Origin of the sequence: Leptothoe sp. EHU-05/26/07-4 (assembly GCF_043421015.1) — a bacterium.
GTDB classification, from domain to species: Bacteria; Cyanobacteriota; Cyanobacteriia; order Phormidesmidales; family Phormidesmidaceae; genus Leptothoe; species Leptothoe turfae.
The window spans coordinates 1-922746 of record NZ_JAXSQV010000007.1; the positions used below are offsets into that span (position 1 = coordinate 1).

Sequence of the window (922746 nt, forward strand, 5' to 3'; positions counted from 1 at the left end):
TCATGGGCCATGCAAAAAGCGCGCCTTGTCTAGAACAAGACGCGCTTTGTAGATTAGGACCCTGGCACCGAGCTATTTTCACAAGGGGCAACCCCCTCACTATCTTCACCGCAGGTGCGTTTCACAACCGAGTTCGGGATGGGTCGGAGTGGGACCACACCGCCATTGGCACCAGGAAAGCTATTGAGCTTACTGTTAATCTCTCAGTAGAGCCCTGAAAGACTGCATAGATTAGTATTAGTTCGAATAAGAGTTCATCCATGAGACCCCTTGACTGATAGGACAAGCCCTCGGTCTGTTAGTATTCCTCAGCTTCATACATTGCTGCACTTCCACTTAGAACCTATCAACGGGTCGTCTTCCCGTGACCTTACTGGATTAACTCCATGAGAGCACTCATCTTGAGGTGGGCTTCCCACTTAGATGCTTTCAGCGGTTATCCGCTCCGCACTTGGCTACCCTGCGTTTACCGTTGGCACGATAACAGGTACACCAGAGGTGCGTTCTTCCCGGTCCTCTCGTACTAAGGAAGACTCCTCTCAATGCTCTTACGCCTGCACCGGATATGGACCGAACTGTCTCACGACGTTCTGAACCCAGCTCGCGTGCCGCTTTAATGGGCGAACAGCCCAACCCTTGGGACGTACTACCGCCCCAGGTTGCGACGAGCCGACATCGAGGTGCCAAACCTCCCCGTCGATGTGAACTCTTGGGGGAGATCAGCCTGTTATCCCTAGAGTAACTTTTATCCGTTGAGCGACGGCCCTTCCACTCGGTACCGTCGGATCACTAAGGCCGTGTTTCCACCCTGCTCGAGTTGTCACTCTCGCAGTCAAGCTCCCTTATGCCTTTACACTCAAAGGCTGATTTCCAACCAGCCGGAGGGAACCTTTGCGCGCCTCCGTTACCTTTTAGGAGGCGACCGCCCCAGTCAAACTGCCCACCTGATACTGTCCACTAACCGGGTCACGGTCAATGTTAGAATCCTAGCCTTGATAGAGTGGTATCTCACCAGCGACTCACTAACACCCACAAGCATTAGTTCTATGTCTCCCACCTATCCTGCGCAATCAAAGCCCGAACCCAATACCAAGCTACAGTAAAGCTTCATAGGGTCTTTCTGTCCAGGTGCAGGTAGTCCGTATCTTCACAGACAATCCTATTTCGCCGAGCCTCTCTCCGAGACAGCATCCAGATCGTTACGCCTTTCGTGCGGGTCGGAACTTACCCGACAAGGAATTTCGCTACCTTAGGACCGTTATAGTTACGGCCGCCGTTCACCGGGGCTTCGGTCGCTAGCTTCATCCGAAGACTGACCAGCTTCCTTAACCTTCCGGCACTGGGCAGGCGTCAGCTCCTATACTTCCTCTTTCGAGTTTGCAGAAACCTGTGTTTTTGGTAAACAGTCGCCTGGATCTCTTCACTGCGACCCCCGTTAAGGGGTACCCCTTCTCCCGAAGTTACGGGGCCATTTTGCCGAGTTCCTTAGAGAGAGTTATCTCGCGCCCCTTAGTATACTCAACCCACCCACCTGTGTCGGTTTACAGTACGGGTCTGTTCGCTTCATTACATCCACAGCTTTTCTAGGCACTATCGTTCACTACGCAGCTTCCGTAGAAACTTCCCAATCCATTTAGGGTGTAGCTAGTTGTCATGCGTCCCTGCAATGCTCCACAAACAAAGTTCAGGAATATTAACCTGATATCCATCGACTACGCCTTTCGGCCTCGCCTTAGGTCCCGACTAACCCTCCGCGGACGAGCCTTCCGGAGGAAGCCTTAGGTTTTCGGGGTAGATGATTCTCACATCTATTTTCGCTACTCAAGCCGACATTCTCACTTCTGCTTCGTCCACACCTGCTCTCGCTAATGCTTCTCACTACTACAGAACGCTCCTCTACCACTTGATAAATCAAGTCCACAGCTTCGGTACATCTCTTAGCCCCGTTCATTTTCGGCGCAAGAACGCTTGACCAGTGAGCTATTACGCACTCTTTCAAGGATGGCTGCTTCTAGGCAAACCTCCTGGTTGTCTCAGCATTCTCACCTCCTTTATCACTTAGAGATGATTTGGGGACCTTAGCTGATGGTCTGGGCTGTTTCCCTCTCGACGATGAAGCTTATCCCCCACCGTCTCACTGGCAATGTATTCACTGGGTATTCTGAGTTTGTCTCGATTTGGTACCGCTCTCGCAGCCCGCACCGAAACAGTGCTTTACCCCCCAGCTATAATCACTACCGCTGCGCCTAAACACATTTCGAGGAGATCCAGCTAGCTCCGGGTTCGATTGGCATTTCACCCCTAACCACACCTCATCCGCTCCTTTTTCAACAGAAGTCGGTTCGGTCCTCCACTTAGTGTTACCTAAGCTTCAACCTGGACATGGTTAGATCACCCGGGTTCGGGTCTATAAACACTGACTATCGCCCTTATCAGACTCGGTTTCCCTTTGGCTCCGTCATTCTCGACTTAACCTGCCAGTGCTTATAAGTCGCCGGCTCATTCTTCAACAGGCACGCTATCACACGTTTAATCGTGCTCTAACTGCTTGTAAGCTCATGGTTTCATGTTCTATTTCACTCCCCTCCCGGGGTTCTTTTCACCGTTCCCTCGCGGTACTATTCGCTATCGGTCACACAGGAGTATTTAGCCTTACGAGGTGGTCCTCGCTGATTCAATCGGGATTCCACGTGCCCCAACCTACTCGGGATTCAGCTAGTATCCTTCAAATTTCGACTACAGGACTCTCACCTTCTTTGGTTCACCTCTCAAGTGATTCGTCTATCCTCCAGATTCCATATCGCTGTCCCACGACCCCAACTCTGATAAGAATTGGTTTAGGCTCTTCCCGCTTCGCTCGCCGCTACTAAGGGAATCGAGTTTTCTTTCTCTTCCTACAGCTACTAAGATGTTTCAATTCGCTGCGTTCGCTCGTACCCACCTATAGATTCAGTGGGCCGTACGTAGGGTTGCCCCATTCGGAAACCCACGGATCAATGCATGCTTCCTGCTCCCCGTGGCATATCGCCGGTAACCGCGTCCTTCTTCGCCTCTGTGTGCCTAGGTATCCACCATGAGCCCTTTGTAGCTTGACCTCTCAGTCTTTTTACTAAAGGTTCTCTGTGTCGAACTACCTATTCGACTAATCTATGCAGTTGTCAAGGTTCTCGCTAGACCTAAATCCAGCAGCCTATTCCCCTAGCCCATCTCTTAACAGACCTAAACAGGGTGCTGAAGTTATTCCTATCTCTGCCAATCTGACAATATTTGGTGGAGGTAAGCGGACTCGAACCGCTGACATCCTGCTTGCAAAGCAGGCGCTCTACCAACTGAGCTATACCCCCATCAGTGGGCCATCCTGGACTCGAACCAGGGACCTCACCCTTATCAGGGGTGCGCTCTAACCACCTGAGCTAATAGCCCCAGCCTATACAACCTAAACAATAGTTTGAAATTCCCTCAATCCTGTCACGACCTAGAGTGACCAATATCGCTCCTAATAAAAATTCGTTCGGAGTCGATTCGGTAGGTCTCCCTTAAAGGAGGTGATCCAGCCACACCTTCCGGTACGGCTACCTTGTTACGACTTCACCCCAGTCATCAGCCCTGCCTTCGGCACCCCCCTCCGAAAACGGTTAGGGTAACGACTTCGGGCATGGCCAACTTCCATGGTGTGACGGGCGGTGTGTACAAGGCCCGGGAACGTATTCACCGCAGTATGCTGACCTGCGATTACTAGCGATTCCTCCTTCATGCAGGCGAGTTGCAGCCTGCAATCTGAACTGAGCAACGGTTTATGGGATTAGCTCACTATCGCTAGTTGGCTGCCCTTTGTCCGTTGCATTGTAGTACGTGTGTAGCCCAGAACGTAAGGGGCATGATGACTTGACGTCGTCCACACCTTCCTCCGAGTTGTCCCCGGCAGTCTCTCCAGAGTGCCCAACTGAATGATGGCAACTAAAGACGTGGGTTGCGCTCGTTGCGGGACTTAACCCAACATCTCACGACACGAGCTGACGACAGCCATGCACCACCTGTCTCCTCGCTCCCGAAGGCACTACCCAATTTCTTAGGTATTCGAGGGATGTCAAGTCCTGGTAAGGTTCTTCGCGTTGCATCGAATTAAACCACATACTCCACCGCTTGTGCGGGCCCCCGTCAATTCCTTTGAGTTTCACACTTGCGTGCGTACTCCCCAGGCGGGATACTTAACGCGTTTGCTTCGGTACTGCACGGGTCGATACGCACAACACCTAGTATCCATCGTTTACAGCTAGGACTACAGGGGTATCTAATCCCTTTCGCTCCCCTAGCTTTCGTCCATCAGCGTCAGTCTTGGCCCAGTAGAGCGCCTTCGCCACTGGTGTTCTTCCTAATATCTACGCATTTCACCGCTACACTAGGAATTCCCTCTACCCCTACCATACTCTAGTTAATCAGTTTCAGTTGCTCTCCCACAGTTGAGCTGCAGTCTTTAACAACTGACTTAATTGACCGCCTACGGACGCTTTACGCCCAATAATTCCGGATAACGCTTGCATCCTCCGTCTTACCGCGGCTGCTGGCACGGAGTTAGCCGATGCTGATTCCTCTGGTACCGTCAGATCTTCTTCCCAGAGAAAAGAGGTTTACAATCCACAGACATTCCTCCCTCACGCGGCGTTGCTCCGTCAGGCTTGCGCCCATTGCGGAAAATTCCCCACTGCTGCCTCCCGTAGGAGTCTGGGCCGTGTCTCAGTCCCAGTGTGGCTGATCTTCCTCTCAGAACAGCTACTGATCGTCGCCTTGGTAAGCTCTTACCCCACCAACTAGCTAATCAGACGCGAGTTCATCCTCAGGCACATTAAGCTTTCAGCTCTCGCCATATGGGGTATTAGCTTCCGTTTCCAAAAGTTGTCCCCCGCCTAAGGGCAGATCCTCACGCGTTACTCACCCGTCCGCCACTCACCCCGAAAGGTTCGTTCGACTTGCATGTGTTAAGCACGCCGCCAGCGTTCATCCTGAGCCAGGATCAAACTCTCCATGGTAATCTCATTGCTCCCTAAAGAAAAACAAGACTCATTCATCAAGTGTTGACCTGACACTCAGTGTTATCTAAGTATCCGGTCGTTTGACATCGGCCTCAACCTCGTGATAAGGTCTAACCAATTTCAAACTAAAGAAATTAAACAGGATTTTGTTAGAATCTCAAACTATTGATTTGTCTAGGTTCTGACTCGATTCGGTTACGGTGTTCGCCGCTCCCGTCTCAAGCGCTTTACTAATATAGCGAGCTATTCGTCACTGGTCAACTCCTTTCTTGAAGTTTTTTCGGAAAGCCGCAAAACGCCTTAGAACAAGGCGTCGAAGCGAGTTTTGGCCATGCCCATCGTGACTATGACACAACTTTCTTTAGAATTTAGATGAAGCTTTTAGGTGTTTTGGTCACAGCTTTATTGCTGAAGCTGGCTTACTTACCAATCGATGGCAACTATTACTAGCGTGAGTTGTGTTGTTGACTTGAAGCTAGCTAGTAGACAGTGCAATCGTTTGTCTCTATTTAAATAGGGTGAGCTTGAGCAGAAAAAATACTGTGAATATCAACTGGATCGGCTTAGATGATCAGCTAAAGCAATGGCTGCAAGAAGATATTGGTCGTGGAGATCAGACCACTTTAGGTTTAGACACCACAGGTGTAAGACAGGGAAGTGGGTATTGGATAGCAAAAGCATCGGGCGTCATCTGTGGACTTCTGATCGCTCGTAGAGTGTTTGCAATCCTGTCTGATTTAGACGGCACATCGGTTAATCAAATAAAGTTTGAGCCCTGTGTTGTTGAGGGCACATGGGTAGAAGCAGGCACGACCATTGCTCAAATGAGCGGTTCCTTCGCTCATTTGCTCACGGGTGAACGAGTCGCCCTGAATTTAGCAATGCATCTTAGTGGTATTGCGACTGCTACCCGGCAATATGTCGATGCAATTGCAGATCTGCCAGCTCAGCTCGTGGATACTCGCAAAACGACCCCAGGGCTTCGAGCCTTAGAAAAGTATGCAACTCGCATGGGCGGTGCGAAAAACCACCGTATGGGCCTTGATGACGCCTTGATGGTTAAAGACAACCATATTGCTGCTGCGGGTGGAATTGCGCAGGCAATTAAAGCTGTAAGGTTAGCTATGCCTTATCCGCTCAATATAGAGGTAGAGACAGAGAATTTAGAACAGGTTGAGGAGGCATTGAACCATGGTGCCGACATTATTATGTTGGACAACATGACTCCAAGTGTGATGGAGCAAGCAGTCTACTTAATTCGACAGCATAGTTCTCGGATCAAGATTGAGGGATCCGGCAACGTTACTCTCGAAACCATTCGTGAGATTGCATTAACGGGTGTTGACTATATATCAAGTAGCGCGCCAATAACTCGCTCATCCTGGCTGGATTTGAGCATGCGCTTAAAATGCGAGTGAAATTTAGCGAATTGTCCGTTTGCAAACGTTTGCAAACGGACAATTGCAAAATAACAAAGCTTCAAGCATTTTCTATTTGAGGAAGGCACAATTGAAAAGACTCAAAGAGTATGTGGGGTGTTGACCACCGTGAGCCATAGATCCAGCCAAGAAGTCAAAATCGTCAAGTTGGATATATTAGACACCGACTATGCTGCCATGGTTGCTGGTGAACCAATTTCTGATGAACGCAAGCAGCGGTTAGAATCTACCGACCCCCAGGCATTCAAATATATTAGTCGGCAAATCTCAAGATATCGCTACGGTTGTCACACTCAAGAGGAACGAGATGATGCTCTTTATAATATAGGAGCCATAGTTGGGTTGATGACACCTTCAGATATAGAAGACGTCAACGATCGCCTACGTCATACGGGCCATCTGTATCTCACTCAGGGAGAACGATTGCAAATCCTAAATTGGTTAGAAGATGAGTTGGCGGTTTCATTCGAACGTGGAGTTCATGAATAGGTAACCAAAGAGTTTAGTGGGAGAGTTAATCTAGGGTTATCTTTTCTATAAGGGTGGTTTATTTTAAAGCCCGTACCTGGGACACTAGGGATAGAAAATAATCCACCTTTTAATACTCTCCAAGTATATGTCTGCTGCTGTATCTCCCCCAGCTACCTATGATCAAACACTCCCTATGCTTTGTGGCTGGGAGTCATCTATTGAGGAGTTGAGTAGTTTCGACGAGCCAGTTTTTCTGGAACGCAGTAATCTCGATCTCAACAGCCTATCGGCAGGGTTTGCGATCGCACTTCACATGCACCAGCCGACGATCCCAGCGGGGCCAGCGGGCAAGCTTATCGGCCATTTGCAATATATGTTTGAACACCACTATGAAGGTGACAATCATAATGCTGGACCATTTGCCTATTGCTATGCCCGCATGGGTGATTTTATCCCTGAGCTTGTGAGTCAGGGTTGCAACCCACGGGTCATGCTGGACTATTCAGGGAATTTGCTGTGGGGCCTCCAGCAAATGGGGCGTGACGACATTCTCGATAAGCTCAGAGGGATCACCTGCGATCCTCGGTACCAAACCCATGTGGAATGGTTAGGTACATTTTGGGGACATGCCGTTGCCGCTGCCACGCCACTACCCGATATCAAGTTACATATTCGAGCTTGGCAGCACCAGTTTGCCAGCATTTTTGGATTAGAAGCACTCAAGCGAGTTCGAGGATTCTCATTACCTGAAATGCAACTGCCGAATCATCCCGATGCTCTGTACACGTTGGTTAAAACTCTCAAAGAGACAGGTTATCGCTGGGTCATGGTCCAAGAGCATACCGTGGAAATACTGACAGGTGAGGGAATTCAGCAACCACATCTGCCTCATCGTTTGGTGGCTCGCAACAGTCATGGCGACACAGTGTCGATCACAGCCTTAATCAAAACCCAAGGTTCTGATACTAAGTTGATTGGTCAAATGCAGCCGTACTACGAAGCCAAGACTTTAGGTAAGATGCCCCTTGGAAATAAGTCAATCCCGCCTCTAGTGAGCCAAATCTCTGACGGTGAAAATGGTGGCGTCATGATGAATGAATTTCCAGGAGCCTTTAAACGAGCCTGGCATGAATCTCGCCATGAGCACACAGTTACCGGAATTAACGGTACCGAGTATCTGGAACTGTTAGCGGCAGCCGGAATCACAGAAAGTGATTTTCCTAACTGTCAGGCGAAAGATCAACATAAACTGTGGCAGGCTCTGGATGGCAACATTACACCAGAACAGGTGGGTGATGCGATCTCAAATCTAGCGGAGCAAAACACTAGATTTACAGGAGGCTCATGGACTAACGACCGCAGTTGGGTCGATGGATATGCCAATGTCATTGACCCCATAGAACGCCTAAGTGCTAGCTTTCACCAGGCCATTGCTGCAGTGCCAGCAAGCAAGCAAGCCTACTTAGCATTAAATGCCAACTATCGCCAGGCACTCCTGCACAACCTAATTCTACAAACCAGCTGCTTCCGGTACTGGGGTCAAGGGCAGTGGACAGATTATGCCCAGACAATTTATCAGCGGGGCTGTGAATTTGTTGATCGAGGTTTTGTCTAAAAGGCTTTGACCTAGTTTTGACCTAAACTGTTATCCCATTCATACGACTGAGAAATGTCTGTAAACGCTCACTCTGAGGGTTCTGCAACACGTCTCGAGGAGCACCAGTTTCTTCGACTACACCTTGATTGAGAAATAGGACACGACTCGCGACTTCCCGAGCGAACTGCATTTCATGGGTCACTACGGCCATGGTCATACCATCTTCAGCCAGGGTGCGCATCACCTGAAGCACTTCGCCCACCAGTTCAGGATCTAGAGCGCTTGTCGGTTCATCAAATAGCAAAATGTCAGGTTGCATACAGAGGGAACGCGCGATCGCAACGCGTTGTTTTTGTCCACCTGAAAGCTGATCAGGATAAGCTGAGGCCTTTTCAGCTAAACCAACTTTATTTAAATAGACGTGTGCTCGCTCTTCCGCTTCCTTAGTAGAAAGCCGAAGCACCTTACGGGGGGACAGCGTCAGATTGTCCAAAACACTCATGTGAGGATAAAGGTTGAACTGCTGAAAAACCATCCCTACTTTTGCTCGCAACTGCTGTAACGCCTTAGCACTCAGATTAGGGGCTGATAAATTAATATTATCTACAACCAACTGACCACCACTGATGGTTTCTAAGCGATTAAAACAGCGTAGTAGCGTGCTTTTACCACATCCCGAAGAACCAATGATGGCAACAACTTCACCACGTTCAATTTGGCCATTAATACCTCGCAGCACCGATAGGTCGCCATAGCTCTTCTGCAGGTTTGCAAAATAAATTGCGGCTTCTGTCACAACACACCTATCAGTAACATCTTGAAAGGCATCATACCGCTGACATTGTGCTGACGCTACGAATCACAATGTTTTTTAAGTCATGAATGTTTAACAGTAATCACTTACCCGCAGAAATTACGTATCATCGTCGGACAGGTAAGAGGTTTTATTGCTCGGGAATACTCCATGCCATCTCCAGAAACCATGGCTTTCAAAGATAGAATTGTTCACCAATTGAATCAGGTGGCACCTGTTACTGCCCGCTCTATGTTTGGTGGCTATGGTCTCTACGCAGACGGGATCATGTTTGCTCTGATTGCTTATGAAACGCTCTATTTCAAAGTTGATGATGACAATTTAGTCGACTATCTAGAAGCCGACATGGGGCCGTTTCACTATGAACGCCACGGTAAAACCATTCAAATGTCCTACTATCAGCTACCCAAAACAGTCTTAGAAGAACCAGTAGAACTTTTGAACTGGATAGAGAAAGCTCAGGCAGCAGCTCGGCGCAGCAAAAAACCTAAGAAGGTAAAGAAACGTAAGCAACCATGACGCTACAAACAACACCGTTTTTTAATTCCTGGTAGTTTAAACTACACGTTCGAGTCAGATATCAGGGTGATTCAGCCCTAGCGTCTTATCTTCTGCGGTAGATCAGTGACGTCATAACAATAAGGAGCCGATTAAGCATTATGAAACGGTCTCAATTCATAAGAAACGCGTGTTTAAGTCTGGGAGCAGCTGTCGTACTGGCGGCCTGCGGCGGTGGTGGTGATGTCTCCACAACCCCCAGCGCTGATGGTGGCGATGCTGCTGCTGGTCTATGGCTAGTGGGTACTGAGCCCGCCTTCCCTCCGTTTGAGTCTCAGGATGACAGCGGTGAACTTGTAGGGTTTGATATTGACTTGATGAAGGCCATTGGTGAGCAGGCTGGTGTCGAAGTTCAGTTTGAAAGCTTACCCTTTGATGGTCTAATTCCCGCTCTACAGGCTGGCACCATCGAAGCAGCCATTAGCGGCATGACCATTACTGAAGAACGGGCTCAGACAGTGGACTTCTCTCGCCCCTACTTCCGAGCTGGTCTAGCGATCGCAGTAGCTGAAGATGATACTGAAACCACATCATTCGAGAGTCTAGAAGGAAAAACCATCGCTGTACAGCTGGGTACTACAGGTGCAGAGATGGCCGGTACGATTAAGGATGCTAAAATCAGCACCTTTGATTCAGCGCCATTAGCACTACAAGAACTCTCTAATGGCAATGCTGATGCTGTGATTAACGATGCGCCGGTAACGTTGGATGCGATCGCGACTGGCAATATTGGCGGCGTCAAGGTTGTAGGTGAATTGATAACCGAAGAATTCTATGGCATCGCGATGCCCAAAGATTCGCCAAACCTTGAGGCTTTAAATACAGCCTTAGCCGAACTGATTGAAAACGGCACCTATGATGCCCTCTATGAAAAGTGGTTTGGCACCACTCCTGTCGGCACCTTACCGGAAGCTGGCTTTTAGAGGAGACCTTGAACCTTAAAATTCCATGGAAGACACGGATCTTCCATGGAATTTGAGCAAGAATCTTAGCCTTACCCCAATATTCAGGTCCTAGCACTACTCCTTAACAGGTCCTCACAAGGGAACCTATCGACGTGGAATATATTATTAATGCTCTGCCCGCCCTACTGCGGGGTGCCTTAACGACCATACAGTTGACAGCCCTAGCCATCTTCTTTGGCTTTATTGGTGGCACATTGCTCGGCACCGCCAGACTCTCCAAGTTCTGGCCCATACGTTTGGCCACCCGTGCTTACATTGAATTTTTTCGAGGCACACCGCTGCTGGTCCAAATCTTCTGGATTTACTTTGGCTTTCCAGCACTCTTCAAAAGCCTGGGATTAAGCTTTACCTTTGACCGGTGGTCCGCTGGCGTTCTTGCCCTGAGCCTGAATTCAGCGGCCTATGTAGCTGAAATTGTCCGAGGTGGCATTCAATCAATTGATCGCGGGCAGTGGGAAGCAGCTTCATCCATGGGTCTAGATGCGATTCAAACCCTACGCTACATTGTTTTACCCCAAGCCCTGCGACGCATGATCCCACCTTTAGGGAATGAGTTCACCACATTACTCAAGGACACGAGCTTGGTCGCTGTTATTGGCTTGGAAGAACTCTTTCGTCGCGGTCAGCTGACTGTAGCCACCAACTTTCGCGCATTTGAAATTTATACAGCTGTTGGTCTGACCTATTTGGCATTAAACCTGATGTTCTCCCAAGGATTTACATGGTTAGAGCATTGGACAGATCCGACCGAGAAAGCAAAACGCAACGCTTAACTCTCCCATCCACTATTTTCGCCGCCTTGATGACCGATGCTTACTCCCCGGCGGCGTCCGATGAGCACCAAAATATTTTTCGCTGCGATATCGCAACCAGACTCGTAGTTGCTGTGGCACTTTTTCCTTCTGCACCTTAGTAAGTTGGCTATACAACTTTAAGGCGCGCTCCCGCTCACGACGACAGGCGGCATTATTGTGAGCATCCCAAAGTTTTTTAGCAAGACGAATGCGGCGATTAGTTTCCTTGATCAGAGCATCGCCTTGGAGGGGTTGGTCGGGCATATTGTCACAAGGTTAATTGTTGGTTTTGGTTAGGTGTGGCACCCTCATATAGTAAACACCCTGATGCATCAGGATGTTTGCGTGTCACATTGGCGGGACAACAAAACGCTTTCATCAGACACGCTTTGGCATAAGCAATGTGACCAATATCAAGTATGCATAATCATGGTTTTGGGGCTTGCGACTGCCCCGCAGAGACGTCGCCAGAGAAACTTAGAGTATTGGCCATTGCCCTCGTGATGGTGGCAATTTTTTCAGCGGTGGAACTGCGGGTGAGTCACCACAGCCACAGTTTATCGCTGGTGGCAGATGCAGGCCATATGATTGCTGACGTGTTTGCGATCGCAATGACCCTACTCGCTGCCTGGATCGCCCGCTGGCCCACGTCATCCCATGCGCCTTTTGGTTACCGTCGCGTGGAAATCTTAGCCGCCCTGGTGAATGGCATTGGTCTTTTATTAATTGCAGGTTGGATTGGCCAAGAATCCATTGCGCAACTACAGACACCGCCCAGTGAGATTTTAACAAAACCCATGGCGCTGACGGCGTTAGGAGGTTTAGGTGTTCATGGCATCAACGCCGTTTTACTCCATCGCCACACTGATGATGATTTGAATTTGCGGGGGGCATTTCTACATACCCTGGCCGATGCACTCAGCTGTTTGGGGGTGTTATGTGTAGCGGCAGTTGTGCAGTGGTTTGGGTGGCAATGGACAGATGGGTTGGTAAGCATTGCGATCGCGCTGCTCATCTTTGCCGGAGCGATCCCACTGATCCGCCAGAGCCTCAGCATTTTGCTAGAGCAAACACCCAACAACATTAGTCTGCAAGAGATTGAGCAAAATTTGCTTATCTTTAAAGACATCACCAAAGTAGAGCAGCTTAAGGTTTGGACCATCGCACCGGGTCAAATTCATTTGACGGCAAACCTCACTGTAAATACGGCTAGTGCTGGTCGACGCGATGTCTTGTTGAATCGCCTCCAAACTTCACTGTTCAAGGACTTTGAGATTACTGAAGCAACGCTACAAATGACGTCTACAGCATCGGTTGCTCTATCAACGCTGCCCAATACTAAAATACGAGAGCTAATTCAGACGACATCTGATGTATCGGCCACCCCCAAGGGGAGCCCCTACCCAATGACGGAGCTGGATAGCGTTGTCTCTGCTGAAACCGAATCGAATGCAAGTCGCTTCTTGGAACGTTAACTCTGTTCGCACTCGTCTTGGCCATGTCACTGATTGGCTCAAGGCAAATTCAGACGTAGATGTGCTGTGTCTCCAAGAGACAAAAGTCGTTGATGCTGACTTTCCCAAAACCCCCTTTGAGGAACTTAACTATCACACTTACATATACGGACAAAAAGCCTATAACGGTGTAGCCCTCATCAGTAAAACGCCCTTAGACGATGTGCGCATGGGATTTGGAGCAATCCTTGATGAGGATACCGTTGGCCATCTGGACGATCAAAAACGAGTTATTAGTGCTGTGTTAGATGGCGTGCGCATTCTTAACTTATATGTGCCCAATGGATCTTCCATCGGTAGTGCAAAGTATGACTATAAGATGCGTTGGCTCGCTTTACTCAAACTGTATCTGACCAAAACTCTTGAGGAAACTGCCAAGCTCAATGTCTGTGGTGACTTCAATATCGCCCTAGAAAACAAGGATATTTATACCGATGAGAAGCGGGATAAGCACATCATGTCTTCTCCATTAGAGCGTAAAACTCTACAAGACCTGCTCACCGTAGGATTAGCGGACGCTTTTCGTAAATTTACCGATGAAGGTGGTCACTTCAGCTGGTGGGATTATCGAGCTGCTTCGTTCAGGCGCAATCTGGGATGGCGCATTGACCACCATTACTTATCGCCTGAACTGTATAAGCAAGCCAAACGCTGCTGGATTGATGTCGAACCACGCAAGCTGGAAAAACCTAGCGATCATACCCCTGTAATTGTTGAGTATTAACCGATCAAACACGGGTACTTGATATAACGACCTACCCGGAAGCCAAGTAATACAATAGGTGCTAGGCTTTAAATGAGGGTAAAGCTTCTCCCTCATCCTGGGTATCTTGTTTTAAAAACAATCTGCGTAGCCCCTTAGCAGAAAGGCCCAAATCGTCTATGCAGTTTTCAGGTACCTTGTGAATACTTTTTTAGCTGGCCCAGATTGCCCAATTCTCGATCCACCCGAGTTAGAGACTGCCCTACACTTCTTAGAAATTTTTACAAATCTAGAAGACGAATTTAATCGGATAGATCTGGTCAATACTGGTTTATTTGATTTAGAGCATCCGGAAACTGCGCAACAACTGGACCTGACTGGTGCTATCAGAGCAATTAAAAGCAAAAGCCGACTTGCCAAAAACGTTCTCCGTTGGGTTGAGGACAATCATTATAATCTTGATAGTGAAGAGCTTACAGGAACAGAAGTTCTTACCAGTTAGACATCTTAGTCAAGGTAGTAAGCTTTAGTTTATCCATAAATAGTGTTTCTCTCTCTAAATCTCACAGATGCCGTCTTTAGCGAGCAATGAGATTTTTTAAAATATCTTTCCTTTACGGCCTACACCAGTTGTTTGAAGCAATGCAACGGCTGCTGCACTTGTTGAGGCTAGGAGCTTTATCTAAAATACAACAATCTCTTGAGTAAATGTAACAACAACAGAAAACAAAACAGAGATTATTGTTAGTGATACCAAGTCCGAGTGGGTATTGATGTTCATGTATATCCCTTAGCGCTGGCATTCCCTCCTAAGTCCCTTTAGGGTCGATGAATAATTCGCTCTAACACTCGTCGCTTACTGTTGGGATCAATACCAATCAAACGCACATAATCCTGGCCATGATCAACTAAGCACTGTGCAATTGCCTGAAGTGCCTGTCCTTCACTACCACCATTAATCACCGGGCAACTCTGCCAAGCATTGGTCCGAAAGCGACGCTTATCCACATATTCCATGCCGACCTGATAGCCCTGAGTCATTAGATTACGCACATTCTGCTGCACCTCATCAGGCAGAGAACTAGCAGCAACCACTGACTGCGACTGGGGTGTAGCAGGAGTGTTGTGTGAAGCACCGTTAGGTTCTTCTACCGGCTGTAACGGCACCGAGGGCGCAGGCTGATAAGCACGATAGTAGTTACCGTTGCCGTTGCTGCGATTCTCCCCGACCTTGTTCAGAGCCTGGTTATATTCCTGCACTAATCCCATTTCCTGAAGGCGACGCTGTTCGCGGACCAAACGCTGACCCACTTCAATCAGATGGCCAATACGGAAATCAGGCTTTTTGAAGCTGGGGGGAGTTTTCGTATTCACCACATTACGAGAAACATTTTCCACCCCTACACGATGAATAAAATCAATGATTTGCTCATCGTAGATTTGCGATCGCAGTGCCCCATAGAAATCAATTGCCTGGTTCGGAAACGTATCCACCAGGGTCTCAATATCATTACGACTTAGACCATCGGGTGCAAAGATTCCTCCCACAATTCCCAAACGATCGTCTCGGTTCGGCTCCCAGTAAAATTTCTGCATGCGCCCATCGCGAACTAAGGGAGCATAGAGCGTGGCAAAGTCATTACCCGTCACCACAATCGGAATACGCGGTAGCGGCGTTTCGTCATAGCTACCCGGCAGCTGCACATTGGTCGGATTATCCGCAATATTCATCAGGGTGTTATTCACCAGTTGCGTATTCACGGTGTACTGAGTCATGCCATCAAAGCGACCAGCTCCAGCATCCAGGTCATTGATCATCAGCACGGCCATTTCGCCGCGAATTTTGACCAGCTCAGCGGCTTCGCGGTAGCGCAAACGAATTAAACGAGCTGGGTCTCCCGCATCTGGGCTCTCTAGTTCGCCACCAGAAACATGAACTACATTCACTCCCATACGCTTGTACACCAGCTCACACTGAAAGGTTTTACCCTCCCCTTTGCGGCCATGGATACCGAAAATCAGCGGCAGCTTCACCTGGGGTAACTCCAAAAAGTTCTTAGTAATGTGAACTGCCAAAGCGTTAAGAAAACGGGGTGAGATGTAGTAAGCCACGGGGATAGAGAGTTCTTAGTTCTTGGTTCTAGGTTTTGAGTGGGTTGGAGGTCTTGACAATCAGCTCTGAATCCTGGCACTTAATCGAGGCCTCTCTCACGCAAAACTTAGAACTAATCCAGTATCTCGCCTGTAGGGGATTCATGTATAGGGATCAAGGCATTAAAACGATAGACGCTAAAAGAGGTATAGCCCTTCGTTTTCTCTGGAGCTATACCTCTTTGCTATTTGATGCTCTAGTTTTGAACTTACCTAACGATGTGTCGCTGGAATACGCTTCACTTTCTTAGCCCAGCCCAGACGCTCAAACAGCAGAATGGTGTACCAGGTAACATCGATCTCCCACCATTTCCAGCCGGTCTGAGCAGCACGAGGATAGGTGTGGTGATTATTGTGCCAGCCTTCACCGTAGGTGACTAGAGACACCCACCATAGATTACGAGCATTATCATCTGTATGAAATGTACGATAGCCCCAAGTATGGGTAGCAGAATTAACTAGCCAAGTTGCATGCCACAAACAGACTGCTCGGACAAAAACACCGTAGATAACAAAGGACCAGCCGCCAATAGCGTAGAGCAATAGTGCAAGCAGCACTTGAAATAATAGAAAATAGTTATTCAAAAAGCGGTAGAATGGCTGACGCATGAGGTCAGGCGCATACTTACCGTAGTAATTTTTATCAAAGTTTTCACGGTGGGGATACAGAATCCAAAGCATATGACTCCACCAAAAGCCGCGCTTGGCTGAATAAGGGTCTTTATGCACATCTTCTGTAAACGCATGGTGTTTACGGTGACCGCTGACCCAAAAGATAGGGCCCCCTTCCATTGCCAGTGTTCCTAGCACAGCGATGGGGTATTCCAACCAGCGAGGCACCTGAAAGCTACGATGGCTCAGCAATCGATGGAAACCCAGGCAAATGCCTACACCGCCACATAACCAGTGCAATAAAATGGCGACACCCAGTGCAGACCAGGAGAAAAACCAGGGTGCCAGCAGGGCAACACCGTGAAATACGGCAAAGAAACCAAACGTGACCCAATCCATAGGTGGGCGTTTAACCTCAGGTTGAGGATCCAGCCGCGGTTGGGTTAATTGTGCAGTCATACAGTCCTCACTGTCGTTGATATTGGCAAATTCTTAGAGGGTTTCAGCTGACAGCCGCTACTCTCTGAACACTTTGCAAGTATCGCTTGCATTAAACTTAGAGTAGCAATGATTCCTTTAAGTTGCAAGTAGCACTTGCAAGTCGTCCATGTCTCCGACTTCAACTCGCCATCGACTCACTCAGGCAGCGTTTGAACTTTTCTTGTCTCAAGGCATTAGCCACACGACAACTCGACAGATAGCCAATATGGCTGAGGTGAATGAGGCTACCTTATTTCGCAATTTTGGCAATAAGTACGGTCTGCTCCTGGCCATCTTGCAAGAGTCACCTGCATTAAATGCCCAGCCCCCGCTCCACGGCGAATATTCACCGGATGTCCTGCAGCTTTATTTGGATGAACACCTACAGCTACTGGAGCGATATCCCAACTTTGTACGCTCTCTTATTGGTGAGTCTGACCAGTATCCACCTGAACATCGCGCCGCTTTACAGCTAAGGCTGGGGGAAATTCAACAAGCCATTGCTAACCATCTAGGGCAAATGTTGGATACATCATCTCTCCCAGCAGCAGAACTCACCCGGTTGATCGGTGCTGCTTTAGTGGGCTACACGGTGATTGAAACCACTAGCGGAGATTCTCTCTGGGAGGATCGAAGTCATTTTTTGGAGTGTTTGACTAAATTAATTAGCACTCCACACAACGAGTCAATGGCAACTGTCTCTGAGTCAGCACCAGCCCTAGTGGTTGATTTGCCCACCAGCTGGGTACATCAGTTGATGAAGCAGACTCGAAGTATTGGGTTCCAGGATCATGCGATCGCACTTCTTCTCTTCGGTGCCGGGCTCCTACCGATAGAAATTACTCGATTGCAGCGCTCGCACCAAATTTGCGATAAATCCCAACACATTTTGCAGGTGACGGGGACCAACGGCCCTCGCCAGGTCACGGTTAACCAATGGATTTTAGGTAAACGCTACGGTTCTTACACCAGCAATCCCCTGACCAAATGGCTCAAAAACCGCAAAGACGATGCCAGCGCCATGTTTATTGATGAAGCGGGCAACCCTATGACCGTGACAGAGCTGCAAGAACGCTGGGAATTTTGGTGGCAAGGCCTGAATATGGTTGTGGAAATGCCTAAACTGATTCAAGCGCGACAAACTTGGTGTGTGGAAATGCTTATGCGGGGTATTAGCCTTGAAAATCTCAGCATTTTGACGGGATGTGAGGCCGCTACACTACAACCCTATGCTCAGCGGGCTAAGGAAAAGGGTGCGATCGCTGCCGCCGCCCAACTCGATCGAAAAGCACCGCCATCGTAATCAACCATTGCGCAACGCTCTAGTCTGGGTAAACTACACCACATACTAACCCATCAAATTTAATTGAATTTATGGCATCTTTCTACGATTGCGTCGTTGTAGGCGGTGGCCCAGCTGGTGCCACAGCAGCCTACCATCTAGCAAAAAATGGCCATTCTGTACTGATATTAGAAAAAAGCAAACTGCCTCGTTACAAACCCTGCGGCGGTGGCGTTTGCCCCAAGGTAGCTGAATGGTTTGATTATGACTTTGAACCAGTGATTTCGCAAAAAGTCACCCAGGTTCGCTACACCTACAACATGGAAGATGAAGTCATTTCTGAACTATCGGAACCCATTTGGATGGTGCGCCGCGACGAGTTTGACCATTACATGGTGCAGCAGGCCCAAAAGCAGGGAGCTGTTCTACAGGAAGCCACCAAAGCCACAGGCATCGAGTTTAAGGATGGTTGCTGGCATATCAGTACATCTGCTGAGCCAGTGGTAGGGCGATATCTCATCGCCGCAGACGGTGCTAAAGGTCCAATGGCAAAATGGCTGGGCTTTAAGCAACGCAAAACGGTTATGGCCGGGGCGATTGAAACGGAGCCTCGACTGCCAGTTCACGATGGCCACATCGTCCATTTTGAATTTGGCCTACTTAAAAATGGCTATGTCTGGAATTTTCCGAAGGCAGATGGCTATTCCTTAGGTAGTGGAGCATTTGTCTCAGCTAAACGCAAATCTCGTGATCTAGTGCAGCCTCTCGCCGACTACTCCAAACAATTTGGAGTGGAGATCGATGAGGAAACCAAACATGGACATCCTATTTTTCTTTGGGATGGTGATCAGACACTGCATACCACCCAAGCTGTATTAGCTGGGGAAGCCGCTTGCGTGGTAGATCCATTTACTGCCGAGGGTATTCGGCCCTCTATCTTTAGTGGCCTCAAGGCCTCTGAAGCAGTTCACAGCGCCCTCAGCGGCAACGAACAGGCTCTGGCTAACTATACCCAAACCATGATTGATGAATGGGGCAATGAAATGCGTTGGGCCGCTCGTCTGGCTAAGGCATTTTATTTGGCACCTAACGTTGGCTATCGCGTTGGCGTCAAACAACCCAAAGGCACGCAGATCATGGGCGATGTCTTCCTAGGGAAACTACGCTATTCCGATGTGGTGACACGGGGATTAAAGCGCATTAGCACAGGATTATTTTCAGCGTAAGCCGACAGTGCTGCTGGAGTGACATTACATGCAACGTCTGCACACCCAAAAGTTGGAGTCTAATTACACTTTGGGGTTCTTAGTTTTGAGTTCATGCCGGTGCCAATATCGAGCACGGAATTCAAAACTCAAAATTTATAACTAAGAACTCGTCACTGCCTACAAAATTCTTTCCCCGTACCATTATTGCGATTTCCGCTCCAGCGTGTTACTACAATAAGCAAATGCTGCGTTACATTAGTCGCAAACGCTCTGCCTCTGCCAAAGAGTACGCTCTATTGCTTTGATGATTTCAATACTTTTGGTTGCGTCTTGCCGACAGGCTTGGGAGGATTTTGGTTGCTAGGTTACCTATGCCGCCAAGTCAGGATGCTGGTTCCGCTACACCAGCATCTACTCTTCAGTGGACATCAACTGCATCCTCCTGGTCACTTGAGCAAACGAAACCAGATCAAATTATTCAGGACAGTACACTTTTTACCTTTCTGCGCTGTCAACGGCGGGCATATTTGGATGCCTATGGCGATGCAGACCTACAATCAGAGCCCAGCGATTATCTAGTCAAGCTGAAAAGCGATAGTGCCGTCCATCGACAAACTGTCTTAGCAGACTTTCACCCCGTTAATCGCCCCCCTCGCCATGCAGGTAATGTTGCTGCTACAGCCCAGGAAACATTTACCCTAATGCAGCAAGGGGTGGAACATATTTTTCGAGGAACTGTAGCCGCCATCAATGCAGATGGCTCCATTGGCTATGTTAGCCAGCCAGATCTTTGGATTAAACAACCAGGTGTTTCATGGCTGGGCAATTGGTACTACGTTCCCTTAGACATCAAGTTAGGTAAAAAGCCTAAGCAAGAATATCAGCTGACAGCCGCCTTCCATGCCTATGTATTGGCAGCCTGGCAAGGAGTCGTTCCAGCAGAGGCCCATCTACGCCTTAAAGAACGTCATTACGTTATCGATCTTGAGAAACAATGGCCAACGCTTCTGGAGCTTCTAGACACCTGTGAAACTGTATTGACATCAGGGGAGACACCGGATGTTTTTATCAGCCGGAGTCGATGTGACATGTGCGTGTGGCTCAATCATTGTTATGAAGTCGCCCAGCAACAAAATCATTTGTCTCTCCTGCCTGGGGTCACCCTCAACCGCTATCGCCATTTAGAAAAGCTTGGACTCACAACGGTTGAAACCCTGGCACGAAACCAGCCCGCCACGTTGGCTCAGGCCTCAGGTTTTGAGTTGAAAGTGGCAGAAAAACTAGTGCATCAGGCCCAGGCAAAACTTTCGGGAGCTGCGATCTCACGTACCGACGCCAACAATAACTTCACTCTGTCTCCCCAGGAATTGCCCAGTGCCCCCATCGAACTATATTTCGACATTGAAGCCGCCCCCGACAAAGACCTGGTTTATCTCCACGGGATTTTGGTTGTCGACACCCAAACCCATAACGAAACCTTTATCCCACTCGTAGCCCGAGAGCCTGAGGGCGAAGCTAGTGCCTGGCATCAATTTCAACATGTGATTGCCCACTATCCAGACTCGCCGATCTACCATTTTTGTCCCTATGAAGCCCAGACCGTAAGACGCCTAGCCGAACGATATGGCAGCATTATCGATATCGATGAACTGCTTAGCCGATTTGTCGATATCCATAAACGCATCGTCGATTCCGTCACCTTACCGATCGAAAGCTATGCCCTTAAGCACATTGCCCGCTGGATTGGCTTTGAATGGCGAGACAGCAGTGCAAATGGAGCCCAATCTATCTGCTGGTATGACAATTGGCTATCGAGCCAGAATGAACAATATCTCAATGATATTTTGAAGTATAACGAAGACGACTGCCGGGCCACATTTTGGGTCAAACAGTGGCTCGCTAACTTTGCAGCCCCTATTTGGAAAGACAACGCAGAAGCCGGATAATCTCTGTAGGGACCCTATTTAGCTATAGGGTCCCTATTTGGAAAGACAACGCAGAAGCCGGATAATCCCCACTGCCTAAAAAAGTTGCACTAACTGTTTGACAAAGTACCCATAACTAAGCAAAATAGAGATCGCTCGTAAGGGCCTGTAGTTCAATTGGTTAGAGCACCGCCCTGTCACGGCGGAAGTTGCGGGTTCGAATCCCGTCAGGCCCGTTAAAATTAAGTTTAATTTTGTAGAGACGCTCCATAGAACGTCTCTAATTTTTTAAATAACTACCAACACAACACTGATTAGAATCAGCGCTGCCAGCATTAGCCACCCGGAATATTTACGCCACCACGGAATTGTATAGATCTTCGAAGCTTCGGGCACTGGCTTTTGAGCAGTGTCTACATACAGGGTGCATGTAGTGGCTTGAGGCCGCTGTGGAAACGTGCAGCTATCATCTTGATGATACACACAGGTATCACACAGATAAGTGCCACCCTCAGAACGATGCAGGTCAATGCCAGGATGTCCATGGGCTTTCAGCTCTAACCCACAGTTAGAGCAAGTGACTGCATTAATGAATACGGACTGATGACATCGAGGACAGCTGGGCATATGCGTTTGCTCTAAACTACGGAGCCTTTGGACCTGGAACGATAAATTCTTTAGATTCCATTAGATCATAGTCAATGCCCAGGGCCGCATCAAAGCGCTGATTGATTTGTTCTAGCTCCTCTTCAGGAATTGATTTCCATTGCTCACGAGTAGCCCAAGCAATGACAAAAATTACTTCATCATCGTGGTTCGGGTCTAGCCAAGTGGTCTTATCTAAAAAACCGGGATAGGACTCGAGAGCTGTGGTCCAAATTTCCTCGTCAATTTCTAGATAACGACCACGCTGAGCAGGCTCTACTCTGAATTTTAGCCATTCAATCACCATAGACGGCTGAGGATTAAGGGTCGCTTCAGCATGGACGGGAGTACTGGCCCAGACAATCACCGTCCAGACAGCCATTAAACACCATAGAACTCTCTGAACCATACGGTTAACCGCCCGTCGAATACGTCAATAGTTTGCCAGAATAAGTTTATCTAAGCCGACAGCGCATCCAAAACTGTAGAAGGTGTGGGTTACATTTCGGGGTTTCCTACAAGTTTCCTACGACTGCCGGTTCGATAAGTCTCATCATCCATCACCTAGAGTTAAGCTATGGACTCATCCAATCTATTTCGGCAACTTCTAATGTTGGGCATTGGCACTACATCACTCGTTGCTGAACAGCTACGGCAGGTGACTGAAGATTGGGTCAAAGATGGCAAGCTTAATCCAGAACAAGCCCGCGGATTCGTCGATGACTTCATGTCTCAATTCAACATCGACCAGGCCGCTATCGATGAACAACTCCAGCGTCAGATTCGTAATATCATGCAAGACTTGGGTGTGCCACGCCAGACGGAAATGGATGAACTGCGGGGCCGCTTAGATCGCCTGGAGCGCCAACTTAGAGATTTAGAAAATAAACAATGGCGTTAGAGCCTAGTAATCTATTACCTGTACCGGCACTAAATGTGACATGAGTCCTACCTAATTTTTAGGAATCGTAACGTACAATTTGGATGCAGGTTACGAGCTGATGCATCAGCTCTTGCGCTATCGCACTGGGAGAACGAACTGTGAAAGAAGTTTTTATTAGCCTGGGGGTTTTCACCATTTGCTGTGTAGTTGCACTAGCTACTCAGCTACGAGGAAGTGAAGCTGTTGCCGGTAACTTGACCGTAGACATAGGCACGACCGATTCTGTCACGTCTACGCTTGTCGCCCAAGCAGAACCTGACCCACCCACCGAAGAAACAACCGAGGAACCTACGACCGATATGGCCGAAAATATGACAACTACGGACTCCGGCCTAATGTACGAAGACCTTGAGGTCGGTACTGGAGCTCTACCTACACAAGGTCAAGCCGTGACAGTGCATTACACTGGTACTTTAGAAAACGGTGAAAAGTTTGACAGTAGTCGCAATCGCAACCGTCCTTTCTCCTTTACCATCGGTGTTGGCCAGGTAATCAAAGGTTGGGATGAAGGTGTTGCTACTATGCGTGTGGGCGGTCGTCGTAAGCTAGTCATTCCCCCCGAACTAGGTTACGGTGCCCGTGGCGCAGGGGGTGTTATTCCCCCCAATGCCACACTCATCTTTGATGTAGAACTGATTCGCGTTGGTGGCTAAGAAATTAGCAAAAATCAAGTGAACGGCAAAAAGGGCTGCTCATATGAGCAGCCCTTTTTGCAGACACCGTATCTAAAAAATATTTGCCCCCTTGCCCAACCAATGGTCAGCAATCACCCATGAGGAAGCATCAACCATGGGTTCTGCAAAATAGTTGTTAACGTCTCTCCTAAAACTACGAGACTGTAAAGTTCGACGACTACTTTACCGTACAAGACCTGTATGCTTCACCTGAGCAGTGATTGAATTATTTCACGATGACTTCAAAACCCTGATTTTGAAGAGATTCCAACATATTATCCGACTGCAAGACTTCAGTGGACTCTTGATCAATGGCTGCGATCAGTTCTTGCTTATTGTCTGCAATACTTGCTCCTTGAATATTCACACGGTAGCGCATAGGAGAGAGAAAACTCTGAATTCCCAAGGCACGACATTGCAAATGCAATTTACTCAACGCCACATGAGGATCAAAGGCCATATTTGGATCGTTATCCAATGTTTTTAGATATCCTTGAAAGCCTAGGAATGCAATACGATAGATCATTGATTGGGTAAACTGTCCCTGGAAATAGCCTCCATGGACATCTCGTATTCCGAACACTCCATCCACCATCAACATTAGATAATCCCACCAATTCAGAGCTTTTCTACGGTTAGCACGGGTCAGAAGCCCCTTTGTCTCTTCACTAGTGGCATCTTCTTTTACTGAGAAGGTAAAGTCTTTATAATCAGTGCAGTCAAAGTAAGTAAAGAAATCAGCAATCGTAATTTGAGCAGTCGTTTGAGATGGAGAATTATTTATCGTCTCAGATTGACTAGCTTTGATACAATCCTGCGATATTTTAGCTAACGTATTGTAGCCATCTTTTTTACACCAGTTATAGGTAAGGAATAAATGCTCCATAATCTTGTAAGGATTACGAGCAATAGAATCCGCTAAAGACGAACCTGGGAAAAAACATTCATCTAAAGCTGACAAGTTAACAATGCCGTAATCCTTAGAGTTGTTATGATCAGCTTTCAACGAAACATTCCCTAAACGATAACCCATTGCTTCTGTCGTACTAGGAAACGTAAAGTAATTAGCTGTCGCCGAAGCAATCCGCAACGCCAAATCGCCTTCACTACTGAATAAATAGGACTCTGAAAATCGTCTTAAAGAAGATGAGAGAAAATTTACTCGGCTCGACACAATAGTCAAAATCGGAATATCCGGAGACGTTAAAATCAGCCGCTCTAACCGGAAAACAGATCCAATATCGGCTGGAGGTTTGTTACTAATGGAGCGCGTATCAAACACATCGGATAAAATCCGTACCACATTGGTAACCACAAAACCACCCATGCTGTGTCCTAAAAACGAGAGTTTTATTTTACGATGGGTTTGTTTCCAGAATTGGGCTGCTTTGTCACAAGGATATTGCTCGTTGGGATTTTGTCGCTTGATATCAGCAGCTTTTAAGTTCACTAATTCCCGGTCAATTTGGCGCAGCAATTCAACGAGATCCAGAACTCCAAAGTTGTGAGCTCGGTAGCGATCGCGAAAATAAACCACCATGCGCAAAATAACCAGTGTAATAATTATGGTGGATAGGCCTAAGAACAAAAGCAATAGAGGTACTAGTATCAGACCCGCCAGCGTTTTATCCCAGGCCATAAGTTCTACAATTAGCAGAATTAGCGCCCCACCAAACCCTAGAAACATCAAGGCTCGCGGTAAAGGAGGCAGCGCTTTGCAAGCTTCCCCTAAACGCCGAAACTCAATATTCTCTGACGGCCAGCGATAGCCGATGAAGACCTGGTTGCCTTGCCCTGGAATCACTGTGTCGTATCGGTTAATATATTGAAAAATATTCTTATACCAATCTCGAACAGAGCTGCGACCACTGTTATATCCGTGAACAGAAATCATGAGTTCAGGGTCAGGTCCCTCCTGTTTAGAACAGATATCGTAGAGATGCCGGGCAATTTCCTTCACACCCCGTGCCGCTGCCTGCATCTCTGACTCTTGCATGGCTTTGGCATTTTCAATATTTGGTGGTGCGCTACTCATCACAAAATAGCCAGGAATGGAAGCCCGCTTACGTTCAGGGGTCCCAATGTGCACAAGCCTGACCTGGGAAGCATCTTGACCTGCGTCAATATCTTGATCCACATGGGATTCATGGTCTTGTGATAGCTCGTCTCGAAAGACAAACTTTCGTAAGATCACTGGCAACGGTTTAGATTCCATGGTGTTCCCCCTGACAGGAGTCTAGATATCTAGATAATTTTCAGCTCTAATGCACAGTTGTCTGCCGCAAGGTCATGGTGATGGGTAGAGCCGTACGTCCTTCAACACTCAGGCAATTACTTGAATCTACAAGTTCCATTTGATATTTTCCGTAGTGCGATGGGCTGGAATAATGTGCACTCTCAAAATTGCACTCAACGAGCGGTTAACTTACAGAGTATAAACTGCTCTAAAAAACGTACATCAAAGGCCACGTTGTTTAGATTAAATCATTCCAATGATCAGAAACCTCCGATTATTGCAGCCAAATTTCGTACACCGACAGCAGAATCTCCACCAAAATCAGGATAACAATGTACCATTCCACTCGATGACTGCTGCCCTGCTGCAATATGCTCAACGCAGTTTCTACACTACGGGAAATCAAAGCGAGCTTTTGCTCCAGAATCAAAAGTCGCTCCCGCAGTTCATATTCGTCCTCTAGACGCAGATAGAGCCGGTTTAAATCCGGGAAGTCCCAAATCGGATCCGGTTTATCACCCACCTCCACAATGCCCAACATTTTTTGCTGAATTAGTAACGTTCCACCGATGTAGCGTAGCAACTCTTTCTCTTTTGGTGCCCGTTCTTTAGGGTTTTGAATCGCTGTTGTAAACGGCTTAATTTGATTAAACAGATCAAAAACCCTTTGCTCGTAGTAGTCCAGGACAACGCTTTTTGCGAGGGCCTCTGCCACAATTTGCAAACGCTCTGCACTAGAGTCCCGCAGCCATAATGTATCTTGCTCTAACCGTTCTTTCGCTGTGGGATGAAATGCTAACAGCAGATCCTCAAATACATCTTCCGACGATGGTTCTTTGATTAACGGCTTGAGCGACTCTAAATATGCAGCTTCTTCGATAGCATTCAGATTAAATACGACAACCACACCGTAACGTAGCAGTACGGCACAGCCGGACTTCCCAGCCCTAACAATCAACGGGTTGGTAGACAACGCATCCTTGGTTTCCAATGTTTTCACAATCAGGCGCTCACCGACTAAGTGGGCACGGGCCACGATGCGATCTTCTGTTGACCACCCTAAAGGGACGGGTGATAGCTGAGGTAGTGATGCATTCGATGATTGTGGAGTATTGAAATCAGCAGGTGGTGTGCTTAGAGAAACCATACAAAGGCTGAGCGTTTAAGAAATACACAGCTATATAATATGCCTGGCCACCTGTTTCAGTAGACTCGTGCCTGCTTTTTCAGATGATTCAATAGGGACCAAATATAAAGTTGGCCGGAGCAGAGGGCTCATTTATATAGAAAAAATCATGAATCAACGTCAGCACTTCATCCTGATTGAGAACTCCATCCTGATTCACATCTAGATTAAGAAATATGGACGATGCATAGATTGGCAGCACATTGAACACTGACAGCAGACTGATCCATTCCTGTTCGCTAATCTGACCATCGTTATCCTGATCAAAAGCGGCAAAGAGCAACGTTACTAGGGCAATCACTCGACTGGCATATTGCTTAATATCATTCAGAATCTGCTCGTAATAGGTTAACCATTCCCTCAAGGTAATCCGAGCATCACAATTTTGATCTGCTGCTGCGCACAGGCAGGCCCAGTCCTGCTGGAAATGGGTCAAAATTTGCTCTTGATGGGATGCAGCTTGCACCTCCTGGCGCAGGTTTGCCAGGCGCTGAGCCAAGGCAATAAAATCCTGCTGCACCAGTACGCCATCGTCATTGGCATCGTACAGATGAAAGAGCTTAGTTAACTTACGCGTCTGAATATCGGTCAGCATGGGCTAGTAAGCATTGGTCAGACGATTCTAAACGCTAACAATGGATTTGTGGATTTCCTAGATATCTTAGAGATTGCATCTAAGCATGCATCATAAGATTAATCAGAGTTCTAACGGTTCAAAGGCCCCATGACCGCATCCGCATCTAAAACCAACAGCCAACGTTCTGGTAATACCCCCCAAGACATTGGCATTCCAGAACGGTTGCTTAAACATACGGTGCGGTACACCGACTATCAAGAGATCAAACGCGACGACCTGACGCCAATGATGCGTCACTACGCTGAGGTAAAGGATGCCTATCCTTATGCCCTTTTGCTCTATCGCGTTGGGGACTTTTTTGAGACGTTTTTTCAGGATGCGATCGCAATTGCCCGTGAACTAGAGCTCGTCCTGACCAGCAAAGATGCTGGCAAGGCTATCGGTAAAGTCCCTTTAGCAGGCATTCCTCATCATGCGCTAGATCGCTATTGCGCACTATTAGTGGAAAAAGGATTTGCGATCGCAATTTGCGACCAGGTAGAAGATCCGGCCCAGGCCCAGGGACTGGTCAAACGAGAGGTCACCCGCGTTATTACGCCTGGTACCATTCTTGAAGAGGGTATGCTCACCGCTAAACGCAACAACTTTTTAGCCGCCCTAGTCATTGCCGACAAACATTGGGGACTAGCCCATGCCGATGTCTCAACAGGAGAGTTTTTTACCACCCAGGGTACAGCCATTGATCAATTGTCTCAGGAATTGATGCGACTGCAGCCCGCAGAGGTACTTGTGCCCACCAACGCCCCTGATTTAGGTGCACTATTGCGGCCAGGAGAAACCTCGGACAACTTACCCGAAGGCTTACCAGCACAATTTTGCTATACCTTTCGTTCCCAAACACCGTTTACCCATGCTGAAGCAAAACAGCGTCTACTACAAAGCTACCGCGTACGCTCTTTAGAAGGTTTTGGTTGCGAACATTTACCGCTCGCAGCGAGAGCAGCTGGCGGTTTATTGCATTATGTCGAAGATACTCAAAAAGAGAGTTTGGCACCACTACAGCCTCTATCGACCTACACCACCACAGAATTTCTGGTGATTGATCATCAGACTCGACGTAATTTAGAGATGACTCAAACTGTACGGGATGGTATCTTTCACGGCTCATTGCTGTGGGCTTTAGACAAAACCACGACCGCCATGGGCAGTCGAGCGCTGCGACGCTGGTTATTGCAACCGCTTTTAAGCATCGAGAACATTCAGGAGCGCCAAGAAACGATCAGTGAACTGGTAGACAACGGCACGCTACGTCAGCAGCTACAGCTGATCCTCAAGCAAATTTATGATTTAGAGAGACTGGCCGGGCGCGCTGGCTCTGGTACTGCCAACGGTCGTGATTTAGTAGCCATGGCTGAGTCATTTGAAAAGTTACCAGATCTGGCGGCACTGATGGCCCACGCCCAGTCACCGCATTTAGTGAGACTACAGATTGTACCGTCAGAACTGGAGCAGATGGGACGCAAGCTCAGAGCTCATTTAGTGGAGAGCCCACCGCTCTACCTCACAGATGGTGGCCTGATCCGCGAAGGCGTTAATGCTCACCTTGATGGCCTACGAGATCAAGTCAGTAGCGACCAGCGCTGGATTGCCAATCTGGAAGTTACCGAACGGGAACGTACCGGTATTTCTAACTTAAAAGTCGGTTTCAATAAAGCCTTTGGATATTACATCAGTATCTCTCGGGCCAAGAGCAAACAGGCTCCTGACAACTACATTCGTAAACAAACGCTGACTAACGAAGAACGCTACATTACACCAGAACTAAAGGAGAGAGAAGCTCGCATCCTTAACGCAAAGGATGAGATTAATCAAATTGAATACGAGATTTTTCTAGAGCTACGGGAAGACGTTGGCCAACATGCTGAACTCATCCGCAAGGTGGCCGTAAATGTAGCGGCAGCAGACGTGCTTTGTGGCCTGGCGGAGCTGGCTATCTACCAGGGATATTGTCGTCCTGATATTGTGCAAGATCGGACTCTAGCGATTGAAGCTGGACGCCATCCAGTGGTAGAACAGTCGCTGCCTGCGGGCTTTTTTGTGCCGAATTCGACGGGTCTTGGTTATGGGGAAACACCCGATGGGAGGGGGGGCAAGGCCCATCCTCCGGACTTGATCATTTTGACGGGGCCAAATGCCAGCGGGAAAAGCTGCTATCTGCGACAGGTGGGGCTCATTCAGCTGATGGCCCAGGTAGGAAGCTTTGTACCAGCGAAGAATGCAGTGCTGGGAGTGTGCGATCGCATCTTCACCCGCGTTGGTGCCGTAGACGACTTAGCCACCGGGCAATCCACATTTATGGTGGAAATGAATGAAACCGCCAATATTCTTAACCATGCCACCCCTCACTCCCTCGTCTTACTCGACGAAATTGGTCGAGGCACAGCCACATTTGACGGACTCTCCATTGCTTGGGCGGTGGCAGAACACCTGGCTAGTGATATTCAGGCCCGCACTATTTTTGCCACCCACTACCACGAGCTCAATGAGCTCGCTTCACTATTAGAAAATGTGGCCAACTTCCAGGTAACGGTGAAAGAAATGCCAGACCAGATTATCTTTCTGCACCAGGTACAACCTGGCGGAGCCGATCGCTCTTATGGAATAGAAGCCGGTCGCCTAGCGGGATTGCCCCCCAGCGTCATCAAACGAGCCCAACAGGTCATGGGTCAAATTGAAAAACACAGTAAAATCGCCGTAGGCCTCCGCAAAGGGAGTGTAACCAAATCGTCTAAAAAATCAAAAGTTCAAGAAAGCAGCCCTGATTCTCAACTCAATATTTTTGGATAACAGTCTTTTCTGTAGCGCCCTGATATACCGTCATCCCAACTAAAATACAATGTACAGACATTTTATGGAACGCCTCCACCAAGCGTCTAGTATTAGTCAACCAGTTGAATTTTACCCAGACTCAGCTCATCAAAAATATGATGTACCTGCTCACGCTGTTTAGGGGTTAAATCCACAATGGACAGTAAAAAGGAAGACAATCTGACATGATCTTTACGAGTAAGTTTGTGGGTATTCCAAACCTGCTGCAATATAATCTCGGGTGTTCTTTCTGTCTTTCTAACGGCAACCATAGGACTGCTCTCGCGTTAACTGTTAGGGAACAACGTTTCTGTACTGCCATGATGGCTAGTCCGTGGTGATATTGGTCGCGCAAATGCGCGTAAATTACTCAGCAAAACCGTGAATTGTTCGTGAGTAGGCAACGTATAATCACTGACACTAGCCACACTGACCTCTACACTGTTATCTAGTTATCCCAGGAAAAGTTCCCGACATTGGAGCAAAATTAGACAAAAGTTTGACAAAGGTAGGGGAGCAGTCGGTCATGTGGAATGCACAGTGCGAAAAATCACATAATCTTCACAGCCTTCGGGTTGTCATCACAAAAAATTCATCTCCTGTTTCCTATGCAACAGTTATAGATGCCTGGCAAAAAGATAGTGGTTTTCGTAACTTTTTCATTGACCTATTGGCAAAATCTCCTTTTGCCAGCTTTCGTTGGGAAACACCACCAATAACGACAAAAACGGTTAATACTCCTTTTGAGTGTGTGTTAATAGACAGCCCGAGCCTGTCACGCCCCCCTGATCGGCAGACGTTTTCACCCTATTTCCCACCTGATCAACCGGTTGTTAATTTTTTGAATCTGGGCAAAGATGCTGTGCTAATTGTCCCCTGCCCTACAGATGCTGATGGCGATTACAGTCATCTCGGGGCGTTTGTACAAAATGCGCCGAGGCCTCAGCAACATGCCCTATGGACTTTAGTCGGTGATACTATGGCCCAACGCATTAGCGATCAGCCAGTATGGCTTAGTACAGCAGGTGGTGGAGTCGCCTGGCTACATGTGCGCCTTGATAACTATCCTAAGTACTATCACCATCATCCGTATCGTCAGATTCCTGAAAGCCTGTAATTTTACTCATCCTAGGGCTTATATCCGTTGCCCATAGAGGTACATCATGCATTACAGACTCCAACTCGCATCTACGGACAACCTGCAACAGCTATTGCCGCTGGTGGAGGCCTACCATGAGTTTGAACGCATCCATATGACGGGCAAGAACCGAAAACAGGCTATTCATGGCCTGCTATCCGACTCTTCACTCGGGGGAATTTGGTTAATTGTTGTAGATATTGCGATCGCAGGGTACATTGCCCTCACCTTCGGCTACAGTATCGAATTTGGCGGCAAAGATGCCTTTATCGATGAGTTTTATATCCGGCCCGAGTTTCGTGGCAAAGGTTTGGGAAAACAAACCCTGAGGCAGATTCAGCAAGAAGCAAAAGCCCTGGATATTCATGCGCTGCACTTAGAGGTGGCGGCATCCAATACTAGGGCACAGCACCTCTACGCCCAGACTCATTTCCAAGCCCGCAGCAAATACATGCTGATGTCTGCCTATTTAACAGAGACTAGCGTTTAAGCCACTTCAGCGGAAGACTTAAACAATGGTGTAATCCACACAGTCACTACATGGGATAAAAGTCCCATAGGTCCAGCAAACAAACATAGCGCCAGGGAATGACGAGTAAATAATTGTTTCTCTTGTCCGTGCAAGTAAATCCAGCGGCCCACAAAGAGATCCATCACTAAGAAGTGCACCCATCCCGTCGTCATCACCTTTTCATCTGAAAATAAGTTGGCCAACACCGCCAGGGTAGGGTTAGCAAACTCCTCGAGTTTGTCAGGATCAAGACTGGCAACAAAACAATAGACATAAAGCGCCGCCAACACCACAAATGGAATGTAGGATGCCATGATTTTGCGGGTGACGTCCCAATTGGGCAATAACACCATCAAGGCCCAAAATGGGAGCACAAACAAATTACCGAAGTTAAAAATATATTCAAATACCATCGCCTAACCTGCTCACCAATTAAAAGATACTGGAGCCATTGTAAAACGATGATATTTGAAAAGGAGGATCGAGGTGCTTGCTGATTAAGGGAAAGATTCGAACCGGCAAAATTGCCCTACATCGACATTTTTCAGATTTACTCTCCTCTGAATCAGCAAGGCCAAAGCATCTAAGCTACATCCAACAAATCCGAAGCTAGTGCTTTCACCAGACTCTAAATGAGAGTTCTAACCTTGCGCCCTAAGCGTGTAAAGATTGCCATCACGTTCAAGGATTTCTCCATCCCAAAGGCTCTATATATCTCAAGATGGTTTCAGACGATGCACCCAATTATGTGTCTTGTTCCAAGTATAGAGCAGATAAAGTAGAATTGTAGAGACGTCCAAAAACGAAATTATTTATAGTCTGTAAAAAATGTAGAAATTATCCAACCATTGCTCGGGAGGAACGTCTTAGGGACTGACCTCAATTAGCAACCCTCATAATAGTGATTATTCAGCACTTATTTTGCTGTCAGAGTTTGTTTTTGACTCAACATCTGTCAGGCTGTAACAGCGCCTATATTAAGATTTAGATAAATGCCAATGGATGTGGAATCGGCTCCAAGCTTTAGTGAGTTGTCTTTAAGTGAGCCGGTACTAAAGGCTTTGGAAGGTTTGGGCTATGAAAGTCCAACACCCATTCAAGCCCAGACTATTCCCCATGTATTGGCTGGTGTGGACCTGATTGGGCAAGCCCAAACAGGTACTGGCAAAACAGCGGCTTTTGCGCTGCCATTGTTATCCCGCGTCAATATTGAGCAGCGTTTGCCCCATACCCTAGTATTGACTCCCACCAGAGAATTAGCAATTCAGGTGGCAGAAGCCTTTCAAAGCTATGCATCTCATATGAAAGGCTTTCATGTGCTGCCCCTATATGGGGGGCAAAGCTATAGTATTCAACTTCGTAAACTAGAACGTTCGGTACATATTGTCGTGGGCACCCCTGGCAGGGTCATGGACCACATGAAACGCGGCACCTTGGACCTGAGCGCATTGCAGTGTCTCGTATTGGACGAAGCCGATGAAATGCTGCGCATGGGCTTTATCGACGATGTGGAATGGGTATTGGAGAAAACCCCAGCGTCTCGACAGGTCGCTCTCTTTTCTGCCACCTTACCCAAAGAAATTCGCCATATTGCCCAGCGACATCTCAATAATCCCACCGAGGTCCTGATTAAATCCAAAACATCCACCGCTGACACTATCCGACAGCGCTATTGGATGGTTAGTGGGTACCACAAGTTAGATGCCCTGACCCGCATTTTAGAAACAGAGACATTTGACGGCATGATCGTCTTTGTTAGAACCCGTCTGGCCACCGTGGAACTGGCGGAGAAGCTGGAAGCCCGAGGCTATGAAACTGCCCCGCTTAGTGGAGATGTTTCACAAATGCAGCGGGAGCGTACCGTCGAACAGCTTAAATCAGGCAAGCTGGATATCGTCGTCGCCACCGACGTAGCTGCCCGCGGCTTAGACGTGGATAGAATTAGCCATGTCATTAACTATGACATGCCCTATGATACCGAGACCTATGTCCATCGAGTAGGCCGTACAGGGCGAGCCGGGCGTAATGGTGAAGCAATTTTATTTGTAGCCCCTCGTGAGCGACGATTGCTGTATGCCATTGAGCGGGCAACCAAACAAAAAATCTCCAAAATGGAGATGCCAACGACCGAGATGGTCAATAACAAGCGCATTGCTCGGTTTAAACAGCAAATTACTGACACCATTGCTGAGGAGAATCTAGAGTTCTTCAACAATCTCATGGAGCAATATGAACAGGAGCATAATGTGCCTGCTATTGAGATTGCAGCGGCCTTAGCCAAGTTGGTGCAAGGCAACGAGCCCTTATTGTTGGAAGAACGCAAGCGCAGTCGCCCAGAGCGCGGCGACCGGCGCGAGCGACCCCAGCGACGTGAACGCAGGGCATCCCCACCTGAGCAAGGCATGGGACGCTATCGCATTGAGGTCGGTCATCGGCATCGGGTGAAACCTGGCCATATTGTGGGCGCGATCGCAAATGAAAGCGGTCTCGAAAGTCGCTACATTGGTCGCATTAATATCTACGACAGCCACAGCACCGTAGATTTGCCAGAGGGGATACCCAAAGAAATGATGCGACACCTTAAAAAGGTATCCGTTGCGGGCCACCCTTTGCGCATTAGCCGAGTAGAAGGGGAAATGACGGGCAAAGGCGGTGGCAAACGACGACGCCCCAAAACCAAATCTAAGGACAATTAAATCGATTTTGGTATTCGGCCTCAGTCAAAATGTCATCGGGATGCTCTACCCGGTCAAGAAAAACCTTGCCCTGTAGATGGTCGTATTCGTGTTGAAAAATTCGCGCCACAAAGTCTTGCAGATGCTGACGATGGTCATGGCCATCGCGATCCAGGTAAGTTACTTCGATCTCGCGGTACCGAGGAACAAATCCCCGCTTCCCTGGCACGCTGAGGCACCCTTCCCAGCCTTTGACTTGATCGTCACTGTGGTTAAGGATATGCGGATTAATCATGGCGACAGGCTCCATAGTCGGGGCCTCGGGGTAGCGTGGGTTCGGGCGTGAAGCCACAATAAACAGCTGTAGGCCTTCAGCAACCTGGGGTGCGGCAATACCCACACCATTTTTGGCCGCTGCGGTAGCTAACAGATCATCAATTAGCTGTTGCAGCTGGGGATCGTCTAAATGCTGAATGGGTTGGGCTTGCGATCGCAATCTCACATCACCCAATTGAATAACCGACCGTATGCCCATCTATCGTCGCTGCTGCGGTAACGCCTTTGTCATTACATCCAGAGCTATCTGACGACCACTCCGGTCAACCTCTATCCCAATCGACTCGCCTACGCCTAAATCTTGAACAATTTGCTGTACTTGCTCAGCCGCTGTGATCGATTTACCATTCATGGCCACAATCACATCACCCACTTCCAAACCAGCTTCTAAGGCTGGAGAATTACGCATCAGGCCCAAAATAATTACACCTTCGTCAGCAGATAACCTCAGATCATTACGAGGATCGCGATTGATTTGTTGGCGTAAATCAGTTGTCAGTGTACGCATTTGAATACCCAAATAGGCATGCTCCACCCGACCTTTCTCGATCAGTTCTTGAGCTAAACGCTGAGCTGAATTAATAGGAATCGCAAAGCCTAATCCCTGGGCACCTCCGATGATGGCCGTATTAATACCAATTACTTCACCGCGCTCATTTAGTAACGGCCCACCAGAATTTCCAGGATTAATTGCTGCATCAGTCTGAATAAACTGCACCCGTTTATCTGGCACTCGAATCTGAGCACTTGTGCGTCCCGTTGCACTGACAATGCCAGCCGTAACAGTATTGTCTAACCCCAGTGGATTGCCAATGGCAATAGCCCACTCCCCTGGACGCAACTGCTCTGAATTGCCAAGGGTTACTGTCGGCAAATCCTGAGCCTGAACTTTAATAACTGCCACATCCGTTAGCGGATCTTCACCCACCACCTCACCACTAAATTCACGGCCATCCCTAAGCGTGACCGTCACCGCATCGGCCCCTTCAACCACATGGGCATTAGTCCAAATCACACCATCTGACTCGACGACAAAGCCAGAACCCTGGCCACGCTCAACCCGAGACGATGGCTCCTCCCACATATCGCCAAAAAACTCTCGAAAGAACGGATCATCAAACGGTCCAGACCGACGAGTCACAGTTCGCGAGGAATCAATCCGAACCACAGCAGGTCCCACATCATCAGCCACGGATGCAATAAAGCTACTGTCCGTCAGCAAACGCCCAGACCCAGAGGTAGGCGATTGGGCCGTTGTTGGAACAAGTTGTGCTGTCGTGAACACAGCTGCCGTTGCACTACAGGCCGCAATAAACCCGTAAAGAGCTAACGACCTGGCAAAACGAACGGTTGAGGAGCGTAGTTTAGACATGGCATCAGGCATGGGAACTTTGCAATGACTCTGGTTGGACAGAACGCCTCACAAGCATCTACACATTGCCAGCGTTCTATTGACTAACCCTTATCTGTATAGCGTCTACAGCTAAATTCAACCATGTAACCTGTGCCAGTTCACCCTCGTCTCCATCAAGTTAGATCATTGCATCCTTTAAAGAAGGTTATATCTATGGTGCAGATTACTCTGGTGTGCTTGCTGGATATGTGAACAACAACAGGTTAGTGTATTAGAGCTCATTAGTTTTCAATGTACTAAAAGTTATACCTACGCATTTAAATATTCCTAGTCCTTTATGGGGAATAGCCCTCGTTAATGGGTGCTTGTAAGGGAAAACGTCGATAAAAGCCATACACTATCCATTCAATTCAGGTGTGTATCCCTAATCCAGGGTCGTTCAACCAAGAGCTCGCCTAAGAGTAGGTTGACATCCTGCTGAGATCGTCGATTAAGAGATGTTAGAGCACTGTGCCGTCATCAGCTTCAGTTTTTCAGCCTTAGCCATGGGGAATCGATTAATGTCTAATTTTGCGTGATTACTGATAAAACGGTTCTTAATACAGAACCTGTTGAAAACCATAGTTGATTGAATAATCAACTATGGTTTTTAGGACCTTATTAAATAGTGTTCCAAGTTCAGCACTGTCCAATTGTTTGGGGGTGTTTAATTTTGAGGTCCTTATTCTTGTAATGTTCCATTACGGAGCATTCAGAGAAAATACTGAGCTTGAGATTGCAGAGTTACTCACCGTTTGGAGGGTTAGTTGTGAACAAAGTGGATGGTCTCTGGAATGAAGTTCTCAATAAACTTCAGGACCAACTCAGTGGTCCCACGTTTGAAACGTGGATCAAACCCACACGACTTCAAACCCTAGCGGATAGTACTCTAACTATTTCCACACCGAATCCTTTTGCCCGTAATTGGGTGCAAAAGCACTACATTCAAGTCATTTCTGACGTAGCGCAAGAACTGTTGGGCCAAGACATTAACGTGGTCGTCACAGTGAGTGAACCAGTTGATGGTGATACGAATCGGACGGATAATGCTGCCGCCTGGCCTTCACCTCAAACCACAGAACGCATCACTACCAGTAAATCAAGTCCACCTGACCTCAACCCAAAAGCTGTTTTTTCCCGATTCGTTGTCGGGTCCAATAACCGCATGGCCCATGCTGCCGCCCTGGCCGTCGCCGAATCGCCTGGCCGTGAGTTTAATCCCCTATTTCTTTGTGGCGGGGTTGGTCTTGGCAAAACCCATTTAATGCAATCTATTGGTCATTACCGTCTAGATATCGATACCGCTGCTCGCATTGCCTATGTATCCACCGAGCAGTTTACGAATGACCTCATCACAGCTATTCGGCGGGACAGCATGCAACGCTTCCGTGAACAGTATCGAGAAGTCGACATCATCATGGTTGATGATATTCAGTTTATTGAAGGCAAAGAATATACCCAGGAAGAATTCTTCCATACCTTCAACACGCTTCATGAAGCAGGCAAGCAGATTGTCCTAGCATCCGATCGTCCGCCCAATAAAATCCCCAGGCTCCAGGAACGGCTATGCTCCAGATTTTCCATGGGATTGATTGCTGACATTCAACCGCCTGATTTTGAAACCAGGATGGCCATTCTACAGAAAAAGGCTGAATACGAGAGCGTGAATTTAAGCCGTGAGGTAACTGAGTATATTGCTTCTAGCTACACATCCAATATTCGTGAGCTAGAAGGTGCTCTCATTAGAGCTATTGCCTATACCTCTATCTCAGGACTGCCCATGACCATCGAGAATCTGAAGCCGGTTCTTGATGCCCCCACAGGCAAAATCGATGCGTCTCCCACATCGGTGATAGATATTATTTCCGAAGTCTTCAGCGTTTCCGTAGAAGACCTCAAAGGCAATTCTCGCCGCCGTGAAATCAGCCAAGCTCGACAGATCGCCATGTACTTAATGCGACGACATACGGATCTTAGTTTGCCCAAGATCGGCGAAGTTTTTGGTGGAAAAGACCACACTACAGTTCTTTACAGCTGCGATAAAATCGCTCAACTCATTAAAAAAGACTTGAACATGGCTCAAACGGTACGTGAGCTTAGCGATCGCATCAGCTTAAGCAATCGAGCATAGCTAGATCAAACAAATCATACAAAGTCGTCAATCTAGGGCTCAGACAAAAAAGAGGACATACGTGCTCTGCCCCAGGCATCCTGCGTAAAAGGATCAGGCAATAATAGTACAGAAACCGCACCAGGGATATGACCCTGGTGCGGTTTCTGTTGACTAGTACATTGAAAACTTTTGGCTGTGGAAAACAGTACTGACGATCTACTTAACAATCAAACCATTACGTCCGAAGGCTTTGAGAATATTAAGTTTGATACCAAAATCCAGAAATATCGCTTGTGGAAAACTCTACTTTAGCTGTGGAAAAGGTGGGGATTAACTGGGGATAATAGGACAGGCGATGGGGAAAAAGATTTAGCCTACTCAGATCTTGTGGAAAACGGCTCTGAATATCCACATTTTTTCCACAGGCCAAAAAAGATTCAATAGCTTGATAGAGAAGGGGTGTAAAGATGTTTTCCACAGTTTCCACAGGCCCTACTACTACTATTGTTTAAATTTAAAGAAAGAACTTATCTATAGAACAGAGCAAGAAAATTTGCTTAAAATAAACGCTTTCCATCGTTCTGTTGGGGTGTTACGATTGGCCAGCATTCTTGATAGACATATGTCAGCCATGAAGTTCGTGTGCTCCCAGGGGGATCTCAACACACATCTCTCAATTGTCAGCCGGGCAGTTCCTTCCAGGCCCAATAAGCCCGTATTGGCAAATATTTTGGTCAAGGTAGATGAAGATGCACAACGCATTACCCTAACGAGTTTTGATGAAACACTAGGGATCCAAACCAGCTTTTCTGCCCATGTTGAAGAGGGGGGGATGCTGACAGTTCCTGCCAAACTATTGGGAGATATTGTGGCTAAACTGCCTCCTGAAGATTTGGATTTTAGCCAATCAAATACCGAACCAGTGATTACCCTGACTTGCTCAGCTGGTGAATATCAAGTACGTGGCATGGAAGCCACTGACTATCCAAACCTTCCCTTAGTGGAAGATGGACAGGTAGCGAGTGTTTCGGCAGAATCCATTTTGGAAGGTCTACGGGGAGCTCTATTTGCTACCAGTTCTGATGAAACCAAACAAGTGCTCACAGGTGTTCATGTCGTGGCAGAACCCGAAAATTTAGAATTTGCTGCTACAGATGGCCATCGCTTAGCTGTAGTTCAGAGTGTGGATGATTCGGGCATGAACTTGGCCATTGATGTGACAGTTCCGGGCAAAGCCCTACGTGAGTTAGAACGGTTACTACAGTCTTATCAGGGAACAGAGCCAATTTCCCTAAGATTTGATCCGACTCAAGTCGTTTTTGAGTTAGGGCATCAGCGCATTACGACTCGTCTTTTAGAAGGGCAATACCCCAATTACCGCCAACTAATTCCTAAGCAGTTCGAGCGGCAGTTGACAATAGATCGAAAGCAGCTGATGTCTGCTTTAGAGCGCATCGGTGTACTAGCCGACCAACGCAATAATATTGTCAAACTTTCCATTGCTGGCTCAGCCCAAACCTTGGCTTTGTCAGTTGAGGCCCAGGAGGTGGGTAGTGGCCGAGAAGAGATGTCTGCCCAGGTGACAGGAGAGGATCTCGATATTGCCTTTAACGTGAGGTACTTACTAGAAGGCCTCCGTGCTTTACCGAGTCCTGAAGTGCAATTGCAGTGCAATTCAGCCACGAGTCCAGCAATTCTGACTCCCGTTAGTGGTTTACAAATGACATACCTTGTGATGCCTGTGCAAATTCGTAGTTAAGCACGTCAATAAAGTTCAAGGAAAATTTATCTAAATCCTCGCATTAGGCTTCAAGAAAGGGCAATCTGGTAATGGCCTAAAAAATTAAGCGAGGATTTAGATATGGATATCACATTAGCTGCTCTTGTTTTTGGAACAGTATTTGTCCTATTTAGCCGTGAAGTCCTGGGTGACTAGTACCCTGGGGCGTAAGTTTTGCTCACTATCCAATGTGGATGAGTCGATGGGTGCATGGGTGCATGGAATTTCTGCCAAATTTTTGCCATTGGGTATACTAGCCAGAGGTAGAAATTATTTAAATCCTACAGTGAATGCTTGTGTTGCTTTGCTGATGTGATAGCAACACATAGTCCATCAAGCTTAAAGCCTAGTTTAAGTAGATATTTAGTACTCTGTCCTGGAAGTTGCTGTTCTAGCTAGAACAGAGGTTTTATCATTGCCAAACCAGTCTCTATACTTTGGTGCAATGGGTGCTCTTACAGGGGAGACTGCCTTGAAGGGCATCAGTTTGTAGTTCCAAAAAAATCAATACGATAATCGGTAATCTTCAGACCGGTACGTTGCTCAACTTCTTGAATAACGGCACGCGGTAGTTCGATATCAATATCAATTATTTTCTGAGTGTCTAGACAATTGACATGGCTATGAGAACTATTGAGATGGCCATATAGTCTGCCATCTGAGCGTTCAACACATTCAATTATGCCTTGATCAAAGAGTGCTTCTAAATTCTGGTAGACCGATGTGTGGCCAATTTTTTTGCCTCGACGGTTAAGTTCGTCATAAATTTCCCGTGCAGATAGATGCTCCTGCACATCCCAAAGCAACTCCAAAATATAGCGACGCTGACGACTGAGGCGCATACCTAATGCTTGACACCTTTCAATGGCGTCTGAGAGCGATGAAATTGGATAGGATGAGGGTTGCATGATCTTGACGCGGTCAGCCGACACCAGTCTCACTCTAGCTTGCTTTTTTTAATGTTGTCTATTTACTGATTCAAACTAACGTTTGTATGTAGAGCGATTAGCCAGCAATTTCCTCTGGATCTGATGTTGGAGCTATGGACAACCTTTGATCTTGAGAGTCATCTCCACGTTTTAAGGTGTCTTTTGCCTGAATGGCGTCAGTCTCATATGTCTTAGCTATGGGCACATCTCTGCTCTGAATTTCTCGACTCGAAGACTCCCAATCATCATGAATGCTGAATGCTAATGATGTTGAATCTGTGGGTTGAGTCACCAATAATTTCTTTTCTTGCGAGGTCTTATCTGTAGAAAAGAGGTTAGTTGAAGGTTCTGGAGCTAATGCTAATATGGGGGTCTTCAAGGTTTCTTCTGATGGGGTATTTAGATCGTCTCGCTGGGCTTGATAACTGTTGAAGGCTGTGGCAATAGCATCATGGCGACGGCGTTGATCTCTACGAATGCTGGTTAAGGTGTTGCCTAGTCCAGGAGCATTCCACCGCTGTGTATCTGGGTCTAAGTAAGAGTATGTTCTTGCCCAGACAATGGCATCGTTGTTTTTCATTCCTTTATGTCTAGCTTGGACAAGACGATCGACATAACCACCACGCTCTAAGGCCGCCCTAGGCGATTGATTTGCTAAGTCTAAACCATTAAGAACTTCCCCCAGGGTCATGGATAATTCTGCTTGATCAGCCTGGTTTGCAATGGTTTTCCCCTGTCTTTTGAGTCTTTTGAGTTGCTTCTTATCAGCTTCTTGAGGAGAACTTGCGCCGTGCTGATAGGAAAACGTTCCCATGTTCCACACACCGTTACCTGGGTCGGTGTGGCCGTAATAAGCTTGAGTGGGATTTCCGTTGGCAGTGCGTGTTCCTTCGGCGCTGCCAATAACCCGAGCGACTAATGAGTTGGAACCACCTTCATACATCCAATTGGGTAAAGCAGGCTGCTCCTGAGCTTTTGTTAAGGGCTGAGGTGGTGATGGCTCTGATGGCTCGAAGATAGATGCGTCCGGAGTAAAGTTTAAGGCAATAGCCTCCTTCTCTGATGAATCATGGGGTATGGGTGTAGATGGAATAGGGTTGGGTGAGAGTACCCGTGAGGTTGGCAAAGCGCTTGGCGGTGGTGGGGTTAATACCCGCGCAGATGCGATCACATGGCTCGGTAGCGCAGACTTAGATCTTGTAATTCGAAGCGGAGGCTGACTCGCTGTAGGCGGTATAGGCAGTGGCTTAAAAACTTTCACTGCACTGGGAGAGTCTATCTCAGGTAAACCGGGTTGGCTATCGATAAGTTCAGAACTGGAGGAAGTCTGAGATCTTTTGGGTTGTGTCTCTAGGTCAAAGTTCACACCCATAGCTTGGGCAGGACGATGACCTATGGCAGTCACCAAAAGAGAAAGGGCAAAAAGGTGATGAAGCTTGAAGCGCAGCATAGTGGTCAGGACTCCGAAGGCGGAAACACAAGGTGAGAGAGGTTGCCAGGAAACATTTGTTAGTTAACAGATTTTTTTCCTTTTTGTGTCTGAGGTGATTGGACTTGATCCTGATTTGTCTCATCTTTAGTGGGAGATCTGCCAGGATTATGTTGGGAAATGGCTCGTTCTAAAACTCCGGTCGAGGGTTCAACAATAATCCAAGTGCCATCGGGCTGACGGCGTAATGTGGCAAATTGTATGTGACGTCCTCCACCCATGGTTTGCCCGGCTTTAATGTTGCCAAGTCTGGGCCTTTGCAAACCACAAAATCGAAACAGGTAAGCTGGAACTTCAGGGGTGGAATAAATTACGCACTGTTCGAATGTGCTGGGCTCCACTTTGCCTGGAAACGGTGCTCTTAAGGGTTGATGCTTAAGCTGAATGGAAATATCGCCTAAACTGCCAACGACAAGATGGTCTGCAATTTTATCGCCGGGTTCCAGCTCCCATTGTTGTTGGATATTAATGACTCGTTTGGGGGGTATTGCTTGGGATTGACAACTACTTAGCAATAAGCCAAAGAATACAATCCAAAGCCTGTGCTGAGACCTACTCAAAGCTGAAACGATAACCTGCATACTCATTATTTTCGTAGAGAATCACAAGGGTTGTACCAGGATCAAATGCAAGGGGATAGGCTTCTCGTTCCGCATCCACCCCAGATCGGACTTTGAGTGTGGGTAATGCACAATAGGGTTCGCTGACGACTTGTCGAACTCTCTCTTTGGCATCTCGTTCTGGGATGGTGAGGAGTTGGGCTAACTGTTCTCGAGATAGTTTGGCGTCATCACTTACTACATCATTACAATGGGCTTGTTGGCTAGCTGTACTAGCGGATGTAAAAAAGTTTTTGATGCCATTAAAATCGATCAGTAAAGCTGTGAGAATCATGGCTAGACTAGCTGCCACTAGAGGTTTGGGACCTAGACTTTGTGACCGAGGGCGATGGGGAACATTGTTGGGGTAAACCATGGGAGACCTCTTGGGAAAGAATGAAATGAGTAGGAAAGAAACTGCATGACAAAACTAACTACACTGCTTTTAGTGAAAATGTATAAAAGCTCTGATATCTGTTGTAGTGATTGTGGTTGTTGGGGTTAGGCAAAACGACCGCCGACCAGCAAACCGAGGATGATCATAAGTGTGCGATACCCTAATACTGGATCGGGGTGGGGGCTAAGAATAGCTCTGTAAAGACTGAGGGTAATGCCAGCAATGAGAATAAATGCTACTGGCGGCCATAGTGCTGGGTTAATTTGAAACAGTTGATTTAGAATCAGCCGGAAAATGGCTGCACCAATGCACCAAATTGCACTGTCTAGGAGGGTAAATTGTGAAACCCGTGTTTGTTGTCTAGAGTGTAGATAGCGGCGTGTCCATCGTTGGATAGATCCAGACAGTTGCTGATAAACACGCCTGAGGTCGCTCGCAAAGCCTGTGCCATTGGTTTTGCGATAATCCTGATCGTCAAAACCATTAGAACGCCCTTGTTCTTGATGGAGCGGGTGTTTGAATAGTGACTGAGATCGCAACCTTAAGGTTTGTGCATTTGACGTAGCGTCGTGCTCAGCCTGGTGAAAATCGACCGTATGATAGATCAATTCTAAATATCCATCGGCATCACGTTGAACAGTGGGGATCTGAATGGCCTGGCATTCTGCTAAAAAGCGAGTGATGTCATCAATATCTGGCGATGTACCCGGTTGGATGTGTTGAATCAGGCTATCACCTACGGACTGTAATCGTCGCAAGGCTTGTCGTTGCTGCTGTGCCAGCTGCTCAACGGCACCAAGCGCAGCATCAAACTGCTGCAAACTAGAACCAGGAACTGGAGACGATGACAGTGTTTGACCTGAGCGTTGCCGTAGGGTCTCAATTGCCGTGGTCACCTGGGCTAAATTAGGGGAAGGCGCAGTCAATCGTGACGGGCTCCAAGGAGCTGCCATTGTTTCGGGAGGAGAGGCTTTCAGGGTTTGTAGCTTCTGCCGAATCGTCTGAAGTTCCATATCTAAATCGTTCATATTGCAGAAGAGGACGAGGAACTAATAGAACATATGCCTCATCAACTAATACAAATGTATCATAAATCTCGTTTAAATGATCATATTTCAGGTTGATTTTAGGTGTGAATTTCCTGGCTATGTCTGCGATTGAGCTGGCTAACGGCTGCTTGATCCAATGTTCTATATTTCTGGGGTTTAGGGACGATTGTGGTGACCTGTATGGGGAATTCGGTGCCTCAAGTCTGCTGACCTATGGTTGCTTTTAATCACAGCAGGGGCGGCGTGAGCGCAATTCTTTAATGAAGTAGGTTGTTTGAATGCCCAATTCTCTTTCAATGAGCAAATAGATCAGCACCAACTACCGTGGCTGATCTACCATGCTTGAATTTATTACCTTGCCTGATGCACTACCTCCAGTTGCTCCTTACTCCCATGCTGTAAAGGCTGGAGATTTTCTCTTTGTGACAGGGCAGTTATCTGAAGATCCTGAGTCTGGTGAAGTCTTAAAGCTGGATGTTGAAGCGCAAACGCGGCAGGTGATGGAAAACCTGAAACGGGTGTTAACCCATGCGGGTACAAGCTTTCAAAATGTTGTGATGGTTCGAATTTTTGTCACGGACTTTCGCTACTACGAGATTGTTAATCAAGTCTATGCGTCTTACTTTGACCAGGCGCGGTTACCCAGTCGAACCACTGTGGGAATAACCGCTCTGGCCGGGTATGGCGATGTTGAAATTGATTTAATTGTTTACTGTGGTAGCTGATGTGTATCCTACTGCTTCTGTCTGTATCGGCCATGAATTCTCAATTTATTGGGTTTAGTGCTCGGATATAGTGTTGGGCGCAGTAATGTCAGTGACTAAGGAAGGACCTATATGCGAATTTCTGCTAGCTTGCTTTTAAGCTCTTTTGGTCAGCGCCTCTTCTCGGCCATTGGTCTCTTACTCCTCCTGGCTAGCCCGTTGGCAGCCCAGCCCAATCGTATTGAGCAAACTGAAAGCTGTGATGTCTTGGTGGTGGGTGGTGGCCTTGCGGGGGTGTCTACCGCCTACGAGAGTTTGCACGCTGGACGAACAGTTTGCCTGACAGAGATGACTGACTGGTTAGGGGGGCAGCTGACGTCTCAGGGGACAACTGCCTTAGATGAAGCTAGAATGCAGCGTCAACTTTTGTTTTATGCGTCAGGTTATAAAGACCTGCGGCAACGGGTACTGGATCTCTATGGTCGCCAGAATCCAGGGGACTGCTGGGTTAGTGCAGTTTGTTTTTTGCCTGCTGATGCCCACGATATTTTGGTGGATATGCTGAATGAGGCAGCCCGTGAGGGGGATGGAACCCTGAAGTGGTTTCCTTCAACAGTGGTGAAGGAGTTGGATATTGATGGCTCCATGATTGAAAGTGCGATCGCAATCCAACACAGCCCAGCACCGGGTACACCTCCCCTCAATACCGAGCCGTTATCTGCCTTCTACGAAGATGTCTATCGCTATGAAGATTCAGAGCGTTTAAGCAAAAACATTATTCGCTTTCAGCCTACTGGCAATGAAGGACCTGCTGATTGGTACGTGGTTGAGGCCACCGAAACGGGCGAATTGATTGCACTGTCGGGGGTGCCCTATCGTTTAGGTCTAGATCCAAAGTCCTATCTCAACCCGTCTTCGCCCACCTTGACGGGCGATGCCTACTGCACCCAGGGGTTTACCTATACGTTCGCAATGGAGCGGACTGAAGAGGCCCAAGTGCAGGAACGACCAGAGTATTACGACATTTACGCTCCATATTTCAGCTTTGAACGCGAGCGCGACAACACCAACTACATTGATTTTGTCTTTACTTATCGGCGGCTATGGGCACCGGGTAACCGACCCGAGCGCCGTATTTTTGGAGTTAGTGATATTAAGCCCGGCGATATCTCCATGCAAAATTGGACCTGGGGCAATGACTACCGACCAGGTACATTCGTAGACAACCTGATCTATTCCCATGAGCAGCTGGAAGCTACAGGCCAGCTAGAACCTGGCGGTTGGCTAGGTGGGTTGCGTGTAGATACTCTGCGCCGGGGTGAAGAAAATGCCTTCAGCTATTACCACTGGTTGATTGGTGGATTGTCAGATTCTCAGCTGGGCTATGGCATTAAAAGTGTGGATCTTCGTCATCGATTTCTCACCGGTTTTGATGCCCCTATGAATACAGCCCACGGCTTATCCAAGCATCCCTATATCCGCGAGGGACGTCGAATTATAGGACGACCTGCTTATGGTCATCTGGAGGGATTCATGATCAATGAGATTGACATTTCCCGTGTGGACTATAGCGATGAGTATTACCAGACTCAGTTACCCGATGGTATGTATCTACAATTGCGCCGGGCATTGGCCGGTTTAGAAACCGCTGCCGCTATCGGAGAAAATAAGGCTGCAACAGATATCCCTCGCCGCACCCGTTCCACTATCTTTCCAGATTCATTGGGCATTGCTCAGTATGCCATCGACTTTCATCCTTGTATGGAGTTAGCACCGCCTGAGCTGCCAGGCAATACTGAACGGGCTGGTGTACGGCGAGCCCATGGGCAGAGTTATCCTGGTCAGATTCCCCTGCGGGCGCTGATTCCCCAGGAGATCGACAACATGCTGGTTGCGGGGAAGAGTATTGCCACCAGTACGATTGCTGCTGCCGCCTATCGTGTTCATTCGTTTGAGTGGTCGGTGGGCATCGCTGCTGGTGCAACCATTGACTATGCGCTGGAGAATCAACTGTTGCCCTATAGCTTGGTGGATGATTTACCTCGATTTGAGCCTGAGCTTTTGGAGCTACAGCAACGGTTGCAAGAACGTGGCAATCCTACCGCTTTTCCTGATACGTCTATCTTCAACCTTGATTGGGAAGACTGGCGAGTTTGGTAATACCAAATCCTATTTATTAGGACAAAGGGGCAGGCATAAGGTGCTGCCCCTACGCAGGGATGGGATTTTGAGTCCGTGTTAAGCGGCGTGGCTGTAGATGATTTGCGCCAGGTCAGGAACGGCAGCTTCTACGTCATTCTTAACGGATTTACGTAGTTTTTTATACGTTCCGCTAACGACGCCATTGCTGGTGTTTTGAATACGGGCATCGGTCACACTTAAGATGCTGTCAGCGGTGCGATCGCTATTTTCACTGAGGTATTTGACTGGGTCACCCGCTGCTGCACCTTCTTGCCAAATAGGTTCAAGGGCTTTGCACGCATCGGGGAGTAGTCGATTAATGGCACCAGGGATGTAACCTGCGCCAACTCCTTTGATCACACCGTAGGCAGTTTTCATGGCCATGCCAGTGAGGCCACCTTTAGCAGCTACTTGCTTATCAATTAATTTAGCGCAGTCATCGGCGATGCTTGCTCGTATAGCTGCATCTTGAATCTTTTCACTCAGCATAAAGCTTGGCCCTAAATATCAATATAAATCGGTCTAATTCTTAGAGAATTATTGACACTATCATTGTTCCAACTTGGTGTTCTTTCTCAGACAACTTTGCGGGATCTTTAAGCAGTCTGAGTGAGTAGTAGTGCAAATAAACCATATAGTGCAATGACATCAAAGACGCCCGCTCCGCCAATGCTGAGATCACCAAGGGATAGGCATTCCATATCCCTTAGGTGTAATAGCTCTGCACGCACCAGTGTGCCCAAAATACCACCTCTAAAAGTAATGCTAGGAGGAGCTACAGCACCCAATAACCAGGCACAGATCACTGCTGTAAACGGTGCAACCTCTACAGGCTGCCATATAGTACGCTGATAGACCTAGCTGTTTCGTTTTTGGCACTATCAACCATGTCTGTTCGCGTTCGGATTGCTCCGAGTCCCACTGGCAATCTCCACATTGGGACAGCCAGAACCGCAGTTTTTAACTGGCTTTTTGCTCGTGCCCAGGGCGGTACGTTTATTCTGCGAGTAGAAGACACCGATCTAGAGCGTTCTAAGCCTGAGTACACCCAGAACATTATGGATGGCTTGCAATGGCTAGGTCTGACCTGGGATGAGGAGCCCGTGTATCAAACCCAGCGCATGGGTCTCTATCAGCCAAAAATTCAGGAGTTGCTAGATCAAGGACTGGCCTATCGTGCTTACGAAACTCCCGAAGAACTGAATGAGATGCGCGAGCGGCAAAAAGCCCGTAGTGAAGCACCCCGTTATAACAATCAGCATCGCGATCTCACCCCTGAGCAAATTGCTGCTTTTGAAGCAGAGGGACGTCAGGCGGTGATTCGTTTCAAAATTGATGACGACCGTGACATTACCTGGAACGACATGGTGCGTGGTCCCGTCAATTGGAAAGGTCGTGATTTGGGGGGCGACATGGTGATTGCTCGCGCCTCCTCAAGTACAGAAATTGGTCAGCCCCTCTATAACTTTGTAGTGGTGGTCGATGATGCCGATATGGGCATTACCCACGTCATTCGTGGTGAAGATCATGTGGGCAATACTCCGAAGCAAATCTTGCTATACGAGGCCATGGGGATGCCTGTGCCCCAGTTTGCCCACACACCGCTGATTTTGAATGAAAAGGGTGCCAAGCTGTCCAAGCGTGATGGAGTCACCTCTATTTCTGACTTTCAGACGATGGGCTTTACTGCTGCAGCGCTGGCCAACTATATGACGTTGCTGGGTTGGTCTGCCCCTGATGCCCAAGAGCTATTCACCTTAGATGAGGCTGCAAAGCTGTTTAGCTTTGACCGGGTCAATAAGGCTGGCGCTAAATTTGACTGGGATAAGCTGGACTGGATCAATAGCCAGTACCTGCATCAGAAATCCCCAGAGAGTTTGTTAGCACTGATGACTCCTTATCTAAAAGATGCGGGGTATGAATTTGATACAGAGGCTGATCAAGACTGGTTGCTCAAGTTAGCTGCCTTAGCAGGGCCTAGTCTGACTCGCTTAAAAGATTGTGTTGACCTGAGCCGCTTTTTCTTTATGCCGACCATGGAGTTCTCTGAGGCAGCGGTAGCGCAGCTTAAAAAAGATGGTGTGGCGGATGCAATGCAGGCTGTTTTAGATACCCTTAAAGCCCATGCAGGCCTAAATGAGGTGGGTGATGCCAAAGGTCTGATTAATCAGGTGACTAAGGCATTGGGGGTGAAAAAAGGTCTGATTATGAGATCCCTGAGAGCAGCCCTAATGGGGGATATGCAAGGACCAGACCTAGTGGAGTCCTGGGTGATTTTGCACCAGCGTGGTTTTGATCAGGGGCGTCTGGAACGTGCGATCGCAATAGCTACTAGTTAATGGTTTTAGACCGACTAAACAGCTAGCTTGTGATCACCCGGTAACATAGTGACTACGTAACGGATTGCCTGTATCTGAGAAATTACGTTACATTTAGTAAACAATGTAGTTAATTAAACCTAATCGACTTAAGAAAATGCCATTGGCAGGCTTTTAGTCAACTCACAGGTTTTTATAGCTTGCTTTAGAACTTGCTTTTCAATCTGCTTAGGCAGTTAGGACTGTTAATCAAAACGAGGCCACCGAGATATGAAGCTTTCTTGGAGAGTCATTTTGCTCTGGACATTGCCAGCCCTGTTAATTGGGTTTTTCTTCTGGCAAGGTTCCATGGGCGGAGACCCCGCAAACATGAGTCGTAATACGGCAAGTACCCGTATGACCTACGGCCGGTTTTTAGACTATATAGATGCTGGTCGAGTGACAGCGGTTGACCTCTATGATGGTGGCCGGACAGCCATTATTGAAGCGGTTGATCCACAACTAGATAACCGCGTTATGCGCTGGCGTGTGGACCTACCCGGTAGTGCGCCTGAGCTCGTTGAGCGTCTCCGCGACTCTGACATCAGTTTGGATTCCCACCCACCTCGTAACGACGGTGCTTTGGTTGGTATTCTGGGCAATCTGCTATTCCCGTTCTTGCTAATTGCAGGTTTATTTTTCCTATTCCGTCGCTCCAACGGTGGCGTTGGCGGTGGTCCCGGTCAGGCCATGAACTTTGGTAAATCAAAGGCTCGTTTCATGATGGAAGCTAAGACCGGCATCATGTTCGATGATGTGGCAGGTATTGATGAAGCCAAGGAAGAGCTGCAAGAGGTGGTGACTTTCTTGAAGAAACCTGAGCGCTTTACAGCTGTGGGTGCTCGCATCCCCAAAGGTGTTTTGCTTGTTGGCCCTCCAGGAACTGGTAAAACTCTGCTGGCCAAAGCCATTGCAGGTGAAGCGGGTGTGCCTTTTTTCAGCATCTCTGGTTCTGAATTTGTAGAGATGTTTGTGGGTGTTGGTGCGTCTCGTGTTCGCGACCTGTTTAAGAAAGCGAAGGAAAATGCTCCTTGCATCATCTTTATTGATGAGATTGACGCCGTTGGCCGCTCCCGTGGTTCTGGTATCGGGGGTGGTAACGATGAGCGCGAGCAAACCCTCAACCAAATGCTGACCGAGATGGACGGTTTTGAGGGCAACAGCGGCATTATCGTGATTGCAGCGACTAACCGTGTTGATGTACTTGACTCGGCGCTGTTACGTCCCGGTCGCTTTGACCGTCAGGTATCGGTTGATCCACCTGATGTTAAGGGTCGTATTGCGGTTCTGGAAGTCCATGCCCGCAATAAGAAGCTGGCGGATGAGATTTCCTTGGATGCGATCGCACGTCGCACACCTGGTTTCACAGGTGCTGACTTAGCCAACTTGCTGAACGAGGCGGCTATTCTTACCGCTCGTCGTCGTAAGGAAGCCATTACGATGCTGGAAATTGATGATGCCGTTGATCGCGTCATCGCCGGTATGGAAGGCACACCTTTAGTCGACGGTAAGAGCAAGCGTTTGATTGCATACCACGAAGTTGGTCACGCACTGATTGGCACCCTGGTTAAGGCCCATGATCCTGTGCAGAAGGTGACTTTGATTCCCCGGGGCCAGGCTCAAGGTTTAACTTGGTTTACCCCCAGCGAAGACCAGATGTTGATTTCCCGTGCCCAGCTTTTGGCTCGGATTACCGGTGCCCTAGGGGGGCGTGCCGCTGAGGACATCATCTTTGGTGAGGCTGAGGTTACCACGGGAGCGGGGAACGACTTGCAACAGGTGACGTCCATGGCCCGTCAAATGGTTACCCGCTTTGGTATGTCTGCTGAGTTGGGGGCGTTGGCTCTAGAGAATCCTCAGGGTGAGGTTTTCCTTGGCGGCAGCTGGGGTAATCGTTCTGAATATTCTGAAACCGTCTCTCAGCGCATCGATGAACAAGTTCGCAACATTGTTGAGCAGTGCTACGACGATGCTAAGCGCATGGTTCAAGATAATCGTGCAGCTGTGGACCGCGTGGTCGATATTCTCATTGAGAAAGAGACTCTTGACGGAGATGAGTTCCGTCAGATTGTGGCTGAGTATACTACAGTCCCTGAGAAAGAGCAGTTTGTACCTGTTTTGTAATAAGCTACTGCTGGCCAATTCATTGTAAGAACTGGCCATAGAGGCTCTCGTTACATAAATCTGTGAGTGGTGAGGTCGTTTAACGACCTCACCATTTCTGTTTTTATGGATTGTCCATTGTCCTAGAACAGAAAAGCGGTTTGGTTCTGGAAGAACTTGGTTCAGGTTTAATGAACTCGAAGTTGGTATTACTCAAGTGTTGGTTATTGTGCTCCTGAAACCGGTGGTTCAGTTGCCATAGACGTGGCCATTGCGATCGCATCCTCAAACGACAGTATATCTGTACTGTAGTTCAATATATAGAGCGTGCCATCCTGCATCCATTCCACAGATGCAAAGCCCATGGCCTCAGCGGTATAGCCTTGAATACCGTTGCCTAAGACAACGGGTGTCAGAGGCGTTAAACGATTTTCCTCTGGAGTTGGCCAGGTGTTGGGCTCTGGGATGGTCACAATGTTAAAGGCCAGACAACGCTCACCTGAACATTCAGGTGAGGTACCAACAGTGAGGATATGGAACCCAGGATGTTTGTTTCGAGTAAAGGGATGTAGTTCCACGTCGGTGGGTACAGACGTGGGAAGGCGTACAGCAAAGTTTGAAGTGGTAAGTTCATCAAGAACCGGCTCAAATATAGGTGCAGGAGATGCTAAAGCAGGCATCACCGCGACAATATTACATATGCCTACTCCTAGGCCTAGTAATCCAAGCTTAAAGAGTTGCTTGCCATCTATTTTCTTTAAAGACATCATTCGCGCTTTCTTGAGAAGACACCTCTAGCATGGCTTTTGAAATAACAGCTCGCATCACCCAGTTGGGCATATTCTCAGATCAGAAGTTTGAGGAACTTGGTCAGTGTATAATTGATACAATCCGAAATACATACACCAGTCAGGAATTTATAGCCTTAAGTAGCAATCCCAATCCAGGTGTGATGGATGCTGCAATGCTGAGGATCGCTGAGCCATGTGTGTATAAAGCCTATGCTTATCATTAAGGGATCTCCTGTCAGCGCATACGGTTTGACAAAATTCCAAGAGAAATTATCATCGAGAATCAGACTCTTCCAAGAAGATGATTCTCGATGACGATGATTAGCACTAATTTGTAGTATGAGAAGTATCAACTTAAGCCAGGATCTCCTGGCTAGGTAAAGTATCAGATGTCAGCATCCAAAACCTCACTAACGCAATCCTGGAGCCTTTATTTATTTGTTTGCAACTTCCCAAATGGCTGTGTTACACAACCACTTCGTCGATTTCAGTAACAAAGATGTCGTTAATGTTGTTTTCAAAGACACTGGCAGATTGCCAGCTAACGGTCGCTAGTAGGTTATTGCCTTGATAGATTTTAGCGCCGTCACTGCTCCCTTGAACGTTTAAGTTCTCAAGGTCATTAACAACAAAAGTAGTCCGACCTAGTTGAAAGTTCTTGATGATGTCGTACTTACTATTGTTTGCATCGAGAACAACAGTCTCGTCACCACTGAGCCAGATTGTATCAATACCATCACCACCGTCAATCAGATCGTCACCACCGTTGGCGTAAATCGTATCTTTGCCGCTGCCACCCAGGATGATGTCAGCTTGATTGCTGCCGTAAATTTTGTCAGCACCACGACCAGCCGCGATAAAGTCTCCACCGCCGTTGGCATAAATGATATCTCTACCGCTGCCACCCAGGATGAAGTCTGATTGGTTACTGCCATGTATGCGATCAGCACCAGGACCACCGATGAGGATATTCCAACCACCGTTGGCATAAATAGTGTCTCTACCAGGACCGCCAAAGATAAAATTGCTTTCAGATCCACCTGCAATGGTGTCGTTGCCGCGATTGCCAAACAGTAGGTCAAAACCACCGTTGCTGTTAATTGTATCAGCGCCACGAAGGCCGATAATCACTTCGTTATTTTCAGTACCATTGAGCTGTTCACTGGCTGGTGTTCCTATAATCAATTCAAATTCATCAAATTCAAAAAACTCATTAAGTTCAAACAAGGGGTAACTCTTTAAGGCGGGAAATAAATACAGCTTTCAGGTGTGTATAAATAAACACCTCAGTCAAAGACCAGAAAAAGAGCTCTGCAGCAATGCTCAGAGCCATGTATCGTACCCATGCAAAGTAAAGTTGGGAACGATGTCTCTTACTATACGAGAGCGCAGTCAAAAAGTCGCCGATTGTATCAAAACGAATGCAAAGCAAGGGATAGAGTCGATAGCAACCACCCTTGGCATCAGCAAAAGTAGTGTGCATCGTCATCATCAGGCCATTGCACGTCGCAACCAGCATCCGGAATCAGGTTTGTGGGAAACTGCGGCTGGGACTGCCTGGCTATTACGTCTGGTGGTGGGGGTGATCTATCACTTTGGCATTAAGCACGGGGTAGGAGCCGAGAGCCTATCGGAGTTCTTCAAAGCCGTTCACCTCGATACCCATGTGGGGAGTTCTGCGAGTGCGCTACGTCAACTCAAACACCGTCTCTATGAGGCCATAATGGCCTACGAAACGGCGCAAGCCGAGCAGTGCCAACCGGTCAACAAACCTGGCATCTGTCTCGGAGGGGATGAAACCTTTTTTGGCCTGCCGATTCTGGTGCTGGTGGAGTTAGCCAGTGGGTTCATTTTTACAGAAGTGGAATGTGAGAACCGCCGTTATGACACTTGGCTCAAACAGACTGAGACCTGGTGGCATCAGACCCAATGGCAGTGTCACTTTATGGTCAGTGATGGAGCTCGTGCCTTGGTCAAACTAGCGCTCTGCGGTCTGGGAACAGCCAGTGTGGCGGATCTATTCCATGCGATGCGGGCGCTCGGACGTCCTATCGGCAGTGCTCTGGGACGTCAACTCGCTCAGCTTGAAAAACAAGTAGACACCCTTCACCACCAATTAGGCCAAACAACAGACAAGGCCAAGCAACAGGTCTTGTCTTCGCAGCTAGAGTCCCTCTCTCACCAACACCAACAGCTTGAACAAGATCAACACATTTACCATCAGGCCTTGGCAGACATTAGCCAAGCGGTCCATCCCTTCACGCTCGACACGGCCCAATGGCAATTCTTCGACGGCTTAACCACACAACTGACCGTTCCCTTGAGCACCTTGAGCAAGTTGACTTGTCTCTATGGGGGCGATACGGCTCAAAAAGCGATTGCCACCTTTCAAGCTCAGATCCCCCATTTTGCCACGGGGATTCATGCCTGGTGGCAGTGGGTGATCCAGGCCTTAGCCACTGAAACTCAGGAGGTTGACCTCCAAAATTGGGTACTGACAGCCTTGTTGCCCTGGGTCTACTGGTTACAACAAGCTGATAAAACTCGACAGCCTCACCTCAAATCTCGCTATCAACAGGCCGCTAGCGATGCCTATGATCAGCTCATGGCCCAGACGATGCCCCTACAGATGGATGCCCCTCAACACCAACACTGGGTGCAGTGGTGTCAGTGGATGTGTGCAAAGTATCAACGCACCTCCTCTGCTGTCGAAGGGCGCAATGGCTATTTGTCGCAGCGCCATCATGTCAACCGAGGCTTTTCTCATCAGTCGTTGAAGGTGCTTACCATTATTCACAATTTCGACCTGAAACGACCCGATGGCACCACCGCCGCACAACGACTCTTTAGACAGCCTTTTCCGGACCTATTTGAATGGATTCTCAGTACGATTGATGAGCTGCCAATGCCTAGACGGTCATATAAAGCACATCAGATACAACCGTTACACGCAGAACTTTTCCCGGCTTAAGTTGTTACCCCAAACAAGTTACCCAATTCAACAAAAGCGCTGCTCATGAGATTCTAAATATTACGGTTTGATGGACAGTGAATGCGATCAGCAGTCAACAGATTTGTCTCTACTGTTGTTACTAAATTTTGTCCCCGATGATTATTATCTTGATTGATTTCTAACGTTAAGGAGATGGCAATCCATACATTTCACTAATACTTAAAGGTTTTAGAGGTTTTTATGAGTTGTTCTCTAGGGATTAAACAATTGTCACAATGCTCTTTCTGTAGTTTTTGCAGGGTAAGGAGGATAGGTCACCCTAGTTACAAGCTTGAGTTAGCCTAAAATGATGATGGCGGTCTTCTAAACTTACGAAGATGCTATGTAGCATAAGGCTGGATTGTTAAATGTTAATAGAAAGAACAAAAGTTTATGCCTAAGCTTTATCTTGCAGTTACTAACCATGGGTTTGGCCATGCTACCCGTGCTGCCTCCATGGCAGCAACATTGCAACAGAGTCGACCCGATGTAGAGATTATTCTGGCAACGACAGCTCCCCAATGGTTATTGCAATCTTATCTACAGCCTGAGCGAGTGACCTATCGAGCGGTGAGTTTTGATATTGGTGTATTACAAAGTGACAGCTTGACAATGGATAAGGTTGCCACCTTGGAGAAACTTAAATGGATTTATGAGCATCAGGATGAGATTCTGGCACCAGAAGTTGAGTTTATTAGAAACACAGGTATTGACCTGATTATGGGGGATATTCCTCCTTTATTAACTCAGCTGGCTAAGGCGGTGAATTTACCCTGCTGGATGATGGGGAATTTTGGTTGGGACTTCATTTATCGGCCCTGGGGAGGAGAATTTGAGGCAATTGCAGACTGGATTGCAGACTGCTTTGGGGATTGCGATCGCCTTTTTCGTCTCCCTTTCCATGAAGATATGGTCGCTTTCCCTAACATCACTGATGTCGGTCTCACGGGGGGAAATCCTAAGCTGTCAGCCAATGTAATCAGAGAGAAATTTGGCATTACGGTTCCTATCGATCGCACCATTCTGCTGACGTTTGGTGGGCTAGGGTTATCTCAAATTCCCTATGAGACAGCATTACGGGCATATCCCCATTGGCAGTTTCTCACCTTTGATCACAATGCACCAGAGTTACCGAACCTGATTAAGATTGCGGAGATTGGGCTGCGACCTGCGGACATCATGGTGGTGTGCGATCGCATCGTTTCTAAACCCGGATATAGCACCTTTGCCGAAGCCTGTCGTCTAGATCGCGGTGTCGTGACGCTGCCCCGTGAGGGCTTTGCCGAAGCCCCCTTGCTGATGAATGGTATCCAACGCCATGCCTATCACCAAATTTTAGATAGCCATACTTTCTTTAAGGGGGACTGGTCGTTTTTAGAGCAACCCCTGGTACCCCCTACAGGCGAGAAACTGGCCACGGATGGTAATGGTGCGATCGCAAATGCAATTAGTGATTATTTGAGTTAACCCTAAGCCACTTGCCTATTACAGGACTCTGTTTCGCTCACGGGATACTGGGTTGGCTCATACCCTTTGGGTAATTGCGTGCCAGCTAAAATAGCATGACTTAAATCGGCACCCGTTAAATCAGTATGACGTAGATCAACGTGGCTCAGGTTGGTATGTTTCAATTTGGCATCTTTTAAGCAACCGCCTTGTAATGCAGCCTTGCTCAAATTGGCTCCACTCAGGTCAGCCCCTTGCAAATTTACGTTTTCCAGATTGGCTTCACTAAAGAGGGTATTGCGGCAGTCTGTTTGAGCCATGTTGCTATTTTGCAACTGCGCCTGGCAGAGTGTTGCACCCACAAGACTGGCCTCCGTCAAAACGGCATTTTGTACCTGGGCATTGCTGAGATTAGCCTTATTGAGGATGGTGAGCTTTAAATTAGCCATCGTCAGGTTAGCGTTTGCTAGCAAAGCTCCCGTTAGAATTGCCCGGTCTAAAATTGCCCTGGCAAAGCTGGTGTGACAGGCATTGATATCTTCTAAAATTGCCTGGGTTAAATTGGCTTCACGGAAGTCAGCTGAGATGAGCTTGGCTTGTCGCAAGTTAGCCTGTTGCAGATCAGCAGTATAAAAAAGGCTGTTCTGCAAGTCTGTATGGCTCAGATTACATTGACTCATTTGCGCCATGCAGCCATCAACGCCTGCTAAGGATGCTTTGCAAAAGTTACTGTCGGTTAAGATGGCTTCCCTGAGGTTGCTACCGTGTAGATCCGCCATGGCAAAATTGGTGTGCTGTCCGTCCACTCTAATCAAGCTGGCATCCCTGAGGTTAGCTTCCCGCATGTCCACGCCTGTCAATCTGGCCCAATCCAACTTGGCCTGGGATAAATTTGCGGTGTAGAAAATTGCCTGCGAAAGGTTGGCTTGAAATAAATTAGCACCAGAGAAATTACTGATACAGCCGTCCACTTGACTGAGGTTAACCCTAGGTAACTCGGCTCGGATCAACAGTGCCTCTCTCAGTTGAGGTGCCTCTGTGTCAGGTGCTTGCATGCGACGCCAATGATTCCATGCAGCAACTCCCTGCATAATGACAATGATCGGGCTTGGAGGCAGCATTTAGGCTCAAGGTAGATGCGATGTCAAGGTCTTAAAAACACCCGGTATCTGTAAGCTCAAGATTCCCTACTCGGTAATTGATACAACGTTTATAGGTGGAAACTTTAGGTGTTAGGTAGCAAACCCATGTACCCTGGACTAGGCTTTGTTCTTGTCCAAAATGCTTGGCGTACCTTAAAAGAAATTACAGATTGCAACTTGGACGTGACTGTAAGTCCTGCTCTATGCTGAAAAGCATGATGAGTCTTTACTTCAGAGGGCATCACCATGATTCCTACCACGTCAACGTCCGTGCATTATCAGACTGTGCTAACCTTACAAACCCGTCCTAAATCATTGCAGCGATTTACGATGCAGGTGCAAGATGCTGTCCGTGAATCTCGGGTGAGAACCGGGCTTTGCTGTTTGTTTTTACGCCACACTTCAGCCAGTTTGGTGATCCAAGAAAATGCAGATCCGGATGTGCTGGTTGATATGGAAAACTTTTTGGCCAAGTTAGTACCTGAGGGTAATTACTATAACCACAGTGCTGAGGGACCAGATGATATGCCTGCCCATTTGCGGACGGCCTTGACCCATACATCGGAGCAGATTCCTATCATAAATGGTCGGTTGGCGTTGGGTACCTGGCAGGGAATTTACCTGTGGGAACATCGTAGCCATGGTTATCACCGAGATGTTGTAGTTCACATTACGGGTGAAACGTAAGGTGGTCTGCTGCCCACTGGGTAATGGAAAAGAGTTAATAGTTAGAGTTATAGAATAAGTATGGCCATTGATCTGGGGGGAGCCCCAACACCTCCACCGGGGTTTCGTTCCGGATTTGTTGGGATTGTGGGACGTCCCAATGTGGGAAAGTCAACGCTAATGAATACGATGGTGGGGCAAAAGATTGCCATTACTTCGCCCATTGCCCAGACGACGCGCAATCGCCTGCGTGGGGTGATGACGTTGCCGGAGGCGCAGGTCATTTTTGTGGATACCCCTGGTATTCACAAACCCCACCATGAGTTGGGCAAAGTGCTGGTCAAAAATGCCCGCATTGCCATCAACTCTGTGGATGTGACGTTGTTCGTGGTGGATGGTACCAGCGAGTTAGGTCGTGGTGATTTGTTTATTGCAGATTTGCTGAAGCGTAGTGAGGTGCCGGTTGTTCTAGGTATCAATAAAGCTGATTTACAGTCTGAGACTAAGGCCCAGATGATTGATATTAGTTATCAAGCACTGGCTGATGAGAATGGCTGGCCTGTGTGTAAATTTTCAGCGGTGACAGAGACAGGTCTGAAGGCTTTGAAATCAAGCTTGATCGAACGACTAGATGCTGGCCCTTATTACTATCCACCTGATTTAGTCACCGATCAGCCTGAGCGTTTTATCATGGGCGAGTTAATTCGTGAGCAGGTGTTGTTGCATACCCGTGAAGAAATTCCCCATTCTGTTGCTGTAACGATTGAAACAGTTGAGGAAACGCCTAAGATTACCAATGTGCTGGCGACAGTTTATGTAGAGCGCAAGTCTCAAAAAGGAATTCTCATTGGCAAAAAAGGGTCGATGATGAAGACAATTAATACAGCTGCCCGTGAGCAAATGCAAAAGCTCATTGCTGGCAAGGTGTACTTAGAGGTGTTTGTGAAAGTGCAAGACCGATGGCGGCAGTCGCGATCGCACCTGGCGGAACTTGGCTATCGAGTTGAAGAGTAAGTGAGGAAGTTCTCCTATGAATTTGGTTTAGCAAGGTTTCTAAAGAGAGTATATTGGGGTTCAAATAACAATTTTATGGTTCCTGTAGGACCATTACGGTGCTTAGCGATGATGACTTCTGCGAGACCTCGATCAGGGGTGTCAGGGTCGTAGTATTCTTCGCGATACAGCATCATAATTAAATCTGCGTCCTGCTCGATAGATCCACTTTCACGAAGATCAGACATCATGGGGCGTTTGTTGGTACGCGACTCGACACCGCGACTGAGCTGGGAGAGAGAGATAATTGGCACATTGAGTTCTCTGGCAAGCCCTTTTAGCGATCGCGTGATTTTAGAGAGTTCTTGGACTCGGTTATCGCTACTGCCTTCCATAAGCTGGAGGTAGTCGATCAGGATAAGTCCTAAGGCACCACCATTTTCAGCTTTAAGACGACGACATTTAGAGCGCATCTCAGTTACTGAAATATTGGGCGTATCATCGATAAAAATAGGGATTTGAGACAGAGAACTAATGGCATGTCCCAAAGGTTCCCACTCATGCTGCCCAATGCGCCCAGTGCGTAGGCGACCACTTTCAATTCTGGCCTCTGCCGATAGCAGACGATACACGAGCTGCTGTTTGGACATCTCCAAACTGAAGATAGCGATGGGTTGCTTGTGTCCGCCTGCAATGTTGCGAGCCACGTTCAGGACAAAGCTTGTTTTGCCCATGGCCGGACGTCCAGCAGCGATGATCAGATCAGATCGCTGAAACCCCTGAGTCATGGCGTCGAGATCATAGAAGCCGCAAGATAAACCAGGCAGCACCATGCCCATGGAGCGCTGTTCGATATCGTCGAAGGTTTCAGTCAGGATGTCAGATGTCGCAGTGAGCCCTTGCTGGGGACGCTCTTGGGTAATGCCGAAGATCTTTTGCTCAGACTGGTCGAGGACCATTTCGATGGCAGTTTCAGTTTCATAGCCGAGCTGGGCAATTTCACCCCCGATTTGGATTAGTTTACGGCGGGTGTATTTATCCATGACCAGTTTGGCGTACTGGTCAATGTTAGCGGCGCTGATGGTGCGGTCAAACAGCTGGGCCAAGCGGGCTTGCCCGCCAGCTTTTTCAAGCAAGTTGTGATCTTTGAGCCAGGAGGCAACGGTCATCAGGTCAGTGGGTTTGCCCTTAGCCTGTAGTTCAAGGGTAGCTCGATAGATTTCGCGGTGACTGGCAATATAAAAGGCATCGGGGACCAAAATTTCAGTAACACGACCCATGGCCTCTGGGTCCAATAAAATACCGCCTAAGATAGCCTCTTCAGCGTCGATGTTCTGAGGTGGTAGGCGATCAAAATCTGCTTGAAACTTATGTTCTTTAGCCATGATGACCTTCAGGCAATATGGTGAGGGGAGCTAAAAGAGGGGAGCGGCAAGCGGCATGAAAATATTTGAAGCGCATGCCGGATAGTTACGTAGCAGTCTATGCCACTCCCTGTTTATCAGTATCTTAGCCATCCACATCTAGCGTCAAGGGTGATTACAAAACGCTATAGATAGAGAAGATAACAGGGAAAACGAGTATTTATAACCTGGCTACAGGTTTTTTAGTTCATTTGTATTATATGCGCTTTGCCCTGACATGATCTAGTGTGTCAGAGTTCTCAGGGGGCTTTTGCAAAGCATTCATCCCCTTTCATAGTTAGTTCGCGTACGTTGGTTGCCCATAAGGAAGCCCTAGATTTGATGAGCAACCTAGGGCTTGATCGAATGATGAGTGCATTGTATTGCAGGCATTTAAGCGCAATGCTTGCAGTGGGTTAGATAACCTAAGCAACCCGTAGCCGTAGTTCTGCAGTGACTTCAGCGTGGAGCTTAACCAGCACAGTGTACTCACCCAGCTTATTGATGGGGGGAACATCAATATCGCGCTTGTCGATGTCTTTACCAGTGTTGGTCTTGATCAGCTCGGCAACTTCATCAGCAGTGACTGTACCGAAGATTGCCTCATTTTCGCCCACCTCTTTCTTGATGGTGAAGAGACCGATGGTTGCGATCGCAGTCTTCATGGCTTCAGCATCTTGCTTAATCTGCTCAAGGCGCTGACGCTCCTCTTCACGGCGGCGCTCTACCTGTTTGAGCACACCGGGAGTTGCCCGATACCCCAAACCACGAGGCAATAAATAGTTGCGAGCATAGCCAGGAGCTACTTCGACGAGGTCGCCTGTCTTACCTAGCTTGCTAATATCTTGACTTAGAACTAACTGAACCCGTTTTGCCATAATGATTCTGCTCGAGCCCAGATAAAGCGCGCTTTGAGTACGTTTTGGATGCAATCCTTCAACGTAAAAACGGTTTATGTGGCCCAGTCTCCTTCTTTGACCCGTAATAAAACTAGTGCAGTCTAACATTCTATAGACTCAGGTCCGCCTGAGGCAACTTTAAAATACGAAGTGACGAGCCTGGCACTTTTTGAGGTGTGGAGTTATTAGTCAATTGGTTATTAATACCTGACTTGGATCAGCTCTAGGGTGGTACAGGTGTTTGTTCATGACCACCTTTGGTAGAAGACTGTATTCCAAATCAACAAGCACTGGCTCAATCACCCGATTGGGTGAACCGGTTGGGCGTAGTGATTATTAGAGTCTCAAAACTAATCTATAGAAACCTTAGGTAGCCCGATGTTCCGACCGACTAGTTTTGGAGACTAACTTTATGAGTATGCATAGATCTCGATTGATCCGTCGTCTAATGATGGAAAGTGTGATTGCCTTGAGTGCTATAGGAGCTGTGGGCATGCTGCCTGGCATGCCGGTTGCTGCCTTTGAACCTGTGGCTCCATGGCAACTTGCCCAAAGTTCTTTATATTCATCATCACCAGGACGTTTTGAGATCGCATTTCCCACACCTCCAGACGTCACCACTGAAGATGATGACATTGAAGGGGATCCGGTTGCAATCCATATCTTTGAAACGTCTAGTTCTAACAGTCAATATATGGTTGCGTATTCTGATTTGCCCACCACTTTTCTGAGCCAAGGGTCAGAGGTTGTTCTCAATAATCTAAGAGACTCATTTGAAGACATTGACCCTGCAGTTTTAAAAGCTGTAGAAGTGAACGTTCAGCTGGGGGGGCACCCAGGTCGGCGCTATCGCTATAGCCATGATGAAGGAACCATTGACATGCGTTTCTATCTTGTCAATGAGCGTGCCTATTTGCTATTTGCTATTGACGATAATGAGACAGATGTCGATCGGTTTATCAGCTCATTCGCGCTGCTATAAGTTGTTGGCTCAAGGGGGATGAAATGCATGACATTTGAAGTATGCTGTGGGCGTTGCTGAGCCTTGAGAGGAGTTAATCTGACAATGCTGATTCAGGGTGATTTTGTCCTCGCTTCATCCCTTCAATTAGCAACGGTATGCTGTGAATTTCATGCCTGGATACGTTAGGTTGAGTTTGATTTGAGAAAATAGGCGTTAGTCGTTTTTGGATGCCATGTTACATTATGCGCGCGCTTGGTGGCGTCACTACTTTCCTCCACACGTTGAGTCACCTAGTGTATTGAGCGTTTATAAACAGTGGCGACAACAATTTTTCCATCAACGTCTGAGACTGTTGATTTGGCTATTGGTATTTGTGCTGGTCAGTTTTGTCTTATTTGAGACTTGGGTCTGGTTAACGGTGCCGGACTATATGGAACGGAATGACTTTGTGATTAATGGTGTGATTGGATTCGTGTTTGCCGTAGCACTGGGTCTACAGATGCTCCCATGGGGGAAACAACATCCAGGGTTAATCTTCTGGGGAATGTCAGCTGGAGTAACGCTTTCATTGCTGACTGCGTCCTTAATTGGCGGTAATATAGATGATTCTGACATCATCCTGTGGACCATGGTGTTTTTAGCTCAGTCGACCGTGGTGCCCGTTCGATGGCAACTGCATTTGCGATCGCAACTAACGCTTTTAATTCCCCTAACGTTGCTGATCACAGTTGCCTTTTTCAATGTAGAAAACGCAGCGGAGCGCTCTAACTTAATTCTGGGCTCGGTGGCCGCTTACATTTATTTGTTATGGGTGTGTTTTGTGGCAGACTTGTCTGTCTACCTCTACGAGCGATTACGCTACAAAGAGTTTGAAGCGCGGCAAGAAATACAAACCTTTTTGCATGCCGTTTCCCATGACTTACGTAATCCTGTAACGGGTACTCAGCTATTGCTCAAAAGCTTGTTAGCCCAGCCCGGAGACACAATTGCGATGCCTCGCACTTTGCTAGAGCAGATGCTGCAGGGGGGAGATCGTCAGCTGGTCCTAATCAATAGCCTGTTGGAGGCTCACAATAACAATTTAAAAGGTCTGGTGCTACAGCGACAGAATGTCTCGCTATGTTCTCTCGTTGATGCAGTTTGTCAGGAGGTGGCTCCACAACTACAAGAATCGAATATTATGGTGGCTAATCAGCTGTCTCCTGAGTTGCCAACCATTGCTGGTGATATGACTCAGCTGTGGAGGGTGTTTCATAATCTGATTATCAATGCCTTAAACCATAATCCACCAGGTATTTCCATATGGATTAAGGCTTCGGTGGAGTCTCAGCCTCAGCCCCATATACGTTGTTCTGTGCGGGATAATGGTGTGGGCATGACAACTGACCAATGCACCCATCTTTTTAGCTTATATTCCCAGGGACATCGTCGGCGTCATTTGAGCATTGGCTTAGGATTACACATTGCACAGCAGATTGTTGCTGCCCATGGTGGCACCATCGGTGTGGAATCTGACTTGGGGGCAGGCAGTACTTTTTGGCTAACGTTGCCCTTAACTAACCCAACCCCTTCTTAGGGCTAATACGGCTGCTTGCACTCGATCATTGACTACCAGTTTGTTCATAATGCCCTTCACATAGGTTTTAACCGTGTTGGTACTCAGAAACAACTTCTCGCCGATTTCTGGATTGCTATACCCTTCAACAATTAACTTGAGCACTTCCAGTTCGCGGGCCGATAGGGGATGATCTGGAATCGGAGCTGGTGGCTGGTGGGTTAAACAGGTCACCACCTGCTGGGCAATTTGAGGATCTAGATAAATCCCTCCGCTGGCGGCAACGTTGATGGCCTGCATCAGGGTATCGATATTGGTTCCCTTAATGCAGTAGGCGTCGGCTCCGCTAGAGAGAGCGGCGATCACTTCAGTTTGATCGGTATGGGAGGTGAAAACCACAACCCGAATGTTGGGGAATCGCTGTTTAATTTCTTGTGTAGCTGCGATGCCATCCATGCGGGGCATGCCTACATCCATGAGGACAACATGGGGCTGTTCTGATGCGGCCATGGCTACACCTTGATAACCATCACTGGCTTCACCAATGATGGTTATCGTCTCCTTGTGCGCAAGGGAATGGGTGAGACCCAGACGCATCATGGGATCATCTTCGACAATCAAAATATTGAGCGGCATAGGACCATGTCACCTTGGTCGTGTGGGTTGAGAGTGGTCTGCCTCTGAAAGGCTGAAGCTTAGCTACCAAGTATAGATGAGGGATGTTCCCGTGCTGAAATAGCGGCTGTGTAGGGAGACGCTAAATATTTTGGGCGAGAAGGGTGATGTGGATTGCGATCGCACCCCATTCACTACAGAGCTTGAAGTGTCAGGCTCTGTCGCGTCCATACCTGTCATACCGACAGCTGTAGTGGCAGTGGGTTGCCAAGCAGTCAGTTGCCACAGGGAAGATTCAGCACGGGAGATGTGCAGGGGAACAAGCCAAAACGCAGTGAGGGCTATGCCACCCAGCATTTTGATAGCAAGGGAGGGGGCCAATGTCATAGGGAAGTGTGTCTACGCATTATGTCCCTAATGTATAAATTGGCGTCCGACCTGACATCCCCCAACTAGATCACCCGATTGGGTGATGTGCTAGAACATATCTTTCATGCCACGAATACGCCCAAAAACGCGGGCAGGCTCTTTCATCTTAGCGGTTGCCTGGAGTGCGGGTTGGTCCCAGCGCAAAAAGGGATTAGTTTTTTTCTCAATACCTAGCCATGAGGGGACTGTGGCCTCCTGACGTTTGCGGGCTACTTGTACCTGTTGATAACGGTCTTGCAAATCTGCGTTTTGCCCATCTACGGTCACTGCAAATTTGAGATTGCTGAGGGTATATTCATGGGCGCACCAAACGCGCGTATTGTCTGGCAGCTGCCGTAATTTGCTCAGAGAATTGACCATTTGGGCTGGGGTGCCTTCAAATAGTCGTCCACAGCCACCGGCAAATAGGGTATCACCGCAGAATAATTCTCCCGGCTGATGCGCTTCAACCGGGGCAAAATAATAGGCAATGTGGCCTTTGGTGTGACCAGGCACAAAGAAGACTTGGCCGGTGCGTCCACCAAATGTGACGGTATCACCTTCGTGGAGGAATACTGTTTGGCCAGGAATGCGATCGCGATCAGCTTCACTAGCGTAAACCGTTGTGTTAGGAAATTTAGCCAGTAGTTCACGATTACCCCCCACATGGTCACCATGGTGATGGGTGTTGAAAATAGCGATGAGTTCAGCACCCAATTCCTCAAGCTTACTTAAGACAGACTGCGCTTCAGTTGGATCAACAACGGCTGCCCTAGGTCCATCCTGAAGCAAAAAAATATAATTATCTGACCAGGCGTTGAGGCGATGGATTTGCATACTAGAAGTGGAAGCGCTACCACCTCTAGTATGACGGAAAGCTTCTCTATTGACCCAGGCTACCTAGCTGCCGCTCTCGCATATATAGAAAGAGGGGTAGAGAGCAGGACAAACCCACACCCAAGGTGCAACCTAAATAGAGCCATAGCCAACGTCGGGATAGGCCAATTCGCGATAGTTCGAACCAGGCGAAACAGAAAAAGACCAGACAAGAAATAGATAAGTCAACGGTGAGGGCGATACCCACTGGTGTAGAAAATGCTTGGGCAAAAAACTTTGAGGCTGAGGCAGTCCCTGAGAAGAGAAACTGATCTAGAAATATCCAAGGCAGGATGCTACCGATAACAGTTAGCGTCAGATACAGTTTGCACCTTAGAGGTCTGGATTGCTGGATAGAGATAGTGCTCATCATGAGTTTCCGTAGCGGTGATTGCACCGATTATGGCCTGCCCACATAATAGAAACAATTACCTTTGAGGTAATCGAATTAGTGAAACTTTGAAACTGATGTCAGCAGCGCCGTTCACAACATTGCTGAAATCCTGGCGGAAGCAGCGTGGCTTTAGTCAGCTAGCGCTAGCGCTAGCCAGTGATGTATCCCAGCGGCATCTAAGCTTTTTAGAATCGGGGCGTTCCCAGCCCAGTCGAGAGATGATTTTGCGACTGGGAACGGTTTTAGAAATACCGTTTCGTGATCAAAATACGTTGCTAACGGCAGCCGGGTTTGCCCCTGTTTTTGTAGAGAGCGACTTATCTGCACCGGAGTTAGCACCGATTCGTCAAGCACTGGATTTTATGCTGCGCCAGCAGGAGCCTTATCCGGCGATCGTGATGGATCGCTATTGGAATCAATTGGAGAGTAACCAATCGGCGCAGCGTTTGTTGACATATCTGATTAAACCGGAGCAGCTAATGAACTGTTGCTTGGCCAGTGGGCAGATAAATTTAATGAAGGCGATGCTCCGCCCGGATGTGTTGCGGCCAATAGTGATTAATTGGGAAGCTGTGGCTGCTGTGTCAATCCGTCGGATCCATCGTGAGGCAGTGGCCGCTGGTGAAAAGAGTCTGTCTGAGCGTCTGTTCCAGGAAATGTTGAAATTCCCTGACATCAAAACTCTTTGGCAATCAAACGATTATGAATCTTGGCAGGTGCCGTTGTTAACGGTCAAGTTTGAGAAAGAAGGCACTACCCTGGCATTCTTTTCCACTCTGGCTACGTTAGGCACACCCTACGATATCACCCTACAAGAGTTACGAATTGAGTGCCTGTTTCCAGCTGATGAAATCACAGCAGAGAAGATGCATGGGCTGGCAAAGGAGCAGGCAAATGCATAACCTAAGCGTTACTGATCCTCCTCTAAAGCAACAACGGAATCACTTAAATGGTGGCCAATTATCACTTTGGCTCATCATAGGTGTCATTTCTTTTTAGAGTGGATATAATTGTTGCTGAGCTGCTCATGGAGGTAGAGCTGCTAAGTACTTGGTCGTAAGTGTCAGAACACAGGCTGTTTAGCACTTTTGACAATATTAAGGAACGTCACTGCTAGAAAGTGTGGCGACCTATGCTCTGAGGTTGCCAATCGGCCAAAAGCTATAACGCTTGAGAGTTGGCTGAGAGTTTGTGTTTAAAATTTTGTTCATTTTGTTGAGCACTGCTTACTACAGCGATGGCTTATGTTGCCATATTGTCGGAAATTGTTTGGAGGATAGTGGCTGCTGTCTATCCAATGTCAACTGTTGTCAATAATTTGGATGTTTAGTTTATGTTTGAGCGGTTTACAGAAAAGTCCCGTGCCATTATTGTTCAGGCTCAGGATGAGGCTAGGAGAATGGGACACAACTTTGTTGGTACAGAGCAGATACTGTTAGGGATGTTGGCAGACGGTGACAATGCAGCTGCTAATGTTCTCTCAGAACGAGCGATAACCCTGGAAGATGCACGCCAAGAGGTGGAACAGATTATTGGTCTTGGGACAGGATTTATAGATACGCAAATTCCATTCACCCCTAGGGCAAAGCGTGTGCTAGAGATTGGTCTTGAAGAAGCTAAAAAGCTAGGTGATGAGCACATTGAACCCAATCACCTATTGCTGGGCATCATCCTTGAGGATGGGGGTGTTGCAGCTGTAGTTGTTAAAAAGCTAGCCAACTCCTCGGATAATCTGATTGAAAGTATCTATAGACAGCTTTCTGGTCCAGGTTGATACTCTTAGATAACTCATTTTTTAAAACACAACAGCACCCAAAACAATCAACTGAAGGATTCTTCTAAGCTCAACAAGACTGTTTAGAGTTGTTTTACATAAGGTGAACTTATTATAAACAGAGCTCTCTAGTGCCAGTAAGAAGAGGTGCCAGTGATTTGTTTGGGTGCTGTCTTTGATCCGTCAAACGATTCTATCGAGATATCTATCGTTAGACCTCCTTTCGTTTGGACCATGGGCCTTTCAGCTCATGTTCTTAGAGTATGTCGGCAGTGCTTCAATATCTCTGCTTTGATACAAACGTTAATGTTGTTTTTGTCACTGTTATCCTGGTTAAGCAGTGACATAACTCTATGGGAACTGGGGTTGATGCCATGGTGAGCGGTAGAGCCATCATCTTTGCTGGAAGATTCTCAGCTATCGAGAGAAAGGATATTGCTGTAGCTACGCTTTATTCTGCCAATTCACGAGCATGATACCGGATAAGACAATCACACCACCTACCAATGAAACCAGGCTCGGTATCTCTCGTAACCATAGCCAAGCAATAAACAGAGCCGCTACAGGAATGAGCGATAGGTAACTGCCAGCTTGGGATGCCGGAATCTTAGAAAGCACATAGGACCAAGCAATGTAAGCAACTACCCCTGGAAACAACCCCATGTAAACAACCGATAGCGTTGGCCCAAAGGGCGCATGCAGTGTAGAAAACACAGCACGGGGTGCAAATAACACTAAGACTAGAGTACCTGCCCAGATAGCATAGGTCGTAAATTGAATCGCAGTGTAACGCTGTAATAACGGTTTTTGGATGACTGAGTAAACGCTGATGCAAAGCGTGGCCATAAACACCAACAATGCTCCAAGGGAGAACTGTAAACTGCCGCTACTGGCAAGAGAAATAGTGGCTACACCAGCTACACAAAGGCCAATCCCGCACCAGCCTGCTTGAGTGAGCTTTTCACGATAAAACAGTGATGCCAGTAAAGCGATAATGCCAATTTCTGACGAGATAATAAAACTGGCCATGCCAGCAGACACTGTTAGTTGGCCCGCATTTAAAAACACATTGTAAAGAGTAAATCCTGTGATCCCACAGAGACTGAGCAGCGGCCAGTCTTGTCGACGTGGTAATGGCATTCGTTTGAGAAGGGCATAAACTAACAGGATTGCAGATGCGACCAGGTAGCGTAAAACAGCTACCTCTAATGGGCTGTAGGCTGTTAACGCAACACTAATGGCGGGAAAAGCTGAGGCCCAAAGCAATATCGCGCTGAAAAGGGCCGCCATGACTAATGCACTGGGACGTTTAACAGGTTCACTCGCCTGAGGGCGAGGAGTCGCATGATAGAGCGGCTGTGATAGCACCATGAAGGAATTAACTCTTACGGTCAGAACAGCAATAGCTTAAATGCAATGTCCCTTACAAAACAATCTATAACTTTCATCGCATTGCTTTTAAGTTTTTATTAGCTAAAGACATCGGGAGCAGACGTTCTTGTGTTAACTCAGACGGCGTAGTTCGATGACCTATCCTAGCTAAGGCTCTATGGAGGTTGTTAGTGACTGACTCTGCCAAAAACTAGCTTGATGCAATTGTAGGATAATTGTGCAATTCAAAGTAGGGCGTTAGTCGTTGGATGATGCGCTGTTGGTGTTGTGCCACTGTTGGTATTAACTGGGTAGGTCGCTTTTTGATCAGTGAATCATAGTCGATAGCCACGTCTGGTTTGACGTCTAGAAAGTCAAAAATCTTTTTCAGTGTGGCTTGGGGCTGTTCACAAAGATCTTCAAATCGGATAGACACATAGACCGAGTCTGGCAGACTCTGAATGTTACTCATAAAATAAGACGTAGACGTCAAAGATTGTTGCAAGACTTTATTGAGTCCGATACCCAAGTATGGAAAATACATGATGCGGTAAATCAGCCGAAAAAGTGGATTTTTGAAGATCTTGTTGTATCGGTTGGAAACAAGTCCTGTGTAGGCATTCCACTCAGAGAGGACTTTATCCACTGTTTTGAGCTTTGAGTTGATTACATGGATGGGATTGCGGTGGATAAAGATAAATCTTGCATTGGGTATGGCCTGGCGAATATAGAGAAAGTGAGGATAGCACCAGGGATTTTTGAGCAGAATGGGTTTACCAGAATCGGAGATGCTCTGGATCTTGCGACAGGCTTCTAAAAACTTGGGTAAGCTTGCATCGTTGATATAAAGCTCGTGTCCGGCATTGCGAATAATGAAGCCATATTCTTCGGGTAGTTCTGGAGAAACGGGGACTGCATCGAATTCGCGATCGCTAATCCCTAATTGCCTAAACTCTGTCTGTAGTTCTTGATATTTTTGTTTTTCAAGATGATTGAAATGGTTATGTAAGATCTCGTTGTACTTGATAATGTGATAGGCCGTCACCACATTAAAGTATTGTGTCGATGCTAGAGTCTGGTAAAGCAGAGTTGTTCCTGAGCGATGATCGCCAAGAATAAAAATTGGCTGAAAATTAATCTCCTGTATCTGATTGAGATAAGGCTGATCTAAAGGATTCATGAGTGATGCCCCCAGATAAATGTGTCCCCAGATTATATTGAAGAGGGTTAAGATTTTTGCTTCGTTAAAAGGGCTTTGCTCAGAGCCTATGGTGTAGTTTCACAAGATTATTAAAAATGACAATGACCTGAAGACTGGCTCAACACTAGCCTACAGGTGTTTCTAAATCTGTGATTTGAAATACGTGTGACAGAAGAAAATCAATAAATAATGTCGCTCTAAAAGCTTGATTTTATGCGGATATGCCGCATGGAGGTAATTGATAGCTGCAAACCTCCAATGCCTGAAGGATGTATAGAATGTTGTTTTTGATGTTTAAGCTCTTACCACGAGATCCTGTTGAAATATATATTTCAACACATTATGATTAACCTGTAATAGAGGAAATACCACTGGTATTTCAGCAATCTTCGTTTTTAATAATATATATCCTTTTGCTAAATTGATTTGCCTTAGATTTTCTTAATTAAACTAACGGAAGTAGATTGACCTCTTTTTATGGGTTGATGCGGGTGCTGCATGTTACAAAAACATGAAGAATTATGGCTGCTACTTTGAATGCATCAACTACAGTGGATATGCTTGCAAACAATAAGTGGTTTTACTAGAGCAGCATCTTTATTAAGTTTTATTGGCTCACGGCGATGCTGGTGAGCTGGCTTTTCGGTAACTTTCTCTGTTGTTGTTGAGTTGAGTTTATGTCAGATGTGATTGGCCAAGGTCGCTTGGTGGTGACAAATCCTGCTGCGCCAGAGAGTGCCAGGCATTTTGGGGTTCAAATCAGTCAGCTGCAAATTCAGTTTTATGATCTATCTGACAACACTCAATTGACCGCATTAGAGTGGTGGGCGCTGGTTCAGGAAAGTTTGGGCGGAGCTGCCAATGTGCAAGTGCCAGGGCATATTGTCTTGACGGGATTGCCAGCCACTCCCAGCCCAGCTTTCGTAGATATTTCTGTAGGGGTTAGTGATGTTGCAGGGCAGTCAGTATTTACATTAACGGTGCGTCAGGCAGCGCCGTTTGGTGTGAGCCCAAGTGGTCATGTAACGTTTCAAGATTTAGATCTCACCTTCACTCAAATGGCTGCTGATGTTGCAGTATCTGGAGGTCTTAAGGTTATATTGTTGTTCGATCTTTTGGAACAACCAGTGGCTCTGATTCCTGCATGGGACGATGGCCAATTAGTTTTCAATGCGACGGGTCCCAAGGTTTCAGTGGGCCAGGTTGGGGTGATTGAAGAGACTGAAATTGCGGTGAAAACCCTTGCCCATCCGTGGCCATCTTTGCAGACGTTATATTCATTTGAAGCTGTTTCTGGGAATATCATTCGTGATGCGTCGGGCCAGGTGGCGATTGATTTGACGGTGTATACCCCTGATTTGGTCACCCTTGAACGGGGTGCTTTGCTTACCCAGGCAGATACTGAGATCGCAACCGCTCCCCGTGATGCGAGACAACCATTGCCTGCTCCTCGACCTGTGAGGCGACTGATTCAGGCCTGTCAAGATACCCAAGAAATTTCTGTGGTGCTGTGGTTTAAGCCGGCGCTGCAAAATCAAAGCGGTCCAGATCGTCTGATTACATTATCGTCAGATTTTTCCGAGCATAATTTTCTAGTTGGCCAACAAAAAGATCATTATGTGGTGCGTCTGCGGACAACTGTGACTGATAAAAATGGTCGAATAAATAAAGAAGATGTGCTGCACTCCCCAAATAAATCTGTTCAACTGCGGCCTACATGTCTAGTGTTTACTCGTTCTATGCCGATAGCAGGAGAGCCTAACGCGTATCTATATCTTGATGGCAAGCCGGTTGACTCGGCTACTGTCGGTGGTGATTTTAGTACTTGGGGAGATTTTGAACTTGCGATCGCAAACGAATTCAAAGATCCCAATCGTTCCTGGCAAGGAGAATTTTATCGCATTGCTGTTTACAACAAAGCGCTGACTCCAGAGCAGGTACGCCAACTTTACTATCCCCAGGTACTGACAACAGGGGCCCTCAGGTTAACCGATATGCCAGCACCATTAGATCAGCCCCTGGCAACGGAAATCGTATATGAAGATGAGTTCAGTTTGATTCAATCAAAGGCAACGACACCTCGGTTGGCAACCCCCCAATTTCAGTTTGATCGCATTACCCTCTCCTGGAAAAAGGTCGGTCCCAATCCTTGGGCATTAGAGCAAAATAGCAGTGCCGTAGAAGCCACACTTTGGCAACAGAATAAGTTCACCCTAGGTACCAAGGATAATTCGGGCCAACCAGAACAGTTTTTACCCTTAATTCCGCAGCCTAATCAGCCACTCACATTTATTTTGCAGGATTTAGGAGAAATCACCGTTGAGAACTTTGAGCTACAGCCCAGTAGTTTTGACAATCGACCTCAGTGGGAGCTGATTGCTGATGTGCGGGAGTCTGAGATCAACTTGCCAAGCATTAACCGGCCCTTTGATTTCAAAACAGACTTTAAGCTTACCGATTTAGATCTTGTCATTGAATACGTGGAGGACCCGCTGCGAGCTGTTGCGGAAGATCGGGTGTTGCTAACGGGCAATTCTCTTAACCGCGCCTTTAATTTCTATGGACACTCTATCGAAGATCAGTTTGTCCTACGTAGTGCCATCCTCTACCAGTTACCCTTTAGTCTGACGCTGGGTCCCATCCATGAGCCATGCACAACCGTAGTCGTGGCTGATCAGGTGAAGGTCTGCCCGACACCAGGTTGCCGTCAAATTATGAGTTTGGATACTCTGATCGAGCTCAGTGGTGCCGGATTTGTGGCTACTGTCAACGGTACCTTTCCCTGGGAAGATGAGTTTGGGCGACGTCAGGTACTCTCGGTACCGGAGTTTACAACATTTACCATTCCCCCTACGCCCAATGCTTTACTTGCTGAGGCCACAGCACAGCTCAGTCGCTATGCCAACGAGGTTTTTGCTCCAGTTGTTCAATCTAAAGAAGATTTTTATATCATTGATGTTTCAGGTCAGTCGGTACTAATTTATGGGTCACAGGCAAGGTTCCCGGAAACTCAGACAACCATTTTGCCCACTGTCTTGCGTGGCGTCGAAACTATTAAGTCTGCCCGTGGACTATTTGAACTGATTCAGTCTGAGCAGAATGCACAATTGATATTGTCCTTATCCGGACGGTCTGACAGTGAGATTGCTAGCGATTACGATAACTTTCTAGGGCAGCTATCGAATCGTTCTGTGCGGCCCTCTAGTTTTGAACAGGTTAGACGACGACTGGCCAAACTGTTACCTGTGCCCATCACTCAGGCCCTGCAATATGTTTATAGTTACGATGCGCAGACAGTAGATCTAGTAGGCGGTATGCGTCTACGGGTTGAATACCAGAATTATCAGTTTGTGCATCCTGTGGATAGAACAGCTGACACGGGTTTTGTTAGTAGTGGGACAGCTTATTACACCCTGCATTTTGAAACGGACGGTGCACAGGATTTTTTAGGGTTTGATCCGTTTTTGTCAGCTGTGCCAACGGCGGTGGAGTCTACCAGTCAAGCGACCAGTGGTTTAGTAGATCTGTTGCGACCAGGGAATCGTAAGGCCTTCTATCGGTTGATGTATCCGGATGAGTTTCTACCGTCCCAGGGACGCATTGGGGCAGAGCGAGTGGCGTTGTTGATTGGGGCGAATGATTTCAACACGTTAGAAGAGGCAACAACCTATTATCGCAATCCCAGTGCTGCCAGGAGTCAACCGCCAACGAATATTGCATTGGTCTACTTCCGGGGGCGAGCCACCGTGGTGCCTGAGATTGCTATTTTTGTGCAAGAACAGCCAGCCTATGTGCCGGTGGGCACCACCTTGCGGCAAGTGGCGGAGCGCTATGGCCAGGCGGCTTTACGAGCCAGACCTCAACGGTTGGTTTATGAAGGGGTCGAGAATACACCAGACTATCGGTTTATAAATCTGGGAAATAATACGAATGCGTTGGATCTACCGCTGTTGCAGGGCGATCGCATCTACTTTTAGGGGGAAACATCATGGCAATTCCCCGTTTTGATGGGTTAGGGACTGGCTTTTATCGTCTGGTTAATGTGGCGGCTGACACTGGAGTGGTGATTACTCCTGCGGGTGTTGATGTGCTGTTCACGGATTTAGCACTCAATTTTGCCAATGGTGATGCGCAGGCTGACAATCTGGATTTATTAACTACCTGGTCGAGAACTGCTGGGATATATCTGTTTCTGCCGACCCAGGTGATAGATGTCGAGACCTTTGATTTTGTGACGTTGCGATCGCAACTCCTAGAACTGCGTCAATCTCCTGCCTATCGCCAAGTACGCTTTTTGTGGGTCAACAATCCCAGTGAGTCCCTTGCTCAATGGCAGTTACAAAGTCTCTCCATAGATGATGGGCGTGTTAGTCGTCAATCAACCTTTGACTTAGGCGGGTATGCACTGACGTTACCCAGGGGCACCACACTTGTCCCAAGCTCAGCCGGGTTTACAGGCACCACAGCCCTGGCCTATTTGACCACCGATTATGGTGCCCATCAGTTAAGGGGCGTCGGAGAACAAATCCAACTGCCGTTAGTCGGCCCGCGCATTGGTGCTTGGCAGTTTGACTTGACCTTAGCCCGATCTGCTAACTCTACCTATGCCGAACTGGCCTCTTTGGATATTGGTTTTCGGGTCTTTTTTGCGGACCCGTTACTTTCTAGCGATCCAGCTTTGTTTGGCTCAGCAGCATTTTACCAATCGCTGCGCTATCCTCTCTTTGATGAAACCGCAGCGGCGCAAGAGCGCTACCCAGCCGATTTGAAATTGCAAGGCTCATGGGATCCTTTGGATTGCGATCGCAGTTCCTTCACATTTGTACCACTATCAGGCAACACACTGCCCAGCCTACCTTCTGGCTATCGCAGTAACCTTGGCTATACCGTCTATCTGACGCCTCAAGCTAGCAGCCAGCTCGTTTTTGCAGCTAAGCCAGCCTCTAGTCTAGGGCCAGCAGAGGGGCTATATTTGACGCCCCAAGGTGAGTTTGGGCTCACCATCCCGCGCCATGAAGATAACCCGGCTCGGCAACTGCCCGACTATGGCAACAATCTGATGTGTGGTCTCTCAGGGGTGGAGTATATCAAACTTCTAGAAGCGGGCACCTATACCATTGGCTTTGTCCCTGGTCACCCTGCCTTTGCACCACGCTACACCCCCAGTCAGGGCCTAACTCAGCGACTACGAGATTTGGTCAATATCCTAACCCAACGACCCGTCGATGACTTGGACAAACGAGAGACGCTGAGTAGTCTGTTTGACCCCAACCGAGCTGAGGAGATTTTACTCATTCGCGATACTCTGTTAGGGGAGTTTTTCCCGTTGGGCTATCAGTTACCGCTAGAGGCAACGGAGGCGTTGCAACAACTCTCTAGCTCTGACCTGTCTACCTTAGGAGATTTTGAGCAGTGGTTTCAAAATGCTTTACGGGCCAGCCGTGCAAAAGATGATGAGACAGGGACAATTGCAGCTGCTTTAACCACAGAGGCTAGTGCGACTACGGCTTGGGCCTATGTGCGGCGCACTGACGGTTCTCCTACCTATTATGCTCAACCGGATCAGTCCATTCTCTATCAACCGTCTCGTCAGACGTCTCTAATGAACTTTTTGGAGGTGCCAGCTACGGATTTAGAGAACGTATCTGCTATAAATCTTGCCGTAGCCAATGATGTCACTGTAGAGACCATACCCGACACATTTCCGATTTTTCCCTACGGGAGTTTAGCCTCAGCGATTATAGATTGTCGTGAATTGGAGCTCCAGGTGGTGAACCCACTGCGACGGTCTAAGATCCAGCAGCATTATGAACAACAAAGTGTGTCAGAGACCCCGGTCGCTAACGTCAGAACGGCTGCTGTGAGTTCTGTGGGGAGTTCCTTTAGAACAGCGGCCAGCACTGCCGCTATCACGAGTTCAAACCTTGTCAGTGCTGCCGACACTACGACCGAAACTATTAGTGGTACAACGCCCCAAGGGCTATTGGCTCGTTTCACCACTGATTACAGCCTTATGAGAGAGCTAGTGCTGGCTCGGTCGACCAAGAATGAGCAGACTCAGTTTTTGAAATTCACCAACATTGAGAGAAGCTCGGCCCTTTGGAGTGCGTTCCAGGCTAATCAGTTATTGCTCGTCATTGACAAGGCTGAGGCACTGAAGTCTTCTTTTAATGACCCTGATGATCCCAATCAAACCATTACTCAACTCACCATTGATGGTTGGACATTTTATCTGGATACGGTGGATGATGCCGGAAACATACTCTGGCGTCCAGAAAGTATTCTGATCTTTAAGTACTACAACAAATCGCTGCTAGAGCTAATTGAGCAGCCGAGTCTCTGGTCTCAGGCGGCCACATTTGTGGGGGATGAGGCGAAGATTGCTGAGGTGCGGCAGCGGGTGCGGGCGAGTTTGGAGAGTGCGATCGCAAGTGATACCGAAGACATCCCTTTGAAAACCCGTAAACGCTACGCTCCCTTAGCTAATATTGCCCGAAACCCCAACTGGTCCGGCATCATCGGCCTCAACATTCCCGTGCCCCCCGCCGAGGGGTTACCCCCAGAACTGGTGGCCCTAGCTGGCGGCATCAAAGAAGAAAACTTCTTTGCCCAGTATGTTGGCATTGATAGTACTCCTATTCATCCTGATGACAATGGCGAACTGGTGGTGGAACCATCGTCTCTGTTTGGCTTAATTGACTATGAAGACAATCAGCCACCTGAGCCCCACCCCTCTGGCTATAACTTTCAGGTACTGAATCTGCGGGTATTGTTTCAAAATTCTCGGGTAACAGACTTTGCCAGTCAAATTGCCGTTACCCTAGATAAATTATTTGAAGAACGGACTCAGCTCCAAGAAGACTTTAGCGTTAGTAGTCTTACCAATGTCTCTGGACGTAATTTGGTCAATCTCCAGGGGAGTGCTGAAAATCATAATGGTCGTACGACTTATGCGTTTAGCTTTAGCGGCAATAACCGCTTTTTAATGCCCAATAGTGCGATTTTTAACTATATCGATATTGTCAAAGCCCAGTTTTCCTCCGATCCAATTCCTGCTGGGGATAATCCTACTATTACAGGGCGATTCTCCTTCTGGACAAAATTCAACTTTCGTAAGTTGGAAAAATTCGATATTTTCTCCTTTGGCCTTGATGGTGACTTTCCTACCCAAACTGATGCACAGCAGTTTCTCAGTGCGGCAAATCTGGTGGTCACCTTATCGTTTCCCAGAGATGATGCTAATCAACGGTCCTTTGCGTTTGTTCCTGATGACCTCAGCTTTAATCTAAAGAGCAGTGACTTCCGCAACAACAGCCTCTATGCCAAATTTCCCATCACCTTGACTGGGTTTATCCAAGGTCAAGACAAACCCAAAGGCTTTTTACCGATAAAAACTGCCCTGGGCAATGCGTCGTTATCGACAGATGTTACCTGGTATGGTCTATCCTTTGATTTAGACCTAGGGAATCTTGGTGCCCTGGCTAGTGTATCCAAGTTTGTGTCTGGCTTAGTGGTGCTCTGGTTGCCCAACCCCAATCCTGAGTCGGATACGCGCCCAGAGCCCCAAGTCTACGTGGGAATGAAACTACCGGGACTTTCTGGGGATGTCCTGGGTTTCTCCTTACAAAGTGTGATCAAACTCTCATTTAAGACGGCTGAACTCTTATTTGATCCAGCCGATGGGCCTGATAACTCCACTTACTTGTTAAAGCTTAAAGCTATTGTCTTAAAGCTATTGGTATTGTCGTTGCCACCCAATGGACAAACCGAACTGCTGATCTTTGGTAATAGTCAAGGTCGCGATCATCCCATCGGCTGGTATGCTGCCTACGCTAAAGAACCAGCCCAGAGACCACCTTAGGTTCTGCTCTATGGGTGATATGCACCCATCTTCCCCAAGATATCTCAACGTTTTTACTTCTATGAAAAATGGCTGAAGAAAATATCCTCAATGCTAATACTATTTCCGCCTTGATCACGGCTGTTAACGACCATTATCAAACTAACTTTCCGGATCTATTTCCTTCAAACAGCCCCATAACACCAATTTGGAATACAAATATCAATGTCAAGGCAGGTAATGGGGAGGGTGCCGATTTTTCTGCTGAAGGTGAACTTGTTACGTTTCCTTTTGATTTTGCAGATCAAGTAGAAGATCAAACCTTTGCTATCAAGGCCAAGGTCAAAATTATTAACCAAGGTAATGAGGTCTAGACCGCGTGATAGCCATGTCTCATTGATACTGATAAGTATCTTGTTATAGCCCACTCAATCATCATCTCTTAAGGAGTCTTAATTGTATGTCTGGTATCACCCCCGCTCCATCAGGTGCCAATGCAGCAGAGTCTAAAGTATTTTTTGGTGTTGTTTTAGAACTCGATGGTGAAGAAATTTCTCTACAGCCCCAAAATGCCATTACAGAAATTAAAGAAAAAGGCATTGAAGTGGGCCTTCCGGCAGGAGAGCGAGTTGTTTTAGGCACTGTCGGTGAACGTCTGAAAGGGATTCTGCAAGCGCTTGGCGTTGATGACATCTCTTTCTTAAAAGATGATGGCACGTTGGATGAGACACAGCTACCGAGCATTCCTGCCATTCAAACTGCTGTCAATCTGCTGACCCAAGCCAACTTAGCCATTGAAGATTTCCATTTACGAATTCCTCCAACCGGAACTAGCACCAGCGCCCCTGCCAAATCAGAAACGGCTTACACAGTGGGACTGTCCGCTACATGGACTGGAGATGCAGGCACGCTGATCGATAGTTTAGATCTAAAGCTGAAAGGCCTTTATTTCAAGGTGAGTAACGAGGAGGGTTAAGAGAGTTGCCTAAAAGCAATTTCAGAATGCTTGTTTAATTTAGGCATTCTGAAATTGCCGTTGCTGAGCTACAGGATGAACCAATCTGTGAGAAACGCCGTATATCAGTATCCTACAGATACAATCATACCGAGGATCAGTAACGCCCTTCCTGTTAGAGTTTCAAATTAACCTCCAAGGTTTATGTCATATCAGTTGAGGCACTGCAAGTACGTCTTATGAGTTCATCCTTAACTAAACAGACAACAGTCAGCTTTGGCTTTGTGGCAGAACTGACGGCAGGGGGCGAAACTGTCAACCTTCAGCTGGAAAACACACAAGAAGGGGGAACGTCTGTCTTTCGTGGCGGCATGCTGCCAGGACAGCGATTATTGCTAGTGGCGCTGTTACAGAAAATTATTCCTGAGCTGCCACCGCTAGATTCTATGGGCGGGTTAGCCATTACTGAGCTAACGTTGGAGGCTCGCCCTACGCTTGAAACCTATGCGTTTAGCCTGGGCTTGGCAGATGTCTGGGCTGTAGAAATTCCCACGAACGATCCTAGTGCTCCTTTAAACTTCAGCATTGATCGGATACTCATTGCTCTCAAACAATCACCCCAAGAGAAATCCTTTTTCCTGCAAGGAGATTTTAGCCTCTTTGGTGGCCAGTTTTCTATCTTGGTGAGCCGCATTGTGACAACGGCTACCAGTTCAGGAGAGTGGATCTTCTTAGCACGAGCCGAGCGTATCCAGTTATCATCGCTGGTTAATAAACTATTAGGAGAAGGGAACTTAACATCAGATTTTGAACTTGAGAATTTAAGTATCGATTTACTTGAGTTAGAACTTGCTCAAAAGAAAGTTGGCACCATCACCCAATCTCGATACCGCTTTCTAGGGGCAATCGATTGGGCTTTTACTATTGCTAGTGAGCCTTTTGTTGTCAGAGCCAGTGCTGAGATTAAAAACTATAGAGAAGATGTCAGGGCTGGCAAAATTGTCAAAACAATTACTGATAAAGCCAGCGGTAAAGTAGCTGGGCTGATTGAGCTGTTTGATCAAACAGTTACAGCGGCTATTTTCTATGAATTTTCGCTAACTGAGAAGCGGGTTGGATTTGAGATTACATTTAAATCATTTACGCTTACAGGCCGCTACAGCAATACTAACAATATAGAAAAAATTGACTTCAGTTTTTCCGGGATAGTCAATATTGGTGACATTATTAGCTATGTTGTTAATCTCTTTGACCCCAGTTTAGAAGATTTTGAGCTAGACGCTCCTTGGGATGTCTTAGGTAAAGAGAGTATTGATTTCAGTAAGCTGAGGGTTAGCCTTAATCTCACCAATAAGCAGTTTACCTTTAGCTATGCTAAAAGTCTGAATCTGGGTCTTTTCAAAATTTCAAATCTGGGTCTCTCCTATGGTGAGACTTCCCGAGGGTCTAAACAATACCGTTCTCGCATTAGTCTAGATCTGACAATTCCTGGTCAGCCACGCCAACAGGTTGGTTGGGACCCAGTCAATGAGAACCCGCCTAATATTCCGGGTAAGGGCATTCAGGTCTTTGACTTACAGTTTTTAGCCGTTGGCCAGCGGGTGACGTTTCATCCCGATATTGTGGCGCAAGCCCGCAACATCACTCAAGTCATGACGGTGCTGCGACAAACTATGGGGGTGTTGCCTCCAGCAAAACGTCGTGGCAATCCATTGCTAGCATTGCAGGCACAGTTACCCTCACCTGCCCCGGTCAGCATTGATCCGACGGCAACGATCACGATTCCTGAGGGTAGCAGTCCGATTCAATTTGACCCTAACAGTGGCATTTTGTTGGGGGCGCAATTCTCCATCATGGACACCATAGATATGAGTGTGATCTTTAACGATCCACTGATCTATGGACTGCGTATTAGTCTCTATGGTGCTAAGGCAAAGCTATTTGCGGGATTGCAGTTTGAGATTCTCTATCGGCGCGTTAGCGATACGGTAGGTGTGTATCACCTGGAGCTGGCTTTGCCAGATGCCATGCGCCAGTTTGATGTGGGAGCGGTGTCAGTAACGCTGCCCATTGTGGTGGTAGATATCTACACCAATGGAGACTTTGCCCTGGATTTTGGTTTCCCTTGGAAAGGAGACTTTTCTCGGTCGTTTGCAATTCAAGGGTTTGCAGGTCCTTTCCCCGTGCTAGGAGCCGGTGGTTTTTACTTTGCTAAGCTGAGTGCGGAGACAGCGACCAGTACCCCTGCGATTGTCAATGGTACCTTTAGTCCGGTGTATGAGTTTGGTCTGGGGCTGAAGATTGGCCTGGGCCGCACCTTCAACAAAGGGGTTCTTAAGGCTGAAATTAGCATCACGGTTCAAGGGGTAATTCAAGGTGTAGTGGCCCGGTTTAATCCCAGTGAGGCCAATGTTGCCAGTGATGATTACTTTAAGATTCAGGGCGGCGTCTCCCTGGTGGGTCGTCTCTATGGCGTTGTTGATTTTGGAGTGATTAGTGTTGACGTAGAAGTGGTGCTGCGGGCAACAGTCTTATTTGTGGTAGAAGCTTATCAGCCAACCCAGCTAGCTCTGGAGGCTGAGGTTTCAGTACGGGCCTCTATCAAGATTGCGTTTGTGCGTATCCGGTTCTCGTTTAGGGTGACCGTGCGTCAGTCCTTTACCCTGGGTTCTGCTAAACCAACTCCCTGGAAGCTGGGTTCGCCAACCACCAGCTCGACCAATGCCATTGGCACTACCAGCCGTCGAGCGGCTCGTTTTGCACCAGCTGCCTTCAGCATGCCAGTTGCGTTTGAAACGGCAGCTTTTGAAACAGCGGCCTTTGAGACGGTAGAACCAACGCCGGCTGAACCCACAGACTTAACAACGTTAGATGTGTCAGCGTTGCCTGTGGATTCGGCACCAGAACCAATAGTGCCAGAATTCCTGGTCTCAGAGCCAGTTGTATCGGCTGCAGTAGAGGCTGAATTATCGTTTATCACATTAGATGCAGATACCTCAGGCGCTTCTACCGCTGAGACCTGGCTGCCGGTGAAGCTATCGTTGCCTGATGGTTTGCCTGCTGATCAAACGGATAGCGATCGCATCCGCATCGACCTATATTTTCAACCCGGTTTCACCCAGGTTGAGGGGCAGGTGAAAGGGGTGGCCCTATTATTTATTGAAAACTCGGTACGCCATGATGACCCAGATCAGATAGGGAATGCTGCTGCAACTGTTAACACCGACTTTGACGAGTTAGTGAAGGCCCTCCTGAGATGGACGATCCACAGCTATCGTCGGATTAGTACAACGGATCAGACACTTACCCTGGTGGACTGGCAAGCTCTCTATGATCGCTTTACAACAGAATTTGAAACAGCGAATAATCTTCCTACATTCTTGAATCAGCTATATCAATTCTTAGAGACCAATTTTGTCTTTGATATTTCTGATCGCACGCTCAACGACCCGCAACAGAATCAAGAGCTAAGCGGTACCTTTTTCCCCATGGTGCCATTCATTAGCATGGCCTTAGATCAGCAAACACCCATTGATTTTCAAGCAGCTAATTTTAAGCGCAGCCTGGATGATCTGCAAAAGATTAAGGACTACTTTAAGCAACTACAGGTACGTCCCGGTAGCGCTGCTGAAAATTCGGCAATTGGTGGCAGCGCATCGAACCCCATCACTTCCGGAACAGATCTTCTTTCGTTAACAGATTATCTGTTTGCAGATTATTTCTTGCTCTTGATTCGTTCTGGTCTACAGAGTGCCATTGACTATTTAGAAGACCTAGAAGACCAAACAGAGTTTGCCGCACCTTCCATAGAAACAGTCTTATCGACTTTGAATAGTAATGGCGCATTTAACCATCTATCAGGGACAGCGTCTCGCTATTTTCTCCATGGGTTACGATTACCCACGCCCACAGCCGCACCCATGACAGCCTGGGCAACAAATCCTTTATATGAGGCAACAGGGCAACAGTTTACTGTGTCGATTACTACTCAGACCGTTGGTGTGGGCGATGCGGCCAGAGAAGTGACTACGGTCAACTTGGATCAAATTGTACTGAGTAAACCCGTCACCCTGACATGGATACGGTTTATTGACTATGACCGTGCCAATCTGAATAATCCACCTACTCGCAATGCAGCATCACTGGTCTATGGATTAACGACTGAGCAGAAAAATGACTTACTGGCACTACAGACGGCAACTCCTAATCTAGATCATCAGTCAACAACACCGCCTCTGCTGCCTTTCTATCGATCTGTAGAACGTCAATATACCCTGCGTCAGCGGAGCCCAATGGCAGTAGGCGAGTTGCGAGAATTACCGTCAGATCTGCGGGCCTATCTAGCCGATCCGCTGAGCTATAGGCAAGGTTTATTACCTGACTCGGCTCCTTTATCAACTCTCCCCTTCATTCTGACCGATGCGACAGACAAAACGGCCACTCCTCTACCGCGCAATATGGTCAAGTGGTCAACCAAAGTGAAGGTAACCGTACGTCGACTGGCAGGAGATAACATTTACCAGCTAGAAGGCACTGATGAAGTTGGAAAAGATTTGCTGGAAGCAATTCGGGTCACAGGGGCATCCCCCAACCTCGATTTATTTTATCTAGATGCTGATACGGCGCAACTTGTGCAACCAACCCGTGATGTGTTGGTATTAAAAGCTAATCTCTCCACCCGCAGCCAAGCGGCGGGAACAAGTTCAACAGCTAGAAGCTTCAGTACAGCTGCAACGAGAACCACCTATCAAGCCACCTTACCTGCGGACAGTAATAGTGATGGCGCTGACTTTTTACAACTTCTGTGGGAATGCAGCACGGTTAATTCAGGGGGCTACTACCTGGTTTATGGACCTTTCGGTGCCGCTGGGCTACCAGACAATTTGTTTACGGATGGGGTAACAGCGGATTTGGTGTTGGTGATCCGTGTGATGGGTTTCACCCAAGAGGCTACTCCTTTCCACAACTGTGTAGACATTACCACCGCCCAATCAGCAGATTTATTGGCCATCCGTAATGACGAGCGCGATCCCATACAGGTATTGCAAATGCCTGCAGGTCATTTGGGGATACAGCTGACACGTCCGAATGTTTCAGTGCAGCCCAATAATGATACTGCCAATGATGAATTGGAAAATCTCTACCAGCTCTTGGGCTATCGATTGTTAGAGCAGCCGGGTAAATTTGTGGCCACACCGGAGGCCTTACCCATTGGCCCCAGTGATGATCCTGAAGATGCCAACCACCCATGGCAATATGAACGGGTGCTGCCAGTCTATACCCTGTCTACTGATCAGGGCGGGACTGCCAATCCGTCACTGCCATCTCCTGAGATGAATCCCTATCGAGGTGTCTCAGCCCAGGCAGTGGTACAACCACAGTTAGAGTGGCGTGATCTCTATGGCAACATTTTCAAACAGTTTAAATTCACTGAGTTGCCTGTCCGTTATTTTGATCCACTGTTGGGGCTGAATCAGTGGCCATCGCTAGTGGAACGTTATCGATTTAAGGCGGTTTCTCAGCAAAAAGCTCGCCTGGATTTATTGCTACAGCTAGACTCTAGTCCTTATATTTCCACCCCCGGTAATTTGTTTGAAGAGGTCAAGCGCAAGACGATCGCAGCGCGTGAGACCTACCAACAGATTTACTATCAGATTCATCAAGCTGATGTGACAGCAACAGCGGCAACGTCTGTGCTACTACAAGGTACAAATGTTGTTCAAAAATCTGTGGATACAGCAGTGCTGACCAGCTTTGTGGAGATGGCTTATCGCTATCTCATTACTTTGGAAAGCTTGACGCTGCAGTCCCACAATGTCAGTGCCAATGAAACCTTTGCAACTGTGGCTAACACGTTCCGATTGTCAGTAGATGATTTGGCTGAAGAAAATCAGCAGATGAGCGGCTCATGGGCAGCAGGTACTCGATTAGAGATTCCCGTCGAGCGCGATATTGTTGTTAACGATAGTCTGCGGACAATTGCACAGGAGGCTCTAAAAGCTGAGGCACTGCTGCGAGATTTTGATAATGTGAGCGCGATCGCAACCGCTCCCCTGCCCAACATTACTGAAGCGGCCACTGGTGCCAAAGTGGTTCAAATTGCCCAACGTCATCGCGATACACCGGGTTTAGTCCGAGACGGTCTGTTGATCAGTAGCCAGGCCAACACCTATGAAACCCTACCAGGAGATACGCTAGCAGAAATTGCGGGTGCTCTTGGTATCACCGTTGAGGCCTTGATCCCGATTTTAGAGGCCAAGGGTGATTATCTCGATGATCAAGTTATCCTTGCCGTGCCCCTGACGTATACCTGGCGAAGCACCGACTCGTTAGCCCACACCCGAGACAAAGTCCAAGCTGTCTTTAAGAATACAACACTCAATATTGGCTTAGATGCGGTTCTGCTAACAGTGACGGACATTGCTCTGGCCACAAATGCTTTCTTAGAGGCAACAACAACGCTGACGATTCCTGCACAACTCATCCTTGCTCCCAATGCGTCTGTATCAACTAGTGGCTCAATCACTGAGCCCACCCTGGACGCAGTTGTGCGTAACCTGCAGCCATCCCCCAGCACCCATCGGCAGATTACTCTAGCGGCATTCGTCACGACCAACCAGACATTATCCGGATTAATTCAGCCTGGGCAGTCGCTATTACCAGCTTTCCAATCATGGTCTGTCTTGGTTGAGAATACGACTCCTGAACTTCAGACCTATGTGCAGCCGTTTCTGAATGCGGCCTTGCAGCCATTTCACAGCCAGTCTAATGTGCCAGTAACCCGTGACCATGAGACGTTCCACAGTCTCACACAGCTGTTTGATCAGGTGCGAGTATCCTTGGTGGCAGCCTTGGCGAGTGCCCCTGACCCCGCAAATGCCCAGCTTAAAACTCAGGTGCAGCAGCTGAGAGAACGGTTAGATCGCACTGTGTCTCTGGCGGAGGTTGCGATCGCAATTCAAACCCTTCCCATTCTCCAAATAGGTGCCCCATTCATTAAGCCGCCTTACATCCAACAAATTCCCATAACGCTAGATTTACCCACGGATAACAATACTGTTATCTATCCCGAGAAGCTAATCTTTCCAGTCACTGTCAACGTGACTCTGCAACGGGATGATAATTTAGTTGCCAATGACCTACCTGACCGTACCCTGGTGCAGCGGTCCACCGCCTATCTATCTCCCTATACCATCAATGGTGATGCCCGGTCAGCCTCTCTTCAAGGATTTGCCCAAGATTTCCAAGCCGCATTTTCTGGATTGCGTCTTGCCACCAGCGATAACCGCAATCCCGGCTTCCCTGGCGATCCCAATCATGCCAGCAGTCAATCCATTTGGGCCGTGCGTCTAGGCCAGGGTGGACTCACTTATACAATTCAGCCTCTGAATCTAGACCAACAGACTTTACCTGCTGGCGAAGACCGCAATCCTCTATTCTTTGCTCCTGCCCCGTTGGCCAATACCCTGATGGCGGGCACCGTTGATCTCAAAATCAGTACAGAGGCAGACCGGAACCGTGCCGATTATCAGCCTGATAACAAACGCTTTGATGCCATTGACTTGAACCTGTTGGGGCAAACCTGTTTGCAAGCAATTGAAGACTTTTTAGCACCTGAAGTGTCTGTCCCAGCGGTTCGTTTAGGCAATACGGTTGCGGACAACATTGATGAGATTTTAGCTGCCAAAGAGACATTGGCGGATGCTATCAGTGCTCAAGTTGTTTCTCTATTACAGCCATCACGCCCTGATAATGATGCACGTCAACGCCGTGCTGCTGAGGCTCTCAACCAAGAGCTACGTATTAATTTAGCAGAGGCCTATGCCATTGAAACCATTGTCCAGTACGGTGTATCTGTGAAAAATAGTTTGCCCGATGATGGGGATTTCCCAGTGCGTTTAGCCGGGCAGCCCACGTTGATAAGTGCCCGTGATGCGACTACCCAAGCCGAGATTACCGATCTCTCTACCCTTGATTTTACCCTGTCTCCAGCTAAAGTCTCTTTAGAAGCAACAACCTATCTAACGTTTTTCTTTAATACTCAAAATCCTGAAAAGTATGAAGATATTGAACTCAATCTGACGTTCAATCGTAATGAATTGGAATACAACATAAAAACTGTTCCCGGTATAGCAGGGTATCAGTCGTCTGATTGGCTCAGCTTTATTGAACCCGATGAGCCGGATACCCTTGGTCATGTCCAGATTCCAATTCCTCTACGTACCTATCCCATCCCACCATCTCTGGTGTTGCAACAGGCTGAGTTAGATCCGGATGCCATCGGCAATGAGTTAGCGAAAGTGCGTGAATGGCAGTATGTCTATACCTATGAGCACTTGGATGTGGCTCAGGATAGTCTAGAAAGTGATGTGCGCTATAACCTGCAAGGGTTACCTAGTCCGGCACAGTTAGGTTTACCAGAGGACAGTAGTGAAGAGACTTTATTTGATGCATTGGTGCGGTTTAATCAGAAATATCCAGCCCTTAAAGCCACGTTTGATCAGCTAGCTGAAGCTGATACCCCTGCAAAATTGGCAGCATTAGCCGAAGAAACAACTAAAGCCGTCGATGACTTTGCAAAATTAGTGGGCCAGGTGGCAGTCACCTGGAGAGACTGGCAGCCCGTACAGCGCAGCATTGTGGCAACAGGTGTGGACTACACCATTAATGAAGAAGAGCCTCCGGTACCTGTTGGTCAACCTGCCATCAAGGAGATGACCATTGTGGCACCTGATACAGCGCTATTGCCCCAGGTCCTGCTGCCAGGCTATCGACAGCTTGATGACTCACCTCAACGGCAAGACTCTGCGCCTGGTTTCCAGAACCAGCTCTATCGGTTTGAAGAAAAATCACCGGAGGAAGCCGCCCTCGATCCGGTCTATGGAGAATCCTCGATTCCTGATCGCACCCTGATCATTCAGGATCGCGATATTTTAGCTCAGCAAAATGCCTGGAGCGGTATCTGGCTAACCCGTAACCGACAGCTGGTGCCCTATGCTCAAACCAATCCTGTCTTTGTGTTCCAGACGCCCCAGGTGCGCTTTAGTAACTGGGTGACACCGCTGTTGGTGAATAATCGTCCTTGGAACATTGCGGACCTCTCGGATACGCCCGAACAGACGGTGTTGACTCATCTGCAGCGGTTATTTGAGACGGTGCTACCGGATTCAGCCCCCCAGCCCTATGGTTTGCGGCTAGATTGTCGCTACAGTTTTGCCATGGTGACGGTGGGTGATGAGCAGCTGTTGTCGGCAGTGCCGGTGTTGCTGACGCCGAGGGTTGCGATCGCAAAAAATACAACCATCACCTCACAACTAGTCACAGACCTCGCCACCGAAATCGAACGCTGGCGACAGGATAATCGCCCGGTTGAAGATCAAGGACGCTATCAGTTCACATTGAATCTGTTCTCAGGCATTGATCATGATGCCACCTTGCCGCTGTTGAAGATTGAGGACCTGTATGTGCAACAGATAGATATTCAATGGCCTTCACCATAGTGCATGGATATCGTGCATGGTTTAGGTAGGGGCTGGCCTTGTGCTTGCCTGGGGGCGAACGTGCTTAAACGCCTTTGAATCCACCAGATTCGCTCATTTCCTTAGTGCTGGGTCGCTGAGAAGGACGCATTATATTTAATCGCTGTACGCCAATTTGGTTTAATCCAATGCCGCACAGAATGACACCACCTCCCAAGTACTGTCCAAGGGTGGGCACCTCACCTAGCAGGATAAATGCAGACAGAATGCCCACAATTGGATTAAATGCAGTGGCAAATGAGACCTCACTGGCCGTACTACGTTTCAGACCGTTAAACCAAAATGACTGACCCGCCACAACAATGATGGCGGCATAGAACAGCATCCACTGCCACAAAAAAGGTGAACCTACATCCATAAAATGCTCAGGACCGTAGAGAACCACGGTGGCTCCAAAGAAGAAAACAGTTCCAACAAACATTCTAAAAACGCTGAAAATTCCCAATGGAATCTCACGCAGACTAATTTTGCTGATCAGGTTTGCCATGGCTTTGATCACAGCGGCGATCAATGTAAACAGAGCGCCACGGCCTAAAACCATGCCCATGCCCATGGAAACCATTTCAGTGCCAGCAGGCTGAATCAATACGGTTAGAGCAACCCCAATAAAAGAAACAACGGCTCCAGCAACCACCCATTTATTCACCCGATCGCCCAACACCCAAACCGATAATGCCAGCACCAGCGGCGTATCAATCTGACTGATAAGAATCACATTATTAACCGGAGTAATCTCGAGTGCCGTAAAGATAAGCGTTGGTACAATGGCTGCTCCTAAGATTGCGACGACAGCCATGGAGAGCCAGTCTTGCCATTTAATTTGTTGCAAGGCTGGTTTCCGCCACTCCCGACCATAGGTAATGGCTAACAGGATAAGGGCGCATAAATTGCCAACGAACAATACATTGCAAAATGAGATCGGGTTACGTTCATCAATTAGGTTCATCGCCCCCAGTTCAGTCAGCTTGCGAGTGACTGCATTGGCCGCACCAAAGATGGCAATGGCCATGAGAAGATAAACCCTTCCTGAGGGTTGAAAGCCTAATTTACTTGTGGTCTGCATGGAAGAGGCTCCTAGCCATAGTGGGTCAGTAATGCTGCTAGGTCGAATCTTGACTAGTTGGCCTATAGGCTCAAATCAAAGCAGTTCCCTTGAAAAGGAATTATCAGCGCTGATTAAAGGTTGAGTAAGTAAGACGTTCAGGTTGAAGCTGCGAGCGGTCTAGCTTGATGTTCATTTTATAAGACCAGCGTTATTTCGCAAGCGTCTAATCCCTGCAACATCAGTAATAATCGCGTCTTGAGTCACCTACTTAATTGCTTGCGACCTCTGAGAATGGTACAACTAGCACCCATGGGCCACGTGTTTGTGTCTGCTATTAAGGCCAGGGATAGACATTTGTGGTCGGCTAGCGTATCGGAGATCCTCTATGTCGGTTCAGTTTTTGAGTGAGCGTGGTTGGCCAAGACCACTGCGCTCACTGGGTTACTACATTGGCCTTTTTAGCCTATGTCTGATTATGGCCGTTGCCTGTGGGGGTAATGGTGGTGAGCAAGCAGCTGGTCCCACCACTTCAAATGGCCGTGTTGCCATGGGGACTACCCTGAAGGCCCGTACCCTGGATCCTGCCGATGCCTATGAAATTTTCCCTGGCATTCTGCTTTATAACCTGGGGGATCGTCTCTACACCTACGCCCCAGGCACCACCACCCTAGAACCTCAGCTGGCGACAGATATGCCCACCGTCAGCGACGATGCCCTGACCTATACGGTTCCTCTGCGAGAAGGGGTGACGCTGCACGATGGCTCTGCCTTTAATGCAGAAGTGATGGCGTTTTCCATTCAGCGTTTTATGGATAATGGCGGTCGTCCCGCGTTCTTGCTGTCAGAAAAAATTGATACGGTCGAAGCGACTGGTGAATACGAACTGACGATGACCCTTAAGCAGCCCTTTGCGGCGTTTACATCGCTGCTGACATTTTGGGGGGTCACGCCTGTACCGCTAGAAACCTACACCATTGGGGATGGTCAGTTTAAGCCGGAAGAATTTATTGGCTCTGGTCCCTATAAGCTGGCTTCCTTTAGTAGTGATGTGATTAAGCTAGATGCCAATCCAGATTATTGGGGAACAGCACCGGGTAACGAGGGCATTGATATTCAGATTTTCACAAGCCCAGCCAATCTCTACAATACTTTTCGCTCCGGCGGTTTGGATGTGGCTTATCAAACACTGGATCCCGACCAAATTGCAGCCTTAGAACGAGAAGCAGGACAGGGTGGCTGGAATGTGATTGAGGCGGGGTCAACCGTCGTTAACTATATGTCGCTGAACCAAAAGATTGCGCCTTTTGATGATTTGAATGTGCGCAAAGCGGTGGCCGCTATGATTGACCGTAATCTCATTAACGACCGCGCTTTTCAAGGCCAGGCAGAGCCTCTTTATAGCTTGATCCCCAAGAGTTTTGACGTACATGAGCCGGTGTTTGAAACCGCCTATGGCGATGGTAACTATGAGCAGGCGAAGGTATTTCTTGAAGAGGCGGGGATTACGGCGGCGAATCCGCTTGAATTTGAGATTTGGTATCCAACTGCTTCTACCACCCGTAGTGTGGTGGCTAACACCTTAAAAGAAGCGATTGAGTCTAATTTGCCAGGGCTGGTGACTGTGCAAGTGAGTACGGCTGAGTCAGCGACGCTGTGGGAAAACGTGGAGAAAGGGGTTTATCCCAGTGTCTTATCTAACTGGTATCCAGACTATTTTGACCCGGATAATTTTGTGCAGCCTTTTCTCAGCTGTAATGAGGGGTCTGAAGAAACGCTCTGTGAAAAAGGTGCAACCCAGGGGAACGGCTCGTTTTATTACAGTACTAGGACCAACGATCTGCTGGCTAAGCAACGTGCAGAGCAGGATGAATCGGTTCGTAGTGACGTATTTAAAGACTTACAGCAGGTGATGGTAGAGGATGTGCCTTATATTCCACTCTGGCAAAACAAGGACTATGTCTTTGCAGCCTCAGGGGTGGATGGTGTAGCCATTGAGCCAAACCAGCAATTTTTGCTGTGGCAAATCAACAAATAAATGGTCTTGGCGATCCCTGTAGGGGTGTTCCATGGAATCCCCCTACAGGGGAATTGGTTGGGTTAGATAGGGGGGAAATACATGGCATCTCGGGCTAATGCGCTGCGTTATTATGTGCTGTCGCGGTTGATGCTGGCACCGTTGATGATCTGGACGATCACAACGGTGGTGTTTTTGCTGATGCGGGCAACGCCGGGCGATCCGGTGGACGCGCTGTTGGGACCCAGGGCACCGATTGAGGCGAAAGAGGCATTGCGATCGCAACTTGGCCTCGACAAGCCCCTATTCTTTCAATACCTAGATTACCTGGGTCACCTGCTGCGCTTTGACTTAGGTAGCTCTATTGCAAGCCAGGGCCAAACCGTTTGGCAAATCATCGGCGATCATTTCCCTGCCACCGTGGAACTCACATTTTGTGGCTTGACCATAGCCGCCATCGTGGGGATCACCGTAGGTTCGATCGCGGCATCAAGTCCTAATACGCCCATTGATGCAGGTGGCAGGCTATTTGGCATTCTCACCTATGCCACACCCATGTATTGGTTCGGCATGATTCTACAGCTGGTATTTGCCGTGCAGTTGCGCTGGTTTCCCATTGGCACTCGGTTTCCCCTTCTACAAACCCCTCCCGATGGGCCTACGGGCCTCTATCTGTTGGATAGCTTACTCCATGGCAATCTGTCTCAGTTTGGGACAGCTCTATATCACTTAGCCTTACCCAGCCTGACCCTCGGTATTTTGATTAGCGGTGTTTTTGAGCGCATGGTGCGAGTCAACCTCAAGCAGACTCTACGGGCCGATTATGTGGAAGCGGCTCGTGCCCGTGGCATTCCCGAATTTCGCATTATCACTGTCCATGCCCTCAGGAATGCCTTGATTCCTGTGATTACCATTCTGGGGCTGACCTTTGCGTCCCTATTGGGGGGTACCGTCCTGACCGAAGTCACCTTCTCCTGGCCTGGCCTGGCCAATCGATTTTTTGAAGCTATTTCTCAACGAGATTATGAAGTCGTGCAAGGGTTGATGACATTCTTTGGCACCATCGTAGCCCTTGTCAGTATTGCCATTGACATCCTCAATGCCTATGTCGATCCCAGGATTCGATATTGACGCAGTTCCATAACTTTATGCAAGTTTATAATTCAAAACATTGAATTTTGTAATAGTCTTGATAGAGCCCTACAGTTCCAGTCACTATTTGCTCGCTCATCAGCATCTTTGTTTTGAATAGCTTGATAAAGTCATGTCCCCATTAATAGACCAGAAGGCGTCGTGGCTGGCCTTTTTTCGACATTCGTGGCTGGACAAAGTACTCCAGTCCTTCACTATGGGGATAGTGGTTTTGGTATTTGCCGCAGGGGTGAGTAACGGAATGGCTAAGGTGCCACCAACGGTCAAACCCCAACCCTCGGAACCTCAAGCAGTGATATCCTCCCTACTGCTCCCTACACAAGTGAGAACTCGTTTGCGGCATCGGCGGCTGACCGCAGCATTGATGACAAGTCATCACCTGACCGCAGCCCATGTCTTTAGCCCCAAACCATCCGGCAAATTATCGGCAGAAACCCGTGAAATGTCTAAACAGGGATAGTTTGCCCCCTCCGAATATGAAGCATGGTTGCTTCTGCAGGATTTTTATAGAAGTGAGGACACCTGATGTGGTTATTATTTAGGTGTTTCTTAGCTTTGGTGATACAGGCTTGAACAGTTTTCAAAAGTTCATGTGTTGTTTGGCGACAGCAAGCACATTTATGATGCTGTCGGTTGGTGGTGTATCGGCTCAATCTGAGGATTGTGACTTTTTAGTCTCTCCCCAAGAGTTCAATACCTTTGAGAATGACGACAGAATTGTGATTGGCCATGTTACAAGTCGGCCCTATATTGTGCTGCTAACCCATGATCTTGAAGAAAGCTTGCCTACGATTCGTGCCTGTATTCCTGACGCGTTTTTGACATCCTCAAGGTTAGGTAGCTATGTTCATGTTGCATCTTTTGACAACTACAGAGATGCAAAAGAACTGGTTAACTCCATTGATGAGTCTTTATCGCTCGATGTACGCGTCATTCATCGTGCCCGATTAGGTCGATAAACGTTATTCCTGGTGGTGTTTCTAGTGGCAGGCGGCTTATGCCTTTTAATAGCAACTGTTTCGGCCAAATGGCCTGAATCCACAGGCCATTGGCATGACCTTTAAGATTACGGCGAAACAGTCGTGCCATGATTTGTTTGTTGGTAATCTGTGCACACATCATGTATAGAAGGACCTAACAGGATGAAGGGGCTCAATCGCAACATGTTATCTCGTTATTTACGCCCACGTCGCCTGGTAATACTTACCGGTCTCGCCGTGGTCGCCGCGAGTATTTCCCTAAAAACAGATGCTCGCCCTCTCTCGGTGCGCGTAAACCGCTGGCTAGAATTACGTAGCTTTAGCGGTACCGTCGATGTTCGACAGAGTAGTCAATGGGGACGTGCTCAATCCGGTCAGCGTTTGGGGGCAGTGGGTGATGGTATACGTACAGGAGCCGGTTCCCTCGCCCGACTCGCCGTCGATACTCAAGTGGGTTTTGTTAGTGTCTCTGAAAATACATTGCTGAGTATTACAGAGTTCTACACTACTCCACGGGGCGGTAAAGTTACAGAACTGGATGTCAGTCGCGGCCAAGCCAGAGTCTTTGTCAGACCGTTTACTAATCCTGATTCTCGTTTAGAGATTCGCACCCCAGCCGGTATCAATGGAGTGCGGGGTACAAATTTTGGTATTGCAATTCAACCCAGTGGCCGGTCGTCACTTGTTGTTGAAGAGGGTAGTGTGGCTTCTGAAGCTCAAGGGGTATCGGTACCCGTAAATGCTGGATTTCAAAATTTTACGATTCCGGGAGAACCCCCTTCTGAACCAGTACCTATTACTGAGGAGCCTAATTTTAACCTTTTAAGGTTAGAACGTCAGCGGCGTGAGGATGAATCAATTGTTGTCGTAGAAGGAAATACCTTTCCTGTCAATTTATTGGTGATTGAGGAAGAAACTCAAGAGATCGATACTGAGGGGAACTTCGCATTAGAATTGCCTCTGTCTGCTAATCGACGTATTGAGGCGACTGTTGTTACTCCCCTTGGCAAAACGCAAATCTATGAGTTGGTGGTCCCCTAACTGGCTGAGACTCTTGCGGCGATGTGAGCCATTGTTGCCAGGGTTATTTGTCAGTAGTTTTGTTGTCTCATTGTCCTACCTAGGGCTGATCAAGCCGCTTGATAATATTTCAAGTGATGTGCTAATTCGATTACGTGGATCAAGGGCGTGGAGTGATGAACTCATCGTCATTGGCATTGACGATCGAACGTTAAAGAAACTAGGAAGCCACCCACTACCACGCTCTAACTATGTTGAACTGTTAGAATTTTTGTTGGAAAGTAATAATCGGGTGGCTGCTTTTGATGTGTTGATGCCAGACAAGACTAAGGATGATGCTGCCTTGGCTGAGGTAATGGCAGCGCATCAGGGCGTTGTTTTGGCTGAGACAGTTGATGAGGAAGGGGAAATACTACAAGCGCATGATTTGCTTTATAAAAATGCGATCGCAAGTGGCCATATTGATGACTACAGTGATGACTTTGATGGTGTAACACGACGCCACAAAATTCACATTAATAACAGTCGTTCCTTTGCAAAAGCAACAGCTGAAGCCTACAGCCTGACAACGGATATTCTAGATATTCCCTCGTTTGACAATGGGGTGATGCTGCTTAATTGGCCAGCCCCTGTTGCAGATCTTCCCTTTAGAAGTTTTATCGATGTTTTAGAGAGAAAGATTCCTGTAGAGGACTTCAATAATAAGATTGTCATCATCGGTGATATGGCCACTGGTCGAGACCGATGGATTCGCACACCGTTTGATAAAGATACTCCTGTCGAAGGTGCCTTTGTTTATGCCGCTGCTTTACATAATCTCTTACAGGAAAATTGGCTAAGAACAATCAATCCACATTTCGTCGCCGCTATGCTGCTGCTGGTCGGCCCCATCATCAGTTGGCGATTGCAGGGACGATCTTTTGTGCCTCAGTTAGGTATCTGGATTATTGGTACAGGTAGCTGGTTTATTATTTGTTGGCTAGCCATATACCAAAACTATGCCCTGCCAGTGGTAGCGCCTATGCTGGTGCTTGGTTTAACCGAAAGTTTTATTGTATTTACCGATCGCTTGCGTAGTAGTGCCATTTTGCAAGCTCGTAATGAGTTCCTCGGCACCATGAGCCATGAGTTGCGTACACCACTTAATGCCATTATCGGTGTCTCTGAAATGATGCAAGAGACCAACCTGGATCCTAGACAGCGAGAGTTTAGTGAGACTATTCAGAATAGCAGTCAAGCCCTGTTGGCGTTGATCAACGATGTGCTCGATTTTTCTAAAATTGAAGCTGGGCGACTTGTACTTGAAGAACATCCAGTCAATCTTCGCAATTCCGTGGAAGAGAGTTTGGACATAGTAGCTACCCGTGCTGCTAACAAACCCTTAGATCTTGTCTATATGGTGGATCCTGAAACACCACCTGTGATTATTAGCGACCCCATTCGACTCCGACAAATTTTACTTAATTTACTAAGTAACGCAGTTAAATTTACCGACAAGGGTGAGGTGGCTGTGATGGTGCAGTTAGCCCCTAGCGATGATCTGGGTGTCCCGGTTATCCGTCGTGCCCATCCTGCTACTCAATCCGTACTGTTGCTATTTACTGTGCGAGATACTGGTATTGGTATTCCGGCGGATCGACTGGCCCAGATTTTTGAGCCATTTCGTCAGGCAAGCACATCGACTACCCGTAAATATGGCGGTACTGGTCTAGGGTTGACCATTAGCCAGCGTCTGGCGGAAACCATGGGTGGTCGTCTGTGGGTTGAGAGTGAGATTAACAAAGGGAGTTCGTTTTTCTTCACGATTCGAGCCCATGTTGATCCTGTTACGGTTCAATCAGAGCGACCTGAAGCCCTAGCTAATTGGGCTGATCAACGTATTTTAGTGATTGACAAAAACATCACTCGCCGTACCAGTTTGAGGTGGCAATTAGAGGTTTTAGATATGGAAGTTGTCTTTTGCCGCAGCGTTGCTGAAGCCTTACTACTAGTTCAGCAAGGACAACAATTTGACAGCCTGATTTTAGATGCTGCAATTACTAAAATTGATAGGTTTAGTGCCATCGAATCGTTGCGGCAGGCCATGGATAAACCTAACATGCCTCTGATTTTGCTGGCAGATCTCAAGGAGAATCTCAGTCAAGAAGAACAACCTGACATAGCAATTGTTTGGAAACCTATCAAACAGGCAGCCTTATATCGTGCACTGATGCACATTCATCCTAAATCGGTTCCTGCACCTGTGATTAATTCTGCCTCAGAGTGTATTGAGGATGGTGATCAATCGTTAATGAGACTGAAGGTTCTGATTGCAGACGATAATCCAGTAAACCAGCGTGTTGCTCAACACATGTTGCAATTATTAGGACACCAGGCTGATACTGTCGCCACTGGTGGAGCAGCCATTGAAGCGGTGGAACAAGGAGACTATGATGTCATCCTGATGGATATGCGCATGCCACAAATGAGTGGTGTAGAAGCCACTCGTCGCATTCGCCAGCTGGGCCAGAAAATTCTTCAGCCTTGGATTATTGCAATGACGGCTAATGCCAGTTCTGAAGACCGTGATTACTGTCTCAAGGTAGGTATGAATGACTATTTAAGTAAGCCAATTCGTCGTGACAGCCTTGCTCGTACGTTTATGAATATTAATTCTAGGAATTTACCAACTGACTAGAACGCTGTTTAATTTTATGTTGTTCTACCGTTGCTGCAGCGTCGTGAATCGGGCGTATGCGCAGCATGTTATTGAATACATTGAACTGGTAAACCATCGAGCCATCCATATCTAGTGCTGTGAGCCAGCCACTTTTAGGATGATAAGCCCCTGTGTCAATGTCCAACCAACCAGGACCTCTAGCAATTTCTCCCGGTTCGACACCCGGTAAAGTAAAGGTGATCGTGTGGCCCGTAATAATTAGCTTATCTGGGAAATAAGGTTGTTTATGGCTATGGAAACCATCGCGAATCCAGCAATATTCATGGCTTGTTTGTTCTTCTAGGGTGCGTTGGGGATTTAATCCTGCATGTACAAGCCAGATATCTCCCAGGTCCATATAGAGCGGTAGGTCTTGAATCCAGTGGACGTGGTCAAATAAGTCGTCAACGCTGGTGTAGCTAGAAAGCGTAGATTGTCCGCCGCTGTAAAGCCATCCCTGGAATGCGGGCATATGGGCTTCTCCGTTGGGAAAGGCTTCTAGCAGTAATTGCTCATGGTTACCCATCACACACCGATAACCATTGTCACGCACGTAATTAACGACTTGACGGCTCTGAGGCCCCCGATCAATTAGGTCTCCGACAAAGTAAACCTCATCTTGGAGATTTAGATCCACGGCTTCCAGCAGTCGCATTAGACCGTCATAGTGGCCATGAATATCACCAATAAAAATACGACGAGGCATAGCAGTTGTGCTTATGTTTGATGTGAGTAGTTTGTTTGCCTACCGAACTATTGCCGGAGTGTGACATTTAAGCGCTGAAAACAACGCTGTAGATCAACTACCAGCAGATGCATTGCTCTAGTATGCCTCTTCCATACCTGTAGACAACACATGAATTGGCAGTATTTTCCAATGCTTTAAGTAAGGTTTATGGCAGCAACAGAAGTTGTTTGAAATAGGTTGCAGTGACTGTATTTAGGAATCTCTATGTTATCCATAGATTCATTGACGGGCTAATGAATTCCTGGATAAGGCTCAGTGTATTTTCTGGTACATCATTTTTTCATGTTTACCGACTTTCTTCAACTAACGTTCATGCAATATTTTCTGGCAGTGGACTGCCGTCCGGCGATTCTAGGACAAAGCCTGCATCCCTGACCATGGCATAGTCTTGTGTGGCACTTTGGCCTGCTGTGGTTAGATAATCACCGACAAAAATAGAATTGGCTGGATATAAGGCAAGGGGTTGCTGCGATCGCAAATGCACTTCCCGCCCTCCGGCAATCCGAATTTCCTGGGCTGGCAGTAAAAACCTGAACAAACACAGGATTCGCAAACAACGTTGAGGCGTAAGCTCGCTGCGACTAGCAAACGGAGTACCTTCGATGGGAATCAAAAAATTCACTGGCACGCTGGTCACATCCAGCTCTCGGAGGGATTTTGCCAGATTGATAATATCTTCATCCGATTCACCCATACCTAAAATGCCGCCTGAGCAGGTGGTTAGCCCAGCAGCTTGTACCGCTTTTACAGTGTCTAGACGATCTTGATAGCCATGGGTTGTGCAGATATCGTCATGGTGGGCTTCAGCCGTATTCAGGTTATGGTTAATGCGATCAACTCCGGCGGCCTTGAGTTGATGGGCTTGTTCCTCATTCAATAGCCCCAACGTGGTGCATACCCGCATTGGGTAGTCAGCTTTAACCGCTTGTACTGCATCTAAAATTTTCTCAAACGTCTGAGGTGAGGGCGTGCGGCCTGAAATAGCCATACAAAAAGTACCAGCCTTGAGCTGGTGGGCGCGATCGGCAGCAGCCAAGATCCGCTCTTTTGCCATCAGTGGATATTTTTCAATGTCTGCGGATGAGATTTTTGATTGTGAACAGTAGTGACAGTCTTCAGGGCAGAGACCACTTTGGGCATTGAGCAAAAAGTGGAGTCGTACTTGATTGCCCCAGTAGTGGTGACGTACCCGGTATGCCGCTGCCAACTGTGCCAAAATTTCTGTGTCATCAGCCCGTAGCACCCTCAATGCATCTTGGTGGTCAATTATCTGACCAGCCAGGGCCTGCTCGGCTATCTGGTTCCAATCAACTGAGGTGCGTACAGATTGAATCATCCTATGGACTCCTTGTGACAACGGCATACGTGGGCCACCCTCTACGTTAATACGAGATGGGATTTTGAGGGGAGAACAATGCGAGAAGGACTTAGGACAAAGTTGAGAGAGTTATGAATTTTGAATTTTAAGTTCAGCCCTGCATCAGTTTCGTGATTATCCAAGGTGGTTCAACCATAATTCAGCATAACCTTCGGGAAGCCGCTAAAGCGTCTACAAAACTCATAACTCTCATCCCTAGGCTGCAATCTTTTGTGCCACAGTGACCACACGTTGTCCGTATAGGCGAGCTGATTCTAGATCACCGGGTTCTACGTTTGCAGGTGAACCACTCATATCCAAATAGCTTTGCCCCATAGACCCCATAAAAGAGCCTAAGCGATTCACACCAGTCTCAGGATTGGGTAGTTCTGCGTTGCCGACCCAAATCATGCCGTGCTGTGCCGCATTGATCGCGAGGTAGAGCAATGTGCCTTGCTTGTCACCACTGGGGGAAGCCGAATGGGTAAATCCCCCTGCAACTTTATCTTTCCAGCCCTGTTGAAACCAGGTAGCACTAGCGGCATCAATAAAACACTTAAACTGCCCAGCTACACCTCCCATGTACGTAGGAGTGCCAAAGACAATGCCGTCGGCTGCAGTGAGGGTGGTTAAGATGGCGTCATCCTGCCATCGACCATTCACAATTTGCTCACCTGTAATGCGCAGCAGGTGAGCTGTTTCACCAGTGGCTTCTACGCCTTTGGCAAGTGATTCAGCCATCAGATGGGTGTGACCTTGGCCAGAGAAATAGACTATTGCAATGGCAACCATAATCAAATAGAAAAACAACTAACCCAAATTTTAAGTTCAAAAAACTCGAACTAGTGATTGGGAATGGTTAACTTTCTTTGACAAAAGTTGCATCTCAAGAATCGCTATAGAATCCGAATGTGGTCTGCGTAGGCCTTGCCTTCAGTAATATGGGCGGTAACCTCAACATCCATGCCCCGCTCTAGTTGGCAAAATACTTCGTTGCCAATATATTTTTGATGGAAAATAATGTCGCTGGAACCGTCATGGGGTGCGATATAACCATGGTGGTTGTTCTTTTTAAGTTTGAATAATAGTTTTACAATCCCCGTTTTTGTAATGGCTCTTGGGTCAGCAGTAGGTGTTGACGTAGATTTTGGCGTGGCTTTCTCGGGCTGTGGCAGCTGTTTAGTATTTAGCTGTTTAGCAGCATCTATGGCGAGTAATGATGGGGATGGTTGCGTTTTGTTGGTGTCGATGTCTGTGTCGCGGCGGAATGTAATCTCTGAAGAAGAGTGCTCTAAATTTCTGATGTGTTCGTGAGGTAAACTCTCTTCTTTTGGTGTCTCTGTTGAAACGACTCGGGGTTCTGGCTGATCTCTTCTAATCTTATTTTGAGTGAAAAATGTTTTTGCTGAATCTAACGTTTGCTTTGGTTGTTCCTGCACCCGATTTAGTTGAGTCGTTGGGTTAGATAGTTGGTTGCTTAAACTTTGTACTGCTGAACAAGGAGAGTACTGATAGTCACTGAGTAATATTCTGAAATTAGAAGAGTTGGCTGCCCTGTTGGCGGCTGGGTTGGGTGATGGAGCGTGTTGTTGTTGTTTGATGGGCGGTGTTGTATCTGTTAGCCCCTGTTCTGGCTGATTTTCCTGCACAGGCATCTGGGGCGGGAGTTGCTTTGATGACGTTAGTCGCTGTGGGGGTGAGGGATAGTGACGGCGATTTTGTTCTCCTTTAAACTGAGTTAATATTCTTCTCAGCCAGTTTAAAAAAATCCGTATAAGTCGCCGTCCCATGGGCACCTAAGCAGTAAAGTGACACCCTATCTTACCTCTGCTTCGAGCTTTTCTAAGGTAGAGCGCTACTGGTTGGCTGCAAAGTCAGCTACGCTCAGCGTAGCCCCTAAACTTCGCCCCAACCTGGCTGCAAACGTTTCATGATGGGGTTATACACCTTAAAGTAAGCAACTGAACCTACTTGCCGCACGAATGCTTTTTGGGATGTGTCCGCTCCCATGCAACGTTGACACACGGGATTGGTGACTTGGAAACGGTTAAATCCCTGGCGGAGGCCGCAGGCTGGCTGCTGTGTATCCAAAATATCGCTTAGGGAGTGATCTTGCAGATTGCCTAGCGGAATCTGACCATCGTAGTCTTTACAGCAGGGCACAACGGTGCCGTTGTACAGAATGCCTGCTTGGTCTGACGTACCGTTGCAATAACCAAACTTGGCGGGGATGACCTCTGTGCTCTCCACATTTCCCCAGCTATCCAGGGGGAATGTTTCTAGGGCAAGTTTGGGAGTAAGTTCGATAACCTGCCACCGACCTGGCTTATGGCGGGCAATACGTTGACGCAGGTCATTATCGCTAGGCCGTTGATCGCAACCGTCCAGTAATCGATCGGCCCAAGCGGTTAGTTCTTGTTGCATCTGGGCCTTGCCTTCGACCACATGCATCTGTTTGTGCGGTACCAAAAATGGGTGTGGTGTAGTGTCTAAGAATTTTAGGTGTACCCGGGTTTTAGATGTGGAATCGGCGAGGTTAGCCCTGACATATTGGGTAATGCCATCAAAGTATTGCTCAGGTTTGAGCTTGGGGGGCGCACCCCGAATAATGAACGTGACTGGATCGGGAGTTTGTAGCGAGATGGTAACTTTCGGAATACCGGAGGCAATTAGCTGCTGACGATGTTTAGGAAAGATGTGAAACGTGCTGCCATTGGTGGTGAGATGTAGGTTTAATCCTCGTGCCAATGCCATATCGATGGCTTTAAAAATGTGGGGATAGATTAAGGGTTCGCCCATCAGGTGAAAAGCAACGATTTTGGCCAGGTTCCGTTCGGCGATCTCATCTAGTGCTTTTTCCAGCAGGCTCAGGTCCATATGGCCACGCTTACGTTCCATGATGGCGTCTGGGCAAAAGTCACATTTAAAGTTGCAAACGTTAGTAACTTCAAGGTGGATGCGCTCAAGACGGTAGCTGACCATTGCAAAGATGATTAATTTATAAGGTCGCCCCAGCTTAACAAGGTCGTGTGAAAGCAGGCTGAGAATTTTGTAGGGATGTAAACCGAATAGGTCTGATATGACGGGGATCGGCCATTTATCTTGCTGAGAGATTAAGCTTTTTGGGAGAGTCACTTGCCTACTGGAAAGTTGGCTCTAGCCTGATAAGGAATCTTTTTATGCTCAGGGAAATTATGACCGTATCGACATCAACTGATGATTTGATTAGGCTTTCGGAAGTAGAGCGCATTGATCTACTCAAGGGCTATGCAGAGCAAGATGCTATTTTTGGTAGCCCCAATCCACGCTATAAGCAATGTAAGGTGTATTGCGATCGCTACCTCGATATCCGCATCCAATTAGTAGGTACCGATGGCTTAACCGATGCTGACTGGGATTTGACCATTTTCTAGAAAACGGGCTTGTCAAAACGTTCAATTTCTAAGTCAGGGGTAAAATTGGCAACGCAGCTCCTAGCTAAACAAAATGAACGAGAGTGCAGCCGTTTTAGATCAAGCCGCAGGAGCGCAGAGAACATCATCTGCTGCGCTCCCCCCAGCTACAGACTTAGTAACAGCGTTACAAACCACAGAAAAGCGCATTAAGCATAGCTATTCCTTAACTGACTTAGTTGGCACTTGGCGACTATGCTTTATCACAGGCACCAAAAAAACACGTCAGAAAGCAGGGGTCGCTCTAGGGGCAGGCCGATATCTGCCTAAAATCATCAAGATTCAGCTCAACTATCAAGCCACGGCAGATGATCAAGGTCTGGTGAAAAATTCGGTCAGCCTAGGCCAGTTGAAGCTGGAACTGACCGGCCCTGTCAAATTTTGGCATAAAGCTCGGTGCTTAGCATTTGACTTTACCCAGATCCAGATTGTGTTAGGTGGCCTCACTTTATATAAAGGTCGAATGAGACCCGAGGCAGCTGATCAGGAGTTTTTCCAGCAATCTCTCAAAGAGCAGGCATTTTTTAAATACTTTTGGGTAACTGAGACGGGCATTGCGGCCCGTGGCCGAGGCGGTGGCTTAGCCCTTTGGTATCGGGAGGATGGATAGCCAAAAAACAAACAGCCGGGCCTTTTTCCAAAAAGGCCCGGCTGTTAACGTTGAAGCAACTGTTATCTAGCGAACAACGCCACGGGTAGTTGCCATATCGATGGGCTTCATGAAGTAAAGCTGAACCATTTTCACACCGATTTTTGCGATGTGAGGCAGCTGACGTAGAAGCTTCACAGGCTTAGGCTGATTGCTCTTGCCAATCTTAGCGACCTTCAAGCTGGCATCAGACGCTGTATCCATATGCTTGAAGAAGTCGGGGTGCTCTACATTCAGCATCACAGGGAAGACCTTAGCAGCTGACTCATTGGTCTTTTTGATGACGTGAATATCGTACTCACGTGCATCTAGACCTAGAGATGCGTAGAAGCCACTGCGCTGAATATCATTCAAGAACATCGTGGCAAATACCGACAGCAGGAAGAAACGGCACCATAGCTTAGCCTGCCAGTCATTGAGAATCTGGGGCTGCGCCTTCATGATGGCGGAGAAGAAGTCACCATGGCGGTTCTCATCCTGACACCAGTTCTCAAAGAACTGGAAGATAGGATAAATCCGATTCTCAGGATGAGAATCTAAGTGACGGAAAATAGTGATGTAGCGCCAGTAGCCAATCTTCTCAGACAGATATGTGGCATAGAAGATGAACTTAGGCTTGAAGAAAGTGTAGCTCTTGCTCTTGGTCAAGAAACCAAGGTCTAACTGGAGGTTGAAGTCCGACATCGCCTTGTTGAGGAAGCCTGCATGGCGAGCTTCATCGCGAGACATCAGAGTAAAGCCTTCAGCTAGAAGGGGGTTTTTGTCCTTAAGACGACGGCCTAACTCCTTATAAAGCAAGAATCCAGAGAATTCAGCTGTACAGGAGCGCTCTAGAAATTCAATAAATAGAGCTCGAGTGTCACCATCAATGTGCTCCCACGACTGGTCAAACACATCGGTCCGCACGAAGTGATGGCGGTTATAGTCAGCACGAAACTCTTCTATGATGGCGCGTACCTCATCTTCATTGACGGATAGGTCCATCTCGGCCATTTCGTCAAAGTCAGTGGTATAAAAGCGAGGGGTGAGGATCGTGTCTTTAGAAGGTGCCTTAACCCCAGGCCGTAGCTCATCAAATCGAGTATTTTCCTGAGGTTTCCTTAGGGAATCTACCATGAGTCCTCTATCAAGATATTTATGGTTAAAGCGCTATGAAACCGCATTAAGGTGTCGGGCCAGTAAATTGATAAAAAACTGGCATCGTACGTGGATTCTAGTCTACCAAGGTCATTGACTTGGAGCAGCCCGCAGGTAACAAATAGGTTACATTTCGCAATAAACCCATACTTATCAGTGCGTCTAGTGAATGGGGATAATAATAAAAACCTATAGTCGTTCAGGGGTGGGTAAGGGTTGATCACCCCGCAGACGTCGCCAAAGAGGGCTGCAAATCCATATCAATACAAACGGCAATAGGGCAAACCAAAGGGTTTGGTAGCTGAGTAAACCAAATAGGCCAAAAACCTGACGAGGCATGGGCGTGGTATTCCAAAGTAGGCCAACTAGTAACGCTGAGCCCATTGACCCTGCTGCCAACAGTGATGATGGCAGTTTGTTTAAGCATTGGAGTCTTAAAACTTTGGGATAAAACCGTTCATACAGCTTTTGCCAATCTGGAAAAGCGGCATACATGCTGAGCACCGATGTGAATGGAATGCCCAATAACAGTGTGTTGAAACTATGGAAAATAGGGGCTAGTCGAAAGAGCAGAGCTTGGGCAAACCGATTAAAGAGAACTAGAACAAAGCAGGTTTCAAATAGCAGCACCACATACTGTGAGGGAATTGACAACGCAGCAGTACGGCCTATGTGTGGTCCCAATGGATGAATGGGAAACCCATTGGTGAGATGGCTTTTAACTCCCTTTGCGAGGATAAAATCGCCCACTAGCCGGGGTTCAACCAGCCAAGCCACCTCCATCAATTTCACCGCCGCCGCCGACAGAAATAAGATGGATAAAATTACCATGAGCCCGCGTGCTGGCCATATGTAACGCCAGGAAGATGAATGAGGTGAGGTGGCGGGGTGCCCATGCTTTTGTTTTAGTAACGCATCAATGGAGTAGGTCTCGCCCCATCTAGAAAACAGCATGAACAAGGGGACATAAAACACCGTGAGTACAATGGTACGTTCTTGAATGAGAAAGCCAGTGCGAAACCCTGCTAACCCAAATCCCATGAGTAAAACACCTAGGGTGGCTAGACGGGTTCTATACCCTAGCAATAGCAACACTAATGCCATCACCAAAAGTGTTTCCATGGCAGCGTAGCCGCCGTCTGGTAGTGGCGATAGTCCACTCAATAAAATAGTTGGGTCCCAGCGACTTGCGGGCACCAGGTTCAGCTCAGAGAAGTTTAAGGGGCTGAGAAACCAGAGATAGAACAAGCTATAAACAATGCGATAGAGGCCCATGCGTCCAGCCGCATTTTGGGCAGGGCGTGTGAGCCACTGAACATAGCGACGTTCAATCCGCTGAAAAAATCTCATAGGGGCTTAGACAGGCTTAGACAATTTCAGTCTGTGGGATGGGCAGCAAAACGATCAATCAGAACAGTCTGGGCAGGTTGATGAATGTCCATGGGAGGCTGTTGGTCAAAGTCGACTTGCCAAAAGTAACGCCAAGCCTCAACCTGCTCAATTTTGGTGTCAAGGGCAAATTCTATTTGTTGAATCAGGTAAGGGCGATAGATCGCCTGCTGTTCAGCGTTGCCTTCTATGGCATTTTGCACCAGCTGGTGCCCAGGGGTTTGGTTAGAGGTGTCGTTATCCAATGTGTAGAGATCCATGGGGCGTAAGACATGCTGTTGCCCAGAACTGTCTACAACGTGGAGTTCAAGACGATTCACTTCAGTGGGGGGGCTATAGCCATCACCAGTGGAATACATGTCCCACCAGGTGAATGGCCAAAGACTTCCTCCCAGGGCTAGTAGCAAAAAGGATATGCCTGCCGTGAAATATTTGGCTAATCGTAATTCCTGAGCTTCCATGAGCGTCAGTTTATCCCATGGCTGATGTGAGGTGAAGTAGGCCAGCTTAGAAACTAATAAACCCTATTCTGCTGCCTCATCTGCCGTGACAGGCTCTGCTTCAGCATCTATGGCTTCTTCCTGTTCCTGTTGAACGTCTTCAACGGCTTCTTCAATTTCTGCATCGTCGGCAACCGTTTCATCTTCAACGGTTTCGCCGTTTTCAGCTTCATAGGCAGCGAGTTCTACCTCGGCCCTGGCTTGCTGCGCTTCGTGACCCAGTACACCCTCGTAGGCATAGCGGTTGTAGCCGCCATTTTCGACAATGGCTTGTAGATAATCCACGCGGTCCTGGGGGGCTGGGTGGGATGCAAGCCAGGGGACAACTTGACGGTCTCCGTAGCGCTCTTCTAAGGCAAGCATGAGACCATGCATGCCATCGGCGGCATAACCGCTGGAGGCCAGGATTTGAGTGCCGACGATATCTGCTTGTCGCTCCATGCTGCGAGAATAGCCCGAGACAATCGCGTTGGTGACTAGGCCTGGCAATGGTAAGTACTGGGTGAGGCTGGCGGTGAGGTTGCCCTTGGTCACCATTTGAAACCCGTGGGAGAGGACGGCGTGGGAGATTTCATGGCCCAGCAGTCCAGCAAGCTCAGCTTCGCTATCGGTGTCGAGAATGGCCCCAGCATTGACGAAGATTTTGCCGCCAGGTAGGGCAAATGCATTCAATTCTCGGTCAAGAATGACATCGAAGGTGTAGTCAAAATCATCGCGACCGGCTACGGAAGCTAACTGATTTCCAATGCCACGGACATAGGCTAAAAGCTCTTCATCTTCGGAGAGGGGAAGCTGCTCGCGGGCTGAGTTAGCGACTGATTCTCCTAACGATTTTTCGCCCTGCAGCAGGATCAGGCTGGAGTTGAGGGCGGTAAAGGGACCATATAGACCGCCAGTGAGGATATAACCAGCGGCTCCAGTGAAAATGTTTGCGATCGCATTATTCCGAATTTTGGCATTCGTGGCTGACTTAAACCGATCCAAGTTTTCATCAGCTAGATTGGCGTAGTGTTCTGCGTCAGGATGCTCTTCATTCAATAATGCAAATTGACGTGACGCAATCGATGCTTCAATCCATTCTTCTTGCTTCATCATCAACTCAATCTGAGCACTGAGTAAATCAGGATCGTATGGATATAGTGTCAGTGCCTTTTCCAGAACTATTTCAGCATCCTCTGGACGCTCGTAGGTTTGGAGTAGCTCGGCATAACGCAGATGACCTGGGATAAAGGCTGGAACTTCTTCTGTGAGTAAGCCTAAGGGAACCAGGGTTTGGGACTCTCTGCCCGCCTCTATGCCACGGGAAGACTCGCGCCAATAGACGGCTCCACCAGGGGAAAGCTGCTCAGGATTGCGAAAAGGTTCGGCTGGAATATTTTCTAAATCATCATCATCGCGCCAACCAAACGTTTTGGCTTCACGATAGTACTCTTCGGCAGTGGCAATATCACCGGCCAGATACAGTCGGTCTGCCTCTATAATCAGCTCTCGCTGAAACCAAGTTTCTTGTTCCAGGGCGGCAGCTTCAGCATCGTATTCAACCTCATCTTCCGCTACCGTTTCAGCGTCTGAGGCCTCGTCACTAGTTTCATCAGCGGCATCCTTTTCAACCTCATCCTCCGCTGTGGTCTCAGCATCTGAGGCGGCGTCGCTAGTTTCCTCGCCTGTCGGGTCTACACTCTGCTCAGGAGTGTCACTATTGCCACTGTTGTGGAGAATGATATGAGCAGGGCGTTCGGATGCTCGACCTGGCAACACTGGGCTGAGCAGTATCGTAAGACTGAACCCCACTGCTAAGAGCAGCGCAAAACGTTTATTGACCTTCATCATGGCTCGGAATAACGAAGCGATTGGATCTCAGAATGATGCTCGGACATCCCTAATGGGACTATTTTGCCAAATCTGCCCTGGAATAACCTGAGCGATCGTGCTTGTTTAAGGGGCTTGGCTGAAAATGTATGGGTGACATGCAGGTTTTTTCTCGGTGAAAGTCGCTTCAATACAACGGCAGAATGTAGTTGAGCGCAATATACTAAGTTTTATGACGCGTTAAGATATTACCCACCATGAGTCCTGAGACCCTTGAAACTATTAAGCCTTATCTGAATTTTTTCCATCCAATGTTGATGTGGGTCCTGTTTGGCCTCACTGTATATGCCATGTATTTGGGCTTCCAGAGCCGAAAGGTCCGTTACGCCAGTGGTGAAGCAAAGAAAGAACTTATCAAAGGTAAATTTGCCCTTAAGCACCACCAGATCGGGTCAATCATCTTGGCGCTGATGGTACTCGGTACCATCGGCGGTATGGCGGTTACCTATCTCAACAACGGCAAGCTATTTGTCGGTCCCCATCTATTGGCTGGTCTAAGTATGACGGGTTTAATTGCGATCGCAGCATCCCTTGTGCCCTACATGCAGCGTGGTAGCGAAACTGCTCGCTTGACCCACATTAGCCTCAACGTAATTCTTGTGGGTTTGTTTGGCTGGCAGGCGGTGACCGGTGTGCAAATCATGCAGCGCATTTTGGATAACGTTTTTGGAATCACGTTTTAGTCAGTGATTTTGTGTTTTTCACCTAAATAATTTTGAAAAGGGAGCGGCTAATGAGGCGGCTCCTTTTTTGATCAGAGGTGCCATTGCGTTTTAACCTGATCGCTAGACCCCACGAACTCTACTGGATGATGGCCAACGCAAAAACAATGACTAAGCCTCCTGTGCTGATGCAGCTGGCGATGGCACTGAGTGGTTTAGTGGCCTATGGTTACAACTTCTCAAAAGAGAATGTTTTTAATCAGATGCCTGCGGTGATGGCTCTGGTAGACCCCACACTCTACAGTCAGGACTTCTATGTGCAGGAGATGCTCCAGTTCACACCGAGGTCCTACTATTACTATGCTTTAGCGCTACCGGTGAAGCTGGGCTTGAGTGTGCCGATGGTCTGCTTTATTTACTTTGCGATCGCATTTGCAGGCTTGAGTTTGGGGCTATATGCCATTGGTCGAGAGTTGGGGCAGTCTAAACTGGCTGCCGCGGCTTTACCCTTTCTAGGCTTAGCTGTTGTGGATGGCACTGTGGGGGTTACGGATTTGTTTCGGCGCTCTCCAAACCCCAGTGTTTATGCCATTGCGATCGCGGTTTGGGGGATTTACTTCTGTTTGAGGCAGCAATGGATACGGGGCTATGTCTTATTTGGCATCAGCTGTCTACTACAGTTTCTGGTTGGTTTGTTGCCAGGGGTTTTATTCACTCCGGCGTTGATTTTTTATTGCCTCAGGCACAAACGACCCAAACAGCTTTTAGGGGCATGGGGAGCCCTGCTGGTTTTGGCAGGCATGGTTTACAGTCCCATGGTGCTGAGTGGCAATACGAGTAGTGATTTGCTCAGCAATTCAGACTTTATTTGGCTCTATGGCTATGTGCGACACCCCCACCACATCATCATGTCCCACTTTTCCGTCAAGAGCTGGTGGCGGTTTGTTCACTTTTTGGTGGCAGGTTTGGCGTGTTTATATGGCTCTCGACAGTTAAAGCCCAATCACAAAATGACCATTGGCTCTGCCATGGTGATGGGCTGTGGGCTCTTAGCTCTTGGCTATTGGTTTGTGGAGGTTTATCCCATCGCGACTGTGGCTAAACTACAGTTTGCGCGAACAACACCGTTTATTTTGCTAATGGCGCTGACGGCTATTGCTGTGTATGCCAGCGAACACTATCGCCGAGGGAACCAGGCGCTGGCATTACTCTTAATTGCTGCGCCTGTTGTCGACAACTATGGTGGACTGACTACTCTGGTGGTGGTGGTTTTAAGCCTGATTAAGCCGGGCGGAGACACCTTTTGGAAGTATGTGAACCAACGGGTTAACCGCTTTCCGGTCCTGAATTATGCACTCTTTTTGATTGTGCTAACGGTGACCTATTCCTTCCATTTGGCACTGTTTTTAAGCTTTGCGTATCCGTTCTTGTTAGAGGAGTTTCCTGCCCAGGTGAAACGGTTGCGTCCAGCGGCTTATGTGATCACGGCTGTATGTGTTGTGTTTGTTGGTTTAAATTTGGGTGGTGTGATTGTCCATCGCAGTTTGGGACCTGTTCATCGGGCGATCAAATTTGCTCCGTTGTATGACCATCCGGTGAAAAAGCTGGGTGTCGCCTTTCGCGATCGCACCCCCACTGACGCTCTGGTGCTGGTACCTCCCGCAGATCGGATCTTTCGTTTCTATAGCCAGCGCTCTGTAGTGGCTACTTTTAAGGCGTTTCCCTTTACAGATGCTGGTATTGTTACCTGGCAACAGCGGCTAGAGGCGATGGTGGGCACATTGCCAGCCCCTGCGGAAGATAAGTTAGATGCAATATTTATGCAGCGCACGGCGGCGGAATTAGTCGATGTGGCAAAGCAGTTTGGTGCAGGCTATATCCTGACTCGACAAGAATGGCACCCAGATATGCCTGGCACCTTAATAGGCGAACAAGAAGGCTGGACAATTTGGGATGTGAATAGCGCCCCTAATTAAGCCGGAAAAGCTTTGCTGGGTGGGGAAATCAGGAGTTAGGGATCAAGAGTCAAGAGTTATCCCAAATCCAAATTCATTAAATCCGATGAACAATGGACCATCCTGTAGGGGCACTCCCTCGTGGATGCCCCTCGATATCCGGTGCTATCTGCCTCCTGACCCCTGACTTCTCATCCTAAACGTCCCGCTTCATACTATTTGAGAGCTAATAATCCCTGTTCTTTGAGCTTGGGATTGAACTTAATGGGGATCTGAGCACCTCGGTCGGCAACTTTGGCTTTGACGTCGGCTTCAACGCGGCGGGCGAGCTGTTTGAGCAATTTGTTGGTTTGGGAGGGTTCGGCGTTTGCGATCTCATCCCGTTCTACTTCTGTCATAAAGGCTTTAGCATCAATGGGTTTTTCCCACATAGTTTGCTGGTCAGCGTTACCAGGTGGGATGGTGCCATATTCTGAGATCCAGGACTTCCGAATTTCTTCTAGCAGTGTGCGGCTAGGGCGCGTTACTGTGTGAACCTTAAACCAGTGGCACTGCTGTGGACAGCGCACTAAATGCTGCGTGAGTCCCACACTGACATCTCTTGAGTAGCCAACATATTGTAGTGTTTTAGCCTCATCAAAAATGGCATAGATACCCACTTTGCTAGCTAATCCTGGTGGTAACTCACCCTCCACTAAATAGGGATGCATATCTAAATCAGCCAAAGTCGGTGTGGTGTCGGCCATGAATTACGTTAGAGCTCACTACGTCCCTCATCCTAGTGTTGACGGTCAAAAGATCGGTATTCTTTCCAATAAACTCAACGATTGCCGTCCCACGTGTTTCAAAAAGAAACACTATAGTGAAGAAAAATTCCGCCATTCCGCCATGAGTACCCCTACCCCAAAAGACTGGACCAATCGGATCATCTTCGTTTTACTCATAGCCTTTATTGGCTGGCAACTATTCCGAGTGGGCTTAATTGTGGGCGTCGCCAATGGTTGGCTTTAGCCAAAAGGTGTTTGAAATAATGGGCTGCGGGAAGCTGTGCTTCCCTTAATCAGTGTGCTCCTGAATCGGGTCTGGTTGCTTGGCTACAAAGGCCAAAATATCGCGAACAACACCAGTGACACCGCGACTATTGGGAATCAGGATGCTGCCTTTGAGGGCTCCTTTGTCCCGTAGGTGGTTTAGGGATTTAGTCAGTGAATGATTGGAATATCCAACAATCGAAACCACCAGATCGCAATCAGCTAGCTTATCTTTGAGTTGCTTCTGAGACGTACTCACCTCTCGATGGGATGGAATTTCTACCGGTGTATGGATCAGCCCATGGCTAGTGTGTAATGTGTCGATTACGAAACGTCTAGTGGCTTGGTGTCCCCCGACAAAAGCAATTTTCCAATTGGCTAAATTAGTTTCTGATGTCGTATCTGGTTGGGAATTTGATAAAGGCGCTGTTGCTGGAACCTCGGTTGCCTGGAACCGTTGGACAGCCACTAAATTGGAATGACAATTGCTCAGGGCTGATGTTTGGTTAGCGAGTTCTCGTTTTAACGTTTGAAGTTCAGTATCATTTTCAGCGATTAATACATCTAGCTCTTCCCATAGCTCATGGACCTGCTGGTTTTTATTTTCTAAGGCCTGTTGCAGGTCCAAACATTGAGCTTGGGCTTGGGTCAGTTGCTGGGTTAGATCTGCTTCATTCTGTTGCGAGACTGCTAAGGCTGTCCGTAATTGCCTGACGCGGCGATATTCATTGCCACTAATGCCATCCCAAAGCCTTATGCACCAATGGCTCAAACGCCTGATCGGTTTTTTGATGGGATAGATAACGTTTGGGGACTTCATAGGGGCGGTCTCCTTGCGCCGAAATTGCCTTAGCCCTTTGCTTTAGAAATAACGCTATCGTAACCACGCTCGATTGTGTCCATGTTATAGCGATTCTTTGTAGTATCTATTCCCTATTCCCCACTCCCCCTATAAAATGCTGATTGCTGTTTTTGACGGTAATTTATGCCTGGCCCTGAAATTCCCTCTGTTGCTTGGACTTGGCCCATCGGTGCGCAATGGGAAACGCCCTATATCGTTCGCTACGCTAGCAACTTAGATGATGGCCCTGAGCACGGCATGCCACTGGGGGGGCTGGGGGCTGGCTGCATTGGCCGGGCACCCAACGGCACCTTCAACCTGTGGCATTTAGACGGTGGCGAGCATACCTTTGATCATTTTCCGGCCTGTCAGTTTGCCGTCTATGAGGAAGCAGCTGGTGCCTCGCAGACCTATGCCATGGCAACGACTGGTGATGGGTTAGAGCGTTGGCAATGGTACCCGGCGGGGCAGACAGGAAATGACGATGCCAAGGGAGGCACCTATAAAGCTCTATATCCCCGTAGCTGGTATTCCTATCAAGATGTTTTTAACGCAAACCTGACTTGCGAACAGTTTTCGCCCATATGGCCCGATAACTATCAAGAGAGTAGCTACCCGGTGGCGGTGTTTGTGTGGACAGCCCATAATCCCACTGATCAACCGATTACCTTGAGCATTTTGCTGAGCTGGCAGAACATGGTGAGCTGGTTTACGAACTCTGAGTCTTCGCCAGAAATTCAGCAGCGGGAGGATGGCAGCCCGTTTTATGACTATGTGCCACCGCTGCGACAGAGTGCTGGCAATTTTAATCTGCTAGTCAGCGGTGAGCGGGCCACGGGCATTGTCATGGATGGGGCTTGGACGGAGAGTCCTGGTGAAGGAGATGGCCAATTTTGTATTGCGGTGCCAACCACGGAGGGTATGACTTATCACACCCGTTGGAACCCGGCTGGGGATGGCGGTGATCTGTGGGACAGCTTCGCTGGCCATGGGACGTTAAGTAATGTTGCTGATACAACGTCTGCTGTTAAAGACGAACAGGTGGGTGGTGCGATCGCAATCAAATTCACCCTGGCTCCTGGCGAAACTCAAGAACTGCCCTTTGTCCTGACCTGGGATTTACCCGTAACCGAGTTTGCAAAAGGCAAACTGGCCTATCGACGATATACAGACTTTTTGGGTAGCGACAGCACTGACTTATCAGGTCGCTCTGGCCGCAATGCCTGGCAGTTAGCCCAGGAGGCGTTAGCCAATTACCCAACCTGGCGACAAAACATTATCGACTGGCAGCAGCCAATTCTCGATCGGCCCGATCTGCCCGATTGGTTCAAGATGGCTCTGTTTAATGAGCTTTACGACATGGCCAGCGGCGGTACGCTCTGGTCGGCAGCTAGTGAAGCTGATCCTGTGGGCCAATTTGGGGTGCTGGAGTGCATAGATTACCGCTGGTATGAAAGTCTGGATGTACGGCTGTACGGAGGTTTCTCAACGCTAATGCTATGGCCCGAACTCGAAAAGGCCATTATCCGAGCTTTTGCCCGGGCTATCCCCACAGAAGATCCCAAAAAGCGCATCATTGGCTATTACTACACGGTGGGTGAATCCGAGCATTTGGCTCCACGCAAACTGAAAGGTGCCACCCCTCACGACTTGGGTGCTCCCAATGAGAATCCTTGGATAGCCACAAACTACACCAGCTACCAAGACTGCAATCAGTGGAAGGACTTACCCAGTGACTTTGTACTACAGGTATACCGCGCCTTTGTGCTCACCGGAGGCGATGACCTTGAGTTTCTGGCGGAATGCTGGCCCGCCGTGACTCAGACATTGCAATATCTCAAGCTGTTTGACCTGGATGGTGACGGTGTCCCTGAAAATGGAGGGGCTCCGGATCAAACCTTTGATGACTGGCAGCTTAAGGGCTTGAGTGCCTACTGTGGCGGACTGTGGCTGGCGGCCCTGGAAGCCGCGATCAAAATGGGTGACCTTTTGCAGCAGCATGGAAAAATTTCTGGCAGCTTTGCCATTGTGAAATCCCAGTATCAGCGCTGGATTAAGCAGGGCAAAATTGTTTATCAAAACAAGCTGTGGACAGGCAGTTTCTATCGTTTAGACTCCGAAAGCAACTCTGACGTGGTGATGGCCGATCAGCTGTGCGGCCAATTTTGTGCACGCCTGATGGATTTGCCGGACATTGTGGACCAAGAGTTTATCAATATTGCCCTCGACACGATTTACGATGCCTGTTTTGTGAAGTTCAATGAGTATGCAGCTAAGCATTCGACACCACAAAATCAAAAATTTGCAGGTTCCCAAACGGGTTTCTTTAGTGCGGCCCAGTTAGGGATGGCCATCGGTGCAGCCAATGGTGTGAAGCCCGATGGTTCGCCAGAAAACCCGGATGACACTCACCAGTTAGAGGTTTGGACCGGCATTAACTTTGGGTTAGCGGCATTTTTGGCTCAGATGGGCAAACGCGATCAAGCCATGGCGATAACAGAAGCGGTGGTGCAGCAAATTTATAACTATGGCTTGCAGTTTCGCACCCCAGAGGCAATTACGGCTATGGGAACGTTTCGGGCCTGTCACTATCTTCGCCCCATGGCTATTTGGGGATTATATGCTCAGCTCTAATTGCGATGGAGCTGGAACCTTAGTAATCTGACTGTGCATCAAGCTTAGGTCTGCTGGAAATTTGTGGATACCTATTGGATTTTTACGGCGGACCCTATTTAAACCAATAAAAGGCCAATAAAAGGAGGATTGTATGGGCGCTTTTTCAGGAGCTAATAACCACAGCACAAGCGGCAATGTAGGTGTGGCCATTATCGCTGGCGTTGGTGGCGATCTGGCATTTCAAGACTTTGCAACAGATGCCGATGGTGAGCTACAGGGATACTTAACCATCGGTGGTGATTTAGCCAAGCAGACGGTTGACTTGGGCACATTGCCTGCAACTGAGGGGGCATTTAATGTGTCATTTCCTGGAGACACCGATATTAGTTTATTTGACACGGTTGTTGTCACGGTGGGCGACGTCAGCGTCGGTACGGCTAGAGTCCCTTAAGTTGACGCATACGTTTCTGACCATAAAGCGGGGCGAAACTTGAGCCATGAGTTGATGGGTGGTGATGCTATTCAAACCCATGGGATACTGGCTGCTGGTGTTTTCCCCGTACTGTTGAAACAGATGAAACAGATAAATTGAAACAGAGAAATCTGTCGATTGTTATTAATTGTTGAACAGAGAAAGTTGTTTTTCTTGGCTTTTCTGTTTGAGTTGAGTGATGTCGAGACCTTCATGCTCTAGGAGCCAGCGTTTACGATCTAATCCGCCTGCGTAGCCTGTTAAATTGCCGTTTGAACCGATAACACGGTGACATGGCAACACAATGGAAATAGGGTTCAAACCGTTGGTGGTGCCCACTGCCCTGACTGCCGCTGGATTGCCTAACTGTCGTGCCAGCTCTCCGTAGGACATTACAGTGCCAGCGGGGATAGAGCGTAAAGCTTGCCAAACCTTTGTCTGAAATTTAGTGCCACCAGGGTTAACTGGAATAGGGTCAATGGCAGTGAGATCCCCTTCTAGATAATGACGAATGGGGGTTAATAAATCACGTTCAAGTAGGTTGTAGCATGCACTGCCGAGTTGTAGTTCAACTAAATCAAAGGTGCCATAGCGCTTAGCCAATAGCCGCATCATTCGTTGCTCATATCCCTCGTAGTCAAGGGATACAACTACATTGGCATCGGTGACTAATAAAATAGTGCCAATGGGAGATGCGACTTTGGTGAGGTCTAAGGATTTAGGTGACATGGGAGAGCTACGATGAAAAATCGTATAGACCCACCATAGCACCTGGATATTGTTTCCGTTCTAACGGTGATCCTAATCGGTTCAGCTGCTCTACAATCGCTTCTTCTGATTCGGCTCGTTTGCGCGCCAACAGAATCCATACCCTCTTTTTGTTTTGTAACTCTGTTGTTTTGAGGGTCCTTAATTCCCTATAGTGCTGTTCTAAATCCTCATCAGATACTTTCCAAATGCCAATGTTTTGTAACTGGCTGAGGACAATGTCAGATGTCGGCAGTTCAAAGCGGCGATTATAAAATTTAAACTGTAGCTGTGCTCCTGGCAAAACATAGAGCTTATCCCCTGATTGCCAGTGCGTATCAATATATTCAATCGTTGGTCTCACGTGATCAAAATGCAAACCTGTAGGCACTATCGTAACGCGTAGACCTCGCTGTAACGGCATGAATATCATGGTTATTGCCATGATCAGGCTGATAACGCCCAGGATTCTAGGCTTTTGTTTCCATCTCTCCAACCAAAAAACAATTCCTTCTGACAGAAGGATAAGCGCAAATGGGGTTAAAAATAAGATCAGTCGTTCTCTAAACGGATATTTATGGAGAAAAGCAGCGATTAGAGAAATGATGAATGGGCTGCCAAGGTATAGTAGTCGCCGTTTAGATCTCTGATACAACAAAATACAGCCAGTCACAAAGGCCACCATGGCAACACCATCTGTGGGACTGGGAAACCCCAGGGGGCGATAAAAGAACCGGCCAAAGGAATCTAACAGCCATACAATATCCCAGAAATTATCGGGGTAGCGGCCTGCCCAGCTATCGGCTAACTCTGTCTCTGACAATGCTTTGCTGATCACCCCAAAGTATAGGCCGATGAAGCTAGCTATCCAGGCACCATAGAGAGGAATCCGTCGTAGTAAAAATTCTTTTAGAGATTGCCAGGATATTTTCCAGGGTTGAAGGATGAGGATGTTAGCGCCTTCAACACCTGCCAGGATAAAAATACTGGGAAATGAAAGCCAGATGCTGACTATACCCAGCATGCCAGCCATAGATAATTTTCTGAGGCTGGGTTTAAGGGTATCCATGGATATCAGCACCATGAATAACAATAATGCGATCGCAACATCCCAGCTATAGGGTTTGGTTTCAGTCGAAAAGTAGGCTATGTAGCCCAGCACTGAAAATAGCAAAATTGCAATGGGTCGCCCCCATCCTTGCGTAAACTGTTGGGTAAACCGATAAAACAATCCCAGGGACAACAACCCACCCAACAACGGGAATAGCCGTAAAGCAAACTCATGGCTGCCCAATGTATCAATGGCAAATTTCTCAACCCACAGAAACAGGGGTGGGGCGGCCTGGTTGTAATCCAGGGCCTCTAGCAATTCCAGATAGTTGCGGTCCAATAGGTTAAGCCCGAGGGCAACTTCGTCGAACCATAGGGACCGATTGCTAAAGTACTGGCTAAGTCGCATTAAAATCCCTATCCCAAGGCTGAGCAAGGAGGTTACCTCTAGCCAACGTTCCTGGGATAAGGATTTTAGGGTTTTGGTGAGCACGGTGCGTGGTGGATAGATATTGATCTTTGTACTGGTTTACCACGGATATCCTACGCACTGAACTCAACCCACTGAGACTGGACTACAGACTTTGCAGATGGCTTCAATGTGACGGTGGTCGGTACCACAACAGCCCCCCAATACCGTTAGATGCGGTAGCTGTTGCTTCAGCATGTAGAACCGTTCGCCCAGATCTTGGGGATTTCCTTCATCCAGGGTTTCGGTCTCGTTTAGCTCAGCGTGGCTCATCATGGAGGCATTGGCACGGATGCCGCGAATGCGCTCTACCCAGGCACCTTGATTCAGAATGGCACGGTCAAAGTGAATGGGGTGAGCACAGTTGATCATGTAATAGGCGGGAGCGCTATCAGTGGCTGCATCAACCGTATGAATCGCATCCCGTAGCCCCATGCCATTGGGTAGTGTGCCGTCGGTTTCCACCGTAAAGGAAATGACCACGGGCATCTGAGCGTTTTGGGCCGCGCGGGCGATGCCGATGGCTTCCTCAGGGTAGGTCATGGTGATGGCTGAAACCAGATCCGCTGTAGTGTCGCGGAAACTATCCACCTGGTCCTGATGATAGGACGCAGCCTCAGCCGCACTCATCATGACGTCAAGGCTGTAGCCGTCGGCCCGGGGACCAATGCAGCCGCTAATGATGATGGGGCTTTGGGCAGTGGCGTAGTCATGGCGAGTGGTTTCGATCAGTGCGATCGCACGTCGATTCACATCTGCTAGCTCAGCAGCACCATAGCCCTGGCGATGACCCCAGTCAGCGTTTGCCCGCCAGGTGGGGCTCTCTAAAACTAAACCCAGGCCATAGGTTTGAGCCAGTTTTCCGTAGATGCTGAAATAGGTCTGCAACGCCTCAGTTCCAAGGGGACGATCCAACAACGTAAATGCTGCAAAGTCTGGCAAATCCCAGCCCTGCTGAAAAATCAGCACGGTTTCGATGCCCCCATCCGTAATAAAGACATCGTCAGACAGCTGGGGCAATGGGTGTCTGTAATAAGCCATAGGGGTTGGCTCCTTAAGTGTGTGCAAGGTTCGGTTAAATTTGATACAAACCTCAGATCGTTATTCCCCAGCGCATTTTGTGATTCTGGTCACGTTCTAGTGGCTGAGCAAAGCGCCATCGCCAGACAACCGTGGCAAAATAGGCAGTGACCCACAGTGACCCACGCCCAATTTCTGTCCATGCTGCGTCTTTCTGAGATCAAGCTGCCCCTCGACCATACGGACGAGGAGCTACAGGCCACTATTCTGAAAAAACTGCGTCTTAAAGCAGCTGACATGGCTAGCTACAAAGTTTTCAAACGTAGCTATGACGCCCGCAGGCGTAGTGAAATTCGGCTGGTGTACATCGTTGACATTGAGACACCAAAACAAAAGCAACTGCTGAACCGATTCAAGAAAGATCCCCATGTGAATCCCACACCGGACACTAGCTATCACTATGTCGCTTCAGCCCCTCAGGGGTTAGAGCATCGACCTGTGGTGATTGGCAATGGACCCTGTGGTATGTTTGCCGGGCTATTGCTGGCCCAGATGGGGTTTAAGCCCATCATTCTGGAGCGGGGCAAGGCGGTGCACGAACGCTCTGTGGATACCTTTGGCTTTTGGAGTAAGGGCAAGTTCAAACCCGAGTCCAATGTTCAGTTTGGCGAAGGTGGGGCAGGTACGTTTTCTGATGGCAAGCTCTACAGCCGGATTAAAGACACAAATCACCATGGTCGTAAAGTCTTGCAAGAGTTGGTGAATGCTGGCGCTGTGCCAGAAATTCTGTACATCAATAAGCCCCACATCGGCACCTATCGGCTAGTCAAGATTGTGGAGAATCTGCGCAATACTATTCTCTCTCTTGGTGGAGACGTGCGATTTGAGACCCGCGTAGACGATTTTGATATCGAAGACCGTCAGATGCGGGGGGTGATCCTGGCCAATGGTGACTATATTCGTACTGACCATGTTGTCCTGGCGGTGGGACACAGTGCGCGTGACACCTTTGAAATGCTGCATCGACGCGGTGTCTATATTGAACCTAAGCCGTTCTCCATTGGTTTTCGTGTAGAGCATCCTCAGCTGCTGATTGATGAATGTCGTTTTGGTGAACAGGCTGGCCATCCAATCCTGGGGGCTGCCGACTATAAGCTGGTGCATCACTGCAGCAATGGTCGTTCAGTTTACAGTTTTTGTATGTGCCCAGGGGGCCAGGTTGTTGCGGCCACATCAGAAACTGGTCGTGTTGTTACCAACGGCATGAGCCAATACGAACGCAGCGGTAAAAATGCCAACAGCGGTATTGTTGTTGGCATCACTCCAGAAGAGGATTATCCAGATGGTCCCCTGGCAGGTATCGCCTTACAACGGGAATTAGAGTCCCGTGCGTTTGAGTTGGGTGGCAGTACCTATAAGGCCCCAAGTCAGTTGGTGGGAGACTTTCTTGCAGGTGAGCCTTCCACACAGCTAGGGAATGTTAAACCCACCTATCGACCTGGCGTGCATCTATGTGATCTCAGTACAAGCCTGCCAGACTACGCCATTGAGGCGATTCGTGAAGCTTTGCCTGTCTTTGATAAAAAGATAAAAGGCTTTGCTATGCATGACGCGGTGCTAACAGGTGTGGAAACGCGCACATCATCACCGATTCGCATTAAGCGTGGAGATGATTTTCAAAGTCTTAATACCAAGGGGCTATATCCGGCTGGAGAGGGTGCAGGATATGCGGGAGGAATTCTCTCGGCTGGTGTTGATGGTATTAAGGTTGCTGAAGCTGTTGCTCTGAGTATTGTGGAGAAAGCTGCTTGTTTTGCGGGGGGAGGCTAATACTTTAGACGTGAGCTATGCGGCATGGAGCAGTCGGTAAAGTTTGTCATTGTGTTGAATTCTCTTTTATGAGATTTATTGATCTTTTCTCGCTAGAGCTGGTTGTAGTGGAAGTGTTATATAGATCGTAGTACTAACTGTGGGTTGACTATTAATCATTAATGTTCCGCCTTGAAGTTCAGCAATATACTTAGCAATTACTAATCCTAAGCCAAGGCCTTGCTGCTCATATATTGAGCGCTCTAATTGGTTATAAGCCGCTATTTCGTTGATTTGGTCTGAGGTCATACCACGACCATAATCTTGAATGATCAAAATCATTTGGCCACTTTCCCAGCGATTACTAATGATGACCTCATCACCATTCTCAGAAAACTTAAAAGCGTTATCAATCAGTTCCTCCAGTAACTTCTCATAAAAGAAGGAGGAAATTGTTATGTTGCCAGATTGAAGTTTAAGGCGAAGATCAGCTTGGCGATTTAATTTGGTTGCGGTTCGTTTGGCAATTTCCTCAATCACAGGAGAGGCTGCTAGGTTAGTGGCTTGTTTGCAAAAGTTACTCGGTTTCGCTGAGTGTATAGTTAATTCCACTAGCTCGATATAGACCAAAAATTTAGTAATGGTGACCAAGAGACGTTCGCCAGCAGCTAAAATTTCATTGCTGAGTTCTTGCACCTCGGGGTCGGGCATTGTACTTAAGATTTCAGCAAAACCAATGATTCCATTGAGGGGGGTATTGAGTTCATGGGGAATGGAGCGAGCGATATTAGCGCTTAATGTGTTCAGTTGTGCCTGTGATTGTTGAAATTGTAATTCTCTTTTGCCCAGTCTTGTATGAATACAACCTAATAAGTCTTCAATTTTAACAGGTTTGGTTAAATAATCATCGGCTCCCAAATTCATTCCTTCACGGATATTGAGCCGATGGGATTTCGCGGTTAGAAAAATAAATGGTATGGTTGCGGTTGAACGATTGTTCTTTAATATTCGCAAGACCTGATTGCCATCGAGCACTGGCATCATAACGTCACAAAGGATAATATCTGGCAGTGTTTTCTTTGCGATTTCAATGCCCTCTAAGCCATTGGCAGCTACTAGAGCATCAAAGTTACTCAGCTTTAAAATATGTTGTAAGCTGGATCGAATTTTTTCTTCATCTTCAATAATTAGAATTTTTGTCATGATGAATTCTCTGGTAGTAAGTTCGTTGTGTTGCTGAACCAGCTCAAGATGAAGCTACTTTAGGAGGATACATAGAAGGTGAGAGTAAATAACATGTTTGACAAGAATCTCAACTCATCTAATCTATTCAAATTTCTCATGTTGATTGTGATAGATAACTCCTATAAATTGGTGATTCCTCTGATGTTTTTTAAACCTTCTAAAGCTGTGGGGTCATCTATGGCATGAATCGAGCTCCTGCCATTGGCTAGGAATTGTGATTGTAAAACAACTGCCTTTTCCAAGGGTACTTTGAACGTTGATTTTACCTTGGTGAATATTGACGAGATGTTTCACAATGGACAGTCCCAGACCTGTCCCTGGACGTGTTCCAACGTTGGTGGCACGGTGAAAGGGCTCAAATAAATATTTCTGATCTTCTTTAGGAATTCCTATCCCTTTATCAATGACTCTAAACTGAATAGTGTCAGGTAAAAGCTCTAATTGAAAAATTATTTTGCTACCTTCGGGAGAATACTTAATGGCATTGGTTAGTAAGTTGGTCAGACTTTGTTGCAGAATCTTACTGTCTACTGGAGCATAATAGCTATGTTTTTGTAAGTGGGAGCGGGCATCTTGTACCACAAATTCGACGTGATGCTTTGGTGAACTCAGGCTAATTGTTTGCCCTAGTTGTTGGCTAAACTCAACAACATCTAGAGGGGTAGTTTTAAGCTGAATCTGATACGATTCAGCTTTGCTGACCACCAAAACCTCATCAATTAGCTCAGTCATATGATCGACATAGTTCAAGATGGTGTCTAAACATTGTTGTTGTTCGGTTTCATTGAGTTTGTTGCTAAACAGTTTTAACAGTTCTGCATTATTTGAAATTACGGTTAGAGGAGTTCGAAACTCATGGGAAGTGTTGGATACGAAGCGGGATTTCATTTCATTAAGTTCTCGTTCCCGCTCTAGCGATTTGATGATTTCAATTTCTACTTTTTTGCGATCGCTAATGTCCATGTTAATGCCAATTACGCGTTGATGTTCTCCTTTGTTATTAGGCTGGACTAACCCATTGGCTTTAATGTGTCGCACCTGACCATTAGGATGAATCACCCGAAATTCGATATCCATTTCTTTTTGCTCTTGAATGGCTTTTTCAAATTTAGCCTGTGCTTCTGCAAGATCGTTTGGATGAACCCGATTTGACCAATCAGTAAAATGTCCTGTGAATTCCTCTGGTGGAATGCCATAGAGTTCGCACATTCGACTATCCCAGGCCAACTGCTCGTTGATAAGATCCCATTCCCAAATGCCAAGACCACCAGATTTAACAGCTAAACTCAAACGTGTTGAAAGATTATAGAGTTGTGCTTCATTTCTTTTACGTTCACTAATATTGCGAAAAATCCCACGGGTATAAACTGTCTGATGATCAACGATGCGGCAGTTGACGTTGCCTTCAACTTCAATGACATGACCATTTTTAGTAACAAAACTAATTTCGACTTGCTCAAGCTTTTGTAATTGCCCTGTTTTTAGCTGTTGTATCAACGTTAAATAGTGTTCCTGATAATCTGGATGCAAAACATCCAGGATTGTGATGTGTTCTAAATCTTGGGCCGTATATCCCAATGTTTCCAACCAAGATCTGTTGACAAATTCGAACGAACCATCGGCGAGTGAGACACTCTGAATCATGTCATTAGCACTGTCAAAAATATCTTGCAATTGGTCCTGACTCTTGAGTAATAGGTCTGCAAGGGCTTGTCGTCGTTTGATTTCGGTTTGTAAATGTTCAACAGTTTTAGCTAAGGTTGTTGTGCGATCAGCAACCCGTTGTTCTAGTTCGCTAGTCAGTATCTGGAGTTGTCGGGCTGTTTGATAGCGTTCCAGCTCTGCACCAGCTCGGGCTCCAAAAATCTTGAGTAAATTGATCATCCATTGGTGATTCCTTAAAGGACGATCATGCATGATACATAGATTGCCAATGGAGGTGCCTGCACTATTACGCAGGGCAATGCCAAGGTAACTTTCTGCGTTTAAGCTGCTATACAGTTCACTTTCTGGATAAACACTGAGCAGTGAATCAGGTTGATGATATTGTCCTTGTTGAAGTGCTTGAATACAGCAAGGAAACTGTTCGTCCGGGTAAGCATCAATCGTTTGTAAGTGACCATCCGCACAAAATGCCAGGATTTCAAAACCATCTGATGTCGCCTCGGATATGCCTGCATACCGTACATCTAGAGCTGCGGTAATGTGTTGAACTAACTCCTGGAAAAAGTCGTGTTCTGTAACAGCTGCAGTACCTTCAACAATCTGACGCAATGATGCTTCTGTTTGATATTGTTTCTGTTCTGCAAGTTTACGTTTACTAATATCGCGAACAATGACTAGAACCTCTGTTGGGTTAATGGCGATAATCCGGGCTTCTTGCCAGCGTAGTTCTCCTCCAATATCAATTTCAAATTCATAGATTTGTACCTCGCCAGTTTCTAATGCCTGATATACATAAACCATGCGTTGTTGGGCGAGTTCTAACGGTAGCAGGTCATAAATGTTGACCCCACTATAGGCGAGGTCAGGCTGAATAAATCGAACTTCGTCAGACATTACCAGGTCGAGATAGTTACCTTCTGCATCCTGACGTATCATTAAATCTGGAATGACCTCAACTAATGCCCGATAGCGATTTTCACTAGCTTGCAAGGCAGCTTGTGCTTGCTGTTTTTCTGTGATGTCAGCTGCCATTGCGATGGCAATTCGCCGACCATCAGGGAGGTTGCCGAGTGAGGCTGAACTGAAATTCCAGATGCGCTGTTGCCCATCATGGGTCGTAATGGTAAAGTCTCCTTCTTCCAAACGAGATTTCAAACTGTACTGTTGAGAAACTATATTGCCCATCACACTGGCAGCCTGCTCACTATAGGCCCGCTCTATCCAGGCTTGGGTGGTGGGAATATCTGTGTGGGTATAGCCTGTAAGTTCTGTCCAGGTTGAGTTAATTTGTAAGACTTCGCCATCCTCGGCATGGATCATGATCGGTACCGGAGCGTCTGCGATTGCCCGTCGGAACCGTTGTTCGCTCTCACGTAGGTCCAATTCTGCCTGTTTGCGATCGCTAACATCTATCAGACTACCGACATAACTGCTAACCTTGCCTGCCATGCAACATTTTGGCTGGGCTTGTCCATAGACCCACTTCACTAAGCCATCGGACAATTGTAATCGAAACTCTTGCTGCCAGGATTGACCCATTTGCACGGCTTGTTGCCAGGTGGTTAGCACATTTAGGCGATCCTCTGGGTAAATCCCTTGTACCCAACCCTGACCTAAGGTTTCCTGACGGGAGATGCCAGTGAGTTCTGTCCAATATTCATTAATGTAAATGCACGCTCCAAAAATATCAGTTTGAAAGATGATTACAGGAATGATGGCAGCTAATGAGACATAGTGCTGATCACTCTCATAGAAGCAAAGTTCTGTTTGTTGATAAGTCGCTAATTCACAGTGCGCTGCTTGTGGCCGTTCAGTATTGTGTGATTCTAGTAATTGCAACTTTTCAGTTTCCAGGCACTCGACCTGTTGCTGTAGCATACTGATCACGTCGACCATTTTTTCTGGATTCAAGACCTTGAACATTGTTGTTTGGGTCAAAATTCCAGCCAGACGACCATCTCCATGGATAATGACCAGATATGTAATCCGACGTTCAGCCATAAGCTGATGCGCCTGCCATAGGTTAAGGTTAGGTGACGTACAAAAGGCGGGATGGCTCATCACGCTTTGGGCAGGGAGATGAGAAAAATCCAATAACAATGCCTGGGATTGAACAATATCGCCTTCGGTAATAATGCCAATGGGAAACGTCTGCTCCTCAATAGTGTTGGTAATGACGATACAACTGACCTGATGTTGACTCATCAACTGGGCAATTGATTCTAAGGTCGTGGTTGGTGGAGCCTGAATGACATCACCAGTCATGGTGTCTACTGCTTGGTGTAGGCGTAATAAATTACTAATTTGCGGAGACTGGCGCAGCCCTTCACGGGTCACAATACCAACTAATCTGTCATCGTGATCAACGATAGGTAAGTGGCGAATACGGTGCTGTTTTAAGAGATTAACTGCGGCAAATAAGTCGTTGGCCTGTGTTTGATTGACGGCGATGAGCGGAGACGTCATCACTGTTTCAACGGTTTGCTCTGCAATCACTGTTCCCCGTGCCGCTAAACGCACAAGATCACGCTCAGTCACGATACCAATGGGTTTACCGTTGTCTAGGATCACGGCACAGCTTAGTACCAATGGGGGGAACTCAGGGGAGTCTTGATAGGACGAATTTTCAGGTGGTCTATGGGTGGGATTATTGGCAGGGAGGGCACAGTTTAGATCACAGGTTTGACGATCATGACTCATTAAGGCAACAACTTTGCTTAATGCTGTTTGTTTGCTGACCGTTAAGGGGTATCTTGTTGCCGCATCTGTGCAGTGCACTATTTCATTTGAAGCACTCCGGTTCGTAATGTCTCTAGAATCACTGGGAGTACCAACAGTCATTCTCAACACCTCAAAGAATTCACTCACTGAACTCTCCTTCTTATGGAAGAAGATTATCTGACCATGATCCTATTCACTATCTTTAAGTATTATTCCCTGATACTGGTGGCGTATCTCTAGGACGTAGCAGCAATGCATGGATAGCGTTTTATAGGCAAGTCTAATGTTGCCTCGTTTCAGCGAATGTAATCAGGGAGCGGCGCTAACCAGTGCTAAGGGTGGGTGCATATGCTCGTCTGTTTGTGAGTTTTGCACACAGGGCTGATGATAGTGACGTCACGGTTGCTAGAGTAGTCCTGAGTATCCACTTACGTATACAGCATTAGATTTCTATGTTTGCCCATGAAATATACTGACCTGTTAGACCATCCTGAAGGTGGTCGTTATCTTGAGGTCTACCGTTCTGCAACGATAGTTACCGCCACTGACAAAACGAGAACTGCCCTTACCCATATTTATTTTTCTCTGGAGCCCTATGAGGTCAGTCGCTTTCATCGTGTAAGCAATGACGAGGTGTGGAACCTTTATCAGGGGGAAGGAGTGTTTTTGTACCAATGGGACGGTCGTGCATCCACCATTGATGCCATTGAACTCTCAGCGAAGTCCATGAATTTCTGCCATGTGATTCCAGCGGGCTACTGGCAGGCTGCTGTTCCTATCAAAGATCGCGTGCTTGTAGGGTGCTCGGTTGCGCCTGGATTTGAGTTTGAAGACTTTGAGTTAATCGTGCCGGATTCAGGGACTGCTCAAGCATTGCTAAGGCTTGAGCCAGGTTTGTCTAAGTTGGTGTAGATCAGTCAATGCCAGGTAATTATGAAGAGGCTAAAGGACCCTCTCTGATGGTTACTATGGCAGATCTTGCCGCAGCAGAAATGGCTTTTAATGCCCTGGCAGAAAGATGCTTGATTGTTTGGGTATGTGAGGGATAGCGGCAGTGAAGTTCTTGTTGAAGTAGATAAACGATCACTGCCGTTGTGCTAAAAACTACTGCTGGCCATACTCTTCAACGGGGCCATTGTAGTCTAAGGTGATTGTGCGATCGCTACCAGTACCTTGCACCGTCACAATGCTGACAGTTGTATATTCTTCTGAAAGAACAACGTCAGTTGGGTCGCCCCCTCTGATGGTGAATCGCCATGTTTCTGGGGCAATTACTTCGCAGGGAGATTCGATTGCAGCGCCATGCATAGCGCGTTCAGCACGATAATAATTTAAGCCACCGTTCGTGAACTCTGCCATTTGCCGAGCTTCATTCTTGGCGGCGTTCAGTGCTATCTGCTCTGCTTGTGTTGTAGAAGAGCAGGCTGTTTCAGTGGAAGCTTGCACGTCTACAGCTGGAACCTGGGCATTAGCCGCTCCTGTGATACCGAGAACTGTGCTTAAGATTAAGCTAGAAGATAGGATAATTCGCTTCATAGCAGGATTTTTCGAAGATAGGGACCTGCTACAGGATACATCCTATACAAATTAAATCCGCACTGTTATTAATAGCTTTCATTTTTAAGTTATGGAGCAAGTGTTCAGCCCAATTAAAACCTGTGAGCAGGAGAAAGCGAGGGTATCGTGAACCCTACTTTAATGATAGTGATCGCTTATACGCAGATTTGCATATGAATATTTGACATTCCTTGTTCATCACTTGCATCTTATTAAGGTAGGCGCAACTCACAACAAAAGCGTCTCATTTGTCCAATCTTTATACTTCACCTTCAGAATTGTTGTTTTCAAGTGTAATCCCTGCCTATGGTTGACTTAGTAAGCTCTTGTCATCTTGTTGAACTTCTCAATGGTTGAGATTTACGTTACTACATTATTATTTGGGAGAACTGGTAATGAGAAAACTGGGAGAATCTATTGCAGAACCCTGGATTGTTCACGTATATGGGCAAAATCGTAAGCTTCTGTGGGTCTTTGATGCGTCCCACGGCTGGCTGTTTTTCTTAGGCTGTTGTACAGGTTTGTTATTATCTATTGCTCATTTTAATCTCGCGCGCCCACCTGCAACGCCTACACCCATGTCTGATAATTACAGTAATCAAAAGCATACGCCCGCTTGGCAGGTGGACTAGTCGCATTGCTTCTACGTTTGGGAAAGGATAGATATTTCTCTTTTGTTTGCGATCGCGCACTGGAAAATATTTCAATTTTAAGGACAGGGAGTTGCCGCTCATTCCTGTCCTTTTTTTGACTGCGCAAGAGCTTACCTACTGATAATTCGTAGTTTTAGAGGGTGAAATCTTTTGTTATCATAGATTAGAGTCTATTTTATTCGCGGTGGTACCTTTATTTTTCTATAATCAAACAAAAAGTGTTTGTATTGATCTATAAGCAAACCTTGTAATTGAGTTTTAACAATTTATTTGTGATTAATACGAACAGAGGTTGTTTTTTGATGGTTTAAGTATAGAATTATGTATATCAAAGATTTAAGTCTCATAGATTTAGATCTATTCAATAGCTGTTGTTAGTAGTACATACTTCATTGAGCTGTTGGTGGCTAGTTGCAATCTGATTGTCGGGTGCCCTTACTGATCTGTTAAAGGCTCTTGCAGCCTTTGCATGTGTGTTTATTTAAGGATTTTTGGATCTGTTCAAATGTCGAACATATTGTCCAAGATTGTTGGATAAAAGGAGGTATTGATGACGGATTTTACTAAAAGGGTCTCTCGTCGGAAATTTTTGTACACTACAGGTGCATCAACAGCAGGTGCCGTGCTGCTAAAAAGCTGTGTCGGTAATCCCTCCTCAGAAACAGCTAACGTGCCTGTTCCTGTAGCAACAAGAGATGCCCCAGAAACGACTGCTGTCAAACTCGGGTATATTCCTATTGTGGAATCAGCAGCGATGATTATCGCTCAAGAGAAGGGATTTTTTGCTAAATATGGGATGACTGATGTAGAACTCTCTAAGCAAGCGACCTGGTCTGCAGCAAGGAATAACGTCACAATTGGTTCAGAAGGGGGTGGTATTGACGGTGGTCAGTGGCAGATGCCCATGCCTCATTTAATTAGTGAAGGGATTATCACCAATGGGCAAAAAGTGCCCATGTATGTTTTGGCCCAGCTTAATACTCAGGGCAATGGTATTGCTATTTCCGGTATCCATGAAGGGCAAGGCTTAGGTGTGGATATCTCGGGAGCAGCTGACTATATTAAGAGTTTTCCCAGCAATGAAGGTCGTAAATTTAAGGCCGCCCATACGTTCCCCAATGTAAATCAAGACTTCTGGATTCGTTACTGGTTTGCAGCTGGAGGAGTAGACCCTGATAACGATATTGATTTATTGACTGTACCCCCTGTTGAGACAGTAAAAGGGCTGCGTAATGGAACGATGGATGCTTTTAGTACCGGTGATCCATGGCCTTATCGTATTGTTACTGACAAGATTGGCTTTATGTCTTGTCTCACCCATGAATTATGGGGATTTCATCCGGAAGAGTATCTGGCACTGCGGGCGGACTGGGTTGATGCTAATCCCAACGCCACAAAGGCATTGCTAAAAGGTCTGATGGAAGCACAGCAATGGTCTGATGATCCAGCGAATCGTCCTGAGCTAGTGCGGATTTGTTCTGGTCGTAATTATTTCAACGTCTCGGTGGATATTCTAACGCCCCCTTATGAAGGTGGCTATGCGATGGGTGATGCTAAGGCAGATTTTAAGGATGTCAATGTGGGTCCCCTTTACTGGACTGACCCCAGAGGTAATGTCTCATATCCATACAAGAGTCATGATCTGTGGTTTTTGACTGAGATGTTACGCTGGGGATTCCATCAGAATTTCATTAGTGATTTTGATACGATTCAGCGGATCATTGATCAGGTGAATCGGGAAGATATTTGGCGAGAAGCAGCCCAGGAAGCTGGATTTGACGGTATTCCCAGTGACACGTCCCGTGGTGTTGAAACCTTTTTTGATGGCATTAAGTTTGATCCTACTAATCCTCAAGCTTATTTGGATAGTTTGACAATCAAGCGGATCTAATGGGTGTCTGAAGTCTCTTAAACCCAGCATTTAGACTGGGAGATTTTTGTTTTACGTGTTCTATAGTCAACCAGGGAGATAATTTAATCATGATGGTTAATCAGATGCGACTGCATATCTCAATAGTTTGTTATTGTGGCGCGACTTTATTGTTGCATAGGTAATTACAGAGGAACAGTAATTGAGTGAAACATCTGTTTAGGTAAGTGGCCTAGCATCCAGCTGAATATAAAGAATTTACCCTCCCTCTGGGTTTACAAAGTTTGGGGAGAAGCGTCTCCTAGAAGCACCGGACTCCATAACTTCTCCCCTTTTCTCATGTCCTGCTGTTTCAGGTTCTTCATAGAAGAATCTGAAAGCAGAACAGCTTCGATAGGTGAAACTACAGACACCACGGAAGATTGCGACTGTATTACTCACGGAACTTACCTATTTAGCCCCCTGCTTGACGTCTGTACATACAGACTACATGCGTTCCAATACTGGCATGCCCAGGAGTGAAAGTCCTAGTTTAAGGGTACGAGCCGTCAGATCACACAGCATTAAGCGCGAAGTCCGCTGCGGTTCTTCTGCCTGTAGCACTGAGCATCGATCATAGAATTGGTTAAACTTTTGGCTGAGTTCAAATAGATACTGACACAATCGATTTGGGTATAGATCGCGCGCTACTTCCATCACGGTTGTGTCAAGTTCTAATAGATGTTTGGCTAGGGCCAGTTCTGAGTCATCCTCCAGGAAAATAGGGGCATCGCCTAACTGAGTAAAGTCGATGTTGCCCTTGCGGCTAATGCCCTGGACTCTTACATAGGCATAGAGCATGTAAGGTGCTGTATTTCCCTGGAGGGCCAGCATTTTATCAAAGCTGAAAATGTAATCACTGGTGCGGTTTTGGCTGAGGTCGGCATACTTAACGGCACCGATACCCACAGCCGTAGACACCGTTTGGATAAACTCTGCCGATTCGTCCCGGTTTTCCTCGGTAATCCGTGTTTGTAAATCTGTTTCTGCTCGGGTGACAGCTTCATCTAGCAGGGACTTGAGCTTAACGGTTTCACCGGAACGGGTTTTCAGTTTTTTACCATCTTCTCCTTTAACCAGGCCAAAGGGGACATGCACTAGGTCCACACCTGCGGGGATCCAATGGGCACGATTGGCTACTTGGAAGACTTGGGCAAAATGGTTTGCCTGTCCTGCATCGGTAATGTAGATGACTCGCTGAGCTTTTTCGTCGATGGTGCGCTGGCGGATAGCGGCAAGGTCAGTGGTGGCGTAGTTAAAACCGCCATCAGACTTTTGCACAATCAATGGTTGAGGATTACCATCTTTATTGGTAAATCCTTCTAGGAAAACAACCTGGGCACCCTGGTCTTCTTCTAACAAGTTAAGAGACTTAAGATCTTTGGCAACATTTTCAAGTAAGGGATTATAAAAAGATTCTCCTCGCTCTTGAATGGTAATATCTAAGCGATCATAAATCTTTTGAAACTCTTTTCGGGATTGTTCACAGAGGAGCTGCCATGCTTTTCGGGCATTTTCTTCTCCGGACTGGAGATCAACAACGGCTTCGCGAGACGTGGTTTTAAAGTCTTCATCGTCGTCAAAGCGCTTTTTGGCTTGTTTGTAAAACTCTACTAAATCACCGATATCCACTGAGGATGATTCGGTGATCGCTTCAGGGCATACATCCCTCAGATGGGTGATCAGCATGCCAAACTGGGTGCCCCAGTCGCCCACGTGGTTTAAGCGCAATACATCATGGCCAAGAAATTCTAGGGTGCGGGCGATACATTCGCCAATGATGGTGGAGCGCAGGTGGCCCACGTGCATTTCTTTGGCGATGTTGGGGCTAGAGAAATCAACAATGGTCCGCTGACCTGGGTCGGCAGTGGGGACGCCCAGGCGATCGTCTGTATAAACCGTCTTGAGCTGTGCTTGCAGGTACTCGGTTTTGAACTTGAGGTTGATAAAACCAGGCCCAGCAATTTGGGGCTCTTCGCAAAGGTCGTCGAGGGTAAGGTTTTCGACAATTTTGGTTGCGATCGCACGCGGCTTGTCTTTCAATCGCTTAGCCAGTGACATGGCCACATTAGCTTGATAGTCACCAAATTTAGGATTATTCGTCGGCACCAGGACCGGATCGGTACCTTCCAAATCGGGGCCAAAAGCACTCACAAGGGCTGTTTGCAGGCGATGTTTTAGATCGTCGAGGGTGGATAACATGGACACCAATTTGTAACGTGTTTCAGATTGGTCAGGAGCATGAAGACCCCTGAACCCTTAGGCTGCAACCTCTGGCTGGCAAAGCCAATGTGATGTGCAAGCAACCTATAGCCTATCAACTCCTCTTACACATTGCGCTACATCATTCATTCGTAGTCGGAAAAAACTTTGGCCTATAGGGGGTTGTCAAGCGTATTTATGTTGGTTTATCTGGGAGTAACAGCCATTTGCCCAGGAATACGTCGCATTGACATTGTGGTCTGTGATCATACCTGGCTACGTGGCTGTCAGCCCCCTGTGACAGGATCTTTGTTGAGTATTGCCCCATGACTATGTTTTCTGGTTTTCCTTATTTATGGCGATTGAGTTTGACGGCATTAACAGCGAGCACCCTGACGTTGACCAGTTGGGTGTCTTTGGCTGCTATGGATGTCTGTGGCACAGCTGCATTGGCCAGGAGTACCAGGGAATTTGGCCGTGATGGTCGGCATGGCCGGGATGGTAGAGCCGGTCGTAATGGTCGGGATGGCGCTGACCAAACCGTTCGAGCAACGGGGCAACCCCTGAATTTGAATCTATCCGGGACCGATGGAGAAGACGGTGGCTTTGGTGAAAACGCTGAGTGGTTGCGGTGTCGACGTCAGCCCCGCGATGAGCGCCATGATTTGAATGCTGCCGATGGTGGCAATGGCGGTCATGGTGGCAATGGCGGTCGTGGTGGCAATGGCGGTACCTTGACGGTTCAATACACTGACCCCAGTCACCTACGACAGGTTTTAGCAATGGCAGGCGGGGGACGCGGTGGACGTGGTGGTCGTGGTGGTGATGGTACCTATGGTTGTGAATGTGACGACGAACGCTGGACCGTTAAAGTTTGTGAAAACGGCACCTGCCGAGAAGAAGAGTACGAATGTAATGATGGCCGCGATGGTGCAGATGGCCGCAACGGTGCCGACGGCACAGCGGGCAACATCGGCAAGCTGGTCCTCATCAATCAATTAGAGCCCTTACCCCAAGCAAATCCTGAACAGTCCCATGCAGTTTCCAGTCTGGCGAATAAAACCGTTACTTTGTCCCGTAACCTGTGGGAGACCCGCAGAGGATCGACAAACCTGCTGGCTCCTGGGTCTGTCATTGCCGATGAATATCAGGCCTATAAAGGATTTATTGATCGACAATTTACCCTTGATTGGCAGGCTTCCCAAGACTTGCAAGCCTTTACTGAAACGATAGATTTAACATTACGACCCAATGGTCAAGTCGATATTGATTTTCCTGAAGAGTATTGGCTATTGGGAGAGACCGTAGAACAAGAGACCCTAACTACTTACCGAGTAGATGGCATTGTGCCTGTGGCGGACGTAACCCAGCTTGCCATGGGCCGCGTTGATGGCCGCAGTCGTACCTTTGAAGTGAACGTGGTTGATCTGGCCCAGCGTTCTGATGTGTTAGACACACGCTTTGAAGTTCGCTATAGCACCTCAGGCGATGACGGTCGCCGTCGCCGCTATGACGTAGAGTTTGACGGTCCTGTACCAGATGACCTGGTGCAACAGGACCATAATCGGTTTACCTTAGCCCTGGGACGATTGCCCATTGCCTCCCAGCTTCTCAGCGGCGGCACCCGGGCTCAAGTGGAGCTCAAGATTATTCGTTCCTATGGGAGTAATGTTGCAGAGCAGACATTGACCTGGAAGGGACAAATTTAGTCACTCTGGATACTACCTTGCAAAAGAGACGGATAGTTTAGGGTTGTTGTTCTTGTCGGGTTAGCATCGCTTGGCACCCATAGTTCAGCCATAGATAATTGCTGAAGCATTAGGTGGTAACAGCTATGGGCACAGCAAACCGCTGTTGCTGCAGCCTCTCCTTTGGAGATATGCAGTCAGCGGTTTGCTATAAAGGTCACAGCCGATTGATGGGCTTGCCTGTGCCTGACTAATTATCCAAGACTAGTCATGGTCTCAGCATGATTACTGGCTGTTGCAGGAACCTGGAAGTAGGCATCTACCATGTCAATCTGACTGCCGTCCACTTTGTTAGCAGAACCGTGTTCAATCAGAACGTTACCGTGCTGATATACAGGGGTTTCTTCAAAGCTGGTGTTGAGGCTGGTAATACCTTGAGAGCCTAGGGTAATCAGTTCTCCCTTATCAGTTGTGTGGTTCTCATTGGCATCTTGCCAAAGAATTATGCCACCCGTAAGAATCTCTTGATTACCAATGAGACCGTCACCATTGGTGTCAAATGTCTGTAGTTTGGCAAAACCTTCACCCACTTCACCACCAAACAACTCAGAAATATCATCAATGATGCCATTCCCGTTGTTATCTACGGCGAGGAATGCATCAGCACCGGAGAGCCAGCCAGATTCAATGGCAGTGCCTGTGCCTAAAAGGTCAAAGGTCCCAATTGTTGCACCCATAGCAGTGGTTTGAACGCCATCACCATTCAGATCAAGGGCAATGGGGCTAAAGAAGTCGTAGTGGGTGCGATCGCGAATCGAAACATCGATATGATCGCCACATAGCTTGTCAGCATCACCGGATACCAGACTAACCGAAAAACGTTCAGTACCCTCATAGTAACCATTGCGCGTGGGGGCATCCCAATCAACGGTGACTTTTTCCTTCCAGGTTTGCACATGGAAGGTTTCAGACTTGGTTTGACCGGCAGCGACTTTAACCTGAATCACGCCATCGTAGTCTTTATGACCATTCTGGTCATAGACTGTATAGTCCCAGCTAGCATCGCCAGGGCCAATGGCTTTACGATCGTCCCCGGTGTAACCAGCGCGACCTTGGGCGATATAACCATAGGTCTTTTTAATCACCCGACCCCAGCGGTTACGAGTATCGTAATAGCCACCCCACATGATGTCTTGATAACCTGCACGGTAATCAGTCGTCATTTTGGCAGAGCCACTGTTTACTTGAACTGTGAAATAGCGATCAACATCACTAACACCATCGAGTTCAACAAAGTAACGTCCTTTTTTGCCTTCATTGATACCCTCTGTACCTACTAACTTGGCACAGACTGCTGTTTTCACTAACCCTGCATCTAAGGTGGAGTTATGTTCACCAGCGGCTAAGGTGACTATTTGAGTCATGCCATTGTCAGGATTAGCGTCGGAATCAATAGCATCGTTGTTGCTGCCGCTGCTAGCAACCAACTTAATGTCATCCAAACGGGCTCCACGACCATAGTTTTGAGCGATACCAGTGGATAAAAATTCCAGCTGTTTTGTGGTACCGTCACCCTCAAATGTAACGGTATAGGTTTTCCAGTTGAGCCCTGAACTCTGAGTGCCATCTTCTTTGACCTCTAGAAGTGTTGCACCATCTAAACGAACCTCTAGGGCATTGACATCGGCATTGTACCCTGGTCGGGCTGCTGACTGGAATGTGAGGGTATATTGCTTGCCTGTTTCAGTCGCAATATTCCGATAAATTTGACTGGTATCATTGTAATAATTCAGTCTGTCATCATTCAGCTCGATGTGGTTGTTCCCATCTGCTGAGTGGTTATAGTGCAGCTCAAGATAACCGTCTTTTGACCGCCATCCTTCTAGGGGTGCTTTAATAAAACTGCCATTGCTGACGCTTTCAAAGCTGGACTCAAAGACGACTTCTTCTGTTGTCATGTCATCAGCATTAGCTTGGGTAAATGTATAACCCTGGGGTAAGTGAGAGAATGTGACTTTATATTCTTCACCCGCATTGAGGTTTGTGAAAGCGTAATTGCCGTTAGCATCAGTGACAGTTTCAGCCGTGGTGTCGTCAGCATTCCCAATGATGCCATCTGCACCACCGCCCGTCAGGGTGACTTTGACATCTGCAACGCCTTGTTCACCCGCATCTTGTATGCCATTTTTATTGGTGTCGTACCAAACGCGATCGCCCAGGCTTGCAGTTGCTTCAGATACAATTCCTGCATCAATGGTGCTGTCGTACTCACCAGGGTCTAGGGTGATTTTGTGAGTAAGACCTGTGGTTGTATCTGCATCTGAATCCAGGGCATCATTACCGGTGTTGGCATCGGTAAATTCAAATCCATCAGGTGTTTCAAACTGAACTTTATAATCACCAGCAACAACGGTGAAATGATACTCACCATTGCTATCAGTCGTGGTAGAGTCGATCACCTCATCAGCTTCTATAGTGCCATCACCATCAACATCGGTTAGTAGATTGACGGTTGTTCCTGCAACCCCCACTTCTGTCGCATCTTGAATGCCATTACGGTTGCTGTCAACAAATACTTTATCGCCTAGCTTGGCTAGCTCAATAGCCGCAAACTGGACCTGTGCATCAGGTGCACCATCACCATCTGTATCGGGAACAATAATAATCCCCATTTTTTGACCATAGCTCGGAACAAACCCCTCACCATTGGCACGAGCTGCTGCAACAATCTCATCTACTCGTTCCTGTTGCCAGTAGTCCCCTTCTTCACCAATGCCACCAGCGGTAGAGTTTTCATCATCAATTAATGTCCAAACAGCCCTCTGTAGGTCTGCCCAAGTGTAATTCCCAGAACCACTAGGAGAGGTTTGCTGAGTAAAATCCTGATTGATAATCCAGTTTAGTAAGTCTAGATTTTCAGGTTTTTCGATGAGACCCTGACCCACTAATTCATCGGGTAAGGGTTCGTAGCTGGAATAAACTTTGGCAGAATAGCTACTCCCCACTTCATTGGTGTTGGCATCGATGATACCGTTGAAGTTTTCATCTACACCAAACCCAATATCTCGGTCGCTATCGATACAAAAGCCACCGTATGTGCCATTTAAGACACCCCCATCTTCAATCACAAGATCCACATATGTTGAATCGTTAGGATCGTTAGGATCACTATAGTGACGGTGAATACGATTGATAGCCTTCAATGTTAGCTGCTCAGGCAAAGCAGCACCTAGAGATTTGATATCCATTTAAATCGTGTTCCTTGGTGTGTTGAATTTGCTAGCAAGATGGTGAAGCGAAAACAGTTATTGACGGCTTACACCTACTACTGGGTCAGGCAAAAGAAGGTCCGCCAATTCAGCTCAACAACGAGATGCAACCTTGTATTTTTGGCAGGCAGATCAGTTAACTTCTTCAACATTGGCAGATGCCCATTGAGAAGCTATTGCAGATTTAAATAATCTGGAAAATGGGCTTTAACGATAACTAAAGCTAACCATGCCAGGACGTAGAAACTCTGTCAGTTTCTGAATCTTATGGAGGTCCCCCTAAGACTCAAAGATATAGTTGTTGCATATGCTGTGGCAATAAACAAGATATGCACGAATTTGAAGCTGTATGCTGGTAATGAGGTGTTCGAACGCAAAGAAAGTTGTTGACATCCTTTGTTTTATCTTGTTTATGTGCACTTGGAGCATAGTAACTGTTTCGCTGTCACATCACTAATATAATGGTTATTTGTATGTAACTCTTTAAATATAATACGAAGCATAAGTGGTTCCTCTATGAACTCAACAACAAAATTTGGTTTGCTTCGGTTCGTCTATTTATGAAGGATACAGTCTTCAAAGAAGATAATATTGATCTTTGAAAAGGCTTTGGGGGTAAATGTTTCCTGTATTCAGATCTTTTAATACACTACAAAGTATTTTGATTCTTTTGTGAACTCAGCAATTAAAGTTGTTTCTACTGATTTGAATGGCAAGATGTTAACCATTTCTCGTGCTAAGTTGCTGTGTTTCTTCAACCGGAAAAATCTCTGTTTTTGTAATGTTGAATTAATGGTGCCTTTTGAATCGTGCTTATAGGTTGATTATCTATGATATTTGCGTTGCATGCATATTTGAATGCGTATGGGCCATCAAAGGTGTGACGAATTGATCCCATGGCCTGCTAGCCAACCTGTTGTCCAGGCACTTTGGAAGTTGAAACCACCGGTAATGCCATCAATATCTAGAATCTCTCCTGCAAAGAAGAGTCCAGGGCAGAGGCGGCTTTCCATGGTTTTAAAGTTAATCTCTTTGAGGCGAACGCCGCCGCAGGTGACAAACTCTTCTTTGAATACGCCCTTGCCTTGGAGGAAGTATTCTCCTTGGCAGAGCTCTTGGGTGAGTTTGTTGATGGCTTTGTTAGACAATGTTGTCCATTGGGCTTGGGGATCAATTTGAGCGCGTTGGACAAAATAGGTCCAAAGACGTTTGGGGGCCGGTGTGGGATTGTGATTTGCGATCGCACGTTTCCCCCCTTCCTCCCTAGCAGTGTGCAGCAGTGCTCGCACATTATCCTGTGTCAGCTGGGGCAACCAATTAATCAGCACAGTGCCTTTATATCTCTGCCCGTGGAGGGCACGCGCACCCCAGGCCGATAGTTTCAAAACGGCTGGGCCGCTGAGACCCCAATGGGTGATCAGCACTGGACCTGTTTGGGAAAGGGGTTTCTTTTGGCCCGGCAGTTTGAGTTTTACCTCTACGGGGTCCATGGAGAGGCCGCTGCGCTGCCTTAAGGCGGCATCTTTAATGGTGAATGTAAACAGAGAGGGAACCGGTGGCTCAATGGTGTGGCCCAGACTTTTGGCAATGCGGTGTCCCTGGGGACTACTGCCGGTGGCCAGGAGGATGCGATCGCACTTCACATTGCCCTCCTTTAGCCCCACTAAAAAACCTGGTTCTGTTGCGCTTACCTGTTTCACAGGCGAGCGAGTTTTGATGATGATGCCTGCTTTCAGGGCAGTTTTTATCAAGCAATCGACGATGGTGGCAGAGTCATCGGTCACGGGAAACATGCGTCCGTCCGCTTCTGTTTTGAGTTTGACGCCATGGTTGCGATACCAGTCAACAGTGTCTTGGGGCTGAAACCGAGAAAATGCGCCGCGCAATGCTTTGCCGCCACGGGGATAGTTCTGCACCAGTTGGCTAGGTTCAAAGCAGTGGTGAGTGACGTTGCAGCGGCCACCGCCGGAGATGCGCACCTTGGCTAGACACTCGGGACCGGCTTCATAAAGGGTGACGATGGCGTTGGGGGTGGCATGGGCGGCTGCGATCGCGCCAAAAAAACCTGCTGCACCGCCGCCAATGACTATTACTCGTTGCTTTTCCACGCTCTGGCTATACCTAACAATGGTGGGCAAGGCTTACTCTGACGGACAATGTTTCTGTAGATGTCAGGCATTGACCACCCTACATGGTTTTTCATCGTTTTTGTTGCCTGGTGGGTCGAGGGTATCCATGGGACATGGGATGCATTGATGAAATTTACCCTCATTCATAAGAAAATTTACATTTTGTACTTTTATTAGCTTATATTAATGAATGTGAAGGCATTTCAGATTTCTTTAGTAGAAGTCAGGATGCTAAATAGTGATGATTGCCTTGGCTGTCTAAGACCTTAAGGGTTTTGGGCAGCCAATTTCTTTATTGGGGTTATCGTTACAAAAAATATAAATTATTTCAAAACGTAACAGATGAACCATGGCTACTCAAGATCAGATCCGTTTTGCTCAGTCAATGCAGACAGGCCGCTAACTTGTCTCAGTCAAAACGCAGACGTGGCTGCGGGCTGAGCGAAGTCGAAGCCAGCGGGGCTATAGTGAGCTAAATTTGACGCCAAAGCCTGCTCTTCGCTTGCCGCCCATGGCTAATTCCCTGTCACCCGATAACTACCGCCGATTTTTACAATCCCTCAAGGATCGTATTCGTTCGGCCCAGGTTAAGGCAGCCTTAGCCGTCAATCAAGAATTGATTCTGCTCTATTGGCAGATTGGACGCGAAATTTTAGACCGCCAACAGCAAGAAGGTTGGGGCACTAAAGTCATTGATCGCCTTGCTAAAGACCTCAAACGCGACTTTCCTGAAATGACTGGCTTTTCGTCCCGTAACCTCAAGTACATGCGTTCCTTTGCCGATGCCTACCCTGATGCTCAGCTGGTGCACCAGGTGTTCTCACAAATTCCTTGGGGCCATAATGTGCGACTGTTGGATGCCCTCAAAGATCCTGAAGAGCGTCTTTGGTATGCGCGCCAGACCATTGAGCATGGCTGGAGTCGCAATGTGCTGCTTATGCAGATTGATCAGGGGCTACACCATCAGAAAAGCGCAGCCATCAACAATTTTGAGCGTACGCTGCCGCCGGACCAGTCCGATCTGGCTAAAAATCTCATTAAAGATCCCTACAATTTTGACTTTCTAACCCTGGCAGCCGATGCTCAAGAGCGGGACCTGGAGCAATCTTTGTTAGGCCACATTCGAGATTTTTTGCTAGAGCTAGGTGTGGGCTTTGCCTTTGTGGGTAGCCAATATCCCATCCAGGTGGGTAGCAAGGAGTATGCCATTGATTTGCTGTTTTACCACCTGAAGCTACGCTGCTTTGTGGTGATTGACCTGAAGCTAGGTGAGTTTGAACCGGAGTTTTCCGGCAAGATGAACTTCTTTGTCTCGGCAGTCGATGATCTGCTGCGTCATGCAGATGACCAGCCTACGATTGGCATGATTTTGTGCAAGTCTAATGATGCGACGGTGGCGGAGTATTCTTTGCGGGATGTCAACAAGCCGATGGGTGTGGCCACCCATCGGCTGGGGCGTGAGCTACCGGCGGATTTGCAAGGGACGCTACCCACCGTAGAAGAACTGGAGCAACAATTGGACAATGCGCAACTCCCTGGGACGAGTTGAGTGAGTCGTGGACTCTGACCCTATCAGTCAGGATGTCGTATCAGACTATGGTTCAGGGCCGTATGGTTAACCCCTAGAAAACCCAACACTCAAAATTCAAAAGACTAATGTTTGAGGGCTCTATCTAAACTCACAGCCCCTGCACCAGCATCAATCACCATGAGCAGTCCACCGATCAGGCCTAAGTTCTTGAGAAATGAATTGATCTGAGTAGGGTCTGCTACGAAATTGTGAAACATGAGCGACGCTGGAATTAGAAACAGAACCAGCAGCAGTGCGCCAATTTTGGTCTTGTAACCCAGGAGTAATGACAGGCTCCCCAGGAGCTGAAAAGTGATGGTTGCAGCCGCTAATAGACTGCCAAGGGGCAAACGCTGACCCAGCATGTCAGCAAAATCAGAAAAGCCCATCAGATGATTAATGCCTGCTTTTAGAAAGATCAGCGCTAAGCAAACACGGGCGGCAAGGGGTAGATACTTCATAGGTCAGATTGGGTGGTTTTGTATTGCTTTGGGACTAAATATAAAAACAAATACCACCAGACGAAAATCACGAATGCAACAGGTGTTGTAATCCACCAGCGATGCAGCCATGTCCAGCTAATTGTAGGGATAGCCAGGCCAGTTAAAACGATGGACCATGGTTGGCACCACCAAGGTTTTAGCTGCCATAGGGATTGGGGATTTTTGGATGTTTCCATGGATAACTCAAGACACCACACATGCTTAGGGTAGCTTGGGCTGCTGACCGCTATGGCAAAAAAAAAGCGGTTGAAACAGCGTAAAGCTGTCTCGCCCGCTCCTTGTTAACCCACCCCAGGAGCTGCCCATCATAAAACAGACAACCCCGGTTCTGAAATTGCCAGCATCGACAGACACTAGCAAAACCTAGGAAGCTCAGCAGCAGGCATTGCCCTGGTAACGAAGGGTTAATGCACTGACTTTCACATTTCTTGCCTAAACATCTGTACCTTTCAATGTTTCACAACTGGAAGAAACGTGTTGAACTATCAACTTGAGTTAAGAATCCCATGGAAAGATAACAAATAGGTGTAATTACTTATTTTCTTTATAATTGCTCCCTATTGGTAGCCCTTGATACTTTTTTCATTTCTTCCTAGGTAGGATTAAGGTAAGCCTGAACTCAGGGTGATGTTTTTTGGGGATGTTACTGATGACTGATTTAGATCGTGCCTACGATGTCAGTAACCTGGACTTTTATCGTCATTACCATGGTAAGCAGCTTTATTATCGATGGGAGGGAACGGTGTGGTGGCGACTGTCACCTGAAGCGCCGTTAGAGAAGATAGTTGCGATCGCAGGCATGAATGCCACCAAAGTATTCCTTTGCTCTGGTGAAAATGGCGAGTATGGCCACCGTATTAATCGAGAGCTAGGCCTCTATTGCGATCTAGACACTGGCGATGTACTTACCCAGTGGCAACCCTTTCCCAATCGGCCACCCGTATCCGTAGTACCCATTGCCAACCGAGTTGTGCAGGGAGATGTCAGCCCCAAAACGACGACGATTCCTGCGGGGCAACCTTACCTAAAAAAAGTCCAGGAGATACCCCTCACCTATCCCCATCCCCTGGCTGACGATCCTCAGTATCGCGAACACTGCCCTGGGCCTACATTTCAAGGCACCGAATATTTCACAACCTACGCTGTCCGCCCTGGGGTGACAGCGCCCACCCCCCTTTGGGCTCGCGATTGTCCCTGGCTCCCATGGATGAAGATGGGTTATGAGCATCCTGCTCGTCTGAGATTTGAAACCACCATTCAGCGAGTGGAAACTTTTGAAGAGCTTAATCCAAAATTAATTGAAGTAATTCGTCAGCGTGTACCTATTTATGAGCACACCCCAGATACCATCGACGAACCCAACGTTACCAGTACGACTTATTTCAAAAAATATTTTGATGCCTATCAAGCAGGTGAAGAATTTCCCATTAGGGAGGCTGAATAATAAGTCGACAAGACCTGGCTAGGGAGATTAGGCGAGTTTAGAATAGAATTTCTAATAATAGGCGTTTGTCCCCCTAGGGGGCATTGAGAGATCAGGGTAACAACGTTTCAATTAGATGGCTGTTTGAGGAAGAACTATGTCTAGAAACTGGTTGTTGCATGTGGCTGTTTTCCCACTCTTGTTAGGTGGAGTTGCTTGTACCCAGTCACCTGAGGCTAAAGTCGGTACCCTAGAATTAAGGGCTAATGGTGAAGACTTTATTCGACAGGGGTTTACTAGTAAAGATGGCTGGCAAATTGAGTTTGACCATGCCTATACCAATATCCAGGATGTTGTTGCTTACCAGACATCGCCTCCTTTTAATCCAGATGCTGATGTAGAAATTACAGCTCAAACCAATACTGTGCTAGCAGACGCCGCCAATGTGGATCTAGCTGAGGGGGATGCAACTGCTGCACCCATTTTGGTAAAACAGGTAGAGACGCCAGCAGGTCGCTATAACGCTCTATCTTGGAAGCTAGTTTCAGAGGGGGAACCATCCTTGGTCTTAATCGGAACAGCAACCCGTGATGGTGAAACCATTCCTTTTGAAATTGCCATGAATCCGTCGTTAGAATTCTTCTGCGGCGATTTTATTGGTGATGAGCGTAAAGGGATTTTAGATCCTGAAGGAACGGCAGATGTGGAAGCCACGTTTCACTTTGACCATCTGTTTGGTGATATTGATATACCTGCAGATGAGGTCCTCAATCGCGGGGCGCTGGGATTTGACCCGTTTGCGGCTTTAGCACAAGATGGTGTTGTTAATGTAACTCCTGAAGACTTGGAAGCAAGGCTGACCAAGGTGGAGAAACTTCAGCTCGCCGACATCTATAAAGGCTTAGGACACGTAGGAGAGGGACACTGCCGCGCAGAGGAAATCTAAGGAGACTGTCGGGTCAGATTTGTAGCGTGGTGAGTGATCCTCCATTTTTGCTTAGTAATTAAAAAAAGCTAGCCCATCAACCTGCTGAACGCCTCCAACAGGTTGATGGGCTATTTACTTTGAAATAAAAATAACTCAACTTATGGAGAAGTAATCAACACGCTCAAAATATGAACGCTCAAATTTAACAGCATTCAAAGAATTAGGAAGAAATCCAAAAAACTCCAGTTTTATATCTTGAAAATTTTTCCCAGACATGGGTGATAAGTCGGGAATCCAAATGGCAGGAATATAAATATCCTGTTCAACTAAAAAATCTTCAGTGAACAAATAGGGACTACCCATATCTTCTTTTTCTGTTGACGTTAAGCTTGATCGAAAAGTCAAACCCTCATCATGGCTACAAATCATCTCTTCTTGACAAAGACCATTATCATAAAACTTGTAGACCAGTTCACCTGAAGTATCACAATTAAAGTAATACAAGGCTTGGCTTGCTAGTTTCTTGGAGAGAAGTTTGGCATCTTCTTCATAGCCTGAATATGTTTGCCCCTTTAGATATCGAATAATTGTCCAGGGATGTCCCTTAAATTGAATGAGAATGAGACCCTGTGAAGGTATATCTACAGAGGTTGCGTAAACATCTGTATACCAATGCTTGACTTGTTTGATCTGGTTTAAGGTTTCAGCAACTAATTGAAGCGGTGCACGCACAAGAGTCATCAAAATATGTATGTCACTAGTCTCACTTCCTCTTAATTTCTGGATATCCATTGATGTTGCCCTAGTCTATGCGTAATGAAGCCCCCACGAACACGACGGCACATGGAGGCTTCGGTTTAGATATAAAGGGTCAAGTAGTACAGGTTTCTGTCTACTTAGATATACGGTTCGCTATAGGAGGTTATTCCATACTATGCTTTGTCCGCGAACCCACTGTATGTTGCGATGGTTTGTATACACCCTTTTTCAGCACAAGCCTATCGTCTCCTCACACAGTCATCAATTTTTAGTCGTATGTGTCAGCGATCACTGTGAAATGCTCCGATAGAGTATTAACTAAAGGATTCTGAGGAGATAGTGCACCGTTGTCCAGTGAGTTCTGACGCTGGATAATTGGTCTAGTGAATCTTGAAAGTGTAACAGCACCCAAAACAATCAACTGAAGAGTTCTTCTAAATTCAACACAACTTCTAATTAGAGTTGTTTTATGTAAGGTGAACCTACTATAAACAGGGCTCTCTATTGCAAGTGAGAAGAGGTGTCAGTGATTCGTTTGGGTACTGTCTTTGACCCGTCAAACGATTCTATCGAGATATCTATTGTTAGACCTCCTTTCGTTATGACCATGAGCCTTTCAGCCCATGTCCTTAGGATATTCCGACAATGTTTGAAAAACTCTTCTCTGATACAAACGTTAATGTTGTTATTTGTCATTGTTTTCCCTGTGAAGCAGTGAGATAACTCTATGGAGTGTGATAGTTGATGGTGTTGCTTGTTGTGATATCACTATTTTTGGGGTTTTTGTTGCACCCACTGCGATACGCCTTTGGCTGCGTCCTGATAGTCCTTGAGCGCTATTAACACTCCATTCAGCTTTTCTTGTGAATTTACTTTGTTCAGATTAGAGAAGGCTGACATCGCTTGCTTTAGCTGACGATCTGCGATCGCAAGTATGGTTTTTCGTTTTGCTAATTCTGGTTCATATGGATCAATGGGCATTGTCTTTTCCTTAAAACTGAGTGGATCATCAGAATTATTCAGTCATATTTTCCCAGCATCAGGTTCCATTAATTTAAAAAAAGCCCCTACCAGTAGGGTAGAGGCTCTAGAGTGTGTGTTGTAGGGAGAGTCTGAATAGAAAAGGGTGCCCTGAAATAATGAAGCATTTCACAGATTACGGAGTCTGCACCGGGCATCTAGAATTTTTAGTCGGAGCACCGCAACAGTTCGGCCCCAGGCACCCAAGCTTGTCAACCTGAGCACCGCAACAGCTCAGCAATCTGTTAGCGGACGGACTTAGTACGAGCATCTAGAGCATCGAGGCGTGCTTCCTGGATGTTATCAACAGCTTTGGTACGAGCATCCAATGCTTCCAAACGAGTAGCTTGGATATCCTCAACCGCTTTAGATTGGTTGTTAAGGTGCTCAAGACGTAGCTTGTGAACACTGTTCTTAGTGCGAGCATCCAGGGCGTTGAGCCGAGTCTCTTGGATGTTATCAACGGCTTTGGTGCGAGCGTCCAGCGCATTTAAGCGAGCAGCTTGAATGTTATCGATAGCCTTAGTGCGGGCATCCAGGGCGTCAAGGCGAGCGGCTTGGATATCTTCGATAGCCTTGGTTTGGTTGTTAAGGTGCTCAAGGCGTAGTTTATGGACGGAATTCTTAGTGCGGGCGTCTAGCGCTTCGAGGCGAGCGGACTGAATATTGAAGCTAGCGGGCTCAGCGGCGGCAGCGATGGGTGCGATCGCAGCGGAGGCAACGAGAACAGTTAAAGCGGAAAGAAGTGTGCGTTTCATGGTTAAAGCTCCTTATGAATTCGTGAAGTGTGTTTACTTGCTTCATTGATTACAAGGATGCCGGGGCTACCTGAACGCTATCTGACCGTAAACTGAAGGTTGCTTAAGGGGTTTCTGAATTTGGCTGAGGAAATGTAGTGATATGGGTCACAAGGGTGATTGTGGGTTGTGTTGGCGGAGCCGCTCCAGCGGAGCATCGCAACTGCCCAATATCTATTCAATATAAGAAGCCCCCACAGCTACTAAGACCCATGGAGGCTTCGAGTTAAATATAGAGGGTGCCTAAATAAATTTAGGTAAGTAATACAGAGTTCTGTCTACTGAGGTATTTTGTGTCTGCGATTACAGCTTTAAATCACAACAGCACCCAGAACAATCGACTGAGGGACTCTTCTAAATCAAACAAGACTTTTTAGAGTTGTTGTATATCAGGCGAACCTATTATCAACAGGGCTCTCTAGTGCAAGTAAGAAGAAATATCAGTGATGTGTTTGGGTGCTGTTTTTGAGTCGTCGAACGATTCTATCGAGCTATCTATCGTTAAACCTCCTTGTGTAGCAGCTATGAGCTTTTCAACTCATGTGTACAGCATATTCCTGTAGTGCCTCAAAATCTCTTCTCTGATACAAATGGTAACGTTGTTATTTGTCTCTGTTGTTTCTGCTGACCAGTGAGTTAAGTCTATGGGATGCTAAGGATCATGATGATGATGCTTACAGATAGGCTGTGATTACGGAAACGCGAGAGCTGTTTGATTGCAGTGTACGTGAGTGAGCTTTACCAGATGACTGGGGTTAAGGCGAATAAACGGCATACGCTGCCTCAGCCTGTTCAAGAGGCTTAGATAAGGTTTGGCAGGTTGCAAAAGTGTTGGTGTACACTATGCTGTCCTACATGATTAAACCAGTTGATCTAAGTCCTATTACTCAGGCAATGGTGGCCCTGGCTCGGTAGGATTGGCAGATCGGTCACTATGGAATTACTTACTATGGTTCGGTTGAAGGCGCAGATCACTTTACTCGGATTACTCACCGCTAGTTTGCTTGGCAGTTGTAACCCTGTCGTAACGAGTCGCCAAGCTGAAGAACCAGCCCCATCTGCTGTAACACAACCATCGGATATCGAAACGTCTGATGCTGAGTATCAATTGGCCAATACACCGCCAGATTCGCCTGCTACGGCTTTTAGTAGACCTAAACGTCAATGTTATCGACTAGACAATGATCGCCTGACAACTAACCTGCGTTTGACCATTGACTATCAGCGCCAAAGCATTCAAGGGGATGCCCGCTCTGCAGCACAAAATGATGAGGCAGGGAATTATGCCACCTATGCCCAGTCATTTTCAGGCAAGCTAGCCGATAATCAAGGAAAAATGCGGGTATTTACCTGGAGTGAACATGATTTTCAAGCGGATGATGAGACCTGGAGCTTTACAGATGATACGCTCACGATTGGTAAGGATGTGCTCAACCTGACGGACTGTCAGTTAGTTAGCCAAGCTTTTCAGGATTTCAATGGTTTAGAAGCCAGTGATCTGCTTGATGACATAAACACTGGCCTGACAGAATCAGTCCGATTTGCACCAGGAACCAGCTCCATTACGCTAAGCAATAGCGCTCTCCAGGGTAAGCAGAATGTTTACTATTTGAGGGTAGATGGGGGGGAGCAAATGAATTTGTCCATCAAGTCACTGGAGAACAATGCGCTCTTTGATGTGATTTCTCCGAGCCGTTATATTCTGGCCAATAAAGCGAAGGAAGAAACCATTCTGTTGCCCCATCCGGGAGACCATATGGTGATTGTTGGTGGGTCGCGAGAAAATGCTACTACCTATGAACTCACCATTGATATTGAATCGGCAGCTGCACAGTAACTCAATGCAGTCCTATATGGTGTTAATCACAATCATAGGCTTTGCATAAAAATCCCCTGACATCGCTGCCAGGGGGGCTGTACTTTAAGAGAATTTGAGAGATAGGAGAGCTAATTCTTTCTCTGGTGTATAGGGATTCAATCCATACCAGGTGCATTCCCAACCAGTTTTTGTGATCCCCATGGGTTTTTAGTGTGTGTTTGCTCACTTAGTGCGGGTCAATGGCCTGTTGCATAGCTTGTTTCTGTTCTATCTAAACAGGCTAAAAGCGCTGTATTAATGCCCTCAACTTGTGCTGGCGACTATCCGATGAGGCCATCGCATCTACAAAGTTTAGCAACGTGTGTGGTATTCCCAATAAGCTACCAATATGGGCACGTAGCTTGCTCCAGTTCGAAAATGTTCTTGAGAGTGGTACATTCCACCAGCGGTTGATCGAACAAACCATGCCATGGCCCACAGAAGTAATCTCATGCCACCAACCAGCTGGAATAAAGAGCATTTCCCCTGGTTGGAGGGTGATATCAATCCGATGAGGCATAGCCATTTTAAACTTTGGAAAGACTTTCAAATCTGGATTATCTGGATAGACCTTACTGTAAACAGCACGACGTTTTGCCCCATGCATTAAGTGATTCCACACGGAAAATGGATATAAATTGTAGAGCTGAGAAGGTGGAAATAATGTGACTTGCTTTGTGCCTGCCAATTGAGCAAGTGTGCCATCCATTGGGTCATAGTGTAAGCAAGAGGTATGTCCTGCAGGACCACACCATAGATTTTCAGGGGTAACGGGATTTGACAACTTCAGTAGCTGTTCAACTGGAGAAAGTACAGAAACCTTTTCTAGAGATGTTCCCTTAAGGCTGCATCTAGCGAGATAGAGATCGTACTTGCGTGCGTCACCATTGAGAATCAGATCAGCGTAGGTTTCAAAGGTGAGACTACTAACAGATACGCCACTGCCCATATCTTTCCATTGGCGCTTTTCCTGTTGATATCGTTCTCTTCCATATTGGCGAACAGGAAACAGTTGTGTGCCCAAATGTTTGCGAAGAAACTCAAGGTTCCAACCATCTGAATTCTCTAACAGCCCCTTCATAAGAAGAGGTCTTCCCTGTTGTAGGTACTGCTTGTGAATTAATTCATAAGAAAATCCCTCAAGTAATAACTCTGGATGAACTGGATCGAGAAAACGTAAACCAGAACAATTAGATGAAGTCACTGACTGCTTAATACTCTTCAAGGGTGATTTTTTGGCTGAGAACAGTAATTAAATGCTTAGTGGAAAAGGGTTTGATAAAGATATCTTCAGCCGCGGTGGCCTGTCGCAGGTCATGCCCCCCTACTTGATAATCTTTAGCTATCACAATCAAGGGAAGCCTCTGCTGCTGGAGCACTGCTAGCAATGGCAGGGTCTCGGCTTGAAAGAAATCGGCATCGACTAACACCAAGTCGATAGAGGTGTGCTTCACTTTTTCAATAACAGCGTTGTAGGTGGTCGCAACGCAAGTGTTCCAGCCTTGAAGCTGAAGCCCTTTTTCTAATAATTTGGCAAGGCGTAGCCGGCTAGCCGTGACAAGCACACGAATCATAGCTCTAACGCAACCGTATAGAGTAGCTATAAATTAAGAGCTGTATTAAGCGACTTTATTAGTCATCCAATACAGGGATGGTTTCACCACCATTGGGGGTTAAGGTGAGAGCTTCAAATTCGTCATCGTCATAATAGCCAGTAACAGTAACTGTGGTGTTTACTGAGATGGCTGCCTCGCGCATAGCGCTAGTTTCAGCGTCGATTTCAATTTGTCCAGTACCATCATCAAGCAGAAAGTCATCACCCATCAGACGTACCACTTCTCCAGACAGTGTGACGATATTGTTACTACGCAGTGTTTCAACGGTGGTTTGGGTTTGAGTCATCCCCGGCATGGCTAGGCCGGTTAGCACAGTTATGGTGGTAGCACTTGCACCCAATAACAGTGTCTTCATGGTTGAACTCCTCCAGATTACTTCGCAACGGTGTCTAATAAAGATCTGGATTCTATGATGTGGCCTAAAAGTAACACGAAGGTTTCAAGGGATATAATCAGCGGCTAGGGGTAGCCGAATTTCAAACTGTGAGCCTTGTTGCAGTTGGCTGTTAGCCTTAATTTGTCCGCCATGCAACTCAACAATTTGGTGCACAATAGCTAGTCCTAAGCCAAACCCGCCTGCCTGCCGCGATCGATGCTGATCAACTCGATAAAATCGCTCAAAAATATGAGGTAGATCTGCTGCGGGAATACCAATCCCAGAATCTTCAACCTGAATAACAATCCAGCAAGCTTGAACTTGACATTTCAGGCGAATCATTCCTCCTGTCGGAGTATAGTGACAGGCATTGTCCAACAAATTAGCAATGGCTTGCTGCAATAAGCCATGCTCTCCCTGTACTGTTGCAGAACCATCGGGGAGCATACTGTCAAAGTGCAGGTTCTGAGCCATTAGCCGAGGAGCATAGTTAGTTTTAATAGTCTTTAGTAGGGCAACTACATCGATGGGCTGAAAGACTTCAGCAGGCAAATTACCCTGGTGCCGGGCTAGAAATAAGAGATGCCCCACTAATGTACTCATTGACTCTCCGGTTATAGAAATAGTCTTCAAGCAATTAGTTTGCTCTGTTGGGGAGGTGGGTTCCATCAGGCCAAGTTGGGCATTGCTGATAATTGCAGCCAAAGGTGCCCGCAGTTCGTGGGAGGCATCGGCGGTAAACTGCTGTAGCCGATGATAAGCATTGCGAATGGGTCTCATCGCTTTGCCACCTAAAAACCAGCCAGTGCCGGCAATGGCCGCTAAGGTAATCGGTAATCCGATGCCTAGAAACACGCGCAGTTGTTGTAGGGGTCTCATCACCGGGGTGAGGGATGCGGCCACCTGTAGATAACCCAGCAGTCGATCATCCCTATAAACGGGCAGAGTCAACTGCCGTAGTGGTTCCAATGGAGCAGACTCAATGCCCTGTAGTGTCTGAAATCCTAATGTTGTCTCCAGAACAGGGGTAGGTATTTCTCCCATAAACTGCAACAGTTTTTTGTCAGGGGTGTACCACCGGGCAAAGACGATATTAGTATCCAGCTTGATGCTATCACGGCCCAAGATGGGGGCGTCTTCTAAGTCGATATGATGTTGTGCTTCAAAGGTGATTTCTTCCACTCCAGAGGCAATTACCTGGCTTGTGTTGTACAATTCTTGGTCAAAAGAATAGAGACGACTGCGAGCGCTCCAGGTATAGAGTATTCCGGCAAAAACTACTAAAATACTGCCCATGGAGAGACTAAACCACCGAGCTAGGTTAAGGCGACTGTGCTCGAACATCAGCTCTAAGACTCCGTTTCAGGGATAGCTAAGCGATATCCTATGCCATAAACAGTTTGCAGCCAGCCATGAGCCTGGATAGACTGTAGACGTTGGCGTAGGCGATGCACCAGAATCGCGACAGCTTTACTGTCGGGTTGCATGTCCCATTCCCATAAGGCTCGCTCAATCTGGTTGCGGCTGAGTACCTGACGAGGATGCCGTAGCAGATATTCCATGAGCTGAAACTCTCGCCCTGACAGCTGAACGCTGGCATTTTGGTGTTGTAATTTTAGGGTGTCGAGATTTAGTTCTAGCTCTCCTAATGATAGATAATCTCCTACCCACAGCGGAGAGCGCCGCCCTAACGCTCGTACCCGTGCCAGAAACTCCATTAGGTTTACAGGCTTGACAAGGTAGTCATCGGCACCAGCATTGAGTCCAGTTACCTTATCGAGAATTGTATCTTTGGCGGTCAGAAACAAGACTGGAGTAGTTTTGCCCAGACGACGATACTGCTCACACAATGCTAGTCCACTGATCTGGGGCAGCATCCAGTCGAGCACGAGTAGATCGTAGGTGCGATCGCACATCAGTTTTTGGGCTGTCTCTCCGTCCACTACGGCATCGACACCATGCCCGGCTTTGCTTAGCGCTTGGTGAAGCGGTTGGAGCTGGGCTGCATCATCCTCGACCAGTAAAATTTTCATTGGGGGTACGATCCTTTGGAGACGAGTCGTATACTCACAATAGATACCGAGGCGGCAGCCATGCAAATGGGAAACACCCTCAAAATCAGCCTGGGATTTGGACTACCGATGCTGCTAACTGGGGCTGCATTTTGGCTAAGCAGCGGCTGGTTAACGAGGCAGGTTTTTGGTCAAAGTGGTTCAGACGTGGTTCCGATCGACACTACAGGCGCGCAGACAGTGAATGTTGCCTTTATGGTGAGAGTTCTGGCCATTGATGCAGAAATTGATCAGAACCTTCAGATAACTGAGGTATCAGTACAGATTGGCGGGTCTTCTTTGCAAGAAATGGAATTTAAGTACCCCTTAGCAGACTATGACGAAATAGAGCAGGCGATTGCTCAGGATTTGGACATTCTCCCTGAAACAGTACGTAGCCTGATTCGGTATCGTATTGATTAAGATTTTTTCAAACAAGCAGAAGGCTGCCATACCCAGGGCTAACAGCATCAAAATTCCCATCATGGAGCCTTGAAGTTGCGGGTTAGCTCCACAACACAAAAGCCCGGCATGCTGCCAGGCTTTTGCCATGGGGCTTAATTGTCAGTTGTTACCCAGTCTGCGTTCTCACCCCTTAGCCTCGGTCGCCACAGAGGCTTTTACCTTGAGGTGATTGATGGCACTGCTAATTTTCTCGTAGCTGTGCAACGTAGTCGATCACTCCCTATATAGTGCAGCCAAATAGGCTGTCTAGGTAAAGTCTATTCACATGGGGCTGATTCGCACCATTTTGCATCAGAAAGAGAGAAAGTGCTGCCTGCATAACGCGTTCCTGACTCCATAGCTCGTGGGTGCTTAGATAATCTTGTATTGAATGGTGTAGCGTTTCAGGAATCTCGATCATCAGGCTGACAGTGACTGGAGCTGTTGTACTTGCTGAAGCTTTAGGAGCTGAAGTCATAAATCTAATATCTCTTAAATTAACGGGCACAACAAATCAGGGCCTAGTAGATCACCCTTACCTAAGTGCTGCAAATGGGGGCTAGCAGCAGCGGGGACACAGGGCAAGGAGGCCTTCACTAGGTCGCCTAATTCAGTGGAGCTTTATTGTGCAGGAGGAGGAGGTAATTCGCAAGCGCACCGATTCTTTATATTTTTCTAATGAGATTTTTGGGGTAACGACACCAAGAGGGTTAAGACATTTTTTTCGTTACATTCGTTTATAAAGTGAGATTGATCCCCATACTTAACCGTTTTCCACAGAATCGCTAGATCTGCTCATCAGTCGTAACACCCTGGGGAGAACTCTACTTAACCTGTGGAAAAACTAAGGAAAACCCTGGGGAAAACTTCTGTGAGTATGAATAAATGTATTTTGATAAAATTACCTAGATTGGCTGATTTTCATCAAAATGCTCCGGATGCTGGGTACTGGCCCATAAGGCTCTTTCAGAAGATAATTCGCCCTTAAATACGCCTTAATGATTGTATGAATCTCTGGGTGTAGAAATTACCAACTGACAGGTTAGTTCCTGTGGAGAACTGCAATTTGCCCCCGTAGCATTTTGAGTCGATTATCGAACTCCAGGGCAGCTGCAAACGGGTATTGGGTGTTAACACTGAGATCGCAGATGAGTCCATGTATCTTGTATCCACTGTTAGAAAGCAGGTGAAGTAGACGCGCATGTGATTGCCTGGGTCATCGGCTTTGCTGAATCTGCGATCGTAATGTTCAAGGCTAAATGAGTCAGTACTAACTAGACTCGGTTGAGACTGGAGCTTTCTGTTGGGCGTTGTTGTCGTATCTATTCAGCCATGGGAGCCCCATCTCAAATGTCAGGAAATCACGACGGATCAGCCAATTTTTTTGATTATGTAGCTTGCAATACGATTTGATAGGTTGTACAACTTAAGTAGCTTAAAAAGCGTATCGCTAAACACTTAATTGCCTCAAGTTTTATGGTGAGGTATCACGTTTTATCTGTTCGATCTTTCTGACTGCTTAGACAAACGCTTCGGTTCTTGAGTTGGTAGCCCATCTTTGCGATACAAACAGCGTTTGTGTCGCGTATGGTCTGACTTGTTTTTTTACTGCTTACTATCTGGCAAAACTCAAACTAGCGCCTAGCTAGCCTTCTGTCCATGTCTATTTTGATTGGTTCAGGCTTTGTTGCACTGCATAGTCAACACACTCTCCAACACGCTGACTGGTTGGCAGTTTATGCCCTCGCATATGATGAAGGTGTCGGTGAACGCCTTGCTGCCTATGATTTTGAAGATTTTCTAGGGCTATCAGTTTATTTGTTTATTACTACTCAATCTCCAGGGACTCGCCAACAACTCTCTCAGCTATTCCCTAAATTTGGTAGTGCAATTGTTTTGCCGTTACTTAAAATTCTGTGTAGGAAAGAGCTTTTTGTTGAGCAAAACATCCCGATGTTGGCTCAACAAAGCTTAAATGAAATGACGCCCTATTCCTTAATAATTGGGCTCAATCGGGCATTAGACCTTACTGGTCAGAATAATTTGAAGGCGCTCACACTGCAAACAGTAAACCAGCTATTGCAGTCGTGTGAACCATCTGTTCATTTAGTGTTGTCTCAGTTACTGTCAGAGACTAATCGACGCTTGGTATCTGAATTTTCAGGATCTCAGCTGCCTGAACGTGCGATAAGTGTGGCCGGGTACAGGCCTGATCAGCACCGTTTAAATGTCACTGTGCAGAAGCGTAAAGTCACTCAGTGTGTATAGTGTCATCGTTTGTTAACACTGGTACTTTAACGATTCAAAAACTCAGTTGTGTGTTCTTCTACAGGGTATTGCCGGTTTCTTATACTTGGTCGGCAAATCTCTTCGGTACAACGCAGATCACCTCAAAAGATTTTTGTTGTAAAAAGTTTTAGGAGCAACTATGAGAATTTTTAACCATGATATTACCCTCAGTACCCATGACCAGGAAGCTGGCACAGCTCTCTTTTCGGGGCGAGTCCTTGCCTTGACTCATCCAGAAGACAAAATTCAGATGACGCCTGATCTCCAGTCAGAGTGGGCATTTATTGTGGATCACTATGCTCAAGTGGGGGTGTTTCACAGCCATGACGTTATTTGGTCACGTTCTCTAGACGAAATCAATCGGCATGGTGAGTATGAGCCCTCATTTTATTTCTTTGGAGATGCGGTCAATTCACACCATCAATATCGTCAATTCTTTACTCAGCTAAATCCTCAGTGGTCTGAAGTTGTTGAATTTATTAATTCTAAAAATAACTTTATTCAATTAGCAGAAGCTTTAGGTGTACCTGTTCCTAAGACGTTGCGATTTGCCAATCTATCAGCGGCGAGAGCAGCAACAGATATTCCATTTCCTTGCTATGTTAAGCCTGCTGTCTCAGATCATGGTGCAGGTATTACACGCTGCTCCGATCAAGCTGCTTTAGAAAGGGCATTTACACAACTGGCTCCAGATGCAGCACTGCAAATTCAAGCCGAAGTTCAAGCCTCTGCTTTTTTGAACTTGCAATATCGAGTGACCGCTGATGGTGTGCAACCTTTACTGGTGTCAGAGCAGATTTTAGAAGGCTGTGTCCATCGCGGTAACCGTTACCCGTCTCAACATGAGCCTTGGGAGAGTATGGAGCCCCTAGCAATGTGGTTAGGTGAACATGGCATGCAGGGGATCTTTGCTGTTGATGTTGCCGTTGTGCCAACACTTGATGGGGTGCAGTATTTAGCGATTGAATGCAATCCACGCTTTAATGGTTCATCTTATCCAACCCTCGTTGCCCATAGAATGGAGATTCCTTGCTGGAGCAGCATTACCTATAAAACGCCGTTGCGCTCACTTCAAAATGTTGATCTAACTGATATTACGTTTGATCCAGACAAAGGCCGAGGTGTCATTCTGATTAACTGGGGCACGATTAAAGTTGGTGAAATCAGTGTACTCTTGGCGGGATCCCTGGTGGAACAGTTTGCGCTAGACCAGGAGTTAAAGGCCCGATTAAATGGAGACTTTGTAGCACAGCCATCACCCAAGGCAACCCAACAGTTAGTATTGCAGAGATAAGCTGGCTATTTTTGTTGAATTCAGTAGGTAAACTAAAGCTCTGGTGACTGCCGGGGCTTTTTTCTGTTCTTTACCTTTTGCAAATACTGTGTTCCTTTTTTAGGCAAAAAAAGTCCCTACCGATCGATAGGGACTGAGAGGTTTTGCGCTAGCAAAGCGAGATACGAATTGAGCGTGAACGTCGAATCACCTAAATGTCATAAATTCGAGATTCAAGGGCATGGGGATTTTCGTCGCAGTAACGTGCAAAGGCCTCGTTGGCACTCACCCGTGGCTGGCGCGCCTTTGCCGTTTGTAGTTCTTCTACGGCTTCCCAAGCAATGGCCGCGTCAATGCTTCTTGGACCATGCATCTCTGTTAGGCGACGGGCATGTTCCAATGCGGCTTTGAGGCGGGTTGCAAACGCTGAACTATCAGAAGATGGTTGCTGTAGAGAGATAGGGATTAAAGGCGCTGTTGTCGTCGCGATAGTCGTGTAAGACATGGTAAAAACCGGGTGTATCGTGAACTGTTTATAGCTTATCTATAAACTCTGTAAATGAGTAGACGAAAATCATATAAGTTTCATCTATGTCTCATTAGCTTTCTTTACCTATCAGCATTGGCGGGAAACAAAGAATAGTCGGCTCAGCTTGCTTAATGGGACTGGCTACAATGCAAGGGATAATTGTGTTTGTCGCAAAACTGGGATGTCCCCCTCTCTTCTAGTCAGCCATCGACTTGGAAGCACCCTCTTCCAAGCTGAGAGTAGACTGGGTCAGTAGATGGTCTCAATTAGCTATAAGATATCCAGGCTCCTTCTGTCACCCAATTTTGGGGAAACTAGATTCAAAGGCCCCCAAATTAGGGAGTTGGGCTTCGGTTAGCTCAGCTGCATGGGCAAACTCTAGGCAGTTGAACAACCTGTTTACCTCTTATCAAGGTTTGAGTTCACCTACTGATATCGTTTGGTCAGATAATTCTATGCGATCGCCCTTTTCCAAAGCTGCGTCTATTTTCTTTAATCCTGAAACTTTGTTGCCCTTTCTAATTGGGTCTATTTTTCTAGCGGTGTTGGGAAGTGCTGTTTGGGAGGTTTTGTTTTCCCTGGTTACTGACCTTAATGATAATAATGCGCTAGCTGCCGCTGTCCAGTTGGCGATCGGCTCCCTGTTAATATTTCTCTTGTCGGTGCTGTTATTTGCTAGAGGTCTAAAACAACTAGAGCCTGAGACGCTGGCTGATGCTCGCACTCCTATCAAGCATCGTGGTTTGATTTTGCTGGTCAGTCGAGAGGAACCTTGTCGCGTTGCAATCCAGCATCATGCTGATCGCTTAGAGCGTTGTTGGCTGCTGCATTCAGACCAGACTAAAGCCATGGCAGTTGCAATTGCTGATACGTATTCTGGTAGTCGCATTAGTTTCAAACTGATTCATGTGAATGATATCTATGACCCGATGGAGTTTTTTCAGCATATTCGTCGCATTTATGATCAGCTGCCCATTGGTTGGTTGCCACAGCAGGTGATGGCTGATTACACTGGCATGACGGCCCATGGTTCGGTCGGTATGGTGCTGGCTAGCCTGTCACCGAAGGCTCCTTTGCAATACACGCCGGTCAATCCAAATCGCTCGAATGAGTCTATGATGCCAATTGAGATTGCTCTGCGCTCAAGGGTAAAATCAGTGAGGCGCTAACAGGTTTCTCAATCACGACTGTAGCAACAGAGGTTGGTGTTCGAGCCAGGGTACTTGTTTGGCCAGCATTTCGATTGCGATCTCAGACTCCTGAACCTCATTCCATCGTTCCCTATAGGGTTTGATGATTGACCATTGCGGACCAATTGAGTAACCACCTTCACTGCCCACGATCAACATCCGTTTCCATAGGGGTTTGAGAACTTCTTCCCGAAAAATATCTGAAGTATACCCCTGCATTAGTTTCCAGTAATCACCTTGAAGTTGCTCATAGAGAGATAACTGGCTGAGTTCTTTCTTCTCCAATAGGCTTAAAACAGCTTGACTTAAATCACCAAGCGCTAATGGTAAAATTGGCAATTCTAGCCAATAGTTCTCCTCAGCTGTGAAATGCACACACTTTTCTGCATCGGCGTTTTGAGCCTGCACATAATACATGCGGGCATTGCTACCAGACAACGTTGTCGCAAGTTGCAACGCAAAGTTAACCGGATTACTGCCGCCAGTCAGATTTACCCACATTTCTTTTCCTTGACCACCAACTGATGCTAGCGAAGCAACAGTCTGAATAATACGGTCATAGGTCAGCTTGACATCTCGACGATCAATATGGCACCAGAAAATAGATACTGCAGAGCGATTACCAAAAATATTTTTGCAATGTAAATTGGGGAGCAAATCAGAAACGATACTCTTAATAGGCCTTCCCTGACAAAACTTTCCCTGAGTTTCTCCTGGTCGATTGTCTAGATAATCAAAACTATTAAAGGGAGATCCATCAAGCTTCTTGCCAGAGATCACCTCAACTGTTGAGAAAATAACAATACCTTGAACATCGCCCACTTTTCTATTTTCTTCGCGATGTTCCACTTCACCAGAATATGCAAAAAACTGTCGATCACTTTCATCCCATCGTTTGTAGCGATGGGACAAATACGATATGGGAGCTGAAATTACACCCGGTGATTTACCCAGACCCATGAGATGAAAAACGCCCATGATATTCGTTGTTAGCTCCTTGCAATACTGTTTGCTGAAGTTAATATCTGACTGTGTCCCATTCCCAGTCTTGTTTTCATTCCACTGCCTGCAAACTGGCCATAGTGAACTAATAAGTTCGCCACCTGAGCTAGCAGCGGATCGCTTCGATACAAAATACTCAAAGTAGCTGTCCCAACAAAGCCACTCACATTACCTTTGTAAATAGGAAAAGACTGGGTTTGAATGCGATGACGAGATAGAGCTACGGCTTCCCCTAGATAGCTAATCAGTTCATCACCACCTAAATAAACCGGTGAAAAGTGATTCCAGCGCTCTAACCAGCTACGAAACAACAACGTTGGCACTGGCAACGGCAAGTAGGTGCGATTTTGAGAAAACGCAGTGGGGGAGAGAAACGAAAGCGCTAGCTGACGCTCGGGTTCTGGTTCGTCCACCACATATTGGTGGTAAAGCACTTCGTAACTGGTAATATCATCTTCGCGGTCTAGAATGCTAAACTCTGCGCCTAGAAACTCCAACGTTTCGCCCAGGTCGAGATTAGCAACTGCTTTTGACGCAGATTCTTGTAAACCGCTCAGTGACAGCCGATAAAACTCATCTGGGCTGAAGGCGATGAACTCCCCAGTTGTCTGGGCTTTTCCCAACAATCCCGAAAATGTGGTCGAAGGAATGGTCTCGCTACCCAACTCTATGCCTGCTTGGGTATGAAGCCGTTTGCTCAGCTCCAGTCGATAAGAGCGAGGCAGGGTGGCTGTTGCCTTAGGTTTTAGTATCCAGGTAGATCGCATTAGCATTGGCTACATCATCTCCAATTTGACCCAGCCGGGTACATATCTGATTTCTCCTCTATAGTTTTTCACTGTACGACGTGACTTGGGCGCTTCAAAGTTAGGCGCTGAAATCCCACAGGTATCTCGCACCTTAGCAACCGTGTCATCGGGTATCAGCAAGTTAATTGTTGTTCCCATCAGACCGCTAGCCCAACCAATTCTCAGCGTATGGGGGCATTGCTCAGGTTCGTAAATGTCTCGAATATCGTTAAAATCTAGCGCCTGTCCTCGATCATCTGGATTGTTTTTCACATTGGCCCAATAGTCATGTTCAAAATCCCATTGGTCTTGGGCAAATTCTCGGCAGATGTTTAAAACATCCTCAATGGATTTAAACGGCAGAGACATCTGCTGGTTGTGGCGAAACCATTTCAGCATCTCGTAGTCAAGACTGAGGGTAAAGTGAAATCGCACATTGAGCACCATCTCAGCATAGATAGAGGCTCGATATTTGGCTCGATTATTACCGTAATGGCTAGAGATCACCACCTCAGATACAATCGGTAAGTTTCTAAAGAACGGACGTTTGCCTTCCGGCTGAATTCTTTCTTCAATTAAGGGAGAGGCATCACTCACTTGAATAGCTCTCATAAAGTCTGTATTTGGTCCGGTTCTCGCTTTTATTGCCTGTCCCTGATAACGCAAACTAAAGTCTGAAAAGAGCGTTTCCATAAACAATGGATCATCGGCAAACTTAGCCCGGCGTTTTAGCTCTCCCATGGACTGACGCAGCCGCTGTTCGATCTGGCTGGGACGCTGCGGACCTGGCACATTGTATTTGTTGGCATATTTGAGCAGGTGATATGCGATCGCAGTTCTAATTGCTCCCTTAATCGATGAGCCGGGAATATAAAACTGACCGAAGCCATTGCGAATCATCGGACGTAGCTCAGTTACCCGATCAGCCCATTTCAAACTACGCAAATGTTTTGGAAACAATGGCTCTCCATCTGTATCTGATGCCGTCCACCACTTTTTCCCAAAAGCATTTTCTAACAGAGATGTAATTTCATCCTGGTCCTGAATGCGTTGAATATAGTCATTGAGAAATCCTCGCGCCTGTAGTGCTCGCGCCAGGGCATCGGGTTTAGATAAATAAACAAACTTACCCGTCTGCACATACTCAAATGGGCCTAGCTGCGGAACCGCCGAACCAATGTGTAATAAGCGGCTCGTCAGCCGAATTTGTCTAGTCTCACATAAATTGGGTTTCGAGAGAACACTGGTGGAGACCATGGGCTTTATACAATAACAGAGTATGATAACAAGGAACTTATGGCTGAACTGCAAGACTTAAGGCGATGCCGCTGCGATAGATGTGATGTTTCTTAAACTGTGCAGGGGTAACATCGGCTAGTTTGCCATCAGGTTTACCAGTAAATACAGACCCCTCAGCAAACATATGCACCTTCTTGCGACGCAGCTGTCGCCCAGAAAAAGGAGACGCAATCCAGCCCCCCCGTTCGATTAGGATGTAACAGGTGGCATCCCCTAACATGACATCGGGTACCGGATTCTCCCAGTAAAGACTGATCAGGCTGTGGTGTACTGTGTCAGAGGTCAGTTTAGGATTTAACACCGTTGTCCATAGAGATGATAGCGGTTCCTCTGGCAACAGTTCAAAGCGTCCAGCACCGCTAGAGCGTTCACCCCCGATGCCGTCTTCTCCTAGCAAGTGTAATGCGGCCATTAGTTTGTTTTTAAGTGCTTCGTCGGCAGTTCTGAAATCAACTAAAAAGTACAAACCTGCCAGGTTAGTGACACCATCTTTGCGCTCAGGTTGATTATCAGGACTCCAGTCAAACTGATTGAGTCCCGTGTGGTAGAAATTAGTGGCGCGGGTGGTGCGGTCAATGGCGACCTTGGGCAGCTTATAGCGCTTAAAGGCGCTGCTATAGTCAAAGGCTCCCGCTTTACCTAACTCGTTTATTTTGTTGTCTGGATCGTCACCATAGGCCACCAGAGCATCATAGTCCTCATTACTAAAGCCGGTGCCCTGGTACCAGCGCTGCCAGATTTTTAGGGGCAGATAGTGAATCTTTTTATAGGTTTTGGTGATTTTTAGCTCTCGTTCTGAGGTAGAGGGATAACCTGCCGGGTGCTGAATTGGCTTAGGCAGGTAGTCGATAAACTGATCTGGCTTATCGAGGCTCCGACGATAGACAAAAGTGGAACTTAGTCGAAACGGAGGGTTGGCTGTTTGACACTGATCGAGCAGTGTTTCGATATCACCAGGAAATAAGCGAGCATAAGCGCTGATCCAAGCACTAAAAAGAGCATCAGAACGAATCCGTTCGCTGGTTTGTTCTAGGCCAATGCCGGTTTCACCAAAATGGGTAGGGCTGCGACCAAAGTTGAGTCGGATAAGCTTATACACCATGGTTTACTGAGCCTCGCTTGCTGGTAACAGACGCTGCTCAACTGCTCCGGTAAGCTGACCAAAGTTTTCGAGCAGAGCAGCGGTATTGTCTAGTTCAAGGATTGGCTGTAGAAAGTCAACATTACCGCTGGCAAGCTGTTGATATTGGTCAACGCCCCGATAGTAGAACTTAAAGTTGCTAAAGCTTACTTTGCCATAGCCGCGTGAACCGTGACCTCCCAGGGCATCGTCTTCGAGAATCGCAAGTGCGATCGCAAGATTCTTAATATCGTCACTCGCTTGCTCTGGATTCTCGACGGTATACACCAGTTCAAACGTAAACTTTGCTCCTGCTGGCACTCGCTCTAGTTGCCTGGGGTTAGCAGCTGCCGTAATCCGATCAATGCCATTCTCAAACTTCCATTCGGTCATGTAAAGACCCGTATCAATTTTAGCCAGCTGTTTAACAGATTCTTCGATCAAGTGACAATCGCGAACAATCAGACGAGCAGGGGCATTACGGCCTTTCACACGAGTATAAGACTCGTTTTCGATAATTGTTGTGCGGCTGTTATTATCTTTGAGTTCAGCCGCTTCAGCATCTGATGTTTTAATCCAACAGTTATTCCCTGTTGAACCAAACAGACGGCTCACTGGGCAAGTAGCAGACCCTTCAAAGGCAACATAGCGTTCGTTGCTAATTTCTGAATAACCATCGACAACATCGTCACTTTCATAGCGATAAGTGCCACTCCCTCCCGGTCGGTTAAGCGGCTTGTTGAGCAATCGTTCTAGGGTAGATCGCAGCTTCCCTTTGAGGGATGACCCTGGCAGATAGGGCTGTTGAGTCATCGGATCTCGAATGACTGGCTTGTCAATGCCACCAATATCGAGAGACTCACCACTTCCACCAATGTGTAGGCCGGTTTCAGCGGTTAAAGTACTGACAATACGTAACTTACCCAATAGGGGTTTTTGCGGTTTAGTAACAACACTCATATTTATCTTCCTCCAGCAGCTTTGTGGTAAGCAATAATTGATTCAATGAATTGCACCAGGCGTTCGAAGTCTTCTAGACTGTGAACCTTGTCAATGGCGGCAGACATGACGCTACTCAACGGTTTTGCTGCTCGTTGACGAGCAGCGGCATAGGCGAGCTTAGGTTTGAGAAGAACAATATCAGCTTCAATTTCGACAAAACTTTTGGATGGTTCTTGCCCTGAACCAGGTTCATCACCGATCAGATCAGCTTTGACACGATTAATCGCATCTAAAAACTTACGAATTTGGTTTGTCTCCAGGCGCTGATTGCGTAAGAAGGGACCAAAATCGCTGGCATCTTCGACCAGGGTACGAATATTATAACTTTGCAAGCCTGAGTCTAAGCTGTTAATTGTGTTGATGATGCGCTCAACCACATCAGTTGAATCTTTACTTCTAGGTTTTTGCTTAGGCCCATTTGGGTGCTTGACCTTGGGTTTATCTGACATTGTCACCTTTGGATTGATTTGAAGAACGATTGAGAAGATCTAGCCAGGTTGCGATCGCACGAAAGTAAGGTGCATTATATGGACTTTTAAGTGAGCTAGTCACTCTTTTCATATCCTGAGCTTTTTGAGTTGAGTTCGGTAACCGAGCCAGCGTATACGCCACCCTAGGCAGATGCAAAAAATATTGAATGTCTCGAATATCTTCTCGCATTTTCTCCTTAAGTTGAGTTTTGTCAGTGTTATTAGCTGGCTGCTTCAATGCTTTTCTGGTCTTTTCCTTTCTAGCTTTTACATGCTGTTCTTGTAACTGAGCAGTCACTAGTAAGTTTTGTACAAAGCTATGGGGTAGATTGTTAACCTGATTAAGAATATTTACAAACGGCAAGATGCCATATAACTCAAGTAAACTGTCGTCCTTGAGATAACTTCTAATCTTGTCAGGAATAACAGATATATCCGATACTTTGGTGTCCTCATAACCAAGCCATTGTTGCCATTTGAAAGTTTGACCAAACAGCGTTAGGCTGTCGCGTCCGTTCCCCTTAGCGGTACTTTCAGCATCACCAGAGTCATCCGCTGATTGATATAACGGATATTTTGGGACACTTAAACTAATGCCGCCTGAGAGGGTAATACCTGAATGTTGACCAGTGTAAGCTCTAAAGCTCTGATAAACATCAAAGCCAAACTCTACAACTTCATTCCAGGCACCACTAACAAAGAGATCATCACCTCCTGCATAAATAAACAGTAAATTATCGTTAGCAACTGGTGGTGCGTTTATAGTTGGATTAGTCAACTGTCTATAATCCTTCGGTAGGTTAGCAGAACGTTTTTTGGCAAGGCTATTGAGATATACCTTAAAGAAGTAGCTCATTTGCCGAGAAAGGCCAGACAGTTTTGGCAATGTATATGACTTGTTCAAGCCATTGGCAAAAATCTGTCCTAACCGATCTACATCCATACGCAGATATCCTACTCGTTTAATTCCTTTAGATTGATCTGCCATCTCAGCTGCTGTAATAGAGCTGGCCTTCGGTATGTCTGCTGTGTCATCAAATTCACTTTTACTGGGTTTGGCATAGTTTCCTAACAATAGTGGGTAAACATTACTAGTCTTGTAGTATTCAATATCCCAGTTATTCACTAGCAATATTGGTTTACCATCTGCAGCTCTTAAAGCTTCTTCAGGTGAGTCAAATAAGTTGTAAAAGACCCTACCCGAGCCTAGTTTGAAACGTAGTCGGGTAGGTGTAATGGGTGATTTTTGAGATCGCACAATTGCCTTAACTTGCAAAAGCTGTCTGCCGAGGCGGAATATTCGCCTGCAGGTTTCGCAGGCATTCACAGATGTTGGGTCATCTTTGTTTAAATTAGCCAAACGTTTAACGTCATCTCGGTGGCATACCTTACAAGGCTCATGAGCATTTTTCGCTTTGAGAAGGTTTGAAATTTGAGTGTCAAACTTTCGATTCTTTTGATGATGCAGAAGTTTAATGGCAGTCTGCCAATGGTTAGCAAACACTGGTAATCCCACATCTGAGGCAGGAAAGCAGTGACTATCTAAACCCAAAAATATTCTGCCCTGATACTCCTTTAAAAACCAATTGTTAAAGGCATCCTTAATCGCAGTAACAGTTTTATTTACCGAGTCATGAGCAGGTGCGAGGATATAGCATTTACTTGCACCTGCATAAATAACATTAGTACGTGGCAACTTAAGTTGAGATAGAAGCTGTTGCACAACTTCTTCTGTAATCAACTCTAGTAAGAAGCTTCTGGCCCTAAGAGATTTGAGGGCTCCATCGGAAGCAATTGTGTAAATGAAAGGTTGAATACCGGAAATCTCACCAGCTATTAAACAGAGGTCTTTAGCATTTAGTGTATCTCCTGAGGCAGACGCCACAGCTGCTGTCATCTTAACCAGATCAAAAAAAGAAGCGTCTGATTCTCCAAAACTTACATAAGAGCCATATTTCTCTAAAATTAGGCTAAGTAGTGAAAGATTTTTCCAATCATCTTCATTCGTATTTAAGGCATCTAAGACATTCTTGATTTCGAGCTTTAATGCTTCAAGGTCTGACGTTGCTTTTATTTTGCTAACGGGATAAGGAACCAGTGGGTCTGTATCTACAATCTTCCAAGCAGGCCAAAAGTTCTCACCTCCCCCTCCGTTCTTTAATTTGATTGAATCAAAAATAAGACGTAGAGGAGACAGCTTTGACTGCTCATTAGGCCAGCGAAAATGGTCTTGTGACTTTTGAATAGAAGATTCAAAAGCTGACGATACTGGATAGGATAGGTCAGAGTTGACCTCTTTTGCCAACCGTAGGAAAGCCTGCTGAAATACTTGTAAAGCAATTTGACTAGAGATTGCACTCATTATGATTATTTCTCATTACTGTCTTTATCCACAGAAAATCTTGTCTGCCTTGTGCCAGTTCACGGTAAGCGGATTTCTGTTGTGCTACCAATCGACTTTGTCAATAGTCGCACTCATAGAGACTCCTGTAGAAGTGCTCGCACCTGTTCCACCAGCACTTCGGGCACTCCATCGGTCTCCCCCTGTACCCATGGTCCACAACGCACTTCCAAAAACGGCTCACGCTGCAACACTTCGATCATGGTCTCTAACGTGCTGTGAATCACTGCAATCGGCTGTAAATTCCCCTGATTTCCACAAAACTCATGCCAGGGCTCAATCTCTTCAGGCTTTGAGCTAATAATCAAATAATGGGTACAAGCATCCAAAATCGATTGCTTTTCCGGTTGCACCATTCCCCCAGCATCCACAATCACCAACGACTTTTGTTGCCGCAGATTACGAATCGCCTGCCCCTGATAAGGAAAAAAACGTTCCGTCAGAGTTCCTTTGTTAGCCAACTTAAATGCCTCTCGCTCGGATGCGTTTTCCGGCAGCTCTAATGTCCAATTACCCTCACCATCCCATTGAGCGCGTTGCAAATACACATCCGGATAATCTTTAACCAAAGTTACAAACAACTGGTGAGACAAAACACTCTTGCCACTGTCCGGCGGCCCCACCACCAATAGAGCAGGCCCCAGCTTATCAGGTTGAATAGACGGTACTCCCAAATTTAAATCCTCAAGCGGGAGCACCTGCCCAACACTGACAAGTTTAGAATGAGTTGTCGTCACAACCGCCCCCAAGCGTGGGTCAAAACAAGCAACCCACACCGTCGGATGACATTCATGCACCAGATACGCATAGAGCCAGACCGGAGCCCGCCCAGAGAGCACCACACCCTTGCGTGGATCTAGACCCGCCGGTAAACGCAATGTTGCTAACTCTTGCGGTTCAATAATGCGATCGCGACTTACCAACTCAATAGTTACCAACTGATACGCCAATCCCTGAGTCGTTTGATGATGGCTCAGCGTCAGTTGAATCGAAGCATCGGCCACAGATCATTCTCCAAAGCCAAACATTAGATATAGAAACACAACACTTTAATGTCATTGAGATGTAGCAGATGCATTGTGGATTCTTTTCACCACTAATCCCGTTATATGGTTTCCTTTTGCCAATTATGCATACACTTTAGAAGAGGGGGCTTCAAAACCAGCTTTCGCTAAAGTTGTGATGGTATTTAACTACTTACCTACACCTGAACTGTTACATGAATTAGCCAAGGGACGATTAGCAGATCGACTGTTACGGGCAGTACGCCTGTGGGTATTGCTGCATCAGCTATATGGACCTGATGCTTGGGCACAGCAGCTACCACAGCCATTTCGCTATGGTGATTTGCGCACTCTTCTCTTTGCACCAAGCCATGGCCGTAGTGAAACAGCGAAGGTACCAGAGCTAACTGCCCATTGCGACCTTGATTGTTGTTGCCAGCGTTCCCTAGCAACCTGGTTAATGGACAGTGATCCTGCCTTTTCGTTAATAGATTGGCAGCAACAAATTATGTGTTTGAGCCATCTACCAAAAGCGGCCATAGACACCGCTTTGGCCGCCTGTCCATTCGCGACCGTGCATCGTTCGATTCGAAATGACTTATCCCATTTGGCCGATCTGGGCTGGCTGGCTGGGGAGAGTAAGGGACGGTTTCGTACCCTTGAGCCCCATCATTGGCCGCAGCTACAGATGCAGGCACCCATGCCGTTGGGTAATTTGTCAGTAGCACAGACCTGGGAGGTATTGCGATCGCTAGAGTCGATTTCGTTTGTGCAGCCCAATTTAAATGTAATTGTGCAATCTCTGTGGGAACAGCTGACCAGTCAACAGTCAGTGACCACTGTAGAGCCAGAGCGGCGTATCTTTATCCATCTAGATTACATCCTGTCGGAGGCGATGCAGGAGCAGGTGGATACACTGCAAGAACAAATCGAACAGCTATGGCGCAGTGGCGGCGGTGTTATTCAGTTTAACTATTGGCGTAGCCCGGAGGACACTGTACCGATTACGGTTTATCCGGTGTGTTTACATTATTCTCGACGGGCTAAATATCTCAGTGCCTATGGTGACGATCCAACCGGTGTATTCGGTTGGCATAATTACCGGTTAGATCGAATTACATCATCTCGATTGACGGTGTTTGTCTGGGGTGACCCCCAGGTCCCAGAATCGCTACGGGCGATGCGGCGCATGGGCCAATTACCAACGTCAGAAAATGTGAATGCGGCTTTGGACCAGGCCTGGGGGTTTAATTTTTATTTACCTCGTCGGTTATTAATTATGCGTTTTCCGTCTGAGTTTGCTCGGTGGTATGTTGAGCAGACTGAGCGACACTCTACTTTTCAGGCGGTTGACTATCAAGCATTGCCAGGGTTAATAAAACAGGCGATCGGGGATAGTGACGACCAGGCAACAGTGCTGGATATTTTAGCTCGGCGCAATCCGCAGGATGCTTATTATCGGGCTTGGATACGCCTGGGGGATATTAATATTGTGATGCGGCTTCGGGATTGGCGGCCTAAAGGTGAGGTGATTGCCCCCCTGGCATTACGTCAACGGATGCAGGCAGAGGCGGATGCTGAGTTGAGGCATTATCAGGGTTGATGGGGCTAAACTAATTCAATGTCTGGTGCTGCCATCGGCTGCGCGACTGTGGGGCTGTGTTCTGTGGCAGGCTGGATAAAGGGGGATGAAAAGCTTTGTCAGAGCGGATTAGCGGCTTTTTGCTTGTCTTTGGGATCCGCGCAAGTGCTGGAAGGCTTATCAGTTCAACGTTTTGTAGGATTATAGGATTAAGGTAACTTGAAGAAGTGCACATTTACTGGGCTGAGAACTATAATGAGGTAGATTCGCGTAAATGTACCTTGAAAACTAAATGCAGCCAGCGTTTCAATGGGCTGCCGTCACAATCAACCACTTCCCCTCACGGGGATTAAAACTAGCACTACTTCAGCGCTAGACTCCTTCTCTCCGGTCACAATCAACCACTTCCCCTCACGGGGATTGAAACGTTTGCACTCTAACTCAAAGCCTAGCTGCGTCATCAGGTCACAATCAACCACTTCCCCTCACGGGGATTGAAACTTTTTTGCCATATCCAAACAACCTCAAATGGGCTTGTCACAATCAATCACTTCCCCTCACGGGGATTGAAACTAGAAAATCAGGCCGATCTAGCGTGATCGGGCTCACGTCACAATCAACCACTTCCCCTCACGGGGATTGAAACCAGTCTCTTAAGCCGTCAGTGCCCCTGAATATGAGTCACAATCAACCACTTCCCCTCACGGGGATTGAAACGATACTATCAGGCGATTCAAGTGGATCGTAGTATTTAGGCGTCACAATCAACCACTTCCCCTCACGGGGATTGAAACTTTGGAGGATTTGAGCATCAGCGCATCTTTGTTTGCGTCACAATCAACCACTTCCCCTCACGGGGATTGAAACCAGATCAACCATTGGATATTTCGCTCTCCATCATAATCACAATCAACCACTTCCCCTCACGGGGATTGAAACAACCATGGACAGAGGTAATAAAAGGTTTTTGGTGGGCTCACGTCACAATCAACCACTTCCCCTCACGGGGATTAAAACAACTCAATCCAGGTGTTACCGTCCCAGTATTCCCAGTCACAATTAACCACTTCCCCTCACGGGGATTGCAACCAACCCTTGGCTAGGTGTGAAATCTAATTTCACAAGTCACAATCAACTACTTCCCCTTCTGGTTGCCCTGCGATATCGGAATCAGGCAACCAGGTATTTCATATAAGAAACCCCCACGAACACTAAGGCTCATGGAGGCTTCGGGTTAGATATAAAGGGTTAAGTAGTACAGATTTCCGTCTACTTAGATATAGAGTTCGTGCTAGGAAGTTATTCCATACAGTGCTTTGCCTGTGAATTCACTGTATGCCGAAATGGTTTACATACATCCCTTTGCCGCACAAGCCTATCGTCTGCTTACACAACCATCAATTTTTCCTAGCATGTGTCAGAGATCACTGTGGGATGAGCAGATAGGATATTAACTAAAGGGTTCTGACGTGGTTGTGCACTGTTTTGCCCAGAGAATTGTAGCGTCGGGCGATTAGTCTAGTGAAGCTTTAAAAACAACAGCACCCAAAACAATCAACTGAAAAGTTCTCCTAAGTTCAACAAGACTTTTTAGAGTTGTTTTAATAAGGCGACCTTACTATAAACAGGGCTCTCTAGTGCCATTAAGAAGAGATATCAGTGAGTTGTTTGGGTGCTGTCTTTGATCCGTCAATTGATTCTACTGAGATATCTATTGTCAGACCTCCTTTCGTTATGGCCATAAGCCTTTCAGCTCATGTCCTTAGGATATTCCGATAATGCTTGAATGTCTCTTCTCTGATACAAACGTTAATGTTGTTATTTGTCATTGTTTTTCTTGTAAAACAGTGAGATAACTCTATGGTGTGATAGCTGATTGGGACATTTTGATTCGATCAGCTTAGCGGGTACTTTCTTTTTGGATACCGAGATACGCAAACGCCGAATCACTCTCGACGTTTGCGTACGTTCGATGAAAGTAAGACACCTTGTCAAGGTTATGCGCTAAACATTGACGGGCTGATTACGTAGATGAGTTGCTTGCTCAATTTGGGTTAACCATTGCCGCCAACAGAGACTGGCTAAGTGCTGCAACGTTTTCCCATATTTCTGTGTATCTTGGCGCAAGGCTGCAACTGTCACATCTGTTGTCGAGCCAATCTCACAGGCATGGCCAATAAACCATTTTCCCACTGTTTGGGTGATTACTTCTGGATGAAACTGTAGGGCTAAGATCGTTTGCTTGTAGGAAAATGCTTGATTTTCATACTTAGCACTTGAGGCTAAGAGATCGCAACCATCGGGTAATGTAAAGGTATCGCCATGCCAATGTAAAACAGCATCGGCAGTCGCGAGGGGCTGTAAGACAGACTGATGGCCTGCTTCACTTAAGTTGATGGGGGACCAACCAATCTCTTTCCCTGCGCTTCCAGGGTAAACCTTGGCCCCCAGAACACGCGCTATTAGCTGGGCACCTAAACAAATTCCTAGGGTGGGCAAATCGGCCTCAAGTCGGTGCTTTAATATCCGCAGCTCATCCTTTAGAAACGGATAATCTTGCTCATCATAGGCTCCAATCGGTCCACCTAAAATAATCAGCAAATCGGGGCTAGCTGGGTCAAGGTTAGCTAAATCATCGGCCCCTGCATCTAAATACTGAAGGGAATATCGCTGATCTTCTAAGACAGGGGCAAGGCTACCTACGTCTTCAAAGGCAATATGTCGAATTGCAATGGCTGTCTTCATGGTTCCTTTTTTGAAAACTTTTACGCGTTTTGGGTGTGTGTCTATCAAGAAGCAAGGTGTTGTCTTAGTCACATAAACCTGCTTGTGCAAAGCTGTCTGCCCCTGCTACAGAATCTAGCACTCCTAATTCCTTAGCCAGTTGAATGACATCGGAATAGTCAATTCTCAGCAGATCAACGTCTGCATTTGTCGCTGTGTCTTGGATGATTGTTCTGGCATTAGGAAAATTGATTTGCTGTAGCATAGCCCCCCATACATCTAGTTCTGCATCGGCAAACCAGCGGACAGGCTTGGGCAATATCTGGCTAAAGAACATCTGTTGCTCTAGTGACAAATTAGCGTACATACACTTGGCCAACTCTAGGAAAATACTATGGTGAGCCTTCTCGTCACGTAGGTGGGTATAAACAGTCAGCTGGTTCAAAGGCTGGATCTCCTTATCATACGCAAGCAGCGACAAATAATCGCTAACAAAAACCTCTGAAACAATAGCTGTAGCCATCTGAACAAGAAGCTTTTTCCATGGTTCTGAATAGCGTTCTTTTTCTTGCGTCATCTTTCTTACCAAGGTAAAACTTGGTAATTTTAAGTGTTGTAATTGACGATGTTCACGGGTGATATTGCAAGCATGCACAACCAGTTGAATGTGATAAGCTTCATCGACTAAGGTATCGCTAGCGATCAATTGGCTTGTCTCATCATCTACCCCTGGAACTTCCCGATAGAGAATATGATTACATGCTGGGGCAATTACCTTGGATTCAATATCAATTGTTTTTTCGTTATAGGCAATCCAGCCACAGGAAAGGACTTTTTGTCTAATTTCTGAAGGTGCAGCTAAAAAATCCGGGTGATCTTTAAATGGTAGCAAATCTAAACGAAAATCTTCTCGATTTGGGTTGAAGGCCATCTCGGATGATGACTCATATGCTACTTTCTTTTTAACTTGGCTAACCTGGGACCTAAGGTGCCAATTATGGGCCATTTTCTCCAATAGCATCCGAGAGTGAGAGATATCAGCTGAAGAGTCGGGCTTGACAGTTTGTGTTTTTGAGGGTTCAATTACTGAATTCATAGCGATTCCACTGATAAGCTTACGTTTCTAGCCGAGGGATTATCTAGCCAAGGGATTAATCGGCAGGTATAATCAACTTCAAGTGTTGTTTCCACTGCACGCTGAGGTGAGTAGATATTTATTACTTGTTGTTGATAGTTATAAAAGCCAATGGGAACTGGAAAACTCAAGTGTTTTAAACTACTTTCTTGGAGAGAATATTGTGCTTGAAGCAGATACCCGTTTTAGCTATTTCAAATCAGACAAACTAGCGCCAAAATTGATATGGAATGCTTCACCGTCTATCACCAATGCGGGTACAGATTTGACGCCCGCTGATTCGGCTTCAGCAATACGGGATTGATCATTGCCGAGATGTACGCTCTCCACATTGTAGCGAGACGTATCTATTGCTGTTGCTAGATTATTTTCAGCAGCAATGCAAACTGAACAACCAGCATGATAAAAAGTAGCTGTCTTACTCATGATTCTTTCCTAGGTTAAGTATTGGGCGATGTGCGCCTATTGCTTAGGCTAAACGTAGGCAAACCATCTAGGAAAGGGGGCACTTTTTGGTGGGGTAGGCACTTTTTGGTTTAATTCATTGAACTATCTAGAGAAAAATTAGATAACAGATGCAAAGTAGCGCTCGAAAACTTGAAAATGTTCTTGGCTGCAAATGGTCCGTACCTGTCCTGCTTGCAGTGAGCAGTGGTGTTATCCGGCCAGGGGCTCTGGAAAAGCATATCAACGGTATTTCGAAAAAAGTCCTAGCAGAGCGTCTGCGAAAGTTAAGGGCATATGGCCTTTTAAAAAAACACTCGTTTCCTGAAGTACCACCTCGTACGGAATATTCCATAACGCCATTAGGCCAAAAGCTCATTGATGTTATCCAACAAATTCAGTCTCTCAATACAGAACTTGAGGAGGAAATTATTAAGGGTATAAGAGAGAATGATTGATGCTAGAGCTAGACAGTATGTTAACCACCTGCTCTACCAGGCTCGTGGCTAGGACTGCTTACCTAAGTAATAGACCTGGTTACCCAGAATGGATGCGGTAACCAAGCCCACACTAATGGCGACTAGTCAAATACCAACTTTGAAGCCTTTTTCTTTTGTGTCTGCCCTTGTGTAGTGCAAATTGCTACATATTGTAGTAATTTGTAAGTTGCCTCATCAAAAATAACTCACTTGTTCTGCGATAAAAGCTATGAATTACCATGGGACATCATGGCAGTCTCGGCTCACAGCCTCAGTGGGGCCGCTGACACACACATTGAATTATCAGGGTTGCTGATGCAACTTATGGAGTGCTAAACAGTCCTCACCGCACTTGTGTTCAGTGACTAGTCAGTCCGCGGGCATGCGTTAGAGGCTTATCAGTAGAAAGTGGGCGTGATCCATGAATCAGGCCCACTTCAATTAAAAAATAAAATATGATAATGACTCAATTTGATCAGGAGCTTGCTGCTGAATTATACGCATTAACATATAGCACTGACGATTGCGCGGCTACTATAGAAGCCTCCACGAACACTAAGGCCCATGGAGGCTTCGAGTTAGATATAAAGGGTTAAGTAGTACAGTATTCTGTCTACTTAGATATGGGGTTCGCTATAGGAGTTTATGCCATACAGTGCTTTGCCTGTGACTTCACTGTATGTCGAGATGGCACCTACCCATCCCTTGGCAGAATAACCCCATCGTCTGTTTACACAACCATCAAGTTTCCTTGGTTTGTGTCTGTGATCACTGTGGATGAAACTGATTGGGTATTAACTATAGGATTCAGCGCCTGTTTTGTGCCATTGCCCAGTGAGGTGTAGCGTTGGGCGATTGGTCTAGCAACGCTTTAAAACACAACAGCACCCAGAACGATCTACCTGAGGAATTCTTCTACATTTAACAAGACTTTCTAGAGTATTATTTGAAGAGCTTCTTCACTATCAATAAGACTCTCTAGCGCAAGCAAGAAGAAATATCAGTGACCTGTTTGGATGCTGGTATTGATCCTTCAAACGATTCTATTGAGATATCGATTGTTGACCTCCTTTGTTGTGGATATAAGCTTTTCAGCTCATGTATACAGCATATTCCCAGGAGAGGTTTATGTCTCTTCTGGGATATAAACGTTAATGTTGTTGTTTTTTGTTTCTGGTTAGTGAACTCGGTCTATGGTGTGATGTAGCATCAACTAGTGCTCATTTTGAGTTTATCTGTCTAGAAATAGATAACTCCGTCGCAGATTAAGAATCCACGCTCCAATCAAAATACAAATGACGAGTCAAGGGCAGCTCCGTTGCCTAAATGGTGAAATGCCACTGGCAAACCAAAGGATTTTCGGCCCTGGTCGTGTCATGTAGCGCTCAGTCAGATAGCCCAGTTTAAGGCGTGAATGCAGGTGGGGAGCGTAATGTAGGCCAAGGATAGTAGTGATTTTGACCCGCCGCAGTCCCTTACCCATCCAAGGTGCTGTCCCATGGCCTATAATTGACTCAGAGATTAAAGATCGGTTGGTAGCTTTTGTTTTTAGTATTAACGAGTTTTATCGTTTTTCCATTGACATTTCCCTTCTCGAAACTTCCCTCTACATATCCCCTAAGTTTTGGAGAAAATCCATGTCAATCTATGTAGGCAATCTGTCCTATGACGTTACAGATGCTGATCTAACGACTGCATTTGCAGCCTATGGAACAGTCAAGAGTGTTCATCTGCCCACTGATCGTGAAACCGGTCGCATGCGCGGCTTCGGTTTTGTCGAGATGAGTACAGATTCTGAAGAAGAAGCTGCCATCGAAGCACTAGATGGTGCAGAGTGGATGGGGCGTGATCTAAAGGTTAATAAAGCTAAGCCCCGTGAAAATCGCGGTGGCGGTCGCAAAAGTTGGTAAAAACTTTTCCCATGGCCATTGCCTATGGCTATTGAATATATGACGTCCAGTCATTCGTAGCTGTTTGGTTGTAAAGGTTAGCTCTAACTAAAAGGGTTCAGGTAGAAGTACCTGAACCCTTTTATGTATCAGTTGTACGGGATGCACTCAGCACCCAATCTTGGTTAACCCTGACTAGCCCCCTGCTCCATCAGCGGACAATGGACTTATTACGCGCATCAAGGCAAAAACTTTCTGGAGGTTATCGATAGCCTTAGTATGAGCCTCCCATCCCCCCATCCCCCTTTGATCCTGGGCAAACCTAAGCCACAACGTACTAATCGAGCAGCTTGCCTATACTTCCATATAAGAAGCCCCCACGAACACTAAGGTTCATGGAGGCTTCGGGTTAGATATAAAGGGTTAAGTAGTACAGTGTTCTGTCTACTTAGATATAGGGTTCGCTATAGGACGTTACTCCATAGTTTGCTTTGCCTGTGAGTTCACTATATGCCGAGATGTAGCATATGCCCTCCTTTGCAGGATACCCCCACCGTCTCCTTATATAACTATCAATTTTTTCTGATTGGTGTCTTAGATCACTGTGGCACGATCAGATGAGGTGTTCACTAAAGGACTCCAGGGATATTTGTTGCTACTGTCCGACGACTGAGGCTATCGGATGATTCTCTAGTAAAGATTTAAAGTGCTACAGCACCCATAACAATCAACTGAAGAGTTCTTCTAAATCTAACAAGACTTTTTAGAGTTGTTTTATAACAGGTGAGCCTACTATAAACAGAGCTCTCTAGTACCAGTAAGAAGAGAATCAGTGAGTTGTTTGGGTGCTGTCTTTGATCCGTCAAACGATTCTGTTGAGATATCTATTATTAGACCTCCTTTCGTTATGACTAGGGCTTCTCAACCCATGTCCTTAGAATATTCCGGCGATGTTTGAAAATCTCTTCTCTGATACAAACGTTAACGTTGTTTTTGTCACTGTTATTCTTGTCAATCAGTGAGATAACTCTATGGAGGCGTTATGTTCAAGTTGGGGATAATAAAAAGCCCCTACCGATAGGGCAGGGACTTAAAGTGTACGTATTTAGAAGAGAGGCAATGCCTGAGTGCGGGTGTCTAATGCCTTAGACGTCATACACGCGAGCTTCAGCAGCGCCAGGATTCTCGGCACAGTAGCGAACAAAGGCTATGGTGGGATTGACCTTTTGGTGACCCGCTTTCGCCGTTTGCAGTTCTTCGACGGTTTCCCAGGCAAGAGCTACCTCAATGCTCTCGGGGCCTTGCATCTCAGTGAGGCGACGGGCATGTTCGAGTGCGGCTTGGAGTTGTGTTTCAAATGCTGATTTTGATGATGGTGCCTTTAGTGGTGTAGAAGCTGTTGTGGGTGTAATAGTGGTGTTAGCCATGGTAAGAACTACGTTTTAAGAACTACGTTGGTGATGGACTGTTGGTAGCTCGCACACTGCCTGTCATTTTAGCGACTGTAAATCCACCCACATATAAGTTTCATCTCTAATTGGCTAACTTTCTTTACCTACTAACTTTCGTTACCGATCTCAGGGGATCACAATCCCTTTAATCCACTATCCGTCAACAAGTTTAGGATTTTCTCATCACCTTAGATCGGCCAGGGTCGTAAAATACTAAAACTTGAGCGTTAAATCTGGAGGAGAGGGTGTGTCTGACTCGCGGGCAATTGAACGTTCCGCCGACTGGTCGTGGCCATGGTGGCCGCTGGTGCCGTTATATCCCTATGGTCAGCGACGCACACTGCGCCGTGAGGTAATCGCTAACCAGGTTTGGACCTTTGACCAAATGCAGGGCATCTTGTATGTGGTGGTGCCCATTCGCATGACGGTGATCCGGCTGGCTGCTGGAGGTTTGCTAGTCTATGCGCCCGTTGCTCCTACCCCCGAATGTATTCGTCTGGTCCATGAGCTTGTGGCTGAGCATGGCGATGTAAAGTACATTATTTTGCCCACCGTCACTGGGTTAGAGCACAAGGTATTTGTAGGACCCTTTGCCCGCAAGTTTCCTTCAGCTCAGGTATATGTTGCGAAACATCAATGGAGCTTTCCGCTGAATTTACCCCTCAGCTGGCTAGGCTTTCCCATGGGCCGTACCCATTGGTTACCTGAGAGTCCTGCTGATGCTCCCTTTGGTGATGAGTTCGATTACCGTGTGCTCGGTCCCGTCAATTTAGGGGTTGGTCCCTTTTCAGAAGTAGCCCTGCTGCATCGGGCGTCTAAAACATTGCTAGTGACTGATTCGGTGGTTTCAATTCCAGCGGAACCGCCAGCAATTGTGCAGCTAGATAGCTATCCGCTGCTGTTTCATGCCAAGGATAGTGCTGCTGATCACCTGGCAGATACGGCTGAAAATCGCCGTAAGGGTTGGCAACGTATTGTTTTGTTTGCCTTCTACTTTCGCCCCGATGCGCTTAAAGATCCTCAATGGTGGCGGGTTTTACGGGCGGCTAAAACGGCATCTGATCGGTCTAAGCGGGCTTATTTTGGTTTATATCCCTTTGATTGGCACCCCCACTGGCAGCGATCATTTGAACGCCTGCGGGGGAATGGCAGATTGATGGTTGCGCCGGTTTTGCAGTCTTTGATTTTTAACCGGTGTGCAAAAGTGGTTTTAACTTGGGCTGATGAAGTCTCCCAGCTGTCGTTTGAGCAGATAATTCCTTGCCATTTGAATGCACTGATTAAGGCGGATGGGCACACATTCCGCCAGGCATTCTCATTTTTGGAGGCAGAGAACCGGGCTGGACGAGGGGGTGATTTGCCAGAAGCAGATTTTGATTTGTTGAATCGTATCAGCCAGCAGCTAGAACGTATCCGCGTTATGCCTCCGCCTGGGCCGTAGCCCCCGGTTTCTGGCGGAAAATCAGGGCGGTATAGATTTGAAACGCGGTATCCCAGTCGCTAGGCTTACGCCGCTGTAGATCCAGATAAACTGGCATATGGGGCAGTAAGGGCACCACTTCTAAAGCGCCCTGGCCAAAGTTGCTAAAGTCTTCCCACACCGGGCATTCAGTTGTACTGGTGATTTGCTGCATGAGGCCATTCCAACGAATGCGGGTGGATGTGAGATTCGTTTGGTCAGGCACTAGGGCAACGCTATTGCGGAATTCGTAGGTGCGATCGCAAATCCGCAAAATACTCTTCCGCCCATGTACATGCAAATCCATCACCTGGACATAGTCCTGAACCTGCACTTTGTCCTTGGTTTTACCCCAAGGTCCCTTTTCCGTAATGCGCTCAAAGACTGGCAGCTGAGCCCGAATAATTTGAGTGACCTCAGACCAGTCAAACTGCATTGAGCCCATCTGACCAGTTGGACTCTGGCATACAATCACTGGTTCCGGTGCGATCTCGCGAAAATGCTTAATCTGAAACACCTGCACAGTTTTTAGATCGTCAATGGTTGACCATAACGTTGGCACACCTACCGCCTGCAACGCCTCACCGTAATATTGCATTTCTCCAATGGGGCCGCTGCGCTGCAATCGCATGCCCCGCTTAGGTAGCTGCAGTCTTGCCATATACGGGTCAATGCGTAAAACGTCGGCGAGTCCCATGGCCGCTTGCTTAGCATCCTGCGGTGGTGTAATCACCAGTACCCCTGGCTCATCACTGCCCAGCACCGCCTTTGCTTCATTGAGAGCTGCTTGACGGCTAGCCTCCCGTGCTTGCTGCACACGCTTTAATCCGGCACGAGCCTGTCCCATGAGCTTAGGATTATTCACCCGTTTGAGAAAGGTGAGATAGGTTTTCTCCGCCGCATCCCACTGTAGTGTGCCTTCGTGCAATCGCCCGATCGATAGCAACATAAACGGATCTTTAGGAGCCGCCTTACGCCACTGCTTAAGCAATTGACTGGCACGACGATAATCCTGGGCTTCAAGGGCTGTAGTGACAAGTTGATGCATAGGTTGGCGGTTGCGACGGCAAATGAGCCAAAAATCTTTCCCATTGTAATCATGGAAATCGGTAGGAGCATCCCCCTGAGGAGTGCCTGGTCAGGATAATGGCTTGTGAATGCCACCAATGAAGCAGAAACCTTGTCTAAAATAAGGCAAGGTACATCGGCATTCCCCATGCGCAAATTCCCGTTTCTGACTCAGCTGTTAACGACCAGCCTCATGGGTATTGCCATTGGTTTGGTGGTGGGCTGGAGAAAACAGGCATATACAGAGAATGCCCCATCGGTGGCGCAGGCAGTCGTTGTGCCCATGGAATTTTTGGTGTTAGCTGGGGGTGGGGCTGCTTACTACAACGAAATTGCCCTGGAGAAAAACGTACGTTACTTTCAACGCACTCTCAATACCCTCAAAATTGACATCAGCAGTGTTCGCCAATATTTTGCTAACGGCAATGATGGTCAGCCCACCGTTCGCTACATCAACCTTGTCGGGCAAGAGCAGTTTAAGCCTCCAGAAATTGACAGTCTGGATGGTGCTGCCACCGTTGATAATGCTCAAAAATGGTTTGACGATTTAGCCAATAAGTCTTCACCATGCCCAGCATTTTTCTATTTCACTGGCCATGGTGCTTATAACAGCGAGAATCCCGATAACAATGCGATGATTCTCTGGGAAGAGAAATTGGTTTCAGTGCAACAACTGGGCGGTTGGCTCGATCAGCTATCATCCGATCAACCCTTTGTGGCAATGATGGCCCAGTGTTTTTCAGGATCCTTTGCTAATCTCATTTATGAACAGGGTAATCCTGAAAATCCTGTTGCTTTACAAACTCGCTGTGGTTTCTTTGCCACCGTCGCTGAGCGGCCATCGGTGGGCTGCACGCCCGCAGTGAATGAGGCCGATTATCGTGATTACAGCTCTAGCTTTTTTGCTGGATTAAGCGGTGTTGACCGTGTAGGCCAGCCAGTGGCATCGGCTGACTATAATATCGACGGAACAGTCTCCTATGCTGAAGCCCACGCCTTTGCAAAAGTTGATGAAGAGACCACTGACTGGCCCGTGTCTACCTTAGAAGTGTGGTTGCAAAAACAAGCCAGCAAAGACAAGATTGCTGAGGTTTTGGCCCGGCCTATGGATGACATTCTGAACCAGGCTGAACCCCATCGCCAGCATGTAATTCGTGCGCTGAGTGAGAAGCTTTCTCTGGATCTAAAACAGTCCTATTCTAGTCAAATGCCCCCGATTGATTTTGAATCTGTTACCGGTGCCTACTGGGTGCGTTTAGGCATGGAACTGGTCAACATCTCAATGATGCAACAGATTCAGCAGGGCGATCAAGATGACTTAAAACTAGTGTTAGAACAAATTACGAACTGTGAAAACAGCAGTATTGCCACACCACAGTCGTAGGGGCGCTGGGGCTTATCCGTTTGAAGTATTTGTCTGACAAATAGTCTAGACATCTTTTTATAAGAAAATATTATCAATTGATTTTAAGATTGACATTTTACAAATCATGATAAACCGCTAATCATAGGAATTAACCTATCAACCATTCCAGCAGATAGCTCCTGTGGTTAAGCTGACTGGTTGGTACTCATCCTTTCAAGAATCTGGGCGTTTACGCGACAGTTCGCAGTACTGATCCAACGGTTCCCGGCAATCTGTCGTTATATCTGGGATTAAGACTGCTTCGCTCGCCTGACCATTTACCTTCTAACTATTATGGAATCCTTATCGGCATCAAAGTCCCCTCGCTGGAGTAGCTGGTTCAGTGGCACCCACGTTGTACGCTTCTTAGAGCTGATACAAGACTTGATTGTGATTTCTCTCTGCATTGGTTTGTTTAGCTTTATGGTGATGCAGCTACGAGAGATGTTTTTGTCACTGTTACCCCCTTTGAATTTCCCTCAGGTCACCGCCGATATATTGTTCCTGCTGATCCTGGTAGAACTGTTTCGGTTGTTGATTATCTACTTGAAAGAGCACCGTGTTTCTATTGGTGTGGCGGTGGAAGTCTCGATTGTGTCAGTGTTGCGGGAAATCATTGTGCGGGGCATTTTGGAAACCCCGTGGGTGCAGGTCATGGCTGCCTGTTCTTTTCTGCTCGTGTTGGGGACTTTATTGGTGGTCCGTGCCTGGATTCCGCCCACATTTGATGGCATTGACCCTGAGCAGCAGGTGTCTCGTCGTCATCGGATACGCTTTGCCAAAAAATTAGCTGAAATGGAAAACAAACTGGATGCTGAATTACGACAGTCTTAACTGGGCAGATGCGAGAGATTGGCAGCTCAATCTTGTCGAGAGCTGCCTGGATTCGACAACAAGCACTGATATAGTTCGCGACGATGTTTAGTGTTTTTAGACATTTATCAACAACACTGCTCCAGCTTGATGGATATGGGTACTAATGCTCGGAGCAGCCATAACCAAATCGGCGGCTTAGTTGTGCTTGATTGCCAACTGGCCGCCATACTCAGTGGGGATTTGACTTTCAGCAGCTATTCCCTTGATCTCGCTATAGAGTTTGATGTATTCCAGGGCAGAGTTTTCCCAACTAAAGTTTTCTGCCATGGCCCGCTGCTGTAGTTTTTTCCAGAACGGCTTGTACTGGAAGCCTTCCCAGGCACGTACCATACAGGTAAACAAATCTAACGGCTCATAGCGGTCAAAACAGTAGCCGGTACCAGTGCCAGTGACGGGGTCGTGATGGCTAACGGTATCCACAAGGCCACCTGTACGCCGCACAATCGGTACACAGCCATAGCGCATCGCAATCATTTGACTGATGCCGCAGGGCTCAAATTTTGATGGCATTAGGAAGGCATCAGCGCCAGAATAGATTTTTTGGGCTAGCTGGCTACTGTACATCAAATAAACTGAGACGCGACCGGGGAAACGGTTAGATAATTCCCAAAGCTGTGTTTCGTAATGGCGGTTTCCAGAGCCCAAAAGTACGAGCTGTGCATCGGTATAGGCCAAAAATCGATCCATCGTCTGCAAAATTAGGTCGATACCCTTTTGCTCGACTAACCGGCTAACCAGACCAATGAGAAAACGCCCGTCGTTAACTTCTAAGCCCATTTCTTTCTGGAGGGCTTCTTTGTTGAGCGCGCGTTTTTCTAAGGTTTCTGCTGTATAGGTCTGGGTAATTTGCGCATCGGTTTCAGGGTTGAACTCATCGAGGTCAATACCGTTGACGATGCCGCTCAGTTTCTCACTGACATAGGACAGCAGTCCTTCTAGTTTCTCGCCGTATTCTTTGGTTTGGATTTGTTGAGCATAGGTGGGAGAAACGGCATTCACCCGGTCGGCATATAGTAGGGCGGCTGCCATGGTGCTGTCACCCTTCATGTACCAGGGACACCAGGTGATTTTGTCGAGTTTCCAGCGCCAGGGGCCTTGATAAGCCAGATTGTGAATGGTAAATACAGTGGAAATTTCAGGGGATTGATGCATCCAGACTGGAATCATGCCCGTGTGCCAGTCATGGCAGTGAATGATATCGGGTTTCCAATGGTTCCAGCAAAATTCGGCAGCACCGTTAGCAAAGAAGGTAAAGCGCCAATCTTCGTCTGGAGTGCCGTAAATTTCATTGCCATCAAAGGCAGGATGACCAAATAGGTATAGCGGGACCTCTGATTTTGGCAGTGTGGTTTCGTACACTGCAAAGGCATTGAACATGGCATACCCCCACCAGGTGGGCTCGTCGGGGATCCCTACCTTGTCTCCCATAAAGCCGTAATAGGGCATAAATATGCGCACGTCGTGCCCCATGGCGCGCAGTGTTTTGGGTAATGTGCCGACCACATCTCCCATGCCACCGACCTTTGCTAAAGGTGCGGCCTCTGCTGCCACAAATAAAATTCGCATCGCGTTCCTATTGCCCCGATGAAAAACCCATCTTCCACGGGATCAAGTCTAGAGGGGGATTGGATTTGTGCATAGTGTTTAAGCCTACGGAAGGGCAAGTAAACCAATCAATTCTTAGGGACGTTGCAGGCAACGCCCCTAAGAATGTAGACCGCTCGACTATGGACGAATGCGCAATTAACGGTTTTCAGCGTTGATCGTATCCAAAATTGCTTGGGCACCGGCATCTCTAGCTCGCTTAGCCAAAGTAGTTCCCATTTCATCCGCTGTCGTCACAGGACCTGAGATTTCATCCTTCACCACTGTCTGACCATCCAGGCTAGCGACGATACCGGTCAGTGTGAGAGTATCTCCCTCAATCACGGTGTTCACACCAATGGGGACCTGACAGCCACCTTCTAGCTCCCGCAGGAATGCGCGCTCTGCGTAGCAACGCTGGGCAGTGGGTAAATGCTCCAGTGTTTTAATAACCGCCAGAATATCGTCGTCACCGCTGCGGCACTCGATACCCAGGGCACCCTGACCCACAGCATGCAGAGAAACATCGGCAGGAACCACTTGCTGAATGCGATCAGCCATGTCCAGACGCTTTAAGCCCGCGACAGCCAAGATAATGGCATCGTACTGGCCTTCATCGAGTTTACGTAGACGGGTATTTAAGTTGCCGCGAATATCTTTAAATTGGAAAGACGGGTAGTGATGACGCAACTGGGCGAGACGACGTAAGGAAGACGTCCCAATGACAGCGCCTTCAGGTAGCTGATCCAGATTTTTACCCGCATGCTTCTCGTGGGCAACCATGGCATCGGCGGGGTTTTCTCGCTCGGTCACGCAGCCTAGCATTAGTCCTTCGGGTAGGCGAGTGGGTAAGTCTTTCAGAGAATGAACGGCACAATCAACGGTGCCGTTGAGCATGTCGTCCTCAAGTTCTTGGGTAAAGAGGCCCTTGTCGCCAATTTTAGAAAGGGAGACATCGAGAATTTTGTCCCCTTGGGTTTCCATAGTTTTAACTTCGAAGTTAATCTCAGGAAAGCGTTTTTGTAGCTCACCCTGCACCCAGTGGGTTTGCACTAGGGCAAGCTGACTTTTACGAGAACCAATCCGAATAGTGCGGGTTGCTACATTTGGGGACATAGTTAACAGATTTGTTTTATGGTTAGACAGCCAGCAAAGGCCTGCTGACAAAAGATTTACACAAGATCTTAAGGTTACAGCACGGACGACCGCTCACGGTTGCAAAGCAGCGTAAGTACAAAGTTCTGTAAATGAGTGTTTATTTTAGTTTACGAAAGCGGCATTGGTTTCGATGCTTGGGCCAGCGACTAGCGGGTAGTTTAGCTGTCCTTACATTAATGTCGTTGCCAGCCTATGGTCAGCGTTTAGACCCGGTGCTGCTGGATGCATTTCTGAGTGATCCGTTGGAGGAGGAACCACGGGATCCGTTGCTACCGACGGCGGTGGTGGACCGTCCCCTGAGTCCTCTAGAACTTTACGCTCTGGAACTGGCGCTATTTCAACTGGATGCTGAAGCGCGGGCACTGCTGCTGGCGGAACAGCCTGATGAAGCGTTTGAGTTATGGATGCGCGAGGTGCAACTACGTCGTGTATTTGGCCTTGAAGCAGAATTGGAAGCGTTGAGCCGTATTGGTCAGCAGGCTTGGAATTCGCAGCGATCGCAAGAGGTCCGTTTAATGTCGGTGCGGCTGGAGCGGATTTGGGAAGCAGAAAAGGAATCGGCCACCTTAGAACGGGTGGAAACCATTGCGACGATTGCTCAGACGTTGCGGATACGGGACACGTCCACGGAGATTTATCAGCAACTGATCGACATGACCGCAGCGGATACGCTGACTCAGCAGGGGTGGGTGGTGGTGCTGGCGGCCCACTATTTACAGTGGTTTGATTTTGATAATGCGGCTCAGCTATATACCCAGTTAATTGACAGGGCTGACATCCAAGGCAACACCCTGGAGCATACGCAATATTTGAAGGAGCTGATTTATAGCTATCAGCAAGCCAAAGACTATGCCCAAGCACTGCCGGTGCAAACCGAGTTGCTAAGACTGTATAGAACGACGGCTCAAAATGATCGCGAACCCCCCCTAGAAATTGATATGGCTCGTAATTTTCGAGCCATTGGGGTTTATCCCCAGGCGCTGCAGTATTACAACCTGGCCTACGTGACGGCCCAGAGCCTACAGCTGTATGGTCATGTGAGTACTGTGCTGAAAGACTTGGGCGATTTGTATGCCGAGCAAGGCCTGACCAATGAAGCGCTCACCATGTATAACCTGCTGGTCAGGGCTGAGCAGCAAGCGTATAACCAGCACGGCATTTTAGAGGCCTATGACCGCCTGGGGCAGCTATACCTGAGCATTGATGATCGCGACAATGCTTTGGTTGCTTTTCGTGCAGGGCTGGCGTTTTCGGAGTCCCTTCAATACCGTGAAGCCTACTTTAGAGGTGAGGTGGCCAAGCTCAGTTTAGACCGTACCCCAGAGGACACTGCTGAGGCTGAAGAGACTGAGCCCACCCTGGGGGACTCTTTAAGGGAGGAACTCAAGGATAATCCTCCCTTTGATGTTGCTCCGGTGGAAATTGAGCCCCCCGACGATGGCGAGCTCAGTGAAGAAGATCTCACGGAGGATGCAATCCCTGAGGAACTACCTGAGGTGGAAGTGATCACCGACGAAACCATTGATATTACACCCGAGGAGCCTACACCTGAGGCTCCACCAGCACCAGGGTCAGATAATTAAATCAGCAGTTTTAAGCCAATTGCCCCCAGTAGCACGAGGACAATCTGCCGAAAGTTAGCGGCATCAATATATTTAGATAGCCAAATCCCGAGGCCTAAACCTGCGACAAAGAACGGTGCTGCATATTCTACCTGGGTGAGTAGGGCGGCGCTGAAATCGCCTTGCCAGATGTGGGTTGCGATCGCAACCAACGACAGCACACAAAACACCCCCGGTAAGTTGCCCTTAAACTGCTCAGGGCTCCACTGATTGCAGTTGCCATAGATCACAATCGGCGGCCCACCAATATTAAAGGCCCCTGTCAAGACGCCCGAGGCTGCACCAAAGGCATAGGCCCAGGGGCGTCCGGTCAGTTCTGGTAGCGATAGCTGTAGCCATGAGTAACCAACATAGGCCAAAACCAGAACACCGAGCGCCTGTAGCGCCAAATGCTCTGGGACATAATGCAGGCCCATAACGCCCACTGGAATTGTCACCAGGGCAGCCACCGATAAATGTATGATCCGGGACCATTCAAAATTCTCCCGGTAGTACCACCAGAGGACGACGTTGCCAATCAGCCCCACGGCGATCACTAAAGTCACCGCCAGCTGTAGGTCCATAAAAAATGGCAGCAATGAGACTGCTACCAGGGCAAACCCAAACCCTGTCAGGCTCTGCACTAGAGACGCCAGCCCCACAATTAAACCAATCCAGAGACTGTCAGCCATACTCGCATTGAGGATGTCCATAGGGTCCCGCCATGATTACGTACTTCTAAATCTTACTGATTATTAAGAAAAATGTTGTGATGTAAATCGTAGCTTTTCAGCCTAATGTGCTGGCTACTGATGTAATTTACGAGTTTAAGTGCTAAATAGTTGAATATACAACTAGTGAAGTGTGACTTAACCATGGCGGCAACCTACGGTACCCCTAAAGAAATTGCTCGTCAGATGACCAATCACTGTATTGCCATGCGATTACGACAAATCAATCGTATGGTTACGCGTCTCTATGACGAGGCTTTGCGCCCCTTAGGCTTAACCGTTAATCAGCTCAACATCTTAGCCACAATTATTAGTCGGGGGCCAATTGCCCCTGGCCAGCTAGGGCAAATGCTCGGCATGGAAAAGTCCACCATTAGCCGCACCATTGACCGCATGCAGAAACATGGTTGGATTGAGATTGGGCCTGGCAAAGACAAACGGAGTCAGTTCCTCAAGGCCACGCCCCAAGGTCGGCGACTGTTACTCACAGCAGCCCCGATATGGCATGAGCTTCAGGCCAATGTGCTAGACTCCGCCGCTGAAAATGCAGGAGTACTGGCTGCATTTGGCCTTACAGCACCTAAAACTGAGGAAAACCAACAAGAAGATCCAGATGACTTCTACAGCGATGAATTTGCTACGGATTTCTATTCTTAATACTGTAGGGGCGTTCCATGGAACGCCCCTACAGTAGGTTATTCATTCGCTAGCGCCATCGCCTTCTGCTGCATTGTTTTAAAGATGTTGTAGAACCCATTGGCTCGCGATGGCGTGAGGCTCACATCCAGTTGGGTCTCTTTTATAAAGTCGGGTTCCAACTGCACGATGTCGTGAGGTGGTATTCCCTTGAGACCCTCAATCAATAAGGCGACCAGACCCTTCGTAATTTGTGCATCTGAATCACCTTGAAAACAAACATTGCCCTCTTCATCAGCATTGGCAAGGATGTAAACCTGTGAGACGCAGCCTTTTACCTTATTTTCAGGTGTCTTAGCATCTTCAGGAAAACCCTCTAGACGTTTGGCGTACCACAACAACTGCTCGTAGCGACGTCGCGGGTCTTGAATCCGTTGAAAACGTTTGACAATTTTGTCTAAGGCGGGAGGACGAGCGGAATTAACGGACATCTGCAAAATGCGATTTTTTTGCCATTACGAATGTCTCTAGTGTAAACCGCTCAAGTCTCTATCAAGGCTTTATTGCTCAATAAGGTAGGATTATTAGCCGCCATTTGCCTGTCAATCACCGTTTTCCTTGTTAATCATGAAACGATTGGCAACAGTCTCAGGCTGTAGCGCTGACAAAATCACATGGTCTGAGTCGGTGACGATCACGGCCCGTGTACGCCTGCCGTAGGTGGCGTCAACCAGTTGTCCTGTGTCGCGGGCATCGCCAATCAATCGTTTGATCGGTGCAGATTCGGGGCTAACGATGGCAACTACCCGATTGGCAGATACGATATTGCCAAAGCCAATGTTGATAAGCTTAATATCCATAAGTTCAAAAGCAAGCATCTAGAGCACAAAATTGCAAAAGCAGCAACAGCTACCATGCTTAATAATGCGCTCGTTTAAGTGCGTAAATGACTAAATCCTAGTACCGAAATGTTAACTAAAAAAATAGGAATTAAACATGAGAAAAATGAGGCCTAATGATTGAGAATGACGAATTCTTCATGGATTTACTGACCTCCAGTGTGCTCGCTTCTTAAGGAGCTTGAATAAAAAACGGGTAAATCTTTCAAAAATATCCAAATTTGCTGATAACAGAGGATAAAGAGTGCAACCGGTTGATATAACAACCCTTAGAGCCATTTGTAGTGAATTTTCTTCCGAATGGTTGCCTGCTCGCTGTGAACAAGTTGTGCAACGAGATCGTAATACTGTTTGTCTTGGACTGCGGACATTTAATCGACGTGGATGGCTGACAATTTCTTGGCATCCTCAGGCGGCGCGTATCCACATTGGGATGGCTCCTCCAAAACGGCCTGACACCTTTACCTTTAGTCAGCAACTGAAACATCAGTTCAGTGGACTTGCCTTAACGAAGATTAATTTTCTTGCCCCTTGGGAGCGTGCTGTTGATCTGCAATTCGCTCGGCGTCCTGATGAGCCTGCAGAATGGCATCTCTATGTGGAAATTATGGGTAAGTACAGCAATGTTTTGTTGACCAATGCCCATCAGGAAATTGTGACCGCTGCACACCAGGTGAATGAGCAGCAATCAAGTGTTCGCACTATCCGCACAGGGGGGCGATACAAGCCACCGCCGGCCATTGTGGGGACGTTGCCCCGTTTAGACGAGCCATGCACTGACTGGCAAGAACGGATTGGCCTGGTGCCTGGCAAGCTCAGCAAAATGATGGTGAAAAGCTATAGCGGTCTAAGTACAGCGTTAGCAAAACAACTAAGCCGAGCAGCTGGTCTAGACCCAAATCAAACCACCGATAGTTTGACAACTGATGATTGGCAGCAACTCTATTTGCAATGGCAACGCTGGCTTCAATGTCTAGGGAAAAATGACTTTCAACCAGCCCATGTCGATCAGGGGTACACGGTGTTGGGCTGGACGCAATCATCACCAGGGTTTTCTGGTTCTATCCAACAGCTGTTAGATGATTACTACACGACGCAGCTCAACCAGCAGACATTTACGCAGATCCATCACCAACTCACTCAAAAGATAAAAGGTCTAACGAAAAAACTGCGGCAGAAAGCGGCTAATTTCCATCAGCGGCTAGATGATTCTGACCAGGCCGAGGGCCATCGTGTGCAGGCAGATTTGCTGATGGCTTATCTGCATGAGTGGCGACCGGGTATGACATCAATCCAACTTCAGGATTTTGACTCGGGCAAACCCGTTATTCTGGCACTAAACCCCGAAAAAAATGCGGTGCAAAATGCCCAAGCATTATATAAGCGACATCAAAAATTAAAGCGCACCCGTCAGGCCGTCATGCCTTTGCTCGCAGAGGTAGAAACGGAGCTGCATTATCTTGAACAGGTAGAAGCCGCCCTCAGTCAAACCCCTCGATACACCATGACTGACGATCTCGCCGCCCTTGAAGAAATTCGAGATGAGTTGGTGCAACAGGACTATATAGCCGATCCGCACCAACGCCAATGGAAACAACAGGGACGGGGACGGGAAGAGAAACTGCCCAATTTCTATAGATGCCAAACTCCTAGCGGGACTGAAATATGGGTGGGACGCAACAATAACCAAAATGAGGCTTTGTCATTTAAAGCGGCCAATGACTATGATCTATGGCTACATACTCAAGAGATTCCGGGTAGCCATGTGTTGCTGCGTTTAGAGCCTGGTGCTGAAGCCAGTGATGAAGACCTGGGCATGGCAGCCAATATTGCGGCCTGGTTTAGTCGAGCCCGTCAGTCGGAGCAGGTGCCGGTGGTTTACACCAAACCCAAACATGTTTATAAACCTAAAGGCGCTCGCCCAGGCATGGTGATTTATAAGCATGAACACGTGCTTTGGGGCCAGCCGCAAAAGGCAAAAGCGTATTTGGAAAAGCAGGGAGATGAGTGATGAGTTTTGACCCACCGTCCCAACGTCTGCACCCTCTCAGTGTGGCTCCCATGATGGACCGCACGGATCGTCATTTTCGCTATTTCATGCGGCAGATTACGCAAAAAACGCTGCTATATACCGAGATGATTACGGCTCAGGCGATTCTCCATGGCGATCGCACCAAGCTTCTGGGGTTCGATCCCCTCGAAAAACCCCTTGCTTTGCAGATTGGGGGCGATGACCCTCAGCTTTTGGCCAAGTGTGCGCAGATTGCTGAAGATCTGGGGTATGACGAGGTCAACCTGAATGTGGGCTGCCCTAGCAATCGGGTGCAAAGTGGTAACTTTGGGGCCTGTTTAATGTCGCAGCCAGAGTTGGTGGCGGATTGTGTCGCGGCGATGCAGGCTGTGGTCGATATTCCGGTGACGGTGAAGCACCGCATTGGCATTGATGATTGCGATCGCTACGAAGACATGGTCAGATTTGTGACCACCGTAATGGCAGCAGGCTGTCATCGCTTTACCGTCCATGCCCGTAAAGCATGGCTCCAGGGACTGAGCCCCAAAGACAACCGCACGATTCCCCCCCTACGCTATGACGATGTTTACCGTCTTAAGCAAGAGCATCCCGAATTGTGGATTGAAATCAATGGCGGTATCAAAACCCTAGAAGAGGCTGACACCCATCTACAGCAAGTGGATGCTGTGATGATTGGTCGCGCTGCCTACGATACCCCTTACCTATTTGCCGTTGCCGATCGAGATATTTATGCAGCCAATGCTCCCTTGACTCGCCATCAAATAGTGACTGCCATGCTGCCCTATATTGCTCGCTGGACTGAACAGGGCACAAAGCTACATTCCATTACCCGCCATATGCTACAGCTCTTCCATGGTCAGCCAGGCAGTCGGGCTTGGAAACGACACTTAACTGACCATAGCTGTCGTGCTGGTGCAGGTGTGGATGTGGTCAAAGAAGCCGCTGCGCAAGTTGTAGAGGCAATGAGTAAAAATACCTATAACACCATGCTTTTGTCAACGTAAATGTCCTAGATATAGACAAAAACAAATACCTTGGTGACAAAAATTTTAGCTCTTAATAAACCTTAAAAAAGTATTACGATTTGATACAAAATGGGGGCATAAATTAGTTCACCCCTTAGATGTCACGAGTAAAGATTACGGTTTATGGACGGGTGCAAGGTGTGGGCTTTCGTTATCACACACGCCAAAAAGCACAAGAATTAAAGTTGACAGGCTATGTCACCAATAAGCCTGACCATACGGTAGAAATTGTGGCGGATGGTTCTGATGAGCAATTAAAGGCCTTGATTGAATGGGCAAAAAAAGGGCCTGAACGAGCTAGCGTCAGGCAGCTTGAAGTGGAAGAATGTTTGCCCATCAATCGTTTTGATGAATTTGTTATCGAGTCTTGATAGGAAGTGCTCGGTAACGTCTTGACTGCTTCTTAGCGGTTACAGCAGCGTGAATACCATGACTAGGCCGATGGTTGCCATGAAGGTCAGGATAAAAATGTCACGTCTCAAGGTACCACTGCTAGTTCTGTGAAAGTGACTGCGATCGCTGAGAGTGGCTGCAGCAGCAATGCCACCATCAGGATATCCAAGGGCATAGCCATTCGGATTCTGGGTTGGAAACACCGGTATGGTGGTCGGGTAGCTAACATAGGCAGGCTGTTGAGGGGCCAGTTTGGACTCCTCTAACGGCACAAACATGGATTCTCGGATAACCAGGTCAATTTCGTAACTGTTCCAGCCTTTCTCCCGCAGGACTGAGGCCGCCGCATCGGGACCACGATTTAAAAAATCCAGATCCGATTGACTCGGTTCAGCATGCTCAGAACGCAAAGAGTTAATCGGTGGCCCAAACACCTGTTGTAGCTCGTCCAGTTCCCTGGATTGGGCTTGGATCGTTTCAAATTGCTGGTGGCTGATGTCAATGTTCTTTAAGACTGCATTGATCTGCTCACAGGACCAGCCGTCTCTACACAATGTACGAGCGGCTCTAATATCGATTGCTTGCTCTAAGGCATCATGCTGAACGTGTTTCATATACCCCTAGATTCTTCAGCTACATAGCTAGGTAGATACGCTGGTCTGAGTCGAGAGCCCTTCTTCGACGGTGTATGCCTGCTATGGGTTAATTAGCAGGGTAGCTATATCCAAACCTCAAACTAATCAGGTTTTAAATATGCCTCCCTATGACTACATATAAATGACTGGTTCAGAGAACAGTAGTTCCACCTAAAATGACCTTTGAGAAACTTCATAGCACGTGAAGGATTAATGAAACTCCTATAAAAATTAGTCCTCCCAGCCAAACCAAGAGGGTGAAGGCTTTGAGTGTGGTCGCCGCAGCGTTTCTACGGGGGGACGGGTGGGGCGGGGTGAGCCGTGGGCGATGACTACGGTGATTTTCGACCTGGAGGTCGTGGAGGAGGGCAAAACCGATGTCGTCTAAGGGGGGGATTGCGGGTTTTAGCACACTGCGAATCTGCTCAAGATGCCAACCATGGTGACTCAAAATAGAAGCGGCTTCTTCCACACCTCGGTTCATTACCAGCAGAGTTGGCCTCTGGTGAATATTGATTTTTGTAACGTTAATTTCGGTTGACCGGCTCAATTTAGGTGGGGGACCAAATTTACGCTGTAGCTTTTCTAACGTGGTTGCTTGCTCCTGAATTCTCTGAAAATTTTCCACACTGATACAACCATTTTTGAGAACGCCGTTGATTTCAACTAGCATCCATCCTGCTCTACATAATGAGTGGGCCGCCCGTACATTTAAGTCTTGTCTAGACAAGTCATAGCGGTAAAAATCTTCCATGGGAGCAAGTTCGACTGAAGATAGAAGATATCCACACCGTGGATCACGCTACAGTCCGACGAGGTTACTGGATAAAGGTATCAATGATTTTCACGTCATCTAACGACCTTAAGAATTAATCAAGGGTGTTGGCTGTTAAGGGCAGGACGTATGGAACCCAGGGAAAGGTTGCACTATACCCAATAGCGACAGAGCCGACTTTTAATTGGGGCGTTCCATAGAAGCTGTCTATGGAATTGAAGGATAAAAACATCTTGCAGGTAGAAATAAGCCTTTGTAAGATTTGGTCATCACGTTATTCGTGGGCTAGCGATTTTAGAATCATGAATCAGCCAGTTTCAGAGATGAGAGATTGCACTATACCAATGGAGATGTTCACCATGGGGCTGAAATTTTTATAGATAGAGGCTTAGAGGTGCCTGCTGTTACAACAGAAAAAATGATTGCAGTTGCTCCCATGGCTGTTGAAGCAACGGATTCTCATCTGTTGTCAATGATGAAAAATGCAGGTTGAAACCTTTCTCCATAGGCGATTTCATGTCTGAAAGAACAATGGCGACAGACCCAGATTGTTGTTTTAGTGGGTAGGGGTGGAAGTGGCGATGATGGCATTTGTGCCGCCAAGCATTTAGCTAGTCGGGGAAGCCATGGGACATAATGTCTCTCCATTTGAGGAGCCTTGTTGTATTTGCCTGATGGCTAGCAATTCATGTGTCTAAAAGTAAATTTAGGTAAGTAATGTCATGCCAGTGCTGCCCTTTGTATCACTATTGTCAAAAGAACGCTCATTTTTTAGAGTTAGAGACCTATTATGACTGGACCAGGGTTTGCGTTAGCGGTTGGCCTAGCATTTATTCATGCGTTTGTTTCTAAATTAAATATTTTTTCCTTCATTCCTGAATTTCGCTGGATGTCCTTTGCGGGCGGAGTATCTATTGGCTATGTCTTTTTGGAGGTTTTTCCCGAGTTAAGTCATGCTCAAGAGACGATAACGCACTCTAATATTCCATGGGTTGCGTATGTGGAAAATCATGTTTACATACTGGCGCTGTTGGGCTTGTTGGTGTTTTATGGGTTAGATATTTTGGCACTTAAATCTCGCCTGCATAACAAAACTAAGAACAACCAGGACAGCACCCAGAATCCTGTTTTCTGGATTCACATTGCGGCGTTTGCGATTCTCAATATGGTTGTTGGTTACTTACTGCAAGAGCTGGCTAACCACACACTGCTGCAATGTCTATTATTTTTTGCCGCCATCGCCCTGCACTTTTATATTATTGACCATGGCTTACGGGAGCATCATCAGGCTCCTTATGACAAATATGGTCGTTGGCTGCTGACAGCTGCAATTATGGTGGGTGCGATCGCAGGCCGCTCCCTCCACCTCAGTGAAGCCGGAATTCTAGCTGTTTGGTCCTTCCTGGCTGGCAGCATCATTCTCAACATTTTGAAACGAGAGCTGCCCGACGAAAAACAAAGCTGTTTCTTTTCCTTTGCCACGGGGACAGCGCTTTACACAACTTTATTGTTGCTTGTTTAGGGAGTTCTCATAAACACTTGCAATAATCTCCCTGCTCGAAGATTTTAGGAGAACGACCATGCCTGATGTCACAACACAGTGGTATCGCGTTCTAGATCTAGATGAGTTACCTGAAGGCCGAGTTAAAACCGTTGTAGCTGGTCATAAAAGCCTGGCCCTCACCCACTACCAGGGCCAATATGGTGCTTTAGACAACCGCTGTCCTCACCAGGGTGGTCCACTGGGTGAAGGCTCCATTGAGAATGGTCTGTTGCGTTGTCCCTGGCATGGCTGGGACTATTGCCCGTTAACGGGGGCACCACCTGGCGCTTTGGAAGTGGATGATGCCTTAGCAACCTTTCCCGTAGATGTGCGTTCAGATGGTGTGTATGTGGGGTTAGACATTGAACAGCCCCACATTCGTACCGTTAGCGATGTAATGGTAGAAACCATGGTGAACTGGGGCGTGACCCATGTGTTTGGCATGGTGGGCCATTCTAATTTGGGTCTGGCAGATGCCATGCGTCGCCAAGAAACTCAGGGAAATCTCAGTTATATCGGTATTCGCCATGAAGGGGCAGCGGCGTTTGCAGCTTCGGCCTATGCCAAACTAACGGGCAAACCTGCCGCCTGTTTAACCATTGCGGGTCCTGGTGCAACAAATTTACTGACGGGTATGTGGGATGCCAAGGTTGATCGTGCGCCCGTATTGGCCCTAACCGGGCAGGTCAATACCCAAGTGTTGGGCACTGGCAATTTTCAGGAGTGTGATCTATCAGCGGCTTTTAGTGGCGTTGCGGCCTGGAGTCATACAGTTCTAAGCAATAGCAGACACGCTGAGCTGATGACCCTGGCCATTAAGCATGCTCTGCTCAAGCGGGATGTCTCCCATCTGATTTTCCCTGATGAGATTCAGGTGCAGACAGCGGTCGATGTGCCTGCCTCAGATCCCATTGGTCGGATGACTCCGTTACACATTGCGCCACCACCGGAGTCGTTGCAAAAGGCCATGGATACATTGCAAAAATCTCGTCGACCGGTGATTATTGTTGGCCACGGTGCCCGTTTTAATATGGCTGCGGTCATTGAGTTAGCAGAAACGTTAGGGGCTCCAATTCTGACCACGTTCAAAGGCAAAGGATTAATTTCCGATCACCATCCTTTAGGTTGTGGTGTTTTGGGACGTAGTGGAACCCCCATTGCCAGCTGGTTTATGAATGAAGCGGATGTTCTGCTTGTCTTGGGAGCCTCGTTCTCAAATCATACGGGTATCTATCCTGGTAAGCCGATTATTCAGGTGGATTTTGACCCGCTGGCCCTGGGTAAGTTCCATGCGGTGGAGGTGCCTGTGTGGGGTGAAATTAGTGTTGTTGTGGCGCAGTTGCAGGCGGCGTTGGTCGGAAACGTGGAGACGGAGGATCAGCGATCGCAAATTGCAGACCGCTGGGCCATCTGGCGAGCCGAAAAAGCCCGCCGCGAAGCCGACGACCGTGGACAAGGAGTTAATTCTGCCAGTGTTTTTGCTGCCATGACCCGCCATGTGCCCGCCAATGCCGTCATTGCCGTGGATGTGGGCAACAACACCTATTCCTTTGGCCGTTATTTTGAATGTCAGGCCCAGTCTGTCTTGATGTCTGGCTATCTCGGCTCGATTGGGTTTGCCTTCCCGGCAGCCATGGGGGCTTGGGCAGCCGCAGGTCAGGAGCGACCGATTGTGTCAGTCTCTGGCGATGGTGGTTTAGGTCAATATCTCGCTGAGTTCACCACCGCTGTGAAATATGGCATGAACATTACTCACATTTTGCTCAACAATTCTCAGCTTGGCAAAATCTCTAAAGAACAGCGTGCTGGAGAGTGGGATGTGTGGCAAACGTCACTCCATAATCCTGATTTTTCAAAATATGCCGAAAACTGTGGTGGTTTGGGTATTCGGGTCACTCAAAAGGAGGAACTGGATGAGGCAATTACTCGCGCCCTTGCCTATCAGGGACCCGCCCTGGTGGAGATTATTGCAGATCCAGAGTTGATTTAGGCGCTTGCGCTTAAAGATATCACCCCATTCCCCCATCACTCATCCATCCACCCATCCACAACACCAAGCCCACTCTAGTTGACTCAAAACTTTAAACCATGACAGAACAACTTTCTAAAATTACCCAGCATCAATGTGAAAATGCGCCTGCAAAGTATGATGACCTGAAGGCCTTATTCCTCAATTGCACCCTCAATCGTACGCCAGTGCTTTCCCACACTCGCGGAGTGATCAACATTGCCAAAGAGATTTTTGAAGCCAATGGTGTGCAAACCAAAGTGATTCGTCCCGTTGATTACGAGATTCCGGCGGGTTTAGGCTTAGATATGTCTGAAACCCCCGAATGGGATAAAGATGACTGGCCTCAGTTGCAAAAACAGATCGATGAGACTGATATTTTGGTGTTGTGTACTTCAGTGTGGCTAGGAGAAAAAAGCTCTGTGTGTAACCGTGTTTTGGAACGGATGTATGGCTACACTCACCTGCTGAATGAGAAAGGCCAGTACCGTGACTATGGCAAAGTGGGGGCCACATTGATCACAGGCAATGAGGATGGTGTAAAACACTGTGCGATGAATATTCTGTTCTCACTGTCTCACATTGGCTATACAATTCCTCCCCAGGCTGATGCTGGTTGGCTCGGTGAAGTGGGGCCTGGACCGTCGTATTTAGATCCAGGTTCCGGCGGCCCCAATAACGATTTTACGAATCGGAACACCACGTTTTTGGCCTGGAACTGTATGCACCTGGCACGCATGCTTAAGGATCATGGCGGGATTCCAGGCCATGGTAATCAGCCTGATGCTTGGGATGCTGGATGTAAGACGGACTTTAAGAACCCCGAGCACAAGGTGTAGGTTGGGTTGTCATACGCCGAAACCCTTGCCTCTGAACCAATTTTTTATGAACCCAACAATGCCAGCACCCATTGTTCTCGTTTTTTGTGGGCGTTGGGTGATCGGTAATGTTGGGTTCATAAGGGTTTTGAATAGTCTGAGAGCTTTTGGTGTGGGGTAACCCAACCTACGTTAATACCCTGTATGTTTCTGAAACTCTGCTCATCAATGGACACTTCACGGTCAATCTTTGTAAGATTTGATGCAAGGGACATCATGGGCATTTGCCGTTTGGGTATCAGGAACTATGACAGATGCTAGATCTCCAGAGCAGCCTGGAGAAACCTTGCTCACGGCGGTGGAGCCGTTGAGCGCTAATCCTCGCTCATTAAGGTATCGTGCGATCTCAATCTGGTTGTTGGGCTTTGCTGCCTTAGCGGGGGCAACTACCTGGGGCTATATGCGTTATCGGGCTCCTAGCTCAGAGCCGATTGCCGTTCCCCTGCATACGGTGGAACGCTCGACGGTGGAGCTAACGGTCACCTCTGGTGGCACCCTGGCTTTGGGAGGTCAGCAGACGCTGAAATCGCCGCAAAATGAAGCGACCGTTGAGCAGGTGCTGGTGGAGGTGCGCACCCTGGTGGAAACTGGTCAGCCGTTGCTGATTTTGCGCGATCGCAGCAACGAGCGAGAGGTGCGATCGCAACAGGTCGAAATCCAAAAAATCCAGCTGGACCTGAATCGTAATCAAGAAAAAGTAGCCGAAGTCGAGCAGCGAGTCACTGCTGCGATAGAGCAATACCAAGAGTCTCAGGAGTTAGCAGCTCAAGGATTTATTTCAGAAGATGAGGTGCGCGAAGATGAAAACGCCTTAGAGCGAGTCCGTTCCGAACTCAAAGATGCCCAACTGACTGTCATCAAGTCTGAGTTAGACCTCAAGACAGCTGCTGAAACCCTGGATTTGCTAGAACAGCAGTTTAATGATCGAGTGATTACGTCACCGATTGATGGGGTTGTGCTTGAAGTGCAAGTGAGTGCTGGTGAAGCCATTGCCACTGATAAGAGCCTGCTGACGCTGGGGGACCCCAATCAAGAGATTGTTAACCTACAGCTATCTACCTTGGATGCCGCCAAAGTTAGCCTTAATCAACCTGCTAGAATTCGTGCCATTGGCCCGGATGCGCAAGACTTTGACGGACGGGTGGTGGCTTTAGCACCCCAGGCCCTATCGGCGAGTAACGGTGGTAGTTCTCAAGAAGGGCAAGCCAGGGTGACCGCCAAAGTAAAACTAGACAGTGCCAGTCAGGCATTGATTCCTGGCAGTTTTGTCAGTGTTGACATCATTACAGAGCAACAAAAAAATGTGCTGGTGGTTCCCCCTGAAGCGATCCAGCGCGATCAGGGCGAGCCATTTGTTTGGATTAGAAATCAGCGGGGTAATGCGATCCAACAGCCCATTGAACTGGGGCTACAAGGGTTAGATTTAGTGGCGGTAACAGAGGGGTTGAGCGTAGGCGATCAAATTGCCCTGGTCCCCCCTACCATGACCGTTACGCCTGGCATGCCCCTTAGTGAGTCTCCTGCACTCCCTATCCCTGAAGAATTTAACCAATAATTGTCATGGGACTTCCCTTACCAGATCTATTGTTTATGACCTGGCGCTCCCTGACCAATCAGTGGCTGCGCTCTGGTCTGACGACATTTGGCGTGTTTATGGGGGTGGGTGCGGTCAGTGCCACCCTCAATATTCAAACCATTACCCGTGAACAAATTGATCTCAAACTAGCCCAGCGTGATCGACCATTTGTTAGTCCCTGGGTCTATGCCAGGAATGGCCCCCAACCTGAGTTGGATGAAGCCTTTCAAAAGGCGCTTACCAACTCAATTACTGAAATTCGCTCCGTTAGCTCTATTAGCAACGTTTACAACATTAACAATGTTCAATACGAAGCCAATGAAGCCGAAGTGGATGCCCGCAGTGTTTCCCTTAACTATTTAGATACCACAGGGCGACAGATGTTGCAGGGACGGTTTTTTGATCCAGGAGATGTGGAACAGTATCGCCCTGTGGCCATCATCGACGAACAGTTGGCAGTGGGCCTATTTCAGGAGAAATCACCTTTAAATAAGGCTGTTTATGCCAATGGTAATCGCTTTATCGTGATTGGTGTGATGGAGTCCAAATCTAACTCTGAATGGGGCACAGGGGGGGAGTTGTGGATGACTGAGACCTTTGCAACTGTTTTGTCTGGGGGATATCGTTGGGATTCATTGCAAATTAGCTCCCACTCCTTGACTCAAATTGGCGATCTTAGCGAAGCGGTCGAAGCTTTTTTGCAACAGAGTTTTCCCCAGGCCGAGGTTCATGTTTGGAGTAATGCGGATGATTTGTTAGAAGACTTAGAAGTGCAAAAAATTGCCTCAGCTGCCCTCACTGCGGTGGGTCTAATTGCCCTGGTCATTGGCGGCGTGGGCATTGCCAATATTACAGTTGCTGCCGTGCTAGAGCGGACCAAAGAAATTGGTATTCGTCGAGCCATTGGCGCATCTAAGTTAGAGGTGATGAGTCAGTTCATTTTAGAGGCGGTGATATTAAGCCTGCTAGGGGGGGCGGTAGCTGTTGCCACGGTCCACGGTCTGACCCAAGCGGCCACAACGATTGTCATAGAGGCTCCCTATCGATTCTCATCTCGTAATGCTGCCTTATCCATGGGGGCAGCGGTGGTCGTTGGTGTGGGTGCTAGCTTTATCCCGGCTTTGCGCGCTACCCAAGTTGATATTGTTAAAGCCCTGCGGAGTGACTGATGCGATTTCAAAATCAGCTACACATCTTTTTTATGGCCAGTGCTTTAGCAACATCAATGCTTCAGCCAGCAATTGCGCAACCGGTTGCGCAACTGCCTGAGCTACCGCCCACACCAAATTCCCAGTCTGAACGGGAATCTGACTCATCTCCGAGTATTGATCCGAGTACTGAGTCTCCCTCGGCCCCATTATTGGCCCCCTCTGAGACGCAGAATAACTCTGCCCAGACTTTGGCATTAACCCAGTCAGACGTTGTTACGCTGTTACTGCAAAACAATCGTGACCTGAGAAATGCTGCCTTAGAGCGGATTGCCCAACAACAAGATCTACGAGAAGCGGAGAGTATCTTTACCCCAGATTTAACCCCAACCTTAAGCCTGGGCCTGAGCGATCGTACGGCTGATACAACCGAAATTACCCGTGAAGCTCGTCTGGGGGGAGAGCTGCTGACCCCCTTGGGAACGACGCTGGAGGTAACGGTTGATTTGATTGAGGATCAAGAGGTGGATTTAACGGTGACTCAGCCGCTGTTGCGGGGGGCTGGGCGAGCGGTTAACACATCCTCTGTAAAAATTGCCCGTTTACAAGAAACTAGTAATCAGCTTGATCTGCAACAGCGACTAATTACAGACATTACTGGCGGCATCAACACTTACCATGCGTTAATTCGCGCTCAAGCCAGTCTACAGATTCAACAGCTATCTTTTGAGACTCAGCAACAACAGCGCCGTTCAATCGAGGCATTGGTAGAAGCAGGACGGAGAGCCCGATTTGAGTTAGTGGAAATTGATGCCAACTTGGCAGCTACTGAAACTAATGTTTTAGAAGCTGAAAATGCGCTACAACAGGCGAAATCGGATCTCTTAAATCTGCTAGATTTGGACGACTCGCTGGAAATTACAATTCCAGAAGAAGCTTTGACCATATTGAGTACGGTTGCTGAAGATTCTGAGGTTCCGCCCTTAGAGGAGCTGGTGGAGATTGCTTACGGGAATCGACCAGACTATCGCCAGGCTCAGCTAGATTTAGAAATTGCTGAGATCAATGGTGTGGTAGCTACTGACAATCGCCGCTGGAATTTAGATTTACGCGCCAATGCCAGCACAAGAGAATTTTCGGAAGCATCAACAGAGTTAGTATTGACGCGACTGTTGGAAGATGAATCAACGGAAACTGCTCTGCTGCGTAACCGGGTATCGCAACAACAGTTACAAAATGATCTGGATCGACTTGAGTCTGATATTCAACTTGATGTTGCAGACCAGCTACGAGATGTAGAATCTGCCCGCAATCGCATTGAGGTAACACGTCTAGCTCGGGAACTGGCTGAGCAGCGTTTAGAAAATGCCCGAGCCCGAGCACGCCGGGGTCGCACTCGGGACATTTTTGAAGTATTGGAGCTGCAAAATGATCTGGTCGAGGCGCAAAACAGTGAGGTCACTGCTGCCATTGACTTTGCAGATGCGATCGCATCCCTCAATCAATCCCTTGGCACCACCCTTGATGTCTGGTCTGTGCAAGTTGAGGAGAGTCAGTTGCTAATGGTGCCAGAGAGCTTAGAGTCTGATGAAGATGAATAGAGAGATGTTCTAGGTTGCGATCGCGTCTAAACTGAGCTGCTTAGAACAGCATACGCAAACCCATAACAGTCACAGCACTCAGAATCATCAGGATTGCCAACACCATATCCTGACTGCGTTGCTGCTCAGAAGCATCCATCTTGGCAGAATACACAGCGACTTTAACGTGGTCTTGATGATAATTACGCATCTTGATTTTCCTTGAGTCGTTAGGAACTGGTTGCCCTAATTGCATGGCGGGCAATACCGATTATTAGAAACCCTGAAATGAGCCAATGATATGGAAAGCCCTAAAGCTGCATCAGACTAATATTTCAGGAAATGTTTCTAAATATTAGTATTGCATAAACAAATGTAAACAAATGTAATAAAGACCGTCCTTTGACCCATCCTCGGCCTTGAAACAAAAGCAATGGACTGGATGCTTAAAACTATTAAGAGAATGTTACGTTTTGATTTTCAATAATTTGCAGTAGTAGATTCTCTGGTTGGCCCATAGGCCATGCGACCCATAGCCAGTAATCACACTCTACGATTTTGCCCCGTGGTTTGGCTTAGTGCCACCACCCTTATTAGAGGAGGAGTGAGCGTCCGCTGGTCGGATGTCGGTTGCTTTAAGCCCAAGAGCCTTCGTCAAAGTCCGGATGGTGCAGTAAAGGTAACTCCTGCCAAGATGCAGCTTATGGTGCTAGTCATGCTTCGTTAATGGCACATCAATGGAGTTTCCCTATGGAATTTCTCAGTACATCTTAGGCAAGCCTTTTGAGCGGCTGGCTATGTGCTGACGTTAAGACTTATAGCTCTGGAATAACCCAGATAAGAAAAATAAATGCAATAGTTTGTAACGTTATTGTTGCATTGCGTTACTATTGTTTACAAGGGTTGCAAAGCGTTACTGCTAACCAACGTTGTCCAATCTCTTCGGGTAATGCTTTTTAGACCCTTCTCACACACTTAGTTTCGAGGAGCCCATCATGTTTGCACCTATCGTAATTCTGCTTCGTAATCAGTTTGGCAAGCGTGAATTTAATCAAATGCGCGGAAAGGTCATTGCCCTACATTCGAAAGTGATTACAACGGTTTGTAATTGGTTCGGTATTGATCGCACAGAGCGTCAGAATCTGATTCGTGTAGCACGTGACAATGGTAAGAGACTTGGATTTTTGGCGTAAGAACTTGAATTTCATAGCATTCAGCCTGTTTCCTGACTAGTGGCTGACTGCATATATTATCTTTCCTCTCTCCAGAGATACAATACAGTCTGGCCTCTATCGTTTATGGTAGAGGCTTTTCATCGTTAGAGAGTTTAACTGTTTGGTACACCATAGCTAACAGCCCCTGACAGTGATGCCAGGGGCTGTTTTTGTCCTAAGAAGGTGACTTCTGAACAGTCGTTTTGAGTGAATTTCACCAATCTAGAAACAGGAGTCTAAGACTTTTTATTAGATTGTTTGCGAATGATGATGATGTCACCATCCTGATATTCAAAATCTTTTGAACCCTTTTTCTTAGAGGATTTGCCAGCGCCAGCACCTTGAGCCATGAGGAACAGTAATACGAATGGCAATGAAATGAAGAGAATCGGGGACATTACGTTATCTCCTAAAAAACATTGGCAGACATGAGACAGTAATCTGAAGCATCAGGGTAATGGCACCCTGAGCAGGCGCATATCATGGGTTCAATTACTCTAGAGAAAAAATGAAGGTGTTGATTTTCACTCCCTGTGATACCTGATGTAGTACGCAGTCAAAAGTGATGATTACTTAGCAGACAGTTGTTTGATTGGCCTAGATATTTAATCAAAAATACGGAAAATTTATGACTGAGTCCGTATTGCTTACAAAAGCATTGTATGTTTTCGCACCTATCCTTGCGTTACCCTTATGGGTACTTTTCCGTTAAAGATACGTAACATTTACCTTTTGGTTTGTGTGTTCTCTATCCATAACCGTGACTTGTTTGATGCAGGCTGACCATATTCGACGGAATCAAACCATCTTTCATTCTCTTCATATGATGCCAACAACAGTACCCCCACTCCGCTGTTTCCTTCTCAAGGGACAACAGAGTGGGGGTAAGAGAGAGCTATAAGCGCTAGGTTACGTTTCCTCAGGATTCCACTGAAGACATTTGTGCTCCTGTGGGGTCAAAGTTGCTAGGAAATTGTGTGGTTCCTGCTATATAATCTGCATCTTTGAGATTAGCCTTGTCTAATCTGGCTTCCCTAAGATCGGTGCCTATCAGCATAGCACCGCGTAAGTCGGCATTATGCAAATCGACCTTGCTGAGGGTGGCATAGCTAAGGTCAACACCGCGCAGATTGGCTTGACTGAGGTCAACGTTGCTCAAGTCGCTGTAGCTAAGATCCGAACCCTTGAGGTCCACTTGGCTAAGATTCACATTAGCCAGAGATAGACCTGAGAACGCTCTTTGACCGCGACTGTAGTTTTGAAGTAAGGCAGTAGCTTGAGACATAATGCACACCTATTTAGCTGCAAAGGCTGGAGTATGAGGGCTCTGGAGTGTTAGCTGAGCATCGGGCTGCTGGCAAGCGGCCATTGTTTTGACATGCTCCATTTCATCGTCACGGATGGCGACGAACACATCGTAAAGATTTTTAATTTGGGGACGGCGCTCTGTAGGGGGATGAGAAGTTTGGAACTCATCGAACATGTAGAGATCCCCATCACGATAGTAGCTAATGGCTACTTGAGGAGCAGGTTCTTGCTTGAGAGTAGCTTCATTCGACTGTAGGAACTTGTCATAGCTAGCATAGGCATGCTCTTCGACTAATTCCATGAAGTGATAAGCCGCACGCGGATTAATGGCGTAGATGGCAACAATAATCCAGTAATAGAGCAGGGCTACATGGCGAGCCAGAAAACGATCAACCCATTGTTGGCTGCCACCCAGCTCTTCCATGATGAGCAAATGATGCAGCTCATTCCAAGATTCAGCAAAGTGGACTTTTAGCCAGTCGACTTTCCGCCACCAGCCTAAGGTTTCATAAAGATGCAGGACAGATAGGTAGGAAAAATAGGGAACACGGGCAACGGTTTCTAAAACGTAAAAGCGTGGGTAGGGTCGATTTTTGTAGACTGTGTTGATAACAAAAACAAGAATGCCTACTAGAGCTTTAATCATGAGGTGTTCTCCAAGAGGTTAGAGAAAGAACTTTGTTGTTGGTACCTGATTGGTTGAGGTGAGGTGCATCAGTTGCCGTGAATTAGGCAGGCTGCAAACTTACTTCTGTCTCAAATAATCTAGCGATTTCTAGGATTAATGGTGGTGTTTCTTGATATCTAGTAATAGACAACATATGTGTTGTTAAACATGTTGTTAAACGTGTTATGAGGTTGTTAAACATGTTGTTAAGTTGTTAAACATGTTGTTAAAATACTGAAGTAGTTTGCAATCTAATTGCCTTGTTTTTGAAGGGGGAGAGAATTTGTCTGTTGAATGTTGCTGGTGTGATGCCTGATGACAGGTATTTTATGCAGTCCGAATTGTTGGGATGGATGCTGCTTCCCTAAAAACCCTCCTGGGGTTGCTTGGTATGAGTCCTCTCCATCAGATGGGTGTACAGCCAGGGAGCCGTTTGAGTCAATCAGTGCTACTTGACTACTGAAGCTACATACGCTCTATCCCTTTCGCCAACATCTTGAATGCGATGCTTGCCGTAGACTTCGTTACGGATAATTTACATTTTCCAACCAAAATGAATTCTGCGTGCCATTACATCGAAAAATATTGAGAAACATAGACGGTTTTGGCCTGGCTGCGTCTGCAACCTATAGCCTTCAAAGAACCGCATATAGAAACGCTAGTTAAGACGACCTATGGCACAATCCCCTAACTCACAGCCTGCTATCGAATCAATTTTGCACGAGCAGCGACTGTTTGAGCCGCCCGCTGAGTTTGCGGCAGCGGCAACTGTTTCTGGCGCTGATCAGTATCAAGCTCTCTACGATAAGGCGGCGGCTGATCCTGCTGCATTCTGGGCTGAACTCGCTGAGCAGGAACTGAATTGGTTCCAGAAATGGGATACCGTTCTTGACTGGCAGCCCCCCTTTGCCAAGTGGTTTGTCGGTGGCAAAATCAATATTTCCTATAACTGTCTAGATCGACATCTCGATACCCATCGCCGGGATAAGCCAGCCATTGTATGGGAAGGGGAACCTGGCGATTCTCGTACCCTCACCTATGCTGAGCTCCACGTTGAAGTGTGCCAAATGGCTAATGTGCTCAAAGGCATGGGTGTAGCCAAGGGGGACCGGGTGGGCATTTATATGCCAATGATTCCTGAGGCAGCTGTGGCAATGCTAGCCTGTGCCCGTATTGGTGCTGCTCACACCGTTGTCTTTGGTGGCTTTAGTTCTGAAGCCCTACGGGATCGTCTCAATGATGCTGAGGCCAAGGTCGTCATTACTGCTGACGGTGGTTTCCGCAAAGATAAGGCAATGCCGCTGAAGCCTGCTGTAGACGCAGCCTTAGCAGAGAACGCTGTGCCCACCGTAACCAACGTGCTGGTGGTGCAGCGCACAAAGCAGGCTGTGGATTGGACTGACGGCCGCGATGTGTGGTGGCACGATGTGAAGCCCGGTGCTGCCACTGAGTGTGTTGCTGAGCCGATGGACAGTGAAGATCTGTTGTTTATTCTCTACACCAGCGGTACCACGGGTAAGCCGAAGGGGGTGGTGCACACGACGGGTGGCTACAACCTTTATACCCACATGACCTTTAAGTGGGCCTTTGACATCAAGGAGGATGATGTCTACTGGTGTACGGCTGATGTGGGCTGGATTACAGGCCACAGCTACATTGTGTACGGTCCTCTGTCCAACGGTGCCACCAGTGTGATGTATGAAGGTGCACCCCGTGCGTCTAATCCAGGTTGTTTCTGGGATGTGGTGCAGAAGTATAAAGTGACTATTTTCTACACAGCTCCCACGGCCATTCGTGCCTTTCTGAAGATGGGGGACCAACACCCCAATGCTCGTGACCTATCTTCTCTACGGATTCTTGGGACTGTGGGTGAGCCCATCAACCCAGAAGCGTGGATGTGGTACCACAGGGTCATTGGCGGCGAGAAGTGCCCAATTATTGATACCTGGTGGCAGACTGAGACCGGTGGCTTTATGATTACGCCGTTGCCTGGCGCGATCGCAACCAAGCCCGGTTCAGCCACCAAGCCGTTCCCCGGTATTTTGGCCGATATTGTTGATGCCGAAGGCAACCCTGTTGGTGCCAACGCAGGGGGATACTTAGTGGTCAAGCATCCCTGGCCTAGTATGATGCGTACGGTTTACGGAGATGATGCCCGCTTCCGCCGCACCTACTGGGAGCACATTCCCCCCAAGGATGGTAAGTATGTCTATTTTGCTGGTGACGGTGCCCGTAAGGATGAAGACGGTTATTTTTGGATCATGGGTCGTACCGATGATGTACTCAATGTGTCGGGACACCGCCTGGGCACCATGGAAATTGAGTCGGCGCTAGTCTCTCACCCCGCTGTGGCAGAAGCCGCTGTGGTGGGTCGCAGGGATGAGATCAAAGGTGAAGATGTCTTTGCCTTTGTGATTTTGGAAGGCACACACAGTGCCAGTGATGAGTTGAAGGCTGAGCTGAAGCAGCATGTGGTGAAGGAGATCGGTGCGATCGCAAGACCCGGCGAAATTCGATTTGCAGACGGGTTACCCAAGACCCGCTCCGGTAAAATCATCCGTCGCTTCCTGCGTAATCTGGCCAGTGGCGAAGATCTAGTCGGTGATGCCACCACCATGGAAGACCAAGGCGTCCTAGAGAAGCTGCGGACTGGAGCATAAACCAAGCGCTGAATGGGTGTTTTTCATCCTTCACTATAGATAAACAAGATAAACAGGCAGTGGATCTAGGCTGAATGTCGCTCCGCTGCCTGTTTACTATGAATCTAAAGCTGTGCATCTGAAGCCGTGCATCTAAAGCCGTGAGGCCATGCCAATTATTTACTCTCGTTCCATCAGTCGCGGATCAAAATCGCTGCTATCCATCGCTTCTGCGGGTCCGCCAATGTCTTCTATGGCCTGGGTCCAAGCCTCTAATCGGGCTGCTTGACTCAGGGCGATGTGATACGGCAAGGGACGAAAGGACTTCAACCTGTCGGCTGTTCTCTGTACCTTGGGGCGTTGATCCAGCACTGGGCGAGCAGGCTGTGGTTTGGGACGATCCATAAATGCTGATGTACGTAAGAATGATTCCATTCTAAAGGGGCTTTTCTGTGGTGTAGTGTGGTTAACCACCTTAAAAACCGTACTTTAGGCGATGTCAGCCGTTTAATTGTAGCGATGACTGTAATTAAAATTGAGTAAAACATCTTCGTAATCTAGTTCCAAAAATCGGTCTAAAGGCATGTAAAGCCAGCGTAACGAAGAATCTGGATCTCCTTTAGTCATGCGGAAACCGAGGGTGAGGGCAAAGTCTTCTGACAGGGGGTGAATGGCAATGGTGTAAATGTCACTCAGATTGGGAAAATCATCGCGAATTTTGCGTAAGGTGATTTGAGAGTCTTTAATAAATTCACAGGCCGTCTCATAGGTCCACACATCTATCTCAATTTGCCAGCTACGCACAAACACTGTGTAGCAATCAGGATCGCCTTTGGTTGCCACTGTGATGGGATCGTCTTCTCTCATATCCAGCCGACTCAGGTGTAAGCTGCGACTAGGAGAGAGATCAAACTTCTCTTCTGAATCGGGATGGGCCGGTAAGAATGCAGCGAACCCTACCGGTTCTTTGGTAGACATCCGTCGTAAGACCCGCAGGCCATCAGGATATTGCCGAGACCATTGGCGTATGCCTTTCTTGATATTGTGCAACATTGATTCAGGTCTTTCAGGATCATAGCTATAGACCTGTTCTAGAATATTGGCAACAAGGGTGGCATCATTTCGAGGATCAAAAGCATCCGGATAGAATGTGTCATCTGCTTTCTCCTCCGGTAGCTCAAAACTTTGAGGAATATTTAAGCTCAGTCGTGTAGCAACACCGTCGGATTCGCCCCGTCTCAGAAGATTTTTAGAAGCGAGCTTGTCTAACATTTGTCCAGCAGCTCGCGGTGTTCCCTGGTTTTGGGTATAAAACAAATCTGCTGCATCACTGTGGGAGCAGTAAAAACTACTAATCTGACGGTTGAGGGTGCTTATGGGCGCATAGTCCATGCCCCGTTGTTGCAGATAGCCGTAGCCCCACAGCCGCACAAAATAGGTTGCTTGCCTCAAGGTTATTTTTAAACCTGGCTGATGCACGATGTGTTCGATGTATTGGGTTTGTATATCAAGGGGGAACCAATCCTCAACATTGTTTGGTTTTAGCTCCTGATCCATGGTGATGCCGCTCCTATAAGCCATGAATGTCCTACGGGGCATGGGATGTTGTAACCTTGCTTCACCCCTGCTTCACCCTGCTTGATGCTAGCTCATGCTCCTCTGGGGTGCCACCCTATTCTTGATCAAAAAACATGTCCTTAACCATGACTTCTGCAGGGTTAAGGCGGCGGCATCTCCCTCGTAGGCGCTGTTCCGCCACATTGCGTAGGTTAGGAGTGTGATCAGGCGAAGCAAGAAAATCTGATTTCTGCCCCAAGGAATTCTAGGTTTGACGACGGCTGATCACGTCCCCCAACTTTTAAGCAGACCTATGCTATATACCGTGACCGACCTCCCCTTACCCCTTGGTGAGGTATCTGAGCCCATGGCCCATGGCTCAATTGAAAAAACTCTTAGCTCTGATAAGCTTGACCTGATTTTTGAACTGCTGCTAGGCCAGGTTTTCCCGTTTCGCGGTTTTATTCTGTTTGATGCAACTGGCAAGCTACTGCGGAGCACAACAAAGGCAGATGAATTTTGTGTCCTGCTGCACAAAAGTGTACCGGGCCAAGCGTTTGGTATGCCTCAGCTTTCAACATTGCCCGACCAGGTGCTGGCGCTCCGTGACTTTCTGATGGAGAGCTGTGTAGATTTTCCAGACCATACGCTGCAGTTGTATGACACTGTATGTCTGCCGGGGGGCATTCGTCTCCATCTCAATGCGGAATGGATTGATCTGGCAGATCAGCCAACGAAATGCATTTTGGTGACCATTGATGATCTGACCAAGATTGCCCATGATCGAGCGGTGTGTGATGCCTATCGCCATGGTTTGACCAGCCGTGAAGCTGAGGTCTGGGAGCTTTATCTGCAAGGGCTTTCCTACCGTCGAATCTGCAAGGAATTGATGATTACCCTGAACACGGTTAAAAAGCACATGAAGAGCATTTTCTGCAAATGCAGCATTGAATGTCGCTGTCGACACCTGGTATAGCGGTGTGCCTAATTTTACACGTAGCTGGAAAGTTACATAATGGCTGGAGATACTTAGAAACCGTCATTATGTAATTTACGAAAACATATATATTCCCCGTGCTAAGTGATATAAAACACACTGTCAAGCAGCCATGATCACTCAGATTAGTCTGTAAGTGTTTAAGCTAAAGGTGTTTCCTTAACTTAGAACAAGTGCAGCACATGTTTAGCTGCCAGAGAACAACACACTCATGCGCTCCACTTTTCCAGTGATTAAACCTGCCAATAGCCACCCCCCGGACGTTGTGGAAATTTTGTCTTCAATGTGCCACGTGGCTCAACCTGAGGCTCCTCAGCCCATTGCTCGATGGATTTTGGAAGAAGGTCAGCTATTGGGCGTGCTTGTGGCATCGTTTCCTTCTCCATGGGTACGGGATACGTCGGCTTGTGGTGGATCGGCTTAGTGGTTTTGCTTTGTGGATGATTAAGGTGCCGTCTGGTTGTTGGGGGCTGCTTTGGTTATTGGTTATTAGATAGTGGTGGTGTTGTCACACTGTAGTTTTCTATGTGGCAGCGACGACTTCATGCAACTGTTGGGCATCTAAATTTTGATGCAAAATCTGACCATCTCGAAACCAAATTATTCGACGGGTGTTACGGGCTACTTCTACTTCATGGGTAACCATGACTACGGTCATGCCGCTGGCATTGAGTTGCTCAAAAATGTGCAAAATTTCTTCAGTGGTTTGAGTATCCAGGGCACCGGTTGGTTCATCGGCTAATAGTAGGACTGGCTGATTGACAATGGCGCGTGCGATCGCAACCCGTTGCTGTTGTCCCCCCGATAACTGTCGTGGTTGATTCTGTAATCGGTCACCCAGACCCACTTTAACCAGGGCGTCTTCTGCTCGCTGTTGTCGTTCACCATAGGCAACTCCGCCATAGACCATGGGCAGCATGACGTTATCTAGCGCTGTTAATTGGGGTAGCAAATGAAACTGTTGAAAGACAAACCCAATTTTGCGATTGCGGATATGGGCGAGTTCGTCGTCACTCAGCTGATCGACTTCTACTTTGTCCAGATGGTATTGGCCAGTGGTGGGGCGATCCAGGCAGCCGATGATATTCATCAGCGTGGATTTACCGGAGCCAGATGCTCCCATGATTGAGCAGTAATCGCCTGGGTCGATGGCAAAGCTGACACCTGCTAGGGCATGAACCTGGACATCTCCCATGTTGTAGGTTTTGGTAATATTTGAAACTTGAATGAGAGCCATGATCGACGTTAACTTCTCAGTGCAACAATGGGGTCTAACCGCGCTGCTTGCCTGGCAGGGACAACGCCAAAAATGAGGCCAATAGTCCCCGAAACCCCAGTGGCCAGCAGAATTGAATTCACTGTAATTCCTGGTTTCAGTGGGCTAAAAGTTGCTACCATCACAGCCCCACTTGTCCCTAAACCAATACCAATCACCCCTCCCGCAACCGATAGAATAATCGCCTCAATCAAAAACTGAGTGAGAATTACCCGCTGGGTTGCTCCGATCGCCTTGCGTAGACCAATCTCATGGGTGCGTTCGGTTACAGATACCAGCATGATGTTCATCACACCGATGCCGCCGACTAAAAGAGAGATGCTGGCGATCGCCGCCAGCATTAAGCTCAATCCTGCGGTGATTTTGGCCACCATGTCCTGGAATGACTTATTGGCCCATACTGAAAAGTTCTTTTTGCCGTGGCGACGGGTGAGAATATTACTAATCTGAAAAGCTGCAGCCCTGATGCTTTCTGAATCTTGTGCTGAGATTTCGAGAAAATCGATGGGGATGCCATTGGGGGATTGGCGACCAGAGAGCTGATAGGCCATGGTGGTGATGGGCACGTAGGCTGTTTCGTCGTAATTGACGCCAAACAGTGTGCCTTTGCTAGTCATCACTCCCATCACCTGAAAGTTGAAGTCCCCGACCTGCACCATTTTGCCTAGGGCAGAGGCTTCACCAAAGAGACGCTTTTCTAACGCAGAGCCTAAGACAATGACGGGGGCATGTTGCTCTAGATCAGTGGAGGTTAAAAAACGTCCTTTAGCCAGTGTGAGACTGCGCACGTAGCCAATACCTGGGGTGGTGCCGATGACGCTGCCACTGCGGGACCGAGAGCCATAGGTAAACTGTAGCTGGGCATTGATTTGAGGTGCTATTTCTAAGACAGCGGGGGCTTGGGATGCGATCGCATCCACATCTGCCAGGGTGATTTCTGCGGCGTCATCGTTGGGGCCTAAATCTTCGTCACTGGCAAAAATAGTCAGCTGGTTAGGGCCAAAGGATTCTAGCTGATCTTGAGTAAACTGTTTGGCTCCTTCGCCTAAGGCCACCATGGTAATGACAGAAGCATTGCCGATGATAATGCCTAACATCGTGAGCAAACTTCTGAGTCGATTGGCGTTCAAATTTTTGGCCGCCATTTGAATATTTTCGATGAATTGCATAGCTAGAAGGGATTATCAACGCCGTCAATTCTTTGGTCTGCGGGAGGTTCAATTAAAATCTCGTCTCCGGGGTCCAGACCTTCCATGACTTGCACCTGCGTTCCGGCTGTTGGCCCCAGTTGCACTGGTTTTAATGTGGGACCGTTCTCTTGTTGGGCATAAACCCCCGTTGTGCCATCGGTCTCAGTGACGACGGCTGCTAAGGGAATGACCAGTGCATCACTAATGGGTTGGCCGATAAATATTAGCCGTACATTCATGCCAGATTTCAGCTGCTCCTGGCCGCTTTTAAGCAGGACCTTGACCTGGAAAACAGTGACCTGGTTATCGCGAATTGCCCGAGGGGCAATGAGTTTGACTTCTCCTGAAAAGACTTCATTGGGATAAGCACTGCTGCGAACTTCTACGGTTTGCCCCACGGCTAGTTTGGCAATGCTCGCTTCCGGGACTTTAGCCTCAATTTCTAAACCGCTAGAGAGTTCGGCAATCGAAGTGGATGCTGCACCATCCGTTGACGACGCTGCCGTGGCAGGCGATACAAAGTCACCAGCCTCGGCAAAGCGGCGGGTAATGATGCCATTAAAAGGAGCCCGAACAACTGTTTCATCTAGCCTTACTTGGACTGCGGTGAGCTGAGCTTGGGCTTGAGCAACAGCGGCTTCTGCCTGGGCAATCTCTTCTGGTCGGGTGCCATTTTGTAATCTCATGAGCACTGCCTGTGCTTCCTGTAGTTGTTGTTCCTCCGCTACTAAGTTAGCGCTCGCCTCTTCTGCAGTGGTTTGGTAACTGTCAAGTTCGTCGGCTGAAATCGCCCCTTGCTTTGCCAAGCCATCAAAACGGGCTAGCTGTTGTTGGGCCTGCTGCAATCGTGTCTGAGCTGCTTTAATCGATGCCTCTGTCATCGCAACACGGGCACGGGCTTCGGCAATCTCCTCTGAACGTGGCCCTGCCTTTTGTTGCTCTAGGGTTGCTTGGGTCTCGGCGAGCACCGCTCGATATTGTTCAACCTCAGCCTGACTGCGGCGGCTGGTCATACGAGCAATGACTTGACCCTGGGTAATAAAATCACCTTCTTGAATAAAAAGTTCCGCGATTTTACCTGAATCCTCAGGACTTAGATTAATAACACGCTCGGCTTGTACGACACCACTGGCCTGGATTTGTGAGTTTAAATCCTGTTTTTTAACGAATACAGTTTGTTGTTCTTCAATTGGGGGCTGGCGTTGTTGGATGTAGGTAAATGCGATCGCACCCACCAGACCCACAGCCACTATCCCCACTGACCACGGTGGAATTGGTTTTAAGCGAGTTAATGTTTGCGCTTTCATAGTTGGGTTAGCATGTCACTCATGGTTGCATCCTAGAAAATCTCTGGGCTATATGCCATCGGCCCAGGCACCTGAACCGCTAGTGCTGAGGATCGATTTCTCTCTAGGACTTTAGGACTATTGGACAGGCTATAGATTAGGGTCAGAAGATCCTAGTGCTTTCTTGAAAGAGCGGTTTAGCATGGGTAGTGAAGACAGATATTGTCCCTGCCCATTCACCTATCTGCCTAGACTCGTGAAACATTGGCCTAAGTCCCAAGCCCATCCTTTTCGGGTGCTACACATCATTGAGTGGATTTTGCTGGGTATTGCCGTATCAGAGCTGCCGTGGGAAAGTCTGCCCTATTTGTCTGATCTTATGGGCAGCTCACTGGCGGAGACGGAGCCCATACCGTTTGCCTGGCTCTGGAGTCTAATGTGCCTGTTGTTGCTGGGGCTGCTGGGGCGGCGTTTACCCATAGGGTCAGCCGTCAGCAAGTGGGGATATACGGCTGTCCAAATTGGACTGATTTTAGTGGCAACGTCCTTGGCCAATTGGCAATCTCCGTTTTTGATGCCTTACCTTGTGGTTATGATTCGTGGGTACTTGATTTTTAGCCATCGGGAGCGCTGGGTGCTGGCAGCGCTAACATTTGGGATTGCGATCTCATCTCTGGCTATTCCCCTGCTAGATATTCCAAGACTACAGTCGGCCTTTAATGAACCTCTGCCGTTGACGACTGACAAGGTTAGAACCATCAGTATGGTGATCGGCCTCTACGGCATTGTGCTTTGTGGCCTAGTATCGGCCTTTGTGCTGCTGCTGGTTAATGCCCTACTGGCGGAACGTGCCAGCCGACAACAGTTAACGGTTGCCCACCATCGGCTACGACAATATGCGCTTCGCATTCAAGATCAGGCAGCTTTGCAAGAGCGTAATCGTATTGCCCGAGAGATTCACGATGCCGTGGGCCACAGCCTTACTGCCCTACGTATTCAACTAGAGAATGCACGATTGTTTTCTCACTCTGATACCCATAAAACAGAGGATCACCTGAAAGTAGCACAACAGCTAGCTGCTAAGGCCCTCAGTGAAATTCGCCAGTCTGTTTCTACGCTACAATCTGATCCGCTCCAGGGTAAATCGCTCATAACAGTTTTAGAACAGCTGTGCTTAGACTTTCAACAACATATGAACGGCGAATTTGTTTATACCCTTGATGTTCTTCGTCCGTTGCCAACAGAAACTAGCGCCACCGTCTATCGGCTGCTGCAAGAAGCCATGACTAATGTGGCTCGTCACAGCCATGCTGATCGCATTAAGCTGCAGGTGAAAACAGAATCAGGCTACCTGTGGCTAATATTAGAAGATAATGGCATCGGCTTTGACCCTGCCAAAAATACGGCAGGTTTTGGTCTCAGTAGCATGAAAGAGCGTACGGCAGCGATGGGTGGGCACTTACAATTCATTACAGCCCCTGGTGAAGGCTGCCAGCTTAGGGCGCAATTGCCGTTAGTTGAGGTGATGGCGTGATTCAGCTAGTGATTGTGGATGACCAGGCGTTGATTCGTCAGGGGTTAAGCAGTTTGTTACAGACTAAGCCCGATTTACGGGTGGTGGGCGAAGCGCAGAATGGCCAGGTGGCGTTGGAGTTAATTGAGTCGTTAGTGGGTACGCCAGACCAACCGCATCTGATTTTGATGGATGTGCGGATGCCGGTGATGGATGGTGTAGCGACAACGCAGCAGATCTGTGAGCGATGGGCAGATATTAACGTGTTAATTCTAAGTACGTTTGATGATGATGCCTATGTTACCGATGCGATGCGCTATGGCGCGAAGGGCTATCTTCTGAAAGATACGCCTTCAGAAGAGCTGGCAGAGGCGATTCGGTCTATTCACAAGGGATATACCTATCTGGGGCCAGGGTTATTTGCGAAAACCCAAGCGATGATGCAACGGGCAACTAGAGAGGTTCCGCCAGAGGTGTTAACCCTCTCCCCCAGAGAGAAAGAGGTGTTAAAACTGATTGCTACTGGGGCCAATAATCGCGAAATTGCTGCGGCTCTAACTATTTCAGAGCGAACGGTAAAAAACCATGTGAGTAGTATTTTGGGGCACTTACAACTTCGCGATCGCACCCAAGTTGCGCTACTAGCCAGTAAGTTTTTACTATAGAGCACTGGCCCTATAGCCTTTGTCTTTCTAAGCTAGAACCCGCTGTCGTCGGATATCGTATCTGGCTACGTAACTGGCTGGGCTAACCCGTAGATATATAACATCGTGGATCATGTTTGAGTGCTCTTCACTGGGTTGGTGAAACGTGAGGCTGTTGCGATCGCACTTTTCCTTGTAGGCGGCTACAGCTTGTTCAAATGTTGACTTAGTATCTGCCATGGTTACCTTTACTAGAAGCATGGGTAACAACCCAGGTAGCATACGCCCTTGCGCTCAAACTAACAGCATGCTACCCAGCTATTGGATTTACGGTACAACCGTAGCATGTTAACGCCATCTCTGTTTGAGTTGCCGATCAAGCTTACACTGGCTACTATCTGAAGATTCGACAAAATTTTGGCCTGCTTGATTTTAGAGAATTACCCTTAAATCCCATTTCATGTACTTCCCTGATCGTTAAACTGAGATCTTGCACCTGGTAAGGAAGCATTAACCCGCCTTGGACTCAAAGTCGCAAGGCTAACTGGCTCAAAACCGCTCAAGCGGTTAAAGAATTCCTAAAAGCTTATATTAGAGCTGCCCAGCTAATCTTGTCCCTTGAGTGGACAGCCCTCAATTAGCGTTGGGTTCAAAACCCAACGTGGGTTTGAGCTTCACAACCGACCTTAGTGCGAGATCTGAGTTAAAGGACATCATGGATGCGTGATAAAGGCTCAATGTCTAAACAACCCTAAATATCTGACTGAATTTCAATAGATTCAGCAATGACTCCAGTTGGTTGACTAGCTACAGTGCCATTGATTTGAACGTTTTGGCCTGGACTCAGTTGGTTGGCATCAGAGGAATTAGAGCCTGCGGTGACCTGCGTCTCTTCTAGTAACTGCACATAATATTTTTGGTTGTCAGCTGTTTCAACAACCAATTGAAGCGGCCAACTTTCCATCACTTCAGTAATCTTGCCATTGAGTTGGATAGCTTGAGTAGTCATGGCGGAATCAGTGGCGACGGGACTGGGGGATTCAGAAACGGCTACTTCGGGTGAAGAATCGTTGGTAGACGCAGTCTGGCAACCCAACAGAGAGATAATTAAGCTCAGTAAACAAACCGTTGTTACAGCTCCCTTTACTGACAAGGGTAGCGAAAATATCATGGGTTGTCCTCCCAGAATAAAGTCGATTGACACGTAACACTCTGGGCACGTGTCAATCGATGTGTGTTCTCATCTAAACTTAGTTTAGACAACGAATGGGGCTGACGATTTTGGGTACAACCCTTACAGTCCCAGATTCTTCCATTCCAGCATGCGGTCAAAAACAGGACGAGTAATCCGTGTTGACTTGTTAGGACACCCACCATAAGCGTGGATACCCACAGCATGGCGCTGACCATCACGGTAACGCCAGACAGGACTGCCACTCTGTCCACCAGCGGTATCTAGCATGTAGTACAGACGACGATTGGTGACTCGAGTGATCCGACCAGCGTTAAACCACTGTGTACCAAAGGGCTTGTCACCTGGATAACCGGAGTTGTTTACCAGTAAGTTGTTGAGTGAACTGCTCGATAAGCTGGTAAAGCCAAACCAACCAACTCGGTTTCCCAAGGTATTGTTGGGCAGAATGACGGCTCCATAGTCATATTCGGGACTGCGATCGCGAGTCCAACCGGTGACGCTTCGGAAGGACGTTCCGACCTGAGATCCATAGGGTCGATTCGCCGCATCCATTCCTGGAATAACCTCAATGCGTCGAGCCCAGCCCCCCGCAGCGTGGCTATAAACACAGTGACCAGCCGTCATCACAGTGCGGGGGCCTATAAACCAGCCCGTACACCCGCTTGTGCGGCCATCGGCCCGAGTGATGATGAGCTTACAAATGGCTCGCCAAGGATATCGATTGGCAGGCGAAATACGAGCTCGATTATCAACACCGCAGACAGATTCAGGTTCGTCGTCAAACTCTAGGGCACCAGCTTCAGGTAAATTCTCAAATTCCTCTGTAATGGTAATTTGTTCACCTAGAGTGCCTTCGTTTTGAGCGTAGGTATAGTCAAATCCTAAAACGGATTCAAGCTCTCCTACAGCTTCAGTGCCATCAAAACTCTCAGAGACTAATTCTGTCTCTTCTGTTGGAGCTGTGCTTTCGCTCGATACTGACTCGTGTAAACTCTCGTCAGTGGGCTTGGTAGATGGATTTGGCGTCTCTTCTGAAGAGACAGCTTGATGTTGAGTCATGACAAATACTCCTTAAGGGTAAGTGTGTTTTTGCAGAAACTAGGGCTGCCTCATTGGTGGCAGCCTCTTGATTCATGGATTTTTTACGATGCCTCGATAATGGCTCAAACAGTAGTTCAATGAGAATCACCCCGATGGGTGATTTCTTTCTTTTGTGATTTGTGAGATATGGAAGGGAGGACTATCTTTCTCAATTAATGACATCCTCAATAAATGAGAATATCTAGGACGACCCTTCTGTGATCATTGTCACTGAATTGTCTCAGCGAATTTCAGACATGGCTTAAGACTTTCCAGAGAATGTCCAGATTAGACTCAGTGCACCCTAGCATGCTGGTAAGTGTCAGGTAATTCACATCAGCACTACATTGATGACAGTGGGGGCCGTTCAGGGTGCTTTCAATACGAATCAGCCAGGCTCCCGGATCTGTTTTTGAGACATTAAGGACGTGAATGTCCGGTAGATCAAGCGGAATGCGAATGGAGTTATCCATAGTGCCTCCAGAGGATTCACCACCGTAATCATCCCACAAAGGACATGCTCTCGTCCGTAACACTAGATATCGTAATCAACCACGGCAGTTCCAGAAGAGCCTTAATCCTTAAGGATGGGTTGCGATCGCACCCATCCTCAATCCAGCATCCAAAGCCTCGGCCCGTGGAGTATATAAAGCCAAAAAAATCCCCTGGCGAAGAACGGTCAGGGGTTTGCTGTGCTTTAAGTGGATTTGAGAGATAGGAGAGCTAATGAGTTCTCTGTTGTATGAGAATTCAGGCGATTCCAGGAGTATCCCACACCGTTTTTTGTGATCGTGCCTGCGAGCACTGTGGCGTGAGTTGATGAGGTCTTGCCTAAATGATTCAACGCATGGTTGTTTGCTGTGGCCCCATACGTTGTAGCGTTGGGCAATTAGTCTAGGAAAGCTTTAAAACACAACAGCACCCAGAACACTCGACCGAGGAACTCTTCTAAGGTAAACAAAACTTTTAAGAGTTGTTGTATATCAGGCGAACCTACTATAAACAGGGCTCTCTAGTGCAATCAAGAAGGAATATCAGTGATGTGTTTGGGCACTGTTTTTGAAACGTTGAACGATTCTATCAAGCTATCTATCGTTAGACCTCCTTTTGTTGTGGCTATGAGCTTTTCAACCCATGTGTACAGAATATTCCAGTGGTGCTGAGATATCTCTTGAGTGATACAAACGTTAACTTGTTATTTGTCACTGCTGTTGCTGCCAAGTAGTGAGATAAGTCTATGGAGCGACAGGGTAGAAATGGGTTTGAGATCGCAACGCATCCTCTAGACTAAAACCAAAGTATGAGGTGTGTTTATGATGAATGAGCCGCGTTTGCTGATGGCTCGGTGGCCGAGGCTGGTACTGTGGTTTATTTTGTTGCGGGATGTGGTGGTTCCGTTGTCAAGCGCAACGGAACCCACGCTGCTGCGGTCCTTAGTGGCTACGTGGCCGAGTGCTGATTCATCCGCCGTCGGCTTACTAGCGGCGTGGGGCTTCGGTCCCCTTTTGAGTCATAAAAAAGCCTCTACCAAATCGATAGAGGCTTAAGGTGTCTGTTGCAGGAAAGAGAGAGTTTGAACAGCGTCCAAGGGCTTAAACGTCATACATGCGAGATTCAGGGGCGTGGGGATTTTCGGCACAGTAGCGGGCAAAGGCCGTGGTTGGACTTACCTGTTGCTGGCGGGCCTTAGCTGTTTGTAGTTCTTCAACGGTTTCCCAGGCAATCGCGGCATCAATACTTCTGGGGCCATGCATCTCAGTTAGTCGACGAGCATGTTCTAAGGCAGCTTTTAGCCGAGTTTCAAACGTTGCTTTAGACAAAGGCTTCTGTGGCGGCGTAGAGATTGGAGAAACTGTAGACGATGCAATTGTGGTGTAAGCCATGGTGAGAACTGGTTTGTTGTGAACTGTTCATAGCTTATACATAATCCTGGTAAATATAAAGACCGTAAATATATAAGTTACATCTATGATTCATTAGCTTTCTTTACCTATTTGCGTTGAGGTGGCACTCAGTTGTGGTTATATGATCGCTTCACCTAAGGAAAAGCCTCTACCAATTGGTAGAGGCTTAGAGTGTGTGTTGGAGAGTCTGGGTAGAAAAGGGTGCCCTGGGAATGAAGCTTTCACAGATTACGGAGTCTGCACCGGGCACCCAAAACTGTCAGCCAGAGTACCGAAACCTTTCGGCCCCGGGCACCCAAGCTTGGGTACCGCAACAGCTCAGCGATCTGTTAGCGGACGGACTTAGTACGAGCATCCAGTGCATCAAGGCGAGCTTCCTGGATGTTATCGACTGCTTTAGTGCGGGCATCTAGCGCATTCAAACGAGCGGATTGAATATCCTCAACGGCTTTGGTTTGGTTATTCAGGTGCTCTAGACGTAGCTTGTGGACGCTGTTCTTCGTGCGAGTATCCAATGCATCAAGACGAGTCTCTTGTATGTTGTCAACGGCCTTAGTACGAGCATCTAGAGCATCTAAGCGAGCCGCTTGAATGTTATCGACAGCCTTAGTGCGGGCATCGAGGGCATCTAGTCGAGTGGCTTGGATATCTTCGATGGCCTTGGACTGGTTGTTGAGGTGCTCAAGGCGTAGTTTATGGACGGAATTCTTAGTGCGGCTGTCTAGCGCTTCGAGGCGAGCGGACTGAATATTGAAGCTAGCGGGCTCGACGGCGGCAGCAACGGGTGCGATCGCAGCGGAGGCAACGAGAACAGTTAAAGCGGAAAGAAGTGTGCGTTTCATGGTTAAAGCTCCTTGTTAATTTGTGAAGTGTTTGATTCGCTTCATTGATTACAAGAATGCCGGGGCTACCTGAACGCTATCTGACCGTAAACTGAAGGTTGCTTAAGGGGTTTCTGAATTTGGCTGAGGAAGTTTGGTGATGGGGGTCACAAGGGTGGTTTTGAGTTGCGTTGGCGGAGCCGCTCCAGCGGAGCATCGCAACTCAAAACGTCTTTGATTTAAGGACCTTTTTCATACAGATCTGGATTTAGCAGTACATAAATACTATTTTGAATAATAACCTTCTTGCGAGTGCTCAAATGAGTCATAACAAACACCATCAGCTACCCGATCATGGCCTGCAGCTTTACTTATCTGAAAAGGCTTTAGGCTCCTTTTTGCGTACCTCAATGAGTGGGTGTGCCGGATCATAAAGTCAACAGAGAGACCAATAAGAAGCCCCCACGGACGCTAGGTTCATGGAGGCTTCAGTTTAGATATAGAGTGGTATTCAATAAATCGTTCTTCTATGAGTCCACTCTAGGTCGGAAAGAGTCACATCGGATCCGTTACCGGGCAATTCCATCGTCTCCTCACACAACTATCAAGTTTGCTCGGCTTGTGTCTGCGATCACAGCTTTAAAACACAACAGCACCCAGAACAATCGACCAAGGAACTCTTCTAAGGTAAACAAGACTTCTCAGAGTTGTTGTATATCAGGAAAACCGACTATCAACAGGGCTCTCTAGTGCCAGTAAGAAGAAATATCAGTTGATACAAACGGTAACGTTGTTATTTGTCTCTGTTATCCTTGCCGATCAGTGAGATAACTCTATGGGATTCTGTGGTTGATGCCACCACGAGCGGCAAGGCTATCCGTTTAGAATCAGGCACTTCAATCGTAGGGTAAGCACCGATGCGCCGGCCCATAGCTTTGGCTTATGGATAGTATAGATCTTTTTCTGTCAAGTTTATTTGCAATTCGTTATATTTTTCGTTACATTGGTTTACATAAGAACGCACACATAAGAAAAAGGCTTCAGAACATGTACACCACTACTAACGAAACCGGGCAGCTCAATAACTACGCCACAGAGCCCGAAATGTATTTCGCTTCCTACCCTGCACCTGAGCAACAGCGTCGTTATTTGTTCCAGGGTGGTCTGGCTACGCTCCTCATCAGCGCACTGATGCTGACTGCACTTTCCGTTAGCTAGTTCATCAACGTCTATTCACGTCACACCACACTTCAACACAAGGAAACGCAACTATGTTTGGTATCTTATTAGCCGTCATTATTGTGGGTTGGTTGGCAGCCTCCATCATTGGTACCCAAGCCTACTTCTTCGGAGAGCAATCCAAGCCCATCCATGAACGCAACTGGAACTCCGATGGTTTTGAGGAGATTGCCAAGTTAGTCACCGGTCGTGAGACTGATTTCAACGAGCGTGTATATCCCTTTGGCGGTGACGCTTACACCAGTAACGTAGCCAACAACTAGCTACATTCGTTTCACCTAACATCTACAACCTATTTCATCGGTCCCTAGCGGTTCTCTCTCCGACCCTGGGGATCTTCTTTTTTGCAAGACCATAATCGAGCTAACTGAGACGCTGGGGTCCCCATAGAGCGAGTGCAACTGCTAACATCGGTTGCTCCGTAGGATGTTGTATTGAGCGTTGATTTATTACGAGAGTCGTTATTCAACCCCTGCGTAAGGAGTAGTGACCTAGTATAGGAGCGTCATCGTAGGTGTTGCTATTGAGCTGGCTTCCAATCAAGCCGAGGACAGACGCACAATTCCCGCGCTTGCAAACCACCGGAGTCAGCTAATGAGTGAATCTAGTATCGCCACCCGTGCCACCATCCAAATCGTGACCCAAGTCGGGACTCTAATCGTAGACGGTTTTATGTTGCCAGATGGCAGCTATTGCATGTCCCTGAACCAATCGTCGGGAGCCGTTGGTTTTGGGCCACAAAACGCCTCAGACTTTTTATCCTTAAAGGCCGTTAAATCGTTGTTAGGTCAAAGGTATGCGGATAATAATTCTCAGATAGAACTGGCCCCCAGTTGTCACACCCGTGGCCGCATTCAGCTTCGTGCCATGTCGTTAGATGCCGTGGCCGCCTACTGGCAATGGCAGGCCTCTAGAGGTAACCGCGATGCCCTAGCCCTCTGCATGGCATTGAAAAGTGCAACTTTGAGCTGCCGGTTTGATACGGCTTTTGGGGTTGAGCATTCTGAGCTTGACTACAACTAGAGGAGTACAGGGCGCATTTTAGAGAACCCTATGCTGAGGCAGCTGCGGAATTCCAGGCGAATGGGGTTGCAGCTGAGTAAGTCGCGATTGGCGGCGTTGCAACCGTTGGCAGGGTGTAATCCGATGCTGGCGCGGAAGGTGGTACGCAATGAGCGGCTGGGGCTAAATCGGTCAGTAAGGCCGCAGCATATGCAATATGTGGTGGTGATGCCGATTGTGGTGGCCTGTTTGATGGCGTTTGGCATCGTACGGTTTATTGGGATGGGTACGCGTAATAAAAGTCTATATATATTTGGTGGGGCCCTGGTGGCTGGGATGACGATGAAGTCGTTAGGGCAGGTGCGTGGTGCGCGGAAGCGGTTGGGGCAGTGAAAGTCCGTTTAAACTGTCAGCAGACGCTCTTCGAGGGTTTCCCAGGCTTTGCGTGAGATGCTAATGGATGATTGCTTACAGCTGAGTAGGAGTTCGTTGGCATACAGATAATCGTCCAAGCGCTTCCAGTCATCTGTTGATAACGAGACATCCTCAGCTGTCAATCCTAATGCCTTGAGAAAAGTTGATTCAAGTTTATCGGCATGGTGGGGCCATTCGTCAGATGATTTTGACAGTTGATACATGTTTTCTCTCAGGATTAATAACTGGTTGGGTAACTCTTGGAATTCTGATGTATTAAAGAGTTTGTCGTCATTCAAGTAAATAGCGCTAACGCTGGCGCTAAGGCTGTTTATAGCATTAGCGCTGTCTCTGTCGATAGCACTATCAACAGCTCTCTTGATAGCGCTAGCGCTAGCGATGGTTCTGCCTATGACTCTGTCGCTGGCGATGATTCTGGCTCTTTTGATAATTCTTACGATAGCTCTGCTTGGGGTTCTTATGCTAGCTATGGTGCTAGCTATGGCGATAGCGGTGGCAATCTTTGCGAATTTCTTATACTCAGAAGGAGGACCTTGTGTAGCTTGCTCTGCCCACTGGACTAAAGACCGTATTTTAGGTTGAGCATTAATATCTGTTTTGGTTTGTTGATATATGGTGTGTAGCAGCTCATGCCCTCGTCGTCCCATCAGTCCAACAACTAGCAAAAAGACTTCTCTCCAGCGTTGATCGCTTAGATGCTGACTGACTAATTCTGATGTTAGTTGATTATTAAAAATGTAGAGTGCTGTGAGATATTCTTGTAATGTAAGATGGGAAAACGAATAAGTGTCGGTAGCTCGCTCTACAATAATTCCTTGCTGTACTTCAATGGCTTGCAAAACTGCTGCTCCGTTTAAATGTGCTGGAGCATCAAGGGTGTCTGCTAAGAATGTGCTGATCCGGTTGGTAATATCCGACTTTGAAAAGAACAAACGGTCTTCTGTAATGCTGTTGTAGGCGATATCACTCAGAAGTTCTTTTTCTAACTCTGGATGGAAATCTTTGTAGATAGGAGATTGCTCCAACCTTTTTTGGGCAGACCACTCACTCAGTAAAATACTTAGGGTTTGCTGAAAAACTCAATAGAAATCTCAGGGATTATCCAGCAGCCCAGCCAGGGTCAGTAGCCCCTTTCCCAGGGTCGAGCCTTTTCAGCCAGTCCTTGCTTAAGGTGTCTGTAAAGGGTCTCACATCTGCCTGAGAGCGGCGGAGTAAGCGGATCACCCCCATCAAAAACAAGCCAATAAAACGGCGTAGCCGTTTCTCCAAGTTCATCACCAAACAAGTGATGGCAATCATGGTTTCAGCAGTTTGGGCGAGTTTGGCCATGACGTGTCCGAGTCCAAATCGTCGTTTGGCCTGACCAAACTTACCTTCGACAGTGACTCGAATACTCTCATCGTCTCGGGCTTGTTGTCGGAGGAAGGCGTGTTGAGCTTCATCGAGTGACGGTCGACCCAAGGGCGGACCACTTAGACGGATGCCATGCTGTTTACACCACCTCAAGTTATCGCGTGTCCGATAAATCTGGTCGGCATGCACTGAGGCGGGATAGTGTCCGGTGCGGGCGCGAAAGCGTTCTATCTGGGGTATCAAGTCTTCGGATTCATTAAAGTTATCCCAACTGAGACGGTCGAGAAACACATAGCCCGCCACACAACTCATGGCGAATTTGGCTCCAAATTCAACGGGGGTTCCGGCTTTACCGCGCACAATGGGTCGTACATGGGGCTGTGAAATACTCACAATGCGGTCATTAATCCGTCGCTGCTTGTGTTGATACATGTGCTGTTGTTGGCGATAGACCTCATAAATCACCAACAGGGTCTTGTACTCTCGTGGATTCAGCGCTGCAAGCGTTGCGCCTGCTTTGATTAACCGGTCAATGTACCCTAGGTTTCGTCGCACATAGTTGAGTTGTTGTCGGAGGCCTTTACGAATCAACTTGCGTGACTTCTTGCGCCGTTTCACAATCCTGAGGTAGTCTCTGCGGGCGGTTTGTCGATACGTTCGAGGCTTCTTTGGAAGACAGCCTGCTACCTGTTGATACAACTCATCAATGAGCCGTTCACTGTGCTCTCTCGCTTGGTTGAGTAAATCGAGGTCAGTCGGATAGTGAATATCGGCAGGCGCACAACTCGCATCCACAATCAATTGACCTTGATTGCCACTCGATGGCGGGGCTGGTGGATCTGAGTCATCATCGCTCTCGGATGCACTGTCCTCAGATGAGGCGGAGGCGGGGGCCATGCCTGCTTCAACCACCGACTCATTGACCGCTGACACCAGGTCGACACGGATTCGTTTGCGAAAATGAACCAGCATCGACGCATCAAACGGGGGCGTGTCGCTGTACTCATGCAGTCCAAGAAAATATTGCAGATACGGGTTCTCTCGTATTTGGTCTATCGTCTCTCGGTCGCTGGTACCCAATTTCTCTTTGATAATCAATGCGCCCAGAGCCATCCGAAAGCCCTTCGCTGGCGCTCCCATATCCTCGCTAAACTGGCTAGCATAGGTTGATTCGAACTCATCCCATGGGATCATCTCGGCCAGTTTCACCCAGCGATTCTCCGACGATAATTTGCCCCCAAACGGTAGATAAAAATCTTCGAAAGATAACTGGCCAGGTGATGATTGTCGGTACATTTCCCTGAGTAGGTGCAAGGGTTTTAAGCATTTTAGCCACTTTTTCGTGCACTTAAGCACATCTCAATACAATGAAACCCTTGCAAACTATGAAAGCTGGACTTCAACAGCAAACCCTACTTAATGCCCTTCCATAGAGAGTGCTGCGCCGGTTGGGTAGTGTTTGTTCTCGTTCATAAACTAGGCACAGGAATGTTAGCAGTAGAGGGGTGTGGGCGAGTTCTTTAACTGCTTTGTTGTTAGACTGCTGTAGCAGTTTCCAGTATTTGTTGGCTGTATCAGTTTGTTGGTCTAGCTCAGAGTTAAACCAGCGTTGAGTGAATTGTTCAATTTGTTCGTCATCAAAGTCGGCAATGGTGACATCGGTAAACTGTTGGAAACTACTACGATAGGCTGCGGTACGGCAGGAGGCAATAAAGGTATTTTTATCATGTTGGATCGCAAAGGATTCAATGTTATCAATAATCTGATTTACATTTTCAGTGGGGACTTCATCTAGTCCATCGAGTAGAATCAACAGCTTTCCTTGATCGAGGGATAGTTTTGTAAAATCCCTAGCATTAGGGAAACCGCAGATTTTGAATTCTTTAGCGATAACGGCTGCTAGGTCAATTGTTTTGCGTCTAAAGGTTTTTAGTTCTATAAAGACTGGAATCTGTTCTCTTTGAAGTTGCCCTTGTTGTCCTTTGAGAGCTTCTAAGCCGAGTTTTCTCAAAAATGTACTTTTGCCAACACCTGGGCCGCCTAGCACCATCAGATATTGTTTTTCTTTGGCAATGGTGATGCCATCATGCCGTTTTTCAGTAGTCTGAAAGTTTCGCTTACCCTGGTCTCGGTAGAGCTGTTCTAAATCGTCTGGGCTGGCAAATTGACAAATGCTATCTTCGTCGAGAAATTTAACTGCGGTGTAAATTGAGGCTAGGGGTACAGGCTCTTTCATCAGTCCAGGCATGACTTTGACCTGTCCGTGGCGATTTTCGTACTTTAGGTGATAATTCTGTGAAGCTTTTAGGACTTGCTCTATGTCCCTGACGTCTTGACGCGCTTCGTGGATCTGCCCGACTAAATGAACGCCGGCTTTCCAGAGTTGCTCGAAAAGTGGAACAGCAATACCTCCGATGGCACTTTCTATCATGTCTGACCTTATCAAGTGGGCTCAAATTATAAGATAACGGGAAGTTATCCTCACGCTGTGATCTCAACTTCCTGACTCCTCGGCACCATCCAACCGTTACCGTTAGCGCCAGCCGTCCTGGGTAGCTAGCTGCCAGACATCGACACTGATATAACCGGCGTGTGGGCCGATGACCGGACCAGGTATGTCTGAGTCACCTTCCTGAAGCAATGCACAATCCATTTAGAACTGTGTTGAGCATCTACGTTCCGATTTTGGGTGGTCTAATCTGAGATTGGCATAGTGCTTTGACCTTACCCTGTAGTTGAATAAACAATTAAAGTCCTTATTCTATAAAGCTATCGAAGCTCCAAGAACCGATGGCTAACTTGTAATTGAGTGTGACAGTTCAAGAACCCAGTTAAAGAGACAATTTGCCGTAGTGCTGAACACTAAAATTTTCCCAAAGTGCGTTGATATATTGCGTGCTTGTTATGAATCTTTGAGGTAAGACAAGATGCTCCAGCCTGCAATGGTCGCATTGTTAACAATAGGATTACTCCTATCTGCCTCAGTAAAGGCTCAATCAGTGGAACCTGTCGTGGGTGGCGAAGTACCTCAAACCACTGCTCCTTCCAAGGATAGCGTCTCACGTCTTAATGAGAAACAATCTAAATTACTGAGACTGATGAATGACGCTCGGCGTGAACGAGGTCTCGCACCGTTGGCGTTTTCGAGTTCTCTGCAAAGGGCTGCGCAGGCGCATGTTGACGATATCGTGGCGCATAATAATCGACCTACGCATACTGGCTCGGATGGTTCGTCGATGAGCGAACGTGTGCAACGAGAAAATTATTCTTATAGATACCTTGGTGAGAATGTAGCGGCAGGCTATTCCTCAGCAGAAGATACGTTTGAGCAGTGGATGAATAGTCGTGGTCACCGAGAGAATATTTTGAACCCTAACTTTTCTGAAGCGGGGGTCGGCTATTACATCAATGCTCCTGGAACGACATATGGTCATTATTGGGTTTTGGTTTTTGGACGACCAGCTCGCTAAATCTGATTGGTTGGTTTGTACGAGCACTATTGGCTATGTACTTTTGGGTAGGCCAACGACGCTATTTAAAGTCGTTGACATGGCTGTTGGGCATTCTTCGGACGATGCTTATGCTCATAGTTTGTGCGAGCTTTAATCCCGTATGTGATCGCAACGATCTCTGTAGCTGGCGTAGCCATCGCCCAACAGCCCAGCTTCACCACTCCCACCTCTTCCCCAGAACAACCCACCATCCAATCTAACGAAGCCCCCGCTGCCTCACCATTAACGTTTCCGTCACCATCACCGACGACCTCAAAGTCACCGTCGGCGATCGCATCTCCGTTGGCCAGCTGATCGCCGACCGCCCACGAGATCGCACTCGCCTAGAAGCCCAGGCCCGACAACTAGACCTCACGCTGCAACGCCTGGAGCATTCCACCATCACGCCACCGCTACCACCGGCTACACTGTCGGCTTGTTCATCAAGGAAAGCGAGGGTTTCCACCAGGGAGTTGACGCCTTTAACGGGGATAAGAACGTGATTGGATGCGCCAGCGGCAGTAAGGCTGATTTGCGATCGCGCTGCTTTAACGCATTCATTCGGACCTACCTATGGAGACAATGTATCCCATGAAGCTCATCGTGACGGCTGGCAATTTTTATATGGATATGTGTTTGCAGATATGCACATGATTCGTGAAAATCTCTGCTAAATGCCTCTCTAAAGACCGCACTTTAAATGCTGTAAACCTTCCAAATAAAGCATTTCAAGTATTTGAAAAGTATTCCTTAAAACCGATTATTTACCTCTAGAATAAAATACAAAACGTAATGCAAAAAGGCTTGACAAGTGAAAAAAAAAACGTTATGCTCGTAGTGCAGAACATGTCGTGTGCAATCAAACTCAAATCTACCAATATTGCAGAGGGCTTCTTGAGATGGCTATTTCTCAAAATATAATTAGCTTTTGGTGCCAACGACCAAGAAAGAGGTGTCGAGTGAGTAACGGCCAAGGCTGATTGAATGCATACGTTATTCTGGATCAGCCTTTTTTCATTGAAGGATAGAGAGGCTGTGGACAATGGGTAGTCAAAAATTAGCAGGCGGTTTTTGATGACCTCTAAAGACGGGGTGAGAAAGATAATCCTGGAAATAGGTTACTTCCTCGATGGATGCAGCACCGTTACATATGAAATCGGGAAACGTTGTTACTCTTGAGTGCAAATGGATGTCGCATTATTGACCTCTTTTATCTCAAGGAACTACTGGTTACGCCAAATTCGGTGTAACCAAATATGTTTAGGATTGTTCACTGATTCGGGAGAGCAAACTCTTGCGATTAGGTCAGTGGAGTAGTGTAATCTTTTTCCTGAAACACATGTGTCATAGCCTTTGGCAAAGTATTCGCCGTAGGGATCATTGACGATAAATCCCGTTTTATCAAATCCTCGAATGACAATGATATGCCCTGACCGCGTGAAATAACCATGAACGATACAAGGTTTTCCAGCGCTAATGGCCATACGAATATCATCTAATGTTCCGTGTTCCGTGAAATCGTCGTGACAGTCTGGAAACAGTTCAACTAATTTTTTGAGATCCTGAGCACTATGGCGATCCAGACCTTTATATTCACAGGCTTGGTAAAGCTGATCTTCTAATTGGGGTTGGCTGCCATTCCCTCGGATACCCAAAGACCAGAGACACATGGCAATGCTGGTTACATTACAGCTGCCATGGGGGTTGAATTGGTTATCTATTTGAGAAAAGTAGGTGACATCTAAGTCAATATTGCCAGGCTTATCTACAATGCGTTGAAGCATAGCTCCCTCTTAATCTAAGGATGAGCAATTTCTGCCATGAATGTATGGCAGGACATAGTGATTGCTTTCTAAAAGACATTCCTTACGCGTTTTTTTGGACTTTTTCGATTTATGGCCACATTTTGATTGGCCTGTAACAGAGCTGTGACTGCCAAGAGAATGTCCAACCATCTTTGCCGAGACATTGTCTCTTGGCAAAGGCATAATTTGCTGTCAAATCTTCCCGGTCAATACACTCAAATGTCTAAACTGGCACTGCCTCCAACCTCTAATCTATCTGAACAACAACTCCTCACAAGCATTCAAGCAGGAAATCTGGCCGCATTTTGGGATCTATGGCTTATATACCAATCTTATTTGTCATCCCGTTGTCTCCATTGGACAGGGGGGAACTATAGCGATGCCGAAGATATCCTCAGCCTGGCTATGTATCGTGCCTGGGAGCAAATTCCTCGCTATGCAGCTTGTTTAGAAAACCCTAAGGCCTGGTTGACCAAGCTAACCCATAACCTTTGCGTTAATCAGCAAGTAAAACGACAGCGCCAGGCCATTCCCTTAGGGAATATAGAAAACTCTGCATCGGATATTAATGCTTTGCCTGTGGTTAGCAGTCTAGAGTCACCTGAAGGTGTCCTACTCCGACGTGAGATTTGCAACTATCTGCTCAAGCTGATTAAAGGTCTGACGCCTCAACTGCGTGCACCCCTCTTACTGCATTACTATCAAGGCCTTAGCTGTACTGCCATTGCCCAACAGCAGCAGATATCTCTGGCCACTGTTTATAAACGGTTACAAATTGCCCGAGATACTCTTCGGCCCCAGGTACAGCAATATTTAGCCGGACACAGTTGCCTGACTACAGTCCCTGTCGCCACCAATACTGATCCTGATTGGCGTTCTCTCATTCCCCAATCTATTCCATCCTCCCACGAAATAATTGACCATACCATTCTTGCCACATGTCTGATTTCCCAGTGCCCTGGATCGTACAAGTGAAACGCGCTGATGGTGTTTTACTTACTGTCAGGTTGTTGCTTCCTAAAAAACCTATCCGACAGGCTCAGAAACTAAAGACCCTCACCCAATATGTTCAGCGCCATCCATCTGGTTGGAAAAAACGCTTAGCCCTGGCCGAACTCCGCTATGAAATGGGCCATTGGGAAGAGGCCATTTTAGATTTCCGCTGGGTGCTAGCCCGACAACCCAATCTACCTCAGGGGCTATCGGTGCGCCTCAAGCTCGCCAAAATGCTGGAAATATTAGAACGACCAGCAGAGGCGATGCCTGTCTATCAGGCTGCCCTTAATCGAATTACATACGAACCAAGCCGACAATACTTGCAACAGGCCATGGAGTCTTGTCAGAAAAACGTCGATGTGGCTGCAAACGATGACAACCCCCACAGGGAGGAGATATAGCAATGCCCATGAGACGACGAGACGATATTGACGATCAGAGTCGCAATTTAAGCCCTAATCTGGATGAATCTTCTAAAGTGAATCAACAGATGGAAGAGAGGGAAGAGTTTTATGAAATTCTAAAGTATGTGATCATACCTGGCTCAATTGGTGGAGTTGGTGGTGTTTTGCTGGAATTGAGAGGAATTTATCTAGCAGATTCAGAACTCACTGAAGTCCAGGTGGAGTCAACAAAGAATCATTGGTTACCGGTCCTTTTCGATAAACCAGGAGTTTTCAGCGTCGATTTTTTGCTTTATTTGCTGGTTAGCTTGATTTTAGGAGCTATTTCAGGGTTTATTTTCACTTTTTACACCATTGGTACGCCTAGTGGTAAAAATCGCTGGCGCGTCGTTTCCAGTGCCATGCTATTCAGTCTATTCTTTCCTACCATTCCTAAATTTATCCATCAATCCTTTTCGAGTCAGGCTGAACGCACTTATCAAGAGGAACTAGTGAGACTAAGAGAAAAAAAAGAGGACATAACAGAAGAAATAAATGAATCTATCGATGACTTGGCTGCAATGGATAGTGCCATCAATGATCGCGCTATAACTAGGGAGCTTATAGAAACTTATAAACGGTTGATCCAGATCAATGATGAGAGCCCAGCAGCGAGGATGGAATCCATCCGTGATTTAGGAGATCTGGCGATCAACAATAGTACTCGCCAACCCGAAAGTGTGGAGCAGGTGCAGAAAATTTTAGAAGACATTAGTCAAGAAGATCCTGATCTAGAGATCAGGGAAGAAGCCATGCTGCAACTTGAGCGCATTGATGAGACACAACATGCATTTCCACTGCCACCTCTACCGCCTTTTTAAGTCTTAAATACACGATATATCGACTTCGTCACGAGGGCATAGCCATCAGCCTCCACTGAGGCCTATCCTAATTGACCTCTTAAGACATTGGAGAGAGATGAGCGTTGCTCTTTTTAATTGGCGTAAAGACAGCTCAAGTATATCAAAAAAATCAGGTATCTAAGCCTGATTTTGTCCTAAGGGAGGGGGGAAATGCTGGACTCAATAGCCTATTTAAGGGGCCTCATTGGAGTCTTATCAGGGGAATTAACCCCTGGAGCACCCAATCGAAGTTTACAATTAAAGGATAGTTTTCCATGACTCAACATCCGTATGATATAAATTTAGCCGAAGCCAACCACCTAAACAAGAAGAAATGGTGGAGGATATCTAATGCGGTTTCAGGTATGTTTTTAGGGCTTATTGGCCTTATGTGGTTTTATACCACAAAGCGCTATGAACCCAATACTCAACAATTAACAAACAAAGCAGAAGTTGACAAATTTTTATCAGAAAATTTTTCTGATTTGCCCAATAGAAGAATACCAACTGGGGTCTTTATTCAGTCGCTTAAATTCAATAGTTCTAGTGAGGTAAACTTTTCTGGATACATTTGGCAAACCTATGATCGCTCAGAATTTGAAGGCACTCCTACTCAGAATATCCGTGTCGGCTTTGTATTGCCTGAAACTGTGGAAAGTGGCAATAATATTGAACCAAAACTATCTTATATACGAGATAAGGGCAGCCAGGTCGTGCTTGGTTGGTATTTTGAAGCTACCCTAAAACAAAAGTTTAAATATACTAAATACCCTTTTGATCATAAAACAGTATGGATTCGTATCTGGAGTAATGACTTTGAGCAAGAAACTGTCCTTGTACCTGATCTTTCCTCCTATGCTGCTACTGGCATAGATGATGATTTTGGTTATGACGAAGATATTGTTTTAGGGCAATGGAAATTATTAGAAACATTCTTTGATTATCAAACAAAAAGCTATAACTCTAACTTTGGGTTGAGTGATTCAATTGTTGAAAATCCTCACCCGGAACTCTATTTTAATATTGTCATAAAACGCCGATTCTTGAATTCTTTTGTGATTTATATTTTGCCCTTAAGTCTGATTGCTTGTCTGACATTTTCAATGTTGCTAATGGTTTCTAAAAATCCAGAACGCTCATCCTTATTTGGGGTGAATCCGAGTGGGGTTATTGGCGTATGTTCCAGTCTATTTTTTGTAGTGTTACTTTCCCAAGTACAAATCCGTGAACAGTTTTCAGGTGCGAATATCGTTTATATCGAATATTTTTATCCACTGATGTACGGGGCGTTATTAGCAGTGTCGGCCAATGCCTATCTTATCTCTTTGCCTAACACTGAGAAGAATCCTATTTTAAGCTGGATTGAGTCAGGGGATAATATTCATCCTAAGCTAATGTATTGGCCTCTCCTGTTGGGGAGTGCCACATTAATTACGGCACTTATTTTGTTGCCAAGTGAGCCTGACAGCTCTGTGGATGATCAGCTTGTTGTTTACGACACGGTGTTGTCTAACGATCAACGTTTGCAAGCTACTCAGCGACAAGATAGTTAAAAGGCATATGGGGCAGCATGTCGGTCTAACACTGAGCAGGTACGATTTCCGATTTTGTAGGGCGTTCCCTAGCCACATCTGCCCCTTTTTTAGCCTTAACTACAGAATAAGTTGGCTTCAGCTTCTCGCCGTCGTCGTAATCCTGCTTCAGCAGCAGTCCCTGGGTTTCGGTATTTAACAAATTGTTCTTTAATCCAGGTCTTATCAGTCCAACGGTCTGGGGAGTCACAAACCCTTGTAATTGACTGGAACCCATCACCGCCATAAAAGCCAGCACCCAGGTTATAGGCAAAGCTGTAAATGGCTCCCCGTTGGTTATCGTTCATCTTGCTCCAGGTGGGGATATGTTCCATGGCGGCACGGGTAGAGTGCTCTATATGGGCAATCAAATAGTCTTCAGCTTCGGCGCGGGTGATGATATCACCTTGTTGGACTTTGCATCCATTGGGATAGGTAGTGGTGCCGTAGCCGATGGTAGGCACTTGCCAGCCATGGATGGGGTCGGCATAGGCTTTAGCTCGTCCGTCAGGGAGTTTGTCGGCGTAGCCTTCAAATTCTTTGATCAGGTCAATGCCTGTTTTGGGGATGCTTCCCGATGAAATGTTAGCCGAGATTATGGTGGTTCTGGACGTGGATTGTTGAGGTTCGAGGTTAATAACCTGGCCGTTTTCGAGGAGGTCAATGGTAGTTTTGTCGATGTACCAGGTGTTATAGCCTCGGATAGCGATTTGGTGATTGTTGGTGTCTTTGCTAAGGGTGATTTTAAGGTAATCGTCTTGGATCAGATAGGCAGCGATTTTGATGGTTTTGCCGGTTTGAAGGAATTCTTTTTGATTGGATGTTAGGTCAGTGGCAGTGGTGGGGCAAAGGGTGAGCCAGGTATCGGATTTGGCTTGAATTTGGTGGAGCATAGTAGCAAAATCTCATCTAGATTTACCTCTGAAGACACTTTGAAAGGCTAATCGTTGAAATTTGCTAGTTGAGTTATAGGGCAGCCAATGTATCTGCAAAAAGTCAGGAATCTATGTCTGAAATTGTCTTACGGGAGAGACGAAAGAAACATCTGGTTTCGCCAAAATCCTATAACAGAAATGAGGAAAATCTCATGAATTACATAACTCAAGTTAATCAAAAATGGGGAGTTTGTGGATTTGTATCGGCATTATTAGCTTTATATGATCATGATGAAGCATTTCGGAATAAACTTGATGCAATTCATGAAAGAGGTCATTATAATACTCGTGTCATAGCAGATATGAGTACATACTTAGTTCTCCTAAAATCAGAAAATGAGGACTTATTAACTGAAATTCGGGAATTTACCAATTCTTTTGGCAATGTTTATAGAACGAATAACAATCAGACATTAATTGAGCGTACGCAAAACTATGCTCGTTTAGTAGGTAAGCAAGCACCGCTAGAGAAACTTCCTGCTTTTGGTATTGCAATGCCACCACAAGGAGTACAGGAATACCTATCAAGAAATTATGAAATAAACTCAAATCTTGTTCAAGAAGATCGGAACATAATATGTGGCCTGAAAGGAGTTGGGAAAGGTCTATATAATGGATTAAAGCATTGGGTTTATATCAATAAAAAAGGCCAAGTGTTTACTTGGGGACAACAGTATAATAATTTTCAAGATTTTGCAGATCAACATCGCAATCTTGTTCAAATGATTTTTCGTATTCAATTAGCGACGGCATAACGCATCATAAGGGCCTAGTAGGGTGGGCACAGCCCACCAGCTCTTAGAGTATTAAGTCTTATGTTTGTCGCTTGATGGTAATTGCCCACAAAAAAAGCTACTCCTCACTCCAACGTCTTTTTAATTAATGTAAGTCCACTTTGTACTGTTCCTAGATGTGGCAATAGTTGTAGTTGCTACAGGGCATGAAGTGTTATGAGGCATGAAGATACGTGCTCTTAGCGCCTGAATCGATATCTCGAAAAAATCAAGAATTTTCCTCCAAACTGTCTTAAAGGTAAGGGGAGATCACAACTAAAATCTCTCCTTATTTCGCTAGCAAGAGTCATCTAATTCCAATACTATTTGACTCAACTTCCTTCCCCAATCTTCTTACCTGGCCCAACAACTAAGATCACACTCCATGGTCTCTGTCCATCAAGCCATTCACATTACAGGCACCAATACCTACAAATTTGGCCCACCCAAAGGCCTGACCCTACCCATTAGCGATGCGCCTGCTGATACCGACTGGCAGCGCTGGGCTATGCTCCACGATGGTGTTGACTACCGTCTTTACACCTTCAAAGACAGTAGCCCTGACACCCTCTACCAATTTGGTTGGACTGGTCAAGCCTTGCAATATAGTCATAAGTCAGTTCCTCAACTGACGATCCAGGATATTCCCCAAGACGCTGACACCAGCAGTTTTTCCGTCACCTATGGTGAAGACAATTATCGCCTTTACCTGCGTCAGTTTGGTCACCCCACCCAGCTATACCAATTTGAATGGAATGTGGCTGCCATGGCTTATATGCCCTGTTCTGACAAAAGATTTCAACTCCAAATCCCTGGATTCCCGCCTGATACCGATTGGCATCGTTGGTCCATCCTCAATAGTGGCGGCACTGCCTATCATCTCTATGCAGCTAAACTCGGCAGCAACCATGAGATTTATGAAGGTAGCTGCCATAGTCCCGAAGACGACTATGGCGACAGCGATACCTACAATATTTTCACCCTAGAAGGGGTGCCCCCAGATAGCAACCTGGCAAGTCTGGAGGTGCTCCACGATGGCATTGACTATCGACTGTATTTGCAGACGCTCTAGCAAGGGTTATAAGGTGCCTTGCCCACTAACTGAAGAAATTCATCAATCAATTGTTTGAATTGTCTTAAGTATGAAGCACAAAATCAGAAAACGGCTTGGATGAGTAAGGATGGTGAGCATTGCTCCACCATTCTTAAGCAAGAGTTCACTGGACTGATTATCCGATACAACAAAACGAGGTATGCAATGAAAACTATTACCTGGAACAATCAAACTAAAAAACACCCTGCCGGTGTTTGTGAAGGAGCTACAGTCACTTGGTTGCAGGAAATCCAAAAAAGTGGAATTAGTAAATCAAATCAAATCACTGCTCAAGATTGTGATGCATTGCAAGCAGAATGCGAAAAAGGAGATTTTACATGGGCAGTCGATCTGCAATCGACTGTAAAACCCAGTTCTTTTGATGCTTTAAATGGTAATACGCTAAAAGTGGATGGTAAGTCCAAGGACAGTATAGAGACTGGTGTGTTAGGTCATCTGACAAAGCCTGGAGATTTTGTTTACATCAGTGCGACTAATCCAGGTGGACATGCCATGGCTCTATATAGGACAAAAGATAAAATCTATTACTTTGATCCTAACCATGCAATATATGAGATTGATGCAGCAAACAAAAGCGACTTAATATCTTTAACAAGTCAAATAAACAATAATTCCTCACCATGGAAGGATGTTGTGACACGCGCTGGAAAAATTTAGCCCGAACTCTTGGATCGGACTTAGGTATAAATCCACATACTATAAGTCTTCCAGATATCGCTTGGCGTTAGTGTCATAAATTTTGAAGCTAGCGCCTTTAAAGTACACAGAGTCATGTTTAACTGAGGAACAGTCATGAAAATAGAATTAAGTAAACTTTCAGGATTGATTGGTTATAAGGGGGCTAGTTATAAATCTTGGGATGCTAGCTATTATAAAAGTGAAGCCAAAAATGACGCCGATTGGTCAGGATTATATATAGCCCTAGATGAGAATGTTGCTCAAGGATATTTACCCGATATGGTTCCCTCTCCGGGTAATGGAAAAGCTTACATCCACAAAGTTTCTCTTGATGAGAAAGTGAATCTTATCACATGTCTTGATGACAGCTTTAAAACTGGAAAGATTGACATAGATGCATTGAAGTCTGCATTGTCTGGCCAAGGCATAGTGGTTAAAAAAAATGAGAAAATAATTCCTAAACTTGGTAAACTAGGCTATTTGTTCAAGTGTTTCAATAATGAGGAAGGGGCTATCGAAATAATTGTCCCTAATAATATGGTAGACAAGATATCTATGTCTAAGTATAAAGAGTGTCAGTTGAAAAACTATACAGTTCAGAACTGTTCATAGATTTAAAGGGCGAGGCGATTAAAGCCATCAGAAATAAGACTATTAGAGCCCTCCTTTTTTACATATTTTTCAACTCAGAAAAATCAGAAATCTCTCCAAAGATTGTCTTAAAGATGAGGCGGGATACAAAGTAAAACCCCTCTGTATTCCAAGCAACAGATCCTCTTACGGTCAATGCGGTTCGGTTTAATGGTTTACACATGCTTAGTCTCACGTGTTTACAACTCTCCTTAAATTCCTGTTGATTCGTCACCTGGTGAACCGAGCCGTATTGATCTTTTCTTCTTTTTTATCGCTTCAGCCCATTCGCAACAGATTTTCCTATGGTGCTGCCTACTGCTCAAGTTTCTTCGACCACACCCCTTACTAACACCTTGAATCTACCCGGTCTCGCTGTCCTATGGAGCCAAACCCTCGGCGATCCCAGTATTTGTATTGCCGTTCTTGATGGCCCTGTAGACCAGACCCATCCATGCTTTGAGGGCGCGAACCTTACCCGACTTCCCACCCTGGTCACCGAATCAGCCAGCAGTGGTGCCATGTCCGGTCACGGCACCCACATTACCAGTATTCTTTTTGGACAGCACAACAGTCCTATTCAAGGCATTGCCCCCAACTGCCGGGGCCTAATACTACCCATATTCTCTGATAATCGCCAGCGTCGGCTCTCTCAAATGGACCTTGCTAGGGCTATTAACCAGGCCGTTGAGCACGGAGCCCACATCATCAACATCAGCGGTGGCGAACTCGCTAACTCCGGAGGAGCAGACCCTATTTTGGCAAATGCCATTCGCAACTGTAACGACAACGGTGTTCTTATTGTCGCTGCCGCTGGCAACAACGGTTGTGACTGTTTGCATGTACCTGCTGCGTTGCCAGCAGTGCTTGCTGTCGGTGCCATGGATCCCCAAGGATTGCCTCTTGATTCTAGTAACTGGGGAAAAGCCTATCAAACCCAAGGCATTCTGGCCCCTGGCCAAGACATCGTTGGTGCCATGCCAGGGGCCAGGGTTGCATCCCTGAGCGGCACCAGTTTTGCTGCCCCCATCGTAGCGGGCATTGTGGCCCTTCTCCTTAGCCTGCAAAGGCAACAGGGTGAGGACGGCAATGCCCATGCTGTGAGGGCTGCCCTGCTCAAGAGTGCACGGCCATGTCACCCCGAGACGGGCGCAGATTGTCGTCGCTATCTAGCAGGAATTCTCAATGTTCCAGGCGCTTATGCCTTAATTTCTAACGGAGTAGAAACTATGTCAGATACCCCAGCCCAAACTTTAGACCAAACCAATGGAGAATCTATTCTGCCCAGTGTTGTTCCTTCCAATGATAGTGCGCCTACGGATACGGTTTCACCACCTAGCATTCAACCATCAGCCTCAGTAGAGTCCGATGCTCAACTGGTGCCTTCTGCGGCCACTATGCCTGCAGAATCGTCCCCTAGTGCTGCTATTCACCTGACTGGGATGGCTCCCAATGCCCTGCCAGCCCAGGTAATGCCATCGAGGTGTGACTGTCCTACCAGTGTTTCTTCTTCCTCCGTTCTGCCCAGTAATACTGTGTTGTCTAAGGTTTATGCCCTTGGAGAGCTTGGCTATGACTTTGGTACAGAGGCCCGTCGAGATACCTTTAAGCAGTTAATGCCAAGTTTTAGAGCTGAAGACAGTGAGACTGAGGTACCGCCCAACCCCTATGATGCTAGACAGATGGTCTCCTATCTGTCGACTGAGGGTAACTTGTCCGAAGCACGCTCTCTGATTTGGACCCTCAATTTGGAGCTGACTCCTATCTATGCCATCGAGCCCATCGGTGAATTTGCCCGGGATATCTATGAACTTCTCATTGGTTTCTTGGCGGGTCAGGTGCTTGATGGTGATTCTAGTGGATTTATTCAGCGAATTTCGATCCCTGGCAACCTGAGTGGCCGTTCTGTACGGCTCTTTTCTGGGCAGGTAGTGCCTGTGATTGAGATGAAGAACGTTCGAGGCATGTACGGTTGGCGCATTAACCAACTGATTCAAGCTGCCATTGATCAAGCATTGGGTACGGCAGATGAAGATGATGAGGTAGACGAAGAGAAACTAAGAGAATCTTTGAAATTCTTCCTTAACCGGATTTACTATGATTTCCGTAACTTGGGTGATACATCCCAAGATCGTGCGCTCAATTTTGCTGCTACGAACGCATTTCAAGCGACTCAGATATTTGTAGATGCCCTTAAAGCTGAAGAGGGGGGCGGCTCTTATCAACTTTCTAACATTTCTGTTGAACGCAGTCCCTTTTGCCGGATGGATTCTGACTGTTGGGATGTGAAGATGGTGTTCTTTAACCCGATCAATGACCGGGCAGCTAGAAAAGTCTTCCGGTTCACCATAGACGTGAGTGATGTTATTCCTGTCACCATGGGTGAAGTCAGAACATGGAAAGAAGCGTCATAAAGTCTTAGCGTTTGACCTTAATACAGTACTTTTGCAAACTCATTCAATTCAGGAGGCATGGCAATGGTGGTTCCCATCCAGGCCGGACATGTACCCCGAAATTGATCAGGGTATAGGTTCGGTTACGTAACAAATTCACAATTAATGGAGACAACCATGAACACACAGTCTAAATTCAACAAGCTCCCCAAGCAGGCTTCTCCTGTGATTCGCCATACCGTTTCTACGGCTGCTACTTCTGGTGGTGGTGTTGAAGCAAATGGGTTTTTCGATATCCTGAAAGGCGCAGCTGGTGGTGCTTTGAATGCTCTTGGCTAATTCTTTATCTGACTATAGTGTCAATACTTACTTTTTTGGCAGCTCTTTTTAGCAAACCATGGCCTGCAAGGTTTCTGGAAATGGCTAATCTTAAGACTGAGTTTTGGCTCTGTTATTAGGTAACTCGGTTGCCAGTAGTTATCTGCTGGCAACCCCACCAAAACTGTTAAACATCATCGTTAGATACCAAAGAACCGCAATGCAAATTCCTTCTCCTCCTCAAGTACAGCCTGTGCAAAGGCTTTCTTTTACTAAGCCGGGTAGGGTCATTAAGGCATATACATGTGTTAATCTCAAGCCTGAATACCCAGGTGAACCACCAACATCAAAGACTACAGGTGAATTTGCTGGATATGTCAAAGTGCAAATTCAGCTGCTCCATGGGGCTAATTATAACGATCCGGGCTGTTACGGTGGTGCCATCGGCAATCAGGGGTGTCATCTTTTCTCTAATCGCCAGATGGGCTCTAGCCCTACTGCAATGGCTTCATGCCTGGCCGCCGGAGGTCTCTTTTAAACAGAGATTTTAACCTGCCTATTGCATCCCAGCTATTTTATCGCGTTTTACCCAGATAAGAGAAATTAGTACCATGGCCACGCCTACCAATACGCCGAGTAAAAACAATCAAGGGGATAATGGCTCAGAGAAACTGGCAGTCCCTATGCAACAAGATACGCTCTCTACCGAAACGCCAGAGAATGTGAAACAAGCCATTGAGCAAGCGAGTGCTATTCCTCAGGGGCTACTTGAAAATCCAACTCAAGGATCCAGCTCAGATCTGAATATTAAAGATCATGTGGAAGCCTCTAAAGATGCGGTGAGTGAGATCCAAAAGGAAATGCCAAGTGTTGAATTGAAGGGCTCTTTTATTGATAATTTGAAAGAGCAGTCGACTAGTAGTTCATCTTCTTTAATGGCTACTGGAATTCAAGCACAGTGGCAATCTCACAGGGAAGTTAAACAATGTTTTGATGAGGCTGCGTTCTCGGATTTAAGGGGATGTATTTGGCATTAAGTTGGCGTTTCTCGCTCTGGAATTGAAATGACCTGTTAAATTGCACGATGGTTTCCCTAGCATTGGTGGCCATGGTTATAAAAATCTAGAGTATTGCCTCTCCGACGGATCTGTAGAACCGTGGGTGAGGCTTTTGCTTTTTGGGTGGATACTCAAAAACGCCTGTATCGATACAGGCAGCGTTAACTATGTGGGCGTAACGGAGACTGGAGGCATACGCGATCAAGCCTTTCATCTAAAGCCAGGAGTACTAGTCATAGCTTTTCGACTTTCCAGGCGGTTTCAGTTCCATGGTTGCCTGCTTTGCTAAATCGGAATTCGTGGAATTCAAATGTGTCCTCTGAGGGGAGTGCCTCTAGGTCTAAAACATTGGCCAGCTGACTACTGCTGAGCCACCAGTTTTGGTCCGCTAGTTCTTGTAAGCCCCGTAGTTTACTGAGTAATTTCTCGAAGTCGAAGGCAGTGTTTTGAGCCGTCAGCGCAGTTCTGATGATTGAACCTGTCTCATGTCCACTGGACTGTTGGCTCGACGTATGGGTAGCTTGGAGCTGCAGGCAGAGATGGACACCTATGGTCAGCTGAAGCAGCGTCGAATGAGCGGAGGTCAATAATTGTGATTCAGTTTGCGAGTAAAACCGCAACAGGTCTTAAATTCAGTAACTCAGGCGGCTAGGAGCGAGTTAACCTATGGGTAGAGCATCCCCAATGATGATGAAACTGCCAGAGCTAAAACGACATACCCGCCAAGTATGGGAAGCCCTCAACACCTGGAAAGGGGGTGTTGTTTTGCAGCCTGGAAACTTCGATAGTGAGCAGTCTAAGCCGACGCGAAAATGGTTGCCTTGGTAGGTAAGTAATGGTTGCGATCGCAACGCATAAATACTGTTGGAATACGATGTAGTCTGCTGCTAAAATCAGTAAATTAGTACTAACTTGGCCCTGGCCAGCGCTGGGGCTTTTTGCTGGGCGGCTGCGCCCTAATGCGCATTGCTTGTAGCATGAGGCGTTGAGCCAGGTTGAACGCTCGTTAAAAAGTTGTATGTGCATCGTCTGTAGACCTGCGCGTTGCCAATGGAATTACCACCACCACCATCGCCGCTCAAGGTTACCCGTCAAAGCAACGCGTCAAGTCAAGCTTACAGCCTCCGTTATCCAGCCGCTGCAGTATGGCAATTTCAATCGCAGCCGTATTGACGACTTCTTGCTGCCCAGCAATGCTCTAGAGCGCTGTCTGTAATTCTTCCCTGATGGGCGACTTCATCCGATTCTGTCTAAGGCTACACTCCGATTTAGAGCATTTGCAGTTCATCAGCGGCAGCGGTGGAAAGTATAGAACCAGATGGGATGCTCAAGATATCTGATATTTTTGTTAAAATTTATTACCCTAGGAGGAAGGTTCTACCAAGCAAAGTAGCTAAAGTTTAGAACTAGCCTTGTGGGCTGAAATGGGTTCAGCACTACATAAAACTCTGTTATCTCTTTACAAAAGACACACTATGAAACTTTTTTCTCCTCCCTTTTTCATCAGACTGATGAGTCTGCTTGCTGCCCTGATGGTGGTTCCTGCCATAGCTAGCTGCCAAAGCCCATCGGAGCCAACGGCAGAAGTCACACCTGATGCTGAAGAACAGATTGCGGCTGATCCAGAGGTGGCTGCTGAGTCTTCTGGCGATACGATTGTTGATGTTGCGATTGCAAACGGTTCTTTTGATACACTGGTCGCAGCTGTGCAAGCTGCAGACCTAGTCGAGACTCTTAGCGGTGAAGGGCCATTTACCGTATTTGCCCCTACCGATGAAGCATTTGCGGCGCTTCCTGAGGGCACTTTAGATACATTGCTGCTGCCTGAAAACCAGGCAACCCTCGCTCAAATTTTGACCTATCACGTTCTTTCCGGAGAGGTACCTTCTGGTGAGGTCACTACTGGAGCAGTTGCAACCGTTGCCGATGAGGAACTGGAAATTGTTGCTGACGAAAGCGGCGTTACCGTAGGTGGGGCCACTGTTGTCACTCCTGACGTGGAAGCGAGTAACGGTATCATTCATGTGATTGATACGGTACTGTTGCCGCCATCGTTGGATCTTTCTGCTTTGGAATAGAATCGCTCTCTTCTGTCTGAGCGTTATGGCTGGGCGGGAGAGTCGCCCTTGTAAGACCTTAAGTTAGTCAATGCATTTTCCTTAGGTTCTAATCGTATACCAGTGCAAGCCTCTGCCAATCGGCAGAGGCTTGGCGTGTGTGGGGAGTCTGAGTAGAAAAGGGTGCCCTGAGAATGAAGCTTTCACAGATTAACGGAGTCTGCACCGGGCACCCAAGCTTGGGTACCGCAACAGCTCAGCAATCTGTTAGCGGATTGACTTCGTACGAGCATCTAGCGCATCTAGGCGTGCTTCCTGGATGTTATCGACTGTTTTAGTACGAGCATCCAAGGCGTCTAGCCGAGCGGCTTGAATATCCTCAATGGCTTTAGTCTGGTTATTGAGGTGCTCCAGACGTAGCTTGTGAACGCCGTTCTTGGTGCGAGCATCCATAGCATCCAGGCGAGTCTCTTGGATGTTTTCAACGGCTTTGCTACGAGCGTCTAGGGCGTCTAAGCGGGCTTCCTGAATGTTATCGATAGCTTTAGTGCGGGCGTCTAGGGCGTCTAGTCGAGTGGCTTGGATATCTTCGATGGCCTTGGTTTGATTGTTGAGGTGCTCAAGACGTAGCTTGTGGACGGTGTTCTTAATGCGAGCGTCTAGGGCTTCGAGGCGAGCGGACTGAATGTTGAAGCTAGCGGGCTCAGCGGCGGATGCGATGGGTGCAACGGCAGCGGATGCAACGAGAACAGTTAAGGCGGAAAGAAGTGTACGTTTCATGGTTAAAGCTCCTTTGTGTATCAGTGAAGTGTTTGATTCGCTTCATTGATTACAAGAATGCCGGGGCTACCTGAACGCTATGTGACGGGTAACTGAGTGTGGCTTAAAGGGTTTCTTAGATTGGCTGAGGAATGTTGGTGATGGGGGTCACAAAGGTGGTTGGGAGTTGCGTTGGCGGAGCCGCTACAGCGGAGTCTTGCCCCTGCCCAGCGTCGATTCCATATAAGAAACCCCCATGGACACTCAGGCTCATGGATGTTTGGGTTGATCTGTTTATACAATCATCAAGTTTCCTTGGAACGTCAGTCTGGTAGACGCCAATTTAGGGGGCGTAACCCTGGATAACGCCAATCTCCAGGAGGCTAATTTGAGTAGTGCGGACCCCGCTTGCGTGTAACCGTAGTTACCTATCCTACGGATTATCGCTTTTGCATAACGATATTGAACATCCAATCCCTGATTAAGGGATTTACTAACTCAGGGCGATCATCATGGGGGCAATGGCCTGCTTCTAAAAAATGTTCCTCAATGTCGCTGTAATATTTTCTAAATAACTCACTGCGCTGCTCACAGTTCATCCAAGGATCCTTTGTGCCCCACAACAACAATAAAGGCCGCTCTAATTTCGACAACAATACATCCACTCGCTCACCCCTCGGAGCTTTAAATAACGCTGCAAACGCTGCCGGTGCATCCCGTTCTGTTGCCGGACGATAAATATTCTCAATCAGTTCTTCAGTCACCGCATCCTGGTTCACATACACCTGCTTGAGCGTCTTGCGAATGTAGGACTTGTTGCGAACAAATTGAAAAACAAACCAGCTGGGAATCGGACTGAGAATAATATTTTTGATTAGCTCACCAATCGCCTGCTTAAATGGGCTGGGTTCCTGTGTTGGCATCTGCTCCTTAAACGAACCCACGCCGTTGAGTAATACGGCACCTTTTACCCACTGGGGCCGAGTCGCTGCCGTAAATAAGCAGCTATAACCACCGATGGAGTTACCTGCAATCACTGCTGGGCGACCGATAATTTGCTCGATAAAGTCGCTGAGCTGATCGCGCCATAGGTCTGAACTATAGCCGCTTGATGGTTTAGACGAGTGTCCAAAGCCAATCAAGTCGATGGCCCACACCTCAAAGTCCTGCTGTAGCTCGGCAATGTTTTTGGTCCAGTGGTCGGTAGATGCACCAAACCCGTGTACCAGCAGCAGCGGTGGTCGATCGGTGCGCGGTTCCCCTGCGCGGACGTAGTAGACGGTAAAGTCGCGCCAGGTCCAGGTATTGCCGATAGCGGGTGCAGCTGCGATGGTCATAGGTAGATATAGAAGGTGAAATGTTTTCCCTGGGGTAGATCAGGCACAAGGCACTGCCTCCACAGGAAAGGTGTTTGTTAAGTAATATTTCGTTACTTGTTTAAGTCTATCGTGGGTTACACATCCTTGCTGCGGCAGGCCGCTAGGCTGGGTATGACCTTGTTCATGTCCAGAACTGAGGGTTTTCTACAGAATGCCTGTAGATCTCAATTTGGATGTGGTGTATGTGTGCTGTGATGCCCCCTGCCTATGGCTTTTTCGAGATCTTCCCGTCGTCGTACGTTTCAGCTGTGGTTTGAGCGAGGGATGGTTGCGATCGCAACTGCCAACCTCCTCCTCGTTTTCTTTGACCTCAGCTACATCCGCTTCCGCGACGTCTATTTCAAAACTTTGCCTGGCCCCACCAACTGGTATGGCGAAACCTTCAAAGGGATTGAAGAACATCGAGTCACCGCAGCCTATCTCAGGGAAGTCGATACCCTACAAGAAACCCTAGAAAATGAAGGGCTAGATTCACCAACCGCCAATCGTCAGTTAGCGAATCTACGCCGGAGCAGTGTGGATCTGATTGATGAAAATCCGTTTGCCGTGGCGAATAAGTCTGGAACATTGGAACGGATTAAAAAGGAAATGCGCGATCGCACCGGGCAGGAGAACTCCTCTAAAGAAGCATTGCGCACCTTTTGGAGCCAGTCCTATCTAGAGCGAGGCTGGTCCGAGGAACTAGACTTTTTTGACACGCAAATTCGACCCCGGATTGAAACCAACTACTGGCGAGGCATTGGCTTTAATGGCTTACCCATCGACCGCTTTTGGATCATTGATCTCCCCTTTGCAGCCCTGTTTGGCTTCGAATTTTTACTGCGTACGTACTTCTTAAGCCGTCGTCATGAAAACACCACCTGGATGGATGCCATGCTGTGGCGTATTTATGATGTACCCTTGTTTCTCCCGTTCTGGCGCTGGCTACGGGTAGTACCTGTGGTGGTGCGGTCTAACCAGGCCGAACTATCCCATCTCGATCCCATTCAAGGACGCATCAATCGCATCTTAATTAGCCAGTTTGCCGTTGAACTGACTGAGGTGGTCTTCCTGCGCATGATTGACCAAACGCAAAACATGGTCAAAGCAGGGCAAATTAGCCGTTGGTTTTTTGAACTCACCGCCGGTAAGGAAAACTACATTGACCTCAACGATGTGGACGAGGTGCAAACGATTGCCCAGCGGCTTACAGACATTGTGGTGCATAAGGTTTTACCGGAAATTAAGCCAGAAGTTGATGCTGTCTTAAGCCATACGGTGACGGGGGCAATCTCCCAAGCTCCTGCCTATCAAGGCCTAAAGCTTTTGCCGGGGTTTACCAATGTTTCTGAGCAGATCACCCAGCAAATCTCAGCGGAGGTCTCTAAAAACCTATACAGCAGCCTCAAGCAAGCGTTGGCAGATGATAGAGGTTCTGACCTCATGGGCAAGTTGGTTGAGAGCTTTGGTCAGCATTTACGAGACGAAATTCAGCAGGGCAATACTCTCCAAGAGTTGCAAGAATTGATCGATGCTTTTCTGGAAGAATTGAAGGTCAACTATGTGGAGCGCATTGCCGTTGATGATGTTGAAACGCGTCGGGCCAATACCTATCGTCTCTATGGGACAACGCAAAAAGCACGCCCTACCCCGGCAAAATTAGTTAAATAGTAATCAGGATTATCATTAGATCAAATGCACTATATATTAGGAGCATAATTCAGGGGCAAATTCTGTGAAGTAAGGGAGCCCTTCCCAGGAGGAGCTACCGTGTATACATAAGTCGGAGAGCTATCTCTAGATTTCGAGCCCTCATCCCCCAACCCCTTACTCCCTGAGGTAGAAGGGGGGCCCGGCCTCAAAGTCCTTCTCCCCCAGGGAGAAGGATTTAGGATGAGGGCCAATTCAAGGCCTGGCCTATCTTTTGGGACATTATTTTCTAGATGTGTATACACCGTAGCCCAGGAGGGGAGAGATGTCGGCGGCTATCACAGTGCTGACGCCAGCCTACCTAAACTTGCGATTTCTAGTATTTGTCTTAACCTAGGACTACTTTCTTTTTCGTACCCAATCCACTTCCTTGACCGAACCCGTCACCACGTCAATCGCTACGCAAGAATCTGCTGCTGTTAAAATCCCTCGACAGCGGTGGCAAATTTTTCCGCCTCAGGTACAGCAGGCGCAGCGGATGGCAACGGTGACACAGCTATCACCTCTGCTGGCTCAAGTCTTGATTAATCGAGGCGTGCAAACTCCGGAGCAGGCATGGCTATACCTGGATCCAGAGACGCAGCAGCTACCATCGCCTCTGGATGAGTTTCCAGATTTGCTGCGGAGCGTTGATTTGTTAGCAACCGCCATTGAACAAGGGCAAAAAATTGCCATCTGTGGTGACTACGATGCCGATGGGATGACCAGTACAGCTTTGCTGTTACGGGCTTTGTGGCATTTGGGGGCCGATGCTCACTATGCTATTCCGAGTCGTATGCAAGAGGGCTATGGTATCAACCGTCGCATTGTGGACGATTTCCATGCAGAAGGGGTGAGGTTAATTCTCACTGTCGATAATGGCATTGCGGCCTATGAACCTATTGCCCATGCGGTTGATCTAGGTCTCACCGTCATTATCACCGACCATCACGATCTGCCAGAACAGCTGCCGCCAGCCCAGGCCATCCTTAATCCCAAACTATTGTCCACAAGTTCTCCTTACTATGGTGTGGCTGGTGTTGGTGTGGCTTACATTCTCGCGGTTTGCCTGGCCCAAGCGCTTCATCGTAGCCAAGATCTCACAGCTTCGTCGTTAGAACTATTTACGTTAGGCACAATTGCCGATCTTGCGCCTTTAGTGGGTGTGAATCGTCGCTGGGTACGTCGGGGGTTACAGCTATTGCCAAAGTCGCGTATTCCTGGCATTCAAGCGCTGATTGAAGTGGCTGGGTTAGATCAGGGTAAAAAAGCGCTTAAGCCTGAGGCCATTGGCTTTCGCCTAGGTCCACGGATCAATGCGGTAGGCCGCATTGCCGATCCGCAGATTGTTATCGATATGCTCACGACTGAGGATGTGGGTATTGCGTTGCAGCGGGCGATGCAGTGTGAAGAGACGAATGCGCTGCGGCAGCGTATGTGTGAGCTGATTGAGACCCAGGCGGTAGAGTGGTGTGAAGAACAACAGGCCCATGGCAAGCTCAATTTACAACAAGAGCGTGTGTTGGTGGTTGTGCAGCCCGAGTGGCATCACGGGGTAATTGGTATTGTGGCATCCCGCTTGGTAGAACGCTATGGTGTGCCTGTTTTTATCGGCACCTACGAAGACAAAGAGAAAAAAGAGATTCGCGGTTCTGCCCGAGGGATTCCTGAATTTAATGTGTTTGAAGCCCTTCAGTCCTGTGATGATCTGTTGGATAAATATGGTGGGCACCGGGCTGCGGGTGGCTTCACCTTTGCGGCGAAAAAACTACGACAGGTGACGTCACGACTGAGTCATTTTGCTTGTCAACATCTACAGCCAGAGTATTTAAAACCCTTGGTTAATGTCGATGTAAAGGCTAATTTCGCCGATATTACTCTGGCTCTTTACGAGCAAATTGATTTTCTCCATCCCTGTGGGATTCAAAACAATGAGCCAGTTTTTTGGACATCCCTGGTCAATATAATTGACCAACAGATTGTCGGTAAGGATCGTAAACATCTTAAGTTAACGCTGGCTCACACCCATCCAGAGACGGGGCAAGTAACCTCCATCAAAGCGATCGCATGGCGCTGGGCTGAGTATCATCCTTTGCCCCATCAGGTTGATATTGCTTACAAAATTCGTCTCAATGATTGGCAGGGACGACAATCTGTTGAGTTAGAACTATTGGGCATCAAGCTAGCCCATCCCGATTTAGCAACAGGTTCGATTCCTCCCTGGTCTGACGAGTCAAAACGTTTAAATGAATCTCCGATTGTTGATACTCCAGGAGTAAAGCATAAGTTAGCTACGGGGTCTCCTCCAACAACAACAATGGCTAATCAGTTAGCCGTCACTCCAAAACGTCCCCCTGGGTCTTTGGAGCTTCCCCCAGTCAAGGAGCAGAGCCCAAAAGTAGCAGAATCTCGGTCGATTAATGGGTCTAGTTCGCTGCCTCCTCCTAAGGCGATTGATAGTTTACCCGTGGCCGCTACCCATGCTGAATTTTTCTATGGCAAACGCCGCTATGTGAGTACCATTGAGCACGCAAATACCCAAGAACTGCAGATTCGTAATTGGGAGGGGCGGTTGTTGATCGTGCAACTGCCCCAGCGACGTGGGGTTTTATATGTGCCTGGCGAGCCTCCTGAAGTGGTGGATCTTTCAGATACTTATTATTTCAATTTATTGCGGGCGGGGTTGAATGCTTTAGAGCTAAAGCAAAAGACAAGCTTGCTAATTTATAAAGACGAGTTGCTGGCAGAAAAAGATGAGCTGCTTAAGGAGAAGGATAGCCAGATTGCCACATTGAACCAGCAAGTTCAAATCTTAGAAGATAAGCTGACTCAGCTCTCTGAGGCAAAGCAGACGGCTTTCCAGGAGTTGCAAACCGAGCTCCAACAGCAGCAGGCTGCGATCGCAAATAAAGAAGCCCACATCGTACAGCTCCAAACTGAGCGACCACAAAGAACGTTACCACCCCCAGATGCCAACGTCATTAAACAAGAGGTGCGTAAAGCTTTAGGCGACAGCGTTTGGTTCTGTATTCAGGCAGACTCTCAAAAAGATTTGTGTGCGGCCTACCGCACTTACCACATGCTGCAGTCTGAGGGGGCTGATCCTGACATTGCTGACTATTCCGAAGCAGGGATTCGTCTTAGTTTTGCAGTAGAGCGTGAGGTGATGCAGCCGTTCTTTGGTGACCTTTACGATTTTGTACGACTGGAAGGGTTGACAGAGATTGGAGGTATTGCGTTAGGCCCTCACCAAAGATATACCCTAGGTATGATGCCCTCCTTGCTTGCAGCTCAATGGCGCACTTTAAAACGAGATGCATTGACCCAGCAGAACAAGGTACCTGAGAAACAGCTCTATCGTACGTTTAAAAACTCACAGGGCTTAAGTCAGCGAGATCGTGAGTTGCTGGCGGAGTTTTTTGAGCAATGGGAGCACCCTATGACAGCTTGTTTGGGCCAAAAAGGGAAGCAAGCGGCAGCTAGCCTCGATCAAATTAGCCGTTTGCGGAATATTGCGGCCCATGGGGAAAGTTTTTTGTACGAATGGCACTATATATTGCTACGTCAACTCGTAGTCGGAGGATCAAACCGACGCGGTTTGTTTCGGCAGATTTATGGGGGTTAAGATGCCATTAGAGGCACATCTTGTCCAAACCTGTGGATAACTTCAAACATAGCTCAGAAGCTAGTTAGATTGATTTTAGTTGAAATATAAAGACAGCTGAAATTTTGTCATCCCAATGCATTGAGCACTTCTAGCTCTCTAAATAATTTAGTCTGTTTACTATAAATTGCGAACGATAATGGCAAAAATTTAACTTTTTCCAGAATTTTCCACATGTTTTCCACAGAGTTTTCCACAGACTGTGAAGGTTTTCCACAGGTCTGATAATTCAATCGGGCTATCCGTAATTAGGCGCAGAAAAAATTTCTCCGTATGCCTAAACATAATTAAGGAATTGAGATCAGATATAACCTGCCTATAAAGATTTACGTCAAGCTTTGCTAAATCTATACTTTTCGCAGTTACGCACTAATAATCCGGAAATCTCAGGGAATTAAATATTGAGCTGTGTAATGATGGCTATCGAAAATGGGGACCCTGAACCTGTGTGTCGATCTACACATGATTTTGTGTTGACATATACATAGGCAATGTATGCGGCAAGTCAACTCAAATCCCGATTTTTGTTGGCTGTGATTTTCATCAATACCAGTATCATTTCCGGCATCTATCCTTAAGATTTGTATAACTAAGTGATACTGCCCTGCGCGCATCTGCCGTATAAATACATAGATACTTATGATGAGTAGTCAAGTTATTGATATCGCCAGTGTCAGTGGCCAATCAAGTGAACAGGATGAGCGCTACAGGCTGGAGATTAATATTTGCGATCGCATCATTCAGCGCTATCCCTATCACTATCAGGCTTGGAACTATCGCAGTTACTTATTAGCCAGCATTGGTCAATATGAAGCAGCCGCTGAAAGCTACCGTCACACTCTATCTTTGAAGGCAACGGAACATCGCGTATGGTGTAATTATGGTTCTGTTCTTGAAAAACTGGAAGCATTAGACGAAGCCGCAAAATGCTACGGTCACGCCCTGAAGCAGGCTCCGTTCTATTTCAAAGCCCAGTATCGAAAAAGCAAAAACCTGCATCGAAGGGCCTTATACGGCGAAGCTATTGTGAGTTACGAACAAGCAATACAGTTACGACCTGATTCTTATAAGCTTTGGTACTATCGCGGCAAAGCACTACTACAGCTCGATCGTATTGACCAAGCCATTGCCAGCTTTAATAAAGCTGTGGAACTCTATGATGGCGATAGCAAACTATGGTTGGTGCTGGGACGCACGCTCTTACAGGTGCACAACCCCCAAGAGGCCTTAAGGGCCCTGAACCATTCCATTCATCTTGACCCCGACAATGGCAGTGTGTGGAGTTATCACGCGGCAGCACTCAAGGCTCAGGGGTATTTCGAAGATGCACTGACCAGTCTTGACAAGTCTGTGACCTTAGAGCCAGAGAAGTCGCGATTTTGGCATCTGCGAGGTCTGGTGCTTTTAGAGATGAATCGGCTAACTGCCGCCGAAGAAAGTTTTACCACATCCCTGAAACTACAGGCCTACAACTATCAAGCATGGCTGGCGATGGCATGGACATTGCAAAAGATGGGGGATTTTAGTCGCGCCATTGAAGCCTACGATAAATCTTTAGCCATTGAGCCTGATCAGGCCTTTGCATTTTATAACCAAGCCCGTTGCCACGCTCGCTTAGGTCAAGATATGTGGGCGTTAGAGCATGTGCGGCGAGCCATGTCCCTAGACCCCCAAATCTATTCAGAACGCGCTTATGCTGATCCGTTGCTTCAGGCCATTGTGCAAGATATGGAAGAGGATGATAGCGGCGAAGATTTAAAGGAAATAGAACTGATTGCCCTTGATTCCCATTAAAACCATGTGGGGACGTTCCATAGAACGTCCCCACATGGTTTTTTGAATGGAGCTAAGCGGGCTCGAACCGCTGACCCCCTGCATGCCATGCAGGTGCTCTACCAGCTGAGCTATAGCCCCTCGCGTTTATTAATAATCTCTTGCCAGGAGCTTACCGTCAAGGGATTTTATTAGGCTTTTGCGATCACTCCTGCGCATTATTGGCCAGCACGGTCTAGAAAACGTATATGACAGTTATCTCACCTGGTGTCCCTAGCTTACTTCAGACATGCCTGAAGTCGCCTTTCGGCATCAGTCAAATCGCATTCAGTCGCTCGTTGAGATAAGTCATACCCAATCCACATTCATTCAATCCGATTACCAATACCCAATCCTGTAGGGGCACTCCCTTGTGGATGCCCTGCGATACCGGGCGCTATCGTCAGGATTTCTTAGCCTACATCGTTTTCAGGTTCTGCCAAGTATGGTGGACTTCTTTGTGTAGTGATCAACAACACACCAAAAAAGAATGAGGATCACAAGCATTACATCGGAATGAACGGGGAGTAGACCGTTTCTATATATAGAACAAACAAAACACGTTCTCACCTATCACTATTGTGGAGCTCCTCACCATGACACCCTCTCAAATCGAAGGTCTTCAAGTTTGCCTCTGTTTTGCACTGTCCATGGTGATTCTGGCTCCACTGTTCTGTTGGGTCTTGCCCAATCGTCAGCACGTTCTCTAAAGCCTCCCATGTTTGCCTTGCTCGCCATTAGCCCGTCAGGAATCTACCTATGCAACTCGCTGATATCGGTGCACCTTACACTCCTGCTGCACCAACTGTCGCAACCATCGAAACTGACATCCAGCTTTGCTTTAGAGACTTTGCTTTTAAAATGAGAACCCTAAAAGAGTATCTTCCTAAGTCTTCCATCGGTAGCCTCACCTATCGCAACGTTCGCTACAACGCATAGTTTTTTCATCGTTGAATCCAGTAGAGTAGACGTCATAGAGCCTCCGGCAGTTTTGTCAGGGGCTTTTTTTTGGAGTGTTGTGGTGCCCTCTTGGGGTATATAAATTTGACCACTACAAAATAATCGCTGCAATCCCTGAAATCTTTACTTTACAAGGCTTATAGAGGCTACTTTTATTGGAGAAATTTTAAAGAGGTCAATAAATGTCAAGGAAAGATGATTTGCTTTACATTTCTTTATATATTATTGATTTTAACAAGAGTTGCCGCACTGCATTCCAATCTAGGCTCCCTTCGGTGATTCATGTCTGGATAAGGATGAGGCACTAACTGCCCAGATGTTGTTTGAGAAGAGCACAGGTAGCTGATCTTGTTGCTATTCGTTTGTTAAATATTGTCGAAATGCAGACCCATAACCAAGACAACAGAACTGTTTATTGTGCAGAACTCCCTACACCAAATCTTTCCCGAGATATTTTAGCTGTAGCCTGTATGAGTATGGGGGTCGTTCTATGCATGTGTTTGGGGGAGCCTTGCAGTGGTTTTCGTCAGTCGCGCACGTGTTCGTCCTTGCTAGGCAATACATATCACTCAAGGGTGCATTAATGAAGGGTTCTGAATCACCCAGTACAATACAGGCGATTGATAATGGGGAATATGCATGCCAAATCTGCGATTGCGCTTTCGATTTTGGGTTATGTAGCCTGGTCAAGGTCAAAGGGCATCACACCTAAATAACCGGCTATCCATCTTCATATTTCTCAATAGGTAGAAGGGTGCTGGCATTAATCTCTTGACGAACTTCACGGCTCACATAACAGTCTCCATGAAGACAGATAGATAATAACTTATTAACATCATAGTATTCCTTAAGGGCTTTTATTTCACTTTCTACAAAACCCCAGTCATGGCCTATATTTCGATACTGTATGATTACATCTCTAAATTTAGTGCTCCAATCTAAACCATTGTGAGCCCACCATTCACGAGAGTCTACAGTTTTGCTAGGAAGTTTTTCCTTTAATTTAATTAACTCCTCTTTTAGTTCTGCACTTGCATTGTGTTCAATACATTGACGCATTAGTGACAAGATATCTTTGTGCCACTTTAAAAGGGTATCAGCTTCTTTTAGGGGAGTATTGTGCATAGATGTACTAACATTCAATGTGGTGACTAACTCTGAATCTAGAATAAAATCTTCGCTTTCTGTTTGTGTTTTGATCGTTCTCTTTCTTATCACTAAATTAAAATAAAAGACTTGGCTGATAGCTTTTAGATTGCCAATACTCTTACTGCTTTTAACTGAAGAAGACTTTTCATTTAGCCAATCAAGAAATGAATCTATCTTCTTGTTTTCTTGAACTATTTTGTCAATTTCATGCTTTATAAGTCTAATCAAATAGTCTGCATTAGGGAGCATACATGAGACAAGCGAAAATACCTCTTGCCATCTGTAATCAGTAATATGAATAGCCAGTGATTCTAGGACCTTTTTTTGTTCTTCAGGATCCAATGTCTTAACGATTTTAAGACTGACAAAATACTCATGAAATGTTCTGTGGGAGAATGAAAATATATCTTTTGCTACCTCAGTAATCAAACCATGCTGAGCAATCATGGAATCTAATACAGAATTGCAATCTAGCTCTACATCTTCAGGTGAACTAATGGAGCGTGGTAAATTATAAATATATTCTCTAATTTGATAATCGATTGTTCTTCTTTTGAATAATCCTTCATCTTTTTCAAAAGTGGCATATGCTATTTTGCTAAGTAAATCTTCTTTCTTGTTCTTAGACAGCTTTCTGTAAGTTTCAGGCCGTTCTACCGCTCTGCTAACATCCCATTTCCTCAATAAGACATCGAGACCTTCTTGATATAATTCAGCCTGATTTTTGGGGAATTCCTCTGAATCCTCAAAAACCATGCATAGTAAGGTTAGCAGTAAAGGATTGGTCGCCAGCTCACTAATCTCTTCGTCTTTGCTAATTCGGTTAATGAACTTCTCTGTTTTTTGAGGAGATTTTTTTGTGGCAAACCAGTTTTTTGAAAACATACTGATCTGCTCTTTGGTGAATTCGCAAACTTCAGCCTCCAGAAAGTTTTCAAATTTATATTCACTTGCAGCCAAGCGACATGTAATTATAAATCTATTTTTGCTATATGTCTGTGATATTTCCTTGATTAGTCTGATGACTCGGTTAAAATTTTCTTTTCGAACTTCGTCTAGTCCATCAAATAAAAATAGAATTTTTGCCTCTCTTAAAAGTAGTTCAAAACTTTCTTTGTTGACTTCACAACTAAGTAACTCATTCTCTATATACTCTTTTAAGCCTATTTGGTGATCTTGGTTCTGAAAATCCTTTAAAGAAATAAATATTGGAACATAACCAGGTAGTATTTCTGATTTATTCGCAAAGACAGCAACATATTTTAAGAAGGTTGTTTTTCCAGCTCCTGGTCTTCCAAGTAGAATAAGTTTCGAGTAATTTTCAACGAGCTCAAGCCCTGAAAATTTGACACCTTCAAATAATCTGGAGATGTTGAATTTGAGGTCATTAGTTTGATGACGCTGTTGAACTATTTTTACTAAGTCTGATAGTTCTATACGTCTTTTGGATAAGATTTGTTTGGTAATCTTGACCTCTGTAAAAATGTCTTCCACTTCAATGGGTTTGCTCATGTCAAGAATTTGCATGAATCCACATTTCTCATTGATGAGTGCTCGGGTTTTGCTCTGGATTTCCTGTACTAGAATTTCGATCGCATTGTTGACTATTTCATAGACTTGCTTGTCAGAAGGATATGCATTTTGATACATATCCAGAACTTTAAAGAAAAGTAACTTTGATTTTCCAGGAGTATTTCCAGAAGAGATATTGAATTTCTTATAAACCTTTGTCATTCGAGAACTGTATCTTTCTCTCGATATGTTTAAGATCTTAGCGACCACTAAGTCTGACAGCTCAATGTCTGCTAAGCGTTCTACAAAAGCTTCTTTTTGTAATTCTGTGAGATGGTTTTGGTTGGCAATGAACTCAAGATAAGAGCGTGGTATTGAAAGCATATTCAGGAACCAACATGGCTATCTTCGGTTATAGCACCTCCCTCTACGAGATAAAGTGACTTCCTTCTTAAGGCTGAAAATCTTAGATGGAAGTCTAACTTTATTGTGATGCCTCCAGTTCAGAGGATTCCTTTTTTTGTCAAATAATTATGCCGGAAACGTTCTACTGACCCATGTTGAACAAAGACATGATAGATATTCGCCAATTGATGGCGTCTGAATGCTTTTCAGGATCTCTGCTTAGGTATGTAAGTATGTAAGCGGAATAGTTGATCGCTAAGTAATCAGGCGATGTGCCATGCTAATCCTAAATGAGTTCCTGAAGTCTGAACATTTCATATAGCCGCATAAGAGTGTATTTGTTCAGACTGTTTGTTGTCAGATCTTAAATCGTGTCGAAAATTTAAGTGGCTAGAGCAGTTATTCCTTTTTGTGCTGTCAACTGTTATCGATTGATCAGGCTCGAATTATGCTCTCCTTAACAAAAGAATACCGATGTGATGCGACTCCTTTGTCACATCGAGAAATCGTAGTACTGAATCTTCTTATTAAGGTTCTTTTAGAAACGTGGTTTAAAAGGTTGCGACAATCTCACCCTTCTCCTACAAACAGCTACTTAGAAGGTGTTGGTACGGCAGATACTGAGATTACCCCCTGCAAGCGAGGTCGGGTTAGGCTCAATGGTTCCTGGTGGTCAGCTTTATCCAATAGCAATATGACTATTCATCCTGGTCAGAAAGTCCGTGTTACAAGTCGCCAGAGTCATACCTTGCTGGTTGAACTATCTCAGGACGGCTGAGAAAAATTCTGTTCATTTTAATAGTTGTCTCAATCAGGTGGCATTTATGAAAGAGAAAGTACTGATGATTTCTGACATTTCTGACATTGTTTATACTTGTCCAAAATGTTCAAAAACGTCTTTGGTGAAAATAGGCCCTGATCTATATCAATGTGTTGATTGTAAGTCTCAGAAAGAGCAGACTTCTGAGACCCATAATAATTTCACTACATTTGTTTTTGGATTGATGGGTTGGTTGATGCTTCTCTTGCTAATCTAAATGTTAATGTTTGTCTTTTGTTACTTGTGTTTCGATTTTGACGCACTAAGCAGAGATTCTGGCTTTGGATCCTCTGGCAATAATGCTGTTTTGATGAGTGTTTTGCGATTACTGAGCGACAAGGTGGACACTTTACTGTAGTGAAAGCTTAATTGAGTAAAAGTAAACCCATTATGTACCGTAAAAAAAATTAGTGACTCTTGTGTTGTGGTTAGCTATCCGCGATAAAGTCGAGAGACACTTTTCGTCTAACGACTACGATGACCACCCCTGCTCCTAATTCATCCTCTGCTGATACGGAAGCTCTAATTCTGCAATTGCGGCGTAAGCAAGGCAATTGGGTTGACTGGGCAATGGCTTGCCAGACTTTACAGAAGTCTGGCATGTCGCCCCAAGCGATTTTTGAAGGGACTGGATTTGAGCCAATTCAGCAGAATCAAATTATGGTGGCGGGGCAGGTATATCAGTCCATTCTTGGCGGTGCTGTTGCAGAACCCGTGCTAGAGCACTTCACTGCCCGAGGGAGTGACTCGCTCTATGAACTGCGGATTTTATCTAAGGATGATCGAGCTCAGGCGGTTCAGTTTATCTATGACCAGGGGCTAGATTCTGAGCAAGTGCGTGATGTGGCTAAGGCCCTGAAGGAGTTTTCTTACCGTCATGACCTGCCACCTGGTTTTACCAATCATCCAGGAGATGCGGTGGCATTTTCCTACTGGGGGTTTGCTCGGCAGACGTCTGATTTGCAGGCTCGATCACGGTTGATTGCACAGGGGTTACGGTTTGCCCACAGTTTGGGTGCTCGTGAAGCCATTGAGAAACTACTCACTGATTTTGCGGTAGTCAAGGCTAAGACTGCACCTCGACTACCTCTATTTCGCATAGAGACAGATACTGATGTGCCCTTTGTGGTGCCAATGGTCGGGCAGTGGCCGATGTCAGCTGATGTTTTTCAGGCTGTGCCCAAGATGGAACCAGAAGGTGCGTTTGGTGTGGTGAAATCTGCGGGTGAACAGGTGTGGGTGCCGGTGCCAGGGTGGCAGGTGGTGTTGACAGCGCAGGATGCGATCGCATTCCTCATGCCTTTCAATGAACTGCCCAATCAGGCCGATAGTACGGTCTCAGAGACAGTATTGATCCTTGTGGATCGCCAACAGCAAGCTTGGGATGATAGCAGCTATTTTCTGGTCAGTGACGATAGTGGTCAGCTAGCTATACGCTGGTTTGATACAGACCCTGGTATGCCCCTATTGGGTCGAGTCATCGTTATCGTACGACCCAAGAAAGTTCTAGACGAAGCCTATACCCAAGAACTTTGGCAAATTGACGAATAGCTACTGCTAACTTGAAGACATAAACGCCGATGATTTAGGAGGAATTATGGCTCTAGAACGTCGACTATCACGGGCAATGTTTGAGGCAACTGAGCTAGTGGAATTGCGGCAAATTTGCTTTACCCCAGGTCGTGTCTTTGAACCCGGTAAATACATTACTGGGGACTTACCAGATGTTGCATTCACCATGGGCCTGGTGGAAAAACTGCCCCCAGTGCGCGGTAAGAGTGAAGAGGTGGCTGAGTCGGAAGACGTTATCAATACAACCGAAGAATAACTCTTTGGGGTGACAGCGTCATGTTTTCCATAAGCCTACCTCCATGGCCTAAATTGATACCCCAAAGCAGAAAACAAAACCAAAAAGGAGCTAGGTCTATCTATACCCGTCCGTTAGCTAAATTAATTGAAGAATTTCAGCGATTGCCAGGTGTGGGGCCTAAAACTGCCCAGCGTCTGGCGTTGCATATTCTTAAACGCCCTGAAGCCGAAGTCCGAGCCCTGGCCCAGGCACTGATAGATGCCAAACAGCAGGTGGGTCAGTGCTCAATTTGCTTTCATCTATCGGCGGACCCCGTGTGTGACATCTGTCGCTCTACACGTCGGGACAATCAGACTCTTTGTGTTGTGGCAGATTCCCGCGATGTCATTGCCATTGAGCGCACCAGAGAATTTAAGGGCAAATACCATGTGCTGGGCGGTCTCATTTCACCGATGGATGGCATTGGTCCAGAGCAGCTAAACATTGGTCAACTGGTACACCGGGTCAACAAAGACGATATTGGAGAAGTGATTTTGGCCATCAGCCCTAGCATTGAGGGAGATACCACAACGCTGTATGTGGGACAGTTGCTCAAGCCATTTACGAAAGTGACTCGTATCGCCTTTGGTTTGCCCATGGGGGGCGATTTGGAATATGCAGATGAAGTAACCCTAGCCCGAGCGTTAGAAGGACGCCAGGCTTTAGGTTAGGGCAGGTATCGCCCACTTGGCCAGGTGGCATGTTTTTTACCGAAGCTTCTGCTTGATGAAGGCCAAAATCTTGGCAGTCTGATTTTTGAGCGTAGCGACTTCCTTTTGTAGGGTGGCGACCTGCTGTTTCAATGCAGCGATTTCAGCAGCACTTTCGCCACTGGCAGCGGCAGCGGCGGCAGGCGCAGCAGCGGCAGTACTTATTGGGCGTACCTTACGCGCTTTTACCATGGAAGCTTTGATGGCTTCAATGAGTTCTTTTTGCTCAAAAGGCTTCTGAATAAATTCAAAATATTCGAAAGGGCCTTGAATTTTTTCGGTAACTTCTTCCCGACGCCCTGACATCAGTACGAGGGGGATCTTTTGTAGCTCTGGAGAAGCTTGGATTTCTTGGAATACTTCCCATCCACTCATCCGTGGCAGTAAGAAATCGAGCATGATCAGGTTAGGCTTTTGGTTGCGAATGGCTTCTAACCCTTCAACGCCATCAGTGGCTTCAATCACCTCGAAGTTGCCCTGGGGCAACATATCCCGGACGCGCATGCGGATCACTCTGCTATCATCGATAACTAAAATCTTATGACTTGCTGCCACGACTAACTCCTAATAAATAGATAGCTACAGTTTAGGTAGGGGACGTTGCTGATACGCTTCTGACTCAGCAACGGTATAAAGCAATGTTGCCCAGGTCGGCAACGATGTAAGTCTGATCCTGACTAGTTTCTAAGAATCATATAGGATCAAAAAGGCTATAGAACGCTGCTATTAAGTCACCATCGTGTCTATGCTCACGTAATGCCGAGGATACCCAAGTCTACTTAGACAAGCTGATTGTGTCATGGAAAGTTTATCTCAAATGCGTTCCAGCGGTACTGCTAGGCCTGAGATTGTTCAGATGCCTGATTGGTTAAGGCGACCAATCGGTCGGGCTAGCGAACTGTCGACGGTTCAAAAAATTATTAAACAGAGACAGATCCATACGATTTGTGAGGAGGGGCGATGTCCTAATCGCAGTGAGTGCTACGCAAATAAAACAGCCTCATTTTTGTTAATGGGGCCTACATGCACTCGTTCCTGTGCATTTTGTCAGGTTGATAAAGGTCATGCTCCCATGCCCCTCGACCCTGAAGAGCCTCAAAAAGTGGCCGAATCGATTAAATTACTAGGTCTCAAATATGTGGTGCTGACATCGGTGGCGCGGGATGATTTGCCTGACCAAGGTGCGGGCTGGTTTGTGGCAACTATGACGGCTATTCGTTCAGTGAGCCCAGATACCCAAATTGAGTTGCTAACACCTGACTTTTGGGGTGGGCCTAACTCTGCTGAGAATCAGCGGCAACGGCTAGCGATGGTTGTGGACGCTAGGCCCGCTTGCTTTAATCACAATGTGGAAACTGTCGAGCGTTTGCAGGATCCGGTGCGACGGGGTGCTAAGTATCGTCGATCGCTAGAGGTTCTGCGTTATGTGAAGGAACTGGATGCGTCTATTCCCACTAAGTCTGGTCTTATGCTGGGCCATGGCGAAACCGAAGATGAGCTGGTACAGGCGATGAAGGATTTGCGAGCTGTGGGCTGCGATCGCATCACCCTCGGCCAATACATGCGCCCATCCCTAGCTCATTTACCCGTTCAACGCTATTGGACCCCCGATGAATTTGACCACTTGGGCACAATTGCCCATGACCTGGGCTTTTCCCAGGTTCGCTCCGGTCCATTGGTGCGCAGTTCCTACCATGCCGGTGAAGAATAAACCGGAAGATGGGCATTGCTCACCCTCCGGTTTATTCGATTGTTTGCGCCGCCAATTCCCGCCATTCTTTAACTGCATAGGGCGGCACAATTATTTCGCTAGGAGCTTTTCCCTGTAACGGCACCGCTAAGGTTAACGGAATTGCCTTTTGCAAGTTGTCCATTACAGGGGTGAAATCGTACTGATTGGTGTTGTCGGGTAAAGCGGGTGTCGGCGGATCAAGCTTAGGGGTGGCCTGCCACTCCAAGGCAGTGCCCGTGTTGATGGTCAACGGTTTTTTGGGGTCGACATCGGCAACACCAGGGAAGCCCACCAGACGCAAATATAGGCCGTCTAAACCATCGGGACGATAGCGCTTGAACAAAATCGCCTGCCATGAGTGGTCGTTGCGATCGCGAAGGCTTTGTTGCGATCGCAATGTGGTTTGGCCAGGGCGCTCGTGATACACATGTACCGAGGCTAAGGCTGGAGGTGCAAGCAGAAGAAACTGCAAGCAGAGACAAATGAAAATACCAATCAGCTGCCGAACCATAGAATGTCGTGAAATATCCCTTTTAGGATAAGTCGAATTCATTTGGGTGCAGAATTGATTAATCATTGTCGGGAGGTTCCATGGAACCTCCCGACAATGATTTTGCCTATGGTTTCTATAGTTTGTTTAAGGCATCTAACACTAGCCGATAGCGGTTGGCTTCATTATTGGTCAGGTAAAGGCTGCCTGCTTTCTCTAGGTCAGTAACTGCCGCACGTCTGTTACCCATCCGAGCATTGGTAATGCCACGGTAATAAAACACATCTGCGTCTAAGACATTCGCTGCAATAACTGCTGAGAAGTCAGTGTATGCGCTCTGGTAGTCGCCTGAGTCATAATGCATGCGCCCACGGCTAGCATAGGCACTCCAATAGGCACTATTCAGATTGATAGCAGTGCTGTAATCGCTCAAGGCGCTAAAGCTATCACCTAAATCAGCAAAGGCGTCACCACGATACTTATAGGAAGGTGCATGCTCAGGCTCCAGAGCCAGAGCTGCTGTATAGTCGCTAATGGCAGCCTGTTGCTCTCCAGCCTCTAAATATGCATTACCTCTTCTATAGTAGGCTTCAGCAGAGTCAGGAGACAGTGCTAATACCTTCGAAAAGTCGTTAATGGCATCTGCTGTATTATTTGATGATGCAAAAACTTGCCCACGAACCAGGTAAGCATCAGCATTGCCAGGTTCTAAGGTCAGCACTTGATTGAGATCTGCAACTGCTGCTTGGGGGCGAGCCTCAGAAATGAGGGCGAAGCTGCGGTTGTAGTATGCTTCGACATTGTCTTCATCAATGTCGATGGCTTCGTTGAAATCCTGTAGTGCTTCTCTGGTGTCACCAATGGTGTAGTAGGTAGCACCGCGATTGATGAAGGTGGCTGCGTTATTATCATCCAGCTCAATGGATTGCGTGAAATCACTAATGGCACTTTCTGGACTGTTCAGTGCTTTGAAAACTAAGCCTCGATGGAAGTAAGCCGATGCATTGCTGGGATCGAGTCGAACCGCGTCATTTAGGTATTCCAAAGCAATTTGCTGATTCCCTTGTTCAGACGCGATCAGGCCAAGATAAATGTAAGCATTGGCCGATTCAGGATCTGTTGCAATCGTGCGCTCAAAATCTGTAGTTGCCAGATCCGTACGGCCCAGGTCGTAGTAAAGGATGCCGCGATTGAGATAGGCTGTGCTGTAATTAGCATCAATTGAGATCGCCTGGTTATAGTCATTGAGGGCAGCTTCTGTATTTTCTAAGCGGGCGAAGGCAGCACCCCGAAATAGATAGGAAGGTGCAAAATCAGGTTTTAGATTGATAGCTGCGTTGAACTCTTCGATGGCGGCCTCATCATTGCCATCTTGGTAGTCTTCTAATCCTTCATTAAAGCGGTCTAGGTAATTTTCAGTGACGGGCTCTTCTGCCGCTGGTTCGTCCTCAGCAGCTTCCTGATCTGGGAGAATATCTTCTTCTGGTAAAACAGGCTCTATAAACGCTGGTTGGACTTCAGCTGGAGCCTCGGCGTCAGTATCTTGAAAGAGCGTTTCTTCTTCAAATGTTTCAGCTTCGGTGGTGGCAACGGATTGAGCCATGCCCGCGACCGTAGTACTACCGAAGAAAGCAAATGTGCTCAGAAGGAGCAGAGCAAATCGGTTCATAATCATGTCTCTTAACCCCGTATCTGCATGCGTTTACTAAAACTTACCCAGAGTCGGGACTAGAGTTTCTACTTAACCAATAATTGTTGATATGAGTGGGGGTATTGAAAGTTGGGAAAACCTTTTTGGTTAGGGGGCTTTAGCAAACTTGCGATCGCCAACATCACATCGAATCTGATGGTCCCCCTCGCCGGGTTGATCGACACTGCATTTCTCGGACACTTGGCCGACATTCGCCATCTAGCGGGTGTGGCCCTGGCAACGGTGCTGTTTAACGTTATCTACTGGAGTTTTGGCTTTTTGCGCATGGGCACCACTGGCCTCATTGCTCAATCGGCGGGGCGAGGTGATCGCACAGAGCAATGGCGTGTGGGTCTAAGGGCGCTGATGGTGGCCTTAACCATGGGCTTGTTGATTCTGCTTTTGCAAACTCCACTGCGGGTGTTAGGGTTTGCTATTCTCCAGGCCGATGCGGATGTGCTGGATGCTGGTTTGGCCTTTTACCAGGGGCGCATCTGGGGGGCACCAGCGGTGCTCATGAACTATGTGTTGCTGGGTTGGTTGCTGGGGTTGGGCCAGGGGCGGCGAGTTTTAGCCCTGGCTGTGGTGGGTAATGGGGCTAATATCCTGCTCGACTATTGGATGATTGTTCGTTTGGGTTGGGAGAGTCATGGGGCTGGGCTGGCCACGGCTTTGAGTCAGTACGCCATGCTGCTGGTGGGTGGCATAGTGCTATTGCGGTCATTACCCTGGGCTCAAATTCGGCAGCAGCGTCTGAGTCTATGGAGTCGTCATGCTATATCAGCTTTATTTCGCCTAAATCGCGACATTATGGTGCGTACCTGGGCATTGCTGGTGAGTTTTAGCCTGTTTACAAATCTCAGCGGAGTGATGGGTACGGATACCCTTGCAGTCAATACGCTGCTGCTACAGTCGCTCATGCTCGTCACCTACTTTCTAGATGGGATTGCGTTTGCAACTGAGGCCTATGCTGGCCAGTTTCATGGTCAGGGAAAATCGTCTGAACTCAGGGCTTTGGCTAAGATTGGGAGCGGTATCAGTGTGGGATTGGGGGTGGGAATTGCGATCGCATTCATCACCTTTCCTCAAGTTCTCTTTGGTCTGCTGACCGATCACCAAACCGTATTAGCCCAACTAAATCACTATGTTATTTGGCTGCTGCCCGTGTATGGCTTTGGAGCCATTGCCTTTATGTTAGACGGCTATTTTTTAGGCCTAACCTCTGGCACTATTCTGCGAAAGTCCACTGTTTTGGCAACGTTCTGTGGCTTTCTACCATGGGCGTTAATCGCCTATTGGCAGAACAGTCCCCATTGCCTATGGCTAGCTATGGCCTCTTTTATGGCAATCAGAGCCATGACCTTAGCCTGGGCGGTGCCTGGTAGTTGGCAGCCTAGAGCCGAAGCGTCACCCTATTTAGGATCGCAGCGAATTTCCAATAAAAAACCATCTGGGTCGTAAAAATAAATGCCGCGCCCAGTGGGTCTACTCACAGGGCCATGGTCGATCGCGACCTGATTCTGTTGGAGCAGCTCAACGGCTTGATTAAACAGCTCAGGGGCGATATCAAATGCCATATGATTGGCCCGAGTAAATTGCTGAGTTGGATCCGGATTGGGAGGTTCTAAGTCCGGTTCACCGAAGAGATCCAGGATAGTGCCATCGGGTAGACGAAAGTTAGCCACTTTACCCTGGGCAACAAGTGTTACCAGGGTCTCAGGCACCTCATCGCCTGTGAGCTCATGTAGCCCTAGGATTGAACCATAAAAATGACGGGATGCAGCCATGTCTTTGACGTTCAGGGCAATGTGATGGACCCCTCGGAGGGTATTCGGCAGCAGTCCTGTGCCCCGTCTGTCAATCGATAATGTCATACCAATGCACCAGATTGCGTTGGGTTCTACTTTACTGCCAATCTATTCATCAATAAAACCGATAATAATGGGTATAGTCTCCGCTTTGTTCAACTGCTTTGACATCTATGAATAGTGCTTTCCTCGAACGTCTGCATAGCCCTGCACGGCCCGTACTTGTCTTTGATGGGGCTATGGGAACCAATCTGCAGGTCCAGGAATTAACCGCCGATGACTTTGGTGGTTTGGAGTATGAGGGCTGCAATGAATATTTGGTCGTCACCAAGCCTGAGGCGGTGGCAAAGGTCCATCGTGACTTCTTAGCTTCAGGGGCAGATGTGATCGAAACGGACACCTTTGGAGGTAGTACGTTTGTCCTGGCAGAGTACGGATTGCAGGATAAAGCCTACGACCTGAACAAAGTGGCGGCAGAATTAGCCAAGGCCTGTACGGCTGAGTTTTCGACACCTGAGAAACCTCGCTTTGTAGCCGGTTCCATGGGGCCAGGTACAAAATTGCCCACATTGGGACACATTACCTACGATGAGCTACTTGAGGCATTTACTGTTCAGGCAGAGGGCCTATACGACGGTGGTGTAGATCTATTTATCGTCGAGACTTGTCAGGATGTGTTGCAGATCAAAGCAGCCCTGAATGCGATTGAGGCTGTGTTTGAAAAGAAAGGTGCCCGGTTACCGCTGATGGTGTCGGTGACCATGGAGACCACTGGAACAATGCTGGTGGGCTCTGATATTACAGCAGTGGTCAGTATTCTGGAGCCCTACCCTATTGATATTTTGGGGCTGAACTGTGCTACAGGCCCAGACCTGATGACGGAGCACATTAAGTATTTATCAGAAACCTCTCCCTTTGTGGTTTCCTGTGTGCCAAATGCGGGTCTACCAGAAAATATCGGTGGCCATGCCCACTATAAACTCACCCCGATGGAACTGCGGATGGCGCTACATCGGTTTGTAGAAGATTTTGGTGTACAGGTGATTGGTGGTTGTTGTGGTACACGTCCTGACCACATTGCTGCACTGGCGGAGATTTCCCAGGAGTTGTCTCCAAAAGACCGAGACATTCGCTTGTCCCCGTACTTAAATGGAGCGATGGGATCTTCCCTAGCTTCTCTTGGGGCAGGGGGCGAGAAGATTATGCGCCCCGCCTTGAACTATTCACCTGCGGCGGCTTCGATTTATGGGGCGCAACCCTATGAGCAGGATAATTCGTTCTTGATTGTGGGCGAACGGTTGAATGCGAGTGGTTCCCGTAAGGTGCGGGAACTATTGAACGAGGATGATTGGGATGGGTTGATTGCGATCGCAAAACGCCAGGTTAAAGAAGGTGCCCATATCCTCGACGTCAACGTAGACTACGTGGGTCGCAATGGCGAAGCGGATATGCACGAAATTGTGTCTCGTCTTGTGACTAATGTCACCTTGCCCCTCATGCTAGACTCCACCGAGTGGACCAAAATGGAAGCAGGGCTAAAAGTTGCAGGGGGTAAGTGCATCCTCAATTCCACAAACTATGAAGACGGTGACGAGAGATTTTTCAAGGTTCTAGAATTAGCCAAAACCTACGGTGCGGGTGTTGTTGTTGGCTGTATTGACGAAGATGGCATGGCCCGTACTGCTGAGAAAAAGTCCCAAATTGCGCAGCGTGCTTATCATGATGCTCTCGAATACGGCCTGCCACCCCATGAGTTGTTTTTTGATACCCTAGCACTGCCGATTTCCACTGGTATTGAAGAAGATCGAGAAAACGCAAAAGCCACGATTGAGGCGATCAAACAAATCAAAGAAACGCTTCCTGGCGTTCACTTCATGCTCGGAGTTTCCAATATCTCCTTTGGCCTGAACCCGGCAGCTCGTATCACCTTAAACTCAGTGTTTTTACATGAGGCTATGCAGGTCGGTATGGATGGCGCTATTGTCTCAGCTGCCAAGATTTTGCCTCTGATTAAAATTGACCCAGAGCATCAGAAAATCTGTAAAGATCTCATCTATGACAACCGAGAATTCGATGGTGAAATTTGCACATACGATCCCCTTGGAGAGCTAACAACCCTATTTGAAGGGGTCACCACCAAAGATGCCCGCTCGTCCGCATCCCTTGCTGATTTGCCCATCGAAGAACGCCTGAAACAACACATTATTGATGGTGAGCGCATTGGCCTTGAAGAGGCATTACAGATTGCTTTAGATACTCCCTATGAGCCATTGCAGATCATTAACACTTTTTTGCTCGACGGCATGAAAGTTGTGGGTGAACTCTTTGGATCTGGCCAAATGCAGTTACCGTTTGTTCTGCAATCAGCTCAGACCATGAAGGCAGCGGTGGCTTTCCTAGAACCACTCATGGAAAAAGAAGACGGTCAAGATGATAGTGGCAAAGGTAAGTTCCTGATTGCCACAGTCAGGGGAGATGTACACGATATTGGTAAAAACCTAGTGGACATCATCCTTACTAACAACGGTTATAAGGTCATCAATCTCGGCATTAAACAAACTGTTGATGCCATTGTTGCCGCCTATGAAGAACATCAGCCAGACTGTATAGCCATGAGTGGATTGTTAGTGAAATCCACAGCCTTTATGAAAGAGAACCTGGCTGTATTTAATGAGAAGAAAATTTCGGCTCCTGTGATTTTGGGGGGTGCTGCCCTGACGCCTAAATTTGTTTATGGTGATTGCCAAGATACCTACAACGGTCAGGTCATATATGGTAAAGACGCATTTGCCGATCTTACTTTTATGGATCGACTCATGCCTGCGAAGAAAGAAGAGTGCTGGCAAGATGCCGAGGGTTTTACAGGTGACTACGCTCAATATAATCAGAAAGGGCGCAAGGCGATTGAACAGGCAGAAGCTAATTTAAATGGTGGTGCTGATAAAAGAGAGAAAAAGAAAGAGCCTGAAGTGATTGATATCAATCGCTCTGAAGCGGTTGATATTAATATTTCTCGTCCGACTCCACCCTTCTGGGGGACAAAAATCCTCAAGCCTGAAGACTTTGATATGGATGAACTATATTGGCATCTTGACTTACAGGCATTATTTGTGGGTCAGTGGCAGTTTCGAAAACCTAAAAATCAAACACGCGAAGAATATGATGTGTTTCTAACGGATAGGGTTCATCCCATCCTGGCAGAGTGGAAGCAAAAGGTGAAGGAAGAAAACCTATTGCATCCTCAGCTCGTCTATGGTTACTTTCCCTGCACGGCTGAGGGCAATTCGGTTCATGTTTACGAGCCTACTGTCATCGAGCAGGGACTCACCCCTAACAATGCAGAACCCCTCTTTACCTGGGAGTTTCCTCGGCAGAAGTCCATGCGCCGTTTGTGCATTGCTGATTTCTTCTTACCTAAAGAACAGAATCAGTTTGATGTCTTCCCAATGCAGGCAGTGACTGTGGGCCAGATTTCTGCAGACTATGCCCGCCAACTATTTGCAGAGGATAAATATACCGACTATCTCTATTTCCATGGCCTGGCCGTCCAGGTGGCTGAGGCCATGGCGGAATGGTGCCATGCGCTCATCCGTAAAGAGCTTGGCTATGGCGAGCAGGAGCCTGATAGCATCCGCGATATGTTGGCTCAGCGCTATCAGGGAGGTCGCTATAGCTTTGGTTATCCGGCCTGTCCTAATGTGGCAGATCAGGCTAAGCAGTTGGCAATACTGGGCGCTGACCGCATCGGCATGACCATGGATGAAAGCGAGCAACTTTATCCTGAAGAGTCAACCACAGCGATTGTGACGTATCATCCAACCGCGAAATACTTCAGCGCATAGTGGTAATGATGAACAAAAAGTGTAAATCCGCAGGTAGGTATGTCCCATTTGCTGCAGCCATTCATTGAGGGTCAAAACCAATGACTAGTGAAGTATCAAAGCTAAAAATTTGGATTCTGTATTGATATTGGTAAAGAGTGCTAGTGTCAGTCATGCTTTTAGGGCTATAGGGTAAAGAGCCGCTCTTCATCCCTGTTACTCTTGGCTCTTCACCAAGAAAATTGCTCAGGACACATCTATCGTGTGCCCACTGATTTGGCACAAGTAATGTCAATCTTAGTCGGTATTTTGCAAGCTGAATAGTGATGAATCTTGATAATACTGCCCACCTTTTCTGGCCGACATTACAAAAACGTAAGATGTGCCATGTTGTCTATCGCCATGGCCAAGACCCTATTTATAGTGGTTAATACGCTGGTCTTTTACCAAGACAGTCTAATTTGTTGAGAGAACTAATCAGAATGAGAGCAATTTTGACTGCAATTCTGGCGATCGTTGCCAGTATCGTTTTGACAATGCCTGCTTTTGCAGACGATACCTATGTAGGTGATGTAGCTGCAGGGGAGAAAGTGTTTACCAATACCTGTGCTACGTGCCATGCGGGAGGCAACAACGCTATCGTATCCTCCCAAACATTGAAGCAGGAGGCTCTAGAACAGTATTTGTTTAACTATCGCCTTGAGCATAACGTTGAGGCGATTGTTTATCAGGTTGCGAATGGTAGAGGTGCCATGCCCGCGTTTCAAGGGCGTATTAGCGATAAAGCGATCGCTGATGTTGCGGCTTATGTAAAAGCTCAATCTGAGAGTGGCTGGCCAGAGTAGCGTTACTCGCCACATAAAGAGAGGTTGTCTCGCTCGTTATTGGGATAGTAGCCTCTCTTTATAGCATGACGAAGACTGAAGCAAGTGTTGGCGCAGCCGCCTCTCCCTTTGGAGATAGCATTCAGCAGCTTGCTATAGATTTATTGCTATAGATAAATCATAAAAAGTGCCCAGCCATTATTATGGCTGGGCACTTTTTAGTTCAATTGAGAAGTAAACTTACCACTTCAGCAAATTGAATTGCTCCATATCGACTGTGTCGCGGTTGCGGTAAATCGACAGCACAATGGCAAGACCTACAGCAGCTTCAGCCGCAGCAATCGTAATCACAAAGACAGCAAAGACCTGGCCCTTGATTTCAGCTGGGTCCAGGTAATTAGAAAATGCCATTAAATTCAGGTTTACGGCATTGAGCATTAACTCAATCGACATGAGTACTCGAATGACGTTTCGGCTTGTGACTAGCCCATAAATACCTACGCAAAAAAGCGCAGCGGCAAGAATCAAAAAGTACTCTAGTTGCATGGATTAACTAACTTCTTCTTATGGATAACTTGACGCAGGTTTAATCTAACTGTCCTGAGTGTCGCTGCCAGCAGCTACTAACTCACGAGGACGTTCAGGTAACGTTAGCACTTTAGGCTCGTCAGCAGGCTCATAATCCGGCACATATTCACGACGTGCCAGAATAATGGCTCCCACCAAGGCCATCAATAGTAGTACCGAGGCGAGTTCGAACGGTAGCAAAAAGTCACTAAAAAAGTGCTGACCGATGATTTCAATGGATGCTTCACCAGCTGGCGCTGCTGAAGAGAGCTGCCAGGATGTGGATAGCACCATGGAACTCAGTAAGCTAAACAATCCGATGCACACAGCACCTGTTGCAGCTTTACCAAGCCAAGCATTGGACACGGGTTGAAAATCTTCCCGCTTATTTACCAGCATAATCCCGAACAGAATCAGGATATTGACTGCACCTACATAAACCAGGACTTGAGCCGCCGCCACAAACCCTGCATTTAGCAAGATGTAAAGGCCTGAAATGCTGATAAATACCAGACCCAGCAAAAATGCTGAATAAACAATATTATTAAGCAGCACTACGCCCAGGGCTGCTAATAACATCAAGGCACCAAGGATGCCTAGGGAAACAAATTGTACGCCTTCTGCTAAGTTCACTACTACTCCGGTTATCTAGGCTGCTATTTGCTTGGCTGGTGGATAATTTGTCCTAACATCTTTGGACAAATTATTTAGTCAGCTGCTTACTCAGTCTTCGCTGGTTTAGAAGCTTCCAGTTCTTCCAAGATCTCTTGTGGTAGTTTACCAGCGCGCCGAGACCCTTCAGGTAATTCATGGGGATCCATAACACCCTTGGGTAGGTAGGCCAGCTCACGCATTGGTGTCACCATGGGATCATCAGTGACTTTGTAGGGCAAACGACCTAGAGCAACGCTGTCATAGTTGAGTTCGTGGCGGTCATAGGCGGCCAACTCATACTCCTCAGTCATGGAGAGACAGTTGGTAGGGCAATACTCTACACAATTACCGCAAAAGATACAAACGCCAAAATCAATGCTGTAGTGGTCCAGTACCTTCTTCTTAGTTGATTTATCGAAGGTCCAGTCAACAACAGGCAAATTGATTGGACAAACACGGACGCAAACTTCGCAAGAGATGCACTTATCAAACTCAAAGTGGATACGACCGCGATAGCGTTCAGATGGAATTAGCTTTTCGTAGGGATATTGCACCGTCACAGGACGACGCTTCATATGGTCAAACGTGACTGATAGACCTTGACCGATATACTTAGCGGCTTGGACGGTCTCTTTGGCGTAGTCACCAACCTGCTTTAGAAAGTTGAGCATTGTTTTACCCTCCAAACGCAAATGGAAATGCGAGCTTGAGCGCTGCTGTTAGTAGCAGATTAACCAGGGCCACTGGCAGTAGAAATTTCCAGCCTAAATCTAGAAGCTGGTCGATGCGTACGCGGGGCACAGTCCATCGTAAAAGTACGGCGAGAAATACTAAGAAATAAGCCTTAATTAGGGTCATCATGATCCCTAAAGCGGCAGTAATTACCTGTAGCCAAGGGGTGGTTTCACTAATCCCTAAACCATCAGCCATAACTTCAACAGGAATCGGAAAACTCCATCCGCCCAGGTATAGCACTGACACCAACATGGCTGAGAGGACTAGATTAACGTAGGAGCCAACATAAAATAGGCCAAACTTCATACCGGTGTATTCAGTTTGGTAGCCAGCTACAATCTCTTCTTCTGCCTCTGGTAAGTCAAATGGTAAGCGTTCGCATTCTGCCAGGGCTGCAATCCAGAAAAGGATAAAACCAACAGGCTGTCGCCAGATATTCCAGCTGAGAATGCCATAGCTTGCTTGCTGGTTGACAATGTCGATGGTGCTAAGGCTATTGGACATCATCACCACAGCCAGGACTGCTAGCGCTAAGGGAATTTCATAGCTAATTGACTGGGCTGTCGCTCGCAATCCTCCTAGTAGAGAATACTTATTGTTTGAAGAATACCCGGCCATCAGTAAGCCGATGGGGGTAACACTCGAAAGGGCAATCCATAGAAAGATGCCTACACCTAAATCGGTAATCACCATGTTCTGCCCAAAGGGCACAACCAGGTAAGACACAAAGACAGGGATAACGACCAGGGCTGGACCCAAAGTAAATAAAATTGGGTCTGCTTGGGCTGGATTAATATCTTCTTTGAATATAAGTTTGACGCCGTCCGCTGTTGCTTGCAGTGCGCCCAGCGGACCAACATATTCAGGGCCAATTCGCTGCTGGGCCGCAGCTGAAATTTTTCGCTCTAGCCAAACGGCAATAAAAATGCTGACGGTCGCAGCGATGAGAATTAGTAACATCGGCAGCGGCATCCAAACCAGCTTAGCTACAGCTGGGGGTATTCCCAGTGATACCAGTATTTGAATGAAGCTCTCTTGCAGGTTAATTCCAGAACTCATACCCAACTTAAATAGATGGAGTGGAGGGCCTCAGGGCCAATTTCCCTAATGATTCTAACGCTTAATATGTCTTCAAAGGTGAAATAACTGAGTTGGTACTAATAGGAATTACTACTCATGGTTATAGATTAAACATTAGTCATTCCTGGTGATGTATACAAAAACCCCCCTTGATATGCATCAAGAGGGGCTGGAGTTCCTGAAAATCGTCACTGATATCAGTTTCGTTGGATTTATCAGTATTGACAAGAGGGGTGATGCCCATCACAGGGGGAAAATACCGATTTATACGGATCCGTTGCGCACAGCTGACGGAGACTGAGCCTTTTTATCCCAAAGGTGCAGACGCTCTGTCACGTTTATGTATGCTTGGTTGTGAGGACCAGTATAAATTTGTGTTGGTCGAAAAATTCGATTTTCAGCCAACTGCTCTTTCCAGTGGGCGAGCCATCCAGCGGCACGTGCGATCGCAAATATTGGTGTAAATAAGTCAGTCGGAATTCCCAACTTTCGGTAAACCAGTCCCGAATAGAAATCTACATTTGGGTATACGCCCTTTTGTCCTAGACGTTCCGTGACAGCTGTTTCCAGTTCTAAGGCAATTTCGTAATATTCATCCTGGCCAAACTTCTCAAAGAGTTGCTCAGCCAGCTTTTGCAAGATAACCGCCCTTGGATCCTTAACTTTATAGACCCGATGGCCAAAGCCCATAATCTTAGCTTTACGGGCAATGCAATCATCTACAAAGGGGCGTACATTATCCACCGAACCAATCGTTTGAAGCATGGCGACGACTTCTTCGTTCGCACCGCCATGGAGGGGACCAGCTAGTGTACCCACTGCTGAAGCCACCACAGCATAGGGGTCAGTGAGGGTAGAGGCTGTGACCATTGCCGAAAATGTAGAGGCGTTGATCGTGTGCTCAGCATGCAGCGTGAGACATACATCAAAAATTCGGGCTGCTAAGGGGTCTGGTACCTCCTCATTCAGCATGTACAAAAAATTTGCTGCGTAATCGAGATCATCCCGAGGCTGAACCGGATCATTTCCCTTCCGAATCAGCTTAAATGCGGCCACCATGGTGGGGATTTTAGCTAATAAGCGGACCACGGCAGCCTGGATATAGGCCGGATCCTCTAACGCTCGCCGGGAGTAAAATAACCCTAAGGCGGCTGCACATGCCTGTAATGCATCCATGGGATGGCCGCTCTCAGGAAAGCACTTCATCATGTCGCGGATGCGATACTTCAACCGGCGATGATGTTGAATCTCATCCTTAAATAAATCCAGTTCTTGCTTGGTGGGTAGGCCTCCCCAGATAAGTAAATAGGCCGTTTCTAAAAAGGTACTTTTTGGGGCTAACTCTTCGATACGAATGCCTCGGTATTCTAAGATCCCTTCCTGACCGTTTACGTAACTAATGCTTGATTCTGTCGCGGGAATTCCCTCTAAACCAGGGCGATATTCGCATAGGGTCATTGTCAGTCGTCCTACCGCTGCTCTCTTTTATTCTTTAAGGATATCGAGAAGTGGTCTATTCATGCATTTTCCCTGGGAACAGGTAAGCTTTCTTTGAAGAAAACTGGTCCCCGATGGCAGAAACTTGGTGGCGATTGCATCCACCCATCGACTCATACACATTTGATAGTAAACAAACTTACGCCACAGAGTAATCGTCTGCTCATTACAAAATTAGGCGAGGTGGAGCTAGCCAAAATAGCTGACTATTGCCAATGGCGCTTTGTGCATCAGGCAAGGTCAGTCCGATGATACCTGCTTTTTTAAAGACCCAGCGATCATTGCTATTTCCTTGAACCAATTGCTGCGCCCATTGGCTAAGGTCCGGTTCGTGGCCAACTAGTGCCAGGCTCTTAGGAACCTCTGACTGCCAACTTTCCAACCAACTTAACCAATTTTGTAAACAGCCCTCGGGAGCCAGTGGAGGAAATAGCTGATAGTCCAAGGCAAGCTTTGCTTCACATAGGATCTTTGCCGTTTGGACTGCCCGTACCAACGGACTGGTGAGCAACATGTCAAAATGCAACCCAAGGCTCACAAGTCTTTGAGCAATCTTCTGGGTTTTCTGAATGCCTTTATCAACTAAAGGGCGCTGATGGTCATCAACATAGGTACCTCGTTCGGCTGCAATGCCATGGCGAATAAAGTACACCTGAGTTGCATATTTAGAAGACAATTCCATTTTTTGCCGTTACTGATTTAGAGGATGGATTGATCGGTAAAACTTTCTAACAGCCTAAATTTGACAGATAAAACCATCCTGAGGATCAGCCATGCTCAGTTTTTAAGCGCTATGTAAATTTAATCTGGATTCATAACCCCGTCTTTTGGGTTAATCAATTTCATGAGCTTTTGCTTAATCTGCACATCAAATACTTCCCATTTCAATCGATTGTAAGCGCCATTTTCATAAAAGCCAGATAAGAAGCCTACAGGTACTTCAAACCCTCCCGCCATAGAGCGACCACCGCCAAAAAAGCGTCCTTGGTCGTCGTGTCCAAAGGCTTCTTTAATAAACTCATCCGGGTCAAGGGTGAGTTTACTGGTGCGTAAGGAGCCAATAACGACTTCTCGTTCATCGTCCTCATCGTGGACAATGCCATAGACGACGGCTGTATGGACGTCTTCTTCGGTAAGTAGAAAGTCTGTGGCTTGAGGGATTGCATCACGGTCTTCGTATCGCAGGTAGCCCACACCTGAAATTGAGACACTGTTTTGAATATTGCGATTACGCAGCGATCGTTCAATGACATCCATGGCTCGTTTAGAGCGGGAGGCTTGGAGAATGGCACTTAGCAATTGGGCATCGCAATACTGACTAAGGTAAGCAGCTGCCATAAAGTCTGCTTCTGCAGCCTGCATTAATTGTCCTGTATCTGAACGTAAACCGTGCATTAAGGCCGTAGCACACTTAACGTGTTTGCTATTGCTACGGTCGAGATCTAACAGCCCTGCCTGGAGATACTGGGTCAAAATCGTAGCGGTTGCCCGAGCCTCTGGACGAATATCAGAAAATTCTGCCTTGGTTTTACCCTGGAGCGTATGGTGGTCAATCACAACTAAAAGAGGTACTCCTGCGGTGTTGACCTGTTCTAATAACTGGCTAGTAGTGCCCTGGGTGTCAACTAATACATAGCCTGCATACTGGGACAAATCCGGTTTTTTTTTGCTGGGCCAGCGTTTAGCGGGAAGGTTAGTTAGTTTAACTAAAGCAATATTTTCTTGATGGCTAAGGGTACCTGAATAAAAAATATCGCAATCGACATCGTAAGTAGCTGCAATCAATTGATATGCCCAGGCTGAAGACAGGGCATCGGGATCTGGAAAATCTTGAATTAAAACCAGCTGTCGGCTACCAGCATGGGTAATGAGCAAATGGCGTAATGACGCTGCAGGGCCATCGCTGAAATCCACGTTTGGCCTATAACTCGTGTGATTAGAAGATTTAAGCAATGCGTCTTGGGAGGCCATTCACAGAAAGAATTAGGTTGAAATCAGAGGAGAGCAGTGGGGGAATGTTCGGTCAATTAACCGGTAAGGCCAATGACATATTTACGCCATTCCTGATGGGCATCTCCACGCGTGTGGCGAGCAATTTCAAAGTAAAGGCTGCTGTGGGGCTTACGCGGTGTAATCCGCAGAGGCATTCTAGCCTCTTTTGGAGTTCGATTACCTTTTTTGACGTTGCAACGTACACATGCTGATACCATGTTTTCCCATACTTCTTTTCCACCGCGAGAACGAGGAATCACATGGTCTAGCGTCAGGCCATCACCTGCATAGCCACAGTATTGGCAGGTATGATTATCGCGATAAAGCAGATTCCGACGAGTTAAGGGGATTTCTTTGTAGGGAATGCGAACGTAGTGACGCAGTCGAATAACTGTGGGTAGAGGAAAATTCGCGTATATCGAGCGACCATTATGTTCCACAGTTTCGGCCTTGCCCTTAATAATCAGCACAATGGCACGTCGCCAACTTGTGATGTTCAAGGGCTCATAAGAGGCATTTAAGACTAGAACCTTGCTCATTGAGGTTCATATAAAACTTGTGATTTGATACTAACACAGGTCGCTTGAATGCCTTGGTTCTTGCGATACTGTGGCCGTGGTGTGCTTTTTCAGTAAAGGAGATGCAACATGCTGAGGTGGGAAGATACCCCAAGTGTTGCAGCCATGCGATGTTCGCGGGCTTGGGTGGAGATTAATTTGGAGGCAATCCACCATAATGTGCGCCAGTTTCGTTCATTATTACGGCCCACAACTGATCTAATGGCTGTAGTGAAAGCTGATGCCTATGGTCATGGTGCAATTGCAGTGGCTCGGACTGCTTTGGCGGCAGGGGCGACATGGTTAGGTGTAGCAACCGTGCCTGAAGGCATTGAACTACGGCAAGCGGGTTTAACCGCACCTATTTTGGTGATGGGTGCCTTGCATGATGCTGAGGAGGTAAGGGCGCTAGCTCGCTGGCAGTTGCAACCTACAATCGTGACACCTAAACAGGCGCTTGTGTTTGCGACAGCGTTAAGCGATGCTTGTTTGCCCTTGCCAGTACATATCAAATTAGATACGGGGATGTCGCGGCTTGGGTTTGATTGGCAGCGGGCATTGGAGTTTGTGGAGTTTGTTAGTGGGCTGCCTGCGTTACAGATAACAAGTATGTATTCCCATTTTGCAACAGCTGATGAACCGGATCCGACGGAAATGCGACGTCAGCATGAGCGTTTTGAGCGTGCGATCGCAACCCTTGAAATGCATAATCAACTCCCTGCACGCCTGCATTTAGCGAATACAGCAGCTACCCTCACCGATGCCGATGCCTTGCAGTACGATATGGTGCGCGTGGGTTTGGGGCTATATGGTTTGGCACCAGCACCGCATTTACAGTCGTTGCTTAACTTGCAACCAGCCTTAGAAGTTAAAGCGCGTATTACCCATATCAAGAAAATTTCTGCTGGTGCTGGCGTTAGCTATGGGCATCGTTTTGTGGCTAAACGCCCAATGACCATTGCCGTTGTAGGTATTGGTTATGCTGATGGTATTCCTCGTCAATTATCCAACCAGCTGACTGTGTTGATTGATGATCAGCCTGTTTGCCAGGTGGGTGCTATCACGATGGATCAACTGATGTTAGATGTGTCAGATATCCATGGCCTGGCGGAAGGCGACATCGTCACATTGCTTGGAAATTCTACCTCCCACCAAATCACTGCAGATGACTGGGCCAATCGTATTGGGACGATTTCTTGGGAGATTCTATGTAGCTTTAAACATCGGTTGCCAAGAATTATGACAAGAAATCGCACTAGAAGGCTTTACCCCGCTGAAGATAGCTTGTTATAATGCAGCTCTGACCTTGGAGAGGTGGCTGAGTGGTTGAAAGCGGCTCCCTGCTAAGGAGTTATAGGGCGTAAGCTCTATCGAGGGTTCGAATCCCTCCCTCTCCGTTTTAATCTGGTAACTTCAACCTAATGGCTCGCGTTGTGGACAGCCCACAGCAAACGCTCTGAGCTTGCGTTTGGATGAGCAAATGAAAATAAGTGCTGAAATGTGAGACGTCCTGAGCGATCTACTACAAATTGTGCCGGTAAAGGTGCCCCCAACGCCTGGCCCGTACCATATTGGCGAAAAATACTGCAGCTAGAATCCACTAAAAGTGGCATCTCCAGCCCCAGATCCCTGTGCACGGTTTTACTTTGACGCATGTCAGTGCTAGTGATCATGAGCACTTCCGCACCTAGCTGGTCAAACTTTTTGTAGGTTTCGACCATCGACATAATGTGTGGATAGCAGAAGGGACAGTACTGTTTTTCGGTAAAGATACGTGTAAACGCCAGAACGACCACTGATTTTTGGCGATAGCTAGAAAGTTTAATAGACGCTCTTTGCCCCACCATGGGTAGATCAAAATCAGGCAGAATCTGGCCTACTCGAAACTTGCTAAATGCAGGTAGCGGTAAAAAATTCCTAAAAAAACGCTGACTAATGACCCCTCGAAAATCCGTGGAGGTCAGTTTGAAAGCTGCAGTCATTGATCCCTAAAAGGTGAGATGAAAACGGTTAGCTGTCGGTTGGACGATGCACCTAAATCGAAGCAAAAAACTCTTTGGACTTCACAGGATCAGGCGTCATCGTTTTTTCGCCTGGCGTCCATCCTGCTGGACACACTTCATCAGGGTGTGATTGTACATGCTGAATTGCTTGTAAAACTCGCAATGTTTCATCGACGCTACGGCCAAAGGAAAGGTTATTGATGGTAGAGTGCTGCACAATTCCATCCTTATCAATGATGAACAAACCGCGCAGGGCAACACCAGCTTCGGGCTCTAGTACATTGTAAGCAGCGCTAAGCTCTTTCTTGATATCGGAGACCAGGGGATAGGACAAATCTCCCAAGCCACCCGCTTTACGCTCTGTCTGAATCCAAGCCAAATGAGAAAACTCACTATCCACTGAGGCCCCTAATACTTCTGTATTGAGAGCCGTGAATTCATCGTAACGGTCACTAAAAGCTGTAATCTCAGTAGGGCAAACAAAGGTGAAATCTAGTGGATAGAAAAAGAGTACAACGTACTGACCACGGTAGTCAGAGAGTTTAATCGTCTTAAACTCTTGATCAACTACGGCTGTTGCAGTGAAATCAGGAGCAGGCTGACCAACACGCAGGCATCCTTCCACCGGGGTACTCATCCGTTTGTCTCCAACAAAAATCTAGTTAACTAACATACCAGCAATACGGGCCTATTGCTCAGCTACCGGAGACTACTCAAAGCGCAGAGCAGAATGTAAACAACATTAAATTCCCCGAAAACCAGAGCATCGGTTTGGCTTACTTGGTAGGGACTCCCTAACAAAGAGTGTATCAAGTGAGCGTAGCCTCTTTAGACTACCGCGATATATCAAATAAGAAAATAAAAATGGCTCAGACGTGATTTGAACACGTGACCAAGGGCTTATGAGTCCCCTGCTCTACCACTGAGCTACTGAGCCAGTTCAAGTTGCTTTACACACAGCAACTAATTAAATCTATCACGAAATGTCAAGAAACTACGTAGAGAATTGCAGCACTTACTAGTCTTTTTCCAAGCAGGATAGGCAAGGTTTGTCAGCTCTACGTGTCGTTGTAAAAAGATAAGCCTTGTCTTACTGATGGTAAGACAAGGCTTGCTCAAAATCTTAACGCTAGCTAATTCGTCTTAACGGTTGGGCAGCATTGCCATCGGATTCACAGTGCCACGGTCTGGTAGATGAACCTCGAAATGCAAGTGAGGACCAGTGCTATAACCCGTACTTCCCATGTCGGCAATGTGCTGACCCTGAGCCACCCGCTGGCCTTGTCTAACCGTAATGCGGCTGTTGTGGGCATAACGAGTCAAGCTGCCGTCGGCATGACGAACGTCAACTAAGTTGCCATAACCGCCAGAATTCCAACCCGCTCTTTCAACAACACCATCAGCAGCAGAAACAATTGGAGTGCCAACAGGACCGGCAATATCAATGCCACGATGCATACGGCCCCAGCGCCAACCATAGCCGGATGTCAGGATGCCACGAGCTGGCCAAATGTAGCCGTTGAAGTAATCAGGTGTTTCTGGGAGATACTCATCTGCCGACGGCAGTATAGGCATTTCAGGGGAAACAACTTGACCTGTGGCAGGGCTAGAAGGAGAGACGTAAACGCTTGGATCAAGAGGGGCAGCTGCTAATAATTCAGAATTTTGAGTGGAACTGATATCAGAAGTTGCTCTAGCTTCCAAACGATTCCCAGGAAACTGTGGGTTGACTACAACATCATCAGCTGCCGGCAACGATTGCCTTAAAGCAATTTCATTATCGGACTCTAACGGTGTGCTCAGCTCTGGGACCAACTCTTGCGCTGAATTCACGTCAGCCAGGAGGTCAGCGGTATATGGATCTTCAACAGTGACGGATTCAATTGTGTCTTCAATCTCTTCACTAACAAGGTGGGGCTGGGATATAACAGAACCACCTTGACCACCACGTAAGCGCTGTAGGGTTGAAGACCCGTTAATACGATTCTCAACCGTTGACTGTAGGCGACCTAGATGGGTTCCATCAAAATCGCTTAGGGAAGAGGATGCCGTTAATTCAGGAGAAGACTGTGTAATGGAAGAAGCTGCTTCAGAGATGATTAACTCATTGGCAACCTCTTCAGGAATATCTAGAGTATCTCCTGCCACAATGAAGTCAGGATCTTCTAAGCTATTTGTTGCAACTAGACTCTCAGACGTTGTGCCCAATGAGAGCGCAATATCCTCAACGGTGTCACCAGGACGAACTTCATAACTGTTGAATACCGTATCGGTGGCTTCTTCAAAATTTAAAAGTTTTGCTGCATCGCCTGGGGATGACTGTAATTCAGTTGCCGAGCTGTCAATCATTGTAGATTGATCGCTAGATACCTGACTATTAGATGCCAACTGCTTGAGATCAGCTTGAAACCCATCAGAATGGGACACTATGCCAGCTGAGCGTAGAGAGACATCACCAGTTAACTCTTCGGAGGCAACAACGGCTGGCTCATCAACCTCGTTTACCAGCTCAGACTGTGTGGAATTTCTATCAACACTTGAAATACCTGCTACCAAACGCTCTAGATTAGGTGCTTGAGCTTGGTCACCCGAATTTTTCTGGGCCCCTGGTAGTAGAGAAACTAGGGTCGGCTGAACTGATTCCTCATTGGGAACCTTAATCACTTGACCCACCTGAAGTGTTGTGTCAGGGGATATGCGGTTTGCCAGCTTGATATCCTGAACTTCAACATGGTGCTCTTGGGCAATCTGCCAAAGGCTATCTCCTTGTTGAACCGTGTGATATACAGCATGACCATTCATTACAGGTTGCTCCGAATGGCCGTGGAGCATAGATGGCAACTGGGGTGATTCGCTTGAATTTGCTGACGTTGCGATCGCAAAAGATCCAACCGCTGCAGTTGCTTCACTATCAGCGAATAAAACTCCAGATGCACCAAATGAGAGTGCAAGTCCCAGCATAGCGGCAGACTTTGATCTGCCAGCGTTTCCAGACGGAGCTTGCTCAGAAACAGTATCCATGTCGGAGAAACATGAATGACTTACTTCAGACTTGGGCTCCTGAAAATTTGCTCGTTTCAAGGAATAACCTCCTAAATGACCGGCGTTCAACTGTTCGAAACCAACTTGTCCCTATGCAGTTGCCCGATAGTAGGCCGTTGACTACAAGTTGAATCAGGTAGATGAGGCACGTGCACAGAGCAAAAATGCCCATAGCAAGTGAGCACCTTTCGTACCCAACTTAGGCAAGTTTACACGACTTAATCAAAAGATCAATCCTGTACCAAACAAGTTCCATCGTATTCTCCAAAATCAACATGAAATTGAATTTGCGATGGATTTTTATCTCAATAAGGCGTTAGGACTGCTTTCCGGAATTCTGCGAATCCTTTTGTAGAAAAGCGTTTAAGCGATTCTAGTGATATCACCTTAGAAAGTATTGACGGCACAAAGTGTGCCTAAGAGCCTTGCCCGCGATTTGTTAGGTATAAATGCTCCCAATAGTCTTATTTTCTAGGATTCCCAGTTCTTTCGGGAACTTGATCTGGATTGGACCTTTGTGATGACTGTAGCGCTATAGAAAATTTTTATCGCAGGAATGGTTGATTTGTATCTGAAATGACTGTCTTGAAGCAGGGCAATACAGGAGAAGAAGTTGTTTTACACTCCACTCTGAGCCTTGCCGCACCTTGCTCATATGAGATTTCAGCTCTTAGACCTGGCAGTAAATTCCCTATGACTTGGCAGTTATTCTCCCTGAAATGAGCTCTATATATCTATGAACCCATAGATATATAGTCTGATTGGCTATGACAACTAGATGTGCAATCTCTCTCTCTCTATTTCTGTACCTAAGCAGTGGGAGACGATAAGTAATTAAGCTGTCGTAAGGCCTCGAAAAGCCCAATGGCGGCACTTACTGAAAGATTAAGACTACGGACGCTATCGTGCAGCATGGGGATTTTGGCAGTTTGCTCACAGGTCTCTAGCAGTGATCGAGGGAGTCCTTCACTCTCGCTACCAAATAATAGCCAATCGTCTTCTTGATACTTAATCTCTATGTAGCTATATGTGCTTTTGGTCGTAAAACCAATGAGACGGCCACCTATTTGCTGTTGATATTGCCCAAAACTATTTAAATCTGGATGTACTTGCAAATTAACGTGAGGCCAGTAATCTAAGCCCGCTCGCTTGAGATATCGATCACTGAGTTCAAATCCCAGGGGTTCTACTAAATGTAGTTCAGTGGCCGTTGCGGCACATGTGCGGGCAATATTACCTGTATTTGGTGGAATTTCTGGGTTAACAAGGACAATTTTGGGCATTGACATAACTCTATGTGGTGCAATTGATTATTTTTCCTGGGCTTTTTTATACCCAGATGCCTATTTTGCATCGCCTTTATATAGGAGTTACTAATCAATCGATCTCACTTCTTGGACGTAGGCATTTTTTTATGTCCTGACCTATGAAAAATCTAATGTTGCTAGCGCTCCATAGCATTGACTAATCGATTGGCTATTAAGCTATAACTCTAGGTTTTTATAGAACCAGGTAGATGATTATGGGGGATTGGGGCCTAAACTGGCTGACATAAATCGCTTTGTAACGCTTGCTCCTGACGTTCCATAATTTGAATGGTTTGGGCCATTACTTGAGCAACATCCAGACCAGTGTCTACTTGTTTGAGCCAATTCTGCGCCTGGTTGCCTTCCCTTAGGATTTGTTTGATAGGTGTCAGAAAACAAGCAATACCTTGAGCTTTCGCAATGGGTAGGACTTCGTTATAAATCTGTGTGATCCAATCAGTGGTATTAATGGGCTGGCCATCGTACCAATGTTGTAACTCTGCATCTAGACTGGCTTTTGCCACAGCTTTTTCATTGGCTTCAGTAATTGAGAGCAAATCGTCATGACGATTGTGACTAGGCAGTTGGCTAGAGACGAGGGGATCCAAATTTGGATCTTGCTGTAGTTGGAGAATACGTGATTCTAGGAGAGCTGTGATTGCCAATAAGTGAATTGGGTCAGTTACCAGGTCTGAAATTCTAACTTCGAGGCGATTGAGTTTATAGGGGCGGCAGTCTCCATTGGGGCGTACAGAGTTCCAAAGGTGACGAACGTTTTTCATGGTGCCTAGTTTGAGCTGTTCTTCTGTCCATTTAATGAAGTGCGCATGGCTCTCAAAGAGAGGGACATGACTAGGCGTCTGGGGAAATACATGCCAGCGACTAGAGTGATAGCCGGTCACTTGGTTGTCGAGGAAAGGGGACGATGCACTCAAGGCAAGAATTAAAGGGGCTTCAACCCGAATGAGCCGACAAGCTCGCATTAATACTTCAGGATCGCTAATACCCAGATTGATATGGATACTGGCAGTAACTACATTGGTTCCGTAGGTTTGCTCAATGTAGGCATGGTAAGGATTTTTCGGATCAGAACGATAGAAAATCTGGCTATTGCCAGTAGCTAAGGTGCTCCCAGGAAGAATGGTATAGCTGGGGTCAAGAGTTTTGAGAAACTGCCTCAACCGTCGCCGGGGCGTAACGAGTTCACAGAGTAACTGATCATAGTGCTGCAATGGAGGGGTCGTGTATTCAACGTTACGACTATCTGGCTCGCGAACAAATCCGCTCAGGGATTTAACAATTTTGTCTGACAGACCGATGATTGTGCCATCGGTGTGGCCAGTATACATTTCGACTTCAAATCCTTTTGACAGCAGCACGATGTTACTCCGATGTAGGCAGATTGCAGTTGTCGCAATAATTGCACCTGTCCATCTTAAAGGCTGAAGAGTTGACTGGAGCGGATGCTTTGTAATGGGCTTTGTTGGTTAGAGCTGATTTGATGTGGGGAATGTGGCCCTAATCGATGTGTCCTATGTCCTATACATAGTGACAACAAAATTGAGCATCATATATACGGAGAGTACATGGGAAGGAAACGTCCATAGATATGCAGAGGGGAAGTCGAATAGATAGCTATTTATCTAGATGGCACTATCTATTATCTATATAAATAACCTGTAGGTTTTTCGGTGCGGATGTAATTGATGCTGTAGTTGAGAACATAGGGTTTTGCTTGGATAGCAGGTGGATACTTGCTCTTTGGCTGGGTATTCTACCAAGGACAGTCTTTGTTGTAGCCCAAGCATCTATATATATATGAGATCCATCTATATATATAGATGAGATATATGGGTTAATGCAGCGGTTGAATGTTTGAGCTTTCGGAGCCACTCTTCAAAGAAGGTTTTTCTTTTGTAGATGTAATTATCAAGGATAGATAGGTTAAGCTACTAGGAATACATACCTAGTTACACATCTGCTGTTTTACGGGTTTGGTTTACTGTGAATCGGGATATTTTAGCGTTTACTTCTGATGCAGCGATGGATGACGATTCTGTGATTCGTCTTAGTGATGATGCCTGTCAGCGAGTAAGTGTCAAAACTGAAAAGTTTGCCCCTCGACAGCGCAAAATTGTGGCATCCGTCGCGATTCCACGTTCACTTGAGCAGGTATGGAAAATTTTGACCGATTATGAAAAGCTTTCAGATTTTGTCCCTAATTTGACTAGTAGCCGCTTATTACCGCGATCTGATGGTGGTATCCGGTTAGAGCAAATTGGGGCTCAATGTTTTCTCAACTTCAAGTTTTGTGCGCGTGTCATTTTGGATATGACGGAGCATTTCCCCCGAGAAATAGGATTTTCGATGGTGGAAGGTGACTTTAAGAAGTTCATCGGTAAGTGGACCTTGCAACCTGCCCTTTTAGGGGAGCAGACTGCGACTATTTTGTCCTATGAACTAATGGTTCAGCCACCTTTGGCGATGCCTGTTCAGTTGATTGAGCATCATATTTGCCATAATCTAACGCAAAATCTGATGGCAATTTGCGATCGCACCACAGAGCAATTTGCCTAACAGCGTAGCTTTTAAGAGCGCCTAAACGCCCACTGCCTCAGGGGAGCTAGTGGGCCGCTTATTTTGTTTTTAGAGATCAAGCGTTGGTAACCGTTCCCTTTGTTCCTCTGTCATTAGACAATTCCAATCTGGGATTCTAGACTTTGCCTCTACTTGAGCCGCTTGGTATTGCTCTGCTGTTGGGGCATTTAACCAACCTGATTTGGCATAGTAAAGCTTGGCAAGAAATTCTCTCAAGATATGTCGACGCCACATCGAAGACTTAACCTTGACCGGATAAGGTACCACTTCAAAGCCAAAGCTACGATAAACCATCGTTGCCCGTGCAATGTGCAGATCGTCCGTCACGAGTAATATCTTTGGTTTATCCGCTGAGGTCTCGATGGGCGGCATCAGCATCTCAGTATAAAATGCATTTTCCCACGTACTGCGGGAGCAGGCTTCACCACTAATACTAGCGGTGGGTATTCCCATATCCTTCGCTAAATCTATGATTACTGGAGCATCCGTGACGCCGCTGACAAAAAACAACGGAGCCCGTTCTTCTTGCCATAGTTGCACAGCTGCAGTTGTTCTATATTCAGAATATTGTGGCCCTCGACCGAGTACAACAATGGCATCGGCTGACTCACCAGTGTCTGGGCGAGCAATTATAGTTTGTAGGGTTTTATTGATCCACCAAGGAGATAATCCAAGGGGCGCTAAAACGGCCACTATCCACAATATGAATTTGTTGTTGGCTGGGGAATGAAAAACGTTCTGACAAGTTTGACAATGGTAAGTATGGCGACGTTTAAACTTAGCTTTGTGCTTTTGAATTGAGGGACTTGTGCAATTGGGGCAATCCATGTGGGGAGGGGAGCTATGGTATGACCCTTATCCTAATAATTAATAATTTGTTGCATATGTAAACAAAACAAAGAAAAAGGATGCGCCAATAAAGTTTTTGGCACATCCTTTTTCTTTTATACCCCCAGGGGAATTCGAAAAACCTAATGAAGTCGATTTAATCCTTTATTATCAATAACTACACAAGTCAGCTGGAAGAAGTGGCCTAAATAGTGGCCTAATTTCCTTCTAATTCACTACCCATTCAAAACGGATAACTCAGATGAATTCATTCATGAAAATAAAACATAGAAAAATATAAAGCAAATCATAGGAATATATAATGCTAGTTAAGTTTTATATATTCTCCAGGTATTAAATAATATTTTCTGAGTCAGATTGGGCGTCAGACTCAAAACGGTCTGAATCACTTAACTGTCACACTCACGAAATCCCTATGGTTTCGTAGCTGCTCAAAACTACATCCCTTGATTTGTCGTGCTTAGTTGCGGAATCAGGTAGGTAGTCAGAGGGATTTAACCCACAGTGGAGCCTGATCACGATGACCAGCAAAGGCTTTAATATAGATTGCTTGAACATCAACAACTTTGTTGACTGACACGCCTTTCGTAAATATCTCTTTTGCTCCAGCCATGTAGTTAGGATCAATAAGAGTTTTACAGTAATTCATGATTTTCCTACATTCACCCTCTGAGGCACCATTCACGACTAGCCTAGAGTTATCAGTCAGAATTAATGAGCCTCTAACCGGGCCCTTTTTATAGGCAGGAAAATGAAACGTATAGTTTTCCGACACTATAGATTTCGGGTGTGGGATATGCATCGACCACCTAGCATGTGAGCCTGTTGTTGGTTTCCATAAAACAATCAGTTGTTTGTGCTCCTGAACTTTCATCTCCCAAACCATGGGAACTGCATTTGTTTCAGGTGGACATTTGATTTTTTCCCACACTCGCTCTGTTGCTTCAGAAAGTCTCTCTAGTGCCGCATAAATCCCATGTAGTCCAGATCCTGTCCATGGCAAGAGATAGGGTAAGGTGCTTTCACACTCAGTCATATTAATACTTCCCAGCCCAGACACCTCAAACTTTTTCTTAATCTCCTGTATCTCGTCTAGCAATTGTTCGAGATTATTCGCGCTAGTCTCACAACACTTATTGTTTATGTTTTCTCTGATGACTCGCAACGTTGTTTGACAGTCAGACTCAGGATTCTTTTTCGTGGTCGGTGGAGTCGTCTTCTTTTGGCTAGTGACGTTAGGTGGAGGGCTTGTTCTAGTAACACGTCTAGACTTTTTGCGCTGTACCCTACCCAGAATAAACGGAACAGGCAGAAGATTAGGGCTATCGTCATTAGACGACTTTTTCTCTTTAGCTTCCTTTGGATTGACTGGGTTGACAGGTGGCAAACCATCTAAACCCTTAAGGACGTCTGGATTGCTCGGTGTTTGTTCGGGTTGTTCATCTGAGTCTAAAGGATCGGGTGGTGCTGTATCCGGTATGTCGCTGGGCGGTTGGGTGTCGCCAGAAAAATCAGGTAACTCGCTGATATCAGGCCAGCTTTTTGAGGGATTGATCACCTGAGGTTCCACAGGATTACCCGAAGGATTATTATTGTCATCTAAAGGAACAACGTCTAAAATTTCTAAAGAGCTTACAAAAACATCACGGTTGTTAGTTCCTGTTCCCGTTAAAAATCCCATATCTAGCAAAGCGCCACCGCTGCCATAAAACCCATGTTCACGATGGGCATTGCCTCCGGTAATTCCTTTAAAGTAGTGTTTCCCTTCTGGTTGAGAAGTCGGATTCCTATAAACAGCGGTTCCGATAGGTCCTGTTTTACCCGTTAACGTTTTTGATTCTCTCCATGGTCTTTCTTGGGGGCCATCAGAATGATCTGGCCCATAATCAGATTTTGTTCTATACGTTACGGTATACTTTTTGCCTGCTTCCCCATAGGTTTCAGGATCGTGAGTGAGCCCTTCAGCGATAGGTTTAGATTTGTGTGTACTGGGTTCTAACTGTTGATCGTTCTTTCCAAGTGCCGCCTTTAAGTGCTCTCCTAAACTTGGACCAAAAGGCGAGCCCATTCCCTCATAAATTTTATTGCCAGCATATAAACCAATGCCAAAGGCAGCCGTGCCTAACGTTGCCACAACACCTGCTGGATTGCTGGCAACAGGTGTAAACAAGATTGAACCACCACCCGCAGCGCTGGCACTTAACGTTGTCCCTTTAACCGCCGTGCTATGGATAGGGTTTGTGCCTTGTGGCGCATTCAAACGGGCACGTTTTGCCGCATTCCAGTTTTGTATCGCGTGTGCCGTTCTAGCACTGCCGGTTGTTGCTGTCCCTGAATTACTGGCAACGTTCCTTGTTTGAGACCCAAAGCTCTTTATATTTTGGGCTGCTTGTGTGGTTCCCCTAAGGCCACTGGTTGAGGTTCTATTACCACTTTGAGAAAAATTGTGTTGATGCCGTTGCAAACTCCGATTTAATGCATTTGACAGGCCATGCCCCTGTTGAGGAGTCGGCGCAGGCTTCAGGTTTAATGGTCGTCTGAGATTGAGTTGCCGCTTTAAGTTGAGTCCAGGCTCTTTATACGGCAATGAGCCTGGACTCGGCGCAGTGGCTGGAGACCGTTGCAGCCTTAAGCCCCCTGACGATGGACTAGCACTGAGATCCCCCGACGTAATACCGCTCCCCTGTGAGCCTGTTGTATAAGGGCCTAGGATAGACGCCGTATTCCCCGGTGACAAATACGTCGACATTATCAGCTACGTTGTAAGAACTCACTGGGTATGGTTCCCGAATAATAGGGTTTTGTGGCTTCCCATAACGTTCCATACGCGCCTGTATTATAGTCCGGGTGCAACCTGAGGTTAGACCGATAACTGATGTAAATCTCTTTGTCATAGTTTCTAAACAGCGATTGTTGCACGCGATCCACTCGGATACCTTCTGCTTCGTTATAGGTCTCCCCATTGTTCATGTATTCAAGTACGGCATTCGCCCATGCCGCTAAACTCTCCAGGCCATTGATGAATGCGCTATCGGGTATTTGTGCTCTGGTGAGTGGGATTGTCATGATGAATGATTCGAGTGTAGTTTCGCTCCATAGTATAGGTGGATATTTTTTACAACAAACGTAGAACCATCACAGGATTAACCCAAATCCCTGACGGGTTTGAATTAATCAGTGTTTCTGACTACGCTAAAAAATGGTTTATTCACGAAAGAACCGTAAGACGACGGTGTCACTGTGGACAATTGCGTGCCTACAAATCTGCTGGCCAGTGGTTTATTTTAAGCAAGCGTGGTTAACCCCTTTGGGTATATAGTCGAACGGACAAACACGTTTTTAACATGATGGATTTGCAAGCGTTTTAGCCAACCTTTTGGGTGGAGAAACTCCGCTGTCTATTAACAAGGATTTTTGGCTATGGCTGCTGCAATTACGACAACAGCAACAAGTATTGAAGGACAAGCGCTTGAAGTTGCTCGCGAGCTTCAAGTGTTAGAAGCGGCACAATCTACGGCTGATGTGCCGTTGAATAATGTCCAGATTGATACGGATATTGAAAGTGGTTTGGTGTCAATCACCATGACCCTACCAACGGCCTTGAGCGGTACGGGTGGAGCCTTCACCGTGTCCGCGTCTGAATACCTAAGCTAATCAGCTAGGGAATACGTAAACCCTAGGAGGATTAGATCATGGGAACAGAACGAATCAACGTCAATTTCACGGTTGGAAAAAACACGTATCAGATCAGTGGTGCGAGATGGTTTTACGCGGATAAGACCGTCAAGAAAATCATTGGCGGTACTCCGGCGACAGAAGCCACCTCAGGGGCGACCAGTAGCGGTATTGTTGTCTCTGGTGTTGAGGCCAAGCGCGTACTCGTCAAGCTGGTGCTGGTTTACAGTACCGCTGTCGGGACTGCCGTAAAAAATGCCGCTCAGATAGACAAACCTAAGCGGTTTCATTTTTACTGCGACCCTGACAAAGCTGAAGATGCCATGCTGTCTCTGGCGAAAAAGAAAATCTTTGGCCGGGCTGTCATCCGTGTCTATCGACCGCTAAAGCGCTGCTACTACTAAGCTGTGGGCTCAAAAGGCTGGCCATTTACAAGGCCTGTAGGGGTAGCGATTGGACTATCCCTAACGCGGCTAACGGATCAGTATCGACGATTAGAGATTAAATCTCTTCTTTCTCACAAAGGGCATCGATTTGCGTTTAAGCTCAATCAATCGGCTGATGTACTGGTCAAGGTTACGAGCGCTATTGCCAATCAAAAAGGCTGGCATCGGGCCGGTTACCTGGCCAATTTGCTAACGGGTGGGCCGATTCGTGAGCCTGTGCAAAACGTCGAACGACTTTATTTTGGACAACAACATTTATCGATTCCCTACACAGGTTTAGAGCACTATTTTGAGTTTTGGCCCCATGTGTGGATCACCGATTATCGCATTGAGCTATGGGCCAAACAGCAACAACACATCGTATTAGATCCTCGTGTTCCAGGGTTTGATGGAGGATTGTTGTTTTTCGGGGTTGGAGCCGGGTTACCCGATAGAGCGTTTACCTTTAATGGAGACCTAATAGACTTTCCATGAGTAGTGCCGAGTTTTCAGAACTCCCATTGCTACCGCTGCCCTATCGAAATACTGACAATTTTTACGTGTCGCGTGATGGCCAGTCGTATCGAGGGGTACCCGCTCCATCCATGAGCGGTCTAACGTCTGCTCTGGGTGTTCAGGTTGCCTCGTTTCAAATCAGACGGCCTGCGGGTGAAAGTGGCGGTAGCTTTTACCCACCAGCAACCTGGTTAGAGCGACCGTTCAACTATGAACACCCCTTAAACGACTTTGGAACACTGTCACCCTTGCCCAGCGCTGGACGGATTGAGCTTCCCTCGGGTCACTACGTCGTGATGGGCTGGATGACGGGAATGGAAAACGCGGGGATGCGATGCCGTTTACGACCCCTAACAGGCTCGCTAGACCCGATCTATAGTGCGAGCACCTATTCCTTGCACTATAGCTGGCATATCCCCCTAGACGGGCTGCTAGCGGTCACTGAGCCAACGCAGCTGGTCGCAGAAATGCGATGTGACCGCAATCGGTCTAAGGCTTGGGGGTATGGCTACCGCACCCATGTTGAGCCAGAGATCTATGGCTCACTTTTGTTTCTCAAGAAAACTTAGCTACTTTGACCTATGGTGACTGTTCAAAACGGTGAAGGCGCACAAGGCTTTACAGGCTACACCACACCAGACGGGGATTGTGTGAACCCGGCTTACATGGCTGAATTCTTCGACCAGATGGGTGACGCCTTACAGACGGCAATCTGTGACGGTCGGATCGAAGACCGGGTATTTGTTCTAGAACAATTTGCAGCGATGCAGACTGTTCTAGATACGCTGGTTAATCAGGAAGGCTTTACCGCTCAGGTTCAACAGTTACAAAATCTGATTGAATCGCTGCAAGACCAGGATGGTGACGGTGTTAATGACCTGCAACAGGTTAAGGATCGCCTGGATGCCCTAGAAAGCATTTATAACAGCCAGCAACAACAAATTAATCAGCATGGTGATCAGATCACCAACTTGCAGACAAACCAGACCACTATCCAAACGACTCAAGCCACCCAAGGGCAGCAGATTGCAGACTTGCAAGGTCAGCTTGAAAACATTGATCTCGACTCACTGGGCTTGGATGCGGATGCCATTCGTTGTGAAGCGGTGACCGATATCTACAATGCGGTTCAAGCAGGCGTTAATGCCTTTCAGCAACGGTTGCAGGTGAACTGTGTATTGCCAACATCCTTAGACCAGGTGAATGCTGAGTCTGACACCCAACCGCCCGCAGAACCTCCAGCGGGTGACAGTGGCGGTGACGGTGAAGATGTACCCGATACCCTTTAAGGGGGCATAGCTCATGATTAGACCTGTTGTGAATGGCATGGTCACCCTGCAGAAACCGGGCTACCTATTGACGCTCGACTTTAGCCAGTGGCTTGAAAAGCTGCCCTATGATCAGTATGTCTTGATTCACTCGCAAGACAGGCCAGTCGGTGACTGCAAATGGGGCATTCTAGAGGTTAACAGTGGGAACGTCATCTGCTCGGAAGCCTGTAAAATCGAGAGCTGCCAACCCCATGAAGGATGGAAGCTCACAGATGATGTATCAGGTATTCCGCCGATGGCGGTTGTTTATCCAGCTTGTACGTCTGAGATAGACAACAAGGGAACTGCCAGCATTTGTTCAATTGGGTTTGTCCACCCCAGCAAAGCCAAAGAACAGGCGGCATAGTTGATTCCTTGAAACTCCCATGGAAAAAGGGCGACCCAAGGTCGCCCTTTACGTTTAGTCATCATGAACAATTTTTTGATAGAAAATCTACCGTTAGCAATTACAGTGTTTTCAACGGCAGCCGGTGTGATTGGCTTCTTTGTTGCTAGGGTTCGTCACAGCTATGGGTTAGAGCGCGATATTAATCATCTCAAGCGCGACTACAAATCACTGAGTAACAATACTAATATTCTACTTAAAGAGTTAGAGCGACGTCTTGACTCAGTAGAAAAAGAGATCGCGACGGTGAGGGGAATCAATCAGGTGTTTCTGGCTCAGTCTAAAGGGTTTGATATCGATAAAAGCTAATAGTGAGCGAGAATAAGTATGGGCTCATTGTTAGAATCTGCTAAGTACGCTGACCACATCATGCTATTGCTTTGATACAAGGATTCTAGAGATTATGGGTCTCTCTATCTACGAGCAAATTGAGGCGACGATCGCAACTCGTCGTTCTTGTTTACATGCCTATCAACTGGCTGAATATAAGGCGGTAAGGAATTGGCTCAGGCGTTACCGTCCTGTTGATGAGAGTAATCTGGCTCAGGTGACGGGCTACTTGGAGGCGTTTTATCATCTGAGTCAGGTGGAAGATTGGGAAAATGCTCGTTCGTTAGCATTTATGAGATCGCAAGTATCCAATCATCAGGAACTGCATAAGCAGCTATTTGTGTGGGGATATTATCGTCAACAGCAGAGGGTTTATAGGACGCTGTTTCACCAGATTGATAGCGCTGTGGATCTGGCTTGCTTGAGTGGGCTGGGCAATCTGGAAGATGTCTGGGGAAATTTTGACCGGGCGATTGAATATCACTATCAGGCGCTTACTCTGGCAAGGGTTTTAGGAAGTGAGGAGGCCAGGGTAGCGGCGTTGGGTAGTTTGGGGAATGCGTATCTTTCTCTAAAGAATTTTGAGCGGGCAATTGATTGCTACCAGCAGCAGTTTGACTTGGCCGAGATGTCGGGCCAGCCGCGTTTAGTTGGGGTTGCTTTGGGTGGGTTGAGCAATGCATATCGTTCGATTGAAGCTTATGAGCTAGCTCTGGATGCAGCTCAGCGACGAGTTGAAGTTGCTCGCTCAAGTTCCGATCGCCAGGGTGAGGGCGATGGTTATTGCAGTATGGGTAGCACCTATCTGGTACAAGGAGAATTGGCTCAGGCTCTGACGGTGCTAAGTCAGGCGGTGACAATTGCTCAGTCTATTGGGCATCGGCTGGGGGAATGTCGGGCTTTGGGTAATTTGGGCCTGGTGTATCAGGCATTGACAAAGGATGATAAGGCGATTGCTTGTCTGGAGCAGACGTTGGTGCTGGCAAGTGAAATTGAGGACCGGGAGGGACGGCAGATGGCAATTTTGCAGTTGGAAGGGCTACAACGACGGCGGCAGGATACGGAACAGGCAATGCGCTATCAACTGCTGGCAAGGGAATTTGTTAGTGAGCCGTTGGACAGGGCAGTGCTATTGCTGAATTTAGGGGCAAGTTGTCGAAGCTTGGGGCGACTGGAAGCGGCGATTGATCACTATCAGGAGCTATTGACGGTAGTGGAACTGTTAGATGAAGCTGAAGACGAACAACGACTGTTACGGATGATGGTGTTGTATTGTTTTGCACTGGTGTATCAGGAGCAGGGTGAGATAAAGCAAGCCTGGCATTTTTGTCAGTCAGCGTTAGATTTGTCTAATGAGGCTATGAGGCCACTGGTGGAAAAATGTTTGGATTTACAAAAGGTATTGGCCATGGCGTTGCAAAAGATGGTTTGAAGGAAAAGAGTTTTTGATTCTTCGGGGTTAATAGATGTTGAGCTTCAAGAAAAAGGAGGGTGAAGAACTGGGCTTATGATTTAGTTCATTATTCCTACTTCTGCATTTATCGTTTAGGGGGCTATCATTAAACTTAGTGCAGTCAGCCATACTCTGTAACGATATTGCCATGGCTAAATCCGGCATCTTACAAAGTGGAAAATCCTATACATTTCGAAGTTACTTTGAGATGACCTACGAGCCGGATGAAATTCTGGCAGAATTTGGTGTATCTCTACAACGGCTGGAGCTGGCTTTACCCCGCACTGAGATTGATTTAGAACCTGTTGAAACCTTAAAACAAACGATTCAGCGTCGGCTACCCTATATTAGTCTAACTAGTGAAGCCGCTCGTCGGGAAACGTTGATTGCTCCTGTTGTTTTATCATTGATTGACTATACTCAGGCACAGTTGAGAATTGAGTATGCTATCAATGTCTCGGAGCAGTTAAAGGGAGTCTTAGATTATTATTTGCAGTCTCAAGCAGGGCTATTGGTGATTGAGGCGAAAAATGCAGATTTAGCTCGTGGGTTCACTCAACTGGCAGTAGAGTTAATTGCACTGGATCAGTGGATTGATAGTGAGATACCCAGTCTTTACGGGATAATTTCTACTGGTGATGTATGGCAGTTTGGTTGTTTCCATAGAGCCCAAAAGCTCATGCAGCAAGATTTAGCGTTGTATCGGGTGCCAACTGATCTACAGGAACTGTTTTGTATTTTGGTGGCCTTACTGACACAAGAGACGACGAAAGAGGGAGGAGGGATGGCGGAGGATGGAAGATAAATAGTGTAGTTTTGTAGCCCAGGATTTGAATCTCAATACGATTCTCTCCCCTGCTCCCTTTTTCCAGAATGGTCCTGATCACACCACCAGCCCAGGCTATCCTAACTCAGCTAGGCATTTTCCCCTCTGGCCTATCAGAGGTTTCATCCTGTATTCGGCGCACCCACTGCCGTGCCATTATTAACTGGCTGACCCGTTATCAACCGGCTGCTGACGCGACCCAATTAGAGCAGGTTAAAGGCTATTTGGAGGCGTTTCATCATCTATGTACCATCGAAGAATGGAACCGGGCCTTTACGCTAATCTCGACGCGGCTCAATACGCCTACAAAAGAACGTCTCCATTATCAGCTCAAGCTGTGGGGGCATTATCAAGAACAAATTAAGCTATATTCTCAGCTGGTTGACCATGTACATCCTAAATGGAACAGTGCAATTAACAATTTTCTAGGGGCTGCTTATCAGTCTCTGGGTAACTACTCCCTGGCGATTCAACACTTTAAACGTAGTTTAAAGATTCTCGATAAAAGTGGTGGTACTGACCTGGATAAAGGGTTTGCAATCTGTGGGTTAGGGGGTGTTTTCTATGCTCTGAGTGATTATCCTAAGGCGATTCAGTTTTTTGAGCAATGGTTAGAGATTGCAGTTGCTGCGAATGAGCTCCATGGTGTAGGTATTGCTGTGGGTAGTTTGGGTAATGCCTACGAATCGATAGGAGACTATGCTAAAGCCCTAGACTATCATCAACAGCATTATAAACTCTCCCGTCAACAGAACGACAGAGAAAATGAAGGGGCTGCCCTTGGCAATCTTGGTAGTGTATATTTCTCTCTGGGTCAGTACCAGCAGGCGATAGACCATCACCAGCAGCATTTAAACCTGGCTCGGCAAATTGGTAATCGTCAGGGTGAGAGCAATGCCCTTGGCGGTTTGGGTAGTGCTTATTATGCTTCAGGAAATTATGCTGTGGCGGCAGACTATTTTGAGCAACAGCTAGTATTGACCAAGGAGATGGGGGATCTGGCTGGTGAGGGAAATGCTCTCAGTGGGTTAGGCAATGTTTACTGTGTTTTGGGTGACTATGGTAATGCGCTTGGCTGTCATCAGCAACATCTGGCAATTGCTCAGCAAATTGGACATCGTCAGGGGATAACCCATGCCTATGGAAATTTAGGTAATGTGCATAGTGCCCTGGCTAACTATTCAGGCGCTCTTAGTTGCTATCAACAGCAGCTGACGCTTAGCCAGGAGATTAGTGATTTAGCTGGAGAAGGGTTGGCTGCGGGTAATCTGGGTAAGATTGCGCTGGTTTTAGGACAGTATGCTGACGCTATGGCCGGTCTGGAACGGCAGTTGGAAGTTGCTCGGCAACTAGGTGACCGTGTCCGTGAAGGTCAAACGCTCAGTGATATGGGCAATGTTTATCGTCATTGGGGAGACAGTCGCCAGGCGGTGGAGTTTTTACAGCAGGGTCTGGAAATAGCCTGTGATATGGGTGATCGACAGGGTGAGGCAAATGCCCTGGGTTATTTGGGAAATGCTTCTCATACGTTGGGTAATTATCAACAGGCGTTGGAATACTATCAACGACATTTAGGGCTGGCAAAGACCCTATCGGATATTGCGGGTCAGGGTCGAGCCTTTGAAGGGATAGGTAATACGTACCGGCAGCTAGGGGATCTGGATCGGGCGCTGGACTGTCATCATCAATGTTTGGGGATGGCACGACAGTTGGGAGACCGGGCAGCTGAGGCGGCGGCGTTGGGAAATATTGGTAGTGTTTACGATGAACGTCACGAGTATACTAAGGCGATGGACTACCATCGACAAGATATTGAGCTTTCTCGACAGTTGGGGTTGGAGGTGGCTCCTGGTTTGGTGAATTTGGCAAATGCTGCAAGTGAGTTGGGGTACTATGGCGAGGCCGTTACGCACTATCAGGAGGCGTTGGTGGTGTTGCGAAAAAGTGGTGACCGTTGGGGTCAGGGGCTAACCTTGGCGAATCTGGGAGAAACGTTGATAAAGCTAAAGCGGTTCTCAGAGGCTCGGGAAATGCTACAGCAGGCGTTAGACATTGCTATAGAGCTAGGGGCTAAACCGCTGGAGGAGGCAGTGAGACGATATCTGACTGTTTTGTATACTGAGATTCACTTTGGTAATTAAGGTGATTATTATCGAAAGCAAGTATTAAAAGTACATTAGCAGATTTGAAGCAGATTATGAGAAGACTGTCTGTTAGTGCTCGCTGGACATTGCTGAGATGATTAGCTTCTAACTTCTATAATCCTTATTGCCGACGCTAAGCTTCCATCCCCTTGTATGTTTAGAGGGGTAATGGAATCTGAACCTTAAATACTGCACTAAGTCTGTCCTTCGAAACGAGTTTCCGTCCCCTTTCGGGGTAATGGAATCTGAACTGCAGACGGATCTGGCGGCTTGGGTGGCAGAAACTGTTTCCGTCCCCTTTCGGGGTAATGGAATCTGAACAAAACGGTATCGATCAAACTCGTATCACGGTGGTGTTTCCGTCCCCTTTCGGGGTAATGGAATCTGAACACGTAGTTTCGTCCGGGAATAACAAGTAGTGAATGTTTCCGTCCCCTTTCGGGGTAATGGAATCTGAACTTTGAATATGTAATAGTCTCGCGAGAGATTCTTGTTGAGTTTCCGTCCCCTTTCGGGGTAATGGAATCTGAACTAAAATATGTCAGAGAGCTCTATCAAGCTGCCATAACAGTTTCCGTCCCCTTTCGGGGTAATGGAATCTGAACCCTAGAAACAGTGAAGCTGGTTCTGGATGTTGACCGGTTTCCGTCCCCTTTCGGGGTAATGGAATCTGAACATTGCAAAGGTAAAGGTTGAAGGCGTTCAAGCGCTCGAGTTTCCGTCCCCTTTCGGGGTAATGGAATCTGAACCACAGTACTCGAAGAGCAGATTATCGGCAACCTGGTTTCCGTCCCCTTTCGGGGTAATGGAATCTGAACTGAAGCAGCTGCAGCAAGCTCTAACCAAGTCACCTTGTTTCCGTCCCCTTTCGGGGTAATGGAATCTGAACGACTAGTCATCTAGTAACTGACGAAGACGCCAAAAGTTTCCGTCCCCTTTCGGGGTAATGGAATCTGAACGTATAGACGTGATTGCAGATGGAAGGGCACTCCGGGTTTCCGTCCCCTTTCGGGGTAATGGAATCTGAACGAGAAGATCTTAAAATGTTCGATCTTCAGGTAAGTTTCCGTCCCCTTTCGGGGTAATGGAATCTGAACGGATGGATCGACAGGCCCCACCTGTCCTCCGAGCGGTTTCCGTCCCCTTTCGGGGTAATGGAATCTGAACAGATGAGAACTGCAGTAATCTTACCGTTTTAATAGACGGTTTCCGTCCCCTTTCGGGGTAATGGAATCTGAACCCTAGCACAACGGACTATGCTTGGGGGGTGGCGCACGTTTCCGTCCCCTTTCGGGGTAATGGAATCTGAACCGTAAAATTGGAGGCAAACTTGTTGCCCTTCATGTGTTTCCGTCCCCTTTCGGGGTAATGGAATCTGAACTGATATAATGATAAGTGTGAGGGGGCACTTCTATCGTTTCCGTCCCCTTTCGGGGTAATGGAATCTGAACCCTTGGACCAAGTTGCTGGAGGGACCCTGATAAGAGTTTCCGTCCCCTTTCGGGGTAATGGAATCTGAACCCGACTGTGGTACAACCGTTTGATGGAGAAACGAGATGTTTCCGTCCCCTTTCGGGGTAATGGAATCTGAACATTGTTGGAGTACAAGTTGGCATGAGACCGAACTTATAGTTTCCGTCCCCTTTCGGGGTAATGGAATCTGAACTATTCAACACTGAAACCTCGGGCGTTCTTACGCTCAGGTTTCCGTCCCCTTTCGGGGTAATGGAATCTGAACTGTGAGAAAACTGCCAAACAATGCCAAGAAGAAGCAAGTTTCCGTCCCCTTTCGGGGTAATGGAATCTGAACACAACCAGTCCAACGGACAGGATGTTTCTCAGGCTGGTTTCCGTCCCCTTTCGGGGTAATGGAATCTGAACAAGCATGGGAAGAGAAACAGAGGGATAAATTGGACAGTTTCCGTCCCCTTTCGGGGTAATGGAATCTGAACCTGAACGTGCGATTCAGTGGTTACGGTAAAAAGTTTCCGTCCCCTTTCGGGGTAATGGAATCTGAACCCCTACCTTCTGGAAACTATATATATCAAGGCTTCTAGAACCCGTTTTCGCGGGGGTCTAAATTAGGGGCTCATAACTGAGAATCAGTAGCAATAAGGTACCTTCAAAAAAGGCTATAACCCTTATATACCAATTGATTCTCTAGGGTTGACGAAATAATGCGGTTTTCAAGGTTCGACAGACCCCCACGAACGGTGGAGCTTTGCATCAAGTTAGCCTGCTTTCTCAATTACGTCCAGCGATTAAAGCATTTCTTCAGACTTTTTGACAAAATCAATCAATACTTTCAGCGTGGAACTCCTTGAAATAGGGCCTTCTAATCATACCACCTCACTTTTATGGGGGCCGGACGCTTTTAGGTCAAACTTAACCGATTTAGATCATGTCCTACCCCCCCCTGATCAATGGCCAGTGTCTAATAATTACGTAACACGCTGCAAAATTGCTCGCACTACGCCAGTTTTACCTCGGCAGTTCACTAGCATCACTTGGCCAGATAACGCCCCTGATGCCTTTAACTGGCTAATGCTATCCGTCATCGCATGGTTCATATACCCTGTAATCACCACAATCAAATCACACCGCTGAATCCGTAACCGCACCTGTGCTAGCTTCGAACTGCCGCGCTTAAAGGGTGGTAGCTCTACCCACTGCTTCAACCCATACTGCTCCGTTAACTCTCGAATCACCTCCCGCCGAGTAGCATCATGACCCCCCACCAAAGCCAGATGTAGCCCTGAGAGATCAATCTCAGGCGCAGCTGCTCCAATCGTGGTTGGTTTGCCAAACTCTCGCTCAATGTACGCCAGCAGTGCCTCAATCTGCTCCTCCAGATCCCATACTCTGAGCTGTAGCACCTCATGGGCCTCTGCCAACTCAACGTTTTTTCCCTTAAGCTGACCAATCTCATGATCGCTATATTCAATTAACTCCTCCAACTCCCGCCTCAGCTGGTTATAGTCCCCCCGTAACCTTGCCAACCTCAGTAGCAAATGACGATTTTCCCGATACTCACACCCCGACACCCCCCGAAAAACAATCCTCAACCACCGCCTCAACCGGCTTAACCACTTGTTGAAAGTCATCCATATGCCTCATAGTTGTATTCAGGAAGAGGGAAGAGGGAAAATAGAAGACGGAAGAAAGTTCGATATCCAAAAAATCTCCCTCAATAAAATTTATTCTTCTATCTCCTATCTACCCCTCAAACTCTTTGTTCTTTGCCCTCCACCTTCTATCTTTCTCGGGTCCACGCCGCCGCATTATCCACCAATCGCCCTAACGCCTCAAAAATTGTTCGATACTGTCCCAACAACTCCTGTCCAACTTCCGCCTCCAGATAATCACAGCCCACTGCAAACGCAATCCAGGTCTGCACCTCAGCCGCCTCTGCCTCCGCATCATTCAGTTTCGCCATAAACGCCTTCCGATACCGCCGCTTTCCCCACGCTTCTGCCACATTGGCACACACCGACCGCGACGCCGTCACAATCTGCCGCGTCAGCATCTCATCCTCCTCCGGTGGAAACCCCTGTGCCAGCCGATATAACCGCATCGCTCCCCGAAACGCCAACCGATAAACCTGCAACTCCTGATAAACCCTAATAAAATCTGATCCCATTATTCTCTCCTTCATTAAGTTGTTCCTGTCTCTTAAAACTGGGCTCCGACTCCGCTCAACCCTCATCTTTTCCTAGCACCTGGGCTTGTCGAAGGGCTCCCTTGCTCCTCCCTCTCTCCCCTGCTCCTCCTCTTCCCTCTTCCCCCTTCCCTCTTCTCTCTTCCTACACAGGAATCTCCTCCACCAACCATGCCTCTGCATTTTCAATCAACTCCCCAATTCCAGCCAAAATCCCCCCATAACAATCACTATGAGCCAACCCCTCATCTGCCTTGACATAGCCACACTCCACTGCAAACGCCAACCAGGTCTGCACCGCCGCCGCCTTCGTCTCCGCCTCACTCAGCTTGGCAATAAACGCCTCGTGATACCGCCGCTTACCCCATGCTTCCGCTAGACTGGCGCACACCAGTTGCGACGCTTCCACTAGCTTGTGACAAGGATTATCTCCCTCTTCCACCGCTGCCTTTGGTAACAACCAAAACAACTTCATCGACGCCTCAAACGCAATCTGATACACAGTTAATTCCTGATGCGCCACCAACATTTCCTGACCCATGATTGTTGTCTCCTGTATAGAATGTTGTTTGTCAAATCCTTTCGCAATAGGCTGGCACAAGGTCAGCCCCTATCTCCCCTGCTCCCTGCCGGGCTTCCAGTACTCCACTAAGCCCTCACCTATACTCTCTTCCCTCTTCCGTTCTCCCTCTTCCACCCTCCCTCTTCCGTTCTCCCTCTTCCACCCTCCGCTCTTAAACAATAAATGCCACATCATCCACCTCTCTCTCCGGCTGAAACCCCATCACCGTCACCTTCTTGCGATAGCGAGGGGACATCGGATAAAATCGCACCTGATCCTCTGTGTCATCGATATACTTAGCCAGTTTTTTGTTCAACATCTCTCGCTGATCCGGTGTCAGCACACACTCAAACACCGACTTCTGTACCCGCAGGCCGTAGCCCTCTAGAATATGGGCCACTTTATTGCGACGACGATCCAGAACGATGTCGTAACAAACTAGATAGAACATTAGGTTTTCTCACTTTTTCCAAATCATTGGCCTATAACTCTCCCGCTCCCCTGTAATACAGGCGGCATATTCCCAAACTTGAAGCTCAAAGCAACGCCGATGACTGACCTTGTATCCTGTATGGGGATGAACGGTCTGGGCCTGTAACTTCTCTTCCCAATGTTTTAAAAGCGTTTGAGTCCATCTGGATGTAGGTACACCCCACCTCGCCCATCAGGCGGTGTAAAGTCTTCAGGAGTAAAGATTTTGGAGTTGATCAAATATGCCACCAGCGAATCGACTATCATGGCACGAAATTCTTCTACCAGATCACACACTAGTGATGGTCGGTTGGGTTGAACCGTGTGTAAATTACCAAAATGGGTGTGTAACCCTGATGTTTCGGTCATGGCATGAATATTTTGAGATAGTAGCGTGTATCCCAGACTTAGCAAGCTATTGATCGGATCGGTCGGCGGACGACGGGTACGCTTTGCAAACTCAAAGGGACCTTTTAGTAAGGAGGCAAAGGCTTGAAAATATAGATTAGCCCCCTGCCCCTCGTAGCCCAACATGGATTCAACTGTCTCTGTACTAGGGATTTGGTTGCTTAGCTCTGTCAGTTCTTGAATGGCTTTAGCAGCTAAATCGGTCTTACGCCGTCGATGAAGTCGTTGCAATAAGATACGTGAGTTTTGCAGTTTACCTAAAACAATATTTTGTGCCTGCTGACGGATAAAGTTCTCATCCTGGGACTTAGCCACCTGCTGCACCAGATAATCAATCCTGGCTTGGCCAGTAGTTTGTAACCGACCAAAGTAACGCCCCTTGTCTGACAGATACAACAACGGAATTCGTCGTTGCAATGCCAGACGCACCGCTCCATGGGATACATTACAGGCTCCAAATAACACCACATGGGTAATGCTGTTGGCCGGTACACTACAGCGTAGTTCTCGTTCGTGAAATACTTGAAACTGTTTATGCTTTACTCGTAAATAGGCTCCCTGTTCTGTTACATATAATGTGGTCATACCGTCTCTCCAATAGTCATCCGTTGATTGTTTGGGTCGCTTCTGCGTATTGCGAACAATGCTGCAAACCTTGGGCGGGCCATACACCGGCTGCGCCGCTTTCTTCTTTTTAGATGTCTGCGACCAGGTGCGCTCCGGTGCGATCACCTGCTGCCCTTGAAACTGATGCCCCAAAAAGACAAACCCTTCATCCGGTGGAATAATTCGTGTTTTGTCCGGGTTTAGCGTCAGGTAAATATCCTCTAGCCAGTCGTGCATCATGGCCAGCGCCCGATTGGCTTGCATGTAGCTATGAAACACCGCTACACAGTCATCCCCATAACGCACCAGGGGAATATCTGCCGCCAAACATAGTCGGTCAAACTCGCTCAGGTAAAGATTTGCCAGCGCTCCCGAGAGAATGCCCCCCTGTAGTACGCCCTTATTCGGTCGATAAAATTGCCCCTGTAGCATCATGCCAGCCTTAATCTGTTGTTCAATCAGCTGCACCGACCCGGTGGAAATCTTTAGCCGTTCCAGCCGACCCATCAGCACGCCCCAGACCAGATCGTCAAAAAACTGATGGATATCTGCCTTGATTACCCATGTGGGCTGCTGGCCATAATCCACCATCACCCGGTCCACTGCACCATAGATCGATAGCCCTGGCCGATAGGCAAAAGCACTCTCACTAAACGTGGCTTCTAATCTGGGATAGATAGACTGGAGCAAGTAACGCTGTAACACCCGATCCCGTACCGTAGACAGCCCAATCAGTCGTTGCCCACCGTTCTTCTTTGGCACAAAAAATCCCTTCGCCGGACTTGCCTGGTAACAACCACGCCGCATCTGCCGCTGCATCTGCCCCAACTGCTCCTGAGCCACTCCAGCAAATAGGTCGGTCGTTACCCCATCCACCCCCGCCGCCGGACTCCCTCGCTGCACCAACCCCCAGGCCGCATGAAGATGTTCTAAATAAACCTGCATCTTTCCTCCTCGTTGGTTGACAATTGCATCGTGCCAATTGCCTACCTGAGGCCGTACATGAGTTGGCAGGTAGGGTACCTGAGTTCATGCCTGAGTTGAGTGGAAGGCGGAAGGCTGAGGACGGAGGATAGTGGAAGGCGGTTTGAAATCCTCTATCCAATCGATCTATCATTCTGAAAAAGTCTATTCCTCTCTCTTCACTCTTCCGCCCTCCCTCTTTACTCCATGCCCCGTTCTCTCTGCGTCCACCCCGATCACCGTGCTGTTGTGGCCCTTTCTCTGGAGCGCAATGGTTTCCTTACCCAGGGAGATTTGGCAGGTCACTTAGAGGTCGCCCTTTCCACAGTGAATAACTTTTGTCGGGGTGTTAAGGTATCTGTGGCAAAGTTTGAAGAAATCTGTGAAGCGTTAGGGCTGGATCCTCGGATAATGATCCAGCCCCAAGAAATATCAGTGGATGCAGCAGAATCTGCACAAGAAGCAAACTTTGAACGGTTTTTTGCTTACGATCCGTTGTGGGTTGGGAGAGAATCGCTCACCCTTGAACTAACGACTAAGCTTCAAGAGACCTGCCGTTTGCTGATGATTACAGGGATTGCTGGGGTGGGTAAAACCGCTCTGGCAGAAAGGTTATCGGTAAACCTGCAAGAGACTGCCAGACAGCTACTGCGGGTCAACTTTGACAATCAGGAGAAATCTACGGACTTTACCAGCGTAGCGGCTAGCCTCTTAGAAACCTGTGGCGAGGTGGTTACCCCTGACGATCGCACCGATCCAAAGTTGTTGACTCGTCGGTTGTTACAGCATGTTCAGGCAACGCCATACCTGATCGTGATCGATTCCCTTGAACAGATTTTACAAGGCAATGAACAAGACGGCTGGAGCGAATTCAAGGACGATGGATTTGTAGCATTTTTCAAAACAGTTCTGGCCAGTGACACCTTCCAAAGTCGTTTTATCCTTACTTCCCAGGAACTGCCTACCCAAATTGCAGCGATTGGCTCACGCTATCAAAACTTTTGGCACTGTGAGCCCCTGAGCGGTCTATCAGAACCTGAACAACAAGCCCTCTTCCTAAAAACAGGCTTCGCCCCAGAGGCTTCCCCAGAGTTACTACGCATCGGCAAAGCCTACGAAGGTCATCCCCTGGCATTACGCATTATCCTGGGTGAAATTGGCAGTCGTCCATTTTATGGCAATATTGCTGCCTACTGGCAACGCTACGGTCATGAAATCGAAGCGGTAGAACAGGCCATTGCCGCTGCCGCTGAAGGCGAAACTACTGGCGCAGACGACAAGTGGCAGCTGGACCGCTTTACCCGTACCCTACGCCGTAATGTACAGCAACGTTTGGAGCAAACCTTTAGCCGTCTGCGGCAAGATGCAAAATATGCCTACATCTTGCTCTGTGAAGCTTCTGTGTATCGTTGCCCCGTTCCTGATGATTGGTGGCTCAGCCATTTGGAAGACTGGCAACGGTCTGAATCTGAGCAGGTAGCAGCGTTAGAAATTTTGTGCGACAGATACCTGGTAGAAGAAATGACTGAAGGCACCCAGCTAATGCTTAAACAACATAACCTGATCCGCAGTGTTTCCCTGGCCCATCTCAAACAGCTTACCTTTGAACTATCAGAGTCATAAATATCAATAGTTAGGGCAATGCCTGTCCAAGTGGTTTTCCTAGGAAAAATACTTGGACAGGCATCGCCCAGGCTTAAAAAATTCCCAGTTGTCGTTTACAACTGGGAAAATCCATAAAAGATAGTTTGTCTAGCCATAGACTCCTAATCAAAGATTCCTGATTAAAGCTTGAGACCTTTAATCACGCCTAGGCTTTGAAGGTTTTCTAAGCGCTTACAGGCTGCTCTAATACACCTTAGATCCATGGCTTCAGCCAGTTTACCAATGGTTGTTAGTGCGTAAACTGAACCAGTCTGCAAGGATAACAACAGCTCATAAGCTTTTTGCTGACCCGGTGATAAATTCCAAGGATAGTTAGTGTCTACAGAGATGTTGTACGCTTCAACGCCTTCTATGCCTTCAAAATTGTCACCCCCATTGAAAACCAGGACAATACGGCTTAGTTCTTCATCAACCTCCTGATGGTCCTTGAGAAATTCAGGCGTGTAACCGCTGTCATGCTCCAGATAAAGTGATAGGTTTTCCTGACAATTTTCAATTTGGATATCAGTCATAGCTAGGTTTAGTAACTACCACTTAGGCCAAAACCTAAGCGCTGGGTGCTCTGACGCTTCATCATCGACGGCATAATCACAGCCTTCTGTGTCATCGTCCTCGTCGTCTGCTGGTCCTCCTTCCTGGTCCCCTTGCCATTCTATATCTTCCTGCTCATCAACATCACGTTGTGCCCACCAGCGGTGCGCATCGTGATCACGTTTGAGGAAATCTTTCAATGATTCTTTACCTACATAGTCTTTATTCCGAGTTAACCCAGCACTGCGCAATGCTTGACGTATTTTGTTAGAGCCCTTAGTCGGGATTGTAAAAACGATTTGATCGCCATTGTCGTTACTGACTTCAAACGTTGTGGTATCTGGCTCTTGAGGGTTGAACCAATCAAATAAACTCATGTGTTCTTCAGTTCCTGAGTCGCCTAATGAGTAGCCGGGGGTATCTCTACCGGATTAGTAAACCGTTGCTGTGTGACCATTGGGCAGGGTTTAATAGTCCGTGTATGTATCGCGGGTGTGTGGAAAACCCTAGGGCTCCCTTGATGGCCTGGTGGGACTGTGGCCAGTTGAGGTTTAATAGCGTGGTGGTCTGCTGTTCAGAAACGCTAAGACTCTGAATTGCCAAGGGTTTGAATCGCTTGCATGTTTTCTTGTAGCTCTGATGCTTCTTTTCCCTGAGCTAAGCCAATCATTCTAGATTCAATCGCGTATTGTTGTTGTCGGCTTCTGAGCTTGTCGACTTTGCGCTTTAATTTGTTGTTGGCTTTCTGGGTTCTCTGGAGCTGACTCAGCTGGAAATCTGTATCGTCGTTTATGGCTTCAAGCATCTGATCAGCTAAATCTAAGGCTTGGTCAACCGCTGCTAAAGCATCGCTGTTGAATACGGTTAAGTCTGACCCATGACGCATTTTGCCTAAGTCTATGCTGGTGGGCAATGGGGCTAGCTCACCAGTGACGCGATGGTTGCCGGTAAGGATCTCGGTTTTGGTTGTTATCGGGTCCTCTTTTTTGGGGGCGAATTCGATAATCTTTGCTACTTCGCTATCATGATATTGTTTGCGGTTGCCATCTAGTTCATAAGCTAGTTCGCCATACTTTTCAAGTGCTTTATCCCGCCATTTTGCAACGGCTTGAGGGGATATCTTATGGTCTCTTGCGATGTCTGCGAGTGTCTTCATTTTGCAATCTGTTTAGTAACTACATGCCAACTGGTTACCAACTAGTTACCAACTGTTTGGCAACTAGTTGTTATCGAGTAACAACCTGGAATGATGCGGGCACTAGTCGTTGTGCTTTGTAGATGGCTAGGGCGTGTTCTACGCTAGGTGTGGAGTAACGATTGACAAGATTATTGCCGTGGGCGATAAACGCCAGCTGCTGTTCTGGGATAAACAATATATCTAGCTGACCAGCAGCTAATAACTGATGACGTTTAGCTTTGAGGGGTTGCCACAATTGTTTAAGGGATTGGCTAAAGCGTGGTGACGCGATGGTTGTTAGCTGTTGTTGCATGGTTTGAAAAATTGGCACTAGAAACAGTGACCACACAAAGTGTGATCTGTACATGAATTTGGATGTATGGTTTTGATTTAAGGTGGCATAATGGTTATGGGGCTGGTGCGTTGTGACTGCAATGTGCCAGATAGGTACAGGGTCTCGTGGGTCGAGTCCTGTACCCATAACAAAATCAGACAACAAAAAGAGTGACTACGTAGACATAGCCTTACAGTTGCTAGAGTTTAGAACAAAATTGTGTGTGATTGACACACACAATTTTGTGGTGACTCCTTAGTCAGTCAACTTGAGTTTCTTCAAACATTTCAGCCAACTCTTGAATAGAGACATGTAGCAGCTCACAGAAAGCTGCCATCTCTTTAGGTGTAAGTCTTGGGGTATGAGTTCCTTTTTTCCATAACTGAACGGCCCTTGCAGATTTGTTAACTGCTAAGGCTACCAATTCAGGCTTGATATTTAACTCCTCTAACTTGTTCACAAACTTTTCAACACTTGCTTGTTTCATGGCTTCTATCTAGAAGCCCTCACAAAGTTAATCAGTAGATTAACTGATTACAAACTATGCGAAGTTGACAGCGCTGTCAACTTCGCATAGTTTTTTATTGCGAGAGCTAGCTCTCCAATCACGGCATGTAGTCGGGTCGGGTTCCAATCGTTCCGACTACGTGTCCATTGTCTCAATTCACACAACCCCGTGTGTAAAGGCTTTTGAACATACATCTGTACCATTTGCCCCATGGTGCCGAGGACTTTTTATGTGTATCTACAATGCTTATCGACCCACATCCAGAAAACGCTCAGGGCAGACGGCTCACCGAAACCTTTAGTTACAAATGGCAAACCATCGAATGCTCAGAGTTAGGAGGTGATTGGCAAACCAATAAATACCCAATGCGCCCCAGGTCTTTGTGGGCCAGGTGGCAGGATTCAGCAATCATCATCGGCGTAAGGTTTGGCAATCAAACCAACTACGCCATGATTGACATCGATGCGGGCAGTAACTCTCACACCCCTGATGGATTAAAGGCTATCCAGGATGCTTTGGAGATGATCGGCCTGGTCCGTAGCGTGCTTGTCCGATCATCCTGGTCGGGGGGATGGCATCTCTATTTTCCTTTACCTGAGTATGTTCCATCGTTTGCATTGGCATGTTCGTTAAAACATACTTTAGAGGCTCAAGGAATAGCGATCAAGGCTGGTCAGTGCGAAATCTTCCCAAATATCAAGCCATACGCTAGGCCCTGGGAAATCACAGAATATAATGGGCATCGCTTACCCCTTCAGCCTGGATCGGGTAGCTGCCTACTTGACCACAACTTAAATCCCACTGCTGGAACGTTGGAGCGATTCTTTTGGCAGTGGGATTTTTGCTGTCAAGCCCAGGATATGGAGCTATTGCGGCCAGCACTGGAGCAGGGGCGAGAGTTACAGCGTAAACGGCGACGACAGGCTGGAAAGGTTGAGCTTTGGTTGGCTGACCTACGTCAAGAGCTGGAATCTGGATGGACAGGGTCTGGTCAGACTAACTCGTTGCTGCGTGCGATCTCCACCCATGGCCGTGTCTTCGAAGGCTTGGGTGATGATGAGCTAGCCATTTATATCGAGCAAATGGCCTATACCCGACCGGGCTATCACAAGCATTGCAGACACCAGGCGGAAATATCCAAAAAAGCAAACGCCTGGGCACGGTGGGCAACTAGATTTTACTGGCCTCTGGGTACCACTCCAAAGCGGGAAGTTCCAAGCTTGAGCATCAATGATGAGCGTCAAGCCGATGCCCGTCGTCGGATTCAGCAGGCTGTCAGTTACTTAGCCAAATTAGGAGAGCTAGCAGGTACGGTATCCCACCGACTCACTCAAGTGTGCAAGCTGGCTCAAACCAGTGCCCAGACTCTATACAAAAATCGAGATCTCTGGCATCCAGACCAGTGGTGTGTAATCCCCCAGCCTGAGACGGTTTCAGTCATCAACGAAACTTGTAACAAACCATCAACTGATCCGCCAGAACCATTGCCAGACGGACCATTACACACCTTACCCCCCTTATTGAGGTGTAGGGCCATGAGGGACCTCCCCAAAAATCTATTCCCCAGGGGAGGAGAGGGGGTTTCAGGGGGAGAGAGGGGTTTTCCACAAGGGTTAGAGGGGGGGTAGCTATGGAAAACCAATGTTTTATCGATGAACTGGTTTTAATATCGTCGGCGCGTCAGTCTATTTCGTATTTTGATCAACGTCTTCGAGTCTGGATTTATGCAAATCGACTTTTGCCAGTTCATCCCAGTCAATCAACTTGGTGGTTGATTTCTCAGTTAAACGATCATTGGCTGGCTCGACTCAGTGAGCACGCTAAAACTCGCCTTGAAGGAGAGGGATAAGCTATGTCACGAAAACCTAGAACTCCTAAGCCAGCTGAATGGATAAGTACGTCAGACATAGCAGATAAATACAGCCTGTCTAGCGAGTTTTTCACCGACCGGATCGGTAAAGACTTTAAGCGTGGTGAGCATGTTATTAACTGTACTCCCCAGGCTTGGAGACCTACTTACCGATGGTCAATTGAAGCCGTTCATACCTGGTTTACGAGCAATGAAGTCGTAGCCGATTTACTCAAGGGAAAAGACAATTCAGCAGCGTAATCAACTGCACTGGTTGTAAAAATTAGAAGCCCTTACTAGAACATTTAGACTACCTGATGGACATGACTGGGACAATTAAAATAGAGCTGGTTCTAGAGCAATGACGTGATGCAATCAATGGACAGCCCAATCGATCCGTCTCAGCAGCAGCGTCCGCCAATTTTAAAGCGAGATCGCTCCTATACTTTTGCTGATTACTTTAAGTTGCGATTCGCCCCAGCAGATGTACTGGCGGAGTTGGGTCTGACCTTGAAGCGTGATCGGCTTAATTTGGCCGAATCGAGAGAGGCGTTGGAGGAAGTTTCTCAGTTGCATCAGCGAATTAACGAAACGTTGCCCCATGTGAGTTTGACCAGTGAGATGGCACGTCGCGAGATGTTGATTTCTCCGGTCATTATCGAGCTGATTCGGGCAACGGGTGCGGATCTCAATATTGAATATCCCATTGAGGTGAATACCTATTTAAAGGGAGAGCTAGATTATTTTCTAAGCAAGAATCATCAGCTCTTAATCATCGAAGCAAAACAGGCGGACCTGACCCGTGGCTTTACCCAGTTGGCGGTTGAGTTGGTAGCTTTGCATCGGTGGCTAGGGAGTCAGTCCGATCAGGTGTTGACAGGGGCAGTCAGTACTGGAGATGTATGGCAATTTGGGCAGTATGATTCGGCATCTGACTATATCACCCAAGATCTCAAGCTATGGCGGGTCCCAGATGATTTAGAGAGTCTATTTCGGATTTTGGTTCAATTACTAAATTAGACAAAAGCTTGTCAAGTTGATTCATGTCCTGAGACTCCTCGGCTTCATTTTTAACTATTGGTCATGACTTATTGGACTCCATTTGAAAATTTTTCAGGGTTGGTGGCCGTGGGCGATCGTCTCGATTGACCAATAGGTCATAGACCCGTTGGTGATGCCTGACATTAATCCAGCGCTGGTAAGTTCTGTTGTGAACCTCCAGGGAATGGCCCATTTGCTGAGCGCTGAGCGCATCAGGCCACCCAAACTCAAGGGTTCTCACTGCCCAGGCATGGCGCAAATCGTAGGGGGTAAAGGGTAATTTTGGGCTCAAGTAAGCCGTTACTGAGTGTCCGATCTTGTCGTTGCTTCGGTCCAGCTGGATGGGTGGGAGTATGCGATTTTTCAGATTCCACTGCTCTGTCCATTCTGGAAAGCAGGGCCACACTTCCCGAGTTCCGGTTTTAGTGTCGTCAAGGATGCGAACGACGGGAAACGCCTCAAGATCTAGCTTGAAACATTCGTGATTACGTAGACCATAGGTAGCCATCATGCCGTAGACCCATTGCCAACTTTTGTTAGTGATGGTCTCCCTACAGCGGGCAATGGTGGCATCGTCGGGCAAGTTGCGGGGGCTCACTTGCGAAGGACTGTAATTTCCCCGGTAAGGTTTGGGGTCAAACTCGATACCAGCAAACTTCGCAAGGGCACCGGCGACCATACAAGCTCTAACTCTAGATTTAGTGTTTGGCTTGGTGCGAACCACTAGTGACCGTAGGCCATCACTGTCTAAAAAACTATCGGGGGCCAAGTTCTTTAAAACTTTGGCGTAATCACCAGCCCATGTTGTTGGTGTGCCACCGTTGCTGATGTAGTGGTTGTGAAACGCTTCGATCCAATGTTGGTTGGATTTGCGATCGCTATGGGGCTGGTCAAGGTATCTATCCCAAGTAAATTCTTTCGCCGCCAGTAAACTTCCCAGTAACTTGGCTTCAGTTTCGGCGGCTCGAAGGCCAGTAGGATTGGCCGCTACTCCAATTGCAATCCGTTGTTGCCATGGTCGAGTTTTGGAGCTTTTAGGCTTTGGTGGCAATGTAGCTCTCAGACGTAACCGTCCACCATGCTGTTCAATGGTTACACCTACGTTTGAATGCTTCAGTCTGTGATTGGCTTGGATAATTTTGGCGGTGATATCCATGCCTAAAATTGAGCCTAAAAACAGTGCCTCTATTATCAGGTATTAACCGTTTTGTCACTATATGTATAGAGTACAAAGTATGGCTATAAAGCAAACAGGCAGTTGGCTAAGCTGCTCACTGCCTGCGTTTGTAGTCAATACCCCCAGGGGAATTCGAATCCCCGTCGCCTCCGTGAAAGGGAGGTGTCCTAGGCCTCTAGACGATGGGGGCGTGTTGCCCTTGCGTGACCGCGTTGGCCTTTATAAATATACAAATCTGAGGGAATAAATGTCAAACGTCTATTGGGATTTTTTTTATGCTGCTCTATTTCGCCTGTAATGTCTTTCTTTAAGAGGGGGTTACGCTAATTTACGGGAATTACGTAAACGGATAAGCTGGCGTCGCATTTCTGGAGAGGCCTCTAAGGCTTTTATTTGATGAATATCTATTTGAGATTCCAAAGATTCCAAATAGTCATCATCACCATAGGTGTAGGCATCCACTAAAGCTTCTATCAGTGCACTACTATCACGTTCGTCGATAGCAAGCTGATCTTCAATAATGCGAAACTTTAGCCGGACCTCACACTCGTATATATTGACGCTGTTGTTTTGGGCAGGTAGGTCAAAGGACATTCCCATCAGTTCAGTTGAGGTGTGTGGTTAAAATACAAAATCTAGACAAGGTTCATATGATGTCTTGTTATCAAGTTTGTCTGATGTGCTAATAGCCAATGTTGTCTTCAATGGTAGATATTTAAATGAATCCCAGTTTTCTACATTTACTAACGGCTTTCAGTTGTTGGTGTTTGGAGTTTATTAAAAAAATAAAAAATAGTTAAGTGCATTGATTTTGACCGACTTATAAAAATCAATCTTGTCTAGGGATATAGATTGCTTCTAGGGCTGAAAAGCTTTTTTTGAAAGCCCTCTGACGGTTGTCTTGAGTTTTTATATTGAGTTCTATTGATTTCTAATCTATGTGTTTTAAATGGATTTTGATGGTTGTTTGATTGTTTTTTTGTTTGTGATTTTTAAGGGATATATCAATATGTCTGATTTCAATCAAACATTGTTCAATTTACCTGAAAAACGATGGTTACCTTTTCCCTGAGCGTCAGCTCCCATCTGCCTCTAACAGATCGTGGGAACCTATATACACTTAGTAATAATGTGATTCAGGATGTATAGATTTGCCGATATGCTAGCGACCTCGGACAGCGTAAGATAGTATCGTTTGTCAGTGCGGCATAATTTTGCCGATGCGCTTTTGAATCAGCCTGCCCCACCTAATTCAAGTATGGAGCCTTTGACACGTACTCAAGTGCTAGTTGCGATCGCGGCAACAGCCCTTGTACTGTTTGTCATTGCTCGCTTTTGGCTCTTGTTTGATTCAGTAGAACAGTTACCCAGTCAGTTGGGTATTTATCCGATTGGGCTAGGGGTGCTTTTGGGGATGGGTATCACCCTGGTTAGCGCCATACTCTATTGGGCGTGGCCGAGGTATCGACATAGTGCCGAAGTTTACTTGGAGTACATTCTAAAACCTCTGGCTTTGCCAGATGTACTCTGGTTAGGCTTACTGCCTGGTATTAGTGAAGAACTGCTGTTTCGGGGAGTGATGTTACCGGCCTTTGGCGCAAATTTAGCAGCCTTAGCACTGTCGAGTCTTTGTTTTGGGTTACTACATATGAGCGATTTGCGGCAGTGGCCGTATATGTTGTGGGCCACTTGCGTCGGTGGAATATTAGGCTACAGTGCTATAGCGAGCCAAAACCTATTAGTGCCAGTAATTGCCCATGTATTCACTAACATGGTGTCTAGTTTAGTTTGGAAGCTCAAAGCTTCTGATTTAGCTACCCATTAAAAAGTTTTGGATTTTGGTGTCTACCTCAAACCCGCAGCCATTGAAGTCGGTTGGTTTACCTGATATTGACCAAATACTGGGATTGGCCGTGTTCGATGCTACTGGACTACCTCGCGATTATTTCATTACGCCGCAGCACGAAGATACTGAATGGATTCAGCTAGTCTTTCAATCTTTGGGGCTACAGCAGTTGATAGCATCAACTATGGGGTTGTCGATGTTTAGTCATGCCATGATTCGTACTAAGGTTGGAAATATCGTTCTGATTTGTTGCGATCGCAGTTATATTGCCGTCTTAATTAAGCGTGCTTTGCCTCAAGAACGTCCACAGATCGAAGAAGCCTGGGTGGATTGGATTCAAGACTTTGAGGCTAATGTTGTGCGCACACACCCTAACTTCAGAGCGGTTTAATGTCTCACATAGGTTAAACGCCCGTCTTTAATTTGGACCACCGGATGGTTTGATGAGCGTACTAGCTGTTCATCATGGGTGGTAACAATCACCGTAATGCCAATAGAGTTGAGCTTTTCTAAAATTTTAATCACTTGGCGGGAATTATCTCCATCCAAGTTGCCAGTGGGTTCGTCGGCCAGTAGCAAAGGGGGGGTGCTGACCACTGCACGGGCAATGCTAACCCGTTGTTGCTCTCCTCCAGAGAGCTGATCTGGAAAGCAGCTAGCTTTATGTTGCAGGCCAACCATTCGTAGAGTGGGTCGTAAACGGCGATTGATTTCCCTACGGCTATAGCCCTGTGCCCAAAGTACAAAGGATACATTCTCTGCAACGGTGCGGCGAGGAATGAGCTTATAGTCCTGAAAGACAATACCGATGCGCCGACGTAACATGGCCAGCCGGTTTCCTCGCAGTTTAGCCAGGTCTTTGTCATCCACCAGAATCTTGCCTGATGTGGCCCGCTCTTGGCCATAGAGCAATTTGAGTAAGGTGGATTTGCCAGCCCCCGAAGGCCCAGTCACAAATAGAAAATCGCCCCGTTTGATCTGGAGGTTAATATTCCGTAGCGCTTGACTGCCGTTATCGTAGACTTTGTTAACGCCAGTCAAGGTGACCAGGGGGGGATGGGCACTGTCAGTTTTAGTCTGCTGTGGTTGCTGAGTTCCTTGCAATGTTGCCGATGTCGCCTGAAAGGCTGCATTACGCCTAGATTGTGCATCCGGACGACGACGGCGAGGGTATTGTGTCTTGGGCGGAGTCACGGCGGATGTCATAGGGGCTTTGCGTTGAGTGGGGACAGATCTTACTTGCAATGCATGGGCAGTACTTTTGTCTCTGTACAAGGATATAGGTAATGGGACAAATGTCCAGTCCCTTGACAACTTTTATTGGATTGTTTCGGTGAATTGTTAAGGGGCATTCTATAGAGCGCCCCTTAACAATTAATTTTGGCAATGATCTTGGGCCTCACACTCGTCGACCTAAGTCATAGCCTATAGAACGGAATACAAACTTAGGTAAGGCCAGCATTCTCCGCCAACGCCAGGGTTCTTGATAGAGTCGGTAAAGCCACTCAAGATTGTTGTTGCACATCCAACGAGGAGCTCGTCGCTTCTTCCCTGCCCAGATGTCAAAGCTGCCACCAACACCGACCCAAATTGCGTTGGGGCAGAGCTGACGGTGGTTTGCAATCCATAGTTCTTGGCGGGGGACCCCCAAGCCTACAAAGATCACACTGGGCTGTAATTCCTGAAGTTGATGCTGAAATCCTAACTGCTCTGTTTCCGATAGATAGCCATGCTGCGCGATCGCAATATTCAAGTCAGGGAACAGTCGTTGCCAATGTTCAGCCGCTGTTGTTGCCATGCCAGGCGAACCGCCATAAAAGACGACAGTTTCTGTGGCGTGGAGTTTTTTCAATACGTCCACAGCAAATTCGATGCCGGGGTAACGTTTTAGAGGATGGCGTTGAACCCACTGAAAATACAGCTTAACGCCTGCTCCATCAGGAATTACCAGCGTGGCATTTTGAATGATTTGCTGTAAATCAGCATTGGCCTCTGCCTGAATACACATTTCTGCATTCAGGGTAACGACATGGCCACCACCACCTGAACGCAGGTGCTCCATGAGCCAGCCTACATAATCGGTACTTTGATGTACCGGTAAGCCCATAACAGATAGCTGTTTGAGTGGGCCAATAACAGGCGCGGGAGTGGATACCATGGACTCAAAACGAGGAAACGATTCGATGGAATAATGCCACGCATACCGTATATCGGTTTGCCCAAAAATGGCAAGAGTTATCCTGCTATCTCCCCTAGAAATCTTCTTCTTCGTATTCGATGACTTTTTTCTTTTGAGGAATGTTTAAAGGTTGGGCTTGATATGGCTCCTCTTCCGGGATGGCCTGTTCCATGGGAGGACGGGAGGGTTGTTCAAGCTCCAGCCGTTGAGGTGGTGCCGCTTCACGACGAGGGGCGGGAGCTTCTTGTTTGAGCCCTGAGGGCAATTGATTGCTGGCAGATGTGGGCATGATATAGCCATCATCCTCTCGTTCCCAGGGGGCTGAGCCTAAGCCAAGACGTTCTAGGAGCCCGACGCTGATCTGTTTCAGTTTTTCCTCTGAACCTTCAAAAACAATAATGCGGTCTGGCCCAGTGCTCACAATCTCTTCAACAGGTAGCTCGTAAGAACTAATCACCTGATCTGGAATCTGGGGTAATCCCATGGACGCAATCACAAGGGATAGCAGTTTGCCACTGACCACATCAAATTTGAAGCCACGGACACGGCCCAGACCTTCACCTGACTCAGTGATGACTTCGCTTTTGACCAGATTGGTATAGTTGGCCACACTAATGTCATCCTCGATGACTGAATCATCATCAACTAAGATGACATCGCCAATTTGACGAATGCTGCTCAGCAACATGATCTGTTCTGGCCCAGACACCACTTTAGATAGGATGTTATCCCGTAGTCCCAAAGCAACCACTTCGCCACCTTCACCTCGACCTCGGTCTATATCTACCCACAGTTGACTCACTACCCCCAGACGACGGCCTGTAGAACGGGTAATCACTTGGGTGCCAATCATGTCGGAACGCAGCCGACTTTGCTCAAAACTCATCGTTTGGGGTCTACTGTGTGGTGTCTATAGGGTCTGCTTAACCAGCGTGCATGTTTCTTAATTGACAGAAGCGTGCTTCATCACATTACACCCTATACATCGATTTTTTGACAGTGTGTGAAACCGTATTGGATTTGTAGAGGCGTCCCATGGAACGCCTCTACAAATCTATTTACCCTCCGGCGGAGGCTCGCTGCAGGTTAATCCCCAGTACCTGCGTGTAGGCTCCTCTAGCTTGAGTTACGCCGATGGTGCGCTCGGCAGACTCGATCATGGGGCGTCGAAGACTAACGACCATAAATTGTGCCTGTTGTGCCTGGTGACGAATCATTTTGGAAAGGCGTTCGACGTTGGCACCGTCTAGGAACATGTCCACCTCGTCAAAGGCATAGAAGGGGGAGGGACGATAGCGTTGTAGGGCGAAGATAAAACTGAGGGCAGTGAGGGATTTTTCTCCACCCGACATGGACGCGAGCCGACGAACGGGCTTGCCCTTGGGGTGGGCAACTAGATTTAATCCACCATTAAAGGGATCTTGGGGATCGTCGAGCTGCAGATAGCCATCTCCATCGGAGAGTTGCGCGAAAATGGCTTGGAAGTTTTTGTTGACCGCTTCAAATGCTTCTTGGAATGCGTGACGACGCAGAGTGGTGAAGTTTTCAATACGCAGTAATAACTCTGTACGCTCTTCTTCCAGGGTGGTGAGCTTATTGGTTAGTTCTTCCAAACGTTCTTGAGTGCGTTCATATTCCTCAAGGGCTAGCATATTGACTGGCTCCATAGCCTCAAGGCGACGCTGCAGGGACTTGAGCTGTTTTTGCAACGTTTCTAACGTCAGGTCTTCAGGGATCTCAGGCAGCGGGCTTGGGAGTTCAGCCTGTTTGGTTTCGATGGCTATCTGTAGCTCGTTGAGCTGCTGCTGTCGCTCTTGCTGAGTTTCGCTGAGTTTTTGTTGCTGCCACTCTAGCTGCTGTAGCTGGTTGCGTTGTTCCCGTAGTTGATGTTCTTTGCGATCGCGTTCCGCCTTCTCACCTGCCAAAGTCTTATCTAGCTCGGCCAGGGCTGCTTGGGTAGCAATAATCTCCTGCTTCAGCTCTGCTTGCTGCTTATTAATCTCTGTCTGTTGATTAATTTGACCCTGTTGCTGTTGACGGCCTTGTGCAAGGCTTTGCTGGTTGGTTTGAATTTTCTCCTGTAAGCGTTGGCGTTGAGCCTCTAGTTCGTTCTGTCGCTGCTGGGCGATTTGTAATAGCTGTTGACGCTCTGTCAGTTCGGCTTCTAAGGCTCGCACTTTACCCTGGGCCTGTTGCCATTCGCTATGGGTTTGGGATTCCTCTAAAGCCGTCAGTTCTTGGCGCTTTTGTATCAGTTGTCCTTCCTGTTCAGGAAGAGCGGTTTCCAACTGCTGCAAACGCTGCTGGGCAGCGGCATATTCAGATTGATATTGCTGTCGCTGCTGCTGTGCTTTTTCTAGACGTTGCTGTAGTTGCTGTTGCTGTTGCTGGGTTTGGGTGTTTTGTAATTGCTGTTCGCGGTAGCTTTGGCGGGTTTCGATCAATGTCTGAGATTGGGCTTTGACCGTGGCATCGGCCTGGGCAAGGGCGCGATCGCAACTCACTAAAATCCGCTCAATTTCGTGCAGCCGTTCTCGTAAGGCTTTCGCTTCTTCAGACTCTCCAGCTTCAACCGTGCCAAAATGTAGTCGACCCTGACGCCGCAGGCTACCGCCGGTCATCGCGCCGCTGCTTTCTAACACTTCACCATCCAGGGTGACCATGCGAAACTTTCCGAGATGGCGGCGCGCATCGTCGAGACGCTCAAAAACAGTGGTGTTGCCAAAGACAAAGGCAAACACTTCTCGGTACATGTCATCGCATTCAATCAGGTCGACAGCGTAGTCGATAAAGCCATCGGGGCGTTCCCATCGCCCTAACCTTTGCCCCCGAGGTGCGCGGATAGAGTTCAGCGGTAAGAAGGTGGCTCGACCAGCGCGCTTGCGTTTAAGAATGTCGATGCCTCGGGCGGCAACGCCGTCATGTTCAACGACCAAATAACCCAATCTTGCTCCAGCGGCAATTTCTAGCGCGGTTTGATATTTAGGATCTACACGCCCCAATTGGGCCACTAGACCGCAAATACCGGTCAGACCGCTGTTAATCAAAACTTCCGTAGCCTGGGTCCCACGGGTTTCTTGGAGTGCCTGCTCCTGGGCTTCCAGCTTGTCTAACTCTCGCTGCTGTTCTCGTTGTTCCCGTAGTAATCGGTCACGGGTTTCGCGGTGGGTCTTAAGCTCCTGTTCAGCTGTTGCTACAGCCTGCGCTAGGGTCTGAATTTTCGTTTCTGTGTTGGAGAGCTCAGGGTCTGCGGTTTGAGGGGTAGCGCTGAGCTCAGCTTCCAGGTTCTGAATTGCAGTGGTTTGAGCCGTGATCTGGCTCTGCAGTTGATTTAGGCGTTCCTGTAGTCGTACCTGTTCAGCGCGCTGAGGTTCCAGTGCTTTGAGCAGCGCTTCTACTTCGCGACGTAGGTTTGTTTGAGATTCGACCCAGGCTTGGGAGGCAGTTGCGATCGCACTCGTAGCTTCTCGGCTTTCCTCCACCGCCTGAGCTGCCCGATCGCGCTCAGCTTGCAGCTGCACTATCTCATTAGTGGTGAGAATATTCAGCTGCTGACCCAGGGACTCTAACTCTTGACTGCGCTGTTGTAACTCAACCTGGGTGGCTTGAAGTTTAGCGGCTAGCTCCCGTGTCGATTGGCTGAGGCTCTGCTTCTGACGTTCAAGCTGCCGCGACTCCGCCTCTTGCGTAGCAAGTTTAGACTGCAGCGCTAAATGCTCATCTTCGCCCAGAGCTTTGACTTTGGTATTAAGTACATCTAGTTCAGCGGCGGTGGTTTCAATTAACTTGACCAGCGTGAGGCGCTGTTCAGCCAATTTAGTAGCCTTTTCCTTGCCTTGGCTAATCTGGCGCTCTAAATTATCAGCTTGTTCCTGTTGTTGACGCCACCCTAAAACCGCTTGCCACTGGGTCTTTTCCTGGAGTGTCGCTTTGAGTTGCTTATACTTTTCAGCCTTTTTACGATCTTGATCAAGCCGTTCTAGTTGGTCGATTAATTCTCGCTCCACAATGCGAAAGCGTTCTTCACGTTCCCGCACCATATCAAGCTTGAGCTTTGCCTGGTCAATTTTCCGATCAAATGATGCCACCCCTGCCAGTTCATCGATAATTTCTCGACGCTCGCGCCCCTTCATCGAGATGATGCTGGTAACGTCCCCCTGTAGGACTACGTTGTAGCCTTCAGGATAGATGCGAAATCGTTGTAACTGTTCATGCAACTCAGTCAGGGTGCAGGGCTGGCCATCAATAAAATAATTTGATGTGTAAGTGCCTTGGGCTGTGACCCGCAGGCGACGAGTCACGCTCCATTCTCGCGGTAACGGAACCACATTATCAGGGGCACTAGCATTACTGGCCTGCCCATTGGCTTCGGCACCATTCTGATGAGCTGGAGTTGTGGTTGACACTACCGATAAGCTTGGATCTGTCGAGCCCCCATTATCGGTAGCGTTGATGTCTGGTTCTAAATTTGTTTCAGGACCTTCTGTATCGTTAGGCTCTTGAGCTTCCTGCTCTGGATTTGTGGCCTCTACCGAATTCGCTGCTGTATCTGAGTTGTCATGGATGCCACTTTCTTCCTCTTCCATCTGCCGATCTTGAGGATTACTGTCGTCATCACTTAAAAGTTCTGGCGGGATATCGCTGATGTCAAACGTGACTGTGACGCTGGCTTCTGATGTGGAGCGTCGACTGGCATGACTTTGGTTAACCAGATCTGGCAAGCGCTCAGCTCGCATACCCTTAGAACTGGCTAACCCTAAGCAGAATAGAAGTGCATCAAGGATGTTCGACTTTCCCGAACCATTGGGTCCAGAAATAACGGTAAAACCCGGTAACAGAGGGACCTGAGTCGTACCTCCAAAAGATTTAAAGTGGGAGAGTTCAACTCGCTTTACATGCACAAAGCAAACGCACTCGAACTAGTGCGTACAAGTGTACTTAGACCATAACATTTGCGTTCCATGTACAGCCAGTGCAATGGGGGGATCAACAACTGCTGTAAAGAACGATGGCTCTCCAAACAGCAAGACTTGGTGGGGCAATCCAAGAAGCTAAAATAATCTAGCCAGGAATGTGTAAAGCGGATTATTTATTTAGCCAGACTATAGTTTGCCAGATTTTGTTGAAATCGCAAGATAACCTTATCCAATTTCCAGCATTCGTGTCTACGATGCAGGCTACCTTAGGATAGTTCTAAAATGACTACGGGAAGACAAAGACCTTTATTTGCCTAGGGCGTATCCAAATGGGACCCTGATGGTTGAGCTGGTGGAAGTTGCAGTTCTACATATGTGTACTTTGAATTCCAGTGTTTCCTTTTTCCTCTGGTTTGCTCTGTGTCCTCCACTGTTTTTTCTAAACTATCTCAGCCGGTTATTTTAGGATTTGACCCAGGCCGCGCTAAGTGTGGTCTAGCCATTGTTGGGGTAGATCGCTCATTGTGCTACCACGAGGTGGTTCCGGCTGAGGATGTGATTGAGCATATTGAATCCCTACGTCAGACCTATCCTATCTCGCTGATTGTGATGGGGGACCAGACTGGGGCCAAAATCTGGAAACAGGAATTATCGCAGCGACTACGAGAAAGTCCCAATATCATTTTGGTGGATGAGCGTTATAGCAGTCTGGAAGCTCGCGATCGCTATTGGGAAATGTTTCCCCCTAAAGGTCTGAATCGGATATTGCCCCAGAGTATGCGCAGTATTCCTCGCCCCATTGATGATATCGTCGCGATTTTATTAATTGAGCGGTACCTCAACAAGCTGACTGAAGTCGAGCTGTGATTTGGGCAGATGTTTTATATTTCGCTATCCAAGCAATTTAATATCTCTAAAAGTTCAACGCCGAACTTTGAAACATCAGCCAGGAAATGCCGAACTTTGAAACATCAGCCAGGATAGGAAAAAGTTACTAATGAAAATAGCCAGTAGGGCGGTCACCACTGCTGTCGTGGTTGATTGCCCTACACCCTTGGCTCCCCCTGTTGTGGTTAAGCCCCAGCTCGAACCAATGATTGCTATGAGGCCGCCAAATACGAGGGCTTTGATGATTGCAGCGACTAAATCCCTGACCTCTAGAAACAGCCTTGCTGAGTCTAGAAAGACAGTTTGGGAAATATTGAACATTGTGCTTGTGATCAGCAAACCCCCCGTCATACCTGTAATGAATGACAGGATTGTTAGCAGAGGCAGCATCAACGCACAGGCAACAACTCGGGGCAATACCAGGTAGTCAACCGGGTCTGTCTTCAGGAGCTGCAATGCATCAATCTGCTCGGTCACTTGCATAGTACCAATTTCAGCTGCGAATGCAGAACCAACCCGACCAGCAATGATCACGGCAGTTAACACTGGGGCTAGCTCCCTTGCCAGCGTCAACGCTAGCACTCCACCAACGGCTGTGCTAGCTCCAAAGTTAATAAATTCACGGGTGACTTGAATTGTGAACACCATACCGACGAAGCTGGCAGTCACCAAAGTGATCAGCAAAGACTCTGGTCCCACGGCAGCCATTTGCTCAATGGTGTTACGCCGATGTAAAGGGCGAGTTGCGAGGTGAACAATGACTTGACCACCCAGTAGAATGGCAGCCATCAAACGCTGACCCCATTTGGCAAGGCTCGACGTAGGAAATGCAGCAGACAAAGGGGATGACTCCTTAGATGCGGGGCAGCAATGAATATTTGAGCATGAGGCTTAATTATTTTAATGGGTTAAGCAGTGGGTTAAGGCAAGACTCTAAATGCTCCGTAGTTTTATGAAAATTTAAGATTCCTCAAGTTGACGCCCATATTCAATGATTGCTCGTATTGTTGGGGTGGTTGTTCCTTATGCCCATGCAGCCAAAAAATGGCAGGAGGTAGAGATGGGCTTGCAGTTATTTAGTTCTTTAGTGCTGACATTGGTCATCTGCTTTTTGCTGCCTGCAGCTGGCATGGGAGTAGCGTTAGGTGCTTTGACCTTGGGCGTTTGGTCGCCGTTATCGACCATTAGTGCTGTAGGTAAAGATTATATGGTGGATTTTTTAATCACCTTTGGTGCAGGCAATATGGTTCAAGGTTTTGTAATTATTTGCTTAACCATCAGTATTGTGGGTGGCTTATTCGATATGTTTACGTTTTACAAATATCTCTATTTGAAATAGAGAGTTTGCCGGAGCGTGTGAATATATCAGCCAGCTTGACTATTTAACAGGACGATATTTACTCTCACGGCATTAGGGCGAATATTAGTGATTTCACTGAATCATCAATATATTGTTGGCACAACATAAAGAAAAGTATCTATGCTGGTAACGGTATTTTGCGCTGAGGTGCTATGGGCGTAATTCCGTTGGCTAAGCCAAAGGTGACGTTTCTATGGACAGCCGCTCTGGCTGTTTTGTTATGGGTGGGACTGGGTGAACCGGCTTGGGCTCAGGTCTCGGGGATATCTGGCCAAGAGCAACTCGCGGTTGAGGCCGAGCCAGAAAGCTCTATTCAGCCTTATCTTGATCGCGTGGCCAATGACGTTAGCGAGTTTACGCTTGATAACGGCATGAAGTTTATCGTGTTGGAGCGTCATCAGGCTCCAGTGGTGTCGATGATGCTCTATGCCAAGGTGGGGGCGGTTAATGAGGAAGATGGTCATACCGGTGTTGCCCATTATCTGGAGCACTTAGCGTTCAAAGGCACAACTCAAATTGGTACCAAGGACTACTCGGCAGAAGCACCGCTGCTACAGGAGATGGATGTGGTCTTTGATCAGCTGATGGCGGCTGAGAAATCAGGTGATGAAGAAAAAACGGCGACGTTGCGATCGCAGTTCGATACCCTTCAATCTCAGGCTGCAGAATACGTTGAACAAAATAAGTTTGGCCAAATTATCGAGCAGTCTGGTGGTCGTGGTCTGAATGCCACCACCTCTGCCGATGCCACCCGTTACTTCTATAGCCTGCCCTCAAATAAGTTAGAGCTGTGGATGTCTTTGGAATCAGAACGCTTCATTGATCCTGTATTCCGTGAATTTTACAAAGAAAAAGAAGTCATCCTGGAAGAGCGCCGCATGCGGGTGGACAACTCCCCCATCGGCCAAATCGTTGAAAAGTTCTTAGAAGTTGCGTTTGACCAGCATCCGTACCGTCGTCCGGTCATTGGCTATAAGGAAGACCTGCGCTTAGCCACTCGCGAAGATATCGCCAAGTTTTTTGATGCTTATTATGGACCGAGCAATTTGATTGCTGCTGTGGTGGGGGATGTTGACCCTGATAATGTCAAGGCTCTAGCCACCGCCTATTTTGGTCGCACTCAATCCCGTAGCCTCCCTCCCGAAGTCGGCATACAAGAACCACCTCAGACAGAGCCTAAATCCTTTGAACTGAAGCTACCCAGTCAACCCTGGTATTTAGAAGGCTTCCATCGTCCTGGTATTAATCATTCTGACCATGTGGTTTATGCCATGATTGAGAGCATTTTGGTAGGGGGGCGCACCTCACGCATGTATCAAGACATGGTGGTGCAATCCCAAGTAGCTCTGAATATTGGCAGCGCCAATGGATTCCCTGGTGATCGCTACGACAATATTCTCTTGCTCTATGGCCTGACGGCTCCTGGTCATACCGTTGATGATATGGCTGAGCGGATGGATGTTTTGCTTACTCAAATAAAGCAAGAACCCGTGACCCCTGAGGAATTAGACCGGGTGAAAACTCAAGCTAGAGCTTCTCTGTTGCGCAATCTGGATTCCAATGCCGGTATGGCGAGCCTGTTGACTGAATACGAAGCTAAAACCAATGACTGGCGTAATGTATTTGAAGAATTAAAAGCCATTGAAGCGGTTACAGCTGAAGATGTGCAGCGTGTAGCTCAAGCAACCTTTGTGCCGAGTAATCGCACCGTTGGTAAACTGCTATCGACGGAGCCATAGCAGCCGGAATATAGAAGCCAGAAGATAGGAACGAGAACAAATTCTTCTCTACCTATCTTTTCTTTTACTTTCTTCTAGTCTTTAGCTAAGCATCTTCACAACGGTTCTCTCTTGCCAACTGCCCATTCTCCTTAAACCCTATGTTCTGGTTTTCTAAGCGTCGTCTGACCACAAGCTTCTTTCTGGCCATGGCTACTCTTGGCTTGGTTCTCACCCTGGGGTGGAGCAAGCCCGCCAATGCTGTGACGGCGCACCACTACACTGATCTAGAATTTGAACCCCTCAGCGAAATTCAAATTCCTGAGTTTGAACGCTATGAACTGCCTAATGGCCTGGTTGTGTACCTCATGGAGAAACATGACCTCCCTTTAGTAAGCGGTTCAGCAACGTTTAGGGCTGGGGAATTTATGGAGCCTGAGGGCAAAACCGGCCTAGCCAGCATTATGGGAGAATCCATGCGGGTAGGGGGAACAGTTAACTATACTCCTGATCAACTCAATCAATTTTTAGAACAGCGGGCGGCATCGGTTGAGAGTAGTCTGAGTGCGACTACGGGGAGTGCTAGCTTTAGCGCTCTGAGTGAGGATCTAGCCGACGTATTTGCAATTTTTTCAGAGGTGATCCAGCAGCCAGCCTTTGCCCCAGAAAAAATTGACCTAATTAAAAGTCAGTACCGTGGCAGCATTGCTCGCCGTAATGATGACCCAGATGATGTCACTACCCGTGAGTTTCGCAAATTAATTTACGGTGATGAAAGTCCCTTTGCTCGCATGGTGGAGTACAGCGACATTGAGAATATTTCACGGGATGACGTTATTGACTTTTATCAAACAGCTATTCAGCCTAGCGGCACAATTTTAGGTATCAGCGGCGATTTTGATGCTACTCAGATGAAGGTGCTGATTGAAGAGTTCTTTGCTGACTGGTCACCCTCAGCTAGGGCAAAGGCTAATGTGCAAGTGCCTCATGTAGAGCAGCAAACCAATGGTCTATATGTGGTAGATCAGCCCCAGCTCACCCAGAGTTATATTCACATTGGTCATTTGGGGGGTCGTTTAGATAGCCCTGACCATGCCCCGATGGTCATTCTCAATGAAGTGCTAAACGGCTTTGGTGGCCGCCTGTTTAATGATATTCGCTCGCGTCAGGGGCTGGCCTACGTGGTTTATGCCTTCTGGAGCCCGCGCTATGATTACCCTGGCTTGTTTATTGGCGGTGGTCAAACTCGGTCTGAGACGACGGTACCTTTTATTGAAACCATGTATAGGGAAATTCAGCGGGTACGTCAGGAGCCGATTAAGGCTGAGGAATTGCAATATGCCAAAGATGCAGTGCTCAATAGCTTTGTGTTTAACTTTGCAACTCCGGAGCAAACGCTGTCGCGGCTGATTCGCTATGAGTACTACGGCTATCCATCCGATTTTGTCTTTGAGTTTCAAAAGGCAGTAGAGTCGACAACAATTGAGCAGGTGCTAGAAGCGGCTCAACGTAATTTGAAGCCCAGTGATTTGGTGACCATCGTGGTGGGCAATATTGATGCCATTGACCCTTCTTTAGGGACCTTAGCAGAGGAGGTCAAAATTACTCCGATCGATATTTCTATCCCGGAGTCATCGGCATAGAAGGACTCTTTATTGCCCATGCTTCATTGCTCATATAGAGAATGTCTGAGGAGTACTAGCCCACTAACAGATCTTCTTCGGGGTAGTGTATTGTGCTGGGTCTGGGATCCCCCAAAAGGGCAGACATGAGTAATAAAATGCCTACTCGGCCAATGTACATGGTGACAATGATGACCAACTGGCCGAGGGTGGATAGCTGAGCTGTAATGCCTGTGGATAGCCCTACGGTGGCAAAAGCGGACACTGTTTCAAATAGCAGGTCGATAAATTCGATGCCTGGGTCTGTTAGCGACAGCAGAATGGTCACCATGACCACCGTCATGCCTGATGCAACAACAACACCAACGGCTTTAAGCACCCGCTTATCAGGGATTTCCCGCTGATAGGCCAGGACTTCATCTTCACCTTTGAGGACGGTGCGGGTGCAGTTGAGCAAAATGCGTATTGTGGTGGTCTTGATGCCGCCACCAGTACTGCCGGGACTAGCGCCGATGAACATAAGTGCGATCGCAATAAACAACGAACTCGTCTCCATGGCCCCAATATCAATGGAGTTAAACCCAGCGGTTCGCATAATTACTGATTGGAAGCCCGCCTCCAGCAATTTCATATTCAAAGGCTCGCCACGCAGAGTAGCAGGATTGCTAAACTCCACAGCAAAAAAGGCCAGGGTTCCTAAAATTAAAAGCACTATGGAGGTACTCGTGACTACCTTGAAGTGGAGTGAGAAAACCTGGTGCTGACGTTTGCGGCGGATGCGATCGCGTACCCAAATAAACATCTCCATAATCACCTGGTAACCAATACCGCCAATAATCACCAAGCCAGCAATCACCCCATTAATCCAAGGAGACCGAGCATATTGCACCAGACTGTCAGAAAATAGGCTAAACCCCGCATTATTAAAGGCGCTGATGCTATGAAAGATAGATAGCCACAGACTTTGTCCTGCACCATAATCATTGGCAAAGCGAGGCAGTAGTGAAAAGGCCCCGCTCAGCTCAAAAATCATGGTCATGGCGATAATTGATTTGATCAGGGATGCCGCAGATGATAATTCAGTCGTGTCCAACGATTGTTGAATGGCCAGCCGATCTTTGAGACCTAAACGTCGCCCCAATAACAGCAGTAGCAACGTGGTTGCCGTCATGTATCCCAGACCACCCAGCTGTATCAGCAGTAAAATGATGCCTTGGCCGAGAGGTGAAAAATAGGAGCCCGTATCCACCACAATCAGGCCTGTGACACACACCGCTGATGTCGCCGTGAACAGGGCCACGATAGGGTCATTCCATTCACCATTGGCTGTTGCAAAGGGCAGCATTAGTAACAGTGTGCCAACGGTGATCACCGTCAAAAAGCCGACACATACAGTCCTTGAAACGGTCATTGGTGGTTTACTCGCATAGTCCTAATTTAGGATGGTCCCTGCTGATTGTGGAGCAATCGGTGTATTAGCCCAATCTGCCAATACCTAAATTACATATCGGTCAATTTTATGATGCTGTCTTCTTTCAATGGAGATGATTTTGCAATATTCCCTTGGAAAATAAGCAAGAAGGAGGCAATTCTCCATGAGAACAACCCCCTTCCATAGGCCTGTATTGATCAAGTGACCGCAGTTATCGGTCAACGTTGAATTTAGTTAGTGCAATCTACCAGGCGCACAACAGCAGTGGCTGCATAGTTGCGAAGGGCATCAGTATTAGGTGCAAACGCTGTGCCACTCTCATTTACAGGGCTGGCAATGCCACAATAGGCTGAGAGGTTAGAAATCACACTATCAGCCCAGTGACCTTCAGTATCAGAGAACGCAAAGGCCTGTTGTGTGGGCGTTAAAGCAGTTCCCTGACCAAGGGTGCGCTTGCGATACTCAGCCGCTCTACGCAGCACAGCCATCATCTCGGCCCGAGTTACTTCATCGCTGGGCCTGAAGGTACCTTCAGGGTCGCCGCTGACAATGCCACTTTGGCTAGCAAATTGGATTTTTGCAGCACTCCAGCGATCTTGAGGAACGTCGGAGAAGGGAGAGCTAGTAACCTGACTGGGCAGGGCAATAGAGATATTGTCCTGGGCATCCAGTGCTTCAATCACCATGGAGACAAGCTGTTCACGGGTCAGGGCATTACGAGGACGGAAGGTGCCATCCTGGAAGCCGGCAATGAAGCCGATTTCTACTGCACGATTAATCTGTGATGCGTAGACATCGTTCGTGACATCGCGAAAAGCGACTTCTGTCGGTGTGTCAGGATCAGGCGTAGTAGGTGTCCCAGGGTCGGTAACTACGGGGCCACCCCCTTCTACTAGCGACGCTAGGCTGGCATCGTTAGTTAGATACAAGTGTCCTAGTTGACGCCCTTCAAGGGTGCGACGGGTGAGACGCCAGCCAGGATTGAGAAAGACTTTGGTAAACCCATTTTCTGCTTGGCCAAAGGTACGACCAAGGTTGATGGGATCTGCATTGCGATAAGGATTAGTGGGGAAACTGCTAGGTCTACCAACCAAAATATACTCGCCATCTGCTTCCCTGATCTCCAGGTTAAAACGGCTGCCAGCCTCGCCATCACTAGTGCGAATGGAGTAACCATTACTGTCGGTGCTACGTCCACAGATGCCACTGAAGTCAAAGTTAAGCAATAGTGGTTCGATTTGAGTGGGTTGTGAGCCAGACTCACTCCAACACTGACGCTCATCGGTTCTCTGTTCGATGATCATGAATTGGGGGCGACCCAGCAGACCACCGCCAGGAGCGGCCACGAGTACAAAGTCTTCTTGATCAACTTCAACATTGCCAAAAGACTGGGCATCTACGCGGGTAGTCGCTCCAAGAATAGTTAGGGTCGCTGCGGTGGCAGCAGCGATAGCTAAGCGTAGTGGATTCATTGTTGATTTCTTGAAAGTATGAAGCAGGACCTGATTTGAATGTTGCCCGATGGGCATAAAGACGTGACGTTACGGTAATTTTTCTTGATGGAAGCTTTAATTTAAAAACTTCAGATGTTAACCCGATATTTTTAACCCTAAGGACTAACCCAGCACTCAAAGCCGTGATTTTGGCTTTTTTAGGCTTACCCTTAGGCTTTCAGGAACGTAATAAAGACCGTTTCCTTCGTGTCGAAGCCGCACGGCGAACCATATGCTTCTACATGGGTAAGTGCCATTACGGAAACTAGACCACAAACTTGCCTTTGTTATGTTGAATTTGACACGATAGAACTGCTGTGTAAGGAGCTCCTCAAGAATGCAACCGATGGTTCTAGGAATAACCCAGTGGCTATGGCATTGCAGACTTCATCCGGTCGCTTTAGCGGGCGTCACACTATTGACCATGATGTTTGTTCAGAGTCCAATCGCCCAAGCCTTGGATGAAAATGATCTCAAACGCTTGCTTGAAACGAATGAATGCCCTGGTTGCAACTTAGAACAGGCTGATTTAAGACGCTTAGATCTGACAGGTGCCAATCTGGAAGGTGCCAACTTGAGAGACGCTAATTTGTTCTATGCAGTTTTAGATGGCGCTAATCTCAAAGGGGCCGATCTGAGCCAGAGTAACTTGGCGTATGTCAGAGCCCTGACTATCCTAACAGAGGCCACCGATAGTGAAGGCAACTTCCTCGAATTTCCAGCCCAATTTGTAGGTGCTGACCTGGAGGGGGCTCTACTAAACTATGCTGACTTTTCTGGTGCTGAAATGATGGAAGCTAATTTTTTAGATGCTTACATCAATAAGACTCAATTCGTAGGAGCTCAACTACAGCATTCCAACTTTGTGGGGGTTATCCACGATGTTGATCTGACAGGGGCTAATCTCTGTGGTGCGACCTACTGGGGAGGCATTGACTATAGACGTGCTTGTAATGTGCCCGTACCTGATTTGGTAGAGTAGGCGAGGCCTTTTGATAAATGGACAAGGAGATTTTGAGTTTTGAATTTCCAAGTTTTGAGTTGTAGACCATCGCCAATGATGTCTTTACTGAACTGTAGCTCACTCAAAATTAAGAACTCAAAACTCAAAATTTCTAAACCTGGCTAGTCTTGCTTCACTTTTTTGAGCATTTCTACGAGAACATGGTGGGCGTCCTTGGCATCGGCTAAGGGACGCTCAAAGCTAACACGTACGGGCGTGTTTTGGCCGTTTACCGTGGCATCTAGATCCATGCCAGTGGTGTCAATGGCTGTCATGGTGGCCGCTGTTGCAGCGGTGGCATCGCCAAACTTTTGGGCGTAGATTAGCACTGCATCGGCGTGATCATCATTCATGTGCTTACAGATGCGATCGCTGACAGTTGACGTAATTGCTTCAGCCATAGAATTTTCCTGAAAAATTTCCTACACTACTGTTCTAAATCATAGGCGGGTCTTCAACATGATTGTTTTGTAATAACAATTCATGGCATTGTTAGAGACGTTATAGAACTTGTTTCTTTGCGCTCAGGCAGTTGATAGTATCCTCATCTCCCCCGCCCGGCAGCGAGCATCCTTGGCCAACGGGGCATATTTTTCAGAGCCCTGGGGCCCATCTCACCTATCGTGTTATCGGTCCCTGTTGCCGATTATTTGACCGTGAACAATTGCCTTGGCCTTGTTGTCGTCTACAGTGGCGTGGCAAAGAGCCGAGTTGGCGACGCATTGGTCGACGCTTCATTGTGGATCTAGCGACTAGGCGTCATCCATCCTACTGTGTTGAGATTGTGGGCCAAGGATATCGTGCCCAACCCATTGTGGTGACTCTCTACATGAGTCTTTTATCTAGGGAGATGCAGAACTGGTGGCACACCAAGCGGCGCTATTTAGAATCAGGAACCACCGATGCTGGCTCGTTAGAGAAGGCCAATTCATCTAAAGAGACGATACCTATGCAAGTCAGGAGTGCTCAACCCGCTCCATAAATCTTGCGATAGGATTGTTAATGTCTCTCCTAGCAATTCATATTGACGGACGGTTATGAGTATTGAGGTTCATTTCTTGCCCGATAACGTCACCGTTTCGGCCAATCCAGGAGAACCTATTTTACAAGTTGCAGAACGTGCTGGAGTTACCATACCCACTGGATGCTTGATGGGCTCATGTCATGCCTGTGAAGTTGATGTGGAAGGTCAAGAAGAACCGATCTGTGCCTGTATCTCTGCTGTTCCAGCGACCCAGTCTCCCTATGTTATTAATCTCTATGTAGATCCCACCTGGTAAGTAGCCACCACTTGGTAATCCCTCATCCACCAGGTGGCAGCTAGTAATCAAGACTATGGGTGACAGACAGCTACTCTGTTAGTGCTTTTGGCGCTCACTCTAAGAGTACAGCTTCATAAGGAATGACGCCGACCTTGTCGCTGCCCAAACATTGGGCAGCTGCCTTAGATAAATCCAAGGAACGTTTACCAATGTAAGGTCCTCGATCGTTAATGCGCACAACCACTGTCCGATTATTGTTCAAATTACGGACTTGCAGAATGGTATTGAACGGTAAGGATTTGTGGGCTGCGGTCAAAGTATTTTGATCAAAGGTCTCTCCATTGGCCGTTAAGCGACCATGGAAATAGGGGCCATACCAAGATGCAATGCCATTGAGCTCTTGTTCAGAAGGCTTTAATCCCTTAAACATTAACTGAATTGTGCCAGCGTCTAACGGGGCTGCACCCATTTTCTGACGCAGGTGGTCGCTCCAAGCAATGGCTGCCCATTCGTTGCTTAATGCCAAGGCACTATCTACAGAAACATCGTCCCTATTCTCCTGGGTTAGTATCTTCAGCAAGATGTCACTGCTTAAACGAATGGCGGGTTGAGGGCTACCTAAAACAGGTGCTATTTCATGAGGATTGATGGGCTCATCGACCAGCATTGCTTGCAGGCTCTGGGCCACCTGCTCAGTGTCGTTTGTGCTGTTGACTGCGCCAATGACATTCCCTCGCAGTAAAACCTGTAACGTCGCAGTGCCCTGAGGGGCGGCGTAAGGAATATCAACACACTGCTGCAATTCCTGTCTAGGCATCACTGGGGTTGGACTTTCCGGTTCTGCAACCACTGGATTAGTAGTGGTGCTAGTGGATGAATTCTGGCTAGCTTGCGTTTTGCCAAACTCAGGAGTTTGCGCTGCTATGGAAGGAATATCTGATGATGAGGTTGTACTGGCAGCCTCAATTTGTGATAAAGGATTGCTGAGGGAGCTAGTTGCAAATGCTTGCTCAAGAGATTCAGCCCCATAGGCTAAATTTAGAGGCTCCAACAGTTGAAAGGACCTATCAGGCAGTAGGGTTTTAATTTGGTCGGAGTCGGTCGGTAATGCTTCAGCGAAGACGTGTGACTGTTGGCGAACTTGCTGAGGTAATAATACAGCTAGGGTTTCGAGCAAACCCGAAGAAATGGTTGGTTTCTGTAGGGTGATTTGATTAGTTCGGCTTACACCATTAGTAAGCGCGGGCGCTGAAGATACGGTTACTTCAAGAACCGGTACATCAAACATAAAAGAGCTTACAGATGAACACTTTACTAAAGAACCAGCTCCCAGACCTGGTGTGAAACCGTAATTTCAACATAGACGGTAGCTGGTGCCAGAAAAAATTAGGAAATAACTCTACCCTCTGGCCAGGTATTGTATCTAAAATTACAGTCCGTTCAGTATACAGTCTGTTCTTAGTATTAATACTTTCTGTCATCGACTCATTAATAACTGAAAAGGCAATATCAGGAAAAATGAACGGGTGAAGAACTAGGTCTGTTGGGAATTGCCATGAAATTAGATACCAATATTTTGCTTAAAAAAATAAGTAAAATTAATCTTTGCTGTCAATAAAATAGCTCATATTCATGAAAATCGGCTTGACAGGTAGAAATGGCAACTGAGGATAGGTATGGGGAATGATGGGGTTAGAGAACGATTAATTGCTCACCTTAAAGAGCTAATTCGTCAGCGAGATCCCTACATTGCCACGCAAGGTTATCACTATGCGCGGCACTACCTCCGCACCCAGTTAAGCCTATGTGGGGCTATCACTGTCATGGGTTTCAGGGTACAAGGTAAGGAGCATTTTAACTTCTGTCTTGACTTGCCGGGGTACCAACCGTCACGGGCACCTGTGGTTATTGGTGCCCACTACGACACAGTGCCTGGCTGCCCCGGTGCTGATGATAATGCCACTGGACTGGCTGTTTTATTGGAACTAGCGCGCCGATTCTCTTGCCAGCCGCCACGGCGACCTGTGCGTTTAGTGGCGTTTGATTTAGAAGAATATGGCTTGTTGGGTAGTAAAGCCTATGTAAAAGAACTGAATGGGCTGCCCATTCATCTCATGCTGTCTTTGGAGATGCTTGGATATTGTGTCAAACAGTCGGTATCTGACCAGCCAAGCCAGGCTTACCCTTTAGAATCTTTGAAGTACATCTACCCCAAGACAGGAGACTTTATTGCTCTCATCGGTAATTGGCAGGCGCTGCCTCAGTTGTGGCGATTGAATCGGTCTTTAAATGTAGCGGGCGTTGACTGCGCTTGGTTGCCCATGATGAATCGAGGATTGCCTTTGCCTATGACCCGTCGCAGTGATCATGCTCCCTTTTGGGATGCTGGTTATAACGCCATCATGGTGACGGATACAGCTGATTTACGTAATCCTCACTACCACGCTGCAACAGACACCTTTGAAACGTTGGATCTAGAGTTTTTGACCCAGGTTTGTCTGGGGTTGGGGCAATGCATTGCTCAACTGTAATGATTGAATGTGATGATTGGACATCTATAGCAGTCTGAGCTGCTGATTTTGTAGCTCATCAATGGCTACAGCCTCTGTGTCCACAGCCTCCAGATCTACTGAATCTGGGTGATGTTTATCATCATTGAGTAATGTTTGGGCCGCTAGCAGCATGTCGTCGGCCAACTCAGTCAAGTCGTCACGATTGGCTAAATAGGTTTGCAGAGCGCCCAGGGGGTCACGGCTGTTGTCCGATGTGAGCTCGGGTAGACGAGGGCGGGTGAGTTGGCTAACGAGCTCGGGATGAATGGTGTAGGAATGGGTATGGGACAACGCCTGATGTAGGGCAGTATGGTCAATTTGATCAATTTGAGCCGGGTTTAATTTATAGGCTAAACGTACAACGGCGTCGGCAATGTCAGTGTTGGCTAGCTTGTCTTCCAGATGTTGTTGGGGGGTGTCTGTTTTGGAAAGATCAATATTTAAGGTTTTAAAGGCACGTACGGGCAAAGGGCAGAACTCGATCGACGTTTGCCCAGGATGTATGTCTGCTAGTACGAATCCTTTGTCTTCTTTTTCTTCGCTAAAGTCTACCCGTTCAATGCTGCCTGGGTAGACTACCAAAGGTTCTTGGCAAAGGATTTGATGCTTGTGCACGTGACCGAGGGCGACATAGTCAAAACAGGGACGAGCTAGCAGTGCCATGGGCACGGTAAAGCCTTTACCAACAGCTAAAAACTTTTCAGCACCATAGCGAGCGGTATCCGTCATCAGGTGTGCTAACAGAATGCTGGGAATGTTGGGAGCTAGCTGACGAATCTCTCCTTCTAAGGCAACTCGTAAACGGTCAAGCATGAGCTCATTGACATCACCTAGGGATAATCCTTCGGTTTCGGGACGGGTGAGTAGGGTGGAATGGGTAAGCCAGGGCAGGGTGACCACCTGAATAGGCCCTGCCTGGGTCTCAATGCGGTGAGTGGTTAAACTGTCGCCGACAATAATGTCAGGGACTCCCAAAGTGCGATAAATGCAGAGACTGGCACCGCCCATTCCTTGGGAATGCTGGTCGTGGTTGCCGACTAACAACACAGTCGGAATATGGGCATGGACTAATCGCTGAAACTGTTGTGCAAAGGCTTGCTGCACTATAGGGGGTGGTGTGGCATCTGGAAAAGCATCGCCGCCGAACAGGACTAGATCGACGGGGTCACTGAGAGCTCGATCAATGCAGCGACTGAGGGTGGTAACAAAATCTTCTAAACGGGTATTTAGTCCAGTTTCGGGGTTAATGTGCCCATGGCTAAAGCCACTACCCATATGGATATCTGAGAGATGGAGAACCTTAACCATGGGGGGTGTGACTAAGACGTGCGATCGCTATCAGTATCTTTGTCCTAGTTCAGAACGTCAAGGGTTACAGCTATAGTTCTGCCTGAGTTGTGTGATAGCTGTCTATATCAGCAAATAACTTATCGATGTGTTCGTTGGTGGTAAACGGGTTGAGTAAAACTGCCTTGAGCCATCGCTGGCCTCGATATACTGGCAAAGATAAGCAGGTATTGCCTTGTTTTAAAAGCCACTGTTGCAGCGAGTGATTCCACTGGTCTTGCTTTTCGATGGGCACGGTGTTGGGTTCTGAGCGAAAACAGATCAGGTTCATTTGCGGCTCGCTGGCCAGAGTCAGAAAGGGGCGTTCTTTCACAGCTGAGGTAAAGGTTTGGGTTAATGCATAGTTGTGGTCAATGATGGCACTGTAGCCGTTTCGACCAATGTGCTGCAGTGATAGCCAAAGCTTAAGAATGTCAGGATGGCGGGTTCCTTGCACCGTCAGTTCTCCTAGATTTGGCCAGTCGTTGTGATCGTTCATGTAAGGGGCTAATACTCGAAAATACTCCTGGAGCTGATCGAATTGACGAAACATGACGATGGCGCAGGTTTTCGCCACATACAGCCACTTTTGTGGGTTAAAGGTGACTGAGTTGGCCTGTTCGATGCCTGCTAGCTGAGATTGATGACGATCTGAAAACATCAGCGCTCCGCCATAGGCTGCATCCACATGAAACCAAAGTTGGTGCAGATTGGCGATATGGGCCATTTCTGCAATGGGGTCGATGCTGCCTGTGACGGTTGTGCCAGCGGTGGCAACAATGGCAAAGGGCTGCTGACCATTGGCCTTGGCTTGGATGAGCTTAGTTTTTAGATCGGTGATGTCAATTTGAGAATTCTGATGGGTGGCTACAGGAATTGCAGCTTTAGTGCCTAAACCCATGACCATGGCTGCCTTTTTAAACGAAGTGTGGGCGACTTCTGAGACGAAGAAAACGGGCTGTTTTACTTGCGTAATGCCATGGTCGAGAGCATTGAAGGCTGCATTCCGTGCCACGATGAGAGCCTGTAGATTGGCAAGACTGCCGCCGCTCACCAAAACACCGTTGGCTTGAGGACCCAGACCAAACAACTGGGCCACTTGCTTTAAAACAAGAATTTCTAACCGGGAGAAAACGGGCGACATTTCCACACTCAACATATTGTTGTTGAGGGCAGCCACCAGCAGATCGGCAATCACTGACATGGTGGATGGAATGGAGTCCATGTGGCTGATGTAGCCTGGATGGGCGGCATTCATGGAGTGGTGGAGGTGAGTTTGGACTTCTATCAAGAGCTGTTGAACATCCACGGACGCCTTGGCTAATTTGGCCCAGCCATAATCCTCTGTAAGCAAAGGCTCAGGCAACGGAGAACGCTCCGTTGCCTGAGCCATGGTTTCAACCAGTAGATCGACTACTTGATGTAAGAGAGTTGCGATCGCATCCCGATTTTTTCCATCAGGACGAATAAATGCCGTTGTCGGCAAGGCCGAAAAATCCACCGTATCAGTTGTTTATTGAAGGTGCTTTACCAGGGTAATCAATAAACCCACCGAACACGCGGTTTACCTGGTCGCATCCCTAGATGGACAAATCCTTTTTTGGCACCGTAGCCAATACTGTGGGGATATTGTTGGTCACACCAAGCCTCCACCTCATAGACGCTAACGTTTTTGATGTAGAAATCCACCGCACCCGTATCTGGCGCATCGTATAGGTGCTCAGACCGTCGAGCACCACCCACTTTGGCATTAATGCTGGGAGGACGATAACCTGAGGTGATCACCAGTGGATTACCCCCAAAGTAGTCACGGCATTTCTCAAGGAACACCGCGATCTCATAGGCTGTCTTGCACTGAAAACCATGCCGAAAGCGTCGTGATTCCTCATAAAGTGCAAATTCTCCATAGGTTATATGGGGAGTAATTAGCGTGTCAAAGGACATCTCTGGGGTCAGTCCCGCACCGACGGGCTGCTTTCCAGCGACATCGCGAACAATACGATCTAACCGTTCTTCTGGTTTGCGATCGCCTGCTTCACCCGCTTCATCATGGTCATCGTCCCAGTTGGGTGCCGCTGAGGTCACCTTTTTGCAGAACAAAGCCGCCTCTGCTAAACGACGGCGACGCAGACCTTCTTCGACCGATGTGCCCGGATTTCTGTACTTCACAAATTGGGCTTCTATCCAGCGATGATCATTCCACTGCTCGGGAGAATCACAGACGCGTGTAATGGATTCAAAATTATAGCCGCGATAAAAACCAGAACCCAGGTTATAGGCAAAGCTATAAAGCGCCCCACGCTGGTTGATATTCATACGGTTCCATGTGGGAATTTTCTCTAAGGCTTTGCGGCAGGACTTATCCACATGGTCGATGAGATATTCTTCTGCTTGATCCTTGTTAATAATGTCACCTTGCTTGACGGGAACACCGTCAGGATAGCGAGTAGTGCCATAGCCAATAGTAGGCAGTGCCCAGCCCTTGAGCGGATCGGCATAGGCTTGAGCCCGACCATCCGATAGCGCCTTAGCGTAGCCCTCAAACTCCTTGATTAACTCAATGCCAGCTCGAGGAAGTTTGCCCAGCAGGGAGTCCGATGGACGTTCAGGGTTAGGAACCTGAGGCGGCTTAGGTTTACCAATAGTTTGACCACTGACAGGCACCGCAATAACACCCAGCTGGTCGATCCATCGTCCACTTTGGCCATAAAAGCCAACAACCTGGTGGTTTGCGGGAACCTCTAAATCAATAACCGTATTGGATTGTTTACCAAAGAGGATGTTGCGCCCTTGGTTGGTAATAAACTCTATAGAACCGACATAACGGCTGCCTGTCAGTCTAACGTTAGTAATATATTCGTTGGCATTCAGAACGAAGGATTGAAGCGTTGATCCGTCTCCGCCACGGGCAGGGTGCTCATAATGTTCCCAAATCATTTGGACTTGGTCGACATACCGACCGACCCGTACTCTAACTTCGACGGGGTTTGCCTGCTGGGCAAAAATCTGATCACTGCCTGCGGGAGGCCAATTGATATCTGAGAAAGCTTTGCCACCACCGCCACCTGCGGATGAGCTCCGCCAGAGTTTTCCGACTAAAGTACTTGAGGTTTCCATAAGTGTATGCCTGTTCTACGTAGATGTTAGCCCGTGGATTTTTGGATGTGTCTGGGCTGAAATATCAGTTAGCTATGGCTTTTACAACACTACATGGCTGAAAAATTTCGGAATACATAAAGATTTATCCACATGGGGGCGATCTATGAAACAACCCTATATGGACAAACTATGAGTCTATCTATTGCTAGTTAATGAATAGTTCTATGTATGAATGCCGCATTCAGTTTTGATACTGCCGCGCCAACGACCGGCACGCTCATCTTCGCCAGCGTGCACCTTAGTGGTTAATGGCTGATCGCCAATGCTGGTGTAACCCTGATCATGTAGCGGATTGTATAAGATGCCATGGGCAAAGGTGTATCGCCACAAATCTTTGTGTGTCCAGTGGGCCAGGGGATTAATCTTGATGCGTCCAGCCTGATCACGCTCCAAAAAGGGCATGTTTTTCCGTGTGGCTGACTGATCGCGACGACGGCCAGTAATCCAGGCTTGGACAGAAAGCTCATCGAAGGCCCGTTCCATGGGTTTTACCTTGGTTAAGTCGTGAAATCGATTAACATCTTTTTCCCACAGACGATCGCCATAGAGAGCAATAAACTCCTCACGGTTGGCGGCTGTTTTATAGGTATGGAGCTTGAGGTTATAAAGGGACCGTGCTTGCTCGGCAGTTGTTAGGGTTTCTGGGAAAAGATGGAGTGTATCGAGAAAAATAACGGGAATCTCTGCCTTGAGCTCGTGATAAAGCATGTGGGTCACCGCCAGCATGCTAAAGGACGTCATCTGAACCAGATTAGGAACCGTGGCGATAGCCCATGCCAAAATTTCTTGAGGACTCGCTGATTCAAATCGACGATTGAGTTCAGCTAAATCTAACTGACTGGGGTCAAACGTAATTCGTTCAACCGATTGCAAGTGCGTCAACGATTGCGCTTCTATGCAAGAAACCATTGCTGTAGATGGGGTTTCAACCCGTAAACAATCACTTGAGATATCTTATCGCAATAATCCCTCATAACCCACCGGGGAAATGTAGATTAATCCGATCAAATTAGGAGCGTTAACCGTAACGATCGAATCTTGCCCACATACCGTAGGAGAATAAAGGGTATGAAGAAGCTTATTTTTTACACAAAACCCGGTTGCCATCTCTGCGAAGGTTTAGAGGAAAAACTGGCTGAGTTGGATCATTTGCCGATCGAGGTTGAGTCCCGCGACATCACTCAGAATCCTGCTTGGTTTACGGAGTACCAGTATGAAATCCCGGTGCTGTGCCGTGTCATTAGTCATCCTGAAACGCCTGAATTAGACCAGGAACAGCCGTTGCCACGCCTATCGCCAAGAGCACCTGTGCGGCAATTAGAGAAAATGCTACAGACATATTTGGGTCCCTTTGATGCAGAATAGCGGCATTTAGGTTTAGAGAAGAGGTCTGTATGACGCTACGTGAGTTACTGGCACAATTGCCCCCTGAGTTATTGCCTACTATTGATCATCCAGCCTTGGATCAAACTGTGACTGGGGTGTGCACTAACTCAACAAATTGCCAACCGGGCAATTTATTTATTGGTATGCCGGGGACTCGCGTGGATGGTGGGGAGTTCTGGCCGGGTGCTTTGGAAAAGGGCGCGATCGCAGCCATCATCTCCCCCAGTGCCTTGCAAACGCAGCCTGCTACAGACCCATCAAATTTACTCATTCCCGTTCAAGATATGCCAAAGGCCTGCGGTGAGATCGCCGCTGCCTTTTATAACTATCCTGGTAAAACTCTCAAGCTGGTAGGGGTAACTGGCACCAATGGCAAAACCACCACCACCCATGTGATTGAGCATTTTCTAAATAGTGCTGATATGCCCACTGGGTTGCTTGGCACACTCTATACCCGCTGGCCCGGGCACCAAGAAACGGCTGTCCATACTACGCCGTTCCCCGTTGATTTACAGCGAGAGTTGGCCAACGTGGTTGGGGCAGGTTGTCAACACGCCATTATGGAAGTCAGCTCCCATGCACTGGCTCAAAAGCGAGTATGGGGGTGCCCCTTTGACGTGTCAGTGTTTACCAACCTCACCCAGGATCACCTCGACTATCACAAAAACTTAGACGACTATTTTGAAGCCAAGGCTCTCTTGTTTAACTCTGACTATTTAAAAGGTCGTGCCATCATTAATAGTCGAGATCCCTATGGCCAGAAACTGATTGACCGGCTTAGTGCTGACCAAGTTTGGACCTATAACATCGACGATACAGCGGCTGACCTCCATACGACAGATCTGCACTACAGTGCAGCAGGTGTGAGTGGCAATCTCTTTACGCCAGTGGGTTCAGCCCCATTTACGTCTCCCTTGGTGGGTCGGTTTAACCTTGAGAATCTGCTGGCAGCAGCCGGTGCTGTACTTCATCTTGGGGGGGCTGTAGAGTCTCTGGTTAATGCTCTGGCCACATTTAGCGGTGTGCCTGGTCGGATGGAGCGAGTGCAGGCTGACCCCAGTCAAGATATCAGCGTGATTGTGGACTATGCCCATACTCCCGATAGTTTGGAGAATGCTTTGCGGGCGGCCCGTCCGTTTATTTCAGGTCAGATGATTTGTGTATTTGGCTGTGGGGGTGATCGAGATCGCACCAAACGCCCTCAAATGGGACGAATTGCCTATGGGCTAGCTGACCGTGTTGTTGTCACGTCCGATAATCCCCGTACTGAAGATCCCCAGCAGATTCTGTCTGATGTGGTAGCTGGGATTGAGGCTGATTTAGGCGAGGATGAAGTGATTTGCGATCGCGCTACCGCTATTCAACGAGCTATTCTCTCTGCTCAGCCGGGGGATGGGGTATTAATTGCAGGTAAGGGGCATGAAAATTATCAAATTTTGGGTAACGAAAAAATTCATTTTGATGATCGCGAGCAGTCTCAACGAGCCCTCAAAATGCGTCTGACGTCTTAGTTAGAGATTTATTAGTTACGGTAGTAAAACTCCGTGCTAGTACGGAAAGTTAAGTGGAAATACCCATTTATCTAACATTCTCCTTAACTACCCTAGGAGCATAGATCATGATCTAATACGCCTGGGGCACTTTAGAGCCATTATGGACGCTTCTACGCTAAAGCCATCTCCATTAACTACGTCCTTTGTGGCATCGACAACACCCCCATGCACTTCAGAGGTTGACTCCCAGTTTCTTAAAACTGCTGCCCAAGAACTCAATAATCCAATTACAACCATTAAAACAGCGCTCACACTGCTTAATTCATCGAGCCTAAGACCAAAACAGCGTGAGCGTTATCTACATATGATTGGCCAAGCTTGCGATCGGCAAAGTCATCTGATTAATAGCGTGTTTAGGTTGCTAGAACTGCAGCTTACACCTCAGTCGATGGTGCTCGATAATGTGCAACTGTGGGATTTAGTTCCTGGCGTGGTCAGTACCTATCAACCTTTGGCCACAGAGTACAATATTTCATTGGCTTACACGGTATCGAGTCATTTGCCGTCTGTATTGGCGATTGAGTCCCATCTCAAACAGGTGCTGGTGAGTTTGCTAAGTAACAGCATTCGATTCACGGACACGGGGGGACGAATTTGGGTGACCGCTCAGCAGCGTCAGGATGGCAAAATTGCTTTGGTTGTTCAAGATAGTGGGTGTGGTATTCCGCCTTCAATGCTGTCCCAGGTGTTTGATTCGTTTTATCGCAACACATCTGAAGGTAGTGGTCTGGGGCTTACGCTGGTCCACCAGTTATTAACCCACTGTGGGGCTTCAATTTCTGTCAGCAGCACGCCTGGCAAAGGAACCGCATTTACAATTTTGCTAGCAGTTGCTCCTGATTAGTCCGATGAATACTCTAGACGCCTGAAACGCTAGCGTGTGATGAGGCTATGGATATTCGTAGAGAGCTCGTGTCTATTCGGATTCATCTGGCAGCAAGGTTTCGATCAATAGCTGAGCCTGCTGTTGTTTTTCTTGTAAAAAACTGTCGCATTTTTTCAATTCGGTGACGGCCTTCTCAAACTGCTCAAAAATATCAGCCAGGGGTAGATCGCCCGTTTCTAAATCAGTAATGATGGCCTCAACCTGTTCAACAGAGGCTTCGTAATTCCAATTGTTATCAGATTTTTTGGTTCTAGGCATAGTGAGTTAGTGGTAGCACTGACGGGATGATGAAATTCTGGTGGCCCTCATTTAATCGCATGACTTGCAAAGTTATGAGGATGAACAATCTCAAGATTTTGCTTCCTCAGTAACGCTGAGAACTTCTGCTTCGATTTGCCCCTGGCCAAGCTGGACAGAAATATGGTCGCCAGGGGAAAGGCTACTTGCTTGGTTAACCACACCTCCAGCTGTTGCTCGGACGAGTGCATAACCCCGTCGCAAAACAGCTGCTGGATCTAGAGTGACGAGTTTTTCGTTGAGGAGCTGGTGTTGATGCTGTGCTGTTTGCAATCGCTGAGTTAGTGCTTTAATCAGTCGTTGGGTGCGCCAATCTTGGGCTTGCTGTGCTTGGGCTAACTGGCTTTGGGGCTGTAGTTGCTGTAGTCGTAGATAGAGCTGTTGTAGATCTTGCTTATGTTGAAAAAGCCGTGTGCCAGTGGCTTGAGCTAGTCGCTGGAGTTGCTGCCCTTGGGTGTAGCGTAAATCCCTCAGTGCTGGCACAATTTGTTCCGCAGCCGCTGTCGGTGTGTGGGCGTAAACGTCAGCGACTAAATCGGCCAGGGACTCATCCCGCTCATGGCCAATGCCCGTAATGACTGGGATTGGGCAGGTTGCGATCGCACGCACCACTCTCTCATCATCAAAACACACCAAATCCTCGACGGCACCCCCGCCCCGCCCAAGGAGTAAGACATCAGCTCGCCCATCAATGCCAACACGCTCAATGGCTTGAGCAATAGACCTAGGGGCCTGTTCCCCTTGCACCATGGCCGGTGACAACAGCACGTTTAAGCCAGGATGTCTCTGGTTCAAGGTTTCCTGAATATCACCCCAAGCTGCAGCCTGTGGGGAGGTGACCACGGCAATACAGGTTGGTAAAGCGGGTAGCGGTCGTTTACGCGCCTCATCAAACAAACCTTCCCTGGCTAGGCGATTGCGCAGTTGACGATAGCGCAATGCCTGAAGACCAGCACCAGCAGGCAATACCTGCCAGGTCGTTAACTGATAACTACCGCGTTTGGGATAAACCTTGAGCTGCCCCAGCACCACGACTTGTTCACCCACCGTGGGTATAACGTTGAGTTTGGGCAACTGACTACGCCAAACCACAGCGTTGAGTGTGGCCGACCCGTCAGTTTCTTGCAATGAGAAAAAACACCCACTCCCATGGTTTCGAGCACTAGAAACTTCGCCAATGACCCAAACATTGCGCAGGTTTTCATCCCCCTCCAGCAGCAGCTGAATATACTCGGTGACACCAGCCACACTAATCGCTTTAAAGTCCAACGCTTCCGTTGCCATCGATATTGCTAAACCTCCACAGCCCCCGATCTTAGTCTCTATGAAATGAGCACAAAACCTTTACCCTACTCCCTAGATTATTTGAGCAAATAAACGGTAATTTAATAGTACATTTGTATGTTTTTGAGGTACAATCACAAAGTTGGGCATGATGTCCTTACAAAGACCCATTGATTAGCCCGATCCAGCATGATTGGCGCACAGTCTGGGAGCTTATAATTGCTGAACTTGGCCAAATTTATCCCACCCCTTAGGCAGCATGGCAAAAACATCCACCGAAAGTAACGAGCGCAAAAAAGCGTTAGATATGGTGCTCAATCAAATTGAGCGCAACTTTGGTAAAGGTACCATCATGCGCCTTGGGGATGCGCAGCGTATGAAAGTGGAGACTATCCCCACTGGAGCCATGACGTTGGATCTGGCCTTAGGTGGCGGATTGCCTAAAGGCCGAATTATTGAGATTTATGGGCCAGAGAGTTCAGGTAAAACTACGCTGGCCCTACATGCGATCGCGGAGGCTCAAAAACAAGGCGGTGTAGCAGCTTTTGTAGATGCTGAACATGCTCTTGATCCCGTTTATGCTGGTGCTCTTGGCGTCAATATCGATGACCTCTTGGTTTCCCAGCCTGATACCGGAGAAGCTGCTTTAGAAATTGTGGATCAGCTGGTGCGGTCCTCAGCGATTGACTTAGTGGTGATCGACTCTGTGGCTGCCCTAGTCCCCCGTGCTGAAATCGAAGGGGAAATGGGCGATGCCCACGTAGGTTTGCAGGCGCGATTGATGAGCCAGGCCCTACGTAAAATCACCGGGAATATTGGTAAGTCTGGCTGCACTGTTATTTTCCTCAATCAGCTACGTCTCAAGATTGGTGTGACCTACGGTAATCCTGAAACTACCACTGGAGGCAATGCCCTTAAGTTTTATGCATCTGTGCGGCTAGACATTCGCCGTATTCAAACACTGAAAAAAGGTAATGATCAATTTGGCATTCGCGCTAAAGTCAAAGTCGCCAAGAATAAAATTGCTCCTCCTTTCAAAATCGGTGAATTTGACATCATTTTTGGTGAAGGCATCTCCACACTAGGTTGTATTGTCGATCTTGCAGAAGAAAATAACATTCTGATCCGCAAGGGAGCTTGGTATAGCTATAAGGGAGAAAATATCAGTCAGGGTCGTGACAATGCCATTCGCTATTTATCCGATAATCCAGAGGTTGCGACTGATATTGAGCAAAAGCTACGTCAGACGCTACAGATTGGTGATGATTCAGGAGCACCAGTTGACGTTGTTGATGAGTCAGCAGCCCCCGAACCTGCAAAAACCACTGCTAAAAAGGGTAAGTCGTAGTGAGCCTATCCTCCTTGAGCCATTGATTTTGGGAAAGCCTTAATGTAAGGTTCTGCCTCCCTCTGAGCTATCTACTTCTGGTTCAAGGGTTGATGGATTGTCGCCTTGATTGGTGTGAGTACCACTTTGGCTCGCATGGGGGGCACCTTGACTGGCGGGGCCACAGATGCCACAGATAAAGAAATAGAACAGTGAGCTGCCAATGCGGATGCGATCGCCATCACGCAGTGTATATACGCGCTTTAGTTTTTCGCCATTAACGTAGGTTCCATTAGTGCTTTCTAGATCAGAAATGATAAAGCCTTGATCTGGACTGTACTGCAAGGCAGCGTGGCATCGAGATAGACGCTTATCTAGCACCGCAAGATCTGATTGACGAGGATCTCGACCAATAGTCCATAAACCGTCTTTGGAATAGAGACTTTTGGATTTGCCACTTGCCAGATTGCTGATTATATAGACTTGCTGATCGCAAATCATGCCTTGAATATAGCTAGGAATCTGCGATGCATTATTCGCATCAATCGCAAGCATGTCATCCAATAGCTTGCGATCACCTTCATATAACTTAGAGAACGCTTGAAATAGACCTAGCTTAGACTCAGCCTCTGCTTCATCTTCAGCTGAGAACATCATGCGATATTCAGCTAGGTGGTTTGGATAAGCCATAAAAGTTCAAATAGAACGTTTAGTTTGAGCCCGATTAATAATGAAGTGACGATATGGATTCAAAAAATGGATCTCCAACTCCAGTATTCTTTAGAACCTGAGGAATATGGGGAGCACCAACGTATTTCTATGAAACTTTGAACTTGACTGGAATAATTATGAAAAGTTGATTAATCGTCCGGATAAAATGAGCTGAACTTGAATAGCGGTTTTTACTTTTACCGTATAGTTTATTCTCAAAACTATTATTAGTTTGAGCCCTGTCTTTGCAACAGCTTTAAAGGATAGTGATCTTGGCAGTAAACCCTAACTTAAAAACTCTATGAGCTCACGATTAACGCTATTGGGTGCCTCTTGCTGGATCCAATGACCACAGTCAGGGATAGACCGCCTAATACATTTTTCTATTGATAATGCATCAGAAAAAATACCTGTAGCGGGTACAAGATTGTCATCTTCTCCCCACATTAAAAGTGTGGGCGATGCAATTGCAAGTGTAGAGAGTCTTGAGGGAGTGAACCAATCATTTAGCCAATCATTCAAGCTAAAACAGTGACGCACATGTTGTAAAACAGCTGGAATGACACCAGGCTTTTGTAACGCAGCCTGATATAGATCAGTATTAGCTTGAGTAAACGCGCTTTTCCTAACGGCTTGTTGTTGAAAGAGATACTTCAGTAGAGAAGGCAAATTCTCTTTGATTAACCACTGAGGCAAACCAGGAGTTTGTAGCGCTAATAGGTGCCAATTTCGCTGTAGGTGCTCCCAGCTATTAGCAAGTCCATGACTCAGGGCAGATTGCCAGCGTTGAGGAGTGCTGAGTACAGCTAATCTGTCTACGCTTTTAGGAAACCGATGTGCAAGATTCCAAGCGATGGCTCCGCCCCAATCATGCCCAACAATATGGGCCTTGTTATAGCCTAATGAGTGGATCAACGCATGAATATCAGAGCTGAGCGTATCCAAGTCATAGCCAAGTCTTGGCTTATCAGAGTCGTTATAGCCCCTCAAATCAGGTACAACTACCTTAAAATGTCGAGATAAGTAGGGTAATTGATGCCGCCAAGAATACCAAAACTCAAATAAGCCGTGGAGCAAAATTAAGAGCTTGCCACTGCCTTGAGTTACGTAATGGAGCTGCACCGAATTTGCTTTGACGTATTTATGTTCCCAACTCAACGGTGCGACTCCAAATCAATTGACTGAATTGACAGCATCCAATTAACTAGGTGCCGCCTTATATTTTGTATCACAAGCAATTAAAGCTTGTGTTTTTTAGCTGGCCACTTAGGCAGAACGATAAGCAACCTGGTACTCAACGGGCTGAATCCGGTACTTCACCAGATTAGCGAGCTCTTGCAGCTGATTAATTGCTTCAGCGCCCTCTAGTTTCATTAATTCGCGATCATCACGCATTTCTGTCCACGTAATACCGTAATCTGAAACCAAAAAACGAATCAGATGGTCATTGCCGAGGCTGACCATGAATGATGCACTATTGAGCTGATCACCGCATGTATAACAGGACGCTAAATAGCCTTGATTCTCAAGGACAATTGCTAGCGCTTTTAGGTTTAGGACCAAATCTTTTACGAATTGGCGGTGCTGCTCTGCAAGTCGAACAAACATTTACGTTCTCCTTCCCACCGGTCACATTGTAAGGTTGAATCTTAATTTTTGCTTAATGTTTTTTATAAACTATCTAATTGGTTCTCCTTAACTTTCAGTTTTGGTAGAACTAATTCAGGGCAAAAATGATTGATTGTACGTACATAATTGTCTGAACTTTGAACATGAGCTTAAGTTGCTGTCAGGAAAGAGCTTTCCGGTTAACTCAGTAGATGAGCTAGAGGCTCATACTAACTGTATTTCGCTATGTTCCTTGTATCAATTTGCCCAGACTAGAACCTTATGTAGCCTTTGTATTAAAAGATGGTGTTGTATTAAAAAGGCTCGTGAGAATAAGTAAATTAAAGATAACTGTTGCTAACGGTTAAAAATGCCAAATACTAACTTTATGGTATTTGGTCATCAAACTATGACATTAGCCACACCATAGCTACCATAGGTCTATCTGTCCAGAAATGAGGTCTTCTTTGTAACGGTTTTGCTAAAAATATGAATGTTTTCATTGTCAATCTGGTAGCAATCTCATTCAGCTAAGGCCCACCAGCCAAAAGCTGGGCCGATAAATCTAACAGTGAGCCAGAGAAGAATCATGAGAATAATTCCTGCCCATGCCCCACGAGTACTCCAGGTTACGAAGGCTTGGGATTGCTTTTTTGTAATGGGCAGCCATGGAAAAATGCGTTCGGCTTTCCCGTAATCTTCACCGAGTTTTGACTGCCGACGCTTTGCTTCGCCCATGTTGCCCTATTAAATCTGCAAATTTTATTATTCGATTATAGCGCTTGGTTTACCGGTGCTAACCAGCTTGGGTCTAGGTAAGTGCTTTGGGCAATTGGGTTCAAGGTTTTGAGAATGGTGCGCCCATAACTACGATGATTGACTCGATTGTCTAGCAGGGCTACTTTGCCCTGTTGTGCACTGATGGGTGCGATCGCAAGCTGCAGAGTTTGTAGTGCTGAGGGTAATAGAAACAGTCGGAACCAATCCTGGCGCAGACGTTTGTAGTAGGCCACTTGACCCGCAACTAACGGATTTTCAAGGGAGGGGATGGGTAGTGTGGTGATAATCAGTAACCCAGGGGGCAAGCACCGTAGCCGATGGTCCTGCCAAAATTCCCAACCTGTTACCAGGATGCCGTTAGACGGCCCGTCGGTTTTTTCAACCTGGACGCGAGAGCCATATTCCGCTGCTAAAATTGAGCCAATTTGAGCTTTGAGGGGATTATCACCTACCAAAATAACCGTGGGTTGAGTGCGGGTTTCTGGCAGCTGCAGCAGGTTGCGAATCTCCTGCAAAATAGCACTGGGGAACTGATTGCTATTAGGCATGGGCAGGCGGTCAGGAGCATAGAGCTGAATCCCATCCCGCTGTCGATCTGGGGTGAATTTTAGGCAAGTGAGATCCTCTAACCCCAGCCGTTGTCGATAATTTTCAGCACGGTTTTCTTCATCTACAGCAGCACCGATTAAAATGACGGGCTGTCGTTCCCAAAGCGGTTGCATGATATCTGCCAGGTGCACTGGCGCACAATGCAAGGCTAACTGGCCCGAACCACGATTCAGCTGTAGCCATGTCATGCTGTCTTCTTGGGTTAATTGCTGGCGAAATTTCTGCCATGTAGGTGGCAATGCCTCTAAACCTAAAGGGGTTTCGGTCAGCTGATTGTATAGCTCTTCAAGCAGCGCATGTTCCTCCGCGTCGGCGAGATAACAGCTATAGGGGTTCGCTGGATGTTGAAAGGCGAGGTGGGTTAGTTTGACCCGCAGATCTCGAATAGGTGTTTGCTGAGAGGGGTAGGCCAGCCCTAGCTGATGCCAGTCGCCATCGTCGAGGCGGCAAGTTAGCTCATGACGTACCCAGTTCACTAGCGGATCAATCCCATCGATCAAGGTGAGGATATTTTTGGGGAAAGCGGGTGCTGCTGTCGTTGATGAATTGGATTTTTCTAAGGCACTTAGTTGGCCGGACAGCCAGGCACTCGGCGTTGTAATTAAAATGCCTTGAAACGTTTCACCAGGCCAACGTTCACCTACCTGGATGGATTTAACGGTAGGGAGCGTTTGCAGCAATGTGGGAATCTCATCTTGGACTAGTTGCTGCTGGATTGCTTGGGGGACAACCAAGACAATTGGTCCAGGCCACACTAAGGCTGGCATCAGATAACTCAGGCGATAACGGCCTCGATACGCCGCAGTGCTACCGATTTGCAGAAGAGCACTGCGACCTAATCTGAGGGCTCTAGCTACTAACCGTGCCATCGTTAAATGGTGGGGCCATTGAATGTGCCCCTGCTGGCGTAAAAACTCTCGGAGTAGCTGATGAACTTCTGCCTCAATCACCTTTGCTGCAACTCTCGCTATGCCTCGATAATTCAGCTAAATCCTTAAAAAATGACTCAGTTGTGTGTCTCATTGTGACATACTCCCTTGGGGCGTTTGGTTTATCGCCGACCAGCTCATAGCCTCTGGACAGATGTCCCTTTGAATTATTGACATAATTTTTGATCTTCCACCATGTCACTGACCTCTATCTCAGCGCAAACTTCACAGCCAGATTTAATCATTGGGATTGTTGGCTTAGGGCTGATTGGTGGTTGTTTAGCCATTGATTGTAAACGTCTGGGCTATACCGTTTATGGAGTGGCTCGGCGACCAGCAACTACAGCGGCAGCGGTTGAGCAAGGCATGGTGGATCAAGCAGGATGCGACCTGGCCCTGATGGCTAAGGCTGACCTTGTTTTTGTTTGTACGCCTATGGCCCTAATCGTGCCAACCGTCCATCAACTGGTGGAGCATTTGCCAGAATCAACAATTGTGACTGATGTTGGGTCTGTGAAGGGGGAGGTTGTAGCTGCAGCGACTACAGCATGGCCTAATTTTGTTGGGGGGCATCCCATGGCAGGTAAGGCGGAGTCAGGATTAGCTGCAGCTGAAGCGGGATTATTTCGCGATCGCCCCTATGTGGTGACGCCAATTGAAACCACAAAACAAGTCGCACTGGATCAGGTGGTTGCGATCGCTACCCAGCTTGGTTCCAAAATCTATACGTCCACACCAGCAGCTCATGATCGTGCTGTGGCGGCCATCTCCCATTTACCCGTAATGGTCAGTTCTAGTCTGCTCCACACCTGTCTCAGTGAGTCGGATTTCCAAGTCAAAGTTCTGGCCCAGCAATTAGCCAGTAGTGGTTTTTGCGATACCAGTCGCGTCGGCGGCGGTAATCCTGAATTGGGCGCTATGATGGCCCAATTCAACCGGGCAGCTTTACTCCAATCCTTACAGCAATACCGGCATCAGTTAGATACCGTGATCAATCTCATCGACGCCGAGGAATGGGATGTGCTCAAACAAAGGCTCACTGTCGCCCAGCAAGAACGGCCGAAGTACCTCTGAAGTTATTATTTTGCCGTACAAACCACTATCCAAGATTTGCACCTAAGCCATGTGCTTTCCTTCTAGCTCGGCCATAATCACAGGTTCCTGATACAAAATTGCCGTGAAAGTAACAGTGGAACCGAGACCTTCGCCCATGCTAATAAATTGCACCTTGCCCCCCATTGCTTCGATCAGCCGTTGGGAAATTGCCAACCCAAGACCAGTGCCACCATACTGACGGGTGCGCTCTCCATCTACCTGACTAAAGGTTTGGAACAGACGATTTTGTTTTTCTAAGGAAACACCGATCCCGGTATCCTCAACACTAATTTTGATATGTCCAGGCCAGACCCGACCTTGGAAGCGTATGCTCTGGGGTTTGACTTCAGCGCTGATGGTTACCCCTCCCTCAGGTGTAAATTTGATGGCATTGCCAATCAGATTGAGGAGGACTTGCAAGATCCGCTGGTAGTTTCCGTATAGCTTGATTTCATCTAGCGTGGCAGGCAGCTTCATATCGAAATAGAGGCCTCGCTGTTCCGCCTGAGGGCGGGTGAAATTCTCCACATCGGAGAAGAGCTCTTGCAGGCTAATGGCGGTCAAATCAATTTCCATTTTGCCTGCCTCAATTTTAGCGATGTCGAGGACATCGTTAATTAAGTTGAGGAGATGGAGGGCTGATTTATGGGCTTCTTCGATAAACTCTTCTTGCTCTTCTGGATCGTCGGCCATGCCATCCAGCACCAATCGCAGAAAGCCAATCATGCCATTCAGCGGGGTGCGCAATTCGTGGGATGTATTGGCCAGGAACTCACTTTTAAGTCGCGATGCTTCCTCGGCATAGCGTCTTGCTTCTTCAAGCTCATCATTTTTATCGATTAGTTTTTCGTTAGCCCTTTGAAGATCGTCTGCGAGCGTACGACTTGCCTCAAAGAGTTTTGCGTGAGCAATGGCTGTTCCTACTTGGTCTGTGAGCTCATTAACCAGTTCGATTTCTAGTGGGTGCCAGGGGCGCTCTGGTGGCATTTGCAACAGTAAAACGCTGTTGGGTTCGTCTCGATAGCAGGTGGCTACAGTTAAAACGGTATATGGACCAGCGTCGTTATCTTTCCGATCAAAATCTGACAGTACGGGTTTGAGAGTGTTAATGGTGCAGCGAAAATCTGCCTTGTTAGCGAGTTCAAAAGTTTGCCCCAAACAAGGATCTAATTCGGGTTGATGAAACTCAGCAACTACATTTAAGGTCTGCATTGCCACTGAGTAGTCGCAGACGAGACAGCGATGCAGGTCTAAAAGGGTACCTAGACCATCTACGGTTTGCTGCCAAATAGTTTCGAGTTCTAGAGTTTTGCGGATATTAGACGCGATATTGGTCAGAACACCGTGGTAGTTAGAAATATTAGCTAATAGACCTGCTTGGGCATTATTGGAACAGGGATCTACCGCAATACCCATGGTGCTTACATGCTGAGGCATCTGAGCCGTATCCGCGACAGTGAGGATAGAACCTTCCCCTTTGATATATCGTTGACCGGGGGCATCGTGCCAATCGACTAGGCTTAGCTTAAAATCTAGGCCTACTGGGTGAGGGCCACAGCGGACAATGCATTGAAACGTCTGGTTTTGCCCATCGTCCAACACCTGTTTAACGCGTTGTAGGTAAGGGGCTATGGCGACAGGGCCAAAAAGCTGATCAATGGATTCGTGTAGATAGCGATCAGGTGCAGCGTGAAGGGCTTGAGGCCAATTGATAGCAACAATCCGCCCGTCGGGATCGTGAATAACTTGGAGGGAAGAATTATCAACTGTGGCGGGAACTGCCATAGGTTCAGGGTCAACTATCAATTGCGATCTCATAGTCCGTCAGAAATCTCTAGCCCTATACTTAACTGCTTACGAGTTTTCCCTGTCTGGATCAGAAACATCTAAGCTGAGATCGCTCGTCAGCAGTATGACAGACCTCAAAATTCTCTGATCACAGGGTAATGGGTGCCGCAAGTCAAAAAAACGCTTCGACTGATTCAGCACTGTTCGTTGGTAAGACGCCCCGATTAATCTTTATCTTGTCATGGGATTCATCAAATGGTCATCCCTTAATGTTTTCCCTGCAAGGATCCCATGCAAAAGCAATAAAGCTTTATTACTTGATTGCTTGAATAAGGTACTGCCTGAATCATCCAAGCAAACGCTCACCCTGAAAAAGCTTATGGATAAGCTTATGGATATTGGTGGGTAGGTTTATGGATGGACAAAGTATTGGAACAAAGCATTAAGATAAGCTAAGTGCTTCTTGCTCTCTAGTTTGAGTTTCTTCTTTCCATGACCGACGCACCCGTCTCTCGCATCCGAAATTTTTCGATTATTGCTCACATCGATCATGGAAAATCTACCCTGGCTGATCGGTTGCTACAGGAAACCAAAACCATTAGCGAGCGGGATATGAAGGCTCAGGTCCTCGACACCATGGACCTAGAACGGGAGCGGGGCATTACCATCAAGCTCCAGGCGGCTCGTATGAACTATCAGGCTGAGGGTGGCGACGAATATGTGCTTAACCTGATTGATACGCCAGGGCACGTTGATTTTTCCTACGAGGTCTCCCGCGCTTTAGCTGCATGTGAAGGGGCCCTACTGGTGGTGGATGCCTCCCAGGGTGTGGAGGCACAGACGTTGGCCAATGTCTATCTGGCCCTGGAAAACGATCTAGAAATTATTCCCGTTCTGAATAAAGTAGATCTGCCCGGTGCAGAACCGGATCGGGTCAAGAAAGAAATTGAAGATATCATTGGTCTGGACTGTAGCAATGCTATTCTGGCGTCGGCTAAAGAGGGGCTAGGCATCACTGAGATTTTGGAATCTATTGTAGAGACCGTCCCCGAGCCTGAAGATAATACGGAGAAGCCGCTGCGGGCGCTGATTTTTGATAGCTATTACGACAGCTATCGCGGGGTGATTGTGTATTTCCGAGTGGTGGATGGAACGTTAAGTCGTCGCGATCGCATCCGTCTGATGGCCTCCGGTAAGGAATACGAAATCGATGAGCTGGGCGTACTCGCTCCCCATCAAATCGAAGTTGATGAACTCCATGCTGGTGAAGTGGGGTATATATCTGCTTCTATTAAAGCTGTGGCTGATGCCCGAGTTGGCGACACCATTACCCTAGTTAAAAAGAAAGCCGAAGAACCTTTACCGGGTTACGTAGAAGCTAATCCCATGGTATTCTGCGGACTTTTTCCCACTGACTCTGATCGCTACGAAGATCTGCGCGATGCCTTAGAAAAGTTAACTCTCAGCGATGCTGCCCTACAGTACGAGCCCGAAACCTCCAGTGCCATGGGCTTTGGTTTCCGCTGTGGTTTCTTAGGACTCTTGCACATGGAAATTGTGCAGGAGCGGCTGGAGCGGGAATATAACCTGGATTTGATTACCACAGCTCCATCGGTGGTTTATCGAGTCACGACGATCGATGGCGCGGTGCTAAATATTGACAACCCTTGCGAACTGCCGGAGCCCCAAGAGCGGGAAAAAATTGAAGAGCCCTATGTCAAAGTAGAAATTTTTACTCCTGAAGAGTTTGTCGGAACACTGATGGACCTGTGCCAGACCCGACGGGGCGACTTTAAGGATATGAAGTATCTAACAGAAGGGCGTACTACGCTGGTGTATGAAATCCCCTTAGCTGAAGTGGTGACTGACTTCTTCGACCAGATGAAATCTCGGTCTCGCGGTTACGCCAGCATGGAGTACCAACTGATTGATTATCGTGTGAATTATCTGGTGAAGCTGGATGTGATGATCAATGGCGATAAGGTTGATCCGCTGGCGGCCATTGTGCACCGTGACCAAGCGTACTATGTGGGTAAGGCGCTGGCAGAAAAGCTCAAAGAGCTAATTCCCAGACACCAGTTTAAGATCCCAATTCAGGCAGCCATTGGTAGTCGCATCATTGCCAGTGCCAGTATTCCAGCCCTGCGCAAGGATGTATTGTCTAAGTGTTACGGCGGTGACATCTCCCGTAAGAAGAAACTGTTGAAGAAACAGGCCAAAGGTAAGAAGCGCCTAAAGGCCATCGGTACGGTGGATGTGCCACAGGAAGCATTTATGGCGGTATTGAAATTGAATTAAATGGGTTTGGGTACGCTGAATCCCCCCATTGAATTAGATATTCCGTAGGGGCACGCCCTTGTGGCTGCCCTGGGCTACGTTTCGCTATCAACCGAAAACCCAAAATTCCCATGAAAATAATGGCGCTATTGGTTTTGCATGTTGGTCAATAGCGTTAGCGATCGAGGGCAACCACAAAGGATGGCCCCTACGATGGTGATTAATCAACATGCCTGTGGGATTTATGATGGCCTATGGATTTTGGATATTGGTTAATGCGCGCATTCCGCAGGTTAGGTTTGAAAATCAGGTAATTTAAGCGGTAACGTTTTTGCAGAGCCGCTTAAAGAAGATGCGTGTCGAGGATATTGATCACTTAGGCATCATTGCAGGGATTGTAGACCAAATCGGACTCGAAGCGCTGGTGAATGGTTGTCTAGGGACCCATGTGCAGCAAAAGGTGAGTCCGGGACAAGGGATCAAAGCCATGATTCTGAATGGATTAGGCTTTGTGAGTGCACCGTTGTATCTGTATGAAGAATTTTTTGTGGGCAAAGCAACGGAGCATCTGCTTGGCGAGGGGATTGCGCCCTCCCATCTGAATGATGATTACTTGGGTCGATTACTCGACAAAGTGTGGGCCTATGGACCCAGCAAATTGTTCAGTGTCGTCTCGATGGCAGCCTATCAAGCCTTTGGCTTAGATAGCCGTCGTTATCATCTTGATAGTAGTAGCCTGAGTGTGCATGGGGCGTATGAAAGCGCGAACAAAGAGCCGGGTTGCATTGAAATCACCCATGGGTATTCGAAAGACCACCGACCTGACTTAAAACAGTTTGTAGTGGAGACAATCTGTACGAATGATGGGGGAGTCCCCTTAGCGTTTGAGGTCGCCAGTGGCAATCAATCCGACAAAGCGGTGTTTGCAGACCGATTAAAGACGTTTGCAGAGCACTGGAGTGTCGAGGGAATCTTGGTGGCTGACAGTGCCTTATACAGTGCCGATAACTTAGCCATTTTGGGGGCACTGCGTTGGATTACCCGTGTCCCGTTAACGCTATCCGCCGCCCAATCGGTGGTTACTGAGATCGATCCAGAGGCCTTTGTGGCAAGTGAACGGGACGGCTATCGATTGGCTCGTGTGTGCACAACCTATGGGGGAATTCGACAAGGGTGGGTCGTGGTCGAGAATCAGACACGGGTCGAGACGGATTGCCAACAGGTGGATAAACAGGTTGCCAAACACCTCGTCAAGGCAACAAAACAACTGCGTCGTCAACAGACCATTGAGTTTAATTGTGCCGCCGATGCTCGCCGCCAGGCCGAGGCCCTAGCGACCCGCTGGCCCTATCACTGTTTGAGCCAGTTAGACGTGGTCGAACAGCACCACTATGCCCAGTCAGGACGCCCGAAAACAGGGGCGACACCTACCCACACCACCTATCGAATTACCGCTCAAATCGTCGCCGATGACGCTGCTATTCATCGGGCAAAGCGAAAGGCAGGACGCTTCATTTTGGCGACCAATGTCATCGATGATGACACCTTGACTGACGAAATCATTCTCTCCGATTACAAAGGGCAATCGGTCTCTGAACAAGGCTTCGGTATGCTCAAGGATCCCTTGTTTTTTACCTCCAGTGTTTTTCTCAAAACACCTGAACGCATTGTAGCTTTGGCGACCATCATGGGATTGTCCCTGATGGTGTACACTTTAGCTCAACGGCAGGTGAGACACGCCTTGGATCAGGCGAATGAAACCCTTCTCGACCAACGCAAGCGACCGACTCAAACGCCGTCCTTACGGTGGATTTTTCAGAAGTTTCAGGCAATTCACCTGGCTTGGCTCAATGAGCAACCTCAGGTTTCCAACCTCTCACCTGAACGGCTGAATATCCTCAGATTTCTTGGCGCGCCCTGCCAGAAATATTATTTGATTTGCTGACTAACCTGCGGAATGTCCGTTAATGGCGTTAGCGAGTGAGGACAGCCAAAAGGGATGGCCCCTACGTGACGTAATGGATGTGCGGATTATTTCGCGTCCATCCAATTTTTGCCAGCGTTGATTTCCACCTTTAAGGGCACCGATAATTTCACAACGGATTCCATTGTTCGGGTGATTTTTTCCTCTAGTTCCGGCCATTCATCGGGGGGAATTTCAAAAATCAATTCGTCATGGACCTGTAGTAAAAGTCTGGCCTGATATTCCTTGAGGACTTCATGCAGCTGAATCATCGCGATTTTGATAATGTCAGCACTAGAACCCTGAATTGGGGCATTGGCAGCTGCCCGTAATAGGCCTGCATCATAGCCACCCGGTTTGAGCTTATTGAGTTCAATTTCATCTGGAGATCTGCCTTTCAGTGGCCGCAAGCTATTGCTCGAAAAGTTGAAATATCTGCGGCGACCTAAGATGGTTTCCACATAACCATGGGCAATGGCCTCACGCTGCATTTGTTGCAAGTACTCAAAGACCCGCGAGTAGCGCTCGTTAAATTTATCGATAAAGGCCTTGGCCTCCGTACGGCTCACACCCATTTCGCGAGCAAAACGCACAGCACCCATGCCGTAAATAACGCCGAAGTTGATGATTTTACCCATGCGGCGTTCGTCTGAAGTGATTTCTTCTTTATCCAAGAGTAGTTGCGCGGTGAGGCTATGGACATCTTGTCCGGTGCGATAGGCATCGACCAAGACTGACTCTCCGCTGAGGTGGGTGAGAATTCTTAGTTCGATTTGGGAGTAGTCGGCAGCGGCTAGTAGCCACCCTTCTTGAGGCAAGAATGCCTGACGAATTTGGCGACTAAAGGCGGTGCGAACGGGGATATTTTGCAGGTTCGGATTCGATGAGGACAGGCGACCGGTGGCAGTGACGGCCTGGTTAAAGTCAGTGTGGACACGGCCTGTATCAGCTCGCACTAGCTTGGGTAAGGCGTCCACGTAGGTGGATTTCAGTTTGGATAATGTGCGATGGCTGACGATACAGTCCACCACTGGATGATCGCCCTGAAGTTTCTCAAGAGTAGATGCGTCTGTGGAGTAGCCAGTTTTGGTTTTACGGGTTTTCTTTTTGTTCAACCCTAGGGTTTCAAATAGCAAGACGCTGAGCTGCTTGGGAGAGCTAAGGTTAAACTCTTCGCCCGCGTAGTCGTAGGCTTTGATTTGCAACTCGTAAAGGTCGGCTTCGAGCTGCTCTGAGAAGTGTTTCAGGTAAGGTTCGTCAATGCGGATACCGGTGGCTTCCATGTCGGCAAGGACGGCTTCGAGGGGGACTTCGATGTCGCGAAATAGGGTTGCGATCGCATCCACCTGCTTTAATTCATCTTGCAAAATCGGCACTAACCGATAGGTGGTGTGCACATCCCCACCGCAGTAAATTGCTACCTGATCAATCGCAATATCTGCAATGGTTTTACCTTTTGGTACTAAGTCGCTATAACTTTGTGCTGCCACATTCAAATAGCGCAGCGACATATCTGTCAAATTGTGACTGCTTTCTGGATTCAGTACATAGCTGGCAAGCATGGTATCAAACACCACACCTGCTAGCTCAATCCCCTGACCTTTGAGCACCGCTCGGTCATACTTGGCATTTTGTAGAGATTTTGGATAGTCGGCACTTTCTAAAATTGGCTTGAGTGCAGCTAAGACATGCGCTAACGGTAGCTGCTCTCCTGAACCATGACCGACTGGCACATAGGCCAAATCCTCTGGTCCATCTCCCCAGCAGCAGCCAATCCCTACCAGCTCAGCATCCAGCGGCTCAATCGCCGTCGTTTCCGTATCCCAAGCCACGGGCCGAGCTTTATCTGTTTGAGTTTCTAATTCAGCCACCAGAGCCTGCAACTGTTCCGCTGTAGTAACAATCTGTGGCTTAATGTCCACCTCTTCCACATCGGTAGCGGCATCAGTTTCTTCTGCGGTGAAAAAAGATGTTTCCTCATCATCAATCGGTGTAGAGACCTTTGTTGATGTGGCTGTAACCTCGCCGCCAAATGCCTCCTGTAACTTGTTCAGACGATTAATGAAATGCTGAAACTCCAGATTTTTCAGTAGAGGGATGACCTTGCCTTCGTCAAACCCTTCTAATTTGCAATCCGCTAGATCGACATCTAGTTCAACATCAGTGACGATAGTTGCGAGATATTTGGACTTGTCTGCGTCCTCTTTGCCAGTTTCCAGCTTTTTCTTGACTGCACCCTTCATGTCAGGCACTGCGTCATAGACACGTTCCAAGTTTTCGTGTTCTGTCAGCAGCTTGACGGCAGTTTTTTTACCAATGCCTCGCACTCCAGGAATATTATCCGAGGTATCGCCACAGAGGGCTTTGTAGTCGATTACCTGGTTAGGCTTAATGCCAAGTTTTTCCTCAACTTCCTTAATGCCATATTCCTTGGCCAGACCATTGGTGCGGCCAAAGGTACTGCCCAGATGCAGTACCTTAATGTGCTCGTTATCGTCGATCAGCTGAAATAGATCCTGGTCGCCGCTCAAAATTCTGACTGCATAACCTTCTTTCTCGGCTTTGGTTGCTAACGTGCCAATGACGTCATCCGCCTCAAATCCTGGGGCTGTGAGAATCGGCAGCTTAAAGCTTGTCAACAGCTGCTTGAGGTTTTCTACATCTTCGATAAAGTCTTCTGGTGTTTCTGGCCGCCCTTCTTTGTAGCTATCAGCAGCTTTGTGGCGAAAGGTGGGCTCAGCTAAGTCAAATGCGACGGCTGCATAGTCAGGTTTTTCCACCACCATCATGTCGCTCATGGACTTGAGAAAGCCAAAGCAAACGCTAGTGGGAATGCCTTTGGATGTGCGTAATCCTCCATCGCGACTTTTGGCGTGGGCGTAGTAAGACCGAAACGCCAGGGAGTGGCCGTCGATGATTAGCAGGGTGGGTCTGTCAGAACTCAAAACACTTGTCGCCAATGCAGCTTTTTAATTAAAGCGTGTCCACGGCCAGAACTGTAGTTTTTTCGGTAACGAAGCGACCGGTTTCAACTGGGACGTGGTCTATGGGGTAGTTTGGCGATAGGGGCACGCCATATCGATTGTGAATTCAGCATTTACCCTGCTCCTTATCTGGCAAGTATGTCTTGCTTCCAATGTAAAAGTTATTCATATAAGCGGTGACTATAGTCTGCTTGTGGAGCTAGAGTTGACGAGTATTGAAGTGTTTAGTTGAGAGTTATTTGATATCAAATAGTTTTGCCTTCTCCTTGGTGTGAGAGCAAGGAGGTGTTGTGGTCTCACCTAAATCCATCGGATACTCCACATCAGCATTCACCCATCAGGATTCAAAGCTAGTTAGTCTCCGGACGATCGGACTGCCATAGAGAAGTTTGTACTTATATAGTTAGCTTTTCAGAACTATGTCGCTTTCATTAGATGCACTGTGGGTGGTTATGAGCGCTAGCCTAGTGTTTCTGATGCAAGCGGGTTTTTTATGTGTAGAGGCTGGTTCCACCCGTCGCAAAAACAACATCAACGTTGCCATTAAAAATATTGCGGATGTTGGCCTATCAATCATGATGTTTTGGGCCTTTGGCTACGGCTTGATGTTTGGCACCTCTATGTATGGCTGGTGGGGTTTTAGTGACTTTTTGCCTGAGTTTAACCAAGCGGATAGTTGGCCTCTCATTTTCTTTCTATTTCAGGCAATGTTTTGTAGCACTGCTGTCACTATCGTCTCAGGAGCAGTGGCTGAGCGCATGACATTTCGAGGGTATCTATTCAGCGCTGTACTGATATCCGGGTTGGTGTATCCAGTATTTGGTCATTGGGTCTGGGGTGGTTTAGATCAATCAGTTGCAATTGGTTGGTTAAGCAAAAAAGGCTTTGTCGATTTTGCAGGTTCTACGATTGTCCATAGTTTAGGTGGGTGGGTTGCCTTAGCTGCAGTTTTGGTCATCGGTCCGCGTCTTGGTCGCTTTTCTCGACAAAACTTTGATCAACAAGCCCCCAGTTCAGATCTGCCCTTAGCTTTTTTAGGCGCGCTACTGATGTGGTTTGGCTGGTTTGGATTTAATGGCGGCAGTACCCTTGCTTTCAATGATCAGGTCCCAAGAATTTTGGTAAATACCTTGTTAGCAGGGGCGGCGGGATTGACTGCTCCTTTGACATGGTCTCTCATGGTGCAAAAGAACCATTTGCCGTTTAAGGCCGTGATGAATGGCTCTCTTGCGGGCCTAGTATCGATTACGGCTAGTTGTCATGCTGTGTCTTTGAGCAGTGCGGTGCTGATTGGCGGCATGGGTGGATTGGTGATGTTAGGCGTTGACGCCCTCCTAGACAAACTGCGCATTGACGATGCAGTCGGGGTCATTCCTGTCCATCTTGGCCCAGGTGTTTGGGGAACATTAGCCGTTGCATTATTGGGTGATTTAGGGCGATTAGACACTGGGCTGAACCGCTGGGAGCAATTTATTGCTCAGTGCTCAGGCATTTTGGCTTGTGGACTATGGTCATTCACGGTAACGTTGCTAGTCTTATTACTGCTTAATCGGTATGCGTCGCTACGGGTATCCCTGAAGCAAGAGTACATTGGCTTAAATGTGTCAGAGCATGGTGCGCGTAATGAGTTTCAGAACTTATTTGAAACTATGCAAACCCATGCGAAAACCGGTAATTTACAGCGACGGGTGACAGTCAGTGCGTTGACAGAAATTGGTCAAATTAGCCGTTGGTATAACCAGGTGGTTGATGCTCTAGACCGATCTACCGCCAGAACAAATGCAATTATCATGACTGCAGCGGATGGCATTTTGACGGTTGATCCTGACACCTTGATCCTTCAGAGCACGAATCCGGCTGTTGAAAAAATTTTTGGTGGCCACTGGTTACAGATGATTGGGCAATCCCTAACTACTTTGATTGAGACAGATTTGGTGCAGTCCCAAGATGCCGCTTTTCAATCCCTGCAACAGTTTTTGCAACAGGGTTGCCGTACAGGTGAGGCCTACATGGCGATTGGCATACACAATCAGGGCCGACGATTCCCCATTGAAGTTTTGGTCACTGATTCTCAATTAAGGTCCGCCAACTTTTTGACCATCATGGTGAGGGATGTCACCGAGCGTAAGGAATCAGAAGCGGCTCTGATGGCGTCCGAATTAGAGGCCCGTAGAACTGCCGGTCAACTGGAAAAAGCACTAAACGAACTGAAGCAGGCTCAGGCTCAGCTATTGCAAAGTGAGAAAATGGCAGGGTTAGGGCAGTTAGTGGCTGGTATTGCCCATGAGATCAATAATCCCGTCGGTTTTATTTATGGCAACCTTGAACATGCCATAGCGTATGTGGAAGATTTGTTACTGGTGATTAGCCACTACCAATCACAGGCAATTGAGCTGCCACCTGACATGCAAAGAGATGTCGAGGATGCAGACATCGCCTACATCAGGAAAGATTTTCCAAAATTAATTGGCTCCATCACAACTGGTACAGAACGCATTCGAGAGATTGTGCAGTCCTTGAGACAATTTGCCCGCTTTGGTGAATCAGATGTGAAAACTGTCGATATCCATAGGGGATTGGATAATACGTTGATGATGCTGGCACATCGTTTAAATATGACTGCTAGACGTCCCAAGATTTTGGTGGATAAGCGCTATGGTAATGTCTCTAAAATTCAATGCTATGCAGGGGCGTTAAACCAGGTCTTTTTGAGCCTATTCAATAATGCTATTGATGCTTTGGAGACGCACGGGTCAGGCACAATTACGATTACAACCGAGGAGCAGCCAGAGTATGTTGTGATCACTATTGCTGATAATGGCACAGGTATTCCGAAGGCCTTACAGCAGCAAATTTTTGATCCCTTTTTTACGACCAAGCCTGTTGGTTATGGAACTGGGATGGGTTTAGCTATCAGTCATCAAATTGTTGTAGACCAGCATGGTGGTGAGTTGCGCTGCAATTCTGTATTGGGTCAGGGCAGTGAATTTCAGGTGGTTGTACCGAAGACACTGGCATTGCGATCGCACTCTAAAACTGCTGCAAACATGTCTACACCTTGAGCTCATAGCACCAATCATGACCCCGTTCTCCTGACCTAGATGACATGAATATTTTGTTCATCTGTAGTCGTAATCAATGGCGTAGCCCTACTGCTGAGAAGGTTTGGTCAAAACAGCCAGGTATTTATGTCCGATCAGCGGGTACTAGCCCTAGAGCCCGTAAAACAGTTTCAGCCAAGGATATCCAATGGGCAGATACGATTTTTGCCATGGAGCAAAAGCACAAAGATAGACTCAAGGCTGAATTTCCTCGATTGATGAGCCACAAGACTATCCATGTACTTGATATTCCAGATGAATATCAGTTTATGGATGCAGAGCTGGTAGAAATTTTGCAAAACTCTATTGAAAGCTATCTTGGCATCTGATAGATGCTGCACTTGATTATTGCCCATGCTTGTCGGCTAGTAGCAGTTGCTGAAATGCAATGTCCCAATAAATTTCACTGGAAAATCTACAGCCGCCGCCTTGTCTCGCGACGTGAACAAGGCGGATTCGATGCATGGAAGAGTCTTCCTGGTTCAAACCCTAGCTTTAGACCAGACGGCTGCAAAAGTCTAATCGGATTTTAAGCTTCACATCTCCACAGCGTTCTTCAATTATGAGACAATTATGAAAAGTGAAGTAATTATGAAATAAGAAGGTGGGTCAATCCCACCAGTAATGGATCATGATCAACGAACAGTGGGTACATCGATTTAAGCCTCTATCATCCAGAGTGTTTTGGGCATCTAGTATTGCGGTCTTGTTGGGTTTAACCGCCTGTGGTCAGGAGTCTCCAACATCTGAGAACACGACTGCTGACGACCAAAAAGTTGTACTGACAACGTTTACAATCTTGGCAGATATGGCCCAAAACGTAGCTGGGGATGAGCTGCGGGTGGAATCTATCACCCGTATTGGCGCAGAGATCCATGGATATGAGCCGATACCTAGTGATTTAACCAAAGCCCAGGATGCTGATCTCATTTTTTATAACGGCATGAATCTGGAGCGCTGGTTTGAGCAGTTTTTGGGCAACGTGCAGGATGTGCCATCGGTGATTTTGACGGAAGGGATTGAACCGATTGCTATTTCGGAAGGTCCTTATGCCGATAAACCAAATCCCCATGCATGGATGTCTCCTCAAAACGCACTGATATATGTGGAAAATATTCGCCAGGCGTTTGTAGAACTTGACCCTGAAAACGAGTCGATCTATAACGCCAATGCTGCCGCGTACAGCGAACAGCTGCAAGCTATTGATGAAAAGTTACAGGTCAATTTAGCTCAGGTGCCGGTTGACCAGCGTTATTTGGTGAGTTGTGAAGGTGCGTTTTCTTATCTAGCCCGTGATTACGGTCTACAAGAAGTCTATCTCTGGCCCATAAATGCCGAACAGCAATCTACCCCTAAGCAAATTCAAGGGGTGATTGAAGACGTTCAAGCTAACGATATTCCAACTGTTTTTTGTGAAAGCACCGTTAGTGATGAAGGGCAACGAGAGGTGGCACGAGCCACCGGGGCTAAGTTCGGTGGCAACTTATATGTTGACTCGCTGTCTACGGCTGATGGTCCTGTACCTACGTTTTTAGATCTGTTGGCATATGACGTGCAGGTGATTAGCGAAGGACTGCTATCACCATAATGTTTTGGCTATGGGCCAATAGCTTTCTCATCCCAGGAAATTTCTAGAGTGGGCATTGCCCCATCGATATGATTCACATGCAATAGGTTTTGGTGGGTATTGCCCACCCTACTCTGTCCTTTACTCCTTAGCCAACGATGCGATCAGATACTTTTGGCATCACTGTCGAGAACATTAGTGTTACTTACAGCAATGCCCACCTGGCTTTGTACAACGCTAGCTGTTATGTCTACCCTGGCACGATTACGGGCTTGGTTGGTCCCAACGGTGGGGGCAAATCCACGCTGTTCAAAACCATCATGGGGTTTCTCAACCCTAATCAAGGACGAGTACACATTGACGGCCTTTCCGTAAAAATGGCGCAAAAGCGTCAGCTCATGGCCTATGTCCCCCAATCAGACGACGTGGACTGGAATTTTCCGGTGAGTGTGTCGGAGGTGGTGATGATGGGGCGTTATGGCTACATGAATATGTTGCGCATTCCTGGGCGTGAGGATCGTCGACAGGTGGCGGAGAGTTTAGACCGTGTGGGTATGGCTGATTTTCGTCAGCGGCAGATTGGCGAATTGTCGGGGGGGCAGAAAAAACGAGCATTTTTGGCGCGGGCGATGGCGCAAAATAGCCCAGTGATTTTGCTTGATGAACCGTTCACTGGGGTAGATGTGAAGACGGAAAAGCGGATTGTCAATCTACTGCTGCAATTACGTGAAGAGGGACACACGATTTTAGTGTCTACCCATGATTTGGCGTCGATTTCTACGTTTTGCGATCGCACCATTCTGCTTAACCATACTGTTCTGGCCGAAGGCACCACCGCCGATACCTTCACCGAAGAAAACCTGTCCATGACCTTTGGCGGTTTGCCATTGAGCAGTTTATCCAAGGTAAATTTATCGAGACAACGCTATGAGTAATCTATGGGCTATCAGTGGAGCAGTCTTAAGCCCCCTTTGGCAGTGGGTCAGCGAGCCACTCCAGGCTGGCTTTATGGTTAAAGCCCTGTGGGTCAGTGCCTTTGTCGGTGTCGTGTGTGCCGTCTTGTCTTGCTACATCACCCTCAATGGCTGGTCTTTAATGGGTGATGCGGTTTCCCATGCAGTAGTACCAGGTGTAGTGGTGGCCTATGCCATAGGATTACCCTTTGCCTTGGGGGCTTTTATCTTTGGGTTTGGGGCCACGGTGCTCATCGGCTATGTAAAATCCCAAACGCGACTTAAGGAAGATGCCGTCATTGGCGTGATTTTCACTGGTTTCTTTGCCTTTGGGCTGGTATTAGCCACCAGAATCCCGAGCAATGTAGACCTGTTTCATATTTTGTTTGGCAATGTGTTGGGGATTTCCCGGTCAGATATCGTGCAAACCTTAATAGCAGGTATCGTCACATTAGTGATCATTCTGCTGCGCCGTAAGGATTTGCTGCTTTTTTGTTTTGACCCTAACCATGCCAAAGCCATTGGTCTCAACACTCAGCTAATGTACTACACGCTGCTGTCGGTGCTAGCGCTGACTATTGTGACAGCCTTGCAAACAGCAGGCATTGTTTTGGTGGTTGCCCTGCTAGTGACGCCAGGAGCCACAGCCTATCTACTGACCGATAGGTTTGACCATATGCTAGCGATCTCAGTTGCTACCAGTGTGCTTTCCTGTGTTTTAGGCACCTATCTGAGCTATCACCTGGATGTTTCGACGGGGGGCAGCATTGTTGTTCTAATGACTGTTCTGTTTGGTTTAGCCATGGTGTTTGCCCCTAAGTACGGCATTTTGGGGCAACGGTTGAGGCGTCAGATGCAGGTGAGTCAAGAGCTCTAAGGGCTTATACCATTTCCTAGCCAGCCTTACCTTGCGGTTAGTGCGCCTTTGGGATAGGCGATGCGTTTGTGGTTGAACTGCTGCCACACTTGCACAAATACATTGGCGATGATGTCCATGTCTTTCCGGGTGAGGCAAGAGTCAATTAACTGTTTATCTTTCCAGCGAGCGCGAAGAATTTTGTTCACCATGGCATAGGCCTCTTCGGCGCAGGCTTCTTTGTTGAGCGATCGCAATGCCGCTTCACATGAATCTGCCAGCATGACAATGCCGGTTTCAGGAGATTGGGGAATCGGGCCATCATAGCGAAAGTCTTCTTCGCGGATCTCCATCTCAGGATTTTCCTTGGCAATTTCCTGGGCCTGATAGTAGAAGTAGCTGATCAGCATGGCTCCCTGATGCTCAGGAATAAAGGCCTGAATCGCCTTGGGGAGTCGATGTTTACGAGCCATGACTAACCCTTTTGTTACGTGCTTTTTGATAATGTCAGCGCTGACCCATGGATCGTCGATCAAATCATGTTTGTTAGGTCCTCCCATCTGGTTTTCAATGAATCCTAAAGGATCATGCATCTTGCCAATGTCGTGATAAAGCGTCCCTGCGCGGACAAGCTCAACATTGTGACCCAAGGCACGGGCAGCAGCCTCTGCCAAATTAGCCACAAACATGGTGTGTTGAAATGTGCCAGGGGCATCCGCCGCTAGACGTTTGAGGAGAGGACGATTGGGGTTGGATAATTCAGCCAGACGGATGGGGGTGACCACATCAAATACTGACTCTAGATAGGGGCTTACCCCCAGAGCAACAATACTCCAGGCGATACCGTAGACCCCAAACAGAGCTGAATCACGAATGACGGTGTACCAAAGGGAGGCGGCAACACTGTTGAACATGAGGGTCAAGACTAGGTGAATGACACCTTGGGTGAGACCGACCACACCACCTAGTAGGGCAAATTCTTCTCGCGATCGCAACCGTGGTGCAATCCATGCCCCTACCAACGCTGCGCAGGCTGCTGAAAATAGAGATAAAAAGGCGACTGAGCCCCCTACTGGTAATAGAATCACCAATAGGACAATGGTGACTGCTCCCAAAATGTAGCCATAAAAGCTACCCAGTAATAGGCCAACAGCTGGTAACCCTAAGCCAGGTATTCTCAGGGCCATTAACACAGCGACGCTGACAATGAGACACAGCACCAATAGATGATCGCGCTGCCGTAGCCCCCCTGCTTGCCAATGGTCGATCCATAGCAATAAGCCAACACCGACACTCACTAATCCACCAAAGCCAGCAAAACCTAACCAGTTAATGCGTCGCTGGGTCATATTAAAATGATCCAGCAAGACAAAATCTCCTTGGGTGATGGCCTCTCCTTTTTCGACAATCGCGTCACCCTGCTCAATAGATACAGTTACTGTTTGGACCTCATTTTCCACCTGTTCAGCCCGTAAACGCGTTTGTTCTTGATCCTCAATCAGATTAGGGCGTAAAACAGAGCTAATGATCTTGGCGGTGATTTCCTTGGCGATGGTTTCTTGGGCTAGCAGCTCATCGCGATTAAGAATAGTGGAATCTGCCAAATCTAAGGTCCCTTGGAGCTGAGTCTCGATGGCCTGCTGCCATAGTGCGATCGGTGTACCTTCATGAATACCTTGGGTCAGCATTCGATTTAAGACTAAGCGGCTGGTGGTTTGAACAGCTTGCCAACTGGGCTCACTTAAATCAAAAAGTCTGGTGTCTAATGGCTGACCACCATCACGAGTCGTCAGACTCTGTAGTTTGGGTTTAGTGGCTGCTAACTGTTGTCGATTAGCATCCACCTGACTCCGTACAGCTGCCATGGACTGGGGAGAGGTGCGGTCTCTTAGGCGTAATAGCTCGTCGAGGGCAATATGCTGATTAGTTTCTAAATTATTGAGACGTCCTTGTAGTGCGCCATTGGTTCCCTGTTGTAAGACACTGCTTGTCAGTGTGGAAATCTGAGTCAAACTCCAAATTTCCGTCCACTCCTCTGACGTGGTTTGGCGTAGATGTTGCTGGGTTCTAGTTGATAACTGAGCTGTTGAAATATAAGGGATATCACCAGCCTGCTGCCGTAACGTACTACCCTGGCTCAAGATGCCGTTGGCTTCTTCTAGAATCGCTTTTGTCTTTGCTTGATCAACCTGCAAAACAATAATAGAGCCACTGCGGGCCGCTTGGCGGTTGGCCTCAGTGGTGATCATGTCTGGCAAAGTCGCGTTGTAGGGCGCTATGAAGGTGTCGGCAGCGATAGTGCTTACAGTCAATGCCGGTTGGTTATAAAATCGCTGACCCAGTATGGCTGTCAGCAGCAACACTGTGAATACAATGGCAATTTGAGTTTGGTTGAAGGGATTGTGACGGGAAATAACGTAACGCCCCGTCGAATCATTGCCTGACTTGGTAGACTGACGGATTGATGTATTAGATCTTTGACGCAAAGACGTCGAAACTTGAGGTAACTGAGTTTTGCACCAGCCAACCGAAGTACGCAAACGTTGCCAAACTGCTTTGACCATGAATGTCACCGACTGCATGAAAGGCCTCAACAACCAAGGCTGCCATTATGAGCTACAGGTGTGAAACACCGCTGATTTAGTGGCCTAATAGCGTTAGACACCTGATAAAGGTGATGGAGGGCAATAAATTGCCCCTGGAAGTACCCTAGATGTCTCAAACAATCAACAGTCAACGCTTTGGTTTATTAGGGCTCATTAACTAGAACGTTGGCCATATTCTTATAGATTCTGTTGAGCTAATAATTACCCATACATTGTCTAAAAGAACGCATTTGAATCCTACGATTCAGTGCTGAACATGCACCCTAAACAACACTGTGCCAATCTGAGTCGGTCAGTGTTACTAACTTTAAATAAGCAGTCGCCTAAGCGTACCACTCTTTTCATCCTCAGCTTTAATGGGCAACTGTGTTGGAAGATGCTTAGCATACCCATGCAGCTATTATAGCTAGCTCTATTTTAAGAGAGGGGGCAGAGCCTATAAATCTAGGGGGAATACTTCGCAGTTGGCTGAAATATTAGCAATACCAGCCCAATGGCGATAGAGTTTGCTAGCAATTTGCTCAAGGGAATGCCTTTGCTCAGGGGGGATTGTCAGTATCCACCTAGTTGGAATAACCGACATACCGCCCCAAGCGCCAAGTAAACAGCCAATCATTGCTGGTATTGGTGTGACGATGTCTGGGTGTGCGATCGCTAAGGCCAAATTTTCTCGGTAACTTAGGGATTGTTGGATGGCTAATACCATGATCGCTGAGGGCTGAGGATCCAGCGCTTCAAGATTGAGTGTGGGTGACGGGGGATCTAAGCACTCGATGATGTGCTGGGCTTGGGGTATAAGACTGGCTGGATAGTCGGATAGCTGTTGGCTGAGGTGCTGACTCAGCAATGGAGGTGAGTGTTGAGTGACTGGATTGTAGTGCATGAGCCATGCTAAGCAGTCACCCAATATGCCAAGAGTTGCCATAGTCTCAGTCACACTTATAGCCTCGGTGTGATGGCCTGACTCTATGATTTGCGCTAGCCAACGATGACGGGCATCGCTGTTATCGTGATGATGTAACAACCAGGGTAGCCCTAGGAGCGGATTAGCATCTGTGGGTGTTGGCTGCAATAGGTTTTGCTGTATACCGTGCAGCCATGATTGATATAGGGGGCTCTCATGGAGAGGCAGCCACGGGCCTCGATAACCAGCCCCATAGCTATGGCCTAGATAGGCTCCCATCAGACTCCCGTGAAATTTAGCGGCGATTGATATAGTCGGCATAGTTTCTCTGGAGTAAGACTGAGCAGATTGTAATGAACCCAATAACGTTACAGGGCTTATGTCTAATACCTAGAAATATCAATTTATCTGGACGCAATCAGCATGCTGTGCCATCGTATTGTTTAACTTTGACTGGGCGTTAAACTTGATTGGTCTATGCCCATGCCACACATTATGGTGAGCTCTTCACATGAAACGTTGGGGTTTATTTACGATCTCTAATCTTTGTTTGTCAGCAGCTGTTGCGGGATTGATGTCAACAGTTGTATTGGCGGAAATAGAGGGTTCATCCCCAGAGCAAAGCGATGAATTGAATGCTGCCGGAACTACTTCCCTCAAACAAGCAGGTTCAGTTTTAGGACCGGGCAGTACAGGTTCTGACGTCAAAAGAGTGCAGGCGATGTTAGCGCTGATGGGCTACTATTCCGGTGCTGTAGATGGTACCTATGAACAGATGACCCTGGAAGCTGTTCGTCAATTTCAAGTCGATGCGGGATTGGCTGCGGATGGATTGGTCGGACCTTTAACATGGCGTCGGTTATTGCCCACACCAGAAAATTTGACAGAGCCTATCGAACCGCAGGTTTCCGCAGACGCAACTGACGAGACAGCAACCGTGTCAGATGATGATAGCAACGACGATTCATTGGCTGAAGACACCATCGTTGCGACGGCAGGCAATGTGCCAATTTTGCAGCTAGATGATTCTGGAGTTGATGTTAGCCGTTTACAAAATCGTTTGGCTGACCTCAATCTTTACCAAGGGCCTATTGATGGTGTGTTTGGTTTTCTCACAGAGGAAGCAGTACAGGAGTTTCAACGTCGAGTCGGCTTAGAGGTAGATGGTGTCGTTGGGCCAGCTACCTGGTCAGAACTATTCAAGTAACAGTATTAAGGCTGCTACTTAGGTAAGCTTGCTACATCAAGTGAGTACAGCTCAGCATCTAAGGACGATATCTGTTCATCCAATATTAGGAAACCAGACGGATATTGGTCTTTCAATAAAAGCTCACTCTGGTGCATGTACACCATGTAATCGCTCATAAGAAAGTAAACACCGACCATGGCGGCGGCAGCAGACGCCACCAAAAAACCTGCCAGCATGAGAGAGAACTCTTGGCTGACTAAAGCCCTATCCATGAGACGTAGGGCCCAAAAAACTAAACCGGTAACGATGGCTATTATGAGAAGAGTCATCGATTAAGAAGTAAGTAGGCCTTAAAGATTTACTATTATCTTTTACATATTGTAACAGAGTTATCATAAAAGCACCTTGTCTAACGGCAATATTTTATAAGTCCGAAAGAATTGGTTGAAGTATCTGATGTATAAGGTTTTTGAGAACTCGAATCTGGCCTTAGGGCCTGATGGTTACGTTTTTTTCTGCTAAATGAGTTTTAATTTCTGCGACTGTAAGCTCACCGTAATGTAGCAGGGATGCCAGTAGGGCCGCTTCTGCTTGACCCCTGGTTAGTGCTTCATGAATATGTTCACAGGTTCCAGCCCCCCCTGATGCGATCACTGGAACGCTCACTACTTCAGCGATGGTGCGGGTCAGATCTAGGTCGTATCCGGCTTTAGTGCCGTCAGCATCCATACTTGTCACCAGCAGTTCACCAGCACCTCGGTCGACAACATCTTGAGCCCATGCGATCGCATCTAGCCCAGTATTTTCTCGACCACCCCGCACAAAGACATCCCACCCTGAGTTATCAGAGCGGCGTTTGGCATCAATGGCAACCACAATGCACTGACTACCAAAGCGATCGCTGGCTGTTTGAATAAAGTCAGGATTACGAACAGCGGCAGAGTTGATGCTGACCTTATCTGCTCCAGCTCGTAAAAGGGCCTTGATGGTTTCAACCGAATTAACGCCACCCCCGACGGTCAGAGGAATAAAGACCTGCTCTGCCGTCCGATAGACGACATCAAAAATGATGTTGCGATCTTCATGGGTGGCTGTAATGTCCAGAAAGACTAGCTCGTCGGCTCCTGCTGCGTTATAGGCTTGAGCGAGCTCAACTGGATCGCCTGCATCCTTCAGCTCTACGAAATTAATGCCTTTCACAACGCGACCCGCTTTGACGTCAAGACAGGGCAAAATTCGCTTAGCCAGCATAGGTGCTTCCGTAAAGTAGACAAAAAATAAATAGAGCGCTCGCTGGCATGGCTCCAGCAACAGTTCTTCAGGATAGCTTACAAAGAGCAAGACACTGATAGACTGAGGATTAGTTTTAATTCTTAATATTTGTCAATCTTACCCAGAGAGGAGAATCTTGGAGTATGGCTTTGGATATCGGACAAAAGGTAAAAGTTGTACGCGTACGAGATCGGGTGTCTGATAACGTTGCCAAGCGTCTAGGGCAAGAGGGCACGATTACTCAGTTCAAAATGGTTGATGGCAGTGGTGTGGGCGTTGTCGTTGAGTTTTCAGATCAGTTTTCTAGCTGGTTTTTTGAAGATGAACTGAAGCAAACGACCTAAGCCGTTATTGAGCATGTCTGTTTGACTATTACATAGGGGCACCTATTTCTAGGTGCCCCTAATTAGAGTTGTTCAGATCATCCGCTAGTTCTGTATTTATCACTGATGGCGCTAATTCTTACGTTTTTAGGCAAGGGAGGCAGTGGTCGCTCAACATCTGCGATCGCAACCGCCAAAAAACTATCGACCCAGGGGCAGCGTGTGTTGCTGGTCACTGAAGATGCTGGGCCAGGGTTTGGTCTGCTTTTAGGCCATGCTGTTACAGCCGCCCCTAAGCCAGTGTCTCCGACTTTATCGGTGGTTCAGCTGCAATTTACACAGCTCCTGGGACAAAATTGGGAGCAGTTAAAAAAGCTTGAAGCCCAATATCTAAGGGATCCCTTTTTCAAAGCCGTATATGGTCAAGAGCTGAGTTTGTTGCCAGGGATGGACCAGGCGCTTACCCTCAATGCGCTGCGGGAATACGATGCCAGCAGCGACTATGATGTCATCGTCCATGATGGTCCAGGAAATCAGGCGAGTCTACGAATGTGGGGGATGCCAGCGGGCATAGACTGGTACTTCCGACGATTCAAGCAAGTATTCCAGGAATCACAATTCTCTAAATCAGTAATGCCCTTTGTGCAGCCCATTGCTGGTGCAGTGCTTAGCGGTGGTATGTCTGGTGATTTATTTGACCAGCCCCAAGTGGCGGAAAGTACAAATCTGGTAGTTAAGGGCATTGCTGCCGTTAAAGACCCGATGCGAGTGCGAGCTTATCTGGTATCTACCGGTGAGCAGGTTGCGATCGCAACTGCTCGCTACCTTTGGGGGGCCGCTCAGCAAATAGAAATGACTGTGGGTGGAGTCTTGCTGAATCGTGCTGATACTAGTCAAGATTTTGAGCCTTTGCCGGTCCATACGTTGCCTCAGTCCAGCGACTGGCAGCCTTTGATGAATTCTTTGCCAGATTATATGGCGGCTCCTTCAGTGCCAGCCCCTGTAGAGATTGATTTATCTAGTAATACCGTCCGTCTGTTTTTACCAAGCTTTGATAAAAAACAGATTCAGCTCACTCAATATGGCCCAGAAGTCACCATTGAAGCTGGGGACCAGCGTCGGAACTTAAGCCTGCCGAAGTCTTTGAACGGTCGTTCGGTGACTGGAGCTAAGTTTCAATCTGGCTATCTCATCTTGACCTTTGGGTAAGGTTTTGATCATTTCTTTGTTAATACCACTGCTAATACCTTCGAAGCTATGGCTGACAATTCTTCTCCAGTAACGTCCAGCGCCGATGACCAGGTATCGGCAGCATCAGAAGGTTCCAAGGCTCGTCAGCTATTGGGGATGAAAGGTGCCGCCGATGGTGAAACGTCTATTTGGAAAATTCGTCTGCAGTTAATGAAGCCAATCACCTGGATTCCTCTGATTTGGGGCGTCCTTTGTGGTGCGGCCTCATCAGGGCATTTTGTCTGGAGTGTGGACCATGTGTTGGCATCCTTAGCCTGCATGTTGATGGCAGGACCTCTGCTGACAGGGTATACCCAGACCATCAATGATTATTACGATCGAGAGCTAGATGCCATTAACGAGCCTTATCGTCCTATCCCCTCTGGGGCAATTGCCCTCGGGCAGGTGCAGCTGCAAATTTGGGTGTTGTTGCTGGGGGGAATAGCAGTCGCCTACGGTTTGGACCGTTGGGCAAGTCATGATTTTCCGATTTTGACAGCGCTGGCAATAGGCGGTTCATTTGTGTCATACATCTACTCTGCTCCACCGCTTAAGCTCAAGCAGAATGGTTGGCTTGGTAACTATGCCCTAGGTGCTAGCTACATTGCTTTGCCATGGTGGGCGGGACATGCTCTGTTTGGTCAGCTTAATCCCACTGTCGTTGTGCTGACATTGCTCTACAGCATGGCTGGTCTAGGGATTGCTGTTGTCAATGACTTTAAGAGTGTTGAGGGTGACGAGGCTCTGGGCCTTAAGTCTTTACCAGTGATGTTTGGTGTGGGGACTGCCGCTTGGATCTGTGTCCTAATGATCGATATTTTCCAAGCCGGCATGGCCACTTACCTGATCGCTATTCACAAGAATCTCTATGCAGTGCTTTTAATCTTGATGATTATTCCGCAAATAACCTTTCAAGACATGTATTTTCTGCGGGATCCGTTGGCTAATGACGTGAAATATCAGGCAAGTGCTCAGCCATTTTTAGTAATTGGTATGCTGATTTTGGGTTTGGCGCTTGGCCACACTGATTATTTGGTGAGTTAGGTCAGATTCTGATAGCCTTTTTGGAGGTGTGTCAAGATATGTCAACCAGGTTTTGTTAGTTTCAGGTGCAAATTCTCATCGCAAAGCGAACCAACGGGTGCTAACAAGGTAACCATTTTTGAAAATGGGTTAGGTAGGGTTTCTTTAACGTGGCTAATTGGATTGGCAAAGTCAAAAATGATCGGTTTAAAACAGCTTCTGTAGGTGCTACTAAAGTTGTTAAACAGAAACGGCCTAAGCCTCTCTATAAGAGCGTTTTGTTTTGGCTGGCGCTGTTGGCAGGAGCTGGTATAGCTGGGCCAGCAGCCCGTGGCTATCGATTTTGGCAAGAAGCCGATGCCAATTTGCCCAATGTGTCCGATGCTTTGACCTTTGAGCGTACGGGTACCATCACCATTAAGGCCGATGATGGTAGTGTTCTTCAAAAAATTGGTCCGGCGACCCAGGAATATCTGGAGTTTGACGATATTCCAGATACGTTAGTCCAGGGGTTTATTGCCTCTGAAGATCGTCGGTTTTACGAGCACAATGGCATTGACTACAAGGGTATTGCTCGGGCCATTAACTCTAACCTGCGTAATCGGCAGTTGTTAGAAGGGGCCAGCACAATTACGCAGCAGGTCGCCCGGATCATATTTTTGGACCAAGACCGGAGCTTTCAGCGAAAGTTTCGAGAAGCCTTACTTGCCAATAAATTAGAGCAAGAATTAGGCAAAGAGAAAATCCTAGAGCGCTACCTAAATCTGGTGTATTTAGGGGCAGGTGCCTACGGCGTGGCCGATGCTGCCTGGATTTATTTTGGTAAGACGGTTGAAGAGCTGACGGTTTCGGAAATTGCTCTGATTGCGGGCATGGCTCCTGCTCCCAGCTTTTACTCGCCGCTGGTGGATGAAGCGGCGGCCCGTCAGCAGCGGGATAAAGTCATTAGTCGGATGCTGGAAAATGGAGTGATTTCTCAGGCCCAGGCCGATACAGCTTATGAGAGTGAGGTAACGACTACGCCCAACGAGCCTAAGTTTCTCTATAGTGAGTTTCCCTACTTCACTATTTATGTGCAGAAGCAATTGCCTCAGCTGATTTCTCAAGACGAGATTGAGGCAGGTGGTCTAGTGGTGGAAACTAGCTTGAACCCTAAATGGCAGCGGGCGGCTGAAACCACACTGGAAGAAGTCTTGGAAGAGTATAGTGGCTGGCAGCGCTTTGAGCAAGGGTCAATTGTTGCGCTGAATCCTAAGACTGGTCAGGTTCATGCAATGGTGGGGGGCACTGACTTCGAGGACAGTCAGTTTAATCGGGTTACTCAAGCTCAGCGCCAGCCTGGTTCTACGTTTAAGGCATTTGTTTATAGTGCTGCGATCGCAAGCGGCATGTCTCCCTATAAGGGCTATGTTGACGCCCGCTATGTTGTCGATGGTTATGAGCCTAAAAACTACGGCGATCGCTTTAGCGGTAACGTTGAACTCCGTAGGGCGTTAGCATCCTCCATTAACATTGTGGCCGTTAAGGTTCTGGTGGAAGTTGGCTTTGAACCCGTGATTGCCTTAGCTAAACGGATGGGCATTAAATCAGATTTATTGCCCGCTTATTCCTTGGCCTTAGGGTCTTCAGAGGTGAATTTGCTGGAGCTTACAAATGCTTACGGTACATTAGCTGCCAATGGTAAATATGTGGAGGCCCACGGCATTAAGCGAATCACCAACCGTACTGGCGAAGTGCTGTATGAGTTTGTCGATGAGCCTAAGGCGGCCATTGATGAAACCTCCGCCGCCATCATGACCTGGATGATGCGCAGTGTAGTTGACGGTGGCACTGGTAGCAACGCCTATATTAGTGGTCGACAAATAGCAGGAAAAACAGGAACCTCTGAGAAAAATCGAGATCTGTGGTTTATCGGTTTTACGCCTCAGCTGGTGGTGGGTGTTTGGTTTGGTAATGATGATAGTAGCCCCACTCGCGGGGCAAGTAGTACAGCGGCTTACGCCTGGCGGCAGTTTGTTTCTCAATTCATTGAAGATCTGCCAGTGGAAAAATTCCCAGAACTACCCCGTTTGTCAGGTCGGAAGGGGTCAATTGAGGCAAAACCCATAAAACCAAGGAAAGTTGTGGCAGACAAGGCAGGCAGCCGTTCTTCGAGTGAACCTGAGCCCCAAGCTTCCCCTCCACAGCGTTCAGAACCTGAACCTGTCGAAAATTCAGCCCCAGCAGCGGCATCTTCCGAGCCTGCAGCTCCAAGAAGACAACCGGAAGTGGGTCGTAGCAGTCGTCCGGCCCCAGCACCTGCTCCTGTTGCTCCGGCCCCGGCCCCGGCCCCGACTGTTCCAGCGGTTACGTCATCTGACCCTGAGCCAGTGGCTGCCCCCGCGCCGATTGCGCCAGAGCCTGCTCCTGTTGCTCCGGCCCCAACTCCAGAACCCTCGGCTCCAGCGGCCCCGGCGGCTCCGGCCCCAGCTCCGGCGGCCCCGGCCCCAGCTCCAGTTGCGCCAGCGCCAAGTCCAGTGGATTCAGGAGCGTCTGCGGAGTAAAATATAAAATGTAAATAATTGCTTAGATGCGTTGCGTTTTTTGCGCGTTTATATAATTTAAGCATCTTAGAAGAGGTTAGGCTGGTTTATGGCATTTTTGTTCGGGGAAGTAGGTGCATCGGGCATCCCCATGTATTACTTTCAATTAGTTTACGTAGTTGGCTTTATTGCTGCTGTTGTAATTGGCTCGCTCGCTTGGTACAACTCCAAGCGTCCTCCAGGTTGGGAAGATGCGGCACGTCCTGACTTTATACCCGATGTGGAAGCTAAGGATGTAGAGAGTCAGGAAAGCGATCAAGCCTAGGTCTGAGTTTAGTCAATCACTCGTAGGCGACCTTGGCTGATCGCCTCAAAGATTTTTTGTACCTGTGCCTGTTCATGGCTGTTGAGTTGTGCTTTGCCGAGCAATGATGCCATCAGTGCCTGTTGAGTTTCGCGATTGATTCGGCGACGATTGAGGATTGTTTGCATGAGACCCTCTAGGGACTGGGTCGTAGCTTTGTGGTTTAGCATGGCATTGGCTCGAAGGACAACTACAGGAAACAGAAATTAGTGAGTTATAAAGTCTTTGAAGAGAACTTTTATGTCTACTCCTAATATGCTCTCTGGGCAAGGTTTTCACCGTGATTTTTAGTGTCTAAACCTGTGATCCTTGGCACGCTTTTAGGTGATTTAATTCAAGTTAAATAAAAGTATATTCAGAAGATTTTTAGGCATTATCACTTTTGCAGCGAAAATACTCTGAGAGTGCGGCAATCAAACCTGAGACGAGAATGAGTAACACGCTCAAGGCATTGATGTCAGGTTTAATACCCGTTTTGACACGACTGAAAATTTCAATTGGTAGCGGATTTGCCCCACCTGCAGTGAAGCTAGAAATCAGTAGGTCGTCCATGCTTAGAACAAAGGCTAGCAAACACCCTGACAAAATGGCTGGTGTTAGCTGCGGGATTAAGACTTTGATTAGGGCTTGGGTAGGGGTGGCACCTAGATCTAAGGCGGCTTCTTCTAGGTTGGGATCTAATCCCTTGAGGCGGCTAGAGACAACAATGGCAATGTAGGCCAAGCAGAACACCATGTGGGCGGCTATGGCTGTCCATAAACTCAGTGGGATGGCTACAGATGCTAAGAAGACCAGTGTAGCGACTGCGATCGCAATATCTGGAATAATTAGCGGCAAATAGGAAATGCCGGTATACAGCGATTTACCTGGAAATCGATACTTCGATAACCCCACGGCCATTAACGTGCCGAGCACCGAAGAGACCGCAACAGCGCACAGGGCAATTTTGAGACTATCGCCCAGGGCAAAAAACAGCCGCTCATCACCTAGCAACTTGCGATACCAGGTGAGGCTAAACCCCTTCCAAATAGCGCCATACCGCGACTCATTAAAGCTGTACACTCCCAAAATAATAATGGGGATGTACATAAAGCTGTACATGGCCAGGGTCAGCATGGCCTGCCATGACGGGAGCTTGCGTTCAGTTTTCTGATTGGTAGAGGCAGCAGGTTTCATGAATAAAGCTCAGGGTTGCGATCGCCATATTTGAGTAAAAGTGCGATCGCTAAGCTCACCATCAAGATCAACACCATACTCAGTGCAGAACCAAATCCCCAATTACGAGCTACTCCCAAAAACTGGTTATAGATCAATCGGGAGATAGTCATACTGTTGGGACCTCCCAGCAGAGTGGGCACCACAAAATCACCCAGGCTGGTAACAAACACCAGCAAGCAGCCAGCCGCAATTCCTGGCATGGTTTGAGGCACAGTGACGCGCCAAAACGCTATGCGCGGATTTGCGCCTAGGTCGGCAGCTGCTTCCAGGAGCTGCAAATCTAACCGCTCCAGAGAGGCATATAAAATTAGCACCATATAGGGCAGAAAACTATAGGTCATGCCGATATACACGGCCCAGGGTGTATTCATCAAGTCTTGAGTTGGTAATCCCAGGGTGCTCAAGACCAGGTTAATCACCCCAGATCGTCTGAGTAGCGTGATCCATGCATAGGTGCGCAGCAATGATGATGTCCAAAGGGGCAAAATAAATAGCACCAATAGCAAGTTCCGCCATCGCTTAGGTGCCATGAGGGCTAGCCAGTAGGCCACTGGAAAGCCCAGGAGTAAGCACAATAATGTGGTGCCCATTGCAAATGTAGCTGAGCGCTGTAAAACCTGTAGATAAGTAGGTTCTAAAATTCTGAGATAGTTGAGTAGGCCATAACCTTCAATTGCCTCGCCTGGTCTCAGGCCGGGTACCAGGCTCAACTCTCCAATCAACAAGGTTGGCAGCACAATTAACAGCAACAGCCATATCCCTGCTGGTCCTAATAATCCTAACGGCCTTACACTAGCCCTGAGCTTCTGTCCAATGGTGGCCATATTCAGGGCTTTTGGTAAGGCCGCTGTTGGTCCAATACCTCTATCCATTACTTTAGGCGCTGGTAACTTTAGTCCAGTACTCGTCGTAAAGGGCGTTAGCCTCACCAACCGGAGCAATGCCTTCGCACTTGGCTAGGATATCCTCGGGAGGGAATAAATTTTTATTGTCCAGAAGCTCTTGGGAGAGCATCGTCATCGCTTCTCCATTAGGCGTGGCAAAGAACAAACGCTCTACCGTATCTTTTGAAACCTGGGGCTGTAGGTTGAAATTAATCCACTCATATGCCGCCTCCACATTAGGCGCAGATGTGGGAATCACAATGGTGTCTGTCCAAACCGAGGAGCCACTTTCTGGAATCACGTACTTGAAATTGGGGTTTTCAAGACTGACTGGGATACCTTCTACTGAATACACCATGGACAGTAATAAGTCACCGCTCAGTAGTTCGTCTTGCCAGCCAAATGACTTGAATGATGCTAGAGAAGGCTTGAGCTCAAGCAGTTTCTGGTAGGCCTCTTCTAGTTGGGCAGGGTCAGTGGCGTTATAGGAATATCCCAAGGAGCTAAGAACTGCCCCCATGGTTTCGCGCACATCGTCAAGCATGGTCATTTTGCGCGATAGGACGTCACTGTTATCCCAGAGATAATCCCAATCTGTAGGTGCTGTAGTCAGGACTTCAGAGTTATAAAGCAGACCTGTGGTGCCCCAGCTGTAAGGAATGCTGTGAGTATTGTCTTCATCGTATACAGGGCTCTTCCACTTCTCCCGCATTTTGTCTAAGCCTACGAGTCGAGACTTATCCAATTCGGTGAGCATACCTAGACCGATCATCTCAGTGACCATGTAGTCTGACGGATAAAGCAAACTGTAGTTCGCTCCACCACCGGCCTGCATCTTAGCCAACATGGTTTCATTGGAATCATAGACGTCGATTTTGACTTCTATTCCAGTGGCTTCAGTGAACTGTGCAGCGAGTTCATCGTCTGTATAATCAGCCCACGTATAAATGTGTAGTGTGCCAGAGGCTGGGGCTGAATCAGTCGTATCAGCACTGGGGGGTGTTTCGGTGGTCTCGCCGATGGTGCGGCGACAGTTCGACAGACCGACTCCAGCTAGGGCTGCTACAGAGCCTTGCAAAAAACGGCGACGAGACGTACGCGAAAACAAAGATGAATTGCGGGATAGTCGGCGGGGCACAGTCTTTCTCTCCTCTAAGCAGACACCATGAATACTTTAGAACCACTTCCTGACCTTAGGCTATTGGGAAATCGGAATTTGTTCATGTCGATCGTTATCAGGGAGTAGGAACGACTTGGTTTTGAAATCAGGAGTAGCTGAGTTATCGATAACCTTGATTATGTGGGGCTATGGTCTATAAGGACCTGGCAGTCAGGGGCAGCCCAAGATACATGGACGGGAGTTCCTGGTTGATACGTCATATGGTTTGGTTGCAGCACGCGCAACTGTTCACCTGTAGCTAATTCAATAATGCAATGAATATGGGGACCTGTGTATAGGGTGTGTTTAACTTCACCTGCATAACAGTTGTCATGGTTGATAGGTTTTGCTGTCTCAGTTTTAGCTCTCAGGTGAATTTTTTCAGGGCGAATACTAATATCCACTGAGCTGCTACCGTTAAGCTGCTTCAAGTCTGTAGATGAGGGGGAAAGAGCTACCTGAAGACCGTTGGCGGTGACCAGCGTTAGCGGCTGGTTTTGAATTTGTCCTGAGAGTAAATTGGTATCACCGATAAAGTCAGCGACAAATGCGGTTGTGGGGTGTTCATAGATTTCATTGGGCGAGCCCACCTGTTCGATGCAGCCATCTTTCATCACCGCAATGCGATCAGATAGGGAAAGTGCTTCTTCTTGGTCGTGGGTCACCATGATGAAGGTAATCCCCAAACGTTGGTGCAGGTTCGAAAGTTCAACTTGCATCTGTTTGCGCAGCTTTAAATCCAAAGCTCCCAATGGCTCATCCAGAAGCATCACTGCGGGGCGATTCACAAGGGCACGGGCCAAAGCCACCCGCTGTTTTTGGCCTCCAGATAACTGATTGGGAAACCGTCTGGCAAAGCTTTCCATTTGCACCAAGTTGAGGGCCTCCCCTACCTGGTGGCGCAGCTCAGACTTGGCAGTTTTTTTGATTTTGAGGCCAAATGCTACGTTGTCCCATACGCTCATGTGATTAAACAAAGCGTAGCTCTGAAATACAGTATTGACTGAACGGCGGTGGGCAGGTACGCCATTCATACATTGCCCTTGAATTGTTAACTCGCCGGAGGTGAGTGTCTCAAACCCAGCAATCATACGGAGTGTAGTGGTTTTTCCACATCCCGATGGTCCGAGGATGCTAAAGAACTCTCCCTGTCGAATCTGTAAATTAAGGCCTTGAACTGCCGTCTCATCCCCAAAGATTTTGACGACGTCTTTGAGTTCTACATCCAATGCCGCCGCTAGTGTGTCTGCTGGCGGAGAGATCGTTTGAGCCATAGGATGCAACCCTCATGATTGTCCATTTGAATTATTTTACGGTCAGTAGCCCAAAATCCCAATTAATTGGTAGGGGCAATATTCAGGGAGTGATGAGATGTGGGGGCAATGGTACCCAAACCATGACGTGTTGCCAGATGCTGGGTTGCTGTGATGTTGAGCATTTTCATGCTGCTGGGATTTTGCCTTAGGAGCTACACTGTTCAAAGCTTAAGCTATCTATTTGGACGCAGTTTTAGCTTAGGTATGTAAATCTATTAATCACTGATAATCACTGAATTGGTGGATGGAACCTGTAATTTGAGGAGTATGGCTTGATGGTATCTACCCCCATGCCTCTCTCCATTCGCCGCTGCCCTGTTTCTATAATTTTGCCCCGTCGCTAAAATTTTTCAGCATAGTCAATCATGGTCTTTCTTCAATACCCCTCTGCCAAGGTTGAAAAAAAGGGAGGACGTACTGTTGGTCGCCAATACCAGTCAGTGATCATGATGCTTTTTGTGTCGTTGGTGATGCTGGGAGGCATTGGTAGCCGGCTGTTTTATTTGCAATTGGTGGAAGGCGAACGCAATCGTGAGCTGGCCGAAGAAAATCGGATTTTGCTGCTGCCAAGACGACCGGCTCGGGGCACGATGTTTGACCGCAAAGGCAAAATTTTGGCGGGTAGTCGTCTTTCTCACTCGGTTTCTATTTGGCCCATTGCACTACCGGTGGATCAACGTGATCGAGTGGTAGAACGTCTAGCTCAGTTATTGGAAATCCCAAAAGAGGAGATTCAGCAACGGATTGCATCGGCTGGATATGAGTCGACTCAGTCCATTGCGATCGCCCGTGGCCTGAGTCCGGCTCAGACCACCGCCCTGGCCGAATATGCATCGGAACTACCGGGTGTGCGAGTGGAGGCAGAAGCGATCCGAAGCTATCCCAATGGTGACCTGGCCGCCCATGTCATTGGCTATACAGGGGAGATTGACGAAGCAGAATTTGACCAAATGGTGGCGGATGGGCGCGACTATCGCCTTGGGGATATCATTGGCAAAATGGGTTCTGAAAAATCCTTTGAGTCAATGTTGCGTGGCGTTTGGGGTGGTCAGCAGGTTGAGGTCGATAGTGCTGGTAATGTTCTCAGTATTTTGGGGGAAAAACCGCCGCAATCGGGTCAAAATATTCGCCTGACATTGGATTTGGAGCTACAGAAATCTGCTGAAAAGGCTTTAGGTGATAACGTTGGAGCCATTATTGCTATGGATCCCAATGATGGAGCGATCTTGGCCATGGTTAGTCGACCTACCTTTGATCCCAATATTTTTTCTACCCGGATTACCCAAGCCCAATGGGAGCAACTGAACAGCCGTGGCAATCCATTTTTGAATCGTTCTCTACAGGCTTATCCACCCGCTAGTACCTTTAAAATCATTACCACTGCTGCTGCAATTGAATCGGGGTCATTTGCGGCCAATACCGTTTTACCCACCTTCCCCAATATCAATGCGGGGGGTATTTTATTTTGGGACTGGAACAATGCTGGATTTGGTCCCCTGGGATTTGTTGGAGCCATGCAGTGGAGCAGCGATACCTTTTTCTATCAAGTGGGGATGAGGATGGGGCATGAACCCATCATCGAGTGGATGCGCAAGTATGGTTTGGGAGAGAAAACTGGCATTGAACTAGGATCTGAGGAGGCTGCTGGGTTGGTGCCTGACGAGGCCTGGAAACAGGAAATGCTTGAAGAGCCATGGTATCTAGGGGACACCATTAACATGACCATCGGCCAGGGCTATATGCAGGTAACACCGCTACAAACGGCGGTGATGTTTGCGATCGCAGCCAATGGCGGTTATCGGGTTACCCCTCACTTATTATTAGATGGTGCTGAATCCAAACAGTGGAAAACGTCCGTTGGCATGCAGCCTGAGACTATCAAAGTGATTCAAGATGGTTTGCGCAAGGTAGTGACCAGCGGTACAGGTACCCGATTAAACGTTCCTACAATTCCAACACCAGCGGGTAAAAGCGGTACGGCAGAAGCACCTCCCTTTGAAAACCACACCTGGTTTGGGGCCTATGCCCCCTTTGAAAACCCTGAGGTTTTGGTTGTCGCGTTTGGAGAGCATTCCGGTGGTGGTGGTGGTGCTTTTGCTGCCCCCATGGTTAAAGAAGTATTGGAGGTCTATTTCAACGGACCATCGAAGAAAAAGAAGGATGAGGAGGCACCACCATCCGCAGGATAGGAATTTGTAGAGGTCTGCATGCAGACCTCTACAAATTCCTACAAACTCCTCTAGCTACGTAGAGTAACTTTGAACTTTTTCTCCAATGCGGCGCGGATTTTGTCCTGTAGGGGGTCAATATCCTGGTCGGTTAGGGTGCGATCGCTAGCTCGGTACAGCATACGAAATGCTAAACTCCGCTGACCCTCAGGCACTCCCTGGCCCTTGTACTCATCAAACAGGGTGACTGTTTCCAAGAGCTGACCCCCCGTGCGAGAAATTAGCTTCTCTAGGTCGGCTACGGATACGTTAGTGGGTGCATAGAAGGCAATGTCACGGTCGGACCCAGGATAGGGGGAGAAGCTCTTGAACTTAGGCGCACGGAAGCGGTCGCTGACGAGACATGTGGCGATCGCATCCCAGTTCAGCTCAAATACGTAAACTTCTTCTGGCAAATCCCGCTCTTGACGTAGCCGGGGATGGAGCTGACCAAAGGTGCCCAAACGCGTACGACCCCGTACCCATAGAGACGCGGTGCGGCCAGGATGTAATCTCTCATCCTCGCTATCAGGTCGGTAATCGACAGCCAGACCGACCTGCTGGAATACAGTCTCCAGGATTCCTTTGGCTTCATACCAGGTCATAGGCGCTGTTGTGCCACTCCACTGACCTTCAGCCGCGTTGCCACCCAGAATGCCGCCTATGCGCTCATATTCGTTAAGCTGACCATCTTCATTAGCAAATACATGGCCAATCTCAAAGGCATTGAGAGGACCATTGCCCTTCTCCAGGTTGGATTGAAACCCATCGATCAAACCGGAGAGTAAATCGGAGCGTAGAGCGGAATATTCTGTAAATAGGGGATTTTCAAGCACTACGCGCTGAGGGGCTGGATTCGTTAGTGAATAGTGCAGCACTTCAGTCAAGCCAGCTCCCCGGAAGGCGGCCCTTAGCTGACGTGCCAAGGCTGCTTCAGGGGAGAGTCGACCACGGGATGTCTGCTGGGGCAAGGTGTTGCCAAAGCGGTTGTAGCCAAATAAGCGGGCCACTTCTTCGATCAAGTCAATTTCCCGTTCCAGGTCACGATAGCGATAGGCAGGGACGGTGACGATCCAGGCACCATCACCATCGTTCGTCAGACCGCAGCCTAAACGAGCCAACGTATCTTCCACATCAGCAGCGTTGAGGGGGGTGACAGTGCTATCTTCGGCGATGTAATTGCCCAGGATTTGTCGTACTCGCTCCAGCCTTAAGCCCACTGTGCGAGTGGGCGTGATTTTGCCGATCTCGGTGCGTTCGTCCTGTAGGTGGGTTGCCTTAGCATCCGTTAGCTCCACCATGAGCTGAATCGCTCGGCCAGCAGCCAGCTCTAGTTCAGCTGGATTGACACCTCGCTCATAGCGAGCTGATGCTTCTGTGCGCAACCCCTGACTCCGAGCTGAACGTCGAATCACAGCCGCATCAAAGAATGCGGCCTCAAGAAAAACGTTTTGAGTGCCGTCGTAAACTTCAGAGTCTTCGCCACCCATGACACCAGCAAGCGCTACGGGCTCATCATTGGCGGTAATGGCTAAGGTCTGGTCTTTCAGCGGTCGATCTTGGCCATCCAGAGTTTTGAGGGTTTCGTCAGGTTTGCCAAAGCGGACGCTAATCGTTGTTTGTTTTCCTTGCGTCAGACGATCAAGATCAAAGGCATGGAGGGGCTGGCCCCATTCCAAAAGTACATAGTTGGTAATATCCACCACATTGTTGATGGAGCGAGTACCCGAAGCTTCCAAGCGTTGCTTGAGCCAGGTGGGGGATGGGCCAATTTTTACCTGCTCTAATACTGTGCCGATGTAAATGGGGCAGGCTTTGGGATCTGAAAGTGCGATCTCAATCTGACTCTTCGCAGTCGTCGGCACAGCCACCTCTTGAATGGGCAGCTTGAGCTCTGCGCCAGTAATGGCAGCAACTTCACGGGCAATGCCCACCATGCTGAGTGCATCGGCCCGATTGGCCGTTGACGATAAATCAAGGACAGTGTCATCTAAACCTAACAATGGGCGTACATCTTGCCCCAATTCCAAGGTGGATTCCCCAAAGACATGGATGCCTGCTGAGTCCTTGGCCAAACCCAGCTCGGCTAAAGAACAAATCATGCCTGAGGAAAGGATGCCGCGTACCTTACGTGACTTAATTTTTAGGTCTACCTGGGGTAAATAAGTATTCACCTTAGCCACAGGGACCAAAATATCGGCCCGCACATTGGCTGCGCCACAGACAATGGTGGACGGTTCAACTTCACCGATATCCACGGTACAAACGCTCAGCTTATCAGCGTCTGGGTGAGGCTGGCGGTCAGTTACCCTGCCAACAACTACACCATCAGCCCAGCTACGGCGTTCTTCAATATCTTCTACTTCAAACCCTGCCATTGTTAGAGCGTCGCCAATGGCTTCAGGTGTTAGCTTAGGATCGACAAATTCTTTGAGCCAGTTGACAGAAATGCGCATGGAAACTGGGTTAAACGGTAATGGCAATAGACCGAAATCATTTTACCGTTGAAGCCCCGATTTAAGCCGCCTGTTTAATTGTGTTGCGCGAGTCTGAATATTCTCTCATATCAATTCCCTAAAATAGGCTCAACGCTTTATCCTTAAGACACCAATTCTTAAATTGACACTGGCACCATTAACAGTTGGATAAGATAATAAAGATAATAAACAAATACATTGTGATTATTTGATAAGCAATATTGCTTTAATACTGATCTAATCTCCATGTGGGCAAAGCCAAGGGAATTCTTTAAATGGGTAAGGAATAAAATTAAGCTATTAAAAGAATCTTGGTTATTCTCTTACTCATGGCTGATGGTTGAGAAATGCGAAGTAATTAGAAATTACTGGAGCAAATTCCAATCGATTTCATTCTCTATGGATTCAGTGGTAAAGGGTCGTTCCCTGCCCAGTGTTTTGAGATGTCGTGCCATAGTTAAACCATAGCCCCATTCATATCATGTGAGCAGGGTGGCTAAAGCTACATGACCTACTGCATCAATTCAGAGTGTCCTAGCCCTAAAAATCCGTCCACGGCAAGACAGTGTCTTGCATGTGGGGCAGATTTACTATTACGCGATCGCTATCGTGTCAGCGGCGCGTTAGGTAAGGGTGGTTTTGGCACTACATTTCTGGCCCATGATGAGGGCTTACCTGGCTGTCCGCCTTGTGTAATTAAGCAATTGCGACCCACTGCAGAAGCTCCCCATGTGATGCAGATGGCCCGCGATCTATTTGCGCGTGAAGCTAAAATCCTTGGCAAAATTGGCAATCATCCTCAACTGCCACGTCTGCTAGATTACTTTGAAGCCCGCACAGATTTCTTCTTAGTGCAGGAATATATCCATGGTTTCACACTTCAGAAAGAGGTAAAAACCAATGGGGCGTTTAGCGAAGCTGGTACCAAACAATTTCTAAGTGAAGTGTTGCCAGTCATGCAGTACATTCATCGTAACCAAGTCATTCATCGTGACATTAAACCAGCTAACCTGATTCGTCGGGATGCCGATAAGCGTTTAGTACTGATTGATTTTGGTGCCGTCAAAGATAAGGTGAACCCGGTTAAGGCGAATGAAGAGTCGGGGCATACAGCCTTAACTGCTTATGCTGTAGGTACTCCAGGTTATGCACCGCCTGAGCAAATGGCAATGAGACCGGTATATGCCAGTGATATCTATGCAATTGGGGTTACCTGTCTCTATCTGCTAACGGCAAAGTCGCCGAAGGAGATGTCCTATGATCCCCAGTCTGGGGAGATTCTTTGGCAGCAGCATGTAAAAGTGAGCGATCACTTCGCAAATGTTTTGAGCAAAATGCTGGAAATTTCAGTGCGCCATCGCTATAGTTCAGCTGATGCCATTTTGCGAGATCTTGATTTAGAGCCATATTTAGATAGCCTGGCGCAAAATATGGCGATTCCTACCACTGCACCTAAAGATGTCGGGCCTGTGAGTCAGCCGACCTTCAATAGTGACGATACGGCTACAGTATTGGGGTTAGATGATTCCCAATCTGTAGTTTCCCCATCCGCTCGGATGGCGGCAGCTATTCGGGCGCGAAAGGAACGACGCCAAAATACAAAACCATCTCCAGTTGCACCCCGTCGCCCTTCGGGTAATTTGTTGTCTAGTAGCTCAAGCCAATCGGGTCCCTTTTCTGGGCATGGTAAGAAAATTACACCTGAAGCGGTGCAAAGGGCTTATAGTCGAGGTCATCGTGATTTTTCGTTGCAGCCTTTGGCTCAGCTCAATTTACAACGCATGATCCTTAGCGGTGCGAGTTTTGCTGGTGCGCAGCTGAGGTACTGTAATTTACAAGGCGCTGACCTCACGAATACCAACTTGAGCAAGGCTGACTTGCGTCAATGTAATTTGAAAAATGCCAAGCTTTCCAATGCTTATATGGGAGCAGTAAATTTGGAGAATAGCGATCTGCGTGGGGCTAACTTGAGCCGTAGTAATTTGGCAGGCGCTAACCTCAAAGGGGTCAACTTGTGTGGTGCTGATTTAACAGGCGCTAATCTAACTGAGAGTCAGTTGGCGGCAGCTAAAACAAACTGGTCTACGATCTACCCCAATGGGCGTCGAGGGCTACGCTAAAGACCTAAGAGATTTGCCTCTACCTTACACCCGATTTTTCCTGAGCCGCGTTAGGATAACTAAGGTAATTTTTGTGACGATCTATTAATTCTATGTTTCTTGATGAGCTCACACCTCTTGTGCAAGAACTCTTGGGAAATCCTATGGCCTTTGTTGGCGGATTTGCATCTGGTCTTCTAAAGCTCAACTTGAATGATGATCCAGTCAAAAGCTGGTTGGTGGATCAGGGAGCCAGTGTTGCAGACCAGGCAGATGATGATGATAATTCTGGCAAAGGCCCTCAAACTATTTCTATTGATTAGGCAGTAATTCTGAAATCCAGGTTTGTATTTGAGATTTTAAGGGTGAGCTAGGAGCTTGCCACAGGAGTTCCAGAGCCTTTTGATAGTCTCCAAAAGCACAGTTCCAATGGCCCATTAATTGATAAGTACGTCCTCGCTCTGCGTAGATGTGAGCATTTAATTTACCTAGAAATAGTGCTAAATCAAAGCAAACGATGGCATCGTCATACATCTGGAGGGCTCTGAACAGTACACCCTGATGGAGCCTGGTTTGAACGTTATGTGGGTTGATATCGATAGCGAAGTCATAGTCGGCAATGGCTGCATCCCAATGCTCTAGTGCGATATTGCACCGGGCACGATGCGCATAAATCCGATCATCGTTGGGATTAATCTGAAGTGCCTGGTTGTAATCACGCATTGCTTGAGGCCACTTTCCTCGGTGGTAGTGCATTAGGCCCCGGTTGCTATAGTGCTTTGAGGTTTGAGGCTCCTGAACAATCAGATAGCTCAATAGATGAATTGCCGTGGAATAATCCTGCTGCTGTATGGCTTGATGCAGTAATTTGTGGGTGTTTTTCCTGGTATGGCTAACTGAAAGGCTGTTGGCAGATGATGGGGATATAGATTGCAGCATGTTGATTGCACTCCCTATCGTTTCAGGCTAATGGATAGAGGTAGCCACTAACCGAGGTAATAGCGCGTTGTTCATTCTTGACAACACCACTGACTGAATCGTTGCATGGTTGTTGTTTCTGACCCAACCGGGAAATAACGGAGTATTTCTCGTAAAATCACAAAGTTAATAGGTGTTTTTACGTACACCAAATCCCCTGACAGTTGCTAAACATTACAGCTCGTGGGGTTTTATAACGGATTTCGGCGGAATTCTTTGCCGCTTCTTTGAGGCAGTTACGATTGGAAGCGGTAAAGCTAGCAAAAATCGTTTTGAGCTACTATGACTCTCTCTTCTCCGTCGACAGCGCTATCGGACAATGACTACGTGATTGTTGGTTTAGCTCATTGTTTTATGAAGCAAGACGGTGATGTGGTGCCGGTAAAAATTTTAGAGCCTGTTCCCTCTGCTTATTTTGAAGCGCTTGTTAAAGGGGTTCCCACGTCCTATAAGACCCTCTACAGTTTGCAGCTGGGTGAGCTAGTAAAAGATAAGCAGCCAATCGTAACTAATTTACCCGTTGATCCCAAAAATGTTCAATTTTGTGAGGATTTTGTAGAGCGGACCTTGGCGGCGGCAAGAACCTATCAAACGAGAGACGATATTCAGGCGAAGGTGCCCTATGGTCAATCATTTTCGGATGTAAATTTCTCTAGTGAGAAGAAGCGAATCTTAAATTCGACTAACAACGTGACGGCTGAAGATAATGTGAAGCAGCACAAATATACTCATATGACACTTTAGCCTTGCAATAGACTATAGAGCTGCGGACTTCAGGCATACGTTGTTTGGGGGCAATATTAAAAATAAAGAGGGAGCAGTCCATAGCCCGCTCCCTCTTTATTAAAAAACATTGAGAATTTGAGAAAACTGAATTGACGAGAGGCCGATTAACGTAAGTGGAATTGCGATCGCAACAATATGATCACATCCTGATTAACCAACCGAAAGGCACTTGACACTGGGGCTAATTACTTAAGGAATGTGACTTAACGAAAACCAACAGATGCCTGCCAAACGAAAGCTAGTAGCAAGAAAAATATAGGTAGAATAGGCAAAATATCTACCAGGGGAGCAAATGCTTGATATGCTTCGGGGAGTTTAGCTAACAGTAGGACCGCGTCCATGAAAACCTCTCTACGTTGGCGACAGTTTGCTTAATAATTGACTCACATCTTAACATGCTGTGGTGCATGCTAAGGTTTGTTCATATTTTGTCTAGCTACTAGAAGTAGAGGGTTCTAGCCACTGTTGAAACTTTGCCACAAACTGATTTTGTAAAATTGCTTTACGAATGGCCTGGGTAAATCGAATTAGCTCAGTGATGTTATGAATAGATAACAGCGTATATGCCAGAAGTTCGTGGGCATGGATCAAATGGCAAAGATAAGCCCGCGTAAAATTCTTGCAGGTGTAGCAGGTGCACGTTGAGTCCAGGGGAGTGAGGTCCCGACGAAACTTTTGATTCTTTAAATTCCATCGTTCACCTTGAACCAAGGCTGCTCCATGGCGAGCTAAACGAGTTGGAATGACACAGTCAAATAGATCCATGCCAGCGGCAATTGCTTGAGCCATTTCTCGGTAGGTGCCGACACCCATGAGATATCGAGGTTTATCGGGTGGCAGTAGCGGCGTGGTGGCTTGAACGATTTTTTCTATGAGCTCAGGCGGTTCACCGACGCTGACACCGCCGATGGCATAGCCGGGTAAGTCTAACTCCACTAGCTGTTCTGCAGCGGCTTGGCGTAAATCTAGATGAACACCGCCTTGTACAATGCCAAACAGAGCCTGATCGTTGCGTTGATGTGCCTCTATACAGCGCGTCAGCCAGCGATAAGTACGTTGGGTGGCTGCTTCGACTGCCTCTCGATGGGCGGGATAGGGGGGACATTCGTCAAAGGCCATAATCACATCAGCTCCCAACTGATTTTGGATGCGGATGGATTCCTCCGGCGGCATATAAATAACACGACCATCGCGGGGTGAGCGGAAGGTGACCCCCTCTTCAGAAATTGTACGGATTTTGCTCAAGCTAAAGACCTGGAAACCCCCTGAGTCGGTCAACATAGGGCCAGACCAGCCCATAAACTTGTGTAGCCCACCGGCCTCAGCCACTAAATCTTCACCAGGTTGTAGGTGTAGGTGGTAAGTATTGGACAGCACCATTTGTGCGCCAGTATCTTTGAGCTGTGATGGCGTTATGGTCTTAACATTTGCTAAGGTGCCCACTGGCATAAAACGTGGCGTGTGGACTGGGCCATGGGGTGTATGAAAAATTCCTGCTCTCGCCTTAGTGTGGCAGCAGGAGGCTTGATGTTCGAATGAAAAATGGTCAGTACCCAACAGTTAGTGTTGTCCTCAAGTAATACTGTTGGCAACGTTACTAGATTTAAGCTAATGGATACAAGTGACTAACTCGTAAAGTTATTGCTGTCATCGTCTAGACAAGCATCCCACCGAGCTGTTAATGCCTCAGCCAGCATAGCTTCTAGCGTAGCGTCATTAATGTTGCAGCTATTCTGCTCTGTGAGAGGATTTGATTGGGGCAAAATGCGAAGGCAACGGTTGTCCTGGATTAAATCAAAATAGGGTTGGTTATCCGCTAGCTGCCCCATCTCCAAGTAGTCAAAGCTAGCGACGTTGAGATAGAGACTTCTGTTAGCCACCAGCGTTGCTTGTTGAGGATCGCTAAAGACTTCGACGACATAACCCTCGCCTTCTCTGAGAACTTGTTCTTCTTGTTGATGGATATACCGAACACGTCCTAGATGCTGCAAGATTCGCACCATGTCCTTTGGGTTGACTACGATGCCTACATCGACAAGACATGGGGCTGGTAAGGAAGTTGTTGAAGGTTGATAGCTCATAACAGGGTCGGTAGATGGGCACTTATAGTCAGCAGTGGGCCCGTGAAACACCGAAGTTTTTAACAATCTATACTCAAGATAGATGAAATCTGATTATTTGGAACGTCCAAGACAAAAATAATCTTTCTGTTTGTTTGTATCCTTTTAACTTCACATTATTTCAGCAATTTTTCGTACTGCCTTCAGCCAGAATACTGAACGTTAATTCTTACGTCTCAGATTAATCGTGTGGTCAGAGTACGTTGCTGACTGCTCAAGTTATTTGATGACAAGCTTTTGAAGGAAATTTATGGAGCAGTGGATTAAAGCTTTTGCCCGAGCTGGACAGCAACAATGGGCTTTGTTAAATGGAGCTTTGTTGTTTTACACGAGTGTGCCGTTACCTCGGCAATGGCCAGCAGAGTTAGGGCAGGTCGCCCGCATCGTTCCTGTTATTGGTCTTGGATTGGGGGGGCTTTTGACGGTGCTTGATGCTGTGCTCAGCCTTGGGATGCCGCTTTTGCTCCGTAGTGCTGTGCTCATTTTGGTAGGGGTCCGACTGACCGGAGGATTGCATTTAGATGGTGCCATGGATACCGCCGATGGCCTTGCAGTGCAGGATAACCGACGGTTAGACGTGATGGCCGATAGCTGTTCCGGGGCATTTGGAGTGATGGTTGCGATCGCAATTCTGCTGCTCAAAACAGTTGCCTTAGCAGCGATTACTCAGGGGCGATGGTTTGCCCTGATGGCATCGGCTGCCTGGGGACGGTGGGGTCAGCAGTGGGCTATTGCTACTTATTCCTATCTAAAACCCAGGGGTAAGGGGGCATTTCATAAGCAAGCACTACCATCCTGTTGGTACGCTCTACCCTGGGCGATAGGACTGGTGCTATTGACCGGTTTAGGTGTTGTTGCGGGAGGTATTTCCTGGCGTTATGGTGTTGTTGCGATCGCAGCTGGATTAAGCAGTGCTGGGTTGGTGGCAGACTGGCTCAATCGCAGATTAGGGGGACATACAGGGGATACCTATGGGGCCGTTGTCGAGTGGGTTGAGGTTGTTGTTCTGGTGAGCTTAGCGTGCGCTAACTAGGGAGGCTGTCAGGGTAGGATCCTGGAATAAGGGAGTGCTGAGGTAGCGTTCACCAAAGCTAGGCTGAATCACGACGATCAATTTGCCTGCATTTTCAGGTCGGCGACCTACTTTGATAGCCGCACAGAGTGCTGCACCACTGGAAATACCAGACAAAATTCCTTCTTCTTTGGCAAGACGACGACCAAAAGAAATCGCTTCGTCATCCGTCACGGGAATAACTTCGTCAATGAGTTCTACTTGCAATACTTCGGGCACAAAACCGGCACCGATACCTTGAATCTTATGGGGACCTGGCTGACCGCCAGTTAGTACTTGACTGTTGGCGGGTTCTACGGCGATGGTTTGAAACTCAAGTTTGCGTTGCTTAAGGACTTCACTGACTCCGGTAATCGTGCCACCAGTGCCCACGCCAGCGACTAAAAAATCTGCCTGCCCCTCGGTATCTTGCCAGATTTCTTCCGCTGTCGTGTTGCGGTGCATATCTGGATTGGCCGGGTTGCGAAACTGTTGCAGCATGTAAGCATTTGGTGTTGATGCTACCAACTGCTGGGCCCGCTGAATACACCCTGCCATCCCCTCATTGCCTGGGGTCAGTTCTAGCTCGGCACCGTAGGCACGTAACATGGACCGACGCTCGGCGCTCATGGTTTCTGGCATGGTCAAAATCAAACGATAGCCTTTAGCTGCCGATACCATGGCTAAAGCGATGCCAGTATTCCCAGAAGTTGGTTCCACTAACGTGGTTTTACCAGGTTGAATTTTGCCTGCGGCCTCGGCAGCGGCGATCATATTGACGCCAATTCTGTCCTTAACCGACGCCGACGGGTTCATGCCTTCAAGTTTGAGAACAATTTGAGCCACACATTCCTCACTTTGAGGAATGCGATTGAGCTTTACTAGCGGTGTTCGACCCACCAGTTCAGTAATATTTTGGGCGATCCGCATGGCCAGCTATTTCCCAATGCGCTAAATGTAATACATCAAATCAACCTGATGTTTGGCGTTGCGTTGCTCTACCAAATCTTGCAAAGTGTGAGCAGATAGCACTTCTCTAGCCGCTTCCTGCACTGCTTGCCACAAGCTCCGGACAACCTGCCGCTCTGTTGTCAATACAGCATCGCTTGCATTGTCCTTCTTTTCTAGACCTTCGATACAATTTACAACGTCCAATAGCAATACATTCCACGGAGCCTGTGCTAATAAATAGCCTCCTTTGGCACCGCGTTGACTTTTTACAAAACCTGCGCGGCGTAATGTGGCTAAAAGTTGCTCTAAATATCGATCAGGAATATTTTGTTGAGCTGCAATTTGACGAATTTGCAGAGGCTCGCTCTTTTCATAGTGCAAGCTGAGTTCTAGCAGTGCAAGCAGGGCGTATTCACTTTTGCAAGAGAGTTCCACGGGGCGGCATAGCTGCAACCCTTATAGTATACTCCGGTTCTCCACTGGGGAATGGATAATTATATATTTATGATTATTTCTACCATGCCGAACTGGGGTGCCAGCTCTATGGGTCAGACATTTACTATTTATATGCTCGGGTTATATGCTCGGAGCTAATAATGTGTGCCTCATCTAAGTCTGAGATTTGAGCTTTTCTAGCAGATGGTTGTAATCGGGATGAAATCGAGGATGGAGCAAACGCTTGACGGGTTTACCCTGTTGGATATGCTGCTCCAGAATGTCATTGACGTCATGGGGATGAACACGGCAGTACCAAACATTATCAGGAGCCACTCTGACGTTAGGTCCTGAACCGCATTGGCCGAGACAAGAACTGGCTGCCACCATCAAATCGGGACCTGCATATTGCTTTAAAGTCTTGAGTACAGCTGCTGAATTGAAGCGAGTGCAACTGCGGTACTGGCAAACTTGAATAAATCGGCGTTGGGGTGACGATTTGCTAGCCGCTCGGTTAGCTGGAAGTTCTTCCATCAGGAATGATGACCAAAAAAAGGCCTAAATTGGACAGCTGCAAGTATGAGCATAAAAAATCACACCCGCAGCTATTGAGTGAAAATCAAGGACACACAACCAGCCTTGTGTTTCGTATCATTGCAGGATTGACCATAAAGTGCAAACTATCTTGCTATCTATAAGGAAAATTCATAAAAATTGGCCTGACTATTGGTGTGCTTAAGGTCATGCGAAATCATATTGTTGCGATAGTGACTCTTGATAAACCCTGGTTGTAAGGCTTGTAACAGTTGTTGTGGGCTGCCAGATGTTTTTGCAAGACTTTATAACATCTTAAAAAAACGTCACTAAACAGATCCTAAAAAGCGGTTGACGACACCGTTAATTGTTTGTTGCATGCTGCGTTTGCGTCGCCACCGGTTTAAATCACGTTCGTAGCGTTCGCCTGACGTTTGTAATGTCCGCCAGGCTTTGAGGGATAAACCCAGTCCCCAAAATAATGCAACGTAGAGCGAAAAGCCAAGGTGACCTAAAAATGTGCCGCCTGGAGTGAGAAAGTCTATTACGACTAAAAAGATAATGACGATGCTATAGCGGATGGCCTGACTCTGCAAACGTTGTATGCGCTGACGTTGAAACAGGCGGTGATCTTCGGCCTCCCCCTTCATGATTTTCCACTCTTGTTCAGCCGTTTGCAGCGCGGCTGGGCTGATGTTGAGTTCTTCCGCAATTTCTACCAACTGTTGATGGGAGAGTTCACCCGATTCGGTCTCTTGTTCGATCGCAAGTTGCAAGATCCGCTGAGCGTCTTCCATTCGGTAGAGCTTGTCCATGGTTGTCTACGGGGATTGGGGTGATTTGGGCAGGCTCCACCGTCTAAAGCGGCGATATCTATACCAACGCCCTATCCTTAGTTATAGATAATTTCGCGGCGATTGAACTAGGGGAGTCGCCGATCGGATAACCGTCTTTTAGGAGCATTGCGATGTCTTTGATCGAACTGAGTGGCTTGACCACATATCCAGTTAAGTCGGCGGCAGGTATTGGTTTGCATCAGGCTCAGGTGACTAGCCGGGGGCTGTTGCATGACCGACGCTGGATGGTGTGCGATCGCAATGGCAAATTCCTGACTCAACGCAAACTCCCTAAAATGGCGCTCATTCAAGTGACTGTTGATGAGGCGCTACATCTAAGCATTGCCGGAATACCGGATTCCTCACTAGAGCTTCCAGCGGTGCCAGATGCGGCCCAGCAGCTGCATGTGGATGTGTGGGGCGATGCTTGTACTGCTTGGTCCATGGGAGATACAGCAGCTCAATGGCTCAATAATTTCTTAGGTGTGGATGTTCAGCTTGTTTACATGCCAGATAGCACCCATCGCCCCGTGGACCATGGACGTTTTGAGACGCCGAATAGTTTTTCAGATGCGTATCCGTTTTTGCTGATTTCCGAAGCCTCATTGGCGGATTTGAATGGTCGCCTGGAGCAGCCTGTTCCCATGAATCGATTTCGGCCTAACTTGGTGGTCAGGGGCTGTAAGCCATTTGCTGAAGATACCTGGAAGCAAATCAAAATTGGCAACATTATGTTTGATGTGGCCAAATCCTGTTCCCGCTGTTCTATTCCTGGTGTGGAGCAGTCCACAGGGAAGCAGGGCAAGGAGCCGTTGAAAACCCTGGCAACCTATCGTCGTTGGGACCATTCGATTTGGTTTGGTCAGAACTTGATTGCCCACAGTGAAGGGACGTTGGCTGTGGGGGATAAGGTGGAGATTTTGGCCTAAGAATGAAATAATATTGCCCCCGTAGGGCGTTACCGATGTCGATCTTTATTAATGGTTGATTTGCCCAGGCTAGGCAGCTGATTCGAGGTGCGGTAACCGGGCGTTGATGATGGCGGATGGCGTCTGCGTCTGATCAATGGCATCCGTGGGCTGTGGATCATCAGTTCGCCGACAATAACATTGAGCTGGTCACCAATGAGCATGACCAGCGATGTGAGGAATAGCCATAGCAGCAGGACAATCACCGTACCAATGGCACCATAAACCTTGTTGTAGTTACCAAATTGGGCTACATACATGCGGAATGCTGCGGATAGAATGGCCCAGGATAGGGCTGCCAGCACTGCACCAGGCATTAGGGGCTTACCACGGGTCCAACGGCTGGGGCCAAAACGATAGACAAAGGCAAATGCAGATGAAACAATGCCCAACGCTAACGGCCATGTAAAAAGTCGCCAAATGGTGAGTACCCACTCTCTGACGTTTTCACCGCTTTGCTCTGCCCCAATATCAGCTAGCAGTTGGATAACGCCATCGCTAAGAAACACCAGGTAGGATGCGGTCATTAGCAATAGAATGGTGCCAATGGTCAAGCCAATGGATAGGAGCCTGGCTTTCCAAAAGGGACGACGCTGCTCAACAGGAATCTGATGGATTTCATCCAGGGCGCGCATGGCGGCACTGATGGCTCCTGAAGAAGCCCATAGAGCGATCGCAAAACTCAAGGAAAATAATCCTCGGTTACCACCAGCGGTAACTTCATCGGCAAAGTTTTGGATCAGTTCATTAACAGCGCCTGGTGCGATTTCACTTAACCGCATGGCCAGGCGATTAAATGTATTCTCTAATGAATTAACTAAACCAATGGCTGTCAGCATGGCTAAAATGCCGGGGAAAAGGCCCAGCATAGCGTTGTAGGCCATTTCTGACGCTAAACTTGGTAACCGTCGCCTGAGGGTGGCGTGTACAACAGCACGAACGGTGTGCAGATTGATATAGCTTAAAAATCGAATAAATTCGAGCGGCGAGAAGGTTCGCGACAATCGCCGCAGCGGTTGCTGTGCACAATAGGTCGTATACAACGTCTGACGCAGCGTAGAATGCAGCTGACCAGTCTCTCGTCGGGGAAGGTTTGGCAAAACGTCTAGCTAATCAAAACACTTCTTCAAAATACAGATTTCTACTTATATATCAAGTAACAATCGTAGAAACCTTACGTTTTTACCCCTCAGCACCTATTTGTAACATACCCGCTTGCCATTGGCCGCTACGAACGAAGTGTGCAAATTCTTAGCATGGGCGGCAATACCTACCTACTCACTGGGGGAACACCGATCATCAGGTATTTGACCCTTTGCCTAGAATGCAAATAGGCGCATACGAGGAGGCTTGGCTATGCAACCATCTAATCCAAATCAGTTTACGGAGCGAGCATGGGCTGCGATCGCAGCTACTACCGATCTGGCTAAGCAGTGGCAGCATCAACAAATTGAGACCGAGCATTTAATGCTGGCTTTACTAGAGCAAGATGGATTAGCCAGTCGCATTTTCCAAAAAGCCGGAGCTTCCATCGATGCATTGCGCAGTGCAACTGAGGCATTTTTACGTAAACAACCCCAGGTAACGGGGCAAAGCGACAACATATATTTAGGGCGTTCGCTAAATACTTTGCTGGACAATGCAGACGTGTTTCGCAAAGAGTTTGACGACGATTACATTTCCATTGAACATTTACTGCTGGTCTATCCTGAGGACACCCGCTTTGGTAAATCTTTGCTGCGGGAGGCGGGTATCAATACCAAGCAGCTCAAAAATGCTGTTAAACAAGTACGAGGCCATCAAAAGGTGACCGATCAAAACCCTGAAGGTAAATACGAAGCGCTAGAGAAATATGGCCGTGACCTGACTGAGTATGCCCGCGAGGGTCGTCTCGATCCAGTCATTGGTCGAGATGATGAAATTCGTCGGACCATTCAAATTTTGTCTCGCCGTACAAAAAATAATCCTGTCCTTATTGGTGAACCAGGGGTGGGTAAGACGGCCATTGCCGAAGGAATGGCTCAGCGAATTATTAATAATGACGTACCCCAGTCGCTACGCGATCGCAAACTGATAGCCCTGGATATGGGTGCGCTAATTGCCGGGGCCAAATATCGTGGTGAATTTGAAGAGCGTCTCAAAGCCGTACTTAAGGAGGTGACCGACTCCCAGGGACAGATCATTCTGTTTATCGATGAAATCCATACCGTGGTGGGTGCTGGCGCAACTCAAGGAGCCATGGATGCAGGCAACCTACTCAAGCCGATGCTGGCTCGGGGTGAGCTACGTTGTATTGGGGCGACGACACTGGATGAATATCGCCAGTACATCGAAAAAGATGCTGCGCTGGAGCGTCGTTTCCAACAGGTTTATATTGATCAGCCGACTGTTCCTGACACTATTTCTATTCTGCGAGGTTTAAAGGAACGCTATGAGCTGCACCATGGTGTCACCATCGCGGACAATGCATTGGTGGCAGCGGCTACGTTATCAACTCGCTACATTAGCGATCGCTTTTTACCCGACAAAGCCATTGACTTAGTCGATGAAGCAGCGGCCAAACTCAAAATGGAGATTACCTCCAAGCCAGAAGAGTTGGATGAAGTCGACCGCAAGATCCTGCAGCTAGAGATGGAGCGTCTGTCTCTCAAAAATGAGACCGATGCTGGTTCCATTGAACGCCTAGAACGTTTAGAGAGAGAACTCGCAAATCTTAAAGAAGAACAAAGTACGCTTAACGCTCAATGGCAGTCTGAGAAAGATGGAATTGATCAAATTCAAGTCATTAAAGAAGAGATTGATCGTGTCAATATTGAGATTGCGCAGGCAGAGCGAGACTATGACTATAATCGAGCCGCTGAACTAAAATATGGCAAGCTCAACGAACTTCAAGAAAAAGTCTCCCAAGCCGAAAAACAGTTAGCTGAATCTCAGGCTAGCGGTCGTACTTTGTTGCGAGAAGAAGTGTCTGAAGAAGACATTGCCGAGATTATCTCTAAGTGGACGGGAATTCCCATCAGTAAACTGGTGCAGTCAGAGATGCAAAAGCTGTTGCTGCTGGAGGATGAACTCCATAAACGAGTGATTGGACAAGAGGAAGCGGTTACCGCTGTTGCAGATGCAATTCAGCGATCACGAGCGGGTCTGGCAGACCCGAATCGGCCCACAGCAAGCTTTATCTTCCTTGGCCCTACTGGTGTGGGTAAAACCGAGTTAGCTAAAGCCCTGGCAAGCTATCTGTTTGATACAGAGGAAGCGATTGTTCGCATCGATATGTCAGAGTACATGGAGAAACATGCGGTATCTCGCTTGATCGGTGCACCTCCAGGATACGTGGGCTATGACGAAGGTGGTCAGCTAACAGAAGCATTGCGCCGCCGTCCCTATTCAGTGATTCTATTTGATGAGATTGAGAAGGCGCATCCAGATGTGTTCAACATTATGTTGCAGATTCTCGATGATGGCCGCGTGACAGATTCTCAAGGTCGCACTGTGGACTTTAAGAATTCGGTGATCATTATGACTAGCAACATTGGCTCCCAGTTTATTCTAGATGTGGCGGGGGATGATAGTCGTTACGAGGAAATGAGAACCCGTGTAATGGATGCCCTGCGCTCAAACTTCCGTCCTGAGTTTCTCAATCGGGTGGATGAGATGATTATCTTCCACAGTTTGCAGAAGTCTCAGTTGCGAGAGATTATTAAGCTACAGGTGCAGGCGCTGGAGAAACGGTTGGCGGATCAGAAGATTGGACTATCGTTGTCAGAATCAGCCTTAGATTTCTTGGCGGATGTGGGGTATGACCCGGTTTATGGGGCAAGGCCTCTGAAACGGGCAATCCAGCGTGAGTTGGAAACTGCGATCGCAAAGAGTATTCTTCGGGGAGATTATAAAGGTGGCGACACCGTTGTGGTTGACGTAGAGAATGAGCGACTGGTGTTTAAGGTCAAAGTTGCAATTTGATGAGCGATTAAATTCCGACATTCGAAAGGTGGGCATGCCCACCTTTTTTGGGGCTTGCTTCAGGCCCTGTTCTGAGTTTTTTGCCTGACTGTGTATTTTGGCTTCGTATAGTCAGGTCAATGACTGTTCACCGTTGTCCGCTGTCTTTTTAAAGTCTTGATAAAAGAGTGAACTTTCTAATATTTAATGTTCTAGGTTACGTTTTCCTCTAGAAACAATTTTTATATAGTGTATAGCGATAAGTGTGTCGATCCAGCTGATTTTGCTGTTTTTCTAGATCCTATTGTGAGAATGAACAAAATTGCTGCTTCTATCGCATGTTCTTTGGGCATTGCTTCTGTCTCTGCTGTCGTTTTAGCTGCTGCTCCTGTGTCTGCTCTGTCTATTACGGCAGAAGACTCGATCTATGAGTTAACGGTAGAGGAAACTACGTTTGATGATTTGCGTGCAAGGGAAGATTTTGAGAATTTAGTCCCGTGGTTCGGTGATGAGGATTTAGCGCAGGCAGTAGCAGCGTCGGCTGGTGAGGCTTTTGCTGATGGCAATAACGAGTTGGGAGTGCCTGATGGTTTTTTTGGCCCCTCTTTTGCGTTTGATGTGGATATAAATGGGAGTATTGGCTTTACTACCTACATTAATAATGAGAGACGTTTGGTAGAGGCCGGAAAAATTAACTCCGATTCAGACACTTTTTATGCTGTTATCAATCTTGAGGTGTCTCCGGATGGTGCGGCAGATGTGCCCACACCTGCATTGCTGCCGGGGCTAATGGGTATGGGACTGGCTGCGATGCGCAGACGTAATCTGGATTGATGAGAATTTAATTTAAAGGCAGGGGGGATGTTGGTTTAACCCAGCCTACGGTTTAAATGACTGCCGCTCAGAGGTGTTTAGGCCTTGTTTTAGTACCTGTAATACTGTTACTAATAATGGATTGGCCCCTTTGCTCAATCCTCAACAGTGCATCGGGCTGGGTTTCATTGGAACGGTCACTTCGGCTTCGCTCAGTGACCGTCTGGTTTCGCTCAGTGACCGTCTGGCTTCGCTCAGTGAATGCCTGGTGGCTGAGCAGAGTCGAAGGCATCAGGCGATTTTCTCGCTTACAGGCGTTTGACGAGGATGCTGATGACGTCGCCTGGTTCAGGGGTAAGGATTAGCCGATTGTCGGGAGTTTCTATCAGGGGACACCACTGGCTTTGCTCGACGTACTTCAGGTTATGTAACAGGTGGATGGTTTGGCGGATGCCGCCGGGGCTGCCCAGGAGAATATGGCGGATAGTTTCGCCAGTGGGTAGGGCGATGGATAGGTCGGCAGGCAGTGTGGTTGGCGCAGTCATGGGGCGTTTTCCTTGTATTTTCGTAAGGGTCAGGAAAGCGCCCAAAAAGTTAGCCACCCTGCAACGTCATCAGGGTGGCTGTAAAATGCTCACAGCTCACCAACTGGTTGTGCAGTTGGAGGGGTTAGCGGGGTGGGGGTGTTGGCGCACCGCCATCTCGCGCAGCTAAATTTTTGGGTGCGAAATAGCTGACAGAGGTGTTCCGTAGCTATTAGCTTTGTAGGCTATCAGTCCTCAGCTAATTCAGTCAATATGCGGACTGACATCAAGAAAAATTGTTGAATATAGTGAGTTAAGATCCTGCAAAGCATTTGCCCTATGTCAACGACAGTCGCCATTATCCTGACAGCTTTAGTCAAAGCGATATGAATAATGATGATAGTTTTGTGGCAACTCAACCTACCCTTTTATGTATTTGTATTATTCTGAGAGATTCTGATATCAAAGGCACAATGGTTAACTCGTAGGGGCTGCGCCTTGTGCCAGCCCTGCAACACTATCGCAATTAACCGAAATCTCTTGAGACGATATATGTTGGGTTTATGAGGTTTTGGTGTTAAGGCGATACGTTAGGTTTTGTGACAACCCAACCTACGGGTTTACAATTAGAAGCCTGTCAATGCTGGAGGGCAACCACGAGGGATTGTTTCGGAATCCCCGATTGCCCCTACAGTGGATCAGACCACCTTTATTCTGATAATGCCAATGTCTGACTAACGGTTAACATCAGGTCATTGTCAGGATTAATCGAAATTACCTCTACGCGTTCACGTCCTAAGATCAGACCACCGATTGCTCCAGCAACAGTACCCGTTAATACCTCCCAAGTTTGGGGCTCATCATCACCTGTGACTGAGGCAACAGCTGTGGATGCGCCAGAACCTAATACAGCTCCAGCAAATATTTCACCAACGCTGGCTCCCCGACGAATAGTTTCAGTTGTCGTGATAATCCGAGACTGTGCCTGGATGTCAAGCCGACGACCATTATCTAGCACCAACGTTTGTGCCATAAACTGAGAACCTCGCTGACTCCCTGCACTCGCAGGACGCAACTCGCCAATAATTTGGCTATTACGGGGAATAAGTATTTGACCTTGACGATTGGTGACAGCTTCAGCGACCTGAAGTGTGAGAGGTAATGTCTCATCCGGTAATATGACAATCTTGTCACCATCAGCGTGGTCAACTGAAATCGTCGTGCCTGCTGCAACCGATGACTGGGAAGTCGTTGTCGTTGTTCTTGTTTGAACAATATAAGGAGACTGTACTGTTGCTACCTGGTTACGACTGGCTAACGCTTGATAAATAAAGGCTGCGACATCTGCCCGTGTAGCGGTTTGATTGGGGCGTAAGACTTCGATGTCAGGATAGTTAACGACGAGTCTCTGTTCAGTTGCAGCGGCAATGCTAGCTGTGGCATAGCTGGGGATGGACCGAGAATCACGGTAAACGTCTGCGCTGGCGACGGTTGTGGCCTCGTAGTTAAGGCCGTTCGCTAATGAAACCAATACCTGGGCACGGGGAATATTTTGGTTGGGTTGAAACACATTGTTGGGATAGCCAGATAAAAAGCCCATGCGATAGGCATTGTCAATGGCGGCTGTGGCCCAATAGTTAGCGGGTACATCCACAAAGTTAGTGCTGCTACGAATGTTGGTGAGGTTAAATGCCTTGCGTACCATGGCAGCATACTGGGCACGGGTTACTGGTTCATCAGGGCGAAAGGTGCCATCGGGGAAACCTGCGATAATATCTCTTTCCGCTAGGCTCATAATAAACTGGCTGGCCCAATAGTTAGACGAAACATCAGTAAACTGGGTTTGAGTTTGGGCGACAACTGGAGCTGGTGTGACGAGGGGTGAGAGTGTTCCTGCATCCATGCCCAGCATCAGTAATAAAGCAGTTGTTGTCTGAAACTGTCGCATTTTTAGCATAGTAAAGATCCTCAAAAACAATGCATAATTTTTTAGAAACTGTGGCTTTGTGCCAACTTGCAACCTCAAGAAGAAGAATCTTTTTAGTTGTTGTTGATCTGTTGTAAGGGCGCGCTGATGTTTGCCCTTCGAAAGATAGGCAAAATGCTCAATATCCTGTATTGGGCGTATTACCATACGCCCCTACAAAAAATCTTTCAGTTCTATAGAGAGAAGGTGGTTAATGTCTGTAGAAGGATAGATGAGTAGACAGAAAAATCGTATATAACCCTAAAAATCTTTTCCTGGTTGAGCGATGCTATTCAACAAGGTGGTAGAGCCCCTGTTCACGAATTGACTCTAACAAGACTTATTTTCAAAATTCGAATGGTGTCATTACGCCTTTTTAACTGGCATAGTGACAAATCTGGGATGTGAAGCGCTGATATCAGATGATTTACCTTTTATCTATTGTTTTTTCTGACTTATAAGCTGCTGAAACCATTGATAGGAAAGGAGCTAGGCAAGCTTTATAGAAAACTACAATGGTCTATATCGTTATTTTGAAGCTGCTTTCTTTCTTTCAAACTGTCACATTCATGCTGCCTTTGTGGGTTTGCCACACAACCTACCGGGGGATATTTCCGGCTTGCTGGCCGACGAAATCACGGATGGCTTCCCAAATGGCGGTGGGGCCAATGCCAAAGAAAATTTGTAACCCTAGCAAAATCAGGGCTGCTAAAAAGGCTGTTTTTAGGGTGGCTTTTACCACCTTGATCAACCAGGTAAAGACCAGGATTGAAATAGCGATCGCACCAATGACAACCACAATTTCCATGGGCCGTGCTTCCTCTTAGAGTCTGACCAATCTTAACCTATGAACCCAGGGCTACAACCTGACGCTCGGTGAGTGTATTGCTAACGTTAATCACTTCCTGGCGAGCCCACTGGTCAGCATCCAGGATGTCCTGGAGTGAAGGGGTTGTGGTGAGGTGGTCGCGGTTGCGATCGCACACCTTCTCAATCACCTTGGGAATATCCAAATAATGAATTTTCTCATCCAAGAATAATGCCACCGCCTGCTCGTTAGCTGCATTTAGAACGGCAGTCATAGATCCACCAGCTCGTCCAGCTTCATAGGCCAGATTAATGCAGGGATACTTAGCATGATCTGGCTCCTGAAATGTCAAACCAGCCAGCTTTGATAAATTCAAAGGATCCCAATCTGTGCAGATACGTTCAGGCCAGGAGATCGCGTACAACAATGGCAACCGCATATCGGGCCAGCCCAGCTGTGCCAGCATAGAGGTATCTTGGGTCTCAATCAGCGAATGAATAATGCTTTGAGGATGAATCCAAATATCAATATGGTCATAGTCCATCCCAAATAAATAATGGGCCTCGATCACCTCCAGCCCTTTATTCATCATGGTGGCAGAGTCCACTGTAATCTTACGTCCCATGGACCAGTTGGGATGCTTGATGGCATCGGCAACGGTGACATCCTTGAGCTTGTCGACAGGCCAATCCCGGAAGGCACCGCCGGAAGCCGTCAAAACAATGCGGCGTAGTCCGCTCTCAGGCACTCCCTGCAAACATTGGAAAATAGCCGAATGCTCAGAGTCAGCAGGCAGCAACTTCACACCATGTTTTTCCACCAGGGGTAGCACAACGGGACCACCCGCAATTAGGGTTTCTTTGTTAGCCAGAGCAATGTCTTTACCTGCTTCAATGGCGGCAATAGTGGGCAATAATCCTGCACAGCCGACGATGCCAGTTACGACAGCCTCTGCATCACCATAGCGGGCTACTTCTACGATGCCATCTGCGCCAGCCAGAATTTGTGGTTGTGGGTCTACATCAGCAATTGCTTCTTTGAGTTCTGCCAGCTTGTTCGCATCGTGGATGGCGACAATTTCTGGCTTAAATTGGCGGACTTGCTCAGCCAGAAGTGTCACATTGCGGCCTGCAGCAATGCCAACTAAGCGAAACTTATCAGGGTGATGCTCAACAATATCGAGGGTTTGGGTGCCAATGGAGCCAGTTGAACCAAGCAGAGTGATTGCCTTCACGGTAATTGCCTATTGCTAAAGGTTTACAGCTGACCATCTGGCCCGCCCTGTTTCAACTATAGATTCTTAACGTCTTTTCACAAAATTTTAAGAGCTGTGGGGAATGGTTCGCTTTTAGAAATCACGACCATAATTGATTGAAGGAGACGCTAGCGAATCGCCCTAACCATTTATGGAAGCTTTTTCCCCTGACCCACCTAAGTGGGCCGAATCTGCAACTCATGCCCTGACGTTTTCCTGTCCGCACTGTAGCGAGTCTGCCAGCGTAGCGACTGATGTTTGGATTAATCGCCGATCGCCTGTTTACACCCACAACCACAAACGCAAGTGGCAAGAGTTTTATCAATGTAAATGTGGCGTAGCCTGGTGGGCTTGGAGTAGCGATCGCCCGCCGAACTCCTGGCAAGTAAACGATCCACCAAATGATCCACCAGAGGAATCACCGTCCAATTTGGATCCCCTGACAGGGTTAGGGGATAGTTGGGGAAGTTTTGATCCCTAGTGTCTGAGCTGTGTTTTTTTCAATGCCTATCATTGTTTTTGGCAGTCTTAATATGGACCTGGTGGCCCAGGTCCCTCGTTTGCCTCAGTCTGGCGAAACATTATTGGGAACTGGCTTCACCACAGTCCCAGGAGGAAAAGGCGCTAACCAGGCGGTAGCGGCTGCCCGTTTGGGTGCGCCTACAACCATGGTGGGTCGGGTTGGTGACGATAGCTTTGGACAGGAGCTATGCAATAGCTTGCAGGCGTCTAATGTGACTACAGAGTTAGTACTGGCCGAGCCGGGACCTTCAGGGGTGGCCTTGATCAACGTGGATGAATCGGGTGAAAACCAGATCGTGGTGGTGCCTGGAGCTAATGGCCATGTGGATTTATCCGATGCAAACCGCCTACCTCTAGGGCCTGGGCCCTCAGTTTTGCTGATGCAGTTTGAAATTCCCCTGGTGGCGGTACAGGCAGCTGCAAAGCGAGCGGCTGAGCATTGTGTAATTCTAGACCCAGCCCCGGCTCGCTCCGATTTACCTACAGATTTTTATAGCCTGGTGGATATTCTGACGCCTAATCAAACAGAGGCATCCCAGCTTGTGGGCATGAAAGTAAAGAGTGTGGCCACCGCCATGGAAGCTGCTCAGGTGCTGCGACGGCGGGGCGTATCGACAGTCATTGTGAAATTGGGGAGCCAGGGGGCAGTGGTTGCCTCAGATTTAGAGGTCTTTCATGTGCCTGCTTTTGAGGTTAAAGCGGTGGATACTGTGGCTGCTGGGGATGCGTTTAACGGTGGTTTAGCAGTTGCTTTGGCAGAAGGAAAATCGTTGCGGGCAGCAGTTGTGTGGGCCAGTGCAGTAGCCGCTCTAGCGGTTACAAAAGCTGGGGCACAGTCATCTATGCCAATCCGAGCACAGGTGGAAGACTTTTTGCTCAGCCATCCTTCAGGTAGTTTATAGTCTTGATGCTCTAGACTGAATGAGTACCGTGTCGAGTGGAAAAAATTGGTGTAGTCAGTGGAGCATTAGCAATAATTTGCGGTTAATTCAGCATTGCTAATAGGCGAGACTGTGCATCCGAATATTTTTCGCAAACGTAGTACTTACACAGCGGCGTTGCTGCTTAGCAACAGCGGCAAGATTGTCATTACGCTTCCTGCGCTTCAATGCCCTCAAATCAACCAGATGTCATTTTTTTGGTGCTCGACACTCAGCGTGTGGATCGCCTGTCGTGTTACGGCTACGAGAAGCCGACTTCGCCATATATAGATGCGTTTGCTGAGGGGGCGACACGGTTTAAAGTCGCGATCGCACCCGGCCAATGGACCATTCCTTCCCATGCGTCCATGTTCACTGGACTGTATCCATCACAGCACCAGATGCAGCAGTCCTACTCAGTAATGCCGCCTCATCTCAAAACCTTGGCAGAGCGACTGCAAGATGGCGGTTACTACACATCTGCATTTTGCAATAACCCTCTGGTTGGCGTCATTAACAATGGTCTGCGACGTGGGTTTTACAGCTTTCTCAACTACAGCGGTTTACTCAGCTCTCGCCCTAACCAAGCCGGTATCCCCTCAAGCTTTTTAGATAAATATCGCCAGCTATTCAAACGCATTGTTGCAAAGGCACTCAACCAGGTTCAAGATGCCTTTGCTCGTTCTGACTGGTTACTATCATTATCATTTACACCTTTAATGGTGCCCCTGTGGCAAACGGCCCTCAGCTTCAAAGGCAATACTCGCAAGTCTTTAGACGATGCCGCTCAACTGTTGATTGAACGGAAAGGTGTGAAGGCGAACCAACCCGTTTTCACCTTTATCAATCTGATGGGCACCCATATGCCCTACCATCCTCCCCGCGAGTACATCGAAAAATTTGCCCCCAATGTTCTCAAAGATCGCGATGCTCAGACGTATCTACGTCGCTTTAATAGCGATGTCTACGGTTGGCTTGCGCCCCTGATGGGAGCCTTGGGAGACCAGCAAAAAGAGACCCTAGATAGCATGTATGATGCTGAGGTCGCTGCACAAGATGTACAGGTTGGTCATTTTCTAGAACAGCTGAAACAGGCCGGTCGTTTAGAGAATACCTATGTTGTTGTTTGTGCCGACCATGGAGAGCATTTAGGAGAGAAACAGCTCATCGGCCACAGCCTCTCTATCTATAATGAACTGGTGCAAGTACCATTAATTATCCATGACCCTAACGATATAATTAATCGCGGCACTGTTCGTGATGATGTCGTCTCCACTCGCTGTTTATTCCATACTGTATTGTCAGCAACAGGGCTGGCAACTCCAGAAGAGGCCGAGCTTAGTCTAGAACATTCAAACACCAGCAAGACTCTAGAAGAGGTGGATCCTGAACATTGTGTTTATGCAGAGGCCATCACTCCGCAGAATGTGCTGAACTTGATTCAAAAACGGCAGCCTGAACTTATATCTCAACATGCCTGCGATCAAACTAGACGGGCCGTGTGGGTTGGGAATCACAAATTAATTGAAACTGCTCAAAATCCTCCCGAACTCTATGATGTTCAAGATGATCCAAATGAGAGTTTAGATTTGAGCGAAATTTTTCCAGAGATGGTGGAATCGTTACAAGATTCTCTCTCTGCCTTTAGTCAAGATGCTGATCAGCATCGGGCTCTATACTCTCAAGCCCGTGCAACTGGATTTGATGATCCAGAAGTTCGCCGTCGTCTCAAAGACCTTGGATATCTAGAAGAATAAGTATGTATCCTCCCGTAGATCCGACGATTGTCGAAATTGGTCCCTTTGCCCTGCGTTGGTATGGCCTACTCATGGCCACCGCTGTGATTACCGGCTCCTGGTTTGCCAGTAAAGAAATTGAACGCCGTGGCAAGAACCCTGAAGACTTTTGGGACATGTTGATCTGGGTGCTAATCCCAGCCTTTATAGGTGCCCGTCTCTACTATGTTTTTGTCCAGTCCAGTGATAAAGCCTTTTACCTCCAGAATCCTGGTCAGATTTTACAAGTCTGGGGTGGCGGTATCCATATTTTTGGTGCATTTATCTTTGGGAGCATTGCCCTCTGGCTCTTTACCAAATTCCGTCGTTTACCCACGCTAATGTACCTAGATGCAGCGGCGGTAGGTTTACCCATTGCCCAAGCCATTGGTCGCTGGGGTAACTTTATCAATCAAGAACTCTATGGTCCCCCCACCGCTTGGCCCTTTGGTTTGCGTATTGATCCACCGCACCGTTTAGCTCCCTACAACGATTTAATTGCCTACCCTGAGTCCACCCGATTTCATGCCCTGTTTCTATACGAATCTGTCTGGAATTTGTTAGGTTTCTTGGTGCTGTACTGGGTGTCAAAGCGGTTTGGTAGACAGTTACGACCTGGCGATATATCCCTGTTGTACTTAATTTGGTATCCCTTTGGTCGTTTCTTTATTGAGTTCTTAAGAACAGATTCCTGGTTCTTCCTGGGTACACCGTTTAATGTGGTGCACATTCTATCTCTTCTCGCGGTTGTTGGGGCGGGAGCTACGTTTTTCCTCAGGAGACGTGTTGCTTTGAGATAATGCCCTCATCCTAATCCCGTTCCCCAGGGAGTGGGACGTTGAAAAAGCCTTTATCAGCCTTTCGGTTAATAGAAATCAAAGTCTTTCTTTCCTTCTCCCCAGGGATAAGGGGCTGTGGGATGAGGGGTCATTCCCGACTTAAATAATACTCACATATCTAAACTCATTTACTTCTCCTTCTTCCTCTACCTGTCCCATGCCTCCCTCTCCTCGCCTCATTATCATCGGCCTTGACTGCATGGAACCCTCTCTCGTCTTTGAGCAATGGCGAGAGGATCTACCTAATCTCTCCCGCCTCATGACCCAAGGTAGCTATGGTCGTTTAGAAAGCTCCATTCCTGCCATTACCGTTCCAGCTTGGAGCTGCATGATGACTGGGCGCGATCCGGGGGAACTGGGCATCTACGGCTTTCGTAATCGAGCAACGCGGGCCTATCAGAACATGACAATTGCTGATGGTCGAGCTGTGCGTTTCCCTCGGCTATGGGATTATCTGGGCGATGCTGGTTGGAAGGTGGCTGCTCTAAGCGTTCCCGGCACATCGCCACCCTACGAGGTAAATGGTTCAATGGTGTCATGTTTTCTGACGCCCAGTCCCCAGGTTACCTTTACCCATCCGCCGGAGCTGGGTGCTCAGATTCGTAGCTGGATGCCGGACTTTATGATGGATGTGCCTGAGTTCCGGTCAGAGGATAAGGCTGAAATTCTGTCGAATATTCATAAGCTATGCGATCAGCGCTTTACCCTGGCGGAGAAGCTGATTGTGCAGGACCAGCCGGACTTTTTGATGCTGGTGGATATGGGTGTGGACCGCATTCACCATGCCTTTTGGAAGCCTATGGATCCACGTCATCCTGACTATCAGCCAGATATGCCCTTTGCTACGGCGATCCATGACTATTACTGTCATGTGGATGAGCGGGTAGGGCGTCTGCTTGCTCAGTGTGATGATGACACGGCTGTTTTAGTTGTGTCGGATCATGGCGCACAGCCTCTGATGGGGGGGATTTGCATCAATGAATGGTTAATTGAAAAGGGCTATCTCACACTGAAGGAAAAGCCGAGTGATCCAATTGCTTTGGATAAGGTTGAGGTGGATTGGGAGAACACCAAGGTGTGGGGTGCGGGTGGTTACTATGCCAGAATTTTTTTGAATGTGCGAGGGAGAGAACCCCAGGGAGCGATCCCCTTACAAGAGTTCAAAGCATTTCGCGAGCAGTTGATTAGTGAATTAGAATCAATTACGTTTCCAGATGGTTCTCCGATGGAGGTGAAGGCCTATGTGCCTCAGGAGACTTATCAGAAGGTGCGGGGAATGGCTCCGGATTTGCTAGTGTACTTTGATTGGTTAGCGTGGCGTTCGGTGGGCAGTGTGGGCACAGGCGAGCTGTATGCTAAAGGGAATGATACTGGGCCGGATGATGCCAACCATGCTCAATATGGGTTAATGATTTTCCATGATCCGAAAGCCCCCCAGGGTGGTCAGGTGTTAGAGAATGCCCAGCTATATGACATTACGCCGACCATGCTAGATCGGTATGGGGTGGATGGTCCTAGTGATTTGCGGGGTAAGGTTTTGTCGATATAGATGAACCGTCCCCGGGCAGTGACGCCGTCTACTACCATTGAGCAAGATAAGACTGACTACAGTACTTTTGTCAGTCAATGTAAGGAAAATGTAGGGAGGCGCAACCCGATGCCTATCAACTGGTCAGCCTTGGGACGGCAACCTCAGACCTATGGGTTACTTTTGGGGACAGCCTTTGGGTGTGGTCTGTTGGTTATCTTAGCCGGTAACCGACCGGTGGCCTGGTTGGGGGGTGGTGCTGTGGCGACTGTGATGACAGGCAGCTGGGTAACGGCTTATCGATCGTCGTCCAGCGGTGTACAAGATGACAGCGACTTGCTGAATGCTGCTACCTTTCAAAGGCGGATTGAGGCCATTCACGCCCAGGTGGCTCGCGATGGTTATCAGACTTGGCAGCCGGTTAAAGCTTGGGCATTGCAGTCGCAAACGTTTGCGATGGGTATTTGCGATCGCGAGTCCACCCTTCGCACTGAACTGCTCGAAGCCCTACACACCGTCGTGGAGTTAGCCCAACAGGTGGCCGATGGCCTTCAGGTACAGGCCCAGATTCAAACGCCCACCTATCAACAAATGGCCAAAAGGCAGCTGAAGCAAAGTTGCGATCGTATGGAGCAAACCTACAAGCAGCTACAGCAGCTCCAAGATCAGGTAGCCTTGGCCAGTCTCTCCCAGGGGGATGCCTCCCTACCCCAGCGATTAGAAACCCTCATCGCCGCCAATAAAGAAATTCTAGAAACCTAGGCCGGTCAACTGCTTAGATACCTGCTCAGACACCCGCTGCCATCGTTGCTTCAATAACAGCCATGCTCAAAAAACTGTTTCCAAATCGCACCCACCGTCAGCTCATCAGTCTTGTCCTAGGACTGATGTTTACCCTTAGTCTTGGGGGTATAGGTGGCTGTCAATCGCCAGTCACATCCCTGGAAACAGCCCAAGCCACCCTCACCAAGCAGGTCTTACCCCAAATCAATGTTGCTAGCAATCTAGTCTCCGACGAAGTTGCCAGTCGCTACACCGTTGATCAAATTGCAGAGCACCTGCCCGACATTGAGAATTTTCCCCTCTATGGAGCCCAACCCAGGGCAGACCAGCTCTATCTAGAAATCTACAGCTCCTCGGAAAAAGCCAATATTGACCGGCAAAATGAGCGTTGGCTGGTGGAAGTGGCCGATGCCTTTAACCAACGTCAAGAGAAAAGTAGCTCTGGCAAAGTTATCCAGGTGGGTATCCGTCAAATCGCCTCCGGTACCGCCGCTCGCCTCATCGGTGCAGGGGCAGCCCAGCCCACGGGCTATAGCCCTTCGAACGATCTATGGGTATCGATGATCCAAAGTCAGGGCATTCAGGTGACCCCTGTGGCTGAGCGGCTGGTGGCGAATACGGCTGGGTGGGTGGTGCCCAGTGATGTTTACCAACAGCTGGAGGGTAGCGGTGAGGTTACGTTTGATAGTTTGTTGAATGCGATCGCAGCAGGCCAAATCAGCGTAGCCTACCCCAATCCCTATAAAAGCTCCACCGCCCTAAATTTGCTCTACACCCTCTATTGGCGTGCCGCTGGTCATCAAAAAGATGGTGGGGCGTTGACCAAAGCCGAGTTACAAACCCCCCAAGTAACATCGGTCTTTGACCAGTTTCAATCCCAGGTGCTGATCACCACACCGACTACATTAGAGCTGCAGGAACTTTTCCTCCGAGACCAGACCAAACTCCAGGCATTTCCATTGGAATATCAAAACTACCAGGCCCTCAAACAGGTCGCTGGATTTGAATCCACTGAATTTATTCCCTTTGGTATTCCCCACAACAATCCTCTAGTGGGTTTTGATTGGAATACTCCCGAAACCGCCGCTGCCCTGCAAAAGTTCGCCGCCTTTGCCCAGTCTCCTGACATGATAAAACTGGCCAATAATCAAGGCTTTGTTGACACCGATTATCTCAAGGCTGCCCATCCCCCCATCCCCAATGGAGAAACCCTACTAGCGGCCCAGTCCACTTGGAAAAGCAATAAAGATAGTGGCCGTACGGTTTATCTCGAAATGGTGATTGACACTAGCGGGTCCATGGAAGGTGAACCCCTGCAGGCTGTTCAAGCCGGGTTGCGCATTGCCAGTCAACAAATTAACCAAGGCAACCAGGTGGGCCTAGTCACCTTTGCCGATCAGCCAGTCCGACGGCTGGAGCTGACTCCCTTTGATGAGCTGCAACAGAAAAAACTATTGGCCGCCATTGACCAGCTCCAAGCCGATGGCGGTACCGCCATGTACGACGGTGTGATGGTGGCTTTAGCAGACCTGATGGAAAAACGAGCCAACGACCCCAACGGTCGATTTTACCTACTACTGCTCAGCGATGGCGATGTTAACGAGGGGCACCTATTCCGCGATGTCCAAGACATCATGGCCTATAGCGAAGTGCGTTTTTATCCCATCGCCTACGGCAACGTTAATGAGGCCGAACTACAAGCCATTGCTAGCCTGCGAGAGTCTACCGTGAAGCAAGGCAACCCCGACAATGTACAAACCTTGTTTAAGGACTTATTCCAAGTAAATCTGTAATGGCCCCACAAAATCCGACAAAACGTTTGTTGAGTACCCTTGGCTTGGGCTGGTTAGCCTTTGGTGGCCTGGGCCTAGGGCTACGCTATGGGGTTCAAGTCCCAGAAGTGACTGTGATTATCGATCAGAGTTATTGCCCCCCTGCCCAGTGGCAGACAGCTGTGGTCAAGCCCTACAGCGACCTGTATGACAAGAGTCAGGCCAACCAGCGCAAGATTGCCCAAGTAGTTGTGGTCACTGACATTGAGCAAACAACACTGGCTACGATTCCTACCCCCGACGATCTGGGTAAGCCATTTGGTCAAGCACCTAGCCCAGAAACATTGACTACACTGCAGCAACAGTTTTCAGAAACTGTTGTGCTCAAATGTGGGCCGCATTAAGGATGTATATTTGATAGTGCTTCAAACAACCTCTGCAAAAAAATAATGACTCTCTTTAACGCTGTGGCTATACAAAGCATACGCAGTCAAGCATTGTTGCCCTTGAGTTTGCTTCTGTTGTTGCCGGTGACAGCCTGTGATGCAACATCGTCAGATGCTGGTGATATTAGCTCAGAGACTACACAGCCACCGGCTGAATCTATTCCAGTTGAAGAGCCCCTCCCAATCGATGAGCCAATCGATGATCCAGATGCATTACCGGCAGAAGAATTGACGGGTGTAGCTCTCGCTCTGTCTGGAGAAGGCGTATTAGTGGTCGATCAGCAGTCTGGAAAAACTCAAACCATTCCCTTTGAGACAGATCTTGAGACGTCCCAAACAGCGATTTCTGCGTCTCTAGGAGAACCCACAGAAACAGCGGAAAATGGCGAATGTGGTGCTGGGCCAATGAGTTTCATTACTTGGTCCAATGGTTTTACGCTCAATGCGATGGAGAATCAGTTTGTTGGTTGGACAGTACGTCCAGAGACTGAGAGTGCAAACTTGACAACGTTGGATGGTGTTGGTCTAGGCTCAACGTTAGTGGAATTGGAAGAGAACTATGATGTTGGGGTAATAGAAAGTAGTTTAGGAACAGAGTTTAATGCATCCAATAGCTTGTTTGGTTTGTTGGATGCTAATGAGCCGGATGGTATTGTTACCTATTTATGGGCTGGCGTAGCTTGTAATTTTCGCTAGTCAACGTCCCATCTTGTATCACTCTGGAAGATTGACTAATTTGTGAACTTCAATGGCAATATCAGGAAAGGCAATTGGATGTATACTGCCGTTGCTGAAGGTGTTCTGACTTACAAAATCACCCTTTTGTAAGTTTCTAAACACGGTTAGCTGCCTGTCTGTGATGTTAATGACCCAGTACTCTTGGATGCTTGCTTGAGCGTAGAGCTTTCGTTTGATATTCAAATCGTAGGTTAGGGTGGTATCTGCCACCTCAACTAACCAATAAGTATCTTCCGGGTAAGGATGATGCTTTAGATAGAGGGTATCAGGTAGACGAACAATGGCGATGTCCGGTTGTGGTTCAGAGTCAATAAGGGTGATGGGATGAGCTTCAAAAACCTTAGCCTGATCTTGCAGAATGCGTCTCAGGTACTCGGCACCGCGATCATTAATAAATCGGTGAAATGCGCCTTCTGGAGCCATGTCCCAAATTTCTCCGTTGATGAGTTCGCAGCGCCGATGATCGAGAATACCTAGATCCCGCATGTGCTGATAGTCTGCAACTGACCATTTGGTTAATGTGCGCATGACTTAAACCCTCTATGGCTGGCTGAATGTACTCATATATTAGCTTCACAGTTCTTGAGAGGCAGTGATGACATAGATTTTTGTAGAGCCTGATAAATCAATAGCTCTCAAGTAGCTCGATCCCTAGTCAGGAAAAATGAATATACTGGAACTTGAAACCTAGTCATCTATATCAGCAGATTGGGCTGACATCTTTCCACTTAACAATCCGTATAAGGATCTTAGATTCCCGCGCTTAAATAATTCCCCTGTTACCCCATCACTCCTCCACCCATCTACAGCCTCAACCTGGGACCTTATTTTTGTGCAATCCTCTTAGCCAGAACTATTTTTACCTAATCCGCCATGTAGATGAGATAGGTTGAAAATTTCCCTCTAATAAATTGTTATCCAGACATAGGACACTCAATCGACGGCAATGAGCACAACGTTTGAAGTCTACCCTCGACACACTCAGATTCCGACTTTCAACGAACTGCTGACTGCGGCAAATCGTACTCTCAGCTCGCGATTGGCGAACATCGGTGCAAGAGCGCAACTTTCTGTCGAAATGCGCAAATCGAATGGTGGCGACTTGATACCACTCGACCTTGATTCACCGATGTCATGGGACATTGATGAATCCTATGCTTGGTTTGTTATCCCAACCGTAGCCGGAGGCACGGACAGTTACTTCGATCAAATAGATGATTTAACTCGCGAGGTCTGGTCGGATTACCTCAAAATGAAGCGTTTATCACCGATGTCTGAAACGGTTTCCCAGTGCCTCGCAACGGGACACTACTGGACGTTCCGCCGTTCGGCTGGCCAGCCTGGAATAATCAACCTCAGCTATGGTTTACTTGCGGGTTGTTTGGCAACATTGACTGATGGATTTGTATTCTCTGACGATAGTGCTTGGTTTTTTGATTTGCTTCCGATGTCTGGAGGCGAATTCCTGAAACGATACTTTGTGCCGGGCGAAACTGAGAATTCAGAGACCGAGGATTGGGCCTCTCGCTGTCTCGGATGGATACCAGAAGAATTGTCTGGATAACAAAAAAATGCACCCGAGTCGCGTAGACGGGCGTTTTGATAATGGATAATCTCTCGTCGCAACCGAGTGATTTTAGACGTTATGCCGCAATAATTCTAAATGCCAACTGCTCAGACTCAAGCCAATTAAGGGAAAAGATTGGCTTTGGACCTTGGGGTTAGTCGTCGTGTCTGTGGGGGGGGGCATTCTACTTTTGCCAACAGCAAAGTGTTTGGCGTCCTTGCCCGCTAAACCTTACTATGAAGTTGCTTCTACAATGACAACTGGTAAAGGGCTAGTTTCTACGACTGCTCGTGAAACGGAGCCAACGAGTAAATTTTCTAGATGGCGATTGCCCCGTTTACCCATGACAATTTCTGCAACTCCATAGTCTTGAGCGGTGCGTAGAATCTCTGTAGGAATCGCTCCGGATGTGGTGATGAACTGATGGCGGATGTCAGCTAAATGTTGCTGGGTTTGTTGTTTCAGTTTTTTGACACTTTGAGGATCGTTAACTTGTTGCACATGTAAGACTACCGTATGGCCGTCGCATCTTCGGGCAAGATCAGCCGCTTTTGTGAGGACTTGCTCAGCCAGTGGAGAGGTGTCAACTGCTGCGAGCAGAACAATACGGCGATTTACAGAGACTTTGGTTGGGTCCACATCCCCTCTTTCTAGCAGTTTTGGGGCAAAGGTGGGGATGGCCCAGGCTCCTAAGGGCGCTGTGACTAAAATCGATAGAGCAGCAAGGGCAAGTATAGTCTCTCCTCCATTAACACCTTGGGCTAAGGGAATAGCCCCAATCGCTGCTTGGACTGTGGCTTTTGCGGAATTACCTGAGAGCAAAAACAGGCGTTCTTTGCGAGTCCAGTTGCTACCTAACGTGGCCAGATACCAGCCGAGAGAACGTCCTACTAATGTGCCGATAGCCAATATCAACAGCCCGGCCAGGAGAGTATCTTCTAAAACATGGAGCTGAATGCTAGCTCCTAGCAATACAAACAGAATAATCTCAGCGGCAACCCACAGACTGTTGAATCCTTCTCTTAGCCGCCTTGCCAGGGGGGGATTGAATTCAATAAGAAAGAATCCGGTGGTCATGACGGCTAAATAGCCAGAGAAGATAGGGATATGTTCTGCAAGAACAACGAGCAATAATGCAACGCTGGCAGCAACTAGGGCATCCTGAACGACATTCTGAGTCCAGTTTTGTTTGGCTAAAACCACGACGAGTAAACGAGCCGTGAGCCAGCCTAATATGATGCCTAAACTGACTTGCAGGATGACCTGAAGTGGCAGAAGTTGCACAGGGCTGAGGCTGAGACCACCAAACGCGATGCCTGTGGCGGTTCCTTGGGTGACAAAGGCTAGCAGTAGGCTAAATACGAGTAACAGCAACACATCTGACAGAGCACTACCAGTCAAAATGGCGTCAGGGATACCTTTTTTGACACCCCAGCCAAGACTCTTGAGGCGCAGCATTCCTGGCACGATGACAGCTGGAGATTCTGCTCCAAGGATGCAGCCGAGCAGTAGCCCAGTGGCTAAATCAAATTGAAAGAGCCAGATAGCAGCTAGAGCGACGGTGATAGCTTCACAGGTAGCGGGTAAGAAGCCAAGTCTTAGGGCGACGGTGCCTTGTTGGGCTAGCTTTTCACGGTCTAGGCCCAGACCAGCTTTCATGAGGATCACCATGACAGTAATGGTACGGAGAGAGTCGGCTGCACCCAGCACTCCAGGGCTGAGCACGTTAGCGACTTGGGGACCGAGGATGATACCTGCGAGGACCATGCCGACCAGGGCTGGGGCTTTGAGCCGTCGGGCTATTTGTCCGGCAAAAAAGCCTGTGAGAAGGATCCAGATGATGCTTTCTAGCATTGGGTAGATGACTGGGAAATGTTGAAGATTGCTCAGGGATAACCATACCCGTTCTTGTCGGTACTGGTTGAGTGCAGGGTGGGCTAATGCTTCTTGAGGAGATGTTGACTTTGACTCCGCTCAGCCAGCTATTTCGCGGGGGATCAGTGAAGTCGAATCCCGATCACTGCGAGTTGTTTATTTCTGATAATGACCGCCGGCCATCATGAGATCAACTAAGCCATCGACCATGCGATCGCACTCTAACGGCATAATCTCTTTCCCGCCCATCATCTCCTGCACAATCAAATAGTGAACTATCGAGCCGGAAAAGACCCGAGCCGCAATCTCAGGATCTGTAAACTCTAACTCGGGATGATTTGCCAGATAAGTCGATAGCCTTTCCAATAAAGGTTTAGTCAGCTCTCGCACAAAGGTTTGAGCTAGTTCAGGAAACTGCTCAGATTCACCAATAATCAAGCGCATCAGGGTGAGGAACGGTTGATTGCTAACCGCCTCATTGATAAATGATCGTCCCATTTTGCGCAGCATGACGTCAGGCGAGGTGGGCATTTCCGCACGTGCAGGCAAGTTTCCCATCATGTTGCTGCTTTTGTGCAGCAGCTGTTGCACTAATGCGACAAACAATCCCTCTTTATCCTGAAAATAGCTGTATAGCGTGGGTTTTGATACCCCTGCTGCCTTGGCGATACGAGCCATACTCGCTGCAGCATACCCTTGGGCCATGAACACTTCGAAAGCACCGGCCAGAATCGCTTTGGCTTTGTCAGCTTTAGGATCTGAGGATGCGTCGGATGGGGCAGGGGTAACAGGGCTCACTCAAATAACTCCGGGGGGTGGGAAACGGGATCTCATTTTACTAAACCGATTTGATTTTTATTGACTTTACTAAACCGTTTAGTAAAATAAAGTATAGCGAGTTGCGTAAGCTCATGAATCTCAATCTGATAAATCCCCAAAAAATAGCTGTAAGCCGTCAGTGGTGGTTGATTGTGGGTGTCGCCATTTTAGGTGTAGTGGGCGTTACGGCTTGGCGTAGTGCTCAGGTCCCGAATCAGCGTGAAGAGCAGGTGGCTGTGCTGCCTGAAATCACATCAGTGACCGCTCTAGGTCGTTTGGAGCCAGACGGTGAAACGATTGCTCTGACGGCCCCTACTTCTGCCCAGGAGAGTCGGATTCAGGAGCTACTGGTGAAAGAGGGCGATGTTGTGGAGGCGGGGCAGGTCATTGCGATATTGGATAATCGAGATCGCATGCAAGCCGCGTTGCAAAAAGCTGAGCAACAAGTGCAAATTGCCCGCGCCCAGCTGGCCCAAGTTGAGGCGGGTGCCCAAACTGGTGAATTGCAGGCGCAAGTGGCAGAAATCGCTCGGCTTGAGGCTGACCAGGCCGGTAATATCAGTGCCCAGCGAGCGACGGTTGCTCGCCTGGATGCTGAAGTGCAACATGCTCAAATTGAGGCCCAGCGCTATGGGTCGCTATATCAGCAGGGGGCGGTCTCGGCGTCCCAGCGCGATGCTAAACAGCTGACTTACACCACAGCCCAACGCCAGCTTCAGGAAGCTCAAGCTTCTCTAGGACGAATTGAGTCAGCAGGTCAGGAGCAAATTACCCAGGCCCGTGCCACCCTCGACCGGATTGCAGAGGTGCGTCCGGTGGATGTGGATGCAGCTGAGGCGGATGTGCAATCTGAGATCGCAGGCGTGGCAGAAGCGCAAGCCAACCTTGATCAGGCTTATGTGCGCTCTCCCCGCGACGGACAAGTACTGAAAATTCACACCCACTCGGGAGAAACCATCGGTGATGAAGGGATTGCCACCCTGGGCCATACCCAGCAAATGATGGTGGTTGCTGAGGTGTACCAGGATGATATTGCCAAGGTAAATCCTGGTCAGCGGGTGGAGATTACGACGCCTACTATTGACGATGTTCTGCAGGGAACGGTTCAACGAATTGGTCTTCAGGTGGAATCGCAACAGGTGGTCAATGAAGATCCGGCGGCCAATATTGATGCCAAGGTCGTAGAGGTTCATATTCAACTCGATGACCCTGATGGTGAGACGGTTGCAACGTTAACAAATTTGCAGGTCACCGCCGCCATTCAAATTAAATAGATTTTCGTTCCCATATTCCCGTGTAGAGATGTTCCATGGAACGTCTCTACACGGGGTGCTCCCACCTCTATTGGTCCCATGAACCCTCTCAAAATTATTAAATCTCTCCAAGAACGAACGCCCCTGGGGTTGTTGCAATTAAAACACGACCCCATGAGATTGCTAACTGCGATCGCAGGTATCACCTTTGCCGATGTGCTGATTTTTATGCAGTTAGGGTTTTCAGATGCGCTCTATAAAACCAACACCCAATACCCTCGGTCTCTCCAGGCAGATATTGTCCTGATTAGTGCCCAGGCCAAGAATTTTGGACAATTGCGTACCATTCCTCGACGACGGTTATATCAAGCACAGGATGTACCGGGGGTTGTTTCTGCCGATGCTCTTTATGTGGGCTCTGTAGAGTGGCGTAATCCTCAAACCCGTAAGAAAACCTCCATGATGATTGTTGGGCAAAATCCCAATCGCCCTGCCTTTGATATTCCTGAGGTGAATGCCAAAATTTCGGAGACTCGAATGCCGTATCATGTTCTCTTTGATCAGGCGTCGCGGGGTGATTATCAAGCGATGATTGCCAAAGTACAAGCGGGACAATTGGCCACAACTGAGGTGGGTGTGAATACGGTAACGGTTTCAGGGTTGTTCACAGTGGGCGCATCCTTTTCTGATGATGGGGCCTTGATCACCAGCGGTCAAAACTTTTTGCGATTGTTTCCTAGGCGTGAAGCAGGCACTGTCAGTTTAGGGTTGATCAATGTCGATCCCGCCTATGACCCTGAACAAGTGAGAGAACAACTCATAGCTCGTCTGCCGGACGATGTCATGGTGTTAACCCATGATGGCTATATTGACTTTGAGTTAAATGAGATTCAGGCTAACTCTCCCATTGGGTTTGTGTTTGGTCTCGGAACGACCATGGGCTTTATTGTGGGAGTGGTGATTGTCTATCAGGTGCTTTCCACGGATGTGAATAGTCATCTGGCTGAGTACGCCACCTTTAAGGCTATGGGCTATCGCAATAGCTATCTTCTCGGTGTTGTTTTTGAAGAAGCCTTGATTCTCTCTTTTCTAGGATTTTTCCCCAGCTTAGCTATTGCCCTTGGTGCCTATAGTCTGACGGCTACAGCGACGGCGTTGCCGATTGCGATGCCTGTGAGCCGAACGTTTATTGTGTTTGTCCTGACACTGGTGATGTGTAATGTTTCCGGTGCGATCGCAACCCGTCGTCTCCAAGCGGCTGATCCTGCCGATATTTTCTAGCCTGGTGTTGGAGGGCTGGCACAAGGCACAGCCCCTACCCGTTAATCTCCATCTCCGTCTCTATTTCTCTTTCACAGACCTATGACGACTGCACCTGCTATTTCTGTTCACAAGTTAGACCATTATTTTGGCTCTGGGCAACTGCGCAAACAAGCCTTGTTTGACATCAATTTAGACATTGCAGCTGGAGAAATTGTGATTATGACGGGTCCCTCTGGTTCTGGAAAAACCACGCTGCTCACCCTGATTGGCGGCTTACGCTCGGCGCAATCCGGGAGCCTACAAGTCATAGGACATGAGTTATGCCAGGCCAGTGGGCAGGCTCTAGTTAAAGCGCGGCGCAATAATGGTTATATATTTCAAGCCCATAACCTGCATGGTAGCCTGACTGCACTGGAAAATGTGCAAATGGGCCTGGAAGTGCAGGGAAGAGTTACTAAACAAGCCAGGCATCATCGAGCCGCAGAGATGCTGAAGCAGGTTGGGCTAGAAGAGAGGACCGATTACTATCCTGCTGATTTATCGGGTGGACAAAAACAACGAGTTGCGATCGCGCGTGCGCTAGTCAGCCATCCTAAGATCCTGTTGGCTGATGAACCGACAGCTGCCTTAGATAAGAAATCAGGCCGAGATGTGGTAGACATTATGCACAACTTAGCTAAAGAGCAGGGCTGTACGATTTTACTAGTCACCCACGACAATCGTATTTTAGACATTGCCGACCGTATCATTTACATGGAAGATGGACGTTTGTCGACGCAAGATTCAGGATAGTAGGACCTTGTATCTGTCCTATGTTTTCTAACAGCTTTGCCCTCACAGGTCTGTTATTTCCTCTGCAATATATTCTTTGCCAATGTGCTGATACTCGGCCAAGGTAAACGCATCTACTTGAATAGCATCCAACTGTGCCTGTTCTGCAGTTGTCGCCAGGTCAGATTCTGCGCCTGTAATCAACCCAGCTCGCAGTGCCGCTTCCACACGACCCACAGGTGGTGTAATCTTCAGCTGACCATGGCGTAGTGCCGTTTTGATTTTTTTAAAGATTGGCATTGCCACAATGGAAAGCTGGTAAGCACGCTCTAGTCGACCGAGTGCCTGTTCTGCCTCAATGGGTACATACAATCCTTTAGTAATGTGCTTGCGTCCATCAGGAGATTGCAGTAATTGAGCTACAGCATGGCCTTGGGCATCGGTGGGAATCACACCAATGGGATTTAACCGGAACCAGGGTAACGTTGTGGCTCGCATCAGACCACCCAAAACAGGAATCTTCAGATTTACCAATAGTCCTTCTAATGCTTGCTGAATCTGCCCAAGGCTATGGTGCATCGCCCAGTGAACCAGGGGTAAATCGTCTTCACGACGCCCTTCTGCCTCAAACCGTCTGAGTGTGGCTGTCGCTAAATACATCCAAGAAAGCATATCGGCAAAACGACCTGTAATTTTCTCGTGACGCTTGAGTCGACCACCGTAGGTGAGCATGGCAAGATCCGATAGAGCTGCAAATGTGGCCGAAGCCCAAGCCAACTTTTGATAATATCTCGCCGTTTCTCCTCGAACGGGAGGTTTCACCCCATGGCCATGGGTCCAACCTAAGACTTTTGCACGGGTGAGATTTCGTAAAACAAGCCCCACATGTCGCCAAAATGCATGGTCAAAGGCTGCAATGTTGTTGTCTTCTAAAGCGTCAATTTCATTGACAATATAACCATGACAACGGATCGCTCCTTGACCATAAATCATCAAACTGCGGGTGATAATATTCGCTCCTTCAACCGTAATGGGAATCGGTGTTGCTGTATAAATATTGGCCAACAGATTGCGAGGTCCGCGACAGATTCCAGCACCACCGAGAATGTCCATGCCGTCATTGATAATGTGGCGAGACAGCTCAGTAAACTGATACTTAGCAATGGCAGAGACCACTGCAGGCTGTTCGCCTTGGTCCACAGCACCACAGGTATATAGACGCGCCGCGTCCATCAAATAGGTGAGACCACCAATGCGAGCCAGGGGTTCTTCCACCCCTTCAAATTTGCCGATGGATAACCCAAACTGTTCGCGCACAACACTGTAGGCACTGGTTACCCGCGAGACGAGCTTGGCTATACCAGTACAGGTGGCTGGGAAGCTGATACCACGACCAGCAGCAAGACTCTGCATCAGCATTGTCCAACCCTGGCCAGCGCGCTCAACACCACCAATAATCTGACTCGCAGGCAAGACTACATTACGACCAGAAATTGGAGAGTTATAGAAGGGTACACCCATGGGGTCATGACGATGGCTCAGTTGCACGCCCGGAGTATCTGCAGGAACTAGGACACAGGTAATGCCGACCTCGACTCCTTTGCCTAGGAGATTATCGGGGTCACGGAGACGAACAGCTAAGCCGATGAGGGTGGCGATCGCACCCAGCGTAATGTATCGCTTCTGCCAGTTCAACCGCAAATATAGCTCACCATCTTTACCCTTAAACACCGTACCGCCAGACTGCAGACTTGCTGCATCCGAACCAGCCGTTGGTTCCGTTAGGGCAAAGCAAGGCATTTCGTTGCCCATGGCGAGTTTTGGCAAATAGCGCTGCTTTTGTTCGTTAGTCCCATAGCGCAGCAGCAGCTTGGCTGGCCCTAAAGAGTTCGTCACGCCTACCGTTGCTGTGTAGGTAAATGAGCGCGATGCTAGCTTGGTCATGATCGCACTATAGGCTGTATTCGAAAACCCCAAACCGCCATACTCTGACGGAATCATCATGCCAAAGAAGCGTTCTTTTCTTAGATAAGCCCACACATCAGCGGGGAAATCTTTGCGCTGATGGATCTCCCAGTCCGTGGCCATGCGGCACACTTGTTCCACAGGGCCATCAATAAACACTTGTTCATGGGGACTCAGTGTCGGGTAAGGCTCTGCCAAAATCCGCTTAAAGTTGGGTTTACCAGAAAACAGTTCGCCATCTACCCAGACAGTACCTGCTTCGATAGCTGCGCGTTCTGTTTCTGAAATTGCTGGCAACAACTTAAAGAGTCGGATTGTTTTAGCAATGGGTGCCGTAATCACTACCTGACGGATAAATGGCACATTAAAAATAATGGCCACTAGGCCAAATAGAATCCATAGCCATAAAGGCGCATGGACGATAGCGAGTACCAATGCTGCGTAGGCAAACCAAGCCAGCATCGGCACATTAATGTAGGCCAGAACAACAAATAGTCCAAGCAATCCAACAATTAAACCAACGATCAAGAGAGTCATAGTATTTACCCCTTGTGTCACAACTGGACTAGGGCATGAAGAAGAATCTGTATTTTTGTTGAAGTCTAATTGACAACAAACGCTGCCTTGCGCTTTCCAAGCCTAGTCTCGTTTTGTCACTCTCTATGAATTAGAGCAACAAATTTTCAAACACTCCAGCGGCACCCATGCCACCCCCAACACACATGGTGACCATGCCATAACGGATGTGGCGACGTTGCATTTCATGGAGCAATGTTGCAGTAAGTTTCGCACCGCTACAGCCGAGGGGATGGCCGAGTGCGATCGCACCGCCATTCACATTGATTATGTCTTCGTTTAGTCTCAACTTACGAATGACCGCCAGACTTTGGGCTGCAAACGCCTCGTTAAGTTCAATTAGGCCAATGTCATCCAGACTTAGCCCCACCTGCTTCAGCACTTTAGGCACCGCTTCCACCGGCCCAATTCCCATAATCTGCGGCGGTACACCGGCAACCGTAAAGCCCACCAGTCGCGCCATCGGAGTAAGGTTCAATTCCTGTACCTGGCGAGCACTCATCAGAATCGTGGCGGCAGCCCCATCCGACATTTGGGAGGAGTTACCGGCTGTGACGCTGCCCCCACGCCGAAATACAGGTGGCAATAATGCCAAAGCCTCCAGGCTGGTATCAGATCTGTAACCTTCATCCACTTGGAATTGAGTTGTTTGGGTGTGGACATCACCATTTTGATAGACCGTGTCAGTGACGGTCAGGGGGATGATTTCATTGGTAAAGTTACCAGTCTTGATGGCTTTGATGGCGTTTTGGTGCGATCGCAGTGCAAATACATCTTGATCCGCCCGTGAAATCTCAAACTGCTTTGCCACATTCTCCGCTGTGAGCCCCATAGAGGTATATACCTGGGGTGTTTCAGCCATCATGGCTGGGTTAGGGCTCCAGCGGTCCCCACCCATGGGAATCAAGCTCATGGACTCCACGCCTCCAGCCACCATCACATCCGCCTGCCCAAAGCTAATCGCCTGGTGTGCCATAGCAATTGTCTGTAACCCTGACGAGCACAGCCGATTAATCGTCATGCCCGGTACTGATGAGGGTAGGCCAGCCCGGTGCGCCACTACCCGACCCAGGTTATAGCCCTGCTCTGCCTCGGGCATGGCACAGCCCATGATTACATCTTCGATTTGGTCTGGTTGTAAGCTGGGGAGTCTTGCGATCGCGCCGCGTACAACTGCTGCCCCCATGTCATCGGGCCGCATATGCCGTAGAGTACCGCGCGGAGCCTTACCAACGGCTGTACGTACGCTCGCAACAATGTAAGTATCTTGCATGATATTCTCCAGGTAATGAGCAACAGGCCATAGGGACAATGGACAACGTAGGTTGGGTTGATCCACAAGACTCTAAACCTTCAACACAGTGCCCAAGACGAAACCCAACCATTCCAATCATCTCGACCATCAATTCCGCAACGGCTTCTTAGTCTTCAATAAATGCATAATCCTCTCCTGGGTTTTTTTCTGTTGCAACAACGGCAAGAACACCTCCCGCTCTAACCCCAGCAAATACTCCTCAGATACTCTTGCCGGAGCCGTTAAATCACCACCAGTCAAAATGTAGGCCAGTTGACCTGCCAAGAATCGATCATAGTCACTAGCAAATCCCCCTTGTTGCCTGGTGTAAGCCATATGGTCGAGTACTGCACGTCCCTGTTGTCCTAACACCCAAAAACTGTCGTGGGCCGGCGGACGATACCCTGCCCGATCAAGGCACAGCACCTCTTCTTTTGCCACATAGAGACGCTGGTCATTGTTCATAACAATGTGAGTATGGGCAGGCAAAAAGCCTAACTCCATTGCCTCATAGGCGCTGCCTGCAACAGTCGCTGTTGCCACAGTTTTAAAGGCATGATTCAAGTAGGGCTGAATGTGTTGAGCTGTACCGCTCACAGCCTGCTGTGATGCCCACTTTGCCAAACGAGTGGTACCGGTTGCCCCAGGAATGAGACCAACACTTAATTCGACAAGGCCAATATAACTCTCGGCAGCAGCGACCACATGGGGACAAGCCATTACTAACTCACAACCTCCTCCCAAGGCTCGCCCCTGCACTGCCGCCACAATCGGTTTATGGAAGTAACGAATTTGCTGTAGCAACGTCTGAAACGTCACCAACAAATCAGTAATCATTGACCAGTTGCCAGTTTGAGCTGCTGTTGCCATTTCCACAAGGTTGGCCCCACCACAGAAATGGTCGCTGTTATTCCCAATGACAAGCCCCCGGTACTGATCATCTTGAGACAACATATGCAGCACCGTCTGTAACCCATCTACAACAGACGTGCTGAGGGTGTTCCCCTTAGAACGAAACTCATAGAGCGCAACGCCGTCCTGCATGTCAAACAGGGCTGCTTCTGAGGTTTCCCAAATCTTACTGTTTGTTGTTTTAATCAAAGGCAGATGAATCTCATCTGTAGCTTGTTCTACCGTTTGTTGCCCCACAGGCCCAAGTACTGAATCAGCCATCAGCAGACTGCTCGGTACGCCATGGGGGCTCCGATAAAAGTGTCCTTCCCCTACAGCTGCTATCTCATTAACCCACTCAGGTACATGTAAATTTGCAGCCTGTATATCATAGAGCACTCGATGGAAGCCAATGGCATCCCATAGTTCGAACGGCCCCATTTGCCAGCCAAATCCCCAGCGCATCGCTCGGTCAACGTCAGCAGGGCTATCAGCAATTTCAGGCAAACGACAGGCACTATAACTCAATAACGCTAATGTTGTTTTACGGAAGAAATCACCCGCTCTACCCAACAGGGTATAAAGCACCCTGACTCGATCGATCAGTTTAGGTAACTGTGCAACATTCTCAAGTCCTGGCAAGTTAAGGGGGCGAGGTGCTTCGTAGGCAAAGGTTTTAGGATTCACTGACAGAATATCCTGCTTTACTTTTTTATAAAACCCTTGTCCTGACTTAGCTCCTCGCGAACCAGTTTCCACCAACGTTTTTAACAAAGACGGCAGCTTAAACATCTCCCTTTGCTCATCATGGGGAATGGCTGGATAGATATTTTCAGCTACATGGAGTAAGGTATCGAGGCCAACCAAGTCTGCTGTTCTAAATGTTGCCGATTTTGGACGACCAATTAATGTGCCTGTCAGAGTATCAATCTCCTCAATGGAGTAGCCATCGTCAATTAGGGCATGAACACCGAGAAATGTGGAAAATAAGCCAATACGATTAGCGATGAAATTAGGGGTATCTTTAGCAAGAACAACACCTTTGCCTAGATAGCTATGACCAAACCGTTCCATTCGCTGCATCACTGTTGGATCGGTTACATCGGTGGGGATTAGTTCCAACAGTTTTAAATAACGAGGTGGGTTAAAAAAGTGAGTCCCTAAAAATCGTTGCCGAAAGTCTAAGGAGCGTCCATCCGCAATCTGAGCAATGGGTAACCCACTGGTATTGGTAGAAATCACCGCATCAGAACGCACTACCTGTTCTAGTCGGGCCATCAGCTGTTGCTTAATATCCAGACGTTCAACTACAGCTTCAATCACCCAATCTACCTGGCTTAGACGAGCAAAATGGTCATGATAGTTTCCGAGCTCAATCCGATGGGCCATATCAGGGGAAAAGAAAATTGGCGGGGAGAGTTTTCTAGCCTTGTTAAATGCCCCTTCTACCACTGCATTTTTATCACCTTTCGGAGCAGGTAGATCCATCAATAATACCTGCAATCCTGCATTTGCCAAATGAGCTGCGATCTGAGTACCCATAATACCAGCCCCCAGCACAGCAGCCGTTTTGAAAGGAAGAAAAGTCATAATAGATCTCCTCAAAAGCAGGTCAACGGAGGGTAAATACCCTCCACTAAAAATACGAAATACGGAAGGTGGGCACCGCTCACCAAAAACAGACTGTAGGTTGGGTTGAGTCTATCGAAACCCAACAAATCCAAATATCATGAAGCTAAACGCCTCCACCTTTGATATAAATGAGAGAACCTCCTTGGCGACACCTGGCACAAGGACTCAACCTCTTGATAAAGCACATCGATTTCCTGGGCATAAGCCTTATAGAGCTGTTGGCGATTTCCCCTAACACCCACCTTTTCAGAAATCAGCACAAACCGCTTAATGGTTGACCAACTTGGCAACCGAGCATTCATTTGGTCAATAAGCTTTTGGTAATAAGATCTCATCAGTACTAACTCATCAGCTTGACCTCCAACATTACTCAGCAATTTCTCTAATAGCAGATCCCAGTTTGACAAAATCTCCCCGCCAGCCTGAAGAGTTGTTTTGAGAATTTCATTTTCAGGGACAATCAACACTCCACAAAACTTTTGTCCAGGTCCCACTAGCAAAGCTTGTTTCACTAACGGAGACAGTCTCAACTGTGTCTCAATCGGTGCCGGAGCGATGTACTTGCCAGTGGATAACTTGAAAAGACCTTTCTTGCATCCCTGGAGCGTCAATAGGCCATCTATAGAAAACTCTCCAAAGTCTCCCGTGTGGAACCACCCATGGGCGTCAATCACCGCCTCCGTTGCGTCTGGATCATCGTGATACCCCATCATGGTGTAAGGACTATGGACTAAGACCTCACCATCCGCCGCCAGCCGCATTTCCACACCGGGGATAGGTGCCCCCACAGTCCCTGAGCGCAGCCAGCGCGCGCGTGTATAGCTGAGCACAGAACTGGTCTCAGTTAAGCCATAGCCCTGCTTCACCGGGATACCAACACCATTAAAAAAGGTCATAATTTCAGGACGTAGGGCCGCTCCACCACAGAGTAGATGGCGTATATTCCCGCCAAAGGCTCGACGCAAATTCTTAAACACGCCATGGCTAAGTAGCCAGCGCTGTAAACGACGCCAGCTTACACTCCCTAGCTCATCATCATGGGCCAGATGCCAGCCCCAGTTCAGCCAGTAGTGTTTTAGCCCACGGGACTGTTGTCGCAGGTTATTAATTCGCTCATAAACTTTCTCCAGCAGTCGTGGCACCGTAATAAATATGGTGGGTTTCACGGTCGCTAAATGTAGAAATACCCGTTTTGGAGATGAGAAATAAATGTGATGGCCAAAGGCAAAGTGGCCATAGAGAAACGCCCTTGCAAAAATATGGTTGAGGGGTAAAAACGATAGGGCTACTTCCGGTGTACCTGGCTTCAGTCCTGGCATGCTGCTAAACGCCGCCCAGATATTGCCAGTTAAGTTCCTGTGACTTAACATTGCGCCTTTAATATGACCACTGGCATCGGGGGTGTAGACAATGGTGGCCAAATCATCGGGATGAATCCGCTGCTTCAATGCCTGAATCGCTTCTGGGGAATGGGCATGACGACCCTGGTGACGAATGTCTTCTAATGTTTTAATTGTGCTCTTTGATAACACCCAGTCGGGGCGTGTTGCTTTTTCAACAACAATAATCAAATCAACCTGCTGTACCTGGTGGTAAAAGCGTTTTAACGTTTTCCAGGTGGACACAACTAGTGCCTTAATGTGGGCATCGGCCACTATCCAGCGAATGGCGGATAGTGGTTGCCCTTTGTCTATGGGGATAGTGACTAGATTTGCGATCGCACTGCCCATATCCACCAACGCCCAATGGATATCGCTCTCTAGTAGCAGGCCAATGCGGTGTGACTCACTGGTACCCTCGTTACCGGTCAATCCTTCGGCCTCTAAGCCTAGCGCCAACTCTTCAGCAGCAGTACGAAACTCAATATAGGAATAAGTCTCCCACCCATGGGGAGTCCACTGATGCAACGCAGCATAGTCATAGGCACACCCCATATCTAACAAATCAGGAATAGTATGATGAAGCTGTACAGAACCCTGAGTAGCTGGCGCAACATACAACGCGCAGCAAAGGGGACATTGATCAACCATCTTTTTAAGAGAGCTAAAAACCCTCTTCCTCAATACAATTGGGACGCCCGTTGCAGTGGCATAGGGCAATCACACCCAAAGACCTATAGTTCTACCCAGCAAAGAGAGGAGTGGATAAGGGTAGAGCCTATGGCTTGGTCATTAACAGTTGAATTTAGCCATGGGCAAACGACTCCGAGCCTTCATTAAGCAGACTAAACCTCACACCTAAACCCATTTCAAGCAGTATTTTCTGTACAGAAAAACGCATAAAAAAGACTCGTTACAGGAGTCATCAACGGGTTTAAAGTCGCAGCTGACTATCAGGCTAGAGCTGAGATAATCTATTCGATAACAATAAAAAACAGCCAGATAAATGGCGACTTATAGTCAAGAATCCAGCTGATTAACCAAGCAATATCGCAGTAAAGAACTTAGTCTATTTCAAGTAGCCTAGTTGGGTTAGCTGGTTTTCTAATACCACTATTATAGTGGGATCGCCCATCAGACATGAAGTTGTCTTAATAAGGTCGTAATATTTCAGAAATATTTAAACCGCCATTTGATAGCTATTTGACCACAGTCTCATCTTTTTTGATGTGACTCTCTAGCCAACTATTAATATCTTTCATAATCTCGGTTTGATTAATTTCGTTATAGAGTTCGTGATAAGCTCCGCTATAACTAATGAACGTCTTATCTTTTTGAGATAAGTCTTGAAAAAAAACTTGACTGATTCTAGGATCTGCAACTTTATCAGCAGTGCCATGCAACATCAAAATAGGTGATGTCAGATGTTCTTGATGACTCCATAGAGTCTTTGTCGTTTTTAGAAACTCTGTTGCCAGACGAGCTGTCCCCCGACGATGTCTTAGCGGATCGTGGGCATAGGCTAAAACCACCGAGCGATCGCGTGATGGCAAAATGTGATTGAGGCCAAGGGAAAGAGAAAATCGAGGCCAGCCCATGGACAATAGTTGACCAATTCTTAAACGCAGGTCAGTTTTAGCATGGATACCAAAGGGTGGCGATGCCGCTACGATGCCTGCAATGCTTGGATATAGACGTTTATTCGATTGTCTTTCCGTTAGGTGGCTGTTAAGTTCATAGTCCAATGCGACAATACTACCTAAGCTATGCCCTAATAAGAAACAAGGCACCAGTGGATGCTGTTGCTGGACTATGGCAAGCAAGTAAGCTAAATCATTTCGATAGTCTGCCCAGGTATTAATATGGCCACGCTGTCCTGGTGAACGACCGTGACCCCGTAGATCATAGCCATACAGGGCATACCCTTCAGGCAATAGAGCTTTCACAACATTTTGAAAAAGACCACTGTGTCCACCTAATCCGTGAATCAAAATCACAATTGCTTTCACGGTCGATGTTGGCAACCAGCTCTGATAGTAAAGACTTAAGCCATCTGCTGCGGTGAATAGACCCTCCTGATGTTGGACAGTAATTGTCTGCCATTGAAGCTGTTCCAGACGCTGCTGAAATTTATTGAGCACAGGTTGTAAGGCATGATCAGACTTTGCACTGATGAGGTGTAAATCATAAGGAGGCTGACTAATGGCTTGGGCATAGGACGTTAGCTGTGCCTGAGGAGTCTCCGATTGCCGCAAATAACGATCAAAAAATAGAACACTCAATCCACACAGATAGCTGTCAATAATGGGGGGAGATAAATTGAGACTGGGTAAATCATCATGGCTGGTCAGTTGCAGAGAAGATAACAATTTTCTGAGATCATGCACATGGGACTTGCCCCGAATAACGGCTAAAAATCGTTCTTGGCTGGCCAGTAGAGGAAACATTTGTAGGGGTTCCAAGGCCATGGGTGCTGTTTTATCGTTGCTGCCAGTTGCAATAACTGTAGGAATGGTGACAGACGCTAAACCCTCTGCACCAAATAGGCCATTACCAATGGGATCCACCGTAAAAATAGCGCTAATGCGAGAATCCTGAAGCGGTGTAACTTTGGGCGGTAGTGACAACGCTCGACATTGGAGCAATAGGGATACATTTAAGCTTTCAGAGATTCCCTCACAACGCTGGGCTAACGCCTCAAAATCAATGGTGGCCCCTGCTAAGGCTAAGGCTGTGTAGCCTCCAAAAGATTCGCCTAATATGCCCACATCCGTTACCTTCAGATGGCCATCATAGTCGTGCTCATTTAGACGCTCCAACTCATCTAACAGGGCACTAATATCATGGGGACGATCAAAAAAATCATGGAGTGAAAATATCTCGTCAACACGCCCCGATAGCAAGCTATGAACCTGATGGGTATCGCTGCCTGGGTGCTGGGGTACAGCCACTAGATAACCATGGGACACCAAATGTTTAGTGTAGCGAGTCATGGTCTGGGGATTAGCTGCTAAACCATGGGAAATGACCACAATGGGTACGGGATATGAAATGTCTCCCAGAGGTTCATAGAGAAAAACCTGAAATGGTTGAGATGAGCGCCGTTGTAAACGCAGCACTTTTTGACGTATTCCCCAGGGACCAGGGACCCGAGGATCAATCTCCGGCACTGTCTGTTTCGTTGCTTCTTGCAACATCAGTGTCTTGAGTAAAGCTAACAGTTTATCGGTGGTCTGCAACAGGAGATCAATTTGCTGTGCTGTTTCCAGCAGCCGATCCGTGCGAAGATTGCCGGCTATTTGATACAGCAAGCTCATGATCGATAGCTGATCGGCTTGAGTGATTTTTCGGATTAGTGCCTGACGACCAGCTACATCGTCAGGTAGTTCAATTAACTGTCCTAGCCTTACTAATAAGGATTCACCAATATCTGTGCGTAAAAATCGCTGTAAGCTCTTCGCATCGAGTCTTACTTGGGTTTGTAAAATCTCTTGGCATTGAGTTTGGGCCTGAGGGTTTTGGCTGTCAAGATATATCTCACAAGTACGCTTAGCTAGCTGTGGTAGCCGTCTCTGTTGCCATATCAGAGACACTCGTCGCTGTAGCACTTGTTGAACTGAAGAGGGAAAAAAGGCCATCACAAACCTCGCAGACAAGAATACTTGTCCACTCCCCTCCTAGTTTGATTATGGTGTAAGAACAGGTGCTTTTATGCAGAATGATAGGGTGTTTAATATACGATCTTCATGTATCTAGTGATTTACACGGAGGCTATACGTATTATTTGTTATGTTTTGACGACATTTGATACGTATTTATCGGCGGCTATCTTATGACTTAAAAGCAGTTTTTTGAGGCCGAGTATTTCATGTCATCGCTGAAACTCCCTAGAACCAAGCATTTGTCAATTAGTCTTAAGTCAAAAAATATTGTGGACTGCGAAGGCGCACCTATCTAATCCATAGTCTGTGTATCAAAAATAGCAAGCTAACGGCTTGATTCAGAAAAGTAGGATCAATACACTACCAACAGGTGTGTTGTATCTATATGTAGAGCAATGAGCGTTTTTCCTAGGGTTATAGATAGGTCTCAAGTTCTGGAGTGTTCTGATCATCAGTTAAAGCAAGTGGGGCAATACTTAAAAGCAGTACGTACACAACAAGGACTGTCATTGCTACAGGTGGCACAACGTACGCATATTCAACCCAAGCAATTGCGTGCCATCGAAACTGGCAATTGGATGCAGTTGCCAGAAGCAATTTATGTACAGGGATTTCTCAAACAATATGCACAGTCTTTGGGGTTGGATGGTGTAGCGATCGCAAATGATCTTGCAGTACAACCTGCTCCGGTGAACACTAAATGGTTAAATCAGGCCAATTTTTCGGCCCGTGAACGAGGCGTTGGACCGTTGCTGATCAATTGGTTGGTTGGCTAAGCCGATTCCTTGGGGGTGGCCTTAGCAGCTACTGGGGAAATCTCGCTGCCCGTGGCTGCTTCGGCGTTTCCATCTTCTTGATTAGCAACAGATTCTAGGTCTGACTCTGACCTAGGTTGTACGCGTGGAGCCTCATACATGGCTAAGTCAAACCAGAAGGTGGTACCAATACCCACTTCACTGACTAAACGCATCTTACTGTTGTGCTTGGCAATAATGTTTTTAACGATAGAAAGGCCTAACCCAGTACCTTCTAGCGTATGAACGCGATTTTCTACACGATAGAAACGATCAAAGATTGCATCTTGATCTTCAGGTGCAATGCCAATACCGGTATCGGAAATTTCGATGCGGACACTGTCAGTAAAGTCTGGGTGATCAACCGCCGATGGCGCACGATAGGCACGAATGGCCACACAGCCCCCCGCTGTAGAAAACTTCAGGCCATTCCCCACTAAGTTACCAAACACCTGCAACATTAAATCGTAGTTGCCTCGCACCGGTGGCAGACCTTCTTCAATTTCTTGAATCAGCTCTATTCCTTTATCCTTAGCGTTGAGCTGATAGGTGCGCAGGATCTGTTCAATGGGTTGATGAATATCCAACGCCGAAAACTGATAGCGACGATTCGACTCCAACCGTGAAAGATCTAACACGTCATTCACCAGACGTGTCAGGCGATCAGTTTCATGATTAGCGGTCTCTAAAAACTCCTGGCGCTCGCGGTCAGACAAATCATCACCATACTCATAGAGAGTTTCAATGAACGATTTGATGTTGAACAACGGCGTCCGTAACTCATGGGAAATGTTGCTAATAAACTGGCTCTTGGCCGCATTTAAGGCAACCTCTCGGGTAATATCCTGAATTGTGAGGGCAATACCTTTAACCGTTTCACCCGACTGATCCAACACGGAGTTCAGTAATACGCGAATGGTACGACTCGTAGGTTCAGTCAGGGCAATGCGAAATTCTTGGCTTTCAGATGAGTCCCCCTTAGCAGCCTGATATAGTGGGCGGGTCATCTGTGCCCTCACCTCTGTGGGAAGATGCTGTAACACATTACCGTCCGGTGGTAGGTGAGCGTCCCAGCCAAAAATACGACTAGCTGCCGTATTGGCAAGCACCACCTCCATGTTGGCATCGATCAAAATTGCACCGTCAGCGATGGTAGATACAAGACGCTCTAACTTGGCTTTCTCAGCAGTGAGTTCTTCAATATTCTGTTCTTCATAGCGCTCCAGGCGCTCTGCCATGTAGTTAAAGCTTTGAATTAGCTCACCCAACTCGTCTCCACCTCGGGAGAGATCGATCCGCTGCTTAAAGTTACCGGCAGCAATGTTCTTCACACCGGTTAAGAGTTCTTTAATGGGCTGAGTAATGGTCAGCGCATTAAACACTGCTCCCAAAATCACCATCACCCAAATGCACACAAATACAGCAATGGTGACATCACGTGTGAGGTGGGAAGATGCCACCACCGTCGGATTAGGATTAATCCCTAACGCTAGGACACCGAGGTAATTGCCTTTGACTTTAAGTGGGACAAAGACATCAGTGACTTCGCCAGCAGGGGTGAGATGCTGACGCACCATGGGCAGATCAACACTCTTGACATAATTCTCTGGCAGCTGCATACGGCGGCTGAGGGTAAGAGAGTTTTGCACCGCCGAATCAGAATAGGGAATACCAAAAAAGATATAGCCCTCTGGATTGGCATAGAGCATATAGCGAATGCTCGATGTGCTCTCCATAAACCGCCGGGAGAATAGGGCCAGCTCATCAAGCTGCTGCGATTGGACCAAGGGGGCTGTATTTGAAGCTAGCAATAAGCCTAAGTCACGACCAAAACGGGTGTCATTCAAACGGGCATCGAGCTGGATCGTATTTACGGCCCAAAAGGTGAGGCTGCTCATAATCAGAGATACAACCAAGGTGGCCGCCGCCATTAAACGAGTCTGGAGGGTAAAGTCTTTCCACCAGTCAGCGATTAGAGTGCGAATTGTTTGAAACAGCTCTACCATTCAACCTACATAAACCGCTCGATAGTATTGTGACATGAATCCCAAAATGACGGGTGGAGTGGGGCATGGGGACAGGGAACGGCAGGGATGGACGTTTTGAGTTTTGAGTGCTGAGTTTTGGGTGAACGGTGAGCAGATACGCATCAGATAGAGTCTCTCAGGCAAGCCGCTCACAATTCAAAACTCGTTCGTAATTTAAAACTGATCTCTAACCCTATGGCCGATATCTCGCCGATAGTAGGCATTATCAAACTGAATGGCTTCGGCTGCAACATAGGCGTTTGCGATCGCATCTCCAAACGTGTCACCTAATGCTGTCACCCCTAGAATGCGTCCACCGTTGGATTTGAGGGTTCCTTTGTCTAACTGAGTTCCCGCATGGAATACCATGGCACCCGTATCGGTAGCGGCATCGATACCATCAATGGTCATGCCCTTAGGATATTTGCCAGGATAACCATCAGCCGCCAACACTACACAAGCCGCATAACCAGACTTCCACTCAAATGGGGGAAGTTCCTCTAGGCGCTGCTCACAGCAGGCCAGCATGATCTTGTCTAGGGGTGTATTTAACAGGGGAAGCACCACCTGGGTTTCAGGGTCACCAAAGCGACAGTTAAACTCAATAACTTTGAGGTCGCCTGCGGGGGTAATCATCAGTCCGGCATATACGACGCCACGGTAGTCAATGCCTCGGTTTCTCAGCGCCTGTACCGTCGGTTCTAGCACTTCAGCCTGAATGCGCTCTAATAGGGCAGAGGGGACAACAGGAGTGGGCGCATAGGCACCCATACCGCCAGTATTAGGGCCTGTATCGCCTTCGCCTATCTGCTTATGGTCCTGGGCAGGCATCAGGGGACGAATGGTGATGCCGTCGGTGACGGCCAATACTGATGCCTCCTGGCCTGTCAGAAATTCTTCGATGACTACTTGTTTGCCCGCTGTACCAAACTGACCGCTAAATATGGATGAGATCGCATCTTTAGCCTCCTCCAGAGTCATGGCGACAGTCACGCCTTTCCCCGCAGCCAATCCATCTGCCTTGATGACAATGGGAGCCCCTTGTTCCTCGACATAGGCAGTGGCCGCTTCACCATTATCAAACACAGAACTTGCTGCGGTCGGTATACCCGCTTCCTGCATCAGTGCTTTTGCCCAGGCCTTACTGGCTTCCAGCTGTGCCCCATCTTGATTGGGGCCAAATACAGTAATTCCCTGAGCCCTCAGGCCATCTGCTACACCATCTGCTAGGGGTTGCTCTGGACCAATAGCCACCAGACCAATATTCTGCACCAGGGAAAACCGTGCAATCCCCTCGACATCATCTACAGACATCGCCAAATTACTACAGCCAGCCAATGTGGCCGTCCCACCATTGCCTGGAATGCACACTACTCCACTCACATTGGGTGACTGTAACAATGTCCATGCCATGGCGTGCTCACGCCCACCACTACCAATTACAATGGCCTTCACAACGTTTTTTCCTGACAAAATAAACGGGCTTCATTTTCCCATGTCATGGGCGTATTGGGAAAAGGTTGTAATGTTCCTGTTTCCGCTGGAGATTTGGGACATTCGATGGCATACCCCTATCTCAATACACTTGGTAATATATATGAAGTCTGCATTACCAAGTGCATTACTAGGTATTTATTCAGCAGTCTCTATATCCTGTTCCTCACTATTACTCTGATTTTCTGCTGAGGTCAAAACGTCTGTAGCGGTGATACCTTCGGTGCTGTTCCCAAACCGCCACAGCACCGCTGCCGCCTCAGCGCGAGTGACTGCTTTATCGGGCTGGAAGAGCGTGGTGTATCCAAGGGCTCGACGGATATTGGCAAATTCTCCATTGCTATGGTCAGTCAGGACAGCCTTGAGGACTGTAGGCTCAATTTTGCCAGCATCTTGAAAGCCCCAAGCCTCTGTCACAGCCGTAGCCGTAGCCGCTGGTAATGCCGCTCGGGTATCTAACGGGACTTTCCAAAGAATCAGATCTTTGCGCGTTAGAGGAGCATCAGGTCGAAACTTTACAACCGTAGTGCTGCCATTCAGCGGGCTGGGGATAATCCCTGCCTCCGCCAAGCCTTGAATCGCTGCAAAATCAATATTGGTTTTACCCACATCTTGAAACGTTGGTTGAGCACTTTCTACAGCGGGGCGAATTTTTTTGGCGCGCTGGTCGCTATAGAACTTATTGTTGACCGCCAACAGCCAACGGGCATATTCCCGCCGTGTGATCACTTGGTTTGGCAAAAACTCATTGGGGTCGCGTTCAATATTGTCATCTGCCTTAACATCAATCAGCATCAGTACATCCAGAGCCACTAAATCCTCGATATACTGTTGCAATTCTTCTGGAGCTTCTCCAATATCGATGTAGCTTGTTTGGGTAAATGTGGGGGTTACCGGCGTCTCAGACTCCGGTCCTTCAGGTTGGTTACTGGTTGCAGCCTCCTCCTCCGCTGGTTCAGCTTCATTTGGATCCGCTGGAGTGGCAGTTGTCCCTGGTGTGCTAGCTGTCTCGTTCGTAGCCGTTTCTTCCTCCACTAGGCGTGGGTCAGGCTCCAGATTCTTTTCTAATGAATCTCCTAACTGACTGCCTTCGCAACTGGCTAAAAACAAGCACAGGACAAAACCCAAGGATTTGACGATGTGCTGAGGAAGGTATTGCATTCCACTAAGCTCCCTAGAAGCTGCGTTACCACGCTAGCGTATCTGATCAAATACATGGCAGGCTAGGCTAGGGACACCTCCTTCTTTGGGTTTCTTCCATGGCACGTCCGCTGATTATTGACTGCGATCCTGGAGTGGATGATGCGATCGCACTCCTACTGGCGATCGCCCATCCCGCAGCATTCAATATTCTTGGCATTACCACCGTCGCGGGCAACGTCCCGCTACACTACACCAGCCAAAATGCCCTCAAGATTTGCGCGTTAGCCCATGCAGACATTCCTGTCTACGCAGGCTGCCCTCGTCCCATGCTCAGGCCCTTATCCACTGCCGTTGATGTCCATGGAGCCACTGGTTTACAAGGGACAGAGCTACCTACCCCTCAACAGCCACTAATGGTGCAACACGCTGTTGCATTTTTAATCGAGACCCTGCAACAAGCATCAGCACCGATCACCCTGGCCACCCTGGGACCATTGACCAATATTGCCGTTGCCCTGATCCAAGCACCTCAAATCACCAACAAAATCGACACAATTATTGCCATGGGCGGTGCCATTACCCACGGCAACATGACGCCTGGTGCTGAGTTTAATATCTATGTCGATCCCCATGCTGCCCAGGTCGTCTTCGCATCCGGCATTCCCATCAAGTTGATTACCCTCGACACCACCCATCAGGTACTTACCACACCTGAGCGCCTCAAAAGCTTCAGAGAACTCCATACCCCCGTGGGTCATACTGTCGCTGATCTGCTTGCCCACTACGGCACCCCTGATGTTGAACGCTATGGGATGAACGGCGCGCCTTTGCACGATCCATGTGTGATCGCCTACTTATTAAACCCCGAACTATTTACGTTTCGGCCTACCTATACAACCGTCGACACGACCAGCCCTGAAAATATGGGTCGTACCGTTATTGACTGGTGGGAGCGCACTGGTAAAGCACCTAATGTAGATGTAGCCGCCTCTGTCAATACGGCCAGCATATACGACTTGCTCATAAAATCCTTAGCCACACTATAATCCCAATTCCCCATTATCTGCTGGCCCAGGGCACCCACAAGGGGAGGTCCCTGATTGCCCGCTAGCCCAGGTACACCCACAAGGACAGCCCCTATATCCTATGGTCTGCTGGCCCAGGGCACCCACAATGGGCAGCCCCTACATCCTATTGTCCACTTCCCAATTAATCATCAATACTTGAACAAAGTCCTTTACTTTACTGCGCCAACCAGGAACGATTGCTAAAATGCCATCAAGCCGCCCGGTAGAGTAATGACCTATACCACTCAGGAACTTATCGACATCCTCGATCAAGAACTCAAGGCCGCCTGGCGCGGAGAACGCGTATTACTATCCACTGATGATCGCTTAGCCAATCCCGTAGTCTCTAAAGCTATTGGCGCTGAAAAACTAAGTAAAGTCTTTGCCCTTAAAGATTTTCGCGATCAGATTCATCAGTACCAACGAGAACACAATGTATCTGGCCTCGTGTGGCATCCCTGCACATTCAAGGGTCAAACTATTCGACTACCAGAAATTCATCCAAACCTAGCGGCAATTCCAGCCGATAAAGCAACCCTAGCCGCTGCTAAAACGACCATTATTGAATTCTGGCGGACTTCCAGTGAAGGGTTAAGACTGTGGGCAGCAGGTCATGATCCTGTAGAAATTGATGCCGCCACCGTTGAAAGCTATATCAAAGAAACGGAATGGGCCGATATTAGCGCCACTCGCTGCGAGCTATACCTGGGTCTATGTTGGGGCAATCCCAAAGAATGCTATTGTGGCTGGGCTTACCCGGAATCAGGCTGTCATCGCATTATTGCCGCTACCGCCGAACCTAGCGACATAAAGATATAACTATTATGTGATTGCAACTGATGTAGTACTAGCAGATGGTCAAGTAAACGAAGCAGCAGCAGCTCTCTTGAGCAGTCTATTTAGCTCATTAGAGTGACCCGAAAATTTGGTTAACCAAGTCATTCAGGTAATGATCATCAGAAACAAAGGCTAGAAAATTTCAAGTCCGAACTTTACAAGCAAAAAAGCGGAAGGAATATATTCCTTCCGCTTTTTCAATAATCAATTAGGATACAAGCCTACCGGCTATACCCAAAAGCTTAGTAGCGGTAGCTGCTGCCAGAACCAGGCTTATGAACGATGAAGCTAAGGATTTGGCACTGCTTCACGTTGTCAAATCCAACAACACGAACAAAGCAATCGGGGTACTCAGAACGACAAGCCTGCACTTCGTCTAGGACTTCACGAGTGCTGCTTGCGTTAAACAAAGGCAGCTTCCACATGGTCCAGTAGTAAGCAGTCGGATCAGAATCTTCGTTGAACTCAATGGCAGGGAAGTAACCTTGCTCAAGTACGTACTGAATCTGACGCTCGATCTGAGCATCAGTCAAAGGAGGGAGGTAAGACAGCGTTTCGTAACGACGCTCTTTGGGCAGAGTTTTCATAATCTACTCGTCAGTATCGGTTTACAACGGTTTAGTCAGACTGAGAATCCCTATCACCCGCATCAGCTTCGCTGTGAAAATCATCAGAACTCATTTGAGTAATGCGCTCTAAATGTCGCTTACGATGCTCAATGTTTGCTTGCTGAATGCCCGTCACGACCATCTCTGGGAGAAATTCAGTCACTTCTTCCGCGAGGTGCTGACGAACAGTCATAACTCGAAGCGCGAGATCTGCATTTTCCTGCATGAGCGAAGCAATAAAGGCTTCACCATCCTGTAACTTATCTCGAGTTGCAAACTCATTGAACCAATAGGAGCGAGGCAAGTTTGTTTCTCGCAACTGCCCCATGACTATTCGAACCGCTTGATAGGTTAGATAGCTTGTCAGCGTCTTAGCCGTATCTTTTGCAATTCGCTTTATATCCATGGGTGAGCTCAATGCATCACAGGCATTAAAGCAGCTTGAAACAGCTGATGCAGTAACCAGAGCAGCAGTTTTGATATTGGCATTGCTAACGGATTAGCAATCGCCCTTAATCGCAATGACCACTGCTCTAGCTATGGCAATTAGAGGGTGTCTCTAGTTAGAGAGTGTCTCTAGTTAGAGGGTGTCCACAGTGTCGAACTCAAACTTGATTTCCTTCCAAAGTTCGCAAGCTGCAGCCAGCTCAGGAGACCACTTGCAAGCTTCACGGATGATGTCGCCACCTTCGCGAGCCAGGTTACGGCCTTCGTTACGAGCCTGAACACAAGCTTCAAGGGCAACACGGTTAGCAGTTGCACCAGGAGCATTACCCCAAGGGTGACCCAACGTACCACCACCGAACTGAAGAACGGAGTCGTCGCCGAAGATTTCAACCAGAGCAGGCATGTGCCATACGTGGATACCACCGGAAGCAACAGCCATTACGCCACCCATGGAAGCCCAGTCTTGAGTGAAGTAAACACCACGAGACTTGTCTTGCTCTACATAGTTTTCACGCAGTAGGTCTACGAAACCAAGGGTACCAGCGCGGTCACCCTCAAGCTTACCGACAACAGTACCGGTGTGGATGTGGTCACCACCGGACATCCGCAAGCACTTAGCCAGAACCCGGAAGTGAATACCGTGGTTCTTCTGACGGTCGATTACTGCGTGCATCGCACGGTGGATGTGCAGTAGGAGACCGTTGTCGCGACACCAGTGAGCTAGAGTCGTGTTAGCAGTAAAGCCACCCGTCAGGAAGTCATGCATGACGATGGGCTGACCGAGTTCTTTGGCGAACTCAGCGCGCTTCAGCATCTCTTCACAAGTGCCAGCAGTTACATTCAGGTAGTGACCCTTGATTTCGCCAGTCTCTGCTTGCGCCTTGCTAATGGCATCGGCACAGAACAAGAAGCGATCGCGCCAGCGCTGGAAAGGCTGAGAGTTAATGTTTTCGTCATCCTTAGTGAAGTCAAGACCACCACGCAAGCACTCATAAACCGCACGGCCATAGTTCTTAGCGGATAGACCGAGCTTGGGCTTAATGGTGCAACCAAGTAGAGGACGACCATACTTATTCAGCTTGTCGCGCTCAACCTGAATACCGTGGGGAGGTCCCTGGAATGTCTTGAGGTAAGCAACCGGAATGCGTAAGTCTTCCAGACGTAGAGCACGCAGAGCCTTAAAGCCGAATACGTTACCTACAAGAGAAGTAAGCAAGTTAGTAACGGAGCCTTCCTCAAATAGGTCCAGAGGATAAGCAACGTAGCAAATGTACTGGTTATCTTCACCAGGTACGGGCTCAATGTCATAGCAACGACCCTTGTACCGATCCATGTCGGTTAAAAGGTCGGTCCATACAGTGGTCCAAGTACCGGTGGAAGATTCTGCAGCTACAGCAGCTGCACACTCTTCAGGAGGAACCCCAGGCTGAGGGGTCATCCGGAATGCGGCCAGAATATCAGTATCTTTGGGCGTGTAGTCCGGAGTGTAATAGGTAAGTTTGTAATCCTTTACACCAGCACTATAGCCAGCCTTCGACTGCGTCGACGTCTGAGAGTAAGACATATCTCCCTTTCCTGTGAATCAAACTAGATGGCTTACGAACTCTTGCAATTCCCAGATAGGGCGGTCTGCCGCTGTTTGACTGAGTTAACTGAGTTCGAAAATCGTATCGAGCAGCAAACACTGCTAGACAGCCAAATTGACTGTTCTCCTTATGGTTAGGCAGCAAACAACTACCTAATTCTTTAAAGAATACTATCAGCGATCTGATAAGTTCTGTTTTGGAACTTCTGTATAGATTCATAATTTTTATTTATGAATCTACGTTCCATATCATTAAGTTTTCGAAAGATGCGTCTATTAATGCAGCATATAGAGGTTTTGCTAGCCAGGCAGATTATGCCTAGCATCTTTTGGAGGTAATGTCCCACGGAGATTAAGAAAGTCTTTTATTCTCTAATGAATTTTTTAGATTTATTGGTGAACAATGCCCTGCCTGGAACGGCTAGAGTTGACACAAATCCTTGGGCACGCTATCAAAAGCATCAAGTTACCTGCTGCCATATGTTGCAGGAGAGATAAACCCATGGTCTGTAGGGAGACGTCACTGTGATTTCTGTTAAGCAATTGATTCAGCTGACCGTAGGCGCAACACTGTTGTGGAGTGCTGGCATGCCGGTTAGGGCGCAAGAATCGACTGGGACCCCTATATATACAGACCCGCCGCCGCGAGCTGTGCCACTGCCGTCTGATCGCCCTTATCAACGCAATCCTCTGGCAACTGACTTTCGGGTGGGGGCGCTGCAGTCAGACTTTACGGGGAGTCTCTGGGTGGGCTCCCACCAGGGATTGGCTCGTATTAATCCAGCAACGGGCGTGATTCAGTCTCGGGTCAATGTACCCAACCGGTTTATTGATGCGATGGCTCAAGATCGGGTGGGGCGTATTTGGCTAGGCACGTTTAACGGTCTTGTCAGGGTTGACCCTCGCATTAATCAAATCACTGCACAAAACTTTCGATTACCGTCTAATCGGGTGTTGGACATGGCCATTGATGGTCGTGGTTTTTTGTGGGTAGGGACCGATCAAGGTTTGGCGATGGTCAGTCCTGATCGAGGTCTGTTGATGACCACCCTGCAAGAGCTGCCAGGTACCAGTGCAAATGCGTTGGCTGTTGATCAGGATGGACAGTTATGGGTGGGAACCCTATCGGGGTTGGTGCGGGTGGATACGGCATCAGCCTTTATTTTGAATCAGGTTTCTAATATCCCAGGTCGTTCTGTCCGAGCGATCGCAACGGGACCGCAAGGACAAATATGGGTGGGTACATCCCAAGGTTTATTTGTCTTTGATGGTAAAACGGGGGCTCTGCTGCGCTCTGTGACGCAAATGGAAGGCAAAAGCGTTACCGACATTGCCTTTGATACAACCCATACCCTTTGGGCAGGGACTGAAAACGGATTGTTTAAGCTCAATCCTTATAACGGTGCCATTGTCAGCCAGGTGCCCAACTTACCCTCAGGCAATGTCCTCTCGTTGGCAACAGACGTCAGTGACAAACTTTGGGTGGGTACAACAGAAGGTTTGGCTTGGGTAAGTTTGACCACAGGCAGAGCCAATACCCATGAGATGTTTACCAACCAACCCTGATTAGCACCATAAGGTAACCAGAAGCCCCTCTAACCCTTTTAGCCAATCCCTTGACGACATTTTCTATTCTTCCAAAGCAAGAAAATGCCGTTACCCCCGAAACGGTCTAGTTGTGGCCTAATTGTAGTAGAGGCGATGGTGCAGCCATCCTCCGGTAATACGTGACTACGGTGATTAGCCATGACCATAACGGTTTCTCAAATAAATCGTTGGAAGCAGGAGGGACGTGCCATAGCAGCACTTACGGCCTGGGATTATCTATCCGCTCAGCTGGTGGATGCCGCTGGGGTAGATATTGCGTTAGTGGGTGACTCCCTGGCAATGCCTGTGCTGGGGTACGAAACTACGGTGCCTCTAACGTTGGATGAGATTATTCACCATGCCAAGGCGGTGCGTCGTGGGTTATCCAATGCATTTATGGTGGTGGATCTGCCGTTTTTAAGCTACCAGGTCAGCCCAGAACAGGCTCTGGTGACTGCTGGCAAGGTGATGAAAGAAACTGGCACCCAGGGAGTGAAGTTAGAAGGCGGTCATCCGGCGATGGCGGCAACGGTGGCACGGTTGACCCAAATTGGTATTCCTGTCATGGGGCATGTGGGCTTGACACCCCAGTCAGTGCATCAGTTTGGGGGCTTTCGTAAACAAGGTAAAACCGCTAAAGAGGCTGAGCGCATTTTGCAAGAGGCTCAAGCGTTAGAGCGGGCAGGTGCATTTGCCATTGTGCTGGAGCATATACCGCAGGATGTGGCTAAGACTATCACCCAAACGTTAGGAATTCCTACCATTGGCATTGGGGCTGGGCCACACTGCGATGGTCAGGTGTTGGTTACCTCAGACCTGTGGGGACTATCGGAATGGCAACCACCGTTTGCTCAACCGCTGGCAGATTTGCAATCGCAAGCCATCAATGCTGTCCAACAATTTTGTAACCAGGTCCGCCAAACTCCATAAGCCGTCATCGGGGGGTGACTTCCCAGGGATTGCCATATGCCGCTAAGCTGGCTAAGACATCGGTGGAACCTAGCGTTCGTTGGCTCAGTCAAATGGGCTGAGATATGGTGCGTTTGGGAGCACTTAATGACCCATGGGCATAATCCTTTCCTTGGGGAGGAAAAAAATTAGTAAGAGTGATGGAAAACTCAAACTTTAAAACTCAGACCTTAAACTTCCCCAGACCTGCGCTAACGTTGGCGAAACTCTTATAAGTAACTTCTAAATTTATTTACTATGGCTAAACTGTCCGCTGAACTTCAGCGCTACTTTTTAGATGCTCCCTCGCTGACGCCAACACCCCATGAACAAGCAGCAGCGGCGGCAGCTACATCACGTTTAGATGTCACCTTAAAGGAATTACTCACCCTGGGGGGAGAGCGTACTTTTGGTTTTTTATTTGTACTGCTCTCACTGCCCTCAGCCTTGCCTGTGCCAGCACCGGGCTACTCGATTCCATTTGGCATTGTTATGCTCTGGTTGGCAGTGCAGCTGATAGTGGGTCGAGAAAAGCCCTGGCTGCCAGAAAAGTGGATGAACAGAGGATTTGAGCGCACTAAGGTGGCGGGCTTCATCACGAAGGGATTGCCCTGGCTACAGAAGATTGAGGCGGTATCGCGCCCTAGACTGTCCATTATCTGCACAAGCCCTGTGGGTCGTATGGTGTTGGGAATTGCGATCGCACTAATGTCAATGTGCATGATGATTCCCATCCCCGGCACTAACACCTTGCCTGCCATTGGCATTTTTGTGATTGGGTTTGGCCTACTCGATGATGACGGAGCAATTAGTTTGGCAGGCCTGACACTTTGCACCCTGGCCGTGGGTCTAGTGGGAAGTATCTTCTTTTTGGGTGCCGAGGTTGTTGATCAAGGCAAAGATTGGGTCAAAGGCCTTATTTTTGGTCAGTAAATGAAAACGACAGTTGCATGACGTGACTTAAGACAATCACTAAAAGATTGCCTACAGCACTCTGCCGTAATCTCACATCAATTCTGGAAACTCATAAACGATAACCCCTGAATCAGGGCGGTTGGTAATGTCAGCATAGCCAGATTTAACCATCGCTGTAAGCTCCGTTTCGATAGCTTCAAAAGATTGACCCGTATCCATCACAGCCTGGGTCACAGTAATCTGGCCACCGTGCAGCTTAGCTAAACGCAACAGTTTCACCGCTAGCGGATCTTGGCTAACTTCAGCGGCAACAGCAGGCTGTAGATCAAAGTTGGATGGGTGGTCATCCACAAGCTGTCGCTGTCGTTTTTCTGCCATATCTGAAATTAGAAACAGGTCAACAAACTGACCAATTCCAAAGAAACCTAAAGTACACATCCAGATGACGCCGGACGTAATTTTGCCGTTGTAGAGTCGATGTAGCCCAAATATGCCTAAAAAAGCGCCAGCCCACAAAAAATAACTCGCAATTTTACGATTTTGAACTTGCTGGGAAGGCACGATAGCAGACATAGCTCAACTAAGTAGGGGGTCTAGTGCTTCCAGCTTACAAAAGGAAAACTGAGAGCGTCCATAAAGATTCGTTCGGGTTGACCGAACCGAGCTAGAGAAAACTTTGAATTTTGAGGTTGGAATTTTGAGTTGATGCTCTTTAGTTGGTTCAGACTTAGTGCAAGGATATCAACTCAAAACTAATATGCAATCCTGACTGATAACATCCGATATCGAAGGGCATCCACAAGGGCGTGCCCCTACAAGATTGTCTATTTTTAATTGGGTTGAATGTATTCGGACTTGGGATAAGCACTCAAAATTTATTCTTCTCGCAACCTTTCCCAAAGCTCTCTCGCTTCTTCTTCACTCATATCCAAACGTTCGCGAGAATGCTGCCAAAACTTCTCCCACCAATCATCCGGCTGAGTGTGGTCGCCCTCATACTCAGTAGGGCGACCTTGACGACCATCTAAGACCAGGCTGCCTACATAGTCGGCCTCATCATAGACTTTTTGGATTTGTTCATGAATTTCGCGCATATCATCAGCAGAGACAACGCCATTGCTGGTGGCTTTGTAAAACTGGACGGTGACGCGAATTGGGAAATTAGGATCTCGTTCGATCTCAAGGTTATCGATTTCGGTGAACGGACCTTCGACTTCACCATGACCGATAACGGCAGCCTCTACATTGCTACTACGCTCCATTGAGTCCATAGCCGCTGATTCCAACATCATGGTTCCAGCCATCGGTGCAGCGGACATAAAAGGCTGTTTTTGTTTGAGGGGTACCTGAATAAGCATGACCATGTTGAGCCCTGCCTTGTCTGCATCAGTGTTCACAGGTTGCTCATTGGTTGGCTCGGTATCGCTACTGGTATCAATCTGAAAATCGCTGAGCCGCTGGCCCGTGAGACTAGCACGCTCGCCATTTTGATTGAAAAATAAACGTTGTCCCCAGGTATGTCCGGCGTCAAAGCCATCACGCTGGTTATCAATTACAGTGGCGCTGGTGCCTTCTCGGGTTACCAGCAATGTGAGCACAGCCGGATCACCCGGGTAAGACTGGTAGTTAAATAAAACAGGGTTAAAAGTTGCTTCGTCGCCTTGGGGAATGGGTAAGAATGCTGCTTGAGCGCTCACCAAGACATGACTGTCACGATCTGCTAAAAGGGATTTCTCCGTGCCAGCCCACGAATCTGGCTCACTCAAATAGCTACGCAAATTTTCAAGTACATCTTCTAAGGAGACCCGTTCTAAATCCTCACCTTTTTCGTTACCGGTAAGCACATAAAACTGATCTATAGGAACATCACCTGTGAGATCCGCAAAATTCGGATAGCGGATGACGGGCATCAGGTGCAGCGAATATTCTCCTGTATCAGGATCTTGTTGTTGGACCTGAATGGTCATATCGCTGATGTTAGGACCAACTGCAGAATTGTCATAACGCCCAGTATCTTCCCAAGTAACGTCGAGGATATCTAGCCCCCAGCGGTCTGCCAGGGTTTGGCTACTCTGGTCATAAATCATTGACCGGGTGCGCTCAATGACTTGACGATAATCTTCAAACTGTTGTCGCCGCACAATACGAGGTGCCTTCTCCGGTCCAGAAACTGGCACATTAGATACGTTAGCTAGCAATTCAGCTGGCTCAGAGGATAAATTTGCCTCAGCTTGATAGGTCATGCCCATCATTGCCATTGCCCCCAATCCTAATAACCAAAGCCGCTTAGCCATTTATCTGCCTTCCTTGTATTCGTTATGCTCAGCATATAAAGGGATTCAATGGCATGGGGTCGGGTTACAGAAAATGCAACGATTTGACTACGCTTGATACCTCACCACAGTCAAACCTTGTCATAGGACAAAAAATATGAATTTCAGTTTTAAGGTCAAAAATGAGAGTCACAGAAATGAGTTTCATTTTTTAGTCCGAAATTGAAATTGATGGGAACGGATTTCAATTTTGGGTCATTAAGTGCAATGGATAAAGCTGTTTTTGCTGATAATGCCCCTGGTCAATTAATTGAGCTGATTGTTGATGGACATCAAGATTGAGCTTTTATTCCTGCGCCGTTACCAGATTATTGGGAATACCGACAAAGCTTTGGTGGCCAGTCTTAGCTGACGCTCGAGAAGCATTAGCAAGGTTAGATGGGATTGGAAAAACCATGAAAAACTATGAGCTCTTACTTCAACCTCTGCAACGGAGAGAAGCTCTTCGATCCTCTAGTTTGGAAGGAACTTACACAACAGCTAAACAGTTATTGCTATTTGAAATTGATCCTAAGCAGCCCACTTCAGCCCAGGATTCACTAGGAGTCATCGATATTATCTTCGATTAAAATCTAGGACTTTCTCTTGCAATAATCACTAGCCGATCTTCTTTGTTTAACACTAATTCCGCTGGAGGATTCACCTGAGTAGTTCGTTTATCTTGTTTGACCGACTCTATGGCCAACAACAATGCATCAGATTGTTGCTTAAGAACTTGAGCTAAGGCCCAATACTGTTTACCAATCCAATCAGTTGGAACCTGGATCTCATAAATTTGATTGCCACTTTGCACCGTCAACAACTCCGAAAGAGCCTCTACAGAACCCTGATTTCGGGCAGATGTGGCAATTAGATGGCTTGATACTTCCTCTGTAACAATCACATCATCAACACCAGCCAGCTTAAGCTGCACATCATTACGACGATCCAACAACTGCGCACAAGTATAGATAGAAGGATTCAATTTTTCGATGGTCAGAGCAGCCAAAACTGTACGGGCATCTCGGTCTTGGTCTGTACGCGGATGGGTGGCATCGGCCAATAAAATTGCCCTGGAAGCATGAATAATCCCAACCGTTTCGAGGATATCAATCTTGGTGTAATCCTCAGCATAAAAGTAAAGCTGAGAAGCATTGAGATGGTTAAGAGCCTGAGCCGGTTCATCGGTTGCTTCGGCCACAATCACGACCGCACAGCGATTTATCCCATCGGCCAACAACTCTTCCACGATTAAATGCCCACCTCGATTCCAGCCGCAAATTACAATGTGGCCCCGCAGTTCATCAATTTCCAAGGCTTTGAAGTCCATAAAAGTTTCTAGTTTGCGCATCATCACAGCAGAGACGACACCAGTAAAGACAGCAAATGTGGTCAGTCCGCCCATCATGACAACGAGGGCAATTATGCGCCCAATATCCGTTTGTGGATCACCGCCAATTGGCTCTCCGGCAACTAAGGATAAAATGCTCCACCACATGGAGTCTCGCAGGCTTTCAATGCGCGGATTGTAGGGCTCTTCAAATAGGTAGATGGCCAGACCCCCTGTGAGCACAATCAAGCCAATCACCATAAATACGCCAATTTGAATGCCTAGACTGGCCGCGATCGCACTCGACAACCGCCCCAAACTGCGATTCAGCAAAATCCCCGCCCGCAACAACCGCAGCAACCGCAGCAACCGCAGCAGACGAAACGCCGTGATCATTGGCATAGTAGCCAGGATATCAAGCCAGTAATTACGCCAAAACCGCTGTTTTTTCCGCGCTATCCAATAACGGCAGCTTAGTTCCAGCATAAAAATGCTCGTCAGCCCAGCCTGAAGATGGCTAACCCATCGGGTAGACAGCCCGCGAGTATCCAGTACCACCTCAACCACGACCAAAAATACCGATAGCAAAATCAAGGCTACCAGGGCAATTTCAGTTTGCGGGGCATGGATGAAGCGATCAATATGTTCTTTTAGACATGACGTCTGGCGAACACGGCCACTCATACAACTCGATCAAATAGGTGAATGGCATCCAGCATACCCGAGAGACTACAAACTTCGACTATTGGCTAGGATCTTCCCTGAAACTGCAAAAAATAACGTTGTTTTATTAGCCATAGGTCGAAGATCGAGAGATTGCCTATGGTGGTGCTCGGCAAATGCTTATAACCCATCGTGATGCATTTACACAGATCAATCGTTATGCTTAGTCCTTAGGTATTCTTACTGAGCTGCTCGCCAGTGAAACTAACGCTAAGATCACTGATTGCGATTCCGTTAATCACTCAGGTCGTTGTTGTCACAACGATCACAGGGTGGCTTGCCCATCGAAACGGCCAAGCATCTGTAGAAACATTGGCCTATCATCTACTCCACGAAACAGGAGAACATTTTCAACATAAATTAGAAGCCTACACAGCGATTCCACCACTAGTAACCCAGGAAAATCTAGATTCCCTAGAGCTACAGCAGTTGGATCCTCAAAATTTAAAAAGCTGGTTTCCTCATTTATTTCGACAAATACAACGCTTTCCAGATGTCACTTATATCTACTATGGCGATATTAACGGTCACTATGTAGAGCTTAATAAACTACCAGATAGCAGCTTGGAATTAGCAATCAAAGATCGTAGTTCAAATGAATTTGTCAAGATTTTTTCAGTGACAACCGATGGTCAATTAGAGCCAGCTCAATTAAACATATCCTATGATCCACGCCAGCGCCCCTGGTACAAAACAGCCATCAGGCACCAGCAGGCTCGATGGACCAATGTGTACGATTTTGAAGATCCATCGCCTAAATTAGGCATCAGCTTTGTACGTCCCTATCTGGATGATGACAAAACATTACAAGGGGTGCTCGGTGCAGATTTTTCCCTGGAGGCCCTCACAAAATTTGTAGAGCGTTTTCAAACCAGTCATTCCAGTGCCATGTTTATCATGGATATGGATGGTAAGGTGCTGGTTAGTTCTGAAAACCGTACTTTGTTAGAAGATAATGACATATCCATCTCATCTGCGCAGGTACAACATAACGAGCTCATTCAGAAAACCATTGAATACACCCTGAAAGAATTAGAAACGAGTGGTCCAATTCAGGGTACAAGGCAGTTCAAATGTCGAGTTCAGGAGACAAAATATTGGGTACAGGTTACACCATTTTTTGATAACCATAATCTAGAGTGGCTAGGGGTCTCTCTATTACCTGAAGCCAATTTTACAACGCAAATTCATGCGAACAGCCGTAATACGATAGTCCTATCTCTATTGGCGATGGGGATTTCTAGCGGTGTCAGTTTGCTGATCGCTCGGTGGATTAATCGACCTATACAACAACTTGGATTCGCCACCCAGTCTCTGGCTAAAGGTGATGCTCGGAAGGGTATTGTGCCCTCTCATATCCAGGAACTCAATGTATTGATCAGTAGTTTTAATCGCATGAAAGGAAGCTTAGAAAACTCGCGATCGCAACTAAAAACATATTCACAACACCTTGAAGACTTAGTTGACCAGCGTACTCAGGCTCTACAGCGTTCAGAAGAGACGTTTGCCAAGGCGTTTCAACTCAGCCCTAATGCCATTACCTTGAGCACTCTAGATGAAGGCCGTTACATCAAAGTTAACGATCGCTTCGTAGAGCTCATGGGGCTACCCAGAGAGAACATTGTCGGACGCACTAGCAGAGAATTAAACATTTGGATTCCGCCGCAAACCCGAGGTGTATTTCATCAAGAATTGGTCAAAGGTAGGTTGCGTAACCAGGAATGGAGAGTCCAAAATGCATTGGGAGAAATCAAAACAATTTTACTGTCTGCTGCAATTATTTATTTCCAAGATAGCGCCTGTGTTCTCGTCATTGGTAATGATATTAGCGATCGCATTGCTGAACAAGAAAAACTGCGTCAGAGTGAAGAACGCTGGCAACTGGCTCTAAAAGGTAATAATGACGGAATTTGGGACTGGAATATTGCTGCAGGTAAAATTTTCTATTCCCTACGATGGAAAGCAATGTTGGGCTATGGTGAGCATGAGATTGCCCATAGCCGAGATGAATGGGAGAGTCGTCTGCATCCAGAGGATCGAGAGCGAGTTCTCAAAGCAGGCCAGGCTCATCTAGATCAGAACACACCTTTCTTTAGCGAAGAATACCGTCTTCGTTGCAAAAATGGACAATACAAGTGGATTTTAGATCGTGGTCAAGCCCTCTGGGATACTGATGGCACGGCCATCCGCATGGTGGGCTCCCATACGGATATTAGCGATCGCAAACGCAACGAAGCGATTATTCTCCAACAAGAGCAGTTTCTTCGCAGTATTTACAATGGTGTAGAAGCAGGTATTTTTGTCGTCGATGTATTAGGTTACAAAAAATTTCGCTATGTAGACTCCAATGCTACGGTTGAGCGGATGTCCGGTGCTCGGAGAAAAGCGTTGATTAACTCTACTCCAGAAGAACTCTTCTCCCCAGAAACAGCTGTCGAACTTACTCAGAAGTATCAGCACTGTGCTGATTTTGGCGCACCCCTCACCTTTGAAGAGGAGCTATATATCAATGATCAATGGAACTGGTGGTTAACAACCCTGACACCATTAAAAGACAGCCAAGGAAAAACTCACCAGATTATAGCCACCACCTTAAATATCACAAAACGCAAATCGATTGAAGCTGCCCTTGCTCAACAAGTTCAAAGCGAACAGCTACAGACGAAAATCAGCAATGCTATACGTCAAAGCCTCGATACCCTAAAAACCTATCAAACAACCGTAGATGAAATTGGCCTGGCATTTGGCGTCAGTCGCTGTTGTTTTCATCTCTATACCGATACACCTACTCCACAGTTACACACTGTTGCCGAATATCTGATTCCCGACTACATTTCCCAAAAAGCCTTTAAAATTTCGACTCTCCAAAGCCCTTACATTCAGGTGGTGCTGTCCCAGGAAAACGCTTTAGCTATTGACGATGTTACCCAGACGTCTCTGCTCGAACAAGAACAGTCAACGTGGGAGCAGCTACAAACTAAATCCATGCTGGCTATTCGCACATCATCCTATCAAGGGCCTCCCAATGGAGTCATTGAAATCCATCAGTGTGACCGTCAACGGGCGTGGTTATCTTGGGAAATTGAGCTGCTAGAATCTGTTGCCGCCCAAGTTGGTATCGCGATTACCCAGGCACGTCTCCTAGAACAAGAACATGCCCAGCAAGAAGAACTTGCGCAACAAAATATTGCATTAGAGACCGCAATTCAAGCAGCCCAGCAAGCCAGCCAGGTCAAAAGTGAATTCCTGGCCAGTATGAGCCATGAGTTACGCACGCCTCTCAATGCCATTCTAGGCTTTGTTCAAGTTATGCAGCGTACCCTTAAATATGGGCCTGAGCGCTTTCTGCAAGACTCTGCACAGCATTTAGACGTCATTCAACATAGCGGTGATCATCTACTTACCCTTATCAACGACGTCCTCGACATGTCAAAGATTGAGGCCGGTCACATTAGCATTAACGCGCAACCCTTTGACCTGCATCAGTTACTGCATTCACTAGCAACCATGTTTCAAGAAAAAGCTAGCGCAAAAGGACTAAATTTAACGTGTGAATGCGCGATTGAAGTACCCCAATATATAGAAACTGATGAAGCCAAGCTACGACAAATCCTCATTAATTTATTGGGTAATGCTGTTAAATTTACCAACAGTGGCAGTATTACGTTAACGATTTCCGGCAAAAACCACCTTTCCATTGAGGTCCAAGATACTGGTTCAGGGATTGACCCTAAACAGCTCCAGTATCTTTTTGACGCTTTTTATCAAACCGATATTGGTCGTCAGTCTCAAGGGGGAACGGGGTTGGGTCTGGCCATCAGCAAAACCTATATTGAACTCTTAGGCGGTCATATATCTGTCCAAAGTACACCAGGACAAGGTAGTATTTTTCGATTTAACCTCCCAGTCACTCCCGTCGATATTCTAGATATTGAGGAAGATGAGAGCAGCTCAACGGTAATTTGTCTTGCACCCAACCAACCGAGCTATCGCGTTTTAATTGTGGAAGATAAGTGGGCGAGTCGAACCCTTCTCATGCAACTGTTAGAGCCCGTTGGCTTCAAGGTAAGAGCAGCTACAAATGGCCAAGAAGCCCTGCAAATTTGGCAAAAATGGCAGCCTCACCTAATTTGGATGGACATGCGTATGCCTGTGATGGATGGCTACGAAGCGACTCAGCGCATCCGCACTAGTCTACAAGGGCAAGCAACAGTCATTATTGCCCTTACTGCTAGCGCTCTAGAGAGTGAAAAACAGATGGTCTTATCGGTGGGCTGTGACGATTTTGTGCGCAAACCCTTCAGAGATAGCATTATTTTTCAAAAACTACAGCAACACCTCGGAGTACAGTACATTTATGAACATCAACACACCCAGAATTTCCCTAGACTGTCATCTGATAACCAGCATCACATCATTGTCGAACAGCTGTCTAAACAGCCAAAAGAGTGGCTACATCAACTCCATGAGGCATCTAGCTTAGCCGATGCAGAATGGGTTGCTCAGCTCATTGATGAAATCCCAATACCTGAAGATCAATTAGTCGAAGCACTGACTAAATTAGTCAAAGGATTTCGCTGTGACCTGATTACTGAATTGACGACCTCATCAAGACAAGCCTTCGAACCCTAAACTCTTCTATCACAGTGCTGACTATATTGAATCACTCTCCTTAATTTTGAGCATAATGACCCAACCCTCAGATGCATCACTAAATCCTTTACCCTGCGGCGATATCTTAGTGGTGGACGATGTCCCCCCCAATCTAGATTTTTTATCTACAGTGTTGACTCAGCAGGGGTACAAAGTACGCAGTGCCATCAACGGCGAGGTCGCGCTCAAAATTGCTAAGGCAGCCCAGCCAGACCTGATTCTCTTAGATATTAAAATGCCTGGAATGGATGGCTATGAGGTCTGCCGCCTGCTCAAAGCAAATCCAATAACTCAAGAGATTCCTGTCATTTTTCTGAGTGCCTTAGATCAAACTGATGAGAAAGTCAAAGCCTTTAATCTAGGAGGCGTGGACTATATTCCCAAACCATTTCAAGCGGAAGAACTACTAGCCCGAATTGACAATCATCTAAAATTACGTGCTGCCCAATCTGAAATCCAAAAGCTCAACTCTCAATTGGAACAACGGGTCATGCAACGTACCGCTCAGCTAGAGAAAGAAATTGGTGAACGGTTACGCATGCAAGAAGAACTCGTACATATGGCAACCCATAATAGCATTACTGGGCTGCCTAATAGAGTTTTGCTAACTCAGCGATTACAACAATCATTCACACAAGCACAGTCTAACCCAACCCAAAGACTGGCCGTCATTTTGCTTAAATATAACAAACTGCAGCTAGTTAAAAATTCCCTTGGGCACCAAGCTGTAGACCAGCTCATTGTAGCGATTAAGAGTCGCTTAGAGACAATAACCTGGCCAGGTTCTCTATTGGCAAACTTTGGAGAAGATACATTTGCTATTTTAATTGAGGCCTTTCGGAGTGAGGAACAAATTACTCAATTTGCAGAACAATTACAGCGAGAAGTTACGTACCCTTTCCACATCAGCAATCACTTAATCTATGGACAAATTGAGGTTGGTATTGTTCTACACTCCCATAAATATCAACAGGCTACTCATATATTGAGAGATGCAGCCACTGCATTATCTCAGGCTCAAGCTGAAGGTGCTGGTAGAATAGAGATCTTTAATTCTGGTATGCATCAACGTACATTCTCCTTCTTTGAAGTGCAAAATGAGTTGCATAGAGCGTTGCATAACCAAGAGTTAATCCTTGTTTATCACCCTATTATCTCTTTGGCAGACAATTATCTGAATGGCTTAGAAGCTCTAGTGCGTTGGAATCATCCTCAAAGGGGCATATTGAGTGCTGATGAATTTATTCCTGTTGCAGAAGAAACCGAACTCATTCTTGAGTTAGACCGCTATGTTCTGCGGTATGCCTGTCAACAACTCAAAGAATGGCAAGAGCAAAATTTACTGCATTCTTCATTTAAGCTACATGTCAATATATCATCTCAGCAGCTAACTCAAAGAGACTTTATCGACTATTTGGATCGCATATTAGGAGAAACTCAAATTGATCATCAAAATCTTGCCTTTGACGTTACTGAATATGGCCTCATGCAAAAAACAGACGTTGTTCTAGCGACCTTAGAGAAGCTTAAGCGCTATCAAATTATGGTGAGCATTGATGATTTTGGTACGGGCTCATCGTCGCTCAGCTATCTATACAGCTTAAAAATTGAAAACTTAAAAATTGATCGTTCCTTTATCCACCAAATGAACAATACGACGAAAGGTCTGAAGGTCATCAAGGCTATCGTCAATTTAGCCCATGAGCTAGGCATGAGTGTAACCGCCGAAGGCGTTGAAAATTCAGTCCAACTAGCGACCCTTGAAACCTTAGGTTGTGAGTATATGCAGGGCTATCTGTGGGGTAAACCTGCCGATGGCAAAACCATAACGGCTCAGCTATAGGCAATAGGCAAGCCATTGATCTCCATATATTTCATGATTATAGGTTTAAGGTAAATCTTCCCCTAAAGCAGCAATGGTGCTGAGAAATATAGAGAATCAATATTGATGGCAAATAGTTCTTTTGTACTTCTTTGTCCCTCAGGTTATGATGGATTTCGTACCCGGATGCTTCGCTCAAATGGATAGCGCTGCCACGATTCCAGAAATACTGCCAGGGATTGAGTTAAGCGAGGAGCAGTGGGAAGCACTGCAAGCCATTGAGGAATTTTTGCAGAGTCCATCCAAGCTCTATTTACTGACAGGCTATGCGGGTACGGGCAAAACTACCCTGCTACAAGCTCTGGTTACCTATTTGCGTGATCAAGGCTGTGACTGGCCGGTTGTGCTGACGGCCTTTAGTAATAAAGCCACCAAGGTGCTCAAAACCATGGCCACCCAGTGGGATATCAAAGATGTGGAGTCAGTCACTTGTTGCCGATTGCTGGGGCTAAAACCGGTCATTGACACGGGCAGCGGTGAGCAAATTTTTAAGTCAGTTAGCGACCAGCATAATCAGGTGCCGGACTATCGACTGGTGATCGTGGATGAATGCTCCATGATCAACCAGGAGATGTGGAAGCTACTGGTGGAGGCCATTTCTCGATTGGATATTCCCACCCAGATGCTATTTGTAGGGGATCCGGCTCAGCTACCGCCTGTCAATGAAACGGAGTCATGCTGCTTTAGCCAGATTATGCATCAGTCGTCTCTGTCCCAGGTGATTCGCTATGGCGGGGCGATTGGGGTGATTGCCGATGACATTCGTCGCAACATGGAGCGGGAGCAGTTACCTCGATATGAAAGCGATGTGAATTGCGATCGCACCGAAGGCTTCTTTGTGCTGCCCAAATATCCCTGGCGTGATGTGCTCATCCGTGCCTTCACCTGCGATAAATACAAAGCCGACCCCAACTATGTGAGAGTGCTTGCCTATACTAACCAGCGGGTTAAAACTTTAAACCGTATGATTCGTCATGCGATCTACGGTGACGATTTACAACAGTTTGTACCTGGGGAGCGACTCATTGCCAACAACCCATGCCTTGAGGAGGGCGGCATTATTCTCCAAACTTCAGAAGAGTGTGAAGTGTTAGAGGTAAAACCCGGAAAAATAGAGGGGTTACCGACATGGCAGCTGGTTGTTTATACAGAAGAGGGCAAGTTTCAAGACCTGAATGTACTCCAGGAAATCAGCCTGCCTGACTATGAACGTCGCTCACGGGACTATGCCACCACCAAACAATGGGAGATTTTCTGGGAATTCAGGCAACAGTTTCACGATGTGAACTATGCCTATAGCCTGACAGTGCATAAAAGTCAGGGCTCCACGTTCCAAGACGTATTTATAGATTTGCCAGATTTAATGAGAAATTCGAAGCTGATTGAGAGAAATCAGCTGTGTTATGTGGCATTTACACGGGCAGCAAAACGAGTCTTTATTTATCAATAACTGGTAACCAATGTCCTAAAAACTCTGCAATTGCTTTTGCCCCATAGGTAGGCAGCTCATCCTTTCCTGGCAACACCTTTACTGTTGCCCTGGGAGCAGCCGTCTCAAACGTTTGGGTCAGCTGTCGGCTGGTTTCTCCTGCATGTTCTCCTTGCAGGGCCACCATGGGCATTGAAAGATTGGCCAGGCCGCCAACAACTTCAGGCTCTAACACATTACGGCGACGCTGGAAGAGTAACCGGCAGGCTGCAGGATGACGCCGTAATAGCTGTCGCCAATGATAATTTTGCAACCAGGTAGGTGTCTGACCGGGGGTGGATTTGCGAGCAAATGGCTTAGTAATCGCTAACCATAATCCACTCAAAGGACTAATCAACCAACGTTCTCGCCGCCAACGCTTAGGAGTATAGGCAAAACCTTCGGGTTCCAGGACACATAGTCCTTTAACCTGCTCTGGATAACGCAGGGCATAACGAGCTGCTACCCAAGCCCCTAGGGAATGGCCAACTAGCACAACGGAACCGATGCGCAGGGAGTCTAGTAGCTCTGCCAGTGTCTTTACCTGCATCGCAATCGAGTAGGCTGTCTTATCTTGTAGGCGTTCTGACTCACCAAAGCCAATTAAATCAGGTGCCAGACAGTGATACTGCCGACCCATTAGAGCTAGGGTCTCGCTCCATTGATCACCGTCATGCCAGGAGCCATGCAGAAAAATGACTGTCTGACCTCGCCCCACTTCCCGCCAAAACAGCTGACCGTACTGAAGCTTACGGCGCAGGTTGCGTACGGGCATTTGGCCAGCACTAGGCCAAAACAATGGCTCCATTAAAGTAGTCCTGTAGCTGTTGATCGTGATCGTGGGCTAGGTTACCACGGGGAATGTCATCCACTGTAAATGCTGCGATTCTCATTACCTCAGCTTTATCACGAATATAAAATTCACCATCCACATAGGCTTCGAGGGCGACGCAAATAGAATCAAACCGCGGATCACGCTCTGGATGGGAATATACGCCGACCAGACGACCAATTTTCAGGATAGCTAGACCTGTTTCTTCCAATAGCTCGCGCTGGGCAGATGTGGCGATATCTTCACCCCAATCGACCAGTCCCCCCGGTAAACCCCAACGCCCACTATCACGGCGTTGAATTAAGACAATGCGACCATCGGGCAAAATCGGTATTACACACGTACCGACTAAAGGTCGTCGCAAAAGTAAGCCCAAAAGGGTACGGACTGGTCGCCAAAACTGCGGCATGGATTCAAAGTTCGTCGAGGGCAGTCAGTAGTTCAACGGGATGTTTCTCAGCTTTTACTTTGCGGTAGATTTTTTCTAAATTCCCATCAGGGCCAATTACAAAGGTACTCCTACTAATACCCATATACTCTTTGCCCATGAATTTCTTGAGGCCATAGCTGCCATAGGCAGTGGCTACTTTGGCCTCTTCATCCACTAACAGTGGGAAGGGCAGGTCGTGTTTGGTAATGAACTTTTGATGGGACTTAGCATCATCTGCACTGACACCTAAAACAACCACATCTTTGGCCTGGTAGGCTTCGTAGTTGTCTCGAAACGCACAGGCTTCTTTTGTGCACCCAGGGGTATTATCACGAGGATAAAAATATAGCACCACACGTTGACCCTTTAGATCAGCCAAACTGACGGTATTACCGTCTGCATCAGCCAAGCTAAAGTCAGGAGCCGGATCACCCACTTGTAATGTCATTGAATTTTAAGAGCTTACTCATCAAGTTTGCCCTTAAGATTGTATACTTTCTCGTCAGACGATCGTCTTTACGGCAGATCGGTATGGCCCATCAGGTAGCGATCGCATTCCCGCGCCACTCCACGACCTTCATTAAATGCCCATACTACAAGGCTTTGACCTCGGCGGCAGTCACCCGCAGCAAACACCCCAGGTAGGCTAGTGGTGTACTTGTTATATTCAGCCTGAATATTACTACGGCCATCTTGCTCCAGACCCAGGGCATCGATAATGGGCTGTTCTGGTCCAAGGAATCCCATGGCCAGCAGGACCAGCTGCGTCGGAATGACTCGCTCTGAGCCTGCCACTTTTTGCATTTGGAAGCGGCCACTATCATCTTTCTCCCAGGCCACATCCACCACATGGATCGCCTTGACCTGGCCATCGTCCCCCGCCTCAAACTTAGTCGCCGTGGATAGGTAAGCTCGCGGATCGCCCCCAAACTTAGCAGCAGCCTCTTCCTGGCCATAGTCCATACGGTAAACCTTGGGCCATTCGGGCCAAGGATTATTAGGAGCCCGCTCCGCTGGTGGCTTAGGCATGATCTCTAGCTGAGTAACACTGGCGCAGCCATGACGAATAGAGGTGCCTACACAGTCGGTGCCGGTATCACCACCACCGATAATCACCACGTCCTTGCCCGTAGCAGAAATTGCCTGGTCATTCAGCGTAGGATCCATCACTGCTTGGGTGTTTTTTGTCAAAAACTCCATAGCAAAATGAATTCCCTTGGCATCACGTCCCTCAATGGGTAAATCTCGAGGTCGAGTTGAACCAGTACATAGGATCACCGCATCATAGTCTTTAACCAGTTGCTCAGCTGGCAAATCCTTACCAATTTCGGCATTACAAATAAATCGAATGCCTTCCTGCTCCATCAGCTTGAGACGACGCATCACCACCGTTTCTTTCTCAAGCTTCATATTGGGAATGCCATACATCAGCAATCCCCCCGGTCGATCAGCTCGCTCATATACCGTGACCAGATGGCCAGCCTTATTGAGCTGGGCTGCTGCCGATAAACCAGCGGGGCCAGAACCCACCACGGCAACTGTCTTCCCAGTGCGTTGAACTGGCGGCTCAGCCACAACCCAACCTTCTTCCCAGCCTTTATCAATAATGGCGTGCTCAATATTTTTAATCGTCACTGGCGGATTATGAATCCCCAATACACAGGCACCTTCACAGGGCGCGGGGCATACCCGCCCCGTAAACTCTGGAAAGTTATTGGTCTTATGCAATCGATCCAGAGCCTCTTTCCACAGACCTCGATACACCAGATCATTCCACTCAGGAATCAGGTTATAGATGGGGCACCCACTGGCCATGCGGTTAATGGTATTCCCCGTATGGCAAAAGGGTGTGCCACAGTCCATACAGCGCGCTGTTTGATTGCGTAGCTGGTCATCCGGCAATGGCGTATGAAACTCTTGCCAATGAGAAATTCGCATCAGTGGTGAGACATCTGGCGCAATTTCGCGAGTGTATTCGAGAAAGCCTGTTGGTTTACCCATGGGAGAAGTCGTAGATTGAAAAAGGAATGACGTATTGTGATTTTTGCAAGGCGAGCACTGCCACCGGGACAATAAAACTGGCCAAAACTGATATCGATGATGGAAATAATGAGTCAAATTTAAGCCAACATTACGAAGTACTGGCTAGTTACCAGCAACTCGTGCAACATCTTTGATGTTCGCTTCAAATGCAGCCGAGAGCGCATCATCACCGCTCAGACCATCTTGCAACGCCTGCTGCAGAGACTGAATCACGCGCTTATAGTCACGAGGGATCACTCTGACAAACTTCGGCAAGACACTTTCCCAATGGTCGATGACTGTTTTTGCTTTATGACTGCCGGTATAGCGGTGGTGTTTTTCAATCATCTCGCGGAGATCAGCAATCTCTTCTGCCTCCTTCAGACGTTCTAAGTCCACCATCTCAGTGTTACACCGGGTGGCAAAGTCTCCGGCTTCATCCAGCACATAGGCTATGCCACCACTCATACCCGCTGCAAAGTTGCGTCCAGTGGTGCCTAACACGACCACCTTACCCCCCGTCATATATTCGCAGCCATGGTCACCAACCGCTTCTACCACTGCATGTACACCTGAGTTGCGCACACAGAAGCGCTCCCCAGCCATGCCATAAATGTAAGCCTCACCACCGGTAGCGCCGTAAAAGGCTACGTTACCAATAATAATGTTCTCCTCAGGCACAAATGTAGACGCTTTTGGTGGATAGACAACAATCTTGCCACCACTCAGACCTTTGCCTAAGTAATCGTTACCGTCTCCTTCCAGCTTCAGGGTGACACCAGCAGGAACAAAAGCTCCAAAACTCTGGCCAGCACTACCCTGGAAGGTCAGATGCACGGTATCTTCTGACAAACCTTCCCAATGTTTCTTAGTAATCTCATTGCCGAGAATGGTCCCGACTACACGGTTGATATTGCAAATGGGCAATGTAGCACTGACTTTTTCACCAGTCTCAATGGCAGGCTTACATAAATCCAACAGAGTGGTGATATCCAATGACTTATCCAGGCCATGGTCTTGGGGAATCTGGCAATAACGCCCTACACTGTCATCAACTTGAGGTTGTTCCAAAATCTTGGAGAGATCTACGCCCTTCGCCTTCCAATGGTTAACAGCAGCCTGCACAGCTAACCAGTCGGTATGACCCACCAGCTCATCAAAGGTGCGTACACCCAGCTCAGCCATAATCTCTCGCACATCCTGGGCGATAAACTGCATAAAGTTCACCACATGGTCAGGATCACCCACAAAGCTTTTACGTAAGCGGGGGTCTTGGGTCGCGATCCCGGCTGGGCACGTGTTTTTCTGGCACACCCGCATCATGATGCAGCCCAATGAGACCAACGGTGCTGTGGAGAAACCAAACTCTTCTGCACCCAACAATGCGGCCATCACCACATCGCGGCCAGTTTTCATCTGCCCATCGGTTTCAACAACAATGCGGCTACGCAGATTGTTTAGCACCAATGTCTGATGGGTCTCTGCGAGTCCTAACTCCCAGGGTAAGCCTGCATGTTTAATGGAGGTTTGAGGAGAGGCCCCCGTACCACCATCAAAGCCGGAGATCAGGACGACATCGGCATGGGCTTTAGCCACACCTGCCGCAATGGTGCCCACACCCACTTCAGAAACGAGTTTGACGTTAATGCGGGCTGCACGATTAGCATTCTTCAAGTCGTGGATCAGCTCAGCCAAATCCTCAATGGAGTAAATATCGTGGTGGGGGGGCGGAGAAATCAGACCCACACCGGGCGTGGAGTGACGGACCTTGGCAATCCAGGGATATACTTTGCGTCCAGGTAGCTGACCCCCTTCTCCAGGTTTTGCACCCTGGGCCATTTTGATCTGGATCTCTTTTGCTTGGGAGAGATAGAGACTGGTTACACCAAAGCGTCCCGATGCCACCTGTTTAATGGCACTGTTTTTAGAGTCGCCTTGCTCATTAGTCCAGGTAAACCGTTCGGGATCTTCGCCTCCTTCACCGGTATTGGATTTACCTCCCACGCGGTTCATGGCTATGGCCAGGGATTCATGGGCTTCCTTAGAAATGGAGCCGTAGCTCATCGCCCCAGTTTTGAACCGGCGGGTAATGGCTTCAATGGGTTCTACTTCTTCAATGGGAATGGGCTGACGTGGCTTGAAGTCCAATAGCCCCCGCAGGGTAAAGTGCTGTTTGCTCTGGTCATTGACCAAGTTCGCATAGTGCTTATAGGTTTCGTAATCACCTGAGCGCACCGCTTGCTGCAGCGTGTGGATGGTATCTGGATTAAACAGATGCGCTTCACCCTCTTTACGCCATTGATAGTCACCACCCACATCTAGAATCGGAATATCACCGCGCTCGGCAAAGCCATGGCCGTGACGCATAATTGCTTCTTGGGCAATTACATCCAGTCCAATACCCTCAATGCGGGAGGCGGTCCAGGTAAAGTATTTATTAATGACGCTGTGGTTGAGACCAATGGCTTCAAAAATTTGAGCCCCTCGATAGCTCTGCAATGTGGAAATACCAATCTTTGAGGCAATTTTGATAGTGCCTTTGGTAACTGCTTTGATGTAGTTTTTGTAGGCATCCTTGGGGGTAATGCTCATGAGCATGCCATCAGCAATCATGCCTTCAATGGTTTCAAAGGCAAGGTAAGGGTTGATGGCACTACAGCCATAACCCAGGAGAACGGCAAAATGGTGCACTTCCCGAGGTTCACCGGATTCGAGAATAATGCCAACGCGAGTGCGTGTCCCTGTTCGGATCAGATGATGGTGCAGACCGGAAACGGCAAGCAGTGCTGGGATCGGCGCATGTCTAGCGTCCATGCCACGATCAGACAGGATAATCAGGTTAGTGCCGGTTGCGATCGCATCATCTACCCGAGCACAAATCTCTTCCATCGCTGCCTCTAACCCTTTCACCCCTGTCTGAGGATCAAACAAAATCGGTAGGGTTAGGGCAGCAAACCCAGATTCATCAATATTTTGCAGCTTAGCCAAATCACCATTGCTAATTACCGGAGTCTTCAGCTGAATTAATCGGCAGCTCTCAGGTTGCGGATCTAGCAAATTACGCTCCGAACCTAGTGTGGTCACCGCCGACGTGATGATTGCTTCTCGAATAGAGTCGATGGGAGGATTGGTGACCTGGGCAAACAGCTGTTGAAAATAGTCATACAGTAGCTTAGGCCGATCTGAGAGCACTGCTAGGGGCGTATCAGTTCCCATGGAACCAATCGCCTCGACACCATTCTGAGCCATCGGTGTCAGGAGCATGCGCAGCTCTTCAAACGTATAACCAAATGCCATCTGCCGCTGTCGCAGCGTGCCTCCAGCGATTTCAGCCCGTGGCGTCTGAGCAGGCAGCTTTTCCAGGCTGACCTGATGTTGATTCAACCACTGGCGGTAAGGCTGGGCGTTAACAATCTCTGCCTTAAGTTCCTCGTCGCCGATAATCCGACCAGCCGCCATGTCGACCAAGAACATGCGACCCGGCTGTAGCCGTCCTTTCTCAAGTACCTGCTCCGGCTCCACAGGTAGCACCCCTGCTTCTGAGGCCATAATGACTCGGTCATCTTTGGTGACGTAATAACGAGAAGGTCGCAGACCGTTACGATCAAGCACCGCGCCAATCATCGAGCCATCGGTAAATGCCACCGATGCCGGACCATCCCAAGGCTCCATCAAACAGGCATGGTATTCATAAAATGCTTTGCTAGCATCGTCCATGGATTCATGCCCGGTCCACGGTTCAGGGATCATCATCATCACTGCATGGGGCAATGATCTTCCTGACAAAACCAGCAGCTCTAAAGCATTATCAAAAATGGTTGAGTCACTACCGTTGATATTAATGACCGGCTTGACTTTGGCCATGTCATCACCAAAACATTCTGATTCAAACATGGACTGCCGGGCCACCATCCAGTTAATGTTGCCGCGCAGGGTATTGATCTCACCGTTGTGAGCAATGTATCGATAAGGGTGAGACCGCTCCCAACTGGGGAAGGTGTTGGTACTAAAGCGAGAATGCACAAGAGCCAGAGCGCTTTCAAAATCGGGATCGCTTAGATCTGGGAAAAAGTCTCTCACCTGGGGGGGTGTCAACATTCCCTTATAAACCATCGTGCGGCATGACAAACTAGTCGGATACCAGTAGGTATCATGCCCTGACTTGCCAATGGCATTGTAAGCAATCTTGCGAATGACATAGAGTTTTCTTTCGAACGCCAGATCGTCTTCCAGGTCTGCTGAACGTTGAATAAACACCTGCTGCATGAAAGGCTCACTAGCCTGCGCTGTTGCACCCAGGGTGCTATTGTCTGTCGGAATATCGCGCCAGCCTAAAACCTTTTGGCCCATTTGAGCCGCCACCGACTCAAATCGTTGCCGACTCTCAGCTCTCACCTGTGGGTCTGGCGACGTAAAAATTATCCCTGCACCGTATTGCCCAGCCTCAGGTAACGTAAAGCCTTCCGCTGTAGCCACCTTCTGTAAAAAGCGGTGGGGCAGCTGCACTAGAATACCGGCTCCATCCCCTGTATTTACTTCGCTACCACACGCTCCACGATGTTCCAAATTGCAGAGAATTTGTAACCCCTGCTGCACAATCTCGTGGGAGGCTAGTCCTTTTATTTGCACAACAAAGCCGACTCCGCACGCATCGTGCTCAAATTGAGGATCGTACAGACCCTGCTTGGGAGGCAATTGGTGACTAGTCATAGAAGTGTATTTTGACAAACGCGCAAGTATTGACAAGAATTCCCAAGGGCAGCTAGAGAAACTTAGCTTGCAGGGCTCGTCAATCGTGACACAAGCAGCTGCATCACCATTGCCCAAGGCAATTCAAGAGGAGCTTTAATTCTCTAACGAGAAAAGCAATTTGACCCAGTTCCTTAATAAAACTGTCAAATTGTTACACGTGACATGGTACGTCAACTGTAACAGTTTGACAAAACGTCGATTTAATCAGCTTTTGAGACCTCTGTAAGGTTTTCAGGAGGCATAGCGCATACCACTCATTTAAAGGTTTAAGTTTTGATACGAAATAATGCAATTTGTGTTGTTTTCTTTGCTCTAGCGACGTTCTCCTATTGGACTTTGCCCCCTTGCAACACAATGGTGTTGTTGACTATAAGATCAGCAATAGTAACCAGATTAGCAATAGTAACTATATAAGGAGTCTCATGGAAAAGCCTTCTCCAAAAACCATCTATGAGAACTTGAATGATTTAGAACGGGTTGATGTAGTCACCAGTGCTCGATATCGACAGCTAGCACAGGCAGTCTTAGCTGATCCTAAGGTTGATGAAACTCTGCGTCAAAATATTGCAGAGCGATTACAACAAGCTAATCATCTGTTAGCGCTAAAAGATGTTGACGGTGATGAGAGCTATTAGGGAAGAGTGTTAAGGTTTAGGTCTGTGAGTTTAGTTGAGCTGCTGGTGTAACGTCACGATACGCCAGCAGCAGTTTTGTTATGAAAAGGTAAAATCAGGTCTGTAAACTCTTTTAACTTATTCCTCCCCATTTGCTCCAGTCTCTTCTGTCGTCTCGGCCTCGTCAGCAGTCTCTTCTGTCGTCTCGATGTCTTCAGCACTCTCTTCCTCTGCTCCGGCTGCCGGTGGGTCACTGGCAGCCAACCCTAGCAAAGCATCAATCTGAAACTGTTGTGTGCTGCTAGAGGTGCTCAAGCTAAGGCTCCGAACTGTACCAAAGTAGCCGCGGATATCGGCAGCCCAAGGGTCAGTTGCCTGGTTAAAGCCAAATAGGTTGTAGAAAAATGCGAGTGTAGAACTGGCATTGACATACAGGTATCCATTGTTGGGTGTGGGAAACGTGGAAGTAGCGTTTTGAAAGGTGCTGTGGCGACTGAGGGCATGAAACCCTGCTGGCATGACCAATCGTTCCATGGCACCGTTACCACTGGTAAAGGCCAGGGTATCGTCATTAATCCATGTATGCGTTAGCACGCTTTCCCGCTGACTATCGCCATTAATGTCGTATAGCCAATTGGTTGTCGCGTGATCTGCAATTTCTGTAGATAGTGCGACATCTTCGCCAGCCACATCATCTAAGGCGGCTAAGGCTATTTCAGCCGCCGGACGGTTACTGGTTTCTAACAAGACGCCCGCTTCTAGGCCCAAACCTGGAAAAAATGAATTCAACAACCCCGATTGGCTGGGGAACAGAAAAATACTGTATTCTCCATCCATCCATCCCAAAATGTCGGTATCGAGGTCTAGCCCTGTTGCCAGGGCAACAATGGAGCGGGCTGTTTCAATCAGGCCGCTTGTCATCTCATTTAGAGAAAAAGCTGACGACACATCATTCCAAAAGCCGCTGATATCGTAGCCACTGCCCATGAAATAGGTGGCTGCAGGGATCAGTCCCAAGATAGAGTGATCGGCATTGGGAGAGGGGGGTAAATCTGGTAGTACACCTTCGGTATAGAGATGAGCTTCTAGGTGTATGCCTTTGTCCTCAGGATAAATCAAGGCATCAAAGGTGACATTGCTAAACAGGTTAGACATGGCCGCCCGCTCACTCAGGCTGGGTTGGGGAATTGGTGGTAGACCAAAGTCTTGAAACGGATTACTAAACTCAAAGCTCAGCAACTGACCGACATTGCCATATATGATGGCTAAACTGTTCTGTGCTTGAGGGTGGCTTTGGGTCTTCGCAAAACTTAGATTGCTAGTGAGCTTAGGACCATCTTGGGTTTGATATTCAATCCACTGACGCAGGCTGTCAATAGTCTCGGCGGCAACAATGTAATTCCCCAGGTGGGCAACGGCATAGCCAGGAATGGTGTAGCCGTCCTCTGAATAGGTCCCGTCAGGAATATAAATGTAGGGAGGTTCGGGTTGGCGATAGCTGCGGAGGGCTGCATTAGGGGAGGCCAGATCAGCAGAGTTGAATTCGACTGGTGCTGGAAACTCCTCTGGTTCAATCTCTTCAGGAAAGTCATCCCAGGAGTAGTCGTAGGGAACAAACTCATCGGGCCAGAGCCAAATCGGAAACGTTCTGTAGGAATGCTTTTCGGGTAAAGCGGTGCGGGCTTCGGCTAGGGTGGGAATGAAGTCGATAAAGGCGGCGGCATCTTCGATGGGCAAAATGGTGACCATCCGTTCTACCGGGTCGATGGTGCGAACACTAGGTATGGGTAGCAGTGCGATCGCAACGCTATCTCCAACCCAGGGTTGCACATCTTCGGCATAGTTCATCCCCAACGGTAACAATGGCAGAGCCTGGGGGCTCGGCTCCACACCAAAGGCCTCACTCAGCTGTGCAAACAGCGTATATTGCTTGAGGGCAGACCAAGCATCGTCGCGAGTATTGACAATAATGGCTGCCGGCGTGTCTACAGGCAGAATATTTGCGATGATGGGTGGCGCTGAGGCAGAGGTTGGCAGCAGCTCTTCTAGGGACGCCCTTAATTCAGTGACATCAATGGCTGATTCAATCTCAAACTCGTCAATTGTCTCCTCCGACTCAGGTTTCGCAACGGGCATCGCTTCGGACCCTTCAAGGGGGGATTCCAAGATTACAGGCACACCTTCTGACCGATCTGGCACTGCAGGGGCAGACTCTTCAATCTGTTCTGACTTTTCTAACGATGGCTCTTGGGCAGCCAGAGGTGTGGCGAAAAAAGCTAATGCGATCGCTGCCGTTCCCCATCGATTAATCACAAATCAAAACTCCCTACAGTAATCAACTAAATTTAGATGCCCCACCCATGTGTAGATTTACCTACAACCGTAGATTTATCTACAACTTCCATACTTCTTATTACGGTTCATCAGCAACTGTTCGGTCATAGGTTCGGATTGCCATCCCTGTCTAGCCTCTACTTTTCTCAGTACTATAAGCGTAATGGCGAAATCAAAGGGTTGAGATAGTATGAATCAGTTTAAAACTCTTGCATTGCTGAGTGTTCTTAGCGCTCTGTTGATCAGTATTAGCTACTACACAATTGGTGGTACAGGTGGCGTCATCTTTGGCATCCTGATTGCAGCCATGACCAACCTAGGCTCATGGTTCTACTCCGATAAGATTGCCCTAGCTGCCCACGGTGCTCAACCCGTCAGTCGAGAAGAATCACCTCAACTGCACGCCATGGTCGAAAAGCTAGCGAAAAAGGCTGATATTCCGATGCCCGGGGTTTACCTGCTACCCACCCAGTCAGCCAACGCCTTTGCCACGGGGCGCGATCCTGAGCATGCTGCTGTAGCTGTTACCCAGGGCATTATGGAAATGCTCCCCGCTGATGAGCTAGAAGGGGTGATTGCCCATGAGCTGAGCCATATTATGAATCGTGACACCCTCACCCAGGCTGTGGCTGCAACCATTGCCGGTGCGATCTCATTTCTAGCCCAGATGCTGCAATACTCCATGTGGTTTGGTGGCATGGGGGGATCTAATGACGACGACGGTCCTAATCCCATTGCCCTCATGGCCACACTTTTCCTGGCTCCCATGGCCGCAACCGTTATCCAGCTAGGCATTAGCCGCACTCGCGAATTTTCAGCCGATGCCGGTGCCGCACAACTTACGGGTAATCCCCGCGCCCTGGCCAACGCCCTCAAGCGTCTTGAAGCCAGTGCTAGACAAATGCCCATGACCGGCAACCCAGCCTATGAGCCTTTGATGATTATGCACGCTGTCCCCAAACAAATGTTTAGCAGATTGTTTTCCACCCATCCATCTACCGATAAACGAGTAGAGCGATTATTGGAACTTGAAAAAGAGCTAGTTACTGCTTAAAAATTAGTCTCGTATTTCCTTGCAAGATGACCAAAGGAGATAATACAAAAATTTTGTCGGACCATCCCTCTTGATCAGGGATGGTTTTTTCGGTTGCTGATTTAGGAGATGCACCGGGCTAGATCCATTGCTATTTGAAGGTGTCTTCCAGCTAAAGTCATCCTGAGGATCAGCAATGTCAGTTTTGTTTTTACAGGTCTCTCAGATTGTCTTAGCTCGTCCCCCACTTCTGCACTCCCTACTCCCCGCACAACCCTGGTATCATAAAGCACCCATGCAAAAGGACCACCCTGTGACCACACAACAGAATACGAGCGAGTCATCAAGACCTTTACGTTTTTTATGGTTAACGTTTGACTTTGCCAGCTGTCTACCGACGGCCACAGATAACATTACTTCGCAGCTTTTTTTAACCCTGATGGCCCATCCTGCCATTAACCAGATCAAACGTTTCACCACCCAATCGGAGAATCTTGGTCCTGATGACATTGCTCAATGGGAACCCGGAATTTTTACGCTACAGGCCTATCGATCAAGTTTGCTGGATGTGTTAACTCAAGTATCTTCTCATCTGCTACCCCACTTAGTTCCCAGTGACCAAACATTAGAGCAAGTCACTATTACGATATACACCCAGCTAGGTAGGCATCATTATCCGGTTACCACCAACCTCAGCTCTGATGCCATAAAACTGGCCGCTGAAGACATTGAAACCATGGTTAGTCAACACGAAAAGCTCTAAGTCATTACCGTGGGAACAATGACTTAGAGCTTTAAACCAGTTAAAAAGCTAATAGCTGGTTATGCTGGCATGAGCTGTAAAACAAGCGCACGCCGATCAAAAGATTGGATCTTGCCAGTTTCTTTAAGATCTTTAACAATGCGTTCCAGCAGTTCCAGTGCCCGGTCGCGGTGCTGATGTTCCCGTCCTCTCAAACGGACGCGGAACTTAACAGAATCTCCTTTGCCCAACCACTGAGTCGCTTGGTTGATACGCAGTTGATAGTCAGATTCACCAACGTTAGGGCGAAATTTTACCTCTTTAACGGTGGTGCGTGCACTCTGCTTTTGGCGCTTTTTCTGCTGATATTGAAACTTACCATAGTCCAATATCTTAGCCACAGGGGCCTGCTTACTTTCAGAGACTAGAACTAGATCCAGCTCTACTTCTTCAGCCAGCTTGAGCGCATCTCTAGTATCGGTCAAGCCACGATTATTGTTTTCGTGGTCAATCAGCAATACTTGCGGAGCTTTGATCTGACGGTTGATTCGATGTTTCTGTACGATAAGTCTTTCCCTCTTTACTTAGAACGCGACAGGACTAAATGGACAATGCCGTTGCTGGAACGATACGAATCAACTAGACTCACTTCATAAAAGTAGCCATGAGCTTATTCATGCCCCAGCAATCTAACGAATTTCCTAATCGTAGCTTACCGCCTCAATAATGCAACGGATCTACAGCAAAGATTGTGATTCTGTAAAGAATAATCACTCTACCTTATATAGCTGTGCAAAAGGCACATCAGGTATGACCCTAGTTTATTCACTATCGTCAGCAATGTGTAGTTGATCAATAAAGCTTATTGCTTCTGATTCTGCAGCAGATGCCTTCGCCCAAGCTTGGATAGAGGGCAATGCCTTTACTGCATCTACAAACGCCCTGGCCGTAGGCATTAGCTGGATTTCATAGGTGACGAATCTGAGGGCCACAGGGGCATAGACCACATCTGCGATGGAAAAATCGCCAAATAGCCAGGGTCCACCATAGGTGTCATAGGCTTGGGTCCACATTTGCTCAACGCGACTGATTTCCTGTTGGGTGGATGTCTGTAGATTGGCGCGCTCCACAGGCACCCGCGCACGAACGTTTTGCGGCAGCTGTTCTCGAATACCGAAAAAACCGCTGTGCATTTCAGCCGCAATGGAGCGAGCGATGGCCTGGGCCTTTTGGTCTGTGGGCCAACCAATGGCCCTGGGATGTTGAGATCGCACATAGCCATAGATGGCACTACTGTCCCAAACCGCAATTGCTCCATCCATCAGTACCGGTACCCGTCTTGCCGGACTGTATTGACTAATTTGCTGCCAGGCCTCTGTAAACAGCGGCAGCCGAACCTCTTCAAACGCCAGACCACTTTCAGTCAAAAATAGCCAGGCCCGTAAAGACCAGGAAGAATAGTTTTTATTACCAATAATTAATCTAAAACCCATGGTCAACACCTGAATTGGAAAATGCTAACATCCGTAAGCAAATCACAGAACTGAAGTAACTATGGCGCTCCAGGTTTACGGCATTCCCAACTGCGGCACCTGTAAAAAAGCCTTGACATGGCTCGATGCTAACGGTATTGACTATGAGTTTATCAATACTAAAGAGCATCCCCCTGGTCGTGAGCAAATTACCGACTGGGTGACGACACTAACTGCTAAGCCGATGCGTAATACATCCGGCATGTCTTATCGCGCCCTAGGAGAAGAAAAGAAAACCTGGAGTGATGCTCAGTGGATAGACGCCTTTACGGAAGACGCCATGCTTCTCAAGCGGCCTCTATTTGTCAAAGATGATCAGGCTGTATTAGTGGGCTTCCGGGCAAAAGAAGACGAGTTACAGGCAAAGCTAATTTAACAAAGGGAGTACCCCATGGGAGAAGCCAAACGCAGAAAAGAACAAGATCCTAAATATGGAAAAGTACCTCAAAAACGGCCCCAAACCAATCGGTTTAAGTTTGATCCTAAACGCATTACTCCAACAGAATGGTTGATTTGGGCGGTACTTTTTGGAGGAACAGCCGCAGTATTTTTGGGTACGTATTTTTGGCAATAAAGCCACACCAAGAAGTGCCACATTTGTAACAGAAATGTGGCACTTCTGATAAACCTTGAATTAAATAGAATGGGCCAGGGTTAGCGCTTTGGTCTTTCCTCCCGAGGGCGTGCTTTATTGACACGAATCTCACGACCGAGCCATTCAGCTCCATCAAGGGCCTCGATAGCAGCGTCTTCTTCGGCATCCGCAGACATTTCTACAAATGCAAATCCGCGAGGACGACCGGTTTCGCGATCCATAGGAACAGTTACTCGCTTAACGGTACCGTAATCTGCGAATACTTCCTGAATATCTTCCTGCGAAACCGTGTAGGCGATATTCCCTACATAAATGGACATGGACCTTCTCCAAACAATTAAGATGAAAAACTGACGAGAGTAACACTTAGACAGCTGGCACCCAGATAGGTATAGACGAACTGACTAGCCGCAGTTGACTGCTCATCCAGGGTCACCTTAACACAGAAATTCGGGCCAGAATCGTTGCCTGGACGACTTGTGAGGAAGGCTTGATAAAAAATCTTTTACATCCAGGCCTATAGATTTCCTCAGGAGTGATTTTGCGCTAGACCGGCAAATTTATGTCAGAATTACACCCAAATCGCCATAAGGGTTGTCTTGCTTAAGATCAAGCATCAAAATAGCTTGATTTAGTTCACTATCACTCCAGTGGGGATGGGAGACTTGTAATGTGCGACGGTTAAGCGTTTTAAGGGGCTTTTGTAGCCATGCGTCTTGATTATCAGTAGGTTTTAGGTTTTTGCTCAGCATAATGAACAGCCTGTCAATGGGGCCGGGTTAATTGATCCTAGCGACTACTTCAATCGTTTATCGTTCGTTACCGTACGGTTTACCGAAACTTTTTGAACAGACCCTCACTTATAACTTATAGAAATCAACTCGACTTGGTTAGCAAAATCGCACTATCTACTGGAGGATGCCAACTAGTGCTGAACTGCACTAGTTGGCAACAACTCGACTACTCAACCAATGGTCTTTCAACACCTCCAGGGCCATGGAAAAATACCCATGTACCAAAGTCTTCTGAAAAAATCTCAAATCGATGCTTCCTACCGGCTGGTACGAATAAAACCTCTCCTGGCTCAACTCGATGGCGAGATGGGTCGTTGATAAACTCACCCGTGCCGAAGCTACAACATAAATCTCGTCGCGTATGTGAGGCTGCTGTTGAGCCACGCCAACAGGTTAATAGCATTCAATCACAAGAGAACCATGGTTCAGCAGTGCGATAAATGGAGAGTTTTGTTGCGCCAAAGACACTTTTGCGGAGTCAACTGTCAGCTTTTTCTCTGTATCTACCCTGTTTTGTATGCTAATCGATACCCAAAGGTCATATGATAATTCCCGCTTACACCATTGGCTTATAAGTAAATAAATATGATGGATATAGACGTTATTCAAGCAGGCGATAGTTGGCAGAACTGGGTATTTACGATTACTTATCTAAGTTTTTTACTATTTGTGGTGTGGCGGGTGATTGTGTCATCATCCAAACCATCTGAATAGTCAGGATGCATCAATCATGGCGGAGTATGCGACTGAGATGGCTGAGGTGGCAACGCGGGTTAACTGGCTGCGGCAGGCTACATGCCTCAAGGTATTGCCAGAGGAGGTCTTGGTTGCGATCGCAACCAACCTAACCCCGCTCTCTATCCAAGCCAACCGTCGTCTTATTCTCGAAGATACCCAAGCCGATGCCCTCTATATTCTGAAAGCCGGTCATTTAGAACGCTACCGTAGCCAGCGGACGTCTATGGCCCAGATTGTAGAGCTGTTGCCGGGGGTAGTTTTACACTTACAAGAAATCCTGCTAGAGCAGCCCACCGATTACACCATCATTACCCTCGAAGATTGTGAGCTGTGGCAGCTATCTGCTGACAAACTAAGGCAGATCGCCTCCGAACATCCAAGTCTCAGCCAACAGCTCTCCGAACTATTGGCTGAAGAAGTTGAACAGCTGTCTGCCCAGCTACTTTACGAACAAGAGCGCCAACAAGAACTACGCCCCTACTTAGTACCCAAGGTCAGCCGGGGCGTGGTCGGCGCTAGTCGCTATGCCCAACGTCTACGGCAATCCGTGCGTACAGCAGCAAGTGTGATGGCCGATGACCACGGACGGCGCGACCCAGTGCTTATTTTTGGTGAGCCAGGATTAGAAAAAGATAACCTGGCCGCCCTAATCCATTTTGGGTCTCACTACAAACAAGAACCCATGATTAAGGTGAATTGCAAAACCTTGCGGGCCATTGAGCTATTTGGTAAAGGCGAGAGTCGTCCAGGACTGTTGGACTGGTTAGACCAGGGCACCCTATTGCTGAACAACATTCAGGATCTAGATCCTGAACTACGCCCCGCTATTCTGAGATTGATCAAAACAGGCCAGTATCAACCCACTACTCAGCCAGGCAATGCACCATCAGCAGTCAAGGAGAGTGCTGCCTGGATCATGATGATCTCAGAAAAGAGTCTCACACCCTTTGCAAACCTGTCTCCTCAACAGGTGAAAGTCCCTCCCCTCCGGGTGAGAAAAGCCGACATAGAAGCCCAAATCAACTACTACATTCAGCTCTACTGTCGAAAACGCGGAATCCGTAAGCCTAGGCTGACCCCCGAAGCATTGCGTCGTTTACAAAGCTATGATTTCCCTAGCAATCTCAAGGAACTAGATAGCCTAGTGCAACGGGCCATTGAACAGGCAGAATGTGCTCCTCGCCTGAATGAAGAAGTCTTTTGGTCCGCCAGTGAACAACCCAATCGATTTCGTCTGAATTTACTCAACGCTTATCCAAAATTACGGCAGTTCCTACGTAGTCCCTGGTGGCCTGATCGCATCAATTTTGGTTTTACCAGCTGGTTCTATGGGTTAGTGGTCGCTTTATTATTCTTCGGTCCCCAAACCCGTGATGCCAATATTGCCCTGAATTTCTTTTGGGCCTGGTGGTGGCCATTAATTTTGTTGTTATTTCCTTTTGTGGGTCGTCTTTGGTGTGCTGTTTGCCCCTTTATGATCTATGGAGAAATTACTCAAAGACTCTCTCTATGGCTATGGCCCAGACAGCTTGGGGAATGGCCAAGACAGTGGGCAGAGCGCTGGGGAGGCTGGATTTTATATGCAGGCTTTGCCGCCATTTTGATCTGGGAAGAACTATGGAATTTAGAAAACACGGCCTATCTCTCTGCCTGGCTATTGCTGATTATCACGGCTGGGGCCATGATTTGTTCCGCACTCTTTGAGCGGCGTTTTTGGTGCCGCTACCTGTGCCCCATTGGTGGCATGAACGGACTATTTGCGAAACTCTCTATGACAGAATTGCGGGGGCAAACAGGTATTTGTTCAGCCACCTGTAGCACCTATCAATGTTACAAAGGTGGACCAGCTAAAGGAGAAGGGCAAGAGACTGGTGGCTGTCCAGTCTATTCTCATCCAGCTCAGCTAGTGGATAATCGAAACTGTGTGCTGTGTATGACCTGTCTAAAAGCATGTCCCCATCGGTCGGTGGAGTTTAATCTACGCCCCCCTGGCATTGAGTTATGGACCACGCACACGCCTGCGCACCATGAGGTGGCACTGCTGTTATTGCTGTGGGGAGCGGTTTTTGTGCATCGGCTACCGGCAGTGGCAGAGCTGTTAGGCGTGGCGCATCGGGTTGAGGGATTTGGGGGACATGAGATCGCAACCACCCTGCTGCTCTTTGCTCCATGGCCCATGGCCTGGGCCACTCATAAACTCACCCATCTCATTCAACCTCGCCTGAAAGCCCGCCCGTTTATTCAAGTTGCCTATGGCTGGCTACCCATCGTTCTATTGGGCAGTCTGGCCCATTATCTTTCTCTTGGCCTAACTGAGGCAGGGCGTATTATCCCCGTTTCCTTAGCCAGTTTTGGCTTGGCAAGCACTGGGCCTGTAGTCGTAGCACATCCAGCTGTAATTGCTTTTTTGCAAGGCGTTAGCCTAATATTTGGAGCGTTACTGAGCATAGTACTCACCCAGCGTATCGCCCGACAACCTTGGTTAAAGATACTGCCTCTTCATGGCTTTACTATAGGCATAACAGCCATCCTGTATAAACTTATCGTTTGCGTTGATTAGTCTTGCAAAACAACAAAATATTTTGCTAGCTGAGGTAAGTGAACAGCCTGAGCCCTTCAGTCCCGATATATGGGAAGTCTCAATCCCATTGAATAAACTCCACCCCCTGCTCCCTTGTCACTATCTTGGCTTCTCAAAACTTCATAAGTGTGGGTGATTTCATCTACGAATCCACAGCAGAAGATGTGCGCTCTAAACGATTACTTTATCGGAGTCTCAATATAAGAATAAGCTCGTTACTGTATTGCTGATTTACAGCATATAGCTCTGTATAAAGGAGGGGTACACTTTATCTCGGTTGACAGATCTATGCAGCATTTGGTCTAACGTATGCCAATCCGCGCTCAGCACATTTGCGTAGCGTAGTAGCCTGCTCAAAGGTTATTTGCCCAATCCAACGGCTAAACTGGAGTATGCAGTTAGGAAAATCATATTCTCGCTACTTCTCGAATGAGCAACGATCAAAAGCTAGCGTGCAGGACTCTTTATGATTAGAAAACAAGCCGTCAGCGTTATCACCTCATCCATTCCAGCTCTTTTAGGGGTGGGGATGTTGGTAATTGGTATAAGTAGCTGCAGACCTGATGCTAGGGTGTCCGATACGTCCACCTTCCAGGAGATTGCCCCTCAACCTGAGGCTGACCCTCAACCTGAGGCCACCTCTCAACCTGAGGCCACCTCCCAACCTGAGACCACCTCTCAACCTGAGGCTGCTCCTCAAACTGGGCTAGTTCAAGCTGCGCATAATCTGGTTCATATGAACCTGGATGAGAAGGGCATTGCTTTGCGGGGCTATGATCCAGTTTCTTACTTTACGGAAAGTGGGCCAGTAAAAGGCCAGGATAGTTACAGCCTCGTCTGGCATGATGCAACCTGGTACTTTGCAACTGCTGAGAATCGAGATCTATTTAGCCGTGAACCTGAAAAATATGCGCCTGCCAATGGCGGTTACTGCACGTTTGGTATTGTCCTGCGAAAGAAGTTTGATGGTGATCCGCAGGTGTGGTCTGTGATTAAGTCTCGCTTATATGTTTTCCTCAATGAGGATGTGCAGCAGAAGTTCTTACTAGATAGTACGGGTAACCTTCAGAAAGTTGCTGCTAACTGGCCCACTATTCAGTTCAAATCTCCAGAGGAGCTTTAAACCAAACCTGGTCGGCTCGGTTTTATGATTCGCAAAAGACTGCAGTTCCTCTCTAACTTTTCTTCCTTTGCAGTGGTTGCCTTGGCAGCTACTGCAACTTTGGCATTTCTGGATTTTCAAGATCGGGCTCAACATAATGCTCTAATTCAAAAACAGGAGCAACTTCTTTCGATTAAAGAGAACTTGAATCAGATGGAATCATCAATGCTCATGGCTCGATTGGATGAGGTCCAGGTTAATCAGGTTCAAGATCTTTCAGCCTCCTCTAAGTTTACGGATCACCTTGATCGGACAAGGCAGATTGCATATGACTTGATAGAAATTTGTCAAGAGAATGACCATGATAAGATTATCGATTCCCTTGAAACGTTTTTAGTGATTGTTGATAAGTATGAGCAATCGGTTAATCAAACCTTAGAAATTCAGTCTCGTATTGCTGCTACTGATGGCACAGGAACGTTAACTGAACTCCAAACGGTTAAAGATCGCATTCAAGCAGAACTCGATGTTTCTGATAAACAGGTTTTGATTTCCAAGTTCTTTCGAATGCAACTTTATGAGCGAGACTTCATCAGCACCCTAGATATGCGTCTGTCAGATCGGCTAGTTAATCAAGTTACAGACCTGGAACAAGCCATCATCAGGTCTGAATTTATAGGTCCTGTCACCTTCGAGTCATTTTTGTTGGATGAAGTTCAACAATATCGAGAGCTAGTTGTTGAACTAATGTACAGTACGTTAGAGTTGGAGCTTTCTACGGCTGAAGCCTCTCTGCAATTTGATCGAATTGCCCCTAATATTTCTAACAGCCAGCAGGAAGTCAATGATTTACTCGATTTGACAACCGAACAGCTCCAGTCCCAACGGCAGATTTCTAGTTTGCAAACAGTTTTAGTATTTACCATTGTCTTTATTTTACTGATTACCTTCACTTTGCTACAGATTCGTAGCGCCCAATCATTACTTATTCGTCTGAAACAATTAAAAAACGCCATGAATGAGATGGCGATAGGTCATTTTCAGTATTTGGGAGAACTTCCCGAGGGAAATGATGAAGTTGGGGCTTTAGCTCAAAACTTTAAAGCAATGTCCACTCAAATTCAGAGCCAGTTTGAGACAATTCGTGAAGAGAAGAAAAAAGCAGAAATCGCTAGCCAGGCTAAGTCTCAATTTCTGGCCAACATGAGTCACGAAATTCGAACACCGATGAATGGAGTCATTGGTACCACGAGCTTACTGTTAAATACTGATTTAAGTTTTGAGCAGCAAGAGTATGTCGATATTATTCAGAATAGTAGTGATAGCTTACTGGGCGTTATTAACGATATTCTCGACTTCTCTAAAATTGAATCAGGTTACATGGTTCTCGAGGAATCTTCCTTTGAACTCAGGCACTGTATCGAAGATGTTCTAGATCTTTTTGCCAGTGAAGCTTTAGAGAAAAATTTAGATTTGTTATATCAAATTGCCAGTGATGTTCCCCTGTGCATTCAAGGTGATTTGAATCGGCTACGTCAAATTTTAATGAATTTAGTTAGTAATGCTATTAAGTTTACAGAGAAAGGAGAGGTTCTGATTTCAGTGAGACTGAGGCAGTCTGAACCACTAAACTCAAAAACAATAGACTCAAAAACACTGGAAACTATCCAACCTGAATTTCCTATAATCCTGGAATTCTTCGTTAAAGATACCGGTATTGGCATTCCGATCGATGGAATTCCTAAACTCTTTAAGGACTTTTCTCAAGTTGATAATTCTACGACCCGAAAATATGGGGGGACTGGCCTAGGGCTGGCTATTTGTAAACGCTTAGTAACCTTAATGGGAGGTGAAATTTGGGTCGCCAGTGATGTGGGACAAGGTTCAACCTTTTATTTCTCCATGCAAACTCGATTAGCAGACGCACAATCACAGCTGCATCTAAACCCTCAAGTTCCAGTTCTGCAAGCATGCCGTGTTTTGATTGTTGATGATAGTCATGCGAGTTGTGCGGTGCTGGCAGAACAGTGCAGTCAATGGGGACTAAAACCAGACACTGTGCCATCGGCTCAAGCTGCTTTAGGTAGCCTAAAACGAGGCCAACAGTTTGATTTAGCTATTATCGATGTCCAGATGCCAGGTATGGATGGCTTGGAACTTGTTCAGCAGATTCGCTCGCTTCAACTTGATTTTCCCTTGCCTTGTATTATGTTGGGCGCTGTTAGCAAACCCCATGATAAAGAAGAGCTATTCGATGCTTGGTTAACTAAACCCATTAAGCATGCAAACTTGTGGAATGCTGTAACTGACCTTGTTAAAGCTCAACAGAACTCTCAACAATATTCTGAAAAACAACAAAATAATTGTGATAGCACTGCGAAACCTTTCTCCCAAGATGCTAACTCTTTATCTGAGGCCCATGTATCTGGCAATGGTTCTGGAAACCGCCCGCCCCTCAGGATTCTAGTAGCTGAGGATAACCCTGTAAATCAAATGGTGGTGTTACGGATTTTGGCGAAGTTAGATTATTCGGGTGATCTAGCGGCTAATGGATTGGAAGTTTTAGAGGCTTTAGAACGTCAGCACTATGACATTATTTTCATGGATCTTCAAATGCCTGAAATAGATGGCTTGGAAGCAACTGAGCAAATCATTGAAAAATGGGGTGAAGATCGCCCAAAGATTATTGCAGCAACCGCTAATGTCCGGCAGGAGGATCAAGCGGCTTGTTTTGCAGCTGGCATGGATGACTATATTAGTAAACCCTATGCCCTAGAACAAATCCAGGGTATGCTTGCAAAATGGGGAGCAAATTAGAGGGGAGTAAATTCGTTCTGTTGTTCACTAGTGTTATGCATGGGCTAAGTGTCTGATTAGAAATTGACCGGCTGAGGTGTGTCTAGCCAATCAACCACAGCCTTTAGCGATCGCACCCCATAATCTGCATACTCTGACCACATAAACTCGCCATCGGTGTCAATGTAGACCGTTGCTGTGCCCGCTCGCTGCCCCGCCATCAGGTCAAACTTATAATCTCCCACCATCACGGCTGCGGTGGATGGAGCCTCCCAAGTATCCAATAGCGCTAAAATGCCATCGGGTTCTGGTTTTGGTGCATGACAGTCGCGACTGAGTACGAGGGCGGGTTCAAAAAAATCCATCAAACCGCAAGCATCGAGGGTCTCATGGGCAATATCTTTGCCGTTTCGGGTAAGAATGCCAATTTGTTTGCCTTGGCTAATGAGCAGTTCTAATAGTTCATGGGCTCCAGGCTGTGCAGTGGCTTGACTTGCTAGGTCTAACTCAATCTCTCGTAACTGTTTATATTTAACGGCGGCAATATCTGGGGGCAACTGACGTAATGATTCCAGAATGGGTGTGCCTACCGGTAGTTCTAAGGTTGCTCGAATCGCTTCAAAATTGTGGATACCAAGGGTCAATGTGCCATCCATGTCGAACACCCAGCAGGTGCGATTAGCCAGATTCTCGTTGCCGGTTAATTGCATACCTCATTCCTGGTTGACTACTTTTGTCAGTGTAACGTGGGGTGATAAAGCTTAGTTTAGTCGCTCTGAGTCTTGGGCTGAGGCGGCTCCTATCCGTTGTGGCTGCATGATTGAACACCGTTGTTTAAGTATGCAGTGAGGACAGTGAGGCAATTTGCGATCGCACCCAAATCAGCAATCTCATATCCATGGGTATTCTGCGTCGGAAAACTCAAACAAGCTCCCTTCGGCACATGGCCAAACTTCATCGCAATTGATGCATCACTACCAAATTGAGAAATCACTGCCTGTTGAAGCTGAATCCTGACAGTGGACGCCGCTGAGATCAACTCCTGATTCAGTCCTTCGTCATAGAGACCGTAGCTATCTTGGGCGAACAAAACAGGCCTGGGACCATCAACAATTGGGTATTCCTGGGATAGGGGACAAATTTCCAACGCAATCAGCCGACTCAACTTCTGTCGTTGACTGAAGAATAGGGCTCCGATCGCACCGACTTCTTCTTTGGCAGAGGCCACCAGATATACATCTACCGGGGGGTTTTTGACCCGCTCTGCCAAACCTAACAAAATAGCGACCGATGCTTTGTTGTCTAAGGTATAACTGGCAATATGATTTCCTAAACGAAACGGACGCTTACGATGTTTGCCCACCACCATTCGTGTTCCAGGACGAATTCCAGCCCTCACCAATTCAGGGGTTGAGAGTTTAGTTTCTACCCAGGCTGTCTCCCAGCGTACTGCTTTACCTTCTTGCTGAGATTTGTGGGGAGACTCATGGGAAACATGGCGAGACCCAAAGCTAAGGATACCTGAGATAGTCTCCTTATCGCCGAGCAGATCGACTACACCTTCACCATAAACCCAGGGGTAGGCACCCCCTAAACGTCTGACCTGTAGCCTGCCCCCAGACTCAATGCCTTTAACAAGAGCACCAATCTCATCTTTATGGGCAGTAACAGCAATCGCCCCATTACTAGTACGACCTGGGATTTTAATCACAATGTTGTCGGCTTCATCGTGCCAATGTTCGACACCAAGATTGTCCAGCCATTTCTGGATATACTGATTTATCTCTCCTTCAACGCCACTGGGGGAATGGCAAAGGACTAACTCCTCAATAATAGAAAAGAAGCGATCAACATCCCAGATGCCCATGCTATACCTCCGCCTGAGATCGAATCAGACCCTGGACTAAATTCTCTAGCTTCTCCTCAGAACAGCATTCAATCAGGGCATCGAATATATCTAACAGTTTGGCTGCTTCGTCGCCGTGCATTGGGCTTAGACCCCATACATCTTGCACCCAATCTTTTGGGACTGTTTCTTCAAAAATAATGCGTTCTAATAGCTGTTTTGATTCTTCCTTGGACAGGGCCATGCTCTCTGCTCACCTATGCAACTGTTTTATCCTGCCACATTCAGCCAACTGAGCGAAGTCGTTCGTAACGCGTCTCCGATGGAAGTCGTGAACTGGATGCGTCGTGAGTTATCCATGGGAATTGAGAATTTTCAACAGTTTACGCCCAATCTTGAAACCTACGCTAGAATAGTTCAAGATTTTCGTACAAAGTAGTTAATCATGATCGACCTCTATTATTGGACGACGCCCAACGGCCACAAGATCACGATTTTCCTCGAAGAAGCAAACATACCTTACACAATTCACCCCATTAACATTGGCAAAGGTGAGCAGTTTCAGCCTGAGTTTCTTAAGATTGCGCCTAATAATCGGATTCCGGCCATTGTCGACCAGGCTCCTACGGACGGTGGTGAACCCATTAGCCTGTTTGAGTCAGGGGCAATTCTGCAATATTTATCAGAAAAAACGGGCCAGTTTTTACCTGCGGACTTACGAGCTAGAACCGAGGTGTTGCAGTGGCTCTATTGGCAGATGGGTGGTCTGGGGCCCATGCTGGGGCAAAATCATCATTTCTCTGGCTATGCCCCTGAGAAAATTCCCTATGCCATTAATCGCTATGTCAAAGAAACAGCGCGGCTATATGGAGTGCTAAATCAGCGTCTGGCCGAACGCGCGTATGTTGCTGGTGACTACTCCATTGCTGACATGGCGATCTATCCGTGGATTGTCCCCTATGCCAAACAGGGCCAAGACCTTAATGATTTTCCCCATCTAAAACGTTGGTTTGAGGCAATTGCTGCTCGACCTGCTGTACAGCGTGCCTATGGGCGGGCAAAGATCGTGAATCCGACCCCGAAGCCATTCACAGATGACGAGAAAAAGCTGCTCTTTAATCTAGAAAAATAGCAATACCCGTAGGGGCAATCCCTTGTGGTTGACTTGCTTTGCCGTCGCCTCTTGTCCCAGGGCAGGCACAAGGCCAGCCCCTACGAGGTATCCATTTGCCTTGATATAAAACCACTCCATAGATGTCATCAGTCGATTCCATAGGTTAATGGCCAAGAACTTGTCACAATGGTGTGGGTCACTTTTTACGCACATCATGGGACAGGATCGCCTGGGGCAACTCAAACCTTCGCAACTGCGAGTGCTAATTGCTGTGGCTGATGGCGGTAGTTTTAGTGAGGCAGCCCTACAGCTGCAGCTATCGCAGTCAGCTGTAAGCTATGCCATTGCTACCTTGGAAGAGGATCTAGGGGTGGTGCTGTTTTCCCGTGGACGCTACGGGGCTGTGCCCACACCCGTGGGGCAGCAGATTATCGAGCGCGCCCGCCATGTGCTGCATTTAATTGAGGATATTTATCAGCAGGCCAACCTGGCTAAGGGGTTTGAGGGGGGGCAGTTGCGGATTGCGGCCTTTCGCAGTGCAGCTACCCATATTTTGCCGGAGGTGATTGCACAATATTGTCAGCGGTATCCTGCGATCGCAATCACCATTGCCGAATACGATGACCGTCCTGATGTTGAATCTGATTTGCGCAAGGGTAAGGCGGATGTAGGGATTACCTACTTACCCCATGCTCCAGATCTAGAAGCCTCAGAACTGACCCAGGATGAGTTTGTGGTGCTGTTCCCCCCGGATACCGCATTACCCGAGCCCCTTACCTGGGAAACCTTAACGACCTATCCGCTGATTATGGCACCTGACGGTGATAGCTGTGATGCCATGGTCATCAACCATGGCCGCCAGTATGGTGTGGAGTTAACGCCCACTTATCAAATTCGGTCTGATGCCACCATCGTGAATATGGTAGCCAAAGGTCTAGGCGCAGCCATTAGTCCCCGACTTGCCGCTGAACCTATTCCCCCTGGTGTGCAGGTGTGCAGTTTGCCAGAACCGATTTATCGCATCATTTGTGTGGCCACACTTGCTGATGCCCTCTTACCGCCACCCGTGTTTGCATTTATGGAATTGTTGAAAGAGAGTACCCAAGACGCTTTAGACCCAAGCAATAAAACATCTCCCAGGCAAAAAGCTCAGGAGATGGTGTGACAGGATATTTCGGAGAGATTGAATACCCAAACTTACTCTCGGTTTGATCTTCTGAGCTGAGTCAGAAAAGCAACCTCTAGATTGGGAGGTCCTGTAGGAAAACTTCCTTGGTTTAGATGTTCAATGTCTCTCCGTGATTTAGTGTTGTTTGCAATTTAACTTGTTTTATTCTTGCTTAGCCTAAGGGTTAAGGAGGATTTTAGATTTCGAACGATTTTACTGGTTGGTTTATGTGAAGCCTGATAGAAATACTAGTTTTTTGCTTTTTTGGGATCGTGTCTTCTAAGTGTTAGTGCAGTGTTAGTGCAGTGGGAAGAGATCCTGAAGAGAGTTCAATATGGTGAGATTTACGGTATGGATAAAGTCTCTTTAGGACTGCTTACAGGCACGAGTTAGGGGGCTGCACAAAAATAAAGACCTATGTTGGGGCTGTAGATGGGTGCATGAGTGATGGGGTAAGAGGGTGATCATTTAAGCCCAAGCGCCTTAATTCTATCTAAAGTGAAAAGATCGTAAATATATGTTTGTTTTGTCTTGTTGTAGGGTAACGAGTGGCATTTGACAATGGTTGTTTGGGTTATAAAAAAGTCTCCTAAGTAAAAGAACTTAGGAGACTTGTGTGACAGGATATTTAGAGACACTGGGATTCCCGCTAAGCTAGCCCAGATAAGATACGCTTCTCGCTCAAGATGCTTATGCTCTCTGTGAAGGATGCATGGTTCTCAGTGTTGCTCTAGGGTTTAGTTTCATCCATTAATGTATCTAATTGTGTTAATGCTTTACATTGTCCAAAGGTGGAGTATTCTCGGCTTTCTTTTTGGGAACCCCCCATCCCCCTGCTGACTTCTTATAGTAAGTTTGTTAGCGCCTGTAAAAGCCGCTGATTTTGCTCTGGCGTGCCCACAGTAATCCGAAGCTTGTTGGTTAAATGGGCTTGGGGATAGTGGCGTACCCAAATATCATGCTCCCTAAGGGCGTCATGGAGCCTTGGCGCTTCTGGATGGGTGGCCAGGACGAAGTTGCCATGGGATGGTGGCACCTGGAAGCCTAGCTTGCGTAGGGCTAAGGTGAGGTGATGTCGATCTAATTTGATTTGGTTTACACACTGATTTTTATAGGTCTGATCGGCAATGGCGGCAGCAGCAGCACAATTTGCGATCGCATCCACTCCATAGCTATCTTTCACCTTAAATAAATCTGCGAGTAATGCAGGTTGAGCGATGCCAAAGCCCAATCGTAGTCCTGCCAGGCTATAGCCTTTAGACAGGGTTCGCAGTACCAGAACATTCCCATGGGTTTGCGTCAGACTTAACGCCGATTCTTCTGCGAAGTCCACATAGGCTTCATCAATCACTAATAGCCCCTGAATGGTGGTGGCTAACTGCCGGAGCTCAGCCATGGGAATCTGATGACCCGATGGACTATTGGGTGATGCTATGAGCGTGAGAGCTCCATCGGCTTGCACAATTTTCTCCAGTGGTAGAGAGAATTGTGTATCGTAGGTGATTTCAATAATCTGAGCGCCACAGATCTGGGCCAAAGTGCGATAAAGGCTATAGGTGGGCGTTGGATAAACAACCGTTCGTGTCTCATCTATACAGGCCCTCATCAATATATTGAGCAGATCATCACAGCCGTTGCCAACGATAATCCAATCTGAAGGAATGCCTAACGCCGCTGCCGCTGCATGACAGAATTCTTGCGAATAGGGATCGGGGTAACGGCGTAACCATTCCCCATCAAACGTGTTTAGACGTTTCAGTACATTTGGCGAGGGGGGATAGGGGTTTTCATTGCTATTGAGCTTGATGATGGATTGGTTGGGGGATCGGTAGGGGCTAGGCTGATGGCCAGTGGCTGTTGTAATAACGGGTCGAAAATATCTCATGGCCTCATTATATTCACGGATATTGTTGCAGTTATGTTGTTAACGATGTCCGTGATTTTGCCAAAAAGAAAGGAAGAGCATTAATCAGACGCTGTCATCCTTTAGTCAGGTGGGAATACTGTAGTCGATCTCAATAATATCGAGATTAACTGTAAGATTCTATGGATAAACTTACAGGCGAAAAAATTTCCTTGACCTAGTTGCGGCACGTCGGTTGCAACGGCTGTCTACTACACCATAAAACTGTTCATGAAAATCGCCATAGATAATAGTGCTCTGATTAAAACATTTCTGAGGGGAGAAGAATCTCTTTTAGCCAATCGCGAGCTACGTGTAGAGAAGGCTTTGGATGAGATTCAGTTGCTCACCACCCAAGGATTGCTATTAGCCAAAGGGCGATTCACGACTAAGTGTCCCCATATTGTCATCCGTTTAAGTTCTGATTATTGGGCGTTGCTCCATCAGTTTGCCCTTGAAGCAGGGTTTATTCCGCTCAGTCTGGAACAGGCGCGCTCGTCTAAGGCAACGTTTGCACAATATGATCACCATAGTGTGCCAGCAGGGTATCAGATTCACTGTGAGGCAGCGTCTGTTTTTTGGAAAACGTGGTGGGTCAACCATCGTAGTATGCAGCTGATGGATATTCTGCTGCTGTGCCACAAGCAATGGTATCCGGTTAAACACATGCTGTGTGATACCGGGACGATCTATGTCAAAACCTGGCGCGGAGAACAAATCCTGTCCCTGGCAGATACTGTGGTGTGGCTAGATCGTAATGCGCAAAGACAGCGACTGCGTGTCAATGTCCGAAAACGCCATGCCAAGGACACATTAGTGGCTAGCAAATATCCCTATCATGATGAATTGGTGGCTAATCACTCGGAACCCCTACAGAGACCTAAGGTTCCGGCTAATCTACAGTCAGTAATTAAAGCTGATGCTACTCGGCTACTTGTTCATACCGTGCTAGGGCCGGTGGTGATCGAAGGGCAAAATCTAACCTGTAACCTGGCACGTAAGAGCGTCAAAGTCTCTTAAGCAGTGAGTGACCCTACTCACCAATGTCAATGCGTCCTACCGATGTGTCAGGATAGTATGCAGACAAGATTTCATAATAGCGATAGCCCTGTTCTGCCAAATCTAGGGCTCCGGTTTGACTCATCCCGTACCCACTATGGGCATCGTCAACAATATCTTGATTAGCCGCGTATAATGACTCCACCACACCACCGCCATAGCTAATAAATTCTCCGGATGTTTCATGGACGGCCTGCTGGGTTGAGCTAGCTTCCGTGGCAATACCTTTATAAGCTTGATACCGTTGCGTATCATCCAAGTCGTAGGTTCTTCGCTGGTGGCGAACGGTGTGTACGATGGCATAGGAACGCGCTGCAACGGCCTGGGCCTTTAAGGCTTCTAAAGACCAACTGGCAGACATTTCAGCTCCAACTACGCTGTATAAATACTCCTGAAGCATGACGTAATTTACAGCCATGACTCCGCCGTTTTGCCATAACAGCAGTAAGCGTCCGCGATACCACCGATTGCCAACCGCTACATAACCATTATCTGGTTCAACCCAGAGGGCTGTTGGGGCCGGTTGGCCATTTACAAATAGCCCTCGCTCGTCAGCACTGATTTGATAGCTAATACCCGCTGATACATTTTCCATAAGTTCGCCGTTGGTGCTCACGAGCACCCCCCCTTCGGATGCAGCGATTGACACATCAGGAGCCTGCTTCGTCAAAGCGACTCGCATTTCTGTGTAGTTATCAATTGTGGGATTGCTAGAGGGTTCAGGGGGTAGTGCGCGCACCGCGACTTTTGGTAGAGTCGGTGTTTGCGGTTGGGCAGCGGGCTGTGGTTTGGCAGCAGATGCGGTTCTGTTCGGTGGACTGGGCCAGCCGTCTGGTTTTTTAGGTTGTGTTGCTGGCTTAGCGGCACTATCTGCGGGGTTGTCTACCAGGTTTTTTACGGTTTTTGTGACTAACCACTGTCCTAACGCCACAGCATCAGCTTGGATAAAGGGTTCAATGGGAGCTGGCGAGGTTGAGTTTCTTGACGTCTTGGTTGTCGCAGATGATTGAGGCTGCTCTGGCTTTGATGGCTTGCTCTTTGGAGTTTTGGGACTAATTTCAGCGGTTGCCGATGATTTTTGCTCTGGCTTTGTCTGTGATGCCTTGTCCTCTGGTGCTTTGGGTTTAACCTCATTAGTCGCAGGTGAAGCTGTGGTGTCAGCCTTGACTACTTGACGACCAACCCCAGTCAATGGAGCCGATATCATCACTGCAGACAGAATTACACTGGCGATCCTAGAGAGTTTAAGAGGCATTTAACTTTGTATGATTAATTTTATTGGTTAGTAATAATGACTGCGGCCTGCGGGATTTGGCTCATAATAAAGACGGTTAATATCTGGCTAGTGCTTTAATTATCTATGACGAAAATAATTTAAGTTTTATTTTTATTTAAAAAACACCTTAATTACACGGTGGCATTTTTCGCTACATTTATCTTTCTCTAGGGTGCCTCTATGTAGATTGCCCTCGCCCATAGCAAGATGTGTCAGACTTAGCCTTATACCTTAGTCGTATTTTTTTGCCACATTGCATGAATAATGGTTTTTCTGCGTTCTATTAAGGGTAAGGGATAAATTGATCCCAGTGAGTGATGGCTTTGATGTCAGCTGGTGCAGCCGATGACGAGGCGCGTTCAGCCGAGCGATCAAAGTAAATGGATCGCATTCCCAACCGCTGAGGTGCGATCGCATCATTGGTTAAATGATCGCCAATAAACAATACTCTCTCAGGGGCTGGATTTCCGGCTGCTTCTAGAGCCATTTGGTAGATGGTATCGCTCGGTTTGCGCTTGCCACATTCGGCACTGTCCAGTACAAACTGAAAATATACGTTCAGGCCATAGCGCTCCAGCATTTTGCCAGGCCAATCTGCTAAGAAAAAGTTAGAGATTACCCCCATGGACACCTGGTCTTGCCAGCGTTGCAGCATGCTTTCTACGCCAGCAGGTAGTCTGAGTGTAGCGGGAAAGCACTCCATAAACTGAACTTCCATTTCTGCGAGCACTTGGTCAACTAGCGCCGTATCTGCCTCAGGGCGATAGACTGCCAATAGATTGCGAAACCGCTCCTGTAAGGTTTGCTCATGGGGTTTGCCAGCAATATACTCTAACCGCCAGCGGTGGTAATCAGCCCGTACATCTTCAATGTCTGTATAGAGCCCGGCTGTCACTGGCACCTGATACATGGGTGCTAACCCTGCTTCATAGCCAGAGGTATCAAAATCGTCGATCAGGGTATTGAAACAGTCAAAAAAAATCCAGTCGAGGGACGTGCTGGTGACCATGGTGAATCTGCCCTATATGCCAGATGCGCGGAAGTGCTTCACTAGGTTAGCGCCATTAGGCACGTTCATCGGGATAGTCTCCACAAGAAATTCTGGCGAGCACAACGGCATCAGTTGTCAACCAATTGTTCAAATGAGGCAACACTCTTTTCAACAATGCTCAGACTGGCTTTCCAAAACTGAGATTGTGAGATGTCTTGCTGTAGGTGCTGAGTTACTAACTCTTCTGCTGTCATGCTGCCAGTGTCTCGTAAAATTTGAGTATAGAGGGTGTTAAAATCGGCTCCATAGTTGTCTTGCTGGGCATAAATGCCGAGGCTAAAGAGATAGCCAAATAGGTAAGGATAGTTGTAAAAGCCCAGTTGAGAAATAGAGAAATGTAGCTTAGTAGCCCAAAACATGTCGTCATAGTCTGAAAGACTGTCTTCGTACCAAAGTTGCCAGCTATCAGCCATCATGGTCTTGAGTGCAGGCGCGATCGCAACACCCTGTTTCCGTGCTTCAACCAGTCGTTTCTCAAACTCAAACCGAGCTGGAATATTTAGCAAAAAGACCGCTGCACTTTGGGCATTTTGCCAGAGAATCTCTAACTTTTGAGCCGGTGTTTCAGCTTGCTGTAGCAGAGCATCACGCACTAAGGTCTCAGCAAAGATACTGGCAGTTTCCGCCAAGGTCATGGAGTAATAGGTTTGCATGGGGGGCAGATCACGCATGACCCAGTTATGCCAGGCATGACCCAGTTCATGGGCCAGGGTGATGACATTGGTCATCGTGCCCGCATAGGACATAAAGATACGCGGTTCACGGGGGTCGGAAAACCGAGTACAGTAAGCTCCAGTGGCTCGGTTGGGGGTAGGTTTCCCATCAATCCAGCCCTGCTCAGCCATCATCACGGCAAAGTCGCCCATTTCTGGGGTTAGTTGTCGAAACGCATCGGCAATCAATGTAATGGCTGCGTCAAATGAAATTGTTTTGGGCTCGCCAATGGTAGGCGCTGGGGCTTGTAAATCCCACGGTGCCATCTGGGGAATGTTGAGCACCTGTGCCATGGCCTTCAGAGCGCGTTGCCCAATGGAACGTTGCTGATAGGTGGTTGCCATCAACGCATCTAGAGTAGCCCGCTCAATACGGCTTTGATGACAGCTGCGGTCTAGGTAATGGAGTTCACGCACCTGAGCCCGTTTTTGCGTTTCTTCTAGTCGCCAGCCGTTGATGGCGTTGAGAATGGTGGATGCAGTTTGTTGATGGCCAGTCCAAGCGTTACGGATCGCGTTCCAGGCGGCCTGTCGAGTTTCTCGGTTGGGGTCACTTTGCAAATTAGCGGCTTTTGCCAGACCCATGGTCTCTCCGTTAACTGTGCATTTAAGGGTACCCGCCAGCTCTGTGTAGAGATTGCCCCAGGTATGCAGACCGTTTACCGCCAGGCCTGTAATTAAATTCTCTTCTGCAACACTGAGCAGTTGATCTCTGAGTTTGCGTTGATGCACCAGTAAAAAAGCCATTTCTACTAAGACCGGATCCGCGACCACAGCTGCCACAAATTCAGAGCGAACCCGATTGAGAAACACCTGCATGGGGGTGAGTGCCTGGCTCACCTCTGCGCTGATCTGCTGCAGTGTGGGCATGATGGCGCTGGCATGGGTGTCCTGGGCATCTACGCTCAGGGCCGTCGTGATGTAAGTGCGCACATTGCCCAGCTGTTTGTTCAACTCTGTGCGGGTTTGGTGAATGCCGCGTAATAAGTCAAGCAGGGTGTCAAACTCTGGTTCAGGCAGTGTTTCCGCACTGTCAATGTATTCTGCAAACGGGGCACAGGCCATGGAGATTTGCCCAACGTTGTCCCTAATCTCAGCGATAGCGGTTGCAATCTGGGGATCGTCGGTACCTTTGAAGAAATGCTGGTTATCCCAAGTTTGACGAAGTTGAGGCATAGCAATGTGGGGGCAGATGGTCCTTAGGGGGGCCTAAGGGTGGTCCTTAGGGGGTCCGGTGGTTCCTAAATTTTAATCGGCTGGATTGGGGCTAGCCACCTTTGATTGAGTGGTGCTGCTGTTTTAAGGTTAACTGAGAGGGAAGGAGTTTATTGCGATCTCAGTACCGAGTATGCAGCGAATTTTGGTCACCGGTGCTACCGGTGGGGTCGGTCAGTTAGCCGTAGCCTATGCCTTGGGTCAGGGCTACGAGGTTAGGGCCTTAACCCGCAATGTTGTCAAAGCCCGTTCACTATTTGGCGATCGGGTAGACCTGGTGCAGGCAGACTTGCGATTGCTCGATACGTTAACGGCTGCCTTGGACAGAATCGATGCCATCCTCTGTTGCAGTGGCACAACGGCGTTTCCTTCAGATAAATGGCAAGTGGATTTACCTGCCCAGCCCCTGGAGCAGTTCTTAGCGTGGGGACGTATTTTTCTTGATACTGACTATCGCCAGCGCCATACAAAAAACTCTCCAGCAATTGCCGATGGCCAGGGTGTACAAAACCTGATTGAGGTTGCTAAGAAGAGTGCGGTACAGCGCTTTGTTCTAGTCTCTTCCCTAGGTGTGGAGCGTAAAGAAGAGTTTCCCTTCAGCCTGCTCAATACGTATGGTGTCTTAGATGCTAAAACAGCTGCCGAAGCTGCCCTGCGTGGTTCAAGCTGTCGCTACACCATTATCCGTCCAGGCCGACTGATTGATGGTCCTTACACCTCCTACGATCTCAATACCCTGATCAAGGCTTCCACTGGTGGAAAACAAGGTGTGGTTTTAGGGGTTGGAGATCGATTGCTTGGCCAGACCAGCCGCAAAGATGTGGCTGCTGTCTGTGTTGAGTGCTTGCAGCATCCCGTCACTGAGCAGCAAACTTTCGAAATCATTAATCAGGGGCCACGACCGCCTGCCATCGAATGGTCTCAGCTCTTTGCGGCTATCACTTAGGATGTTGTAGAGTCTACCTCTAAAACATTGCTATCTCTCATGGGGGTGAGTTAAAACACCATGCCAAGACTAATGCCCCGGCATGATGGCACATCTGTTGAGACGTTGTTGCTCATCATAAAACATTGATGTATACGAGATTCTCATACCTATGCAAATACAACATAGAGATGATGAATTTTGAGCATGAGAAATCAGATTAACCAACGATAATAATGCAAAATCCTGGTTACCTACCCCCGATATCGAAGGGTATCCACAAGGGAGTACCCCTACAGGGTTATTCACTTTTAAGCGGGGGTTAATGAATTCGGATTTCATAAGATCTTTGCTAATTACTCTGCGCCGCCTTTTTCAAATCTGTCAGTACCACATCTGTCGGATTTGCAGTATCAAGGGGAGCATTCGCCGCCTCAGTCACTGTTACCCAAGGTTCCAGATCTTCTCCGTCAATCCAGGCAGAGTAATAGATGATTTCTGTAACGTCAGGCGTCAGGGTCAATAATTCAAACTCCCCCCGCATTGCTTGCCAATCGGCAACAAAACTCTCATATTCAGTGGGGCCAATCCCCTGGGGACCACCACCCACATAATTCACAGCGACCTGATCCCATGGACGCACAAAGCGTTCTCCATTCCAGCTCCAGTCCTGACCTGGCCACCAAAAATATCCATCGTCCGGATTCTCTTCTGGACCCATATAATAGTCGGCACCTTGGCTGATTTCAGTGGTAATGCCTGGTTCGTAGCTAATTTCGTATCGCACTGAAGATTCGGGGGTGCTGATGTCAGTGTCTGCTAACCACAGCACCTCTACCGTTGTTGTACCATCTAGCTGTTCCATAGGTGTTTCAGCTAGCAGACTGGCATACAAATCCTGATCGGTTGGGATATCAGTCCTGGCTATAAAGCGCCAGCAGGCCCAACTATCATTCGTATCAATCGCTGTCCAGTCTATTTCACATACGCCATTAGCGGTGGCCACCCATAATATTTCTTCTTCAGCCCAGAGTCGAGTGGGGATGGCTCCAATGAGCGGACTGTTCTCAACGGTATACGTCTTCACTGTATTGTCTGCTGGACGGAATGCTACCAAGCCTTTGGCTGGGAGAAATGGATTGCCCTCCCCTGAGTATTGGGTACCCAACCAGAGGGTGGCCTCATCGTCTGCCGTTGTCAGGGCCAGATCGGTAATTTGAGCATTTCCGAGTTCAGATGGTTGCCAGAGGACAATTTCATCCTGATCAAGCTGATATTGCACCACTGTAGCAATGCCACTGGCTCCCTCACCTTGCTCAAATCCAATGGACCACCACAGAGCATCATCGGTCACTAGGGTTTGAGTGATGGTTGGCACACCCGCCGTTGCCCCTAGTTCACGTTCAATGATGTCAGTGTTGGTATATAGGACTTGAGCCGTAGGCTCGCTATCCCCGGGTTTGATCAGTTCAAAAATTACCTGTTCTAGATCATTCTCAAGGGTTTCCGATCCTTCAACCCAGGAGGCGTCAAGGCGGACCCGTGCTTGATAGCTTTGCTCTTGGCTGGCTATGGTTTCATAGTCTGGATCACCCAGGGATTCGAAATATTCAGCGTAGTCTTCCTCCACAGGTGGGGCAACTTCCAGGGCCTCTACGCCCCAGGTGCGATCGCGTTTACAAAACGTAAACCCATAGCGCCTTCCCCTAAAGATCAGTGTTGACTCAGTAGCTTCTACCTCAGTTGGTCGAAAGTCAAAGCGCTCGAAGGGTAGGTTTACTTCAGTGGCAGCCTGTAGCGGTACCTGACTCTCCATGGGATCGCAGGCGGCGGTTGCAGCTGCGGTGGTGGTCACGTCTGCGCCATTTGGACCAGGGCTGTCTGGAGCGGTCGCTTGTTCGCCAGGACCGCAGGCACTGATTGCAACTACTAGTCCAATACATCCCCAACGCCAGATTTTCATAGATACCCCCACGGTGAGCTATCAAGTGTGTCTAATCGGGTCGACTAGGATCGGCCCTGTCTTTCCTAGGGTAGCGGTTCTGGAAAATGGTAAAGACTTAGAACCCCACCTGTGAAACTGTCATGGTATAAGCCATTGCGGTAGATGATGGCTAAAAACAGCTGTGCGAATTTTAGACATTACTTTTAAGATCGTAAAGTCTACCTTTGTGTTGATGGTTTCAGTGAAGTACGTGCCTTCTTAGCGCCAGCCGCCCATGAATGACTTCGATATTCAAGCTCCCTTTGAACCCAAGGGTGACCAACCCAAAGCAATTGAAGGTTTAATTAGCTACTTAGAGGCTGGAGGTCAATATCAAACTCTATTGGGAGCGACCGGTACCGGGAAGACTCACACGGTTGCTCGGGTCATCGATACCATAGGACGCCCCACCCTGGTTCTAGCTCACAATAAAACGCTGGCAGCACAGCTCTGTAACGAGCTGCGGGAATTTTTCCCAGACAATGCCGTTGAGTATTTCATCAGTTATTACGATTACTATCAGCCTGAGGCCTATATCCCGGTTACAGATACTTACATTGCCAAAACCGCATCGATTAACGAAGAAATCGATATGCTGCGACACTCTGCCACCCGTTCTCTATTTGAACGGCGGGATGTGATTGTGGTGGCCTCCATCAGCTGTATCTATGGTTTAGGAATCCCGACAGAATATCTAAAGGCATCGATCCCGCTGCGGGTAGGCATGGAAATAAACCAGCGGCAGGTACTGCGGGATTTGGCCTCTGTGCAATATACGCGCAACGACATCGACTTAGGTCGAGGACGATTTCGCGTGAAAGGCGATGTGTTAGAAATTGGTCCGGCCTACGAGGATCGCATTATCCGAGTGGAGTTCTTCGGCGATGAAATTGATGCCATTCGCTATGTAGACCCGGTGACTGGGGCGACAATTCAGAGTATGGAAGCCCTCAACATATATCCGGCTCGCCACTTTGTGACCCCGGACGATAAGTTAGAAGCAGCGTGTAACGGCATTCAAGAAGAACTCAGAGAGCAGCTGGAGTTGCTAGAAAAACAAGGTAAACTACTCGAAGCTCAGCGTCTAGAGCAACGCACTAAATATGACCTGGAGATGCTGCGGGAGGTGGGTTACTGCAATGGCGTCGAAAACTATTCTCGCCATCTAGCCGGACGCCACGCAGGAGATCCCCCCGAATGTCTTTTGGACTACTTTCCTGAAGATTGGCTGTTGGTGATTGATGAGTCCCACGTTACGATTCCTCAGTTGCGGGGGATGTACAACGGTGATCAGGCTCGTAAGAAAGTCTTAATCGATCATGGATTTCGGTTACCCAGCGCTGCTGATAATCGCCCTCTGAAAGCAGAAGAATTTTGGCAAAAGGTCAAAAACTGTATTTTTGTATCTGCTACACCGGGTGAGTGGGAGCTGGAAATCTCTGAACAACGGGTTGTGGAGCAGATTATTCGTCCTACTGGGGTATTAGACCCTGAGATTTTTGTACGACCCACTACAGGGCAGGTCGATGACCTATTAGGAGAGATTCAGGATCGGGCTCAGCGGGGTGAGCGCACCCTAGTGACTACGTTGACCAAACGGATGGCAGAAGATCTCACTGAGTATTTTGACGAACATGGGGTGAGAGTCCGTTACTTACATTCTGAGATTCACTCTATTGAGCGGATTGAGATTATTCAAGATTTGCGTAACGGTAACTTTGATGTGTTAGTGGGAGTAAACCTACTAAGGGAAGGGTTGGACTTACCTGAAGTCTCGTTGGTAGCAATTTTAGATGCGGATAAAGAGGGGTTTCTACGGGCGGAGCGATCCCTGATTCAGACCATGGGTCGAGCCGCCAGACACGTTCAGGGGCAGGCGATTCTCTATGCTGATAATCTGACTGGCAGTATGGCTAGGGCCATTGACGAAACTGAGCGTAGACGGGCAATTCAAAAGGCTTACAACGAAAAACATGGCATTGTGCCAAAGCCCATTATTCGACGGAAGAGCAACGCTATTCTCTCGTTTTTGGAGGTATCACGGCGTCTCAATGCCCAAGAATTGGAAGAAGTTTATGAGCATAGTGACGATCTTGCCCTGGAAGATATCCCGGAACTCATTAGTCAGCTGGAGAAGCAAATGAAAGCGGCTGCCAAGGAGCTGGACTTTGAAGAAGCGGCTAAGTTTCGCGATCGCATCAAGCATCTACGAGAAAAGCTACTCGGCAAGCGGACACCTGCTGAATAATAGGCCCACTAATAAACAAGCAAGCTATTTTATACCGATAGCTTTTTGTCCTTAGTGTAATAGCGGTATAACGAGACCAGCATGACCTTGAGGGCTCGATTCAGGCCATCGGATGTTTCCAAACAGTGGGCCAGGATTGTCAGCTTGCTTTCAAAGTCACCGTAGGTCGGGCAGTAGTCAAACGTTTCCTCTAAAAGATCGCGTAGTGTTTTGGCTTGCAAGATTTGCCGTTGTAGCGGGCTGTCTGCATAGGGGCCGTAAAGAATGGAATAAAGCAGTACTCGGACTTTGTCGGGATCACATTTACTGGAGAGGGCTTGCTCCAACGTGGTGAGGCTATCAGGTGTGGTGACCACTGGTGCAGGTCCAGTGACGTAAAGAGAGCGAAATGCCCTTAAAATTTGTCGGGCTACTATCTGCGAGTGAGTAAAAGAGGGCAGATGCCTCTGATGCTTTAAGATCCCCAATAAACGCTGCTTTAGTTCTAAAGGCGTTGGTGCTTGGCGATGGGCCAACTGCACAAGACTCAGTAAATCAGTACTAGCTGTGTCAGCGATGTTCCCAGGGGACTGTCCTAGATACCCCAGAAACGTCTTAATAACGCCTAAATTATCTGATTTTTTGAGTTCATTGATTACAGGCTGGTAAAGATCCGATTTAGCCCGTGATTGTACCGAGGCGGCTAGATTATCAGCTTGTTGATCCGTAGATGGGGAGAGTGGTGTTTGGGGAAGAAATACGTTGCGCAGATAGTATAAAATAACGTTTGCAATCGTAATGTAAACCTTTTTACGATTCAGGTTATTTGCTTTTTGGTAGAGACTGTTGCGGCATTGTTGCAGGGTAGAGTAGCGTCCCAACAAAATTGATACCAACGAACTCATCGGAACACTGCTTAGTACGGCAGCCTCGTTTTCCCACGTCCCATAACAAACGCTAAACAAGAGTTTTTTGATTCGTAGATGCTGGGCGTGCTGCATTAGATTCGCAACCGCTTGCTCAATAGCATCTTGCCTTGTAGCCAAGGTCGGTTGGGAATAGCTAATCGAAAGACCGTCAGGGGACATGGTAGTTGGCGGCTGATTACGCTTGTATTAACCTTGATTAATATTCACATCTTAGAACTAAATTGACCACTTCAGTTCACGGACTCTTTATTAGAGCTAGTTAAATTGCGTAGGTTAGGTATTCATAACTTTATATCTTAGTATTCTTACGCAAAAAAATGTGCAGAAAACTACACATTTTAGTGATCAAGTTATACCTTCTAGATTGGATAAATTACGGTTGTGGAAAAAACAAAAATAGACACTGTTGTTTTGAGGAGGTGGCTGACCGAGCCTGTGCTGACAGTCAAATGTCCGCTAAATTGTTTGTTCTGTTTCGTTATCAAAGAGGTGGATGCGATTTTGATCGAGCTGTAGGGTAATGATTTCCCCTGGCACAATCACGGCTCTTGGATCGAGGCGGGAAACAATCTCGCTACCATCGGTTAAGGTGGCGTAAACAATTAATTCATGCCCCATAAGTTCAATCACGGATACCTCAGCTTGAATGTCTACAGGTGTAATGCCAGGAGGCAAATAGTCAGGGTGGTAAATGCTTTCTGGACGAATACCAAGAGTAACTGAGCGGTCGATGTAAGGGTGGATAGTGTCGTTGTTTCTTGACAGTGGTAAGCTAAAACTATCAGTTTTAATTAATAAGTTGTCGTCATGGCGTCTAAGGGTGGCATCCGAGAAATTCATTGATGGACTGCCCAGAAATCCTGCTACAAAAATGTTGTTAGGCTTTTCATAGATTGTTTGGGGCGTATCCACCTGCTGTAGAATGCCTTGATTCATAATGGCAATACGACTTCCCATGGTCATGGCTTCTACTTGATCATGGGTAACGTAGATAAATGTGGTGCCCAATCGTTTGTGAAGTTTATTCAGCTCTGCTCGAGCCTGTACCCGTAGTTTGGCATCTAAATTAGATAGGGGCTCATCCATTAGGAAAGCTGATGGGTTACGCACAATGGCACGACCCACGGCCACTCGCTGGCGTTGACCACCGGACAGTTGTTTGGGTTTGCGCTCGAGTAAGCTATCAATGCCCAGTTGCTGAGCTGCCTGCTGCACCCGCTTACGAATATCTGCCTTAGGCACGCCCTGAAGTTCGAGGCTAAACGCCATGTTATCAAACACGCTCATATGGGGGTATAAGGCATAGGACTGGAACACCATGGCGATGTCTCGATCCTTGGGCGGTAAGTCATTGACCCGGCGTTCATCGATGTATAAGTTACCACTGCTGATACTTTCCAGCCCTGCTAACATGCGCAGAGAGGTGGTTTTGCCACAGCCTGAAGGCCCCACAAGGACTAAGAATTCGCGATCGCAAATTTCTAAATTTAGATCCTTAACCGCGACGAAGCCGTTGTCATACTGTTTAGTAACGCGCTCAAACCGAACATTTGCCATAAACTGCCGTTTTTGGTTGGGTTGCTCTTTCCCCAAATAGTAGCGGCAATCATGATAGATAGTAATGGGAGTAACTTAGCAGCGATTATGGCGGAAAAAACGAACCTGTTGGGCAAGGTGGAGTCGATGGTGAATGCCATCATGGGTGTGCGTCTAGACGATGCAACGCAGCTGCCAGCCGCAGAGGGGCGTCAAGCTGACTGGTCTGCTTTAGGGAGATATGTCGTTGGCACCCTGGCGCAAATTGGACTGATGATCATCAGTTTGTGGGGATTACAGCAGCTGACCCAGGCATGGTCTGAAACGGTCAAAGTGGGAGCTGCGATCGCATTTTTTATTGTGCTAGCCATTCGGTCCCGTCTGTTTTCCCCTTTGAACAATGCACGAACTCGCACCACCTACAGTAATGTCAAACGTCCTGGCTGGGCTCCTCCTCCCCTGGCGTTTCCGATTGTTTGGATGAGCATTGGTGTCTTACGGGTGGTGTCCTCTTATCTAGTGTGGCAAGCTTTAGGCCAGACCTACTTAACATGGCCCCTAGCTATTTTTATTATCCATTTAGCCTTGGGAGATACCTGGAATACAGTCTTCACGGTGGAAGGGCGTCTGGGCTTGGCGGTGCCTGTGGTTATTCTTGGACCGTTGGTTTCGTCTGTTGTCGTTACCGTGAGTTACTGGCAAGTTGTGCCCTTGGCAGGCCAGCTGCTATTGCCCATGGTGATTTGGTTGGCAGTGGCCAGCGCTCTAGTAATTTCTATTTGGCAGTTAAATGATCGTGAGCCTTGGTATCCTTTGATGCTGGATGAACCCTCACAAGGGTAAGCAAGAACAGATTGCCATAGCTAAGAAAACCCCAGACCTGAGAAACAAAAAGTTCTTAGGTCTGGGGTTTTTGCTCTGTTGCAGAGACGTTTGCCAGTGGCGATTGGGGCTTTGTTAAGCCTCAGCAATAGCAGCCTCTTGTTGGCGGCGGCGGGTATTATGCAAGAGCAATCCCAATGCGCCTATTCCTAGCAGCGCTCCTGGCTCAGGCACAGCGGTGGGCTCATCAGGATTATCAGGGTCGTCTACTTTAACGATGCGAGCAAACAGACTAGCCTGACTAGTGCCATTCTCTTGGGAGATAAAGTCTGTTACGCCGCCAGCATCGAAGTTAGGCGTGTCGTTAAAGCCTACTAGCTCAAGGGTGTATTCTTCACCTTCAAACTCAAAGCTACTTTCAGAGTCAATGGCAAAATCCCAGGTGATTTTATCAGAACAGCCAGAGCCAGTGGTTTGATATGGGCATTGGCCGCCCGCATGATTATTAGGATTATTGCTAGTCTCATCAATGTTAAGGGCGAAGTTGAAGGTCTGGTCACCTAGACCAGTATCGCCAAAGCCTAATTTTAGGCTGAAATCGGTTTTCTCTGCGATGCGACCATCTGACCAAATTGTGTTGTTGTAGTGCTTGAGAGTACCAAGATTGAAAATCTCACCTACACCTAAATCAACATTGCTGACACCCGCGAAACCAAGACCACTTTTTTGAGCTGTTCGGTCTTTATGGGATCCATAATATTGATAACCGTTGCTGGTGCGGTAGGACCCATAGTCCGATATTTTTCGATGACCTGCTTCTTGCGTTTTGGAGTAGCTGTAGTAGTCATAGACAGGATCGCCCCAACGCACTTGGTTGACCCCGTTGTAATCAAAAAACTCAACATAGTTATCTGAGTCTTTAGTAAAAGCCGCTTGCTCATAGTCGGCAAAATCACTGTTGTTAGCCGCTCTACCAACAGTTTTGCCGTTTACTAATCGTGCGTTGTCGAAGCTTGCTGATGCCCCTGTTAGGGTGAAGGCATAGGTGGGTGCTGCTCCTATCGCACTCACTATGACTGCCATGCCTAGTGCAGCACGGATATTGAATTGATTCATGATTGTTTTGTTGACGTCTTGTGACTTAGTTCTTGACCCTTGTATGTCAAATTTAATGCCTAAAAATGTTGTCGAAATGCGGATGAATACGCATGTTGTGTATGAAGATTTGAGCCATCTCGTAGCTTTTAAGGAGACTTTTATAGAATTTCCAGCAAGGATTAATTATTGTTGTGGTGTTGTCCTCAGGATTTTTGCGGATCTTACAGGCCTCGTCGTGTCTTTCTCTCAGTATGTATCCGCTAATATACTTGCTTTGTTTGCGCAATCGTTTAGAGAGATGTCCATGCAATGTCTGTATGTCTATCTCGCCATGGTGCTTAGGTGCTCTCTTTTTATTTGCCTTCTAGTCAACAACTTTAGTTGTTGACTAGAAGGCAAATAATACCTGAAGTGTCCAGCTGTTTCCTGAACGGATAACCTGTATGTCACGGATGAATTCGCGAAAGAAAAAGCGGCGTTCTGGTTCTGAGAGATCTTCCCAGAATTGAGGGATGCTAACCGCTTGAGTGAGTTCCTTAAGATTGACTGGGGGTAATTGGGCCAGTTGCTGAGTAAGTTGGGCAACTTTGGTGCGCACGCTATAGGCCCGTAGATCAGCTGTTGTCTGGTCTAATATGCCGTCGGTTACTAGCTGAGGCAACTGGTTGAGGATGGCTTCTTGTGTTGAGATCGCAACCTCTAGCGCATTTTTAGGACTTTGGTCTGGCATAGAGAGCTGAGCCACCGCCTTAGGCAGGTCGTGGCAAATAGTCTGAATTGTCTGAGCTAGCAGCTCTTCGTAGGGTAGAGCTTTACATTTCTCTGGGCAGGTGGTCACCCGCATATAGGTGTAGTCTTTAGCGCGCCGGGGTGCACTGACCCGACTCACTGTAAATTTTGCCTGGCACTGTTGACAGCTAACTAGACCCGCTAAAGAACGCGGCGCACTCGCTGTTTTAGACGGTAATGCACTATTTCGACGTAGTAGGCGATCGATCTGGGCTGCTTCGGTGGCATCTAAAATAGGACGGTGGGTATTGAGGATGATGCCGCCATCACCATAGCGGGTGTGACCTCTATAGATGGGATGTTCTAGCCAGCGTCGCCCAGTGGAGGCGGATACTTTTTTACCATATTGCTTCGCGATATGACGCACTGCGCCTCGCAGAGAACCGTATAACAAAAACTGTTCAAAGAAGGCTTTTAGTATCGGCGCAGTGGCTCGGTCAATGATGTAGCCTTGCTTGCCACGGCGGTAGCCATAGGGGGCTTTGCCTGGCGGTGGCAGGGCCTTTAGCCGTTTGGCCGCATGTCCTTGGCGAATACGGCGTTGGCGTTGATTGGCTTGTACTTGAGCGAGGACTATGGGTAGCTGCGGGTGAGTTGTGCCAGCTGCGGCTGTCTGATAGTCCTGTTCTGTGGCAATCACCACCGTTCCTGCCGTTTCGATGAGCGTGAGATTTTCAGCGACCGATGTTAAGGAATCCCCTAATTCATCAAGATGTCGTATTAGCAGATAGGCCGGTGCCTCAGTTTGGATGTGGGTTAATAGTTCCTGGAGTTGAGGGCGCTGTGGGGCAAAGGGAGTGTCTTTGTAGATGCGATCAACCTCCCAGCCCCACAGATTGGCATCGACTGGGGGTTCCAGACGAGGATCTGTGTAAAGGTAGGCGACGATTTGCATAGGAAATAATCAGGAATCATTGGGCCGTCAGCCCACCGTTAAGAAGCTTGCGCTCAACCTATAGCTTTTGGTCTGTTCTACGCTAGAAACCCTGATTATTCTTTAGATTTTCCATAGCTAAAAGCGGGTGCGTTACACTCCAATGGTGCGAGCTGGTGTTGTGAAACCATGGATAAATCGTCTTATAAACTATTGTCCAAACTAGTCTCTATAGCATTAATCCTGGCTTTGGTCAGTTGCGGACGCGCAGAGCAGACGACTGCGCCTACCAATGGGGCTGATGATACGTCTACAGCAACTAATCAAGAGGCTTCATCTGCTGCCGAGTCGACCGAGGGTGAAGCGGCTGAAACGGTGCCTGTGACGCCACCGGTTGCTTCGTCCAACGAGGCTGCTGCGCCGCCACCTGCTGCTTCTCCGGTAGCTTTAGCTAAACAGGACTGCGGTCAATTGGCTACCCAGCAGGAGATGAATCAGTGCGCGGCTGAAAATTATGCCGTTTCTGATAAGGCGCTCAATGATGTCTATCAGGAGGTGAAGCAAGGTCTGAATGAGGCTTCAAAAGATTTGCTGACTAGAGCTGAAGAACGTTGGCTTGTCTTCCGTGACGCCGAGTGCACGTTTGAGAGTGATCGTTTTGCAGGTGGTTCAATCGCGCCTCTGATTCAAGCTAGCTGTATGGAGCAAATAACGGATAATCGTATTGCTGAGCTGCGACAGACGATTACTGCCGAGACTGATTTTGCGGCAGCCGATGCCGAGCTTAATGAGGTTTATCAGGCTGTGCAGGCGTTAGCCGATGGTGATGCAGGGGAGGCGTTGACGGATGTTCAGCTTTCCTGGCTGGATTATCGTGATGCCCACTGTGAGTATGAGGCTAATTTGCCATCAGCTGGAGATGTTAAGGCTTGTCTGGCGGCAATCACCGAGACCCGCGTATGGCAGCTAGAGGCGCTACAAGAAGAGTGGTCTTTGTAGTTGTGGTCAATATTTGAGTTTCTGGGTAATGCTGTAAATGATGGTTTATAAAGGTCTACTGGCACTGGCCTTAGCTACTGCCAGTATTTATGGTGCATTTTGTGTTGGGTTGTACTTTTATCAAACGAAGCTGATCTTTTCGCCCACATCTGTATTAACCCAAACGCCAGCAGACGAACAGTTAGCTTACGAAGAAGTTTGGATTAGCCCAGAAGGAAGATCTTCTCCTGGTAACGGGTTACATGGGTGGTGGCTACCTGGTTTACCAGGAACGTTGTCTGCACGCGCACTGACGTTGCTGTATCTCCATGGTAATAGCGAGAATATTGGTGCAAATTTAGGGCTAGCCCATCGCTATCAGTTGATGGGGTTTAACGTGCTCATGGTGGACTATCGGGGGTATGGTCTCAGTCCTGGCCCCTTTCCCAATGAAGATCGGGTATATGAGGATGCGATCGCAGCCTATCGCTATCTCACAGAAACTCGGCAGATCCCGAACCAGCAGCTGTGGCTATTTGGCCATTCCTTGGGAGGAGCCATTGCCATCGAACTAGCGACCCACCGCCCGGCAGCGGGGCTGATTGTGCAAAGTACCTTTAGCTCAATGCTACAGGCCGTCCAATTAACTGGGCAATATGACTGGGTGCCGGTGAATTGGATTCTGACCCAGCGGTTTGATTCTCTTGCTAAAGTGCCCCATCTGCAGCTACCCGTTTTCTATATCCATGGATTAGAAGACGATACAACTGCAGCAGCGATGTCAGAGCAACTCTATGCTGCATCACCCTCCCCCAAGTCACTGTGGCTAGTTCCCGAAGCAGGGCATAACGATGTGGCAAGTACGGCTGGGCCGGACTACTTTACGAAGGTTGAAACGTTTGTTCAGCAAACGCAACCCGTTGTGGCTATTCAAGCCCCCGTGTCTCCCGTAGAATAGACGTTGGAGTTATAAAATCAAAGCCAATCTAGGCTCGTAGTTAAGGAGAGCGACAATGCCTGAGGCAGTAGGATCGTTAGAAACAAAGGGATTTCCCCCTGTACTAGCCGCCGCAGATGCGATGGTGAAAGCAGGACGAGTCACATTGGTGAATTACATTCGGGCAGGTAGTGCACGTTTCTGCATCAATATTCGTGGTGATGTATCCGAAGTCAAAGCGGCTATGGCAGCTGGGGTGGAAGCTGCGGAAAATGCTCCCGGTGGAGTCCTAGAAACTTGGGTGATTATTCCTCGTCCCCACGAGAACGTGGTCGCTGTCTTACCCATTGACTTTAGCGAAGATGTGCAGCGCTTCCGTAATGCTGTAGAGCAACCTATTTTGCCAGGACGACGTTAAGGATTGAGTCGTGAGATTTGAGTGTTGAATTATTGAAATTGAATTCGACACTCTATTTTTTAGATACTTACTTCACTCTGGGGTGTGGGCTGTTGCTTCTGGCTCTAGCATGCAAACGGCGTATCCTTTTGAAGTAGATGCGATTGCAATATCATTGCCTCGACCTGTTAGTTGGGCCGCTAAATAGAGTGCCTCACCAGCTGCCAATCCTGGCCGATAGACACTATAAAATTGGTCGTCATAATGTACAGCCACCATGGGGTCGGCCAGGTCAGGGACTTGTATATAGCCCTGGTTATATTGTTTTGCGTCTCCCAGTATCAAGCATGTGGCTGGCCCACACGTTGGCCAGCGTCGCCCATCCTTTCGAGGGCCTTTGAAAACTTGGGCCTCTAGTTCCAATGCCCACATGACGTAGCTATCTTTGCTTTGTTTGGTTAATGCCAGCACATCTCCATTTCGAGCCAGTTTGTCCAATGCATTCATTGCAGCCTCTGCGTCTTCAAACCGGCGAAACCGGCTGTAGTATTGACCACTCACTTTGACGGCAGGCAACTTTTCATCAATATCTGGTACCTTAATTTGGCACGTGCTGTATTGGCCCTTATAGGTCAGTAGTTTACAGGCAGCAACAGGCATCGGGAACTCACAGAGATTTATCGTCTGGCGCTGCTTACATGGTGGGATGAATCAATCTGTCGAGTACGGATAGGCAAGGACAGATTGTTCCTTTTATAAGCTTGGCAACAGCGTAAGTCAAATTCTAAAGGCTGAACATCTGAGCCTGCACCTCCTAAGTGGCCGACTTTCGTGGGCACGATTGCTGAAAAGCAGTGATACAGTAACTATTAAGTTGAGTAGATAGAAAAGATGCAGGCCCTCGCGGATACGCCCACTACATTTCCACTGATGGCTGTCGTTGGCCAGGATGCAATTAAGTTAGCTTTACTATTGGCTGCGGTGGATCCTGGGTTAGGCGGTGTGGTCATTGCTGGTCGTCGCGGCACAGCCAAGTCTGTGTTGGCTAGAGGGTTGCACCAGCTGCTGCCCCCAATTGAGATCATCGATGGGTCCTATGCCAATGCTGACCCGACCAATATGCGTGAGTGGGACGATGCTACCGTTGATCGTTTTGGCGATCATGGGGATCCCACGAATCTAGATGATTTACCCACCAAAGTTATTCCGGCTCCCTTTATTCAGATCCCCTTAGGGGTAACCGAGGATCGGTTGCTAGGGTCTGTGGATGTGGCAAAATCCATTCAAACCGGTGAATCGGTCTTTCAGCCAGGTTTGCTAGCTGAAGCCAATCGCGGCGTTCTCTACGTTGATGAAGTCAATCTGCTGGACGACCAGATTTCGAACCTGCTGCTGGGGACGTTAACGGAAGGGCGTAACCAGATTGAGCGTGAGGGCATTAGTTTTCAGCATCCCTGTAAGCCATTGTTGTTGGCGACCTATAACCCGGAAGAGGGGGTGTTGAGACAGCATTTGTTGGACCGGATTGCGATCGCACTCTCCGCCGACCGGGCGCTGACCATGGAAGAGCGGGTGGACGCCACCGATCAGGCAACTAACTACGCTGATGATCCAGAAGGCTTTTTAGCCGAGTATATTGAAGAAATTGACAACCTTAAAACCCAGATCATCTTGGCCCGCGAGTGGCTTAAGGATGTTGTCATTACTCCCGACCAGGTTCAGTATCTGGTGACAGAAGCCATTCGCGGTGGTGTAGAAGGCCATCGTGCTGAACTTTTTGCTGTGCGGGTGGCTAAGGCCAGTGCTGCGTTAGACGGTCGCACTGAAATCAATGCGGATGATCTACGTCGTGCGGTGGAACTAGTGATTATTCCCCGTGCCATGAACATGGATCAGCCGCCACCGGAAGATGAGCAGCCCCCACCGCCCCCACCGCCAGAAAATCAGCAAGAAGATGATCAAGACGAGTCCCAAGAGAATGAGGACGAGGATGATAACGACGACGATGAACCTGATGAGGAACAAGAAGAGTCTCCTCCGAGTATTCCAGAAGAGTTTTTGTTTGACCCTGAGGGTGTTGTTCTAGACCCATCTCTCCTGTTGTTTGCTGAATCCATGAGTAGACAAGGCAGCTCGGGAAAACAGAGTCTTGTGATCTCTGAAGATCGAGGTCGCTATATTAAGCCGATTTTGCCCCAGGGACCTGTACGGCGCATTGCGGTTGATGCCACGTTGCGAGCGGCTGCCCCTTATCAAAAGGCACGTCGTGCCCGTCAACCTGAGCGCAAGGTGATTGTTGAGCAGGGTGATATTCGAGCGAAGCGATTGGCTCGTAAGGCGGGTTCGCTAATCATTTTTGTTGTGGATGCCTCTGGCTCTATGGCGCTAAATCGTATGCAGTCGGCAAAGGGAGCTGTTCTGAGTCTGCTGACAGATGCGTACCAAAACCGCGATCAGGTAGCCCTGATTCCGTTTCGAGGAGAACAGGCAGACGTGTTGTTGCCACCGACTCGTTCGATCACGTCTGCCCGCCGTCGATTAGAGACAATGCCCTGTGGTGGTGGTTCTCCCCTGGCCCATGGTCTCAGTCAGGCCGTGCGCGTGGGCACCAATGCACAGCAGTCTGGTGATACGGGCAATGTGGTGATTATTGCAATTACTGATGGTCGAGGTAATGTGCCCCTGGCTCGTTCTTTAGGGGAACCCATGGAAGAGGGCGAGAAGCCGGACATTAAAGCAGAACTGCTAGACATTGCCGGACGTATTCGTATGACTGGTTTTCAGCTGTTGATTATTGATACTGAGCGCAAGTTTGTTTCTACCGGCTTTGGTAAGGAACTGGCAAAGACAGCGGGCGGTAAGTATTATCAGTTACCTAAGGCAACGGATAAAGCCATTGCCAATATGGCCCGTGGAGCACTGGCGGATTTGCAGTCATAAGGCTTAGCAGGGAAGAGGTAGAACAAGTATCTACTAAATTCAAAGCAAAACACTATCATTCGTCCTAGACGCTGCCAGTGTTTTTTGTCTTGGGGCATTGTTTTTGATGCGTCACCCTCTAATTTGAGAATGATTAGATATTCGGCTGCTGCTCAGCCACGACTTTAAGGAAACCAGTAAATGCCATCAGCTCTGCACGGACTTGCCCGAATACAGGCTCTACCATAACTATCTAAAAAGAACTCGTTTCCAGAGTTTTGAAAGTCTTGCCATGCGCTGAAAGCACGTTGCGTAGCTAGGTCTATCTTGTTTAGCTCATCAATAATTCTGTTGGAGAGGTAGATAAACCGCTCGTTCATACATCAATGCCCTGTTCTTCAATTCTTTTTAGTAATCGTTCGGAACAAAATACAGGATCTACCAAATCTACCCGAAAAGCAGGATCATATTCATCAACGGCTAAGATGGCCTTGAAAAACTTATCAACTGGAATACCCCAAGCTGCCAAATCTATGTCTGATTCTACTGAGAAGTAGTCAATCTTAATGGCTGAGCCAAATACCTGAATCTGCTTCGCTCCAAAGTCTTGACGGAGCAGCTTTGCTAACTCGGGAATCAATTTCCATGCTTTGTCCCAATGGGCCTGTAGCTCTGGTGTAATAGCCCGTTTGGGTAATGAATATTTTTTCCACTCTTCTGGGCTTAGCTCCAATGCCGTTTTAGCCATCGGTAATCAGCTCTAAAGGATTGCTACTATATTTTAGCATTGAGCAATTATCCTGATTTCCAGGAAGTGTAGGGTGCTGTAAGCGAAGCGTAACGTACCGTCTTCAAGAATGCCACTCCACCTTTGGGCACTCTAGCGTGAATAATCACCATTGCTCTCAAGATGCCAAATTATCGACGTCCCTACATTGCTGGGGGCATACTTTATTACCCAAGTAATCGTAGGGTGTGCAATGCCCTCTTACCCGGTTATCCCAGGACAAGAATGCTCTCTGTTTCACTGCTACCAAATTGTGAGATTACGTCAAACTGTCCTCTCAAGATCTCAACAATTTTGGATGTTGGACTGTTACCAATACGAAGATAAATAAACTTGGGAGGATGGCCATGTAGCAGACTACGTTGATGAAAGTCAGAGTCTTTGGAAACAATGACAAAATCATAAATCCTGGCATATTCCCAAATCGCGGCGTCATCTGTGTGCATCAAGTTCACTATTTTGACATGGATAGAACCAGGATACAAGTCAATCGCTGTATGAAATTCTATCGGATAAATTCTCGCCCAGCGGTAATTTCATAGGGCTACGACAAATAGCTTTTTCTCACGATCAGCGGCGAATTGCAGACAGGCTTTAATGTCTGCCACAGTCAACTCTGAGAAGTCTTCTAAAATCTCGGTTTCGGTCATACCACCTGCTAAATATTCTAGAATATCGTATACGGTGATTCGCATACCTCGAATACAGGGTTTACCACTCCGTTTTCCTGGTTCAGTAGTAATGAGGTTGTGATATTCCATGGTTTGGGTGGTTGGCTTGGTATGGCTTACAGGCTCTATATGGGTTTCTGGGAGGACTGAATCAAGAAATGCTTGAAAGCCTTATCATGTAAGGCTTTTAATATAGGAGGCGCAGGGTCTCTGAATCATGCTTTGGGTAAGACTTACAGGCCATTACATTAGTCCACCTTCCTGAAACATCTATTGAGCCAAAGTTGATTGAAGAATTCATGCTAACGCGCCTAGAATGTGATTAAGTTCAGATTATGTTAGTTAACTTCTGGTGCTGGCTCGTCAAACAATTTGAGCCAATGTTTTCGCCAGTTTTCAGAAAGGCCGTAATGTTTTTTCTTACTGTACTCATCAATTTTCACAGTCACTAGCCACTCTTTTTTTTGCATCGTAGAGCTTCTTAACTTACGTGCGATATTAGTGGGCTCTACTTTGCTATATTCATCAGTTAAAAATTGGTTGATTACTCTTTCAACTTCGGCTGCTATGGTTAGTTTATCTCCCCTTGCTCTGATTTCTAACAGTGCCCAAAAAATCATAGGTTCTAATCTTGTTCGTAATGTTTTTAATTTAAACATAGATTTTGGAACAGGTATGCACCTTCTAAGTGCCGTAGCATGATTCACTGTTTGCTTTTTGGACGTAGATATTGTTTTAGGTGTGAGTAAAGATAGCTGCTCCTCAGAGTTTTTATTTGGACCTTTTACTTGTTGTTCTTTTATTTTTTGGTTTTGAATCGAATTTTGCTTATTATCTTGAATAGGAATACCAGTAATATTGAGAATGCCTATCTTGATTTCATCAAGTTTCTCCTCAACAATGCTAACCTCAGGTAGACTACTTGCCTTTTGGCTAATTGGACATTCAAATTTAAGATTGTCTAGCAAATAGCGTGCTGTAATTCTTCCAGAATCAGTGCCGATTAGTAAATCTATGCTTTCTGTTAAATTCGAGTCCTCCGCTAGTTCAACTAAGTCTTGAATGCTTTCTATAAAATCTTCAAGTCTGGATGAGCTATGGAAAGGTAAATCATATCCAAGTAAGCAAAGATAGACATAGTTGAACTGTGCGCTCTCAATGAGCATCGCTGATAGTGGAGAAGCACGAAATGTGTGGTTGTCTTTGATTTTATAATTTGTGGTATAGGTCATTTCTGTAGGGACTTGAATGCATTCTAAAAGACGTTGTTGAACCATGTCTTGTAAAGCTTTTCGTGTCCATCTATCTTGATAGCTATACATACGTGTAAACTTTAAAATATGTTCAATTTTTACACCTCTCTGGGCTTCTGTTTGTGGCTTTGCACGAAGTAGAAGGAGTAATATTCTGATTTTTAAGAAATAGCATTTATACTCTTTAAATGTTGGTAAATATAAGTTTGAAAGTGATGCTTTGCGCTCAATGGGATTGGTAGGTACCATCAAACTCCCAATAATTAAGCTGGGAGACCAACTTTGAGTACTGCCAAGTAAGGTGTGAGTCTTTTTCAGAGATCTCAAAAAATATCGGACGTTATGCCAGGCTAAGGCAGCAAGAATGCTTAGGTTTTGTTTGGCGTTGCTCTCCTCTAAAAAAGTCTGCTTGATTATTTTGGCATTCTGTAAAGAAGCTTGATGGAAATGCTTCCAATTTTGTTGATTACGCCAAATTTTCAGTCGATGGTCTCCGGATTCTAAGAGATTCTCTACATACTTAACTCTTTTTGATAGAACCTGTACTAAATCAGGAGCTTTCAAATGAAAAACAGTGTGATCTCTGACATCAGCAAAATCAGAATCTTGAGCTCGAAAGTATGTTACCTCTCGCATCGTAATAATTACTGTTGAACCTGTTATTCTGGCAAGTTTGTTGGCAAAAGCATAGACTTGTTTCTGGAATTCATCAGAAGCCCTATCAATATTGTCTAAAAAAACGACAATACTTTTCCTATGTTGACCTGAATAATATTTCCAGCTTCTGCATAGAAATGCTTCTGGCGACTGGGTTAATTCTTCTATGAGGTCAGCTTCTTTTTCTAGCCAGTATTCTGGCTTAGACTCCAGTATTTGAGGATTGAGGCTTGCTTTTTTCTTTTTAAGTTCTCTGCCAAAGATTTCTTTAAGTGTTTCATAACTCCGTGCTTCTTCAAATTCCTGGCCCCATTTTTCACTCACTTCTGTCCAGAGCCATTGGATGAAATTTTTAGGGCTACCTGAAACCTCATCAATCAAGTCAAGTGTCAAACAAATAATCTGTTTGTTTTGTCGAGCTTCAATTAATACTTTTGTAACCAGTGTAGATTTTCCAGAGCCCACAGAGCCAGTTACTAAAATTACACGACCTTTCTGATCACCGGAAGTGTCAGCTATTAATTTTTGGTAGTCTTCAGGCGACAGTTCTGTAGCATTATCAATATAGGCTGGGGCAGTATCTTTTAAGATACGCTTTAAATCTCCTTCGTACTGATCCAATCTTGTATTAGAGACAAAACATGCTTCAAGCATAGTTCGTCTCCCAGGATCAATAATTTCATCAAAAAATCGATCATAGAAATCTTGCAGATAATCGTCTGAATTAAGATTGCAGGGCCAACTAGAATATGGTAAAGCTTGATTTGGACTTCTATAGTATTCTTCAGGAAGAGAATTGAGATCTGAAAAGTATTGTTCTAGGGAATTGCTACGAACATTCTCTTTAGCTAGAATATCCCAAAATAAATCGAAGTTCGAAACGTTATCTAATAGGTTCCCAAAGTAGAAACAACGTAAACTCTCAATAGGTTCTTGTTTGCTGAATGTTACTACTTGTATAAGTAACCATTCTCCTCCATTCGTAATGACAGCGTAAGGTATCCCTGTAGCATTGCAATATTCTTCTGCTTGATTAATGACCTCACTAACCGCGTGCCCAAAGGATGATCTGATGGACTTTAGCTGATATTCAGTTCGGCGTAATCCACGCTTTGAGTTGCCAAATGTATATCCAACCCTTTTAGCTTCAACAATGAAATGACTAACTCCGTCAGCAGTTATTTGATAATCAGTAAAACCTACTCTGCTAACTGACTTTTCGGGATTAAAATCATCTGTCTCCCATCCTAAAGCACGCAGAATTTCATCTATAAGTAAGAGCCGGGTAGTAGCCTCATTTTCTTCTTCTAAAGCTTTTGCTTTCTTGCCATACTTTACTTTGAGCGTTGCAAGTGTTGCTGCAGCTTGTTCTCTTGTGGGATTTGATAATATTTTCTGTTTCTTCCTTTTTGCCATTATATTTGTGCTACGAGTCACGGAATCGTAGTTAACTATAGGAAAAATATTGAATTTTGCAGGTTTTCACATATCTCTGATTAGAGCCTTGAATTGTAACAGTATACGAACTTGTATATTTATCAACTGACAGCAAAACCGCTGAACTGGCGCTTAAAGGGTGACTGAAAGCCAAGAACAATATCTTTTTTTGGAATGCCATGCTCTACAAGCTCATTGGCAATTCCACCTTCAGTACCATCGTGCTGAATCCAGATTTTTGCGTCTTTAATATCTATATGTAGGACGCACCCATAAATTCGGCGCTTATTAGACCAACCAACATGGACTACCTGATAACGGTCTTGGGCAAGATCAAAAATCGTTTCAGCGTCTACCTCTTCATTACTAGCTTTAATTTCGCTATAACTTTTTAAGAGCCTTTGTACTATTTGTCGATAGTCCTCTACAGTTGCCATTGCACGATCACCTCCTCCTCTGGATCATAGACAATCAAGCTGACTTTGTACCGTTTCACTAAACGGCGTGTCAGTTCTAATGCAAAGAAGGTTCTATAGGTATCTTGAGGTACAGCCAAGTAAAGTTTACGTTCTGGCTCATCCTCTTCTAGGGCAAGCTGATATTTCAGAAACTGACCTAAAGCTGTACTAAATTCAGTCGTTTCAGAAGGACCTACAAAGCTCTTGATTTCAACGGCAATTTTCTGATTATTTCGTTCAGCAGCGATAATGCGTTCGGCACCAAGATCAATGTACATGTCGATGCCGCCAAAACGAATAAATAAAGGATCGTCAGTAATATACCAACCATCCTTTTCTAGGGCATGCTTGACGGCATCATGAAAGATATCTTTGGCAGCCATAAGGCTTCTTAAGCGTAATTAGTATGAGTTTAATAGTACTAATCTTACTAAAGATGCTACTCATGCCGACAAGCGCTCATATGTAGCTGGATCCGCCTTTAAAATGAAAGAATCACCATACTGTATGACTTCGCCTGTAATCTTAATTGGATCGGCGACCATGTTGAGTACGCGACTATTGACGGCTTCACCTTTAAGATCTGAGAGCATAAAGTACAATGACTGGCCGCTGCTGTTTTCAGAACGAAAGACTGGGGGGACGCCACCACTGATGCAACGGATAGCACAGGCTCGGTGGGTTTTAGTACGGCCTGGTTTCATAATGCCGGGATAACATTTGCCATCGACGATTTCGCCTGCGATCGCAAACTCCCCTAGCGACACTGTTTGCTCCTCTACTCTCGCTGCCCCAGCAGGGATATCTATGGTTTCTGCCGACCGGGCCGCCACCATCTCATAGGGCGGACGGCGGACTAGCGTACCCTCTAACTTGACCCAGCTACCTGCATTTTTCATCACAGCTGCTCCGGGCAGCATTTTGCTAAGACCTGATAAGGGATATACCTTAAACGGCTGATCTGGTACTTCAGAATTGGGAACTAACAGATGGGGTGACGGCTCTGCTAACAACAAACCTTCGAATACTTGAGACTTGTTGATGACTTGCCCAGGATTAGCCTGATCAAAGTGAAGGGGGGGGGCAATGATCGCTAACCCTAAGACGCATAACACCAACACCGGTATAAACCACAACAATAACCGTCGCACGCTGGGTGGCACTGGCGCATAGCCAATATAAAAATCGTCGCGTTGAGCCATTGGATTATCCAAACTTTTGTACTGAGGGGAAACTAAAGAGAATATTGGAATTAACCAATTACCGCTGGCTCAACATGTGTGCCGGGTGGTTTAGCGATGGGATCGACCCAGATGCGATCGCCAAAGACTCGGATCTCAAAGGTGGGAATTTTTTCTGTAAATGGCGGTGGTGATGCTCCCTCAGCCGGTAAGTACTGATAGCCATGCCAGGGGCAAGTAATACAACCATCGACAACTTTTCCTTCCCCTAAGGGACCATTTTGATGTTGGCAAACATTAGAAACAGCTGAGAGCTTGCCATCATATTTAAAGATGGCCACTCGCTCCCCAGCTAAGGTGACAATTTTTGCTCGATTTTCTGGAATCTCATCAAGGCTGCCGACATCCACAAACCCTGCTTCATTAGTACTACCGGTAAACGGCTTATCTAGTTTGGCTTCCCTTAAAGCCGTGAATAAATGTAACCCAACAATCCACACCAGACTGATGCCTACACCAAGGGTGAGTAGGGGATGCTGATTTGTTTCTAAAGGACCTAAAATCACATGGCTAACCACCAGACCATAGGCCAAATACACCCCCATGTGTAGCGCCTTCCAAATGGGAGCTGTTAGATTGACGAGCCAGAAGTCGTGGCTGGTGGCCGCCATAATAAAGAAAATAACGAGGGCTACAGCGCCAAGGGTTTCAAAGGGAAAACGAATAAAATCGCCATATTCAGTATTGCTAACAAAAAGACTAACCAGCGGCTCCAGGTTGCCAAAATCGTGATACCAGGTGAGCACACCATCAACTTTGAAGGGCAGCACTGGCAGATTGAGACCAATGGCATGAATCAACGCGAGAAAAAACATGGTGACACCCATGTGGCGTCGATTAAACAAGAGAGGATAAAATCGTTTGTCTAATCGGGTCAGTGGGCCGATGGATAAGATGACATTGAGTAGAATAAATGCCGCAGACCCATAGGCGCGAATCCGGATTCCTTTAGTATCTAAGCTTGTACCTGTATGATGGGCGACAGTGAGAAAGATATAAACATATAGACCAACAGTGCCTAACAAGATAGCGTCATAGATTAGCTTCTGTCGGTTCCACTGTATTGATTTATAGGAAACACTCATGGCAAGACGAAATCACTGCTTAAATGTGCGGTTAACGGTGTGTCAGATTGCAAGGTTGGGTACATAGGTGGCGGGTGTAAGCACGGGGTACTGTACACACAACACTGAAGCTTAAAAATCAGCAGTTAGAGCATATACCTGTTGCCTACTGCTCTAAAAATGCAGCAATGGGATTTTGGTCAGATCCAGTCTTTTTTGAAGGCTGAACAACAATTTTTTGCTCTTTTGTATGGCTGAGTAATTGATCGGTGTCCGGGGTGACCGTCGCGTAGGTAGGGCGAAATAGGAGCCCTGCAATGAAAATGATTGGCATCATAATTGCCAGAGCTATTGATGAGAATAAATGGATTTTTCGACGTGAAATAATCACATAAACCTCCGTATTTTCTTATAAGTCGCTAAATGAATTACTGAGTGAATTTCGCAGCCTGTCGGTGTGCCGTTTGCTCTATGGGATGTTGTTTTCCACCCACTAAACGTAGGGCAAAGAGGGGCCAAAAAATACTGACCCCTGGAATAATCAGTAGCCGGAAGAATGGGGCAAATCCTTGTGCTCCGGAGTCGGTACGCTGTACACCAAATAAGGAGAAAATAACAGCGAAAATTAAGCCGGCGGTAAAGTAGACTTGGACCGCTTTAATCAGAAATTCAACAAAACTAACTGCGAAAGGATTCATGGCAAGACAAAATTATCCCCACAATTACAGTGTGAAGAGTTTGAGGTTAAGCTAAACTCAGTTCCAACGTTAGGAGGATGTTACCTTGTACCTATGAGAAGACGCTTAAAACCCAGGCAAAATTGACATAACGATACTATTCTTTGACACTAGTCCGTAGATGTGTGCTTTGAGACAGCTGTCTTTAATACGTCGCTGCTGTTGTTTCGTTACAGTTATTCTTTTTTGAAAATTTATGGTCACTCGTGTCATCGGCTCTGGGTCACTGGATCTAGACTCTGCGATTATTCGGGATCCTTTAGTGGTTTCCTCGGAGACGTTGGTTATGACTGCTGTTGACCAGATGGCTGGTGCACAGGATAGCTATGGTGAGCGAGCCAGCTGCGTTGTCATTGTAGAGGCAGGCTCTGTGGTTGGCATACTGACGGAGCGAGATGTGGTGCGCCTGACTGCTCGGCAACTAGCCCTCGATGATTTGACCATAGCGGACGTCATAGTTTCTGCTGCACTGACCCTGGGTGAGTCCGACTTTACTGACGCAGATCTTGCTTTGGATTTACTTCAGCGACATAATAGCCGGCATTTACTACTTCTAAATGGGCAGGGGTATCTGGCGGGAGTCGTCACCCAATTAACGTTACAAAGGTTGTTAGCTTTAAAACAGGCTGAACAATGGCAACAAGACTTCAATCTACCAGATCAGCGAGAGGATGATTGTCAAGAAAACGGGCTACAGGATAGTGGTTCCAGACAATCTACTTTGCTCCATGTCCCTGAATCGGTATTGAATCAAAGTGCAGTGAAAAATCGAGCAATTCTGTCAGCTATTCCAGATTATCTTTTTTGTGTAGATGCTCAGGGTGTCTATCGCGAAATTGTGACGCATCAAAAAGATATTACGTTATTTCCTGAGGATGTGAATCCTGTTGGGCTATCGATGATCGAGATGCTTCCGGCGGAGGTGGCGACGCAACAGCTTTTTTATTTGAAAGAAGCGTTACGTACAGGCGTACTTCAAACCTATGAACAACAGATACAGCTAGGTGATCAGATACGGGATGAAGAGGTTAGGGTGATTCAAAGTGGTGATAATGAAGTTCTGTTTATGATTCGCGATATTAGCGATCGCAAACAGGCTGAACGACAGCTGCAAAATCTAATTGAAGGCACTGCTGCAACCACGGGACAGGACTTTTTCCCAGCGTTGGTTCGTCATATTGCCTCAGCCCTGGGTGTGGCCTACGCCATTATCACTGAGTTAGTTGGGGAAGAGCTACATGCCTTAGCGTTTTGGGGCCATGGTGAGCTGCATACACCGACTTCTTATCATCCAGCAAAGACTCCTTGCGAACTGACGCTACGGGCGGGACGCTTTTATTGTGAAGTTTTGCTACAGCAGTCTTTCCCGGATGATTTAGATTTGGCTGAGATGGGGGCAGAAAGCTATTTAGGTATTGCTCTACATGATGCCCAAGGGAATGTCATAGGCGATCTATGTATTCTTGATACTCAACCAATTCAATCGCCCCAACGGGCCGAAGCCATTCTGCAGTCGTTTGCGGCTCGGGCGACAGCTGAACTAGAACGTCAGCGAGCAATCTCATCCCTGGAACAGCTTAACCAAGCCCTTGAAGATAAAGTGGCAGAACGCACTGCTGAATTACAGGAGCGGGAGCAATTCTTACAGACTGTATTAGATACGTTCCCGCTCTCAGTTTTTTGGAAGGATCTCAACAGTGTGTATCTGGGGTGTAATCGTAACTATCTCTCAAATGCTGGCTTAGACTCTGTTGCTGACATCATTGGTAAAACGGATTTCGAGATACCTTGGCCTCGGACCGAAGCGACAGGCTATCGAGCTGACGATCTGCAAGTCATGGTGTCTAATACGGCCAAGCTGGGAATTATCGAAACCTTGGTTAAGGCAGATGGTAGACGGCTTTGGGCGGAAACGAATAAATTGCCGCTACATAATCTGGCAGGTGAGGTGGTTGGGGTATTGGGAACCTATCAGGACATTACAGCTCGCAAACAATTAGAGTTAGAGCTAAAAAACTCCCAAAAACAACTGAGTGAGGTTTTAGATACGGCGATCGCAGGTATTACCCGCTTTCGCTTTTATCCAGATGCCTCAATTCAATACGATTATATTTCCCCTCATTGCGAACAAAATTTTGGCTATACCGCTGATGAGCTTTTTCCAGATGCTGGGTTATGGCAAGCACGAATTCATCAGGATGATTGGGAAATGGAAGTGCTACCTACGCTGCAGTCAATTCTCAGTACGCGCAGCACATCCACCCATCATATGGAATATCGATTCAATCGTAAGGATAGTTCCATCTGTTGGATTTTGGCCAATTGCTTCGTGCAGTGGAATGAGGCAGGAGACTATTGGTATGTCACGGTTGTGGATACGGATATTAGCGATCGCAAACGAGCTGAGTCACAGCTACAGAATTTGATTTTAGGAACTGCTGCAGTGGGTCAAGACTTTTTCCCTGCATTGGCCAGGCATATTGCTGAGGCCTTAGATATCACCCATGTGTTGATCACGGAGTGCAGAGGCCGTCAACTTCATAGCCTGGCCGTTTGGACGGAGGGAGAACTGCAGCCGAATGATGTGTACCCCTTAGTGAAGACCCCCTGCGAGCAGGTAGTGCAAGCGGGCATCTTTTGTTGTGAACAATCTATTCAGCAGCAGTTTCCTGACTATTTAGCGTTGCGTGAAATGGCTGCAGAGAGCTATGTGGGAATTGCTCTACGGGATACGAAAAGAGAGGTGACTGGAATTCTATGCATCTTTCACCAACAGCCATTGCAAGACGTCCAGCGGGCCACCCAAATTCTACAGATTTTCGCTGCGCGGGCTGCGGCTGAATTAGAGCGACAACGGGCTAATACGGCATTGGAGCAACTTAATCAGGCCTTAGAAATCAAAGTGGCTGAACGGACAGCTGAACTTTTAGAGCGAGAGCAATTTCTCCAAACTGTTTTGGATACTTTTCCACTGCACATCTTTTGGAAGGATCGTAATTCTGTTTATTTAGGTGGTAATCGTAATTTTTTAAAAGAATGCAGGCCTAAACTCCTTGGTGGATATTCAGGGGAAAACGGATTATGATCTCCCTTGGACATTGGCAGAAGCGGCAGCGTATCGAGCTGACGATCGTCAGGTAATAGAATCCAATACCGCTAAGCTTGGCATTATGGAGACTCAACGTAAAGCTGATGGTCAGTCAATTTGGATTGAAACAAATAAGCACCCTTTGCACAATCTGGATGGAGAGACTATTGGTGTATTAGGTACGTTTCAGGATGTTACCGATCATAAGGTCGCAAAGGCATTGATTAAACAGCAATTGGCGGCCATTGAGGCTGCTATTGAAGGCATTAGTATTTTGCAAAACGATGTCTACACCTATGTCAATCCAGCTCATCTCAACCTCTTTGGGTACACGCATCCCGACGAACTGTTAGGACAGTCGTGGCAACTCCTATATTCTTCAGAAGAGGTACGACGATTTGAACAAGACATTTTTCCCACATTAGAATGCGATCGCGCCTGGCAAGGAGAAGCCATTGCAACTCGCAAAGATGGCTCCCAGTTTCCTCAAGGGGTTTCTTTAACCTTAATGAATAATGGATTGGTGATCTGTGTTTGTCGTGATATCAGTGATCTCAAACAGGCACAAGAACAAATTACCCATAATGCCCTCCATGATCCATTGACGGGTTTGCCCAATCGACGATTATTGTTAGACCGTATTGAGCTTGCCTTACAACGATCGAGACGCCATCAAACGTCTCACTATGCTGTGCTCTTTCTCGATTTAGATAGATTTAAAGTTGTCAATGATAGTTTGGGGCATTTAGTGGGCGATAAATTACTCATTGAAGTGTCAAAACGACTAAAACAACATCTCCGCAGTACAGATATGGTTGCTCGGCTCGGTGGGGATGAGTTTGTGATCTTGCTGGAAGATGTGGATACTGTTGAGGATATTGTCCAAGTGGTAGAGCGGATTTTGGCGGACTGCCAAACGCCGATTCTGATTGATGAGCATAAGATATTTACCAGCACCAGCATCGGCATTGCCATTGGCAGTGAAGATTATCAGGAAGCCGCTAATCTCATTCGAGATGCTGATATCGCTATGTATCGCGCTAAGTCAGAGACTCATAATTCCTATAAATTCTTTGATGCAGCCATGTACTTAGAGGCCATGAGTCGCCTCACCTTAGAAACCGATTTTCGGAAGGCGATTACTCAGCAGGAATTTGTGATTCACTACCAACCCATTGTTAGCTTAAAGGATAGTCAGCTCACTGGATTTGAAGCATTGATTCGCTGGCAATATCCAGACCGTGGTCTTCTCTCTCCCAGCGAATTTATCCCTATGGCCGAGGAGACAAACTTAGTCACTGGTTTGGATAGCTGGGTGATCAACCAGACGTGTGAACAGCTGATGGTGTGGAAGCAACAGTTTCCCAATCATTTTCCTCTAAAAATCAGTATTAATCTCTCTGTTCAGGACTTACACAGAAGTACGTTACTTCAGGATATTGACGATATTCTGAGCGTGATGAGCTTAACGGGAGATTTGATGATTTTAGAAATAACTGAAAGCATGTTGATTGAGGATATTGATATTGATCAAACCATTGACTTGTTGTCACAACTGGCATCTAGAAACATCCAAATCAGTATTGATGATTTTGGCACTGGCTATTCATCCCTAAGTTATCTCCATCGATTGCCCATTCATAGTTTAAAAATTGATCGTTTGTTTGTTGGCAATATGCATTTGAAAAATCGTAACTATCAGGTAATTAGCACTATCCTTGCTCTAGGTAAGCAGTTGGGGTTGACCGTTGTGGCAGAAGGCATCGAAACCCCTCATCACCTTCAACAGTTGCAAAAACTGGGCTGTGATTTGGGCCAAGGATATCTATTCTCACAGCCACTCACAGCCCATGATGTTGAAACTATCCTCAATAGCTCGACCGGAGTACCCAGGATGTGGGTGTTTTAGGCACCAAATTAGATGAGCACAGTGGAACTTACGAGGCTTGTTGCATTTTTTCTGGCAAGAAACCGGGTAAGGGGACATTGAGCCGCCATTGCTTGTCACCATAGAACAAGACCTGATAAATGTGCATACTGCCATCTCTGAAGGAGGCTTCGAAGGATTGCAGATAGAGATACCACATCCGTAGAAATCTCTCATCATAGTTAGGTGAGAGGGAAGAAATTAGTTCGCGGTTCGCGGTAAAGTTTTTGCCCCAGCGTCTAAAGGTTTCTGCATAATGGGGTTTTAGATTCTCGCAGTGGGCTACGGTTAGTTTTGCTGCCCGCAAATCTCGACAAATTTCGGATAGCTGGGGAGCATAGCCACCAGGGAAAATATATTTGTCGATCCAGGGGCCGTTACGTTCAGAACTCTCGGTAGTAATGGTGTGGAGCATGCCAACCCCGTGGGGTTTCAGCAGGGCTCTAGCTTTTTCCATAAAGGTGGAGAAATTGCCTTTGCCCACATGCTCAAACATGCCGATGCTGACAAATTTGTCGTACTGCCCTTCTGTTTCTCGATAATCTCTAATTTCTATTTTGATTTTGTCTTCTAGACCTTTGTCGGCAATCCGTTTTTTTGCTAAGGCAGCCTGTTCGTCACTGAGGGTAACGCCAGTGCCGGTGATGCCATAGTGCTCAGCGGCATAAATCAGCATGCCGCCCCACCCACAGCCAATGTCTACTAGAGTCTCTCCCGGTTTAAGGGCAAGTTTGCGGCAGATGATTTCATACTTTTGGTTTTGCATGGTTTCTAGACTGTCCTCAGGGGTAACCTGATAGCCGCAGGAGTAGGTGAGGGTAGAGTCTAAAAACAGCTGATAAAAGTCATTGCCGAGGTCGTAATGGTACTGGACATTTTTACGACTATTTTTGAGCAGTAGTGGTACTGTTTTCAGCCGTTGAGAAATGATTTGCAGCGCCAGGGGAATGGTTAGCTTTTGGCTGGCCTTGGAGTAGACTCGGTTGCGATAGAGCATACTGATTAGCTCTGTCAGCTGGTCGTTAGCTTCATCCCACCAGCCGTCCATATAGGCTTCCCCAAACCCCAGCGAAGCAAAGGTAATGATGCTCGCATAGGTGCGTTGGTCGTGAATTTGTAGGTGCACATGGGGCTGAGTGTCTGGGGAGCCAAAGTTAAATATCTGACCGCTGGGGTTGGTGACGGTCAAGTAGCCATCGCTAATAAAGCTGAATAGCTCATAGAGATAGCGTTCAGCGGTCGGTAAATTTTCCATGGCTGGGGCTTAGTAGATCAATCCCAGCGTATCAAATAGATATGGACTGTTTGTGTTGCGTTTGTTGCTATGACGTCAACCATCGGGTGACAATTGCCATGGCTATCTGAAAAATTCCTACGTTTGCCTGAAGCTAAGACGTAGTCCTAACCTGCATCTACCATGCCCCCGTTTAATACCTTGCCCCGATGGGTCAGTAGCCTACGAACCGAAGCTAAGGCCTCACTTCGTCTGGCTATTCCTCTGATGCTGATTCAGCTGTCGGAAGGGGCTGTGAACTTTGTGGATAGTTTAATGATGGGTGGTTTGGGTACGGCAACCCTGGCTGCAGGCGGGCTGGGGGCAACAGTGTTTTGGATGCTGCTATCGTTGTGCACTGGCCTGTTGGAAATGACGGGAGCCATTGCTGCTGAAGCCCATGGTGCCCGAGACCATCATCGTGTTAGTCGGATCAATGTGCAGGGGTTGTGGCTGAGTTTTAGCATCTCTCTACCCATGATGGTTTTGATTTGGCATATGGATGTCATTCTTAGACTGTTGGGGCAGCAGGCGGCTACTGTGGATGGTGCGATCGCATATTTGCATGCCATCGTTTGGGGCCTACCCGCAGCCCTGGGTGTATTTGTGTTTAAGGAAATTCTGACGGCCCTATCGCGACCGCGTTTGGTGGTATTGCTGATGGGGTTGAGCATTCCCCTGAATATTGGCCTGAACTATGGGCTGATGTATGGCAAATGGGGGCTGCCAAAGTTAGGTCTAGCAGGGATTGGCTGGGCCAGTACGGTGGTATTTTGGTGCAGCTTTGGAGTGGCAGTGGTGCTCTTAAAGGTGTATCCGTCGCTGCGGCGACTGCGGTTATTCAGGCAGTGGTGGCGGTGCGATCGCAATATCCTCACCGAAATAATTCACCTGGGCTGGCCCCTATGCGTCGACTATGGCACCGAGATGGGAGCCCTCACAGCCGCTGCCCTGCTCATGGGCCTCTGGAGTACAGAATTACTGGCCGCCCATCGCATCGTCATGACCACCACAGAGCTGTTGCTAATGTTCTCTTGGGGCTTTGCCTATGCAGCTGCCATGCGTACGGGGCATAAAATTGGGGCAGGGGCACCGCGAGGGGCTCGACAGGTGGCCCATGCTAACCTGCTCATGAATTTGGTGTTGGTTATGGTGCTGGCAATTCCGCTCTGGTTTTTGCCCCAAACCATTGCCAGTTTTTATCTGGACGTGAACTTACCAGAGAATACCGAAACTGTGACTATTGCAGCCACCCTGTTTAAAGTGGGCGTAGTATTTCAAATTGCCCAGGGGATTCGTTTAATCAGTGCTGGAACATTGCAGGGACTGAAGGACACCCATCTATTGGCAACGGTAGATGTGTTGGCCCATTGGGGTGTTGGCATTGGTTTGGGGTATGTGATTGGACAACTGCTGGGGTGGCAAGGCATTGGTCTGTGGTGGAGTTTAACCTTCGGACAACTAATCGCCGCTATCGTCCTAACACAACGGTTTCAGCAATTAATCTCAGTCCGTATTCCCTGTATTTCACCTCAAAAATAAGTGTCTCTGTTTCGGCACTAGAGACAATTCTCACCCAAAGGGATTAAGGGGAGTCATGAAAGCTTGTGAGCCGAGTTTGAGAGGTGTGTAGACGTTAGGGACATACCGACGCCCACCTTTTGATGTCAGCCGCAGCAACCTCAAACATGTGTCGCTAAGAGCCTGGACTATAGGTCGTTCAGCGATAGAATCATCATCGTTCCTATACGCTGATCCATGGTTCGACATAATCTGCTAGCCAGGTATTTTGGTTGGTTGATAGTATGCGGTTTTTTCAGTGCCTGTACTCCTCAGACAGAAGTCACTGAAGTGCCCTCCCCACCATCGCCGCCACCTCTGATTCTGGATAATGGTAGACCCAATTTAATGCCATTACCGACAGCGCAGGAAACCTGGCAATGCGAAGTAGTCGTCATTGGTGGTTCCCTGGGTGGTGTGGCAGCGGCTTACCATGCCATGGAGGCCGGGGCGACCACCTGTTTGATCGAGCTGACGCCATGGCTAGGGGGGCAGATCAGTTCTCAAGGTGTATCGGCGGTTGACGAGTCCTTGGCCATGCGAGCGGACCAAAACTTTTCGGCTAGTTGGCAGGCCTTTAAGCAAGAAATTGCTCAGCAGACGGTGACCTTACCGGAGTGGACAGGGAAGGGGGACGTTACGGTAGATGAGGTGAACGCCTGTTGGGTGGGTAAACTCTGCTTTGTGCCCGAGGCTGGCGCGGCGGCAGCCCAAGCACATTTAGAAAGTGTTTTGCCCCAATCCCCTGAAAGTCGTTGGCAGACACAAACAGCCTTTAAGGGAGCCACCTTTGATGACAGCGGTCAAGAGATTGTTGCCATTCATGCTGTGCGACGTATTCCCAGGCGCTCAAACTACATTCCCACAGGTCGATTTTCCCAAGCTCTGGCTAGCTGGTATTCCTGGTCAGCTGATGCCACCTTTGAGAAGGTGTCCCTAAGGTTAGAACCGCCATCGGGACAGCGGATGATGGTCATTGATGCCACAGATACGGGGGAGTTTGTGGGGTGGGCAAATCTACCCCATCGACTGGGGTCAGAGGCTCAAACAACCACTGGGGAGGCTCACGGTTCAGAAAGAGATAATCCGGCCTGTACCCAGGCCTTTACGTACCCTTTTGTTATTGCTCTCAATGATGATGATGGCAAGAGTCTGACTGCGTTAGAGCAAATGTTGCAACAAGAACCGCCACTCTATGGAGCCCATGAGCACGAGAAACAATTTGATATGGAGGGATTTCCCTTTTTTACAGGGCGGAGCTTTTTTAACTATCGTCGGATTGTGAGTACCACCCGCAACGATCCATTTCGGGCCACACCTGTGCTGGGTGATATGACGATGGTGAACTGGAACCGTGGCAATGATTGGACGTGGATGGATCCTCCGCTGATTTTTACGGCAGATCAAATTAGAGAGAGTGGTCAACATCAGAATTGGTTGGGTGGTATTTCGGCGGTAGCCTTGCGCCATGGTGAGGACCATGCGCTTTTATTTGCTCGCTGGTTACTAGAAACTCAGTCACAACCAGAGTTTCCATTGAGTTACCTCATGGGTGATGAGGCCTATATGGGCACGCAGTCGGGATTAAGTTTGGTACCCTATATCCGTGAAGGTCGGCGGATTTTAGGCCGGTCTGCCTATGGGGATAAGGCTTTTCTCATGCGTGAGGCTGACCTGCGAACAGATCAAGTCGGTGGTCGTGATTTTACGCCAACAACGGTAGCGGTCACCCATTATGACATTGACATTCATGGCTGCCGTTATCGTAATGGCGCTCCTTCCTGGGAAGCGAGTAGTGCGCCAGCAAAGGAGTTTGTGGTGCGTCCGGTACAGATTCCGTTAGAGAGTATGGTGCCTCAGGAGGTTAATAATCTGCTAATGGGTGGCAAGAGTCTTGCTGTGAGTCACATTGTGAATGCGGTGACGCGGGTTCACATTAGTGAATGGGGGATGGGTGCAGCAGCGGGAACTACCTCCGCATGGCTAATTAACCGTCCTAACCTGACAGCTGCTGATATTGTTGAACAAGGTTATATGGATGAGTTACAAGAGCAGATGTTAGAACAGGGACTGCGGCTGACTTGGTAGCAGTAATGTTAATGGCGTCGACATCACTCACACCATTCGAAGCCCCAAGCAAAGACATCAGCGAAGAAGGCATCTGTTCTGCTTAGGGCGCTTACTATCTACTAATAGGATTCAAGACACTATGCCTGAATGACAAAATCATTTGCCTCCAGTGTGGGTGCGCCTTCAATAGTGGCAAACTGAGCACCGTTACCAAAGCCATCTTCAATGCCGTTCGGGTTGTAATACAAGTTCCCAGTGTCAGCACCATAGATAATTAAGGCATCACTTAGAGCTGCTTCTTCAACACTGTTGACCACTGCAAACTCATTAGCAGACAAGGTACCGCCCACTGCGCTGGTTAGCTCAGCGAACACAGTGACATCTAGAACAATGCTATCGATGGCCTCAAAGTTTTGAATTTGATTAGTGCCAATGTCAGCTGCATTAAACGCCGCGCCGGTGTCGAAGCCAAAGAAATCAGCACCATCACCACCAATGAGAATGTCATTGCCTGCCCCGCCAATCAGTAAGTCGGCACCATCACCACCAATGAGAATGTCATCGCCTGCGCCACCGATGAGAATATCGTTGCCATCGCCACCGTCAGCAGTCACTGGAGTTAATGTGCCGCTAGCATTCAGGAAGTCATTACCTGCACCACCAGAGAAGAGCACAGACTCTACCTCACTGCCGGTGAGATCGCCAACAGTGAAAGAATCATCACCGCCTTGGCCATTAATCTCAAATTGTTCAATGCCTTCGTTAGTAAGGGTAAAGAGACCCAGATTAAGACGATTGAAAATAGCTTGACCGTCTACTTGGCGAAGATCAAACTCATCACCGGCTCCATCTGCACCATTGACTTGAGTCACGTCAAAGCCTAAACCACCGTTGATAAAATCGCTGCCGTCACCGTTATTCCAGATAAAGCGATCGTCACCCTCTTCCAAGTAAGCTATATCATTTCCTCGCTGGCCCACGACAATATCATTACCGGCTCCAGCAAAGAATGTATCTACGGCAGAGCCACCTAGCAACAGGTCATCACCATCACCACCGAAAGCTTCAATGGTAGTGGAGCTTTCACGGGCATCTAGCGTATCGTTGCCATCACCACCAGAAAAGACAACTTTCTGTACATCGCTACCAGTGAGATCGTTAACTGTCAGGGAATCGTCACCGCCTTGGCCATTGATCTCAAATTGCTCGATTTCTTCGTTAGTGAGAGTAAATAAGCCCAGGTTCAGGCGGTTGAAAATAGCTTGACCATTTTCTTGACTGAGGTCAAACTCATCGCCTGCGCCATCGGCACCATTCACTTGGGTGATATCAAAACCAGCGTCGCCATCAATAAAATCACTGCCATCACCGTTGTTCCAGATAAAGCGATCATCACCGCGCCCAAGATAAGCCGTATCATCGCCACGCTGGCCCACAACAACATCATCGCCAGCACCACCATAGAAGGTGTCTTCAGCAGAACCACCTTGCAATAGGTCATTGCCATTGCCACCGCGTGCTTTAATTTCTGTAGAGCTTTCACGAGCATCTAAAATATCGTTGCCATCACCACCAGAAAAGACAACTTTTTGCACATCACTGTCAGTTAGGTCACCAACCGTTAGCGAGTCATCACCACCTTGGCCATTAATTTTAAATTTCTCAATACTCTCATTGGTTAGGGTGAATAAACCCAGATTCAGACGGTTAAAAATAGCTTGACCATTAGCCTCAGTGAGCTCAAACTCATCGCCTGGTCCATCGGCCCCGTTGACCTCAGTTGTGTCGTTGCCTGCCCCACCATTAATAAAGTCGCTACCATCGCCGTTGTTCCAGATAAAACGGTCATGCCCTGCGCCTAAGAATGCAACGTCATTACCCGTTTGACCAACAACCGTATCATTACCTCCCCCTGCGAATACTACGTCAGTGCCAGCGCCTCCAAGAATGGTATCATCGCCATTGGCACCAAAAAAGATATCGTCTTGGTCACCTCCTTGAAAGTTGTCGTCACCATTACCACCAATGAAGATATCGTCTAAATCTTCAATTTCAGGTGCATTATCAAATATGTTGCCAACAATCTGATTAACAAGAAGAGCTAGAAAAGCGTTCATGGTGTGTTCTCCTATAAGTTTGTAGATGAAAGAAGTGGACATCTCTTAAAAGAAATAGTCAGCAGATTCAACTGGACCGCAGGACAAAGTGCCAAGGCAGTTGTTGCGAATATTTCTAGGGAGAGAAGAGTGAATGAATAGACGTGTACTTAGGAGCCTTTGCCAAACAAGAGCTAGGGCCTGGCAAGAACAAAATTGACACTCAGTTATAGATACGAATAATGTTCGATATTGGATGAGATAAAGTTGAGAGTTTTTGGAATGGGCTGAAACATTCTTGAAGACTGCTAGACAGCAAACTCATACCCTCAGGCACACCATTACACAAACAGAATGTAATAGTGTAGTTCCAATAATCACCTTCGTAACAACAACTTACCTGTAACTTATCTGTTTGACTATTAATACGAATGAGGTTGTGGATCGGATGAAAGTTTTTTTGATTTATCTTGAAACCCTTGAACTTAGCTAGTTGCAGCGACGATTGGGCCGGTGGGTTGAGCGGGTAAATCGGCGGGTTCAACGGTTACGATCACATCTTGTACCCAGGGTCTAGATTGATAAACCGGGGGCATGGGCAACGTGGCGAAGGCCGTGCCGTCTGGAGTGGTTTGAAATACACCGCAGGGAATATATTTGCCCTGGTAGCTCACCCACAGAGCATAGGTTTGATTGTCCGCAAGGGGGGATAGGTTTTCAAATGCGATCGCAGCCTGTAATTCATCTGTATCCACAATCATGTTGCCAAATGTATCGATAGCATTATCGGTCCCGGCAAAGTCATAAAAGCGTGTGGAGGGCTGCTGCAAAATGCGCTGAGCCTGCTGTGCGGGCATCACGGCTACCAAATCCTGCTGTAGCTGTTGATTGGCTAGCCGTAAACGATGATTACTCATACCCAGCGATAGGGATAACAGCGTTGCGCCAGCAGCCAATGCTCCTAGTATCCAGGCTAGGGGTAAGCGGTGCGATCTCACAGGCCTATTCTCCCCAGCCAAGACCGCATCCCTCAAACGCTGAGGCGGCTGCATCATTGGCAGCTCATCAAGCATGAGGCTAACAGTTTTCTCAAGACGATTTACCTCTACCTGCAGTTCAGGCTGTTCTGCAACTAGACGGGCAAATTCATCAGCTTCTTCGGCTGAGAGATTACCAGCCACATAGTCAGCTGCAAATTCATCCAATTTTCGTTCAGAAGCCATAGGACAGAAATAGGTAATCAATCAAAGAGGAATAAGCTAATCGACCAGATCTTGCAACGTGCCTTTGAGCTTGAGTAAGCCCTGACGCATGCGCGACTTGACGGTCCCTAAAGGTATATTCGTATGATTAGCAATTTCGGATTGACTAAATCCATGATAATAAGCTAACCATAGTAGCTCACGTTGTTTCTCAGGCAAGTTTTTCAGTGCTGCCCGTACCCGCTGGGAGCGTTCTCCCAATGAGGCCTGCTCCACAGGTAGCGAAAAGGAAGCCACAGGTTGAGACTGCTGGGGCACCATACCTTTAAGAATCCGCCGTCGGATGCTGCGGGAGCGGACTCGATCAATGGCTCGATTCCGGGTAACGGTACTCAAAAAACGACTAAGGGCACTACGGGTTGGGTTATAGGTTTGTTTTTGCCAGAGGTTCAGAAAAATTTCCTGGGTCAAGTCTTCGGCTTCTGGCCCATTATTTAAAATCCGAAATGCAACGGTATAGACCAATCGCGAATAGCGATCATACAAAATGGCCAGTGCTGATTTATCCCCCTGCTGTAGGGCTACAAACAATGCTTCATCTGTGGCGTCTCCCCAATCTGGAGATTGACTTTCGGGACGTTCAGAAAGCATGGGCGAGGAACCAATAAAAGGTAAATATATGAACCTGTCTTCAAAAGCACTGCTCTATATAATAAGCGTGCTTTGCAGCACAATACGTGGATGGCCTTAGGCAACCATCCAGTATGAGTACGGGAATATACCTGATTTGGATGTGCTTCGGGGGCAGAAATTTTGCGATCGCTGATCCTCAGGAAACTGTAATCTAACGGACATTCCGCAGGTTAGTCAGCAAATCAAATAATATTTCTGGCAGGGCGCGCCAAGAAATCTGAGGATATTCAGCCGTTCAGGTGAGAGGTTGGAAACCTGAGGTTGCTCATTGAGCCAAGCCAGGTGAATTGCCTGAAACTTCTGAAAAATCCACCGTAAGGACGGCGTTTGAGTCGGTCGCTTGCGTTGGTCGAGAAGGGTTTCATTCGCCTGATCCAAGGCGTGTCTCACCTGCCGTTGAGCTAAAGTGTACACCATCAGGGACAATCCCATGATGGTCGCCAAAGCTACAATGCGTTCAGGTGTTTTGAGAAAAACACTGGAGGTAAAAAACAAGGGATCCTTGAGCATACCGAAGCCTTGTTCAGAGACCGATTGCCCTTTGTAATCGGAGAGAATGATTTCGTCAGTCAAGGTGTCATCATCGATGACATTGGTCGCCAAAATGAAGCGTCCTGCCTTTCGCTTTGCCTGATGAATAGCAGCGTCATCGGCGACGATTTGAGCGGTAATTCGATAGGTGGTGTGGGTAGGTGTCGCCCCTGTTTTCGGGCGTCCTGACTGGGCATAGTGGTGCTGTTCGACCACGTCTAACTGGCTCAAACAGTGATAGGGCCAGCGGGTCGCTAGGGCCTCGGCCTGGCGGCGAGCATCGGCGGCACAATTAAACTCAATGGTCTGTTGACGACGCAGTTGTTTTGTTGCCTTGACGAGGTGTTTGGCAACCTGTTTATCCACCTGTTGGCAATCCGTCTCGACCCGTGTCTGATTCTCGACCACGACCCACCCTTGTCGAATTCCCCCATAGGTTGTGCACACACGAGCCAATCGATAGCCGTCCCGTTCACTTGCCACAAAGGCCTCTGGATCGATCTCAGTAACCACCGATTGGGCGGCGGATAGCGTTAACGGGACACGGGTAATCCAACGCAGTGCCCCCAAAATGGCTAAGTTATCGGCACTGTATAAGGCACTGTCAGCCACCAAGATTCCCTCGACACTCCAGTGCTCTGCAAACGTCTTTAATCGGTCTGCAAACACCGCTTTGTCGGATTGATTGCCACTGGCGACCTCAAACGCTAAGGGGACTCCCCCATCATTCGTACAGATTGTCTCCACTACAAACTGTTTTAAGTCAGGTCGGTGGTCTTTCGAATACCCATGGGTGATTTCAATGCAACCCGGCTCTTTGTTCGCGCTTTCATACGCCCCATGCACACTCAGGCTACTACTATCAAGATGATAACGACGGCTATCTAAGCCAAAGGCTTGATAGGCTGCCATCGAGACGACACTGAACAATTTGCTGGGTCCATAGGCCCACACTTTGTCGAGTAATCGACCCAAGTAATCATCATTCAGATGGGAGGGCGCAATCCCCTCGCCAAGCAGATGCTCCGTTGCTTTGCCCACAAAAAATTCTTCATACAGATACAACGGTGCACTCACAAAGCCTAATCCATTCAGAATCATGGCTTTGATCCCTTGTCCCGGACTCACCTTTTGCTGCACATGGGTCCCTAGACAACCATTCACCAGCGCTTCGAGTCCGATTTGGTCTACAATCCCTGCAATGATGCCTAAGTGATCAATATCCTCGACACGCATCTTCTTTAAGCGGCTCTGCAAAAACGTTACCGCTTAAATTACCTGATTTTCAAACCTAACCTGCGGAATGCGCGATCTAAGCAAGACTAATGTCAGGGGGGCTGCCAGATTGACCAATCCCCTCAATCAACAACGGCAAAAATTCTGACCGGAGATTACTCAGCCTATGTTGACAATGGGCAATGTAAACCAAAACTCTGCCCCTTGATTGGAGAACGATTCCACACCAATATGCCCGCCATGGGCCTCAACGATTTTGCGGCAAATGTATAGACCTAGGCCATACCCATCTACTGAGAACTGGCTCTTGCCACGGGCATAGATTTCAAATAGCTCCTGACTTTTGGCAGGGTCAATACCCATGCCATTATCCGTCACCGCGCATCGTACCATTGATGGATCGTCGTCCCAAATGCTGGCGGTTAGGGTAATGGCGACGCCTTTGGGATTGTACTTTAGGGCATTATCAATTAGATTTTCGAATACTCGTCTGAGTTGGCAGAAATCTCCATAGACCTGTGGTACCTCAGACGATACATGATTGCTTATTTTGGCAGTGGACAACGTCTGTTTGGTCTCATAGAAGAATCTCAAATCTTCCGTTAACTGCCGCAAGTTTACATTGTCTTTCTGTAGAGATATGCGCCAAATATCAGACGATTGCACCTCCATCAGGGAATTCATAAGCTTAAGCTGGCGATCGCAACTTTGCTGAATCATAGAAAGCGCCTTGGGTTCCATTACAATTGATGGTTGCTGAGTAGAGTCATGGGTCTTTGCCTTAGAGGCGCGAAAAATAATGCCCTGCACCAGATTGGAAATACCCATAACCAAGTTCCGCAGGTCATGGTTCATGGCATGGGCATAGGTTTGCAATGCGTCTTGGATAGTTTTGCGATCGCGCATTTCCTGCTCTAGCGATTGGGTACGCTCCTGAACCGCCAGCTGTAGATCTTGCTCACGGCGACTCAGCACATAGATCATGTACTGAAACGAACGAGCCAGCTGCCCTGGTTCATCTTGTCTCAGGGTTAACTTGTCTAAATCCTTATCTTGCGGGAACATATCTTGCTCTGATGTAATAGAACAGCTACTCACAGCCTTTGCAGTATTAGTAAGCACTTTGAGCGGCTTAACCACTGTGCGCCACAGCAACAGATTCACCACGACAAAAAACGCACCCAAAGTGCCCAAGAGGGTTTTAGTTACCGTCCATAGGTTCTGACGACCGCGATCGAAAATAATATCTGCAGGCACATAGACCATCTGGGCTGCTACAACACTATTAAGCTGCCAGCCAAAGCCATTGCGATCGCCATACATATTCACAAGATATTCAGGTGCCTCACTAACCTTGCCATGGCACTCTAAACAACTGACATCGCTCATGACTAGAGGCTGCGCCATATAGAACAGCTTCTTGCCATCCAAAAAACGATAGCCAGAAAGACCCTGCGACTCAGAAGTTACAAACTGCTGTAGTTGACTAAAAATATCAGTCTCAAAGGCATCTGCTAGATCGGTAGGATTAGTAGGATTTGGGGTTGCCTCTTTATACAAAAAATCTTCCAGCAGTTCATCTTGTTGCTGAAAGTCAGCAAAAATAGTTCTAGCAGCAAAATTTGGGATACTTTCCTGGATAAAGAAACCCATATCACTACTCTCTTTTAGCACTGGCTGAACATGATCACGAGTGTAATCACGAACTGCTTGCATGCCAGTCAGCACAATTTTTGCTCGTTCTTTTACAGCTTGCTCAGCATGGGCATTGAGGTGCTGCGAAAGCATAGCTATAGTAGAGCCGCTAACCAACAGCCAAACCAAAAATAGAAATAAACTAAACTTTGCCCAGAGGTTCCAGCGTATCATTGAGGGCGCTTATATTTTAGATTTTACGCAGTTTGCAACGTGTCTAAATTAGTTGTGTTAACCCAGATTGCTAACTGTGTACGATCTCTTAAGCCTACTCGATTTAAAATATTACTAACGTGATTTTTAACGGTTTTTTCAGCGATGTGGAGCGTTTGAGAAATCTCTCGATTATTGGCACCTGTTGCAATCAGCTTTAAAACCTCCCGTTCTCGTGGAGTCACTCCCTTCCAATCGCTCACAACTTTAGCAGGTTGAGGAGATTTCAGATGTTGATGCAGCTTTGAACCGATTGTAGAATCAAATTGCATATATCCTTTGTGGGTACTTTGGATAATATGGATAAAATCTTCAGGTGGTATGTTTTTTAACAGATAGCCTGAAGCACCTTGCTGAATCGCATCGTGTAGATGCTGATCTTCTGTAGACGTTGTTAAAATTAGGACTTTAACATCAGGCACCGACTGACAGATCTTACCTGTTGCAGTGACACCGTCCATCATAGGCATACCGATATCCATGAGGACAAGATCTGGTTTTAACTGTTGGGCCTTTTCAACGGCTTCCTGGCCATTAGAGGCTTCGCCCACAATTTCTATCGCCGCTTCGCATTGCAAAATGGCACTGAGGCCATAGCGAATAATATCTTCGTCATCTGCAAGTAGGAGCCGAATTGAACTTTGTGAACTCGCCATACTGTAGCCTTTACCCATAACATCGCCAAAGGACCTGAGGATACACAGGTTCTTCCTTTTAGCCAGAATTATAGATTTGTCCATTTTCGAATAGATGAATGGCAACTGAGAAAGCGCTGTGCTCTGGATAATTATTACTCGTCTCTTGCTTACCCGTACATCCAGTCGCTATTCGTAAAAATAATTTTACATCTTCAAATTGTTTTACATTTTGCTTTTATCACCCTGACTAGTAGATTATCAGGCAACATAAATGAGAAGCGCCTTAAAAAGCCTCTTGCAAACTGAGAGAAAGATTAATCAATGCTTTTCAAATGATACGTTTTCGCTTTGTTTGACTCAGTTTGTTTGGCAACAAAAGAACAAGTTTTGTTTGGGACTTTAGACCTATCCCTGATTTAGGCCCTATGCCTCAAGCGTTATCTCTCGTAGCTTCCTACGATGCAGACATGAACAAAATCTGTTCATCTTATTCGCAACAGATTAAACAAAAGAAACACTTAGAGGCACCCAATCATGCTAGAAGAACTCACTAACCCCATTGTTCTTTCTGATGGTGAAGTTGAAGTTATTGTTGATGATATTCAAGCACCAGCTGGAGAACCTGCCATTGACATCTCAGGTGATCAAGCATTATTAGCCATTATCCCTGGTGGCTCAATAGCAGCGCCTGACTCAGGGAATACAGCAGTTCAGGCCAGCGGTGACAATGCTACCATCCTGAACCTAGGAGAGATTTCGGGAGATCTAAATGGCATTAGTTCCACAGGCGACAACCTAAGACTTCTCAATATTGGCACAATTCAGTCCAACAGTCGTGCCGTCGATATAAGTGATGGTGATGGAAGTTTTGTTCTGAATACAGGTGACATTTTAGGAACAGGGAATCAACGCAACGGCACACTCTATGTTGATGGCACCGTTGATGACCTGGGCTTAGTCAACAGTGGACGCATTGATGCTGGTGAAGGTAATCTGGGCGATGCTGTTTCTGTTCAAGTGGGTGCAGCTGATGACCCTAGCAATGAGAACATTAACATTACAAACAATGGGTTATTACAGGGTCGTGGCGATGGTCCCGATGTGTTTGCCAACGGGGGGCGGGTAGCTGCCAATGGCTCCAGTGGTTTACGCTTCTTCAATGGCTCAGGTGAAGCTGAAGCGACAGTCACTGGCTCTGTTGTGAACCGTGGCACCATTACGTCTGAAGTGAATGTGGGCTTTTTGGGTGGTCTGGTGGTTGAAGATGGTGTGGCCTTTGATGGTCGCATTGTGAACAGTGGTCTAATTTCCGGTCCTCGCAATGGTCTTTACATTGGCAATGCTGACCATGATCTCTCCATCATTAACACTGGACAAATTGAGTCAGGCAGTAGAGCTGTCAACCTCGATGGTGATAACGTGACTCTCTCCAACCAGGGAAGCATCCTCGGTACAGGCAACCAGCGCAACGGCACGATCTACCTTGATGGCACCGCTGATGATATCACCGTCAATAACCAGGGCTCGGTGGATGCTGGTGAAGGCAACTTGGGTGATGCCATCTCTGTGCAAGTGGGAGCCACTGGAGATGTGGTGAGTGAAGATATCAACATTGTGAATAGTGGTCTCCTACAAGGTCGTGGTGATGGCCCTGATGTCTTTGCCAATGGTGGTCGGGTGGCCTCTAATGGCTCCAGCGGCCTGCGGTTCTTCAATGGCTCAGGTGAAGCTGAATCCACGGTTACTGGCTCGGTGATTAACCGTGGCACCATTACGTCTGAAGTGAATGTGGGCTTTTTGGGCGGTCTGGTGGTTGAAGATGGTGTGGCCTTTGATGGTCGCATTGTGAACAGTGGTCTAATTTCCGGTCCTCGCAATGGTCTTTACATTGGCAATGCTGACCACGATCTCTCCATCATTAACACTGGAGCCATTGAGTCAGGCAGTAGAGCTGTCAACCTCGATGGTGATAACGTGACTCTCTCCAACCAGGGAAGCATCCTCGGTACAGGCAACCAGCGCAACGGCACGATCTACCTTGATGGCACCGCTGATGATATCACCGTCAATAACCAGGGCTCGGTGGATGCTGGTGAAGGCAACTTGGGTGATGCCATCTCTGTGCAAGTGGGAGCCACTGGAGATGTGGTGAGTGAAGATATCAACATTGTGAATAGTGGTCTCCTACAAGGTCGTGGTGATGGCCCTGATGTCTTTGCCAATGGTGGTCGGGTGGCCTCTAATGGCTCCAGCGGCCTGCGGTTCTTCAATGGCTCAGGTGAAGCTGAAGCGACAGTCACTGGCTCTGTTGTGAACCGTGGCACCATTACGTCTGAAGTGAATGTGGGCTTTTTAGGCGGTCTGGTGGTTGAAGATGGTGTCGCCTTTGATGGCCAGATCAACAACAGTGGTTCGATTTCTGGTCCTCGCAATGGTCTCTATATTGGCGATGCTGACCACGATCTCTCCATTGTTAACTCTGGACAAATTGAATCCGGTAGTAGAGCTGTCAACCTGGATGGCGACAACGTTACTCTGGTGAACCAAGGTAGCATTTTGGGGACTGGCACCCAGCGCAATGGCACGGTCTATCTTGATGGTACTGCTGACAATATCAGCATCAATAACCAGCTTGGTACCATTGATGCAGGTGTCGCTGGTAGTGGTATCTCGGTACAGGTGGGTGCAGCCAGTGGTCTAGGTGACGGCATTGATGACCTGGAATTATCAGCCGATATTTCTAACAGTGGTCTCATTCAGGGTAGAGGCGACAGCAGCGTTCCTGCAGGTATTCGCTTATTTGTTGGTTCGGGGCTGACTGAAGCAACCTTTAGCGGCGATATTACCAACGAACTAAATGGCGTTATCGCATCGGAAGAACAAGCAGGCATCTTAATTGAATCGGGGGTTATTTTTGATGGGCAAATTACAAACTTTGGCACCATCAGTGGTGGTAATGGATTGGCGATTGATGCTGATGGTGCCCTGGGGAGTGTAGATATTCTCAACGCAGGCACCCTCAACGGGGAAGTCCGTCTAGGTGTAGGTGATGACCGTTTTGTTCAGATATCTACAGGCGATGTTGTTGTCTCTGGTGGTCTCGGTAATGATGAAATTACTGGTGGCACTGGTAATGACAGCCTCAATGGTGGTAGTGATGATGACCTGCTAACGGGGGGACTGGGTAGCGACACCTTCAGATTTGAGAGCAATTCGGGCAATGATGTTGTTACCGACTTTTCGGTGACGGATGACATTCTAGATGTAGAAGCCATTTTTGATGGCTTCCATGACGTGTTAGGCGCTGCTAGCCAAGTGGGTAATGACACCTTGCTTGATTTAGGCAACGATAACTCTGTACTGCTAGCGGGTGTGGATGTAAATTCGCTGACTAGCAACAACTTCACGTTTGCATAAATGCATGTGTGAACAAGACTGAAAGCACGGGTGAATAAGACTGAAACAATCAGTCATCTTTGCTGTTAAGTCTTGACCTGAATCAGCGGTCGTAGAGGTCTGCGATCGCTGTTTTTGTGTTAAAAACAATCGTGATTTGCACCTCAGAAAGTAGCTAGCCACGCTATTGTGAAAGCATGAGTACGTTTGATTTACCTACCTTCGCTGATAAAAATCTTTGGCAGCTAGCCATCACCCACAAGTCCTACGCTAAAGAAAATGACTGCGAGGACAATGAACGGCTAGAATTTTTGGGTGACGCTATCCTCACGTTTCTCAGTGGCGAGTACCTTTACCAGCGTTACCCTGACCGACCCGAAGGCGAACTGACCCCGCTACGTGCTGCCTTAGTGGACGAAAACCAGCTTAGTTACTTTGCCAGCCAGCTGCAATTGCAAAAGTACCTGTGCCTGAGTCGCGGCGCTGAAAATAGCGATAGTCGCAATAGCAAGCGAGTGCTATGCAGCACCTTTGAAGCTCTGATTGGAGCCTACTTTCTGGATAGCGGCCAAAACATTGAAACCATACGGTCCTATGTAGTCCCTATGTTTGACAGTGTTGCTGATACCGTCAGTGAGACTGCGATTCATGTTAACTACAAGAGCCGTTTTCAAATCTGGTCATTGGAGCAGCTTGGTGAAGTTCCTACCTACCAGATTATTGCCGCCAGTGGGCCAGACCATGCCAAACAATTCACCGCTGAAGTGCGTGTGAAAGGATTACTGTATGGCCGAGGCAAGGGAAAACGCAAACAAGATGCGGAAAAGAAAGCCGCCCAGGCAGCACTGAAGAATGTGGGAGTGGAATAGGGAGTTTTAGGCTTCAGAACTAGACAACGCTACATCATCGCGTTCACCTGTGCGGATACGGTACGCGGCCTCAATGGGCAGCACAAAGATCTTGCCATCGCCGATGTCGCCTGTGCGGGCAGCTTCAGTGATGGTGTCTATCACTAAGTCTACTTGGTCATCGGCAACGGCAATTTCTAACCGGATTTTAGGAAGAAAATCGACTTTATAGGTTTGGCCACGATATTTTTGGGTCTGCCCCTTCTGACGACCAAAACCACGGGCATTAGCAACAGTCATACCCACAATTCCTGAATTGACAAGGGCCTCTTTGACCTTATCTAGCTGGGAGGACCGAATAACTGCAATAACTTGTTTCATAAACTCCTGGCGCTGATGACTTTAAACCTGCTTATCCTGCTTGTGTATCTACAGGGTGCTCTGCTATCAAGGACAGATAACGGTGTTATTTGATACAAAAAGTGTGTTTAATAACGCTATCAGGTATCATTACAGGTCTCATATTTTCGTTACAACCTTTGACAGGTTTTTATTGACTGAGCCAGGTGATCGCTTCACGAATCCAGGCTTCAGTGTCAGCGTTTTTACTGAGGGTTTTACTTTGCCCTACGGCTTGCAACGCTTTAGTAATTTCACTATTAGAGTAGCCTAGAGCCAGTAGCGTCATTTCTACATCCTCTTGGACGACGGACACTGGACCTACTGTAGGAGCGGTAATGAGCCCAGCCTGCTGCCGCCACTCGGCTAACTTAGTTTTCAGTTCTAAAATTATGCGCTCAGCCGTTTTCTTGCCGACACCGGGGGTTTGGGACAAAATGCGGGCATTCCCAGCCACAACGGCTTGAACTAAGTCATTTAAGCTCAGGGTATCGAGCAAGGCCATGCCCATTTGGGGGCCAATGCCACTAACGCTGATGGCCAAACGAAAAACATCTCGCTCGGCCCGCGAGCCAAAACCAAATAGTACTGGCTGGTCATCTCGATTTTGTAAGTGGGCAAAAATCTGCACCGGGTCGCCCATGGGGGGGAGATTACCCATCACTCGAGCCGTGACCTGTAATTCATAGCCAATGCCATTGACATCCACGGTAATAATCACACGACCATTGGTCAGCCGTTGGATATCGGCCAAGTTCCCTTTGAGATAGCCAATCATGGGGGGTTAGAACTTACGGGGCGGGCGCTGCTGGGGACGCGGTGGCTGCTGCTGGGGGGGGCGCGTCGGTGGCTGCTGCTGGGGGGAGCGCGTCGGTGGCTGCTGTTGTTGAGGGGGTTGGATATAGGATTGCTGAGTAGGCGGTCGCTGGGTGGCCGGACGACGACTCAAGGGATTAGGGGGAGAAACATCGCTCGCTGCTGGCATTGATGGTGCTGTTTGTCGAGCTCGCTGCTGTCGTTCGTAGAGCTGCTGCCGACCGTTACTGATCACGCCAAGCATCTCACTAAATTGGGTTTCCATGCGCTGTAATACCTGATCGGCATAGGTATCAGCATCTGTCTGGATAGCATGGCATTCAGCGATCGCATTTTGGCGCAGATCTTCACATTCTTGCTTTGTTTGGGTTTGCAGTTGCTCTATTTCGAGCATGGTTTGCGATCGCAACGCCGCACATTCCTGCTCCACCTGTAATCGCAACTGCTGGGCCTGCTGCTCAGCCTGTCGCAAAATTGACGTTTCATTCAGAATCGTGGCCGCCTGCTTTTCAGCAGTCGTCACAATACTCTGAGCGTATCGCTCAGCCTCGCTGAGGATGTCATCACGCTGCTCTACTAATTGCTGAGCTTCCTGAAACGCGCTGGGCAGATTTAACCGCACAGCATCTAGCTGATCGAGCAGATCATCTTCATTGATCATGGTGCGCCCCATGACTGGGAGGCGAGGGCTATCCAGTACAGACTCCTCAATTTGATTGAGGGCATCTTGAATATCAAACCCTGCTATAGGCGCAGGCCCGGCCTTGCCAATCTGCTGCTGAGCCAGGACATCATCAACCTGGGCAGCTTGGCCATTTAACCTAGGATCATTCACCAGCCTGGGGTCATTCACCAGCCTGGGGTCGTTTAGGGGAGGTTCTTGCCGTACCATTTCTGAATATCGTGGGCAACATGATCAGGAACAAGATGACCGATAGCTCCGCCAAACCTTGCAATCTCTTTTACTAGACTACTGCTTAAAAAGCCGTATTCAGTAGACGTCGCTAAAAAGACAGTTTCAAGATCATCTGCAAGGGTCTTATTAGTATGAGCCATTTGCAGTTCTTTCTCAAAGTCTGATAGTACACGCAAACCCCGAATCAAGACTTTAGCATTACGTTTGTGGGCGTAATTTACCGTCAGACCATCAAAACTATCAATTTCTACATTAGTGAGATGCGCTGTTGCCTGCCGAATCTGACCCAGCCGTTCCTCGATAGAAAACATCGGGTTTTTCATCGGATTACGTGACACTACCACAATCACATGATCATATAGACCACTGCTACGGGTAATGATATCGAGATGACCCAAGGTAACTGGATCAAAGCTACCGGGATAAACTGCAATCACAAGCAGGTAGATAATTAGGATATATGTACATAGGTTCACGGTCTTGTACCTACCCCAAAAATGGGGGCAAGATCGTGAACCTGACCAAACATGGGCAATGAAATTTGGCCCGACTGATTATATCGATTTATAGGAAACTCTGACTGATTGCAATGCATATTGAAGGGCACCCACGAGGGCAGCCCCTACGGCACGATACGTTTTTTATAAACCTTGTCACAGCGGGTTGTTTCCACACCCGTTTCCGGCAGATATCCTGAGCTGTCGTACATACGAACAGCCTCTTTGAGAACCGTGGCTGTTTCTAGCCAGATTTCTTTGAAACCACGGGCTGCAATGGTCGCTTCTAGCTGACCTAGTAAAAATCGCCCTAATCCCTGACCACGGGCCATCGGCAGCAAATACATTTTACGAATCTCTACCGCCTGCTCACCCCGCTCAATCGGCAGGTAAGCTGCGGTACCGACCACTTCCCCCGCCTGCTCTACTACCCAAAATTCACCATGCTGGTAGTGTGTTTCCACCTGCACCACATCAATATCCGCGCCCTCCGGTTCCCACTGAAGACCGTAGTCAGTTAAAACTTGGCCAACCAGGTCAGTTGCGGCTGCTCGGTCAGCCGGTTGCCAGTCGCGGATGAGAAAGGATTTGAAGGTGGTGTGCATAGGGATGGGAGGGATAGTTATAGGGGCATGGGCATAGTTTCTATTTCCCTATCAACTATGAACCCTAGGGGCTGGATGCAGCGTTGCCAAAATCTCGCTCTCGGCGACCGCTAATTCTTCTAATCGGGGGGTGACCACATCAGAGCCAAATTCATTGGTGGCTAGTACCCAGTAAGCACCGTAGTGTCGGGCTTCGGATGCCATCAGGCTGCGGTAGAACTTGGCCAGGTCTGGATCGGGGCAATGTTCTCCCAACAGACCCAGGCGTTCATGGCTGCGGGCTTCGATTAAGGCTGAAACCAGTAACAGGTCCAGCTTGCGTTCAGGATCATTGGGACGCACATGCTTGCGCAGCTTAGAACCGTAAGGGCCTGCTGCTAGAGACCGTAGGGACACACCTCGACGCTCTAGCCACTGGTTGACCTGTTTGAAATGGCTTAGCTCCTCCTGGGCAATATCCGTTAGCGCCGCCACCAATGCCCCATCGCCGGGGTACAAAAACATTAGCTTGATGGCAATTCCGGCAGCTTTACGCTCGCAGTGGGAATGGTCCAGCATCACCTCATCTAAATTGGCTAAAGCTTGCTCAATCCATGCCTGGGACGTGGGGCTTTTGAGGAATTTAATGGTGGTTGGACGGCTGGGGGGAGTGGGCACAAGAGTATGGGAAAAAGCTGAGTATATTGTAGATAAAAGGGGGAGTGAAGAGTCGATGACTCAATCTGCCTGATTTAGCAGCAATAGTACAGCTGGTTGCTCCTCAAACTCAAAGGCTATGGCTTGGGCTGCGATCGCAATTACCTGGCCATTTTTATGGGTAATACCAAAATCAAGGGGCATCGGCTGATTTCGGTGGGTATAACACTGACGCAGTGCGTCACAGACTCGGCCTAGATCTTCATAGGCAATCAAGCTAGTGATAGACGGTAGGTGGATGAGAGCATCTGGCCTTTGCCCTAACAGATTGGCCGCTTGCTGATTAATTTGAACAATCTTTTTGTTTTGTACTAACATGGCCCCCACAACCTCAGTGGTTAAAAGCTGATGGCAAAAGTCTTTAAAGTGACTCAGGCGGCCATTGAGCTTACGATTGACGCTGTGTAATTTGGCATTTTCTAACACTAAAGCAATCTGATCGGTCATGGCTCCGATCAGATTTGGAATCGGTGGTTGGAAATGCCTGGGCTCAGAATGGGTTAGGGTCATAATCCCTAAAATGCGATTGCCACTAACTACCGGTGCACACATCGCTGAACATACTTTGTAAGGCTGATCGGGCAAGCTAATCCAACGACTATCTAGACGGGTATCGGCAATCGTCTCCAATTTACGATGTTCCACAACCCAACCGGCCAAGCCTTTCTCCAAAACTTGCCCCACCAAATTATGGCGTTCCTTTTCTGTGGTGCCCGAGCGAGTCAGAATACATTCTGTCACCACCTTGGCGTCATCCAACAAGAAAATACTGCCACTACTGGCCTCAGAAATCACCACCGCAATATCCAGCGTTTGTTTCAGGGTGGCTTTTAGCCGCATTTTACCAGTGGCCGTCCGTGATAGCGCCAGCTGATCCTGAATCCACCGCAGTTGTTTCTGATAGGCAGCATTTTCCTGCTGTAGCTGGGCTACTTTATCCCTTAGCGCAGTGACATCTGCCGTTAGCTTGCCACCCGAGGCCTGCTGCTGGGTCATTTGCTGAGTTGCAAACTGCAATACCGAGACTAGCCCACGTAGTAGTTGTAAATCGTCCTCTGGCAAGGACTTGACATCAGTCAGCTGAGTAATATTTGTGTAGAGCACACACAGCTCATCCGTTAGCGCTTCTTTGAGCAAAATTTGATTATCCATCAGTTAACCATGGCTCATCATCAAGGCCCGTATCTAAAGGCTACAGTGGCTTTTTCCAATCACTGTCGATAATTTAGAATTACTCCTGATGCAGTCATCTGATGACTGCATCAGCTGATTCTTTCAGCCTTCCCAGCTATTAATAGGACTAAACTGGTGCTATGGTCATCAACCCAATCATGCATCGTTTTTTTCTGAAGCTGCTGCGACAGCGACAACGACTGCGGCTACGGCGCAAACTCGTCTGGTTCACACTGCTATTTTTAGTATGGCTGCTGTGTAGCGGTGAAGCCATGGCCACCCCCCTGGCTGAGCGAGTCTCGGCGTTTCCCCATTGGTCCACCAAACCACCTGTACAGCCATCAGCAGGAGACCTGGTCTACCCAGCTTGGATGGACGGTTCATGGCGGATGACCTCAACGCTTTTGGCGATGGCAGCACCAGTCGCCCCAGAGGTGATTACACCAGGATTTGAAGGGAATCGTCAGTTTTTGGATATGCCCATTGAAGCGGATATTCACTTTCAAAAGACACGGGTTGCCCAGGGTAAATTTCTCAATCGGCCATTAAAAACGACAGAAGGTGTGGTGTCAGATCGCGCTTTTAATGGCATGAGTCTGGCCAAAGCATATTTAGGAGATGATTGGGTTAAAGCTGTTAATGTTGATCCTGAAGATCCCAATCGTCAAATTACCTTCTTAAAGGACAATCAGCAGCTGGTGTCTACAGTGACCGGACGAGCAGTAGAACAGCCTGACAACCATACGTTTATCACCACTGAAGTCTTTCAACAGTTTTTTCGGGGTGGCCGACCAACGGTGTACTTAAACGAAGTGGAAAACACAACGGCCTATCATTACCAAGAAGACCATATTGTGGCCGACCAGATGACGGCCATATATTTATCACCCCAAGATCCGGATTACTTTAAGGCAATGGATCGCCCCGTTGCTCTTTATCGCTATGGTTTAGAGCTTTATCCAGTAACTAACAATCGTTAAGCAACAACAGCATCAACAATTCTTTGTTCTCTGTTGGTAATTGCCTATAAAAACTCTTCGTAACGTTGCCAGTGGCTGCGCAACATGGCATAAACTTCATGATCAATAAAGCGATTATATAGCCACTCTGCTTCGCAGGCCGTGCCTTCATGGGTAAAGCCCAATCTCTCAGGAATGGCTCGACTGCGTCTGTTACCAGTGGCACAACAAATCACAATGCGATTGAGATAGAGGGTGGCAAATGAGTAGTCAACCATATACTGGCAGGACCGGGTCATTATCCCTTTGCCTTGGTGAGAAGATGCTAGCCAGTAGCCCATATGGCCAATGCGGTTGTCCCAATCAATGTGATTGTAACCAATGATGCCTGCGATACAATTGTTGTAACAGATGGCTGCAACAACTCCTTCCGTATCGCCAAACTGTTCTATCGCATTGCGAATAAAATTTCTGGTATCAGCTGATGTCGTTGTTCTATCTAGCCATGGCAACCACCGACGCAGATAGTCGCGGTTTGCATCGGTGAGTGCAAAAAGCTCATTAGCATCGGTTAGCTGGAGCGATCGCAACTGTAGCCGGTCATCAATCCAGTGGGAAAACATACAATAGACACAGCACCCTTCGCCACTATATTACTCCTCAACTATCGCTATGCCATATGTCAATATTCAGATTACAGCTGGGGCAACACGAGCCCAGAAAGCAGCGCTAGTCAAGGATGTGACTGATTCTTTAGTACGTGTGCTAGGGAAAAAGCCCGAGCACATTCACATCGTCATCCAGGAAATTAAAGAAGAAGACTGGGGCTATTCTGGCTTACTAACTGACACCTGGAAACAGCAACAGCAACAGTGAGGTCCCTAGTAATTTAGGGCGTGGGAAATGGGGAGTGCCCAGCAGTCTCTAATACTGCACCTTCAATGTCACTTGCACATCCACAGCCTGCGCCCCATCTTCTACGGCCAGGCTGCTAGCAGCAGACCAACTACCGCTGGCATAGCCATCACCTTTAGGAACAGCATCAACTCCCGGTGCTTGGGTGATGGCATCGTTCACCTGGATATCGACTACATCTTCAAGGCTAAAGCCCAGCTGGTCGAGGGCTACTTTAGCTTGGGCTTGGGCATCGGTAATTGCTTTTTCTAGGGCTTGATCGCGGGCGGCTAGGAGGTCTTTCTCGTTCGCTAGATAGCGAATGTTTTGAATACGGTCTATGTTGAGTGCGATCGCATTATCCAACACCCCAATTTCGTCGGCAGGTACCTGAAATTCTATGTTTCTATAGGCCTCATACTCATCTTTTTGCGGTTTGCCATCACGACCATATTTGAGGTCAAGATGAACATTAGATGTCTTAATATTGTCGACTTTGCGGGCTTTCAAGGTTTTTGCGATCGCAGATGTGCGCTTTGCTAGCTGCGTGTAGGTCGCTTTTGCACTATCGCCTTTATCAGATATTCCTAAGGTGATTTCTGCTAGGGTAGTCGGTGCTGTGTGATGGCCATGACCGGTTACGGTTATGATGCGTGGTGGTGTAGAGGCCCCTTGAGCCAACGCGGGTAAACCGCCTACGGTCATCAGAATGAGTGCAGTCAGTAACCATGGCAGCAGTCGCTGCCCGATTTTTGCTAGTCGTTGCATACGATTTTCAGAATTTACTTGTCTAGTGATCCCCGGTGAGATGGGATTTTTCCGCAAGGTGATCTTAAATTGCAACACTATCCAGTTGTTACCATTTACCCAATGAGATTGTTGATAGCCTTACACTCAATATTCATAACAATAAAATCATCAATCCTAAAAACAAAATTATCAGAGGTTTTATTTTCCAATTAAGGAGCTCAGTTCAATTCTTTTAAAATATATACAAGCTGTTTAACCTCTAGAAGTTACTCTCAAAACTCCCAATCTTGGAGGGCTTCGGAGCTAGTCTTCCCAAAAAATGGGGACGGAAGGGGTCTTGACATCTGTAACTAATTAGAATCACCTACGTACAAAGTAAGCGAAGAATAATGCAATCTATACTTTCTGAGTATGCGAGGATCTTCTATCTTGTCTACGAGCCCTACACTATCGACTTAACACCAAGTGTCTTACCCCCTGAGCGTAGATAACCAGGTCACTTCCCCCTCTCCCCGAGAATGCAGAACATTGGCACAATGGTTCATGGCGTAACAATCAACGAATATGACCGGTTTAGAACTGCTGGCGGAACCAGTCGCGGACGGCATTGCCAGCTTTGCATTTAATCTTTTGCCGAAAGTCGGCAGTCAGGCTGTTGCTGAAATACGCAACCTATTCTTTAATGCATCAAGGAAATATGTTCATACCTACAGGCAGCGTCACTGCCAGCTAAAAGTGTTAGGAATGCGCGAACCCGTAGACCTTGCAAAGGTTTACACAGGCGTAAAATTTCTTGATGAAGATGATGTTCTAGGGTTTGAATCTCCTCAGGCATTAGAACAACAGTATCGAAAAACTCGATTTCGTAGCTCCATTGGCCGACGTAACAGTAATGAAAAACGTTCGGGTATTGATGTGGCTAACGAAAAGCAATATCTGATGGTTTTAGGTGCACCCGGAGCAGGCAAATCAACATTCCTGCGTAAGTTAGGTCTGGAAGCATTACGAACATTTCATCACGGACACGTCGCATATCACCATCGAAAGATTCCTGTGTTACTGGAACTGAAACGCTTTGAGACCGATAACATTGACATTGAAATGCTGATCTCCGAGGAGTTTCGTCACTGTGGTTTTCCTGCCCCTAATGAATTTGTTCAACAGGCCCTAAGACAGGGGAAATTGCTGATTTTATTGGACGGTCTGGATGAGGTGCCCACTGCAAATCTCGATAATGTTATCTGCACTATCCAGAATTTTGTTGATCGCTATGATCAAAACCGATTTATAGGGTCGTGCCGAACCGCAGCCTACCACGGTGGTTTTACTCGGTTTAGTGATGTGGGTATGGCCGATTTTGACAATGAACAAATCGAGCAATTTATTAAAAATTGGTTTAGTAGTGCACAAGATGCAGAACGTGGCACCAGCCAAAGATGCTGGGAGACATTACAAGAAGAGAAAAATAGAGCTGCCAAAGAGTTAGCCCACACTCCCTTACTGTTAACCTTTCTATGCCTTGTCTACGACCGCTCACAGCGATTTCCTGCTAATCGTAGCAGCCTGTATCAACGGGCATTACGTATCCTTTTAGAGGAATGGGCCGCAGAAAAGCGGATCAATCGCGATGAAATCTATGAAGGTCTGAGTATTGAGCTGGAAGAAGGACTGTTATCTGAAATTGCCTTTGCTGGCTTTGAGTCCAATCGTTTATTTTTCTCGCGGCGAGAGCTAACAGCTCAAATTAAAGACTTTTTGGCTAGCAATCTAAATGTACCCAAAATTCTAGATGGGGAAGCTGTCTTACAAGCCATTGAGGTGCAGCAAGGTATTTTAGTCGAGCGTGCTGAAGATGCTTATTCGTTCTCTCATCTGACTTTGCAAGAATATCTCACGGCTCAATGTTTGGCAGATAATCACCACTGGGATAGTGTGATTGCGGCCCATGCTACCGATAGACGCTGGCGTGAAGTGTTGTTGTTAACGCCAGGGTTATTGACCGGTAAACAAGGGGCAAACCATTTGTTAGAAGCTCTCGAACACAAGGCGAACCAATGCCTTAACTCTATCAAGCTGCAACGTCTGGGGCAGTGGGCAGCTGCATCAACCAATAACTCCCTGGGTAGCTTTCGTCCTGTAGCTAAACGAGTAGCCGCTATTTACCTGGCTCTGGCCCTGAATCGCGAACTCAATCGTGACCTGGCTCGCACCCATATCCTTGAGCGGGCTCGCGCCTTAGCCTTGGTCCTTGATCCAGACCATGCTCGCATAATTGAGATGAATCTGGCACGGACGCTAACCCTTAACCATGCCCTTACCCGTGTTCATAAGTCTGATCTAGATATTACCCGTGCGATCTCACGGGGTATTACCCTCGCTAAACGCTTTGCTCGCCTTAATATCTTCACCTCTGTCAATTGCTTAGACCTACTTAAAGGGTTGCAAACACTTAAATCCAGCATTCCTACCCAAGAAACGTCTGAGTATCAAAAACAGATATTTCAAGCCAGAGTTCTCAAGCTATGGTTTAGTAGCCTAGGTATTTCTCCCGATGATTGGCATTTATCACCGACGGATGCCCAAGCACTGGCTGATTACTTTTACATCTGTGAGCTGATGGTACGGTGCAAGCAAATGGCTGTCAGAGTATCGCCTCAAATTTGGGCAGGCATCGAATCACGACTCGTGACTGCCTCCACCGAGCATAGAGCATTAGGAGAGCCCAACTGGGTAGGCATGAATACAGTACAGCCATCGTTAGCAAAGCACGCATGAACTACAATCGTTGAGCTCACAGAGTTCTGTTAGATTTGGCTATCAGGGAAAGGTTCCTGCCCTTAGCATTAGCTTGTTCTGCATCGTTAGTTAAATCGTTCCCTGCGATTAGACATCCCAGCGTTATTCCTTATCAATCTGTCGATTAGCATCAACCTTTACCCAGTCAGAAAGCCAGGTAAAAATGCCAAATTGTATTGTTCATGAGATTCATGGGAAAGATCTGATTTGATTCTGAAGCTTCTCTCATGAAAGGGTTTTGGGCCTTAAAAACAGGTTTTTTATCATGTAACTAGCTTAAACTTTAAATCATGATGTCCATATGTTAAGACACAAATAAGATGACTCTTAGAATATTGCTTGCTTTCTAGCAAACTGACAAGCTGATAAAAGATAGATAATTCTCAATATGTAAGCTAGATTATGTCATTGGACATACGGCGAGAGAACGATATTTATCGAGAAATGGCAGCAATCGGTGCATTTACTGTGCAAAATCTAAATCTCTTTGTTCTAACAATCAGAATAACTGTGGCCTCTCGAAAGTTGTTGCAGTAATTTAATTTATTAGAACTCACGCATATCCCATCTGTAACTTGAACAATCATTATTGAGGTTATTCACCGTATATGGACAATATTAAAGAATCTATTCAAAGTGCTCTAAATATCGACGGCACTATCGGAGCCGCTATTGGAGATTGGAGTACAGGTTTTTCATTGGGACAGGCTAGTCGGAATGAACAAGCTTTCTCTTCTGTCAAGTTAGAACAAGCCGTCGCTCTTAACGCCGAAGTGATTAAGGCTAAAAACAGAGCTCGTGAAGGGCTAGGGATTACATCACCCATTGAAGACATCCTAATTACTCTTGCAAACCAATATCATTTGCTGCGTATATGCGATTTAGCTGAAGGTGTCTTCTTTTACCTCGTGCTGGATCGAGAGAAGGCTAATTTAGGTCTAGCTCGGATTAAACTACGCCAGATTGAAAAGAATTTACGGATGTAGTTTAGTTGCGCCAGCAACTTTATAAAACCTTAGGTCTACGCTGAGAGGATAGGTGCTAAACATTTTAGAAAAGCAATGTATCGCAGCGTAGATCATAATTAGCACATTAAATTTTCTTCAGCATGTATGAGTTCAAGCGCGTTCAAGCTGCAGGAGCTGACATCAACAATGAACTACTGAAGATATGGATTGCCCGGTACCTACCAGAGTTCCATAAGATTTCTCATCACGTTAGAAATCATGTTGAGCAGCGTCTGCGGTCATCAATCACCGATGAAGCACGCCAAGCTACCTCTTTTAATATTAATCATCATTTAGAATCGGACTGTGCTCTAGCAGCTGTAGACACACAACAACTTCTATCAAAAAAACTTTCGCCGGTTCCTGATATTTGGGAATTACAGGAACTCAGCCTTAAAATCAAGCAAATTTATGCAGTATTAATTGACTCCTACGAAAAATCTTTTATCTTTTCACCTGTTGTTGACTATATACATGTGATTGACTCAGAGGAGAGGCGGTTAGAGGCCGTAGACCTAGTCATTCCCCACTTTGCAAGCTTGATGCTGACGGTGGGTCCTCTATTACGCGAACTCAAAGCTGTCTATTTTTCATCTGTCAATCATCATCTAGTTGGGTTTATGACAACCCAACTACATCTGACCCGAAAACGCATTTTAAGTCATCTCACGCCCTATGATTGCACTTGGTTAGTTCCCTACCTACATGTCTTAGATGAGTTGATGTGTATGCCATGGCAACGCATCTGTTCAATCGTTCCATCCACATCCAATATGACGCAGTCACTCGCTGTAGCAAGAAAAATGATGCCGCAGATAAGCTCAATCTCGGCATATACCTATCAGCAGGCGCTACAAACTTTCCCTAAACACATTAGTAGTCAAGGCAGAATTCAATCTGCGGCTGTTCAAGCCTCTAGCCTACGTGATCTAAATATGTTTCAGGCCTACATTTGGCTATGTGTTTTGGAGGATAGTTCATCGGTGATCGAGAAACAACTCTTGCCGCTATGCCTACAGGTGTTCTCATTAACTGATGTTCAATGGGAGCTGGTTAACTTTGGGGTACAAACAATTATCAAAACAATCCTAGAACAGCTCCTACCTCATGAACGGGCAATATTTAAGAAACAGGCAGGCATTATTGAGTCTTTATTTCTAAATGCTCAACCCCAAGAAGAGCAAGTGGCTTTACTTCAGCTACAGACATCTGATGCTGTAGACGCTGCCAACTTGACTGGGACGTCTAATTAATCCAGGCCCAATTCTCGCTTTAACACTTCGATGGATTTCTCACCGATATAGTTTTCACAGCAGAACACTTTTGGTGGGCGGATGATGTCTTCTCGAGCTGCTTGCAAGGCTTCTTTAATGGCTGGGAAGCTGGCTTTGTCTAGGGCAGCGATGGTTTGGGCACTGCGCACAACCGCCGAGAGTTTTTGTTCATCTTCGGTTTGTGCTGTCATTACCAGAATCTCATCGCCACGCAAACTGTAGGAGAGTACCTCAGCGGCTCGGAGAATCCCTGAACTGAGACTGACTAGTCCCAGACAAGTGTCTTTCGGGAGATCCTTCAGCTGGCCTAGCTCTTCGGCATAGTCGTAAATATCGATGGGGATCACCCGCACAGACTTCGGTGCTGCGATCGCTTCTGCTTCATTAATAAAGTAGCGGCTGGTCACAACGGTCCCGGAACGTGTCTGGGACAGCACATCCTCCAGTTCTTCCAGGGGCACTAGCTGTACGGGAATTCGTAGTGCCTGCTCCAGTTCGCGCACCATGAGCTCACCTGCACCAATATCCTGACGGGGTGTGGTGACCAACACTCGGGCACTACAGCGTAGCCGCCAGTCAATTTCTCCCAAGAATAGCTCGCGGGCCTGATGCAAAGAGCAACCCTGACGCAGCAATTCATCCAAACTGCTTTCTACCAGTTCCTGGGCCTTCGGGAACTGGGCCAGTAGCGGTGACCGGGGCTTGTCAATTTCTACGCTGCCCTGGGTGCGCACATAGATACCAGAGCCGGGCTGGGCTTCAACGACTCCGGCTTCCTCCAGCTGGCGATATACCTTACTGATGGTATTGCGGTGTAGCCCTGTCTGCATGGCCAACTGACGAGTACTGGGCAACCGATATCCAGGTGGATATTGGCGGGATGCGATCGCAAACCAAATCTGATCGTAGAGCTGGGTAGAAGCTGGAATTTCGCTATCAGTCTGAATGTGAAATTGCACCATAGATCGCGCTCAGTTGCCGTCTAGTAAGAAAATTTATGCGGTTTGGTACCTAGAAATAGCTCCAACCACAACCAGGCTACCCAACATTACATAGAGGTTACTCGCGAAACCGGGTTTTGAGATGTGACAATTGTCATTTAACTGTCATAGGAAACAAAAATTCACAGTCGAGGCGCTGCTTAATAAATGATCGTTGGTCTGACTTATGATTGGGAACCCGAATATTGATGGCATGCTTCACTGCCATCCCCTCAGATACCGTTTACAGATGTGCAAGGGACAAAGAGGCCATGGGGCGGCAGAATAGGAGCGATCAACTAGAGCAATGGAACCATGACCACTCCAACGATTGAGACTCGAACCATTGAGGTCAAAAGCGATGATATGACTCTCCCGGTCTATGTCGCCATGCCCGACGGTGATGGTCCTTTTGGCGCAGTCGTTGTCCTACAGGAAATTTTTGGAGTCAATAGCCACATTCGCGATGTGACCGAACGGATCGCCAGAGAGGGGTATGTCGCCCTCGCCCCCGCGCTGTACCATCGACAGGCCCCTGGCTTTGAAACTGGTTATACGTCTGAAGATATTCAGGTGGGCCGTCAGTATAAGGTGCAAACCAAAGCTGATGAACTACTTAGCGATATCCAAGCCACTATCAACTACTCCAAGACCCTGCCCCAGGTAAAAGATGGTGGTGTTGGCTGTATTGGCTTTTGCTTTGGTGGCCATGTGGCCTATTTGGCAGCCACTCTAAGGGATACGGATGCGATCGCATCCTTCTATGGTGCGGGTATTCCCGACACGGCCTTTGGCCCTGGCCCTGTTGCTTTAGATCGCACCCCACACATTACCGGCACCCTTTACTGCTTCTTTGGCAGCGAAGATGGCTCTATTCCGGCTGAAGCAGTTGAGCAAATACGTTCAGCTCTACAAGCGGCCAATATCGACCATGAAATTTTTGAATACGAAGGTGCCGCCCACGGATTTTTCTGCGATCGGCGCGATAGCTACAATCCCGATGCTGCCGCCGATGCTTGGGAAAAGCTAAAGGCATTATTTGCCGAGAAGCTTGGTTGATTACGGTGTTCTTTTATTAAGAGTTGGGTTTGTTGGGTTTTAACGTTTTCTATAGTTGCTTAAAGGGCAAACCAAATGGCTGTACCCAGCCTACGTCTTACCACACCTAAAAATTAAGATTTCGGTACGCGAAAATTAGCTTACACTTGGAAAACTGACTTTTTTTATGGGAGCCTGTCCTGACAGGCCATAGACCGTTGACCTTTTCTGCTGACGATTTTCTCAAGGCCCTTGATCAACATGACTTTAACTTCCAAAAGGGAGCAGTTGTTACGGGCAAAGTGGATAGCCATACTGACGATGGTGCTTATATAGACATTGGTGGTAAAGCAGCAGCCTTCCTTCCCGCCCGTGAAGCCTCCGTTAGCTCTAGCGTCACTCTCGAAGAAGCAGTGCCCATTGGCAGTGAACGGCAGTTTTTGATTGTGCGTGATCAGGATGCCAACGGTCAGGTAATTCTGTCCATTCGTAAATTAGAAATTAAGGAAGTTTGGGCCCACCTGGTAGAACGTGAAGCTAATAAAGACATCCTTGATGTCACTGTTACCGGCACGAATAAGGGGGGCGTGATCGCAGATGTGGAAGGATTGCGTGGTTTTGTCCCTCGCTCTCATCTGGTAAACCCTCCTGAGGACCTGACCACATTGGTAGGGCACACAATTTCTGTCGCATTTCTAGAAGTTAACGAAGAAAATAATAAGCTGGTGCTCTCAGGCCGTAATGCGGCTCGCACCACTGCTTTAGGTCAACTCAATCCAGGTCAGCTGATCGATGGCAAAGTCGGTTCCATTAAACCCTTTGGTGTGTTTGTTGATTTTGATGGTGTGCGAGGTCTGCTCCATGTTAAGCAAATCAGCAAGAGTTTTGTGCCCTCCATTGGCGATGTCTTTGAAGTAGGACAGCCGGTTAAGGCGGTGGTACTGAACCTGGATGAAGAGAGAGGTCGTATCAGCCTTTCCACCAAGGTGTTAGAAAAGTATCCTGGCGAGATTCTTAAAGAGGCTGATAAACTAATGGCTGAAGCTCCTGAACGAGCTGCAGATCCAGGCAAACTACTGGCGGAGCAAGACGGTTAATGGGTAGCGTATGGGAACTGGATTTTTACTCGCGCCCGGTCTTAGATGACAATCAAAAAAAACGATGGGAAGTGCTTCTCTGTGATGGGGCACAATCCGTTGCTGATAGCTCTAGGATTCGCTACAGTAAATTCCTTTCGAACAAGCAGGTTAACTCCATTGAGTTACAACAGGCGATAGAGGAAGCCATTGAAAAATCAGGAGAATCTCCCACACAGATTCGCTTCTTTCGCTATCAGATGCAGAATATGATCAAGCGTGCCTGTGATGAACTGGGTGTTTCGGCTCGTCTCAGTCGTCGTACCTTGACTCTACAGACCTGGCTTGAAGACCGGCAGGAAAATTTTTATCCCCAGCAACCTGGCTACCAGGAGGGGAAATCACCTGCGACAGTGCAACCTGTGGAAGTTGCTCGACCTTTACCTGATGCCTTAATAGGGCAGCGCTGGGCCATGGTCAGCCTGCCAGCGAAGGAATTTGCCGATATGCCAGAGTGGGAGATTGGCTTTGGTGAGGCGTTTCCCCTGGAACTGGCTGGGATTGGTCCTGATACCATGGTGCCTGGCATCCTGATTTTTTCAGAACGAGCCCTGCCATTAGCGGGCTGGATGTCAGGGTTGGAGATGGCTTATTTGGATGTGCAAATCGGTCAGATATCCCAGCTGTTGCTAGAAACTGGCAGCAATGACACTTGGATTATGGCCAGTCTGAATCGGCCTGAACTGAAGCAGGAAGCTGAGAGGTTCATGGCTGCTAAGGAGGAGGCGAATCAGGTGCATTTTGTGGCGGTGCAAGATAATCCTGACTCGGAGTCTTTTGCTGGGTTTTGGCTCATGCAAAAACGCTCGTTTGGCTAAGGGGATAGACCGTGCTAAAGCAAAAGCGTTGGTGGGAAGTTGTCTTGATTTATGCGCTTTTGGGGGGAATTGCGATCGCAATGCTGCTGCCCCTCCTCTGGCTGATCAGCACCGCTTTCAAATCAGGTACCGAAAACATTTTCGAATTCCCACCTCGGTTTATCCCCCAAGAGCCGACCTTTAGAAATTTTGTCAACGTATGGCAGACCAATCCCTTTGGTCGCTACTTCTTTAACAGCACTCTGATTGCGACCATTACAGTAGTTTTGAACTTACTGTTCTGTTCCCTAGCAGCCTATCCCTTAGCCAGGCTAAACTTTCGCGGGCGAGAGCTGATATTCTCACTGATAGTTGCCACTATTCTCATCCCGTTCCAAATTGTGATGATTCCGCTGTACATTCTCACCGTACAGCTGGGCCTCACCAATAGCTATCTGGGCGTGATTTTTCCAGCCATTGCCTCTGCGTTTGGCATTTTCCTGATGCGTCAGGCGTTTCAGAACGTGCCCAAAGAACTTGAAGAAGCCTCCCGCATTGATGGGTGCTCAGAGCTCGGCATCTGGTGGCACATTATGATTCCGTCTGTGCGTCCAGCCCTGGTAACCTTAGCCATTTTCGTCTTTATTGGCTCCTGGGGCGATTTCCTGTGGCCGCTACTCGTGCTCAATCGACCTGAATATTACACCCTCCCCTTGGGAGTTGCCCGATTAGCCGGCAGCTTCTCCCTAGATTGGCGCTTAATTGCGGCTGGTTCCGTCATTGCCACTGCCCCAATCCTGCTCTTTTTTGTGATTATGCAGCGTTACATTGTCCCTAGCGAGGCTAGCAGCGGCGTTAAAGGTTGATACTGAAGGGGTAAGCTGCGCTTCTATGACAGGCTGTCTTTTGACATATTCTTGTCTAGGGCACTAATATCGCTGGGTTAACTCTATGCATCGACCTGTGATAGACAGCACCCCCACTACAGAACCTGTAACCCCGCGCAAGAAAAGAAAGCTTTTCTCCATGGGGATCGGTGCTCATGGCATCGTTGCAGTCGGAATTTCTGCCCATGGCGTTATCTCTATTGGCGTCATTTCCCACGGTATTATTTCCATCGGCATCATCTCCATGGGGGTACTGTCGACCGGCCTTGTCACCATGGGGCTACTAACATCTGGTCTAGTATCCATGGGGCTCAAAGCATCTGGTCCCACCAGCATGGAATTGATGATGGACCACAGTGGCATGGATCACGGTGACATGAATCATGGCGAAGGCATTCCCGCAGCTGAATAAGCTATGGGACGCTTACGTTACAACGACATGCAGCTGCTGCAACACTGATAATGGGATTTAAGCACTTAGCTAGAATAAGGGCATACAGCGACGGTTTAACGACTTGATGTCTTTATCTAGCCATGGCTTTTAGCGATTACAAAAGCATCACTCAAGTACAAACTGAATATCAAACAAGGTACGAAGAACTTAATTTTATTGAACCTGCTGATTACAGTCCTTCTCAAGTTTTTTTAGACGAATTTGACTTCAATCAAAAAAATATTGATATTTTTGCTTCAGAAGCAGCAAGATGTGAAGCCATTATCTTTCCAATTTTGCGAGAGGTCTATAAGCACTACTATCAGCGCACTTCCCTCTGGGTACAAAAATCAATTGCCTATGATGGTAAACTCAACGGCACTCCCGACTATTTAGTTTCCAAGCGCTCCCCATTGGGTAAAACCATGCTGGAAACTCCAATTATCATAGTTGTAGAGGCGAAGAAAAACGATTTTGAACAAGGCTGGGGCCAATGTCTGGCACAACTAATTGCGGTAGCTCATATTAACGGTGCAGATACACCCGTTTACGGCATAGTGACAGACGGAAAACTGTGGGAGTTTGCCCAGTTTTCGCACAATACGCTGACAAAACAAATCGATAGCTATACTGTGAGTGATTTATCCCGTTTACTAGGAGTAACAAAATCTATCTTCGACCAGGCCATTAGCCAATTCGCTCTTGCGTAGTCGACAAGCGAACTGGTTATATGCTTCATAGCAAACGTGATAACGAATATCGCATACTGTTATACAGGCTCCGATGGAGAGCCAAATCGATACCCTTTGCCATAGACCGTATGAATTAAGGTCACTTCACCATAATGTTCTACCTTGCGGCGCAACAAACGCATCTGAGCCGCAAGGGCATTACTGCTAGGTTGACCGCTGGTGCCCCAGACAGCATCGTAAATCTGCTGATGGGTCAGTAGCTGATCAGGGTACTGCATTAGATAGCCCAGAATCTGAGCTTCTTTTTCGGATAGCTCAATGATACGTTCCGGCAGAATCCCCCCCCCCCGTCTAGCAATTTGATTCGCACTATCTAGAATTAAATCTTGATACTGTAAAGTTGTTATTTGAGTCTCTTCGCGGATGGGGGGACGACGCAACAACGCCCGCACCCTGGCCAACAACTCCCGCAGTTCAAAAGGTTTCACTAAATAGTCGTCTGCCCCGGCATCAAGACCGTCTACACGATCATCTAGAGTGTCTTTTGCAGTGAGAAAAAGAACTGGGGTGGTCAAGTGTTGCTCTCTCAACTGCCGACACATATCCAACCCACTCAACCCTGGCATCATCCAATCCAGAATCAATAAGTCAAACTGGCTATTAGCTGCTAACTCATAACCAGTTTCACCATCATGGGCAACTTGCACCTTATATCCCTCACGCCGCAGTACTCTACCGAGCGGTTCGGTGAGTTCTATCTCATCATCGACTAGCAAGATTTCCATATACACAGGATGTAGGTAACTAATCTTTCTTTTCCTACAATCTCTAACCTAAATTGAATCTCAATCTCAATCTTATTGTCATTAAATTGACACAAGGTCTTGAAAACGAATAACTAATGAGCCTTAAAACAAGTCGTAATCGACGCGATCAGCAGTTTCGCTGCCGTCAATAAGGCGCTGCAAATACTCAAATAGCGTATCGCTCCCTGTCTCAGGTGTGGCATCAGCATCGTAGAGCCCCGTCTCAGCATTGAGCACTAACATCGATTCTGTCGCATAGTAATGTCCGATCCGCGCTAACTCAGCCTTTGCAGCCAACGGCGGTACAACCTTACCTAGACCCTCCAAAACCGCCGCCACCCCGCTCAATAACGAAGCTGGTACGCTCCTAAAGCTGGGTTTGCGGTCCAATATCTTGAAAAGATATTCCCCTTGATCCAACAGCGTAATTGCGGGTCCCGGTCCGCCGATAGGCAGCACTTTGTTCTGTAGTGAAACGTCTTCCAAACAATCTGCCATATACTCAGCTAAGTCAGCATCGCTGATCGGCTTGCAAGCGGTTAGTTTGCCGTCACCAAACAGCAAAAAAGACTTTCCCTTTTTTACCCGATCTACCTGTCCGACCAGTGATTTAAAGTATGCAGTCGGTCGAACAATAGAATAGGTCAACCCCGATTCTATTAACTCTTGTTCAAACTTAAGCTTGGCATGCTGAAATACAAGCCGTGGCTTTTGCACACAAATTGCAGATAATAGTATCATCTGCGTCACTCCGGATTCTTTCGCCAAGGATAGAACGTCTGCATGGGCCTGATAGTCAATAGCCCAGGCATCTTTCGGTTCTCCCGTCCGCGATGCCAAGCATGACAGCACTGCATCAAACTGTTGTTCTCGGAAAACGTGTTCAGCCAGAAACGTAGTATTTGTAACGTCACCGAAGAGGACCTCGGCACCTTGCAAAAGGCGAGTGGTTTTCTCTTGTGTTAATCGACCACCGCTACCAGCTTTTGCTCTAGCAATACAGACGACTTCGTGACCGCGCTTTACCAATGCAGCGACTGCGGCACGTCCAATGCTTCCTGTGCCACCCAACACCAAAATACGTTGTATCCCTGAAGTACTGGAGTCAGTCATATGCAATAGACGTTGTTATAAAGGCTATATCTGAGACGTCCCAATGATACCCTTTAACGGATTAGGGTTCAGCTGTCATAACTCATCAGCAGCCTGCATAGCATTCTGGGTCACTGTAATTTTGATTATTGGCAAAGGCTGACTTTTTGTGCCCAAAGCAGTGCTTTTATGAAGAAATGATACGACTGATAAGGATAATTTCCTTACTCCTCGGAAATTACCTACGCCATTGCTAAAATCAGCCACCCTAAAGATGGGTTGATAGGTAAAGTAGAGTAGCGTTCCCGCTTGCGTCACCATTAGCCGTCCTGCCTGTTGAGATGATCTGCTGTTTAAATCCTGATTGCTTGGTGCCAGTAAACCCTGATGGGGTCACTGTGTGTCAGTCTTGTGGCAGCCCTCTCACAGAGTTACTTCGTAATCGCTATCGACCGATAAAACCCTTGGGACAAGGGGGGTTTGGGAAAACTTATTTGGCGGAAGACATTGATCGCCTGAATACGCGCTGTGTCATTAAGCAGTTCGCACGTCAATCCAGTAATAAAACCTTTGACAAAGCTCTCACTTTGTTTAATCAGGAAGCTGTCCGTTTGAACGAATTGGGGGAGCATCCACAGATCCCGTCCCTGCTTGCCTATTTTGAACAGCAGGGAAATTTTTACCTGGTACAGCAGATCATTGAAGGGAATACCTTACTGCAAGAGGTAAAAAAGGAAGGACCGTTTGATGAGGCCAAGGTTCGTAGGTTATTGAACTACCTGCTACCAGTGCTGCAGTTTATCCATGATCGTAATGTTGTGCATCGGGATATTAATCCGACCAACATTATCTCCCGTCAGAAAGATAACAAACCAGTTCTGATTGATTTTGGTATTGCTAAGCAGCTAGAAGTTTCACTCTCCAATGATAAAGATCATACGGGGACTCGCATCGGCACTGAGGGCTATTCCCCCATTGAGCAACTACGCAGTGGTGAGGCCTATCCATCTAGCGATCTCTATAGCCTGGGAGCAACCTGCATTTGCCTAATGACTGGGCGTAAGCCTGAAAAGCTCTATAGCCCCCTCGAAGGCCGCTGGCTGTGGCAAGAACATTTAATAGGATCAGGTCGGTCTGTTACCCCTGAACTGGCAGCCATTCTCGATCGGATGCTCAAGGATTTTATTAATGAGCGTTACCGATCTGCTGCAGAAGTTTTACAAGAGTTGGAGGCGTTGCCAGCCTATCACCGGTCAGTGCCAGGTTGGACTCGGCAACGACCCGCTGATACGGGTAGCCTGCTGTCGGATGCCATTAGCACTGGCCAAGATGTCAGCCGCAATCTTAACGAACAGCTAATTAACCAAGAACTCAGCCCAGAGTTTAGAGCAGAGCATCCCCCCACCGCTCCGCCCCCTAGACAGTCTGGCAATAGACCGATCTCTAAGGCACAATCTGGGCCGATATCGCAATCGAGATCGACTTCTCAGCCTAAATCGGGCCAGCCTAAATCGGGCCAGCCTAGATCAGGTGCAGTACCGGGCAGACGGCGTTCTGGGCCAGTTTCGATGGGACAGTCTCGTCCCATGTCAGGACAAAAATCTGGGCCTGTTTCTCGAGGACAATCCAGGCCGGTGTCAGGTAGACGTTCGGGTCCGGTCTCTAAAGGACAATCTAGGCCTGTGTCTAAGGGCCAATCTGGCCCGGTTTCAGGTATTCCCTCAGGCCCCATGAGCCTGGGTCGGCCTTCTACCGGTTCTTTGGGATCGTCTAAGAGCCGCATCTCTTCTGGAATACCGACTAAATCGCAGACGTCTGGCCCGCGGAGTGGTCCGTCGCATTGGGTTTGCACCCATACCCTGGAAGGACACAATTCATGGGTTTCAACGGTGGCCTTCAACCCCAAATTTATGGTGCTTGCCAGTGGGGGATTGGATGACACCGTTAATATTTGGGATCTACAGACGGGCACCTTAATCACGTCTTTAACTGGCCATGTGCGGGGGATTAATGGGCTGGCTTTTAGTCCTCGTGGACAGATCCTGGCCAGCTGTAGCGATGATGACACCATTCGTCTGTGGAATGCGGGCACAGGCAGCTTATTGCACATTCTCAAGGGCCACCGCCACGATGTGACCTCAGTGGCTATTGGTCGGCGAAGCTCCATATTGATTAGTGGCAGCGAAGACCGTACTGTTGGGGTGTGGAATTTAGAGCAAGGTAAGCTTGCCAAGGTGTTGTCGGGCAATGCAGGGATGATTCGCTGTGTTGATATATCCCCCGATGAAGAACTGGTGGTCAGTGGTGGTTTTGATAACAAAATTCGTCTTTGGCAGCTGGGGACTGGTGAGGTTTTTCGGGTTCTTTCTGGTCACTTGAATTCTGTGAATGATGTTGTCATCAGTGCCGATGGGCGTTTGATTGCGAGTGCAAGCAAGGATCGTTGCATCAAGCTGTGGAGTTTGCGGTCTGGCAATTTGATCCACACGCTGAAGGGCCATACCCGTGAGGTCAATGCGGTGGCGATCGCACCCAATCAACGGACTGTCGTCAGTGCTGGCGGAGATAGCAGCATCAAGGTTTGGGATGCTAAAACCGGAGAACTGGTGGAGACGTTTTTAGACCATGGAAATTCGGTGACTGCGATCGCAATTCACCCCAGTGGTCGATTTATGGCCAGCGCCAGCTCTGATAAAACCATTAAACTCTGGCACAAAGAATAAATATCGCCAATGCCTGAAGGCCCCGAAATTCGAAAAGCCGCCGATAAAATTGAACGGGCTGTTAAAGCCAAAGCTACCCGCGAGGTATTCTTTGCTTTTGAACACCTCAAACCCTATGAAAGTGAACTAACCGGGCAAAAAGTATGCCAGGTTGAAACCCGTGGTAAGGCCCTCCTGATTCACTTTGATAACGCCCTCAGCATCTACAGCCACAACCAGCTTTACGGTGTCTGGATGATTCGTAATGCCTATAACTATCCAACTACTAAACGGCAGCTGCGACTCGCCATTCACAACCCCAAAAAGTCGGCCTTGCTCTACAGTGCCTCTGATATTGAGGTGCTCACCCCAGAACAAATTCCCACCCATCCGTTTCTAAGCAAACTGGGGCCAGACGTGCTCAGCCCTAAGTTACGGCCAGCTCATGTACTGGAACTGCTCACCTCAAAACTGCATCAACGCCGTCAATTCACCACTTTATATCTGGACCAGCACTTCCTAGCGGGCATTGGCAATTATCTGCGCAGTGAAATTCTCTATGTTGCTCGCATTCATCCCCGGCAACGCCCCATAGATTGTAATGACGAGCAACTAGAAGCCCTAGCCGAAGCCAGCATTGCTATTCCCTATCAGTCCTATCGTTACAGTGGCATCACCAATGATCTAGACTTAGCCAACCAGCTCAAAGCTGAGGGGCAAAAGCGATCCCAGTACCGTCATTGGGTGTTTAGCCGTGCCAATCGACCGTGCCGTGTGTGCAAAACACCTATTGTCAAAGACTTTGCCAGCAGTCGACGTTTTTATTACTGTCCGGTTTGCCAACCCGCTAAAGGTTGAGTTTTTAGCCATAAAATAAAGACTGCACTTCAAACTGGCCATGGCGACGTCTAATCACTACAAAACCCTAGAACTGCACGAATCGGCCAGCCAAGCTGACATTAAACGGGCATACCATCGCTTAGCCAAACAACACCACCCCGATAGCCGGGCCAACGGCCATGGCGATCACGACCATATCGCTAAAATTAATGCCGCCTATGAAGTGCTAGGAGACCCCAAGTCTCGTAAACATTACGATGCCCAGCGGAATGGGTATAGGGTTCAACGGGCCAGCGATATTAGCGCTGAGTATCAGCAGCGGCGCAAAGCTTATCAAAAAGCTGAGGATGCCCTCGCCCAATGGATTCGCAGTATTTATACGCCGACTGACCGCCTCATCGGCAAAATCATTAATCCCCTGAAGTCAGAAGTTCGTAACCTATCGGCAGACCCGTTTGATGATGAGTTAATGGAAGCGTTTCAAGACTATTTGGAAAACTGTCGTGAGTCCCTAGAAAAAGCGAAGCAGAAATTCAAATCCATGCCCAATCCATCCCAGGCAGCCAAGGTGGCCGCGAATCTATATTATTGTCTCAACCAGCTCGAAGACGGCATTGAAGAAATTGAGCGGTTTACCTTTACCTATGACGACAGCTATCTCCACACCGGGCAAGAATTGTTTCGTATTTCTAAACAACTCCGTCGTGAAGCCAAAGCTGACATGCAGGCCATCCTGTGAGGTGGATTGATGTTTGCTAACAATATGCCGAAGTTCATAATTGCCTGATACTGTCCCTGAGTATTCCTTTGAAAATAAAAAGACCTGCCTGGCACAAATTGTTACAATGGTCGTCTGCTTTGTATCCGCCGGTTTCCCATGGCTTTGCCCGTAGTCGCAATTATTGGTCGTCCTAATGTAGGCAAGTCCACCCTCGTCAATCGACTGGCTGGGGCCCGGGAGGCCATTGTCTATGATCAACCTGGAGTAACTCGCGATCGCACCTACCAACCTGCCTTTTGGCAAGATCGCGATTTTATGGTGGTTGATACTGGCGGTCTCGTCTTTGCAGATGACAGTGAGTTTTTACCCCACATTCGTGAGCAGGCCATGCTAGCACTGGCTGAGGCCAAGGCCGCTGTGTTTGTTGTGGATGGTCAGGAAGGCCTGAATGAAAGCGATCGCGAAATTGCATCCTGGCTACGGCAGCAATCTGTACCCGTGCTACTCGCCGTCAACAAATGTGAATCCGAGGATCAGGGCATTATCCAAGCCACTGAGTTTTGGGCGCTGGGGTTAGGTGAACCCTATGCTGTCTCAGGCATCCACGGTAATGGTACCGGGGAGCTGTTAGATGAACTAGTCACCCATCTCCCCCCAACGGATGAAATCGAAGAAGACGATGAGATTAAGGTCGCCATCGTTGGTCGACCCAATGTAGGTAAATCCAGTTTGCTCAATGCCTTTGTCGGTGAAAATCGCGCCATTGTCAGCAACGTATCAGGCACGACCCGCGACACCATTGACATGGTGGTGCGCCGTAAAGAGACGGTATATCGTCTGATTGACACCGCCGGTATTCGTAAGAAGAAGAACGTCAATTACGGCCCTGAGTTTTTTAGCATCAACCGTGCCTTTAAGGCCATCCGCCGTTCTGATGTTGTGCTACTGGTTATTGATGCCCTTGATGGCATGACTGAGCAGGATCAAAAACTGGCAGGGCGCATCGAAGATGAAGGCCGCGCCTGCATCATTGTGGTCAATAAGTGGGACGCCATAGAAAAGGACAGTCACACTATTTATGAATACGATAAAAAATTGGGTGGCAAAATCTACTTTTTGGACTGGGCCACACGGTTATATGTCAGTGCCCTCACCGGTCAACGGGTGCCCAAGATTTTAGATGCGGTGGATGAGGCGGTAGAGCAGCATCGTCGTCGCGTCAGTACTGCCGTCGTCAATGAAGTGCTCGAAGATGCCATCAGCTGGCATTCCCCACCGACCACACGTCAGGGTAAACAAGGGCGAATTTACTACGGTACCCAAGTTAGCGCCCGTCCGCCAACGTTTACGCTATTTGTGAATGCTGGCAAACTATTTACCGACAATTACCGTCGTTACATTGAACGTCAATTTCGTGAAAACCTAGGGTATGAAGGTACGCCCATTCGTCTAATTTGGCGAGGTAAGAAGATGCGCGATCTTGACCGAGAAAGCGCGAATAGGGCAACTAAGGTTTAGAATTCAACACTATTCCCCATGGATCTACTCCGCTCACTACCGATCGGTTTATACCTGGAACAGCCGGTCACCTGGCTGCATCGGATTGATGCACGGGTAAAGCTAGCCTGGCTGCTGAGCTTTTTGCTGACGCCCGTTTTAGCCAATACGGCCTGGCGTATTGCTCTGGTGGTGATTTTGATGTTGCTCACCCTGACCGCCAGGGTGCCATGGCGGGTATGGCGACAGCAGATGGGCGGGCTACTCATTTTGTTTACGCTGGCGTCGCTGCTAATTATGGTGATGCCCGATGGCATTGCTGTGATTAATCAGCCTCGCTGGCCCACACCCGATGCGATCGCCACCCTAGATACCCCCTTTGAAACCATTGGTTCCCTACCAGAAACCAACTATCGCTATATCATTGCTGATTTCCATTGGGTGCAGATTACACAAAAGTCTTTAAAGCTTGCCATTAAGGTCGGCACACTGTTATTCACACTGATTTACAGCACAAACCTATTTTTATTAACCACGGCCCCTGAGGAGATCACAGCAGCTATCGAAGAGCTAATGTCTCCGTTGCGATGGTTTAAACTGCCAGTCACGGAAATTGCTTTGACCTTGACCCTATCGCTACGATTTATTCCCCTCGTCCTTGAAGAGGTCCAAAATCTTGTGCGTTCTGTACGTACCCGCGCCATCAACTGGCGTAAATTAGGCTGGCGTCATGCCAGTCAAATTTGGCTGATGGTGGCAGAGCGTTTGCTCGACAACTTACTGTTGCGAGCCCAGCAAATTGCTGCTGCCATGAAAGTTCGAGGCTTTACCAGTCCAGACCATCACCAGGTCCAATGGCATCAGCTACAGCTACGCTGGTGGGACTGGGTTTTCCTTGTGAGCCTGGTTTTCTTTTGGTGGGGTCGTTTTGCCCTAGGCAATCCCATTTGATTCGTTCCTCACCCAATAATCCTTTTTGGTGGGCCTGGCCCACCCTACCTCCCACATCCTCAATTGTCCCTTTCTTCCCCCCCATCGCTTGCTAAGCAAGATATACTGCCCAGATTTTGGCACCGGCTTGACCTTGCGCAGCGCAGTGGCGCTGATGTCTTCGCAGCGCTGTTTCATGGGTCTGCCATCGCCACCCTGTTAGAGAGCCCAGATCGAGTTGATGGTGCCCCCGACAATTTAATTCGTTATTCCCTATGCGCTGGCGGACCTCGACAGATGGCGAACCAGCCTCAACTGTTTACCCCGTCCCTTGGGGAGATTTTGCCCACCCTTAGCCAGTTACTCAGGGGGCAAGTCCCCAGCGCATGGGTAGCGTACCCATCCTCAGTAACCCCCCCAGATGATCTGCCTTTTGTCGGCGGCTGGTTAGGTTGGCTAGGCTATGACACGGCTTGGGAGATTGAAAAACTTCCCTATCGCAAAGAGGATTCACTGCCCTTCCCAGTTGCCTACTGGTATGAGCCAGAACAGTTTGCCATTCTCGATCATCACCAACAGGATTTATGGTTAGCTGCTGCCTCTCCAGCCGATATAGAAACCATGGTGCACCGTCTGGAACACCTGCCCCACCAAACCCCGTCCCTCGTAGTACCGAATCTTTCAGAAAAACTGACGTTCTGCTCTAGCCAGACCCAATTTGAAACAGCCGTACAAACGGCCAAAGACCATATTCAAGCAGGAGATGTTTTTCAGGTAAATCTTTCCTTGCGGTTTCAAACCCACACCAGTAGTTCTCCCTGGCAGCTATACCGACAGCTTCACCAGATTAATCCCTCTCCCTTTGCCAGCTATTGGCGTACACCGTGGGGACATGTTATTAGTTGTTCTCCCGAACGTCTCGTACAGCTATGGGATCAAACGGCCCAAACCCGTCCAATTGCCGGGACACGTCCCCGTGGGAAGACACCGGCAGCAGATCGAGAGTTTGCTCAAACCCTTGAAACAAATTGCAAAGAACGGGCAGAACACATAATGCTCGTAGATCTAGAGCGCAATGATCTAGGTCGAGTTTGTACTTGGGGATCAGTCCATGTGGACGAACTCATGGTGATCGAACGCTATAGCCATGTCATGCATCTGGTGAGCAACGTCATCGGCACCTTGCACCCTGACCTCAATGCCATTGATTTAATTCGAGCCACATTCCCCGGCGGCACCATTACTGGTTGCCCCAAAGTGCGCTGTATGGAAATCATTGAAACCCTCGAACCCCTGCGTCGCAGTTTGTTTTATGGCTCCTGCGGTTACCTGGATGTGCGCGGTCAACTAGACCTGAATATTTTGATCCGTACGCTGTTGCTGACCCCCGATCGATCAAACCAGCATGTTGTTTGGGGGCAAGTGGGAGCAGGCATTGTCGCCGATAGTGAGGCCCACCAAGAATGGCAGGAATCCTTACAAAAGGCCCAGGCACAACTACTCGCTTTGGGAATTTCCGTCTAGATAGGGGTAGAATGCAGACCTTGCCGCTTAATTCTTGAAGATAGTGCAGGGAAACGCTGTAAACTCTATCAATGTCTTTTCTGCCACCCTGGTAGACTCAGAGCTTAGCTCGTATTGAGCTGAGGTCAGTCCAGGAAGGTGTCCTACCCCTTTTTAAACTCTTGTTTTGGACAATATGGCACTCTAGCCATTGGGCTTGGTAGATTTATCAATGAGCGTTAGGATCACAAGTCTTCTTGAGTAAACTCTGTATTAACTGTCCTTTGTTCTCCCATTTATCGCACCCCTTGAATGAGCACTGAAACTTATCTCAATCACCCTGACTTTGGGCTGTTGTTTCGGATTTGCCTGGTGGATGGCGATAAAGAGCTATTTACCACGCTCTATGCCCAGCGGCTATTTTTTCTGGCAAAAGTTGATCGGGCAGCTGGTTTGCTCTTTGATCCCATTGGTCGAACAGAGGCCCGTATGATGTTAGAAACACGTCTACGAATATTGCGCCAGTCTGGCCAATACAGCGAATTTGAGCATTTAAACAAGGTTTACAAGCGAACGTTTCAATGATGAATGCTGCGGGGACTACTACTCCAGGATCTTCTCCACAGCCGCTTGAATGGCACAGTCAGCAAATTGCTCAACGAGTGGAGCAATTGGAGTTGCCTGCCCATGTGCGCTTAGTGGCAGTCAGTAAAACATTTCCTGCGGCTGCTATTCGGGCAGCCTACGCAGCTGGCCTCCGGGACTTTGGCGAAAATAAGATCCAGGAAGCCATTGCAAAACAGGCAGATCTGACGGATTTGCCAGATATTACTTGGCACTTTATTGGTCATCTGCAAACCAACAAAGCGCGCAAGGCCCTACAACACTTTGACTGGATTCATTCTGTAGATAGTCTGAAATTAGCTCGACGCCTGGATCAGATAGCGGCTGAACTTTCCCGTTCGCCCATCTGTTGTCTACAGGTAAAACTGTTGGCAGATGCCAATAAGCATGGTTTGACTGAGTCTGAACTTTGGCAAGCCTTGCCCGATTTAGCACAGTTATCTCATCTCAAATTAGAGGGGATCATGGCAATTCCTCCCTATGGTCTATTGTTGCCTCAAACCCAATCTTTTTTTGAGCGAGCCTATGCCCTCGGGCAATCACTGGCAAATCATCAAGAAACGCCCTTACCAATTCATCACTTTTCCATGGGAATGTCCCAGGATTTTCCACTTGCGATCGCAGCTGGATCAAATATCATTCGATTAGGAACTACTCTGTTTGGCTCCCGTACCTGAGGGCTTTGGCCATTTATATCATCTCTATTCCTAAAAAAGATCAAGATACTTCAGTCTATTTTGGGAATTGGTGATTTTTTTTAATCGATTCGTGTATACTGTGGCTCAAAGTTATGCCCGAATGATTGTGTGCGGGTATTTTCAAATGTCGACTAAAGAGGTTTAATTCTCTAGGTTGATAGAGCGCTGCAAGCGTCGTCATATTGAATGACGTTTGTTTTTCCATTGCCGTTTGAGCACAAGGGGGTTAGAGTATCCCTGATCTTAGGCAATGGGGTTAGAGCTATCAGAAAATCTCAATTGAGGTTGCTGATACGTCCAGCCATCAATGGCCCACTTTAGTCTCAAATCATCTCTCGACTCCTTTTAATTCAGGTCTTGAGAGATTTTCTAGCCAAGTTAGTACTAGCCATGACGGAGTTTCAGCCGTGAGTACCATTTTTACTAAATTACGTGACTTTGTTGGCCTTAATGACCCGGCCGACTATGAGTATGAATATGACGAAATGGACGGCGAGGAATACCAGAACCTCTATGAACAAGAGAATCAGGCTCCTCAACCCCAGCCTCAACCTCAACCTGTTTCAGGGGTAACGACAGCTGCGCCCGTTGAGACTCGCGCGCCCCGTCGCCGCATCCGTGACCGCGTAATGTCAACCGATTCTGGGATGGTTTCCATGAATAATTCAATGAGTAGTGTTAGTAATGTGATTGGTATGCCTGGTGCAATTAACGGTGTGTCTGAAGTAATCGTGATGGAGCCCCGCTCCTTTGAGGAAATGCCCCAGGCAATCCAAGCACTCCGTGAGCGGAAGTCTGTGGTTTTAAACCTAACTATCATGGATCCTGACCAAGCCCAGCGTGCAGTTGACTTTGTTGCTGGTGGCACCTATGCCATGGATGGTCATCAAGAGCGCATTGGCGAAAGCATCTTCCTATTCACACCCAACTGTGTACAGGTCAGTATGCCCGTTGACAGCGAAGATGGATTGCCTATGGAAGAGCCTGCTATGCCTTCCGCTGCTCCCACACCCGCTTGGGCAACTGAGCAGGTGGCACGTATGGCCTAAAGATGATGCTAATTGGAACTTAGGGCGATGCTTAATGCCCCTTCAATTCTAAGCATTGCCCTAGTTGCCTCTTGGCTGTTCAAGGTTATCAGCCCATTTCAAGGTATTCTTAGGATGCTATAAGCGTGTTCGGAGGCCTTGGATCATTGCCTGGTAAACTCGGCATTATTGGTGGCGGTGTCATGGGAGAAGCACTGCTGTCTTGCCTGCTCTCTAAGAGGATGTATACACCGGATGCCATTTTGGTGTCTGATTTATCCCATGAGCGGAGACAGTTGCTCATCGAACAGTATGACATCCGCACTACCCATAGTAACCGTGAGGTCATTGAGCATAGCGACGTCATTGTTTTAGCGACCAAGCCACAAGTTTTTGACAGTGTCGCCAGAGATTTTTCAGGAATTGTTGTTAGTGAATCTCCTCTGGTTATTTCTATTTTAGCCGGGGTTTCAATTGTTCGATTAGAGCAAGCTGTTCCAGGATGGCCAGTTATTCGAGCCATGCCCAACACGCCGGCCACCGTTGGTTGTGGGATGACAGCCATTGCTATTGGCAGTCGTGCTATTGCCGAGCATGTAGAAATCGCGCAACAACTTTTCAGCACTGTGGGTGAAGTTGTTCAGGTTGCCGAGCCACTTTTAGATGGCGTAACCGGACTATCTGGCTCAGGCCCGGCCTATGTTGCCATCGTAATTGAAGCCTTAGCGGACGGAGGTGTAGCCTCTGGTTTGTCACGCACAACTGCCAATAGGCTGGCTTTGCAAACAGTTCTGGGCACCGCTCAGTTATTACAAAAAACAGGCATGCACCCAGCCGTCTTGAAGGATAGGGTGACTAGCCCCGGCGGCACCACAATTTCTGGGATCGCCTGTTTAGAAGAACTAGGTCTGCGTTCAGCATTGATTGAAGCTGTGAGGGCAGCCAGTAGCCGGTCACGGGAACTGGGCAACCAGTAGGGGCATGGATCAATGCCCTGATTAACCCCTAACTATTGCCTAATTTTGGTTCTGTCCCTGCTAACAATCTAGAAATATTGCTGCGGTGGCGGATGATGACATAGATGCCCCCCAATAAGACCAACAATATAAACGGCAGTGGTTGGCCGGTTAAGAACATAAGTATTGGGGCCGCAGTCGCAGCAGAAATAGAGCCTAGAGACACTGTTCGCGAGAGGCCAAAAACAAGGCCAAAAACAGCTGCTGTCCCTAGGCCAACTGGCCAAGCTAAGGCAAGAATGACCCCAAGTCCCGTCGCTGCCGATTTACCCCCTGTGAAGTTCAACCATACGGAGCGACTGTGCCCCAAAATTGCCAGTAATCCTGCCAGGGTTTGTATCCATGTGGACAGAGTCAGGCTGTCACCAAACTGAGCCATCACAAACCGAGCAATTAAAACCGCAGTTAGGCCTTTAAGCAAATCAATCACAAGCACAGTGATACCGGCTTGTTTGCCCACGACTCGAAACACATTGGTGGCTCCGGTATTCCCTGAGCCATGTTCACGAATATCAATTCCTTTGAGTAGCTTTGCGACCACATATCCCGTAGGCAGCGATCCCAGCAAGTAGGCCAGTACCAATAAACCGACTGCAATCCACCAAACCATGAGTTAACCAGTCCTAAAAAACCAAACCCGATTTTAGTTTAGGGGGTTATGCACGTTTGGAAAACCACGCCCCATCATCCTTTTGTAACGGGTGAACCCTTGTGGCTACGGTAGGGGCAGTCGCCTTAATAGTAATAATCGTCCTGCGAAGGATTTGCCGGGTCTGGGGCAAACACTAACCATAGGGGAAACTGCAAAGCTGCCAATGGCAATTTATTTTCCGATTCATCAATAATTAGCATCGGTAAATAGCCATTATCCATCAAGCGTTCAGCACGCTGCACCATAGGCTCAGGTACCTCAAACAGCATGAGCCCTCGATTAGAACCAAAATCGGCCCGTGATATGCCGAGGCAGTCTTGGAGCCAGCGTCGCCATTCTCCTAGACGTTCAGGGGTATTGGCCAGCACCATAGTGCATAGGCGGTCGCCATAAATGGCATAGAGTGCCGATATGGCTGCCGATGCCACCACCACATTTTGCAAACGACTGCCTAAACTTTTGACCGCCCCACGTCCTCCCTGGGTAAAAAACCAATTAGACACCCGGTCCGCATGGATGGTTTCAAAGGTGCGGCGCAGCTGCCAGGGGGGGCCATAGTAATCGGGTCTGGTGCGATATTGGTCAATGAGGCTGCGTACCCGCTCTCGCTGCTCTTCAAATCGCTGAATAGAAAACGCCGTGGTGGTTATATCTGGCGCTTCAGGGGCTGGACGTTGCTGTGCAGGCGGCTGGCGTGACATCGGCTCAGCCGCCTGCGCAGTTGGAGCCAGCTCTAATTGTTCAGCAGATGTGGCTAAATCTTGAAGGCTACCCACCAAATAATCCTTAAACCCTTGGAGACGCACCGCTAAATCTTGGGATGCGCCAGCAAAGGAGGTGCGCATTTCTGCCTGAATGCGATCGCGACGTCGTTCTAGCTGTTCAATCTCTTTCTGTAGTGTCTGACGGCGCTGCTCTAAATCCTGTAATCCCGCCTGTACCAATCGAGCCACCTCAGCCTCTGAACTACGACTTGATGACGTGCGCAAAGGCGCTAGGGGACTATCCTTAGGTTGCTTGGGTGACTCAGAAAACTCTTCAGTCGGCATGGTAGTTAATGGACTTCTTCTTCGATCTTTAGTTAATCGCAGTGGTTCTCTGACTACTGATTTAACCCCGCAGGGTCGCAATGCTGTTGGAGCTGATCAACGAGTTCCCCAGCGTTAAATACCATAGGTAAAAAGTGAATACTCTTCACCTCGCGAAAGTAGAACAAAATTGGAACCGCCGACCAAAAGACCTGCCAAGCTTGCCAGTCAGCATAGGGAAACCGCCGCAAAATAGTTGTCCCTCGACATACCTGTAATTCCGTGTCCGTAAACGTCAGCCTTATCACCGTCGTTTGTACTATGAGGAACATTCCCAATAGGGCGATCACAAGCCCACCTATAGCTTGAATAGGGGCTACACACAGACCCATTAAAAGAATTGACAGGGATAGACGGTAGTCTGGACGTAAGGTAGTGGCGACAGATGAAGCTGGAGAGAGCGTTGCCATGGTAGAGCCAGGGTACAGTTATTGATTGGAGACCTTACCCTACTTTACCGACAAGTGCTCTGACAGCTATAAAACTAAAGGTTTGGCATTACAGCTCAGCACGAATTGTAAAGGAATAATCCCCACCAGGCTCTAGTTGATAGTCAAACCGTTCTAAAAATCGTCCCAGCGGCTCCTGAATCAAGGCCCGTCCTAACGACGGTTCCACGGTCAGATGGCCACCGCGAAATTTCCATTGAAACTGCCAGGCAAATTCATTAGCATTGACTTCGCCTTCGAGTTTGCCTTGTTGCCAGGATTGATACGTGATGCGCACATGGGCAGTAGTTTCGGGTAAACGTTGGGCAGTCACAAGAAAATTATGCAAAAGAGGCCTTAAAGTTAAGATAGCTACCTCTTTGCGTTAGAGCTACCCTCCCATGCAGAAAAATTAGATACGGAGAGGATGGCAGACTGTTCAAGACAGAGCTAAAGGCGGTAGCCTAAAGGATATCGATTAGCTCGGATGCTGAACGTGACCCCGGTTTCTAACAACCTTACTTCCCCACAGAGACGCACCAAAAAGGTTGGCATCATATATAACGATGTCAAACCTGTCGCCTGTCAGGTCACTCAAGAGTTAAGGGTCAGACTTGAAGCGTACGGTTGTCAAGTAGCCACAGCAACGGGATTAGGTGGACTACTTGGCTATGCCAATGCCAATAAACCAGCTAAGTTCATTCCCATCGAGTCATTGGTGCCTAAAGACTTTGATGACGCCATGGACTTTGCCATTGTGCTGGGTGGTGACGGCACAGTACTGTCAGCGTTTCGCCAGGTGGCACCAGCAGGTATTCCCTTGTTGGCGGTGAATACAGGACATATGGGGTTTTTAACGGAAACGTATCTTAATCAGTTACCCCATGTGCTAGAGCAGGTGCTAGCGGGCAATTACCAAGTGGAAGATCGCACGATGGTAGCGGTGCAGTTAGTACGGCATAACCAACCTGCTTGGGAAGCCCTGTGCCTCAATGAGGTCGTACTCAACCGTGAGCCACTCACCAGCATGTGCCATTTTGAGGTCACCATTGGTCGCCATGCGCCGGTTGATATTGCCGCTGATGGCATCATCATTTCCACGCCAACCGGGTCTACCGCCTATTCACTTTCAGCCGGTGGCCCGGTGATCACGCCAGGGGTATCGGTGTTACAGTTGATTCCCATTTGCCCCCATTCGTTGGCAGCACGTGGCCTGGTCTTTCCCAGTGCTGAAAAGGTCATCGTGTCTTCGGCAAACCCAGATCCTCTGGTGATGGTGGTTGATGGCAATGCTGGTTGCTATGTCGCCCCTGGCGATCGCGTTTGCCTACGGGAAGCAAAGTATCCAGCAAAGTTTATCCGTCTAAAGGATCCAGAGTTCTTTAAGGTTTTGCGGGAAAAGTTAGGCTGGGGACTGCCCCATATTGCTAAACCCACATCGGTGGAACTGCCGTAGTCACGAATACGCAATGCAATTGCTACAAGTATTTCCACAAGGTTTAAGGAAATAAGCCTCTGTTCTGTGTATAGTTAACAGTTCTCTTGCCTGTGTGGTCTATGGCTACTGACAATTCTGACCCATCGAACGTGAGCGGACCTGAAAAAATTAATCGGGGTGGGCGTGGTCCACTAAGGGCTAATCAAAGGGCCAATCAAAAGACTGTATGGCTTTGGTTGGGGGCCAACGTCTTGGGATTTGCGATCGCCACACCCCTTAGCTTTTTGATGAACGTATCAGCTCAGTACTTTGAAGCGCTTTACATCGCGGGTTTGATTGTTGGTGCTGTGGTTGGTCCTCTACAGGCCCTCGTCATGCAGCGGCTTTTACCCAGGCTAAAAATGTGGAAGTGGGTGACCGCCAATATTTTTGGTAGCTATTTAGGGTCCTGGGTTGGCCTATTGGTATTTGGGCTGATTGTGATGTTGCTTCAATTTTTCAACAATTTGCCCGATCCTGGCGATATTGTCACCTTAGTCTTAACCATTGCCATCTACAGTGCCGTTATCGGCATGTGCGTCAGTATTGCCCAACTTTGCAGCCTACCGAGTCAGGTACAGAATGTGCGGCAGTGGTGGATCGCCAATTTCCTGGGCAGAATCTTGGGCTGGGTAAGCGCCAGTCTAGTGGGCTGGTTCGTTTTTGCCGTCACCGGCACAGAGAATTTTTTAGTAATTTGGGGAGCCCTTTTAGGAGCCGTGGGTGGGGCAGTCTATGCAGGGGTGACCACTAAGGCCCTACTCAATCTTCAGCCCAATGCTGTGAAAACTTAACCCAACGTTCTCTCAACCCTTCTTGGCCAAGACAATGGGTACTCGTCCTACAGATAGTCGTCTCATAGATACGATAGGTCAGATATTGATCCTGGCCTATCAAGAAGACACTGAGCAATTGTCATCCTTTCTAGGCACTACAGGCTGTCATGTTGAGGTGCTACGGCAGATGCATCGTTCAGAGTACAAAAACTACTCTCGTAGCTATCTGTGTTTACTCAATCACCGTAAAGCTTGGGAACAAGCACTGCTATCAGAAAAGCCCACCCTGATTGTCGAAGCAGATTTTGTACCGGTTGCCAACTTTGCTCAGCTGCCGTCACCGTTTGACCCTAACGATAAACATCTGGGTATCGCCTGGCTCTATACCTGTGCATCGCAGATCTATACCATTACAGATCAAGGGTATGCCCAGGGGTATTCAACTGCGATGGTGGCCTATGTCATTACTAAGCAAAGTGCTTGGAGGCTGATCGAGTTAGCTGAAATGGTTAAGGCAGACCCTGGCCCAGAAACCTATACTCCCTGGGATTCAGGCATTGAGTATTATTTGCGCGATCGCAACTTCCACAATTATGTTCCCTGGCGTAACTATGGCGAACATGGTGGCATCCCCAATCCTGAACATCAGCAAAACAATCTCAGCACCACCCATCGTGCCGATGTGCTCTATGGTCCTTTAGCTTTTGAACCGGCCTATGGAAAAGTGCTAAAAGAACGTACCTATGGACGCGTTAAAGGGTTGGGGCGTTTGTTGCTTAATAAGTATTTACGAGGTCCTGTGCTGAGTGGTTCGACACATCCAGGGAGGCTGTTGAGGTTTGCCTTGAGTCGGCAGTTTACCTTAAGGCTTTAAAAAGGTTTGAGTTATTGGTTATTGGTTATGGGGGTATCCGTTTAAGTTGGGAAACTCTGGATAGGTGGGGAGTCGGGAGTCAACTATCTATGGGACTGACTGTTAGAATGATGGTTCCCTTTTGTTTAATGTTTGGGGCTGTTATGGGTTGCGCGACTGTGTAGGTGTTTGCTGTGGCAGACTGAATCAAGGGGGATGAAAAGCTTTGTCAGAGCCAATTAGTGGCTTTTTGCTTGTCTTTGGGATCCGCGCAAGGGCTGGAAGGCTTATTAATTCAATGTTTTGTAGGATTAAGGTAACTTGAAGAAGTGCACATCTATTGGGCTGAGAACTATAATGGGGTAGATTCGCGCAAATGTACCTTGAAAACTAAATGCAGCCAACGTTTCAATGGGCTGCCGTCACAATCAACCACTTCCCCTCACGGGGATTGAAACCTTTAAACTGCGGGGGTTTTGGCGTATTTGGTCTCGTCACAATCAACCACTTCCCCTCACGGGGATTGAAACCTCCCAAATATGAAACCAAAGCGCCTGCTAAGTACGTCACAATCAACCACTTCCCCTCACGGGGATTGAAACAGGTGTGGTACTTCTCCCTCGAACGGGCAAAGCTCCGGGTCACAATCAACCACTTCCCCTCACGGGGATTGAAACACACTGGGGCAAATCGAGTACAGTTCCTGACTAACCTGGGTCACAATCAACCACTTCCCCTCACGGGGATTGAAACCAGGCAGGATTTCGGTTAGCCCTTGGCTTTGGTAGTCAGTCACAATCAACCACTTCCCCTCACGGGGATTGAAACATGGATAGCGATCCGATGCCCTGGCCGAGAATCCGTCACAATCAACCACTTCCCCTCACGGGGATTGAAACAAGGCTAACGAGCAGGCAGTTAGGCGTTATCAGAGAGTCACAATCAACCACTTCCCCTCACGGGGATTGAAACATTTGATGGAAGTGCTTTTACATCAATGGTTTGCGTGTCACAATCAACCACTTCCCCTCACGGGGATTGAAACATCTCACCTGGCGCGGGTTAAAGATTGGCATTGAGGTCACAATCAACCACTTCCCCTCACGGGGATTGAAACAGATGCCGCCGACGGCGACGCGTTTTCTTGCTCAGGTCACAATCAACCACTTCCCCTCACGGGGATTGAAACCAATGAGGGCCGATCAATTCCAACCTGAAATAAGGTCACAATCAACCACTTCCCCTCACGGGGATTGAAACTAAGCGATCGCTAGCTAAAGCTCTCGGTTTTGCGGACGTCACAATCAACCACTTCCCCTCACGGGGATTGAAACCCTTCACCGATACTCACCGCAGAGGTGGCATGGTCGTCACAATCAACCACTTCCCCTCACGGGGATTGAAACCCTTCACCGATACTCACCGCAGAGGTGGCATGGTCGTCACAATCAACCACTTCCCCTCACGGGGATTGAAACGTCCTCAGATTGCCCCTGATTACCATTGATGCCAGCGACCTAAGTCACAATCAACCACTTCCCCTCACGGGGATTGAAACGAGGCTGTTTGCTGGCCAGGATGGATTTATACACGTCACAATCAACCACTTCCCCTCACGGGGATTGAAACTCCTACCAACCATCTCACCGTATCCAAACGGTTTTCTGGTCACAATCAACCACTTCCCCTCACGGGGATTGAAACAGATCATGGGATCTCTGATAAGCGCTATCGCTTCGTCACAATCAACCACTTCCCCTCACGGGGATTAACAAATCAGAAAAAGAGGATTCTTCCTCGTGCCCACACGTCACAATCAACCACTTCCCCTCACGGGGATTGAAACGCATTACATGACGAACACATAGGCTGGAACAAGTCCAGCGTCACAATCAACCACTTCCCCTCACGGGGATTGAAACAACCCTACCTCAGGCTGCTGCCCTTCTGACGTGTGTCACAATCAACCACTTCCCCTCACGGGGATTGAAACAACCAAGGCCATCATTTTAGGAGGAGGGAGCTCCGTCACAATCAACCACTTCCCCTCACGGGGATTGAAACGCATCGTCCCCCACCTCTGCGGTAAAGGCTCGATCGTCACAATCAACCACTTCCCCTCACGGGGATTGAAACGGCGTTGGGCATTAGGCTCAATTCAGTGCTGTTGTGTCACAATCAACCACTTCCCCTCACGGGGATTGAAACAATATGCGGCCTATCTAACACATGGAGATACGGCTCAGTCACAATCAACCACTTCCCCTCACGGGGATTGAAACAAAGAGGGTTAGCTGTTCTGCTCCGTTCCACTAGGTCACAATCAACCACTTCCCCTCACGGGGATTGAAACAGAGATGCCCGAACCGCTATTTCTGATGCTGTCCGGTCACAATCAACCACTTCCCCTCACGGGGATTGAAACAGCAACACACATACCTTCATTGCTTGAAAGAATCTTGTTACAATCAACCACTTCCCCTCACGGGGGTTGAAACTAACCGGCTGGCCCCCGGTACGTGGCGTCCTGCGCGTCACAATCAACCACTTCCCCTCACGGGGATTGAAACAAATCAAGAATGGAGTCTCGGTCTTCGACTTGATCGTCACAATCAACCACTTCCCCTCACGGGGATTGAAACGAGCTGCCCGTATTGCCCGTGTAAGCAATCTCATCGTCACAATCAACCACTTCCCCTCACGGGGATTGAAACGTGTATTGGGTATTAACTCATACTCGATATGCGCAACTCTTCGTCACAATCAACCATTTCCCCTCACGGGGATTGAAACTCTAGTGATTTGCTTTTCTCTTCTAGTCGGGTGTAGTCACAGCCAACCACTTCCCCTCACAGCTACAGTGTACATACAAGTATTGGAACCTAGCGTTCGTGGTTGCCTAACCCCCTCTAACTCCCCCTTGGTAAGGGGGAGAACTAGATTTCCCTCCTTACCAAGGCCACTGTGTATACATAAGTCAAAGAGAATAGCCAAATCCCTTAAGATTCAATAGTTTCAAAATAGTCTGCCTAGGGTTCCCCTTACCAAGGGGAACCGTCAGGGAGGGGTTTGAATAACTGCTGCAAGTGTTCGAAACCCCCTCCGTTGGTTCCCCTTATTCAAGGAACCGTTGCCGTCATAGTCGATGTTAATAATCTTCCAGATGTATATACCGCAGCCTTACCAAGGCGATTAAGGAGAGTAATGCAGAATTCTGAACTCTCTGCCGAGATGTGTGTACACCGTGCCCTAAAGCCCCCTATTCAAAACCCCTTACACCGTCGCATCCTGACCAGTCATTTTCCTAACAATCAGCTGAATACCCAACAAAAACAAACCAACGGCAGTCAAACCAAACACACCAGCACCCAAAGCAACAATACCAGCCACCAGAGTCCGCACCGCCACCGAAATATTCAAAACAATCGTATTATCAGATAGCACCGGCTTAGCAGCAAAAGCCGTAACAATAGCCACCATCATGCGATAACACAGAACACTAAGAGTCCCAGCCAAAAAAGAGCCACTAAAGCAACTCAGAGGCGATGTCGATTTCTTACTACCCTTCGTCACCTTATCGTCACCGCCCGATTGCTTTAACGGTTCAGCCATAGCCTTTACCTAAATCCTATCCCTATTTTACTGCCCCATTGCCCATCGTCCACTACCCCCGCCCAACGCCTTAATCATCCCACGCACCCACACCTACTCACCAGGCAAGAACTGATATAGAATACCAATCCATTCATTCCCCTGTGTTTTTATGCCCCGCCCCCGTAAACGGTTTGGCCAGCACTGGCTACGCGATCCTCAGATTTTAAATCAGATTTTAGCGGCGGCAGAACTATGCGACACCGACCGGGTATTGGAAATTGGCCCTGGCCAGGGCGTACTGACTAAAGGACTAGTGCCCTTTACCCAGTCCGTAGTAGCCGTCGAGGTCGATCGAGATCTAGTGCGTCAGCTACAGCAACAGTTTCAAGCATCGGAACGCTTTCATTTAATTGAGGGAGACTTTTTAGATGTAGACCTAACAGCAGCCCTCGCTGACCACCCAAATTTTCAATCTCCCAACAAAGTCGTTGCCAATATTCCGTACTACATTACGGGACCTATTCTAGAAAAGCTGCTGGGCCAGATTCGTCAGCCCAATCCCCAACCCTACGACTCGATTGTGCTGCTAGTGCAAAAAGAGGTGGCCGACCGCCTGTACGCTGAGCCCGGCACTAAAGCCTTTAACGGTCTATCGGTGCGCATACAGTATTTAGCAGAGTGTGAGCTGATTTGCCCCGTTCCCGCCAAGGCATTTAAACCTGCACCCAAAGTAGACTCCGCCGTTGTTCGCCTGCGACCCCGCACATTTTCAGTGCAAGCCAACAATCCAAAACTATTAGATACCTTAGTGAAGCAGGGCTTTTCTCAAAAACGCAAGATGCTGCGCAACAACCTGAAAAGCCTGGTAGACCGCGAGCAACTTACCAAAATCATGGAAACAATGGCCATTGATCCCCAGGTACGGGCAGAACAACTCAGTCTGGAAAAATGGGTTAACTTAAGCAATCAGATTGGTACCTTAAATCCAGCAGAGCCAACCACCTGATTTAATGGCCACGAGGTGCTAATCTGCTTGTGGCATCAACGTTTTGGGATCTTGCTGGGGTCTATGACAAGTTACACACTGCTGTCGGCTGCCAAGATTAATCTGTATCTAGAAATCATTGGGCATCGGCCTGACGGATTCCATGAAATGGCCATGGTGATGCAAAGTGTGAACTTATGCGATCGCATCACCCTTACCAATCTCCCCGCAGCCATTCGACGGCTACAGTGCGATCATCCTCAGGTACCCACCGATAACTCTAACCTCGCCCTTAAGGCCGTTGATCTACTGACCTATAAATTTCCAGAACTAGCGAATCGCGGTGTAGACATCACCATTGAAAAAAATATCCCAGTCGGCGCAGGATTAGCCGGCGGTTCTAGCAACGCTGCTGCCACGTTAGTGGGCTTAAATCTCTTGTGGAAACTGGGTTTAACCCAGATTGAACTAGAAGAACTCTCCGCCCAGCTAGGCTCAGATATCCCCTTCTGCATTCGCGGCGGCACCGCCATTGCCACCGGTCGCGGCGAAATCCTTGATCCCATTTCTAGCCTGACGGACCTATACGTTGTCCTGGCAAAGTACGAAAGTCTTTCCGTATCTACACCATGGGCCTACAAAACCTATCGAGCAAATTTTAGCGATCGCTATGCCGATATTTCCGACAATGCCACCCTACAAGAACGGCAAAAGCGTGTCCATGCAGGCCCCATGGTTACCGCCATCACCCATAAAGATGGTGCTGCCATCGGCTCACATTTACACAATGACCTGGAGCGTGTGGTCCTCCCAGCCCACGATAAAGTCCAGCAGTTACGGGATTACATGGCCAGTTACGGCGGGCTGGGCACCATGATGTCCGGCTCGGGGCCGACCGTCTTTACCTTGACCTCTACCCAAGACGCTGCCGATGAGATTTTGCATAAAGTACGAGCAGCCCTACCTGATCCAGACTTAAAACTATGGTCCACCTGCTTTACAGCCACAGGCATTCGTTTAGAGTCTGAAACAAAAAATTAATCTCCAGTCAGCAAGCTTTAGGGAAACGAAACATATCGGTAGAAGCCCGACAGTTGATTGATCCCGCTTATATACTGATGGCACCTGGCTCCATAGAGTTTGGAGTGTCAAGCAACTTCCTACGAAGTTAGGACGCAGAGTCATAGCAACTTTGAGGGTAGTCGCACTAATCTAGATATCAGGGTTTTGTTGGCACTTAGTCAGTCCTTAACGTTTCCTATGTTCGTCCCTAGAGCTCACATCCATCAGATGAATCTCGTTTTTCGCTCTATTGACCTTGAAGCCCATGCCGAACTGTGTGTTCATTTTCGGCGTGACGCATTTGCCTGCAGTTTTGCAGATGGTGACCAACGATTTGCCTTAGAAGGTGGCGAACATGCCCAGGATTACCTCAATTGGCTAAGCAAGCGCATCAATGCCTGCCCCGAAAGCTGTGTTCATGTCTTTGATGGGCAGGAAATCATCGGCCAAATTGAGACAGAGCTGCGGGGCCAAGAAAAACTTGGCTATGTGTATTTGTTTTATCTAATTCCCAGCCGCCGCGGACAAGGATTTAGCGACCAGCTCCATGACTATGTGATGCAGCTATTTCAAGAAGTGGGCGTCATTCGTGCCCAGCTATCCGTCAGCCCAACTAACGAAAAAGCCATGAATTTCTACAAACGTCACGGCTGGCAAGACCTGGGGCTTAGACCAGGACACACTGACATTCACCTGATGGAACTTGCCATCGAAGCTGCTTAAACTTCTGTAACAACCCCTGGTCGATCTCAGGTTTGGGCACCCATAAAGCTGGAAAATACTGGGGATTTGATCAGAACCCCCCTCTATAAACAGTCATGCCCCGTTTATGGTCCTTGACCCCGGTGCTTTTGGGGGTGTGGTTAAGCAGCAGCCACACCAGCCATGCCCCAACACCCGCGATATCCCCCCAGCATGTGGATGCCGTGGTAGAACACCTCACCCGTCCTATGGATACCACTGAACAAGCAGAGCGAAACTCTCGCTTTGTCGGTGTCCAAATGACCACCTGCCCGATTCAGGTCACGGGGTCAGCGGATCAGTACGGTATTTACCTATATCAAGAGCAGGCGCTGACGGCACATATAGAAAGTCCTTATAGGCAACGTTTTTTGTACATTACCCTCAGCAAAGATGCCACGCGGGTTGAGTCACACACCTTCAAACCGCCTATTCCAGAGACATGGACCGGTCTTTGCCAGCAGGCCACCCCATCGATTGACACCCATGCCCTGGGGGAGTTGGTCTGTGTGGTGTCCTTACGTCCCTCCACCTTAGGTTACGTGGGCAGCACGCCTGCCGAAGGGTGTCCCGTAAATCTGCGGGGAGCCGTACGCCTGACCAACACCATTGTTTTACATCAAGATGGCATGGATACCTGGGATCGGGGTTTTGATGCTAACGGTGAACAAGTGTGGGGCGCGGAAGTAGAACCCTACCAGTATCGGTGGTTAGATGAATAACTGGTGGCAATGGCCAGTCTTTACGATCCACGGAGCGACCTACGCTATCCGAAATTGTCAGCGTTTTTCAACGGGCACCTGCGCTTTTTATAAAATCATCTTGAAGAATTGAGCAAACGCCGTCCGTATTTTAGACGATGAATATAATAATTCCAGTGCATATGAACACGTAGATTAGCATTACTGATGTGTGCAGGGTGCAGCTTGGCACTCGAATATGCGAGTATGTTAGCCTGCTGTTTGTATTGACACCTGACCTTTCCAAACTCAAATGGGTGCGGTTTTGCAGGCCATCTAACCAGCCACAGGTACTTTCAGCTAACTTAGCCAACTCTATCTCGGGAAAATTTCACCAACTTGGTCCGTTATGACCCTGAGTTTGAGTCTACCTGGGGATGATGTATCGAAAAGGCAACTTTTTGCATGATTAACCTGAAAAGTCGATTGATCTGGCTCACAGAGACGGTGGCAATGGGTACAGGACTGCTTGTGTTACTAGCTTGGGTCTTTGACTGGCTAATCTAAAGGACTTCCATCAACTCAATACAAGGCTTTCATCCCAGGTGATAAACCACCTGGGATCGATTTTTATAACATGCCTGAGTTAAATCAACTCAGATTAGCCATAGCATGTATGCAAAAAATTGATGATTGTTCCTGGGGCAGTTACGATAGCCTTGGCAGTAAGATCCGTACTGCTCTTTTCAGAGCAGTCATCAGTTGCTATGAATCTAGGGAAAATCAAGCTCTCACAGTTGCGCGCTTTGGTTGCGCTCGCAACCACCCAAAACTTTAGTGAAGCAGCCCTAGAGCTAAACCTGAGCCAGTCCACCATCAGTCACAGTATTGCCGCTCTGGAGTCGGAGCTGGGCGTCATTGTGGTCAATCGTGGCCGTCATGGAGCTAGTCTGACGCCCGTTGGCGAAACGATCTGTGCCAAGGCCCAGCAGATGCTACAAAGTCTGGACGACATTGGCCAGCTGGCTTCCCAGGCAAGGGGTGTGGAAGGCGGCCAGGTACGGATTGTGGCCTTTCGCAGCATGGCTAGTAATGTATTGCCGAGTGCGATCGCAAAACTCCACACCACCTATCCCAACATCCAGGTCACCATTACTGAAATGGATGAGCTTAGGGAATTTCAGCAAGCTTTAATTGAAGGAAAAGCTGATATCTCCGTAGCCGAACTGCTGCCGGAGAATGACTTTGAAACCTTGCCAGTGATCAATGATCCCTGCATCGGTCTGGTGCCATCGAGCTATTCCATTGAGTCCCCTCAGCTCACCTGGGATCATCTAAATAAATATCCTTTGATTACCTCAGTCCATGGCAGCTGCACCCATCGCATCAATCGAGTCCTAAAGCAGGTGTTACCTCCCGTTGAGGCAGAGTATCGCGTGCGCACTGACAGCACGATTGTGGGCATGGTCAACCAGGGCTTAGGCATTGGTATTTTGCACAAACTATCAGCCCACCCAATTCCTAAAAATGTGCGGGTCATGCAGCTACCCTTCAAAGTTTTTCGCCCCCTAGGCGTGTCATGGCCTAAAGATGCCCTATTATCGCCAGCGGTTTATGCGTTTTTAGATGTATTTAAAGCCCTTCAGCTAGAAGCTCCAGCCGCCTAAGCCTGGGGTCGCCGTCGACTGAGCGTATTCATCCACATAAACAACCCGGTAATGATTAGGGTGAGTAACCCTACGGCATTCAGAATGGGGTAGATAACTTCCAGGTTAATGGTGCCAAACTTGCCACGATGCAAATCTAGCAGCCATAGAAAATCCTCAGCACGGTTAGCCACAGCAGCAAACTGAAAAGCAGTGCCGGTTGTGAGAGTAATCAGCAATGGCAGCACCATAAACGGCACAAGAGCACGATGGAGCTGACGAATTTGGTAGGCCTTCATGAACGAGTTGCACGATGTAGCTGCTTTCTGAGTGTGATGAGTAACCAGGGGAAAATCAAGATCAAACCCAATAGAACTTCGCCAGGACCAATAGGTAAACTAGTCAGCGAGAACGTTGTGTAGAGGGACTGTGGTGCATCAGCTTCTTCAGATTCTGTAATTGGCTCCCCTGTCATATCCTCGGCATGACTTTCTGAAGCAGAACCACTGGAGCCCACTGACTCTGGCTCAGCGGTGACTGGCTCTGCTGGAGTCGTCTCTTGCGGTTGACCATGGAGCACACCATTATGAGCCATGACTGGCGGCACCCTCTGTAGACCAATCGCTAAGGTACTAACTGTTGTGATTGTGTAACTAGCATGGGCCATTAGCAGTTCGTTTGGTTTTTCCTAGGGTCAACATCGGACTATTCACTTTAGGATAAAGCCTCTAGTCAGATAACGGATCAAGCCCACAACACTCCATATCAAGAACTCTATATTTAACTGTAGGGTTTATGATCGGATTAATTCGTTAGGAACATTGGCCATGGCTGTCCGGTTAAGAATCGGTGAGGTCGCAAAGCAGACAGGTCTTGCTGTCGGTGCACTACGTTATTACGAAAACCTGGGTTTATTGACATCAGATCGTGGTGATAACGGTTATCGCTATTACTCTCCTGATGCTGTGCATCAGGTGCAGTTTATCAAGAAAGCCCAGGCCATTGGTTTCTCCCTAGAAGAGATTGGCGAGGTATTGAATTTGCATGAGAGAGGGGATACCCCTTGTGGCTTAGTGCAATCTCTTTTGCAGGATAAAATTGATCAGTTGGAGACTCAAATTCGACAGATGACAGAGTTTAAAGCTGAGTTGGAAGACTATCGCGATCGCTGGGCATCGACTCGGCCACAACCGGCTCCGGGGGATATTTGTCCCTTGATTGAGACGGTTAGTTTAAGGGGATTGCGCAAAAATAAAGATCCTGGTTGAGACGGTGGATTGGTGGATTGTTTAAGCGTAAACGCCTAAGTTCGTAAAGCTGTTCTGTTTTCTAGAAATAACAGCATTTATCCTATGCAGACAATTTGACAGCATTGAGGCTAACTGCTGCTGCAACAATACACAATAGTTACTAAGATTACTCCCCATCTCGCTAAAATAAGACTAACTCAAACTGTCTGACTCATCACCTATGCCAACTCCTTACTCTCCCCAGGTTGCCGCTAAAGAACCCTTTCTTGGAACCATTAGAGAGCTAGTTAGGGCATATCAAGCCTTTGCCAATTACTCCGAGGGCTTTGTCAGAAAACACAACCTCACCCCATCACAGTTCGACGTCATTGCCACCTTAGGCCATGCCCAAGGCATGAGTATGGGCGCTATCGGTGAAAAAACCCTGATTACAAAAGGGACTCTGACAGGTGTGGTTGATCGCCTGATCAAGAAAGGACTCGTCACCCGTAAGACACCTCCCGAGAACCGGCGTAGTGTTATCGTCCAACTCACTCCTGACGGCAAGGCCCTATTCGACCAGGTATTTCCGGCTCACATTGCCGATATGAAACAGCACTTTGTATCCTTTAATCCATCAGAGCTAGAGCTGTTAAAGGTGTTACTCAATCGGTTACGTCAGACCTTCTAGCTGCCTCTGACGTTTTGCGGATCTATTGCCGCGAGCTATATCAGTTAGAGGGAGACTGGTGCAATATCGAGCATGGGAAACAACTCTACTATGCAGGTCTGCCTGAGCTAAATCCCAGTGGTATTGTTCCCGTTGGACCCAGGATTGATTTTGCGCAGGTCCATGATCGTGACTTGATACGTTAGCGCTAGTGCGATCGCACCTATCTGCCCCGAAAACCTATCTGTCCCGAAAACAGTACACCCTTATGTGAGAAAACACCTAAACGGGGTTACCGGTTCTATCAATTTGTAAATCACGTATCCATCTGCTAAAGGTTTTCAGGGAAAATACATAGGCTGGTCATATTCTAGACTAGCCAGCCTCCTAACCAGTCTCCTGAATTTACGAGTGTCTGAGAAAAATATTCAGACAATAAGCCCATGGGTGATTTGAATAGAACGTCTTGGATTCCAGCAGCTCAGCGGGCTGGAATAGCCATGGGTGCCTTGGTATCTACTGTTGCGATCTTAGGACAAATGCCTCGGGGGCAGGCCCAACTCATACCCGATACCAGTTTAGGTGCGGAAAGCTCGACGGTGATTCCCGGTGTGACCATCAACGGAGCAGTGGCAGACCGCATTGATGGCGGTGCAGAACGTGGCAGCAATCTATTCCATAGCTTCAGCGAGTTTAATATTGATGCGGGGCAGCGGGTATATTTTGCCAATCCCGAGAGTATTGACAACATTCTCAGCCGAGTCACTGGGACCAATACTTCTAATATTGATGGACTGCTGGGGGTTGACGGTCCTGCAAATCTGTTTTTCTTAAATCCCAATGGCATTGTTTTTGGTCCAGGGGCAGAGTTGGATATCCATGGTTCATTCACCGCGAGTACAGCAGCAAGTCTGCCGTTAGCCAATGGAGGAGAGTTTAGGGCAACACCCTTAAATAATGAACTGCTCACCTTTAGCACACCATTGGGGGTACAGTTTAATCATCAACCCCAAGGAGATATTGATAACCAGGGAGATTTAACCGTTGATGCCGGTGAACGCCTTACCCTGTTTGGAGATAACGTACTCAACAGTGGCTCCTTAACAACTCCGAGTGGCACTGTGGAAGTGATCGGCAATCACGTGAGTCTGGCAGATCAGGCCACGATCGGCGTATCTGGACAACAGGGGGGACAGGTACTGTTGTCCGCCGATACTGTTGATTTATCCTCGGGTTTGATTGATATTTCTGGCACGGTCACAGGGGGGGACTTGGCAGTTTATGCCGATAAAAGTCTCACCCTTGGGGTAACTGTAGATGCGGCTGGCGGTGGCCATGCTCTGTTTGACCCGCCTACGTTCACTGTGAATGCTGAAGGAGCCAATACCATTGTATCAACCCTAGCAGGCGGCAATGCGACAATCAGCGCATCTGACACCATCAACATCAACGCTGTTGTTAACAGTAATGACCAAACCAATGCCAATACTCTCACCTTAGATGATGAGAATGGAGACGGTCGCTTAGCCATTAATCTCAATGCACCCATTCTCTTGGGTGCAAACCAAACCCTGACAGGCGATGGTAGCACCGTCAATGTTAATGTCACTAACCCAGGCATTGTGCAAAATGGGATAGATGTTGCAGCAATAGATGGCACCGTTAACCTGGCAGCGGGTAATTACCAGGAAGGGCAACCAGTGACTCTCAATCGGAATGTCACACTATCAGGTGCTGGAGCAGGAATCACCACGTTGAATGGTGCCAATGCCCATAGAGTCCTGCAAGTTAATGGTGGAACGGTTAGGGTCTCTGACCTTACTATTACTAATGGTCGTGTCCAAGCAGGCAGCGGTGGCGGTATTCAAGTTGGCGGCAATGGTAACTTTACCCTGGCCAATAGTACGGTTGCCAATAACACGGCTACCGGTGTCGGTGGGGGGATTTCCCTGGTCGGATCTGCGGATGTTGGTTTTGAAAACAGCACCATTGCCAATAATGCAGCCACAGGCAATGGGGGTGGAGTGGATATCAACTTTGCACCGGGTGGCTTTGAGCTAACTGTTAATAACAGTACTTTTAGTAATAATAGTGCTGGGGGAGGCGGTGGGGGTTTTTCCCTCGGCTCGAACAGTAGCCTTAACCTGAATCAGAGCACCGTCACAGAAAATATCGCTAGTTCAGGCAGCGGCATTTCCAATATTTTTGGGGGTCAGGTAACGGGTCGCAATTCTATTGTCACTGGCAACAACGGTGGTAACATTAACGGCACCTTTACCAATGGCGGTAATAACCTCATTGACGTCAGCGTACGTTTAGCTCCCCTGGGAGATTATGGTGGTCCGACCCAAACCCATGCCTTGCTACCCGGTAGCGTAGCCATTGATAGCGGCAGTGGGACGGGCACTGATCAGCGTGGTATTGCCGTTGTTAATAATACCCGCGACATTGGTGCCTTCGAATCTCGGGGATTTACCATTACCGCTAATACTGCAAGCACCCCACAGACCACCAATATTGATCGGGTATTTGCAAATCCTCTAACTGTAACCGTAACCAGTGCTTTTGGTGAGCCCGTTGAAAATGGCATTGTTGTATTTACAGCACCTGAAACTGGAGCTACGGCCACCCTTAGCAACCCTACGGCTATCCTGAACAACGTTGGACAAGCGAGTGTCACGGCCTCAGCAAATGCAATTACAGGAAATTATGCGGTTACTAGCAATATTCTGGATACTAGCGATGTGGCTACGTTTAATTTAAAGAATTCATTGTTCAACAATATAACCGTAGATATTTTGGCTGACGAGAATGATAACAACTTTACGGTTGGCGATGTTTCTTTAAGAGAAGCGATTACGATTATCGAAGATGGCGGGACAATTGAATTCACATCTACCTTAAGTAATGGGACAATCACCCTCGGTTCTGGGCAGTTAACCCTGGATCGTAATCTGACCATTGATGGAGCAGGTGCTCCTAACCTTGAGGTTAGTGGCAACAATGAGAGTCGGGTATTTGACATCCAGGGCAGCGGCAATACAGCCACGATTCAAAATCTTAGAATAACCAATGGCAATGCTGATCTAGGCGGAGGACTTCGGGTTGGCCGTGGTAATCGGTTGGTTTTGGGTAACAGTCGTGTGGAGAATAATGCAGCCACAACAGCGGGGGCTGGCATTTATAGTGAAGGGACACTACAGATTTCTGGAAGTACAATTACAGATACACTTACTCTCAATGCTGGCGCAAACGACATCATCCTTGATGGCCCTAATAATCAATTTGGCACCCTAGAACTCACGGGTAATAACGTCACCATTCAAGAAAGTTCAGATACGGATCTGGGTCCGTCGACTGTCAGCGGGACTCTAGAGGTGACTTCAAGTGGTTCGATTACGGATAGTGGGGATATTGCGATCGCAAACACCACCACCCTAATTGCCAACAACAATATTATCCTTGACAGTGAGAACAATCGATTTGGCCTGCTCAACCTCACAGGCAATAACGTTCTTATTCAAGAAAATGGTACGGCCAGCTTAGGAGAAACCAATGTTCCAGGGGATCTCACCATGATCGCCAGGGATATTAACATCGGCCCTGGATTCTCTGTAAATGGCAACTTATCACTACAGCCTTACCAGAGAGAGCAAGCAATTACGATTGGGTCAAATGCCCCCCCTGGTCTATTCACTATTGATCCAACCGAAATTGAGCAGATCAATACCACTGCCCCCAACACCATCACCATTGGCAGGTCATCCGGTGAGGGCATCCTCAATGTGGCAGTGAATGGTACCGATCCGTTTGATTCCCCGTTAACATTACAGTCTCCTGAGGGGACTGTCGCAATTACATCAGGTGCTCAGCCCCTATCGCTCAGCGATGTAGTGGTTGAGGCCCGTAATATCTCATTAACGGCAATCGGCAATATTAGTTTAGCGAACATTCAGCTGCTGGGTAGCCCTCCAGCAGGCAGTATCATCAATATCGATACTGGGTTAAGCCAGACCCAGATCAGATCGCTCATTTTAGAAGGCTCAGGGGGGATTAATGCCCCCCTGGGATTTGTCAACATTTTCACCGATATTATTGATGCGACCGGAGCCAATAACCAGGATATTGTTACGGGAGCCGTCACCATTACCTCAACGTTTGCTCAAACGCTAGACAACATTTTTGTGCGAGACTCACTCACCGCTGAAAACGACATTATTTCTACCGGCTTTGCCCAAGATCCGTCTGGATTTAACCCTGCGGAAGGCATTAATGAGCTTCCGCTTAATTTCTCCGATGCGTCTGATCAAATTGCAGCAGACTGTCGTGCTAATGCTAGTAGTACAGACCAAAGTGAGTTTGTGGTTACAGGTCGAGGAGGTCTTCCGACTAGCCCTAGCGATCCACTGTCTGCACATCTCGATACTGTTCCCTGGGTCACTTCACCAGAAACAGATCTCCCATCATCAACCATCTCCACCGCTCCCATGGAGTCATCCTCACCCACACCTCTACGCGAAGCTCAAGGCTGGATCACCCAAGCCAATGGTCAGATTTTCTTCGTCACCACTCCATCTACAGAATCATCACCTTACGCATCTGGTACACCGACTGCCAGCCTCTGCGCAGCAGACATTGATTCATAGAACCCTTGTTTGCTTAGATCTTCCCTATATTCTCCATATTCTCTGAACAATATCTGAACAATATATGTGCCATGCTCATTTATCAAACACGTACCCTCGGCACAAATAGAACGTTTGTAGTACACAAAGATTTAAACAGTTTTCGACTAGCCTTCATTGCCCTCGCCATAGTGCCATGCATAGGTACCCCTGCTTGGGGCCAAATATCGCCTACTAACGAACGACTCTCAAACCCCAGCTTACTTACCCAAAATCCATCACCCACCAATCCACCCACCCTGCGAGATCAAGATGTCATCCCTCGCGACACCGAACCATTTCGTGACCTAGAGCCTGCTGCCCCACTGCCGCTACCAGGGGAGCTATTGCCCAGAATTGACACATCTCCACCAGATGACACGTTCTCGGGTAGTACTGAAACACTTTGTGTCAAAGGTTTTCAGGTAAGAGACAGCACCGTTTTTGAAAAGGATGAGCTAAATGATGCCATTGAAGCAGCCTTTGCAGAAGATGCAACCATTCCAGCAATCGACGCATCGGTTGATTGCCAGGGCGGACGACAGCTCACCTTTTCTCAGATATTACTCGCCCGCTCAGCTGTGACTCAGTTGTATTTGGATAATGACTACGCCACTTCTGGAGCCATCATTCCGGCAGATACTCCGTTTATCAATGGCATTGTCACCATTCAAGCCGTTGAAGGCCGGTTAGAAGATATTCGAGTTACTGGTAATGAACGTCTTCAATCAGCCTACATTAGTAGCCGGTTGGGCATCGCCGCCCGCCCGCCCCTAAACGTAGCCAACCTATTGGCAGGTCTACAGTTATTACAGCTCAACCCACTGATTGAAACCATTCGCGCCGATCTACAGGCCGGGACAACCCCCGGCACCAATTTGCTCGTGGTGGAAGTCGCCGAAACCGATAGCTCCTCGTTCACGGTCAACTTCAATAATAATCGCTCCCCGAGTGTGGGCAGCTTTCGGAGAGGAATCAGCTTTCAAGAAACCAATCTGCTAGGGTTAGGCGATGCCCTTGCTCTGGGCTATTCCAATACGGATGGCAGCAACGAATTAAATGGTAGCTATAGCCTGCCCATCAGCCCTTACAACACCACCCTCACCGCCGCCGCAACGACATCCTTTAATGAGGTAGTCGAATCTCCATTTGAAGTGCTGGAGATTAGCTCAGAGTCGAGTAACTATAGCCTCGCCCTGCGGCATCCCATTATTGAAACCCCTGAGCACCAATTTGACTTGGAGTTGAGCCTATGGCGGCAGTTTAGCCAGACTGAGCTAGGCATTGATGATATTGGCCCATTTCCCTTATCAGACGGTGCCGATGATGAGGGGCGTACGGTAACCTCGGCCCTACGGTTTGCCCAAACCTGGACCCAGCGGAACACCAAGCAGGTGGTTTCGTTGCGATCGCAATTTAACCTTGGTCTCGGTAACTTTCTCGATGGCACCCTCAATAGCGATCCAGAGCTTCCCGACAATTCTTTTTTCTCCTGGCAAGGCCAAGGCCAATGGGTACGACGTCTGGGGGAGAATTCCCTTGTTTTATTGCGGGGGAGTGTTCAGCTCACCGATGATAATCTGCTGTCATCAGAAGAGTTTGGCTTAGGAGGACAGGCGACCGTACGCGGCTATCGTCAAGAAGAACTGTTAACGGATCGAGGCGTCCAAGCCTCTGCCGAAGCCCGATTTCCCATTCTACGCATCGCCAAAGTAGAGGGTGTCTTACAAATCACTCCATTTGTGGATTTTGGCCATGGCTGGAATGTAGATGGAGAAAATCCCGACCCCAATACCCTGGTGGGTATCGGCACAGGCTTTCTCTGGCAACAGCCTAACGTGAGCGCCCGTTTAGACTGGGGCATTCCTTTAATCTCAGTTTCAGATGGTAATGATAGTTTGCAAGAAAGCGGTGTTTATTTTTCCATTAGCTACTCTTTTTTATAGAGGCTCTTAGAGCGTGTTCCTCAGACCTGTTGTAATGAGTTGAGAAGCGATGGCCATGGCAAATCTGCGATACGTACTCATTGGTTGTTTGATCCTATGGCTAACCCTAGGCACAGGACGCACCGCCGCCCAAATAACAGTTAATGGGAACAGTGAACAGGGAGTCATCAACTGCGCTATTCCCGACCGTGATTTATCCCTGTCCCAGGCTCAAACCCTCTACGAATCAGGCTGCTATAACGCTGCGGCCACTGTTCTAGAAACGGTCAGTCAACAGGGCGACTCGATCAACCAAGCCATTGCCCTGAGTAACCTCTCTCTAACCCATCAACAGCTGGGTAATTGGCAGCTGGCTACTGACGCCCTGAAAATGGCGTTTGAGCGTATCGAGGCGTCCAATGCTGACCATCAAGCGGCTATTCAAGCCCAGGCTTTAGACGTGCAGGGACAGTTGCAACTGGCTAGGGGCCAAGCAGCAGCAGCGGCCACCAGTTGGGAACAAGCAGCCCAACTCTATAACCAGCTCGATCAACCCAACCGGGCAGCTCTAAGCCAGATTAAACAGGCCCGTTCGCTCCAAACCCTGGGCCTATTTCAGCAGGTCAAGGTTATCCTGGTGGATGTGGCAAAATCTTTGCGGGAGCAACCAACCTCAGACGGGAGCGAGAAGGCGATCGCATTGCGTCAGCTAGCCGATGTTTTATGGATGACAGGTGCCTCAGAAATCTCTCTCCATAAGAGCGACTCTTCTAACGAACAACAAACACGCTCAGTGCAATCTTTGCTTAAAGAGAGTTTAAACATTGGTCGAGAGTTAAATCGAACAGATATTACAGCCGCTGCGACATTAAGCTTGGGCAATTTTTATCGTCACCAATTTTTTAAAGATATTAGTCAACCCACCATTGACCATCAGAAAGCGTATAAAAATTTCTCAAACACCCTATTCATCTATGACCAGGTGATCAATGAGACGAGTAATCGTCCATTAGCATTGCAAGCGCTTCTCAATAAGCTGAGTTTCAAGGTTAATGCTGATATTTATGACTGGTTGTCTGAGGCTAAAGGGTTATCCACAGATCAGCAGCGCGAGTTACAAACAGCGCTGGAGCCAACAGCATTGCAAACGTCCTATGACACCGCTAAGACGCAGCTCAGCATCCTTAGGCCCGGAAGACAGACGGTCTACGCCCATGTAAACCTGGCAGAGAGCTTACTAAAATGGCAACAAATGAAATGGCAACAGAATCAGCCATTGGCCATTGATGGCACAGAAATCTTAGCCCTGCTAAAAACTGCAGAAGCCCAGGCGAGACAGCTAGATGATAAACGGGCTTTATCCTCTGTTTTGGGGCATCAAGGCCAGCTTTATGGACTGTATAGTAAAGATTCTCAAGGGCCTCGGCAAAACGCCTATCTAGAAACCGCCACCATTCTGACACGGCAGGCCCTATCCCAAGCCCAAGCCATCGGGGCTCGGGATATTAGCTATCAGTGGCAGCATCAGCTGGGGCGATTGTTAACGGCACAAGGGGATAGAGACGGTGCGATCGCAGCTTACAGAGGTGCCTTTGACACCCTGCAAACTCTCCGCTCTGATTTGATCGCCGTCAATTCCGATCAGCGCTTTTACTTTAGGGACAACATTGAACCCATCTATCGTGAATTGGTAGCGCTGCTTTTACCCCCTACCAGGTCTCAACAAAGCAAAGCTAATGCTGATGGGGTTCAAACGTCTCAACAAGATTTGGACCTGGTGCGAAAGGTCATGGATGCCATGCAGGTGGCGGAGCTGGAGAACTTTTTCCAAGCTGCCTGTGTCGACACCACAACTGAACTAGGTAAAACCCTACAGCCAGGAGATGCAGGCATATACCCAATTTTGCTCGAACACCGGTTAGAAGTGGTCTTGCAGCTGCCCATAGTCGATAAAACAGTTCAGCAGGCCAACACGACATCAGAACTAACCGAGGATTATACCCTTCAACGTTTCTCCAGCAATGTAGAGAAGGCAGATATTGAACAATTACTAAGTCAAATTCGCAGAAATTTAGATTCCTCTAATCCAGGAGCAGTGCGACAATTTGAACGTGCTAGTGAACGGCTGTACACCTACCTATTTGAAGCCACTGAGATTGGCCCCCAGACAAAGCCTCAAACCCTGGCAATCGCCTTGGAAAATGCTTTAGCTAACAGTTCATCTAAAACGCTGGTTTTTGTTTTAGATGGCCCGTTTCGAGCCATTCCCCTCGGGGTTTTGTATGACGGTGAGAACTATTTGCTTGAGAAATATGCGATCGCTCTCAACCTAGGCATCGAAGTACGAGAGTCAACCACGTTACCCAACGGTGCCGACTTAAAAGTTCTAGCCGCTGGTGTAAGAAACCCGCCTATCCCATTTGAAGACTATGTCCTCCCCAATGTCACTGCTGAATTAGAAAAAATCCAAACGAGTGGAGCCTCTGTCAAGCTATTGCAAGAAGAGGACTTTACCCGAGAGACCTTTAACCAGCAGTTAAATGATGCCAACTATCAGATTGTGCATCTCGCCACCCATGGTCAATTTGCCTCAAATCGAGCAGACACCTATATTCTGGCCGATGATGAACGCCTTCCAGTCGATGAATTAAATGCCCTATTTCGCAATACCCAAGCCATTCAAAACCCCATTGAGCTGATTATCTTTAGCGCTTGTCGTACGGCCACTGGTGATAATCGAGCCGTGCTGGGGCTAGCGGGAGCCACGGTGCAGTCTGGTGCCCGTAGTGCGATCGCTGCCCTATGGAGTGTAGATGATGCCGCCAGCGTCCCCTTCGCTGAGGCCTTTTATCAGCATCTAGAACAACCCGATACCAGTCGTGCCGTTGCTCTGCAACAGGCTCAGCTAACGTTAAAAGAGGAGTACACGACACCTAGATATTGGGCTCCCTATGTGCTGGTAGGCAGTTGGCGTTAGGTACAATCTCCTGAGGGATTATTTACTCAGCTAAGGGAGCCAGCCCTGGAATTATCTGAGGATTAACCGTTTCATCTGTCAGGCCAAAATACTCTAAAAACTCAGACCACTCGTCTGGATACTGATCGCGGTGGGCAATTAACTGGGCCACCATGTCGTACCAGATACCATGCTCTAGATAAACAGAATAATCGTCAGAGGACGACGAGATTGCAGCATCAGAGGTCAGCGAAATCAGTCCGCTCACCTCCTGCAATGTTCTGGCATCATCCGCACCTTCACCACGACAGCGCAAGGCAACCGTCCAGTAATACACACGGTTGGGTTGTAGACCCGGTTGCGACTCAGGCAACGCAATGGTCACTAGGCCAGGATTTTGCGGAAGTTCTAGGGACAGACGTTCCACTAAGAATTGTCGATTCTCATCGTCATTATCTGCAATCGAGAGTTCCAGGATAGCTGTATCTTCTAGTTTGGAAAAAGGAACATATAAGCCCAAGCGGGGATGGGCATTTAAGGTTTTCCCCTCCAACAATAGCTCTTGGGCAGACGATGTTGGATCAGGAGCCGTTGTTGCGGGTACAAATGCCACTAGAACCGGAGGCTCTTCAGGGTTCGCTGAGGACTCAGGAGATTGTGCCATCGTCTCCTCGCTAGTCTCAGTGTCTGCAGACGTGACGGCATCATCTTCAAACAGATCATCTATCGATGGAGTATTGACCCTAGCCTGACCAACACTCGGCGTTGGCACCTCACAAATATCCCGAGTGCCCCCACCTCGACGGGTACCTGTTGCATTCCCCAACTCAGAGTTAGGCCGAAAAATGGAGGTGATTCGGTCAATTAAACCTGCTTGGGCTGGCGACACCATTGTCAATGGTAGCGTTAGGCTTAACCCTATGCTGAGCAGACCTTTAAGCTTTTGCGTATATTGCGATGGTGGTCGATTCATCTAGATGTCTCCCTGCACTGATGAAGCCACTGTCTAATCAATGCTAATTAAGGCTAGAGCACCATTAATTACAGTTGATCAATCAGACTTTCCGCAAGCGATAGTTGTAATAAAGAATGATGCTACCGGTACCTAATAAAGCTGAAATCGCAGGCACCATGGGTAAAAATCCCGCGAAGGTAATCATCACTCCCCAGCTGAGCACATAGATGACTAAAACACCCCCCCCCATGGCTAACACCAGGGGTAGCGGACGATAAAACCCCCATGCGATTAAGCCACCTAAGGCTGACCAAGCAACAATCCACAGCACTTCTCTATCCAACGGCAGCCACCAAATTAACGGTCGACCATCTAAGGCAGCGCTAATCAACTGACTCGCCATTTGTCCATGGATAATGACACCAGGCATATCCTGATAGGCCGTATTCCAAACATCCGCGTTTTCTGAGAGATCAGTAATGCCGATCAGAACAATGCGATCTCGAATCAGGTCAGGCTCAAGATCTCCCTCTAACACATCCTGCAAGGGTATTGACACAGCAAACTTTTCAGGGTGACCATCCACTGTGCGAAAGTTAAGCAGTGTCTGGTACCCCTTGAGGTTCGTAGAGTCAAAATATAAGCCAGCTGCACGACCTCCTGGCCTCAGTTGTGGCACCCCGACATTACCAACCCGCATGCTGTGAGGTTGCAGAAATATACTGCCATGCTGCCCATAGGACGCAGGGGCGGTAAACGCCACCCCTTCACCTTCTAAATAGCGACGGGCCAGGGTTAAGCTAAAAGCCTGTTGCACATCACAAAATTCAGCATCTTCTGTTTTCCATAGATAATGACGCCGCACCCGCAGATCCCCATCATCAAGCAAATCGTTAAACCCAATGCGATTCGGATAATCTTGAGGTAAAACCTCATAAATGGGATGGAAACCCTGTAAATTAGGATCGTCAGGTTGTCCTGCTGCTGCTAACGCATCGGCCTCCCCTGCTTGGGCTTTACAAATACCGATCAAGTTTTCAGTGTTGCGTAGTTTCTGGGCAAGTCGAGGCAGATCAGTTTGAAAATCTCGATAAAAATCCAAGCCAATTAACCTGGGAGAATAGACTTCTAATTTGTCTAAGACATCTAATAATGCTTGATCTGGAATCGTACCGATCCCAGGCTGATAGTCTTTATTAACTAGCTTATCTCGCAAATATTTACCACTACTGGTATCCACTTCAATTAATGTAAATCGGTCATCTAGATGTTCATCAGGTCGCTGCCGTAGCAAATGATCATAGACCGCTAAATCAATAGGTTGAAACAGACCGACCATACGGGCAAACGCCACCAATAAACCAGTCGCTATACTCCATAAAGCAACAGAAATAGGCCGAATTCTTCGTAATGGTAATTCCCGACTGGCCTTGATATAGCGGCATTGTAGTTCTGTTGGTTGAGGCATATTTTGATGTGCCTGGCTCAACCAGGCTTCAGCAGCCGTGAGCCGTCGTCCCCGCAACAAAAAGTCATCATCTTGATTTTCTTGTTCCCACTCTGTCGCCTTAATCAGCAGACGCGTGTGCTCACGAGTATGCTGGGGATTACTCTCAAGGGCACGGTAGAGTCGACCAAAGTTACTTAAAAAATCCCCATCCTGCTGTCTAAAATCAAACCGTGGAAACTCTTTTAGGGATGCAGGCAACTTGGTATCTTGGGTTTCTCCATAAAGAATCACTAAAAGTCGTTTATTGAAAGCCAGTGCATAATCAATCATGCTCTTACATTTGGCTGAAGCAACTGCATCTGGCGACAGAATATAGACAATATTTTTAGATGCGGTAATCCCGGCCTTGAGTTCTTCTTCAAAGTCTGACTCAGGCACTACACTTTCTTGCTCAAACCAGGTGGACTGCCCTTGCACCTGTAGCGTTTCATTTAATTTTCGGGCAAAGTCCAGATCGGCTGCAGCCGACGCAATAAAAACATCCAAAGTCACATCCGGTGACTGTTGCGCACTCGCCCCCACAAAATCTCTCTGCAACTCAGTTGGGCCATATAGTGGCCGCTGGTTAGCCAGTTTAAGCCAGGTCACATAGTGGCTAATGCTATGGCCCTTTAACAAAATACTGGGATTATCTTCTTGACGTTGCCACTTCAGTGCTTTTACTAATAAAGTCTTATGCTCTTCATGGTAGCTAGCCTCATGTTTGAGCACCTGCAAGAGCTGGCTCTCATCTAACAAGTAATCTTCTTCTCTAACATTATCCGTCAGATCAATGTATTGTATGGCGCGTATTACCTCTGGAATCTGCGCAATATCTGTGGGGCAAGCCAGAATTGGAATAATGCGCTTATGTAACGATAGCGCATAGTTCAGCTCATCTTGGCAGTATTTAGACACCATTGCCTCAGGTGAAATCATATAAATGAGATTATCCGCTTGCTCAATGCCACGGTGGATCGCCGATAGAAAGTCTTCCCCGGTAACAATATCGGTACGACTAGTCCACACTGTAAATGCTCTTTGAGTGAGACTACGACGAATTTTGGTGGCATTTTCCCCATCTTCCTCTGCATAGGAGAGGAAAACCTGACACATCAAATTTTGGGTATTTTTGATGCTCTGGGTAATAAATTCACAGTGCAATTCTGACGGTTCACAAGACACTAATTCATTATTACGAGTTAACCACTCTGTGGCCGTTTGGCAGGTTTTTCCGGTGAGGAGATAGCGTGTCTGGTTCTGGTGATCTAACCATGTCAATGCCTGATTGAGCAATTGAGTATGCTGTTGCACATAGTCAATTTCTGTTTTGAGTAAGGCTACCAAATCTTGTAGTGCCAGTTCAAAATCATTTTTGTCGTCTTGAAAAAATGCCCAATTAAGCTTTTTGATCGCTGGATGCATATTGGGATGGCAAGAGTGTCGTCCCTCGGCTTGATACTGCAACCAATCCTGTTCTGTTCCCTGGGGATTTCTTTGTTGCCAGGTCTCGCGTGATATTTCATCGATATGTAGCAGTGGAAGAATCCGTTTTTTAAACTGGAGTGCCCGTTCAAGTTCTAAGCCACAATATTTCGAGTTAACGGCGTGGGGAGAAATGATAAAGATAACATTGTGCGCCTTATGCAGACTTTGATCAATGTATTTTTGAAAGTCAACGCCCAGGGGAATATCGTTTAAGTCTAGCCAAACATTAAAGCCTTCTTCTACTAAACGGGCTTTTAGCTTAATTGCAAATCCCTTACTGTCAGGACGCCCGTAGGAGATGAATACATCTTTGAAGTCTGCCATAAACTGTGGCCATGGGGGGAGATAGACTTTTCTATGGTATCCACAGGGCAAACGGTTGCATTTATGCTGTCAGCTAAGCTTAATCATTAGCAACAAAAGTATCGTTCATGAGAGCAACTGCTTTTTCAAGCACACCCATAGCAGGCAAGACTAAGATGTTGGTCTAGATAATCAAACTATGGAGGCCCGTTGAATGGCTGGGCTTGACTTTGAACTGAGATTGGCAGGTGAATATTATTTCACACCCGGCACAGTATCATTAGACCTGCGTCGAACTGAAGGTGAAAAATTCAGAGAGATTTGAGGCTTACTCCCTAAAGAGACTGCCAACACTTGTAAAGTTAGCTAATATTTAACGGCTCAGAATAATATTGCCATCTACATTGCCATCTACTCAGGAGACTGGTCCATGAGCCCCCGACCCCCTAATAACGACTTCCCGTTAGCAGGAATTCCTACCGAACCCGTCGGTAGTATCCCTCGCCCTCGCGAGTTACAAGATGCTATGGTCGCTTGCCAGCAAGGGACTATGACCCCCGAAGACTTGGATACCTTATTCGACCAGGCAGTGCGTGACACCATTGAACAGTTTGAAGCCACTGGTTCTCCTGTGGTCAGTGATGGTGAACAGACAAAATCTAGCTTTGTTACCTATCCCCTTGAAGGGCTGAATAACCTGGCCGCCGATGGCATGATTATCCCCTTTGAGGATGGCCATATTCGGCAACTGCCCCGCTTAACGCAGGGACCTTTCAAATATGCCAACTATGCAGGCTCCTATTTGCCCCGTGTCAGGAAGTTTGCCACTCGTCCAGTGAAACAGGCTGTTATTGCTGCCTCAGCGATGAGTCTGCTTTACCCAGAGGCTGGTCTTCCTGATTATCCACGGGAGCAGTTTTTGTCTGATTTGATCCAGGAGGCTGTTGCCGATATCCGTAGCTGTTTTGACAACGGCGCACACCAGGTACAAATTGACTTTACCGAGGGGCGTCTGGCGGTCAAACTGGATCCATCAAAGCAGTTATTGCAACAATTTATTGAGCTGAATAATCAGGTGCTTTCTCATTTTGATGAAGATGAGCGTCAACGCATTGGGGTACATACCTGTCCGGGGGGTGACCATGATTCAACCCATAGTGCTGATGTGGATTATGGTGAGTTGATTCCCCTGTTATTGAGGCTAAATGCAGGTAATTTTTACATGCAGATGGCCAGCGAAGCGAACCCTGAAAAGTCTTTGCAGATTATCGGGGAGAATTTACGTCCTAATCAACGGGTCTATGTGGGGGTTATTGATGTGGTGAATGAAGAGATTGAGTCTGTGGAAACGGTGTGCGATCGCATCTTATTGGCCGCAAAATACATTCCCATCCATCAGCTCGGTACGACCGATGATTGTGGTTTCTCTCCCTTTAGTGATGACGTCGTTACCAGTCGAGAGACCGCCTTTGCAAAAATTACAGCCCGTGTTCAGGGTACACGCATGGCCTATGAGAAATTAAGATAACCCCGGTTGCCAGATATCCACCAAACCGAGCTGATTGCCCTGTGGCCACCCTATAGTTTTAGGCCTATAGTTTTAGGCCTATAGTTTTAGGTAAATCGAGGTACTCTAAAGGCTGACTTCAAGGGAGAAAGCACTCGATGACTGGTGGTAAAGTTGAGGTTGCGATGGCAATCATCTATCAAAACGATAGGTTTCTGATGCAACTACGGGACGATCTACCAACGATTCTATTTCCTGGTCACTGGGGCTTTTTTGGTGGGCATCTAGACCCCGGCGAAGATCCTGAGACGGGTGTGCTAAGAGAGCTCCAAGAAGAGATTGACTATACGCCCACAACAATCACGTTATTTGAAAGGAGTGAAGATGAGCGCGTTGTTCGTCACTTTTACCACACCGAATTAACCGTGTCCGTTGCAGACCTGACGCTGAATGAAGGCCAAGACCTGGGTTTGTGCACCATTGAAGATGTGCAACGTGGCTATAAATACGCCCCGAAGCTAGGCGAAGACAGACCCCTGGGTGCCCCCCATCAAAAAGTCTTACTTACATTTATCGATCAGCTTTGATCCAACGATTTCAGGCCCATCATGCTCCCGTCTCTCACAAGATGCATTACCCTGTGAAGAGCGAACAAATCAGTCAATAATGCCTATGGCCGAGGTGCCACCCAAAAATCAACCTCCAGCTGATCCCACTGCGGATGACGCCCCACCAGCTAAAATCCAGGCTGCCCCACCTAAGCTACGTCCCTATCAGGTAGACCTGGTTAACGACCTTTATCGAAAACTGAATGAGGGCTACAGCCGCATTGCCATTATTGCTGGCACAGGCGCAGGCAAAACCGTGATCAGCGGGCAAATTTGTGCCCATGCTGAGTCAGCCGGTCGTAAACTGATGTTTTTGGTGCACCTGGATGTACTTGTGGGGCAAACCTACGAGAAAATGCAGTCCTTTGGATTGGACTGCGGGTTTATCAAAGCAGGCTGGCCAGAAAATCCAGAGGCTCCCATTCAAATTGCCAGTATTCAAACCATGGCCAAGCGGCGTTGGTGGAAGAACTGGCCTGCCGATGTCGTGTTTTACGATGAGGGACACATCACCATGTTCAGCCAAATTGGTAAACAGGTGATGCACAAAACCCACCCTGATGCCGTGCATTTGGTGATGACAGCCACCCCTCTACGCCTGGGCAGAGAGCAGTTAGGGGATGTGCTTGACACGTTAGTGGCATCGCCTGTGCCCAGCGAGCTACAGCAAATGAACTACCTGGCTCCCCTCAAGTATTTCAGTATGCCCATGGACAGCATGGCTAACCTGGAAAAGGTCAGTACCAAGGGCGGTGACTATGATGAGAAAGATCTCAAGACCGCGTGCGATCGCCCCGAATTGGTAGAACGTATCATTGAAGAATGGCAGCGTCTGGTGCCCGGCAAACGCACCATTGCCTTCTGTGTTGATGTGGAACATGCTCGCAACGTAGCCAAAGAGTTTCGCAAGGCAGGCATTTCAGCGGATACGGTCGATGGCAACACACCCATAAAAGAACGCAAGCGCCTCTACGATGCCCTGGGCCAGGCAGAACTACTCGTTTTGACCTCTTGCAACGTTATTAGCATCGGCTTTGACGAGCCCAGTGTGGAAGTCGGTTTAATGCTACGCCCTACCAAATCCAGTGCACTGCACTTTCAGCAGTTGGGACGGGTGATGCGGATTTCCCCACAAACCGGCAAACGTTATGGCATTATTCTGGACCAGGCCGGTAATTTAGAGCGTCTGGGCTTTCCCGAAGACATTCGTGAGTATACCCTACCCACCCGCAGTCAGTCCTCTGGTCAGGGTGGTCCTGCCCCCACTAAACCCTGTCCTGCCTGTGGTCTGATTGTCTATTCCTTTATTGTTAAATGCCCTGAGTGTGGTCACCAGTGGGTCAACGATCGGCCCATTATGCTAGAAGACATGGTGCAGATATATTCCTCTCAGCAAGCCCATCAAATCAACGACATTCCCACCCTGGTGCAACTGTTTCACGGCCATCGTCGACGAGCCTTTAAAAGTAACTATGCACCTACCTGGGCTGAGCGTTCCTTTTTTGAACATACGGGGCGTAAAGCCCAAGCAGAATGGTGTCGTGGGTCTATCTATGGCCATCGCCCCAGTTGGGAACAACAACTCACTATTCTCGACTATCTCAGAAAAAGCGCTCGTCGTTTAGGTCGACGAGACGATTGGGTTGCCTATGAGTTTGAAAAAGAAGTTGGCCCTGGCAGCTGGAAACAACTAGCAATTCATGAAGGCATGGCTCAATCTCAATAACGGGTTCAACGAATACTGCTAATACTGATTTAAAGTGATTGGACTAGCCAGATTACATCCTATTGGAAAACTGCTTGAGCATCTGATAAGCGCCAAAGTACAGATTTCAGAAAGGCATATGGCTGATTTCTCATCCCTATTTATTTATTCACGCAAACAGCCTGTGTGCCTTTGAATTAGGTCCATACAAAAACTCTTAGAACATAAAAGTAAAAAAATAGTCCGGATTCTAGACTACCCACGGGGCTTTAGAAATAACGGTGGGGCATAAATAATAGTGGAGAGCCTTAGCGAGCTCTCTTGCTATTTCTTGCTTATGAGTACAAGCAGATATACAAATATGAACGTGCGTCTTATGCTGCGACCCAAACGATTGAAGCAGGTCATTTTAGGCTCTCTAGTGGCGACAACGGCCATTAGCATCACCCTCATACCCGCATGGGAAGCTCAGTCGGCAGCAGAACGATGGTTACGAGTAGAGCGCATCTCCGGTAACGTGACCACATTAGCAGGTGGTCGTAAGAATGCCCAGATAGGCGATCATTTAACCGCTGTAGGGCATGGGTTAATTACAGGCAATCGCTCCAGCGCGCACCTATCAGCCGATGATGGTATTGGCACGATTGCCGTCGCTCAAAATACACGGCTTACTATCCGACAGTTGGCTGTTTTATCGGACGGTAGCAAAACAACTGTTATCGATGTCCCTCAGGGTCAGGCAAGACTACAGGTCCGCCGATTTACTCACCCAAACTCACGCCTAGAACTACATACGCCTAGTGGTGTGGCGGCAGTACGAGGCACAGAATTTGGAGTTTCCGTCGATGATGCGGGACAGACTAATGTGGCTACCCTAGAAGGGCAAGTGGAGGCCAGTGCTCAAAATGTAGCTGTACCAGTCGATGCCGGCATGGTTTCAATCATTCATCCAGGGGAGCCCCCCACACCTGCCCGTTCCCTAGACCGTAAATTGGATATTCAATGGGAACTTTATGAGTGGAGAGATGATCACTTTTATATGGCTGGTCGGATTGATGCAGCCAATACTCTCTTGGCCCTGGGAGAAGCACTATCGGTGAGTCGTACCGGACATTTTGAGCAAAAACTGGAGTTATCTAGTCGTAACCAGCCTGTTATTTTGACAGTTCAAAACGCGGTTGGTGAATCTCGCACACATCGAATGTTGCCCTGGTTATCCAATGATTGAAACAAAGACATCCAGCACCGATGGGAACAGTTCTCTGAATGATGGACTATGAGGCAGTTTTTGCAGCAGGTTCAGGATAACATTCGCAACGGGTTCGGTCAGGCGCGATCGCACTGGGTCAATATGTTCTTAGGCCCAAGTTTGGCAGCAGCAGGCCTAGGCGTAAGCCTCTTTGGCTTAGGTCTGTGGGAGCCCCTAGAGCAAATGGCCTATACTGGCCTTTTCCTAACACGCGATCGCATTGGAGCACTCCAGTGGGATGATCGGATTGTCGTGGTTGCCATTGATAATGACAGTTTGGCAGCCTATGGTCCATACCCCTGGTCTCGCGACCTCTACGCCACCTTGCTAGATCATTTAATGATAGCGCAACCAGCGGCTGTGGGGTTCGATATCCTCATGCCAGAAGCCACCCCTGAAGATGCACAGCTAGCAGAGAGCATCAGCTTTAGTAGCAATGTCGTTCTGGCCGTTGGCGGAGATGGCAAAGGTAACAGCATCCAGGTTACACCTACCTTGACAACACCTGCCCAAGGGTTCTTCCAATTAGGGCATGTCAAACATACACCAGATCTAGATGGACTCAGCCGTCAAGGGTTTCTCTACGAGAGACATCAAACATCATTTGCCCCCAGCTTTGCCATTGCCCTGCTGGACGTCTACCAACAGAATTTGACACAACTCATCACAGAGACCCCCACCACATTATCAGAACAATCAGTTCAGTTTTTAGAGCATCCTGAGCAGTTTGATCAAACTCAATCCATGCTGATCAACTGGCCAGGACTGACACGTCCTGGCAAAGGCCAGAAATCTCACCAAGGGCTAAAAACACTCTCTTTCTCAGAGATCTTAAATGGTAGTGCTGTTATTGATCAACTTCAAAATAAAATTGTTTTAGTAGGCTACACGGCTACTGGAGTGGTGGGCACAGTGGAAGATCCTATTAGAACTCCCTTTGAACAAGATATTCCCACGTCTGGAGTATATTTACATGCAGCTCTTTTAGACAACTTATTAAACAATCGTTTTCTCAATCGACTTCCCCAAGGCTGGACCCTCGCCTTAATCATGCTGAGTGCCATGGGCAGCAGCCTGATATTAAAACCTATGCGGCTCTGGGGACGTCTCATCTTTGTAATAGCCTTGATTCCTGCGTGGTTTGTCATCACTTACCTTGGCTTTATAGCCGGTTTGTGGCTACCGATGGCTGCCCCCATCGGTACAACACTTTTAGGTATGATGTTCCTCCAAGTGGCAGAACAACGAGAGCGTCAAGCATTAACCGATCTCTTTGCCATTAGTTTATCTCCAGAGATGGCCAACTTCATCTGGCAGCATAAAGAAGAACTATTGACTAAAGGGCAAATTCACTCCCAAGAATTGACTGCCACCTTATTATTTACTGATATTCGTGGTTTTACAACAATTGCTGAGACATTGCCATCTGATCAATTACTCTCGTGGTTAAATCGTTATTTTGAGGTGATGACTGAGTGCATTATGTCCCATGGTGGTGTCGTCGATAAGTATATTGGTGATGCTATTATGGCAGCATTCGGCGCACCAGTATCGCGATCAGGTAAGGATGCTGTTCAGCAAGATGCTCTAGCCGCCGTTGGTGCAAGTATGGCCATGGTAGAAAGATTAAAAGATTTAAATCAAGAGTTTACGGCTCAAGGATTACCCACCGTGAGATTTGGCATCGGGTTACATACAGGTGACTTAGTGGCTGGGACCGTCGGCAGTCGCTATCGAGCTAACTATTCTCTCTTTGGTGACACTGTCAATATTGCAGCAAGGTTGCAAGATATGACCAAGCAGCTTACTAAAAACTCTCCTTATCCAATTTTGATGAGCGAGGCCACTTATCAACATGTGGCGGATCAGTACACTGTTATTGCTGAGAAAGCCCAAATTCAACTGCGGGGACGCACGGCTCAAACAACTGTATATACCTTAGGTGAAATGGGCAAAGTCCAAAGCTAAGTTTCCCTAGCCTTGAACTTCTAGACGTTCGTGTAAGCTGGGAATCCAGTTTTACACTGAGCCAAGGCATTGCTGCCGGGATCAAGTTGATGCCAACTGGAATAGCCCCTTGATCAACTAGCAGATAGAGAAAGAAGACTTGAGAACGTGTGCCGACCAACTCAATTAACCCCAGAAACTGGGAAATTTCGCGGCTGATTTGTCTCAACTTCTTTCTCGATGGCCTCTCGATAGGTACTGATGTAATGGTGGGGGCCAACATCATTCTTTGAGGTGACAAATTCCCAGGGCTCGCCCCCATGAAGATAAACCAGATCTCCAATAGCCGTGGGCGGCACGATTGTGGTTGGATCGGTTAAGTTCGCGACTCGATAGCTATTGGGCACTAACTGATGATGGGCACTGACAAAAGTGGGATCACTTGGCCGATCGCAGTCGCAAATATCGGCTGCCACTGCAACCTGTATCTCTACTAAGAGATCCTCAAGACTCGCTGTGGCCGTGCCCACGCCACCCCTCGCATCAAGGTTTCGACCAAACCGACTGAGGGTGGCAATATCGACAAACAACTCTCGGGCTGGGTATTTTTGCAAAATTTCCAGTAGTGATGCTTTGTTGTCATCCGCCGCCGATAGCAAAATTGTCCCCCGCAATGCCTGGATATTGCCCTGTCGAGACGGGGTATGGATAATCCGTCCCAGCTGAAACAAGATATATTCTCCCAATAACTGGTTGAGAAACTGATCCAATGACAGTAGATCTAGTTCAAATTCAGACGTGAGAATCTTACGAAAATTCTCTTTGTCCACACCAGCTATCTTCATGTAGAGGGGCCAGCTAGGTGGCAGTTCCCCGGTTTCTACAAACGTGACCAACTCATCCGTCGAGATCGATATCAGCAAAGGCCCCAGGGTGGTGGTGACTTCCACGGGATGTCGTGGCTGGGGTGAGGTTTCATTGACGCTATTGCTGGTTTGCTGGCTAAGGAACTGGCTCTCCGACTCGGGTGTTCTAGATCCTTGAGCCACCGTGGCTAGGGCTTTAGTTCTTGCCACGGAGATAGTATGTTCTGAGGGACTACAAGAGTGAGTTGCCAGGACAGAATCTGCATAAGCCACGTCTGTAACATCACAGTCACAAACCAAGTCGGGCAGCAGCTCACTAAAAAAGTTAAAGAGAGGAGTCAGCGTTTCAACAAAAAGGTTGACATCTCGATAAACAATCCCTAGCTCTCGGATATCAAAGCGAACTTCATCCTCGGGATAGCGCTTGATTAATTCCAGAATTGACATATTATCGTCCAAATAGGCAGAATTAAGCGCCTGGGCCAATGGGGTCAAATCTGCCCGGATAGAAGGGTTTCCTACTATTTTGTTGAGCTGATATAAGAGAAACTGAATATCGCTATCCCCCAGGGGAATACCCGTGTCAGGAATGGCAGCATCCAGTAGAACAGATAGGGCGTCTACTGGAATAGGTGTGCGCCCCAAAAAGTTCTGTAGTGCTGGCGATAAGGTGCCATCATCAGCAAATTTTTCGAGATCGCTGACGGGCAAACTAGCCCGTAAATCAAGAAACTGCATGGTAACGGTGTCGGCGGCCTGGGCGACTCCACCAAACAGGGGAGAAATGCCCAGGGTAATGCCCGTAATGAGACCTGCCACTAACGTTTTGACAAGAGGCAGATCAGGGTACAATCTCGCAAATCCTGACTTGTCAGGTTCCATAGTCAACTTCCTTAATTAATGGCAGGGGCATTACAGGCTTGAGCATTTGGCAGACCGAGCATTTCGCCCAACGAGAAACAGGTAAAGGGATTTTCAGGAATGGGGATGTCTCCGGCGGCCACCCAGAACCGTAAGCTTTCAGGGTCAAATACCACCTGGCGGAGGGAGCCATTGCCGCCGATGCTGGTGTTGTCGTCATAGATCGATAGATCACTGACTTCACCTGTATTGGGATTGGTGCGATCGCGCAGTACCTGTACCACTTTCTCAGGGTTCATCTGGCCATAGAGCGACCGGGAGCCACCGGGCTCTAACAGCTGCTGAAAACTTTTGAAACGACTAAAACTAGACTCGCCATAGGTGCGATCGCGACCTACATAATCTGGGTCAGCAAAATGGTTGGTCATATACAACACACCATCATCACTGAGTTCCCGCAGCCCCATCTCATCCCCCAGCAGTTCAAACACTCCCGCCTGCTTAGATTTATAGTCGGAAATAATCACCAGGTTCGACCGCATCCGCTCATGGGAAGTCATAATCGCTTTAGCTTCGTCGTAGGTGCTGGCATACTGCGCCACCTGGGCCATCAGCTGCACTGTACTACGCCCCTGCAGCGAAACCTCTTCATAATCCGCCGGGCGAGACGTGTTGTTAGATACAACGATGCCCTCTGCATTAAGCCCCGCATTGGGCCACACCACACCGGGAATCGCAATAAACGCATGGGGAATTCCCTCATTGGGCTGACGGATCATAATCGTCGGGTGATCAATCCAGTAGGGAATCGGCTCTTCTCCATTGTCCAGAGTCCAACCGTGGTACATTTTCCCATCTACTGTGGCGCTACCAGAGGTAATAAAGTGAGCACAGCCAACATTAAACAAAACATTGGGGATCAAGTGTGTGAAATAATCCTGATACACATCCCCAAGGGCCAGAACCATGCAACCGTGATAATTGAGGTCACTCCCTTCTGCACCGTCAGCAAGACCGCGACATTCCTCTGCCACACCGGGAAACGACCGTTTTCGAGCCAGCCGAGAAAGGGCCAATCCACGACCCAAAAAATTTAGGGAGGAAATCACTTCACGCCCCATAGAAGCAATCTCATCCTTGAGTAAACTGCCTTGTTGGTAACCCATCTCGTAGGGCGTTCCCTGGAGCCAAACCACCTTGATTTTGCCGTAATCTTCTCGGTGGGATGGCACTGGTTGCCAGGTGCCGGTTTTAGGCTGCCATGGGCTAGCCACGATGTCAGTAGGTGTCTGGGCCAATGATATTTGTGAAGCGCCCAACGTACTTGAGACAGAAAACAGGCCTGCCACCAAAAGAGCAATGGCCAGAAATCTGAGCTTACGATTTATAGAATGGCTCCATAGATGCTTAATGCCTTGCATAAGGGTAGTTACCTCAGCCGTTAATAGGGTCAGTATTGTTCCACTTTTTCCTAACTTGAGAAGTGTAAACCATGGCCTCTCCACCGAATCCTCGGGAAAACGATGATTTTTACATTTCAAGCCTGATTCTTTACAAGGGTTAAATTCATGGGTCAAACGATCAGAATGAAAACCCAATACATTGATGGAACGGACCCAACCTTTGAATGGGAGCCTCACCCTGAGGATGGTCAGACTGTCAATATGGCAAGTAATCTTCAAAAAGTCTTAATTAAGATTCTGTTGTTGAACAGCCCTTTGATCTAGAACCATCGTTTGACTCTAAATGTACAATGGTCAGGCTAGTGGTAGTAGGCTATGTTTCGAACCAAACATCAAAAAGCGGGTGTCAATGCCCAGGCAGCCTTGAACCAGTCGTTGTCTAAACCTCTTCTATACGTACTGGCCCATGGTGAAGCTTCCGGTGATCCTGGCCAGATTAATCAAGCTGTTTTTAAGGGACAAACAGATGTATCAATTGCCCGTGGGGAGCTTGAATTAAGAAAGGCGATCCAATCCTTGGCCTTTATCACTGAGACCAGTATTAATTCATTGCCGACGCTAACCGCGTTGTCACTACCAGGGGCGGCCATTCCCCTATTTTGGACAATTCATACGTTTCTTCAACATCAGTATGAGAAACCTGGTTTAGATAATCGTATTAATCGCCGTAACCACGATGCCCGACTGCTGTTTAAGCAGCTAGCCCAGCTGGATCTATCGCCCTGGTATGCTCAATCGGTCACTCAGGTCGCGCCTGATAACTTACCTGCTGAGGTGCATTTTCCCCCTGAACATCCGATCCCAGGACAAATGTATCGACATTATCCCTACAACATTAAGGATAAGGGCCATCTTTACTACCCTGTAAACAACTATTTTTCAATGTTGTTTGAGGAACGAGAGCAAGAACTGATCACGCTATTAAGTGATTTAGGTGCCACTCAAATTATTATTGAGTCAGTGAGTGGTGATGAAACGGTGGCGGATAAAGAGGGATATCGCAAGGTCTTTGAGTATGCCCCCCGTCCCCTCACGGCCCCCAATGCTATTAACGTCCAGGGATATCACTGGTTAGCCTATGAGCCGACATGGCAATCGGTGTTAAACGAACGTTTTCGGGGACTGACATCGATTGAGTTTACGTTTGATATGGATGTGATGGGATTGTTGAGAACCCAGATTCAATCCATCGATCAGCTGATGTCTGAGCTGGATTCGATGGTGCCACCTGCTGACTACAAGGAGGTCATTTACCAACAGGTGATCAAAGTTCGCCGCGTACATGTGCAGTTTGGATGAAATCTTTCCATTTTATGGAAGAGACCCGTCTAATCGCCCTGTTTGGTTTGGCTGACAAGGTTCGAGAACAAGTGCGCCAAGCTGTTGATCGATTACAGCAAATGGGTCTGTAGGTCGTGATGATTGCAGGGGATGCTGAGGCTGTAGCCAAGACAGTCCCTGAGGATATCGCCAAGGAGAATAGTGCTCAGGTGTGAAACTTAATCCTAGTAAACTTCTGAGTTTTGGTCTGTTTGCCAAGTCATCCACAATGGGTATCCATTGCTATCTCGCAGTTCAATGGTGCGGTTGGCATGGTTGATGGCTGAGGCCGCAAAGGTTGTTTCTCCACCCCAGGCACCCCGAATGCCCGTCACTTCAATCGTGTCATCCGTGGTGATGTTGACCTCTTGGTTTTCTAAATACCAGGCTGGACCCAGGTGAACTCTAAAAGTCTCTTGGTCTGTTTCAACCTGTAGCCATATGCCTTGTCTTGAACCTACTCGCTCAATATTAGTCACGCGACCACCGATTGTTTCCAGCGTACTGGCATCATAGGCTCCGTTGTACATTGGGCAGGGGCCTATGCCACCCCAGTGCCTACCACCATGTCTATGCCCATGTCTATGGCCATGTCTCCAACCATGACCTTGGCCTCGTTGTGCATGTCTGGGCACCACCCAATCAGACTGAGCATTTGAAGAGTCAAACATCGGTCTGTTTACCATTTGTGCTCTTAGGGGTGTGGCGATCAGAGCGAAGTAAGTTAAACCAGCTCCAGCTAAGGCGGGAAGAGTAACGTAGGCAATGCGGCGTTTCATAATACGCTCTCCCTTAAGCTCTAATATTGCTTACGGTTCTAGTATAAAGCCTCTAGCTGACTAAAGGCTCCAGTGGTTGTTATAAAAATTAGCGGCTCACTTCGGTTCAGGATCTCAACTGAGCCAAATGCGTTCACCTCATTGCAATAATCTGACTTGAGAGGCTTCTGCCCGCTTTGTTCTACGTCGCATTCGCTTAACAGTTTCTGTTACATCGTCTACCAAGGAATAAACGACTGGCACAACCACAAGGGTCAAAATTGTGGACATCACTAGACCCCCTAAGATGACAGTGGCAATGGGAGAATAGGCATCCATACCGGTTTCTGGGAAAAAGGCCAGCCGGACAATCACAATCAGGGTGGTGACAGTGGTCATGATAATGGCTTTGAGGCGGATAGGTCCGGCCTGGCGGATTGCGATCGCACGTGGCACCCCCTCCTTCCGCTTGGCTAAAATCAGCTCCAACAACAGAATTGCCGCCGACAGTGAAATCCCCGAAAGAATCACAATTCCTAGAATCGATACGGTGGACAGGGTGTGATTAAACAGCAACAACGCACCAAATACCCCCACCAGCTGCAGTGGCACGGACAACATCATCACCAGGGGATGTATAAACGAGCCAAACTGAATCACCAAAATGATATAAAGCAGCACCAGCGACACCAGTAATCCTTTCAGCAACCGGGCAAATTCGATCATCATGTCGGTCATATCGCCCATGGAGTCGATGCCATAGCCCGGTGGAAAGCTCAGTTCTTGACCGGCCTGCATTGCGATCGCCATGGATAAATCCATAGACGCAGGTCCATTCTTGCGGTAATAGCCATTTACATACACCACCCGTTTACCATTCACCCGCTCAATCAATGTCGGACCCTGTTGCGGTTCGATCGTCGCCACCACGCTCAGCGGCACCTGTTGGCCTGTTGTTGTCGTGATGTAGGTATTTGACAGATCCTGCATCGTGCCGCGAGCATCTTCGTCGTACCGCACCAGAATGGAATTCTGTCGCAGGTTGGGACGATTGTAGTAGCGGCGCGTCATGCCGCCATTGAGAGCGTAGTACGCCTGCTGAGACACCGCCTGTACCGTTAACCCTAGCTCCTGGGCACGACGGCGATCAATATTGAGCCGATATTCGGGCTGGGAGAGGGCTGAGCTTGTAAACGGCATCATAATGTTGGGGTTGGCCTCTGCAATGTCTAAGACCCCCTGAGCCAGGCGATGCAGTGTCTCTAAGTCATCGCCATATACCGCCAGCTGAATGGGAGCCGCAGAGGTGGCCATCACATCCACGCCCATTTCTTTAATGGCAATGCGGCGGGTACCGGGAATCGTCCGTTTCGCTTCGGCTTCAATGCCGTCCATAATCTCCCAGATGTCGCGCTGACGTTCATCCAGGGGAGTAATGGTAACCGTCATTGATGCGGTATTCACACCGCCCATGCTGTAACCCGTAAAGTAGGTGCTGTTCCGCGTTAGCTCAAAGCCTATCTGGGAAGAGACTTTCTCCACCTCCGGCTGTTGCAAGATAATTTCCTCAAACCGACCTGCCGCCGCATTGGTGGCTGCAAACGAGGTACCTGCCTCCATTTCTAAGGTGGCGACAAACTGTCCCGAATCCCCCAGGGGCATCATCTCCTGGGGAATAAGACCGTACAGCATGATCGCCAGCACCACCGAAGCCCCAGCGATGGCCAGGGTAATCTCTCGGTTTCGCATACACAGGTCTAGCAGCCAGGCGTAGCCCCTTTCCAATCTGTTAAAGCCAAAACGAACAGGTGTCGTTAGCACCTGTAGCCAGGTTTGTCGCTTCGGTTTGTCGCTGTGGGGCTTGAGGGTAAAGGCTGCCACCAGAGGAATCAGCGTAATCGACACCAGCAACGAGGCCACAAAGGCAAACACCATCGGCCACACAATGCCCACAAACATCAGACCTGTGAGACCACCCGAGAGAATAGTGGGCACCAGGGCCGCAATCATCACACAGCTCGCCGCAGCACTGGCTAAAAAGACGTCTCCAGTCCCCTTAATCGCCGCTTGCACGGGCATCAACCCTGCCCGTAACTTTTGGTCAATGGAGTCGAGCACAATAATGGAGTCATCCACCAGCTTACCAATGGCCATCATCATGCCAATCAGCGTGGAGGAATTGAGGGACATGCCGATGGGGATAAACGGCAGGGTGGAAAGGGCCAGGCTGGTGGGAATGGAGATCATGATGATAGCCGTGGACCGAAAGTCTTCGAGAAAGACTAACATGACCAGCCCTGCTAACACGACGCTTACCAACAGCTCCTGGAACGTGCTGCTGACAATCAGGTTGACCAGGTAAGAGTTGTCATAGGCTTCCTGGAATTCGATGCCAGGATACTCGTTTTGGATAGCCTCCAGTTCCATCCTGACCCGCTTGATCACCTGGGGTGAGCTAGAGTCTGGCCGCTGAATCACATTGACCGCGAGGGCCGATTCTCCATTATAGCGGTAGCCGCTGCGGCGCTCTTCATAGGTGTCTTTGACCGTCGCCACATCCCGCACATACACCACCCGACCATTTTGTTCTAAAACGGGGTAATCCATCACCTCAGCTGCCCCCAGGGTTCGCTCGTCGGTGCGAACCAAAATTTCGCTATCTCCCTGGGTTAGGGTACCTGCACTCTGGCTAATGTTATTGGCATCAATGGCATCTCGCACTTGCACAATGGAAAGACCATAGGCTGCCAGCTTCTCGCGGTCTACAATGATCTGCAGTTGACGACGATAGCCTCCAAAGATGGACACGGCCTGCACATCTTCCACCTGTGTCAGGCGATCCACTAACGCATTGTCAGCAAATTCCCTCAGCTGCAGAGGATCCCAGTTCTCACCCTTGAGTGCTAACGTCAGCACGGGTCTGTTTAGCGGGTCAATGGGCAGCACCCAGTAAGATCTAAAGTTAATGCCATCAAATAACAGATCGCCTTCGGCTGCCGTCATGATGTTTTGCACTGACTGCACAGCCTTATCGACATTGCCTCCCCAGGCAAACTGAATGGTGACGATGGAATTGTCCTTTTGGGAACTAGACCGGATAAATCGCACCCCGTCCAGTACGCTGAGCCGCTGCTCGATAGGTTTGGTGATATAGGTTTCAATTTCCTCTGGAGATGCACCAGGAGCCATGGATACCACCGACACCAGCGGGCTTTCCACATAGGGCATCATCCGCACTGGCAAGAGAAATAGCGTCAGTAACGACAGCATAATCACCGTAATGTAAAGAGCGGTGACAACAACTGGATTTTTGATAGACCAGTGGGTGAGAAATTCTTTCATAGAAAGTGTTGGGAATGACTAGGGACGCTAAAAAACGAAGAGATTGCCCTAATTAGTGATCAAATACCGTTGGCTTCGGCTTCGCTCAGCCAACTCTTATTCGCTCAGCCAACTCTTACAGCCAGCGTCCCCTGAGCGGAGTCGAAGGGGACATTGACAAAGGCAGTTCATTTTCTGATGGCTGAATCCAGCTATTGTACTTCAAACATAAAGTAAGCTTTGCCCTCTTGCTCCCCTTCATTAACAGTGGTGTTAACGGCCCACATGCCCGCCATACCAAGGTAAGTCGTGACCTTATACTGACCCGGTTCAGCATCCGGTGAAACTTCCGCTTCAGTGGTCATATCCTCCATATCCTCCATGGGCATAAAGATCTCCACTTTCAGGTTTTCAGTGGTGACAGGTTCACCTGTGGCGGTATCTTTCACGGCAACCAGAAGTTCTGCATCTCCTATGGGTACCGCATCAGGGCTCACCAGGGTAATCTCTACATTACCTTCGCTGGTGGCTTCCATTCCCTCCATGGTGTCCATTGCCGCTTTATCATCAGTGACGGTTTCAGCAGTATCCGGTGCCTCTGATGTAGTGGCGTCAGGAGTGGATGCTCCTGCACAGCCAGTGACCAACGCGCTGACTGCAATTAGACTCAATAACAGGTTTTTCATGGTCTTATTGATTCGAATGGGGGTATGTGTAACTGAGAGAAGTGTGTGAGCAGCAAAACCTATTTCACTGGCACGGTGAGGCGGGCTTTGCCAGCCTGTTCGGCATCGGTCACGGTGGCTTCTATAATCCAGTCACCTCTCATGCCTAAATGGGTGTTAACTTTGAATTCTCCGGGGTTGTCTGTGGCCGCCAACTCCACTTTGGCCATCATCGGTGCCATGTTTTTCATGGGCATGGTGATGTCGAAGGCTATGTCATCGGTAGACACGGTTACCCGTTCTTCAGTCTCCGTATTATTTAAGACAAGGGTGAGTTCATTTTTTCCAGCTTTTACCGTGTCAGGACTTACCAGGGAGAGTTCTAATGCACTGCCTGTGGGACTTACAAAATCATCGGTGGGGTTACCCAGGGCATCAACAACGGTCACGGCTCCCCCTTCGATCAATCGACTGTTTCCCGAGGTAATGATCCGATCGCCGGGTTGCAGACCGTCGGTAATCTCGATGCGATCGCGACTCATCATCCCCGTTGTCACCCGTCGTCGCTGGGCGTTACTGCCATTCGCGACCCAGAGCGCCGCCTCACCGTTAAAGTCCACCACAGCTTTTTTCGGTACCGAGAGCGCCTCGGTGCGTCGCTGAGTGATAATCTCCATATCCACAAACTGCCCGGAGAGTAGTCGTCGCTCCGGGTTATCCACCACAGCTTCCACAGTAACTGTTCGGGTCTCTAAATCCGCTTGGGGAAAAATGCTGGTAATCTCCCCTTGAATAACGCCTGTATCCGTGCCCTGGATCTTCGCCAAAATTGGCGTTCCCACTCGGATTTGATTGGCATCCTGTTGAGCCACATTGGCCTGAAGTCTCACCTGCTGATAGTCGCCAATCTTGAAAATCCCCATTCCAGGCTGCACCACAACACCTGGATCGGCCATGCGGGCTTGCACAATGCCGCTAATCGGGGCTGTAATTTGGGTGTAGCCCTCAAATGCAGATGCCGTCTCTATCTGAGCACGGGCACGTTCTACCTGAGCCTGATCGCTGGCCACCTTGGATTGCAGACGTGTGAGTTTGGCCTTAGCGCCCTCTAACATGGCTTGTTTGGCATTTACCTGGGATGCCGCCAAATCATACTGAGATTGAGATGTGGCCCCTTCTGCCGTGAGGGTCTTAAAGCGATCTCGTTCGAGCATGAGATAGTCCAGATCCGCCTGAATTTGGACAATTTCCTGTTGTTGTTCTTCTAGCTCAAACTGGCTAGCGTCAGCCGCCGCAAGGAATGCCGTGGCCGACGCCTGGGCTTCACTCGTCTGGCTGACCCGCTCAAGGGCATCCAAGTTAGCCAACAGCTGCCCCGCATCGACCCAGTCACCGGGATAAATAGCATAGTTTGAGAGCTGACCCGCCACACGGGGATAAACAGTAACCTCTGTGTAAGGCAAAATTGCTCCGGTATAATTAACACTGACATCCAGCGGAGCCGCCTTTACTACCTCTACGGTAACTGGTGTTGGGTTGAAGGCTCCATCCACCCGCATCATCTCATCATGGGACATGCCCTCCATATCATGGCCGCCCATGTCGTGGTCTTCCATAGCAGACGAGGAGAGAATATGGGTGGCACCGACAATGCCTGTACTCAAAACAGCAAAAACGCCTAACCCCAGTAGGGCTTTACCCGATGACTTCCACCAGGGTTGGGGAGGTGCTACATGTTCAGGCTTGTAATCTTCTTCTGATATGGGTTCTTCAGTAGATTCAGGGGGATAATTCATTACACTGCGATGCGACTTCAGTGTGCGCAGTTCAGACTATATCGGTCAATTGTGAAATCAGAATGAAATGTTATCGATAAGTGCCAGCTAAACCACGTCTAGACCTGGAGTTTCCTCTACGACAAAATTCCAGGTCTGGATGTGGTCAAGGTCAACTCAGGCAAATTTGAATCTTCATCCTCATTGGCATTTTCCTCATACTCACCTACGGGAGCCCGGAGAACATAACCAATCCCTCGTACAGTCTTTATCAGGCGTGGTTCTCCAGTAGCTTCTAATTTGTTTCTGAGACTGCGCATACACACATACAACACATCTTAGAGACTAGTAAAATACTATGGGCTTCCATAACACACACCTTTTATATCAACGCGTTTCTCACGATAAATGTGTGCAATGAAATCATGATGAAATTGGCAGGGAAACTGTAAACGTGCTGCCTTTACCGAGCTGACTAGAGACTGTAATGGTGCCTCTATGGGCTTGGGCAATGGCGGTTGCGATCGCAAGCCCCAAACCCGAATTTCCCGTCTGTCGAGATCTGGCCGTATCCACCCGATAAAACCGATCAAAGATTTTTGCCTGATCGCCTGGCGCAATACCTACACCTGTGTCTGTCACTAAAATGAGTGCCTGCTGTTGTTGTTGCTGAAGCGTGAGAGTCACACGTCCGCCTTCTGGCGTGTAGGTTAGGGCGTTGTTGACTAGATTGAGTAACAACCGATAGAGATTTTCTTCATCACCTAAAATAGTGACTACAGAGTCGGTTTGCACAGCAATATCTAAGGTAATCTGCTTCTGCAAGGCAAATGCGGCCATCTCTTCGGCAATATCATGGATTAAATCCACCAAATTACAATAGGCCTGCTTAGTGGGATAGGACTGAATATCCAGCTTCGAGAGCAATAGTAAATTACTGACCAGGTTGGAAAGCCTCTGGTTTTGGCGATGAATTACCCCCAACGTATCTTGAGCTTCCGCTTCTGATAAATGGGGTAATCGCAAGACGGACTCTACAGTAGCCCGAATCGCGGCTAAGGGCGTACGTAATTCATGGGCGGCATCCGCCGTAAATTGTTGAATCTGGCTGTAGGAACGGTAAATGGGGCGCATGGCCAGAGTAGCTAGCCACCAACTGGCTGGAGCTACCAGAAACAACGCCACTAATAATCCTAGCAAAATTCTCCAGCGGACTGACGCCAGGTATTCGTCAAAATCTTGAAATGAGCGTCCCACGACTAAATAGGCCCAACTTTCTGATTCAACAGCCGTTAGACTTACAGTTGGAGAGACATTAGGAAAGAGTTCTAAGGCAACTTGGTGGTAGTGTTGATCATTAGCATCCCATACGGTTTGCCAGGTTGCTGTCGGCACGGCAACGGGTATGCCTTGAGGTCGATCTCCAGCTGTTGCTAACAGTTTACCTGTCGGGCTGATGATGCGAATGTAATAGCTTTGAAGATAGGGACTACCGGGTGTTTGTTGCGTAGGTTCCAGGCAATGCTGGTCAGCAAGACATAAATCAGGGAGTAGTTGGGGCGGTAGCTGTTCCAGCTGTTGCTCATCGGCAAGAGTCACTTTCAAGGCATTCTTAAGCGCATCGGCAACAGATTTAATTTCCCGATCAATCGTGACTTCATGGGCATGGGCAATGGCACGATACATCCCAAACCCTAATAATGTCAGAATTACCCCCATAACACCGGCATACCAAGCTGCTAATTGGAGGCGTGATCGTCGGAATAGTTGATTTTGGGGTTTACTCGCTCGGCGGCGGGGTAAATCGATATCCCATGCCATATACAGTTTCAATCGTGTGGTCATACGGTCCCAGCTTACGCCGTAGCAAACGCATTTGAGCAGCCACCACATTACTGCTGGGTTCAGCGCCGATTTCCCATAGTTGAGTCAACACCTGATCGCGGGTGAGAATTTGATTGGGATGCTCCATAAAGTACTGCAACAGTTGAAACTCTTTTTGGGTGAGTTCAATTTGTTGTTCGGCGGATGTTCTTGGATGCAGAAAGGCGAGTCTGCGATCGCAATCTAGCAACAATGGTCCATGCTGTAGCTGGGCTGTCTGAAACGCCGAAGGTCTGCGCCGCAGCGCTCGCAGCCTTGCTAATAGCTCCGCCATACTAAAGGGTTTAACTAAATAATCGTCAGCCCCAGCATCCAGGCCCGTAATCCGATCTTCGACACGGTCCTTAGCAGTTAGCATCAGCACCGGTAAACTGTAGCAGTGCTGCCGTAACCATGCACATAGCTCAATACCGGAATGTCCCGGCACCATCCAGTCAAAGACACCTAATGTATAGAGGGAAATATCGTGCTCTAAATAGGTGAGTGCATCGTTTCCAGACTGCACCCAGTCCACCACATACGCTTCTTGGCTAAGGGTACGTTTAATCGCCTTACCAAGATCCGGTTCATCTTCAACGAGCAGAATGCGCATCAATCAACATTAGATAACCAGAGAGTATTTTCGAAACTAACTTAAGAATATGAAATGGCAATGAAATGTATAGGTTCCAGCCAGGGACTATCTGTTTGACATAACTCCTGCACCCTTGATCCTACAGTTCACTATAGGGTTTATCGTAGGCGTATCAAATAGCCTGGAACCGCTACGAACCTTAATTTCAGGATCAATTACCATGACGACAACCGTTTCTAACATACCCATAGCACAGTCTATAGCCCAGCCCGTGCGCCTCTACCGCATGGTCACCCCAGAACACTCATGCTCCTGGGGACAGCGAGCGGTTACTTTATTGCAGCAGGAAAAGATTGATTTTGAAGACATTCATCTAACGTCTGCTGAATCTGTAGCCGACTTTAAGGCGCAGCATGCAGTCCCTACCACACCGCAAATCTTCTTTGGAGACAAACGCATTGGTGGGTATACCGACTTGGCCAATTATTTTAAGATAGAAGCCGAAACGGCTGATTATTCCTACACGCCCGTCATTGCCCTCTTTTCCACCGCAGGACTAATGGCCCTGGCCACTTCTCTAGGGCTGAGCGGCTTTATGGGCATTTCTCTCAGTATGCTGGCTTCTCTGAAGCTGATGGATCTAAATGCCTTTGCCGAAAGCTTTGCTAAATACGATCTCATTACCCAGCGCTTGAAACCCTATGCCAGGGTGTATCCCTTTGCTGAATTAGCCATTGGGTTAGGCTTCCTCTCGGGTATTGCTCCCTTAGCCACAGGTATTGGCTCTCTAGCGGTGGGTCTCAGCGGTGTCGCCTCGGTAGTAAAAGCCGTGTATATCGATAAATTGGCCCTCAACTGTGCTTGCGTCGGTGGCAATTCTAAAGCACCCTTGGGAATTGTTAGCTTTGCCGAAAATGCCATTATGACCTTCATGGGAGCTGCCTTGATCGTATCAGCTGCCCGCAATGTCGAAGCTAATGTGCCAGAACCCACACCCCGTTCCGCCGTTGTGCAACTTCAAGAGGGTGTCTAGCCGCAATTTCATTTCTATTTCATGATTGCCGACTACCTTAGTGCCAGACTGGGACTATCCAGGCTATCCAGGCCAGAAAATCTGCCCAGCTTTAGCGTTTACACGTAAACGACCATGATCAATCGCATTAAAAGACTTGGGAGCATAGGACTGATCACCATAGGATTGATCGTCACTGGCTGTAGCCTAGCCCAGGGACCCGCTCCTATTTCTCAAGCAGCCTTAGCTAGCGAAATTAACGTATTTCGAAGTCCTACCTGTGGTTGTTGTGGTTTGTGGATCGAACATATGCGTGACGCGGGCTTTGAGGTGAATGATCAAATTACAGAGGACATGGCGGCGATTAAAGAGCAGTACGGTGTACCTGAAAACCTCAAGTCATGCCATACCACTGTTGTGGACGGTTATATTGTTGAAGGCCATATCCCCGCAGAAGATGTCGCTCAACTACTCACAGAAAAACCGGATATTGCCGGTATTGCTGTACCGGGGATGCCCATTGGTTCTCCTGGCATGGAATCAGGAAATTATGTTGAGTCTTACACTGTATTTTCGTTTGAGAAAGACGGTTTAATTGCCACTTTTGCTGAGCACTCATAGTTGTTGCTAAAGCCAGGCAGCTATAACAAGATAAATTGAGATTTTCAAACATAGAGAGGATTAGTATCATGAACAGTTTAATGTTGAAATATCCACTTGCATTGGGAAGTAGCGTGTATATAGCACAATTATTAGTACAGCCTGCTTTTGCCCATGCCAATCATGATCACTCAAGGGCTACAGAGCAACCATCGGTTACAGTTGATGAAGCTAACAAGGTCAACCCCGATGACATGATGGATATGTCATCGGATGAAATGCCGATGGATGCAACTGAAATGCCTATGCATACGACTCAAGAACCTACTGATGTTCCTGTTGTTGAGGTAGCTCCGTCAGTCTCTCAAGCGAAATTACTGGATGGATTTTCTATTGGCTTAGGTGAAGCTTTATTAGGTCTGATTCTAGTAGGCCCCTTTTTGCTAATGTCTTTGAAAAAGAGACTTTAGAGAAGTGATTATGCTTATTAAGCAAGCTCGACTACGCCAGATACATAGAAGATTAGTGCCTTTTATGACCATCCCTTTGCTACTCACGCTGATAACTGGCATGTTTTTCCAATTTGCTGTGGTTATTGGTCGCACCGATGAATTTCTATGGCTGCTAGAGTTACATCGAGGCAAATTCGGCAGCATCAATCTAGAGCTGATCTATCCAATCCTAAATGCAATAGGTTTACTGACGTTGGTCATTACAGGATTGATGATGTGGCTTCAAACTAATACACGTAAGCAGCGCAGAGTATAGGAAAGAACTTGAATTAAAATTCATCTGGTAGCTACATTAACAAGGGAGGCCGAGACTTGAGCAATGTCCGATAGCAACACTCTCTCAAGACACAGAATTTTTGCTACGAGGTTCTTTGGGGTGTTCAATTCCCACCTGATCAGCGATTGTAAGTGTTTCTTCTAGACGTTCTTCTATAGTTATACCAAATCCGAATTTATTAAACCCGATTAAAAATAGACCATCCTGTAGGGGCACTCCCTTGTGGATGCCCTGCGATACCGGGTGCTATCAGGCAGGATTTCGTATTACTTGATCTGTCTTGCGCTGACGCTTGGCCATAGGAGAATCCCTGGCAATAGATGGGGCACCTGAAAGTTATAAAAACTCAAGAGCTATCTCTAACCAATACAAAAACTACCAGCACCTGATCGCTATGGACCGATGCTGGTATAAAACTTTATTTTCAGGTAAACAACTTTATTGTCGTTATACAAGTGTTTAACTCATACTCAATGCTTATTCAACCGTGACTGACTTGGCTAAGTTGCGGGGCTGATCTACATCCAGGCCTCGTCGTGCTGCAATGTGATAAGACAACAACTGTAAAGGTAGCACCGTCAACATGGGTGAGAGCAGTTCATCTACCGTCGGCACAGGCAATAAAGTATCGAAGGTGTGCTCAGCCTCAGGGTCATTGGCTGGGGCAACACCAATTAGCTGGGCGTCGCGGGCTTTAGCTTCTTGAGCGTTGGAAAGAACTTTATCGTAGACAGTGCCAGGGACTGCGATCGCAACCACCGGTACCTTCGCATCCAACAGCGCAATCGGACCATGCTTCATTTCACCCGCTGGATATCCCTCCGCATGGATATAGCTGATTTCCTTCAGCTTCAGCGCCCCTTCCAACGCAATAGGATAGTTAACACCACGGCCAATAAAGATAAAGTCTTGAGTTTCCGTAAAGCTATGGGCCAGCTCTTCGGTATAGCCCTCCTGCTTTTCAATCACATGCTCCATCTGGGTGGGCAGTTGACGCATCGCCTCAATAATTTCCGCCAGCTCCTGGCCAGATAGAGTCTTCCGCTGATAACCCAATTCCAACGCCAGGAAGTAAAACGCCATCAACTGCGCCACAAAGGTTTTAGTCGCCGCCACCCCAATTTCAATGCCCGCATGGGTCGCCACAACATTGGGCACCAGACGTCCCAGTGAACTTTCTGGGCGGTTCGTGATCCCTAACATGCGTGGGGCAAAGGCCGCATCACCTTTTTCAACCCGTCGAGTTTGTTCCATATCCAACGCCGCTAGCGTATCTGCCGTTTCGCCAGACTGGGTCACACCAATGGTCAGGGCATTAGCAATCAGTGGCGTGGGGGAATAACGAAATTCTGAAGCATAGTGCACCACGGTTGGAATGCCCGCTAACCGTTCCAGCAAATGCTTACCAACTAAACTAGCGTGCCAGCTAGTACCACAGGCCAAAATTTGTACCTGCTCTAATCCTGCTAGCAAACTTGCATCCAGCCCCAAATTCACCGGAGACGTGTCACTTTCAGGGGTCCAATCACTGGCTAAATACGTTTCTAGACTGGTACGCACCACCCCCGGCTGTTCATGGATTTCCTTCAGCATAAAGTGCTTGAAACCCTGCTTTTCCACCATGGTGGGGCTAATGCTGAGGGTGATAGGGTGCTTTTTCAGACGTCGCCCGGTGAAGTCATAAATAGCCGCCCCCAACGGCGTGAGCATCGCCAACTCGCCATTATCTAAAGGCAGCACTGCACGGGTGTGGGGCACAATTGCTGGCGTATCGGATGCACAGAAAAACTCACCCTGACCAAAACCAATGGCCAGCGGAGCCTGTTGCCGCACCACAATTAGCTCATCGGGGAAATCGGCACTCACCACAGCCAGGGCAAAGGCTCCATCCAGGTCATTCACCGCTTGGCGTACGGCCTCTAGCAAGTCGGATTCGTGAGCTAGTGGCCCCTCCACACCCTTAGCAAGGTAGTCGGCAATCAAATGGGGAATCACTTCGGTATCGGTTTCAGACTGGAACTCATACCCTTTAGCAATCAGCGCTTCCCGCAGTTCCCGGTAGTTTTCAACAATGCCATTTTGCACCACTGCTATGCGACCACTGCCATCCGTGTGAGGATGGGCATTGTGCTCTTCGGGCTTGCCGTGGGTGGCCCAGCGGGTATGGCCAATGCCTAAACGAGCGGGGTCCTCCAAACCGTCTAGTTTGTCCTGTAAGTTCTGGAGTTTACCCTTAGCCCGCACTCGGTTGAGTTGACCTTCGCTAATAGTTGCAACACCGGCTGAATCATAGCCGCGATACTCCAGCTTACGTAAGCCTTCAATCAAAATATTGCTAGCGGCCCGAGTGCCTATATAACCGACAATTCCGCACATATGATGTCTCCTTTAGCTGTGAATCCAACGCTTATAATCTGTTGGTTTAGTATTGACCAATAATGAATGCTGCTGGGTTACTGGACTATCTAAACCCAAATCCAATTTTCCGCCAACGGTAATACAATTTTGGCTGCCATCTGTCCAGGTACTTGTTGTTCTCAATACGGTTGCGAATCAAGAATTAACGAAGATTATTTGAAGATTAGACGACTTAGCCCTCTAGAGTTAAATTTTGGTAATGAACGTGCAGATCTGCTGCTGCCATGGCATGGACAGTGGCCATATGGGTGCTTCAGCCTCTATTCCCCTTTGTGATGAAGCTAAATTTAGGGGCGAGGTTCCTGATCAACATTGCAGACTTTGAACATATCTTCCCTTGGGGTCATGGCGTAAAATAGCAAAAATCCCATCGTGACACAGACTTTATGGTTGCCACCTTACCCTCCAAAAATGCAAAGAAATTGGAAGCCCGCCTGCGGGGGTTAGTGGGTAAAGCTATTCATGATTACACCATGATTGAAGCCGGTGACAAGGTCATGGTGTGTCTGTCCGGAGGTAAAGACTCCTATACGATGCTGTCTCTGTTAATGTCGTTGCAGCGTAGTGCTCCAGTCAAGTTTGACTTGTTAGCCGTCAACCTTGATCAAAAGCAGCCCGATTTCCCAGAGCACATACTACCTGAGTATTTAAAATCTGTCGGCGTGCCTTATCGCATTGTGGAGGAAGATACCTACAGCACGGTGACCCGCATTATTCCTGAAGGCAAGACCATGTGTGGTCTATGTTCTCGTCTGCGGCGCGGAATTCTCTATCGGGTTGCCACTGAAGAAGGTGCAACAAAAATTGCCCTGGGCCATCACCGCGATGACATTGTCGAGACGTTGTTCTTAAACATGTTTCATGGTGGACGTATCAAGGCGATGCCGCCTAAGCTCCGCACAGATGATGGCAAGCACATTGTTATTCGCCCTCTGACCTATTGCCCAGAAAACGACATCGCGCGTTATGCACGCTATCGAGAATTTCCTATCATTCCTTGCAATCTCTGCGGCTCCCAAGAGAATCTTCAGCGCGCCAACATTAAACAGATGTTACAGCAATGGGAAACAGAATTTCCGGGGCGTACTGACAGCTTATTCCGCAGTATTCAAAATGTTTCTCCATCACAGCTGGCTGACAGCGAATTGTTTGACTTCAAGGGGTTGACTACGGAGAAAAATTAGCTGTTGCGAATAGAGGCACGGCATCTAACTGGCAGCATGAGCTTAGGAAATAAAATCAATTAGCTGCCAAATTTTGGGTGTACAGACGTTCCATGGAACGTCTCTTCAACCTTTACTTTTAGAATTTATTGATGGCTTGCTCCTTGCCTCCGTATTTTTTAGATTAAAGTCTGTCGAGGATCAACAACGCCCACAATTGAAGGACTGCCCTAAAAAAGAGCAGTCCTCTATCCATCAGCATTTTAAATTTTTAACCTTGGCGTACTCCTAGGAGGCCACAGTAGTTTTTTCAGCAGATGATGCCTCAAAGCTCTTTTCCAGCTTCATCACCTGCTTAGCCTTCTCCGACAGAGCGTTCTTATTCAACCAGTAGGTCAGCAGACCATCAATCGAGAACAAGCCTGCTCCGTTGACCGTAAAAAACAAGAAAATAGCCGCATAAATGGCCGATAGCTCTAAATAAGGCAGACTAAGGCCAGCCACTTTAATGTGGTGATACATGGCTACACACATGGTGCCCAAAAGACCAAAAGCCGCAGGTCTTGTGAGCAAACCAAAGGCAACCAGTGGAGCACCAATCAACTCAGTGTAGGCCGCCACATAGCTAAGAAAAATAGGGAATGGCAATCCTAGATACTCTACGTAAGCAGCCGCAAAACTCTCAATGTTGGCCAGCTTGTCAAAGCCGTTATGCACCATCATGATGCCGACTACAACCCTGACTATAGCGAAGGTAGTCTGGGCACCTAAATTTAACTTGACGTTGGGCCTGAATAAAGAAACGAGCAAAGAATTGAATGCCATGGTTATAGGGTGCGTGTCAAACTGCGTTTTTCATATATTAAAAATTGTAACCAGTTAATTAAGAAACGTAAATGCAACTTATTGAAGATTTCACCCATGGATGGTCTGAACCTTTAAAAATAAAGGCTTAGGCATTTATGGGTGTCATTAATGGCTGGTTGGTATGTGCCCATAGCTATAACGCCTCCAAGCGATTACACAGATTTCACAAGTATCCGATGCAGTATTTCAAGAAAGGTGGCGGGCTGTTCCCAGGGGACTCGATGCCCTGCTTGCTCAATGCTGATGTGGCGGAGGCTAGGTACTTGATGAGCTAACTCCACACCGATTTGGTGATAACGCTTATCCTCACTGCCTGTGATGTAGGTAATGGGGATGGAGAGCTCAGCCAGGTGCGATCGCATATCATCCATCTGTCCTTTGGAATACACTTCAAATGCCCGCGCAATTTTTGACCGGTCAAAGTCTGCTTCCAGGCGAGGCGTCGCACATGGCCGATTACAAAAAACAGGCAGCCGATCCCATTCGGTCAATAGCTCTTCCCAGGGCTCCGAGAGAAATCGATTGGCCCAGGTGCGATCGCGCCTTAAACATTGTTCTTTCTGTTGAAGACTGACTATGCCTGGATCAGCACTAACAATAACAGCCGCAGACCAAAGGGCGGGCCTAGCGATTAATGCATGCCAGGCTAGCCGCCCACCCAGAGAATATCCCAACAGATATTGTTGAGTCTCTGGCTGGTCAGTTGCTATTGCTTGAACTTTTTTACAGAAAGCATGCGCCCAAGCCCAACAGTCATCATCCAGGGTATCCCATAGATTAACCAGATGTATCTTTAGCTCTGGCATCCTAGACTGTAATCCCTGAGTGATCTCACTCCACACCTCAGGTTGTTGCAAGTTACCGTGGAGACACCATAGAGTCTTCATTAGAGTCTTCCTTTTGCCAAAGGTCTTTAGCGTGTACTGTTTGCACCCATTGCGATCGCACATGCCTCAAAGGCGGCTGTTGCCTCTACAGTTTGCTCACTGTTAAAGAATGCTTCAGCAATCCGGGGTGCAAAGGTGAATGTATTCAAGCCTTGGGTTGCTAAATAGGCAATATCGTCTACATCACGGATACTGGCTGTTAAGATGCGCGTTGAACTTTCTACGCCATCAAGCGCCTGTTGCATTTGAGCCAGTGTCTCTCGTCCATTACGGCCTGAATCATTGATTCGTCCTAGATAAGGAGCTGCGTACTCTGCACCTAGGGCAGCAGCAACCAGAATCTGTGGCACTTCATACACAGCCGTCATGGTTACTCGAATGCCGTCGGCAATCAAGGCGGCAGCAGCGGCTGTCCCTAGGTGTGTAATGGGAACTTTCACTACCACACGCTGATCAATCTTAGCTAAAGCCTGCCCTGTAGTGATTAAAGCCTGTTTGTTATCACCCCAGGTTTGCAGCTGAACTTCCTTAGCTCCTAGGCTAAACGCTTTTGCAGCTAACTGAGTTAATGAGTCAACAGTACAGGCAACCTGTGCCCGTTCTAACAACAGCGGGTTAGACGTGACCCCATAAAAGATACCTATGGGTAGCCAGGTTTCCCAGACAGCAGTGTCAGCCGTATCTAGATACAGACGTAAATTCACAGTAGAGCTCCAGTAACTGCACCGAGTATTTCATAAGAGAGGGAGAATCGGGAGTAGAAACTAGAGAGATTTTTAGGAATTCAGCACATTAATGTCTCGTAGCATCTCCAGATGTTGTTTAACAGGCGCTAAAGTATTGGCTAACACCATACCGCTGGCAGCCACGGCAGGTAAGCCAATGCCTGGAAATGTCGAATCACCGCAACACCAAAGTTGCTGGATTGGTGTACGTGGACCAGGGAAAACACCTTGCCCAGCACGAATGGCAGGACCATAGGATCCGTGGTGGCGACGGAGAAAACGTCCGTGGGTTAGGGGGGTGCCCACCAGGGTAACGGCACATCGAGAGCGAATATCAGGAATAATACGTTCCAGCGCTTGCCACATGACCTCAGCTCGCTGCTGTTTTAACTGGGCATACTCAGCACTCTTGCGATCGCAACCAGCCCATACCCCATAGGGTTCATTGCCAGGCGTGTATACGTGAATCGTGTGCTTGCCATCTGGTGCTAAGTTTGGATCTAGCACTGACGGAATAGAAATTAGTACTAGATTTTGGGGTGCATCTATCCCCTGACTCCAGTCATTAACAACAATGTAGTGACAGGCCAACTGATCCAGGCCAGTGGCGTCAATCCCCAGATGTAGATGCATAAAGCTGTCGCACTCAGGGGTGGCCTGGCGCTTTTGCTCAAACCGCTTATACTTTGCAGGTAGTGCCGGTAACAACTTGAGAGTGTCCCAAACCGATGCATTAGAAATGACTGCCTTTGTAGCTTGAATCTCCTGTCCATTACGCAAACGCACCCCAACCGCCTGATCCCCCTCTAACAAGATCTCTTCAACGTGGGCATTTAACCTGATGTCACCACCATACTTTTTTAGCCCACGCTCTAGGGCAGCCACTAAAGCAGCACTGCCACCTTGGGGATAGTCAAGCTGTACACCGGGGCGATACCAATCAGCAAACATAAAGGCCACTGCCGCTGCTATGGTCCCCGTAGCGGGTAATCCAGAAAGCAGGAAGCACAGCATATCTAACCAATGACGGGCAAAGTCATCATGCACTATGCCATCCATAATGCGGCTGAAGGGGCCAGTGAGTTTAGCTACATGCACGCCTTGTTGGAGCAACGACGGTAGAAAATGCCTAACGGTCTGAAAAGCTCCCAGGTCAAATCGCATCGCGGCAGGTGGTAAAGCAATGGCGGCAGCCCCTAAGGGCCGCATGACCTGTTGTAAATGCCGCCACTCGCGCACCGCCTGTGCCCCCCGTAGCTGTTGTAGAACATCACAAAACTGATCTGAACCCACCGTGGTGTCAAAGTCACCTTCTGGCAAACAGCATCCCCAAGTATCATAATTAAGCCAATTTGCATCTTCGCCAATGGCATCTAGCACCTGTCTTAATGGATTGGGAGACGGGCTATGGGATAGGCCTGAGTACAGAGACGGACCAGAATCAAATAAAAAGCCACCTCGCTCAAATCCATGGGCTGCACCACCCGTGATGCTGTGGCTTTCGCACACGATGACATCGTAGCCATAGCGCCCTAATAACGCTGCACAGCAGAGGCCACCAATGCCACTGCCAATCACAACAATTTGCGTCCGCTCCATGCAATCATCGTCTCCACTAATTAGGCATCACAACTCCCCAAGCTTTAACTTTATTGGCGTACAGATGTTGCATGCAACGTCTCTGCAAAATTATTTTTGATTACTGGGCAACACCACAGCTACTACCAGCCGAGGGTACTAATGCCACCGCATGGGGTACCGTCCGTGACTCAAACCCGATCAGAGATTCTCCTTGGTACACCAGGGAAGTACTCGCACCGGAATCTAGCATGACTGCATGGTGAAAACCTGCTTGCATCAGCAATTCACCTAGACCTACCGAATCAATTTGAGCGTGGGTGGCACCAACAACAGGTTGTCCTTCCATGTTTATGCCCCAAAATGCCCGGAATCGATGCTCCTCATAGGCAAACAGATTCTTGAATGTAGCTGCAGATTGGGGCTCTTGTTCCCGCACCAACCAACCTGCACCAACAAACGCATCGGTTACGTCCGGCATCTCTTCTTGAATGCCTGTTAATGTGTTGTGCTGTGCTGGGTCAAAAGGAAGAAACTTGGCTTCCTGAGGGCTCATTAAAACTAAGGGACGACCTTTGAGCTTGTAAATATCACCTTCATCTCCAGGAATAAATTCCCCTGTGTTTTGACTGAGCACCGGCCCAATCATAGTGTTAGAGTCCAGGAATTCTAGAGAGAAGAAAGTACCATCCACAGCAGCAATCGCATCGGAGTCAGCAACAATGTCAGCCAGAGGGTAACGGCTATCAGCATGGATGGTTGTAGGTTGACCACCGCTAATCAAGGTCATCGGGATCTCATCGATCTCGATCTCCAATCGTTGAATAGGAGATTTGAAGTTTGGGGTAGGTTTAAAGCCTGACAACGGAGGACCACCCCACGCTGACTCAATAACTTCATAAAAACGAGATTCACCAAATCGCTCAATGGTCAAAAGATTTTCTGACTCTCCTGCAAATCGACCTGAATCATTACGCATAATCAGTGCAGCCTGATAGCCTGCTGCTTCGGCAGCCTCTACAACACGCTCATCATGTTTGCCTTCTGGATAGGTAAAGTAATGAATTGGGATGCCGAGTTTTGTCTCTAAGCGTTCCTTAGATGTCTCTAATTCATAGCGCAAGTCTTCATCTGGCAGTTCTCGCAGATCCCGTGGATGCGTCACGCTGTGAGAGATAACAGTTACTAATGGGTCTTGGGCCATTTCTTCCACTTGTTCCCAGTCAAGGGTGGAGCGTCCCACAATCTTGCCGTCAACTTTGTCTGTAAAGATAGAGAGGGCTACCGGATAGTTGTAATACTTAGCTAACTTGTAAACATAGTCGTAATGACCTACATACCCATCATCAAAGGTCAAAACAACAGGTTTTTCAGGCAGAGGCACCCCGGTTCTAAGGTGATTAACCAACTGATCGAGACTAATGGGTGTTAGATTTTGAGCACGAATCGCTCGAAAATCTTCGTTTAAGCGTCCAGGGGTAATGTCGAAGAAAACTTCTTTTTCAGGGAGTACATCGTGATACATAATCACAGGTACTTTGGACAATTGGGCACGGTCATGAAGCTGTGGCCAGCGTGCAGATTCGATCTGTGCGGTCAGACTAGCCACCCATTGCGAAATTTGGCTCTGACTGTCTTGATTTACCTGAGTGCCTAGAGCTGACAATGTGTGCCCAAGACTCTCGGTAGAATCCGCAGATTGCGGAGCGGGCAAACAATAATAGTCAGTAGCTGAGAATGTCTGTGACGGTGTTGTTTCAAGAACATCATCGGCCAAGTCTTCATCAACCCAGGTATTGAAAACAATGGGAGCAATGGCAGGGGAGGGCAAACTCGCCTTTACTCGCTCAATGCCATCCAGCAGCTCTTGATTAAAGGCAATGGAAGAATCAGCCGTTGTATGGGTATCTACTTCACTAGCACCGTATAAAAGGCCACCACTACAAATAACAAGCAGGGTCGCTATAAGTGCAGACCTGCCTCGAAATAGGTGTCGAAACCGTGCTTGTGACTGGCCTTGGGACGAAACATCTAAATCACAAGCCTCCATGCAAGGAACCCTTAACGCTAACTTTAACAATAACGGAGCAAGACTACTGCACTCAGGATAAGATAACTTCAGCAGAAGATTAAGAAAAAATAAAAATCTGCGCATAACAAAGCCACCCCAACTAGCAGAGCAGCATTGCTGGAGTGGCCTTAGTATAGGTGCTTTTAAATGAACCGGTTCGGTATTGAACTTCAGAGGGTCCTAAACTCTGAAGACTGAAGTCAGTTTATCTAAGGAGTCGTACGAATTCAGCTATTTAGTAATAAAACGCCAATGTCTCTTGCAAAACTTCAAAAATAGGAGCTTAGTTGTTTACCAAGGCAATTGACTGCCATCCCATGAGAAAAATGAGCCGTTATCGTCTAGGGTGACGTTACCTAAGACATTCATGAGGAGTCCTACGGTTTTTGGGACTGGGAACAGTTTATCGGGAGGCACCCCCCGTTGAAACGGCTCTGACAGTCGTGTATCCGTAGTACCAGGATGAAGCAGCACAATCGCTGTTTGCTGGCTCCGGCGACTGTATTCAATGGCAGCTGTTTTGAGGAGCATGTTCAAAGCCGCTTTAGAGGCTCGATAGCCATACCAGCCACCAAGGCGATTATCTTCAATGCTGCCGATTTTGGCAGAGATGGTGGCGAAAACATTGGGCTGTTTGTGATTAAGCAATGGTAGTAGATGTTTTGCCAGTAGGGCTGCCCCAATGCTGTTGACCTGGAAATAGCGCATCAGATGATCTGGCTGTAGCTGTCGGAGTGCTTTTTCTGGCGCGATCGCACCATCATGCAAAAAGCCCACGCAGTTAACCACAAAATGTAACTCAGGGGTCATCGTTTTAATCTGAGCTATCCCGCTTTCAATCGCTGCTTCATCGGTTAGGTCCATGGCGATGCAATGCAGCCTGTCATGGGTTTGGGCAAGCTCCAGAAGTTCTGACGCAGCAGTCTTAGTCCGGTAGGTGGCAAACACCTGATCAAACCGCTGATCCTTCAGCAGGTGTTTGACAAAGCCAAGGCCGATGCCCCGGTTGCCACCGACAATCAAGGCCTGACCTGACCGTATGCTCGCAAAAATAGAGGGTGAACTTATTAAGGGTTGATCGGTCATGACATGGGGATGGGGTGTGATCGAGCATTAGCGTAAGATAGCGCAGGCAGTTTGCACAGGCTAAGCAGCATGAATGAATTAGCAGCTCCTGATATGAAGGAGCCGTCCCCCTTTGCAATGCCCTCAGGTTTTATTGCAGGCGTTGATCCGACGGCAGCCCCTGCCGGTTTGGGGTGGTGGTTTGGGTTTTGTGGCTCTCGGATGCTGGTGACCCTTAAGGTGGAGGGTACGCAGGAAACCATCGGGATTCCTCAGGTGGAAACGTTAGAAGACTTAGGGGTTAGGGTGGTGCGATCGCAATACCTGGGCACCTTGGTCAACTCACCCTGCTACGGAGCAGAACTACCCTCAGATTTAGAGCTACCGGCAGGGCTCGACCTGAGACCATTGCGAAACCTATATGGTCTATTAGGCGATCCATTCTTTGCCTTGGCAGGACGCGCCACCCAGTTAGTGGAATGGGATCGCACCCACCAGTACTGTGGCTGCTGCGCTACGCCCATGGAGCAGTCAAAACATGAACGAGTCAAGTGCTGCCCCCAGTGTGGCTTCAGGCAATATCCCCGGCTATCGCCTGCGGTCATCATGCTGGTATCTCGCGGATCTGAAGTCCTACTAGCCCGTGCCCCCCGGTTTCGGGAGGGCATGTACAGTGTGCTGGCCGGATTTGTTGAGCCGGGAGAGTCCTTAGAAGAAACCGTAGCGCGTGAAGTGCGAGAAGAAGTGGGGGTTGAGATCAAAGATATTCGCTATTTTGGTTCTCAGCCCTGGCCTTTCCCCAATTCACTTATGATTGGATTTACAGCCCGCTATGCCAGCGGTGACATTGTTGTCGATCCAAATGAAATTGAAACAGCAGGGTGGTTTACCAAAGACTCCCTGCCCCCTGTGCCTGGCAAGCTCAGTATTGCTAGACAACTCATTGATTGGTTTATCGCGGCAGGGGATTAGAGGGTAGGGAGTAAGGGGTTATCTTGCAAACCCATTCTCTAATCCCTTGCCAACCATTGCTTACGATTCCCCCATGAACACCCCGAGCCACGTCATCCTTAACCTTGCACTGCTGGGCCATCGATCGCGATCGCACCTCAACCCCTCCATTTTTTGGGGAGCACTGGTGCCAGATCTAGCCATGTTTGGCTTTTATGGATGGGCCAAACTGATAGTCCAGATGGATGAAGCCACCATTTGGCGTGAGGCCTACTATGAGCCGTTCTGGCAAACAATTTTTGATGTGGGCAATTCGATTCCGCTGGCGCTGTTAGTCATTGCCCTCGCCCTCTGGGTGGGAAGACGTTATCCAGTCTGGCAGCCCTTGAGCCTCGGAGTTATTTTTCTAGCCGCTAGCGTCATTTTGCACTGCCTGGGCGATTTACCTGTGCACGTAGACGATGGTCATCGGCATTTTTGGCCCTTCAGCAATTTTCGATATGAAAGTTCAATTTCCTATTGGGACCCTGATCACCATGGGGGCATCGTGGCCCTGGTGGAATTTCTTTTGGTGATGGTGGCTAGCATACGGGTTTGGCAACTATTGCAATCACGCTGGGTTAAAGGCCTGTTACTAGTTAGCAACGGATTAATGTGGGTGATTTATGCCGGGTTTTATCTGTAATCCAAGTCATCCCACTTCAATCCACCGGTGTCATGGCTCCGTAGAGTTTGATAGAACAACTCAATCGGTGTCATGGCTCCGTAGAGTTTGATAGAACAACTCAATAGTATGCTGACAGCATTCGGTCCTTGCCGATGTTATTAATATGCCTGTTCAAGCTTAGGAGTCTCTGATTAAACCTATGGGGCCAATTGAATCTTGGGAGGAAACGGCTACATCCGATGCCATTTCCTCCGATGCAGATCTGCTGGCATCCTTGCGAGCTGGTCAAGTAGAGGCTCTGCGGATGCTGTATCAACGCTATGGCCGCTTAGTTTATACCCTGTCGCGTCGCATTCTCCACAGTGATGAAGAAGCTGAAGAAATCACCCAGGATGTATTTCTGACGCTATGGCGCAAGGACGCCTATCAGGCAACACGAGGCTCCCTCAGCCGTTATCTGGTCGTCCTGGCACGATCACGCTCAATTGATCGGTTGCGATCGCAAACTTCCCATCGCCAGCGTTTGTATAAATGGCACCTCATGATGGCAGATGTAGCCTCCACCCCCCTAGACATGGCCACCCTGACGGAGCGAGGAGAGCGCACCCGCCAAGCCCTCAGCAGACTCTCCGACAAAGAACGCCAGGTCATCGAAATTGCTTACTACGAGGGACTTAGTCAGTCAGAAATTGCCCAGCGCCTGGATGTCCCCCTAGGCACCGTTAAGTCCCGTTCTCGACAAGCTCTGCGTAAGCTCCGCCAGACACTACAAGACCACCTTTAGCCCCCGTCTAACGTACTATCCCAACTTTTGCCAGACCACACTTTTGCCAGACCACACTTTTGCCAGACCACTATGTCGTTCGATTCGCCACCCACTACAGACCCGCATCCCGATTGGCATGACTTACTCGCAGGCTATGCCCTCGGCGATTTATCACCGGAAGAGCAGGCCACACTTCAACAACTTTTGGCTCAGCGACCTGAACTGCAAGCCGAGGTATTGGCATACCAAGAAACCTTGGCCCTGGTGCCCTATGCCCTAGATCCCCAATCTCTACCTGGCGGTTTGGAAGAGACTATCGTCGCCTCAGCCCAACAACTCAAGCAGTCGCCTATGGAGCCTAGAAAACCAGCAACCAGAAAACCAGCCCTCGGATCAAGGCAACCCAGAGCATGGCAGCGCCGCTGGTACGCGGTCGCCATGGCAGCGGCCCTAATGATTGCCATCATAGGGACAGACAACTATCGGTTGCGGCAGCAGCAGACGAGCCTGCAAGCCCAGTTAGACAATGCTCGCATGGAACAGCAAGCCGCAAAAGCTGAGCAGCGAACTCTACAAGCCAAACTGGATGAATCCCAGGCCCAGCTAAACGAGGCCAACGTTGAGCCAGTGATCGATATTCTCCGCCAGCCCAATGCCCTGGTGTATTCTCTGCAAGGTACCGGTAATGCTGTCAAGTCATCGGGCAGTTTATTGACCCTGCCTGATCATTCAGAAGTTCAGCTGGTGTCCCACAATTTACCGGTATTACCAGCAGGACAGATCTATCGTCTCTGGTCAGTGGCAACAGAAACGTCAGACCCCATGTTTTGCGGTGAGTTCAATAACACTGAAGTGGGGAATGTGCAGTGGACAGTCCCGGACACCCTCTGCAACGCCACCCCTTTTAGAGTGATCATTACCGTTGATGCCATCGTCGATCCCCATGTTCCGAAAGGTCCACCTGTATTAACTGGTGAGATTTGACCCTAGAAACATCACTGACGAGTCGTGTAGTCTAGGCTACAAAAATTTAAGATTGGTTTAGGGCCACCTCAGTAAAATCTCAGACTTAATGCTCATCCTGGTAACTGAAACAGTCTAATTTGATACCAGGAGGTCCCTATGAAAAGCTGGCACGCTTCAAATAGGCTTTCGAGCGGGATCTTAGCAGCCGGATTAGCACTGGCAATGCCGATGCATGCGATGGCTGCTGTTTCTCCACCACAGCTCGAAACCGATAGTCCCCAGTCCCATACGACCATTACGGAATGGCATTGGCGCGATATGGTGTTCTAGGCACATGGGCCATTAACTGAGGTTGAGCGGATCGACATCGATGGTGAGCCTGACGGATTTGGGTAAGTGCGATCGCAATGATGTCAAATCCGGCACTGGCCTTTCCAATGGCAGTTTTAGTAACACATGCCAGCGGAAGCGTCGCGCCACCCGCAAGATAGGTGCTGGCGTCGGACCCAATACACTAGGTCCCGCCAGGTCAAGATCGTCCAATGACGCCGATGGGTCCTTAGTGGGGGCAATCAACTTCTGTAGCTTCTGAGCACATTGTTGCGCAGCCGCTTCAGCCTCAGTCTCCACTGGGCTGGTGAACCTTAACAGCACTAAGCGACCATAGGGTGGATAGCCTAACAGCTGCCGGTGCTCAATTTCCTGACTGATGAAGTCATGATAGTTATGGTCCTTAGCAGCCCCAATTACCGGATGATCTGGGGTGTAGGTTTGCAAAATGACTTGTCCTGGTCGTTCACCTCGTCCGGCTCGCCCAGCCACCTGGGTCAAGGTTTGGAAGGCGCGTTCCCCCGACCAGTAGTCCGGCATGTGCAATAGTCCATCGGCAGCAACGATACCCACCACCGTAATTTGAGGCAGGTCAATGCCTTTGGTCAGCATTTGCGTACCTACCAAGACATCCGCCTCACCGGCTGCAAACCGCTGTAACAAAGCCCGATGAGCCCCCTTTGCCCGCGTCGTATCGCTATCAAACCGTAGACAGCGCAACCCTGGAAACTGATTCTGCAACTCATGCACAATCCTCTGGGTACCACTGCCAAAATATTTGAGGTAAGGCGATTCACAACTGGGGCACAGGTCAGGATGTCGTTGCCCATAGCCGCAATAATGACAGCGCAGGTAAGCGGTACCACCATCCTGCGGTTGATGATATGCCAGGGATACATCGCAGTCTGGGCACTGCATGACATGGCCACAGCTGCGACAGGAAACAAAGCGACTATGGCCACGACGATGAATAAAAAGTAAACCTTGCTCACCCTTAGCTTGCATCTGTTCTAAGGCCGTTGTGAGCGAACGACTAAAGACAGAACGATTGCCAGCCTGAAGTTCAAGGCGCATATCGACCACATTAACGGGGGGTAACGGCCGTTGATGCACACGATTGGGCATGGTCAAATAATGCTGTGTGGGCGTTCCATGGAATGCTCCCACAGCATTATTTGGATCTGTCACCGCAACCCAGGTGTCCAGCGCAGGCGTTGCCGAACCCAACACTAACGGACAATCCGCCATCTCTGCCCGCCACCTGGCCACGGTGCGGGTGTGATAGCAGGGGGCTGGCTGGTCTTGCTTAAAACTACTGTCGTGTTCTTCATCCAGCACAATGAGTCCAAGGCGGGGGAGTGGCAGGAAAATGGCCGAACGGGTACCAATTACCACCTGGGGTTCGCCATCGAGCATCTGTCGCCAGGTGTCATAGCGCTCACCTTCGGACAAACCACTGTGGTAAACACACACTTGCTCACCAAACCGCGCCCGAAATCGGTCTGTTAGCTGGGGGGTAAGTCCAATTTCAGGCACCAACACTAATACTGAATCTCCCGCCTTTAAACGCGGCGCAATGGCCTGTAGATATACCTCCGTTTTGCCAGACCCCGTTACACCATGCAGTAAGACCTGGGCATAACCAGACAGCTGATTGAGGGTAGATAGCCCATGAAACTGCTCATCTGTGAGTTTTTTCGGATGGTCTGCGGGAGCTTGCGAGTGATGACTCACCCGCAAACGCTCTCTTGGCTCAATCAGCAGATAGCCTTTAGTTGCGAGTCGCTGCAGAGTGGCACTGGTCGTTTTTAGTCGCTGTAGGGCATCACTGAGCCATAGGTCACCCCCATGACGTTTCAGAGTGATTAAAATTTCCTGCTGTCGGTTAGTTAGGTCGTCTGTGGGAACATTAGGAGCCAGTAAACTCACGGCCTGGCGCTGTTGGGGGCGGGGGGGTTTGGGAAGCGCTAGATAACTCTCTACCCACCCCTGATGCAGTAGCTGATCTAACCCCGCCTTGGCCCGTTCATGTTGACGTCGCAAATAGCGCCATGTGTAATCGCCTTGAGGCGAGCGACGCAGGCTTTCTATCAGAGCCTGCGCAGGCGGACTCAGGGCGTCTAACCCAGATAAAAAGGCCGTATCTTGGGGTAAAGATTTGAGGCGAATTCTGCGTTGAGAACGCCCTAACAAACCAGGTGGCAAAGCTGTTCGAATCACCTGAATCAGGGGAGTCTGATAATAATCAGCAACTTGTTCTAATAATTTCCAATAATCTTTAGAAAAAAAGCCCTGACTGATAATTGTGTCGATATTACGGAGCTGATAATCCAGGTTTGGCATTGTTGCCATTGAGGACAAACGAATTGCGATCGCACCTAGCTGACGTCCCCCAAAGGTCACACTGACAATATCGCCAGGTTCAACGCATAAATTCCCAGAAATTCCATATGTATAAAGTTCCTGTATCCCAGGGCAATCTACCAGCACTTCAACAAGCTCAACAGCATATGGAGAGGGGGGTTCAGGTTGAGGCATGCAATCTAAATTAATAATAAACATAGACGTCTATAGACGTCTAACAAACAAAAAATAAAGGACTTAAGTTATTAAATAAAAAACAAAAATAAGCGGTTTTTAAGCATGATTTCCGGATTAAATGTCATGAAAACTTTACATGGCGCAACGAATGGAATCAAACGTTACAAAAGCTACAAAAACCTTGATAAATAAGAGTTTTCATCGTTCAGAAAATATCACAATGGACAGTGCTCCAGAATCAGATTGGTATAGTGTAATTGGGGCTGCATACAGTCTCATCTGAATTGATAGTTAACGACGTCCTTCGGCTACATTTTCAGAACCCTTCAGGCACAGATTTTTTCTTGCGGAACTATGGCTCCTTCTGTTAATTCCCCAGAAACAGCAGTAATTGAACCTTGGACTGAGGTAGACCAAGCGCCCAAACCCGAGAGCGAGAATCGTCAAGATAGTCAGTTTAACGAAGAATCAAATCTCCCTGGTTGGAATCGATCGGAGAGTGCTGATCAAGAAGAGGAACTCAATGCTGATCCAGCCGCTGAGCTGACCGCAGAAGTAGCCTCTGCCTATAAGAAGACCCTGGCTGATGATGCTGTCGGAGCGTTCTTTAAAGAAATGGCGCGCTACCCTCTGCTGAAGGCTGATGAGGAGATTGAGCTAGCTCGTCAAGTTAAGTTTCTAGCTGATGTAGAAGCTTTATCCAAGAAAATGGGTGAGGAGCTGAAACGTACTCCCACTCGCCTGGAAATGGCCAGTGCCTTGCACTGTAGCGAAGCTGATTTTCAACATCGCCTACAGTATGCCCGCAGTGCTAAGCGCAAGATGATTCGCTCTAATCTGCGTCTTGTCGTTTCCATTGCCAAGCGTTATCTCAATCGAGGTGTGCCATTTCTGGATTTGATTCAGGAGGGTGCTCTGGGGCTAAATCGCGCAGCTGAAAAGTTTGATCCAGACAAAGGCTATAAGTTTTCTACCTATGCCTACTGGTGGATCCGCCAGGGTATTACCCGAACGATTGCCAATGATGCAAGAACCATTCGATTACCGATTCATATTGTAGAAAAGCTCAATAAACTTAAGAAAACTCAGCGAGAGCTTCGAAAACAGCTGAACCGCACCCCTACTGAGGCTGAACTAGCGGCAGAATTAGATTTAACTCCTGAACAGTTGCGCAGTCTACAGCAGGTGCGGCGCAAATCTTTATCTCTGAATCATCGCGTAGGAAAAGGCGAAGATACGGAGCTAATGGAACTGCTGGAAGATGGCAGTACTCTGTCGCCTGAGTCTCGGATGAATGAGTCCATGATGCGTCAGGAAATATCTGATGTTTTGACAGAGGTACTCACAGAGCGTGAAAAGGACATTATTTCTTTGCGCTATGGTTTGACCACAGGTGAACCCCATACCCTTGAAGAAGTGGGTGGTATTTTTAATCTCTCTCGGGAGCGGGTACGTCAAATCCAGACCAAAGCAATGCGCAAGCTCCGTCGTCCTCAGGTTGCCTCTCGCCTGAAAAACTGGCTGCGATAGCATTTGGCATCTCTAGGACAGCTGATGTAGTTACTTTAATAATCGTCTAAACCCCCTGATACAGGTTGGTATCAGGGGGTAAGCGAGTGATTCCTTAACAGTGCAAGGGGATCAGGATTGGTATGTACTGTTACAAATTACGCTGTAGCGTTGGGGACACATTTTTTTTAATATTTTTCTTATGATATGTCTGAACACTACGGGTGTAAGGGATTATATGGACTATAAGCAGGAACGAATCACGACGATTCATGACTTTGGTTGCGATATATCGCGATTGGAGGAGCGTTCACTGGAGCTGACTCGCGATACGCCAACCGCTGTTTTAATTCCATCCCTTTATGACGAGCTAGAAAGACCCGCTCTCAGCCGTATTCGCGATCACCTTAAGGATTGCGCATTCGTGAATACCGTCGTCGTCAGTCTCTATGCAGATACGCCAGAGCAGTATGCTAAAGCGGTTGAGTTTTTTGACCCTCTACCTCAGAAGACTCATATCATTTGGGAGAATGGCCCCCGCGTCATAGCGTTGCTCAAGCAACTCCAGGATAAGGGGCTTGATATTTTGATGCACCGTGGTAAGGGTCGAGCCGTCTGGCTAGGTCTGGGATTGGCGACGCTGCATGCTGGCGCGATCGCACTCCACGATGCAGACATTATTACCTACGATCGTGCCTATCCCCTCAAGCTTCTCTTTCCTCTCTTAGAGCCTGAGTTTGGTTTTGCCTTTACCAAAGCCTACTACGCTCGCATCGGCAGCGAACCCCGAAAAATCAATGGTCGCGTCACGCGCCTGTTTGTTGCCCCATTACTCCATTCTTTGATGGATGTATGGGGGCACCGGGATTACATCTCTTACTTATCGGCTTATCGATATCCCCTCTCCGGTGAGTTTGCCCTAACCAGCGATTTAGCATTGACTACTCGTATTCCAGCTAACTGGGGTTTAGAAGTTGGATTGCTAGCCGAGGTTTATCGGAACGTCGCCCTCAAGCGAATCGCCCAGGTAGATCTGGGCACCTTTGACCATAAGCACCAGGATGTGGGGCAATCACCTAGCCAGGGACTGCAAAAGATGTGTCGCGACATTTTGCACTCCCTACTGCGCACATTGACGGAAACAGAGCAGGTCGTCATTGGCAAAGATCAGTTGCGATCTCTACGCATCAAGTTTCGCCGTGAAGCGCAAGACCTGGCACGGCAGTATTTTGTCGATGCCAAGTTCAACGGGTTACAGTACGACCGTCATAAGGAGGAAAACACCCTTGAACGGTTCGAAGAAGTGATTATCAAAGCCGGTGATCAGTATCTAGAGGACCCCACTGGGACTGAAATTCCTGATTGGACCCGTGCCCTGGCTGTCATGCCAGATCTGCGTCAGCTTTTAGGTCAGGCAGTTGCTGATGACATGCAGGAGGTAATCGACAAACGTGTGCTCCCTTTTGTCAATTTGGGTGAGAATAACGGTCACGAAAACCACTCAAGTGCTGAAGATCTGGTTTTCACCTCATGAATTATGACTGTGTGGGGTCGTTCCATGGAAAGACCCCACACAGTCGTTAAAGCGCGACTCGGTTGCTAGAACTGCGGAAGGTGACATTTACACCTTCGCTCGTTTGTTCCAGCACTAACAGTGGAGTAGGCTTTGCTTTTTGATCCCAATGCATGGTGGCTAAGCGCCCTAACAATGTGGGCTGCCAAAATTTATCGTCTCGATCAGGGCTTAGGAAGTTCTCGATACAGTCGATAATTTCTTGAACCGTGATCGACGTTGCTTGAGTGGGTAGCTTGACCAGCTTAATTTGAATTCGAAAGAGCACTCGCTTTTTCTTTTGGTTGTCTTGAACCGTCTGATACTCGACATCAAAGATTTGGTCTACAGCCCGTGGTTTGGAGGCAATGCCGACGACTCCCTGCTGTGCCTGTTGTGGACGGAGTGCCACAGTGATGCGCTGCTTGACCTTCACCTTAAGCTGGTTGAGCACCGAAAAATGGAACTGCTTCTCTTCCATTCTCATCCTGAGGTAATCGAGGTTGAAATCTCGAGAATGCACCAAATCAGGATTTTTCTCCATCTTGCTGATGGTCGTCAGCGCCAATTTAACGCGCTTCTGAAGCTCTTTATTCTTGTAAGCCTCAAATTTGAGCTTTTTGCGTACCCGCGAAAACTGTATCTGAGAAACAATTCCCAGAATCAGTAATAGCACCGCTAAACCGATCGAAGTATACAGCCATGGATTCTTTGGTTGAGCGACAGCTACAGGAGTCTGAGCTATCAAAGGATTGAGCTCACTAACAGAATGAGACATAGCTAAGGAATAGTGCTATCCGGTTACATTTAGCATGCCCTGGGCAAGGGTTTCCGGACTAAGAGGATATATCTAAACACATGTAAAGCCTCTGTGAATTTTCGATGGCCATAGGTGCAATTAGTGACGCCATCGTGCGCGATATCCCCGAGCATCCAAATGGCTCAGCCTAGGGAAACGGCGATAGCGCCCTAATCCACCGGGCCACCAAGGATCCAATGCCCAGTAGATCTGATCTCCAGAAAGACCATCGACATAGAAGTCGATGGCATCACCCACAATGTGACGACTATTGGAAGCTCCACCCACCTGCCGATTGATATCGGGTGGACGATACCAGCTGGTGATATGAAAGGGACGACCGATGCGATCGCGAGCTTGCTGAGCCAGCTTAGCAAGGCGCACCATAGCATCTACAGTAGACTGATTGGGAGGCATGCGTGTACCGCCACGGGTAGCCTCAGCCCAGGTAAAGTTGCCATTGGGAATAATTGAAGCCCCTAACTGAAGATTATGGGGTGTCCAACGGCTGGGGCGTGGTGGCAGGGGTGCAGGTTTCGGAGCTGGCGGTGCTTCGACCGAATCACGATTAGCACGGGTCATACGCCGCACATCATCGAACAGCGACTGAATCGAATCTACACGCCGGTCTAGCTTTCGCCAGATTTGCACCAGGCGGATCAAAGCCTCTCGTTGCTCTTCGGTCTCTTTATAGACATTGGGCACATTGTCGATAAAGGCCAGTAAAGCCTGATCGACTTGCTTAGCCGCTTTTGCTAGGGCAGGGGGATTATTCTTATTGGCACTGAGAAACTGTGGCGTTACCCCTAGCTCGCTCAAAGCGGTCGGGCGTGAATCCAGTTCCTTCCACATCCGATAGGTTTCCGTCAGTGCAAATCGATGATAGCCATCCCCTTTGTAGTGGTCAGGAAGCCGTTGCACAAAAGCAATCAAGGCCGGATCTACAATTTGCAGGTTGGTTTCATTGGCCCGTGGATCATGGGAGCGCAGCCACTCGATCGCCTCTTCCCGGGAATCTACCTGCCGCCATAGTTGGGTTAAGCGCAACAGTGCTTCTCGCTGATGGGGATAGCCAGAATAAAAGCGAGATACCTGGCGGATAAAGTTGGTTAGCTCTTTATCCAGGGCTGCCTCATCCACTACATCATTGTTGATGGGAACTTTCATGGCTTCAATGGTACTCCGGTGAGAGTCCAGCTTGCGCCAGATGCGGGCAACCTCCAGTAGTGCTTCTCGCTGAAAATCTAGACGACTGTAGTTGGGGGCGATGCGATCGGCTAATGCCAGTAGCTCATCATCTAATTCGGCCAAATTATGGGGCAACTCCTGTGCACCATAGTCATAGCTAATGTCTTCAAGATAGGCCGCTAAAAGCTTTTCAGCATTACAGCTTTCTAGGCGCGCGGAGTTTTCTTCAGCCCCTGGTGGCATATAGCCTTCAGCAATCCGCTCGATGAAGCGATCGCTGTAGCGCCCCTTGGGGGCATCCCATAAATCGCTGCCACTCCAACCATTGGCAGTCAGGGTATTGGTTAGCCCTCGTAATGTATTGGCAGCATACTGTACCTGCTCAGGAAAGGTGTTGACCTGAGCCACTGCAATCTTATTGGCAGGTGCTATACCCAGACCCGTTTCACCATCCATCAGCCGGGGAGCCTGATGTACCGTATAGAGACCCGCCAGAATGGGTTTATGAATACCGGCTCGTTCCGCCTCTAAGAGATAGTAGTAGTTGCGCTGATCGGGTACGAGTGTTGCCATAGATTAATGGGCTCAAACGTTTTACCTTGACAAGGATAAGTGACTATTGGGTGTCTGCCATCTGCACAAATTACGGTAGAGCAATTAAGAGTTGGCTGCTAACGCTTCTAACGTATATCAGTTTCTTGATAACAAGGGAATTACTTAATCAAAATCTAGTGCTTGTCTGGCACCATAGCCCTTAGAAATAGGCAGAAGCAGTATAGCAACGATGGCATCAAATCGGTTACAGGCACTCACAACCCAGGCATGTCGCCAAGCACTGGCTCAAATTCGGCTATTGGCAACAGATATGGATGGCACCCTCACCCACCAAGGTGAATTTGCTCCATCTTTGCTAATCACCTTAGAAAAGCTCAAAGCATCAGGCATGCCTGTATTAATCACCACTGGACGTTCAGCAGGTTGGGTCAATGGGTTACTACACTATCTGTCTGTGGAGCTTGCGATCGCAGAAAACGGCGGACTCTATTTCACCAAAACCAATAGACATCCCACATTCCTACAACCGCTCGCCAACGACCATAGACAGTTGCTATTACAACAATTTAACCGGTTACGCCAACAATACCCTCAACTCAAAGAATCCAGCGATAACCCTTTTCGTCTAACGGACTGGACCTTTGATGTGACCGGATTGAGTCTAGACGATTTGCAGTGGATGACTAGCAACTGTCATGAAAACGGTTGGGGATTCACCTACAGCACCGTGCAATGCCACATCAAACCCTTGCCCCAAGACAAAGCTAGCGGTCTAGCCCAGGTCGTCGCCCAGCAATTTCCAGATCTAGCCCATCACCAAGTACTCACCATTGGTGATAGCCCCAACGATGAAAGTATGTTTGATCCTGCACAATTTCCCCATTCCGTTGGTGTGGCCAATGTTCGTCACTATTTAGATACGCTGACCCATCACCCTTCGTTTGTCACCCAGGCAGAAGAGGGCGCAGGATTTGGTGAGTTGGTGGAAGAACTATTCGACGCAATCAATCGATGAATCTAGAGATGAATGTAGAGGCGTTCCATGGAACGCCTCTACATAGGTTCCATATTTCTCCTTTTCCATTGCCCCGCAGCGTTAGACAATATTATCCGACTCAATTCTCATAGCTATGGCAGACATTCTGCGGGCAAAGCGCTGGACAATTTCACGAATACTTATGTGGATGGGCATCGCCATCACCCTGTTGTTTGTCATCGTTGCCCTGTTTGCACCGCTGATGCAGAACTGGGGATGGATCCAGGATCCATTGGTGACGTTGGAAAACCCCATTCATGTACCACCGTCTGGTGAGCATTGGTTTGGCACCAGCCGCCAGGGCTATGATGTCTTTGCTCGTACCCTCTTTGGAGCACGGGCAGCCTGGCAGGTGGTGCTGTTGGCAACGGCCATGAGTGTGGTGGTGGGCGTTCCCTTAGGCATGGTCAGCGGTTATCTCGGTGGCAAGCTGGACCGGGGTCTGCTGTTTTTCATGGACACGATCTACACGCTGCCAGTGCTGCTTTTGGCCGTCACCCTAGCCTTTATTTTGGGTAAGGGTGTGGTGAATGCAGCTGCGGCCTTGAGTATTGCCTATGTGCCTCAGTACTACCGGGTAGTGCGTAACCACACCGTTAGCCTGAAAACGGAGCTGTTTGTCGAGGCGGCTCAGGCCATGGGAGCTTCGACATGGGCCGTGCTGTCTCGATACCTATTTTTGAATGTGGTGCAGAGTGTGCCCGTACTCTTTACCCTCAATACAGCAGATGCGGTACTCATTTTGGGGGGGCTGGGGTTCCTAGGCTTGGGACTTCCAGACGAAGTACCTGAATGGGGCAGTTCCCTACGTCAGGCATTGGACGCCCTCCCCACAGGTATTTGGTGGACCGCACTCTTTCCAGGACTAGCCATTACGGGCATGGTGACCGGGTTATCCCTCATCGGTGAGGGCTTAAATGATTTGGTTAATCCCCTAGTGCGCAAAGAAAACTGAACGGCGTGAGTCTGCGATCGCAGTGATCACGATCACATGCAAGATTCAGTATGACTTAAGTCACTCTTATGCAGAGTTCAGGGTCGTATCAGATATCGGTTAGCTAAAATTGAGATAGTTAGAACAATCGTTCATGACCCTTTGGGGGTTACTACCATGAAAAAAGCACTGACTGCATTGTTTGTTACTGGATTGACTACTGTTACCTTGGGTTCAGTTCTGGCAGCACCCAGTTCAGCTGACCTTCTGGAAAGCATTGGCATTGGCGCTGGTACAGGTATTGTGACCGGTACCGTTGTCGGTGACAACGCAGGTGTCGACGACATTGTTAACGGGGCGGCTGCTGGAGCGGCTGTTGAGGCCGTACGCGGTAACAATGACGATTCCAGTTTGGTTCAGGATGCTGCTGTGGGCGCTGCCGCTAGCGGTGTCGTTGGCATTATCACCAATGACGATTCCTTCATTGAAAATGCCATTCAAGGGGGCGCTGCAGGCGCACTGATTAATGTTCTTGACTAGGGTCAAGGCGTTCTTGACTAGGGTCAAGGCGATTTCAGATTAAGTTTTTGCACAGTTATTAACGCTTCAAGACAATGGGTCATATAACCCTACATAGAAAAAGCCCCGTATCTACCTACCGATGCGGGGCTTTTTTGTACATTGTCAGGACAGGAGCAAACGGACTAGACATAAGGCAGGGTGGCACAAGGCACCACCCTTACGAGATATTTGTGAACTGAACCAAGGCATTAAATTTAGTGTCAGGAGGATTCAAGGCGTCTGCGCCATTCGTCATCAATTTTGTCTCGGTTCTCGATCTCTTGGTCAATCAGATCAGTCTCAGTGGTGTAAGCCAGGTTGTCTTTACTAACAATGGTTTCCATCGCAAACTGCTTGGCATAGTCAAGTTTGCGTTGCACCGTTCTGCCCACAAGGTTCTTACGCTGAGTATTACGGTCTTCAATTTTCTGGTTTTGCCGCTGCATTCTGAAGTAGCGAATGGCAGGGATGCCGAGAAAAGCAACGCCATAGGCTAGGAAGAGATCGCAGAGGGAATAGACCAGATCAACAAAGCCTCCGTCGGTAAAGTCAGCCGCAATAAAACTGAGATAGATGGAGCCAACGACTAGCAATGTGCCAAGACCGATGGCAATGGCGACTTGATTGGAGCTGGCACTGGTAAAGCGACGTTTGGCTTCTTTAAGAAATGCAGGTACTGACTGGGGTTTCTGATTTTTAGCCGTTACCTGGAGCTCGGGGAAGTAATAGACGAGGTCACCTTGGGGACTGACGTTAGGCCGACCGTTAAAACGACTGAGGGCAGGAATTACGTAGTCTTCAAGGTCGTCGTCGAGGTTGGCGTTTTCGAGATAGGGAGCTAGCTGTTCAGCAGAGACGGCACCGCGATTGTTGCGAATGACGGTTGCGATCGCACCCCACCGCCGTTCATCCAAATCCTTATTCGGGTCACCATCGCCAAACAAGAACGAATACACACCTTCCAAAAAATTCAGCTCACTACCCTGGCGATTGCGATCTCGTGACGAATAGTCATACTGCCGACCATACTGCCGACGGGGGCCATAGCTAAACCAGTAAAACCAATCCCGACCAATCCACAGCCAAGGATTAAACCCTATACCGCCACTATAGCTGCCACCGCGATTATCATCTTCCCGCTGGGACTGCATACTAATTTGAATCGCAATGATGGCCGCAAATACCAGCACCACCGCCAGAATCAGCATGAGGCCAAAGGAAATGCGAATCAGGTAAAACAGAACCGCCCAAATTTTTTCCCAGGTTTCCTGCCAGCGCAGTTGCCAATATTGATTACGCAGAATTGCTCGAAACTGAGGGGAAAACTCATAGGCAATGTCCCCCGTCTCAGACACTTGCATGTGGGCCTGGGTTTCAGATGCTAAGGCCAAAACCCCAGCTTCCGCCTGGCTAATATTGAGACCAGTTTTAGCAGCCACATCACCTACGGTTACCCGATATTTCAGGGTTTCGACCGCTTTCATGATGTCCTTATTTAGCTCCATAGGTTCCTTTAGGGGCCTTATTGTAGCGATGATTCTTAGTATAGAAAGCCTTATCGATCATCTGCCATGACGGTAAAGGTGTGGGTTTCCATATCCATATGATCCACCACCTTAGACGGTCATGTAGGCGGAGCGCTCTGCCAGATCTCAAACACCAAAAAGGCTGAATGACTTAGCATCCAGCCTTTCCAGATTTTGCAATGTGCATCAAAATGTTTGGAATTGTAGTCAATCAGTAGCAACTATTTATTGCCAGTAATCTGATCCTTTACATCCCCCAAACTGCTCAGTAACTCGCTGCGATTGCTGGCTTTTAGCAAAAATCGATAGATAAACCAGCCCGTATAAATTAGACCAATAAGCTCCATCGTAGGAGCTAGTACTGGGATATCGTTAATCGACGCCAAGACAGCAAAGGTTAGTTTGATGGCAATGAGGGCACCGAAGACTAGACCAATAACTGTGAGTGGCCGTTTGTACTCATTAAACGTCTCAACTACGTAAGTCGGTGAATCCCCAAGTACACTTGCAACCTTAGCCAAAATTTCTTTGGCCTGTTCAGTGGTATCGGTCGTACTTTGAGTTGTTACGTTCTCTTCAGGGGGATTGATATCGGTGCTCATCTTTATATGGAGTATTAACAACCTAGGAGCGGATTTCCCTCGCTCATTTGCCATGCGGCTAATGAACCAGCTTAGTTATCAGCTTCTGAAACTAAACTAGAGTTAGTCCAAATGCAAGCTGCCAACCGCGCATTAGGCACATGCCAGATCTTGCATAGCTGTGTGCAAATCAATGCACTTTAAAATAGTTTATTCTGACTTCATAGAAAAATATTATCGTTCATCGACATATAGTCAATTTCAATCATTGGCCCCAATGCATTATCAAAACATTTCAATTTGAGACTGCTTTGTCGTTGAGGTGGATGTCATGACTAAAATGAGAGCTACCGAATTCTGCAAGGGCTTATCGAAACCATCTACGGCGAGCTGAAAGGTCTTAAACCTAGTCAGCTCAAGCAACTACGTCGTCTATATCATCAGCGCATTCCGGGTAGTCAAATCACTAACCGTGAATTTGCCCAGCGTCTGGCTGCCATCAGTACTGATATCAATCAGCCAGTTTGTAGTTATATTGACCGGCGGGGGCATGTCATCCGCGTCGGTGTTGGCTCCCCACGGCAAACTCAAATTCCAGCCATGGAATTACCACGATATGGTGCCGAGCGACTGAGTGGTATTCGCTGCATTGCCACTCAACTGAAACAGGAACCACCGGGAAATGCTGCGTTGACGGCCATGGCCCTACAGCGGTTGGATGCGCTAGTGCTGCTGACGCTAACCGGCAGCGGTTTTCAGCGTAAGGGCGGTGGTGCCACAGGTTACATTCGTGAGGCTTACTTGGCCCATTTAGTTCCCGATGAGACCCAGCGCTGGTCAGTATCAGCTCCAATGGATTTGGAAAGCATCAGTCTGGAAGATTTTACTGACTTGACTGAAGGTTTGGAGGAGGAATTTCGGCGTCTGTTTGTGGCGCAGCAAGTAGATGCGAGCCACGACCGTGTACTGTTAGTGGGTTTACAAACCGATCGGATCTCTACCCGACGCTTTCAAAGCGGTCTGGAAGAAATCATTCGACTCGTGGAAACTGCCGGTGGCGAAGTTTTAGAAACCCTCAAACAAAAGCGAGCTAAACCTCACCCTCAAACTGTGCTGGGGGCGGGTAAGGTCGATGAGGTGGCCCTAAAGGCTCAAACCTTTGGTGCAAGTTTAGTGGTCTTTGATCGGGATCTATCTCCAGCTCAGGTACGCAGCCTGGAGCAACGAATTGGGGTGCGAGTAGTGGATCGTACCGAGCTGATTTTAGATATCTTTGCCCAGCGGGCGCGGACAGGTGCGGGCAAGTTGCAGGTGGAGCTGGCTCAATTAGAGTATCAGTTGCCGAAGCTGACGGGGCGCGGTCAGGCCATGTCTCGACTGGGGGGTGGTATTGGTACCCGTGGTCCCGGTGAAACCAAATTAGAAACTGAACGACGGGCCATTCAAAAACGAATTACGCGGCTACAGCGAGAGGTAAATCAGTTACAGGCTCATCGTTCGCGGCTGCGACAGAATCGACAGCATCATCGGGTGCCTTCTGTTGCCGTGGTGGGCTATACGAATGCAGGTAAGTCTACGTTGTTGAATACGCTGACCAATGCGGATATTTATGCTGCAGATCAGTTGTTTGCAACGTTAGATCCAACAACAAAAAAATTATCCGTGGTGGATAGTGACACCCATGAGAAACGGTCTATGGTCCTGACCGATACCGTGGGGTTTATTCAAGATTTGCCACCGTCTCTTATGGATGCATTTCGAGCCACATTAGAAGAAGTTACCGAAGCAGATGCGCTGATGCATGTGGTGGATTTGTCTCATCCGGCTTGGCAAGATCATATTCGCTCGGTGATGGGGATTTTGGGACAAATGCCAACAACACCAGGGCCAATTTTATTGGTATTTAACAAATTGGATGCAGTGGATAGTGATACTCTTGCGGTTGCTAAGGATGAGTATCCCCAGGCATTGTTTATTTCAGCTGCGCAGAAGCTGGGGTTGGAGACGTTGCGACAGCGTTTAGTGCAGTTGGTAGATTATGCTGTGGCAGGCTAGGAAAGAGTTAGTCAATAGCAGCGATAGATTTTGCAAAATTTGAGACTGAAGAAACCAGACCTGAGGCCGATAAAGTGCTATTCCTCACAATATCCTCACACTTCCCGCGTAGTCTAAAGATGTTGAAAATGCTGGTTCAGCCTGCTGTTAAATGATTGCAGCTCACAGTTGTCATCTTGGGCATAGCGTCAACAAGATAGCCAAACCCGATGACCGTTGTATCAGTATTTAGCTGTAGTAGGAGATAACCCATCATGATCCGCATAAATGGCAACTCTCTTAAATGGAAACCCCTGAAGTGGTGGCTATTGGCATTAATGGCTCTAATTTGGGCGTTATGGGTTAGTCAAAATCCATATTTAATTAGACCCGTTTATCTGTTGTAACATCTTGAAACTGTTTTGTCGGTAGGCCACACCAGCAATGGCTCTATCACCTATATTGTGGTTAGAAAATCACAATTATCATTTCCTGAACCAGCTACAGGGCAGTAGGTTCCAAATTGACTGTCCCAACTTAGGTGAGTGGCTCAATATATTTAATCGTTACAAAGCTATCAACTGTCTCTATCCATCAAATTATTTAGCGCTCTAATGACCTCTAAAGTGACTAAAAACATTGGCATTCTTACCAGTGGTGGTGATTGCCCTGGTCTCAATGCAGCGATTCGTGCTGTTGTTAAATGTGCAACCCAACGGCAATGGCAGGTCTATGGTATTCCCTACGGTACTCAAGGCTTGATTAACTTAGAGCAGGGCAACTGTTCGAGACAGGATATTCAATTGCGAGACCATGGGTTTGATATTCCAGGGGTGCTGCATGGTATCGATATTCTTCAGTTTCTCAGTGGTAGTATGCTGGGTGCTTTAAGCAACGGTGACCCCAGCAATCCTGATATTGCTCGTGAGATGTTAGAGGGGTACCGATTGCTCGATTTAGATGCCTTAATTACCTTGGGGGGAGATGGCAGCTTAAATATTATTTCTGATTTAGCACAACAGGGTAACTGGAACTGGATTGCGATTCCTAAAACCATCGATAACGATGTGCCGTTTACTGAACAGTCACTGGGGTTTGATACAACTGTTGATACGGTGACCCATGCCCTATATGATCTCACATTTACGGCGGCCAGCCATAATCGCATTATGATTGTTCAGGTCATGGGGCGGGATGCCGGTCATCTAGCGCTACGGGCGGGTGTTGCTGGAGGAGCCGATATGATTTTGATTCCAGAACTCACTCCACAGATTAATGACAAGCTACTGGATGGTATCTGTAGCAAAATTGTACAGCTGCGTCAGACTGATCGGCAGTTTGCCCTAGTGGTCTTGTCTGAAGGGGTGTGTAATCAAAATGGGGTTAGGGAAAAGTACATTGGCGATACCCTGGCACAACAGATTCAGGTCCATGCTCAGCAACTGTGTGAGACAAATCAACCTGAATTTTGTCATTTACAGCCATTAGAAACGAGAGCCACAATCCTTGGTCATATTCAACGCAGTAGTATGCCATCATCGCTTGATCGGCTGATTGCAGCAGCCTTTGGATGTAAGGCAGTGGAATTGATTGCAGCTGAGAACTATCAGCAATTAGTAGTGTGGTCCCATGGGCATGCAGACAGTAAACCCTTAGATCAGGTGATACCGCGAATTAAACGGTGTCATTTAGAACAACGCTGCCCTAGCCCGGTGGCATTGGACGATCCTTGGATAAAAACAGCGCGAAATTTAGGTGTTTACATGGGTGAAACCATCAATAAACCTGAGAAAACAAACTTAACTTTTGCCAAACGCTGATTTGAAAACATTACTGACTGGGAGACTAAAGAAGCCTAACTGTTTCATGTATGGTTAGTGGTTGCTGCTGTGGGGACTCAATGCTGTTGATTGAGCTACTACAATGCTAGATGATGTATTCTTGAGTGATTCATGCTTGGATTGTGGCCTTTGTGGCTCTATCCAGGCTAGAAATAACTGATGAATTGTGCTCTCATAGCTGCGTCATCGTTCGCTGTTGGGTTGAATATTCGTGAGCAATACCTGACCTGTTTGTGTCTGTGTTTCTAGGTCACAGCAATAACTTAGAGAAATAATTGTCTCCTCAGATATGATGTACATACCACCTTTGACAACAGATTCTCCGTCTATGTATGGATGCAACTGGGTACTTTAAACCATGAATCAGGTATCAAGTCACTGGAAACGTATTTGTAGCGTAAGCATCAGTTCGAATCTACCTTAAAACTGATAATCTTCCTGATAGCGTCTGCTAAGGCACCAGGGAACCCATGACTCAAAACTCGCTCAAGCGCATGTTTTTTAAGCGACGGCAGGTACTTAGAGGTGTCACTGGGCTGAGTGCAGCTCTGTTGGCATCTAGGCTAGCCGGTTGTGCAACCACCACCGATAGTGACGCCACACCGACTGCTGGGGGAGAAACAGCCTCTTCTAGTGAACCGATTAAGTTAGGTCTTATTGCTGCCATTACAGGGCCTTCAGCCGTGTCAGGTGAATCGATTACGCGGGGATTGACCATTGCCCTAGAAAAAATTAACGCGAGTGGTGGCGTCATGGGGGGGCGTCCGTTGGAACTTGTCATTCGTGACGATGAATCCACCCCAGCTAAGGGAGTAGCGGCGGCTCGGGAATTGATTGAGCAGGAAAAAGTGGCCCTGGTTTTTGGTGGCTTAGATTCTCCCGTATCCCTGGCCATGTTGCCTGTTTTCCATGAGTTAGAAGTGCCTTACATGGGTGTGTGGGCTGCGGCCACAGGCATTACCCGCAACGAATTTGACCCCAACTTTGCCTTTCGAGTCTCGGCTAACGACAATATTGTAGACAGTTACCTAATGCGCTACGCCAAGCAAGAATTAGGGGCCACTAAGGTGGGTTTAGTACTAATCAACAACCCTTGGGGCGAATCGAATCAGGCTGGGTTTGAGGAATGGGCACCGAAGTATGACCTGGACATTGTTGGTATTGAAAAGTTCAACGATGGGGACACCGATATTTCTCCCCAGTTAGGTCGTTTGCAGGAGGGTGGGGCCGAAGTGCTGCTGATGGTGGCTAACGCCGCCCCTTCAGCGGTAGCGATGAAGTCTTTGCTGCGCCTGGATTGGGATGTGCCAGTTGTCTCCCATTGGGGACCGACGGGTGGTCGTTTCCCTGAATTGGCTGGTGAGGAAGCGGCTGCTCGGGTGGTATTTATGCAGACCTATAGCTTCTTTGATGCCAAAGGAGAGCGCTCGGAAGCACTGATGAGCAAGTTACAAGAGAAATATGATGTCAAGGGGCCAGAGGATGTCATTGCCCCAGTGGGAACGGCCAATGCCTATGACGCCATGAATCTGGTTGCCCTGGCTTTAGATACGGCAGAGAGCTTAGACGGACCCACATTGCGAGACTCTTTCTATGATCTCCCAACCTATGAAGGTTTGATTAAAACCTATGAGCAGTCCTTTTCACCCGATAACCACGATGCCCTGAATGAAGACGATTATATTCTGGTGCAGTGGAAAGATAACAAATTAGTGCCCTTCCAAGGGTAAAGACACTGGATAAATGCAATGTGGTCCCAACTGATCCTTTCAGGGATTGCTGTTGGTAGTCTATATGGCTTGGTGGCTCTGGGCTTTCAGATTACCTATGCGGTCTCGAAGACGATGAATTTTTCCCAGGGCGCTTCTGTAATGGTGGGAGCTGTCTTGTGCTACAGCCTGAACATCACCCTGGGAGTGCCTGCCTGGTTGGCAGTTCCTCTCACGTTGGTGGCGACCTTTGGGTTAGGCATGCTAATTGAGCGGTTTGTGGTACGTCCATTTTCAGAAGGGGGCTCCAACAGTTGGCTACTGACGACAATTGCCCTGGGCATCATTCTCGAAAATCTCGCCATGCTCACATTTGGCAAAGAGACACGGGGCTATCCTTCTGCCTGGGCGGAAACGCCAGTCCAACTGCTGGGGTTTGGTGTGTTTCCAGTAGAGCTGCTAATTCCGGTGGTGGGGTTAGCGGTTGCGATCGCACTCCGTTTCCTATTTACACGAACTCTCTTAGGCAAAGCCCTGCAGGCCGTCAGCGAGAGCCATGATACCGCTCGGCTGATGGGCATTCCGGTGGAGCGCATGATCAGCGTCACATTTGGCATGTCTACCGCACTGGCGTCGTTGGCGGGCATGTTAATTGCGCCGGTTAGCAATGTTTCCGCCACCATGGGCACGCTGCTGGGTTTGAAGGCCTTTGCCACAGCCATCATCGGTGGCTTGGCGAATCCCTGGGGAGTCATGGTGGCGGGCATTCTATACGGTTTAGTGGAATCGGCAGCCGCTGGTTTATTGGGGGGTAGCTATCGCGAAATTATTGGCTTTGCGGTGGTGATTTTGATGCTGGCAATACGCCCCTATGGTCTGTTTGGCCAGGCTCAGGTTAAAAAGGTTTAGGGCATCAATATGAAGCTGCGTCGCTGGATTGGAATAGGCTTGTTATTGGGTGCGATCGCAGCCACACTATTCGCGCCCAATACCTACTACCTTTACACCATTGGCATGATTGCCATTACCACTATGGTGGCCGTTGGTCTTAATATTTTGGTGGGGCTGTCAGGGCAAGTGTCCATTGGTCATGCCGGGTTCTTTGCCATCGGCGCGTATGTCGCTAGCCTGTTGATGCTGAGGGTAGACTGGGCGTTTCCAGCGGCAGCGGGTGTCGCCATCTTGGCCACGGCTGGCATGGGAGCGGCCTTAGGGGCTCCCGCCTTGCGGGTTACAGGCCCTTACCTGGCAATGGTGACCATCGCCTTTGGCATCATCGTCGAGCGAGTGTTGATCGAGTGGGTTGGCCTCACCGGCGGCTTTGGTGGCTTGAGCAACATTCCCAAACCGGTGCTATTTGGCCTACAACCCGCTTTGAGAGATGTCGTTCTCATTGCTGTGGTGCTAGCGTTTGTTGCAATTTGGTCCTTTGACCAGCTCAAACAACATCCCTGGGGCAAAGCGTTTCAAGCAGTGCGCGACGATGAGACAGCCGCCATTTCTCTCGGGTTAAATCCCCTAACGGTGAGAGTGATGGCATTCACCGTTTCGGCGGCATTTACGGGTCTGGGGGGAGCCTTCTTTGCCTCCACAATTGGGTTTGTCAGCCCCGACAGCTTTACCCGGCACCGCTCAATTTTATTTCTGTTGGTGGTCATCTTAGGGGGGATTGGCACTGCCGAAGGGGCATTTGTCGGCGCGATCGTGCTTGTTCTTTTACCAGAACTGATTAAGGACTTCGCCGATTACCAACTGTTGGTCTTTGGTGTGTTGTTACTGCTCACACTGTGGTTAGCTCCCGAAGGCTTGACCCAACCGCTCAAGCGTTGGTTTAGCCAACCGTCTCCGGTACATCCCCTGACCACTCCACCAGAAATGCCAGCCCTGATTACCCGCAATCAGGCAGCCGCTGCACTGAAGGTAAATCAGGTTGGCATTCAGTTTGGCGGCGTGCGTGCGGTCAATGAAGTGAGCCTAACAGTGCAACCTGGTATGGTGACTGCGGTGATTGGCCCCAATGGTGCCGGTAAAACAACCCTGTTGAACTTGATTGGGGGCTTTTATCAAACCCAAACCGGCAGCATCATGCTTGGGAATAACGACCTAACACAACAATCTGGTCTTGCGATCGCCCGTTCCGGTGTGGCTCGCACCTTTCAGGCAACACGATTATTTGACTCACTTTCAGTGATTGATAACTTACGAGTCGCGGCTAAAGGCGTTCAAACTGGCTCCATTTTTTCCGCTCTAGTGGGTCGAGGCAAAGCACCGAACCATCCAGAGAAAACGCTGCTGGAAGTTTTATCATTTGTTGGCTTTAGGGGTGATGTTTATCAGACGGCAGCTAACCTGCCCTTTGTGGATCGCCGGTTAGCCGAAATCGCTCGGGCGTTAGTCTTGGGACCTCAGCTGTTGTTATTGGATGAACCTGCGGCAGGGCTGAGTAAAGACGATAAGCAAGTGCTAGCAAAGCTAGTGCGGCGGATTGCCAGCAGCGGTATTCCCGTCATTTTGATTGAGCACGACATGGACTTGGTGATGGATATTTCGGACCAAGTTGTGGTGCTAGACAGTGGCGATCTCATTTCCATGGGTTCTCCTGCACAAGTGCAACAAGATCCAGCCGTCTTGGCGGCATATTTAGGCGTTGACTCACCTGACCTAACGCGCCCAGCCCTCTCTCAGCCATATCCTCTATTGCAAACCAAACAGCTGGTTGCTGGCTACGACAAACTGAAGGTATTGCAGGCGGTTGACCTGACGGTGAATGCGGGTGAACTGGTGGCCGTCATCGGTGCCAATGGTGCTGGTAAAAGTACTCTGATGAAAGCCATTACCCAGCTCATCACTCCCTGGTCTGGGGATATTATTTGGCAAAACCAATCTCTCTTGGGAACACCCGCCCATGCCATCAATCAACAGGGTATTGTATTGGTGCCTGAAGGACGGCAGGTGTTTAAAGAGCTGACGGTGATCGACAACCTGCGTCTGGGAGCCTTTAACCGTCAAGATGCTGAAGTTGACGGCGATATCCAGAAAATTCTCCAGCGGTTTCCCCGTTTAGTTGAACGGCGCAACCAAAAAGCGGGGTTGTTATCAGGTGGAGAACAACAAATGCTGGCAATCGGTCGGGGCTTGATGGCCCGCCCTAAATTGTTGTTGCTAGATGAACCGTCCCTTGGTCTAGCACCAAAACTTGTCACCGATCTGTTTACCACCCTGGCAGAGCTACGGGATGAAGGACTGACCATTTTATTGGTGGATCAGATGGCCAGCCTGGCTTTGGCAGTGGCGGATCGGGCCTATCTACTGGAAACGGGGCAGGTTGTGCAATCGGGTACCGGCAAAGAGATGCAACAAGATAGCCAGGTCATAAAAGCGTATTTAGGGGTTTAGAACAGGTAGGGACCTCCCCTTGTGGGTGCCCTGGATACCCTACGCCATGGTCCGATCATTGGTTGGGAAAATATTTGATCAATGAGAGCAAAGAGTTGGAGAGTGGCAGTTGCGATCGCGGGTTAGCAAAATTTTGGTGGATCGCTCCCAATGCTGCCGGGGTAAGCACAAGGCATTACCCCTACAGGATGATCCATTTTGAAGTGAGGATACTGAATACAGAGGCAGACAGCCGATCAAACTCTGAATGGCTCTGATTTTTCGTCAAAGTGTAGAGGCAAGACACTTTCAATATTTTCAGTTGGGTGGGGCACGGTGTAGTGGGACGTAACTTTCCCATTATTAGGGCAGGCGTTAGCAGCTTTTATCCCCGCTTCCATGGCTCTGTTGACCTCAGCCACACGTCCTCGCACCGTTACAAACTGACGTCCGCTATCGGCCTGATTAATTCCTAAAAGGGAGACATTACCTGCTTTAACCATGGCATCCGCCGCTGCCAGCGAAGCTGGATATCCGTGGGTTTCGATTACACCGATAGAGTAAAGCATAGGGAAATGAGCCGATTGGGAAGGTTCATTTTCTAATATACCTGAGACCCGACACTCAACGTTGAGACTTCGGCGTGACCTCAGTCGAACGCTCAGTCGAACGCCTAGCCAAAACGTACAAGGTATTCCCCCTACGGGATTATCTATTTTGAGGTGGGGATACTGAATGCGGATTCTGCACAATTTGTATCGCTATTGAAAACCGATTCGTTATTCTATCTGCTCTTCGAAACTGCGCCTAGCATTCTGTTTGAGCTGATTGGGCAGCCAGCACTAGCACCAGGGTATCGCTTTAGCTCAGTTGAACTAAAGCAAACCGCTTTTCGCATTGATGGGATATTTCTGCCACCAGAGGACAGTGGTCAGCCAGTCTACTTTGTAGAGGTGCAATTCCAGAAAGATCCGCTACTATATCGCCGTCTATTTGCGGAAGTATTTTTATTTTTACAGAAGCACCCTGATGTTCAACAGTGGCGTGCAGTTGCCATTTACCCACGAACTAGTCTGGAACCTAATGACCATGATGCCTATGGTTGTTTACTTCAAAGTAACCAATGCCAACGGGTTTTTCTCGATGAGCTAGATCCAAGCCAATCGGTGACTCTAGGGTTAGTTAAACTAATAGTAGAGCCTGCCAGCACTGCTGTTGCCCTAGGCAAGCAGTTAATGCAACAAGCACGGGAGCAACCTTTACCCAACTTATCCACCAAAACCATTCTCAATATCCTTGAAACTATTATTGTTTATAAGTTTCCGCACCTTACATCCCAGGAAGTAGCCGATATGTTTGCCATCAGCGATCTAAAAAAGACAAAAGTTTATGCGGAAGCATATCAGGAAGGCCGGCAAGAGGTGCTCGCTCAGGAACGGGCTTTGGTGATGCGTTTGCTTAGACGAAAGGTGGGGGCATTTCCTCAAACGACTTTATTACAGATAGATCGACTGTCGTTGATGCAGCTGGAGGATTTAGCTGAGGCATTATTGGATTTTGGTGAACTGGCAGATTTGGACAACTGGTTAGGGCAGTTGACAGAGAAAAGAACTGAGGTAACAGAAATGCTGACCCAACGGTTAGGGGCGTTGGAGGTATCAGTTATGGAGCAGATAGAGAAACTGACTTTAGGACAGTTGGGGTTATTGGAGGAAGCTGCACCGGGAGTTATGACGGGCGATGGGTTGATGGATTGGTTGGAAGAGCATTCGGACAATGCTATTAGCCAATAAAGCTGAGGGATATTTTAATGCCATAAAACAATAAATGGTTAGAACACTTGCCCCGCCCGTTGAAGAAAAACGAGTTGTCTTGCCCAACGTTACCTGGCAGGGCTATCAGCAGGTTTTGCATGCACTACCGGCTACTCGTGCTGCTCGCCTTACCTATGACTGTGGTGTTTTAGAAATCTCGATGCCTCTAGAAGAACATGAACGTGCCAGCGAGTTAATTGGTCTTTTTATTCGTATTTTGGTGGTGGAATTGGGTTTACGGCTGAAGTCGATGCGATCTACGACGTTGGACCGGGCCGATCTCGATAAGGGGGCAGAGCCGGATAATGCTTACTATATTCAGAATCAGCCTAAGGTTTCTGGTAAGACGGTTGACCTAAAAACGGATCCACCACCGGATATTGTGGTGGTGGTGGATATTACCCACACAGATATTGATAAGAATCGCCTCTATGCCAGTTTGGGAGTGCCAGAGTTTTGGAGATTTGATAGTGAGGTTTGGCGAATTTATTGTCTGATGTGTGATGCGTATGAAGAAGCTGAAACGAGTCCGACGTTTGGCTTTGTACGGAAAGAAGATCTCTATTGTTTTTTAGAAGAGGCTAAACAGGATGAGGTTGCCGCCGAGGTTAATTTGCGAAGCTGGGTGAGAAGATATCTGGACAGTCATCGTTAGAAGATAACTCTTCGCTCAATAAGTTTTGAAAGAACAGTTTTATATTCTTTTGTAAAAAATAAATTATGAGAAAACTTCACTGGAGTCACATTCTAAATTAACGTGAAGCTGAGCGGTGGCAGATATTATGAAATATTTACTGATCATCTCTGTGCCGTCAGCACCAACGCCGTTATGGGGGGACGAATTATGGGGGGACGAATTATGGGGGGACGAATCGGGAAATAACCGAGGAGACGACTATGCAACGAACGACAGTCTGTATGTCTACTAACATATCGCATCGCTCCTCATTTTCACTCATCCCAACTGTCAAGAAAAGCGTAAAGTCAAAAAATGGGGTTTGTCTGCTAGGCCTCGAGGACGACTAACCAACGCACGTCAGTCAATGACTACTAACATATCGCCTCGCCTCTGGTCTTTGCCCTACGTGTCTTAAACGAACTCTCAGGGAAGGGGATTAAATCGCTTCCATAATCTTTTCGCTCTTCAAGTAGGTAGCAGACGTACCCCTATTAAACAAATTGGCTTCTAATCTAACACAATGACAATAGCCCCAACCATAACTACAGACTCAGCTTCAGAAACACCTCTGCCTAAGGCCATCGAGTCGATTGACTATGTGGCCTATGTGGGCATTGACTGGGCTGACCGAAAAAATGATATTGCGGTATATGACTGTGCAACAGACACCTGGAAAAATAGTATTATTCAAAACCATCCTCAAGCTATTCTTGATTGGGTCACACAACTCCGAGAACGGTATGGCCCTGGCAAAATTGCGGTTGCTCTTGAACAACAGCGAGGGCCTCTACTCTATGCGCTGTGTCAGTATGACAATCTAGTGCTGTTTCCCATTAATCCCAGAACGGTGGCCAACTATCGAAAAGCGTTTCAGCCATCACGAGCCAAATCTGACCCCGTAGATGCCCGTATTCTGGTGGAGTTAATGCGTAAGCATGGCAATAAACTAAAGGCCTGGGTGGCAGGGTGTCCTGAGCATCGTGCCCTCAGACAATGGGTAGAATCGCGTCGGATGTTAGTGGGCGAAAAAGTTCGTTTGACTAACCGCATCACCGCGTCACTCAAATCCTATTTTCCTCAAGTTCTTGATTGGTTTAGAGATAAAGATACGCAGGTCTTTTGTGAGTTTATTGAGCAGTTCGACGATGTCAAAGCGGCCCAAGCAGCTACCTCTGAAACAATCACTCAGTTTTTCCATCGTCATCATGTTGTTCGACGGACAACTATTCAGCGTAGGATTCAGCAAATCAAAGTTGCAGGCCCACCGCTGACTGAGGATGACGCCATTGTGTACCGGCTAAAGCCCTAACCTTGAGTCTAATCACTCTGCTCAAGGTTGTTTTACAACAATTAACTGAATTTAATCAACAGATTGCTAAACTGTTTGCATCCTTGCCAGATGCCGAGTTATTTCAGGCCTTACCGGGAGCTGGGCCGCATCTAGCGCCACGACTGTTAGTGGCGTTCGGTGAAGACCGCACGCGATTTACGTCAGCCCAAGCCTTTATGAGTTATATCGGGATTGCTCCAGTCAAGGAGGAAAGTGGTAAAAAGTGCAGCAATTCCAAATTCCGACTTAAGAACAGGTGTCTGTGTCCTGGAGCTAGCAATCGAGTTGTGCACAGCGTGCCCCTATCCGATACAGTCAATTCATTCGAATGGGTCTTGCCCTTGGCAAGATAGTCGTCATGGTCTCAAGTGTGCTCGGATTCGACAGTGTGCTCGGAAGTCTGACCTCATGCATAGGAATGATGAAGGATGGACGTCAGCCTAGTAACGCGACTCGTTATAGCCTTCAAGATGCGGTCTTAGGAGCATTTAGTGCGTTTTTCATGCAAAGCCCGTCATTCTTAGAGTACCAACGACAGTTGCAAAGCCGTCATGGTCAAGACAATGCCCAGAGTCTATTTGGCTTGACCAACATTCCGAGTGTCGAACAAATTCGTAATATTCTCGACCCGCTTCCTGCGAGGGGGCTATCGGGTGTGTTCATCTTGAATTATCAGGATTTAGAGAAACAGGGATATCTGCGTGGGTTTGAGGTACTTGGCAAGCATCTATTGGTCACCCTAGATGGAACCCAATACTACAGTTCGCATGAGGTAAGTTGTCCGTGTTGTTCAATCCAGACGCATCGCAATGGCCAGGTCACCTACAGTCATAAAGCTATCTTGCCAGTGGTGGTGTCGCCGAGCCAATCATCGGTGATTTCGTTGTCCCCTGAATTTATTTATCCTCAAGATGGTCATGAGAAGCAAGATTGTGAGCAGGCTGCAGCTAAGCGTTGGATAGCGACTCATGGACGGATGTTCGCTCAGCGAGATGTGATTTTGCTCGGCGATGATCTATACAGTCGTCTACCGATGTGTGAAACAGTCCTAGCTCAGGGAATGAGTTTCATCTTCGTGTGTTTACCGGAGTCGCATCCAGTGCTCTACGATTGGATTGAGTTCAATGCGGCCAAGGGTCAGGTCAAAACCATCGAGAAAACGCGAACTCAGGGTAAGGAGAACGTCCACTATCGGTACCGATATTTAACCGATGTTCCATTAGGTGGCACCCCGTCGGACCGGGTACTGAATTGGTGTGAGGTCACCGTCACTCGACAACGAGACGGCAAGCGACTCTATCACAACAGTTGGATCACTCCACTAGAGCTCAATACCCCGCAGCAGGTCATTGCTGTAGTTGAGGCGGCTCGCAGTCGTTGGAAAACTGAAAACGAAAACCACAATGTCCTCAAAACGAAGGGCTATCATTTAGAGCACAATTTTGGCCATGGGCAACAGCATCTAGCCTCGTTCTTATTGACCCTAAATCTGTTAGCATTCCTGTTTCATACCATCTTGGGATATGTAGACGAACGCTATCAACGAATTCGACAGATTCGAGGTACCCGAAACGGCTTTTTTCAAGATATTGTCGCCTTGACCAAGTACCTCTGGTTTGAGAGTTGGAACGCATTGATTGAGTTCATGCTCGATGATACCAAGCCGACGGGTCCCTTTCGAAATACCTCTTGATTCTCATCGTGACTGACATCCTCAACAGGAGTCTCTCTTACATACCACTCCTGTCCGTACATTGGAATTTGGAATTGCTGTAAAAAGTGCTGGGTACATTGGCGCTGGTCGTGTCCGATTTTCCTTAGGCAGACATTTGTTGAATGGGTGGACCAGGCGCGTCGACATTCGACTTGGTCGCAAGCCTTTTATCTTCAACAGAAACAAGCAAGCAAAAGTCACCCAAAAGCGATTCGAGCCTTGGCCTATAAGTGGGGAAGAATTCTCTGGCGCTGTTGGCAAGATGGTGTACCTTATGATGAAGAAAAATATATAGCTGCATTGAGGCGCAATAAGTCTCCACTAGTCAAGCTAATAGGCGTTCAACACCAGCCTAAACAACAATCACAATAAGAACAAGTAGTACTTTAAAAACAGATGATAACAACCACAACAAGATCGATCACTCGATGCAGTCATTTGGAGCAATATCCGATGAATAGCTAGTCCGTATCAACGGGGCTTTGGTGCGTGAATATTTTGGCAGACAGATCGGTCCTCTGGGCCATCGATCTTAGCCTTCAACCGGGTAGCTATCAGGCATTCCTAAGTGAGTGAACTTATTGAGAATAGAACATTCCAACAGTAATTCTGTCGTTTGATTTTCAATACACCGTTCAGACACCTCACCTGTGAAAATGGTTTTGATTCGATACATGGCCGTTTCGCTCAGAGACCGTCGATGATAATTAATCTCTTCTTTCCAGTTAGACCGTCCCTGTTTACGAATCGCCTGTAAGTTTTCATCCCGTGGATGAGGGTCCTGTTTACAGTTGCCATGAAACCATATTTTGGCATCTTTGCGAGGGGGAATCGCAGTCGTTGCGTCTCGCTCATCAATGGCATCGTAGCAATAGGTTCGGTCGTAGGCTCCATCGGCGCTAACTTGGTCAATGTCGTCTGGGATTTGGTCAAGTAGGTCTGGCAAGATCTCACCATCACTAATGGCGTTTGATGTCACGACTGCCGCTAGGATTTCACCCGTTTGCTCATCGACCCCCAAATGCAGTTTGAGCCAAGTGCGACGTTTACTCACCCCATGCTGACGAGTTTTCCATTCACCTTCCCCATACACTTTAATCCCCGTACTATCGATCACCACATGACGTCCCCTAGTCGTGGGTTTCGTCGATAAATCAATTGTTAAGGTCTTTTGCCGACGCGATAGGGTTGTATGCACCGGTAAGGCTACCGATACCCCCATCAACTCAAAGATAGATCCCGCAAAGCCGATGGTTTGACGCAACGCCAATCCATAGATCACTTTCAACGTTAGTAATGTCTCAATGGCTAAGTCGCTATACGTCTTAGACGCCCCTGGTTTGCCTGTCTTTTGAGTATTTTCCCACGCTGCTATTACCTCATCACTGATCCATAGGCTCAGGCTTCCTCGCTTGACCAAGGCAGCGTTATACTCAGACCAGTTGCGGAGTTTGTAAGTGCGTTTCATCGGTACCGTGTTTGTGTGGTACCTACACGTTACCGGCTCTTACGGCTCCGTAACTTCCTGATTCACGCACCAAAGCCTATCAACGGTCATGCAGCAGAGCAGACCTCTCCTAAAAGAGAACAGTTTCCTCCCTGAACAACTGAGTGTCAGGTCAACCCTGAATGTCTGAATTTACACTCAAACTTAAACGAGAAAAGAAGTTTAGCCTTTTCTATTGACCTCGTCCGCCTCAGGGACTATGTTAGGCAATGGCCCGATCAAAATTTTCTAAGTCGCTCGCATCATTTACAGAGGTCTTCAACTTCCCCTTAATCTGAGTTGATGTAGCTTAGAATCACTCGATTCTCCCTTTAGGCCATGAATATAGCGAACAAGCATAGCGTAACGCTTGGGATCTACATCTGAAACGTAGTCGAGCCACCCTTGAATATGCACGACGTCATTGGTGTCCGTACCACAATGGAGTCTATGGATTTGGGCACGTAGCGTTCGAAGCCTGCGACGCCCTATTCCAACTCCTCCCGAATAGACCGTCAAGCCAGTAACTCTTAATGCCCTCCCAGGGCCTCCAATTCTTGTCTTTTGCTGATTTACAGCAAAGCCGGAGTCTCGGACGATGTGAACAATCAAGCCCAATACCTTACTGAGTACTTGGGGGGAGTGACTGGAGAAGGTCAAATCGTCGGCGTATCGCGTATAAACGAGCTGGAGATGATCAGCCAAGCCTGCAAGGCGCTGGTCCATTCGCCAGCAAACTAGATTCGCTATTCGGGGCGAGGAGGGTGCACCTTGAGGAAGGGTGCCTTGGTAAGAACACAGTCGGCTGAGCATCAAGGCGGAGGCTGGAGAATATCCTGCCAAGGTAAACACGTTTCTTGTACGTGGTATGCCGATAGAACCGAAAAAGTCAGCTATATCCAAAGTCAGTATGGCCTTTGCATTTTTGTGCTGAAGCGCGTTGTCTCTTAGTTTAGCTCCTGGATAAAAACCATAGCAATGAGATGAAGCTTGAAGCCGATCAAGTATTGCTCTGAGAACCCATCGCTGAACCCTCTTCAGTAGTGAATTGGGTGTACAAATAGTTCTGTTTCCACCTAATTTCTTTGGTATATCGAAACACCGATAGAAATCATCAGCTTTAGACTGCATATTCCAAAGTTGCCAGACTGGACATCCTGTGTGGGCGGCGAGATCGCTGATCGAGTTGATCACAGGAAGGCCGTGAATATCGAATTTTGCCTGCTGACCCTTGGTTACCATTAGGAGAGAAGCTCTTACCTTCTAACATCGTTGTGCGATCACGAAGTGTCCCGCACAAGCTCCATACATGGATTACACCTTGAGCGACGTACACATCACTCAGACGGGAACGGTTTAGCCGACCCCGGCTAAGAGCTTCTCAATGGTATATTATCGTCAAAATCAACTCAGGACAACTTGACTTATTGGGTGGTAGAGCGTTTTGAAACCTAGTTTATTGTGAGCCTAAAAGTTTACTTGCAAAAGATACAACAGGATCTGCAATGTCCATCCCACCTTATAAGAATTTTATCGAGCCGGTCCTGCGCTTCCTGGCGACCGACGAAACTCAGGTTCCCGTTCAAGATCTGCGCGAAGCTGCTGCAAGCTGCCTTAATCTTACTGAGGAAGACCGTGCTGCCTGCTTAAAGAGTGGGAAAAAGGTCTACGAGGATCGCACTGCATGGGCGCTAAACACTCTAAAGCACTCGCACTTGGTAGATTCTCCAACGCGTGGGATATGGTGCTTAACCTCGCTGGGAAGGAAATTCGAGCAGAGCCATGATAGGTTGACCGATTCGGATTTGAACGAGCTGGTCGCGATTGCGAAGGGAAAGCAACTTCCAAAGGAACCCATCCGATACCAGCAGCATGCTGAATATACAGGAGATCGACGTGCCTACCGTCTTACCTCTCGACCAATTGGGATAGGTGGGCAGTGCGAGGTATATGAGGCTACACGAAAGTCCGATGAACGCATCTTTGCACTAAAGCGTATACGGGATCGAGGCTCCTCATTTGCAGCAGAGCGAATGAAAAGAGAGATCAATGTTCTTGCTGCCATGGATTGTGAAGCTACTATGCCAATTGTAGACTGGGATTCAGATAAGTTCACTTGGTATGTCATGCCGAAGGGTCGCCGCTCGATGGCTGAACTGCCTCGTCCGCTCTCTAAGGAGTTGCTTGCAAGAATTCTTCGTGCGGTGATTACAGCCCTCGCTGCTGCCCATGGAAAAAGGCAGCCCCATCGAGATGTAAAACCTGGCAATGTAATTGAATTAATTGATGCATCCGGTCAACCCCGTTGGGTTCTTGGTGACTGGGGTCTTACTCGTCGGCCATTGGGAGAAACTACAACGCCTCTAACCAAGACAGAACATATTCTAGGTACTGATGGATTCGCGCCTCCCGAAGCTTATCAGCAGGCGCACCTTGTGGATGCTGTAGGAGATATCTATTCACTTGGTCAACTTATTGCGTGGGCTACCGGGACTGACCCTGTTCCAAATGTTCCTGCTGTTGCTGCTGAGCCATGGACTTCAATAGTTGAGCGCATGAATCAACTTGCTCCAGAGGACCGCGTTCAGACCATCGGCAAGGTGCGCGAACTCTTAGAGAAACATTTGTAACTGTGGGCTTAGCATGCTGGCAATCCGAGCGTCAGCCTAATCCGCTATATGGGGTAGATAGGCGGAAAGTTTCCCTCTAATCAATTGTTATGCCGCAAGTTCTCGGGAGGACAATTGACCGTTAAATTATCCCTCTGGCAATATGTCTTGGGTGACTTGGTTACTTTCTGAGTGAACCCATCAATTTCTTGGTGAGCCGGTCTGCTATGGTAGATTATTTTTATGTAAAATAACGTGTAAGCATGCAACTTCTTGATTGGTCTGACTTACATAAGATTAAAGTAGCTAGATATGCTTTTTTCGATGGAGATAATATTGGCAATGCCATAGAGAATTTGCTTAATAGTGGCAGAGTCAAAGAAGCGACACATCTATCAGAAAGTATTAAGCTCGCGATATTCAAAATAGAGCTTTTTGTTGAGTCAAAGAATGGTGCAGAAATTTTGATTTCTGGTGGAGATGACATATTAGTTAAATATGACTTCTCTGAAAATGAGAATTTATTTTTAGAAGAAATAACAAAAATCTTCAATAGTTTTACTGGCTTATCCATGAGTTGTGGAGTCGGCAGTAATGTAAATCAGGCGTTAGCCAACTTGATGACTGTCAAGTCGCAAAATAAAGGAGAAATCCTTTTGGAAAATGAAGGATTGAAAGTCCAAGATGGTTTAGCAACACAATCTAAGCTATATATATTTACGACTTCCAAACGTCCATATCCTTATATAAATGTAATTGCTCATTGTGCTGCCAACTACCAGTATCTTAATCAGGTTACTTTAATCGGTATAACAGAGGACAGAGGAAAAATACTTTCTGAAACCGATACGCTAAAAAGGATAAAGCAAAATATTACTGATCGACTTGATGAGCTGAGTGATGGTAAATATCGGAAAAAGATTGATGACCAACAGACTTTATCAGATATTCAGATGGAGCCTGCTGACCGAAAAAGATATTCAAGTTTAAAGGGTCTAACTATCGAGACAAAGGTTTTAGATTATCAAATTCTAGAGAAAGAGATTTCAGGTCTAATACACTCTCCTGATTCATGTAAACATATATTTGATGTAACTGGGTTTGCTAAAGGCTATTTGGTGGATATCTATGTTATTTTGAGATTCAAAAATATTAGTACTGTTCATACATTTGAAATTTTAAAAGAGCCTAGTTTTGACGAAAGGGATTTGATTCATAATCTGGTTTATAAAAAGACATATGCATATACTTGTCTTTCAGAAACTACTCATACCAGAAGCAAAATAATTTTGGGTGAGGGCTCAATTGTCTCTGAAAATGAACTCAATCGACTTCAATCCGATTTTCAAATGCTAGAAAATGAAAGAATCGAACTTGAAAGCCAGATTTCAATCGATTTTGCTAGATTCTGGTCAATGCTATACTTCTTCATACTTTTATCCCTTATTTTCTTGAGTTATTGGAAAATCACACAGCCAGGAGGCTGGGATTGGCTTGAACCCACTATTTATGTCGTCACCTCGGCATGGCTCCTGCTAATTTTCTTACTGCAATTGATCTTTAGTGGAAAAGCACCTTCTTTTGATCCTAAAGACTTATTTATCTCCTTAAAAGATTGGAAGAAGAAGAAACTAGAGAAAAATAGAACTGTAACTAAAAGAAGATAGGAATTGCATGGCAGAAAGGATGATCTGCCATAACAAACCTGGTGCAGCGGATTGGCAAGTATTATCGACAAAGATACCAGGTCACTGGCAACCGCTGGCCAGGCACGGGTATGGGTGATTAGGTAGAAAGTTTCAGTATAATCATCCCCTCTGAATTGGGCTGGTGCTACTTAGGATTTATTTATTCTCCGATCCTATACCTTAATTTTTAGGATTCGGTGGATTACGCGAGTAAACGCTAATCCACCCTAAACAACCGATTAATCGACTCTGACTCGCTTGGTTAAAATTGCCATTACCTCATTGGGTCGCCCGGTGGGTAAGGTCTTACTCCAATCATTGGGTTCGGCGTAGTTGAGTTTGTGCAGCAGCATAATGGTATTGCGCACAGCGGTCAGGGTGCCAAACAAAGTATGGCACACCACCTCAAATTGGTACTCTGGCAAAGGAGCGGGCTGAGCTTTTGGCACGTCTGCGGACTGGTCTTGAAACATGGATTCTGATCTCCAAAACGTAGCGTTTACAAAGGAAACCAGAACCGAATGCCTTAGCAGACCGTATGCACACCGGGGATGCTAAGGCATAATAACCAAAGCCCGCAGACCGGTAAAATGCGTTGCAATGCACACATAAATTCAAAGCCACACCTCGATACATTCGTTGATTATTCGAATCATCGCTGAGCCAGCTTGCACAAGCTACAATATAGCCATGAATACAGCACATCCAGATATTGTCGTAGTCAGTCCTGATGGGGAATATTTAATTGTCGTTGAGGTAAAACTCAATAACAGCTTCACTCATCGTCCAAGTGCTATCCAGCAACTCAAAAGCCTAATGGTTTCCATGGGTTGCTCAGTTGGCCTAGCTGTAACTGGCGACCATATTTTGCTTCTCCGTGATTCTCTAGAAAAGTCTCATGGTGAATCGATTGCAGTGGTTAGTGAAGCAATGCTACCAGAGCATTTATTGCCTTCTGCAAATGAGCAATGGAAAGGGAACTATGGCCTGGAATTTGAATCACGGGTTCAACAGTGGCTTGAGACATTAAAGCAAACTTCAAGTTTAGAAAATTTGCCCAGTGATTTAAAGCAGCTTTTTAGTGAGCCCACCATTAGTCTTCTGAGACTTGGTGAAATTCGGGCAGCTGGCCCCAGGTGGAGCAGAGTAGCCAGTTGAAACCCAGCATAGTTTTAGTGGAAACAAATTGGGTTGTAGATCTTGCGGCACCAGCCCATTTACAGAGTCCACAGGCAATTCAGTTATTACAACGAGCTGACGCTGGCGAGTTTCGGCTATTTGTTCCCGCGATATGTCTGGCGGAAGCTCGTGAAACTGTACCTCGGAGATTTACACCCCGGTCGCGTTCAGAAGATTTACGCAAATTTGTGCGATGGGCGAGGGATGAGGGGCGCATAAACCTTGAAGATGCAGAAGCCGCATTTCGGGTATTTAACCAGTTTGATGGATTAGTCGTCAATGAACTGACAAAGGTTTCAGAAAGATTAGAAATGTTAGCCTCCCACCCAGGACTCAGTGTTTTTCCACTGTCCGAGTCGATGCTAGAGCGTCAAGTTACGATTGGTGCTATGGGCCTTTCTTTAAAACCCTATGATTTGGCGATTTTGGCAGCTGTGCTCGTTAAATCTGAAGAACTACAGCAAGATGGCTATCCTTGGGTTGGCTTTTGTGAATTGGATTCCGATCTTCAACCTTGGGATAGGTTGGGTACCCGCAAACCAATTCTCAGTAATCTTTATAATGACTCTCGGGTATGGGTTTATGGTGACTTCTTGTTAGAAGAACTTAATAAATTGCCCGAGGGTTGGATCTCTCAAACCTAGCAACTAGAGCCTCACTTCAAGGTCAGCAGCACTTGCTCATCAGGTGTCAATAGAATTCTCTCACCTTGATTTGTAGGATTCGGTGGATTACGCGAATAATCGCTAATCCACCCTACATTTGTTGTTAATCGACTCTGATGCGCTTGGTCAGAATAGCCATTACCTCATTAGGTCGCCCGGTGGGTAAGGGCTTACTCCAATCATTGGGTTCGGCGTAGTTGAGCTTATGCAGTAGCTTCATCGTGTTGCGCACAGCGGTGAGGGTGCCAAACAGGATATGACGCACCGTTTCAAATTGGTGCTCTGGCAAGGGAGCTGGTTCAGATTTCGGCATGACTGCGGACTGGTTTTGAAACATGGATTCTGATCTCCAAAACTTAGAGTTGGCAAGGAAACCAGAACCGAATGCCTTAGCAAACCTCACAAGATGTATGCACACCGAGGGTGCTAAGGCATAATAACCAAAGCCCGCAGTCTGCCAGTTCAGCTGTGGGTCAGCTGTCGGTTAGGTGTGCCACCACCTGCCGACAGTGCCAGGTATTCAGTTCTGTAGTAGAGTCGCCATAAAAACGACTTGCGAGAAACTATAAATCTCTTTTAGAGCCGAGTCAAGATATAGATTGTTAAGACCGATGACAAGAGTTGTTGCTTCGCCTAAAAGCAATACACCTCAGTAATTCAGGCATTGTTATGAGAATTCATCAAGTATTCTTGATGAATTAAACCAAGTTTATCGATTCGATTGATTATACAGATCCTGGATAATCCAACCTACACAAGGTTGTTGTCCATGCTGTCTATTTCTTCAACAGATAAACCTACCACGCCAGCAATAGCAGCCGTATCCATCCCCGACTGTCGTAAATTTCTCACCACCTGCCGCAACCGCGCCTCTGCTTCATCTGCTCGCTGCGATTCACTGACCGCCTTTTCTGTGGCCTCATCCGCCCGCTGGGATTCTAATTCCGTATCTGTCAGCAGCCAGTTACCCGAACCATCACACCACCGCAGCCAGCCATGGTTAATGCCTTCAAATGTCCCAGTCCAGACACCCAATCCCAACTCTAACTCCGGTATCCATAGCTGCGGCTGAGTCTTCTGCACCACCTGTTCCTCATACCGTGCTCCTACAAGTCGAAAGAACCTAACTATGCCTGTATAGCGGCTAAACACTACATAATAAGGCACCCGCAAAATCTGCTCATATACTTGCCACTTACGTGGTGGTTTTGACTGACCGTTGGTACTCTGACCATTCGTTGCGTCAGTAGCCTCCCCATAAAACGGGCCTAAATCCTCCGCCTCAGTCCCCGGCGACAAAAACTCAACTACAACCAGCGGGCTAACACCCTCCTGCCACACCACATAGCTATTGCGCAAATCCTTGCCACCATAGAGCCTTGGCACATCCACCGCCAAAAACCAATCAGGTCGCTTATGCCACAGCGGGTTGCGCACATCATAGTAGAGGTTAATGTCCGTACCCGTGAAATAGTTATCAGCCGCATACTGAGTCAAGCGCAGAGTGCGACTCAGCAGCTGGGGTTGTAAATCATGAAACTCGTCAGGCAAGCCAGGTTCCTCGGGAAATTCACTCGGCAGATCATACATCGTCGGCAAACTCTCCGACGGTGGCAACGGTGGCACCGGTTGTCGCAACTCTGGGGACTCTTTAGCCTGAGTCATACAGGTACAGTTGTAGGTGTACATCTCAATAGTACTCTGCTACTCCGTAAACCACATCTAAATCACATACCAAGAGCTATAAAGCCCTTTTACCTATAAAGCCCGAAAGACATAGCTGTCTCTCGGGCTTTGAGCAGATATGTAACTATCGAAATATTAGATCGATAGCTGATGTTTTCTCTTCTCTAGTTAACACGACAGTTCTGAACAATTGCCTGAGTGACTTGCTTCACCTCAAGCGCCCACTCTTCATCATTCTGCACAGCTTTCTCCACACTCTCTAGAGCCTGATAAAACAACTGCCAACCAGCTTTCTCACCCTCATAGGTCTTTTGCAAGTCGCTGGGTTCTCCCTGGATAAAGTCTAGACCTTCTTGCAGCTGGAAAACACCTGTTTGGATAAACTCAGTTGCCTCGTCTGACTTGCCGGTATTAAACAGATTTGCCACCTTAAGAGAGAATCTCAACATCGCTACTGTGATGGGAAGTCGAGATACAAAGCAGCCTGTAAACGGAGCAATATCTGCCTTAATGCTTGCTGTCGCTTCGGGGAGTGCCTCAGCATACTTGGAGAACAACAGAATCCGTAGATAATCTCCTACCTGCTTACCCACCTTAGCCATGGCAATGGCTTCCTGGGCAAAGCCTTCTTTGTCATGGCGCATAATCAAACCAGACGCATGGGCATATCCCAGGTTAGGCTGCTGCCCACGGGCCGAGAGAATGTAAGCTTGATCTTCTGCACGACCAATAAAGCTAGGCGTAAATGTGTGATAACGGCGTAGAGTATCCACCAATATCCCGTTGGTACCACCGGTCACGTGAATCCGCTGAATTGCCTTAGTCTCTCCATCAAAGTCAGTGCCCGCCTCATAGCGAGTCATCATTTCTGCCTCTGTGGATAGCGCCTGGGGCAGTTTGCTAAAGAACACATACTCATCGGGAGCAAGCTTAGTTCCTGGAACTGTCACGTCAGGTGTAAATACACCTTTGTGAATATCCTTTTGGTTAACCAATGCGCCAGCAATCATGCCTAGCTCAATGGGCTGACCGGCGGAGTCTTTGCCTGTTGCACCCCAGAGAGGTGTCTTTAGATGGCCAAAGGCAGTGTCACCAGTTTGCTCTAGCAACTTAGCCTGGGGAAAGACCTGATCCAGATCAATCTTAAATGTGGCTTTAATCTTAGGATCGACTAGCGCATTCCACAAAGCAACAATCGCCTTTAGGAAGCTGTAGTGGCGGCCATAACGACCATCCACGCCAAAGACAGCCAACATTTCTTTGGCATCTTCACTAGAAGAGGATTTCTCTAAGATAGGCAGTAAGACTTTCTCAATTAGCTTATTAGTATCTGTCTCTGTGAAGGCAAAAATATTCAGATGGTCCAACGGCTCACTGGCCGCTAACACCTGCTTTAAATAGCTCTTACCCAATGTTTGCAAGCGCTCATGGGTGACTGACACTGACAACACACAGTTGACTTTGTCGGTGCTGCCTGATTGCTCATTCTCGTATGCAACTGCATGGTTCAGGTGCTTGAGACCATATAGAATCTCATTGTTCTCAGCGGCGACACCAATGGGAATGGGGTGGTCATACCAGTAAAGCTGAGGATCATCCGCCGCATCTGCTAGTTCGGATTGAAAGTCAGCATCAAATGCGGACAAGTCTGCTGAGCCCAGGGGCATTGTTAGCAGAGCATTAGAGGTGAAGAGCACCTGCTTGGCAGGGTTCTCAATTGGATTGGGGTTGAGCTGATCAATTGAAACTGTACGCTTTTCACGCAATGCGGCAACTTGTTCAGCTTCTCTTTCCCAAATGCCAGTACCTTCGGGAAACAGTACAGACCAAACTGTATTAGCGGCAGCAATTGTATCATCAGCTACACCGTCCAGGGTGGTGGCTACATACTCCAACTTGGACTTTAGATCAGCATCTTTCTCGCAAACTTGCTCTAATTCTTGAGCAATCAGCTGAGCACTTTGGATGTAAAACTTAGCGGCTTTACCCCACTCTGGTGACGTGGATAATTTCTCTAGATAAGTTTGAGCGTTAGAAAAGCTGGGGTGGGTCTCACCAGCCAAAACCATAAGAAATGCCGCGTTAAGACTTTGCAATGACGCTGTTGTATCTTGCCCATCAGCGACACTTGTTAGCTCTAAAGGCAAAATCGCTGCAGTCCCAGAACTTGAGGGCTGGGTTAGAAAATTCAGAATAGGATTGAGGGCTGTCATACGTTTAAAAAAACCGTTTATGGGACAACTCAAACGAAGTAAATGGGATACACCCCATACAGTTTTATGCGAATTTGCCCTTGAATATGGTGATGCGGACTTCAAAATAAGTCGAAGTTCTGCTGAAGTTTTTTGCGAATACTCAAAATTGTGATGAAAAATTTTCGGCCCACGCGAAATGGGGTAGGCACAAGGCACTACCCCTACGTGATCCAACATCATTTTTGATACATTAAGGTGCCTGTGGGCATGGCTAGGCCGTTGCAATGGGCGATTTAATCGCAGCGATCGCAAACCCCATACACAGTCACTTCATAACTATCCACGGTCAACCCAGGACGCAGCTGCGCCGTATCCAAACACTGAAACTTTTCCCACGGGATATCTTCGATGGAGCCACACACCTTGCAGCGAAAATGGTGATGCTGGCCCACATTGGCATCGTAACGGCATACACCTTCTTCTAGCAGCACCTCGCGTACCAGGCCGACATCCCGTAATGCCTGTAGCGAACTATATATGGTCGCCTGGGAAGACCGGGGCACATCCTTATTAACATCGCTCAGGATTTGCTCAGCTGTTGGATGATCCTCACGAGAAAGCAGGTTGGCATAGACTGCAAATCGCTGAGGGGTAACCCGCAGATGCTTAGATTTGAGGACTTTTACAATTTCTTCCGTCTGCAGAGACATCGCCGATTAAATCTAAAGAGAATGTGAATGGAGTTTCACACACAAAAGCATTAGAGCATGCAAGATATAGGCATGTATGACGCTGATAGTGCGAGCAAAGTAGTACCATCTTAGCATTCACATTATCTAACAGCTACTTCGAAATTTGAATAATTTCCAATGTTGACATTTTTTAAGATAAGAATTATTCTGATTTAGGAAGTGACCACTCAATGAAATCTGTAAGTCTGTCGTTTGTTCAGTTTGAGCTTTGCTGACAAACAGACAATACGTTTTCAGTTACTGATCCACCTAACAATTAATCTACAGGAAATTATCATGGCTGTTATTGAGAAAGTGCCCAGCGTTGTTTTTAAGACTCGCGTTCGTGATGAGTCCGTTGAAGGCCCTAACCCCTACCGCTGGCAGGATACTACTACCCAAGATATTTTTGCTGGTAAAAAAATCGTTGTCTTCTCTCTTCCTGGTGCGTTCACTCCCACTTGCTCCTCTAACCACTTACCCCGTTATGAAGAGCTAGCTGATGAAATAAAGGCTCTGGGTGTTGATGATATCTACTGTCTCTCCGTTAACGATGCCTTCGTTATGTTCCAGTGGGGCAAGCAACAGGGGGCTAAGAACGTGAAGCTATTACCCGATGGTAACGGCGAATTCAGCCGCAAGATGGGGATGTTGGTAGACAAGTCTAACCTGGGTTTTGGCATGCGCTCTTGGCGCTACTCCATGGTTGTTAACGATATGGCCATCGAGAAGCTATTTGCTGAGCCTGATTTTGGTGACAACTGTCCCACTGACCCCTTTGAGGTCTCTGACGCTGACACTATGCTGGCTTACCTCAAGGGTGCTGCTGCTCCTGGTGTATCTGCCCCTCGTAAAGAGTTTGTTGGCTAAGCCCCATCAAAATTAAATCCTATGGGCACTGAGACTTGTGTGTTCAACTGAGGTTTCAACGGTGAGGCTTCGACGGTGAGCTCAGCCGAACCGCTCACGCCGAAGTCCAGCCCTGCAACACTAGACGGCAAAGAAGGCTAATGGTAATGTCTTCTTTGCCGTCTGTATCTCTAGGTACTCAAGGTGTTCTCATTGCTTGAGATAAACACCCATGGAGTTATCCATATTCACTACCAACAGACTCATCCCCAACGCCCGCTTAGGGCAGGTTAGAAAACAATGAAACTATCTAGTGCAAATATTGAAAATCATCTTGATACCCTCTATGACGCGATTGTTGTCGGTGGTGGTATGGGAGGCCTATCAGCCGCTATTTATCTGGCGCGCTACGGTCTGAAATGTCTTGTTATTGAAAAAGGCAAGGGACGCTCCCTATGGATGCAGGATACTCGTAACTACCTTGGCTTAGACCCTAACACTCCGGGACGAGATATCCTCACCCATGGTGCAAAGCAGGCTATGGATTGGGGCGCTGATCACCTGCGAGCATTTGTGGAAGAGGTGACTGACGAAGGGGATACCTTTGCAGTCAAGGTGAAAATCGGCAAGAAAAACGTCAAGTACTATACGCTTCGCAGTAAGTATTTGATTGCCGCCTCTGGCGTCATTGACGTCTTACCTGAGTTAGACGATATGCAAAATGTCTACGATTATGCGGGCTACACGCTGCACGTTTGCATGATCTGTGACGGCTTTGATATGTGGGACCAGAAAGCGGTAGTCATGGTCAGCCGCGAATCTCAAATTAATGTGGCCTTTGTGCTGAACTGGTTCACACCTTATATTTCTGTGCTCACTAATGGTTTCACCGTGGGTCCTGAAATGAAGCAAAAGTTAGCAGACCATGGCTATCCTCTCTATGAAGCACCCATTGCTCGTGTTTTGGGCGAGAACCACAAGATGAGCGGTGTGGAACTCAAGGACGGCACCATTGTGGAAGCGACCACAGGGCTGATTAATATGGGGTCGATTTATCATAATCATTACCTCAAAGGAATTGAGGGTCTGACCTGGGATGGTGAAAACTTGGTGACTAATGGGATGGCTCAAACGACCCACGATCGTATTTTTGCCGTGGGCGATTTGAAGCAGGGTCTGAACCAGGTATCGGTGGCTGTCGCCGACGGTACATTGGCGGCAACCCAGATCTGGCGATATATTCGCCGCGCCAGTGCACCACGGAAGTGGGAAGAAAATCTGATGTCAGTATCGGTTTAGATATCTGTCTAAAAGACCATTAAATACGTCCCCATGGGAGAGACGGGGCCATCAAGTGTTAAGCTTCTGAATCGGTCTATCCTGACTATTGGGCCCGTTTACTTATTCGCTTATGCCGTGGATCCGTATTGCTAGTGGTGGAGTTGCGATCGCAATTGCCCTACTGATGATCATCTTAGGGGGGTGGTATTTCACAATCGCGTTCGGCATTATCGTCTACCTAGGCCAGCTAGAGGTCTTTGCCCTGACCAAAGCCAAAGGTATTAACGCGGCTGTTAAAACCACCCTGATTGTCAGTCAGGTGCTGTTGATGTCAGCCCACATCGCCCCACCCCTAACGGATGCGATTTTATCTTTGGCAGGCACGTGCATCTGTTTTTACGTGTTATTCCAGCCCAAGTTTGCCACCATTGCTGACGTGGCAGCGTCTATTTTAGGCTTGTTTTACGGCGGCTATTTACCCAGCTACTGGATTCGCCTACGGGACTGGGGCAGTGATTTAACGAATTTGCCCCTGGGTGGCTATTGGCCCACCAATTGGCATTTAGAGAGCTTACCCATTGGTTTGGTGCATACCTTTTTAGCCTTTGCCTGCATTTGGGCGGCTGATATTGGTGCCTATGTAGCTGGCCGCACCTTTGGTCGCACTCCCCTGACCAACATTAGTCCTAAGAAGACGGTTGAGGGAGCCTTTTGCGGCATTATCGGTAGCCTATTCGTGGGTTGCACTGGAGCCTGGCTGATGCAGTGGCCCCTGTGGTGGATTACCGGCCCTGCCTTTGGCACCATGATCGGTGTGTCTAGCCTTTTGGGCGATTTGACCGAATCTTTGATGAAGCGCGATGCTGGTGTTAAGGACTCAGGTACCTTAATTCCAGGCCACGGAGGCATTCTAGACCGCACGGATAGTTATGTCTTTACCGCACCGCTAGTGTTTTATTTCATCACCATGTTGTTGCCTAGTTTGCCTGGTGTGTGGCCAGGTAGCTAGGGCTGCACCATAATTCGGCACTGGCACATCAGCTGATCATCTTGCACCTGAAGTGACTGCAAATCAGTCTGTTCGCCTAGATTCCAACAGAAATCTGTGAGGGCATCGCTGCGCACATGCTCTCCAGAAGGCAAGCGCCACTGGGCGGTGGTTAAGCGGAGGATATGGCCATGATCAACGTCTAGAGATCCCCTCAGGCCAATTTCTGATTGCTCGTTACGCACAAGATGCAACATCAAATCTGTGTCCAGGGTTTGCAATTTTGATTGGTACTCAGAGAGCTGTGGATCTTTGAGGGCGGCAATGTTGGCACCATAGTGAGTTGCTATTTCTGTGGCCACATCCTCTTTAGCCACAAGGGTTTGCCAGAAGTCAAGAAGACCATCCGCCAGAATCGATTCTGTGGCAGATGCTGCGAGCGCATCCATATCGAAGGCAACCTGCCCCTCAATGGGAAATTCCTGTTGCAGGCGTAAAGGCTTACCTCGTAGAACCTGACCAATATTGATCTTGATGTCACTGGCTTGCACATTGACATGAGTAATCCGCACGCCCTGATATATCGCCTGCTGTGCCGATAGGGTAATGCCAGGAATATAACCCGATAATACTTGCCGATCGGTGGCTTGAATTTCAAAGGCCAACTCCCCAATTTCATCGAGCTGCGTTTGCAGCCAAAATTTCACAGCCACAGGCAACACACGACTAATGAGACGGCTGCCTTTTGGTGCTGATGGGGCTTGGGTCATAGGACAGTGCTGAATAGTTCCGAACCAATCATTGCATATCTGCTAATGACATATCTGCTTATGGCATATTTGCCGATTGCTGGGTTGCGATCGCACACCCTACGTTCATTTCAAGCAGCATAGGCGAGAACTGATCCCCAAATGTCATGAAAATGTGACATTATTTGCGGGCTAAGTGGCTGCATGGGATCAATAAATCATGAATTCATGACATTTTGTTTCCTGAAAATACTGAATTCTCGATGTGGCCTTGATTTCGTGGGGATCATTTTGGTTGATCCCCACGGGCTTTCCTGGCATGATGAATTCCAAGAGCGATCCCCGGTGGGAGATTTAGCTGTTTGTTCTGCAGTGCTGGAAGTCAAAGGTATGGCCATGGGTAACGGTACAAGGGTTCCATTAGAAGAAATGACGTTGCGACAGCTGCGTCTGGTAGCAAGCGAGTACGAGGTATCTCGCTACAGCCGTATGCGTAAAGTTGACTTAGTTGAAGCAATTCGTTCAGCACAGGCGGCTCGTGGTGAGAGTGCACCTGCTCCCAAAGCGGCAACGGTTGCAACAACTATTGAAGCGCCTGCTCCAGGTATGACCATGGAAGAGCTAGCCGCTGTGGATGATGGGTTTGGTGATTTGCCTGGTGGCTACGGTGAAAGTCGCATTGTATTAATGCCTCGTGACCCTCAATGGGCCTATGCTTACTGGGATATTCCTGGTGTCCACAAAGAAGAAATGCGTCGTCAGGGCGGTGTGCGTCTAGCAATTCGTTTCTACGATGTGACTGACATTGATATCAACTCTGTTGCTCCCCACAGTCTTCAGCAGTATGAATGTGATGAGATGGCACGGGAATGGTTTTTGCCTATACCCGTTAGCGATCGCGACTATATTGCTGAAATCGGCTATGTGGCTGCCGACGGTCGTTGGTTGTTGATGGCGCGCTCTGCACCCATCCACGTTCCTCCCGTTTATCCCTCTGACTGGGTCGAAGACCACTTCGTTTCTGTTAACTGGGATGAAGATCTACGCGGCAAGACCGTGATGACCCTGGTGCCCCCCAGCAAGAAAGCTGCTGGTGTGATGGATGCTGAAGGTAACCCCATTTACGATGAGATCTTTGCCAAGGCTCAGTCCATGGAAGCTCAGCGTATTGCGGGTTCACTGTTTGGCTCCATGCATCAGGTCCCTGAGCAAGCCGTTAGCTCCTTTGTCTTCCCCTCTGGTGTGGGGATGTGGGCCTTGCCAACGGCCTCTGGTATTAACATGTCGGGCGTTGGCTTCTCTGCTTCTGCTCCGCCGGTCCGTCCTCGCAAGTTCTGGTTGATTGCGGATGCTGAGCTAATTGTTTACGGTGCCACTGAGCCGGATGCAACTGTTACTATCGGTAGCCGCAAGATTGACCTGAAGCCCGACGGTACATTCCGCTTCCAGATGTCTTTCCAGGATGGTCTAATTGACTATCCCATCAAGGCTGTAGCGGCTGATGGTGAGCAAACTCGCTCTATCCATATGAAGTTCACCCGCGAGACTCCCGAGCGTAACACCAACACTAAGGCAGAAGCGGTTGAAGAATGGTTTGCGTTTTAGTCTAGTTAACGCAAATCGCTTGAGACACGGAAGACTGCTTCCTTAAATCAAATTAGATAGGCAAATTAGATAGGAGGTGTGCGATCGCACACCTCCTTTTTTATTGGGCAAAGTTAGGCGCTAAGTTGCGTTATGGTGCCATAAGGAGGTCTGCCATGGCCGTTGTTTTTGTTCATAGATGAATGACTCCCCAAGATATTACCCACCTGCTTCAGACACGCTTTGGTAATAGCGCCAGCAAAATGGATACGCCTGACGCTTGGCAGGTAGAAACCCCTGAAATGCGACTGCTAGTCCTTTTTACCAATAGCCAAACCTGGCTACGGCTCCTTGTCCCCATTGTCCCCATTGCCGAAGCTCAGCCTTTTTTAGGGGAGATTCTAGAGGCCAACTTTGAACAGACTCACATGGCTCACTACGCTAGCTATGACAACAATCTATGGGGAATATTTCGCCACAAGCTAGCCACCTTAGAAACGGAAACATTCATGTCGGCAATCGATCAATTGCTCGCCATGAAAGAAGCCGGCGTCAGTCCTTTCTTCAATACCTTGATCGAAACTCGGGTACGCCAAATCATTCACGCGGCTAAATTACAGGGACAGTCCTTAGAAAATACCATGCAACTTATCAACCGTTTCTATGCAGAGGGCATCATGGGTGATATGAAAGACAGTGACTATGGTGATCGGGCGTTAGCTGCATGGCAACGTCAGCTAGAGCGGTTATGGTCAGAGGTTAATCCATCAGAATCTGCCAAAAATGAGTGAGCCAATAGCCATGACGGTAATCGAGCAGATTAAAGCAGATTATGCCCGTTTTCCTGAGGCGCAAAGCTATCAAATCTATGCTAAGGATGTCTATTTCAAAGACCCCATGAATGAGTTTCATGGCATAGAACGCTATCAGCGCATGATCGGGTTTATTGCACAGTGGTTCCATAATATTGAGTTGGAGTTGCACAAGGTAGAACAGCCTCAGGCGAATACAGTTATCACTCGATGGACGCTGCACTTTACAGCGCCTACGCCCTGGCAACCCAGAATCTCTATTCCGGGTTGGAGTGAGCTACAAATTAATACAGAGGGGCTCATCTGTGCCCACATTGACTATTGGAATTGTTCACGGTGGGACGTATTCAAACAGCTATTCGCCCCATGAAATCTCCTATCTCAGTACCTTGCCATGACCAGTCTCAACCCAACGGAACGATTTTCAGATCGAGTGGCAGACTACATTAAGTATCGCCCCGACTATCCAGAAGCTCTTTTTGCACAATTAAAAGAACAGTTTAGTCTCTCAGCATCTCATGTTGTGGCAGACATCGGCTCAGGTACAGGTTTGCTAACAAAACACTTTTTAGACAATGGCCATCGGGTGTATGGAGTAGAACCCAATACCAATATGCGTCTTGCTGCAGAAAGTATTTTGAAAGCATATCCTAGGTTTACCAGCATTAATGGCCAAGCCGAAGCCACCACTCTTCCCGATGCTTCTGTCGATTGGGTGGTGGCTGGTCAGGCTTTTCATTGGTTTGATCTAGAAAAAACACCCGGAGAATTTGAACGCATTCTGAAACCAGGCGGTCATGTCGCTGTGATTTGGAATGTTCGTCTAGAGAGTGATCCGTTTCAGCAAGCCTATGAAGAGTTTTTGCTAACCCACTGTATTGAGTACAAACAAGTTAACCACCGTCGTCTAACATCTGCAACGTTAGCGGATATTTTAGCCCCACGTTCTATGGAAATGGCCGCCTTTGAAAATTCTCAAATATTTGACTATGAAGGATTGAAAGGTCGCCTGTTATCGTGCTCCTATGCCCCCAAAGCAGATGCGTCTAACTATGACATGATGCTGACTGAGCTGAGAAACCTCTTCAATCGCTATAGCCAACAACGAGAAATTGTGTTTCGCTACCGAACTAAACTCTACTACTTTGGCACGTAGCCTTGCGAATAAAGCGGCATCAATATTCACTCAATGGCCCTGATCTCTTCGCAGAAGAGATCAGGGCCATCAGATGCTTCAATTTTGCAACCGTCTTAAGCGGCAAACTTGATCTTTAAATAATCATCTTCCATCTTGGCACCAGCAGGTTGTAATGCGGCTAAAGCCTGGGGTAGAACCAAATTACGGCGGTGGTTACCAATACGAATATTCAATTCATCAGCACTTTTACTGAGTTCAATTTGGCTCTTAGGAATACCTGGTAGATATACTTCCAGACTATAATTATCCTGCTCTTGAACGACCCGTAATGTAGTCTCCTTATAATATACCTGGGTAGGATCTTCATCGCCGTAAATTGTCTCTTTGAGACGCTCTAGAGCTTCAATGCCACACATCTCTTCAGAGAATAGGGGGACTTCCTTCACAGGCAAGGGACGGAAGTCATCATGAATCTCTTGTCGATAAATTTGCTGATTCTCTTTCCAACGCTGAAAGAACGGATCAGTAACCGTCTCTGGAATGATTCGATTGGCCACCACCATGTCGGTGCCCACATTGTAGAGACTGAGATATGCATGGGCACGAAGAGATTCTTTGATAACCATCTTTTCAGGGTTGGTTACCAGCCGTACGGATGTGGTAGTAGTATCGGTGAGCACCTTCTCCAGCTCGACTAGCTGCTCGTAGAATTCATAAGGTGCATCCATCACCTCAGTGGTCGGCAAAGAGAACCCGGCAACGGGGCGGAAGAGAGGCTCCACAATGGGCCTTAGGGCTGCAGATACGGCCTGAAAAGGCTTATATAGCTTACGCATATACCAGCCTGCAACCTCTGGCAAACTCAATAAGCGCAGTGCGGTACCGGTGGGAGCTGAGTCAATAATCAGCACATCGTACTCACCTTCATCATGGTGACGTTTCATGCGCACCAGACTAAAGATTTCATCCATTCCTGGCAGAATCGCAAGCTCTTCAGCTTCTACCCCTTCTAGACCACGGGCCTGCAGCACCTGAGTGATATAGCGCTTGACCGCACCCCAATTACCTTCGAGTTCACGCAGGGCATCCAGCTCTGCACCCCAAAGATTGGGCTTGACTTCACGCGGTGTATGCTCCAACTCCATATCAAAGCTATCGGCTAAAGAGTGTGCTGGATCAGTACTGAGCACTAAAGTCTTGTAGCCAAGTTCTGCACAGCGTAACCCCGTCGCCGCTGCCACCGACGTTTTACCCACGCCGCCTTTTCCAGTCATCAGGAGTACGCGCATATATACCTTAGAAACGTTTACATTGTTTTACTTTAGCGACTTTTCGCCGCTTCCGGCAGAAGTCTTTAGACTGCATTATGAAATCCTATGGGTTATGCAGCCCAAGGGCCAATTTTAAAGATAGCTAAGCAACTCGTACCCTCCATCGGTAACAGCAAAACATCTGTGCTTAGCTGCTGCATCACTAGCACGACGTTTAAGAAAAAACATGGCAGAGCTTTGCAACCGATAGCTTTGCACTGCTGAGGGAACTCTGAAGAGGATAACGGCCCATTGTCTGCGATGGCGGCCTCCAGCGTCTGCCATAACTGCCATTTCTCGGGCCTCAATCGCCAGCTATGGAACGCATCAATCCGTTAAGTCGGCTTCTACCTATAGAGGATTTGTCATGCTTAAAAACTTACTTTTTCTAAGCTCTGCTTTGGTGATCGCGATCGCGACTCCAGCTGTTCGAGCAGCTGACTGTGTCTACCGATGTGGCTCTAATGAAATCCAATTTGCCCCTGGCCAGTCAGTAACACTGCAAGTCGTCAACCGTACCGGGGGGCGCGTGAGCCTCGAACGTGTTTTGGATTTTGAACCCTACGGCATGTGGCCTGATCAGACCATCACTATTGATGCCCAGATTGGCATAGGCGATTTATCAGTTGTATTTTGGGAAGCGGCTCAGCGCCCGATTGAAGTCAGGCTGCATCGCCCAGAAGCAGATACCCTACAAATTGAATTGCTACCCAGTGGTGCAGTTAATGACAGTGCTGTACACATTGTTAACGACGGACGCGTGATGATTTATTAAACGATATAGTACATTTGTTGCCGTTGCTGATTTATACACGTAAAAATTAGCAGCCATCATTTGTCTTTATCGTTGGTTGAGTTGTCATGGCAATCATTTCTTCCAAGCAGCCGGAATCAAATAAGCCAGACGATCAGCCACAGAAAGCTCAGTCAAAACCATCACCACCGGCTGCTCCAGCCAAAAAAAACCAGCTCTTAGAAACCTCAGCTCGCCCCGATGAGGTGAGTCGTAATGAAGACGGTATCCGACCTCACAGTTTGGATGATTACATTGGCCAAAAAGCGCTGAAAGAAGTCCTACAAATTGCGATTCAGGCCGCGCAATCCCGTAAGGAGCCCTTGGACCATCTGTTGCTTTATGGACCGCCGGGTCTGGGCAAAACCACCATGGCCCTGATTCTGGCCCAGGAAATGAAGGTGGATTGCAAAATTACAACGGCTCCAGCCCTAGAGCGCCCTCGCGATATTGCGGGTCTACTGGTCAATGCAAAAGCCGGAGACATCTTATTTATTGATGAAATCCATCGGCTGTCGCGGGTGACCGAAGAAATTTTGTACCCAGCCATGGAAGATGCTCGCTTGGATATCACCCTTGGTAAGGGGCAAAGTGCCAGAACCCGCAGTATTCCGCTCCAGCCCTTTACCCTCGTAGGTGCGACTACAAAAGTAGGTGCCCTAACATCACCCTTGAGGGACCGGTTTGGTTTGATCCAGCGGCTACGGTTCTATGAGTTAGATGAACTGACCAGCATCATTTTGCGTACAGCCACCGTGCTCAAAACCGATATTGAAGAATCGGGAGCCATGGAAATTGCCCGGCGAGCTCGGGGCACACCGCGTATTGCTAACCGGTTACTGAAGCGGGTGCGGGACTATGTGCAAGTCAAAGCGTCAGGGCCAATTACGGAACAGATTGCTGGGGAAGCGTTAGAGCTGTTTAATGTGGATCCCTGCGGTCTCGATTGGACCGATCGACGGTTGCTATCGGTGATGATTGAGAACTTTAACGGTGGTCCAGTGGGGCTGGATACCATGGCTGCGGCCACTGGCGAAGATGCCCAGACCATTGAAGAAGTCTACGAACCCTATTTGTTGCAAATTGGCTATTTGCAACGCACACCGCGAGGCCGAATTGCCACACCCGCCGCTTGGAAACATTTAGGGTATGAAATGCCTGATCGCCCAACTCTAGTAAGACTTTTAAACATCAATGACGATAATGATCAGCTCTCGTTGATGTAATACTACAAGGCTCAAAAAAGCAAAGTGTTTCTTATAAAATCATCGAAAACTTTCACGGTTAGCAGAAACTTTTGAGGCCATTGTTGGAGCAATTTATCAAGATGGCGGCTACGGTATCATCAAAAAATTAGTAGCTAAATGGTTCAGGTCACAAATTGAAGCACTGCAGTCTGACAATACGTAATCAGCTCCTGATAACGCTTTGCCTGACGATTACCTGATAAGATCGGCAGGTTATAAATTTTAACGCGACCTTGGGTGTAGAACTTCGTAGCTACGTATATATTGACAACTTGCAACCTCAGCACGCTGCCTATATGGGCAGCGTTTCCATTGGCTTTTTGCCACTGCCGGGCGACGCTTCTTTATGGGTTGAAATTTCCCCCGGCATTGAGATTAATCGTATTACTGACGTTGCCTTAAAGTCGGCTGTAGTTACCCCTGGTGTACAGATTGTTGAACGTTTATATGGTTTATTAGAAATTCACTCCGGTAGCCAAGGTGAAGTGAAAGCAGCTGGGCAAGCGATTTTAGATGTGCTTGGCGTGAAAATGCGCGATCGCTTAAAACCACGCATGGTGTCTAGCCAGGTGATCCGTAACTTGGACCCGCACCATGTGCAGCTGATCAACCGCACCCGACGCGGCAATATGATCCTAGCTGGGCAAACCCTATACGTCATGGAAGTGGAACCTGCAGCTTACGCCTCCTTAGCTGCCAATGAAGCCGAAAAAGCCGCCCAGATCAACATTCTGCAAATTTCCTCCATCGGTAGCTTTGGCCGCCTATACCTGGGGGGTGCAGAACGGGATATTTTGGCCGCTGCACGGGCAGTTGAATCAACTTTGGAAAATGTACCGGGTCGCGATCGCAACACCCTAAAACTCGAATAACCGATACCCCATAACTCCAATCACAAAAAAGAAATCACAAAAAAGAAAATCAACGACCATCCCTAGCGCGTTATCCAAAGGATGGTCAGTTGATTAGCACTTTGCGTCCTGCCGCCAGAAAACCCGATATCACTTGATCAACGTCACTTGCTCAATGTTAGTGAAAGGGTCAGCTGCCAATGGCAACGAAAACCTGAACCGGGGATGTTATTGGGTAGATGCTAGGGACAGATATGGCCCATAGATACGGAGGACGCAAATTGGCAGTTGACCGCCAGTGCATTTGCTATGTGGATATACGGTAAAGGTAAACAAGGTTATGCAGTTCATAACCAAAGTTATGAATTAAAGCGGACTCATCACTCATCGCCCCAAAATTGTCAGATCTAAACCAAACATCCCTTAGTGCAGTTCCAATTCTTGGGCCATCAGCACGGGTACATTCCTATCAAAAATAAACTCGCTATAGTCTGCTAAGTCATCGATCCCCAGCATTGACAACACAATTTCTGCTGCTAACCACACAAAAAATTTACCGAAGACAAATCTCCATCGAATATCCATGCAAGGCTTCCTCGACTGACCTGTGCATCGTAGAAAAGCTGCCAATCAGGAGCGCCATAACTGTCGTTATGAATTTAGTGTGATTACCAAAAAACAAACAGGCCCTAGCGTGATCCCCTTATGATAGAGACGCCTATGTGGTTGATGGTATTAACGTGCGTTCTAAAAGCCTGACAAAACGATGGTTTAAGCTGCTCATACTGGCCATAGCGGCACAGGTGCTATGTCTGGTGTTGTGGGGGGTGACCTGGCCAAAACCACCCGCCACAGAACTTTCGTTTGTAGTTCCCCAAGATGAGGTGCAACCTTGGGAAACTGTCATCACCGGCTTTGAAAAGAAATACCCCAATATTCGCATTCACCTGGTTACCGATTTAGAGATTGGCTACACCACGGACCAGCGCAAAGCCATCTACACCGCTGATTTTCAAGCCAGTGTCGCCCAATACGACCTGGTGTATATGGATATCGTCTGGCCACTACAGTTTGCAGAGCATTTACGGGATTTAACCCCCTATGTCCAGAAAGACCACCTAGATTTGTCAGATTTTTTAGCCAGTGACGTGGCAGCGGGGCAGCTAGATAACAGCCTGTATCGCTTACCCATGCGGGCAGATGTTGGGGTTTTGTACTATCGCCAAGATCTGCTTAAACAGGCAGGCATGACATTGCCCCAAACTCTGGATGAATTATCCCAGGCTGTGGACACGCTTAAATCCTCTATCAATACGGGTTACCTGTGGCAGGGCAGTCGTTATGAAGGCTTAATCGCGAATTTTGCAGAGGTCATGGATGGTCTGGGGGCTCAATGGATTGAACCAGAAACGGACAATGTCGGCTTAGATACGCCCCAAGCGATCGCATCGGCCAACCTATTAAAACAGCTGATTCAACAGAGGATCTCACCTGATGAGGTGATTACTTACACCGAAAAGGATGGGCTCCAACGGTTTTTGGAGGGACAAACCGTATTTTTGAGGGGCTGGCCCTATTTTTGGGAAGAGATACAGCAGTCAGACCTGGCTGGGAAGGTTGCGATCGCACTCCCCTTTGCTTTCAATAACACCCCTGGCATAGGTTGTCGTGGCGGCTGGGGGTTTGGCATTGCCCAAAATGCCGCCCATCCTACAGAAGCGTGGACAGCCATCAAGTACTTCACCAGTGCAGCCGCCCAAAAACAATTTGTTCTCGCCTCCGGCTTTTTGCCCAGTCGCGCCAGCCTATTCCAAGACCCAGAAATTGTGGCGAAATACCCACAAATGCCCCAGCTACTGGACTACCTGGAAAATTCATCCACATTTCGTCCCTTTATCAAAGAATACGGAGCCGCCTCAGAAATTTTGCAAACAGCCCTGGGCGATGTTTTAAGCGGACAACAGTCCGCCGAAACCGCTATGAAGTGGGCCCAAGCTGAGACGGAGAAATTGCTACGCCCAGTATCTCAGGGCGATTAGAGGTTTGCTCAGTCATGCGCTGACGTGCAGACCACCACTGCCAACCCACAAACAGTTGCAATAGCAACAGTCCTATATTGACGGCCATTAGCCAACGAATTTTGGTTTTCTCACTGTTGCCGTTAGTTTGCTGAACTAGAGACGGATTATTCAGCCGCGCCAGGATGACCTCGGCGTTGAGGGGACGCTGCCCTGGGAAGGGGGCCATCATGTCATCCAGCAGTTGGACAAACCAGGCATCTAGCTGAGCTGCCTGATCCAGCCAGGTAAGTCGCCCAGTGGTGTCATCTTCGGGTAAATCAATGGGATGTTTGCCAGTTAGCAGATATACAAAGGAGCGACCCAGGGCGTAAAAGTCAGACTGAGGCACGGCACGGCCATTGATCTGTTCCAGGGGGGTATATCCCGGTGATACCACACTGGTGATATCTCGCTGACCGGCCACTTTGGCAAAGTAGGTGCTGGTCATGGGGCGGACTGTGCCAAAGTCCACCAGGGCCAGCTGACCCGTGGGACGCAGCATAATGTTGGCTAGTTTAATATCCCGGTGAAAAAGTTCTTCCTTATGGAGCTGAGCCAGCAGATCCACCAGCTGTCTGATCCAATCTATGGCCTGAGCTTGATCGATGGGGCCATGCTGCTGTAACCATTTATCCAGGTTCACCCCCTGGATATTCTCCATCACCAAACAATACAGCTGTCGCCCTTCAATCTCTAACGAGAAATAGCCATCGGGGTCTACCTGAGGAATACCCGGATGCTTCAGGGTTTGCAACGTAGCAGCTTCGCGCTCAAACAGGGGCTGCAAAATTTTCTTTTTGAGCACCTTAAGCACTTTTGTCTGGCCCTGGTCATCAATTTCAAACACCTCAGACGGTTCCCATTCATCTAACTCCCGCAGCGGTCGCAGCAGGCGATAACGACCTTCTATCAATAAAGGCGTTTGACACGACTTACAGTGGGACAGCCCGTCGGGGTTATCGCGATGGCCACACCGAGGGTTAATGCAATAGCTCATGGGTGATTCAGGACGGTAATGTCCGATCGGGTCTTAGGGTAGCTGCTCACGCACATATTCCATCACCACGGGAATCAGGGTAAAACCAGCGGGGCTTTTTTCAATCAGGGATTTACTTAGGAGAGCACTGATGGCAGCGAGTCCATCAGGATGTTTGATGTCTTCAATGGACATGGGCTCTGCCTTTTCAGCCAGCTGCCCCAGAATATCTTGTTCTGCTTCGGACAGACGCTCATACTGCTGATCGATGAGATATTTAATATCGCCAAACATGGTTCTGCCATGTCTGCGGAAGCGATCCACATCGCCATCAAACAACTCCTGAATAGTCATGGCGACAATTCTCAGCATCAGTGGATTCCCCCGATACTGGTTGATCAGGCCTTTCCAATGGGGCTTACCTGAGGCGGGTAGCCGTTCTTCAGTTAAGAGCTGCGCCCCATCATCGTACTTTAGCCCCCCTAATTCTAAATAACGAACAGGACTATTGGTGGCCCTCGACCCGGCAAGTTCGCGGTTACGTTCACGACTGGTGACCACGATACAGCTCTGGTGAGGCTGTTCGCCCAGACGCTTTAATAGCTCGCGATAGTTGCTGTAGTCTGGTGCATACTCACTGACAAGACTGCCGCTGCTGAGAATACTTTCTAAGTTATCGAGTACCACCAGACAACGGTGCTGTTGCAGGTAAACCATTAGAGCGCTGAGCTGGTCATACCATTCATCTGAATGGGGCATCACATCGTCCGGTAGTTCATTCAGCCACTGACCTAGAACATTATCGAGGGTCGGTCGATGCCGCAGGGATTGCCAAATAACCCCATCAAACTGAGTTTGCACGACCTTGGCCAGGGTAATGGCGAGGGATGTTTTGCCCATGCCCACGGGACCAATAATGGATACAAATCGGCAGGCTGATGTGCCTAACATCCATTGTTGGAGCTGATCTAGCTCTACCTGACGACCATAGAGGACCGGGACATCTGGCATTTGGTCCCAGTTAATGGCCACTTGGGTGGTGCGATAACCTGCTGCTTCGAGCCAATCGGCAACATCACGCCAGCTTTCTAGGGCGTTGCGATCGCGACCCGTCAGTTGCTCCACATAACGATACAACCCCTGGCTTAAGGCAACTTCCACCGTACGCGCTTCAATCCCCTCATGGTCAGAGATTGCCGCTGGGCTATACCTCAGCAGTAGGCCCCGCAGTCGCGTTTTCTCTAAATCCGTCAGCCCGTAGCGCTTATGGGGCATTAGTTCTGACTTAGCTTTTGCCAAATCCCCATAAAGCTGATCTAGATTCCACTGTGCCGCCGCTTGGGCAAAAAGCTGTTCTGTAGCCATCGATAGGACAACGAACTATGAATGATATTACCCGATCGTCTTCAGCGATATGCATCTATACACCATCAGTCCCAACATTCAGGTTGAAACCCCTTTGACAGTCTCAGGGCAAGACCTACTCCCCAACAATTCATAACCTAATCCATAACCAGCAATAGCCTCTAACCAACAATCAACGCTCCTAATCTGAGGTCATGCACCAAGAGGAATGAGCTTATGATTGCCGTTAAACGAAGAGCGGGTTGGCGATTATGCGCCGCCATCTTTACCTGTGTTCTCTGTTTTAGTATCAGCCTGGCCCAGGCAGCCACACCGTTTTTTTGGGATTCCATTGATGTGGATATGGCCCTGGAAGCGGATGGTGACCTATTAGTAACAGAAACTCAAAAGTATGTATTTACCCAACCCCACAGCAACGAACGCTATCGCTATATTCCCTTAGAAGGGATTGATAGCATCACAGATGTGGCGGTTTATGAAAACAATGAACCGTTAACGGTTCAAACGGGTCGCCGCAATCATGATTATTGGATTCGTTGGCAACATTCCTTGAATGCTCCTGCTGCCCATACTTTTGTACTTCAATATCGTGTTGTGGGGGGTATTCAGGTCAAAGGAAACCGTAGCCAGCTTTATTGGAATGCTCTCTTTCCTGAGCGGAGTGCTCCGATTAATCGCGGTAACGTAACGCTGCATGTGCCAGAGGTGTTAGCCGATCAAGTGAATAGTTTTCAGGGTGAAGGGGTGGCGAGTCGCGATCTCAAACTCAATCTCACCACCTATGAGTTTGTGACCAGTGGCCCTCTGGCACCACAACAGTTTTTGAATATTCGGCTCGAATTCCCCACCAGCGCGTTAAATGTCCCACAGGCCCAGACAGATTATTGGAGCGTCAAGCAGTCATCTTGGGCTCCATTCTTTAGCTGGGCAGTGCCAGCAATCTTTGTGCTCGGTGTTTTTGGCAGCATTGTAGCGATTAGAAAACGTTGTCCCAATTGTGGCCAGATGACTCTGAAACGAACTAATCGAGTTGTGCAGAAATCAACCCGATCTAGGCGAGGGACAAGAGAAGTCAGACACGTCTGCCAAAATTGCAACTACGATCGCAGGTTTAATCAAACCATTCCTCGTAAGTCGGCTTCGAGGTCCCATACGACTGTGTGGGGTGGCTACTATGGTGGCGATGGCAGTGGTGGCAGCGGTGGCAGTAGTGGTTGCGGCGGCGGTGGTTGCGGCGGCGGCGGCTGTGGAGGAGGTGGTTAATGCATACAACTCAACAGCTACGGATGAATTCTCAACAAGTAGAGCTTTATAACCGGCTTCAGATATATTCTCTGGATCAACCAGATGCACAGTTTTCGTTTAGTCAGCGTCTCGCCCAGGAAAATTGTTGGTCATTTAAGTACACGTGCAGAGTAATTGAAGAGTATAAGAGATTTGCGTTTTTGGCGGTCGTTGCTGGACATCCGGTAACGCCGTCTGACCAGGTGGATCAGGTGTGGCATTTACATCTCACCTACACGCGCTCATATTGGGAGGATTTTTGTCCCAAGATTTTGCAAACGTCGTTGCACCATGAACCAACTCAGGGAGGAGGTATGGAGCATGAGAAGTTTGTGGATTGGTATTCGCGTACTTTGGCTAGCTATAGGCAATTGTTTGGTGAGGAGCCGCCTAGGGATATTTGGCCTGAACCGGGAGAGCGGTTTGGGCAAGAGTTGGAGTTTGTAAGGGTGAATTTGCAGAGGAATTGGCTGTTGCCTAAGTTAGGTATTATTAAGACTTTAAAGTGCTGCTTACAGTGGGTTAGACAACGATGTTGGAGAGTATCGCGTCGTTCTATCAAATTCTTTGCTTCATAGTGATTTTCGTTTGAGCCATCTTGTCAAAATACTGATAAATGGGGTGATGGGGCTGCTCAGGGCTTTCCTCCCTGAAACCCTCCTGTTCGTGGGGGCCTAAACTCCCCCACACCCCCCGACAGGGTAGTCGTTTATGGCAACTATTTTGGGTTGGGAGAAGGTTACGGCTAAGTCGATTATTAAGGTTCAGTATCCGTCACTAGATTGGCTTTACGATAGACGTCTTTTAACTGTTATACTCTGGCGATGATGGGGCCATGTCAGATAGCTGTTCGCTATCTTCTACCCAGGGCATGTCGACAGAAAACGTTGTGCCAACGCCCACCTGACTTTCTACTTCAATTTTGCCACCGTGGAGTTCTAAACATTTTTTGACAACGGCTAGTCCTAAGCCACTGCCAGACAATGATTTTACGTTTTGACCACGATGGAAGGAGTCAAATAGATGTTGCTGGTCGGCGGCTGGAACGCCAATACCTTGGTCGCTGACTTGAAACCGAGTTCGACTGTGTTCACCCCAAATATTAAGTTGAATTTCACTTTCTGGGGGTGAATATTTGATGGCATTAGTCAATAGGCTCATCAACATAGCGCGTAATAATCTCTCATCTAGAAAGGCTTCGTCATAGGTCCCTTTTTGCTGTACTAAAATATGGTGCTGCGACTGGGTATTAAATTTGACTTCCTCGACCAGGTGTTCGCAAAAAGATTGTAAATCAATCGTTTGAGGGTTAAATTCTAGCTTGCCTGCTTCAGCTCGGGTCAGTAGCAAAATATCGGACAACAGCTGTGCCATAGTCTTCGCGGCAGACTGAATGCGTCTAAGATTACGAGAACGTTTCTCTTCAGACCAGGCTACATTGCGGTTATCTAACAATTGTGCAGAGACTAAAATGGCGCTCAAGGGGGTTCTCAGTTCATGGGAGGCCAGGGAGAAGAAATTAAGTTTTAGATCGGTTAATTCCTTGGCTTGTTCAATCTCTTTATAGGTGGTTTCGATTTCCTGGCGACGGTTAAGCTCAGTGATTAAAATCTCTTCTGTATTTTGTAAGGCATTTGTTTTAGCTTGAAGCGTATGGGTGAGCGTCTCTGTTTCTCGTTGCTGTGTTAACAGGGTTTGCTGGTGTTGCTTGAGGGTTTGCAGCAGCCAGCCGTACAAAATACTCAAGAGAATCACGCCAAAGCCAGCTACCAACCCTGTCAACCAAAGATCATTATTGATGCTGACGCTGGTGTCTGCCATTTCCCACTGTAGTGCGGCGCTGCCCTCGTCTAACAATGCCTGCATCGCCAGATGGGCATCAACGCGAACTTCACTGCTTTGCTGGGCAATGTCTAGTTGCGCGGTTAGGTCCAGTTGTCCATTGTCATATTGTTCAATGCCGTCTTCTAAAATTTGAATATGGGTTTCAGTGGCAACCCGTAACCGTTCTAAGGCTTCTCGATACACTAAATCTTCTTCAAATGCGGCTTCTTCGTCTTCTAGATTTTTATGTTCTGCATCCAGCTCTTCAACATAGCTATTAATTAGTTCCAGCTTTGTTTGATAGCGTTCTAAGGCTTCTTCCTCACCTGTATTAAGATAAGAACGATGACTGGCTTCTGCTTCTGCGATCGCAACTAACAAGCCATTCAAATAGGCATATTCATTCCCCTCCACCGCCACCCAGTCAGATGGATTAACTCGACCGACAATTGCATTACGCGCCAGCAGGGCAGTCCCTAATAGCGTTGCGATCGCAACACCAAATCCTACTGTTAGCCATTGCTGAGTGCGAGAACGATTCATCGGACAGAAGGGGGCAGACCCCTACCTTGAAACTTAAGCTTGCAGGATCCACCATAATCTAGACAGCGCGATTTAACCGTCGTTATAGTCAGAGTAAGGGTCGTTGTTGATTGGGGACATCCCGTCGGAGCTGTGATGACTCTGAACCTCACAGCTTATTCGTACCAAGGATCAGCAACGCCGAGTAATTCACTGGCAACATTTTCCCATGCGCATTCTCTTAGTCGAAGATGACCTACAGCTAGGTGAGGGATTGAATGAAGCACTCACCGATGAAGGGTACGTAGTGGACTGGGTAACGGATGGAGAAATGGGTTGGATTCAGGCAACTGACTTAACCTATGACTTGATGGTACTGGATGTCATGCTACCCAAAATCAACGGCATCCACTTATGTCGACGGCTACGAGAAACGGGCAGACGTTTGCCAATCCTGATGTTGACCGCTCGCGATACCAACACTGATAAAGTTGCTGGCTTAGATGCCGGGGCAGATGACTATGTGGTTAAACCCTTTGACTTACTGGAGTTGCTGGCCCGATTACGGGCGTTATTGCGGCGTGGCACTTTGAATGACACTGGCACAATGCTGGTGTGGGGACAGGCCCAGCTCGACTCAGTCACCCATGAAGTGTTTTACGATGGCTCTCCTCTCCAACTAACACCCAAAGAATTCAGCCTCCTGGAACTATTTCTACGCAGTGGCCGACGAGTATTAAGTCGATCCGTCTTGATTGATCAGTGCTGGGCAACCAATGCACTGCCTGACGAAGAAACCGTCAAATCCCACCTGAAAAGCCTACGCCAAAAGTTGAAAAAAGCCGGTGCTCCCGCAGATTTCATTGAAACCGTGCATGGAGTGGGCTATCGATTAAAGCAATCATAGGGGTTACAGCCACTAACCGATTTCTACCCGAATTATTCCCTAGATTCTTCCAAACTGTTTTTTAGAGTGGGTGACGTAGCCTCAAGGAAATCTTGATTTCCAAAAGATTATGAAACTTAAAACTTTGTCTGTTTTACTAGGCACACTCTCACTTGTGGCAATGCCTTTAGTTCGTCCAGTGCAAGCTGAGGAATTGGTCTGTCCAGACGAGTTCGAGGGGATTGAACTGAGCGAGGACCAACAGGTGCAATTGCTAGCATTAGAAGAGCAGTTGGACGATAGAATTGAGTCCATTATGCCTGCCACGCCTGAGTCAGAGGCGCAATTGGAACAACTGGAACAAACTTTCGAACAGCAAGTCTCATCAATGTTGTCACCTGAACAGGAACAGCAAGTGGGTCAGCTCAATGCCTGGGTTGACGAAAGCGTTGCTAGCGTCGCTCCTGAGCTAGAAATAGAAGAGGATCCTGCCCTCTCAGCAGATCAGGAGGCAGCATTAGACATGATCGCAGAAGAATACGATCGCAACTTTCAGAGCATTTTGACACCTGAGCAACAGCAGCAGGTTGAAGTGCTTGAAGAACAGCTAGACGCCGAAGTAGAGGCTACCATGCCAGAGCCCAACGCTGAGCAAGCAGCCAGTATTGAAGCCGCAGAAGCAGAATATGAACAGGCTGTGCTTCAGGTTCTTACCCCAGAACAGCTACAGCAAATCGAAACCAATTTGGCCGCCTGTGCCGTAAACGAGTTCTAAATCACTCGGACACCGATCTTCTAGGCAATCCTGACTGATAGTGCTCGGTATCGCAGGGCATGGCTTCGACGGTGAGCTCAGCCGAACCGCACAAGGGAGTGCCCCTACAGGGTTGTCCATTTTAATTGGGTTTAATGGATTCGGATTTGATATGACAGGACATTCAGGGTGCTTCCTTTAGGATGCTTCCTTGACAAAAGGCGGTAGAGATTATTGGCTTGGATCTCTACCGTTTTTTATGGAAAAATATGTTGTACTTTTTTCTCTTGCCTTTTCAACAGGGCAAGCTCCAAAGTAAGCTAGCGTTGGGTCAGTAATAATACTTTAGAGCCTTGTTCATATGCGAAAGTCTCTTCTACATTGTATTGTGCTTTAATTTGCTGCTCAAAGTTGGGATAGTCTTGCTCTTTCACCTTTAAAACCAGCCATAGTCGAGTCGGCGCATCTGGAAAATTATCCAACCACTGGCCGATTTCAGCCTCACTTTTGATGCCACGACTCTTATTTGAATAGATCTCTAAAGACCCTTGGTAGTAATGGCTTAAGACGAGCTTTCGAGCAAAGAGAGACCACACAACCACATCTTCAGGTTGCTCATATTGTTCAATGGTTTCAACAATAAACTTATAATCAGGCCGATCTTGCACAGTGTAGTATCGCGCCAATCCACCGCTTACGGCGATTAGATAAGCCAGGCTGACAACTATGGCTGCAATCCGCCACTGTCGCCATAGTCGGCTCAACCCAGCCGCTAACAGGAGAAATAGGTAAGGACTAACAAAAACAAGATAGCGATTGACCCAAATCGGGATCGATATATAAGAAAAGGCTAAAATCGGCAGCAATGGCAAGGCAAACCAGGCAGCTGCCCACAAAACCTGGGGGGACTTATGCTTTTGGAAAAGGGCTAGACCAATCAATCCTGCTAATAGAAAGGTGAAGAACCTATAAAACGAAGATGCGATCGCATCACTCTGCACTGAAAATGGCCACACCGTCCAGAACTTCAGGGTGCGTACCACATTGCTTAACCCTGGAGGATTGCGCCCAGGATGGTGTGATGCATAGGTAGAGTCTGGAGCAATGGCTTGAAAAACAGATAAAACAAAGGGCGACCACAAGACAAGTATCAAGACTAGCCAGCCTGCAAAGCGGATCAAGGCAGCCCGGTGCTGGCGAAAGCGCAAACCATAGATGACAACATCGGGCAACAATAGCACCACATTGAGCGGCACAGCCAAAATTGCCAACCAACGAAATATACACCAGGCAGCCAGGGATACATGGCTGGGAGCCCCTGTTTTATCTGTGGGTTCTTCCATCAGGGCTTTAGCCAAATACCATGTGCCCGCTATCCCCAAACAGGCAGATAGCACATACATTCTGACTTCTTGGACGTGGTTAATAAATAAGGGAGAAAAGGCTAAAAAAGCTGCTGCTGCCACCCCTTCTACTTTTCCTAAAAGCCGAGATCCTAATCGGTAGATTAAAAAGATGGATGCGATCGCAAAAACCACCGACAGACTACGCAACCAGGCATCACTACTGCCAAACTGTTTCCATCCCGTCAGTAATATGTAGTAAAGCGGCCTTAACAAGTTTCTACCAGATTGGATGGCCGGTAGCTGAGAATCTTCGATACTACTGAGCTCATCCAGCCACAGCCCCTCTGCATTAATGCGATAAAAATATAGAACTGTCGCTAGGAGCATCAATAGCGTGATCGGCAGCCATTGCTGAACATTAAGCCTAGTATTCTGATAGGTCTTCTCAACAGGGCTGATTTGATCAAGCTTCATCTAAATATCTCCCCTAAACAGAATAATTAAGATGTCTGACACGCTGTTCTTCGAAATCATGCTCAAATTGAACCAATCCCCTAAGTAGAATGTTGGGAAAGTGTTGATTAGTCAACACAATAGCCACAAAAAATTAGAAGCTAACCTTATCGCGAATACGATAAATGGGCTTATTCTGAGACTCATGATATGTTCTCATCAGCAATTCACCCAGTAGCCCAAAACAGAATAGCTGTATACCTGAGAGAAATAAAACCACAGCCAGCATCAGCAGAGGGCGATCACCAATGGCCTGGTTGAGAATAAATTTAAGAAATACGAGATAAATTGCCAGAAAAGACCCAACTGACAATGATGTCATCCCCAAAACCCCAAATACATGCATGGGACGGGTCAAGAAGGTTTTCATAAAATAGACGGTGAGCAGATCCATCATGACTCGAAATGTTCTGCCTAAGCCATATTTACTCTGCCCGAAACGGCGTGGATGATGCCGTACGGGAATTTCTGTGATTCTGGCACCTTCAATAAACGCTAATGCAGGCAAAAAACGGTGCAATTCTCCATATAACTTCAGATCTGAAACTAGTTCAGCTCGATAGGCTTTGAGAGAACAACCATAATCATGGAGCTTAACGCCTGTCACCTTCGCAATTAACGAATTAGCAATTTTTGAAGGAAGAAGGCGTGTTAAGGCGGCATCCTGTCTCTGTTTACGCCAACCACTTACGAGGTCATATCCCTCTTTCATCTTCTCTAATAGTCGAGGAATATCTTGTGGATCGTTTTGTAGGTCGCCATCTAAAGTAATAACTATTTGACCTTGGGCATATTCAAACCCAGCCGCCATGGCCGCCGTTTGTCCATAGTTGCGGCGAAAGATAATGGCGCGCAGTTGCCCATGGGTTTGGGAAAGATCTTTTAACCGTTGAGTTGAGCCGTCTTTAGACCCATCATCAATACAAATAATTTCATAGCTATATGCTTCTTGATCTAGGACGGTTGAGACTTGCTCAATGAGCGTAGGCAGGTTGTCAAATTCGTTATAAATGGGAATGACTACAGACAGATATAGGGTCTCCTCAGATACTGCCGGTTGCTCAGACAAAAAATTGTTCGGCAGAACATTGGGATGTACAGAAACCGAAGAGACCATAGTGTAAATCCTCAAACTTAGCGAATGATATAACCGCAGTCTAAAAATAAATTGAGAATATCCAGGAAACTAATTGAGTAACGAAAATAGAAAAGCCGAGTAGCTACAGAAATCACAATAAAAGACAGCTCTTTTTGCCCTAGTCCAGAAGCAAAAAGGTCAAATATTGATTTAAATATCACCAGGTCAGTACTTAATAAAACAGAGGCACTGTTACTGACTGACCATCATCCTGATTATAGAATACCTGGGAGATGCGTATCTCTACTGAGAAACATGTACGTTTTACGTAATCTTTACAAGTAATTGAGAGGTTTATGGTTTCTCCACACTTACACATGTACTACAGAGATTCTAACCGTAAACTCAGCCAGCTTTACGGCATATATCAGCAGCTAAACTCACTGGCTTTTGTCAAGAAAATAACGCTAACAACTATTTACTAAAGCCTAGCTTTTGTTGCAGTTGGTTAAGCATTGTGCGATCGCTACTTTCCAGACCGAACGTCAGCACCAATGCTGTATAAAGGGTCACAATTATGCCTAAAGTGCAGCTCACCCTTGTTAAAGTGGACCACCCTGCAAGTCCAGCGTTGATGCCAATACCGCATAATAGAGAAATACCTCCCGCAGTAATCACCTTAAGATATCCCCACTGAAACCCATGTATTTTTAACACAGAATACACTTGCAAGACACGTAATAGGTTAACCCCCAGAATGCTGATGCCTGTTGCGATCGCTGCTCCCATCAGACCCCATCGGGGAATCATAACCATGTTCAGGCCAATATTAGTGATGGCTAATACAATATCTCCCATAAGTTTGAGATTTTGATGGCCTGACATGGATAAAATATGCATAGAAAATCCTCCAGGACCAGCCCTTGCCAACTGGCCAGCAGCAAGAATAATCAGGGGCAGCCAGCCAATTCCAAATTCTTGACCAAATACTTTTAGAATATCTTCGCCAATCACTGCTACGCTCAAAAAGAGAGGCAGTGTCAACGAAAAACTCCACCGAGAAGCCACGCAAAAAAGCTTATCCAACTCCTCTAGTTTGCCGCTGCTGTAAAGGTTGGCAATCATCGGGGTGAAGATAGTTACTAGCGATCGGGTAAACAGCGTCATTAGCAATGCTGTCTGGGATGCGGCTCGATAAATACCAACCTCAGCGGGCGGGCGAAAATATCCCAGCATCAGAATATCCGTCCACAGCATAATCAGCCACAGAAAACTCCCCAATGACAGTGGGATAGAAACAGCTAATAGCTTTTTGCTCTCAAAAATAGGACGAGGCCGTTGTTTGAAAAGAACAGGGCAAAGTCTTTGCAAAACACTGAGAGTGGCTAGCAGCGAAACAATGAGTGCTAACGTCCATGCCATAGCAGCGCCTCGAAGTCCCCAGCCCATATAAAATAAGGCGATCGCCAACACCAAATTTAGTAATGGCAGTAAGACTTCCCAAATCAAAACCTTGTAAGTGGCTGTCTGAAATCCAGTGGTGGCAAAGACACCAGCTGTCATGCTAGCTCCAAATGGAAGCGCTACCGCAAAAGCCTGTAGGGCAGGCACAAGCTCGGGCTGTCCAAAAACAATCTGAGCAACAGGCTCAGCAATCAAAAATAGAGCTGCCCCAAAAACGAGCCCACTGATCAAGGGAAAGCCCAGAGCCTGGAGCAACACACCTTTCAGTCGTCTCTGATCGTGTTGATCGTGATGAATTGAAACGTAGCGAATTGCGCCTGTTTCTAGACCCATCCTGGGAAACAGTTCTCCCAATTGATAGATAATAATACCTAAGGTATACAGTCCAAAGACCTCTGCACCCATTAACCAAGCGAGCAGCACTTGAGTCAGATACTTCAAACCAGTACTGATAACTTGGCCCAGGAAGGATAACCCAGCGCCCTTAATCAGCTTATTAAAAGTGGTATTTATCTGAGCCAAGCCCTATCTCCCGTGGTTAACTAGAAAAAATCTCCTATGATATCGCTATAACCCTAATCTGAGACGGGCATAAATCTGCAGCCTGCGCAGACCATCAGTATGACCTTTCCTATTTTTCAACATAGCCAGGATCTTTCGAGGTGGATGCTCCAGAAATCGAAATCGCATGGCTTCTAGAGCTGATACACGCGGCTGGCTTAGTTGTGGTGTATAGCCATACTGTTCAAGGGTAGTCCCAGCCACTGCTTCAAAAATATGGAGCTGTCGCGCTGTCATTTCAAGCCGCCATTTGCCAATGTTGCTAACTAGCGGTGGTTTAGACAGATTTTTCTGATTATTACGATCTGTGGGATAAGCTGTATCTGTTTTATAAAAGGAAAGCATTTCAGGAGAAAACTCTTCATTTAGAAAAGTGCAGATCCTATGCACAACACTTTCGGGTTTTTGCAAGAGTTCTTCGTATTTCACATCCAAAAAAGCACCGTCATCCAGTTCTGATTTAAGGGCAGATGCGACTTCAAGATGTTGCTTCCATTTTTTGGCCAGTGGATACATATGCTTGGGACCAAAGCGTGCTTTTCCCCAGGACAGAGCTACGTCCCGACCATCCCGCACAATATGTAAAACTTGCATCTTGGGGAACGCACTCAAAATTTCACGCCAATAAAAAAGATGTGCAGGCGTCTTTTCTCCCCAACGCTGTTTACCCTGGGCCTGGGTCCACGTTCGTAGAATGCCGTCCACAATTCCATGAAAGTTATACTGGGATATGGTTGCTAGTACCTCTTGACGGCTAAGACGAGGTGACCAATCTCGCATAACCTCAGTTGCAAGAATGTCATCCACCAAGCGCTCACGATTTTTCAGCTGACCCAGATCTCCGTAATATTTGAGCCAGGGGTAAAAGGTATTATAGAGATGAGATTCAAAAGGGATGGCAATTCTGGGATGACTCCCAATCAGTCGACTCAGTAGGGATGTTCCTGAGCGAGGACAGCCAAAAATAAAAACAGGAGATTCAACAGTAGTGTGGCTCGGGGCTCCAGATGGGGACAGATAATTGATAATGCTTTGCTTGTTAGTCATTTGGCTAGATCTTTATAAAGCAGTAGCAACAATGAAAACGAAAAACACCATCACTCGGAGCGCTGACGCACCGCCTTAGCAGGTACACCAGTAGCTACGGTATAGTCAGGTAGGTTTTTGGTGACAACGGCACCCGCACCGACAATACAGCCCTTACCAATTTGAACGCCATCTAGCACAATGGCTCCTGCTCCTAACCACACATCATCACCGATCTTGACAGCACCTTTGGTATATACACCTTGTTGCATAATGGGCAAATCCAGCCGATCGGTAATGTAGCGTCCTCCACCGATGTAGCAATTACCCGCAATCAAAACAGATTCACCAATGGAGATGCCACCGCTAGAGGAAATAATGGTGTTACAGCCAATATCTGTATTGTTACCAATCGTGATAGCAGCGGTTTTACTTTGAATCACACAGTTACGAGACACAATCACATTATCCCCTAAGGTAATGCCTGCTGTGGCACCGCTAGCATCTAGTAACCCATAATCATCAATGGCGACACCTTGCCCAAGCGTTATTCGACCAGGACAACGCAGGGCGATCCCTTTTCCAAAAATAGCCCCTCCACCAATGTCTTTAAAGAGCATCGGATAGAGTTTTTTCCTGAGCAAATACCCTAAGGTGCCTGGCAGATCGCTGAGGAAGAATGTGAATACCTCATAGGTAAGAAAAGGTAAGAGCTTTGTGCTACCTAGAACCTTAGCCTGATATTTTGCCAATGCAGAACCATTCCCTTGATTTAATTGTTCACTCAAGGGTGTCTTGTCAATTCGTTTTTGACCTTGATTTTGATGTTGGGAAGATATCATGGCTAACTTTTGGATAAATAGTTCACTATCAAGTTCAATGTCAAAGCTGCGGTTAGATTACGCTCTTTGTTTTGGATGCCTATGGGTTAGCCAACCGTTATCCAGGTACCATTGAGCCAGTTCGATTAACCCATCTTTATCTTGATGACTGGGGGCAAAATTCAACAGTGTTTGCATTTTGCTGGTATTAAAAGACCGATCTTTGGTGTAGAAAGCTAAACGCCGCCGATAGATTGGCGGCTCTATCCCTAACGGACGAAAGATGAGTTCACACAGATCGGCCAGGGCAAATAATGGGCTGGCTGGTAAGCTGAGAAATCTTGCAGAGACTCGATAGTAGTTGCCAATTAAGCCGACCATCTCTCGAAAGGTAATAGCTTGTTGACTGCCACAAATAAACACTTCACCAATAGCCTGGGGGTGAGTTGCAGCGTGAATAAAGAAATTAGTTAAATCATCCACATGGACAAAGTGCAACAGATTACTACCGTTGCCAATGGCAGGCACCCAGCCCTGCATCACCATCTTGTAAATCTTTAGTAGTCGCTTTTCTCCAGGTCCATAGATGCCCGCTGGACGCACCACAGTCACGGGCAAGCCTGATTGTTGACCAAAGTCCCTAATCCAGATTTCACCTTCTAGCTTGGTTTCTTGATAAATATCTCCTGGTTTTAGGGGACAGTTCTCGTCACCAGGAGGCTCATCCACATGACCATGGACGCCAATGGTGGACACATGAACAAAGCGACGGAAGTCTGGCTGTTCTAAGGCTGCTTTTGCCAGGAGCTGAGTGCTCAAAATATGGACATTGTGATAGCCAATGTCTGGTGACTTTGCTTCCCGAAAAGGGGTCACCATGTGAAAGGTATAGTTCACATTTTGGGTGGCGGCAGTAACTAAGTCTGGGTCAAAAACATCGCCTTGAAACCATGTGACTGGCAAGCCTTCAAAGGGCTGAAGGTTGGAAGTTTTACGGGCAATGGCAACAACCTCGACCCCTTGCTGTATCAGCTTTTTTACCAAATTTGAACCGGTAAAACCAGTGGCCCCTGTAACCAGGGCTCGACTCCCAGATGGCAGTTGGTACTGAGTGCTTTCCATATATGTTTGAATATGCGAGTTTAATCAGTCAAAAGATTACCTGAACCCTCTAACGCTTCTGGAATTTAGCAATCACAGGTGAACCCAATAATCGCGTTAACCCTAGCAGTCGGGGTGCTTTCTCTAATAGCGAAGAGACTTTTGGCTTCCCTAACGTACGATGAAGCACCATCGGCCAAAAGAATTGAGCATAGCGTTGACTTGGGTGCCAGCCGATAGACTCGCAGTGGTCAATAATTTCTTGTTCTTGATAACAAACAAAGGGACGGGTATTGCCTTCTAAGCCTTTTTTGAATTTGAAGAGGGCGGGTGCGATCGCATTTACACTACGCACCGTCGGATAGTCCACAATAACAGCCTTACCAGCCACTCTGATAAGCTCCCTGAGAAACTGCTGCCACTGGGTCACATGGGCCAAAAAGCGATAGCTAATCACCACATCAAAGGCATTATCTGAGTAAGGCATATCCAGCACATTGCCTACCTGAAAGGCGCACTGCCTCTGGTCAAGATAGTTCTGAATTCGGGCCTTACAGATCTCGGCACTCCCCAGCACAGTCACGTCATATCCTTGCTCTATCAGGACTTTGGTCAACTGACCGTGACCACCTCCCACATCTAGCACCTTCGCCCCTGGGTAAGCGGCCAACATTTTTAAGGTGGCCGCTTCTTGTACCTGTAATAGCCACTCACCAATGGCCCCAGCAAACCGAGAAGCATAGTCCTCAGAGGATGTTTCGATATCGGCAGTTTCAGGAAAACCGTCAGGAGCTAGCGTGTTTTGAGTTGCCATGGGTGGGGGTGAAGATGGCTGGACTCTCCCCCTAAGGGGTACTCCCCTTAGGCACCCCACCCTGAGGGTAATTTGATTGCGCATAAAGTGCCAGGGTGTCTCTAGGCTACCGTAGGGTTGCCAGCTCACGGCTGGATTGAGCAAACTCGATTTTATGTAATGCCCCGGTTTGTGGCCATCAAATTCTCCCAATCGCATGAGACCATATCTACCTGGGCGAGAAACTTCTAAACTCAAGGGCAACGGATCCGTACCTAGCAAAACGGGGCGTCCTTGCTGCTCTACTTGCGAGAAATACGGAGGCCTTAGCCAAAATTGAGGTCGCCCACTGTTATCTCCCAGAAATAGGGGGGATAGGGATTCCTGTTGGAGCAGATGGGTAATTAAATTTCCTCGTTTACCAACCCATTTGCCCACTCCCCAGGGCAGTACAGCAATGCCTCCAGCCGCTTGAATGGCTTCAATAGTGGCTTGGGTCGATAACCCATCGGGGAAGGTGCGATCGCAAATTAACGCCGCCACTTCTAACTTTTCAGCCGTAACAATTTGTCGACCCGCCACCAGATAAAGGGTTCTACCTTGAGTATCAGTAGCTCGCAAAGACAAGGTTTCTGCGGTCGCATGAAAGGTCCAGCGATGGGAAGATTCACCCACATGTGTCACTAGGGACTGAAACCAGTTGTGAGATTTACTCTCCGTCAGCAAGAGCACACCAGTAAACCCAGCTTGATGCCCAGTCTGACTGTAAAAATTTTGCCAGGCTGAGTCTAGGAATGTATCGATATTAAAGCAGTCATAAATATGAACATGGGTGTCAATCAGAATAGGCTGACTGCTGGTTGAGGGGAAAGTTTGAGGGTTGGCTCTATTGACTTCAGCGTTGGTTAGAGAGGTCATAGGATTAATCAGTGCTCAGAAGGATTTGGCTGTTCTAGCTCAATCGCATCATGTAATAGTTACTGTTCAAGGCGGGATGTCTTATGTTTTTGCTGCTGCCTAAATGATTTCCACTGAGATAATCCCCACAATAAAAGAACCGTATAGGTAAGCTCAAACGTCAGAAAGAAGAGGTGGATGGAATTGAATAGACCATGGGAATGGTGCACCGCTGGAAACAAAGGGACGGCGGACTGAAACATCTGATCACTAACAGGCCACAGTAACGGGATACCTGAGCCTCCTTGGGTAAAAAAATCTAGAACCAGGTGAGAACAGTAGATAACCAGGGTGAGGGCAAAGATTCTGAGGTACTTAATAGCAGTCCTATTGCTGGCTAATTTGCTCACCATCAAGCTAAATATAAGCGCAAAGATCAGACTGTGGGTAAAGCCGCGATGGGTATTGATCCCAGCCACAATTTTGGGCAGAAAATCAAAATCTGCTGCGATCGCAACAAAGACCGCATATAACGCCAGAGGTAAAACGCTATGAACTTTAGGAAACTCCAGCCCTCTGGCGATGGCATAACCAGAGACGGAATGGGCAATAGGAGATGGCATAGGTTAGTTAAATAAAAGATAAATAAAGCAACAGATCAGGTTTTGAACACAGCTACACGGTGACAACATCTCGACTAGACGTTTTATCTCCAGACATTAGACCTTCGATTTCTGCTTGGGTTTGAGCATAGCTCCAACCTAGCTCTTGAGCCATCGTTTCTCCACAAAGGCGAATCATGGCATCACTAGGGACACCAGCCGATCCCAGATCAGTGCGGCGGAAAATCACATCCTTTAATGTTTGAGCCATTTCTGTCTGTACGGCATGACGAACTTGAGCGACAATCGCTTGGGTTGAGTCTGCGCTTTGACCTCTAAAGATATCCGAGTAAACACAACCATAGTTGTAGACAAGATGCCGCACTTCAGAGGGATTTAGCTGACTATGGTCTTGTTCAAGAATCTGTTGAATAAAGTCTTCAATATTTTCAATGGATCCACCTACCAGTGTTGTACTGGCTGAACGTGAGGGTGGGGGTGTCTGCTCCCAGGTACGGAATAAATAATCCACAACCTTTTGGGCCACGTCTCGTGAGGTGGTGTATTTAACACCGGTCACCGATAACAGGCCTCCATAGCCCTCAGCGGCATGGTCCCGAATACAGTAGCGTTTTGCCAGCCGAGGTTCACCACTGCTAGAAAGGCCTATTTGTGGCAGTAACCCACCATGGACAAAGGCCACATCCTCTCTAGTCAGTTGAGCAGGTCGGTAGGCTTGGTTAATCTGTCGCAGCAGGCTTTGGATTTCCGCTTCGTCCACATGCCAACTATCGGGTGACTTGTCACATACACTGTATAGTGTGCCGATCATGGATGTGCCACGCCAAGGTGCTACAAATAGCATCCGAGATTTTTGCTGTGTCTTTTGGGTAACCATGCCTTCAGGTAAACTTTGCAAGGCAATGGCGTAGGGTGTCTTCAACAGCGGTCGACGCAGCACCACATTCCAAGCCTTAGCAAATGCCTGGGGTGATGGAGGCTTAGGCAATCGTGCTAAGACCTGGTTCAGCCAAGGTCCGCTGGTATTGATAACGGCTTTGGCTCGAACATCAAATGATTCATGGGTGAACGCATCTTGGGCAACAATGCCTTGAATCCGATCCCCGGTCTGTAAAAAATCCGTTGCTTTGACATAGTTCGCAACAGTGGCCCCTTGCTGAACGGCTGATTGGATAAAAGCTAATGTCAAGCGTTCAGAATTATAAACTTGGGCATCGTGGAAGGTGGCTGCGCCCGTTAATCCCTGTGTTGTAATCTCGGGTACTTGTTGCTGACACCATTGCCGAGAAAGAACCCGACCCGGAGGGATATGCTTTTGGGGATCGCTCAAGTGTTGGTTGCGATCGCAACTAATTAAATCATTGAGCTTCAATGCAACAACCATGGCCTCTTTCCCCTTCAGACCATGCCCATAGGTAGGCACTAAAATCGGCAAGGGATGAACCAAGTGGGGGGCAATACGCATCAACGTCTGCCGTTCTTGAATAGACTGCCGCATGCGTCTAAAATCGGCAGTTTGCAGATAACGTAATCCACCATGAATGATCTTGAGACTGTTGGCCGATGTGGCTGCCCCAAAATCAGACTTGTCAATTAGAGCAACTGACAAACCCCGTAATGTGGCCTCCCAAGCAACACAGGCACCCTGAATTCCACCCCCGAGAACCAAAAGGTCAAACGATTGATTGGATAATGCCTGTAAGTTTCTCTGCATAATTGTGCCCGTGCTGCTGTGAGCCTCAAATCAACCTAGTTGAGTTACTGACCAGAGACTCTCTTAACCAGAGGACCCTCTTAGTAGCTATTGGAAAGATTAGAGGGTTGAATTTCACCTAATAATTGAGTCTGTAGCCAGTCATATAGCCCAGTCAATTTATCGGAAAATGCCTCATAGGTATGTTGCTTTGCAATCAGGGCTTGAGCTTTAATTCCCAGCTGCTCCCTCAACTCTTGATCTTGCATCAAGTGCAACATTCCTTGGGAAAAGTCCTGGGCTTCAGGCGCTGCAAGTCTAGCCACCTGATGGTTAAGCACCTGAGTATGGGTGGGTAAATTAGTCGCCAATAAAGCCTTACCGCTATCCAGGTAGGAATATAACTTCATAGGCGTATTATTACCCTGGGTACGGGGAGAAACCAGAATATCAGCCTGAGCTAAGTAGTACGCCAAATCTTCTACGGGGCGCTTACCAATAAAGTGTACGCAAGCGTCAATCCCTAACTTTCGAGCATATTGCTGATAGTGCTCAATATGCTCAGACACGCCACCAATAACGACCAGATGGACTTCATCCATCTGAGCTACAGCTAGCTTAAAGCTATCTAAAAGTAAATTGATCCCCTGATATCGTTCCAGGTTGCCCACATACATTAACAGGGGGCCTGTGATTTTATAGGTCTTTCTTAACTGAGTTAACTGCATTGGTAAATCCCCTTTTTTGATAGAAGCAAACACAAGCAAACACAAGCAAACACAAGCAAATCAGCTCTAGCGAGACTGATGTAGCAGTGAGATATCAGGAATTACAACAACTTTCTTGTTCGGGCTGTAGCGCTGCACCTCAGTAGCCAATGCCCGACAAACAGGAATAACAGCCTCTGCATTTTTCACAGCCGTCCCCTCAAATGCACGCAGCAAGGTCTGGAAAAACCGTAACCTGGGGTACTTATCAATTAGCTGACCTACAAGGGAGGAATCCATATCGTAAACGTACGGAATACCAAAGACTTTCTTTATAAATAACGCAATAAAAACAGCTTCTTCACCCGCATGGACAAGGTCATACCGCCCAGTCCTAGCCAATTGAACTGCCTTGATGAATACAAAAACGTCGCAGAGCAACTTTTTTCCAGAAAATCCAGGACGAATATTTCGAGTGAACCTGAATGATGGGGTGCGATGAATTCTCACATTTGTGTAGTACACATCCTTGCCTTCGGCAAATGTAATAACATCAATGTTTTCACCACGACTTGAGAGAACTCTCAGCACAAGGTCAACTGCGATAGGGGTACCCCTTGCCTGGTAAAAGGGATGTGGAGCAAGCATCAAGATGTTCATCGAAACTCTTCTATGCTCGAATGTTGTTAAAAACGGACAATCACACCGAAAACACAAAACCAAAATAAGCCCTACGAGTTATGACCTCACTAGGGACTAATTTTTAACGTTTCTATTATGCTGTTACGTAAAAATGGATACAGACAATCGAGAGGACTAAGTCCGCTGGATATTGAATCCATTACTTAACAACATTTCCAATAAGAAGCTAGAACCCAATTGGAAACAGTTGGTACTGCCTACAGCTCCTAAAGTCTAGGATGGTACTCCTACTTTACGGACCCTCGTAAATTTTCGGATATGTAACCACGAATATATCCATATATACGTAGTTTTTTCAATAGCTGGATAGGCTTCATTTATGTAATATCTATATTTTGAAGACCTGATTAAAGATTGTGTGAGCTTGGTTCAATTAAGTGAATAAGCTTGCATACTTCTAACTTGGTTTGCCCTACAGCTTGCTCGCTATGATTGATCCTATGATGGTTAGGCTAACATAGCCACCTGGAGCTCCATGGGTTCTCCCCGCATACACCCAGATACCATCGATGATGTGCGCCAGCGAGTGGACATCGTTGATGTGGTGTCCGAACATGTGGTGCTCAAAAAGCAAGGCAAAGACTTTACGGGCCTCTGTCCGTTTCATGATGATAAGTCCCCTAGTTTCAGTGTCAGTCCTTCGAAACAGTTTTATTACTGTTTTAGCTGTGGCGCTGGGGGAAATGCTTTCAAGTTTTTGATGGAATTGGGGCAGCAATCGTTTGCGGAAGTCGTCTTGGACCTGGCGCGACGGTATCAGGTCCCTGTCAAAACCTTAGAACCTGCCAAACAACAAGAGTATCAACGCAAAGTCACCCTGCGGGAACAGCTGTTTGAAATTCTGACAGTGACCGCTAAATTTTACGAACACGCCCTATATCAGAGTGCTGGGCAGGAGGCATTGGCCTATTTGCGATCGCAACGCCAATTTAGTGATGACATTCTCAAGCACTTCACCTTTGGCTATGCCCCCGATGGCTGGCAACCCCTCTATGGTTATCTGGTGGAACAAAAAAACTATTCAGTCAAACTGGTGGAACAGGCCGGTCTGATTTTACCTAATAAAAGAGGTACGGGTTACTATGACCGTTTTCGCAATCGGGTCATGGTCCCCATCCATGATCCCAACGGACGCATTATTGGTTTTGGGGGACGCTGTCTTGGGGATGAAAAACCCAAGTACTTAAACTCACCGGAGACCGAGCTGTTTGATAAGAGTAAAACTCTGTACGGGTTGGATAAGGCAAAGGGGGCGATCGCAAAGCAAGACCGCGCCATTGTTGTCGAAGGCTATTTCGATGTGGTTGCCCTCCACGCGGCAGGGATCACGAATACTGTGGCCTCTTTGGGGACTGCCCTTAATGCCGGACAGGTGAGACAGTTACTGCGCTACACCGAATCAAAGCAAATCATTTTTAATTTTGATGCTGATGCTGCCGGGGTTAAGGCAGCACAGCGAGCGATTGGTGAAGTTACTGAAATGGCTCACCGAGGTGATGTGCAGCTACGCATTCTCAACATTCCTGACGGCAAGGACCCCGATGACTACCTGAAAACCCATGTCGCTGATGAATACAATGCCTTAGTTGATGCCGCTCCGCTGTGGCTCGACTGGCAAATCCAACAAACCCTACAAAATGTAGACCTGAAACAGGCCGACCAGTTTCAAAAAGCATCCCAGGATATCGTCAAACTGCTGGCCGACATTGCCAATGCCGATACTCGCACCCACTATATTCGCCACTGCGCCGAAATCTTTAGCCAGGGTGATGCGCGACTAGTGCCCCTGCTGGCCGAAAACTTTTTAGCCCAGGTACGCCGTCAGCGACGCTCCCCAGACGACGCACCTCAAAAGTTTAAAGTCGCCATTAAAAAGAGTGCGCTGGAAGAAGCAGAAGGGTGGCTTTTACGGGTCTACATTCACATGCCGAAAAATCGCCAAGCGGTTAAACAGGCTCTGGAAGAACGGGATTTGCAACTGAGTTTTTCCCATCATCGTGCCCTCTGGCGCATGATGATGCAGTGGCAGACCGCCGATGAGGCTCAACCTGACACATCCCCCATGCGCCTACTGGAGCAGCTCCGCAATTTAGCCTCAGAATCCACCGGCCCCCTTTCCCAGGTTCATCACCTGCTTTATCTCGATGAAAAGACGCAGCGTGATATTCTCCGTGCCCCTCTAATTATTCGAGCATCCGTGGCCTGCATGGAGAAAACCCTGTGCGAAAAGCGGTATCGTTACTTTCTAAAACTGTGGGAAGAAACTGACTTAGAAACTCAGCCTGATGAATGCGCCTACTATCAAAAGCAAAGCTATGCCGAGAAAAAGCGGATCGCTGAACTAGAGCAAGAGCGGCAGGTCGCTTTTGAAGATTTGGCCAGCTTACCCTGGGTTGGTGAATTTTATGGTCAGTTGGATGGATAAGCGGTGATCGAGCTGCAACGGTAGCCATAATTATTACGCACGGCTCCCTTGGAATAGACGCCCCCAACCGCTCCCAGGGCCTTCAACCTCAAAACGAGCACCTAAATTTTTATAGCTGTAGTGGCGATAGGACCCATCGGTCGAACCAGGATAGCCACCATTCACCAAGTCCATCTCTCCATAGGGGTCGTGGATAAACATGCCACTGTCGTCGTAGCCCACTGCCAAAATCATGTGACCACCACCACGGGGGCTACTGACAGGCCCCTTGTGCAACACACCTAAAACGACCGGACGACCTGCATCAAGTTCTTTTTTGACATCATTCATGGAAAGCGTAGTGTGCCATGCCGACTCCACCCCCAGGCTTGACAGTGCTCTAGTCTGAGCGCCATGATCCGTAGTGTCTCCGTAGGTTTCTACTTTAGGTAAGTAGAAATTGAGGTCTGCATTTTGGTCTTCGCCACATTCTTCCCAGAGGGCCGTTTTCATGTAGAGTGCGCCCATCCAACAGCTGGCGGTATTACACGTCCGATGCGCTTGGGCCGCGTTGTCACGCTGGGAAAAGTACATGACCGGCAGCTTTTTACCTTTCTTGGCAGGCTTAGGGGCGGGTTTTGCGGGTGCAGGCTTTGCGGGTGCTTTGGCGGGGGCAGGCTGGGTACTCTTAGTTGCTGACGCTTTAGCTGCTACTGGAGCCGTTGCGTTAACCTTAACGAGCCCCTGTTGCTGCAAGCGCTTTAAAATTCCGGCTGCCCCCATTTCAGGGGTCTTCTTTGCCAGGACATTGGTGCTGCCCCACACCCAAGTGGACTGGTTACCTGAACCATCTTGAAAGCCATTCCAAAGGTCAAATCCCCAGAGATAGGCGGCTACAGTGCGAGTAGTTGCTTGGTGATATTTTTTGTCAATGAGAACTTCTGCCACTTTCTTTTCAAAGAGGGCAGGCTCGCGGAAATTCCATTCTTTGTAATGCAAAATGCCAGCAAACCACCAGGGCACAGTGGTTGATTTTTCCACAGCATCATAGTGCGATCGCAAAGCCACCAATCGATTAGTCACCCCCTGCGCTAACCCTAAAGACTCTGACCGTACTGTGCATCGGTCAAACGCTTGTTGATACTCTGCATAAAGGTCCGCTTTTAGTTTTTGACTCATGATGCGCTGTCTAGCCAGGGGATTTTGTGCCATATTACCCAGTTCTCTGGCGATTTTCATCGGTAGTTAGCAGTACTTGATTTTATGCTGACAGCCCAGGGCAATCTAGCTCGAAGGCTTAAACAAGAACGGCTATGCCTGATCAAGATCTGGGAGTGTATGGCGAGCAACTAGTGGAGACCTGGCTGATGCAGCAAGGCTGGGAAATTCTTTATCGACGATGGCACTGTCGCTGGGGAGAACTAGACCTTGTGGCCCAGGGCTACAACACCCAAGGTGGCCAGCTGAGTAGCGAAATGCTGGCATTTGTAGAAGTGAAAACGCGCAGTCGGGGCAACTGGGATCTGGATGGGCTATTATCCATTACCCGCGCTAAGCAGCGAAAACTTTGGACCACGGCTCGCCTCTTTCTCACCCGCCATCCGCATCTGGCTCAGTTGCCGTGCCGTTTAGATGTGGCATTGGTTAGCTGCCATGGGAAGGCAACACAAACAGCCAGGGCTCAGCTAAAACTGCCGGACGGTGCGCGATACCTGGTGCTACAAGATTATTTGGTCAATGCCATTGAAGGATGGGCTTAACCCCCACCCTCCATGAATAATTAATTACGCCAGGGTTTCAGGGCAATAGCCTAAACCTTGAACAAACTGCTTGCGAAATTCTTCAATTTCGTAGCGGTCAGGTTTGCCATGGGAAACAACAGCGACCTGGTAACGACGCATGACATCTACGGATGTTTGGCCAGTTTCCAAACCCCATAACGCCATCCGCACGCGATAACCAGGTTTGGAACGACCGCCCAATTCATCTAAAAAAGCTTGAAAGTTCGATGCCGTATCCGGAGAGACACTTTCATGCAGCCTAACCCGAATAATCCAGCCATCGATACGATGAATAACACTTAAGAACTCTAACGGGAGCTGAGTGAGGCGATGTAGCCTTTCAACAACTCGCAGAACAAGACTGGCATTGGATAAATAGTAAACGTAATCCATAGGTATAAAGCGGTGCTACAGTCTAGATCGTTTGAATCACTTAGGCAGCCGGTCCCTAGAAATCCATCTAATAGTCTGGCATTAAATCCCTCGGCTTAGTAAGGCCGAAAACACGCCTTTATCAAAAATCAACGGTATTTCATCTGATGTTCTTTATAAACTATGTCTCCATCTAATAGCCGTCAACCATCCCATAGTCAAGAATTGATCGATCAACAGCAGGCAAACAGCGATTATTCCTTGATGGCTTATCAATATGAACTACCGCCAAGTTTGATTGCACAGGAACCGGTTATACCCCGAGATCACTCTCGCTTAATGGTGATCTCATCAAACACCGATCACCAGCATGCCTATTTTAAAGACTTGCCTAAGTTTTTGTGTGCTGGAGACCTCCTCGTGATTAATAATACGCGAGTCATTCCGGCAAGAATGTATGGATACAAACCAAGTGGGGCGAAGGTTGAAGTTTTATTACTAGAACCCCGTATCCCACCCCATCAATGGTTGGCACTGGTCAAACCAGGACGACGCTTAAAACCAGGGAGTTCAATCTATTTTGGCCCAGATTTAGAGAACCCTCTGCTAACGGCCAGGGTAGAGGATTGCGATCTCGACACCAACGGTCGATTACTCACGTTTGAAACCACAACGGATACCCCCATCGACAAACTTATGGACGCTTTCGGGGAAGTTCCGTTACCGCCTTACATCACCGACTCCCATGCGGAGCCGGACCAATATCAAACAATCTATGCCCAAAACCCCGGTGCCGTGGCAGCTCCTACAGCTGGTTTGCACTTTACCCCAGAGGTATTTCAAGCGCTGGAAGAAAAAGGTGTGCAGCGAGCTGAAGTTACGCTGCATGTAGGGTTGGGCACCTTTCGCCCGGTAGAATCAGAAGCGATTACTGACCATAAGATGCATGCAGAATGGGTTCATTTACCCCAAAGCACAGTCGATCTGATTAAAGAAACTAAAGCACGAGGTAACCATGTTTTTGCTGTCGGCACTACGACCACTCGCACCTTAGAAGGCGTGGTTAACCAGGAAGGCAGTCTCAAGGCGTACCAAGGTGCGGTTAATTTATTTATCTACCCTGGCTATCAGTGGCAAGTGGTGGATGGATTGATCACTAATTTTCATTTGCCTGGCTCCAGCTTGCTGATGTTAGTGAGCGCACTAGTGGGCCGTCAGCGACTGATGGATCTTTATCAAGATGCGATTAAACAGGCCTATCGCTTCTATTCCTTTGGTGATGCCATGGTGATTTTGCCGGATGTTTATCGTTTAACTTAGGGAACTCAAAAATAGCCTGTTCGTCATTCTCCATGTCCCCCATGGAGAACGTGCCGTCGTACGAGCTTCTTTTGAAGTTATGTTTCGAGGCCGTTCTCCCTTTCTTACCATGGCTTGCAGAACATTTCAGGACGGTACTGCATGCATCCCTAAAAGATCAGGTTTCTTTCCATCAATACAGGTTTACTATGGTGGGTGATATTGGCTTGCAAGCCAGCACTGATGCGATCGCACCGCTATGACTCCAACGGCTCACTCCGATTCAGGTACTGAGAATCCAGTAATTGGCACAGTCAAGGGCCCTGGCGAAGATGGCAACCAATATGTCTTTATTACTGCCGATAACAAGCGGGTCAAAATCGGTGAATTTGTCTTTTATGCCATCGAAGCACCCGATAGTAATGGCTCCTGGGAAATTTTAGGGAAGATTTCTGACCGTCGACTCATTGATCATCTACCGGATCGGATTTTTGCTGACACACAAATTAGCCCAGATACCATTGCCTCACTGATTGGGTTTGCGTATCCCAACCCAGAAATTTATGAGGTCACGGTGGATGTTATTGGCTACTTCCATCCGGCCCTTGGGTTTATTAACCCTCGCATAACCCCAGATCCAGGGGCCAAAGTCCATATTGCAGCAGATAGCCGCCTACAACAGGTCGTCAATAAAAAGCAGCCAGGCGAGGTGGGATCTGCCCAAATTGGTTCTCTACTACTGCGTCCTGGCGGCAGTGTCCCCGTCGCCCTGGACGTGAAAGAAATTGTCAGTACCCACATGGCTATCCTGGCGGGGACGGGCTCAGGCAAAAGCTACACAGCCGGTGTCCTCATCGAAGAATTTTTGCAGCCCTATAACCGAGCAGCGGTGCTCATCTTCGATCCCCATGGAGAATACAGTACCCTAGCAGAAATGCGAGGTCATTCAGCCTTTCATGACAGCGATGGCTATGCCCCTAAAGTCCAAATTCTCACACCTGAAGATATTCAGATTCGGATGTCGTCCCTGGACTATTACGATATTCTGACCCTACTGCCCGAGATGAGTGACCGTCAACAGTCCATACTCAACAAAGCGTTTACCATTTTGGGTAAACATAAACGGGGAGACTACCGGTGGAATGTAAATGATCTCATTGCAGCAGTCTACGAGGCTGACACCACAGCTGATGATGAGGGCAATGACAAGGTGGGCTCGTCTGCGCCTGCGTTGGAGTGGAAGCTGGACCGTCTAGCTCGATCTCCTTACTTTCATCAGATGAACCACATGGCCCCCCGCGATTTATTTGAGCCGGGGCAGGTGACCGTCTTGCAGATGAACGAAATCAGCCAGGAAGAACAGCAGGTTATCTGTGCAGCGGTGCTACGTCAGAGCTACCATGCGCGCATCAACACGGCCCGCGATAAAATCGAAGAAGGTGATGAAAACTATTTACCTTTTCCTGTATTCGTCTTGATCGAAGAAGCCCATCGCTTTGCCCCAGCCAAGGAACCATCTCGTTGCAAAGCAGTGCTCCGTACAATTCTCAGCGAAGGTCGTAAGTTTGGCTTGGGTGTGGGATTAATCACCCAACGGCCCGGCAAGCTTGATTCTGATGTGCTCTCCCAGTGCATGAGCCAGTTTCTTATGCGCATTGTGAACCCAGTGGATCAAGAAAGTCTGAAGTATGGTGTAGAAGCTGCTGGGCGCGATTTACTTAAGGAGTTACCAGCCCTCACTAAGGGGCAGGTGATTATTTCTGGAGCCTGTGTTAACACTCCTGTCCTTTGTCAGGTACGTAAACGCCTTACTCAACATGGTGGTGAGACTCTCAACGCTCCCCAAGAATGGCAGGGATATTTTCAAAAGCATCGACTACGCACGCAACAAATTAAGTCTGCACCTGTGGCAGCTAAGCCTAAGGCAACTACCTTTAAAGGGGTGAGTATTGAGTAAGAGTGGGTTCATAAACAAATACTCAGCAGCCTGAGGAGTCTTTGACGTCCACCATCGTCGATTATCGGTTAACCGACGCAGCCTTAAGCGAATCATGATCCCATAGACCGCTCCTTCATGGTTTTCAGGTAACATCTCATAGTCTCGGTACAGATGTCTGGCCTTATCTAACCAAGATAATGTTCGCTCAATTACTCACCGATAATGCGCAAGAATAAAACTCTCTCCTAGTTTTGTTGTAAGTTCTAAAATACAGTGATAAACCTGTTCTATAATCTCTCCTAAGACTCCCAGAATTAATATCCATAGACTCTTGCAAGGGTGAGTATTGAGTGAGCTTGGCCATAGGCCTTTCTGGGTTCTTCAGCTCCAAAATTCGTCTAAATCGACTTCGGCTATTTCCTGCTGTACTTCCTGAAAGTAGCTGCTGGCAGTTAGGGTGGCGACTTCCTCTTGCCGCTGCTGCTGATCGATTTCAATTTTTAGCTCGGCCAGCTGGCGTTTTAGCTCGTCTTCGCGCCGCTTGCGTTCCGTAATGTCTTGGACAATGCCCTCATAGTAGAGCACTTGACCTTGGGAGGTGCGAACGGCTCGGGCGTGGATTTGGGCCCAAATAATACTGCCGTTTTTGCAGTAGCACTGATATTGAAACCCGGTAATGCTGTCTTGCTGGTCGATTTTTGCTTGAAAGTCTGCCCGTTTTTCTGGATCAACATACAGCTGCGTACCAATGTTGGTAATGCTATCGATCATCTCTTGGGGAGAGTCATAGCCATAGATGTTGGCTAGGGCTGGGTTGACATTGATAAAACGGCCTTCAGGGCTAGATTGAAAGATCCCCTCCAGGGCGTTTTCAAAGATGCTGCGGTAGTTTTCCTCGGCAATGCGGATAGTCTCAAAGGACTGCTTCAGCTGCCGAGTCATTTTGTTAAATGAGTTGGCCAGGGTATCAATTTCGGCAATAAAACTGGACTTCACCTGCGGGTCTAGATGGCCTTGGGCCAAGCGATCGGAGGCTTGAGATAGCCGTAGAAGCGAACGGGTGATTCGACGGGCCGTCAGCACGCTTAAGGCAATAGCAACCAGCAGCGCTAGCCCACATAGCAGGATGGTATTGCGGGTGTTGGCATTAATCTGGCCCATAAAATCGGCTTCGGGCACAACGACCACAATCAGCCAATCGAGACCAAACCCATCTTGGAACGGCAGCACTTCTAAAAATTGGCGTTTACCGTTGAGCTGTAGCTGTAGCTGCTGAACTTCGGTCACGTTAGTAAACCCATTGAATCGCTGGGCGAGGTAACGGGCCGTATCTCGGACTAACTGATCGCTGCTATTGATAGCTAGCAGGGGGGTGGCAGTATCCCCATCGTTGACCATCAGGGGTTCATCGGTTGAGTTGGAAATCAGCTGCCCCTGGCGATCGATCACAAAGGCTTGCCCGGTTTGCCCGATTTGTAGGCTTTGTAAAAAGGTTCTAAATTCCTCTGGGAGCACCACATCCGTTGCACATACTCCCAGCACATCTTTGCCGGAGCGATCATACACAGGGAGGCTGGCAGTAATATTGGGTAGCCCAGTGGTAAAGGCAATGTAGATATCTGTCCACTGGGGCCGCTCGGCCAAGGCTGCCGCTTTATACCAGGGACGTTGGCGAGAATCATAGGGTGTATCTGCCTGCCATAGAAAGTTAGTGCGTTCTCCCCGGACATCTAAGCTGTAATATCGGCGCAGTTTTTGGGTGGCGGGATTACTATAAGTTAGCTGCAGTGCACCATTCTCAGGTGATCGCAACACTCCAAAAAATTCGCCACTGCGGGCGCTACCGCAGTAGGCCAGGGCAATGGTGGGGGCAATCCGCATCTGTTGATAGAGCTGGGTTTCACCAAAGCCTGCTCCGTCTACATCCAGTATGCCTCTGGCAAAGGCGCTGGCGTTGAGTCGATTGATCTCGTGGGGGGTTTCAAAATAGCTCTGTAGTTCTTGTTCAATCCGGGCTGTGACCTCATGGCGTAGTTGGATAGCCAGCCCATTCACGGCCTTTTGACCATTGCGAAAGGACAGATAGCCCACTAGACCGACGGCTCCGACAATTTGGCCAACAAACAGCACAATCAAGACCACTCGTAGGGGCAGATTGTTGGGCGACTGCAGGCGAGCTGGTAGTTTCATGGGGTATCTACCAGCTATCCACATCGTTGCCATCAATCCAGGCTTGCAGCTCTCGCTCAGGCTTGGCGGCGTTAAATAGATGTAAGCCAAAATCTGTAGCTAAGGCTTCACAAACTTTGATGCCCCGGACGCTGTTGCCTTTGGCATCTAGCGGTGGGGAAAAAGTGCCTATGCCCAGCTGCTTGGGCACTACGGCTAAAATACCGCCGCCGACACCGCTTTTGGCCGGCATCCCCACTCGATAGGCCCATTCGCCAGAGGCATCGTACATGCCGCAGGTGAGCATCACGCTAATTACGTCTTGTACATAGTGCTCATCAATGGCGCGTTCTTGGGTGACAGGGTTGATGCCGCCGTTGGCCAAGGTGGCGGACATCATGGCTAAATCACGGGCGTTGACCATGATCGAGCACTGCTGAAAGTACAGGTCCAGGGTTTCGTCAATTTTGTCGCCCACCATGCCAAAGTTGAGCATCAGGTAGGACATGGCACGGTTACGGTAGCCAGTGGCCTTTTCGGATAAAAAGACAGGCACATTGATGTCGTGTTCTCGACCGGTGTAGCGCTGAAACATGGCCAGCATGCGCTTGAGTCGTTCGGTGCTGCTGCTGCCTTTGATCAGGTCTGTGGTTGCGATCGCACCCGCATTCACCATCGGGTTATAGGGGCGATTCGTTGCCTCATCCAGCACAATGGCATTAAACGCCTCCCCTGTCGGCTCTACACTCACCTTGCTATTCACATACTCACGACCATGATCTTCTAGGGCTAAACCAAACACAAACGCCTTAGAAATCGACTGAATCGTAAACAGCTGGTCACACTCCCCCACTTCAAACACCTGACCATTTTGGGTGACCACACAAATCCCAAACCACTCCGGCTTGGCCAGCGCCAGTTCAGGAATATAGTCAGCTACAGCACCGTCGTTAATGGCTTGAAACTTTTCGTGTAGCTCGGTCAAATAATTGCGAAACGGGGAGGTGACCGCTGTGATTGAGCTGGCCAGGGACTGCAAATCTCCGATGTCTGACATCCTGGCTAATCCCCTACGATTTGCTGGGCGACTTTACGAAATTCTTGACTGACTGGATGCTCCGGGTAGTTCACACAAAATACCCCTTCACTCGCCAGCTGGACGATGTCCTCAGATAGAGGAAACAGACCTGCTACGGTTTCACCGTAGGTTTCCTCCACTTTTTGCTTGAGGGCGTCCATATTTAAGCTGCTATAAACCTTATTGATCGCCAAGAGCATTTTACGAACCTTGAGCTGTCGGGCCACATCGACAGTCACTGCCGTGCCCTGATAGTCCTGTTTATCGGGACGCAAGATCAAGATCAGCACGTGGGAAATGGCAATGGATAAAAAGGTTTCTTTAGATAGCCCTGGGTGGGTATCGATGAATAGATAGTCAAGTTTTAGCGTCTTGACTAAGCTACGAAAGCCATCGTTCATCAGCCTGACATCGTAGCCATCCTTGAGAATGCGGGCAATATCATCGGCCCTGACACTAGAAGGAACCAAGTAAAGCTTGCCATCGCCAGCCACACCCAACTTTTCACCCACATCATAGGCGGCATCTTCAATAGAAGTTTCCCCCCAAAGATAATTATTTAGGGTTTTGTGGGTGTGCTCAGGCTCTAGACCAAATAGGTTATGAATACCAGGGGAAGGCACATCAGTATCCACAATACCGACGCGATTACCCTGGAGGGCGATAGTGGTCGCTAAATTAGCAGTAAAGTTGGATTTACCAGTACCGCCTCGATAAGAATGTACCGAAACAACTTTGGGCATACCTGGGAAATTATGTTGGAAGCTTCTCAAGAAAATACCAGATATAAATCTGCTATCAAAGAAAATGCCAAATTCCTTAGTAAAGCACCTCCTGACCCTGTGTTAGATCTTCATGACATCAGGCAGAGCTACCCCTGTTAGCAGAGCCTGGACCAGGGGTAGCTCCGTCTGCTTCAAGATGGCAGGAATATTCCCAAGGCGCGCAGAGGAGTGCAATCCTCTCCCCAAGGACGATTCCTGAGCGTCAACCCAGCCCTGGCCAAAATTTATGGCTATGACTCTCCCCAGGAAATGATTGAACAAATCACTAATATCGGTAAACAGCTATACGTTGATCTAGAGCGGCGAGCCGAATTTAGAGAACTGCTAGACCAACAAGGCTTTGTCAAAGACTTTGAATATCGCTGCTATTGCAAAGATGGCGATATTATCTGGACTCAAATCGATGCTCGTTCTGTAAAAGATAACAACGGTAATGTGCTGTATTACGAAGGCATTGTGCAAGACATTACCGAGCGCAAGCGGCGCGAAGATGAACTCAAACGGCAATTAGAAGAGTTGCAAATCGAGATTGATCACAAAAAACGGGAAGAAGAAGTTAAAAGCCTGACTTCAAGCACCTACTTTCAGGAAGTACAGGAGGAGATATCAGATGTCAACCTAGATGAATTCTGGAGCTAGAGGTAGGATTTAAGGGAAAAACACTTCAGTAGTCAACTTAAGAGCCGGAAGAGCCGGTATAAGACAGCACGGGCTGCCAAACGTCCTGACTGTGCCGCACCATTCATATAGCCCTGGTATTCATCACTGGTATGTTCTCCAGCAAAGATTAAGTTCCCCACAGCAAACTCTTGCTCCTCTTCCCCTTCAATATAGACATAATCTTGCATAAACCCGGTGTACTGCCCTGGTTGCCAGCAGGCATAACTTCCCAGGGCATAACTATGGGTTGGCCAGTGTAGGCGAGTTGCTTTGCCATTCCAGGCTGTTGCTAAACCAGGAATTAGATCATTGAGCATTTGTGTATAGATTCGAGCATTTTCGCGAACGCTATAACGCTTGCTCTCAAATCCAACATTTCCCCCTAAGTAAAAGGTGAGAGATCCTGTTTCTGTTTCTTGAAGTTGCGTGGTTTCAAAAAAGGTTTGGTAAGGAAGATTGGTATGCCCCACCCCACTTAATTTTTGTTCTCGCCAAATAGATTTGCTGTACCCCGTAGCGACTTTGACATTATTGGCATAACCTACTTGATGAATGAATTGACGTAGGGATCGAGGTAGGTCCAACTGTAGCGGAATGCGGCGAAGAACGCTAAAGGGAATGGCAAGAATAACAATATCCGCCTCGACATCCCTGTAGTTAAATGTGAGTCGGAATCGTTCACCCTGGCTGCGAATAGAAGTCAAGGTCATTCCTGTTTCAATTTGGCCTTGCACCTGTTGGGCAATCGCGTCAGTGATGGCCTGAGTCCCATTTTGGACAAGGTATCGTTCGTCGGAGTCTCCCGTCGCTTCGACGATTCCGTCTTCGTTGACACTGGGAATCAGCCAAACTAAATTGAGAGCAGTGATCTCGTCAGTTTCAAGTCCCATCTCTGCCACCATAACAGTCTCAATAAACTCTCGCACCCATCCTGAAATGCCAAGGCGATCGCAATAGTCAGAAACCGAGAGGGCATCCAGTTCAACGCTAACCGTATCCCAATCTTCATCCAGCCGCTTGGCATCAACGGCAATTCGTTCGGCAATGGGGATCAGTGCTTCTCCCAGTTCGGCCTCAGAAATCGTGCGCCCGTCGAAATAATACAGATTCTTCAATGCCAGCTCATCGGGAGTAAAGCGATCGATCAGGGGAATATTCAGTTCTTCAGCCAGGGCGATCATATCCTCATGATCGCTATTGATATACTCGGCTCCGAGGTTCACCCAGGCATTTTCTCCAATGGCATCGTGTACTGTATACATCCTGCCCCCGACACGGTTCGAGGCTTCGTAAATTGTGGCGCGATGGCCTGCTTTTTTTAATTGGTAAGCGGCATTAAGTCCGGCAAGGCCTGCCCCCACAATCACAATTTTCGGAGGATTAACGGCCTGGGCAAGCACGACATTTCGAAACCCTTGACTCCCATTGGCCAGCATTGTCCCACCTCCAAAGGCAGCAGCTGTTTTCAAGAATTTGCGTCGTCCCAGTCTGCCTTTCTTTTGATTTTTTTGGAGTTCATACAGTTCATCAATAGGCATTCGGTAAAGCTTCGCAAGAGTTGCAGACCTCAGAGCGCGAGAAAACAAGCTAAATAGAGGAGTCCGTGCCATATCCTGTAGATTTCTCCAGTAGATTTGGTTTAAAGAAAAGCTAGATGTGAGAAAGATAAACTAATTTCAGCCAAGTCAAGAGATAGTTGAGTTAGTATTTAATTACATAAGAAAATGCGGACCAATAAAATGATCCGCATTGGCAAACATCAAAGAGTCTTTTCAAACTTTTAAGTTGCCTTTTAATTTGCTGTATTCTCAGTTGTGAATACATTACATATATAGCAAAAGACAAAAGTAAGTAAAGTCGGAAAAGACGGCTGAAGAGCGACTTTACGCATTCTTTTTATTTCATATGAAATGATACTTTTAAAGTTTGAATCTTCATGGTGAGCGAATCAAAAAACAGACTAAAAACAAGGAAATGTTGATGTTTGCTAATTCTGTATCTCTAAACACTAAGTTGTTGTTGAAAGTATGAGCGATAGATATTGCAGCTAGGGATGGCCTGATATCCGTTGATGGTAATAAGACCAAGGCTTTCTAAACGATACATAGCAACAGCATCTAGTTCCACACCTGTTGTGGAAGAGACCACCTGTTTGAAAGAAATAGCTAACTCTGGCTCTTTTTTTAGGAGCGCTAGATAATTCCGCAGATGAGTCCCATAAATACCGGATGGCATGGATACTGTTTTGAGTAATGTATCGATCGATAGGGACTCCGTAGCCAGATAATATAGAAAGATATTTACCAGATAAGGATGTCCGCCGACCAAATCTACAAGGATTTTTCCTAATGTGTCATTGCTTTTTGCCACACCATAGCGGGCTGCTAATTCCGCCACCTGGGTAGCAGTGAATTTAGGTAATTTGATGGCTTGACCAATGTTCAAGGGTGATTGATGGATTTTTAATGGAGCATAGATTTCGGTAGCATGTGCAATGACAATACGGAGGTTACGCCAAAGAAAGTTCCATCGAGCTTTTTCATGCCAGGAACGCAGCAGCGGAAAAAAATCTTGGGCGATCTTAGGATGTTCAATCAGTCGTTCAGCTGCATCAATAATCAATATCGTAGGCGTTTTCCTATTTTCCAGCAGATATTCCTGGTAATAGAGTTCACTGCTGACCTTGTGCCCCATGGAGGCATCCCAAAAATCAAGGAGTTTTGGCGCTAACTTTAATGATTGGCTGCTGCGTACACAAAACCATTTTAGAAACGTGTCAATATTGCTAAAGACATCTTGATCCACGGTTTGTAAATCGAGATGGACCGTTTGATAATTGTTTTGATGGGCAATTTCAATCAATCGAAACATCAGGGAGGTTTTCCCCATCTTTTGAGGTGCCTTGATCCGCACAAAACCTCCGGGGCGCTGAATTTCTGAGTATGCTAATTCTTCGCCTGGAGAACGCTGGATATAGAACGGAGAATCAGGCGGTAGGGGGCCAGATAGGTACGGTCGTCGTGCTGATAGTGCCTCTGTATGTAAAGGCACAAAAGTCTTGGTTAGATTCGACGATGATGGGAGCGGTTGTAGGTGTGATGATGAGAGCGGTTGTAGGTGTTCTTGTAACACGAAGAGTAAACTCTTCTTAGTGACGCGCTGTCCAAGAGCTTGAGAGATGGCTCGCCACAGCTTGTAGCCTGTGTCTTTGAGGTGAGCATCTCCGTAGCCTGAATGCTTGGCCATTTGATCATAGGTTTGTTTGTTCCAGGTTTGTCCTAGAACGATCCGCTCTGCTGGAGTTAGCTTCCGTTTAAGAAATCGCTCTTCAATGGCCAGAAGAACTTCATCAGAATTCATAGGCGATTACAGGAACTAGAGATTCTACAGGAAATCACCTAAACATTCTCACATAAATATTAAACTCAGGTAAGTTATTAGAGGTCTTCCGACTTTTCCGACTTTTCTTACCTTTGTTTGTTTATATTTTGAAATATACTACATCTATATGTCTATTTGTCTAGTAATCTTTGCAGAGGATGCGATAGATGATTCCTTGCAAAGAAATCATCGCCTATCTATATTTTTGAATTTTCTCTAAATTTATTGGATAAAAGAGATTTGTTTTATAGTAATCTTCCAATACTCCTGAGGGATTACTATCGGAGTACTGACCATGATCGCACGTTCCCTAACGTCACTGGAACGGTATCTTTTACATCAATTGTGAAGCGGAATACCTTTTTTGCTCGATGATTGTTTTCTGGATCTAAAAACATCAGTATCACGTCCCAGCAGTCGCTATTAATGCGGCAGAAAGAGCTTTTTTCAACCTCAATGCTATCAAGTTGCATCCCTAGGGCAATCGCTTCAGCAAAAGTAGATGCAGCTTGGAAGGCATTAGTGGCGGCAAAGTTAAGGGCGCGCTCCCGAGCAAGTTGTCCCAAATTTCCCAATTCAAAGTAGATGCGCTGCAAAAAACTGTCTAATGAACGCTGCATGGCGACATCGGTAGCTGTGGGGATGCGATCGCGAACCATTGTAAAGGCCGAACGGACTAATTCATTGACTTGCCAACCATACATTCCCCGCGAATTTTCAATTTCGACCACAGGCAAAACCTGTCCCGAAAACAGGTCTACCGTTTTATGTTGCAAGCGCCCAGGTATGCTCACCCGCTCAATATAATCTTCGCTGTTTTCCGCTTCCAACTGCCCCGCTAGCATTTGGATTAGAGTCTCGTAAATATCATTAGCAAACGCATTCTTAGGCTCAACCACATAGATGGGATTTAAGTCTAAGTTCAGTGTCCAGATGAGCGATTTTGCTGCCGTTGGGTTCTGATCCAGATAGTTCACCATCTGACGAGCATCATAGGGATTGGCCGGCACGATCGTGCCATCACTGGCAACAGCTGGCATCTTTTGCTTGAAGGTGTCGCGTCGCGCTTCAGTGCCAAAGTCATAGCCGATGGTTCCCAAGGCATACACTTTGTTGGAGACTGCACTGGGTGTCACAGTCGCTGAAGAAAGGGTAGTCGCTGGCGGGGCGACTGGAGCAGAGGTGGCAGCAGGGAGAACAGTGGGGAGAGAAACGGGTTGTGAGACCGGAGCTGTCGCCGTTAGGATTGGTGTTGGTTCAGGGCTAGGTGCTGCTTTGAGGGGTGCAACTGGGGCGTGGATCGGTGCCGGTTCAACCAGGCCGAGGGCCAGAAGATTGGCCGTGGGCCGCGTTATAGTTGACGGCATGGCCGTAGCCGGTTGCACCCCAGGTAACGATTGTCCAGTCAGGCAGTGATAAGCACCCGCAAGATTTAACCGACCCGCCAAACAGCGCTCGGGTTCTTCAACCGTTTCAGGATCGCAAGGCAGGGCGCTATTCAGCCAAGCCAACCGCACAGCTTCTGCATTCGGTTGCTCACCGCGTTGCAGTTGCAAACTCATTAATAACGCAGAGAGACCGGTCATCAGGGGGGCGGATAAACTGGTACCTTCTTGACGAGCAGGTTCATTAGTGCCTGGTTGAGCGGCTACAATGTTTTCGCCCGGAGCGAGAATGCCTTGATGCTGATACTGTCCGCCCCAATTGCTATAGCTGGCAGGTTGCCCATCATCTTTCATCATGCCGACGGACAGAACATTGGGAAGCACGGCAGGAACACAAAAGCATTCCCCCTTGTCGTTGCCTGCCGGAGCCACAATTAGGATATTGTTTTCCTGGCATTGCTGGACGGCTTTCTGAATCATTTCGTGGGCAAATCCGGTTTGGGTAGGGTGGCAAGCCGCACAATGAATGATATGTACCCCCAGGTCCCGTGCCAGGTTAAAGGCATGGGCCAGACTCAGGGGGGATAGGGCTTCACCGGTTGTTGCCGTCTCAAACAGGGGAATGTTGATTGCTGTGCAGTGGGGGGCTATCCCTTCGACTGGAGAGCCCGGTTGCCCAAACATTGTGCCAAAAATACCTGTGGCGTGGAAAACCCCATTCAAACGTATTTTCACTGATTCAGGAATCGCTTCTACCAGCTCTTTTATTTCTGCTTCTAAGGCGTCAATGGCAGCGGTATGGTCAATGTTTTGGAGGGTTTTGGGCGATGGCGATGATAGTTGCTTGGCATCCCTTAACTGACGATAGTGCTCCCGCAAAGGGGCATCCATGTCTTCTAGCAAAGCATGAAAAATGGTTTTCAGTGGGCCAGTCGTGCACCCTAACTCAGAGGGTGTCACCTGAGCATTTAATTGCGATCGCGGCTCATCGTTGCCATCGGTTGGAGTCGAAGGGATAATCTCTGCATCCTGCTTTTCGCATTCCTTCATGGACTTTTTCAGCGCTTTTCGTTGCTCCGTCAGTGCTCTGATTTTGAGTTCCTGCTGAATATAGACCGGATCAATGGGCTCCAGCTCTTCTTGCCAATAGGGGTTGACTCGGCTCAAATTGGCACCTTTGAAACAGGTGCGATCAAGATCGGCAGGCCCGTCCAAAACCGCGATTTTGATGCGAGAATCTCCAAGGGTCAGCGATTGGAGGGCAGCAAATCCAGGAATAGCAGCAAAGTCAGGCATGGTAGCTTCAGGTTAAATGAGAGGTGAATGGCGTTATCAGACAGGTGAAACGTTTAGGGCAGCTCGTGATTATGTCGCTTTAATGAACCGAGACTAAACTCTCCGACAGATGCTTCTTCAATCTCATCCAGGGCGGCCACTTTACAAAATTGCTCTGAGTTCCCTGATCCGATCGCACAGGGGGCTAATTGCATCGCTGTGGCCACCAAATAAAAGGTCTGATATAGCACGCCAATATGTTTCAAAATTAAGCCGTAACCAAAACTGGGGTATTTCCAGAACAAGCGACCAAATCGGGCTGTAATGATTAACAGAACCTGGGGAATATCTTGTTGTCCCGTTGCCTTCCAGGCATCGTAAAGCAAATTTTCTACGGGAGATTGTCCATCAACAAGTAGGTGTAATGTGTGGGCGAGGGGTTGGTAATGATAGAGCCCTGCCGCCAACCCCTCACACTCATTGATGACGGGATAAATTTCTAATTCATATAAGGCTCCGCCACAAGGGTAGGGGCGCTGAGTGAATTCTTTAATATTGAGCCAATCTTCTTCCAGGGTAGAGAGTTCTTTCACCCTGGCACAGCGATATAAGAACTCTCCCAATTGATCAATCGAAATGGGCTGATCGTCATATTCTCGAAGGGACTGACGCGCCTCGATCGCCTGGGTTAGTGACATATCGTTGGCTGTCACATGGGCCAGATCAGGTTTGACTAATGAAATCACCTGATCGCCCATGGGGGGTTTGAGGGTGGGATAGCGATCGCGATCTTCAAAGAAAGGCAATTCCGCTTGGTGTGGGTCGTCTAATCGTTGCAATCGAGTTTGACGATGAAACAATAGGCTATGAAATTCCCAGTGGGTCAACGCCTTAGGTTCAGGTTCAACAATTGCCATGCCAGTGGCGATTAATAACTGTATAAAGCGTTGGGCAGTATCTAGATCAATCAGTGTCTCTGTAATCTCCTCTAAGGTCAGAGATTTATTAGGGGTAGCCAACTTTGCCACCATCGCAGCAGCTCGATAATCCCACAGAACAATCTTGGCTTTGGATAAGGGAGACTCTAGAACGAATTGCTGGTTGTCCTGATGCAAAAAAGCAAAGCGAGAAAGCGTTGGTAGTTGCCATGGCCCATCTGCACTGCCATCTGCACTACCATCTTCGAACTGGTAATTATCCGTAATTGGAATAGCCGTTACCAGGGGAAGAACAGAATGGCAGATCCAGCCCAGGCGAATCAGTTTTTGTAATTCAGGCTCAAAGGTGAGACCCGCTTCAGGCCCATCCAGTTCTACCACCTTAGCCACCAACTGGGTGAGGGTGAGTGCTGAATATTTTAGGTGCTCTAAGGCGGCCTTTAAACCCGGTTGAGGATGATCCAATGTCAGGGTCTGTTGGGGCGATCGCAAGGCAATCTGCTCGGCTTCCACCTCAAGGGTAATATCGGATCTAAAGGAGAGAGTGAAAAGATCAGCCATCTTAAAACACCATGGGCATGGGATTCATCTGCTCTTCTGCCAGCGATGCCGACAGCCAACCTAGTTTTACCGGCACATCGTATAGGCGTCCGGCCCCAAAGCGTGACCAGAAGTGGCGCAGTCCCGGCACAATAACTTTAACCACAGGTAAGCCAATGTCAGGGCGAGTCTGGTTCAACACCAACATCTCTAGTCCTGCTCGTCTGACGACTTCAACACACTGCAAGACATCTTGATGAATGTCATCACTCCACTCCTGCTGATAGTCAGTGTATTGTTTGAACGGGACTTGGGGGGCAGGAGCCAGATAGGGCTGGTTGGCGATTGTTGCCTGGGTGAACCAATAGTTCAGGGCCGAATCTGCTTCGGTGGGAGGATGCTTTTCTGGCAGGTGGCCTCCCATCTGGTTCACCTCTGTGACCGCGCGTGAGATGGCAATTTTAGGGTCGAAGTGCGCGCCATAGCCAGCAACAATGTATTCTTGATCGTCACCGGTATACCGAGAAACCGCAGCAAAGGCTGGAATGTTTAAGTCTGTTGTTAAGTCTAAGACCCACAGTTCTCGCTGGTGAGTTTTGTACCAGGCTTGCAAATCTAGTAAATAGGGGTCGTTGAAACTGGCTAAATCTACCCCCGGACGCGGTAAGCGGTTGTACCACCAGAGAGCCACGCTATCCCGTTCCGCCAATTCTAAAAAGCCCTGAAGAATGGCATCCTCTAATGTTCCACCGGCTGCATTGCCGTTGGAGTCTGCCGAACAGAAGCGCTGCCCTTTGGGTAATTTGTAGTTGTAATAACAAAATGCGGTGGGGAGATATTTATGGGTTTGTTCGGTGAGTGACCAAACAGGCGTCCAATCAATGGTTTGAGTGTTATCAAAGGGTTGAGCAATCCAATCATGCTCGACCCGTGCTGCCTGATTCAACTGCTCTCGATTTTGATATTGTCGCTCACTAAATAGCAAACATTGGTAGGGATGAATGGCGGCCCCGTCCAACTCCATAAAGGTGGCGCTCACTTTGGGTTCATCGCCCTGATAGATGCCCGAATAGCGTTCAATCGCTTCACAGAATCCACTGGCTTTTGACTGGTGATCGGTTTTGCCTTTGCCACCACTTTTGTGCCGCAGCGATTGCCGCAGTTGATTCAGGCTAGCCGCCGACCCAAAGGCATGCACAGCACTGTAAGTATGCACAAAAGAATTATCCGGGGCGGACGAGCGCACCAGACTGCTGACCACGCCGGTAATCGGGCTAATCAAATGCTCATGACGGCTGACAATTTGTTCTGGGGTAAAAGCCCGATGTCCCCCATCTTGGGTGAACAACTTTTTGCGACTTTCGAGGGCAAGCGGCTGATTAACTTGTTGACTGATGCAGTCAGCATCGCCACAAGCAGGACATTGCGGACGATGGGGTGATTGATGGGTCTTTAATGTCAGGGTGGCCTGATCCAGTGTGATCACTTTTCCGGCTAACGTCTGGATCGGTGAGTCTGTGATGCTCTGCTGCACTAGCCACTTTGCGATCTCAGTTGTCGTCAGCCCAATGGCTGTCTGCACCATCGCCGGAAACTCAGCAAATGCTACGGGTAAACACGCCTGATGATCGCTTGCGTTCCCGCGCTGACCCAGCTTCCCTTTTTGCCGTAACACCGACGATTCCACCTCGCGATTGCCCCACAAGCGCTGCGCTAAGCAGGCCCAACACCCCGTTTGACCGGGATGAAAGATGGGGCCGAACCAAAGCATATTCCCCATGGGCTTGATCAACAGCCAGGGTTGCTGAGTGCTCAAGGCGTTTTGATTAATCTGTCTGAGCTCAGGCTGAAGATAATCATCCGTCAGCACAACCCATAAAGAATTCTTGGCTTCTGTTTTCCTAGCTGCCCCCGCTCCTAGGCAGTCCTTTAACTGTCGTTGTTGCACTGGAATGCCAATCGCCTGGAGAGCATCGAGCAACGGCTGAGGATTCGTTGCTCCAATCGCCGTCACCGTTACCTGGCTCTGCGGTAAGTACTCTGCCACCTGCTGAGGTTCCACACCCAACCCGCTCCAAAATGCCGCCATCTCTGGGGTTAGTTCATGGGCCGCATCCGTTAGAAAGCCTCTGTCTTGCAAGCGATCGAGCACGTAATGTATATGCTCAGGTGGCACTTGACCATCCAGTTTTTGAATCAGCTCTTCACGGGTGTGCTGTCCATTCAACAGGGGCAAAATTTGGCAGTAAAGCCCTCCCGTGAGTGCTTGGGTGGAATATTCACTCAACAGATAAACGTGTTTGGGCTCAATGATTTCTAGACGGAAATGGGGCTTGATTTGGGGGTTTTTCATGCTTCATTCAGATAGACTGAGGTGCTTGCGGCAAGAAGAAGAGTTTCCAAGGGCACTCATCGCCAGATCCGGCCCCGCAGGAAAGGGGGATCTGCCTCTGTCTTTGCTTTCTGTTGTTTTGCCATTTCTCTATACCAGTAGCCATAATCTTCCAATCCGGTGGATCGGGTTAATCGCTCCTGGGGTTCGAGCTGTAGTTTTAGGGGAACGTCTACTTCTTCATAGGTGATTTCACCCATCAGATCTCCGGGTACTCGGTAGGTTGTTTTGTCGGAAATCTTGGCTCCAGAACCCTCATTCAATGGCCAGTAGCGGATCAATCCCAGTTCTTGACCGGTGAGGCGGTAGGACATATTGGCTTTGATTTCTGCTTGCGATCGCACCAATCGCCAGACCCGAACCTCGGTTAAATAGCCCTGGAATTTCGCATCAGCCAGGTTGGGATGGCCCCCCAGGTAGGTGCTGCCACCTGATGCGATCGCGCCACTCGCCAGCTGATTATCATTTCGTTCACCACTGAAATAGAGCTTTGTCCCATCAGGCTGGGAACCGCTGCAAACCACCGCAACGTGATACCAATTGCCCGCCGTCAGGCCAGCATTTTTGGAGGCCAGGGGCTCAACATTGGCATTAGCTCGAAACTTAAGGTCGCCCCCTTCCAGATAAAGCATAGCTTCCCCATCTGCCAGAATCACTTGCTGTCCAGTGATGGTACTGGGGCAAACCCAAGCTTCCAGAGTGAATTGTCCCTGGGGCGACAGGGCACCGCTACCAACGGCAATTCCCTGATGATTTTGCCCCAGCTTTAAGACAGGCTGACAACTTTCGATAATAGAGAGTGGTGCAGGAGAAGTTGTGATTGGAGTAACTGGAGTAGGTGATATAGGAGTCGGTTTCTCTGGGCTGGGGGCCACAGGGGCGATCGACAGGCCAGCGTTAGACATCCAAATGGCCCCCTTCATGGTGCCGTCGTAGGCATTGCCAACTTTGTTGAGAATTGTGTTGCCTGCACCTCGCTGCATTGGGTAGTAGCTGACTAATCCAGCTTCAGTTCCCGTGAGTGCAGAGTTCATAGACTGCCGAATTTCGGCTTGGGAACGGGCGTAATTCCAAAACTGAACTTCCGCCAACATGCCTTGATAGTGATAAGAGCCAGCCGCATAGCTGCCAAATTGGGCTCTTATGGCATTGGGGATTGGGAGTGTCTTGCCTGATCCACTGTGCCACAATGCACCATTCAAATAGATTTTCATCTCGCCCGTTGCACAGTTTTTAGTAAACGCCCAATGGGACCATTTGCCTTTAAACTCAGCTGGACTACTCTGCTTATTTATTCGGTCATAGGTGCTATTAACACAGCCACAATCAAAATATATAGATCCATTCCCCCAAGGTAAATGGATGTTTAGAAGGCGAGTTCCCGCCGCATCAAATGCAGCAAATAGTGAATTATTATTGGGTAAGGCATCTCCGCCGAAAGCCCAAAAGCTACAGGTGATTTCCTTACCAGAAGGAATGCTTGCCGGTGGCAATTCAACATAATCATCTATCCCATCAAACTGTAAAACCCATCTCAAAGTAGACGTTGTTGTATCAGGTTGTGTTGTCATGGCTGGTGGACTCGTGGTCTCTGGTGGACTTGTGGTGTCTGGTGGATTCGTGGTCTCTGGTGGATTCGTGGTCTCTGGCTGACGAATTGTCTCCGGTTGAGTTGTTGTGGCATCTAGCTGATGAGGGGTTCCAGCTGCGATTGGTAAGCCAGACGAAGTTGTCCAAGTGGCACCATAAATGTTGCCTTGCTTGGCATCCGTTGTCTTATCATTTGTGGTGTTGCCAACCCCTTCACTGATTGGGAAATAGGCGACTAACCCCGGTTCATTACCGGTCAGGCGGCAGGTTCCATCTGCCTGAATCTCAGCTTGAGTTCTAGCTCGATTCCAGATGCGAATCTCACTCAATTCCCCCTTAAATAGACATCCGCGATTACGATTGCGACCAAAAATATAGTCTTTAAAGCTAATGGTTAAGGCTTTCTTCCGTTGGTTAGCAATCTCACCATTAACGTAGGTAACCAAGGTCGAGCCATCATAGGTCACAGCTAAGTGCAGCCATTCTTCACTCACCTGTGTGAACAAAAGCTGAGTATTGCTGTGGAGAAACCGATAAGAGCCATTCAAGATATCTAGTTGGAAAGACCCCTTTGGCGTCGCTCCATCCCAACTATTGAACAAGGAAGAGTAGTTTCTCTGGGAGATAGTTGCAGCCTTAGCCCACAGTTCGATGGAAAAGGTTGATGTTTCCCAGGGGGCAATCGCAACGGCTACATAATCATCCTGGCCATCAAACTGTAATACTTGGGGAGACTCTGATGTTGGGGTGTTGATTGTTTCCAGCACCCACTCATTACCAACGCCCGTACTCCAGCTGGTCACGCCTTGGATCGAATCAGGGCGATGCAGGTAATCCCCTTTCCACGACTTCAGCTTGATTTTGTTGTTATCGATCGCTTCAACCGTCCACTCGTTACCAACGCCTGTATGCCAGGTCGTCACCCCTTGAGCCGAATCAGGGCGATGCAGGTAATCTCCTTTCCACGACTTCAGCTTGATTTTGTTGTTATCGATCGCTTCAACGATCCATTCGTTCCCAACGCCCGTACTCCAGCTGGTAACGCCTTGAGCCGAGTCAGGGCGATGCAGGTAATCCCCTTTCCACGACTTCAGCTTGATTGTGCTATTGTTAGGCAGCGTTACTGTCGCGATCTGTGCAGAACTTTCAGCAGCTTCAGTGGGATTGAGGATAGGTAAGGCTGACTCGCTCCAGCTCGCTCCACTAATGGCTCCATGGCTTGCATTTGTAGTGTGGTCATTAGTAGTAGTACCAGTCCCTTCAGCCATGGGCCAATAACCTATTAAACCCGCTTCTGTACCGGTGAGACGACGACCCATTGCTCCCTGAATCTCAGCTTGGGTGCGGGCGACCTCCCACAAGCGCACATCGGCAATGCTGCCGTGAAAGGCGTAAGTCTCATTATCATCCCGGTACATCCCAAGTCGCAAATTGTTATCGGGGACGTAATCAATGCTGGAATCAGCCAGGGTTTGAAGCGCTTTTTCCACACCATCCACATACACGCGCAAGCACTTGCCATCATACGTTGCAGCGATGTGATGCCATTCTTTCAAGGGCACAGTACCGGCACCACTACTCAGGTATTCCATCTGGTGACGAGGAACTTTTACACCAAAGTAGACGCCGCTATTACCATCTAGCAATAGCCCGTACCCACTTTCCGTAGACCCCGTATCAAAAATCTTAGAGATTAGGCCGGCCCATTGTCGTTGGCTTTCGATCCAGACCCAAAGTTCTAGCGTCAAATGTTTCTGGACTTTAAAGTGTGGTTGTACCCCTAAATCAACACAATCACCCTGGCCATTAAAGGAAAGAACCGATAAAAGAGCAGGAGAGTTCGAGGCTGGGGTGTTATCTGGTTGCTGGGATGAATTTACTTGAGCCATAGCGCTAAATCTCTATACTGATGAACCGCTGCTTGAGTAATAAGATAGCCACAAGGCGATCATCCTCCACTGAGGGAAAACAACGATTCGGGACTCAATTACTTTTATGACTTAAAAAGTAGAGGAGGGTATCTATCTTCTATGGCCCCAACTAGAGCCTTTGAGTTGTTGATAAGTACGGTGTTGAAAAGCGGGTGGATCGTTATAGTTAGCGCCATGCAGCAAGTCTATCCGAATGGAGACCAGTTCCTCAATGCTGCCGTGAACAACATCCACGGTTTCGTGGGGTTGGATTAGGTCAGGACGCTTGACTGGTGATGATTGTTTGGGAAGTCTCATGGATTTAGTGTCCTTTGACTAAATTGAGATAAATCAATAATGAGAAATTAGGAAAAAAGGAGGATATGAGTTGCTCTCTTTGTACTTTTCCTAATCTTTTCAAACAGAATATGTTACTAGAAGCAGACCCTATTCAACGCCATCTCCGGCATAGGAGCAAGTGCCCAAATTCGCGTTATTAAAGCCACCCCCAGCTGCCCCAAAGAAACCAAGGGCATTGCAAATAACGATCCTGAAACAGAGAAGACCGGCACTACTAGACGGTACGATGTTTCCTTCGTTATAAGTGCATAAGGTCTCTTCAGACAATTCTGCCAGTTCTGGAGGCAGTTGACCGGTAGTGATGCGACTAATTGGGTGAGCCTGGTTGGGCATCAGGTTTTTCTTATCCATGGGTGTCTTATTCTATATTCAGGATTCGTTTGAGTCTTGAATGGCATTTGAAGAAGCTTGACGTAAAAAGGTAAAAGCTAAATGCTATTTCTAACTTCTACCTTTTCACGTCTGCCTCATGATGTTATTAGGCTCTATTCAGCATCATCTCCGTCATGAGAACAAAAACAGAACTCGGCTCTATTAAAACCACCAATGCCGAAACCAAAAACACCACCAGCAGCACAGGCGATAGAAGCACTACCGGCATTAGACGGTGCAATATCTCCTCCGTCATGGCTACATAGGGTTTCTTCAGCTAGTTCCGCCAATTCTGGAGGCAGTTGCCCTGACGTCAACCGACTGATCGGATGGGCTTGGTTAGGCATCAGATTCTTCTTGTCCATGGGAATTTCTCCTAATATTTTGCTTGATTCTAGACCCGTCTTTGAAGCAGTAAATAAACTGAACCGTTAAAAGTCAGCTATTCATTTTCTGTTTCCTTTTGCCTGCTTCGAACGGTGGGTCAGGCCGCTTCTTTGAGTAAAAGAAGACTGTTGGTATGCAAACTTTTTTTGCGAAAAGCTGTGGATTAACCCACGCTGCCAAGCATCTCTTAAAATGCTAAGCAAAAATGAGAAAATGGCAGTAGAAACTACTCGGTGTCATCTCCCTCATAAGAGCAAAGGCCAGCACAAAACTTAGCATCATTAAAACCACCAATACCGAAACCAAAAACACCACCAGCAGCACAGCTGATATTAGAGAAACAGGAACCAGATGGTGTGATCGCTTCGTCGTGGCTGCACAAGGTCTCTTCGGCTAGTTCTGCTAGTTCTGGAGGCAATTGCCCTGTAGTCATCCGATTGATCGGGCTGGCCTGGTTAGGCATCAAGTTCTTCTTGTCCATAAGACATTTCTCCTATCATGAGTTCATTTGAGTTTCGACCCGTCTTTGAAGCAGTAAATAGACTTAATCGTTCAAAGTCTCGACTGTCAGTCTACTGTGGCCTTTACCTACTTCAATCGGTGGGTCAGGCCGCTTCTTTGGGTGAAAGAAGACTGTTTAATAGGGTGACGACCAGGTTCTAACTTCGCCCAGTGTCACAGGAATCAAATCACTCACATCGATTGTGAAGCGGAAGATCTTCTTAGCGCGGAGGCTATTTTCAGGATCAAAGAATTTCAACTTCACATCCCAACAATCGCTATCCTGTCGACAGAAGGGACTTTTCTCCACATTGATGCTGTCCAATTCCATCCCGGTGGCCACCGCTTCAGCAAACGCAGAGGCGGCTTGAAACGCATTAGTCGCCGCAAAGTTAATGGCCCGATCCTGGGATGTGGTGCCCAGGTTACGCAGATCGTAGTAAATCCGGTTGAGGAAGCTGCCCAGGGTACGCCGCATCGCCTCTTCACTGGCACCTTCAGCCGTTGTTTGCACCGTTTCCATGGCCGCACTGACGAGGGTGTTAACTTTCCAGCCATAGATTCCCCGTGGGCTTTGGGGCACAATCAGCGGCACCACCTGGCCCGAAAATAGCTTAACGGTACGCCCCGTTAAAATACCAGGGATGCTGACCCGTTCCACATAGGATTCGCTGCTTTCAGACTGTACCTGTCCTGCCAGTAATTCCTGCAAAGCAGCATAAACATCACGACCGTAGGCCCCTTCAGGTTCGATCGCATAGACCGGTGTTAATTCAATATTCAACGTCCAGATCAGCGATCGCGCCTCCGACGGGCTCGCACCTAAGTAATCCACCATTTGCCGAGCATCGTGGGGATTCGCAGGAACCGTCACGTCTCCCGTAGTATAGGCGGGCATCAGTTGCTTAAATGAATCGCGTCTGGCTTCAGAGCCAAAGTCGTATCCGAGGGTGCCAAGGGCATAAACAAGTTGGCTATCGACCAAATCGCTCGGCGCTTGGCTGGCAGTCACAAAGTTAGACATGGAGGATTTGCGATTAGATGATTGATGAGTGGATATTTGATCAAGCGATGGCTGGGCCACCGCAACAGCGGGAATTGACGGAGTAACTGAGGTGCCAACGGGCGGAGCACTGCCCGCTGGCACCAGGTCGCGCGGTACCTCAGGGTGAGCATTTTCTCCCACTTCAGACTGAGCCCTAACCGCCATCTGTTCGTCCGGTGTACCTGATGAGCTAATCTCTTCCATTTCACCTTCTCCAGAGCTGTCTATATCTGCCCCACTACCACAGCCACAGCCAGCTGCCACAATGGTTTCGGATGGTTCTGACATTATTCCTCCTGTAAACAATTCAAATAAGCCTGCAGTGTTTAACATTCCTGCCAAACATTGATGTCCCTGTTCTGGATCGGCATGACAGGGCAATGCCGTTTGCAAAATAGCCGTCCGCACCTTTTGAGGATCAGGCGTTTCTCCTCGCTCCATCTGTAAACTGAGCAACAGCGCGGCCACACCAGCTACGATCGGTGTGGCAAAACTCGTGCCGCTCAGCTGAACGGTACCCCCGTCAGGTCTGGCTCCCAAGATATTTTCCCCAGAAGCCAAAATGCCTTGTTTCTGATAGATTTCTCCCCAGTTGCTAAACGCCATCGGTTGACCTTCGCCATCCATGGCCCCTACCGCTAAGACAGCGGGTAAGGCAGCAGGAACATGCAAACAATCGCAGCCATCATTTCCGACGGCGGCAACAATTAAGACATTGTTGTCTTGACAAAGCTGCACCGCACGCTCTAACCAACCTTCCGCTTCTCCTTCATCCGTTAGTTGTCCTCCACTGATATTAATGATGTGTGCGCCAGCGTTGACCGCCTGTTCAATTGCCCGAGCCAAATCAAGCTGGGACGGGGATCGTCCGCCATCAGAAAAGACTGGAATAATTAGCCCTTTACAGCGAGGAGAAATTCCAACTACCGGACTTCCTGGCTGACCAAAAAGTACGCTAGTAACATGCGTACCGTGAAGTGACATTCGGCCATTGGAGACTACTTCATCACTCACGAGAGAAGGAAGCAACGTCAAGTTTGCCCCTTGAAAGCAAGGATGATTCAAGTCAACTTGACCATCTAAAATAGCAATACAGACTTCTGATGAGCCGAGTATTTTTTGCGGCATTACTGAAGAGCTGAAGAGTATTCAGCCTTTGGATGACAATTTATAGCGTTTCTCTATCTGATGAGAGATAGGTTTAAAGCGTAAAGGCCTGACAGCTAATGGGTTCGATGCACCTTGCGTGAGTGAAAGTCGTTATAATACAAATGCTAGAGAATCACTCACATCGTTATCTTAGCCTCAGATATTAGCGAAGTAAAGTCGGATTGTTTGGTAATTTAATCTTAAGCTAAAGGGAAAACAACACAGTGATAATGAATAGTTCGGAATTGACGGAAGTGTCGCTCATAAGTTAGCTCCAACTCAGACGATCGGCAAACTAAAGTCAGCTTGTTTGGTAAATTCACCTTAAATGAGATCATCCTGATCTCATCTCTAACAGAATAATTAATAGCATGAATTATGGATGATGCTACAAGTTTAGTCCACATCAAATGACTGCATCCTTCAATGTTTGAATGCTTTATGGCATTGGGCTACCACACTGATTAGAATCTTTACCAGAAAGTCTCCCATTGATGATAAATTCTTTACCCATTAACGCTTGATTCCATTTCACAATCTTATCAGCCTATAAGTAGTAAATCTTGAAAATCGCCTGAGTTTCAATTTATAGCCGACAATTCCGACTTATTTATTTTTCTTTATATTTAATCTGACTCAAACAGGCTAAATGATCGAATAATCAGGCTTTACGCTGACTGCCTTCTTAGCCTTCAATAATGTGCAGACACCTTTCCTGTGAACATGGTTTTGATGTGATACATCATGGTTTCATTCAGGGAACGCCGATGATAATGGCTGTCTTCTATACTCCCATCAGCTCGAAGATAGACCCCGCAAAGCCAATCGTTGGCCGTCAAGCCAGGTCATAGCCCACTTTGAAGGTCAATGCTGATTACTCTCCCTGAGACACAGACACAATAAACAACGTACATGAAAGAGGATGTGTGTTTTTTCTTTTGAAATGTCGATTTTTTCCACAACCTTAAACCCATAGTCGTTTAAATCGTATTCCAGCTCCATTGCTGAAAACAAACGAAACTCAAAATAATTTTCTCTCTCTGTATCTTCTAAACTCGAAATAGCCTAGATGCGTTTACCAATTAATCGTTGTTCAAGGTCGACAAAATCAAATGTTGCTTTAGATATTCCGGCATATTTGCCCGATGGAATATCATATGTAACATGGGTCTTGAAATTGCCTACACACAAAAAAGCATTGTAAACTCCAAGAATCAATAAAGTTCCTTCGCGGGCATGTTTGGCAAATGTTTTAAAAGCTTTTTAGATCCTTCCCAATGAAAAATTCCTGCGATTACATCAATTAAAATCCTGAGCATGGTCAGCGTATGTTTGAGCTTGCCTATGGGTAAGTCAGCCTGTGTCTGTTGTATCCCACACATACGACCATAGCGATGCAAGTTCAAACCTCACCAATATCCACTTGCGATCGCTATATCAAGTTATCGAGAAAGATTAGTTCAATGGATATTCTCTGAGAAATAAATAAGAACCTTCAATGTCAGGGGTAAGAACGCGGTCAACATCTAAAAACGGAACTACTTGTCGATAATCATTGAAGAAAGATCGAGTTGTTCCCGATAATCTCAAATCTGGGTAGGCTTGCTGTCTCAAGTCAATCGCTTGAGCCACATGCATCATTTCAATTCCCAGAATGTAATAGTGGTTGTCAATCATTTGGTGAAAGCGCCGAACCACGCGAGGGGCATTCGTTGATGTATCCTCAATGTTCCCTGCGATTGATACCAAATCCATAGATACGGGAAGCGCCAACGATTGATTCTCTGCGGCCAAAGATGCGAAGACTTTTTGGATGGCACCATAGGCATGAAAGGTATGTTCAGTGCCTAAAAATCGACTGAGATAGGTAAAGTGCGGATCTGCCAGTTTAATGGTGCGCTGAGCCGAGGCATTGGACAAATGGCTGAGGGCGATTGCCGCCTCCTGAAACGAAATTACCCAGGGCAACGGCGAAAAGTTTCCCGTTGGAATCAAAGCGCCTGTCAGCCCGTCTTTATCCACATAATGGGACACTTCTTCAGGCCGATCCGAAGGGGCCACAACGTCTAGAACCACAGCAGGGTTATCATCTGAAGAATTGAGTTGAATCTGCACCTGGGTTGCCAACGCTGCTAGCGATCGCTCCACCGCACCCAGGGTATAGGCTCCCGTGCGGAAACTTAGGGGATCCTGGAGGGCTCGATTTTCGGATGGCTCCCATAAATAACTATCTGCTAACAGTGTGCGAATATCCATCGCCACTGAATTGACATAGGGGAAGGGGCGGATGACATGGGTATCTTGCAGAAACGGTTCAATATTGCCATCCAAGGCTTCCAAACTCAGGACAAACAAAAGCTTATTGACTTCCAGCAACTGCCTTAAGTCTTCAATCGCCAGTGCTCCAAGGGCGGCTGAATAGGCATTGGAACTAAGAATGGAAAGCGCATCTTTACCAAAGGGGACTAGCGGTTCTAGCCCAACGGCATCCAAGGCTTGACGTGCTGGGACTTTTTGACCTCGAAAATACACATCTCCCTCGCCTATCATGGCGAGCCCGATATGGGTAATTAAGGTAATATCAGCCTCACCAACGGACCCTCGCGAAGGCGTGACAGGGGTAATATCATTGTTCAAGAAGTCTCGGTAGAGTTCTGCAACTCTAGGCTGGACACCCGTTGAGCCGAAGAGAATAGAATTGAGCCGAGTGGCCATAATGGCTCGCACCACCTCCTCGGACATTTCAGGCCCTGCACCCGCGCTGTGGGCGTAGATCAATTTACGGTTAAATTCTCTAGAGAGCTGAATCACTTCTTCACTTAAGCCACCGCTAGCATCGACAAATGCCTGATCTTTATTCAGCCCTACTCCGGCAGTCAGTCCGTAAATCTGGTGTCCACTTTCAGCCGCCAATAAGAGGATGTCATGGGAACGCTGAACGCGCGCGAATATCTCATCACTAATGGTGACCCTAGCTCCATGTCTAGCAACCTGAACCACATCCGCTGTGGTTAAATCTTGACCTGTAAGAGAGATTGTTTGGCTGCTCTGACTGAGTAGTGCGATCGCTTGTGATGTTTCTGAATTCGTTAAAGCAGGTGTATTTTCTAGATAATTTTCCAGATTCTCATTAGCACGCACACTTACTGCTGTTGAATTAAGACATAGGATTGTTAATACAGATAGACTCAGAGATTGGACTTTGATTTTCATGGTTTACCTCTGGCAATCCTTATATCAGTAGTATTGACCCTGTTCACCTGATTTGAGCTGACGAATACCGTTTTTGAGGGGTTGCTTGCTTATACAGCAGTAGCATTGAATAATCAATAGCTAAAATCGTCTATAACTTCAGTGCCCAAATTTTCTCGCTCTGCTGGCCAGTGTCAATAAAACCAGCATAAAGGGAATGATGCAGATCCTAACAGATTGGAGATATATATTTTTACAAATCAATTGTTATGAGGAATGTCAATCCTTTTAAAATACAGCACTCAATGAGTCGAAAAAACAAATGTTTGACCGACCTTTCCGTCTTTACTTTTCCTAATTACCTTGACTACGATGGGGCCAGGTAATTTCAGGAGAAATTGATATGCCTCCATCCATTATTGCCAGTACGTCACCCCCGATCATCCCCCCTCCCTTAATTCCAACTTCTGCAAGCGTAACAGCAAGTACTTCAGGGGTTTGGACTTCGGTTAAACATAAGGGAGATACGGCAAAAAGTAGACTGAGTGGAATTGCTACAAGCCAGGTCAATTGGGGGGTGCCTTATACTACAGACAATCCACAAAATCGACAAAGTGCCTATCGATTTGATGGTTTAACTCAGGCAGTTCTCACCCTAGATGGGGAAGACTGTTTATTAGGGACATTTACTCATTTCAATTATACGATTACAGGGGATTATAGTATCTCCGGGGCAGTTCTTAACCTGTCTATTAATATTCAGGGCGCAGGCATAAAAGAGTTTGACGTCGTATTTCAGCACAATGAAACTCCCAATGTTCCTGGGCCTGTCCCAGACATTGTTTCTATTCCAGAAATTACGTCCCAAGAAAAAGTCACCATTCAGGGAAAAGTTTACGCACTGACCATCACTGGTTTTTTGCAGGGTGGAAAAGTCACTAGAAACTTCAAAACGGCTGAGAGTCGAGATAACAAGGCTGAAATTTATGGCAAGTTGGTATTGATTGAGGATCCATCACCAGAGATTGTGGAGCCAGTTACAGTCCCGCCCTGCTACGTCATTGTTTGTCCGCCCTGTCCCTGCCCAACACCCGTGCAGCCAATTTACATAACCGGGCAACCAACCAGTGTAATTCCAGGGAACCTAGCCCCAACGGTGATTAGTGGCGGTAAGCTAGGCCCAACCGTCATTGGCGGTGGCAACCCCAACCCAACAGTCATTGGTGGTGGTAACCCCAACCCAACGATCATTGGCGGTGGTACCTCTGGTTCAACGATTATTAATGGTGGTAAAACAAACCCGACAGTAGTTGGTGGCGGTATTTCTGGTTCAACGATTATTAATGGTGGTAGCAGGACAGGCCCAACGGTCATTGGTGGCGGTACAACAGTCATTGGTGGCAGTACTACAACTGGGACAACAATAACCGGGAGTGGTGGACGTCCTGGAACAGGTTTTCCGGGTGGAGTAGTAACAGGCCCAACGGTCATTGGTGGTGGCACAGGAACGGTCACACAACAAATATCGTCTACCGTATTCTCTATCAGCAGCCTTGGGGTTTGGTTAAATGTCCTAGAATCTGCACCTGGCTACACCTATTTGAACGGGCTTGGGACTAATCAGATTAGCTGGGGAAATCCTGGTTCTCAAGGTAACCAAAGCGCTTATACCTTTGAAGGTATCGCAGCGATGTCCATTGCTTTAGATGGTACTTACTTTACCTTAGGAACATTTAGCCACTACAACTATCCTATCTATGGTTATGGTATTCGCTCTGCCATCTTGAAGTTGATAGTTAAAATCAACGGTGTTGATGTCAATTTCAATTTCCAATTCAACCACAATGAGGTGCCTAATAATGGCATCAATGGAACCTGCCCTCTAACGCCTAACTTTTCTCCACCTTGTCCTGATGTTGTTTCAATTAGCAATAATTACTCTCAAGAGACAGTGACCATCAATGGTAGACAATACGCTTTATGTATTGTTGGCTTTTCCCAAAACAATCAAATTGAGAGCAAATTTATCACTTTGGAGAATCAGGTGAATGTTGCTCAACTTCTGTGCCAGTTTGTGGAAGTGAATACCCCTTCTGCTGCTGTTAGCGCTAACTAATACTGCTGCTGTATTTTTTTATTGCCATCATGTCTAAAACAATGCTTATTTCTGAGAGTAAGCAGATCTTAACTGCGAGCTTAAAACTATACGTCGCCCCTACTGGCTCTGACGAAACGGGGCAAGGGACCGACACTAACCCGTTTGCAACCATTGATTATGCTGTTGTTTGGGCCAATAGAAATTATGACTTTAGCCAAAACTTTGATCTCATCATTGTGGTTGAACCAGGGACCTATGATGCGATTCAAATCTATGGTCATGATGCACGACAGGTAGAAATTATTGGCTCTCCTACTAATCCTGGTGTCGTGAAAATCATGCCCATACGGGAAGATGCTGACTTCGGGCTGGCGATAAGCTATGCTTCTTCTGTGATTGTTAAAGGGTTAGATTTAGCTTCTGTTAATGTCACAGGTTTTTCAGATCTTGAGATAGAAAATTGCCACCTATCTCCATCATCATCATCATCGCCTTCGCTCGTCTTTTGTAGTAACCATAGCTCAATCAGCATTGAAACGGCCTTGGTTAAAGCAGGACGCATCGGCAATGAACAAAAAAGCTCATGTTATGAATGTGAACTGCATTCTCATATTGAAGTCGCTGAAGTTGACTATGAAACGACTGTTGACTGTGGGATTTTTTGTGATGCGCGATTTTTTGCCTCTATTAGCCTAGAGGCAGATATGGACACAAAGAATAATGTCAAGGCCGCGCGCCTGGGTCGTGCCATTGCTCAAAGTGTCATCTGTGATTCAGATTTCTTCCCTGAGCGATCAGAGCAACAAAACCTGGTCAAATTGGGAGGTCAAGTTGGACAGTTTCAAGATATTTGAATCTAGAATTTTCCAACTCTGACATCTGAGAAATATAGTTGAACACCTTTGTTATTCGTTGAGGAGAAAATTATTCCTATGGGTTGTCGTAGAAGAAGTCCTCGTTGCCGCCCCAAATGTCCTAAGCCTTGTGGGCCTTGTGGGGGTGGAGGAACCGTATGTCCCCCGACCAAACCTACCATAGACCCACCTGTCCAGCCGCCTCCCGGATCAAGTAAGCCTCCCCAAGTACCACCAATTTTTGTGGTTTGTTGTTGCCCACCAGATTCTGGGAGCTCAGGGCAAACAGGTTACGTTATTCCTGGCCAAACGGGTTACGTTATTCCTGGTCAATCTGGAAATATCATTCCTGGTCAATCTGGAAATATCATTCCTGGTCAATTTGGAAATATCACTCAACAGATATCATCTCTCGCCTTGTTTGTAAGTACTGTTGGGGTTTGGTCAAATATCGTTGAAGCGGTTCCTGGCTCAACGTCTTTAACTGGTGTTGGGACGAACCAGATTTGTTGGGGACAGGGAAATTATACAAGCCAGCAAAGTTCCTATTACTTTGAAGGCATTAGTTCAGCATCAGTTTCTCTGGATGGTTCTTATTTTGTTTTAGGAACCTTTGTTCATCACAACTATCCTGTTTATGGTTACAGCATCCGTTCTGCTACTTTGCAGTTAACGGTAACCATTAATGGAGTTGAAGTGAGTTTCAATTTCCAGTTTGACCATAATGAAACACCGAATGATGGTGTCAATGGAACCTGTCCTCAAACACCTGGGTTTGGCCCACCTTGCCCTGATACGGTTTCTATCAATAATAGTCGATCTCAAGAAACTGTAATCGTTGATGGGAAGCAATACGCTTTATGCCTTGCAGGCTTTTCTCAAAATAATCAAGTAGGGGGGCAGTTTGTTACTTTGGAAAATCAAGCAAATGCTGTCCAGTTGCTAGGACAATTTGTCGAGATAAAATAGGGCTCTTCGCGGCTGTTGCTAGTGTGCATCTACCCAAGACTATTTCACTCTAAAAAGATGTTTTAGTCTTTCTAATGCTAGATTACCTTTTTCACACTTTGGTATCTACGCTACCCAAAGCTTCAGACTCAATCAACCTGATTGAGAAAATTTAGGAAGAATACATGTTGAATATTAATCGTTATGTCTTGGACTGGGTGCCGGACACTGGGGGTTATCGGCTCTGGGATTTCGACCCCACGAGTCGTGATCCATTGCCAGGTTCAGCGGTTCAAAGTGAAGCTGAAACCCACGTTGGGTTCAAAACCCAACGCTAATTGAGGGCTGTCCACTCAAGGGACAAGGTTGGCTGGGCAGCTCTAAATATAGAGCTTTTAGGGATTCTTTAACCGCTTGAGCGGTTTTGAGCCAGTTAGCCTTGCGACTTTGAGTCCAATGCGGGTTAATGCTGCCTTGCCAGGTGCAAGATCTCAGCATAATCTTCTCCGGTTTTACTCAAGAGATGATACGTTTGTGGTTGCGCAGACTTTTTTTGAAAACACGAAACTCCCCCATCCTTGTGGCAATCATTGCCTGCTGTGTACAGACATGAGTGCAACCGCTCAGTCAGAAAGAAGATGGTACAAAGAGAAGACCCCGACTTTTTCTCTATCCTTTACTAAAATTCACTACTCCATATTTCTCGCGCTCAGGAACTCTTTCCCATATCTAGGCCGGACCGGAAGAGCCTGATTTTTCCCCACTTCACTCATTTGATCTACCATGAATTGGGCTTGCAAATTAATGACCTCTCGATACATATCGGTTGATTTTCTATCCCAAAGATTATGTCCTGCATCAAGGATGTGCAACTGGTTTTTTTCGTCATTGTCGGAAAATGCTTTCAGTGCATGAGCGTACTGGGGAAACAAGTTAAACGGATCGCCCAAGCTAACCAGCGTCAAGATTGGCGATAGCGATCGCATAGATGGATAGTCAAAAGAAGGCGTAAAAGTCTTGTATGCTTTCCAACTCCGATCATGTAGGGTCACCCCTGGAGCATGGAGGAGATCAGCCAAAACATTGGCCTTATCCTCTAAGTATTGAACAGTGAATCGAAATAGTTCAGGATCGGGATGGGGCGGATTGATCGCAATTGCCCCAGCTAGATCCTCATAATGCTGAGCATACAAAATAGCCGCTATACCGCCTTGGCTACGTCCAGCCATAAAAACTGGTCGATCGGGATAAAGTCTTGACAATACAAGATGCACATGACGCATTACCGTCATCAGTCCCTGCTTACTAGCAAATTCAAATGGGGCATCCGACCCCATGCCATTCAGTGGTAGATCAGTGGGAAAAGAGGCCACACGGAACGTTTCATCCCCGGGCAGTAATTGAGTTAGCAAACTTTGGTTACTTTTGCGCCCCCCTCCACGGTTCTTGCTTTTGCGCCCATGAAAGGTTCCTGCAACATCACAGAGTGTCTCAGCTACAGAGAACGTGGTGCCTGTGCCTGGTAACAGAATTTGGATGGCGCGATGGGTTTCATTGACTGACTTCTTGGGTTCTAAGATACCTGTGAAAGCCATTGGTAAGTATAGCTTTGTGAATGGTAATTGTTGACCAACCCCATGGGTTGCCCCGACTCGATGAACCAACTCTTGGCTCTCTCGAAGCACGTTCATTTCCAATAACTGATGACGGTCAATATCACCGAGCTTTTCCAGTTCCTGATTAATGCATTCGAGTTTTTGCAATTCTGAACTCATTGTTCACAAAGATGATTTTGTTTTACGCTCTAGTCGTGCTGTGTGCATAGACATCGAGTATTGGCCTAGGCAATCTCTCACATTCCACCTTAAATTAAGCGTAAATTCTATAGGCGAGAACATGCACCGGATCGTCATAAATCGGCATCACTTTAGTATCAATCAGCGTCCAACCTGGCTGATCAAGGACGCCCTGGAGTTTAGACAGAAAGCTCCGACGTGCAGTGAAAACCAAGATACCTTCAGGCTCAATCCTTTCTTGCAATACCCTGAGTTCCGCTGAACCAGCATGAGTTTCAGCAAAGACACCTGTGGCAATAATGCCATTTACCCGCTCTAGATCCCCGAATCGTTCATCACCGATGGCGCAGCAAATCAAGGAACGATATATCCTTTTTTCATCGGCTTGTTCTAACATCCCAGGCGAGATATCAATACCTATCAAATTGTCGAATCCCAATTCTGCCAAGGCCATACCCACCAGACCTGTACCAACCCCAACATCCAAGATCACGCCTCGTTTGTTGCTTATCTGCTCTGAAAGCATGAGAGCAGCGGCTAATGGAACTGGTTTCCATACACTACTAACATCGATTTCATAGGTAGCGGCCCACTGATCGTAGTTCCTACGTAGCTCATTTGGATTCTGGCTAGAGCAAATCCATTTCAACCACTCATTGGGTAGTGTTTCAGGCATTTCCCTCATCAATATTCACTATCTGAAAGTTGTTAACTTGATATTATTTGTGCCTTTTCTAGTTTTCTAATCAATGTAAAGCATGGGATCTTGGGACATCTTGCTGGTCTCGATGTAGTAACGACCAAAACGGTTTGCGAGAAAATCATCTAGATTGATTTGCTCTTGTTTTACGAAACCACTTTGGAGAATTTTGCCATTGAGATACATATCCACGACTGCACAAAGAGAGGCAGCTGTTGAGATCTGGATAGAACTCAGGGTTTCTCCATATAAATTCAGCGGGTAGATCTTGCGGGCATCGCTGATTTGTTCGAAACGACCGTTACGCCAGCCACTAATGGTGCAGAAGCTAACTACTACATCTTGCTGAGTCGTGGGAATGGCACGTTCAAAAATTTCTTTAAGTAGGTCACGTTGATCGCTTAAACGTAATTCGTTGATTAAAAAGGCCATGAGATCTCGATGGCCCTGATAGCGTACAGTTTTGTAATTAAGAGTACGCACCTTGCCATCGAGAGTCTCGCACAGAGTTCCTAGCCCACCAGACGTATTAAACGCTTCGTAATTGATGCCATCTAGGGAGAAATACTCCACCTCTTCCAAGGGAATCGCTTCGATTTTATGACCGTTGCGAATAGCATCACAAGGGTTACAGTATTCGTTAATGAGCCCCTTTGTAGACCAGGTAAGGTTGTACTTCATCTTATTGGAGGGATATTGCGGCAGAGCACCAACCCGCATTTTGACCTCGTCAAGCCTCTCAAAGTAGCTGCACAGATGATGGGCAAGGATACTAATAAATCCTGGAGCTAGACCACATTGGGGCACAAAGACCAAGCCATCAGAACTCATCTCAGCAACAGTCCGAATGGCATTGGTGGTTGCGATATCTTCGGTTAGGTCGAAATAGCTGACCCCAGCTTTTGCTGCGGCACGGGAAATTCCTGGATTGACCCAATAGGGACAAGCAGAAACAACACAATCTTGATTCTCTAACTTTTCCGCGATCGCAGCTTCATCAGTGACATCAATAACAGATGTGTTAACTGGCACTAGCGCAGATAAATGATCTAAGGATTGACTATCAATATCGCCAACCAACACGTTGTAATCATCGCTTCGATGTAGGAGCTTAGCGATCGCGGATCCGATTTTTCCAGATCCTAAGATAGTGACATGATGCATAGCGTTCTTATTCAGGCGTTTCCTATAGAAATCAGAGAAGAATTTGCTACAAATCTAATGGTGGATGGGCATTTCTGGAGGTAGACATATATTTGAGAATAATCAGGATTACTCTCAGCTTAATTTTTATCTAGCCGGAGTGGTAAAAGAGGGATATGACATAAAACACTCGGCTTATTTTAATTCCCATAGAATGGGCTATAAATAAGGGGGTCATTAGAGTATCTTGGGAATCCATCATGGCCGGTGTCCTCAAAATCGAGATTAGTGAATCAGCAGATCTCTTGAAAACTCGCCGCCTAAATGAGACCCTTGCTGAGTATGAAGGCTAGGCTTCAACAGCAAACTCTAGTTATAGGTTTCTTCAACAATCCACTCATTTACTTGAAATTTGAATCTTGCTTTTGTCCCCATTAAAATTCCCACTAAGCGATCACCTAGAAAAGGAAGACGTCCATGGGCAACTCTAAGATTGTCTAAAATCAATAAATCGTTCTCTCTCCATCTATCAAAATAGAAAATTCGTGCCAGTTTAACAGCATCTTCCATTTCATGGAGCAGTTCTTCAGGCAAAGGTTTGCTATCATTCCATTGCAGTGACAGCTGTGGCTTCTTATCGCCCATTACCTGACGATACCAGTAAGCCGCTGCACCTACCACAGACGCATTTAAACAAGTTCTGCCTTGATAATGATAGACAAATGGACGTTCGAGTTGAGTTTCTAAAACGTCGATTGGTGTTCCGTTGTAATCTTCTTGATATAAAAGACAGGTGTAGCCTAAATTTTCCCAATGAGCGATCGCATCTTGACTACTTCTAGCTGAAATATCTTGCCAACTAGAGTCATACTCTTCATGATCTCTTTGTTCGACATGTTTTCTTACAAAGACGACATTCCTCCCTCTTATTTCTTGCTGGCAAGTAGATGACAGGTTTTTGAAAGCTTGTTCACAATCATATATTGTTGTTTCTCCTCCATGCTGAGCAGGTTGTTTGCACATAAAGCAAACATATTTCGGAAATTCCGTATGGTGACTTAGTTCATTATGCGGCAGTATTTCTTCCTTATGTGACCAGGGAGTAACATAGGAAAAAATTGAGTGAGGAACCTGATTTCGTGCGTTAAGACCATGCTTATAGCTAATAAGCTTGTCTTTCCCACCAATTAATTCGGTAATTTTCTTCTCATCAAAAGGTTGATCTGCTCTAAATAGGGCATATCCATGCTCACTTAATTCTTTATCTAGTTGATCCTTTGACATTGGGAGCTCTGCAAATGTACTGCTAGTAACTGGAGGTGATACTCTAAGTACTTGCTGACAAACATTCTGGTTCAATAGGCTTTGTTCACTCAACCGATACTCTCCAGGAAATAATTTAGCTAATTGCTCTAAAATATTAAGCGAAACCTTGTCATAAGAGGATATTTTATCCCCTGGTTGTATCTCACCTGAAATATGGAGCTGTTTAAGGGTCTCGAAAATATCAGATTTCCCCAAATCTTGTTGATGCAAAATAAGATTCCAAGGATGCTTTGAACAAAGGTTTGCTAATTTCATATCGCAGGATGTTCAGTTATCTAGTGTATGAACCCAGAAATAACGTTAGGCAATCTGACTCGCAATATATATCGAAGCGGTTAAACCATCCTCATCATCATTGGAGTATCTATTTTGAAGCTTGAGATTTGATATGATTTTTAGCCGTTCTTCGTCATTTTTATAATTACGCTGACGAACATGACCAAGCTTCCGCAAATGTAGATGAGAGTCATCAAAGATTTCTAAAAAGGAGTCACAAATAAAACTAGCTAAAGAAAAATAAAAATGCTTTACATTACTTTCTCCTATCAGTTTGATAAGGTGCTTAAAGTTATCGAGTCCTATATAGGTTGTAGCCCCTACACAAACTAGTAAATCAGTGTCATTTTTAACAACAGTGGATAGTTTCTCTGGCCATGGATTTGTTAGATCGCATATGTGGAAATGTTGACATAGCCCCACATCATAGGCAAAACGCAAAGGAGCCTCATTAATATCTACCATTGTGATGGTCAAGTTAGAGTTGCCCTCTGAAAAGATATGCTTTTTAGGATCACTAGCCAACCAATGCTGCAGAATTTTTTCATAGCTATAGCCATACTTTAAAGCGGCAACTTCTGTGCCATGGCCGCTACCAAGAAATAAAACATTCAAATTCTCAAAGTAATCTAACTGTTTAAGGTGACTGCTTACAATTTGCATTGCATCAAAAGGAAGCGTGTATTGAGTTTCCTTTAATAGTGCCTGAACGTAGGGTTGAGGTGAGTAAAGATGATAATACTCGTTAAAAGATGCTTTTGGATTTGATATCTTCGTTTCTAGTGTCATAGTTGCATTAGAGATTCTCAGTACTACAGTACAAGATTGAAACCTAAGCGATAATAATTCATAAGAGGAGAATCTATCTAACTGGAATTAAGTTTATTCGTGTATGTCTTCATCTCAATATAACTACAAATCACATATTTCATTACTGTATTATCTCCATAAATTCTTATTTTTAGTTAACTCTAAGGATTTATCAACGCCGTGGTGGCATTGATGCAGATAAGCAGTCAGTTCTTTAGCGAGAACCTGGATATGGGGCGATCTCATGATCTCGTAATGGTCGCCCTCAATCGTGTTAGTTTCAAACTGACCGGTGATAATTGAACGCCAACCTCGGCCTTGCTCTGCCGAGGAACTCGCACAAAACAAGACAACCCGCCCCGAATAAGGCTGGGGTTGATGGTTCCCTAGGGCAACTCGGTTGGCTTTGAAAACATGAAACAACTGCTCCATTTGCTCCATACCAATCCCCGGCGGTAAAAGATGCAGACGTTTGGCTACGGAGAAGATGTGCTGTAATTTTTCTTGAGGCTGGAGTTGCATCAGATTAAACTGTGCCAGGGACAGTTCGGTTTCCAGTAAACCGCTTAAATCCGCTACTAGAGAATTGGCTAAAGAGACTTCATCCGTGGAGTCTAGGTCGGTCATGGTACTAGGGGCATAGCTATCGATTAAAGCGACGAGCGCCACTATTTGCCCAGCATTTTGCAATTGCTGTGCCATTTCCATTGCAATGACACCTCCCATGGACCACCCTCCCAAATAATATGGGCCATTGGGCTGAATTTCCTGCAAGGCTTTGATATAGGTTACCGCCATTTCCTCGATTCTGGCTAAGGGGTCTGACTCACCAGATAACCCCGAAGACTGCAAGCCATAGAGCGGTTGATTGTTACCCAGATGACGGGCTAATTCTGCATAGCAGAGAACATTGCCGCCAATGGGATGCACGCAGAATAAGGGCGGCAACTCTCCTGACGGTTGAATGGGGACCAAAGGAGAAGAGGATCGAACATCGTTATAAGAGTTCAGCAAAGTGGCTTGGCTTTCAATGGTGGGTTCGGTAAACAGTGTTGTCAATGGTAGATGAATGCCCAACTGCTGTTCGATACGAGCCATTAAGCGCACGGCTAGTAGGGAATGCCCTCCCAAATCAAAGAAATTGTCTGTGACGCCAACAGCACTGATATTGATAACCTCCGACCAAATTTGAGCTAGTTGCAGTTCTGCTGAGTTGCGGGGGGGGATAAAATCAGACCGATCGGAGATATCGTCAGCATCAGGTGCAGGTAGGGCCTGGCGATCGCGTTTGCCATTGGGCGTTAGAGGGATTTTCTCTAAAAAGACGAAAGCAGAAGGCACCATGTAGTCGGGTAGCTTGCTTTTCAAGAAACTGCGCAAATCAGACGACGTTACTTCTTCTTCGGCAACGACATAGGCAACAAGGCGCTTATCACCTGGAGAGTCTTCCCTGGCAACAACCACGACTTCCTGCACTTTTGGGTATTGGGCGAAGGTGGCTTCAATTTCTCCAAGTTCGATGCGAAAGCCTCGAATTTTTACCTGGTTATCGATGCGTCCGATAAATTCAATGTGGCCATCGGGGAGATAACGGGCTAAGTCTCCAGTTTTATAAAGACGTTCTTCTTTTGAGTTTTGAGTTTTGAATTCTGAATTGAAAAAGGGATTGGGAATGAACTTGGCTGCAGTTAAGTTGGGACGGTTGAGATAACCTCGGGCTAACCCTGCACCGCCAATGTGGAGTTCCCCCGGTACACCGATGGGGACAGGTTGGCGATGGCGATCGAGAATATAGGTTTGAGTGTTTGCGATCGCAGTCCCGATCGAGACTGAGACATCTTGGTGATGCGCTATTGTATCTAAGGTACTCACTGGACAAACCGTTGACCACACGGTCGCTTCCGTAGGGCCGTATAGGTTCCACACAGAAGCCCCTTTTTCTCCCAGGTTAGCGGCGAGTTGCATCGATAAGGCTTCGCCACCACAGATGATTTTCAACGATCGCTTACCCTGCCAACCAACCGCCAGCAGCATCTGCCAGGTTGCTGGGGTGGCTTGCATCACCGTCGCACCAGAGTGTTCCAATTCTACTGCCAGTTGTTTGCCATCAGCAGCGACGTCTCGACTGGCGATAACCGTTTTTGCGCCGACGATGAGCGGTAAGTAAATCTCTAGGGCAGCAATATCAAAACAGAGGGTCGTGACCGCTAAGACCACATCAGCATCGGTTAAACCTGGGGTAACTCCCATTGAACAGAGAAAGTTAACAAGAGATTGATGGCAGATTTCTACGCCTTTGGGATTTCCAGTAGAGCCGGAGGTATAGATCACATAGGCCAAGTTATCCGGTTGGACATTGGATTGGAGATTATCTGTGCGGTGGGTAGAGATCACGTCCCAGTCATCATCATCTAAACAGATGAGGTGCTTGGGTAAGCAAGGCAATTGGGCGGCTAGTTGATGGGTGGTGACTAGGGCCGTTGCCTGGGAGTTATCAACGATATAGGCGAGGCGCTCGGATGGATAATTGGGGTCTAACGGCACATAAGCCCCACCCGCTTTGAGAATGCCTAACAATCCCACCACCATTTCGAGGGATCGCTCGATGTAAATCCCCACCAAGACCTCTGGCCCAACGCCCAAGCTTTGCAAGTAATGGGCGAGTTGGTTGGCGCGATCGTTCAACTCCTGATAAGTCAGTTGTTCGTTTTCAAAAACGACTGCCACGGCATCCGGGCTGCGTTTCACCTGTTCCTCAAACAATTGATGAATGCACTGATTTTGGGGATATTCAGCTTGGGTATTATTCCACTCGACGAGCACCTGATGGCGTTCTGCTGCGGTCAACAAGGGCAGTTCGTCAACGCCCATTTGGGGCTTAGCCACGAGCGCTGCAAGCAACGTCTGAAAATGCCCAATGGCCCGACGGATGGTGGCTGCCTCAAATAAATCGCGATTATATTCCCAATATCCCCTCAATCCTGTTTCTGTCTCCTCCATGGACAAGAACAAGTCAAACGGGGCTCTGGCATTTTCGAGGGGCAGCCAGTTGAAACTCACTTCCGGTAACTCCAGAGTGGCCATCGGCGCATTTTGCAGGGCAAACATCACCTGAAATATGGGTGTGTAGCTGAGGCTGCGTTCCGGTTGTAAGGCCTCCACCAACTGCTCAAACGGAACATCCTGGTGAGCGTAAGCATCCAAAGAAGTCTGCCGCACCTGATTTAATAATTCAGCGAAAGTGGGATTGGCTTCAAAGCGCGATCGCAACACCAGCGTATTCACAAAAAAGCCCATGAGTCCTTCTAGTTCGCTGCGGTTGCGGTTAGCAATGGGCGTGCCCACAAGAATATCGGCTTGGTTACTATAGCGATACAGTAAAGTGCTAAATGCGGCCAATAGCGTCATAAATAGCGTCACGCCATTTTCTTGACTCAGACGCTTGAGTTGTTCCGTGAGTTCGAGCCCGAACTCAAAAAAATCTTTGCCCCCTTGGGAAGTCTGCACTGTTTTACGAGGGCAGTCTGTGGGCAGTTCTAAGAGAGGTGGCGCTCCTGCTAACTGTTGTTTCCAGTAATCCAGTTGAGGTGCTAGGACTTCAGCAGTTGTAGGTTGTCTCTGCCAGCCAGCAAAGTCTGCATATTGGATGGGCAGTGGGGGTAACGGTGACGGTTTCCCTTGAACAAATGCTCCATAGAGTGCTGCCAATTCATGGCAAAATACCCCTGTTGACCAACCATCCGTAATAATGTGGTGCGTGGTGAGCAACAGCACATAATCATGGGTCGCCAACTGCAATAAAGTCACTCGCAGTAGGGAATCGGTGGCGAGATCAAAGGGTTTCTGAATTTCTTGCTTACCCAACTGTTGCACTTGCGCGAGTTGTTTGTCCGTTGGCAATTGCTGTAAATCAACAATGGACATCTTTAAGTCTAATTCAGAGCGAATCACCCGCACGGTCGAGCCATCCACAGCCTGAAAATTAGTGCGTAATATCTCATGACGGCAGACGATTTCTTGCACCGCGCTCTGTAGCGCTTCTATCTGCAGTGAACCGGTCAGACGTAACGCTTCTTGTTCGTTATAAGTTGTGCTGCCTTCTTGCAGTTGATCTAAAAACCATAATCGTTGCTCGGCAAACGATAGGGGTAAATCTCCCCCCCGTGGAATAGGTTTGATTGCAGTGAGTTGCTGGCACCTTGCGCCTAAAATATCTTCACTAAGTTCCGCCACTGTTGGGGATTCAAACAACCGATGCAGCGACAGTTCAATTTTGAATGTATCCCGTACCCGTGAAATCAGTTGAGTTGCCTGAATAGAGTCCCCCCCAAGAGAAAGAAGTTATCGGATACTCCTATCTCATTGAGGTTCAAAACTTCTGTCCAAATGCCTGAGAGGATTTCTTCTGTGGGTGTTCGCGGTGCCACTAGCTCTACATCCAGAATCGGACGAGATCTATCGGGGGCCGGTAAGGCCCGTCGATCTACCTTTCCGCTAGGCGTCAGGGGCAATGTGTCTAGCATGACAAATGCCGAGGGCATCATATAATCCGGTAGCTTTTCTATGAGAAAATCCCGTAATTGAGGAATTAATTGACTGGGTTTGAAGCCAATATATGGCTGATTGGTATAAGTACTCCAATGTTGAAGTCCGCTTTGTGGAGGGGAAATGATTGTACTGTCTGCAATGATGTTGATATCGTTGCGCACGAACACCACATCATAGTAAGCTTCGCCCCCATCACCAGACCCGCTAATGTTAATCTGATAAGGGACCTCAGACTGCCATGCCCACCAGTCTTCTGGTTCAATCCCCTCTGGAGAAATCTGTTGGCGCAGGTCTCCTACGGTTTCAGGACAATCGGGATTGGCTAATAGTTCCATTGCCTTCACATCTGCCCAAATTCTGGCATTAGGCACATGGGTGACAACGAGTATCTCTGGGGAGGTTTCTATCAGCTGCTGGCGAACGGTCGCTGCCGTTAAATTATCCTGCTGCCAATTGAGAGAAATGGGAGAAGGGGTGGGAGGAGAGACTTTTTTGCCTAGGTGCAAAACCACATCGTAACGGAAGCGAGTTAGTTCATTTTGATAATGTCCCCGCTTAAGTTGAATTTCCACATGGCTAATTTGAGGCAAGTGCTCTTTAAGGGCCACAAAGAATTCTGGTGCGATCGCAAGTTTTTGAGTTTGTGCCGTGTGCTTTTGAATGCGATCGCGCAGTGCCACTGTCGATAAGGAAGCAGAGGCTTGCGTCCGTTGCACCGATGTGTGGAAAGCCTCCAGCAAGGGAAAGCTCTCCACATCCCCAATAAAAATCGTGCCGCCCGGTTGCACTAACTGGACAACTCGTTCAACCACGCGCACCAGGTAATATGCATTGGGGAAAAACTGGACAACTCCGTTAATCACCACCGTATCAAAGGAGTCGGCAGCCATGCCCTCAAGTTCATCCGCTGCACTGTGATGCAGGGTTACCGATGCCTCTAAAGGGCTATCTTGAATCTGATGCTCAATATAGTTAAGCCCTTCGGATGCAATGTCAGTACCGCAGTAATCCTGGCAATGGGGCGCAATCTGGAATAACAGCAACCCTGTACCGCAGCCAATTTCCAATACTCGCTGAGGATTTAGGGATAGAATCCGTTTGACTGTAAAGTCAACCCATTCCCGTACCTGTGGCTCTGGTAGAGCTTTTCCAGTGTAGGTATCGTACCAACCACCAATGTGAAAACCTGACTCCCAATCATCTGCAGGCTGCCCGTACGCTTCGTCCCAAATTTTTTCCCATTGCTGAACTTGCTCTGTCTCAATGTGACCCTCTAACTTTGGCGATTCTGCTCCTTCAGCAACCGGCACCACATAAGCAATCAAGCGTTTGCCCCCTGGACTATCTTCCCGAGCGACCACTGCAGCTTGTTTCACCGTTGGATATTGGCTCAACACCACCTCAAGCTCTCCAAGTTCAATGCGATAGCCACGAATTTTTACTTGAGCATCGATGCGACCGAGAAATTGAATGTTGCCATCGGTTAGGTAACGGGCTAAGTCGCCGGTTTTGTATAGACGGGGAGAAAATTCTGGGCTGAAGGGGTTCGGAATAAATCTTTCATGGGTGAGGTCCTCTCGATTGATATAGCCCCGCGCCAAACAGGCTCCCCCCACATATAGCTCCCCGGCCACACCCATGGGAACAGGTTGTAGGGACTCATCTAGCAGGTGAACCTCAGTATTGTTGATGGCACAACCAATGGGTGGCAAGGTTGACCAATCCTGGGGTAAACCTTGCAGTGTAAAGGCTGTTGTCACATGGGTTTCTGAAGGGCCGTATTGATTGTGAAGTGTACAATTCGGCAATTTTGCGAAAAAGGAAACAATCGCCTCAGTGACCTGCAACTGTTCCCCCGCCGTAATGATCTCTCCCAAGTGCCTCGGTAACACCTCAAAACTCTTTGCGACTTCAGCAAGTTGCTGCAAGGCAACAAAGGGCAGAAATAGTCTTTCTATTTCTCTATCTGTCAATAAATGCAACAAGGCTACGGGATCTCGTCGCACTTCCTCTGAAATTAAAACTAGCGTCCCACCTCCACACAAAGTGGTGAAAATCTCCTGGAAAGAGACATCAAAGCTAACAGGAGAAAATTGCAGGGTTTTGGCATTTTGAGACAGGGTTGTCTGTTCTAGCTGCCAACAGATTAGATTGACTAGGGCACCATGCTCCATCATCACACCTTTTGGCTTTCCCGTAGAACCGGAGGTGTAGATGACATAAGCCAAATTATTTGGGATCGTACAATTGGGGAGATTGCGATCGCTTTGGGTTGAGATTGCTTGCCTATGGGTCTCTATACAAATAACCTGCGCTTCACCATCGGGCAGCCGTTCCAGGAATTGGCTTTGAGTCAACAACACCGATGCTTGCGAGTTAGCCAACATATAGGCTAAACGCTCACTTGGATATACAGGGTCTAAGGGCACATAAGCGCCCCCTGCTTTCAGGATCCCCAACATGGCGATCACCATGTCTAAAGAGCGCTCGATACAAAGCCCCACTAACACGTCTGGCCCTACCCCCAGCCCTTGCAAATAGTGTGCAAGTTGGTTAGCACGATTGTTCAACTCTCGATAGGTGAGATATTGCTCCTCGAATACCACTGCTATTGCATCAGGAGTTCGTTCCACCTGAGATTCAAACAATTGATGGATACACGGATAATCTGGAGACTCTATGACAGTATCGTTCCAGGGCAGCAGTAGACGATATTGCTCTAAAATTTTCTCCATCAACATATATAACTTCCTCTACTTAAAAACTGAGGGAAAAAATCTTCTGGACTGCATCCACATTCACCATGATTGAAGACTTCTTATCCGCCCATCAGGCAAAACTATGAATTGTTTTGGCAAATGTATGCATATACTCTATGAGAGAATTTACAGCTTCTAGTGAGACCCCATCGGTCGATAACGCAAGAACTTGAAATATCGACATCGCTGAGACATGGGCACCTCAATGATCTCGTCGCCGTCGACAAGTAAGACATCTCTGGCATCGGCGTTAAAGAACCCGGCCGACTCAAAATAAGGGGTTTTGAAAACATGATCAGCATAATCGACCGGTTCTGGTCGTCGGATAATGCCCCCTCTGCCTCAAGCACTTCTTGAAGGTTATCAAGGGCTTTGGCCGCTTTTTTAACGAACTCTATAGGGTAAGGTTCTTTCCCATATTTCCGATAGAAGTTCCAGTAGTCTTTTCAGAGGAAGGTTTTCATTTCATGGGTCAAAACAGGTGCCGTGATCCCACTAATTGTGCCAACCATTATTGACTTAGGAGAACCTTTTCACTCATCACAAGCCATTAGCTTCATGGTTGTGTGGACGGTAGTTGACTGGCTACAGCAGATGATAGTTGAGTTGCCATTGTGTCAGCAGCACTCTGGCCAAACTTAATTTCTTGAACAGGAGCTGCTAACTCAATGCCCATCTTGTCAAGTCGTATTTGCAACTCTTTCAGCAATTCAATATACACAGTCCAATAGACATCTGTTTTAGTCCATGCCGACAAGCCGACACAAATGTGGTAATCGTAATGGCCATTCCAGGGAAACCAACCCGGTGCAGGATCCTCTAAAACTTGTGGATGCGAGGCAGCAAGCTCTATCCACATCTGGTAGATCTTGTCCAGATCCTGGGTGAACTTGACATAGATGTAAATCATCTGCTTCCGAATGTCTGAATGGGTGAAGTTAATGATGTCACCGCCCCAAACGGTATTATTCGGTAAAGTTACTACACTGCCATTAAAGGCTTTCAGCTTGGTACTGGCTAGGGAAATCGAGTCTACATACGCCCAGTATCCAGCAACTTTCACTTCATCACCCACATCAAAGGGTTTATTCACCAGCAGCATGAGCCCACTGGCAAAATTGCCTAAATTGCTTTGGAGCGCAAAAGCTAATACAAAACTCGCACCCCCAACCAGTGCCAAAATTGGACCTAAGCTCACCCCTAGTGATGCCAGTGCCAGCAGCGCACCGGTCACCAGCACACCGCGTTGAACCACCATGACGGCAAAATCACGAAATAGATTGGATGTTCCACCAATGCGAGTAAGCACGCGATCAATGACTCTAGCGAGTAAGCGAGAAACGATCACCGAGGCTAGTAAAATGCCGACAAATTTGGCAAGATTCAGCCCCCAGCGGAGTCCCCCTTCTTCTGATCTCAACCAGCTCACCAGTCGAACGCCCAGCCCCTCAGTATCAGTAATGTCAAGTTCAATACCACTGACAGCGTCAATGTATTTCCGATAGGAAGTGGTATCGCCACCCTTTTGGTCTAGGGCATCTAAAACCACGGTGAAGCGATCGACAAGCCCAGTTTGCTCCCCTTGCAAAGCGGTGACATTCACGACCAGTTGATTTTTTAAATCTGACTCGGCATCGGCCACGGCCTCAAGTTCCTCGGCCACACCTTCCAATTGCTCTCCAGAGTTTTCTGCCGCATCGGCGGCGTCTATATCCCCACCGGCTTGCACTTCGATCACTGAAGGTGCTTCAGTCTCAACGTTATCCCCATCGGCCTGCTCTTCTGCCGATTCAATATCAGCAGCAATTTTCTCTAGTGCTGATTCAGCCTCTTCAGACTGTATTGCTCCTTCCTCGGCGGCTTCCTCAGGTGCTAACCCTGCCTCAGAAATGGCCTCGGCAGCCTCCATTACTGCCGCCCTTGCCGATTCAACTGCTCCGGTTAGTTCCTGATGTTCGGGTGAGCCCGGAACGGCTTCTTCTAGTGCTTCCTCTGCTGATTCCAGGTCAATGAGAGCCTGGTCTAGGGCATCAATCCTCTCCGTAGCCACATCGTAGGCCGCCGATCCAGCCGTGAGGTCATCTCTTTCATTTCTCGCCTCTTCTAGAATTTGCCGAGCAGTGGCAATCTCTTCCTCACTCTCAGCTTCCTCCAGGGTTTCCCGTAGCGCTTCGTTCTCCTCTAGATCGTCACCGGTTTCAACGGCTTTCTCAACTGCCTGGTTGGCTTCCTGAAGAGATTGCTTTGCGGTTTCCAGTTGTTCGGCGGCTTTCTCATATTCGGAGGTCCCAGGCGAAGCTTCGGCCAGAGCTGCTTCCGCCTCAGCCAGAGCCGCTTCTGCCTCTGTCACCGCCTGGGCCGCTTCTTCCTGAGAGGCAATGGCCTCATTTTGGCGCTTGATGGCAATTTCGGTCTGACTAATTTCTTGAACTTTATCTTTCAGGATTAAGAACCAGGCGGCAGCTTCGACCTGTAATTCTTCCAGGGTCAAGGGTTTGAGAAATAACTCAAGCTGATCAATCGGGATTGTCAGATCTTCTACCGTAATCGCTGTGGCTGGATCAACATCTCCTACGATGGTGGATTCCACTAAAATAGATTGCTCTTCGGTAGATTCTGTTTCACCGTCCGCTTCTTGAGAAAAGGCGGGGAACCCGGAAACCGAGAAGATCGCAATAATACCCGTTGCAATTACTGCGTGAATTCTGACCAAAATAACTCTACGCATTATCTCAAAAATCCCTTGAACGTTAGACTGTTGCTAGCACAAAACTCGCTATCTGCGAGCACCCAAAAGAATCTGACCTTAACACCTTAGAGTAGTTAAAAACCTGGTGTAGATTAATTCTCTGATCGAAAAATTTCTCGATTAAAAAAATACCAGATCGCCTCTTTTGACTGGCTCACATATCTAATCAAAGCGGATGGGGAAAGTAAAGACGGAAAAGTCGGTTGCCAGCTATAAATAAGTAACATAGAGCACAAATAACTTAAGAATTTGACCTTTAAAAACTCAACTGCTGTTGAAAATATGTGCGATACACTTCACAACTGGAGACAGCCTGACAGCCTTTGACTGTTATGAGCCCAAGACTTTCTAGGCGATACATAGTAACGGCATCTAGTTCTACGCCATCTTCAGAAGAGATCACTTGTTTAAACGCGGTAGCTAGATTTTGTTCTACTCTCAAAAGAGCTAGATAGTTACGTAGATGAGTGCCATAAATCCCAGAGGGGGTCGAGGCTGTTTTGAGTAGGCTGGTAAGAGCTGTAGGCTGGGTAACAAGATGGTAGAGAAAAACATTGACCAGATATGGGTGTCCTCCCACCAAATCTAATAGGGCTTTCCCCAATGTATTATTACGCTGCTCTAGGCCATAGCGAGCAACTAATTCGGCCACTTGATCAGCCGTAAATCTGGGCAATTTAATGGCTTGACCAATATTGAAGGGCGATTGATTAATTTTTAATGGGACGTAAATTTCTGTAGAATGAACAATAACGATACGCAGGTTACGCCAAAGAAAGTTCCATCGAGCTTTTTCATGCCAGGAGCGCAATAGTGGAAAAAAATCTTGGGCTACTTTAGGATGCTCAATCAGTCTCTCAGCCGCACCAATAATTAGTACGATGGGTGTTTTTCTATTCTCTAGGAGATACTCCTGATAATAGAGTTCACTGCTGACCTTGTGTCCCATGGATGCATCCCAATAATCATCGAGTTTGGGTGGTAGATTTAGGGCTCGACTGGTTTGGGTGCAAAACCATTTTAGGAATGTGTCAATGCTGCTAAAAATGTCTTGATCAACGGTTTGCAAATCGAGATGTACCGTCTGATAGCTGTATTGGTGTGCGGATTGTATCAGACGAAACACCAGGGACGTTTTCCCCATTTTTCTGGGTGCTTTAATGCGCAGAAACCCACCAGGAAGCTGGATCTCTGAATGGGCTAAGTCTTCGCTGGGCAGACGCTTAATATACAGTGGAGATCCCGGTGGCAACGGCCCAGATGGGTATAGTGGTTGAATCGAGCTTGCACCTAGTTGTTTACTTAATGCTGGGGATGTAGTAGACGTTGTAGCTGGCGTTGAAGGTATAGAGACAGTTTTTAGATATTCGCGTAATACAAACAGCAAACTCTTTTTTGTGACCCGTTGTCCTAATGCTTGGGATATGGCGCGCCATAGCTTATAGCCTGTGTCTTTAAGGTGGGCATCTCCATACCCTGACTGCTTGGCCATTTGATCATAGGTTTGCTTATTCCATGTTTGCCCTAAAACAATCCGCTCCGCTGGAGTAAGTTTACGTTTAAGTAGGCACTCTTCGATGGCAAGAAGAACTGCATCAGGGTTCATAGAAGGTAAAAAGACAGGAGGCAATCTACAGGAAACTACCTAATATTTTCGCATAAAATATTAGGTCTCAAATAAATCATAAAGAGCTTTCCGACTTTTCCGACTTTTGGGTCAGGCATGTTCATACTTCGATACATTGATACATTCTTGATTTCTCAAATCTTTATAGCGATCTCGTCGAACAGATCTCATCGAACAATTTAAATACGGTAAGTGTAGTCGATAAATGCATTTTTAAGCACAGTAGGTTTTCTATGTTGTCTATAGATATTGATCGGCAAATTGTTGGACTGACTTAAAACTCACGCTCAATCTTTGCTGTCATCTATTAGGCAAAGGCTACGGATTGTTGTATTTTGTGGGATTTAATGTTTTAGACGGGAATGTGGGCCGTGAGTAATGAGTAGGATTTCAGCGATGACAATCATTTGATTGCTTTCTTCTTTTATCCCAATCTTGAATCCTGGTGAACCACTAGCAGTTCATGATTTCAGGCGTAGTGAATTCTCTCAAATTTTCTTCTGCTATACAGGTGTTCAGACTTTTCCGTCTTTTTTGCGAAAATTTATATAGCAGCCTTTTCTTAAAGGAATAATAATTCTGTCGGGTTAACTACATTACATTCATGACAATTATGCCAAAACATATAGGCAGAACTCTTGTGTATGCATAATGTTCTGTCTATTGTCATTGTGCAGTTCTAATACTTTTCTCCACCAGTAGCGTTTGTTACTGCTTTATCTATGATTTGCTGAGCTTCCTCCTTGAGGAGGCAACTTTAGATGTAGTGAATTTGTTACTCTTTTTTAATGGACGTTAGTTATCAAGCGTTAAGCGAGTTTCAGGCATTATTTTCAGTGCCTGGTAAATCTTGGCAGAGCGTGCGATCGCTATCCACCACGTCAACGTTTGTCCGCAAATAGTCAGCAATCCAGTCGCATGCATAGCTCAGCTCATTTAAGGCTAGTACTTTCTCCAGATTCCAATGGGTGATGTTGCCATCTTCAGCAACGGTCAATAATTCTCCATTGGGGCTAAACTTCACACTTTTGAAACCTGCTCCATTGCCATAGAGGGTTTTGATTTTGTTGCCATCTATAGACCATAGAACAAGGGTATTATCAGAGCCAGCGGTGGCTATCATTTGTCCATCAATACTGAAATCCACCCCGAATAGGCCATTCGTATGGCCATCAAAGGTCCTGACCAATGTGCCATCCCAGCGCCAAAGCTTAGCGGTTTGATCAACACTGGCGGTGATAAAAAATTGACCGTCAGGGCTGACCGATAGAGCAAAAATATCTGCACCATGGGCCTCAAGATTGTGGAGCAGCTCACCGTCTGTAGTATTCCAAATTTGAACGGTGCCTCCAGACCCTGATGAAACTAATTGCTGGCCATCTCGACTAAAGGCGACCCGATAGACGCGCCTCTGCTGGCCCTTCAAATGATGGATCAGTTGGCCATCAACGGTCCATATTCGGATGGAGCCATCTTCTGCACCAGCGGCAATGCGCTGACTATCAGGGCTAAAGGCAACATCCCACGACTGGAATTGGTGGCCTTCTAGATCTCGTAGAAACTGCCCATTCTGGGTCCATAGTTTTACAGTGCCAGTGGTGCCGACAGCGGCGATCATCTGTCCGTCTGGGCTAAAATCAAACCCAAACAGGGTCCCTTGCTCTGCTTCCAGGTCAGTCACAATGTTGCGTTCTGTATCCCAGACCAAAGGCCTAGAACTATCACCAGAGACAATTTTTTCACCACTGGGACTGATCGCAATATCCCACAAATCATCCCCCAGAAAGATAGTTTTGAGCAGAGGCGTTTCCCACTGTCTGAGTTCAGCCGTAGTGCCTGTCCCAGAGATGACAACAGAACGACTATCCGTGGGAGAAAAGTTTAAGTTGCGAATATCACCTGGGGTTTGGACAATGCGCCAGACAATTCCCTTTTTACCCCAAATACGCAGGGTTTGATCCAACCCTCCAGAGGCTAGAGTTCTGCCATCGGCGCTAAAAGCCAAATGCTCAATCCGTTTTGTATGCCCTTTCAAGGTTCTAGTGGCGTTTCCATTGGGCTGCCACAATTGAATGACGGCCTCGTCGCCTCCGGTTGCGACAGTGGCCTCTGTAGGGTTAAAGGCCACACTCCAAAGACTATTGCCTTTAGTCTCACCCCGCAGAGTACTCAGGAGTTGACCCGCAGACGACCAAAGTTTGGCCGTGTTATCCAGGCTCGCCGAAGCAATCGTCTGCTCGACTGGACTCACAGCCACCTGCCAAACCATTCCTTCATGTCCGCCCAGGGTGTAACGTAGGGTCCCATCTAGGTCCCAAACTTTCACCTGCTCATCAGCTCCACCAGAAACCAGAAAATCTCCCTTGGAGCTAAAGTCCAAATCCCAGGCTGCGCCTCCATGGGCCTCTATCGTTTGTAAGAGAGTGTTTGCATCTAAGTCCCACAGCTTTAGATGGCCGTCCAGATTGGTTGTCGCTAGCACAGGACGCTGGGGATGAAAGGCAACACCAAACGTGACGCTGCTATCTTCAAAGGTGTGCAGCAGTTGACCATCCTTGGCCCAAAGCTTGACCGTCGTATCTCCACTGGTAGTGGCAATCGATTCTCCATCAGGGCTGTAGGCAACCCCTAAAACCGGCCCCTGATGTCCTGACAATCGATTACGCTCACTCATCCAGTAAACAATTTGGTTTAGAGCGCGATCAGCCTCTGCTGTTAGTTCGGGATGGTCCCCCTGGAGCGTTTCAAGCTTACGCTTGGCTTTAATGGCATCGATCAAGGCCTCTAATTCATGGTGAGAGGCAAACTGTCCATCTGCTGATGAAATCAATGCTCGAATTTCATTGAGTCGGGCATCCTGTTCGCTTAAAAGGGCCGCTTGTTCACTGCCGACGGCTCGACGATATTGCCAAAAGGTGGCCAAACCCAAAAGTGACACGATGACCAATGCCCCAGAGGTTAGGCCCAAGAGAATTCGTTGCAGACGAGCCGTTTGCTTGGCGGCCTGTGCTTTTTCTAGCTGCCGGGCTCGCTGATTTTCTGCCTGCTCCTGGTCCTGGCTTGAAGATAAAAAACGATAATCTAAATCGCTGAGACTTTTACCCCGTGCCCAGACTTGAGCATCATGGAGTGCCTGCCCCCGTAGCAGTCGCGATTCGTCAGTTTGCTGCGAGGTTACCCAGGCATTAAACATTTCTGAATAGGGGCGCAAAGCGGTTAGCTGGCGCTGCACCCATTCCAGGGTAAAAACATTTTCATAAATTCGATTTTTGGCTTGGAGATGGCCATCGTGTCGCACCATCAGGCCGCTCAACAGTAAGTCAATTTGATCCCGGCTATCGTCAGTGGGAATGGCTTGCCCTTCTAGCCACTGTTGATACAGGCCGAGCAGACGGCCTGCAAGGTTGTCATCGTAGAGCAGTCGATCGCGAATCGTGCGCAGATGCTCTGGCTCATCTTGGGATTCCCAATGGGTCAGAATGCGATCGCGAACCACACTGTCTACCCAAAAGTGTTCCATCCCAGGGGGAATACTCAAGGGCTCCTTCAAAGCAGTTTGGCTAGACGCTACCAAAAGTTGACACACCTTCTGAGTCAAAAAGGGCTGTCCGCCAGTCCAATGCAGCACTGACTGCAAAATCGCTTGAGTATTGGGCGTTTGTATATTTAATCCCTGAGCAAGGGGCATGGCTTCTGCCAAACTAAAGCCCTTTAATACAATTGCTCGACCAATGTTGAACGGTGTACGCTGTTTATCCGCAATCAAATCCGTGGGAGTTGCCACCCCAAAAATGGCAAAGGTCAGTCGTTTATAATCTGGCTCAATGGTCCGTCGGTTATAGCAAAAGCGAATCAGCGCAAAAAAGTCATCAACGGAGAAGGGCAGATTTAGCAGACTGTCTACTTCATCGATAAAGAGAAACAATCGCTGCTCCGGGCACTGAACCAGCAGCATTTCTATAAACTGACTCAGAATTTGTGTGAAGGACAGATGACTGCGATCCTCCCACCAGATGCGGATGTCACGGGTGCGTAGGTGAAACTGCATTGCCAGGGTCCCCATCATGCCTCGGTACCACTGCGCCGGCGTAATGTGGTCGCTGCCAATGTTGGTCACATCTACTACCGCACAGCGATGTCCCTCTGCCTGCAAACGATGCCAATTGCGCACCATTAGAGACGACTTGCCCATTTGGCGAGAGTTAAACACGTAACAGAATTCGCCTGCTAACAATGCAGTGTAGAGATCTTTATCCGCCTGCCGTTCGATATAGGTGGGGGCATCAGAATCAAGACTGCCACCGATTTGATAGTAGTTAGCCATGGTTCTATTAAGACGGATTAACTGTTGTTATATCTTTGCAGAGGGTGCGATCGCTCTCCACCACGTCGATATTGGTCTGTAAATAATCCGCTATCCAGTTGCAGGCATATTCCAGCTCGTTCAATGCCAATATCTTCTCCAAGTTCCACAGGGTCAGTGTGCCGTCTTCCGTGGCAGTGACGAGCTCTCCTGTGGCGCTAAATTTCACACTTTTGAAGCCAGAATCTTTGCCGTATAGGGTCTTGATAGGTTTACCGTCTAGAGTCCACAGGGTAATCGTGTTATCAGCGCTGGCAGTAGCTACCATGTGTCCGTCAGGACTAAAATCCACCCCGAAAAGACCGGTGGTATGTCCTTCAAAGGTGCTGACCAATGTGCCATCCCATCGCCACAACCTAGCGGTACGATCGGCACTGGCAGAGGCAATGAACTGACCATCCGGACTTACTGCTAACCCAAAAATATCTGTATCGTGGGCTTCAATTGTATGGAGGCGATTCCCATCAGCGTTCCAAATCTGTAGCGTACCATCTGAACCTGCTGAGACGAAATTTTGATTGTCAGGGCTAAATGCTACACGATAAATGCGTTGTCCATCATGACCGTCTAGAGTCTGGATGAGGTCTCCTTCAACAGTCCATACTCGAATACTACCGTCTTCTGCACCAGCGACCACCCGTTGACTGTCAGCGCTAAAGGCAGCATCCCAAATCTGTAGTTGATGCCCCTCTAAATCTCTTAGGAAACGCCCCTCCTGGGTCCAAAGTTTAAGGGTGCCATTGTGTCCAGATGTTGCAATCATTTGGCCGTCTGGACTAAAGTCAAATCCAAACAGAATTGTGTCCGTTTGTAGGGTGGCAGCGATGTTTCGCTCGGTGTCCCAGACATTAACTGTTGAGCTATCGCCAGAGATGATTCGATCACCTTGAGGACTGATGGCAAGATCCCAAATCTCGTCATTTAGAAAAATGGTTTTGAGCAGCGGTGTTTCCCACTGTCTGAGTTGAGCAGTGTTCTGAGTTCCGGTTGTCACGATGGATTGCACATCGGTTGGAGAAAAGCTGAGTTCGCGGATATCTCCTGGAATTTGAAGAATACGCCAGGGACTGCCATCTGTGCCCCAAATCCAAAGGGTTCTATCCAGGCTTGCGGATGCGATCGTAGCACCATCAGCAGCGAAGGCCACGTCTTCAATGCGCTTTGTGTGCCCCTCCAAGGTTTTGCTAAGGTTGCCATCAAGGTTCCAGAGCTGTATCACTTCACCGTCACCACCGGTAGCTAGTAAGTTACCCATCGCATTAAAAGCCAAACTCCAAAGACTGCCACCGTCGAGGGGACCAGGTAATACACTTAAGAGTTCACCATCGGCAGTCCACACTTTGGCGGTATTATCCAAGCTGGCCGAGGCAATTGTTTGCTCAATTGCACCCACCGCAACTTGCCAAACCATGCTTTGATGCCCCGACAGCGTTTTGAGCAAATTTCCGTCTAGAGTCCATACCCTAGCGTGATGATCGGCTCCACCTGAGACTAAAAATTCTCCTGTGGGGCTAAAGGCCACACTCCAGGCAGCGCCTTCATGGGCTTGAATCGTTTGCAACAATGTTTTGGATTCGAGATGCCAAATTTGTAAGCTACCGTCCAAATTAGTTGCCGCTAGTAGGGGGAGATGGGGATGAAACGCGATACCAAAGGTAGTGGCATTACCTGCAAAGGTGTGTAGTAGTTGACCGTTCTTGGCCCAGAGCTTGACGGTTTGATCGCCACTCGCCGTTGCGATCAATTCTCCATCTGGACTATAGGTAACGCCCAAAACATGTCCTTCATGGCCTGACAGGCGATTGCGCTCACTCATCCAGTAGATAATCTGGTTAAGAGCCCGATCTGCTGCGACGGTCAACTCTGTAGGAGCTTGCTCAAGTTCCTGAAGTCGGCGTTTTGCCCTGATAGCATCGATCAGCGCTTCCAGTTCGTGGTGGGAGGCAAATTGCCCTTCTGCCGATGAAATTAGCGCCTGAACTTCGTTGAGGCGGGCGGTTTGTTCACTGGCGATCGCCCGCTGATATTGCAAAAATGCTGCCGCACCCAGCAGTGAAACGATTGCTAATGCCCCTGACGTGATGCCTAAAAGAATGCGTTGTAGACGGGTGGTCCGTTTGGCGGCTTCAGCCTTTTCGAGGTCTAGCGATCGCTGAATCTCAATCTGCTCCTGTTCTTGTCCCAGGGCCAAAAAGCGATAGTCTAAATCGCTGAGACTTTTTCCCCTGGCCCAGGTTTGGGCATCGTGCAGTGCCTGTCCCCGCAGCAATCGGGATTCATCAATCTGCTTTGAAGCCACCCAAGCGTTAAAGGCTTCCGAGTAAGGGCGGAGGGCGGTCAACTGCCGCTGTATCCACTCCAGATTAAAAACGGTTTCATAAATTCGATTTTTGGCACAGAGATTTCCCTGTTGCTGCACCATCAACCCGCTTAGCAATAGATCAATCTGATCGCGACTATCATCGGTGGGTATTGTTTGACCTTCTAACCAGCGCTGATAAATCCCGAGCAAGCGTCCTGTACGACGGTCATCATAGAGTAATCGGTCGCGAATGGTGCGCAAATGCTCAGGCTCATCCTGCGATTCCCAGTGGGTGAGAATTTGATCTCGTACTACACTGTCCACCCAAAACTTTTCCATCCCCAGCGGTATATTTAATGGGTCATTGACCGCTGTTTGACTAGAGGTAACTAATAACTGACAAACCTTCTGAGTCAAGAAGGGCTGTCCATTTGTCCAATTCAATACCTCTTGTAAAATGGCTTGGGTATTTTCGGTTTGAATCTTTAAGCCTTGGCCTAAGGATGCGGCTTCTTCGAGGCTAAATCCTGTGAGCATAATTGCTCGACCAATATTGAACGGTGTGCGTTGTTTGTCGGCAATCAAATCAGCCGGAGCCGCCACACCAAAAATGGCAAAGGTAAGCCTTTGGTAAGCTGGCTCCACCGTACGACGGTTATAACAAAAGCGGATGAGCGCAAAAAAGTCATCGACTGAAAACGGTAGATTCAGCAGACTATCCACTTCATCGATAAAGATAAATAACCGTTGGTCTGGACACTGAGCCAGTAACATATCAATAAACTGACTCAAAATTTGAGTCAACGATAAGTGGCTGTGTGCTTCCCACCAGCTCCGAATGTCTATTGTTTTTCGGAGACCAAACTGTAGTGCCAGGGTGCCCATCAGCCCCCTGTACCATTGTTCGGGGGTAATGTGATCACTGCCAATATTAGTAACATCGATAACGGCACAGCGATAGCCTTCTTCCTGTAGACGGTGCCAACTGCGCACCATAAGAGAAGATTTTCCCATCTGGCGAGAGTTGAATATGTAGCAAAAATCACCCGCTAACAGAGCGGAGTATAGCTCTTTATCCGCTTGTCGCTCAATGTAGGTGGGGGCTTGATAGTCAAGACTGCCTCCAATTTGATAGTAGTTGGCCATGATTAAGCTGGGCTAGAGGGGGAACACTGTCGCAGAGATTGCGATCGCTAGCTAAGACATTACGTTAGTACTCAAGTGATCCTTGAGCCAATCGCAGGCTTAGCTGAGTTCATTAAGTGTCAAGATTGTATCCAGACTTTCCATGGTTAACGTTCCATTTTCGGCAACGGTTGCTAGTAAATGTGGGTATTGCTGATCTTTGGGATAACGTTAGTTGTGAGACACCGTCAAATAGCAACGGTGCTAGGCTGGTGCATTCCCTAAATAAACAATCGCTAAATTTGCAACGAGACTAAGTGTTACATAGTTGAAACTGGAACTGTTGCTTTAGAGACTTTTTGTTCTCTCTCTCTCTAGTTTTATGATCTTGATTTAACAAGAATTTCCCATGGCTCTTATGGTCTTTAGTCTGCAATAGTCTTCTCCCTCAGTAGAGCTAGCAACAACATCCTTGCTGTCGCCATCTAGTGACACTAAACAACAATTGCTCGATTTGTTGTGTATGAAGATCTTGTGTGTTGTTTCTCTCAATTGTCACTATCGATCTTTATCGATCTTTTATGCCTGAACCACTGGTTCCATTCACTTCCAGGCAGACTGAATCGATGGAGTATAATCGAGCGAGCGATATGAAATAGTGTTTGTTGTGTGGCTGCACTCAGATTCGCTGGTGCAGCCACCCCAAAAATGGCCAAGGTAAAACGTCGATAGTCAGGCTCCACTGCCTGCTAAGGGACTGCACAAAAATAAAACCCCGGTTGGGGCTGTCGATGGGTGGATGAGTGATGGGTAATGGGGTAATTATTTAAGCGCAAGCGTCTAACACACTGTTACTGCTGAGTAGTGGTTATCAATACACCTAATCTACCTGTCTGGCTTTTTGCAGTAGACTCTCGCTATTTGAGCGATAAGCACTCACCCTATCCTGAGCAATTTGATAGCGCTCATCAGCCACTGGCACTTCCGCCATTAGATCAGAGGCTTGCTGCCAGCGGGCGGCTAATGCTAGCCAATCAGATGACGTCTCTGCCGTTGAACCATCCTTAGCAGCTTGCTCAGCAATGCGAACGGCTCGGGCAAACGAATCATAGGATTCAGGTAGAGGCAGATGAGCCGAGGCTGTTTGCTCTGAAGAGTCAGCAACTGAAGGAGCCGTTGCCAACCGTTTATAAGCCCAAGCAGTGATACCAATTAGTAAGAGAGCAACGGATAGACCGCCAATAATGTTGCCAAGAAACGACTTACGCTGCCGCAGATCAGACTTAGAAGCTCCCTCTGGCATGTCCGTTCGTAATTTAGGACGCCTTAGATCACGCAGGGTGCGCTTAAACCAATGGGGTTGCTTGAGGATAATCGTTTCTGCCCAAAGCAGATGATTATCAGGGTCGCGGCTAATTTCTTCAAGCCAGAGTAGCTGCTGTTCTTGGACAAGGCGACTATTAATTTTGACTCGCCGAATTCGGCGAGGGGCAATATTTTCTAGAATATTTCGAATATTTTCAACGACCACCGATTTCTCAAGCTGCTCATTGGTGGGAGCTTCACACAAAAGTTGAAGCACATTATCGACAAAGACAGCACGAGTACGGATGCCGTTGTTTGCTAACCGATCGTTAAGAATTTGAATAATGGCCGCTACGCTGCCGTCTTGGGCTTGCCCAAAGACATCATTGATATCAGTAAGTGTAGTAGTATACATGCAAATAGTCTCCAAGAGACCATCACTACAATCATCCCAGAGTGGTAGAACACCTGGTTACAGCTGACATCTAGTTGCACAAGATGTTCCAGGTGCTGGGCATTAAGGTTACCTCAAAAATGTCATAGCTATCCAATTTGCTCCGGAATTTCCGTATATATATGGATAGCCTGCAAAAAATTGAGTGCCTTGATGGTTCAAGTATTCTGCCCTAGATGGGGAGTTTCATTAAACTTTAAAATTTTCCAGCACTCTGAGTTATGCTGACGGTCTTTAGTCAGATCCGGATTAAGTAGCCAGAACTCAAATAGGGCGGTGTGGCGAATGGGAATTTGCCAGGTGCGATCGCACCCTAAAATCACCCTGATCAGCTGCTGCATAAAGCCCCCATGGGTCACCATCCAAACCCAATCACCTGGTTGATGGCGCTGCCACAGGGTTTGATACCAGTTTGCCGCCCGTTGATAAGCTGCCACTAACGTTTCGGCTTCAGGTACGGGCTGATAATCTAACGTTTTTGTTAACGCCTCACAGATCTGGGGATAACGGTTACTCGCCTCAGCCCAAGTTAACCCTTGAAAAATTCCCTGGTGTAGCTCTTGTAGGGCGACTTCATACTGGATGGGGCGTTCAATTAATGCGTCTAAATAAACCGCCGTCTCAACCGCCCGCTGTAACGGACTGCTGTAAATGCAGACAGGGTCAGGTTGATATTCCTGTAAATACGCTGCCAACTGACGAGCCTGCCATTGACCCGTAGCAGATAGAGCCGTAGACATTTGCCCTTCTAAACGGCCCTCTAGATTCCCAAGTGATTCACCGTGCCGAACCAGCAGTAACTTCAGATACTCAGCCATCCCTTATCTTGCAGCGCTTGACTCAATACTCGTGAAGTATAGGGATATATGAATTACCAACAAAGCTAAAAAATCGCCCATAAAGCGGTTGCGAGGAAACGTTTACAATATAGGCGTCTTCAACCATGCAACTAAATCCATGCTGCTCAAGTCCACCACACGTCATATCCATATCTTTGCGGCAGACATTGAGAACAATGAGCTTGTACCGAGTGAGAATCAACTGACGTTAGACGTTGATCCCGACAACGAGTTTAATTGGCCTGATGAGGCTCTGCAGCAGATTTATAAAGAATTTGATCGATTAGTTGAAGCCGCCACCGGGGAAGCACTTACCGATTACAACTTACGTCGCATCGGCTCTGATCTTGAGCATTTTGTGAGAACGTTGCTGCAATCAGGTCAAATTAGCTACAACCTGAGAAGTCGGGTACTCAACTATAGTATGGGCTTACCCCGCGTGGTATCTGAGAGTGATTAAGTGTCCAAACCCTGAATGTCAGGTCATTAATCCAGAGGGCAACGAGCATTGCACCTCCTGTCAAACTTTTTTGCCCCACCGTTACCTATGGGCCGTGGGACAGGGGAAGTTGGCTCTTGACCATCTGGATAAACGCTATGCCTGGCAGCATCAGCAGATTGTGCTAGATACTGAGCCTGGAATTCCTCCGGTATCACCGGAACCTGTTCCAGCTCATATTTGGCCATATTTGATACTGGCCTCCCACGGACTACATGTGCCCCAACCCTATGCCCTGCTCAACAAAGGCACAGGGCGTGAGATGTTGCTTTTAGATGCAGCCGCCATTGCTGCTGAACCGGGTGATAACCAGCCTAAACTGCTGCCTACCCTCATGAAGGAATGGCCGATGGCTTCACCCCTGAGGCAGCTGAACTGGCTGTGGCAAATAGCAGGTTTATGGTCAGACTTTACCGAGCAACAAGTCGCTAGCAGTCTGCTATCTAAGACGCTTTTACGGGTTCATGGTTCGTTGGTGCGGCTGCTGGAGCTGAGCAATGATTTGCAGGCGGTCACACTTAGTGATTTAGGAAAATTTTGGCAATCACTGGTCCCTGAGGCGCAACCCTCGATTCGAGAGTTTTTCGAAAGTCTGTGTGACCAACTTACGACTGGCAAGATTAAGACACCAGAGGTCTTGGGAGCTTGTCTGGACCAGGCAATTGCGGTGACAACTAAAGGCTATCAGGCGGACTATAGTCTGTCAGTACTGACCGATCAAGGGCCTAGTCGCAAGCGTAATGAAGATGCTTGCTATCCAGCCAGTGGGACGAACCAAACCCATGCTGCTGGACCTAATAGTAAGCGCCGCAGTCAGCAACCCCTGTTGCTACTGGTCTGTGATGGAATTGGTGGGCACGAAGGTGGAGATGTGGCCAGCCAGCTTGCGATCGCAACGATTCAACAACAACTGGCCCCGCTGTTAGATGAACTGGCCCATCAGCCCCAGCATGACCCCGTAGCAGTCAACCTGGCCATTGAACAAGCTATTGGTGTCGCTAATGACAATATCTCTGAGCATAATGACCGGGGGCAACGTCAGGCTCGCGATCGCATGGGCACCACCTTGGTCATGGCGCTGATTGTCGGTGCCCAAATTTACATTGCCCATGTGGGCGATAGCCGCGCCTACCGCATCAGTGCTAACAGCTGCCGCCAGATAACCTTTGATGATGATGTAGCAGCTCGCGAAGTCCGCCTGGGATATGGATTCTATGCTGATGTGGTGAATCGCCCAGCCACAGGAGCATTGATTCAGGCTTTAGGCATGGGACATTCCACTGCACTCCATGTAGCCATAAAGCGCTTAATCCTTGACGATGACATCGTTTTGCTCCTGTGCTCCGATGGATTAAGTGACTATGATCGGGTTGAACAATCTTGGCACACCCATCTATTACCAGTACTAACAGGCCAATCAAAGCCTGCCACAGCTGCTACTAACCTGGTCAAGCTCGCCAATTCCTATAACGGTCATGACAACGTCACCGTTGGAGTAGTTGCAGGTCGCGCCCAAGCCTTAAAACCACCTAGGGTACCGATACCGTCCCCCAATCAACTAGCCTTTTCTGTCCCAACCCAGTCTCAACGAACGGTAGCCTCCTCCCAGGCAACGGTAATTGCTAGAGAGGCCCCCCCTGCGGTCCAACCCATCAAGAAAAAGTCGAGCCTATGGCCAGTTTTACTCGGGCTAGTGGCCATTCTTGGTACAGCAACCACGTTGACCATGGTGTTTTTTAGGGAGCTTTCCATTAGCTCAGAAACTGGAGTTCCCGAAACTATTCAGGAGGAAACTGGTCAAGAAACACAGACAGTAGGTATTTCTGACGATGAGCTGACCAATCCACTTTTAACGCCAGGAAGCTATTTACAATTGAGTCAACCCGTTGAGCTGGTGGCGGTTCCCCAAACCCCCGAGGACGATAATAGTGATCAACTGGGACAACTTACGGATGGTGCCATTGTCCAAGTTTTAACCCGACAGGAGCCAGCGGCTGATCAATCCCGCTGGGTCAAGCTAAAAGTTTGTGCTGTTCCTGCGGTTGGTCAGTCTACTGACCAACCGCCAACCAGCACCGAAGAAACTGGACCACGTACCAGTGAATTAGATCCAGCTAATTCCAATTCAGTTGTCACAACCCCTGGAACCATTCCACTAACTTCCGGAGAAGAAGGCTGGGTGCTAGAAGCAGAGTTGGCGCAAATTGCTCGCACTGCTGAGGTACTCAACTGCCCTCCCGAATAGGTGTGTATTGTATTTTTACTGTGGCAGGACGTTTATGACCGCTTCTATGTCATCTTCTTCAGAGTCACTTTGTCTATGGCTTGCATTGGATCGGCTCACGGCAGCTGATCCAGAACATTACGCTATTTGGGTGCTCAAGTCTCCATTTCCCAGTGGCCATGTGCATCATGACCGGATTTGGAACCATACCTTATCCCAAGCCTGGCAAACCTGGCAGTCAATGTTTTCGTTACGCGGTTTGCCCCAGGTTCCCCACATACCCTCCGCCTATGTACCCCAATTATTGCTAGACGAGAACAATGATTTGTCCAAGTCTAGTCAGACCAATAGCTACAGCAGTCGGTTAATGCAGCACCTGGGGCTTAATCTTTGGCAGTGGCTGTTTGATGGTCCCGTCCAAAGTAGCCTGGACCACAGCTGCGGTATTGCTCAAGGTCAAAGCACGGTCATGCGCTTGCGGTTAGAAATACGAGATCCAGAACTGATCAGCGTGCCCTGGGAAATTATGCAGTCCCAACCCGGACGTCCGGCAGTGGCGCTTAACCAGCAGATCTTGTTTAGTCGCACCACCAGTGACGTTGATCCCTTAGCTGATTGGGGCTTGGACAATGGGCTGAAAATATTATTGGTTGTCGGTCATGACGATGGGGGGGCGTCAGACGATCGGGCTGCAGCCACCCTGAGTCTTGAGAAAGAAGCCGATCTGCTCAAAAACATTCTGGAAAGCAGAGCCGACTCCAGACCCGGTCGCCGGGTGGTGCGTCAGGTAGATGTGCTGCTACAGCCTTCGCCAGCAGAGCTTGTACAACATTTAGAGCGCTATCGTTACAATGTCTTTTTCTACGCTGGCCATGGCATCCCTGCGCCCGATGGTGGCCTCTTGTTTCTCCAGCCCAATGCCACCCTCAACGGTACAGAGCTAGCCCAGGTGCTCACCCGCTGTCGTGTGAAGCTAGCTGTATTCAATACCTGCTGGGGTGCCCAGCCCGAATGCAGCGGCCAGCAGGCCATTCCCCGCAGCAGCCTGGCAGAGGTCTTACTGCACCATGGTGTCCCCGCTGTATTGGCGATGCGGGATTCCATTGCGGATGAGGAAGCTCTGAGCTTTATTCAGAAATTTGCCCAAGCATTAGCCGAGCGGAAACCTGTGGATGAAGCGGTTGCGATCGCACGTCAGCACTTGCTAACACTCTACAAATTCAATCAACCCGCATGGACCTTGCCCGTGCTCTACATGCACCCCGACTTTGATGGGGAGCTACTCACCCCCATGCCCACAGACATTACCCGTCTCCCAGGCGATTCCGGCATTGGTGGCCGTGCTGCTGCCCACACCATCAGCATTCGTGAAATTGGTGGCGATGGCAAAGTATGGCCAATTTATCGAGGTTTAATGCGCGTGGGACGTCTGCCCGACAATGATCTGGTCATAGGAGAACCCTGGGTATCTAGCAAGCACGCTGAAATTTTCTATCGTCGTGCCACTGCTGCGGAAGAAGCCTCAGAACCCACCTACTTTTTGCGGGACTTCTCACGTTATGGCACCTACTATCTCAGTGACGAAGGATGGCAGCAAATCCATCGCCAAGAAATTCCCCTATCATCAGGCACACAATTGCGTTTTGGTAGCTCAGATGGCTGTTTGCTAGAATTTTTAATCGAGCCCACTGGAGAGACCTAGAACTCCCATAATTTGGTCAATCTCAGAGCTGCTTTTAGACAAAATTTCGATGTTTGGGTATACGAACTTACGTCTTTTAGCGTAAGTTTGCCGTAAGTTCAATAATTAGATGCGGAACACTTGGAATCAAGCCTGTATCCTCTTCCTGTCACAGCTCAATGAACTTATGGGAGGGTAAAACTACCATGGTCAACCACAAAAATTCTTCTTCGAAGCAACATCTATCTGCAGAAAATCTAGCTCAGCAGGAAATGCTGCAGTCAATTTTGGCACTTCAAGAACCTTATCCATGGACCCCTGCAGAATCATCGAATTATTTTGCAGAGGCTACTGCTGCTGGTGATGAGCTAGCACTGTCAGATGAGGAAGCCAAGATTGGTTGGCAAGCATTCTCAGCTCAACTAGATGCATTTTGGGGTGGAACATCTATCCAAGCAGCTTTAGCCCAGCGTTTTGCTAGTCGTCTATCTAAAGACGTGATTAATCAAATCACGGCCAAAGCCACTCAAGTGGTCAATACCGGTCGCCCTCTAGCAGAGCAGCTAATTACCTGTGTTCGCGACACTCTCACTGGATGGGATGATGCCGATCTGCAAGTTATGGCCCGTCCTTTAGCTCACGCCATGCGTGGTCAAGAGGAAATATTGGATGCCACCATTAACTCAGTGCGTGACATCGAATGGGAATCCCTATCATCGATGGAACAAGCCCGTATTAGCCTAGCAGCAGCTAGATGGGCCATTGACTATGTCACTACTGAACAAAAATAAATAACTGACCCTAGCACGATCTATAGAAACATCTAAGGGGTGACGTATAGTCATCAAGCTTCCCTTTTGTTCAGAAGTGTTCGCTTACCCTTGGTACGCCTATGCAGCTGATGGGCATGCTTGATTCTCCCTATGTCAGGCGGGTGGCAATGTCCCCAGCCTGCTATTTACCCACGCAGTCGGATATTACTGTCGCTGTGGCCTGGTGGTTTACCCAGCTATACATAGCTGACGTCAATCAACCCCGCAAATTACCCAAAGCTTGCAGCCTTCTCTGCCAACGCTGAAAAGTTACCAGAGTTTGCCTCCACACCGGTAGAGTAAAGTTTTGAATTTTGAGTTAGCTCCCAGGCTACTCTGAGAGGAGTGGCACTCGGTTAACCAACTCAAAACTCAGCACTTAACACTCAAAACTGGCAACAGATGGGGCAAAGCTTTCCTAAGGTAAAAATCATTGCGGTCGGCAAAATTAAAAAGGACTGGCTCAAAGACGGTATTGGTCTATATATTCAGCGGCTACCCGAAATTGAGTTCCTGGAAATCAAAGATACTGACCCAGATACTGAAGCAACCAAGGTACTCGGTGTACTGAAGACCTATGACAAACTGATCGTGCTCTCAGAGGACGGGAAGCATTACGATTCAGTTGCCTTTAGCCAGTGGTTAGGTCAAGAAGCTTCTGGTGCATTGGTATTCTTTATTGGTGGTCCTAATGGAGTTAGCTACCATCTCAAGCACAAGGCTTATCAGGTACTGAGCTTATCGGCGATGACATTCCCCCATGAAGTCGCAAGATTATTGTTGTTAGAACAGCTGTATCGCGGTAAGACTATCCTGCAAGGCGGCAGCTATCACAAGTAATGCATCACTACCTGAAGTGCAGCACTTCACCCGATAATTGTCGTGCCGGTCTCTGTTAAGTACCGGTAAAGACTACGTGTTTTGTCAGAACATTTCCTCGAATTGACTATCTAGCGTCACGTCTGTGACTCAATCTATAGTATTGTAAAGCTTTGTGAATCGGCTTTAAGGCTTGATGCGGGTGCTTTTCCAGTCCGTAATATATCAGGTTGCAAAGCTTGATTTTAGATGTCAAACGTAGGTAATAAGTGCAATTAACTACCCGCCCAACTGGGTCTTCAACCCAATCTACGAGCGAGCTTCCATTTACCCTTAAAGATCTAAAGGATGCGATTCCGGACTACTGTTTTGAACCGTCTACTAGTCGCTCCCTAGCTTACTTTTTTCTAGATATTGGTATTATTGCTGGCCTGTATGGCATAGCTTACGCCTTCAACTCCTGGTTGTTTTTCCCTCTCTTTTGGTTAATGCAAGGCACTATGTTCTGGGCCTTGTTTGTTGTGGGTCATGATTGTGGCCATGGCTCTTTTTCAAAGCACAAGTGGCTAAATAATCTCATTGGTCACCTTAGCCATACCCCCATATTGGTGCCATTCCATGGCTGGCGAATTAGTCACCGTACTCACCACGCCAACACTGGCAACATCGACACAGACGAAAGCTGGTATCCAGTTTCTGAAGATGAATATAACGAAATGGATGCGATTGGCAAAGCGATCCGTTTCAATCTGTTTCTTTTAGCCTATCCTTTTTATCTATTCAAGCGTTCACCTGGTCGTAAAGGATCTCACTTTATGCCCGGCAGCGATCTATTTCGCCCCTCCGAAAAGTGGGATGTGATTACAAGCACAACGCTATGGACCCTGTTTATCGGCTTCCTGGGTGCGATTGGCTTACAGTTTGGCCTAGTCTTTCTGTTTAAGTTCTACGTCATGCCCTATTTAGTCTTCGTGATGTGGCTAGATTTGGTCACATTTCTACACCACACAGAACCTGATATCCCCTGGTATCGCAATGATAGCTGGTACTTTCTCAAGGGTGCACTGTCTACCATTGACCGCGATTATGGGTTTATCAACAACATTCACCATAACATTGGCACCCATGTGGCTCATCATATCTTTTTGAATATGCCTCACTACCACTTAAAAGATGCAACTGAGGCAATCAAGCCAATCTTAGGAGATTATTACCGAGAGGGTAAAGACTCTATCTGGACTAGCTTCTGGCGCTCTGCTCGCGAGTGTATTTTTGTGCCCAATGAGGGTCAAAAAGTATACTATCAGCCTCGTCGATAGTCTGAGGTTACAGTGAGATTTTAAAAAAGAGCGTGCAAAATATTTTGCACGCTCTTTTTTTACACTCTTTCTTTTAAAGCTTGAATTAACTACCCGCTAACTTCGCTTTTACTAACGCCTGCACTTTGGCACCATCGGCCTTGCCTTTCATTTCTTTCATGGCAGGCCCCATCACTTTTCCCATATCGCGAGGACCACTAGCTCCAGTTTTAGCAATCAGCTCATCGATAATTGCTGCAATTTCATCATCAGACATTTGCTCAGGCAAGTACTCTTGCAAAATAGCTAGTTCTTGAGCTTCTTTCTCAGCCAGGTCGTCGCGACCTGCACTCTTGTATTGTTCAATCGAGTCCTTACGCTGTTTAGCTAGCTGAGTGACAACTTCAATTTCTTGTTCAGGAGTCAGCGCATCCTGACCCTTGGGACGTACTTCTGTTTCTTTTTCTAGAATGACTTTCTTAATACCACGAACGGTTTCTAGGCGAATCTTATCGCGAGCTTTCATTGCAGCTTTAATTTCGTCGCTGATGCGGTCTTTAAGGGACATGATTAAAAAGACGTTGCTTGCAACGTCTGTACACAAAAAGATGAGCTATTGATGGAACTGAGCCATTGTCTTTTTAGAAGACAATGGCTTAAATCCTTCTCGTTAGAAAGGGATTTCGGAAGAACACACTAAATTTAGTACTGAGGTACTGAGGGATCGACCTCACGACTCCAGGCCAGAATGCCCCCCGTCACGTTGGTCCCTTCAATGCCTGCATCTTTGAGAATAGAGAGTGCTTTGGCAGAACGACCACCCATCTTGCAATGGGCGATGAGTTTATGGCCGTTCACTAATCCTCGAACTTTCTCAACCCCAGCACCGCTCTCAATTTCGGAGAGCGGTATTAGCACTGAGCCGGGAATCTGGGCGATTTTGTATTCGTTTGGATCACGAACATCAAGTAAGACATAATCACTGCTGTCGCTGTCAAGCAACTGCTTGAGGTCAGTCACACTCATTTCGTCTATAGCTGCCTTCTGTTGAGCTTCAGCTGCCTTAGCATCGGGGATACCGCAAAATTGCTCATAATCAATCAATTTTTCAATCACAGGTCGCACTGGATTGGGGCGTAGCTTTAACTCACGGAACGACATATCCAGAGAGTTATATAGCAATAAACGACCGCTGAGGGTATTGCCCGCACCTAAAATGATCTTAATGGTTTCTGTGGCTTGAATAGAGCCGACAATACCGCAGAGAATACCTAGAACCCCTCCCTCTGCACAGGAGGGGACCAGGCCCGGCGGTGGGGGCTCGGGATAGAGATCGCGATAGTTGGGACCATCTTCATAATTGAAGACCGTCGCCTGGCCTTCAAACCGGAAAATAGAGCCATAGACGTTGGGCTTGTTGAGTAGCACACAAGCGTCATTCACCAGGTAGCGGGTGGGGAAGTTATCGGTGCCGTCTACAATGATGTCATAGGGTTCAAAAATCTTGAGGGCATTGTCAGCACTTAGACGAGTATTGTGTAGGTCGACTTGACAATGGGGATTGATTTCAAGAATTCGATGCTTGGCCGATTCGATTTTAGGTTTATCGACCCAAGAGGTGCCGTGAATAATTTGGCGTTGCAGGTTGGAGTAGTCAACTACGTCGAAGTCGACAAGGCCGATACGACCAACGCCAGCTGCTGCCAGATACAGAATTAAGGGAGAGCCAAGACCGCCCGTACCGATACACAGTACACTGGCAGCTTTTAGGCGCTTCTGACCGTCAACGCCTACTTCGGGCAGGATTAGATGCCGTGAGTAGCGCTCATAGTCTTCTTTAGTTAGTTGGATGTCATCCAGATTTGGATTCAGCATGGTTCCTTGAGAACGAAAAGAGATGTAATGGTCTGTTGCAACGCTACGGGTGAGCGTTTTTCAAGTTTCAGGACGACAAGCGCGGCATTCGATCCTTTGCCGCAGAGGCTGGCACAATTTTTAGTGGTTCAGGCTGAAATTGATGATTGTTATCTAGCTGCCAGTTGCGGATATCCACAGCGATACCATTACGGACAGACACAATGATGTAGGCATAAGCAGGCCAAGCTAGATCGCGATCGCACTGCGACGGCACCGCGTCAGCATCAGTATGCGAATGATATACCCCAATAATGCTCAGGCCTTCTTCCCTAGCCTGGCGCTGGGTTTCAAATAAATCTTTGGGATCAATCCAATAGCGTCGCGTTTTTGTCATCGCCGCCGAGTCACCCTGGCCTCGTTCAGCCAGAGCCACAGCAACATCAGCAGACCACGCATTATCCAATAGAACTACATTCGCTAATGTCTTTTGGTCGGTTGCAGCGTCAAACGTCCCCACTAGCAAACCGCACCCCTCATGGGGATAGGCTTGCTCTGCATGGGTTTGCATGCGTTCAATATGCTCTTGTGTAAGGATCAGAGCCACAACCAGATGAAAGTGTCAGATTTTTTATTGTAGAGCAGATTCTGTGACCCTTAATTAATATCCTTAACGATCTAAGACTCAAGTAATGGCTTCACGACCTTATCCATTTCCACTGAGCGTGATGCTTTGAACAGTAACCGATCGCCTGACTGAATAAATTGCTGTAGGCGCTGTGTTAAATCAGTATGGCTCGTAAATTGCTGATGGGGTATGGCTCCAGACCCCGTTGCCATTGCCGCAGCTTCAGCAGGGTCCGCCAAGATAAATAGATGATCGATACCTAACGTTTGGACCACTTCGCCGATGGCCTGGTGCAGCTCTACAGACTTGTGCCCCAACTCTTTCATGGTGCCAAGAACGGCAATATGGCGCTTTCCTGGCTGATCTTTTAGTAACCTTAGGGCCGCTTTCATGGACTCAACACCAGCATTGTAGGTTTCATCCAGCAGCACAATGTCATGGGCCAGCTCATATCGTTTAGCCCGACCTGCGGGCATATTGACATCCAGGCCTTTGGTTAAACCAGACCAGTCAAGGTTTAGGGCCTGAAGAGTTGCGATCGCACTTAAATAATTCAGCGCATTGTGCTCACCTGCTAAGGGCAATGGCAGCACCTGACCATCTACCACAACCGTTTGCCCCTGAAACTGACCATGGACATCGCCGCCAGTTAAGCCATAGGTAATGGTTTTACCCGACCAAACTCGAGCCGCCGTCTCCATCAATCGGAGGTTATCTTGATTGAGCACAGCAATGCCATCGGGCCGCATATTAGCCAGTAGCTCGCATTTAGCATTTGCAATTGCTTGTTCGGAGCCTAGCCGCCCAATATGGGCCGTACCCACATTCGTGATCACAGCCACATTGGGCTGAGCTATCTGCGTCAGCACGGCAATTTCCCCGGGGCCTCGCATCCCCATTTCCACAACGGCATAGTCATGCTCGGGGGTGATCTCCAAGAGTGTCTTGGGTACACCGATTTCATTATTAAAATTGGCACGGGTCTTATGGACGCCCCCATGTAGGCCCAGGGCTGCTGAGATCAGTTCTTTTGTCGTCGTTTTACCCACAGAGCCAGTAATGGCTACCACGGGTAACCCTAATCGCTGACGCCACCAGCGGCCTATGCGTTGGTAAGCCACCAGGGTATCTTTTACTTCTATACGGGGCACCTCAGCCGTAATCACACCTTGGCGAGTGATGGTTGCGATCGCACCAGATGCCAGTGCCTGCTCGACAAACCTATGACCGTCAAACCGCTCACCTTCTAACGCCAAAAACAAGTCATCGACCTGGATGGTGCGAGTATCTGTACTGATATGTCCCACCATCTGGTCTAGCTGAGTAGGCCTCAGAGTGTGTCCGACCAATTCGTCATCAAGGGCATCTAAAAGCTGGGAAACGGCAGCAAAGCTAGACATAACAGTATTGTGAGAAATTTAAGCAGGCTCTGTTTCATCAGCACTGTTTCATCAGCATTAGTTATGCTAACCACATATAGGCTTGATGAAGAAAGTTCTGTGAATTTACAGAAGCTTCAGCAGAGACGGTGCAGTCGCATCCTATCTGAAAATCCCTGTGGGTTAAACTAGTAAGACGTTAGTCTATTGTGGGGAAGAACACGAATCTAAACTTAGGGGGATGTTAGTCTCAGTTTGCGCCGCTGTAGACCCGTAGATCAAACCTACCAATGTGCCTCCGTTGAAACGCTTGTGATTTAAGTTAAACCTTCGACCATTTCAGCTTTAAGTCTAGTTATGCTGCTAGATTGCCCCCTCTTCAGCATCTCTCAAGGTCTTTTGTAAGTTTTTATGCTGTCTTAGGTCATCAGGAGCAGTTAGACTTAAAAATAAGTTTGTCTGTAGTTTCGATCGCCGCAAGTTTTCCCTGTAGAAGTTTGTCTTTACATAAGGTGTATTTGCTGAGGTTTCACTGGTGAATGTCCAATCAGGCTACTCGCAATCTGATTATGGTGCGCGATTAGTTAGTCCACAGGAACAGGTGCTTTACGATCATTGGCTTGGCTGTGTAGATTCCGAGCGACCTGATGTACTAATTAATCGCTTCAACACGTTATTTATCGACGGTACTGGATATGGTGATTACCAGGTAGTCACCAGTCTCGATAAGATTCTGCTGGACTCCCATGCGGATATGTATTTCCACCATATTCTGAATCGTTGCTGTCATATTCTGATCAATCGATGGCAGAAAAACCGAGATCATCAGCCAGCCATTGCGGAACTCGTCAGTCTCTTTGAATATGCTCCCAGCCATGCCGTCCGTGAGGTGTCGAGGGCACGCTCCGTGCGTCGTTTGAGAGAAATTGTGTCTCAGTTTAGAAAAACTGAGCAATACCTCATGCTCAAGCGCTTGGTCCAGGTCATGGAACGAGACAGTGACCCTAGCTTGCGCGCTCGTCAACCCCTAGGCACTCTAATTGGTCGCTACCCATATTTATATGAGCATTGTTTGCTAAGTGAAGAAAGCCCTAAGGAGCAGCAAACCCACGTACGACGGATGCAGCACCAGGCTCAAAAGAAAGTGGAGTTGGATCTGTCTCAGTACGTAAACTACCGTGTACGCCGCTCACGACTGAAGCGAGAGGGGCTCTTAGAAAAACAAGGCCAATGGTTACGACCATCGAATAATCCCACATTACTTAGCGATCGCGAGCTGGTTGACTCCCTACAGCAGTTCTCTGGCAGGGATGCCCATGGGCGTACCTATAATGACTTAGCCCTAAAGTTTCGTAGCCAATGTTGCGAGACAGCATCCTTCAAGTCGTTTAAGGATGATTTTTACGAATATTTGGTATCAGGTGTCGACCCTGCCTATGGGCGTCAGCACTTCAATAATGCTCTGTACCAGAATCTAAAAGATATCTATCCTGAAAATGATAATCAACGGCTTAATGACTTTTTGCTAGTGCGGACATGCTCTAACTTGTTCAACTTTTTAGTCGTTGACCCTGCTGGTTCCCACTCTCACTTTGTTTTCATTGATCTGATCAATAATCTGGGTGCAACCCTGACAACAGGCCTATTACTCAGAATTTTGCTGTTGTGCCGCAAGGTTAAGCCTTACCTAGAGCGTCGGTTGTCCACATTGTTTAATCACTACGAGTTAGCCAAGCAGGATTCTGTCGGCTGGCTAGTGAAAATTCTGGAGACCTTGAATTTAGCGCTGAGCTTAACATTTGGCCATCTGGATATATCCCATACATTTGCGTAGGTATTACGTTGAAAAATAACTGCATTCGCTGGGTATCATGCGCAGTACATGCAGTTATTTTGTTGCACAAATATAAACAATTGGCGCTGAATACGTTAATGTGTATTATTCGTCTCAAGCAACCAAGAGCCGCTGCAAGTCTTCCAGTGCAAGGGTTTTGTGCATATTATTTATATAATGCGTCAGAATATTTTCTATAAAATCGAAATTTTCCTTTTCAGTTTGCTGTATACTCTGCTAACTTTCTAGGCATCTTGCCTAAGAACAATCGGCTATTGTTGGTCCGTCCGTAGCCCCCCACTGTCAAATCGTACATGTCAAGTTATGAGCCAATCTAGACAGTCCAATGCCGCCGCAGCTGCCCCTGCAGGCACGTCCCAAGAAGCTGACACTTTGGTCGATGCTTATGCTGAAGATTTGATGGATGAAATCTTTGAGGATGTCGACCGCATTTTGGCGGGTGAAGAATCCGCTATTTATGCAGATCCTGGTATTCAAGCCTCTCAGGGAACACAGTCCTTGCTGAGCGATCAATCGGTTACAGTCCCGGCGATGATTGTGCCCATTACTGCTACTCAAGCAGTAGAGCAGAGTGCTAAGGCCACAACCACAGACACTAAAACTAGCTCAGCTAAGTCTGACAAACCAAAAATATGGTCTAGCAAGCGATTCAGCAAGAAACGCCTGGGCAATTTTATGCTGGGTGCATTGTGTTTATCAGGTTTAACTGCCGCTGGTATCTGGTGGATGCGACAGCAACCTAATGTGCAAACAGCAGATTCCTCAACCGCCCCAGCTGCCCTCCCAACGGCATCAGAAGAGGCTGTCTTACCTGCCATATCCCAGGAAACTGCTTTTGGTGAATACCTCAAGCGGTCGCTAGGGGTGATCCGGGGTGAGCGCAGTGCTCAAACTGAAACCCAGTCCCCTGGTGCCATTGCTACAGTACCTGGCAACCCATCCGGCAATCAGGTGGCAGCAGGAAAACCTTCCAACAATGTGATTGAACGTGTCTTTGTTCCCCTGTTACAGCCTGGTTCAGGGAACAATCAAGGTTCACCTTCCAATGTTGTGACATCACCGTCTTTACCTGCTCCCAACGGTGCAAGCACCGAGTCGCCCAACACAACAGCGACTATTCCGAACATTTCTACTGCCAATACTTACGAGCTCGTCGGTGTGCTGGAATTGGGAGAGCGCTCGGCAGCTTTGTTTGAAGTCAATGGCACATCACAGCGAGTCTATATTGGTGAAACCATTGGCAGCAGTGGTTGGAGCATTGTATCAATTAGTAATGAAGAGGTCGTTGTTAGACGTAATGGTGAGGTGCGCTCCATCTACATTGGTCAACAATTTTAAGTACACTGGGCTTGATGGTTGATTGCATGGTGTCGGCATAGCAAATATATGAGCATATTTGATGATTTCAGCCGCTTTTTGGAGACCCGCTTAGATGAGTTCCTCAAAGCCCACCCTCATTTAGAGATGATGGCTCTTGAGGAACAACTACGGGGTCAAGAAGAAGATGCGATCGCTACATTAGCCACCCTCAAACGTCGTGAAGCCGAGTTGGAAACAGCTGTTCTAGATACCGCAAAGGATATTAAGCGTTGGCATGAACGTATTGCTAAGGCAGAGTCTGCCCAGCGCCTTGATTTGGTAAAGCCTGCCAAAGAACGGGAGGCAACCTTGCTGCGCCAGGGGAATCATTTGTGGGGCCAGATGAAGAGCATCAAGTCACGGCTGGCAGAAACTCAAACCCTGCAACAGCAAATCCATGCTAAGCGACAGGAATTGAAAGCCAAAATTGCCACGGCCCAAGCTGCTGCTCAGACACCTCCCAGGGATTCTAGTACTACCGGTTGGCATCGCAGTCCATTCCAATCCAAGCCGCTGGATCCGTTAGAAGAGAGCTTTCAGCGTTGGGAAACTGAGGCGGAACTGGAAGAATTAAAACGCCAAATGGGTAAGTAGGCAGGGATTAAGCTTTCTACAGAGATCGTAGTGCCTGCACCGTTTCGACAACCGCTTGACCCACCTGCTGAATCTCTTGTTCAGTGGTAAAGCGGCCTAAGCCAAAACGTAGGGATGCGTAGGCTAGCGGATCGCTGCGCCCCAGAGCCTTAAGCACATGGGATGGGGCCGTGCTCGCTGAGCTACAGGCCGAACCTGAGGAAAGGGCGACCACTGACTGGAGCCCCAGCAATAGGCTTTGGCCGTCTACACCGCCAAAGCTCATGTTGAGATTGCCTGGGAGTCGCTGGGTGGGATGGCCGTTGAGATAACTGTCTGGCAATGGGTTGAGGTGGGTTAGGAGTTGCGATCGCAACCCCCTTAAACGCTCACGTTCTGTAGTCATCTCTGCCGTAGCCAGCTCAAGCGCTTTGGCAAACCCCACAATCTGTGGTGGATAGAGTGTACCCGAACGCATTCCACGCTCATGACCACCGCCGTGGAGTTGAGCTGCCAGATTTACCCGAGGATGACGTCGTCGCACATAGAGAGCCCCAATCCCTTTTGGCCCATAGACTTTATGGGCCGTCATCGACATCAGATGGATATTCATCGCCTGAATATCCAAAGGTACTTTACCAATCGCCTGGGCCGCATCTGTATGGAACAAAATCTCTCGCTCTTGGCATAGAGCCCCAATCTCTTTCAGCGGTTGCAGCACTCCAATTTCATTATTAGCCGCCATGACCGAGACCAAAATAGTCTCTGGACGAATTGCCTTTTCTAATAAGGGTAGAGACAATAAACCATCAGGCTCTACGGGCAAATAGGTCACTTCAAAACCCAGGGATTCTAAATAGCGGCAAGGGTCTAAGACTGCGCTATGTTCTGTTTGCACCGTGATGATATGTTTGCCATGGCTAAAATAAGCTTCCGCAACACCTTTGATGGCTAAGTTGTTAGCCTCAGTAGCACCACTGGTGAAAACAAGCTCTTCTGGTTGTGCATTGATGCTATGTGAGATAGCTTCACGACTTTTTTTAATAGCAGCTTCAACCGGCCAACCATAGTGATGGATGCTGCTAGGATTACCAAAATGTTCTGTAAAAAATGGCAGCATTACCTCAACAACCCGTTGATCAACGGGTGTTGTAGCATGGCAATCAAGATAAATCGGAGAGCCTGGCATAGGATTATCCCACGGTTTGTTGAATAGGAATAAATCGGTTGAAAATTCCTAGTATTCTCACCCGCACCGCTGGAATTTCTGTTGTGTATAGGCTAAAGACCCAAAAGTTTTGGCGCTGAGTGTTGTCTTCTATAAATTCCGTAAGATCCTCTTCTCCGATGAGGGTTCCATTTTCAATGGCCGTCTCACAAATATTACCAAGAGCTTTACCCAAATCCCCTAACCAGTCATCAAGTTCGTCTGCCTGGCAAAATGCCGCGCGTGCTTCAGTTTGTAGGGTTTCCGCTGCAAATGCATTGTACTGCTCTTGATCTGGGTTAGTCGCGATCAGCACGGCTGCCAATGCGCCTAACCCTACTATTCCTAGAAACGCTTTGACTTTCATTGATCTGTAGTAGAGTCCTGGTAATTATGGTTGTCCTACCGTTCTAACATAAGCAGGTCAATGAACATGGGTTAGATTATTTACACTACACATCATCCCAAAGTTTCAATAGCTTAATGCACGGTCAGTGAAGAAGATGGCCCATGACTTACTCATGCAACCTGTGATTGAGACTCAAACCAAATAGCCGTATAAATTTGGACTGTAGTGCAGCTATATTCGTGGGCAATGTCTTCAATCGAGTCGCCTGCATTGTAGAGTTCGGCAATTATTTTCGTGGGCACACCACCAGTTCCAGCTACGATCAGAAACCTGTTGTTTACTTTTAATTTTCAACGCTGTGTCAACAACATGCATCCAAACAACAATTTTTCTGGAGAGTTGCTTGAAGTGTTATGGAATATCAACGCTGTACTGATTCAGTGTTTAACATTCATCTCTTAGACAGCGTTAGCTCGAAACTAACAGACACCTGATAACTGAATATTTAGATTTTCAAAGCGGGTGGGGGGAATCGAACCCCCATCATTAGCTTGGAAGGCTAAGGTTTTACCACTAAACTACACCCGCAAGTTCAAGCTTATGCTTGACCAGCGTAACAGCAAGCATGTGCTTGACTAGCTTTACTTTGAGCATTTGCTCAACCAGCTTTGCTAGGTTAACACAGTTTGCCATAAGAAAGCTGGTTGAAAATCAAGGCTTTTATCCTGGGGAGAATCGTAATGTGAGCTGCATTCGATCGGTAATGATGGCTTGCTGGCCAGTGTATGCAGGCGCAAATCGGATCGCAGCAGGATTCACGCTGAGGGCATGGGTGAGTAAGCAGCTGGCAATTTGTGCTGACATCGTGTCCTCATCAGGCGGGGCAAAAACCTGGATAACAGAGCCATCGGCTGCGATCACCAATCCCAACGTGACCTCGCCAGCCGGTAAAGCGTTATTACACGTGTGATCAGTCACGCTCAATGCAGAGGCACTCTGCAACGTAGGCAAAACATCTGGCCAATCACCTGGGGTGCCAGGCGGCACAGTCGAGGTGCCGACAATGCTGATGGCAATTGCGCCATCACCTATTGCGGACTCAGGGTTTTGGGGCTTTTCGGTGTCGTGGGTCTGGTGATCTGAAGCTGGTGGATTCTCTGTAATAGTTCCGTCAGAGCTTTCAGTGCCGTTGTTTGGCTTGGTGGTGGGGTTCTCAGAAGGATCGGTATTTACAGCCTCTGGTTCAGGCTTTTGAGCTAGACCGTTTTGTGGCGGAGCCTGCTGTGCTAATCCCTGATTCTGGTTAGTTGGCTCAACCGCTGGGTCTTGGCCACCAAGGGCATTGGGCTGTTGTAAGGGGGCTTCAGCTGGAGGAATGTCTGGTGGTGGACTGTCAACGGCAGCAACTGGCATATCCCCTTCACCCACCAGGGTCACCGGAATGGTTACAGAATTATCAGGGGGCGCATCCACCTGTAAAATGATCGGTAGGCTCGCGACTAAAGCTCCAACATGTAATATCAACGATGCACTGATAAATGCTGGCCAGGGCAACTGGGTTAACTGTGTGAAATTGGTTTCAGCCATAGATGCTCCCCACGCAAGTAGGTTATGCCTCTTAAATTAGAAGATGTGCGATCGCATTCCCCTATCACTGGCACACTTTCCTAAGTGGAAATTGCCTGAATGTCTATCATAAAAGCGTCTACCGATGGTCGATAGACGCTGTAGGAATTTGAATTTTGCATGGGAGTGCTACGCAGCCAACGGCGGCGCAACCATTTCCTTTGAGGGAAACCCATGGTCCATGGGCGGCAACCCAGAGGCAAGTAAAGCTCGCAGTTTCGGAATTTCAGCACTGTTATAGACTCGAAACTCACTGTGCACAGTGGCAGCGGCCTGACGTACTGCTTGATTAATCACAAGGGAACCCTTGGGGTCCGACTCGGACCGATGGAATGTGCCCGGTGGAATCCGCAAAATATAGGCATTTTGCTCAAGGCGTACCCGATGGAACGGATAGTCCCAGCTAAAGTTAACCAGATAGAACGTCCGTCCCCCAGACAGTGCCAACAGATTATCTTCTTGGCGCGGGTGTAAATAAAATTGCCAATCACCGGTTTTAGTGCTGTGGGGGCTAATGGCAGGGCCATCGTGAAACACTAAATCACGGGCATTCGACTTGGGGACTGTAATGTCAAAAAATTGAACGCTAGGAGTATCTCGAAACTTTTCGAACGGATATAGTTCAAACATAGAAATTAAACTTTGCTGCTTAAGCGTGATGATGCATTTAAGCTAACGGCCTCCATTTGAAGGATCAAATCGCCCAGCGGAAAGTATCTATGCGCTAACCGAATAGATTCTATTGATGAACATTTCCCAACTTCAAGTGCTCGTGACCATTGGCAAATGTGGCAGTTTTTCGGATGCGGCCATGCAGTTGGATATGTCTCAGTCGGCGGTTAGTCGTGCGATCGCATCCCTCGAAAATGAACTCAATGTCCCCTTGCTTGTGCGCGGGCGCATGGGGGCCAAGCTCACCACCATTGGCGCACGTGTAGTCAGCCATGCAAAACAGATTTTAGAATTGCGTGAATCGATCGAATACGAAGTCAATCTCGAAAAGGCTCTCTACAATAGCCGTCTACGTATCGCCTCTTTTCGGAGCGCCTCCACTCACATTCTGCCACCTAAAATTGCCGAGTTTCAACGGCACTACCCACGGGTAGAAGTGAGTCTGGATGAATTTGACCCAGCCGGTGTAGAACAAGCACTACGGTCTGGCGGTGCAGACTTGGGGTTGCTGCCTTTACCCCGCTCCGAAGACTTTACAACCTGGGAAATTACTCGGGATGAGTATGTAGTACTCCTTCCCAAAGCCCAACATCCTACAGCCAAGCCCATTACTTGGGATGAACTGTCCACCCGCTCTTTTATTTTGCTTAACTATGCCGAATGCACCACCGCAGTCAGAGAACATTGGTCACGCTGGCAACAGCCATTGAAAGTGGCCTACAACGTTAAAGAAGATTCCACCATTGTGAGTATGGTGGCCCAAGGCCTGGGAGCCGCTATCTTACCGCGTTTAGCAGCCATGCCCATTCCTGATACGGTCGACAGTTGTCCCCTGCCTGTCCCCCTAGAACGGGTGATTGGCGTCGCTATCTTGGCTAACGTGCCACCCTCACCGGCTGTCACCAGGTTTTTAGAAGTGATGAAGAACAGCTAAGGAACACTCTGAGGAGGCCACGCCATGAGCATGACCTTAACAACGTCAGTGAGATTAAATCGAAGCTAGAACAGCCATAGCCTGATAATGTCATCAAATCTAGACAAATTAGGCCTAACAATTCTTAATTCACAGGGAATCAGATAAAACTGTTGTGTATTATACGGTTATCAAGATTAAATTGTTGCTTCTGATACCGCAGTAAGGATTTTTGGCATTATGGCTCAGCTTACCGTTAACGAAGTGCTCTCCAAGATTAGCCATCAGCAATCGTTACGTCGAGCTGAGCTGAGCAAGATAGATCTGGGAGGAGCCGCACTGGACCGAGGGAATTTTGCCCATGCGTATCTACGGCAAGCAAATTTGACCGGTGCGTCCTGTGAAGGTACTGACTTTTCAAAAGCCACACTAGTTCTGGCGGTACTTTCAGACGCTCGCTTTGATAAAGCCCGATTGGATGCGGCTGAATTGACCCGTGCTCGTTTAGAGCGGGGGATTTTCCGTGAACTACAGGCACCTAAAGCCAAGTTTCATGGCGCGCATCTCACTGAAGCTGACCTATCATTTGCCACGTTGACCCAGGCCGATTTATCCAATGCCATTGGTCATCGCACCCGCTTCAGTTGGGCAAATCTAGTCAAGGCGCAGCTAATTGATTCTGACTTTAGCGAAGCGGTCTTTGAAGGCGCTAATCTGACTCGCAGCAACTGGCATCGTGCAACAGTGCGAGGCGCTAATTTTCAACAAGCTGACCTGGAGGCAGCTCGGTTGCGCGCAGCTAACTTGAATGGCGCTAATTTAACTAAAGCGAACTTGCTCAACGCCATTCTGGAGCAAACACAGCTAGACGGTGCTGTATTGATGGCAGCCCAAGCTGACTGGGCAACACTGAATGGAGCCAGTTTAATTGAAACTGACTGGACTGATGCCTCTATGATGGGTGCTCAGCTAGAGGGGGCAAATCTTGCAGGCGCTAACTTGGCAGGGGTGAACTTGCAGCAAGCAAATCTTGAAAATGCCAACTTGACAGCTGTTGATTTTACCGATGCTCAAGTCGCAGGCGCTATTTTTACTGATGTACAGGGATTGACTGAGGCTCAGATTGTCTGGCTCAAGCAGAGCGGGGCACTAAATTTGCCTGGTTAAAAATGCTACACCACCTAATGTAGAGTGCTACAACATAGGTGCTTACGCAGTGGGGAGAGTTGAGTTGTTTCACCTCTTCAAGGTTATGGATATCCTCGCTTTCTGGCAGCAATATCACCAAACTGAACGCAGCTTTGTTGGTATTCGTTTGTACCAAGCTAATTTCTATCAGGCTAATCTAAGTGGCTTAGATTTTAGCCGCAGTGATTTATCTAAAGCTAGTTTTATTTGGGCTGATATCAGCGGGGGCATATTGGTAGCTGCCAACTTGCAAAACACGGTCGGCATCTGGCTACAAGGATTATGGGCTGACTTAACTGAGGCTGATGTTTGTCACGCTGATTGGAGCTGTGCCAACCTAACGGCAGCAAAGCTAGACCGGGCGGATTTTGTCCTAGCTAAGCTGACTGGTGCAACCTTGTGTGAGGTATCTGCTCAAGATTCTAACTTTTCAAACGCTCAGCTCTGGGGAACTTTGGCCATAAAAGCTGATTTTAGTGGCGCTTGTTTACATCAAACCAATTGGGCAACAGCTCGACTGATGGGGACCCAATTGGTGACAGCCGACCTTAGCTGGAGCAATCTTTCACAAGTTTTGGCCACAGAGGCCAATCTGACATCTGCAAATCTAGAAGGTAGCGATTTAAGTGACGCAGATTTCACAGGGGCATGCTTTAGAAAAGCTGACTTAACAGCTACTAATTGCCAGGGAATCTGTCTACAACGGGCCAACCTACAGCATGCTGATTTACGGGGAGCTGACTTAACAAACGCCAATTTATCAGGAGCTGATTTAACTGGAGCCAATCTCAAAGGTGCAAACTTGACTAACATCCTACAGACCGATGCCATAGGAATTACCAGTCATAGTAAAGTTCCTACAGAATGGCCACCTGATGCGCGTTGCCATAGTGCCCAACTCTTCAAAAATCGGGCTTTTCAATAAGGCAGAAAAAGGTTAGAGCAGCTGTACAAGCGAGGGTAGCTGCTGCCGATGCGTCACACCCTAGCGCCTGCATTGGAAAGTAAAGGCAAATGGCCAGCACGCCCGACAGGCCAGTGGGGGTAGTCAAAAACTCGAATACCTCTTGGGCTGCTTCTAGAAATTCTAATAGTTTGAGAAATCGATCTAATAATGTCATAGCTATATCATTCCCTATCCAAGCAACTGGTCAAAAACATTCGCGAGGATGGGTTTTGGCACTTTGCCAACCCATGTTTTGACCTCATCATGTTGGGCATTGAGCAGCGTGAACTGAGGGACACCAGATGCACCATAGTCTGAAACTTGATTCGCCCATTGAGGATCATCAATGTCTAGCATAACAAAGCTAATGGTATCGCCATACTGCTGATGTAGATCAGCAATCGCAGGGGACATGCCCTGACAGGTCGTGCACCAGTTAGCGTAAAACTCGATGAATGTAGGGTTTGGAGATGCGATCGCAACTTCATAGGGCGTCGCCTCAGCTGCCATCGTTTTTAAGGTCATCAATCCTGAAAGGGGCGTGAAACTGGTCGTCGTTGCCGCCGGACGCGTAATCAATAGGGTCACCAAAATCGCTACCAAAATCGCAATCATGGCACCCACTAATTTGATTGACGAGCCAGTTGCACCGTCCTTCGTCGTAAAAACCATCAACTCACTGTCCCCTTAGCGATAGTAGTAAGCCAGGAACACATGCACCCCCAGCATCAATATAAAAACACTGACTAGAAAAATATGGGTAGGCAGCCAAACAGCCCGCATATTGCGGATCAATGGCCCCTTCGTCATCACTAAATCTTTATTCCCTGGTACACCAAAGAATTTACGTGGTGACTCAAGTATTCCTGTTTCTGCCACTACTCCTACAAGAGCAGAGAGGGTAACTGCAAAAAACACCCACAAAAATAAATAATTGAAATTAAGGCCAGTAGCCCCGATGGTATGGACAACTACAATCGCTAATAGACCCACGCCCAGGAAAATGTGCACACTGCGCCACAACATCACAGAACCAGGCAGTTTAATCTTACCGAGCCAGCTCCGACCTCGCTTACGTAGCGATAGCAACATTTCAAAGACAACAAATGCTAGAGCAACATAGCCTGTCACCTGCTTGTAGATTTCTCCACGGATAAACTGATGAAGCTCCACCGAACGATCCCGTAGCGCATCCAAATAAATCGGACTGATCGCAAAGGGCAACAATAACAAAGCACTCGCCAGTGTCAATAAAATTAGCGTGGAAAATTTAGGCTTCATTACCCCAAGGCAACAAACAGCAACAGTAAATAAACAACATTAGGGATAGAACTATTCGTGCAACCAACACAACTACCCCTAATGTTAGAAGAGCCTCTTAAAGACGCCCGCTAAAGCTGTGTCAAACAACCGTTATGCCAAAGGGCAAACTAAGAAGCAGGCATGCTTTCAACAGGAATGTTAATAACAACACCACCCATCACTTCACCCATCTCAAACTGCTTGTCGGGATAGCGTTCAAGGTGAATGGGGTGGGTGTTGTGGCAAGTCACACAAGCTTCAGCAACGGCTTTATCGGGGTACATTGCCGAGAAATATGCTTGACCACCCACTTCTTGATAATCTTTATAGGCCTCACCACTGGCTTCCATTTCCTCTAGAGCAATTTTTTCAAAGTCACTCTTAGGTCCATGGTTGTCGTTGATATACCAAGTAGAAATCAAGTTATAGGTAAAGTAACCAGATTCATTGGCAATCTCAGAACCCAGGCGGAACATCTGTGCAGGCAGAGGGATACCATCAGTTTGCTGCCAGCCTTCAGTAGATTCAACGTCAAGTACACCTTTGTCCTTAGACTTACCCTCAAGGGTTTTTACGCGGTTTACTACGTGCTTGGTGTAAGCAGTACGATCCGCTGCTAGCACAGTGTGAATGTAATCAGCAACAAGATCAGGGGCAATACTAGGACCTGTCGCAGTTGCTACGGTGGAAGAAGCACCACCACTACAAGCAACAGCAGTAAAGCAAACTGCAGCGGCTAAGCCCAGTAACCCAATTGTCCTAGCGCGAATGCTCTGAAACCAATTTATCAACATATTAGTCATCTCCTGGTACATCCGGATATTTCAATCTTGTTCACGACAGAGGATTCTGAACAACAACCATGCGCTATTCAGAGGCATTGCCCGATCTCCTCGCCTCAGCAGCCTTCATCATGTCAAAGGTCTCCATTTCAAGGGTTGGAGGTCGGTCAAAATTGGCTTCGACCAGTTCAGGGTCGAAAATACTGTTATAGCTATACTCAAGGCCGTGACAATTCATGCACACATCCCCCACCATGCGATCCTGTGGTTTGAGGTTGTATGTATTGTTGTGATTCACCTTGACAGTAGTACTATCATCTTGGCCATGGGGCACACGGGGTAAATGACAAGTAGAACAACTCACAGCACCCGGTCCAGGGCGAGGAAGCTGCTGACTCGCTGAAAACAACTCAGCATGCCTGGAATTTTGATAATTCAGGGAATGATTGTCGTTATGACAGGTTAAGCATGCATCAACTGACGCTTCCACCGTGTTAGCAGAATGCACATCATGACAAGCATTACAGGTCATCTGCTTGTCCATTGCATCATGCTTCATAGGTAGTCTGGCCATCGCCGGGGTTAAAGGCGAATCACCTTCTAGCAGACGGACACCATGCTTACTTAGTAAGAATGTATCCACCGCTTGCTCGTGGCAAGATTGACAGGTCTCGTGATTAGGAGCTGCCAGAAACTCTTTAGTCTCACTATGCTGATGACAGCTGGCGCAATTCACATCGTTAAGAGCATGGGCGCTGCTTTGCCACAGACTATTAATATCACTTAGCTCTTGCTCTGTCGTCGCTCCAGCTATCTGACTAGGAGCAAAACTCACTAGCAGTATCAATCCAAAAAGCACGAGAGAACGCAGCAGCCTAGATATCTGACACATCATGAGCCACCTCCCAAAAACTCTTTGCTGAGGTTAGGCTCAGGGGCTGCTTCTAGGGATGTAGTCACCACCCGATCAGGGACCTCCTGAACAGGCAACATCTCTGGCGCTCCCATGTTCTGTCGCAAAAAACCCGTTGATACCGTGCTGTGATCATGATAGTTGTGACAACCTGCAGTCCAGCAACCGTCCGGAGCAAATCCTTCATGGCTCTTGAGCTGTGTCAGGGTCAGCTCCTCATGGCAAGCCATACACAAATCAGGTTGCAGATTCACTCCCCGACCAAACATGTGCACATGCTCATTGTGGCAAGCCGTACAGGTCAGTACGTCAACTCTCTCTCGATACTCTGCCCAGCGGGGGTCTCGAAATTTTTTCACCCCATGCAAATCATCAGCTAGCTCGGCCCCATGACAACGGGTGCAGGTCTCATTACTAACGGGTTTAAACCCTTCATGACAAGAAGCACAGGACGCCTCAAAGACATGATGCCCTTCAGAGGTTTCACCAGGTAGAAAAACCTCTTTCTTATCTAGAGCAAACGCTGCTGAAACCCACACAAGCAAAATAACCAAAGCCAGAATGATGCCTGTCTTGAGGGAGAATACGTTACCTAGTCTTTGCTTAAAAGAGCGTGCCATCAAATCCCTAAGCAACCACCATTAAAGCAACACCATCAGTAGAATGACGAGGGCCGCCGCACCGCCGCCGATAATGCCCGCCGTTGTTCCCGCACCAATACCTTCTGGCACCTCAGTTGGCACAGCTGCTACAGATTCCAACTGAATATCCTGCTGATCGTAGTCAGCTCCTTCAAGCATCAGCTCAGTGATGGCACCGTATGCACCAACCCAAGCATCCTTGACATCAGATGTCCAGGCATCACCTGCATATTGCTCCAGAGTCTTCAGCAAACTATTCCCCACCAAAGGATAGTGAGCAGGCAGAGCACCATACTTAACATGACGTGCCCCTAAGCCCTTTAAGGCTTTGCTCAAAACATCTGGCTTACGTAGGTTTTCAACCACCATCACCAGACCACCCTTAAGCATCTGCTTCTGCTTGGCCATATCCGTGTGCTCAAATAAGGGGCGAGCATCTGGATAATCGGTAAACAGATGCTCGTAAAATGTCGATACTAAGTCATCGGCCTTAGGAGCAACCAACGCAAAGCTTTGTTCGAGCAGCTCTACATTAAGACCACCCTCTTCGGCAGGCGCACTTTCTAATGCCACTTCTTCCTGTGTATAATCAGCTCCTTCAAGCATTAGCTCAGTAATCGCTCCATACGCACCGGCCCAAGCTTCTTTGAGATCCGATGTCCACGCGTCACCGGCATATTGTTCAAGGGTTTTCAACAAACTGTTGCCCACCAGCGGATAGTGCTCTGGCAAAGCACCATACTTGACATGACGAGCACCCAAGCCCTTAAGCGCATTACTCAGAACCTCCGGCTTCCTGAGATTTTCAATAACCATCACCAGAGCACCTTTAAGCATCTGTTGCTGCTTAGCCATATCTGAATGCTCAAACAATGGCTGAGCTGCTGGATAGTCTGTAAAAAGGTTGTTATAGAAGCTACCTATAAACTCATCGGCTTTGGGCTTCACAAGTTCGAAACTCTGCTCTAACAACTCAACGTTTAAGGACATTCCTGTTAGTCTCACTTCAACAAGTTTTCGTCACAAGCATTGTTTCAAGGAACCAAAAAATGCCATGCAGAGATGCTTGGAAAGCACAAAGCATTCCAACAAATCAACTAAATGCACTGAAACAAGCTAAGTGATGATTGTGGGGCTCGATTCCACAGATGCCTTTTCAGAGCACCCAAGGCAATCAAAGACAAATACAGCGTCATGAAACCAAATGCCTGAGACCAGCTTCGGCAGTAACAAAGCTTTATGTCTATGGATCGGTATCTGCGTATTTGACTATCACCGTATTGCGATCACAACTATTTTTTTGTGGCTTCAGATACCAAAATGACAGCTAAATCCCTTTAACGCATCTGATATTTGCAAAAATTGAATCCATCTTGCTTTTGGAAAATAATTTTGGAAGACAACATTTTTTCATTTAAACCAAAACTGCCAAAATTCTTTATTTAAGAAGCTTTCACACTTCTATTCATCTCCACTCACATATGTTTTTTGAGTTCTAAATAATTACGAAAATAAGTGTTCATTTGCGTTTATCGACATAGATCGATTCGTTTTTTGAATAATATCGGTCGCGATGATAAGAAACAGAGATTTTCTGTGCCCATGTATACAAACAAGACATCAAATCACGGTGAAGATTGTCAAATGTTGTTGTTTTATCGACAACCCAGCAATGTGAGTAATCTGGTAATTCCTCGCTTATGACCTCTGCCGTGGTTCAATTTATAGGTTCGATTAGACTAGCTGTTCCCTTGTTGGTGATTATTGGCTCTGTTCTTATCGGTGCAACATTTTATGAGTCAGAGGTAGGGTCAGCTGTTGTTCAGCAAGAGATTTATAAGAGTCCATGGTTTGGGGCTCTAATGTTTCTGTTAGCCGTGAATCTAAGTCTTTCCACATTACTCCGTTATCCCTGGAAGGGGGCTCGTAAAGTTGGCTTTGCCATTGCTCACTGGGGTTTGGTGGTGATTATCGCTGGGTCAGCGGCGGTTATTCATTTAAGTGTTGAAGGCATGCTGTTGGCACGTACAGACGGTGGTCCTGTTAGTACCTTGCGGGTGGAGGGTGACCTGTTGGAAGTTGCCGCCCTTGGTCAAGAGACACAGCAGGCATCCTTATTCATTAAGGACAATGGCAGTGTTGTTCCCAGTCACCTAGGAGATTTATCTCTACTGGGCTATACCAATCACGCCATTAAGACGGCTCACTTTACAGATGGCGCAACCATTGACAATCCAGCTGTAAGACTGTCTCTCAGTAGCGATCGCATGGGTCAAACCCTGGAGCGTTGGCTAGCGGTTGCTCCGGCGTCCTATGATCGCATGGATATCGGGCCTGCTGAATTACAAATCATCCAGGTGCACTCTGGTCAGGAGCTGCAGCAAGCGTTAACCATGCCTTCTCCAGGCAGTAATGCTGTCTGGGGCACATTGACTCTTAATCTCCCAGACATGACTCAAACAGTAGATGTGAAATCTAGTGTGAATCAAGCCATCATGCTGAGGGATGTTGAACTCGCCATCAAAGATTTTTGGCCTGATTTTCGCCTTGATGGTGATGGCAAGCCAGAAACTGTAACGCAGCAGCTGCGAAATCCAGCTGTGCAATTGGAGCTATCGATGGGTGATGCAACTGAGCGTTGGTTTATCTTTGGCAACCCAGCGTTCGAACCCATTCGTGCACAGTTGTCCGGAGACACCCCTTTGGCTGTGGATATCAACTACGAAATTTCAGCTAATGCGCAACCGGATGCCTTCTTTAAAGTCGTTGTAGATAAAAAAGGTGAACTGCATTATGCGGCCAAGTCATCTAAAGGCTTTAAATCTGGTCCTCTTGGTTTAGGCGAAGCAGTGACACCCGGCTGGGCAGATTTTGAAATCACCCTTGAAGATTATGTGCCACAGGCACGAATTGAGCGAGATATTGTGCCTTTACCAGAAGGTTCCGAAGGTGGGGAACCCGCTTTGCAGGTTGCAACTGCAAATGGCCAGACAGCTTGGGTGCCATGGGGTGAGCCAACCACGATTACAACCCAGGCAGGCGACTTGTACGTAGCCTTCAGCCCCAAGCTGATGCAGCTACCCTTTGCCCTTAAACTCAATGACTTTATCGTGGAGCGCAATGAGGGGAGCGAGTCTGTGGCCATGTGGACAAGTCTGGTTACACTGATGGAGCCACAAACCGGTGAATTGACAGAACGTCGAGTGTGGATGAATCATCCTACGTGGTTTAAGGGGTGGAAAGTTGCTCAGGCATCGTGGAATCCGGGTGATTTAGCCCAGTCTACGTTGCAGGTTAAGCGTGAACCCTGGTGGGTGACAGGCCTGACTTGGCTGGGTTCACTCATGGTGACCCTGGGCGTAGCCATCATGTTCTACGGTCGAGCTGTGGCTAAAAAGCTGAAATTTGTGGGTGACATCTTAGGGGCTGCTGAAGATAACCAAGATGTTGGTACCAAACAGATTCCCATTTTTAACGTTTTCTCTAATGGTGCAGGCAAAACCGCTACATAGAGGAAATAGTTATCTGCATCATCCTATCTGTATCAAAATAGGGACTTAAGTCCCTGTGATTCGAGTATCCGCATTCATAAGTCACATCCCATGAAACTTCTTAAATTTGCGATTGGTTTATGCCTTGGGCTATTGCTGATTGTTCTGCCCATCAGTCAGTTTCAGCCGTCCGCCCTGGATAGCCTACAAACCATGACTGTGCAGCAGGGTGGACGCAAAAAGCCACTGGATACCGTTGCGCAGGAGACCGTTGCTAAGATTCATGGGGCAACGACCTATAAACACGATGGCGTTCAGGAAAGTGCCATGGAAACTTTTATGTCTCTTTGGCTTAACAATCGCAACTGGAACGAAGAGCCGTTTGTGTTGGTCAGCTATCGTCCCTTAAAGGAGCTAGCGGGGCTGGATGTGGAGCAGAAGCATTTCTCTTTTGAGACGCTGATGCGCAACCAACCGTTGGGAGATGTGGTTAGAGCGGCCCATCGTAAGCAGATTGATGAAGAGGATTTGACTCGCGACGAACGGGAAGCCCTGACCATCGAGGACCGGTTGCAACTAATGCTGAGCATGGTGAACGATGATGCGATCGCAATCGTCCCTCACCCCAGTGATATAAAAGGCAAATGGGTGGGCATCAACGAGGCTCAAACCCTTTACGATGCAGAATCTGTGGCTCCACTGCTAGCCAACTTCGCCATTATTAAGCAGACAATTTTGTCGGGTACCGATCATCTGCCCATGCTTGCTCCCATGACCCAGTCTCTCAAAGCTGGGCTGGCCTCCCTTAGTCCTGACGTTTATCCCGCAGATGGGGGCATGCGCCGCGAGGTATTTTTCAATCACTTCCATCCCTTTGCCAAGGCCTGGCAGCTCTACGGCATTGCTTTTGTCTTAATGCTTGTGGCCCTGTGGGTACAGCCCTTTAATCTGTACTGGACTGCCATTGGCACCTTTGTGGCCGGTGTCGCTGTGCAAAGCTTTGGCTTTTGGCTTCGGATGCAGATTGCCGGTCGCCCTCCTGTAACCAATATGTATGAATCAGTGGTTTGGGTAGGGTTTGGCATTGCAGCTATTGCCCTCATGTTCGAGCTTTTGCATCGTTCTAAATACTATTTGCTAGCAGCGGCTCCCCTGTCAGTGGTGTGCTTAATTTTGGCCGATAGCCTACCCGCTGTGCTGGACCCCAGCATTTCACCACTGGTGCCGGTACTGCGGGATAACTTCTGGCTGAGTATTCACGTTCCCACCATTGCTCTCAGCTATGCCAGCTTTGCTCTGGCCTTAGGGTTAGGTCACGTAGCCCTGGGCAGCTATCTGTTTACCCCCGATGCCAAGTCACGCATTAAATTGCTGTCTCAGCTCAACTACCGGGTGCTGCAAGTGGGTGTGCTACTGCTGACCGCTGGCATTATTCTTGGCGGTATTTGGGCCCACTTCTCCTGGGGGCGCTTCTGGGGCTGGGACCCTAAGGAAACCTGGGCACTGATTGCATTGCTTTGCTACCTGATACCACTTCACGGTCGTCTAGTCGGTTGGATTGGCAATTTTGGCATTAGCGTGGCCAGCGTGGTGGCCTTTAATGCCGTACTGATGGCTTGGTATGGCGTCAACTTTGTTTTGGGGACTGGGCTACACAGCTATGGTTTTGGCACCGGTGGTTCTGAGCTGATGATTGCTGGAGTCGTCGGTTTAGATTTACTGTTTGTGCTAATCACTGCCATTCGTCATCAAGGTTGGCTGGGTGGCATGCAGGCAGCCGAGACCCGTACCTAATCGACAGGTAAAGGGTCCGGCTTTCAAGAACATAAAGAGAGAGGACTTTATATGAAACGTCGTGAGTTTGGCAACCTGTTTGGGTTGGGATTGTTGGCTACATCTTTGCCGATTGCGATCGCAGCCTGCAATCCCACAGAAACTACCTCTGAAGCCCCAGAACCTGATGATGCTCCAGCTGCCACGATCGATGAAACACCGAGAGAAGATGGATTTGCCGCTCTCGGTACCGTCACCGATTTAGACAGCGATGGTTATCTAGCCAAAAAAGGCTTTATTGCTGGCCCTGTGATTGTCATTCGCGATCCAGCCGCTGCCGATAGCGTCATCGCTCTTAACTCCATGTGCACTCACCAGGGCTGTAGCGTCGAGTGGAAAGATGACGCATTTGCCTGTCCCTGCCATGGCTCAAAGTTCAACACTGATGGCAGCGTGGCCACCGGTCCTGCTACCGACCCCTTAGCCTCCTATGAGGCGATTATCGATGGCGATTTGGTCCTGGTGAAAGCCACCTAAGCTGGGCGCAACACTAGTAAGATGGGCCTGACCGATTTTCTGGTGATACCTTGAAGACTATTGCGGCCTGGATCAATCAACACGGCCTCCGTTCCACCCCCCAAAATCAACGTATCTGGTTAGCAGCGAGCCTGATTATTGCCATAATTTATGGCATTTTGTTCTGGCGAATTGCCTTTGCGGGGCCGTACACCATTGCAGACGACGGTCGGCAGCACCTATTTTGGATGCTGCGTTATGTTGATCCTGGCCTATTCCCAGACGATATTATTGCCGACTATTTTCAATCAGTCGCTCCCGGTGGTTATAAGGCTCTCTATTGGCTGGGTGCAAAAGTAGGACTGCATCCATTTCTATTGAGTAAACTGCTGCCTCCCGTTTTGGGCGTCATCGGCACAGCCTATGCCTTTTACCTGGCCATCGCCATTATCCCTGTGCCGCTAGTCGCGTTTACCAGCACAATTATTCTCAATCAATCCCTGTGGATGTGGGATGAACTAGCCTCCGCCACCCCTAAGGCCTTCAACATTTTGTTGATTTTGGCCTTTTTACTGTATGTCGTGCGGCGACAACTTATCCCCTGTGTAATAGTGCTCGGTCTCCAGGGATTGTTTTACCCCCAGACTGTGTTTGTCTCACTGACGCTGTTAGGGCTACAGGTGATCTGGCCGCCACGAAAACCGGATGCTTGGAAGTTTTTGGCTGTAGGTCTGGCAGTGGCTAGTCTTGTATTGTTACCCTACGCCATTGGCACCTCACCCTATGGCCCTGTGGTCACCCTAGAACAAGCCAGGGGCATGGCGGAGTTTCAACCCGGTAGTCGTAACGCCTTTTTCTATAACAACCCGCTGAGATACTGGTTATTTGCCGCCCGCAGCGGTCTGCTACCGCCCGTTGTTCCTGTCACCATTTGCGCTGCATTATTGTTGCCCCTGCTCTATCGACTGCGGCTGCCCCTGCTAAAAACAATCACCCGCAACGGTGCCATCCTTCATCAGCTATGGCTTGCCTCAGTCATCATGTTTTTCGCCTCCCACGCCCTCTTATTTCGTCTGCACTTACCTAGCCGCTACAGCCGCCACAGCATTAAAATCATTTTCTCTCTAGCCGCCGCCATAGTATTAGTGACGCTATTAGACGCAGCTCTCCGACGTTTGCATCAGTCTCATTTATGGCGGCAGGGAGTCGCTCTCAGCTTGGTAATTGGCTTTACTGTAATTACCGTAGGTTATCCGGGTTTACTCAACAGTTTTCTAAATGTGGTGTATGTGAACTCGAATCGCACCGCACTCTATGGGTATTTACAACAACAGCCCCGCGATATTCGGATCGCTTCTTTAGCGAAGGAAGCTGAGAATATTCCAGCCTTTACAGGTCGTTCAGTGCTTGTCAGCCCAGGGCATAGTTTGGCCTACCACCAAGGCTATTACAGCCAAATTCGATCTCGTATTTTAGACTTGATGGCCGCCCAATATAGCCCAGACCTATCCAAACTCCACTCAGTTATTACTGACTACGGTATTGATTTTTGGCTGATCGATGAGAACTCGTTTAATGCCGATAATATGCCACGCCAGTGGCTACGACAGTTTGACGCAGAGCTATCATCAGCCATAGAACTGCTACAGCAACAACCCTCTGCCTTACAGCAACTCACACCTGCCTGTACCGTAGTCAGTGATCAAGGTAAAACGCTGCTTTCAGCAGATTGTATACTTCAAATTCAGGGGTGACCGATCATGTAATCGTCTTCATTTACAAAAGATCGCCGTAATGCAAAATGCAAAATCAAGCACTTTAAAACTGACATTACTCATCTTCACATCCTTCAGTAAACACGTCTCCACTGGGCATTGTTGCACCACACAGTCTTGCCTCAGCGAGAATATCTTCAGCAACAGTAGCCCCCGTCAGATCAGCACCTCGCAGAGCAACATCATTGAGATTTGCGTCAGTTAAGTTTGCACCCACTAGTTGGGCATCAGCTAAAACGGCATCATCAAAGTCAGCCATGGAAAGGGTACTGTTAGTGAGATCAGCACCTCGTAAATTGGCATAGAGGCGAAATCGCTGAAGTCCTAAAAAGGGAATAAATCCTGTGGAGGTGAATTCTGTTAGATCGGCGTTACTCAGGTCTACGTTGATCAGGTTAGCCCCTGCCAAATGGGCACCACCCAGCTCAGCATTCGGCATCTTGGCATCCTGTAAATTCGCTAAGGGCAAACTGGCGGCATGTAAATCAACAGCATCCATGGTGGCGGCTGATAAATTTGCTAAGCCTAGCTTTGCCCGACTAAAGTCCGTTTCCGTCAGGTTGGCTCCACTCAAATCGGCACCCACCAGATAGGCTTCCGAAAAATCAGCGCCTGATAGATTCGCACCAGCAAGCACAGCCCCTTCCAAATTAGCCTTATCCAGATCTAATTCACTCAAATCGACCCCGCTAAGATCACAACGAATGCAGGCATTGGTCTCCATTAGCTGTTGCCGTGCATCTTCAACAGAAAAATTGGGTGTGGTTAGTGTCGTTGTTATAGCGCCAATATCTCCACGGCCTAGCTGCTCTAACAAGTAAGCACCAAACTCTTCTGTCGACGTCACACGCAAAATATTGCTGCGGTGTCCATCGGTCTCTGGAGACTCAATAAAGCCAATGGCAACTTCAGCAAAATCTTCTTTGCCACGCCCTTCTCGTTCATCGCTATCCCCTGGCACATAGTCGCGCTCAAAGCCACCATATTCTGCCTCGTTGCGTTGAATATAGAGTTGGCCACCTACGAAAAATGCAGTGGCATCGATTTCTCTATCCCAAATACGTAAGGCTGTGGAAAAAATCTGATCAAAGGGGATGCGAATCTCTCGACTCCCTTTTTGGTTATCCAGAGGCTCAATGGGATCACCCTCTTCTGCATACACGACGAGGATATTGTCTTCAATCAATAGTCGACAATCACCAGAAGCATCAACCTGAGATAAATCTAAACCACAGTTCACCTGGGTGCCATCTCGATCATTCAGGGGTATCGGTGCTTCAAACCCCTCACAACGAGAATTAAAAGGAAAACTGCTGCAAAGCCTGTACAGTTCGTCTAAGCTGAGTTCTTCGGTCTGTGCCCTACTTGTTGCACTCAGACCTAGAAGCAAAGCAAAAGGAACAATAATCCCTAGACGTGGCATCAACTGCACAAGCCCCATGGTAAATACCTCAACTATATTCGGTGAATAATCGAATATAGTTGATACTACCGATTGAATGCCAATTTCTATGAATATAGATTAATTAGCCAGATTAATTAGCCCGTGATTGTCCCTGTGAGAGGAGAACTAGCACTTGCATAGGCTTTCACTGGAATACGACCGGCTAAATAGGCGAAGCGTCCTGCCTCAGTCGCCAATCCCATGGCTCGACCCATTTTCACAGGGTCTTGAGCTTTTGCGATCGCAGTGTTAATCAACAACGCATCCGCCCCCATCTCCATAGATTCGGCAGCTTCACTGGGGCTACCAATTCCTGCGTCTACCACCACCGGTATGGTGGCTTGCTCAACAATAATGCCAATGTTAGCCGCGTTGCGCACCCCCTGACCTGACCCAATGGGAGAGCCCAGCGGCATCACTGTTGCACACCCAGCTTCCTCAAGATGCTTGGCCAAAATCGGATCGGCATTGATATAGGGCAGTACAGCAAACCCTTCTTTTACAAGTTGTTCCGCCGCCTGTAGTGTGCCAATGGGATCAGGCAACAAATATTTTGAATCTGGAATCACCTCTAATTTCACAAAGTTGTTGTCTTCCTGCCCCAACAGCTTTGCCATCTCTCTGCCTAAACGAGCCACCCGAATCGCCTCATCGGCACTGGTACATCCAGCCGTATTGGGCAACATCCAAACCTTCTGCCAGTCAATTGCTTGAGCCAGACCTTCATGGCCAGGAGCATTGGTCTGCACCCGACGTACAGCCACCGTCACAATTTGGCTACCGCTAGCGGCCAGACTAGCCCGCATCGTATCAAAATTGTCAAATTTACCCGTACCCGTCATCAACCGTGACGAGAAAGACCGTCCGGCAATAACAAGAGCATCATCATCAGTCGTAATCGGAGGAGCAGAAAGAGTTTGCATTTTTGTAGGAATCGAAAAAAACGTAGGTTGGGTTGAACGGGTGCAACCCAACGACTCGGAATTAGGGGCGGCAGTAGAATTTTTTGAATCGGTAGGATGGCCGCCGCCCACCATCCCCGCAGCATCGGCAATACCCTGCTTCGCTGCCCCCATAAACCGTTCCCAATGGAACGTTGCCAACAGCGGATCAGGCTGACCTTGAATCGATTCAACAATCAGCTTGGCAGTAATTGGCGTCAGCAGCACACCATTCCGGTGATGCCCCGTTGCCAAGGTCAGATTATGGCATTGACTAGGTCCCAAAATAGGTGCTTCGTCAGGTGTTGTAGGGCGATATCCCCACCAACAGTCTTGTAAGGGACAATCAGCCAATGACGGATATAGCCGTACTGCCTCGTTGAGCAACTGTGCCACACCAGCAGGCGTATTATGGGGGGTAAATCCAACATCCTCATTGGTTGCCCCCAGCACAATCCGTCCATCTTTGCGCGGCACTATGTAGATATGCTCCCCATACAAAACTCGATTGAGGCGATGGGGAAAATTGGGCGGTGTGCCTAGAGCGGCCATTTGTCCCTTACGGGGGATTATGGGAATGGGCAATAGCTCACTGGACCAAGCACCAGCCGCCAAAACGTAATGCCCCGCCTGCTGCTGACCATTGGATGTCAGTACCCCAGTGACCTGCTGATTATGTTGCAAAAACGCCTCAGCACTCACCCCTTCTTGGATGTCCACTCCCAGTTCTTGGGCTCCAATGCGCAGGGCCTGAAGCAGGGCGCGAGTATCGACCTGCCCCTCTTCGGGGTACCAGTAACCCCCCTGAACATTGGGGTTAAGGTGGGGCTGATAGCTATGAATAGCGGTCTGGCTGAGTAAACCTGGTGAAGCATGCTCTAAAGAGAACACAGGGGTGAGAATCCCACAGGGCCAAAAGCCGGTATCTTGACCCGTCAGTTCCTCTAACTTACGACTCCAGCTGGCATAGAGGGCAAGACTTCGCTGGCTCAGATCCAACAGAGCCCCTGTTAAGCCTTCAGCACTCGGAGCTAACATGCCTGCAGCCGCGTGTCCCGCAGCCGCATTAAAATCACGACTGAGTACGGTAACGGTAGCCCCTTGCTGGCGAAGTTCGGTTGCGATCGCAAGCCCAACAATCCCGCCACCAATCACCAGCACATCTGCCTGACCCATAGGTTTTTATCAACCACCTCTTCAATAAACAATGTTTGCAAGAATAAACAATGCTTGCAAGCAATAGCCGCCCAGTAAGTCTTAACGACGGTGCCAATTTTAGGAAGACATTGTCTGTAATATCTAGGCGCAGAACAGACCTTAACAGATTGTCCTGCCTCGAAGATGAGTTACATCCTGAAACACAACAAGCGCATCAGTCTACCCTACCAAAGCGCCCTAACAGGTGGCTGATTTTGGTTCTGATTGGTGGGTTGCGGCTGCGCTTGTCCCTGATTTGCAGGGGGTGTTTGCGGTGTAGTTTGAGCCGTCTCTCCAGCCGTGGGGTTGGGCTCAACAACAACGCCATCGGTATCATCCCCAGCATTGTTGGTTTGAGCATTGATACCAAAGGCCGGAGCACTTTGCACACCGACAACTTGACGTTGAGGAATCTCCCCTGCCTTTTCTAACGGTGTTCGACTACTAATAATTCCAATGGAATTACCATTCGCATCATCTCCATTCAGTGCTACTACGGTGCCACTGGTGGCATCGTCAGCCGCCTCAAAATTAGTTTGGGAAGACGGGTCATCATCGGTTTGGTCCACCCAAGATGCTACTTGGTTAGACGCACTGGTGCCGTAGATGGCCATCAGTGAAATCGCCGCCAGAATACCACCCAAGATAAACTTATTCATACGCCTATCCCCTCCTTACTACCACCGCCTTTTATCATTACCCAGTTCTTGAAAAATGGAGCCACTATTTGCAGGAATTCAGACATTAACTCTAACAACTTTGGGTCTAAACTTTAACGCCTCACCACACTAACGTTTGTCCCTGTCCCCAAAACTGATCGTATTTAGTCACTGTAATATCCCCCAGTACAGTGGTTTGGCAGGCTAAGCGCAGGGGACGCTCAGGGGTATGGGGCGGTAGTGACCGTCGACCCCGATCCTTCCAATTTGCCGCTGATACCTCACCCTCGATCATCACAGCACAGGTTCCACAGCTACCGATACCACGGCAGTTAATCAAATTAGCGCTGCCATTGTATAGAGCAATGTCGTTATCTAAAAGCACACGTCTGAGATTGGCACCCGTTTCACATTCAAAGGTTTGTCCTTGAGCAGTCACGTTTGGCATGGGAATCATTGTGTTAAGCATTTCAAACTACATTCCAGTTTCTTATGTGGCAAATTCAAGTCTGTGTAGATAGTTTGATAAATAACAGTTTAGATGTGTAAAACACTTAGGCGTTTTGATTTAGAAACATTGCAAATATCACTAAATATTTATCAGTGAATTAAGCCATAACCTGAAGTTTTCGCAGCTTTTCCATGGCCTTCATAAAAGTAGTGAGATGATATGACTTAAACGACTCAAAAAATAGCCTGTCACAAAGAGTATAAAATGCTGCCAAACACTTGTGGTTAAGAGGATTGATCCTCATCCGTTCATTTCCCATTTTGGGTTGTGAATATCTTCATCAAAGGTCTAAACTCGGTACACAGGGTCTTTAAATTGCCACGTATCTAAAAAATAAAAATCAAATAAAGTTCAGAATTCGACACTCAGCAAATATCACAGGAAGCATCCTCTACATCTACTATTTCTAGGCTTCATTCACTACATTGTGTTCTCTGTTGCTATGTCTCAAAACACTCAGCTTTGGATTTACGACACTACTCTGCGGGATGGTGCGCAGCGCGAGGGGTTGTCCCTTTCGGTTGAAGATAAATTGAATATTGCTCGCCGCTTAGACGATCTGGGGATTCCCTTTATCGAGGGGGGATGGCCAGGAGCGAATCCGAAAGATGGGCAGTTTTTTTCTCAGCTCCAGCAGCACCCATTGCGTCAGGCTGAAGTCGTTGCTTTTTGCTCGACTCGCCGCCCCCATATGCCAGTGACAGAGGATGTCACCTTAGCAGCAGCTTTAGCAGCAAGAACTAACTGGTTAACCCTGTTTGGTAAGTCTTGGGATCTCCACGTTACCGAGGGGTTAAAGACGGAGTTGAATGAAAATCTATCCATGATCTACGACTCCATTGCCTATTTAAGACGGCAAGGACGACGGGTCATCTACGATGCTGAGCACTGGTTTGATGGTTATGTAAGCAATCCTACATATGCAGTCCAAACCTTGGAAGCTGCGCTTCGGGCTGGTGCGGAGTGGTTGGTGCTATGCGACACCAACGGCGGCATGTTACCCCATCAGATCACGGAGATTGTACGCACAGTTGGTCAGTGGTTGGCCACGTTGAATTTGAAAAATCCTCCTCAGTTAGGTATCCATACCCATAACGATGGCGATCTGGCCGTTGCTAACTCTCTGACAGCTGCCCTAGAAGGGGTCACCATGGTTCAAGGCACCATCAACGGCTATGGCGAACGATGCGGTAATGCCAATCTATGTTCATTAATTCCCAATCTTCAGCTGAAGCTTGGCTACAACTGTCTACCGGCAGAAAAGTTGGCGACTCTGGCGGAAACCAGCCGATATGTGAGTGAAATAGTCAATTTAGCGCCAAATGAGCATGCTCCTTATGTGGGGCTGTCAGCTTTTGCTCACAAAGGCGGTATTCATGTCAGCGCTGTAGAACGAAATCCCAAAACCTACGAGCATATTGAACCGACTGCTGTGGGTAATCTGCGCCGCATTGTAATTTCTGATCAGGCAGGGTTAAGCAATGTCATGGCTAAAGCCCGCAGCTTTGGTCTCAAACTAGATCGCACCAGTCCCACCTCGCGGCAGCTACTGCATCGGCTAAAGTCCTTAGAAGACGAGGGCTATCAGTTTGAAGCTGCGGAGGCTAGTTTTGAATTATTGATGCGAGAGGCCTTGGGGCAACGGCCCAAAATGTTTGATGTGTATGGATTTCAGGTGCATTGCGAGCGGATGCCCTACGCTGGCAGCGGCGTGAATTGTTCCCCTGAGGACCCAGCGGGCAGCTCTTCTTTGGCCACCGTCAAGGTGTCTGTGGATGGCAAAATCTTACTCCACGCAGCTGAAGGAAATGGCCCTGTAGAGGCTCTAGACCATGCTCTCCGCAAGGCATTAGAACGCTTTTATCCAGAGTTAGAGAGATTTTACTTGACCGACTACAAGGTGCGCATTCTAGACAGTGCTTCAGGTACTGCTGCGAAGACCCGCGTGCTGGTGGAATTTGGGGATGGCGAACATCGTTGGACCACCGTAGGACTTTCTCCCAACATTTTGGAGGCGTCCTATAAGGCGGTCGTTGAAGGTTTGGAATATGGCTTGCTCAAGTTGAGATCGGAAGTAAAGGCTAAGCTGGTAGCGTGTCAATCTTGACCCTACTCACCTTTTACCCCGTTCTCTCCCATGCACAATTGGACCTGGCAGACCTGGCAAGGTCAGCCCTATTTAACCTGCGATCTGATTGCCCAACCCCATGGCTTCTTCACTTCGGCATTTGCGCCCCAACTCCCTGAAGTTCTCACGTCAGCGTTGAGCAAGAATGCCGAGGTACTCAGAACAAAACAAGTCCATGGCAATGTCGTCCTTGCTCCAGAGGCCGTCAGAACCGGGACTAAGACCCTCGTAGCCAGTGGTAGCAGTCAGGTCTCAGATGAGGACATTGAGCGTCCCCATGCAGATGGTTGCTTTAGTAGTAAAGCGGGTCAAGCCACGTGGGTTTGCACGGCAGACTGTACGCCTGCACTGATTGCGGACGAACGTACTGGGCAAGTGGCCGCTGCCCATGCGGGCTGGCGTGGTACTGCGCAGAAAATTGTCCCCACCGCCATTGCGAAGCTGCAGGCTCAAGGCTCGCAACTCCAGGATTTGCGTGTTTTGCTGGGACCTGCGATCGCAGGTGAAGTCTACCAGGTGGGAGAAGATGTTGCCACCCAAATGGGCCTCAGCGTCGTCGATGCGGACCAATTTGCCAATCCAGCAGACATCGTTGCCCATCTATTAACGGTAGATAGTCCACCCCTATTACCCGATAACAAGCCCGGTCATGTGCGTCTAGATGTCCGTCGTATCAACGAAATGCAGCTAGAACAGATGGGCCTCGCATCGGACCAGGTAGCCACTGCACCCCACTGCACGTTTCAAGAACCCGAGCGTTTTTTCTCCTACCGTCGTACTAAGCTTAAGCAAGTACAGTGGTCAGGCATTATCAGTGTGTAGTAAGTACTGTGGTAATGGCTAGTTCTGCCTGATAGGCAGTCTCCAGGTTAGTGACATAATCAAAGGTATTAGGTGCTAGGGGTTAAATTTTAAGACAGTCTTCTGGCCGCTCGGCTAATTCACCTAAGTCTCTGACGCGAGCTATGCATTAACGTGCATGAAATATTCACTGGAAGAGCCTTAGGCTGCCGCCGCTGTCGTAACCAGCGCTAACTCCACCTGATCCTCAGGCAGTGATTCAATTTCAGCCCGAATATTAGGCCCGAAGAATCTCTCGATTTTTTCATGCTTTTCCTGCCAAGTTTCTAAGGCCATGTAAGGTGAATCAAACTCCAGCACTAGGGCATATGCACCATCCCGCAGCTCTTCACGCAAACCACTAAGAATAGGGCGTTGCTTATCGTTAGGGCTCAATCCTAATCGCTCTAAAGCAATATCTAGGTGAGCTTCCTGTCCGTAACGATAGCGAGTGACATCCTTACGAACCTGATTTTGCGTTTGGGTTGCCGTTTTATCCCGCAGTGTAACAACGGTATCGCTAGCTGGTTGAGTATAAGGTACCGGCTCTAACTCAGCAGCCCGCAACGCTGCTCCCCCCAAGAGCAGTGGAATTCCATAGAAAAATCCCGCCAAATTTAAGGTGGCCATATCTTTGAAGTAGGCTACAAAGCCCACCAGGGTCAGGATAGAGCCAATTGATAGTAGAACACCACCGAGGGGAACTTTGCGTAGCATATGTAGGATTTAAATTCAAAAATGAACGTCAGTGGTGAATGATGATGTTTGCTTCGTGCAATTAGACACAGGTTTGTGATAGCAAACCTAGTCTTGCCTAATCCCAATCTTGTCTAATCCCATAGTAAAGGGATTTGCCTTTAAACCCTGCTCAAAAATTAGATCCGACCTGCACGGAATCAATACTCAGGGCCTTTGTAAACATGGAAGTTCTAGGATAAATTTCCTGCAAATACAAAACGAACTCACGACTATACTAGTGACTGTCTGTCCGTATATTCATCATCTACGACTGGTCCAGCTCCTGATAGCATTAAGCACCCAAAGTTGCTTATTCTGGAGTTGGTAGACGGTGATATCAGACATAACTATGCCTCTAGAAACGCTTAAAACTCAGATTGAACAAATCAGGGCTAAACGAAATTCCTTGGTGCAGCTACTAGAGCAGCCTAACCTAGGCACACTACGGATCGACGTCAATCAGGCTTTAGAAGAAATGGATGATTTGCTAGAAGAATTTGAGCGTGTTTTCAAAGAAAAATCTCAAGGTTAGGCTGTCATACTTATCTGATGGCAGCCTCTGCCTTAAGCTAATCATTCAATACGCTTTTTAATTTTTTTATTTAATCCACTGGTCACATGGCAACCTATTCTGTTGAAATCAAACATCAAGGGACTGTTCAAACCATCACTGTCGATGAACAGGAAACGATTTTAGCTGCGGCCCAAGCGGCTGGCCTAGATCTTCCCACCTCCTGTGGCGCAGGGGTCTGCACCACATGCGCTGCGTTGATCACTGAGGGGAGCGTATCTCAAGAAGATGGTATGGGGGTCAGCCAAGAACTTCAAGATAAGGGCTATGCCTTATTATGTGTGGCGTATCCCACGTCCAATATCAAGCTAGAAACAGAAAAGGAAGACGCAGTTTACCAATCCCAATTTGGCCAATTTCAAAATTAACCCTATAGCGCTAAAGCAGGTCAACATCGGACATAAAAGTCGGACATAAAAGTCGGTGCTGTCCACCACACACGGGCATGACGGATTTGGACAATAACTCATCAGATTGCAGCACATTCCTGACCACAGAGTTTGTTTTGATGACGGTCGAGCTTCAGACTACGGGTATCGCGCTTCGTAACCATATTGAAAGCCAACTGCGCACCTATGGTAAACCCCTGCGGTGGGCAATCACATCGGTAGAAAAGACAACCGCCCAGATAGAAGCGGTGGTTACAGTGGTGCCCAAGGATCAAGCATGAGCATTGTTCAAAATGGCCGCCCCCATACCACTATGATGATTGTTCCTACGGGGGTAGGGGCAGCGATTGGTGGCTATGCAGGGGATGCCTTGCCCGTTGCTCGTGCGATCGCAACCGTCACTGATCGTCTGATTACCCATCCCAATGTGCTCAATGGGGCCCAGCTCTACTGGCCCCTACCCAATGCCTACTATGTTGAAGGCTATGGCCTCGACCAGTTTGCTGCTGGACGCTGGCACCTACAGCCAGTGCATCAAAATACCATTGGCTTGGTGCTAGACCAGGAGATTGAAGACGATCTGCGTTGGCGACATTTGCAAGCAGCCGATGCCGCTCGTGCCACCCTTGGTCTCAAGATCCATGGATATGTCACTACAGATGCTTCCTTGGGGGTACAGCTAAAACAGGCAGCAGCAGCTACTTGGGGCACATTAGAACGCCCTGATAGCCTGCTGCGTGCGGTCGAGCATTTGCTGCAATCGGGCTGTACCGCCATTGCTGTCATTGCCCGTTTTCCAGATGATATGGATAGCGATGCCCTCACCGACTATCGCCAGGGCCAGGGTGTCGATCCCCTCGCTGGCGCTGAAGCCGTCATTAGTCATCTGGTGGTACGCGAGTTTCAAGTGCCCTGTGCCCATGCCCCAGCCCTTCAGCCGCTGCCGCTTGACCCGAGCATTTCTCCACGGTCTGCCGCTGAAGAAATTGGCTATACTTTTTTACCCTGTGTGCTGGCAGGACTGAGCAAAGCGCCTCAGTTCAGCACCATGGCCACCGCCCGCAGCATTAGCGCCCCCGACGTTGATGTCCTGATTGTTCCAGCCAGTACATTAGGGGGCAGTGCTACTCTGAGTCTCAGTGGCACGGCTACCCAAATTATTGCGGTTAAAGACAATCCCACTACCCTTGCAGTTGATGCTGCCGCTTTAAATCTAAATGTGGTCAATGTGGGGTCTTACTTGGAAGCCGTGGGTGCGATCGCAACCCAGCGAGCGGGTATCGATATCTCGGCATTAAGCCCCCATATTCCTCATCTACAGCCGCTGCTTCAGCCATCGCAGCATTGGTCAAATCCTAAACATAGCGTTGGCCACCTTGGTTAGGACCATGATGCATAATCCCTTACCCTTGCATACGGCCTGATCCATTAGTTTTCCATGAAGTTTATTTCAACATTCCTAAGATAAATAAGAAAACGCGCTATTCTGCTCCCCTGCTTGACTATCCTAGAAGACTAGCTTCGGTCTATTTGCATATCCCTTATGTCTACCTTGAGCGCACAGCCCCGAGACACACTTCAAAAGGCGTGCCATATTCAACAAGATGAAATCCTGGAACTAAACGTCCCTGAGCAAGCTTGGCAGATCCGTTCAGGCACCGTTGCTCTATGTCGGGTGGTTGATGGCATCCTGCACTGCTTTTTTACCGCCCATGAGGGTGAAGTGATTTTTGGTGTGTCGGCTAAAGATAGTGGCATGATTGCGATCGCAATCGAACCTGCTGTTATTACCGCTATACCGTAACGGCCTGCAACACCCCTGCCATTTCATCATCCGTCTTCCAAGCCTGACCATCTAGGGCCATCTGCTCAATCAGACTTGCCAACCGCAACGCTTTCAGCGCTTGCTCACCCCCTACAGAAGGCTTCCCTCCCCCTCGGGCACAGTTCACAAAGTGCTCAAGTTCTGCATGGAGGGGCTCAATATTACTGGTGTAGACCTTTTCAATCAGGCCATCCTGACGATAGAGCACCTGGCCATAGTCTGTCATCGTATTCGCCGTTGTCTGACGGTGAATCAAAATCTCATTGTTGAGAAAGTCAGCCTCAGTTAGGGAATTACGGCAGTGGGCCGCAATGCTACGAATCTTGCGATGAGTGACCTTACTGGCCGTCAAAGTAGCGACAATGCCATTGGCAAACCCCAGTGTGGCTGTCACATAGTCTAAATACGGCGAATCCCCAGCTCGACTGCCGCTAGCAGTCAACTTGACCACCGGAGCCTCCGCCAGCTCTAGCAACAGGTCGATGTCATGGATCATCAGGTCGAGCACCACCGAGACATCATTCGCCCGTTGAGAGTAAGGGCTCATGCGCCGAGCCTCAAGGGCTAGTAGTTTTTCGGTCTTGAGGACATTATGTAATTCCTGAAAAGCCGGATTAAAACGCTCAATATGGCCGACTTGTAAAATGCAGTTTGCCTCGGCAGCAGCATTTACTAAAGACTCGGCTTCACTGATATTAGCGGCAATCGGCTTTTCAATTAACATATGCACGCCAGCCTGCAAACAGGCCATTCCCACTTGATGGTGAAACCGGGTGGGTACAGCAATGCAAACGGCATCCACATGCTTCAGCAGCTCATCATAGTCTTCAAAGAAACGCACACCATACTTGCCAGCGGTCGACAAACCACGTTCAACATTTGTATCCGCAATGCCAACCAACTGCACATCTTTAATGCGACTCAGTACACGAGCATGGTGTTGACCCATGTTGCCAACACCAATTACGCCAATGCGGAGCAAGTCCTCGTGACTATCACTTGCAATTTGAGAATCTCGTTGTTGCACGCCAGGGTCCCTCACACCAGAGAGCAATTTGCTCCCAGAATGACTTTACTTTCCTCAAAGTCAACCAGATATTACCACAGCAATCCTTAGTTCTTTGGTTGCATGCTCCACTTATAACGTCAAACCAGTCCTTCTATTGTCAGAATTTTGGCCATAGGAATAGCAATCTGCCATCCCGCTGTGTCAATTTCCTGTCTGTCTGCGAGGGATACGACGGCGTAGTGGCACATTATGACGTGTGATCTGAATCTGCTCTAACTTCGGACCTTTAACCGTTTTCACCGTGAAAACAAGGTCATCACCATAGTTCAACTGCTCCCCTGCTTCAGGGATTTTCTGCAATGAATGGATGACAAACCCTGCCAGAGTTTGATAATCATCGGTGGTGGGCAGTGCCAACGTAAACTGCTTATTGACCGCATCAATTTCCATTTGAGCAGGCACTAAAGCTGAGTGGTCATCTACATAGGTAATGTCTCCCGCTAGCATCACCTCTTCGTCACCAATCAGCTCAGCCGTTACATCTGCCCAAGTCACCAATCCAGCCGTGCCACCATAGTTATCCACCACAATCATCATTGAATGATTTAATCGCTGCATCCGGCTGAGTAAGTCGCTCAGTGGTAAATCTGTTGGCACCACCCGTGCAGCTTTCATCCACGGACGGATCTCGGTTGCATAGGTCAGCTGCCCTTTCGCCAGAGGCTCAGCCATCGCCTTAAAATCAAGAATGCCGCTGATACTATCCAAAGACTCGCCGACCAAAGGAAACTGAGAATATCCTGTCTCTACCACGATATTCAGTAAATCCTGCCAGGTCGCTGTATCGTCTAGGGCCACAACTTGGGTTCGCGGCACCATGATGTCTTCCACTGTAAAATCCCTGGACTCAAAGACATTATTGAGAATATCCCGTTCTTCTTGATCCAGGTCAAGCACCGCTGTTGGCGTCCTGATAATCATTTGCAGCTCATCTGACGTGAGCTGAGTATCCGACTGACGTCGCTCCTGTAATCCCACCAGTTTAAGTAAGCCTTGGGTGGAAAAATTGAGAAGCCATACAACGGGTGAAAACAATCGAGCCACGGTAAGGCTGACAGGCCCTAACAGCCGCGCTGCTTGTTCCGAATAGCTCAAGGCCAATGATTTGGGAATCAATTCCCCCAGAACAATCTGTAAATAGGCCAGACTCCAAAACGCTAACATCAGTGCTAGCCCATGGGAAAAAAACGAGACAGGAATAGGCAGCTGCCGTAACCAGTGATGCAGCAAGACCGCTAGGGTGTCTTCCCCAATCCAGCCTAGGGCTAGGCTAGCCAAGGTAATACCAATTTGGGTCGTAGGCAGCAGGCGGTCAATGCTCTGCTGAAGACTTTGAACGGTTTGTGCCTGGACATCACCAACTGAGGCCAGCTGATTAATCCGAGAGCGCCGCACCGAAACAATAGAAAATTCTGCTGCCACGAAAAAAGCATTCAGAATAATCAGCGCCACGATTGCCAGCAGACGGGCCATGATACCTGTAGCGCCAATGGGTAACCCACCGCCGTCAATCATGAAACCCTGCACAACCATTGACAGCCCCTTGGGGGGGGTGGTTCATCTATTTGTCCCATTTTTCGACTACTCAGCAGTATCCAAGCCACCTTCAATACGAGCCTTGATGTTTTTGAGGATATCCTCCTCCTTCAGCAAGACAAAGTCACTCGTTTGGGTGGTATCTCGGCTACCCGTTGAAGCGCTGGCAGGACGAGTTTCTGGTTGGCGAATACCGGTCAGGGCTTGCCGCCCCAAGGAATATCCCCAAGATGCGCTAACAATGCCTGAACCAAACATAGCGGCAAGCAATATCAAGGTAAACGCGATTGCTGGATTAACTCTCATAAGGTCAGGGGATATTCTGCCAGGCACTGTTAAATTAAAACTTAGCCAAAATAGCAATATGGATTAGCGTACCCTTAGAAAGGGCCGCTTAAATTTAAATATATCAAAAACTGTTACTCATCTATTTTCAGGAGTTGACTATGATATAACAGGCCTAATAGATATACTTTCTATAGCCAGGGTTGGCCGAGCGGATTAGGCAGCGAACTCATAATTCGCCTTAGGCAGGTTCGATTCCTGCACCCTGGATTGTAAAAGCCCCGATGCCTTTAAGACACCGGGGCTTTTTATTAACGTCTTGGCAACGGCTCAAAGTTTAGCTCAGTGCCGACTACTCGGCTGCCTGCTTGGGAACCAGGCAGCATCTGAAGTGAGGTGTTGTAAGGATTAGCCAGATCAGGTACTCGAATCGCTGGGGTATTGCGGGTTTGAAGAAACATGAGTTCGTTATAGGCTTCATTAAGCCCAGCACTGTTGCGATCTAACTCCAATTCAGGGAAAGCTGCCCGTCCTGGAATCCCAAAGCCAAAAATATGAGCCGCCTGACGACCAATGCTGCGATCTCGTCTATAGCTACCGCTGTGACGAGTGTTAATGTCATCCATTGTTTCAAGCACAGTTGGCTCGGTAAACGTTGCGTTCTGTGCGTTGGCGCGGCTGGCCATGGCTGACAAGGCTGCGATCGCAACCGCAGTACTGAGTACTAATCCCTTAAGTTTCATGATGGGTCCACCTCACAATTTGGGGCATATAGTACCCCGGTTCATAAAAATCGATAAACTAGCTAAGCATTATTCAGCAGTCAATAATGAAGCCACCAAAAGCTAAAGCAGAGTTATCAACAAAAGTTGGCCTCTATCTTATCCGTTTTAATCACTTTTGCAATGCTTCATAGACACATAATGCACAACATTAGTCAACGCTTTTTCAAAAGTACCCATCCCATCCAGTGATCTCTAACACCATGGCTCCTTCGTCCACCGTCTCCACTGATCTCACCACCGTTAAACAGCAGTTGCTTGATTTGATCTGCACAGATGCTTACAAAGAGGGCGATTTCATCCTGTCCTCAGGGCAACAGAGTACCTATTACATCAATGGGAAATTGGTTACCTTGCACCCTCAAGGTGTGCAGATGGTGGGGCAAGTCATGCTTGATTATTTAGATGACAACGTTGTTGGTGTTGGCGGTCTTACCTTGGGTGCTGATCCAATTGTTACCGCAGTCAGCGTTGTTGCAGCCTATACAGGACGTTCTATAACTCCTCTCATTGTGCGCAAAGAAGCCAAAGGCCATGGCACCCAAGCCTACATTGAAGGTCCCGTCCTACCTGAGAATAGCAATGTTGTCATTTTGGAAGATGTTGTTACCACCGGACAGTCCGCTATGAAGGCTATCGTCCGTCTGAGAGCAGCTGGTTACACCGTCAAACAGGTAATTTCTTTGGTCGATCGACAGCAAGGGGGAGCTGAGCACTATGCTCAGGAAAATATTGACTTTAAAGCAGTTTTCACAATCAGCGAAATCCAAGCACGCTGGAAAGCCCTAAACCTTCAATCTGCTTAGCATCGGTTGTTTAGCAAATTCCGGAACAAAGTAATAAATTTCAAGAATATTTGAAATTACCCCTAAGGGTACTGGCGATTGCTTTCACGGCTTTTAGATTTGAATCAGATACATCGTTTTTAGATTTTCGGTGCCATGAGCATCCGTAGGATCTAACGTTTCGTGTAGGAAGATTCATATGTCTGATCGTCGCCAAGAGTCCTATGCTGTTCGTCTGGAAGCAGCCGAACTAGCTAGAAGTCGCGAGTACCCCACCCATAAAGCTAATGGGGATGAACAGCGCTACGCTGGAGCCCAGTATTTTATGTCCTTTACCAAAGGACTACCCCATAATCCTGACACAGGCTTACTGCAAGATCCTCAAGATTTCGTGGAGTTTCGCCGGGCCATTGACGATGGCTTTATTGATCCTTTTACAGATCGCGTCCGTCACGGTGCCAAGTTCCAAGTGAACTATGCAGGTGAGGTTGTCCCTGAGACAGATGTAGAGATTACTGACAAGTTAAGACAGTGGGAAGCACCTACCGCTGGTGTCGTTTATGGGCTACAAGGTCCTGATGCCCAGGCAGTCACCATGCCGCCTGCACCACCACTGTTGGATGAGCATGGCAATGTTAATCCAGAGCTTGCCTTGGAAATGGCTGAAGTTTATGAGCTAGCTATTCTCCGTGATCAGCCATTTAATGCCTTTGAAAATGGCAAATCCACAGGAGAGATTGATAGTGCGATCTCGCGTCTCAACACTCTAAGCTACGTAAGTAATCAAACCGGTCGCCCTCGTAAGGTCAATAATGATAAAGAATTCGACCCTCAAACAGTCTTTCGTGGTTCTTCTCCCGGTGTTGAAGTCGGTCCATATCTCTCTCAGTTTTTGCTGATTGGTAATACAGATGTCAATCAAGATGAGGATGGTAATGGTGGGGGACGCGTCGTCGAAGGCAAAATTACCTATGGTGTCCTGCAAATCGACCAGAAGGTTCCTATTGCTGAACCGTGCAAAAACTACATGATTACCATGCCTGAGTATGTGAAGGTACAGCGTGGTATCAAGCCTCCTAGGGAAACCTACGGTGCCAAAAAAGGTCAACCTGTTTCAGCGCCAGCTCGCCCTCCCCGTCGATTTATTTCTACACTTCGTGACTTGGCCACTTATGTCCATTATGATGCGTTATACGAAGCCTACTTAAATGCTTGCATCATCCTGCTAGGCATGGGCACCCCCTTTGATCCGGGATTTGATCAACTCTCAGGGGGGGCGACTTTTGTTGGCCACACGAAAACGTCTCGTAATGCAGGGGGGTTCGCGCTTTATGGTGGCCCCCACATTCTCAATCTTGTAACAGAAGTGGCGACCCGAGGTCTAAAAGCAGTTCGTTTCCAGAAGTTCAACAGTCATATTCGTCTGCGCCCCGAGGCGTTGGCTGGCAAACTTGAGCTACTACGCTGTGGTGCCAAAGTTCCTACAGCATTAGCATCAGACATTGGTGTCCTAAGAGATGCTTTGGGACGTACTCTAACCGCGATCGCAAATGGCCCTGGTTGTGGCACCCATTTCTTACCCATGGCGTTTCCAGAAGGCTCACCTATGCACCCTGCCTATGGCGCAGGTCATGCCACTGTTGCAGGGGCCTGTGTCACCATTCTTAAAGCCTTCTTTGATACCAGTGCTGTTTTGGCTAAAACTAAGGGCGGTGCGATCGCTTTCAAGCGTGAAGAACACGGTGACAAACCTGTTGTTTTCCGTGCACCTGACCTCTCCCATCCTTCTACGGGCGAAGGTGCACCTACAGGGTGTCTTGTGGAGTCTACTTGCAGTGAGTTTCTCACCCTAGAGGGTGAACTAAACAAGCTTGCAGCGAATATCTCTATTGGTCGTGATATGGCTGGAGTCCACTACTTTAGTGACTACTACGATAGTTTACGTATGGGTGAAGAGATCGCCCTCGGTATCCTTGAAGAACAGGCCTTAACCTACTCTACCGATCCGTTTGTGCTCTCTGTGCCCACATTTGATGGTGATGTTGTCAGGATTGGCCGCCGATGACCCGTTTACCCCGTCATGCATCGAAGGTAAAGCCCCCCTTGCGGGGGCGGGCGGCTACGAAACAGTATCGTGGAGAGTTTGCTCCTGTCGCATCCGTACGTCGCCCCCTGCATCCCTATGGCTCTCCACAAGAGCTACCCTGCAAGGAGATAGACCCTCCCACGCTTCCTCCTAAGGATGTAGATCCTCCCATCACTCCCCCCCATAAAACTAGTTTGTTCGCAGACATCGTTCAGTTTTATAAGAGTTTTGCCAGACTCCTAGAAACCTTGAATCAACCCTGGCAGTGGCTATTAGCATTAGCTACTGTTCTCAGTGGCCTGCTTTTGCTAAATCGACTCCTATGACAGGACAGTCTGACTGAATTAAATGCTATAGGCAGTTTGGAATCAAGAACAAGAGAGATAAACAGCTCTCTTCAAACCCCTAAGGACAGCACAGATAAAACCCCTATGCCGGAAGTTTCGAAGGTTGCCCCTCGCCAAACTTCCGGTTTCCTAGTATTTAAAGTTCAAGTCCTTTCATGCATATCTGCCATCATTAAAGTCAGCCAATTTTAGGATAATGCTGCGTTAATAACCTCTGGCTTGAGGGCACGTTAAGTTAAAAGCTCCTTGAGCAAAGCCTTGATCAGCATGCGAGGGAACCCATGAAATTTACGCTTCAGTCCATCCTTTATCCCCTAATGCTAGCTGCGGTTGTTGGATGTGCAACCCAACCTAAGTTTGACTCGGTTTACACTCGCTTAGAAACACCTATTCTCAAGGCCGGTAGCGCAATTCCTAAGCCCCAGGAAGATGTAATCTTAACAGTCTCAGGTAAAATTGGTGCAACGAATGATGGCCAAAAGATCATCATGGATATTCCCACCATTGAGTCAGTAGGACTGGTGGAATATACTGTTCAAGATCCATTTGAAAAAGAAGAACACACATTTAAAGGGGTCTTGATGAAAGATCTACTGGAATTATGGCAAGTTCCTCCTGAAGCCAGCGTGCTGGGTGTGCTTGCCTTAAATGATTTTCAAGTAGATGTCCCCATCCATTTAGTTCGTGACTATCCAGTCATTTTTGCATTACAACAAGATGATGAATACATGACTCCCGATTATCGTGGCCCGGCCATGCTCGTTTTTCCCTACAATGACTACAAATTTGAGCTGGGTACAGATTCCTATTGGGTATGGCAAATTAAGAACATTACCGTGAAAGAGTAGTGATACTTCAAGGTTTATGCGATAGTTGTCATGCGTATACCTTTGACTCCGGTAGAAACCAAACTTATGCCTGGGAAAGGCTTCAAAAGTTTTCAGACCAAAATCGTGATGCTGGCAACAATCTCGGTGGGATTATTTGGAGCCATTACTTTCAGCGGTCTCAACCTGATTGATTACTTAAAAGCCCAAGATGAACTCCTAACCAGTGGCCTCAATCGTTCTGAGCGGGGGGTCAATCAATTGAACCGGGAAGTTTTACGATTAGCCGTTCTAGCTAGAGCTAGACATGGCGACCTTGACGTGATTGCTATTAAGCAACAAGTTGATCTTGTGAAGAGTCGTCTGAGGGTAATTCAAAAGCATCATATCAGTAGCGATCTACCTCCTGAACTTGCTAGTAAGCTCACTGAATTTGACCGTGCCTGGCAAATATTAGAGGTAAACCTGAATCACTGGATTACTGATTCTACAAATGATGCATTACAAACTCAGCTTTACGAACAGCTTGTCGACTTTGAGTACCTAATCAATGATCTGGGCAATAAACACTCTCATCAGAGACGAGATCAGTATGTACAGTTGGTAAATCTACGATCTGGCGCAATTCAGCTTATTACAGTCATTTCTATCTTATTTCTCATTTTTATCTGCTTTGCAATTATTAATACAGCCCAATTCATTCAAGAACGTCAGCGAATTCTCGCCACCATTCGAGAGCAAGAGGAGCAATATCGCCGTATTATTGAAACTGCTGAAGAAGGTATTTGGCTCTTAGACCCCCAAGGAAAAACTACCTTTGCCAATTGCAAAATGGCAGATATCTTAGGCCTCGATGAGATAAAGCTAAAGGAAGCTAGCTTATGGGATTTTCTTGCTTCCCGTGAAGATAAACTTAAAGTCCGTGAGTATTTGACTGCTCTTCAACGGGGGTCGCGAGTGCCCCATGACCTACAGTTAATGCGGCCAGATGGAAAGACTTTATGGCTGTTGACCAATGGCACTCCAATTTTCGATGACATTGGCCAACATACGGGGACACTCTGTATGCTGACCGATGTGACTGCCCGAAAGCGGTCTGAAGAAGAACTCAAAATCGCAAAACAAAAGGCAGAAGTTGCAAATCAGGCAAAAAGTGAATTTTTGGCTAACATGAGCCATGAACTTCGCACGCCTCTGAATGGTATTCTTGGCTATTCTCAAATTTTGAGAAGAAGCCAAACGTTAACTGCACGAGAACGTAATGGAATTAGTGTTATCCATCAATGCGGAACCCACCTGCTCACCTTGATCAATGACATTTTAGATCTAGCTAAAATCGAAGCTCGTAAACTGGAGTTAATACCTGTTGCAGTAGATTTACCAGCACTACTCAAAAGTGTTGTGGAAATATGCAAAATTCGCGCTGACGAAAAAAACCTGAGATTGATTTATCAGCCCAACCCTCAATTGCCAACTGGGGTCATCGTTGATGACAAGCGTCTACGGCAAATTTTAATTAACTTATTGGGCAATGCTATCAAATTTACCAATCAAGGGAGTGTCACCCTAAAGGTAGATGTGCTGATGCTTGATCAGATGCAAACATCGTTACGATTTCAAGTCATTGATACTGGGGTAGGCATTGCCAAAGCTCATCTGTTTAAACTATTCCAATCATTTGAGCAAGTAGGTGATCGTCACAAACAGTCGGAAGGGACAGGTCTCGGTCTCGCAATTAGTCAACGTATTGTGCAGTTGATGAAAGGTACTATCCAAGTACGCAGTCAAATTGGAGAGGGTAGTGAGTTTTTCTTCACGGTTAAACTTCCTTTAACGCAGCAATGTAAGGAACGACCAATAACCTTCAACATCCGTCATATAATTGGTTACAAGGGTCGTCGTCGTCAAATATTAGTAGTGGACGATCATTGGGAAAATCGTGTTGTTTTAAGGAATCTACTAAAGCCATTAGGTTTCGATATTGTTGAAGCTGAAAATGGTCAAGAGGGGCTGGACATACTTGGCTCCGGGTCTCCTGATTTAGTGATTACTGACTTAGTGATGCCCACAATGGATGGGTTTGAGTTTTTAAAGCGCATTCGTAATTCTGAGGACCTCAAACAAGTCAAGGTTATTGTCTCGTCAGCCTCAGTATCCCAAAGTGACCAGCAAAAAGCCCTAGCTCAAGGCAGCGATGGTTTCATAGCTAAGCCTGTAGATGAGACTCATTTATTCGAGATCCTGTTAACTCATTTGAAATTAGAGTGGATCTACCAATCTCAGCAGGATAGTCCCCTACAAGCAGCATCTGCCAATGCTGAACTCATCTTACCTCCAAGGCAAACATTAGAGATGCTGTTTACTCACGCACGAAAAGCTAATTTAAAGGTGTTGCGATCGCAAGTCGAACAGTTAGTGGCTACAGATCAACGATATCTCGTCTTTGCCGAAACCATTCTACAGCTGGCCAAACAATTTCAAGTCGAAGAAATTGAAGAACTCCTGCAACAACATCTGACAAATATGTAACTGCCATAGAAAACCTATGTGAAGCATACAGAAACCAATGTCTCTCCAGATAAAAGAAAGGAGCAGCATCAAGCCGCTACCTTTCTTCCCAAATATTATTTAACCCATCAACATCTTACTTCATAAAGAAAGTCTCAGATGTCTTTACACTGTTGCTGCTTTAGCTAAGAACTTCTCTAGTTCTGTGAGTTTGTCTGCGTCTACTTTAGTCTGCATCGGACAGAACTTAGGACCACACATAGAGCAAAACTCAGCTGTCTTGTAGATATCAGCCGGTAGTGTTTCATCGTGATACTCACGAGCACGCTCAGGATCTAAGGACAGTTCAAATTGTTTATTCCAGTCAAAGTTGTAGCGAGCGTGGGAAAGTTCATCATCGCGATCGCGAGCTCCCGGACGATGGCGCGCAATGTCAGCTGCATGGGCTGCAATCTTATAAGCAATTAAGCCATCGCGGACATCTTCAGCATTGGGTAAACCTAGATGTTCTTTGGGGGTTACATAGCAGAGCATAGAGGTTCCATACCAGCCCGCCATAGCTGCACCAATGGCGGAGGTAATGTGATCGTACCCGGGAGCAATGTCAGTTACTAAGGGTCCCAGCACATAGAATGGCGCTTCTGAGCACTCTTCCATTTGTTTGCGTACGTTAAACTCAATTTGGTCCATGGGAACGTGACCAGGCCCTTCCACCATCACCTGGACATCGTGTTCCCAAGCACGTCGGGTCAGCTGACCAAGTGTTTTTAGTTCTGATAGCTGCGCCTCATCCGAAGCATCATGGAGACAACCCGGACGTAAAGAGTCACCAAGACTAAAGGAAACATCATACTTTTTGAAAATTTCGATGATGTCATCAAATCGGCTATAAAGAGGATTTTGCTTATGGTGATGCAACATCCATTGGGCAATAATGCCACCACCCCGAGAAACAATACCGGTAATGCGATTTTTCACCAACGGTAAGTATTCAATCAGTAGTCCTGCATGGATGGTCATATAGTCCACGCCCTGCTGAGCGTGCTTCTCAATGATGTGAAGAAAATCATCCTCAGAGAGATTTTCAATGCTGCCATGGACACTTTCTAACGCTTGATAGATGGGAACTGTACCGATGGGAACGGGAGCAGCATTAATAATGGCAGTACGAATCTCATCTAGGTTGCCACCACCTGTGGAGAGATCCATCACGGTATCAGCACCGTATTTCACAGCAAGGTACATTTTGTCCAACTCTTCGCTGATATCAGAAGAATTGGGAGAAGCACCAATATTGGCATTCACCTTGCACTTACTGGCAATGCCAATAGCCATAGGCTCTAGATTGGGATGGTTGATATTGGCTGGAATAATCATCCGTCCCCGAGCAACTTCTTCTTTAATCAGATCAGCAGGTAGATTCTCTCTCTTAGCTACATACGCCATTTCCTCTGTGATCATGCCCTGACGCGCATAGTGCATCTGGGTAACATTCGCTTGTCCTCGACGGGGGGTAATCCAGTTTGTTCTCATCTTTAAACCAAAATAAAGTGGGGTAACAAATGGTGACGACTTGGCCAGGTCGGCCCAGGAATTAGGCTGGCAAGCTGTCTTCAGCTTGAGCTACATAAGGTGTAGCTTGTAGCTGATCGTAATTAAAAACGGGAGCTGTACCATTTTGTTTTGCTAAGGTAGTCCAAACTAGTGTGACCACTGTTGAAGTAATCAGCGCTGCTGCAAAGCTATGGAGTAGATCTGCACTACCAGGCACCATTGGAAATAAGGGTGAAAAGTCTGGTTTTTGAAAAAACAGTAATCCTGCCACCATCCCTATGAGCGAGCTAACAAAGGCATTACACCCTGTAAGATGGCGACTGTATAAACCATATAGCATGGGGAATAAGACGGCTGCACAAATCAAATCGGCAACAAAAAATAAATACAGTACGCTGTAGCCTTGGGAGGCAATTGCGATCGCAGGCACCCCTATCAAAACAGTTAAAATTCGTGAAACTCTCAGCACATTCTTCGCTGACGGGTCAGGCAACACGCGCATAAGATCTAGCGTGAACACACTTGAAATACCATTGAGCATGGTGTCCAGGCTGCTCATTACTAGAACCAGAGCCAATACAATCACACTGACTAACACCCAACCAGGCATCGCGAGTTGGCTCAACAAACCAAAGAACGCAGTTGCACCAATAATGTCCGGTTGTTCTGCTGCTAAGGGAACTGCCAACACACCTAACAAGCCTGCAATAAAGATCAGTGGCAAAATGATAACTGCCGACCCCAGAAAAGCTCGACGCACTGTTTGGCTGTCACGACAGGCATAAACTCGTTGCCAGTTGCCCTGATTAAAAACCTCTGCGGCAACAATAGCAATGATCAGTGTGGCTCCAAAGCGAACACCATCAATGTTGCCCAAGGATAATAGCTCGGGCTGCTGAGCAGAAACAGCAATAAAGGCATCTGTCCCCCCCAAAGCCACAACAATCATCCCTGAGCAGATCAACAACAAGGGCACAATCACCACAAACTGAACCACATCAGTCAAGATAGTGGTGCCTAAACCTCCTACCGTCGTGTAAATAAACACTGCTGTAATCACTACCAGAGCGGTGACTCCTAGAGGAACATCGGCCACTAGCTGCAATGCCTTGGCAATAGCTGTTAGCTCTGCTGCCAGGTAAATAAACATGTAAAAAACAATTACCGTCTCCACCAGCCAGTACATGGGGCCGCCAAAGCGATGCTTTACATACTCATTTAGGGAATGACCCTGGGGCATTAGGTGGCGTAGTCTTGGCCCTACGATAAAAAATAAGGCCACGGCCCCTGCTGAACCAAGACAATAACCCAAAATAGCTGACACTCCACCAAACGCGGAGCCTGCCTCCTGGGGACTAAATAAAATCCAGGCTCCCAAAGCTGAAGCCGTCACCGTTGCCAAGGCTGACCAACCACCAACCTGGTTGCGATTGACCATGTAGCTTTCTAAATCAATCCGTTGACGCCCAGCATAAAGCACACCAAGTAGGGTAAATGCTGCTGCCGTTACTAGAGTCACTAGTAGCGCGATCGCTCCTATGGACACCATGCTTCCTCATTGCGTTGGGCAGAATACTAGGAGCGATGAGCATAGTCTGTAGATAACAGATATCACCCCTTGACTTTCCCACGGATGCATTCAGCAGTAACAGTCAACTAAATCGGCTGCTTCCCTACGCTGGCATGACCCAGACTCAGGTTCCGAGGGTATAATCTCAGCCCGTTTGAGTGGGCACCCCTAGCTATGTGATTGATATTATCACAGTAATTATCAGAAGGCAGTGGATCGGGTTCACTGCAAAGAAAGGTTACGTAGCTGTTCAGAGAAAACTGGTTTTACTTGGCCAAGACTTCGAGGGTAAGGGCGGTTAAAGATTGAGTCACCAAGGTATTCCCACTGGGGCTGAGATGAATATGATCTCGATAAAGATGTTCAGGTATAGGGGTATCTTGGAACAGTTGTAAGAAATCTATATAGGGAATCTGTTGCTGAGCGACTAGTTTATCCACTCGCTCACGGGCAACAATCTCATAATCTCTTGGACCATGGAGCACCTCCCGTTTAAGAGGGGTCATGGCTAACAACAATATGCCGTTGTTGGTAACTACATATTTCTTGATCTCAATAATGGCTGTTAGATTTTTGCCAATGCGATCTCCTTTCTCGTTCTGAACCTCTTTTAAACCTGGAATAGGTTGTTGTTTCTTAAAGCGGTTAAAGATTTCTAAGATAGCAAGCAAAGGCTTTTGATTTGGATAACTGCGGTCTTTACCCACCTGAAGCGAATTAGGCTGGACACCAAAGAGATCATCAGTGTTGATCACCAGTATGACAATTTGTGACTCAAAGATTCCAAATTTTTGTAGATAAGCCAGTTCGTTGCGAGGTCCCCATGAATTGGCAGATGCATTGAGCACTTCAGCCCACTGTATCTCATCATATTGAAGAAGGCTATTCTCTAGTCTTACCGATAATGTAGAAGATTGATCGGTCCACCAATTTCCGTTAACAATAGAGTCGCCAATTAGAAATACCCTTAGAATATTCAACGGTCGAGTTTTTTCAATCTCATTCGACCGCATGGAATATTGATTGATGTTAATTAAATTACCGAAGCGTCGCACTCGCTGATTGGGGGCTAACAGATACCCGATAGTATCATCAGCTACATAGAGAGGTGGATTGCCAAACCCAAACAAGAGCTTCAGGGCTAACTCCACTAAGAGAAATCCTACTAAAGCAAAAAGCAATCCTAAAATAACAAACTTCACGGATAGCCCCCGTTTAGAAAGAAAAATATCAAGAATAAGAATTAATCTTCACGCTACCATGCCCCCATATAAACATTTTGCCAGCATTGCGCTATAGGCAATTTAATCTGATATTTTACAGTTGGCTCAATTCAATAACATGACCATCTGGGTCTTGGACAAATATCGCTGCACGACCAGACGAACTGGCTTGCATCGGTATATGAGCTAACTTTAATCGCTGTTTGGCAACGTCTAAATCTGTAATTGCAAATGCTAAATGTGCTTGACGCCCCCACTTTTCATCAGGGGCTGGCTGAGAATAATCACGCTCCGCTACAATTAGGTGGATTTGAAAAGAGCCTAGCTGGTACCATGCTCCAGCAAATTTCAGGGTTCGTTCTACTTTGGTTAGTCCAAGGACTGTTCCATAGAAATGTTCTGCTGTTGCCAGATTTGAAACGTTGATGGCGGCATGCAGAATTGACTGTAACATCTCTTAAATTTTCTAGTCAGCTTCCTTATTGTAGCTAGCCGCAGTTGGGGTTAGCTTGACAGTTCAGGTATATTGCATCACTAGCCAGATAACTTCTATCAATCGTTACTCCAGAATTAACCTGGGTTTACTAATATCATCAGTCAAACACAGTCTGGTGTGATTCGATGGGTATCGTTATCCTGTGAGTAGCCCTCTCTGTGTACTCCTGCAAGTCTTTATGAACACAGTCAGTCCTTTAAATGCAGCACAAGTTTTGACCAGGCAAAAACCTCGGCTTCTAGTTGTCGATGATGAACCCGACAATTTAGACTTGCTATACCGCACATTCCGTCGCGAATATCAGGTTTTGAGAGCTGAGAGCGGCAGAAAAGCATTAGAGGTATTAGAAGATGATGGCGAAGTTGCGGTCATTATCTCTGATCAGCGGATGCCTGATATGAGCGGCACTGAGTTCCTGAGTAAGACGGTGCCTGACTTTCCGGACACGGTTCGTATTATTCTTACAGGGTTTACAGACGTTACAGATTTGGTTCAAGCCATTAACAATGGCCAAGTCTATCGCTATATTACTAAGCCTTGGGAGCCAAATATTCTAAAACAGCTAGTTCAAAAGGCTGCCGACACCTATGAGCTGCTTAAGGAAAGTCATCATGCACTGTATGTTGCTGATCGGCAATCTCAGCTCATGGGCAGAGTCGCTGAGATTGCCCACATGGCGATGCAGGAAAGCGAGGCACTACAGTTTATTGCTGATGGATGGGGACAAACGCTATCAGCTCAGCTATGTGTCATCAAGTGTGTAGACAATGGGGCAACGGCTACGTTTGGCAACTTGGGTGGTCAAAGCCTAGACAGTAACCCGTTAGTGCAGGCGGTAATGGCAACTCGTACTCTGCAAACCTTGCCCGACGTGAGCGCTAGCAACGTCAATGATCATCTCTACGAGGCAACAGGTACACGAGCTCATTTAGTTGCCCCTATCATATTTCAAGAACGTCTGTTAGCAGTGGTGTCACTCCATTGGGCCCACAGCTATCGCACGCTCACTGATGTCAGCAATATTCTAACGATTGCAACGAATCAAATGGCTCAAGCTCTAGTTGCAGTCCGCTCTCAATAGGCTCAAGCGGCAGTATGATAAAAGGCGGATTCAGTTGCCGTAGTCAGCATCAATTGTATGCTAGGGTCGCTGATCACACTTGTCCGTAGGAAGGAACTGATGGCTCAGGCTGCTCCCGATGCCAACTATATTCGTGACTTATTCGACCGGATTGCACCGGTCTATGATGACTTAAACCAATCTCTGAGCTTTGGTCTACACAAGGTTTGGAAGCAAATGGCTGTAGATTGGAGTGGTGCCGAGTCAAGGATGAATGTTCTGGATGTATGCTGCGGTAGTGGTGATTTGGCCTTACTGCTAGCACGAAAAGTGGGGGCTGATGGTCGGGTGACCGGGGCAGATTTTGCGGTTGAGCAACTTGCGATCGCAGCCCAACGTGCTGCCACCAGGGGCTATACCACCCGCACTACTTGGGTTGAAGCTGATGCCCTTAATTTGCCCTTTGAGACCAATCAGTTTGACGCCCTGACCATGGGCTATGGTCTACGCAACCTCATCAATATTTCCAAGGGGCTGAGTGAACTCCACAGGGTCTTAAAGCCCAATGGCAAAGCCGCTATTTTGGATTTTCATCGTCCGAGTTCTGCTTTCGTTAAGCAGTTCCAGCAATGGTATCTCGACATCATTGTGGTGCCCACCGCTCAGCGATGCGGTCTGACCGAAGAGTATGCTTATATCGGTCCCAGCGTAGATCGTTTCCCTATGGGTAGTGAGCAAGTTGCCCTGGCCCAAGAAGTCGGTTTTCGTGAGGCTGTGCATTATCCTCTCGTCGGGGGGATGATGGGTGTCCTGGTGGCGCAAAAATGATCGCAGTTTCTCCCATTGTGTTGGTTGTGCCCCCCATTGTGGGTGGCATTATTGGCTATTTCACTAACGATTTAGCCATCAAAATGTTATTCCGACCCTATCGTCCTATCCACCTGTTTGGCCAACGACTACCATTTACGCCAGGGTTGATTCCGAGCAACCAAAACCGTCTGGCCAAGCGGATTGCCGATACGATCATGGGGTCACTTTTGACGCCCGAAGAGCTACAGCGGCTGGCGAAGCGACTACTTAAAACTGAACGTATGGAGGGTGCCATTCGTTGGCTCTTGAACTTAGCCCTTACCCAAACCCAGACTAGCAACCAGGACAAAACAGCCTATATCCTCGGCAATATTCTTCAGGATATGCTGGGCCAATCTTTACCCAAAATGTTAAAAGTATGGGCCCGGGATGAGAATTTTCTGGCTGATCAAATTGACCATATTTTTGATCAGGTCCTGCTGAATTTTCGTCTAAACGAAAATCAGGCCAAACAAATTTCTACCTGGGTGCGCCAGGGCATTTTGCCGCCTGATCGTCTACGTCGCTTAATTATTGACTTTCTCACCGATCGAAATATTAAGGTGATTGACGAAACTTTACGAGAAAAAACTAGCGGTACGTATTGGGTGGTCGCCAATATTTTGGGCGTGCGCAATGCTCTCACCCGTCTACGCACCTATTGTTTAGATGAACCGGCCAAGTGTAACAGTCGCATTGCTGAACTGATTAACGCTCTACGCGTGGAAAATCGGTTTCAAGAATGGTTGCAAAATTTCTCACTCCAGGATTTTCCAATATCGACCGTCCAACAACTCAGGCTCACCCTGCGGCAGACTATTCGCAGCTATTTACAAACAGACGGGGTGCCGTTGCTCAGGGGGTTAAGTGACTCCATTGACTGGCACAAGGTAGCCCAGCGATTACTGAAACGATTACAGACATCCTCAGTCGTTATGGATTCTCTGGATACTGCTAGTCAAGAACTCGCTCTTATCCTGGAACGATATTTGGAAGAAGATTTGGAAAACATTGTTGCTAAGGCAATTCCCATTCTTGATATTGACCAGGTGATTATGGAACGGGTCAATGCCACGTCCCCACGAAACCTGGAAATGGCGATTCAAGGCATTGTCCGCAATGAGCTACAAGCCATTGTTAACCTGGGGGGAATTTTGGGTTTTACTATCGGTCTCATACAAGCCGGAATTTTATTATTCCAGTAGGGGGATTGCATGCAATCCCCCTACCGCATACAAAAAACAGGGCACCTACAAGAGATGCCCCTACGGAGATAATTTGAAACGCTTGGATGATGTGGATAGCCAACCGGTGAATTAACCGAATCGGCCAGATACATAGTCGCGGGTGTATTCTTCGCGAGGATTGCTAAATATCAACTGCGTATCGTCATATTCCACCAGATACCCCATCTTGCCACCAGCTTCAGTGGCCTGTGCATTGAAGAAGGCAGTCTTATCTGAAACGCGGGATGCCTGCTGCATATTGTGGGTCACAATCACGATTGTGTATTGTGTCTTCAGGTCATGCATCAACTCTTCGATTTTTAGTGTGGAAATGGGGTCAAGGGCAGAGCAGGGCTCGTCCATGAGGATGACTTCGGGTTCGATGGCGATCGCACGAGCAATACACAAACGCTGCTGCTGCCCACCTGATAGGCCTAAACCACTGTCTTTGAGCTTATCTTTGACCTCATCCCAAAGGGCTGCCCCTTTTAAGGATCGCTCCACTAGCTCATCCATATCACCTTGGTAACCATTAATACGAGCACCAAAAGCAATATTTTCATAGATGGACTTTGGGAAAGGGTTTGGCTTCTGGAAAACCATGCCCACGCGGCGACGTAGTTCTACGGGATCAAATCGCTTAATGTTTTCTCCGTCAAACAGAATATTGCCGTCAACGCGAGCACTTGGAATCAGATCGTTCATCCGATTAAAACATCGCAGCACAGTACTTTTGCCGCATCCAGATGGACCAATAAAGGCCACAATTTGGTTACGAGGAATATCCAGAAAAACGTCTTTAACCGCCAAGCTAGATCCGTAGTAAACTGAGATTTTTTCAGCCTTTAAAGCTGTATCGGTCATAGTTTTAGGACGTGTATCTTGCATAATTTATAATTCCTGCGAATACCCAATATCTTGGTAAATGAATGCGGTAAACTAGTGCGTCTTCTGAAAACGATTACGCAAGTAAATTGCGATCGTATTCATCAACAGCAGCATGACCATCAGCACGATAATTCCTGACGCTGCGATATGGTGGAATTCTTCTTGGGGACGGCCAACCCAGTTGTAGATTTGAATGGGCATTGCCGTAAACGGACTTTGCAAGTTCTCAGGTGTAGAGCGAATAAACGCAACCGCACCAATAGCGAGCAAAGGTGCTGTCTCTCCAATAGCGCGAGATAGCGCCAGAATCACCCCAGTTAAGACACCAGGCATTGCACTGGGTAGCACGTGATGCCAGACAACCTGCCACTGATTAGCACCTAACGCAAAACCCGCCAAACGAATGCTGTTGGGTACTGCTCTGAGAGCTTCTCGCGTAGCCACAATAATCACTGGCAAAATCAGTAGCGAGAGCGTTAACCCCCCGGAGAGCACACTGCGTCCACCTGTTAAGGGCTCAAGAATACGCACAAAAACAGCTAGACCCAGCAAACCATAAATAATTGAGGGCACACCAGCCAGGTTCCCAATGTTTATTTCCACCAACCGGGTAAACCAATTATCAGTGGCAAACTCCTCAAGGTAGATGGCTGCACCCACACCAATGGGGAACGATACCGCTGCCACAATCCCCATTACCCACATGGTGCCGAAGAAAGCTGCCTTGATACCGGCCTGCTCAGCTTTTCGTGATGGGAATGCTGTAAAAAAGTTAGGGTTTAGCGTGCCTAAACCATCTTGCAAAATCGTAAACAACAACCATGCCAGCACCACAACAGAAATGATAGTGGCAGTCCATGCAGCTGTTGCAAATACTTTATCTAGGTTGTAGCGACCGGACAAATCCTGCTTAAAGTTGCCAGTTGGTACATCCTTATCTTCAATCCCTTGAGCCGTCATGTCCTTGTATTCCTATTTGCTCACTTGCTCTACTACTCATCACACGGTCTGCGTTAACTCAGAAAACGCTTTCATTAGTCGTACTTCTGACGGAAACGACGCACAAACCAAAAGCTAAAGACATTGAGAGCAAGGGTAATTAAAAATAGGGTCATGCCCACTGCGTACAGAGTTTCGTAGGCAATGGTTCCATGGGGAGCATCCCCCTTTGTCACCTGCACAATGTAAGCTGTCATGGTCATGACGGGTACGAATGGATTAAAGCCCAGGGTAGGGTTTGCGCCTGCCGCCAAGGTCACAATCATGGTCTCACCGATGGCCCGTGACATCGCTAAAATCAGGGATGAAACAATTCCTGAAAGCGCAGCAGGCAAAACAACAGACCAAACCGTTTCACGCTTGGTGGCTCCCAATGCATAGGAACCATCACGTAAGGACTGAGGCACAGAATAGATGGCATCCTCACTCAAAGACGCCACCATAGGCGTAATCATAATTCCCAAAACAATGCCCGCACTTAGGGAATTGAAACCTTCCACAGGCTCTAAAAATGCCTGCAAGAAAGGGGTAACAGTCAACAGAGCGAAGTAACCATAAACCACCGTCGGCACACCCGCTAGAATTTCTAGAACAGGTTTGAGGATTTTACGTAGTTTGGGACTCGCATATTCGCTCAGGCAGATGGCAGCTAATAGTCCCAAGGGGAGGGCTACCGCGATTGAAATAAAGGTGATCATCAGCGTCGCACTGATCAACACAAAAATTCCAAACTGCTTACTCGCAAACAAAGGTGTCCAACGGCCAGCCGTTAGGAAATGAATAACCCCTTGAATATAAGAGACGTTTTCGCCATCCTTTGACAGCTCAGCTGGTAGATCTCCAAAGAAAGAAAAGGCCTCAAAAATGAGCGTTGCGATAATACCAATGGTGGTGACAATCGAAATTGCAGCAAATGCTCCGCAGATGATCTTAACGATCATCTGAATAGCTTGAGAACGACTGCGATTCGGTTGCCAAGCACCAGGGGCAATATCATTTAAGGGAAGCTCAGCTGTCATGCATAAAGTCCTCAGCTTGGGTTTAGGCTACACCACGTCCAGGCACCTGCTTACTCTGGGTCAAAACGACCGTTTTGGACGTGGACAATGTTCGAGTGCATCCAATGTTTAAGCCAATGCTTTAGGTCAGCTGTCACTCTCGTTTGCAGGGAATAAGAGTATCAGATGCAAAAATAGACTACTAAATTTTTGTCCAGAAACGATGCATCCAGCGATGCAGAACAGAACTTAGCCAAAGAGAACTGGGGAGAGTTCACTCTCCCCAGTTGCAATGACCAATCATCAGGCAGAGAGCCCCTGATGGGTTTAAACCCTACAGGTTGGTAGGGTCGCTGCCTAGCTTGGCCTCATCAACACGAGCCTTGGCATTAGCTAAGATCTCATCAGGCAATGCAACATAACCAGCATCACCAATTAGCTCGCCATTCTTGGGATCAAGCATGAAGTCAACAAAGGCCTTGACCTGCTCCTTAGTGTCGTAGGCTTCTTTCTTCACGTAGAAGAACAGGGGCCGGGACATGGGGTTGTAGGAGCCATCAGCGATAGTCTCAGTAGAAGGAGCTACACACTCACCAGCTTCGTTCTGGATTTCAACCGCCTTCAAAGAGTCAGAGTTCTCTTCAAAGTAGGCGTAACCAAAGTAACCTAGGGCACCCTCTTCACCCGTTACACCCTGCACGATTAAATTATCATCCTCACTGGCAGCATAGTCACCACGGCTCGCACCCTCTTCACCATTCACTTCATCGGTGAAGTAGTCGAATGTACCAGAGTCAGTACCAGGACCATACAGATCTAGTTTCTGATCGGGGAAGGACGGATCTACCTGGTTCCAGTTGTTAACTTGATCTTCAGCATCAGGAGACCACATGGTGTTTAGCTGCTCAGTAGTCAAGCACTGAGCCCAATCATTAGCCTGATTAGTCACAATGGTCAGACCGTCAAAAGCGACGGGCACCTCGATAAACTCAATGCCTGCCTCTTCGCAAGCCGCAACTTCTTCATCCTTGATAGGACGAGAAGCATTGGAAATATCAGTCTCACCAGCGCAGAATTTCTTGAAGCCACCGCCGGAACCCGAAATGCCGACAGTTACATTGACATCAGGGTTAACAATGCTGAATTCCTCACTCATTGCTTCTGCAATGGGGAATACGGTACTAGAACCATCAATTAAAACATCGCCAGAGACACCACCAGCAGCAGCAACTTCAGTGCCACCGTCAGCAGGTGCATCGGCGGTATCAGTTGTAGTGCCACCGCCGCAAGCAGCCAGGCTAGTTAATAGAGCAAGCAGAGTCGCTGAGTATGCGTAGCGCATTTTCCGTGCTTTGAATTCCATGATTGCTTTGACTTAAACTCCTCACCAAAAATGTCTAAAGACATTCTTGGTGAAAACTACCGAGCTCAGGTAAAGGCAAGGTTAAGAAAAATTTGAAAATGTGCTTAAGCTAACATGCATCATTCCGTGATTTTGTGCCTTGAATAACGTTCTTAATGTATAGCAAGCTACATTGGAGGTGCCTTAACACCGGGTCAAGCTGACAGGTTTTATTCCTATAGTTAAGGAATAAACGGGTGTGATGCATGGGCTTAAATCTATAGTGATTTCCTAAAAAGCCTGATTTCTAAGCTGATTTTTGACTGCTCTGGATATTGAATATAAGCTCTCTTCCTGTAAGTCGTCTGTGTCCGGCTTGTACCTATTCTATTTAGAGTGATCCCTATGCACTGCGTAATTTACGATGGCGACTGTAATCTCTGTACAACCTTAGTCCAATGGTTAGAGTGGCTTGATCGAGGCCAGCGCTTTCATTATGGGTCGATGCAAGATGCTGAAATCCTGGAGCAGTTCAACGTTACAGCTGCTGATTGTGAGTTAGGGATGCTACTAATTGATGAGGCTAATCCTAAGAGGCGTTGGCAGGGCAGTGCTGCTGCTGAAGAAATTGGAGCCTTGCTACCAGTTGGTGCTCTGTTTGTGGCTGCTTACCGTAGCTTGCCGGGCCTGAAGCGTTCTGGGGATCAGCTGTACATATTCATCCGTGACAATCGATATAGGTTATTTGGTCGGCGTGCTGCTACCTATGAGTCAATCCACCGCGTCTGTAAGTCAGACCGATGTGATCAATATTTTTAATCACCACGTTAAGGTCGGGACTCCTAAATACTTAAAATGCGCTGTGTAAAGTTAAGGACCCGCAAAAATGGCATCTTCTAAATCTTGACGGCTTAGGGAATATTTGAAACCCCGTTGAATGTCCTCCCCGGTATCGCCTGCATCTAAATAACGCACAACTAGCGAGTCCGTTTCTAGAATTAAATCTGCTCGCCAGGTTGCCTTGGAAATTTCCCAGCGATTGAGTTCAGAATTGTCTTGCTTGCAACCCTGCTGGGTCAGCCATAGCTCAATGTCAGGCAGCGTGTGGTTGTACAGAGGTGTATCAGTGGAGGGAAGGGCCATGGAGTATTGCTATTGCTAAATTAAGGCTGTAAGACAGACAGGGTAAAATCACTATCGGCGATCCCCAAAATAAATACTAGGGCCAGGCAGACGGCAAACGTTAGCCCCAGTATAAACAGAGCAAATATCTCCCCTGCAGATAGGGGGCGATCGGTCGGATCAAGGTAGGTATAGCGAGACTCAAAGGGTGAATCTTTGCCAGAACCCGTCCTAATATCTTTGGGGGCTTGGCTCACGTAAAACCGAGAATAGCCTATTTTACTATCGTAGCTAAGACGTTGTTCTGGATTGCTTAGGGTGCCATAGGCTTCATTGAGGGCTTGAAACTTTTTGGTTGCGATCGCACTTGATAACTCAGTCGTATCAGGATGATAGAGCTTGCTTAACTCCCGATAAGCGCGACGAATTTCCTGGGGGGAGGCCGTCGGCTTCACCCCCAAAAGTTCATAGTGATTTTTGGGACTATCCTCAGAGACGCTATTTGTCGTCATATATGTCTGCCAAATTATGCCGCCGCTTCCAACGTTGCATGATCGGATAATAAGTTATCCGAATCGCGGATCAATCGAATTTGGGCCAGAGTAAATACGACTGGAATCACGCGAGTATAGTTTGAGGCAATTGCTCGCCAGCCTAGATCGACGATAAACCAAGTCCATAGGGCTGGCCCTAAGCAAGCAAATACACCCCGTACAGCACTGTATCGTGCCGTATTAATAGCCATGCCGCGGGAAGCCAGATGGATAGCCGCTTTCCCCTGCACTTTAGTGCCCAAAGTAGCGGCCCCGCGCAGGGTTTGTTGAGCCACCTGATAACGTGCCATCTGGAGCGCAAACTGTTTTGCAATTTGCTGCAGTAACCAGGGGCGAATCACCGAACTAGCAGCAACGGCACCGCCTCCCTTAAGCACTAAGGCCATAGGGTTTTGTTGTAATTGAGGCGATAGCCGTTGAAACTCTTTCATCTGCGCCAATTCATTGGTCAATCGTCTTTGCAGCTGACGTTGCTGACTGGGAGGTAGCTGCTGCCAGGTCCTTTCGAGTAACTGCAAAAATATTTCGGCTTCTAAATCGAGGGTGGATAATCGCGTAGACAACCGAAGTTTAAGGTGACGGTTGAGCTGTAGCAGAATTTGTCGATAGCTCAGCTGCTGGGTGTCTTGTCGCAGCACCGTCAAACCATCAGCCGCCAGATAGCGCAGTCGAGCGTCTATTTGTTGGATACGATGGGTGCGATCGCAACTTTGCACCTTCTGGGGGGAAGGGGTACACCAATAATCTAAAGGATTAAACTTGGGTCGAAATAATACCTCGGCCAGGGCGGCCAGTTCAACGTGGGTTGCTAACTCTAACCCCGTCCTGAGTTCATCCACAGGTCAACTAATTGTGTTGAGACAGCATAATTTTGTTCTTCATTCTACATAGTTCTCTAGAGAAACGGGATGGACCAGGGGGAGAAGAGGAGTCGGTGCATTCAGGACACCATATAATTTAATAGAAGTTTTATGCCAATGCAGAATGCTCCCGTTTTACTGGAAGCACCGTTCCTATTGCCTACTACCCATGCCTACTTCTCCAGTCTCACCGCATACCACTGCCAGGACACCCCGGGGGTAACTTCAAACTCACAGGCAGTATCGCGTAGATGTAGAGCTTGCTGTTCAACTAAGTCAAATTTTTGTAAGTCTCTGGGAAAGGGGCCAGGATACTTCTCTAACATGGCTTTGAGCTTAGCCAATAGCTCATCAGGTTCTAAAAAGACCTCCTCGTTGCCAGGAATCAGCAACACAAACATCTCTTCGCTGTACATGGTGGCATCTGCCATAGATTGAGCCTCCGCTTGGCAAGATAGGTAACTCAATCCTAAGGGCTTACCATGGATAAAGTGGAATCACTGCAGCCCAGTCTTGATTTTCAGCATCAGATAACATTTGGCCAGAGAGTAACCACTCACAAAATGGTTGGCAATGATACCATTGGGTATACACCACTATCCCGAGCGGATTACCGGGAAATCAAAATCTAACGATTTACCGGGTAATACCGTTATTGACTAGCTATCTGACTACAATTTAGCTCCGCTAGTCTAATCAACCGAGACACTTAAATATTAGGCTTGGATGCTTTTCCATAGCCTGTTTCGTTTTTCGGATTCATCAGTTCTTGTTCTGCTATCGACCGCTGCATCATGGTTCAAACCCCGATTTCTACTAATAGCCACGTAGCTCAGTCGTCGGTTCCGGCGATTAATCCTGTAAAGAAAGTATCCAGACTGGAAGGGATTAAGGAACGTAGTCAGTTTCTCCGGGAACCTGTAGCAACCGAGCTTGCCCAAGACACTACTCATTTCAGTGAAGACGGTATCCAGATCCTGAAATTCCATGGGTCTTACCAGCAAGATAATCGCGATAACCGAGTGAAAGGTCAGGAAAAGGATTACCGCATGATGTTGCGGACCCGCAATCCTGGAGGTTTAGTTTCACCGGAAATGTATCTGACCTTAGATGAGCTGTCGGACAAATACGGCTACAGCAACATTCGGGCTACCACTCGCCAGGCGTTCCAGCTCCACGGCATCCTAAAGAAAAATCTGAAGGCCACCATGGCGTCGATTATTCGTAGCATGGGGTCCACCCTGGGAGCCTGCGGCGATTTGAACCGCAATGTGATGGCTGTACCCGCTCCCTTTAAGGACAAACCAGAGTATGTCTATGCCCGGGACTATGCTAACCGGATTGCTGACTTACTCACGCCCCAAACTCCCGCCTACTATGAAATTTGGCTAGATGGCGAAAAGGCCGTCACTGGTGAAGAGCACCCAGATGTCGTCGCTGCGCGTCAGAGTAATGGCAATGGCACCACCTTCCAGGACAGTGTCGAGCCCATTTACGGCACCCACTATATGCCGCGTAAGTTCAAGTGCTCGGTGACTGTACCGGGAGACAACTCCGTAGACGCCTATACCCAGGATGTCACTCTGGTGGTAATTGTTGATGAAAATAAGGAGTTACTGGGCTTTAACGTATTGGCCGGTGGCGGTATGGGACGTACCCATAACAAAGAGGAAACTTTTGCCCGTATTGCTGATGAAATTGGTTATGTAGATAAGGAAGATGTCTATGACCTGGTAAAGGCAATTGTGGCCACCCAGCGTGATTATGGTGATCGTGTACAGCGCCGCCATGCTCGGATGAAGTATCTCATCAACGATTGGGGCGTTGAGAAGTTCCGGGCCAAGGTTGAGGAGTACTTTGGCAAGAGCCTGCAACCTTTTAAACCTTTGCCAGAATGGAAGTTCTATGACTATCTAGGCTGGTATGAGCAGGGCGATGGCAATCTCTTCCTCGGTGTCCATATTGAGAATGGCCGGATTTATGACAATGGTGCATTCAAGATCAAGTCAGCGCTGAAGGAAATTGAATTACGTTATCGGTTGCCCATCCGTCTTACTAGCAACCAAAGTCTGTTGCTAACGGAGATCAACCCAGCTGATAAGGACGAAATTGACCGTATCCTAACTAGCAACGGCATTGAAGCAGATAATCAAATCAATCTGCTTCACCGCTATGCCATGGCTTGCCCAGCTCTACCTACCTGCGGCTTGGCGGTTACTGAGTCGGAAAGAGCTATGCCCACTGTGCTTGACCGAATTCAAGCACTGCTGAATAAGCTAGGGCTAAAGAAAGAACACTTTGTGATTCGCATGACCGGTTGCCCCAATGGCTGTGCCCGCCCCTACATGGCTGAACTTGGCTTTGTGGGTAGCGCGCCTAATTCCTATCAGCTGTGGCTCGGAGGTTCGCCTAATCAAACCCGATTAGCCCAGCCTTACATGCAGAAAATGAACATTGATGATCTGGAGAGTACTCTAGAGCCAATGTTTGCCTTCTTTAAGAAAGGTCGCCAGTCTGGTGAAAGCTTTGGTGATTTTTGCGATCGCCTCGGTTTCGACGCGATTCGTAACTTTGCTGAATCCTATGTACCTGCCAAGAAGGCATCAGGTCGTCGTAAGCACCGTGTCGGTGTCTCTGGTGAAGTTTACCTACAGCTGAAGGAAGCCGCCGCCACCAAGGGCATGAGCATGGCACAGATTGCAGAGGATGCGATCGCGACTTATCTTAACAACCAAAGTAACTAGGCCCTTTTCCGGGTTAATCAATGGCTAAATTCACCAGTACTCCCAATCGCTGTGTCATCGTTGACGGCGAGGAGCTTTGGATCAGCCGTAGCGTTACCGTTCTGGCCATTGTCGTGGTCGTTTGTGACGGTAACGCCTACGTCCCCCTGAATAAACGTGGTCCTGACCTGCCGTCTGAGGTCGGCAAGTGGTGTTTAGCAGGGGGCTATCTAGACTATGACGAAACCATCGGTGGGGCTATGCTTCGTGAAGTCTGGGAAGAGCTGGGTCTGGATCTTCAGGAGATCCAGGCAAACCATCGACTAGTGGGTTCCCTTGATCAACCTAGTCTAGTTTTTAGTGAGCCCCGCCACTCCCAAAATGTCACCATGCACTATCCTGTGATGGTGTTTCTCAGTCAAGGTGCAGACCTACCGCCGTTAAATCCTCAGGTAAGCAAGGGCGAAGTCACAGACGTTGGCTGGTTTGAGTTGGAGAAAGCCCTGGAAATGGAATTAGCTTTCAAGCACCAGGAAATTCTACGTCGCTGCCTTAGCAACGAATTTGCTAAGATTTGGCCAGCATCGTGTCTGACCTAACGATATCCGCTCAGACTTTTACATCCGCTCTCCATAATCGATATGCGGCCAATTTCTAAACGTCCCCAACAAATCGCTGACAGTCAGTATCAAGCCTTAAGCACCCAGCATCTTTTTAGTCAGTACATGCTGCAGGACCAAATGCGGGACCAGGTGTTTATGGCGTCATTGAGTACCTTCAAAGCTGAACTACAGCGGATCAAAAAGTCGGCATCACTACGTCATGCAAGCCTTGATTGGTATTTAGACGAACTCAATGAGTTAAGACAGCAGTTTGATACCTACGTCAGCACATTACGTCGCAAAGGGTTAATACAGTTCACTCTACCCATGGAATTAGCCTTATTCGCCACCCGCAGCCAGTGGTTTATAAACTACCAAGGACCACAGATTCGTCGGGGATGGCAGCAAGCGGCCCAAGGCTTTCAGCAAATGTCTAACCCAGAAAAATAATAGCCACTAGCCTGAGTGTAGTTGTACGTTGACAAGACCCAAATCAAAATAGTCAGGATCAAAGTCCCCACCGACTTCATCCCATCGGGTCAAATATTGCGGGTCATCGGGGTCATCGAGAATTTCTATTAGCTCGTTGTAACCCCAAATACCGCCACAGCCTTCGGGAGGGCAGCGTAATTCTCCGGTGATGCAGTGGGGATAATGGCCTTGAGGGTCGGCGGGCAAAATCATTTCCACCTCTATAGTGTGAAACCAACCGTCACGTAGGTCATACACGTAACAGAACTGCACCAGATCATCCCTAATGATTTCATTAAGGGGCATTTGCAACAGAGAGGGCTCAGTATCAGATCGCTGCTTACCAATGCGGTAATGATAGTTCGATAAATTTTGCCACCCCATGGCAATTTGCACGATGCGATGCAATTCTTCTAAGTTTGTGGTGGCATTGACCAATAATCGTCGCCATATAGGCGGTTCGCTATCGGTTAAAGTCAGTTTGATTTGATAAATTCGCTCATTGGGCATCAAAGGGCGGCTCCATGTTCGGCTAACCAATCCTCACCCAATTGAATTGTAATATCTGAGTTAAGGTTGCCAGTACTTTCAACCCGCACCTCACCAATGCCTAAAAACTGCTTTAGCATTGATGCACTGGCACGATCACCACGTTGAGCAACGATGCGGGTTTCAGCAAGTGCCTCGTTCAAATCGTAGCCAACACTCACATTGCGATAGCCACTATCGTAGAGAGTATCCACCAAAGACTGGATTGCAACTTCATCACCAGTACTGTCTTGAATCACCACGCTTAAATAGGAAGGGCTGGTAGCCTCCATCATCTGAGCGGCATCTAACCCAAAGTATTGCTCAACCATCTCATCAATTTTTGCGTAATTTGGGAGCCAGTAGCTAAGACTATATTCTGTCGGACTACTAAAGTTACCTGGCAGCATCAACATCTGCACGTCTGAACGGCTAGTTTGAGACCCGTAACCTACCAATGCCACCAATTCTTCTACTGAGAGGTTGGTATCAACATGGGACTGAATAACTGACAAAATCTTCGGGAGTCGGGCGATGGTTGCTGGATTAAGCGTTTGCTCAATGACAGCCCGCATCATTGTCTGCTGGCGCTGTACCCGCCCAATATCGCCATTCTCGTCGTAGCGAAACCGTAGAAATTGCAGCGCCTGATTGCCGTCTAAAGTTTGTCGACCCGCTTTCAGATTGATGTACAGATGCTGGCTATCGTCCTGATATTTCATATCCTGTGGCACATTAACCGTCACGCCGCCCAGAGCATCCAGCAGTTTTTCCACACCCTGCACATTGATACGAACATAGCGGTCGATCGCCACCCCCCCTAGCAAGTCGCTGATGGACTCTGCTGTTAATGCAGGCCCCCCATCCAAATTAGCTTCATTGATTTTTGTCAACATACCATTGACCAATGCCCTGGTATCACGGGGAACAGACATCACCACGAGCTGCCCCGTGCGCGGATTGAAACGCAGCAGCAGCATAGTATCTGATAGGCCCTCAAAGGAGTTAACCAGGGCGTGATATCCCAAGTCCTCTGCACCTGCAACAGACCGATCGAGATCAGAGGTTAGAACTTTGACCCCAAGCACCAGAATATTCACCGGTCTGGTCAAACGGGGGAGGCGCAAACTACTGGTCGCAAGGATAGGTTCATCCTCGCTGAAAACAGCCGCTTCTTCAGGTGACAGCTGACTCTGTAACAGTGGCTGACTATTCATAGACACCGCCAGCAATGCCCCCGTAGCCGCTGAAAACGTCGCTACACTGGCCAATGACACAGTGATCCATGCCCACTTAGGTATGCCCAACCACCCACGACGTTTACGCTGCTTGGGCAATACCGCCTTCTTTATTGGCTGTTTAGCTGATTGTTTTTTGCGGTGTGGGATGGACACAGAATGACCTCAAACCTGGAGAATAATAATTGAGAAGAAGGGCTATGAAAGCGGAAATGTAGCCGTTAGTTTAGCGACTATTGGCCACAATTGACTAATTAATATAGCTACCCTTGCCCAAGGTAATGGAAAACTGCCATACATCAGGGACAGCAGTCCAATTTTTAGCAGAATAGTAGCAGTATTTTTCTGAAAAGACGGATCTTTTCAAAACGCAACATTAATCCGGTAGCCGGCGGCTTAGCTGGCTAACGCCTGGGAGCTTAGTCGATTTCCCTTGGAATATCCGTAGCATCAGCCATAGATTTGTCAGAAAATAGCCGCTCCCCACAAAGCTACTCGCAATCCAAAATCGTAGGGTCGCCAGCTGGGAAAATTCGCTATGGGCACCCGCACTCAGCAACACAGTTGCTAATAACCATCCCATTCCCAAGACAACGGCTAAGCGACTTACTTGCTTTAGCTGGGCATCAGGTTCATGGGGAGTACCATAAAGAGTTAACAGAGAGGCAGGAATGCCTAAAACTGGCACAAGGTTTAGATAGAGCCGTAGCCGCAATAGATAGTTAGGTGATGATTGTTTCACAAATAACCTTGACTGCTAACTACCGAAAAACGAGAAATAAGGCTGAATAACGAACAGAACAATCGATAATGTGCGCTGAAAGCTTAAGTGTTTTAGCGGAAGAAATGTATATCTATATTCAATATTATACTTTCACTTTGTAGATACATTTTGGGCTGGAAGGATCGTAATGAACGAAGCATTTTTAACCAATATAGCTAGCAATGCTACCAGCATTCTGATCGCAGTTGGTCTCAAAATTGTTGGGGCGCTCATTTTCTGGATTGTAGGTCGTTGGCTGATCAAGTTTGCCATTGGTTTGTTGACCCGTAGCCTTAAAAACACCACCATTGATCCAACACTAATTATCTACCTTAAATCTACCGTTGGTGTTGTCCTAAATGTTGTTTTAGTGGTTGCCATTTTAGGTTTCTTTGGCATTGAAACTACATCTTTTGCGGCCCTATTAGCTGCTGCTGGCATTGCAATTGGCGCAGCTTGGAGTGGTCTATTAGCTCACTTTGCAGCTGGAGCGTTTCTAGTTATTTTGCGTCCCTTCAAAGTCGGTGATTTTGTTGCAGCAGGCGGAGTGACAGGCACTATTGAAGAAGTTGGTTTATTTGTTACCAAAATCAACACTATGGACAATGTAATGACGATTGTCGGCAACAACACAATTTTCTCGGATACAATTCAAAACTTCTCTACCAATCCCTATCGCCGTGTTGATTTAGTTGCTCAGCTCGATAATGCTGTGGAGCCTAGCCAAGCGATCGCACTACTTAAAGAAAAACTAGCTGCCATTCCCAATGTCATGACAGAGCCTGCTCCAGATGTCGAGATTCTGGAATTCAATCCCATGGGTCCTGTTTTGGCAGTACGCCCCTATTGCAACAATAACGACTACTGGCAGGTGTATTTCGATACCAATAAAGTGATTCGCGAGGGCTTTGGTCAAGCTGGTTTCCCAGCACCTGCTCAGCACTTTACTGTGCATCAGCGAGCAGCCTAGAAACGAAGTCTCTCAAGAAACTGACATGTAGATGAAACGGTGAAACCATACCAACGCTCGGCAACACCATTTTGTTAATCCTAACGATTGACTAAAATCAACCTCAAGAGCGATAGACACGTCTATCGCTCTTTTTGATGGAAAGTTTTGACCGATAGCTAGCTGAAAGACAGTTAAGCGCGTAAGCAAAGCAGTATGATCAAGCACTTAGCTCATATTGTCATGCTAAGCACATAAATCCATGAATGCGCTAGGTCAAATCTCATCTGCTCAGTCTAATCAGCTATTGACCCAAGTTCGAGATATCTCTGTAGATATTGGCTTACAGATTATTGTTGCAATTATCATTCTAATCGTGGGTCGTTGGATGGCCTCGTTTGTCAAGCAGCTGATTAAAAAGCTAATGGCAAAGGCTCGCATTGAGCCAACGTTAATCTCTTTTGCTAGTAATATCCTTTATTACGGGACCTTAGCCTTTTTTATTTTGGCAGCCCTGGGTCAGCTAGGAATTGAAACAACATCGCTGATTGCTGTTCTGGGTGCTGCAGGCCTGGCGATAGGCTTGGCCTTGCAGGGATCGCTGTCAAACTTTGCCGCAGGCATCTTAATCATTTTATTTCAGCCCTTTCGAGTAGGAGACTGGATAGAAGCGGCTGATATCAATGGCATTGTGGAAGAGATCCAAGTGTTTACAGTTATCCTACGCACCTTGGACAATCGCACCGTAATTGTGCCGAACAGCAAGCTGACCGATAACAACATCATTAATTATTCAGCCAAGGGAATATTGCGGGTGGATCTGGTAATCGGTGTGGCCTATCAGGAAAATTTGGCCAAGGTTAAACAATTGACCTTGGAAGTTTTGGCAGGTCAAGACTTGGTGCTAGCAGAGCCTAAACCTACGGTAGGTGTCCTAGAGCTGGCTGATAGCAGCGTTAATCTGGCTGTGCGGCCTTGGACTAAAACTGAGAACTACTGGAATGTATATTTCGGCGTTCAGGAATCCCTTAAAACACGGTTTGATGAAGTTGGCATTAGTATTCCATTCCCTCAGAGAGAGGTTCATCTAATAGGGAGAAATAACGGGAATAATTCCTAAAAAGCTATTCTATTTTGAGTTTGAGAGGAGTCCATTGAGACGTTCTACAATCTTTTTATCCCTGACGCTATAAGGATCCTGGGCGACTGCTGAGGTGGAATTGCGTTAGGATGGATGTAGAATCCAAAGAGTGGCACTCTTTTGCCAATTTTTCCGGTCTAATATTTTTTAAGATAGCGTAGGGGTAAGTGATGCTGGAATCATATCGCAAACATTTAGCTGAAAGAGCGTCATTGGGGATTCCTCCACTACCGTTAACTGCTGAGCAAACAGCTGATCTCTGTGATCTACTTAAGCAGCCGCCTGAGGGTGAATCTGAGTTTTTGATGCATCTGTTGTGCGATCGCATTCCCCCCGGAGTTGACCAAGCATCCTACGTAAAAGCATCCTTTCTAACCGCCATTGCCAAGGGCGAAACCACGAGCCCATTGATATCGCCCCTAAGAGCCGTGCAGCTACTCGGCACAATGTTAGGTGGTTATAACGTCCAGTCCTTGGTAGATCTACTTAAATCTCCAGATGCAGAACTGGCCCAAGCTGCCACCGATGCACTCAAGAAAACACTGCTTGTATATGACGCCTTTAACGACGTACTAGCGCTAGCCAAGGGCAAGGATAAAGGCAGTGACTACGCCCAACAAGTCGTAGATGCCTGGGCTACAGCGGAGTGGTTCACCAGTAAGCCCGAGGTTCCCGACACCATCGATATCACTGTTTTCAAGGTCCCTGGCGAAACTAATACAGATGACCTTTCCCCTGCCCCCCATGCCACTAGCCGTCCAGACATCCCCCTGCATGGTTTGGTGATGCTCGAGTCTAAAATGCCCAATGCCCTAGAAACCATTGCCGAGCTAAAAACCAAGGGTAATCCGGTGGCTTACGTAGGGGATGTTGTTGGTACCGGGTCCTCTCGCAAATCGGCGATGAACTCTGTTATCTGGCATTTGGGTGAAGATATCCCCCACGTTCCTAACAAGCGGACAAGCGGCTACATCCTCGGTGGCAAAATCGCGCCTATCTTCTTCAATACAGCAGAAGATTCGGGTGCTCTCCCCATTGAGTGCGACGTCTCCCAGATGGAAACTGGCGATGTCGTTACCATCCATGTGCGCAAAGGCGAAATTACCAAGGATGGCGCTGTCATTGCCACCTTTAGCCTCACACCTGACACCCTGCTAGATGAAGTCAGAGCCGGTGGACGCATTCCCCTAATGATTGGCCGTGCGCTCACAGATAAAACTCGTGCAGCTTTAGGCCTAGCACCTAGCGATGTATTTATTCGTCCTGCTGCGCCTACTGAGACTGGCAACGGTTACACATTGGCCCAGAAAATGGTGGGTAAAGCCTGTGGTTTGCCCGGTGTGCGACCGGGTATGTCCTGCGAACCACTGATGACGACGGTGGGTTCTCAAGACACCACTGGTCCGATGACCCGCGATGAGATGAAGGAGCTGGCCTGTCTTGGCTTTAGTGCGGGGCTAGTGCTACAAACCTTCTGCCATACTGCAGCCTATCCAAAGCCAGTGGATGTAGAGACCCATGCCACATTGCCAGATTTCTTTTCCTCTCGCGGTGGTGTTGCCCTACAGCCTGGGGATGGCATCATTCACTCATGGCTAAACCGCATGCTGATGCCCGACACTGTGGGCACAGGCGGAGATTCCCATACCCGTTTCCCCTTAGGTATTTCCTTCCCAGCTGGGTCTGGTTTAGTCGCCTTTGCAGCTGCCATCGGTGCAATGCCTCTGGACATGCCCGAATCGGTTTTAGTCAAATTTAAAGGTGAATTACAGCCTGGCATTACACTGCGGGACATCGTTAATGCAATTCCCTACGTAGCTATCCAAAAAGGTCTACTCACCGTCGAGAAGAAGAATAAGAAAAATGTTTTCTCCGGTCGCATTATTGAGATGGAAGGAATGCCTGATCTGAAGCTGGAGCAAGCCTTTGAGTTAACTGATGCAACGGCAGAGCGTTCTGCAGCAGGCTGTACCATCAAGCTTAGCGAAGAGACTGTGGCTGAGTATCTACGGTCCAATGTGGCACTGATGAAGAACATGATCGCCCGTGGGTATGCCGATGCTCGTACTTTGGCACGGCGGATTGCGGCGATGGAAGATTGGCTGGCCAATCCCAGCCTGATGTCAGCGGATGCAGATGCAACCTATGCAGAGGTGATCGAGATTGACCTCAACGAGATTAAGGAACCTCTAGTGGCTGCACCGAATGATCCTGACAACATCAAAACTCTTTCAGATGTTGTTGACGACAAAGTTGATGAGGTCTTCATCGGCTCCTGTATGACTAATATTGGCCACTATCGAGCATCAGCAAAAGTGCTAGAAGGGGCTGGTACTGTTAAGGGACGTCTTTGGATTTGTCCACCCACTCGGATGGATGAACAGCAGCTGCGTAAGGAAGGCTACTACGGCACCTTTGCCGCCGCTGGAGCCCGAACTGAGATGCCTGGATGTTCGCTTTGCATGGGGAATCAGGCCCGTGTGGAAGATGGTGCAACAGTCTTTTCTACGTCCACCCGCAATTTCAATAACCGCATGGGTAAAGGTGCTCAGGTATATCTAGGTTCTGCAGAACTGGCAGCTGCCTGTGCATTGCTGGGCCGAATTCCCAATATGGAAGAATATTTGGAGATTGTTGCGAAGAAGCTCGATCCCTTTGCAGATGAACTGTACCGCTATTTAAACTTTGATCAACTCAAAGGTTTTGAGGACGAAGGGCGTGTGCTTTCAAAAGATGAAGAAGAGAAGATTGAAAAAGAAGCACTCTCAGTAAACTAAAGAAAGCTTTAGGCCAGGGCTAACTGTATGGGCTCTGGCCTGTTGAACTCAGGAGAAGAAAAATGAGTGATTCATTAACCCGTCAAACCTGTATTCCTTGTAGTGGCAAGGTTCCACCCGCCAGTGAGGCGGAAGTAGCGGAACTTAAGCCTCAGATTCCGGATTGGGATATTATCTCCGTAGAGGGCATCCCTCAATTACAACGGGTTTACCATTTTAGTGATTTTCAGACCGCCCTGGGGTTCACCAACAAAGTCGGTGATCTGGCTGAAGGGGAGCAACATCATCCGGCTCTACTGACTGAATGGGGTAAGGTCACAGTCACCTGGTGGACCCATGCTCTAAATGGGCTGCATCGAAATGATTTCATTATGGCTGCCAAAACCGATAAAGCTGCCCAAGGATTAACCAGTGATGTTATGGCACCATCTCATCAGGCTGATTGAGCGTATGCCATGTATCTGGAATCTCATCATCGGCAACTAGGAGACGTCGCATGTCCCGGTGAAGGCATATGCTTGGATGTTAATTCTGGGTGTTGATTAAAATTTAGGCAATTAAGCCTTCTTCACGGGCACGAATCTCAGTTTGAATGCGTATATTTTTATTCGCTTCAGGGTAAACGTCCAGGGCATCCTGGACCTTAGACCAATAATGACGAACGGTGCGTTCTGAAACGTTCATTCTTTCGGCAATTATTTTATCTTTGAGACCTTCTTTGAAGGCTAATTCCAGAACCGTGAGCCATTCGGATCTAACTTCTAAACTTGTCCGCATATCACGGGGTGTATAAATCAAGCCTTGCAAAGCCCAAGCGACTTTAGTCAGCATTTCTTTCATCGGCAATTTTTTATCGATAATGGTAAAACCTGCCTGATGAATCGCAATCTGAGGCTTGAGCCGAATCAGTGAACGTATATGGGCACTTTGTACAACAATATTAAGTTCTGGGTAGGTTTCCATGACCTTTCGTAGAAGCTCAATGCCTGTATCCACTTCAGAGGGTGTTTGAGCATCCTGAGGAATGGATAAGTCCATGATCAAGAGATCGGGTAATGCGATTGATAATTCCCCTTGGGCCGATTGAGCTGTGTTGGCTGTGGTAATGGCTGCGTCAGGATATTCTTGTGATAAGGCACTGATAGTGCCACTTAAGATTGCTTCATGATCATCAACAATAAGTATCTTGTTACAGGGATAGTCAGAGGCCATGATTTAGACTTGCAATAAAAGATGCGGCATTTTATTCAGGATTTGAGCTGTATTTGCCACTGCAATATCTAACTTAGCTGATCCAGTTGGTAATCTTATCTGTCTTTAGTGTGAGGTATAGGTAGTCAGTGTTAGGGAGTAGGCCAGTTAGCCTCGTCCTAGTGACCAGAAAGCAGACCTAACCCCTAATTCCTTAGTCAATGCTTAAACTTAATCAACTGCCGAGATTTGTCGAAGTTGAGCCCCAATTTCAACATCTTCAAACTCAGCCAGACTAGTTAGTAACTCACGTCTATAGTCATTTTCCTCAGGGGTTAGCAACGGATCTGATAGGAGTGCCATGGCGTCGTACCATAGCCCTGCGATCGCATATTCTTGAGCCTGTTGCACCCGATTACCGTCTACCGCACTCAGGTCAATGGGACGGCTAACCACCTCAAACTGTGCGCCTGTGACCTGAGCACTGGATGGACGATCAGGGATGCAAGTTAGTACAATTTGCCACTCATAGACACTGCCTATTTCCAACTCTAGGGTGGCGGGTACCGTATAACTCATATAGCCTTGCGTGCTCAGGCCAATGTCTAACCCTTCCACAATATCGGCCCAACCCTCACCGGTATATTGGTATAAATTTAGCTGAACGTTATAGGCCTTGGCATCAGGTACATACCAGACCAATGTTGGTTGTGTTGTCAACGTTTGTCCCACTGAGTGTTGTGGGGCAAGGGCTAGTAAATCAAGGGCTGAGGCATCGTCACATCCCCCTCGACGTCCCCCTGAAAGCGTCGGTCCTTCGGGGGGCTTTGTATCTTCCGATGGCATGTAGGCTGCGATCGCAGACATTGAGAATCCTACAATGGTACTGATCAGCGCTAAGCAAGTTATCCGAGTCAATCTACTACCTAAAGGGAGAAATGGCATATTAAGAGACTTTAGTATGCTGAAATCTTGCATTTTTCTTGAGCTTAGCTAATTTCACCTAGATTTGGAAATGGGCCATCTTAATTCGCAACATGTGCCATGGGGGGATACTGAAAAGCGTTTGAATTGTCCCTTTAAGTGGTGAGCTAGCTGCTGAGCCTGCCAGGTGCCTCTACCTCCTTCTAGCCGATTGATGTACTTAGAGTCGTCCTTAAGAACAGTTTTGCCATTATCCTGAACTAAAATGAGGTTTTCGTTTTCTGTGGCCAGGCAATTGACTGTTAACTTTGTAGCGCCCTGAGCGTATCTACCTACATTACAGAGGGCTTCTTCGAGGAAACGACAGAGATATCGCTTTTCTTCCCTGCCCAATCGTGAATCCTCCATAGATTCAAATTGAACTACGTTAAATTTAATGGATTTAAAGTGTGGAAAATCTCTTTGTATTGTTTGCTCAAACACTTCATAAAGCAACTCATGCAGAACCATATCAAGGTCTAAAGTAGGCCCCTGACTTTGCAGATGAAGTTGGTTATTTTGCGGTTTAAGTTCTTCTTCTAAGGTGTTGTAAACAGCCCGAATCTCTTGATTGAGTTGGTCAAGCTTAGCGGATAGTTGGGGGCGATCTATCGTTTTATCTGGATCATCAACATCTTTTAGAATGAGAGCTAAGGTTTGTAGGGGACCGTTGTGAACAGCATTGTATGTGTGTCGGATGACCCGTTGACCAGCTTCGATGCGCGATCGCAACATCTGGTCATATAGCAATATCCCCGGCAAGACTAGGCCATTCAGTAAAAAGGCAATCAATGGCGGCTCTAATGGTAGCCACCAGCCCACGGACAAGGCCACATAGCTGGTAAACACCAAACCTACGCCCGTCATCAGCACCAAAATCAAATGTCGCGACGGTGTGGGGACCACACCCACCAGCACAATTCCCGCAGTCCCCCACCATAAAATCCATAGGTATTCTCCAATGTCTGGCAGGCTGCGCAGTAGGGGACGATTATCTAAGACAGCACTCAGAATCTGGCTGACTACATGGGCATGGATTTCAACGCCAGACACGGCACCAGGATTTTTACCGACGAGGGCAGCGGATGTCACATTATCCTTATGACCTGGAGAAATAATGCCAATGAGAATAACACTGTCTTTAATCCAACTGGGGGAGACATTATCCGCTAACACATCCCTGAGCGGTACCATCCGAAAAGGCTCAGGCCCACTGCGGAAGTTAATCAGTGTTTGTTGGGCATTCGCATCAGCTCTTACGTAACCGCCCGTATTAGGGTAAAACGGTTCAATTTCTACAGCCCCAAAGCGCATAGCATCAGGATTCTTTAAACCATTTTCTAATGGAATGCCTTCATGCCGTAAATATTCAGACGTGAGACGCATGGCCAGGGAGAATTGATAAACACCAGAGTCTTTAGGTCTCCCTAAAAGACTTCTCCGCACAGCGCCATCATCATCTAACGGATAATCTGAAAACCCTACTCTTTCGTAAGGTAAGGTGGGGGGTGGGCCAATACTCTCACCAGTCTGCCCTAAAAATTCGATACCAAAGACATAGGGTAGATCGGCTAAGGCCTCTACAAAATCTTGATTACCTGATTTTTCGGGTAAATCACGAAAAATATCAATGCCCACAGCCCGGGGCTGATATTGGTCCAACTGTCTTAAAAGGGTTGCTAAGGTTTGACCAGGTAACGGGTAGGTGCCCAAGTTTTGAATATCAGTTTCATCAATGGCAACAACCAGCACTCTTGTATCTGTTGTTTCTGCAGATCGAAGTCGTAAAAATAGATCTAACGTTCTCCACTCGATAGCTTGAAATACACCTAAAAGTCTAACTATGATAATTAGCCCCGTTAAGGTCAATCCTGGTAATATTGACAGCTGCCAGTTTTTTAAACTATTGGGTAAATGTTGCCAGGCAAGAGTAATGTTAGTGTTGTGGGCCATGGGTTATACCCTAAATCAGCAATCGCGAGAATAGCAGTACGCTGACTATTGTCATACAGCTTACCAAATTTAAACAGCGGCTCAAAATGGCTAATCGTCATCAAGAGCTAGATTAAAACAAACGCTAGATTAAGACAGACAAATGAAGACAAAAAATGGACAGATGACATCTTTACTGAAGTCATCCGTCCCATGGAATAAGGCATTCTATACGACAACAAAGTCACTTCTCGTCAGAGATGTACCTGCTGATAGGGTGGCAATCTGGACAGCCTTCGCAGAGCCTGAGCCATCAATATCAAAAGATAACGCTCCAGTTGAACTATTATAGAGCACACGGTCATTGGCATCGGTTGCAGACCCCAGGACAAATTGCTCTGCACCTAATAAACCTTGGGTTAAGCCACCACCTAAGCCACTGGCCACCAGTGTAATTCTGTCGCCTTGGGCACGGACAAAGTCAGTAATGGAATCGATACCATGCTGTAAGGACTTAAACTGGAATTTATCCGCTCCAGCACCCCCCGTAAGGATATCGTTACCAGCACCCCCCACGAGTTGGTCATTGCCTTTATCGCCATTGAGGCGATCGTTGCCAAAACCACCTGTGATGATGTCATGGCCTGCCCCACCATGAATCAGGTCATCATCAGCTTGACCATTGAGTTTATCATTACCAGAAAAGCCATAGAGCCGGTCATTACCAAAGCCACCGTAGACGGTATCATCACCGGTGCCGGCCTGAATCTCGTCGGCCCCTAAATAACCACGAAGAACGTCATTGCCTGCCTTACCTCGGAGCACGTTATCAGCGTTATTGCCGTGGATGATGTCGTCACCGGAACCACCATTGGCATTTTCGATTAATGAGCGATTATCCCCATCGTACTGAAGAGCATTATAAACATGACCCTGGGCGTGCTGATTGGGACCTAGCTCTGCCTGTTGAAAGTTACCATCTCTATCTAAATTGCTCCAGTTGCCAGGGCGTAAGTCAACGGAGAGATTGGTTGTATAGTTAGAGAAATCGTAGGTGTCATTGCCATTGCCATCCCAAATGGTACGGAAGACTTTATTCCCAACCGGTTGCCCTTGACCAACACCGTTGATCGACAGTTCCCCCGTGTCTGTTGAAAACCTATAGACTGTATCGTTGGAGTTATGGTTAAAATTGGCACCATACATCTCTTGTATAGCCCTGATGTCATACATCATCATGGACTGGGGATAACTATCTTGTGCGATTGTATAGCTCCTAACTGGGCTGCCTACGTAAGAACGGTAAGTCATCACCGAGAATTCTATGGAGTCTCGATTGGCATCCATGGCAACTGCTCGCACGCCCTCTTCCGTGCTGTGACCATGTTTAAGACCTAATGCATGGCCAATTTCATGGCCAAAGGTGAGATAGGCATAGTCACCCATTTGAGGATTGTTAAACTGGTTGTTGTCAAACCAAATATCTCCAGCTGCAAAGCTACTATCACTATGCTCTGTACTTCCTGGGAAATCCCCGACTCGAGCTGGATTGGCAGCACTAGATTCTGCTATGCGGATAGTGGCATTCCGATCCTGAGCCCCCGTTAGCTCCGTTAACGTTAAGCCAGAGACACTTTCATACATATCCATCCATTCGCGAGCCACAGATCTTTGGGTGGCGTTTAGAGTTTGAAATCCATTTTCAAACTCGGCTGGATAATCTGTTTCTTCCTCATAGTCATTTTTAAAGTTGTTGGTGAAACTGAACGTTACGGTCGTATCTGCCCATCGATGTTCAAGCAGTAGGGCATCGATATTGTTATCCCCTGTAGCTGTATTGTCAATAGATTGAGTGATTTGTCCATATGTCATGGGTCGAACTCCATTAATGCGTTAGGTATTTCAAAAGCGGATTGAGCCCTTCAGTAGCAATGCTTTGTTCTAGGAAATGGATAGAGAGATAAAGATGAAATGCATTGCTTGTTGGCTCATTCATACTTCCTAAATTAAGGGTTATTTTCCTTGAAGTCAGGAGAGTTTTATGACACAAGAGATTCTCGCTGTGTCCAATCGGTTATCCAAACTTGAGTAAAATAGCCATATAAATGGAGTGTAGATTTTCCGTTTTCTGAGGCGAGCATTGCAGAAAACTACATTTGATTATGGGCAGTCTCGCCCTAGCAGCAAACGACCATCGGCCAGCCGATGCAGGACATTGGGTTCGACGATAGGTTGATCAACGTGCCATAGGCTCGGAGCGTCTTCGTTAGTCAGGGGTTGCACTGGGAGCGCTGAAAACCTGGAGCTAGCAGAGTCGTTAGGACGTAGTGGAAGACCATCAGAGCCCGTAGTGATAAAAGAATCTGCATTTTCTTCTGTGCGAACAATGCAACTGCCAGTGGTAAGTGTGGTGGGATCTACCAAGGCATCTGGCAGTTCGGTCAAGCTGTTTTCAATAAAAGAGATATCAGAGATAGTAATACTGCCGTCGATGGCACCACTGGCATTTACATCCACTCGATCATTGCCATTAAACGGTGGTGGACTGCCCGGTACATAATTTTCTCCAAAGAAGGCTGTGTTGAAGGTAATGTCCCCACCGCGTCCATCATCAGCAAACGCTAAAATATCACTGTCATCAAGGGCAATAACCGCATTACCATTAAACGTAATGTCTCCTCCTCCTGATGCGCCGATATTTACAAACGTAACAATATCGCTATCACCTATTAGTAAGACGTTTGTAGCATTGATAGTTATACTGCCTCCAGCAGTATTCTCTGCGTTCGTGAGAATACTGCTATCGTCTGCTCGAAAACTATTGTTGACAGTTAAAAATATATTGCCTGCATCACCATCCCCATCGGAGAATGCACTGATTGTTGCAGCATTACTCATTTCCAAATTGTTGGCTGAAACAACAATATCTCCACCAGTGCCGATGCCATTTTTTCTAAGATTACTAAAAATGCCACTCAAAGAAACAGGATCAGAGTCACTGATAAAGATGGTGTCAGTGACTTTGATCCTCACATCCCCTGCATTGCCAATGCCATCAGAGCTGGCCACCACCCTGGCTCCATTGACTATGTCAAGATTAGCAGCCGTGATGGTGATATCTCCCCCCATCCCGACGGCATTGGGTTCAATGTTGGTTAACGCCGCACTTGGGAAATTCCCATTGGGATTAAACCCATCGAAACGTGCTGTTTCTCTAACATTGAGCACCACATCACCTGCCTGCCCTTGACCAAACACTAACGCACTCAACTGTGCACCATTTGTCACGTCAAGATTACCAGCTGAGATTTGCACTAGGCTGCCATTGCCAACTCCGTCTGAATTCACATTACTAAAAGCGCCACTGCCCAAGAAATTAATTGGATTAAAGCCATCAAATCTAGCTGTTTCAGCGATATCAATGACGACCGTGCCAGCGTCACCTGTACCATTGGTTGATCCTTCAATCTGGGAGCCATTGTTGACTTCCAGCGTGTTAGCTGAAATGTCAACCAAGCCGCCATTGCCTCTCCCTCCAAACCGAATACTACTAGAGATGTCACTAGCTCTACCGTTCGCAGCGTTAAAACCAGTGACTTGCATGGAGTCAGAGATGGCAATGATCACACTTCCCGCATCACCTAGACCATTTGAGGAAGCAGCTATTGCTGCCCCATTGGTGACATCAAGCTGATTGGCCGTAATGCTCACCACTCCGCCTGTGCCTTCCCCATCAGAATTAATATTGCTAAGGGCCGCACTCGGAAAGTTTCCCTGTGGATCAAATCCATCAAAGTGGACCGTTTCTGCCACCTCAAGCATCACATCGCCTGCATCACCGGTACCGGAGACGGATGAACTCAGTTGTGCCCCATTGGTAACTGCAAGATCATTGGCTAAAATTTGAATCACTCCACCCTGGCCTGATCCAGTACGATTGACGTTGCTGAAGGCACCACTAACGATTCCTGTTGCATTATTTACTCCATCAAAGCGGGCCGTCTCAGCAACATCAATTATGATTTGACCTGCATCACCAATGCCATTGGTTGACGTACTAATCTGTGCACCGTTAGTCACGTTTAAACGTCTGGTATTTAACTCGATATCTCCCCCAGTTCCTGCCCCAGGGCCACTCACCTCGGCAAAAATACCACTGACAAGTGCATTATTTTCATTCAATCCATCAATGGTAGATTGATTAGCGATCGCAAGAAAAATATTGCCACCATTACCCGTTCCAACCAAGGCGGCAGATAGTTGAGCTCCGCCTGCAAGCATCAACTCAGAGGCTCGAATAACGATATTGCCACCGTTGCCTGTACCATTGGCAGCAACATCACTAAAAACCCCTGTTAACCTGCCATTGGTGCTGATGAAATCCACCTCATCATTGGCCAGTATCGTAATATCGCCAACGTCTCCTAAAGCAGTAGTACTAATAACACTGTCAGTAACAGACACATTGTTGCGAGCGTCAATAACTATGTTACTGCTTTCTCCATTCAAGGTGCCGACAACTAATCCATCATTAAATCTTCCATCACCCGTAATCGAAATTGAGCTATTCAACACGGTTGGCTGTGGAAAATATTGATTTGTCAACAGAATCAATCCATCGGGCTGCTCAATACGTGCGTCACCTACGCTGATATCAGCAGTAGATGGGTTAGGTGTAGCAAAGGCTGGTGCAAAAAAAATATCCGTAAACGGATTGAACCCAGTTAAGATTTCTAAAGGAGGATCGCCGATTATCTCGGGTCTAACACCTGCCCTAATATCCAACGTTGGTTGAGCTAAGCCATCAACTGCCAACAGCGTACCGTCCGACAACTCAATTACTTCCCGGATCGCATCAATGCCCAAAATGCCTGGATCTGAGCCAGTAATTGTAGCTGTTCCTAGGGTCACTGAACCACCGGCCAAAATATGGAGCGATGCCCCCTCATATTCATTAATAACAACATCTCCAAACGTTCGAATAATAGGATCGATTGGACTGAATAAGTTACCAGCATCACCATTTAATGTCTCAACCCTAAACCCTCCTCGACTCCAAAAATGAGCATCTCCCCCCACCTCATTCGCACTCTGTAACAATAAATCTCCACCAGAATAAAGACCACTATCTGGATGACTCAACACAACAATATCAACCGTCTCATTTCCTTGAATCCTTAAGTTTCCTGCTGCTGCGGCTATGAAAGGAACGGTTACGGAATCTCGAATACGAACCGTATCTGTACCGAATAGATTAAGACTTCCACCGGATATGACTGGTCCTTGTAAATCCACCTGATCTGCAAACACTGTTAAGTCTTGTCCAGTCGCAAGACTACCTTGATTGAGCACCACAGATTGTTCTCTTGGTGCTGGTCCCTTCTGTAGCCCCAGTGGGACACTCACTGTCAAAAGTGAACTATTGTTCGGCCCCAATGTACTAAACTCACTACCATCTTCAAACCCAATCCCCTGCGCCGTACTCACAAAGAACGAGCCCAACACATCTAAACTCGCTGCTGGTCCAAAGATCACTCCATTGGGGTTCAAAAAATATAGGCTAGCTGTCCCATCGACTCCTAAGACTCCATCAATCGACGATGGATTTCCCCCGGTTACCCGACTAAAAATTCGCTCAGTTGCCGCAGGATTGGCAAAATAAACCCGCTGATCAAAATCTACATTAAAGTCCCAAAAACTATGAAAAAGATTAGTATTTCGCCGTGCTCCTCCCTCAATCAGCTCCGTAGGCAAACCCTGTACCGCCGCGCCAGACGTTACCACCGAAGACTCACCCGGCAACGTATTATCCGGCAAAATCTGAGCCATCATAGTTCCATGGGAGAGCCCAACCAAGCTGCTCGTTAATAACAACGTACAGACATGAAACCAACCAGCAGATTGAGTAAATTTCATGGGACGATCTCTTGATTAATAACGATTCAGACATCTATTCTGTTACATTTTGGGAGTGGATCACGCATTGTACAAATCTGCTAAGTCCTTTCATGAGACATCTGATGCCGTAATGACGTCACAGCTGGCTCACCCATATATCAATAGTCCTATTGCAAATTAACAATTTTCTCCCCTGATAATATTTTGATGAACATTCCTTGGCGGTGTTTATTTGTTAACCGACTTATTAACCGACGTTGGCTCAAAACTCTATTTGCTGTCAGTCTGACCTTAGCGGTATGGATTGGTCATAGTTCCTTTATCCCTGGGATGGCATCGGCAGCGAGTTTTGCTAAAAGAATTGCTATCCAAGGGGTTCAAACGGTGCAGGCGGGGGTTGATGATTACAATATAGGCAACTATTCTGCAGCTATTGAGCATTGGCTGGAAGCCCTCAATGGTTACCCGGTTGACGATCCGGTGCCTGAGAAAGCTGTGATTCACACTAACCTAGCCAATGCCTATCAGCAGCTAGGACAACCCCATAAAGCCCTAGGGGCTCTGATTGAGGCGGGAAACATCTATGACCAGTTAGGCATGGTGGCAAGGATGGGGCGAATACAAACTGAACAAGCCCAGATTTACGCCAGCTTGGGACAATACCGGCGAGCAATTGCACTGATCTGTTTACCTCAAAATGTTGATACTCAAACTACCAACCCTATAGATGTAGATGAGCCACCGAGCCCTGTCACCCTGTTCCAAAACTGTGTTGAAGATGGAGCTTACCCGCTTGCGCTCTCCACTCAAGATCTAGCAGGACAGGTTGCAGCCTTGGGGAGTTTGGGGGATGCCTACCAGCTTCAAGGCGACTATGGGAGTGCGGTGGTAATTCTCACCGCTGGTCTTCACTTAGCGCATCAGGGACCCCTCTCAGATGCCTATGAGATTCCGATGCTGAATAGCTTAGCCAATGCCTATGGTAGACAGGCTCTACTCAGCTATCAACGGGCTGAAGCGGCTAAAAGTCTGACCTTTGTCAGTTCTGCCCAGGAGCTGAAAGTTAAAGGTGATGGGCAGTTTGACAATGCTATCAGCTATGTAGAAGAGGCTCTGCTTTTAGTGCAGCAGCGGTTTGAATTAATTGACGAGCCCCTAACTGACGGACGTTCTCTTATACCGTTATTAACAGATGAACTGCGTACCCAGCTAACGCTGTTAAAACTTTCCCAAAGAAGACATCCTGTTCCAGATCTCTCCTTAACACAGCAACGGATTGGTCAATTATTACAACAATTACCCAATTCCCGTGAGACCGCCTATGCTGCCATTGCCCTAGCAAAATCGTATCAAGAAAATCTACAGGCCTTTAGCTGTTTTTCTCCAGGAACTGACTCTATCGTCCGTACGGTACTAGACCATGCCCAGATAATTGCTAAAGATATCGATGATTTTCGGGCCCAATCCTTCGCGACGGGGCAGTTAGGCCATTTCTATGAATGCCAAGCTCAAACATCGTTGTCACCGACACAAAAGCTCACCTATCAACAAGAAGCGCTCAGGCTCACTAAACTAGCTGAGTGGCAGGCCAATGAGGGACGAGACGCTGCTGATAGTCAATATCTGTGGAAATGGCAAGCGGGTCGCCTCTATGAGTCCCAGGGCGACTACACCCAAGCGATGGCCAGTTACCATCAGGCGATTACAATCTTGGACAGTATTCGTGACGATATTTTAACGGCCACTCAAGATCTACAGTTTGACTTTCGTGATGCTGTCGAGCCACTTTATCGCAGAATGATCAAGCTCCAGCTTGAACTAGCGGACAATACCTCTTACCAACTATCAGTAGAAAACGGAAACGACGATGTTCCTCTCAATAGTCTAGAAGGTGCGTTACAGACCGTAGACTCTCTCAGATTAGCTGAATTGCAAAATTACTTTGGGGATGATTGTTTACTCAGTCCAATCCGGCAAGAGCAGGTGATTGGGCTAATTAATCAAAATACAACCTCTGCCGTGATTAGCTCCATTACGGTGGGTGATCAAATGGCGCTGATCTTGACTGTGCCGAATGTGGCGGCGCAGCTGACCTGGGTGCCAGTCAATACCGAACGTCTGGTAAAAACAGCCATCGACTACCGGCAAGGTTTAGAAAGATCCCATGATCGTACCTATGACTATCATTCTGCTGCACAGCTTTATCAGTGGATCATTACTCCCTTTGATGAGGTTTTAGCAGAGACCCATGTTAAGACCCTCGTTTTTATCCAAGATGGCATCCTTCGCAGCATACCCATGGCGGCTTTATGGGATGGCGCACAGTATTTAATTGAGCACTATGCGATCGCAACTGTCCCATCACTGACCTTAACCGAGCCAGAAGCACTGCGACCAAAAGAGCTAGAGGTCTTAACCTTAGGCTTTAGCGATGGTTTATGTGATGAAAATGGTAGTAACTGTGAATACGCACCGATCTGGCATGTGGAACAAGAACTTCAATCTGTTAGACATATTTTTCCGGGTAGTCCTGCCCCACTTCTAAATAGAGAATTCACATCAGAAAATCTGGCCAAAGCATTAAAAAAGAACCACTATTCCCTATTGCATATCGCCACACATGGAGAGTTTAGTGCAGACCCTGACAGCACATTTATTGTGACGGGTGATGGCGAGAAACTTACCTTTGGTGCATTAGAGCAATTAATTCGAGATAACTCATCCAATACTCATCCGATTGAACTGATCGCCTTGACAGCTTGTGACACCGGGTTAGGTAGTGATCGTTCAACCTTAGGGTTAGCGGGTGTCGCACTTCGGGCTGGAGCCAGAAGTGCGATCGCGTCTCTATGGCTGATTGATGATGCCATCACTGCCGATATTATGGGTCACTTCTACCGCAACCTGAAAGAACATCCAAACCTCAATAAAGCCCAAGCCTTACAAGCAGCCCAGATAGCAGCCATTCAACGGGATGGTCATCCTGGAAATTGGGCTCCGTTGATTCTGGTGGGTAACTGGCTATGAATAACTCAGCCAATGCTCCTGGGTGAATACTTATATTAATCATGTTCATGTTGCGCTTTATCAACTTAAGCTGTTACTTTCCTGCCCGTTCTAGGTAGTCTGAGAGGGATAACTACCGATTCACGACTCAAATACGGGAGTGTTAGCGATGAAGTACGAAATTCGCTACAAACCAGCGTTTGCCACCTTATTTGTCACCTTACAGCCGGGAGAGCGTATTTTTGCCGAGGCGGGAGCGATGGCGAGCATGGACGGGCAAATATCCATGGGTACAGGCTTCTTTGGTGGCCTGATTCCAGGGTTGCTCAAAGCATTTTTCGGTGGCGAATCCCTATTCCTGAATCACTTTGCTAATCGAACTAATAATCCCCAAACGCTGGTGCTCACCCAGTCAACCATTGGCGATATTGCCCGCATGGAGCTGAATGGTAATGAACTGTGTCTGCAGCCTGGAGCCTATATCGCCCACAGCTCAGGCGTTAAGGTAGAACTACAGTGGGCCGGCTTCGCTAGTTGGTTTGCTGGCGAAGGGTTATTTAAGCTCAAGCTAGGTGGTCGTGGACTCGTTTTCTTTGGTGCCTATGGTGGCCTTTCGGAAGTCACTGTCAAAGATGAATTTATTGTCGACAACGGTCATCTCGTGGCCTACGAACCAGGCATCAAGATGAACATTGGCTTGTCGGGAGGTATGGTGGGCTCCATCACCTCTGGAGAAGGGTTTATCAACCGGCTCCAGGGTCGAGGAAAAATTTATCTCCAGTCCCGCAGTATGGATGGGTTGGTTCGCTTCCTCAGGTCGAAGCTGCGGTAGAGAGTGCTGGATAACATCTATATAACCTGGAAAGAGTATGAAGCTTGAACTGTTACATCAGCCGGATAGTGCGATCGCAAAAATCTTCATGGACCCCCAAGAAGAACTCATTGCCGAAGCCGGGGCCATGGTCGCCATGAGCGGCTTTGTGAACGTTAGCACCACACTCCGCAAAGGTAAGGGGGGCGGCGTCTTTGGTGGCTTAAAGCGCATGCTAGCTGGAGAATCGCTGTTCCTGAGCGTTTTTCGCTCAGGAAATAGCTCGGCAGAACTCTATCTTGCCCCCAAACTAATCGGCGATATTCTTCCCTATACCCTCAAAGAAACAGAACTTGTGGTGCAATCCACTGGTTACATGGCCAGTACACCCGATGTTGATATTGACTTAGGCTTCACCGGCTTTAAAAGTCTCTTCTCAGGAGAATCTCTCTTTTGGCTCACAGCTAGCGGCTCAGGTCTATTGTTGCTCAGCGCTTTTGGTGGCATTTACGAAATAGATGTGGATGGAGACTATGTCGTCGATACAGGCCACATTGTCGCCTTTGAGCGTACCCTTGACTACAGCATCTCCAAAGCTAACAAAAGCTGGGCTGGCGCATTCTTTGGCGGAGAAGGATTTGTCTGCCAATTTAGAGGTCGCGGTAAAGTCTTTTGCCAAACCCACAATCCTGGATCATTTGGGCGATTAGTGGGGGGCAAACTGCCTCCTCGTTAGCAGCGTGAGCAAAGCCAAAATCCGACCACTGTAAATGAATCAGGAACCAAGCGATATGAGTAATCAAGTCACATATGCCATCGACCATAACCCAGCGTATGCTTCCCTCAAACTTAGCCTGCAGCCCAATCAAACAGTCTCTGTAGAAGCTGGGGCCATGGCAGCTATGGACAGCTGCATTGATATGAAATCCAAAGCAAAAGGCGGCTGGAAAAAAGGCCTTGGCCGCATGCTCGGGGGCGAATCTTTATTTATCAGTGAGTTTACAGCCCAGGGAAGTTCTGGTGATCTATACATATCGCCAGGTGTGCCTGGAGACATTCAACACTATATCTTAGACGGCAATCAAAGTCTGATGGTGCAATCATCTGGTTTTGTCGCAGCTGGTCCAGGCGTCTCCATTGACAGCAAATTTCAAGGCTTTAAAGGATTCTTTAGTGGAGAATCGCTTTTTCTCTTACGAGTTACCGGCCAGGGGGATTTTTGGTTTAGTTCCTTTGGCGCAATTTTAGAAATCCCTGTGGAAGGCAATTATGTAGTGGATACGGGCTATATTGTCGCCTTTGAAGATAGCCTCAGCTATAACGTTGAAATGATCAGTGGTCTATCTTTTAGGGGGTTGAGAACTGGCATTTTTGGCGGAGAAGGGCTCGTGGCTCGCTTTAGTGGCTCGGGTCGACTGTGGATTCAGTCCCGTAATGTTTACTCACTGGTTAACTTTCTGAATCCCTTCCGCCCAACCAAGAGTAATAACTAGATGACCAATGCCCATGGAACTTCCGCCTGGAACAGCGGCGTATAGTGACAAAACACCCCCACCCAGCCATCATCAGCTGTTAGTGTTGTTGGGGTTATTTCTCGCAGGCATCGCTATCGCCATTGCCATTGCCTTCTGGTTAGCGGGAGCTTTGGTATGGTTTATCCCGACTCGTGTAGAGCAACAACTGGGGCGGGCAATTGTGCCCATTTACGCGGCTCAAGCTGAAGTGTCAGCGACACAAGCAACCCTTAATCAGCTATTAGACCGGCTGGAGACGTATTTACCTGCTGCACAGACTAACGGACGGAATTATCAGGTATTGTATGTGCCAGATCAGACCGTGAATGCCCTGGCTATTCCAGGCGATCACATTATTATTTACCAGGGTTTACTCGCCGAAGTAGCTTCTGAAAACGAGTTAATGATGGTCTTAGGCCATGAGCTGGGGCACTTTGCCAATCGAGATCATCTGCGCGGCCTCAGCCGTCAGGTCTTAATTCGTCTATCCCTATCGTCCTTACTCGGTGACTTTGGCTCTTGGGGTTCCATCGCCAGCGCTAGCATTTCTACACTTTCCACTGCTCAGTTTTCGCAACAGCAAGAACAACACGCTGATCGGCTCGGATTGACACTGCTTAACCAAGTCTATGGTCATGTTGCTGGAGCCACCGACTTCTTTGACCGGCTCAGTCGATCAGAGCGTCCCGGCTTAGCCATATTAGCCAGTCACCCTCCATCTAAAAAGCGGGTGCGCAATCTTGAGCGCCTGATTGCGCAGCAAGGGTATCGAGTAGGAGACAAAGCTCCCTTACCCGACGCTTTGAGGTCAAATCTTTAGTTATGGGGCTCTTCTTGTGCCTCTTAGGGGACTGAACAAAAATAAAGACCCAGGTTGGGGCTGTCGATGGGTGAATGAGTGATGGGGTAATGGGCTGATTATTTAAGCACAAGCGCCTAAAGAGACTTTCGTTCTCTCTCTAGCTGTCGCTGCTTTATACGTTCGGCAAATCGCATACGCTGTTTCTCAGTCAGTTGGTCGTAACAATTAGGGCATGCCATCCCTGGTTCGTAATAGGGTGATTGCATATCTTCATCGGATATCGGATGTCCACAGCCACGGCACATGGCATAGCTGCCCTCTGCTAAGCCATGCTGTACGGTCACCCGTTGATCAAACACAAAACATTCCCCTTCCCAAAGACTGTCTTCTGGTGGGACCTCTTCTAAATACTTTAGAATACCGCCCTTAAGATGGTAAACCTGCTCAAATCCCTGCTCTAGCAAGTAGGATGATGCTTTTTCACAGCGAATCCCCCCGGTACAAAACATCGCTACTTGTTTATGTTTTGCTGGGTCTAACTGCTGATCCGCATAGTCAGGAAAATCACGAAAAGACTCAGTCTGTGGGTTAGTGGCACCGTTAAAGGTACCGATATCCACTTCGTAATTATTGCGTGTATCAATCACCACCACGTCTGGATCAGAAATTACCTGATTCCAATCTTTTGGGTCCACATACGTGCCGACTTTTTTAGTCGGGCTCACGTCCGGCTGTCCTAGGGTGACAATCTCTTTTTTCAGCTTCACCTTCATACGCGAGAAGGGCTGCTCTGCTGCGGATGAGGTTTTGTGGGTGAGATCGGCTAACCGGGGGTCTTGTTTAAGGTGGGACAGTAACTTTTCCACTGCTTCATTGGTGCCTGCTACCGTAGCGTTAATTCCTTCAAGGGCTAGCAAGATGGTTCCCTTAATGCCTTGCGTTTTACAAAGCTCTGTGAGGGGCTGACGCAATTCAACAAAATCATCGAGCTGAACAAATTTATAGAAGGTAATAACGGTCCAAGGCATGGGAAAGATTTTTGATGCTTGAAATTAGGTTTAGATCGGACTTCAGCAGCTATGGCCAAAATTTCCTGAATATGGTGACATCTCCGTTAGTAAGGCTTTACTGCTTCCAGGAAACGGTGCTGCTAAAGCCTTACAACTTTATCCTAAATTTCTAGCAATATTTCCGGTAGACCTCGCTGGCGGCCCGATGTAAGTATGAATGTCGATAGATCAGCGCGTTCATGTCTTTGCCATAGCCACCGCCAATTACGCAGGCTACCGGGTATCGCGCTTTCGCGCAGGTTTCTAAGACATACCAATCACGACGATATAGCCCCTTATCCGTCAGGGCCAATTTACCCAGACGATCATCCCGATGGGGGTCAGCACCAGCATCGTATAGAACCAGATCAGGCTTTACCTGAGCCAATAGATCGGGCAGATGGGCCTCTAGCTTTGCTAAATATTCGTCATCTTCAGTGCCTTCATCCAGGGGCACATCCAAATCACTGGTTTGCTTACGCCCTGGGAAATTCACTGCGCAGTGCATGGAAAATGTGAATACGCTGGGGTCATCCCGAAAAATCCAGGCGGTGCCATCGCCTTGGTGTACGTCTAAATCAACGACTAGGACGGTTTTAAGTAAGTTTTGGGCTTTGAGAAGACGGGTTGCGATCGCAATATCGTTAAAAATACAAAATCCTGCTCCATATCCTGGAAAGGCATGGTGGGTTCCTCCAGCGGTGTTACAGGCCAACCCTTGATTGAGTGCTAGTTTGGCCGTCAAGATAGTCCCGCCGACTGCGGTGCAGGTTCGTCGCACTAATTCCGCACTCCAGGGCAAACCAATGCGGCGCTGAGCCTTAGCGTCTAATCCGCCATCACAATAAGCTTGTACATAGGGCGAATCGTGCACTAATTCGAGCCAGTCCCTAGGGGGACGCCCCGGCTGATAAATCTGCTTTTCTGAAATGACGCCATCGCGCACCAGCAGGTCCCGCAGCAGCTGAAATTTTGGCATAGGAAACCTGTGCCCTGTGGGCAAAGGCGTCACATAGTCAGGGTGATAAATAACCGGCAGACCCGTCAAAACGCGGTTTACAAGAAAGAACTGATTGAGCGAGTCTGGCGGACATCTAACTTATGGGCCAGACTCCCTTCTTTCCAATCCAGGGGAGACGTTTCATTGTCCGGAACAACGGTCACCGATGGACCAGACGGAGCAGACTGGCTAGTCACAGCAAATGACATTGGTTGTGACGCCATGGGTGCTGATGGTTGAGCAGGTACTTGATGGTGCCCAGGTCTCTGGCCTGACTGCACTGCCATGCCTTTAGGGGCCGAGCGCTGCTGGGCTGCCAAACGGCGGTGCTTACCACGACGTTGCCGTTTACTAACGGTTTTACCTGGGGTTCGTGCAGAGCGTACAGGGCGAGAACCTGCTTGAGGCACAGGAGCGGCTGCAACCCGGCGGCGACTACGACGAGACTCAGCTGTTAACAGACCTTGTTTAGATACCAGCAGACAGCCACCTGCGCAGGTGACGACCATGAGTAACAGTGGCCAAGCTGGCATAGCTTGCTCGTTTGCCCCTGGTAACGTCGCTGCCGGATCTCGCTGACTCAGGACACTTTTTTCATTACGAATGCTCAGCCGTGAAAAAGCAGCGGCATCAGGAGTGCTTAGGGGCTGCCCTGCAATGCTGCTATTGACAGGCTCCAGAGTCATCTCACGGCCAGGGTTAGAAAGACCAGCGAGTGCGATCGCAATCATCAATATAAATGTCAGCCACAGGGCAACGACCAGCAGCCATGGCCGCACCCAAAATAGATGTGACCAAAATGAACCCGACTTAGCAGACCTTTTCTGAGGTGCAGTCGTCTTATGAGCTATGGTCCGGGTTGCTTTAGCGGCAGGCGGCTTGGGCACAGCCACTTTCTTAAGCTTTAGAGATGAGGGGGGGCTGCCCCGTCTGCTACGGGAAGGTGATACACGTCTCGAAGCACGCTTCATCAGCGCTTTTAACCTTTTAGATAGTTGCTCAGACAAGATTGGATGCCTAGCCATAGCACAACACGTTCCTTAAAAAGCACCCTCACCCTTGGTATTGGACCTAGAATAACGGCATTGTAAGCCTTCTTTATCGCAATGACTAGCTTTACGCTGCAATTCTTCAGATATCCGATACTTTATCGAGTTTCGCAAGTGAGCTATTGCTGTAATTCTAATTCAGACAAATATTGACCTGGATCGCGAGCAATCCAGCCCTCACTAGAATTTGTCCGCACCTCAAAGTACATAAAAGAATCCTGCGACTCACCTGCTACGGTGCCCAATCCAGTCCCTTGGGTAACTGCATCACCAACGGTAAATTCAACATCAGCCAAGTTGCCATAACGGGTCTGCAAGCCATTGCTATGATTAACCACCATGATCAAAGCGCCATTGTGTTCTCCCACAAATGCTACGGTGCCATCTGCAGCTGATGTCACCACAGTCCCTGGTGTTGCCGAAAAAGCAATACCACTGTTAAAAACCAGTTCATCTCGTCGGGGATGAGGCTGCCAACCATAACTCAACACAAGCTTGGCTGGAACGGGCAATGGATACCCTAAGGCAACTGCTGAAGGCGTAGTTTCAGCAGCCATAGTGCCCCCACGATTACCAGCAGGAATAAATACTCGACTGGGTAAGGTATCAGGGCAGCCATTCACCTCAAATAAAAGGTCTGCCCTTGTCCCATGGCGCTCTGCCAATGACTGCCAGGTTTGACCCGCCCCGACTTGGACAGGAACACCATTAAATGGGGGGACTTCGACCACTCCCCCCGTGGGCAGAGCTCCTTGAGCTGGCAATTGTGGATTAATTGCCGCTAATGTTGCCGGGCGTAACCCATACTGTGCAGCCACACCCTCCAGCGTTTCTCCCGCTGTAACACGGTGGTTGGTCATTTGGGAAAGCGCCGCGTCAGGGCACGCTGATGCTTGCAACGGCTTCAACCAACCCAGGGAAAGCAAACTAAATCCAGATAGGAATAGGAAAAATTTATAAAATCTTTGGAATACATGCATTCTTGGAGCACCCAGGATTACGAACAATAGCAAATCACCATTCCGCAGTGATTGGTAGAGAAATTTACCTGAGCACAGCACCAACATTCAGTACCATGGATAAGTCTGTATCAGGAGTGTGTACTTAAGCCGATACATTTTCGAGGTAATCTTCGCTAAGGTAAGTTCATTAGAACCCTCATCACCTAGAGATGAGGAAGCAGCAATGAAAATTTCTCCCAAACAACTCGGTCTATATGTAGGCCTCCTTCTGGTGGGTAGTGGTGCTGGCTGGGCCAGTCATAGCTACTTTTTCAAGTCGGTTGTCGAGGAACAGGATAGTGAACTACCAATTGCTACTTCGGTTTTGCAGACGGCAACTGAGCCTACAGAAGTTTTAACTCAATCTCCACAGCCCAGCTATCCGTCGGTTGATAATCCTAATTTTATTGCAGCTGCCGCCGAGCAGGTGGGACCTGCCGTTGTACGTATTGATGCTTCACGTTCAGTTAGGGGAGTATCAGAACCCTTTGAGCATCCTTTATTCAAGCGATTTTTCACAGATGAATTTCCGGTGGAACCAGATTTACCCGAACGTCTTGAACAGGGAACTGGCTCTGGTTTTATTATGACGAGTGATGGTCAAGTTATGACCAATGCCCACGTTGTAGAAGGGGCTAAAACAGTCAATGTGACCTTAAATGATGGACGCTCATTTGAAGGTGAGGTAGTCGGGACCGACCCGGTCACCGATGTTGCAGTTGTCAAAATTGATGGTGAGAACCTGCCAACGGCTCCCCTAGGATCAACGGATAATTTAGCGGCAGGTCAGTGGGCCATTGCCATTGGCAACCCTCTAGGTCTAGATAACAGTGTTACCGCTGGCATTATTAGTGCTATTGGTCGAACCAGCTCCCAAGTGGGCATTTCTGACAAACGTGTGCAGTTTATTCAAACTGATGCTGCCATTAACCCTGGTAACTCTGGTGGGCCACTACTTAATGCCCAAGGAGAAGTTATTGGCATGAATACAGCAATTCGTGCCGGTGCTCAGGGGCTTGGATTTGCAATTCCCATTGAGACGGCTAAACGCATTGGTGATCAGCTGTTTAAAGATGGTGAAGTGAAGCACCCTTATCTGGGAATCCAGATGGTTAACCTTAATCCAGAGATGCGTCAGCGCATTAATGCCGATGAAGATATTGACTTCACTATCGAGGCAGAGTCAGGTGTAATGGTTATTCGCGTCATGGAAGATACACCGGCTGAAATTGCCGGGATCCAACGGGGTGATGTCATCAGCAAAGTGAATGAGGTTGAGGTTGCTACCGCTACCGATGTACAGACTCAGGTTGAGGCTAGTATTATTGGCAAGGCTCTGAAAGTAGAAATTGATCGCAAAGGTGAAGTGAAGACCCTTAAGGTCAAACCTACTAAAATGCCTAACAATCTGCAGTAAATGACTTGCTGTAGTGAGTCCTCGTAATCAAAGTAAATGCTTGCAAGCATTTACTTGCAAACTGGTGGTGAGCTTGAAAACCAAGTAGTAACAGCTAGGCTTTAGATGGCCTAGCTATCAAATTCTGGGAATTCGCTATCTGAATCACTATCTAGTGTAGAGGATACCCCTGACAGGCTGGATTCAAGTTCCATTCGCTGTTCCATCTGACGTAGGAAGTATCCCGTCATCATGGCTGAAGCCAACAACCCCGCCAGGTTTTCACGGTCAGTTGTCACCTGCACGTTAAACCCTTCCGACGGCAGCACGCCAATGAGGCCCTGAACGTTTTGAGAGATGATTTGCTTGATCTCACCGCTCACGGATTGGGCCACGCGAGTAAGAACCTCAGGTGGCTGATGCTGTAGGTACTTCAGTAATTGATTGACCTGTGCATCGTCAGAACCCATGCCGATAAATTGGGCGCTATCAGGGTTAAACATAAATGGTTGTGTATTTCTTCTAATTACCTTAGCGTGATCAAGCCGATTTCAGCTAGCACTTCCAAGAAGTTCAGTGTGAACGACATATCTTAAACATGCCCCATCACATCGCTTGATTTAACGATATCTTAATTGACTACTAGCCTTAGTGAACTTTTCAAGTCTCTGACAGAGTCATTGGTTCAACTGCTACACTCACCTCTGAAAGAGGGTTTGGCACTGTTTCCGTCTCTGTTTCTATGGTTGAATCATCATTTGTGTTGGCGGATGTTTCCATCGAGGTTTCACCAGGCTCAGACGTATCATTTGTGACGTCAGGTAAATTAATCTGTGGAAGTTTATCAATCTCAAAACGCTGATAAAACTTTTCGGTCACTTGTAACCAAAAAGATCGTCCATCGGATTGACGACGGCGACGAACCAAGCCTTGGTCAACTAAATCGTGCACATGTCCATAAGCCCCTGACCCACGCAAGTCAACCAGGTCGGTCTGACTGAGAGGACCTTTCATTGCGATCGCGGCCAACGTCCGCAATGCACCCAAACCAATATCTAAAGGAATCAATTCATCGAGTAGCGGCTTAAATGGCTGACGCAACTGCAAGCTATAGCCATTTTCAGTTTCAGAAATTTCCAATGCTCCCTCTCGATGAGAATAATCTCCCATCAGCTGGATCAACCCTTCCTCCGCAGTCGCCTTATCACACTTGGCATACTCGGCAATCTGGGCAATGGTTAAGGGTTTGGCCTTAAGGTACAAGATTGCTTCAATGGTGTGGGACAAAGACGCCATAGTCATCAATACCTACAAACGTGGGTCAAGGATAGCAAACGCAGGCATATCCTACCCCCATTGGCCGTAGAGTAATCGCCGATCACAGCTAAATTCTTGGTTTGGAGTGTTGAATTTGGCATCAACACTCAACTCAAAATTCAACACTCCCCAAACCAATCAGCTTTACTTAATTAGTTGCCATACGAGTCAGTAACACCGGACAGGGAGCATTGATACGCACATAGTCAGACAAAGACCCACCTAGCAACCGATCAATATCAGGTAAGCCTTTAGCAATAGAAGGACGTCGGTCAGGGGAACCCAGAATCAGTAGATTCACATTGAGCTCATCAGCCAATACACAAATACGCTGACCCGGTTTACCGGCTGGAGCCAAACAACGATAGTTGATGCGATACCGCTTTGCTTCAGCGATGGCAGGCGCTAGAACTGGATCAGTCTCTGGATTTGCGTTAATGGCCTCATCAATGGAGTTACGCAAGTTTGACAGAGTATGAACAAAGATCAATTCACTGTCCTGGATATCACGGGTGAGGTCGATGGCAACTCTCAGCGACTCTTTTGCCATATCAGATTTATCTAGGGCAACCAAGACTCGCTTAATGGGTCGAATGCTATATATATCATCCTTCACCAGTAGCATGGGGCGAGAGGATAGCTGAAACACATACTGACTGACCGAGTTTTTGAAAATTGCCTTTAGACCACCGAGCCCACGGGAGCCCATAACAATTAGACTGGCGTCAATTTCATCAGCGACCTTACACACCACATCTTTAGGATCGCCCTCTCGTAGCATAGGGGTTACCTTCGATGCTTCGATACCCAAGCGTGTCACCGTGTCTGACAACTCTTGTTCACTGTCAGCACGCTGATCACCCATGTCGTTGGAAGCTGTTTGAGGCGGGATAGCCTTTAATACAGTTACCTGCGCTCGCTGAATCATGGGGATTTCCAGCAGGGCCTTAAACATTGTCTCAGTGTTGCCTGGGCCGGAGCTGGCCAACAAAATCTTCTCGATCATTGACTAAATCCTATTGGATAAACTCTCAAGGATGTATAAATATCTATGATAAGCACCCTGTTTTCATAAACTTGATCAGGGTTCACAATTCGTAGTTTGACAGTCAACTTATTTATGACTAACCGCTGGTTTGACTATGGTTTTCGAGTACAGCCTCATCACACCGACTATGGTGGTATTGTCTGGCATGGCACATATGTTCAATGGATGGAAGCAGCCCGGGTGGAGTGTCTTCGTGCCCTGGAATTTGCATTCGAAGACTTTGTCAAAGCAGGCTATGACTTACCTGTCATCGACCTGCAATTACGTTATCACCAACCCCTGATCTTGGGAGCCAAAGGGTTGGTTAGAACGCGATTAGATATACAACGCAGTGTCAGAATGAATTGGCTTTATGAAATTTACGATACGACAGAAGACGCACAAAAACTATGTATTACCGGTCAAGTATTGCTGGTTCCTATAGACATCAGCAAACGAAAAATTGTCCGGCGCTTACCTCCTGAGCTCCAGCCTATGTTGGACTCACTATATCAATATTTTGTAGATTGATGGACCACTAGTACTGCACTACTGCTCACTGCTAGCCAACTCTTCCAAAGCTATACCCGCAACACGACAGGTGCGCCAATCATTGAGCATCACGGCACCTTTAGACCTATAGAAATCAATGGCAGGCTGATTCCAATCCAAAACACTCCATTCAAAACGGCCGCACCCTTTAGCCAAAGCTGTCTGGGCGAGATATTGAAAAATGGCAGTACCGATACCTCGACGGCGATATCCAGGCAAAACGAAGAGATCTTCTAAATAAATACCTGGTTTCATTAAAAACGTAGAGAAATTAAAAAAATAAAGTGCAAACCCAGCAGGTGCTCCATCAATACGCGCAACAATCGCGTGGGCTTTAGGACTGTCGCCAAAGAGATATTTTTCTAAATCTTCTGGCGCACCACTCACTTCATGGGCCAGATTTTCATATTCCGCCAGAGCCATAACAAGCTCAAAGAGTAATGGAATATCATTGCGGGTTGCGGGGCTAATAGTAATGGGGGCTACCATTGAGCAATTAATCAAAAATGGGTGGAGACACAACTACTTTGAGACAGCCAAACGGCTCGTAACGCGGCCGATAACACGGTTCGCTGCTATGACACCAAAATGTCGACTATCACGGGCTTGCGGCTCACTTGTATTATCGCTGATCAGGTATACACTACCGTCATAGAAGATTTCGCCGACCCGTTTTATGAGGAGCAATACAGCAGAGTTATCAGGTGCAACAACCTGACTAGTGCGTACTTGGGCGATGGCAATATCACCAACCTGCACTGCTCCTCCCATCTTGGCTAAAATCGTATCTCCAGGCATCAGCGTTGGCACCATAGAATTCTCACGAACCACAAACCGTCGCCGTCGCCCTGATAGCCATTGAATATACTCCTTCCATCCGGCACTAGGCAGTACACTTTTGTGTACCTCACGTGATGGGCTATACCCATTTCCCCTTTTACGACTTACCATTCACAGCCTTTGGTTATGAATACAAAAATCCCGCAAGGGAAAGACCCTGCGGGATTGCTATAGAAACATGAGCTACATAGCTACTAGCTAGCGGTATACCAAGCCACATCACGCCCCTTAGTTGCCCAGAAGATGGTGTGGATCTTCTCAACAGCAGCCATGAGCTCTTCAGCATGCTGCTGGCTGACCTCTACCTTGCAGGCAGAGCAAAGTTTTGCCGCCTTCCAGAAAGTATCGTGCAAATCAGGATAGGACTCTAAGTGCACGGGCTTAAAATAGTCAGTCCATAGAATCAGGAGATCATCCTTAGTCTTTTGAGCCTGCTCTTCCTTGATCGCGATGTAGCGAGAAAGAGTGTTCGCATAGACTACTTTACCAGCGGCATCTGCTGGCTCTTCAAGGGCCAAAATTTTCTTAGTCATCGAGAGCACAGCTTCAGCGGTGATGCGGGCAGCAGAGGGATCATAAACACCACAAGGGCCATCACAGTGAGCGTGGACCTCAGTAGCAGGGAACCAAGCGTTTAGTAATTCAATTGCGTTGTTGAGCATAATCACCAATCGATTCAATAGTTGATGGGGCTTCTGCTAGAAACTTCGCCGGCAAGATCGTTCAGCGAAATCGTCCAGCGAAATCGTCCAGCGCAGTTAACAGTATACTGCCGTTTTCCCATCCCTCCATGGGGGATAGCAAAGGATGTATAAGGATTTATATTGTAATATTTATAATATTTTTGTACTAACCTCAGGGTAAACTCATGGGTGAAAATATAAGTACTTTTAAGCGGAACCTTGAGGCATCAGAATTTAGCATATTGGCTACGCTGGATACGTTATTCAGTAAGAACATCAGCTTTCTTACTCATACTGACAAGTTGCGATAATTTAGCCACTCAATTGGCCGATCCCAACGCCCATCTTCCCCCCTGTGTCGAGCAAAATTGTGACTGTGGTGATTTTGTCAGTCAAGACCTGGCGCAATTAGTCCTTAATGACATTCAGGGTGACCCCCATAATTTGGACGGTGATGATAACGGTCGCGCTTGTGAACAACTGCCTCAAAGTACACCAGCATTAGACTGGGAAACTTATTTTTCTAACAATCCCCATATTGCTCTGGGCAATCCTAGCCACGCCGGGCAAGAAAATATTAATAACTATTTAATTGATAGAGAGCAATATGTTCTGGCTTACAGTCAAAGTCGAGGTGTATTGCGTTGGGCGAGTTGGGTCTCAAGTCGCGACTGGATTGGTAGTACCGAGCGACAAAACAACTTTCGCCCGGATGGCATTTTACCCAAGGGGACATATAAAGTAGCCCCTGGAGACTATACCAATAGTGGTTATGATCGTGGGCATATGGTGCCTTCAGCGGATCGTACAGCTAGCAAAAAAGATAACTCGGCAACATTTTTAATGACCAATGTTTTTCCTCAGACGGCTGAGAATAATCGTGGACCCTGGAAAGAGCTGGAAAATTATTCCCGTGACTTGATCTATCAGCAAAATAAGATCCTGTATATCGTTGGTGGAGTCTATGGTCAAAAGGAACCTATTGCTAAGGAGCGAGTTATCCCTCCCAGCCGTACCTGGAAAGTGATTGTGATTTTTGACGATGAACCAACTGTGGATAACGTTTCTTACAACACTGAGATCATCGCTGTGGATATGCCTAATAACAAGCGTCTCGATGATCAATGGCAAATGTATCAAACCTCTGTTGATCGAATTGAGCTTGCTACAGGTTACGATTTACTATCGGATGTTCCTGAGGCTTTACAAATTGAGCTTGAGGCTAAACTAAGTGCCCATTAGAAATTGCAGCCCTTTCCACACCGCTGACAAATACGTTTAACTATTGCTAAGATGCTGCCTTAGAAACGCTATAGTTCTTTGCCAGGCAAGGTCTGCCGCGTCAGCGTTGTAACGGGTGCCAGAAGGATTCGCAAACGCATGATTGGCTCCTTCATATATATAGATATCAGTATCTTTGCCAAGGTTCTTGAGCGCTGTCTCAAATGATTGAACTGTGTCGGGAGAGGGGTTGGTATCCAAAGCGCCAAAGTGTCCTTGAATTGGCATTTGTAAGGGTTCAAGGGTGGTTAGATCAGTGGATAGTTGGCTGCCGTAATAAATCACAGCCGCGTCAAGATCTTCAGGTAGCGCCAGGGCTGCATTGAAAGACCAGGACCCACCAAAACACCAGCCAATACTGCCAACCTTAGGGGCCTGTTGTTCATTGGTAAGATAGTTATGGGCGGCTATCACGTTTTGAGTCAGCCGATCTGAGTTTTGAATAGCCGCTTGCACTAAGGTTTTAGCTTCATCGCGGGTTTCTGCTACCTGCCCATCGTACAGATCAACAGCTAAGGCGGCGTAGCCTTCAGCAGCAAGGCGACGGGTCATGGTGCGAATATTGTCGTTAAGGCCCCACCATTCTTGAATTACAATTAAGCCTGGTAAAGGTTCAGTGGCATCTGCGGGCTTAACAAGATAGCCTTCAAATGGAATGCCATCAAGGGTTCCATAGGTAACATCCTGTGCCGTTATAGTCTCAGCTGCAACATCTTTGGCTGCAGGAGACGCTACTGGAACATCGTCGTTGTGGAGTTCTGCTATGGCCTCACTTTGGTCATTAGCAGGAGTTTGACTAGACGAAGGAGGATTGATCAAGGTACAGCTAAAGGCGAATAGAGCTGTCACCAGGGCAAGACCTAACAGTTTGCGCATTGTTGCTAACGCGAGAGTAACGCTTAAAGAGTAATCGATTTTTCTAAAGATAACCTGAGAAGCATGGGTTGAACCGTGTCAGGGCAGGTACGCACAAGGCGAGTAGGCACAAGGCCGCCCCCTACGGGATGGGCACCGTGTCTAAAAGCTGGGCAATGATGGGAGCGCTTTTGTGGCCGCCACTGGCAATGATTCGATGGGCTAAAACAGCTGTGGCAAGGGTCTTGACATCGTCGGGTAGAACATAGTCTCGATCTTCTAGAAAGGCTAAGGCTTGGGCTGCGCGATAGAGAGCCACTGTCCCTCGTGGGCTAACACCAAGGGCAACATCCTCATGGTCACGGGTGGCACGCACCAGATTAATCATGTACTGCTGTACGGAGTCTTCGACCCTGACCTGCTGACACTGCTGTTGCAGACTGTGCATTTCGTCTAGGGTAATGCAGGGCTCTAGATCAGTTGGTTTAAATGGCTGGGTCAAATTTTGCAGCATCTTCAGTTCTTCTTCAGCACTGGGGTAGCCCAAGCTTAGGGATAGGGCAAAGCGATCCATCTGGGCTTCAGGCAATGGAAATGTTCCTTGATACTCCACAGGATTTTGGGTTGCAATCACGAAAAACGGTTCGGGTACCGGGCGAGAAACGCCGTCGAGGGTCACCTGATGTTCTTCCATCACTTCGAGTAGTGCCGACTGAGTTCGCGGTGTCGCACGATTAATTTCATCGGTCAGTAGTATGTTGGCAAATACTGGTCCTGGCATAAACTGAAACGTGCCGCTGCTGGGGTTCCAGATATTTGTGCCAGTGACATCGCTGGGCAGTAAATCGGGTGTGCACTGCACCCGTTGAAATTTTCCATCAATGCAGCGGGCTAGGGACTTTGCTAGTAAGGTTTTTCCCACTCCAGGGACATCTTCGAGCAGAACATGACCACCGGATAAAAGTGCCACCAGCACCAGGCGAATGGGCTCTTCTTTGCCAACAATGGTTTTATTCAGGTTCTGAACGATTTGGTCGATGCGATCGCGCATGGTTGCCCTTAGTGAACTGCCTACAGCTTACCCACACAGTTCAAGGTTTTGGAATGATGTAGCTCACAGGCAAACGTTTTTAGAGAACTTTGCCCCATGCCACCTACGGATGACGGGGGGCGTTGCATTGCCTACAATAAAAATGTACTAGGTCGAGGTGCGCCACAAGGTAATAAACGCGATGACCATTGAGTTTCAGTTTCAGCCAGAGAAGGCAATAGCAGCTGCAGCCCTGTTATTAAAGTGCCATGGTGAACCGATAAAATATCTTGGGTTGCTCAAGATGCTGTACATTGCCGATCGAGTCGCGTTGGCACAAATGGAGCAGCCGATTACGGGTGACCATTATGTGTCCATGGACTATGGTCCGGTCCTTAGCGGTGTTTATGATTTGATCAAGGGGCAACCCGTTGATGACGCGCTACCTCTGTGGTCCAAATTTATCTCTCCCCGTGAAGACAACTGTGTTTCTCTGCTTGAAGATCCAGGCAATGGAGAACTTTGTGAAGAAGAAGAAGAGATCCTTCAACAGGTGTATAACACGTTTGGTCATTTGGATCCTTTTGAGGTCGCCGAGTGGACCCATGATTTACCTGAATGGAGCGATCCTGAAGGATCAGCCATTCCCATTGTGGTAGAAGAGATTCTTAAAAATCTGGGCAAAAGTGATGCTGAAATTATGCGCATTCAAGACGATGTTACGCGCGAGGCCTATCTCGATCAAGTTATAGAGGATGAGGGTTAAATGGCTAGCCTCTCTATTCGTCTCGGCGATGCGTTTTTAATTAAAACACCGCCGAAAGGGAAGCATTTGTATATTGCGATCGCAAAAACCACTAAAACTCGACACCTATTTGTCAGCGTCAATAGTCGCCAACCCAAGTCAGAAACTGTCTGTATTCTCAAACCCGGTCCTGATGTGCCAGACTTTATCATTCATGAATCGGTTGTTAATTACCGATTTGCCCGTGAACTAACAGTTAAGGAGTTAGCCAAATTTCTACCCATGGGACATCGCACCCATAAAGGCTATTGCTCTAGAGCCGTACTCCAACACATTCAAGCCGGTGGATTAGCCTCGAAACGGTTGAAGAACCGCTATAAGCTTGCCCTTAAAGATTTTTTAGAGATGTAGTGCCACAAATTTCGTAGTCCCCTTACCCAAGATCAGCTCATGATTCAGCGTACCCTCTACGTCATTGCTGTCCCCAATCTTGAAATCTCAGCCCCTTTCTACCGCGATGTTCTGGGCTTCACCATCGAAGACATGGGGGACCCAGGCTGGCGGATGTATAGGCGTGATGGCTGCCGCATCATGGCTGGAGAATGCCCCAATGCCATTCCGGCAAGAGAGCTAGGCGACCATTCTTATTTTGCCTACTTTGTTGTGGATGATGTGGACAGTGAGTATAACAAAGTGACAGCTCACAATGTGGAGATTGTAAAACCCCTACGCGATGAACCGTGGGGCATGAGAGAGTTTGGTTTACGCACCATTGATGGTCATCGTCTGATGATTGGGAAAGATTTGGATGAATAAATAAGCTAACAATAAAACCCTACACCTGGTAACGGTCGTGTCTCTTACCTTTTAACCTTGCAGTGGTTTGGCATCACCTTCTCTCCAGAGTGCTTCAAAGGAGAGTTGTAAGGTCTTTGCTAGCCCTGGATGGGTAACACTCAATGCCGTAAAGCTGGGAGAACTGACCACCGGGTCCTGCAATGACAGTAGCGTCACCCGCTCATCAAACAGCTGCATTTTAAACGGCACTTCTGCAACAAATCGTACCTGTTGCCCCCAGTCCTGGCACTGGCGGATAAAGTCACGACTGCTAGGATCTTGCCACACATTGTGTTCGTAAATGGTGCGATAGGTAATGCCTTGTTTCAGGGGACCTTCCACGAGTTTTAGGCCATCTTCATAGCTAAGTAGAGAGGGATAGGTAAAAAATACGCAAATGCTATGTTCAGCGGCCTGGGCCAAATGGCTGCCTCGTTCATTAATGTGGTTGGGATCTGACAATACTTCGACATAGGCCAGGGGATCTTGATTGCGATGGCCTGCTGCATAGAGTGGGGCTAGGGCGGCCACCATTGCCTCAGACTGTTGTTGCTGGCGAGATAGTTCGGCTGCGTACTGACGCTGTTTAGCTTGTACTAGTCCCGGTAAGGCCTGGGTCGGATCAACGGCCTGGAATAGGCGTTGTCTGCCAGAGTGGCGTTCGAGGGCAAGGTTGCGATCGCACAACCCCCGTAACACATCATAAATTCGCTGCCGAGGCACCTTTGCCTGGGTTGCCAGTTGAGATGGGGTAAAATCCTGCCGTTCTAGCAACGCTAGATAGACCGCCGCTTCATAGCGGGTCAACCCCAGATTCGTCAGATTTTCTAACTGCTGTGCATCGCTCATAGTTCTGTGACAAGAAATGACACCACTGATTAGTGGTGCTATTGTAGAATCCTGTTAGTCATCACACAAGTAGCATTACCAACCATGAGTATCACCACGCTTCAGCGCCCTGCCGAGGCCAAATTCGCAGCACCTAATTTTCTGCCAACGGCTTATTTTCGCAATCAGTTTGTCCCCTTTGACCAAGCTCAAATTTCTATCGCCACCCATGCACTCCACTATGGCACCGCTGTTCTCGGCGGCATTCGCGGTTTCATCATTGACGGAGAAGCGTTGATTTTTCGTCTTGAGGCCCACTGTCAGCGCCTGAGCAACAGCGCTAAATTTATGGGCTACCACCTTTCCCCAGATGCACTTCAAGCAACACTCATTGAATTTGTACAACGCAATCGGCCTGCTACAGCCTTCTATCTCAGGCCGTTGATTTACACGTCTGGGCTGGGCGTTGCCCCCCGATTTCACCAAGTCGAAAAAGATTTACTAATCTATGGTGTACCCATGGGAGATTATCTTGCCCGCAATGGTGTGCGCTGTCGCATTAGCTCTTGGGCACGGCAAGAAGATCGTAGCCAGCCCCTCCGAGGTAAAACCACCGCCGCCTATATTGCCTCAGCCCTCGCCAAAACCGAAGCCGTAGAATCTGGCTTTGACGAAGCCATCCTGATGAACTCCCAAGGTAAGGTCAGCGAAGCGTCTGCCATGAATCTATTTCTGGTGAGAAATGGCCAGCTGATTACCCCAAGCTTTGACCAAGACATTTTAGAAGGCATCACCCGCGACAGCATTCTTACCATTGCCGAGAATTTAGACATACCAGTCATAGAGCGGCCTGTTGATAAATCTGAGCTTTTTATTGCTGACGAGATTTTTCTCTCAGGAACTGCTGCTCAAATTACACCTGTTTTGAGTATTGAGAATTATGATCTTCCCTCAATGCAGCCCATAACCCATCAGCTTCGGGAAAGTCTTCAATCCATAATGCTCGGGAAAGAGCCGCACTACAATAGTTGGCTCACAAGAGTAAACGTTTAAACTTGGCGCAACACTCAGGTATGCTGCTCAAATCAGCAGTGATCAAAGAGGGAGACAACAGACTAATAGTAGGATAAAGATTCTGCTGTTTGCTTGCTCTTATGCTCACGAATATTCTGATCATTCTGGCGTTAATCATTGCCAATGGCGTGTTTGCCATGTCTGAGCTGGCCATTGTATCAGCCCGCAAGGTGCGCCTAGAGCAAGCTGCTCGCAACGGTGATCGTCGTGCCCAGGCGGCCCTCAAGTTATCTAAACGTCCCGATAACTTTTTCTCTACGGTGCAAGTGGGCATCACCCTGATCAGCATTGTCAGTGGTGCCTTTGGAGGCCAGGCCCTGTCAGCCCCTATGGCCGCCTTGATTAATAAGATTCCTGGTTTGGGGACCTATGCCAATACCCTGGCTTTTCCGCTGGTGGTTGCTATTATCACCTATCTATCACTGATTTTAGGGGAGTTGGTGCCCAAACAAGTGGCACTGACCATGCCCGAGGCCATTGCAAAAGTCATTGCTCGGCCCATGGCGACCCTCTCAAAATTAGCCGCTCCCATTGTTGCCCTGCTTAGTTTTTCAACGAACCTAGTGGTGCGCGTCCTGAATATTCAACCCGACCGTGGCCCCAGTGTCACGGAAGCAGAAATTCGGGCCTTTATTCAACAAGGGACTGAGGAAGGCACGTTAGAGGTAGCTGAACGGGAAATCATGGAACGGGCGATTCGACTTGGAGACCGCCAAGTTACCTCTATCATGACGCCACGCCCTGAAATCATGTGGCTAGATTTAGAAGATACTGCCACAGAAAATCAACGCAAGATTATTGCCAGTCGCTATCGTCGTCTACCCGTATGCCAGGGTAGTTTAGACAATATTCTCGGTCTGGTCAGTGTTAACTCCCTATTAAATCGAGCCCTGAACCAAAATCCTTTAGATTTAACCGTAGATCTGGAACAACCCCTGGTGATTCCAGAAATATCGCGATCGCTACCCCTACTCGAGCAGTTCAAACGTTCGCGTGTGCACACCGCTCTTGTGGTTGATGAATATGGCGTCATTCAGGGATTAGTCACCCTGTGGGATATTCTGGAAGCCCTCGTGGGAGATGCGCCATCTCTGGACGAACCTGGCGATCAGCCGCGCCAACGGGAAGATGGATCCTGGCTACTCGACGGCATGATGAATATTGAGGATGTCTATTACTGTCTTGAATTAGGAGACTTTTCTGATAAAACAGTTAGCTACTATACCCTGGGGGGCCTAGTGATTCACCAACTTGGGCGCATTCCCACAGCAACCGATCGCTTTGATTGGAATGGATTCGTCGTAGAAGTGATGGACATGGACAGTAATCGGGTGGATAAGGTACTAATCACACCCAAACGTAATCCCTGCGAAGATGAAGGATGACGGCACCATCTCTCCAACCCTAATCCATAGATTCTATGGATTAGGGCTGGAAAACCTGACGTCCTCAGCCGACCTTAGCTTCTGCAATGTTCTGTTCTGTTTCTCCTAAAAGGCGTTTGATTTTGGCCAATAACTCACCAAATCGAAACGGCTTATGCAGACAGTCATCGGCTCCCAGCTCAATCGCTCGAGCGCAGTCGGACTCTCCAAGGGCTGTAATAATCACAACCGGTGGAGACTGATTCATTTTGCGTAAATTCATTAATACATCAAATCCATCGAGCTCAGGCAAACCCAAATCTAAAACGATCAGGTCGAAAGACTCAGAAAGAGCTATATCCAGAGCCTGGCGACCATTAAACGCTGATTCAGGCTGGTGATGCTGTCTCCTAAGTCCCTTTTCTAAGAATGTGACGATTCGAGGTTCATCATCCACAAGTAAAATCTTGGCCATATTCAGAATTTAATATTCGTTCACACTGTGCTACTGTTCAGCATGCTAGACGATATTAAAATCTCGATGATACAGCGATGAGAGCTTATTCATGTTTCAAACGGTAGCCTAACCCTCTAATGGTCTCAATGAAGTGGCGGCCCAGTTTTTTGCGTAAATAGCCAATATACACATCAACAATATTGGAGCCTGGATCATAGTCGTATCCCCAGACGTGATCCAATAGTTGTTCTCGACTTAAGATTTGACCAGGATGGCGCAGAAACGTTTCAGCAAGAATAAATTCTCGAGCTGACAATTTAATCGAGCGTCCTGCTACACGTACTTCGCGAGAATGCAAATATAGTTCAACCTCTCGGAATCTTAGGATGTAAGTATTAGATGTGTCGGTGTGGGTCTGTTGGAGATGGGCATTGCGTAGACGAGCTTGGATCCGCATTAGCAATTCTTCAAACCGAAATGGCTTGGTCAAATAATCGTCAGCACCCCGTTCAAACCCAGCGACTTTATCGTTAATTTCATGACGAGCAGAAAGAATAATAATTGGCACGGAGATACCTTGCCCTCGAAACTCATCCAGCACAATTAGACCATCTTTATTCGGCAACCCTAAGTCGAGGATGATCAGGTCAAACTGTTGGTGGAGGGCAAGTGCGATCGCATCGTCCCCATTATCTATAATGGTTGGGGTATAGCCATTTGCCCGCAGCCCTTTCTCCAGGAAAGATGCCACGCGGGGAGAGTCTTCGATAATCAAAATACGGCTCATAGCAGTTATAGGGCAAGGTTGAGAAAGAGAAAACATTGGCAATAAGACCCCAATTGCTACAAAACCGTATCTTAAATAAGCTAGAAATATCTCTTAAATAAGCTGGAAACATCCTAGTTCGCTTCTAAAATCAATCGATTATGGTGAGGTTGAACAGGTCGGGCAGTTTCACCTAAAACAGCGATAAATTGCTCTAGCTGGGTAATAGAAAGAGTAATCGGATCTCTCATAATAATCCACGTAACACTTTCACTGTAGGGTGGCTCTGTCCAAGAACCTGAATAACGGTAGTAAGCCCTTAGGTTGTCAGGTAATAATTGAGCAGCATCAATCGCTACATTGTCAAAAGTCTTTTTGAGCCCTGGTGTGGCAGGCATATGGTCCCAGATACTTTGCATCACAGGATTACCTTCCCCAACTTCAACGAATACTCCTACAATTACAACGTGCTCACCATAGCGGTGCACAAGTTGAACTTCCATCGCATAGGGCATACCAGCGACAACATGTTCGCTCGGAGCCTGGAAATGCACTTCCTCTAACGTATACAGCTGTTCATCCAGGGTCAGCGTACTACCAAATCGATAATTAACCTGAATAGTATTACCATTGTGCACAACTGTCAGAGGAACAGAATGATAATCGTACTGTAACGGAGTTAAATCCACTTGAATGGTGGTTTGGAGTTCAATGGGAGACTGTCGTTGCTTGTCAGGACATGGCCTGATTGCTATCCCTTTATATGATGAGTAATAAGATCTCTGATTAATAAGAGTGCCAGCAATAAAAGCGCCAACAATTCCCAAAATTATTAAAAAAGACTTCATCCAGTGATGACACAGTAAATGCTTAGCTGATAGCCACGACATAGATAGAAAGCTCCATATAAAGTACCTCTCTCAAGAGAGACGACAGCGAGGAGCCATCCTAAAACTATTGATTAAAACCATCTTGTCCGTTGAAAACGGACAAGACTATTTATAAAGGTTATGGGGTGGAGAAAAATGATTCACAGCCAACTTGAATAAACAGCTCCCATAGCAGCCATGCTGCATGTGCTCCATTACTATGGCTTAGACATGATGATTTGTAATACTATCTATTGACCGTTTCTATGGTTCCAGTGGATAGTCTGCCAGATATCCACCTGGCTATCCGCAGATGGCACAGGCTTAAATCAGACCTTCACGAACGGCTTTGGCGGCAGCTTGCACTCGGTCATCAACGCTGAGTTTATTCAAAATAGTACGCACATACGCCTTAATGGTGCCTAAGGATAGGTAAAGCTGATCGGCAATCTCTTGATTTGAACAACCTTCACTAATCAGTTGCAAAACCTCACGCTCGCGATCCGTAAGCATCGAAGGTGCTTTATCTTGAGCGGGAACCGGGGCTGTCGTTGATTTCAACATTGAAGAAAGCTTGTGGGCAATCTGCGGCGCTAAATAGGTGCCGCCGCCCTGGATCAACCGTAACACTGCTATTAACTGCTGCCATTCAATACTTTTGAGACAATAGCCATCTGCCCCCGCTGCCAGCATACCCACGACCTGGCTATCTTTACCGAAAGCACTCAATGCCAGTACTCGACTCTCCGATTCTGTTGCTTTAATGGCTTGAGTTGCTGAAATACCATCCAGAATAGGCATTTCAATATCCATTAAAATAATATCAGGCTGTAGTTGAGCTGCTAGCTCAATAGCCTGCTGACCGTTTTCAGCCTCGCCGACCACTTCAAAGTCATCTTCTAAGCGAAACTGTCCCGATAAGCCACGCCGCATTAGGGCATGATCTTCCACCAAAAGAACACGAATAGGAGCAGTTGCCATAGTTACCTCGAAACGTCAACCAGACTCCAAGCTGGGGACATCACATGTAAGGGCATTCATCGGTAGCATAAACCAAAAGGTAGCCCCCTTACCTGGAATACTCTCTACCCAAATTTTACCGCCATGGGCCTCGATAATTTGCCGACAGAGGTAGAGGCCCAGACCAGCTCGTCCTTGACGGCCTGCAACTTGAGAAAACCGATAAAACAACAAGCCGATCTCTTCCTCCTGAAGACCTGGTCCCTGATCACGTACGGCTACATACACACTTAAATCATGCCGCGATGTCACTGCAATTGAAACCGGCTTCCCTGGCTTACTCAGCCGTACAGCATTATCGACTAGGTTTTGCAAAACCCTTTGAATTTCGATGGCATCACCGTACACGACCGGAATCTTAGACGCGATGTTGACCTCTAATACACATTTCCCTTCCGAGCTATTTTGCTCCCAAACAATCACCCGATTACAAATTTTATCCCAGTTCAAAGGTTCACAGTTAAGTAGCTGACTACCCCCCGCTTCATAGCGACTAATATCTAGCAGTGCCTCCACTAGCTTAATCAAGTTATCGTTAGCTTCACGATAGTCTTCTAACAAATCTTTGAGCAAATTACTCACTGGACCGAATGCCCCTCCAACAATAGCGTTGAGGGTACCACGGTTAGCCAACAAAGGAGTCCGTAAATCGTGGGATAGTGTACCGATTAAATCTTCTAGCTGTTGATTGCGTTGTTGAATCCGTTCTTGCCGTACGCTGATCCCCTCAGCCATACCATTCAGCGTAGTTGCCAGGTCTCCCATCGGATCTTCTGACACATGCTGAATTCTCCTATCCAATTGACCATGCCGCCAGTTATCCCCGACCCTTATAAGTTGTCTTAAAGGTGTGAGAATACGACGGCGTAGCAGAATTAAGTTCAGTGCACTGCCAACAACAATTAGCACAATGGCAGTACCACTGAGGCCTAAGCCCCAAACATTTAAGCGATTTAGACGGTTTAGTCGCTGATTCTGTGCTTCTAGGATAGACTTCTCATACTCTAGAATGCGATTGACTGCTTCCCTCAGAGTATCTAATGAACTTTCCTCCGCTAAGCTATTTCGATCAAATGAGCCATCGACAACCGGCTGTGCAAATTTTCGTAGCCACTGATTATGAAAGGTTTCAATCAGCGATAGAGTACCCTGCTGAGATGGATCCTGAGCTAAAAGGGTTGAAAGAGTTGCCAAACTTGATTCAAACTGTTGACGTCCAGCTTGATACTGTTGTAAGTAATCCTCATTTTCGCTAAGCAAATATCCACGCAGGGCCACTTTTTCTTCTAAGGCAGATCTCAGTAGGCGCTCGCTTTCACGCTTGATTTCAACGGTCTTAGTAATCTCTTGGGAGGTTCGTTGTCTGGCAACACTCACGGCTACACTCAGCACTTCCTGAGCTAATAGCAGGACAACTAACACCGTAAAGCTGGCATAAAACGGTGCAAATAAGCGCTTTCTGAGAAAAGATAAGTCCAATGGCTCAGTTCGTTAAGGATTCAGTATTAGTCATCCAACTTTGCCAGTATATGAGGTTATATGGTCTTCTAGTCATCTTTATCAAGGCAGTATACGTTTCTGACATCAAGGCGATTCAATGCAAACGATTCAAATCATGAGAGCAATCTCATGATGATCTTAATGCTTTCTTAGATGCAATGGGTCTAATAAAAGTTAGGCTCAGCGGCTTATTTTGGATAGTAGTCGCTGTCGAAGCAACCAGCGCATCTGCCCCCATAGCCAGCTTTGCGCTGGTTTTATTCCACACAGAGCATTGTCAACATAGGTGGTACTCCTTAGCCGTCGAGATGCTTTGCTCAAAAACTCTTGATAGGCCCTACGCACATCCCACAACGGCTCGCTAGACTATTAGACAAGCGCTTTGTGGGGGCCTATGGCAATAGTAAAACGGCGCGATCTTGACTATGTGGTGATTACCCTGCTCATAGGTAGCAGCATCTACGTTTTTATCACCGGACTCATCGCCGATACAATGGGGCTGCATCACTTTGGCTTTCACAGTCAGGTGGGGTATTTGTGGGTCACCCTAGCCACAATTCATCTCATCCAAACCTGGACTCGGGTTAAAGCCTTTATGCGCAATCGATTGCGAGATCGCCCTCAAGAACCTTCCCTAACCAAAGTTCACCCTAAATCAGCAGCCACAGGCCAATCAACAGCCACAGGCCAATCAACAGCCACAGGCCAATCAACAGAGGCCCCACCTCTTCCCCCTAAACAAGTCGTCTTACCAAACAGCGGACGCCGTAATCTTCTTTTGTTTATTTTGGCCATCGCCACTGGCATTGGCTTTGATCGTTTTATTTCCCCTTCAGAACCCGGTGGCCTCTCTGATGTCAATTCTGATGTCAATCAGGATATAGGGCAGCTTTACCATAGGTGGAGTCAGCCTGGATATGGGGAAGCCATTGCCACTATTTTCAATTGGGGACAAGCGCCACCGCTGTACAAGACTTACCCAGATGCCCAGCAAATTGAACTTCCCCAATTTCCCCTCTCAGAGGAATCATCACCCACTCCGCTGAATCTAGCGACAACTTTAACCACTCGGAGATCGCGCCGTAACTACAACCCCCAGAGCCAGATATCGCTAGATACACTTTCCCAATTGTTATATCTAGCTCAAGGCATCACCTGGGATGAGCGAGAGTTTCGGACAGTGCCCTCTTCTGGAGCGCTGTATCCTTTAGAAATTTATCCGATTGTCCACCGCGTCGAAGGATTAGAGCCAGGACTTTATCACCATGCTGTGGAGCATCATCGGTTAGAATTGGTACAATCTGGGGACCTCCGTCAGCCACTTATCAGAGCAGGCTTAAACCAGGAGTTTCTGGGCGAAGCACAGGTTTGTTTTGTGATCTCAGGCATTTTCCAACGCACTCGCTGGAAATATCACGAACGCACCTATCGCTATGTACTAATGGAAGCCGGACATCTAGGTCAAAATTTATATTTAGCCGCTACAGCCTTGGGGCTTGGTGTTTGCGGTGTTGGTGCTTTCTTCGACGATGCACTCAATGAATTATTAGGTATCGATGGTATAGAAGAAGCAGCCTTATACTTAGTGACTGTAGGAAATATTGCATAACCGCTGCATGGATGCTGTTAAACAGTGCTACTCTCTGATTGTTTAAGGCAACTGATGATTATCTGACAGCAATAAGTCGACAGCCTTGGACATACTGTCCAGGGGTTACCCCAAGCATTTTTTTAAAGTGTCGATGCAGATGACTTTGATCGGCAAAGCCAGTCGCTAGAGCTGCTTCAGCAATGGGATGTCCTTCAGCTAGAAGGGTTTTAGCCTGATGAACACGCACATGATTGAGGTAAGCATGGGGAGGTAAGCCAATCTGTTTCCTAAATGCTCTCAGCAAACGAAATGGGCTTAAGTTTGTCAGCCTAGCTAATTCGTCTAGTGAAATATTACGGGTGTAGTGACAGTGAAGATACTCTCGGACCTGTTGAACAGAATAATTTTCTTTGCCAACAGATTTTATCTGGGGACGATTGCTGGCATATCCATGCACTAGCTGCGTTAAGCCCCATAAAAAACGAGATTCTTTTTCTAAGGATGAGGGAGATGTTTCGAGCGTGCGATGGAGATTAACTAACTTTTGATTAAGGCACTTATCTTGGATAACAGGAGATGAAAAGTAGGGAATTGCCCCTGAACATTCACTCAACTCTTTGGCAGCCTGCTGTAGCCAATCGATAGCTGGCAAAAGCGTTCGATAGGTCCACCCTGTCTCTAAGACCGCATGCCCCGTATGCATTTCACCAGGGTGAGTAATCACCACACTCCCAGGGGGCGCAATATGACTGGCACCACGATAGTCAAACTCCATTGCGCCTGACTCGACAATGGCGATGCCAAATCCCTCATGGGCATGACGCGAGAAAGCGTATGTCACATACGTGGCATGGAGCATTTCTAAACCACGCAACGCCGGATCACGCCAAAACTTAACACGTTCTTTAGGGGCTGCTCGACGACTCATTGATAGATACACACACATTTAAAGACTCAGTGTAGCGATAAGATCTATCAAGCAACCTGCTTATTGTAGATTTGCTTCGACCATTAAATACCCATAGGAAGACCTGGCTTATCGAGACATGGGACCTGGTAAAAGGTGAAAGGGGTTGAAATTTGTATGGCGATCGTAAAAGTCTTCGTTTTCTTGGTGTTTTAGCCAGCCGGTTAATCCATAGGTGATGGGGGTAAAGAGAATTTCTACACCGCACTTAAAGATGTAGTTGGACACAACTAGAGTCACCATCAGGCTGGGAGGAAATAGGCCCCAGAATGCGATCGCAATAAATAATCCTGTATCCAACACCTGGCCCACCAGCGTAGACGAAATCGTCCGCACCCATAGCTGTCGACCTTTGGTCGCCACCTTCAACTTGGCTAAAATAAACGAATTGGAAAACTCACCAACGACATAGGCAATCAGGCTAGCCATAACGATCCTTGGCGTCAGCCCCAGGATCTGATCATAGGCCTCTTGGTGGGGCCAATCTGTAGCAGCAGGTAGCGCCCCCACCACCATAAAGGTGACAGACATAACCAGTGCAGCCATAAATCCCGTCCAGATCACCTTGCGAGACCGGGCATACCCGTAAACCTCAGTCAGGATATCCCCAAAAATGTAGCTGAGAGGGAATAGTAATGTGCCACCATCAAAGGTAAAGATACCAAAATCAACAATTTTGGTCGATGTCACATTAGAAATCAACAGTACTGTGACAAACAGAGCGGTAATGGTATCTAAGTGTCTAAAGCCACGCATTGGATGCTGAGGAACAGGTTTGGTCATGGAGTCTAGGCAATAATCTGGATGCAACCCACTAGTTAAGGATACTAGGCGATACCATACCCCTATGGCCAGTACTTAAAATAGAAGTGATGCCTGACTTCATTTGGGAGAAGCTAGACTGTAAAAACCAGCCAATTGGTGGCTTAGGTGCCTGGAGGGCTAAGGTGCCAGGCGGTTGGTTGGTGGCCATTCGCTGTGGTGGTGGCGAGGGTAGCGGCATCACCTTTTATCCAGATCCTAACCATGAATGGGATGGCGGTTCTCTTGATTCTTAGGGTATGGGCATTTTAATTTCAGCTGTCCTGCCCATCGCACTGGTGGCACTGGTGGGTGTTTGGGTGGGGCGTATGTTTACGCTAGAGCGGCAAACCTTAGCACGGTTGAGCATTTATGCGTTAGTGCCAGCGCTTGTACTGCACAGCTTAGCTAAAACAACATTGGAGTTAGGCAATGCGATCGCAATCCTCATCGCCTTTGTTCTCCACACCACCGTACTCTATCTACTTGCTGTCACCCTGGGTAAAGTACTCAAGTTCTCATCTGATGAGAAAAAGAGTTTAATCGCCACAACAATCTTTGCCAATGTGGGTAACATGGGTCTTCCTTTTGTTTTATTCTCCCTAGGAGAAGCCGGACTCGAACGAGCTATTGTTTACCTGGTGGGCTCTAGCCTGATGACTGCCAGTGTCTTCCCTATAGTGCTCAAAGGAGAGGGAATTCTTAAAGGCTTACGCTATACCGCGTGTTTACCGGTTTTGTGGGCTGCGATCGCAGGGCTTATTTTACAAGGCACAAGCACCGTACTGCCCATATCGATCGATCGAGGTGTCACCCTTTTAAGTGAAGGCGCGATCCCAGTTGCTCTATTAATGCTAGGCATTCAGCTGTCGGAAACGCCGTTTGTATTTGGCCGTTACGAGCTCATGGGGGCAGGACTACGATTAATCGTGTCACCACTGATAGCAGTTAACATTGCTAACCTAGTGGGGCTCACTGGTATTGATCGCCAAGTTGTTATCTTACAAGCTGCTATGCCTGTGGCAGTGAATTCGTTAATCTGGGTGATCGAACTGGGCGGGGACACAGTGCGAGTTGCCAGAACCATTGTCGTGTCCACATTACTCAGCCTAGGCACACTCCCTATCGTGCTGTGGCTAAGTAACCGGTGATGTGGAGATATTCAACATTTCTTTTGCTGTCACACAATCTTTGACAATTTGTTCTTTTAAGGCATCCAAAGACTCAAACTTCTGTTCAGGTCGAATAAAGCTTTCTAAACCAACTGTTAGAGTCTCTCCGTACAAATCCCCTTCCCAATCAAATATATGCACCTCGACACTCAAATCCTGACCTGCAACCGTAGGGCGATTACCGATGTTCATGACACCCAGCAAAGGTTTCTGATTTGGTAGAATGCCAAATACTTTAACGCTATAAACGCCCTGGCAAGGAATAAATTTATCGCTTGGCAACTTGAGGTTAGCGGTTGGGAATCCAATTGTACGTCCTAACTGCTTTCCTAAGGTCACTTGCCCGCTGAGGGCATAGGGTCGCCCCAGTAGATGATTGGCTTTGGTTAGCTCGCCCTCCGCCAGAGCTTGCCGAATGCGGGAGCTGCTGATGCGTCCTTCGGCATCATTGTGCAGCGGGATAATGGTAACTGGGATATGGTGACGGGTTGCGATCGCATACAGCAACTCAGCATTCCCGCCGCGCCCTTTACCAAAGTGAAAGTCGCTCCCCACACTAATATGCGTCGCCTGCAAATCCTGAATCAGGATCTTTTCCACAAACATCGCCGCATCCAAGTTAGCCAATGCCGCATCAAACGGCAGCAGCACGAGTTGATCTACCCCTAAACAGGCCAACTGGCGACTTTTTTCTTCCAGCGGCGTCAGTAATGAGCGCGACTGACCGGAAAAATACTCTTTGGGATGGGGAAAAAACGTAACTACCGACGCCCACTCAGCAAAGCCAGATTTCGATGATTCAGAAACAGACGCTACGCCAGGCAAATCACTATAGCCAGAGGCCGCAGCGGCCTGCAAACACATATCGTCAGCTAAGACCAAAGAGGGCAGACCGCCCTTATGGGTTAAAACAGGTTCAATAACATGCTGGTGACCGAGATGGACACCATCAAAGTTACCGAGGGCAATTTTAGTCGGCTTTTTAGCCGATGTAGGAGATGAAGTAATCCACACGCTTTACATTTTTACATAAAAATCTGAGCATAGCGCGGAATTGCGTCAACATGACTATCTCAGAAGTTTTATGAGGCGTTGCAAATCCTCGGTATGATTTCATTGCTCAAGCTCAGATTAATGAGCGACGTGATCGATTAACGCATCCTCTAGATCAGCAACGGCCTTTATTGAAGCGAGTCTACTGGCTCAGTCATCGCCTGAACAAAGTCGCTATAGGGACTTACCATCTGAATGTCTGCCACATCCACTATCGTCATCCCAGCGATCATCAGAGCCGCTATCCAAAAAAACAGATCAAGTTCCTGCAAAACTTTACCCATGAATTGTATTAATCCATCAAAATTACATTGTCGATGACATGAATAATGCCGTTGCTGGCTTCGATATCAGCCGCAATCACCGAGGCATTTTTCACTTCTAGGGGATTCTGGCTACGAATAGGAATGGGCGAACCTTCCACTGATGTCAGTTGGGAAAACTCACGGATACGGGCACTATCCCAACGACCAGAAACCACGTGATAGCAAAGAATTCGGCCTAATTGAGGAGGATTCTGCACCAGATTATTCACAGTATTGGGAGGTAGTTTTGCAAAGGCATCATCATTGGGCGCAAACACCGTAAATGGCCCTGGAGATTGCAACGTTTCCACCAAGCCTGCTGCCTTAACAGCCGCCACTAAGGTTTCAAAACCAGGATTTTCAAGCGCGATATCGACAATCGTTGCCATGATTAAAGCAAAATTCAGAGGACATAAACTTCAACGTGGGCTTTTGCCACTACGCGGCAAGACACACACACTTAGCGGTAATTTGCAGTCTGAATATCTCGCAGACGTGCTTCTGGGCGTATGAGCCGATCCATTTGAGCTTCAAAAAATTCGCGGTTGGCCATCAGATGCTTTGGGTTTGGATCATCTAGTGGATAGTACAACGCCGCTCGTAATGCTTGAATCACCGCTGATGTCACGTTATACATTGAGCGCTGAAAGGTAATGCCTAGCTGAATCAGCTGATCGTCTTCACCACGACAATGTTGTTGGTAATAGTCCTGCAGATAGGGCGGTAAAAAGTGCAGCATATCCTGCATTAACAGTGTTGGTGGAATACCTGCACTACCCACCGGAAACACATCGGCATAGAGAATGCCATAGTGAAATTCTGGCTGCTGGTCTGGCACTTGATGCACCTGGGCATCGTAGGATTTAGTGCCTCGAAATGGTGCTGTACGATAAAAGACGGCCTCCACATAAGGCAGGGCTGCCTCATAAAGCCAGGTAAATCCAGCTGATTTAGGAATGACTTCAAAGCACTCATCACCGACATACACATGGTGATAGATGGGACGACCAGCCACTGCAAAAATGCCATTGACTAAAAAGTTCATGGCATCAGGTACTCCCTTAAAGCCACCTTCATCATAGATGTCTGACATCTCGAAAAACACCGGGGCCATTACTTCCCAAAACAAGCCAAGGTTAGCGTAATATGACATCTGTCGTACCTGCTCTAAGAACATGTCGGGGAAGAGCTTATAAAGCCCCAACATGGCTGGATTACCCCTGAAATAGGCTTTAATTGCTCGATCTGCGGCGGCCTTATAGGGTTCGCTATAGAGATACTCGTTAAATTTGGGATTGAGATCCTCATGCCAAAACATGGCTCGCATGCAGGCTTCCGCAAACTCCATATTGACACGGTCATGTCCTAGATGGTGAAATAGCCGGGGCCACTTGCGCTTACCTTCTCCCTTAGCCATGAACTCCAGTAGCTCGGGATGGGCCTCCCCCACCCCTCGCCATATCCTTAAGGGTGACTGATCACCTGCATAGGTGTTCTGACGGTCCAGATACTCTTGAGAAATGAAATATTTGAAAAATGGCAGGGGCTGTAGGAAAACTCGTTCGCCAATGTACAACAGATCCCGCCAATAAAAATCCATCGGTACCGCATAGGCTTTGTAGATACCGATAATCTGCATGAGATTTTCTGGGGTATCGGGCAGCATGGAGCCGCCAGCTTCGAGCCGATGAATAACCTCAGCATAGGGATGGGTAGACAGGGGAATCGTTGTAGTGGTGTTTACCATGATTTTTACGAAAACAAGTATACGGAAGTCAAGAAAGACCGCTAAGTCAGCAATATCGATGGCTGATTAAGATGCAGCATCGTCTGAAAAAAGACTGCCAATGCTCCAGTGTTGAATGGGTGCGATCGCAATGGAGTTCACTGCTATCGGCTCACTCCAACGCATCAACAAGTTTGGTTGTACACCCAGTACCACAATCAATACAGCCAGTAACAAAGCTGGCGCTTTTTCATTGAAGGAGACTTTTGGAAAGTACGCTCGCTGGTTATCTAAACGACCAAAACATGTGCGATTAAGTAAAATCACAAAGTAAACTGCCGTTAGTCCCGTGCCAACAATGCCGATGAGAGTTTGAACCGGAAACACTCGATAGCTACCCTGGAAGACAGCAAATTCCGCTGCAAAGTTAACCAATCCAGGGATGCCGGCACTTGCCATCGCCCCCAACAGCAGCGTTGCACTAACAAACGGTAACCCTCTCACAGGGTTCATCAAACCGTTCAGCTTGTCTAAATCTCGGCTACCAACCTTGGCTTCGATCACACCCACCAAGTTAAACAGAATGGCTAACACTAAACCGTGGGCAATCATGTGGGCAATGCAGCCCGATATGCTCAGACTGTTACCGGCTGCACTCCCCAAAAGCACATAGCCCATATGGCTAACAGAGCTATAGGCCACCATGCGTTTGATATCTTGTTGCACAATCGCCAAAAAAGCACAGTAGATAATGGTGACTGCAGCCCAGACCGCTAGCCAGGGAGCAATGACGGCCCAACCCTTAGGCAACAAACTGAGGCCAAACCGCAACAGGCCATAGGTACCCAGTTTGGCTAACACACCACCTAATAAGATGGCCACAGGGGTAGACGCTGCTACATACGTATCTGGCAACCAGGTATGCAGCGGCACCATGGGAACCTTAATGCCAAAGCCAATCGCCATAGGAATTAAGAGAATCACCTGGAGCCGCACCGATAAATCAGTATCGGTTAGCGCAGCGTAGCTAAAGTTATCAGCCCCACCTAACCACAACAAACCAAAGCCACTAACCAATACAAATGCACCGGAAATCGCTGTGTAAATCAGAAATTTAGTGGCTGCATAACTACGTTTCTCACCACCCCAAATATTGATCAATAAATATAGAGGGATTAGACAGGCTTCATAGAAGAGGAAGAAGAGGAGAAAGTTTTGTGCTAGGAATGCTCCTGAAATAATGCCACTGGTAATTAGCGTTAAGCCATGGAACAGTCGAGGACGTTCAAGGTCAGGGCGAGCACTGTAGATAGCGATCCACGTCAACAGAGTATTTAGAGCAATCATCAATAGCCCTAACCCATCTAAACCCAAATCATAGTTCAGCCCCAAGACTGGCAACCAGTCTAGAGACTCCACCATCTGAAACTCACTAACACTGAGATTAAACTGACTGAACAACCATATCGTCCAGAGCAACGTCACCCCTGAACCCAGTAGAGCTAATGGTTTGGCCTTCTCAGGTGGGAAAAATAGTAATGCTATGGCCCCTAGCAGTGGAAGCACCATTAACAGAGTTAACATCATGACTTGAATGGGTTAAGACAACAGGCAGAACAAGATTGAAAATCTGAGACTAAAATGCTGCAGTGAGCTGACCGAGATTTTTCATGGTGCTCAACGTCATAACAATACCTAGGAGCACAATGCACACAGTAATGGTGAGCACATACAGCTGAGACCGGCCAGGGTTGCTATATTTCAGGGTTTCCCCGCTCAGTAGCGATAGGGCACCTACCAGGTTGACCAACCCATCAATGATGTAGCGCTCTACCCAATCAAAAACGCTGGCAATGCTGGCCACGGGCCAAATTAAAAGATTTTTGTAGAGACCGGGGGTATAGAAGTCATAGGCAAACAAATCTGTCATCCACTGTGGCACGTAGTCGGCAGGTAGTTTCTCTCGCTGAATGCCATAAAAGACAAAACCTAGGCCCAAGCCCAGCATCGTGGACCAAATTAGTAGCAAACCGGTCTCACCGATGGCAGTTTGCATAATCGGCAATAGCTTGAGGGTCTGCAACATGATGGGCACATGCAGCGTAAGCGCCGCCATGATTGCCATTGGCAACACTATTGCCCAAAGCGGTTCAGGGGCGCGGGTGCTCATGGCCTTGGGTTGACCTACGAAGATCAGACAAAACATCCGCACCAAACTAAAGGCACACAGACCATTAATGGCAAGCACGATAGCAAAGGGCAGAATCTGACCGTCGTACCACAGACCAGTTTCTAGAAAACGCATTGCCCAAAACCCGCCAAATGGAGGCAGTCCTAAGATGCCTAGGGCCCCAAAAATAAAGGACAACGCCGTGACCGGACGCCGTGACCAGAGACCTCCTAGCAGGGTCAAGTCCTGGGTGACGCAGGTAAACACAATGGATCCTGTACTGGCAATTAAGGCTGCGATCGCAACCGAAAACGTCATCAGCAAAAAGTACGCTACACCAACCTGAGAAGTCCCTACAGCAATCAGTATCAGCCCCATAAAGGCGCTTGTCAGGTAAGACAGAACGCGTTTCGTATCAATCTGGGCAATGGAGATCAGCGCTCCCCCAATGGCCGTAATCGTGCCAATGGCAACCGCCACAGTATCCACAACCGGAGATAGTGCCAAAACCGGTGTGAGCTTAATTAAGACCCACGCTCCCACCGGAATAACCACAGAGTTACGCAAAATTGTTGTTGGTAGCGGCCCCTCCATGGCAGAGTCAAGCCAAAGATGCAGCGGAAACTGAGCACACTTACTAATCGGTCCAGCCAGCAATGCCAATCCCACCAATGTGGCCGTTAATCCCTCAATCGGTTGATCGCTAGACCACTGAGCCAACTCCGAATAACTCCAGGTACCAGCCAGCGGATACAGAGCAATTAACCCCATCAGTAGAATCAAATCCCCTACCCGCTTAGTCAAAAAGGCATCCCGTGCCCCTGTAACCACCCGAGGCTGATTAAACCAAAAGCCCACAATCAGGTAAGTTCCCAGGGTTAAAATCTCTAGCATCATGTAGCTAAAGAACACCGAATCACACAGCAGTAGCGCCGTCATCCCCGCCTCAAACAGGGCTAACAGGCTATACAAACGCGCCCAGCCCCAATCCATTTCCATGTAGCCAATGGCATAAATCTGCGCTAGCAGGTTCAGAGTTGTTACTACCACCACTGCAACTAAATTGAGGGTAGATAGCTCAAACGGCAGCTCAATTGACAGATCTGCCACCTGCATCCAGCCGATGGACAAGCGTAAGGGTTCCTGACCCCAGACAGCACTCAACGCTAGCAAGGCATGAACTAAAGCCAATACTGTCGTAGCAAGATTCAAGTACCCAGCAGGCCGTGGCCCCGTTCGTCGGACTGACATCCACGGTATCGTCAGCAAGATACCGAGCAATGAGTAAAAAGGGATCAGCCATCCCGCGCGCAAGTAAACCTCAGCCATGGAGTAATTTCAAGAAGCAACTGATTAGGGATTTAACTTTAAAATCCGAGGCATGCAGCTTGGGTAGAAAAATCTTGACCAGAGTATCCCTAGCTCTAGTCAGGGAGCTTTTCACACCCATAAGCCAACCAGAAGATCATTTAATAAAATCTATCTGTGCCTTAGAACGATTTACTTAAATCTATCGATATTTTAAGTTTAATTACCCACACCCAAAAACGCCAGACCTTGAATAGAGTATTTTTAATGTGACTGTTTAGGTGGATTTATCTAAATCAATGAATTGATAGCTCTTCAATATCATTGAGGTTAATCGGCAGCGGTGACGTCCCTAACCGCTGACAGCGCATTTGAAACGGACAATGGGTGCAACGGTCCAAAATATCAGTCTTGGGGAATTCTCCACGTTGCCGTAGTAAAGACAGCCGCTCAGTCAATTGCAATAGTGTTGCTCTAGTTTGCTCATGCTGCTGCAGGCTGTAGGTAAATCGATAGTCGCTAGGGGGTAAATCATCGCCTTGCTCATTCCGATTGCGGACAAACCAGTAGACCATAGTTACCTGGTCAGGCCTTAACCCACTGGTCTCAGTTAATACATACAGATACAAGCGAGTTTGCCAATTCTGAGCCAGACGCATTCTTGAGGGTGGCTTGAGATAGGTTTTCCAATCCACAATTAGCCCTGATTGCTCAGTTAAGACGACCAGGTCGTAAATCACTGTAAATATGTAGCCATTCAATGCCAGGGTACGCTGATGCTCACTTTGGCGCAGCTGTTCATCAGGGTCAGGTTGAAACAGGTGGGGGTCTAACCCTCGCAGTGCCTCAATCTTGGCCGTCATATCTGCGTTAGCCGCTGCCATCACATCGATGGGTAGCCCCAGGGCCTGCTGTTGCATCAGCAGGTGAAATTGATTCCCCCACAGGGCTGCATCCTGCCCATCCGGTGTGGGCGGTACCGCTAAAGATTGGTCGAAGATAAACTGAAATCGCCGTGGACAGCTATCTAATAGGGTGAGATGGGCCTGGGATAGCGATAGAACAGACAGCGCCATAGTATTTAAGCCTTTCTCAACACAAAGACGCTGCCCTGATTACCCCGTCCAATACGCATGGTCTGATCTAAATAGGTAACCTCTAACCAACCCGGTTCTCTGTTGGAACTTACCGTAAAGTCAATGCCCTTAAAAAAGTTAAACTTATCGGTTTGCTGCATCGCCTCAATAAACTGGCTAGGGCTCTGATAGCCGAGGGTCGATTGCAAACCGAAAATTGCTCGGTCAAAGCGTACATTGACGCGTTTCTCAGAGACCGGTTCAAATGTCGCTGTCACAGATACTAGCCCACCTAATACCGACCTGATTTCCGCCAGATTATAGATACGCATCTGCTCGATCTGCACCCATTGATAAATGTTGCCGAGGGCTAGCAGCGGAAAGCGATCAATGCCGAGTAATTCTGTGCTGGTGGTATAGAGCAATTGCCAATTGCCATTGAGCAAATCTATTGCTGATAAAGGATTTGAGGTGGGATTACTAGCCTCTAAACGGGCAACCTTTTTGAGGATGTCTGCTTGTTGCTCAGGGTCATCTGCCAGCAGTCCACGGTTTGTGGGTGCGATCGCGTCTAACAGGTCAGTTTTCTCAAGCATTGTCATAGATGGTGACAGATAGATTAGATGCCAACAGACACCTAACCATACTGTGCCTATTTCAAAGGACTAGCAAATTATTGTTGTCAGGGACTTGACATGAGCATCCTTTCATACTTTATTGGCATGGCATGGTAAGAAATGCTTAATATTCAGCTGAAGACCATCACAAACAATGATGAGTGCTCAGGTACTGTATATTTTGATGCAGAGTTTCAGGATCTCTGTGTAGAAAAAAGTAGGTTAAACGGTACGGTAAATCAGCGTATACTCAGTCTTCTGATCTTTGGGGCTTCTGCTCTTTGGAATTAGATGAGTTAGGTATAGGTGTTTACCCCCAGTCTAGTCTCAACCACAAACGCGTATGACTAAATACAATCCCTCCGTACGACAAATTCCTCGCCAGCAACACGCAGTCGTCATTCCCGAGCGCGGTGACTCCTCCATTCTGCGTTGGCTAGAAAACACAGGGCGTCTGATTCCCCGTGAGACCGAAGCCGTTCGTGAAGAAGCTGATAGCGAAGAAATCTCTGACCTCATGGGCAGTGATGATGCTAGCTTCGATGATTCGGATGACAATTCCGATAGTGATGAACCCGACGGGGATTAAACATCCTCTACAAGCAAGGCTGTGCAGAGCTAAGTATATTGACTTAGTAAGTTTGTAGCCTGTATTCCTAGACTTTTAGCAGCATTCACTGGAAAATCTAGGTAGTGAGGCCTTTTTGTATTTTTAGCACTCCTTATCTACAGACGATTCTGTACGGAAAGTGAGGCTAAACGCTTGAAGTGTGTGGTGTGTGAAGGACGTGAATTGTGGATGCTAAATTCTTTACCTCTAGGGCAACGGCCCTAACGGGTACAGGCCTTTCGGTACTTTTGATGGGTACCCTGTCATGTTTAGCAGCGGGATTAGATATATGGGCAGGTCGTGACTGGTTAGCTCAATCCAGTCTGCTAATGCCATTTCTATTATCCGCTGTGGGTTCAGCTTTACTTGGCTACGGTGTAGTGCCAATGCTAAAGCACCTCAAGGCAGGGCAATTTATTCGGGAAGAAGGCCCTAAAGCGCATTTAAAAAAGGCTGGAACTCCCACCATGGGAGGTATCTTTTTTGTCCCTGTGGCAATTCTGGTAGCAGCTATTGCGTCGGGTGGCGCTGTCAATACATTGGCGGTTTGTGCCTTGACCCTGGCCTATGGTTCTATTGGTTGGCTTGACGATTGGCAAGTGCTAAGACGTCGTTCCAATAAGGGCATTTCCCCCAAGATGAAGCTGGCATTGCAAATTGGATTTGCCATTGCCTTTTGCGCTTGGGCCATGACTAGTCAGCCCGCTGAAATTACTGAACTGGACTTGCCTTTTGGTATCCTGCTGCCCCTGGGATTACTTTTCTGGCCATTGGCTGGGTTCACCATGGTGGCTGAGAGTAATGCGACTAACCTGACAGATGGTGTGGATGGTCTCATGGGTGGCACTGGTGCGATCGCGCTATTAGGGTTTGGTGCCCTGATTGCTCCCAACTATCCAGAGCTAATGATCTTCTGTGCCGCCATGAGTGGAGCCTGTGTTGGTTTTCTCACCCACAATCGTAACCCTGCCAGAGTGTTTATGGGTGATACCGGTTCCCTAGCATTAGGCGGTTCCCTGGCCGCAGTCGGCATCTTGAGCGGTCACTTGTTTGCGCTGTTTATTATCACCCTGCTATTTGTAGCTGAAACCCTTTCAGTCATTATGCAGGTGAGCTATTACAAGGCCACTAAAGGACCCGACGGTAAAGGCAAGCGTCTCTTTAAGATGGCTCCCTTACATCATCATTTTGAGCTATCTGGTTGGTCCGAAATTCAGGTCGTTAGCGTGTTCTACATGATAGCGGGTCTGCTATCGTGCGTAGCACTGACCACACTGTATTAAGTCTTCTCGATAACGGACAGGTAAGCACTACGGTGCGATGTACTTGTCCATTTTTACTGTTTTAATTTCATATAGCGTTTGAAGCAGCGGTCTCTGTGCCGCTGTTTTATTGTCGTGGGGTGCAAGCCACTAGCATCACCACAAATCACCTTGATCCAACCGAAAATTCTTGCCACACTACTCCTACGGCAGATGCCAAATACTTTTTCAGGGACTCAGTCCCGACATTGCTAACTCAGCATCGGTTATCTTTTCTACCCCTCCGCCTTATTCCAACTATGGCCTCTCCCATCCTCTCCCTGCTGCCCAACAACCTGGACCTGATCCAAGACCCTACCCAGGTCGCTAAGCTCTCCAAGGATTATTATCATTTCAGCCCTGTGCTGACGGCCCAGTTAGAAAACAAAGTGGCTGACCTGGTAGTGCGACCTTCCACGGAAGCAGAGGTAATTCAAGTGGCTAAGGCTTGTGTTGCCACCAAGACACCGCTAACAGTCAGAGGCGCAGGCACGGGTAACTACGGTCAGTGCATCCCCCTTAAAGGCGGCGTAATTTTAGATCTGAGTAAGCTCAATCGAGTGAAATGGGTAAAGCCGGGGCTGGCTTGTGTAGAAGCTGGAGCCAAACTAGCGGCTATTGATAAAATCACCCGTGAGCAGGGCTGGGAACTTCGCATGGTTCCCTCCACCTACCGCACCGCCACCATTGGTGGCTTTATCGGTGGTGGCAGTGGCGGCATTGGTTCCATCACCTATGGTCAGTTGGCCGATCGCGGTAACCTCCATGCGGTCCGTGTGGTCACCATGGAAGACGAACCCCGCATACTTGAACTGCGCGGTGACGAGGTGCAAAAAGTAAATCACGCCTACGGCACCAATGGCATTATCATCGAGCTGGAAATTCCGTTAGGCCCAGCCTATCCCTGGGCAGAGGTGATTGTCACCTTCGATAATTTTATGGACGCCGCTCGCTTTGGGTATACCCTGGGCGAAGCCGACGGCATTATTAAAAAGCTGATCAGCATTCATGCCTGGCCCATACCCAGTTATTTTGCAGCGCTACAGGATGCCCTACCTGAAGGTAAAGCAGCCGCTCTATTGATGATCTCAGAATCGTCCCTAGAGCCTTTTAATGAATTGGTCAAAACAGCTGGTGGCACAATCACCTATCAAAAAACTGCAGAGGAAGCCAAGAAAGGGGCTGCCCTAGCAGAATTCACCTGGAACCACACCACCCTCCATGCTCGGAATGTGGATGACAGCCTCACCTATTTACAGACGCTGTTTCCCTACGACACAAATATGAAGCTGATTGAGCACATGTATCAGCACTTTGGCGATGAAGCGATGATGCACTTAGAGTTCTTTCGGGTACATGGACAGGTCTGCCCAGCTGCACTACAGCTAGTGCGCTACACCAACGAAGCGCGCCTCAATGAGATTATTCGCTATCACGAGGAGCAGGGAGCCTTTATTGCCAACCCTCACACCTACATTTTGGAAGATGGAGGCCGTAAGCAGATCAACGAAACCCAGGTGGCATTTAAAGCTCAAATTGATCCCTATGGCTTATTAAACCCTGGCAAGATGCGTGGCTGGTTAGAACGACTTTAATATCAGCGTGTAGTCAAGCTTCTGCTGCAATGCCCTGAATAAAATCAAAACCCTAAGCAGGAGCGGACGAATTTAATAATCAGCAGGTGATACAGCAAAAATATTGACCGCCGCTCAGTTTCACGACTATGAAGCCGTGAACGTGTCAAGTGGGTTCCGACATTTTTCTTCTATGGAGGCTCTTATTTTTGTTCCCACAAATTTATCATCGCCAAGCCATGAATTACAAACAGCAGGGGAGGTCCACAGGAACTTGGGTTAGGCAATCTCTACTAGGACTTGCGATCGCATTAGGCTTAGTTGGGAGTAGATTTTTGGAAAGTAGTTGGGCACTCACTCAACACCAGGATGAACCATCATCACTGTCTCAACGCCTAGAAACGGCGGAATCAAATTTCACTGTTCAGTTGGTGGATTCACCTCTTATCAATTGGGAGCAAGACTTTGCAGATCTGCTACAACAAACCCTTACGGCAGCTGACTCAATCCCAGTTTCAACTGAAAAACCTACAATTTTGTGGCAGGTTGTACGTACATCCAAACTTTTCCCTGATGCTCAAGTAGCTAAAGAGGTATTACAGCAGGCAATTACTGTAGCTAACTCAGTTCCAGATGAAGCTAAGGGGAACGTTCTTAGGCAGATTACATATGTAGCCAGCGAACTTTCTGAACCTCTCATAACTGAAGAAATCTTAGAGGGCGTATTCACTGCAACTAACTCCATTACCAAGCCGGATGAAAAAGCACGTACCTTACTTAGGGTTTGCTGTTGAAGTCCAGCTTTCATAGTTTGCAAGGGTTTCATTGTATTGAGATGTGCTTAAGTGCACGAAAAAGTGGCTAAAATGCTTAAAACCCTTGCACCTACTCAGGGAAATGTACCGACAATCATCACCTGGCCAGTTATCTTTCGAAGATTTTTATCTACCGTTTGGGGGCAAATTATCGTCGGAGAATCGCTGGGTGAAACTGGCCGAGATGATCCCATGGGATGAGTTCGAATCAACCTATGCTAGCCAGTTTAGCGAGGATATGGGAGCGCCAGCGAAGGGCTTTCGGATGGCTCTGGGCGCATTGATTATCAAAGAGAAATTGGGTACCAGCGACCGAGAGACGATAGACCAAATACGAGAGAACCCGTATCTGCAATATTTTCTTGGACTGCATGAGTACAGCGACACGCCCCCGTTTGATGCGTCGATGCTGGTTCATTTTCGCAAACGAATCCGTGTCGACCTGGTGTCAGCGGTCAATGAGTCGGTGGTTGAAGCAGGCATGGCCCC

At 47.7% G+C, this 922746-nt stretch carries 795 protein-coding genes, 9 tRNA genes, 3 rRNA genes, 7 pseudogenes, 3 CRISPR repeat arrays and 1 riboswitch (1 of these 818 only partly in view); of the genes and pseudogenes, 385 read left to right on the forward strand and 429 right to left on the reverse strand.

Annotation, left to right across the window (positions count from 1 at the left end):
* Positions 1–59: 59 nt before the first annotated feature.
* The 5 genes from rrf to U2F10_RS24465 all read right to left on the reverse strand — a co-directional run bounded on the left by rrf (position 60) and on the right by U2F10_RS24465 (position 5027).
* Positions 60–176, reverse strand: a 5S ribosomal RNA gene (gene rrf, locus U2F10_RS24445).
* A 102-nt stretch (positions 177–278) separates the two neighbouring features.
* Positions 279–3095 (reverse strand): 23S ribosomal RNA (locus U2F10_RS24450).
* Between the two features lie 173 nt (positions 3096–3268).
* Positions 3269–3344: transfer RNA gene (locus tag U2F10_RS24455), tRNA-Ala, on the reverse strand.
* A 5-nt stretch (positions 3345–3349) separates the two neighbouring features.
* Positions 3350–3423, reverse strand: a tRNA-Ile gene (locus U2F10_RS24460).
* Positions 3424–3538: 115 nt separating this feature from the next.
* Positions 3539–5027, reverse strand: a 16S ribosomal RNA gene (locus tag U2F10_RS24465).
* The 16S, 23S and 5S rRNA genes sit together here with 2 tRNA genes alongside, the layout of an rRNA operon.
* Positions 5028–5572: 545 nt before the next feature.
* On the opposite strand from U2F10_RS24465, the gene nadC reads away from it, so the two are divergent.
* The 3 genes from nadC to U2F10_RS24480 all read left to right on the forward strand — a co-directional run bounded on the left by nadC (position 5573) and on the right by U2F10_RS24480 (position 8555).
* Positions 5573–6448 carry a carboxylating nicotinate-nucleotide diphosphorylase gene (gene nadC, locus U2F10_RS24470; RefSeq protein WP_499873561.1) on the forward strand — a complete coding sequence of 292 codons (876 nt, stop codon included), beginning with the start codon at positions 5573–5575 and terminating at the stop codon, positions 6446–6448.
* A 129-nt stretch (positions 6449–6577) separates the two neighbouring features.
* Positions 6578–6958 (forward strand): hypothetical protein, encoded by a 381-nt coding sequence (locus U2F10_RS24475; RefSeq protein ID WP_499873563.1) that lies wholly within the window; start codon positions 6578–6580, stop codon positions 6956–6958.
* A 127-nt stretch (positions 6959–7085) separates the two neighbouring features.
* On the forward strand, positions 7086–8555 hold the full coding sequence (locus U2F10_RS24480; protein WP_163659102.1) for a polysaccharide deacetylase family protein: 1470 nt from the start codon (positions 7086–7088) through the stop codon (positions 8553–8555).
* Positions 8556–8577: 22 nt separating this feature from the next.
* Here the strand turns inward: U2F10_RS24480 and U2F10_RS24485 are convergent, their stop codons facing one another.
* Positions 8578–9333, reverse strand: a complete 756-nt coding sequence (locus U2F10_RS24485; RefSeq protein WP_348917855.1) for an amino acid ABC transporter ATP-binding protein — start codon at positions 9331–9333, stop codon at positions 8578–8580.
* Positions 9334–9501: 168 nt separating this feature from the next.
* Between U2F10_RS24485 and U2F10_RS24490 the strand changes: the two genes are divergently transcribed.
* From U2F10_RS24490 to U2F10_RS24500, 3 genes are all read left to right on the forward strand, one after another.
* Positions 9502–9870, forward strand: a complete 369-nt coding sequence (locus U2F10_RS24490) for a TfoX/Sxy family protein (RefSeq protein ID WP_163659103.1) — start codon at positions 9502–9504, stop codon at positions 9868–9870.
* A gap of 140 nt (positions 9871–10010) precedes the next feature.
* Positions 10011–10832, forward strand: a complete 822-nt coding sequence (locus U2F10_RS24495; protein ID WP_163659104.1) for a transporter substrate-binding domain-containing protein — start codon at positions 10011–10013, stop codon at positions 10830–10832.
* A 134-nt stretch (positions 10833–10966) separates the two neighbouring features.
* The gene (locus tag U2F10_RS24500) at positions 10967–11647 is read left to right on the forward strand and encodes an amino acid ABC transporter permease (protein ID WP_006517019.1); all 681 of its coding nucleotides are present in this window, start codon (positions 10967–10969) and stop codon (positions 11645–11647) included.
* 12 nt (positions 11648–11659) lie between these two features.
* On the opposite strand, the gene U2F10_RS24505 is transcribed toward U2F10_RS24500, so the two are convergent.
* The gene (locus U2F10_RS24505; protein WP_006517020.1) at positions 11660–11932 is read right to left on the reverse strand and encodes a hypothetical protein; all 273 of its coding nucleotides are present in this window, start codon (positions 11930–11932) and stop codon (positions 11660–11662) included.
* A gap of 155 nt (positions 11933–12087) precedes the next feature.
* On the opposite strand from U2F10_RS24505, the gene U2F10_RS24510 reads away from it, so the two are divergent.
* The 3 genes from U2F10_RS24510 to U2F10_RS24520 all read left to right on the forward strand — a co-directional run bounded on the left by U2F10_RS24510 (position 12088) and on the right by U2F10_RS24520 (position 14387).
* Complete coding sequence (locus U2F10_RS24510; RefSeq protein ID WP_163659105.1) at positions 12088–13143, forward strand: cation diffusion facilitator family transporter; 1056 nt, start codon at positions 12088–12090, stop codon at positions 13141–13143.
* Entirely contained in the window at positions 13118–13906 is a 789-nt protein-coding gene (gene xth / locus U2F10_RS24515; RefSeq protein WP_499873564.1) for an exodeoxyribonuclease III, read from the forward strand. The genes U2F10_RS24510 and xth overlap by 26 nt, the downstream gene beginning before the upstream one ends.
* Before the next feature lie 178 nt (positions 13907–14084).
* Positions 14085–14387 carry a hypothetical protein gene (locus U2F10_RS24520; RefSeq protein WP_006517023.1) on the forward strand — a complete coding sequence of 101 codons (303 nt, stop codon included), beginning with the start codon at positions 14085–14087 and terminating at the stop codon, positions 14385–14387.
* A 317-nt stretch (positions 14388–14704) separates the two neighbouring features.
* Here U2F10_RS24520 and U2F10_RS24525 read toward each other — a convergent pair whose 3' ends face one another.
* Together U2F10_RS24525 and U2F10_RS24530 are read right to left on the reverse strand one after the other, a co-directional pair.
* Positions 14705–15997, reverse strand: a complete 1293-nt coding sequence (locus tag U2F10_RS24525; protein ID WP_163659107.1) for a RuBisCO small subunit-like domain-containing protein — start codon at positions 15995–15997, stop codon at positions 14705–14707.
* A 252-nt stretch (positions 15998–16249) separates the two neighbouring features.
* Complete coding sequence (locus U2F10_RS24530; protein WP_163659108.1) at positions 16250–17107, reverse strand: acyl-CoA desaturase; 858 nt, start codon at positions 17105–17107, stop codon at positions 16250–16252.
* A 148-nt stretch (positions 17108–17255) separates the two neighbouring features.
* On the opposite strand from U2F10_RS24530, the gene U2F10_RS24535 reads away from it, so the two are divergent.
* The 4 genes from U2F10_RS24535 (at position 17256) to U2F10_RS24550 (ending at position 21779) form a co-directional block, all read left to right on the forward strand.
* Positions 17256–18431: a TetR/AcrR family transcriptional regulator gene (locus U2F10_RS24535; RefSeq protein WP_163659109.1), complete on the forward strand. Its 1176-nt coding sequence runs from the start codon at positions 17256–17258 to the stop codon at positions 18429–18431.
* Between the two features lie 71 nt (positions 18432–18502).
* A complete protein-coding gene (locus U2F10_RS24540) occupies positions 18503–19636 on the forward strand; it encodes a geranylgeranyl reductase family protein (RefSeq protein ID WP_163659110.1) in 1134 nt (377 codons plus the stop codon).
* Positions 19637–19989: 353 nt separating this feature from the next.
* The gene (locus U2F10_RS24545) at positions 19990–21564 is read left to right on the forward strand and encodes a TM0106 family RecB-like putative nuclease (protein ID WP_499873566.1); all 1575 of its coding nucleotides are present in this window, start codon (positions 19990–19992) and stop codon (positions 21562–21564) included.
* A 141-nt stretch (positions 21565–21705) separates the two neighbouring features.
* A tRNA-Asp gene (locus U2F10_RS24550) sits at positions 21706–21779 on the forward strand.
* Between the two features lie 52 nt (positions 21780–21831).
* Here U2F10_RS24550 and U2F10_RS24555 read toward each other — a convergent pair.
* Together U2F10_RS24555 and U2F10_RS24560 are read right to left on the reverse strand one after the other, a co-directional pair.
* Positions 21832–22170, reverse strand: a complete 339-nt coding sequence (locus U2F10_RS24555) for a zinc ribbon domain-containing protein (protein ID WP_163659112.1) — start codon at positions 22168–22170, stop codon at positions 21832–21834.
* A 16-nt stretch (positions 22171–22186) separates the two neighbouring features.
* A complete protein-coding gene (locus U2F10_RS24560) occupies positions 22187–22597 on the reverse strand; it encodes a TIGR03792 family protein (protein WP_348917857.1) in 411 nt (136 codons plus the stop codon).
* Between the two features lie 168 nt (positions 22598–22765).
* Between U2F10_RS24560 and U2F10_RS24565 the strand changes: the two genes are divergently transcribed.
* Together U2F10_RS24565 and U2F10_RS24570 are read left to right on the forward strand one after the other, a co-directional pair.
* Positions 22766–23089 (forward strand): phasin family protein, encoded by a 324-nt coding sequence (locus tag U2F10_RS24565; protein ID WP_163659113.1) that lies wholly within the window; start codon positions 22766–22768, stop codon positions 23087–23089.
* Positions 23090–23229: 140 nt separating this feature from the next.
* The gene (locus tag U2F10_RS24570; protein WP_499873567.1) at positions 23230–23784 is read left to right on the forward strand and encodes an FKBP-type peptidyl-prolyl cis-trans isomerase; all 555 of its coding nucleotides are present in this window, start codon (positions 23230–23232) and stop codon (positions 23782–23784) included.
* Between the two features lie 247 nt (positions 23785–24031).
* Here U2F10_RS24570 and U2F10_RS24575 read toward each other — a convergent pair whose 3' ends face one another.
* The 3 genes from U2F10_RS24575 to U2F10_RS24585 form a co-directional block, all read right to left on the reverse strand.
* The gene (locus tag U2F10_RS24575) at positions 24032–26020 is read right to left on the reverse strand and encodes an alpha/beta hydrolase (protein ID WP_499873568.1); all 1989 of its coding nucleotides are present in this window, start codon (positions 26018–26020) and stop codon (positions 24032–24034) included.
* A 295-nt stretch (positions 26021–26315) separates the two neighbouring features.
* Complete coding sequence (locus tag U2F10_RS24580) at positions 26316–27188, reverse strand: RMD1 family protein (RefSeq protein ID WP_006517038.1); 873 nt, start codon at positions 27186–27188, stop codon at positions 26316–26318.
* Positions 27189–27276: 88 nt separating this feature from the next.
* Positions 27277–27822: an EF-hand domain-containing protein gene (locus U2F10_RS24585; RefSeq protein WP_163659116.1), complete on the reverse strand. Its 546-nt coding sequence runs from the start codon at positions 27820–27822 to the stop codon at positions 27277–27279.
* Positions 27823–27951: 129 nt separating this feature from the next.
* On the opposite strand from U2F10_RS24585, the gene mutS reads away from it, so the two are divergent.
* Positions 27952–30651 (forward strand): DNA mismatch repair protein MutS, encoded by a 2700-nt coding sequence (mutS, locus tag U2F10_RS24590; RefSeq protein WP_499873569.1) that lies wholly within the window; start codon positions 27952–27954, stop codon positions 30649–30651.
* Positions 30652–30743: 92 nt separating this feature from the next.
* On the opposite strand, the gene U2F10_RS24595 is transcribed toward mutS, so the two are convergent.
* On the reverse strand, positions 30744–30944 hold the full coding sequence (locus U2F10_RS24595) for a hypothetical protein (protein WP_163659118.1): 201 nt from the start codon (positions 30942–30944) through the stop codon (positions 30744–30746).
* A 254-nt stretch (positions 30945–31198) separates the two neighbouring features.
* On the opposite strand from U2F10_RS24595, the gene U2F10_RS24600 reads away from it, so the two are divergent.
* Together U2F10_RS24600 and U2F10_RS24605 are read left to right on the forward strand one after the other, a co-directional pair.
* Positions 31199–31789: a DUF6940 family protein gene (locus U2F10_RS24600; RefSeq protein ID WP_499059663.1), complete on the forward strand. Its 591-nt coding sequence runs from the start codon at positions 31199–31201 to the stop codon at positions 31787–31789.
* Between the two features lie 46 nt (positions 31790–31835).
* A complete protein-coding gene (locus U2F10_RS24605; protein ID WP_163659120.1) occupies positions 31836–32300 on the forward strand; it encodes a GNAT family N-acetyltransferase in 465 nt (154 codons plus the stop codon).
* Here U2F10_RS24605 and U2F10_RS24610 read toward each other — a convergent pair.
* The gene (locus U2F10_RS24610; protein ID WP_163659121.1) at positions 32297–32734 is read right to left on the reverse strand and encodes an ABA4-like family protein; all 438 of its coding nucleotides are present in this window, start codon (positions 32732–32734) and stop codon (positions 32297–32299) included. The two genes, U2F10_RS24605 and U2F10_RS24610, sit on opposite strands and share 4 nt — an antisense overlap.
* Positions 32735–33313: 579 nt before the next feature.
* Between U2F10_RS24610 and U2F10_RS24615 the strand changes: the two genes are divergently transcribed.
* On the forward strand, positions 33314–35017 hold the full coding sequence (locus tag U2F10_RS24615) for a DEAD/DEAH box helicase (protein ID WP_250565803.1): 1704 nt from the start codon (positions 33314–33316) through the stop codon (positions 35015–35017).
* Here the strand turns inward: U2F10_RS24615 and def are convergent.
* Positions 35004–35531 (reverse strand): peptide deformylase, encoded by a 528-nt coding sequence (gene def, locus U2F10_RS24620; protein WP_163699566.1) that lies wholly within the window; start codon positions 35529–35531, stop codon positions 35004–35006. The genes U2F10_RS24615 and def overlap by 14 nt on opposite strands.
* A complete protein-coding gene (locus U2F10_RS24625; RefSeq protein WP_499059665.1) occupies positions 35532–36704 on the reverse strand; it encodes an HhoA/HhoB/HtrA family serine endopeptidase in 1173 nt (390 codons plus the stop codon). It lies immediately after the preceding gene.
* Positions 36705–37494: 790 nt separating this feature from the next.
* On the opposite strand from U2F10_RS24625, the gene dnaA reads away from it, so the two are divergent.
* Together dnaA and dnaN are read left to right on the forward strand one after the other, a co-directional pair.
* On the forward strand, positions 37495–38856 hold the full coding sequence (dnaA, locus tag U2F10_RS24630) for a chromosomal replication initiator protein DnaA (protein ID WP_163659124.1): 1362 nt from the start codon (positions 37495–37497) through the stop codon (positions 38854–38856).
* 613 nt (positions 38857–39469) lie between these two features.
* Entirely contained in the window at positions 39470–40597 is a 1128-nt protein-coding gene (gene dnaN / locus U2F10_RS24635; RefSeq protein ID WP_163659126.1) for a DNA polymerase III subunit beta, read from the forward strand.
* Positions 40598–41100: 503 nt separating this feature from the next.
* On the opposite strand, the gene U2F10_RS24640 is transcribed toward dnaN, so the two are convergent.
* From U2F10_RS24640 to U2F10_RS24660, 5 genes are all read right to left on the reverse strand, one after another.
* Positions 41101–41526, reverse strand: coding sequence for a Fur family transcriptional regulator (locus U2F10_RS24640; RefSeq protein ID WP_163659127.1), 426 nt, complete (start codon positions 41524–41526; stop codon positions 41101–41103).
* 97 nt (positions 41527–41623) lie between these two features.
* Positions 41624–42997: a hypothetical protein gene (locus U2F10_RS24645; RefSeq protein WP_499873571.1), complete on the reverse strand. Its 1374-nt coding sequence runs from the start codon at positions 42995–42997 to the stop codon at positions 41624–41626.
* A gap of 59 nt (positions 42998–43056) precedes the next feature.
* Entirely contained in the window at positions 43057–43623 is a 567-nt protein-coding gene (locus U2F10_RS24650; protein WP_499873572.1) for a hypothetical protein, read from the reverse strand.
* Complete coding sequence (locus tag U2F10_RS24655) at positions 43589–44011, reverse strand: hypothetical protein (protein ID WP_163699559.1); 423 nt, start codon at positions 44009–44011, stop codon at positions 43589–43591. Before U2F10_RS24655 ends, U2F10_RS24650 begins: the two co-directional genes overlap by 35 nt.
* A gap of 125 nt (positions 44012–44136) precedes the next feature.
* On the reverse strand, positions 44137–45060 hold the full coding sequence (locus U2F10_RS24660; protein WP_499873573.1) for a hypothetical protein: 924 nt from the start codon (positions 45058–45060) through the stop codon (positions 44137–44139).
* A 359-nt stretch (positions 45061–45419) separates the two neighbouring features.
* Here U2F10_RS24660 and U2F10_RS24665 point away from each other — a divergent pair, with 359 nt between their 5' ends.
* Both U2F10_RS24665 and U2F10_RS24670 read left to right on the forward strand, forming a co-directional pair.
* Entirely contained in the window at positions 45420–45806 is a 387-nt protein-coding gene (locus U2F10_RS24665) for a RidA family protein (protein ID WP_163659132.1), read from the forward strand.
* A 111-nt stretch (positions 45807–45917) separates the two neighbouring features.
* A complete protein-coding gene (locus U2F10_RS24670) occupies positions 45918–47945 on the forward strand; it encodes an FAD-dependent oxidoreductase (protein ID WP_499873574.1) in 2028 nt (675 codons plus the stop codon).
* Between the two features lie 78 nt (positions 47946–48023).
* Here U2F10_RS24670 and U2F10_RS24675 read toward each other — a convergent pair whose 3' ends face one another.
* A complete protein-coding gene (locus U2F10_RS24675) occupies positions 48024–48455 on the reverse strand; it encodes a DUF6918 family protein (protein WP_163659134.1) in 432 nt (143 codons plus the stop codon).
* A 107-nt stretch (positions 48456–48562) separates the two neighbouring features.
* Positions 48563–48808, reverse strand: a complete 246-nt coding sequence (locus tag U2F10_RS24680; protein WP_499874509.1) for a DUF1614 domain-containing protein — start codon at positions 48806–48808, stop codon at positions 48563–48565.
* A gap of 45 nt (positions 48809–48853) precedes the next feature.
* Here U2F10_RS24680 and gltX point away from each other — a divergent pair, with 45 nt between their 5' ends.
* Both gltX and ftsH2 read left to right on the forward strand, forming a co-directional pair.
* Positions 48854–50305, forward strand: a complete 1452-nt coding sequence (gene gltX / locus U2F10_RS24685; RefSeq protein WP_499059670.1) for a glutamate--tRNA ligase — start codon at positions 48854–48856, stop codon at positions 50303–50305.
* A 249-nt stretch (positions 50306–50554) separates the two neighbouring features.
* On the forward strand, positions 50555–52447 hold the full coding sequence (gene ftsH2 / locus U2F10_RS24690; protein ID WP_499873575.1) for an ATP-dependent zinc metalloprotease FtsH2: 1893 nt from the start codon (positions 50555–50557) through the stop codon (positions 52445–52447).
* A gap of 203 nt (positions 52448–52650) precedes the next feature.
* On the opposite strand, the gene U2F10_RS24695 is transcribed toward ftsH2, so the two are convergent.
* A complete protein-coding gene (locus U2F10_RS24695) occupies positions 52651–53196 on the reverse strand; it encodes a hypothetical protein (protein WP_163659137.1) in 546 nt (181 codons plus the stop codon).
* 29 nt (positions 53197–53225) lie between these two features.
* On the opposite strand from U2F10_RS24695, the gene U2F10_RS24700 reads away from it, so the two are divergent.
* The gene (locus tag U2F10_RS24700) at positions 53226–53441 is read left to right on the forward strand and encodes a hypothetical protein (RefSeq protein WP_163659138.1); all 216 of its coding nucleotides are present in this window, start codon (positions 53226–53228) and stop codon (positions 53439–53441) included.
* A gap of 241 nt (positions 53442–53682) precedes the next feature.
* Here the strand turns inward: U2F10_RS24700 and U2F10_RS24705 are convergent, their stop codons facing one another.
* Entirely contained in the window at positions 53683–54444 is a 762-nt protein-coding gene (locus tag U2F10_RS24705; protein WP_499873576.1) for a calcium-binding protein, read from the reverse strand.
* A gap of 139 nt (positions 54445–54583) precedes the next feature.
* Here U2F10_RS24705 and U2F10_RS24710 point away from each other — a divergent pair, with 139 nt between their 5' ends.
* The gene (locus U2F10_RS24710; protein WP_499873577.1) at positions 54584–56188 is read left to right on the forward strand and encodes a DUF6399 domain-containing protein; all 1605 of its coding nucleotides are present in this window, start codon (positions 54584–54586) and stop codon (positions 56186–56188) included.
* 414 nt (positions 56189–56602) lie between these two features.
* Positions 56603–57676, forward strand: coding sequence for a glycosyl transferase (locus U2F10_RS24715; protein ID WP_499873578.1), 1074 nt, complete (start codon positions 56603–56605; stop codon positions 57674–57676).
* Between the two features lie 2 nt (positions 57677–57678).
* Here the strand turns inward: U2F10_RS24715 and U2F10_RS24720 are convergent, their stop codons facing one another.
* Positions 57679–58776 carry a pentapeptide repeat-containing protein gene (locus tag U2F10_RS24720; protein WP_499873579.1) on the reverse strand — a complete coding sequence of 366 codons (1098 nt, stop codon included), beginning with the start codon at positions 58774–58776 and terminating at the stop codon, positions 57679–57681.
* Positions 58777–59043: 267 nt separating this feature from the next.
* On the opposite strand from U2F10_RS24720, the gene U2F10_RS24725 reads away from it, so the two are divergent.
* Positions 59044–59484, forward strand: coding sequence for a secondary thiamine-phosphate synthase enzyme YjbQ (locus tag U2F10_RS24725; RefSeq protein WP_163696428.1), 441 nt, complete (start codon positions 59044–59046; stop codon positions 59482–59484).
* A gap of 60 nt (positions 59485–59544) precedes the next feature.
* Entirely contained in the window at positions 59545–60477 is a 933-nt protein-coding gene (gene era, locus U2F10_RS24730; RefSeq protein WP_499873580.1) for a GTPase Era, read from the forward strand.
* 14 nt (positions 60478–60491) lie between these two features.
* Here era and dnaB read toward each other — a convergent pair whose 3' ends face one another.
* Both dnaB and rplI read right to left on the reverse strand, forming a co-directional pair.
* The gene (gene dnaB, locus U2F10_RS24735) at positions 60492–61841 is read right to left on the reverse strand and encodes a replicative DNA helicase (RefSeq protein WP_163659144.1); all 1350 of its coding nucleotides are present in this window, start codon (positions 61839–61841) and stop codon (positions 60492–60494) included.
* A gap of 443 nt (positions 61842–62284) precedes the next feature.
* Positions 62285–62737, reverse strand: a complete 453-nt coding sequence (gene rplI, locus U2F10_RS24740) for a 50S ribosomal protein L9 (RefSeq protein WP_163659145.1) — start codon at positions 62735–62737, stop codon at positions 62285–62287.
* Positions 62738–63170: 433 nt separating this feature from the next.
* Between rplI and U2F10_RS24745 the strand changes: the two genes are divergently transcribed.
* Both U2F10_RS24745 and U2F10_RS24750 read left to right on the forward strand, forming a co-directional pair.
* Positions 63171–63740 (forward strand): hypothetical protein, encoded by a 570-nt coding sequence (locus U2F10_RS24745; RefSeq protein ID WP_163659146.1) that lies wholly within the window; start codon positions 63171–63173, stop codon positions 63738–63740.
* Between the two features lie 280 nt (positions 63741–64020).
* Positions 64021–65298, forward strand: a complete 1278-nt coding sequence (locus tag U2F10_RS24750) for a sensor histidine kinase (RefSeq protein ID WP_163696426.1) — start codon at positions 64021–64023, stop codon at positions 65296–65298.
* Here the strand turns inward: U2F10_RS24750 and U2F10_RS24755 are convergent.
* The 4 genes from U2F10_RS24755 to U2F10_RS24770 all read right to left on the reverse strand — a co-directional run bounded on the left by U2F10_RS24755 (position 65275) and on the right by U2F10_RS24770 (position 67549).
* Positions 65275–65913 carry a response regulator gene (locus U2F10_RS24755; RefSeq protein WP_163659148.1) on the reverse strand — a complete coding sequence of 213 codons (639 nt, stop codon included), beginning with the start codon at positions 65911–65913 and terminating at the stop codon, positions 65275–65277. The genes U2F10_RS24750 and U2F10_RS24755 overlap by 24 nt on opposite strands.
* 63 nt (positions 65914–65976) lie before the next feature.
* Complete coding sequence (locus U2F10_RS24760; RefSeq protein WP_499873581.1) at positions 65977–66279, reverse strand: hypothetical protein; 303 nt, start codon at positions 66277–66279, stop codon at positions 65977–65979.
* A gap of 90 nt (positions 66280–66369) precedes the next feature.
* Positions 66370–67137, reverse strand: coding sequence for a hydroxyacylglutathione hydrolase (gloB, locus tag U2F10_RS24765; protein ID WP_163696424.1), 768 nt, complete (start codon positions 67135–67137; stop codon positions 66370–66372).
* A 46-nt stretch (positions 67138–67183) separates the two neighbouring features.
* A complete protein-coding gene (locus U2F10_RS24770) occupies positions 67184–67549 on the reverse strand; it encodes a DUF2834 domain-containing protein (RefSeq protein WP_250565580.1) in 366 nt (121 codons plus the stop codon).
* A 95-nt stretch (positions 67550–67644) separates the two neighbouring features.
* Here U2F10_RS24770 and U2F10_RS24775 point away from each other — a divergent pair, with 95 nt between their 5' ends.
* Positions 67645–68472 carry a helix-turn-helix domain-containing protein gene (locus U2F10_RS24775; protein WP_499873582.1) on the forward strand — a complete coding sequence of 276 codons (828 nt, stop codon included), beginning with the start codon at positions 67645–67647 and terminating at the stop codon, positions 68470–68472.
* 431 nt (positions 68473–68903) lie between these two features.
* Positions 68904–69344, forward strand: a complete 441-nt coding sequence (locus U2F10_RS24780) for a Clp protease N-terminal domain-containing protein (protein WP_499873583.1) — start codon at positions 68904–68906, stop codon at positions 69342–69344.
* 444 nt (positions 69345–69788) lie between these two features.
* Here the strand turns inward: U2F10_RS24780 and U2F10_RS24785 are convergent, their stop codons facing one another.
* A complete protein-coding gene (locus tag U2F10_RS24785) occupies positions 69789–70715 on the reverse strand; it encodes a DMT family transporter (protein WP_499873584.1) in 927 nt (308 codons plus the stop codon).
* Between the two features lie 211 nt (positions 70716–70926).
* Positions 70927–71895, reverse strand: coding sequence for a sulfotransferase family protein (locus tag U2F10_RS24790; protein WP_163696415.1), 969 nt, complete (start codon positions 71893–71895; stop codon positions 70927–70929).
* Positions 71896–72593: 698 nt separating this feature from the next.
* Here U2F10_RS24790 and U2F10_RS24795 point away from each other — a divergent pair.
* The 5 genes from U2F10_RS24795 (at position 72594) to U2F10_RS24815 (ending at position 90211) form a co-directional block, all read left to right on the forward strand.
* Positions 72594–75893 carry a LamG-like jellyroll fold domain-containing protein gene (locus U2F10_RS24795; RefSeq protein WP_499873585.1) on the forward strand — a complete coding sequence of 1100 codons (3300 nt, stop codon included), beginning with the start codon at positions 72594–72596 and terminating at the stop codon, positions 75891–75893.
* 11 nt (positions 75894–75904) lie between these two features.
* The gene (locus U2F10_RS24800) at positions 75905–79777 is read left to right on the forward strand and encodes a hypothetical protein (protein WP_499873586.1); all 3873 of its coding nucleotides are present in this window, start codon (positions 75905–75907) and stop codon (positions 79775–79777) included.
* A gap of 68 nt (positions 79778–79845) precedes the next feature.
* Positions 79846–80130, forward strand: a complete 285-nt coding sequence (locus U2F10_RS24805) for a hypothetical protein (protein WP_499873587.1) — start codon at positions 79846–79848, stop codon at positions 80128–80130.
* A gap of 86 nt (positions 80131–80216) precedes the next feature.
* On the forward strand, positions 80217–80732 hold the full coding sequence (locus tag U2F10_RS24810) for a hypothetical protein (protein WP_023077127.1): 516 nt from the start codon (positions 80217–80219) through the stop codon (positions 80730–80732).
* Positions 80733–80950: 218 nt separating this feature from the next.
* Positions 80951–90211 carry a hypothetical protein gene (locus tag U2F10_RS24815; RefSeq protein WP_499873588.1) on the forward strand — a complete coding sequence of 3087 codons (9261 nt, stop codon included), beginning with the start codon at positions 80951–80953 and terminating at the stop codon, positions 90209–90211.
* Positions 90212–90275: 64 nt separating this feature from the next.
* On the opposite strand, the gene U2F10_RS24820 is transcribed toward U2F10_RS24815, so the two are convergent.
* The gene (locus U2F10_RS24820) at positions 90276–91313 is read right to left on the reverse strand and encodes a DMT family transporter (protein WP_499873589.1); all 1038 of its coding nucleotides are present in this window, start codon (positions 91311–91313) and stop codon (positions 90276–90278) included.
* Between the two features lie 367 nt (positions 91314–91680).
* On the opposite strand from U2F10_RS24820, the gene U2F10_RS24825 reads away from it, so the two are divergent.
* The 4 genes from U2F10_RS24825 to U2F10_RS24840 all read left to right on the forward strand — a co-directional run bounded on the left by U2F10_RS24825 (position 91681) and on the right by U2F10_RS24840 (position 95420).
* On the forward strand, positions 91681–93330 hold the full coding sequence (locus U2F10_RS24825) for an ABC transporter substrate-binding protein (protein ID WP_499873590.1): 1650 nt from the start codon (positions 91681–91683) through the stop codon (positions 93328–93330).
* A gap of 81 nt (positions 93331–93411) precedes the next feature.
* On the forward strand, positions 93412–94440 hold the full coding sequence (locus U2F10_RS24830; RefSeq protein WP_499873592.1) for an ABC transporter permease: 1029 nt from the start codon (positions 93412–93414) through the stop codon (positions 94438–94440).
* Between the two features lie 217 nt (positions 94441–94657).
* Positions 94658–94921 carry a hypothetical protein gene (locus tag U2F10_RS24835; protein ID WP_499873593.1) on the forward strand — a complete coding sequence of 88 codons (264 nt, stop codon included), beginning with the start codon at positions 94658–94660 and terminating at the stop codon, positions 94919–94921.
* 160 nt (positions 94922–95081) lie between these two features.
* Positions 95082–95420, forward strand: coding sequence for a hypothetical protein (locus tag U2F10_RS24840; protein WP_499873594.1), 339 nt, complete (start codon positions 95082–95084; stop codon positions 95418–95420).
* Here U2F10_RS24840 and U2F10_RS24845 read toward each other — a convergent pair.
* Positions 95392–95550: a hypothetical protein gene (locus U2F10_RS24845; RefSeq protein WP_163696398.1), complete on the reverse strand. Its 159-nt coding sequence runs from the start codon at positions 95548–95550 to the stop codon at positions 95392–95394. The two genes, U2F10_RS24840 and U2F10_RS24845, sit on opposite strands and share 29 nt — an antisense overlap.
* Positions 95551–95603: 53 nt before the next feature.
* On the opposite strand from U2F10_RS24845, the gene U2F10_RS24850 reads away from it, so the two are divergent.
* A complete protein-coding gene (locus U2F10_RS24850; RefSeq protein ID WP_499873595.1) occupies positions 95604–96482 on the forward strand; it encodes a FecR family protein in 879 nt (292 codons plus the stop codon).
* Positions 96463–99138: a CHASE2 domain-containing protein gene (locus U2F10_RS24855; protein WP_163696396.1), complete on the forward strand. Its 2676-nt coding sequence runs from the start codon at positions 96463–96465 to the stop codon at positions 99136–99138. Before U2F10_RS24850 ends, U2F10_RS24855 begins: the two co-directional genes overlap by 20 nt.
* Here U2F10_RS24855 and U2F10_RS24860 read toward each other — a convergent pair.
* The 5 genes from U2F10_RS24860 to U2F10_RS24880 all read right to left on the reverse strand — a co-directional run bounded on the left by U2F10_RS24860 (position 99116) and on the right by U2F10_RS24880 (position 104246).
* Positions 99116–99865: a metallophosphoesterase gene (locus U2F10_RS24860; protein ID WP_163659166.1), complete on the reverse strand. Its 750-nt coding sequence runs from the start codon at positions 99863–99865 to the stop codon at positions 99116–99118. The genes U2F10_RS24855 and U2F10_RS24860 overlap by 23 nt on opposite strands.
* A gap of 352 nt (positions 99866–100217) precedes the next feature.
* Positions 100218–101243: a biotin synthase BioB gene (bioB, locus tag U2F10_RS24865; protein ID WP_490796338.1), complete on the reverse strand. Its 1026-nt coding sequence runs from the start codon at positions 101241–101243 to the stop codon at positions 100218–100220.
* 237 nt (positions 101244–101480) lie between these two features.
* Positions 101481–102056 carry a flavodoxin family protein gene (locus tag U2F10_RS24870; protein ID WP_163696394.1) on the reverse strand — a complete coding sequence of 192 codons (576 nt, stop codon included), beginning with the start codon at positions 102054–102056 and terminating at the stop codon, positions 101481–101483.
* Between the two features lie 104 nt (positions 102057–102160).
* Positions 102161–103054: a cold shock domain-containing protein gene (locus U2F10_RS24875; protein ID WP_499873597.1), complete on the reverse strand. Its 894-nt coding sequence runs from the start codon at positions 103052–103054 to the stop codon at positions 102161–102163.
* A 106-nt stretch (positions 103055–103160) separates the two neighbouring features.
* Entirely contained in the window at positions 103161–104246 is a 1086-nt protein-coding gene (locus U2F10_RS24880) for a radical SAM/SPASM domain-containing protein (RefSeq protein WP_163696390.1), read from the reverse strand.
* A 197-nt stretch (positions 104247–104443) separates the two neighbouring features.
* On the opposite strand from U2F10_RS24880, the gene U2F10_RS24885 reads away from it, so the two are divergent.
* Positions 104444–104677 carry a hypothetical protein gene (locus U2F10_RS24885; protein ID WP_163666077.1) on the forward strand — a complete coding sequence of 78 codons (234 nt, stop codon included), beginning with the start codon at positions 104444–104446 and terminating at the stop codon, positions 104675–104677.
* A gap of 73 nt (positions 104678–104750) precedes the next feature.
* A complete protein-coding gene (locus U2F10_RS24890) occupies positions 104751–105326 on the forward strand; it encodes a hypothetical protein (protein ID WP_499873598.1) in 576 nt (191 codons plus the stop codon).
* A 66-nt stretch (positions 105327–105392) separates the two neighbouring features.
* Here U2F10_RS24890 and acsF read toward each other — a convergent pair whose 3' ends face one another.
* The 4 genes from acsF to U2F10_RS24910 form a co-directional block, all read right to left on the reverse strand.
* On the reverse strand, positions 105393–106481 hold the full coding sequence (gene acsF, locus U2F10_RS24895) for a magnesium-protoporphyrin IX monomethyl ester (oxidative) cyclase (RefSeq protein WP_499873599.1): 1089 nt from the start codon (positions 106479–106481) through the stop codon (positions 105393–105395).
* Between the two features lie 210 nt (positions 106482–106691).
* Complete coding sequence (locus tag U2F10_RS24900) at positions 106692–107852, reverse strand: hypothetical protein (RefSeq protein ID WP_499867905.1); 1161 nt, start codon at positions 107850–107852, stop codon at positions 106692–106694.
* 26 nt (positions 107853–107878) lie between these two features.
* Positions 107879–108352, reverse strand: a complete 474-nt coding sequence (locus tag U2F10_RS24905; protein WP_163666085.1) for a hypothetical protein — start codon at positions 108350–108352, stop codon at positions 107879–107881.
* A 63-nt stretch (positions 108353–108415) separates the two neighbouring features.
* Complete coding sequence (locus U2F10_RS24910) at positions 108416–110221, reverse strand: M48 family metallopeptidase (RefSeq protein ID WP_499873600.1); 1806 nt, start codon at positions 110219–110221, stop codon at positions 108416–108418.
* A gap of 236 nt (positions 110222–110457) precedes the next feature.
* On the opposite strand from U2F10_RS24910, the gene U2F10_RS24915 reads away from it, so the two are divergent.
* Both U2F10_RS24915 and U2F10_RS24920 read left to right on the forward strand, forming a co-directional pair.
* Positions 110458–110943 (forward strand): DUF4079 domain-containing protein, encoded by a 486-nt coding sequence (locus U2F10_RS24915; protein WP_499873602.1) that lies wholly within the window; start codon positions 110458–110460, stop codon positions 110941–110943.
* Between the two features lie 146 nt (positions 110944–111089).
* Positions 111090–112898 (forward strand): DUF6798 domain-containing protein, encoded by a 1809-nt coding sequence (locus U2F10_RS24920; RefSeq protein ID WP_499873603.1) that lies wholly within the window; start codon positions 111090–111092, stop codon positions 112896–112898.
* A gap of 194 nt (positions 112899–113092) precedes the next feature.
* On the opposite strand, the gene U2F10_RS24925 is transcribed toward U2F10_RS24920, so the two are convergent.
* On the reverse strand, positions 113093–113623 hold the full coding sequence (locus U2F10_RS24925; protein ID WP_163666092.1) for a GIY-YIG nuclease family protein: 531 nt from the start codon (positions 113621–113623) through the stop codon (positions 113093–113095).
* Positions 113624–113765: 142 nt separating this feature from the next.
* Between U2F10_RS24925 and U2F10_RS24930 the strand changes: the two genes are divergently transcribed.
* On the forward strand, positions 113766–113888 hold the full coding sequence (locus U2F10_RS24930; RefSeq protein WP_499867909.1) for a hypothetical protein: 123 nt from the start codon (positions 113766–113768) through the stop codon (positions 113886–113888).
* Positions 113889–113933: 45 nt separating this feature from the next.
* Here the strand turns inward: U2F10_RS24930 and U2F10_RS24935 are convergent, their stop codons facing one another.
* Entirely contained in the window at positions 113934–114728 is a 795-nt protein-coding gene (locus U2F10_RS24935; RefSeq protein ID WP_163666094.1) for a hypothetical protein, read from the reverse strand.
* A 165-nt stretch (positions 114729–114893) separates the two neighbouring features.
* On the opposite strand from U2F10_RS24935, the gene U2F10_RS24940 reads away from it, so the two are divergent.
* Complete coding sequence (locus U2F10_RS24940) at positions 114894–117383, forward strand: GH116 family glycosyl hydrolase (RefSeq protein WP_163666096.1); 2490 nt, start codon at positions 114894–114896, stop codon at positions 117381–117383.
* A gap of 133 nt (positions 117384–117516) precedes the next feature.
* Positions 117517–117816 carry a hypothetical protein gene (locus U2F10_RS24945; protein ID WP_163666098.1) on the forward strand — a complete coding sequence of 100 codons (300 nt, stop codon included), beginning with the start codon at positions 117517–117519 and terminating at the stop codon, positions 117814–117816.
* A gap of 165 nt (positions 117817–117981) precedes the next feature.
* Here U2F10_RS24945 and U2F10_RS24950 read toward each other — a convergent pair whose 3' ends face one another.
* From U2F10_RS24950 to U2F10_RS24960, 3 genes are all read right to left on the reverse strand, one after another.
* Complete coding sequence (locus U2F10_RS24950; protein WP_499873604.1) at positions 117982–118566, reverse strand: methylated-DNA--[protein]-cysteine S-methyltransferase; 585 nt, start codon at positions 118564–118566, stop codon at positions 117982–117984.
* Positions 118567–118573: 7 nt separating this feature from the next.
* Positions 118574–120127: a glycosyltransferase family 39 protein gene (locus U2F10_RS24955; RefSeq protein WP_499873605.1), complete on the reverse strand. Its 1554-nt coding sequence runs from the start codon at positions 120125–120127 to the stop codon at positions 118574–118576.
* A gap of 63 nt (positions 120128–120190) precedes the next feature.
* Positions 120191–121144 (reverse strand): homocysteine S-methyltransferase family protein, encoded by a 954-nt coding sequence (locus U2F10_RS24960; RefSeq protein ID WP_499873607.1) that lies wholly within the window; start codon positions 121142–121144, stop codon positions 120191–120193.
* Between the two features lie 180 nt (positions 121145–121324).
* Here U2F10_RS24960 and U2F10_RS24965 point away from each other — a divergent pair, with 180 nt between their 5' ends.
* A complete protein-coding gene (locus U2F10_RS24965) occupies positions 121325–122953 on the forward strand; it encodes an NAD(P)/FAD-dependent oxidoreductase (RefSeq protein WP_499873608.1) in 1629 nt (542 codons plus the stop codon).
* A 75-nt stretch (positions 122954–123028) separates the two neighbouring features.
* Here U2F10_RS24965 and U2F10_RS24970 read toward each other — a convergent pair whose 3' ends face one another.
* Positions 123029–124135, reverse strand: a complete 1107-nt coding sequence (locus U2F10_RS24970; RefSeq protein WP_499873609.1) for a hybrid sensor histidine kinase/response regulator — start codon at positions 124133–124135, stop codon at positions 123029–123031.
* A 213-nt stretch (positions 124136–124348) separates the two neighbouring features.
* Positions 124349–128683 (reverse strand): PAS domain S-box protein, encoded by a 4335-nt coding sequence (locus tag U2F10_RS24975; RefSeq protein WP_499873610.1) that lies wholly within the window; start codon positions 128681–128683, stop codon positions 124349–124351.
* A gap of 342 nt (positions 128684–129025) precedes the next feature.
* On the opposite strand from U2F10_RS24975, the gene U2F10_RS24980 reads away from it, so the two are divergent.
* Entirely contained in the window at positions 129026–129475 is a 450-nt protein-coding gene (locus U2F10_RS24980; RefSeq protein ID WP_163666113.1) for a cupin domain-containing protein, read from the forward strand.
* A 192-nt stretch (positions 129476–129667) separates the two neighbouring features.
* Here the strand turns inward: U2F10_RS24980 and U2F10_RS24985 are convergent, their stop codons facing one another.
* Positions 129668–130099, reverse strand: a complete 432-nt coding sequence (locus U2F10_RS24985) for a hypothetical protein (RefSeq protein WP_499873611.1) — start codon at positions 130097–130099, stop codon at positions 129668–129670.
* Positions 130100–130515: 416 nt separating this feature from the next.
* Here U2F10_RS24985 and U2F10_RS24990 point away from each other — a divergent pair, with 416 nt between their 5' ends.
* Together U2F10_RS24990 and U2F10_RS24995 are read left to right on the forward strand one after the other, a co-directional pair.
* Positions 130516–130752: a hypothetical protein gene (locus tag U2F10_RS24990; RefSeq protein ID WP_163666117.1), complete on the forward strand. Its 237-nt coding sequence runs from the start codon at positions 130516–130518 to the stop codon at positions 130750–130752.
* A gap of 571 nt (positions 130753–131323) precedes the next feature.
* Complete coding sequence (locus tag U2F10_RS24995; protein ID WP_499873613.1) at positions 131324–132664, forward strand: CmpA/NrtA family ABC transporter substrate-binding protein; 1341 nt, start codon at positions 131324–131326, stop codon at positions 132662–132664.
* A 465-nt stretch (positions 132665–133129) separates the two neighbouring features.
* On the opposite strand, the gene argS is transcribed toward U2F10_RS24995, so the two are convergent.
* Positions 133130–134884 carry an arginine--tRNA ligase gene (gene argS / locus U2F10_RS25000; protein ID WP_499873614.1) on the reverse strand — a complete coding sequence of 585 codons (1755 nt, stop codon included), beginning with the start codon at positions 134882–134884 and terminating at the stop codon, positions 133130–133132.
* Positions 134885–135210: 326 nt separating this feature from the next.
* On the opposite strand from argS, the gene U2F10_RS25005 reads away from it, so the two are divergent.
* Positions 135211–136593: a collagen-like protein gene (locus U2F10_RS25005; protein WP_499059741.1), complete on the forward strand. Its 1383-nt coding sequence runs from the start codon at positions 135211–135213 to the stop codon at positions 136591–136593.
* Between the two features lie 233 nt (positions 136594–136826).
* On the opposite strand, the gene U2F10_RS25010 is transcribed toward U2F10_RS25005, so the two are convergent.
* Positions 136827–139820, reverse strand: a complete 2994-nt coding sequence (locus U2F10_RS25010) for an SdrD B-like domain-containing protein (protein ID WP_499873615.1) — start codon at positions 139818–139820, stop codon at positions 136827–136829.
* A gap of 893 nt (positions 139821–140713) precedes the next feature.
* Positions 140714–141979, reverse strand: coding sequence for a BaiN/RdsA family NAD(P)/FAD-dependent oxidoreductase (locus tag U2F10_RS25015; protein WP_499873616.1), 1266 nt, complete (start codon positions 141977–141979; stop codon positions 140714–140716).
* A 502-nt stretch (positions 141980–142481) separates the two neighbouring features.
* Here U2F10_RS25015 and U2F10_RS25020 point away from each other — a divergent pair.
* Entirely contained in the window at positions 142482–143519 is a 1038-nt protein-coding gene (locus U2F10_RS25020; protein ID WP_499873617.1) for a PDDEXK nuclease domain-containing protein, read from the forward strand.
* 104 nt (positions 143520–143623) lie between these two features.
* On the opposite strand, the gene U2F10_RS25025 is transcribed toward U2F10_RS25020, so the two are convergent.
* Entirely contained in the window at positions 143624–144001 is a 378-nt protein-coding gene (locus tag U2F10_RS25025) for a DoxX family protein (RefSeq protein ID WP_163666130.1), read from the reverse strand.
* Positions 143998–144219 carry a DUF6737 family protein gene (locus U2F10_RS25030; RefSeq protein WP_250565892.1) on the reverse strand — a complete coding sequence of 74 codons (222 nt, stop codon included), beginning with the start codon at positions 144217–144219 and terminating at the stop codon, positions 143998–144000. Before U2F10_RS25030 ends, U2F10_RS25025 begins: the two co-directional genes overlap by 4 nt.
* 473 nt (positions 144220–144692) lie before the next feature.
* On the opposite strand from U2F10_RS25030, the gene U2F10_RS25035 reads away from it, so the two are divergent.
* Positions 144693–145487, forward strand: a complete 795-nt coding sequence (locus U2F10_RS25035) for a DUF1838 family protein (RefSeq protein ID WP_163701203.1) — start codon at positions 144693–144695, stop codon at positions 145485–145487.
* 136 nt (positions 145488–145623) lie between these two features.
* Positions 145624–146412, forward strand: a complete 789-nt coding sequence (locus U2F10_RS25040; RefSeq protein WP_163701206.1) for a DUF4382 domain-containing protein — start codon at positions 145624–145626, stop codon at positions 146410–146412.
* A gap of 135 nt (positions 146413–146547) precedes the next feature.
* Here U2F10_RS25040 and U2F10_RS25045 read toward each other — a convergent pair whose 3' ends face one another.
* The 3 genes from U2F10_RS25045 to U2F10_RS25055 form a co-directional block, all read right to left on the reverse strand.
* Positions 146548–147186, reverse strand: coding sequence for a hypothetical protein (locus U2F10_RS25045; protein ID WP_499873618.1), 639 nt, complete (start codon positions 147184–147186; stop codon positions 146548–146550).
* Positions 147187–147921: 735 nt separating this feature from the next.
* Entirely contained in the window at positions 147922–148134 is a 213-nt protein-coding gene (locus U2F10_RS25050) for a hypothetical protein (RefSeq protein ID WP_163666140.1), read from the reverse strand.
* Positions 148135–148418: 284 nt separating this feature from the next.
* Positions 148419–148931 carry a hypothetical protein gene (locus U2F10_RS25055; protein WP_499867918.1) on the reverse strand — a complete coding sequence of 171 codons (513 nt, stop codon included), beginning with the start codon at positions 148929–148931 and terminating at the stop codon, positions 148419–148421.
* A gap of 973 nt (positions 148932–149904) precedes the next feature.
* Here U2F10_RS25055 and U2F10_RS25060 point away from each other — a divergent pair.
* Positions 149905–150807, forward strand: coding sequence for a hypothetical protein (locus U2F10_RS25060; RefSeq protein WP_499873619.1), 903 nt, complete (start codon positions 149905–149907; stop codon positions 150805–150807).
* Between the two features lie 262 nt (positions 150808–151069).
* Here the strand turns inward: U2F10_RS25060 and U2F10_RS25065 are convergent, their stop codons facing one another.
* From U2F10_RS25065 to U2F10_RS25085, 5 genes are all read right to left on the reverse strand, one after another.
* A complete protein-coding gene (locus U2F10_RS25065) occupies positions 151070–152032 on the reverse strand; it encodes a cupin-like domain-containing protein (RefSeq protein ID WP_499873621.1) in 963 nt (320 codons plus the stop codon).
* 7 nt (positions 152033–152039) lie between these two features.
* Positions 152040–152402 (reverse strand): hypothetical protein, encoded by a 363-nt coding sequence (locus U2F10_RS25070; protein WP_499873622.1) that lies wholly within the window; start codon positions 152400–152402, stop codon positions 152040–152042.
* Positions 152403–152460: 58 nt separating this feature from the next.
* Positions 152461–152799, reverse strand: a complete 339-nt coding sequence (locus U2F10_RS25075; protein WP_163701218.1) for a NirD/YgiW/YdeI family stress tolerance protein — start codon at positions 152797–152799, stop codon at positions 152461–152463.
* Positions 152800–152883: 84 nt separating this feature from the next.
* Entirely contained in the window at positions 152884–154164 is a 1281-nt protein-coding gene (locus tag U2F10_RS25080) for a sensor histidine kinase (protein WP_163701221.1), read from the reverse strand.
* A gap of 5 nt (positions 154165–154169) precedes the next feature.
* Entirely contained in the window at positions 154170–154853 is a 684-nt protein-coding gene (locus U2F10_RS25085; protein ID WP_163666154.1) for a response regulator transcription factor, read from the reverse strand.
* Between the two features lie 60 nt (positions 154854–154913).
* Here U2F10_RS25085 and U2F10_RS25090 point away from each other — a divergent pair, with 60 nt between their 5' ends.
* Positions 154914–155294 carry a hypothetical protein gene (locus tag U2F10_RS25090; RefSeq protein WP_163666156.1) on the forward strand — a complete coding sequence of 127 codons (381 nt, stop codon included), beginning with the start codon at positions 154914–154916 and terminating at the stop codon, positions 155292–155294.
* A 262-nt stretch (positions 155295–155556) separates the two neighbouring features.
* On the opposite strand, the gene U2F10_RS25095 is transcribed toward U2F10_RS25090, so the two are convergent.
* Complete coding sequence (locus U2F10_RS25095) at positions 155557–155793, reverse strand: DUF2811 domain-containing protein (protein ID WP_163666158.1); 237 nt, start codon at positions 155791–155793, stop codon at positions 155557–155559.
* A gap of 1181 nt (positions 155794–156974) precedes the next feature.
* Here U2F10_RS25095 and U2F10_RS25100 point away from each other — a divergent pair.
* Together U2F10_RS25100 and U2F10_RS25105 are read left to right on the forward strand one after the other, a co-directional pair.
* Complete coding sequence (locus U2F10_RS25100; RefSeq protein ID WP_499873623.1) at positions 156975–157583, forward strand: hypothetical protein; 609 nt, start codon at positions 156975–156977, stop codon at positions 157581–157583.
* Positions 157584–157743: 160 nt separating this feature from the next.
* Positions 157744–158898: an ATP-grasp domain-containing protein gene (locus U2F10_RS25105; RefSeq protein WP_499873624.1), complete on the forward strand. Its 1155-nt coding sequence runs from the start codon at positions 157744–157746 to the stop codon at positions 158896–158898.
* A gap of 190 nt (positions 158899–159088) precedes the next feature.
* Here the strand turns inward: U2F10_RS25105 and U2F10_RS25110 are convergent, their stop codons facing one another.
* Positions 159089–159382, reverse strand: coding sequence for a Calvin cycle protein CP12 (locus U2F10_RS25110; RefSeq protein ID WP_499057246.1), 294 nt, complete (start codon positions 159380–159382; stop codon positions 159089–159091).
* A 479-nt stretch (positions 159383–159861) separates the two neighbouring features.
* Between U2F10_RS25110 and U2F10_RS25115 the strand changes: the two genes are divergently transcribed.
* On the forward strand, positions 159862–160575 hold the full coding sequence (locus tag U2F10_RS25115; RefSeq protein WP_499873625.1) for a CRISPR-associated protein: 714 nt from the start codon (positions 159862–159864) through the stop codon (positions 160573–160575).
* A 12-nt stretch (positions 160576–160587) separates the two neighbouring features.
* On the opposite strand, the gene U2F10_RS25120 is transcribed toward U2F10_RS25115, so the two are convergent.
* The 8 genes from U2F10_RS25120 to crn3 form a co-directional block, all read right to left on the reverse strand.
* Positions 160588–161574 carry a hypothetical protein gene (locus U2F10_RS25120; protein WP_499873626.1) on the reverse strand — a complete coding sequence of 329 codons (987 nt, stop codon included), beginning with the start codon at positions 161572–161574 and terminating at the stop codon, positions 160588–160590.
* Positions 161575–161585: 11 nt separating this feature from the next.
* The gene (cas6, locus tag U2F10_RS25125; RefSeq protein ID WP_499873627.1) at positions 161586–162371 is read right to left on the reverse strand and encodes a CRISPR system precrRNA processing endoribonuclease RAMP protein Cas6; all 786 of its coding nucleotides are present in this window, start codon (positions 162369–162371) and stop codon (positions 161586–161588) included.
* A 3-nt stretch (positions 162372–162374) separates the two neighbouring features.
* Positions 162375–163643, reverse strand: a complete 1269-nt coding sequence (csm5, locus tag U2F10_RS25130; RefSeq protein WP_499873628.1) for a type III-A CRISPR-associated RAMP protein Csm5 — start codon at positions 163641–163643, stop codon at positions 162375–162377.
* 37 nt (positions 163644–163680) lie between these two features.
* The gene (csm4, locus tag U2F10_RS25135) at positions 163681–164787 is read right to left on the reverse strand and encodes a type III-A CRISPR-associated RAMP protein Csm4 (RefSeq protein WP_499873629.1); all 1107 of its coding nucleotides are present in this window, start codon (positions 164785–164787) and stop codon (positions 163681–163683) included.
* Positions 164788–164790: 3 nt separating this feature from the next.
* Positions 164791–165765 (reverse strand): type III-A CRISPR-associated RAMP protein Csm3, encoded by a 975-nt coding sequence (gene csm3, locus U2F10_RS25140; protein ID WP_163659059.1) that lies wholly within the window; start codon positions 165763–165765, stop codon positions 164791–164793.
* 2 nt (positions 165766–165767) lie between these two features.
* Entirely contained in the window at positions 165768–166256 is a 489-nt protein-coding gene (gene csm2, locus U2F10_RS25145; protein WP_163659058.1) for a type III-A CRISPR-associated protein Csm2, read from the reverse strand.
* Complete coding sequence (gene cas10 / locus U2F10_RS25150; RefSeq protein ID WP_499873632.1) at positions 166246–168639, reverse strand: type III-A CRISPR-associated protein Cas10/Csm1; 2394 nt, start codon at positions 168637–168639, stop codon at positions 166246–166248. Before cas10 ends, csm2 begins: the two co-directional genes overlap by 11 nt.
* Before the next feature lie 113 nt (positions 168640–168752).
* Positions 168753–169682 (reverse strand): CRISPR-associated ring nuclease Crn3/Csx3, encoded by a 930-nt coding sequence (crn3, locus tag U2F10_RS25155; protein ID WP_499873633.1) that lies wholly within the window; start codon positions 169680–169682, stop codon positions 168753–168755.
* 178 nt (positions 169683–169860) lie between these two features.
* Between crn3 and U2F10_RS25160 the strand changes: the two genes are divergently transcribed.
* Positions 169861–171285: a TIGR03985 family CRISPR-associated protein gene (locus U2F10_RS25160; protein ID WP_499873634.1), complete on the forward strand. Its 1425-nt coding sequence runs from the start codon at positions 169861–169863 to the stop codon at positions 171283–171285.
* A gap of 298 nt (positions 171286–171583) precedes the next feature.
* A CRISPR array of direct repeats spans positions 171584–172353; the repeat unit is 37 nt; unit sequence GTCACAATCAACCACTTCCCCTCACGGGGATTGAAAC.
* A 915-nt stretch (positions 172354–173268) separates the two neighbouring features.
* On the opposite strand, the gene U2F10_RS25165 is transcribed toward U2F10_RS25160, so the two are convergent.
* The 3 genes from U2F10_RS25165 to U2F10_RS25175 all read right to left on the reverse strand — a co-directional run bounded on the left by U2F10_RS25165 (position 173269) and on the right by U2F10_RS25175 (position 175549).
* Entirely contained in the window at positions 173269–174009 is a 741-nt protein-coding gene (locus U2F10_RS25165; protein ID WP_499873635.1) for a glutamine amidotransferase, read from the reverse strand.
* 64 nt (positions 174010–174073) lie between these two features.
* A complete protein-coding gene (locus U2F10_RS25170) occupies positions 174074–175009 on the reverse strand; it encodes a diiron oxygenase (RefSeq protein ID WP_250566179.1) in 936 nt (311 codons plus the stop codon).
* Between the two features lie 303 nt (positions 175010–175312).
* A complete protein-coding gene (locus tag U2F10_RS25175) occupies positions 175313–175549 on the reverse strand; it encodes a thioredoxin family protein (RefSeq protein ID WP_006517148.1) in 237 nt (78 codons plus the stop codon).
* A gap of 149 nt (positions 175550–175698) precedes the next feature.
* Here U2F10_RS25175 and U2F10_RS25180 point away from each other — a divergent pair, with 149 nt between their 5' ends.
* Positions 175699–176025 (forward strand): winged helix-turn-helix transcriptional regulator, encoded by a 327-nt coding sequence (locus U2F10_RS25180; protein ID WP_163661396.1) that lies wholly within the window; start codon positions 175699–175701, stop codon positions 176023–176025.
* Between the two features lie 1658 nt (positions 176026–177683).
* Positions 177684–177956, forward strand: a complete 273-nt coding sequence (gene rbp / locus U2F10_RS25185; protein ID WP_163661394.1) for an RNA-binding regulator — start codon at positions 177684–177686, stop codon at positions 177954–177956.
* 1124 nt (positions 177957–179080) lie between these two features.
* Here rbp (U2F10_RS25185) and U2F10_RS25190 read toward each other — a convergent pair.
* On the reverse strand, positions 179081–179362 hold the full coding sequence (locus U2F10_RS25190) for a Calvin cycle protein CP12 (RefSeq protein ID WP_499057218.1): 282 nt from the start codon (positions 179360–179362) through the stop codon (positions 179081–179083).
* A 271-nt stretch (positions 179363–179633) separates the two neighbouring features.
* On the opposite strand from U2F10_RS25190, the gene U2F10_RS25195 reads away from it, so the two are divergent.
* On the forward strand, positions 179634–180827 hold the full coding sequence (locus tag U2F10_RS25195) for a DUF4336 domain-containing protein (protein WP_163661390.1): 1194 nt from the start codon (positions 179634–179636) through the stop codon (positions 180825–180827).
* Here the strand turns inward: U2F10_RS25195 and U2F10_RS25200 are convergent.
* On the reverse strand, positions 180805–181893 hold the full coding sequence (locus tag U2F10_RS25200) for a tetratricopeptide repeat protein (protein ID WP_499873636.1): 1089 nt from the start codon (positions 181891–181893) through the stop codon (positions 180805–180807). The two genes, U2F10_RS25195 and U2F10_RS25200, sit on opposite strands and share 23 nt — an antisense overlap.
* A 105-nt stretch (positions 181894–181998) precedes the next feature.
* On the opposite strand from U2F10_RS25200, the gene U2F10_RS25205 reads away from it, so the two are divergent.
* Both U2F10_RS25205 and U2F10_RS25210 read left to right on the forward strand, forming a co-directional pair.
* Entirely contained in the window at positions 181999–183297 is a 1299-nt protein-coding gene (locus tag U2F10_RS25205; protein ID WP_499873637.1) for a Caspase domain-containing protein, read from the forward strand.
* A gap of 315 nt (positions 183298–183612) precedes the next feature.
* On the forward strand, positions 183613–184152 hold the full coding sequence (locus tag U2F10_RS25210) for a phosphate-starvation-inducible PsiE family protein (protein WP_163661386.1): 540 nt from the start codon (positions 183613–183615) through the stop codon (positions 184150–184152).
* A 177-nt stretch (positions 184153–184329) separates the two neighbouring features.
* Here the strand turns inward: U2F10_RS25210 and glgA are convergent, their stop codons facing one another.
* Both glgA and hemC read right to left on the reverse strand, forming a co-directional pair.
* Positions 184330–185760, reverse strand: coding sequence for a glycogen synthase GlgA (gene glgA / locus U2F10_RS25215; RefSeq protein ID WP_499057209.1), 1431 nt, complete (start codon positions 185758–185760; stop codon positions 184330–184332).
* A gap of 177 nt (positions 185761–185937) precedes the next feature.
* Complete coding sequence (gene hemC / locus U2F10_RS25220; RefSeq protein ID WP_163661382.1) at positions 185938–186894, reverse strand: hydroxymethylbilane synthase; 957 nt, start codon at positions 186892–186894, stop codon at positions 185938–185940.
* Positions 186895–187025: 131 nt separating this feature from the next.
* On the opposite strand from hemC, the gene U2F10_RS25225 reads away from it, so the two are divergent.
* A complete protein-coding gene (locus tag U2F10_RS25225; RefSeq protein ID WP_499873638.1) occupies positions 187026–188519 on the forward strand; it encodes a tetratricopeptide repeat protein in 1494 nt (497 codons plus the stop codon).
* Here U2F10_RS25225 and U2F10_RS25230 read toward each other — a convergent pair.
* On the reverse strand, positions 188516–189250 hold the full coding sequence (locus U2F10_RS25230) for a sulfite exporter TauE/SafE family protein (RefSeq protein WP_499057205.1): 735 nt from the start codon (positions 189248–189250) through the stop codon (positions 188516–188518). The two genes, U2F10_RS25225 and U2F10_RS25230, sit on opposite strands and share 4 nt — an antisense overlap.
* Positions 189251–189412: 162 nt before the next feature.
* Here U2F10_RS25230 and U2F10_RS25235 point away from each other — a divergent pair, with 162 nt between their 5' ends.
* Positions 189413–189925 (forward strand): MarR family winged helix-turn-helix transcriptional regulator, encoded by a 513-nt coding sequence (locus U2F10_RS25235; protein WP_499873639.1) that lies wholly within the window; start codon positions 189413–189415, stop codon positions 189923–189925.
* Between the two features lie 38 nt (positions 189926–189963).
* Here U2F10_RS25235 and U2F10_RS25240 read toward each other — a convergent pair whose 3' ends face one another.
* A complete protein-coding gene (locus U2F10_RS25240) occupies positions 189964–190395 on the reverse strand; it encodes a SufE family protein (protein WP_163701286.1) in 432 nt (143 codons plus the stop codon).
* A gap of 111 nt (positions 190396–190506) precedes the next feature.
* The gene (gene remA / locus U2F10_RS25245) at positions 190507–190764 is read right to left on the reverse strand and encodes an extracellular matrix/biofilm regulator RemA (protein ID WP_006517162.1); all 258 of its coding nucleotides are present in this window, start codon (positions 190762–190764) and stop codon (positions 190507–190509) included.
* A 283-nt stretch (positions 190765–191047) separates the two neighbouring features.
* Between remA and U2F10_RS25250 the strand changes: the two genes are divergently transcribed.
* From U2F10_RS25250 to yccX, 3 genes are all read left to right on the forward strand, one after another.
* On the forward strand, positions 191048–192814 hold the full coding sequence (locus U2F10_RS25250) for an Rqc2 family fibronectin-binding protein (RefSeq protein WP_499873640.1): 1767 nt from the start codon (positions 191048–191050) through the stop codon (positions 192812–192814).
* Entirely contained in the window at positions 192814–193839 is a 1026-nt protein-coding gene (gene dusA / locus U2F10_RS25255; protein ID WP_499057198.1) for a tRNA dihydrouridine(20/20a) synthase DusA, read from the forward strand. The genes U2F10_RS25250 and dusA overlap by 1 nt, the downstream gene beginning before the upstream one ends.
* Before the next feature lie 119 nt (positions 193840–193958).
* Positions 193959–194231 carry an acylphosphatase gene (gene yccX, locus U2F10_RS25260; RefSeq protein ID WP_163661369.1) on the forward strand — a complete coding sequence of 91 codons (273 nt, stop codon included), beginning with the start codon at positions 193959–193961 and terminating at the stop codon, positions 194229–194231.
* A gap of 39 nt (positions 194232–194270) precedes the next feature.
* Here the strand turns inward: yccX and U2F10_RS25265 are convergent, their stop codons facing one another.
* On the reverse strand, positions 194271–194867 hold the full coding sequence (locus tag U2F10_RS25265; protein WP_163661367.1) for a hypothetical protein: 597 nt from the start codon (positions 194865–194867) through the stop codon (positions 194271–194273).
* Between the two features lie 214 nt (positions 194868–195081).
* Positions 195082–195642, reverse strand: a complete 561-nt coding sequence (locus U2F10_RS25270; protein ID WP_499057192.1) for a hypothetical protein — start codon at positions 195640–195642, stop codon at positions 195082–195084.
* 541 nt (positions 195643–196183) lie between these two features.
* Between U2F10_RS25270 and U2F10_RS25275 the strand changes: the two genes are divergently transcribed.
* From U2F10_RS25275 to U2F10_RS25305, 7 genes are all read left to right on the forward strand, one after another.
* Positions 196184–196300, forward strand: coding sequence for an NAD(P)H-hydrate epimerase (locus tag U2F10_RS25275; protein WP_499874510.1), 117 nt, complete (start codon positions 196184–196186; stop codon positions 196298–196300).
* Between the two features lie 153 nt (positions 196301–196453).
* Positions 196454–197185 (forward strand): hypothetical protein, encoded by a 732-nt coding sequence (locus U2F10_RS25280; protein ID WP_163661363.1) that lies wholly within the window; start codon positions 196454–196456, stop codon positions 197183–197185.
* Positions 197186–197243: 58 nt separating this feature from the next.
* Positions 197244–199196 carry a thiamine pyrophosphate-binding protein gene (locus U2F10_RS25285; protein ID WP_499057189.1) on the forward strand — a complete coding sequence of 651 codons (1953 nt, stop codon included), beginning with the start codon at positions 197244–197246 and terminating at the stop codon, positions 199194–199196.
* Positions 199197–199294: 98 nt separating this feature from the next.
* Positions 199295–200053 carry a flavodoxin family protein gene (locus tag U2F10_RS25290; protein WP_163703142.1) on the forward strand — a complete coding sequence of 253 codons (759 nt, stop codon included), beginning with the start codon at positions 199295–199297 and terminating at the stop codon, positions 200051–200053.
* 286 nt (positions 200054–200339) lie between these two features.
* Complete coding sequence (locus tag U2F10_RS25295) at positions 200340–201647, forward strand: efflux RND transporter periplasmic adaptor subunit (protein ID WP_499873641.1); 1308 nt, start codon at positions 200340–200342, stop codon at positions 201645–201647.
* Positions 201648–201652: 5 nt separating this feature from the next.
* Positions 201653–202837, forward strand: a complete 1185-nt coding sequence (locus U2F10_RS25300) for an ABC transporter permease (RefSeq protein WP_499057183.1) — start codon at positions 201653–201655, stop codon at positions 202835–202837.
* Entirely contained in the window at positions 202837–204417 is a 1581-nt protein-coding gene (locus tag U2F10_RS25305) for a TolC family protein (protein ID WP_163661353.1), read from the forward strand. Before U2F10_RS25300 ends, U2F10_RS25305 begins: the two co-directional genes overlap by 1 nt.
* 40 nt (positions 204418–204457) lie before the next feature.
* On the opposite strand, the gene U2F10_RS25310 is transcribed toward U2F10_RS25305, so the two are convergent.
* Complete coding sequence (locus tag U2F10_RS25310) at positions 204458–204652, reverse strand: hypothetical protein (RefSeq protein WP_499873642.1); 195 nt, start codon at positions 204650–204652, stop codon at positions 204458–204460.
* A 739-nt stretch (positions 204653–205391) separates the two neighbouring features.
* On the opposite strand from U2F10_RS25310, the gene pgr5 reads away from it, so the two are divergent.
* Positions 205392–205589 (forward strand): cyclic electron transport protein PGR5, encoded by a 198-nt coding sequence (pgr5, locus tag U2F10_RS25315; protein ID WP_163661349.1) that lies wholly within the window; start codon positions 205392–205394, stop codon positions 205587–205589.
* 257 nt (positions 205590–205846) lie between these two features.
* Here pgr5 and U2F10_RS25320 read toward each other — a convergent pair whose 3' ends face one another.
* The 3 genes from U2F10_RS25320 to U2F10_RS25330 all read right to left on the reverse strand — a co-directional run bounded on the left by U2F10_RS25320 (position 205847) and on the right by U2F10_RS25330 (position 207564).
* Positions 205847–206008, reverse strand: a complete 162-nt coding sequence (locus U2F10_RS25320) for a hypothetical protein (protein WP_163661347.1) — start codon at positions 206006–206008, stop codon at positions 205847–205849.
* A gap of 521 nt (positions 206009–206529) precedes the next feature.
* Positions 206530–206895 carry an Alr5209 family pentapeptide repeat protein gene (locus U2F10_RS25325; protein ID WP_490795796.1) on the reverse strand — a complete coding sequence of 122 codons (366 nt, stop codon included), beginning with the start codon at positions 206893–206895 and terminating at the stop codon, positions 206530–206532.
* A gap of 9 nt (positions 206896–206904) precedes the next feature.
* Positions 206905–207564, reverse strand: coding sequence for an alternative oxidase (locus U2F10_RS25330; RefSeq protein WP_499057181.1), 660 nt, complete (start codon positions 207562–207564; stop codon positions 206905–206907).
* Positions 207565–208259: 695 nt separating this feature from the next.
* Here U2F10_RS25330 and acs point away from each other — a divergent pair.
* The gene (acs, locus tag U2F10_RS25335; RefSeq protein WP_163703135.1) at positions 208260–210245 is read left to right on the forward strand and encodes an acetate--CoA ligase; all 1986 of its coding nucleotides are present in this window, start codon (positions 208260–208262) and stop codon (positions 210243–210245) included.
* Positions 210246–210404: 159 nt separating this feature from the next.
* Here acs and U2F10_RS25340 read toward each other — a convergent pair whose 3' ends face one another.
* A complete protein-coding gene (locus tag U2F10_RS25340; RefSeq protein ID WP_163661341.1) occupies positions 210405–210629 on the reverse strand; it encodes a hypothetical protein in 225 nt (74 codons plus the stop codon).
* Between the two features lie 102 nt (positions 210630–210731).
* Positions 210732–211781 carry a hypothetical protein gene (locus tag U2F10_RS25345; RefSeq protein ID WP_163703134.1) on the reverse strand — a complete coding sequence of 350 codons (1050 nt, stop codon included), beginning with the start codon at positions 211779–211781 and terminating at the stop codon, positions 210732–210734.
* 313 nt (positions 211782–212094) lie between these two features.
* Between U2F10_RS25345 and U2F10_RS25350 the strand changes: the two genes are divergently transcribed.
* Positions 212095–212757 carry a helix-turn-helix transcriptional regulator gene (locus tag U2F10_RS25350; protein ID WP_499057175.1) on the forward strand — a complete coding sequence of 221 codons (663 nt, stop codon included), beginning with the start codon at positions 212095–212097 and terminating at the stop codon, positions 212755–212757.
* Positions 212758–212989: 232 nt separating this feature from the next.
* Positions 212990–213202, forward strand: a complete 213-nt coding sequence (locus U2F10_RS25355; RefSeq protein ID WP_163661335.1) for a hypothetical protein — start codon at positions 212990–212992, stop codon at positions 213200–213202.
* 99 nt (positions 213203–213301) lie between these two features.
* Here the strand turns inward: U2F10_RS25355 and U2F10_RS25360 are convergent, their stop codons facing one another.
* From U2F10_RS25360 to U2F10_RS25370, 3 genes are read right to left on the reverse strand one after another with little or no spacing between them, the layout of a single operon-like run.
* Positions 213302–214015 carry an ABC transporter ATP-binding protein gene (locus tag U2F10_RS25360; protein ID WP_499057173.1) on the reverse strand — a complete coding sequence of 238 codons (714 nt, stop codon included), beginning with the start codon at positions 214013–214015 and terminating at the stop codon, positions 213302–213304.
* A gap of 8 nt (positions 214016–214023) precedes the next feature.
* The gene (locus U2F10_RS25365) at positions 214024–215223 is read right to left on the reverse strand and encodes an ABC transporter permease (RefSeq protein ID WP_499873644.1); all 1200 of its coding nucleotides are present in this window, start codon (positions 215221–215223) and stop codon (positions 214024–214026) included.
* Positions 215224–215225: 2 nt separating this feature from the next.
* Positions 215226–216551, reverse strand: coding sequence for an efflux RND transporter periplasmic adaptor subunit (locus tag U2F10_RS25370; protein WP_499873645.1), 1326 nt, complete (start codon positions 216549–216551; stop codon positions 215226–215228).
* A gap of 235 nt (positions 216552–216786) precedes the next feature.
* Between U2F10_RS25370 and U2F10_RS25375 the strand changes: the two genes are divergently transcribed.
* On the forward strand, positions 216787–218064 hold the full coding sequence (locus U2F10_RS25375) for a sensor histidine kinase (protein WP_499873646.1): 1278 nt from the start codon (positions 216787–216789) through the stop codon (positions 218062–218064).
* Positions 218061–218708, forward strand: a complete 648-nt coding sequence (locus tag U2F10_RS25380; protein WP_163702558.1) for a response regulator — start codon at positions 218061–218063, stop codon at positions 218706–218708. The genes U2F10_RS25375 and U2F10_RS25380 overlap by 4 nt, the downstream gene beginning before the upstream one ends.
* Positions 218709–218735: 27 nt before the next feature.
* Here U2F10_RS25380 and U2F10_RS25385 read toward each other — a convergent pair whose 3' ends face one another.
* The 4 genes and pseudogenes from U2F10_RS25385 to U2F10_RS25400 all read right to left on the reverse strand — a co-directional run.
* Entirely contained in the window at positions 218736–218927 is a 192-nt protein-coding gene (locus U2F10_RS25385; protein ID WP_499873647.1) for a hypothetical protein, read from the reverse strand.
* A gap of 511 nt (positions 218928–219438) precedes the next feature.
* Positions 219439–219858, reverse strand: coding sequence for a hypothetical protein (locus U2F10_RS25390; protein ID WP_499873649.1), 420 nt, complete (start codon positions 219856–219858; stop codon positions 219439–219441).
* A 123-nt stretch (positions 219859–219981) separates the two neighbouring features.
* Complete coding sequence (locus tag U2F10_RS25395; RefSeq protein ID WP_163702555.1) at positions 219982–220941, reverse strand: trypsin-like serine peptidase; 960 nt, start codon at positions 220939–220941, stop codon at positions 219982–219984.
* A gap of 344 nt (positions 220942–221285) precedes the next feature.
* Positions 221286–221435: pseudogene (locus U2F10_RS25400) on the reverse strand (ISL3 family transposase); the annotation flags it as partial.
* 840 nt (positions 221436–222275) lie between these two features.
* Here U2F10_RS25400 and U2F10_RS25405 point away from each other — a divergent pair.
* Entirely contained in the window at positions 222276–222509 is a 234-nt protein-coding gene (locus tag U2F10_RS25405; protein WP_499873650.1) for a hypothetical protein, read from the forward strand.
* 45 nt (positions 222510–222554) lie between these two features.
* Here the strand turns inward: U2F10_RS25405 and U2F10_RS25410 are convergent, their stop codons facing one another.
* A complete protein-coding gene (locus U2F10_RS25410) occupies positions 222555–222845 on the reverse strand; it encodes a Calvin cycle protein CP12 (protein WP_499873651.1) in 291 nt (96 codons plus the stop codon).
* Between the two features lie 350 nt (positions 222846–223195).
* Positions 223196–223708: a hypothetical protein gene (locus U2F10_RS25415; protein WP_163661313.1), complete on the reverse strand. Its 513-nt coding sequence runs from the start codon at positions 223706–223708 to the stop codon at positions 223196–223198.
* 1026 nt (positions 223709–224734) lie between these two features.
* On the opposite strand from U2F10_RS25415, the gene psb34 reads away from it, so the two are divergent.
* The 4 genes from psb34 to U2F10_RS25435 all read left to right on the forward strand — a co-directional run bounded on the left by psb34 (position 224735) and on the right by U2F10_RS25435 (position 226321).
* Entirely contained in the window at positions 224735–224905 is a 171-nt protein-coding gene (gene psb34, locus U2F10_RS25420) for a photosystem II assembly protein Psb34 (RefSeq protein ID WP_163661311.1), read from the forward strand.
* A 53-nt stretch (positions 224906–224958) separates the two neighbouring features.
* The gene (locus tag U2F10_RS25425; RefSeq protein ID WP_163661309.1) at positions 224959–225189 is read left to right on the forward strand and encodes a photosystem II protein, Psb35-related; all 231 of its coding nucleotides are present in this window, start codon (positions 224959–224961) and stop codon (positions 225187–225189) included.
* A gap of 331 nt (positions 225190–225520) precedes the next feature.
* On the forward strand, positions 225521–225949 hold the full coding sequence (locus tag U2F10_RS25430) for a hypothetical protein (protein WP_499873652.1): 429 nt from the start codon (positions 225521–225523) through the stop codon (positions 225947–225949).
* A gap of 30 nt (positions 225950–225979) precedes the next feature.
* Positions 225980–226321, forward strand: coding sequence for a hypothetical protein (locus U2F10_RS25435; RefSeq protein WP_250564741.1), 342 nt, complete (start codon positions 225980–225982; stop codon positions 226319–226321).
* Between the two features lie 8 nt (positions 226322–226329).
* Here the strand turns inward: U2F10_RS25435 and U2F10_RS25440 are convergent, their stop codons facing one another.
* The 4 genes and pseudogenes from U2F10_RS25440 to U2F10_RS25455 form a co-directional block, all read right to left on the reverse strand.
* Entirely contained in the window at positions 226330–227010 is a 681-nt protein-coding gene (locus tag U2F10_RS25440; RefSeq protein WP_499874511.1) for an NACHT C-terminal helical domain 2-containing protein, read from the reverse strand.
* A gap of 105 nt (positions 227011–227115) precedes the next feature.
* Positions 227116–227427, reverse strand: a pseudogene (locus U2F10_RS25445) (NACHT domain-containing protein); the annotation flags it as partial.
* 34 nt (positions 227428–227461) lie between these two features.
* Positions 227462–229012, reverse strand: a complete 1551-nt coding sequence (locus U2F10_RS25450) for an IS5 family transposase (RefSeq protein WP_499871961.1) — start codon at positions 229010–229012, stop codon at positions 227462–227464.
* A 103-nt stretch (positions 229013–229115) separates the two neighbouring features.
* Positions 229116–230147 (reverse strand): NACHT domain-containing protein, encoded by a 1032-nt coding sequence (locus U2F10_RS25455; RefSeq protein WP_499873653.1) that lies wholly within the window; start codon positions 230145–230147, stop codon positions 229116–229118.
* A gap of 496 nt (positions 230148–230643) precedes the next feature.
* On the opposite strand from U2F10_RS25455, the gene U2F10_RS25460 reads away from it, so the two are divergent.
* Together U2F10_RS25460 and U2F10_RS25465 are read left to right on the forward strand one after the other, a co-directional pair.
* A complete protein-coding gene (locus tag U2F10_RS25460) occupies positions 230644–231186 on the forward strand; it encodes a CAP domain-containing protein (protein WP_499873654.1) in 543 nt (180 codons plus the stop codon).
* 123 nt (positions 231187–231309) lie between these two features.
* The gene (locus U2F10_RS25465) at positions 231310–231522 is read left to right on the forward strand and encodes a hypothetical protein (RefSeq protein ID WP_163702549.1); all 213 of its coding nucleotides are present in this window, start codon (positions 231310–231312) and stop codon (positions 231520–231522) included.
* A 908-nt stretch (positions 231523–232430) separates the two neighbouring features.
* On the opposite strand, the gene U2F10_RS25470 is transcribed toward U2F10_RS25465, so the two are convergent.
* Positions 232431–232991, reverse strand: a complete 561-nt coding sequence (locus tag U2F10_RS25470) for a C39 family peptidase (RefSeq protein WP_163661299.1) — start codon at positions 232989–232991, stop codon at positions 232431–232433.
* Positions 232992–233231: 240 nt separating this feature from the next.
* Between U2F10_RS25470 and U2F10_RS25475 the strand changes: the two genes are divergently transcribed.
* The 4 genes from U2F10_RS25475 to U2F10_RS25490 all read left to right on the forward strand — a co-directional run bounded on the left by U2F10_RS25475 (position 233232) and on the right by U2F10_RS25490 (position 236846).
* The gene (locus U2F10_RS25475; protein ID WP_499873655.1) at positions 233232–233987 is read left to right on the forward strand and encodes an RNA polymerase sigma factor; all 756 of its coding nucleotides are present in this window, start codon (positions 233232–233234) and stop codon (positions 233985–233987) included.
* A complete protein-coding gene (locus U2F10_RS25480) occupies positions 233984–234409 on the forward strand; it encodes a tetratricopeptide repeat protein (protein ID WP_163661294.1) in 426 nt (141 codons plus the stop codon). Before U2F10_RS25475 ends, U2F10_RS25480 begins: the two co-directional genes overlap by 4 nt.
* An 8-nt stretch (positions 234410–234417) precedes the next feature.
* Entirely contained in the window at positions 234418–235272 is an 855-nt protein-coding gene (locus U2F10_RS25485; RefSeq protein WP_499873656.1) for a hypothetical protein, read from the forward strand.
* A 296-nt stretch (positions 235273–235568) separates the two neighbouring features.
* Positions 235569–236846 carry a ligand-gated ion channel gene (locus U2F10_RS25490; protein WP_499873657.1) on the forward strand — a complete coding sequence of 426 codons (1278 nt, stop codon included), beginning with the start codon at positions 235569–235571 and terminating at the stop codon, positions 236844–236846.
* A gap of 95 nt (positions 236847–236941) precedes the next feature.
* Here U2F10_RS25490 and U2F10_RS25495 read toward each other — a convergent pair whose 3' ends face one another.
* Complete coding sequence (locus U2F10_RS25495; RefSeq protein WP_163661290.1) at positions 236942–237757, reverse strand: lysozyme; 816 nt, start codon at positions 237755–237757, stop codon at positions 236942–236944.
* Positions 237758–237870: 113 nt separating this feature from the next.
* Between U2F10_RS25495 and U2F10_RS25500 the strand changes: the two genes are divergently transcribed.
* The 8 genes from U2F10_RS25500 to U2F10_RS25535 all read left to right on the forward strand — a co-directional run bounded on the left by U2F10_RS25500 (position 237871) and on the right by U2F10_RS25535 (position 244742).
* Positions 237871–238554 carry a hypothetical protein gene (locus U2F10_RS25500; protein WP_499873658.1) on the forward strand — a complete coding sequence of 228 codons (684 nt, stop codon included), beginning with the start codon at positions 237871–237873 and terminating at the stop codon, positions 238552–238554.
* A gap of 403 nt (positions 238555–238957) precedes the next feature.
* Positions 238958–239644, forward strand: coding sequence for a hypothetical protein (locus U2F10_RS25505; RefSeq protein WP_499873659.1), 687 nt, complete (start codon positions 238958–238960; stop codon positions 239642–239644).
* 186 nt (positions 239645–239830) lie between these two features.
* Positions 239831–240343: a hypothetical protein gene (locus U2F10_RS25510; RefSeq protein ID WP_499873660.1), complete on the forward strand. Its 513-nt coding sequence runs from the start codon at positions 239831–239833 to the stop codon at positions 240341–240343.
* Between the two features lie 135 nt (positions 240344–240478).
* Positions 240479–240976: a hypothetical protein gene (locus tag U2F10_RS25515; protein ID WP_499873661.1), complete on the forward strand. Its 498-nt coding sequence runs from the start codon at positions 240479–240481 to the stop codon at positions 240974–240976.
* Positions 240977–241299: 323 nt separating this feature from the next.
* Positions 241300–243408, forward strand: coding sequence for a PatA/PatG family cyanobactin maturation protease (locus U2F10_RS25520; RefSeq protein WP_499873662.1), 2109 nt, complete (start codon positions 241300–241302; stop codon positions 243406–243408).
* 156 nt (positions 243409–243564) lie between these two features.
* On the forward strand, positions 243565–243726 hold the full coding sequence (locus U2F10_RS25525; protein WP_163661281.1) for a hypothetical protein: 162 nt from the start codon (positions 243565–243567) through the stop codon (positions 243724–243726).
* A gap of 199 nt (positions 243727–243925) precedes the next feature.
* Positions 243926–244243 (forward strand): hypothetical protein, encoded by a 318-nt coding sequence (locus tag U2F10_RS25530; protein ID WP_163661279.1) that lies wholly within the window; start codon positions 243926–243928, stop codon positions 244241–244243.
* A 73-nt stretch (positions 244244–244316) separates the two neighbouring features.
* Entirely contained in the window at positions 244317–244742 is a 426-nt protein-coding gene (locus U2F10_RS25535; protein ID WP_499873663.1) for a hypothetical protein, read from the forward strand.
* 254 nt (positions 244743–244996) lie between these two features.
* On the opposite strand, the gene U2F10_RS25540 is transcribed toward U2F10_RS25535, so the two are convergent.
* Complete coding sequence (locus tag U2F10_RS25540) at positions 244997–245350, reverse strand: hypothetical protein (RefSeq protein ID WP_499873664.1); 354 nt, start codon at positions 245348–245350, stop codon at positions 244997–244999.
* 79 nt (positions 245351–245429) lie between these two features.
* Here U2F10_RS25540 and U2F10_RS25545 point away from each other — a divergent pair, with 79 nt between their 5' ends.
* The 3 genes from U2F10_RS25545 to U2F10_RS25555 all read left to right on the forward strand — a co-directional run bounded on the left by U2F10_RS25545 (position 245430) and on the right by U2F10_RS25555 (position 246841).
* Positions 245430–245591 carry a hypothetical protein gene (locus tag U2F10_RS25545; protein WP_499057135.1) on the forward strand — a complete coding sequence of 54 codons (162 nt, stop codon included), beginning with the start codon at positions 245430–245432 and terminating at the stop codon, positions 245589–245591.
* A 190-nt stretch (positions 245592–245781) separates the two neighbouring features.
* Positions 245782–245979 carry a hypothetical protein gene (locus U2F10_RS25550; RefSeq protein ID WP_499873665.1) on the forward strand — a complete coding sequence of 66 codons (198 nt, stop codon included), beginning with the start codon at positions 245782–245784 and terminating at the stop codon, positions 245977–245979.
* Between the two features lie 259 nt (positions 245980–246238).
* Entirely contained in the window at positions 246239–246841 is a 603-nt protein-coding gene (locus U2F10_RS25555; RefSeq protein WP_250564739.1) for a fasciclin domain-containing protein, read from the forward strand.
* A gap of 246 nt (positions 246842–247087) precedes the next feature.
* On the opposite strand, the gene U2F10_RS25560 is transcribed toward U2F10_RS25555, so the two are convergent.
* Complete coding sequence (locus U2F10_RS25560; protein WP_499057132.1) at positions 247088–247600, reverse strand: hypothetical protein; 513 nt, start codon at positions 247598–247600, stop codon at positions 247088–247090.
* 115 nt (positions 247601–247715) lie between these two features.
* On the reverse strand, positions 247716–247853 hold the full coding sequence (locus U2F10_RS25565; protein ID WP_499873666.1) for a hypothetical protein: 138 nt from the start codon (positions 247851–247853) through the stop codon (positions 247716–247718).
* Between the two features lie 54 nt (positions 247854–247907).
* Between U2F10_RS25565 and U2F10_RS25570 the strand changes: the two genes are divergently transcribed.
* Positions 247908–247997, forward strand: a complete 90-nt coding sequence (locus tag U2F10_RS25570; RefSeq protein ID WP_499874513.1) for a pentapeptide repeat-containing protein — start codon at positions 247908–247910, stop codon at positions 247995–247997.
* A 22-nt stretch (positions 247998–248019) separates the two neighbouring features.
* On the opposite strand, the gene U2F10_RS25575 is transcribed toward U2F10_RS25570, so the two are convergent.
* The gene (locus tag U2F10_RS25575) at positions 248020–248916 is read right to left on the reverse strand and encodes an alpha/beta fold hydrolase (RefSeq protein WP_163702540.1); all 897 of its coding nucleotides are present in this window, start codon (positions 248914–248916) and stop codon (positions 248020–248022) included.
* A gap of 249 nt (positions 248917–249165) precedes the next feature.
* On the opposite strand from U2F10_RS25575, the gene U2F10_RS25580 reads away from it, so the two are divergent.
* From U2F10_RS25580 to U2F10_RS25590, 3 genes and pseudogenes are all read left to right on the forward strand, one after another.
* Entirely contained in the window at positions 249166–250608 is a 1443-nt protein-coding gene (locus U2F10_RS25580; RefSeq protein WP_163661265.1) for a hypothetical protein, read from the forward strand.
* Between the two features lie 517 nt (positions 250609–251125).
* Positions 251126–252811 (forward strand): annotated as a pseudogene (recJ, locus tag U2F10_RS25585) (single-stranded-DNA-specific exonuclease RecJ); the annotation flags it as partial.
* 2118 nt (positions 252812–254929) lie between these two features.
* Positions 254930–256084 carry a tetratricopeptide repeat protein gene (locus tag U2F10_RS25590; RefSeq protein ID WP_163661261.1) on the forward strand — a complete coding sequence of 385 codons (1155 nt, stop codon included), beginning with the start codon at positions 254930–254932 and terminating at the stop codon, positions 256082–256084.
* Between the two features lie 47 nt (positions 256085–256131).
* Here the strand turns inward: U2F10_RS25590 and U2F10_RS25595 are convergent.
* Positions 256132–256204: transfer RNA gene (locus U2F10_RS25595), tRNA-Ala, on the reverse strand.
* A gap of 657 nt (positions 256205–256861) precedes the next feature.
* Between U2F10_RS25595 and U2F10_RS25600 the strand changes: the two genes are divergently transcribed.
* Entirely contained in the window at positions 256862–257041 is a 180-nt protein-coding gene (locus U2F10_RS25600) for a DUF4278 domain-containing protein (protein WP_499873668.1), read from the forward strand.
* A 741-nt stretch (positions 257042–257782) separates the two neighbouring features.
* Here U2F10_RS25600 and U2F10_RS25605 read toward each other — a convergent pair.
* Positions 257783–260107: an NACHT domain-containing protein gene (locus U2F10_RS25605; protein ID WP_499873669.1), complete on the reverse strand. Its 2325-nt coding sequence runs from the start codon at positions 260105–260107 to the stop codon at positions 257783–257785.
* A 469-nt stretch (positions 260108–260576) separates the two neighbouring features.
* Here U2F10_RS25605 and U2F10_RS25610 point away from each other — a divergent pair, with 469 nt between their 5' ends.
* The 4 genes from U2F10_RS25610 (at position 260577) to recR (ending at position 263468) form a co-directional block, all read left to right on the forward strand.
* Positions 260577–260906 (forward strand): NfeD family protein, encoded by a 330-nt coding sequence (locus tag U2F10_RS25610; protein WP_163661255.1) that lies wholly within the window; start codon positions 260577–260579, stop codon positions 260904–260906.
* Positions 260907–261425: 519 nt separating this feature from the next.
* Positions 261426–262499 (forward strand): RuBisCO accumulation factor 1, encoded by a 1074-nt coding sequence (locus U2F10_RS25615; RefSeq protein ID WP_499873670.1) that lies wholly within the window; start codon positions 261426–261428, stop codon positions 262497–262499.
* A 46-nt stretch (positions 262500–262545) separates the two neighbouring features.
* Positions 262546–262776 (forward strand): hypothetical protein, encoded by a 231-nt coding sequence (locus U2F10_RS25620; protein WP_006517207.1) that lies wholly within the window; start codon positions 262546–262548, stop codon positions 262774–262776.
* A 20-nt stretch (positions 262777–262796) separates the two neighbouring features.
* Positions 262797–263468 carry a recombination mediator RecR gene (recR, locus tag U2F10_RS25625; protein WP_499057119.1) on the forward strand — a complete coding sequence of 224 codons (672 nt, stop codon included), beginning with the start codon at positions 262797–262799 and terminating at the stop codon, positions 263466–263468.
* A 36-nt stretch (positions 263469–263504) separates the two neighbouring features.
* Here recR and U2F10_RS25630 read toward each other — a convergent pair whose 3' ends face one another.
* Entirely contained in the window at positions 263505–264011 is a 507-nt protein-coding gene (locus tag U2F10_RS25630) for a response regulator (RefSeq protein WP_250564831.1), read from the reverse strand.
* Positions 264012–264306: 295 nt separating this feature from the next.
* Here U2F10_RS25630 and lipA point away from each other — a divergent pair, with 295 nt between their 5' ends.
* Positions 264307–265218: a lipoyl synthase gene (gene lipA, locus U2F10_RS25635; protein WP_499057117.1), complete on the forward strand. Its 912-nt coding sequence runs from the start codon at positions 264307–264309 to the stop codon at positions 265216–265218.
* 31 nt (positions 265219–265249) lie between these two features.
* On the opposite strand, the gene U2F10_RS25640 is transcribed toward lipA, so the two are convergent.
* Positions 265250–265750, reverse strand: a complete 501-nt coding sequence (locus tag U2F10_RS25640; RefSeq protein WP_499057116.1) for a DUF3122 domain-containing protein — start codon at positions 265748–265750, stop codon at positions 265250–265252.
* Positions 265751–265865: 115 nt separating this feature from the next.
* Positions 265866–267398, reverse strand: coding sequence for a tetratricopeptide repeat protein (locus tag U2F10_RS25645; RefSeq protein ID WP_163661245.1), 1533 nt, complete (start codon positions 267396–267398; stop codon positions 265866–265868).
* A 111-nt stretch (positions 267399–267509) separates the two neighbouring features.
* On the opposite strand from U2F10_RS25645, the gene U2F10_RS25650 reads away from it, so the two are divergent.
* A complete protein-coding gene (locus U2F10_RS25650; protein WP_499873671.1) occupies positions 267510–268880 on the forward strand; it encodes an MATE family efflux transporter in 1371 nt (456 codons plus the stop codon).
* Here U2F10_RS25650 and U2F10_RS25655 read toward each other — a convergent pair.
* Positions 268832–269293: a VOC family protein gene (locus U2F10_RS25655; RefSeq protein ID WP_163661241.1), complete on the reverse strand. Its 462-nt coding sequence runs from the start codon at positions 269291–269293 to the stop codon at positions 268832–268834. The two genes, U2F10_RS25650 and U2F10_RS25655, sit on opposite strands and share 49 nt — an antisense overlap.
* Positions 269294–269400: 107 nt before the next feature.
* On the opposite strand from U2F10_RS25655, the gene metH reads away from it, so the two are divergent.
* Positions 269401–273069, forward strand: coding sequence for a methionine synthase (gene metH, locus U2F10_RS25660; RefSeq protein WP_499873672.1), 3669 nt, complete (start codon positions 269401–269403; stop codon positions 273067–273069).
* A 461-nt stretch (positions 273070–273530) separates the two neighbouring features.
* Positions 273531–273893 carry a c-type cytochrome gene (locus U2F10_RS25665; RefSeq protein ID WP_006517217.1) on the forward strand — a complete coding sequence of 121 codons (363 nt, stop codon included), beginning with the start codon at positions 273531–273533 and terminating at the stop codon, positions 273891–273893.
* Positions 273894–274112: 219 nt separating this feature from the next.
* On the opposite strand, the gene nuoK is transcribed toward U2F10_RS25665, so the two are convergent.
* The 8 genes from nuoK to U2F10_RS25705 form a co-directional block, all read right to left on the reverse strand.
* Positions 274113–274418, reverse strand: coding sequence for an NADH-quinone oxidoreductase subunit NuoK (nuoK, locus tag U2F10_RS25670; RefSeq protein ID WP_006517218.1), 306 nt, complete (start codon positions 274416–274418; stop codon positions 274113–274115).
* Between the two features lie 45 nt (positions 274419–274463).
* On the reverse strand, positions 274464–275072 hold the full coding sequence (locus U2F10_RS25675) for an NADH-quinone oxidoreductase subunit J (protein WP_163661237.1): 609 nt from the start codon (positions 275070–275072) through the stop codon (positions 274464–274466).
* A gap of 86 nt (positions 275073–275158) precedes the next feature.
* Entirely contained in the window at positions 275159–275764 is a 606-nt protein-coding gene (ndhI, locus tag U2F10_RS25680; protein ID WP_163661235.1) for an NAD(P)H-quinone oxidoreductase subunit I, read from the reverse strand.
* A 4-nt stretch (positions 275765–275768) separates the two neighbouring features.
* The gene (gene nuoH / locus U2F10_RS25685) at positions 275769–276887 is read right to left on the reverse strand and encodes an NADH-quinone oxidoreductase subunit NuoH (protein ID WP_163661233.1); all 1119 of its coding nucleotides are present in this window, start codon (positions 276885–276887) and stop codon (positions 275769–275771) included.
* Between the two features lie 285 nt (positions 276888–277172).
* Positions 277173–278366, reverse strand: a complete 1194-nt coding sequence (locus U2F10_RS25690; RefSeq protein ID WP_163661231.1) for a citrate synthase — start codon at positions 278364–278366, stop codon at positions 277173–277175.
* 205 nt (positions 278367–278571) lie between these two features.
* Positions 278572–279087 carry a phosphohistidine phosphatase SixA gene (sixA, locus tag U2F10_RS25695; RefSeq protein ID WP_490793094.1) on the reverse strand — a complete coding sequence of 172 codons (516 nt, stop codon included), beginning with the start codon at positions 279085–279087 and terminating at the stop codon, positions 278572–278574.
* Between the two features lie 119 nt (positions 279088–279206).
* A complete protein-coding gene (locus U2F10_RS25700) occupies positions 279207–280376 on the reverse strand; it encodes a DHH family phosphoesterase (RefSeq protein ID WP_490793095.1) in 1170 nt (389 codons plus the stop codon).
* A 56-nt stretch (positions 280377–280432) separates the two neighbouring features.
* Positions 280433–280936: an HNH endonuclease gene (locus tag U2F10_RS25705; protein WP_163661226.1), complete on the reverse strand. Its 504-nt coding sequence runs from the start codon at positions 280934–280936 to the stop codon at positions 280433–280435.
* Between the two features lie 108 nt (positions 280937–281044).
* Between U2F10_RS25705 and alr the strand changes: the two genes are divergently transcribed.
* Together alr and U2F10_RS25715 are read left to right on the forward strand one after the other, a co-directional pair.
* A complete protein-coding gene (gene alr, locus U2F10_RS25710) occupies positions 281045–282247 on the forward strand; it encodes an alanine racemase (protein WP_499873673.1) in 1203 nt (400 codons plus the stop codon).
* 15 nt (positions 282248–282262) lie between these two features.
* Positions 282263–282351: transfer RNA gene (locus U2F10_RS25715), tRNA-Ser, on the forward strand.
* Positions 282352–282372: 21 nt separating this feature from the next.
* Here the strand turns inward: U2F10_RS25715 and U2F10_RS25720 are convergent.
* From U2F10_RS25720 to gshA, 6 genes are all read right to left on the reverse strand, one after another.
* Positions 282373–282936, reverse strand: a complete 564-nt coding sequence (locus tag U2F10_RS25720) for a peroxiredoxin family protein (protein ID WP_499873674.1) — start codon at positions 282934–282936, stop codon at positions 282373–282375.
* A gap of 52 nt (positions 282937–282988) precedes the next feature.
* Positions 282989–283594 (reverse strand): peroxiredoxin, encoded by a 606-nt coding sequence (locus U2F10_RS25725; RefSeq protein ID WP_163661220.1) that lies wholly within the window; start codon positions 283592–283594, stop codon positions 282989–282991.
* A gap of 228 nt (positions 283595–283822) precedes the next feature.
* A tRNA-Met gene (locus U2F10_RS25730) sits at positions 283823–283894 on the reverse strand.
* 206 nt (positions 283895–284100) lie between these two features.
* Positions 284101–285978: a peptidoglycan DD-metalloendopeptidase family protein gene (locus U2F10_RS25735; RefSeq protein WP_499873675.1), complete on the reverse strand. Its 1878-nt coding sequence runs from the start codon at positions 285976–285978 to the stop codon at positions 284101–284103.
* Positions 285979–286808: 830 nt separating this feature from the next.
* On the reverse strand, positions 286809–287282 hold the full coding sequence (locus U2F10_RS25740) for a tRNA (cytidine(34)-2'-O)-methyltransferase (RefSeq protein ID WP_163661743.1): 474 nt from the start codon (positions 287280–287282) through the stop codon (positions 286809–286811).
* Between the two features lie 254 nt (positions 287283–287536).
* On the reverse strand, positions 287537–288685 hold the full coding sequence (gene gshA, locus U2F10_RS25745) for a glutamate--cysteine ligase (protein WP_163661216.1): 1149 nt from the start codon (positions 288683–288685) through the stop codon (positions 287537–287539).
* Positions 288686–289310: 625 nt separating this feature from the next.
* Here gshA and U2F10_RS25750 point away from each other — a divergent pair.
* Complete coding sequence (locus U2F10_RS25750; protein ID WP_163703001.1) at positions 289311–289883, forward strand: SRPBCC family protein; 573 nt, start codon at positions 289311–289313, stop codon at positions 289881–289883.
* A 69-nt stretch (positions 289884–289952) separates the two neighbouring features.
* Here the strand turns inward: U2F10_RS25750 and U2F10_RS25755 are convergent, their stop codons facing one another.
* Together U2F10_RS25755 and U2F10_RS25760 are read right to left on the reverse strand one after the other, a co-directional pair.
* A complete protein-coding gene (locus tag U2F10_RS25755) occupies positions 289953–290597 on the reverse strand; it encodes a YdcF family protein (protein ID WP_348917892.1) in 645 nt (214 codons plus the stop codon).
* A 640-nt stretch (positions 290598–291237) separates the two neighbouring features.
* Complete coding sequence (locus U2F10_RS25760) at positions 291238–292887, reverse strand: hypothetical protein (protein ID WP_499873676.1); 1650 nt, start codon at positions 292885–292887, stop codon at positions 291238–291240.
* Here U2F10_RS25760 and U2F10_RS25765 point away from each other — a divergent pair.
* The gene (locus tag U2F10_RS25765) at positions 292856–293113 is read left to right on the forward strand and encodes a hypothetical protein (RefSeq protein WP_499873677.1); all 258 of its coding nucleotides are present in this window, start codon (positions 292856–292858) and stop codon (positions 293111–293113) included. The two genes, U2F10_RS25760 and U2F10_RS25765, sit on opposite strands and share 32 nt — an antisense overlap.
* A 391-nt stretch (positions 293114–293504) precedes the next feature.
* On the opposite strand, the gene U2F10_RS25770 is transcribed toward U2F10_RS25765, so the two are convergent.
* Positions 293505–293819: a hypothetical protein gene (locus U2F10_RS25770; RefSeq protein ID WP_499873678.1), complete on the reverse strand. Its 315-nt coding sequence runs from the start codon at positions 293817–293819 to the stop codon at positions 293505–293507.
* A gap of 354 nt (positions 293820–294173) precedes the next feature.
* On the opposite strand from U2F10_RS25770, the gene U2F10_RS25775 reads away from it, so the two are divergent.
* From U2F10_RS25775 to U2F10_RS25820, 10 genes are all read left to right on the forward strand, one after another.
* On the forward strand, positions 294174–294407 hold the full coding sequence (locus U2F10_RS25775; protein WP_499873679.1) for a hypothetical protein: 234 nt from the start codon (positions 294174–294176) through the stop codon (positions 294405–294407).
* Between the two features lie 38 nt (positions 294408–294445).
* Complete coding sequence (locus tag U2F10_RS25780) at positions 294446–294832, forward strand: hypothetical protein (protein ID WP_499060659.1); 387 nt, start codon at positions 294446–294448, stop codon at positions 294830–294832.
* Between the two features lie 3 nt (positions 294833–294835).
* Entirely contained in the window at positions 294836–295348 is a 513-nt protein-coding gene (locus tag U2F10_RS25785) for a hypothetical protein (RefSeq protein WP_499873681.1), read from the forward strand.
* Positions 295345–295938: a hypothetical protein gene (locus U2F10_RS25790; protein WP_499873682.1), complete on the forward strand. Its 594-nt coding sequence runs from the start codon at positions 295345–295347 to the stop codon at positions 295936–295938. Before U2F10_RS25785 ends, U2F10_RS25790 begins: the two co-directional genes overlap by 4 nt.
* Positions 295939–295950: 12 nt before the next feature.
* Positions 295951–296658, forward strand: a complete 708-nt coding sequence (locus U2F10_RS25795; RefSeq protein WP_499873684.1) for a hypothetical protein — start codon at positions 295951–295953, stop codon at positions 296656–296658.
* 13 nt (positions 296659–296671) lie between these two features.
* Positions 296672–297046, forward strand: a complete 375-nt coding sequence (locus tag U2F10_RS25800; RefSeq protein ID WP_499873685.1) for a hypothetical protein — start codon at positions 296672–296674, stop codon at positions 297044–297046.
* Between the two features lie 63 nt (positions 297047–297109).
* Positions 297110–297394, forward strand: coding sequence for a hypothetical protein (locus U2F10_RS25805; RefSeq protein ID WP_499873686.1), 285 nt, complete (start codon positions 297110–297112; stop codon positions 297392–297394).
* Positions 297395–297488: 94 nt separating this feature from the next.
* Positions 297489–298847, forward strand: a complete 1359-nt coding sequence (locus U2F10_RS25810; RefSeq protein WP_499873687.1) for a tetratricopeptide repeat protein — start codon at positions 297489–297491, stop codon at positions 298845–298847.
* A gap of 169 nt (positions 298848–299016) precedes the next feature.
* Positions 299017–299673 carry a hypothetical protein gene (locus U2F10_RS25815; protein WP_499873689.1) on the forward strand — a complete coding sequence of 219 codons (657 nt, stop codon included), beginning with the start codon at positions 299017–299019 and terminating at the stop codon, positions 299671–299673.
* 68 nt (positions 299674–299741) lie between these two features.
* Positions 299742–301835 carry a tetratricopeptide repeat protein gene (locus U2F10_RS25820; RefSeq protein ID WP_499873690.1) on the forward strand — a complete coding sequence of 698 codons (2094 nt, stop codon included), beginning with the start codon at positions 299742–299744 and terminating at the stop codon, positions 301833–301835.
* A gap of 219 nt (positions 301836–302054) precedes the next feature.
* Positions 302055–303857: direct repeats of the CRISPR family, unit length 35 nt; unit sequence GTTTCCGTCCCCTTTCGGGGTAATGGAATCTGAAC.
* Between the two features lie 422 nt (positions 303858–304279).
* Here U2F10_RS25820 and U2F10_RS25825 read toward each other — a convergent pair.
* The 5 genes from U2F10_RS25825 to cas1 form a co-directional block, all read right to left on the reverse strand.
* Positions 304280–304942 (reverse strand): hypothetical protein, encoded by a 663-nt coding sequence (locus U2F10_RS25825; RefSeq protein ID WP_499873691.1) that lies wholly within the window; start codon positions 304940–304942, stop codon positions 304280–304282.
* A gap of 149 nt (positions 304943–305091) precedes the next feature.
* The gene (locus U2F10_RS25830) at positions 305092–305478 is read right to left on the reverse strand and encodes a four helix bundle protein (RefSeq protein ID WP_499873692.1); all 387 of its coding nucleotides are present in this window, start codon (positions 305476–305478) and stop codon (positions 305092–305094) included.
* 163 nt (positions 305479–305641) lie between these two features.
* Positions 305642–306037 carry a four helix bundle protein gene (locus U2F10_RS25835; RefSeq protein ID WP_499873693.1) on the reverse strand — a complete coding sequence of 132 codons (396 nt, stop codon included), beginning with the start codon at positions 306035–306037 and terminating at the stop codon, positions 305642–305644.
* Between the two features lie 193 nt (positions 306038–306230).
* Positions 306231–306509, reverse strand: a complete 279-nt coding sequence (cas2, locus tag U2F10_RS25840; RefSeq protein WP_499873694.1) for a CRISPR-associated endonuclease Cas2 — start codon at positions 306507–306509, stop codon at positions 306231–306233.
* 164 nt (positions 306510–306673) lie between these two features.
* The gene (cas1, locus tag U2F10_RS25845; protein ID WP_499873695.1) at positions 306674–308488 is read right to left on the reverse strand and encodes a CRISPR-associated endonuclease Cas1; all 1815 of its coding nucleotides are present in this window, start codon (positions 308486–308488) and stop codon (positions 306674–306676) included.
* Positions 308489–308713: 225 nt separating this feature from the next.
* Here cas1 and U2F10_RS25850 point away from each other — a divergent pair, with 225 nt between their 5' ends.
* Positions 308714–310129: an AAA family ATPase gene (locus tag U2F10_RS25850; RefSeq protein WP_499873696.1), complete on the forward strand. Its 1416-nt coding sequence runs from the start codon at positions 308714–308716 to the stop codon at positions 310127–310129.
* A 161-nt stretch (positions 310130–310290) separates the two neighbouring features.
* On the opposite strand, the gene U2F10_RS25855 is transcribed toward U2F10_RS25850, so the two are convergent.
* The 5 genes from U2F10_RS25855 to U2F10_RS25875 all read right to left on the reverse strand — a co-directional run bounded on the left by U2F10_RS25855 (position 310291) and on the right by U2F10_RS25875 (position 312700).
* Positions 310291–310683, reverse strand: coding sequence for a hypothetical protein (locus tag U2F10_RS25855; RefSeq protein ID WP_499873697.1), 393 nt, complete (start codon positions 310681–310683; stop codon positions 310291–310293).
* 15 nt (positions 310684–310698) lie between these two features.
* The gene (locus U2F10_RS25860; RefSeq protein WP_499873699.1) at positions 310699–311079 is read right to left on the reverse strand and encodes a hypothetical protein; all 381 of its coding nucleotides are present in this window, start codon (positions 311077–311079) and stop codon (positions 310699–310701) included.
* 206 nt (positions 311080–311285) lie between these two features.
* A complete protein-coding gene (locus tag U2F10_RS25865) occupies positions 311286–311858 on the reverse strand; it encodes a hypothetical protein (RefSeq protein ID WP_499873700.1) in 573 nt (190 codons plus the stop codon).
* A 70-nt stretch (positions 311859–311928) separates the two neighbouring features.
* Complete coding sequence (locus tag U2F10_RS25870) at positions 311929–312360, reverse strand: hypothetical protein (RefSeq protein WP_499873701.1); 432 nt, start codon at positions 312358–312360, stop codon at positions 311929–311931.
* A gap of 112 nt (positions 312361–312472) precedes the next feature.
* Entirely contained in the window at positions 312473–312700 is a 228-nt protein-coding gene (locus U2F10_RS25875) for a hypothetical protein (protein ID WP_499873702.1), read from the reverse strand.
* Between the two features lie 263 nt (positions 312701–312963).
* Between U2F10_RS25875 and U2F10_RS25880 the strand changes: the two genes are divergently transcribed.
* The 4 genes from U2F10_RS25880 to U2F10_RS25895 all read left to right on the forward strand — a co-directional run bounded on the left by U2F10_RS25880 (position 312964) and on the right by U2F10_RS25895 (position 315590).
* Positions 312964–314349, forward strand: a complete 1386-nt coding sequence (locus U2F10_RS25880; protein ID WP_499873703.1) for a bifunctional DNA primase/polymerase — start codon at positions 312964–312966, stop codon at positions 314347–314349.
* Between the two features lie 2 nt (positions 314350–314351).
* Positions 314352–314570: a hypothetical protein gene (locus U2F10_RS25885; protein WP_499873704.1), complete on the forward strand. Its 219-nt coding sequence runs from the start codon at positions 314352–314354 to the stop codon at positions 314568–314570.
* 3 nt (positions 314571–314573) lie between these two features.
* Positions 314574–314831, forward strand: a complete 258-nt coding sequence (locus tag U2F10_RS25890) for a hypothetical protein (protein WP_499873706.1) — start codon at positions 314574–314576, stop codon at positions 314829–314831.
* Between the two features lie 108 nt (positions 314832–314939).
* The gene (locus tag U2F10_RS25895) at positions 314940–315590 is read left to right on the forward strand and encodes a hypothetical protein (protein ID WP_499873707.1); all 651 of its coding nucleotides are present in this window, start codon (positions 314940–314942) and stop codon (positions 315588–315590) included.
* Between the two features lie 61 nt (positions 315591–315651).
* On the opposite strand, the gene U2F10_RS25900 is transcribed toward U2F10_RS25895, so the two are convergent.
* The 3 genes from U2F10_RS25900 to U2F10_RS25910 all read right to left on the reverse strand — a co-directional run bounded on the left by U2F10_RS25900 (position 315652) and on the right by U2F10_RS25910 (position 317388).
* Positions 315652–316767: a site-specific integrase gene (locus U2F10_RS25900; protein WP_499873708.1), complete on the reverse strand. Its 1116-nt coding sequence runs from the start codon at positions 316765–316767 to the stop codon at positions 315652–315654.
* A 138-nt stretch (positions 316768–316905) separates the two neighbouring features.
* Positions 316906–316978 (reverse strand) — tRNA-Glu (locus U2F10_RS25905).
* Positions 316979–317106: 128 nt separating this feature from the next.
* Complete coding sequence (locus tag U2F10_RS25910) at positions 317107–317388, reverse strand: Npun_R1517 family heterocyst differentiation transcriptional regulator (RefSeq protein ID WP_006517234.1); 282 nt, start codon at positions 317386–317388, stop codon at positions 317107–317109.
* Between the two features lie 628 nt (positions 317389–318016).
* Here U2F10_RS25910 and U2F10_RS25915 point away from each other — a divergent pair.
* Both U2F10_RS25915 and U2F10_RS25920 read left to right on the forward strand, forming a co-directional pair.
* Complete coding sequence (locus tag U2F10_RS25915; protein WP_431732010.1) at positions 318017–318613, forward strand: CPBP family intramembrane glutamic endopeptidase; 597 nt, start codon at positions 318017–318019, stop codon at positions 318611–318613.
* 16 nt (positions 318614–318629) lie between these two features.
* Positions 318630–319025 carry a hypothetical protein gene (locus U2F10_RS25920; protein WP_163661209.1) on the forward strand — a complete coding sequence of 132 codons (396 nt, stop codon included), beginning with the start codon at positions 318630–318632 and terminating at the stop codon, positions 319023–319025.
* Here the strand turns inward: U2F10_RS25920 and ftsE are convergent.
* The 4 genes from ftsE to smc form a co-directional block, all read right to left on the reverse strand.
* On the reverse strand, positions 319022–319840 hold the full coding sequence (gene ftsE / locus U2F10_RS25925) for a cell division ATP-binding protein FtsE (protein ID WP_163661207.1): 819 nt from the start codon (positions 319838–319840) through the stop codon (positions 319022–319024). The two genes, U2F10_RS25920 and ftsE, sit on opposite strands and share 4 nt — an antisense overlap.
* Before the next feature lie 193 nt (positions 319841–320033).
* The gene (locus U2F10_RS25930) at positions 320034–320792 is read right to left on the reverse strand and encodes a WecB/TagA/CpsF family glycosyltransferase (protein ID WP_163661205.1); all 759 of its coding nucleotides are present in this window, start codon (positions 320790–320792) and stop codon (positions 320034–320036) included.
* A 94-nt stretch (positions 320793–320886) separates the two neighbouring features.
* Positions 320887–321699: a PRC-barrel domain-containing protein gene (locus U2F10_RS25935; RefSeq protein ID WP_163661203.1), complete on the reverse strand. Its 813-nt coding sequence runs from the start codon at positions 321697–321699 to the stop codon at positions 320887–320889.
* A gap of 172 nt (positions 321700–321871) precedes the next feature.
* Positions 321872–325714, reverse strand: a complete 3843-nt coding sequence (gene smc, locus U2F10_RS25940; protein WP_163661202.1) for a chromosome segregation protein SMC — start codon at positions 325712–325714, stop codon at positions 321872–321874.
* A gap of 435 nt (positions 325715–326149) precedes the next feature.
* Here smc and U2F10_RS25945 point away from each other — a divergent pair, with 435 nt between their 5' ends.
* Positions 326150–326596: a RuvC family protein gene (locus U2F10_RS25945; protein ID WP_163661199.1), complete on the forward strand. Its 447-nt coding sequence runs from the start codon at positions 326150–326152 to the stop codon at positions 326594–326596.
* A 75-nt stretch (positions 326597–326671) separates the two neighbouring features.
* Here U2F10_RS25945 and U2F10_RS25950 read toward each other — a convergent pair whose 3' ends face one another.
* Positions 326672–327457 (reverse strand): MlaE family lipid ABC transporter permease subunit, encoded by a 786-nt coding sequence (locus tag U2F10_RS25950; RefSeq protein ID WP_163661197.1) that lies wholly within the window; start codon positions 327455–327457, stop codon positions 326672–326674.
* Between the two features lie 151 nt (positions 327458–327608).
* Here U2F10_RS25950 and U2F10_RS25955 point away from each other — a divergent pair, with 151 nt between their 5' ends.
* From U2F10_RS25955 to U2F10_RS25965, 3 genes are all read left to right on the forward strand, one after another.
* Positions 327609–327956, forward strand: coding sequence for a hypothetical protein (locus U2F10_RS25955; RefSeq protein WP_163661195.1), 348 nt, complete (start codon positions 327609–327611; stop codon positions 327954–327956).
* Between the two features lie 173 nt (positions 327957–328129).
* Positions 328130–329716, forward strand: a complete 1587-nt coding sequence (locus U2F10_RS25960; protein WP_499057093.1) for a M16 family metallopeptidase — start codon at positions 328130–328132, stop codon at positions 329714–329716.
* Positions 329717–329856: 140 nt separating this feature from the next.
* The gene (locus U2F10_RS25965; protein WP_499873709.1) at positions 329857–331338 is read left to right on the forward strand and encodes a M16 family metallopeptidase; all 1482 of its coding nucleotides are present in this window, start codon (positions 329857–329859) and stop codon (positions 331336–331338) included.
* A gap of 55 nt (positions 331339–331393) precedes the next feature.
* Here the strand turns inward: U2F10_RS25965 and U2F10_RS25970 are convergent, their stop codons facing one another.
* Entirely contained in the window at positions 331394–332728 is a 1335-nt protein-coding gene (locus tag U2F10_RS25970) for a TrkH family potassium uptake protein (RefSeq protein WP_163661189.1), read from the reverse strand.
* A gap of 251 nt (positions 332729–332979) precedes the next feature.
* Complete coding sequence (locus U2F10_RS25975) at positions 332980–334221, reverse strand: DUF3747 domain-containing protein (RefSeq protein ID WP_163661187.1); 1242 nt, start codon at positions 334219–334221, stop codon at positions 332980–332982.
* A 358-nt stretch (positions 334222–334579) separates the two neighbouring features.
* Between U2F10_RS25975 and U2F10_RS25980 the strand changes: the two genes are divergently transcribed.
* Positions 334580–335224, forward strand: coding sequence for a pentapeptide repeat-containing protein (locus U2F10_RS25980; RefSeq protein WP_163661185.1), 645 nt, complete (start codon positions 334580–334582; stop codon positions 335222–335224).
* A gap of 143 nt (positions 335225–335367) precedes the next feature.
* Here U2F10_RS25980 and U2F10_RS25985 read toward each other — a convergent pair whose 3' ends face one another.
* A complete protein-coding gene (locus tag U2F10_RS25985) occupies positions 335368–335646 on the reverse strand; it encodes a DUF2470 domain-containing protein (protein ID WP_163661183.1) in 279 nt (92 codons plus the stop codon).
* A gap of 131 nt (positions 335647–335777) precedes the next feature.
* On the opposite strand from U2F10_RS25985, the gene U2F10_RS25990 reads away from it, so the two are divergent.
* Together U2F10_RS25990 and U2F10_RS25995 are read left to right on the forward strand one after the other, a co-directional pair.
* Entirely contained in the window at positions 335778–336227 is a 450-nt protein-coding gene (locus U2F10_RS25990; RefSeq protein ID WP_499867990.1) for a DUF8632 family protein, read from the forward strand.
* A 55-nt stretch (positions 336228–336282) separates the two neighbouring features.
* Positions 336283–336525 carry a 2Fe-2S iron-sulfur cluster-binding protein gene (locus U2F10_RS25995; protein WP_006517251.1) on the forward strand — a complete coding sequence of 81 codons (243 nt, stop codon included), beginning with the start codon at positions 336283–336285 and terminating at the stop codon, positions 336523–336525.
* Positions 336526–336619: 94 nt separating this feature from the next.
* Here the strand turns inward: U2F10_RS25995 and U2F10_RS26000 are convergent, their stop codons facing one another.
* Positions 336620–337795, reverse strand: coding sequence for a septal ring lytic transglycosylase RlpA family protein (locus U2F10_RS26000; RefSeq protein WP_250566020.1), 1176 nt, complete (start codon positions 337793–337795; stop codon positions 336620–336622).
* 388 nt (positions 337796–338183) lie between these two features.
* Between U2F10_RS26000 and U2F10_RS26005 the strand changes: the two genes are divergently transcribed.
* On the forward strand, positions 338184–339038 hold the full coding sequence (locus tag U2F10_RS26005; protein WP_499873710.1) for a M28 family peptidase: 855 nt from the start codon (positions 338184–338186) through the stop codon (positions 339036–339038).
* Between the two features lie 24 nt (positions 339039–339062).
* On the opposite strand, the gene sbcD is transcribed toward U2F10_RS26005, so the two are convergent.
* The 4 genes from sbcD to cysH all read right to left on the reverse strand — a co-directional run bounded on the left by sbcD (position 339063) and on the right by cysH (position 344453).
* A complete protein-coding gene (sbcD, locus tag U2F10_RS26010; protein WP_499873711.1) occupies positions 339063–340367 on the reverse strand; it encodes an exonuclease subunit SbcD in 1305 nt (434 codons plus the stop codon).
* Positions 340368–340437: 70 nt separating this feature from the next.
* Complete coding sequence (locus U2F10_RS26015; RefSeq protein ID WP_163661177.1) at positions 340438–341886, reverse strand: aminotransferase class I/II-fold pyridoxal phosphate-dependent enzyme; 1449 nt, start codon at positions 341884–341886, stop codon at positions 340438–340440.
* A gap of 38 nt (positions 341887–341924) precedes the next feature.
* Positions 341925–343502 (reverse strand): D-Ala-D-Ala carboxypeptidase family metallohydrolase, encoded by a 1578-nt coding sequence (locus tag U2F10_RS26020; RefSeq protein WP_499057082.1) that lies wholly within the window; start codon positions 343500–343502, stop codon positions 341925–341927.
* A gap of 204 nt (positions 343503–343706) precedes the next feature.
* Positions 343707–344453, reverse strand: a complete 747-nt coding sequence (cysH, locus tag U2F10_RS26025; protein ID WP_250564736.1) for a phosphoadenosine phosphosulfate reductase — start codon at positions 344451–344453, stop codon at positions 343707–343709.
* A gap of 159 nt (positions 344454–344612) precedes the next feature.
* Here cysH and U2F10_RS26030 point away from each other — a divergent pair, with 159 nt between their 5' ends.
* The 3 genes from U2F10_RS26030 (at position 344613) to U2F10_RS26040 (ending at position 347327) form a co-directional block, all read left to right on the forward strand.
* The gene (locus tag U2F10_RS26030) at positions 344613–344909 is read left to right on the forward strand and encodes a glutaredoxin family protein (RefSeq protein WP_499873712.1); all 297 of its coding nucleotides are present in this window, start codon (positions 344613–344615) and stop codon (positions 344907–344909) included.
* Positions 344910–344938: 29 nt separating this feature from the next.
* Positions 344939–346441, forward strand: a complete 1503-nt coding sequence (locus U2F10_RS26035; protein WP_499873714.1) for a UDP-N-acetylmuramoyl-L-alanyl-D-glutamate--2,6-diaminopimelate ligase — start codon at positions 344939–344941, stop codon at positions 346439–346441.
* A gap of 142 nt (positions 346442–346583) precedes the next feature.
* Positions 346584–347327, forward strand: a complete 744-nt coding sequence (locus U2F10_RS26040) for a sensor histidine kinase (protein ID WP_499873715.1) — start codon at positions 346584–346586, stop codon at positions 347325–347327.
* A gap of 72 nt (positions 347328–347399) precedes the next feature.
* Here the strand turns inward: U2F10_RS26040 and xseB are convergent, their stop codons facing one another.
* Complete coding sequence (gene xseB, locus U2F10_RS26045; RefSeq protein WP_163661167.1) at positions 347400–347627, reverse strand: exodeoxyribonuclease VII small subunit; 228 nt, start codon at positions 347625–347627, stop codon at positions 347400–347402.
* A 90-nt stretch (positions 347628–347717) separates the two neighbouring features.
* Positions 347718–348950, reverse strand: a complete 1233-nt coding sequence (xseA, locus tag U2F10_RS26050) for an exodeoxyribonuclease VII large subunit (RefSeq protein WP_163661165.1) — start codon at positions 348948–348950, stop codon at positions 347718–347720.
* 259 nt (positions 348951–349209) lie between these two features.
* Here xseA and recA point away from each other — a divergent pair, with 259 nt between their 5' ends.
* The gene (gene recA, locus U2F10_RS26055) at positions 349210–350298 is read left to right on the forward strand and encodes a recombinase RecA (RefSeq protein WP_163661163.1); all 1089 of its coding nucleotides are present in this window, start codon (positions 349210–349212) and stop codon (positions 350296–350298) included.
* 39 nt (positions 350299–350337) lie between these two features.
* On the opposite strand, the gene U2F10_RS26060 is transcribed toward recA, so the two are convergent.
* The 5 genes from U2F10_RS26060 to U2F10_RS26080 all read right to left on the reverse strand — a co-directional run bounded on the left by U2F10_RS26060 (position 350338) and on the right by U2F10_RS26080 (position 354935).
* The gene (locus U2F10_RS26060) at positions 350338–350967 is read right to left on the reverse strand and encodes an FHA domain-containing protein (protein ID WP_163661161.1); all 630 of its coding nucleotides are present in this window, start codon (positions 350965–350967) and stop codon (positions 350338–350340) included.
* Between the two features lie 306 nt (positions 350968–351273).
* Positions 351274–352146: an alpha/beta fold hydrolase gene (locus tag U2F10_RS26065; protein ID WP_163661159.1), complete on the reverse strand. Its 873-nt coding sequence runs from the start codon at positions 352144–352146 to the stop codon at positions 351274–351276.
* A gap of 108 nt (positions 352147–352254) precedes the next feature.
* Positions 352255–352596, reverse strand: coding sequence for a DUF1815 family protein (locus U2F10_RS26070; RefSeq protein ID WP_006517269.1), 342 nt, complete (start codon positions 352594–352596; stop codon positions 352255–352257).
* Positions 352597–353118: 522 nt separating this feature from the next.
* On the reverse strand, positions 353119–353334 hold the full coding sequence (locus tag U2F10_RS26075) for a DUF2839 domain-containing protein (protein ID WP_006517270.1): 216 nt from the start codon (positions 353332–353334) through the stop codon (positions 353119–353121).
* A 35-nt stretch (positions 353335–353369) separates the two neighbouring features.
* Positions 353370–354935: an ATP-dependent DNA helicase gene (locus U2F10_RS26080; RefSeq protein WP_163702989.1), complete on the reverse strand. Its 1566-nt coding sequence runs from the start codon at positions 354933–354935 to the stop codon at positions 353370–353372.
* A 174-nt stretch (positions 354936–355109) separates the two neighbouring features.
* Here U2F10_RS26080 and U2F10_RS26085 point away from each other — a divergent pair, with 174 nt between their 5' ends.
* On the forward strand, positions 355110–355988 hold the full coding sequence (locus U2F10_RS26085) for a prephenate/arogenate dehydrogenase (RefSeq protein WP_163702988.1): 879 nt from the start codon (positions 355110–355112) through the stop codon (positions 355986–355988).
* 42 nt (positions 355989–356030) lie between these two features.
* On the opposite strand, the gene U2F10_RS26090 is transcribed toward U2F10_RS26085, so the two are convergent.
* Positions 356031–357794 carry an ATP-binding protein gene (locus U2F10_RS26090; protein ID WP_250566019.1) on the reverse strand — a complete coding sequence of 588 codons (1764 nt, stop codon included), beginning with the start codon at positions 357792–357794 and terminating at the stop codon, positions 356031–356033.
* A gap of 495 nt (positions 357795–358289) precedes the next feature.
* Here U2F10_RS26090 and lepA point away from each other — a divergent pair, with 495 nt between their 5' ends.
* Positions 358290–360095 carry a translation elongation factor 4 gene (lepA, locus tag U2F10_RS26095; RefSeq protein WP_163661151.1) on the forward strand — a complete coding sequence of 602 codons (1806 nt, stop codon included), beginning with the start codon at positions 358290–358292 and terminating at the stop codon, positions 360093–360095.
* Between the two features lie 310 nt (positions 360096–360405).
* Positions 360406–362019, forward strand: a complete 1614-nt coding sequence (locus U2F10_RS26100; protein WP_499873716.1) for an IS1634 family transposase — start codon at positions 360406–360408, stop codon at positions 362017–362019.
* 86 nt (positions 362020–362105) lie between these two features.
* Here U2F10_RS26100 and polA read toward each other — a convergent pair whose 3' ends face one another.
* Positions 362106–364982: a DNA polymerase I gene (gene polA, locus U2F10_RS26105; RefSeq protein WP_499873717.1), complete on the reverse strand. Its 2877-nt coding sequence runs from the start codon at positions 364980–364982 to the stop codon at positions 362106–362108.
* 458 nt (positions 364983–365440) lie between these two features.
* Here polA and amt point away from each other — a divergent pair, with 458 nt between their 5' ends.
* The 5 genes from amt to U2F10_RS26130 all read left to right on the forward strand — a co-directional run bounded on the left by amt (position 365441) and on the right by U2F10_RS26130 (position 371519).
* Positions 365441–368083 (forward strand): ammonium transporter, encoded by a 2643-nt coding sequence (amt, locus tag U2F10_RS26110; protein WP_499057074.1) that lies wholly within the window; start codon positions 365441–365443, stop codon positions 368081–368083.
* Positions 368084–368127: 44 nt separating this feature from the next.
* Positions 368128–368451, forward strand: coding sequence for a low molecular weight protein tyrosine phosphatase family protein (locus U2F10_RS26115; RefSeq protein ID WP_163661144.1), 324 nt, complete (start codon positions 368128–368130; stop codon positions 368449–368451).
* A gap of 302 nt (positions 368452–368753) precedes the next feature.
* Positions 368754–369710 carry a metal ABC transporter substrate-binding protein gene (locus tag U2F10_RS26120; RefSeq protein WP_499057071.1) on the forward strand — a complete coding sequence of 319 codons (957 nt, stop codon included), beginning with the start codon at positions 368754–368756 and terminating at the stop codon, positions 369708–369710.
* Positions 369711–369847: 137 nt separating this feature from the next.
* A complete protein-coding gene (locus tag U2F10_RS26125) occupies positions 369848–370624 on the forward strand; it encodes a metal ABC transporter ATP-binding protein (RefSeq protein ID WP_163661143.1) in 777 nt (258 codons plus the stop codon).
* Positions 370617–371519 carry a metal ABC transporter permease gene (locus U2F10_RS26130; protein WP_284681701.1) on the forward strand — a complete coding sequence of 301 codons (903 nt, stop codon included), beginning with the start codon at positions 370617–370619 and terminating at the stop codon, positions 371517–371519. Before U2F10_RS26125 ends, U2F10_RS26130 begins: the two co-directional genes overlap by 8 nt.
* A gap of 26 nt (positions 371520–371545) precedes the next feature.
* Here U2F10_RS26130 and U2F10_RS26135 read toward each other — a convergent pair whose 3' ends face one another.
* Complete coding sequence (locus tag U2F10_RS26135; RefSeq protein WP_499873718.1) at positions 371546–374062, reverse strand: HD family phosphohydrolase; 2517 nt, start codon at positions 374060–374062, stop codon at positions 371546–371548.
* A gap of 478 nt (positions 374063–374540) precedes the next feature.
* Positions 374541–375329, reverse strand: a complete 789-nt coding sequence (locus tag U2F10_RS26140; protein ID WP_499873719.1) for an ADP-ribosylglycohydrolase family protein — start codon at positions 375327–375329, stop codon at positions 374541–374543.
* A 190-nt stretch (positions 375330–375519) separates the two neighbouring features.
* On the opposite strand from U2F10_RS26140, the gene U2F10_RS26145 reads away from it, so the two are divergent.
* On the forward strand, positions 375520–376215 hold the full coding sequence (locus U2F10_RS26145) for a peptidoglycan-binding domain-containing protein (protein WP_499873720.1): 696 nt from the start codon (positions 375520–375522) through the stop codon (positions 376213–376215).
* Between the two features lie 14 nt (positions 376216–376229).
* Here the strand turns inward: U2F10_RS26145 and U2F10_RS26150 are convergent, their stop codons facing one another.
* Entirely contained in the window at positions 376230–376526 is a 297-nt protein-coding gene (locus tag U2F10_RS26150) for a hypothetical protein (RefSeq protein ID WP_499873721.1), read from the reverse strand.
* A gap of 160 nt (positions 376527–376686) precedes the next feature.
* Positions 376687–377448: an imidazole glycerol phosphate synthase subunit HisF gene (gene hisF, locus U2F10_RS26155; protein WP_499874515.1), complete on the reverse strand. Its 762-nt coding sequence runs from the start codon at positions 377446–377448 to the stop codon at positions 376687–376689.
* A gap of 170 nt (positions 377449–377618) precedes the next feature.
* Here hisF and petP point away from each other — a divergent pair, with 170 nt between their 5' ends.
* From petP to psb35, 5 genes are all read left to right on the forward strand, one after another.
* A complete protein-coding gene (gene petP, locus U2F10_RS26160; protein WP_036021259.1) occupies positions 377619–377813 on the forward strand; it encodes a cytochrome b6f subunit PetP in 195 nt (64 codons plus the stop codon).
* A gap of 105 nt (positions 377814–377918) precedes the next feature.
* On the forward strand, positions 377919–379001 hold the full coding sequence (locus U2F10_RS26165) for a Get3/ArsA fold putative tail anchor-mediating ATPase NosAFP (protein ID WP_499057064.1): 1083 nt from the start codon (positions 377919–377921) through the stop codon (positions 378999–379001).
* Between the two features lie 48 nt (positions 379002–379049).
* Positions 379050–380066 (forward strand): chlorophyll synthase ChlG, encoded by a 1017-nt coding sequence (gene chlG, locus U2F10_RS26170; RefSeq protein ID WP_163661132.1) that lies wholly within the window; start codon positions 379050–379052, stop codon positions 380064–380066.
* A gap of 149 nt (positions 380067–380215) precedes the next feature.
* The gene (locus U2F10_RS26175; protein WP_499873722.1) at positions 380216–382588 is read left to right on the forward strand and encodes a transglycosylase domain-containing protein; all 2373 of its coding nucleotides are present in this window, start codon (positions 380216–380218) and stop codon (positions 382586–382588) included.
* An 88-nt stretch (positions 382589–382676) separates the two neighbouring features.
* Positions 382677–382892 (forward strand): photosystem II assembly protein Psb35, encoded by a 216-nt coding sequence (psb35, locus tag U2F10_RS26180; protein WP_163661128.1) that lies wholly within the window; start codon positions 382677–382679, stop codon positions 382890–382892.
* A gap of 8 nt (positions 382893–382900) precedes the next feature.
* Here the strand turns inward: psb35 and U2F10_RS26185 are convergent, their stop codons facing one another.
* From U2F10_RS26185 to U2F10_RS26205, 5 genes are all read right to left on the reverse strand, one after another.
* The gene (locus U2F10_RS26185) at positions 382901–383101 is read right to left on the reverse strand and encodes a hypothetical protein (protein WP_163661126.1); all 201 of its coding nucleotides are present in this window, start codon (positions 383099–383101) and stop codon (positions 382901–382903) included.
* Positions 383102–383297: 196 nt separating this feature from the next.
* The gene (locus U2F10_RS26190; RefSeq protein ID WP_163661125.1) at positions 383298–384107 is read right to left on the reverse strand and encodes an ABC transporter permease; all 810 of its coding nucleotides are present in this window, start codon (positions 384105–384107) and stop codon (positions 383298–383300) included.
* A complete protein-coding gene (locus tag U2F10_RS26195) occupies positions 384104–384973 on the reverse strand; it encodes an ABC transporter permease (RefSeq protein WP_250564824.1) in 870 nt (289 codons plus the stop codon). Before U2F10_RS26195 ends, U2F10_RS26190 begins: the two co-directional genes overlap by 4 nt.
* 52 nt (positions 384974–385025) lie before the next feature.
* Positions 385026–386171: an extracellular solute-binding protein gene (locus tag U2F10_RS26200; protein WP_163661121.1), complete on the reverse strand. Its 1146-nt coding sequence runs from the start codon at positions 386169–386171 to the stop codon at positions 385026–385028.
* A gap of 158 nt (positions 386172–386329) precedes the next feature.
* Positions 386330–387466, reverse strand: a complete 1137-nt coding sequence (locus tag U2F10_RS26205; protein WP_163661119.1) for an ABC transporter ATP-binding protein — start codon at positions 387464–387466, stop codon at positions 386330–386332.
* A gap of 407 nt (positions 387467–387873) precedes the next feature.
* Between U2F10_RS26205 and mrdA the strand changes: the two genes are divergently transcribed.
* The gene (mrdA, locus tag U2F10_RS26210; RefSeq protein WP_499873724.1) at positions 387874–389697 is read left to right on the forward strand and encodes a penicillin-binding protein 2; all 1824 of its coding nucleotides are present in this window, start codon (positions 387874–387876) and stop codon (positions 389695–389697) included.
* Between the two features lie 50 nt (positions 389698–389747).
* Here the strand turns inward: mrdA and pheT are convergent, their stop codons facing one another.
* Complete coding sequence (gene pheT / locus U2F10_RS26215) at positions 389748–392171, reverse strand: phenylalanine--tRNA ligase subunit beta (RefSeq protein WP_163661115.1); 2424 nt, start codon at positions 392169–392171, stop codon at positions 389748–389750.
* Positions 392172–392698: 527 nt separating this feature from the next.
* Here pheT and U2F10_RS26220 point away from each other — a divergent pair.
* On the forward strand, positions 392699–394312 hold the full coding sequence (locus tag U2F10_RS26220; RefSeq protein WP_163661113.1) for a serine/threonine-protein kinase: 1614 nt from the start codon (positions 392699–392701) through the stop codon (positions 394310–394312).
* A 92-nt stretch (positions 394313–394404) separates the two neighbouring features.
* Positions 394405–394614: a ssl0294 family protein gene (locus U2F10_RS26225; RefSeq protein WP_006517302.1), complete on the forward strand. Its 210-nt coding sequence runs from the start codon at positions 394405–394407 to the stop codon at positions 394612–394614.
* On the opposite strand, the gene U2F10_RS26230 is transcribed toward U2F10_RS26225, so the two are convergent.
* The gene (locus tag U2F10_RS26230) at positions 394604–395230 is read right to left on the reverse strand and encodes a tetratricopeptide repeat protein (RefSeq protein WP_499873725.1); all 627 of its coding nucleotides are present in this window, start codon (positions 395228–395230) and stop codon (positions 394604–394606) included. The two genes, U2F10_RS26225 and U2F10_RS26230, sit on opposite strands and share 11 nt — an antisense overlap.
* Positions 395231–395551: 321 nt before the next feature.
* On the opposite strand from U2F10_RS26230, the gene U2F10_RS26235 reads away from it, so the two are divergent.
* Positions 395552–396013: a hypothetical protein gene (locus U2F10_RS26235; protein ID WP_163661109.1), complete on the forward strand. Its 462-nt coding sequence runs from the start codon at positions 395552–395554 to the stop codon at positions 396011–396013.
* Between the two features lie 245 nt (positions 396014–396258).
* Here U2F10_RS26235 and U2F10_RS26240 read toward each other — a convergent pair whose 3' ends face one another.
* From U2F10_RS26240 to U2F10_RS26250, 3 genes are all read right to left on the reverse strand, one after another.
* Entirely contained in the window at positions 396259–396396 is a 138-nt protein-coding gene (locus tag U2F10_RS26240) for a photosystem II reaction center protein K (RefSeq protein WP_006517305.1), read from the reverse strand.
* Between the two features lie 91 nt (positions 396397–396487).
* On the reverse strand, positions 396488–397612 hold the full coding sequence (tgt, locus tag U2F10_RS26245; protein WP_163700052.1) for a tRNA guanosine(34) transglycosylase Tgt: 1125 nt from the start codon (positions 397610–397612) through the stop codon (positions 396488–396490).
* A gap of 68 nt (positions 397613–397680) precedes the next feature.
* The gene (locus tag U2F10_RS26250; RefSeq protein WP_163700054.1) at positions 397681–398136 is read right to left on the reverse strand and encodes a hypothetical protein; all 456 of its coding nucleotides are present in this window, start codon (positions 398134–398136) and stop codon (positions 397681–397683) included.
* Between the two features lie 289 nt (positions 398137–398425).
* Here U2F10_RS26250 and cobS point away from each other — a divergent pair, with 289 nt between their 5' ends.
* Positions 398426–399208, forward strand: a complete 783-nt coding sequence (cobS, locus tag U2F10_RS26255; RefSeq protein ID WP_163661103.1) for an adenosylcobinamide-GDP ribazoletransferase — start codon at positions 398426–398428, stop codon at positions 399206–399208.
* On the opposite strand, the gene cysK is transcribed toward cobS, so the two are convergent.
* The 4 genes from cysK to U2F10_RS26275 all read right to left on the reverse strand — a co-directional run bounded on the left by cysK (position 399191) and on the right by U2F10_RS26275 (position 401961).
* Positions 399191–400156: a cysteine synthase A gene (cysK, locus tag U2F10_RS26260; RefSeq protein WP_499868005.1), complete on the reverse strand. Its 966-nt coding sequence runs from the start codon at positions 400154–400156 to the stop codon at positions 399191–399193. The genes cobS and cysK overlap by 18 nt on opposite strands.
* 21 nt (positions 400157–400177) lie before the next feature.
* Positions 400178–400612 (reverse strand): RrF2 family transcriptional regulator, encoded by a 435-nt coding sequence (locus tag U2F10_RS26265; protein WP_006517310.1) that lies wholly within the window; start codon positions 400610–400612, stop codon positions 400178–400180.
* A 174-nt stretch (positions 400613–400786) separates the two neighbouring features.
* Positions 400787–401146: a (2Fe-2S) ferredoxin domain-containing protein gene (locus U2F10_RS26270; RefSeq protein WP_163700058.1), complete on the reverse strand. Its 360-nt coding sequence runs from the start codon at positions 401144–401146 to the stop codon at positions 400787–400789.
* Between the two features lie 329 nt (positions 401147–401475).
* Positions 401476–401961: a 2TM domain-containing protein gene (locus tag U2F10_RS26275; RefSeq protein ID WP_163661100.1), complete on the reverse strand. Its 486-nt coding sequence runs from the start codon at positions 401959–401961 to the stop codon at positions 401476–401478.
* A 152-nt stretch (positions 401962–402113) separates the two neighbouring features.
* Here U2F10_RS26275 and U2F10_RS26280 point away from each other — a divergent pair, with 152 nt between their 5' ends.
* Positions 402114–402911 carry an MOSC domain-containing protein gene (locus tag U2F10_RS26280; protein ID WP_499873726.1) on the forward strand — a complete coding sequence of 266 codons (798 nt, stop codon included), beginning with the start codon at positions 402114–402116 and terminating at the stop codon, positions 402909–402911.
* Between the two features lie 29 nt (positions 402912–402940).
* Here U2F10_RS26280 and U2F10_RS26285 read toward each other — a convergent pair whose 3' ends face one another.
* Positions 402941–404050 carry a YihY/virulence factor BrkB family protein gene (locus tag U2F10_RS26285; protein WP_163661098.1) on the reverse strand — a complete coding sequence of 370 codons (1110 nt, stop codon included), beginning with the start codon at positions 404048–404050 and terminating at the stop codon, positions 402941–402943.
* Positions 404051–404306: 256 nt separating this feature from the next.
* Between U2F10_RS26285 and clpB the strand changes: the two genes are divergently transcribed.
* Positions 404307–406913: an ATP-dependent chaperone ClpB gene (gene clpB, locus U2F10_RS26290; RefSeq protein WP_499873727.1), complete on the forward strand. Its 2607-nt coding sequence runs from the start codon at positions 404307–404309 to the stop codon at positions 406911–406913.
* Positions 406914–407204: 291 nt separating this feature from the next.
* Positions 407205–407726: a PTPA-CTERM sorting domain-containing protein gene (locus U2F10_RS26295; protein ID WP_499874516.1), complete on the forward strand. Its 522-nt coding sequence runs from the start codon at positions 407205–407207 to the stop codon at positions 407724–407726.
* A gap of 67 nt (positions 407727–407793) precedes the next feature.
* Here U2F10_RS26295 and U2F10_RS26300 read toward each other — a convergent pair whose 3' ends face one another.
* The 5 genes from U2F10_RS26300 to dxr form a co-directional block, all read right to left on the reverse strand.
* Positions 407794–407997 carry a hypothetical protein gene (locus tag U2F10_RS26300; RefSeq protein ID WP_499873728.1) on the reverse strand — a complete coding sequence of 68 codons (204 nt, stop codon included), beginning with the start codon at positions 407995–407997 and terminating at the stop codon, positions 407794–407796.
* Positions 407998–408013: 16 nt separating this feature from the next.
* Positions 408014–408250 (reverse strand): hypothetical protein, encoded by a 237-nt coding sequence (locus U2F10_RS26305; RefSeq protein WP_499873729.1) that lies wholly within the window; start codon positions 408248–408250, stop codon positions 408014–408016.
* Between the two features lie 688 nt (positions 408251–408938).
* Positions 408939–410186 carry an S-layer homology domain-containing protein gene (locus U2F10_RS26310; protein WP_499873730.1) on the reverse strand — a complete coding sequence of 416 codons (1248 nt, stop codon included), beginning with the start codon at positions 410184–410186 and terminating at the stop codon, positions 408939–408941.
* A gap of 607 nt (positions 410187–410793) precedes the next feature.
* A complete protein-coding gene (locus tag U2F10_RS26315) occupies positions 410794–411003 on the reverse strand; it encodes a hypothetical protein (RefSeq protein WP_163661088.1) in 210 nt (69 codons plus the stop codon).
* A gap of 37 nt (positions 411004–411040) precedes the next feature.
* Positions 411041–412237, reverse strand: coding sequence for a 1-deoxy-D-xylulose-5-phosphate reductoisomerase (gene dxr, locus U2F10_RS26320; protein ID WP_163661086.1), 1197 nt, complete (start codon positions 412235–412237; stop codon positions 411041–411043).
* 172 nt (positions 412238–412409) lie between these two features.
* On the opposite strand from dxr, the gene U2F10_RS26325 reads away from it, so the two are divergent.
* The 9 genes from U2F10_RS26325 to U2F10_RS26365 all read left to right on the forward strand — a co-directional run bounded on the left by U2F10_RS26325 (position 412410) and on the right by U2F10_RS26365 (position 421539).
* Positions 412410–412739 carry a hypothetical protein gene (locus U2F10_RS26325; RefSeq protein WP_163661084.1) on the forward strand — a complete coding sequence of 110 codons (330 nt, stop codon included), beginning with the start codon at positions 412410–412412 and terminating at the stop codon, positions 412737–412739.
* Between the two features lie 22 nt (positions 412740–412761).
* A complete protein-coding gene (rbsK, locus tag U2F10_RS26330; RefSeq protein WP_499873732.1) occupies positions 412762–413682 on the forward strand; it encodes a ribokinase in 921 nt (306 codons plus the stop codon).
* Between the two features lie 206 nt (positions 413683–413888).
* Complete coding sequence (locus U2F10_RS26335) at positions 413889–415457, forward strand: sulfatase (protein WP_499873733.1); 1569 nt, start codon at positions 413889–413891, stop codon at positions 415455–415457.
* 2 nt (positions 415458–415459) lie between these two features.
* Positions 415460–416275: a prolipoprotein diacylglyceryl transferase gene (lgt, locus tag U2F10_RS26340; protein ID WP_499873734.1), complete on the forward strand. Its 816-nt coding sequence runs from the start codon at positions 415460–415462 to the stop codon at positions 416273–416275.
* A gap of 196 nt (positions 416276–416471) precedes the next feature.
* Positions 416472–417863, forward strand: a complete 1392-nt coding sequence (locus U2F10_RS26345) for an alkaline phosphatase family protein (protein WP_163661078.1) — start codon at positions 416472–416474, stop codon at positions 417861–417863.
* On the forward strand, positions 417864–418604 hold the full coding sequence (locus U2F10_RS26350; RefSeq protein ID WP_499873735.1) for a hypothetical protein: 741 nt from the start codon (positions 417864–417866) through the stop codon (positions 418602–418604).
* A gap of 62 nt (positions 418605–418666) precedes the next feature.
* Positions 418667–420418, forward strand: a complete 1752-nt coding sequence (locus U2F10_RS26355) for a VWA domain-containing protein (RefSeq protein WP_499873736.1) — start codon at positions 418667–418669, stop codon at positions 420416–420418.
* The gene (locus tag U2F10_RS26360) at positions 420418–420801 is read left to right on the forward strand and encodes a hypothetical protein (RefSeq protein WP_499059546.1); all 384 of its coding nucleotides are present in this window, start codon (positions 420418–420420) and stop codon (positions 420799–420801) included. Before U2F10_RS26355 ends, U2F10_RS26360 begins: the two co-directional genes overlap by 1 nt.
* Before the next feature lie 45 nt (positions 420802–420846).
* The gene (locus U2F10_RS26365) at positions 420847–421539 is read left to right on the forward strand and encodes a hypothetical protein (protein ID WP_499059548.1); all 693 of its coding nucleotides are present in this window, start codon (positions 420847–420849) and stop codon (positions 421537–421539) included.
* An 18-nt stretch (positions 421540–421557) separates the two neighbouring features.
* Here U2F10_RS26365 and U2F10_RS26370 read toward each other — a convergent pair whose 3' ends face one another.
* Complete coding sequence (locus U2F10_RS26370; protein ID WP_499873738.1) at positions 421558–422109, reverse strand: Uma2 family endonuclease; 552 nt, start codon at positions 422107–422109, stop codon at positions 421558–421560.
* A 418-nt stretch (positions 422110–422527) separates the two neighbouring features.
* On the opposite strand from U2F10_RS26370, the gene U2F10_RS26375 reads away from it, so the two are divergent.
* Complete coding sequence (locus tag U2F10_RS26375; RefSeq protein ID WP_499873739.1) at positions 422528–423145, forward strand: hypothetical protein; 618 nt, start codon at positions 422528–422530, stop codon at positions 423143–423145.
* Between the two features lie 237 nt (positions 423146–423382).
* Here the strand turns inward: U2F10_RS26375 and U2F10_RS26380 are convergent, their stop codons facing one another.
* Together U2F10_RS26380 and U2F10_RS26385 are read right to left on the reverse strand one after the other, a co-directional pair.
* Complete coding sequence (locus tag U2F10_RS26380; protein WP_499873740.1) at positions 423383–425002, reverse strand: cation:proton antiporter; 1620 nt, start codon at positions 425000–425002, stop codon at positions 423383–423385.
* A gap of 177 nt (positions 425003–425179) precedes the next feature.
* Positions 425180–425821, reverse strand: a complete 642-nt coding sequence (locus U2F10_RS26385; protein ID WP_499873741.1) for a TetR/AcrR family transcriptional regulator — start codon at positions 425819–425821, stop codon at positions 425180–425182.
* A 113-nt stretch (positions 425822–425934) separates the two neighbouring features.
* On the opposite strand from U2F10_RS26385, the gene U2F10_RS26390 reads away from it, so the two are divergent.
* From U2F10_RS26390 to U2F10_RS26400, 3 genes are all read left to right on the forward strand, one after another.
* The gene (locus U2F10_RS26390; protein WP_499873743.1) at positions 425935–427116 is read left to right on the forward strand and encodes an ABC exporter membrane fusion protein; all 1182 of its coding nucleotides are present in this window, start codon (positions 425935–425937) and stop codon (positions 427114–427116) included.
* Positions 427117–427194: 78 nt separating this feature from the next.
* Positions 427195–428376 (forward strand): ABC transporter permease DevC, encoded by a 1182-nt coding sequence (gene devC, locus U2F10_RS26395; protein ID WP_499873744.1) that lies wholly within the window; start codon positions 427195–427197, stop codon positions 428374–428376.
* 81 nt (positions 428377–428457) lie between these two features.
* Positions 428458–429150, forward strand: coding sequence for a DevA family ABC transporter ATP-binding protein (locus U2F10_RS26400; RefSeq protein ID WP_499868021.1), 693 nt, complete (start codon positions 428458–428460; stop codon positions 429148–429150).
* A gap of 42 nt (positions 429151–429192) precedes the next feature.
* Here the strand turns inward: U2F10_RS26400 and U2F10_RS26405 are convergent, their stop codons facing one another.
* From U2F10_RS26405 to U2F10_RS26425, 5 genes are all read right to left on the reverse strand, one after another.
* A complete protein-coding gene (locus U2F10_RS26405; protein WP_499873746.1) occupies positions 429193–431631 on the reverse strand; it encodes an acyl-CoA dehydrogenase in 2439 nt (812 codons plus the stop codon).
* Between the two features lie 130 nt (positions 431632–431761).
* On the reverse strand, positions 431762–432943 hold the full coding sequence (locus U2F10_RS26410; RefSeq protein ID WP_499873747.1) for an acetyl-CoA C-acyltransferase: 1182 nt from the start codon (positions 432941–432943) through the stop codon (positions 431762–431764).
* 129 nt (positions 432944–433072) lie between these two features.
* On the reverse strand, positions 433073–435445 hold the full coding sequence (locus tag U2F10_RS26415; RefSeq protein WP_499873748.1) for a 3-hydroxyacyl-CoA dehydrogenase/enoyl-CoA hydratase family protein: 2373 nt from the start codon (positions 435443–435445) through the stop codon (positions 433073–433075).
* A gap of 137 nt (positions 435446–435582) precedes the next feature.
* Positions 435583–437517 carry an AMP-dependent synthetase/ligase gene (locus tag U2F10_RS26420; protein ID WP_163697464.1) on the reverse strand — a complete coding sequence of 645 codons (1935 nt, stop codon included), beginning with the start codon at positions 437515–437517 and terminating at the stop codon, positions 435583–435585.
* Positions 437518–438065: 548 nt separating this feature from the next.
* The gene (locus U2F10_RS26425) at positions 438066–440504 is read right to left on the reverse strand and encodes an alpha/beta fold hydrolase (protein WP_499873749.1); all 2439 of its coding nucleotides are present in this window, start codon (positions 440502–440504) and stop codon (positions 438066–438068) included.
* A gap of 419 nt (positions 440505–440923) precedes the next feature.
* On the opposite strand from U2F10_RS26425, the gene U2F10_RS26430 reads away from it, so the two are divergent.
* Complete coding sequence (locus tag U2F10_RS26430; RefSeq protein WP_163697459.1) at positions 440924–441304, forward strand: helix-turn-helix domain-containing protein; 381 nt, start codon at positions 440924–440926, stop codon at positions 441302–441304.
* Here the strand turns inward: U2F10_RS26430 and nblS are convergent.
* From nblS to U2F10_RS26445, 3 genes are all read right to left on the reverse strand, one after another.
* A complete protein-coding gene (nblS, locus tag U2F10_RS26435; protein WP_163697457.1) occupies positions 441301–443328 on the reverse strand; it encodes a two-component system sensor histidine kinase NblS in 2028 nt (675 codons plus the stop codon). The two genes, U2F10_RS26430 and nblS, sit on opposite strands and share 4 nt — an antisense overlap.
* 195 nt (positions 443329–443523) lie before the next feature.
* Positions 443524–444804, reverse strand: coding sequence for a phosphoribosylamine--glycine ligase (gene purD / locus U2F10_RS26440; RefSeq protein WP_499059570.1), 1281 nt, complete (start codon positions 444802–444804; stop codon positions 443524–443526).
* Positions 444805–444981: 177 nt separating this feature from the next.
* Positions 444982–446004 (reverse strand): S-layer homology domain-containing protein, encoded by a 1023-nt coding sequence (locus U2F10_RS26445; protein ID WP_163661035.1) that lies wholly within the window; start codon positions 446002–446004, stop codon positions 444982–444984.
* A gap of 98 nt (positions 446005–446102) precedes the next feature.
* Here U2F10_RS26445 and U2F10_RS26450 point away from each other — a divergent pair, with 98 nt between their 5' ends.
* Together U2F10_RS26450 and U2F10_RS26455 are read left to right on the forward strand one after the other, a co-directional pair.
* Complete coding sequence (locus tag U2F10_RS26450) at positions 446103–447032, forward strand: nucleoside hydrolase (RefSeq protein WP_163661033.1); 930 nt, start codon at positions 446103–446105, stop codon at positions 447030–447032.
* A 252-nt stretch (positions 447033–447284) separates the two neighbouring features.
* Entirely contained in the window at positions 447285–447872 is a 588-nt protein-coding gene (locus U2F10_RS26455; protein WP_163661031.1) for a hypothetical protein, read from the forward strand.
* Positions 447873–448132: 260 nt separating this feature from the next.
* Here U2F10_RS26455 and U2F10_RS26460 read toward each other — a convergent pair whose 3' ends face one another.
* From U2F10_RS26460 to U2F10_RS26470, 3 genes are all read right to left on the reverse strand, one after another.
* Positions 448133–448477: a ribulose bisphosphate carboxylase small subunit gene (locus tag U2F10_RS26460; protein WP_006517353.1), complete on the reverse strand. Its 345-nt coding sequence runs from the start codon at positions 448475–448477 to the stop codon at positions 448133–448135.
* A 31-nt stretch (positions 448478–448508) separates the two neighbouring features.
* On the reverse strand, positions 448509–448904 hold the full coding sequence (rcbX, locus tag U2F10_RS26465) for a RuBisCO chaperone RbcX (protein WP_163661030.1): 396 nt from the start codon (positions 448902–448904) through the stop codon (positions 448509–448511).
* A gap of 174 nt (positions 448905–449078) precedes the next feature.
* Complete coding sequence (locus U2F10_RS26470; protein ID WP_163661027.1) at positions 449079–450509, reverse strand: form I ribulose bisphosphate carboxylase large subunit; 1431 nt, start codon at positions 450507–450509, stop codon at positions 449079–449081.
* Between the two features lie 546 nt (positions 450510–451055).
* Between U2F10_RS26470 and U2F10_RS26475 the strand changes: the two genes are divergently transcribed.
* The 3 genes from U2F10_RS26475 to U2F10_RS26485 all read left to right on the forward strand — a co-directional run bounded on the left by U2F10_RS26475 (position 451056) and on the right by U2F10_RS26485 (position 453998).
* Positions 451056–452096: a two-component regulator propeller domain-containing protein gene (locus U2F10_RS26475; protein ID WP_163661025.1), complete on the forward strand. Its 1041-nt coding sequence runs from the start codon at positions 451056–451058 to the stop codon at positions 452094–452096.
* A 180-nt stretch (positions 452097–452276) separates the two neighbouring features.
* Complete coding sequence (panB, locus tag U2F10_RS26480; protein WP_499873752.1) at positions 452277–453047, forward strand: 3-methyl-2-oxobutanoate hydroxymethyltransferase; 771 nt, start codon at positions 452277–452279, stop codon at positions 453045–453047.
* A 276-nt stretch (positions 453048–453323) separates the two neighbouring features.
* Positions 453324–453998 (forward strand): exopolysaccharide biosynthesis protein, encoded by a 675-nt coding sequence (locus tag U2F10_RS26485; protein ID WP_163661023.1) that lies wholly within the window; start codon positions 453324–453326, stop codon positions 453996–453998.
* A gap of 72 nt (positions 453999–454070) precedes the next feature.
* Here U2F10_RS26485 and U2F10_RS26490 read toward each other — a convergent pair whose 3' ends face one another.
* Positions 454071–454553, reverse strand: a complete 483-nt coding sequence (locus U2F10_RS26490) for a TM2 domain-containing protein (protein ID WP_163661021.1) — start codon at positions 454551–454553, stop codon at positions 454071–454073.
* Positions 454554–454855: 302 nt separating this feature from the next.
* Positions 454856–456274 carry a hypothetical protein gene (locus tag U2F10_RS26495; protein ID WP_163697449.1) on the reverse strand — a complete coding sequence of 473 codons (1419 nt, stop codon included), beginning with the start codon at positions 456272–456274 and terminating at the stop codon, positions 454856–454858.
* A gap of 434 nt (positions 456275–456708) precedes the next feature.
* Between U2F10_RS26495 and U2F10_RS26500 the strand changes: the two genes are divergently transcribed.
* Positions 456709–456882 (forward strand): Fic/DOC family N-terminal domain-containing protein, encoded by a 174-nt coding sequence (locus U2F10_RS26500; RefSeq protein WP_250564729.1) that lies wholly within the window; start codon positions 456709–456711, stop codon positions 456880–456882.
* On the opposite strand, the gene U2F10_RS26505 is transcribed toward U2F10_RS26500, so the two are convergent.
* A complete protein-coding gene (locus U2F10_RS26505; RefSeq protein ID WP_163661015.1) occupies positions 456879–458306 on the reverse strand; it encodes an ion transporter in 1428 nt (475 codons plus the stop codon). The two genes, U2F10_RS26500 and U2F10_RS26505, sit on opposite strands and share 4 nt — an antisense overlap.
* A gap of 237 nt (positions 458307–458543) precedes the next feature.
* Here U2F10_RS26505 and U2F10_RS26510 point away from each other — a divergent pair, with 237 nt between their 5' ends.
* From U2F10_RS26510 to U2F10_RS26520, 3 genes are all read left to right on the forward strand, one after another.
* Positions 458544–462977 carry a PAS domain-containing protein gene (locus U2F10_RS26510; protein ID WP_499873754.1) on the forward strand — a complete coding sequence of 1478 codons (4434 nt, stop codon included), beginning with the start codon at positions 458544–458546 and terminating at the stop codon, positions 462975–462977.
* A 55-nt stretch (positions 462978–463032) separates the two neighbouring features.
* Positions 463033–464841, forward strand: coding sequence for a two-component system response regulator (locus tag U2F10_RS26515; protein WP_163661011.1), 1809 nt, complete (start codon positions 463033–463035; stop codon positions 464839–464841).
* A 178-nt stretch (positions 464842–465019) separates the two neighbouring features.
* Positions 465020–466330 carry an ATP-dependent DNA helicase gene (locus tag U2F10_RS26520; RefSeq protein WP_250564728.1) on the forward strand — a complete coding sequence of 437 codons (1311 nt, stop codon included), beginning with the start codon at positions 465020–465022 and terminating at the stop codon, positions 466328–466330.
* Here the strand turns inward: U2F10_RS26520 and U2F10_RS26525 are convergent.
* The 5 genes from U2F10_RS26525 to gltB all read right to left on the reverse strand — a co-directional run bounded on the left by U2F10_RS26525 (position 466317) and on the right by gltB (position 474342).
* Entirely contained in the window at positions 466317–467156 is an 840-nt protein-coding gene (locus tag U2F10_RS26525; RefSeq protein WP_163661009.1) for an alpha/beta fold hydrolase, read from the reverse strand. The genes U2F10_RS26520 and U2F10_RS26525 overlap by 14 nt on opposite strands.
* A complete protein-coding gene (locus U2F10_RS26530) occupies positions 467134–467589 on the reverse strand; it encodes an NUDIX hydrolase (RefSeq protein ID WP_006517368.1) in 456 nt (151 codons plus the stop codon). Before U2F10_RS26530 ends, U2F10_RS26525 begins: the two co-directional genes overlap by 23 nt.
* 4 nt (positions 467590–467593) lie before the next feature.
* Positions 467594–468058 (reverse strand): thioredoxin-dependent thiol peroxidase, encoded by a 465-nt coding sequence (gene bcp / locus U2F10_RS26535; protein ID WP_163661008.1) that lies wholly within the window; start codon positions 468056–468058, stop codon positions 467594–467596.
* Positions 468059–468126: 68 nt separating this feature from the next.
* The gene (locus U2F10_RS26540) at positions 468127–469611 is read right to left on the reverse strand and encodes a glutamate synthase subunit beta (RefSeq protein WP_163661006.1); all 1485 of its coding nucleotides are present in this window, start codon (positions 469609–469611) and stop codon (positions 468127–468129) included.
* A 144-nt stretch (positions 469612–469755) separates the two neighbouring features.
* Positions 469756–474342 (reverse strand): glutamate synthase large subunit, encoded by a 4587-nt coding sequence (gene gltB, locus U2F10_RS26545; protein ID WP_499873755.1) that lies wholly within the window; start codon positions 474340–474342, stop codon positions 469756–469758.
* 464 nt (positions 474343–474806) lie between these two features.
* On the opposite strand from gltB, the gene U2F10_RS26550 reads away from it, so the two are divergent.
* Positions 474807–475019, forward strand: a complete 213-nt coding sequence (locus tag U2F10_RS26550) for a hypothetical protein (RefSeq protein WP_006517372.1) — start codon at positions 474807–474809, stop codon at positions 475017–475019.
* A 117-nt stretch (positions 475020–475136) separates the two neighbouring features.
* On the opposite strand, the gene U2F10_RS26555 is transcribed toward U2F10_RS26550, so the two are convergent.
* Positions 475137–477311: a DUF3352 domain-containing protein gene (locus tag U2F10_RS26555; RefSeq protein ID WP_499873756.1), complete on the reverse strand. Its 2175-nt coding sequence runs from the start codon at positions 477309–477311 to the stop codon at positions 475137–475139.
* 211 nt (positions 477312–477522) lie between these two features.
* Between U2F10_RS26555 and U2F10_RS26560 the strand changes: the two genes are divergently transcribed.
* Together U2F10_RS26560 and U2F10_RS26565 are read left to right on the forward strand one after the other, a co-directional pair.
* Positions 477523–478386 (forward strand): M48 family metalloprotease, encoded by an 864-nt coding sequence (locus tag U2F10_RS26560; RefSeq protein WP_499873757.1) that lies wholly within the window; start codon positions 477523–477525, stop codon positions 478384–478386.
* 274 nt (positions 478387–478660) lie between these two features.
* A complete protein-coding gene (locus U2F10_RS26565) occupies positions 478661–479128 on the forward strand; it encodes a hypothetical protein (protein WP_499873759.1) in 468 nt (155 codons plus the stop codon).
* Between the two features lie 59 nt (positions 479129–479187).
* Here the strand turns inward: U2F10_RS26565 and infC are convergent, their stop codons facing one another.
* Both infC and U2F10_RS26575 read right to left on the reverse strand, forming a co-directional pair.
* Positions 479188–479673, reverse strand: coding sequence for a translation initiation factor IF-3 (gene infC / locus U2F10_RS26570; protein ID WP_083876980.1), 486 nt, complete (start codon positions 479671–479673; stop codon positions 479188–479190).
* Positions 479674–479928: 255 nt separating this feature from the next.
* A complete protein-coding gene (locus U2F10_RS26575; RefSeq protein ID WP_163697434.1) occupies positions 479929–480600 on the reverse strand; it encodes a glutathione S-transferase family protein in 672 nt (223 codons plus the stop codon).
* 61 nt (positions 480601–480661) lie between these two features.
* Here U2F10_RS26575 and U2F10_RS26580 point away from each other — a divergent pair, with 61 nt between their 5' ends.
* Both U2F10_RS26580 and U2F10_RS26585 read left to right on the forward strand, forming a co-directional pair.
* A complete protein-coding gene (locus U2F10_RS26580) occupies positions 480662–481015 on the forward strand; it encodes a Spx/MgsR family RNA polymerase-binding regulatory protein (protein WP_499873761.1) in 354 nt (117 codons plus the stop codon).
* Positions 481016–481030: 15 nt separating this feature from the next.
* Positions 481031–481213 (forward strand): hypothetical protein, encoded by a 183-nt coding sequence (locus tag U2F10_RS26585; RefSeq protein ID WP_006517379.1) that lies wholly within the window; start codon positions 481031–481033, stop codon positions 481211–481213.
* A gap of 80 nt (positions 481214–481293) precedes the next feature.
* On the opposite strand, the gene rbp (U2F10_RS26590) is transcribed toward U2F10_RS26585, so the two are convergent.
* The 3 genes from rbp (U2F10_RS26590) to U2F10_RS26600 all read right to left on the reverse strand — a co-directional run bounded on the left by rbp (U2F10_RS26590) (position 481294) and on the right by U2F10_RS26600 (position 482431).
* Complete coding sequence (gene rbp, locus U2F10_RS26590; RefSeq protein WP_006517380.1) at positions 481294–481554, reverse strand: RNA-binding regulator; 261 nt, start codon at positions 481552–481554, stop codon at positions 481294–481296.
* A gap of 240 nt (positions 481555–481794) precedes the next feature.
* Entirely contained in the window at positions 481795–481986 is a 192-nt protein-coding gene (locus tag U2F10_RS26595) for a hypothetical protein (protein WP_163660993.1), read from the reverse strand.
* A gap of 208 nt (positions 481987–482194) precedes the next feature.
* Positions 482195–482431, reverse strand: a complete 237-nt coding sequence (locus tag U2F10_RS26600; protein ID WP_499873762.1) for a cupin domain-containing protein — start codon at positions 482429–482431, stop codon at positions 482195–482197.
* A gap of 182 nt (positions 482432–482613) precedes the next feature.
* Here U2F10_RS26600 and U2F10_RS26605 point away from each other — a divergent pair, with 182 nt between their 5' ends.
* The 4 genes from U2F10_RS26605 to U2F10_RS26620 all read left to right on the forward strand — a co-directional run bounded on the left by U2F10_RS26605 (position 482614) and on the right by U2F10_RS26620 (position 489266).
* Positions 482614–482742, forward strand: a complete 129-nt coding sequence (locus tag U2F10_RS26605; protein ID WP_006517383.1) for a hypothetical protein — start codon at positions 482614–482616, stop codon at positions 482740–482742.
* Between the two features lie 16 nt (positions 482743–482758).
* Positions 482759–485326, forward strand: a complete 2568-nt coding sequence (locus U2F10_RS26610) for a cyclic nucleotide-binding domain-containing protein (protein ID WP_499873763.1) — start codon at positions 482759–482761, stop codon at positions 485324–485326.
* A 487-nt stretch (positions 485327–485813) separates the two neighbouring features.
* Positions 485814–486470 carry a YHS domain-containing (seleno)protein gene (locus tag U2F10_RS26615; RefSeq protein ID WP_499873764.1) on the forward strand — a complete coding sequence of 219 codons (657 nt, stop codon included), beginning with the start codon at positions 485814–485816 and terminating at the stop codon, positions 486468–486470.
* A gap of 24 nt (positions 486471–486494) precedes the next feature.
* Positions 486495–489266: a response regulator gene (locus U2F10_RS26620; protein WP_163697428.1), complete on the forward strand. Its 2772-nt coding sequence runs from the start codon at positions 486495–486497 to the stop codon at positions 489264–489266.
* Positions 489267–489322: 56 nt separating this feature from the next.
* On the opposite strand, the gene U2F10_RS26625 is transcribed toward U2F10_RS26620, so the two are convergent.
* From U2F10_RS26625 to U2F10_RS26635, 3 genes are all read right to left on the reverse strand, one after another.
* Entirely contained in the window at positions 489323–489955 is a 633-nt protein-coding gene (locus U2F10_RS26625; protein WP_163660984.1) for an HAD family hydrolase, read from the reverse strand.
* 89 nt (positions 489956–490044) lie between these two features.
* A complete protein-coding gene (locus tag U2F10_RS26630) occupies positions 490045–491112 on the reverse strand; it encodes a M42 family metallopeptidase (protein WP_163697424.1) in 1068 nt (355 codons plus the stop codon).
* Between the two features lies 1 nt (position 491113).
* Positions 491114–491335: a hypothetical protein gene (locus U2F10_RS26635; RefSeq protein ID WP_499059601.1), complete on the reverse strand. Its 222-nt coding sequence runs from the start codon at positions 491333–491335 to the stop codon at positions 491114–491116.
* A gap of 15 nt (positions 491336–491350) precedes the next feature.
* Between U2F10_RS26635 and U2F10_RS26640 the strand changes: the two genes are divergently transcribed.
* Together U2F10_RS26640 and U2F10_RS26645 are read left to right on the forward strand one after the other, a co-directional pair.
* Positions 491351–491530 carry a hypothetical protein gene (locus tag U2F10_RS26640; protein ID WP_499059603.1) on the forward strand — a complete coding sequence of 60 codons (180 nt, stop codon included), beginning with the start codon at positions 491351–491353 and terminating at the stop codon, positions 491528–491530.
* A 6-nt stretch (positions 491531–491536) separates the two neighbouring features.
* Complete coding sequence (locus U2F10_RS26645) at positions 491537–492223, forward strand: glutathione S-transferase N-terminal domain-containing protein (protein WP_499059605.1); 687 nt, start codon at positions 491537–491539, stop codon at positions 492221–492223.
* On the opposite strand, the gene U2F10_RS26650 is transcribed toward U2F10_RS26645, so the two are convergent.
* Complete coding sequence (locus U2F10_RS26650; protein ID WP_499059607.1) at positions 492212–492421, reverse strand: hypothetical protein; 210 nt, start codon at positions 492419–492421, stop codon at positions 492212–492214. The genes U2F10_RS26645 and U2F10_RS26650 overlap by 12 nt on opposite strands.
* Between U2F10_RS26650 and U2F10_RS26655 the strand changes: the two genes are divergently transcribed.
* Positions 492420–493370, forward strand: coding sequence for a LysR family transcriptional regulator (locus U2F10_RS26655; protein ID WP_163660970.1), 951 nt, complete (start codon positions 492420–492422; stop codon positions 493368–493370). The two genes, U2F10_RS26650 and U2F10_RS26655, sit on opposite strands and share 2 nt — an antisense overlap.
* A gap of 847 nt (positions 493371–494217) precedes the next feature.
* Here U2F10_RS26655 and hisC read toward each other — a convergent pair.
* Positions 494218–495258 carry a histidinol-phosphate transaminase gene (gene hisC / locus U2F10_RS26660; RefSeq protein WP_499059610.1) on the reverse strand — a complete coding sequence of 347 codons (1041 nt, stop codon included), beginning with the start codon at positions 495256–495258 and terminating at the stop codon, positions 494218–494220.
* 249 nt (positions 495259–495507) lie between these two features.
* On the opposite strand from hisC, the gene U2F10_RS26665 reads away from it, so the two are divergent.
* Positions 495508–496296: a hypothetical protein gene (locus tag U2F10_RS26665; RefSeq protein ID WP_163660967.1), complete on the forward strand. Its 789-nt coding sequence runs from the start codon at positions 495508–495510 to the stop codon at positions 496294–496296.
* 13 nt (positions 496297–496309) lie between these two features.
* Here the strand turns inward: U2F10_RS26665 and U2F10_RS26670 are convergent, their stop codons facing one another.
* From U2F10_RS26670 to U2F10_RS26680, 3 genes are all read right to left on the reverse strand, one after another.
* Positions 496310–497590, reverse strand: coding sequence for a SpoIID/LytB domain-containing protein (locus U2F10_RS26670; RefSeq protein WP_499873766.1), 1281 nt, complete (start codon positions 497588–497590; stop codon positions 496310–496312).
* A gap of 304 nt (positions 497591–497894) precedes the next feature.
* Positions 497895–498620 carry an HAD family hydrolase gene (locus U2F10_RS26675; RefSeq protein ID WP_163660965.1) on the reverse strand — a complete coding sequence of 242 codons (726 nt, stop codon included), beginning with the start codon at positions 498618–498620 and terminating at the stop codon, positions 497895–497897.
* 110 nt (positions 498621–498730) lie between these two features.
* Entirely contained in the window at positions 498731–500551 is a 1821-nt protein-coding gene (locus tag U2F10_RS26680; protein ID WP_499059618.1) for a M3 family oligoendopeptidase, read from the reverse strand.
* Positions 500552–500723: 172 nt separating this feature from the next.
* Here U2F10_RS26680 and U2F10_RS26685 point away from each other — a divergent pair, with 172 nt between their 5' ends.
* The gene (locus U2F10_RS26685; protein ID WP_499873768.1) at positions 500724–501536 is read left to right on the forward strand and encodes an SDR family oxidoreductase; all 813 of its coding nucleotides are present in this window, start codon (positions 500724–500726) and stop codon (positions 501534–501536) included.
* A gap of 331 nt (positions 501537–501867) precedes the next feature.
* Here the strand turns inward: U2F10_RS26685 and U2F10_RS26690 are convergent, their stop codons facing one another.
* Positions 501868–503478 (reverse strand): hypothetical protein, encoded by a 1611-nt coding sequence (locus U2F10_RS26690; protein WP_499873769.1) that lies wholly within the window; start codon positions 503476–503478, stop codon positions 501868–501870.
* A 256-nt stretch (positions 503479–503734) separates the two neighbouring features.
* On the opposite strand from U2F10_RS26690, the gene uvrB reads away from it, so the two are divergent.
* Positions 503735–505747: an excinuclease ABC subunit UvrB gene (uvrB, locus tag U2F10_RS26695; RefSeq protein WP_499873770.1), complete on the forward strand. Its 2013-nt coding sequence runs from the start codon at positions 503735–503737 to the stop codon at positions 505745–505747.
* Between the two features lie 29 nt (positions 505748–505776).
* On the opposite strand, the gene U2F10_RS26700 is transcribed toward uvrB, so the two are convergent.
* Both U2F10_RS26700 and U2F10_RS26705 read right to left on the reverse strand, forming a co-directional pair.
* Positions 505777–506814, reverse strand: a complete 1038-nt coding sequence (locus U2F10_RS26700) for a hypothetical protein (RefSeq protein WP_499873771.1) — start codon at positions 506812–506814, stop codon at positions 505777–505779.
* Positions 506815–507111: 297 nt separating this feature from the next.
* Positions 507112–508212 (reverse strand): ABC transporter ATP-binding protein, encoded by a 1101-nt coding sequence (locus tag U2F10_RS26705; RefSeq protein ID WP_499873772.1) that lies wholly within the window; start codon positions 508210–508212, stop codon positions 507112–507114.
* Between the two features lie 51 nt (positions 508213–508263).
* Here U2F10_RS26705 and U2F10_RS26710 point away from each other — a divergent pair, with 51 nt between their 5' ends.
* Positions 508264–509034: a TspO/MBR family protein gene (locus U2F10_RS26710; protein ID WP_499873773.1), complete on the forward strand. Its 771-nt coding sequence runs from the start codon at positions 508264–508266 to the stop codon at positions 509032–509034.
* Positions 509035–509148: 114 nt separating this feature from the next.
* Here the strand turns inward: U2F10_RS26710 and U2F10_RS26715 are convergent, their stop codons facing one another.
* Both U2F10_RS26715 and U2F10_RS26720 read right to left on the reverse strand, forming a co-directional pair.
* Positions 509149–510129, reverse strand: coding sequence for a choice-of-anchor K domain-containing protein (locus U2F10_RS26715; protein WP_163660951.1), 981 nt, complete (start codon positions 510127–510129; stop codon positions 509149–509151).
* A 370-nt stretch (positions 510130–510499) separates the two neighbouring features.
* Entirely contained in the window at positions 510500–511795 is a 1296-nt protein-coding gene (locus U2F10_RS26720; RefSeq protein WP_499873774.1) for a recombinase family protein, read from the reverse strand.
* A gap of 168 nt (positions 511796–511963) precedes the next feature.
* On the opposite strand from U2F10_RS26720, the gene U2F10_RS26725 reads away from it, so the two are divergent.
* The 3 genes from U2F10_RS26725 to U2F10_RS26735 are packed head-to-tail and all read left to right on the forward strand — an operon-like array spanning position 511964 to position 514107.
* On the forward strand, positions 511964–512773 hold the full coding sequence (locus U2F10_RS26725; protein WP_163660947.1) for a lysozyme inhibitor LprI family protein: 810 nt from the start codon (positions 511964–511966) through the stop codon (positions 512771–512773).
* A 37-nt stretch (positions 512774–512810) separates the two neighbouring features.
* Positions 512811–513710, forward strand: a complete 900-nt coding sequence (locus tag U2F10_RS26730; RefSeq protein WP_250564724.1) for an alpha/beta hydrolase — start codon at positions 512811–512813, stop codon at positions 513708–513710.
* A gap of 55 nt (positions 513711–513765) precedes the next feature.
* Positions 513766–514107, forward strand: coding sequence for a carbon dioxide-concentrating mechanism protein CcmK (locus U2F10_RS26735; RefSeq protein WP_006517410.1), 342 nt, complete (start codon positions 513766–513768; stop codon positions 514105–514107).
* Between the two features lie 72 nt (positions 514108–514179).
* Here U2F10_RS26735 and U2F10_RS26740 read toward each other — a convergent pair whose 3' ends face one another.
* Positions 514180–514746 (reverse strand): hypothetical protein, encoded by a 567-nt coding sequence (locus U2F10_RS26740; protein WP_499873775.1) that lies wholly within the window; start codon positions 514744–514746, stop codon positions 514180–514182.
* 231 nt (positions 514747–514977) lie between these two features.
* Here U2F10_RS26740 and bchD point away from each other — a divergent pair, with 231 nt between their 5' ends.
* On the forward strand, positions 514978–517026 hold the full coding sequence (gene bchD, locus U2F10_RS26745; protein ID WP_499873776.1) for a magnesium chelatase ATPase subunit D: 2049 nt from the start codon (positions 514978–514980) through the stop codon (positions 517024–517026).
* A 355-nt stretch (positions 517027–517381) separates the two neighbouring features.
* Here the strand turns inward: bchD and U2F10_RS26750 are convergent, their stop codons facing one another.
* From U2F10_RS26750 to U2F10_RS26795, 10 genes and pseudogenes are all read right to left on the reverse strand, one after another.
* The gene (locus tag U2F10_RS26750; protein WP_163660940.1) at positions 517382–517753 is read right to left on the reverse strand and encodes a nucleotidyltransferase family protein; all 372 of its coding nucleotides are present in this window, start codon (positions 517751–517753) and stop codon (positions 517382–517384) included.
* 248 nt (positions 517754–518001) lie between these two features.
* Positions 518002–518332, reverse strand: a pseudogene (locus U2F10_RS26755) (DUF5615 family PIN-like protein).
* Positions 518329–518553, reverse strand: coding sequence for a DUF433 domain-containing protein (locus U2F10_RS26760; RefSeq protein ID WP_499873778.1), 225 nt, complete (start codon positions 518551–518553; stop codon positions 518329–518331). Before U2F10_RS26760 ends, U2F10_RS26755 begins: the two are co-directional and overlap by 4 nt.
* Positions 518554–518801: 248 nt before the next feature.
* Positions 518802–521810 carry a P-loop NTPase fold protein gene (locus tag U2F10_RS26765; protein ID WP_499873779.1) on the reverse strand — a complete coding sequence of 1003 codons (3009 nt, stop codon included), beginning with the start codon at positions 521808–521810 and terminating at the stop codon, positions 518802–518804.
* A 101-nt stretch (positions 521811–521911) separates the two neighbouring features.
* Positions 521912–522247: a XisI protein gene (locus U2F10_RS26770; RefSeq protein WP_499873781.1), complete on the reverse strand. Its 336-nt coding sequence runs from the start codon at positions 522245–522247 to the stop codon at positions 521912–521914.
* Positions 522235–522651 (reverse strand): XisH family protein, encoded by a 417-nt coding sequence (locus tag U2F10_RS26775; RefSeq protein ID WP_499873782.1) that lies wholly within the window; start codon positions 522649–522651, stop codon positions 522235–522237. The genes U2F10_RS26770 and U2F10_RS26775 overlap by 13 nt, the downstream gene beginning before the upstream one ends.
* A gap of 60 nt (positions 522652–522711) precedes the next feature.
* Positions 522712–523470, reverse strand: coding sequence for a hypothetical protein (locus tag U2F10_RS26780; RefSeq protein WP_499873783.1), 759 nt, complete (start codon positions 523468–523470; stop codon positions 522712–522714).
* 50 nt (positions 523471–523520) lie between these two features.
* Positions 523521–524594 carry a Rieske 2Fe-2S domain-containing protein gene (locus tag U2F10_RS26785; protein ID WP_163660930.1) on the reverse strand — a complete coding sequence of 358 codons (1074 nt, stop codon included), beginning with the start codon at positions 524592–524594 and terminating at the stop codon, positions 523521–523523.
* Positions 524595–524739: 145 nt separating this feature from the next.
* Positions 524740–524910 (reverse strand): hypothetical protein, encoded by a 171-nt coding sequence (locus tag U2F10_RS26790; protein ID WP_163697393.1) that lies wholly within the window; start codon positions 524908–524910, stop codon positions 524740–524742.
* Positions 524911–525001: 91 nt separating this feature from the next.
* Positions 525002–525271: a hypothetical protein gene (locus tag U2F10_RS26795; RefSeq protein ID WP_163697391.1), complete on the reverse strand. Its 270-nt coding sequence runs from the start codon at positions 525269–525271 to the stop codon at positions 525002–525004.
* 235 nt (positions 525272–525506) lie between these two features.
* Between U2F10_RS26795 and U2F10_RS26800 the strand changes: the two genes are divergently transcribed.
* Together U2F10_RS26800 and U2F10_RS26805 are read left to right on the forward strand one after the other, a co-directional pair.
* Complete coding sequence (locus U2F10_RS26800; RefSeq protein ID WP_499873785.1) at positions 525507–528395, forward strand: PAS domain S-box protein; 2889 nt, start codon at positions 525507–525509, stop codon at positions 528393–528395.
* Positions 528367–530307 carry an EAL domain-containing protein gene (locus U2F10_RS26805; RefSeq protein ID WP_499874518.1) on the forward strand — a complete coding sequence of 647 codons (1941 nt, stop codon included), beginning with the start codon at positions 528367–528369 and terminating at the stop codon, positions 530305–530307. Before U2F10_RS26800 ends, U2F10_RS26805 begins: the two co-directional genes overlap by 29 nt.
* Positions 530308–530335: 28 nt before the next feature.
* On the opposite strand, the gene U2F10_RS26810 is transcribed toward U2F10_RS26805, so the two are convergent.
* Positions 530336–531580, reverse strand: coding sequence for a class I SAM-dependent methyltransferase (locus tag U2F10_RS26810; protein ID WP_163660922.1), 1245 nt, complete (start codon positions 531578–531580; stop codon positions 530336–530338).
* Between the two features lie 162 nt (positions 531581–531742).
* On the opposite strand from U2F10_RS26810, the gene U2F10_RS26815 reads away from it, so the two are divergent.
* Positions 531743–533140, forward strand: coding sequence for an MATE family efflux transporter (locus U2F10_RS26815; protein ID WP_499059642.1), 1398 nt, complete (start codon positions 531743–531745; stop codon positions 533138–533140).
* Between the two features lie 216 nt (positions 533141–533356).
* Positions 533357–535246, forward strand: coding sequence for an FAD-dependent oxidoreductase (locus U2F10_RS26820; protein ID WP_499873786.1), 1890 nt, complete (start codon positions 533357–533359; stop codon positions 535244–535246).
* Positions 535247–535365: 119 nt separating this feature from the next.
* Here U2F10_RS26820 and U2F10_RS26825 read toward each other — a convergent pair whose 3' ends face one another.
* From U2F10_RS26825 to U2F10_RS26850, 6 genes are all read right to left on the reverse strand, one after another.
* Positions 535366–537345, reverse strand: a complete 1980-nt coding sequence (locus tag U2F10_RS26825; RefSeq protein ID WP_499873787.1) for a calcium-binding protein — start codon at positions 537343–537345, stop codon at positions 535366–535368.
* A 464-nt stretch (positions 537346–537809) separates the two neighbouring features.
* On the reverse strand, positions 537810–538547 hold the full coding sequence (locus U2F10_RS26830; RefSeq protein WP_499059648.1) for an anti-sigma factor domain-containing protein: 738 nt from the start codon (positions 538545–538547) through the stop codon (positions 537810–537812).
* Positions 538548–538583: 36 nt separating this feature from the next.
* Entirely contained in the window at positions 538584–539177 is a 594-nt protein-coding gene (locus U2F10_RS26835) for a sigma-70 family RNA polymerase sigma factor (RefSeq protein WP_163660913.1), read from the reverse strand.
* Between the two features lie 216 nt (positions 539178–539393).
* Entirely contained in the window at positions 539394–541007 is a 1614-nt protein-coding gene (locus tag U2F10_RS26840; protein ID WP_499871633.1) for an IS1634 family transposase, read from the reverse strand.
* A gap of 138 nt (positions 541008–541145) precedes the next feature.
* Positions 541146–542774 carry an ATP-binding protein gene (locus tag U2F10_RS26845; protein WP_499873788.1) on the reverse strand — a complete coding sequence of 543 codons (1629 nt, stop codon included), beginning with the start codon at positions 542772–542774 and terminating at the stop codon, positions 541146–541148.
* 104 nt (positions 542775–542878) lie between these two features.
* Positions 542879–543634: a response regulator gene (locus tag U2F10_RS26850; protein WP_499873790.1), complete on the reverse strand. Its 756-nt coding sequence runs from the start codon at positions 543632–543634 to the stop codon at positions 542879–542881.
* Positions 543635–544066: 432 nt separating this feature from the next.
* Here U2F10_RS26850 and U2F10_RS26855 point away from each other — a divergent pair, with 432 nt between their 5' ends.
* Positions 544067–546949: a beta strand repeat-containing protein gene (locus U2F10_RS26855; RefSeq protein ID WP_499873791.1), complete on the forward strand. Its 2883-nt coding sequence runs from the start codon at positions 544067–544069 to the stop codon at positions 546947–546949.
* 176 nt (positions 546950–547125) lie between these two features.
* Positions 547126–547797, forward strand: a complete 672-nt coding sequence (gene rnc, locus U2F10_RS26860; RefSeq protein WP_163666236.1) for a ribonuclease III — start codon at positions 547126–547128, stop codon at positions 547795–547797.
* Between the two features lie 6 nt (positions 547798–547803).
* Here the strand turns inward: rnc and U2F10_RS26865 are convergent, their stop codons facing one another.
* The 7 genes from U2F10_RS26865 to U2F10_RS26895 all read right to left on the reverse strand — a co-directional run bounded on the left by U2F10_RS26865 (position 547804) and on the right by U2F10_RS26895 (position 552857).
* Complete coding sequence (locus U2F10_RS26865; protein ID WP_163666238.1) at positions 547804–548157, reverse strand: P-II family nitrogen regulator; 354 nt, start codon at positions 548155–548157, stop codon at positions 547804–547806.
* 169 nt (positions 548158–548326) lie between these two features.
* Positions 548327–548953, reverse strand: a complete 627-nt coding sequence (gene ruvA / locus U2F10_RS26870) for a Holliday junction branch migration protein RuvA (protein ID WP_499873792.1) — start codon at positions 548951–548953, stop codon at positions 548327–548329.
* 6 nt (positions 548954–548959) lie between these two features.
* Positions 548960–549883 (reverse strand): F0F1 ATP synthase subunit B, encoded by a 924-nt coding sequence (locus U2F10_RS26875; RefSeq protein WP_499873793.1) that lies wholly within the window; start codon positions 549881–549883, stop codon positions 548960–548962.
* Entirely contained in the window at positions 549859–550383 is a 525-nt protein-coding gene (coaD, locus tag U2F10_RS26880; RefSeq protein WP_431732028.1) for a pantetheine-phosphate adenylyltransferase, read from the reverse strand. The genes U2F10_RS26875 and coaD overlap by 25 nt, the downstream gene beginning before the upstream one ends.
* Positions 550384–550529: 146 nt before the next feature.
* Entirely contained in the window at positions 550530–551009 is a 480-nt protein-coding gene (locus U2F10_RS26885; protein WP_499060074.1) for a GNAT family N-acetyltransferase, read from the reverse strand.
* A 51-nt stretch (positions 551010–551060) separates the two neighbouring features.
* Positions 551061–551666, reverse strand: coding sequence for a MiaE family protein (locus U2F10_RS26890; protein WP_499873794.1), 606 nt, complete (start codon positions 551664–551666; stop codon positions 551061–551063).
* A 60-nt stretch (positions 551667–551726) separates the two neighbouring features.
* Positions 551727–552857, reverse strand: coding sequence for a GAF domain-containing protein (locus U2F10_RS26895; RefSeq protein ID WP_499873795.1), 1131 nt, complete (start codon positions 552855–552857; stop codon positions 551727–551729).
* A 161-nt stretch (positions 552858–553018) separates the two neighbouring features.
* On the opposite strand from U2F10_RS26895, the gene U2F10_RS26900 reads away from it, so the two are divergent.
* On the forward strand, positions 553019–553858 hold the full coding sequence (locus U2F10_RS26900) for a DUF6816 family protein (protein WP_499873796.1): 840 nt from the start codon (positions 553019–553021) through the stop codon (positions 553856–553858).
* Positions 553859–553902: 44 nt separating this feature from the next.
* Here the strand turns inward: U2F10_RS26900 and U2F10_RS26905 are convergent, their stop codons facing one another.
* The gene (locus U2F10_RS26905; protein ID WP_499873797.1) at positions 553903–554460 is read right to left on the reverse strand and encodes a GNAT family N-acetyltransferase; all 558 of its coding nucleotides are present in this window, start codon (positions 554458–554460) and stop codon (positions 553903–553905) included.
* A gap of 49 nt (positions 554461–554509) precedes the next feature.
* Between U2F10_RS26905 and U2F10_RS26910 the strand changes: the two genes are divergently transcribed.
* Positions 554510–554713: a tautomerase family protein gene (locus U2F10_RS26910; protein ID WP_490795753.1), complete on the forward strand. Its 204-nt coding sequence runs from the start codon at positions 554510–554512 to the stop codon at positions 554711–554713.
* 48 nt (positions 554714–554761) lie between these two features.
* Here U2F10_RS26910 and U2F10_RS26915 read toward each other — a convergent pair whose 3' ends face one another.
* Complete coding sequence (locus U2F10_RS26915; RefSeq protein ID WP_163702132.1) at positions 554762–555499, reverse strand: SIMPL domain-containing protein; 738 nt, start codon at positions 555497–555499, stop codon at positions 554762–554764.
* Between the two features lie 546 nt (positions 555500–556045).
* On the opposite strand from U2F10_RS26915, the gene U2F10_RS26920 reads away from it, so the two are divergent.
* From U2F10_RS26920 to U2F10_RS26930, 3 genes are all read left to right on the forward strand, one after another.
* A complete protein-coding gene (locus tag U2F10_RS26920) occupies positions 556046–558256 on the forward strand; it encodes an NACHT domain-containing protein (protein ID WP_499873798.1) in 2211 nt (736 codons plus the stop codon).
* Between the two features lie 629 nt (positions 558257–558885).
* Complete coding sequence (locus U2F10_RS26925; RefSeq protein WP_163702128.1) at positions 558886–559263, forward strand: hypothetical protein; 378 nt, start codon at positions 558886–558888, stop codon at positions 559261–559263.
* 122 nt (positions 559264–559385) lie between these two features.
* Complete coding sequence (locus U2F10_RS26930) at positions 559386–560537, forward strand: bilin-binding protein (RefSeq protein ID WP_499873799.1); 1152 nt, start codon at positions 559386–559388, stop codon at positions 560535–560537.
* Here the strand turns inward: U2F10_RS26930 and U2F10_RS26935 are convergent.
* A complete protein-coding gene (locus U2F10_RS26935; RefSeq protein WP_023075400.1) occupies positions 560534–561520 on the reverse strand; it encodes a GntR family transcriptional regulator in 987 nt (328 codons plus the stop codon). The two genes, U2F10_RS26930 and U2F10_RS26935, sit on opposite strands and share 4 nt — an antisense overlap.
* 333 nt (positions 561521–561853) lie before the next feature.
* Between U2F10_RS26935 and U2F10_RS26940 the strand changes: the two genes are divergently transcribed.
* The 6 genes from U2F10_RS26940 to U2F10_RS26965 all read left to right on the forward strand — a co-directional run bounded on the left by U2F10_RS26940 (position 561854) and on the right by U2F10_RS26965 (position 566539).
* Positions 561854–562597 (forward strand): dienelactone hydrolase family protein, encoded by a 744-nt coding sequence (locus U2F10_RS26940; protein ID WP_499873800.1) that lies wholly within the window; start codon positions 561854–561856, stop codon positions 562595–562597.
* A 197-nt stretch (positions 562598–562794) separates the two neighbouring features.
* Positions 562795–563673, forward strand: a complete 879-nt coding sequence (locus U2F10_RS26945; RefSeq protein WP_499060080.1) for a S1 RNA-binding domain-containing protein — start codon at positions 562795–562797, stop codon at positions 563671–563673.
* Positions 563673–564530, forward strand: a complete 858-nt coding sequence (locus tag U2F10_RS26950; RefSeq protein WP_163702121.1) for a Tab2/Atab2 family RNA-binding protein — start codon at positions 563673–563675, stop codon at positions 564528–564530. The genes U2F10_RS26945 and U2F10_RS26950 overlap by 1 nt, the downstream gene beginning before the upstream one ends.
* Before the next feature lie 80 nt (positions 564531–564610).
* Positions 564611–565375: a carbohydrate ABC transporter permease gene (locus tag U2F10_RS26955; protein WP_250565374.1), complete on the forward strand. Its 765-nt coding sequence runs from the start codon at positions 564611–564613 to the stop codon at positions 565373–565375.
* Positions 565376–565460: 85 nt separating this feature from the next.
* The gene (locus U2F10_RS26960) at positions 565461–565808 is read left to right on the forward strand and encodes a copper resistance protein (RefSeq protein WP_499873801.1); all 348 of its coding nucleotides are present in this window, start codon (positions 565461–565463) and stop codon (positions 565806–565808) included.
* A gap of 122 nt (positions 565809–565930) precedes the next feature.
* Positions 565931–566539: a hypothetical protein gene (locus U2F10_RS26965; protein ID WP_163666302.1), complete on the forward strand. Its 609-nt coding sequence runs from the start codon at positions 565931–565933 to the stop codon at positions 566537–566539.
* Between the two features lie 59 nt (positions 566540–566598).
* On the opposite strand, the gene rppA (U2F10_RS26970) is transcribed toward U2F10_RS26965, so the two are convergent.
* Both rppA (U2F10_RS26970) and U2F10_RS26975 read right to left on the reverse strand, forming a co-directional pair.
* The gene (rppA, locus tag U2F10_RS26970; RefSeq protein WP_163666300.1) at positions 566599–567306 is read right to left on the reverse strand and encodes a two-component system response regulator RppA; all 708 of its coding nucleotides are present in this window, start codon (positions 567304–567306) and stop codon (positions 566599–566601) included.
* A gap of 123 nt (positions 567307–567429) precedes the next feature.
* A complete protein-coding gene (locus tag U2F10_RS26975) occupies positions 567430–568440 on the reverse strand; it encodes an NAD(P)H-binding protein (protein ID WP_499868073.1) in 1011 nt (336 codons plus the stop codon).
* Between the two features lie 320 nt (positions 568441–568760).
* Here U2F10_RS26975 and U2F10_RS26980 point away from each other — a divergent pair, with 320 nt between their 5' ends.
* From U2F10_RS26980 to proC, 10 genes are all read left to right on the forward strand, one after another.
* Positions 568761–571142: a protein kinase domain-containing protein gene (locus U2F10_RS26980; RefSeq protein WP_499060084.1), complete on the forward strand. Its 2382-nt coding sequence runs from the start codon at positions 568761–568763 to the stop codon at positions 571140–571142.
* A gap of 9 nt (positions 571143–571151) precedes the next feature.
* Positions 571152–571979 carry an endonuclease VIII gene (gene nei / locus U2F10_RS26985; RefSeq protein WP_499873802.1) on the forward strand — a complete coding sequence of 276 codons (828 nt, stop codon included), beginning with the start codon at positions 571152–571154 and terminating at the stop codon, positions 571977–571979.
* Positions 571980–572019: 40 nt separating this feature from the next.
* On the forward strand, positions 572020–572700 hold the full coding sequence (locus U2F10_RS26990; protein ID WP_499873803.1) for a J domain-containing protein: 681 nt from the start codon (positions 572020–572022) through the stop codon (positions 572698–572700).
* A 138-nt stretch (positions 572701–572838) separates the two neighbouring features.
* A complete protein-coding gene (gene der / locus U2F10_RS26995) occupies positions 572839–574200 on the forward strand; it encodes a ribosome biogenesis GTPase Der (RefSeq protein ID WP_163666289.1) in 1362 nt (453 codons plus the stop codon).
* 18 nt (positions 574201–574218) lie between these two features.
* Positions 574219–575130, forward strand: a complete 912-nt coding sequence (locus U2F10_RS27000; protein ID WP_490794448.1) for an energy-coupling factor transporter transmembrane component T family protein — start codon at positions 574219–574221, stop codon at positions 575128–575130.
* Between the two features lie 63 nt (positions 575131–575193).
* Positions 575194–576633, forward strand: a complete 1440-nt coding sequence (locus U2F10_RS27005; protein ID WP_499873804.1) for an anthranilate synthase component I — start codon at positions 575194–575196, stop codon at positions 576631–576633.
* Positions 576634–576924: 291 nt separating this feature from the next.
* The gene (gene pipX, locus U2F10_RS27010; protein ID WP_163666285.1) at positions 576925–577197 is read left to right on the forward strand and encodes a transcriptional coactivator PipX; all 273 of its coding nucleotides are present in this window, start codon (positions 576925–576927) and stop codon (positions 577195–577197) included.
* On the forward strand, positions 577194–577913 hold the full coding sequence (locus tag U2F10_RS27015) for a YggS family pyridoxal phosphate-dependent enzyme (protein WP_250565031.1): 720 nt from the start codon (positions 577194–577196) through the stop codon (positions 577911–577913). The genes pipX and U2F10_RS27015 overlap by 4 nt, the downstream gene beginning before the upstream one ends.
* Positions 577914–578341: 428 nt before the next feature.
* On the forward strand, positions 578342–578983 hold the full coding sequence (locus tag U2F10_RS27020; RefSeq protein WP_163666283.1) for a cell division protein SepF: 642 nt from the start codon (positions 578342–578344) through the stop codon (positions 578981–578983).
* Between the two features lie 146 nt (positions 578984–579129).
* A complete protein-coding gene (gene proC, locus U2F10_RS27025) occupies positions 579130–579939 on the forward strand; it encodes a pyrroline-5-carboxylate reductase (RefSeq protein ID WP_163666281.1) in 810 nt (269 codons plus the stop codon).
* Positions 579940–579967: 28 nt separating this feature from the next.
* Here proC and plsY read toward each other — a convergent pair whose 3' ends face one another.
* The 4 genes from plsY to U2F10_RS27045 form a co-directional block, all read right to left on the reverse strand.
* Positions 579968–580588: a glycerol-3-phosphate 1-O-acyltransferase PlsY gene (gene plsY, locus U2F10_RS27030; RefSeq protein WP_163666279.1), complete on the reverse strand. Its 621-nt coding sequence runs from the start codon at positions 580586–580588 to the stop codon at positions 579968–579970.
* 125 nt (positions 580589–580713) lie between these two features.
* The gene (locus U2F10_RS27035; protein ID WP_490795218.1) at positions 580714–581679 is read right to left on the reverse strand and encodes a DUF3086 domain-containing protein; all 966 of its coding nucleotides are present in this window, start codon (positions 581677–581679) and stop codon (positions 580714–580716) included.
* Between the two features lie 53 nt (positions 581680–581732).
* Positions 581733–582128, reverse strand: coding sequence for a DUF3119 family protein (locus tag U2F10_RS27040; protein ID WP_499873805.1), 396 nt, complete (start codon positions 582126–582128; stop codon positions 581733–581735).
* An 88-nt stretch (positions 582129–582216) separates the two neighbouring features.
* A complete protein-coding gene (locus tag U2F10_RS27045) occupies positions 582217–582480 on the reverse strand; it encodes a DUF3146 family protein (protein WP_006517471.1) in 264 nt (87 codons plus the stop codon).
* 153 nt (positions 582481–582633) lie between these two features.
* On the opposite strand from U2F10_RS27045, the gene U2F10_RS27050 reads away from it, so the two are divergent.
* The 3 genes from U2F10_RS27050 (at position 582634) to U2F10_RS27060 (ending at position 585273) form a co-directional block, all read left to right on the forward strand.
* Positions 582634–583602 carry an NAD(+) kinase gene (locus U2F10_RS27050; RefSeq protein WP_163666273.1) on the forward strand — a complete coding sequence of 323 codons (969 nt, stop codon included), beginning with the start codon at positions 582634–582636 and terminating at the stop codon, positions 583600–583602.
* Positions 583603–583703: 101 nt separating this feature from the next.
* Positions 583704–584417: a hypothetical protein gene (locus U2F10_RS27055; RefSeq protein WP_499873806.1), complete on the forward strand. Its 714-nt coding sequence runs from the start codon at positions 583704–583706 to the stop codon at positions 584415–584417.
* A gap of 34 nt (positions 584418–584451) precedes the next feature.
* Positions 584452–585273 carry an LPS biosynthesis glycosyltransferase gene (locus U2F10_RS27060; RefSeq protein WP_499873807.1) on the forward strand — a complete coding sequence of 274 codons (822 nt, stop codon included), beginning with the start codon at positions 584452–584454 and terminating at the stop codon, positions 585271–585273.
* A gap of 400 nt (positions 585274–585673) precedes the next feature.
* A CRISPR array of direct repeats spans positions 585674–588045; the repeat unit is 37 nt; unit sequence GTCACAATCAACCACTTCCCCTCACGGGGATTGAAAC.
* Positions 588046–588525: 480 nt separating this feature from the next.
* On the opposite strand, the gene U2F10_RS27065 is transcribed toward U2F10_RS27060, so the two are convergent.
* Positions 588526–588864: a DUF3082 domain-containing protein gene (locus U2F10_RS27065; protein WP_250565108.1), complete on the reverse strand. Its 339-nt coding sequence runs from the start codon at positions 588862–588864 to the stop codon at positions 588526–588528.
* Positions 588865–589015: 151 nt separating this feature from the next.
* On the opposite strand from U2F10_RS27065, the gene rsmA reads away from it, so the two are divergent.
* From rsmA to U2F10_RS27090, 5 genes are all read left to right on the forward strand, one after another.
* Complete coding sequence (gene rsmA, locus U2F10_RS27070; protein ID WP_499873809.1) at positions 589016–589852, forward strand: 16S rRNA (adenine(1518)-N(6)/adenine(1519)-N(6))-dimethyltransferase RsmA; 837 nt, start codon at positions 589016–589018, stop codon at positions 589850–589852.
* Positions 589853–589915: 63 nt separating this feature from the next.
* The gene (gene ispE, locus U2F10_RS27075; RefSeq protein ID WP_250565107.1) at positions 589916–590872 is read left to right on the forward strand and encodes a 4-(cytidine 5'-diphospho)-2-C-methyl-D-erythritol kinase; all 957 of its coding nucleotides are present in this window, start codon (positions 589916–589918) and stop codon (positions 590870–590872) included.
* A 249-nt stretch (positions 590873–591121) separates the two neighbouring features.
* The gene (locus U2F10_RS27080) at positions 591122–591616 is read left to right on the forward strand and encodes a GNAT family N-acetyltransferase (RefSeq protein WP_163668477.1); all 495 of its coding nucleotides are present in this window, start codon (positions 591122–591124) and stop codon (positions 591614–591616) included.
* Positions 591617–591711: 95 nt separating this feature from the next.
* Positions 591712–592356 (forward strand): chromophore lyase CpcT/CpeT, encoded by a 645-nt coding sequence (locus U2F10_RS27085; protein ID WP_163668475.1) that lies wholly within the window; start codon positions 591712–591714, stop codon positions 592354–592356.
* Between the two features lie 725 nt (positions 592357–593081).
* Entirely contained in the window at positions 593082–593981 is a 900-nt protein-coding gene (locus tag U2F10_RS27090; RefSeq protein ID WP_250565106.1) for a LysR family transcriptional regulator, read from the forward strand.
* Here the strand turns inward: U2F10_RS27090 and U2F10_RS27095 are convergent.
* Entirely contained in the window at positions 593978–594259 is a 282-nt protein-coding gene (locus U2F10_RS27095; RefSeq protein ID WP_163668471.1) for a PepSY domain-containing protein, read from the reverse strand. The genes U2F10_RS27090 and U2F10_RS27095 overlap by 4 nt on opposite strands.
* Positions 594256–594627 carry a hypothetical protein gene (locus tag U2F10_RS27100; RefSeq protein WP_163668469.1) on the reverse strand — a complete coding sequence of 124 codons (372 nt, stop codon included), beginning with the start codon at positions 594625–594627 and terminating at the stop codon, positions 594256–594258. The genes U2F10_RS27095 and U2F10_RS27100 overlap by 4 nt, the downstream gene beginning before the upstream one ends.
* Positions 594628–594787: 160 nt before the next feature.
* Here U2F10_RS27100 and U2F10_RS27105 point away from each other — a divergent pair, with 160 nt between their 5' ends.
* The 5 genes from U2F10_RS27105 (at position 594788) to U2F10_RS27125 (ending at position 605425) form a co-directional block, all read left to right on the forward strand.
* Positions 594788–595228: a heavy metal-responsive transcriptional regulator gene (locus tag U2F10_RS27105; RefSeq protein ID WP_163668467.1), complete on the forward strand. Its 441-nt coding sequence runs from the start codon at positions 594788–594790 to the stop codon at positions 595226–595228.
* Positions 595229–595430: 202 nt separating this feature from the next.
* On the forward strand, positions 595431–595880 hold the full coding sequence (locus tag U2F10_RS27110; protein ID WP_163668465.1) for a MarR family winged helix-turn-helix transcriptional regulator: 450 nt from the start codon (positions 595431–595433) through the stop codon (positions 595878–595880).
* A 422-nt stretch (positions 595881–596302) separates the two neighbouring features.
* Complete coding sequence (locus U2F10_RS27115) at positions 596303–600505, forward strand: two-partner secretion domain-containing protein (RefSeq protein WP_499873810.1); 4203 nt, start codon at positions 596303–596305, stop codon at positions 600503–600505.
* 71 nt (positions 600506–600576) lie between these two features.
* Positions 600577–602469 (forward strand): ShlB/FhaC/HecB family hemolysin secretion/activation protein, encoded by a 1893-nt coding sequence (locus tag U2F10_RS27120; protein ID WP_499873811.1) that lies wholly within the window; start codon positions 600577–600579, stop codon positions 602467–602469.
* A gap of 55 nt (positions 602470–602524) precedes the next feature.
* Positions 602525–605425: a CHAT domain-containing protein gene (locus U2F10_RS27125; RefSeq protein WP_499873813.1), complete on the forward strand. Its 2901-nt coding sequence runs from the start codon at positions 602525–602527 to the stop codon at positions 605423–605425.
* A 22-nt stretch (positions 605426–605447) separates the two neighbouring features.
* Here the strand turns inward: U2F10_RS27125 and U2F10_RS27130 are convergent, their stop codons facing one another.
* Together U2F10_RS27130 and U2F10_RS27135 are read right to left on the reverse strand one after the other, a co-directional pair.
* Positions 605448–606377, reverse strand: a complete 930-nt coding sequence (locus U2F10_RS27130) for a DUF928 domain-containing protein (protein WP_499873814.1) — start codon at positions 606375–606377, stop codon at positions 605448–605450.
* Positions 606378–606459: 82 nt separating this feature from the next.
* Complete coding sequence (locus tag U2F10_RS27135; RefSeq protein ID WP_499873815.1) at positions 606460–609660, reverse strand: TIR domain-containing protein; 3201 nt, start codon at positions 609658–609660, stop codon at positions 606460–606462.
* A 409-nt stretch (positions 609661–610069) separates the two neighbouring features.
* Here U2F10_RS27135 and U2F10_RS27140 point away from each other — a divergent pair, with 409 nt between their 5' ends.
* The 5 genes from U2F10_RS27140 to U2F10_RS27160 all read left to right on the forward strand — a co-directional run bounded on the left by U2F10_RS27140 (position 610070) and on the right by U2F10_RS27160 (position 616676).
* The gene (locus U2F10_RS27140) at positions 610070–611167 is read left to right on the forward strand and encodes a cobalamin-independent methionine synthase II family protein (RefSeq protein ID WP_499873816.1); all 1098 of its coding nucleotides are present in this window, start codon (positions 610070–610072) and stop codon (positions 611165–611167) included.
* A gap of 137 nt (positions 611168–611304) precedes the next feature.
* Positions 611305–611733, forward strand: a complete 429-nt coding sequence (locus U2F10_RS27145; RefSeq protein WP_163668450.1) for an NUDIX hydrolase — start codon at positions 611305–611307, stop codon at positions 611731–611733.
* 85 nt (positions 611734–611818) lie between these two features.
* A complete protein-coding gene (locus U2F10_RS27150) occupies positions 611819–613480 on the forward strand; it encodes a DEAD/DEAH box helicase (protein ID WP_499873817.1) in 1662 nt (553 codons plus the stop codon).
* 340 nt (positions 613481–613820) lie between these two features.
* The gene (locus U2F10_RS27155) at positions 613821–614687 is read left to right on the forward strand and encodes a FecR family protein (protein ID WP_163668446.1); all 867 of its coding nucleotides are present in this window, start codon (positions 613821–613823) and stop codon (positions 614685–614687) included.
* 48 nt (positions 614688–614735) lie between these two features.
* A complete protein-coding gene (locus U2F10_RS27160) occupies positions 614736–616676 on the forward strand; it encodes a CHASE2 domain-containing protein (RefSeq protein ID WP_499873818.1) in 1941 nt (646 codons plus the stop codon).
* A 161-nt stretch (positions 616677–616837) separates the two neighbouring features.
* Here the strand turns inward: U2F10_RS27160 and U2F10_RS27165 are convergent, their stop codons facing one another.
* Both U2F10_RS27165 and U2F10_RS27170 read right to left on the reverse strand, forming a co-directional pair.
* Positions 616838–618403, reverse strand: coding sequence for an alpha/beta hydrolase (locus tag U2F10_RS27165; RefSeq protein WP_163668443.1), 1566 nt, complete (start codon positions 618401–618403; stop codon positions 616838–616840).
* A gap of 11 nt (positions 618404–618414) precedes the next feature.
* Entirely contained in the window at positions 618415–619887 is a 1473-nt protein-coding gene (locus tag U2F10_RS27170; RefSeq protein ID WP_163668440.1) for a C45 family autoproteolytic acyltransferase/hydrolase, read from the reverse strand.
* A gap of 63 nt (positions 619888–619950) precedes the next feature.
* On the opposite strand from U2F10_RS27170, the gene U2F10_RS27175 reads away from it, so the two are divergent.
* Positions 619951–620109: a hypothetical protein gene (locus tag U2F10_RS27175; protein ID WP_499873820.1), complete on the forward strand. Its 159-nt coding sequence runs from the start codon at positions 619951–619953 to the stop codon at positions 620107–620109.
* Between the two features lie 51 nt (positions 620110–620160).
* Positions 620161–621144, forward strand: coding sequence for a hypothetical protein (locus U2F10_RS27180; RefSeq protein ID WP_163668438.1), 984 nt, complete (start codon positions 620161–620163; stop codon positions 621142–621144).
* A gap of 206 nt (positions 621145–621350) precedes the next feature.
* Here the strand turns inward: U2F10_RS27180 and U2F10_RS27185 are convergent, their stop codons facing one another.
* The 7 genes and pseudogenes from U2F10_RS27185 to rppA (U2F10_RS27215) all read right to left on the reverse strand — a co-directional run bounded on the left by U2F10_RS27185 (position 621351) and on the right by rppA (U2F10_RS27215) (position 630160).
* Positions 621351–621944: a MamS/MamX family magnetosome protein gene (locus U2F10_RS27185; RefSeq protein WP_163668436.1), complete on the reverse strand. Its 594-nt coding sequence runs from the start codon at positions 621942–621944 to the stop codon at positions 621351–621353.
* Between the two features lie 138 nt (positions 621945–622082).
* On the reverse strand, positions 622083–625265 hold the full coding sequence (locus tag U2F10_RS27190; protein ID WP_163668435.1) for an efflux RND transporter permease subunit: 3183 nt from the start codon (positions 625263–625265) through the stop codon (positions 622083–622085).
* Between the two features lie 191 nt (positions 625266–625456).
* Entirely contained in the window at positions 625457–625930 is a 474-nt protein-coding gene (locus tag U2F10_RS27195) for a FixH family protein (protein ID WP_499060136.1), read from the reverse strand.
* A gap of 59 nt (positions 625931–625989) precedes the next feature.
* Positions 625990–627705, reverse strand: coding sequence for an efflux RND transporter periplasmic adaptor subunit (locus U2F10_RS27200; RefSeq protein ID WP_163668431.1), 1716 nt, complete (start codon positions 627703–627705; stop codon positions 625990–625992).
* A 215-nt stretch (positions 627706–627920) separates the two neighbouring features.
* A pseudogene (locus U2F10_RS27205) lies at positions 627921–628019 on the reverse strand (helix-turn-helix domain-containing protein); the annotation flags it as partial.
* A gap of 88 nt (positions 628020–628107) precedes the next feature.
* On the reverse strand, positions 628108–629505 hold the full coding sequence (rppB, locus tag U2F10_RS27210; protein WP_163668428.1) for a two-component system sensor histidine kinase RppB: 1398 nt from the start codon (positions 629503–629505) through the stop codon (positions 628108–628110).
* A complete protein-coding gene (gene rppA, locus U2F10_RS27215) occupies positions 629465–630160 on the reverse strand; it encodes a two-component system response regulator RppA (protein WP_163668426.1) in 696 nt (231 codons plus the stop codon). Before rppA (U2F10_RS27215) ends, rppB begins: the two co-directional genes overlap by 41 nt.
* A gap of 202 nt (positions 630161–630362) precedes the next feature.
* On the opposite strand from rppA (U2F10_RS27215), the gene U2F10_RS27220 reads away from it, so the two are divergent.
* The 4 genes from U2F10_RS27220 (at position 630363) to U2F10_RS27235 (ending at position 632522) form a co-directional block, all read left to right on the forward strand.
* Positions 630363–631175, forward strand: coding sequence for a glutaredoxin (locus U2F10_RS27220; protein WP_499873821.1), 813 nt, complete (start codon positions 630363–630365; stop codon positions 631173–631175).
* Positions 631176–631289: 114 nt separating this feature from the next.
* On the forward strand, positions 631290–631775 hold the full coding sequence (locus U2F10_RS27225; protein ID WP_163700032.1) for a DUF411 domain-containing protein: 486 nt from the start codon (positions 631290–631292) through the stop codon (positions 631773–631775).
* A 68-nt stretch (positions 631776–631843) separates the two neighbouring features.
* The gene (locus U2F10_RS27230) at positions 631844–632224 is read left to right on the forward strand and encodes a hypothetical protein (protein WP_499873822.1); all 381 of its coding nucleotides are present in this window, start codon (positions 631844–631846) and stop codon (positions 632222–632224) included.
* A gap of 64 nt (positions 632225–632288) precedes the next feature.
* Positions 632289–632522 (forward strand): PepSY domain-containing protein, encoded by a 234-nt coding sequence (locus tag U2F10_RS27235; protein ID WP_499873823.1) that lies wholly within the window; start codon positions 632289–632291, stop codon positions 632520–632522.
* 498 nt (positions 632523–633020) lie between these two features.
* Here U2F10_RS27235 and glmS read toward each other — a convergent pair whose 3' ends face one another.
* Positions 633021–634919: a glutamine--fructose-6-phosphate transaminase (isomerizing) gene (gene glmS, locus U2F10_RS27240; RefSeq protein ID WP_163700028.1), complete on the reverse strand. Its 1899-nt coding sequence runs from the start codon at positions 634917–634919 to the stop codon at positions 633021–633023.
* 428 nt (positions 634920–635347) lie between these two features.
* On the opposite strand from glmS, the gene ttcA reads away from it, so the two are divergent.
* Positions 635348–636145, forward strand: a complete 798-nt coding sequence (gene ttcA, locus U2F10_RS27245) for a tRNA 2-thiocytidine(32) synthetase TtcA (RefSeq protein ID WP_163663855.1) — start codon at positions 635348–635350, stop codon at positions 636143–636145.
* A gap of 267 nt (positions 636146–636412) precedes the next feature.
* Here the strand turns inward: ttcA and U2F10_RS27250 are convergent, their stop codons facing one another.
* From U2F10_RS27250 to U2F10_RS27275, 6 genes are all read right to left on the reverse strand, one after another.
* On the reverse strand, positions 636413–636949 hold the full coding sequence (locus tag U2F10_RS27250; protein ID WP_163663853.1) for a DoxX family protein: 537 nt from the start codon (positions 636947–636949) through the stop codon (positions 636413–636415).
* 194 nt (positions 636950–637143) lie between these two features.
* Positions 637144–637878: an alpha/beta fold hydrolase gene (locus U2F10_RS27255; RefSeq protein ID WP_499873825.1), complete on the reverse strand. Its 735-nt coding sequence runs from the start codon at positions 637876–637878 to the stop codon at positions 637144–637146.
* 26 nt (positions 637879–637904) lie between these two features.
* On the reverse strand, positions 637905–638582 hold the full coding sequence (locus tag U2F10_RS27260; protein WP_499873827.1) for a transaldolase family protein: 678 nt from the start codon (positions 638580–638582) through the stop codon (positions 637905–637907).
* A 72-nt stretch (positions 638583–638654) separates the two neighbouring features.
* On the reverse strand, positions 638655–640202 hold the full coding sequence (locus U2F10_RS27265) for a phytoene desaturase family protein (RefSeq protein WP_499873828.1): 1548 nt from the start codon (positions 640200–640202) through the stop codon (positions 638655–638657).
* A gap of 100 nt (positions 640203–640302) precedes the next feature.
* Complete coding sequence (locus U2F10_RS27270) at positions 640303–642231, reverse strand: polysaccharide deacetylase family protein (protein WP_499873829.1); 1929 nt, start codon at positions 642229–642231, stop codon at positions 640303–640305.
* 312 nt (positions 642232–642543) lie between these two features.
* Positions 642544–643338, reverse strand: a complete 795-nt coding sequence (locus U2F10_RS27275; protein ID WP_499873830.1) for an SDR family NAD(P)-dependent oxidoreductase — start codon at positions 643336–643338, stop codon at positions 642544–642546.
* Positions 643339–643407: 69 nt separating this feature from the next.
* Between U2F10_RS27275 and nudC the strand changes: the two genes are divergently transcribed.
* From nudC to U2F10_RS27300, 5 genes are all read left to right on the forward strand, one after another.
* A complete protein-coding gene (nudC, locus tag U2F10_RS27280) occupies positions 643408–644289 on the forward strand; it encodes an NAD(+) diphosphatase (RefSeq protein WP_163700012.1) in 882 nt (293 codons plus the stop codon).
* Positions 644290–644362: 73 nt separating this feature from the next.
* Positions 644363–644953 (forward strand): metal-dependent hydrolase, encoded by a 591-nt coding sequence (locus tag U2F10_RS27285; protein WP_163663839.1) that lies wholly within the window; start codon positions 644363–644365, stop codon positions 644951–644953.
* Positions 644954–645134: 181 nt separating this feature from the next.
* The gene (locus U2F10_RS27290; protein ID WP_499873831.1) at positions 645135–645719 is read left to right on the forward strand and encodes a sigma-70 family RNA polymerase sigma factor; all 585 of its coding nucleotides are present in this window, start codon (positions 645135–645137) and stop codon (positions 645717–645719) included.
* Positions 645720–645791: 72 nt separating this feature from the next.
* Positions 645792–646685 carry an anti-sigma factor domain-containing protein gene (locus U2F10_RS27295; RefSeq protein WP_499873833.1) on the forward strand — a complete coding sequence of 298 codons (894 nt, stop codon included), beginning with the start codon at positions 645792–645794 and terminating at the stop codon, positions 646683–646685.
* A 138-nt stretch (positions 646686–646823) separates the two neighbouring features.
* Positions 646824–646997, forward strand: coding sequence for a hypothetical protein (locus U2F10_RS27300; protein ID WP_499060165.1), 174 nt, complete (start codon positions 646824–646826; stop codon positions 646995–646997).
* Between the two features lie 12 nt (positions 646998–647009).
* On the opposite strand, the gene priA is transcribed toward U2F10_RS27300, so the two are convergent.
* Positions 647010–649535, reverse strand: coding sequence for a primosomal protein N' (gene priA, locus U2F10_RS27305; protein ID WP_499873834.1), 2526 nt, complete (start codon positions 649533–649535; stop codon positions 647010–647012).
* A 357-nt stretch (positions 649536–649892) separates the two neighbouring features.
* Here priA and U2F10_RS27310 point away from each other — a divergent pair, with 357 nt between their 5' ends.
* Positions 649893–651068 carry an RNA polymerase sigma factor, RpoD/SigA family gene (locus tag U2F10_RS27310; RefSeq protein ID WP_163663829.1) on the forward strand — a complete coding sequence of 392 codons (1176 nt, stop codon included), beginning with the start codon at positions 649893–649895 and terminating at the stop codon, positions 651066–651068.
* Between the two features lie 217 nt (positions 651069–651285).
* Positions 651286–652581, forward strand: a complete 1296-nt coding sequence (locus U2F10_RS27315; RefSeq protein WP_163663827.1) for a glycosyltransferase family protein — start codon at positions 651286–651288, stop codon at positions 652579–652581.
* A gap of 46 nt (positions 652582–652627) precedes the next feature.
* On the opposite strand, the gene U2F10_RS27320 is transcribed toward U2F10_RS27315, so the two are convergent.
* Together U2F10_RS27320 and U2F10_RS27325 are read right to left on the reverse strand one after the other, a co-directional pair.
* Complete coding sequence (locus tag U2F10_RS27320; RefSeq protein WP_163663825.1) at positions 652628–653377, reverse strand: hypothetical protein; 750 nt, start codon at positions 653375–653377, stop codon at positions 652628–652630.
* 120 nt (positions 653378–653497) lie between these two features.
* Positions 653498–655159 (reverse strand): D-Ala-D-Ala carboxypeptidase family metallohydrolase, encoded by a 1662-nt coding sequence (locus U2F10_RS27325; RefSeq protein WP_163663823.1) that lies wholly within the window; start codon positions 655157–655159, stop codon positions 653498–653500.
* 211 nt (positions 655160–655370) lie between these two features.
* Here U2F10_RS27325 and U2F10_RS27330 point away from each other — a divergent pair, with 211 nt between their 5' ends.
* The 3 genes from U2F10_RS27330 (at position 655371) to U2F10_RS27340 (ending at position 657651) form a co-directional block, all read left to right on the forward strand.
* Positions 655371–656156, forward strand: coding sequence for an HAD family hydrolase (locus tag U2F10_RS27330; protein ID WP_499873835.1), 786 nt, complete (start codon positions 655371–655373; stop codon positions 656154–656156).
* 115 nt (positions 656157–656271) lie between these two features.
* The gene (locus U2F10_RS27335) at positions 656272–657132 is read left to right on the forward strand and encodes an ABC transporter permease (protein ID WP_006517528.1); all 861 of its coding nucleotides are present in this window, start codon (positions 656272–656274) and stop codon (positions 657130–657132) included.
* Between the two features lie 156 nt (positions 657133–657288).
* Entirely contained in the window at positions 657289–657651 is a 363-nt protein-coding gene (locus U2F10_RS27340) for a hypothetical protein (RefSeq protein ID WP_006517529.1), read from the forward strand.
* A 242-nt stretch (positions 657652–657893) separates the two neighbouring features.
* Here the strand turns inward: U2F10_RS27340 and U2F10_RS27345 are convergent, their stop codons facing one another.
* Both U2F10_RS27345 and U2F10_RS27350 read right to left on the reverse strand, forming a co-directional pair.
* On the reverse strand, positions 657894–659177 hold the full coding sequence (locus tag U2F10_RS27345) for a hypothetical protein (protein ID WP_163663819.1): 1284 nt from the start codon (positions 659175–659177) through the stop codon (positions 657894–657896).
* Positions 659178–659419: 242 nt separating this feature from the next.
* The gene (locus U2F10_RS27350) at positions 659420–659800 is read right to left on the reverse strand and encodes a CAAD domain-containing protein (RefSeq protein ID WP_250564912.1); all 381 of its coding nucleotides are present in this window, start codon (positions 659798–659800) and stop codon (positions 659420–659422) included.
* Positions 659801–660148: 348 nt separating this feature from the next.
* Here U2F10_RS27350 and hflX point away from each other — a divergent pair, with 348 nt between their 5' ends.
* The 5 genes from hflX (at position 660149) to U2F10_RS27375 (ending at position 668759) form a co-directional block, all read left to right on the forward strand.
* On the forward strand, positions 660149–661834 hold the full coding sequence (gene hflX, locus U2F10_RS27355) for a GTPase HflX (protein WP_499060187.1): 1686 nt from the start codon (positions 660149–660151) through the stop codon (positions 661832–661834).
* Between the two features lie 593 nt (positions 661835–662427).
* Positions 662428–663633, forward strand: a complete 1206-nt coding sequence (locus U2F10_RS27360; RefSeq protein WP_163702513.1) for an ATP-dependent 6-phosphofructokinase — start codon at positions 662428–662430, stop codon at positions 663631–663633.
* 491 nt (positions 663634–664124) lie between these two features.
* Complete coding sequence (locus U2F10_RS27365) at positions 664125–665384, forward strand: ABC transporter substrate-binding protein (RefSeq protein ID WP_499873836.1); 1260 nt, start codon at positions 664125–664127, stop codon at positions 665382–665384.
* Between the two features lie 18 nt (positions 665385–665402).
* Positions 665403–666272 carry a branched-chain amino acid ABC transporter permease gene (locus tag U2F10_RS27370; protein WP_499873837.1) on the forward strand — a complete coding sequence of 290 codons (870 nt, stop codon included), beginning with the start codon at positions 665403–665405 and terminating at the stop codon, positions 666270–666272.
* Between the two features lie 9 nt (positions 666273–666281).
* Positions 666282–668759, forward strand: a complete 2478-nt coding sequence (locus tag U2F10_RS27375) for a branched-chain amino acid ABC transporter ATP-binding protein/permease (RefSeq protein ID WP_499873838.1) — start codon at positions 666282–666284, stop codon at positions 668757–668759.
* Positions 668760–668995: 236 nt separating this feature from the next.
* Here the strand turns inward: U2F10_RS27375 and U2F10_RS27380 are convergent, their stop codons facing one another.
* Entirely contained in the window at positions 668996–669307 is a 312-nt protein-coding gene (locus U2F10_RS27380; RefSeq protein WP_006517539.1) for a carbon dioxide-concentrating mechanism protein CcmK, read from the reverse strand.
* A gap of 195 nt (positions 669308–669502) precedes the next feature.
* Here U2F10_RS27380 and U2F10_RS27385 point away from each other — a divergent pair, with 195 nt between their 5' ends.
* From U2F10_RS27385 to U2F10_RS27405, 5 genes are all read left to right on the forward strand, one after another.
* The gene (locus U2F10_RS27385; protein WP_499873839.1) at positions 669503–670531 is read left to right on the forward strand and encodes an Rpn family recombination-promoting nuclease/putative transposase; all 1029 of its coding nucleotides are present in this window, start codon (positions 669503–669505) and stop codon (positions 670529–670531) included.
* A 34-nt stretch (positions 670532–670565) separates the two neighbouring features.
* Positions 670566–671207 (forward strand): Uma2 family endonuclease, encoded by a 642-nt coding sequence (locus tag U2F10_RS27390; protein ID WP_499873840.1) that lies wholly within the window; start codon positions 670566–670568, stop codon positions 671205–671207.
* Positions 671208–671751: 544 nt separating this feature from the next.
* Entirely contained in the window at positions 671752–672540 is a 789-nt protein-coding gene (locus U2F10_RS27395; RefSeq protein ID WP_499873841.1) for an IS110 family transposase, read from the forward strand.
* Between the two features lie 2 nt (positions 672541–672542).
* Positions 672543–672914 carry a transposase gene (locus U2F10_RS27400; RefSeq protein ID WP_499873842.1) on the forward strand — a complete coding sequence of 124 codons (372 nt, stop codon included), beginning with the start codon at positions 672543–672545 and terminating at the stop codon, positions 672912–672914.
* 65 nt (positions 672915–672979) lie between these two features.
* On the forward strand, positions 672980–674254 hold the full coding sequence (locus U2F10_RS27405; RefSeq protein ID WP_499873843.1) for an ISNCY family transposase: 1275 nt from the start codon (positions 672980–672982) through the stop codon (positions 674252–674254).
* Positions 674255–674807: 553 nt separating this feature from the next.
* On the opposite strand, the gene U2F10_RS27410 is transcribed toward U2F10_RS27405, so the two are convergent.
* Positions 674808–675743: an IS5 family transposase gene (locus tag U2F10_RS27410; protein ID WP_499873844.1), complete on the reverse strand. Its 936-nt coding sequence runs from the start codon at positions 675741–675743 to the stop codon at positions 674808–674810.
* Positions 675744–676040: 297 nt separating this feature from the next.
* Entirely contained in the window at positions 676041–677003 is a 963-nt protein-coding gene (locus U2F10_RS27415) for a retron St85 family RNA-directed DNA polymerase (RefSeq protein ID WP_499873845.1), read from the reverse strand.
* 263 nt (positions 677004–677266) lie between these two features.
* Here U2F10_RS27415 and U2F10_RS27420 point away from each other — a divergent pair.
* The 3 genes and pseudogenes from U2F10_RS27420 to U2F10_RS27430 form a co-directional block, all read left to right on the forward strand.
* Positions 677267–677521, forward strand: a pseudogene (locus U2F10_RS27420) (winged helix-turn-helix domain-containing protein); the annotation flags it as partial.
* A gap of 45 nt (positions 677522–677566) precedes the next feature.
* Positions 677567–678391 carry a protein kinase domain-containing protein gene (locus U2F10_RS27425; protein WP_499874519.1) on the forward strand — a complete coding sequence of 275 codons (825 nt, stop codon included), beginning with the start codon at positions 677567–677569 and terminating at the stop codon, positions 678389–678391.
* A gap of 242 nt (positions 678392–678633) precedes the next feature.
* Positions 678634–680037, forward strand: a complete 1404-nt coding sequence (locus tag U2F10_RS27430) for a mCpol domain-containing protein (RefSeq protein ID WP_499873846.1) — start codon at positions 678634–678636, stop codon at positions 680035–680037.
* A gap of 260 nt (positions 680038–680297) precedes the next feature.
* Here U2F10_RS27430 and U2F10_RS27435 read toward each other — a convergent pair whose 3' ends face one another.
* Complete coding sequence (locus U2F10_RS27435) at positions 680298–680531, reverse strand: hypothetical protein (protein WP_499873847.1); 234 nt, start codon at positions 680529–680531, stop codon at positions 680298–680300.
* A gap of 217 nt (positions 680532–680748) precedes the next feature.
* Here U2F10_RS27435 and U2F10_RS27440 point away from each other — a divergent pair, with 217 nt between their 5' ends.
* The gene (locus tag U2F10_RS27440) at positions 680749–681216 is read left to right on the forward strand and encodes a hypothetical protein (RefSeq protein ID WP_499873849.1); all 468 of its coding nucleotides are present in this window, start codon (positions 680749–680751) and stop codon (positions 681214–681216) included.
* The gene (locus U2F10_RS27445) at positions 681213–681881 is read left to right on the forward strand and encodes a hypothetical protein (protein WP_250565702.1); all 669 of its coding nucleotides are present in this window, start codon (positions 681213–681215) and stop codon (positions 681879–681881) included. The genes U2F10_RS27440 and U2F10_RS27445 overlap by 4 nt, the downstream gene beginning before the upstream one ends.
* A gap of 124 nt (positions 681882–682005) precedes the next feature.
* On the opposite strand, the gene U2F10_RS27450 is transcribed toward U2F10_RS27445, so the two are convergent.
* The 4 genes from U2F10_RS27450 to U2F10_RS27465 form a co-directional block, all read right to left on the reverse strand.
* A complete protein-coding gene (locus tag U2F10_RS27450; RefSeq protein WP_499873850.1) occupies positions 682006–682239 on the reverse strand; it encodes a hypothetical protein in 234 nt (77 codons plus the stop codon).
* A gap of 413 nt (positions 682240–682652) precedes the next feature.
* Positions 682653–683567: a Uma2 family endonuclease gene (locus U2F10_RS27455; protein WP_499873851.1), complete on the reverse strand. Its 915-nt coding sequence runs from the start codon at positions 683565–683567 to the stop codon at positions 682653–682655.
* A 185-nt stretch (positions 683568–683752) separates the two neighbouring features.
* Positions 683753–685801: a hypothetical protein gene (locus U2F10_RS27460; RefSeq protein WP_499873852.1), complete on the reverse strand. Its 2049-nt coding sequence runs from the start codon at positions 685799–685801 to the stop codon at positions 683753–683755.
* 275 nt (positions 685802–686076) lie between these two features.
* Positions 686077–686493: a Fur family transcriptional regulator gene (locus tag U2F10_RS27465; protein WP_163663794.1), complete on the reverse strand. Its 417-nt coding sequence runs from the start codon at positions 686491–686493 to the stop codon at positions 686077–686079.
* Positions 686494–686811: 318 nt separating this feature from the next.
* Between U2F10_RS27465 and U2F10_RS27470 the strand changes: the two genes are divergently transcribed.
* The 3 genes from U2F10_RS27470 to U2F10_RS27480 all read left to right on the forward strand — a co-directional run bounded on the left by U2F10_RS27470 (position 686812) and on the right by U2F10_RS27480 (position 689653).
* Positions 686812–687384, forward strand: coding sequence for a peroxiredoxin (locus U2F10_RS27470; RefSeq protein ID WP_499873854.1), 573 nt, complete (start codon positions 686812–686814; stop codon positions 687382–687384).
* A 279-nt stretch (positions 687385–687663) separates the two neighbouring features.
* Positions 687664–688662 carry an NAD(P)/FAD-dependent oxidoreductase gene (locus tag U2F10_RS27475; protein WP_163663790.1) on the forward strand — a complete coding sequence of 333 codons (999 nt, stop codon included), beginning with the start codon at positions 687664–687666 and terminating at the stop codon, positions 688660–688662.
* Positions 688663–688774: 112 nt separating this feature from the next.
* Positions 688775–689653 (forward strand): phosphatidate cytidylyltransferase, encoded by an 879-nt coding sequence (locus U2F10_RS27480; protein WP_499873855.1) that lies wholly within the window; start codon positions 688775–688777, stop codon positions 689651–689653.
* On the opposite strand, the gene U2F10_RS27485 is transcribed toward U2F10_RS27480, so the two are convergent.
* Positions 689650–690402, reverse strand: a complete 753-nt coding sequence (locus U2F10_RS27485; protein ID WP_163663786.1) for an LmeA family phospholipid-binding protein — start codon at positions 690400–690402, stop codon at positions 689650–689652. The two genes, U2F10_RS27480 and U2F10_RS27485, sit on opposite strands and share 4 nt — an antisense overlap.
* 375 nt (positions 690403–690777) lie before the next feature.
* Here U2F10_RS27485 and U2F10_RS27490 point away from each other — a divergent pair, with 375 nt between their 5' ends.
* The 4 genes from U2F10_RS27490 to U2F10_RS27505 all read left to right on the forward strand — a co-directional run bounded on the left by U2F10_RS27490 (position 690778) and on the right by U2F10_RS27505 (position 693933).
* Positions 690778–691986, forward strand: a complete 1209-nt coding sequence (locus tag U2F10_RS27490) for a DUF4912 domain-containing protein (protein WP_163671631.1) — start codon at positions 690778–690780, stop codon at positions 691984–691986.
* Between the two features lie 182 nt (positions 691987–692168).
* Positions 692169–692756, forward strand: a complete 588-nt coding sequence (locus U2F10_RS27495; RefSeq protein WP_163663784.1) for a hypothetical protein — start codon at positions 692169–692171, stop codon at positions 692754–692756.
* A gap of 10 nt (positions 692757–692766) precedes the next feature.
* The gene (locus tag U2F10_RS27500; RefSeq protein WP_163671630.1) at positions 692767–693147 is read left to right on the forward strand and encodes a C6orf136 family protein; all 381 of its coding nucleotides are present in this window, start codon (positions 692767–692769) and stop codon (positions 693145–693147) included.
* Between the two features lie 24 nt (positions 693148–693171).
* Entirely contained in the window at positions 693172–693933 is a 762-nt protein-coding gene (locus U2F10_RS27505; protein ID WP_163663782.1) for a class I SAM-dependent methyltransferase, read from the forward strand.
* A gap of 95 nt (positions 693934–694028) precedes the next feature.
* Here the strand turns inward: U2F10_RS27505 and U2F10_RS27510 are convergent, their stop codons facing one another.
* Both U2F10_RS27510 and U2F10_RS27515 read right to left on the reverse strand, forming a co-directional pair.
* Positions 694029–695204 carry a TRC40/GET3/ArsA family transport-energizing ATPase gene (locus U2F10_RS27510; protein WP_163663781.1) on the reverse strand — a complete coding sequence of 392 codons (1176 nt, stop codon included), beginning with the start codon at positions 695202–695204 and terminating at the stop codon, positions 694029–694031.
* A 114-nt stretch (positions 695205–695318) separates the two neighbouring features.
* Positions 695319–695519 carry a hypothetical protein gene (locus U2F10_RS27515; RefSeq protein ID WP_499873857.1) on the reverse strand — a complete coding sequence of 67 codons (201 nt, stop codon included), beginning with the start codon at positions 695517–695519 and terminating at the stop codon, positions 695319–695321.
* 73 nt (positions 695520–695592) lie between these two features.
* Between U2F10_RS27515 and U2F10_RS27520 the strand changes: the two genes are divergently transcribed.
* The 3 genes from U2F10_RS27520 (at position 695593) to ccmP (ending at position 698137) form a co-directional block, all read left to right on the forward strand.
* Positions 695593–696000 (forward strand): hypothetical protein, encoded by a 408-nt coding sequence (locus tag U2F10_RS27520; RefSeq protein ID WP_499873859.1) that lies wholly within the window; start codon positions 695593–695595, stop codon positions 695998–696000.
* Between the two features lie 86 nt (positions 696001–696086).
* Positions 696087–697244, forward strand: coding sequence for a Holliday junction branch migration DNA helicase RuvB (gene ruvB / locus U2F10_RS27525; protein WP_499873860.1), 1158 nt, complete (start codon positions 696087–696089; stop codon positions 697242–697244).
* Between the two features lie 254 nt (positions 697245–697498).
* Positions 697499–698137: a beta-carboxysome protein CcmP gene (gene ccmP, locus U2F10_RS27530; protein ID WP_490793006.1), complete on the forward strand. Its 639-nt coding sequence runs from the start codon at positions 697499–697501 to the stop codon at positions 698135–698137.
* A 402-nt stretch (positions 698138–698539) separates the two neighbouring features.
* On the opposite strand, the gene U2F10_RS27535 is transcribed toward ccmP, so the two are convergent.
* The gene (locus U2F10_RS27535) at positions 698540–698701 is read right to left on the reverse strand and encodes a hypothetical protein (protein WP_499062211.1); all 162 of its coding nucleotides are present in this window, start codon (positions 698699–698701) and stop codon (positions 698540–698542) included.
* Between the two features lie 137 nt (positions 698702–698838).
* Between U2F10_RS27535 and U2F10_RS27540 the strand changes: the two genes are divergently transcribed.
* Positions 698839–700155, forward strand: coding sequence for an ABC transporter substrate-binding protein (locus tag U2F10_RS27540; RefSeq protein ID WP_499873862.1), 1317 nt, complete (start codon positions 698839–698841; stop codon positions 700153–700155).
* Here U2F10_RS27540 and U2F10_RS27545 read toward each other — a convergent pair.
* Positions 700094–701173 (reverse strand): serine/threonine protein kinase, encoded by a 1080-nt coding sequence (locus tag U2F10_RS27545; protein WP_499873863.1) that lies wholly within the window; start codon positions 701171–701173, stop codon positions 700094–700096. The genes U2F10_RS27540 and U2F10_RS27545 overlap by 62 nt on opposite strands.
* Before the next feature lie 33 nt (positions 701174–701206).
* Positions 701207–702517, reverse strand: coding sequence for an NACHT domain-containing protein (locus tag U2F10_RS27550; protein ID WP_499873864.1), 1311 nt, complete (start codon positions 702515–702517; stop codon positions 701207–701209).
* A gap of 216 nt (positions 702518–702733) precedes the next feature.
* Here U2F10_RS27550 and U2F10_RS27555 point away from each other — a divergent pair, with 216 nt between their 5' ends.
* Both U2F10_RS27555 and U2F10_RS27560 read left to right on the forward strand, forming a co-directional pair.
* Positions 702734–703780 carry a DUF2207 domain-containing protein gene (locus U2F10_RS27555; RefSeq protein WP_499873865.1) on the forward strand — a complete coding sequence of 349 codons (1047 nt, stop codon included), beginning with the start codon at positions 702734–702736 and terminating at the stop codon, positions 703778–703780.
* On the forward strand, positions 703780–704379 hold the full coding sequence (locus U2F10_RS27560; protein WP_499873866.1) for a glycine-rich domain-containing protein: 600 nt from the start codon (positions 703780–703782) through the stop codon (positions 704377–704379). Before U2F10_RS27555 ends, U2F10_RS27560 begins: the two co-directional genes overlap by 1 nt.
* Before the next feature lie 226 nt (positions 704380–704605).
* On the opposite strand, the gene U2F10_RS27565 is transcribed toward U2F10_RS27560, so the two are convergent.
* Complete coding sequence (locus tag U2F10_RS27565) at positions 704606–706168, reverse strand: sensor histidine kinase (protein WP_499873867.1); 1563 nt, start codon at positions 706166–706168, stop codon at positions 704606–704608.
* 208 nt (positions 706169–706376) lie between these two features.
* Here U2F10_RS27565 and U2F10_RS27570 point away from each other — a divergent pair, with 208 nt between their 5' ends.
* Both U2F10_RS27570 and U2F10_RS27575 read left to right on the forward strand, forming a co-directional pair.
* The gene (locus U2F10_RS27570; protein ID WP_163663742.1) at positions 706377–707054 is read left to right on the forward strand and encodes a response regulator transcription factor; all 678 of its coding nucleotides are present in this window, start codon (positions 706377–706379) and stop codon (positions 707052–707054) included.
* Positions 707055–707163: 109 nt separating this feature from the next.
* Positions 707164–707808: a hypothetical protein gene (locus U2F10_RS27575; RefSeq protein WP_163663741.1), complete on the forward strand. Its 645-nt coding sequence runs from the start codon at positions 707164–707166 to the stop codon at positions 707806–707808.
* A 299-nt stretch (positions 707809–708107) separates the two neighbouring features.
* Here U2F10_RS27575 and U2F10_RS27580 read toward each other — a convergent pair whose 3' ends face one another.
* From U2F10_RS27580 to U2F10_RS27630, 11 genes are all read right to left on the reverse strand, one after another.
* On the reverse strand, positions 708108–709607 hold the full coding sequence (locus U2F10_RS27580) for a glycosyltransferase family 39 protein (RefSeq protein WP_499873869.1): 1500 nt from the start codon (positions 709605–709607) through the stop codon (positions 708108–708110).
* Positions 709608–709740: 133 nt separating this feature from the next.
* Positions 709741–710763 (reverse strand): glycosyltransferase family 2 protein, encoded by a 1023-nt coding sequence (locus U2F10_RS27585; RefSeq protein WP_499873870.1) that lies wholly within the window; start codon positions 710761–710763, stop codon positions 709741–709743.
* 435 nt (positions 710764–711198) lie between these two features.
* Entirely contained in the window at positions 711199–712710 is a 1512-nt protein-coding gene (locus U2F10_RS27590) for an oligosaccharide flippase family protein (protein ID WP_499873871.1), read from the reverse strand.
* A gap of 45 nt (positions 712711–712755) precedes the next feature.
* A complete protein-coding gene (locus U2F10_RS27595) occupies positions 712756–713796 on the reverse strand; it encodes a sulfotransferase family protein (protein ID WP_499873872.1) in 1041 nt (346 codons plus the stop codon).
* Positions 713797–713846: 50 nt separating this feature from the next.
* Positions 713847–714617: an acyltransferase gene (locus tag U2F10_RS27600; RefSeq protein WP_499873873.1), complete on the reverse strand. Its 771-nt coding sequence runs from the start codon at positions 714615–714617 to the stop codon at positions 713847–713849.
* A 57-nt stretch (positions 714618–714674) separates the two neighbouring features.
* Positions 714675–715718 (reverse strand): NAD-dependent epimerase/dehydratase family protein, encoded by a 1044-nt coding sequence (locus U2F10_RS27605; protein WP_499873874.1) that lies wholly within the window; start codon positions 715716–715718, stop codon positions 714675–714677.
* 49 nt (positions 715719–715767) lie between these two features.
* Complete coding sequence (locus U2F10_RS27610) at positions 715768–717408, reverse strand: class I SAM-dependent methyltransferase (RefSeq protein ID WP_499873876.1); 1641 nt, start codon at positions 717406–717408, stop codon at positions 715768–715770.
* Positions 717409–717467: 59 nt separating this feature from the next.
* Positions 717468–718010 carry a metal-dependent hydrolase gene (locus tag U2F10_RS27615; protein WP_163663727.1) on the reverse strand — a complete coding sequence of 181 codons (543 nt, stop codon included), beginning with the start codon at positions 718008–718010 and terminating at the stop codon, positions 717468–717470.
* A 52-nt stretch (positions 718011–718062) separates the two neighbouring features.
* Positions 718063–719724 (reverse strand): glycerol-3-phosphate dehydrogenase/oxidase, encoded by a 1662-nt coding sequence (locus U2F10_RS27620; RefSeq protein WP_499873877.1) that lies wholly within the window; start codon positions 719722–719724, stop codon positions 718063–718065.
* A gap of 80 nt (positions 719725–719804) precedes the next feature.
* The gene (locus tag U2F10_RS27625) at positions 719805–720431 is read right to left on the reverse strand and encodes a glycosyltransferase (RefSeq protein ID WP_499873878.1); all 627 of its coding nucleotides are present in this window, start codon (positions 720429–720431) and stop codon (positions 719805–719807) included.
* A gap of 66 nt (positions 720432–720497) precedes the next feature.
* A complete protein-coding gene (locus U2F10_RS27630; protein ID WP_499873879.1) occupies positions 720498–721070 on the reverse strand; it encodes a glycosyltransferase in 573 nt (190 codons plus the stop codon).
* 517 nt (positions 721071–721587) lie between these two features.
* Here U2F10_RS27630 and dnaG point away from each other — a divergent pair.
* Positions 721588–723537: a DNA primase gene (dnaG, locus tag U2F10_RS27635; protein ID WP_499062198.1), complete on the forward strand. Its 1950-nt coding sequence runs from the start codon at positions 721588–721590 to the stop codon at positions 723535–723537.
* 33 nt (positions 723538–723570) lie between these two features.
* On the opposite strand, the gene U2F10_RS27640 is transcribed toward dnaG, so the two are convergent.
* The gene (locus tag U2F10_RS27640) at positions 723571–724755 is read right to left on the reverse strand and encodes a C39 family peptidase (RefSeq protein WP_499873880.1); all 1185 of its coding nucleotides are present in this window, start codon (positions 724753–724755) and stop codon (positions 723571–723573) included.
* 74 nt (positions 724756–724829) lie between these two features.
* Here U2F10_RS27640 and U2F10_RS27645 point away from each other — a divergent pair, with 74 nt between their 5' ends.
* Positions 724830–725276 (forward strand): YraN family protein, encoded by a 447-nt coding sequence (locus U2F10_RS27645; protein WP_499873882.1) that lies wholly within the window; start codon positions 724830–724832, stop codon positions 725274–725276.
* Positions 725277–725300: 24 nt separating this feature from the next.
* On the opposite strand, the gene U2F10_RS27650 is transcribed toward U2F10_RS27645, so the two are convergent.
* On the reverse strand, positions 725301–725690 hold the full coding sequence (locus U2F10_RS27650; RefSeq protein WP_006517587.1) for a hypothetical protein: 390 nt from the start codon (positions 725688–725690) through the stop codon (positions 725301–725303).
* A gap of 243 nt (positions 725691–725933) precedes the next feature.
* Here U2F10_RS27650 and queA point away from each other — a divergent pair, with 243 nt between their 5' ends.
* Together queA and U2F10_RS27660 are read left to right on the forward strand one after the other, a co-directional pair.
* A complete protein-coding gene (queA, locus tag U2F10_RS27655) occupies positions 725934–726989 on the forward strand; it encodes a tRNA preQ1(34) S-adenosylmethionine ribosyltransferase-isomerase QueA (RefSeq protein ID WP_499868753.1) in 1056 nt (351 codons plus the stop codon).
* Between the two features lie 238 nt (positions 726990–727227).
* Complete coding sequence (locus U2F10_RS27660; RefSeq protein ID WP_499062196.1) at positions 727228–728925, forward strand: ATP-binding protein; 1698 nt, start codon at positions 727228–727230, stop codon at positions 728923–728925.
* A gap of 363 nt (positions 728926–729288) precedes the next feature.
* Here U2F10_RS27660 and U2F10_RS27665 read toward each other — a convergent pair whose 3' ends face one another.
* Genes U2F10_RS27665 through U2F10_RS27675 form a run of 3 tightly spaced genes read right to left on the reverse strand, consistent with a single transcriptional unit; the run spans position 729289 to position 732897 of the window.
* The gene (locus U2F10_RS27665) at positions 729289–731097 is read right to left on the reverse strand and encodes a PAS domain S-box protein (protein ID WP_163697909.1); all 1809 of its coding nucleotides are present in this window, start codon (positions 731095–731097) and stop codon (positions 729289–729291) included.
* A 7-nt stretch (positions 731098–731104) separates the two neighbouring features.
* Positions 731105–732133 (reverse strand): glutaminase A, encoded by a 1029-nt coding sequence (glsA, locus tag U2F10_RS27670; protein ID WP_499868166.1) that lies wholly within the window; start codon positions 732131–732133, stop codon positions 731105–731107.
* A 5-nt stretch (positions 732134–732138) separates the two neighbouring features.
* On the reverse strand, positions 732139–732897 hold the full coding sequence (locus U2F10_RS27675) for a MinD/ParA family ATP-binding protein (RefSeq protein WP_163663707.1): 759 nt from the start codon (positions 732895–732897) through the stop codon (positions 732139–732141).
* A gap of 213 nt (positions 732898–733110) precedes the next feature.
* On the opposite strand from U2F10_RS27675, the pseudogene U2F10_RS27680 reads away from it, so the two are divergent.
* Positions 733111–733578: pseudogene (locus U2F10_RS27680) on the forward strand (PAS domain-containing protein); the annotation flags it as partial.
* Positions 733579–733610: 32 nt separating this feature from the next.
* Here the strand turns inward: U2F10_RS27680 and U2F10_RS27685 are convergent.
* From U2F10_RS27685 to U2F10_RS27740, 12 genes are all read right to left on the reverse strand, one after another.
* Positions 733611–735209, reverse strand: coding sequence for a flavin monoamine oxidase family protein (locus U2F10_RS27685; protein ID WP_499873883.1), 1599 nt, complete (start codon positions 735207–735209; stop codon positions 733611–733613).
* 391 nt (positions 735210–735600) lie between these two features.
* The gene (locus tag U2F10_RS27690; protein ID WP_163697913.1) at positions 735601–736959 is read right to left on the reverse strand and encodes an AAA-like domain-containing protein; all 1359 of its coding nucleotides are present in this window, start codon (positions 736957–736959) and stop codon (positions 735601–735603) included.
* Between the two features lie 299 nt (positions 736960–737258).
* A complete protein-coding gene (locus tag U2F10_RS27695) occupies positions 737259–739661 on the reverse strand; it encodes a S8 family peptidase (RefSeq protein ID WP_499873884.1) in 2403 nt (800 codons plus the stop codon).
* Positions 739662–739714: 53 nt separating this feature from the next.
* Positions 739715–741139 carry a SagB family peptide dehydrogenase gene (locus tag U2F10_RS27700; protein ID WP_490794243.1) on the reverse strand — a complete coding sequence of 475 codons (1425 nt, stop codon included), beginning with the start codon at positions 741137–741139 and terminating at the stop codon, positions 739715–739717.
* 1 nt (position 741140) lies between these two features.
* Positions 741141–743471: a TOMM precursor leader peptide-binding protein gene (locus U2F10_RS27705; RefSeq protein WP_163697918.1), complete on the reverse strand. Its 2331-nt coding sequence runs from the start codon at positions 743469–743471 to the stop codon at positions 741141–741143.
* Between the two features lie 56 nt (positions 743472–743527).
* Positions 743528–746989 carry a LamG-like jellyroll fold domain-containing protein gene (locus tag U2F10_RS27710; protein WP_499873886.1) on the reverse strand — a complete coding sequence of 1154 codons (3462 nt, stop codon included), beginning with the start codon at positions 746987–746989 and terminating at the stop codon, positions 743528–743530.
* Positions 746990–747121: 132 nt separating this feature from the next.
* The gene (locus U2F10_RS27715; protein ID WP_163697922.1) at positions 747122–747328 is read right to left on the reverse strand and encodes a cyanobactin biosynthesis system PatB/AcyB/McaB family protein; all 207 of its coding nucleotides are present in this window, start codon (positions 747326–747328) and stop codon (positions 747122–747124) included.
* 129 nt (positions 747329–747457) lie between these two features.
* Entirely contained in the window at positions 747458–747721 is a 264-nt protein-coding gene (locus U2F10_RS27720; RefSeq protein WP_490794239.1) for a DUF5837 family cyanobactin class RiPP, read from the reverse strand.
* Positions 747722–747855: 134 nt separating this feature from the next.
* Positions 747856–748107 (reverse strand): DUF5837 family cyanobactin class RiPP, encoded by a 252-nt coding sequence (locus tag U2F10_RS27725; RefSeq protein WP_163697926.1) that lies wholly within the window; start codon positions 748105–748107, stop codon positions 747856–747858.
* A 248-nt stretch (positions 748108–748355) separates the two neighbouring features.
* Positions 748356–748610, reverse strand: a complete 255-nt coding sequence (locus U2F10_RS27730) for a DUF5837 family cyanobactin class RiPP (RefSeq protein WP_163697929.1) — start codon at positions 748608–748610, stop codon at positions 748356–748358.
* A gap of 156 nt (positions 748611–748766) precedes the next feature.
* A complete protein-coding gene (locus U2F10_RS27735) occupies positions 748767–750803 on the reverse strand; it encodes a S8 family peptidase (RefSeq protein WP_499873888.1) in 2037 nt (678 codons plus the stop codon).
* Positions 750804–752279: 1476 nt separating this feature from the next.
* Complete coding sequence (locus U2F10_RS27740) at positions 752280–754037, reverse strand: HAL/PAL/TAL family ammonia-lyase (RefSeq protein WP_499873889.1); 1758 nt, start codon at positions 754035–754037, stop codon at positions 752280–752282.
* A 382-nt stretch (positions 754038–754419) separates the two neighbouring features.
* Here U2F10_RS27740 and U2F10_RS27745 point away from each other — a divergent pair, with 382 nt between their 5' ends.
* From U2F10_RS27745 to U2F10_RS27760, 4 genes are all read left to right on the forward strand, one after another.
* A complete protein-coding gene (locus tag U2F10_RS27745; RefSeq protein WP_499873890.1) occupies positions 754420–756132 on the forward strand; it encodes a choice-of-anchor K domain-containing protein in 1713 nt (570 codons plus the stop codon).
* Positions 756133–756161: 29 nt separating this feature from the next.
* Positions 756162–756968: an acetylornithine aminotransferase gene (locus U2F10_RS27750; protein ID WP_499873891.1), complete on the forward strand. Its 807-nt coding sequence runs from the start codon at positions 756162–756164 to the stop codon at positions 756966–756968.
* Between the two features lie 243 nt (positions 756969–757211).
* Positions 757212–757937, forward strand: a complete 726-nt coding sequence (locus U2F10_RS27755) for a choice-of-anchor K domain-containing protein (RefSeq protein ID WP_499873893.1) — start codon at positions 757212–757214, stop codon at positions 757935–757937.
* Positions 757938–758101: 164 nt separating this feature from the next.
* Positions 758102–758254, forward strand: a complete 153-nt coding sequence (locus tag U2F10_RS27760) for a hypothetical protein (RefSeq protein WP_499873895.1) — start codon at positions 758102–758104, stop codon at positions 758252–758254.
* On the opposite strand, the gene U2F10_RS27765 is transcribed toward U2F10_RS27760, so the two are convergent.
* From U2F10_RS27765 to U2F10_RS27830, 14 genes are all read right to left on the reverse strand, one after another.
* Complete coding sequence (locus U2F10_RS27765; RefSeq protein WP_499062180.1) at positions 758238–758414, reverse strand: hypothetical protein; 177 nt, start codon at positions 758412–758414, stop codon at positions 758238–758240. The genes U2F10_RS27760 and U2F10_RS27765 overlap by 17 nt on opposite strands.
* Before the next feature lie 191 nt (positions 758415–758605).
* Positions 758606–759691 (reverse strand): alpha/beta hydrolase, encoded by a 1086-nt coding sequence (locus tag U2F10_RS27770; protein WP_250565557.1) that lies wholly within the window; start codon positions 759689–759691, stop codon positions 758606–758608.
* Positions 759692–759785: 94 nt separating this feature from the next.
* Positions 759786–760388, reverse strand: a complete 603-nt coding sequence (locus tag U2F10_RS27775) for a class I SAM-dependent DNA methyltransferase (protein ID WP_499873897.1) — start codon at positions 760386–760388, stop codon at positions 759786–759788.
* Between the two features lie 66 nt (positions 760389–760454).
* Positions 760455–761576 carry a saccharopine dehydrogenase family protein gene (locus U2F10_RS27780; protein ID WP_163663677.1) on the reverse strand — a complete coding sequence of 374 codons (1122 nt, stop codon included), beginning with the start codon at positions 761574–761576 and terminating at the stop codon, positions 760455–760457.
* Positions 761577–761924: 348 nt separating this feature from the next.
* Positions 761925–763136, reverse strand: coding sequence for a TauD/TfdA family dioxygenase (locus U2F10_RS27785; protein WP_499873899.1), 1212 nt, complete (start codon positions 763134–763136; stop codon positions 761925–761927).
* 45 nt (positions 763137–763181) lie between these two features.
* Entirely contained in the window at positions 763182–763946 is a 765-nt protein-coding gene (locus U2F10_RS27790) for a hypothetical protein (RefSeq protein WP_163663673.1), read from the reverse strand.
* A gap of 150 nt (positions 763947–764096) precedes the next feature.
* A complete protein-coding gene (locus U2F10_RS27795) occupies positions 764097–768200 on the reverse strand; it encodes a non-ribosomal peptide synthetase (protein WP_499873901.1) in 4104 nt (1367 codons plus the stop codon).
* A 65-nt stretch (positions 768201–768265) separates the two neighbouring features.
* A complete protein-coding gene (locus U2F10_RS27800) occupies positions 768266–771256 on the reverse strand; it encodes an amino acid adenylation domain-containing protein (RefSeq protein ID WP_499873903.1) in 2991 nt (996 codons plus the stop codon).
* A 574-nt stretch (positions 771257–771830) separates the two neighbouring features.
* Positions 771831–774002 (reverse strand): mechanosensitive ion channel family protein, encoded by a 2172-nt coding sequence (locus U2F10_RS27805; RefSeq protein WP_499873905.1) that lies wholly within the window; start codon positions 774000–774002, stop codon positions 771831–771833.
* Between the two features lie 277 nt (positions 774003–774279).
* Positions 774280–775629, reverse strand: a complete 1350-nt coding sequence (locus U2F10_RS27810) for an AAA-like domain-containing protein (RefSeq protein ID WP_499873906.1) — start codon at positions 775627–775629, stop codon at positions 774280–774282.
* 841 nt (positions 775630–776470) lie between these two features.
* Positions 776471–779974 (reverse strand): AAA-like domain-containing protein, encoded by a 3504-nt coding sequence (locus U2F10_RS27815; RefSeq protein ID WP_499873907.1) that lies wholly within the window; start codon positions 779972–779974, stop codon positions 776471–776473.
* Between the two features lie 7 nt (positions 779975–779981).
* Positions 779982–783461 (reverse strand): AAA-like domain-containing protein, encoded by a 3480-nt coding sequence (locus U2F10_RS27820; RefSeq protein ID WP_163663663.1) that lies wholly within the window; start codon positions 783459–783461, stop codon positions 779982–779984.
* A gap of 859 nt (positions 783462–784320) precedes the next feature.
* Positions 784321–785160 carry a hypothetical protein gene (locus tag U2F10_RS27825; protein WP_163663661.1) on the reverse strand — a complete coding sequence of 280 codons (840 nt, stop codon included), beginning with the start codon at positions 785158–785160 and terminating at the stop codon, positions 784321–784323.
* 197 nt (positions 785161–785357) lie between these two features.
* Positions 785358–786017, reverse strand: coding sequence for a histidine phosphatase family protein (locus U2F10_RS27830; RefSeq protein ID WP_163663659.1), 660 nt, complete (start codon positions 786015–786017; stop codon positions 785358–785360).
* Between the two features lie 139 nt (positions 786018–786156).
* On the opposite strand from U2F10_RS27830, the gene U2F10_RS27835 reads away from it, so the two are divergent.
* From U2F10_RS27835 to U2F10_RS27865, 7 genes are all read left to right on the forward strand, one after another.
* The gene (locus U2F10_RS27835; protein WP_163663657.1) at positions 786157–786498 is read left to right on the forward strand and encodes an NAD(P)H-quinone oxidoreductase subunit M; all 342 of its coding nucleotides are present in this window, start codon (positions 786157–786159) and stop codon (positions 786496–786498) included.
* On the forward strand, positions 786491–788782 hold the full coding sequence (locus tag U2F10_RS27840; protein ID WP_163663655.1) for a protein phosphatase 2C domain-containing protein: 2292 nt from the start codon (positions 786491–786493) through the stop codon (positions 788780–788782). Before U2F10_RS27835 ends, U2F10_RS27840 begins: the two co-directional genes overlap by 8 nt.
* Positions 788783–788828: 46 nt before the next feature.
* Positions 788829–790463, forward strand: a complete 1635-nt coding sequence (locus U2F10_RS27845; protein ID WP_250564909.1) for a CHAT domain-containing protein — start codon at positions 788829–788831, stop codon at positions 790461–790463.
* 185 nt (positions 790464–790648) lie between these two features.
* The gene (locus tag U2F10_RS27850; protein WP_163663652.1) at positions 790649–791233 is read left to right on the forward strand and encodes a hypothetical protein; all 585 of its coding nucleotides are present in this window, start codon (positions 790649–790651) and stop codon (positions 791231–791233) included.
* Positions 791234–791334: 101 nt separating this feature from the next.
* Complete coding sequence (locus U2F10_RS27855; protein WP_163663650.1) at positions 791335–791520, forward strand: hypothetical protein; 186 nt, start codon at positions 791335–791337, stop codon at positions 791518–791520.
* A 136-nt stretch (positions 791521–791656) separates the two neighbouring features.
* A complete protein-coding gene (locus U2F10_RS27860) occupies positions 791657–792094 on the forward strand; it encodes a 23S rRNA (pseudouridine(1915)-N(3))-methyltransferase RlmH (RefSeq protein ID WP_499062169.1) in 438 nt (145 codons plus the stop codon).
* Positions 792095–792342: 248 nt separating this feature from the next.
* The gene (locus U2F10_RS27865) at positions 792343–793392 is read left to right on the forward strand and encodes a fatty acid desaturase (protein ID WP_499873908.1); all 1050 of its coding nucleotides are present in this window, start codon (positions 792343–792345) and stop codon (positions 793390–793392) included.
* Positions 793393–793477: 85 nt separating this feature from the next.
* Here U2F10_RS27865 and U2F10_RS27870 read toward each other — a convergent pair whose 3' ends face one another.
* The 4 genes from U2F10_RS27870 to U2F10_RS27885 all read right to left on the reverse strand — a co-directional run bounded on the left by U2F10_RS27870 (position 793478) and on the right by U2F10_RS27885 (position 797253).
* Positions 793478–793939 carry a GatB/YqeY domain-containing protein gene (locus tag U2F10_RS27870; RefSeq protein WP_163663644.1) on the reverse strand — a complete coding sequence of 154 codons (462 nt, stop codon included), beginning with the start codon at positions 793937–793939 and terminating at the stop codon, positions 793478–793480.
* A 134-nt stretch (positions 793940–794073) separates the two neighbouring features.
* Positions 794074–795246, reverse strand: a complete 1173-nt coding sequence (moeB, locus tag U2F10_RS27875) for a molybdopterin-synthase adenylyltransferase MoeB (RefSeq protein ID WP_163663642.1) — start codon at positions 795244–795246, stop codon at positions 794074–794076.
* Between the two features lie 67 nt (positions 795247–795313).
* Positions 795314–795832, reverse strand: a complete 519-nt coding sequence (locus U2F10_RS27880) for a M67 family metallopeptidase (RefSeq protein ID WP_499873912.1) — start codon at positions 795830–795832, stop codon at positions 795314–795316.
* Positions 795833–795903: 71 nt separating this feature from the next.
* Positions 795904–797253, reverse strand: coding sequence for a UDP-N-acetylmuramoyl-tripeptide--D-alanyl-D-alanine ligase (locus tag U2F10_RS27885; protein ID WP_499873914.1), 1350 nt, complete (start codon positions 797251–797253; stop codon positions 795904–795906).
* Between the two features lie 514 nt (positions 797254–797767).
* On the opposite strand from U2F10_RS27885, the gene U2F10_RS27890 reads away from it, so the two are divergent.
* From U2F10_RS27890 to U2F10_RS27900, 3 genes are all read left to right on the forward strand, one after another.
* Complete coding sequence (locus U2F10_RS27890) at positions 797768–799066, forward strand: Sll1247 family protein (protein ID WP_163663638.1); 1299 nt, start codon at positions 797768–797770, stop codon at positions 799064–799066.
* Between the two features lie 324 nt (positions 799067–799390).
* Positions 799391–800425 carry a hypothetical protein gene (locus tag U2F10_RS27895; RefSeq protein WP_163663636.1) on the forward strand — a complete coding sequence of 345 codons (1035 nt, stop codon included), beginning with the start codon at positions 799391–799393 and terminating at the stop codon, positions 800423–800425.
* A gap of 48 nt (positions 800426–800473) precedes the next feature.
* The gene (locus U2F10_RS27900) at positions 800474–801040 is read left to right on the forward strand and encodes a TIGR04376 family protein (RefSeq protein WP_163663635.1); all 567 of its coding nucleotides are present in this window, start codon (positions 800474–800476) and stop codon (positions 801038–801040) included.
* A gap of 16 nt (positions 801041–801056) precedes the next feature.
* Here U2F10_RS27900 and U2F10_RS27905 read toward each other — a convergent pair whose 3' ends face one another.
* From U2F10_RS27905 to U2F10_RS27930, 6 genes are all read right to left on the reverse strand, one after another.
* On the reverse strand, positions 801057–802208 hold the full coding sequence (locus U2F10_RS27905; RefSeq protein WP_499873916.1) for a cysteine desulfurase family protein: 1152 nt from the start codon (positions 802206–802208) through the stop codon (positions 801057–801059).
* Between the two features lie 4 nt (positions 802209–802212).
* Positions 802213–802593: a DUF4359 domain-containing protein gene (locus tag U2F10_RS27910; RefSeq protein ID WP_499873917.1), complete on the reverse strand. Its 381-nt coding sequence runs from the start codon at positions 802591–802593 to the stop codon at positions 802213–802215.
* A 152-nt stretch (positions 802594–802745) separates the two neighbouring features.
* Positions 802746–802877: a DUF433 domain-containing protein gene (locus U2F10_RS27915; protein ID WP_499873919.1), complete on the reverse strand. Its 132-nt coding sequence runs from the start codon at positions 802875–802877 to the stop codon at positions 802746–802748.
* A gap of 215 nt (positions 802878–803092) precedes the next feature.
* Positions 803093–803163: transfer RNA gene (locus U2F10_RS27920), tRNA-Gly, on the reverse strand.
* A gap of 132 nt (positions 803164–803295) precedes the next feature.
* A complete protein-coding gene (locus U2F10_RS27925) occupies positions 803296–804162 on the reverse strand; it encodes a hypothetical protein (RefSeq protein ID WP_499873920.1) in 867 nt (288 codons plus the stop codon).
* A 168-nt stretch (positions 804163–804330) separates the two neighbouring features.
* Positions 804331–804831, reverse strand: coding sequence for a redox protein (locus U2F10_RS27930; protein WP_163698791.1), 501 nt, complete (start codon positions 804829–804831; stop codon positions 804331–804333).
* Positions 804832–804946: 115 nt separating this feature from the next.
* Here U2F10_RS27930 and U2F10_RS27935 point away from each other — a divergent pair, with 115 nt between their 5' ends.
* The 3 genes from U2F10_RS27935 to U2F10_RS27945 all read left to right on the forward strand — a co-directional run bounded on the left by U2F10_RS27935 (position 804947) and on the right by U2F10_RS27945 (position 807899).
* Entirely contained in the window at positions 804947–805807 is an 861-nt protein-coding gene (locus tag U2F10_RS27935; RefSeq protein ID WP_006517655.1) for a LysR family transcriptional regulator, read from the forward strand.
* Between the two features lie 219 nt (positions 805808–806026).
* Positions 806027–806953 (forward strand): pentapeptide repeat-containing protein, encoded by a 927-nt coding sequence (locus tag U2F10_RS27940; protein WP_499873921.1) that lies wholly within the window; start codon positions 806027–806029, stop codon positions 806951–806953.
* 85 nt (positions 806954–807038) lie between these two features.
* Positions 807039–807899 carry a pentapeptide repeat-containing protein gene (locus U2F10_RS27945; RefSeq protein ID WP_499873922.1) on the forward strand — a complete coding sequence of 287 codons (861 nt, stop codon included), beginning with the start codon at positions 807039–807041 and terminating at the stop codon, positions 807897–807899.
* Here U2F10_RS27945 and U2F10_RS27950 read toward each other — a convergent pair.
* The 7 genes from U2F10_RS27950 to U2F10_RS27980 form a co-directional block, all read right to left on the reverse strand.
* Positions 807877–808095: a hypothetical protein gene (locus U2F10_RS27950; RefSeq protein WP_163663621.1), complete on the reverse strand. Its 219-nt coding sequence runs from the start codon at positions 808093–808095 to the stop codon at positions 807877–807879. The two genes, U2F10_RS27945 and U2F10_RS27950, sit on opposite strands and share 23 nt — an antisense overlap.
* Positions 808096–808109: 14 nt before the next feature.
* Positions 808110–808592 (reverse strand): thioredoxin domain-containing protein, encoded by a 483-nt coding sequence (locus U2F10_RS27955; RefSeq protein ID WP_163698785.1) that lies wholly within the window; start codon positions 808590–808592, stop codon positions 808110–808112.
* Between the two features lie 15 nt (positions 808593–808607).
* Positions 808608–809201, reverse strand: coding sequence for a hypothetical protein (locus U2F10_RS27960; RefSeq protein WP_163663617.1), 594 nt, complete (start codon positions 809199–809201; stop codon positions 808608–808610).
* Between the two features lie 149 nt (positions 809202–809350).
* A complete protein-coding gene (locus U2F10_RS27965; RefSeq protein ID WP_163663615.1) occupies positions 809351–810016 on the reverse strand; it encodes a Tll0287-like domain-containing protein in 666 nt (221 codons plus the stop codon).
* 73 nt (positions 810017–810089) lie between these two features.
* Entirely contained in the window at positions 810090–810839 is a 750-nt protein-coding gene (locus U2F10_RS27970; RefSeq protein WP_348917924.1) for a cytochrome c3 family protein, read from the reverse strand.
* A 56-nt stretch (positions 810840–810895) separates the two neighbouring features.
* Positions 810896–811537, reverse strand: coding sequence for a cytochrome c3 family protein (locus tag U2F10_RS27975; RefSeq protein WP_163663612.1), 642 nt, complete (start codon positions 811535–811537; stop codon positions 810896–810898).
* 21 nt (positions 811538–811558) lie between these two features.
* Positions 811559–812548 (reverse strand): globin family protein, encoded by a 990-nt coding sequence (locus tag U2F10_RS27980; protein ID WP_163663610.1) that lies wholly within the window; start codon positions 812546–812548, stop codon positions 811559–811561.
* Between the two features lie 710 nt (positions 812549–813258).
* On the opposite strand from U2F10_RS27980, the gene U2F10_RS27985 reads away from it, so the two are divergent.
* From U2F10_RS27985 to U2F10_RS28000, 4 genes are all read left to right on the forward strand, one after another.
* Positions 813259–815070 (forward strand): cytochrome c biogenesis ResB family protein, encoded by a 1812-nt coding sequence (locus U2F10_RS27985; protein WP_499873924.1) that lies wholly within the window; start codon positions 813259–813261, stop codon positions 815068–815070.
* Positions 815071–815160: 90 nt separating this feature from the next.
* Positions 815161–816843 carry a cytochrome c biogenesis protein gene (locus tag U2F10_RS27990; protein ID WP_499873926.1) on the forward strand — a complete coding sequence of 561 codons (1683 nt, stop codon included), beginning with the start codon at positions 815161–815163 and terminating at the stop codon, positions 816841–816843.
* Between the two features lie 51 nt (positions 816844–816894).
* A complete protein-coding gene (locus U2F10_RS27995; protein ID WP_163663603.1) occupies positions 816895–817359 on the forward strand; it encodes a QcrA and Rieske domain-containing protein in 465 nt (154 codons plus the stop codon).
* A gap of 50 nt (positions 817360–817409) precedes the next feature.
* Positions 817410–819092 carry a hypothetical protein gene (locus U2F10_RS28000; protein ID WP_499873927.1) on the forward strand — a complete coding sequence of 561 codons (1683 nt, stop codon included), beginning with the start codon at positions 817410–817412 and terminating at the stop codon, positions 819090–819092.
* Between the two features lie 76 nt (positions 819093–819168).
* Here U2F10_RS28000 and U2F10_RS28005 read toward each other — a convergent pair whose 3' ends face one another.
* From U2F10_RS28005 to U2F10_RS28020, 4 genes are all read right to left on the reverse strand, one after another.
* Positions 819169–820554 (reverse strand): pentapeptide repeat-containing protein, encoded by a 1386-nt coding sequence (locus U2F10_RS28005; protein WP_499868232.1) that lies wholly within the window; start codon positions 820552–820554, stop codon positions 819169–819171.
* Between the two features lie 98 nt (positions 820555–820652).
* A complete protein-coding gene (gene thiO / locus U2F10_RS28010; RefSeq protein WP_499873928.1) occupies positions 820653–822674 on the reverse strand; it encodes a glycine oxidase ThiO in 2022 nt (673 codons plus the stop codon).
* A gap of 206 nt (positions 822675–822880) precedes the next feature.
* Positions 822881–823354, reverse strand: coding sequence for a hypothetical protein (locus tag U2F10_RS28015; protein WP_458789343.1), 474 nt, complete (start codon positions 823352–823354; stop codon positions 822881–822883).
* Between the two features lie 121 nt (positions 823355–823475).
* A complete protein-coding gene (locus U2F10_RS28020) occupies positions 823476–823802 on the reverse strand; it encodes a 2Fe-2S iron-sulfur cluster-binding protein (RefSeq protein ID WP_163698772.1) in 327 nt (108 codons plus the stop codon).
* Between the two features lie 505 nt (positions 823803–824307).
* On the opposite strand from U2F10_RS28020, the gene cimA reads away from it, so the two are divergent.
* Complete coding sequence (gene cimA, locus U2F10_RS28025; RefSeq protein ID WP_163663593.1) at positions 824308–825972, forward strand: citramalate synthase; 1665 nt, start codon at positions 824308–824310, stop codon at positions 825970–825972.
* Between the two features lie 30 nt (positions 825973–826002).
* The gene (gene pgeF, locus U2F10_RS28030) at positions 826003–826815 is read left to right on the forward strand and encodes a peptidoglycan editing factor PgeF (RefSeq protein ID WP_163663591.1); all 813 of its coding nucleotides are present in this window, start codon (positions 826003–826005) and stop codon (positions 826813–826815) included.
* A gap of 180 nt (positions 826816–826995) precedes the next feature.
* On the opposite strand, the gene U2F10_RS28035 is transcribed toward pgeF, so the two are convergent.
* The gene (locus tag U2F10_RS28035; RefSeq protein WP_163663589.1) at positions 826996–827550 is read right to left on the reverse strand and encodes a DUF2854 domain-containing protein; all 555 of its coding nucleotides are present in this window, start codon (positions 827548–827550) and stop codon (positions 826996–826998) included.
* A gap of 370 nt (positions 827551–827920) precedes the next feature.
* Here U2F10_RS28035 and U2F10_RS28040 point away from each other — a divergent pair, with 370 nt between their 5' ends.
* From U2F10_RS28040 to U2F10_RS28060, 5 genes are all read left to right on the forward strand, one after another.
* Positions 827921–828103: a hypothetical protein gene (locus U2F10_RS28040; RefSeq protein WP_006517676.1), complete on the forward strand. Its 183-nt coding sequence runs from the start codon at positions 827921–827923 to the stop codon at positions 828101–828103.
* 86 nt (positions 828104–828189) lie between these two features.
* The gene (locus tag U2F10_RS28045) at positions 828190–828510 is read left to right on the forward strand and encodes a 2Fe-2S iron-sulfur cluster-binding protein (RefSeq protein ID WP_006517677.1); all 321 of its coding nucleotides are present in this window, start codon (positions 828190–828192) and stop codon (positions 828508–828510) included.
* 77 nt (positions 828511–828587) lie between these two features.
* Complete coding sequence (locus U2F10_RS28050) at positions 828588–828812, forward strand: DUF8621 family protein (protein ID WP_499873930.1); 225 nt, start codon at positions 828588–828590, stop codon at positions 828810–828812.
* A complete protein-coding gene (locus tag U2F10_RS28055) occupies positions 828809–829915 on the forward strand; it encodes a DUF3326 domain-containing protein (RefSeq protein ID WP_499873932.1) in 1107 nt (368 codons plus the stop codon). Before U2F10_RS28050 ends, U2F10_RS28055 begins: the two co-directional genes overlap by 4 nt.
* Before the next feature lie 159 nt (positions 829916–830074).
* The gene (locus tag U2F10_RS28060; protein WP_163663585.1) at positions 830075–830335 is read left to right on the forward strand and encodes a hypothetical protein; all 261 of its coding nucleotides are present in this window, start codon (positions 830075–830077) and stop codon (positions 830333–830335) included.
* Here the strand turns inward: U2F10_RS28060 and U2F10_RS28065 are convergent.
* The 3 genes from U2F10_RS28065 to U2F10_RS28075 all read right to left on the reverse strand — a co-directional run bounded on the left by U2F10_RS28065 (position 830325) and on the right by U2F10_RS28075 (position 833267).
* The gene (locus tag U2F10_RS28065) at positions 830325–831383 is read right to left on the reverse strand and encodes a Gfo/Idh/MocA family oxidoreductase (protein WP_163663583.1); all 1059 of its coding nucleotides are present in this window, start codon (positions 831381–831383) and stop codon (positions 830325–830327) included. The genes U2F10_RS28060 and U2F10_RS28065 overlap by 11 nt on opposite strands.
* A gap of 183 nt (positions 831384–831566) precedes the next feature.
* Complete coding sequence (locus tag U2F10_RS28070) at positions 831567–832958, reverse strand: hemolysin family protein (RefSeq protein WP_163663581.1); 1392 nt, start codon at positions 832956–832958, stop codon at positions 831567–831569.
* Positions 832959–833006: 48 nt separating this feature from the next.
* Positions 833007–833267 carry a hypothetical protein gene (locus U2F10_RS28075; protein WP_006517683.1) on the reverse strand — a complete coding sequence of 87 codons (261 nt, stop codon included), beginning with the start codon at positions 833265–833267 and terminating at the stop codon, positions 833007–833009.
* Positions 833268–833443: 176 nt separating this feature from the next.
* Between U2F10_RS28075 and U2F10_RS28080 the strand changes: the two genes are divergently transcribed.
* Positions 833444–833516, forward strand: a tRNA-Ile gene (locus U2F10_RS28080).
* Positions 833517–833557: 41 nt separating this feature from the next.
* Here U2F10_RS28080 and U2F10_RS28085 read toward each other — a convergent pair.
* Positions 833558–833989 (reverse strand): hypothetical protein, encoded by a 432-nt coding sequence (locus tag U2F10_RS28085; protein ID WP_163663579.1) that lies wholly within the window; start codon positions 833987–833989, stop codon positions 833558–833560.
* A 242-nt stretch (positions 833990–834231) separates the two neighbouring features.
* On the opposite strand from U2F10_RS28085, the gene pyrE reads away from it, so the two are divergent.
* The 5 genes from pyrE to U2F10_RS28110 all read left to right on the forward strand — a co-directional run bounded on the left by pyrE (position 834232) and on the right by U2F10_RS28110 (position 840602).
* Entirely contained in the window at positions 834232–834834 is a 603-nt protein-coding gene (pyrE, locus tag U2F10_RS28090) for an orotate phosphoribosyltransferase (protein WP_163663577.1), read from the forward strand.
* A gap of 178 nt (positions 834835–835012) precedes the next feature.
* The gene (locus U2F10_RS28095) at positions 835013–836878 is read left to right on the forward strand and encodes a phosphatase PAP2 family protein (protein WP_499873933.1); all 1866 of its coding nucleotides are present in this window, start codon (positions 835013–835015) and stop codon (positions 836876–836878) included.
* The gene (locus U2F10_RS28100) at positions 836875–837225 is read left to right on the forward strand and encodes a hypothetical protein (RefSeq protein WP_499062139.1); all 351 of its coding nucleotides are present in this window, start codon (positions 836875–836877) and stop codon (positions 837223–837225) included. The genes U2F10_RS28095 and U2F10_RS28100 overlap by 4 nt, the downstream gene beginning before the upstream one ends.
* Before the next feature lie 302 nt (positions 837226–837527).
* Complete coding sequence (locus U2F10_RS28105) at positions 837528–838094, forward strand: putative pterin-binding protein (protein WP_163663571.1); 567 nt, start codon at positions 837528–837530, stop codon at positions 838092–838094.
* A gap of 30 nt (positions 838095–838124) precedes the next feature.
* On the forward strand, positions 838125–840602 hold the full coding sequence (locus tag U2F10_RS28110; RefSeq protein WP_163698765.1) for a hybrid sensor histidine kinase/response regulator: 2478 nt from the start codon (positions 838125–838127) through the stop codon (positions 840600–840602).
* A gap of 144 nt (positions 840603–840746) precedes the next feature.
* On the opposite strand, the gene thiC is transcribed toward U2F10_RS28110, so the two are convergent.
* The 4 genes from thiC to U2F10_RS28130 form a co-directional block, all read right to left on the reverse strand.
* Complete coding sequence (gene thiC / locus U2F10_RS28115; protein ID WP_499062137.1) at positions 840747–842114, reverse strand: phosphomethylpyrimidine synthase; 1368 nt, start codon at positions 842112–842114, stop codon at positions 840747–840749.
* Positions 842115–842175: 61 nt separating this feature from the next.
* Positions 842176–843684, reverse strand: a complete 1509-nt coding sequence (locus tag U2F10_RS28120) for a sodium:solute symporter family transporter (RefSeq protein ID WP_163663565.1) — start codon at positions 843682–843684, stop codon at positions 842176–842178.
* Positions 843685–843788: 104 nt separating this feature from the next.
* Positions 843789–843885, reverse strand: a riboswitch (TPP riboswitch).
* A gap of 86 nt (positions 843886–843971) precedes the next feature.
* On the reverse strand, positions 843972–844907 hold the full coding sequence (locus tag U2F10_RS28125; RefSeq protein WP_163663563.1) for a GDSL-type esterase/lipase family protein: 936 nt from the start codon (positions 844905–844907) through the stop codon (positions 843972–843974).
* Between the two features lie 115 nt (positions 844908–845022).
* Positions 845023–845382, reverse strand: a complete 360-nt coding sequence (locus tag U2F10_RS28130; RefSeq protein WP_163663561.1) for a VOC family protein — start codon at positions 845380–845382, stop codon at positions 845023–845025.
* A 220-nt stretch (positions 845383–845602) separates the two neighbouring features.
* Between U2F10_RS28130 and U2F10_RS28135 the strand changes: the two genes are divergently transcribed.
* The 3 genes from U2F10_RS28135 (at position 845603) to U2F10_RS28145 (ending at position 848538) form a co-directional block, all read left to right on the forward strand.
* Complete coding sequence (locus tag U2F10_RS28135; RefSeq protein WP_499868244.1) at positions 845603–846505, forward strand: response regulator; 903 nt, start codon at positions 845603–845605, stop codon at positions 846503–846505.
* Positions 846506–846604: 99 nt separating this feature from the next.
* Complete coding sequence (gene ubiE / locus U2F10_RS28140; RefSeq protein WP_499873935.1) at positions 846605–847312, forward strand: bifunctional demethylmenaquinone methyltransferase/2-methoxy-6-polyprenyl-1,4-benzoquinol methylase UbiE; 708 nt, start codon at positions 846605–846607, stop codon at positions 847310–847312.
* Positions 847309–848538 (forward strand): DUF445 domain-containing protein, encoded by a 1230-nt coding sequence (locus tag U2F10_RS28145; protein WP_163663555.1) that lies wholly within the window; start codon positions 847309–847311, stop codon positions 848536–848538. Before ubiE ends, U2F10_RS28145 begins: the two co-directional genes overlap by 4 nt.
* 111 nt (positions 848539–848649) lie before the next feature.
* Here U2F10_RS28145 and pstB read toward each other — a convergent pair whose 3' ends face one another.
* The 4 genes from pstB to U2F10_RS28165 all read right to left on the reverse strand — a co-directional run bounded on the left by pstB (position 848650) and on the right by U2F10_RS28165 (position 852807).
* A complete protein-coding gene (pstB, locus tag U2F10_RS28150) occupies positions 848650–849447 on the reverse strand; it encodes a phosphate ABC transporter ATP-binding protein PstB (RefSeq protein WP_163663553.1) in 798 nt (265 codons plus the stop codon).
* A 51-nt stretch (positions 849448–849498) separates the two neighbouring features.
* Positions 849499–850407 carry a phosphate ABC transporter permease PstA gene (gene pstA, locus U2F10_RS28155; protein WP_163663551.1) on the reverse strand — a complete coding sequence of 303 codons (909 nt, stop codon included), beginning with the start codon at positions 850405–850407 and terminating at the stop codon, positions 849499–849501.
* A 74-nt stretch (positions 850408–850481) separates the two neighbouring features.
* Positions 850482–851465 carry a phosphate ABC transporter permease subunit PstC gene (pstC, locus tag U2F10_RS28160; protein ID WP_163663549.1) on the reverse strand — a complete coding sequence of 328 codons (984 nt, stop codon included), beginning with the start codon at positions 851463–851465 and terminating at the stop codon, positions 850482–850484.
* A gap of 313 nt (positions 851466–851778) precedes the next feature.
* Positions 851779–852807 carry a PstS family phosphate ABC transporter substrate-binding protein gene (locus tag U2F10_RS28165; RefSeq protein ID WP_163663547.1) on the reverse strand — a complete coding sequence of 343 codons (1029 nt, stop codon included), beginning with the start codon at positions 852805–852807 and terminating at the stop codon, positions 851779–851781.
* A gap of 384 nt (positions 852808–853191) precedes the next feature.
* Between U2F10_RS28165 and U2F10_RS28170 the strand changes: the two genes are divergently transcribed.
* Positions 853192–853605 (forward strand): thiol-disulfide oxidoreductase DCC family protein, encoded by a 414-nt coding sequence (locus U2F10_RS28170; RefSeq protein ID WP_163698747.1) that lies wholly within the window; start codon positions 853192–853194, stop codon positions 853603–853605.
* 51 nt (positions 853606–853656) lie between these two features.
* Here U2F10_RS28170 and U2F10_RS28175 read toward each other — a convergent pair whose 3' ends face one another.
* The 4 genes from U2F10_RS28175 to U2F10_RS28190 form a co-directional block, all read right to left on the reverse strand.
* A complete protein-coding gene (locus U2F10_RS28175; RefSeq protein ID WP_163663540.1) occupies positions 853657–853929 on the reverse strand; it encodes a DUF3143 domain-containing protein in 273 nt (90 codons plus the stop codon).
* A 20-nt stretch (positions 853930–853949) separates the two neighbouring features.
* The gene (locus U2F10_RS28180) at positions 853950–854420 is read right to left on the reverse strand and encodes a J domain-containing protein (RefSeq protein ID WP_163663538.1); all 471 of its coding nucleotides are present in this window, start codon (positions 854418–854420) and stop codon (positions 853950–853952) included.
* Between the two features lie 14 nt (positions 854421–854434).
* Positions 854435–855301 carry a YaaW family protein gene (locus U2F10_RS28185; protein ID WP_499873938.1) on the reverse strand — a complete coding sequence of 289 codons (867 nt, stop codon included), beginning with the start codon at positions 855299–855301 and terminating at the stop codon, positions 854435–854437.
* Positions 855302–855495: 194 nt separating this feature from the next.
* Entirely contained in the window at positions 855496–855753 is a 258-nt protein-coding gene (locus tag U2F10_RS28190; protein ID WP_163663532.1) for a CRR7 family NDH-1 assembly protein, read from the reverse strand.
* 363 nt (positions 855754–856116) lie between these two features.
* Here U2F10_RS28190 and sir point away from each other — a divergent pair, with 363 nt between their 5' ends.
* From sir to U2F10_RS28205, 3 genes are read left to right on the forward strand one after another with little or no spacing between them, the layout of a single operon-like run.
* Positions 856117–858066 (forward strand): sulfite reductase, ferredoxin dependent, encoded by a 1950-nt coding sequence (gene sir, locus U2F10_RS28195; protein WP_250564908.1) that lies wholly within the window; start codon positions 856117–856119, stop codon positions 858064–858066.
* Positions 858067–858086: 20 nt separating this feature from the next.
* Positions 858087–858644: an NUDIX hydrolase gene (locus tag U2F10_RS28200; RefSeq protein WP_499873939.1), complete on the forward strand. Its 558-nt coding sequence runs from the start codon at positions 858087–858089 to the stop codon at positions 858642–858644.
* A 42-nt stretch (positions 858645–858686) separates the two neighbouring features.
* Positions 858687–859097 carry a hypothetical protein gene (locus U2F10_RS28205; protein ID WP_163663529.1) on the forward strand — a complete coding sequence of 137 codons (411 nt, stop codon included), beginning with the start codon at positions 858687–858689 and terminating at the stop codon, positions 859095–859097.
* A 6-nt stretch (positions 859098–859103) separates the two neighbouring features.
* Here U2F10_RS28205 and U2F10_RS28210 read toward each other — a convergent pair whose 3' ends face one another.
* The 3 genes from U2F10_RS28210 to U2F10_RS28220 form a co-directional block, all read right to left on the reverse strand.
* Complete coding sequence (locus tag U2F10_RS28210; RefSeq protein ID WP_163663527.1) at positions 859104–859628, reverse strand: plasmid pRiA4b ORF-3 family protein; 525 nt, start codon at positions 859626–859628, stop codon at positions 859104–859106.
* The gene (locus U2F10_RS28215; RefSeq protein ID WP_163663525.1) at positions 859628–861040 is read right to left on the reverse strand and encodes an LCP family glycopolymer transferase; all 1413 of its coding nucleotides are present in this window, start codon (positions 861038–861040) and stop codon (positions 859628–859630) included. Before U2F10_RS28215 ends, U2F10_RS28210 begins: the two co-directional genes overlap by 1 nt.
* Positions 861041–861260: 220 nt before the next feature.
* The gene (locus tag U2F10_RS28220) at positions 861261–861626 is read right to left on the reverse strand and encodes a hypothetical protein (protein WP_163663523.1); all 366 of its coding nucleotides are present in this window, start codon (positions 861624–861626) and stop codon (positions 861261–861263) included.
* Between the two features lie 169 nt (positions 861627–861795).
* Here U2F10_RS28220 and U2F10_RS28225 point away from each other — a divergent pair, with 169 nt between their 5' ends.
* From U2F10_RS28225 to U2F10_RS28240, 4 genes are all read left to right on the forward strand, one after another.
* Entirely contained in the window at positions 861796–862617 is an 822-nt protein-coding gene (locus U2F10_RS28225) for a mechanosensitive ion channel family protein (RefSeq protein ID WP_163663521.1), read from the forward strand.
* A 241-nt stretch (positions 862618–862858) separates the two neighbouring features.
* Positions 862859–863716 carry a mechanosensitive ion channel family protein gene (locus U2F10_RS28230; RefSeq protein WP_250564907.1) on the forward strand — a complete coding sequence of 286 codons (858 nt, stop codon included), beginning with the start codon at positions 862859–862861 and terminating at the stop codon, positions 863714–863716.
* Between the two features lie 191 nt (positions 863717–863907).
* Positions 863908–866514: a bifunctional aconitate hydratase 2/2-methylisocitrate dehydratase gene (gene acnB / locus U2F10_RS28235; protein WP_499873941.1), complete on the forward strand. Its 2607-nt coding sequence runs from the start codon at positions 863908–863910 to the stop codon at positions 866512–866514.
* A 62-nt stretch (positions 866515–866576) separates the two neighbouring features.
* Positions 866577–866960: a 4a-hydroxytetrahydrobiopterin dehydratase gene (locus U2F10_RS28240; RefSeq protein WP_163698737.1), complete on the forward strand. Its 384-nt coding sequence runs from the start codon at positions 866577–866579 to the stop codon at positions 866958–866960.
* 103 nt (positions 866961–867063) lie between these two features.
* Here the strand turns inward: U2F10_RS28240 and U2F10_RS28245 are convergent, their stop codons facing one another.
* The 5 genes from U2F10_RS28245 to U2F10_RS28265 form a co-directional block, all read right to left on the reverse strand.
* Positions 867064–867726, reverse strand: coding sequence for a response regulator transcription factor (locus U2F10_RS28245; RefSeq protein WP_499868254.1), 663 nt, complete (start codon positions 867724–867726; stop codon positions 867064–867066).
* Between the two features lie 210 nt (positions 867727–867936).
* On the reverse strand, positions 867937–868650 hold the full coding sequence (locus U2F10_RS28250; protein WP_499873942.1) for a DUF928 domain-containing protein: 714 nt from the start codon (positions 868648–868650) through the stop codon (positions 867937–867939).
* Between the two features lie 54 nt (positions 868651–868704).
* A complete protein-coding gene (locus U2F10_RS28255) occupies positions 868705–870621 on the reverse strand; it encodes a sensor histidine kinase (RefSeq protein WP_499873944.1) in 1917 nt (638 codons plus the stop codon).
* A 207-nt stretch (positions 870622–870828) separates the two neighbouring features.
* Positions 870829–872472: a M10 family metallopeptidase gene (locus U2F10_RS28260; RefSeq protein WP_499873945.1), complete on the reverse strand. Its 1644-nt coding sequence runs from the start codon at positions 872470–872472 to the stop codon at positions 870829–870831.
* A gap of 288 nt (positions 872473–872760) precedes the next feature.
* Positions 872761–876516, reverse strand: coding sequence for a two-partner secretion domain-containing protein (locus tag U2F10_RS28265; protein WP_499873947.1), 3756 nt, complete (start codon positions 876514–876516; stop codon positions 872761–872763).
* 189 nt (positions 876517–876705) lie between these two features.
* Here U2F10_RS28265 and U2F10_RS28270 point away from each other — a divergent pair, with 189 nt between their 5' ends.
* From U2F10_RS28270 to U2F10_RS28290, 5 genes are all read left to right on the forward strand, one after another.
* Positions 876706–879525: a CHAT domain-containing protein gene (locus U2F10_RS28270; protein WP_499873948.1), complete on the forward strand. Its 2820-nt coding sequence runs from the start codon at positions 876706–876708 to the stop codon at positions 879523–879525.
* Between the two features lie 148 nt (positions 879526–879673).
* On the forward strand, positions 879674–880336 hold the full coding sequence (locus U2F10_RS28275) for a TIGR00266 family protein (protein ID WP_163663505.1): 663 nt from the start codon (positions 879674–879676) through the stop codon (positions 880334–880336).
* Between the two features lie 37 nt (positions 880337–880373).
* Positions 880374–881051 carry a TIGR00266 family protein gene (locus U2F10_RS28280; protein ID WP_163663502.1) on the forward strand — a complete coding sequence of 226 codons (678 nt, stop codon included), beginning with the start codon at positions 880374–880376 and terminating at the stop codon, positions 881049–881051.
* Positions 881052–881106: 55 nt separating this feature from the next.
* Entirely contained in the window at positions 881107–881808 is a 702-nt protein-coding gene (locus U2F10_RS28285; RefSeq protein ID WP_163698726.1) for a TIGR00266 family protein, read from the forward strand.
* A gap of 13 nt (positions 881809–881821) precedes the next feature.
* On the forward strand, positions 881822–882649 hold the full coding sequence (locus tag U2F10_RS28290; protein ID WP_348918626.1) for a M48 family metallopeptidase: 828 nt from the start codon (positions 881822–881824) through the stop codon (positions 882647–882649).
* 116 nt (positions 882650–882765) lie between these two features.
* On the opposite strand, the gene trhO is transcribed toward U2F10_RS28290, so the two are convergent.
* From trhO to U2F10_RS28310, 4 genes are all read right to left on the reverse strand, one after another.
* A complete protein-coding gene (trhO, locus tag U2F10_RS28295; RefSeq protein WP_163663496.1) occupies positions 882766–883659 on the reverse strand; it encodes an oxygen-dependent tRNA uridine(34) hydroxylase TrhO in 894 nt (297 codons plus the stop codon).
* 151 nt (positions 883660–883810) lie between these two features.
* Positions 883811–884659, reverse strand: a complete 849-nt coding sequence (locus U2F10_RS28300) for a histone deacetylase family protein (protein WP_499873950.1) — start codon at positions 884657–884659, stop codon at positions 883811–883813.
* A 77-nt stretch (positions 884660–884736) separates the two neighbouring features.
* Positions 884737–885705, reverse strand: a complete 969-nt coding sequence (locus U2F10_RS28305; RefSeq protein WP_499873951.1) for a hypothetical protein — start codon at positions 885703–885705, stop codon at positions 884737–884739.
* Between the two features lie 143 nt (positions 885706–885848).
* Positions 885849–886589 (reverse strand): M23 family metallopeptidase, encoded by a 741-nt coding sequence (locus U2F10_RS28310; protein WP_163663490.1) that lies wholly within the window; start codon positions 886587–886589, stop codon positions 885849–885851.
* Between the two features lie 325 nt (positions 886590–886914).
* Between U2F10_RS28310 and U2F10_RS28315 the strand changes: the two genes are divergently transcribed.
* Positions 886915–888147, forward strand: a complete 1233-nt coding sequence (locus tag U2F10_RS28315; protein ID WP_499873953.1) for an HhoA/HhoB/HtrA family serine endopeptidase — start codon at positions 886915–886917, stop codon at positions 888145–888147.
* 110 nt (positions 888148–888257) lie between these two features.
* Here the strand turns inward: U2F10_RS28315 and U2F10_RS28320 are convergent, their stop codons facing one another.
* The 3 genes from U2F10_RS28320 to U2F10_RS28330 form a co-directional block, all read right to left on the reverse strand.
* The gene (locus tag U2F10_RS28320; RefSeq protein WP_163663486.1) at positions 888258–888629 is read right to left on the reverse strand and encodes a DUF760 domain-containing protein; all 372 of its coding nucleotides are present in this window, start codon (positions 888627–888629) and stop codon (positions 888258–888260) included.
* A gap of 157 nt (positions 888630–888786) precedes the next feature.
* A complete protein-coding gene (gene scpB, locus U2F10_RS28325) occupies positions 888787–889428 on the reverse strand; it encodes an SMC-Scp complex subunit ScpB (protein WP_499873955.1) in 642 nt (213 codons plus the stop codon).
* A gap of 163 nt (positions 889429–889591) precedes the next feature.
* Positions 889592–890449 (reverse strand): universal stress protein, encoded by an 858-nt coding sequence (locus U2F10_RS28330; RefSeq protein ID WP_163663482.1) that lies wholly within the window; start codon positions 890447–890449, stop codon positions 889592–889594.
* A gap of 114 nt (positions 890450–890563) precedes the next feature.
* On the opposite strand from U2F10_RS28330, the gene U2F10_RS28335 reads away from it, so the two are divergent.
* A complete protein-coding gene (locus U2F10_RS28335; protein ID WP_490793647.1) occupies positions 890564–891001 on the forward strand; it encodes an acyl-CoA thioesterase in 438 nt (145 codons plus the stop codon).
* Positions 891002–891019: 18 nt separating this feature from the next.
* Here U2F10_RS28335 and U2F10_RS28340 read toward each other — a convergent pair whose 3' ends face one another.
* From U2F10_RS28340 to sodN, 3 genes are all read right to left on the reverse strand, one after another.
* Entirely contained in the window at positions 891020–891511 is a 492-nt protein-coding gene (locus tag U2F10_RS28340) for a GNAT family N-acetyltransferase (RefSeq protein ID WP_163663478.1), read from the reverse strand.
* Between the two features lie 33 nt (positions 891512–891544).
* The gene (locus tag U2F10_RS28345) at positions 891545–891973 is read right to left on the reverse strand and encodes a S24/S26 family peptidase (RefSeq protein ID WP_163663476.1); all 429 of its coding nucleotides are present in this window, start codon (positions 891971–891973) and stop codon (positions 891545–891547) included.
* A gap of 83 nt (positions 891974–892056) precedes the next feature.
* Entirely contained in the window at positions 892057–892524 is a 468-nt protein-coding gene (sodN, locus tag U2F10_RS28350) for a superoxide dismutase, Ni (protein ID WP_006518321.1), read from the reverse strand.
* Between the two features lie 240 nt (positions 892525–892764).
* Here sodN and U2F10_RS28355 point away from each other — a divergent pair, with 240 nt between their 5' ends.
* The gene (locus U2F10_RS28355; RefSeq protein ID WP_499873956.1) at positions 892765–893787 is read left to right on the forward strand and encodes a DNA/RNA non-specific endonuclease; all 1023 of its coding nucleotides are present in this window, start codon (positions 892765–892767) and stop codon (positions 893785–893787) included.
* 36 nt (positions 893788–893823) lie between these two features.
* Here U2F10_RS28355 and U2F10_RS28360 read toward each other — a convergent pair whose 3' ends face one another.
* Both U2F10_RS28360 and U2F10_RS28365 read right to left on the reverse strand, forming a co-directional pair.
* A complete protein-coding gene (locus U2F10_RS28360) occupies positions 893824–894702 on the reverse strand; it encodes a dienelactone hydrolase family protein (protein WP_499868293.1) in 879 nt (292 codons plus the stop codon).
* 121 nt (positions 894703–894823) lie between these two features.
* Positions 894824–895732: an AAA family ATPase gene (locus tag U2F10_RS28365; protein WP_163663472.1), complete on the reverse strand. Its 909-nt coding sequence runs from the start codon at positions 895730–895732 to the stop codon at positions 894824–894826.
* A 181-nt stretch (positions 895733–895913) separates the two neighbouring features.
* Between U2F10_RS28365 and U2F10_RS28370 the strand changes: the two genes are divergently transcribed.
* Genes U2F10_RS28370 through U2F10_RS28380 form a run of 3 tightly spaced genes read left to right on the forward strand, consistent with a single transcriptional unit; the run spans position 895914 to position 897272 of the window.
* The gene (locus U2F10_RS28370; protein WP_163663470.1) at positions 895914–896477 is read left to right on the forward strand and encodes a Panacea domain-containing protein; all 564 of its coding nucleotides are present in this window, start codon (positions 895914–895916) and stop codon (positions 896475–896477) included.
* The gene (locus U2F10_RS28375) at positions 896478–896867 is read left to right on the forward strand and encodes a hypothetical protein (protein WP_499873958.1); all 390 of its coding nucleotides are present in this window, start codon (positions 896478–896480) and stop codon (positions 896865–896867) included. It abuts the gene before it with no gap.
* Positions 896868–896906: 39 nt separating this feature from the next.
* Positions 896907–897272, forward strand: coding sequence for a VOC family protein (locus U2F10_RS28380; protein WP_163663466.1), 366 nt, complete (start codon positions 896907–896909; stop codon positions 897270–897272).
* A gap of 51 nt (positions 897273–897323) precedes the next feature.
* Here the strand turns inward: U2F10_RS28380 and U2F10_RS28385 are convergent, their stop codons facing one another.
* On the reverse strand, positions 897324–898142 hold the full coding sequence (locus U2F10_RS28385; protein WP_163663464.1) for a TrmB family transcriptional regulator: 819 nt from the start codon (positions 898140–898142) through the stop codon (positions 897324–897326).
* 84 nt (positions 898143–898226) lie between these two features.
* Here U2F10_RS28385 and U2F10_RS28390 point away from each other — a divergent pair, with 84 nt between their 5' ends.
* Both U2F10_RS28390 and U2F10_RS28395 read left to right on the forward strand, forming a co-directional pair.
* Positions 898227–899174 (forward strand): branched-chain amino acid transaminase, encoded by a 948-nt coding sequence (locus tag U2F10_RS28390; protein ID WP_499873959.1) that lies wholly within the window; start codon positions 898227–898229, stop codon positions 899172–899174.
* Positions 899175–899275: 101 nt separating this feature from the next.
* Positions 899276–900580, forward strand: coding sequence for a hemolysin family protein (locus U2F10_RS28395; RefSeq protein ID WP_163663460.1), 1305 nt, complete (start codon positions 899276–899278; stop codon positions 900578–900580).
* Positions 900581–900644: 64 nt separating this feature from the next.
* Here U2F10_RS28395 and U2F10_RS28400 read toward each other — a convergent pair whose 3' ends face one another.
* The 5 genes from U2F10_RS28400 to U2F10_RS28420 all read right to left on the reverse strand — a co-directional run bounded on the left by U2F10_RS28400 (position 900645) and on the right by U2F10_RS28420 (position 905150).
* Positions 900645–901034, reverse strand: coding sequence for a response regulator transcription factor (locus U2F10_RS28400; protein ID WP_163663458.1), 390 nt, complete (start codon positions 901032–901034; stop codon positions 900645–900647).
* Between the two features lie 85 nt (positions 901035–901119).
* Positions 901120–901803: a response regulator transcription factor gene (locus U2F10_RS28405; protein WP_499873961.1), complete on the reverse strand. Its 684-nt coding sequence runs from the start codon at positions 901801–901803 to the stop codon at positions 901120–901122.
* Between the two features lie 113 nt (positions 901804–901916).
* Positions 901917–902672, reverse strand: coding sequence for a carbonic anhydrase family protein (locus U2F10_RS28410; RefSeq protein WP_163698709.1), 756 nt, complete (start codon positions 902670–902672; stop codon positions 901917–901919).
* A 303-nt stretch (positions 902673–902975) separates the two neighbouring features.
* The gene (locus U2F10_RS28415) at positions 902976–903632 is read right to left on the reverse strand and encodes a response regulator (RefSeq protein ID WP_163663452.1); all 657 of its coding nucleotides are present in this window, start codon (positions 903630–903632) and stop codon (positions 902976–902978) included.
* A 15-nt stretch (positions 903633–903647) separates the two neighbouring features.
* The gene (locus U2F10_RS28420) at positions 903648–905150 is read right to left on the reverse strand and encodes a sensor histidine kinase (protein WP_499873962.1); all 1503 of its coding nucleotides are present in this window, start codon (positions 905148–905150) and stop codon (positions 903648–903650) included.
* A 415-nt stretch (positions 905151–905565) separates the two neighbouring features.
* Here U2F10_RS28420 and U2F10_RS28425 point away from each other — a divergent pair, with 415 nt between their 5' ends.
* Positions 905566–906780: a SagB/ThcOx family dehydrogenase gene (locus tag U2F10_RS28425; RefSeq protein WP_499873963.1), complete on the forward strand. Its 1215-nt coding sequence runs from the start codon at positions 905566–905568 to the stop codon at positions 906778–906780.
* Between the two features lie 58 nt (positions 906781–906838).
* Here U2F10_RS28425 and U2F10_RS28430 read toward each other — a convergent pair whose 3' ends face one another.
* Together U2F10_RS28430 and U2F10_RS28435 are read right to left on the reverse strand one after the other, a co-directional pair.
* Positions 906839–907690: an AraC family transcriptional regulator gene (locus U2F10_RS28430; RefSeq protein WP_163663446.1), complete on the reverse strand. Its 852-nt coding sequence runs from the start codon at positions 907688–907690 to the stop codon at positions 906839–906841.
* A gap of 108 nt (positions 907691–907798) precedes the next feature.
* Complete coding sequence (locus tag U2F10_RS28435) at positions 907799–908512, reverse strand: queuosine precursor transporter (protein ID WP_250564904.1); 714 nt, start codon at positions 908510–908512, stop codon at positions 907799–907801.
* 89 nt (positions 908513–908601) lie between these two features.
* Here U2F10_RS28435 and U2F10_RS28440 point away from each other — a divergent pair, with 89 nt between their 5' ends.
* On the forward strand, positions 908602–908787 hold the full coding sequence (locus U2F10_RS28440; RefSeq protein WP_163663444.1) for a hypothetical protein: 186 nt from the start codon (positions 908602–908604) through the stop codon (positions 908785–908787).
* 3 nt (positions 908788–908790) lie between these two features.
* Positions 908791–909681, forward strand: coding sequence for an AEC family transporter (locus tag U2F10_RS28445; protein WP_163663442.1), 891 nt, complete (start codon positions 908791–908793; stop codon positions 909679–909681).
* Here the strand turns inward: U2F10_RS28445 and U2F10_RS28450 are convergent.
* From U2F10_RS28450 to U2F10_RS28485, 8 genes are all read right to left on the reverse strand, one after another.
* Complete coding sequence (locus U2F10_RS28450) at positions 909667–910716, reverse strand: bifunctional riboflavin kinase/FAD synthetase (protein ID WP_163663440.1); 1050 nt, start codon at positions 910714–910716, stop codon at positions 909667–909669. The genes U2F10_RS28445 and U2F10_RS28450 overlap by 15 nt on opposite strands.
* A 167-nt stretch (positions 910717–910883) precedes the next feature.
* The gene (locus tag U2F10_RS28455) at positions 910884–911039 is read right to left on the reverse strand and encodes a hypothetical protein (protein ID WP_163663438.1); all 156 of its coding nucleotides are present in this window, start codon (positions 911037–911039) and stop codon (positions 910884–910886) included.
* Between the two features lie 8 nt (positions 911040–911047).
* Positions 911048–911449, reverse strand: a complete 402-nt coding sequence (locus tag U2F10_RS28460; RefSeq protein WP_163663435.1) for a fasciclin domain-containing protein — start codon at positions 911447–911449, stop codon at positions 911048–911050.
* Between the two features lie 71 nt (positions 911450–911520).
* Complete coding sequence (locus U2F10_RS28465) at positions 911521–912807, reverse strand: CO2 hydration protein (RefSeq protein WP_163663433.1); 1287 nt, start codon at positions 912805–912807, stop codon at positions 911521–911523.
* Positions 912808–912873: 66 nt separating this feature from the next.
* On the reverse strand, positions 912874–914370 hold the full coding sequence (locus U2F10_RS28470; protein WP_499874521.1) for an NADH-quinone oxidoreductase subunit M: 1497 nt from the start codon (positions 914368–914370) through the stop codon (positions 912874–912876).
* Between the two features lie 52 nt (positions 914371–914422).
* Positions 914423–916285: an NAD(P)H-quinone oxidoreductase subunit F gene (locus U2F10_RS28475; protein ID WP_499873964.1), complete on the reverse strand. Its 1863-nt coding sequence runs from the start codon at positions 916283–916285 to the stop codon at positions 914423–914425.
* A 275-nt stretch (positions 916286–916560) separates the two neighbouring features.
* The gene (locus tag U2F10_RS28480) at positions 916561–917340 is read right to left on the reverse strand and encodes a PD-(D/E)XK nuclease family protein (protein WP_499868311.1); all 780 of its coding nucleotides are present in this window, start codon (positions 917338–917340) and stop codon (positions 916561–916563) included.
* Positions 917341–917345: 5 nt separating this feature from the next.
* Positions 917346–917936 (reverse strand): PAP/fibrillin family protein, encoded by a 591-nt coding sequence (locus U2F10_RS28485; RefSeq protein ID WP_163671620.1) that lies wholly within the window; start codon positions 917934–917936, stop codon positions 917346–917348.
* Positions 917937–918300: 364 nt separating this feature from the next.
* Between U2F10_RS28485 and U2F10_RS28490 the strand changes: the two genes are divergently transcribed.
* The 5 genes from U2F10_RS28490 to U2F10_RS28510 all read left to right on the forward strand — a co-directional run.
* Positions 918301–918546, forward strand: a complete 246-nt coding sequence (locus tag U2F10_RS28490; protein ID WP_163663426.1) for a DUF3134 domain-containing protein — start codon at positions 918301–918303, stop codon at positions 918544–918546.
* Between the two features lie 206 nt (positions 918547–918752).
* Entirely contained in the window at positions 918753–919850 is a 1098-nt protein-coding gene (mraY, locus tag U2F10_RS28495) for a phospho-N-acetylmuramoyl-pentapeptide-transferase (RefSeq protein ID WP_163663424.1), read from the forward strand.
* Between the two features lie 278 nt (positions 919851–920128).
* Positions 920129–921463: an FAD-binding oxidoreductase gene (locus U2F10_RS28500; RefSeq protein WP_499873965.1), complete on the forward strand. Its 1335-nt coding sequence runs from the start codon at positions 920129–920131 to the stop codon at positions 921461–921463.
* Positions 921464–921681: 218 nt separating this feature from the next.
* Complete coding sequence (locus U2F10_RS28505) at positions 921682–922236, forward strand: hypothetical protein (protein WP_499873966.1); 555 nt, start codon at positions 921682–921684, stop codon at positions 922234–922236.
* Positions 922237–922339: 103 nt separating this feature from the next.
* Positions 922340–922746, forward strand: the beginning of a protein-coding gene (locus U2F10_RS28510; protein WP_499871961.1) for an IS5 family transposase. It continues 1144 nt past the right edge of the window; only the first 407 of its 1551 coding nucleotides appear in the window; the start codon lies at positions 922340–922342; its stop codon lies beyond the right edge, outside the window.

Coding starts and splice junctions, on each gene's coding strand:
- U2F10_RS27610 (WP_499873876.1), bottom strand. CDS start 717,408: ATGACCTCTCTAACCAACGCTGAAGTCAATAGAGCCAACCCTCAAACT.
- U2F10_RS24890 (WP_499873598.1), top strand. CDS start 104,751: ATGAACGAGAGTGCAGCCGTTTTAGATCAAGCCGCAGGAGCGCAGAGA.
- lipA (WP_499057117.1), top strand. CDS start 264,307: ATGGAAAGTTTATCTCAAATGCGTTCCAGCGGTACTGCTAGGCCTGAG.
- argS (WP_499873614.1), bottom strand. CDS start 134,884: ATGTTATCCACCCTCGACGATCTAAAACATCGCCTGCAAACAGCCCTT.
- U2F10_RS26380 (WP_499873740.1), bottom strand. CDS start 425,002: ATGCTAGAAAGCATCATCTGGATCCTTCTCACAGGCTTTTTTGCCGGA.
- pipX (WP_163666285.1), top strand. CDS start 576,925: ATGAGCACTGAAACTTATCTCAATCACCCTGACTTTGGGCTGTTGTTT.
- U2F10_RS28205 (WP_163663529.1), top strand. CDS start 858,687: ATGCGGCCAATTTCTAAACGTCCCCAACAAATCGCTGACAGTCAGTAT.
- U2F10_RS26625 (WP_163660984.1), bottom strand. CDS start 489,955: ATGCAATTAACCGGCAACGAGAATCTGGCTAATCGCACCTGCTGGGTG.
- U2F10_RS25615 (WP_499873670.1), top strand. CDS start 261,426: ATGACCACCCCTGCTCCTAATTCATCCTCTGCTGATACGGAAGCTCTA.
- U2F10_RS28305 (WP_499873951.1), bottom strand. CDS start 885,705: ATGGCTAGGCATCCAATCTTGTCTGAGCAACTATCTAAAAGGTTAAAA.
- U2F10_RS24700 (WP_163659138.1), top strand. CDS start 53,226: ATGGCTTTTGAAATAACAGCTCGCATCACCCAGTTGGGCATATTCTCA.
- U2F10_RS25975 (WP_163661187.1), bottom strand. CDS start 334,221: ATGAATCCACTACGCTTAGCTATCGCTGCTGCCACCGCAGCGACCCTA.
- U2F10_RS27100 (WP_163668469.1), bottom strand. CDS start 594,627: ATGGCCCATGCTAGTTACACAATCACAACAGTTAGTACCTTAGCGATT.
- U2F10_RS25395 (WP_163702555.1), bottom strand. CDS start 220,941: ATGACTCAACATCAAGCTGTCTCTTCAGAAGAGACGCCAAATCCATCT.
- U2F10_RS24755 (WP_163659148.1), bottom strand. CDS start 65,913: ATGCCGCTCAATATTTTGATTGTCGAAGATGATCCCATGATGCGTCTG.
- sixA (WP_490793094.1), bottom strand. CDS start 279,087: ATGGAATTGTCTTCTAAATATGCAACTCAGGTGTACTTTATTCGCCAT.
- U2F10_RS28285 (WP_163698726.1), top strand. CDS start 881,107: ATGAGTAATCAAGTCACATATGCCATCGACCATAACCCAGCGTATGCT.
- U2F10_RS26770 (WP_499873781.1), bottom strand. CDS start 522,247: ATGGCAACTGTAGAGGACTATCGACAAATAGTACAAAGGCTCTTAAAA.
- U2F10_RS25330 (WP_499057181.1), bottom strand. CDS start 207,564: ATGATTAAAGCTCTAGTAGGCATTCTTGTTTTTGTTATCAACACAGTC.
- U2F10_RS25355 (WP_163661335.1), top strand. CDS start 212,990: ATGCGCTCCACTTTTCCAGTGATTAAACCTGCCAATAGCCACCCCCCG.
- U2F10_RS27565 (WP_499873867.1), bottom strand. CDS start 706,168: ATGAATCGTTCTCGCACTCAGCAATGGCTAACAGTAGGATTTGGTGTT.
- U2F10_RS26560 (WP_499873757.1), top strand. CDS start 477,523: ATGAATCAGTTTAAAACTCTTGCATTGCTGAGTGTTCTTAGCGCTCTG.
- U2F10_RS27450 (WP_499873850.1), bottom strand. CDS start 682,239: ATGTTTCAAAACCAGTCCGCAGTCATGCCGAAATCTGAACCAGCTCCC.
- U2F10_RS28040 (WP_006517676.1), top strand. CDS start 827,921: ATGCCTCTAGAAACGCTTAAAACTCAGATTGAACAAATCAGGGCTAAA.
- U2F10_RS25690 (WP_163661231.1), bottom strand. CDS start 278,366: ATGACCCTATGCGAATATCGCCCTGGTTTAGAGGGAATTCCCGCGACA.
- mutS (WP_499873569.1), top strand. CDS start 27,952: ATGACCGCATCCGCATCTAAAACCAACAGCCAACGTTCTGGTAATACC.
- U2F10_RS28485 (WP_163671620.1), bottom strand. CDS start 917,936: ATGCTTGAGAAAACTGACCTGTTAGACGCGATCGCACCCACAAACCGT.
- U2F10_RS26955 (WP_250565374.1), top strand. CDS start 564,611: ATGCTGCTGCCCCTCCTCTGGCTGATCAGCACCGCTTTCAAATCAGGT.
- U2F10_RS27290 (WP_499873831.1), top strand. CDS start 645,135: ATGGGGCCAATTGAATCTTGGGAGGAAACGGCTACATCCGATGCCATT.
- U2F10_RS27485 (WP_163663786.1), bottom strand. CDS start 690,402: ATGACCCAAGCCCCATCAGCACCAAAAGGCAGCCGTCTCATTAGTCGT.
- U2F10_RS25025 (WP_163666130.1), bottom strand. CDS start 144,001: ATGAAGTATCTACCCCTTGCCGCCCGTGTTTGCTTAGCGCTGATCTTT.
- U2F10_RS25985 (WP_163661183.1), bottom strand. CDS start 335,646: ATGGCTGAAGCAATTACGTCAACTGTCAGCGATCGCATCTGTAAGCAC.
- U2F10_RS25350 (WP_499057175.1), top strand. CDS start 212,095: ATGCTATATACCGTGACCGACCTCCCCTTACCCCTTGGTGAGGTATCT.
- U2F10_RS25980 (WP_163661185.1), top strand. CDS start 334,580: ATGCAACCGATGGTTCTAGGAATAACCCAGTGGCTATGGCATTGCAGA.
- cysK (WP_499868005.1), bottom strand. CDS start 400,156: ATGCGGATCGCCCAAAATATTACTGAACTGGTGGGTCGAACACCGCTA.
- U2F10_RS27155 (WP_163668446.1), top strand. CDS start 613,821: ATGAACGTGCGTCTTATGCTGCGACCCAAACGATTGAAGCAGGTCATT.
- U2F10_RS25425 (WP_163661309.1), top strand. CDS start 224,959: ATGTTTGGTATCTTATTAGCCGTCATTATTGTGGGTTGGTTGGCAGCC.
- U2F10_RS26310 (WP_499873730.1), bottom strand. CDS start 410,186: ATGCTAAAAATGCGACAGTTTCAGACAACAACTGCTTTATTACTGATG.
- U2F10_RS26835 (WP_163660913.1), bottom strand. CDS start 539,177: ATGCTTTCTGAACGTCCCGAAAGTCAATCTCCAGATTGGGGAGACGCC.
- U2F10_RS25360 (WP_499057173.1), bottom strand. CDS start 214,015: ATGGCTCTCATTCAAGTTTCAAATATTACCAAAACCTACAACATGGGA.
- U2F10_RS28270 (WP_499873948.1), top strand. CDS start 876,706: ATGAACATTCCTTGGCGGTGTTTATTTGTTAACCGACTTATTAACCGA.
- U2F10_RS25370 (WP_499873645.1), bottom strand. CDS start 216,551: ATGAAAGCGCAAACATTAACTCGCTTAAAACCAATTCCACCGTGGTCA.
- U2F10_RS24600 (WP_499059663.1), top strand. CDS start 31,199: ATGTGGAATGCACAGTGCGAAAAATCACATAATCTTCACAGCCTTCGG.
- U2F10_RS25225 (WP_499873638.1), top strand. CDS start 187,026: ATGAGTGTTTATTTTAGTTTACGAAAGCGGCATTGGTTTCGATGCTTG.
- U2F10_RS25415 (WP_163661313.1), bottom strand. CDS start 223,708: ATGAAACGCACACTTCTTTCCGCTTTAACTGTTCTCGTTGCCTCCGCT.
- U2F10_RS28430 (WP_163663446.1), bottom strand. CDS start 907,690: ATGAGTCGTCGAGCAGCCCCTAAAGAACGTGTTAAGTTTTGGCGTGAT.
- U2F10_RS26690 (WP_499873769.1), bottom strand. CDS start 503,478: ATGAAAATCTGGCGTTGGGGATGTATTGGACTAGTAGTTGCAATCAGT.
- xth (WP_499873564.1), top strand. CDS start 13,118: ATGCAAGTCGCTTCTTGGAACGTTAACTCTGTTCGCACTCGTCTTGGC.
- U2F10_RS28375 (WP_499873958.1), top strand. CDS start 896,478: ATGGCTAGCCTCTCTATTCGTCTCGGCGATGCGTTTTTAATTAAAACA.
- U2F10_RS26185 (WP_163661126.1), bottom strand. CDS start 383,101: ATGCTAAACCACAAAGCTACGACCCAGTCCCTAGAGGGTCTCATGCAA.
- U2F10_RS27935 (WP_006517655.1), top strand. CDS start 804,947: ATGAACATTTCCCAACTTCAAGTGCTCGTGACCATTGGCAAATGTGGC.
- U2F10_RS24510 (WP_163659105.1), top strand. CDS start 12,088: ATGCATAATCATGGTTTTGGGGCTTGCGACTGCCCCGCAGAGACGTCG.
- U2F10_RS26720 (WP_499873774.1), bottom strand. CDS start 511,795: ATGCAAATCGTCGCCTACCTTTACACAGATCCTCGTCTGGAACCCCCA.
- U2F10_RS27975 (WP_163663612.1), bottom strand. CDS start 811,537: ATGGCACGCTCTTTTAAGCAAAGACTAGGTAACGTATTCTCCCTCAAG.
- U2F10_RS26845 (WP_499873788.1), bottom strand. CDS start 542,774: ATGCTTTCGCAGCACCTCAATGCCCATGCTGAGCAAGCTGTAAAAGAA.
- U2F10_RS25880 (WP_499873703.1), top strand. CDS start 312,964: ATGCTTATCGACCCACATCCAGAAAACGCTCAGGGCAGACGGCTCACC.
- U2F10_RS26195 (WP_250564824.1), bottom strand. CDS start 384,973: ATGGCCACCATTGGACAGAAGCTCAGGGCTAGTGTAAGGCCGTTAGGA.
- U2F10_RS26035 (WP_499873714.1), top strand. CDS start 344,939: ATGACGCTACGTGAGTTACTGGCACAATTGCCCCCTGAGTTATTGCCT.
- U2F10_RS27800 (WP_499873903.1), bottom strand. CDS start 771,256: ATGTTGATGGAGAAAATTTTAGAGCAATATCGTCTACTGCTGCCCTGG.
- U2F10_RS24965 (WP_499873608.1), top strand. CDS start 121,325: ATGCTGCGTCTTTCTGAGATCAAGCTGCCCCTCGACCATACGGACGAG.
- U2F10_RS28335 (WP_490793647.1), top strand. CDS start 890,564: ATGACTAACCGCTGGTTTGACTATGGTTTTCGAGTACAGCCTCATCAC.
- gltB (WP_499873755.1), bottom strand. CDS start 474,342: ATGACTAGTCACCAATTGCCTCCCAAGCAGGGTCTGTACGATCCTCAA.
- U2F10_RS25070 (WP_499873622.1), bottom strand. CDS start 152,402: ATGATTCGTGTGCTTGTCACGGCTAGCCGGCTACGCCTTGCCAAATTA.
- U2F10_RS27455 (WP_499873851.1), bottom strand. CDS start 683,567: ATGACTCAGGCTAAAGAGTCCCCAGAGTTGCGACAACCGGTGCCACCG.
- U2F10_RS27465 (WP_163663794.1), bottom strand. CDS start 686,493: ATGTCTCTGCAGACGGAAGAAATTGTAAAAGTCCTCAAATCTAAGCAT.
- U2F10_RS28370 (WP_163663470.1), top strand. CDS start 895,914: ATGACCATTGAGTTTCAGTTTCAGCCAGAGAAGGCAATAGCAGCTGCA.
- rsmA (WP_499873809.1), top strand. CDS start 589,016: ATGCCCCGCCCCCGTAAACGGTTTGGCCAGCACTGGCTACGCGATCCT.
- U2F10_RS27295 (WP_499873833.1), top strand. CDS start 645,792: ATGTCGTTCGATTCGCCACCCACTACAGACCCGCATCCCGATTGGCAT.
- U2F10_RS27930 (WP_163698791.1), bottom strand. CDS start 804,831: ATGTTTGAACTATATCCGTTCGAAAAGTTTCGAGATACTCCTAGCGTT.
- U2F10_RS24835 (WP_499873593.1), top strand. CDS start 94,658: ATGGGGATAGTGGTTTTGGTATTTGCCGCAGGGGTGAGTAACGGAATG.
- U2F10_RS26345 (WP_163661078.1), top strand. CDS start 416,472: ATGCCTCCCTCTCCTCGCCTCATTATCATCGGCCTTGACTGCATGGAA.
- U2F10_RS25900 (WP_499873708.1), bottom strand. CDS start 316,767: ATGGATATCACCGCCAAAATTATCCAAGCCAATCACAGACTGAAGCAT.
- U2F10_RS28190 (WP_163663532.1), bottom strand. CDS start 855,753: ATGGCAGATGCCACCATGTACAGCGAAGAGATGTTTGTGTTGCTGATT.
- U2F10_RS26530 (WP_006517368.1), bottom strand. CDS start 467,589: ATGCCGCAGTTTTGGCGACCAGTCCGTACCCTTTTGGGCTTACTTTTG.
- U2F10_RS27990 (WP_499873926.1), top strand. CDS start 815,161: ATGAAACTTCTTAAATTTGCGATTGGTTTATGCCTTGGGCTATTGCTG.
- U2F10_RS27390 (WP_499873840.1), top strand. CDS start 670,566: ATGGTTAGAACACTTGCCCCGCCCGTTGAAGAAAAACGAGTTGTCTTG.
- U2F10_RS27160 (WP_499873818.1), top strand. CDS start 614,736: ATGAGGCAGTTTTTGCAGCAGGTTCAGGATAACATTCGCAACGGGTTC.
- U2F10_RS25765 (WP_499873677.1), top strand. CDS start 292,856: ATGCCAAAGGCAGCCGTGCCTAACGTTGCCACAACACCTGCTGGATTG.
- U2F10_RS24805 (WP_499873587.1), top strand. CDS start 79,846: ATGGCTGAAGAAAATATCCTCAATGCTAATACTATTTCCGCCTTGATC.
- U2F10_RS28445 (WP_163663442.1), top strand. CDS start 908,791: ATGGGCATTTTAATTTCAGCTGTCCTGCCCATCGCACTGGTGGCACTG.
- U2F10_RS26810 (WP_163660922.1), bottom strand. CDS start 531,580: ATGGAAAATTTACCGACCGCTGAACGCTATCTCTATGAGCTATTCAGC.
- U2F10_RS26005 (WP_499873710.1), top strand. CDS start 338,184: ATGGGGAATGATGGGGTTAGAGAACGATTAATTGCTCACCTTAAAGAG.
- U2F10_RS27770 (WP_250565557.1), bottom strand. CDS start 759,691: ATGAGTTCAGAATTGCAAAAACTCGAATGCATTAATCAGGAACTGGAA.
- U2F10_RS26355 (WP_499873736.1), top strand. CDS start 418,667: ATGCTCAAAAAACTGTTTCCAAATCGCACCCACCGTCAGCTCATCAGT.
- rplI (WP_163659145.1), bottom strand. CDS start 62,737: ATGGCAAAACGGGTTCAGTTAGTTCTAAGTCAAGATATTAGCAAGCTA.
- U2F10_RS24980 (WP_163666113.1), top strand. CDS start 129,026: ATGAAATATACTGACCTGTTAGACCATCCTGAAGGTGGTCGTTATCTT.
- U2F10_RS26950 (WP_163702121.1), top strand. CDS start 563,673: ATGGGTAGCGTATGGGAACTGGATTTTTACTCGCGCCCGGTCTTAGAT.
- U2F10_RS26315 (WP_163661088.1), bottom strand. CDS start 411,003: ATGGAAATTGTGGTTGTCATTGGTGCGATCGCTATTTCAATCCTGGTC.
- U2F10_RS25265 (WP_163661367.1), bottom strand. CDS start 194,867: ATGAAACACGTTCAGCATGATGCCTTAGAGCAAGCAATCGATATTAGA.
- U2F10_RS27515 (WP_499873857.1), bottom strand. CDS start 695,519: ATGGCAGTTATGGCAGACGCTGGAGGCCGCCATCGCAGACAATGGGCC.
- U2F10_RS25705 (WP_163661226.1), bottom strand. CDS start 280,936: ATGAGCAAGGTTCTAGTCTTAAATGCCTCTTATGAGCCCTTGAACATC.
- U2F10_RS27330 (WP_499873835.1), top strand. CDS start 655,371: ATGGCATCAAATCGGTTACAGGCACTCACAACCCAGGCATGTCGCCAA.
- U2F10_RS24710 (WP_499873577.1), top strand. CDS start 54,584: ATGTCTCTTACTATACGAGAGCGCAGTCAAAAAGTCGCCGATTGTATC.
- U2F10_RS25235 (WP_499873639.1), top strand. CDS start 189,413: ATGGCGGCAACCTACGGTACCCCTAAAGAAATTGCTCGTCAGATGACC.
- U2F10_RS28330 (WP_163663482.1), bottom strand. CDS start 890,449: ATGATCGAGAAGATTTTGTTGGCCAGCTCCGGCCCAGGCAACACTGAG.
- U2F10_RS24715 (WP_499873578.1), top strand. CDS start 56,603: ATGCCTAAGCTTTATCTTGCAGTTACTAACCATGGGTTTGGCCATGCT.
- U2F10_RS24670 (WP_499873574.1), top strand. CDS start 45,918: ATGCGAATTTCTGCTAGCTTGCTTTTAAGCTCTTTTGGTCAGCGCCTC.
- U2F10_RS26495 (WP_163697449.1), bottom strand. CDS start 456,274: ATGGCTAAGCGGCTTTGGTTATTAGGATTGGGGGCAATGGCAATGATG.
- U2F10_RS25610 (WP_163661255.1), top strand. CDS start 260,577: ATGCTCTCCTTAACAAAAGAATACCGATGTGATGCGACTCCTTTGTCA.
- U2F10_RS27545 (WP_499873863.1), bottom strand. CDS start 701,173: ATGAGCTATTGCATTAACCCTCGGTGTGGCCATCGCGATAACCCCGAC.
- U2F10_RS26205 (WP_163661119.1), bottom strand. CDS start 387,466: ATGGCTCAAACGATCTCTCCGCCAGCAGACACACTAGCGGCGGCATTG.
- U2F10_RS24795 (WP_499873585.1), top strand. CDS start 72,594: ATGTCAGATGTGATTGGCCAAGGTCGCTTGGTGGTGACAAATCCTGCT.
- dnaN (WP_163659126.1), top strand. CDS start 39,470: ATGAAGTTCGTGTGCTCCCAGGGGGATCTCAACACACATCTCTCAATT.
- U2F10_RS26735 (WP_006517410.1), top strand. CDS start 513,766: ATGCCTGAGGCAGTAGGATCGTTAGAAACAAAGGGATTTCCCCCTGTA.
- era (WP_499873580.1), top strand. CDS start 59,545: ATGGCCATTGATCTGGGGGGAGCCCCAACACCTCCACCGGGGTTTCGT.
- U2F10_RS28480 (WP_499868311.1), bottom strand. CDS start 917,340: ATGGCGCTGTCTGTTCTATCGCTATCCCAGGCCCATCTCACCCTATTA.
- U2F10_RS28265 (WP_499873947.1), bottom strand. CDS start 876,516: ATGAAATTTACTCAATCTGCTGGTTGGTTTCATGTCTGTACGTTGTTA.
- U2F10_RS27365 (WP_499873836.1), top strand. CDS start 664,125: ATGACTCAAAACTCGCTCAAGCGCATGTTTTTTAAGCGACGGCAGGTA.
- U2F10_RS27625 (WP_499873878.1), bottom strand. CDS start 720,431: ATGCAGTTAACTCAGTTAAGAAAGACCTATAAAATCACAGGCCCCCTG.
- U2F10_RS28385 (WP_163663464.1), bottom strand. CDS start 898,142: ATGAGCGATGCACAGCAGTTAGAAAATCTGACGAATCTGGGGTTGACC.
- acs (WP_163703135.1), top strand. CDS start 208,260: ATGGCACAATCCCCTAACTCACAGCCTGCTATCGAATCAATTTTGCAC.
- U2F10_RS27695 (WP_499873884.1), bottom strand. CDS start 739,661: ATGCCTGACTTTGCTGCTATTCCTGGATTTGCTGCCCTCCAATCGCTG.
- U2F10_RS26885 (WP_499060074.1), bottom strand. CDS start 551,009: ATGCACACCACCTTCAAATCCTTTCTCATCCGCGACTGGCAACCGGCT.
- U2F10_RS25325 (WP_490795796.1), bottom strand. CDS start 206,895: ATGTCTCAAGCTACTGCCTTACTTCAAAACTACAGTCGCGGTCAAAGA.
- U2F10_RS26705 (WP_499873772.1), bottom strand. CDS start 508,212: ATGGCAAATGTTCGGTTTGAGCGCGTTACTAAACAGTATGACAACGGC.
- U2F10_RS24580 (WP_006517038.1), bottom strand. CDS start 27,188: ATGGTTTCTCTAAGCACACCACCTGCTGATTTCAATACTCCACAATCA.
- U2F10_RS27855 (WP_163663650.1), top strand. CDS start 791,335: ATGCAGCTGATGGGCATGCTTGATTCTCCCTATGTCAGGCGGGTGGCA.
- U2F10_RS26460 (WP_006517353.1), bottom strand. CDS start 448,477: ATGAAAACTCTGCCCAAAGAGCGTCGTTACGAAACGCTGTCTTACCTC.
- hisF (WP_499874515.1), bottom strand. CDS start 377,448: ATGCTGGCTAAGCGAATTTTGCCCTGTCTTGACGTCAAAGCGGGTCGC.
- U2F10_RS25345 (WP_163703134.1), bottom strand. CDS start 211,781: ATGGATCAGGAGCTAAAACCAAACAATGTTGAGGATTGGTTCCCCCTT.
- U2F10_RS25600 (WP_499873668.1), top strand. CDS start 256,862: ATGCAACTCGCTGATATCGGTGCACCTTACACTCCTGCTGCACCAACT.
- U2F10_RS27940 (WP_499873921.1), top strand. CDS start 806,027: ATGGCTCAGCTTACCGTTAACGAAGTGCTCTCCAAGATTAGCCATCAG.
- U2F10_RS25590 (WP_163661261.1), top strand. CDS start 254,930: ATGATGAGTAGTCAAGTTATTGATATCGCCAGTGTCAGTGGCCAATCA.
- U2F10_RS27130 (WP_499873814.1), bottom strand. CDS start 606,377: ATGAATCGACCACCATCGCAATATACGCAAAAGCTTAAAGGTCTGCTC.
- U2F10_RS27720 (WP_490794239.1), bottom strand. CDS start 747,721: ATGGATAAGAAAAACCTGATGCCCAACCAGGCTCACCCAATTAGTCGC.
- U2F10_RS27765 (WP_499062180.1), bottom strand. CDS start 758,414: ATGCTGAGATCTTGCACCTGGCAAGGCAGCATTAACCCGCATTGGACT.
- cas2 (WP_499873694.1), bottom strand. CDS start 306,509: ATGTTCTATCTAGTTTGTTACGACATCGTTCTGGATCGTCGTCGCAAT.
- U2F10_RS27510 (WP_163663781.1), bottom strand. CDS start 695,204: ATGCGCGTACTCCTGATGACTGGAAAAGGCGGCGTGGGTAAAACGTCG.
- U2F10_RS24505 (WP_006517020.1), bottom strand. CDS start 11,932: ATGCCCGACCAACCCCTCCAAGGCGATGCTCTGATCAAGGAAACTAAT.
- U2F10_RS25720 (WP_499873674.1), bottom strand. CDS start 282,936: ATGACTGCAGCTTTCAAACTGACCTCCACGGATTTTCGAGGGGTCATT.
- U2F10_RS24625 (WP_499059665.1), bottom strand. CDS start 36,704: ATGTCTAAACTACGCTCCTCAACCGTTCGTTTTGCCAGGTCGTTAGCT.
- U2F10_RS26760 (WP_499873778.1), bottom strand. CDS start 518,553: ATGGAATATCACAACCTCATTACTACTGAACCAGGAAAACGGAGTGGT.
- U2F10_RS27645 (WP_499873882.1), top strand. CDS start 724,830: ATGCCTGATCAAGATCTGGGAGTGTATGGCGAGCAACTAGTGGAGACC.
- rppA (WP_163666300.1), bottom strand. CDS start 567,306: ATGGAAATCTTGCTAGTCGATGATGAGATAGAACTCACCGAACCGCTC.
- U2F10_RS27190 (WP_163668435.1), bottom strand. CDS start 625,265: ATGAAAGAATTTCTCACCCACTGGTCTATCAAAAATCCAGTTGTTGTC.
- ubiE (WP_499873935.1), top strand. CDS start 846,605: ATGGCTCAGGCTGCTCCCGATGCCAACTATATTCGTGACTTATTCGAC.
- U2F10_RS27360 (WP_163702513.1), top strand. CDS start 662,428: ATGACCTCTAAAGTGACTAAAAACATTGGCATTCTTACCAGTGGTGGT.
- U2F10_RS28095 (WP_499873933.1), top strand. CDS start 835,013: ATGTCTGATCGTCGCCAAGAGTCCTATGCTGTTCGTCTGGAAGCAGCC.
- U2F10_RS24850 (WP_499873595.1), top strand. CDS start 95,604: ATGAAGGGGCTCAATCGCAACATGTTATCTCGTTATTTACGCCCACGT.
- U2F10_RS25495 (WP_163661290.1), bottom strand. CDS start 237,757: ATGCTCCACCAAATTCAAGCCAAATCCGATACCTGGCTCACCCTTTGC.
- U2F10_RS25795 (WP_499873684.1), top strand. CDS start 295,951: ATGGTGACTGTTCAAAACGGTGAAGGCGCACAAGGCTTTACAGGCTAC.
- U2F10_RS28380 (WP_163663466.1), top strand. CDS start 896,907: ATGATTCAGCGTACCCTCTACGTCATTGCTGTCCCCAATCTTGAAATC.
- U2F10_RS28360 (WP_499868293.1), bottom strand. CDS start 894,702: ATGCGCAAACTGTTAGGTCTTGCCCTGGTGACAGCTCTATTCGCCTTT.
- U2F10_RS26775 (WP_499873782.1), bottom strand. CDS start 522,651: ATGGCTGCCAAAGATATCTTTCATGATGCCGTCAAGCATGCCCTAGAA.
- U2F10_RS24915 (WP_499873602.1), top strand. CDS start 110,458: ATGAGTCCTGAGACCCTTGAAACTATTAAGCCTTATCTGAATTTTTTC.
- uvrB (WP_499873770.1), top strand. CDS start 503,735: ATGAATGACTTCGATATTCAAGCTCCCTTTGAACCCAAGGGTGACCAA.
- U2F10_RS26925 (WP_163702128.1), top strand. CDS start 558,886: ATGGACAATATTAAAGAATCTATTCAAAGTGCTCTAAATATCGACGGC.
- U2F10_RS27235 (WP_499873823.1), top strand. CDS start 632,289: ATGACCATCCCTTTGCTACTCACGCTGATAACTGGCATGTTTTTCCAA.
- U2F10_RS24870 (WP_163696394.1), bottom strand. CDS start 102,056: ATGGTTGCCATTGCAATAGTCTATTTCTCTGGCCAAGGTCACACCCAT.
- U2F10_RS25935 (WP_163661203.1), bottom strand. CDS start 321,699: ATGAGTTTTGAGCAAAGTCGGCTGCGTTCCGACATGATTGGCACCCAA.
- U2F10_RS26455 (WP_163661031.1), top strand. CDS start 447,285: ATGACCTATACCACTCAGGAACTTATCGACATCCTCGATCAAGAACTC.
- nblS (WP_163697457.1), bottom strand. CDS start 443,328: ATGGTAGAGCTGTTTCAAACAATTCGCACTCTAATCGCTGACTGGTGG.
- U2F10_RS25770 (WP_499873678.1), bottom strand. CDS start 293,819: ATGACAATCCCACTCACCAGAGCACAAATACCCGATAGCGCATTCATC.
- U2F10_RS28395 (WP_163663460.1), top strand. CDS start 899,276: ATGCTCACGAATATTCTGATCATTCTGGCGTTAATCATTGCCAATGGC.
- U2F10_RS26305 (WP_499873729.1), bottom strand. CDS start 408,250: ATGACTGCGCCAACCACACTGCCTGCCGACCTATCCATCGCCCTACCC.
- U2F10_RS27110 (WP_163668465.1), top strand. CDS start 595,431: ATGCCAACTCCTTACTCTCCCCAGGTTGCCGCTAAAGAACCCTTTCTT.
- U2F10_RS26490 (WP_163661021.1), bottom strand. CDS start 454,553: ATGTCTGCTATCGTGCCTTCCCAGCAAGTTCAAAATCGTAAAATTGCG.
- U2F10_RS28240 (WP_163698737.1), top strand. CDS start 866,577: ATGAGTGATTCATTAACCCGTCAAACCTGTATTCCTTGTAGTGGCAAG.
- U2F10_RS26280 (WP_499873726.1), top strand. CDS start 402,114: ATGTCTTTGATCGAACTGAGTGGCTTGACCACATATCCAGTTAAGTCG.
- U2F10_RS28415 (WP_163663452.1), bottom strand. CDS start 903,632: ATGGCAACTGCTCCTATTCGTGTTCTTTTGGTGGAAGATCATGCCCTA.
- U2F10_RS27270 (WP_499873829.1), bottom strand. CDS start 642,231: ATGGAGGCTTGTGATTTAGATGTTTCGTCCCAAGGCCAGTCACAAGCA.
- U2F10_RS26790 (WP_163697393.1), bottom strand. CDS start 524,910: ATGATGCCAATCATTTTCATTGCAGGGCTCCTATTTCGCCCTACCTAC.
- U2F10_RS25080 (WP_163701221.1), bottom strand. CDS start 154,164: ATGTTCGAGCACAGTCGCCTTAACCTAGCTCGGTGGTTTAGTCTCTCC.
- U2F10_RS25075 (WP_163701218.1), bottom strand. CDS start 152,799: ATGAAGACACTGTTATTGGGTGCAAGTGCTACCACCATAACTGTGCTA.
- U2F10_RS27760 (WP_499873895.1), top strand. CDS start 758,102: ATGTTGAATATTAATCGTTATGTCTTGGACTGGGTGCCGGACACTGGG.
- U2F10_RS25300 (WP_499057183.1), top strand. CDS start 201,653: ATGGGACTTCCCTTACCAGATCTATTGTTTATGACCTGGCGCTCCCTG.
- chlG (WP_163661132.1), top strand. CDS start 379,050: ATGGCTGACAATTCTTCTCCAGTAACGTCCAGCGCCGATGACCAGGTA.
- U2F10_RS27745 (WP_499873890.1), top strand. CDS start 754,420: ATGCCTCCATCCATTATTGCCAGTACGTCACCCCCGATCATCCCCCCT.
- U2F10_RS26645 (WP_499059605.1), top strand. CDS start 491,537: ATGATCGACCTCTATTATTGGACGACGCCCAACGGCCACAAGATCACG.
- U2F10_RS24950 (WP_499873604.1), bottom strand. CDS start 118,566: ATGTCACCTAAATCCTTAGACCTCACCAAAGTCGCATCTCCCATTGGC.
- cysH (WP_250564736.1), bottom strand. CDS start 344,453: ATGGTTTCTTGCATAGAAGCGCAATCGTTGACGCACTTGCAATCGGTT.
- U2F10_RS27225 (WP_163700032.1), top strand. CDS start 631,290: ATGATCAATCGCATTAAAAGACTTGGGAGCATAGGACTGATCACCATA.
- U2F10_RS27885 (WP_499873914.1), bottom strand. CDS start 797,253: ATGTCTAGCTTTGCTGCCGTTTCCCAGCTTTTAGATGCCCTTGATGAC.
- U2F10_RS28105 (WP_163663571.1), top strand. CDS start 837,528: ATGAAATTTACGCTTCAGTCCATCCTTTATCCCCTAATGCTAGCTGCG.
- amt (WP_499057074.1), top strand. CDS start 365,441: ATGTCGCTTTCATTAGATGCACTGTGGGTGGTTATGAGCGCTAGCCTA.
- U2F10_RS27925 (WP_499873920.1), bottom strand. CDS start 804,162: ATGGCTGAAACCAATTTCACACAGTTAACCCAGTTGCCCTGGCCAGCA.
- U2F10_RS27370 (WP_499873837.1), top strand. CDS start 665,403: ATGTGGTCCCAACTGATCCTTTCAGGGATTGCTGTTGGTAGTCTATAT.
- ruvB (WP_499873860.1), top strand. CDS start 696,087: ATGGCAATCATTTCTTCCAAGCAGCCGGAATCAAATAAGCCAGACGAT.
- psb34 (WP_163661311.1), top strand. CDS start 224,735: ATGTACACCACTACTAACGAAACCGGGCAGCTCAATAACTACGCCACA.
- U2F10_RS27340 (WP_006517529.1), top strand. CDS start 657,289: ATGAAAAAAGCACTGACTGCATTGTTTGTTACTGGATTGACTACTGTT.
- U2F10_RS25805 (WP_499873686.1), top strand. CDS start 297,110: ATGAACAATTTTTTGATAGAAAATCTACCGTTAGCAATTACAGTGTTT.
- U2F10_RS26020 (WP_499057082.1), bottom strand. CDS start 343,502: ATGGAAACCTCAAGTACTTTAGTCGGAAAACTCTGGCGGAGCTCATCC.
- U2F10_RS27620 (WP_499873877.1), bottom strand. CDS start 719,724: ATGCAGAGAAACTTACAGGCATTATCCAATCAATCGTTTGACCTTTTG.
- U2F10_RS25115 (WP_499873625.1), top strand. CDS start 159,862: ATGCGATCGCCCTTTTCCAAAGCTGCGTCTATTTTCTTTAATCCTGAA.
- U2F10_RS26815 (WP_499059642.1), top strand. CDS start 531,743: ATGCCCCCGTTTAATACCTTGCCCCGATGGGTCAGTAGCCTACGAACC.
- U2F10_RS24990 (WP_163666117.1), top strand. CDS start 130,516: ATGAGAAAACTGGGAGAATCTATTGCAGAACCCTGGATTGTTCACGTA.
- U2F10_RS25630 (WP_250564831.1), bottom strand. CDS start 264,011: ATGCGCGTCCGGGATATGTTGCCCCAGGGCAACTTCGAGGTGATTGAA.
- U2F10_RS25565 (WP_499873666.1), bottom strand. CDS start 247,853: ATGAGCCTGAGTGTCCATGGGGGTTTCTTATATGGAATCGACGCTGGG.
- U2F10_RS25435 (WP_250564741.1), top strand. CDS start 225,980: ATGCTGAGGCAGCTGCGGAATTCCAGGCGAATGGGGTTGCAGCTGAGT.
- U2F10_RS25865 (WP_499873700.1), bottom strand. CDS start 311,858: ATGAAGACACTCGCAGACATCGCAAGAGACCATAAGATATCCCCTCAA.
- U2F10_RS26130 (WP_284681701.1), top strand. CDS start 370,617: ATGAGTAATCTATGGGCTATCAGTGGAGCAGTCTTAAGCCCCCTTTGG.
- U2F10_RS24800 (WP_499873586.1), top strand. CDS start 75,905: ATGGCAATTCCCCGTTTTGATGGGTTAGGGACTGGCTTTTATCGTCTG.
- U2F10_RS25210 (WP_163661386.1), top strand. CDS start 183,613: ATGGAATCCTTATCGGCATCAAAGTCCCCTCGCTGGAGTAGCTGGTTC.
- U2F10_RS26450 (WP_163661033.1), top strand. CDS start 446,103: ATGGCACGTCCGCTGATTATTGACTGCGATCCTGGAGTGGATGATGCG.
- U2F10_RS28170 (WP_163698747.1), top strand. CDS start 853,192: ATGCACTGCGTAATTTACGATGGCGACTGTAATCTCTGTACAACCTTA.
- U2F10_RS28145 (WP_163663555.1), top strand. CDS start 847,309: ATGATCGCAGTTTCTCCCATTGTGTTGGTTGTGCCCCCCATTGTGGGT.
- U2F10_RS26135 (WP_499873718.1), bottom strand. CDS start 374,062: ATGGTCAAAGCAGTTTGGCAACGTTTGCGTACTTCGGTTGGCTGGTGC.
- U2F10_RS24925 (WP_163666092.1), bottom strand. CDS start 113,623: ATGGCCGACACCACACCGACTTTGGCTGATTTAGATATGCATCCCTAT.
- U2F10_RS27275 (WP_499873830.1), bottom strand. CDS start 643,338: ATGACCGATCAACCCTTAATAAGTTCACCCTCTATTTTTGCGAGCATA.
- U2F10_RS27430 (WP_499873846.1), top strand. CDS start 678,634: ATGCAACTTCTTGATTGGTCTGACTTACATAAGATTAAAGTAGCTAGA.
- U2F10_RS25510 (WP_499873660.1), top strand. CDS start 239,831: ATGAAAACTATTACCTGGAACAATCAAACTAAAAAACACCCTGCCGGT.
- U2F10_RS26990 (WP_499873803.1), top strand. CDS start 572,020: ATGGCGACGTCTAATCACTACAAAACCCTAGAACTGCACGAATCGGCC.
- U2F10_RS26600 (WP_499873762.1), bottom strand. CDS start 482,431: ATGCTATTAACCTGTTGGCGTGGCTCAACAGCAGCCTCACATACGCGA.
- U2F10_RS26780 (WP_499873783.1), bottom strand. CDS start 523,470: ATGGCTCAACGCGACGATTTTTATATTGGCTATGCGCCAGTGCCACCC.
- U2F10_RS26375 (WP_499873739.1), top strand. CDS start 422,528: ATGAGCACAACGTTTGAAGTCTACCCTCGACACACTCAGATTCCGACT.
- U2F10_RS27630 (WP_499873879.1), bottom strand. CDS start 721,070: ATGAACATCTTGATGCTTGCTCCACATCCCTTTTACCAGGCAAGGGGT.
- U2F10_RS28310 (WP_163663490.1), bottom strand. CDS start 886,589: ATGACCAACCACCGTGTTACAGCGGGAGAAACGCTGGAGGGTGTGGCT.
- ftsE (WP_163661207.1), bottom strand. CDS start 319,840: ATGACATCCGCCGTGACTCCGCCCAAGACACAATACCCTCGCCGTCGT.
- U2F10_RS27185 (WP_163668436.1), bottom strand. CDS start 621,944: ATGAAACGCCGCATTGCCTACGTTACTCTTCCCGCCTTAGCTGGAGCT.
- U2F10_RS27715 (WP_163697922.1), bottom strand. CDS start 747,328: ATGAGACTTCCCAAACAATCATCACCAGTCAAGCGTCCTGACCTAATC.
- U2F10_RS25855 (WP_499873697.1), bottom strand. CDS start 310,683: ATGACTGATATCCAAATTGAAAATTGTCAGGAAAACCTATCACTTTAT.
- U2F10_RS27410 (WP_499873844.1), bottom strand. CDS start 675,743: ATGAAACGCACTTACAAACTCCGCAACTGGTCTGAGTATAACGCTGCC.
- U2F10_RS25580 (WP_163661265.1), top strand. CDS start 249,166: ATGGCTTTTTCGAGATCTTCCCGTCGTCGTACGTTTCAGCTGTGGTTT.
- U2F10_RS25875 (WP_499873702.1), bottom strand. CDS start 312,700: ATGAAACAAGCAAGTGTTGAAAAGTTTGTGAACAAGTTAGAGGAGTTA.
- U2F10_RS24995 (WP_499873613.1), top strand. CDS start 131,324: ATGACGGATTTTACTAAAAGGGTCTCTCGTCGGAAATTTTTGTACACT.
- U2F10_RS25930 (WP_163661205.1), bottom strand. CDS start 320,792: ATGGTATCCACTCCCGCGCCTGTTATTGGCCCACTCAAACAGCTATCT.
- U2F10_RS24640 (WP_163659127.1), bottom strand. CDS start 41,526: ATGCAACCCTCATCCTATCCAATTTCATCGCTCTCAGACGCCATTGAA.
- bchD (WP_499873776.1), top strand. CDS start 514,978: ATGCAGGCCCTCGCGGATACGCCCACTACATTTCCACTGATGGCTGTC.
- U2F10_RS24575 (WP_499873568.1), bottom strand. CDS start 26,020: ATGGAATCTAAACCGTTGCCAGTGATCTTACGAAAGTTTGTCTTTCGA.
- rbp (WP_163661394.1), top strand. CDS start 177,684: ATGTCAATCTATGTAGGCAATCTGTCCTATGACGTTACAGATGCTGAT.
- rbp (WP_006517380.1), bottom strand. CDS start 481,554: ATGTCCATTTATGTAGGGAATATCGCCTACACGGTTTCGCAGGAAGAT.
- U2F10_RS24875 (WP_499873597.1), bottom strand. CDS start 103,054: ATGGGACGGCGACTTATACGGATTTTTTTAAACTGGCTGAGAAGAATA.
- U2F10_RS27125 (WP_499873813.1), top strand. CDS start 602,525: ATGGCAAATCTGCGATACGTACTCATTGGTTGTTTGATCCTATGGCTA.
- U2F10_RS25885 (WP_499873704.1), top strand. CDS start 314,352: ATGGAAAACCAATGTTTTATCGATGAACTGGTTTTAATATCGTCGGCG.
- U2F10_RS25520 (WP_499873662.1), top strand. CDS start 241,300: ATGGTGCTGCCTACTGCTCAAGTTTCTTCGACCACACCCCTTACTAAC.
- U2F10_RS25605 (WP_499873669.1), bottom strand. CDS start 260,107: ATGCTTTCAATACCACGCTCTTATCTTGAGTTCATTGCCAACCAAAAC.
- U2F10_RS24810 (WP_023077127.1), top strand. CDS start 80,217: ATGTCTGGTATCACCCCCGCTCCATCAGGTGCCAATGCAGCAGAGTCT.
- U2F10_RS28365 (WP_163663472.1), bottom strand. CDS start 895,732: ATGCGCGATCGCATCGACCAAATCGTTCAGAACCTGAATAAAACCATT.
- U2F10_RS25460 (WP_499873654.1), top strand. CDS start 230,644: ATGCTCCAGCCTGCAATGGTCGCATTGTTAACAATAGGATTACTCCTA.
- U2F10_RS27835 (WP_163663657.1), top strand. CDS start 786,157: ATGCTGCTCAAGTCCACCACACGTCATATCCATATCTTTGCGGCAGAC.
- alr (WP_499873673.1), top strand. CDS start 281,045: ATGCTGAGGTGGGAAGATACCCCAAGTGTTGCAGCCATGCGATGTTCG.
- U2F10_RS27570 (WP_163663742.1), top strand. CDS start 706,377: ATGCGCATTCTCTTAGTCGAAGATGACCTACAGCTAGGTGAGGGATTG.
- U2F10_RS26350 (WP_499873735.1), top strand. CDS start 417,864: ATGAACCGTCCCCGGGCAGTGACGCCGTCTACTACCATTGAGCAAGAT.
- dusA (WP_499057198.1), top strand. CDS start 192,814: ATGAGTTTTGACCCACCGTCCCAACGTCTGCACCCTCTCAGTGTGGCT.
- U2F10_RS26325 (WP_163661084.1), top strand. CDS start 412,410: ATGGAAGCTTTTTCCCCTGACCCACCTAAGTGGGCCGAATCTGCAACT.
- nei (WP_499873802.1), top strand. CDS start 571,152: ATGCCTGAAGGCCCCGAAATTCGAAAAGCCGCCGATAAAATTGAACGG.
- U2F10_RS27335 (WP_006517528.1), top strand. CDS start 656,272: ATGGCAGACATTCTGCGGGCAAAGCGCTGGACAATTTCACGAATACTT.
- U2F10_RS25515 (WP_499873661.1), top strand. CDS start 240,479: ATGAAAATAGAATTAAGTAAACTTTCAGGATTGATTGGTTATAAGGGG.
- U2F10_RS25280 (WP_163661363.1), top strand. CDS start 196,454: ATGACTGGACCAGGGTTTGCGTTAGCGGTTGGCCTAGCATTTATTCAT.
- pheT (WP_163661115.1), bottom strand. CDS start 392,171: ATGCGCATTTCTGTCAACTGGCTCAAAGAATTTGTCGATCCTAAGCTA.
- thiC (WP_499062137.1), bottom strand. CDS start 842,114: ATGAGAACAAACTGGATTACCCCCCGTCGAGGACAAGCGAATGTTACC.
- U2F10_RS25455 (WP_499873653.1), bottom strand. CDS start 230,147: ATGATAGAAAGTGCCATCGGAGGTATTGCTGTTCCACTTTTCGAGCAA.
- acnB (WP_499873941.1), top strand. CDS start 863,908: ATGCTGGAATCATATCGCAAACATTTAGCTGAAAGAGCGTCATTGGGG.
- moeB (WP_163663642.1), bottom strand. CDS start 795,246: ATGCTGAATCCAAATCTGGATGACATCCAACTAACTAAAGAAGACTAT.
- U2F10_RS26230 (WP_499873725.1), bottom strand. CDS start 395,230: ATGCTGCAATCTATATCCCCATCATCTGCCAACAGCCTTTCAGTTAGC.
- U2F10_RS27300 (WP_499060165.1), top strand. CDS start 646,824: ATGAAAAGCTGGCACGCTTCAAATAGGCTTTCGAGCGGGATCTTAGCA.
- U2F10_RS26935 (WP_023075400.1), bottom strand. CDS start 561,520: ATGGTGCAATTTCACATTCAGACTGATAGCGAAATTCCAGCTTCTACC.
- U2F10_RS25560 (WP_499057132.1), bottom strand. CDS start 247,600: ATGAAACGTACACTTCTTTCCGCCTTAACTGTTCTCGTTGCATCCGCT.
- U2F10_RS26030 (WP_499873712.1), top strand. CDS start 344,613: ATGAAGAAGCTTATTTTTTACACAAAACCCGGTTGCCATCTCTGCGAA.
- U2F10_RS27575 (WP_163663741.1), top strand. CDS start 707,164: ATGAAACTTAAAACTTTGTCTGTTTTACTAGGCACACTCTCACTTGTG.
- U2F10_RS27120 (WP_499873811.1), top strand. CDS start 600,577: ATGCTCATTTATCAAACACGTACCCTCGGCACAAATAGAACGTTTGTA.
- U2F10_RS24840 (WP_499873594.1), top strand. CDS start 95,082: ATGATGCTGTCGGTTGGTGGTGTATCGGCTCAATCTGAGGATTGTGAC.
- U2F10_RS25780 (WP_499060659.1), top strand. CDS start 294,446: ATGGGAACAGAACGAATCAACGTCAATTTCACGGTTGGAAAAAACACG.
- U2F10_RS26225 (WP_006517302.1), top strand. CDS start 394,405: ATGTTTCTTGATGAGCTCACACCTCTTGTGCAAGAACTCTTGGGAAAT.
- U2F10_RS27105 (WP_163668467.1), top strand. CDS start 594,788: ATGGCTGTCCGGTTAAGAATCGGTGAGGTCGCAAAGCAGACAGGTCTT.
- clpB (WP_499873727.1), top strand. CDS start 404,307: ATGCAACCATCTAATCCAAATCAGTTTACGGAGCGAGCATGGGCTGCG.
- U2F10_RS26405 (WP_499873746.1), bottom strand. CDS start 431,631: ATGACTCTCTTGATCGTTGGTTTAATTGTTGGATTGCTTGGACTATTT.
- U2F10_RS26220 (WP_163661113.1), top strand. CDS start 392,699: ATGACCTACTGCATCAATTCAGAGTGTCCTAGCCCTAAAAATCCGTCC.
- plsY (WP_163666279.1), bottom strand. CDS start 580,588: ATGGTTTGGTGGATTGCAGTCGGTTTATTGGTACTGGCCTACTTGCTG.
- pstC (WP_163663549.1), bottom strand. CDS start 851,465: ATGACAGCTGAGCTTCCCTTAAATGATATTGCCCCTGGTGCTTGGCAA.
- U2F10_RS26585 (WP_006517379.1), top strand. CDS start 481,031: ATGGGAGAAGCCAAACGCAGAAAAGAACAAGATCCTAAATATGGAAAA.
- U2F10_RS25295 (WP_499873641.1), top strand. CDS start 200,340: ATGACAGATGCTAGATCTCCAGAGCAGCCTGGAGAAACCTTGCTCACG.
- U2F10_RS25020 (WP_499873617.1), top strand. CDS start 142,482: ATGGCTAATTCCCTGTCACCCGATAACTACCGCCGATTTTTACAATCC.
- U2F10_RS27605 (WP_499873874.1), bottom strand. CDS start 715,718: ATGGAAAGCACTCAGTACCAACTGCCATCTGGGAGTCGAGCCCTGGTT.
- U2F10_RS27785 (WP_499873899.1), bottom strand. CDS start 763,136: ATGAAATTAGCAAACCTTTGTTCAAAGCATCCTTGGAATCTTATTTTG.
- U2F10_RS27555 (WP_499873865.1), top strand. CDS start 702,734: ATGATTGCCGTTAAACGAAGAGCGGGTTGGCGATTATGCGCCGCCATC.
- U2F10_RS26725 (WP_163660947.1), top strand. CDS start 511,964: ATGGATAAATCGTCTTATAAACTATTGTCCAAACTAGTCTCTATAGCA.
- nudC (WP_163700012.1), top strand. CDS start 643,408: ATGAATGAATTAGCAGCTCCTGATATGAAGGAGCCGTCCCCCTTTGCA.
- U2F10_RS26250 (WP_163700054.1), bottom strand. CDS start 398,136: ATGAGCTATCAACCTTCAACAACTTCCTTACCAGCCCCATGTCTTGTC.
- U2F10_RS26740 (WP_499873775.1), bottom strand. CDS start 514,746: ATGCCTGTTGCTGCCTGTAAACTACTGACCTATAAGGGCCAATACAGC.
- U2F10_RS25545 (WP_499057135.1), top strand. CDS start 245,430: ATGGGTAGAGCATCCCCAATGATGATGAAACTGCCAGAGCTAAAACGA.
- U2F10_RS26975 (WP_499868073.1), bottom strand. CDS start 568,440: ATGACTGACTCCAGTACTTCAGGGATACAACGTATTTTGGTGTTGGGT.
- U2F10_RS27325 (WP_163663823.1), bottom strand. CDS start 655,159: ATGGCAACACTCGTACCCGATCAGCGCAACTACTACTATCTCTTAGAG.
- U2F10_RS27490 (WP_163671631.1), top strand. CDS start 690,778: ATGGGTAACGGTACAAGGGTTCCATTAGAAGAAATGACGTTGCGACAG.
- U2F10_RS26360 (WP_499059546.1), top strand. CDS start 420,418: ATGGCCCCACAAAATCCGACAAAACGTTTGTTGAGTACCCTTGGCTTG.
- U2F10_RS25285 (WP_499057189.1), top strand. CDS start 197,244: ATGCCTGATGTCACAACACAGTGGTATCGCGTTCTAGATCTAGATGAG.
- U2F10_RS26390 (WP_499873743.1), top strand. CDS start 425,935: ATGAATCTCAATCTGATAAATCCCCAAAAAATAGCTGTAAGCCGTCAG.
- U2F10_RS26920 (WP_499873798.1), top strand. CDS start 556,046: ATGACCGGTTTAGAACTGCTGGCGGAACCAGTCGCGGACGGCATTGCC.
- U2F10_RS27015 (WP_250565031.1), top strand. CDS start 577,194: ATGATGAATGCTGCGGGGACTACTACTCCAGGATCTTCTCCACAGCCG.
- U2F10_RS27115 (WP_499873810.1), top strand. CDS start 596,303: ATGGGTGATTTGAATAGAACGTCTTGGATTCCAGCAGCTCAGCGGGCT.
- U2F10_RS27825 (WP_163663661.1), bottom strand. CDS start 785,160: ATGTATACTACTACACTTACTGATATCAATGATGTCTTTGGGCAAGCC.
- U2F10_RS26865 (WP_163666238.1), bottom strand. CDS start 548,157: ATGAAACAAGTTATTGCAGTTATTCGGTCCTCCCAGCTAGATAAGGTC.
- U2F10_RS24530 (WP_163659108.1), bottom strand. CDS start 17,107: ATGACTGCACAATTAACCCAACCGCGGCTGGATCCTCAACCTGAGGTT.
- U2F10_RS27050 (WP_163666273.1), top strand. CDS start 582,634: ATGCTGAACGTGACCCCGGTTTCTAACAACCTTACTTCCCCACAGAGA.
- U2F10_RS25050 (WP_163666140.1), bottom strand. CDS start 148,134: ATGCCCATTGATCCATATGAACCAGAATTAGCAAAACGAAAAACCATA.
- U2F10_RS26550 (WP_006517372.1), top strand. CDS start 474,807: ATGGAAAAGCCTTCTCCAAAAACCATCTATGAGAACTTGAATGATTTA.
- U2F10_RS27850 (WP_163663652.1), top strand. CDS start 790,649: ATGGTCAACCACAAAAATTCTTCTTCGAAGCAACATCTATCTGCAGAA.
- ruvA (WP_499873792.1), bottom strand. CDS start 548,953: ATGATTGGCTATCTCAAAGGGAACTTGGCCGATATCCAACGGCTGACC.
- U2F10_RS26430 (WP_163697459.1), top strand. CDS start 440,924: ATGAGCGTTTTTCCTAGGGTTATAGATAGGTCTCAAGTTCTGGAGTGT.
- U2F10_RS28250 (WP_499873942.1), bottom strand. CDS start 868,650: ATGCCATTTCTCCCTTTAGGTAGTAGATTGACTCGGATAACTTGCTTA.
- U2F10_RS28290 (WP_348918626.1), top strand. CDS start 881,822: ATGGAACTTCCGCCTGGAACAGCGGCGTATAGTGACAAAACACCCCCA.
- U2F10_RS27600 (WP_499873873.1), bottom strand. CDS start 714,617: ATGATATCTTCCCAACATCAAAATCAAGGTCAAAAACGAATTGACAAG.
- U2F10_RS24780 (WP_499873583.1), top strand. CDS start 68,904: ATGTTTGAGCGGTTTACAGAAAAGTCCCGTGCCATTATTGTTCAGGCT.
- U2F10_RS27380 (WP_006517539.1), bottom strand. CDS start 669,307: ATGCTTTACTCTATCGGTGTAATCGAAACCCACGGATATCCAGCTTCG.
- U2F10_RS26300 (WP_499873728.1), bottom strand. CDS start 407,997: ATGCCTTCGACTCTGCTCAGCCACCAGGCATTCACTGAGCGAAGCCAG.
- U2F10_RS24920 (WP_499873603.1), top strand. CDS start 111,090: ATGACTAAGCCTCCTGTGCTGATGCAGCTGGCGATGGCACTGAGTGGT.
- U2F10_RS25310 (WP_499873642.1), bottom strand. CDS start 204,652: ATGCAATTAGGGCAACCAGTTCCTAACGACTCAAGGAAAATCAAGATG.
- U2F10_RS25860 (WP_499873699.1), bottom strand. CDS start 311,079: ATGAGTTTATTTGATTGGTTCAACCCTCAAGAGCCAGATACCACAACG.
- U2F10_RS24675 (WP_163659134.1), bottom strand. CDS start 48,455: ATGCTGAGTGAAAAGATTCAAGATGCAGCTATACGAGCAAGCATCGCC.
- ttcA (WP_163663855.1), top strand. CDS start 635,348: ATGGTTGCCACCTTACCCTCCAAAAATGCAAAGAAATTGGAAGCCCGC.
- U2F10_RS27055 (WP_499873806.1), top strand. CDS start 583,704: ATGGCTACTGACAATTCTGACCCATCGAACGTGAGCGGACCTGAAAAA.
- U2F10_RS26715 (WP_163660951.1), bottom strand. CDS start 510,129: ATGAATCAATTCAATATCCGTGCTGCACTAGGCATGGCAGTCATAGTG.
- priA (WP_499873834.1), bottom strand. CDS start 649,535: ATGCCTCAACCTGAACCCCCCTCTCCATATGCTGTTGAGCTTGTTGAA.
- U2F10_RS28460 (WP_163663435.1), bottom strand. CDS start 911,449: ATGGCAACGATTGTCGATATCGCGCTTGAAAATCCTGGTTTTGAAACC.
- U2F10_RS25830 (WP_499873692.1), bottom strand. CDS start 305,478: ATGGGATCAGATTTTATTAGGGTTTATCAGGAGTTGCAGGTTTATCGG.
- U2F10_RS26910 (WP_490795753.1), top strand. CDS start 554,510: ATGCCATATGTCAATATTCAGATTACAGCTGGGGCAACACGAGCCCAG.
- U2F10_RS27040 (WP_499873805.1), bottom strand. CDS start 582,128: ATGGCAACGCTCTCTCCAGCTTCATCTGTCGCCACTACCTTACGTCCA.
- U2F10_RS27740 (WP_499873889.1), bottom strand. CDS start 754,037: ATGAAAATCAAAGTCCAATCTCTGAGTCTATCTGTATTAACAATCCTA.
- U2F10_RS27705 (WP_163697918.1), bottom strand. CDS start 743,471: ATGAAAAACCCCCAAATCAAGCCCCATTTCCGTCTAGAAATCATTGAG.
- U2F10_RS25525 (WP_163661281.1), top strand. CDS start 243,565: ATGAACACACAGTCTAAATTCAACAAGCTCCCCAAGCAGGCTTCTCCT.
- U2F10_RS24560 (WP_348917857.1), bottom strand. CDS start 22,597: ATGGTTCAGAGAGTTCTATGGTGTTTAATGGCTGTCTGGACGGTGATT.
- U2F10_RS28255 (WP_499873944.1), bottom strand. CDS start 870,621: ATGGCCCACAACACTAACATTACTCTTGCCTGGCAACATTTACCCAAT.
- U2F10_RS26145 (WP_499873720.1), top strand. CDS start 375,520: ATGAAACGTTGGGGTTTATTTACGATCTCTAATCTTTGTTTGTCAGCA.
- U2F10_RS25735 (WP_499873675.1), bottom strand. CDS start 285,978: ATGGATACTGTTTCTGAGCAAGCTCCGTCTGGAAACGCTGGCAGATCA.
- U2F10_RS27640 (WP_499873880.1), bottom strand. CDS start 724,755: ATGAAAATCGCCAGAGAACTGGGTAATATGGCACAAAATCCCCTGGCT.
- U2F10_RS28470 (WP_499874521.1), bottom strand. CDS start 914,370: ATGTTAACTCTGTTAATGGTGCTTCCACTGCTAGGGGCCATAGCATTA.
- U2F10_RS28005 (WP_499868232.1), bottom strand. CDS start 820,554: ATGGGGCTTGTGCAGTTGATGCCACGTCTAGGGATTATTGTTCCTTTT.
- U2F10_RS26940 (WP_499873800.1), top strand. CDS start 561,854: ATGACCACTCCAACGATTGAGACTCGAACCATTGAGGTCAAAAGCGAT.
- U2F10_RS24940 (WP_163666096.1), top strand. CDS start 114,894: ATGCCTGGCCCTGAAATTCCCTCTGTTGCTTGGACTTGGCCCATCGGT.
- U2F10_RS24820 (WP_499873589.1), bottom strand. CDS start 91,313: ATGCAGACCACAAGTAAATTAGGCTTTCAACCCTCAGGAAGGGTTTAT.
- U2F10_RS26655 (WP_163660970.1), top strand. CDS start 492,420: ATGGGACAGGATCGCCTGGGGCAACTCAAACCTTCGCAACTGCGAGTG.
- U2F10_RS27095 (WP_163668471.1), bottom strand. CDS start 594,259: ATGAAGGCCTACCAAATTCGTCAGCTCCATCGTGCTCTTGTGCCGTTT.
- U2F10_RS26620 (WP_163697428.1), top strand. CDS start 486,495: ATGATTCGCAAAAGACTGCAGTTCCTCTCTAACTTTTCTTCCTTTGCA.
- U2F10_RS24845 (WP_163696398.1), bottom strand. CDS start 95,550: ATGGCACGACTGTTTCGCCGTAATCTTAAAGGTCATGCCAATGGCCTG.
- U2F10_RS25810 (WP_499873687.1), top strand. CDS start 297,489: ATGGGTCTCTCTATCTACGAGCAAATTGAGGCGACGATCGCAACTCGT.
- rnc (WP_163666236.1), top strand. CDS start 547,126: ATGAGTACGTTTGATTTACCTACCTTCGCTGATAAAAATCTTTGGCAG.
- U2F10_RS25085 (WP_163666154.1), bottom strand. CDS start 154,853: ATGAAAATTTTACTGGTCGAGGATGATGCAGCCCAGCTCCAACCGCTT.
- U2F10_RS26580 (WP_499873761.1), top strand. CDS start 480,662: ATGGCGCTCCAGGTTTACGGCATTCCCAACTGCGGCACCTGTAAAAAA.
- U2F10_RS28390 (WP_499873959.1), top strand. CDS start 898,227: ATGAGTATCACCACGCTTCAGCGCCCTGCCGAGGCCAAATTCGCAGCA.
- U2F10_RS27595 (WP_499873872.1), bottom strand. CDS start 713,796: ATGACTAACAAGCAAAGCATTATCAATTATCTGTCCCCATCTGGAGCC.
- U2F10_RS25340 (WP_163661341.1), bottom strand. CDS start 210,629: ATGGATCGTCCCAAACCACAGCCTGCTCGCCCAGTGCTGGATCAACGC.
- U2F10_RS27415 (WP_499873845.1), bottom strand. CDS start 677,003: ATGGTAACCAAGGGTCAGCAGGCAAAATTCGATATTCACGGCCTTCCT.
- U2F10_RS27140 (WP_499873816.1), top strand. CDS start 610,070: ATGAGCCCCCGACCCCCTAATAACGACTTCCCGTTAGCAGGAATTCCT.
- der (WP_163666289.1), top strand. CDS start 572,839: ATGGCTTTGCCCGTAGTCGCAATTATTGGTCGTCCTAATGTAGGCAAG.
- U2F10_RS25190 (WP_499057218.1), bottom strand. CDS start 179,362: ATGGCTAACACCACTATTACACCCACAACAGCTTCTACACCACTAAAG.
- U2F10_RS26565 (WP_499873759.1), top strand. CDS start 478,661: ATGCAAAAGGACCACCCTGTGACCACACAACAGAATACGAGCGAGTCA.
- U2F10_RS26140 (WP_499873719.1), bottom strand. CDS start 375,329: ATGCCGACTATATCAATCGCCGCTAAATTTCACGGGAGTCTGATGGGA.
- U2F10_RS26875 (WP_499873793.1), bottom strand. CDS start 549,883: ATGGTACGGCAAGAACCTCCCCTAAACGACCCCAGGCTGGTGAATGAC.
- U2F10_RS27520 (WP_499873859.1), top strand. CDS start 695,593: ATGCTTAAAAACTTACTTTTTCTAAGCTCTGCTTTGGTGATCGCGATC.
- recR (WP_499057119.1), top strand. CDS start 262,797: ATGTTTTCCATAAGCCTACCTCCATGGCCTAAATTGATACCCCAAAGC.
- U2F10_RS26980 (WP_499060084.1), top strand. CDS start 568,761: ATGATCTGCTGTTTAAATCCTGATTGCTTGGTGCCAGTAAACCCTGAT.
- U2F10_RS27790 (WP_163663673.1), bottom strand. CDS start 763,946: ATGACACTAGAAACGAAGATATCAAATCCAAAAGCATCTTTTAACGAG.
- U2F10_RS25405 (WP_499873650.1), top strand. CDS start 222,276: ATGATGAATGAGCCGCGTTTGCTGATGGCTCGGTGGCCGAGGCTGGTA.
- U2F10_RS25105 (WP_499873624.1), top strand. CDS start 157,744: ATGAGAATTTTTAACCATGATATTACCCTCAGTACCCATGACCAGGAA.
- U2F10_RS26120 (WP_499057071.1), top strand. CDS start 368,754: ATGATCAACGAACAGTGGGTACATCGATTTAAGCCTCTATCATCCAGA.
- U2F10_RS25120 (WP_499873626.1), bottom strand. CDS start 161,574: ATGGGCGTTTTTCATCTCATGGGTCTGGGTAAATCACCGGGTGTAATT.
- U2F10_RS25095 (WP_163666158.1), bottom strand. CDS start 155,793: ATGACTTCAGCTCCTAAAGCTTCAGCAAGTACAACAGCTCCAGTCACT.
- U2F10_RS26685 (WP_499873768.1), top strand. CDS start 500,724: ATGCAGCGAATTTTGGTCACCGGTGCTACCGGTGGGGTCGGTCAGTTA.
- U2F10_RS25965 (WP_499873709.1), top strand. CDS start 329,857: ATGTTCTGGTTTTCTAAGCGTCGTCTGACCACAAGCTTCTTTCTGGCC.
- U2F10_RS25305 (WP_163661353.1), top strand. CDS start 202,837: ATGCGATTTCAAAATCAGCTACACATCTTTTTTATGGCCAGTGCTTTA.
- U2F10_RS26190 (WP_163661125.1), bottom strand. CDS start 384,107: ATGAAACCTGCTGCCTCTACCAATCAGAAAACTGAACGCAAGCTCCCG.
- U2F10_RS24790 (WP_163696415.1), bottom strand. CDS start 71,895: ATGAATCCTTTAGATCAGCCTTATCTCAATCAGATACAGGAGATTAAT.
- thiO (WP_499873928.1), bottom strand. CDS start 822,674: ATGGGTCAGGCAGATGTGCTGGTGATTGGTGGCGGGATTGTTGGGCTT.
- bcp (WP_163661008.1), bottom strand. CDS start 468,058: ATGACATTACAAGTGGGTGATCCGGCTCCTGACTTTAGCTTGGCTGAT.
- U2F10_RS26700 (WP_499873771.1), bottom strand. CDS start 506,814: ATGTCCCCTGACGGTCTTTCGATTAGCTATTCCCAACCGACCTTGGCT.
- U2F10_RS25180 (WP_163661396.1), top strand. CDS start 175,699: ATGCAAAGTAGCGCTCGAAAACTTGAAAATGTTCTTGGCTGCAAATGG.
- U2F10_RS27090 (WP_250565106.1), top strand. CDS start 593,082: ATGAATCTAGGGAAAATCAAGCTCTCACAGTTGCGCGCTTTGGTTGCG.
- sir (WP_250564908.1), top strand. CDS start 856,117: ATGGTTCAAACCCCGATTTCTACTAATAGCCACGTAGCTCAGTCGTCG.
- U2F10_RS25535 (WP_499873663.1), top strand. CDS start 244,317: ATGGCCACGCCTACCAATACGCCGAGTAAAAACAATCAAGGGGATAAT.
- U2F10_RS24555 (WP_163659112.1), bottom strand. CDS start 22,170: ATGCCCAGCTGTCCTCGATGTCATCAGTCCGTATTCATTAATGCAGTC.
- sodN (WP_006518321.1), bottom strand. CDS start 892,524: ATGCTCAACAACGCAATTGAATTACTAAACGCTTGGTTCCCTGCTACT.
- U2F10_RS26165 (WP_499057064.1), top strand. CDS start 377,919: ATGGCGCTAATTCTTACGTTTTTAGGCAAGGGAGGCAGTGGTCGCTCA.
- U2F10_RS28320 (WP_163663486.1), bottom strand. CDS start 888,629: ATGTTTAACCCTGATAGCGCCCAATTTATCGGCATGGGTTCTGACGAT.
- U2F10_RS26665 (WP_163660967.1), top strand. CDS start 495,508: ATGAAAATCGCCATAGATAATAGTGCTCTGATTAAAACATTTCTGAGG.
- U2F10_RS25740 (WP_163661743.1), bottom strand. CDS start 287,282: ATGCCCAAAATTGTCCTTGTTAACCCAGAAATTCCACCAAATACAGGT.
- U2F10_RS26040 (WP_499873715.1), top strand. CDS start 346,584: ATGGACGCTTCTACGCTAAAGCCATCTCCATTAACTACGTCCTTTGTG.
- U2F10_RS27350 (WP_250564912.1), bottom strand. CDS start 659,800: ATGAGCACCGATATCAATCCCCCTGAAGAGAACGTAACAACTCAAAGT.
- U2F10_RS28465 (WP_163663433.1), bottom strand. CDS start 912,807: ATGGTAAACACCACTACAACGATTCCCCTGTCTACCCATCCCTATGCT.
- U2F10_RS26795 (WP_163697391.1), bottom strand. CDS start 525,271: ATGAATCCTTTCGCAGTTAGTTTTGTTGAATTTCTGATTAAAGCGGTC.
- U2F10_RS26820 (WP_499873786.1), top strand. CDS start 533,357: ATGGTTCGACATAATCTGCTAGCCAGGTATTTTGGTTGGTTGATAGTA.
- U2F10_RS25490 (WP_499873657.1), top strand. CDS start 235,569: ATGACTCAACATCCGTATGATATAAATTTAGCCGAAGCCAACCACCTA.
- U2F10_RS28225 (WP_163663521.1), top strand. CDS start 861,796: ATGAACGAAGCATTTTTAACCAATATAGCTAGCAATGCTACCAGCATT.
- U2F10_RS27310 (WP_163663829.1), top strand. CDS start 649,893: ATGGCTCCTTCTGTTAATTCCCCAGAAACAGCAGTAATTGAACCTTGG.
- U2F10_RS26750 (WP_163660940.1), bottom strand. CDS start 517,753: ATGGCTAAAACGGCATTGGAGCTAAGCCCAGAAGAGTGGAAAAAATAT.
- U2F10_RS27660 (WP_499062196.1), top strand. CDS start 727,228: ATGACTCCAACGGCTCACTCCGATTCAGGTACTGAGAATCCAGTAATT.
- U2F10_RS25825 (WP_499873691.1), bottom strand. CDS start 304,942: ATGACTTTCAACAAGTGGTTAAGCCGGTTGAGGCGGTGGTTGAGGATT.
- U2F10_RS25655 (WP_163661241.1), bottom strand. CDS start 269,293: ATGACATTATCGATTGACAGACGGGGCACAGGACTGCTGCCGAATACC.
- U2F10_RS27895 (WP_163663636.1), top strand. CDS start 799,391: ATGAGCCAATCTAGACAGTCCAATGCCGCCGCAGCTGCCCCTGCAGGC.
- U2F10_RS26370 (WP_499873738.1), bottom strand. CDS start 422,109: ATGCGCACATTAACCAAATGGTCAGTTGCAGACTATCAGCACATGCGG.
- U2F10_RS24605 (WP_163659120.1), top strand. CDS start 31,836: ATGCATTACAGACTCCAACTCGCATCTACGGACAACCTGCAACAGCTA.
- U2F10_RS25700 (WP_490793095.1), bottom strand. CDS start 280,376: ATGGCCTCCCAAGACGCATTGCTTAAATCTTCTAATCACACGAGTTAT.
- U2F10_RS26235 (WP_163661109.1), top strand. CDS start 395,552: ATGACTCTCTCTTCTCCGTCGACAGCGCTATCGGACAATGACTACGTG.
- U2F10_RS25820 (WP_499873690.1), top strand. CDS start 299,742: ATGGTCCTGATCACACCACCAGCCCAGGCTATCCTAACTCAGCTAGGC.
- U2F10_RS27255 (WP_499873825.1), bottom strand. CDS start 637,878: ATGAAGACTCTATGGTGTCTCCACGGTAACTTGCAACAACCTGAGGTG.
- U2F10_RS28300 (WP_499873950.1), bottom strand. CDS start 884,659: ATGCCAAAATTTCAGCTGCTGCGGGACCTGCTGGTGCGCGATGGCGTC.
- U2F10_RS27285 (WP_163663839.1), top strand. CDS start 644,363: ATGAACACCCCGAGCCACGTCATCCTTAACCTTGCACTGCTGGGCCAT.
- U2F10_RS26425 (WP_499873749.1), bottom strand. CDS start 440,504: ATGGCCTTTTTTCCCTCTTCAGTTCAACAAGTGCTACAGCGACGAGTG.
- U2F10_RS26825 (WP_499873787.1), bottom strand. CDS start 537,345: ATGAACGCTTTTCTAGCTCTTCTTGTTAATCAGATTGTTGGCAACATA.
- U2F10_RS24695 (WP_163659137.1), bottom strand. CDS start 53,196: ATGATGTCTTTAAAGAAAATAGATGGCAAGCAACTCTTTAAGCTTGGA.
- U2F10_RS27910 (WP_499873917.1), bottom strand. CDS start 802,593: ATGAAAGTCAAAGCGTTTCTAGGAATAGTAGGGTTAGGCGCATTGGCA.
- U2F10_RS27180 (WP_163668438.1), top strand. CDS start 620,161: ATGTTTCGAACCAAACATCAAAAAGCGGGTGTCAATGCCCAGGCAGCC.
- U2F10_RS27080 (WP_163668477.1), top strand. CDS start 591,122: ATGAATCTCGTTTTTCGCTCTATTGACCTTGAAGCCCATGCCGAACTG.
- U2F10_RS27945 (WP_499873922.1), top strand. CDS start 807,039: ATGGATATCCTCGCTTTCTGGCAGCAATATCACCAAACTGAACGCAGC.
- U2F10_RS25475 (WP_499873655.1), top strand. CDS start 233,232: ATGTCTAAACTGGCACTGCCTCCAACCTCTAATCTATCTGAACAACAA.
- U2F10_RS26090 (WP_250566019.1), bottom strand. CDS start 357,794: ATGGCAGTTCCCGCCACAGTTGATAATTCTTCCCTCCAAGTTATTCAC.
- U2F10_RS28135 (WP_499868244.1), top strand. CDS start 845,603: ATGAACACAGTCAGTCCTTTAAATGCAGCACAAGTTTTGACCAGGCAA.
- bioB (WP_490796338.1), bottom strand. CDS start 101,243: ATGATTCAATCTGTACGCACCTCAGTTGATTGGAACCAGATAGCCGAG.
- U2F10_RS27250 (WP_163663853.1), bottom strand. CDS start 636,949: ATGGCATTCAATTCTTTGCTCGTTTCTTTATTCAGGCCCAACGTCAAG.
- U2F10_RS28260 (WP_499873945.1), bottom strand. CDS start 872,472: ATGACATATGGACAAATCACTCAATCTATTGACAATACAGCTACAGGG.
- U2F10_RS24880 (WP_163696390.1), bottom strand. CDS start 104,246: ATGGTCAGCTACCGTCTTGAGCGCATCCACCTTGAAGTTACTAACGTT.
- U2F10_RS25620 (WP_006517207.1), top strand. CDS start 262,546: ATGGCTCTAGAACGTCGACTATCACGGGCAATGTTTGAGGCAACTGAG.
- U2F10_RS27950 (WP_163663621.1), bottom strand. CDS start 808,095: ATGACATTATTAGATCGATTTCTCAAACTATTAGAATTTCTAGAAGCA.
- U2F10_RS26610 (WP_499873763.1), top strand. CDS start 482,759: ATGGCGGAGTATGCGACTGAGATGGCTGAGGTGGCAACGCGGGTTAAC.
- U2F10_RS28475 (WP_499873964.1), bottom strand. CDS start 916,285: ATGGCTGAGGTTTACTTGCGCGCGGGATGGCTGATCCCTTTTTACTCA.
- U2F10_RS24615 (WP_250565803.1), top strand. CDS start 33,314: ATGCCAATGGATGTGGAATCGGCTCCAAGCTTTAGTGAGTTGTCTTTA.
- U2F10_RS26960 (WP_499873801.1), top strand. CDS start 565,461: ATGCATCGACCTGTGATAGACAGCACCCCCACTACAGAACCTGTAACC.
- U2F10_RS26445 (WP_163661035.1), bottom strand. CDS start 446,004: ATGCAATACCTTCCTCAGCACATCGTCAAATCCTTGGGTTTTGTCCTG.
- ftsH2 (WP_499873575.1), top strand. CDS start 50,555: ATGAAGCTTTCTTGGAGAGTCATTTTGCTCTGGACATTGCCAGCCCTG.
- U2F10_RS27320 (WP_163663825.1), bottom strand. CDS start 653,377: ATGTCTCATTCTGTTAGTGAGCTCAATCCTTTGATAGCTCAGACTCCT.
- U2F10_RS26965 (WP_163666302.1), top strand. CDS start 565,931: ATGGCTTTTAGCGATTACAAAAGCATCACTCAAGTACAAACTGAATAT.
- U2F10_RS24825 (WP_499873590.1), top strand. CDS start 91,681: ATGTCGGTTCAGTTTTTGAGTGAGCGTGGTTGGCCAAGACCACTGCGC.
- U2F10_RS25055 (WP_499867918.1), bottom strand. CDS start 148,931: ATGAAACGCACACTTCTTTCCGCTTTAACTGTTCTCGTTGCCTCCGCT.
- U2F10_RS27725 (WP_163697926.1), bottom strand. CDS start 748,107: ATGGACAAGAAGAATCTGATGCCTAACCAAGCCCATCCGATCAGTCGG.
- U2F10_RS28455 (WP_163663438.1), bottom strand. CDS start 911,039: ATGGGTAAAGTTTTGCAGGAACTTGATCTGTTTTTTTGGATAGCGGCT.
- U2F10_RS27965 (WP_163663615.1), bottom strand. CDS start 810,016: ATGTTGATAAATTGGTTTCAGAGCATTCGCGCTAGGACAATTGGGTTA.
- lgt (WP_499873734.1), top strand. CDS start 415,460: ATGTATCCTCCCGTAGATCCGACGATTGTCGAAATTGGTCCCTTTGCC.
- U2F10_RS28060 (WP_163663585.1), top strand. CDS start 830,075: ATGTCTACCTTGAGCGCACAGCCCCGAGACACACTTCAAAAGGCGTGC.
- pstA (WP_163663551.1), bottom strand. CDS start 850,407: ATGACGGCTCAAGGGATTGAAGATAAGGATGTACCAACTGGCAACTTT.
- U2F10_RS26150 (WP_499873721.1), bottom strand. CDS start 376,526: ATGACTCTTCTCATAATAGCCATCGTTACCGGTTTAGTTTTTTGGGCC.
- metH (WP_499873672.1), top strand. CDS start 269,401: ATGAATAGTGCTTTCCTCGAACGTCTGCATAGCCCTGCACGGCCCGTA.
- pyrE (WP_163663577.1), top strand. CDS start 834,232: ATGGCTCCTTCGTCCACCGTCTCCACTGATCTCACCACCGTTAAACAG.
- U2F10_RS25450 (WP_499871961.1), bottom strand. CDS start 229,012: ATGTACCGACAATCATCACCTGGCCAGTTATCTTTCGAAGATTTTTAT.
- csm4 (WP_499873629.1), bottom strand. CDS start 164,787: ATGGTGTATAAGCTTATCCGACTCAACTTTGGTCGCAGCCCTACCCAT.
- U2F10_RS27995 (WP_163663603.1), top strand. CDS start 816,895: ATGAAACGTCGTGAGTTTGGCAACCTGTTTGGGTTGGGATTGTTGGCT.
- U2F10_RS27675 (WP_163663707.1), bottom strand. CDS start 732,897: ATGCCCAAAGTTGTTTCGGTACATTCTTATCGAGGCGGTACTGGTAAA.
- U2F10_RS26915 (WP_163702132.1), bottom strand. CDS start 555,499: ATGCAACGACTAGCAAAAATCGGGCAGCGACTGCTGCCATGGTTACTG.
- U2F10_RS27265 (WP_499873828.1), bottom strand. CDS start 640,202: ATGGAGCGGACGCAAATTGTTGTGATTGGCAGTGGCATTGGTGGCCTC.
- U2F10_RS25895 (WP_499873707.1), top strand. CDS start 314,940: ATGCAATCAATGGACAGCCCAATCGATCCGTCTCAGCAGCAGCGTCCG.
- U2F10_RS25365 (WP_499873644.1), bottom strand. CDS start 215,223: ATGCAATTCATCGAAAATATTCAAATGGCGGCCAAAAATTTGAACGCC.
- U2F10_RS24935 (WP_163666094.1), bottom strand. CDS start 114,728: ATGAAGTCCCCAAACGTTATCTATCCCATCAAAAAACCGATCAGGCGT.
- U2F10_RS27860 (WP_499062169.1), top strand. CDS start 791,657: ATGGGGCAAAGCTTTCCTAAGGTAAAAATCATTGCGGTCGGCAAAATT.
- U2F10_RS24785 (WP_499873584.1), bottom strand. CDS start 70,715: ATGGTGCTATCACAGCCGCTCTATCATGCGACTCCTCGCCCTCAGGCG.
- U2F10_RS28230 (WP_250564907.1), top strand. CDS start 862,859: ATGAATGCGCTAGGTCAAATCTCATCTGCTCAGTCTAATCAGCTATTG.
- U2F10_RS25110 (WP_499057246.1), bottom strand. CDS start 159,382: ATGTCTTACACGACTATCGCGACGACAACAGCGCCTTTAATCCCTATC.
- cimA (WP_163663593.1), top strand. CDS start 824,308: ATGTCTCAAAACACTCAGCTTTGGATTTACGACACTACTCTGCGGGAT.
- U2F10_RS28425 (WP_499873963.1), top strand. CDS start 905,566: ATGGCAATAGTAAAACGGCGCGATCTTGACTATGTGGTGATTACCCTG.
- U2F10_RS24960 (WP_499873607.1), bottom strand. CDS start 121,144: ATGGCTTATTACAGACACCCATTGCCCCAGCTGTCTGACGATGTCTTT.
- U2F10_RS24745 (WP_163659146.1), top strand. CDS start 63,171: ATGAGTATGCATAGATCTCGATTGATCCGTCGTCTAATGATGGAAAGT.
- U2F10_RS24595 (WP_163659118.1), bottom strand. CDS start 30,944: ATGGTTGCCGTTAGAAAGACAGAAAGAACACCCGAGATTATATTGCAG.
- U2F10_RS27985 (WP_499873924.1), top strand. CDS start 813,259: ATGACCTCTGCCGTGGTTCAATTTATAGGTTCGATTAGACTAGCTGTT.
- U2F10_RS24725 (WP_163696428.1), top strand. CDS start 59,044: ATGATTCCTACCACGTCAACGTCCGTGCATTATCAGACTGTGCTAACC.
- U2F10_RS26275 (WP_163661100.1), bottom strand. CDS start 401,961: ATGGACAAGCTCTACCGAATGGAAGACGCTCAGCGGATCTTGCAACTT.
- U2F10_RS27505 (WP_163663782.1), top strand. CDS start 693,172: ATGACCAGTCTCAACCCAACGGAACGATTTTCAGATCGAGTGGCAGAC.
- U2F10_RS25910 (WP_006517234.1), bottom strand. CDS start 317,388: ATGGGAATGTCCTTTGACCTACCTGCCCAAAACAACAGCGTCAATATA.
- U2F10_RS25870 (WP_499873701.1), bottom strand. CDS start 312,360: ATGGGTACAGGACTCGACCCACGAGACCCTGTACCTATCTGGCACATT.
- glmS (WP_163700028.1), bottom strand. CDS start 634,919: ATGTGCGGAATTGTCGGTTATATAGGCACTCGGGCCGCTAGCAATATT.
- U2F10_RS27435 (WP_499873847.1), bottom strand. CDS start 680,531: ATGTTTCAAGACCAGTCCGCAGACGTGCCAAAAGCTCAGCCCGCTCCT.
- U2F10_RS24910 (WP_499873600.1), bottom strand. CDS start 110,221: ATGATGAAGGTCAATAAACGTTTTGCGCTGCTCTTAGCAGTGGGGTTC.
- U2F10_RS24900 (WP_499867905.1), bottom strand. CDS start 107,852: ATGAGATTTTTTCAGCGGATTGAACGTCGCTATGTTCAGTGGCTCACA.
- U2F10_RS27345 (WP_163663819.1), bottom strand. CDS start 659,177: ATGGAGCTAAATAAGGACATCATGAAAGCGGTCGAAACCCTGAAATAT.
- U2F10_RS25240 (WP_163701286.1), bottom strand. CDS start 190,395: ATGTCCGTTAATTCCGCTCGTCCTCCCGCCTTAGACAAAATTGTCAAA.
- U2F10_RS27480 (WP_499873855.1), top strand. CDS start 688,775: ATGCCGTGGATCCGTATTGCTAGTGGTGGAGTTGCGATCGCAATTGCC.
- U2F10_RS24495 (WP_163659104.1), top strand. CDS start 10,011: ATGAAACGGTCTCAATTCATAAGAAACGCGTGTTTAAGTCTGGGAGCA.
- U2F10_RS28410 (WP_163698709.1), bottom strand. CDS start 902,672: ATGTCGTGGCTATCAGCTAAGCATTTACTGTGTCATCACTGGATGAAG.
- U2F10_RS27395 (WP_499873841.1), top strand. CDS start 671,752: ATGACAATAGCCCCAACCATAACTACAGACTCAGCTTCAGAAACACCT.
- dnaG (WP_499062198.1), top strand. CDS start 721,588: ATGGGTTCTCCCCGCATACACCCAGATACCATCGATGATGTGCGCCAG.
- U2F10_RS26525 (WP_163661009.1), bottom strand. CDS start 467,156: ATGGAGCCATTGTTTTGGCCTAGTGCTGGCCAAATGCCCGTACGCAAC.
- U2F10_RS24885 (WP_163666077.1), top strand. CDS start 104,444: ATGCTCAGGGAAATTATGACCGTATCGACATCAACTGATGATTTGATT.
- U2F10_RS25100 (WP_499873623.1), top strand. CDS start 156,975: ATGTCTATTTTGATTGGTTCAGGCTTTGTTGCACTGCATAGTCAACAC.
- U2F10_RS27690 (WP_163697913.1), bottom strand. CDS start 736,959: ATGAATTCTGATGAAGTTCTTCTGGCCATTGAAGAGCGATTTCTTAAA.
- U2F10_RS24985 (WP_499873611.1), bottom strand. CDS start 130,099: ATGAAGCGAATTATCCTATCTTCTAGCTTAATCTTAAGCACAGTTCTC.
- U2F10_RS26670 (WP_499873766.1), bottom strand. CDS start 497,590: ATGCCTCTTAAACTCTCTAGGATCGCCAGTGTAATTCTGTCTGCAGTG.
- U2F10_RS27585 (WP_499873870.1), bottom strand. CDS start 710,763: ATGGTCTCTTCGGTTTCTGTACATCCCAATGTTCTGCCGAACAATTTT.
- U2F10_RS27000 (WP_490794448.1), top strand. CDS start 574,219: ATGGATCTACTCCGCTCACTACCGATCGGTTTATACCTGGAACAGCCG.
- U2F10_RS25160 (WP_499873634.1), top strand. CDS start 169,861: ATGGTATTTAACTACTTACCTACACCTGAACTGTTACATGAATTAGCC.
- U2F10_RS26000 (WP_250566020.1), bottom strand. CDS start 337,795: ATGTTTGATGTACCGGTTCTTGAAGTAACCGTATCTTCAGCGCCCGCG.
- U2F10_RS26850 (WP_499873790.1), bottom strand. CDS start 543,634: ATGGACAAATCTATAATTCTGGCTAAAAGGAAGAACCTGTGTATCCTC.
- U2F10_RS24770 (WP_250565580.1), bottom strand. CDS start 67,549: ATGATGAGCACTATCTCTATCCAGCAATCCAGACCTCTAAGGTGCAAA.
- xseA (WP_163661165.1), bottom strand. CDS start 348,950: ATGGCAACGGAAGCGTTGGACTTTAAAGCGATTAGTGTGGCTGGTGTC.
- U2F10_RS26895 (WP_499873795.1), bottom strand. CDS start 552,857: ATGGATAATCAAATTTTGCTCAAAGAAGCGCTAACGGATGAGCTGTGT.
- U2F10_RS26575 (WP_163697434.1), bottom strand. CDS start 480,600: ATGGGTTTTAGATTAATTATTGGTAATAAAAACTATTCTTCCTGGTCT.
- U2F10_RS27870 (WP_163663644.1), bottom strand. CDS start 793,939: ATGTCCCTTAAAGACCGCATCAGCGACGAAATTAAAGCTGCAATGAAA.
- U2F10_RS27650 (WP_006517587.1), bottom strand. CDS start 725,690: ATGGATTACGTTTACTATTTATCCAATGCCAGTCTTGTTCTGCGAGTT.
- U2F10_RS27815 (WP_499873907.1), bottom strand. CDS start 779,974: ATGGCTAACTACTATCAAATCGGTGGCAGTCTTGATTCTGATGCCCCC.
- U2F10_RS25440 (WP_499874511.1), bottom strand. CDS start 227,010: ATGGGACGACGAGGGCATGAGCTGCTACACACCATATATCAACAAACC.
- U2F10_RS26295 (WP_499874516.1), top strand. CDS start 407,205: ATGAACAAAATTGCTGCTTCTATCGCATGTTCTTTGGGCATTGCTTCT.
- U2F10_RS28070 (WP_163663581.1), bottom strand. CDS start 832,958: ATGGTTGTGCAGGGTTTCATGATTGACGGCGGTGGGTTACCCATTGGC.
- U2F10_RS27405 (WP_499873843.1), top strand. CDS start 672,980: ATGATGAAGGATGGACGTCAGCCTAGTAACGCGACTCGTTATAGCCTT.
- U2F10_RS27375 (WP_499873838.1), top strand. CDS start 666,282: ATGAAGCTGCGTCGCTGGATTGGAATAGGCTTGTTATTGGGTGCGATC.
- U2F10_RS27710 (WP_499873886.1), bottom strand. CDS start 746,989: ATGGCTCAAGTAAATTCATCCCAGCAACCAGATAACACCCCAGCCTCG.
- U2F10_RS28200 (WP_499873939.1), top strand. CDS start 858,087: ATGGCTAAATTCACCAGTACTCCCAATCGCTGTGTCATCGTTGACGGC.
- U2F10_RS27810 (WP_499873906.1), bottom strand. CDS start 775,629: ATGAACCCTGATGCAGTTCTTCTTGCCATCGAAGAGTGCCTACTTAAA.
- U2F10_RS26855 (WP_499873791.1), top strand. CDS start 544,067: ATGCTAGAAGAACTCACTAACCCCATTGTTCTTTCTGATGGTGAAGTT.
- U2F10_RS26605 (WP_006517383.1), top strand. CDS start 482,614: ATGATGGATATAGACGTTATTCAAGCAGGCGATAGTTGGCAGAACTGG.
- pstB (WP_163663553.1), bottom strand. CDS start 849,447: ATGCAAGATACACGTCCTAAAACTATGACCGATACAGCTTTAAAGGCT.
- U2F10_RS27175 (WP_499873820.1), top strand. CDS start 619,951: ATGGGTCAAACGATCAGAATGAAAACCCAATACATTGATGGAACGGAC.
- U2F10_RS28315 (WP_499873953.1), top strand. CDS start 886,915: ATGAAAATTTCTCCCAAACAACTCGGTCTATATGTAGGCCTCCTTCTG.
- U2F10_RS25430 (WP_499873652.1), top strand. CDS start 225,521: ATGAGTGAATCTAGTATCGCCACCCGTGCCACCATCCAAATCGTGACC.
- U2F10_RS28400 (WP_163663458.1), bottom strand. CDS start 901,034: ATGGCCAAGATTTTACTTGTGGATGATGAACCTCGAATCGTCACATTC.
- U2F10_RS28505 (WP_499873966.1), top strand. CDS start 921,682: ATGAATTACAAACAGCAGGGGAGGTCCACAGGAACTTGGGTTAGGCAA.
- U2F10_RS27470 (WP_499873854.1), top strand. CDS start 686,812: ATGGCTGTTATTGAGAAAGTGCCCAGCGTTGTTTTTAAGACTCGCGTT.
- xseB (WP_163661167.1), bottom strand. CDS start 347,627: ATGCCTAGAACCAAAAAATCTGATAACAATTGGAATTACGAAGCCTCT.
- U2F10_RS24905 (WP_163666085.1), bottom strand. CDS start 108,352: ATGGAAGCTCAGGAATTACGATTAGCCAAATATTTCACGGCAGGCATA.
- U2F10_RS24970 (WP_499873609.1), bottom strand. CDS start 124,135: ATGACAAAAATTCTAATTATTGAAGATGAAGAAAAAATTCGATCCAGC.
- rbsK (WP_499873732.1), top strand. CDS start 412,762: ATGCCTATCATTGTTTTTGGCAGTCTTAATATGGACCTGGTGGCCCAG.
- U2F10_RS27955 (WP_163698785.1), bottom strand. CDS start 808,592: ATGGTTTTTACGACGAAGGACGGTGCAACTGGCTCGTCAATCAAATTA.
- U2F10_RS26635 (WP_499059601.1), bottom strand. CDS start 491,335: ATGGCCCTGTCCAAGGAAGAATCAAAACAGCTATTAGAACGCATTATT.
- U2F10_RS24815 (WP_499873588.1), top strand. CDS start 80,951: ATGAGTTCATCCTTAACTAAACAGACAACAGTCAGCTTTGGCTTTGTG.
- U2F10_RS24490 (WP_163659103.1), top strand. CDS start 9,502: ATGCCATCTCCAGAAACCATGGCTTTCAAAGATAGAATTGTTCACCAA.
- U2F10_RS27165 (WP_163668443.1), bottom strand. CDS start 618,403: ATGGAACCTGACAAGTCAGGATTTGCGAGATTGTACCCTGATCTGCCT.
- U2F10_RS25010 (WP_499873615.1), bottom strand. CDS start 139,820: ATGGATATCAAATCTCTAGGTGCTGCTTTGCCTGAGCAGCTAACATTG.
- U2F10_RS27615 (WP_163663727.1), bottom strand. CDS start 718,010: ATGCCATCTCCTATTGCCCATTCCGTCTCTGGTTATGCCATCGCCAGA.
- U2F10_RS25230 (WP_499057205.1), bottom strand. CDS start 189,250: ATGGACATCCTCAATGCGAGTATGGCTGACAGTCTCTGGATTGGTTTA.
- queA (WP_499868753.1), top strand. CDS start 725,934: ATGGCTTATCAATATGAACTACCGCCAAGTTTGATTGCACAGGAACCG.
- U2F10_RS26470 (WP_163661027.1), bottom strand. CDS start 450,509: ATGTCTTACTCTCAGACGTCGACGCAGTCGAAGGCTGGCTATAGTGCT.
- U2F10_RS28440 (WP_163663444.1), top strand. CDS start 908,602: ATGCCTGACTTCATTTGGGAGAAGCTAGACTGTAAAAACCAGCCAATT.
- U2F10_RS24930 (WP_499867909.1), top strand. CDS start 113,766: ATGAGTACCCCTACCCCAAAAGACTGGACCAATCGGATCATCTTCGTT.
- U2F10_RS27220 (WP_499873821.1), top strand. CDS start 630,363: ATGACGACAACCGTTTCTAACATACCCATAGCACAGTCTATAGCCCAG.
- U2F10_RS26335 (WP_499873733.1), top strand. CDS start 413,889: ATGCCCTCAAATCAACCAGATGTCATTTTTTTGGTGCTCGACACTCAG.
- hemC (WP_163661382.1), bottom strand. CDS start 186,894: ATGTCCCCAAATGTAGCAACCCGCACTATTCGGATTGGTTCTCGTAAA.
- gloB (WP_163696424.1), bottom strand. CDS start 67,137: ATGCAAATCCATCGCCTCAACGCCTGGTCAGATAATTATATTTTTTTG.
- U2F10_RS26075 (WP_006517270.1), bottom strand. CDS start 353,334: ATGGGCGAAGCAAAGCGTCGGCAGTCAAAACTCGGTGAAGATTACGGG.
- cas10 (WP_499873632.1), bottom strand. CDS start 168,639: ATGAGTGCAATCTCTAGTCAAATTGCTTTACAAGTATTTCAGCAGGCT.
- panB (WP_499873752.1), top strand. CDS start 452,277: ATGACCATAACGGTTTCTCAAATAAATCGTTGGAAGCAGGAGGGACGT.
- U2F10_RS27315 (WP_163663827.1), top strand. CDS start 651,286: ATGGACTATAAGCAGGAACGAATCACGACGATTCATGACTTTGGTTGC.
- U2F10_RS24830 (WP_499873592.1), top strand. CDS start 93,412: ATGGCATCTCGGGCTAATGCGCTGCGTTATTATGTGCTGTCGCGGTTG.
- U2F10_RS25320 (WP_163661347.1), bottom strand. CDS start 206,008: ATGTCCCCGATTCTCTTCATTTCATTGCCATTCGTATTACTGTTCCTC.
- U2F10_RS27065 (WP_250565108.1), bottom strand. CDS start 588,864: ATGGCTGAACCGTTAAAGCAATCGGGCGGTGACGATAAGGTGACGAAG.
- U2F10_RS28075 (WP_006517683.1), bottom strand. CDS start 833,267: ATGAGAGTTAATCCAGCAATCGCGTTTACCTTGATATTGCTTGCCGCT.
- U2F10_RS28050 (WP_499873930.1), top strand. CDS start 828,588: ATGACGGATTTGGACAATAACTCATCAGATTGCAGCACATTCCTGACC.
- U2F10_RS28130 (WP_163663561.1), bottom strand. CDS start 845,382: ATGTTACAGTCAATTCTGCATGCCGCCATCAACGTTTCAAATCTGGCA.
- U2F10_RS28245 (WP_499868254.1), bottom strand. CDS start 867,726: ATGGCCTCTGACTATCCCTGTAACAAGATACTTATTGTTGATGATCAT.
- U2F10_RS26630 (WP_163697424.1), bottom strand. CDS start 491,112: ATGGGCATCTGGGATGTTGATCGCTTCTTTTCTATTATTGAGGAGTTA.
- U2F10_RS25500 (WP_499873658.1), top strand. CDS start 237,871: ATGTCTGAAATTGTCTTACGGGAGAGACGAAAGAAACATCTGGTTTCG.
- U2F10_RS27750 (WP_499873891.1), top strand. CDS start 756,162: ATGTCTAAAACAATGCTTATTTCTGAGAGTAAGCAGATCTTAACTGCG.
- U2F10_RS27700 (WP_490794243.1), bottom strand. CDS start 741,139: ATGGCTGATCTTTTCACTCTCTCCTTTAGATCCGATATTACCCTTGAG.
- pgeF (WP_163663591.1), top strand. CDS start 826,003: ATGCACAATTGGACCTGGCAGACCTGGCAAGGTCAGCCCTATTTAACC.
- U2F10_RS26420 (WP_163697464.1), bottom strand. CDS start 437,517: ATGGTTGATCAATGTCCCCTTTGCTGCGCGTTGTATGTTGCGCCAGCT.
- U2F10_RS26400 (WP_499868021.1), top strand. CDS start 428,458: ATGACGACTGCACCTGCTATTTCTGTTCACAAGTTAGACCATTATTTT.
- U2F10_RS27135 (WP_499873815.1), bottom strand. CDS start 609,660: ATGGCAGACTTCAAAGATGTATTCATCTCCTACGGGCGTCCTGACAGT.
- U2F10_RS27085 (WP_163668475.1), top strand. CDS start 591,712: ATGCCCCGTTTATGGTCCTTGACCCCGGTGCTTTTGGGGGTGTGGTTA.
- U2F10_RS26115 (WP_163661144.1), top strand. CDS start 368,128: ATGAATATTTTGTTCATCTGTAGTCGTAATCAATGGCGTAGCCCTACT.
- U2F10_RS28085 (WP_163663579.1), bottom strand. CDS start 833,989: ATGAAACTTAAGGGATTAGTACTCAGTACTGCGGTTGCGATCGCAGCC.
- nuoK (WP_006517218.1), bottom strand. CDS start 274,418: ATGCAACTAGAGTACTTTTTGATTCTTGCCGCTGCGCTTTTTTGCGTA.
- ndhI (WP_163661235.1), bottom strand. CDS start 275,764: ATGCTCAACTTTCTAAAGCAGGTTGGTGACTACGCCAAAGAGACCGTC.
- cobS (WP_163661103.1), top strand. CDS start 398,426: ATGGAGCAGTGGATTAAAGCTTTTGCCCGAGCTGGACAGCAACAATGG.
- U2F10_RS26520 (WP_250564728.1), top strand. CDS start 465,020: ATGGATAGCGCTGCCACGATTCCAGAAATACTGCCAGGGATTGAGTTA.
- pgr5 (WP_163661349.1), top strand. CDS start 205,392: ATGTTTGCACCTATCGTAATTCTGCTTCGTAATCAGTTTGGCAAGCGT.
- U2F10_RS25665 (WP_006517217.1), top strand. CDS start 273,531: ATGAGAGCAATTTTGACTGCAATTCTGGCGATCGTTGCCAGTATCGTT.
- U2F10_RS27580 (WP_499873869.1), bottom strand. CDS start 709,607: ATGAAGCTTGATCAAATCAGCCCTGTTGAGAAGACCTATCAGAATACT.
- U2F10_RS24480 (WP_163659102.1), top strand. CDS start 7,086: ATGTCTGCTGCTGTATCTCCCCCAGCTACCTATGATCAAACACTCCCT.
- U2F10_RS28100 (WP_499062139.1), top strand. CDS start 836,875: ATGACCCGTTTACCCCGTCATGCATCGAAGGTAAAGCCCCCCTTGCGG.
- U2F10_RS25725 (WP_163661220.1), bottom strand. CDS start 283,594: ATGAGTACCCCGGTGGAAGGATGCCTGCGTGTTGGTCAGCCTGCTCCT.
- U2F10_RS27560 (WP_499873866.1), top strand. CDS start 703,780: ATGCATACAACTCAACAGCTACGGATGAATTCTCAACAAGTAGAGCTT.
- scpB (WP_499873955.1), bottom strand. CDS start 889,428: ATGACTATGGCGTCTTTGTCCCACACCATTGAAGCAATCTTGTACCTT.
- U2F10_RS28280 (WP_163663502.1), top strand. CDS start 880,374: ATGAAGCTTGAACTGTTACATCAGCCGGATAGTGCGATCGCAAAAATC.
- U2F10_RS27900 (WP_163663635.1), top strand. CDS start 800,474: ATGAGCATATTTGATGATTTCAGCCGCTTTTTGGAGACCCGCTTAGAT.
- U2F10_RS26730 (WP_250564724.1), top strand. CDS start 512,811: ATGATGGTTTATAAAGGTCTACTGGCACTGGCCTTAGCTACTGCCAGT.
- U2F10_RS27905 (WP_499873916.1), bottom strand. CDS start 802,208: ATGCCAGGCTCTCCGATTTATCTTGATTGCCATGCTACAACACCCGTT.
- U2F10_RS25640 (WP_499057116.1), bottom strand. CDS start 265,750: ATGGTTCGGCAGCTGATTGGTATTTTCATTTGTCTCTGCTTGCAGTTT.
- U2F10_RS24655 (WP_163699559.1), bottom strand. CDS start 44,011: ATGGTTTACCCCAACAATGTTCCCCATCGCCCTCGGTCACAAAGTCTA.
- U2F10_RS25090 (WP_163666156.1), top strand. CDS start 154,914: ATGCAAATGGGAAACACCCTCAAAATCAGCCTGGGATTTGGACTACCG.
- yccX (WP_163661369.1), top strand. CDS start 193,959: ATGTCACGAGTAAAGATTACGGTTTATGGACGGGTGCAAGGTGTGGGC.
- U2F10_RS27535 (WP_499062211.1), bottom strand. CDS start 698,701: ATGGATATTCGATGGAGATTTGTCTTCGGTAAATTTTTTGTGTGGTTA.
- U2F10_RS26240 (WP_006517305.1), bottom strand. CDS start 396,396: ATGGACGCGGTCCTACTGTTAGCTAAACTCCCCGAAGCATATCAAGCA.
- U2F10_RS26640 (WP_499059603.1), top strand. CDS start 491,351: ATGCAACTGTTTTATCCTGCCACATTCAGCCAACTGAGCGAAGTCGTT.
- U2F10_RS26830 (WP_499059648.1), bottom strand. CDS start 538,547: ATGGCTTCTGAACGAAAATTGGATGAATTTGCAGCTGACTATGTGGCT.
- U2F10_RS27780 (WP_163663677.1), bottom strand. CDS start 761,576: ATGCATCATGTCACTATCTTAGGATCTGGAAAAATCGGATCCGCGATC.
- rppB (WP_163668428.1), bottom strand. CDS start 629,505: ATGGCATGGGATATCGATTTACCCCGCCGCCGAGCGAGTAAACCCCAA.
- csm5 (WP_499873628.1), bottom strand. CDS start 163,643: ATGGTCTCCACCAGTGTTCTCTCGAAACCCAATTTATGTGAGACTAGA.
- U2F10_RS28015 (WP_458789343.1), bottom strand. CDS start 823,354: ATGAATAAGTTTATCTTGGGTGGTATTCTGGCGGCGATTTCACTGATG.
- U2F10_RS24665 (WP_163659132.1), top strand. CDS start 45,420: ATGCTTGAATTTATTACCTTGCCTGATGCACTACCTCCAGTTGCTCCT.
- U2F10_RS24565 (WP_163659113.1), top strand. CDS start 22,766: ATGGACTCATCCAATCTATTTCGGCAACTTCTAATGTTGGGCATTGGC.
- U2F10_RS27685 (WP_499873883.1), bottom strand. CDS start 735,209: ATGGCACGGACTCCTCTATTTAGCTTGTTTTCTCGCGCTCTGAGGTCT.
- psb35 (WP_163661128.1), top strand. CDS start 382,677: ATGGCATTTTTGTTCGGGGAAGTAGGTGCATCGGGCATCCCCATGTAT.
- U2F10_RS27830 (WP_163663659.1), bottom strand. CDS start 786,017: ATGGCTGAGTATCTGAAGTTACTGCTGGTTCGGCACGGTGAATCACTT.
- U2F10_RS28345 (WP_163663476.1), bottom strand. CDS start 891,973: ATGGTAAGTCGTAAAAGGGGAAATGGGTATAGCCCATCACGTGAGGTA.
- U2F10_RS26540 (WP_163661006.1), bottom strand. CDS start 469,611: ATGGGTAAACCAACAGGCTTTCTCGAATACACTCGCGAAATTGCGCCA.
- U2F10_RS25955 (WP_163661195.1), top strand. CDS start 327,609: ATGATTGCTCGTATTGTTGGGGTGGTTGTTCCTTATGCCCATGCAGCC.
- U2F10_RS25850 (WP_499873696.1), top strand. CDS start 308,714: ATGCCCCGTTCTCTCTGCGTCCACCCCGATCACCGTGCTGTTGTGGCC.
- U2F10_RS27500 (WP_163671630.1), top strand. CDS start 692,767: ATGACGGTAATCGAGCAGATTAAAGCAGATTATGCCCGTTTTCCTGAG.
- U2F10_RS26505 (WP_163661015.1), bottom strand. CDS start 458,306: ATGAGTGGCCGTGTTCGCCAGACGTCATGTCTAAAAGAACATATTGAT.
- U2F10_RS26680 (WP_499059618.1), bottom strand. CDS start 500,551: ATGCCTCAACTTCGTCAAACTTGGGATAACCAGCATTTCTTCAAAGGT.
- lepA (WP_163661151.1), top strand. CDS start 358,290: ATGACCGACGCACCCGTCTCTCGCATCCGAAATTTTTCGATTATTGCT.
- U2F10_RS25890 (WP_499873706.1), top strand. CDS start 314,574: ATGTCACGAAAACCTAGAACTCCTAAGCCAGCTGAATGGATAAGTACG.
- U2F10_RS25270 (WP_499057192.1), bottom strand. CDS start 195,642: ATGGAAGATTTTTACCGCTATGACTTGTCTAGACAAGACTTAAATGTA.
- rppA (WP_163668426.1), bottom strand. CDS start 630,160: ATGCGCATTCTGCTCGTTGAAGATGAACCGGATCTTGGTAAGGCGATT.
- U2F10_RS25005 (WP_499059741.1), top strand. CDS start 135,211: ATGACTATGTTTTCTGGTTTTCCTTATTTATGGCGATTGAGTTTGACG.
- U2F10_RS25775 (WP_499873679.1), top strand. CDS start 294,174: ATGGCTGCTGCAATTACGACAACAGCAACAAGTATTGAAGGACAAGCG.
- U2F10_RS27960 (WP_163663617.1), bottom strand. CDS start 809,201: ATGAAGCCTAAATTTTCCACGCTAATTTTATTGACACTGGCGAGTGCT.
- nuoH (WP_163661233.1), bottom strand. CDS start 276,887: ATGAGTTCTGGAATTAACCTGCAAGAGAGCTTCATTCAAATACTGGTA.
- ispE (WP_250565107.1), top strand. CDS start 589,916: ATGACAAGTTACACACTGCTGTCGGCTGCCAAGATTAATCTGTATCTA.
- U2F10_RS26515 (WP_163661011.1), top strand. CDS start 463,033: ATGACCCAACCCTCAGATGCATCACTAAATCCTTTACCCTGCGGCGAT.
- U2F10_RS25970 (WP_163661189.1), bottom strand. CDS start 332,728: ATGACCGTTTCAAGGACTGTATGTGTCGGCTTTTTGACGGTGATCACC.
- U2F10_RS25645 (WP_163661245.1), bottom strand. CDS start 267,398: ATGAACCGATTTGCTCTGCTCCTTCTGAGCACATTTGCTTTCTTCGGT.
- hisC (WP_499059610.1), bottom strand. CDS start 495,258: ATGAGATATTTTCGACCCGTTATTACAACAGCCACTGGCCATCAGCCT.
- U2F10_RS26650 (WP_499059607.1), bottom strand. CDS start 492,421: ATGATGTGCGTAAAAAGTGACCCACACCATTGTGACAAGTTCTTGGCC.
- U2F10_RS24540 (WP_163659110.1), top strand. CDS start 18,503: ATGGCATCTTTCTACGATTGCGTCGTTGTAGGCGGTGGCCCAGCTGGT.
- U2F10_RS28045 (WP_006517677.1), top strand. CDS start 828,190: ATGGCAACCTATTCTGTTGAAATCAAACATCAAGGGACTGTTCAAACC.
- U2F10_RS28405 (WP_499873961.1), bottom strand. CDS start 901,803: ATGAGCCGTATTTTGATTATCGAAGACTCTCCCCGCGTGGCATCTTTC.
- U2F10_RS25530 (WP_163661279.1), top strand. CDS start 243,926: ATGCAAATTCCTTCTCCTCCTCAAGTACAGCCTGTGCAAAGGCTTTCT.
- U2F10_RS28175 (WP_163663540.1), bottom strand. CDS start 853,929: ATGGCCCTTCCCTCCACTGATACACCTCTGTACAACCACACGCTGCCT.
- U2F10_RS26070 (WP_006517269.1), bottom strand. CDS start 352,596: ATGTTTGTTCGACTTGCAGAGCAGCACCGCCAATTCGTAAAAGATTTG.
- U2F10_RS25790 (WP_499873682.1), top strand. CDS start 295,345: ATGAGTAGTGCCGAGTTTTCAGAACTCCCATTGCTACCGCTGCCCTAT.
- U2F10_RS25390 (WP_499873649.1), bottom strand. CDS start 219,858: ATGATATTTTCGCTACCCTTGTCAGTAAAGGGAGCTGTAACAACGGTT.
- glgA (WP_499057209.1), bottom strand. CDS start 185,760: ATGCGAATTTTATTTGTGGCAGCAGAGGCCGCACCTTTAGCAAAGGTC.
- U2F10_RS25470 (WP_163661299.1), bottom strand. CDS start 232,991: ATGCTTCAACGCATTGTAGATAAGCCTGGCAATATTGACTTAGATGTC.
- U2F10_RS25550 (WP_499873665.1), top strand. CDS start 245,782: ATGTGCATCGTCTGTAGACCTGCGCGTTGCCAATGGAATTACCACCAC.
- U2F10_RS24760 (WP_499873581.1), bottom strand. CDS start 66,279: ATGACATTGGCCCCCTCCCTTGCTATCAAAATGCTGGGTGGCATAGCC.
- U2F10_RS26485 (WP_163661023.1), top strand. CDS start 453,324: ATGGCTAAACTGTCCGCTGAACTTCAGCGCTACTTTTTAGATGCTCCC.
- U2F10_RS26930 (WP_499873799.1), top strand. CDS start 559,386: ATGTATGAGTTCAAGCGCGTTCAAGCTGCAGGAGCTGACATCAACAAT.
- U2F10_RS28435 (WP_250564904.1), bottom strand. CDS start 908,512: ATGACCAAACCTGTTCCTCAGCATCCAATGCGTGGCTTTAGACACTTA.
- U2F10_RS24775 (WP_499873582.1), top strand. CDS start 67,645: ATGTCAGCAGCGCCGTTCACAACATTGCTGAAATCCTGGCGGAAGCAG.
- U2F10_RS28020 (WP_163698772.1), bottom strand. CDS start 823,802: ATGCCAAACGTGACTGCTCAAGGACAAACCTTTGAATGTGAAACGGGT.
- U2F10_RS25165 (WP_499873635.1), bottom strand. CDS start 174,009: ATGAAGACAGCCATTGCAATTCGACATATTGCCTTTGAAGACGTAGGT.
- U2F10_RS28180 (WP_163663538.1), bottom strand. CDS start 854,420: ATGACGACAAATAGCGTCTCTGAGGATAGTCCCAAAAATCACTATGAA.
- U2F10_RS26415 (WP_499873748.1), bottom strand. CDS start 435,445: ATGACTTTTCTTCCTTTCAAAACGGCTGCTGTGCTGGGGGCTGGTATT.
- U2F10_RS28120 (WP_163663565.1), bottom strand. CDS start 843,684: ATGGTGTCCATAGGAGCGATCGCGCTACTAGTGACTCTAGTAACGGCA.
- U2F10_RS24585 (WP_163659116.1), bottom strand. CDS start 27,822: ATGCTGACCGATATTCAGACGCGTAAGTTAACTAAGCTCTTTCATCTG.
- U2F10_RS25960 (WP_499057093.1), top strand. CDS start 328,130: ATGGGCGTAATTCCGTTGGCTAAGCCAAAGGTGACGTTTCTATGGACA.
- U2F10_RS24645 (WP_499873571.1), bottom strand. CDS start 42,997: ATGCTGCGCTTCAAGCTTCATCACCTTTTTGCCCTTTCTCTTTTGGTG.
- U2F10_RS26125 (WP_163661143.1), top strand. CDS start 369,848: ATGCGATCAGATACTTTTGGCATCACTGTCGAGAACATTAGTGTTACT.
- U2F10_RS25505 (WP_499873659.1), top strand. CDS start 238,958: ATGGTCTCTGTCCATCAAGCCATTCACATTACAGGCACCAATACCTAC.
- U2F10_RS28275 (WP_163663505.1), top strand. CDS start 879,674: ATGAAGTACGAAATTCGCTACAAACCAGCGTTTGCCACCTTATTTGTC.
- remA (WP_006517162.1), bottom strand. CDS start 190,764: ATGGATATTAAGCTTATCAACATTGGCTTTGGCAATATCGTATCTGCC.
- U2F10_RS27495 (WP_163663784.1), top strand. CDS start 692,169: ATGACTCCCCAAGATATTACCCACCTGCTTCAGACACGCTTTGGTAAT.
- cas1 (WP_499873695.1), bottom strand. CDS start 308,488: ATGCAGGTTTATTTAGAACATCTTCATGCGGCCTGGGGGTTGGTGCAG.
- U2F10_RS24545 (WP_499873566.1), top strand. CDS start 19,990: ATGCCGCCAAGTCAGGATGCTGGTTCCGCTACACCAGCATCTACTCTT.
- U2F10_RS27730 (WP_163697929.1), bottom strand. CDS start 748,610: ATGGACAAGAAGAACTTGATGCCTAACCAGGCCAGCCCGATCAATCGG.
- U2F10_RS25835 (WP_499873693.1), bottom strand. CDS start 306,037: ATGGGTCAGGAAATGTTGGTGGCGCATCAGGAATTAACTGTGTATCAG.
- U2F10_RS26595 (WP_163660993.1), bottom strand. CDS start 481,986: ATGCTGAGCAAAAACCTAAAACCTACTGATAATCAAGACGCATGGCTA.
- U2F10_RS27665 (WP_163697909.1), bottom strand. CDS start 731,097: ATGAAACTACCAGCTCGCCTGCAGTCGCCCAACAATCTGCCCCTACGA.
- U2F10_RS27550 (WP_499873864.1), bottom strand. CDS start 702,517: ATGGCTACAGAACAGCTTTTTGCCCAAGCGGCGGCACAGTGGAATCTA.
- U2F10_RS27440 (WP_499873849.1), top strand. CDS start 680,749: ATGAATACAGCACATCCAGATATTGTCGTAGTCAGTCCTGATGGGGAA.
- U2F10_RS28165 (WP_163663547.1), bottom strand. CDS start 852,807: ATGGAATTCAAAGCACGGAAAATGCGCTACGCATACTCAGCGACTCTG.
- U2F10_RS28035 (WP_163663589.1), bottom strand. CDS start 827,550: ATGCTACGCAAAGTTCCCCTCGGTGGTGTTCTACTATCAATTGGCTCT.
- U2F10_RS25170 (WP_250566179.1), bottom strand. CDS start 175,009: ATGCTATTGGAGAAAATGGCCCATAATTGGCACCTTAGGTCCCAGGTT.
- U2F10_RS25045 (WP_499873618.1), bottom strand. CDS start 147,186: ATGGATATCCAGAAATTAAGAGGAAGTGAGACTAGTGACATACATATT.
- U2F10_RS27200 (WP_163668431.1), bottom strand. CDS start 627,705: ATGAATTATCCCCCTGAATCTACTGAAGAACCCATATCAGAAGAAGAT.
- U2F10_RS27035 (WP_490795218.1), bottom strand. CDS start 581,679: ATGCCGACTGAAGAGTTTTCTGAGTCACCCAAGCAACCTAAGGATAGT.
- def (WP_163699566.1), bottom strand. CDS start 35,531: ATGGGCATACGGTCGGTTATTCAATTGGGTGATGTGAGATTGCGATCG.
- U2F10_RS25200 (WP_499873636.1), bottom strand. CDS start 181,893: ATGCATCAACTTGTCACTACAGCCCTTGAAGCCCAGGATTATCGTCGT.
- devC (WP_499873744.1), top strand. CDS start 427,195: ATGAACCCTCTCAAAATTATTAAATCTCTCCAAGAACGAACGCCCCTG.
- csm2 (WP_163659058.1), bottom strand. CDS start 166,256: ATGTCAGATAAACCCAAGGTCAAGCACCCAAATGGGCCTAAGCAAAAA.
- U2F10_RS25555 (WP_250564739.1), top strand. CDS start 246,239: ATGAAACTTTTTTCTCCTCCCTTTTTCATCAGACTGATGAGTCTGCTT.
- U2F10_RS25485 (WP_499873656.1), top strand. CDS start 234,418: ATGAGACGACGAGACGATATTGACGATCAGAGTCGCAATTTAAGCCCT.
- U2F10_RS27475 (WP_163663790.1), top strand. CDS start 687,664: ATGAAACTATCTAGTGCAAATATTGAAAATCATCTTGATACCCTCTAT.
- U2F10_RS26800 (WP_499873785.1), top strand. CDS start 525,507: ATGGTCACTCGTGTCATCGGCTCTGGGTCACTGGATCTAGACTCTGCG.
- U2F10_RS27145 (WP_163668450.1), top strand. CDS start 611,305: ATGACTGGTGGTAAAGTTGAGGTTGCGATGGCAATCATCTATCAAAAC.
- U2F10_RS26785 (WP_163660930.1), bottom strand. CDS start 524,594: ATGAGTGTTTCCTATAAATCAATACAGTGGAACCGACAGAAGCTAATC.
- U2F10_RS27195 (WP_499060136.1), bottom strand. CDS start 625,930: ATGAAAAACCTGTTATTGAGTCTAATTGCAGTCAGCGCGTTGGTCACT.
- csm3 (WP_163659059.1), bottom strand. CDS start 165,765: ATGAGTGTTGTTACTAAACCGCAAAAACCCCTATTGGGTAAGTTACGT.
- U2F10_RS26410 (WP_499873747.1), bottom strand. CDS start 432,943: ATGCAAGATACTTACATTGTTGCGAGCGTACGTACAGCCGTTGGTAAG.
- U2F10_RS26500 (WP_250564729.1), top strand. CDS start 456,709: ATGAAAAACTATGAGCTCTTACTTCAACCTCTGCAACGGAGAGAAGCT.
- U2F10_RS24945 (WP_163666098.1), top strand. CDS start 117,517: ATGGGCGCTTTTTCAGGAGCTAATAACCACAGCACAAGCGGCAATGTA.
- sbcD (WP_499873711.1), bottom strand. CDS start 340,367: ATGGTTAAGGTTCTCCATCTCTCAGATATCCATATGGGTAGTGGCTTT.
- mrdA (WP_499873724.1), top strand. CDS start 387,874: ATGGTCTTTCTTCAATACCCCTCTGCCAAGGTTGAAAAAAAGGGAGGA.
- glsA (WP_499868166.1), bottom strand. CDS start 732,133: ATGTCAGACATCGGAGATTTGCAGTCCCTGGCCAGCTCAATCACAGCG.
- U2F10_RS27150 (WP_499873817.1), top strand. CDS start 611,819: ATGGCCGAGGTGCCACCCAAAAATCAACCTCCAGCTGATCCCACTGCG.
- U2F10_RS26710 (WP_499873773.1), top strand. CDS start 508,264: ATGATAGATAGTAATGGGAGTAACTTAGCAGCGATTATGGCGGAAAAA.
- U2F10_RS26905 (WP_499873797.1), bottom strand. CDS start 554,460: ATGTTTTCCCACTGGATTGATGACCGGCTACAGTTGCGATCGCTCCAG.
- U2F10_RS27230 (WP_499873822.1), top strand. CDS start 631,844: ATGAACAGTTTAATGTTGAAATATCCACTTGCATTGGGAAGTAGCGTG.
- U2F10_RS24610 (WP_163659121.1), bottom strand. CDS start 32,734: ATGGTATTTGAATATATTTTTAACTTCGGTAATTTGTTTGTGCTCCCA.
- U2F10_RS26270 (WP_163700058.1), bottom strand. CDS start 401,146: ATGGAAGAACTTCCAGCTAACCGAGCGGCTAGCAAATCGTCACCCCAA.
- U2F10_RS26615 (WP_499873764.1), top strand. CDS start 485,814: ATGATTAGAAAACAAGCCGTCAGCGTTATCACCTCATCCATTCCAGCT.
- U2F10_RS27775 (WP_499873897.1), bottom strand. CDS start 760,388: ATGCCTGAAACACTACCCAATGAGTGGTTGAAATGGATTTGCTCTAGC.
- U2F10_RS25800 (WP_499873685.1), top strand. CDS start 296,672: ATGATTAGACCTGTTGTGAATGGCATGGTCACCCTGCAGAAACCGGGC.
- U2F10_RS25575 (WP_163702540.1), bottom strand. CDS start 248,916: ATGACCATCGCAGCTGCACCCGCTATCGGCAATACCTGGACCTGGCGC.
- gltX (WP_499059670.1), top strand. CDS start 48,854: ATGTCTGTTCGCGTTCGGATTGCTCCGAGTCCCACTGGCAATCTCCAC.
- U2F10_RS25040 (WP_163701206.1), top strand. CDS start 145,624: ATGTCTAGAAACTGGTTGTTGCATGTGGCTGTTTTCCCACTCTTGTTA.
- U2F10_RS28055 (WP_499873932.1), top strand. CDS start 828,809: ATGAGCATTGTTCAAAATGGCCGCCCCCATACCACTATGATGATTGTT.
- U2F10_RS27060 (WP_499873807.1), top strand. CDS start 584,452: ATGGGTACTCGTCCTACAGATAGTCGTCTCATAGATACGATAGGTCAG.
- U2F10_RS25385 (WP_499873647.1), bottom strand. CDS start 218,927: ATGGCAGATACTAAGTCAACATTTGAACAAGCTGTAGCCGCCTACAAG.
- U2F10_RS28110 (WP_163698765.1), top strand. CDS start 838,125: ATGCGTATACCTTTGACTCCGGTAGAAACCAAACTTATGCCTGGGAAA.
- cas6 (WP_499873627.1), bottom strand. CDS start 162,371: ATGCTAATGCGATCTACCTGGATACTAAAACCTAAGGCAACAGCCACC.
- U2F10_RS24535 (WP_163659109.1), top strand. CDS start 17,256: ATGTCTCCGACTTCAACTCGCCATCGACTCACTCAGGCAGCGTTTGAA.
- U2F10_RS27980 (WP_163663610.1), bottom strand. CDS start 812,548: ATGTCCTTAAACGTTGAGTTGTTAGAGCAGAGTTTCGAACTTGTGAAG.
- acsF (WP_499873599.1), bottom strand. CDS start 106,481: ATGGTAGATTCCCTAAGGAAACCTCAGGAAAATACTCGATTTGATGAG.
- U2F10_RS25410 (WP_499873651.1), bottom strand. CDS start 222,845: ATGGCTTACACCACAATTGCATCGTCTACAGTTTCTCCAATCTCTACG.
- recA (WP_163661163.1), top strand. CDS start 349,210: ATGGCAAAAACATCCACCGAAAGTAACGAGCGCAAAAAAGCGTTAGAT.
- U2F10_RS24650 (WP_499873572.1), bottom strand. CDS start 43,623: ATGAGTATGCAGGTTATCGTTTCAGCTTTGAGTAGGTCTCAGCACAGG.
- rcbX (WP_163661030.1), bottom strand. CDS start 448,904: ATGGATATAAAGCGAATTGCAAAAGATACGGCTAAGACGCTGACAAGC.
- trhO (WP_163663496.1), bottom strand. CDS start 883,659: ATGCCTTGGACCGTTATTACCTTCTATAAATTTGTTCAGCTCGATGAT.
- U2F10_RS27805 (WP_499873905.1), bottom strand. CDS start 774,002: ATGCGTAGAGTTATTTTGGTCAGAATTCACGCAGTAATTGCAACGGGT.
- U2F10_RS25175 (WP_006517148.1), bottom strand. CDS start 175,549: ATGAGTAAGACAGCTACTTTTTATCATGCTGGTTGTTCAGTTTGCATT.
- U2F10_RS27460 (WP_499873852.1), bottom strand. CDS start 685,801: ATGACAGCCCTCAATCCTATTCTGAATTTTCTAACCCAGCCCTCAAGT.
- dnaB (WP_163659144.1), bottom strand. CDS start 61,841: ATGGCTAAAGAACATAAGTTTCAAGCAGATTTTGATCGCCTACCACCT.
- U2F10_RS27820 (WP_163663663.1), bottom strand. CDS start 783,461: ATGGCCAACTACTATCAAATTGGAGGCAGTCTTGACTATCAAGCCCCC.
- U2F10_RS27845 (WP_250564909.1), top strand. CDS start 788,829: ATGTCATCTTCTTCAGAGTCACTTTGTCTATGGCTTGCATTGGATCGG.
- U2F10_RS25030 (WP_250565892.1), bottom strand. CDS start 144,219: ATGGAAACATCCAAAAATCCCCAATCCCTATGGCAGCTAAAACCTTGG.
- U2F10_RS24855 (WP_163696396.1), top strand. CDS start 96,463: ATGAGTTGGTGGTCCCCTAACTGGCTGAGACTCTTGCGGCGATGTGAG.
- U2F10_RS24975 (WP_499873610.1), bottom strand. CDS start 128,683: ATGACTGTTGGTACTCCCAGTGATTCTAGAGACATTACGAACCGGAGT.
- U2F10_RS25995 (WP_006517251.1), top strand. CDS start 336,283: ATGAGTATTGAGGTTCATTTCTTGCCCGATAACGTCACCGTTTCGGCC.
- U2F10_RS26060 (WP_163661161.1), bottom strand. CDS start 350,967: ATGGCTTATCCAAACCACCTAGCTGAATATCGCATGATGTTCTCAGCT.
- U2F10_RS26675 (WP_163660965.1), bottom strand. CDS start 498,620: ATGGTCACCAGCACGTCCCTCGACTGGATTTTTTTTGACTGTTTCAAT.
- U2F10_RS25035 (WP_163701203.1), top strand. CDS start 144,693: ATGACTGATTTAGATCGTGCCTACGATGTCAGTAACCTGGACTTTTAT.
- U2F10_RS26365 (WP_499059548.1), top strand. CDS start 420,847: ATGACTCTCTTTAACGCTGTGGCTATACAAAGCATACGCAGTCAAGCA.
- U2F10_RS27735 (WP_499873888.1), bottom strand. CDS start 750,803: ATGCCGCAAAAAATACTCGGCTCATCAGAAGTCTGTATTGCTATTTTA.
- U2F10_RS24660 (WP_499873573.1), bottom strand. CDS start 45,060: ATGAACGATTTAGATATGGAACTTCAGACGATTCGGCAGAAGCTACAA.
- U2F10_RS25290 (WP_163703142.1), top strand. CDS start 199,295: ATGACAGAACAACTTTCTAAAATTACCCAGCATCAATGTGAAAATGCG.
- U2F10_RS26900 (WP_499873796.1), top strand. CDS start 553,019: ATGGTCATCAACCCAATCATGCATCGTTTTTTTCTGAAGCTGCTGCGA.
- U2F10_RS28340 (WP_163663478.1), bottom strand. CDS start 891,511: ATGGTAGCCCCCATTACTATTAGCCCCGCAACCCGCAATGATATTCCA.
- U2F10_RS26085 (WP_163702988.1), top strand. CDS start 355,110: ATGTCACTGACCTCTATCTCAGCGCAAACTTCACAGCCAGATTTAATC.
- U2F10_RS24720 (WP_499873579.1), bottom strand. CDS start 58,776: ATGCTGCCTCCAAGCCCGATCATTGTCATTATGCAGGGAGTTGCTGCA.
- U2F10_RS28500 (WP_499873965.1), top strand. CDS start 920,129: ATGGCCTCTCCCATCCTCTCCCTGCTGCCCAACAACCTGGACCTGATC.
- U2F10_RS25060 (WP_499873619.1), top strand. CDS start 149,905: ATGGAATTACTTACTATGGTTCGGTTGAAGGCGCAGATCACTTTACTC.
- U2F10_RS28490 (WP_163663426.1), top strand. CDS start 918,301: ATGACTAAATACAATCCCTCCGTACGACAAATTCCTCGCCAGCAACAC.
- U2F10_RS24860 (WP_163659166.1), bottom strand. CDS start 99,865: ATGCCTCGTCGTATTTTTATTGGTGATATTCATGGCCACTATGACGGT.
- U2F10_RS25815 (WP_499873689.1), top strand. CDS start 299,017: ATGGCTAAATCCGGCATCTTACAAAGTGGAAAATCCTATACATTTCGA.
- U2F10_RS28210 (WP_163663527.1), bottom strand. CDS start 859,628: ATGCCCAATGAGCGAATTTATCAAATCAAACTGACTTTAACCGATAGC.